Annotated in this window: 878 protein-coding genes, 15 tRNA genes, 7 rRNA genes, 3 other RNA genes, 17 pseudogenes, 2 riboswitches and 1 other annotated feature (2 of these 923 running past the window's edge); of the genes and pseudogenes, 412 read left to right on the top strand and 508 right to left on the bottom strand. The window is 58.0% G+C overall.

The annotated features are described in order from the left end of the window. Positions 1-2,813, bottom strand: the 5' portion of a protein-coding gene (locus tag LPQ25_RS06190; RefSeq protein ID WP_041937792.1) for a DUF5107 domain-containing protein. 463 nt of this gene lie to the left of the window's left edge; the window shows 2,813 of its 3,276 coding nt (coding positions 1-2,813); the start codon lies at positions 2,811-2,813; its stop codon lies off the left edge, out of view. A 112-nt stretch (positions 2,814-2,925) separates the two neighbouring features. Here LPQ25_RS06190 and LPQ25_RS06185 point away from each other — a divergent pair. Together LPQ25_RS06185 and LPQ25_RS06180 are read left to right on the top strand one after the other, a co-directional pair. Then, a pseudogene (locus LPQ25_RS06185) lies at positions 2,926-4,121 on the top strand (ROK family transcriptional regulator). A gap of 73 nt (positions 4,122-4,194) precedes the next feature. Next, positions 4,195-4,617: a DoxX family protein gene (locus tag LPQ25_RS06180; protein ID WP_002914024.1), complete on the top strand. Its 423-nt coding sequence runs from the start codon at positions 4,195-4,197 to the stop codon at positions 4,615-4,617. Positions 4,618-4,672: 55 nt separating this feature from the next. Here the strand turns inward: LPQ25_RS06180 and glyA are convergent, their stop codons facing one another. After that, the gene (gene glyA, locus LPQ25_RS06175) at positions 4,673-5,926 is read right to left on the bottom strand and encodes a serine hydroxymethyltransferase (RefSeq protein WP_002914027.1); all 1,254 of its coding nucleotides are present in this window, start codon (positions 5,924-5,926) and stop codon (positions 4,673-4,675) included. A gap of 325 nt (positions 5,927-6,251) precedes the next feature. On the opposite strand from glyA, the gene hmpA reads away from it, so the two are divergent. Next, positions 6,252-7,442, top strand: a complete 1,191-nt coding sequence (gene hmpA / locus LPQ25_RS06170) for an NO-inducible flavohemoprotein (RefSeq protein WP_014907107.1) — start codon at positions 6,252-6,254, stop codon at positions 7,440-7,442. A gap of 74 nt (positions 7,443-7,516) precedes the next feature. Here the strand turns inward: hmpA and glnB are convergent, their stop codons facing one another. The 5 genes from glnB to purL form a co-directional block, all read right to left on the bottom strand. Beyond that, on the bottom strand, positions 7,517-7,855 hold the full coding sequence (glnB, locus tag LPQ25_RS06165; protein WP_002914032.1) for a nitrogen regulatory protein P-II: 339 nt from the start codon (positions 7,853-7,855) through the stop codon (positions 7,517-7,519). Between the two features lie 65 nt (positions 7,856-7,920). Then, positions 7,921-9,258 carry a two-component system response regulator GlrR gene (gene glrR, locus LPQ25_RS06160; RefSeq protein WP_014907106.1) on the bottom strand — a complete coding sequence of 446 codons (1,338 nt, stop codon included), beginning with the start codon at positions 9,256-9,258 and terminating at the stop codon, positions 7,921-7,923. Continuing rightward, positions 9,245-9,931 (bottom strand): two-component system QseEF-associated lipoprotein QseG, encoded by a 687-nt coding sequence (gene qseG, locus LPQ25_RS06155; RefSeq protein ID WP_002914033.1) that lies wholly within the window; start codon positions 9,929-9,931, stop codon positions 9,245-9,247. Before qseG ends, glrR begins: the two co-directional genes overlap by 14 nt. 29 nt (positions 9,932-9,960) lie before the next feature. Further along, positions 9,961-11,382, bottom strand: a complete 1,422-nt coding sequence (locus LPQ25_RS06150; protein ID WP_072159548.1) for a sensor histidine kinase — start codon at positions 11,380-11,382, stop codon at positions 9,961-9,963. Between the two features lie 590 nt (positions 11,383-11,972). Continuing rightward, the gene (purL, locus tag LPQ25_RS06145; RefSeq protein WP_014907104.1) at positions 11,973-15,860 is read right to left on the bottom strand and encodes a phosphoribosylformylglycinamidine synthase; all 3,888 of its coding nucleotides are present in this window, start codon (positions 15,858-15,860) and stop codon (positions 11,973-11,975) included. Positions 15,861-16,035: 175 nt separating this feature from the next. On the opposite strand from purL, the gene mltF reads away from it, so the two are divergent. Then, positions 16,036-17,652 carry a membrane-bound lytic murein transglycosylase MltF gene (gene mltF, locus LPQ25_RS06140; protein ID WP_004144346.1) on the top strand — a complete coding sequence of 539 codons (1,617 nt, stop codon included), beginning with the start codon at positions 16,036-16,038 and terminating at the stop codon, positions 17,650-17,652. On the opposite strand, the gene tadA is transcribed toward mltF, so the two are convergent. Continuing rightward, entirely contained in the window at positions 17,649-18,158 is a 510-nt protein-coding gene (gene tadA / locus LPQ25_RS06135) for a tRNA adenosine(34) deaminase TadA (RefSeq protein WP_004151991.1), read from the bottom strand. The two genes, mltF and tadA, sit on opposite strands and share 4 nt — an antisense overlap. A gap of 62 nt (positions 18,159-18,220) precedes the next feature. After that, positions 18,221-18,832: a phosphatidylglycerophosphatase C gene (yfhb, locus tag LPQ25_RS06130; RefSeq protein WP_004144348.1), complete on the bottom strand. Its 612-nt coding sequence runs from the start codon at positions 18,830-18,832 to the stop codon at positions 18,221-18,223. 237 nt (positions 18,833-19,069) lie between these two features. Here yfhb and LPQ25_RS06125 point away from each other — a divergent pair, with 237 nt between their 5' ends. Together LPQ25_RS06125 and LPQ25_RS06120 are read left to right on the top strand one after the other, a co-directional pair. Next, the gene (locus LPQ25_RS06125; RefSeq protein WP_004144349.1) at positions 19,070-19,918 is read left to right on the top strand and encodes a MurR/RpiR family transcriptional regulator; all 849 of its coding nucleotides are present in this window, start codon (positions 19,070-19,072) and stop codon (positions 19,916-19,918) included. A 56-nt stretch (positions 19,919-19,974) separates the two neighbouring features. Beyond that, positions 19,975-20,235, top strand: coding sequence for a YfhL family 4Fe-4S dicluster ferredoxin (locus LPQ25_RS06120; protein WP_004888420.1), 261 nt, complete (start codon positions 19,975-19,977; stop codon positions 20,233-20,235). A gap of 12 nt (positions 20,236-20,247) precedes the next feature. Here LPQ25_RS06120 and acpS read toward each other — a convergent pair whose 3' ends face one another. The 12 genes from acpS to rseD form a co-directional block, all read right to left on the bottom strand. Beyond that, positions 20,248-20,628 carry a holo-ACP synthase gene (gene acpS, locus LPQ25_RS06115; RefSeq protein WP_004144351.1) on the bottom strand — a complete coding sequence of 127 codons (381 nt, stop codon included), beginning with the start codon at positions 20,626-20,628 and terminating at the stop codon, positions 20,248-20,250. Then, positions 20,628-21,359: a pyridoxine 5'-phosphate synthase gene (gene pdxJ / locus LPQ25_RS06110; protein WP_004180923.1), complete on the bottom strand. Its 732-nt coding sequence runs from the start codon at positions 21,357-21,359 to the stop codon at positions 20,628-20,630. Before pdxJ ends, acpS begins: the two co-directional genes overlap by 1 nt. An 11-nt stretch (positions 21,360-21,370) precedes the next feature. Further along, complete coding sequence (gene recO, locus LPQ25_RS06105; protein WP_002914062.1) at positions 21,371-22,108, bottom strand: DNA repair protein RecO; 738 nt, start codon at positions 22,106-22,108, stop codon at positions 21,371-21,373. Between the two features lie 11 nt (positions 22,109-22,119). Then, the gene (era, locus tag LPQ25_RS06100; protein ID WP_002914063.1) at positions 22,120-23,025 is read right to left on the bottom strand and encodes a GTPase Era; all 906 of its coding nucleotides are present in this window, start codon (positions 23,023-23,025) and stop codon (positions 22,120-22,122) included. Further along, positions 23,022-23,702 carry a ribonuclease III gene (gene rnc, locus LPQ25_RS06095; protein ID WP_002914065.1) on the bottom strand — a complete coding sequence of 227 codons (681 nt, stop codon included), beginning with the start codon at positions 23,700-23,702 and terminating at the stop codon, positions 23,022-23,024. The genes era and rnc overlap by 4 nt, the downstream gene beginning before the upstream one ends. A gap of 249 nt (positions 23,703-23,951) precedes the next feature. Beyond that, positions 23,952-24,926, bottom strand: coding sequence for a signal peptidase I (gene lepB / locus LPQ25_RS06090; protein WP_002914067.1), 975 nt, complete (start codon positions 24,924-24,926; stop codon positions 23,952-23,954). A 15-nt stretch (positions 24,927-24,941) separates the two neighbouring features. Continuing rightward, positions 24,942-26,741, bottom strand: coding sequence for a translation elongation factor 4 (lepA, locus tag LPQ25_RS06085; protein ID WP_002914069.1), 1,800 nt, complete (start codon positions 26,739-26,741; stop codon positions 24,942-24,944). A gap of 185 nt (positions 26,742-26,926) precedes the next feature. Continuing rightward, on the bottom strand, positions 26,927-27,406 hold the full coding sequence (gene rseC, locus LPQ25_RS06080; RefSeq protein WP_004144354.1) for a SoxR-reducing system protein RseC: 480 nt from the start codon (positions 27,404-27,406) through the stop codon (positions 26,927-26,929). Beyond that, a complete protein-coding gene (gene rseB / locus LPQ25_RS06075) occupies positions 27,403-28,359 on the bottom strand; it encodes a sigma-E factor regulatory protein RseB (protein WP_002914070.1) in 957 nt (318 codons plus the stop codon). Before rseB ends, rseC begins: the two co-directional genes overlap by 4 nt. Further along, a complete protein-coding gene (rseA, locus tag LPQ25_RS06070) occupies positions 28,359-29,009 on the bottom strand; it encodes an anti-sigma-E factor RseA (protein ID WP_002914072.1) in 651 nt (216 codons plus the stop codon). The genes rseB and rseA overlap by 1 nt, the downstream gene beginning before the upstream one ends. A 32-nt stretch (positions 29,010-29,041) precedes the next feature. Further along, positions 29,042-29,617 carry an RNA polymerase sigma factor RpoE gene (gene rpoE, locus LPQ25_RS06065; protein WP_002914074.1) on the bottom strand — a complete coding sequence of 192 codons (576 nt, stop codon included), beginning with the start codon at positions 29,615-29,617 and terminating at the stop codon, positions 29,042-29,044. Then, complete coding sequence (gene rseD / locus LPQ25_RS27350; RefSeq protein ID WP_121980491.1) at positions 29,614-29,709, bottom strand: rpoE leader peptide RseD; 96 nt, start codon at positions 29,707-29,709, stop codon at positions 29,614-29,616. The genes rpoE and rseD overlap by 4 nt, the downstream gene beginning before the upstream one ends. 328 nt (positions 29,710-30,037) lie before the next feature. Here rseD and nadB point away from each other — a divergent pair, with 328 nt between their 5' ends. Further along, complete coding sequence (gene nadB / locus LPQ25_RS06060; protein WP_004180927.1) at positions 30,038-31,657, top strand: L-aspartate oxidase; 1,620 nt, start codon at positions 30,038-30,040, stop codon at positions 31,655-31,657. On the opposite strand, the gene trmN is transcribed toward nadB, so the two are convergent. Then, positions 31,642-32,379 carry a tRNA(1)(Val) (adenine(37)-N(6))-methyltransferase TrmN gene (gene trmN / locus LPQ25_RS06055; RefSeq protein ID WP_002914079.1) on the bottom strand — a complete coding sequence of 246 codons (738 nt, stop codon included), beginning with the start codon at positions 32,377-32,379 and terminating at the stop codon, positions 31,642-31,644. The genes nadB and trmN overlap by 16 nt on opposite strands. A gap of 131 nt (positions 32,380-32,510) precedes the next feature. On the opposite strand from trmN, the gene srmB reads away from it, so the two are divergent. Beyond that, positions 32,511-33,842 carry an ATP-dependent RNA helicase SrmB gene (gene srmB, locus LPQ25_RS06050; RefSeq protein ID WP_002914082.1) on the top strand — a complete coding sequence of 444 codons (1,332 nt, stop codon included), beginning with the start codon at positions 32,511-32,513 and terminating at the stop codon, positions 33,840-33,842. A 45-nt stretch (positions 33,843-33,887) separates the two neighbouring features. On the opposite strand, the gene grcA is transcribed toward srmB, so the two are convergent. Beyond that, positions 33,888-34,271, bottom strand: a complete 384-nt coding sequence (gene grcA / locus LPQ25_RS06045; RefSeq protein WP_002914084.1) for an autonomous glycyl radical cofactor GrcA — start codon at positions 34,269-34,271, stop codon at positions 33,888-33,890. A gap of 312 nt (positions 34,272-34,583) precedes the next feature. Here grcA and ung point away from each other — a divergent pair, with 312 nt between their 5' ends. After that, entirely contained in the window at positions 34,584-35,273 is a 690-nt protein-coding gene (ung, locus tag LPQ25_RS06040) for a uracil-DNA glycosylase (protein WP_002914088.1), read from the top strand. A gap of 57 nt (positions 35,274-35,330) precedes the next feature. Here the strand turns inward: ung and LPQ25_RS06035 are convergent, their stop codons facing one another. After that, a complete protein-coding gene (locus LPQ25_RS06035; RefSeq protein ID WP_004174810.1) occupies positions 35,331-36,416 on the bottom strand; it encodes a tRNA/rRNA methyltransferase in 1,086 nt (361 codons plus the stop codon). Between the two features lie 203 nt (positions 36,417-36,619). On the opposite strand from LPQ25_RS06035, the gene trxC reads away from it, so the two are divergent. The 5 genes from trxC (at position 36,620) to LPQ25_RS06010 (ending at position 42,340) form a co-directional block, all read left to right on the top strand. Continuing rightward, positions 36,620-37,045 carry a thioredoxin TrxC gene (trxC, locus tag LPQ25_RS06030; RefSeq protein WP_002914091.1) on the top strand — a complete coding sequence of 142 codons (426 nt, stop codon included), beginning with the start codon at positions 36,620-36,622 and terminating at the stop codon, positions 37,043-37,045. Between the two features lie 69 nt (positions 37,046-37,114). Continuing rightward, entirely contained in the window at positions 37,115-37,813 is a 699-nt protein-coding gene (gene tapT / locus LPQ25_RS06025) for a tRNA-uridine aminocarboxypropyltransferase (protein ID WP_002914092.1), read from the top strand. 34 nt (positions 37,814-37,847) lie between these two features. Next, entirely contained in the window at positions 37,848-40,499 is a 2,652-nt protein-coding gene (locus LPQ25_RS06020) for a bifunctional acetate--CoA ligase family protein/GNAT family N-acetyltransferase (protein ID WP_014907103.1), read from the top strand. A 120-nt stretch (positions 40,500-40,619) separates the two neighbouring features. Continuing rightward, entirely contained in the window at positions 40,620-41,975 is a 1,356-nt protein-coding gene (gene pssA, locus LPQ25_RS06015; protein ID WP_002914094.1) for a CDP-diacylglycerol--serine O-phosphatidyltransferase, read from the top strand. 41 nt (positions 41,976-42,016) lie between these two features. Then, positions 42,017-42,340: a YfiM family lipoprotein gene (locus LPQ25_RS06010; protein WP_004888435.1), complete on the top strand. Its 324-nt coding sequence runs from the start codon at positions 42,017-42,019 to the stop codon at positions 42,338-42,340. A gap of 3 nt (positions 42,341-42,343) precedes the next feature. On the opposite strand, the gene LPQ25_RS06005 is transcribed toward LPQ25_RS06010, so the two are convergent. From LPQ25_RS06005 to rluD, 8 genes are all read right to left on the bottom strand, one after another. Continuing rightward, complete coding sequence (locus tag LPQ25_RS06005; protein WP_004144368.1) at positions 42,344-43,642, bottom strand: MFS transporter; 1,299 nt, start codon at positions 43,640-43,642, stop codon at positions 42,344-42,346. Positions 43,643-44,083: 441 nt separating this feature from the next. After that, a 5S ribosomal RNA gene (gene rrf, locus LPQ25_RS06000) occupies positions 44,084-44,199 on the bottom strand. A gap of 195 nt (positions 44,200-44,394) precedes the next feature. Beyond that, positions 44,395-47,292, bottom strand: a 23S ribosomal RNA gene (locus tag LPQ25_RS05995). A gap of 190 nt (positions 47,293-47,482) precedes the next feature. After that, positions 47,483-47,558, bottom strand: a tRNA-Glu gene (locus LPQ25_RS05990). A gap of 85 nt (positions 47,559-47,643) precedes the next feature. Continuing rightward, positions 47,644-49,179, bottom strand: a 16S ribosomal RNA gene (locus tag LPQ25_RS05985). The 16S, 23S and 5S rRNA genes sit together here with 1 tRNA gene alongside, the layout of an rRNA operon. A 465-nt stretch (positions 49,180-49,644) precedes the next feature. Further along, complete coding sequence (gene clpB / locus LPQ25_RS05980) at positions 49,645-52,218, bottom strand: ATP-dependent chaperone ClpB (RefSeq protein WP_004890358.1); 2,574 nt, start codon at positions 52,216-52,218, stop codon at positions 49,645-49,647. Positions 52,219-52,347: 129 nt separating this feature from the next. Beyond that, positions 52,348-53,079, bottom strand: coding sequence for a purine nucleoside phosphorylase YfiH (gene yfiH, locus LPQ25_RS05975; protein ID WP_004212956.1), 732 nt, complete (start codon positions 53,077-53,079; stop codon positions 52,348-52,350). Further along, positions 53,076-54,056, bottom strand: a complete 981-nt coding sequence (rluD, locus tag LPQ25_RS05970) for a 23S rRNA pseudouridine(1911/1915/1917) synthase RluD (protein ID WP_002914110.1) — start codon at positions 54,054-54,056, stop codon at positions 53,076-53,078. The genes yfiH and rluD overlap by 4 nt, the downstream gene beginning before the upstream one ends. Before the next feature lie 131 nt (positions 54,057-54,187). On the opposite strand from rluD, the gene bamD reads away from it, so the two are divergent. The 4 genes from bamD (at position 54,188) to pheA (ending at position 56,946) form a co-directional block, all read left to right on the top strand. Next, positions 54,188-54,925 carry an outer membrane protein assembly factor BamD gene (gene bamD, locus LPQ25_RS05965; protein WP_004145664.1) on the top strand — a complete coding sequence of 246 codons (738 nt, stop codon included), beginning with the start codon at positions 54,188-54,190 and terminating at the stop codon, positions 54,923-54,925. 270 nt (positions 54,926-55,195) lie between these two features. Beyond that, a complete protein-coding gene (gene raiA, locus LPQ25_RS05960; RefSeq protein ID WP_002914111.1) occupies positions 55,196-55,531 on the top strand; it encodes a ribosome-associated translation inhibitor RaiA in 336 nt (111 codons plus the stop codon). Positions 55,532-55,636: 105 nt separating this feature from the next. Further along, positions 55,637-55,761, top strand: a sequence feature (Phe leader region). After that, positions 55,638-55,685 carry a pheA operon leader peptide PheL gene (pheL, locus tag LPQ25_RS05955; protein ID WP_100250063.1) on the top strand — a complete coding sequence of 16 codons (48 nt, stop codon included), beginning with the start codon at positions 55,638-55,640 and terminating at the stop codon, positions 55,683-55,685. It overlaps the preceding feature by 48 nt. A gap of 24 nt (positions 55,762-55,785) precedes the next feature. After that, entirely contained in the window at positions 55,786-56,946 is a 1,161-nt protein-coding gene (gene pheA / locus LPQ25_RS05950) for a bifunctional chorismate mutase/prephenate dehydratase (protein WP_014907100.1), read from the top strand. Here pheA and LPQ25_RS05945 read toward each other — a convergent pair. From LPQ25_RS05945 to aroF, 3 genes are all read right to left on the bottom strand, one after another. Next, positions 56,943-57,815 carry an SMP-30/gluconolactonase/LRE family protein gene (locus LPQ25_RS05945; RefSeq protein ID WP_004174805.1) on the bottom strand — a complete coding sequence of 291 codons (873 nt, stop codon included), beginning with the start codon at positions 57,813-57,815 and terminating at the stop codon, positions 56,943-56,945. The genes pheA and LPQ25_RS05945 overlap by 4 nt on opposite strands. A gap of 63 nt (positions 57,816-57,878) precedes the next feature. Continuing rightward, positions 57,879-59,000, bottom strand: coding sequence for a bifunctional chorismate mutase/prephenate dehydrogenase (gene tyrA, locus LPQ25_RS05940; protein ID WP_014907099.1), 1,122 nt, complete (start codon positions 58,998-59,000; stop codon positions 57,879-57,881). 9 nt (positions 59,001-59,009) lie between these two features. Then, on the bottom strand, positions 59,010-60,080 hold the full coding sequence (aroF, locus tag LPQ25_RS05935) for a 3-deoxy-7-phosphoheptulonate synthase AroF (protein ID WP_002914114.1): 1,071 nt from the start codon (positions 60,078-60,080) through the stop codon (positions 59,010-59,012). 342 nt (positions 60,081-60,422) lie between these two features. Between aroF and LPQ25_RS05930 the strand changes: the two genes are divergently transcribed. From LPQ25_RS05930 to LPQ25_RS05920, 3 genes are read left to right on the top strand one after another with little or no spacing between them, the layout of a single operon-like run. Beyond that, the gene (locus LPQ25_RS05930) at positions 60,423-60,932 is read left to right on the top strand and encodes a regulatory sequestration protein YfiR (RefSeq protein WP_014907098.1); all 510 of its coding nucleotides are present in this window, start codon (positions 60,423-60,425) and stop codon (positions 60,930-60,932) included. Continuing rightward, the gene (gene dgcN / locus LPQ25_RS05925; RefSeq protein WP_002914116.1) at positions 60,925-62,148 is read left to right on the top strand and encodes a diguanylate cyclase DgcN/YfiN; all 1,224 of its coding nucleotides are present in this window, start codon (positions 60,925-60,927) and stop codon (positions 62,146-62,148) included. The genes LPQ25_RS05930 and dgcN overlap by 8 nt, the downstream gene beginning before the upstream one ends. A gap of 13 nt (positions 62,149-62,161) precedes the next feature. Further along, complete coding sequence (locus LPQ25_RS05920) at positions 62,162-62,644, top strand: OmpA family protein (RefSeq protein WP_004145671.1); 483 nt, start codon at positions 62,162-62,164, stop codon at positions 62,642-62,644. Between the two features lie 8 nt (positions 62,645-62,652). Here LPQ25_RS05920 and LPQ25_RS05915 read toward each other — a convergent pair whose 3' ends face one another. The 7 genes from LPQ25_RS05915 to ffh form a co-directional block, all read right to left on the bottom strand. Continuing rightward, entirely contained in the window at positions 62,653-64,023 is a 1,371-nt protein-coding gene (locus LPQ25_RS05915) for a PepSY-associated TM helix domain-containing protein (protein ID WP_014907096.1), read from the bottom strand. A 56-nt stretch (positions 64,024-64,079) separates the two neighbouring features. Next, entirely contained in the window at positions 64,080-64,538 is a 459-nt protein-coding gene (locus LPQ25_RS05910) for a DUF2946 domain-containing protein (protein WP_014907095.1), read from the bottom strand. A 120-nt stretch (positions 64,539-64,658) separates the two neighbouring features. Then, positions 64,659-65,006, bottom strand: coding sequence for a 50S ribosomal protein L19 (gene rplS / locus LPQ25_RS05905; RefSeq protein WP_002914145.1), 348 nt, complete (start codon positions 65,004-65,006; stop codon positions 64,659-64,661). A 39-nt stretch (positions 65,007-65,045) separates the two neighbouring features. Then, positions 65,046-65,813, bottom strand: a complete 768-nt coding sequence (gene trmD / locus LPQ25_RS05900; RefSeq protein ID WP_002914147.1) for a tRNA (guanosine(37)-N1)-methyltransferase TrmD — start codon at positions 65,811-65,813, stop codon at positions 65,046-65,048. A gap of 31 nt (positions 65,814-65,844) precedes the next feature. Further along, on the bottom strand, positions 65,845-66,393 hold the full coding sequence (gene rimM, locus LPQ25_RS05895) for a ribosome maturation factor RimM (protein WP_004150977.1): 549 nt from the start codon (positions 66,391-66,393) through the stop codon (positions 65,845-65,847). Between the two features lie 18 nt (positions 66,394-66,411). After that, on the bottom strand, positions 66,412-66,660 hold the full coding sequence (gene rpsP, locus LPQ25_RS05890; protein WP_002914149.1) for a 30S ribosomal protein S16: 249 nt from the start codon (positions 66,658-66,660) through the stop codon (positions 66,412-66,414). Positions 66,661-66,919: 259 nt separating this feature from the next. Further along, the gene (gene ffh / locus LPQ25_RS05885; RefSeq protein ID WP_002914152.1) at positions 66,920-68,284 is read right to left on the bottom strand and encodes a signal recognition particle protein; all 1,365 of its coding nucleotides are present in this window, start codon (positions 68,282-68,284) and stop codon (positions 66,920-66,922) included. 163 nt (positions 68,285-68,447) lie between these two features. Here ffh and LPQ25_RS05880 point away from each other — a divergent pair, with 163 nt between their 5' ends. Together LPQ25_RS05880 and LPQ25_RS05875 are read left to right on the top strand one after the other, a co-directional pair. Continuing rightward, a complete protein-coding gene (locus LPQ25_RS05880; RefSeq protein ID WP_002914153.1) occupies positions 68,448-69,239 on the top strand; it encodes a cytochrome C assembly family protein in 792 nt (263 codons plus the stop codon). A 19-nt stretch (positions 69,240-69,258) separates the two neighbouring features. Further along, entirely contained in the window at positions 69,259-70,545 is a 1,287-nt protein-coding gene (locus LPQ25_RS05875; RefSeq protein ID WP_004149392.1) for an HlyC/CorC family transporter, read from the top strand. 119 nt (positions 70,546-70,664) lie between these two features. On the opposite strand, the gene grpE is transcribed toward LPQ25_RS05875, so the two are convergent. Further along, the gene (gene grpE, locus LPQ25_RS05870) at positions 70,665-71,255 is read right to left on the bottom strand and encodes a nucleotide exchange factor GrpE (protein ID WP_002914155.1); all 591 of its coding nucleotides are present in this window, start codon (positions 71,253-71,255) and stop codon (positions 70,665-70,667) included. 124 nt (positions 71,256-71,379) lie between these two features. Here grpE and nadK point away from each other — a divergent pair, with 124 nt between their 5' ends. The 3 genes from nadK (at position 71,380) to bamE (ending at position 74,495) form a co-directional block, all read left to right on the top strand. Further along, positions 71,380-72,258: an NAD(+) kinase gene (gene nadK, locus LPQ25_RS05865; RefSeq protein WP_234599502.1), complete on the top strand. Its 879-nt coding sequence runs from the start codon at positions 71,380-71,382 to the stop codon at positions 72,256-72,258. An 86-nt stretch (positions 72,259-72,344) separates the two neighbouring features. Continuing rightward, the gene (gene recN / locus LPQ25_RS05860) at positions 72,345-74,006 is read left to right on the top strand and encodes a DNA repair protein RecN (RefSeq protein WP_014907093.1); all 1,662 of its coding nucleotides are present in this window, start codon (positions 72,345-72,347) and stop codon (positions 74,004-74,006) included. Positions 74,007-74,153: 147 nt separating this feature from the next. Continuing rightward, positions 74,154-74,495, top strand: coding sequence for an outer membrane protein assembly factor BamE (gene bamE, locus LPQ25_RS05855; RefSeq protein WP_002914160.1), 342 nt, complete (start codon positions 74,154-74,156; stop codon positions 74,493-74,495). A gap of 66 nt (positions 74,496-74,561) precedes the next feature. On the opposite strand, the gene LPQ25_RS05850 is transcribed toward bamE, so the two are convergent. Together LPQ25_RS05850 and LPQ25_RS05845 are read right to left on the bottom strand one after the other, a co-directional pair. Beyond that, complete coding sequence (locus LPQ25_RS05850) at positions 74,562-74,852, bottom strand: RnfH family protein (protein ID WP_004145682.1); 291 nt, start codon at positions 74,850-74,852, stop codon at positions 74,562-74,564. Then, positions 74,842-75,279, bottom strand: a complete 438-nt coding sequence (locus LPQ25_RS05845; protein WP_004174798.1) for a type II toxin-antitoxin system RatA family toxin — start codon at positions 75,277-75,279, stop codon at positions 74,842-74,844. The genes LPQ25_RS05850 and LPQ25_RS05845 overlap by 11 nt, the downstream gene beginning before the upstream one ends. A gap of 149 nt (positions 75,280-75,428) precedes the next feature. Between LPQ25_RS05845 and smpB the strand changes: the two genes are divergently transcribed. Both smpB and ssrA read left to right on the top strand, forming a co-directional pair. Continuing rightward, positions 75,429-75,911, top strand: a complete 483-nt coding sequence (gene smpB / locus LPQ25_RS05840) for an SsrA-binding protein SmpB (RefSeq protein ID WP_002914164.1) — start codon at positions 75,429-75,431, stop codon at positions 75,909-75,911. Between the two features lie 144 nt (positions 75,912-76,055). Beyond that, positions 76,056-76,418, top strand: a transfer-messenger RNA (tmRNA) gene (ssrA, locus tag LPQ25_RS05835). A 279-nt stretch (positions 76,419-76,697) separates the two neighbouring features. Here the strand turns inward: ssrA and LPQ25_RS05830 are convergent. Together LPQ25_RS05830 and LPQ25_RS05825 are read right to left on the bottom strand one after the other, a co-directional pair. Next, positions 76,698-77,498 (bottom strand): hypothetical protein, encoded by an 801-nt coding sequence (locus tag LPQ25_RS05830; RefSeq protein ID WP_004180956.1) that lies wholly within the window; start codon positions 77,496-77,498, stop codon positions 76,698-76,700. 124 nt (positions 77,499-77,622) lie between these two features. Then, positions 77,623-78,507, bottom strand: coding sequence for a LysR family transcriptional regulator (locus tag LPQ25_RS05825; protein WP_004212925.1), 885 nt, complete (start codon positions 78,505-78,507; stop codon positions 77,623-77,625). Between the two features lie 211 nt (positions 78,508-78,718). Between LPQ25_RS05825 and LPQ25_RS05820 the strand changes: the two genes are divergently transcribed. Next, positions 78,719-79,291 carry a flavin reductase family protein gene (locus tag LPQ25_RS05820; protein WP_004212922.1) on the top strand — a complete coding sequence of 191 codons (573 nt, stop codon included), beginning with the start codon at positions 78,719-78,721 and terminating at the stop codon, positions 79,289-79,291. A gap of 10 nt (positions 79,292-79,301) precedes the next feature. Here the strand turns inward: LPQ25_RS05820 and LPQ25_RS05815 are convergent, their stop codons facing one another. Beyond that, positions 79,302-79,664, bottom strand: coding sequence for a helix-turn-helix domain-containing protein (locus LPQ25_RS05815; RefSeq protein WP_002914181.1), 363 nt, complete (start codon positions 79,662-79,664; stop codon positions 79,302-79,304). Positions 79,665-79,996: 332 nt separating this feature from the next. Here LPQ25_RS05815 and oqxA point away from each other — a divergent pair, with 332 nt between their 5' ends. Both oqxA and LPQ25_RS05805 read left to right on the top strand, forming a co-directional pair. Further along, the gene (gene oqxA / locus LPQ25_RS05810) at positions 79,997-81,172 is read left to right on the top strand and encodes a multidrug efflux RND transporter periplasmic adaptor subunit OqxA (protein WP_002914189.1); all 1,176 of its coding nucleotides are present in this window, start codon (positions 79,997-79,999) and stop codon (positions 81,170-81,172) included. 23 nt (positions 81,173-81,195) lie between these two features. Beyond that, entirely contained in the window at positions 81,196-84,348 is a 3,153-nt protein-coding gene (locus LPQ25_RS05805) for a multidrug efflux RND transporter permease subunit OqxB19 (RefSeq protein WP_004149399.1), read from the top strand. Positions 84,349-84,417: 69 nt separating this feature from the next. Here the strand turns inward: LPQ25_RS05805 and LPQ25_RS05800 are convergent, their stop codons facing one another. From LPQ25_RS05800 to LPQ25_RS05785, 4 genes are all read right to left on the bottom strand, one after another. Beyond that, entirely contained in the window at positions 84,418-84,897 is a 480-nt protein-coding gene (locus LPQ25_RS05800; protein ID WP_000888203.1) for an RrF2 family transcriptional regulator, read from the bottom strand. 273 nt (positions 84,898-85,170) lie between these two features. After that, positions 85,171-85,563: a C-glycoside deglycosidase beta subunit domain-containing protein gene (locus LPQ25_RS05795; protein ID WP_014907092.1), complete on the bottom strand. Its 393-nt coding sequence runs from the start codon at positions 85,561-85,563 to the stop codon at positions 85,171-85,173. An 11-nt stretch (positions 85,564-85,574) separates the two neighbouring features. Further along, positions 85,575-86,588 carry a sugar phosphate isomerase/epimerase family protein gene (locus LPQ25_RS05790; protein ID WP_014907091.1) on the bottom strand — a complete coding sequence of 338 codons (1,014 nt, stop codon included), beginning with the start codon at positions 86,586-86,588 and terminating at the stop codon, positions 85,575-85,577. Positions 86,589-86,608: 20 nt separating this feature from the next. After that, positions 86,609-87,382, bottom strand: coding sequence for a TIM barrel protein (locus tag LPQ25_RS05785; RefSeq protein ID WP_014907090.1), 774 nt, complete (start codon positions 87,380-87,382; stop codon positions 86,609-86,611). A gap of 220 nt (positions 87,383-87,602) precedes the next feature. Between LPQ25_RS05785 and LPQ25_RS05780 the strand changes: the two genes are divergently transcribed. The 3 genes from LPQ25_RS05780 (at position 87,603) to LPQ25_RS05770 (ending at position 92,205) form a co-directional block, all read left to right on the top strand. Then, complete coding sequence (locus LPQ25_RS05780) at positions 87,603-89,060, top strand: MFS transporter (RefSeq protein WP_014907089.1); 1,458 nt, start codon at positions 87,603-87,605, stop codon at positions 89,058-89,060. Between the two features lie 128 nt (positions 89,061-89,188). Continuing rightward, a complete protein-coding gene (locus LPQ25_RS05775) occupies positions 89,189-90,688 on the top strand; it encodes a GMC oxidoreductase (protein ID WP_014907088.1) in 1,500 nt (499 codons plus the stop codon). Positions 90,689-90,957: 269 nt separating this feature from the next. Beyond that, the gene (locus tag LPQ25_RS05770; protein WP_014907087.1) at positions 90,958-92,205 is read left to right on the top strand and encodes an MFS transporter; all 1,248 of its coding nucleotides are present in this window, start codon (positions 90,958-90,960) and stop codon (positions 92,203-92,205) included. A gap of 11 nt (positions 92,206-92,216) precedes the next feature. Here the strand turns inward: LPQ25_RS05770 and LPQ25_RS05765 are convergent, their stop codons facing one another. Continuing rightward, positions 92,217-92,861 carry a TetR/AcrR family transcriptional regulator gene (locus LPQ25_RS05765; protein ID WP_012967405.1) on the bottom strand — a complete coding sequence of 215 codons (645 nt, stop codon included), beginning with the start codon at positions 92,859-92,861 and terminating at the stop codon, positions 92,217-92,219. Positions 92,862-93,063: 202 nt separating this feature from the next. Between LPQ25_RS05765 and LPQ25_RS05760 the strand changes: the two genes are divergently transcribed. Genes LPQ25_RS05760 through LPQ25_RS05750 form a run of 3 tightly spaced genes read left to right on the top strand, consistent with a single transcriptional unit; the run spans position 93,064 to position 97,221 of the window. Further along, complete coding sequence (locus LPQ25_RS05760; protein ID WP_014907086.1) at positions 93,064-94,158, top strand: LLM class flavin-dependent oxidoreductase; 1,095 nt, start codon at positions 93,064-93,066, stop codon at positions 94,156-94,158. A 20-nt stretch (positions 94,159-94,178) separates the two neighbouring features. Next, a complete protein-coding gene (locus LPQ25_RS05755) occupies positions 94,179-94,802 on the top strand; it encodes an NADPH-dependent FMN reductase (protein ID WP_014907085.1) in 624 nt (207 codons plus the stop codon). Next, the gene (locus LPQ25_RS05750) at positions 94,777-97,221 is read left to right on the top strand and encodes a glycoside hydrolase family 3 protein (RefSeq protein ID WP_014907084.1); all 2,445 of its coding nucleotides are present in this window, start codon (positions 94,777-94,779) and stop codon (positions 97,219-97,221) included. Before LPQ25_RS05755 ends, LPQ25_RS05750 begins: the two co-directional genes overlap by 26 nt. Positions 97,222-97,356: 135 nt before the next feature. On the opposite strand, the gene LPQ25_RS05745 is transcribed toward LPQ25_RS05750, so the two are convergent. The 8 genes from LPQ25_RS05745 to LPQ25_RS05710 form a co-directional block, all read right to left on the bottom strand. Then, positions 97,357-98,667 (bottom strand): carbohydrate porin, encoded by a 1,311-nt coding sequence (locus tag LPQ25_RS05745; RefSeq protein ID WP_014907083.1) that lies wholly within the window; start codon positions 98,665-98,667, stop codon positions 97,357-97,359. Positions 98,668-98,864: 197 nt separating this feature from the next. Then, entirely contained in the window at positions 98,865-100,067 is a 1,203-nt protein-coding gene (locus LPQ25_RS05740) for an MFS transporter (protein WP_223274101.1), read from the bottom strand. Positions 100,068-100,303: 236 nt separating this feature from the next. Then, complete coding sequence (locus LPQ25_RS05735) at positions 100,304-101,095, bottom strand: cyclase family protein (RefSeq protein WP_014907081.1); 792 nt, start codon at positions 101,093-101,095, stop codon at positions 100,304-100,306. Between the two features lie 3 nt (positions 101,096-101,098). Continuing rightward, complete coding sequence (locus LPQ25_RS05730; protein WP_014907080.1) at positions 101,099-102,082, bottom strand: fumarylacetoacetate hydrolase family protein; 984 nt, start codon at positions 102,080-102,082, stop codon at positions 101,099-101,101. Continuing rightward, positions 102,060-102,419 (bottom strand): Rieske (2Fe-2S) protein, encoded by a 360-nt coding sequence (locus LPQ25_RS05725; protein ID WP_014907079.1) that lies wholly within the window; start codon positions 102,417-102,419, stop codon positions 102,060-102,062. The genes LPQ25_RS05730 and LPQ25_RS05725 overlap by 23 nt, the downstream gene beginning before the upstream one ends. Further along, positions 102,419-103,339, bottom strand: a complete 921-nt coding sequence (locus LPQ25_RS05720; protein WP_014907078.1) for a VOC family protein — start codon at positions 103,337-103,339, stop codon at positions 102,419-102,421. Before LPQ25_RS05720 ends, LPQ25_RS05725 begins: the two co-directional genes overlap by 1 nt. Before the next feature lie 22 nt (positions 103,340-103,361). Further along, on the bottom strand, positions 103,362-104,519 hold the full coding sequence (locus tag LPQ25_RS05715) for an alpha/beta hydrolase family protein (RefSeq protein WP_014907077.1): 1,158 nt from the start codon (positions 104,517-104,519) through the stop codon (positions 103,362-103,364). Positions 104,520-104,639: 120 nt separating this feature from the next. Then, positions 104,640-105,539 (bottom strand): LysR family transcriptional regulator, encoded by a 900-nt coding sequence (locus LPQ25_RS05710; protein WP_014907076.1) that lies wholly within the window; start codon positions 105,537-105,539, stop codon positions 104,640-104,642. Positions 105,540-105,724: 185 nt separating this feature from the next. On the opposite strand from LPQ25_RS05710, the gene LPQ25_RS05705 reads away from it, so the two are divergent. After that, positions 105,725-106,846, top strand: a complete 1,122-nt coding sequence (locus LPQ25_RS05705) for an FAD-dependent oxidoreductase (RefSeq protein WP_048336806.1) — start codon at positions 105,725-105,727, stop codon at positions 106,844-106,846. A 177-nt stretch (positions 106,847-107,023) separates the two neighbouring features. After that, a complete protein-coding gene (locus LPQ25_RS05700) occupies positions 107,024-107,647 on the top strand; it encodes a hypothetical protein (protein WP_014907074.1) in 624 nt (207 codons plus the stop codon). A 193-nt stretch (positions 107,648-107,840) separates the two neighbouring features. Here LPQ25_RS05700 and LPQ25_RS05695 read toward each other — a convergent pair whose 3' ends face one another. Then, complete coding sequence (locus LPQ25_RS05695) at positions 107,841-108,752, bottom strand: LysR family transcriptional regulator (protein WP_014907073.1); 912 nt, start codon at positions 108,750-108,752, stop codon at positions 107,841-107,843. Positions 108,753-108,867: 115 nt separating this feature from the next. On the opposite strand from LPQ25_RS05695, the gene speB (LPQ25_RS05690) reads away from it, so the two are divergent. From speB (LPQ25_RS05690) to LPQ25_RS05650, 9 genes are all read left to right on the top strand, one after another. After that, positions 108,868-109,818 carry an agmatinase gene (speB, locus tag LPQ25_RS05690; protein ID WP_041168934.1) on the top strand — a complete coding sequence of 317 codons (951 nt, stop codon included), beginning with the start codon at positions 108,868-108,870 and terminating at the stop codon, positions 109,816-109,818. A gap of 10 nt (positions 109,819-109,828) precedes the next feature. Then, a complete protein-coding gene (locus tag LPQ25_RS05685; RefSeq protein WP_002914200.1) occupies positions 109,829-110,692 on the top strand; it encodes a sugar phosphate isomerase/epimerase family protein in 864 nt (287 codons plus the stop codon). Continuing rightward, the gene (locus LPQ25_RS05680) at positions 110,689-111,756 is read left to right on the top strand and encodes an isopenicillin N synthase family dioxygenase (protein ID WP_004180962.1); all 1,068 of its coding nucleotides are present in this window, start codon (positions 110,689-110,691) and stop codon (positions 111,754-111,756) included. Before LPQ25_RS05685 ends, LPQ25_RS05680 begins: the two co-directional genes overlap by 4 nt. A gap of 19 nt (positions 111,757-111,775) precedes the next feature. Next, complete coding sequence (locus LPQ25_RS05675; RefSeq protein WP_004180963.1) at positions 111,776-112,579, top strand: ABC transporter substrate-binding protein; 804 nt, start codon at positions 111,776-111,778, stop codon at positions 112,577-112,579. Between the two features lie 30 nt (positions 112,580-112,609). Then, a complete protein-coding gene (locus tag LPQ25_RS05670) occupies positions 112,610-114,130 on the top strand; it encodes an amino acid ABC transporter permease/ATP-binding protein (RefSeq protein WP_014907070.1) in 1,521 nt (506 codons plus the stop codon). Further along, positions 114,131-114,859, top strand: a complete 729-nt coding sequence (locus LPQ25_RS05665; protein ID WP_004180964.1) for a class II aldolase/adducin family protein — start codon at positions 114,131-114,133, stop codon at positions 114,857-114,859. Positions 114,860-114,864: 5 nt separating this feature from the next. Continuing rightward, on the top strand, positions 114,865-115,797 hold the full coding sequence (locus LPQ25_RS05660) for a 2-hydroxyacid dehydrogenase (RefSeq protein WP_014907069.1): 933 nt from the start codon (positions 114,865-114,867) through the stop codon (positions 115,795-115,797). 60 nt (positions 115,798-115,857) lie between these two features. Then, positions 115,858-116,652 (top strand): SDR family NAD(P)-dependent oxidoreductase, encoded by a 795-nt coding sequence (locus LPQ25_RS05655; protein ID WP_014907068.1) that lies wholly within the window; start codon positions 115,858-115,860, stop codon positions 116,650-116,652. A gap of 155 nt (positions 116,653-116,807) precedes the next feature. After that, entirely contained in the window at positions 116,808-117,428 is a 621-nt protein-coding gene (locus LPQ25_RS05650; RefSeq protein ID WP_048336849.1) for a hypothetical protein, read from the top strand. 55 nt (positions 117,429-117,483) lie between these two features. On the opposite strand, the gene LPQ25_RS05645 is transcribed toward LPQ25_RS05650, so the two are convergent. Continuing rightward, on the bottom strand, positions 117,484-118,332 hold the full coding sequence (locus LPQ25_RS05645; protein ID WP_015875104.1) for a transporter substrate-binding domain-containing protein: 849 nt from the start codon (positions 118,330-118,332) through the stop codon (positions 117,484-117,486). Between the two features lie 353 nt (positions 118,333-118,685). On the opposite strand from LPQ25_RS05645, the gene LPQ25_RS05640 reads away from it, so the two are divergent. The 5 genes from LPQ25_RS05640 to LPQ25_RS05620 all read left to right on the top strand — a co-directional run bounded on the left by LPQ25_RS05640 (position 118,686) and on the right by LPQ25_RS05620 (position 124,266). After that, positions 118,686-119,303: a LuxR C-terminal-related transcriptional regulator gene (locus LPQ25_RS05640; RefSeq protein ID WP_234599501.1), complete on the top strand. Its 618-nt coding sequence runs from the start codon at positions 118,686-118,688 to the stop codon at positions 119,301-119,303. A gap of 103 nt (positions 119,304-119,406) precedes the next feature. Continuing rightward, complete coding sequence (locus LPQ25_RS05635) at positions 119,407-119,958, top strand: fimbrial protein (protein ID WP_014907063.1); 552 nt, start codon at positions 119,407-119,409, stop codon at positions 119,956-119,958. 41 nt (positions 119,959-119,999) lie between these two features. Further along, positions 120,000-120,668, top strand: coding sequence for a fimbrial biogenesis chaperone (locus LPQ25_RS05630; RefSeq protein WP_009486158.1), 669 nt, complete (start codon positions 120,000-120,002; stop codon positions 120,666-120,668). A gap of 29 nt (positions 120,669-120,697) precedes the next feature. Next, positions 120,698-123,235, top strand: coding sequence for a fimbria/pilus outer membrane usher protein (locus LPQ25_RS05625; RefSeq protein ID WP_014907061.1), 2,538 nt, complete (start codon positions 120,698-120,700; stop codon positions 123,233-123,235). Between the two features lie 2 nt (positions 123,236-123,237). Beyond that, positions 123,238-124,266, top strand: a complete 1,029-nt coding sequence (locus LPQ25_RS05620; RefSeq protein ID WP_004180973.1) for a fimbrial protein — start codon at positions 123,238-123,240, stop codon at positions 124,264-124,266. Positions 124,267-124,278: 12 nt separating this feature from the next. Here the strand turns inward: LPQ25_RS05620 and LPQ25_RS05615 are convergent, their stop codons facing one another. The 5 genes from LPQ25_RS05615 to exaC form a co-directional block, all read right to left on the bottom strand. Continuing rightward, the gene (locus LPQ25_RS05615) at positions 124,279-125,373 is read right to left on the bottom strand and encodes a fimbrial protein (protein ID WP_004180974.1); all 1,095 of its coding nucleotides are present in this window, start codon (positions 125,371-125,373) and stop codon (positions 124,279-124,281) included. 7 nt (positions 125,374-125,380) lie between these two features. Further along, complete coding sequence (locus LPQ25_RS05610; RefSeq protein WP_015875106.1) at positions 125,381-127,936, bottom strand: fimbria/pilus outer membrane usher protein; 2,556 nt, start codon at positions 127,934-127,936, stop codon at positions 125,381-125,383. Between the two features lie 36 nt (positions 127,937-127,972). Beyond that, the gene (locus LPQ25_RS05605) at positions 127,973-128,635 is read right to left on the bottom strand and encodes a fimbrial biogenesis chaperone (RefSeq protein WP_004180976.1); all 663 of its coding nucleotides are present in this window, start codon (positions 128,633-128,635) and stop codon (positions 127,973-127,975) included. 194 nt (positions 128,636-128,829) lie between these two features. Beyond that, on the bottom strand, positions 128,830-129,411 hold the full coding sequence (locus tag LPQ25_RS05600; RefSeq protein WP_004145710.1) for a fimbrial protein: 582 nt from the start codon (positions 129,409-129,411) through the stop codon (positions 128,830-128,832). 700 nt (positions 129,412-130,111) lie between these two features. Further along, positions 130,112-131,632 (bottom strand): acetaldehyde dehydrogenase ExaC, encoded by a 1,521-nt coding sequence (exaC, locus tag LPQ25_RS05595; RefSeq protein ID WP_014907057.1) that lies wholly within the window; start codon positions 131,630-131,632, stop codon positions 130,112-130,114. A 264-nt stretch (positions 131,633-131,896) separates the two neighbouring features. Here exaC and LPQ25_RS05590 point away from each other — a divergent pair, with 264 nt between their 5' ends. Continuing rightward, a complete protein-coding gene (locus tag LPQ25_RS05590) occupies positions 131,897-133,684 on the top strand; it encodes a sigma-54-dependent Fis family transcriptional regulator (protein ID WP_014907055.1) in 1,788 nt (595 codons plus the stop codon). Between the two features lie 82 nt (positions 133,685-133,766). On the opposite strand, the gene LPQ25_RS05585 is transcribed toward LPQ25_RS05590, so the two are convergent. After that, entirely contained in the window at positions 133,767-134,675 is a 909-nt protein-coding gene (locus tag LPQ25_RS05585) for a LysR family transcriptional regulator (RefSeq protein WP_014907054.1), read from the bottom strand. A gap of 103 nt (positions 134,676-134,778) precedes the next feature. Between LPQ25_RS05585 and LPQ25_RS05580 the strand changes: the two genes are divergently transcribed. From LPQ25_RS05580 to LPQ25_RS05570, 3 genes are all read left to right on the top strand, one after another. Continuing rightward, a complete protein-coding gene (locus tag LPQ25_RS05580) occupies positions 134,779-135,384 on the top strand; it encodes an FMN-dependent NADH-azoreductase (RefSeq protein WP_014907053.1) in 606 nt (201 codons plus the stop codon). 75 nt (positions 135,385-135,459) lie between these two features. Further along, positions 135,460-135,759, top strand: a complete 300-nt coding sequence (locus LPQ25_RS05575) for an ArsR/SmtB family transcription factor (protein WP_002914277.1) — start codon at positions 135,460-135,462, stop codon at positions 135,757-135,759. A gap of 7 nt (positions 135,760-135,766) precedes the next feature. Further along, positions 135,767-136,312, top strand: a complete 546-nt coding sequence (locus LPQ25_RS05570; RefSeq protein WP_004145720.1) for a rhodanese family protein — start codon at positions 135,767-135,769, stop codon at positions 136,310-136,312. Here LPQ25_RS05570 and lpxO read toward each other — a convergent pair. After that, on the bottom strand, positions 136,293-137,195 hold the full coding sequence (gene lpxO, locus LPQ25_RS05565; RefSeq protein WP_002914281.1) for a lipid A hydroxylase LpxO: 903 nt from the start codon (positions 137,193-137,195) through the stop codon (positions 136,293-136,295). The two genes, LPQ25_RS05570 and lpxO, sit on opposite strands and share 20 nt — an antisense overlap. A gap of 205 nt (positions 137,196-137,400) precedes the next feature. On the opposite strand from lpxO, the gene LPQ25_RS05560 reads away from it, so the two are divergent. Continuing rightward, complete coding sequence (locus LPQ25_RS05560) at positions 137,401-137,580, top strand: hypothetical protein (protein WP_002914284.1); 180 nt, start codon at positions 137,401-137,403, stop codon at positions 137,578-137,580. A 72-nt stretch (positions 137,581-137,652) separates the two neighbouring features. Here the strand turns inward: LPQ25_RS05560 and stpA are convergent, their stop codons facing one another. Next, the gene (stpA, locus tag LPQ25_RS05555) at positions 137,653-138,054 is read right to left on the bottom strand and encodes a DNA-binding protein StpA (protein WP_002914287.1); all 402 of its coding nucleotides are present in this window, start codon (positions 138,052-138,054) and stop codon (positions 137,653-137,655) included. 728 nt (positions 138,055-138,782) lie between these two features. Here stpA and alaE point away from each other — a divergent pair. After that, on the top strand, positions 138,783-139,232 hold the full coding sequence (alaE, locus tag LPQ25_RS05550) for an L-alanine exporter AlaE (RefSeq protein WP_002914289.1): 450 nt from the start codon (positions 138,783-138,785) through the stop codon (positions 139,230-139,232). A gap of 85 nt (positions 139,233-139,317) precedes the next feature. Here alaE and LPQ25_RS05545 read toward each other — a convergent pair whose 3' ends face one another. After that, positions 139,318-139,680: a DUF2002 family protein gene (locus tag LPQ25_RS05545; RefSeq protein ID WP_002914291.1), complete on the bottom strand. Its 363-nt coding sequence runs from the start codon at positions 139,678-139,680 to the stop codon at positions 139,318-139,320. A gap of 149 nt (positions 139,681-139,829) precedes the next feature. Between LPQ25_RS05545 and LPQ25_RS05540 the strand changes: the two genes are divergently transcribed. Then, complete coding sequence (locus tag LPQ25_RS05540) at positions 139,830-140,177, top strand: ElaB/YgaM/YqjD family protein (RefSeq protein ID WP_002914293.1); 348 nt, start codon at positions 139,830-139,832, stop codon at positions 140,175-140,177. Positions 140,178-140,320: 143 nt separating this feature from the next. On the opposite strand, the pseudogene pdxR reads toward LPQ25_RS05540, so the two are convergent. After that, a pseudogene (gene pdxR, locus LPQ25_RS05535) lies at positions 140,321-141,671 on the bottom strand (MocR-like pyridoxine biosynthesis transcription factor PdxR). 88 nt (positions 141,672-141,759) lie between these two features. Here pdxR and LPQ25_RS05530 point away from each other — a divergent pair. The 14 genes and pseudogenes from LPQ25_RS05530 to leuA all read left to right on the top strand — a co-directional run bounded on the left by LPQ25_RS05530 (position 141,760) and on the right by leuA (position 156,327). Then, entirely contained in the window at positions 141,760-142,191 is a 432-nt protein-coding gene (locus LPQ25_RS05530; protein ID WP_004145727.1) for a carboxymuconolactone decarboxylase family protein, read from the top strand. Between the two features lie 183 nt (positions 142,192-142,374). Next, entirely contained in the window at positions 142,375-142,620 is a 246-nt protein-coding gene (nrdH, locus tag LPQ25_RS05525) for a glutaredoxin-like protein NrdH (RefSeq protein ID WP_002914320.1), read from the top strand. After that, positions 142,617-143,027, top strand: a complete 411-nt coding sequence (nrdI, locus tag LPQ25_RS05520) for a class Ib ribonucleoside-diphosphate reductase assembly flavoprotein NrdI (protein ID WP_002914321.1) — start codon at positions 142,617-142,619, stop codon at positions 143,025-143,027. The genes nrdH and nrdI overlap by 4 nt, the downstream gene beginning before the upstream one ends. Further along, positions 143,000-145,139 (top strand): annotated as a pseudogene (gene nrdE, locus LPQ25_RS05515) (class 1b ribonucleoside-diphosphate reductase subunit alpha). Before nrdI ends, nrdE begins: the two are co-directional and overlap by 28 nt. 10 nt (positions 145,140-145,149) lie before the next feature. After that, positions 145,150-146,112, top strand: a complete 963-nt coding sequence (nrdF, locus tag LPQ25_RS05510) for a class 1b ribonucleoside-diphosphate reductase subunit beta (protein WP_002914327.1) — start codon at positions 145,150-145,152, stop codon at positions 146,110-146,112. A gap of 356 nt (positions 146,113-146,468) precedes the next feature. Beyond that, on the top strand, positions 146,469-147,671 hold the full coding sequence (gene proV, locus LPQ25_RS05505; protein ID WP_002914328.1) for a glycine betaine/L-proline ABC transporter ATP-binding protein ProV: 1,203 nt from the start codon (positions 146,469-146,471) through the stop codon (positions 147,669-147,671). Then, positions 147,664-148,731, top strand: coding sequence for a glycine betaine/L-proline ABC transporter permease ProW (proW, locus tag LPQ25_RS05500; protein ID WP_014907050.1), 1,068 nt, complete (start codon positions 147,664-147,666; stop codon positions 148,729-148,731). The genes proV and proW overlap by 8 nt, the downstream gene beginning before the upstream one ends. Before the next feature lie 63 nt (positions 148,732-148,794). Further along, the gene (proX, locus tag LPQ25_RS05495; RefSeq protein WP_002914330.1) at positions 148,795-149,793 is read left to right on the top strand and encodes a glycine betaine/L-proline ABC transporter substrate-binding protein ProX; all 999 of its coding nucleotides are present in this window, start codon (positions 148,795-148,797) and stop codon (positions 149,791-149,793) included. A 179-nt stretch (positions 149,794-149,972) separates the two neighbouring features. Beyond that, positions 149,973-150,719 (top strand): AzlC family ABC transporter permease, encoded by a 747-nt coding sequence (locus LPQ25_RS05490; RefSeq protein WP_004180986.1) that lies wholly within the window; start codon positions 149,973-149,975, stop codon positions 150,717-150,719. Further along, positions 150,709-151,044, top strand: coding sequence for an L-valine transporter subunit YgaH (ygaH, locus tag LPQ25_RS05485; protein ID WP_004174712.1), 336 nt, complete (start codon positions 150,709-150,711; stop codon positions 151,042-151,044). The genes LPQ25_RS05490 and ygaH overlap by 11 nt, the downstream gene beginning before the upstream one ends. A 90-nt stretch (positions 151,045-151,134) precedes the next feature. Next, on the top strand, positions 151,135-151,665 hold the full coding sequence (gene mprA, locus LPQ25_RS05480) for a transcriptional repressor MprA (RefSeq protein WP_002914337.1): 531 nt from the start codon (positions 151,135-151,137) through the stop codon (positions 151,663-151,665). A gap of 125 nt (positions 151,666-151,790) precedes the next feature. Beyond that, positions 151,791-152,963 carry a multidrug efflux MFS transporter periplasmic adaptor subunit EmrA gene (gene emrA / locus LPQ25_RS05475; protein WP_002914339.1) on the top strand — a complete coding sequence of 391 codons (1,173 nt, stop codon included), beginning with the start codon at positions 151,791-151,793 and terminating at the stop codon, positions 152,961-152,963. 15 nt (positions 152,964-152,978) lie between these two features. Then, positions 152,979-154,514 carry a multidrug efflux MFS transporter permease subunit EmrB gene (gene emrB, locus LPQ25_RS05470; protein ID WP_015875112.1) on the top strand — a complete coding sequence of 512 codons (1,536 nt, stop codon included), beginning with the start codon at positions 152,979-152,981 and terminating at the stop codon, positions 154,512-154,514. A 136-nt stretch (positions 154,515-154,650) separates the two neighbouring features. Further along, positions 154,651-156,327 carry a 2-isopropylmalate synthase gene (leuA, locus tag LPQ25_RS05465; protein ID WP_004185353.1) on the top strand — a complete coding sequence of 559 codons (1,677 nt, stop codon included), beginning with the start codon at positions 154,651-154,653 and terminating at the stop codon, positions 156,325-156,327. Here leuA and LPQ25_RS05460 read toward each other — a convergent pair. The 20 genes and pseudogenes from LPQ25_RS05460 to mltB form a co-directional block, all read right to left on the bottom strand. Then, entirely contained in the window at positions 156,306-157,073 is a 768-nt protein-coding gene (locus LPQ25_RS05460) for an AraC family transcriptional regulator (RefSeq protein WP_014907048.1), read from the bottom strand. The genes leuA and LPQ25_RS05460 overlap by 22 nt on opposite strands. Positions 157,074-157,125: 52 nt before the next feature. Continuing rightward, entirely contained in the window at positions 157,126-157,641 is a 516-nt protein-coding gene (luxS, locus tag LPQ25_RS05455) for an S-ribosylhomocysteine lyase (RefSeq protein WP_002914351.1), read from the bottom strand. Between the two features lie 156 nt (positions 157,642-157,797). Then, entirely contained in the window at positions 157,798-159,354 is a 1,557-nt protein-coding gene (gene gshA, locus LPQ25_RS05450; RefSeq protein ID WP_002914353.1) for a glutamate--cysteine ligase, read from the bottom strand. A gap of 66 nt (positions 159,355-159,420) precedes the next feature. Next, positions 159,421-159,849 (bottom strand): YqaA family protein, encoded by a 429-nt coding sequence (locus LPQ25_RS05445; RefSeq protein WP_002914355.1) that lies wholly within the window; start codon positions 159,847-159,849, stop codon positions 159,421-159,423. After that, a complete protein-coding gene (gene yqaB, locus LPQ25_RS05440) occupies positions 159,846-160,412 on the bottom strand; it encodes a fructose-1-phosphate/6-phosphogluconate phosphatase (RefSeq protein ID WP_004174701.1) in 567 nt (188 codons plus the stop codon). Before yqaB ends, LPQ25_RS05445 begins: the two co-directional genes overlap by 4 nt. 125 nt (positions 160,413-160,537) lie before the next feature. Further along, positions 160,538-160,852 carry a BON domain-containing protein gene (locus LPQ25_RS05435; protein WP_002914359.1) on the bottom strand — a complete coding sequence of 105 codons (315 nt, stop codon included), beginning with the start codon at positions 160,850-160,852 and terminating at the stop codon, positions 160,538-160,540. Positions 160,853-161,207: 355 nt separating this feature from the next. Further along, positions 161,208-161,284: transfer RNA gene (locus LPQ25_RS05430), tRNA-Arg, on the bottom strand. A gap of 228 nt (positions 161,285-161,512) precedes the next feature. Further along, positions 161,513-161,589, bottom strand: a tRNA-Arg gene (locus tag LPQ25_RS05425). 61 nt (positions 161,590-161,650) lie between these two features. Beyond that, positions 161,651-161,727 (bottom strand) — tRNA-Arg (locus LPQ25_RS05420). Between the two features lie 150 nt (positions 161,728-161,877). Continuing rightward, a tRNA-Arg gene (locus tag LPQ25_RS05415) sits at positions 161,878-161,954 on the bottom strand. Between the two features lie 4 nt (positions 161,955-161,958). Further along, positions 161,959-162,051, bottom strand: a tRNA-Ser gene (locus LPQ25_RS05410). 322 nt (positions 162,052-162,373) lie between these two features. Beyond that, complete coding sequence (gene csrA / locus LPQ25_RS05405) at positions 162,374-162,559, bottom strand: carbon storage regulator CsrA (protein WP_000906486.1); 186 nt, start codon at positions 162,557-162,559, stop codon at positions 162,374-162,376. A 363-nt stretch (positions 162,560-162,922) separates the two neighbouring features. Further along, complete coding sequence (gene alaS, locus LPQ25_RS05400; RefSeq protein ID WP_004174700.1) at positions 162,923-165,550, bottom strand: alanine--tRNA ligase; 2,628 nt, start codon at positions 165,548-165,550, stop codon at positions 162,923-162,925. A gap of 250 nt (positions 165,551-165,800) precedes the next feature. Beyond that, positions 165,801-166,301 (bottom strand): recombination regulator RecX, encoded by a 501-nt coding sequence (gene recX / locus LPQ25_RS05395; RefSeq protein WP_004213244.1) that lies wholly within the window; start codon positions 166,299-166,301, stop codon positions 165,801-165,803. Positions 166,302-166,368: 67 nt separating this feature from the next. Continuing rightward, positions 166,369-167,427, bottom strand: a complete 1,059-nt coding sequence (gene recA / locus LPQ25_RS05390) for a recombinase RecA (protein ID WP_002914769.1) — start codon at positions 167,425-167,427, stop codon at positions 166,369-166,371. A gap of 90 nt (positions 167,428-167,517) precedes the next feature. Continuing rightward, positions 167,518-168,015 carry a nicotinamide-nucleotide amidase gene (pncC, locus tag LPQ25_RS05385; RefSeq protein WP_002914771.1) on the bottom strand — a complete coding sequence of 166 codons (498 nt, stop codon included), beginning with the start codon at positions 168,013-168,015 and terminating at the stop codon, positions 167,518-167,520. 139 nt (positions 168,016-168,154) lie between these two features. Next, entirely contained in the window at positions 168,155-169,033 is an 879-nt protein-coding gene (locus LPQ25_RS05380) for a metal ABC transporter substrate-binding protein (protein WP_014907047.1), read from the bottom strand. A 7-nt stretch (positions 169,034-169,040) separates the two neighbouring features. Next, positions 169,041-169,920 (bottom strand): annotated as a pseudogene (locus tag LPQ25_RS05375) (metal ABC transporter permease). After that, positions 169,917-170,627: a metal ABC transporter ATP-binding protein gene (locus tag LPQ25_RS05370; protein ID WP_014907046.1), complete on the bottom strand. Its 711-nt coding sequence runs from the start codon at positions 170,625-170,627 to the stop codon at positions 169,917-169,919. Before LPQ25_RS05370 ends, LPQ25_RS05375 begins: the two are co-directional and overlap by 4 nt. A gap of 339 nt (positions 170,628-170,966) precedes the next feature. Beyond that, the gene (mltB, locus tag LPQ25_RS05365; RefSeq protein ID WP_014907045.1) at positions 170,967-172,046 is read right to left on the bottom strand and encodes a lytic murein transglycosylase B; all 1,080 of its coding nucleotides are present in this window, start codon (positions 172,044-172,046) and stop codon (positions 170,967-170,969) included. A 276-nt stretch (positions 172,047-172,322) separates the two neighbouring features. Here mltB and srlA point away from each other — a divergent pair, with 276 nt between their 5' ends. The 7 genes and pseudogenes from srlA (at position 172,323) to gutQ (ending at position 177,344) form a co-directional block, all read left to right on the top strand. After that, positions 172,323-172,886 carry a PTS glucitol/sorbitol transporter subunit IIC gene (gene srlA, locus LPQ25_RS05360; protein WP_002914812.1) on the top strand — a complete coding sequence of 188 codons (564 nt, stop codon included), beginning with the start codon at positions 172,323-172,325 and terminating at the stop codon, positions 172,884-172,886. Beyond that, complete coding sequence (gene srlE, locus LPQ25_RS05355; protein WP_004890251.1) at positions 172,883-173,863, top strand: PTS glucitol/sorbitol transporter subunit IIB; 981 nt, start codon at positions 172,883-172,885, stop codon at positions 173,861-173,863. The genes srlA and srlE overlap by 4 nt, the downstream gene beginning before the upstream one ends. 13 nt (positions 173,864-173,876) lie before the next feature. Continuing rightward, a complete protein-coding gene (srlB, locus tag LPQ25_RS05350) occupies positions 173,877-174,239 on the top strand; it encodes a PTS glucitol/sorbitol transporter subunit IIA (protein WP_004174693.1) in 363 nt (120 codons plus the stop codon). Positions 174,240-174,251: 12 nt separating this feature from the next. Next, positions 174,252-175,031 (top strand): sorbitol-6-phosphate dehydrogenase, encoded by a 780-nt coding sequence (gene srlD / locus LPQ25_RS05345; RefSeq protein ID WP_002914815.1) that lies wholly within the window; start codon positions 174,252-174,254, stop codon positions 175,029-175,031. Positions 175,032-175,187: 156 nt separating this feature from the next. Next, a pseudogene (gutM, locus tag LPQ25_RS05340) lies at positions 175,188-175,546 on the top strand (transcriptional regulator GutM). A 66-nt stretch (positions 175,547-175,612) separates the two neighbouring features. Beyond that, complete coding sequence (gene srlR / locus LPQ25_RS05335; RefSeq protein WP_004181024.1) at positions 175,613-176,386, top strand: glucitol operon DNA-binding transcriptional repressor SrlR; 774 nt, start codon at positions 175,613-175,615, stop codon at positions 176,384-176,386. Then, positions 176,379-177,344, top strand: a complete 966-nt coding sequence (gutQ, locus tag LPQ25_RS05330) for an arabinose-5-phosphate isomerase GutQ (protein ID WP_004174691.1) — start codon at positions 176,379-176,381, stop codon at positions 177,342-177,344. Before srlR ends, gutQ begins: the two co-directional genes overlap by 8 nt. Here gutQ and norR read toward each other — a convergent pair. Then, positions 177,307-178,857 carry a nitric oxide reductase transcriptional regulator NorR gene (norR, locus tag LPQ25_RS05325; RefSeq protein WP_014907044.1) on the bottom strand — a complete coding sequence of 517 codons (1,551 nt, stop codon included), beginning with the start codon at positions 178,855-178,857 and terminating at the stop codon, positions 177,307-177,309. The genes gutQ and norR overlap by 38 nt on opposite strands. A 187-nt stretch (positions 178,858-179,044) precedes the next feature. Between norR and norV the strand changes: the two genes are divergently transcribed. After that, the gene (norV, locus tag LPQ25_RS05320; RefSeq protein WP_014907043.1) at positions 179,045-180,493 is read left to right on the top strand and encodes an anaerobic nitric oxide reductase flavorubredoxin; all 1,449 of its coding nucleotides are present in this window, start codon (positions 179,045-179,047) and stop codon (positions 180,491-180,493) included. After that, entirely contained in the window at positions 180,490-181,623 is a 1,134-nt protein-coding gene (norW, locus tag LPQ25_RS05315) for an NADH:flavorubredoxin reductase NorW (RefSeq protein ID WP_004211583.1), read from the top strand. Before norV ends, norW begins: the two co-directional genes overlap by 4 nt. A gap of 96 nt (positions 181,624-181,719) precedes the next feature. Here the strand turns inward: norW and LPQ25_RS05310 are convergent, their stop codons facing one another. From LPQ25_RS05310 to LPQ25_RS05295, 4 genes are all read right to left on the bottom strand, one after another. Further along, positions 181,720-182,733 carry a HoxN/HupN/NixA family nickel/cobalt transporter gene (locus LPQ25_RS05310; protein ID WP_015875116.1) on the bottom strand — a complete coding sequence of 338 codons (1,014 nt, stop codon included), beginning with the start codon at positions 182,731-182,733 and terminating at the stop codon, positions 181,720-181,722. After that, positions 182,730-184,964, bottom strand: coding sequence for a carbamoyltransferase HypF (gene hypF / locus LPQ25_RS05305; RefSeq protein ID WP_014907041.1), 2,235 nt, complete (start codon positions 184,962-184,964; stop codon positions 182,730-182,732). Before hypF ends, LPQ25_RS05310 begins: the two co-directional genes overlap by 4 nt. Positions 184,965-184,972: 8 nt before the next feature. Beyond that, positions 184,973-185,500, bottom strand: a complete 528-nt coding sequence (gene hydN, locus LPQ25_RS05300; protein ID WP_002914875.1) for an electron transport protein HydN — start codon at positions 185,498-185,500, stop codon at positions 184,973-184,975. A 136-nt stretch (positions 185,501-185,636) separates the two neighbouring features. Further along, positions 185,637-186,650 carry a LacI family DNA-binding transcriptional regulator gene (locus tag LPQ25_RS05295; protein WP_004174685.1) on the bottom strand — a complete coding sequence of 338 codons (1,014 nt, stop codon included), beginning with the start codon at positions 186,648-186,650 and terminating at the stop codon, positions 185,637-185,639. A gap of 267 nt (positions 186,651-186,917) precedes the next feature. On the opposite strand from LPQ25_RS05295, the gene ascF reads away from it, so the two are divergent. The 3 genes from ascF to LPQ25_RS05280 all read left to right on the top strand — a co-directional run bounded on the left by ascF (position 186,918) and on the right by LPQ25_RS05280 (position 190,301). Further along, positions 186,918-188,360, top strand: a complete 1,443-nt coding sequence (gene ascF / locus LPQ25_RS05290) for a PTS cellobiose/arbutin/salicin transporter subunit IIBC (protein WP_002914879.1) — start codon at positions 186,918-186,920, stop codon at positions 188,358-188,360. 26 nt (positions 188,361-188,386) lie between these two features. Next, positions 188,387-189,811, top strand: a complete 1,425-nt coding sequence (locus LPQ25_RS05285; RefSeq protein ID WP_014907039.1) for a 6-phospho-beta-glucosidase — start codon at positions 188,387-188,389, stop codon at positions 189,809-189,811. 181 nt (positions 189,812-189,992) lie between these two features. Next, entirely contained in the window at positions 189,993-190,301 is a 309-nt protein-coding gene (locus LPQ25_RS05280; protein ID WP_002914883.1) for a SymE family type I addiction module toxin, read from the top strand. Here LPQ25_RS05280 and hycI read toward each other — a convergent pair. The 9 genes from hycI to hycA form a co-directional block, all read right to left on the bottom strand. After that, positions 190,298-190,768: a hydrogenase maturation peptidase HycI gene (gene hycI, locus LPQ25_RS05275; protein WP_004174683.1), complete on the bottom strand. Its 471-nt coding sequence runs from the start codon at positions 190,766-190,768 to the stop codon at positions 190,298-190,300. The two genes, LPQ25_RS05280 and hycI, sit on opposite strands and share 4 nt — an antisense overlap. Continuing rightward, positions 190,761-191,171, bottom strand: coding sequence for a formate hydrogenlyase maturation HycH family protein (locus LPQ25_RS05270; protein ID WP_002914887.1), 411 nt, complete (start codon positions 191,169-191,171; stop codon positions 190,761-190,763). Before LPQ25_RS05270 ends, hycI begins: the two co-directional genes overlap by 8 nt. After that, positions 191,168-191,935: an NADH-quinone oxidoreductase subunit B family protein gene (locus LPQ25_RS05265; protein WP_002914891.1), complete on the bottom strand. Its 768-nt coding sequence runs from the start codon at positions 191,933-191,935 to the stop codon at positions 191,168-191,170. Before LPQ25_RS05265 ends, LPQ25_RS05270 begins: the two co-directional genes overlap by 4 nt. Then, entirely contained in the window at positions 191,935-192,477 is a 543-nt protein-coding gene (locus LPQ25_RS05260; protein ID WP_014907038.1) for a formate hydrogenlyase complex iron-sulfur subunit, read from the bottom strand. Before LPQ25_RS05260 ends, LPQ25_RS05265 begins: the two co-directional genes overlap by 1 nt. 9 nt (positions 192,478-192,486) lie before the next feature. Next, the gene (hycE, locus tag LPQ25_RS05255) at positions 192,487-194,196 is read right to left on the bottom strand and encodes a formate hydrogenlyase subunit HycE (RefSeq protein ID WP_014907037.1); all 1,710 of its coding nucleotides are present in this window, start codon (positions 194,194-194,196) and stop codon (positions 192,487-192,489) included. A gap of 16 nt (positions 194,197-194,212) precedes the next feature. Then, complete coding sequence (locus LPQ25_RS05250) at positions 194,213-195,136, bottom strand: respiratory chain complex I subunit 1 family protein (RefSeq protein WP_004149485.1); 924 nt, start codon at positions 195,134-195,136, stop codon at positions 194,213-194,215. Positions 195,137-195,138: 2 nt separating this feature from the next. Next, positions 195,139-196,965, bottom strand: a complete 1,827-nt coding sequence (gene hycC, locus LPQ25_RS05245) for a formate hydrogenlyase subunit 3 (RefSeq protein ID WP_014907036.1) — start codon at positions 196,963-196,965, stop codon at positions 195,139-195,141. Beyond that, complete coding sequence (locus tag LPQ25_RS05240) at positions 196,962-197,570, bottom strand: 4Fe-4S dicluster domain-containing protein (RefSeq protein WP_014907035.1); 609 nt, start codon at positions 197,568-197,570, stop codon at positions 196,962-196,964. The genes hycC and LPQ25_RS05240 overlap by 4 nt, the downstream gene beginning before the upstream one ends. 82 nt (positions 197,571-197,652) lie before the next feature. Beyond that, entirely contained in the window at positions 197,653-198,102 is a 450-nt protein-coding gene (gene hycA, locus LPQ25_RS05235; protein ID WP_002914925.1) for a formate hydrogenlyase regulator HycA, read from the bottom strand. A 209-nt stretch (positions 198,103-198,311) separates the two neighbouring features. On the opposite strand from hycA, the gene hypA reads away from it, so the two are divergent. The 6 genes from hypA (at position 198,312) to flhA (ending at position 204,232) form a co-directional block, all read left to right on the top strand. Next, positions 198,312-198,656, top strand: coding sequence for a hydrogenase maturation nickel metallochaperone HypA (gene hypA / locus LPQ25_RS05230; protein WP_002914928.1), 345 nt, complete (start codon positions 198,312-198,314; stop codon positions 198,654-198,656). 3 nt (positions 198,657-198,659) lie between these two features. Next, positions 198,660-199,532, top strand: a complete 873-nt coding sequence (gene hypB, locus LPQ25_RS05225; RefSeq protein ID WP_004890205.1) for a hydrogenase nickel incorporation protein HypB — start codon at positions 198,660-198,662, stop codon at positions 199,530-199,532. Beyond that, a complete protein-coding gene (locus tag LPQ25_RS05220; RefSeq protein ID WP_014907033.1) occupies positions 199,523-199,795 on the top strand; it encodes a HypC/HybG/HupF family hydrogenase formation chaperone in 273 nt (90 codons plus the stop codon). Before hypB ends, LPQ25_RS05220 begins: the two co-directional genes overlap by 10 nt. Continuing rightward, on the top strand, positions 199,795-200,916 hold the full coding sequence (hypD, locus tag LPQ25_RS05215) for a hydrogenase formation protein HypD (RefSeq protein WP_014907032.1): 1,122 nt from the start codon (positions 199,795-199,797) through the stop codon (positions 200,914-200,916). The genes LPQ25_RS05220 and hypD overlap by 1 nt, the downstream gene beginning before the upstream one ends. Next, a complete protein-coding gene (gene hypE, locus LPQ25_RS05210) occupies positions 200,913-201,923 on the top strand; it encodes a hydrogenase expression/formation protein HypE (protein ID WP_004174678.1) in 1,011 nt (336 codons plus the stop codon). The genes hypD and hypE overlap by 4 nt, the downstream gene beginning before the upstream one ends. Positions 201,924-202,159: 236 nt before the next feature. Beyond that, positions 202,160-204,232, top strand: a complete 2,073-nt coding sequence (gene flhA, locus LPQ25_RS05205) for a formate hydrogenlyase transcriptional activator FlhA (RefSeq protein WP_004174677.1) — start codon at positions 202,160-202,162, stop codon at positions 204,230-204,232. 53 nt (positions 204,233-204,285) lie between these two features. On the opposite strand, the gene LPQ25_RS05200 is transcribed toward flhA, so the two are convergent. From LPQ25_RS05200 to LPQ25_RS05185, 4 genes are all read right to left on the bottom strand, one after another. Then, positions 204,286-205,686: a glycoside hydrolase family 1 protein gene (locus LPQ25_RS05200; protein WP_004181046.1), complete on the bottom strand. Its 1,401-nt coding sequence runs from the start codon at positions 205,684-205,686 to the stop codon at positions 204,286-204,288. A 50-nt stretch (positions 205,687-205,736) separates the two neighbouring features. Further along, entirely contained in the window at positions 205,737-207,929 is a 2,193-nt protein-coding gene (locus LPQ25_RS05195; RefSeq protein WP_014907030.1) for a CBM35 domain-containing protein, read from the bottom strand. Positions 207,930-207,941: 12 nt separating this feature from the next. Further along, positions 207,942-209,279, bottom strand: a complete 1,338-nt coding sequence (locus tag LPQ25_RS05190; RefSeq protein WP_002914972.1) for a maltoporin — start codon at positions 209,277-209,279, stop codon at positions 207,942-207,944. Positions 209,280-209,541: 262 nt separating this feature from the next. After that, positions 209,542-210,813, bottom strand: a complete 1,272-nt coding sequence (locus tag LPQ25_RS05185) for a PTS sugar transporter subunit IIC (protein WP_014907029.1) — start codon at positions 210,811-210,813, stop codon at positions 209,542-209,544. A gap of 177 nt (positions 210,814-210,990) precedes the next feature. Here LPQ25_RS05185 and LPQ25_RS05180 point away from each other — a divergent pair, with 177 nt between their 5' ends. The 9 genes from LPQ25_RS05180 (at position 210,991) to LPQ25_RS05140 (ending at position 218,566) form a co-directional block, all read left to right on the top strand. Then, positions 210,991-211,305 (top strand): PTS sugar transporter subunit IIB, encoded by a 315-nt coding sequence (locus LPQ25_RS05180; RefSeq protein WP_002914979.1) that lies wholly within the window; start codon positions 210,991-210,993, stop codon positions 211,303-211,305. Between the two features lie 9 nt (positions 211,306-211,314). Then, positions 211,315-212,637 carry a PTS cellobiose transporter subunit IIC gene (locus LPQ25_RS05175; protein ID WP_002914981.1) on the top strand — a complete coding sequence of 441 codons (1,323 nt, stop codon included), beginning with the start codon at positions 211,315-211,317 and terminating at the stop codon, positions 212,635-212,637. Between the two features lie 23 nt (positions 212,638-212,660). Further along, a complete protein-coding gene (locus LPQ25_RS05170; protein ID WP_002914983.1) occupies positions 212,661-212,975 on the top strand; it encodes a PTS lactose/cellobiose transporter subunit IIA in 315 nt (104 codons plus the stop codon). A gap of 50 nt (positions 212,976-213,025) precedes the next feature. Further along, a complete protein-coding gene (locus LPQ25_RS05165) occupies positions 213,026-213,940 on the top strand; it encodes an ROK family protein (protein ID WP_014907028.1) in 915 nt (304 codons plus the stop codon). A 56-nt stretch (positions 213,941-213,996) separates the two neighbouring features. Further along, positions 213,997-214,959, top strand: coding sequence for a LacI family DNA-binding transcriptional regulator (locus LPQ25_RS05160; protein ID WP_004181055.1), 963 nt, complete (start codon positions 213,997-213,999; stop codon positions 214,957-214,959). Between the two features lie 178 nt (positions 214,960-215,137). Continuing rightward, positions 215,138-216,055 (top strand): metal ABC transporter substrate-binding protein, encoded by a 918-nt coding sequence (locus LPQ25_RS05155; RefSeq protein ID WP_004185390.1) that lies wholly within the window; start codon positions 215,138-215,140, stop codon positions 216,053-216,055. Beyond that, positions 216,052-216,873, top strand: coding sequence for a manganese/iron ABC transporter ATP-binding protein (locus LPQ25_RS05150; protein ID WP_004211599.1), 822 nt, complete (start codon positions 216,052-216,054; stop codon positions 216,871-216,873). The genes LPQ25_RS05155 and LPQ25_RS05150 overlap by 4 nt, the downstream gene beginning before the upstream one ends. Beyond that, positions 216,870-217,718: an iron/manganese ABC transporter permease subunit SitC gene (gene sitC / locus LPQ25_RS05145; RefSeq protein ID WP_014907026.1), complete on the top strand. Its 849-nt coding sequence runs from the start codon at positions 216,870-216,872 to the stop codon at positions 217,716-217,718. Before LPQ25_RS05150 ends, sitC begins: the two co-directional genes overlap by 4 nt. Then, positions 217,712-218,566 carry a metal ABC transporter permease gene (locus LPQ25_RS05140; protein WP_002915035.1) on the top strand — a complete coding sequence of 285 codons (855 nt, stop codon included), beginning with the start codon at positions 217,712-217,714 and terminating at the stop codon, positions 218,564-218,566. Before sitC ends, LPQ25_RS05140 begins: the two co-directional genes overlap by 7 nt. A gap of 66 nt (positions 218,567-218,632) precedes the next feature. On the opposite strand, the gene LPQ25_RS05135 is transcribed toward LPQ25_RS05140, so the two are convergent. Together LPQ25_RS05135 and LPQ25_RS05130 are read right to left on the bottom strand one after the other, a co-directional pair. Continuing rightward, on the bottom strand, positions 218,633-218,974 hold the full coding sequence (locus LPQ25_RS05135) for a nitrous oxide-stimulated promoter family protein (RefSeq protein ID WP_074424915.1): 342 nt from the start codon (positions 218,972-218,974) through the stop codon (positions 218,633-218,635). A 66-nt stretch (positions 218,975-219,040) separates the two neighbouring features. Beyond that, complete coding sequence (locus LPQ25_RS05130; RefSeq protein ID WP_004151056.1) at positions 219,041-219,928, bottom strand: LysR family transcriptional regulator; 888 nt, start codon at positions 219,926-219,928, stop codon at positions 219,041-219,043. Positions 219,929-220,112: 184 nt separating this feature from the next. Between LPQ25_RS05130 and LPQ25_RS05125 the strand changes: the two genes are divergently transcribed. Both LPQ25_RS05125 and LPQ25_RS05120 read left to right on the top strand, forming a co-directional pair. Continuing rightward, positions 220,113-221,054, top strand: coding sequence for an AEC family transporter (locus LPQ25_RS05125; protein WP_002915041.1), 942 nt, complete (start codon positions 220,113-220,115; stop codon positions 221,052-221,054). Between the two features lie 35 nt (positions 221,055-221,089). Beyond that, positions 221,090-222,799, top strand: coding sequence for a thiamine pyrophosphate-requiring protein (locus tag LPQ25_RS05120; RefSeq protein WP_004185403.1), 1,710 nt, complete (start codon positions 221,090-221,092; stop codon positions 222,797-222,799). Between the two features lie 39 nt (positions 222,800-222,838). Here LPQ25_RS05120 and LPQ25_RS05115 read toward each other — a convergent pair whose 3' ends face one another. Continuing rightward, a complete protein-coding gene (locus LPQ25_RS05115; protein ID WP_002915045.1) occupies positions 222,839-223,132 on the bottom strand; it encodes an Rdx family protein in 294 nt (97 codons plus the stop codon). A 215-nt stretch (positions 223,133-223,347) separates the two neighbouring features. Here LPQ25_RS05115 and LPQ25_RS05110 point away from each other — a divergent pair, with 215 nt between their 5' ends. The 6 genes from LPQ25_RS05110 to mutS all read left to right on the top strand — a co-directional run bounded on the left by LPQ25_RS05110 (position 223,348) and on the right by mutS (position 232,111). Continuing rightward, positions 223,348-225,711 (top strand): TonB-dependent receptor domain-containing protein, encoded by a 2,364-nt coding sequence (locus LPQ25_RS05110; protein ID WP_040215735.1) that lies wholly within the window; start codon positions 223,348-223,350, stop codon positions 225,709-225,711. 71 nt (positions 225,712-225,782) lie between these two features. Beyond that, positions 225,783-226,814 (top strand): hemin-degrading factor, encoded by a 1,032-nt coding sequence (locus LPQ25_RS05105; protein ID WP_014907023.1) that lies wholly within the window; start codon positions 225,783-225,785, stop codon positions 226,812-226,814. After that, positions 226,811-227,629: a heme/hemin ABC transporter substrate-binding protein gene (locus LPQ25_RS05100; RefSeq protein ID WP_004181072.1), complete on the top strand. Its 819-nt coding sequence runs from the start codon at positions 226,811-226,813 to the stop codon at positions 227,627-227,629. Before LPQ25_RS05105 ends, LPQ25_RS05100 begins: the two co-directional genes overlap by 4 nt. After that, entirely contained in the window at positions 227,629-228,624 is a 996-nt protein-coding gene (locus LPQ25_RS05095; protein ID WP_004174663.1) for a FecCD family ABC transporter permease, read from the top strand. Before LPQ25_RS05100 ends, LPQ25_RS05095 begins: the two co-directional genes overlap by 1 nt. Then, entirely contained in the window at positions 228,617-229,396 is a 780-nt protein-coding gene (locus tag LPQ25_RS05090) for a heme ABC transporter ATP-binding protein (protein WP_014907022.1), read from the top strand. Before LPQ25_RS05095 ends, LPQ25_RS05090 begins: the two co-directional genes overlap by 8 nt. Before the next feature lie 153 nt (positions 229,397-229,549). Beyond that, positions 229,550-232,111 carry a DNA mismatch repair protein MutS gene (gene mutS, locus LPQ25_RS05085; RefSeq protein ID WP_004151059.1) on the top strand — a complete coding sequence of 854 codons (2,562 nt, stop codon included), beginning with the start codon at positions 229,550-229,552 and terminating at the stop codon, positions 232,109-232,111. 119 nt (positions 232,112-232,230) lie between these two features. On the opposite strand, the gene LPQ25_RS05080 is transcribed toward mutS, so the two are convergent. From LPQ25_RS05080 to LPQ25_RS05065, 4 genes are all read right to left on the bottom strand, one after another. Then, positions 232,231-232,383, bottom strand: coding sequence for a Hok/Gef family protein (locus LPQ25_RS05080; protein WP_014907021.1), 153 nt, complete (start codon positions 232,381-232,383; stop codon positions 232,231-232,233). Positions 232,384-232,720: 337 nt separating this feature from the next. Beyond that, positions 232,721-232,957, bottom strand: coding sequence for a non-oxidative hydroxyarylic acid decarboxylases subunit D (locus tag LPQ25_RS05075; protein WP_002915098.1), 237 nt, complete (start codon positions 232,955-232,957; stop codon positions 232,721-232,723). Between the two features lie 10 nt (positions 232,958-232,967). Continuing rightward, entirely contained in the window at positions 232,968-234,395 is a 1,428-nt protein-coding gene (locus LPQ25_RS05070) for a non-oxidative hydroxyarylic acid decarboxylases subunit C (RefSeq protein ID WP_004151060.1), read from the bottom strand. After that, positions 234,395-234,988, bottom strand: a complete 594-nt coding sequence (locus tag LPQ25_RS05065; RefSeq protein WP_002915099.1) for a non-oxidative hydroxyarylic acid decarboxylases subunit B — start codon at positions 234,986-234,988, stop codon at positions 234,395-234,397. Before LPQ25_RS05065 ends, LPQ25_RS05070 begins: the two co-directional genes overlap by 1 nt. A gap of 173 nt (positions 234,989-235,161) precedes the next feature. Here LPQ25_RS05065 and LPQ25_RS05060 point away from each other — a divergent pair, with 173 nt between their 5' ends. Further along, positions 235,162-235,569 (top strand): MarR family winged helix-turn-helix transcriptional regulator, encoded by a 408-nt coding sequence (locus LPQ25_RS05060; RefSeq protein ID WP_002915102.1) that lies wholly within the window; start codon positions 235,162-235,164, stop codon positions 235,567-235,569. Positions 235,570-235,577: 8 nt separating this feature from the next. On the opposite strand, the gene LPQ25_RS05055 is transcribed toward LPQ25_RS05060, so the two are convergent. Next, positions 235,578-236,465, bottom strand: coding sequence for a LysR family transcriptional regulator (locus LPQ25_RS05055; protein WP_004181081.1), 888 nt, complete (start codon positions 236,463-236,465; stop codon positions 235,578-235,580). Between the two features lie 108 nt (positions 236,466-236,573). On the opposite strand from LPQ25_RS05055, the gene LPQ25_RS05050 reads away from it, so the two are divergent. Both LPQ25_RS05050 and LPQ25_RS05045 read left to right on the top strand, forming a co-directional pair. Next, positions 236,574-237,776: an MFS transporter gene (locus LPQ25_RS05050; RefSeq protein WP_015875122.1), complete on the top strand. Its 1,203-nt coding sequence runs from the start codon at positions 236,574-236,576 to the stop codon at positions 237,774-237,776. Then, positions 237,773-238,150 carry a hypothetical protein gene (locus tag LPQ25_RS05045; RefSeq protein ID WP_002915104.1) on the top strand — a complete coding sequence of 126 codons (378 nt, stop codon included), beginning with the start codon at positions 237,773-237,775 and terminating at the stop codon, positions 238,148-238,150. Before LPQ25_RS05050 ends, LPQ25_RS05045 begins: the two co-directional genes overlap by 4 nt. A 52-nt stretch (positions 238,151-238,202) precedes the next feature. On the opposite strand, the gene rpoS is transcribed toward LPQ25_RS05045, so the two are convergent. From rpoS to cysG (LPQ25_RS04980), 13 genes are all read right to left on the bottom strand, one after another. Then, positions 238,203-239,195 carry an RNA polymerase sigma factor RpoS gene (gene rpoS / locus LPQ25_RS05040; protein ID WP_002915106.1) on the bottom strand — a complete coding sequence of 331 codons (993 nt, stop codon included), beginning with the start codon at positions 239,193-239,195 and terminating at the stop codon, positions 238,203-238,205. Positions 239,196-239,352: 157 nt separating this feature from the next. Then, a complete protein-coding gene (gene nlpD, locus LPQ25_RS05035) occupies positions 239,353-240,483 on the bottom strand; it encodes a murein hydrolase activator NlpD (RefSeq protein ID WP_014907019.1) in 1,131 nt (376 codons plus the stop codon). 125 nt (positions 240,484-240,608) lie between these two features. Continuing rightward, positions 240,609-241,235: a protein-L-isoaspartate(D-aspartate) O-methyltransferase gene (locus LPQ25_RS05030; RefSeq protein WP_002915108.1), complete on the bottom strand. Its 627-nt coding sequence runs from the start codon at positions 241,233-241,235 to the stop codon at positions 240,609-240,611. Continuing rightward, a complete protein-coding gene (gene surE, locus LPQ25_RS05025) occupies positions 241,229-241,990 on the bottom strand; it encodes a 5'/3'-nucleotidase SurE (protein WP_004142750.1) in 762 nt (253 codons plus the stop codon). Before surE ends, LPQ25_RS05030 begins: the two co-directional genes overlap by 7 nt. Continuing rightward, positions 241,971-243,020, bottom strand: coding sequence for a tRNA pseudouridine(13) synthase TruD (gene truD, locus LPQ25_RS05020; protein WP_004185423.1), 1,050 nt, complete (start codon positions 243,018-243,020; stop codon positions 241,971-241,973). Before truD ends, surE begins: the two co-directional genes overlap by 20 nt. Continuing rightward, positions 243,017-243,496, bottom strand: coding sequence for a 2-C-methyl-D-erythritol 2,4-cyclodiphosphate synthase (ispF, locus tag LPQ25_RS05015; RefSeq protein WP_004181093.1), 480 nt, complete (start codon positions 243,494-243,496; stop codon positions 243,017-243,019). Before ispF ends, truD begins: the two co-directional genes overlap by 4 nt. After that, the gene (gene ispD, locus LPQ25_RS05010; RefSeq protein WP_009485534.1) at positions 243,496-244,206 is read right to left on the bottom strand and encodes a 2-C-methyl-D-erythritol 4-phosphate cytidylyltransferase; all 711 of its coding nucleotides are present in this window, start codon (positions 244,204-244,206) and stop codon (positions 243,496-243,498) included. The genes ispF and ispD overlap by 1 nt, the downstream gene beginning before the upstream one ends. Positions 244,207-244,225: 19 nt before the next feature. After that, positions 244,226-244,543 (bottom strand): cell division protein FtsB, encoded by a 318-nt coding sequence (gene ftsB, locus LPQ25_RS05005; protein WP_002915156.1) that lies wholly within the window; start codon positions 244,541-244,543, stop codon positions 244,226-244,228. A 140-nt stretch (positions 244,544-244,683) separates the two neighbouring features. Next, on the bottom strand, positions 244,684-245,010 hold the full coding sequence (locus LPQ25_RS05000) for a DUF3561 family protein (protein WP_002915157.1): 327 nt from the start codon (positions 245,008-245,010) through the stop codon (positions 244,684-244,686). 50 nt (positions 245,011-245,060) lie between these two features. Then, positions 245,061-245,666, bottom strand: coding sequence for an adenylyl-sulfate kinase (gene cysC, locus LPQ25_RS04995; protein ID WP_002915158.1), 606 nt, complete (start codon positions 245,664-245,666; stop codon positions 245,061-245,063). Continuing rightward, entirely contained in the window at positions 245,666-247,093 is a 1,428-nt protein-coding gene (gene cysN / locus LPQ25_RS04990) for a sulfate adenylyltransferase subunit CysN (protein WP_014907017.1), read from the bottom strand. Before cysN ends, cysC begins: the two co-directional genes overlap by 1 nt. Positions 247,094-247,102: 9 nt before the next feature. Further along, positions 247,103-248,011, bottom strand: a complete 909-nt coding sequence (gene cysD / locus LPQ25_RS04985; RefSeq protein WP_002915160.1) for a sulfate adenylyltransferase subunit CysD — start codon at positions 248,009-248,011, stop codon at positions 247,103-247,105. Between the two features lie 9 nt (positions 248,012-248,020). Further along, the gene (gene cysG, locus LPQ25_RS04980) at positions 248,021-249,427 is read right to left on the bottom strand and encodes a siroheme synthase CysG (protein ID WP_004217556.1); all 1,407 of its coding nucleotides are present in this window, start codon (positions 249,425-249,427) and stop codon (positions 248,021-248,023) included. A 247-nt stretch (positions 249,428-249,674) separates the two neighbouring features. Here cysG (LPQ25_RS04980) and LPQ25_RS04975 point away from each other — a divergent pair, with 247 nt between their 5' ends. Next, complete coding sequence (locus tag LPQ25_RS04975) at positions 249,675-250,721, top strand: aminopeptidase (RefSeq protein ID WP_004174643.1); 1,047 nt, start codon at positions 249,675-249,677, stop codon at positions 250,719-250,721. 72 nt (positions 250,722-250,793) lie between these two features. Here LPQ25_RS04975 and cysH read toward each other — a convergent pair whose 3' ends face one another. The 3 genes from cysH to cysJ form a co-directional block, all read right to left on the bottom strand. Next, the gene (gene cysH, locus LPQ25_RS04970) at positions 250,794-251,528 is read right to left on the bottom strand and encodes a phosphoadenosine phosphosulfate reductase (protein WP_002915177.1); all 735 of its coding nucleotides are present in this window, start codon (positions 251,526-251,528) and stop codon (positions 250,794-250,796) included. A 102-nt stretch (positions 251,529-251,630) separates the two neighbouring features. Beyond that, the gene (gene cysI, locus LPQ25_RS04965; protein ID WP_014907016.1) at positions 251,631-253,343 is read right to left on the bottom strand and encodes an assimilatory sulfite reductase (NADPH) hemoprotein subunit; all 1,713 of its coding nucleotides are present in this window, start codon (positions 253,341-253,343) and stop codon (positions 251,631-251,633) included. Continuing rightward, complete coding sequence (gene cysJ, locus LPQ25_RS04960) at positions 253,343-255,142, bottom strand: NADPH-dependent assimilatory sulfite reductase flavoprotein subunit (protein ID WP_004151065.1); 1,800 nt, start codon at positions 255,140-255,142, stop codon at positions 253,343-253,345. Before cysJ ends, cysI begins: the two co-directional genes overlap by 1 nt. 316 nt (positions 255,143-255,458) lie before the next feature. On the opposite strand from cysJ, the gene queD reads away from it, so the two are divergent. Then, on the top strand, positions 255,459-255,824 hold the full coding sequence (gene queD / locus LPQ25_RS04955; protein WP_004174641.1) for a 6-carboxytetrahydropterin synthase QueD: 366 nt from the start codon (positions 255,459-255,461) through the stop codon (positions 255,822-255,824). Positions 255,825-255,864: 40 nt separating this feature from the next. Here the strand turns inward: queD and queE are convergent, their stop codons facing one another. Continuing rightward, the gene (gene queE, locus LPQ25_RS04950) at positions 255,865-256,536 is read right to left on the bottom strand and encodes a 7-carboxy-7-deazaguanine synthase QueE (protein WP_002915210.1); all 672 of its coding nucleotides are present in this window, start codon (positions 256,534-256,536) and stop codon (positions 255,865-255,867) included. Positions 256,537-257,009: 473 nt separating this feature from the next. Here queE and LPQ25_RS04945 point away from each other — a divergent pair, with 473 nt between their 5' ends. Continuing rightward, complete coding sequence (locus tag LPQ25_RS04945) at positions 257,010-258,119, top strand: SDR family oxidoreductase (RefSeq protein ID WP_004210593.1); 1,110 nt, start codon at positions 257,010-257,012, stop codon at positions 258,117-258,119. Between the two features lie 64 nt (positions 258,120-258,183). On the opposite strand, the gene eno is transcribed toward LPQ25_RS04945, so the two are convergent. The 5 genes from eno to rlmD all read right to left on the bottom strand — a co-directional run bounded on the left by eno (position 258,184) and on the right by rlmD (position 266,048). Continuing rightward, positions 258,184-259,482, bottom strand: coding sequence for a phosphopyruvate hydratase (gene eno, locus LPQ25_RS04940; RefSeq protein ID WP_002915213.1), 1,299 nt, complete (start codon positions 259,480-259,482; stop codon positions 258,184-258,186). Between the two features lie 81 nt (positions 259,483-259,563). Further along, positions 259,564-261,201 carry a glutamine hydrolyzing CTP synthase gene (gene pyrG / locus LPQ25_RS04935; protein ID WP_004142808.1) on the bottom strand — a complete coding sequence of 546 codons (1,638 nt, stop codon included), beginning with the start codon at positions 261,199-261,201 and terminating at the stop codon, positions 259,564-259,566. 280 nt (positions 261,202-261,481) lie between these two features. Beyond that, a complete protein-coding gene (gene mazG / locus LPQ25_RS04930; protein ID WP_014907014.1) occupies positions 261,482-262,273 on the bottom strand; it encodes a nucleoside triphosphate pyrophosphohydrolase in 792 nt (263 codons plus the stop codon). Between the two features lie 111 nt (positions 262,274-262,384). Beyond that, positions 262,385-264,622 (bottom strand): GTP diphosphokinase, encoded by a 2,238-nt coding sequence (relA, locus tag LPQ25_RS04925; protein WP_002915217.1) that lies wholly within the window; start codon positions 264,620-264,622, stop codon positions 262,385-262,387. A 121-nt stretch (positions 264,623-264,743) separates the two neighbouring features. Next, positions 264,744-266,048, bottom strand: a complete 1,305-nt coding sequence (gene rlmD, locus LPQ25_RS04920) for a 23S rRNA (uracil(1939)-C(5))-methyltransferase RlmD (protein WP_004174638.1) — start codon at positions 266,046-266,048, stop codon at positions 264,744-264,746. A gap of 113 nt (positions 266,049-266,161) precedes the next feature. Here rlmD and barA point away from each other — a divergent pair, with 113 nt between their 5' ends. Further along, positions 266,162-268,912: a two-component sensor histidine kinase BarA gene (barA, locus tag LPQ25_RS04915; protein WP_004151066.1), complete on the top strand. Its 2,751-nt coding sequence runs from the start codon at positions 266,162-266,164 to the stop codon at positions 268,910-268,912. A gap of 157 nt (positions 268,913-269,069) precedes the next feature. On the opposite strand, the gene LPQ25_RS04910 is transcribed toward barA, so the two are convergent. The 8 genes from LPQ25_RS04910 to syd all read right to left on the bottom strand — a co-directional run bounded on the left by LPQ25_RS04910 (position 269,070) and on the right by syd (position 277,555). Further along, a complete protein-coding gene (locus tag LPQ25_RS04910) occupies positions 269,070-270,209 on the bottom strand; it encodes a glycerate kinase (protein ID WP_004210599.1) in 1,140 nt (379 codons plus the stop codon). Positions 270,210-270,281: 72 nt separating this feature from the next. Next, positions 270,282-271,622: a glucarate dehydratase gene (gene gudD, locus LPQ25_RS04905; protein ID WP_014907012.1), complete on the bottom strand. Its 1,341-nt coding sequence runs from the start codon at positions 271,620-271,622 to the stop codon at positions 270,282-270,284. 17 nt (positions 271,623-271,639) lie between these two features. Continuing rightward, a complete protein-coding gene (locus LPQ25_RS04900; RefSeq protein WP_004185436.1) occupies positions 271,640-272,980 on the bottom strand; it encodes an enolase C-terminal domain-like protein in 1,341 nt (446 codons plus the stop codon). A 2-nt stretch (positions 272,981-272,982) separates the two neighbouring features. Further along, entirely contained in the window at positions 272,983-274,335 is a 1,353-nt protein-coding gene (locus LPQ25_RS04895) for an MFS transporter (RefSeq protein WP_014907011.1), read from the bottom strand. 471 nt (positions 274,336-274,806) lie between these two features. Beyond that, positions 274,807-275,250, bottom strand: a complete 444-nt coding sequence (locus LPQ25_RS04890) for a flavodoxin (protein ID WP_002915235.1) — start codon at positions 275,248-275,250, stop codon at positions 274,807-274,809. 4 nt (positions 275,251-275,254) lie between these two features. Further along, positions 275,255-276,049, bottom strand: a complete 795-nt coding sequence (truC, locus tag LPQ25_RS04885; RefSeq protein WP_002915236.1) for a tRNA pseudouridine(65) synthase TruC — start codon at positions 276,047-276,049, stop codon at positions 275,255-275,257. Beyond that, complete coding sequence (locus tag LPQ25_RS04880; RefSeq protein WP_002915249.1) at positions 276,049-276,378, bottom strand: YqcC family protein; 330 nt, start codon at positions 276,376-276,378, stop codon at positions 276,049-276,051. The genes truC and LPQ25_RS04880 overlap by 1 nt, the downstream gene beginning before the upstream one ends. 631 nt (positions 276,379-277,009) lie before the next feature. Next, positions 277,010-277,555: a SecY-interacting protein gene (gene syd / locus LPQ25_RS04875; protein ID WP_002915253.1), complete on the bottom strand. Its 546-nt coding sequence runs from the start codon at positions 277,553-277,555 to the stop codon at positions 277,010-277,012. A gap of 68 nt (positions 277,556-277,623) precedes the next feature. Here syd and queF point away from each other — a divergent pair, with 68 nt between their 5' ends. The 5 genes from queF (at position 277,624) to LPQ25_RS04850 (ending at position 284,260) form a co-directional block, all read left to right on the top strand. Next, positions 277,624-278,469: an NADPH-dependent 7-cyano-7-deazaguanine reductase QueF gene (gene queF, locus LPQ25_RS04870; RefSeq protein ID WP_004174633.1), complete on the top strand. Its 846-nt coding sequence runs from the start codon at positions 277,624-277,626 to the stop codon at positions 278,467-278,469. Between the two features lie 111 nt (positions 278,470-278,580). Then, the gene (ppnN, locus tag LPQ25_RS04865; RefSeq protein ID WP_002915258.1) at positions 278,581-279,948 is read left to right on the top strand and encodes a nucleotide 5'-monophosphate nucleosidase PpnN; all 1,368 of its coding nucleotides are present in this window, start codon (positions 278,581-278,583) and stop codon (positions 279,946-279,948) included. 509 nt (positions 279,949-280,457) lie between these two features. Next, on the top strand, positions 280,458-281,747 hold the full coding sequence (locus LPQ25_RS04860) for an HAAAP family serine/threonine permease (RefSeq protein ID WP_004151070.1): 1,290 nt from the start codon (positions 280,458-280,460) through the stop codon (positions 281,745-281,747). A 65-nt stretch (positions 281,748-281,812) separates the two neighbouring features. Continuing rightward, positions 281,813-283,180: an L-serine ammonia-lyase gene (locus tag LPQ25_RS04855; RefSeq protein ID WP_014907009.1), complete on the top strand. Its 1,368-nt coding sequence runs from the start codon at positions 281,813-281,815 to the stop codon at positions 283,178-283,180. A gap of 138 nt (positions 283,181-283,318) precedes the next feature. Then, the gene (locus LPQ25_RS04850; protein ID WP_014907008.1) at positions 283,319-284,260 is read left to right on the top strand and encodes an aliphatic sulfonate ABC transporter substrate-binding protein; all 942 of its coding nucleotides are present in this window, start codon (positions 283,319-283,321) and stop codon (positions 284,258-284,260) included. A gap of 45 nt (positions 284,261-284,305) precedes the next feature. On the opposite strand, the gene LPQ25_RS04845 is transcribed toward LPQ25_RS04850, so the two are convergent. The 9 genes from LPQ25_RS04845 to LPQ25_RS04805 form a co-directional block, all read right to left on the bottom strand. Beyond that, positions 284,306-285,529, bottom strand: a complete 1,224-nt coding sequence (locus LPQ25_RS04845) for an acyl-CoA dehydrogenase family protein (RefSeq protein WP_004890080.1) — start codon at positions 285,527-285,529, stop codon at positions 284,306-284,308. A 10-nt stretch (positions 285,530-285,539) separates the two neighbouring features. After that, positions 285,540-286,961 (bottom strand): MFS transporter, encoded by a 1,422-nt coding sequence (locus LPQ25_RS04840; RefSeq protein ID WP_015875124.1) that lies wholly within the window; start codon positions 286,959-286,961, stop codon positions 285,540-285,542. 193 nt (positions 286,962-287,154) lie between these two features. Further along, a complete protein-coding gene (locus LPQ25_RS04835) occupies positions 287,155-288,033 on the bottom strand; it encodes a MetQ/NlpA family ABC transporter substrate-binding protein (protein ID WP_002915265.1) in 879 nt (292 codons plus the stop codon). Next, positions 288,030-288,728: a methionine ABC transporter permease gene (locus tag LPQ25_RS04830; protein ID WP_002915267.1), complete on the bottom strand. Its 699-nt coding sequence runs from the start codon at positions 288,726-288,728 to the stop codon at positions 288,030-288,032. Before LPQ25_RS04830 ends, LPQ25_RS04835 begins: the two co-directional genes overlap by 4 nt. After that, positions 288,725-289,747, bottom strand: a complete 1,023-nt coding sequence (locus tag LPQ25_RS04825) for a methionine ABC transporter ATP-binding protein (protein WP_004174621.1) — start codon at positions 289,745-289,747, stop codon at positions 288,725-288,727. Before LPQ25_RS04825 ends, LPQ25_RS04830 begins: the two co-directional genes overlap by 4 nt. Continuing rightward, positions 289,744-291,150: an LLM class flavin-dependent oxidoreductase gene (locus LPQ25_RS04820; protein WP_002915313.1), complete on the bottom strand. Its 1,407-nt coding sequence runs from the start codon at positions 291,148-291,150 to the stop codon at positions 289,744-289,746. The genes LPQ25_RS04825 and LPQ25_RS04820 overlap by 4 nt, the downstream gene beginning before the upstream one ends. 73 nt (positions 291,151-291,223) lie before the next feature. After that, the gene (locus tag LPQ25_RS04815) at positions 291,224-292,621 is read right to left on the bottom strand and encodes an FAD/NAD(P)-binding protein (protein WP_004149578.1); all 1,398 of its coding nucleotides are present in this window, start codon (positions 292,619-292,621) and stop codon (positions 291,224-291,226) included. Between the two features lie 46 nt (positions 292,622-292,667). Next, on the bottom strand, positions 292,668-293,840 hold the full coding sequence (ssuD, locus tag LPQ25_RS04810; protein WP_002915347.1) for an FMNH2-dependent alkanesulfonate monooxygenase: 1,173 nt from the start codon (positions 293,838-293,840) through the stop codon (positions 292,668-292,670). A 77-nt stretch (positions 293,841-293,917) separates the two neighbouring features. Next, complete coding sequence (locus LPQ25_RS04805; RefSeq protein WP_014907006.1) at positions 293,918-294,034, bottom strand: hypothetical protein; 117 nt, start codon at positions 294,032-294,034, stop codon at positions 293,918-293,920. 77 nt (positions 294,035-294,111) lie between these two features. Between LPQ25_RS04805 and LPQ25_RS04800 the strand changes: the two genes are divergently transcribed. After that, positions 294,112-296,055 carry a sigma-54-dependent Fis family transcriptional regulator gene (locus LPQ25_RS04800; RefSeq protein ID WP_014907005.1) on the top strand — a complete coding sequence of 648 codons (1,944 nt, stop codon included), beginning with the start codon at positions 294,112-294,114 and terminating at the stop codon, positions 296,053-296,055. Between the two features lie 96 nt (positions 296,056-296,151). Beyond that, positions 296,152-296,907 carry a flap endonuclease Xni gene (gene xni, locus LPQ25_RS04795; protein WP_004142871.1) on the top strand — a complete coding sequence of 252 codons (756 nt, stop codon included), beginning with the start codon at positions 296,152-296,154 and terminating at the stop codon, positions 296,905-296,907. A 58-nt stretch (positions 296,908-296,965) separates the two neighbouring features. On the opposite strand, the gene fucO is transcribed toward xni, so the two are convergent. Together fucO and fucA are read right to left on the bottom strand one after the other, a co-directional pair. Further along, the gene (fucO, locus tag LPQ25_RS04790; RefSeq protein WP_004149581.1) at positions 296,966-298,114 is read right to left on the bottom strand and encodes a lactaldehyde reductase; all 1,149 of its coding nucleotides are present in this window, start codon (positions 298,112-298,114) and stop codon (positions 296,966-296,968) included. 27 nt (positions 298,115-298,141) lie between these two features. Continuing rightward, positions 298,142-298,789, bottom strand: a complete 648-nt coding sequence (gene fucA, locus LPQ25_RS04785) for an L-fuculose-phosphate aldolase (RefSeq protein WP_002915470.1) — start codon at positions 298,787-298,789, stop codon at positions 298,142-298,144. A 566-nt stretch (positions 298,790-299,355) separates the two neighbouring features. Between fucA and fucP the strand changes: the two genes are divergently transcribed. The 5 genes from fucP to fucR all read left to right on the top strand — a co-directional run bounded on the left by fucP (position 299,356) and on the right by fucR (position 305,193). Next, entirely contained in the window at positions 299,356-300,666 is a 1,311-nt protein-coding gene (fucP, locus tag LPQ25_RS04780) for an L-fucose:H+ symporter permease (protein WP_015875126.1), read from the top strand. A gap of 32 nt (positions 300,667-300,698) precedes the next feature. Next, on the top strand, positions 300,699-302,474 hold the full coding sequence (gene fucI / locus LPQ25_RS04775) for an L-fucose isomerase (RefSeq protein WP_002915510.1): 1,776 nt from the start codon (positions 300,699-300,701) through the stop codon (positions 302,472-302,474). A 107-nt stretch (positions 302,475-302,581) separates the two neighbouring features. Next, positions 302,582-304,000, top strand: a complete 1,419-nt coding sequence (gene fucK, locus LPQ25_RS04770; RefSeq protein WP_014907003.1) for an L-fuculokinase — start codon at positions 302,582-302,584, stop codon at positions 303,998-304,000. A 1-nt stretch (position 304,001) separates the two neighbouring features. After that, on the top strand, positions 304,002-304,424 hold the full coding sequence (gene fucU, locus LPQ25_RS04765) for an L-fucose mutarotase (RefSeq protein ID WP_002915538.1): 423 nt from the start codon (positions 304,002-304,004) through the stop codon (positions 304,422-304,424). 58 nt (positions 304,425-304,482) lie between these two features. Then, the gene (fucR, locus tag LPQ25_RS04760; protein ID WP_004142883.1) at positions 304,483-305,193 is read left to right on the top strand and encodes an L-fucose operon activator; all 711 of its coding nucleotides are present in this window, start codon (positions 304,483-304,485) and stop codon (positions 305,191-305,193) included. A gap of 48 nt (positions 305,194-305,241) precedes the next feature. Here the strand turns inward: fucR and rlmM are convergent, their stop codons facing one another. The 4 genes from rlmM to LPQ25_RS04740 all read right to left on the bottom strand — a co-directional run bounded on the left by rlmM (position 305,242) and on the right by LPQ25_RS04740 (position 308,243). Continuing rightward, a complete protein-coding gene (gene rlmM, locus LPQ25_RS04755) occupies positions 305,242-306,342 on the bottom strand; it encodes a 23S rRNA (cytidine(2498)-2'-O)-methyltransferase RlmM (RefSeq protein WP_002915541.1) in 1,101 nt (366 codons plus the stop codon). Then, complete coding sequence (locus LPQ25_RS04750) at positions 306,335-306,730, bottom strand: DUF423 domain-containing protein (RefSeq protein ID WP_002915543.1); 396 nt, start codon at positions 306,728-306,730, stop codon at positions 306,335-306,337. The genes rlmM and LPQ25_RS04750 overlap by 8 nt, the downstream gene beginning before the upstream one ends. Before the next feature lie 19 nt (positions 306,731-306,749). Next, positions 306,750-307,667, bottom strand: a complete 918-nt coding sequence (gene gcvA / locus LPQ25_RS04745; RefSeq protein ID WP_002915545.1) for a glycine cleavage system transcriptional regulator GcvA — start codon at positions 307,665-307,667, stop codon at positions 306,750-306,752. Between the two features lie 351 nt (positions 307,668-308,018). Beyond that, positions 308,019-308,243 carry a YgdI/YgdR family lipoprotein gene (locus tag LPQ25_RS04740; RefSeq protein WP_002915549.1) on the bottom strand — a complete coding sequence of 75 codons (225 nt, stop codon included), beginning with the start codon at positions 308,241-308,243 and terminating at the stop codon, positions 308,019-308,021. A gap of 197 nt (positions 308,244-308,440) precedes the next feature. On the opposite strand from LPQ25_RS04740, the gene csdA reads away from it, so the two are divergent. Both csdA and csdE read left to right on the top strand, forming a co-directional pair. After that, positions 308,441-309,646, top strand: a complete 1,206-nt coding sequence (gene csdA / locus LPQ25_RS04735; protein WP_014907002.1) for a cysteine desulfurase CsdA — start codon at positions 308,441-308,443, stop codon at positions 309,644-309,646. Further along, positions 309,646-310,077: a cysteine desulfurase sulfur acceptor subunit CsdE gene (csdE, locus tag LPQ25_RS04730; protein ID WP_004142894.1), complete on the top strand. Its 432-nt coding sequence runs from the start codon at positions 309,646-309,648 to the stop codon at positions 310,075-310,077. The genes csdA and csdE overlap by 1 nt, the downstream gene beginning before the upstream one ends. Positions 310,078-310,119: 42 nt before the next feature. On the opposite strand, the gene tcdA is transcribed toward csdE, so the two are convergent. Together tcdA and mltA are read right to left on the bottom strand one after the other, a co-directional pair. Beyond that, entirely contained in the window at positions 310,120-310,941 is an 822-nt protein-coding gene (gene tcdA, locus LPQ25_RS04725) for a tRNA cyclic N6-threonylcarbamoyladenosine(37) synthase TcdA (protein ID WP_004174602.1), read from the bottom strand. Positions 310,942-311,028: 87 nt separating this feature from the next. Continuing rightward, positions 311,029-312,126: a murein transglycosylase A gene (gene mltA / locus LPQ25_RS04720; protein WP_002915579.1), complete on the bottom strand. Its 1,098-nt coding sequence runs from the start codon at positions 312,124-312,126 to the stop codon at positions 311,029-311,031. A 210-nt stretch (positions 312,127-312,336) separates the two neighbouring features. On the opposite strand from mltA, the gene LPQ25_RS04715 reads away from it, so the two are divergent. From LPQ25_RS04715 to LPQ25_RS04705, 3 genes are all read left to right on the top strand, one after another. Further along, positions 312,337-312,413 (top strand) — tRNA-Met (locus LPQ25_RS04715). A gap of 33 nt (positions 312,414-312,446) precedes the next feature. Further along, a tRNA-Met gene (locus LPQ25_RS04710) sits at positions 312,447-312,521 on the top strand. 32 nt (positions 312,522-312,553) lie between these two features. Then, positions 312,554-312,630: transfer RNA gene (locus LPQ25_RS04705), tRNA-Met, on the top strand. A 95-nt stretch (positions 312,631-312,725) separates the two neighbouring features. On the opposite strand, the gene cobT is transcribed toward LPQ25_RS04705, so the two are convergent. The 21 genes from cobT to pduF form a co-directional block, all read right to left on the bottom strand. Then, entirely contained in the window at positions 312,726-313,781 is a 1,056-nt protein-coding gene (cobT, locus tag LPQ25_RS04700; RefSeq protein ID WP_014907001.1) for a nicotinate-nucleotide--dimethylbenzimidazole phosphoribosyltransferase, read from the bottom strand. Positions 313,782-313,824: 43 nt separating this feature from the next. Continuing rightward, positions 313,825-314,370 (bottom strand): bifunctional adenosylcobinamide kinase/adenosylcobinamide-phosphate guanylyltransferase, encoded by a 546-nt coding sequence (cobU, locus tag LPQ25_RS04695; RefSeq protein WP_014907000.1) that lies wholly within the window; start codon positions 314,368-314,370, stop codon positions 313,825-313,827. Next, entirely contained in the window at positions 314,364-315,887 is a 1,524-nt protein-coding gene (locus tag LPQ25_RS04690; RefSeq protein WP_014906999.1) for a cobyric acid synthase, read from the bottom strand. Before LPQ25_RS04690 ends, cobU begins: the two co-directional genes overlap by 7 nt. After that, positions 315,884-316,708 carry an energy-coupling factor ABC transporter ATP-binding protein gene (locus LPQ25_RS04685; RefSeq protein ID WP_004174593.1) on the bottom strand — a complete coding sequence of 275 codons (825 nt, stop codon included), beginning with the start codon at positions 316,706-316,708 and terminating at the stop codon, positions 315,884-315,886. Before LPQ25_RS04685 ends, LPQ25_RS04690 begins: the two co-directional genes overlap by 4 nt. 8 nt (positions 316,709-316,716) lie before the next feature. Beyond that, positions 316,717-317,394 carry an energy-coupling factor ABC transporter transmembrane protein gene (locus LPQ25_RS04680; protein WP_014906998.1) on the bottom strand — a complete coding sequence of 226 codons (678 nt, stop codon included), beginning with the start codon at positions 317,392-317,394 and terminating at the stop codon, positions 316,717-316,719. Next, positions 317,381-317,662 carry an energy-coupling factor ABC transporter substrate-binding protein gene (locus LPQ25_RS04675; protein WP_002915619.1) on the bottom strand — a complete coding sequence of 94 codons (282 nt, stop codon included), beginning with the start codon at positions 317,660-317,662 and terminating at the stop codon, positions 317,381-317,383. Before LPQ25_RS04675 ends, LPQ25_RS04680 begins: the two co-directional genes overlap by 14 nt. A 1-nt stretch (position 317,663) precedes the next feature. After that, positions 317,664-318,401, bottom strand: coding sequence for a cobalt ECF transporter S component CbiM (gene cbiM, locus LPQ25_RS04670; protein WP_002915621.1), 738 nt, complete (start codon positions 318,399-318,401; stop codon positions 317,664-317,666). Further along, on the bottom strand, positions 318,401-319,111 hold the full coding sequence (locus LPQ25_RS04665) for a cobalt-factor II C(20)-methyltransferase (protein WP_014906997.1): 711 nt from the start codon (positions 319,109-319,111) through the stop codon (positions 318,401-318,403). Before LPQ25_RS04665 ends, cbiM begins: the two co-directional genes overlap by 1 nt. Next, the gene (gene cbiK, locus LPQ25_RS04660; protein ID WP_014906996.1) at positions 319,108-319,902 is read right to left on the bottom strand and encodes a sirohydrochlorin cobaltochelatase; all 795 of its coding nucleotides are present in this window, start codon (positions 319,900-319,902) and stop codon (positions 319,108-319,110) included. The genes LPQ25_RS04665 and cbiK overlap by 4 nt, the downstream gene beginning before the upstream one ends. Before the next feature lie 10 nt (positions 319,903-319,912). Then, positions 319,913-320,698 carry a cobalt-precorrin-6A reductase gene (locus tag LPQ25_RS04655; RefSeq protein WP_014906995.1) on the bottom strand — a complete coding sequence of 262 codons (786 nt, stop codon included), beginning with the start codon at positions 320,696-320,698 and terminating at the stop codon, positions 319,913-319,915. Next, positions 320,695-321,420 carry a precorrin-3B C(17)-methyltransferase gene (locus LPQ25_RS04650; RefSeq protein ID WP_014906994.1) on the bottom strand — a complete coding sequence of 242 codons (726 nt, stop codon included), beginning with the start codon at positions 321,418-321,420 and terminating at the stop codon, positions 320,695-320,697. The genes LPQ25_RS04655 and LPQ25_RS04650 overlap by 4 nt, the downstream gene beginning before the upstream one ends. Continuing rightward, positions 321,420-322,475 (bottom strand): cobalt-precorrin 5A hydrolase, encoded by a 1,056-nt coding sequence (gene cbiG, locus LPQ25_RS04645; protein WP_004174586.1) that lies wholly within the window; start codon positions 322,473-322,475, stop codon positions 321,420-321,422. The genes LPQ25_RS04650 and cbiG overlap by 1 nt, the downstream gene beginning before the upstream one ends. Beyond that, positions 322,456-323,229: a cobalt-precorrin-4 methyltransferase gene (locus tag LPQ25_RS04640; protein WP_004149602.1), complete on the bottom strand. Its 774-nt coding sequence runs from the start codon at positions 323,227-323,229 to the stop codon at positions 322,456-322,458. Before LPQ25_RS04640 ends, cbiG begins: the two co-directional genes overlap by 20 nt. Then, positions 323,222-323,791, bottom strand: coding sequence for a decarboxylating cobalt-precorrin-6B (C(15))-methyltransferase (locus tag LPQ25_RS04635; protein WP_002915684.1), 570 nt, complete (start codon positions 323,789-323,791; stop codon positions 323,222-323,224). Before LPQ25_RS04635 ends, LPQ25_RS04640 begins: the two co-directional genes overlap by 8 nt. Further along, complete coding sequence (locus LPQ25_RS04630) at positions 323,781-324,386, bottom strand: cobalt-precorrin-7 (C(5))-methyltransferase (protein ID WP_004174583.1); 606 nt, start codon at positions 324,384-324,386, stop codon at positions 323,781-323,783. The genes LPQ25_RS04635 and LPQ25_RS04630 overlap by 11 nt, the downstream gene beginning before the upstream one ends. Continuing rightward, the gene (gene cbiD / locus LPQ25_RS04625; protein ID WP_014906993.1) at positions 324,380-325,519 is read right to left on the bottom strand and encodes a cobalt-precorrin-5B (C(1))-methyltransferase CbiD; all 1,140 of its coding nucleotides are present in this window, start codon (positions 325,517-325,519) and stop codon (positions 324,380-324,382) included. The genes LPQ25_RS04630 and cbiD overlap by 7 nt, the downstream gene beginning before the upstream one ends. Next, positions 325,516-326,151, bottom strand: coding sequence for a cobalt-precorrin-8 methylmutase (locus LPQ25_RS04620; RefSeq protein ID WP_002915711.1), 636 nt, complete (start codon positions 326,149-326,151; stop codon positions 325,516-325,518). The genes cbiD and LPQ25_RS04620 overlap by 4 nt, the downstream gene beginning before the upstream one ends. Positions 326,152-326,161: 10 nt before the next feature. Continuing rightward, positions 326,162-327,121, bottom strand: a complete 960-nt coding sequence (gene cbiB, locus LPQ25_RS04615; protein ID WP_014906992.1) for an adenosylcobinamide-phosphate synthase CbiB — start codon at positions 327,119-327,121, stop codon at positions 326,162-326,164. Beyond that, on the bottom strand, positions 327,118-328,494 hold the full coding sequence (locus tag LPQ25_RS04610; RefSeq protein ID WP_234599500.1) for a cobyrinate a,c-diamide synthase: 1,377 nt from the start codon (positions 328,492-328,494) through the stop codon (positions 327,118-327,120). The genes cbiB and LPQ25_RS04610 overlap by 4 nt, the downstream gene beginning before the upstream one ends. 93 nt (positions 328,495-328,587) lie before the next feature. Then, positions 328,588-328,765, bottom strand: a riboswitch (cobalamin riboswitch). A 281-nt stretch (positions 328,766-329,046) separates the two neighbouring features. Further along, positions 329,047-329,958, bottom strand: coding sequence for a transcriptional regulator PocR (gene pocR, locus LPQ25_RS04605; RefSeq protein ID WP_004181164.1), 912 nt, complete (start codon positions 329,956-329,958; stop codon positions 329,047-329,049). Between the two features lie 203 nt (positions 329,959-330,161). After that, the gene (pduF, locus tag LPQ25_RS04600; RefSeq protein ID WP_009485655.1) at positions 330,162-330,971 is read right to left on the bottom strand and encodes a propanediol diffusion facilitator PduF; all 810 of its coding nucleotides are present in this window, start codon (positions 330,969-330,971) and stop codon (positions 330,162-330,164) included. Between the two features lie 524 nt (positions 330,972-331,495). Between pduF and pduA the strand changes: the two genes are divergently transcribed. The 21 genes from pduA (at position 331,496) to LPQ25_RS04495 (ending at position 348,264) form a co-directional block, all read left to right on the top strand. Then, positions 331,496-331,780 (top strand): propanediol utilization microcompartment protein PduA, encoded by a 285-nt coding sequence (gene pduA / locus LPQ25_RS04595; protein WP_002915737.1) that lies wholly within the window; start codon positions 331,496-331,498, stop codon positions 331,778-331,780. Further along, complete coding sequence (gene pduB / locus LPQ25_RS04590) at positions 331,777-332,589, top strand: propanediol utilization microcompartment protein PduB (protein WP_002915739.1); 813 nt, start codon at positions 331,777-331,779, stop codon at positions 332,587-332,589. Before pduA ends, pduB begins: the two co-directional genes overlap by 4 nt. Positions 332,590-332,607: 18 nt before the next feature. Further along, positions 332,608-334,272 carry a propanediol dehydratase large subunit PduC gene (pduC, locus tag LPQ25_RS04585; RefSeq protein ID WP_002915744.1) on the top strand — a complete coding sequence of 555 codons (1,665 nt, stop codon included), beginning with the start codon at positions 332,608-332,610 and terminating at the stop codon, positions 334,270-334,272. Between the two features lie 10 nt (positions 334,273-334,282). Further along, positions 334,283-334,972, top strand: a complete 690-nt coding sequence (pduD, locus tag LPQ25_RS04580; protein WP_008806302.1) for a propanediol dehydratase medium subunit PduD — start codon at positions 334,283-334,285, stop codon at positions 334,970-334,972. Positions 334,973-334,986: 14 nt separating this feature from the next. Next, positions 334,987-335,511 (top strand): propanediol dehydratase small subunit PduE, encoded by a 525-nt coding sequence (gene pduE / locus LPQ25_RS04575; RefSeq protein ID WP_002915750.1) that lies wholly within the window; start codon positions 334,987-334,989, stop codon positions 335,509-335,511. A 13-nt stretch (positions 335,512-335,524) separates the two neighbouring features. Continuing rightward, a complete protein-coding gene (locus LPQ25_RS04570; protein WP_048336807.1) occupies positions 335,525-337,357 on the top strand; it encodes a diol dehydratase reactivase subunit alpha in 1,833 nt (610 codons plus the stop codon). After that, complete coding sequence (locus LPQ25_RS04565; RefSeq protein WP_002915803.1) at positions 337,347-337,697, top strand: glycerol dehydratase reactivase beta/small subunit family protein; 351 nt, start codon at positions 337,347-337,349, stop codon at positions 337,695-337,697. Before LPQ25_RS04570 ends, LPQ25_RS04565 begins: the two co-directional genes overlap by 11 nt. A gap of 18 nt (positions 337,698-337,715) precedes the next feature. After that, complete coding sequence (gene pduJ / locus LPQ25_RS04560; RefSeq protein WP_002915806.1) at positions 337,716-337,991, top strand: propanediol utilization microcompartment protein PduJ; 276 nt, start codon at positions 337,716-337,718, stop codon at positions 337,989-337,991. Between the two features lie 21 nt (positions 337,992-338,012). Next, positions 338,013-338,459 carry a BMC domain-containing protein gene (locus tag LPQ25_RS04555; protein ID WP_002915808.1) on the top strand — a complete coding sequence of 149 codons (447 nt, stop codon included), beginning with the start codon at positions 338,013-338,015 and terminating at the stop codon, positions 338,457-338,459. Then, positions 338,459-339,091, top strand: coding sequence for a phosphate propanoyltransferase (locus LPQ25_RS04550; protein ID WP_002915810.1), 633 nt, complete (start codon positions 338,459-338,461; stop codon positions 339,089-339,091). The genes LPQ25_RS04555 and LPQ25_RS04550 overlap by 1 nt, the downstream gene beginning before the upstream one ends. After that, positions 339,088-339,579, top strand: a complete 492-nt coding sequence (gene pduM / locus LPQ25_RS04545) for a microcompartment protein PduM (protein WP_015875131.1) — start codon at positions 339,088-339,090, stop codon at positions 339,577-339,579. The genes LPQ25_RS04550 and pduM overlap by 4 nt, the downstream gene beginning before the upstream one ends. A 3-nt stretch (positions 339,580-339,582) precedes the next feature. Next, positions 339,583-339,858, top strand: coding sequence for a EutN/CcmL family microcompartment protein (locus LPQ25_RS04540; RefSeq protein ID WP_002915814.1), 276 nt, complete (start codon positions 339,583-339,585; stop codon positions 339,856-339,858). A 10-nt stretch (positions 339,859-339,868) separates the two neighbouring features. After that, the gene (gene pduO, locus LPQ25_RS04535) at positions 339,869-340,885 is read left to right on the top strand and encodes a two-domain cob(I)yrinic acid a,c-diamide adenosyltransferase PduO (RefSeq protein WP_014906988.1); all 1,017 of its coding nucleotides are present in this window, start codon (positions 339,869-339,871) and stop codon (positions 340,883-340,885) included. Beyond that, complete coding sequence (pduP, locus tag LPQ25_RS04530) at positions 340,882-342,270, top strand: CoA-acylating propionaldehyde dehydrogenase PduP (RefSeq protein ID WP_014906987.1); 1,389 nt, start codon at positions 340,882-340,884, stop codon at positions 342,268-342,270. The genes pduO and pduP overlap by 4 nt, the downstream gene beginning before the upstream one ends. 11 nt (positions 342,271-342,281) lie before the next feature. After that, positions 342,282-343,394, top strand: a complete 1,113-nt coding sequence (gene pduQ / locus LPQ25_RS04525; RefSeq protein WP_004174554.1) for a 1-propanol dehydrogenase PduQ — start codon at positions 342,282-342,284, stop codon at positions 343,392-343,394. Further along, the gene (locus LPQ25_RS04520; protein WP_014906986.1) at positions 343,391-344,743 is read left to right on the top strand and encodes a 4Fe-4S dicluster domain-containing protein; all 1,353 of its coding nucleotides are present in this window, start codon (positions 343,391-343,393) and stop codon (positions 344,741-344,743) included. Before pduQ ends, LPQ25_RS04520 begins: the two co-directional genes overlap by 4 nt. A 2-nt stretch (positions 344,744-344,745) precedes the next feature. Further along, complete coding sequence (gene pduT, locus LPQ25_RS04515; RefSeq protein WP_014906985.1) at positions 344,746-345,300, top strand: propanediol utilization microcompartment protein PduT; 555 nt, start codon at positions 344,746-344,748, stop codon at positions 345,298-345,300. Then, positions 345,300-345,650 carry a propanediol utilization microcompartment protein PduU gene (gene pduU / locus LPQ25_RS04510; protein WP_002915850.1) on the top strand — a complete coding sequence of 117 codons (351 nt, stop codon included), beginning with the start codon at positions 345,300-345,302 and terminating at the stop codon, positions 345,648-345,650. Before pduT ends, pduU begins: the two co-directional genes overlap by 1 nt. A 4-nt stretch (positions 345,651-345,654) precedes the next feature. Further along, positions 345,655-346,095 carry a propanediol utilization protein PduV gene (gene pduV / locus LPQ25_RS04505; RefSeq protein WP_014906984.1) on the top strand — a complete coding sequence of 147 codons (441 nt, stop codon included), beginning with the start codon at positions 345,655-345,657 and terminating at the stop codon, positions 346,093-346,095. After that, positions 346,092-347,306, top strand: a complete 1,215-nt coding sequence (locus LPQ25_RS04500) for an acetate/propionate family kinase (protein ID WP_014906983.1) — start codon at positions 346,092-346,094, stop codon at positions 347,304-347,306. Before pduV ends, LPQ25_RS04500 begins: the two co-directional genes overlap by 4 nt. A gap of 91 nt (positions 347,307-347,397) precedes the next feature. Beyond that, the gene (locus LPQ25_RS04495) at positions 347,398-348,264 is read left to right on the top strand and encodes a GHMP family kinase ATP-binding protein (protein WP_040218640.1); all 867 of its coding nucleotides are present in this window, start codon (positions 347,398-347,400) and stop codon (positions 348,262-348,264) included. Between the two features lie 3 nt (positions 348,265-348,267). Here LPQ25_RS04495 and cobD read toward each other — a convergent pair whose 3' ends face one another. Both cobD and amiC read right to left on the bottom strand, forming a co-directional pair. Then, a complete protein-coding gene (cobD, locus tag LPQ25_RS04490) occupies positions 348,268-349,344 on the bottom strand; it encodes a threonine-phosphate decarboxylase CobD (protein ID WP_004143954.1) in 1,077 nt (358 codons plus the stop codon). A 17-nt stretch (positions 349,345-349,361) separates the two neighbouring features. Next, a complete protein-coding gene (gene amiC / locus LPQ25_RS04485) occupies positions 349,362-350,615 on the bottom strand; it encodes an N-acetylmuramoyl-L-alanine amidase AmiC (RefSeq protein ID WP_004174538.1) in 1,254 nt (417 codons plus the stop codon). 227 nt (positions 350,616-350,842) lie between these two features. Between amiC and argA the strand changes: the two genes are divergently transcribed. After that, positions 350,843-352,174, top strand: a complete 1,332-nt coding sequence (gene argA / locus LPQ25_RS04480) for an amino-acid N-acetyltransferase (protein ID WP_004149616.1) — start codon at positions 350,843-350,845, stop codon at positions 352,172-352,174. 229 nt (positions 352,175-352,403) lie between these two features. Next, positions 352,404-352,724, top strand: coding sequence for a hypothetical protein (locus tag LPQ25_RS04475; protein WP_002915873.1), 321 nt, complete (start codon positions 352,404-352,406; stop codon positions 352,722-352,724). Between the two features lie 57 nt (positions 352,725-352,781). Here the strand turns inward: LPQ25_RS04475 and recD are convergent, their stop codons facing one another. The 12 genes from recD to rppH all read right to left on the bottom strand — a co-directional run bounded on the left by recD (position 352,782) and on the right by rppH (position 371,267). Beyond that, complete coding sequence (recD, locus tag LPQ25_RS04470) at positions 352,782-354,626, bottom strand: exodeoxyribonuclease V subunit alpha (protein WP_004149617.1); 1,845 nt, start codon at positions 354,624-354,626, stop codon at positions 352,782-352,784. Further along, on the bottom strand, positions 354,623-358,159 hold the full coding sequence (recB, locus tag LPQ25_RS04465; protein WP_015875135.1) for an exodeoxyribonuclease V subunit beta: 3,537 nt from the start codon (positions 358,157-358,159) through the stop codon (positions 354,623-354,625). Before recB ends, recD begins: the two co-directional genes overlap by 4 nt. Continuing rightward, on the bottom strand, positions 358,156-361,041 hold the full coding sequence (gene ptrA / locus LPQ25_RS04460; RefSeq protein ID WP_014906979.1) for a pitrilysin: 2,886 nt from the start codon (positions 361,039-361,041) through the stop codon (positions 358,156-358,158). The genes recB and ptrA overlap by 4 nt, the downstream gene beginning before the upstream one ends. 120 nt (positions 361,042-361,161) lie before the next feature. After that, positions 361,162-364,539, bottom strand: coding sequence for an exodeoxyribonuclease V subunit gamma (gene recC / locus LPQ25_RS04455; protein WP_014906978.1), 3,378 nt, complete (start codon positions 364,537-364,539; stop codon positions 361,162-361,164). 12 nt (positions 364,540-364,551) lie between these two features. Then, the gene (locus tag LPQ25_RS04450; protein WP_002915888.1) at positions 364,552-364,875 is read right to left on the bottom strand and encodes a prepilin-type N-terminal cleavage/methylation domain-containing protein; all 324 of its coding nucleotides are present in this window, start codon (positions 364,873-364,875) and stop codon (positions 364,552-364,554) included. After that, the gene (locus LPQ25_RS04445; RefSeq protein WP_014906977.1) at positions 364,860-365,267 is read right to left on the bottom strand and encodes a DUF2509 family protein; all 408 of its coding nucleotides are present in this window, start codon (positions 365,265-365,267) and stop codon (positions 364,860-364,862) included. The genes LPQ25_RS04450 and LPQ25_RS04445 overlap by 16 nt, the downstream gene beginning before the upstream one ends. Next, positions 365,264-365,821 (bottom strand): prepilin peptidase-dependent protein, encoded by a 558-nt coding sequence (locus LPQ25_RS04440; RefSeq protein WP_004143963.1) that lies wholly within the window; start codon positions 365,819-365,821, stop codon positions 365,264-365,266. The genes LPQ25_RS04445 and LPQ25_RS04440 overlap by 4 nt, the downstream gene beginning before the upstream one ends. Then, positions 365,818-366,369: a prepilin peptidase-dependent protein gene (locus tag LPQ25_RS04435; RefSeq protein ID WP_004889953.1), complete on the bottom strand. Its 552-nt coding sequence runs from the start codon at positions 366,367-366,369 to the stop codon at positions 365,818-365,820. Before LPQ25_RS04435 ends, LPQ25_RS04440 begins: the two co-directional genes overlap by 4 nt. 186 nt (positions 366,370-366,555) lie before the next feature. Beyond that, positions 366,556-367,350 (bottom strand): thymidylate synthase, encoded by a 795-nt coding sequence (gene thyA / locus LPQ25_RS04430; RefSeq protein WP_002915933.1) that lies wholly within the window; start codon positions 367,348-367,350, stop codon positions 366,556-366,558. Positions 367,351-367,356: 6 nt separating this feature from the next. Then, the gene (lgt, locus tag LPQ25_RS04425; RefSeq protein ID WP_002915934.1) at positions 367,357-368,232 is read right to left on the bottom strand and encodes a prolipoprotein diacylglyceryl transferase; all 876 of its coding nucleotides are present in this window, start codon (positions 368,230-368,232) and stop codon (positions 367,357-367,359) included. 245 nt (positions 368,233-368,477) lie between these two features. Then, positions 368,478-370,724: a phosphoenolpyruvate--protein phosphotransferase gene (gene ptsP, locus LPQ25_RS04420; protein WP_002915935.1), complete on the bottom strand. Its 2,247-nt coding sequence runs from the start codon at positions 370,722-370,724 to the stop codon at positions 368,478-368,480. Between the two features lie 12 nt (positions 370,725-370,736). Next, the gene (rppH, locus tag LPQ25_RS04415; protein WP_002915936.1) at positions 370,737-371,267 is read right to left on the bottom strand and encodes an RNA pyrophosphohydrolase; all 531 of its coding nucleotides are present in this window, start codon (positions 371,265-371,267) and stop codon (positions 370,737-370,739) included. A 453-nt stretch (positions 371,268-371,720) separates the two neighbouring features. On the opposite strand from rppH, the gene LPQ25_RS04410 reads away from it, so the two are divergent. From LPQ25_RS04410 to LPQ25_RS04390, 5 genes are all read left to right on the top strand, one after another. Beyond that, positions 371,721-371,864: a hypothetical protein gene (locus LPQ25_RS04410; protein ID WP_014906973.1), complete on the top strand. Its 144-nt coding sequence runs from the start codon at positions 371,721-371,723 to the stop codon at positions 371,862-371,864. A gap of 85 nt (positions 371,865-371,949) precedes the next feature. Next, positions 371,950-372,645 (top strand): DNA mismatch repair endonuclease MutH, encoded by a 696-nt coding sequence (gene mutH / locus LPQ25_RS04405; protein WP_004143967.1) that lies wholly within the window; start codon positions 371,950-371,952, stop codon positions 372,643-372,645. 63 nt (positions 372,646-372,708) lie between these two features. Then, a complete protein-coding gene (locus tag LPQ25_RS04400; RefSeq protein WP_002915973.1) occupies positions 372,709-373,422 on the top strand; it encodes a TerC family protein in 714 nt (237 codons plus the stop codon). A 123-nt stretch (positions 373,423-373,545) separates the two neighbouring features. Beyond that, positions 373,546-373,764, top strand: coding sequence for a YgdI/YgdR family lipoprotein (locus LPQ25_RS04395; protein WP_002915974.1), 219 nt, complete (start codon positions 373,546-373,548; stop codon positions 373,762-373,764). 220 nt (positions 373,765-373,984) lie between these two features. Further along, complete coding sequence (locus LPQ25_RS04390; protein WP_234599499.1) at positions 373,985-375,025, top strand: NADP(H)-dependent aldo-keto reductase; 1,041 nt, start codon at positions 373,985-373,987, stop codon at positions 375,023-375,025. A 102-nt stretch (positions 375,026-375,127) separates the two neighbouring features. Here the strand turns inward: LPQ25_RS04390 and lplT are convergent, their stop codons facing one another. Beyond that, on the bottom strand, positions 375,128-376,321 hold the full coding sequence (lplT, locus tag LPQ25_RS04385; protein ID WP_014906972.1) for a lysophospholipid transporter LplT: 1,194 nt from the start codon (positions 376,319-376,321) through the stop codon (positions 375,128-375,130). After that, positions 376,314-378,473: a bifunctional acyl-ACP--phospholipid O-acyltransferase/long-chain-fatty-acid--ACP ligase gene (gene aas / locus LPQ25_RS04380; RefSeq protein ID WP_004149635.1), complete on the bottom strand. Its 2,160-nt coding sequence runs from the start codon at positions 378,471-378,473 to the stop codon at positions 376,314-376,316. The genes lplT and aas overlap by 8 nt, the downstream gene beginning before the upstream one ends. Before the next feature lie 620 nt (positions 378,474-379,093). Here aas and galR point away from each other — a divergent pair. Next, positions 379,094-380,110, top strand: coding sequence for an HTH-type transcriptional regulator GalR (gene galR, locus LPQ25_RS04370; protein WP_002915981.1), 1,017 nt, complete (start codon positions 379,094-379,096; stop codon positions 380,108-380,110). Here the strand turns inward: galR and LPQ25_RS04365 are convergent. From LPQ25_RS04365 to LPQ25_RS04350, 4 genes are all read right to left on the bottom strand, one after another. After that, positions 380,071-380,550: a GNAT family N-acetyltransferase gene (locus tag LPQ25_RS04365; protein ID WP_014906970.1), complete on the bottom strand. Its 480-nt coding sequence runs from the start codon at positions 380,548-380,550 to the stop codon at positions 380,071-380,073. The two genes, galR and LPQ25_RS04365, sit on opposite strands and share 40 nt — an antisense overlap. Then, the gene (locus LPQ25_RS04360; protein WP_002915985.1) at positions 380,547-381,320 is read right to left on the bottom strand and encodes a GntR family transcriptional regulator; all 774 of its coding nucleotides are present in this window, start codon (positions 381,318-381,320) and stop codon (positions 380,547-380,549) included. The genes LPQ25_RS04365 and LPQ25_RS04360 overlap by 4 nt, the downstream gene beginning before the upstream one ends. A gap of 67 nt (positions 381,321-381,387) precedes the next feature. Beyond that, positions 381,388-382,815, bottom strand: coding sequence for a glycoside hydrolase family 1 protein (locus tag LPQ25_RS04355; RefSeq protein WP_004174521.1), 1,428 nt, complete (start codon positions 382,813-382,815; stop codon positions 381,388-381,390). 7 nt (positions 382,816-382,822) lie between these two features. Continuing rightward, entirely contained in the window at positions 382,823-384,160 is a 1,338-nt protein-coding gene (locus tag LPQ25_RS04350; RefSeq protein ID WP_004174520.1) for a PTS sugar transporter subunit IIC, read from the bottom strand. Positions 384,161-384,459: 299 nt separating this feature from the next. Between LPQ25_RS04350 and LPQ25_RS04345 the strand changes: the two genes are divergently transcribed. Next, positions 384,460-385,461 carry a LacI family DNA-binding transcriptional regulator gene (locus LPQ25_RS04345; protein WP_004229436.1) on the top strand — a complete coding sequence of 334 codons (1,002 nt, stop codon included), beginning with the start codon at positions 384,460-384,462 and terminating at the stop codon, positions 385,459-385,461. Here LPQ25_RS04345 and lysA read toward each other — a convergent pair. Further along, positions 385,454-386,716 (bottom strand): diaminopimelate decarboxylase, encoded by a 1,263-nt coding sequence (gene lysA / locus LPQ25_RS04340; RefSeq protein ID WP_002915990.1) that lies wholly within the window; start codon positions 386,714-386,716, stop codon positions 385,454-385,456. The two genes, LPQ25_RS04345 and lysA, sit on opposite strands and share 8 nt — an antisense overlap. 136 nt (positions 386,717-386,852) lie before the next feature. Between lysA and LPQ25_RS04335 the strand changes: the two genes are divergently transcribed. Continuing rightward, positions 386,853-387,779 carry a LysR family transcriptional regulator gene (locus LPQ25_RS04335; protein ID WP_009308578.1) on the top strand — a complete coding sequence of 309 codons (927 nt, stop codon included), beginning with the start codon at positions 386,853-386,855 and terminating at the stop codon, positions 387,777-387,779. Here the strand turns inward: LPQ25_RS04335 and LPQ25_RS04330 are convergent. Continuing rightward, the gene (locus tag LPQ25_RS04330) at positions 387,745-388,458 is read right to left on the bottom strand and encodes an aspartate/glutamate racemase (protein WP_014906969.1); all 714 of its coding nucleotides are present in this window, start codon (positions 388,456-388,458) and stop codon (positions 387,745-387,747) included. The genes LPQ25_RS04335 and LPQ25_RS04330 overlap by 35 nt on opposite strands. A 139-nt stretch (positions 388,459-388,597) precedes the next feature. Here LPQ25_RS04330 and LPQ25_RS04325 point away from each other — a divergent pair, with 139 nt between their 5' ends. From LPQ25_RS04325 to LPQ25_RS04305, 5 genes are all read left to right on the top strand, one after another. Beyond that, on the top strand, positions 388,598-388,924 hold the full coding sequence (locus LPQ25_RS04325) for a cupin domain-containing protein (protein ID WP_002915993.1): 327 nt from the start codon (positions 388,598-388,600) through the stop codon (positions 388,922-388,924). 451 nt (positions 388,925-389,375) lie between these two features. Next, positions 389,376-390,266, top strand: coding sequence for a carbohydrate ABC transporter permease (locus tag LPQ25_RS04320; protein WP_002915995.1), 891 nt, complete (start codon positions 389,376-389,378; stop codon positions 390,264-390,266). Beyond that, positions 390,259-391,161, top strand: coding sequence for a carbohydrate ABC transporter permease (locus LPQ25_RS04315; protein ID WP_002915996.1), 903 nt, complete (start codon positions 390,259-390,261; stop codon positions 391,159-391,161). Before LPQ25_RS04320 ends, LPQ25_RS04315 begins: the two co-directional genes overlap by 8 nt. A 12-nt stretch (positions 391,162-391,173) precedes the next feature. Then, the gene (locus tag LPQ25_RS04310; protein WP_004211903.1) at positions 391,174-392,301 is read left to right on the top strand and encodes an ABC transporter ATP-binding protein; all 1,128 of its coding nucleotides are present in this window, start codon (positions 391,174-391,176) and stop codon (positions 392,299-392,301) included. 16 nt (positions 392,302-392,317) lie between these two features. After that, the gene (locus LPQ25_RS04305; protein WP_002915998.1) at positions 392,318-393,604 is read left to right on the top strand and encodes an ABC transporter substrate-binding protein; all 1,287 of its coding nucleotides are present in this window, start codon (positions 392,318-392,320) and stop codon (positions 393,602-393,604) included. Between the two features lie 59 nt (positions 393,605-393,663). Here the strand turns inward: LPQ25_RS04305 and LPQ25_RS04300 are convergent, their stop codons facing one another. The 4 genes and pseudogenes from LPQ25_RS04300 to LPQ25_RS04285 form a co-directional block, all read right to left on the bottom strand. After that, positions 393,664-395,007 (bottom strand): carbohydrate porin, encoded by a 1,344-nt coding sequence (locus LPQ25_RS04300; protein ID WP_014906968.1) that lies wholly within the window; start codon positions 395,005-395,007, stop codon positions 393,664-393,666. 122 nt (positions 395,008-395,129) lie between these two features. Beyond that, positions 395,130-396,561 (bottom strand): annotated as a pseudogene (locus LPQ25_RS04295) (glycoside hydrolase family 32 protein). Between the two features lie 19 nt (positions 396,562-396,580). After that, entirely contained in the window at positions 396,581-397,822 is a 1,242-nt protein-coding gene (locus LPQ25_RS04290; protein WP_002916000.1) for an MFS transporter, read from the bottom strand. Between the two features lie 12 nt (positions 397,823-397,834). Then, positions 397,835-397,969 carry a hypothetical protein gene (locus tag LPQ25_RS04285; RefSeq protein WP_004143987.1) on the bottom strand — a complete coding sequence of 45 codons (135 nt, stop codon included), beginning with the start codon at positions 397,967-397,969 and terminating at the stop codon, positions 397,835-397,837. A gap of 94 nt (positions 397,970-398,063) precedes the next feature. Here LPQ25_RS04285 and LPQ25_RS04280 point away from each other — a divergent pair, with 94 nt between their 5' ends. Continuing rightward, on the top strand, positions 398,064-399,059 hold the full coding sequence (locus tag LPQ25_RS04280; RefSeq protein WP_004181200.1) for a LacI family DNA-binding transcriptional regulator: 996 nt from the start codon (positions 398,064-398,066) through the stop codon (positions 399,057-399,059). Here the strand turns inward: LPQ25_RS04280 and araE are convergent. Both araE and kduD read right to left on the bottom strand, forming a co-directional pair. Beyond that, on the bottom strand, positions 399,056-400,477 hold the full coding sequence (gene araE / locus LPQ25_RS04275; RefSeq protein ID WP_002916001.1) for an arabinose-proton symporter AraE: 1,422 nt from the start codon (positions 400,475-400,477) through the stop codon (positions 399,056-399,058). The genes LPQ25_RS04280 and araE overlap by 4 nt on opposite strands. A gap of 295 nt (positions 400,478-400,772) precedes the next feature. Next, positions 400,773-401,534, bottom strand: coding sequence for a 2-dehydro-3-deoxy-D-gluconate 5-dehydrogenase KduD (gene kduD / locus LPQ25_RS04270; RefSeq protein WP_002916003.1), 762 nt, complete (start codon positions 401,532-401,534; stop codon positions 400,773-400,775). Positions 401,535-401,744: 210 nt separating this feature from the next. Here kduD and LPQ25_RS27205 point away from each other — a divergent pair, with 210 nt between their 5' ends. Both LPQ25_RS27205 and LPQ25_RS04265 read left to right on the top strand, forming a co-directional pair. Beyond that, positions 401,745-401,876 (top strand): hypothetical protein, encoded by a 132-nt coding sequence (locus tag LPQ25_RS27205; RefSeq protein WP_009485911.1) that lies wholly within the window; start codon positions 401,745-401,747, stop codon positions 401,874-401,876. A 143-nt stretch (positions 401,877-402,019) separates the two neighbouring features. Next, on the top strand, positions 402,020-403,195 hold the full coding sequence (locus LPQ25_RS04265; protein WP_002916048.1) for an oligogalacturonate lyase family protein: 1,176 nt from the start codon (positions 402,020-402,022) through the stop codon (positions 403,193-403,195). A 135-nt stretch (positions 403,196-403,330) separates the two neighbouring features. On the opposite strand, the gene ompK26 is transcribed toward LPQ25_RS04265, so the two are convergent. The 3 genes from ompK26 to LPQ25_RS04250 form a co-directional block, all read right to left on the bottom strand. Beyond that, a complete protein-coding gene (gene ompK26 / locus LPQ25_RS04260; RefSeq protein WP_002916050.1) occupies positions 403,331-404,026 on the bottom strand; it encodes a KdgM family porin OmpK26 in 696 nt (231 codons plus the stop codon). A 249-nt stretch (positions 404,027-404,275) separates the two neighbouring features. Beyond that, positions 404,276-405,454: an acetyl-CoA C-acetyltransferase gene (locus tag LPQ25_RS04255; RefSeq protein ID WP_002916052.1), complete on the bottom strand. Its 1,179-nt coding sequence runs from the start codon at positions 405,452-405,454 to the stop codon at positions 404,276-404,278. A gap of 118 nt (positions 405,455-405,572) precedes the next feature. Beyond that, on the bottom strand, positions 405,573-406,442 hold the full coding sequence (locus LPQ25_RS04250; RefSeq protein ID WP_002916055.1) for a LysR family transcriptional regulator: 870 nt from the start codon (positions 406,440-406,442) through the stop codon (positions 405,573-405,575). Between the two features lie 102 nt (positions 406,443-406,544). Here LPQ25_RS04250 and LPQ25_RS04245 point away from each other — a divergent pair, with 102 nt between their 5' ends. From LPQ25_RS04245 to mrkJ, 6 genes are all read left to right on the top strand, one after another. After that, on the top strand, positions 406,545-407,006 hold the full coding sequence (locus LPQ25_RS04245) for a multidrug/biocide efflux PACE transporter (RefSeq protein WP_002916056.1): 462 nt from the start codon (positions 406,545-406,547) through the stop codon (positions 407,004-407,006). A gap of 123 nt (positions 407,007-407,129) precedes the next feature. Further along, positions 407,130-408,359 (top strand): amino acid permease, encoded by a 1,230-nt coding sequence (locus tag LPQ25_RS04240; protein WP_002916058.1) that lies wholly within the window; start codon positions 407,130-407,132, stop codon positions 408,357-408,359. A gap of 118 nt (positions 408,360-408,477) precedes the next feature. Beyond that, entirely contained in the window at positions 408,478-409,356 is an 879-nt protein-coding gene (locus LPQ25_RS04235) for an aldo/keto reductase family oxidoreductase (protein WP_014906966.1), read from the top strand. A 382-nt stretch (positions 409,357-409,738) separates the two neighbouring features. After that, a complete protein-coding gene (gene mrkH / locus LPQ25_RS04230; protein WP_004152886.1) occupies positions 409,739-410,443 on the top strand; it encodes a transcriptional activator MrkH in 705 nt (234 codons plus the stop codon). 5 nt (positions 410,444-410,448) lie between these two features. After that, positions 410,449-411,033, top strand: a complete 585-nt coding sequence (gene mrkI, locus LPQ25_RS04225; RefSeq protein ID WP_004149657.1) for a transcriptional regulator MrkI — start codon at positions 410,449-410,451, stop codon at positions 411,031-411,033. A gap of 143 nt (positions 411,034-411,176) precedes the next feature. Next, on the top strand, positions 411,177-411,893 hold the full coding sequence (mrkJ, locus tag LPQ25_RS04220; RefSeq protein WP_004149658.1) for a cyclic-di-GMP phosphodiesterase MrkJ: 717 nt from the start codon (positions 411,177-411,179) through the stop codon (positions 411,891-411,893). A gap of 34 nt (positions 411,894-411,927) precedes the next feature. Here the strand turns inward: mrkJ and mrkF are convergent, their stop codons facing one another. The 5 genes from mrkF to mrkA form a co-directional block, all read right to left on the bottom strand. Then, positions 411,928-412,563: a type 3 fimbria minor subunit MrkF gene (gene mrkF, locus LPQ25_RS04215; RefSeq protein ID WP_002916122.1), complete on the bottom strand. Its 636-nt coding sequence runs from the start codon at positions 412,561-412,563 to the stop codon at positions 411,928-411,930. Positions 412,564-412,576: 13 nt separating this feature from the next. After that, entirely contained in the window at positions 412,577-413,572 is a 996-nt protein-coding gene (gene mrkD, locus LPQ25_RS04210) for a type 3 fimbria adhesin subunit MrkD (RefSeq protein ID WP_004149659.1), read from the bottom strand. Further along, complete coding sequence (gene mrkC / locus LPQ25_RS04205) at positions 413,563-416,049, bottom strand: type 3 fimbria usher protein MrkC (protein WP_000813718.1); 2,487 nt, start codon at positions 416,047-416,049, stop codon at positions 413,563-413,565. Before mrkC ends, mrkD begins: the two co-directional genes overlap by 10 nt. A gap of 11 nt (positions 416,050-416,060) precedes the next feature. Further along, a complete protein-coding gene (gene mrkB, locus LPQ25_RS04200; RefSeq protein ID WP_000820818.1) occupies positions 416,061-416,762 on the bottom strand; it encodes a type 3 fimbria chaperone MrkB in 702 nt (233 codons plus the stop codon). A gap of 95 nt (positions 416,763-416,857) precedes the next feature. Then, complete coding sequence (mrkA, locus tag LPQ25_RS04195) at positions 416,858-417,466, bottom strand: type 3 fimbria major subunit MrkA (RefSeq protein ID WP_000756959.1); 609 nt, start codon at positions 417,464-417,466, stop codon at positions 416,858-416,860. Between the two features lie 705 nt (positions 417,467-418,171). On the opposite strand from mrkA, the gene LPQ25_RS04190 reads away from it, so the two are divergent. Continuing rightward, the gene (locus LPQ25_RS04190) at positions 418,172-418,381 is read left to right on the top strand and encodes a YdgH/BhsA/McbA family protein (protein WP_002916131.1); all 210 of its coding nucleotides are present in this window, start codon (positions 418,172-418,174) and stop codon (positions 418,379-418,381) included. Between the two features lie 95 nt (positions 418,382-418,476). Here the strand turns inward: LPQ25_RS04190 and LPQ25_RS04185 are convergent, their stop codons facing one another. Beyond that, positions 418,477-419,373, bottom strand: coding sequence for an EamA family transporter (locus LPQ25_RS04185; protein ID WP_004181213.1), 897 nt, complete (start codon positions 419,371-419,373; stop codon positions 418,477-418,479). A gap of 81 nt (positions 419,374-419,454) precedes the next feature. Between LPQ25_RS04185 and LPQ25_RS04180 the strand changes: the two genes are divergently transcribed. Then, a complete protein-coding gene (locus LPQ25_RS04180; RefSeq protein ID WP_002916184.1) occupies positions 419,455-419,961 on the top strand; it encodes a MarR family winged helix-turn-helix transcriptional regulator in 507 nt (168 codons plus the stop codon). Here LPQ25_RS04180 and LPQ25_RS04175 read toward each other — a convergent pair. Further along, positions 419,958-420,914: a nickel/cobalt transporter gene (locus LPQ25_RS04175; RefSeq protein WP_004889905.1), complete on the bottom strand. Its 957-nt coding sequence runs from the start codon at positions 420,912-420,914 to the stop codon at positions 419,958-419,960. The genes LPQ25_RS04180 and LPQ25_RS04175 overlap by 4 nt on opposite strands. A gap of 817 nt (positions 420,915-421,731) precedes the next feature. Between LPQ25_RS04175 and LPQ25_RS04170 the strand changes: the two genes are divergently transcribed. The 11 genes from LPQ25_RS04170 (at position 421,732) to LPQ25_RS04120 (ending at position 432,276) form a co-directional block, all read left to right on the top strand. Continuing rightward, complete coding sequence (locus tag LPQ25_RS04170; RefSeq protein ID WP_002916186.1) at positions 421,732-421,980, top strand: hypothetical protein; 249 nt, start codon at positions 421,732-421,734, stop codon at positions 421,978-421,980. A gap of 150 nt (positions 421,981-422,130) precedes the next feature. Then, positions 422,131-422,736: a type 1 fimbria switch DNA invertase FimB gene (fimB, locus tag LPQ25_RS04165; protein ID WP_015875142.1), complete on the top strand. Its 606-nt coding sequence runs from the start codon at positions 422,131-422,133 to the stop codon at positions 422,734-422,736. A 465-nt stretch (positions 422,737-423,201) separates the two neighbouring features. After that, on the top strand, positions 423,202-423,810 hold the full coding sequence (gene fimE / locus LPQ25_RS04160) for a type 1 fimbria switch DNA invertase FimE (protein ID WP_002916189.1): 609 nt from the start codon (positions 423,202-423,204) through the stop codon (positions 423,808-423,810). 479 nt (positions 423,811-424,289) lie between these two features. Further along, positions 424,290-424,838 (top strand): type 1 fimbrial major subunit FimA, encoded by a 549-nt coding sequence (gene fimA, locus LPQ25_RS04155; protein WP_002916190.1) that lies wholly within the window; start codon positions 424,290-424,292, stop codon positions 424,836-424,838. A gap of 70 nt (positions 424,839-424,908) precedes the next feature. After that, entirely contained in the window at positions 424,909-425,445 is a 537-nt protein-coding gene (locus LPQ25_RS04150) for a type 1 fimbrial minor subunit FimI (RefSeq protein WP_004174507.1), read from the top strand. Positions 425,446-425,512: 67 nt separating this feature from the next. Further along, a complete protein-coding gene (locus LPQ25_RS04145; protein WP_048333405.1) occupies positions 425,513-426,199 on the top strand; it encodes a fimbria/pilus periplasmic chaperone in 687 nt (228 codons plus the stop codon). Positions 426,200-426,280: 81 nt separating this feature from the next. Next, on the top strand, positions 426,281-428,893 hold the full coding sequence (locus LPQ25_RS04140; RefSeq protein ID WP_009308599.1) for a fimbrial biogenesis usher protein: 2,613 nt from the start codon (positions 426,281-426,283) through the stop codon (positions 428,891-428,893). 10 nt (positions 428,894-428,903) lie between these two features. After that, the gene (locus LPQ25_RS04135) at positions 428,904-429,431 is read left to right on the top strand and encodes a type 1 fimbrial adaptor subunit FimF (RefSeq protein WP_014906962.1); all 528 of its coding nucleotides are present in this window, start codon (positions 428,904-428,906) and stop codon (positions 429,429-429,431) included. A gap of 27 nt (positions 429,432-429,458) precedes the next feature. Beyond that, positions 429,459-429,944 (top strand): type 1 fimbrial minor subunit FimG, encoded by a 486-nt coding sequence (locus LPQ25_RS04130; RefSeq protein WP_014906961.1) that lies wholly within the window; start codon positions 429,459-429,461, stop codon positions 429,942-429,944. Positions 429,945-429,961: 17 nt separating this feature from the next. Continuing rightward, positions 429,962-430,867 (top strand): fimbrial protein, encoded by a 906-nt coding sequence (locus LPQ25_RS04125; RefSeq protein ID WP_041937815.1) that lies wholly within the window; start codon positions 429,962-429,964, stop codon positions 430,865-430,867. Next, entirely contained in the window at positions 430,864-432,276 is a 1,413-nt protein-coding gene (locus LPQ25_RS04120; protein WP_014906959.1) for an EAL domain-containing protein, read from the top strand. The genes LPQ25_RS04125 and LPQ25_RS04120 overlap by 4 nt, the downstream gene beginning before the upstream one ends. Positions 432,277-432,318: 42 nt before the next feature. Here the strand turns inward: LPQ25_RS04120 and LPQ25_RS04115 are convergent, their stop codons facing one another. Together LPQ25_RS04115 and yjdI are read right to left on the bottom strand one after the other, a co-directional pair. Continuing rightward, entirely contained in the window at positions 432,319-432,591 is a 273-nt protein-coding gene (locus tag LPQ25_RS04115) for a GNAT family N-acetyltransferase (RefSeq protein WP_002916201.1), read from the bottom strand. 11 nt (positions 432,592-432,602) lie between these two features. Continuing rightward, positions 432,603-432,833 carry a 4Fe-4S mono-cluster protein YjdI gene (gene yjdI / locus LPQ25_RS04110; protein ID WP_002916202.1) on the bottom strand — a complete coding sequence of 77 codons (231 nt, stop codon included), beginning with the start codon at positions 432,831-432,833 and terminating at the stop codon, positions 432,603-432,605. A 205-nt stretch (positions 432,834-433,038) separates the two neighbouring features. Between yjdI and LPQ25_RS04105 the strand changes: the two genes are divergently transcribed. The 4 genes from LPQ25_RS04105 to LPQ25_RS04090 are packed head-to-tail and all read left to right on the top strand — an operon-like array spanning position 433,039 to position 437,738. After that, positions 433,039-433,311 (top strand): YtcA family lipoprotein, encoded by a 273-nt coding sequence (locus LPQ25_RS04105; protein ID WP_002916204.1) that lies wholly within the window; start codon positions 433,039-433,041, stop codon positions 433,309-433,311. A 6-nt stretch (positions 433,312-433,317) separates the two neighbouring features. Further along, positions 433,318-434,343: a multidrug transporter subunit MdtN gene (mdtN, locus tag LPQ25_RS04100; protein ID WP_004181222.1), complete on the top strand. Its 1,026-nt coding sequence runs from the start codon at positions 433,318-433,320 to the stop codon at positions 434,341-434,343. A 12-nt stretch (positions 434,344-434,355) separates the two neighbouring features. Then, the gene (gene mdtO, locus LPQ25_RS04095) at positions 434,356-436,293 is read left to right on the top strand and encodes a multidrug efflux transporter permease subunit MdtO (RefSeq protein WP_004211776.1); all 1,938 of its coding nucleotides are present in this window, start codon (positions 434,356-434,358) and stop codon (positions 436,291-436,293) included. Beyond that, a complete protein-coding gene (locus LPQ25_RS04090; protein ID WP_002916272.1) occupies positions 436,290-437,738 on the top strand; it encodes an MdtP family multidrug efflux transporter outer membrane subunit in 1,449 nt (482 codons plus the stop codon). Before mdtO ends, LPQ25_RS04090 begins: the two co-directional genes overlap by 4 nt. A gap of 264 nt (positions 437,739-438,002) precedes the next feature. On the opposite strand, the gene LPQ25_RS04085 is transcribed toward LPQ25_RS04090, so the two are convergent. The 5 genes from LPQ25_RS04085 to LPQ25_RS04065 form a co-directional block, all read right to left on the bottom strand. Next, on the bottom strand, positions 438,003-438,302 hold the full coding sequence (locus LPQ25_RS04085) for a DUF1889 family protein (RefSeq protein WP_002916274.1): 300 nt from the start codon (positions 438,300-438,302) through the stop codon (positions 438,003-438,005). Positions 438,303-438,486: 184 nt separating this feature from the next. Then, on the bottom strand, positions 438,487-440,040 hold the full coding sequence (locus LPQ25_RS04080) for a peptide MFS transporter (RefSeq protein ID WP_014906958.1): 1,554 nt from the start codon (positions 440,038-440,040) through the stop codon (positions 438,487-438,489). A 472-nt stretch (positions 440,041-440,512) separates the two neighbouring features. Beyond that, a complete protein-coding gene (arsC, locus tag LPQ25_RS04075; protein WP_004185524.1) occupies positions 440,513-440,935 on the bottom strand; it encodes a glutaredoxin-dependent arsenate reductase in 423 nt (140 codons plus the stop codon). A gap of 9 nt (positions 440,936-440,944) precedes the next feature. Next, positions 440,945-442,237 carry an arsenic transporter gene (locus LPQ25_RS04070; RefSeq protein WP_015875152.1) on the bottom strand — a complete coding sequence of 431 codons (1,293 nt, stop codon included), beginning with the start codon at positions 442,235-442,237 and terminating at the stop codon, positions 440,945-440,947. Positions 442,238-442,288: 51 nt separating this feature from the next. Further along, complete coding sequence (locus LPQ25_RS04065) at positions 442,289-442,618, bottom strand: metalloregulator ArsR/SmtB family transcription factor (RefSeq protein WP_002916281.1); 330 nt, start codon at positions 442,616-442,618, stop codon at positions 442,289-442,291. A gap of 218 nt (positions 442,619-442,836) precedes the next feature. Here LPQ25_RS04065 and LPQ25_RS04060 point away from each other — a divergent pair, with 218 nt between their 5' ends. Beyond that, complete coding sequence (locus tag LPQ25_RS04060) at positions 442,837-443,130, top strand: YciI family protein (protein ID WP_014906956.1); 294 nt, start codon at positions 442,837-442,839, stop codon at positions 443,128-443,130. A 30-nt stretch (positions 443,131-443,160) separates the two neighbouring features. After that, positions 443,161-443,733: a DUF1349 domain-containing protein gene (locus tag LPQ25_RS04055; protein WP_002916283.1), complete on the top strand. Its 573-nt coding sequence runs from the start codon at positions 443,161-443,163 to the stop codon at positions 443,731-443,733. A gap of 3 nt (positions 443,734-443,736) precedes the next feature. On the opposite strand, the gene LPQ25_RS27265 is transcribed toward LPQ25_RS04055, so the two are convergent. Continuing rightward, positions 443,737-444,012, bottom strand: coding sequence for a hypothetical protein (locus LPQ25_RS27265; protein ID WP_004174494.1), 276 nt, complete (start codon positions 444,010-444,012; stop codon positions 443,737-443,739). Between the two features lie 170 nt (positions 444,013-444,182). Continuing rightward, entirely contained in the window at positions 444,183-445,082 is a 900-nt protein-coding gene (locus LPQ25_RS04045) for a LysR family transcriptional regulator (RefSeq protein ID WP_014906955.1), read from the bottom strand. A gap of 138 nt (positions 445,083-445,220) precedes the next feature. Here LPQ25_RS04045 and LPQ25_RS04040 point away from each other — a divergent pair, with 138 nt between their 5' ends. From LPQ25_RS04040 to LPQ25_RS04025, 4 genes are read left to right on the top strand one after another with little or no spacing between them, the layout of a single operon-like run. Further along, the gene (locus LPQ25_RS04040) at positions 445,221-445,529 is read left to right on the top strand and encodes a superoxide dismutase (protein ID WP_004151785.1); all 309 of its coding nucleotides are present in this window, start codon (positions 445,221-445,223) and stop codon (positions 445,527-445,529) included. A gap of 8 nt (positions 445,530-445,537) precedes the next feature. After that, the gene (locus LPQ25_RS04035; RefSeq protein WP_004174492.1) at positions 445,538-446,095 is read left to right on the top strand and encodes an NAD(P)H-dependent oxidoreductase; all 558 of its coding nucleotides are present in this window, start codon (positions 445,538-445,540) and stop codon (positions 446,093-446,095) included. 20 nt (positions 446,096-446,115) lie between these two features. Further along, entirely contained in the window at positions 446,116-447,135 is a 1,020-nt protein-coding gene (locus LPQ25_RS04030) for an aldo/keto reductase (RefSeq protein ID WP_014906954.1), read from the top strand. A 32-nt stretch (positions 447,136-447,167) separates the two neighbouring features. Beyond that, positions 447,168-447,971 carry a carboxymuconolactone decarboxylase family protein gene (locus LPQ25_RS04025; protein ID WP_234599498.1) on the top strand — a complete coding sequence of 268 codons (804 nt, stop codon included), beginning with the start codon at positions 447,168-447,170 and terminating at the stop codon, positions 447,969-447,971. Positions 447,972-448,334: 363 nt separating this feature from the next. Here the strand turns inward: LPQ25_RS04025 and LPQ25_RS04020 are convergent, their stop codons facing one another. Continuing rightward, complete coding sequence (locus LPQ25_RS04020) at positions 448,335-449,264, bottom strand: LysR family transcriptional regulator (protein WP_002916293.1); 930 nt, start codon at positions 449,262-449,264, stop codon at positions 448,335-448,337. Between the two features lie 129 nt (positions 449,265-449,393). Between LPQ25_RS04020 and LPQ25_RS04015 the strand changes: the two genes are divergently transcribed. Beyond that, positions 449,394-450,782 carry an MFS transporter gene (locus tag LPQ25_RS04015; protein ID WP_014906952.1) on the top strand — a complete coding sequence of 463 codons (1,389 nt, stop codon included), beginning with the start codon at positions 449,394-449,396 and terminating at the stop codon, positions 450,780-450,782. Between the two features lie 167 nt (positions 450,783-450,949). Here LPQ25_RS04015 and LPQ25_RS04010 read toward each other — a convergent pair. Together LPQ25_RS04010 and actS are read right to left on the bottom strand one after the other, a co-directional pair. Beyond that, positions 450,950-451,023, bottom strand: a tRNA-Gly gene (locus LPQ25_RS04010). Between the two features lie 80 nt (positions 451,024-451,103). After that, complete coding sequence (actS, locus tag LPQ25_RS04005; protein WP_004157874.1) at positions 451,104-451,817, bottom strand: amidase activator ActS; 714 nt, start codon at positions 451,815-451,817, stop codon at positions 451,104-451,106. A 316-nt stretch (positions 451,818-452,133) separates the two neighbouring features. Between actS and idi the strand changes: the two genes are divergently transcribed. Continuing rightward, the gene (gene idi / locus LPQ25_RS04000) at positions 452,134-452,688 is read left to right on the top strand and encodes an isopentenyl-diphosphate Delta-isomerase (RefSeq protein ID WP_048336808.1); all 555 of its coding nucleotides are present in this window, start codon (positions 452,134-452,136) and stop codon (positions 452,686-452,688) included. Between the two features lie 234 nt (positions 452,689-452,922). Here idi and lysS read toward each other — a convergent pair whose 3' ends face one another. From lysS to xerD, 5 genes are all read right to left on the bottom strand, one after another. Next, positions 452,923-454,440, bottom strand: a complete 1,518-nt coding sequence (gene lysS, locus LPQ25_RS03995) for a lysine--tRNA ligase (protein WP_002916299.1) — start codon at positions 454,438-454,440, stop codon at positions 452,923-452,925. Between the two features lie 9 nt (positions 454,441-454,449). Then, positions 454,450-455,548 (bottom strand): peptide chain release factor 2 gene (gene prfB, locus LPQ25_RS03990; protein ID WP_095858446.1). Its coding sequence is split into 2 segments (ribosomal slippage): positions 454,450-455,472 and positions 455,474-455,548, totalling 1,098 coding nucleotides; the frame shifts between segments, so codons are not numbered across the junction. An 85-nt stretch (positions 455,549-455,633) separates the two neighbouring features. Next, positions 455,634-457,367 (bottom strand): single-stranded-DNA-specific exonuclease RecJ, encoded by a 1,734-nt coding sequence (recJ, locus tag LPQ25_RS03985; protein ID WP_004149758.1) that lies wholly within the window; start codon positions 457,365-457,367, stop codon positions 455,634-455,636. Positions 457,368-457,372: 5 nt separating this feature from the next. After that, positions 457,373-458,086 carry a bifunctional protein-disulfide isomerase/oxidoreductase DsbC gene (dsbC, locus tag LPQ25_RS03980; RefSeq protein WP_002916301.1) on the bottom strand — a complete coding sequence of 238 codons (714 nt, stop codon included), beginning with the start codon at positions 458,084-458,086 and terminating at the stop codon, positions 457,373-457,375. 22 nt (positions 458,087-458,108) lie between these two features. After that, on the bottom strand, positions 458,109-459,005 hold the full coding sequence (gene xerD / locus LPQ25_RS03975) for a site-specific tyrosine recombinase XerD (RefSeq protein ID WP_004144729.1): 897 nt from the start codon (positions 459,003-459,005) through the stop codon (positions 458,109-458,111). Between the two features lie 100 nt (positions 459,006-459,105). On the opposite strand from xerD, the gene fldB reads away from it, so the two are divergent. Further along, positions 459,106-459,627 carry a flavodoxin FldB gene (gene fldB / locus LPQ25_RS03970; protein ID WP_002916308.1) on the top strand — a complete coding sequence of 174 codons (522 nt, stop codon included), beginning with the start codon at positions 459,106-459,108 and terminating at the stop codon, positions 459,625-459,627. A gap of 6 nt (positions 459,628-459,633) precedes the next feature. On the opposite strand, the gene LPQ25_RS03965 is transcribed toward fldB, so the two are convergent. After that, positions 459,634-460,044: a protein YgfX gene (locus LPQ25_RS03965; protein ID WP_002916310.1), complete on the bottom strand. Its 411-nt coding sequence runs from the start codon at positions 460,042-460,044 to the stop codon at positions 459,634-459,636. Next, positions 460,025-460,291 carry an FAD assembly factor SdhE gene (sdhE, locus tag LPQ25_RS03960; protein ID WP_002916312.1) on the bottom strand — a complete coding sequence of 89 codons (267 nt, stop codon included), beginning with the start codon at positions 460,289-460,291 and terminating at the stop codon, positions 460,025-460,027. Before sdhE ends, LPQ25_RS03965 begins: the two co-directional genes overlap by 20 nt. 245 nt (positions 460,292-460,536) lie before the next feature. Here sdhE and ygfZ point away from each other — a divergent pair, with 245 nt between their 5' ends. After that, positions 460,537-461,520, top strand: coding sequence for a tRNA-modifying protein YgfZ (gene ygfZ, locus LPQ25_RS03955; RefSeq protein WP_014906951.1), 984 nt, complete (start codon positions 460,537-460,539; stop codon positions 461,518-461,520). A 98-nt stretch (positions 461,521-461,618) separates the two neighbouring features. Here the strand turns inward: ygfZ and trhA are convergent, their stop codons facing one another. Together trhA and yqfB are read right to left on the bottom strand one after the other, a co-directional pair. Next, positions 461,619-462,278 carry a PAQR family membrane homeostasis protein TrhA gene (trhA, locus tag LPQ25_RS03950; protein WP_002916317.1) on the bottom strand — a complete coding sequence of 220 codons (660 nt, stop codon included), beginning with the start codon at positions 462,276-462,278 and terminating at the stop codon, positions 461,619-461,621. 163 nt (positions 462,279-462,441) lie between these two features. Further along, on the bottom strand, positions 462,442-462,753 hold the full coding sequence (yqfB, locus tag LPQ25_RS03945) for a N(4)-acetylcytidine aminohydrolase (RefSeq protein WP_004144734.1): 312 nt from the start codon (positions 462,751-462,753) through the stop codon (positions 462,442-462,444). A 49-nt stretch (positions 462,754-462,802) separates the two neighbouring features. Between yqfB and LPQ25_RS03940 the strand changes: the two genes are divergently transcribed. The 6 genes from LPQ25_RS03940 (at position 462,803) to LPQ25_RS03915 (ending at position 468,732) form a co-directional block, all read left to right on the top strand. Then, the gene (locus LPQ25_RS03940) at positions 462,803-463,531 is read left to right on the top strand and encodes a MurR/RpiR family transcriptional regulator (RefSeq protein ID WP_048336809.1); all 729 of its coding nucleotides are present in this window, start codon (positions 462,803-462,805) and stop codon (positions 463,529-463,531) included. Between the two features lie 118 nt (positions 463,532-463,649). Next, positions 463,650-465,083, top strand: a complete 1,434-nt coding sequence (gene bglA / locus LPQ25_RS03935; protein ID WP_002916322.1) for a 6-phospho-beta-glucosidase BglA — start codon at positions 463,650-463,652, stop codon at positions 465,081-465,083. Positions 465,084-465,207: 124 nt separating this feature from the next. Further along, positions 465,208-465,567, top strand: coding sequence for a copper resistance protein (locus tag LPQ25_RS03930; protein WP_002916323.1), 360 nt, complete (start codon positions 465,208-465,210; stop codon positions 465,565-465,567). Positions 465,568-465,616: 49 nt separating this feature from the next. Next, a complete protein-coding gene (locus LPQ25_RS03925) occupies positions 465,617-467,626 on the top strand; it encodes a protein-disulfide reductase DsbD family protein (protein WP_014906950.1) in 2,010 nt (669 codons plus the stop codon). 1 nt (position 467,627) lies between these two features. Further along, on the top strand, positions 467,628-468,239 hold the full coding sequence (locus LPQ25_RS03920; RefSeq protein ID WP_014906949.1) for a DsbA family protein: 612 nt from the start codon (positions 467,628-467,630) through the stop codon (positions 468,237-468,239). Continuing rightward, complete coding sequence (locus LPQ25_RS03915) at positions 468,229-468,732, top strand: protein disulfide oxidoreductase (protein ID WP_014906948.1); 504 nt, start codon at positions 468,229-468,231, stop codon at positions 468,730-468,732. The genes LPQ25_RS03920 and LPQ25_RS03915 overlap by 11 nt, the downstream gene beginning before the upstream one ends. A 120-nt stretch (positions 468,733-468,852) precedes the next feature. Here the strand turns inward: LPQ25_RS03915 and LPQ25_RS03910 are convergent, their stop codons facing one another. The 8 genes from LPQ25_RS03910 to LPQ25_RS03875 all read right to left on the bottom strand — a co-directional run bounded on the left by LPQ25_RS03910 (position 468,853) and on the right by LPQ25_RS03875 (position 478,976). After that, entirely contained in the window at positions 468,853-469,596 is a 744-nt protein-coding gene (locus LPQ25_RS03910) for an SDR family oxidoreductase (protein ID WP_004174442.1), read from the bottom strand. A gap of 62 nt (positions 469,597-469,658) precedes the next feature. Further along, complete coding sequence (gene gcvP / locus LPQ25_RS03905) at positions 469,659-472,532, bottom strand: aminomethyl-transferring glycine dehydrogenase (RefSeq protein WP_014906945.1); 2,874 nt, start codon at positions 472,530-472,532, stop codon at positions 469,659-469,661. 206 nt (positions 472,533-472,738) lie between these two features. After that, on the bottom strand, positions 472,739-473,128 hold the full coding sequence (gcvH, locus tag LPQ25_RS03900) for a glycine cleavage system protein GcvH (RefSeq protein WP_002916479.1): 390 nt from the start codon (positions 473,126-473,128) through the stop codon (positions 472,739-472,741). A gap of 24 nt (positions 473,129-473,152) precedes the next feature. After that, the gene (gene gcvT / locus LPQ25_RS03895; RefSeq protein WP_002916480.1) at positions 473,153-474,247 is read right to left on the bottom strand and encodes a glycine cleavage system aminomethyltransferase GcvT; all 1,095 of its coding nucleotides are present in this window, start codon (positions 474,245-474,247) and stop codon (positions 473,153-473,155) included. A gap of 422 nt (positions 474,248-474,669) precedes the next feature. Further along, complete coding sequence (gene ubiI, locus LPQ25_RS03890) at positions 474,670-475,872, bottom strand: FAD-dependent 2-octaprenylphenol hydroxylase (protein WP_014906944.1); 1,203 nt, start codon at positions 475,870-475,872, stop codon at positions 474,670-474,672. Positions 475,873-475,882: 10 nt separating this feature from the next. Continuing rightward, positions 475,883-477,061, bottom strand: a complete 1,179-nt coding sequence (gene ubiH / locus LPQ25_RS03885) for a 2-octaprenyl-6-methoxyphenyl hydroxylase (RefSeq protein ID WP_014906943.1) — start codon at positions 477,059-477,061, stop codon at positions 475,883-475,885. Then, the gene (gene pepP / locus LPQ25_RS03880; RefSeq protein ID WP_002916483.1) at positions 477,058-478,374 is read right to left on the bottom strand and encodes a Xaa-Pro aminopeptidase; all 1,317 of its coding nucleotides are present in this window, start codon (positions 478,372-478,374) and stop codon (positions 477,058-477,060) included. The genes ubiH and pepP overlap by 4 nt, the downstream gene beginning before the upstream one ends. 23 nt (positions 478,375-478,397) lie before the next feature. Beyond that, entirely contained in the window at positions 478,398-478,976 is a 579-nt protein-coding gene (locus tag LPQ25_RS03875) for a YecA/YgfB family protein (RefSeq protein WP_002916486.1), read from the bottom strand. Positions 478,977-479,142: 166 nt separating this feature from the next. Between LPQ25_RS03875 and zapA the strand changes: the two genes are divergently transcribed. From zapA to LPQ25_RS03860, 3 genes are all read left to right on the top strand, one after another. Continuing rightward, positions 479,143-479,472, top strand: a complete 330-nt coding sequence (zapA, locus tag LPQ25_RS03870; RefSeq protein WP_002916488.1) for a cell division protein ZapA — start codon at positions 479,143-479,145, stop codon at positions 479,470-479,472. Between the two features lie 41 nt (positions 479,473-479,513). After that, positions 479,514-479,697: non-coding RNA, 6S RNA (ssrS, locus tag LPQ25_RS03865), on the top strand. Between the two features lie 98 nt (positions 479,698-479,795). Continuing rightward, positions 479,796-480,392 (top strand): 5-formyltetrahydrofolate cyclo-ligase, encoded by a 597-nt coding sequence (locus tag LPQ25_RS03860; RefSeq protein ID WP_014906942.1) that lies wholly within the window; start codon positions 479,796-479,798, stop codon positions 480,390-480,392. Between the two features lie 83 nt (positions 480,393-480,475). Here LPQ25_RS03860 and serA read toward each other — a convergent pair whose 3' ends face one another. Next, positions 480,476-481,708, bottom strand: coding sequence for a phosphoglycerate dehydrogenase (gene serA / locus LPQ25_RS03855; protein ID WP_002916493.1), 1,233 nt, complete (start codon positions 481,706-481,708; stop codon positions 480,476-480,478). A gap of 269 nt (positions 481,709-481,977) precedes the next feature. Beyond that, the gene (gene rpiA / locus LPQ25_RS03850; RefSeq protein WP_002916495.1) at positions 481,978-482,637 is read right to left on the bottom strand and encodes a ribose-5-phosphate isomerase RpiA; all 660 of its coding nucleotides are present in this window, start codon (positions 482,635-482,637) and stop codon (positions 481,978-481,980) included. A gap of 167 nt (positions 482,638-482,804) precedes the next feature. On the opposite strand from rpiA, the gene argP reads away from it, so the two are divergent. Continuing rightward, positions 482,805-483,698 (top strand): DNA-binding transcriptional regulator ArgP, encoded by an 894-nt coding sequence (argP, locus tag LPQ25_RS03845; protein WP_002916497.1) that lies wholly within the window; start codon positions 482,805-482,807, stop codon positions 483,696-483,698. A 53-nt stretch (positions 483,699-483,751) separates the two neighbouring features. Here argP and LPQ25_RS03840 read toward each other — a convergent pair whose 3' ends face one another. The 7 genes from LPQ25_RS03840 to tkt all read right to left on the bottom strand — a co-directional run bounded on the left by LPQ25_RS03840 (position 483,752) and on the right by tkt (position 492,227). Next, complete coding sequence (locus tag LPQ25_RS03840) at positions 483,752-484,519, bottom strand: oxidative stress defense protein (protein ID WP_002916499.1); 768 nt, start codon at positions 484,517-484,519, stop codon at positions 483,752-483,754. 89 nt (positions 484,520-484,608) lie between these two features. Further along, positions 484,609-485,244 (bottom strand): arginine exporter ArgO, encoded by a 636-nt coding sequence (gene argO, locus LPQ25_RS03835; protein WP_014906941.1) that lies wholly within the window; start codon positions 485,242-485,244, stop codon positions 484,609-484,611. A gap of 151 nt (positions 485,245-485,395) precedes the next feature. Continuing rightward, positions 485,396-486,253: a small-conductance mechanosensitive channel MscS gene (locus LPQ25_RS03830; protein ID WP_002916504.1), complete on the bottom strand. Its 858-nt coding sequence runs from the start codon at positions 486,251-486,253 to the stop codon at positions 485,396-485,398. 190 nt (positions 486,254-486,443) lie between these two features. Next, entirely contained in the window at positions 486,444-487,523 is a 1,080-nt protein-coding gene (gene fbaA, locus LPQ25_RS03825; RefSeq protein ID WP_004144748.1) for a class II fructose-bisphosphate aldolase, read from the bottom strand. A 97-nt stretch (positions 487,524-487,620) separates the two neighbouring features. Next, complete coding sequence (gene pgk / locus LPQ25_RS03820) at positions 487,621-488,784, bottom strand: phosphoglycerate kinase (RefSeq protein ID WP_002916508.1); 1,164 nt, start codon at positions 488,782-488,784, stop codon at positions 487,621-487,623. Between the two features lie 39 nt (positions 488,785-488,823). Then, positions 488,824-489,852, bottom strand: coding sequence for an erythrose-4-phosphate dehydrogenase (epd, locus tag LPQ25_RS03815; protein WP_002916512.1), 1,029 nt, complete (start codon positions 489,850-489,852; stop codon positions 488,824-488,826). Positions 489,853-490,235: 383 nt separating this feature from the next. Next, positions 490,236-492,227, bottom strand: coding sequence for a transketolase (tkt, locus tag LPQ25_RS03810; RefSeq protein WP_004174438.1), 1,992 nt, complete (start codon positions 492,225-492,227; stop codon positions 490,236-490,238). A gap of 278 nt (positions 492,228-492,505) precedes the next feature. Between tkt and LPQ25_RS03805 the strand changes: the two genes are divergently transcribed. From LPQ25_RS03805 to LPQ25_RS27345, 3 genes and pseudogenes are all read left to right on the top strand, one after another. Beyond that, a complete protein-coding gene (locus LPQ25_RS03805) occupies positions 492,506-493,264 on the top strand; it encodes a metalloprotease LoiP (RefSeq protein ID WP_004151780.1) in 759 nt (252 codons plus the stop codon). Between the two features lie 33 nt (positions 493,265-493,297). Continuing rightward, a pseudogene (locus LPQ25_RS03800) lies at positions 493,298-493,372 on the top strand (hypothetical protein); the annotation flags it as partial. A gap of 143 nt (positions 493,373-493,515) precedes the next feature. Continuing rightward, positions 493,516-493,674 (top strand): annotated as a pseudogene (locus LPQ25_RS27345) (OprD family outer membrane porin); the annotation flags it as partial. Positions 493,675-493,721: 47 nt separating this feature from the next. On the opposite strand, the gene speB (LPQ25_RS03790) reads toward LPQ25_RS27345, so the two are convergent. The 4 genes from speB (LPQ25_RS03790) to LPQ25_RS27340 form a co-directional block, all read right to left on the bottom strand. Further along, complete coding sequence (gene speB, locus LPQ25_RS03790) at positions 493,722-494,642, bottom strand: agmatinase (protein WP_002916572.1); 921 nt, start codon at positions 494,640-494,642, stop codon at positions 493,722-493,724. A gap of 233 nt (positions 494,643-494,875) precedes the next feature. Further along, positions 494,876-496,852, bottom strand: coding sequence for a biosynthetic arginine decarboxylase (gene speA, locus LPQ25_RS03785; protein ID WP_004149805.1), 1,977 nt, complete (start codon positions 496,850-496,852; stop codon positions 494,876-494,878). Between the two features lie 8 nt (positions 496,853-496,860). Then, the gene (gene yqgB / locus LPQ25_RS03780) at positions 496,861-496,992 is read right to left on the bottom strand and encodes an acid stress response protein YqgB (RefSeq protein WP_002916578.1); all 132 of its coding nucleotides are present in this window, start codon (positions 496,990-496,992) and stop codon (positions 496,861-496,863) included. 84 nt (positions 496,993-497,076) lie between these two features. After that, the gene (locus LPQ25_RS27340; RefSeq protein ID WP_418607197.1) at positions 497,077-497,226 is read right to left on the bottom strand and encodes a hypothetical protein; all 150 of its coding nucleotides are present in this window, start codon (positions 497,224-497,226) and stop codon (positions 497,077-497,079) included. A gap of 467 nt (positions 497,227-497,693) precedes the next feature. On the opposite strand from LPQ25_RS27340, the gene metK reads away from it, so the two are divergent. The 8 genes from metK (at position 497,694) to ruvX (ending at position 504,955) form a co-directional block, all read left to right on the top strand. Further along, positions 497,694-498,848, top strand: coding sequence for a methionine adenosyltransferase (gene metK, locus LPQ25_RS03775; RefSeq protein ID WP_004149807.1), 1,155 nt, complete (start codon positions 497,694-497,696; stop codon positions 498,846-498,848). A gap of 384 nt (positions 498,849-499,232) precedes the next feature. After that, positions 499,233-500,627, top strand: a complete 1,395-nt coding sequence (locus tag LPQ25_RS03770; protein ID WP_002916587.1) for a sugar porter family MFS transporter — start codon at positions 499,233-499,235, stop codon at positions 500,625-500,627. Between the two features lie 77 nt (positions 500,628-500,704). Further along, complete coding sequence (locus tag LPQ25_RS03765; RefSeq protein ID WP_014906938.1) at positions 500,705-501,205, top strand: SprT family zinc-dependent metalloprotease; 501 nt, start codon at positions 500,705-500,707, stop codon at positions 501,203-501,205. A gap of 94 nt (positions 501,206-501,299) precedes the next feature. Then, positions 501,300-502,007, top strand: a complete 708-nt coding sequence (endA, locus tag LPQ25_RS03760) for a deoxyribonuclease I (RefSeq protein ID WP_002916589.1) — start codon at positions 501,300-501,302, stop codon at positions 502,005-502,007. A gap of 91 nt (positions 502,008-502,098) precedes the next feature. Then, complete coding sequence (gene rsmE, locus LPQ25_RS03755) at positions 502,099-502,830, top strand: 16S rRNA (uracil(1498)-N(3))-methyltransferase (protein ID WP_002916597.1); 732 nt, start codon at positions 502,099-502,101, stop codon at positions 502,828-502,830. 20 nt (positions 502,831-502,850) lie between these two features. After that, the gene (gene gshB / locus LPQ25_RS03750) at positions 502,851-503,801 is read left to right on the top strand and encodes a glutathione synthase (protein WP_002916600.1); all 951 of its coding nucleotides are present in this window, start codon (positions 502,851-502,853) and stop codon (positions 503,799-503,801) included. 174 nt (positions 503,802-503,975) lie between these two features. Further along, positions 503,976-504,539, top strand: coding sequence for a YqgE/AlgH family protein (locus LPQ25_RS03745; protein ID WP_002916603.1), 564 nt, complete (start codon positions 503,976-503,978; stop codon positions 504,537-504,539). After that, positions 504,539-504,955 carry a Holliday junction resolvase RuvX gene (ruvX, locus tag LPQ25_RS03740; RefSeq protein ID WP_002916605.1) on the top strand — a complete coding sequence of 139 codons (417 nt, stop codon included), beginning with the start codon at positions 504,539-504,541 and terminating at the stop codon, positions 504,953-504,955. Before LPQ25_RS03745 ends, ruvX begins: the two co-directional genes overlap by 1 nt. Positions 504,956-505,007: 52 nt before the next feature. On the opposite strand, the gene LPQ25_RS03735 is transcribed toward ruvX, so the two are convergent. Beyond that, a complete protein-coding gene (locus tag LPQ25_RS03735; RefSeq protein WP_002916607.1) occupies positions 505,008-505,661 on the bottom strand; it encodes a LuxR family transcriptional regulator in 654 nt (217 codons plus the stop codon). 348 nt (positions 505,662-506,009) lie between these two features. Further along, the gene (locus LPQ25_RS03730) at positions 506,010-506,990 is read right to left on the bottom strand and encodes a type IV pilus twitching motility protein PilT (RefSeq protein ID WP_004149811.1); all 981 of its coding nucleotides are present in this window, start codon (positions 506,988-506,990) and stop codon (positions 506,010-506,012) included. 16 nt (positions 506,991-507,006) lie between these two features. On the opposite strand from LPQ25_RS03730, the gene LPQ25_RS03725 reads away from it, so the two are divergent. The 8 genes from LPQ25_RS03725 to LPQ25_RS03690 all read left to right on the top strand — a co-directional run bounded on the left by LPQ25_RS03725 (position 507,007) and on the right by LPQ25_RS03690 (position 513,780). Further along, complete coding sequence (locus LPQ25_RS03725; protein ID WP_004144780.1) at positions 507,007-507,708, top strand: YggS family pyridoxal phosphate-dependent enzyme; 702 nt, start codon at positions 507,007-507,009, stop codon at positions 507,706-507,708. 20 nt (positions 507,709-507,728) lie between these two features. After that, a complete protein-coding gene (locus tag LPQ25_RS03720) occupies positions 507,729-508,295 on the top strand; it encodes a YggT family protein (protein ID WP_002916613.1) in 567 nt (188 codons plus the stop codon). Next, entirely contained in the window at positions 508,292-508,582 is a 291-nt protein-coding gene (gene yggU / locus LPQ25_RS03715) for a DUF167 family protein YggU (protein WP_002916614.1), read from the top strand. The genes LPQ25_RS03720 and yggU overlap by 4 nt, the downstream gene beginning before the upstream one ends. A 12-nt stretch (positions 508,583-508,594) precedes the next feature. Then, positions 508,595-509,188: an XTP/dITP diphosphatase gene (locus tag LPQ25_RS03710; RefSeq protein WP_002916615.1), complete on the top strand. Its 594-nt coding sequence runs from the start codon at positions 508,595-508,597 to the stop codon at positions 509,186-509,188. Next, on the top strand, positions 509,181-510,320 hold the full coding sequence (hemW, locus tag LPQ25_RS03705) for a radical SAM family heme chaperone HemW (RefSeq protein WP_014906936.1): 1,140 nt from the start codon (positions 509,181-509,183) through the stop codon (positions 510,318-510,320). Before LPQ25_RS03710 ends, hemW begins: the two co-directional genes overlap by 8 nt. A 292-nt stretch (positions 510,321-510,612) precedes the next feature. Then, the gene (locus LPQ25_RS03700) at positions 510,613-511,659 is read left to right on the top strand and encodes an ABC transporter substrate-binding protein (protein WP_004185615.1); all 1,047 of its coding nucleotides are present in this window, start codon (positions 510,613-510,615) and stop codon (positions 511,657-511,659) included. Positions 511,660-511,718: 59 nt separating this feature from the next. Continuing rightward, positions 511,719-512,528 carry an ATP-binding cassette domain-containing protein gene (locus LPQ25_RS03695; RefSeq protein WP_014906935.1) on the top strand — a complete coding sequence of 270 codons (810 nt, stop codon included), beginning with the start codon at positions 511,719-511,721 and terminating at the stop codon, positions 512,526-512,528. 4 nt (positions 512,529-512,532) lie between these two features. Next, entirely contained in the window at positions 512,533-513,780 is a 1,248-nt protein-coding gene (locus LPQ25_RS03690; protein ID WP_004181281.1) for a sugar ABC transporter permease, read from the top strand. 46 nt (positions 513,781-513,826) lie between these two features. Here LPQ25_RS03690 and LPQ25_RS03685 read toward each other — a convergent pair whose 3' ends face one another. Genes LPQ25_RS03685 through trmB form a run of 3 tightly spaced genes read right to left on the bottom strand, consistent with a single transcriptional unit; the run spans position 513,827 to position 515,642 of the window. After that, positions 513,827-514,546, bottom strand: coding sequence for a YggN family protein (locus LPQ25_RS03685; RefSeq protein ID WP_002916619.1), 720 nt, complete (start codon positions 514,544-514,546; stop codon positions 513,827-513,829). Positions 514,547-514,596: 50 nt separating this feature from the next. Further along, a complete protein-coding gene (locus LPQ25_RS03680; protein ID WP_002916620.1) occupies positions 514,597-514,923 on the bottom strand; it encodes a YggL family protein in 327 nt (108 codons plus the stop codon). Continuing rightward, positions 514,923-515,642, bottom strand: coding sequence for a tRNA (guanosine(46)-N7)-methyltransferase TrmB (gene trmB, locus LPQ25_RS03675; protein ID WP_002916627.1), 720 nt, complete (start codon positions 515,640-515,642; stop codon positions 514,923-514,925). The genes LPQ25_RS03680 and trmB overlap by 1 nt, the downstream gene beginning before the upstream one ends. A gap of 136 nt (positions 515,643-515,778) precedes the next feature. Here trmB and mutY point away from each other — a divergent pair, with 136 nt between their 5' ends. The 4 genes from mutY (at position 515,779) to LPQ25_RS03655 (ending at position 519,718) form a co-directional block, all read left to right on the top strand. Then, positions 515,779-516,837 (top strand): A/G-specific adenine glycosylase, encoded by a 1,059-nt coding sequence (gene mutY / locus LPQ25_RS03670; protein WP_002916628.1) that lies wholly within the window; start codon positions 515,779-515,781, stop codon positions 516,835-516,837. A gap of 28 nt (positions 516,838-516,865) precedes the next feature. After that, on the top strand, positions 516,866-517,141 hold the full coding sequence (locus tag LPQ25_RS03665) for an oxidative damage protection protein (protein ID WP_004105744.1): 276 nt from the start codon (positions 516,866-516,868) through the stop codon (positions 517,139-517,141). A 49-nt stretch (positions 517,142-517,190) separates the two neighbouring features. Further along, positions 517,191-518,273 (top strand): membrane-bound lytic murein transglycosylase MltC, encoded by a 1,083-nt coding sequence (gene mltC, locus LPQ25_RS03660; protein ID WP_002916629.1) that lies wholly within the window; start codon positions 517,191-517,193, stop codon positions 518,271-518,273. A 191-nt stretch (positions 518,274-518,464) separates the two neighbouring features. After that, on the top strand, positions 518,465-519,718 hold the full coding sequence (locus LPQ25_RS03655; RefSeq protein ID WP_226340364.1) for a nucleoside permease: 1,254 nt from the start codon (positions 518,465-518,467) through the stop codon (positions 519,716-519,718). 43 nt (positions 519,719-519,761) lie between these two features. On the opposite strand, the gene LPQ25_RS03650 is transcribed toward LPQ25_RS03655, so the two are convergent. After that, the gene (locus LPQ25_RS03650; protein WP_234599497.1) at positions 519,762-521,900 is read right to left on the bottom strand and encodes an ornithine decarboxylase; all 2,139 of its coding nucleotides are present in this window, start codon (positions 521,898-521,900) and stop codon (positions 519,762-519,764) included. A gap of 419 nt (positions 521,901-522,319) precedes the next feature. On the opposite strand from LPQ25_RS03650, the gene LPQ25_RS03645 reads away from it, so the two are divergent. Beyond that, on the top strand, positions 522,320-523,033 hold the full coding sequence (locus LPQ25_RS03645) for a DUF554 domain-containing protein (RefSeq protein WP_002916694.1): 714 nt from the start codon (positions 522,320-522,322) through the stop codon (positions 523,031-523,033). A 105-nt stretch (positions 523,034-523,138) separates the two neighbouring features. Beyond that, positions 523,139-523,214 (top strand) — tRNA-Phe (locus LPQ25_RS03640). A 494-nt stretch (positions 523,215-523,708) separates the two neighbouring features. On the opposite strand, the pseudogene LPQ25_RS03635 reads toward LPQ25_RS03640, so the two are convergent. The 4 genes and pseudogenes from LPQ25_RS03635 to LPQ25_RS03620 all read right to left on the bottom strand — a co-directional run. Beyond that, positions 523,709-523,925 (bottom strand): annotated as a pseudogene (locus LPQ25_RS03635) (transposase); the annotation flags it as partial. A gap of 96 nt (positions 523,926-524,021) precedes the next feature. Then, complete coding sequence (locus LPQ25_RS03630; protein WP_004188553.1) at positions 524,022-524,615, bottom strand: hypothetical protein; 594 nt, start codon at positions 524,613-524,615, stop codon at positions 524,022-524,024. A gap of 703 nt (positions 524,616-525,318) precedes the next feature. Further along, on the bottom strand, positions 525,319-525,804 hold the full coding sequence (locus LPQ25_RS03625) for a GNAT family N-acetyltransferase (RefSeq protein WP_004889762.1): 486 nt from the start codon (positions 525,802-525,804) through the stop codon (positions 525,319-525,321). Further along, positions 525,801-526,094 (bottom strand): type II toxin-antitoxin system TacA family antitoxin, encoded by a 294-nt coding sequence (locus LPQ25_RS03620; protein WP_004150912.1) that lies wholly within the window; start codon positions 526,092-526,094, stop codon positions 525,801-525,803. Before LPQ25_RS03620 ends, LPQ25_RS03625 begins: the two co-directional genes overlap by 4 nt. Positions 526,095-526,737: 643 nt before the next feature. Between LPQ25_RS03620 and LPQ25_RS03615 the strand changes: the two genes are divergently transcribed. Both LPQ25_RS03615 and LPQ25_RS03610 read left to right on the top strand, forming a co-directional pair. Next, positions 526,738-528,114, top strand: coding sequence for a pyridoxal-phosphate dependent enzyme (locus LPQ25_RS03615; protein WP_014906931.1), 1,377 nt, complete (start codon positions 526,738-526,740; stop codon positions 528,112-528,114). Between the two features lie 10 nt (positions 528,115-528,124). Further along, complete coding sequence (locus tag LPQ25_RS03610; protein ID WP_014906930.1) at positions 528,125-529,273, top strand: trans-sulfuration enzyme family protein; 1,149 nt, start codon at positions 528,125-528,127, stop codon at positions 529,271-529,273. Here LPQ25_RS03610 and LPQ25_RS03605 read toward each other — a convergent pair whose 3' ends face one another. Next, positions 529,274-530,185: a LysR family transcriptional regulator gene (locus LPQ25_RS03605; protein ID WP_014906929.1), complete on the bottom strand. Its 912-nt coding sequence runs from the start codon at positions 530,183-530,185 to the stop codon at positions 529,274-529,276. A 97-nt stretch (positions 530,186-530,282) separates the two neighbouring features. Here LPQ25_RS03605 and LPQ25_RS03600 point away from each other — a divergent pair, with 97 nt between their 5' ends. From LPQ25_RS03600 to LPQ25_RS03590, 3 genes are all read left to right on the top strand, one after another. After that, the gene (locus LPQ25_RS03600; RefSeq protein ID WP_002916735.1) at positions 530,283-530,885 is read left to right on the top strand and encodes a short chain dehydrogenase; all 603 of its coding nucleotides are present in this window, start codon (positions 530,283-530,285) and stop codon (positions 530,883-530,885) included. 86 nt (positions 530,886-530,971) lie between these two features. Beyond that, positions 530,972-531,316, top strand: coding sequence for a hypothetical protein (locus LPQ25_RS03595; protein ID WP_004181311.1), 345 nt, complete (start codon positions 530,972-530,974; stop codon positions 531,314-531,316). Positions 531,317-531,515: 199 nt separating this feature from the next. After that, on the top strand, positions 531,516-531,704 hold the full coding sequence (locus tag LPQ25_RS03590) for a hypothetical protein (RefSeq protein WP_002916738.1): 189 nt from the start codon (positions 531,516-531,518) through the stop codon (positions 531,702-531,704). A 176-nt stretch (positions 531,705-531,880) separates the two neighbouring features. Here LPQ25_RS03590 and LPQ25_RS03585 read toward each other — a convergent pair whose 3' ends face one another. From LPQ25_RS03585 to LPQ25_RS03575, 3 genes are all read right to left on the bottom strand, one after another. Then, on the bottom strand, positions 531,881-533,062 hold the full coding sequence (locus LPQ25_RS03585) for an aminotransferase-like domain-containing protein (RefSeq protein WP_014906927.1): 1,182 nt from the start codon (positions 533,060-533,062) through the stop codon (positions 531,881-531,883). A 144-nt stretch (positions 533,063-533,206) separates the two neighbouring features. Further along, entirely contained in the window at positions 533,207-535,072 is a 1,866-nt protein-coding gene (gene gss / locus LPQ25_RS03580) for a bifunctional glutathionylspermidine amidase/synthase (RefSeq protein WP_002916740.1), read from the bottom strand. A 76-nt stretch (positions 535,073-535,148) separates the two neighbouring features. Further along, complete coding sequence (locus LPQ25_RS03575; protein WP_004217169.1) at positions 535,149-535,271, bottom strand: hypothetical protein; 123 nt, start codon at positions 535,269-535,271, stop codon at positions 535,149-535,151. A gap of 20 nt (positions 535,272-535,291) precedes the next feature. Here LPQ25_RS03575 and LPQ25_RS03570 point away from each other — a divergent pair, with 20 nt between their 5' ends. Beyond that, positions 535,292-535,852, top strand: a complete 561-nt coding sequence (locus LPQ25_RS03570; protein WP_014906926.1) for a DsbA family protein — start codon at positions 535,292-535,294, stop codon at positions 535,850-535,852. Positions 535,853-535,899: 47 nt separating this feature from the next. Continuing rightward, positions 535,900-536,766 carry a glutathione-dependent disulfide-bond oxidoreductase gene (gene yghU, locus LPQ25_RS03565; RefSeq protein ID WP_014906925.1) on the top strand — a complete coding sequence of 289 codons (867 nt, stop codon included), beginning with the start codon at positions 535,900-535,902 and terminating at the stop codon, positions 536,764-536,766. A gap of 72 nt (positions 536,767-536,838) precedes the next feature. On the opposite strand, the gene LPQ25_RS03560 is transcribed toward yghU, so the two are convergent. The 7 genes from LPQ25_RS03560 to exbB all read right to left on the bottom strand — a co-directional run bounded on the left by LPQ25_RS03560 (position 536,839) and on the right by exbB (position 543,138). Beyond that, positions 536,839-537,126 carry a DUF2623 domain-containing protein gene (locus tag LPQ25_RS03560; protein WP_002916743.1) on the bottom strand — a complete coding sequence of 96 codons (288 nt, stop codon included), beginning with the start codon at positions 537,124-537,126 and terminating at the stop codon, positions 536,839-536,841. Between the two features lie 78 nt (positions 537,127-537,204). Beyond that, a complete protein-coding gene (yghX, locus tag LPQ25_RS03555; RefSeq protein ID WP_004144560.1) occupies positions 537,205-538,092 on the bottom strand; it encodes a YghX family hydrolase in 888 nt (295 codons plus the stop codon). Between the two features lie 121 nt (positions 538,093-538,213). Beyond that, positions 538,214-538,708, bottom strand: a complete 495-nt coding sequence (locus tag LPQ25_RS03550; RefSeq protein WP_004105804.1) for a TIGR00645 family protein — start codon at positions 538,706-538,708, stop codon at positions 538,214-538,216. A gap of 106 nt (positions 538,709-538,814) precedes the next feature. Then, the gene (locus LPQ25_RS03545) at positions 538,815-540,338 is read right to left on the bottom strand and encodes a glycoside hydrolase family 43 protein (protein WP_014906923.1); all 1,524 of its coding nucleotides are present in this window, start codon (positions 540,336-540,338) and stop codon (positions 538,815-538,817) included. 13 nt (positions 540,339-540,351) lie between these two features. Continuing rightward, positions 540,352-541,770 carry a glycoside-pentoside-hexuronide (GPH):cation symporter gene (locus LPQ25_RS03540; RefSeq protein ID WP_002916782.1) on the bottom strand — a complete coding sequence of 473 codons (1,419 nt, stop codon included), beginning with the start codon at positions 541,768-541,770 and terminating at the stop codon, positions 540,352-540,354. Positions 541,771-541,974: 204 nt separating this feature from the next. Next, on the bottom strand, positions 541,975-542,400 hold the full coding sequence (exbD, locus tag LPQ25_RS03535; RefSeq protein WP_002916785.1) for a TonB system transport protein ExbD: 426 nt from the start codon (positions 542,398-542,400) through the stop codon (positions 541,975-541,977). Between the two features lie 6 nt (positions 542,401-542,406). After that, positions 542,407-543,138, bottom strand: coding sequence for a tol-pal system-associated acyl-CoA thioesterase (exbB, locus tag LPQ25_RS03530; RefSeq protein WP_004174395.1), 732 nt, complete (start codon positions 543,136-543,138; stop codon positions 542,407-542,409). Between the two features lie 250 nt (positions 543,139-543,388). Between exbB and metC the strand changes: the two genes are divergently transcribed. Together metC and yghB are read left to right on the top strand one after the other, a co-directional pair. Beyond that, positions 543,389-544,576, top strand: a complete 1,188-nt coding sequence (gene metC / locus LPQ25_RS03525) for a cystathionine beta-lyase (protein WP_014906922.1) — start codon at positions 543,389-543,391, stop codon at positions 544,574-544,576. A 131-nt stretch (positions 544,577-544,707) separates the two neighbouring features. After that, positions 544,708-545,367, top strand: a complete 660-nt coding sequence (gene yghB, locus LPQ25_RS03520; protein WP_002916791.1) for a DedA family general envelope maintenance protein YghB — start codon at positions 544,708-544,710, stop codon at positions 545,365-545,367. A 49-nt stretch (positions 545,368-545,416) separates the two neighbouring features. Here yghB and LPQ25_RS03515 read toward each other — a convergent pair whose 3' ends face one another. After that, positions 545,417-546,316, bottom strand: a complete 900-nt coding sequence (locus LPQ25_RS03515) for an AraC family transcriptional regulator (RefSeq protein ID WP_014906921.1) — start codon at positions 546,314-546,316, stop codon at positions 545,417-545,419. Positions 546,317-546,512: 196 nt separating this feature from the next. Here LPQ25_RS03515 and yqhD point away from each other — a divergent pair, with 196 nt between their 5' ends. Then, the gene (gene yqhD, locus LPQ25_RS03510; RefSeq protein ID WP_004144551.1) at positions 546,513-547,676 is read left to right on the top strand and encodes an alcohol dehydrogenase; all 1,164 of its coding nucleotides are present in this window, start codon (positions 546,513-546,515) and stop codon (positions 547,674-547,676) included. A gap of 145 nt (positions 547,677-547,821) precedes the next feature. Continuing rightward, positions 547,822-548,649: a 2,5-didehydrogluconate reductase DkgA gene (dkgA, locus tag LPQ25_RS03505; protein ID WP_002916796.1), complete on the top strand. Its 828-nt coding sequence runs from the start codon at positions 547,822-547,824 to the stop codon at positions 548,647-548,649. Positions 548,650-548,684: 35 nt separating this feature from the next. On the opposite strand, the gene LPQ25_RS03500 is transcribed toward dkgA, so the two are convergent. From LPQ25_RS03500 to LPQ25_RS03470, 7 genes and pseudogenes are all read right to left on the bottom strand, one after another. Continuing rightward, positions 548,685-549,212, bottom strand: a complete 528-nt coding sequence (locus tag LPQ25_RS03500) for a GNAT family N-acetyltransferase (protein WP_004150920.1) — start codon at positions 549,210-549,212, stop codon at positions 548,685-548,687. Next, positions 549,212-551,543: pseudogene (locus LPQ25_RS03495) on the bottom strand (YgiQ family radical SAM protein). The gene LPQ25_RS03500 and the pseudogene LPQ25_RS03495 overlap by 1 nt, the downstream one beginning before the upstream one ends. 33 nt (positions 551,544-551,576) lie before the next feature. After that, positions 551,577-552,989, bottom strand: coding sequence for a cell division protein FtsP (gene ftsP, locus LPQ25_RS03490; protein ID WP_014906919.1), 1,413 nt, complete (start codon positions 552,987-552,989; stop codon positions 551,577-551,579). An 83-nt stretch (positions 552,990-553,072) separates the two neighbouring features. After that, complete coding sequence (gene plsC / locus LPQ25_RS03485; RefSeq protein ID WP_002916826.1) at positions 553,073-553,810, bottom strand: 1-acylglycerol-3-phosphate O-acyltransferase; 738 nt, start codon at positions 553,808-553,810, stop codon at positions 553,073-553,075. A gap of 191 nt (positions 553,811-554,001) precedes the next feature. Beyond that, entirely contained in the window at positions 554,002-556,260 is a 2,259-nt protein-coding gene (gene parC, locus LPQ25_RS03480; protein WP_234599496.1) for a DNA topoisomerase IV subunit A, read from the bottom strand. A 121-nt stretch (positions 556,261-556,381) separates the two neighbouring features. After that, complete coding sequence (locus tag LPQ25_RS03475; RefSeq protein ID WP_002916831.1) at positions 556,382-557,251, bottom strand: AraC family transcriptional regulator; 870 nt, start codon at positions 557,249-557,251, stop codon at positions 556,382-556,384. A 77-nt stretch (positions 557,252-557,328) separates the two neighbouring features. Next, a complete protein-coding gene (locus tag LPQ25_RS03470; protein WP_002916833.1) occupies positions 557,329-557,724 on the bottom strand; it encodes a YgiW/YdeI family stress tolerance OB fold protein in 396 nt (131 codons plus the stop codon). Positions 557,725-557,874: 150 nt separating this feature from the next. Between LPQ25_RS03470 and qseB the strand changes: the two genes are divergently transcribed. The 4 genes and pseudogenes from qseB to LPQ25_RS03450 all read left to right on the top strand — a co-directional run bounded on the left by qseB (position 557,875) and on the right by LPQ25_RS03450 (position 560,963). Beyond that, on the top strand, positions 557,875-558,534 hold the full coding sequence (gene qseB, locus LPQ25_RS03465; RefSeq protein ID WP_002916836.1) for a quorum sensing response regulator transcription factor QseB: 660 nt from the start codon (positions 557,875-557,877) through the stop codon (positions 558,532-558,534). Further along, on the top strand, positions 558,531-559,880 hold the full coding sequence (gene qseC, locus LPQ25_RS03460; protein WP_014906917.1) for a quorum sensing histidine kinase QseC: 1,350 nt from the start codon (positions 558,531-558,533) through the stop codon (positions 559,878-559,880). The genes qseB and qseC overlap by 4 nt, the downstream gene beginning before the upstream one ends. Positions 559,881-559,986: 106 nt before the next feature. After that, positions 559,987-560,567: pseudogene (locus tag LPQ25_RS03455) on the top strand (NAD(P)H-dependent oxidoreductase). An 81-nt stretch (positions 560,568-560,648) separates the two neighbouring features. Further along, positions 560,649-560,963: a putative quinol monooxygenase gene (locus LPQ25_RS03450; protein WP_002916842.1), complete on the top strand. Its 315-nt coding sequence runs from the start codon at positions 560,649-560,651 to the stop codon at positions 560,961-560,963. A gap of 73 nt (positions 560,964-561,036) precedes the next feature. Here the strand turns inward: LPQ25_RS03450 and parE are convergent, their stop codons facing one another. Genes parE through nudF form a run of 5 tightly spaced genes read right to left on the bottom strand, consistent with a single transcriptional unit; the run spans position 561,037 to position 565,441 of the window. Continuing rightward, positions 561,037-562,932, bottom strand: a complete 1,896-nt coding sequence (gene parE / locus LPQ25_RS03445; RefSeq protein WP_002916844.1) for a DNA topoisomerase IV subunit B — start codon at positions 562,930-562,932, stop codon at positions 561,037-561,039. 30 nt (positions 562,933-562,962) lie between these two features. Beyond that, positions 562,963-563,538 (bottom strand): esterase YqiA, encoded by a 576-nt coding sequence (gene yqiA, locus LPQ25_RS03440; protein WP_002916845.1) that lies wholly within the window; start codon positions 563,536-563,538, stop codon positions 562,963-562,965. Further along, positions 563,538-564,365, bottom strand: a complete 828-nt coding sequence (gene cpdA / locus LPQ25_RS03435) for a 3',5'-cyclic-AMP phosphodiesterase (RefSeq protein WP_002916846.1) — start codon at positions 564,363-564,365, stop codon at positions 563,538-563,540. Before cpdA ends, yqiA begins: the two co-directional genes overlap by 1 nt. A gap of 24 nt (positions 564,366-564,389) precedes the next feature. Beyond that, positions 564,390-564,812, bottom strand: coding sequence for a DUF1249 family protein (locus LPQ25_RS03430; RefSeq protein WP_002916847.1), 423 nt, complete (start codon positions 564,810-564,812; stop codon positions 564,390-564,392). Continuing rightward, positions 564,809-565,441: an ADP-ribose diphosphatase gene (gene nudF, locus LPQ25_RS03425; RefSeq protein ID WP_014906915.1), complete on the bottom strand. Its 633-nt coding sequence runs from the start codon at positions 565,439-565,441 to the stop codon at positions 564,809-564,811. Before nudF ends, LPQ25_RS03430 begins: the two co-directional genes overlap by 4 nt. A 196-nt stretch (positions 565,442-565,637) precedes the next feature. Here nudF and tolC point away from each other — a divergent pair, with 196 nt between their 5' ends. The 3 genes from tolC (at position 565,638) to LPQ25_RS03410 (ending at position 569,112) form a co-directional block, all read left to right on the top strand. After that, positions 565,638-567,107 carry an outer membrane channel protein TolC gene (tolC, locus tag LPQ25_RS03420; protein ID WP_004150921.1) on the top strand — a complete coding sequence of 490 codons (1,470 nt, stop codon included), beginning with the start codon at positions 565,638-565,640 and terminating at the stop codon, positions 567,105-567,107. Positions 567,108-567,274: 167 nt separating this feature from the next. Beyond that, positions 567,275-567,946 (top strand): DUF1190 family protein, encoded by a 672-nt coding sequence (locus LPQ25_RS03415; protein ID WP_004181330.1) that lies wholly within the window; start codon positions 567,275-567,277, stop codon positions 567,944-567,946. A 5-nt stretch (positions 567,947-567,951) separates the two neighbouring features. After that, positions 567,952-569,112 (top strand): glutathionylspermidine synthase family protein, encoded by a 1,161-nt coding sequence (locus LPQ25_RS03410; protein WP_004144540.1) that lies wholly within the window; start codon positions 567,952-567,954, stop codon positions 569,110-569,112. Between the two features lie 44 nt (positions 569,113-569,156). Here the strand turns inward: LPQ25_RS03410 and ygiD are convergent, their stop codons facing one another. After that, a complete protein-coding gene (gene ygiD, locus LPQ25_RS03405) occupies positions 569,157-569,948 on the bottom strand; it encodes a 4,5-DOPA-extradiol-dioxygenase (RefSeq protein WP_004174357.1) in 792 nt (263 codons plus the stop codon). Positions 569,949-570,134: 186 nt separating this feature from the next. Between ygiD and zupT the strand changes: the two genes are divergently transcribed. Then, positions 570,135-570,905, top strand: coding sequence for a zinc transporter ZupT (gene zupT, locus LPQ25_RS03400; protein ID WP_002916852.1), 771 nt, complete (start codon positions 570,135-570,137; stop codon positions 570,903-570,905). Positions 570,906-570,966: 61 nt separating this feature from the next. On the opposite strand, the gene ribB is transcribed toward zupT, so the two are convergent. After that, entirely contained in the window at positions 570,967-571,620 is a 654-nt protein-coding gene (gene ribB / locus LPQ25_RS03395; RefSeq protein ID WP_004185664.1) for a 3,4-dihydroxy-2-butanone-4-phosphate synthase, read from the bottom strand. A gap of 105 nt (positions 571,621-571,725) precedes the next feature. Beyond that, positions 571,726-571,877, bottom strand: a riboswitch (FMN riboswitch). A gap of 120 nt (positions 571,878-571,997) precedes the next feature. On the opposite strand from ribB, the gene ubiK reads away from it, so the two are divergent. After that, positions 571,998-572,270, top strand: a complete 273-nt coding sequence (ubiK, locus tag LPQ25_RS03390) for a ubiquinone biosynthesis accessory factor UbiK (protein WP_002916856.1) — start codon at positions 571,998-572,000, stop codon at positions 572,268-572,270. A 35-nt stretch (positions 572,271-572,305) separates the two neighbouring features. Here the strand turns inward: ubiK and glgS are convergent, their stop codons facing one another. Then, positions 572,306-572,503 carry a cell surface composition regulator GlgS gene (gene glgS / locus LPQ25_RS03385; protein WP_002916857.1) on the bottom strand — a complete coding sequence of 66 codons (198 nt, stop codon included), beginning with the start codon at positions 572,501-572,503 and terminating at the stop codon, positions 572,306-572,308. Between glgS and LPQ25_RS03380 the strand changes: the two genes are divergently transcribed. After that, complete coding sequence (locus LPQ25_RS03380) at positions 572,495-572,644, top strand: hypothetical protein (RefSeq protein ID WP_004144536.1); 150 nt, start codon at positions 572,495-572,497, stop codon at positions 572,642-572,644. The genes glgS and LPQ25_RS03380 overlap by 9 nt on opposite strands. A 77-nt stretch (positions 572,645-572,721) precedes the next feature. Here LPQ25_RS03380 and hldE read toward each other — a convergent pair whose 3' ends face one another. From hldE to LPQ25_RS03365, 3 genes are read right to left on the bottom strand one after another with little or no spacing between them, the layout of a single operon-like run. Further along, the gene (gene hldE, locus LPQ25_RS03375) at positions 572,722-574,155 is read right to left on the bottom strand and encodes a bifunctional D-glycero-beta-D-manno-heptose-7-phosphate kinase/D-glycero-beta-D-manno-heptose 1-phosphate adenylyltransferase HldE (protein WP_002916858.1); all 1,434 of its coding nucleotides are present in this window, start codon (positions 574,153-574,155) and stop codon (positions 572,722-572,724) included. 58 nt (positions 574,156-574,213) lie between these two features. Next, complete coding sequence (glnE, locus tag LPQ25_RS03370) at positions 574,214-577,051, bottom strand: bifunctional [glutamate--ammonia ligase]-adenylyl-L-tyrosine phosphorylase/[glutamate--ammonia-ligase] adenylyltransferase (protein WP_014906913.1); 2,838 nt, start codon at positions 577,049-577,051, stop codon at positions 574,214-574,216. 20 nt (positions 577,052-577,071) lie between these two features. After that, positions 577,072-578,370, bottom strand: a complete 1,299-nt coding sequence (locus tag LPQ25_RS03365) for a CYTH domain-containing protein (protein ID WP_004150922.1) — start codon at positions 578,368-578,370, stop codon at positions 577,072-577,074. 214 nt (positions 578,371-578,584) lie between these two features. Between LPQ25_RS03365 and LPQ25_RS03360 the strand changes: the two genes are divergently transcribed. After that, positions 578,585-579,205, top strand: a complete 621-nt coding sequence (locus tag LPQ25_RS03360; RefSeq protein WP_002916862.1) for a TIGR04211 family SH3 domain-containing protein — start codon at positions 578,585-578,587, stop codon at positions 579,203-579,205. 61 nt (positions 579,206-579,266) lie between these two features. Then, entirely contained in the window at positions 579,267-580,508 is a 1,242-nt protein-coding gene (locus tag LPQ25_RS03355) for a multifunctional CCA addition/repair protein (protein WP_002916864.1), read from the top strand. Positions 580,509-580,519: 11 nt separating this feature from the next. Here LPQ25_RS03355 and bacA read toward each other — a convergent pair whose 3' ends face one another. Then, a complete protein-coding gene (gene bacA / locus LPQ25_RS03350; protein WP_004144532.1) occupies positions 580,520-581,341 on the bottom strand; it encodes an undecaprenyl-diphosphate phosphatase in 822 nt (273 codons plus the stop codon). 198 nt (positions 581,342-581,539) lie between these two features. Beyond that, complete coding sequence (gene folB, locus LPQ25_RS03345; RefSeq protein ID WP_004150923.1) at positions 581,540-581,923, bottom strand: bifunctional dihydroneopterin aldolase/7,8-dihydroneopterin epimerase; 384 nt, start codon at positions 581,921-581,923, stop codon at positions 581,540-581,542. 107 nt (positions 581,924-582,030) lie between these two features. Here folB and plsY point away from each other — a divergent pair, with 107 nt between their 5' ends. Next, positions 582,031-582,648, top strand: a complete 618-nt coding sequence (plsY, locus tag LPQ25_RS03340) for a glycerol-3-phosphate 1-O-acyltransferase PlsY (RefSeq protein WP_004144530.1) — start codon at positions 582,031-582,033, stop codon at positions 582,646-582,648. 131 nt (positions 582,649-582,779) lie between these two features. Continuing rightward, positions 582,780-582,899: a hypothetical protein gene (locus tag LPQ25_RS03335; RefSeq protein ID WP_014906910.1), complete on the top strand. Its 120-nt coding sequence runs from the start codon at positions 582,780-582,782 to the stop codon at positions 582,897-582,899. A 10-nt stretch (positions 582,900-582,909) separates the two neighbouring features. On the opposite strand, the gene LPQ25_RS03330 is transcribed toward LPQ25_RS03335, so the two are convergent. Then, complete coding sequence (locus LPQ25_RS03330) at positions 582,910-583,074, bottom strand: hypothetical protein (RefSeq protein ID WP_014906909.1); 165 nt, start codon at positions 583,072-583,074, stop codon at positions 582,910-582,912. Between LPQ25_RS03330 and LPQ25_RS03325 the strand changes: the two genes are divergently transcribed. The 8 genes from LPQ25_RS03325 (at position 583,046) to LPQ25_RS03290 (ending at position 589,757) form a co-directional block, all read left to right on the top strand. Then, positions 583,046-583,870, top strand: a complete 825-nt coding sequence (locus tag LPQ25_RS03325) for an urease accessory protein UreD (RefSeq protein WP_014906908.1) — start codon at positions 583,046-583,048, stop codon at positions 583,868-583,870. The two genes, LPQ25_RS03330 and LPQ25_RS03325, sit on opposite strands and share 29 nt — an antisense overlap. Before the next feature lie 9 nt (positions 583,871-583,879). Further along, entirely contained in the window at positions 583,880-584,182 is a 303-nt protein-coding gene (locus tag LPQ25_RS03320; RefSeq protein ID WP_002916871.1) for an urease subunit gamma, read from the top strand. 9 nt (positions 584,183-584,191) lie between these two features. Continuing rightward, positions 584,192-584,512, top strand: a complete 321-nt coding sequence (locus LPQ25_RS03315; RefSeq protein ID WP_002916872.1) for an urease subunit beta — start codon at positions 584,192-584,194, stop codon at positions 584,510-584,512. After that, positions 584,505-586,208, top strand: a complete 1,704-nt coding sequence (gene ureC, locus LPQ25_RS03310) for an urease subunit alpha (RefSeq protein ID WP_014906907.1) — start codon at positions 584,505-584,507, stop codon at positions 586,206-586,208. Before LPQ25_RS03315 ends, ureC begins: the two co-directional genes overlap by 8 nt. A gap of 9 nt (positions 586,209-586,217) precedes the next feature. Beyond that, positions 586,218-586,694: an urease accessory protein UreE gene (gene ureE / locus LPQ25_RS03305; protein ID WP_002916875.1), complete on the top strand. Its 477-nt coding sequence runs from the start codon at positions 586,218-586,220 to the stop codon at positions 586,692-586,694. A gap of 1 nt (position 586,695) precedes the next feature. After that, positions 586,696-587,370, top strand: a complete 675-nt coding sequence (locus LPQ25_RS03300) for an urease accessory protein UreF (RefSeq protein ID WP_014906906.1) — start codon at positions 586,696-586,698, stop codon at positions 587,368-587,370. A gap of 8 nt (positions 587,371-587,378) precedes the next feature. After that, positions 587,379-587,996, top strand: a complete 618-nt coding sequence (gene ureG / locus LPQ25_RS03295) for an urease accessory protein UreG (protein ID WP_002916877.1) — start codon at positions 587,379-587,381, stop codon at positions 587,994-587,996. Between the two features lie 153 nt (positions 587,997-588,149). Beyond that, entirely contained in the window at positions 588,150-589,757 is a 1,608-nt protein-coding gene (locus LPQ25_RS03290; RefSeq protein WP_014906905.1) for a purine-cytosine permease family protein, read from the top strand. Positions 589,758-589,801: 44 nt separating this feature from the next. Here LPQ25_RS03290 and tsaD read toward each other — a convergent pair whose 3' ends face one another. Next, a complete protein-coding gene (gene tsaD, locus LPQ25_RS03285; protein WP_004900709.1) occupies positions 589,802-590,815 on the bottom strand; it encodes a tRNA (adenosine(37)-N6)-threonylcarbamoyltransferase complex transferase subunit TsaD in 1,014 nt (337 codons plus the stop codon). Between the two features lie 237 nt (positions 590,816-591,052). On the opposite strand from tsaD, the gene rpsU reads away from it, so the two are divergent. From rpsU to rpoD, 3 genes are all read left to right on the top strand, one after another. Further along, the gene (gene rpsU / locus LPQ25_RS03280; RefSeq protein WP_001144069.1) at positions 591,053-591,268 is read left to right on the top strand and encodes a 30S ribosomal protein S21; all 216 of its coding nucleotides are present in this window, start codon (positions 591,053-591,055) and stop codon (positions 591,266-591,268) included. 111 nt (positions 591,269-591,379) lie between these two features. Continuing rightward, positions 591,380-593,125: a DNA primase gene (gene dnaG / locus LPQ25_RS03275; protein ID WP_004149864.1), complete on the top strand. Its 1,746-nt coding sequence runs from the start codon at positions 591,380-591,382 to the stop codon at positions 593,123-593,125. A gap of 218 nt (positions 593,126-593,343) precedes the next feature. After that, positions 593,344-595,185: an RNA polymerase sigma factor RpoD gene (gene rpoD, locus LPQ25_RS03270; protein ID WP_004174339.1), complete on the top strand. Its 1,842-nt coding sequence runs from the start codon at positions 593,344-593,346 to the stop codon at positions 595,183-595,185. Positions 595,186-595,284: 99 nt separating this feature from the next. On the opposite strand, the gene mug is transcribed toward rpoD, so the two are convergent. Continuing rightward, entirely contained in the window at positions 595,285-595,791 is a 507-nt protein-coding gene (gene mug / locus LPQ25_RS03265) for a G/U mismatch-specific DNA glycosylase (RefSeq protein ID WP_002917636.1), read from the bottom strand. 124 nt (positions 595,792-595,915) lie between these two features. On the opposite strand from mug, the gene LPQ25_RS03260 reads away from it, so the two are divergent. Both LPQ25_RS03260 and LPQ25_RS03255 read left to right on the top strand, forming a co-directional pair. Beyond that, positions 595,916-595,991 (top strand) — tRNA-Ile (locus LPQ25_RS03260). Between the two features lie 535 nt (positions 595,992-596,526). Next, positions 596,527-596,799 (top strand): hypothetical protein, encoded by a 273-nt coding sequence (locus LPQ25_RS03255; protein ID WP_014906904.1) that lies wholly within the window; start codon positions 596,527-596,529, stop codon positions 596,797-596,799. 68 nt (positions 596,800-596,867) lie between these two features. Here LPQ25_RS03255 and LPQ25_RS03250 read toward each other — a convergent pair whose 3' ends face one another. Beyond that, positions 596,868-597,233, bottom strand: a complete 366-nt coding sequence (locus tag LPQ25_RS03250) for an HdeA/HdeB family chaperone (protein WP_004144804.1) — start codon at positions 597,231-597,233, stop codon at positions 596,868-596,870. Between the two features lie 301 nt (positions 597,234-597,534). On the opposite strand from LPQ25_RS03250, the gene evgA reads away from it, so the two are divergent. Together evgA and LPQ25_RS03240 are read left to right on the top strand one after the other, a co-directional pair. After that, entirely contained in the window at positions 597,535-598,149 is a 615-nt protein-coding gene (evgA, locus tag LPQ25_RS03245) for an acid-sensing system DNA-binding response regulator EvgA (protein ID WP_004174237.1), read from the top strand. A 4-nt stretch (positions 598,150-598,153) separates the two neighbouring features. After that, positions 598,154-601,396 carry an ATP-binding protein gene (locus tag LPQ25_RS03240; protein ID WP_014906903.1) on the top strand — a complete coding sequence of 1,081 codons (3,243 nt, stop codon included), beginning with the start codon at positions 598,154-598,156 and terminating at the stop codon, positions 601,394-601,396. A gap of 90 nt (positions 601,397-601,486) precedes the next feature. Here LPQ25_RS03240 and LPQ25_RS03235 read toward each other — a convergent pair whose 3' ends face one another. Next, positions 601,487-602,149, bottom strand: coding sequence for a YfdX family protein (locus tag LPQ25_RS03235; protein WP_004144810.1), 663 nt, complete (start codon positions 602,147-602,149; stop codon positions 601,487-601,489). A gap of 240 nt (positions 602,150-602,389) precedes the next feature. Between LPQ25_RS03235 and LPQ25_RS03230 the strand changes: the two genes are divergently transcribed. Continuing rightward, positions 602,390-602,965 carry an HdeD family acid-resistance protein gene (locus LPQ25_RS03230; protein WP_002917651.1) on the top strand — a complete coding sequence of 192 codons (576 nt, stop codon included), beginning with the start codon at positions 602,390-602,392 and terminating at the stop codon, positions 602,963-602,965. Positions 602,966-602,991: 26 nt separating this feature from the next. Next, positions 602,992-603,297, top strand: a complete 306-nt coding sequence (gene hdeB / locus LPQ25_RS03225) for an acid-activated periplasmic chaperone HdeB (protein ID WP_002917655.1) — start codon at positions 602,992-602,994, stop codon at positions 603,295-603,297. A gap of 50 nt (positions 603,298-603,347) precedes the next feature. On the opposite strand, the gene LPQ25_RS03220 is transcribed toward hdeB, so the two are convergent. Genes LPQ25_RS03220 through LPQ25_RS03200 form a run of 5 tightly spaced genes read right to left on the bottom strand, consistent with a single transcriptional unit; the run spans position 603,348 to position 608,733 of the window. Next, a complete protein-coding gene (locus tag LPQ25_RS03220; RefSeq protein ID WP_002917658.1) occupies positions 603,348-604,151 on the bottom strand; it encodes an MIP/aquaporin family protein in 804 nt (267 codons plus the stop codon). Positions 604,152-604,204: 53 nt separating this feature from the next. Next, the gene (locus tag LPQ25_RS03215; RefSeq protein ID WP_002917661.1) at positions 604,205-606,028 is read right to left on the bottom strand and encodes a diol dehydratase reactivase subunit alpha; all 1,824 of its coding nucleotides are present in this window, start codon (positions 606,026-606,028) and stop codon (positions 604,205-604,207) included. A gap of 12 nt (positions 606,029-606,040) precedes the next feature. Continuing rightward, entirely contained in the window at positions 606,041-606,466 is a 426-nt protein-coding gene (locus LPQ25_RS03210) for a glycerol dehydratase small subunit DhaB3 (RefSeq protein ID WP_002917670.1), read from the bottom strand. 2 nt (positions 606,467-606,468) lie between these two features. Then, on the bottom strand, positions 606,469-607,053 hold the full coding sequence (locus tag LPQ25_RS03205; protein ID WP_002917672.1) for a propanediol/glycerol family dehydratase medium subunit: 585 nt from the start codon (positions 607,051-607,053) through the stop codon (positions 606,469-606,471). Positions 607,054-607,065: 12 nt separating this feature from the next. Next, the gene (locus LPQ25_RS03200) at positions 607,066-608,733 is read right to left on the bottom strand and encodes a propanediol/glycerol family dehydratase large subunit (protein ID WP_002917676.1); all 1,668 of its coding nucleotides are present in this window, start codon (positions 608,731-608,733) and stop codon (positions 607,066-607,068) included. Between the two features lie 413 nt (positions 608,734-609,146). On the opposite strand from LPQ25_RS03200, the gene LPQ25_RS03195 reads away from it, so the two are divergent. Genes LPQ25_RS03195 through LPQ25_RS03180 form a run of 4 tightly spaced genes read left to right on the top strand, consistent with a single transcriptional unit; the run spans position 609,147 to position 611,665 of the window. After that, positions 609,147-609,575 carry a GlcG/HbpS family heme-binding protein gene (locus tag LPQ25_RS03195; RefSeq protein WP_015875176.1) on the top strand — a complete coding sequence of 143 codons (429 nt, stop codon included), beginning with the start codon at positions 609,147-609,149 and terminating at the stop codon, positions 609,573-609,575. A 21-nt stretch (positions 609,576-609,596) separates the two neighbouring features. Beyond that, positions 609,597-610,760, top strand: a complete 1,164-nt coding sequence (gene dhaT, locus LPQ25_RS03190) for a 1,3-propanediol dehydrogenase (protein WP_004150927.1) — start codon at positions 609,597-609,599, stop codon at positions 610,758-610,760. 20 nt (positions 610,761-610,780) lie between these two features. Beyond that, positions 610,781-611,134, top strand: coding sequence for a glycerol dehydratase reactivase beta/small subunit family protein (locus LPQ25_RS03185; RefSeq protein ID WP_002917678.1), 354 nt, complete (start codon positions 610,781-610,783; stop codon positions 611,132-611,134). After that, complete coding sequence (locus LPQ25_RS03180; protein ID WP_014906901.1) at positions 611,135-611,665, top strand: cob(I)yrinic acid a,c-diamide adenosyltransferase; 531 nt, start codon at positions 611,135-611,137, stop codon at positions 611,663-611,665. It begins immediately after the preceding gene. On the opposite strand, the gene dhaR is transcribed toward LPQ25_RS03180, so the two are convergent. Together dhaR and LPQ25_RS03170 are read right to left on the bottom strand one after the other, a co-directional pair. After that, a complete protein-coding gene (dhaR, locus tag LPQ25_RS03175; protein ID WP_002917680.1) occupies positions 611,643-613,568 on the bottom strand; it encodes a dihydroxyacetone kinase operon transcriptional regulator DhaR in 1,926 nt (641 codons plus the stop codon). The genes LPQ25_RS03180 and dhaR overlap by 23 nt on opposite strands. A 101-nt stretch (positions 613,569-613,669) precedes the next feature. Next, positions 613,670-614,767: a glycerol dehydrogenase gene (locus LPQ25_RS03170; protein WP_002917681.1), complete on the bottom strand. Its 1,098-nt coding sequence runs from the start codon at positions 614,765-614,767 to the stop codon at positions 613,670-613,672. A 269-nt stretch (positions 614,768-615,036) separates the two neighbouring features. Here LPQ25_RS03170 and LPQ25_RS03165 point away from each other — a divergent pair, with 269 nt between their 5' ends. The 5 genes from LPQ25_RS03165 (at position 615,037) to LPQ25_RS03145 (ending at position 620,248) form a co-directional block, all read left to right on the top strand. Beyond that, on the top strand, positions 615,037-615,222 hold the full coding sequence (locus LPQ25_RS03165) for a hypothetical protein (RefSeq protein WP_048336850.1): 186 nt from the start codon (positions 615,037-615,039) through the stop codon (positions 615,220-615,222). Between the two features lie 155 nt (positions 615,223-615,377). Next, the gene (dhaK, locus tag LPQ25_RS03160) at positions 615,378-616,448 is read left to right on the top strand and encodes a dihydroxyacetone kinase subunit DhaK (protein WP_002917682.1); all 1,071 of its coding nucleotides are present in this window, start codon (positions 615,378-615,380) and stop codon (positions 616,446-616,448) included. Positions 616,449-616,458: 10 nt separating this feature from the next. Beyond that, on the top strand, positions 616,459-617,091 hold the full coding sequence (dhaL, locus tag LPQ25_RS03155) for a dihydroxyacetone kinase subunit DhaL (protein WP_004181378.1): 633 nt from the start codon (positions 616,459-616,461) through the stop codon (positions 617,089-617,091). Between the two features lie 10 nt (positions 617,092-617,101). Beyond that, a complete protein-coding gene (gene dhaM, locus LPQ25_RS03150) occupies positions 617,102-618,523 on the top strand; it encodes a dihydroxyacetone kinase phosphoryl donor subunit DhaM (protein WP_014906899.1) in 1,422 nt (473 codons plus the stop codon). Between the two features lie 75 nt (positions 618,524-618,598). After that, positions 618,599-620,248 (top strand): glycerone kinase, encoded by a 1,650-nt coding sequence (locus tag LPQ25_RS03145; protein WP_234599495.1) that lies wholly within the window; start codon positions 618,599-618,601, stop codon positions 620,246-620,248. 155 nt (positions 620,249-620,403) lie between these two features. Here LPQ25_RS03145 and LPQ25_RS03140 read toward each other — a convergent pair whose 3' ends face one another. Beyond that, positions 620,404-621,180 carry a siderophore-interacting protein gene (locus LPQ25_RS03140; protein ID WP_004144829.1) on the bottom strand — a complete coding sequence of 259 codons (777 nt, stop codon included), beginning with the start codon at positions 621,178-621,180 and terminating at the stop codon, positions 620,404-620,406. Positions 621,181-621,416: 236 nt separating this feature from the next. Here LPQ25_RS03140 and LPQ25_RS03135 point away from each other — a divergent pair, with 236 nt between their 5' ends. Further along, positions 621,417-621,971, top strand: a complete 555-nt coding sequence (locus LPQ25_RS03135) for a PadR family transcriptional regulator (RefSeq protein ID WP_002917718.1) — start codon at positions 621,417-621,419, stop codon at positions 621,969-621,971. A 257-nt stretch (positions 621,972-622,228) separates the two neighbouring features. Beyond that, positions 622,229-623,608 carry a putrescine aminotransferase gene (gene ygjG / locus LPQ25_RS03130; RefSeq protein ID WP_014906898.1) on the top strand — a complete coding sequence of 460 codons (1,380 nt, stop codon included), beginning with the start codon at positions 622,229-622,231 and terminating at the stop codon, positions 623,606-623,608. Positions 623,609-623,654: 46 nt separating this feature from the next. Here ygjG and lsrG read toward each other — a convergent pair whose 3' ends face one another. Genes lsrG through lsrA form a run of 6 tightly spaced genes read right to left on the bottom strand, consistent with a single transcriptional unit; the run spans position 623,655 to position 629,367 of the window. Beyond that, a complete protein-coding gene (lsrG, locus tag LPQ25_RS03125) occupies positions 623,655-623,951 on the bottom strand; it encodes a (4S)-4-hydroxy-5-phosphonooxypentane-2,3-dione isomerase (protein ID WP_004181386.1) in 297 nt (98 codons plus the stop codon). Then, complete coding sequence (lsrF, locus tag LPQ25_RS03120; RefSeq protein WP_002917724.1) at positions 623,948-624,835, bottom strand: 3-hydroxy-5-phosphonooxypentane-2,4-dione thiolase; 888 nt, start codon at positions 624,833-624,835, stop codon at positions 623,948-623,950. The genes lsrG and lsrF overlap by 4 nt, the downstream gene beginning before the upstream one ends. Positions 624,836-624,846: 11 nt before the next feature. Continuing rightward, positions 624,847-625,848 (bottom strand): autoinducer 2 ABC transporter substrate-binding protein LsrB, encoded by a 1,002-nt coding sequence (lsrB, locus tag LPQ25_RS03115; RefSeq protein ID WP_014906897.1) that lies wholly within the window; start codon positions 625,846-625,848, stop codon positions 624,847-624,849. 1 nt (position 625,849) lies between these two features. After that, positions 625,850-626,848 carry an autoinducer 2 ABC transporter permease LsrD gene (gene lsrD, locus LPQ25_RS03110; protein ID WP_002917727.1) on the bottom strand — a complete coding sequence of 333 codons (999 nt, stop codon included), beginning with the start codon at positions 626,846-626,848 and terminating at the stop codon, positions 625,850-625,852. Continuing rightward, positions 626,849-627,883 (bottom strand): autoinducer 2 ABC transporter permease LsrC, encoded by a 1,035-nt coding sequence (gene lsrC, locus LPQ25_RS03105; protein ID WP_004174225.1) that lies wholly within the window; start codon positions 627,881-627,883, stop codon positions 626,849-626,851. Further along, a complete protein-coding gene (gene lsrA, locus LPQ25_RS03100; protein WP_014906895.1) occupies positions 627,880-629,367 on the bottom strand; it encodes an autoinducer 2 ABC transporter ATP-binding protein LsrA in 1,488 nt (495 codons plus the stop codon). Before lsrA ends, lsrC begins: the two co-directional genes overlap by 4 nt. A 218-nt stretch (positions 629,368-629,585) precedes the next feature. On the opposite strand from lsrA, the gene lsrR reads away from it, so the two are divergent. The 3 genes from lsrR to LPQ25_RS03085 all read left to right on the top strand — a co-directional run bounded on the left by lsrR (position 629,586) and on the right by LPQ25_RS03085 (position 634,398). After that, positions 629,586-630,557, top strand: a complete 972-nt coding sequence (gene lsrR, locus LPQ25_RS03095; protein ID WP_004144837.1) for a transcriptional regulator LsrR — start codon at positions 629,586-629,588, stop codon at positions 630,555-630,557. Between the two features lie 37 nt (positions 630,558-630,594). Next, positions 630,595-632,193 (top strand): autoinducer-2 kinase, encoded by a 1,599-nt coding sequence (gene lsrK / locus LPQ25_RS03090; protein WP_014906893.1) that lies wholly within the window; start codon positions 630,595-630,597, stop codon positions 632,191-632,193. Between the two features lie 183 nt (positions 632,194-632,376). Next, the gene (locus LPQ25_RS03085; RefSeq protein ID WP_004185776.1) at positions 632,377-634,398 is read left to right on the top strand and encodes an NADPH-dependent 2,4-dienoyl-CoA reductase; all 2,022 of its coding nucleotides are present in this window, start codon (positions 632,377-632,379) and stop codon (positions 634,396-634,398) included. Between the two features lie 108 nt (positions 634,399-634,506). On the opposite strand, the gene rlmG is transcribed toward LPQ25_RS03085, so the two are convergent. Both rlmG and LPQ25_RS03075 read right to left on the bottom strand, forming a co-directional pair. Next, the gene (gene rlmG / locus LPQ25_RS03080) at positions 634,507-635,637 is read right to left on the bottom strand and encodes a 23S rRNA (guanine(1835)-N(2))-methyltransferase RlmG (protein ID WP_014906892.1); all 1,131 of its coding nucleotides are present in this window, start codon (positions 635,635-635,637) and stop codon (positions 634,507-634,509) included. 85 nt (positions 635,638-635,722) lie between these two features. Then, positions 635,723-636,430, bottom strand: a complete 708-nt coding sequence (locus LPQ25_RS03075; RefSeq protein ID WP_014906891.1) for a B3/B4 domain-containing protein — start codon at positions 636,428-636,430, stop codon at positions 635,723-635,725. Between the two features lie 43 nt (positions 636,431-636,473). Here LPQ25_RS03075 and LPQ25_RS03070 point away from each other — a divergent pair, with 43 nt between their 5' ends. The 5 genes from LPQ25_RS03070 to sstT all read left to right on the top strand — a co-directional run bounded on the left by LPQ25_RS03070 (position 636,474) and on the right by sstT (position 641,416). Beyond that, complete coding sequence (locus LPQ25_RS03070) at positions 636,474-637,076, top strand: helix-turn-helix domain-containing protein (RefSeq protein WP_014906890.1); 603 nt, start codon at positions 636,474-636,476, stop codon at positions 637,074-637,076. 19 nt (positions 637,077-637,095) lie between these two features. Further along, positions 637,096-637,596, top strand: a complete 501-nt coding sequence (locus tag LPQ25_RS03065; RefSeq protein WP_004144843.1) for a M48 metallopeptidase family protein — start codon at positions 637,096-637,098, stop codon at positions 637,594-637,596. A gap of 73 nt (positions 637,597-637,669) precedes the next feature. Continuing rightward, positions 637,670-638,659 carry a Gfo/Idh/MocA family protein gene (locus tag LPQ25_RS03060; RefSeq protein WP_004149902.1) on the top strand — a complete coding sequence of 330 codons (990 nt, stop codon included), beginning with the start codon at positions 637,670-637,672 and terminating at the stop codon, positions 638,657-638,659. Between the two features lie 271 nt (positions 638,660-638,930). Next, entirely contained in the window at positions 638,931-639,902 is a 972-nt protein-coding gene (locus LPQ25_RS03055; protein WP_014906889.1) for a TerC family protein, read from the top strand. A gap of 266 nt (positions 639,903-640,168) precedes the next feature. After that, a complete protein-coding gene (gene sstT / locus LPQ25_RS03050) occupies positions 640,169-641,416 on the top strand; it encodes a serine/threonine transporter SstT (protein WP_002917895.1) in 1,248 nt (415 codons plus the stop codon). 15 nt (positions 641,417-641,431) lie between these two features. Here sstT and LPQ25_RS03045 read toward each other — a convergent pair whose 3' ends face one another. The 3 genes from LPQ25_RS03045 to uxaC form a co-directional block, all read right to left on the bottom strand. Next, on the bottom strand, positions 641,432-641,986 hold the full coding sequence (locus LPQ25_RS03045; protein WP_002917897.1) for a YgjV family protein: 555 nt from the start codon (positions 641,984-641,986) through the stop codon (positions 641,432-641,434). Between the two features lie 129 nt (positions 641,987-642,115). Continuing rightward, entirely contained in the window at positions 642,116-643,603 is a 1,488-nt protein-coding gene (locus LPQ25_RS03040; RefSeq protein WP_002917898.1) for a UxaA family hydrolase, read from the bottom strand. A gap of 18 nt (positions 643,604-643,621) precedes the next feature. Beyond that, on the bottom strand, positions 643,622-645,034 hold the full coding sequence (uxaC, locus tag LPQ25_RS03035) for a glucuronate isomerase (protein ID WP_002917899.1): 1,413 nt from the start codon (positions 645,032-645,034) through the stop codon (positions 643,622-643,624). A gap of 480 nt (positions 645,035-645,514) precedes the next feature. Here uxaC and LPQ25_RS03030 point away from each other — a divergent pair, with 480 nt between their 5' ends. The 11 genes from LPQ25_RS03030 (at position 645,515) to LPQ25_RS02980 (ending at position 652,972) form a co-directional block, all read left to right on the top strand. Continuing rightward, a complete protein-coding gene (locus LPQ25_RS03030) occupies positions 645,515-646,816 on the top strand; it encodes an MFS transporter (protein WP_002917905.1) in 1,302 nt (433 codons plus the stop codon). 127 nt (positions 646,817-646,943) lie between these two features. Continuing rightward, a complete protein-coding gene (gene exuR, locus LPQ25_RS03025; RefSeq protein WP_002917907.1) occupies positions 646,944-647,720 on the top strand; it encodes a transcriptional regulator ExuR in 777 nt (258 codons plus the stop codon). A gap of 340 nt (positions 647,721-648,060) precedes the next feature. After that, the gene (gene yqjA, locus LPQ25_RS03020; RefSeq protein ID WP_002917909.1) at positions 648,061-648,723 is read left to right on the top strand and encodes a DedA family general envelope maintenance protein YqjA; all 663 of its coding nucleotides are present in this window, start codon (positions 648,061-648,063) and stop codon (positions 648,721-648,723) included. A gap of 8 nt (positions 648,724-648,731) precedes the next feature. After that, a complete protein-coding gene (gene mzrA, locus LPQ25_RS03015) occupies positions 648,732-649,109 on the top strand; it encodes an EnvZ/OmpR regulon moderator MzrA (RefSeq protein ID WP_004218213.1) in 378 nt (125 codons plus the stop codon). A gap of 149 nt (positions 649,110-649,258) precedes the next feature. Next, entirely contained in the window at positions 649,259-649,627 is a 369-nt protein-coding gene (locus LPQ25_RS03010; protein ID WP_004144860.1) for a DUF1090 domain-containing protein, read from the top strand. Between the two features lie 45 nt (positions 649,628-649,672). Beyond that, a complete protein-coding gene (locus LPQ25_RS03005; protein ID WP_002917916.1) occupies positions 649,673-649,978 on the top strand; it encodes an ElaB/YgaM/YqjD family protein in 306 nt (101 codons plus the stop codon). A 2-nt stretch (positions 649,979-649,980) separates the two neighbouring features. Next, entirely contained in the window at positions 649,981-650,379 is a 399-nt protein-coding gene (locus LPQ25_RS03000; RefSeq protein ID WP_002917917.1) for a phage holin family protein, read from the top strand. Further along, positions 650,376-650,672 (top strand): YqjK-like family protein, encoded by a 297-nt coding sequence (locus LPQ25_RS02995; protein ID WP_004181402.1) that lies wholly within the window; start codon positions 650,376-650,378, stop codon positions 650,670-650,672. Before LPQ25_RS03000 ends, LPQ25_RS02995 begins: the two co-directional genes overlap by 4 nt. Before the next feature lie 345 nt (positions 650,673-651,017). Further along, complete coding sequence (locus LPQ25_RS02990; RefSeq protein ID WP_002917920.1) at positions 651,018-651,410, top strand: DoxX family protein; 393 nt, start codon at positions 651,018-651,020, stop codon at positions 651,408-651,410. 80 nt (positions 651,411-651,490) lie between these two features. Beyond that, positions 651,491-652,477, top strand: coding sequence for a glutathione S-transferase family protein (locus LPQ25_RS02985; RefSeq protein ID WP_002917922.1), 987 nt, complete (start codon positions 651,491-651,493; stop codon positions 652,475-652,477). A 126-nt stretch (positions 652,478-652,603) separates the two neighbouring features. After that, positions 652,604-652,972 carry a DUF805 domain-containing protein gene (locus LPQ25_RS02980; RefSeq protein WP_002917923.1) on the top strand — a complete coding sequence of 123 codons (369 nt, stop codon included), beginning with the start codon at positions 652,604-652,606 and terminating at the stop codon, positions 652,970-652,972. Between the two features lie 41 nt (positions 652,973-653,013). Here the strand turns inward: LPQ25_RS02980 and LPQ25_RS02975 are convergent, their stop codons facing one another. After that, positions 653,014-653,910: a LysR family transcriptional regulator gene (locus LPQ25_RS02975; protein WP_004144865.1), complete on the bottom strand. Its 897-nt coding sequence runs from the start codon at positions 653,908-653,910 to the stop codon at positions 653,014-653,016. Positions 653,911-654,014: 104 nt separating this feature from the next. Here LPQ25_RS02975 and LPQ25_RS02970 point away from each other — a divergent pair, with 104 nt between their 5' ends. Both LPQ25_RS02970 and LPQ25_RS02965 read left to right on the top strand, forming a co-directional pair. Next, complete coding sequence (locus tag LPQ25_RS02970; RefSeq protein ID WP_002917925.1) at positions 654,015-654,716, top strand: pirin family protein; 702 nt, start codon at positions 654,015-654,017, stop codon at positions 654,714-654,716. Between the two features lie 24 nt (positions 654,717-654,740). Then, a complete protein-coding gene (locus LPQ25_RS02965; protein WP_002917926.1) occupies positions 654,741-654,908 on the top strand; it encodes a hypothetical protein in 168 nt (55 codons plus the stop codon). A 73-nt stretch (positions 654,909-654,981) separates the two neighbouring features. On the opposite strand, the gene LPQ25_RS02960 is transcribed toward LPQ25_RS02965, so the two are convergent. Beyond that, positions 654,982-655,392 carry a Spy/CpxP family protein refolding chaperone gene (locus tag LPQ25_RS02960; RefSeq protein WP_015875182.1) on the bottom strand — a complete coding sequence of 137 codons (411 nt, stop codon included), beginning with the start codon at positions 655,390-655,392 and terminating at the stop codon, positions 654,982-654,984. A gap of 305 nt (positions 655,393-655,697) precedes the next feature. Here LPQ25_RS02960 and LPQ25_RS02955 point away from each other — a divergent pair, with 305 nt between their 5' ends. Beyond that, complete coding sequence (locus LPQ25_RS02955; RefSeq protein ID WP_004150939.1) at positions 655,698-656,162, top strand: OB-fold putative lipoprotein; 465 nt, start codon at positions 655,698-655,700, stop codon at positions 656,160-656,162. 461 nt (positions 656,163-656,623) lie between these two features. Here LPQ25_RS02955 and rnpB read toward each other — a convergent pair. The 5 genes from rnpB to LPQ25_RS02930 all read right to left on the bottom strand — a co-directional run bounded on the left by rnpB (position 656,624) and on the right by LPQ25_RS02930 (position 661,294). Beyond that, an RNA gene (rnpB, locus tag LPQ25_RS02950) (RNase P RNA component class A) lies at positions 656,624-657,006 on the bottom strand. A gap of 32 nt (positions 657,007-657,038) precedes the next feature. Further along, entirely contained in the window at positions 657,039-658,184 is a 1,146-nt protein-coding gene (garK, locus tag LPQ25_RS02945; protein ID WP_002917950.1) for a glycerate 2-kinase, read from the bottom strand. A 64-nt stretch (positions 658,185-658,248) separates the two neighbouring features. After that, entirely contained in the window at positions 658,249-659,139 is an 891-nt protein-coding gene (garR, locus tag LPQ25_RS02940; protein ID WP_002917952.1) for a 2-hydroxy-3-oxopropionate reductase, read from the bottom strand. Positions 659,140-659,165: 26 nt separating this feature from the next. Next, positions 659,166-659,936 (bottom strand): 2-dehydro-3-deoxyglucarate aldolase, encoded by a 771-nt coding sequence (gene garL, locus LPQ25_RS02935; RefSeq protein ID WP_002917954.1) that lies wholly within the window; start codon positions 659,934-659,936, stop codon positions 659,166-659,168. Between the two features lie 26 nt (positions 659,937-659,962). Continuing rightward, positions 659,963-661,294: an MFS transporter gene (locus LPQ25_RS02930; RefSeq protein WP_015875185.1), complete on the bottom strand. Its 1,332-nt coding sequence runs from the start codon at positions 661,292-661,294 to the stop codon at positions 659,963-659,965. A gap of 392 nt (positions 661,295-661,686) precedes the next feature. Here LPQ25_RS02930 and garD point away from each other — a divergent pair, with 392 nt between their 5' ends. Further along, on the top strand, positions 661,687-663,258 hold the full coding sequence (garD, locus tag LPQ25_RS02925; RefSeq protein ID WP_002917960.1) for a galactarate dehydratase: 1,572 nt from the start codon (positions 661,687-661,689) through the stop codon (positions 663,256-663,258). Positions 663,259-663,312: 54 nt separating this feature from the next. Here the strand turns inward: garD and LPQ25_RS02920 are convergent, their stop codons facing one another. Next, positions 663,313-664,263 (bottom strand): sugar kinase, encoded by a 951-nt coding sequence (locus LPQ25_RS02920; RefSeq protein WP_014906880.1) that lies wholly within the window; start codon positions 664,261-664,263, stop codon positions 663,313-663,315. Further along, positions 664,263-665,066, bottom strand: coding sequence for a DeoR/GlpR family DNA-binding transcription regulator (locus LPQ25_RS02915; protein WP_004218217.1), 804 nt, complete (start codon positions 665,064-665,066; stop codon positions 664,263-664,265). Before LPQ25_RS02915 ends, LPQ25_RS02920 begins: the two co-directional genes overlap by 1 nt. 350 nt (positions 665,067-665,416) lie before the next feature. Between LPQ25_RS02915 and LPQ25_RS02910 the strand changes: the two genes are divergently transcribed. From LPQ25_RS02910 to LPQ25_RS02865, 10 genes are all read left to right on the top strand, one after another. Beyond that, complete coding sequence (locus LPQ25_RS02910) at positions 665,417-666,271, top strand: tagatose bisphosphate family class II aldolase (protein WP_002917968.1); 855 nt, start codon at positions 665,417-665,419, stop codon at positions 666,269-666,271. Between the two features lie 24 nt (positions 666,272-666,295). Continuing rightward, entirely contained in the window at positions 666,296-667,210 is a 915-nt protein-coding gene (gene pfkB, locus LPQ25_RS02905) for a 1-phosphofructokinase (protein WP_002917970.1), read from the top strand. Between the two features lie 10 nt (positions 667,211-667,220). After that, entirely contained in the window at positions 667,221-668,633 is a 1,413-nt protein-coding gene (locus LPQ25_RS02900) for a PTS fructose transporter subunit IIC (protein ID WP_014906879.1), read from the top strand. A gap of 10 nt (positions 668,634-668,643) precedes the next feature. Then, the gene (locus LPQ25_RS02895; RefSeq protein ID WP_002918068.1) at positions 668,644-669,459 is read left to right on the top strand and encodes an HPr family phosphocarrier protein; all 816 of its coding nucleotides are present in this window, start codon (positions 668,644-668,646) and stop codon (positions 669,457-669,459) included. Positions 669,460-669,635: 176 nt separating this feature from the next. Then, positions 669,636-670,907 carry a tagatose-bisphosphate aldolase subunit GatZ gene (gene gatZ / locus LPQ25_RS02890; protein ID WP_002918071.1) on the top strand — a complete coding sequence of 424 codons (1,272 nt, stop codon included), beginning with the start codon at positions 669,636-669,638 and terminating at the stop codon, positions 670,905-670,907. A 14-nt stretch (positions 670,908-670,921) separates the two neighbouring features. After that, entirely contained in the window at positions 670,922-671,389 is a 468-nt protein-coding gene (gene gatA / locus LPQ25_RS02885) for a PTS galactitol transporter subunit IIA (RefSeq protein WP_002918116.1), read from the top strand. A 26-nt stretch (positions 671,390-671,415) separates the two neighbouring features. Then, positions 671,416-671,700: a PTS galactitol transporter subunit IIB gene (gatB, locus tag LPQ25_RS02880; protein WP_002918119.1), complete on the top strand. Its 285-nt coding sequence runs from the start codon at positions 671,416-671,418 to the stop codon at positions 671,698-671,700. A gap of 5 nt (positions 671,701-671,705) precedes the next feature. Then, on the top strand, positions 671,706-673,088 hold the full coding sequence (locus LPQ25_RS02875) for a galactitol-specific PTS transporter subunit IIC (RefSeq protein WP_002918121.1): 1,383 nt from the start codon (positions 671,706-671,708) through the stop codon (positions 673,086-673,088). Positions 673,089-673,137: 49 nt separating this feature from the next. Beyond that, positions 673,138-674,181: a galactitol-1-phosphate 5-dehydrogenase gene (gene gatD, locus LPQ25_RS02870; protein WP_014906878.1), complete on the top strand. Its 1,044-nt coding sequence runs from the start codon at positions 673,138-673,140 to the stop codon at positions 674,179-674,181. 110 nt (positions 674,182-674,291) lie between these two features. Next, positions 674,292-675,065 (top strand): DeoR/GlpR family DNA-binding transcription regulator, encoded by a 774-nt coding sequence (locus tag LPQ25_RS02865; protein ID WP_002918124.1) that lies wholly within the window; start codon positions 674,292-674,294, stop codon positions 675,063-675,065. Positions 675,066-675,099: 34 nt separating this feature from the next. Here LPQ25_RS02865 and LPQ25_RS02860 read toward each other — a convergent pair whose 3' ends face one another. Together LPQ25_RS02860 and rsmI are read right to left on the bottom strand one after the other, a co-directional pair. After that, on the bottom strand, positions 675,100-675,990 hold the full coding sequence (locus tag LPQ25_RS02860; protein WP_004150941.1) for a Fic family protein: 891 nt from the start codon (positions 675,988-675,990) through the stop codon (positions 675,100-675,102). 114 nt (positions 675,991-676,104) lie between these two features. Continuing rightward, positions 676,105-676,968, bottom strand: coding sequence for a 16S rRNA (cytidine(1402)-2'-O)-methyltransferase (gene rsmI, locus LPQ25_RS02855; RefSeq protein WP_004144878.1), 864 nt, complete (start codon positions 676,966-676,968; stop codon positions 676,105-676,107). Between the two features lie 63 nt (positions 676,969-677,031). Between rsmI and LPQ25_RS02850 the strand changes: the two genes are divergently transcribed. Genes LPQ25_RS02850 through dolP form a run of 4 tightly spaced genes read left to right on the top strand, consistent with a single transcriptional unit; the run spans position 677,032 to position 680,685 of the window. Continuing rightward, positions 677,032-679,140, top strand: coding sequence for a penicillin-binding protein activator (locus tag LPQ25_RS02850; protein ID WP_014906877.1), 2,109 nt, complete (start codon positions 677,032-677,034; stop codon positions 679,138-679,140). Further along, the gene (locus LPQ25_RS02845) at positions 679,098-679,484 is read left to right on the top strand and encodes a YraN family protein (RefSeq protein ID WP_002918206.1); all 387 of its coding nucleotides are present in this window, start codon (positions 679,098-679,100) and stop codon (positions 679,482-679,484) included. Before LPQ25_RS02850 ends, LPQ25_RS02845 begins: the two co-directional genes overlap by 43 nt. A gap of 25 nt (positions 679,485-679,509) precedes the next feature. After that, positions 679,510-680,100, top strand: a complete 591-nt coding sequence (gene diaA / locus LPQ25_RS02840) for a DnaA initiator-associating protein DiaA (RefSeq protein ID WP_002918211.1) — start codon at positions 679,510-679,512, stop codon at positions 680,098-680,100. A gap of 9 nt (positions 680,101-680,109) precedes the next feature. Further along, entirely contained in the window at positions 680,110-680,685 is a 576-nt protein-coding gene (dolP, locus tag LPQ25_RS02835; protein ID WP_002918214.1) for a division/outer membrane stress-associated lipid-binding lipoprotein, read from the top strand. 121 nt (positions 680,686-680,806) lie between these two features. Here dolP and LPQ25_RS02830 read toward each other — a convergent pair whose 3' ends face one another. Together LPQ25_RS02830 and LPQ25_RS02825 are read right to left on the bottom strand one after the other, a co-directional pair. Continuing rightward, positions 680,807-681,847, bottom strand: a complete 1,041-nt coding sequence (locus LPQ25_RS02830; protein WP_014906876.1) for a permease — start codon at positions 681,845-681,847, stop codon at positions 680,807-680,809. Positions 681,848-681,922: 75 nt separating this feature from the next. Beyond that, positions 681,923-682,570 carry an NAD(P)H-binding protein gene (locus LPQ25_RS02825; RefSeq protein ID WP_004181410.1) on the bottom strand — a complete coding sequence of 216 codons (648 nt, stop codon included), beginning with the start codon at positions 682,568-682,570 and terminating at the stop codon, positions 681,923-681,925. 128 nt (positions 682,571-682,698) lie between these two features. Here LPQ25_RS02825 and LPQ25_RS02820 point away from each other — a divergent pair, with 128 nt between their 5' ends. Continuing rightward, a complete protein-coding gene (locus LPQ25_RS02820) occupies positions 682,699-683,235 on the top strand; it encodes a type 1 glutamine amidotransferase domain-containing protein (RefSeq protein ID WP_002918221.1) in 537 nt (178 codons plus the stop codon). On the opposite strand, the gene LPQ25_RS02815 is transcribed toward LPQ25_RS02820, so the two are convergent. Further along, positions 683,197-683,640, bottom strand: coding sequence for a YhbP family protein (locus LPQ25_RS02815; RefSeq protein WP_002918223.1), 444 nt, complete (start codon positions 683,638-683,640; stop codon positions 683,197-683,199). The genes LPQ25_RS02820 and LPQ25_RS02815 overlap by 39 nt on opposite strands. A 49-nt stretch (positions 683,641-683,689) precedes the next feature. Here LPQ25_RS02815 and LPQ25_RS02810 point away from each other — a divergent pair, with 49 nt between their 5' ends. Next, the gene (locus LPQ25_RS02810) at positions 683,690-683,980 is read left to right on the top strand and encodes a GIY-YIG nuclease family protein (protein ID WP_002918226.1); all 291 of its coding nucleotides are present in this window, start codon (positions 683,690-683,692) and stop codon (positions 683,978-683,980) included. On the opposite strand, the gene LPQ25_RS02805 is transcribed toward LPQ25_RS02810, so the two are convergent. Beyond that, entirely contained in the window at positions 683,967-684,470 is a 504-nt protein-coding gene (locus LPQ25_RS02805; protein WP_002918229.1) for a GNAT family N-acetyltransferase, read from the bottom strand. The two genes, LPQ25_RS02810 and LPQ25_RS02805, sit on opposite strands and share 14 nt — an antisense overlap. Further along, positions 684,464-684,988 carry a ubiquinone anaerobic biosynthesis accessory factor UbiT gene (ubiT, locus tag LPQ25_RS02800; protein WP_002918231.1) on the bottom strand — a complete coding sequence of 175 codons (525 nt, stop codon included), beginning with the start codon at positions 684,986-684,988 and terminating at the stop codon, positions 684,464-684,466. Before ubiT ends, LPQ25_RS02805 begins: the two co-directional genes overlap by 7 nt. A gap of 221 nt (positions 684,989-685,209) precedes the next feature. Here ubiT and ubiU point away from each other — a divergent pair, with 221 nt between their 5' ends. From ubiU to LPQ25_RS02785, 3 genes are all read left to right on the top strand, one after another. Continuing rightward, positions 685,210-686,205 (top strand): ubiquinone anaerobic biosynthesis protein UbiU, encoded by a 996-nt coding sequence (ubiU, locus tag LPQ25_RS02795; RefSeq protein ID WP_014906874.1) that lies wholly within the window; start codon positions 685,210-685,212, stop codon positions 686,203-686,205. 5 nt (positions 686,206-686,210) lie between these two features. Beyond that, on the top strand, positions 686,211-687,089 hold the full coding sequence (locus LPQ25_RS02790) for a U32 family peptidase (protein ID WP_002918233.1): 879 nt from the start codon (positions 686,211-686,213) through the stop codon (positions 687,087-687,089). A gap of 143 nt (positions 687,090-687,232) precedes the next feature. After that, positions 687,233-688,240, top strand: coding sequence for a luciferase-like monooxygenase (locus LPQ25_RS02785; RefSeq protein ID WP_004144889.1), 1,008 nt, complete (start codon positions 687,233-687,235; stop codon positions 688,238-688,240). Between the two features lie 44 nt (positions 688,241-688,284). Here the strand turns inward: LPQ25_RS02785 and mtr are convergent, their stop codons facing one another. The 12 genes from mtr to LPQ25_RS02725 all read right to left on the bottom strand — a co-directional run bounded on the left by mtr (position 688,285) and on the right by LPQ25_RS02725 (position 701,988). Further along, entirely contained in the window at positions 688,285-689,529 is a 1,245-nt protein-coding gene (gene mtr, locus LPQ25_RS02780; protein WP_014906873.1) for a tryptophan permease, read from the bottom strand. 144 nt (positions 689,530-689,673) lie between these two features. Continuing rightward, positions 689,674-691,605 (bottom strand): ATP-dependent RNA helicase DeaD, encoded by a 1,932-nt coding sequence (gene deaD, locus LPQ25_RS02775; protein WP_004150943.1) that lies wholly within the window; start codon positions 691,603-691,605, stop codon positions 689,674-689,676. Then, the gene (gene yrbN / locus LPQ25_RS02770; protein WP_085903200.1) at positions 691,598-691,678 is read right to left on the bottom strand and encodes a protein YrbN; all 81 of its coding nucleotides are present in this window, start codon (positions 691,676-691,678) and stop codon (positions 691,598-691,600) included. Before yrbN ends, deaD begins: the two co-directional genes overlap by 8 nt. 104 nt (positions 691,679-691,782) lie before the next feature. Continuing rightward, entirely contained in the window at positions 691,783-692,667 is an 885-nt protein-coding gene (gene nlpI / locus LPQ25_RS02765) for a lipoprotein NlpI (protein WP_002918241.1), read from the bottom strand. Between the two features lie 109 nt (positions 692,668-692,776). Then, on the bottom strand, positions 692,777-694,912 hold the full coding sequence (gene pnp / locus LPQ25_RS02760) for a polyribonucleotide nucleotidyltransferase (RefSeq protein WP_004150944.1): 2,136 nt from the start codon (positions 694,910-694,912) through the stop codon (positions 692,777-692,779). 242 nt (positions 694,913-695,154) lie between these two features. Continuing rightward, positions 695,155-695,424: a 30S ribosomal protein S15 gene (gene rpsO / locus LPQ25_RS02755; protein WP_002918244.1), complete on the bottom strand. Its 270-nt coding sequence runs from the start codon at positions 695,422-695,424 to the stop codon at positions 695,155-695,157. 148 nt (positions 695,425-695,572) lie between these two features. After that, positions 695,573-696,517, bottom strand: a complete 945-nt coding sequence (gene truB / locus LPQ25_RS02750) for a tRNA pseudouridine(55) synthase TruB (RefSeq protein WP_004144892.1) — start codon at positions 696,515-696,517, stop codon at positions 695,573-695,575. Then, complete coding sequence (gene rbfA, locus LPQ25_RS02745) at positions 696,517-696,918, bottom strand: 30S ribosome-binding factor RbfA (RefSeq protein ID WP_002918248.1); 402 nt, start codon at positions 696,916-696,918, stop codon at positions 696,517-696,519. Before rbfA ends, truB begins: the two co-directional genes overlap by 1 nt. 102 nt (positions 696,919-697,020) lie before the next feature. Next, positions 697,021-699,711 (bottom strand): translation initiation factor IF-2, encoded by a 2,691-nt coding sequence (gene infB / locus LPQ25_RS02740; protein WP_002918250.1) that lies wholly within the window; start codon positions 699,709-699,711, stop codon positions 697,021-697,023. 24 nt (positions 699,712-699,735) lie between these two features. Continuing rightward, on the bottom strand, positions 699,736-701,223 hold the full coding sequence (gene nusA, locus LPQ25_RS02735) for a transcription termination factor NusA (protein WP_002918252.1): 1,488 nt from the start codon (positions 701,221-701,223) through the stop codon (positions 699,736-699,738). A gap of 27 nt (positions 701,224-701,250) precedes the next feature. After that, positions 701,251-701,703: a ribosome maturation factor RimP gene (gene rimP / locus LPQ25_RS02730; RefSeq protein WP_002918364.1), complete on the bottom strand. Its 453-nt coding sequence runs from the start codon at positions 701,701-701,703 to the stop codon at positions 701,251-701,253. Between the two features lie 208 nt (positions 701,704-701,911). Next, a tRNA-Met gene (locus LPQ25_RS02725) sits at positions 701,912-701,988 on the bottom strand. Positions 701,989-702,295: 307 nt separating this feature from the next. Between LPQ25_RS02725 and argG the strand changes: the two genes are divergently transcribed. The 3 genes from argG to LPQ25_RS02710 all read left to right on the top strand — a co-directional run bounded on the left by argG (position 702,296) and on the right by LPQ25_RS02710 (position 705,330). Further along, the gene (argG, locus tag LPQ25_RS02720; RefSeq protein ID WP_004144895.1) at positions 702,296-703,639 is read left to right on the top strand and encodes an argininosuccinate synthase; all 1,344 of its coding nucleotides are present in this window, start codon (positions 702,296-702,298) and stop codon (positions 703,637-703,639) included. Positions 703,640-703,807: 168 nt separating this feature from the next. Continuing rightward, positions 703,808-704,437 carry a winged helix-turn-helix transcriptional regulator gene (locus tag LPQ25_RS02715; RefSeq protein WP_004174150.1) on the top strand — a complete coding sequence of 210 codons (630 nt, stop codon included), beginning with the start codon at positions 703,808-703,810 and terminating at the stop codon, positions 704,435-704,437. Positions 704,438-704,778: 341 nt separating this feature from the next. After that, positions 704,779-705,330, top strand: coding sequence for a YfaZ family outer membrane protein (locus LPQ25_RS02710; protein WP_002918367.1), 552 nt, complete (start codon positions 704,779-704,781; stop codon positions 705,328-705,330). A gap of 41 nt (positions 705,331-705,371) precedes the next feature. Here the strand turns inward: LPQ25_RS02710 and LPQ25_RS02705 are convergent, their stop codons facing one another. The 7 genes from LPQ25_RS02705 to rlmE all read right to left on the bottom strand — a co-directional run bounded on the left by LPQ25_RS02705 (position 705,372) and on the right by rlmE (position 711,508). Continuing rightward, positions 705,372-705,620, bottom strand: coding sequence for a hypothetical protein (locus tag LPQ25_RS02705; protein WP_014906872.1), 249 nt, complete (start codon positions 705,618-705,620; stop codon positions 705,372-705,374). 297 nt (positions 705,621-705,917) lie between these two features. Then, a tRNA-Leu gene (locus LPQ25_RS02700) sits at positions 705,918-706,004 on the bottom strand. Between the two features lie 9 nt (positions 706,005-706,013). Then, complete coding sequence (gene secG, locus LPQ25_RS02695) at positions 706,014-706,343, bottom strand: preprotein translocase subunit SecG (protein WP_002918369.1); 330 nt, start codon at positions 706,341-706,343, stop codon at positions 706,014-706,016. Positions 706,344-706,572: 229 nt separating this feature from the next. After that, the gene (gene glmM, locus LPQ25_RS02690; protein ID WP_015875190.1) at positions 706,573-707,910 is read right to left on the bottom strand and encodes a phosphoglucosamine mutase; all 1,338 of its coding nucleotides are present in this window, start codon (positions 707,908-707,910) and stop codon (positions 706,573-706,575) included. Further along, positions 707,903-708,751: a dihydropteroate synthase gene (gene folP / locus LPQ25_RS02685; protein WP_002918371.1), complete on the bottom strand. Its 849-nt coding sequence runs from the start codon at positions 708,749-708,751 to the stop codon at positions 707,903-707,905. The genes glmM and folP overlap by 8 nt, the downstream gene beginning before the upstream one ends. A gap of 93 nt (positions 708,752-708,844) precedes the next feature. Beyond that, positions 708,845-710,779 (bottom strand): ATP-dependent zinc metalloprotease FtsH, encoded by a 1,935-nt coding sequence (gene ftsH / locus LPQ25_RS02680; RefSeq protein ID WP_002918372.1) that lies wholly within the window; start codon positions 710,777-710,779, stop codon positions 708,845-708,847. Between the two features lie 99 nt (positions 710,780-710,878). Beyond that, a complete protein-coding gene (gene rlmE / locus LPQ25_RS02675) occupies positions 710,879-711,508 on the bottom strand; it encodes a 23S rRNA (uridine(2552)-2'-O)-methyltransferase RlmE (RefSeq protein ID WP_002918373.1) in 630 nt (209 codons plus the stop codon). Positions 711,509-711,631: 123 nt separating this feature from the next. Between rlmE and yhbY the strand changes: the two genes are divergently transcribed. Next, positions 711,632-711,925, top strand: a complete 294-nt coding sequence (gene yhbY, locus LPQ25_RS02670) for a ribosome assembly RNA-binding protein YhbY (RefSeq protein ID WP_002918374.1) — start codon at positions 711,632-711,634, stop codon at positions 711,923-711,925. A gap of 152 nt (positions 711,926-712,077) precedes the next feature. Here yhbY and greA read toward each other — a convergent pair whose 3' ends face one another. Beyond that, positions 712,078-712,554, bottom strand: coding sequence for a transcription elongation factor GreA (gene greA, locus LPQ25_RS02665; RefSeq protein ID WP_002918375.1), 477 nt, complete (start codon positions 712,552-712,554; stop codon positions 712,078-712,080). A 235-nt stretch (positions 712,555-712,789) separates the two neighbouring features. On the opposite strand from greA, the gene dacB reads away from it, so the two are divergent. Further along, a complete protein-coding gene (gene dacB, locus LPQ25_RS02660) occupies positions 712,790-714,223 on the top strand; it encodes a serine-type D-Ala-D-Ala carboxypeptidase (protein ID WP_002918376.1) in 1,434 nt (477 codons plus the stop codon). Positions 714,224-714,274: 51 nt separating this feature from the next. Here dacB and cgtA read toward each other — a convergent pair whose 3' ends face one another. From cgtA to rplU, 4 genes are all read right to left on the bottom strand, one after another. Continuing rightward, on the bottom strand, positions 714,275-715,453 hold the full coding sequence (gene cgtA, locus LPQ25_RS02655) for an Obg family GTPase CgtA (protein ID WP_002918377.1): 1,179 nt from the start codon (positions 715,451-715,453) through the stop codon (positions 714,275-714,277). Positions 715,454-715,468: 15 nt separating this feature from the next. Beyond that, on the bottom strand, positions 715,469-716,434 hold the full coding sequence (locus tag LPQ25_RS02650; protein WP_004149938.1) for a DMT family transporter: 966 nt from the start codon (positions 716,432-716,434) through the stop codon (positions 715,469-715,471). Between the two features lie 93 nt (positions 716,435-716,527). Next, positions 716,528-716,785, bottom strand: a complete 258-nt coding sequence (gene rpmA, locus LPQ25_RS02645) for a 50S ribosomal protein L27 (RefSeq protein ID WP_002434222.1) — start codon at positions 716,783-716,785, stop codon at positions 716,528-716,530. A 20-nt stretch (positions 716,786-716,805) separates the two neighbouring features. After that, positions 716,806-717,117, bottom strand: coding sequence for a 50S ribosomal protein L21 (gene rplU, locus LPQ25_RS02640; protein ID WP_002918379.1), 312 nt, complete (start codon positions 717,115-717,117; stop codon positions 716,806-716,808). A 260-nt stretch (positions 717,118-717,377) separates the two neighbouring features. Here rplU and ispB point away from each other — a divergent pair, with 260 nt between their 5' ends. Together ispB and sfsB are read left to right on the top strand one after the other, a co-directional pair. Continuing rightward, on the top strand, positions 717,378-718,349 hold the full coding sequence (ispB, locus tag LPQ25_RS02635) for an octaprenyl diphosphate synthase (protein ID WP_004144907.1): 972 nt from the start codon (positions 717,378-717,380) through the stop codon (positions 718,347-718,349). A 196-nt stretch (positions 718,350-718,545) separates the two neighbouring features. Continuing rightward, positions 718,546-718,818, top strand: a complete 273-nt coding sequence (sfsB, locus tag LPQ25_RS02630; RefSeq protein WP_002918381.1) for a DNA-binding transcriptional regulator SfsB — start codon at positions 718,546-718,548, stop codon at positions 718,816-718,818. Positions 718,819-718,873: 55 nt separating this feature from the next. Here the strand turns inward: sfsB and murA are convergent, their stop codons facing one another. From murA to mlaF, 7 genes are all read right to left on the bottom strand, one after another. Beyond that, a complete protein-coding gene (gene murA, locus LPQ25_RS02625; protein ID WP_002918382.1) occupies positions 718,874-720,133 on the bottom strand; it encodes a UDP-N-acetylglucosamine 1-carboxyvinyltransferase in 1,260 nt (419 codons plus the stop codon). 53 nt (positions 720,134-720,186) lie between these two features. Further along, positions 720,187-720,441, bottom strand: a complete 255-nt coding sequence (ibaG, locus tag LPQ25_RS02620; protein ID WP_004144910.1) for a BolA family iron metabolism protein IbaG — start codon at positions 720,439-720,441, stop codon at positions 720,187-720,189. A gap of 136 nt (positions 720,442-720,577) precedes the next feature. Next, positions 720,578-720,868 carry a lipid asymmetry maintenance protein MlaB gene (gene mlaB, locus LPQ25_RS02615; RefSeq protein ID WP_004174142.1) on the bottom strand — a complete coding sequence of 97 codons (291 nt, stop codon included), beginning with the start codon at positions 720,866-720,868 and terminating at the stop codon, positions 720,578-720,580. After that, on the bottom strand, positions 720,868-721,503 hold the full coding sequence (gene mlaC, locus LPQ25_RS02610) for a phospholipid-binding protein MlaC (protein ID WP_002918386.1): 636 nt from the start codon (positions 721,501-721,503) through the stop codon (positions 720,868-720,870). The genes mlaB and mlaC overlap by 1 nt, the downstream gene beginning before the upstream one ends. 18 nt (positions 721,504-721,521) lie before the next feature. Then, positions 721,522-722,073, bottom strand: coding sequence for an outer membrane lipid asymmetry maintenance protein MlaD (gene mlaD / locus LPQ25_RS02605; protein ID WP_002918387.1), 552 nt, complete (start codon positions 722,071-722,073; stop codon positions 721,522-721,524). A 4-nt stretch (positions 722,074-722,077) separates the two neighbouring features. Further along, positions 722,078-722,860 carry a lipid asymmetry maintenance ABC transporter permease subunit MlaE gene (gene mlaE, locus LPQ25_RS02600; RefSeq protein WP_004150949.1) on the bottom strand — a complete coding sequence of 261 codons (783 nt, stop codon included), beginning with the start codon at positions 722,858-722,860 and terminating at the stop codon, positions 722,078-722,080. 7 nt (positions 722,861-722,867) lie between these two features. Beyond that, a complete protein-coding gene (mlaF, locus tag LPQ25_RS02595; protein ID WP_004150950.1) occupies positions 722,868-723,680 on the bottom strand; it encodes a phospholipid ABC transporter ATP-binding protein MlaF in 813 nt (270 codons plus the stop codon). Positions 723,681-723,889: 209 nt separating this feature from the next. Between mlaF and LPQ25_RS02590 the strand changes: the two genes are divergently transcribed. The 11 genes from LPQ25_RS02590 to npr all read left to right on the top strand — a co-directional run bounded on the left by LPQ25_RS02590 (position 723,890) and on the right by npr (position 731,786). Further along, complete coding sequence (locus tag LPQ25_RS02590) at positions 723,890-724,867, top strand: calcium/sodium antiporter (RefSeq protein WP_014906870.1); 978 nt, start codon at positions 723,890-723,892, stop codon at positions 724,865-724,867. Further along, positions 724,864-725,868: an arabinose-5-phosphate isomerase KdsD gene (kdsD, locus tag LPQ25_RS02585; protein ID WP_074424902.1), complete on the top strand. Its 1,005-nt coding sequence runs from the start codon at positions 724,864-724,866 to the stop codon at positions 725,866-725,868. Before LPQ25_RS02590 ends, kdsD begins: the two co-directional genes overlap by 4 nt. 14 nt (positions 725,869-725,882) lie before the next feature. Continuing rightward, entirely contained in the window at positions 725,883-726,449 is a 567-nt protein-coding gene (gene kdsC, locus LPQ25_RS02580; RefSeq protein WP_002918405.1) for a 3-deoxy-manno-octulosonate-8-phosphatase KdsC, read from the top strand. Then, entirely contained in the window at positions 726,446-727,021 is a 576-nt protein-coding gene (gene lptC / locus LPQ25_RS02575) for an LPS export ABC transporter periplasmic protein LptC (protein ID WP_002918413.1), read from the top strand. The genes kdsC and lptC overlap by 4 nt, the downstream gene beginning before the upstream one ends. After that, complete coding sequence (gene lptA / locus LPQ25_RS02570) at positions 726,990-727,535, top strand: lipopolysaccharide ABC transporter substrate-binding protein LptA (RefSeq protein WP_002918415.1); 546 nt, start codon at positions 726,990-726,992, stop codon at positions 727,533-727,535. The genes lptC and lptA overlap by 32 nt, the downstream gene beginning before the upstream one ends. Positions 727,536-727,541: 6 nt before the next feature. After that, positions 727,542-728,267: an LPS export ABC transporter ATP-binding protein gene (lptB, locus tag LPQ25_RS02565; RefSeq protein ID WP_014906868.1), complete on the top strand. Its 726-nt coding sequence runs from the start codon at positions 727,542-727,544 to the stop codon at positions 728,265-728,267. Positions 728,268-728,314: 47 nt separating this feature from the next. Then, positions 728,315-729,748, top strand: coding sequence for an RNA polymerase factor sigma-54 (gene rpoN, locus LPQ25_RS02560; protein WP_002918420.1), 1,434 nt, complete (start codon positions 728,315-728,317; stop codon positions 729,746-729,748). A gap of 22 nt (positions 729,749-729,770) precedes the next feature. Then, on the top strand, positions 729,771-730,058 hold the full coding sequence (gene hpf, locus LPQ25_RS02555; RefSeq protein ID WP_002918423.1) for a ribosome hibernation promoting factor: 288 nt from the start codon (positions 729,771-729,773) through the stop codon (positions 730,056-730,058). A gap of 70 nt (positions 730,059-730,128) precedes the next feature. Next, a complete protein-coding gene (gene ptsN, locus LPQ25_RS02550; protein WP_004144926.1) occupies positions 730,129-730,617 on the top strand; it encodes a PTS IIA-like nitrogen regulatory protein PtsN in 489 nt (162 codons plus the stop codon). A 45-nt stretch (positions 730,618-730,662) separates the two neighbouring features. Next, on the top strand, positions 730,663-731,517 hold the full coding sequence (gene rapZ / locus LPQ25_RS02545; protein WP_002918428.1) for an RNase adapter RapZ: 855 nt from the start codon (positions 730,663-730,665) through the stop codon (positions 731,515-731,517). Further along, on the top strand, positions 731,514-731,786 hold the full coding sequence (gene npr, locus LPQ25_RS02540; protein ID WP_002918431.1) for a PTS phosphocarrier protein NPr: 273 nt from the start codon (positions 731,514-731,516) through the stop codon (positions 731,784-731,786). Before rapZ ends, npr begins: the two co-directional genes overlap by 4 nt. A gap of 63 nt (positions 731,787-731,849) precedes the next feature. Here npr and mtgA read toward each other — a convergent pair whose 3' ends face one another. From mtgA to uxuA, 4 genes are all read right to left on the bottom strand, one after another. Beyond that, positions 731,850-732,575, bottom strand: a complete 726-nt coding sequence (gene mtgA / locus LPQ25_RS02535) for a monofunctional biosynthetic peptidoglycan transglycosylase (protein ID WP_004174135.1) — start codon at positions 732,573-732,575, stop codon at positions 731,850-731,852. Beyond that, a complete protein-coding gene (gene elbB, locus LPQ25_RS02530) occupies positions 732,572-733,225 on the bottom strand; it encodes an isoprenoid biosynthesis glyoxalase ElbB (protein WP_004889584.1) in 654 nt (217 codons plus the stop codon). The genes mtgA and elbB overlap by 4 nt, the downstream gene beginning before the upstream one ends. 233 nt (positions 733,226-733,458) lie before the next feature. Next, the gene (gene arcB, locus LPQ25_RS02525) at positions 733,459-735,798 is read right to left on the bottom strand and encodes an aerobic respiration two-component sensor histidine kinase ArcB (protein ID WP_002918444.1); all 2,340 of its coding nucleotides are present in this window, start codon (positions 735,796-735,798) and stop codon (positions 733,459-733,461) included. 146 nt (positions 735,799-735,944) lie between these two features. Beyond that, positions 735,945-737,009, bottom strand: a complete 1,065-nt coding sequence (gene uxuA, locus LPQ25_RS02520; protein WP_004174133.1) for a mannonate dehydratase — start codon at positions 737,007-737,009, stop codon at positions 735,945-735,947. A gap of 296 nt (positions 737,010-737,305) precedes the next feature. Here uxuA and LPQ25_RS02515 point away from each other — a divergent pair, with 296 nt between their 5' ends. Both LPQ25_RS02515 and LPQ25_RS02510 read left to right on the top strand, forming a co-directional pair. Then, complete coding sequence (locus tag LPQ25_RS02515; RefSeq protein ID WP_002918451.1) at positions 737,306-738,322, top strand: Zn-dependent oxidoreductase; 1,017 nt, start codon at positions 737,306-737,308, stop codon at positions 738,320-738,322. Between the two features lie 85 nt (positions 738,323-738,407). Further along, a complete protein-coding gene (locus LPQ25_RS02510; protein WP_002918453.1) occupies positions 738,408-739,691 on the top strand; it encodes an MFS transporter in 1,284 nt (427 codons plus the stop codon). 51 nt (positions 739,692-739,742) lie between these two features. On the opposite strand, the gene LPQ25_RS02505 is transcribed toward LPQ25_RS02510, so the two are convergent. Continuing rightward, on the bottom strand, positions 739,743-740,675 hold the full coding sequence (locus tag LPQ25_RS02505) for a tRNA modification radical SAM protein MnmL/YtqA (protein WP_002918455.1): 933 nt from the start codon (positions 740,673-740,675) through the stop codon (positions 739,743-739,745). A 673-nt stretch (positions 740,676-741,348) separates the two neighbouring features. Here LPQ25_RS02505 and gltB point away from each other — a divergent pair. Next, a complete protein-coding gene (gltB, locus tag LPQ25_RS02500; protein WP_002918458.1) occupies positions 741,349-745,809 on the top strand; it encodes a glutamate synthase large subunit in 4,461 nt (1,486 codons plus the stop codon). Between the two features lie 9 nt (positions 745,810-745,818). Beyond that, on the top strand, positions 745,819-747,237 hold the full coding sequence (locus LPQ25_RS02495) for a glutamate synthase small subunit (protein WP_002918461.1): 1,419 nt from the start codon (positions 745,819-745,821) through the stop codon (positions 747,235-747,237). A gap of 54 nt (positions 747,238-747,291) precedes the next feature. Here the strand turns inward: LPQ25_RS02495 and LPQ25_RS02490 are convergent, their stop codons facing one another. From LPQ25_RS02490 to zapE, 7 genes are all read right to left on the bottom strand, one after another. Then, positions 747,292-747,996, bottom strand: coding sequence for an N-acetylmannosamine-6-phosphate 2-epimerase (locus LPQ25_RS02490; RefSeq protein ID WP_014906867.1), 705 nt, complete (start codon positions 747,994-747,996; stop codon positions 747,292-747,294). A gap of 124 nt (positions 747,997-748,120) precedes the next feature. Next, positions 748,121-748,615 carry a ClpXP protease specificity-enhancing factor gene (sspB, locus tag LPQ25_RS02485; RefSeq protein WP_002918465.1) on the bottom strand — a complete coding sequence of 165 codons (495 nt, stop codon included), beginning with the start codon at positions 748,613-748,615 and terminating at the stop codon, positions 748,121-748,123. A 3-nt stretch (positions 748,616-748,618) separates the two neighbouring features. Further along, positions 748,619-749,257, bottom strand: coding sequence for a stringent starvation protein SspA (gene sspA, locus LPQ25_RS02480; RefSeq protein ID WP_002918467.1), 639 nt, complete (start codon positions 749,255-749,257; stop codon positions 748,619-748,621). After that, positions 749,227-749,511 (bottom strand): hypothetical protein, encoded by a 285-nt coding sequence (locus tag LPQ25_RS02475; RefSeq protein WP_135801240.1) that lies wholly within the window; start codon positions 749,509-749,511, stop codon positions 749,227-749,229. The genes sspA and LPQ25_RS02475 overlap by 31 nt, the downstream gene beginning before the upstream one ends. Before the next feature lie 57 nt (positions 749,512-749,568). Continuing rightward, positions 749,569-749,961 carry a 30S ribosomal protein S9 gene (gene rpsI, locus LPQ25_RS02470; protein ID WP_000829818.1) on the bottom strand — a complete coding sequence of 131 codons (393 nt, stop codon included), beginning with the start codon at positions 749,959-749,961 and terminating at the stop codon, positions 749,569-749,571. A gap of 15 nt (positions 749,962-749,976) precedes the next feature. Further along, a complete protein-coding gene (gene rplM, locus LPQ25_RS02465) occupies positions 749,977-750,405 on the bottom strand; it encodes a 50S ribosomal protein L13 (RefSeq protein ID WP_002918559.1) in 429 nt (142 codons plus the stop codon). Between the two features lie 265 nt (positions 750,406-750,670). Beyond that, on the bottom strand, positions 750,671-751,798 hold the full coding sequence (zapE, locus tag LPQ25_RS02460) for a cell division protein ZapE (RefSeq protein ID WP_004144945.1): 1,128 nt from the start codon (positions 751,796-751,798) through the stop codon (positions 750,671-750,673). Positions 751,799-751,988: 190 nt separating this feature from the next. Here zapE and zapG point away from each other — a divergent pair, with 190 nt between their 5' ends. The 3 genes from zapG (at position 751,989) to degS (ending at position 755,074) form a co-directional block, all read left to right on the top strand. Then, positions 751,989-752,387, top strand: a complete 399-nt coding sequence (zapG, locus tag LPQ25_RS02455) for a Z-ring associated protein ZapG (protein ID WP_002918565.1) — start codon at positions 751,989-751,991, stop codon at positions 752,385-752,387. 173 nt (positions 752,388-752,560) lie between these two features. Continuing rightward, positions 752,561-753,928 (top strand): serine endoprotease DegQ, encoded by a 1,368-nt coding sequence (degQ, locus tag LPQ25_RS02450; RefSeq protein WP_004174125.1) that lies wholly within the window; start codon positions 752,561-752,563, stop codon positions 753,926-753,928. Positions 753,929-754,015: 87 nt separating this feature from the next. Further along, positions 754,016-755,074 carry an outer membrane-stress sensor serine endopeptidase DegS gene (gene degS / locus LPQ25_RS02445; protein ID WP_002918568.1) on the top strand — a complete coding sequence of 353 codons (1,059 nt, stop codon included), beginning with the start codon at positions 754,016-754,018 and terminating at the stop codon, positions 755,072-755,074. 24 nt (positions 755,075-755,098) lie between these two features. Here degS and LPQ25_RS02440 read toward each other — a convergent pair whose 3' ends face one another. The 10 genes and pseudogenes from LPQ25_RS02440 to mdh all read right to left on the bottom strand — a co-directional run bounded on the left by LPQ25_RS02440 (position 755,099) and on the right by mdh (position 764,739). Beyond that, positions 755,099-755,809: a triphosphoribosyl-dephospho-CoA synthase gene (locus LPQ25_RS02440; RefSeq protein ID WP_014906866.1), complete on the bottom strand. Its 711-nt coding sequence runs from the start codon at positions 755,807-755,809 to the stop codon at positions 755,099-755,101. Positions 755,810-755,868: 59 nt separating this feature from the next. Next, positions 755,869-757,164 (bottom strand): annotated as a pseudogene (locus tag LPQ25_RS02435) (oxaloacetate decarboxylase subunit beta). Between the two features lie 15 nt (positions 757,165-757,179). Beyond that, on the bottom strand, positions 757,180-758,952 hold the full coding sequence (gene oadA, locus LPQ25_RS02430) for a sodium-extruding oxaloacetate decarboxylase subunit alpha (RefSeq protein WP_014906864.1): 1,773 nt from the start codon (positions 758,950-758,952) through the stop codon (positions 757,180-757,182). Between the two features lie 15 nt (positions 758,953-758,967). Beyond that, positions 758,968-759,218: pseudogene (locus LPQ25_RS02425) on the bottom strand (oxaloacetate decarboxylase subunit gamma). Positions 759,219-759,359: 141 nt separating this feature from the next. After that, positions 759,360-759,977, bottom strand: coding sequence for a L(+)-tartrate dehydratase subunit beta (gene ttdB / locus LPQ25_RS02420; RefSeq protein ID WP_004188410.1), 618 nt, complete (start codon positions 759,975-759,977; stop codon positions 759,360-759,362). Further along, positions 759,977-760,876 (bottom strand): L(+)-tartrate dehydratase subunit alpha, encoded by a 900-nt coding sequence (gene ttdA / locus LPQ25_RS02415; protein ID WP_014906862.1) that lies wholly within the window; start codon positions 760,874-760,876, stop codon positions 759,977-759,979. The genes ttdB and ttdA overlap by 1 nt, the downstream gene beginning before the upstream one ends. A 32-nt stretch (positions 760,877-760,908) precedes the next feature. Next, the gene (locus LPQ25_RS02410) at positions 760,909-762,177 is read right to left on the bottom strand and encodes an SLC13 family permease (protein WP_014906861.1); all 1,269 of its coding nucleotides are present in this window, start codon (positions 762,175-762,177) and stop codon (positions 760,909-760,911) included. 211 nt (positions 762,178-762,388) lie between these two features. After that, positions 762,389-763,054: a GntR family transcriptional regulator gene (locus tag LPQ25_RS02405; protein ID WP_004181429.1), complete on the bottom strand. Its 666-nt coding sequence runs from the start codon at positions 763,052-763,054 to the stop codon at positions 762,389-762,391. Continuing rightward, entirely contained in the window at positions 763,041-763,670 is a 630-nt protein-coding gene (locus LPQ25_RS02400; protein WP_004181430.1) for a GntR family transcriptional regulator, read from the bottom strand. The genes LPQ25_RS02405 and LPQ25_RS02400 overlap by 14 nt, the downstream gene beginning before the upstream one ends. 130 nt (positions 763,671-763,800) lie before the next feature. Next, positions 763,801-764,739, bottom strand: a complete 939-nt coding sequence (gene mdh / locus LPQ25_RS02395; protein ID WP_002918570.1) for a malate dehydrogenase — start codon at positions 764,737-764,739, stop codon at positions 763,801-763,803. Positions 764,740-765,153: 414 nt separating this feature from the next. Here mdh and argR point away from each other — a divergent pair, with 414 nt between their 5' ends. The 3 genes from argR (at position 765,154) to yhcN-B (ending at position 766,628) form a co-directional block, all read left to right on the top strand. Continuing rightward, a complete protein-coding gene (gene argR / locus LPQ25_RS02390) occupies positions 765,154-765,624 on the top strand; it encodes a transcriptional regulator ArgR (protein WP_002918625.1) in 471 nt (156 codons plus the stop codon). Positions 765,625-765,999: 375 nt separating this feature from the next. Then, on the top strand, positions 766,000-766,263 hold the full coding sequence (yhcN, locus tag LPQ25_RS02385; protein WP_002918626.1) for a peroxide/acid stress response protein YhcN: 264 nt from the start codon (positions 766,000-766,002) through the stop codon (positions 766,261-766,263). A gap of 98 nt (positions 766,264-766,361) precedes the next feature. Beyond that, positions 766,362-766,628, top strand: a complete 267-nt coding sequence (gene yhcN-B, locus LPQ25_RS02380) for a DUF1471 family stress response protein YhcN-B (protein ID WP_002918627.1) — start codon at positions 766,362-766,364, stop codon at positions 766,626-766,628. Positions 766,629-766,677: 49 nt separating this feature from the next. On the opposite strand, the gene LPQ25_RS02375 is transcribed toward yhcN-B, so the two are convergent. The 4 genes from LPQ25_RS02375 to aaeX all read right to left on the bottom strand — a co-directional run bounded on the left by LPQ25_RS02375 (position 766,678) and on the right by aaeX (position 770,149). Continuing rightward, positions 766,678-766,953 (bottom strand): barstar family protein, encoded by a 276-nt coding sequence (locus LPQ25_RS02375; protein ID WP_002918629.1) that lies wholly within the window; start codon positions 766,951-766,953, stop codon positions 766,678-766,680. A 79-nt stretch (positions 766,954-767,032) separates the two neighbouring features. Further along, a complete protein-coding gene (gene aaeB / locus LPQ25_RS02370) occupies positions 767,033-769,000 on the bottom strand; it encodes a p-hydroxybenzoic acid efflux pump subunit AaeB (protein WP_002918632.1) in 1,968 nt (655 codons plus the stop codon). A 5-nt stretch (positions 769,001-769,005) separates the two neighbouring features. Further along, entirely contained in the window at positions 769,006-769,938 is a 933-nt protein-coding gene (gene aaeA, locus LPQ25_RS02365) for a p-hydroxybenzoic acid efflux pump subunit AaeA (RefSeq protein ID WP_002918639.1), read from the bottom strand. Positions 769,939-769,945: 7 nt separating this feature from the next. Further along, on the bottom strand, positions 769,946-770,149 hold the full coding sequence (gene aaeX / locus LPQ25_RS02360) for a p-hydroxybenzoic acid efflux pump operon protein AaeX (RefSeq protein ID WP_002918640.1): 204 nt from the start codon (positions 770,147-770,149) through the stop codon (positions 769,946-769,948). Between the two features lie 131 nt (positions 770,150-770,280). On the opposite strand from aaeX, the gene aaeR reads away from it, so the two are divergent. Continuing rightward, positions 770,281-771,210, top strand: coding sequence for an HTH-type transcriptional activator AaeR (aaeR, locus tag LPQ25_RS02355; RefSeq protein ID WP_002918641.1), 930 nt, complete (start codon positions 770,281-770,283; stop codon positions 771,208-771,210). A 35-nt stretch (positions 771,211-771,245) separates the two neighbouring features. On the opposite strand, the gene tldD is transcribed toward aaeR, so the two are convergent. The 9 genes and pseudogenes from tldD to LPQ25_RS02310 all read right to left on the bottom strand — a co-directional run bounded on the left by tldD (position 771,246) and on the right by LPQ25_RS02310 (position 783,785). Next, complete coding sequence (tldD, locus tag LPQ25_RS02350) at positions 771,246-772,691, bottom strand: metalloprotease TldD (protein ID WP_004144958.1); 1,446 nt, start codon at positions 772,689-772,691, stop codon at positions 771,246-771,248. Positions 772,692-772,779: 88 nt separating this feature from the next. Continuing rightward, positions 772,780-776,575, bottom strand: a pseudogene (gene yhdP, locus LPQ25_RS02345) (AsmA2 domain-containing protein YhdP). A 37-nt stretch (positions 776,576-776,612) separates the two neighbouring features. Beyond that, complete coding sequence (rng, locus tag LPQ25_RS02340; protein ID WP_002918644.1) at positions 776,613-778,082, bottom strand: ribonuclease G; 1,470 nt, start codon at positions 778,080-778,082, stop codon at positions 776,613-776,615. A gap of 2 nt (positions 778,083-778,084) precedes the next feature. After that, positions 778,085-778,666 carry a Maf family protein gene (locus LPQ25_RS02335; protein WP_015875196.1) on the bottom strand — a complete coding sequence of 194 codons (582 nt, stop codon included), beginning with the start codon at positions 778,664-778,666 and terminating at the stop codon, positions 778,085-778,087. Positions 778,667-778,673: 7 nt separating this feature from the next. Next, positions 778,674-779,162: a rod shape-determining protein MreD gene (gene mreD, locus LPQ25_RS02330; RefSeq protein ID WP_002918648.1), complete on the bottom strand. Its 489-nt coding sequence runs from the start codon at positions 779,160-779,162 to the stop codon at positions 778,674-778,676. After that, positions 779,162-780,154, bottom strand: a complete 993-nt coding sequence (gene mreC, locus LPQ25_RS02325; protein ID WP_004149974.1) for a rod shape-determining protein MreC — start codon at positions 780,152-780,154, stop codon at positions 779,162-779,164. Before mreC ends, mreD begins: the two co-directional genes overlap by 1 nt. Before the next feature lie 70 nt (positions 780,155-780,224). Continuing rightward, complete coding sequence (mreB, locus tag LPQ25_RS02320) at positions 780,225-781,268, bottom strand: rod shape-determining protein MreB (protein ID WP_002918653.1); 1,044 nt, start codon at positions 781,266-781,268, stop codon at positions 780,225-780,227. 305 nt (positions 781,269-781,573) lie between these two features. After that, complete coding sequence (gene csrD / locus LPQ25_RS02315) at positions 781,574-783,514, bottom strand: RNase E specificity factor CsrD (RefSeq protein WP_002918686.1); 1,941 nt, start codon at positions 783,512-783,514, stop codon at positions 781,574-781,576. 79 nt (positions 783,515-783,593) lie between these two features. Further along, positions 783,594-783,785 carry a hypothetical protein gene (locus LPQ25_RS02310; RefSeq protein ID WP_004144963.1) on the bottom strand — a complete coding sequence of 64 codons (192 nt, stop codon included), beginning with the start codon at positions 783,783-783,785 and terminating at the stop codon, positions 783,594-783,596. Between the two features lie 228 nt (positions 783,786-784,013). Here LPQ25_RS02310 and msrP point away from each other — a divergent pair, with 228 nt between their 5' ends. The 10 genes from msrP to fis all read left to right on the top strand — a co-directional run bounded on the left by msrP (position 784,014) and on the right by fis (position 792,480). Continuing rightward, on the top strand, positions 784,014-785,015 hold the full coding sequence (gene msrP, locus LPQ25_RS02305; protein WP_004174108.1) for a protein-methionine-sulfoxide reductase catalytic subunit MsrP: 1,002 nt from the start codon (positions 784,014-784,016) through the stop codon (positions 785,013-785,015). Next, complete coding sequence (gene msrQ, locus LPQ25_RS02300) at positions 785,015-785,623, top strand: protein-methionine-sulfoxide reductase heme-binding subunit MsrQ (RefSeq protein WP_004185869.1); 609 nt, start codon at positions 785,015-785,017, stop codon at positions 785,621-785,623. The genes msrP and msrQ overlap by 1 nt, the downstream gene beginning before the upstream one ends. A gap of 223 nt (positions 785,624-785,846) precedes the next feature. Continuing rightward, positions 785,847-786,299, top strand: coding sequence for a type II 3-dehydroquinate dehydratase (gene aroQ, locus LPQ25_RS02295; protein ID WP_004174104.1), 453 nt, complete (start codon positions 785,847-785,849; stop codon positions 786,297-786,299). Between the two features lie 22 nt (positions 786,300-786,321). After that, positions 786,322-786,789, top strand: coding sequence for an acetyl-CoA carboxylase biotin carboxyl carrier protein (accB, locus tag LPQ25_RS02290; protein ID WP_002918736.1), 468 nt, complete (start codon positions 786,322-786,324; stop codon positions 786,787-786,789). A gap of 10 nt (positions 786,790-786,799) precedes the next feature. Continuing rightward, on the top strand, positions 786,800-788,149 hold the full coding sequence (gene accC / locus LPQ25_RS02285; protein WP_004174096.1) for an acetyl-CoA carboxylase biotin carboxylase subunit: 1,350 nt from the start codon (positions 786,800-786,802) through the stop codon (positions 788,147-788,149). Positions 788,150-788,259: 110 nt separating this feature from the next. Beyond that, entirely contained in the window at positions 788,260-788,502 is a 243-nt protein-coding gene (locus LPQ25_RS02280; RefSeq protein WP_002918740.1) for a YhdT family protein, read from the top strand. Further along, positions 788,492-789,943, top strand: a complete 1,452-nt coding sequence (panF, locus tag LPQ25_RS02275; protein ID WP_004188394.1) for a sodium/pantothenate symporter — start codon at positions 788,492-788,494, stop codon at positions 789,941-789,943. Before LPQ25_RS02280 ends, panF begins: the two co-directional genes overlap by 11 nt. A gap of 11 nt (positions 789,944-789,954) precedes the next feature. Next, the gene (prmA, locus tag LPQ25_RS02270; RefSeq protein ID WP_004144971.1) at positions 789,955-790,836 is read left to right on the top strand and encodes a 50S ribosomal protein L11 methyltransferase; all 882 of its coding nucleotides are present in this window, start codon (positions 789,955-789,957) and stop codon (positions 790,834-790,836) included. 357 nt (positions 790,837-791,193) lie between these two features. Further along, positions 791,194-792,159 (top strand): tRNA dihydrouridine synthase DusB, encoded by a 966-nt coding sequence (dusB, locus tag LPQ25_RS02265; RefSeq protein ID WP_004144972.1) that lies wholly within the window; start codon positions 791,194-791,196, stop codon positions 792,157-792,159. 24 nt (positions 792,160-792,183) lie between these two features. Further along, a complete protein-coding gene (fis, locus tag LPQ25_RS02260; RefSeq protein WP_000462905.1) occupies positions 792,184-792,480 on the top strand; it encodes a DNA-binding transcriptional regulator Fis in 297 nt (98 codons plus the stop codon). An 84-nt stretch (positions 792,481-792,564) separates the two neighbouring features. Here the strand turns inward: fis and envR are convergent, their stop codons facing one another. Further along, complete coding sequence (gene envR, locus LPQ25_RS02255) at positions 792,565-793,218, bottom strand: acrEF/envCD operon transcriptional regulator (RefSeq protein ID WP_004185881.1); 654 nt, start codon at positions 793,216-793,218, stop codon at positions 792,565-792,567. A gap of 378 nt (positions 793,219-793,596) precedes the next feature. Between envR and LPQ25_RS02250 the strand changes: the two genes are divergently transcribed. From LPQ25_RS02250 to LPQ25_RS02240, 3 genes are all read left to right on the top strand, one after another. Further along, positions 793,597-794,736: an efflux RND transporter periplasmic adaptor subunit gene (locus LPQ25_RS02250; protein WP_014906857.1), complete on the top strand. Its 1,140-nt coding sequence runs from the start codon at positions 793,597-793,599 to the stop codon at positions 794,734-794,736. Between the two features lie 12 nt (positions 794,737-794,748). Then, on the top strand, positions 794,749-797,859 hold the full coding sequence (locus LPQ25_RS02245) for an efflux RND transporter permease subunit (protein ID WP_014906856.1): 3,111 nt from the start codon (positions 794,749-794,751) through the stop codon (positions 797,857-797,859). A gap of 292 nt (positions 797,860-798,151) precedes the next feature. Then, a complete protein-coding gene (locus LPQ25_RS02240) occupies positions 798,152-798,373 on the top strand; it encodes a putative periplasmic lipoprotein (RefSeq protein ID WP_002919103.1) in 222 nt (73 codons plus the stop codon). A 408-nt stretch (positions 798,374-798,781) separates the two neighbouring features. Here LPQ25_RS02240 and rrf (LPQ25_RS02235) read toward each other — a convergent pair. The 5 genes from rrf (LPQ25_RS02235) to LPQ25_RS02215 form a co-directional block, all read right to left on the bottom strand. Next, positions 798,782-798,897, bottom strand: a 5S ribosomal RNA gene (gene rrf / locus LPQ25_RS02235). 38 nt (positions 798,898-798,935) lie between these two features. Beyond that, a tRNA-Thr gene (locus LPQ25_RS02230) sits at positions 798,936-799,011 on the bottom strand. Positions 799,012-799,025: 14 nt separating this feature from the next. Next, positions 799,026-799,141 (bottom strand): 5S ribosomal RNA (gene rrf, locus LPQ25_RS02225). 101 nt (positions 799,142-799,242) lie between these two features. Further along, a 23S ribosomal RNA gene (locus tag LPQ25_RS02220) occupies positions 799,243-802,139 on the bottom strand. A 198-nt stretch (positions 802,140-802,337) separates the two neighbouring features. Next, positions 802,338-803,875 (bottom strand): 16S ribosomal RNA (locus LPQ25_RS02215). A 470-nt stretch (positions 803,876-804,345) separates the two neighbouring features. Between LPQ25_RS02215 and LPQ25_RS02210 the strand changes: the two genes are divergently transcribed. Continuing rightward, the gene (locus LPQ25_RS02210) at positions 804,346-804,900 is read left to right on the top strand and encodes a gamma carbonic anhydrase family protein (protein WP_002919123.1); all 555 of its coding nucleotides are present in this window, start codon (positions 804,346-804,348) and stop codon (positions 804,898-804,900) included. On the opposite strand, the gene LPQ25_RS02205 is transcribed toward LPQ25_RS02210, so the two are convergent. From LPQ25_RS02205 to dprA, 6 genes are read right to left on the bottom strand one after another with little or no spacing between them, the layout of a single operon-like run. Beyond that, positions 804,876-805,133, bottom strand: coding sequence for a DUF1488 family protein (locus tag LPQ25_RS02205; protein ID WP_002919125.1), 258 nt, complete (start codon positions 805,131-805,133; stop codon positions 804,876-804,878). The genes LPQ25_RS02210 and LPQ25_RS02205 overlap by 25 nt on opposite strands. Next, on the bottom strand, positions 805,130-805,948 hold the full coding sequence (aroE, locus tag LPQ25_RS02200; protein ID WP_002919126.1) for a shikimate dehydrogenase: 819 nt from the start codon (positions 805,946-805,948) through the stop codon (positions 805,130-805,132). Before aroE ends, LPQ25_RS02205 begins: the two co-directional genes overlap by 4 nt. Positions 805,949-805,951: 3 nt before the next feature. Then, entirely contained in the window at positions 805,952-806,524 is a 573-nt protein-coding gene (gene tsaC / locus LPQ25_RS02195) for an L-threonylcarbamoyladenylate synthase type 1 TsaC (RefSeq protein WP_002919132.1), read from the bottom strand. Between the two features lie 4 nt (positions 806,525-806,528). Further along, positions 806,529-807,071 (bottom strand): DNA topoisomerase family protein, encoded by a 543-nt coding sequence (locus tag LPQ25_RS02190; RefSeq protein ID WP_004145330.1) that lies wholly within the window; start codon positions 807,069-807,071, stop codon positions 806,529-806,531. A 26-nt stretch (positions 807,072-807,097) separates the two neighbouring features. Further along, a complete protein-coding gene (gene smg / locus LPQ25_RS02185) occupies positions 807,098-807,571 on the bottom strand; it encodes a DUF494 family protein Smg (protein WP_002919137.1) in 474 nt (157 codons plus the stop codon). Beyond that, positions 807,543-808,667, bottom strand: coding sequence for a DNA-protecting protein DprA (gene dprA / locus LPQ25_RS02180; RefSeq protein WP_002919139.1), 1,125 nt, complete (start codon positions 808,665-808,667; stop codon positions 807,543-807,545). The genes smg and dprA overlap by 29 nt, the downstream gene beginning before the upstream one ends. A gap of 128 nt (positions 808,668-808,795) precedes the next feature. Between dprA and def the strand changes: the two genes are divergently transcribed. From def to mscL, 5 genes are all read left to right on the top strand, one after another. After that, positions 808,796-809,305, top strand: coding sequence for a peptide deformylase (gene def / locus LPQ25_RS02175; RefSeq protein WP_004174081.1), 510 nt, complete (start codon positions 808,796-808,798; stop codon positions 809,303-809,305). A gap of 14 nt (positions 809,306-809,319) precedes the next feature. Next, a complete protein-coding gene (fmt, locus tag LPQ25_RS02170; RefSeq protein WP_004150007.1) occupies positions 809,320-810,267 on the top strand; it encodes a methionyl-tRNA formyltransferase in 948 nt (315 codons plus the stop codon). A gap of 52 nt (positions 810,268-810,319) precedes the next feature. Beyond that, positions 810,320-811,615, top strand: a complete 1,296-nt coding sequence (gene rsmB / locus LPQ25_RS02165; RefSeq protein WP_014906852.1) for a 16S rRNA (cytosine(967)-C(5))-methyltransferase RsmB — start codon at positions 810,320-810,322, stop codon at positions 811,613-811,615. Between the two features lie 13 nt (positions 811,616-811,628). Continuing rightward, positions 811,629-813,005, top strand: coding sequence for a Trk system potassium transporter TrkA (gene trkA, locus LPQ25_RS02160; protein WP_002919153.1), 1,377 nt, complete (start codon positions 811,629-811,631; stop codon positions 813,003-813,005). Between the two features lie 140 nt (positions 813,006-813,145). Next, positions 813,146-813,559, top strand: coding sequence for a large-conductance mechanosensitive channel protein MscL (mscL, locus tag LPQ25_RS02155; RefSeq protein WP_004145325.1), 414 nt, complete (start codon positions 813,146-813,148; stop codon positions 813,557-813,559). On the opposite strand, the gene LPQ25_RS02150 is transcribed toward mscL, so the two are convergent. The 31 genes from LPQ25_RS02150 to rpsJ all read right to left on the bottom strand — a co-directional run bounded on the left by LPQ25_RS02150 (position 813,495) and on the right by rpsJ (position 828,393). Beyond that, positions 813,495-813,773 (bottom strand): alternative ribosome-rescue factor A, encoded by a 279-nt coding sequence (locus tag LPQ25_RS02150; protein ID WP_004188380.1) that lies wholly within the window; start codon positions 813,771-813,773, stop codon positions 813,495-813,497. The genes mscL and LPQ25_RS02150 overlap by 65 nt on opposite strands. A gap of 57 nt (positions 813,774-813,830) precedes the next feature. Next, positions 813,831-814,256, bottom strand: a complete 426-nt coding sequence (gene zntR / locus LPQ25_RS02145) for a Zn(2+)-responsive transcriptional regulator (RefSeq protein WP_004185894.1) — start codon at positions 814,254-814,256, stop codon at positions 813,831-813,833. Between the two features lie 2 nt (positions 814,257-814,258). Continuing rightward, positions 814,259-814,627, bottom strand: coding sequence for a DnaJ family domain-containing protein (locus tag LPQ25_RS02140; protein WP_002919204.1), 369 nt, complete (start codon positions 814,625-814,627; stop codon positions 814,259-814,261). Between the two features lie 108 nt (positions 814,628-814,735). Then, positions 814,736-815,122, bottom strand: a complete 387-nt coding sequence (rplQ, locus tag LPQ25_RS02135) for a 50S ribosomal protein L17 (RefSeq protein ID WP_002919206.1) — start codon at positions 815,120-815,122, stop codon at positions 814,736-814,738. Between the two features lie 40 nt (positions 815,123-815,162). Next, a complete protein-coding gene (locus LPQ25_RS02130; protein ID WP_002919219.1) occupies positions 815,163-816,152 on the bottom strand; it encodes a DNA-directed RNA polymerase subunit alpha in 990 nt (329 codons plus the stop codon). A 25-nt stretch (positions 816,153-816,177) separates the two neighbouring features. Then, complete coding sequence (rpsD, locus tag LPQ25_RS02125; RefSeq protein WP_002919224.1) at positions 816,178-816,798, bottom strand: 30S ribosomal protein S4; 621 nt, start codon at positions 816,796-816,798, stop codon at positions 816,178-816,180. Between the two features lie 33 nt (positions 816,799-816,831). Next, a complete protein-coding gene (gene rpsK / locus LPQ25_RS02120; RefSeq protein WP_002919257.1) occupies positions 816,832-817,221 on the bottom strand; it encodes a 30S ribosomal protein S11 in 390 nt (129 codons plus the stop codon). A gap of 16 nt (positions 817,222-817,237) precedes the next feature. Further along, positions 817,238-817,594, bottom strand: coding sequence for a 30S ribosomal protein S13 (gene rpsM / locus LPQ25_RS02115; protein WP_002919259.1), 357 nt, complete (start codon positions 817,592-817,594; stop codon positions 817,238-817,240). A gap of 146 nt (positions 817,595-817,740) precedes the next feature. Beyond that, positions 817,741-817,857 carry a 50S ribosomal protein L36 gene (gene rpmJ, locus LPQ25_RS02110; protein ID WP_000868187.1) on the bottom strand — a complete coding sequence of 39 codons (117 nt, stop codon included), beginning with the start codon at positions 817,855-817,857 and terminating at the stop codon, positions 817,741-817,743. A gap of 33 nt (positions 817,858-817,890) precedes the next feature. After that, a complete protein-coding gene (gene secY, locus LPQ25_RS02105) occupies positions 817,891-819,222 on the bottom strand; it encodes a preprotein translocase subunit SecY (RefSeq protein WP_002919515.1) in 1,332 nt (443 codons plus the stop codon). Positions 819,223-819,229: 7 nt separating this feature from the next. After that, entirely contained in the window at positions 819,230-819,664 is a 435-nt protein-coding gene (gene rplO / locus LPQ25_RS02100) for a 50S ribosomal protein L15 (RefSeq protein ID WP_002919516.1), read from the bottom strand. Positions 819,665-819,667: 3 nt separating this feature from the next. Beyond that, a complete protein-coding gene (gene rpmD, locus LPQ25_RS02095; RefSeq protein WP_001140434.1) occupies positions 819,668-819,847 on the bottom strand; it encodes a 50S ribosomal protein L30 in 180 nt (59 codons plus the stop codon). Positions 819,848-819,850: 3 nt separating this feature from the next. Continuing rightward, on the bottom strand, positions 819,851-820,354 hold the full coding sequence (gene rpsE, locus LPQ25_RS02090; protein WP_002919545.1) for a 30S ribosomal protein S5: 504 nt from the start codon (positions 820,352-820,354) through the stop codon (positions 819,851-819,853). Between the two features lie 14 nt (positions 820,355-820,368). Next, complete coding sequence (rplR, locus tag LPQ25_RS02085; protein WP_000358960.1) at positions 820,369-820,722, bottom strand: 50S ribosomal protein L18; 354 nt, start codon at positions 820,720-820,722, stop codon at positions 820,369-820,371. 9 nt (positions 820,723-820,731) lie between these two features. Then, entirely contained in the window at positions 820,732-821,265 is a 534-nt protein-coding gene (rplF, locus tag LPQ25_RS02080; protein WP_014906851.1) for a 50S ribosomal protein L6, read from the bottom strand. Between the two features lie 12 nt (positions 821,266-821,277). After that, positions 821,278-821,670, bottom strand: coding sequence for a 30S ribosomal protein S8 (gene rpsH / locus LPQ25_RS02075; RefSeq protein WP_002919665.1), 393 nt, complete (start codon positions 821,668-821,670; stop codon positions 821,278-821,280). 33 nt (positions 821,671-821,703) lie between these two features. Further along, complete coding sequence (gene rpsN / locus LPQ25_RS02070; RefSeq protein WP_002919667.1) at positions 821,704-822,009, bottom strand: 30S ribosomal protein S14; 306 nt, start codon at positions 822,007-822,009, stop codon at positions 821,704-821,706. A gap of 14 nt (positions 822,010-822,023) precedes the next feature. Continuing rightward, a complete protein-coding gene (gene rplE, locus LPQ25_RS02065) occupies positions 822,024-822,563 on the bottom strand; it encodes a 50S ribosomal protein L5 (RefSeq protein ID WP_001096200.1) in 540 nt (179 codons plus the stop codon). Positions 822,564-822,577: 14 nt separating this feature from the next. Next, complete coding sequence (gene rplX / locus LPQ25_RS02060; RefSeq protein ID WP_000729185.1) at positions 822,578-822,892, bottom strand: 50S ribosomal protein L24; 315 nt, start codon at positions 822,890-822,892, stop codon at positions 822,578-822,580. Positions 822,893-822,902: 10 nt separating this feature from the next. Beyond that, positions 822,903-823,274 (bottom strand): 50S ribosomal protein L14, encoded by a 372-nt coding sequence (gene rplN, locus LPQ25_RS02055; RefSeq protein ID WP_002919748.1) that lies wholly within the window; start codon positions 823,272-823,274, stop codon positions 822,903-822,905. Between the two features lie 165 nt (positions 823,275-823,439). After that, complete coding sequence (rpsQ, locus tag LPQ25_RS02050) at positions 823,440-823,694, bottom strand: 30S ribosomal protein S17 (protein ID WP_002919751.1); 255 nt, start codon at positions 823,692-823,694, stop codon at positions 823,440-823,442. Then, a complete protein-coding gene (gene rpmC, locus LPQ25_RS02045) occupies positions 823,694-823,885 on the bottom strand; it encodes a 50S ribosomal protein L29 (protein WP_002919754.1) in 192 nt (63 codons plus the stop codon). The genes rpsQ and rpmC overlap by 1 nt, the downstream gene beginning before the upstream one ends. Then, positions 823,885-824,295: a 50S ribosomal protein L16 gene (gene rplP, locus LPQ25_RS02040; RefSeq protein WP_002919759.1), complete on the bottom strand. Its 411-nt coding sequence runs from the start codon at positions 824,293-824,295 to the stop codon at positions 823,885-823,887. Before rplP ends, rpmC begins: the two co-directional genes overlap by 1 nt. A 12-nt stretch (positions 824,296-824,307) precedes the next feature. After that, positions 824,308-825,006 (bottom strand): 30S ribosomal protein S3, encoded by a 699-nt coding sequence (rpsC, locus tag LPQ25_RS02035; protein WP_002919766.1) that lies wholly within the window; start codon positions 825,004-825,006, stop codon positions 824,308-824,310. Positions 825,007-825,023: 17 nt separating this feature from the next. Then, positions 825,024-825,356: a 50S ribosomal protein L22 gene (rplV, locus tag LPQ25_RS02030; protein ID WP_002919773.1), complete on the bottom strand. Its 333-nt coding sequence runs from the start codon at positions 825,354-825,356 to the stop codon at positions 825,024-825,026. 14 nt (positions 825,357-825,370) lie between these two features. After that, entirely contained in the window at positions 825,371-825,649 is a 279-nt protein-coding gene (gene rpsS, locus LPQ25_RS02025) for a 30S ribosomal protein S19 (protein WP_001138115.1), read from the bottom strand. 16 nt (positions 825,650-825,665) lie between these two features. Further along, positions 825,666-826,487 (bottom strand): 50S ribosomal protein L2, encoded by an 822-nt coding sequence (rplB, locus tag LPQ25_RS02020; RefSeq protein WP_002919786.1) that lies wholly within the window; start codon positions 826,485-826,487, stop codon positions 825,666-825,668. Positions 826,488-826,504: 17 nt separating this feature from the next. Then, positions 826,505-826,807 (bottom strand): 50S ribosomal protein L23, encoded by a 303-nt coding sequence (rplW, locus tag LPQ25_RS02015; protein WP_000617546.1) that lies wholly within the window; start codon positions 826,805-826,807, stop codon positions 826,505-826,507. Beyond that, a complete protein-coding gene (gene rplD, locus LPQ25_RS02010; RefSeq protein WP_002919794.1) occupies positions 826,804-827,409 on the bottom strand; it encodes a 50S ribosomal protein L4 in 606 nt (201 codons plus the stop codon). The genes rplW and rplD overlap by 4 nt, the downstream gene beginning before the upstream one ends. A 10-nt stretch (positions 827,410-827,419) precedes the next feature. Further along, positions 827,420-828,049 (bottom strand): 50S ribosomal protein L3, encoded by a 630-nt coding sequence (rplC, locus tag LPQ25_RS02005; RefSeq protein ID WP_002919796.1) that lies wholly within the window; start codon positions 828,047-828,049, stop codon positions 827,420-827,422. Positions 828,050-828,081: 32 nt separating this feature from the next. Next, positions 828,082-828,393: a 30S ribosomal protein S10 gene (rpsJ, locus tag LPQ25_RS02000; RefSeq protein ID WP_001181005.1), complete on the bottom strand. Its 312-nt coding sequence runs from the start codon at positions 828,391-828,393 to the stop codon at positions 828,082-828,084. A gap of 383 nt (positions 828,394-828,776) precedes the next feature. Between rpsJ and LPQ25_RS01995 the strand changes: the two genes are divergently transcribed. Then, positions 828,777-829,262, top strand: coding sequence for a prepilin peptidase (locus LPQ25_RS01995; protein ID WP_004212528.1), 486 nt, complete (start codon positions 828,777-828,779; stop codon positions 829,260-829,262). Here the strand turns inward: LPQ25_RS01995 and bfr are convergent. The 11 genes from bfr to fkpA form a co-directional block, all read right to left on the bottom strand. Beyond that, complete coding sequence (gene bfr, locus LPQ25_RS01990) at positions 829,246-829,722, bottom strand: bacterioferritin (RefSeq protein ID WP_002919971.1); 477 nt, start codon at positions 829,720-829,722, stop codon at positions 829,246-829,248. The two genes, LPQ25_RS01995 and bfr, sit on opposite strands and share 17 nt — an antisense overlap. A 73-nt stretch (positions 829,723-829,795) precedes the next feature. After that, positions 829,796-829,990, bottom strand: coding sequence for a bacterioferritin-associated ferredoxin (bfd, locus tag LPQ25_RS01985; protein ID WP_004152415.1), 195 nt, complete (start codon positions 829,988-829,990; stop codon positions 829,796-829,798). 180 nt (positions 829,991-830,170) lie between these two features. Continuing rightward, positions 830,171-831,355: an elongation factor Tu gene (gene tuf, locus LPQ25_RS01980; RefSeq protein ID WP_004174069.1), complete on the bottom strand. Its 1,185-nt coding sequence runs from the start codon at positions 831,353-831,355 to the stop codon at positions 830,171-830,173. Between the two features lie 69 nt (positions 831,356-831,424). Next, the gene (gene fusA, locus LPQ25_RS01975; RefSeq protein ID WP_002920103.1) at positions 831,425-833,539 is read right to left on the bottom strand and encodes an elongation factor G; all 2,115 of its coding nucleotides are present in this window, start codon (positions 833,537-833,539) and stop codon (positions 831,425-831,427) included. A gap of 96 nt (positions 833,540-833,635) precedes the next feature. Then, positions 833,636-834,106 (bottom strand): 30S ribosomal protein S7, encoded by a 471-nt coding sequence (rpsG, locus tag LPQ25_RS01970; protein ID WP_002920113.1) that lies wholly within the window; start codon positions 834,104-834,106, stop codon positions 833,636-833,638. Positions 834,107-834,202: 96 nt separating this feature from the next. After that, the gene (gene rpsL, locus LPQ25_RS01965; protein ID WP_002920115.1) at positions 834,203-834,577 is read right to left on the bottom strand and encodes a 30S ribosomal protein S12; all 375 of its coding nucleotides are present in this window, start codon (positions 834,575-834,577) and stop codon (positions 834,203-834,205) included. 124 nt (positions 834,578-834,701) lie between these two features. Beyond that, a complete protein-coding gene (gene tusB / locus LPQ25_RS01960) occupies positions 834,702-834,989 on the bottom strand; it encodes a sulfurtransferase complex subunit TusB (protein WP_002920119.1) in 288 nt (95 codons plus the stop codon). A gap of 7 nt (positions 834,990-834,996) precedes the next feature. After that, complete coding sequence (gene tusC, locus LPQ25_RS01955; protein WP_004889490.1) at positions 834,997-835,356, bottom strand: sulfurtransferase complex subunit TusC; 360 nt, start codon at positions 835,354-835,356, stop codon at positions 834,997-834,999. Then, positions 835,356-835,742, bottom strand: a complete 387-nt coding sequence (tusD, locus tag LPQ25_RS01950) for a sulfurtransferase complex subunit TusD (protein ID WP_002920128.1) — start codon at positions 835,740-835,742, stop codon at positions 835,356-835,358. The genes tusC and tusD overlap by 1 nt, the downstream gene beginning before the upstream one ends. Beyond that, positions 835,742-836,464 carry a helix-turn-helix transcriptional regulator gene (locus tag LPQ25_RS01945; RefSeq protein ID WP_002920130.1) on the bottom strand — a complete coding sequence of 241 codons (723 nt, stop codon included), beginning with the start codon at positions 836,462-836,464 and terminating at the stop codon, positions 835,742-835,744. Before LPQ25_RS01945 ends, tusD begins: the two co-directional genes overlap by 1 nt. Positions 836,465-836,632: 168 nt before the next feature. Then, positions 836,633-837,463 carry an FKBP-type peptidyl-prolyl cis-trans isomerase gene (gene fkpA / locus LPQ25_RS01940; protein WP_004150030.1) on the bottom strand — a complete coding sequence of 277 codons (831 nt, stop codon included), beginning with the start codon at positions 837,461-837,463 and terminating at the stop codon, positions 836,633-836,635. A 222-nt stretch (positions 837,464-837,685) separates the two neighbouring features. On the opposite strand from fkpA, the gene LPQ25_RS01935 reads away from it, so the two are divergent. Beyond that, entirely contained in the window at positions 837,686-837,904 is a 219-nt protein-coding gene (locus tag LPQ25_RS01935; RefSeq protein WP_002920136.1) for a protein SlyX, read from the top strand. Between the two features lie 58 nt (positions 837,905-837,962). Here LPQ25_RS01935 and slyD read toward each other — a convergent pair whose 3' ends face one another. The 4 genes from slyD to kefG form a co-directional block, all read right to left on the bottom strand. Beyond that, positions 837,963-838,550 (bottom strand): peptidylprolyl isomerase, encoded by a 588-nt coding sequence (slyD, locus tag LPQ25_RS01930; protein ID WP_002920140.1) that lies wholly within the window; start codon positions 838,548-838,550, stop codon positions 837,963-837,965. Between the two features lie 93 nt (positions 838,551-838,643). Then, positions 838,644-838,844, bottom strand: coding sequence for a YheV family putative zinc ribbon protein (locus LPQ25_RS01925; protein ID WP_002920143.1), 201 nt, complete (start codon positions 838,842-838,844; stop codon positions 838,644-838,646). Between the two features lie 11 nt (positions 838,845-838,855). Further along, positions 838,856-840,661, bottom strand: coding sequence for a glutathione-regulated potassium-efflux system protein KefB (gene kefB, locus LPQ25_RS01920; RefSeq protein WP_004150031.1), 1,806 nt, complete (start codon positions 840,659-840,661; stop codon positions 838,856-838,858). Then, positions 840,648-841,211, bottom strand: a complete 564-nt coding sequence (gene kefG / locus LPQ25_RS01915) for a glutathione-regulated potassium-efflux system ancillary protein KefG (protein WP_014906847.1) — start codon at positions 841,209-841,211, stop codon at positions 840,648-840,650. Before kefG ends, kefB begins: the two co-directional genes overlap by 14 nt. A gap of 173 nt (positions 841,212-841,384) precedes the next feature. Here kefG and LPQ25_RS01910 point away from each other — a divergent pair, with 173 nt between their 5' ends. From LPQ25_RS01910 to LPQ25_RS01895, 4 genes are all read left to right on the top strand, one after another. Further along, positions 841,385-843,289 (top strand): ABC transporter ATP-binding protein, encoded by a 1,905-nt coding sequence (locus tag LPQ25_RS01910; protein ID WP_004185926.1) that lies wholly within the window; start codon positions 841,385-841,387, stop codon positions 843,287-843,289. Between the two features lie 266 nt (positions 843,290-843,555). Next, positions 843,556-844,515: a hydrolase gene (locus LPQ25_RS01905; RefSeq protein ID WP_173016171.1), complete on the top strand. Its 960-nt coding sequence runs from the start codon at positions 843,556-843,558 to the stop codon at positions 844,513-844,515. Continuing rightward, on the top strand, positions 844,512-844,730 hold the full coding sequence (locus tag LPQ25_RS01900; protein WP_004174055.1) for a YheU family protein: 219 nt from the start codon (positions 844,512-844,514) through the stop codon (positions 844,728-844,730). Before LPQ25_RS01905 ends, LPQ25_RS01900 begins: the two co-directional genes overlap by 4 nt. Before the next feature lie 36 nt (positions 844,731-844,766). Beyond that, positions 844,767-845,636, top strand: coding sequence for a phosphoribulokinase (locus LPQ25_RS01895; RefSeq protein WP_002920153.1), 870 nt, complete (start codon positions 844,767-844,769; stop codon positions 845,634-845,636). Between the two features lie 54 nt (positions 845,637-845,690). On the opposite strand, the gene LPQ25_RS01890 is transcribed toward LPQ25_RS01895, so the two are convergent. Continuing rightward, positions 845,691-846,095 (bottom strand): OsmC family protein, encoded by a 405-nt coding sequence (locus LPQ25_RS01890; protein ID WP_002920158.1) that lies wholly within the window; start codon positions 846,093-846,095, stop codon positions 845,691-845,693. Between the two features lie 306 nt (positions 846,096-846,401). On the opposite strand from LPQ25_RS01890, the gene crp reads away from it, so the two are divergent. Together crp and LPQ25_RS01880 are read left to right on the top strand one after the other, a co-directional pair. Further along, entirely contained in the window at positions 846,402-847,034 is a 633-nt protein-coding gene (crp, locus tag LPQ25_RS01885) for a cAMP-activated global transcriptional regulator CRP (RefSeq protein WP_000242758.1), read from the top strand. A 51-nt stretch (positions 847,035-847,085) separates the two neighbouring features. Next, positions 847,086-849,164, top strand: a complete 2,079-nt coding sequence (locus LPQ25_RS01880; RefSeq protein WP_048336811.1) for a YccS/YhfK family putative transporter — start codon at positions 847,086-847,088, stop codon at positions 849,162-849,164. Here LPQ25_RS01880 and argD read toward each other — a convergent pair. The 5 genes from argD to ppiA all read right to left on the bottom strand — a co-directional run bounded on the left by argD (position 849,154) and on the right by ppiA (position 852,496). Continuing rightward, the gene (gene argD / locus LPQ25_RS01875) at positions 849,154-850,374 is read right to left on the bottom strand and encodes a bifunctional acetylornithine/succinyldiaminopimelate transaminase (protein ID WP_004174049.1); all 1,221 of its coding nucleotides are present in this window, start codon (positions 850,372-850,374) and stop codon (positions 849,154-849,156) included. The genes LPQ25_RS01880 and argD overlap by 11 nt on opposite strands. A gap of 90 nt (positions 850,375-850,464) precedes the next feature. After that, positions 850,465-851,028 carry an aminodeoxychorismate synthase component 2 gene (pabA, locus tag LPQ25_RS01870; RefSeq protein ID WP_002920229.1) on the bottom strand — a complete coding sequence of 188 codons (564 nt, stop codon included), beginning with the start codon at positions 851,026-851,028 and terminating at the stop codon, positions 850,465-850,467. Between the two features lie 32 nt (positions 851,029-851,060). Beyond that, a complete protein-coding gene (locus LPQ25_RS01865; protein ID WP_002920230.1) occupies positions 851,061-851,663 on the bottom strand; it encodes a putative adenosine monophosphate-protein transferase Fic in 603 nt (200 codons plus the stop codon). Further along, positions 851,653-851,820, bottom strand: a complete 168-nt coding sequence (locus LPQ25_RS01860) for a YhfG family protein (RefSeq protein WP_002920231.1) — start codon at positions 851,818-851,820, stop codon at positions 851,653-851,655. The genes LPQ25_RS01865 and LPQ25_RS01860 overlap by 11 nt, the downstream gene beginning before the upstream one ends. A 106-nt stretch (positions 851,821-851,926) precedes the next feature. Beyond that, complete coding sequence (ppiA, locus tag LPQ25_RS01855; RefSeq protein WP_002920238.1) at positions 851,927-852,496, bottom strand: peptidylprolyl isomerase A; 570 nt, start codon at positions 852,494-852,496, stop codon at positions 851,927-851,929. Between the two features lie 276 nt (positions 852,497-852,772). On the opposite strand from ppiA, the gene tsgA reads away from it, so the two are divergent. Next, positions 852,773-853,960: an MFS transporter TsgA gene (tsgA, locus tag LPQ25_RS01850; RefSeq protein WP_002920240.1), complete on the top strand. Its 1,188-nt coding sequence runs from the start codon at positions 852,773-852,775 to the stop codon at positions 853,958-853,960. On the opposite strand, the gene LPQ25_RS01845 is transcribed toward tsgA, so the two are convergent. Next, positions 853,957-855,279: a cytosine deaminase gene (locus tag LPQ25_RS01845; RefSeq protein WP_002920241.1), complete on the bottom strand. Its 1,323-nt coding sequence runs from the start codon at positions 855,277-855,279 to the stop codon at positions 853,957-853,959. The two genes, tsgA and LPQ25_RS01845, sit on opposite strands and share 4 nt — an antisense overlap. Positions 855,280-855,517: 238 nt before the next feature. On the opposite strand from LPQ25_RS01845, the gene nirB reads away from it, so the two are divergent. The 3 genes and pseudogenes from nirB to cysG (LPQ25_RS01830) all read left to right on the top strand — a co-directional run bounded on the left by nirB (position 855,518) and on the right by cysG (LPQ25_RS01830) (position 859,909). Beyond that, positions 855,518-858,061, top strand: coding sequence for a nitrite reductase large subunit NirB (gene nirB, locus LPQ25_RS01840; protein WP_002920243.1), 2,544 nt, complete (start codon positions 855,518-855,520; stop codon positions 858,059-858,061). After that, positions 858,058-858,384 (top strand): nitrite reductase small subunit NirD, encoded by a 327-nt coding sequence (gene nirD / locus LPQ25_RS01835; RefSeq protein WP_002920249.1) that lies wholly within the window; start codon positions 858,058-858,060, stop codon positions 858,382-858,384. Before nirB ends, nirD begins: the two co-directional genes overlap by 4 nt. Before the next feature lie 153 nt (positions 858,385-858,537). Continuing rightward, a pseudogene (gene cysG, locus LPQ25_RS01830) lies at positions 858,538-859,909 on the top strand (siroheme synthase CysG). Between the two features lie 72 nt (positions 859,910-859,981). On the opposite strand, the gene trpS reads toward cysG (LPQ25_RS01830), so the two are convergent. The 12 genes from trpS to LPQ25_RS01770 form a co-directional block, all read right to left on the bottom strand. Continuing rightward, positions 859,982-860,986: a tryptophan--tRNA ligase gene (gene trpS, locus LPQ25_RS01825; protein ID WP_002920253.1), complete on the bottom strand. Its 1,005-nt coding sequence runs from the start codon at positions 860,984-860,986 to the stop codon at positions 859,982-859,984. Further along, the gene (gene gph, locus LPQ25_RS01820; RefSeq protein WP_004188345.1) at positions 860,979-861,740 is read right to left on the bottom strand and encodes a phosphoglycolate phosphatase; all 762 of its coding nucleotides are present in this window, start codon (positions 861,738-861,740) and stop codon (positions 860,979-860,981) included. Before gph ends, trpS begins: the two co-directional genes overlap by 8 nt. Further along, positions 861,733-862,410, bottom strand: coding sequence for a ribulose-phosphate 3-epimerase (gene rpe, locus LPQ25_RS01815; RefSeq protein ID WP_002920259.1), 678 nt, complete (start codon positions 862,408-862,410; stop codon positions 861,733-861,735). The genes gph and rpe overlap by 8 nt, the downstream gene beginning before the upstream one ends. A gap of 17 nt (positions 862,411-862,427) precedes the next feature. Next, positions 862,428-863,255 (bottom strand): adenine-specific DNA-methyltransferase, encoded by an 828-nt coding sequence (gene dam / locus LPQ25_RS01810; protein ID WP_002920260.1) that lies wholly within the window; start codon positions 863,253-863,255, stop codon positions 862,428-862,430. 78 nt (positions 863,256-863,333) lie between these two features. After that, positions 863,334-864,620 carry a cell division protein DamX gene (damX, locus tag LPQ25_RS01805; RefSeq protein WP_015875204.1) on the bottom strand — a complete coding sequence of 429 codons (1,287 nt, stop codon included), beginning with the start codon at positions 864,618-864,620 and terminating at the stop codon, positions 863,334-863,336. 84 nt (positions 864,621-864,704) lie between these two features. Then, positions 864,705-865,799, bottom strand: coding sequence for a 3-dehydroquinate synthase (gene aroB, locus LPQ25_RS01800; RefSeq protein WP_002920264.1), 1,095 nt, complete (start codon positions 865,797-865,799; stop codon positions 864,705-864,707). A 55-nt stretch (positions 865,800-865,854) separates the two neighbouring features. Further along, entirely contained in the window at positions 865,855-866,376 is a 522-nt protein-coding gene (gene aroK, locus LPQ25_RS01795; RefSeq protein ID WP_002920267.1) for a shikimate kinase AroK, read from the bottom strand. 270 nt (positions 866,377-866,646) lie between these two features. Next, positions 866,647-867,891, bottom strand: a complete 1,245-nt coding sequence (gene hofQ / locus LPQ25_RS01790; protein ID WP_014906844.1) for a DNA uptake porin HofQ — start codon at positions 867,889-867,891, stop codon at positions 866,647-866,649. Beyond that, positions 867,824-868,207 (bottom strand): HofP DNA utilization family protein, encoded by a 384-nt coding sequence (locus LPQ25_RS01785; RefSeq protein WP_015875205.1) that lies wholly within the window; start codon positions 868,205-868,207, stop codon positions 867,824-867,826. Before LPQ25_RS01785 ends, hofQ begins: the two co-directional genes overlap by 68 nt. Then, positions 868,197-868,625: a HofO family protein gene (locus LPQ25_RS01780; protein ID WP_004151403.1), complete on the bottom strand. Its 429-nt coding sequence runs from the start codon at positions 868,623-868,625 to the stop codon at positions 868,197-868,199. Before LPQ25_RS01780 ends, LPQ25_RS01785 begins: the two co-directional genes overlap by 11 nt. Then, positions 868,615-869,148 carry a PilN domain-containing protein gene (locus LPQ25_RS01775; protein WP_004174028.1) on the bottom strand — a complete coding sequence of 178 codons (534 nt, stop codon included), beginning with the start codon at positions 869,146-869,148 and terminating at the stop codon, positions 868,615-868,617. Before LPQ25_RS01775 ends, LPQ25_RS01780 begins: the two co-directional genes overlap by 11 nt. Then, on the bottom strand, positions 869,132-869,932 hold the full coding sequence (locus LPQ25_RS01770) for a type IV pilus biogenesis protein PilM (protein ID WP_004872583.1): 801 nt from the start codon (positions 869,930-869,932) through the stop codon (positions 869,132-869,134). Before LPQ25_RS01770 ends, LPQ25_RS01775 begins: the two co-directional genes overlap by 17 nt. Before the next feature lie 118 nt (positions 869,933-870,050). Here LPQ25_RS01770 and mrcA point away from each other — a divergent pair, with 118 nt between their 5' ends. Beyond that, entirely contained in the window at positions 870,051-872,615 is a 2,565-nt protein-coding gene (gene mrcA, locus LPQ25_RS01765) for a peptidoglycan glycosyltransferase/peptidoglycan DD-transpeptidase MrcA (RefSeq protein ID WP_015875207.1), read from the top strand. A 53-nt stretch (positions 872,616-872,668) separates the two neighbouring features. Here mrcA and nudE read toward each other — a convergent pair whose 3' ends face one another. After that, positions 872,669-873,229 (bottom strand): ADP compounds hydrolase NudE, encoded by a 561-nt coding sequence (nudE, locus tag LPQ25_RS01760; RefSeq protein ID WP_002920321.1) that lies wholly within the window; start codon positions 873,227-873,229, stop codon positions 872,669-872,671. A gap of 320 nt (positions 873,230-873,549) precedes the next feature. Between nudE and LPQ25_RS01755 the strand changes: the two are divergent. From LPQ25_RS01755 to pckA, 5 genes and pseudogenes are all read left to right on the top strand, one after another. Next, positions 873,550-875,677, top strand: a pseudogene (locus tag LPQ25_RS01755) (intracellular growth attenuator family protein). A 60-nt stretch (positions 875,678-875,737) separates the two neighbouring features. Then, entirely contained in the window at positions 875,738-876,421 is a 684-nt protein-coding gene (gene yrfG / locus LPQ25_RS01750) for a GMP/IMP nucleotidase (RefSeq protein ID WP_004181456.1), read from the top strand. Then, a complete protein-coding gene (gene hslR / locus LPQ25_RS01745) occupies positions 876,418-876,819 on the top strand; it encodes a ribosome-associated heat shock protein Hsp15 (RefSeq protein ID WP_002920326.1) in 402 nt (133 codons plus the stop codon). Before yrfG ends, hslR begins: the two co-directional genes overlap by 4 nt. 18 nt (positions 876,820-876,837) lie before the next feature. After that, positions 876,838-877,722 carry an Hsp33 family molecular chaperone HslO gene (hslO, locus tag LPQ25_RS01740; protein ID WP_004188324.1) on the top strand — a complete coding sequence of 295 codons (885 nt, stop codon included), beginning with the start codon at positions 876,838-876,840 and terminating at the stop codon, positions 877,720-877,722. A 360-nt stretch (positions 877,723-878,082) separates the two neighbouring features. Further along, positions 878,083-879,705 (top strand): phosphoenolpyruvate carboxykinase (ATP), encoded by a 1,623-nt coding sequence (gene pckA, locus LPQ25_RS01735; protein WP_002920331.1) that lies wholly within the window; start codon positions 878,083-878,085, stop codon positions 879,703-879,705. A gap of 77 nt (positions 879,706-879,782) precedes the next feature. Here pckA and envZ read toward each other — a convergent pair whose 3' ends face one another. Together envZ and ompR are read right to left on the bottom strand one after the other, a co-directional pair. Beyond that, the gene (gene envZ, locus LPQ25_RS01730; protein WP_002920333.1) at positions 879,783-881,138 is read right to left on the bottom strand and encodes a two-component system sensor histidine kinase EnvZ; all 1,356 of its coding nucleotides are present in this window, start codon (positions 881,136-881,138) and stop codon (positions 879,783-879,785) included. Beyond that, a complete protein-coding gene (gene ompR / locus LPQ25_RS01725) occupies positions 881,135-881,854 on the bottom strand; it encodes an osmolarity response regulator transcription factor OmpR (protein WP_001157751.1) in 720 nt (239 codons plus the stop codon). The genes envZ and ompR overlap by 4 nt, the downstream gene beginning before the upstream one ends. Before the next feature lie 227 nt (positions 881,855-882,081). Here ompR and greB point away from each other — a divergent pair, with 227 nt between their 5' ends. The 5 genes from greB (at position 882,082) to feoC (ending at position 888,221) form a co-directional block, all read left to right on the top strand. Continuing rightward, entirely contained in the window at positions 882,082-882,555 is a 474-nt protein-coding gene (gene greB, locus LPQ25_RS01720) for a transcription elongation factor GreB (protein WP_002920503.1), read from the top strand. A gap of 100 nt (positions 882,556-882,655) precedes the next feature. Beyond that, positions 882,656-884,986, top strand: coding sequence for a Tex family protein (locus tag LPQ25_RS01715; RefSeq protein WP_014906840.1), 2,331 nt, complete (start codon positions 882,656-882,658; stop codon positions 884,984-884,986). A gap of 411 nt (positions 884,987-885,397) precedes the next feature. Then, positions 885,398-885,625: a ferrous iron transporter A gene (gene feoA, locus LPQ25_RS01710; protein WP_002920506.1), complete on the top strand. Its 228-nt coding sequence runs from the start codon at positions 885,398-885,400 to the stop codon at positions 885,623-885,625. Positions 885,626-885,653: 28 nt separating this feature from the next. Next, entirely contained in the window at positions 885,654-887,972 is a 2,319-nt protein-coding gene (gene feoB, locus LPQ25_RS01705; protein ID WP_014906839.1) for a Fe(2+) transporter permease subunit FeoB, read from the top strand. Positions 887,973-887,981: 9 nt separating this feature from the next. Beyond that, a complete protein-coding gene (gene feoC, locus LPQ25_RS01700) occupies positions 887,982-888,221 on the top strand; it encodes a [Fe-S]-dependent transcriptional repressor FeoC (RefSeq protein WP_002920509.1) in 240 nt (79 codons plus the stop codon). 88 nt (positions 888,222-888,309) lie between these two features. Here the strand turns inward: feoC and LPQ25_RS01695 are convergent, their stop codons facing one another. Further along, positions 888,310-888,579 (bottom strand): YdgH/BhsA/McbA-like domain containing protein, encoded by a 270-nt coding sequence (locus LPQ25_RS01695; RefSeq protein WP_002920510.1) that lies wholly within the window; start codon positions 888,577-888,579, stop codon positions 888,310-888,312. Between the two features lie 120 nt (positions 888,580-888,699). After that, on the bottom strand, positions 888,700-889,473 hold the full coding sequence (bioH, locus tag LPQ25_RS01690) for a pimeloyl-ACP methyl ester esterase BioH (RefSeq protein ID WP_004174021.1): 774 nt from the start codon (positions 889,471-889,473) through the stop codon (positions 888,700-888,702). 38 nt (positions 889,474-889,511) lie between these two features. Here bioH and gntX point away from each other — a divergent pair, with 38 nt between their 5' ends. The 3 genes from gntX to gntT all read left to right on the top strand — a co-directional run bounded on the left by gntX (position 889,512) and on the right by gntT (position 892,473). Further along, positions 889,512-890,186 carry a DNA utilization protein GntX gene (gntX, locus tag LPQ25_RS01685; protein ID WP_004185961.1) on the top strand — a complete coding sequence of 225 codons (675 nt, stop codon included), beginning with the start codon at positions 889,512-889,514 and terminating at the stop codon, positions 890,184-890,186. A gap of 58 nt (positions 890,187-890,244) precedes the next feature. Then, positions 890,245-890,820 (top strand): Fe-S biogenesis protein NfuA, encoded by a 576-nt coding sequence (gene nfuA, locus LPQ25_RS01680; RefSeq protein ID WP_002920540.1) that lies wholly within the window; start codon positions 890,245-890,247, stop codon positions 890,818-890,820. 336 nt (positions 890,821-891,156) lie between these two features. After that, positions 891,157-892,473, top strand: coding sequence for a gluconate transporter (gntT, locus tag LPQ25_RS01675; protein ID WP_002920542.1), 1,317 nt, complete (start codon positions 891,157-891,159; stop codon positions 892,471-892,473). Positions 892,474-892,575: 102 nt separating this feature from the next. Here gntT and malQ read toward each other — a convergent pair whose 3' ends face one another. Together malQ and malP are read right to left on the bottom strand one after the other, a co-directional pair. Next, entirely contained in the window at positions 892,576-894,669 is a 2,094-nt protein-coding gene (gene malQ, locus LPQ25_RS01670) for a 4-alpha-glucanotransferase (RefSeq protein ID WP_002920543.1), read from the bottom strand. 10 nt (positions 894,670-894,679) lie between these two features. Further along, the gene (gene malP, locus LPQ25_RS01665) at positions 894,680-897,070 is read right to left on the bottom strand and encodes a maltodextrin phosphorylase (protein ID WP_004151407.1); all 2,391 of its coding nucleotides are present in this window, start codon (positions 897,068-897,070) and stop codon (positions 894,680-894,682) included. A gap of 624 nt (positions 897,071-897,694) precedes the next feature. On the opposite strand from malP, the gene malT reads away from it, so the two are divergent. Next, the gene (malT, locus tag LPQ25_RS01660; RefSeq protein WP_002920545.1) at positions 897,695-900,400 is read left to right on the top strand and encodes an HTH-type transcriptional regulator MalT; all 2,706 of its coding nucleotides are present in this window, start codon (positions 897,695-897,697) and stop codon (positions 900,398-900,400) included. A gap of 15 nt (positions 900,401-900,415) precedes the next feature. Here malT and LPQ25_RS01655 read toward each other — a convergent pair whose 3' ends face one another. Genes LPQ25_RS01655 through glpE form a run of 3 tightly spaced genes read right to left on the bottom strand, consistent with a single transcriptional unit; the run spans position 900,416 to position 902,434 of the window. Continuing rightward, positions 900,416-901,174, bottom strand: coding sequence for a DeoR/GlpR family transcriptional regulator (locus LPQ25_RS01655; protein WP_002920548.1), 759 nt, complete (start codon positions 901,172-901,174; stop codon positions 900,416-900,418). Positions 901,175-901,223: 49 nt separating this feature from the next. Further along, on the bottom strand, positions 901,224-902,054 hold the full coding sequence (glpG, locus tag LPQ25_RS01650) for a rhomboid family intramembrane serine protease GlpG (protein ID WP_004151408.1): 831 nt from the start codon (positions 902,052-902,054) through the stop codon (positions 901,224-901,226). 50 nt (positions 902,055-902,104) lie between these two features. Beyond that, positions 902,105-902,434, bottom strand: a complete 330-nt coding sequence (glpE, locus tag LPQ25_RS01645; protein WP_002920552.1) for a thiosulfate sulfurtransferase GlpE — start codon at positions 902,432-902,434, stop codon at positions 902,105-902,107. A 204-nt stretch (positions 902,435-902,638) separates the two neighbouring features. Here glpE and glpD point away from each other — a divergent pair, with 204 nt between their 5' ends. Next, the gene (gene glpD, locus LPQ25_RS01640; RefSeq protein ID WP_002920554.1) at positions 902,639-904,147 is read left to right on the top strand and encodes a glycerol-3-phosphate dehydrogenase; all 1,509 of its coding nucleotides are present in this window, start codon (positions 902,639-902,641) and stop codon (positions 904,145-904,147) included. A gap of 89 nt (positions 904,148-904,236) precedes the next feature. On the opposite strand, the gene glgP is transcribed toward glpD, so the two are convergent. The 6 genes and pseudogenes from glgP to asd form a co-directional block, all read right to left on the bottom strand. Next, positions 904,237-906,684: a glycogen phosphorylase gene (gene glgP, locus LPQ25_RS01635; RefSeq protein ID WP_002920561.1), complete on the bottom strand. Its 2,448-nt coding sequence runs from the start codon at positions 906,682-906,684 to the stop codon at positions 904,237-904,239. Between the two features lie 17 nt (positions 906,685-906,701). Then, a complete protein-coding gene (gene glgA, locus LPQ25_RS01630) occupies positions 906,702-908,135 on the bottom strand; it encodes a glycogen synthase GlgA (protein WP_002920564.1) in 1,434 nt (477 codons plus the stop codon). Then, positions 908,135-909,430 carry a glucose-1-phosphate adenylyltransferase gene (glgC, locus tag LPQ25_RS01625; RefSeq protein ID WP_002920566.1) on the bottom strand — a complete coding sequence of 432 codons (1,296 nt, stop codon included), beginning with the start codon at positions 909,428-909,430 and terminating at the stop codon, positions 908,135-908,137. The genes glgA and glgC overlap by 1 nt, the downstream gene beginning before the upstream one ends. An 80-nt stretch (positions 909,431-909,510) precedes the next feature. Next, entirely contained in the window at positions 909,511-911,487 is a 1,977-nt protein-coding gene (gene glgX, locus LPQ25_RS01620) for a glycogen debranching protein GlgX (protein WP_015875210.1), read from the bottom strand. Further along, positions 911,484-913,669, bottom strand: a pseudogene (gene glgB, locus LPQ25_RS01615) (1,4-alpha-glucan branching enzyme). The gene glgX and the pseudogene glgB overlap by 4 nt, the downstream one beginning before the upstream one ends. Positions 913,670-913,907: 238 nt before the next feature. Beyond that, entirely contained in the window at positions 913,908-915,014 is a 1,107-nt protein-coding gene (gene asd / locus LPQ25_RS01610) for an aspartate-semialdehyde dehydrogenase (protein ID WP_002920570.1), read from the bottom strand. Between the two features lie 103 nt (positions 915,015-915,117). Here asd and LPQ25_RS01605 point away from each other — a divergent pair, with 103 nt between their 5' ends. Next, positions 915,118-915,179, top strand: partial view of a hypothetical protein gene (locus LPQ25_RS01605; protein ID WP_014906836.1) — the start only. It continues 301 nt past the right edge of the window; the window shows 62 of its 363 coding nt (coding positions 1-62); the start codon lies at positions 915,118-915,120; its stop codon lies beyond the right edge, outside the window.

The following is a 915,179-nucleotide window of genomic DNA, read 5'->3' as shown; positions in this document are numbered from 1 at the left end:
CAGATATCGTTATCCGTTTGCCCAGGCAGTCGCCCCTCCCCCAGATTGTCGGGATAGCGTAATGCGGCTTTCAGACAGTCCGTGGCCTGTTTAAACGCCCCACGCTCGATGAACTGTAATGCCCGATGGAGCTGATTGAGCAAATACTGGCCGGTGATTTTCCCTTCTCCTCCTTCCCAGGGATGGAATACGCGCGTATCCAGAATCGCGGCGGCATCGGCATAATGACCGGACGCGTTCCACAGGCTTAGCAGCTCAGCGGTCAGGTCGTCCCGCTTCAGCACCACGGCTTTACGTTCCACCAGCGTCGTCAGTCGCTCATGTACCGGCCTGGCCAGTAATTTTTGCAAAAAATCGAGTTCAAACAGGAAGCGCGCATTTTCCGGCTCCAGCGCTACGGCGCGCTGCAGATAAGCCAGCGCCTGCGTTGCATCCTGCTGTTTATTCCAGGAGTAAACGCCCAGCAGACGATGAGCGGGCGCATAATCGGGAGATTTTTCGAGCGTCTCGCGCCAGCAGCTCACCGCCTCGTCATAGCGACGTTTGCTGTACCAGAAGCAACCGAGTAGATAGCGGGCAAAAGCGCTGTCGCCCAGCGACTGCAGCATCTGAACTTCATCGAGCGAGTTAGGGAAACGAACATTGTGCGCATGGCAGTGCTCGGCGGCGGCAATAAACTGTTGGCGTTCATTGGCATCATCACTTAGCGACGCACGCCAGAGCATCGGCAGCGCTTCCTGACTGTCCAGAACCGCAAGAACCTCTTTCACCGCCGACGTCTGTCCGATAGAGAGCAACCAACCCGCCAGCAGGCTGGCGTTGACCCCTCTGCGCCCCGTGATGCGCAGCAGGGTTTCTCGCGCGTCGTCGCTCCGCTCAATCATCCAGCGCGCGCAGTGCAGCGGATAGCTCAATGGGTATTGCTCAAGAGAGGCGAAAATAAACTCCAGTGCTGCTTTCTTCTGCCCACTGTTGGCTAATGCCAGCGCTTTCAACCCCATCGCCAGAGGATTGCTGGCGTTGAACCGCAGACTGGTGTTTACTTTTTCCAGCGCATCGGCAACATCACCGCGCTTCATCGCCAGCCGCGCCAGCGACCACCAGGCGGCGTCACGGCAGTTACCGCTCCAGGAGGCTTTGTAATAGTGATCCCAGGCGCCTGCATCATCCCCCATCCTTTCCAGCACGCTGGCAAGCAGCATACTGGCTTCGCCATCTCGCGGGTTCTTATTCAAACGATGCGCGCGCTGTAGCGCAGCACGGGCACACTGTTCCGCCAGCGCCCAGTCGGCACTGTTGAACGCCAGGGTACCGAGGGCAACATTATTGCGATAATCCTGCGGATCGAGCTCAACCGCCCGACGATAGTAATCCCCGGCGTAGCGGCTTGCGTGGTTGTATTGTTCAAGGTGCTGGCCGATAAAATAGAGCTCGTCGCCATTGTGGATCGCTTCCGGTAACGCGGGCGCTATAGCTGGTTCGGGCAGCGGCGTCTGTTGGGTAATATGTTCCTGATAATCCAGCAGCGGCTGGTTCTCGGCGGTTTTCACTTTGAGGGTTAAGCGCCCGACGCCATTTTCCGGCAGCGTCTGCTGCCAGCTCTCACCGGGCTTCAGCGTCAGCTGAGTTTCGTACAATGGCTGATGGTCAGCGCTGAGTTCAACCACGATATGATTTAGCGGAGCAATGGCATATACGCCAAGCTGCAGTTGCCCAGACTCGCGAACCAGCTTCAGTGCCAGATGTGTATTGGCATTTTGCACCATCCCTAACTCGCTGTAGGGAAGGAAATTTTGTACAAACACCTTCTCTTCATAAGGCGCAAGCCACGTAAAGTCAGGCTGGTTATCGGTGAAGACGCCGGTCATCAGCTCAATATAAGGGCCATTTTCATCAGTCAGATTTCGATCCCAGGCCTGGCCAAAATCCCCGTACCCCCAGCTCCACTGTTTCTTGCCAGGAGAGACATGGTGATCGGCAACATGCAGTAACCCGCCTCGCTCGTCATGATGATAAGCGCCGACAAAATCGTAATCCGACTTCTCCGCCATATACGAAGTGGGTACCGGGACGTTTTTATAACGGGAGATATCAACCCCCGCAGAATAGTCCACTTTGTAGTAGGTACCGGTGGCAATCGGGAAAGCGGAAACATCACGCTTACCATGGTCGAATACAGCGGTGACATCGGGTGGGAATACACTCTGGTGGGCATCGCCGCCTTTTACTGCAGGGTTGGCCCACCACAGGAAATGGCGCGGCGTGGCGTTACCATTGAAGATCTTGCCAGTGATTTCAATCAGCGCGCGGTCAGGATAGAGCGTAAACCCGGCCATAACCTGCAAACCGCGCATGGGCTCCGCTTCCCCCATCCATACGGTCTGCGCGCCGTTTTCTCCCTGCTGAATAGAAAAATCGACCGGCTTAAAGGTCGTCGGCCGGTGATGTTGCGGCCAGTTAAATTCGATTCCGCCGGAGATCCAGGGCCCGAGCAGCCCTACCAGGGCTGGCTTAACCACCTCATTGTAATAGACGAAATCACGTTGTTTGACTTTGTCATATGCCCGGTGAATACGGCCGCCAAGCTCCGGTAGCAGCATGACCCGAAGGAAATCATTCTCCATCCACACTGCCTGATAATCGCGCATTTCGCGTTCGCCGGTCAGGGTATCAATCACGCCGTAGGGATAGACGCTGCCGGAAGATCCTTGATAAACACGTTTTTCCAGAAACATAGGGTTCGGATCTTCCGCTCCCGTCGTCCACGTTGGTAATGAAATGATTTCCTGCCAGACCTTAACCGAACCGTACATGATGTCTCCACTAAACAAAACGAAGTAAAAGTTGCAATAACAGGAGTCTATATCGCCAATTCGCTGTTAAAATGCGCAATGCTCACGCAATATAGTTAAGGGAGTTAAGTGTATGCAGCGTACTGGCTTTAATAACGCCCGGGTCCGGCAGGCCAATAAGTCGATTTTTCTTTCCCATCTGTGGCGGGAAAAGCAGCTCAGTAAATCACAGCTCTCTCAACTCACCGGTCTCTCCATTCCGGCGGTGAGCAATATTCTGGCCGAGCTGCTTAGCGAGGGATTGATCGGTCACTCAACGGAACACATGAGCAAACGGGGCGTGAACAGCGGCAGCTACCAGATCCCCGAGCACGGCGCCTGGACACTGTGCATGAATATCACCCCGACCAGCATTGAATATCAGCTTGCCGACGCCCGCCTGCTGGCAGTGGATGGCCATCAGCATTTGCCGGTCAACGCGCCCACTCCTCAGGCCCTGCTTGAGGCCATCGTTGAATGCTGGCGGCATATCCACCGCCGCTACCCGCAGCACAGCATCAATCTCGCCCTTGGCGTGCATGGACAGGTTGATCCGATTACCGGCGTTTCACAAACCATGCCCCAGGCACGCTGGAAAACACCGATCGAAATAAAGTATCTGCTTGAGGAGCGGCTTGGCGTGCAGGTTCGGGTGGATAAGACTGCGTGATGCTGGCGCTGGCGGAGAAGTGGCAGCATCAGGGTACACAGCAGGATTTTTGCGTGATCAACGTCGACTACGGTATCGGCTCGTCATTTGTGATTAACGATCATATTTATCGCGGCAGTCTGTACGGCAGCGGGCAGATTGGGCATACCATTGTCAATCCTGACGGCAACGCCTGCGACTGCGGAAGATACGGTTGCCTCGAAACCGTCGCCTCTCTCAGCGCGCTGAAAAAACAGGCCCGAATGTGGCTCAAAACGCAGCCTGAAGCAACGCTCACCCCCGAGCAGTTAACCACGGCGTCGCTCATTGAGGCCTGGAAAGAGGGAGATGTGCAAATTCGCGCATGGGTTGATAACGCTGCCAACGCGATTGGCTTAAGCCTCTATAATTTCCTGAATATATTAAATATTAATCAAATCTGGCTTTACGGGCGCAGCTGCGCCTTCGGTGAGCAGTGGCTGGAAAGTATCGTTAAACAAACGGGTTTCAACCCCTTTGACCACAGGGATACGCCGCGAGCGCACGCCACCCAAATTGGCTTTGGCCAGCTGACGCGCGCCCAGCAGCTGATGGGGATAGGTTATCTGTACGTTGAGGAGCAATTGCAGACGCTGGTTTAGTCATAAACGAACGTGGCGGAGCGCAAATTTGTGTATTACGTTTAAATCACACGTCTCTCATAACGAGCTGATTATGAACACACTCCGCTATTTTGATTTTGGCGCTTCCCGCTCTCTGTTGCTGCTTATCGCCCGCATCGCCGTGGTGATTCTGTTTATTCTTTTTGGCTACCCCAAACTGCTGGGCTTTGACGGTACGGTGCAGTACATGGCCGCCTCCGGCGCGCCGATGCCGACCCTGGCGGCGATTATCGCCGTCATTATGGAAGTGCCTGCCGCGATTCTGATTGTGCTCGGCTTTTTCACCCGCCCGCTGGCGGTCATCTTTATTTTCTACACTCTGGGCACGGCGGTGATTGGCCATCACTACTGGGATATGACTGGCGATGCGGTATTGCCGAACATGATTAACTTCTGGAAAAACGTCAGCATCGCCGGCGCTTTCCTGCTGCTGGCCGTAACCGGCCCCGGGGCGATCTCCCTCGACCGCCGCTAATCTCCAGACGCAAAAAAGGCCGCATACGCGGCCTTTTTGATGTCAACGCTAACGCTTACGCATATACCGGGAAGCGGGCGCAGATATCCAGCACTTTACCTTTCACGCGCTCAATGACCGCGTCGTCATTGATATTGTCCAGCACGTCACACATCCAGCCAGCCAGCTCTTTGACTTCCGCTTCTTTAAAGCCGCGGCGAGTCACAGCCGGAGAACCGATACGGATACCGGAGGTTACGAACGGGCTCTTCGGATCGTTCGGCACGCTGTTTTTGTTGACGGTGATGTTGGCGCGGCCCAGGGCAGCGTCAGCTTCTTTACCGGTCAGGTTTTTATCCACCAGGTCCAGCAGGAACAGGTGGTTCTCAGTACCGCCAGACACCACTTTGTAGCCGCGGTTCAGGAACACTTCCACCATCGCTTTAGCGTTTTTCGCAACCTGCTGCTGGTAAACTTTAAACTCTGGCTCCATCGCTTCTTTCAGCGCCACCGCTTTCGCCGCGATAACGTGCATCAGCGGGCCGCCCTGCGCGCTTGGGAATACCGCAGAGTTCAGTTTCTTATACAGCTCTTCGCTACCGCCTTTCGCCAGGATCAGGCCGCCGCGCGGACCCGCCAGGGTTTTGTGGGTGGTGGTGGTCACAACGTGAGCATGCGGAACCGGGTTCGGGTACACGCCAGCGGCAATCAGGCCTGCCACGTGCGCCATATCGACGAACAGGTAAGCGCCGATGCTGTCAGCAATTTCACGCATTTTCGCCCAGTCAACGATACCGGAGTAAGCGGAGAAACCACCGATGATCATCTTCGGTTTGTGTTCCTGAGCCTGCTTCGCCATGTCGTCGTAGTCAATTTTACCGGACTCATCAATACCGTAAGGGATGATGTTGTACAGTTTGCCGGAGAAGTTAACCGGGGAGCCGTGAGTCAGGTGGCCGCCCTGCGCCAGGTTCATACCGAGCACGGTATCGCCCGGCTGCAGCAGCGCGGTGTAGACCGCAAAGTTAGCCTGAGAGCCGGAGTGCGGCTGGACGTTAGCATAGTCAGCGCCGAACAGTTCTTTCGCGCGGTCGATAGCCAGTTGCTCAACCACGTCGACATATTCACAGCCGCCGTAGTAACGCTTGCCCGGATACCCTTCAGCATATTTGTTGGTCAGCTGAGAGCCCTGCGCCTGCATGACGCGCGGACTGGTGTAGTTTTCGGAGGCGATCAGTTCGATGTGCTCTTCCTGACGTACTTTTTCCTGCTCCATAGCCTGCCACAGTTCGGCATCATAATCGGCAATGTTCATTTCACGCTTTAACATCCGCATCTCCTGACTCAGCTAACAATAAAATTTCGGCCTAAAAAGGCGGTCCGATTGGACAACGGCCCACAGTATAACCGAATCATTCTGTGATAACAGGTCTTGACAAAGGATTTTACGCAAACGATTGGCTCCGCATGACACAAGGCTTTGAGCAATAACGCCTCTCTCAGTATCAACGGATTTCTTTTCAGGTTTGTGATGCAAATTCTTCATGTTGTAACTGGATCGGGGGAATGTGTTAAAGAACCATTTACAACGCAGGGTTATTTCTTTAAGATGCATTTAAAATGCATTATTAAGATAACACATAAGGAAGCACGCTATGCTTGACGCTCAAACCATCGCCACGGTAAAAGCCACCATTCCCCTGCTGGTAGAGACCGGCCCGAAATTAACCGCCCATTTCTACGATCGTATGTTCGCGCATAATCCGGAGCTCAAAGAGATCTTCAACATGAGCAACCAGCGCAACGGCGATCAGCGTGAAGCGTTATTCAACGCTATTGCCGCCTACGCCAGCAATATCGATAACCTGCCTGCCCTGCTGCCGGCGGTGGAAAAGATCGCCCAGAAACACACCAGCTTCCAGATCAAACCGGAGCAGTACAATATTGTCGGCAGCCATCTGCTGGCGACCCTCGATGAAATGTTCAGCCCGGGCCAGGAAGTGCTCGATGCCTGGGGTAAAGCCTACGGCGTGCTGGCGAACGTCTTTATCGGCCGTGAAGCCGAGATCTATCAGCAAAACGCCAGTAAAACCGGCGGCTGGGAAGGGACTCGCGCGTTCCGCATCGTGAAGAAAACCCCGCGCAGCCAGCTTATCATCAGCTTTGAGCTCGAACCGGTTGATGGCCAGCCGGTCGCCGATTACCAGCCTGGCCAGTACCTGGCCATCTGGCTGAAACCGGAAGGCTTCGAATATCAGGAAATCCGCCAGTACTCCCTGACCCGCAAAGCGGACGGCAAAGGCTACCGCATTGCGGTTAAACGCGAGGAAGGCGGTCAGGTTTCCAGCTGGCTGCATAACCATGCCAGCGAAGGCGATGTGGTCTATCTGGCCGCCCCGGCGGGAGATTTCTTCCTTAACGTTAAGCCACAGACGCCGGTCACTCTGCTCTCTGGCGGCGTCGGGCAAACGCCGATGCTGGCGATGCTGGATGCGCTGGCGAAGAGCGGTCATCAGGGTCAGGTGAACTGGTTCCATGCGGCGGAAAATGGCGACGTTCACGCCTTTGCCGATGAAGTGAAGGCGCTCGGCGCGGCGCTGCCGGCGTTTACCTCTCACGTCTGGTATCGCACCCCGACTGAGGCCGACCGTCAGGCTGGACGTTTTGATAGCGAAGGTTTGATGGATTTAGCAGCAGTGGCGGACAATATTCGCGACCCGCAGATGCAGTATTATCTCTGCGGCCCGGTAGCGTTTATGCAGTTTGCAGCGAAGCAGCTGGTCGAATTAGGGATCAACAAAGACAACATTCATTACGAATGCTTCGGCCCGCATAAGGTGCTGTAAGCCCCGACGATGCGGGGATCTGTAGGCCGGGTAAGCACAGCGCCACCCGGCAATACTGCAGCGAGCGGCGAGCGTTAAATCGCCGCGTCGTCTTCTTCGCCGGTACGAATACGAATGACCCGCGCCACATCGAAGACAAAGATTTTACCGTCGCCGATTTTACCGGTCTGTGCGGTACGGATGATGGTATCCACACAGGTATCGACGATATCGTCGGTCACCACAATTTCAATTTTTACTTTCGGCAGAAAATCGACCATATACTCGGCACCACGGTACAGTTCGGTGTGCCCTTTCTGGCGGCCAAAGCCTTTCACTTCCGTTACCGTCATCCCGGTGATGCCGACTTCGGCCAGCGCTTCACGCACGTCATCCAGTTTGAAAGGTTTAATAATCGCATCAATCTTTTTCATGGGGTTCCTGTCTTAATCGCGTAACCGGTTGCTTACCGTATCATAACTTGCGCTATAGTGCGGAGCTACTCTTTAAAGTCGTTGGCGTCGAGCTCATGGCGCGACAGCAGCTTATAGAATTCGGTGCGGTTGCGCCCTGCCATCCGCGCGGCGTGAGTGACGTTGCCCTTGGTAATTTGCAGCAGCTTGCGCAGGTAGTTCAGCTCAAACTGATTGCGCGCCTCCACGAAGGTCGGCAGCGCCGTGTTCTCGCCCTCCAGCGCTTGCTCAACCAGCGCGTCGCCGATCACTGGCGACGAAGTCAGGGCCACGCACTGCTCGATCACGTTCACCAGCTGGCGTACGTTGCCCGGCCACTTGGCGGCCATCAGCCGCTTCATCGCATCGCTGGAAAATGCCCGCACGAACGGCTTATGGCGATCGGCGGACTGACGCAGCAGATGGTTGGCCAACAGCGGAATATCTTCCGTGCGTTCGGAGAGCGGCGGTATTTTCAGGTTCACTACGTTGAGGCGGTAGAACAGGTCTTCACGAAACTCGCCGCGGGCCATCGCCTTCGGCAGGTCGCGGTGGGTGGCGGAGATAATCCGCACGTTGATTTCGATATCGCGGTTGCTGCCCAGCGGGCGCACCTTGCGCTCCTGCAGGACGCGCAGCAGCTTCACCTGCAACGCAACCGGCATATCACCGATCTCGTCGAGAAACAGCGTACCACCCTCAGCGGCCTGGAATAATCCTTCACGGTTACTGACCGCGCCGGTAAAAGCGCCCCGCGCATGGCCAAACAGTTCGGATTCGAGCAGCTGTTCCGGCAGCGCGCCGCAGTTGATCGCCACGAACGGCTTATCATGACGCGGGCTGGCGTTGTGGATCGCCTGGGCGACGATCTCCTTCCCGGTCCCGCTCTGGCCATTAATCAGTACGCTGACATCCGATTGCGCCACCATCCCGGCCTGCTCAAGCAGGCGCAGCATCAGCGGGCTGCGGGTTACAATCGCCTGGCGCCAGGCTTCGTCGGTGGCCGGCGAGCGCTGCTCCAGCGCCTCATCAATGGCTTTATATAAGGCATCTTTATCGACCGGCTTGGTCAGGAAGCTGAACACCCCCTGCTGGGTAGCCGCCACGGCGTCGGGAATCGAACCGTGAGCGGTGAGAATGATCACCGGCATGCCGGGGTGGCCCTTCTGGATCTCGCTAAACAGCTGCAGGCCGTCCATTTCATCCATCCGCAGATCGCTAATCACCAGATCCACTTTCTCACGCCCCAGCACGCGCAGCGCTTCCGGCCCGCTCTCGGCGGTGACCACGCTGTAGCCTTCGCTGATCAGGCGCATGCCCAGTAGCTTCAACAGTCCCGGATCGTCATCCACCAGCAGTAAACGCGCCGGTTTACGGATCGTCATGGATCACCTCCGGCACTTTTTCGCTGCCGAAATTGCCGCCCGGCTTGCGGCTGGAGAGCTGGCGTTCGATATCCGTCAGGTTCTCCAGCTTGCGGGTGGTCAGCTCCAGCTGCTCGCGCAGCGCCAGCTCCTGCTGACGCAGTGTCTCCAGTTCGCTATCGCTGGACTGCTGAAGCTTCGCGTAACGGGCACGCTCTTCCACCAGCTGCAGCTGACGGGTCTGGCCGTCGCGCCAGAGCTGATACAGCGGGCGGACCTGAACGGCGATTTGCGGGCTGAAGGTATCGAGACGCGCCACCAGGTCGCGGCGCTCCTCAGGGGTAATTTTAGCATCAGCAAGCAGGATGCCGCGACGAAACGCGTCCTGCCAACTGTCGTCGGTATGGCGTTTCGCCTCCGCCCGCGCCTGCGCCGGCGCGAGGCGATCGGCACAGTCAATGCCCCGCAGCCAGTAGAGGGGATTTTTGTCGCTGGCATCGCTGCTGTGCGCCCAGATATCCGCGCAGTCTACCGCGACAAAATCGGCCACCTGATGCTGCGCCTGCCCGGGGGCGGCGGTACCTTCCGCGGTATGCGGTGAAAAGCCGGCGGAACACCCCGCCAGCGTAAGACAAGCAATGCCTGAAAGCAGCCATCCACTGAGGGAACGGCGCCAGGCCAGGAATTGGGACATAGTTCCCCGATATCGATTCATAAGTTGGATTATTCCGGCGCTGAGGGAAGCGTAATGCGAAAACAGACCTGCCCGGCGGGCGCATCAACTAAGCTGAGCTCCCCTTGCATCTGCCGGACGCAGTCGCGGGCGATACTCAACCCCAGTCCACTGCCCTTAACGGCCCCTTTACGCTGGTGACTCCCCTGGTAAAAAGGCTCGAATATCATGTTTTTTTCCGCGGCCGGGATCGGTTCGCCGCTGTTGGCGACATCAATACGCACCTGCTCTCCGTACCGGTAGCTATGGATACGGATGTTACCGGATTCAGCGCCATAGTGCACCGCATTGGAGTAGAGATTATCCATTACGCTTATCAATAGCGCAGGCTCTGCCAGGCAACGCCGCGCCTGCAGCGTCAGTTCGGTATGCATCAGTTTAGCCCGCGCGGGCAGGCTGTGCGCCGCCACGACGTTTTCCACCAGGTCCACCAGGTCCACCGCTTCGCGAGCCACCGGGCCGTCGGCCTGTTTTCGGTTATAGTCCAGCAGCTGTTCAATCAGCTTTTGCAGGTTACGGCTACTGCTGTCGAGGATCTCGACAATCTCCTGCTGCTCAGGGGTCAGGGGCCCCGCGACCCGGTCGGCCAACAGCTCGGTACCTTCACGCATACTGGCCAACGGGGTTTTCAGCTCATGCGACAGATGGCGAAGAAATTGATGCCGCTGCGACTCCAGCCACGCCAGGCGCTCGCTGAGCCAGATGATGCGCTTGCCCACCGATCGCAGCTCGCGCGGGCCGGTAAACAATGCGGCGTCGTCCAGCGACTTCCCTGCCCCCAGCTGATTGATCATTCTTTCGATGCCTTTCACCGGGCCGATAATCATGCGGGTGAAGAGTAGCACCAGCGCCAGGCTCAGCAGAAACAGCACCAGCGCCTGCCAGCCAAAAAACTGGCCGCGTTCGGCTATCTCCTGCTGCAGCTGTTGGCCACGAGAATAGACGACCGCCCGGGTCGCCTGCACCATATCGCTGTTATTACTGGCGAAAACTTCCAGTCTGGCGGCTGCCTGGGCATCGGGTCCGCTATTTTTACACTGCAGCTGCGCCAGATCGCTGACATCCTGACGCAGCGCCTGCCAGAGCTTCTCGTCCGGCAGCACGCCGGCGTGGGCGTCCAGCATCTGGCTGTAGCGCTGCCGCTGGTTTTGATAGACGCGCGCCAGCGTCGGATCGTCCAGCACGCAGTACTGGCGATAGCTGCGCTCCATCTCCAGTGCGGCATTGATCATCGCCTCGCTGCGTCGGGCGTCGACCAGGGTGGTACGGTTAATATGCGCCGCCTGGGCGCTAAGGGCGTTCAGGCTCTGCCAGGCCTGCCAGGCCAGCACCAGCAATGGCAGCAGGATCAGCACAAAAGAGAGCGTCACCAGCTGACGCAGCGAACGGGGGAAAAGAGAGAGTCGCTTCAAGGATGTTGTCTCAATCATTAGCTCTGGTCGATGCTAACTGAGGAGCGCGCCGGAGAAAAGCGCTACCGCTGAGTGCTGCGCCGCAGAAACAACAAAGCCAGGCGCAAGGCCTGGCTTTGTTCAGGAATGAGGCGGTGCCTTACTCGACGTTTCGCCCGATGTCTGATAAAGCCAGGCTGTTATCAGGAGTTGGACGGCAGGCACCTGTTTGTGCGTCATTCGAAGTTTATGTAGCGCGTCCCGAAGGGGCTGACATAAGAAGGTGAATGAGCCACTGGTTAATATTATGCATGAACTATGCCAGCTCTCAAAACATTTTATTAACATACTGATATATATGACATTAACCGCAAGAACAGTCGAACTACCTCTGTTTATTTTTCACCCGCGTTGTCGCTATTTAGCGACACCAAATAGGCTACCGATTACTCATCATTTAAATCAATAACTTAAGTGTCGCCTATTGACGACACTACAATATCGCAGTTGTCGGCAATTCCCGACACCCTGGCGTGCCGACCATCACAGATAAAAAAAAGCCCCCTGTCAGGCAGGGGGCTGATACGTTCGCGTGAAGCGCGGCGGGAAGATTAACCCAGCTGTTTACGCGCGTTACGGAAGATACGCATCCACGGGCTATCCTCGCCCCAGTTCTCCGGGTGCCAGGAGTTGCTTACGGTGCGGAAGACGCGTTCCGGGTGCGGCATCATGATGGTCGCGCGCCCGCTTTCGCTGGTCACCGCGGTGATACCGTTCGGGGAACCGTTCGGGTTCGCCGGATAGGTTTCGGTCACTTTGCCGAAGTTATCCACGAAGCGCAGCGCCACCAGACCTTTGCTCTCCAGCTGGGCCAGATGCGCGCTGTCGCGCACTTCCACCTGACCTTCGCCGTGGGAGACCGCAATCGGCATCCGTGAGCCAACCATGCCTTCCAGCAGCAGGGATGGGCTTTGCGTCACTTCCACCAGGCTAAAGCGCGCTTCAAAGCGGTCAGACTGGTTGCGCACAAAGCGCGGCCACAGGTCGCTGCCCGGGATCAGCTCGCGCAGGTTGGACATCATCTGACAGCCGTTGCACACGCCGAGCGCCAGCGTCTGCGGACGGTGGAAGAAGGTCGCGAACTCATCGCGCACGCGCTCGTTGAACAGAATCGACTTCGCCCAGCCCTCGCCCGCGCCCAACACGTCGCCGTAGGAGAAGCCGCCGCAGGCTACCAGGGCATGGAAATCGCCCAGACCGGTCCGGCCGGCCAGCAGGTCGCTCATATGCACGTCGATGGCGTCAAAGCCGGCACGATGGAAGGCGGCCGCCATTTCAACGTGGGAGTTCACCCCCTGCTCGCGCAGGACGGCCACTTTCGGCCGCGCGCCGGTGGCAATGTACGGGGCGGCGACGTCGTCGTTAATATCAAACGAGAGCTTCACATTGAGGCCCGGGTCGGCATCATTGGCTTTCGCCTGATGCTCCTGATCGGCGCAGGCCGGGTTGTCGCGCAGACGCTGCATCTGCCAGGTGGTTTCCGCCCACCACATGCGCAGCGTGGTGCGGCTTTCGCTGAACACCGTCTGACCGCCGGCGGTCAGCACGAAGCGATCGCCCTCAACCGCTTTACCGAGGTAATGCACGCAGTCCGCCAGGCCGTTAACCGCCAGAATGGCTTCCACCGCCTCACGGTCTGCGGCGCGGACCTGAATCACCGCCCCCAGCTCTTCGTTGAACAGCGCGGCCAGATGGTCGTCGCCCAGCGCGGCGATATCCGCTTCCACGCCGCAGTGGCCGGTAAAGGCCATTTCCGCCAGCGTGACAAGCAGACCGCCGTCGGAGCGGTCGTGGTAGGCCAGCAGTTTACGCTGCGCCACCAGGGCCTGCATCGCATTCCAGAAGCCTTTCAGTTGCGCGACATCGCGCACGTCAGCCGGCTTGTCGCCGAGCTGGCGATAGACCTGCGCCAGCGCCGTCGCGCCCAGCGCGTTGTGCCCTTTACCGAGGTCGATCAGCAGCAGGGCGTTATCTTCCGTCGAAAGCTGCGGCGTGACGGTATGACGGACATCTTCGACACGGGCGAAGGCAGAGATGACCAGCGACAGCGGAGAGGTCATCTCGCGCTGCTCGCTGCCTTCCTGCCAGCGGGTTTTCATCGACATCGAGTCTTTACCGACCGGAATGGTCAGGCCCAGCGCCGGGCACAGCTCTTCGCCCACCGCTTTCACCGCCTCATACAGGCCAGCGTCTTCACCCGGGTGGCCGGCGGCGGCCATCCAGTTAGCCGACAGCTTCACGCGGTTCAGCTCGCCAATCTGCGTGGCGGCGATGTTGGTCAGCGCTTCGCCGACCGCCAGACGGCCAGAGGCCGCGAAGTCCAGCAGGGCGACCGGGGCGCGCTCGCCCATCGCCATCGCTTCGCCATAGTAGCTGTCGAGGCTGGCGGTGGTCACCGCGCAGTTGGCCACCGGGATCTGCCACGGGCCAACCATCTGGTCGCGGGCGACCATACCGGTCACGGTGCGGTCGCCGATGGTGACGAGGAAGGTTTTCTCGGCCACCGTCGGCAGATGCAGAACGCGGTTAACCGCATCGGCAAGGGTAATCGGTTGGCGATCCAGTGCACTACCCTGAGCTTTCAGAGTCTGCACGTCGCGGGTCATTTTCGGCGTTTTGCCGAGCAGGACGTCCAGCGGCAGGTCGATCGGCTGATCGTTAAAGTGGCTGTCGCTCAGGCTCAGATGCTGCTCAGCGGTGGCTTCGCCGATAACGGCATAAGGCGCGCGCTCGCGGCGGCACAGTTCGTCGAACAGCGGCAGCTGCTCCGGGGCGACCGCCAGAACATAACGTTCCTGCGATTCGTTACACCAGATCTCCAGCGGACTCATCCCTGGCTCATCGCTGAGAATATCGCGCAGCTGGAATTTACCGCCGCGGCCGCCGTCGCTCACCAGCTCCGGCATAGCGTTGGAGAGACCGCCGGCGCCAACGTCGTGGATAAAGAGGATCGGGTTGGCGTCGCCCAACTGCCAGCAGCGGTCGATCACTTCCTGACAGCGGCGCTCCATTTCCGGGTTGTCACGCTGTACGGAGGCGAAATCGAGATCGGCATCGGACTGGCCGGAGGCCATAGAAGACGCCGCGCCGCCGCCGAGGCCGATGTTCATCGCCGGGCCGCCCAGCACGATCAGCTTCGCGCCGACGGTAATCTCGCCCTTCTGCACGTGCTCACCGCGGATGTTGCCGATACCGCCGGCCAGCATGATCGGTTTGTGGTAGCCACGCAGCTCTTCGCCATTGTGGCTGGTGACTTTCTCTTCATAGGTGCGGAAGTAGCCGTTCAGCGCCGGACGACCAAATTCGTTGTTAAACGCCGCGCCGCCCAGCGGGCCTTCGGTCATGATGTCCAGGGCGGTGACAATGCGATCCGGTTTACCGAAATCTTCTTCCCACGGCTGTTCGAAGCCCGGGATACGCAGGTTGGAAACCGAGAAGCCCACCAGGCCCGCTTTCGGCTTCGCGCCGCGGCCGGTGGCGCCTTCATCGCGGATTTCGCCGCCGGAGCCAGTTGCCGCGCCCGGCCATGGAGAGATGGCCGTCGGGTGGTTATGGGTTTCCACCTTCATCAGAATGTGCGCCGGCTCCTGATGGAAGTCGTAGCGTCCGGTCTGATGGTCGGCGAAATAGCGCCCGACTTCAGACCCTTCCATCACCGCGGCATTATCTTTATAAGCCGACAGCACGTAGTCTGGCGTTTTTTCAAAGGTGTTTTTGATCATTTTGAACAGCGACTTCGGCTGCTGTTCGCCGTCGATGATCCAGTCGGCGTTGAAAATCTTGTGGCGACAGTGCTCTGAGTTCGCCTGGGCGAACATATACAGCTCGATATCGTTCGGGTTGCGTCCCAGGCGGGTAAACGCGTCCTGCAGGTAGTCAATTTCGTCGTCGGCCAGCGCCAGACCCAGACGGAGGTTGGCGTCAATCAGCGCCTGACGCCCTTCGCCCAGCAGGTCGACGCTGGTGACCGGCGTCGGCTGATGGTGAGCGAACAGCTTCTCGCCCGCTTCCAGCTCGTCGAAGACGCTCTCCATCATGCGGTCGTGCAGCTCCGCCGCCACCGTGGCCCACTGCGCTTCGGTCAGGGTTGAGGCTTCAACGTAATACGCCACGCCGCGCTCAAGACGCACAACCTGCGCCAGACCGCAGTTGTGAGCGATATCGGTAGCTTTAGAAGACCAGGGAGAGATGGTGCCAGGGCGAGGGGTCACGAGCAGTAATTTACCGGTCGGGGTATGGCTGCTCAAGCTCGGGCCATACTGAAGCAATCGCGCCAGGCGCTCGCGATCGTCAGCGCTCAGCGGGGCATTCAGATCGGCAAAATGAATATATTCGGCATATATGGCGCTTACCGGAAGGTTGGCCGCCTGAAATCGTGCCAGCAGTTTATTAATACGGAATGCCGACAGTGCAGGTGAACCACGCAAAATTTCCATCATAAGTCTCTCGTCTTCGAAGCTTTCAGGGTGAGCCAGGGGGGGAAACGGGCGTCATTATAGTGAATCCTGCGCCCCGACGAAACCGTTTGCGTAGAAATAAAATCATTGATGCTGTTTATCAATAAATGTGACGACCATCGCGAATAAGTTGCCAACTGGCGCATTATTAAGCAGAATGCCGCACATTCGACGACAACCTTGCGTTTTTTCCGGACATCGCCTGCTGAGGAACCTGAAGCTGCAGAAGATTAACTCTCTGAAAAAATTAAAGATTAATTATCTGCTGATCGGCATTGTCACCCTTTTGCTGGCGGCGGCCCTGTGGCCGTCGATCCCCTGGTCTGGTAAACCCGAGAACCGGGTGGCGGGCATTATCGCTCGCGGCGAGCTGCGCATCAGCACTATCAACTCGCCAATGACCTTCGCCACCATGAACAATAAAGCGTTCGGTCTGGATTATGAACTGGCGAAGCAGTTTGCCGACTACCTTGGCGTAACGCTTAAGATAACCGTCCGGCAAAACATCAGCCAGCTGTTTGACGACCTCGACGACGGTCAGGCCGATATGCTGGCCGCCGGACTGGTCTATAACCAGGAGCGAGTGAAAAACTATCAGGCCGGCCCCACCTACTATTCTGTTTCGCAACAGCTGGTCTACCGCGTCGGCAATACCCGGCCGCGCACCCTCGCGGCGCTGACCGCCGAGCAGCTCACTATCGCTCCGGGCCACGTGGCGATCAACGACCTGCAGACCTTAAAAGCCGAGAAATACCCGGATCTTGCCTGGCGCGTGGACGAAAAACGCGGTACCACGGCGCTGATGCAGGCGGTGATTGACGGTAAACTTGATTACACCATCGCTGACTCGGTGGCCGTCAGCCTGTTTCAGCGCGTCCATCCGGAGCTGGCGGTGGCCCTCGATATCACTGACGAACAGCCGGTCACCTGGTTTAGCGCCCGGGACGACGATAATTCGCTGTCGGCGGCAATGCTTGATTTCTTCAACAACATCAATGAAGACGGCACCCTGGCGCGCCTGGAGGAGAAATACCTCGGCCACGGCAACGATTTCGATTATGTCGATACCCGCACCTTCCTGCGCGCGGTGGAAAATATTCTTCCGGAGGTGCAGCCGCTGTTTGAAAAATACGCCCGCGAGATTGACTGGCGCCTGCTGGCCGCCATCGCCTGGCAGGAATCCCACTGGGATCCGCAGGCCACCTCCCCCACCGGCGTGCGCGGTATGATGATGCTCACACGCAATACGGCGCAAAGCCTGGGTCTAACCGACCGCACCGATGCGGCGCAGAGTATCGACGGCGGCATGCGCTACCTGCAGGATATGATGGATAAAGTGCCGGATTCGATCCCGAAAGATGAACGCATCTGGTTTGCGCTGGCCGCTTATAATATGGGCTATGCCCATATGCTGGACGCCATGGCGCTCACCCGCAAACAGAAAGGCAATCCTAACAGCTGGGCGGACGTTAAGCTGCGTTTACCGTTGTTGAGCCAGAAACCCTATTACAGCAAACTAAAATACGGCTATGCCCGCGGCCATGAGGCCTACGCCTATGTGGAAAACATCCGCAAATATCAGATAAGCCTTGTCGGCTATTTGTCAGAGAAGGAGCGCCAGCAGCAGCAAACGCTGGCCCTGGCGGAGGATTACCCGGCCGTGCTGCCCAATGAGCTCGAACAGCCGCAGGAGACCACCCTGCCCTTTTTCAAGTTTCGCGCCGATAAGCAGATGGATAATGCCCGGATGAAACTCCCCGGCCACCTGTATTAACTTTCCCCGGTCTGCGCCCGGGCTTTCTTCAGCGCTTTTTTCTCTTCCCGCCGCCAGCGGAAGAAGTCGCTCAGCATGGCAGAGCAGGACTCTGCCAGCACGCCTTCGCTAATCTCAACCCGATGGTTCATTCCCGGGTGGTGCAGAACATCCATCAGCGAGCCGGCGGCGCCGGTCTTGGCATCCCTGGCGCCAAACACCAGGCGGGCGATACGGCTGTGCACCATCGCGCCCGCGCACATGACGCAGGGCTCGAGGGTCACGTACAGCGTGGCGTCGATCAGGCGGTAGTTTTGCAGCACTAGTCCGCCCTGGCGTAAGGCCATGATCTCCGCATGGGCGGTGGGGTCGTGACGGCCTATCGGCCGGTTCCAGCCCTCGCCAATGACCTGATTGTTATGCACCAGCACCGCGCCCACCGGCACCTCGCCCTCTTCCCAGGCGCGTTTCGCCAGCGTCAGGGCATGACGCATCCAGTATTCATCATTGAGTTCGAGGTCAGACACAGCGGCCACTCCAGCAGAAAAAGCGGGGCGCATTATACATGGGCGCTATCAATTACACACTATTACTCCAGCTGCTGAAGCTCTCCCTGAGGGGTTACCCGCCAGCGATGCTGGCAAAAGCCGAGCAATGGATTATCCTGCTCACTATCGCTATAGCCGCTATACAGCCGCAGCGGGGCGCCAATCTTTTTCTCCAGCTGTACCACCTTTTCATGCCCCAGGCAGCGCAGGGTCAATACCCAGCCGCCCCAGCGGCGCGCGGTGCGGCTGGCTATCAAATTCACCCGCGGCAACCAGAGGGTATCGCGATAGACCTGCTCCACCAGCGACTGCGGCGAGCCGGTGATCAACCAGACGTCGGCATCGGTGCTGGTCAGGTAGGCGGTAAGCCGCGCATGAACTACCGGAAACGCCGTCACATGATGGCGAAACCAGCCGACAAACTCCGCTTCCAGCCGCTTTAGCACCGCCTCGCGGCGGCCAAAGGTTGTCGCCCACAGCAGGAGGCTCATCGGCCAGCGCGCCGCCCGTCCGCTCACTGCCAGTCCGGCAAGGATCACCGGCCCCATCGGCACCACCAGCAACAGGTTCAGCGGCAAATGGCGCAGCAGATAGCGCAGAAAACTGCCGAACATATCCTGTTGGTGTAAGGTTCCGTCCAGATCGAAAAACACCACTCTCCGTTCAGTGTGCTGCAAACTGCCTCCTTTATCTCAGAACTCGCTTCTCGTTAGGGTAAGCTTAACAGCCTGACGCCATGTCGAGGGAAAACATCCCCTGCCGTTAAGAAAGAATTAAAGTAGCAGGCGAAGGAAAAATTGTGGCTTAAGAATTTTTAATTCATGGTATACCCCTTATAATCGAATAAAAATTCTGTCAGTCACGAGCCGGACGGCTCCAGCGGAGCTCCAATGAACTGTTTAACGCGTATTCGTCAGCGCTATCCCACCCTGGCGGCGAGCGACAAAAAGTTGGCCGATTATATTCTAAGCCAGCCCGATGAGACCCGGCACCTCAGCTCGCAGCAGCTGGCAGCGGAAGCCGGTGTGAGTCAGTCCAGCGTGGTTAAGTTTGCCCAGAAGCTGGGATTCAAAGGCTTTCCGGCGCTGAAGCTGGCCCTTAGTGAAGCGCTGGCGAGTAGCCCGGATCCGCACTCCGTCCCGGTGCATAACCACATTCGCGGTGACGATCCGCTGCGTCTGGTCGGCGAGAAACTCATTAAAGACAATGTCGCCGCCATGCATGCCTCGCTGGACGTCAACACTGAAGAGACGCTACGGGAAGCCGTCACGCTGCTGCGCAACGCCCGGCGAGTGATCGTCACCGGGATTGGCGCCTCCGGCCTGGTGGCGCGTAACTTTAGCTGGAAGCTGATGAAGATCGGCATCAACGCTGTTTCTGAGCAGGATATGCATGCCCTGCTGGCGACGGTGCAGGCCATGTCCAGCGACGATCTTCTGCTGGCGATCTCTTACTCCGGCGAGCGCCGGGAGATCAATATGGCGGCCGGTGAAGCGCTGCGCGTCGGCTGTAAGATCCTGGCGATCACCGGGTTTAGCCCGAACGCCCTGCAACAGCAGGCGACCCACTGCCTGTATACTATCGCCGAAGAGCAGGCGACGCGCAGCGCGGCCATCTCCTCCACAAGCGCGCAAATGATGCTCACCGATCTGCTGTTTATGGGGCTGGTGCAGCAGGATCTGGAGCGGGCGCCGGAGCGCATTCGCCATAGCGAAGCGCTGGTGAAAAAGCTGGTCTGAGCAGAAAATGGGCGTATAATGCCCGCCCTGTTTGTGTTGTTTCTGAGACTTTCCTGATGGCGCTGTTAATTACCAAAAAATGCATCAACTGCGATATGTGCGAGCCGGAGTGCCCGAATGAGGCCATTTCGATGGGTGAGAGCATTTATGAGATTAACAGCGACCGCTGCACCGAGTGCGTGGGTCATTACGACACGCCAACCTGCCAGAAAGTGTGCCCGATCCCGAATACGATCCTGAAAGATCCGGCACACGTCGAGAGTGAAGAACAGCTGTGGGATAAATTCGTGCTGATGCACCACGCGGATAAAATTTAACCGCCCTCCTGGCTAGCTTTCGACAATCACCGTGGCGCAGGCGTAGTGGCGTTCATCAGCGAGAGTAACGTGAATAGCGCTTACTCCCATGCGTTCAGCTAAAAGGTTTGCTTCACCCCATAGCCGCAGCTTCGGCTTGCCCAGCTCGTCGTTGTAAACCTCGAACTGGTTAAACGCCAGCCCGTTACGGATCCCGGTTCCCAGCGCTTTCGCCGCCGCTTCCTTGACCGCAAAGCGTTTCGCCAGGAAACGCACCGGCTGCTGGTGCTGCTCCCAGATGCTCCATTCATGGTCGCTCAGCACCCGGCGGGCAAGGCGATCGCCGCTGCGGGCGATCACCGCTTCGATGCGGGCGATCTCGACGATGTCGGTACCCAACCCGAGAATGGCCATTAGCCGCGCGCTTCCAGCATCAGACGCTTCATTTCCGCCACCGCCTCTTTCAGGCCGCTCATCACCGCACGGCCAATAATCGCGTGACCGATATTCAGCTCATGCATTTCCGGCAGCGCAGCAATCGCTTTCACGTTGTGGTAGGTCAGACCGTGGCCGGCATTCACCTTCAGCCCGAGGCTGGCGGCGTAGGTGGCCGCTTTGGCAATACGTTCCAGCTCCCTGGCCTGCTCGGCGTCGGTTTTGGCATCGGCATAGCAGCCGGTGTGGATTTCGATATAGGGCGCGCCAACGTCCGCCGCCGCTTTGATCTGCGCTTCATCCGCATCGATAAACAGGGAGACCAGGATGCCGGCATCCGCCAGGCGTTGACAGGCATCGCGCATCTTGTCGCGCTGGCCGGCGACGTCCAGCCCGCCTTCGGTGGTCACTTCCTGACGCTTCTCCGGCACCAGGCAGCAGAAGTGCGGTTTGGTTTCGCAGGCGATCGTCAGCATCTCTTCGGTGACCGCCATTTCAAGATTCATGCGGGTGTGCAGCGTCTGGCGCAGGATACGCACATCGCGATCGGTAATATGGCGACGGTCTTCGCGCAAATGCACGGTAATACCGTCGGCGCCGGCCTGTTCGGCAATGAAAGCCGCCTGAACCGGATCCGGGTAAGCGGTGCCGCGGGCGTTACGCAAGGTCGCGATATGGTCAATATTGACCCCTAACAATAATTCAGCCATGACAATCCTCGTTAATCATTATTCGTATTATCGGCTCGCGCCTTTCGCGCGGGCATAAACTGGCGAAACAACTCCCGGCTCTTGAGCGGTTTGCCGCCGAGATAGGGCTTCAGGGCGATACGGGTAAAGCGCTTCGCGGCGCGCAGCGTATCAACATCAGGAAACTCGCGACTCGCCAATGCTTTCAAATGGTGCCCGGTAAACGTGTTGTTATCAATCACCAGGCTGGCAATAAAGCCTTTTTCTTCACGATAGCGGTAGGTCATGGTGTCGTCTACCGGCTCGCCGCTCCCGGCGCAGTGGAGAAAATCCACGCCATAGCCCAGGTGCCCGAGCAGCGCCAGCTCAAAACGCCGCAGCGCGGGCTCCGGCGAGCCGCTGGCCCCGGCGAGCGCCTGAATGCAGTGCAGGTAGTCGAAAAAGAGTTCGGAGAAGCGTGTTTCGTGCTCCAGCACGCGGGAGATAAGCTCGTTAACGTAGAGACCGCTGTAGAGGGTGATGCCGCTGAGCGGCAGCGCCAGCGAAACGGCTTCCGCGCTGCGCAGGGTTTTGACTTCGCCGCGCCCGCCGAAGCGAACCAACAAGGGGGTAAAGGGCTGTAAAGCGCCTTTGAGATTAGAGCGTTTGGAGCGTGCGCCCTTGGCAACCAGGCGCACGCGACCGGATTCTTCCGTGAAGACGTCCAGCATCAGGCTGGTTTCGCTCCACGGACGGCTATGCAGGACAAAGGCGCGCTGCCATCCATCCACGTTGCGTTAACTCAGAGGTCGTCAACGTAACCGAGACTGCGCAGGGCGCGCTCGTCATCGGCCCAGCCGGATTTCACTTTCACCCACAGCTCGAGGTGCACCGGCGCTTCAAACATCTCCTGCATGTCCTTACGCGCTTCGATACCGATGGTTTTAATTTTGGCGCCTTTGTTGCCAATCACCATCTTTTTCTGCCCTTCGCGCTCGACGAGGATCAGGCCGTTGATATCGTAACCGCCGCGCTCGTTGCTGACGAAACGTTCGATTTCCACGGTGACGGAGTACGGCAGCTCAGCGCCGAGGAAACGCATCAGTTTTTCACGGATGATTTCGGAGGCCATAAAGCGTTGTGAGCGATCGGTAATATAATCTTCCGGGAAGTGATGGATCGCTTCCGGCAGATGCTTACGCACGATCGCCGCGATGGTATCAACGTTGGTGCCGGTTTCCGCTGAGATCGGTACGATATCGAGGAAATTCATCTGGCTGGCGAGGAACTGCAGGTGCGGTAACAGATCCGCTTTTTCCTGCACGTTATCCACCTTGTTGACCGCGAGGATCACCGGCGCTTTCGCGTCGCGCAGCTTGTTGAGCACCATCTCGTCGTCCTGCGTCCAGCGAGTGCCTTCCACCACGAAGATGACCAGTTCCACGTCGCCAATCGAACTGCTGGCCGCTTTGTTCATTAAGCGGTTAATGGCACGCTTCTCTTCCATATGCAGGCCCGGAGTATCAACGTAAATCGCCTGATACGGCCCTTCGGTATGGATACCGACGATGCGGTGACGGGTGGTCTGCGCTTTACGGGAGGTGATCGAGATCTTCTGCCCAAGCAGCTTGTTCAACAGCGTGGATTTGCCAACGTTTGGACGACCCACGATGGCGACAAACCCACAATAACTTTTTTCTTCGCTCATTCCAGCTCCAGCTTTTTCAGCGCCTGTTCGGCGGCAGCCTGCTCCGCCTTACGACGGCTGGAACCTGTGCCAACCACCGGTTCACTCAGGCCACTGACCTGGCAGTGGATAGTAAATTCCTGATCGTGCGCTTCGCCGCGAACCTGGACCACCAGGTAAGACGGCAGCGGCAGATGACGTCCCTGCAGATACTCCTGCAGACGCGTCTTCGGATCCTTTTGCTTATCGCCCGGACTGATTTCGTCCAGACGGGTCTGGTACCAGGAGAGGATTAAGCGTTCAACGTTCTGAATATCACTGTCGAGGAAAACCCCGCCAATTAACGCTTCAACGGTATCCGCGAGAATCGATTCGCGACGGAAACCGCCGCTTTTCAGCTCTCCCGGCCCGAGGCGCAGACACTCGCCCAGCTCAAACTCGCGGGCGATCTCCGCCAGCGTGTTGCCGCGCACCAGCGTCGCGCGCATACGGCTCATATCGCCTTCATCGACACGAGGAAAGCGATGATACAGCGCATTCGCGATCACGAAACTTAAAATGGAGTCACCTAAAAATTCCAGGCGCTCATTATGTTTGCTGCTGGCACTGCGGTGAGTTAATGCCTGTTGCAACAGCTCCTGATGATGAAAAGTGTAGCCCAGCTTTCGTTGAAGCCGATTAATTACGATGGGGTTCATGCGTTACCAATAAATGAATGCGTCAAAGATGCAGCACACGAAACCGACCTGAGCATTCGCTTCAAACAGTAATTTGAAACAGACCAATACGCTTTCGTGTGCAGTGTCACCCGGCAGAGCGACAACCAAAAACTTCGGGGGGATATTCTATACGCAACGACACGGGATGTCGTTAGTTTGAATGGATTTAAATACTAAATAATTCACGCCGCTGCGATAACAGCAGCGACGTGAATTCAGCAGAGGAAATTAATGAATTCCACCAATGCGCGATAACCGCACGCCGGTCGGCCATTCACCTTCCTGCTTTTCAAAACTCATCCAGATAGCGGTTGCTTTTCCGACCAGGTTGGCTTCCGGCACAAAGCCCCAGTACCGGCTGTCGGCGCTGTTATCCCGGTTGTCGCCCATCATGAAGTACTGACCGGGCGGCACAATCCAGGTGGCCAGCGGCAGACCGGACTGATGGTAGTACATCCCAACCTGATCCTGGGCAATCGGCACCATCAGAATTCGGTGCGTCACGTCGCCCAACGTCTCCTGACGCTCGGTAAGACGAATGCCGTCGGCTTTGGTTTCGCCCTTCGGCAACTGCCAGAAACCGCTGCTCGCTTCGCCGCCGTTGCTGCGGGAGAAGGTCTGAACAAAATCGCTCGGCTCCACGTTGGAATAGGTCACCGGCAGCGCGTTGCCGCAGGCCTGTCCGGAACTGCAGCCCGGCTGAATAGTGACCTGTTTGGCAACCGGATCGTAGGTGACCTTATCACCCGGTAACCCCACCGCGCGCTTAATGTAGTCCAGACGCGGGTCTTCCGGATATTTAAACACCACGATGTCGCCGCGCTTCGGATGGCCGGTCTCGATCAGCGTTTTCTGGTAGATAGGATCTTTAATGCCGTAGGCAAATTTCTCCACCAGAATAAAATCGCCGATGAGCAGCGTTGGCATCATCGAACCTGAAGGGATCTGGAAAGGCTCATAAATAAATGAACGTACCACCAGAACGATCGCCAGCACCGGGAAAACCGATGCGCCGGTTTCCAGCCAGCCCGGTTTCGGGCCGACTTTCTTCAGCGTCTTCTTGTCCAGTTGCTCGCCGGTCGCTGCCTGAGCAGCGGCCTGACGTTCACGACGTTTCGGTGCAAAAATGAACTTGTCCAGGCACCATAAAACGCCCGTCACCAGGGTTGCAATCACCAGGATCAGGGCAAACATGTTCGCCATGCCAACTCCTTAGGGTTATTTGCCGTCTTTACCAACGTGCAGAATGGCGAGGAACGCTTCCTGCGGCAGCTCAACGTTACCGACCTGCTTCATACGCTTCTTACCTTCTTTCTGCTTCTGCAGCAGCTTTTTCTTACGGCTGACGTCGCCGCCGTAGCATTTCGCCAGGACGTTTTTACGCAGCTGTTTCACCGTAGAGCGCGCGATAATGTGGTTACCGATGGCCGCCTGAATCGCGATATCGAACTGCTGACGCGGAATCAGATCTTTCATCTTTTCCACCAGCTCGCGGCCGCGATACGGCGCGTTATCGTTGTGGGTGATCAGCGCCAGCGCATCGACGCGCTCACCGTTGATCAGCACATCGACGCGTACCATGTTCGACGCCTGGAAGCGTTTGAAGTTGTAGTCCAGCGACGCATAGCCGCGGGAGGTGGACTTCAGGCGGTCGAAGAAGTCGAGAACCACTTCCGCCATCGGAATTTCATAGGTCAGCGCCACCTGTTTACCGTGGTAAACCATGTTGGTCTGCACCCCACGCTTCTCGACACACAAGGTAATCACGTTGCCGAGGAACTCCTGCGGCAGCAGCATGTGACACTCGGCGATCGGCTCGCGCAGCTCCTGAATATTATTCAGCGGCGGCAGCTTGGACGGGCTGTCGACGTAGATAACTTCTTTGGAGGTGGTCTCTACTTCGTAGACTACCGTCGGCGCGGTGGTGATCAGGTCGAGATCGTATTCACGCTCCAGACGCTCCTGAATGATCTCCATGTGCAGCAGGCCGAGGAAGCCGCAGCGGAAGCCGAAGCCCAGCGCGGTAGAGCTTTCCGGCTCGTAGAACAGAGAGGCATCGTTAAGGCTCAGTTTGCCCAGCGCGTCGCGGAAAGCTTCATAATCATCGGAGCTCACCGGGAACAGGCCGGCATACACCTGCGGTTTCACCTTCTTAAAGCCAGGCAGCGCTTTGTCTGCCGGGTTGCGGGCGGCGGTCAGGGTATCGCCCACCGGCGCGCCGAGGATGTCTTTGATCGCGCAGACCAGCCAGCCTACCTCGCCGCATTTCAGCTCGGTACGGTCAACCTGTTTCGGGGTGAAGATGCCCAGACGATCAGCGTTATAGACCTGGCCGGTGCTCATGACCTTGATCTTGTCGCCCTTGCGCATGGTGCCGTTTTTAATCCGCACCAGCGACACCACGCCGAGGTAGTTATCGAACCAGGAGTCGATAATCAGCGCCTGCAGCGGCGCGTCCGGATCGCCTTCCGGCGGCGGGATATCGCGCACCAGACGCTCCAGCACGTCGGTCACGCCGACGCCGGTTTTCGCTGAGCAGCGCACCGCGTCGTGGGCGTCGATCCCGACGATATCTTCAATCTCGTCCGCTACGCGCTCAGGGTCGGCCGCAGGCAGGTCGATCTTGTTGAGTACCGGAACCACTTCGAGATCCATCTCCATGGCGGTGTAGCAGTTGGCCAGGGTCTGGGCTTCTACCCCCTGCCCGGCGTCTACCACCAGCAGCGCGCCTTCGCACGCGGCAAGAGAACGGGAAACTTCATAAGAGAAGTCCACGTGGCCCGGGGTGTCGATAAAGTTCAGCTGGTAGGTCTCACCGTCGCTGGCCTTATAGTCCAGGGTGACGCTCTGCGCCTTGATGGTGATCCCGCGTTCGCGCTCAAGATCCATGGAGTCCAGAACCTGGGCTTCCATTTCACGATCAGAAAGGCCACCGCAAATCTGGATGATACGGTCAGACAGCGTCGACTTACCGTGGTCGATGTGAGCGATGATCGAAAAGTTACGTATATTCTTCATATTTAGAGTTAATTATGCCTTACGAGTATCATGAGGCCGCTGTACTGTGCCTGACGTTTTTTAATCCGAAAACGCCGCATTCTACACTACATCCGCGAAACCAGGAAATGCTGTTAGATCCAGCATACCCGCAGAAATTGTGGCGTTGTAACAGGAAAGGTAAATAAAGATAAGGGCCAGTGAAATCACTGGCCCATGTCGGAGGAAGGCGTATCAACACGCAGCAGATCCGGCGGCAGTGCGACGTTCAAAATCACCGGCTGCCAGGACTGACGTGCCGCCAGTCGCGGCGACAGACCGCGCGCCACCAGGAAGCCGCCGACGCCGCCCAGCAGCGCGCCGCAAAGTGACGCAATATCGCTGGCAAACAGCACCTGAAAAATAGACGCCATTACAAACAGCCCCGCCAGCGGCGCCATATACACCAGCATCGCTGAGCCCAGCAGGCTGCTTTCAGCGATCCCCAGCTCCACTTTTTGCCCCGCGGCCAACGGCTGCTCGCAGGGCACGCTAATGGTATGGCTGGTCTGCGGCCCCAGCTTGTTTAGCACCCGGCTACCACAGCCGGCACGGGAGGCGCAGCTGCTGCAGGAGGCTTTAACGTCGCAGTGCACCTGCGCCACGCCGTTATGCCAGGAAACCACGGTAGCCCACTCTTTAATCATTGTACTGCCTTGAATTTAATACTGTCAGAGATACGCTTCGCCGTCTGCGGCGGCAGCTCGCCCACTACGGTTATCTCCGCGTTATCGCGCACAGTCGTGCTGACGGTGCGTCGGCCGGTGCGCAACAGCTGGTCGCTGCTGGCCGCCGTGGCGCGGTTGATATTGATCGAGAAGCTGAACAAGCCGTCGGAATAGAGACGTGATTCTACCGGACCGTCAAAGGTGGGAAGACGGCGCTGGCTGCTGGAAACCTCAGTCACGCCCTGCGGGAGCCACGTCGGCGCCCAGTTGAAGTTAGCTTTGTCGCCTCCTTCAGGCACCGACAGCTGCGGCGGCAAATTCGCTTTTGCCAGCGTCTCCATGCTGGCGCTGACGTTATCGCCAACGTTGAAGGAGACGACCCGGAACTGCTCCAGCGTTTCCCCGTCGCGGTCGAGCAAATCGACGCGCAGCGGCAGCTTGGTTTCAGCATCCAGCCAGGCGATAAAGCTGTAGCGCGTGCCGTCGCGAGCCACGACGCGGATCACGTCGCAGAGGCGGTCAGCGATACGGGTACGGCCCACGGAGATAAAATCATACGCCGCGGAGAGGCGTTTGAAATCGCTATATACCAGCGATGGCAGCGAATCGACGATATAGTCGCCGTTCAGGGTGAACGGATCGAGACCGGGTTCAAAATAGCTGATTTCCGTGCCGCGCAGGACCACTTCCCGGCGCGGACCGTCCAGCTGCAGCAACTGCGCCAGCGGTTGGTTGTTCAGTCGCGCGTGACGATAGCGCAGCGACTCAACGCCTTGTTTGCTGATGCTAACAAAAGACAGCTCATAATTGAGAGACTGGCTGGCCAGGTTCATCTGCTGCAACAACGCCCCGGACGATGTATCAGCCGAGGCGTTGACAGAGAACAACAGGCTGCCTGCCATGAGCGACATGGCACACCAAAGTTGCTTCATTACTGCGATTGCGTTCCTAAAGTTTGATAGCCCGGTACCTGGACTGCGGCCTGCTGAGTCTGGGCCTGGCCAAACTGAAGCTGCTCAGCGTGCAGGCGGCGCTGCAGTTCGTAGTCCTGCAGCATGGCGTTAATTCGGCGGCGCTGTTCCTGGACCTGCGCCTGCTGGCCGCTTCCCGCTGACGCGTCAGCCGGCACGCCAAGACTTACCGGGCTTGCTTTACCCATCATGGGCAGCGTATTGAACACCGGCGCTTCTGGCTGCTGAGCGGAATCAGACTGACCATTATAGTGCTGGACGCCGACGATAACCGCAAGCGATACACAGGCGGCAACGCCCATTTGAGTCAGGGAGCTGGCCCACGGACGCACCTTGTTCCAGAACGGCATCTGCCGCCACTGATGCGGTGCGGGCTGAGATTCAGGAATAAGCGGCGCCGTCTGACGAACGGGCTCATTTTCAATGGCGGCCATCACCCGGGCGGAGATATCAAATTGCAGCACCTCAGCGGTATCGCCACGCAGCGTATCGCGGATAAGGTGATAACTCTCCCAGGTTTTTTGCATCTCAGAAGAACGACTCAGCTCGTTGAGCAGTTCGTTATCCAGCGTTTCACCATCCATTAAAGCCGAAAGTTTTTCTTTCTGCATGCCTGATACCCTTTTCCAGTATTCCGCTATCGTCAACGCCTGATAAGCGGTTGAACTTTATTATCAATAGCTTCTCGCGCCCGGAAGATACGCGAACGCACCGTCCCAACCGGACAATCCATGATAGCGGCTATCTCTTCATAGCTCAGGCCATCCAGCTCCCGTAACGTAATTGCCATGCGTAAATCTTCCGGGAGCGATTCAATGGTACGAAAAACTATTTGTCTCAGTTCTTCTGACAACATTAAGTTCTCAGGGTTCGAAATTTCTTTCAACGCCCCGCCGCTTTCGAAGTTTTCCGCCTCGTTGGCGTCAACATCGCTGGACGGCGGACGGCGCCCCTGAGCAACCAGATAATTCTTCGCCGTGTTGACGGCGATACGGTATAACCAGGTGTAAAAAGCGCTATCTCCCCGGAAAGAGTCCAGCGCACGCCATGCCTTAACGAACGATTCCTGAACAACGTCAGCGATATCGCCCGGCGGTACATAGCGGGAAACCAGGCTCGCGACCTTATGCTGATAGCGCACTACCAGCAAATTAAACGCTTTCTGATCTCCTTTCTGGACCCGTTCAACAAGGACCTGATCCGTTAACTGCTCGCTCATCCGAGGTAATGTCTCCCCAAACCCAATTCCCATGCGTCTTCAAAACACCACCCAAAATCTGCATTATGAGCAAGCTGACTGTTGGAGTGCATGAAAACAATAAAGTTCCGTTACGCTTTTTGTTTTTTGTCTGGCAACGGCGGCAGATCGTTATCAATCATTATATGCCCAGGTTGCTAAACGATAGGTAAGTCAATAAGAAAAAGCGCAGGCCCGTCTGAAGGGTATCGTAACACGCCGTTTATTTCACTATAAAATCCAATGCCATCAACCTGCCCCGCGTCTCATTTTCAGCGCGCAAGACGCCGTTTCCGTTCGCCTTTTGTTTAGCCGTCACAACAGCAGACAAAAAAATTGTACGATTCCTCACGGACCGGTGCTATTGTGAGCTAAATGTGTTTAGTAAATTAAACAAAGACAATGAATACCACTCCTGACTTCTCTTGTGATGTGTTGATTATCGGCAGCGGCGCTGCCGGTCTTTCCCTTGCCCTGCGCCTGGCTGAGCACAGTTCGGTGACAGTGCTGAGTAAAGGGCCGATCAGCGAAGGTTCGACGTTCTACGCCCAGGGTGGGATTGCCGCCGTCTTCGATGAGACGGACAGTATTGAATCCCATGTCGAAGATACCCTCATCGCCGGCGCGGGGCTCTGCGATCGTCATGCGGTCACCTTCGTCGCCAGCAACGCCCGATCATGCGTCCAGTGGCTTATCGATCAGGGAGTGCTGTTTGACACCCAGGTCCAGGCCAATGGCGAAGAGAGCTATCATCTCACGCGCGAAGGGGGGCACAGCCATCGGCGCATTCTTCACGCCGCCGACGCCACCGGCAAAGCGGTAGAGACGACGCTGGTCGATAAAGCGCTTGCCCATCCTAATATCCGCATCCTTGAGCGCAGCAATGCCGTCGATTTGATCGTATCGGATAAGATTGGCCTGCCGGGCACCCGCCGGGTGGTCGGGGCATGGATCTGGAATCGTAATAAAGAGCGGGTGGAAACCTGCAGCGCGAAAGCCGTAGTACTCGCTACCGGCGGGGCCGCGAAGGTTTACCAATATACCACTAACCCCGACGTCTCTTCCGGAGACGGGATTGCGATGGCCTGGCGGGCGGGATGTCGGGTGGCGAATCTGGAGTTTAACCAGTTCCACCCCACCGCGCTATATCACCCCCAGGCGCGTAATTTCCTGCTTACTGAAGCGCTGCGCGGCGAAGGCGCCCACCTTAAACGCCCGGATGGCACCCGCTTTATGCCGGACTTTGACGAGCGCGGCGAGCTGGCCCCGCGCGATATCGTCGCCCGCGCCATCGACCATGAAATGAAGCGCCTGGGCGTAGACTGTATGTTCCTTGATATCAGCCATAAACCCGAGGCGTTTGTTCGCCAGCATTTCCCGATGATTTATGAAAAGCTGCTCGGCCTGGGAATTGATTTAACCAAAGAGCCGGTGCCGGTCGTCCCCGCCGCGCATTACACCTGCGGCGGCGTGATGGTGGATGATAATGGCCGCACCGACGTCGATGGTTTATACGCCATCGGCGAAGTTAGCTACACCGGGCTGCACGGCGCGAATCGTATGGCGTCGAACTCGTTGCTGGAGTGCCTGGTCTATGGCTGGTCCGCCGCGGAGGATATTGCCCGGCGCCTGCCGCTCGCCCAGAAGGTCGCCACGCTGCCAGCATGGGATGAAAGTCAGGTGGAGATCCCGGATGAACTGGTGGTTATCCAGCACAACTGGCACGAACTGCGCCTGCTGATGTGGGATTACGTGGGGATTGTGCGCACCACCCGCAGGCTGGAGCGCGCCCTGCGGCGCATTACCATGCTCCAGCAGGAGCTGGATGAGTATTACGCCCGCTTCCGCGTCTCGAATAATTTGCTGGAACTGCGCAATCTGGTGCAGGTGGCGGAGCTTATCGTACGCTGCGCGATGTTGCGTAAGGAGAGCCGCGGTCTGCATTATACCCTCGACTATCCGCAGCCGCTGCCTGACAGCGGCCCGTCGATACTCTCGCCCCTGGCTCACATAAAGAGATAAAAGTCCTCGGTCAGAGCGGTAAAGCCTTCCGAATATTGCTGCTCTGGCCCGCGGATCGCCAGCCTGTCGCTGAAACACTCCCCTGCCGTCGGGGAGAAAGCCAGCAGCACCCGATGCGGCGGTCGCAGCTCGGTCTCCGCCACGTCAGTACGCAGTCGCAGATGCCAGCCCATCGCCCTTGCCCGTTCGATGAACGCATTACCAATATCCACCGGCAACACCACGCAAAAAAAACCTTCTTCGGTAATATGCTCTGCGGCACAGGTCAGCAGGGAGGCGTGATCGAGCGTAGTGGTGTACCGCGCCTGCTCTCGCTGCGAGGTCGCGCATGGCACGCCTTCGGCAAAAAAGGGCGGATTACTGATTATCAGTTCATAGCGTCGAGTTTGCGACGGCTGCCACTGATGAATATCGGCCTGCCAGACCTCAATCCGCGAAGCCCACGGCGACGCGAGGGCGTTTTCCCGCGCCTGAGCGGCGGCCTCTTCGTCCAGTTCTACCGCCTCGACATGCACATCATCTCCGGTACGCTGCGCGAGCATCAGCGCCAGCAAGCCGCTGCCCGCGCCAATATCCAGCACATGCTTCACTCCGGCAATCGGCGCCCAGGCGCCCAGCAAAATGCCGTCGGTACCCACCTTCATGGCGCAGCGATCGTGAGCGACAAAGAACCGTTTGAAGGTAAAACCATTGCGCGGCAGCGCAAACTTCGACTGAGACATCCTCAATAACCTTGCCGACAAAAACTCCTGAACCTAAGGCTATGCACAATACCGGAGAACAGATAGCCTTACAAACAGATGAACATTACGTCAGTAACGTCTATAATCGGCGGCCCACTCAGAGGTAGAACATGACTGTAACGACTTTTTCCGAACTTGAACTCGACGAAAACCTGCTGGAGGCCCTCCAGGATAAAGGTTTCACTCGCCCGACAGCCATTCAGGCCGCCGCTATTCCGCCTGCGCTCGATGGCCGTGACATTCTCGGTTCAGCGCCGACCGGCACCGGTAAAACGGCGGCGTATCTGCTGCCAGCGTTGCAGCACCTGCTCGATTTCCCGCGTAAGAAATCCGGCCCGCCGCGCATTCTTATCCTGACGCCGACCCGTGAGCTGGCGATGCAGGTGGCCGACCACGCCCGCGAGCTGGCGAAGCATACCCATCTGGACATCGCTACCATTACCGGCGGCGTGGCGTACATGAACCACGCGGAAGTGTTCAGCGAAAACCAGGACATCGTAGTCGCCACCACCGGTCGCCTGCTGCAATATATTAAAGAAGAGAATTTCGACTGCCGCGCCGTCGAGACCCTAATCCTCGATGAAGCCGACCGCATGCTGGATATGGGTTTTGCCCAGGATATCGAAACCATCGCCGGTGAAACTCGCTGGCGCAAGCAGACTATGCTGTTCTCCGCGACGCTGGAAGGCGATGCGATCAAAGACTTTGCTGAGCGTCTGCTGGAGGAGCCGGTTGAAGTTTCCGCCAATCCGTCAACCCGCGAGCGTAAGAAAATCCATCAGTGGTACTACCGCGCCGACGATATCGAACATAAAACCAAACTGCTGGTGAATCTGCTGCAACAGCCGGAAGCCACCCGCGCTATCGTGTTTGTGCGTAAGCGTGAGCGCGTGCATGAGCTGGCTAACTGGCTGCGTGAGGCCGGGATTAACACCTGCTGGCTGGAAGGCGAGATGGTGCAGGCCAAGCGAAACGAAGCTATCAAGCGCCTGACCGACGGCCGCGTCAACGTGCTGATCGCCACCGACGTCGCTGCCCGCGGTATCGATATTCCGGACGTCAGCCACGTCTTTAACTTCGATATGCCGCGTACCGCGGATACCTACCTGCACCGTATCGGTCGTACCGGCCGCGCCGGTAAAAAAGGGACCGCCATTTCTCTGGTCGAGGCTCATGACCACCTGCTGCTGGGTAAGATTGGTCGCTATATTGAAGAGCCGTTGAAAGCCAGAGTTATCGATGAACTGCGCCCGACGACCCGTGCGCCGAGCGAGAAGCTGACGGGTAAGCCATCGAAGAAAGTGCTGGCGAAGCGTGCGCAGAAGAAAAAAGATGAAAAAGAGAAACCGCGGGTGAAGAAGCGCCACCGCGATACGAAAAATATCGGTAAGCGCCGGAAGCCAAGCGCGGCCGGGACGCCATCAGCGTCCAGCGATGAGTAAAAAAAACGCCGGGATATCCCGGCGTTTTCACATCTGGCGTTAGCCTTACAGGCTTTCGGTAAAGGTACGGGCGATAACGTCGCGCTGCTGTTCCGGCGTCAGAGAGTTGAAGCGTACCGCGTAGCCGGAAACACGAATGGTCAGCTGCGGATATTTTTCCGGATGCTCAACCGCGTCCAGCAGGGTTTCGCGACGCAGCACGTTAACGTTCAGGTGCTGACCGCCTTCGACGCGCACTTCCGGTTTCACGTCCACCGGGATTTCACGGTATTCGATTTCACCCAGTTTGCTTACCGCAACCACATCATCTTCCGCAAAACCACCTTTGGCGCACAGGCAGCGCGCTTCGCCTTTTTCGCTATCCAGCAGCCAGAAAGAGTTGAGCAGGTCGTCGTTTGCCGCTTTAGTAATTTGGATACCAGTAATCATTTGATGCCTCCCAGGCAGTGTTTATTCGATTTTGGCCTCTTCGCGGCCAATTGGTAAAACCATTGTTGTATGAGTGTATATATATCAGCCGCACCCTCGGCATTCCTTGATATAAATCAATAAAAACCACTCACCCAACGTGGGTATAGGAGGTTTTTATTGTTTTACATCAAGTTACGCCATTGTGAGCTATAAATAATTTTGTAAATTTTCAATTTTTTTTGCATAAAAGCCGGCATCAGGCCGTGCCGATTTTGTTCTATAGAAAGAAGCCGTTAAGCTATAGCGATGACCCTTTTGCAGGAGAGCAAGATGACCACCCCTTTAACCTGGCATGACGTGCTGGCGGATGAAAAGCAACAACCCTATTTTCTCAATACTCTGAAGACCGTCGCCGAAGAGCGCCAGTCGGGGATCACCATCTATCCACCGCAAAAAGACGTCTTCAATGCGTTTCGCTTTACTGAACTGGGCGATGTCAAAGTCGTCATTCTCGGCCAGGACCCCTATCACGGCCCGGGTCAGGCCCACGGTCTGGCGTTCTCAGTTCGTCCGGGCGTCGCGATCCCGCCTTCGTTGCTGAATATGTATAAAGAGCTGGAGGCCACGATCCCCGGCTTTACCCGCCCCACCCACGGTTATCTCGAAAGCTGGGCACGACAGGGCGTGCTGCTGCTGAATACGGTCCTGACCGTCCGCGCCGGACAGGCGCACTCGCACGCCAGTCTGGGCTGGGAGACCTTTACCGATAAGGTTATCGCTTTAATCAATGAGCATTGCGAGGGAGTAGTTTTTCTGCTGTGGGGCTCTCATGCGCAGAAGAAAGGCGCGATTATCGATCGTCAGCGCCACTGCGTGCTGAAGGCGCCGCATCCATCACCGCTCTCTGCGCATCGCGGCTTCTTTGGCTGCAACCATTTCGTACAGACCAACCAGTGGCTGGTTGACCGCGGCGAAACGCCGATCGACTGGATGCCGGTCCTTCCCGCTGAAAGCGAGTGATTGACAGCCATAAAAAAAGCCAGCATCAGCTGGCTTTTTTGCATTCAGGCAGGCGAATCACGCCTTGTTCTGACGCCACCATTCCGCCAGCAGGACGCCGGTCGCCACAGAGACGTTCAGGCTTTCGACATTACCGGTACCGTCGATGGCAACGCTGAGATCGGCGCTGGAAATCGCCGCATCGGACAGACCATCACGTTCCTGGCCTAACGCCAGCACCATTTTCTTCGGCAGCTCGGCTTTAAACAGCGGGGTACCATTATGGCTGGACGTTGAGACAATCGCGTAGCCCGCTTTGCGGAACTGATCGAGGGTATCGATAAAGCTGTCGCCGGTGATCGGTTCAACATGCTCCGCACCGCCCTCCGCCGTACGGATCGCCGCCCCGGACTCCAGCACGCCAGCATCCTGAACCACCACGCCCTTCACGCCAAAGTGCGCGCAGCTACGCATGATCGCCCCGAGATTATGTGGGTTACCCACATCTTCCAGCGCCAGAACGCAATCTTCTTCCCCGGCCTTCGCGACCCATTGAGCAACAGAAGTGCCGTGGCGTTTTTTGATGAGGAAGCAGACGCCGCCGTGGTGCTCGGTGCCGGAGGCTTTCGCCAGCTCGGCTTCGTCCACCACGTGATAGGCCTTACGGTTGGCCGCCATCCAGCGCAGCGCCTCTTTAAAGCGCGGCGTCACGCTCTGAATAAACCAGGCGCGAACGATAGCTTCCGGACGGCTCTGGAACAGCGCCTGGCAGGCGTTTTCGCCATATACGCGGGTCTCTTCCGCACGCTGACGACGCAGCACTTCCGGATCGATAAAGCTCTTCCCGCTGATCCCGCCGTGATCTTCTTTTACCGGCGTCTCATCGCCAGGAGCGCGGGAAACGGTACGCCACGGAGACGCATCGTCGCGATGAAAATCATCGCGTTTGCGCTCGTCACGCTTACGGTCGTCACGTTTGCGATCGTCGCCGCGGCTGTTTCGTTCGTCACGCGCAGGGCGGCTGCGGCCGTCAACACGAGATTTTCCTGGACGACCTCCCCCTTTCCCGGTACGTGGGTTATGGGTGCGTTTGTCAGAATCATCATCACTGCGGACATACATCACTTTGACCTTGCCGCTTTTATTTTTCAGTTCGTCGCTCATCAATTTTCTCCACCTGCGCTGCGCGAAGCGCGCAGATTACCCGATGTGCCATCGCTTCGCCATGATTTCGTTTAAAAGCCGGCCTCTATTGCACTCATCGAACAAAACGCATTGTCCTCAAATAACACTTCATCGATAATATGTAACATCACAGAAACATATCGGCCACGTGCCACGTTGCAACCCATAACCAGAGGTTAGTTATGAATACCGTTTGTGCCAGTTGTCAGGCTCTGAACCGCCTCCCGGACGATCGTAGCGCGGATGGCGCAAAGTGCGGACGCTGCGGTCACGATCTTTTTGACGGCGACGTCATCAACGCGACCGGGGCAACGCTGGATAAACTCTTGAAGGACGATCTGCCGGTCGTTGTCGATTTCTGGGCGCCATGGTGCGGACCCTGCCGTAGCTTCGCGCCGATCTTTGAAGACGTCGCGGAAGAGCGTAGCGGGAAGATGCGTTTTGTGAAAGTCAACACCGAAGCGGAACGTGAGCTTAGCGCCCGGTTTCGTATCCGCAGCATCCCGACCATTATGATGTTCAAAAATGGCGAAGTGATCGACATGCTCAATGGCGCAGTGCCAAAAGCGCCATTCGATAGCTGGCTTAACGAAGCCGGCCAACAATAACCCTTCCGGGGCACCGCTTGTGCCCCGTTTTCACCTCTGCGACAATAGCGTTTTTCACTAGCGACTCCCATGACTGATAACGCTGTCCTTCGCCTGCGCGCCGAACGTCTCGCGCGAGCTACCCGCCCTTTCCTTGCGCGCGGCAATCGCATCCGCCGCTGCCAGCGCTGTCTGCTGCCGCTCAAGCAGTGCCTGTGCGCCACGTTAACCTCAGCGCAGGCCGCCAGCCGCTTCTGCCTGGTGATGTTTGATACGGAACCGATGAAGCCCAGCAACACTGGCCGGCTCATCGCCGATATTCTGCCAGATACCGAAGCGTTTCAGTGGTCGCGTACCGAACCGCCGCAGGCGCTGCTCGATCTGGTCGCCCATCCTGATTATCAGCCCATGGTCGTATTTCCGGCCTCCTATGCCGGGCCGGATCGCCAGGTCCTGAGCGCGCCGCCGTCCGGTAAACCGCCGCTGTTTATCATGCTCGACGGCACCTGGACCGAAGCGCGCAAAATGTTCCGTAAGAGTCCTTATCTCGACGCGCTGCCGATTATCTCCGTCGATCTGTCGCGCATCTCTGCCTACCATCTGCGCGAGGCGCACGCCGACGGACAATATTGTACCGCGGAAGTGGCCATCGCCCTGCTGGATCTGGCGGGCGATGCCCCGGCCGCCGCTGCGCTTGGCGAGCACTTCACCCGCTTCCGGACCCGCTATCTGGCGGGAAAAACCCAGCATAAGGGCAGTATCACAGCGGGCCAGGTGGAAAACGTTTAAAATCATTCGGTCACTGGGATGAAAGGAGACCGGTATGAGCCAACGAGGCCTGGAAGCGCTGCTGCGACCAAAGTCCATCGCCGTTATTGGCGCATCAATGAAGCCGCAGCGCGCTGGCTATCTCATGATGCGCAACCTGTTAGCCGGCGGCTTCAATGGCCCGGTGATGCCGGTCACCCCCGCCTGGAAGGCGGTTCTTGGGGTACTGGCATGGCCTACCATCAAGAGCCTGCCGTTTACCCCGGATCTGGCGGTGCTCTGTACTAACGCCAGGCGTAATCTCGAATTGCTCGAAGCCTTAGGGCAAAAAGGCTGCAAGACCTGCATCATCCTCTCTTCGCAGCCGGAACAGTACCCGGCGCTGCTCGAATGCGCCGCGCGCTATCAGATGCGTCTGCTCGGCCCCAACAGTCTCGGACTGCTGGCCCCATGGCAAGGGCTGAACGCCAGCTTTTCACCGGTGCCGATCCATCGCGGTAAACTGGCCTTTATCTCGCAGTCGGCCGCCGTCTCCAATACTATCCTTGACTGGGCGCAACAGCGCGAGATGGGTTTTTCCTACTTCATCGCCCTGGGCGATAGCCTGGATATTGATGTCGATGACCTGCTGGACTTTCTGGCCCGCGACAGCAAGACCAGCGCCATTTTGCTGTACCTCGAGCATCTCAGCGACGCGCGCCGCTTTGTCTCCGCCGCGCGCAGCGCTTCGCGAAACAAACCTATCCTGGTGATTAAAAGCGGCCGTAGTCCGGCGGCGCAGAAGCTATTGCACGCCAATTCCGGGATGGACCCGGCATGGGATGCGGCCATTCAGCGCGCTGGTCTGCTGCGGGTGCAGGATACCCATGAGCTGTTCTCTGCGGTGGAAACGCTCAGCCACATGCGCCCGCTGCGCGGTGAAAAACTGATGATCGTCAGCAACGGTGCGGCGCCGGCGGCGCTGGCGCTGGATGAGCTTTGGTTGCGAAACGGTAAGCTGGCGACTCTCAGCGAGGAGACGCGCGACGCCCTGCGCCAGGCGTTGCCGGTTGGCGTGGAGATCGCCAACCCGCTGGATCTACGCGATGACGCCAGTAGCGAACACTATCAGCGGGCGGTGAATGTTTTGCTCAACAGTCAGGACTATGACGCGCTGCTGGTGATCCACTCTCCCAGCGCCGCCGCGCCGGGCACCGAGAGTGCCCTGGCCCTGATTGACGCTCTGAAGCATCACCCGCGCGGTAAATATGTCACCGTGCTGACCAACTGGTGCGGCGAATTTTCCTCGCAGGAAGCGCGACGTTTATTCAGCGATGCCGGCCTCCCTACCTACCGTACGCCGGAGGGCACGATCACCGCTTTTATGCATATGGTGGAATACCGTCGCAACCAGAAACAACTGCGCGAGACGCCGGTGCTACCAGACTCCTTAACCGCCAATACCAGCGAGGCGCATGCTCTGCTGCAGCAAGCGATAGAAGACGGCGCCACCACGCTGGATACTCACGAGGTCAGCCCGGTGCTTCGGGCCTATGGCATCCACACGCTGCCAACCTGGATTGCCGCTGACAGCGCGGAAGCGGTGCATATCGCTGAGCAGATAGGCTATCCGGTTGCGCTGAAGCTGCGTTCTCCGGATATCCCGCACAAATCAGAAGTACAGGGGGTCATGCTCTATTTGCGTACCGCCGCCGAGGTGCAGCAGGCTGCAGATGCGATGATCGATCGCGTCAAACTGGCCTGGCCCCAGGCGCGCATTCATGGATTGCTGGTGCAAAGCATGGCCAATCGCGCTGGCGCCCAGGAGCTAAGAGTAGTGGTTGAGCACGATCCCGTCTTCGGCCCGTTGATTATGCTAGGCGAGGGCGGCGTGGAGTGGCGGGCCGAGGACCAGGCCGCCGTGGCGCTGCCGCCGCTGAATATGAACCTGGCGCGTTATCTGGTGATCCAGGCGATCAAAAATAAGAAGATCCGCGGCCGCAGCGCCTTGCGCCCGCTGGATATCGCTGGCTTAAGCCAGCTGCTGGTTCAGGTCTCGAACCTGATCGTCGACTGCCCGGAGATCCAGCGCCTGGATATTCATCCCCTGCTCGCCTCCGGCAACGAGTTTACGGCGCTGGACGTTACCCTGGGGCTTGCTCCCTTCAGCGGCGACAGTGAAAGCCGTCTCGCTATTCGTCCCTATCCGCACCAACTGGAGGAGTGGGTGGTGATGAAAAATGGCGATCGCTGTCTGTTCCGGCCGATCCTCCCGGAAGATGAGCCACAGTTGCTCGCATTTATCGCCCAGGTCACCAAAGAAGATCTCTATTATCGCTATTTTAGTGAGATCAACGAATTTACCCATGACGACTTAGCCAATATGACCCAGATCGACTACGATCGAGAAATGGCGTTTGTTGCCGTCAGGACCAGCGCAGAGAAGAGCGAGATCCTCGGCGTGACGCGGGCGATCTCCGATCCCGATAATATTGACGCCGAGTTTGCCGTTCTGGTCCGTTCAGATTTAAAAGGGTTAGGCCTGGGGCGAAGGTTGCTGGAAAAGCTGATCGCCTATACGCAAAGCCATGGCCTGCAGCGCCTTAATGGTATTACGATGCCAAATAACCGAGGCATGATAGGCCTCGCCAGAAAGCTGGGATTCACCGTCGATATTCAGCTGGAAGATGGGATTGTCAGCCTGTCGCTGCCCCTGAATCAGGGATAATCGCGCGACGCTGACCGCAATTGTTGACCACATTAGCGGGTAGTAATGGTATTATTGCCCGCTTACGTCGTCTGCATGGTACAGAAGACCCTTCAATAAACAGAGAAGAAACGCACTGTGATGTTGTCAAAATTTAAGCGTAATAAACATCAACAACACCTTGCCCAACTCCCTAAGCTTTCTCAGTCAGTTGATGATGTAGAGTTCTTTTACGCCCCTGCGGAATTCAGGGAAGCGTTACTGACCCGGATTGCCCACGCCACTCAGCGTATATGCATTATTGCGCTCTATCTGGAGCAAGATGATGGCGGAAAAGGAATTTTGCAGGCCCTTTATGACGCCAAACGCCAGCGTCCGGAACTGGATGTCCGCGTTCTGGTGGACTGGCACCGCGCTCAGCGTGGCCGTATCGGCGCCGCCGCCTCTAATACCAATGCCGACTGGTATTGTCGGATGGCCAATGAAAATCCAGGGGTAGATATCCCCGTTTACGGCGTGCCGATTAACACCCGGGAGGCGCTCGGCGTTCTCCATTTCAAAGGCTTTATTATTGATGACTGCGTCCTCTACAGCGGCGCCAGCCTGAATGATGTTTATCTGCATCAGCATGATAAGTATCGCTATGATCGCTATCAGTGCATCCGTAACGGCAAAATGGCGGACATCATGTTCGACTGGGTCGACAACAATCTGGTTCAGGGGCGCGGCGTTAACCGTCTCGACAGACCGGATCGGCCAAGAAGCCCGGAAATCAAAAACGACATTCGCCAGTACCGTCAGGAGCTCCGCGACCGCAGCTACCATTTTGTCGGCACCGCTGGTGACGAAGAACTCTCCGTCACCCCGCTGGTAGGCCTGGGTAAATCGAGCCTGCTGAATAAAACCATCTTTCACCTGATGCCCTGTGCCGAACACAAGCTGACGATCTGCACCCCCTACTTCAACCTCCCTGCCGTACTGGTAAGAAATATCATCCAGCTGCTGCGCGACGGAAAACAGGTGGAGATTATTGTCGGCGATAAAACGGCTAACGATTTCTACATTCCTGAAGATCAGCCGTTTAAAATCATCGGCGCCCTTCCCTATCTGTATGAGATCAACCTGCGGCGTTTCCTCAGCCGGCTGCAGTATTATGTCAATACCGATCAGCTGATCGTCCGCCTGTGGAAGGATGATGATAACAGCTACCACCTGAAAGGCATGTGGGTTGACGATGAGTGGATGCTGCTCACTGGCAACAACCTGAACCCGCGCGCCTGGCGGCTCGATCTGGAAAACGCCATTCTGATCCACGATCCAAAGCGGCAGCTGGGGGCCATGCGGGAGAAAGAGCTGAAGCTCATCCGCACCCACACCACGGTAGTGAAACATTATCGGGATCTGCAAAGTATCGCCGACTATCCGGTGAAAGTGCGAAAACTGATCCGCCGCCTGCGGCGGATCCGCATTGACCGGCTGATCAGCCGTATTCTCTGACTATCAGCCCCGCCTCGACGGGGCTTTTTTCTGGAAGTGCTATGCGTACGATATTAGTGATTGCTTCGCTGCTGTTAACCGGCTGCAGCCACATGGCAAATGATGCATGGTCCGGTCAGGACAAAGCCCAGCATTTTCTGGCCTCAGCGATGCTCTCTGCCGCTGGCAATGAATATGCGCAACATCAGGGTTACAGCCGGGACCGCAGCGCCGCTATCGGCCTGATGTTTTCCGTCAGCCTTGGCGCCTCAAAAGAGCTTTGGGACAGCCGCCCGGCTGGGAGCGGCTGGAGCTGGAAGGATTTTGCCTGGGATGTCGCCGGCGCGACCACCGGCTACGCTGTATGGCAGTTGGCTCATCAGTAAGCGTTACAGACGCAACCCCTTCCCTTTGCGATGCAACATCAGGGAGACAAGGAAGGCAATGGCGGCCATCACCGTCACATACCAGTAGAACGCGTGCTCTATCCCTGCCGACTTAAGCGACAGCGCGACGTACTCCGCAGAGCCGCCGAACAATGCGTTCGCGACGGCATAGGACAACCCGACCCCAAGCGCGCGAACCTGAGCCGGGAACATCTCTGCTTTCAGGATGCCGCTGATCGAGGTATAGAAACTGACAATCAGTAAGGCGCAGATCACCAGGCCGAAGGCGGCATAGGGTGAGCTCACTTTTTGCAAGGCGCTGAGAATAGGCACGGTAAATAACGTCGCCAGCACGCCAAAGCACAGCATGGAGGTCCGACGGCCAACTTTATCCGAGAAGGCGCCGAATAGCGGCTGAACCAGCATATAAACGAACAGCGCCGCGGTCATGATCACGCTGGCGGTGCTGGCCGTCATGCCCGCCGTGTTGACCAGATACTTTTGCATATAGGTGGTGAAGGTGTAGAAGGTCAGCGATCCGGCGGCGGTAAAGCCTAACACCATCGCAAAGGCCCGGCGATTGCGCCACAACCCTTTAAATGAGCCAGCCTCTTTCAGCGCCCGGGTCTCCTGCTTCGAGGTTTCGTCCAGCTGGCGACGCAGCCACAGCGCGACGATAGCCAGTACCGCCCCGAGGGCAAAAGGAATACGCCATCCCCAGGCATGGAGATCTTCATCGCTAAGCACCTGCTGGAGCGCCACAACCACTAATACAGCCAGCAGTTGACCACCAATCAGCGTAACGTACTGGAAGGAGGCATAGAAGCCTTTCTTACCCTCCACCGCGACTTCACTCATATAGGTCGCACTGGTGCCGTATTCTCCGCCAACAGACAGCCCCTGGAACAGACGCGCCAGCAGCAGCAGCGCCGGGGCCCAGGTGCCGATCACCGCATAACCCGGCAGACAGGCAATCACCAGTGAGCCAAAGCACATCATGCAGACCGAGATAAGCATGGACGTTTTACGTCCCCGGCGGTCAGCGATCCGACCAAACAGCCATCCACCGATAGGACGCATCAGAAATCCGGCGGCAAATACGCCTGCCGTTTGCAGCAGTTGGGTGGTGGTATTTCCGGATGGAAAGAAGATGTGCGCGAAATAGAGCGAGCAGAATGAGTAAACGTAAAAATCAAACCATTCAACCAGATTCCCCGAGGAAGCGCCAACAATTGCCCAAATACGACGACGGGTATCGGCCAGTTCCGGCGCGCCCCGTTCGGTAATGCTACTTTCTGTCATTGTTATATTGCTCCAGCAAAGACTGCAATCTGTCTTGTCGGGCGTACCACGTCACGCAGACAAATTAATTAGTAAACTAAATGTTATATAATTGTTATATTTTTATATGTGATTGGATTCACATTTTTTTTCGCAAGCACGGTTTTCGCGATCATCGCCAGCGCAGGGCAGGGAAAAAGTGGATTATGGCGAAGGGATTGCCATGACGGGGTTTTATTTTGCGTTGAAATGAGATAATGGAGCGAACATGGCGTAATTTTCGCCGGAGGCGGTGCTGCGCACTTTGTCCGGGCTACGCTTTTGTAGCCCCGGTAAGCGCAGCGCCACCGGGGGAGATATACCCCACACAGCAAAAAACCCCGCACCTTTCGGGACGGGGTTCTTTTTAAACGCAAAAACAAAAAGCCCGGTCTTTCGACCGGGCTTTCTGCTTTATTTGATGCCTGGCAGTTCCCTACTCTCACATGGGGAGACCCCACACTACCATCGGCGCTACGGCGTTTCACTTCTGAGTTCGGCATGGGGTCAGGTGGGACCACCGCGCTAGTGCCGCCAGGCAAATTCTTTGTGCTCAGTACGCAATTCTTTATCGCATCAGCTGCGTTGCCTGCGCTCGTAAAGTCAGTCACATACTTCAGTATGCTCCTTCCTTTCCGTCGCTTGTCGCCTTGCTGCTGCGCAAATTATTGCGTACTCAACTCTGAATCTAAGCTGAAAACTCTCTCAATTCGCCAAAACATCTTCGGCGTTGTAAGGTTAAGCCTCACGGTTCATTAGTACCGGTTAGCTCAACGCATCGCTGCGCTTACACACCCGGCCTATCAACGTCGTCGTCTTCAACGTTCCTTCAGGAGACTTAAAGTCTCAGGGAGAACTCATCTCGGGGCAAGTTTCGTGCTTAGATGCTTTCAGCACTTATCTCTTCCGCATTTAGCTACCGGGCAGTGCCATTGGCATGACAACCCGAACACCAGTGATGCGTCCACTCCGGTCCTCTCGTACTAGGAGCAGCCCCCCTCAATTCTCCAGCGCCCACGGCAGATAGGGACCGAACTGTCTCACGACGTTCTAAACCCAGCTCGCGTACCACTTTAAATGGCGAACAGCCATACCCTTGGGACCTACTTCAGCCCCAGGATGTGATGAGCCGACATCGAGGTGCCAAACACCGCCGTCGATATGAACTCTTGGGCGGTATCAGCCTGTTATCCCCGGAGTACCTTTTATCCGTTGAGCGATGGCCCTTCCATTCAGAACCACCGGATCACTATGACCTGCTTTCGCACCTGCTCGCGCCGTCACGCTCGCAGTCAAGCTAGCTTATGCCATTGCACTAACCTCCTGATGTCCGACCAGGATTAGCTAACCTTCGTGCTCCTCCGTTACGCTTTGGGAGGAGACCGCCCCAGTCAAACTACCCACCAGACACTGTCCGCAACCCCGGTAAGGGGCCAACGTTAGAACATCAAACATTAAAGGGTGGTATTTCAAGGTTGGCTCCACGCAGACTGGCGTCCACGCTTCAAAGCCTCCCACCTATCCTACACATCAAGGCTCAATGTTCAGTGTCAAGCTATAGTAAAGGTTCACGGGGTCTTTCCGTCTTGCCGCGGGTACACTGCATCTTCACAGCGAGTTCAATTTCACTGAGTCTCGGGTGGAGACAGCCTGGCCATCATTACGCCATTCGTGCAGGTCGGAACTTACCCGACAAGGAATTTCGCTACCTTAGGACCGTTATAGTTACGGCCGCCGTTTACCGGGGCTTCGATCAAGAGCTTCTCCTTACGGATAACCCCATCAATTAACCTTCCGGCACCGGGCAGGCGTCACACCGTATACGTCCACTTTCGTGTTTGCACAGTGCTGTGTTTTTAATAAACAGTTGCAGCCAGCTGGTATCTTCGACTGGTCTCAGCTCCATCCGCAGGGACTTCACCTACACACCAGCGTGCCTTCTCCCGAAGTTACGGCACCATTTTGCCTAGTTCCTTCACCCGAGTTCTCTCAAGCGCCTTGGTATTCTCTACCTGACCACCTGTGTCGGTTTGGGGTACGATTTAATGTTACCTGATGCTTAGAGGCTTTTCCTGGAAGCAGGGCATTTGTTACTTCAGCACCGTAGTGCCTCGTCATCACACCTCAGCCTTGATTATCCGGATTTGCCTGGACAACCAGCCTACATGCTTAAACCGGGACAACCGTCGCCCGGCTAACATAGCCTTCTCCGTCCCCCTTCGCAGTAACACCAAGTACAGGAATATTAACCTGTTTCCCATCGACTACGCCTTTCGGCCTCGCCTTAGGGGTCGACTCACCCTGCCCCGATTAACGTTGGACAGGAACCCTTGGTCTTCCGGCGAGCGGGCTTTTCACCCGCTTTATCGTTACTTATGTCAGCATTCGCACTTCTGATACCTCCAGCATGCCTCACAGCACACCTTCGCAGGCTTACAGAACGCTCCCCTACCCAACAACACATAGTGTCGCTGCCGCAGCTTCGGTGCATGGTTTAGCCCCGTTACATCTTCCGCGCAGGCCGACTCGACCAGTGAGCTATTACGCTTTCTTTAAATGATGGCTGCTTCTAAGCCAACATCCTGGCTGTCTGTGCCTTCCCACATCGTTTCCCACTTAACCATGACTTTGGGACCTTAGCTGGCGGTCTGGGTTGTTTCCCTCTTCACGACGGACGTTAGCACCCGCCGTGTGTCTCCCGTGATAACATTCTTCGGTATTCGTAGTTTGCATCGGGTTGGTAAGTCGGGATGACCCCCTAGCCGAAACAGTGCTCTACCCCGAAGATGAGTTCACGAGGCGCTACCTAAATAGCTTTCGGGGAGAACCAGCTATCTCCCGGTTTGATTGGCCTTTCACCCCCAGCCACAAGTCATCCGCTAATTTTTCAACATTAGTCGGTTCGGTCCTCCAGTTAGTGTTACCCAACCTTCAACCTGCCCATGGCTAGATCACCGGGTTTCGGGTCTATACCCTGCAACTTAACGCCCAGTTAAGACTCGGTTTCCCTGCGGCTCCCCTATACGGTTAACCTTGCTACAGAATATAAGTCGCTGACCCATTATACAAAAGGTACGCAGTCACACCCGAAGGTGCTCCCACTGCTTGTACGTACACGGTTTCAGGTTCTTTTTCACTCCCTCGCCGGGGTTCTTTTCGCCTTTCCCTCACGGTACTGGTTCACTATCGGTCAGTCAGGAGTATTTAGCCTTGGAGGATGGTCCCCCCATATTCAGACAGGATACCACGTGTCCCGCCCTACTCTTCGAGTTCACAGCCTGTGCATTTTGGTGTACGGGACTATCACCCTGTACCGTCGGACTTTCCAGACCGTTCCACTAACACACAAGCTGATTCAGACTCTGGGCTGCTCCCCGTTCGCTCGCCGCTACTGGGGGAATCTCGGTTGATTTCTTTTCCTCGGGGTACTTAGATGTTTCAGTTCCCCGGTTCGCCTCGTTAACCTATGTATTCAGTTAACGATAGTGCAACGAATTGCACTGGGTTTCCCCATTCGGACATCGCCGGCTGTAACGGTTCATATCACCTTACCGACGCTTTTCGCAGATTAGCACGTCCTTCATCGCCTCTGACTGCCAGGGCATCCACCGTGTACGCTTAGTCGCTTAACCTCACAACCCGAAGATGTTTCGTAAAACATCATCGTGTCGCGAAAATTTGAGAGACTCGAACACACATTAACTGTGTGTCGTTTCAATTTTCAGCTTGATCCAGATTTTTAAAGAGCAAATATCTCAAACGTCACCCGAAGATGAGTTTTGAGATATATCGGCACGCGTCTTTCACTCACGAACCAGCAAGTGGCGTCCCCTAGGGGATTCGAACCCCTGTTACCGCCGTGAAAGGGCGGTGTCCTGGGCCTCTAGACGAAGGGGACACTGAAGTCTCAATCGCAAGACGCCTTGCTTCTCTACTTTCATCAGACAATCTGTGTGGACACTACAAAGGCAGGTTCTTTAAGGTAAGGAGGTGATCCAACCGCAGGTTCCCCTACGGTTACCTTGTTACGACTTCACCCCAGTCATGAATCACAAAGTGGTAAGCGCCCTCCCGAAGGTTAAGCTACCTACTTCTTTTGCAACCCACTCCCATGGTGTGACGGGCGGTGTGTACAAGGCCGGGAACGTATTCACCGTAGCATTCTGATCTACGATTACTAGCGATTCCGACTTCATGGAGTCGAGTTGCAGACTCCAATCCGGACTACGACATACTTTATGAGGTCCGCTTGCTCTCGCGAGGTCGCTTCTCTTTGTATATGCCATTGTAGCACGTGTGTAGCCCTGGTCGTAAGGGCCATGATGACTTGACGTCATCCCCACCTTCCTCCAGTTTATCACTGGCAGTCTCCTTTGAGTTCCCGGCCGAACCGCTGGCAACAAAGGATAAGGGTTGCGCTCGTTGCGGGACTTAACCCAACATTTCACAACACGAGCTGACGACAGCCATGCAGCACCTGTCTCACAGTTCCCGAAGGCACCAATCCATCTCTGGAAAGTTCTGTGGATGTCAAGACCAGGTAAGGTTCTTCGCGTTGCATCGAATTAAACCACATGCTCCACCGCTTGTGCGGGCCCCGTCAATTCATTTGAGTTTTAACCTTGCGGCCGTACTCCCCAGGCGGTCGATTTAACGCGTTAGCTCCGGAAGCCACGCCTCAAGGGCACAACCTCCAAATCGACATCGTTTACGGCGTGGACTACCAGGGTATCTAATCCTGTTTGCTCCCCACGCTTTCGCACCTGAGCGTCAGTCTTTGTCCAGGGGCCGCCTTCGCCACCGGTATTCCTCCAGATCTCTACGCATTTCACCGCTACACCTGGAATTCTACCCCCTCTACAAGACTCTAGCCTGCCAGTTTCGAATGCAGTTCCCAGGTTAAGCCCGGGGATTTCACATCCGACTTGACAGACCGCCTGCGTGCGCTTTACGCCCAGTAATTCCGATTAACGCTTGCACCCTCCGTATTACCGCGGCTGCTGGCACGGAGTTAGCCGGTGCTTCTTCTGCGGGTAACGTCAATCGACAAGGTTATTAACCTTATCGCCTTCCTCCCCGCTGAAAGTGCTTTACAACCCGAAGGCCTTCTTCACACACGCGGCATGGCTGCATCAGGCTTGCGCCCATTGTGCAATATTCCCCACTGCTGCCTCCCGTAGGAGTCTGGACCGTGTCTCAGTTCCAGTGTGGCTGGTCATCCTCTCAGACCAGCTAGGGATCGTCGCCTAGGTGAGCCGTTACCCCACCTACTAGCTAATCCCATCTGGGCACATCTGATGGCATGAGGCCCGAAGGTCCCCCACTTTGGTCTTGCGACGTTATGCGGTATTAGCTACCGTTTCCAGTAGTTATCCCCCTCCATCAGGCAGTTTCCCAGACATTACTCACCCGTCCGCCGCTCGTCACCCGAGAGCAAGCTCTCTGTGCTACCGCTCGACTTGCATGTGTTAGGCCTGCCGCCAGCGTTCAATCTGAGCCATGATCAAACTCTTCAATTTAAGTTTGATGCTCAAAGAATTAAACTTCGTAATGAATTACGTGTTCACTCTTGAGACTTGGTATTCATTTTTCGTCCGAGGACGTTAAGAATCCATGTCACTTTGAGTGCCCACACAGATTGTCTGATAAATTGTTAAAGAGCAGTTGCGACGCGCTTTAGCGCTCTGTCGCGAGGTCCCGTATAATACGTTTTCCTCATTCAGAGTCAAGCGCTTATTTTGCTTTTCTCTGTCGGCTTTCAACGTCGATTTCCGTCGCTGATTCCTCCTGGCCCGGCGGCTTGTTTGCCGTTGTTCCGTGTCAGTGGAGGCGCATTATAGGGGGTAATTCTGAAGTGACAAGGATAAATTCAAAAAAAGAATTCAACCGCTCACTTTTCAACCAAATCAGGTATTGAGTTTTAATTCTTGCCTGGTTTTTAAACAAAAACGAGCCCGCTGGGCTCGTTTTTGTCGTTTTGTGATTTACTGCACTGCCACAATGCGGTCGTCTTTTACTACCAGCTCGATGGTTTTACCCGGAACCAGCTCACCGGAAAGGATCTGCTGGGCTAACGGGTTCTCAATCTGCTGCTGAATAGCACGTTTCAATGGCCGCGCGCCGTATACCGGATCGTAACCGTTGGCGCTCAGCAGCTTCAGCGCCTCATCGGACATCTGCACTTCATATCCGCGCTCTTCCAGACGTTTATACAGACGCTGCAGCTGGATCTGGGCAATAGAGGCAATATGTTTCTCGCCCAGCGGATGGAAGACCACCACTTCGTCGATACGGTTGATGAACTCCGGACGGAAGTTCTGGCTGACTACCCCCAGCACCAGGTCCTTCATATGTCCGTAGTCCAGCTCGCCGAACCGTTCCTGAATCAGATCGGAACCGAGGTTCGAGGTCATGATGACTACCGTATTACGGAAGTCGACCGTTCTCCCCTGCCCGTCGGTGAGACGCCCGTCGTCGAGTACCTGCAGCAGAATGTTGAACACATCCGGGTGCGCTTTTTCCACTTCATCCAGCAGGATGACGGAATAAGGACGACGGCGCACCGCCTCGGTCAGGTAACCGCCCTCTTCATAGCCGACGTATCCCGGAGGCGCACCGACCAGACGCGAGACGGAGTGTTTCTCCATAAACTCGGACATATCGATACGCACCATTGCGTCGTCGCTGTCGAACATAAAGTTAGCCAGCGTTTTACACAGCTCGGTTTTACCGACCCCGGTTGGACCGAGGAACAGGAACGAACCAATCGGCCGGTTCGGATCGGACAGCCCGGCGCGGCTGCGGCGAATGGCGTTGGATACCGCTTCAACCGCCTCATCCTGGCCAATCACCCGATGATGCAGCTCCTGCTCCATACGCAGCAGTTTGTCGCGCTCGCTTTCCATCATGCGGGAGACCGGGATACCGGTCCAGCGGGCCAGCACTTCGGCGATTTCAGCATCCGTCACTTTATTACGCAGCAGACGCATGGTTTTCCCTTCGGCCTGCGTGGCCGCCGCCAGCTGTTTCTCCAGTTCCGGAATTTTGCCGTACTGCAGCTCGGACATCCGCGCCAGATCGCCGACGCGGCGCGCCTGTTCGATGGCGATTTTCGCCTGCTCCAGCTCAGCTTTGATGGTCTGGGTGCCGGAGAGCGACGCTTTTTCCGCTTTCCACTCTTCTTCCAGCACCGAGTACTGCCGTTCTTTATCCGCCAGCTCCTCGTTGAGCATATCGAGACGCTTCAGGCTCGCCTCATCAGACTCTTTCTTCAGCGCCTGCTGTTCCAGTTTCAGCTGGATAATACGCCGATCGAGACGGTCCAGCTCTTCCGGTTTGGAGTCAATCTGCATACGGATGCTGGATGCCGCCTCATCGATGAGGTCGATGGCTTTATCCGGCAGCTGACGGTCGGCAATATAGCGATGCGATAAGGTCGCCGCCGCCACGATAGCCGGGTCAGTGATCTGCACGTGGTGGTGCAGCTCATAACGTTCTTTCAGACCGCGCAGAATCGCGATGGTATCTTCTACCGAAGGCTCGGCAACGAACACTTTCTGGAAGCGACGTTCCAGCGCGGCGTCTTTTTCGATGTACTGACGGTATTCATCAAGCGTCGTCGCCCCGACGCAGTGCAGTTCACCACGCGCCAGCGCCGGCTTCAGCATGTTACCCGCATCCATCGCGCCGTCGGCTTTACCAGCGCCAACCATGGTATGCAGTTCGTCGATAAATAGAATGACGTTGCCTTCCTGTTTGGACAGGTCGGTCAGCACGCCTTTCAGACGCTCTTCAAACTCACCGCGGTATTTCGCCCCGGCCACCAGCGCCCCCATATCCAGCGCCAATACCCGACGGCCTTTCAGCCCTTCTGGTACTTCGCCGTTGACGATACGCTGCGCCAGGCCTTCGACGATTGCCGTTTTACCCACCCCGGGTTCACCGATCAGCACCGGGTTGTTTTTGGTACGACGCTGCAGTACCTGAATGGTACGGCGAATCTCTTCATCACGGCCGATCACCGGATCCAGCTTGCCCTGCTCGGCACGCTCGGTGAGATCGACGGTAAATTTCTTCAATGCCTGACGTTGGTCTTCGGCACCCTGATCGTTCACGCTTTCCCCTCCGCGCATTTGTTCAATCGCCTGAGTCACGTTGGCGGTTGTTGCTCCGGCGGATTTTAAAAGGTCGGTCAGCGTACCGCGTGATTCAAGCGCCGCCAGAACGAACAGTTCCGACGAAATAAAGTTGTCCTTTTTCTTTTGCGCCAGCTTGTCGCAAAGGTTCAGGATCCGCACTAAATCCTGAGAAGGTTGTACATCGCCGCCGGTGCCTTCCACCTGCGGTAAACGGCTCAAGGCCTGTTCGATGTCAGTGCGTAGTTTCCCGGCATTCACGCCCGCCGAGGTTAATAAAGGACGTACCGATCCCCCTTCCTGATTCAGCAAGGCGCTCATTAAATGAAGAGGTTCGATGAATTGGTTGTCGTGCCCGAGTGCGAGTGACTGGGCATCGGCAAGAGCAAGCTGGAATTTATTGGTAAGACGATCCAGACGCATAACTCCTCCCATAAACAGGTCAAATTTGCTACTGGAGATTAAATGAGGTCATCCCTCAATTATTCAAGGTTAAAGACCTGAACTATGCGAAAAATAAGTTTGCCTTCTGGATCGTCTTGATTCTCTAGGTTATATCAGCCAAATGAAACTTGCCATACGACCGGTGGTCTTGTCGCGCCGGTAAGAGAAAAAATCATCCTTTTCGCTTAGCGTGCAGCGATCGCCGCCGAAAATCTGCTCAACGCCGACGTTTGCCAGACGCTGCCGCGCCAGTTGGTAGATATCAGCAAAATATTTTTCGCCTGCCGGACGAAAGGCCCGGTGCGCATTCTCGTCCTTCGCCATAAAGGCATCCCGGACTTCCGGTCCCACCTCAAACGCCTGCGGACCGATGGCGGGCCCCAGCCACGCCATAATATTTTCGGCTTTATCGGCGAAACGAGCAACCGTCGCTTCCAGAACCCCTTCGCATAAGCCGCGCCATCCCGCGTGCGCCGCGGCGACTTCGGTGCCGTCGCGGTTACAGAACAGCACCGGCAGGCAGTCAGCGGTCATCACCGCGCAGACGGTCCCTGGCGTACGACTATAAGAGGCATCCGCGCGTTTCGACGGATAGGGTCCGCCGTCCAGCGTCAGAACCTCGGTGCCATGGACCTGCTCCAGCCAAACCGGGTAAGACGGCAAGCCGCCGGCGGCAAACATCCGCCGCCGGTTTTCTTCGACATCCTGCAGATTGTCGCCGCAATGGGCGCCCAGGTTGAGCGAGTCATAGGGCGGCAGACTCACGCCGCCGATGCGGGTAGAACTACAGGCCGCCACGCTGCCGGGCATTGGCCACTGCGGTACAATCAGTTTCGTCATAACCAGTCAATATCGTCCTTATGGGCTTCAAAATCGGCGCGCATCGCCTCGATGAGCTCGACCATATCCTGCGGGATGGGCGCGTGCCACTCCATTTCAATGCCGGAGATCGGGTGATACAGGCGCAGCATGGTGGCATGCAGCGCCTGGCGGTCGAATTTACGCAGCGCGGTGATGAACTCCTCCGACGCGCCCTTCGGCGGACGCGGCCGGCCGCCATAGACCTGGTCACCCACCAGCGGATGGGTGATATGCGACATATGCACGCGGATCTGATGTGTACGACCGGTTTCCAGACGCAGACGCAGGCGGGTATGGATGCGGAAATGTTCCATAATGCGGTAGTGGGTCACCGCCGGTTTGCCCATCGGATGCACCGCCATATGGGTACGCTTGGTCGGGTGACGGCTGATCGGCTCTTCCACTGTGCCACCGGCGGTCATATGACCGATCGCCACCGCTTCGTATTCACGGGTGATCTCGCGCAGCTGCAGCGACTCCACCAGCCGGGTTTGCGCCGGAATGGTTTTCGCCACCACCATCAGACCGGTGGTGTCTTTATCCAGACGATGAACAATACCCGCGCGCGGCACATCGGCGATAGGCGGATAGTAGTGCAGCAGCGCATTCAGCACAGTACCGTCAGGGTTGCCCGCGCCAGGATGTACAACCAGATCGCGCGGTTTATTGATCACGATGATGTCATCATCTTCGTAAACGATATTGAGCGGAATATCCTGCGGCTGGAAGCGCGCCTCTTCTTCGATTTCCACATCGATAGCGATGCGTTCTCCCCCCAGCACTTTTTCTTTCGGTTTATCGCCAATGGTGCCATTGACTAATACGCGTTGGTCGAGGATCCATTCTTTTATCCGCGATCGCGAATAATCAGGGAACAATTCGGCCAAAGCCTGATCTAAGCGTTGACCGAGTTGATTTTCGGTCACCGTTGCGGTGAGTTGTACTCGTTGTGCCATATACAGCTTCTTCGTTTAACGTTGGGTTTTACGGCTTTGCCGTTTAATATAGTGTGCTATTGTAGCTGGTCTTAATCGGGAGCAGGAACAGAGATTCTCCCGCATAAACATTTTGAGGAAGTCAAAACGTCATGACGCGCATGAAATACCTGGTGGCAGCCGCCACACTGAGCCTGGCTTTGGTGGGTTGCTCCGGCTCTAAGGAAGAGGTGCCTGATAATCCGCCGAATGAAATCTACGCGACCGCCCAGCAAAAACTGCAGGACGGTAACTGGAAACAGGCGATAACGCAACTGGAAGCGTTGGATAATCGTTATCCATTCGGCCCTTATTCCCAACAGGTACAGCTGGATCTGATTTATGCGTATTATAAAAACGCCGATCTTCCTCTGGCTCAGGCGGCTATCGATCGCTTCATGCGTTTGAACCCCACCCATCCGAACATCGACTATGTCATCTATATGCGCGGCCTGACCAACATGGCCTTGGATGACAGCGCCCTGCAGGGCTTCTTCGGCGTTGATCGCTCCGACCGCGATCCGCAGCACGCGCGCGATGCCTTCAATGACTTCTCCAAACTGGTGCGAGGTTATCCGAACAGCCAGTACGCCACTGACGCCTATAAACGCATGGTGTTCCTGAAAGATCGTCTGGCCAAATATGAGCTGTCGGTCGTGGATTACTACACCGATCGTGGCGCATGGGTTGCCGTGGTTAACCGTGTGGAAGGGATGATGCGTAATTATCCGGATACCCAGGCCACCCGCGATGCCCTGCCGAAGATGGAAAACGCCTATCGTCAGATGCAAATGAACGCTCAGGCGGATAAAGTCGCGAAGATTATCGCCGCGAACAGCAAGAACACCTGAGCCTGACTCATCGATCGCAAACGGCAGCCACTGGCTGCCGTTTTTTTATACGTTTCCCGACGAGCTGAAGCGGTTTAGCGCCGGGTTAACTCATCAAATATGGCCTGCTTTATCGGGTTCGACAAGTAAAATCTCACTTCTTCCTGCCCTGTCTCACAAAATGAATTTGTTGACAAAAAGTGACAATAAAATGTGATTTAGATCACACATTTTGACATTGGGAAAGGTATGCTGGATTCACCAAGACGGGAAAGACAAGAGGTAAAATTTATGACAATGAACATTACCAGTAAACAAATGGAAATTACTCCGGCAATCCGCCAGCATGTCGCAGACCGTCTCGCCAAACTGGATAAGTGGCAAACTCATTTAATCAACCCGCACATCATTCTGTCTAAGGAGCCGCAGGGTTTTATCGCTGATGCAACCATCAACACGCCAAACGGCCATCTGGTTGCCAGTGCGCGTCATGAAGATATGTACGCCGCCATTAACGAATTGATCAACAAGCTGGAACGGCAGCTCAATAAAGTGCAACACAAAGGGGAAGCCCGCCGCGCCGCGACGTCGGTGAAAGAGGCAGGCTTTGTGGAAGAAGAAGAGTAATCCTTAACTTAAGTTGTGTCATGCCACGCGCCTTCGGGCGCGTTTTTTATTGACAGAGTGAAAACAGTACAGGTACTGTAATCCCCACTACCTAAAGGAATTTACCATGAAACTTGTCCCGTTCTTCTTCGCATTCTTTTTTACCTTCCCCTGACCGGGAGGCAATTCGTCGTATAAGAAAGAATGCGAAGACGAACAATAAGGCCTCCCACCCGGGAGGCCTTTTTTATTTGATAACAACAAAGGCAACATCTATGACCGAGGAAAACCCATTACTGGCGCTGCGCGATAAGATAAGCGCCCTGGACGAGAAGCTGCTTGCTCTGCTGGCGGAGCGCCGCGGACTGGCTGTTGAGGTTGGAAAAGCCAAACTGGCCTCCCATCGTCCGGTGCGTGATATTGACCGCGAACGCGATCTGCTGGAGCGCCTGATGACTATCGGCAAGCGCCATAATCTGGATGCGCACTATATCACCCGCCTGTTCCAGCTGATTATCGAAGACTCTGTTCTTACCCAGCAAACCCTGCTGCAGCAGCATCTGAATAAAATTAACCCGCATTCGGCCCGCGTGGCGTTCCTCGGTCCCAAGGGCTCTTACTCGCATCTGGCGGCGCGTCAGTACGCCGCTCGCCACTTTGAGCAGTTTATTGAGAGCGGCTGCGCGAAGTTCGCCGATATTTTTAATCAGGTAGAAACCGGCCAGGCCGATTACGCGGTGGTGCCGATTGAAAACACCAGCTCCGGCGGGATCAACGACGTCTACGATCTGCTGCAGCACACCAGCCTGTCGATCGTTGGCGAGCTGACGATCCCTATCGATCATTGCGTACTGGTGAGCACCTCGACGGATGCCGATAAAATTCAGACCGTTTACAGCCATCCGCAGCCGTTCCAGCAGTGCAGCCAGTACCTGAGCCGCTACCCGCACTGGAAGATTGAGTATACCGAGAGCACCTCGGCGGCAATGGAAAAAGTGGCGCAGGCGAACTCCCCGGTCGTCGCGGCCCTGGGTAGCGAAGCGGGCGGCGCTCTGTATGGTCTGCAGGTGCTGGAGCACTGCCAGGCCAACCAGACGCAGAACATCACGCGCTTCCTCGTCCTGGCGCGCAAAGCGGTGAACGTCTCCGATCAGGTGCCGGCCAAGACCACGCTGTTAATGGCGACCGGTCAGCAGGCGGGCGCCCTGGTGGAAGCCCTGCTGGTGCTGCGCAACCACAATCTGATCATGACCAAACTGGAATCCCGCCCGATCCACGGCAATCCCTGGGAAGAGATGTTTTATCTCGATATTCAGGCCAACCTGGATTCGCTGCCCATGCGCAAGGCGCTGAAGGAGCTGGCGGATATCACCCGCTCCATGAAGGTCCTCGGCTGCTACCCTAGCGAAAACGTGGTCCCGGTGGATCCGGTTTAACATTCGCGGAACGGTAATTTCTTCATCCCTGCCACCGCTACCGGCAGGGTGAAGATGGCGCCTGACAGCGGATACTGCGCCAGCTCATCGTCCTCCATGTTTTCCCGGGTGGTGGTGATATAGAGCGTTTTCATATCCGCCCCGCCGAAGCAGACCATCGTCGGGCAACGTACCGGCATCGGGTAGGATTCCAGCTCCTCGCCCTGCGGCGAGAAACGGGCGATCCGCCAGCCGTCGAACATTGCGCTCCAGTAACATCCCTCCACGTCGATCGCCGCCCCGTCAGGGATCCCTTCGCCAGGCTGAAAACGGCGAAAGACTTCGCGTCGGCCAGGCTCACCCTGCTCATCCAGCGGCGTACGGTAGATCACGGCGTTCGGCGTATCAGAGGTATACATCCAGCGCCGGTCGGCGCTAAAGGCCAGGCCATTGGCGCCATGGATGTCACACTGGATCACTTTCGGCTGCAGGTCGTTATCCACTCGCATCAGCAGCGCGCCGTTGTAATCCCCAGGCCCCCAGAAGGTACCGGCATAAAAGCGCCCATCGCGATCGGTCCCGCCGTCGTTAAACCGCGCCAGCTCCGGGTTGCTCGGGTTATCGCAGACTTTCCGCCGCAGCAGGCCGTGGGCGTCGGTCAGCCAGATGCCGCTGCGCAATGCAACGATAAACCCGCCCTTCTCGCGCAGGGCAAAACAGCCGACCTCCTCTGGAAACTGCAGCACCTGGTGTTCTCCGCTGCGGATATCGTAGCGGTGAATTTCACATTCCATGATATCAGCCCAGTAGAGGGCCTGTTCTGCCTCGCTCCAGGTCGGGCATTCCGGCAGGTATCCGGTGTAGTCAAACAGCGGTTGTGGTTCAGCCATCGTTGTCATCCCTATAAAAAAAGCCAGCGGGTCGCTGGCTTTATTGTATACATCTTTTTCGCTTTACTGCCGATTATCGTTCGCCTGACGCAGCAGCGTGCGGCTCTCGCTCTGGAAACGCTGAGCGTAATCGCCAAACCAGTGTTCGACTTTACGGAAGCTGTCGATAAACGCCTGCTTATCGCCCTGCTCCAGCAGGCCGATCGCTTCTCCGAAACGCTGGTAGTAGCGCTTAATCAGCGCCAGGTTGTTTTCCGATGACATAATAATATCGGCGTACAGCTGCGGATCCTGGGCAAACAGACGGCCTACCATCGCCAGCTCCAGTCGGTAAATGGGCGACGAGAGCGCCAGCAGTTGCTCAAGACGTACATTCTCTTCCGCCAGGTGCAGGCCATAGGCGAAGGTGGCAAAGTGGCGCAGCGCCTGAATAAAGGCCATGTTCTGATCGTGCTCAACGGCGCTGATGCGGTGCAGCCGCGCGCCCCAGACCTGAATTTGTTCGAGGAACCACTGATAGGCCTCCGGCTGGCGGCCATCACAATAGACCACCACCTGCTTCGCCAGGCTGCCGCTGTCCGGACCGAACATCGGGTGCAGGCCAAGAACCGGGCCCTGATGCGCCGCCAGCATCGCCTGCAGCGGCTCCGCTTTCACCGAGGCAAGGTCAACCAGAATGCAATCCGCCGGAAGGGGCGGCAGCCTGGCGATCGTCTCCACGGTGGTGTGAATCGGTACGCTGACGATAACCATGCCGGCATCGGCGACGATATCCGCCGCCCGGGCCCAATCCTCTTTTTCCAGAATACGCACCTGGTAGCCGGACAGCGTTAACATCTTCTCAAACAGACGGCCCATCTGCCCACCGCCGCCGACGATGACCACCGGCCGCAGATTCGGCTGCAGGGTTTTGAAGCCTTTGTCGTTTTCGCTGGAATAGGATTCCCGCATCACGCGACGCAGAACGTCCTCGATCAGATCCGGTGGTACGCCGAGCGCAGCCGCCTCTTCACGTCGGGAGGCGAGCATCGCCGACTCGCGCTCCGGGACGTAAATCGGCAGGCCATACTGGCTCTTCACCTCGCCGACTTCGGCCACCAGCTCCAGACGCTTAGCCAGCAGGCTAAGCAACGCTTTATCCACTTCATCAATTTGATCGCGTAACGCGGTCAGTTCAGCAACCATACTTTCCTCTTAAACCAAACGGGCCGCCAAGTGGCCGCGGAGATCCTTATCCAGTTCACGCAGCAGCGCCTCGGTAGTCTCCCAGCTGATGCAGGCATCCGTCACCGAGACGCCGTATTTCATCGCCTCACGCGGCTGTTCAGAGGACTGATTGCCTTCGTGGATATTACTTTCGATCATCAGGCCGATAATGGAGCGGTTGCCATCTTTGATCTGCGCGACCACGGATTCAGCCACGGCCGGCTGGCGGCGGAAATCTTTATTGGAGTTCCCATGACTGCAATCTACCATCAGCGACGGCTTCAGTCCCGCCTGCGCCATCTCTTTTTCGCATTTCGCCACATCTTCCGGACCGTAGTTCGGCGCCTTGCCGCCGCGGAGGATCACATGGCCGTTCGGATTACCCTGCGTTTGCAGCAGGCAGACCTGCCCGGCCTGGTTGATGCCGACGAAACGGTGCGGCATCGCCGCGGCGCGCATGGCGTTGATAGCCGTGGCCAGGCTACCGTCGGTACCGTTTTTAAAGCCGACCGGCATCGACAGGCCAGAGGCCATTTCGCGGTGCGTTTGTGATTCCGTGGTACGCGCGCCGATAGCGGACCAGCTGAACAGATCCCCGAGGTACTGCGGGCTGTTGGGATCCAGCGCTTCCGTCGCCAGCGGCAGTCCCATATTGACTAGCTCGACCAGCAGACGACGCGCAATCTTCAGGCCGCCTTCAACATCAAACGAACCATCCATGTGCGGATCGTTAATCAGCCCCTTCCAGCCGACGGTGGTACGGGGTTTTTCAAAATAGACGCGCATCACCAGGTAGAGGCTATCGCTGACCTCTGCGGCAAGGGCTTTAAACCGACGAGCATATTCAATCGCAGCTTCCGGATCGTGAATGGAGCAAGGACCACATACCACCAGCAGGCGCGGATCGCGACCGGCGATGATATCCGAAATGGTCTGACGGGCGTGCGCGATCTGCGCTTCCTGCTCGACGCTCAGCGGGAATTCCGCCTTCAGTTGCTCCGGGGTCATTAATACATGTTCGTCGGTAATATGTACGTTGTTCAGCGCGTCTTTTTGCATGATTGCGATCCTGTGTAGCTCGTTTGCGATAAGGGTTGCCTCAGAGGGCATGACGTAACGATACCACACAAAGTAAAGAATTCAATCCATATTCCGTAAATTTTAATTTACACCAACGAATTAATTGCCACTCACAATGGCGCGATGCGTATAACAATATTTACACATAGGAAAAACAAGCCAAACTTGCGCACCCACGGTATCGGTACTACGAAAAATCCTGGTGAGAATTGTCCCAAAGCAAAGGGCGCATCTAATGACGGGTTTTATTAACAGTGGTATTCTTCGCCGGGCATCGGCAGCGGCTTTTCCCGCGCTATGGCGACTTTGACGGAAGCGTTAATGACAGTATTACACCGTCTTTTATTGACTGTATTTTTTCTCATCGCGGTATCTCCTGTTTTTGCTGCCGGACCTTCAGAACATGTTCGCGCTATTGTTTCCGGGATCGTGACCTACACCCGTTGGCCGTCATTAACAGGAGCGCCAAAGCTGTGCATTTTTGCCTCATCACGCTTCACCCATAGCCTGGCTCATGAAGATCCGGATGCATTACCCTATCAACCGGTGGTAGTACGTAATCGTGAAGAAGCGTTAAAAACGACCTGCGATGGTTTTTATTTTGGCAGCGAATCGCCGACTGAACAGTCAGAACTCACTCGCCGCTATGGCCCGAGGCCGCTGTTACTCATCGCAGAACAAAATACGGATTGTTCAATTGGTAGCGCGTTTTGCCTGATCATCAATGACGACCGGGTCCGCTTCTCCGTTAATCTGGACGTTCTGACGCACAGCGGGGTTCGGGTTAACCCGGACGTCCTGATGCTTGCCCGGAAGAAACCACATGAATAAGGACTTTTCACAGACTCCGCGCCCGACTTTCAAACGCGCGCTCCGTCGCATTAGCGTGATAAGCGTGGTGATCTCCATGACGCTGGTCTGGCTGCTGCTGAGTACAGCCTCAATCTTCACGCTCAAGCAGTACGCGCAGAAAAATCTTGAGCTCACTGCCGCGACCATGGGGCGCAGCCTCGAAGCCGCCCTGGTGTTTGGCGACAGCGCGGCGGCAGAGGAGACCCTCGCGTCGTTGGGCAAGCAAGGGCAGATCTCCCAGGCAATCGTGCTAAACGGCCAGATGCAGCACTTCGCCGCGTGGCGCCATGAACCGCTGGCCAATAAAGAGCAAGTGAGCGGGCTTATCAGTAAATGGCTGTTTCCGGAGCCCACGGTGCAGCCCATCTGGCACCAGGGCAAACAAATCGGCGAGCTGAGATTGACCGCGCTTGATGAACTGATTAGCCACTTTCTCGGTATCTCGATTCTGGTGCTGACCGGCAGCATTCTGCTCGCCTCGTTCATCGCCCTGCTGCTGACCCACTCCCTACACCGGGGGATCGTCGCCGCCCTGCAGAGCATCACTGAGGTCGTGCATGATATACGTGAAAACCGCCACTTCTCCCGGCGGGTGCCGGAGGAGCGTATCGAGGAGTTCCATCTTTTCGCCCAGGACTTTAACAGCCTGCTGGGGGAAATGGAGGACTGGCAGCGCCAGCTGCAGGCCAAAAACGCGCAGCTGTTGCGCAGTTCGTTACACGATCCGTTGACCGGCCTGGCTAACCGCGCCGCCTTTCGTAACGCGCTCGCCGAGCTGATGCAGAATGAAGTCGATCATCAAACCTCGGCATTGCTGTTTCTTGATGGCGATAATTTCAAACTGATTAACGACAACTGGGGGCATGCGGCGGGCGATAAAGTGCTGATGGAGGTCGCCAGCCGCCTGATGACTTTTGCCGGTAAACGCCATCTGGCGTGGCGTCTTGGCGGCGATGAGTTTGCCGTTCTGCTGCGCGAGGTGCGCTCGGAAGCAGAAGTGCAGGCCCTGTGCCAGGCGCTAACGGAACAATTTCTTCCGCCATTCAACCTGCACAACGGTCATAGCGCCACGCTCTCGCTGAGCGTCGGTTATGCCCTGGCGTGGGAGCACGCCACCGCGGAATCACTGCAAGAACTTGCCGATCAGAATATGTATCGGATGAAAAACCAACGTATCCAGCAGACGCTGAAATAATAAAGGACTCATTATGATCAGAAAATATTTCGTCCCCGCCCTGATGGCGGCGGCGCTTTTGACAGGTTGCCAGGCTCCTCAGGGAAAATTTACCCCCGAGCAGGTGGCGGCGATGAAATCTTACGGCTTTACTGAAAGCAATGGCGATTGGTCCCTGGGCTTATCCGATAGCATCCTGTTTGACAAGAATGACTACCGACTACGTCCCGACAGCCGCCAGCAGATCACCACGATGGCCTCGCGGCTGGCGGCTACCGGGATCACCCATAGCCGCCTTGAAGGCCATACCGATAATTATGGTGAAGATAGCTACAATGAAGCCCTGTCGCTTAAGCGGGCCAACAGCGTGGCCGATGCCTGGGCGGAAGGCGCTCATGTCCCACGCAGTAATTTAGTCACCCGCGGCCTTGGCAAAAAATACCCGATCGCCAGCAACGACACGGCGGCCGGGCGCGCCGAAAACCGCCGGGTAACGGTGGTCATCAGCACGCCGTAAGTCTTCACTTAGTCGCTGGACTTCATCATCCTCATTGCCGTTGCCGCGCGCCAGCGCAGGTAGTCAACGGCAATGAACAGCAGCAGGCTGGCTCCCATTAACGGCATGGCCAATCCAAGGGCAAACGCCAGCCCAAGCACCAGGCTTCGGGCAGGCCGGGCGAGCGACAGCCACGCCTGCAGCAGCGAATGCGCCGGATCCCAGGCCGCCTGAGGCGGACGGCGGATCCACCATAACCGGTACCCCACCCCGATGGTAACGCACAGCGCGCAGCCAAATCCCACCAGCAGCAGCTGATTCGCCAGACCAAAGAGGATCCCCATATGGAAATCGACGCCCCAGCGGGTGAGCTTCGCCATCAGCGGAAAGTCGGCAAAACGCGTGCGATCCACCACCTGCATCGTGGCGCCATCGATCGCCACCGCGTCCACCTGCGTCGGCCAGCGACGGTCGATCTCATTCACCGTCCAGGCGCGGTCGTCTGACACTGGCGGACGGATCTCCAGCCGGCTGGCGTTCAGCCCCGCCTGACGGGCCGCCGCCAGCGCCTGGTCAAACTGGGCCAACTGCAGCGCCGGCTGATGCTGGGCCATGGCCATCGCATCCATATGATGTCCGGCATGGGGATCGTGCGTCATCGGCATCTCGCCATGCAGCTGGGTATTGACCTGCGGCGTCAGCCAGCCGAACGCTGCCCGCATTTTGTCCACATTGCCGCCGGCCCATTGCGACCAGGTCAGGCCGGTGGCGGAGAAGAGCAGCATACCCACCAGTAAGCCCCAGCCCAGCGTCACGTGCAGCCGACGATGGTTCTGCAGGGCGTTATTCAGCCGCCGTTTTGGACGCGTCATCGCCCACAGGGCAATGCCTCCGAGCGCGGCCACCCACATCCAGGAGGCGGCCAGTTCGCTGTATAACCTCCCGCTGTCGCCCAGCAGCAGAGAGCGATGCGCATAATCAATCCACTGGCGCAGCGGCAGGATGCCGCTGGTGCCGTAGACCGTCATATCGCCCTTCACCCGCAGCGCGATCGGATCGACAAAAATAGCCCGGGATTCCGACTCTCCGAGCCCCGGATCGGCAAACAGAATGCGCGTGGTCTCGCCCAACGCAGGCGCCGGACGCACCGCCAGCAGCCGCAGATTGCCCTGGGTCGCTTCTTCGGCCACCGCAATCTGGGCGCTGAGCGGCTGCGGAGTCCCCTCGGCAAGGCCATGCAGCGCGTCGTAATAGAGCCAGTTTTCCAGCTGCGGCGTCGCCACGTACAACGTACCGGTCAGGGCAGCGACAAAGATAAACGGTCCGATAAACAGACCAATATAGAAATGGAGGCGACGCAGCAGGTTCAGCCATGCCGCGCGCGAGGTGCAGGTTGTCATACTTTTCCTTTTTTAAAGCAAAAGAGGTCGTTGCGCGGTGCGCAGATTGATTTTTATTAAAGGGAAAAAGCAGACAGCCGCGGCGGGGCGCGGGTTTCGGGGTAGAGCCAGGGAAAGTAGTGCCAGTGCTTTAATACCGGGCGAGAAACCGGCAGGCGAATGCGCCGCAGGAGCATGGCGACGAACAGCGCCAGCGCGAAAAGGAGCCCCGGGACATGGGCTAACAGCACGCAATAGCCACACGCTTCGGCATGGTCCAGCGGCATTTCGTGTCCGGTATGCGTAGCGCCGTCTGTGCTGTGCATCATCGCCATCTTGTGCCCGGGCATCTGCGCCATGTTCGCGGACGAGCTATCCATCATCATGGCGTGGTGCATGCCGGGCATGGCGCTCATGGGGTCTTTTTGCAGGGAGACGGAGATTAGCGGGGCCACCACGATCAGCAGGATCGCCAACAGCGCCAGCCAGGCGGCTCGCCGTTGCAATGCTGATTGTGAGAAAATAGTGCCGTTCACCGCCCCTCCGAAATCCGGGCGATATTGTAATTGATTTACATCAAAATAGTTAAAATTTAGATAAAAAAAGGGCCAGCCATCTGGCCAGCCCTTTCTATCAGGATGTCGCGAAAGCGAATCTTAGTTAAGACGCTCTTTGATACGAGCAGACTTACCAGTGCGCTCACGCAGGTAGTACAGTTTAGCTTTACGTACAGCACCACGACGTTTAACAGCAATGCTGTCAACTACCGGAGAGTGAGTCTGGAAGACACGCTCAACGCCTTCGCCGTTGGAAATTTTGCGAACAGTGAATGCAGAGTGCAGACCGCGGTTACGAATAGCGATAACCACGCCCTCGAATGCCTGCAGACGTTTTTTGGAACCTTCAACAACCCATACTTTCACTTCCACGGTATCACCCGGACGGAAGGAAGGTACGTCCTGCTTCATCTGTTCTTGTTCAAGTTGCTTAATAATGTTGCTCATAATTTAATCTCTTATCCTGGGTAAACTGATATTGGGGGCTCACGCCTGCCCATCATGTTTATGCTGCTGTTGCGCGTGTTCAGTTTTGAACTCCGCCAGCAGCTTTGCTTGCTCTTCAGTCAGAGCCAGGTTTTCCAGAAGTTCAGGTCTTCTAAGCCAGGTGCGGCCCAGCGACTGCTTCAGACGCCAGCGACGTATCTCAGCATGGTTTCCCGACAGCAATACTGGCGGTACTTCCATCTCCTCTAACACTTCAGGACGGGTATAGTGGGGGCAATCCAGCAACCCATCAGCAAAGGAATCTTCCGTTGCCGATGCTTCATGGCCCAGTACTCCCGGAATGAACCGGGAAACGGAGTCAATCAGCGTCATTGCCGGTAACTCACCACCGCTGAGAACGTAATCGCCGATTGACCATTCTTCGTCAATTTCGGTTTGGATTACGCGCTCGTCTATCCCTTCGTAGCGACCGCACACCAGAATCAGTTTCTGATTCGTTGCCAGTTCGCTGACGCCCGCTTGATCAAGCTTGCGTCCCTGAGGTGACAGATAAATCACCTTCGCGCCTTCACCTGCCGCGGCTTTTGCTGCATGAATGGCATCCCGTAAGGGTTGCACCATCATTAGCATCCCCGGTCCGCCGCCGTAAGGACGATCGTCCACGGTACGGTGCCGGTCATGCGTGAAGTCGCGAGGACTCCAGCTTTCGATGCTCAGCAGGCCATTTTTTACTGCCCGGCCAGTTACCCCGTAATCGGTAATTGCGCGGAACATTTCAGGAAACAGGCTAATTATGCCAATCCACATAGCGCCGTCTTTTACCGTTTATCCGGAGAATTTAAAAACCAGGATCCCAATCTACTTCGATAGTACGCGTAGTGAGATCGACTTTCTTGATAACCTGCCCATCGAGGAACGGAACCAACCGCTCCTTGATACCAAATGCATCTTTCAGGTTTGCCTTGATGACGAGCACGTCATTCGACCCGGTTTCCATCATATCGATGACTTTACCGAGGCTATAGCCTTCCGTCGTAACTACCTGGCAGCCCATCAGGTCTTTCCAGTAGTAGTCACCCTCTTCCAGCTCCGGCAACTGCGATGAATCCACGATAATTTCGCAATTAGTCAGTAGATTCGCGGCATCACGATCGTCAACGCCTTTCAGCTTGATGATGATGTCCTGATTGTGGTGGCGCCAGCTTTCCAGCTCAACGACCTGCCACTGACCCGCCTTCTGGATTAACCAGGGCTGATAGTCAAAAATGCTTTCGGCGTCTTCGGTGGAGGAAAACACTCTGAGCCAACCACGGATACCGTAGGAAGAACCCATTTTCCCCAATACGATCGGATCAACAGGTGCTTGCGCGGTGTGTTGCTTGCTCATCATGACCACCGTGACAGATTAAGCTGCTTTGTTAGCGGCTTTGATCAGCGCGGCAACGCGATCGGAAACAGTAGCGCCCTGGCCAACCCAGTGAGCGATACGATCCAGATCCAGGCGAGTTTCTTCTTCCGCACCGTTAGCGATCGGGTTGAAGAAACCAACGCGCTCGATGAAGCGACCGTTGCGTGCATTACGGCTGTCGGTGACAACAACCTGGTAGAACGGACGCTTTTTAGCGCCGTGACGTGCTAAACGAATAGTTACCATAACATCCTCTTGTGTGAATAAAACAACCGGGCCCCATCGAGGAACGGAGCCCGGTGTCATATTAAAAGCCCGAAAATTTTACTGATTTCTGGGGAAAATGCAATCAGCAGTTGATAAGTCTGCTGTAAAAGGCCGTCGGCGGTGCAGCCAGTTTAGTACCAGCGTGTGCGCAACCACTGTAACGTACAGGTAGTACGTGAGGATGGCGAGCACACCCCGGCGCTAAAATGGCAAACAAGATAGCCTTATGCCCTTGTTTTTAACGACCCGGGAAGCCTGGCGGCATCATCCCTTTCATCCCGCGCATCATCTTCATCATGCCGCCTTTCGACTTCATCTTCTTCATCATGCGCTGCATGTCGTCGAACTGCTTGAGCAGACGGTTCACATCCTGCACCTGCATGCCGCAGCCGGCGGCGATACGGCGCTTACGCGAACCTTTGATGATTTCCGGCTTAGCGCGCTCTTTCAGGGTCATCGAGTTGATGATCGCTTCCATACGCACCAGCACTTTGTCGTCCATCTGCGCTTTCACGTTGTCCGGGATCTGCCCCATGCCCGGCAGCTTGCCCATCAGGCTGGCCATGCCGCCCATGTTTTTCATCTGGCGCAGCTGCTCAAGGAAGTCGGTGAGGTCGAAACCGTCGCCTTTCTTCAGCTTGGAGGCCAGCTTCTCGGCCTGCGCGCGGTCAACCTTGCTCTCGATATCTTCGATCAGCGACAGCACGTCGCCCATGCCGAGGATACGGGAAGCGACGCGGTCCGGATGGAACGGCTCCAGAGCTTCGGTTTTCTCGCCGACGCCGAGGAATTTAATCGGCTTGCCGGTAATATGGCGAATCGACAGCGCCGCGCCGCCGCGGGCGTCGCCGTCCACTTTGGTCAGCACCACGCCGGTCAGCGGCAGCGCTTCGTTAAAGGCCTTCGCGGTATTCGCCGCATCCTGACCGGTCATCGCATCAACGACGAACAGGGTTTCAACCGGGTTAATGGCGGCGTGGACGTGCTTGATTTCGTCCATCATCGCTTCGTCAACGTGCAGACGACCGGCGGTATCCACCAGCAGCACGTCGTAGAATTTGAGTTTCGCTTCTTTCAGCGCCGCGTTGACGATATCAACCGGCTTCTGCCCGACGTCAGACGGGAAGAAATCGACGCCGACCTGCTCGGCCAGGGTTTCCAGCTGTTTGATCGCCGCCGGGCGGTAAACGTCCGCGGAAACGACCAGCACTTTCTTCTTGTGCTTCTCGCGCAGGAATTTCCCCAGCTTACCGACGCTGGTGGTTTTACCAGCACCTTGCAGGCCCGCCATCAGCACCACGGCCGGCGGCTGCGCCGCCAGGTCGAGCGTCTGGTTCTCTTCGCCCATCGCCGCCACCAGCTCGTTGCGGACGATTTTGACGAACTCCTGACCCGGCGTCAGGCTTTTATTGACTTCATGGCCTACCGCGCTCTCTTTGACGCGGCTGATGAAATCACGGACCACCGGAAGCGCAACGTCCGCTTCCAGCAGCGCCATGCGCACTTCGCGCAGGGTGTCTTTAATATTGTCTTCTGTAAGGCGTCCGCGGCCGCTAATGTTGCGCAGCGTACGCGACAAACGATCGGTTAAATTATCAAACATTGTCTCTCGCCTGAGGTGGAAACGGTCGGTCGCCGCAGCGACACACAAAACGAATGTGGCGGAGTATAACACGACATCAATCTGAATGTGCTGCAACGGTTGGAGCAGAGGCCTGCTAACGTTATACTGCTTCTCTTTCTTATTTAGCCAACAGCCGACACCTATGCCTGTTTTTGCTCTACTCGCCCTTGTCGCCTACTCCGTCAGCCTCGCGCTGATTATCCCCGGCTTGCTGCAAAAAAACAGCAGCTGGCGGCGAATGGCGATTTTATCTGCAACTATCGCCTTGATCTGCCATGCTTTTGCGCTGGAAGCACGGATATTCCCCGGCGGCGAGAGCGGGCAAAATCTCAGCTTACTGAACGTCGGGTCGCTGGTCAGCCTGATGATCTGTACGGTGATGACTATCGTGGCCTCGCGCAATCGCGGCTGGCTGCTGCTGCCTATCGTCTATGCCTTCGCGCTGATCAACCTGGCCTTCGCCACATTCGTGCCTAACGAATATATCACCCACCTGGAAACCACCCCGGGGATGCTGGTGCATATCGGCCTGTCGCTCTTCTCGTACGCCACGCTGATCATTGCCGCGCTGTATGCGTTGCAGCTGGCGTGGATCGACTACCAGCTCAAGAATAAAAAGCTGGCCTTCAGCAGCGAAATGCCGCCGCTGATGAGCATTGAGCGCAAAATGTTCCACATCACCCAGGTCGGCGTGGTGCTGCTGACCCTGACGCTGTGCAGCGGCCTGTTCTACATGCACAATCTGTTCAGCAGCGAAAATATCGATAAAGCGGTGCTGTCGATTATTGCGTGGTTCGTCTATATCGTCCTGCTGTGGGGGCACTATCATGAAGGGTGGCGCGGACGTCGTGTGGTCTGGTTCAGCGTCGCTGGCGCCGGTCTGCTGACGCTGGCCTATTTTGGTAGCCGCGTGCTGCAGCAGTTCGTGAGCTAAGTCTTTTAAGGAATCCTACGTGGAACATATCTCCACCACCACGCTGATCATAACGCTGATCGTCATGGTGATTATCTCTGCCTATTTCTCCGGTTCCGAAACCGGCATGATGACGCTGAACCGCTACCGGTTGCGCCACATGGCGAAACAAGGCAACCGCCCCGCCAAGCGCGTGGAGAAGCTGCTGCGCAAGCCGGACCGCCTGATTAGCCTCGTGCTGATCGGCAATAACCTTGTCAACATTCTCGCCTCGGCGCTGGGCACCATCGTCGGCATGCGCCTGTACGGCGACGCCGGCGTCGCGATCGCCACCGGCGTACTTACCTTTGTGGTGCTGGTATTTGCCGAAGTGCTGCCGAAGACCATCGCCGCCCTCTATCCGGAAAAGGTTGCCTACCCCAGCAGCTTCCTGTTGGCGCCCCTGCAGGTGCTGATGATGCCGCTGGTGTGGCTGCTGAATACCATCACCCGCATACTGATGCGCATGATGGGCATCCGCACCGATACCGTCATCAGCAGCGCCCTGAGCAAAGATGAACTGCGCACGATTGTGAATGAATCCCGTTCACAAATCTCACGACGTAATCAGGATATGCTGCTGTCGGTGCTGGACCTGGAGAAGGTCAGCGTTAACGACATCATGGTGCCGCGCAATGAGATTGTCGGCATCGACATCAATGATGACTGGAAATCTATCGTCCGCCAGCTGACCCACTCCCCGCATGGCCGCATCGTGCTCTACCGCGATTCGCTGGACGATGCCATCAGCATGCTGCGCGTTCGCGAAGCCTACCGTCTGATGACGGAGAAGAAAGAGTTCACAAAAGAGATCATGCTGCGGGCGGCAGATGAGATCTACTTTGTGCCGGAAGGCACGCCGCTCAGCACCCAGCTGGTGAAATTTCAGCGCAATAAAAAGAAAGTCGGTCTGGTGGTCGATGAATACGGCGATATTCAGGGGCTTGTCACCGTCGAAGATATTCTTGAAGAGATTGTCGGCGACTTCACCACCTCCATGTCACCCACCCTGGCGGAGGAAGTGACCCCGCTTAACGACGGCACGGTGATTATCGACGGCAGCGCCAACGTTCGCGAAATCAACAAAGCGTTTAACTGGCACCTGCCGGAAGATGAAGCGCGCACCGTCAACGGTATTATCCTCGAAGCGCTGGAAGAGATCCCGGTCCCGGGCACCCGCGTGCGCATTGAGCAGTACGATATAGATATCCTCGACGTGCAGGACAACATGATCAAACAGGTGAAAGTGATGCCGGTGAAATCATTACGCGAGAGCGTCGCGGAGTAGCGCGAGCGAAGGAATTAATATCACGGTGGGCTGCGGCCCGCCGTTTTTTTATCTCGCGCCAGCAGCGATGACACAAAAAACGGCCGCCCGCAGGCAGCCGTTGAGCAAGGCAGCAAGCGTTATTTCGCTTTCGCTACCGTCACCATCGCGGCGCGAATAGTACGGCCGTTCAGGGTATAACCTTTCTGCATCACGGACAGCACGTTGCCCGCCGCCACATCTTCAGACTCGACCATCGCAATGGCCTGGTGGACGTTCGGATCCAGCGGAACGTTGGTGTCGGCGATCACTTCCACGCCGAACTTACGCACTACGTCCAGCATAGATTTCAGGGTCAGTTCGATCCCCTCCACCATCGGCGCCAGCTCCGGGTTAGCCTTGTCAGCCACTTCCAGCGCGCGGTCCAGGCTGTCGATTACCGGCAGCAGTTCATTGACGAATTTTTCCAGCGCGAATTTGTGCGCTTTCTCGATATCCTGCTCGGTACGACGACGCAGGTTATCTTCGTCGGCTTTGGCACGCAGCATCACTTCACGTTCACGTTTCTGCGCTTCAGCCAGCTGGGCTTCCAGATTCGCAATTTTTTCATCGCGCGGATCCACCTGCTCAGCCGAAACTTCAGGCTCTACCGCCTCAACGTCGTCGTGCTGCTCCGTGATAATTTCTTCCGGGGCTTGCCCCTCAGGCGTTTTCTGTTCTTTACTACTCATGAATTTCTCCGCGTTTTTTTCGCATTCATCTCGCTAACTTCGCTTATTATGGGGATCAGTTTCCGGGTTTCAAGGGAAGCGGACAGATTGTCACTATTTCATTTAACGCAAGGACATCCAGATCATGAAGAACCATTTCAAGTGTATCGGCATTGTGGGACATCCTCGTCACCCCACCGCCCTGACCACACATGAAATGCTCTGGCGCTGGCTGTACAGCAAAGGGTATGAAGTGCTGGTTGAACAGCAGATCGCCCATGAACTTCAGCTCAGCAACGTGAAAACCGGCACGCTGGCGGAGATTGGCCAACAGGCCGATCTCGCGGTGGTGGTGGGCGGCGACGGCAATATGCTCGGCGCGGCGCGGACCCTGGCCCGTTACGACATTAACGTCATCGGCATTAACCGCGGCAACCTCGGCTTTCTCACCGACCTTGACCCGGACAACGCCCTGCAGCAGCTCGCCGACGTGCTGGAAGGCCACTACATCGCCGAGAAACGCTTTCTGCTGGAGGCCCAGGTGTGTCAGCAGGATTGCCAGAAACGTATCAGCACCGCCATCAACGAAGTGGTGCTGCACCCCGGCAAAGTGGCGCATATGATTGAGTTCGAAGTCTATATCGACGAAGTCTTTGCGTTCTCTCAGCGATCCGATGGCCTGATTATCTCCACTCCTACCGGCTCCACCGCCTATTCGCTGTCGGCCGGCGGCCCAATCCTTACGCCGTCGCTGGACGCCATCACCCTGGTGCCGATGTTCCCGCACACCCTTTCAGCGCGACCGCTGGTGATCAACGGCGACAGCACCATCCGCCTGCGCTTCTCTCACCGCTGCAGCGATCTGGAGATCAGCTGCGACAGCCAGATTGCCCTGCCGATCCAGGATGGCGAAGATGTCCTTATTCGCCGCTGTGATTATCACCTCAATCTGATTCACCCTAAAGATTACAGCTATTTCAATACATTAAGCACCAAGCTCGGCTGGTCGAAAAAATTGTTCTGATTTTCACGGCTGCCTCTTTACTGGATAAAAAACCAGTCTATACTGTACGAAAACACAGTATTGGTTTTTCATACAGGAAGGCAGCTATGTTGGCGCAACTCACCATCAGTAATTTTGCTATCGTTCGTGAACTGGAAATTGATTTCCACAGCGGCATGACCGCCATCACCGGGGAAACCGGCGCCGGGAAATCCATTGCCATCGACGCGCTGGGGCTGTGCCTCGGCGGCAGAGCGGAAGCCGACATGGTGCGTCGCGGCGCCACCCGTGCCGACCTGTGCGCGCGCTTCGCGCTGAAAGATACCCCTGCCGCCCAGCGCTGGCTGGAAGAGAATCAGCTGGAGAGCGGGCGTGAGTGTTTACTTCGCCGGGTGATCAGCGCCGACGGCCGCTCGCGCGGCTTCATCAACGGCACCGCCGTCCCGCTCTCGCAGCTGCGCGAGCTGGGCCAGCTGCTGATCCAGATCCACGGCCAGCATGCCCACCAGCTGCTGACCAAACCCGAACACCAAAAAACGCTGCTCGACGGCTATACCGGTGAGTATGCGCTTACTCAGCGTATGGCCGAGCACTATCGCCAGTGGCACCAGAGCTGCCGCGAGTTGGCCCAGCATCAGCAGCAGAGCCAGGAGCGCGCCGCCCGCGCCGATCTGCTGCAGTATCAGCTTAAAGAGCTGAACGAATTTAACCCGCTGCCGGGAGAATTCGAGCAGATTGACGAAGAGTACAAGCGCCTGGCCAACAGCGGCCAGCTGCTCAGCACCTGCCAGCACGCCCTTACGGTACTGGCGGACGGCGAAGAGGCCAATCTGCAGAGCCAGCTTTATACCGCGAAGCAGCTGGTCAGCGAGCTGGTGGGCATGGACAGCAAGCTTTCCGGCGTCCTGGATATGCTGGAAGAGGCGGCCATTCAGCTCAGCGAGGCCAGCGACGAGTTGCGCCACTACCATGACCGTCTGGATCTCGATCCGAACCGTCTGTTTGAACTTGAGCAACGGATTTCCCGACAAATCGCGCTGGCGCGTAAACATCAGGTGATGCCGGAAGAGCTGCCGGCGGTTTATCAGGCGATGCTGGAAGAGCAGCGCCTGCTGGACGACAGCGCCGGCTCGCTGGAATCCCTCAGCCAGCAGGTGGTCGAACATCATCAGCTGGCGCTGGAGACCGCGCGCCAGCTGCATGTCCTGCGCCAGGCCAGCGCCGACGAGCTGACCCAGCTTATCACTGAGAGTATGCACTCACTTTCGATGCCGCACGGGGTCTTCGCGATTGAGGTCGCGTTCGATGAACGCCATCTCACCGCCGACGGCGCCGACCATATTGAGTTCCGCGTCACCACTAACCCAGGTCAGCCGCTGCAGCCAATCGCCAAAGTGGCCTCCGGGGGCGAACTGTCGCGCATTGCGCTGGCGATTCAGGTGATCACCGCGCGTAAAATGGAAACCCCGGCGCTGATTTTCGACGAAGTGGACGTCGGTATCAGCGGCCCCACCGCCGCCGTGGTCGGCAAGCTGCTGCGCCAGCTGGGCGAGTCCACGCAGGTGATGTGCGTGACCCACCTGCCGCAGGTCGCAGGCTGCGGCCACCATCATTTCTTTGTCTGCAAAGAGACCGATGGCGAGATGACCGAAACCCATATGCAGCCGCTGGATAAACGTGCTCGCTTGCAGGAGCTGGCCCGTCTGCTGGGCGGCAGCGAAGTCACGCGCAACACCCTGGCGAACGCGAAAGAGTTGCTTGCGGCGTAAACTTTTTGATTTTCACAGGGTCATAGTGAACAGCAAATTGCCTGCTGACCTGCAGCCGGAGGTTTCCAACGGCGCGAAGGTCTATTATTATCGGCATATTACAGATGAGCCACGTACTGCTCGGGCCCAAAAAGGAATCAAATCACTATGCGCTGTAAAACGCTGACTGCTGCCGCAGCGGTTCTTCTTATGTTGACCGCAGGCTGTTCCACTCTGGAACGAGTGGTTTACCGTCCTGACATCAACCAGGGTAACTATCTGGCACCAAACGATGTAGCAAAAATTCGTGTCGGTATGACGCAACAGCAGGTAGCTTATGCTCTGGGGACGCCAATGATGACGGATCCGTTCGGCACCAATACCTGGTTCTATGTCTTCCGTCAGGAGCCGGGCCACCAGAAAGTGACTCAGCAGACCCTAACCCTGACCTTCAACAGCGGCGGTGTGTTGACTAACATTGATAACAAGCCTGCGCTGACCAGTCAGTAAGGCCCGGAAAAGCAAAAAGCGCTCGATGAGCGCTTTTTTTATGGCTGATAGTCGGTCTGCTGCGGGTTACTTTGCGGCGCTTTTCTCTGCCCGCTGGCGACGCAGCTCTTTCGGGTCTGCGATCAGCGGACGATAGATTTCCACCCGGTCGCCGTCGTGAACTTCGTCATGCAGCTTTACCGGACGACTGTAGATACCCAGCTTGTTTTTCGCCAGATCGATGTCATCACGCAGCGCCAGCAGACCGCTGGCGATAATCGCCTGCTCGACCGTCGCCCCCTCGTCCAGGGTGACCCGCTGCAGATACTGCTTTTCAGGCAGCGCGTAGGCGACTTCAACACGAATATTAGCCGGCACTGTAAACCTCTTTGGCGCGCGAAGTGAACGCCTGCACCATGTTAGCGGCCAGCTCTTTGAAGATCCGGCCAAAAGCCATCTCAATCAGTTTATTGGTAAACTCGAAATCGAGATGGAATTCTATTTTGCAGGCCTCGGGGCTCAGCGGAATAAACTTCCAGCCGCCAATCAGCTTCTTGAACGGGCCATCCACCAGGCTCATCAAAATGCTCTGGTTGCTGGTCAGTGTATTGCGTGTGGTGAAGGTCTTACTGATGCCGGCTTTGGACACATCAACCGCCGCCGTCATTTGCGTCGGCCCCAATTCCAGCACGCGGCTACCGGTGCAGCCTGGCAGAAAATCAGGATAGGACTTCACATCGTTTACCAGTTGATACATCTGTTCCGCGCTGAAAGGCACCAGCGCAGTACGGCTAATCTGAGGCATAGCAGGTTCCACATTTAAACACAGTGCAAATAATATCATTTATCTGCTGCTAAAAAAAACGCTGTGCCGCAACTCGTGCTAAGATGCGCAGTACACCTCGCAGGATGCGATCGAGGTAACTGTGTATAAGACGATGACTTCAGGACATTATGACTAAGAAAAAAGCCCACAAACCTGGATCAGCCACCATTGCGCTGAATAAACGCGCCCGTCACGAATACTTTATCGAAGATGAATACGAGGCTGGTCTCGCCCTGCAGGGCTGGGAGGTCAAATCCCTGCGTGCAGGCAAAGCCAACATCGGCGATAGCTATGTCATCCTGAAGGATGGCGAGGCCTTCCTGTTCGGCGCCAACTTTACGCCTATGGCCGTGGCTTCCACCCACTATGTCTGCGACCCGACGCGCACCCGTAAGCTGCTGCTCAACCAGCGCGAACTCGACACGCTGTACGGCCGCATTAACCGCGAAGGTTACACCGTCGTCGCCCTGTCGCTGTACTGGAAGAACGCCTGGTGCAAAGTGAAAATCGGCGTCGCCAAAGGTAAGAAACAGCACGACAAGCGTACCGACCTGAAAGATCGTGAATGGGCGCTGGATAAGGCGCGTATTATGAAGCACGCCGGACGTTAATTTCCCCTCCCCGAGGGCCAGCTCTCGCTGGCCCTTACGCTATATCTTTGTTGATGCTGCTTTTTCGTCCACCCCGTTGAAACAATCCTGCGTAATGGGGCTGGTAACGACATTCACAAATCTGTTATACTTGACCTACACATTGGGGCTGATTCTGGATTCGACGGGATTTGCGAAACCCAAGGTGCATGCCGAGGGGCGGTTGGCCTCGTAAAAAGCCGCAAAAAATAGTCGCAAACGACGAAAACTACGCTTTAGCAGCTTAATAACCTGCTCTGAGCCCTCTCTCCCTAGCTTCCGCTCTTAAGACGGGGATCAAAGAGAGGTCAAACCCAAAAGAGATCGCGTGGATGCCCTGCCTGGGGTTGAAGCGTTAAATCTAATCAGGCTAGTTTGTTAGTGGCGTGTCTGTCCGCAGCTGGCAAGCGAATGTAAAGACTGACTAAGCATGTAGTGCCGAGGATGTAGGAATTTCGGACGCGGGTTCAACTCCCGCCAGCTCCACCAAAATTCTCCATCGGTGATTACCAGAGTCATCCGATGAAGTCCTGAAAGCCCGCACGGCGCAAGCCCTGCGGGCTTTTTTGTGCCCTCAATTTGTCCCGCGCAGTCCAAAGAAAACTCATTAAATCCGAACCTTTTAGGCCTATTGATAGGCACAACGAAAAGCTCTGGTATTTTCACGTTACCGATACCCCGCTAGCCCCCCCTCTCAGAATTAGACCTCCCACGACACTCGCACAACCCTTTCACCCTCCGGCCGCGTCCGCGGCCGGAGGGATAGATTTACCCCTTGTGAGAATACGCGTCCAGCATGGCAAGGACCGCCCGACGCGCCGCATCGTCTGCGATATTGTCAGGCAGCGCATCAGCCCGCAGGTTGACATAAGCGTCAGCAGCCCTTCGAATGGCAATCCCGACGGAGTGACGATCGTGTGTTGCCAGAGTGGAAGTCAGAAGGCCATCGGGATCAATGCCGAGGGCTTCTATTCGACGAACGCCGCGTTGCGGTAGATTGGCGCGACGAAACAGCATCGGTCCCAGCACTTGTTCCCGGAAGAAAGACAGCATCCCCAGCGCTTCGAAGAGTTCCCCCCTGCCCAGTTTAACCACGGCATAATGCAGCCAGATCCAGGCCCGGGACTCAAACCACTCCGGCGTCATGTTCGGCCAGTGCGCGCTAAATTTTGCCAGCTGTCGCTTGAGAGCATCGTTATCACGGGTAAATAGCACGGCAGGCTCTTCAACGCGCTGAGTGAGCATGTCCAGGGTGATAAATTTCAGATCGACATGCAGAAGTTCCGGGCCAAACAGGCAGATCAGCAGGCGAGGCTCACCGACGTGTTCCCCGGTGAAAGCATGTAGCAGATGGCCGAGCGTTCCGGCGAACGCCATACGCTGAGCCATGATTTCGTCATAATAGAGAGGGTCGATCACCACCACGAAATCCAGATCGGAGTATTGATCAAACCCGCCATGGATAAACGAGCCGCCGGCGAGAAGGGAGTGGATCCGCGAATCAGACTGTAATTTAAGCTTCAGTTGCTCTGCAAAACTTCTGTGTAAATCGGGTAGCGTATTAAGCATACTTTTTCCTGTTCACAAAAAAGACAAAGCATTACAGAATATCGAGCGATTCATCAGCAGACCAGATATTTCTGCTGGAACCCTACCCTCCATCGCGAAGCGCTAAATGCAAGCAATACTCCCCTCAAACCACCTCGCTCATCCACTCAGCAAACGCCCGCACGGCGGGAGAGAGAAAGCGCTGGTGCGGATAGAGCAATGTGACGGGTACCGGGGGCGGCTGCCAGTCCGTCAGCACTTCCACCAGTCTCCCCTCCTGCAGGTGGTCAGCAACGATATTCTCCGCCAACTGCGCCAGCCCAAATCCTGCCAGGCACATTTTTATATAGAGCCCCGTTTCATTCACCGCGGCGTTGCCGCTGACGGGTACAGAAAAGGTCTCGCCATGGCGAACGAAGCGGAACTCATCGGCCCGCCTCGCCTGACCGGAGAAATAATGCACAGCCCGGTGCTGAGAGAGCGCCTCCGGTGACGGGGGCACGCCATATTCCCGAAGATAGTCCGGTGACGCGCAGGTCACCCAGCGAAAGTGGCCCAGAGGGCGGGCCACCAGGCTGGAATTGTTCAGCTCTCCCGTTCGTATCACGCAGTCGACGCCTTCCTGAATGAGATCGACCTGGCGATCGCTGACGCCGATCATCAGGTAGATATCGGGATAGCGCCGGTAAAAGTCCGGCAGATGCGGCATGACGATGAAATGCGCGATGCCCGCGGGCATATCAACCCGCAGGCGCCCCTGAGGCCGCGCGACAGACTCGCTCAGGGTGGATTCACTATGTTCGATGAGGGCGAGAATTTCCCGGCACTGCGCCAGATACTGCATCCCTTCCGGGGTAAGGCTCACCCGCCTTGTGGTCCGGTTCAGCAGCCGCACCTTCAGGTATTTTTCAAGGTTTTTAATGGTACTGGTGACAGTGGAGGCCGGCAGGGAAAGGGTTTCCGCGGCACGCACGAAGCTTCCTGCCTCCGCGACGCGCATAAACATCTGCATAGCCTGAATACGATCCACCTTCTTTCTCTCCTGTAGCGAGCAGCTTACCGACAGACGGCATGATTATTCGTGTATTATGAATAATGAAAACAATTTACGCACCTTTTTACGCTTAATCGCCTGGCGTATCGTTGCACGGTGGATTACGAAAGGGGGCCCGAAAATGAACATGCCCTCAATAAATATCCAGATAATCATTACGTTAAATAGCATGCACAAAGGAAAAACCATGTCCGTTCAGCCTGTCGAAATAAGTAAGGCCTATCGTTTATTGCAGGTCGGGTCCACCACCATGATTTCCGCAAAATATGATGGCGTCGAAAATGTCATGTCAGCCGCCTGGGTTGGGCTGGCAGGCGAGCGAAAAGTGGTGGCCTATATTGGCACCCAGGCTTTCACTCGTCAGCTGGTGGAAAAGAGCGGCTATTTCGTGGTGCAGATCCCCGTAGTCAGCCAGATGGCAACCGTCCTCTACGCTGGCGGGCGCAGCTATGCCGACGCGCCGGATAAAAATGACACCATCCCCTTCTTTTATCAGCCGGAATTTGATCTTCCTCTTGTGGCAGGCTGTGCGGGCTGGCTGGTGTGCAAAGTGATGCCCTACCCGGACATTCAGCAGCAACACAATCTGTTTATGGGCGATATCGTCGCCGCCTGGAGCGATGACCGGGTATTCCGCAACGGACACTGGATCTTTGATGATGCGCCGGACGAGCTACGGACCGTTCACTATGTCGCAGGCGGGCAGTTCTATGCCATCGGCAAAGGCAGCAAATTCGAACATGGGCCGGGTCAGGACTGACCCTCCCCGGTCATGCGGATCGCTGACGAGATGTCTGCGCAACAGAGCGGCTGATACTCCGGCGCCAGACGCCGGGCGCCTGGCCGTACTGGCGCTTGAAGCTGCGGTTGAAGGACTGCTGGGAGTCAAAGCCGAGGGCAATCGCCACGTTCAGGATCGGCTCGTTGCTGTGGGCCAAGCGTTCGATCGACTTTTGCAGCTTTTTCGCCCGAATATATTCTCCGAGGGGCTGCCCGGTATGTTCTTTGAAGATCCGCTGCAGGTGCCACTTCGAATAGCCGGCTCGTCGGGCAACGGTGTCAATATCCAGACGGCTATCAAGATGGTTGTCGATCCAGTCAATCAGATCCTGAATGATGGCGCCAGTGTTCATCATGTTACCCCCTCGCGGCCGGTTAAAAGCATCTTTGTCAGTTGCATTTAAAGGTGGCCTGTTTTTACACAAAATGCAAGTTTTATTGTTACATTTAAATCCACGCCGGGATCGCGGTTTTTTATCTCCCCTGGACCGCACATAAAGTGCAACAATTATTCTTGCACTTAGTTAAGCGCCTTCCTACAATCGCCGCGATAGTGTATTCGAAATTGTTACAGTTTTGTGGCGATGATCGACACAAATGGCCTTAAGCCAGCCCGGACAAAGGAAGTGGCGCGGCTTCTCACGCTGCGTCTTGCCCGGCGGCTACATTTACCGGAATAAAAATAATGAGCCTGCAAAAAACCTGGGGAAACATTCACCTGACCGCGCTCGGCGCGATGATGCTCTCCTTTCTGCTCGTCGGCTGCGACGACAGCGTCGCGCAGAATGCTGCGCCTCCCGCCCCGACGGTCAGCGCCGCTAAGGTGCTGGTGAAGTCGATCAGTCAGTGGGATAGTTTTAACGGTCGCATTGAAGCGGTGGAGAGCGTTCAGCTTCGCCCTCGCGTCTCGGGATACATTGATAAAGTGAATTACACCGACGGCCAGGAGGTGAAAAAGGGCCAGGTGCTGTTCACGATAGATGACAGAACCTATCGCGCCGCGCTGGAGCAGGCGCAGGCGGCGTTGGCAAGAGCCAAAACGCAGGCCAGCCTGGCGCAAAGCGAGGCGAACCGCACCGATAAATTAGTCCATACCAACCTCGTCTCCCGTGAAGAGTGGGAGCAGCGCCGGTCAGCCGCGGTTCAGGCACAGGCCGACATTCGCGCCGCGCAGGCGGCGGTGGATGCCGCGCAGCTTAACCTCGACTTCACCAAAGTGACCGCCCCTATTGACGGCCGTGCCAGCCGGGCGCTGATCACCAGCGGTAACCTGGTCACCGCGGGCGACACCGCCAGCGTGCTCACCACCCTGGTCTCGCAGAAGACGGTGTACGTCTACTTTGACGTCGACGAGTCAACCTACCTCCACTATCAAAACCTCGCCCGCCGCGGGCAAGGCGCGTCCAGCGATAATCAGGCGCTTCCGGTGGAGATTGGCCTGGTTGGCGAGGAGGGTTACCCCCACCAGGGCAAAGTGGATTTTCTCGATAATCAGTTAACGCCGAGTACCGGCACCATCCGCATGCGTGCGCTGCTGGATAACTCGCAGCGTCTGTTCACGCCAGGGCTGTTTGCCCGCGTGCGTCTGCCGGGCAGCGCAGAGTTCAAAGCCACGCTTATCGACGACAAAGCGGTACTGACCGATCAGGATCGTAAATACGTCTATATCGTTGATAAAGATGGTAAAGCACAGCGCCGCGACATTACCCCAGGGCGGCTGGCAGACGGTTTACGCATCGTTCAGAAGGGGTTGAATCCTGGGGATAGCGTCATCGTCGACGGCTTACAAAAAGTGTTTATGCCGGGTATGCCGGTTAACGCCAAAACCGTTGCCATGACCTCCAGCGCCACCCTTAACTGATCCCTAATCAGAGAATCCAAGACATGGACTTTTCCCGCTTTTTTATCGACAGGCCGATTTTCGCCGCGGTGCTGTCGATTTTAATTTTTATCACCGGGTTAATCGCTATCCCACTGCTGCCGGTGAGCGAATATCCGGATGTCGTCCCGCCGAGCGTCCAGGTGCGCGCGGAATATCCCGGCGCCAACCCGAAAGTGATTGCCGAGACCGTGGCGACGCCGCTGGAGGAAGCGATCAACGGCGTTGAAAACATGATGTACATGAAATCGGTCGCCGGCTCCGACGGCGTGCTGGTCACCACCGTCACCTTCCGCCCGGGTACCGACCCGGATCAGGCGCAGGTTCAGGTGCAGAACCGCGTCGCGCAGGCCGAAGCGCGTCTGCCGGAGGATGTACGCCGTCTGGGGATCACCACCCAGAAGCAGTCTCCGACGCTGACCCTGGTGGTGCATCTGTTTTCGCCAAACGGGAAGTACGACTCGCTGTATATGCGCAACTACGCCACGCTGAAAGTGAAGGATGAGCTGGCGCGCCTGCCCGGCGTCGGCCAGATCCAGATTTTTGGCTCCGGTGAATATGCGATGCGCGTCTGGCTGGATCCCAATAAGGTCGCGGCCCGCGGTCTGACGGCTTCGGATGTGGTGACGGCGATGCAGGAGCAAAACGTCCAGGTGTCTGCCGGACAGCTTGGCGCCGAGCCGCTGCCGCAGGAGAGCGATTTCCTGATCTCCATTAACGCCCAGGGCCGTCTGCATACCGAAGAAGAGTTTGGCAATATCATTCTGAAAACGGCGCAGGACGGCTCGCTGGTCCGCCTGCGCGACGTGGCGCGCATCGAGATGGGTTCCGGTAGCTATGCGCTGCGCTCCCAGCTCAACAATAAGGATGCGGTCGGGATCGGTATCTTCCAGTCCCCCGGCGCTAACGCCATCGATCTGTCGAACGCGGTACGCGCCAAAATGGCCGAGCTGGCCACCCGCTTCCCGGAAGATATGCAATGGGCGGCGCCGTACGACCCGACGGTTTTCGTCCGCGACTCCATCCGCGCGGTGGTGCAGACGCTGCTGGAGGCGGTAGTGCTGGTGGTGCTGGTAGTGATCCTGTTCCTGCAGACCTGGCGCGCGTCGATTATCCCGCTGATCGCGGTGCCGGTATCGGTGGTGGGTACCTTCAGCATTCTCTATCTGCTGGGCTTCTCGCTGAATACCCTGAGCCTGTTCGGGCTGGTACTGGCTATCGGTATCGTGGTGGACGACGCCATCGTGGTGGTGGAGAACGTCGAGCGTAATATCGAAGAGGGGCTTGCGCCGCTTGCCGCGGCGCATCAGGCGATGCGTGAGGTCTCCGGGCCGATTATCGCCATTGCGCTGGTGCTGTGTGCGGTGTTCGTGCCGATGGCGTTTCTCTCCGGGGTCACCGGACAGTTCTACAAACAGTTCGCGGTGACCATCGCCATCTCGACGGTGATCTCGGCCATCAACTCGCTGACGCTCTCCCCGGCGCTGGCGGCCCTGCTGTTAAAGCCGCACGGCGCGAAGAAAGACCTCCCTACCCGGCTGATCGATCGTCTGTTTGGCTGGATTTTCCGTCCGTTTAACCGCTTTTTCCTGCGCAGCTCGAACGGCTATCAGGGGCTGGTGAGCAAAACCCTCGGACGCCGTGGCGCGGTGTTTGCGGTGTATCTGCTGCTGCTCTGCGCCGCAGGGGTGATGTTTAAAGTCGTCCCCGGCGGGTTTATTCCCACCCAGGATAAGCTGTATCTCATTGGCGGCGTGAAGATGCCGGAAGGGTCGTCGCTGGCGCGCACCGACGCAGTGATCCGCAAAATGAGCGAGATCGGGATGAATACCGAAGGGGTCGACTATGCGGTCGCTTTCCCGGGGCTTAACGCGCTGCAGTTCACCAACACGCCGAATACCGGGACGGTCTTTTTTGGCCTGAAACCGTTCGACCAGCGCAAACACACGGCGGCGGAAATTAACGCGGAGATCAACGCCAAAATCGCGCAAATCCAGCAGGGCTTTGGCTTCTCCATCCTGCCGCCGCCGATTTTAGGACTGGGTCAGGGTTCCGGCTACTCCCTGTACATACAGGATCGCGGAGGGCTGGGCTATGGCGCGCTGCAAAGCGCGGTGAATGCGATGTCCGGGGCGATTATGCAGACGCCGGGGATGCACTTCCCGATCTCGACTTACCAGGCTAACGTGCCGCAGCTGGACGTGCAGGTCGATCGCGATAAGGCGAAAGCGCAGGGGGTATCGCTAACCGAGCTATTCGGTACGCTGCAGACCTATCTCGGCTCGTCTTATGTCAATGACTTTAACCAGTTCGGGCGTACCTGGCGCGTGATGGCCCAGGCTGACGGACCATACCGCGAAAGCGTGGAAGATATCGCCAATCTGCGCACCCGCAATAATCAGGGCGAAATGGTGCCGATCGGCAGTATGGTGAATATCAGTACCACCTACGGGCCGGATCCGGTGATCCGCTACAACGGGTATCCGGCGGCGGACCTGATTGGCGATGCCGATCCGCGGGTCCTCTCTTCTTCGCAGGCGATGACGCATCTGGAGGAGCTGTCGAAGCAGATCCTGCCGAATGGGATGAATATTGAGTGGACGGATCTCAGCTTCCAGCAGGCCACCCAGGGCAACACGGCGCTGATCGTCTTCCCGGTGGCGGTGCTGCTGGCGTTCCTCGTGCTGGCCGCGCTGTATGAAAGCTGGACATTGCCGCTGGCGGTGATCCTTATCGTACCGATGACGATGCTCTCCGCGCTGTTTGGCGTCTGGCTGACCGGGGGCGATAACAACGTCTTCGTGCAGGTGGGTCTGGTGGTCCTGATGGGCCTGGCCTGTAAAAACGCCATTCTGATCGTCGAGTTTGCCCGCGAGCTGGAGATCCAGGGGAAAGGCATCATGGAAGCCGCGCTGGAGGCGTGCCGCCTGCGTCTGCGCCCGATCGTGATGACCTCCATCGCCTTTATCGCCGGGACCATTCCGCTGATCCTCGGCCACGGCGCGGGGGCGGAAGTCCGCGGCGTCACCGGGATCACGGTGTTCTCCGGGATGCTGGGCGTGACGCTCTTCGGTCTGTTCCTGACGCCGGTGTTTTACGTGACGCTGCGGAAACTGGTGACCCGCAGGAAGCCGGTCCAGGAGGATCTGCCCGCCTAGCCTGCTGCAGATAACAAAAAAACCGCCTTCACAATTTGAAGGCGGTTTTTTTTCGTCACCAGAAAATGATTAATGCGCTTTTTTAAAACGGGCGATCATTTCCGGCACCGGGTCGCAGCCGCTGGTATCGGCGTTTTTGACCGCCTCCAGCGCGCTGGCCACGGTATGGCGAGCGAGGACGTTTAACGAAGCCTGCTCTGCTTCATCGGCAACCGATTTGAAGTACCAGCAGGCGTTGGCGCTGACCACGCAGCGGGCCGGGACGTCAGGACGCGACGCCCACAGTTTTTTATCTTCGATAACCGAAAGATAGATATCACGCAGGGTGATCTTGTCCGCCGGACGGCCAAGATGAATTGAGCCGTTGCGGCCAAGCGTGGAGACGATAATGCCGTCACGAGTTAGCGGAACCATTAGTTTACGGATAAAGCTCGGGTTCGCTTCCAGGCCGTAGGCCAGAATCGCACTCGTCGAACGTTCACCCATCTGCTCCGCCATTGCTACGCTGAGAACCATCTGCAAAGCTGTCGGGAAGCGGTAATCTAACATGGCAGTGTCCTGGGTTGCGGTGAATCTTGTTCTTTTTGGCACCGCAGAGGTGAATAATCAATGAACAACAATATAACAAATACGGGAATTTTTTTGAAGCAATCTGCGGTTAGCCTGCGAAGTAAATTTTCTGATTTCACGGGCAAAGGCGGGCTGAGAAAAAGCGCTCTACCGTACCGGTTTTACTGAACGGAAATCGCCTCACCGCTCTCCAGTGACTGCCCCTGCGTTAAAGAAATCCGCTGCCATAACGGCAGCGGATCCTGCGGGATGTTAGGCCGTTAATTCCAGCTCGGTTTCAAAGGTGGTCACCGGCACAAACGGCAGATAGGAGATCCGCAGCCTCTCGGCCACTTTCAGGCGATGCCAGCCGGCCGGCAGGCCGCCGGGTTTGAGCACCGTAATGGTCGCCTTTTCACCGAAGTTCCACCGGTCGTCGTAGACGCTCTCCAGCTCGTCGAGCGTCCACTCCCGGCCGCGCAGCGCCAGGCGGATCGCCTGCCGTGGGATAGCTTCGCCGTTGAGGGTCACGGCGATATCTTCCACCATCGACAGCCCCAGGCCACGGTAGTAAGGCAGACGAGCCAAAAAGCGCACGCCGATAACTTCCCCGTCGCGGGTGACGTTGTCGAACCCTTCGCGGCAGATAATATGCTGATCAAACATGATAATGCTCCTTACTGGCCCAGCAGCGCCGGGGGTGGGGTTTCATCTAACAGGCGACAGAACATCAGCTGCTGGCGGCGGACCTGCTCCAGGCTGTCCACGTCCTGCGCGTCTTCCACCCAGCGGTTGCCTTCGTACTCGGAGCACACATATCCCTCATAGCCACCCTTCTGCAGCACGCGGAAGATCTCATCGTAGGGAATCGACCACTCGGTTATCTCGTCGGTCATCTCATAGAATTTGGCATGGATGTTGTGGATCCGCGGCATAAACTCGAGCATCCGCTTCGGCTCGAACGCCGCGTTGTGGCGCAGGGTTTCCGCCATCGCCAGCTGCGGGCCCGGCCCCCATTTTTGCATCACATCCAGGATCACGTATTCGCTGAGCGTCCGGTCTTCATAGGCTTTCTCAATAAAGTCCGCCGCCGCCTGGGGACAACCGTTACGAATAAAGCGCTCTTTCCACACTCGCGGGAAGCGGGCTAAAAACATCCCCATATCCGGCAGGAAGCCCAGCGCCCGGGTATGGGCTTTTTCATAGGCTTCGGCATGGCGAATAATCCACGGATGATCGAAATGTAGCGGGGCGTGCACTTCCAGCAGAATCGTGATCCCTTTGTCTTCCGCATAAGGCGCCGCCGCCACCAGCACCTCCGGCGCCACGGAAACCAGGGAGCGGATATAGCGCATGCCCAGCCGGGCGGCAAAGTCGATGTCGTTTTGTACGCTGCGCACCTGCTCGTCAAACGGCATCGGCCGGTCTTTATATCGCTTATAGTCGAGCATAAAGTCATGGCATACCGGCACCGTATCATGGCGCTGCATCAGGCGATGCCAGTCGGCGATCGCCGCCTCCGGCATGCCGCATTCGGGCCAGCCGGCGAAGGTCTGTTCGCCGACGACTTCAATGCCGCGGGCGCCGAACGCCGCGCAGTGACCGATCGCCTGATCGAGTGACATTTTGCCAAGGTAGGTCTCATTCTGAAAACTATACAGACTGACGCCGCGTTTTATTTTCTGAGTCATAAAAGTACCAGGTAAGTTGTTTAACAGGATAAGCCGGTCGCTTCGCGGGCGCGAGCCACCGAGGCCGCTGCGGGCAGCGACGGTTTATACTCCAGACCAATGGCCCCGTTGTAGCCCAGCCGTTGCAGCCTGGCGATCAGCGCTGGCCACTCACCGCTGCGCGGATCCGGTTCGTTGCGATCCGGCGCCTGGGCTATCTGCACGTGCCCCACCCGATGCATTCTGCCGCCGAGCACCTCCTCCATCTCCTCTTCCATTACCATCGAATGATAGACATCAAACAGCAGCTGCAGCCGTGGGCTGTCGACCGCCTCGATAATGTCCAGCGCCAGCCGGGTATCGTTTAAGAACATCCCCGGATGATCGATGCGGGTGTTGAGCGGCTCCAGCAACAGGGTGACCCCGGCGGCTTCCGCCAGCGTCGCTGCCTGACGCAGGATGTGGACCGCCTGCGCCTGCTGCTCGGCAATATCGACCCCTTCACGACTGAAGCCGGAGGCTACCACCAGCGGTGGCGACCCCAGCTGACGTGACACCGCCAGGCTGTCGCTCACTGCCGCCAGAAACTGCTCATGCTCCGCCGGATCCACCAGGCTGCGCCGGGGCTCTACCACGAAGCTCGACAGCGTCACGCCCGTCTCTTCCAGCGCCTGCGCCAGCGCTGCCAGCGGTTTATCGCGCCAGAGGTGAAACTCAACGTGGCTGAATCCCTGCGCTTTCGCCGCCCGGACCCGATCGCTGAAATCGGGATACTCTTCACGAAACAGCCATTCAATACATGCGGACAAATACATCCGACCCCCTTCTCTACTTGCCAGATCAAAACAAACAAAATTAGAATAAGAATTCTTATTCTGTTTAGGAGCGGCAGTGTGACGCCTTCCCCTCTGGCTTAACGGTCAGCGGCAGGATCTGACGCGGCATAACCAGAATGAGTGCTCTAATTCTAATCTCTGTTTGCTATAAATTGTCAATATTATTTAACAAGTTTTTAACTAAATCTAAAGGTACATCATGCTCAATAACGCTTCGGCGGCCACAGTTCAGGCGCCTCCCTACACCAGCGAACGGCAGCGCACGCTGGCCACGCTGGTGGTTTCGATAGCGCTGGTGCTGGAGATCATCGACGTTTCAATCATCAATGTCGCCATCCCGGTGGTACAGCGCGACCTGCTCGCCAGCCCGCGGCAAATCGAATGGGTGGTAACCGGCTACCTGTTCTTTTTCTCCATTCTGCTGCTTACCGGCGGCCGTCTCGGCGATCTGTATGGCTACCGGCGGATGTTCATTAGCGGCCTGCTGGCGTTTGGCGCCGCGTCGGCCGGCTGCGGGCTGGCCATCAGCCCGGAGATGCTGGTCGCGATGCGTATTGCGCAGGGGGCCAGCGGGGCGATGATGGGCCCGCAAATCCTCTCCCTGATGCAGGTTCTGTATCGCCCGCACGAACGTTTCCGGGTGATGAGTATTTTCGGCCTGCTCGGCGGCGCCGCCGGGATCCTCGGTCCGGTACTCGGCGGGATCATCATCGAAAGCAATCTTTTCGACCTCAGCTGGCGGCCGATCTTTTTGATCAACGTGCCGGTGATCGCCATCGCCGTCGCTCTGGCGTGGCGGGTGCTCCCGGCGGTGCGCAGTCCGGAGGCGAAAGGCATCGATCCGCTGGGAACCCTGCTGGCGGTGGTAGGCGGCGGCGCGCTGCTGCTCACCCTGATCGAGGGTCCCGCTCTGCGCTGGCCGGCCTGGATGGTGCTGCCGCCGCTGCTGTCGGTCATCACGGTGTCACTCCTCTGGCGCCATCTGCTGGGACGCGAACGCCGGGGCGGCACGCTGTTGTTGCCGCCAGCCGTACTGCGCGACCGCTTTTTTCGCGCCGGGATCATCATCACCCTGCTCTATCAGCTGACCACCGCCTCGCTGCTGCTGGCCACCGCGCTGGTGCTGCAGAGCGGACTGGGCTTCAGCCCGTTCCACACTGCCCTGATGCATATCCCCTTCGCGCTCGGGGCGATGTTTTCCATCGCCGTCGCTGGACGCCGGCTGTCACTTCGTCTTGGGCGCAACGTGACGCTGGTTGGGGTGGCGGTACAGATGAGCGGCCTGCTGCTGATGGGCTACGGGATCGCCGCAGCGCCGGGGACGCTGCCGCTGACCGCGCTGGGTCTTGGGTTCGGCCTGTGCGGCTGTGGGATGGGGCTTATCTCCGCCCCGCTGCCGGCCTTTGCTATGGCGGCGATACCGGTGGCCCACGCCGGCGCGGCGTCGGGATTATTTCGCACCGGCCAGCAGTTTGGCGCCGCCCTCGGCATGGCGACCCTCGGCGGATTCTATCTGGCGCAAAGCGCCTCCGCACCGGATGCCTGGCGCGGGGCCTTTATCACCCTGCTGACCCTTGGCGCCCTGATCCTGCTGGCGATTGCCGCCCTCAGCCGCCTGCTGCCCGCCTCAGTGCTTCCCCCGGCGGGTAAGCCATGACCTATCGCGTCCGGCAATGGCTGCTATCATGAGGAACCATTTATCAGGACGCACCAGGCTGTAGTACCTATTTTCTGTACACCTGCAACGGGCATACGCCCGGAGAACAATAAAAGGTAAGAACTGATATGGATGAAAACATCGATGTACTGATTATTGGCAGCGGCCCGGTGGGCGCCGCCTTTGCCCGCCGAATTGCCGATCGCAGCGCCGCGCGGATCCTGGTGGTGGAGGCTGGCGAAGCGCTGACCCCCGCGACCGGCGTCAATATCCGTAACCTGGCGCCTGAGCAGCGGGAAGCGGCGTACGCCAGCGCCCGGGCGTTTCCGCTGGCCGCCCTGCCGGAGAGCCTGCCGGCAGACGCTCTGCAGGCGCGGCCGGGCACCCACCTCCTCGACCCGGCGTCGCCCCACAGCGGCATGCCGGCTGCCGCGCTCTCCACTAACCTCGGCGGCATGGGCGTCCACTGGACCTGCGCCTGTCCGCGGCCGGGCGGCAGCGAAGTCATTCCTTTTCTCGATCCCCGAGAGATGGCTGACGTCTGGGAATCGGCAGAGCATTATCTGCAGGTGACCCGCGAAGGATTTCCGGCCACCGCCATCAGCCGGCAAATCGTCGATGCCCTTAACCAGCACTTCGCCAGCGACCGTCCCCCAGCGCGACTGGCGCAGCCTATGCCGCTGGCCTGCGCCGCGACGCCGGAGGGCAAACCGCGCTGGTCCGGCGTCGACGCGGTGCTCGGCGCGCTGGCGGAGGAAGAGACCCGCCGCCAGCGCGGGGTGGAGATCCGCACCGCCACCCTGTGTACCCGGATCCTCAGCGAGAACGGCGTCGCCCACGGGGCGGAGATGCGCGATCTGCGCAGCGGTGAACTGTACGTGGTGACGGCCAAAGCGGTGGTGGTCGCCGCCGATGCGCTGCGAACCCCACAACTGCTGTACGCCTCAGGCATCCGCCCGCGGGCGCTGGGTCGCTGGCTCAACGATCAGCCGCAGGTGATCGCCCTGATTGAAGTGGACGCCCCGCCTGCCGCCGCTGCGCAGGCCAACCCGGTACGCGACGGACGGGACAATGTCTCCGGCGTCACCTGGCTGCCGTTTCATGAGCCCGATTTCCCGTTCCACGGTCAGCTGATGCAGATGGATACCTCACCGATCGCCTTTACCCAGCCGCCGGGAGGCCCGACGAAGCCGGTGGTCGGTCTGGGGCTGTTTCTCGCCAAGGAGCTACGCGAGGAGGATCGGATCGTCTTCAGTGATGACACCGATGCCGTAGGACTGCCGAAAATGCAGCTGAACTACCAGTTAACCGACGGCGATCGCCGCCGGTTACAGCAGGCGGTGGCGGTGACCGAACGCGTCGGCGCCGCGCTGGGCCGCGTGGCGCCCGGTGGAGAAGCCATTATCCTGCCGGCAGGCACCTCGCTGCACTACCAGGGAACCTGTCGCCTGGGAGAAGCAAACGACGGTAGCAGCGTGGCCGATCGCCACTCGCGGGTCTGGGATTTTCACAATTTGTACGTCGGCGGCAACGGCGTGATCCCCACCTCAACCGCCTGTAACCCGACGCTGACCAGCGTCGCCCTGGCGATCCTCGCCGCGGATGATATCGTGGCGCGGCTGCTGTAGCGCCTCTGGCTTACCGGGGTAAAAGCGACCCTGGTTCCCCGCGAAAGGCGACATCGGTCGCCTTTTTTATTGCCGCAAAACCACAACAACTCAATGGTATTTTTGTTTGTGATGGATCACATACGTAATCACAATTTTTCCCCGCGCCGTTCCTGCTCCTACTCTTAAATCCGCGGCGATTCCCGCCGCCACCTGTATCCCTGACCTGCATACTAAAAAACCGCGCCGCCGCCGACGACAGGCGACCCGCGCGATAAAAGGAGAACGTCGTGAGCCATAGCCTGAATCCGCCTCACGCGCCGCAAGCCGGCGCGATCCAGGGCATCATCATCGCCCTGACCGCCTTTCTACCCATCCTGGCGATCGTTTCCCTGGCGCCGGCGGTCCCGACGCTGATCCAGCACTTCGCCGGCATGCCTTATGTCGAAACCCTGGTACCGCTGATGCTCACCGCGCCCGGTCTGGTGATCGCCATCGCCGGGCCCTGCACCGGCTGGCTGGCGGATAAATTTGGCCGCCGTAAACTGCTGCTCAGCGCCACCCTGCTGTATGGCATCTGCGGCACAATGCCGCTCTACATCACCTCCCTGACCGGCATCTTCTGCAGCCGCCTCGGCGTCGGACTGGCGGAGGCGGTAGTGCTGACCATCGCTAACACCATGCTGATCGATTACTTTGACGACAAACAGCGCCGCTTCTGGCTGACGGTGCAGGGGGTAATTGGCCCGGCGCTGGCGGTGCTGGTGCTGGCCAGCTCCGGCTATCTGACCGCCCTGCGCTGGAACGGCGCCTTTATGATCTACTTTGTCGCCATCCTGTTGTTCCTGGCGATGTACTTCTGGATGTTCGAACCGGCTCAGGCGGCCCGTCCGCAGCACGCTGCCCAGGCGGCGCAGCATAATCAGTTTCCGTGGCCGCGAGTGATCGCCCTCAGCGTGCTGACGTTTGTCTGCGCCATCATTTATTACGTGTACACCATCAATGGCGCCAACGCCTTTCATACTCTGCAAAATGCCACTCCGCAGCGTATCGGCCTGATTATGTCGCTGGTCAGTCTCGCCGTACCAGTCGGTTCGCTGCTGTTCGGTCTGGTCTCCCGCCGCTATACGCCGGAGCGCGTGCTCGCAATCATGCTCTGCCTGATGGGGATCGGGATGCTGGTGGTGGGCGAATCGCGGACGGTGATCGCCATGGGGATCGGCTCCGCCATTCAGCAGCTGGGGGCCGGCATGGCGATTAACGCGATGATTTACTGGGTAGGGTCGCTGATTCCGCCCGCCTACTGCGGCCGGGCGATGGGCGCCTGGTCCGGGGCCTTCTTCGCGGGCATGTTCGTCAGCCCGATTATTGTCGGCGCGATCCGCCTGCGGGCCGGGAACGATGTGCTGAGCGCCTTCCTGACGCTCGGCATCGCGGCGCTGGTGCTGGCCGCCGCGATATTTCTTTATACCTTCTCCCGTCATAGCCAGCGCCTGCGTCAGCATAAGCAGGCCAGCGCCTGGCAGTTAGCGAAGTAAGATCCCGCGGCTTAGCCGGCCTCGACGGGGGTGACCAGATAGCTCAGACACATCATGCCCAGATGGCGTTTGAGCTGTTCCCAGTCGCCCTCACCGGCAGCTTCTGCCGCCGACCCCAGGCCGAGGAAGCGGGCCAGCGCGGCATACGAAACCGTAAAGCAGAAGCGGGCGGCCTGTTCCGGCTCGGGGTGGCGGATCTCCGCCGCGGCGTCGAGCAGCTGGTCGATAAAGGTCTGTTCGTTTTTCTGATAAGCGGCTTTACCAATCCCCGCCACGCGCTCATCATCCGCCCGCGCCATAAACGGTCGCAGGATCCCGGCATGGCGGCGCAGATACTCCGCCTGGACATCCATCAGCGCCGGAAGCCGCTGGCGCAGCGGCAGATTGCGCGCGTGCAGCTGCTGGATCAGTTGCTGCCATTCAGCGTCCAGCTCCTGCATCACCTCCATCATGACGGCGATAAACAGATCTTCTTTGCCACCAAAGCGGGCATAAATCGAGCCGACAGAAACGCCCGAGCGTTTACTGATTTCAGCAATGGTCAGCAGCTCAAAGGTGCCTTCATGCAGGATTTCACGGCTGGCGGCCATCAGCCGCTCCAGCGCCACCCGGCTCCGGTCCTGTTTCGGCTGGCGCATCGCGGGAAGATCGGTCATCGCAGTTCTCACCTCTTTATCCATAGAAAACCCCCGCAGTGTATTGCAGTTAGCAACCACGCTGCAAATTACCCGCCCGTCTCACCCGTGGGCCATGTGGCAAAAGTGTGATGGCGGTCATTTTCATTCTTAGATAAACAACTAGAATCATAATTATAGTTCTATTTAATAATAACAACCACCACACAACCCAGGAGTTGCTATGCGTTTCTCTGTTTTCCTCGTCGGTCGTTCCACTGCCCCCGAGCAGGATCGTTTTGTCATGCAGTCACTGATCGATCACGCGCGCCAGGCCGAAGATCGCGGTTTCGATGCGGTCTTTATGCCAGACCATCACTTTACCGGCTATGCGCCGATGTCCAGCGATCCGTTTGTCTTCGCCGCGTACCTGGCGGGACAGCTGAAAAAGATCCACTTTGGCATGTCAGTCACCACCGTCCCGCTGCACCACCCGGTGCGCTTCGCCGAGCGCGTTAACCTGCTGGATCAACTCACCGAAGGCCGCCTGCTGGTGGGCATCGGCAGCGGCACCACGCCGGAAGAGATGATCGGCTTTGGCGTGAACTACAAGGACGCCTCCAGCCTGCTGCAGGAGAACCTCGATCTGGTCCAGCGGCTGTGGGAGAAAAACATTGAAGACGATCCGATCATCTTCGAGACCGGCCACTATAAAGGCGCGGTGGTCCAGCGCATCGTTCCTGCCCCCTGGCAAAAACCGTTTAACCGCATCATGCCGGTGGCCCTGCGTGAAACCAGCATGCAGCGCGCCGCCGACAACGGCTGGCCGGCCTTTATACCCGCGTTTACTCCGCCGATCCCGGCCAGCAACGATCCGTTTGGCCAGCTGACCCACTATTTCACCCGCTACCGCGATGCCCTGCTCAACGCCGGCCATAGCGACGAGGTGGTGAACCACTGCCTCTCGTGGACCACCCATACCTGGCAGTGCGTCCATATCGCCCCCACCGACGAGCAGGCCCGCGAGGAGATGCTGCAGATCATGGGCTGGTACCAGCAGGCCATCGACCGGGAATATGAATACAACAAGCGGGCAGAAGAGTTCAGCGGCGTCACGCTGCACCGCCATCCGGACTGTTTCAGCGAAGAGTGGATCAAAACCTGGTGCCTGTACGGCAGCCCGGAGACCGTCGCCGAGGAGCTGGAACGCCACCAGCAGCTGGGCATCGGCAACGTGCTGCTCGGCTTCACCAACGGCCCGCTGACCGAGGAGCGCCTGCGCCTGAGCCAGCAGTCGATCTCGTTGTTCGCGGACCAGATCCTGCCGCGCTTTCGCTAATCCGACCGGGAGATCCTGCTATGAATAAGCCTGTTTTCTCGCGCCCGCCGCTGCTGATCGGTATCGGCGGCACTACCCGCCCGGGCTCCAGCACCGAGCGCGCCCTCGCTGCCGCGCTGGCCCATGCCCGCACGCTCGGCGCGCAAACCCAGCTGTTCGGCGGCGCTGAACTGGCGGCCCTGCCGCCGTTTAACCCGGAAGTGACCACCCGTACGCCGCAGGAGGTAGCGTTTGTGGAAGCCGTGCGCCAGGCTGACGGCATTCTGCTGGCCTCGCCGGGCTACCACGGCGGCGTGTCTGGCCTGGTGAAAAATGCCATCGACCTGCTGGAAGATTTGCGCGGCGACAGCCGGGTCTATCTCGATGGCCGGGCGGTGGGCTGCATCGTTACCGCCGCCGGCTGGCAGGGATGCAACACCACCCTCGGCGCCATGCGCGGTATCGTTCATGCCCTGCGCGGCTGGCCGACCCCGCTGGGGGTGACCCTCAACACCGCTGGCGTGTCGCTGTTCGACAGCGAGGGCCGCTGCACCGACGACGCGGTCCAGCGCGCGCTGGCCACCGTAGCCGAACAGGCGCTGGCCTTCACCCCTGACGCCCTCTTACGGAGACATGCCAATGCCTGCGCTCAGTTTGTCGCTTAGCGTTGCCGAAAAAGTACGGCTCACCGCCGGGATGGGGATGTGGTCTACCCACCCTATCCCGCACTCCACGCTGGGATCGGTCACCTTGTCCGATGGCCCGATGGGGATCACCGGCGGCCGGGTTGACGAGCGGGATATTGCCCTGCTCAGCCCCTGCGGGCTGGCGCTTGGCGCCAGCTGGGACCGCCAGCTGGTCAGCCGGGTGGGCGGCGTCATCGGTCAGGAGGCGCTGCGCACCGGGACGCAGGCGCTGCTGGCGCCTAACCTGAACCTGTTGCGCAGCCCTCTTGCCGGTCGCGCGTTTGAGCTTTTTGGCGAAGACCCGCGGCATATCGCCGAGCTGGGCGCGGCGTGGATCGACGGCGTTCAGCGCCAGGGAGTGGGCTGCATCGTCAAACATATGGTCTGTAACGATTCAGAAACCGATCGGCGGACCATGAACGTGGTCGTCGATGAAGCCACCCTGCGCGAAGTCTATTTCTGGCCGTTCGAAGTGGCGGCCAGTCGCGGCGTCTGGGGCATGCTGACCGCCTATAACCGGGTGAACGGGATCTATTGCGCCGAGCAGTATCAGGCCATCAGCCAGTGGCTGAAGCGCGATCTCGACTGGGACGGGCTGGTGATGTCCGACTGGTTCGGCACCCAGAATGGCCCGGCCAGCTTCCGCGCCGGACTGGATCTGGAGATGCCGGGCCCGGCCCGCCATATGGGCGACCACCTGCTGCCTGCGCTGATGGATACCGACAGCGATGCCCGGCGTCTCGACGATGCCGCGGCCCGGCTGGCGCGGCTGGCCGAACGGGTCAGCCATCCCCTGCCCTGGGATAGCTCAGCGGCCGCCCAGGCGCAGCGGCGCCACACGCTGGAGGAAGCGGCGGCGGCGGGGTTTGTCCTGCTGCACAATCGCCAGCGGCTGCTGCCTCTCGACGCGCAGGCGGGACAGCGGCTGGCGGTGATTGGTCCCAACGCCACGACGCCCTGCTTCCAGGGCGGGACCTTTGCCAGAGTGGCGCTGATGCCGGGACTGATCTCCCCTCTAGAGGCCATTCGTCAGCGCTTCTCCGCCGCCGGGGTCGAGATAAGCTATGCCCAGGGGGTAGAGAGCGATTATCGCATCCCGCCTCTGCATCATCTGCCGCTGCGCACCGCCGCCGGCGAACGCGGACTGGACGTTGCCTACGCCACCGCCGCCGGGGAGGTGGTTCACCGGGAGGTGCGCGATGCCTCCTCGCTGATCTGGTTTCGCGATATGCCGGGCGTCGGCGACATGCTGCGCCTGACCGAACGCGCCACCGTAACGGTAAGCTGCCAGTTCACCGCGCCGGTCAGCGGCCGCTACGGCTTCTGGATCGGCGGCACCGGGGAGGTCGCCCTGCAGCTGAACGGCGAACGCGTGGCGATCTTCAATGGCGAGGCGCTGGACGGGGATATCATGGGCAAGCTGATGCAGGCCCCCCATACTCGCCTTGAATTTCCGCTACAGGCCGGGGAATCCCTGACCTTCCGGGCCGAGATGGCGCTCGGTAGCAGTATCGCCCACGGCATCTGGTTTGGCTGCCAGCCCCCGCAAACCATCGATCTGCTGCAGCAGGCGGTCGACCATGCCCGGGCGGCCGACAACGTGGTGCTGGTGATTGGCGAAACGGCCGATGCCGGTCTGGAAAGCATCGACCGCGACGCCACCGCGCTGCCGGCGCATCAGGTCGCCCTGATCCGCGCCGTCTGCGCGGCGAACCCGCGGACGGTGGTGGTGCTGAACGTTGCCCATCCGGTGGATACCGGGTGTCTCGCCGACGCGGCGGCGGTGATGGTCGTCTGGTATCCGGGCCAGGAGTTTGGCCCGGCGCTGGCCTCGGTGCTGGCCGGGGATCGTGAACCTGGCGGTCGCCTGCCGGTCACCTTCGCCCAGCGCCTGGATGACTATCCGGTACGCAGCCTGACGCCGGACGCCGCGGGCGATCTCTGGTATCACGAGCGCCAACAGGTCGGCTATCGCTGGTTTAGCGCCCGCGAACGTCCCGCCGCCTGGGCCTTTGGCCACGGTCTGGGGTATGCCGATATCACCCTCACTGCCGCCGCGCTGACAGGCGACGAGGTAGACGGGCTGCAGCTGCGCTGCCAGCTGCAAAACCGCGCCGCCCGCGACGGGAAAGCGGTGGTCCAGCTCTACCTGCGGGGGCCGCAGACGGCGTGGTCGGCGCTGGCGGAGTTTGCGGCAGTCAGCGTCCCGGCGCACGACGAAGCCACCCTGACTCTTGACCTGCCGCGTCACGCGTTGCAGCGCTGGCAGGTGCCTGCCCAGGAATGGCAACTGGCCAGCGGCCCCTGGCATCTGGCTGTGGGTTTCGCCAGCGACGATATCCGGGCAACCTTCGATTTCGTGCTGACCCCCGACGGGAAAATCAGCCACCGGGGCTAAGTCCGGATCGATGGCAAAGAGGGTCGGCAACGTGCCGACCCTCTTTTTTTGTCCATGCGCCAACCGGTTCGCGAAAAAAACCGCCCGGCGGCAGCGTACCGGCGGGCGGGGTTAAAATCCTCAGGTGGTCTGTGGTCAGAAGTTCCAGTACATGGAGGACTGCCAGAGAACCGCCGACTCATGCTTCGGCACCAGCGTCGGGTTATCCTGCCAGGTGATACCGTTGATCCAGTAAATGCCTTTGGTCAGGCGCAGAGCGTGCGACAGGGAGATGGCGTTGATGCTCTGCGGCGCCTCCATCCCGGCCTCGCCGACATAATCGCGGAACTTTTTACTGATAAAGGATCGGGTATAGCCCAGCGAGGTCATATCCTGCTCGCGGCCGGGAAACAGGCCGATATCAAAGAAGGTGACCTGGAAGTCGCTGGTGTAAGCGTTGCGATCGTCCGGAGCATAGTCCGCTTTCACATCAAGATACAGCCCCAGCGGAAGCCCTTTTTTCGGCTGGGTCAGCTGCACAGTGTTGGCGACATAGAACGCGTAGTTATTGCTGCTGTCACCAGGCTGGTCAAAATACTGGTAGTGCGAGGTGTTGTAGATTGCCCCGGCACGGAACCACAGCGAGCGCTGCGACTCGCCCGCCGGCTGCTTAAAGCCAAACTCATCCACCAGAATCGGGTTGGCGCCATCAACGTGCCATTTCAGGCCCGAGGGGTTCTGCTCCACATCGTCGAGGTGTCCGGCAGGCGACATACTGCGGCTGACGGCAAAGTTGTTATAAAACTTCTTTTCGCTATCGCGGACGATGGCGGTGAAGGTCGGCGTCGGCGCGTTAAGACTGATCCCCACCTGCACCGGGATCACGCTGGTCGGCCCCAGCGCGGCTGATGAAGAGTTGCCCCCCAGCACCATGCCGTAAAACTGGCGAATTAACGGATAAAAACCATATTGCAGCTCCAGCTGGCCGTTTAATAAGGGTTGGTTCACCGCCAGCACCGCAATATTATGCAGTTCCGGATAACTGTCATGATAATTCGAGGTCGCCCACTGGGGAGAGAAAGTAAATTGTGCGTCTTTAGTAAAGCCAATTCGGCTTAAATCGTAGGTGACGTTCAAAGACATATTTTGCGACCAGGTAAAACTTTGCCCGGCATATTGTTGCGGGTTGGCGGACTGACCTTTCAGATCGTACATCACCATCGGGTTCCAGCTTAACTGGACGCCCCAGCCACGGTCGGCCAGCGCGCTGCGAAAGCCGCCAATATCGCCGATAAGCGACTCGCAGGTCGACGGAGGGCTGACAACCTGCGCGGAGCGGGTATTGAGTTTATCCAGTTGCTCACAGGTCCAGGTATCCGCCAGCGCGGTACTGGAGAATATCGCCAGCGTCAGCGCCGAAAGGGGAAAAATTATTTTCTTACTTACGTCGGTACAGCAGAGACTCATAATAAACCCTCATTTTTATTTTTTGCAGGTAAGATGCGCCATATCGTGAAAAATAAATTCGTCACAATACGTTTATTAACAGGGATTAATTAGGCTGAAAGTTAACGCTAAATAAGGTGTACGCTTTTTTTAAATAATGGCCTCCCGTTCCCGCCGGGAGGCCGGCGGGCGTATGGTGATATCGTCGTCAGGTGAAATTAGCGGGCCAGCGCGCGGCGGCCCCCCATCCGGGCGCTGGCGATGCCCGTCATACCGGCGATAGCCAGCGTCAACAGCGCAAACCACAACAGGCTGTGCTGCAGGCTGCCGGTAACACCATTCAGCAAGGTCATCAGAACCGGACTGATGAACATACCGAGGAAAAAGAAGGTATGCCAGATGCCGATCCCCGTCGCGCGATGCGGCGCCGGCAGGGTCTTCATCATCCAGGCCAGCATCAGGGGGATCAGCATTCCGTTACCGATTTGCGCGACGAACCCGGCCGCCACGCCGGCCAGCGGATTGCGGGCCACAGCGATAAACAGCAGGCCGAAACCAAAAATGGCGTAAAACAGCAAAAACTGCCTGTCGATACGCTGCTTCGCGCTGCGGCCATACAGCCAGGCCCCCAACGGTACCCCCACCCCAGCCATGGCGGTAGCGATGCCGATCTGGCTACTGGAGGTCAGCCCGAGCTGACTGAACACCAAGCTTATCTGCAGCGGCTCGAGAAAGTAGAGGATCGCACTGCCAAGGGTAATCAGGCCGATCGCCGCCATTTTGCGCCGCGGAAAAGCGACGTCCTTCTCGTCAGCGATATTGTCCGCGCGATGGCGGAGTGCCGGTTCAGCGGTGAACAGACACAGGCCGATAAAGACCGGGATCGCCAGGGCATACAAATAGATCGGCCCATACCAACCCAGGGTTCCCAGCAGGCCAGCGCCCAGCACAATCAGCGTCGACAGTACCGACCCCATGCCGCTCTGCACCGCCAGCCATTTACTGCGCGCCTCGCCGGCAAAGTAGTCGCCAATCAGCGCATTGGCGGTGGTGAGGATAAAAGCGTCGGCGATGCCCATCACCAGCCGCGCCAGCAGAATGGTATGCAGATCGTCGAGCATCACCGGCAGCAGGCCAAACACCGCGTACACGCCGGTGGCGGCGATCAGCAGACGGCGACGACTCAGGCGATCGCCCACCATTCCGGCCAGCGGCGCCAGCAGCGCCATGCTCACCGCCGGTAAGGTGATGATCATCGGCACCAACAGCTGAGCGTGCGGCTGCGCGGCAAAATGGCTGAACAGGATCGGCATCACCGGCAGCATGGTCAACGTCCCCATGATCGGCAGCAGGGCAGCCAACATCAATAACATCGCCTGTACGGCCCCCGCCTCGCGCGGGATTGCTGAAACCTTGTGCATCACCATCTTCCGCTCTCCGTCACTGCCCTTTATTTAGAATATGAATTACAGTTCTATTTTTTATCGATAAAGAAAGGCGTTTTGCGCCCCGGCATACTGGCTGACAACGCATTAGCGAACTCAGCACACATACCGTTCTACCCTACCGGATGCAGGTGGCGTGGACTGCGATTGCTATCACAATTAACACAATGCATTCACATTAAATTAACATAACCATCCACAGTATCAGGCGTTCAGGCGTCGACAATCGCCACCGCGCGGATAAACCCGGCCGAACCGCGGCGAATCTTGTAGGGAAAGCAGCTCACCCAGAAGCCGTGGTCGGGAAGCTGCTCCAGGTTGCTCAGCTTCTCCATTTGCCCATAGGCGATCTCCCTGCCGGCTTTATGTCCTTCCCAGATCAGCCCGGCGTCGCCGCTGGCTTGAAAGCGTTCGCGGGTAAAGTGGAAGGGTGCATCCCAGCTCCAGGCGTCGGTGCCGACAACCCGTACGCCCTGCTCCAGCAGCCACAGCGTCGCCGCCCGACCAATGCCGCAGCCGCGCTGGAGATAGTCCGGCTGGCCGTAGCGGGCGCCGGCTGCGGTATTGATTAACACGATATCCAGCGGCGACAGGCAATAGCCTATCCGCGCCAGCTCGCGCTGCAGATCCTCCGGCTGCAGGATCGCCCCGTCGGCGACGTGGCGGAAATCCAGCCGGACGCCGGGGCGCAGGCACCACTCCAGCGGCAGCTCATCGATGCCAAACGCCGGTTCGCCGCCGTTGGTGGTCGAGCTGTAGTGCCAGGGGGCGTCCATATGGGTGCCATTGTGCGGCGTCACGGTCAGGCGCTCGGAGGCCCAGGCCTCCTCTCCCGGCATCTGCGATTTTTCCAGTCCCGGGAACATCGCCGCCATTTCCGGCCATCCCTGCAGATGATCCTGATATTCAATGTTCGGCAGCAGCGGCGGCGGATCGGTCCAGGGATTGTTATCCAGGGTAACGGAAAGATCGACCAGCCGACGCCCTTGTAAAAGATTGATCATGGTTTACTCCATTAACATCACAACGTGTTGATCCAGCACGCCAAACAGCGGCCGGCCATCGGGAGCGTGGGCTGCCATCGTCACCCGCTCACCCGGGGATAAAAACGGCGTGCGCGGCTCGCCGTGGGCCAGCATCTCCATAGCCCGCACCTCGGCGATACAGCTGGCGCCGCGGCTGGCGTCCGGCCCGGACACCGTGCCGGAGCCCACCACCGTCCCGGCGCGCAGGCGGCGGGTCTGCGCCGCATGGGCAATCAGTTCGCCAAAATGGAAATGCATCTCGCTACCAGACTGGCAGCCAAACGGCTCGCCATTGCGCGTCACTTGCAGCGTCAGCGCCACCCGCCCATGCTGCCAGGCCTCCCCCAGTTCATCCGGGGTGAGGGCCACCGGCGCAAAAGCCGAGGCGGGTTTGGCGTGAATAAAACCAAACCCGGTCTGCATCTCGCGCGGCGCCAGCGTCCGCAGACTGATATCGTTGAGCAAGACGATCAGGCGGATATAGCTCAGCGCCTGCTGCGGCGAGCAGCCCTGCGGCACCTCGTCGACCACCACCGCGAATTCGCCCTCAAAGTCGAGGCCATCCTCGACCCGGCGGCAGCTTATCCCGGCGTGAGGGGGAAGAAAGTCGTCCCCGCTGCCCTGATACATCAGCGGCGTCTGGTCGGCGCCAGCAATCGGCGGCAGATGAAAGGCCCGCTGCATGCGCTCGCCATGGCTGAGGAAGGCCGAACCGTCCAGCCACTGCCAGGCGCGGGGCAGCGGCGCCAGCAGACGCCAGGGATCATAGGGTTGTGCCGCCGGGTAGCGGCGCGCATTGAGCGCCTGATAGCGCGCTTGCAGCGCAGGCCAGACGCGCGGGGCCAGCTCCAGCGCCTGCTGGAGCGTCGGAGCGATATCCGCCGCATCGGCCATCAGCGTCAAATCGTGCGAGACGACCACCAGGCAGCCGTCGCGTTCACCGTTATCTCGTGTTGCCAGTTTCATGACCTGCCTCCTCATGCAGACAGAGCCAGCCGTCGGCGTCCACGTCGCCAGCCAGCGGACTCAGACGTTGGCCGGCGCAGGCGCCCTGCACGCAAAGGCCGCTGTCCGGCATAAAAATCGCCCCGTGGGCGAAGCAGACCAGCCGGTCGCCCCGGGCGTTGAGAAAAGCGTCCTGCCGCCAGTTCATCGGGGTATCCAGATGCGGACAGCGGTTGCGCCACAGATAGAGTGTTCCCTGATAGCGGCAGGCAATTACCGTCGCCTGCCCGCAGCCCGTAGGGTCAAATCCCCGTGCCTGGCCCTCGGCCAGACTGTCGGCACGGCACAGACGAACCATCAGCGGGCGTTATCCGGACCGGGGGCCCATTTCTCACGATATCCCAGCAGGAAGTATTGTGAGTTATCGGCCCCCGGCAGCGCTTCGCGCGGCTGCCAGTGATCGTCGTGCTGATCCATATCGGCGTCATATTCGATATGACACCCGAGCGGGCTGTTGAAGTACCAGAACCAGTTCGATCCCAGCTGATGGCGCCCCGGCCCCCAGAAGGTCTGATACCCCTTCTGCTGAAAGCGGCTACCGGCCATCATCAGCTCGGTAGGGCCGCCGAGATGGAAGGTAAAGTGTTCAATACCGGTCATAAACGGCGGAGCCTGGATCAGAAACAGGGTATGGTGATCCTGGGTGCCGGCGGGCCGCAGGAAGGGGCCGACGTGGGTGAAGCGATCGGTACAGACAAAGCCCAGCCGTTGATAGAAGGCTTCAGCGCGCGCGGCGTCCGGCACAAAATAGACCACATGGGAAAGCGAACGCGGCTCTGCCGCCATGTCAGCGCTGGCCCCCGTCTGGTTGACCGGCCGCCCGGCGAGATCCCCCGGGGCATTGATTTTCTCCCCTTCCCGCTGCAGCGGCTGGCGCTGGCTGACGCGAAAACCAAGGGCAAAGCCGGCATCATCGACGCAGCGCAGTACGCCGTCGGCGCCAAGCTTCACCTCACGATCGCGGCGCAGCGTCTCGGCAATCACCTCCAGCGTGGTGCTATCCGCCACGCCATAGACGGTTTCCCGCAACTGACTGCCGCTGGGCAGCGCCGCTGGCAGCGACGGATCGTCACGCTCCCGCAGCAGCACCCCGGTACCATCCAGCGCGCTAAAAAAACCGTTCTCCTGCTCGCGTAAACCGTAGTCGAGAAGAAATTGCCGGCAACCCGCCAGGTCATCGACGCCAAATACCAGATAATCCGGGCCAAGAATATTCATCGCGGTTGTTCCTTATGCGTGTTCAGGCCACCCGGCCGCCGAGGGTTTCCGCCACCCAGTCAGCGATGTAGTGCCCGGCGTTAATCGAGTTGTCGAAGCTGGAGTGCTGCACACCGCCCTCGCGGTCAGTGAAAATTTTTAGCTCGCGGCGCGGGCTGTTCACCAGCTGGTCGTAGGTGCGCTGCGCCCATTTCACCGGGATCTGCGAGTCCTTTTCACCATGGGTGACGAGGAAAGGCACCCGTATGCGGTCGAGGACGCCGTCGAGATGGACGTTCTCCGCAAGGCGCATAAAAGCGTCGATATCCTCGCCGCCCCACACCCAGCGCACGTGCTGCCAGTAGTGCGGTACCGGAAAATCCCCTTCGCGTTCGCGGCGGCGCTGCTGTACCTCACGCCAGTCGTGATTCGCCCCCCACACCACGCCGCAGGCGAAACGCGGCTCAAACGCCACCGCCCGCGGGCAGTAATAGCCGCCCAGCGAGACGCCTTCCATGCCGATGCGCCCGGCATCCACCTCCGGGTGCTGCTCCAGCCAGTCAACGATCCGGCTGGCCCAGTGCTCGCTGTCATAGCGGGCCTTCATGTCGTGAAGACGCAGCGCTTCACCGGTCCCCGGCTGGTCGACCACCAACGAGGAGACCCCGCGCTGTGCCAGCCACTGCGGTAACCCCACCAGATATTTCATCTCTTTGGTGGAGTCGAGGCCGTTGACCTGCACCAGCAGCGGCGCACGGCCGGTCACTCCTTCGGCGCGGACGTAGAGTGCCGACAGGGTTTTACCCTCGTAGGGGATAGTCACCCGCTGACAGTTGGCATGGGTATGGTGCAGCCCGGTGGCAAAGACATCGAGAAAGCGGCGGTACAGCGCATCGCGGTCCGGCGCGCCATGCGCCTGCAGGCGCTCGCAGGTCAGGTAATAGTTGGCCGCCCGGAGATACTTCTCTCCCGCCGACAGCCGCCGTCCTCGCGCTTCATCTTCGCCCGCCAGCGCGCATAATTTATCGGCCATGCGGGACCAGGTTTCCCGGAACGCGCGGGTGCCTTCGGCGTCGGGATGCTCGGACGCGGCCAGCAGCGGCGCGCACATCTCTTCGATCTCACCGATGCGGGCGCCCATCTCGATGGAGAGATCCACCGACAGGTTCCAGACATAGTTTTTAGGGAAATAGCGAAACATAGGGTCATCCTTCAACATTCAGTCGCAGTCGCTTTAGCGCAGGCACTGTCACATAAAGCACCTGCGGGCGACCAATCATGTCTCAGGATGTCAGGTATCGACGGAAGCAATACCCGTGGGTTAGCTTGCGCTGGCGACGATTTTTGCCTTCAGCCAGCCGAAGATAGGATCGTTATCCAGCGAGCGGTGCCAGCCGATAAATTCGCGCATCATCGGCAGGGTCACCGGGACCGGGAAAAGACGCAGCGGCAGCATCGCCGCGTACTGTTCCGCCAACCGCCGGTGCAGCGTGGCGATCCGCGAAGTGCCGATTAGCAGCTGCGGAACGCAATGGTAGCTGTGAGTCACCACCTCGATACGACGACTTAGCCCCGACTCGGCAAACAGATTGCCCTCCAGCCCCGGCTGCCGCTCACGGCCAAAGACCACCGACACGTGCCCCAGCTGTTGCCAGGCGTCGAGGGTCAGCGTCTCGCCGGTGTGGGGATTGTCCGCCCAGGCCAGGCAGACAAACTCTTCGTCAAACAGCGCTTCGGCAGGATGGTCAGCGGCCATAAAACGTTCCGGCGCCACGATGATATCCAGCTCGCCGCGGTTGAGCATGCCGGTGGACTGGGCGTCAGGCGAGAAAAACTCAAAGGTCATACTCGGCGCTTCCTGATGTACCGCCTGCAGCGCATCCTTCAACATCACGTTGATCACATAATCCGAGGCCATAATGCGAAAATGGCGCTTGCTGGTTGCCGGCTCATCCACTGGCCGGCGGGCAATAGAGGTCTGAATTTTCATCAGCACGTCGCGAACCGGCTCCCGCAGCTCTTCCGCCAGCGGCGTGGGCCGCATCTTTCTGCCCACCTGGGTGAGCAGGTCGTCCTCAAAGTAGGTGCGCAGCCGGTTGAGTACCCCGCTGGTGGCAGACTGGGTCATATGCAACCGGCCCGCCGCGCGCGTAATGTTCTGTTCATCCAGTAACACATCCAGTGCCACCAGTAAGTTCAGGTCAAGATGTTGATAACGCATGGGTCCCCCGGCGAGAAATGGCGTGCTTATCCTGTGGCTTAATTTAACTTTTCTGCAACTTTTTGTTTTCAATTTCCACGGCGATATTGTTTTTTGCGATAGCGATCATTCTTTATCGCGATTAGTCAGCGTGCTGCTCCGTTGGTTAACGTCCTGCTCTCTATCCCCTTGAGAAAACACCTACGATGAATATCCATAACGCATTAATCGTTGGCGGCGGCATCGGCGGATTATGCACCGCCATCGCTCTCCGCCAGGCCGGCGTCGCCGTCGATGTGGTGGAGATCCAGCCGCAGTGGCGGGTCTACGGCGTCGGTATCATTCAGCAGAACAATGTTGTGCGCGAAATGCAGCGGCTTGGCGTGTTGGAACGCTATCTGGACGCCGCCTGGCCGTTTGACAGCGTCTCAGTGCATACCCTGAGCGGCCAGCAGTTAGCCAGCTTTCCCGGCGAGCGGCTGGCGGGCGAACAGTTCCCGGCCAACGTCGGTATCTCCCGCCTGGCCCTGCACCACGTACTCTGCTCCACCGCGCAGGAGCTGGGGGTCAGGCTGACCACTGGCGAGAGCATTGACGCCTTCCGTCAGCATGATGATGGCGTGGAGGTGAGCTTCAGCCGCGGCGGCGAGGGGCGCTACGATCTGCTGGTGGGCGCCGACGGAATCTACTCCCGGGTGCGCGGCATGCTCTACGGTGAGCGCTATCAACCTCGCTTTACCGGCCAGGGCGTGTGGCGCTACAACTTTCCGCGGCCGCCAGAGGTGGATCATCTGATGTGCTTTATGGGCGAGGGGTGCAATTGTGGGCTGGTGCCGTTGGGGGAAAATCTGATGTATCTGTTTATCACCTCCCATGAAGCGGATAACCCCCGCTACACCCGCGACCATCTGGCGGCGGAGATGCGCCGTCGTCTACCGCCCGGCGCGGGGTTACCGGGCAGCCTGCGCGAGCACATCGTTAGCAATGAAGAGGTGGTCTATAAGCCACTGGAAGAGCTGTTCGTCGACGCGCCCTGGTATCAGGGGCGGGTCGTACTGGTGGGCGACGCGGTTCACGCCACCACCCCGCATCTCGGTCAGGGGGCGGGTATGGCGATTGAGGATGCCATCGTGCTGCGCGAAGCGCTGCAGCAGACCGACAGCGTAGCAGCCGCGCTGGCGCACTTTGACGCCCGCCGCCGGCCGCGCTGTCAGCAGATCTGGGCCGCCTCGCTGCAGGTGGGCGAGAGTGAGATCCACCGCGATCCCCATTTTGACCGCCAGCAGGCGATCAGCGATATGATGACCCTGACGGCGAGGCCGATATAAGCCCTGCCCGGCCCCCTCCGCCGGCTACGCTGGCGGATTTTTTCCCCTTTCCCCAGACGCTAATCTCTTATCACCGAAGATATTCTTCCCGCGCAGCGTGATATTTGACGCCTCTCCGCTCACATGGCTAAGGTATATTTCATTTCTCCCCTTCATCATGGAAAGGAATATACGGATATGAATATTCTCTCGGCAGAGTTTTTCAAATATGCGATAGCGATTATCACGTTGATTATTCAGATTGTCGCCGTGCGTTCAGGTTGGGTATTTCCCAAAGATAAAATATTCACCTCGCGCAAAAATATCAGTGAATTCGCCGCCGCACTGCACAAAAATAGTGACGACCCCGATCTGCAACGGATCGCATACGAATATGGTATCGCCGCGCTGACCAAAGATAAAAACCTGACCATGGCGCAAAGAAAGATATTGTTGAAATGCAAAAATCCGGTCAGCGATATTGATAACTACAGTAAATGCCAGCATCTGATTTCGGTCAATGATGAGAAAAGCATATTCAAATGGAAAAAATGGGGTTACCGCTTCTGGTTATACCGTAAGGCTGTCGAAGTCGTTAGTCTGGTGCTCTATTTTATTGGCGGCTTCTTAACGGCGCTGCCTTTCCTGTATGAAGGCCTCGCCAGCCCGGCGGTGATTGACAGAATTAATCATTTATCGCGTCTGCAAAAATTGAGTATGGCGAGTTATCTGTTTGCCTGCGGGATTTGTCTGGCGCTGATCTGCCTGCACAAACTCTCCACCATCGCGATTGCGGAAAAAACCATTAAAGCGAATCGCTAACCACTGCGCTGCCCGCGACCTGTCCACACCAGCGGCGCCTAACCCTGTGGATAACCTGGAGGCAGTTGCCTGGCAGCCGCAGCCCGGGCGGGCTACCGGCCGCCGTTCGTTTTTTGAACAGGGAAAACTCCCCGCCGGGCAGCGCGCTAAGCGCGAAAATCACCACCCAGGCACAGGGAAGCGCCCGCCCCGCTTAATAATTCCACTTCGGCCGCGCTACCGTATTTTTCTTCAGCAGATCGCGGAACGCTTTCAGATAGGGTTCATTGCTGCGCCCGCGCTTACAGATGGCCGAGAACGGCGACTGAAAGCCAAACTCGTTGGGCAGCAGCACCCGCAGGCGGTTCTCTTTGATCCACGGCCAGGCGTAATGCTCCGGCAGATAGCCAATATATTTCCCCGAGAGGATCAGCAGCAGCTGGGCGTCGACGGTCTCGACGGTGGCGCTCCCTTTGCTGAAGCCCCGACGGCGGAGATCGCTGGTGTTCCAGTAGCTGCGGGTCACCAGCGGGCACTGGCTGATCTGCTCTTTATCGAGCTGGCGGCTGAAGAACATCGGGTGCAGATCGCTGCAGTAGAGCCAGTGCTGTTCACGGTACAGCGGCTCGCTGATGATGTTATGCACCTGCGAGTTGTAGCTGCCGATAGCCAGGTCGATATGGTTGTTCAGCACGCCGTTCTGTTGCTCCGCCGGGGTGCGGATAATCAGTTTGATATGCACATGGGGAAATTTGTCGCTGAAGCTGCGCAGAACCACCGGCAGCGAGAGCGCCGTTTCGGTCTCGATGGAGTCGAGCGTCGAGATGCACAGGGTGCCGCTGTGCTCCCCTTTGAGCAGCGCCGACTGCCGCTCCAGCTCATTGAGTTCGCTCAGTACGCGGATCGCCTGCTGTAAAAACTGCTGACCTTTCTCGGTCAGAGAAAAGCCGCCGCGCCCGCGCTGGCAGAGGGTGAAGCCGAGCTGTCCCTCCAGCTGCGACATGGCATTGCTGATGGCGGAGACCGAAATACCCAGCTCCTGCTGGGCCCGGCTGTAGCTCTCCAGGCGGGCCACCGCCTCGAAAACCTGCAGCTGGCGAATATTGAGGCTGGCGTCGTGATGCATCGTATTTAGTTCACCAATAAATGAACTGAGTATTTACGCCAGACGATGTAAAGTCCAGCGCGGGTTGCGCACTATCTCTCCTGTTACGTTTCATCCGTCAGATTCAGGAGCAGACATGGATAACCTCTTTCACCAACCGCAGGGTGGCAATGAGATGCCACGCTTCGCCGGACGCGCCACAATGATGCGCCTGCCGTTTATCGAAAATTTACAGGGACTTGACGCGGCATTTGTCGGCATTCCGCTGGATATCGGCACCTCGCAGCGCTCGGGCACGCGCTACGGACCACGCTATATTCGCGCCGAATCGGTGATGATCCGTCCGTACAATATGGCGACCGGCGCCGCGCCGTTCGACTCGCTGTCGGTGGCTGATATCGGCGATGTGCCGATCAATACCTACAGCCTGCTCAAATCGGTGCAAATTATCGAAGATTACTACACCGGTTTGAATAGTTATCCGCTGATCCCGCTGACCCTCGGCGGGGACCACACCATTACCCTGCCGATCCTGCGGGCGCTGACCAAAAAACATGGTCCGGTGGGCCTCATCCACGTCGACGCCCATACCGACACCAATGATGAGATGTTCGGAGAGAAAATCGCCCACGGCACCACCTTCCGCCGCGCCGTTGAGGAGGGACTGCTCGACCTCAAACGGGTGGTGCAGATTGGCCAGCGCGCCCAGGGCTATGCCGCCGGCGACTTCCAGTGGGGCGTTGACCAGGGCTTTCGCCTGGTGCAGGCGGAGCAGTGCTGGCATACCTCGCTGGCGCCGCTGATGGCCGAAGTCCGCCAGCAGATGGGCGACGGGCCGGTGTATCTCAGCTTTGATATCGATAGCCTCGATCCCATCTGGGCTCCAGGAACCGGGACGCCGGAAGTTGGCGGTCTGACCTCCATTCAGGCGCTGGAGATCGTCCGCGGCTGCCGCGGCCTGAATCTGATTGGCGCCGATCTGGTCGAGGTCTCGCCCCCCTACGACGTGAGCGGTAATACCTCCCAGCTGGCGGCCAACCTGCTGTACGAGATGCTCTGCGTCCTGCCCGGCGTGAAGTACGCCTGAGGAAGCCGCCATGGAGCTGAAATGCTTTCGCACCCTCTGGGGAGTGACGACCCCCTGGCCGCAAACGCTGGATGAACTGCAGCGTGTCGGCTGCTGCGGTATCGAAGCCCGCGTGCCGTTAACGGTGGCCGAGCGGCGGCAGCTCGCCGACCGCCTGCAGGCGTCGGGGCTGGAGTATATCGCCATTCTTTTCAGCGGCGGCGGGGTGCTCCCCGCCCAGCATGAAACGCCCGAGCAGCATCTGGCGCGCCTGCAGTCCCGCTTCGCCGAGGCCAGCGGCCTCAACCCGCGCTTTGTCAATTTGCTGGCGGGCAACGATCGCTGGCCGCTGGCGCAGCAGGTCGATTTTCTCGGCAAGGCGCACGAGCTGGCCGCCGGGTTTGGTTTGACCTGCAGCTTTGAAACCCATCGCGCCACCTCGCTGTACAGCCCGTGGCTCACCCTGGAGATCATTCAGCAGCTCCCCCAGCTGCGCTTTACCGCCGACATCAGCCACTGGGTGGTGGTCAGTGAGCGCCTGCTGGATGACCCCAGCGATGACTTCAGCGCCTTTATCGACCGCGTGCATCACGTGCAGGCCCGGGTGGGCTACGACCAGGGGCCGCAGGTGCCGCACCCGGCGGCGCCTGAGTATCAGCCGGCGCTGGCCTTTGCCGAGCGCTTCTGGCAGCAAATCTGGCGTTCGCAGCGCCAGCGCGGCTACCCGCAGACCACGCTGACCCCGGAGTTTGGCGCCGACGGCTATCTGCACCATCTGCCGTTCACCAACGTTCCGGTGGCCGATCTCTGGTCGCTCAACGCCTGGATGGCCGCGCGCCAGCAGGCCCACTTTCAGCAGTTTTTATCGCTCACTGAACAGGAACCGCAGCCATGACCGCCGTGAAGCACGCTTTTACTGAACTCCCGACCATTGATATCCGCGATCTGGCCGGCGATGACCTCGCCAGGCGTCAGGCGGTGGCCGACGCCATCGGCCGCGCGGCGCGCGAGGTGGGCTTTTTCTACATCACCGGCCACGGCATCGACCCGGCGCTGATCGCCGGCGTCCGCGAGGCGGCGAAGCAGATCTTCGCCCTGCCGATGGAGGAGAAGATGAACTATTACATCGGCCACTCCAAAAGCCATAAGGGCTACGTTCCGGAAGGAGAAGAGATCTACGGCTCCGGCAAGCCGGACCATAAAGAGGCTTTCGATATCGGCTTCCAGGCAGCGGATGACCATCCGCTGGTGCTCGCCGGTACGCCGCTGATCGGCGCCAACGAGTGGCCCGATCTGCCGGATTTCCGCGCGCGGGTGCTGGCCTACTACGACGCGGTTTTCGCCCTCGGCCACCGTCTGTTCGACGCTTTCGCCCTCGCGCTCGGCCTGCCGGAAGGGTATTTCAAACCGATGGTGACCTGCCCGCCGGCTAAGCTGCGGCTGATCCATTACCCGTTCGACGCCAGCGTCGAAGATGTTCCCGGAATTGGTGCACACACCGACTATGAGTGCTTCACCCTGCTGCTCGCCGACCAGCCCGGCCTTGAAGTTCTCAATGAAGAAAGCGTGTGGATCGATGCACCTCCCGTCAAGAACGCCGCCGGAGAAGAGGCGTTCGTGATCAATATCGGCGACATGCTGGAAGTGCTCAGCGCTGGCACATTTGTTGCTACAGCCCACCGGGTGCGCAAAGTGCCGCAGGAGCGGTACTCCTTCCCGCTGTTTTTCGCCTGCGATTACCACACGCTGATCCGTCCGCTGCCGACTTTTCTCGCCGCCGGCGAAGCCGGTGAATATCAGGAGCTCAGCATCGGAGAGCATATGTGGAGCCAGGCCCTGCAAACCTATCGCTACCTGCGCGAAAAGGTCAATCGCGGTGAACTTCAGCTACCGGAGCGCGCGCGCGGCACCAATACGTTTGGCCATTTGAAAAAACAGGCACAGCAAAAAACCCCCTAACCACCCGTGAGGATCCATGATGACTAGCACCCTGAAAATAATCTCGCGCCGTGTCGCGCTTACCCTTGCCGTCAGCGCCTGTTTTTCCCCTGTCACCCAGGCGGCGGAACTGCTGACCGAGGGCGTCTTTAAGGTGGGGATGGAGGTCACCTACCCGCCGTTTGAGTCCTATGACAGCAATAACAATATCGTCGGTCTCGACCCGGAGTTTGCCGCGCTGATCGCCCAACATCTGCAGGCCAAACCGCAGCTGATCGACACCAAGTTCACCAGCCTGATCCTCGGCATCGGCAAGAAATATGACGCGGTGATCTCCGGGATGTACGTGACGCCGGAGCGCCAGAAACAGGCCGACGCCATCCCTTACGCCCTCTCCGGCGCGTCGATCATCGCCCTGAAGGGCGGCGCGGTGCAGCCGAAAACCGAAGATGAGCTGTGCGGTGTGAAGGTCGGTCTGCAGGCGGGCACCACCTGGGTGACCAGCCTGAAAAAACACTCCGATGAGTGGTGCCTGAAAAACGGCAAACCGGCCATCACCATTCAGGAGTTCCCGACGGCGCCGGAAGCCTCCCAGGCGCTGCTGTCGAAGAACATCGGCGCTCAGCTTGAGATTGCCCCGGCAGCGCAGATCATCGTCGACAAGAGCCGCGGCCGCCTGGCGATAAGCTCTACGCGCCTGGTCTACCCGCTGCCGCTGGGGATCTACGTCGCCAAAGGCAACACCGAGCTGGCGGAGGCGATCAAGGCCACCCTGGCCACGCTGAAGGCCAACGGCCAATATGCCGCGTTGATCAAAAAATACAACTTAGAAAGCATCGATTAAGACAATAAGCACTGCGCAACAGGAGTCAGTATGGCGTTCGATTGGGGATACTTTTTTTCATTGTTTAGCATTGGGGCATTCTGGCAGGCGTGCGTGACTGTCATCGTAATCAGCACCTTGTCCTGGGGGATCGGCCTGGTGGTCGGTTTTCTGTTAGCCTGCGCGAAGCTCTCGGCGCCGCGCTGGGTCAAGATCCCCGTCGAACTCTATATCTGGTTTTTTCGCAGCGTGCCGCTGATGGTGCTGCTGGTGTTTGTCTACAACCTGCCGCAGCTGTTTCCGGTGACCCAGCCGCTGCTCGGGGTGCCGTTTATCGCCGGGCTGGTGTCGATGACCGTCACCGAGGCGGCCTATATGGCGGAGATCCACCGCGGCGGGCTGCTGTCGGTGGCCAAGGGGCAGAGCGAGGCAGGCCATGCGCTGAGCTTCAGCTTTATCGGCATCCAGCGGCTGATCGTGATCCCTCAGGCGTTTCGCATCTCGCAACCGACGCTGATCAATGAATACATCACCATCATTAAGCTGAGCTCGATTCTGTCGGTGGTCTCCTTACCCGAGCTGCTGCTCACCGGCCAGCGCTTGTATGCGCAGAATTTCCTTGTGATGGAGACCCTGCTGGCGGTAGCGGTGTACTACGTGATGGTGGTTACCGTCTTCACCTGGCTGTTCCGGGCGCTGGAAAATCGTCTCGATATTCAGCGTAAGCGTCCGCAAACCCTCAGCGAGGCGGAATGCCAGGCGCTGCGCCAGAGCCTGCCGGCGCTGAGCGAAGAGAGCAACACCCCGGCCGTCAACGGCGCGCCGCCGGCGCTCGATCTGCGGGGCATTCGCAAATCCTGGGGGCAGCATGAGGTGCTGAAAGGCATCGATCTGCAGGTGGAGAACGGGGAGGTGATCAGCATCATCGGCCCGTCCGGCTCCGGCAAAACCACCCTGATCCGCACCATCAACGCCCTCGAAAGCCTTGATGGCGGGGAGATCATTCTCTACGGCGAGGACTATCTTAAGGGCGGAGCCATCGTCGACAAACGCCAGATGCGCGCCGGGGTACGGCGCATCGGCATGGTCTTCCAGAGCTTCAACCTGTTCCCCCACCGCACGGTGCTCGACAACGTGATGCTGGCCCCGCGCTATCACCAGCTGCTGGACCAGCCGGTCGCCCGCGAGCAGGCCCTGGCGCTGCTCGACCGCGTCGGCCTGCTGGCCCATGCCCACAAGTACCCCGGACAGCTCTCCGGCGGCCAGCAGCAGCGCGTGGCGATCGCCCGGGCGCTGGCGCTGAAGCCGGACATCATGCTGTTTGACGAACCGACCTCGGCGCTGGATCCGGAGCTGGTAGGCGAAGTGCTGAAGGTCATTCAGTCGCTGGCCCGCGAAGGCATGACCATGCTGATTGTCACTCACGAGATGGACTTCGCCCTGTCGATTTCCGACCGCGTGGTGCTGATGGAGAACGGCGTGGTGCAGGCCGATATCGCCCCGCAGGTGATCCGCAGCCCGCTGGAGGCGCCTTCTCTGCAACGAATCCGTGAATTTATGGGAGTACGCTAAATGGCAACTGAGCAACACCTGCGCCAGCAGCTGGCCGCCGCCTACCGGCTGGCGGCGCTGTTCGGCTGGGAGGATACCCTCTACACTCACTTCTCCGTGCGCCTGCCCGGCGACGGCGAGCCGCGTTTTTTAATTAATCCCTTCGGCATGATGTTTGACGAAGTCACCGCCAGCAACCTGATCGTAGTGGATATGCAGGGCAAGGTCGTAGCGGGCGACGCGCCGGCTAACTCGGCGGGCTTTACCATCCATAGCGCGGTGCATATGGCCCGGGAAGACGCCCACTGCGTGATCCACACCCATACGCTGCCGGGGATGGCGGTGGCCGCCTGCGAGGATGGCCTGCTGCAGCTCAACCAGATCAGCACCGAGTTTTACCAGCGCGTCGGCTACCATCCCTATGAAGGGGTGGCCTTTGACCTCGACGAACGGGCGCGTATCCAGCGCTCGCTGGGGAATAATATCGCCATGATCTTGCAGAGCCACGGCCTGCTGTCGGTGGGCCGCACCGTGGCTGACGCGTTTTACATCATGTACTACCTGAACCGCGCCTGCGAAATCCAGATGGCCGCCGCCCAGCTGGCGGCCCTCAGCCCGATCCACACCATCGCCCCGCACCTCAGCCAGCACGCCTGCGAGCAGCTGATGGGCGTGGAGCATGAACGTCAACAGGTCTGGCAGGCGTGGCTGCGCCGTCTTGACCGTCTCGATACCTCTTACAAAGACTAACGCCTATGTCTGATATCACTATCGTGGTGGATTGTAACGACGCGGATTTCGCCCGCGATATCTGCGCCGCCCTGCAGCAGTTTCCCGACGTCACGGCGCTTCTGCCCCATCACCAGGCGGCGCGCGACGCCCAGTACGCCAGCTGCTGGTTCCCGGACCCGCAGCTGTTGACCCGTTCGCCGGGGCTGAAGCTGATCCAGGCCGCGTCCGCCGGGGTCGATCATCTGCCGCCCGCGCTGTTCGCCAGCGAGATCCCGCTGTGCCGGGTGATCGATGAAGATTTTCGCCACGGCATGTTCGAATATGCCCTGTGGAGCGTCCTGTGGTTTCAGCGCCATTTCGACCGGGCGCTGGCCCACCAGCAAACCCAAACCTGGAAGCTCTATCCCCAGCGCGCCGCCGCCGACTTCCATATCGGCATTATGGGGCTCGGCGAAATTGGCGGCTATATCGCCGACCAGCTGGCCCGCCTCGGCTATCGGGTCTCCGGCTGGTCGCGCAGTGAAAAGCAGCTGGCTGGCGTCACCTGCTATCGCGGCGAGGAGGCGCTCGACAGCTTCCTCGGGTCGCTTGACGGGCTGATTAACCTCCTGCCGCTCACCGCGCAGACCCGGGGTATCCTCGCCGCGCCGCTGTTCAGCCGGCTACCCGCCGGGGCGGTGTTGATCAATTGCGGCCGCGGGGAGCATATGGTCAATGAGGATGTGCTGGCGGCGCTGGAGAGCGGCCAGCTCGCCGGGGCGGTGCTCGACGTCTTCCCGCAGGAGCCATTGCCGGCGGACGATCCGCTGTGGCGCCATCCGCAGGTGGTCATCACCCCACATATGGCCTCTGCGGCCTCTGCCGAGGTGATCGCCCGCCAGTTGCTGGAGAACATTCAGCGCCAGCGCCGCGGGCTGCCGCTGAAGAACCTGGTCAATAAGCACGCCGGTTACTGATCCCCGGCTATATCGCCGCTGCTACGCTTAATAGGAGATCCACAACCAGAAGGCAGGAACATGAAGATTGATTTAGCGGGAAAAGTCGCGCTGGTCACCGCCTCCACGGCGGGTATTGGCTTCGCCATCGCCAAAGGCCTGGCGGAGAGCGGCGCAGAGGTCATCCTTAACGGGCGCAGCGAGCAGAGCGTGAACGCCGCGATCGCCCGGCTGCAAAATGAGGTGCCGGGCGCGAAGGCGCGCCCCGCCATCGCCGACCTCAGCGACGCCGACGGCGCAGCGCAGCTGCTGCGGGCCGTGACCGGCGTCGATATTCTGGTCAATAACGCCGGGATCTATGGCCCGCAGGATTTCTACGCCACCGACGACGCGACCTGGGACAACTACTGGCAGACCAACGTCATGTCCGGCGTGCGCCTGTCGCGAGGGCTGCTCCCGGCGATGGTCAACAAAGGCTGGGGGCGGGTGGTGTTTATCTCCTCGGAATCGGCGCGCAATATCCCGGCGGACATGATCCACTATGGCGTCACCAAGACCGCGCAGCTGTCGCTGGCCCGCGGCCTGGCGAAATATGTCGCAGGCAGCGGAGTGACCGTTAACAGCGTTCTGCCAGGGCCAACGATTTCCGACGGCTTTGCCGAAATGCTGAAAGACGACGTGGCGAAAACCGGTCAGTCGCTGGAGGAACTGGCGAAAGCGTTTGTCATGACCCATCGTCCGAGCTCGGTGATCCAGCGGGCGGCCTCGGTGGCAGAGGTCGCCAATATGGTGGTCTACGTCTGCTCGCCGCAGGCGTCAGCCACCTCCGGCGCCGCGCTGCGCGTCGATGGCGGCGTGGTGGATGATATTCTCTGAATCCCCTTTATGCAGGGGAGCCCCCTCCCCTGCCGCCTTCCCGGGCGCTAAAAAGCGCAAAATGTTAAAAAACAGCCGCAAAGTCGCACAAAGTGAACAGGAACATGTATTCCCAGAACTTATGATATTTGTTTTAAGCATAAGTTATGGTGTTAATGTCTCTGTTACGAAGCTTGCTTTTCTTTTTCGGCGCGGCGGTCGCGGCCGCCCTCGCGGTACTCTGCCTGTGGGTGGATATTCGGGTGTTTGGCAACGACATCCCGGAGGTGTCGCTCACCGAAGTGGTCCAGGAGAGCGTGCTGGCCGTTATCGTGCTGGTTCATCTGCTGCTGGCGCGGAAATATGCCCACTTGCGCTATAGCAATATCCTCATCGGCGGCTTCTTTCTCGCCATGCTGATCCGTGAGCTGGATGGCCTGTTTGATATACTCTCCCACGGCAGCTGGGTTTGGTTTGCCCTGCTGGCCACCGCGGGGTCGCTGCTGTTGCCGTTGCGCCATCTGCGTCAGACCCTGTCGCAGCTGGCGGAGTATACCCGCACCCCGTATTACGGGATGATGATTAGCGGCCTGCTGGCGATTCTGGTCTTCTCGCGGCTGTTTGGCATGCACGGCCTGTGGTACGCCGTGCTGGAAGAGAACTACGCCCGGGTGGTAAAAAATACGGTCGAGGAAGGCAGCGAGTCGTTTGGCTATATGCTGTGCCTGACCGCCACCCTGGGCTACGCCTGCTACTTCCGCGGTCTGGCGCGACAGGCCCTGTCGTCGCAGCGCTAACCGTGGACGATAGCCACCGCCGGGCGTGTCTGCCGGCGGTGGCGCGCCGCCGCGGTTAACCGCGAATTTTCCACTTCCGTTTGAGAACCTCTTTGTCCTGGCTATCCAGCCACTGGTTCACTTTCTCCAGCAGCGCCGGGTTATCTTTACTCATCATATACACCTTGTTGCTGGCGGTACCGGCGAACGGTGTTTCGTTAGCAACGCAGAACACGCCGGGCTCTTTGCTCTGGTAATAGTCGCCTTCAATCAGATCGGTCACCATCATATCGGCCGTTTTCTGCCGCAGCGCCTGCAGGTTATCGACATTGTTCTGCACGCGAATAATTTGCGCCTGCTTGATGTGTTCATCGACAAAACTCTGATTTGTGCCGCCAGGGTTGACGATCACTTTCACGTCCGGACGGTCAATTTTTTCCAGCGAACCGAGCCGCGGGGCGGCCTGGCAGTTGGCTAAGGCGATTTTTCCGTTCGCCACCACCGGATGGCTGAGGGCGAAGGCTTGCGCGCGCGCCGGGGTCTCGGTAACCCCACCCATCGCAATATCAAACTTGTCCGCCTGCAGATCGGCGGCGAGCGCGGGCCAGCTGGTGTAGACGAAGCTCACCTTCAGCCCGAGCGTGCGCCCGAGATCGCGGGCCATGTCCACGTCATAGCCCTGCAGTTCGCCGGCGGCATTGCGAAACGCCAGCGGCGCGTAATCGCCCGGCACGCCCACCTTCAGTTCACCGCTGTGCTCGATGGATTGCATATCGCGCGCCTGGGCGCCGCAGGTCATTATCGCCAGCGTCAGCGCCAGCCCCACCGTCAGTCTCATTTCGCCATCCTTAAAGTTATCGGTTTTCATGCCAGAGTGACCGGCCGCATCAGTCACAGTATCCGCCGCGCGAGCCAGGGCATTCATCCTATTTTTAAACACCGGGACATACAACCCGACGTGGGGCAAAACGTTAATTAATCCTCTTTCTCGCTGTGAGCTTGCTGGTTGTTTTGACTTTCAGTAAAATGCCCCGCAGCGCATTCATATTTTATTCCTGGCTATACGTTTAATATATTATTTATTATCGTTTATTTTACTTTTCTCTTATGCGTTAATAGTTGAATCTTAAATTATAACCTTCTGATTAATAAGTAAAAACACTTCATGCAACATCTTTCATTAGGATTTTTCTAATGATCCTGCTTATCATCTTATTTACTCCCTTCCTCTCCAGCAGTAATACTTGGTTACAGAAGCAGTGTATAAGGAAATACATTATGATTATTATCATTTCCGCCAATAAATTTTTTATTAACGGCATCCGGTCTCTGGTTAACATGACCATGAGTGCTCAACGTCGGTATAGTCAAACATTGTTTCTGGATAATATTTCTGACGTGAATGATAAAAGTCTAACCATAGCCAGAACCATTATCGTGGACTATAGCCACCCGGACATTCAACAATTAGCCGCACTGCTCTATCGTAAAAAAAAGATCATTCATGGCGATATCGTTTTTGTCGTTAAAAGTGAGATTCTTGCCGATCCAGTCGAAAACATTATCATAAACTCTATTTCGACGATCGTGCTTGATTATATAGATGTTACCCAACGGCTGCAGAAATACTTACAGAATGCGTCTGATCATCGCTGTATTAAAGTGTTCAGAAAAACAATTAGCTCGCTGGACAGTTATGTCAATATTAAACTTACGAAACAGGAGGACTCTCTTCTCCCCTATATCATCTCAGGTTTAAATAATAAGAAAATTGCTCAGGCCACCGACCTTAGCAATATGATGATCAGTCACTATCGGAGAAACATCTACCAGAAACTCAATGTCCGCAATATTGCAGGCCTGTATCATTTCCTGCACTCCCTGGAGGGGGGATAAGTTCGCTTTATGGCTATCACAACAACAGAGCTAACGGCTTATGCAGCGTCAATGAGTATGCCTGGCTATTAGCTTCCCTGGGTCACAACAGAAGGAATTGGCTATGAAAATGAAATCACTTTGCCTGGCAATGGCACTCGTCGGCTTGACCTCACACTATGCCGCCGCGGCGGACGGTACGCTGAATTTTATCGGTAAAATTGTCAACTCAAGTTGCAAACTGGAAGGTGCCGATAAGAACGGTGTCATTGAAGTTACGATGGGCTCTGTTCCGCTGTCTAAATTAAAAAATGGTACCAATGGCACCGGGCCAGAAGTTGGGGTCAATATTAGCGTCAGCGATTGTGAAAAGGGCACGTACTATATTGTGCTCGACGGACCTTCAGCCACCGAGGCGCCTATCCCTAACATACTGGCTCTCGATACGGATCCGAATTCGGCTAAAAAAGTCGGCATTAAGCTAACCGACCGCAATAATACCCCGGTCACACTCGATAAACCTTTCGATCCCACCGTCGACCCGAGTATTACGATCGATGCCGATGGAGGCTCTGGTACCTTCTACCTGAAAGCCTATTACTACACCTGGGATACAGACGAAGTCGACGCTGGCGCCGGCAATGCGACCGCCCGGTTTACCATTATGCAGGAATAACACCTGGCCAGGGACGGCACGACGCGGATAAGGGGTAAGATATGAAAACGCTGCTGGCAGTGATCATAGGCGCTTTGGCTTTTCAGACCCAGGCGGCCATTACCATCGATGCCTCACGGGTTATTTATTCGGGCAAAGATAAATCGGCCAGTCTGAAAATTAACAACCGAAGCAGCAAAAACTATATCGTCCAGACCTGGCTTGATACGGGTCCGGAGACCCCCAGCAGCGGCTTACCCATTGTGGCAACGCCGCCCCTGGTCAAATTACGCCCCGAGCAATCGGCACAACTGCGCTTTATTTACTCAGGAACCGGTCTTCCTGCCGACAGGGAAAGTCTGTTTTGGGTGAATATTCAGGAGGTCCCTCCTGCGCCTGAGGAAAATAATATCCTGCAGTTCGCGATTCGCACCCGATTAAAACTATTTTATCGCCCGCAAGGGATTGCCACATCGCTGCCCAAAGCCGTTGAAAATCTGCAGTGGCAGCAAAGCGCTAACACGTTATCTTTTACTAACAACAGTCCACTGCATATTACGGTTATTAATGCCGAGGCGATCGACAACAAAGGCAAAATCTATCCTCTGAAAAACTTTATGTTGCTGCCGTACAGTCATCACGCTGTCAATATCGCCAGCATGCAGCGCTTGCATAAAATGAAATATATTAATGATTACGGCGCCGTTGTTGATATTCCAATAAAAAAATAAACGTCGCACCTCTTTAGGGAGATAGAGTGATGGACGATAGTAAATTACGCTATTTTGCCAGCGCATGGTTAATCTCCATCACGTTACCGGCAGACAGCGCGGAACGCTATAATGCCCAGTTTGTGAACGGCATCGACCCGCTGGCTTTTAATCAGTTTGTCGCCAGCGATGGCGACGTCATGCCGGGCACCTATGACGTTAATATTTACATTAACGATCTGCTGGTGGATAGCCGCCCCGTTCGCTTCTCAGAGGATAGCGCACATGGCGGGTTGGCCCCCTGCCTGAGCGCGGCGGAATATATCCGCTATGGCGTCAAGATTGACGATGACCACCAGCCCTGTTTCGCGCTGTCGCAGACGATCCGCCAGGCAGAGCAACAGCTGGATATCGCTAATCATCAGCTGATCATTCATATCCCTCAGCAATATATCGAGCACTATCCCCGTGACTATGTTTCCCCCATGCGCTTTGATGAAGGTATTAACGCTGCTTTCGTCAACTACAGCTATTCTACCGATGCCAATAATGGCGACGGGGGCAGCCACCAGTATCAATATCTTTCGCTAAACAGCGGGATCAATATTGCATCGTGGCGATTGCGCAATAATGCCTACTGGAATAAGTTCAGCGGGCAGGCGGATAAGTGGCAAAGCATCGCCAGTTGGGCGGAAACGAACATCATTCCCTGGCGCAGCCGGCTTGTCGTCGGCCAGACCAGTACCGACAACAGCGTCTTCGATAGCGTCCAGTTTCGCGGCGTACAGCTTGGCACCGATGTCGAAATGCGCCCCAGCAGCCAGACCGGCTTCGCGCCGGTCATTCGCGGTGTGGCCAACAGCAACGCCCGGGTGGAAGTTCGGCAGAACAACTATCTGATTTACAGCGAGAACGTCCCAGCCGGGCCCTTTGAGCTAAATGATATCAGCGCCGTTAACCGCAGCGGTGATTTCTACGTGACCGTCATTGAAGCCGACGGTAGCCAGACGACCTTTACTGTCGCCTACACCACCCTGCCACAGCTGGTGCGGGCAGGCCAATGGAATTATCAGCTGTCGGCGGGTAAGTATCATGACGGCGCTGACGGCTATGCCCCCGCCCTGATGCAAAGCTCGCTCTCTTATGGCCTGAATAATACCTTCACACTGTACGGTGGCGCCCTTGCAGCGGAGAACTATCGCGCCGGCGCCTTTGGCGTCGGTAGCAATCTGGGGGAGATTGGCGCCCTCTCAGCCGACTATACGCTGGCGGGAACGACGCTGGCGAATGGCCAGCGCAAGCAGGGAGGGAGCGTGCGTTTTCTGTATGCTAAATCCTTTTTATCAAGCAAGACCGACTTTCAAATCGCGGGCTACCGTTACTCAACGGCAGGTTATTATAGCCTCAGCGATGCGGTTAACGAGCGTCGACGCTGGCACAATGGCCTGTACGAAAATGATTACTGGCCCTCTGACGAAGACGAAAGCTGGCAGGCAAGCGCTCCCCAACACTATTACACGTCCTGGTTTTATAATAAAAAGCATCGCTTTGATATTTCTGCCCGGCAAACTCTCGGTAAGAACAGCGCTTTCTTCCTTAACTTCAGCCAGCAAAATTACTGGAATAGCTCAGGAAGCGATATCTCTCTGCAGGCGGGCTTTAACAGCACTATCCATAACGTGAACTATGGTCTGTACTATCAGAATACGCGTAGCCACTTCACCCATGACGACAATAGCATCACACTGCGCGTTTCCATCCCTTTTACTCTGCAAGAAAACCGCCGGATCAATACCGCATTTACCCTCGCCCACAGTAAATCGTCTGGCACGTCCGGGCAGGCTGGGGTAAACGGCACGCTGCTCGATGATGATCGCCTGAGCTGGGCCGTCACCAGCGCCTATGATGACACCAGCCATAGCACCAACAGCGCCAGCCTGGGTTATCTCGGCCAGTACGGTAACCTGTATACCGGCTACGCCTACAGCAAAAGCCATCGTCAGGCGAGTCTGAATCTGAGCGGCGGCGTGGTGGCACACCGCGGCGGCGTTACCCTCTCGCAACCGCTGGGCTCAACCTTTGCGCTGGTGGAAGCCAAAGACGCTCAGGGGGTAGGGATAGAGAATCAGACCGGCGTGCGCATCGATCCCTTCGGCTACGCTGTCGTACCACAAAGCGTTCCCTATCGGGTCAATTCTGTCGCGCTCAACCCTCAGGACTTCGATGCCTTTCTTGATGTCCCTAACGCAGTGGCGGATACCGTGCCTACCCGCGGGGCAATTACCCGGGTGCGCTTTGATACGTTCCGGGGATATAGCGTGCTGATCCATACCACCCTCGCCGACGGCAGCTATCCACCATTGGGCGCCGAGCTCTATCGCGCCAGTGGGATCAGCAATGGTCTGGTCGGCCCGGGAGGAGATGTCTATGTCAGCGGAGTCGATTCAGGCGAAAAACTGCAGATAAAATGGGGCGAAACGCACCAGCAAAGCTGCGAAATCACCCTGCCCGAACTGCGCCAGAAGCCTCAGCAGGCGACGGCCTGGCGTGAATTATCCTTAATCTGCACAGTAACCCCCTCGAGGTAATTATGCGCCGACTTAGCGATACGTTATTTCTGACATGGCTTTCCGTTCTGTTCATGCTGAGCGCCTTCCCGGCGCAGGCGCTGACCTGCAAGACCACCTCGTCCACGATCAGCGAAGTCGTGAATATCGAGAGCATCATTAAAGTCTCCAGCAGCGAGCTTATTGCCAATAAAAAGATATGGGTCTCCAGTCCTATTACCGCCACCTTCAGTTGCGAAGATACCGATAATTTTCCGAACGGTGAAAGCGCCTATTTCTGGCTGGATCCGGAAAATAAAGCCAGCAGCTTGCCCAACTTTATCCAGGTAGGCATTACTTACAACGGCATCGACTATCTGCTACAAAATAAAAAATCGGTGGAGATTGGCCCGGCGACGCTGTGTGATAAAAGCGGGAATACCTGTAAGTCCCCGGCCATAGGGCAGACATTCAGCCTGGTTTACCAGGTCTATATCATCTCGACGGGCCGCAGCGTGACCGGGGATGGTAAAATAGACGATAACCTAAAATTGTCGCTTTTTCAGGTAGATGGCCAAGGCGGTCTACGTAACGGCACCGCTGGCGCCAACTATAATCTTTTCATTACCGGCCTGAACCGTATCAGAACAATGGCCTGCGTCCCCACGGTATCTATTTCGCCAAGCGAAATTAACTTTGGCGATATTCCTGCCGGTAACGCCCGACCGGGCTACTATGAAAAAACACGCCCCTTTACCGTCACCTATGGTCTGGTCAAGCAGGGTAACGGCAGTGATTGCGGGACCGAAGCTATGCTTGCTACGTTTAGCACCACTAATACGATACAGGAGAGCGCCATTATTTTGCCGCAGCCGGACAGCGGCTTCGGCATTGTCATCTCGCCAAACGCCAGTATGCTTCCACGTATTGAGATGAATGCTCCGATTCACTTTACGCTGGCAACGGGAGCGACCCTCGCGAGCACCTATACGGCGGGGCTGCTCTGGTTGTCGAGAACGCCGAAGCTGGGGCCTTTTTCCGCGACCGCCAAAATCACCGTGACCTTTGAATAACGCCGCCCCAGGCTAGTTATACTCCAGGGCGAAAGTCACCATGCTGTTGGCCGTACCGGCTCCCACCGTGGCGTCAGTCTGCACATACTGGGCGTTGAAATTGATCGCCTCGGCGGTACCGGCGCTGGCGCCGGTCACCCTTTTCAGGATCGGCAAGTTGCTGGCCTCATTGATCTTAACGCTGGTGCCGTCGGGCACTGCCGCACCGGGGTTATTGCCGTAGGTCAGCTTCACGCCGACGCCGCTGGCGCTGTTGCTGGCCTGGCTCAGGGCCAGGGTATCGCTCTCCACGCTGACGCCGAAAAAGCCGATGCGCACGTCGGTCGGCGTCGGACAGAAGACCGGAATCGAAAAGCGCTTCGCCTGGCCGCCGGTAGTCCCTTTGCCATGAAACTCCCCCCGGTTAACCGTACCCAGACTGACCTGGATCGTCGATGTCGCTACCTGGCAGCTGCCGCTGCTGCCAATGTCCACATTCAGGGCGGCGATATCGATGCTGACCGGCGCGCTGGCGACAAAGCTGGCGCTTGCGCTGGTCTGCTGTTCAATGGTCATCTCCCCCACCTGCGGCAGCGGCGGCGAGTTGGTATGCGTCCCGTCCGCCAGTTGCACCGTTCCGGTTTTATAGAAGGTTACCGCAATCCTCACCGTGGTTTGCTGCTGCGTCATCAGCGCCGGGAGCGTCGCACTGTCGCATACCACCACCGACTCGCCGCCGGCGGAGTGGCTGCCATCGATGGCACGCATCGGGCCGCCGGCGCACTGGAAGCTGAGGGCGTAACCAATGCCGTCGATAGCGCTGGGGTAGACATGCTGTCCGTTAATCACCATCGGCGAGCCGCCGGTTTTCAGCTGCTTATAGACGATGCGTTTGGCGCTCGCCGTCGGCAGCTGCAGGTCGCAGGAAAAAGGGATCCCGCTGCCGTTATCCGCCATCGCGCTGGTCATCTGGGTATTGACCGGCAGCGTGGGTAAATACTTGATATTAGGAATATTGACCGTGGTCTGGCCGATATTTGCGCGGCAGGTTTCAGCCCGCACGCCGGGAAGATAGGCGCTCAGCCCCAGCAGAAAGAGGAAAGGAAGTAGACGAAAAACAGATTTCATAGCCGCCTCAGCGTGTCTGGCACAGTCCGGAGACGGTTTTCACCGTATTCAGACTCTGCTGTGGGTTATCCGGAAGATGAAAATGCAGCGTGCAGCTCTGCGACTGATTGTTGACGATCCAACTCACCGCCAGGGTTCCCTCCTGCGGCACACCGCTGAGATACACCTGGCCGCCGTCGGCCACCATGCCGCCCGACGGATTGCCGCTCTCCTCCTCCTCGACCAGCCGCGCACTGGCGCCAAACGGTAGCGGCCCCTGGGCATTGCGCAGGGTAAACAGCACCCGGTTGCCAATGTGGGTCTGGTAGTTGGCCATCACCACCGCGCCGCCGCCGGGGATCACGGTCTGCCCCTGCTGGTCGACGTCGGTGTCGTCGGCCATCGACTCCGTATCGAGGGTAATGACATTTTTCCGGTAGGCGGTCAGGGAGGGCACCACGGCATAGCCGCGCCAGTCGGTGTGCACATTGTTGCCGTTTTGCACCGCCACGCCGGCGGCCCCCGGCGCCCGGACGATGGCGAAGCTCTCACCCACCGTCTGGCCGAAGGTGACGCCGTGCGGATGCGCGACCACCGAGCCGGCGCCTCCCCAGGTCAACTGGTTGCTGGCGGCGTCATGGCGATAGCCGATCTGAGCGTTGCCGAAGCCGCCGTGGTAGTCCAGGGAGGCGCTGCTGTTGCTGCCTCGTCCCTGGTTGCCATAACCTTGCTGAACCGAGTAGAACAGATTTGGCCGCGTCGGCACCGCGCCATACAGCGACATCTGCTGCGAGGTATAGCCATTGCTGTCCGAGGTGGTGTTGTAGCTCACCGCGCTGTCGGACAGCGGACCACCCAGCGGAATATTGATATTGAATGACCAGGAGCGGTCATTTTTTTGCTGGCCGCTGGCGCGGGTGTAGTAATAGCCCACGCCCCAGGAGATCCCTTTCCAGGCGCTGTAGAACCCAAGGTGCACCGTCTCATCCCGACTCTGCCGATGCCAGTACTCCTGCGACCAGGCGGAAACCGCCAGACTGCCCAGGCCACCAAGGCTTTGCGACACCGACAGCTCTTCCCGGCGACGCCGGTTGTCTACTTGCCCCTGGGCGCTTTCAAGGGCGCTGGCTTCGGCAAAATCGTAATAGCCGCTTGACGAGTAGCGATAGCTGGCGAGGCTGAACGCAGTGCCCGAGCTGACAAAATTTTTCTGATACTGAGCGCGCAGCGAATGGCCCGTATAGCGCTTGCCCGACGGCGTACGGGTGACGGCCTGGGTGACATCCCCTCCCAGCGATCCGAACTCGCCAAAACCGCGGCCCAGGCCCAGCGCCCACGCCTGATAGTCCCGGGCCAGCTGCGTACCACCGTAGAGGGTGAATCCCGCCGTCAAACCGTAGAACAAAGTGCCCTGCAGAAATTCCGGCGAGCGCACCGATTCCCCCCCGGAGTGGTAGCGGCCGGCGCTGAGACTGAATTTGCCGCGCCCTTCGCGCAGCATATATGGCACCGCGGAATAGGGCTGGGTAAAGGTACGCACCGCGCCATTGCTCTCGGTCACCTTCACCTCCAGATCGCCGCTCTGCGAGGTGGGGTAGAGATCGCTGATGGCGAACGCCCCCGGCGACACAAAGGTCTCGTAGATCACATACCCGTGCTGAGAGACGGTCACTTTAGCATTGCTGTGCGCCACGCCACGAATGGTGGGGGCAAAGCCGCGCTGGCTGTCCGGGAGCATTTCATCGTCAGACATCAGCTGGACGCCGCGAAACTGTATGCTGTCAAACACATCGCCGGTGGTATAGGTATCGCCGATCCGCAGCAAGCTCTTCAGCGAGCGGACATCGCGCTGCAGCCAGGTGCTCTGGGTATCCCAGTGCCGGCGCTGCTGGTCATACTGCATTGAGGAGATGTTGCGCAGTCGCCAGGCGCCCAGGTTGAGGCCGCTGCGTAAATTGAGATAGTTTGAGCGGCTGCTCTCCCCTTCGTCGGCGTTCTTTATTTGCGCGCCGGAAAAATAGTAATCGACAAACGCGGCCGGCACGCCATCGTCCCAGCGCGACGGATCGACATAGCCGCGGCTTTGCACGTTCATCGCCGCCTGGGGAATACTCAGCGTCAGGCGCTGGTTAGCGAAGCTGAACCGACTGCTGGCGTCGGGAATAAACTTCTCGATCCGGGTGAAGGTTTCGCCTTCATGCAGCGCTTGAAAGGCGGGAAACGCGCTGACGTTGACGCCATACTCCGCCAGCTGACCGGGCGTCAGCACCGGGCGCAGCTGCCCGCCATCGTCAACAAACGTGATATCAGCCTGACCCAGCTCCTGGTCATTAACCACCACGGTGACAGGATAAGTCCCCGGCTGCTGGCCGCCGGGTTTGGCGAAGTAGTGCAGATCGGAGGTTTGCTGCTGCGGGTCAGCAAACTCCAGCGCCGCCGGGTCAAAATAGTCGTCGGCCATCGCCCGGCTCAACGGACTGAGACAAAACATCATCGTCGGCACCGTCGCCAGCGCCACCGCCCGCCCGGCGGTAACGGGCAACAAGGCATACTCCCGCACCCTGGCTGTTGTTATTCTTTTCATGCTGGCGCCGTCCGGTAAGCTAATCAAAAAGGGGAATTACTGCTGGGCGAAATCGCTGACGCCGCCGTAGTCGTTAATCGCCCGCCATTTGACGGTGCCGTGCCCGCTCACCGGCCACGTTTTCTCGCCGAAGGGAGCCACCATGCCGGGATCGTCGATGCTTTGCCCGCCCACCTCGACGGCGTAAAAAGAGACGAAGTAGGGAGTGGGATTTATCACCGTCAGCCGACCGCCGGACTGGCTAAACTTCAGCTGCTGCCAGGCCTTTGCCGGGTCGCCCGCCAGGTCGTTGGGGCGATAGAAGATTTTGAATTTCGATTTAATATTCACCTGCAGCTTATTCACCTCGCCCTGACGCGTCGGGGCGATACTTTTGACGTTCAGCCAGAAGACCGATTCACGGTCGCGGGGCAGCGAGGCGCCAATAAAGTTAATCCGCAGAACGTTATTTTGCTCCGGATCGAGACGGAACAAGGGCGGCGTTACAATGAAGGGCACCCTGGCCTTATCGTTTTCCGCGTAATTTTCCACCCACGACTGCACCAGATAGGGCGTATGGGTATCGGCATTGGTGACTGAAATAGCGGCTTCACGCTTCCCTTCCTGATAAATCACACGGGTTCCACCCATGACAATACCGGCCTGCGCTGCCGTGGTGCACAGCAGAAAAGCCGCAACGGCAATTATTTTCTTCATCATGACTTACCATCAGGTAAAAGTTGAACAGACAACAAAATAAAGCAGTGAATAACAGAGCCAGTACTCGACGGGATAATTAGCAAAAACAACTATACCGTCACGAATATATTTCGTGACTTCATGACAATTAACACATTAGCTATCTGTAATTAATCAAGACGCAGTGGGCTGACTCTGAATAACGCGCAATTAGATCAGTTATAAATCATATTGAAATTAGCTGTACCGTCGGCTTTACCTGCCGTCACGGTCGCCGCGGTGGAGATATAGTCGGCGTAAAACTCGAGGTCGGCAGAGCCGGTGCCGCCGCTGGTACCCGGAGTGACCGTCTGTTTGGCTGACGTTTTACCGAGGCTGACAGCCGTCGACCGATCGTGCTCATACAGCTTAATCGCTACGCCGCTGGCGCCGCCGTTGATGGCCAGCAGGGAGTTATCAGACTGATCGCGCGCGCCGTCAAACAGCACGGCGACCGTAGTCACGCTGGCCGGGCAATCTTTCACTTTGATATGGAAGGGGGTTTTGGTGGTTTCAAAACCAGTGCCGGTAAAATAGTTGCTGGCCCATTTGCCCAGATCAACCTTCTGGCCATTAGAACTACTATCGACGTTGCAAGAGCTGTCGGTGATTGACCCATTGAAGATGACCTGCCCGCCGGCGCCTTCCGAACTGGTGCCCGAGTCAGGATTGATAGTGTTGGCCGCGGTAGCCTGCAAGGCTACGCCAGAAAGCAGCGCTCCTATGAGGATGGTTATAAAGCGAGGTTGTTTTTTCATTATTTATCTCATCGTTAACGAACATATTTTCCATCATCGACAATAGCCCCAAAGCTATCGCGAAACGGCTCGTCAGCTCCTCCCTGTAAATGTACATTGCGTTCCTTCCGCAGGATATTAGGCACATCCCCCTCTACTCTGCCTTATTTCGCCAATAGATGGCCATAAATAACAAACAGAAGAAAAAAGAGTTATTTTGATGTGCGAAATAAATATATTACCCGAAGTATCAAAAGGCAACCCGGGAAGATGTTAACTATAAGTTAATAGCTATGTTCGCCATATATTTAATTTTTGAAATGGCTTTTCAATGTTAATTTACATATCTATACAAAAGAAATTCAAATACCTTTAAACAACAACAGATCAATTCAATTAACAAATTTAAAGACAATTGTTCAAAAATTCGTCTTGTTTTATTGTGCGCTCGTCAGAGCGTACACAAAAATTAGGAATTTTCCTGGTATTAATATTCATAATTTCTACACAAACGACGCCAAGGTGCGCCACCTTCACCCGCTAATCCCTTATTATGGAAGTGTTTTTATTTTCAAGTGAAAGCCAATACATAAGTGACATAAATACATGGGCGCTGCCGCCGGCAAAATAGCCACCATCTTCACATGGTTATTTTGAAGTAAAAAAAATCCGCAACCCGAATGGATTGCGGACTGAGGATCGGTCAGAAATGAGATGGACTTCAGAACAGGCCCAGCGGCGCGGTGCCGTAGCTCACCAGCAGGTTTTTGGTTTGCTGATAGGCATCCAGCGCCATCTTGTGCGTTTCCCGCCCGACGCCGGACTGTTTATAGCCGCCGAACGCCGCATGCGCCGGGTAGACATGATAGCAGTTGGTCCACACGCGACCGGCTTTAATGCCGCGACCCATGCGATAGGCGAGGTTGGTATCCCGCGTCCACACCCCGGCGCCGAGACCAAACTGGGTCTCATTGGCGATGGTCAGCGCTTCCGCTTCGTCCTTAAAGGTGGTCACCCCGATCACCGGCCCAAAGATCTCCTCCTGGAAGGAGCGCATATCGTTGCGACCTTTAATCAGCGTGGGCTGAATATAAAAGCCATTATCCAGCGCCGGCGCGATAGCCGCCCGCTCGCCTCCGGTCAGAATTTGCCCACCCTCTTCCCGGGCAATCTGAATATAGGAGAGGATCTTGTCGAACTGCTGGCGGGAAGCCTGAGCGCCGATCATGGTGTCGGTATCTAACGGATCGCCGCGGCGGATCTGCGCCACCTTCTCCATGACCCGTGCCATAAAGGGCTCATAGATGGATTCATGGATCAGCGCCCGCGACGGGCAGGTACAGACCTCACCCTGGTTGAAGAAGCCGAGCACCAGCCCCTCCACCGCCTTCTCAATAAATTCCTCTTCTCCGTCCATCACGTCGGCGAAGTAGATGTTGGGCGATTTCCCCCCCAGCTCGACGGTGCAGGGGATAATATTTTCCGCCGCGCAGGCGAGAATATGCCGCCCGACCGGCGTGGAGCCGGTAAACGCCAGCTTGGCGATACGCTTGCTGGTGGCCAGCGCCTCGCCCGCCTCTTTGCCGAAACCCTGCACCACGTTAAGCACCCCGGCCGGGAACAGATCGCCTATCAGCTCCAGCAGCAGGGTAATGCTTAGCGGCGTCTGTTCCGCCGGTTTGAGCACCACGCAGTTCCCCGCCGCCAGGGCCGGGGCCAGCTTCCACGCGGCCATCAGCAGCGGGAAGTTCCACGGGATAATCTGCCCGACCACCCCCAGCGGTTCATGGAAATGATAGGCCACCGTGGTTTCGTCAATCTCGGCGGTGCTTCCCTCCTGAGCGCGCAGGCAGCCGGCGAAGTAGCGAAAATGGTCCACCGCCAGCGGCAGGTCGGCATTCAGGGTTTCGCGGATCGGTTTCCCATTGTCCCAGCTCTCCGCCACCGCCAGATATTCCAGATGCTGTTCAATACGATCGGCGACCTGTAGCAGCAGCCTGGAGCGCTGTTGCACTGAGGTTTTACCCCACGCCGGCGCCGCGCGATGGGCGGCGTCGAGGGCGAAGTCAATGTCTCTGGCATCCGAGCGGGGAAACTGCGCAATGTTGCTGCCGTCGACCGGCGAAGTATTCATAAAGAATTCGCCGCTCAGCGGCTCGACAAATCTACCGTCAATAAAGTTGCCGTAAGCCGATTTAAATGAAACCACGGCGCCGGGCTGGCCAGGATGTGCATAACGCATCGCAAATCTCCTTCTGTAGGGTTGAGACGCAGCGGCATATTGATTTTTTAAGTTTGCCGCCGAACGCTTCTCACTTTGCAGGGGTTATGCCAGTTTTTTATTTTCTTTAAATATTTTTTATTTATTAATACGTTGCCTTCACTAACCGAGCAGATGGTCAGCCACTGTCGCACGGGTTTCCACTTATGTGTTGCAAATCGCAACACCAAATACACCAAATGGCTACAATATTGCAACACAGCAACATCGACCCAGAGGTGCCCTGTGGCAGGCAATCCCTTTCTTCTCGCACCAGAGGTTAATGCGAATCCCCTGCTGAGCGATTCGTGGTCTCGCTGCCAGCGCTACGGGCTGGATCCCGCCACCGAGGATTTTCCCCGCCTCGGCGCCGGCGAGCTGGCGGACCGGCTCGCCAGCCACCGCGGCCTGCAGCAGCTGGCGCAGCCGGTGGTGGAAGCCCTGTCGCGCCAGGTCGCAGACCTGCAGTCGGTGGTGATCCTTTCCGACCCCGACGGCCTGGTGCTGCATACTCTCGGCGATACCCAGGCGCTGCAAAAGGCCCAGCGCGTGGCGCTGGCTCCCGGCAATCTGTGGAGTGAAAGCGGGCGCGGGACCAACGCCATCGGCACCGCGCTGGCGATTGACGATGGCTGCGAGATCGATGGCCGTCAGCACTTTCTTACCCGCAACCAGAATCTGTACTGCGCGGCGATGCCGCTCCAGCGACCGGACGGAAGCATCGCCGGGGTGCTGGATATCTCCGGCCCGGCGAATTTTCCCCACCAGCACACCTTTGGCTGGGTAAAAGCGGCGGCAAAGCAAATTGAATATCTGTGGGTGAAACAGAGTCTGCATCCTGAGCAGTGGCTGATGAGCCTGCACCGGCAGGTGGACAAACTCGACAGCGTCGAGGAGCTGCTGCTGGTCTTTTCCGACAACGTCCTCACCGCCGGCAACCGGCTGGCGATGCGCGAGTTCGGCCTGAGCGCGGCGCAGTTTGGCCAGCTCACCTTTGCCTCGCTTTTTCCGACGCTGACGCAAACGGCGGTCAGCGTCCCGCTGCCGCTGACCACGCCGCAGAGCCGCTACCACTATCGCCTGCGGGAGCCCACCCGCCGCCGGGTGGCGGTAAGCGCCCCGCCGGCCATGCATCTCCCCTTTACCAGTCCGCGCGAAGGCGAAAAGCTGCTGCGGCTGCTCAACGCCGGCATCGCCCTGTGCATTGAAGGAGAAACCGGCAGCGGCAAAGAGTATGTCAGCCGCACGTTGCACCGGCACAGCCGCTGGCGCAGCGGTAAATTTGTCGCCATTAACTGCGCCGCCATTCCGGAATCGCTGATCGAATCCGAGCTCTTCGGCTACCAGCCGGGGGCGTTTACCGGCGCCAGCAAAAATGGCTATATCGGTAAAATCCGCGAGGCTGACGGCGGGGTGCTGTTTCTTGATGAGATCGGCGATATGCCGCTGGCGCTGCAGACCCGCCTCCTGCGCGTCCTGCAGGAGAAAGAGGTCGCTCCGCTGGGCGCCAGTCGCAGCGTGCCGGTGAATTTCGCCTTGATCTGCGCCACCCACCGCAACCTGACCCAGCGGGTCAGCGCCGGAGAATTCCGTGAAGATCTGCTGTGGCGCCTGCGGGAATACGCCCTGGCGCTGCCTCCGCTGCGCGAGTGGCCGGCGCTGGAAACCTTTATCGCCACCCTGTGGCACGACCTGGGCGGTGCTTCACGCCGGGTGACGCTTTCAAACGCGCTGCTGGTTCACCTCAGCCAGCTGCCGTGGCCGGGAAACGTACGCCAGTTGCAGAGCGTCCTGAAGGTAATGCTGGCTCTCGCCGATGAGGGCGACACGCTGACGCCCGACGCGCTGCCGGAGGCGTATCGCGCCGCGCCTGCGCCGTTGCCGCGCGGGGGATTGCAGGCCCATGATGAGCAGTTGATTGTCGATACCCTGGCCAGGGTCAACGGCAACGTCAGCCGGGCGGCGCAGATACTGGGTATCGCCCGCAGCACATTGTATCGCCGTGCCGCCCGTGCCGGACGGCCTCGTCGCTGAGGCTACGGCGTAAAGCGCGCCGGTAGCTTGCACGCTGTCGGAAAACCTCCGCCGCCATAGATGGCGGTTATTTCTCTCTGCGCTAACCAGGTGTTGCGGTAAGAGGCAGCCCTCCCCGCAGGGCATCGATCGCCGCCCGCGTTTTTTGCGGCAGCCACGGCCCCTCCGGCCATACCGCGTGGATGGCGAAACGCACCTGAGCGCTGGGCGCCAACACCTGCTGCAATGTCCCATCGGCAAGCGCCTGCGCCACCAGCCAGTCCGGCAGCCAGGCGATGCCCATCCCCTGCTGCACTGCCGCCGCGATGGCGGCAAAATCATCCTGTATCAGCCATGTCTGCGGACTGAAGCGCACTTCGCCCTGCTGCGGGTCATACAGTTGCCATTTTTGCAGCTGGCCGTTGTGCAGATAGCCGAGGGTACGGTGCTCGTTCAACCCGGCAATAGTCTGCGGCGCTGGCTGCTGGCGCAGGTACTCCGCCGCCGCGCACAGCACCATGCCGTGCTCTCCCAGCGCCCGGGCCCGCAGCGACCCGGTATCGGCCAGGCTCCCGATACGCACCGCAAGATCAAACCCCTCCTCCAGCAGATTGACCTGCCGGTCGCTGTAGTGGAGCTCGAGCTTCAGTAACGGATAGCGCTGGCTGAGGCGGAACAGCAGCGGTGCCACGCAGCGCTGGCCAAACAGCACCGGCAGCGACACCCGCAGCCGCCCCTGCACCTCATCTTTGCCGCGCTGCAGCGTCTCTTCGGCCTCGCGGATGCGCTCCAGCGCTTCCCGGCACTGGAGATAAAATTGCTCCCCCTCTTCCGTCAGCAGTTGCCGTCGGGTGGTACGCTGGAATAACGCCACGCCGAGACGCGCTTCCAGCCGGGCAATGGTTTTTCCCACCGCCGAACGCGTCACATGGAGGATCGCCGCCGCGCTGGCAAAGTTGCCGCTCTCGACCACGGTGACAAATACCGGGATCGCATTCAGATCGTCGCGCACAGATTGGTTCCTTACGGGATACAATAGGGAAAAATAATGTCACTCCTGAGACAAAAAAGACAGTGTTAGTCTTTGCTTCTATCTTTCATTTGAGGCACTCATCATGGCTAACGTTCTGGTTTTAAAATCCAGCATTAATGGCGAAACATCCCTGACCAATCAGTTGATTAACGAATTTCTCGCGGCGCGCCAGGCGGCGGGACACGGCGATCGGCTCACCGAACACGATCTCAGCGCCATGGCGCTGCCAACGCTGGATCGCCCCCTGTTCGCCGCCCTGCGCGGTGCAGTGGATCCGCAGCCTGCTATCCGCGAGGCGGTCGTCCTCTCCGACCAGCTTATCGCCGAGTTAAAGGCCAGCGACCTGCTGGTGATCGGCGCGCCGATGTATAACCTCAACGTCCCGACCGATCTAAAAAAATGGTTCGACCTCGTGGCGCGGGCACGGGAAACCTTTCGCTACACCGAGAGCTGGCCGCAGGGGCTGGTGGAGGGCGTCCGGGCGGTGGTCGTCAGCAGCCGCGGCGGTATTCACCAGGGAGAAACTACCGATGCCGTCACGCCCTATCTGCGCGCGGTACTGGGGCTGATGGGGATCCAGGAGGTGGAATTTATCTATGCCGAAGGGCTGGACAATCGCCCGCATGGTCGCGACGCCGGGATCGCCAGCGCCCGGGCGCAGATTGCCCGGCTCGCCGTTCCGGCCTGAGTCGTGGAGAAATTGTGCTGGCGCTGGCGGCCTTTTTATTTTAGAGTTATCTAAATTTAGACAAAGCTAAAATAAATGACCACACCTGAAGACCTGCAGGCCCGCGCCGGAGAAGCCGCCGCGCTGATGAAAGCGATGAGCAATCCTCACCGATTGCTGATCCTGTGCATGCTGTGCGATGCGCCCAGGGCCAGCGCCGGCGAACTCGCCCGGGCTACAGGGCTAAGCCCCTCCGCCACCTCGCAACACCTCGCGCGGATGCGTGACGAGGGGCTGATCGACAGCGAGCGCGACGCCCAGCGTATCCACTATTTCATTACTCACCCTGCGGTACAGCAGGTGATCAATACGCTGAAAACGCTCTATTGCCCGTGAGGATCCTATGACCATCGCCACCTTAACTCCCGCCGAGGCCCAGGCGCAGATTGCCCAGGGCGCCAGACTGATTGATATCCGCGATGCGGATGAATATGCGCGCGAACATATCCCCGATGCCGAGCTGGTGCCGCTCGCCACTCTGACCAGCGGTGCGCCCCTCAATGCCCGGGCCGGAGAGACGGTCATCTTTCACTGCCAGGCGGGTTCCCGGACGCAGAATAATGCGATTCGTCTGGCCGCGGCCGCCGCGCCGGCGCAGCCCTGCCTGCTGGCAGGAGGAATTCAGGCGTGGAAAGCCGCGGGGTTGCCGGTAGTGGAAGATTCATCGCAGCCGCTGCCGCTGATGCGCCAGGTGCAAATTGCCGCTGGCGTCCTGATTTTACTGGGAGTGCTGCTGGGCTATACCGTTAACGGCGGCTTTTTCCTGCTCAGCGGCGCGGTCGGCGCCGGGCTCACCTTCGCCGGCGTAACCGGCTTTTGCGGCATGGCGCGTCTGCTGGCGACCATGCCGTGGAACCGGCGCCAGGGGGTTAAAACGCGCTCCAGATAAGCCAGGCAATGCCGCCGAAGAGCAGCCATTTGACGATGTAATAGACCGTCTTATTCCATTTTTTCAACCGCTTACCAACAATACGGATCTGGTAAATATAGCGAAACGCCCGGTTAATCCCGCCGGTGCGATCGCCGATATCGTTGGGCGCCGAAGCGGCGCTCATCAGATGGCGTCCCAGCCAGTGGTTAACTTTCTGCGCCCAGCGGTAGCGCATCGGCCGTTCAATATCGCAGAACAGAATCAGGCGATTCTCACCACTGGTATTTTCCGCATAGTGGATATAGGTCTCATCAAACAGCACGCCTTCTCCATCGCGCCAGCTGTAACGCTGGCCATCCACCTCGATAAAGCAGCGGTCATCGTTCGGCGTTGCCAGGCCCAGATGAAAGCGTAGCGAGCCGGCGTAGGGGTCGCGATGGCGCGGCAGACGGCTACCGTCCGGCAGAGTGGCGAACATGGCCGCTTTCACCGACGGGATATCGCGCAGCAGCGCGGTAGTTTGCGGACAGAGCTGGCTGGCGGAAGGATGGGCATCCTCATACCATTTCAGATAAAAGCGTTTCCAGCCGGTTTTGAAAAATGAGTTAAACCCGGCATCGTTATATTTATCGGCCGCTTTAATCTGCTCCAGCTGCTGAAGGTGGAGACCTTCGTCGCGAATAACCTGCCAGTTTTGCTGCAATATCGCCAGCTCGGGAAACATCTCCGGCCGCAGATAAGGCGTATTCGGCACGCGGGAAAATAAATACATAAATCCATTCAGCGGCGCGGTAAATGTGGAATGGTCGGAGAGCTGCCGCCAGAAACGATAGCGCACCCGTCCGCGGTAATGGACATACAGTACAGCAATAACAATGATCAACAGAATGATATACTTCATGGTGTCTTTCCTGACCTGATTGGTGGTAACCCTACCCTCGCCGTCCCCCTTTCTCAGCAGCGGTATGGCGCCAGCAAAACATTAACAATGTTAATACATATAACTCCAAATTGTTTTAACAAAAAACAGCACGCCCGGTGTTCAGTGAGCGGGCGTTGAGCTATGGTTTAGGTTTATCCATGGTGTTAACAGTGAGGAGTGAATTATGTTTGCTGTCGGCGATCTGGTACAACCCCGAGCGGGCGGACCAAAACTGAAAGTGGTGGAAGTGCAAGGGGAGCAACTGGTGGTGGTTCAGGCCGCACAGGAGCAGGGAGAGCGCTATTCGCTGAAGTCGGACGAGGTCACGCCGTATCAGGAAGAGGGAGACTTCGGCGTCTGCTAAAGCCCCTCGCTTAAAGTCATAAGGCCAGGCCGGTGGGTCTCTCACCACCGGGCTGGCGCTGGCCCGAAGGCGTTAAATTAAAAAGCTATCCAGCGATTTACCCTGGGCGACAGCCTCGGCAATCGGCTTCGGCATTCTTCCCTGTCCGGTCCAGGTTTTCTCTGCGCCAGTATGATCGGTATAACGATATTTCGCCGGGCGCGGTTGACGCTTTTTGCCTCCCGCCTTTGGCGGCTGAATATCGGCCACCAGCTCGTCAGGAGAAATACCGTCGGCGCGCATCAGCTCAAGCCAGGTATTCACTTTCTCCTGATATTCAGCCTGCTGCTGAGCTGCCTGCTGCTGTTGCGTACGTTTTTCTTCAGTGACGATCCTGAGCTTTTCCAGCATCTCTTCAAGCACGTCAATGGAGAATTCACGGGACAGGGCACGCAGTGAACGGATATTATTCAGTTTGTGTAACATTGAAGACATAAAATTAAAAAATTCCAAATAGCAAATTAAAAGATACAACGCGGCAAGTGTAATAGAAACGTTTATTTATTTCCAGCCTTCGGCTGTCCAGATAAATATATAAGGTGGATATTAGCGGTTATCCCCTGGAACTATATTGGCAAATACCTGAGCCTTTTTCATAAGCACAGGCAAAAAAGAGAGTGAATAAATAAAAAAGGCAGAAAGACGGGAAAAACTACCGTTCTCGCCAGGAATATTAGCTTTATGGTCAGCGGGTTACCTGCTGTTCATACGTGGCCGCACTGATACATACCTTTGGCCGCAGTGAATCGTTAATCAGAAAATGGGAATAAAACAACAATTCGCAATTCAGAATTTTTCACCATAAAAACGCGACTTACGGCATAAAAAATCCTAAAAGAGAGCGGAATCACACACTCGCGTGATGTTGCGCCATGGTTGGCTATCAGGCGCCGTTCCCTCGGCCAGTCTCGATTTCGTAATCAAGAGTAACACATTGATAAATATTGATATTTGCAAAAACAGGAATAAAAGTAGCGTAACGAACAAAAAACAAACCAGCGCAGAGTATTTTATCGACAAAAAGGCGATAAATAAAAATTTATAGCTAGTTGCCACTTTTAATGCAGAGATATACTCTACGCACACCAAAACAGGCAGCCCAAAAACGCTATACCAACGCGCATTTTTCGGCGTTAATGACTTCATTTTCGAGGAGCACTCCGATGTTCTCTGCGCACTCCCGCTTGCGGCATGCGGTTGCAGACACCTTTGCGATGGTGGTTTACTGCACCGTCGTCAACATGATGATCGAAATTTTTCTCTCTGGTATGACGTTTGAGCAGTCGTTATCGTCGCGTCTGGTGGCGATCCCGGTCAACATTATTATTGCCGTACCCTATGGGATTTATCGCGATTTCGCCATGCGTCAGGCCCGGCGCATCAGCCCGGCCAGGTGGATGAAAAATATGGCCGACGTGCTGGCCTACGTCACCTTTCAGTCGCCGGTGTATGTCGCTATTCTGTGGAGCGTGGGTGCTGACTGGCACCAGATTGTCGCCGCGGTGAGCTCGAACCTGGCGGTATCGATGATGATGGGCGCCGCCTACGGCTACTTCCTCGACTATTGCCGCCGCCTGTTCCGCGTGGCGCCCTATCAGCAGGCGAAGGCCTGACCAACGCGTTAGCAGCGACTGGCTCTGCCAGTCGCCTCTTCCCGCCAGCCCGCCTCGCCTGGATCCTTACATGCCTATCGGCGTATTAATTCGTCGACATTGCCGGCTGGGCTTCGCCAAATAGCCCATTCAGAAAACGCTCAAGCGCCATGCGTGAGCTAAATCCATGCGGAATACCATAATGTTGTTGCGCATCCCCGGCTAAATACAGCGGAAACTGTTCATAATGATCACAGGTTTTGATATCTGAAGCCGGTTCGGCCAGCATATTGCTGCGCTCTTTTAACGCCGGATGAATAACTAACGCTGTTCGCCCCATGCGCGCTTCGCGGTTCACATAAACATAATTATCGCCGCGGCGATAGCCGTACGCTTTTTGCGTCACAACATCCATGGTGAAGCCGGCTTTTTCAAGAACACGCGCCACCTCATCGGGTCTTAAATACATACTGATTCCTCGTTATCTTTTACCGCACATTGACCTTACCTTATTCATTAAGGACAGTGCTTTCGGAAAATTCCAGAAACCACAACAGTAAGCATAATTCAAAATCTTGTCCTACACTTACTCACTCGATGGAATTAAGGGAGATAACGATGGCTAACCATGTGAACCGCAACAATTTTGACGAGAACGCCGAAGATATTCATAACGATGTCAGCCAATTAGCGGATACGCTGGAAGAGGTGCTGAAATCATGGGGCAGTGACGCCAAAGAGGAAGCGGAAGCGGCGCGTGTCAAAGCGCAGTCGCTGTTAAAAGAGACTCGTGCCCGTCTTAATGGCCACAACCGGGTGCAGCAGGCGGCGCTGGATGCGCGCCAGGCAGCGTGCGATGCGCTGGGCTGTGCCGATACCTACGTGCGCAATAAACCGTGGCACAGTGTGGGCGCCGCCGCCGCCGTCGGGGTATTTATTGGCGTATTGCTCAATTTACGTCGATAATAGCTTAAGCATCGGCTGCCGCCGCGCGATTGGCGCGCGGTAGCCCGCGAGCTTTACGGAAGGCAATGAAGATAACAAATACGCGTCAGCCCCTGCGCGCCTCTGGCCGCAGGGGTTTTTCTGCTTCCCCGACTTAAGCGCCATCAAATCGCAATCGCCTCTCTCAGCCGTCGGGCAAGTCCGTCAGCCATCGCCGGCGAACGTATATTGGTAAAACTCATCAATAATCCCCCTCGCCCGCGTGGCGAATCCGCCAGTCGCTCAGCGCCTGCACCGCCAGCCCGGCCACAACCGCCCGCCGCGCGAGCAGCCGATCGTCGCCGCTGACCGACATAACCAGTTGAATTCCCCCAGCTGCGGCGTGACCTGAAAGCCCTGCGCCTGCAGAGCCGACTCCAGCCACTGTCTACGCTGGCTATAGCTGGCACGCATTTTCTTCAAATGACGCCAAAAATGTCCCTGCTGGATAAAATCCGCCAGCGTCTGCTGCCACAGGGTGGGAACGGTGCAGGACTGGCGCTCCGCGGTCTGGTGAAAACGCGCCACCAGCGGGGTCGGCACCACCAGCCAGGCGGTGCGCAGCGCCGGGAACATCGACTTACTGAAGGTGCCCGCGTAGATGACCCTCTGCGGCGCATCAAGGCTTTTCAGCGGCGGCAGCGGTTTGCCGTGATAGCGAAACTCGCTATCGTAATCGTCCTCAATGATCCACGCGTCGCGCTCCGCGGCCCACGCCAGCAGCTGGCGGCGTCGGGGAAGCGACAGCGCGACCCCCAGCGGACTCTGATGGGCTGGTGTGAGCAGGGCAAATCGCGCCTGCGGGTGATGACGCTGGCCCCAGCCGACGTCCATCCCTTCGTCGTCCACCGGAATCGCATCCACCGCCAGCTGCCCAGCCTCGACGACCGGCCGGATAAAGGGATACCCCGGATCTTCCATCCACATATGCTGTCCCGGCTGCGCCAGGGTACGCAGGATAAGGTTCATGGAGGCGGCATAGCTGCCGGTGATCAACACCTGATCCGGCTGACAGTCGATACTGCGCGACAGGCGTAGATAATCGACGATAGCCTGGCGCAGAAGCGGATCGCCGCCGGGATCGCCGGGTGCAAGATCGAACCGCGACTGCGTCCGCAGCCGACGCCCCATCACCCGCGCCCACTGCCCGCGCGGAAAGAGATCCAGCGCCGGCAGCCCCATCTGAAACGGCAGCGGCTCCGTCGGCGCGGCCGGTTGCACTGGCGGTACCGGCGCCAGCTGGCGCGGGCTGAGCCGCTCGCTGACAAAGGTCCCCGCCTGCCCACGCCGTTCGAGCCATCCCTGGGCGACCAGCTCTCCCCAGGCGTTTTCGATGGTCGCCCGGGAAACGCCCTGCTCCTGAGCGTACACCCGGCTGGCGGGCAAACGGCTGCCCGGGGTCAGTTCGCCACGTTCAATCGCCGATTTCAACTGGCGGGCGATACGCTGATAAAGCGGGAGGTTAATCGCTTCCATTATGGTCTGCTTTTTTCATCACAATATGGCTATCTTTTGCAGTCCATTATAGTGCTATTTTGGCTGCCGTCTTAGAGAGGAGAACACCATGAACCAATTACGTCAGCCATTCAGTGAACTGAGCCCGGAAGTCTATAAAGGGCTGGTACAGGCCAGCATCGCGCTGGAGAAAAGCGAGCTGGGCAACGCCCTGGTAGAGCTGGTTTATTTACGCGTCTCGCAGATCAACGGCTGCGCCTTCTGTCTTGAGAAACATAGCCAGGCGCTGCGCAAAGGCGGCATGGCGCAAAGCAAACTGGATGCCCTTGCGGGCTGGCGGGTAAGCGCCCACTTTACTCCGGCCGAACGCGCGGCGCTGGCTTGGGCCGAGTCGGTCACCGACATTGCCACCAGCCATGCGGAAGATGAGGTTTACCAGCCGCTGCGCGAACATTTTACCCCGCGTCAGATAAGCGATCTGACCTTCGCCGTCAGTCTGATGAACGCCTTTAACCGCCTCGCCGTGGCCATGCGCCTGTAGTTCCGCACAGCCTCCCCCCTCCTCCGCCGATCTATCCCGGCGGGGGACTCGCTTGCCAAAAACGCTATATATTGAGTGGTTGAAGTTTTAAATAACTACATCTAGTATTTCCTTATCGAATAGCCCACTACGTTCGACGCTATGTTTAGCGCCGTGCTGTTATCTTAAATGGAAATACGAATCATGCGCATTATTATTTACACTCGAAATGACTGCGTGCAGTGCCATGCCACCCGGCGAGCCATGGAGAGCCGGGGACTGGCCTTTGAAATGGTCAACGTCGACCAGCAGCCGGATGCCGCCGACACCCTGCGCGAGCAGGGATTTCGCCAGCTGCCGGTGGTGATCGCCGGTGAGCTGCGCTGGAGCGGCTTCCGCCCGGATATGATCAATCGCCTGCGCCCCTCCTTTACGGCGGCCAGCGCATGAGCCTCATCGTCTACTTCTCCAGCCGTTCGGAGAATACCCATCGCTTTGTGCAGCGCCTGGGGCTGCCGGCGGTGCGCATCCCGCTGAACGAGCGTGAACATCTGCGGGTAGACGAGCCCTATATTCTCATCGTTCCCAGCTATGGCGGCGGCGGCACCGCCGGCGCGGTACCGCGTCAGGCGATCCGCTTTTTAAACGACGTGCATAACCGCCAGCTGATCCGCGGAGTGATTGCCGCCGGCAATCGCAACTTTGGCGACGGCTGGGGGCGTGCCGGAGATGTCATCGCGCAAAAATGCGCCGTGCCCTATCTCTACCGCTTCGAGCTGATGGGAACCCCCGACGATATCAACACCGTGCGTAAAGGAGTCAGCGAATTTTGGCAACGACAACCGCAGAACGTATAACCGCCGCCGTGGATTTTCACGCCCTCAACGCGATGCTGAATTTGTACGACAGCGAGGGCCGCATCCCGTTTGAGAAAGATCGCCAGGCGGTTGAGGCCTTTATGGCGACCCAGGTTCAGCCCAACACCCTCACCTTCCCCAGCCAGGAGGATAAGCTCAGCTGGCTCGTCAGCGAGGGCTATTACGATCCGCAGGTGCTGGCCGGCTATGACCGCGGGTTTGTGCTGGCGTTGTTCGCCCATGCCCGGCGCGCTCCGTTTCGCTTTCAGACCTTCCTCGGCGCCTGGAAGTTCTATACCAGCTATGCGCTGAAGACCTTTGACGGCAAGCACTACCTCGAGGATTTCGCCGAACGCAGCGTGATGGTGGCCCTGACGCTGGCCCGGGGCGATGAACAGCAGGCGCGGCAGCTGACGGAGGAGATACTCAGCGGCCGCTTTCAGCCCGCCACACCGACCTTCCTTAACGCTGGCAAACAGCAGCGCGGGGAGCTGATCTCCTGCTTCCTGCTGCGTATTGAGGATAATATGGAGTCCATCGGCCGGGCGGTGAACTCGGCGCTACAGCTGTCGAAGCGCGGCGGCGGGTGGCCTTTTTACTCTCCAACCTGCGCGAGGCCGGGGCGCCGATCAAGCGCATCGAAAACCAGTCTTCTGGGGTGGTGCCGGTGATGAAGATGCTGGAGGACGCCTTCTCCTATGCCAATCAGCTCGGCGCCCGCCAGGGGCGGGTGCGGTCTGGCTGCATGTTCACCATCCCGATATTTTACGCTTTCTTGATACCCGGCGTGAAAATGCCGATGAGAAAATCCGCATCAAAACCTTGTCGCTGGGGGTGGTGATCCCTGATATCACCTTCCAGCTGGCGAAAGAAGATGCGCAGATGGCCCTGTTCTCGCCTTATGACGTCGAACGGCTGTACGGCAAACCTTTCGCCGATTGCGCCATCGGCGACCTCTATCCGCAGCTGGTGGCCGACGAGCGGGTCCGCAAACGCTGGATCCGCGCCCGCGACCTGTTCCAGCGCCTGGCGGAGATCCAGTTTGAATCCGGCTACCCGTACATCATGTTTGAAGACACCGTGAACCGCGCCAGTCCGGTGGCCGGGCGGGTCACCATGAGCAATCTGTGTTCGGAGATCCTGCAGGTCAGTACGCCGTCCGCCTATAATGAAGACCTCAGCTATGCCCATATCGGGGAAGATATCTCCTGCAACCTCGGCTCGCTGAACATCGCCCATACCATGGACTCGCCGGATTTCGGCCGCACAATCGCCACCGCGGTGCGCGCCCTGACCGCCGTGTCCGACATGAGCCACATTCAGTCGGTTCCCTCGGTGGCGGCCGGCAACGCGGCCTCCCACGCCATCGGCCTGGGGCAGATGAATCTGCACGGTTACCTGGCGCGGGAGGGCATTGCCTACGGCAGCCCGGAGGGGCTGGACTTCACCAATATCTACTTCTACACCGTGACCTGGCACGCGCTGCACACCTCGATGCAGCTGGCCCGCGAGCGCGGCCAGCGCTTCGCCGGCTTCGAGCAGTCGCGCTACGCCAGCGGGGCGTACTTCGACAAATATCTGCAGGAGGAGTGGCAGCCGAAAACCGAACGGGTGCGCACGCTGTTCGCCCGCGCCGGCATCTCTCTGCCCGACCGGGAAAGCTGGCGCCAGCTGCGCGACGATGTCATGCGCTATGGCATCTACAATCGCTATCTGCAGGCGGTGCCGCCCACCGGCTCGATCTCGTACATCAACCATGCCACCTCCAGCATTCACCCGATCGTCTCGAAGATTGAGATCCGCAAAGAGGGGAAAACCGGGCGAGTGTACTACCCCGCGCCATTTATGAATAACGACAATCTGGCCCTCTACCAGGATGCGTATGAGATAGGGCCGGAGAAGATCATTGACACTTACGCCGAGGCGACGCGCCACGTCGACCAGGGGCTGTCGCTGACCCTGTTCTTCCCCGATACCGCCACCACCCGCGATATCAACAAGGCGCAAATTTACGCCTGGAAGAAAGGCATCAAGACGCTCTACTACATCCGTCTGCGCCAGCTGGCGCTGGAAGGCACTGAAATTGAAGGCTGCGTGTCCTGCGCGCTGTAAGGAGAACAGGATGACCCATTTAACGCGCGTCAGCGCAATCAACTGGAACCGCATTGATGACGATAAAGATCTTGAGGTCTGGAACCGTCTCACCAGCAACTTCTGGCTGCCGGAGAAAGTGCCGCTGTCGAACGACATTCCCGCCTGGCAAACCCTCAGCGCGGCGGAGCAGCAGTTGACCATTCGCGTCTTTACCGGATTGACCCTGCTTGACACCATTCAGAACACCGTCGGCGCCCCGGCGCTAATGGCGGACGCCTTAACCCCGCATGAGGAGGCGGTGCTGTCGAACATCAGCTTTATGGAGGCGGTTCATGCCCGCTCTTACAGCTCCATCTTTTCCACGCTGTGCCACAGCAAGGAAGTGGATGCCGCCTTCGCCTGGAGCGAAAGCTGCGATCCTCTGCAGCGCAAGGCGCAGCTGATGCTGGGTTACTATCAGGCCGACGAGCCGCTGAAGAAAAAAATCGCCAGCGTGTTCCTCGAATCCTTTCTCTTCTACTCCGGCTTCTGGCTGCCGATGTACTTCTCCAGCCGGGGAAAGCTGACCAACACTGCGGATCTGATCCGCCTGATCATTCGCGATGAAGCGGTGCATGGCTATTACATCGGCTACAAGTACCAGAAAGGACTGGAGATCGTCAGCCCCGGCAAGCGCGAAGAATTGAAAAATTTCGCCCTCGATCTGCTGATGGATCTTTACGACAACGAACTGGCCTACAGCCGGGAGCTGTACGGCGAGAGCGGCTGGTTCGACGACGTCAGCGCTTTCCTGTGCTACAACGCCAACAAAGCGCTGATGAACCTCGGCTACGAGGCGCTGTTCCCGGCGGAGATGGCGGCGGTCAATCCGGCAATCCTCGCAGCGCTGTCGCCCAACGCCGACGAAAACCATGACTTTTTCTCCGGTTCCGGCTCCTCCTACGTGATAGGAAAAATGGAAGAGACCGCCGACGACGATTGGGACTTTTAACCGTACTTTCACCAGGAATATCGCAGGCGGATTCCTGGTGATTAATTTCACAAAATAGCGTTTAATCCACCAAATATTCTCTCCATGACCTAACCGTCATCACTTCGTCATATTTAGCAGAAAACCGGTCCATTTCAGTCGAATTATCCAAAGATAATCAAAAAATATTACCAACAACAAATTACCGCCCAGCCCTTATATCACGGGGGCTTAGCCACAGTTGCCCCCATCTGATTTTGCCGAGAGTTTGCCATTGAGGGTTGTCACAGAATCTGAGTATGTTAGGGTGTAAAAAGATCATAATCACCATCGGGTATCATATCGCAATAAACAAATAACAGGAACTTCTCTATTGCATGGCAATTAAATTAGAAATCAAAAATCTTTATAAGATATTTGGCGAGCATCCACACCGTGCTTTCAAATATATTGAGAAAGGACTCAACAAAGCGCAAATACTGGAAAAAACGGGGCTGTCGCTTGGCGTCAAAGACGCCAGTCTGGCCATTGAAGAAGGCGAGATATTCGTCATCATGGGGCTCTCCGGCTCGGGGAAATCCACCATGGTTCGCCTTCTCAATCGCCTGATTGAACCCACCCGCGGCCAGGTGCTGATTGACGGGGTCGATATCGCCAAAATGTCGGATGCCGAGCTGCGCGAGGTGCGTCGCAAGAAAATTGCGATGGTTTTTCAGTCCTTTGCGCTGATGCCGCACATGAGCGTGCTCGACAACACGGCGTTTGGTATGGCGCTTGCAGGCGTTCCCGCCGCCGAACGAGAGCAAAAAGCCCGGGAGGCGCTGCGTCAGGTGGGGCTGGAGAATTATGCCCACGCCTGGCCGGATGAACTCTCCGGCGGCATGCGCCAGCGCGTCGGTTTAGCTCGCGCCCTGGCGATTAATCCCGATATTCTGTTAATGGATGAAGCCTTCTCTGCGCTCGATCCGCTCATTCGTACCGAAATGCAGGATGAGCTCATCAAATTACAGGCGAAGCATCAACGCACTATCGTCTTTATTTCCCATGACCTTGATGAAGCCATGCGAATTGGCGATCGTATCGCCATTATGCAAAATGGCGAAGTGGTCCAGGTCGGCACTCCGGATGAAATATTAAATAATCCGGCCAATGATTATGTGCGCACCTTCTTCCGCGGCGTGGATATTAGCCAGGTATTCAGCGCGAAAGATATTGCCCGCCGCAGCCCGGTTGGCCTGATTCGTAAAACGCCTGGTTTTGGCCCCCGTTCGGCGCTGAAATTATTACAGGATGAAGACCGGGAATATGGCTATGTCATAGAGCGCGGTAATCGCTTTGTCGGGATTGTCTCGATTGATTCTCTGAAAACAGCCCTCAGCGCCGGGCAGGGGATCGAGGCGGCGCTGATTGACGCCCCGCTGGCGGTGGAAGCGCAAACCCCGCTCAGCGATCTGCTCTCCCACGTCGGCCACGCTCCGTGCGCCGTGCCGGTAGTGGATGAAGAACAACAATATATTGGCATCATTTCCAAACGGATGTTGCTCCAGGCTTTAGATCGCGAGGGGGTGAATCATGGCTGATCAGACCAATCCGTGGGGCAGCGCCCCGTCAACCGACAGCGCCGCGCAGGCTGCCGACGCCTGGGGTGGCGCCTCTACTGCCGCGCCGGCTAATGGCGGCGGCGCCGACTGGCTGCACAGCGCCCCTGCGCCGCAGCCGGGACAGTTCAATATCATGGATCCGTTCCATAAGACCCTGATCCCGCTCGACAGCTGGGTGACCCACGCCATCGACTGGATCGTGCTGCACTTCCGTCCGCTGTTCCAGGGGATCCGCGTGCCGATCGACTACATCCTCAGCGCCTTCCAGCAGCTGCTGTTGGGGATGCCGGCGCCGGTGGCGATTATCGTCTTCGCGCTAATCGCCTGGCAGATCTCCAGCCTCGGCATGGGGGTCGCCACTCTGGTATCGCTGATTGCCATCGGCGCCATCGGCGCGTGGTCGCAAGCCATGGTCACTCTGGCGCTGGTCCTCACCGCCCTGCTGTTCTGCATGGTTATCGGCTTGCCGCTGGGGATCTGGCTAGCGCGCAGCCCGCGGGCGGCGAAAATCATCCGCCCGCTGTTGGATGCCATGCAGACCACGCCGGCGTTCGTCTATCTGGTGCCGATCGTGATGCTGTTCGGCATCGGCAACGTACCGGGCGTGGTGGTGACGATTATCTTCGCCCTGCCGCCGATCGTCCGTCTGACCATCCTCGGGATAAACCAGGTGCCTGCGGATCTGATCGAAGCGTCGCGCTCATTTGGCGCCAGCCCGCGCCAGCTGCTGTTTAAGGTGCAGCTGCCGCTGGCCATGCCCACCATTATGGCCGGGGTTAACCAGACCCTGATGCTGGCCCTGTCGATGGTAGTGATCGCCTCGATGATCGCCGTCGGCGGCCTCGGCCAGATGGTGCTGCGCGGTATCGGCCGCCTGGATATGGGCCTGGCGACCGTCGGCGGGGTGGGGATCGTGATCCTGGCGATTATTCTTGACCGCCTCACCCAGGCCGTCGGTCGCGACGCCCGCAGTCGCGGCAACCGCCGCTGGTACACCACCGGCCCGCTGGGGCTTATCACTCGCCCTTTCTGTCGATAAGTCGATAACAGCGCCGCTCCCCCCGGGAGCGGCCCTTCCCGTTAAACAATAAGAGGAACCACCATGCGACATAGTACGATGTTGGCCACCGCCGCCTTTGCCACCCTGCTCGCCACCAGCGCCTTCGCCGCCGACCTGCCGGGTAAAGGGATTACGGTGAAGCCCGCTCAGAGCACTATCTCCGAAGAGAGCTTCCAGACCCTGCTGGTCAGTCGCGCGCTGGAGAAGCTGGGCTACACCGTCGAGAAACCCAGCGAAGTGGACTATAACGTTGCCTATACGTCGATTGCCGCCGGAGATACCACCTTTATCGCCACCAACTGGCAACCGCTGCACGATGACATGTACGCCGCGGCGGGCGGTGATAACAAATTCTATCGCAAAGGAGTGTACGTCTCAGGCGCCGCCCAGGGCTATTTGATCGACAAAAAAACCGCTGAGCAGTACCACATAACCTCCATCGATCAGCTCAAAGATCCGCAGATCGCCAAACTGTTTGATACCAACAACGACGGTAAAGCGGATCTCACCGGCTGTACCCCAGGATGGGGCTGCGAAGCAGTGATTAACCATCAGATTGACGCCTATGGCCTGAGCAAAACCGTCACCCATAACCAGGGCAACTACGCAGCGATGATGGCCGACACCATTGCCCGGTATAAAGAGGGTAAACCGGTGCTCTACTACACCTGGACGCCGTACTGGGTTAGCGACGTGCTGAAGCCTGGCAAGGACGTCGTCTGGCTGCAGGTGCCGTTCTCCTCCCTGCCGGGCGAGCAGAAAAACATCGACACCAAACTGGCCAACGGCGCCAACTATGGCTTCCCGGTGAACACCATGCACATCGTCGCCAACAAAGCCTGGGCGGAGAAAAATCCGGCCGCCGCCACTCTGTTTAGCGTCATGAAGCTGCCGATCGCCGACATCAACGCCGAGAATGCGATGATGCACGAAGGCCATGCTTCCGAAGCCGACATTAACGGCCACGTTGATGGCTGGATCAAAGCCCACCAGCCGCTGTTCGACAGCTGGGTGAAAACCGCCCTCGCCGCGCAGCAGTAAACCCGCTCACGGATAAGGCCCAGCGCCTTATCCGGCCCCCTTGCCCCCCTTTCTCGTGGCCAGGTCATAGAAAAGCGATTCCAGGAATTTCCATAGTGTTAAGGCGCATCGCGCTCTGTTAAGGTGGAGACATCGGTCAAATTGCCACCTTCACATGGATCCAGCGATAAGTTATTCATATGGAAAACCCCGCGCCCTTAACCTGTGCCTTACCTGAACGCGTCGCCACCGTCGGCGAAGGCATCAAAGACAGTCTCCCCATCGTCATCAGCTACCTTCCGGTGGCATTCGCCTTCGGACTCAATGCCACCCGGCTGGGCTTCACCCCGCTGGAAAGCCTGTTCTTCTCCTGCATTATTTACGCCGGCGCCAGCCAGTTTGTGATCACCGCCATGTTGGCCGCCGGCAGTTCGCTGTGGGTCGCCGCCCTGACGGTAATGGCGATGGATGTCCGCCACGTGCTGTATGGCCCCTCATTGCGCAGCCGCATTCGCTCAGCGCTGGATAAAAAGAAAACCGCCCTCTGGGCCTTCGGCCTGACCGATGAGGTTTTCGCCGCCGCTACCGCCAGGCTGGTTCGCGATAACCGCCGCTGGAGCGAAAACTGGATGCTCGGTCTCGCTTTTACCTCGTGGGCATCGTGGGTGTGCGGCACGCTGGCCGGCGCCTGGTCCGGCAACGGCCTGCTGGTGGATTATCCGGCGGTGGAAGCCGCCCTCGGCTTTATGCTGCCGGCGCTGTTTATGAGCTTCCTGCTGGCCTCTTTCCAGCGTCAGCAGTCACTCTGCGTCACGGCGGCGCTGGCGGGCGCGCTGGGCGGCATTCTGTTATTTTCCATTCCGGCGGCGATCCTCGCCGGAATTGTCTGCGGATGTCTGACGGCGCTGCTTCAGGCCATGCTCAAGGGGATGCCGGATGAACAGTGAAGTCCTTCTGCTCGGGGTGATAGTCGGCGGCGTCAATTATCTCTTTCGCTATCTTCCTCTGCGTTTGCGCGCCGGCCACGCTCGTCCTGCCCGCCGCGGCCCGGTCAGCGTGCTGCTGGATACTATTGGCATCGCCTCGATTTGCGCGCTGCTGGTGGTCTCCAGCGTGCCGGAGATCCTCGCCGATGCCCATCGCCTGGCGCCGACGCTGACCGGCTTCCTGGTGCTGGGGGCCGCCTTCTGGAAAACCCGCAGCATCATTGTCCCGACCCTGCTGTCGGCGTTTGCCTATGGTCTGGCATGGAAAATCACCAACGGGCTCTAAGCTTTACGTATCAATTTTGGTCAATAATTCATTTGATTTATTTGTCACAATAGTTATTATATCGGCTGTAATTAATGAGGTCATACCCAAATGGATAGTTCGTTTACTCCCATTGAGCAAATGCTCAAGTTCCGCGCCAGCCGCCATGAAGATTTCCCGTTTCAGGAGATCCTGTTAACTCGTCTTTGCATGCATATGCAAGGTAAGCTGCTGGAAAATCGCAATAAAATGCTCAAAGCGCAGGGAATTAACGAGACATTATTTATGGCGCTGATTACGCTGGAGTCACAGGAAAACCACAGCATCCAGCCGTCCGAGCTGAGCTGTGCGCTGGGCTCGTCACGTACCAACGCCACCCGTATCGCTGATGAACTGGAAAAACGCGGCTGGATTGAGCGCCGCGAGAGCGATAACGATCGTCGCTGTTTGCATCTGCAACTGACCGAAAAGGGCCATCAGTTTTTGCGTGAAGTCCTGCCGCCGCAGCATAACTGCCTGCATCAGCTGTGGTCTTCACTTAGCACCAGCGAAAAAGATCAGCTCGAACACATCACCCGCAAACTCCTGAGCCGCCTTGATCAGATGGAAGAAGAAGGCGTGCTAGCGGACTCTCTACGCTAAGGGCGGCGTCGCTCAGCCCATTTTTACGTTGCAAGGAAAACAGCCAGGCCAGCAGATCTCTGCTGGCCTTTCTGATAAACAGGTCGGCTCAGCCGATGTGAAATAATAAGATCGTGGAGAATAACATGAGTGCAAATGCGGAGAGCCAAACCCCGCAGCAACCAGGCAGCAAAAAAGGAAAGCGTAAAGGCGCCCTTCTGTTGCTGACATTGCTCTTCATTATTATTGCCGTGGCATATGGGATTTACTGGTTTCTGGTACTGCGTCACTACGAAGAGACCGACGATGCCTACGTGGCAGGGAATCAGGTACAAATTATGGCTCAGGTCGCGGGCAGCGTGACCAAAGTCTGGGCTGACAACACGGACTACGTGCAGAAAGGCGATCCGCTGGTCACGCTCGATCGGACCGATGCCCAACAGGCGTTTGAAAAGGCTAAGACCCAACTGGCCGCCAGCGTGCGTCAGACCCGCCAGCAGATGATCAACAGCAAGCAATTGCAGGCGAACATCGACGTCAAAAAAACCGCCCTTGCCCAGGCGCAGGCTGACCTGAACCGCCGCATCCCGCTGGGCGCCGCGAACCTCATTGGCCGCGAAGAGCTGCAGCACGCCCGCGATACCGTCGCCAGCGCACAGGCCGAACTCGACGTGGCAATCCAGCAGTACAACGCCAACCAGGCGATCGTGCTGGGCACCAGGCTGGAACAGCAGCCGGCGGTGCTCCAGGCGGCCACTGAAGTGCGTAACGCCTGGCTGGCCCTGCAGCGTACGCAGATCGTCAGCCCGATTAGCGGCTACGTTTCCCGTCGCTCGGTACAGCCTGGCGCGCAGATCGGCACCACCACGCCGCTGATGGCGGTGGTCCCGGCGACCAACCTGTGGATCGATGCTAACTTTAAAGAGACTCAGCTGGCGCATATGCGTATCGGCCAGCCGGCCACCGTGATCAGCGATATCTATGGCGATGACGTGAAATACACCGGTAAAGTGGTCGGTCTGGATATGGGCACCGGCAGCGCCTTCTCTCTGCTGCCGGCGCAGAATGCTACCGGCAACTGGATCAAAGTGGTACAGCGTCTGCCGGTTCGTATCGAGCTGGATGAAAAACAACTAGCGGAACACCCGCTGCGCATCGGCCTCTCGACGCTGGTGGAAGTCAACACCACCGATCGCGATGGTGAAATGCTGGCAAGCCAGGTGCGGAGCTCCCCGGTTTACGAGAGCAATGCCCGTGAAATCGCTCTCGATCCGGTTAATAAGCTGATAGACGAGATCATTCAGGCCAACGCCGGATAATTCGGGGTGAGTGTAATGCAACAGCAAAAACCGCTGGAAGGCGCGCAGCTGGTCATTATGACCATTGCGCTGTCGCTCGCGACGTTCATGCAGGTGCTGGATTCCACTATCGCCAACGTGGCGATCCCGACCATTGCCGGCAACCTTGGCTCGTCGCTGAGCCAGGGGACCTGGGTCATCACCTCGTTCGGGGTCGCTAACGCCATCTCCATCCCGATCACCGGCTGGCTGGCCAAGCGCGTCGGCGAGGTGAAGCTGTTCCTGTGGTCAACCACCGCCTTCGCCATTGCCTCCTGGGCCTGCGGCGTCTCCAACAGCCTGACGATGCTGATTTTCTTCCGCGTCATTCAGGGGATCGTCGCCGGACCGCTGATCCCGCTGTCGCAAAGTCTGCTGCTCAGCAACTATCCCCCGGCGAAGCGCTCTATCGCTCTGGCGCTGTGGTCAATGACGGTGATTGTCGCGCCCATCTGCGGTCCGATCCTCGGCGGCTATATCAGCGATAACTATCACTGGGGCTGGATCTTCTTTATCAACGTGCCCATTGGCGTGGCGGTGGTGCTGATGACCCTGCAGACCCTGCGCAACCGGGAAACCAAAACCGAACAGCGGCGGATCGACGGTGTCGGTCTGGCGCTGCTGATCATCGGTATCGGTAGCCTGCAGGTGATGCTGGACCGGGGTAAAGAGCTGGACTGGTTCTCCTCCAGTGAGATTATCATTCTGACCATCGTGGCGGTGGTGGCGATAAGCTTCCTGATCGTCTGGGAGCTAACCGACGATAACCCGATTGTCGATCTGTCGCTATTTAAGTCGCGCAACTTCACCATCGGCTGCCTCTGTATCAGTCTGGCCTATATGCTCTACTTCGGCGCCATCGTACTGCTGCCGCAGCTGTTGCAGGAGGTCTACGGCTACACCGCGACCTGGGCCGGCCTGGCGTCGGCGCCGGTGGGGGTGATCCCGGTCATTCTGTCGCCGATTATCGGCCGCTTCGCGCATAAGCTCGACATGCGGCGGCTGGTCACCTTCAGCTTTATTATGTACGCGGTCTGCTTCTACTGGCGCGCCTGGACCTTCGAACCGGGGATGGACTTTGGCGCCTCGGCGTGGCCACAGTTTATCCAGGGCTTCGCGGTGGCCTGCTTCTTCATGCCGTTGACCACCATCACCCTCTCCGGCCTGCCGCCGGAGCGGCTGGCGGCGGCGTCGAGCCTGTCGAACTTCACCCGTACCCTTGCCGGCTCCATCGGGACCTCGATCACCACCACCCTGTGGACCAACCGCGAGGCGCTGCATCATGCGCAGCTCACCGAATCGGTGACCCCCTTTAACCCCAACGCGCAGCAGATATACGATCAGCTGCAGGGCATGGGAATGACGCAGCAGCAGGCGTCCGGCTGGATAGCGCAGCAGATAACCAACCAGGGGCTGATTATCTCCGCCAACGAAATCTTCTGGATTTCTGCGGCTATTTTCATCCTGCTGTTGGGGCTGGTGTGGTTCGCCAGACCACCGTTCAGCGCCGGCGGCGGCGGCGGCGCGCACTAAGCCTCACATAAAGGGACCTCCGGGTCCCTTTTTTACGGCGTCAGGTTGTCCAGTTCTCGCTAGTTTCTGTCTCGTTTGCGAAAGCCCGTCACCCTGCGCTCGGGCAGGATAAAGGCTGACCATTAAGGAGAACACTATGCTGAGCCATCCTGCTGAAAAGTACCGTCCCTATCCGCCGATCGCCCTGCCTGACCGCCGCTGGCCAGACCGGCAAATCAGCCACGCCCCGCGCTGGCTGTCGACTGACCTGCGCGACGGCAACCAGGCGCTGGCGGAGCCCATGGACAGCGCCCGCAAACTGCAGTTCTGGGATCTGCTGCTGGAGTGCGGCTTTAAAGAGATTGAAGTCGCCTTCCCTTCCGCCTCACAAACCGATTTCAACTTTGTCCGCCAGCTGATTGACGAACAGCGCATCCCGGAGGATGTCACCATCCAGGTGCTGACCCAGGCGCGAGACCCGCTGATCCTGCGCACCTTTGAGGCGCTGCGCGGCGCCCGCCGGGCTACCGTCCACCTATACAATGCCACCGCGCCGCTGTTTCGCGAGCTGGTTTTCGGCATGGACAAGGCCGAGGTGATCGCCCTCGCGACCCGCGCCACCCGGCTTATCCGTCAGCAGTGCGAACAGCAGCCGGAGACCCGCTGGCAATATGAATATTCGCCTGAAACCTTCTGCTTCACCGAGCCCGAGTTTGCGCTTGAGATTTGCGAAGCGGTGGCGGATGTCTGGCAGCCCTGCGCCGAGCGACCGATGATCGTCAATCTGCCGGCGACGGTGGAAGTCAACACCCCCAACGTCTATGCCGATCAGATCGAGTATTTTTGCCGCCACTTCTCCCGCCGCGGCGAGGTCTGCATCAGCGTGCACCCGCATAACGATCGCGGCACCGGCGTCGCCAGCGCCGAGCTGGCGGTGATGGCCGGCGCCGATCGGGTAGAAGGCTGCCTGTTTGGCAACGGCGAACGCACCGGCAACGTCTGTCTGGTGACTTTGGCGATGAACCTCTACAGCCAGGGCATCGACCCTGAGCTTCGCTTCGAGCAGATGAACCGGGTGGTGGAGGTGGTGGAAAACTGCAACCAGATCCCCGTTCACCCGCGCCACCCGTGGGCGGGAAGTCTGGCTTACACCGCCTTCTCCGGCTCCCATCAGGATGCGATCAAAAAAGGGTTTGATGCCCGTCAGCCTGGCGATCCGTGGCAGATGCCCTACCTGCCCATTGACCCGCAGGATATAGGCTGCAGCTATGAGGCGGTGATCCGCGTCAACAGCCAGTCGGGGAAGAGCGGCAGCGCCTGGCTTATCGAACAAAATCATGGTCTGAAACTGCCCCGCGGGCTGCAGCAGGACTTCAGCCAGCACGTTCAGCAGGCCACCGATAGCGACGGCAAAGAGATGACCCACCATGCGCTGTGGCAGCTGTTCCGCACGCGCTACGGGCTGCAGGCGCAGCCGGCGCTGACGCTGCTCGATTATCAGAGCGCCAGCCAGCAGGATGGCCAGCTTTCCCTGCAGGCAACGCTGCGTCACCACGGCGAAACCCGACGCCTGCAGGGCCAGGGCAACGGCCTGCTCTCCGCCGCAGCCAGCGGGCTCAGCGCGCTGTTTCGGCAGCCGTTTATGATCAAGGACTATCATGAGCATACCCTCGGCGCGCGCAGCGACAGCCGGTCGGTGGCCTATATCCGCTGCGTTTTTCCGCAAGGAGAAAGCTACTGGGGCGTGGGTATCGATAATGACGTGGCGCGCGCCTCGCTGCAGGCGCTGTGCAATGCGCTCAGCGCCGCCGATCAGGCCGGGGGACGAAAATAGTCGCTGAGGGCGACGCCCATCACCCGACGAAACATGGCGCTGAAGGCGCTGTGGCTACCGTAGCCCAGCTCCAGCGCCACCCGCAGCACGGAGTGGCCCTGCGCCAGGCGCACCAGCGCTTCCATTAGCTTCGCCCGGCGCACCCACTCGCTCCACGTCAGGCTAGTCTGCTGCTGAAAATGGCGGTTTAGGGTTCGCTCGCTCATGCTGCACGCCTTCGCCGCCTGGCCGCTGCTCCAGGCCTCGCCCGGCACCTCGCGTACCTGCTGGCACAGCCGACGCAGCGTTTCGCTTTGCGGCTCCGGCAGGCCAAACGGCAGGATCGCCATCCCGCGGATCTCATCGAGGATCAGTTCATAAATTCTTTCGTCGCGGCTGGCGGGGGCATAGCGTTCCCCCAGCGCCAGGGATGACACGATCAGTTCCCGCAGCAGCGGCGTGATCTGTACGATCTGGCAGCCCGCCGGAAGATCGGCGCGCGCCAGCGGATCGATAAACAGGGTGCGCGCCGCCACGTTGCCGGTCATGCGCAGCGCGTGCGGCGTTCCCGCCGGCAGCCAGACGCCGCGCCCGGGCGGCACCACCCAGTAGCCTACCGGCGTCGCGACCCGCACCACGCCGCTTAGTATATGCAGCAGCTGAGCGCAGTCATGCTGATGCCAGTCTTCCTGGTCACCGTGGGCATAATCATGGGCAAAGGGCACCAGTGGGCGGTGCTGAAAGGAGAAGGAAAGCGTCGTCGTCATCGCGGCGTCAGAAGAGCGGCCCGGCGACAGGCGTCGGGCCGTGGCGGAAGCACTAGATGTGCAGTTCCTGCAGTTTTTCTTTCGGCAACGCCAGTTCGTCGTTGCTGTTGATGCGCACATCGCGCTCAATGATATGACGAGCGATGTCCTGGGCCTCTTCCAGCGAGTGCATGGTGTAAGTCCCGCACTGGTAGACGTTGAGCTCCGGGATCTGGTTCTGATCTTTCACCTTCAGCACATCGGCCATCGCCGCTTTCCAGGCGTCAGCGACGCGCTGCTCGTCCGGCGTACCAATCAGGCTCATATAGAAGCCGGTGCGGCAGCCCATTGGCGAAATGTCGATAATTTCCACGCCATTCCCGTTCAGATGATCGCGCATAAAGCCCGCGAACAGATGCTCCAGGGTATGGATACCGCGTTCCGGCATCACTTCCTGGTTCGGTACGCAGAAGCGCAGATCGAAAACGGTGATTTCATCGCCATGCGGCGTGTTCATTTTCTTCGCGACACGCACCGCTGGGGCTTCCATTCGGGTATGGTCGACTGTGAAACTATCTAACAACGGCATTCGTCACCTCCGGGAGTGAATTTTTTTAAAATAAAATGAACTCTTTGTTCAGCCGCGAGTCTCAGTATATGAAAGACGCGCATTTATTATCATCATCATCCCTGAATCAGAGATGAAAGTTTGGCCACAGTGATGTGGCCTTTTTCTTTTCCAGCGCTACGCGTGCCGCGCCAGCAGCGCCTCAAACGGCTCGCTGTCTTCAGCTTCCACTTTCTTCTGTCGCGCCACCGACGCGTCGCGCTCGGCGATAAAATCGTCTTCGCTCAGGATCTCCAGCGGCTCTTCGCGCAGCTGCGTCCGGTAACGATCGGCAAGCGCACGGCCGGTACCGCCAATGCCTTCTTCAATCATAGAACGCAGAATGCGGGCTGAGAAGGTTAATTCCGGATCGTCAAAGCAGGCCAGCAGCTCGTCGCAGACCTGCTGATATGCCTGGCCACCGTGGATACTGTCCAGGGTCTGAGCCACGCGGCGTAAATCGCGGAACAGATCTTTGCCCACCTGAGCCAGCGGGAACTGCGCGCTTTCGCAGCCAATCCCCAGCGTTAAGCCCGGCTTACGCCCTTCCAGAATAACCCGATTCCAGTTGGTGCGGGTGCACAGCAGCTCATCGCTGCTCATCTCCGGCGCGTCGGCCAGCGCGCACCAGACCATAAACAGGTCGAGGAAACGCACCTGCTGGGCGTCAACGCCGATCGGCGAGAACGGATTGATATCCAGCGAACGCACTTCGATATACTCAATACCACCGCGCAACAGCGCATCGGACGGGGTTTCGCCCCGACGGGTGACGCGTTTCGGGCGGATCGGCGCATAAAGTTCATTTTCAATCTGCAGAATGTTGCTGTTGATCTGCAGATACTTGCCGTCTTTCTGCAGCCCGATTTTGGCGTACTCTTCCGACGGCGTTTTAATCGCCCGCTTCAATCCTGCCACATACTCGTGCAGATCGTTAAACGTAATTCCGAGATTGCTTTGCGACTTATTGGTATAACCAAGGTCGCTGAGGCGCAGCGAGGTGGCATACGGCAGGTAATACATGCCGTTGCCCGTTTCCTCAAAGGGCAGCGTTGTCGGTTTGCCTTGCAGGAATGAGGAGCAAATCGCCGGCGAGGCGCCAAACAGATAGGGGATCACCCAGCCAAAGCGATAGTAGTTACGAATTGAGCGGAAATAGCCCGCCGAAATGGCCTCTTTACCACTCTCGGCATCTTCCACACCACATTTTGCCTGCCAGAAGGCCATCGGTAGGGAGAAGTTATAGTGCACGCCGGAGATAGTCTGCATCAGCGCGCCATAGCGGTTCTTCAGCCCCTCGCGATATAGCGTTTTCAGGCGCCCCACGTTAGAGGTGCCGTACTGCGCCAGCTCAATATCCTGACCGGGGGCGATATAGCATGGCATACTCAGCGGCCACATCCGCTCGTCGCCAAGCTGACGCGCGGTATAGCGATGGACATCGCGCATAAAGGTCAGCATATGCTCAATATCGCCATCTACTGGCGTAATGAACTCAAGTAAAGCTTCGGCAAAATCGGTGGTAATCCATTTATGCGTCAGCGCTGAGCCTAACGCCGGAGGGTGACCGGTCGTTGCAAGGGTGCCGTCTGCGTTCACGCGCAGCGTTTCCCGCTCCAGACCACGTTGAATACCCTGCAGAGCCTGCGGATGTTTTTCCAGCCAGGCCAGCGCCTGTGATACGTCCGGGATCAATTTGACCTCCCGCCTGTCGAAATCGTTTGAATAAGCATAATTGTAATGGATGAACTGTCAGTCCAATTAGTGCCACCACGTCATGCCCTGAAGCGTCGCTGCCGCAATAGCGATATAGCGCAGCGCCTTACCAAGGCATAAGAAAAAGAGTACCGGTCCCCAGGAAATGCGCATCCATCCCGCCAGCAAACACAGTAAATCGCCGACAACCGGCGCCCAGCTCAGTAAGAGCGTGACCGCGCCGTAGCGCTTAAGCCAGCCGGCCGCCCGCTCCTGCCAGCGCGAGGTTTTGCGCAGCGGAAACAAGCGCCCCAGAATAACGTTAGTTACCCCTCCAAGGCTATTGCCGATTGTTGCTATTAATACTAACCACCACGGATGACTGACCCCCGCAAGTAGCATAGCCACCAGCACAACCTCCGAATTGCCGGGGAGCAGCGTGGCGCTTAAAAAGCTACTGGCAAACAGCGAGGTGAGTGACAGCGCGTCGCTCACAGCAAACGCACGTCAACTGCGTCCATTCCCGCGCGCTTCGCCGCCTGCAGACCAAAGTCGGCATCTTCGAAGACGACGCATTTTTCCGGCGCGACGCCCATGCGCTCGGCGCACAGCAGGAAGGTATCGGGCGCGGGTTTATGGTTGACCACATGATCGGCCGCCACCACCGCGGAGAAGTAATGACGCAGCCCCAGGTGCGCCAGCAGCGCTTCGGCGACGGCGCTCTCGCTGCCGGTTCCCACCGACATCGGGCGACGGCCGTGCCATGCCTTAACCACCTCAATCAGCGGCAACGGGCGTACGCTGTCCAGCAGCATCGCTTTGACGGCCTGGGTTTTTTCCTGCGCCAGGCGATGTGGATCGAGATCGGCCTGATTGAGTTCGATAATCGCCTGGGCGATTCGCCAGGTTGGTGAGCCATTGAGCGCGACCATCGCCTGTTCGTCGAAACGCATACCGTAGCGGCCCAACACCTCGTTCCATGCCTGCCGATGGGTCGGCTCGGTATCGAGAATGGTGCCATCCATATCAAAGATCAGTCCTGCGTAACCTTCGTACATTGTCTTCTCACCAACCGGTTTGGGAATGATTACTGTAACGCAAAAGCCCGCCGTTGTCGCGGCCAGCGGCGCAGACGACAAAGGCGCCCTCAGGCGCCCCCAAACATTAGGCCGGATAACCAGCCTTATTTAATACGCAGATCGTTCTCGACCATTCGCACGCCCTGCACTCGGCGTGTGACTTCTACGGCTCGTTTAGCGCTCTCCGCGGAGGAGACAAATCCGCTCAGCTGGACGCGGCCTTTAAAGGTCTGGACGCTAATTTCTGAGGACTTAATGTCTTTATCGTTAAAGAGCGCCGTTTTCACCTTGGTGGTCACCACGGTATCGTCAATATAGCCGCCCGTACTCTCCTTTGTAGCCGATCCCGCACAGCCAGCGAGGGCCGTCGTTACCAGCAGCGTCGCGCAAAAAGCAGGTATTGCTTTGAACCATTTCATGGATTTCTCTCCTTGCATTTATCTCAGCCTGATAACGCTGATATACAAGGATAAATTATAGTGGAAAGCGCGTCTTGCCAATAAAAAAGTCAGGATGTAGCCAGTGATGGAAAACGAGGTAATCGGGATGGTGAGAGAAGAGTGAAGATTATGCATTCAGAACGGGTGCGGCGATAATTTCGCAGCCTATGCAACAACATCGTCGTTGTTACTGAGGAGAATATGGTACATCCGGGAGGATGACTCGGCTACGCCTCGCCCTTTGGGCCGTTGCTTACGCAACGTTATCCCCCCTGGTGCTGGCGATGATTTCGCAGACCATAAAACAACATCGTCGATGTTACTAAGGAGAATATGGTGCATCCGGGAGGATTCGAACCTCCGACCGCTCGGTTCGTAGCCGAGTACTCTATCCAGCTGAGCTACGGATGCATCGGGAAAGCTATTTTACTGCGGGGTTACTCTCCTGGCACTTACGATGGTTTCGCAAACCAGATAACAACAATGTTGCTGTTACTAAGGAGAATATGGTGCATCCGGGAGGATTACTCGGCTGCGCCTCGCCCTACGGGCCGTTGCTTACGCAACGTTATCCTCCCTGGTGCTGGCGATAATTTCGCAGACCATAAAACAACATCGTCGCTGTTATCAAGGAGAATATGGTGCATCCGGGAGGATTCGAACCTCCGACCGCTCGGTTCGTAGCCGAGTACTCTATCCAGCTGAGCTACGGATGCATCGGGATTACTGCTGTAATTCTGATATCAAATTTCGCGATTTGCCATTCTTATTAAAGAATGGTGCATCCGGGAGGATTCGAACCTCCGACCGCTCGGTTCGTAGCCGAGTACTCTATCCAGCTGAGCTACGGATGCATCGGGAAACTTGCTTTACTACGCGTCAGTGTCACAACTAACACATGCCACACTGAGTATGATGGCCTAATCGGTAGAGTGACTCGATTATGCCTCGCACTGCGGGCCGCTGCTTTCACAGCGCTCTTCTCTCTTAATTCAGAAAGAAGATGGTGCATCCGGGAGGATTCGAACCTCCGACCGCTCGGTTCGTAGCCGAGTACTCTATCCAGCTGAGCTACGGATGCAAAATGGCGGTGAGGCGGGGATTCGAACCCCGGATGCAGCTTTTGACCGCATACTCCCTTAGCAGGGGAGCGCCTTCAGCCTCTCGGCCACCTCACCACACACGCCTCTTTCGAGTGCTTCGAAGAACTTGTTTCTGCTCTTCGTCGCTGCGATGGCGCACATATTACTTTCTGGTACTTATAAGTCAAACACTTTTTCGAGACCTTTTTTCGTTTGCACACTTCGCACGCAATTCGCGTGCAAAAACGGCAAAAAGGGCAATTTATCAACAGGAAATCAGCCCTGACGCTGGCATAACGCCAAACGACCAAAGCGGCAAAGGGTAATGAAAAGCGGTATGGCGCAGGGGGAAAAAACAGAAAAAGGGAAAAAGCGGCGGTAAGTGATGCGCCTCACTGCACAGCGAGGCGCGGAAACCTTAGTAACTGGACTGCTGGGATTTTTCAGCCTGAATACGCTGGTAGATCTCTTCACGGTGAACAGACACTTCTTTAGGGGCGTTTACGCCAATACGAACCTGGTTACCCTTCACCCCTAAAACTGTCACAGTGACCTCATCTCCAATCATGAGGGTCTCACCAACTCGACGAGTCAGAATCAGCATTCTTTGCTCCTTGAAAGATTAAAAGAGTCGGGTCTCTCGTATCCCGGCATTATCCATCATATAACGCCAAAAAGTAAGCGATGACAAATACCTTAGGGTATAAGCAGTCATGGCATCACATTCTGTTAAACCTAAGTTTAGCCGATATACACAATTTCAACCCGACTTTATCGTTATCAGTGTTTCTGACGCAAGGTGCCGTAACCCTCTGGTTATGGCACCTATACCCCTCATACTTCAAGTTGCATGTGTGTTGGCTTTCCTCGCTCACCCCAGTCACTTACTTGAGTAAGCTCCTGGGGATTCGCTGCGTCGCCGCCTTCCTGCAACTCGAATTATTTAGGGTAAATGCGTTTATAGTTATTACAGTTTTGCGCTGACCCAGCCTTTCACACTGGCTAACGCTGCAGGGAGAGCAGACGCATCGGTACCACCGGCCTGCGCCATATCCGGACGACCGCCCCCTTTACCGCCCACCTGCTGGGCGACCATACCAACCAGCTCCCCTGCTTTCACGCGGTCTGTCACATCCTTAGACACACCTGCAATCAGAGAAACCTTACCATCCGCTACCGTAGCTAATACAACGATCGTCGAACCGAGCTGGTTCTTCAGATCGTCAACCATGGTACGCAGCATTTTCGGCTCAACGCCGGTCAGTTCGCTGACCAGCAGCTTAACGCCGTTAATCTCTTCCGCTTTGCTGGAGAGGTTTGCGCTCTCCTGCGCCGCAGCCTGCTCTTTCAGCTGCTGCAGCTCTTTTTCCAGCTGACGGGTACGCTCCAGCGCGGCGCGAACCTTCTCGCCGAGATTGTGGCTGTCACCCTTCAGCAGCTGAGCGATATCATTGAGCTGATCGCTCTGCGCATGCAGGATGGCCATCGCGCCTTCGCCAGTCACCGCTTCGATACGGCGCACGCCAGCAGCGGTGCCGGACTCTGACGTGATGCGGAACAGGCCGATATCGCCGGTACGCGCCGCGTGAGTCCCGCCGCACAGCTCCGTGGAGAAGTCGCCCATCCGCAGAACGCGCACGCGATCGTCGTATTTCTCGCCAAACAGCGCCATGGCGCCGGATGCGCGCGCGGCATCGATATCCATAATGTTGGTTTCGATAGCCAGGTTACGACGGATCTGCGCGTTGACCAGGTCTTCCACCGCACGAATTTCTTCCGGCTTCATCGCTTCAAAATGCGAGAAGTCAAAGCGCAGCGCTTTATCATTGACCAGCGAACCTTTCTGCGCCACATGGGTGCCGAGCACCTGGCGCAGCGCCGCGTGCATCAGGTGCGTCGCGGAGTGGTTGAGACGGATACGCTGACGCCGAGCCTCATCTACGTCGGCCTGTACCGCGTCACCCACTTTCAGTGAGCCGCTGGCGACTTTACCGATATGACCAATAGCCTGGCCGTACTTCTGCGTGTCGCTAACTGCGAAAGAGAAGCCCGCGCCTTTTAATTCGCCTTTATCGCCCACCTGGCCGCCGGACTCCGCATAGAACGGGGTCTGGTCAAGGATCACCACCGCTTCCTGGCCAGCGCTAACGCTATCCACCGCTTTGCCGTCGATAAACAGGGCGGTAACCTTGCCGTTCAGCTCCAGATGATCATAGCCTTTAAATTCAGAGGCGCCGTCAACGCGGATCATCGCATTATAGTCGGCGCCGAAACCGCTGGACTCGCGCGCGCGGCGGCGCTGCTCTTCCATCGCGGCTTCAAAACCAGCTTCATCAACCTTGATGTTGCGCTCGCGGCATACATCGGCGGTCAGGTCGACCGGGAAGCCGTAGGTGTCGTACAGACGGAAGGCGGTTTCGCCGTCCAGGGTGTCGCCTTTCAGCTTCGACAGCTCCTCATCCAGCAGCGCCAGGCCGCGCTCGAGGGTGCGGGCAAACTGCTCTTCTTCGGTTTTCAGCACCTGCTCAACCTGAGCCTGCTGCTGCTTCAGCTCGTCGCCGGCGGAGCCCATCACATCGATCAGCGGGGCAACCAGTTTCCAGAAGAAGGTGTCCTTCGCGCCCAGCATGTTGCCGTGACGGATCGCGCGGCGAATGATACGACGCAGCACGTAGCCGCGGTTTTCATTCGACGGGATCACGCCGTCGGCAACCAGGAAGGCGCAGGAGCGAATGTGGTCGGCGATAACGCGCAGCGACTTGTTCGTCAGATCGGTCGCGCCGGTGACTTTCGCCACGCTGGCGATCAGATCGCGGAACAGGTCGATGTCATAGTTGGAGTTAACGTGCTGCAGCACCGCGGCAATACGCTCCAGACCCATACCGGTGTCGACGGACGGCTTCGGCAGCGGCTCCATGGTACCGTCAGCCTGACGGTTGAACTGCATGAAGACGATGTTCCAAATCTCAATGTAACGGTCGCCATCTTCTTCCGGGCTTCCCGGAGGGCCGCCCCAGATGTGATCGCCGTGGTCAAAGAAGATTTCGGTGCACGGGCCGCACGGACCGGTGTCGCCCATCTGCCAGAAGTTGTCTGAAGCAAACGGCGCGCCTTTGTTGTCGCCTATGCGGATAATACGCTCGCGCGGAACGCCTACTTCATTGGCCCAGATGTCGAAAGCTTCGTCATCGGTCTCGTAAACGGTAACCCACAGTTTTTCTTTCGGCAGCGCGAACCAGTTCTCACCGGTCAGCAGTTCCCACGCGTATTTGATGGCATCCTGCTTGAAGTAATCGCCAAAGCTGAAGTTGCCCAGCATTTCAAAGAAGGTGTGGTGACGCGCGGTGTAACCGACGTTTTCCAGATCGTTGTGTTTACCACCCGCACGCACGCAACGCTGTGCGGTGGTCGCACGCGAATAATTACGTTTGTCGAGACCAAGGAAGACATCCTTGAACTGGTTCATCCCTGCATTGGTAAACAGCAGGGTCGGATCGTTGTGCGGCACCAGGGAGCTGCTGGCAACTACCTGATGTCCCTTGCTATGGAAAAAGTCGAGAAACGCCTGACGGATCTCAGCGGTGCTCTTGCTCATAATTATCCTGAAATCAAGCTACACGTCATCCTTCAAGTCGCCTCTGTCCTGGCTGCGCTTGCTCTTCCGGCACCGAACTGACGTGCGTTGCGAAAGAGAGTCTCTCTTGCCGCCCTGATGCAGCTTGAATGATTTTGTGTAAAGGAATAATCGCCCAGGCCGCTGCCTGCACAGTCACAACCAGCGGCCCGACGGAATAAAGTGGGAATAAGATAAGTTTTCTTTACGGCGAAGTAAAATCCCGGATGGGTCAATCTGCAAAATTTCGCCAGATTTCCTGGATATCTTCCATCAGGTAGCCGCGGTAAAGCAGGAATCGCTGAACTTTCACTTTTTCAGTAAAGGCGGAAGGTAACGGTTCGCCGTATTTACGCTGTGCCTGCTCCCTGGCAAGGCTCACCCAGTCGATATCGCATTCGCGCATCGCCTGGTCAACGACCTGGCGCGCAATGCCTTTCTGGCTGAGCTCCTGGCGAATGCGCGCCGGACCATAGCCTTTGCGGCTCCGGCTGGCGATGAACTGGCCGACGAAGCGGTTGTCGTCAAGGTAGCGGTTTTCGATACACCAGGCGACAACCTGCTCCAGCTCGTCGGGGGTGACGTCCAGCGCCTCAGGACCGTTTTTGCTCATCACCGGAGCGACCAGCTTGCGTCGCAGCTCCTGCTCGCTGTGGTCGCGCATCGCCAGAATGCGGATAGCACGGTCCAGCAGGCGGGCGTAGCCGGAGCGGCGTGATGAAGGTTCAGTCACAGGCACCTCGATAATCTCACAAAGCAAAAGGGCTGCCTAAGCAGCCCTGTCAGTCTTGCAGACGATATCAGAAATCCTGTTCGGTTTCTTCTGCGTCGTTGCCGTCAACAACGAAGTCTGGCTTCGCATCCTGATTGTTGAGCAGCAGTTCGCGCACTTTCTTCTCAATCTCTTTCGCCGCCGCCGGGTTCTCTTTCAGCCAGGTGATCGCGTTCGCTTTACCCTGACCGATTTTGTCGCCGTTGTAGCTATACCAGGCACCCGCTTTCTCAATCAGCTTCTCTTTTACGCCGAGGTCTACCAGCTCGCCGTAGAAGTTGATGCCTTCGCCGTAGAGGATCTGGAATTCGGCCTGTTTAAACGGCGCGGCGATCTTGTTTTTCACCACTTTGACGCGGGTTTCGCTGCCGACGACATTGTCGCCCTCTTTCACCGCGCCGATGCGGCGAATGTCCAGACGCACAGAGGCGTAGAACTTCAGCGCGTTACCACCGGTAGTGGTTTCCGGGTTACCGAACATCACGCCAATTTTCATACGGATCTGGTTGATAAAGATCAGCAGCGTGTTGGACTGCTTCAGGTTACCCGCCAGCTTACGCATCGCCTGGCTCATCATACGCGCCGCAAGGCCCATGTGAGAGTCGCCAATTTCGCCTTCGATTTCCGCTTTCGGCGTCAACGCCGCGACGGAGTCGACGACGATAACGTCAACCGCACCAGAGCGCGCCAGCGCGTCACAGATCTCCAGCGCCTGCTCGCCGGTGTCCGGCTGAGAACACAGCAGGTTGTCGATATCGACGCCCAGTTTGCGTGCATAGACAGGATCCAGCGCATGTTCAGCATCGATGAACGCACAGGTTTTACCTTCACGCTGCGCTGCGGCGATAACTTGCAGCGTCAGGGTGGTTTTACCGGAGGATTCCGGACCGTAGATCTCGACGATACGGCCCATTGGCAGACCGCCGGCGCCCAGCGCGATATCCAGAGAAAGCGAGCCGGTGGAGATGGTTTCCACATCCATGGTGCGGTCTTCACCCAGGCGCATGATGGAGCCTTTACCGAATTGCTTTTCGATCTGGCCCAGTGCAGCCGCCAACGCTTTCTGTTTGTTTTCGTCGATCGCCATTGTTACTCCTAATCATGCAGGGTAAAGCGTGTTCGCTTCGCCGTTAATATTTGTTCAGTTGAGGCAATTATACTGTATAGTCATACAGTATCAAGTGTTTTGTAGAAATTGTTGCCAGAGCAGATTTAGCGCATAGGCCGTCGCCTGACGACGCACCGCTTCGCGGTCTCCGGCAAAGCATTCCCGCCGCGTCACCCCTTGCCCGCTCACGCTGGCGACGCCGAACCATACCGTGCCGACCGGCTTTTCGACGCTGCCGCCATCCGGCCCGGCGACGCCGCTAACGGAGATGGCATAATCCGCACGCGCCGCGCGCAGCGCGCCAATCGCCATCTCCACCACCACCGGTTCGCTTACCGCGCCGTTGTCGCGCAGCGTCGCTTCGCTGACGCCGATCATTTGCGATTTAGCTTCGTTGCTGTAGGTGACAAAGCCGCGTTCAAACCACGCCGAGCTGCCGGCAATATCGGTGATCGCTTTCGCAATCCAGCCGCCGGTACAGGATTCCGCCGTGGTCACCGTCGCCCCACGCGCCTTCAGCGCCCGGCCAATCTTCTCGCTTAGCTGCATTAATTCTGAATCGGTCATTATCGCCCCGCTTTGCTCCGGATAAAGAGGCCATCAAAGATAGCACTTTCGACAGAGATATGGGGATGAAGTGGCGATTTTACGAGGGGGGGTCCAGAAATGGGTCGTCCTGTGATAACCAGGACGACCAGACAACCTGTTACTTCATGCTGTTAGCGATAAGCTCAACGTTGTGACGCATCATTTTGACGTAACTATCGGCGACGCCGCCCGGCTTAGATAGCGCTTCCGGATAGAGTTCGCCCCCCGGCTGCGCGCCGGTGGCGCTGGCAATCTGCTTCACCAGCCGCGGGTCAAGCTGGTTCTCCATAAACCAGGTATGGACGCCATCCGCTTTGATTTGCTTAATCAGCGCCGCCACCTGCGCCGCGCTGGCCTCGCTCTCTGAAGAGAGCCCCTGTGGCGCGAGGAAGGTCACGTGATAAGCCCGGCCAAAATAGCCGAAAGCGTCATGGCTGGTCAGGACCTTGCGCTTGGCCAGCGGAATGGCGCTGAACTGCGCTTTCGCCCAGCCGTCGAGAGACGTCAGCTGGTCGATATAGCGCTTGCCGCTGCTGGTCAACGCCGCTTTATCTTCCGGGTCGGCTTTCACCAGACCATTGAGGATATTCTGCGCATACAATGCGCCGTTCGCTGCGCTGTTCCAGGCGTGGGGATCGGTCACCGTTTTACCCTCTTCATCAAGGGTATGGGTCTTGACGCCTTTCGATGCCACCACCAGCTCGCCCTTAAAACCAGAGGCCTTAATCAGGCGATCCAGCCACCCTTCCAGCCCCAGGCCGTTAACCACCACCACGTCGGCCTTGCTGAGCAGCGCGCTATCCTTCGGAGACGGTTCGAAGGTGTGCGGATCGCCGTCCGGGCCGACCAGGGTATCCACATGGACATGCTCCCCGCCGACCTGCTGCGCTATATCACCCAACACCGAAAAACTGCTTACCACATTCAGCGTTTTCGCCATGGCCCCCTGCGCCATCAGGCCGAGGGCCAGCGCGACCACTATTGCACTACGTTTCATCATTTCCTTACCCCATCAATGTGCGCCAACCGACCAGCAGCCGGCTGCGCGTGCCAAAAAATAGCGAAACAAAAAACAGTGCGCTGGCGGTCAGCACAATAGCGGGCCCGGCGGGAAGACTAATCGCCCAGGAGAGGCTTAATCCCAGCCAGGCGCAGAGCGCGCCCATTCCCGCCGCCAGCAGCAGAATGCCCGGCAGCGTGCGCGCCCAGCAGCGCGCGCGCCCAGCAGCGCGCGGCGACCGCCGGGAGCATCATTACCCCTACCGCCATCAGCGTGCCGAGCACCTGAAACCCGGCCACCAGATTAAGCACCAGCAGCGCCAGAAAAAGCCCATGCAGCAGCGCAGGCAGCCGCCGGTGATTCACCTGCAGCCAGGCGCTGTCGAACGCCTCGCAGACCAGACCGCGGTAGCACAGCGCAATGCACAATAGCGTCAGGCTGGCGACGCCGCTGACAAACAGCGCCGCATCGCGGTCGACCGCCAGAATGGAGCCAAACAGCAGATGCAGGAGGTCCACGCTGGAACCGCGCAGCGACACCAGGGTGACGCCCAGGGCCAGCGAGCCCAGATAAAATCCGGCAAAACTGGCGTCCTCTTTTAACGGTGTCCGCCGGCTCACCCACCCGGCCACCAGGGCAACCACGATACCGGCGATGAAGCCGCCGAGGGTCATGGCCAGCAGCGACATGCCGCTCAGCAGATACCCCACCGCCACGCCGGGGAGAATGGCGTGCGACAGCGCATCGCCCATCAGGCTCATGCGCCGCAGCAGCAGGAAGACGCCCAGCATGGTGGTGCTCAGCGACAGCGCCAGACACACCACGAGGGCCCGACGCATAAAGCCGAATTCAATGAAAGGCTGAAAGAAGGTGTGCCAGATCATGCCGACCTCACATGACTGAAGGCCGGGAGCACCGCCCGGGTAGCGCCCCAGCAGGCGCGCTGGGGAGTCAGCAGCAGCGTCTCGGGGAAAAAGTCGGCCACCCGCTGGTTATCATGCAGCACCGCCAGGATGGTCTGTCCCTGCCGGTGCATCTCGAGGATCAAATCCATTAGTTCGCGACTGGTCGCTTCGTCGATACCGGTGAAGGGCTCGTCGAGCATCACCAGCGGCGCCTGCTGCACCATCACCCGGGCAAATAGCATGCGCTGAAACTGGCCGCCGGAGAGCGCTTCGATCGGCGTTTTCGCCAGGCCCGCCAGCCCGACCCGCTCCAGCACCGCGCCGATGCGTCGCCGGGTGCCGCCCCCCAGACCGCGCAGCAGCGACACGCCGGGCCATGCGCCCTCGCTTACCACATCCTGCACGTTGAGAGGAAACTGCGACTCGAGGGCATGGCGCTGCGCCAGCCAGCCGATCACCGGCCGTGTTCCCTGCCAGCGCAGGCGGCCACTGACCGGCGGAAGAAACCCGGCGAGGGTTTTCAGCAGCGTTGATTTTCCGCAGCCATTGAGGCCAACAATTGCCGTCAGGCTGCCGGGGCATATCATCCCGCTCAGCGGAGGGGTGATCGCTACCCCGTCATAGCCGGCGACCAGCTGCTCCAGTTCAATCATGGCAGCGTCACCGCCCACCAGGTTGCTAACCATAGCGCCGCCAGCAGCACGCCTGCGATGGCCGCGCGCGCCGCGCCGGATGCCATAAAAATCGATGTGAACATATCCCCGCCTCAATTTGATGTTATAACATAACAATAACGAAGCGAAGAAAGAATGTAAATCAGCGTCAGTCAGCGGAAATGTAACAAAGGTCAACAAGAGGCATGGAGACGGGAAAAAACGGGGGGATAAGCGCGGCCTCCCCGGCGTCATCCCCCGGTCGCGCTGCGCTTACCGGGGCTAGCAACCGGATACCAGACCGTAGCCCGGATAAGGCGCTACGCGCCGCTATCCGGGGAGGCTGGGGAAATTGTCAGCCGGATGAAAGGATTAATAACCGCCGCGGGCCTGCGCAACCGCCAGACCCAGCTGCCAGACGGCCATCGCGTAGTGGGTGCTGTGGTTGTAGCGGGTGATGGTGTAGAAGTTCGGCAGCCCGTACCAGTACTCATAGCCGGTGCCGACGTCCAGCCGCAGCAGGCTGGCCTGCTGATGGTTACCCAGCGGCTGGGTCGGGGTCAGCCCTGCGGCCGCCAGCTGCGAAACGCTGTATTTAGTCTTGAAACCATTCTCCAGCCCCGGGGCCTGCCCCAGCGCCTGCACCGCCACCAGATCGCCGCTCACCCAGCCATGCTGTTTGAAGTAGTTGGCCACGCTGCCGATAGCATCCACCGGGTCCCACAGGTTGATATGTCCGTCACCGTTAAAATCGACCGCATACTGCTTATAGGAGGACGGCATAAACTGACCGTAGCCCATCGCCCCGGCGAAAGAGCCTTTCAGATCCAGCGGGTCGTCGCTTTCGCTGCGCGCCATTAGCAGGAAAGTTTCCAGCTCCGACGAGAAGTATTCGGCGCGGCGCGGGTAGCTAAACGACAGCGTCGCCAGCGCGTCGAGGATCCGGGTTTTGCCCATCACCCGGCCCCAGCGAGTCTCCACGCCGATAATGCCGACGATGATTTCCGGCGGCACGCCGTAAACCTGATAAGCGCGGTTGAGCGCGTCCTGATACTGATTCCAGAACACCACGCCGTTCTGCACATTATCCGGGGTAATGAACTGTTTCTTGTAGCGCAGCCAGACGCCGGTCGGCCCGGTTGGCGGCAGGCCGGTCGGCGCCTGACGATCCATCAGCCGCAGGACGTAATCCAGGCGCTTTGCCTGCGACAGGATCTCCTGCAGCTGCTGCCTGTCGAAGCCGTGCTTCGCCACCATCTTATCGATAAACTGCGCCGCCGCCGGGTTGTTGGCGAAGTCGCCGCCCATCTGCATCACGTTATGCTGCGGTTCCAGCAAAAAGCCGCCGGTTCCACTCGCCATCTCCGTTTCCGCGGGGGTCTTGGGTTTGCTGCTGCAGGCAGCGAGGAGCACACAAAGGGGAAGTAAAGCCAGATAGCGACGCTTCAACATGGGAATTCCGTTTAACAAATTCAGCAAGGGATAATTATGGTAAAGCATGCGACGACCAACAAGAAAGCGACAATCTGTTTGTAGACAAAATAGTCCTTCAACGGCTCCTCCCCTGCGTGCTTTCATGCCCTGCAACATTTCATCTCGCCCGCATCATCTTTCAAAATAAAATATTTATCTTTCATTTTGCGATCCATTTAACACTTTTAAACCTTTCAAAATGATTAAAATCAGCCTGCAATTAGCAAGAAAAATAACATGCTGAAGGAGAGAACAATGATTGACGTCGTGACCCACGGCGCGGAGTGGTTTATCGGCCTGTTTCAGAAAGGCGGCGAGGTATTTACCGGCATGGTGACCGGGATCCTCCCCTTGCTGATCAGCCTGCTGGTGATCATGAACGCGCTGATCAACTTTATCGGCCAGCAGCGGATCGAGAAGCTGGCGCAGCGCTGCGCAGGAAACCCAATCTCCCGCTACCTGCTGCTACCCTGCATCGGCACCTTCGTGTTTTGTAACCCAATGACGTTAAGCCTCGGCCGGTTTATGCCAGAGAAGTACAAGCCCAGCTATTACGCGGCGGCGTCGTATAGCTGCCACTCAATGAACGGGCTGTTTCCACATATCAACCCCGGCGAGCTGTTCGTCTATCTCGGCATCGCCAACGGCCTCACTACCCTCGGCCTGCCGCTCGGTCCGCTGGCGGTGAGCTACCTGCTGGTCGGGCTGGTGACTAACTTCTTCCGCGGCTGGGTCACCGACCTGACCACCTCGATTTTCGAGAGAAAAATGGCGATTCAGCTTTCCCAGAAAGTGCATCTGTCAGGAGCGACATCATGACCCGTATTCGTATAGAGAAAGGCACCGGCGGCTGGGGCGGCCCGCTTGAGCTCGACGCCGTCGAAGGCAAAAAGATCGTCTATATCACCGCCGGCACCCGCCCGGCGATCGTTGACCGCATCGCCAGTCTGACCGGCTGGCAGCCGGTGGACGGGTTTAAAGAGGGGGAACCAGCGGAAAGCGAGATCGGCGTGGCGATTATCGACTGCGGGGGCACCCTGCGCTGCGGGCTCTATCCTAAACGCCGCATCCCGACGGTGAATATCCATGCCACCGGCAAATCAGGGCCGCTGGCCCAGTACATCACGGAAGATATTTATGTCTCCGGCGTCAAAGAGGACAACATCCAGTGCATCGCTCCCGACAGCGCAGGGGTTTCCGAGCCGCCGGCGGAAAACAAGAGCGCGGGTCGCGATTACGACACCAGCAAGAAGATTACTGAACAGAGCGATGGCCTGCTGGCGAAGGTCGGGATGGGCATGGGTTCGGTGGTGGCGGTGCTGTTCCAGGCCGGGCGCGACACCATTGATACGGTGCTGAAAACCATTCTGCCGTTTATGGCTTTCGTCTCGGCGCTGATCGGCATCATCATGGCCTCCGGCATCGGCGACTGGATCGCCCACGGCCTGGCGCCGCTCGCCAGCCATCCGCTGGGGCTGGTAACCCTGGCGCTGATTTGCTCTTTCCCGCTGCTGTCGCCGTTTCTCGGCCCCGGCGCGGTTATTGCCCAGGTGATCGGCGTGCTGATCGGCGTTCAAATCGGCCTCGGCAACATTCCGCCGCACCTCGCCCTGCCCGCCCTATTCGCCATTAACGCCCAGGCCGCCTGCGATTTTATTCCGGTAGGCCTGTCGCTAGCCGAAGCCCGCCAGGATACCGTGCGCGTCGGCGTGCCGTCGGTGCTGGTCAGCCGCTTTCTGACCGGCGCACCAACGGTGCTGATCGCGTGGTTCGTTTCCGGATTTATTTACCAGTAAGAGGTTCCTGCAGATGACTGTGATTTACCAGACCACCATTACGCACATCGGCGCCTGCGCGACGATGGCGCTGGAAGAGCAAATGCTGATCACCTTCCGCGAGGGCGCCCCGGCGGATATCGAAGAGTACTGCTTTATTCACAACCACGGCGAGCTTGCTGGCACGCTGCAGCCGGGGGCAGAGCTGCAGCTTGGCGAACAGCGCTACCCGGTGACCGCCGTCGGCGAGGTCGCTGAACAAAACCTGCGCGAGCTGGGCCACATCACCCTGCGCTTTGACGGCCATCGTGAAGCGGAGTTCCCAGGTACCGTCCATGTGGCGGGCCCGGTGCCGGACGCCATCGCGCCCGGCTGCGTACTGAAGTTTGTTGCTTAAAAGGAGAGAGAGATGAATCAGGTTGCTGTTGTCATTGGCGGTGGACAAACCTTAGGAGAGTTTCTGTGCCGCGGGCTGGCCGCCGAGGGCTACCGCGTGGCGGTGGTCGATATTCAGAGCGAAAAAGCCAGCCGCGTCGCCCAGGAGATTAACGCTGAGTATGGCGAAGGTATGGCGTACGGCTTCGGCGCCGACGCCACCAGCGAGGCCAGCGTCACCGCCCTGGCCCACGGGGTGGATGAGATTTTTTCGCGCGTCGACCTGCTGGTGTACAGCGCCGGGATCGCCAAGGCGGCGTTTATTAGCGACTTCGCGCTGGGGGATTTCGACCGCTCGCTGCAGGTCAATCTGGTGGGCTATTTTCTCTGCGCCCGCGAGTTCTCGCGGTTGATGATCCGCGACGGCATTAAGGGGCGGATCATTCAGATCAACTCGAAATCCGGTAAAGTCGGCAGTAAGCACAACTCCGGCTACAGCGCGGCGAAGTTCGGCGGCGTCGGGCTGACCCAGTCGCTGGCGCTGGATCTGGCGGAATATGGCATTACCGTGCATTCGCTGATGCTCGGCAATCTGCTGAAGTCGCCGATGTTCCAGTCGCTGCTGCCGCAGTATGCCACCAAGCTCGGTATCGATGAGAGCGAAGTCGAGCAGTACTACATCGACAAGGTGCCGCTGAAGCGCGGCTGCGAATATCAGGATGTGCTGAACGTATTGATGTTTTACGCTAGCCCACAGGCGTCGTACTGCACCGGGCAGTCGATCAACGTCACCGGCGGCCAGGTGATGTTTTAACAGGTTCCCGGATGGCGCTGCGCTTATCCGGGGTACAAAACTGTAGGTCGGGTAAGGCGTTAGCCGCCACCCGACAAAAAAACGGCACCGCGGGTCGCTCGGGTTAGGCGCTCGCGCCGTGACCTGGGCTGTTCCCGCCCCCTTAAGGAGAGACCTATGGTTACTGCATTAATCATCGTCGCCGCCATCGCCTGGCTTACCCAGCTGGCCTTTGGCGGCTGGCAGATCCGCCGCTTCAATCGCGCCTTTGATAGCCTGTGCCAGCAGGGCGGGTGGGCGTCGGCCGCTCCGCCGGGCGCTTTCAACCGCGCGCCATCGTCGCCATCGCCGTCGATGATAACGACCGCATTAGCGACACGCTGCTGATGAAAGGCTTCACCATTTTCGCCAGTCCGCAAAAGATCCCGGCTCTGGCAGGCAAACATATTGCGGAATTGCAGCCTGATGTGATCTTTCCCCATGATCCGCGCTGTCAGAATGCACTATCATTAGCGCTTAATCCGAAACATGGATAATTTCGTTGTAAAAGTAAATATCTTGCGAAATTATCACTTCGAAACTTAAACGCAGGATAGACGCCTATGAAACCACGTCAGCGCCAGGCAGCCATTCTCGAGTTCCTGCAGTCGCAGGGAAAATGCTCGGTCGAAGAGCTGGCGCAACACTTCGATACCACTGGCACCACCATCCGCAAGGATCTGGTCACGCTGGAAAACGCCGGCACCGTCATTCGCACCTACGGTGGCGTGGTACTCAACAAGGATGAAGCCGATCCGCCGATTGACCATAAGACGCTGATCAACACCCATAAAAAAGCCCAGATTGCCGAGGCCGCCGTGCGATACATCCACGATGGCGATTCAATTATCCTCGACGCCGGCAGCACCGTGCTGCAGATGGTGCCATTGCTGAGTCACTTTAATAACATCACGGTGATGACCAACAGCCTGCATATCGTCAACGCGCTATCAGAGTTCGATAACGAGCAGACCATCCTGATGCCGGGCGGCACCTTCCGTAAAAAATCGGCCTCTTTTCACGGCCAGCTGGCGGAAAACGCCTTCGAACAGTTCAGCTTCGACAAGCTGTTTATGGGCACCGACGGTATCGATCTGAACGCCGGAGTCACTACCTTTAATGAGGTCTATACCGTCAGCAAAGCGATGTGCAACGCCGCCCGCGAAGTGATCCTGATGGCCGACTCATCCAAGTTTGGTCGTAAAAGCCCCAATATTGTCTGCGGCCTTGAACGCGTGGATAAATTGATTACCGATGCCGATATTGACCCGGAATTCCAGCGGGCGCTGGAAGCCAAAGGCATAGCAGTCATTATTACTGGAGAACATCATGAGTAACTTTTTGTTAGAGGCCGGACGCCAGACCCTGATGCTTGAGCTGCAGGAGGCGAGCCGCCTGCCGGAGCGCCTGGGCGACGACTTCATCCGCGCGGCGGAAACCATTATCCACTGCGAGGGCAAACTGATTGTCTCCGGTATCGGTAAATCCGGCCACATCGGTAAAAAGCTGGCGGCAACCTTCGCCAGCACCGGCACCCCGGCCTTTTTCGTCCATCCGGCGGAAGCCCTGCACGGCGATCTCGGCATGCTCGATAGCCGCGACGTGATGCTGTTTATCTCCTACTCCGGTAGCGCGAAAGAGCTGGATCTCATCGTGCCGCGGCTGGAAGAAAAAGGCATTCCGCTGCTGGCGATGACCGGCAAATCCACCTCGCCGCTGGCGCTGGCGGCGAAAGCGGTGCTGGATATCGCCGTGGAGCGCGAGGCCTGCCCGATGCATCTGGCGCCAACCTCCAGCACCGTCAATACGCTGATGCTGGGCGACGCGTTGGCGATGGCGGTGATGCAGGCGCGCGGTTTCAATGAAGAGGATTTCGCCCGTTCCCACCCGGCGGGCGCCCTCGGCGCGCGGCTGCTGAACAAAGTGCATCACCTGATGCGTCGTGATGAAGAAGTGCCGCGGGTCAATACCGAGGCCAACGTCATGGACGCCATGCTCGAACTAAGCCGAACCGGACTCGGCCTGGTGGCGGTCTGCGATGAAGCCAACCGCGTGCAGGGCGTTTTCACCGACGGCGACCTGCGCCGCTGGCTGGTTGCTGGCGGTACGCTCAACGATGGCGTCACTCGGGCGATGACCCGCAATGGCGTAACGCTGCAGGCGGATAGCCGCGCGGTGGAAGCCAAAGAGCGGCTGATGAAACACAAAATCAGCGCCGCGCCGGTAGTGGATGAGAACGGCCAACTGGTCGGCGCCATTAACCTGCAGAACTTTTACCAGGCGGGGATCCTTTAAGCCCCAGACGTTTCGCCAGCCGATGCAGGTTGGCGACGTCCAGTTCCAGCGCTCGGGCGGTCGCCGCCCAGTTGCCCTGGTTCGCCTCCAGCGCACGGCTAATGGCTTCTCGCTGAAAAGAGTCGGTCGCCTCGCGCAGATTGATGTTTCCCGTCGCGGGCGCCGCTGCCGCCGTCTCAGTCGGCAACATCGGCGCCGCCACCGCAAACTGGAAATGCTGCGGCTCCAGGACCACTTCATCACCGGCCTGGGTGGCCCGCGCCAGCACCACCGCCCGATGGATAGCATGCTCCAGTTCGCGCACGTTGCCCGGCCAGGACCACTGCTGCAGCCGGTTTCGCGCCGCCTCAGCCAAAATGACCCGCGCCAGCCCCATCCGCAGGCGGCACTGCTCGCAGAAATAGCCCGCCAGCAGCACCACGTCACTTTCCCGCTCGCGTAGCGGCGGAACCGACAGCGGGAAGACGCTCAGCCGATGGTACAGGTCGGCGCGAAAGCGCCCTTCCACCACCTCCTGGCGCAGATCGCGGTTCGTCGCCGCCAGCACCCGCACATCGACCCGCAGGCTGCGGTCATCGCCGACGCGCTGAATATCGCCATACTGCAGCACGCGCAGCAGTTTGGCCTGCAGCGCCAGCGACAGTTCGCCGATTTCGTCAAGAAACAGGGTGCCGTTATCCGCCATCTCAAATTTACCGCTGCGGTTGCTGATGGCCCCGGTAAATGCCCCTTTCACATGGCCGAACAGCTCGCTCTCCGCTACGCTTTCCGGCAGCGCCGCGCAGTTGAGGTACACCAGAGGGTTGGCGGCTCGCGGCGACCCCTGATGCACCGCCTTCGCCACCAGCTCTTTGCCGGTGCCGGTTTCGCCGCTGATCAGCACGTTTAAATCCGAGGCGGTGACGATATCGATCTCTTTTTTCAGCTGCAGCATGGGCCCCGACAGGCCGATGATCTCCTGGCGCTCCGGCAGCGGGTAATTCACCGCCTGCGCCGGCAGGACGTTTTGCGCTTCAAGGCGGGCGATAAGCAGCGCATTATTCAGCGCCCCGGCCACCAGCGCGGCAATCAGCCGCAGCTCTTCATCGCTGAAGCTATCGAAACGATCGGCATCCATGCCGTCCAGGGTCAGCGCGCCAATCAGCGTCTGCCCGGCAAACAGCGGCAGTCCCACGCAGGCATGGACTTTGAGGCTCTCATGACCGGGGATCAGCCCGTCATAGGGGTCGGGCAGGTCGCTATCCGCCGGGAAGCGCACCACATCCCCGGCGCGCGCAATCGCCTCCAGCCGCGGGTGTCCTTCCAGGGCAAAGCGCCGACCGAGCACATCCTGCGCCAGGCCATCGATCGCCAGCGGCACAAACTGATGCGCCTCATAGCGCAGCAGCGCCGAGGCATCGCAGCCAAGAATTTGCCGCAGGGTAGTAATCAGGCGCGAAAAGCGGTCGGTGTGACCAATATCGCTTTGTAAATCTATGGCGATTCTCGCCAGCTCGTCGACGGAAAAACTCATTGCCGCTCCATTGTCATTTTGACAATACGCATTGTCATATCGACTATTTTAACCATTGTCATTTTGACAACAACCAAAATCAGAAAAAATTAAAAACAGATAATTATCAATGAATTAAAAAGTTGGCACGCAACTTGATATAAACCAGTCAACTGAGTTTAAACACACTGTATTGATTGAGGTTGCTATGTCTATTGTGGTGAAAAATAACATTCTTTGGGTTGGCCAACGTGACTGGGAAGTGCGTGATTTCCACGGCACCGAATATAAAACGCTGCGCGGCAGCAGCTACAACAGCTATCTCATCCGCGAAGAGAAAAACGTGCTGATCGATACCGTCGATCATAAATTCAGCCGCGAGTTCGTACAGAACCTGCGCCGCGAAATCGACCTCGCCGACCTCGACTATATCGTCATTAACCACGCCGAAGAGGACCATGCCGGCGCGCTGACCGAACTGATGATGCAGATCCCGGATACGCCGATCTACTGCACCGCCAACGCCATCGACTCGATCAACGGCCACCATCATCATCCGGAGTGGAACTTCCACGTGGTGAAAACCGGCGATACTCTCGACATCGGTAACGGTAAACAGCTGATCTTCGTGGAAACGCCGATGCTGCACTGGCCGGACAGCATGATGACCTACCTGACCGGCGACGCGGTGCTGTTCAGCAACGACGCCTTCGGTCAGCACTATTGCGACGAACATCTGTTCAACGACGAAGTGGACCAGACTGAACTGTACGAACAGTGCCAGCGTTACTACGCCAACATTCTGACGCCCTTTAGCCGCCTGGTAACGCCGAAAATTACTGAAATCCTCGGCTTCAACCTGCCGGTGGAGATGATTGCCACCTCCCACGGCGTGGTCTGGCGCGATAACCCGACGCAAATCGTCGAGAAATACCTCGAGTGGGCGGCAGATTATCAGGAAGATCGCATCACCATCTTCTACGACACCATGTCCAATAATACCCGCATGATGGCGGACGCCATTGCCCAGGGGATCACCGAGATTGACCCACGGGTAGCGGTGAAAATCTTTAACGTCGCCCGCAGCGACAAAAACGACATTCTCACCAATGTTTTCCGCTCGAAAGGCGTACTTGTCGGCACGTCCACCATGAACAACGTGATGATGCCGAAAATCGCCGGGCTGGTGGAAGAGATGACCGGGCTGCGTTTTCGCAATAAACGCGCCAGCGCCTTTGGCTCGCACGGCTGGAGCGGCGGCGCGGTAGACCGCCTGTCCACCCGCCTGCAGGATGCCGGCTTTGAGATGTCGCTGAGCCTGAAAGCCAAATGGCGCCCGGATATCGACGCGCTGGAGCTGTGCCGCCAACACGGTCGCGACATCGCCCGCCAGTGGGCCCTCTCGCCGCTGCCGGTTGCTGAAGCAGCGACAACGCCGGAACCACAGGACTGCGCCTGTGCCGCCGCCGCGGCCGCCGATCTCGGTCCCATGATGCAGTGCAGCGTGTGCCAGTGGGTCTATGACCCGGCGAAAGGCGAACCTAACCAGGATGTACAGCCGGGTACACCGTGGAGTGAAGTGCCGGACAATTTCCTCTGCCCTGAGTGTTCTCTTGGCAAAGATGTCTTTAACGTACTGGCGACGGAGGCAAAATGAGTGATGGCATCGTCATCATCGGCTCGGGCTTCGCGGCCCGCCAGCTGGTGAAAAATATTCGTAAGCAGGATGCGCAAATCCCGCTGACCCTCATCGCCGCCGATAGCATGGATGAATACAACAAACCGGACCTCAGCCATGTCATCAGCCGCGGACAGAAGGCCGACGATCTGACCCTGCAAAGTGCCGGCGAGTTCGCCGAGCAGTACACTCTGCGTCTGTTTCCCCATACCTGGGTAAGCGATATCGACGCCGAAAACCGGTTAGTGAAGAGCCAGGATAACCAGTGGCGCTACGACAAACTGGTGCTGGCCACCGGCGCGACGCCGTTTATCCCGTCGGTGCCGGGGCGCGAGCTGATGCTAACGCTCAATAGCCAGCGCGAATATGGCGCGGCGCAGAGCCGGCTGCACGACGCGAAGCGCGTGCTGATCGTCGGCGGCGGCCTGATTGGCTGCGAACTGGCGATGGATTTCTGCCGCGCCGGTAAAGCGGTAACGGTAGTCGATAACTCCGCCAGCGTGCTGGCGGCGCTGATGCCGCCGGAGGCCAGCAGCCGCCTGCAGCATCGGCTCACCGAGATGGGCGTACATCTGATGCTGAAAACGCAGCTGGAGGGGCTGGAGCAAACCGCCGACGGCATTCGCGTCAGTCTCGATCGCCAGCGCGCGATAACCGTCGATGCGGTGGTGGCCGCCGCCGGCCTGCGCCCGGAAACGTCGCTGGCGCGCCACGCCGGACTGCAGATTAACCGCGGTATTGTGGTCAATAGCCAGCTGCAAACCAGCGACCCGGCGATTTATGCGCTCGGCGACTGTGCGGAAATCAACGGCGTGGTACTGCCGTTCCTGCAGCCGATTTTACTCAGCGCCATGTGCCTGAGTAAAAATCTGCTGGCGCAGGCGGGAGAACTCAAGCTGCCGCCAATGCTGGTGAAGGTGAAAACCCCGGATCTGCCGCTGCATCTGGCCGGCGACACCCGCCGCGACGATCTGACGTGGAACATCGTGGCCGCCAAAGAGGGGCTGGTAGCGAAAGGCGTGGATGCCGAAAACCAGCTGCGGGCCTTTGTGGTCAGCGAAGACAAAATGAAGGAAGCCTTTGCGCTGCTCAAGCAACTGGTAAGTTGATGGTTTTCCCGGCTTGCGGCGTAAACGCCTTAGCCGGGCTACGGTATTGTCCTGGTAGCCCGGCTAAGCGCAGCGCAAGCCGGGAACATATCCAGCCTAGCGCGCTAGATTGTCGTAGCCGCGCCAGCGATAGTTAAGCACCGATAGCGCCCAACAGGCGACAAACAACCCGACCACCACAAATCCGGCGTCGCCAAGGTTGTCGTTTAACGCCCCTACCCAGCGCCATATTCCGCCGCTGAGCGCAAACTTATCCATCAGCAGACCCAGCGCTTCCAGGCCGCCGATAAACAGCGCTACCACCACCGAGGTACCGGTGATGGTCATATTGTAATAGAGCTTGCGCTGCGGCTTGCTGAACGCCCAGCCGTAGGCGCCGACCATCAGCACATTATCAAGCGTATCCACCAGCGCCATACCGCTGGCGAACAGCGCCGGAAAGACCATAATCGACCAGACGGAAATCCCGCTCGACGCGCCGGCGGCGGAGATACCCAGTACGCCGATTTCGGTGGCGGTATCAAAACCGAGGCCAAACAGGAACCCGACCAGGTACATCTGCCAGCTGCGGCTTATCAGACGGAAGGTCTTGCCAAACAGCCAGCTCATCACCCCGCCGCCGCTGACGATTTCGTCGCTCACCTTCTCACCGCGCTTCCATGCCCGAAAGCTGCGCCACACGCTGCGTAAAATCACCAGGTTGATAAAGGCCATCGCCAGTAAAAACAGGGCCGACACCGCGGTGCCGATAACGCTGCCGGTATCATGCAGCCAGCTCATCTGCGTGCTGAAGGCGGTGGCGGTCGCGGCAATCGCCGCCGAGGCCAGCACCACAATCGATGAGTGGCCCAGCGAAAACCACGCCCCGACGGCGAAAGGCCGCCGCCCCTGCTGCATCATCTTGCGGGTCACGTTATCAATCGCCGCAATATGGTCGGCGTCCACCGCGTGGCGCAGGCCGTAGCCCCAGGCCAGCAGGCTGGCGGCCATCAGCGCGCCGCTGTCGCCAAAGGCCTGCAGCGCCCAGCACCAGGCCAGTAAATTCGCCGCGATCAACCCCAGCACCAGACCCGCGGCGCGCGGCTGCTGGCGTAAAACTGTCATTATCATGGTTTTATTCCTTGAGCCTGCCCGCGGGCGGCGGCGATCACCGCCTGACCATAGGCGATTGCGCCGTCGCCGGCCGGCAACTGCTGTGCAAACAGCAGAGTAAAATCCGCCAGATAAAAGGTCAATCGCGCCGCCAGCAGGCGGTTATGCAGCACCCCGCCGCTGCAGACCATCGTGTCGATGCCGCGGACGGTGGCGCAGTCGCGGGCCATCGCCGCCAGTCCACAGGCCAGGGCGTCGTGGAATGCCCAGGCTTTCTGCGCCGGAGTCGCCTGCCAGCTCAGCCATTGCCGCCAGAAGGTCGCTAAATCCAGCGCGTCGTCGCGCCAAGGCAGCGTAACCGGGTGGCTGACGCCGGGGCAGCTGGCGGCCAGCGCCTCCAGCCGACAGGCCGCTTCGCCTTCATAGCTCAGACTCTCCGGCGCGCAATCCAGGGCGCAGGCAACGGCATCAAACAGCCGTCCGCAGGATGAAGCGCGCGGCGCGTTAATCCCGCGCTCGATGGCCTGCGCCAGCAGCGGCCAGTTGCGCTGGCGCAGGGTGGCGGCCTGCGGATAATCCTGCCAGTCAGGGACAAACGCCAGACAGTGGGCCAGCAAATTTCGCCACGGCTGGCGTGCCGCCAGGTCCCCCCCTGGCAGCGCGACGGCCGGCAGCCCGCCAAGATGTTCGCATTCGCGATAGTTGACCCGCAGGCACTCCCCGCCCCACAGCGCGCCGTTCTCCCCCATACCAATACCGTCGAGTGTCAGGGCGATAACGTCCCCGCCGTCAAGCGGCCAGCGGTGCTCCGCCAGGCACGCCGCGGCGTGGGCATGGTGATGCAGCACTGTCTCCAGCGGCAGGGGCAGGGAGGCCGCCCACTGCGTTGAGCGATAGCCGGGATGGGCATCAACCACCACCCGCTGCGGCACAAACGCGTAAATGCTCTGCATCAGCTGCAGGGCGCTGCGCCACTGCTGTTCAACACCTTCCTCGCCAAGATCGCCAAAGTGCTGGCTCAGCACCGCTTCGCTGCCGCGCGCCAGGCAGAAAGTATTTTTCATATCCGCGCCGAGAGCCAGCAGCGGCGGGATGTCTCCTAGCCCTGGCGGCAGCGGCAGCGCGTCCGGGACGTAGCCCCGGGCGCGGCGCAGCATTTCACCGCTTGAGCGCACCAGTGAATCATCCATCCGCTGTACGATGTCGCGATTATGCAAGAGAAAGCCGTCGGCAATGTCGGCTAACTCATTGAGCGCCTGAGCATTACTTAACGCCGGCGGACGGCCGCTAAGATTGCCGGAGGTCATTACGATGGGGCGCGCCAGGCCCTGCAGAAGCAAATGCTGCAGCGGATTAGACGGCAGCATCACCCCAACTTCCGCAAGCCCTGGCGCTATTTCGTCGCACAGGCCGGAGACCTGCGCTTTGGCAATCAGTACGATGGGCGCCGCCGGGGAGCCCATCAGCGCCGCGGCGGCGGCGGGTAAGCCCGTTGCCGTCGGCAGCATTACCGCCAGCGGTTTTGCCGGGCGGTGTTTTCGCGCCCGCAGCGTGGCAACGGCAGCGGGGTTACCGGCATCGCAGGCCAGATGAAAGCCGCCGATGCCTTTTATCGCCACGATGTCGCCCGCCGCCAGCCGGGCGATAGCCGCCTGCAGCGCCGCCTCGCCGTCCAGCGCTTCCCCCTCTGCCCGCCATTCCAGTCGCGGCCCGCAGTCGGGGCAGGCCACCGGCTGGGCGTGAAAACGGCGATCGGCAGGATCGCGGAATTCCGCTTCACAAGGGGAACAGAGCGGGAACGGCGCCATTGCGGTGAAGGGCCGGTCGTAGGGCATGGCGCGAATAATGGTCAGCCGCGGCCCGCAGTGGGTGCAGTTGATAAAAGGATAGCGGTAGCGGCGCGCCCGGGGATCGTTCATCTCCGCGAGGCACGCCGGGCAGGTCGCGGCATCGGGCACGATCTGAGTGCGCATCCGTCCCTTCCCGCTCTCGCGGATGGTGAAATCCTGCGGCATGGCCGTCCAGCGATAGGGAATGCAGGCGGTACTGTCGATCCGCGCCAGCGGCGGGCAGTGGTCAGCCAGAGCGGCAGTAAAACCGTCGTCGCCCCCGACCAGCCGCACCAGTACGCCGTCGCCGTCGTTACAGACATCGCCGCAGCGGGCCTGCGCCCGGGCCAGCTGCCAGACAAAGGGGCGGAAACCGACCCCCTGCACTTTACCGCGAATGCGGATTTGCACCCCGTTCATGCCTTGACTTACCAGGCCAGCGCCGTACGGCGACGTTTCTCGATATTCATCTGCTCAAGTTTGTTGCGGTCAACGCACACGAGGGCGTGCGTCGGGCACACTTCCATGCAGGCCGGGCCGCTCTCGCGGTGGAAGCAGAGATCGCACTTGTTGGCTTCGGCTTTTTCCGCCACGACGTTCAGTCCGGCGCCGCTATGGCGGATCACCGGGCGCACCACCACCTCCATCGCCCCGTACGGGCAGGCGACGACGCAGGTTTTGCAGCCGATGCAACGCTCCTGCATCACATGGACAAAGCCTTTATCGCGGCTGATGGCGCCGTTCGGGCAGACATTGGCGCAGGGGGCGTCTTCACACTGACGGCAGGCGGTCGCCGTGGAAACATTGACCCCTTTGATCACGTGAATACGCGGCTGAAAGGTGTGAGGCGTCAGGGAGGCGCAGTCCTGATGTTCCTGATGGGATACCACGCAGGCCACTTCGCAAGTGCGACAGCCGATACATTTGCTCGCATCGGCGATAATGAAACGGTTCATCCATTTCTCCAGCAGTAAGAAGGTTACGCGCCGGAGTATGCATAATACGTTCCAAGTTTTTAATATATTGATTATAAAGATTATTATAGCTGCGGTTTGCTGTCATCGTCAGTAGTGACGATGACAGCTGACGACGTCAGGCACAGGGGCCCGCCACCAGCGACTCGCGTTCAATCAGCGCTCCGGGAAAGCTTTGCTGAAAGTTGAATTCCCCGCCATCCAGCATAAAGATCAGCCGATTGATGCTCTCTTTAATCATCTCCGTCACCGGCACCCGGACGCTGGCGAGCGACGGCACCATATACGGCGCAAGAGCAATATCGTCAAACCCCACCACCGAGACCTGTTCTGGCACCTTAACGCCCAGCTGGTGAAGCTGCTTCATCGCCCCGATGGCCATATCGTCATTGCTCGCCACCAGCGCGCTGTAGGTAACCCCGCGCTGACGCAGGCTCTCCACCCCCGCCGCCCCGGTTTCCGGCGTCCAGCGCCCTTCGGCGATAAGCGCCTCGTTCAGGGCGATGCCGTGGCCAGCCAGCGCGTCTTTGTAGCCGGCGAGGCGTTCGACGCCGGTGGGAGAGTCAAGGGAGCCGGTAATAAAGGCGATATCGCGATGGCCAAGCGCAATCAGCCGCTCCACTACCCGCATCGCCGAGGCTTTTTGATCGGACCAGACGCAGTGGCTGGCGTGGCGGCGCAGGCGGCGATTAAGCACCATGATCGGCTGCGAGTGGTTCTCAACGATCTCGTCCATCTCATCAACGGTGAGAAAGCGCGGGTAGATGATGATCGCATCGCAGCGTAGATCCAGCAGGTACTGGATCGCCTCCCGCTCCTCTTGCGCGCTGTGCTTGCCGTCGGCCAGGATCAGCTGCCGCCCTTTATCCTCCGTCATCCGCGCCACGTGATACAGCAGTTCGCTAAAATAGACGCCGTGGTACAGGGTATTGGTCACCACCAGGCCGAGGGTTTGCGTGGTTTTGGTCGCCAGGTTGCGCGCCAGCAGATTTGGCCGGTAGCCGCTCTCCGCCACCGCCTTAAACACCCGGTCTTTGGTCTCCTGGCTGACATAGCCGTTGCCCGACAGCACCCGCGAAACGGTCGCCTTCGATACCCCCGCGCGCTTTGCGACCTCCAGCATCGTTGCCATGTGATTCTTCCTGTTGCAAAAGTTGCAGGCAGTGTACTGCACGTTTCCCGCTTTTACAGCACTCCCCTGTTCATCACCGCGATCCGGCTCACGGCGACGCTTAGCGATCAAAATCACAAAATTGAGATCATATTTTTTTATTTCTTGTGCAATTAAATAAAACTCACCATGATTTTGTGGAACCGGTTTCCTACAAAAACATGCTATCGCCCGGCGATGCGGGGCGGTGGCAGATCAGTACCCTATTGATAAACAGGATAAAATCCGATGTCGAAAAATTATGCAGCCCTGGCGCAACAGATAGTCGCGGCAATCGGCGGGGTCGACAACGTCGCCGCCGTTACCCACTGCATGACCCGTCTGCGCTTCGTGGTTAAAGACGACGAACAGGTCGATAGCTCTACCCTGAAAGGCCTGGCCGGGGTGCTCGGCGTCGTGCGCAGCGATAACCAGTGCCAGGTGATCATCGGCAACACTGTCTCCCAGGCCTACCGCGAGGTGGTGAATCTGCTGCCTGGCGACCTGCGCCCGGCTGAGCCGCAGGGCAAAGCGCCGCTGACCCTGAAACGCATCGGCGCCGGGATCCTCGACGCGCTGATCGGCACCATGTCACCGCTGATCCCGGCGATTATCGGCGGATCGATGGTCAAGCTGCTGGCGATGATCCTCGAGATGAGCGGCGCGTTGCCGAAAGGCTCGCCGACGCTGACCCTGCTGGCGCTTATCGGCGACGGCGCATTTTTCTTCCTGCCGCTGATGGTGGCCGCCTCCGCGGCGGTGAAATTCAAAACTAATATGTCGCTGGCTATCGCCATCGCCGGGGTGCTGGTGCATCCTGGGTTTATCGAATTGATGGCCAAAGCCGCCCAGGGAGAACACGTTGAATTCGCCTTTATTCCGGTTACCGCGGTGAAATACACCTATACGGTGATCCCGGCGCTGGTGATGACCTGGTGCCTGTCGTATATCGAGCGCTGGGTGGATCGCATTACCCCGGCGGTGACGAAAAACTTTCTGAAGCCGATGCTGATCGTGCTGATCGCCGCCCCGCTGGCGATCCTGCTGATTGGCCCGCTGGGCATCTGGATCGGCAGCGCCATTTCCGCGCTGGTGTATACGATCCACAGCTATCTCGGCTGGCTGTCGGTGGCGATCATGGGCGGGCTGTGGCCGCTGTTGGTGATGACCGGTATGCACCGCGTCTTTACGCCGACCATCATTCAGACCATCGCCGAAACCGGCAAAGAGGGTATGGTGATGCCATCGGAGATCGGCGCCAACCTGTCGCTCGGCGGCTCTTCGCTGGCGGTAGCGTGGAAAACTAAAAACCCGGAGCTGCGCCAGACGGCGCTGGCCGCCGCGGCATCGGCGATTCTGGCCGGGATTTCCGAACCGGCGCTGTACGGCGTGGCGGTGCGCCTGAAGCGCCCGCTGATCGCCAGCTTAATCAGCGGCTTTATCTGCGGCGCGGTGGCAGGTATTGCCGGACTGGCCAGCCATTCGATGGCGGCGCCGGGGCTGTTTACCAGCGTGCAGTTTTTCGATCCGGCCAATCCAATGACCATCGTCTGGGTGTTTGGCGTGATGGCGCTGTCGGTGGTGCTGTCGTTTGCCCTGACGCTGATCCTTGGCTTTGAGGACATTCCCGTTGAGCAGGCCGCTGCCGACGCCAGAGCGCGCCAGGCCCGGGCCCAGGCATCCCACGCCTGAATACACTATTGATAATGAGGTAATGCATGGCGAGTTTCCCACAGGGATTTTTATGGGGCGGCGCACTGGCCGCCAACCAGTCTGAAGGCGCTTATCTTGAAGGCGGTAAGGGGCTGACCACCGTGGATACCCTTCCCCACGGCGCCCATCGCCTGCCGGTAAAATTAGGCCTGGAGAAGCGCTTTACGCTGCGTGAAGACGAATTTTACCCCAGCCACCAGGCGATCGATTTTTACCATCGCTATAAAGAAGATATCGCCCTGATGGCCGAGATGGGGTTCAGCGTCTTTCGCACCTCCATCGCCTGGAGCCGCCTGTTCCCACGCGGCGACGAACAGCAGCCGAATCCGCAGGGCATCGCCTTCTATCGCTCACTGTTCGAGGAGTGCAAAAAGCACGGTATCAAGCCGCTGGTCACCCTGTGTCATTTCGACGTGCCGATGCATCTGGTGATGGAGTACGGCTCCTGGCGCAACCGCAAAATGGTGGATTTTTTCAGCCACTACGCCCGCACCTGCTTTGAAGCTTTTGACGGCCTGGTGAAATACTGGCTCACCTTCAATGAAATCAACATCATGCTGCACAGCCCCTACTCCGGCGCCGGTCTGGTGTTTGAAGAGGGTGAAAACCAGGAGCAGGTGAAGTATCAGGCCGCGCATCACGAGCTGGTGGCCAGCGCGCTGGCGACGAAAATCGCCCATGAGATTAACCCGCAAAATCAGGTCGGCTGTATGCTGGCCGGCGGTAATTTCTACCCTTACTCCTGCAAGCCGGAAGATGTATGGATGGCGCTGGAGAAGGACCGCGAAAACCTGTTCTTTATCGATGTCCAGGCCCGCGGCGCCTATCCGGTGTGGGCCGCGCGGGTGTTCCGGGAAAAAGGGGTCACGATTGCGAAACAGCCGGGCGATGACGAGATCCTCAAAAACACCGTCGATTTCGTCTCCTTTAGCTACTACGCGTCGCGCTGCGCCTCGGCGGAGATGAACGCCAGCAACACCAATGCCGCCAACATCGTCAAGTCGCTGAAGAACCCGCACATTCCGGCCAGCGAATGGGGCTGGGGCATCGACCCGCTGGGCCTGCGCATCACCATGAACATGATGTACGACCGCTATCAGAAACCGCTGTTCCTGGTGGAAAACGGGCTTGGCGCCCGCGATGAGATCGATGCCAATGGGGACATCAATGACGACTATCGCATCAGCTACCTGCGCGAGCACATCAGGGCAATGCGCGATGCTATCGGCGACGGCATTCCGGTGATGGGTTACACCAGCTGGGGCTGCATCGATCTGGTCTCGGCGTCCACCGGCGAGATGAGCAAGCGCTACGGCTTTGTCTATGTCGATCGCGACGATGCCGGCAACGGCACCCTGGCGCGTAAGCGTAAAAAGTCATTCTTCTGGTACCAGAAGGTGATAGCCAGTAACGGCGCCGATCTCGACTAAGCACCCTCGCCCACGAGCGCCCGTTCCCCGCGCTAACCGGGGGACGGACGTCGGCTATCTGTTGCATCCATTACATGCTTTTTTCTCGAGCCTGATTCCAGTTTCTGGTTTGCCACCTGTTTACAATAACTGGTATTTTATCCAGTACTTTTACCGGGGTATCTTCAGCAAGGAGCACATCATGAGCGCACAGCACCCTACCGCAGCCAGAGGGATAGCCAGGGCCATTCGCCAGTTAACCGTGGGATATGTCAGAAAACGCCATGAGGACCGCAAAACGCGGGAGACGCGGCGCTACACCCGCCACGCGGCATTAAGCTTAAACGGCGACTGGCTGGAGCAGGCGGGGTTTCCGGTCGGCACGCAGGTCAGAGTCTCGGTGTCGCCCGGTAAATTAGTGATAGAGAATCTTGAGCTGGCAGCGCCGGGAACGGGGCTCCCTTCCGGCCAGTCGTGCGCCGGCGGAGAGCCCGGTTCGCCGCAGGGCTAGTCGTCCGCGGCCTCCAGCTGAGTAAAGCCGCCCTTGCCCTGCCAGCCTGCCAGCTGCTGATACACCCGGGCAACGGCCTCTTTCACCGGCTGGGTCATCGGATAATAAAAACCGACGATATCCGGCTGAATGCCGAGGAAAATCACCTCGCCGACATCTTCTTTCAGCTGATCGACCAGATAGTTGAGCGGCATGTTATGGGTGGTCATCATAAACATCTCGGCGATGTCGTCGGGATCGATGATGCGAATGTCGCCGGGGTTTAGGCCCATATCGGTGGCATCGACAATCAGCAGGCGTTCGGGGCGTAATTCGCGGATCGCCACGATGTCGTTTTCCGGCGCGCTGCCGCCGTCGATGACCACCCACTGGCCGGCCGGGTTAGCCGCGCACATCTCCGCCAGCAGCGGGCCGGCGCCGTCGTCGCCCATCATGCTGTTGCCGACACAGAGTAAAACGTCAGTCACGTAATCTCCTCACCATCAGGTAGATGGCGCTCTCCTGGTGAATATCATGCAGCATGCTGAGCAGGGTTTTGCTCCACGCCTGCTGCTGCGGGGTCTGCGCGGACTGCGCTTTATCAAAGGCGTTGGCCAGCATCGCCACATGACTGCTGTCGATGACGATTTCGCCATACTTCGGCACGCCCTCCATTTTGCGCCGCGCGGCGCTTCCGGCCTCAAGGGTGGCGATCCATGCCAGATACGCGTCCCACGGGCAGCTCAGCGCCGCCTCCAGACAGTCGATGACGCCGAGGTGGTGGCCAATCGCCAGGCTGTAATAGACCACCTGCTGCGCCTGATCCGGCGTGGCGTCGTTCTCATCAATAAATTTACGGCTCAGCTGACTGAACACCACCGTCTCGCTCATCGGATACGCGCCCCCTCGACCACCTGGTTGAGATGGGTGACGATCTCGGTCAGACGCGGATCTTTCTCCGCCTCCAGCCAGCGCAGCACCTGGCTGTCGCCCTGGCCAAGCAGACGCATATAGTCATCGGCAATCTGCCGTCCATAGCGGTAGCCCGCCAGACGCCGCGCTTCGCGATCGATGCGCACCCGCAGAGGCTGCACCATATCGGCATGCAGCAGCTCGGTCGGCTGTTCGTCGAGCTCACCCGGCAGACGGGCATGAATTTTCTGCTCCAGCAGGCCAAGCGCCATGGCGAAGCCGTACAGCGTGGCGGCTGGCGTCGGCGGGCAGCCCGGAATATAGACGTCGACCGGTACGATTTTATCGGTACCGCCCCAGACGCAGTACAGGTCGTGGAAGATGCCGCCGCTGTTGCCGCAGGCGCCGTAGGAGATACAGATCTTCGGATCCGGCGCCGACTGCCAGGCGCGCAGCGCCGGGGAGCGCATCGCGCGAGTCACTGCCCCGGTAAACAACAGAATATCGGCATGGCGCGGCGAAGGCACCACCTTAATCCCGAAGCGTTCAGCGTCGAACAGCGGCGAAAGGGTGGCGAAAATTTCGATTTCGCAGCCGTTGCAGCCGCCACAGTCGACGCGGTAGACGTAGGCCGAACGTTTAATCTTCTTCAGTAGCGAGGCCTTCATGCTGGCGATGGATTCATCCACCGTCATCGGCACGGGAATGCCGTTTTCATCGCGCGGGCCAAGTAAAGTACTCATCAGCTGGCCTCCCTCATATGGCGGGTCAGTTCAATACGATCGGACGGCACCAGGCATTTCTGGCGCTTGCATTCCGGGCAGGTTTCGAAGCTTTCGCGGTGCAGCTCGGCGCGGGTATCGCCGTTATGCTTGAGCAGCGCGATGGCGTAGTCGATCTCCTTCTGCACCGCGAACGGACGCTGGCACTCCCGGCAGTGGCAGATAGCGAAGCGCGACTGCTGGAGGAAATCCTCTTTCTTCCACACCGCCAGCTCATACTCCGGCGACAGCTTAATGGCCGCCGTCGGGCAGACCTCTTCACAGCGACCGCAGAAGATACAGCGCCCGAGGTTGAACTGCCACGCCAGCTGGTTAGCGGCCAGATCGATCTCGACCGTCAGGGCGTTCGACGGGCAGGCGTTCACGCAGGCCGCGCAGCCGATACACTGCTGTGGCGTATGCTCCGGCTTGCCGCGAAAGTTTTTGTCCACCGGCATCGGCTCCAGCGGGTAGGCGTGCGTCGCGGTGCCGGTCTTAATAACTTTTTTAATAAAGGTAAACATGGCGATTCCTTATTTCAGCGGCGAGTTTTTACGCTCGATGCTGTAGCGCTCCAGCTCTTTGTATGGCACCACTTTGCTCTTCTTCTTGCGTACATCGACCACGGTCATGCGGTCAGTACAGGAGTAGCACGGGTCGAGGCTGCCGATGATCAGCGGCGCATCGGAAACGGTGTTGCCGCGCAGCATATAGCGCAGGGTCGGCCAGTTGGCGTAAGTCGCCGCCCGGCAACGCCAGCGGTACAGTTTCTGGTTGTCGCCGGTCATGCTCCAGTGGATATCGTCGCCGCGCGGCGCCTCGGAGAAGCCCAGCGCGAAGCGGTGCGGAATATAGGTGAACCCCTCCACCATCAGTGGGCCGCCCGGCAGGTTATCGAGACCGAAATCAATCATATTCAGCGCGGTGTAAACCTCGTTGATCCGCACCTTGAGGCGAGATATCACATCGCAGCCGTGTTCGCTGTGGACTTCCATCGGCAGCAGGCCGTAACCGACAAACGGGTGGTCGGCGCGGGTGTCGCGGGCGTGGCCGCTGGCGCGCACCATCGGGCCGACGTTGCTGAAGTCGCGGGCGATTTCCGGGTCCAGACGGCCAATACCGACGGTACGCTGTTCCATATTCGGCGTGCTGAGCAGCATATCCACCAGCTCCTGCACGTCGCGACGCATCTGCTGCGCCAGCTGACGGGTCTGGATCATGTCCTCTTTCAGCAGGTCGCGGCGGATCCCGCCGATCAGGTTCAGGCCGTAGGTTTTACGCGCGCCGGTAAGGATCTCTGCCATCTTCATCGAGGTTTCGCGCACGCGGAAGAACTGCATAAAGCCGGAGTCAAAGCCGGTAAAGTGGCAGGCCAGACCGAGGTTCAGCAGGTGCGAGTGCAGGCGTTCCACCTCCAGCAGAATGGCGCGGATCATCTGCGCCCGCTCCGGCACCACGATGCCCATCGCGTTCTCCACCGAGGTGGTGTAAGCGGTGCTGTGGGCGAAGCCGCAGATGCCGCACACCCGGTCCGACAGGAAGGTCACTTCGTTATAACCCATGCGGGTTTCCGCCAGCTTTTCCATCCCGCGATGGACGTAGAACAGGCGGTAGTCGGCGTCGATAATGTTCTCGCCGTCAACGAACAGGCGGAAGTGGCCAGGTTCATCAGAGGTGACGTGCAGCGGGCCAATCGGCACCACGTTGTTTTTCTTGCTGCCGAGCTCGTTAATAAACTCGTAGGTTTCGGCGTCGGTGGTCGGCGCCGGGCGCTGGCGATAATCCATGCTGTCTTTGCGCAGCGGATAGAGTTCGTCCGGCCAGTCGTCCGGCAGCACCAGCCGGCGTTCGTCCGGCAGGCCGACCGGCACCAGGCCGTACATATCACGCACTTCGCGCTCGCCCCATACCGCCGCCGGGACGCGCGGCGTCACCGACGGGTATTCCGGTTTGTTGGCGTCCACTTCCACGCGCACGGTGATCCAGCATTTGGTGCCCTGCTCCATCGACAGCACGTAATAGACCGCGTAGTGGCCGTTGAGCTTACGTTCATCGTTGCCGAACAGCACCGACAGCCAGCCGCCCTGCTGGTAGTAGAGAAACTCCACCACTTCCGGCAGGTAGTTGACCTTCACGGTGATGGTTAACTGGTCTTTTGTCTGCCAGGCTTCGTCCAGCACCACGCCGGGAAAGGCCTGGTGCAGCGCCGCAAGGTAGTGTTGACCGATTTTTTCTTCAGACATGCTCAAACTCTCTTAATCACGCCACCAGCAAGGAGACGAAAGCTAAAAAGGCGAAACCAAACCCGGCCCAGGTGACGCGGGAGGTGGCACAAAAACGCAGACGCGCCATGCTGTTTTCAAACAGCGCGATAATTAGCACCCCAACCACCAGCTTAACGATGGCGACCACCAGCGCCAGCAGCAGGCCGCCGACGCTGAAGCTGGTCATCTGGCCCCACGGAAAGAAGACCCCGACAAACATCTGCAGCACCACCAGCTGTTTGAGGCTGATGCCCCACTTCAGGATGCCAAAGCCGCTACCGCTGTATTCCGACAGCGGCCCTTCCTGCAGCTCCTGCTCCGCTTCCGCCAGATCGAACGGCAGTTTGCCCATCTCGATAAAGGTGGCGAAGGCGCAGGCGCATAACGCCAGAATCAGTGGAATGCTGCGCGCCGCCGGCCAGTGGTAAAGGGTATCGGTGATGGCGCTGATATGGGTCGAGCCGGCGACCTGCGCCGCCACCCACAGGCCCAACAGCAGGATCGGCTCCACCAGCACGCCGAGCATCGCTTCGCGACTGCTGCCCAGCGCGGTAAACGGGCTGCCGGTGTCCAGACCGGAAATGGCAAAGAAGAAACGGGCGATGGCGAACAGGTAGATCAGGGTGATGAGATCCCCCAGCACCGGCAGCGGGGAGTCTACCGTCACCACCGGCAGCGCGGTGGCGATGGTCAGCATCACGCCCACCATGACGTACGGCGTCAGGCGAAACACCCAGCCCGAGGCGTCAGGACCGACGCTCTGGCGGCCCAGCAGTTTCAGGATATCGCGATACTCCTGCAGTACCCCCGGTCCACGGCGGTTATGCAGCCGCGCGCGGGCGACGCGAACGATCCCGGACAACAGCGGCGCGACGGCAAACAGCACCAGCGCCTGTAGCAATGCAATTAACAGACTCATTCTCAGGCTCCTCGCGAAATGACAATCACCACCAGCACCGCCAGCTCAACCAGCGCGATCCCGCGCAGCAGCGCCGGCGCCGAGGCCGATTGCCAGCCCGGCACCAGACGCACCGGGTTCAGCCAGTGACGCAGCTTCAGCAACGGCGCAAAGGCCTCTTTCACCGGCATGGCAAAGCCGTGGGCCGTTACCACCATCGACTGCTCGTGGTCGTAACCGCAGACCCACGCCGCGCCGCGCGAGCGCGCCGCCAGGCGATCGCCTTTAAAGAAGATCATCAGCAGGAACGGCAGCAGCGGGCAGGCGATAAGCAGCAGCGCGATCATCGGCTGCGACACCACGCTCGATACCTGAGCCTGCACCGGGAAGGCGCCGCTCACCAGCGGCAGCAGCCACGGCGCGGCGATGCCGCCAACGAGGCAGAAAACCGCCGCCAGCACCACGCTCAGGGTCATCAGCCAGGGGGCGCAGGTAGCGTTTTCCGCCTCTTTCGTCCGCGGCGCGCCGAGGAAGGTCACGCCATAGACTTTCGCCATACACATCACCGCCAGTGCGCCAGTGATCGCCAGGCCAACGGCCAGTAGCGGCCCCAGCAAACGGCCGATAAACAGGTCGCCAGTGCTCATTTTGAAGAAGGATTGATAGATAACCCACTCGCCGGCGAAGCCGTTCAGCGGCGGCAGGGCCGCCATTGCCATCAGCCCCACCAGCATGGCGAGGGAGATCAGCGGCATTTTTTTACCGATGCCGCCCAGCTTCTCAATATCGCGATGACCGGTGCGGAACCACACCGCTCCGGCACCGAGGAACAGCGTGGTTTTGAACAGGCTGTGGTTAATCAGGTGATACATGCCGCCGATAAAGCCCAGCACCATCAGCGTGCTGTTGCGGGTCGCCACGCCGGTGACGAAGGCGCCCAGCCCCAGCAGGATAATGCCGATATTCTCCAGGGTGTGATAGGCCAGCAGGCGCTGAATGTTATGCTCCATCAGCGCATACAGTCCGCCGATAAAGGCGGTGATCATCCCCAGCGCCAGCAGCATCACGCCCCACCACAGCGGCGGCACGCCGCCGGCCAGCGAAACGGTCAGCATGCCGTACAGACCAACCTTCATTACCACCGTGGAAAACAGCGCGGCGGCCGGCGCGCTGGCCCCGGCGTGAGCCTGCGGCGCCCAGCCGTGCAGCGGGATCGCCCCGGCCAGCAGGGCGAACCCCACCAGACCCGGCAGCCAGAGCAGCGGGTTCTGCATCATATCCACCGCCTGAAGGTTGATCTGCGCCAGCTCGAGGGTGCCGTAGGTTGACCACACCAGCCAGCAGGTCCAGGCCATCAGCAGAGTACCGAGACGCCCCAGGGCAAACCACAGCTTACCGGAGGCGGCGCAGCCGGTGAGAAACGCCGCGCAGAGCGCCATGATCTCCGCCATCACCACCAGTGAACCGATATTGGTCACCACCACCGCGCAGGTCGCGGCGGCCAGCAGCAGGTTGACCAGCGGGCCGTTGGCCTTCACCTGCGGGTGGCGATGCCAGCTAATATTGAACAGCGACACCGGCAGCGCCGACAGGCCGATGGCCAGCAGCCACAGCGCGTTGACGCCCCCCACCCGTATCGTCAGGTGGAGAAACTGCAGCATGCCGCCGTGGATCCGCTCCGGCATCAGCAGCGCGGCGCCGCCGGTGACCACCAGCATGGCGCTGGCCACCGCGCCGCCGATCCCGGCAATGGCGCCGCTGAGCGGTTTGCGCATGGCAAACAGAAAGGCCAGTACGGCGCTGGCGGCATACCACGCCACCGCCTGATTCACTAATCCAATTACACTCATTCCCTCTCCCCCTGTTGCGCCTGGAACAGCGACAAGTCGCCAAGGTCGGTATTAAAGGTCAGCTGGCGTTTACGCTTGCTGGCCTGGGCGATATCACGGCTATCCACCAGCATCAGCGCGTTGGTCGGACAGGTCCGCACGCAGGCCGGGCCCTGGTCATCGAAGTGGCAGAGGTCGCATTTCACGGCAATAGCGCGCACGCCCGGTACCCAGTCGAGCAGCGAGCTGACGCGCGCCGGCGCCGGCGGCGCGGGGGGCGCCAGCCGGGTATTGGCATTCGCCGGGATATCCAGCGGGCGGCTGCCGGAAAATTCAATGGCGCCGAACGGGCAGGCAATGCCGCACAGTTTGCAGCTTACGCACAGGCTCTCGTTGAGCTGGACCGCGCCATCGACGCGCTGGATGGCGTTAACCGGGCAGACGGTGGCGCAGGGAGCATCTTCACAGTGGTGGCACATCTGCGGTGCCGATTCTTTTTCATTACGCATCACCTGCAGCCGCGGCATAGCCTGCAGGCCGTGCAGGCGATGCGTCTCAGAGCAGGCGGCTTCGCAGGTGCGGCAGCCGATACAGACAGTGGAGTCAGCAATTACAAAACGGTTCACCGGGTCATCCTCGGGTGAAAGTCATTTTTGACGAAATCAGGTTGCGCAGGTGTCATTTTCGACACGTGTCGACACCTTACGATCAGTGGGTCAGCGCCAGATGGCTTAAATCCACCGGTTGGTCTTGTTCCATGGCGTCATACAGACGGTCATAGACGGTGGCGATAATCGCCAGATAGTGCTCCAGCACCTGGTCGCGGGAGCGGTTGCTGATGCGGCCGTCCACCGTGCCATCCATTGCGAGGGTGGCCTGAGCAATCAGATACTTATCACCGCCGTTTTTGTTTTCGACGTAGTACTCAATGGTGTGGCTGTTGAAGCCTTCCGCGAGGGCGACGAACACCTGAAAATGGCCGAACAGCACGAAGCACAGCTCTTTGTCCGGCGCGCAGCTCATCGCGTGATGCAGGCGGGCCTTCGACAAGGTGATCCCCTGAACCAGCGAGTTACAGTAGATGTGCCACTGCTCCTGCTGCTGCCGGTGACGGTCGGCGATGTAATCCGCCTTTTCACTTATTTCCCAAATAGTCATATCGGTTTCTCCGTAGCATGAGATGCACCCTCTAAGCATTTTTCATGCCAGATTTTATTTAATTGATTTTACTATGTTTTTGTATCGAACTCTGCCGATGCGACATGTCGATGACAGCCCCGGGGCGTCGACATCGACATTGACTGCCACGACGATTTCATTCTGGCATCGTTATTGCATAGAAGGCGCATCGCGATACGGAGGCGACTATGCACGAAATCACCCTCAGCCAGCGGGCGCTGGAAATTATTGAACAACAGGCGCAGCAGGCCGGCGCGCGGCGGGTTACCGGCGTGTGGCTTAAGGTCGGCGCATTTTCCTGCGTGGAAGCCAGCGCCCTGACCTTCTGCTTTGAGCTGGTCTGCCGCGGCACGCTGGCGGAGGGGTGCGAACTGCATATCGCCGAACAACAGGCTGAATGCTGGTGCGATCGCTGTCAGCAGTACGTCCATCTTGTCTCGCAGCACGTTCGCCGCTGCCCGCACTGCAATAACGACCAGCTGCAGATCGTGGCGGATGATGGCTTACAGATTCAGCGTTTAGAATTGGAGTAAATTATGTGTACAACATGCGGCTGTGGCGAAGGCAACCTCTATATTGAAGGAGACGAACGAAACCCGCATTCCGCGTTCCGCAGCGCCCCCTTCGCGCCCGCCCCACGCCAGACGATGACCATCACCGGTGTCAAAATCGACCACTTCGCCCCCACCCGCACGCCAGAGGGCGACCTGCATTACGGCCACGGCGAAGCGGGTACCCACGCCCCGGGGCAGAGCCAGCGGCGGATGCTGGAAGTGGAGATCGACGTGCTGGATAAAAACAACCGCCTGGCGGCACGCAACCGCGCACGCTTCGCAGCAAAACAGCAGCTGGTGCTGAATCTGGTTTCCAGCCCCGGCTCCGGCAAAACCACCCTGCTCACCGAAACCCTCACCCGGCTGAAAGGACGCGCCGACTGCGCGGTGATTGAAGGCGATCAGCAAACGGTCAATGACGCCGCCCGCATTCGCGCCACCGGCACCCCGGCGATTCAGGTCAATACCGGGAAAGGCTGCCATCTCGACGCCCAGATGATCGCCGACGCCGCCCCGCGCCTGCCGCTGGCTGACCGCGGCATTCTGTTTATCGAAAACGTCGGCAACCTGGTCTGCCCGGCCAGCTTTGATCTCGGCGAGCGCCATAAGGTGGCGGTGCTGTCGGTCACCGAAGGCGAAGACAAACCGCTGAAGTATCCGCATATGTTCGCCGCCGCCAGCCTGATGCTGCTCAACAAAGTCGACCTGCTGCCGTATCTCAATTTCGACGTTGAGCGGTGCCTGGCCTGCGCCCGCGAGGTCAATCCGCATATTGAAATTATTCTTGTCTCCGCCACCAGCGGCGAAGGCATGGAGCAATGGCTCACCTGGCTGGAGACGCAGCGATGTGCATAGGCATTCCGGGACAAATTTGCGCCATCGACGGCGTGCTGGCGAAGGTGGAAGTTTGCGGTATTCAGCGCGACGTCGACCTGACGCTGGTCGGCGCCGTTGATGAGCAGGGCCAGCCGCGGCTCGGCCAGTGGGTGCTGGTGCACGTCGGCTTCGCCATGAGCGTCATTAATGAATCCGAAGCCCGCGACACCCTCGAGGCGCTGCAAAATATGTTTGACGTGGAGCCGGACGTCGGCGCGCTGCTGTACGGCGAGGAGCGATAATGCGTTACGTAGATGAATACCGCGCCCCCGAACAGGTGATGCAGCTGGTGGCCCATCTTCAGCAGCGTGCTCGTCTGCTGCCGCACACCGCCGCGCGACCGCTGCGCATCATGGAGGTCTGCGGCGGCCATACCCATGCCATTTTTAAATTCGGGCTCGACCAACTGTTGCCGGAGAACATCGAATTTATTCATGGTCCCGGCTGCCCGGTGTGCGTCCTGCCGATGGGGCGCATCGATGCCTGCATTGAGATTGCCAGCCGCCCGGGAGTGATCTTCTGCACCTTCGGCGACGCCATGCGCGTGCCGGGTAAAAACGGCTCGCTTCTGCAGGCGAAAGCCCGCGGCGCCGATGTCCGCATCGTTTACTCGCCGATGGACGCTCTGCGGCTGGCGCAGCAAAATCCGCAGCGCGAGGTGGTCTTTTTTGGTCTCGGTTTCGAAACCACCATGCCCGCTACCGCCCTGACCCTGCGTCAGGCGCGAGAGCGCAACGTCGATAACTTCTACTTTTTCTGCCAGCACATCACCCTGCTGCCGACCCTGCGCAGCCTGCTGGACCAGCCGGAGAACGGAATCGACGCCTTTCTCGCCCCGGGCCACGTCAGTATGGTGATCGGCACCGAGGCCTACGGCTTTATCGCCAGCGACTATCACCGTCCTTTAGTGGTCGCCGGTTTCGAACCGCTTGATCTACTGCAAGGCGCGGTGATGCTGGTTGAGCAGACAATAGCGCAGCGCAGCGATGTGGAAAATCAGTACCGTCGCGTGGTGCCGGATGCCGGCAACCCGCTGGCGCAGGCGGCGATGGCCGACGTCTTCCGCCTGGATGGCGACAGCGAATGGCGCGGCCTGGGGGTCATCAGCGACTCCGGCGTGCAGCTTACGCCAGCCTATCAGCGCTTCGATGCCGAGGCGCATTTTCACCCGGCGCCGCAGCGCGTGTGCGACGACCCGCGCGCCCGCTGCGGCGAGGTGCTGACCGGCCGCTGTAAACCGCACCAGTGCCCGCTCTTCGCCAGCACCTGCAATCCGCAAAGCGCCTTTGGCGCGCTAATGGTCTCCTCTGAAGGGGCCTGCGCCGCCTGGTATCAATATCGCAGTCAGGAAAATGAAGTATGAAAAGCGTCCAGTTAGCCCACGGTAGCGGGGGACAGGCAATGCAACAGCTGATCGGCGACCTGTTTATGCAGGCCTTCGCCAACCCCTGGCTGGCGGAGCAGGAGGATCAGGCGCGCCTCGATCTGGCGGCGCTCGCCGCCCAGGGGGACCGCCTCGCCTTCTCCACCGACAGCTACGTGATTGACCCGCTGTTCTTTCCCGGCGGCAATATCGGCAAGCTTGCCGTCTGCGGTACCGCCAACGATGTGGCGGTCAGCGGCGCCATCCCGCGCTATCTTTCCTGCGGCTTTATTCTCGAAGAGGGGCTGGAGATGGCCACCCTGGAAGCGGTGGTCGCCAGCATGGCCGACACCGCCCGGGCGGCAGGGATCGCCATCGTCACCGGCGACACTAAAGTGGTGCCGCGCGGCGCGGCGGATAAGCTGTTTATTAACACCGCCGGCATCGGCGCCATCCCGGCGGACGTTCACTGGGGGACGCAGCAGATTAGCGCCGGTGATGTGCTGCTGGTCAGCGGCACGCTGGGGGATCATGGCGCCACCATCCTTAACCTGCGCGAGCAGATGGGGCTGGACGGCGCGCTGTCCAGCGACTGCGCGGTGCTGACGCCGCTTATCCAGACCCTGCGCCCGCTGAGCGGAGTGAAAGCCCTGCGCGACGCCACCCGCGGCGGGGTTAACGCGGTCGCCCATGAGTTCGCCGCCGCCAGCGGCTGCGGCATCGAACTGCAGGAGGCAACGCTGCCGGTCAACGACACGGTGCGCGGCGTCTGCGAGCTGCTTGGTCTGGACGCCCTGAACTTCGCCAATGAAGGCAAGCTGGTGCTCGCCGTCGCCCGCGACGAGGCGGAAAACGTGCTGGCGCATTTGCGGTCTCACGCGTTAGGACGCGATGCGGCGATAATCGGCGAAGTGGTCGTCCGCCCGGGCGTACGTTCCGTTGGGCTGTACGGCGTGAAGCGGACGCTCGATCTTCCCCACGCCGAACCGCTGCCGAGAATTTGTTAACGACGGCGTCGGGTCCCGGATAGCGGCTGGCGCCTTATCCGGGCTACAAAACTGCGCGCACATGTAGCCCGGCTAAGCGCAGCGCGAGCCGGGAAAAAGCCAGCGTAATTATTTTGCCCAAACCAGCGGGCGCCCATGGATGGGTTAAAGCGGCAATAACCGCTTTATTAACATACTATTATTTGTACCATCATTTTCTTATGCGCCGCGTTGTCGGCGCGTTTTGGACGTAAGCAATGTCGTATACACCGATGAGCGATCTCGGCCAGCAGGGGCTGTTCGATATCACCCGGCTTTTATTACAGCAGCCCGATCTGGCCGCGCTAAGCGAAACCCTGACCCGTCTGGTGCAACAGTCCGCGCTGGCCGATGAGGCGGCCATCATCCTGTGGAACGCGGGTAATCACCGCGCGGCCAGGTACGCCTGCGATGAGGCCGGCCATCCGGTAAGCTACGAGGATGAAACCGTCCTGGCCCACGGTCCGGTGCGTCGCTTACTCTCCCGGCCGGATGCCCTGCATTGCGATCATGAAACCTTTGCCGACACCTGGCCGCAGCTTATCCGCAGCGGGCTCTATCGCCCGTTCGGATACTATTCGCTGCTGCCGCTGGCGGCGGACGGGCGGATCTTCGGCGGTTGCGAATTCCTCCGCCGTGACAACCGGCCGTGGAGCGAGAAAGAGTTCCAGCGGCTGCATACCTTCGCGCAGATCGTCGCCGTCGTCACCGAACAGATTCAGAACCGGGTCAGCAATAACGTCGATTACGATCTGCTGTGCCACGAGCGCGACAACTTTCGCATCCTGGTGGCGATCACCAACGCGGTGCTCTCGCGACTGGATATCGACGAGCTGGTCAGCGAGGTGGCGAAAGAGATCCATCGCTACTTCCGGATCGACGCCATCAGCGTGGTGCTGCGCAGCGACCGCAAGGGGAAGCTCAACATCTATTCCACGCATTATCTTGACGCCAGCCACCCGGTTCACGACCAGAGCGAGGTGGATGAAGCCGGCACCCTCACCGAGCGCGTGTTCAAAAGCAAAGAGATGCTGCTGCTTAATCTGCACGAACATGACACTCTCGCGCCGTATGAGAAAATGCTCTTCGAGATGTGGGGCAATAAGATCCAGACCCTGTGCCTGCTGCCGCTGATGTCCGGCAATACCCTGCTCGGGGTGCTTAAGCTGGCGCAGTGCGACGAACAGGTCTTCACCACCACCAATCTCAAGCTGCTGCGGCAGATCGCCGAGCGGGTGTCGATCGCTATCGATAACGCCCTCGCCTACCGCGAAATTCAGCGCCTGAAAGAGCGGCTGGTGGATGAGAACCTCGCCCTCACCGAGCAGCTCAATAATGTCGAGAGCGAATTCGGGGAGATTATCGGCCGCAGCGAGGCGATGAACAATGTGCTCAAGCAGGTAGAGATGGTGGCGCACAGCGACAGCACCGTGCTGATCCTCGGCGAAACCGGCACCGGCAAAGAGCTTATCGCCCGCGCTATCCACAACCTCAGCGGACGCAACGGTCGGCGGATGGTGAAGATGAACTGCGCGGCGATGCCCGCCGGGCTGCTGGAGAGCGATCTGTTCGGCCACGAACGCGGCGCGTTCACCGGGGCCAGCGCCCAGCGTATCGGCCGCTTCGAACTGGCGGACAAAAGCTCCCTGTTCCTCGATGAAGTGGGCGATATGCCGCTGGAACTGCAGCCCAAACTGCTGCGCGTCCTCCAGGAGCAGGAGTTCGAACGTCTGGGGAGCAACAAGCTGATTCAGACCGACGTTCGATTGATCGCCGCCACCAACCGCGATCTCAAGCAGATGGTTATCGACAGGGAATTCCGCAGCGATCTCTACTACCGGCTCAACGTGTTCCCGATCCACCTGCCGCCGCTGCGCGAACGTCCCGACGATATCCCGCTGCTGGTGAAGGCGTTTACCTTTAAAATCGCCCGCCGCATGGGGCGCAATATCGACAGCATTCCGGCGGAAACCCTGCGCACTCTGACGCGTATGGAGTGGCCGGGCAACGTGCGCGAGCTGGAAAACGTTATCGAACGGGCGGTATTGCTCACCCGCGGCAACGTACTGCAGCTCTCCCTGCCGGAGCGGGATATCGTGGAAGCCCCGCGGACGCCGGCGGTCCTGCCTGAGGAAGGTGAGGATGAATATCAGCTGATCGTCCGGGTGCTGAAGGAGAGCAACGGCGTGGTGGCCGGGCCGAAAGGCGCCGCCCAGCGGCTGGGGCTCAAGCGCACCACGCTCCTGTCACGCATGAAGCGGCTGGGTATTAATAAAGACGAACTGGTGTAACCTCGCGCGCTCCCCCTTTCCGCGCCGGAGAGAGGGAGCGCTGGCGCAGCGCGCTATTTATCGCTGGTAAAACCGTTGCTGGACGCCAGTTCGGCAAACCACAGCGCATTGCGTTTTATCTGTCGCTCGCCGGTCTCCAGATCCAGTCGCCAGAAGCCGTAGCGCCGTTTGAAGGCATTGATCCACGACCAGTTGTCGATAAACGTCCACTGGTGCACGCCAAAGCAGTTCGCGCCGTCGGCTATCGCCCGATGCAGCTGCACCAGATGCTCCTCCATCAGCTGGATGCGGAAAGTATCGTCTATCACCCCGTCCGCCCCGGGCTCGCCCTCTGATTGTCGATCCATCGCGATGCCGATTTCCGCGAGATACCACTTAATATTGCCGTAGTTATCGCGAATATTGGCGGCAATGTCATAGATCGCCTGCGGCAGGATCTCGTTGTTATCACGATAAGGATTAAAGCGGCCCTGCGGGTTCACCGCGTTTTCGAAATAGTATTCCGGGGTGAAATAATCGAGGTCATATTCGCTCTCACGCGCTTTTACCCGCCGCGGCACGTAATAGTTTACCCCAAGAAAATCGATATCCGCGCTGAGGATCAACGCCGCGTCGTCTTTGCTGGTCGTCGGCAGGCAGTCGTGGGCGGCAAGGATCTCGCACAGCGCTTTGGGGAATTCATGTTTTACCAGCGGGTCAAGGAAGCTGCGGTTAAAAAACAGGTCGGCATACCCGGCGGCTTTTTTATCCGCGTCGCTGTCGGTGAGGGTATAGCTCGGGGTCAGGTTGAGCACCACGCCGATCTCGCCCGCCAGCGCCAGTTCACGATAAGCCGTTACCGCTTTGGCGTGCGCCAGCATAATGTTAAACGCCACCTGCGCCGCCAGCCGGCCATCTTTCTTACATGGATAGTGGAAGTCGTACAGGTAGCCTCCCTCAACCGGCACAATCGGCTCGTTGAAGGTTATCCAGTATTTAACCTTATGGCCAAACAGGCTAAAGGCGGTGCGGGCAAAGCGGGCAAACAGCTCGGCTACGTGCGCCGATTCAAAGCCGCCGTACTGTTTCTGCAGCGCTTCCGGCATATCAAAGTGGTAGAGATTGATCATCGGCTCAATGCCGTTGGCGATCATCTCATCCAGATAGGCGTGATAAAAACGCACCGCGTCCGGGTCCGGCGCGCCGGTTTCCAAATCAGCGATCAGTCGTGACCACTGTATCGAGGTACGAAATGAGTTGAAGCCGGTCTGTTTCATCAGCGCTACGTCCTGCGGATACTGATGATAAGTATCACACACGGTCTGCGGCCCTACCTGCTGATAAAATCGCTCCGGCTGTTCGGCAAACCAACTGTCCCAGATGGAACGATGGCGCTTATTGGTGACCCCTTCCGTTTGCGGGCCGGACGCCGCCGCCCCCCACAGGAACCCTTGCGGAAACTGATACTGCTGCATAACCTCTCCTTCGAAAAAAGGCTGCGCCCGTCTGGCGCAGCCTGAACGTACTACTCAGCGACCACTTCGATCGATTTAATGAACATATAGCCCCAGTCGCCGGCGAAGCGGCCGAAGTCAATCTGATTAGTCCCCGCGTTAAGCGTCACCGGTATCCGCAGCTGCTGGCCCTGCTCATCCGTCTGCGGGAAGGCCACCGCCTGCGGAGCGCCCCCGTTGACGACAAACGAGTTCTGCTTACCGCCCCATTTGCCGTTGAAGGTCACATTGAGCAGGAACTGACCGCTCCACGGCGCCTGCACCTGCCAGCCGATCTTATCCCCCTCGTTGGCGAATGGGCCAAGGAAGCCGTCCTCGCCAACTGCCAGCGCGTCTTTATCACTCTTCATCACCGTCAGCCGCCCCTCAGCCACGCCATAAACTTCGCCGTGATAACGACAAAAATCCGCTGGCGCTTTCCCCGCCGCCTCGCCCACCGTCACGGTCACGGTTTTGCTGCTTTTCAGCAGCCCATCATCCGCCGTGAACGTCAGCGCATAGGTGCCTGGCGTCGTAAACCAGGCCCGGGTTTGAGCCCGATCGGCATGGCAGAAATGCACCTGGCCATCGCCGGCGTGCTGCCAGCCCACCTTAACCTCTCGCGACGGCAGGCCATCGTCCTGCCAGCTGGCCGTAAGCTCGACGCCCTGGTCCTGCGTGGTGGTTAGGGCCGGTTCCAGCGTGACAACCGGCGGCTGATTCTCCTCGCTATGCTGCACGCTAATCGCATTGGAAGGAGCCGAACGACCGCTCTCGTTTTTCGCCGTCACCCGGTAGTAATACGTATGCCCGAGCTGAAGCTGACGATAATCGTCGCGGAACAGAACCATGGTTTCCGGATTCCATTCGTTAACGCCATCGGAGATATCCCGGCCCACCACCGTCCACGGCCCGGTCGGCGAGGCGGCGCGTTCGACATCGTAGCTGCGTCCCACCGCGGCTCCCATCCAGTTGATCGCGAAGGGCGAGGTGGTCTCGCGTAGCAAAGGCGCCTCCGGCTTCGGCAGCGGCGCCATCGTCTGCTGCCCGGCCATCTGCGCCGCGGCGGTGCGCACCAGATCGACCACCGCCTGCTCCTGGTTCGCTTCGCCTTCTTTGGCAAACCCCGGCAGGTGGTAGCTGTAGTGCCCGGTCGACTCCTTATGCCAGTAGAAGCCGCCGTCGTGACGATGGCCGCGGAAGCCCCAGATAAGCCCGCCGGCGGCTTGCGCCCCGTTGACCTCGCTGTGAACAATCGACTGCATAATGGCGTTCAGTTGATCCGCCGGCAGCAGGCCAAACTCGCCGACGAGATAGACTTTTTGCCCGCCGACGGCGCGCAGATCCTGCGTCACCTGCCCGGGATGGTTATTATCGGCATTGGTGTAATAGTGATTGCTGACGATATCCACATTGGGGTCGGTCAGCGCAAAGGAATTGATTTTCTTATAGGTGCCATCTACCACCAGCTGATGAGGGGCCCATTTTTTAATCCACGCCGCGGTCTGATGCAGGAAATCGGCGTTGGTATCCTCCAGCTCGTTACCGGTTTCCCAGGCCATGATCGCCTTTTCATCATAATAGGCGCGGCCGGTGACGGTATTTGTCCGGGTGATGACCTGGCGGATCACATCCAGATAGGCTTTGAAGGTCTTGCTATCGGTCCGATAAAAGTCTTCCGCTTTTTCATGATAGAACGCCGCCAGCTGCTCGCGCCCGCCCCACCACCACCAGTGGTCGATAAACGGCAGGATCAGACGCAATCCCTGTTTATCCGCTTCGGCAATCATGTTGTCATACACCCGCATGGCTTTCTCATTCAGCCGCGGCATGCCGTCCGCCGTTTCCGGCGCCAGAATATGGGTCTCGCGCCCGCAGGCTTTATCAAATTCCTGCTGTACCGACAGCACGTAGACGCGCTGGGCTTTCGCCCCGGTTTGCACCATCGCCTGGATCCAGTTTTGCTGCTCCTGGGCCGTTGGCCATTTAAAGTATTGCCCCCAGCCGCGCGGGTCTGCCCTGCAGGGGCCGCGGGCGTCGTCTTCAATGCGGTGTAGCTCCGGCGCGTGGATCCCGGCGAAACGAAACACCTTGTCGCCGTCCTTGAGGGTGGCGCCGTCGCGAGTGATAAAGTGCGTAAAGTGCGAGCGCTCGGCGGCCAGCGCCCCGCCGGCCGCCAGCGCGGACAGCAGCCCCATCAGCAGCAGGTTTTTCATCGGCTTCATCGTTGTCTCTCCTTAGAACCAGACCTCGGCCTGTACGCCGAAGTTAACGGTGTCGGTAGAGCCACTGCGGGAATACCCGCCGGCGGTGATGGTATTGGTATCCCAGTTGTAGTTACCGTCTAATGCATCGGAGACACCTTTATCCCACTTCGCGTAGGTGACGAAGAAGCGCAGCTGCGGACGCGCCCAGAAACCGGAGTCAAAGGTCAGCGTTGGCGCAACGGTGACTTTGGTCAGGCCGCCTTTGCCTTTGCCGTTTACTCCTTTGTAGTTTTTGTCATCCAGGTATTCGTAGCCCAGCTCGTACTGCATGGCAAAGTTGCGGGTGATCTGATGATAAGGGCGGATACCAGCGACCCACATCGAGCGTCCCCAGCCATTTTCATCTTCTGTCCACCAGCGGTAGTTTTTATCTTTCTGCCAGAAAGCGAAGGTCGAGATCTCCAGGTCGCCCATCGAGGCCACGCTATCCAGCACCACTCGCCAGGACTGGGTGTTTTCCAGGTTGGCCCAGCCCCAGCCGTTTTTACCCAGCGAGTCACCCGCCGCCAGCCCTTTCCCGTACTGCAATGCGAGGCGGGAGTATCCTCCGGTCAGACCATAGAAGCCGTCAAAGTTATAAATACCGGTCACGCCATAGCCCTTCTCGGCGGAAGTTGGATGGTTTTCGTTACGGTTCATGTGGTGGCCGATCAGCTCCAGATCGAAGCCTGTCCCCGCGATCTTTTTCAGCCACAGGTTGAGGGAATAGTCATCCGGGTAGCCCTGATCTCCCTTATCCACCGGGTAGGCTTTGGTTTCATCGGTGGGTGAAAAGGCGTACACCCCGGCGTCGAAGCGGGCGAAGCCGAGATCCATGTTGTCGAAGCCGCCGCCGGTGCCGTTGTACTGAATGTACTCCCAGTCGAACTGATGGCTGGAGGTGTTGGAGCTGCTATAGCGCTTACCGGCCCAGAAGGTCATCTCTGGCGCAAAATCCAGATTGCTCAGCTCGGCGAACCCTTCACGAAACTGTACGTCATGGCCATCGTCATCCTGACAGTTCCAGTCGGAGGTGCATTTCGACTGGTGAGTGAGGTTGGCCTGCACTTTCGCCACCACGCCGCTGTCCGCCGTCAGCGTCACGGTCGGGATCAGTTCGATCTTGGTGTCTTCTTCGTTGCCCAGTCGCCACTTGCCGTCCGGCATCAGGCCGACGGAGTCCGCGCGGTTGCCATCGGAGTTCGCCAGGATCCCGGAGCGGATATAGCCATGCAGCGCAAAATCATACTTCGGATCGGCGCAGGCCGGGCTGCTGGCCCCTGCCAGCGAGAGGAGAGCCAGAGGTATTGAGTGTTTCAGCTTTATCATTATTTTTTTCCCACGTTATGTTTGTTAACACGAACCGATAACGGAGGGGAAATTTACGGATCAAAAACGGAAATGTACATCCACTTACGGAAAGCGCTTTCCATAATTGCCTATCTGGTTCACAAAATTAGCTCTGCGGCGAATATATTCGTGAGACTGATCACATAAAATTACAAGAATGCCGCCGGGAGCCGGCAGTGGAGCGGAAGGAGGAGCAGATGAGCAGGTGCCGCCGGGGGATAAGCCGCCGACGGCGAGGGGGTCAGCGTTCGGTTTCCGCGAGCTGGCGTTCGTACACTTTGAAGAAGGGGCGATAGAGCATCCAGGCGTTAAACATCGCGAACAGGCTCATGCACAAATTTTTCCAGCTGCCGTTCGCCGACCATGCCGCCCCCAGCGGGGAAGGCATCGACCATGGCAGCATCGCCACCGCGCGATCGAGAATACCCAGCTGAGTTAAATACCATGCGATACAGGCGTTTATCAGGGGAACAAAGAGAAACGGCAGTAAAAAAACCGGGTTCATGATCACCGGAAAACCAAACAGTATCGGCTCGTTGATATTAAACAGCGACGGCAGCAGGCCAATCTTGGCCACGCTTTTCAGCTGCCGCGAGCGGCTGCGCATCGCCATCAGCACCAGCGGCAAAGTGGAGCCAATACCGCCGATCAGCAGGTAAAAATCCCAGAACCCCTGCAGATAAATATGCGGCAGCGTTGGCGAACCCGCCGCCAGCGCCTGCTGATTTTCAAACAGATAGGTCATCCAGAAGGGGTTCATGATCCCGGTGATGATCAGCGCGCCGTGGATACCGATAAACCAGAGTAAGTTACAGATAAATAAAGAGATAAGTACCGCCATCAGCGTGTCGGACGCCAGCACCAGCGGCCGCACCGCTTCGCTGATCAACTCCGGTACGATGCGTCCGGTGGTCTGCAGCAGTATGGCATTCATCACGCTTATCGACAGCATCACCACCAGCAGCGGGATCAGCAGTTGAAAGCCATTGCGGGTCATCAGCGGCACTTCATCAGGCAAGCGAATGCACCAGCCTTTTTTGTAGAAAAAGCGAATTAACTCAATGGAATAGGTGCTGGATATCAGGGCGGTAAATATCCCCATACCGCCGAGATAAACATTGCTCACCGCAGTCTCGCGAAAGCCGATAAACAGCAGAAAAGCCAGACACCCGGTTAAACCGCAGAGCCGTTCCGGCAGACGGTACTGCTTGGCGAGACTGGCGCTGGCGCCGAAGGCGACAATCAGCGCCACCAGGCCAATAGTTAGCTGAAAGGTCGGCAGCAGGATAGGCCGCAGCAGCAAATAGACCTGGCCGAAACGCGAGGCGCCGTCGATGGAAACGGGCGGAAACAAAATGGGAACTAACAGGCTGCCAACAATCACAAAGGGCATAGCCAGCGCAAAGCTATCGCGCATCGCCGTAATGTGGTTGTTGCGCGTCAGAACGTTCGCCAGCGGCGCCAGCCGCTGCTCGATGATGTCCACGGCCACATTCATTAACTGAATGTTCATACTCCTACCTTTGCGAATGGTTGTCTCGCCGGGATGATCGCCCACAACACCGGAAAGTGAAAGCCTGCCATAGGTGATCATGGTCACAATTAATAAATCCACAAACGGAAAGCGCTTTCCGCAATGCATCCATTTTGACTATAGTCCGCTCATCCAACCTCATCAGGAGCGGTAATTATGAAAAAAATTATGTTGTGTTGTTCGGCAGGCATGTCCACCAGCCTGCTGATGAAAAAAATGATTGCGGAAGCCGAACAGCGGGGCCTGCCGGTAGAGATCAACGCCTATGGCGTAGCGGAGTTCGCCGAACAGGTTGGCCATTATCAGGTGGTGCTGCTGGGGCCGCAGGTGAAATACATGCAGCAGGACCTGCAAAAACAGGCGGATAAATACGGTATCCGCGTCGAACCCATCAATATGATGGACTACGGCATGCAAAAAGGCGCCGCGGTCCTTGATTTCGCCCTTTCCCTTATCGAAAACAAGAACTAAGGAAAGATCATGAGCTCTCTGTACGCTAAACTGATCGACGTGATCGAACGGCAGATCACGCCTATGGCCGGCGCGATCGGCCAGCAAAAATATGTCACCTCGATCCGCGATGGCTTTATCACTGCCCTGCCCTTTATGATCGTCGGCTCGTTCCTGTTGGTGTTTATCTTCCCGCCGTTTTCTCCGGATACGACGTGGGGGTTTGCCCGCGCCTGGCTGCAATTTTCGCTCGATCATCGCGATGCGCTGATGCTGCCGTTCAACTTCAGCATGGGGGTGATGACCCTGTTTATCGCCGTCGGGATCGCCGCCAGCCTCGCCAAACACCATCATCTGGACTCGCTGACCGCCGGGATGCTGTCGCTGATGTCGTTTCTGCTGGTAGCCGCGCCGCTGAAAGATGGCCAGATCTCTACTGCCTACTTCTCCGGTCAGGGGATCTTTACCGCCATTCTGGTGGCCATCTATTCCACCGAGCTGTACGCCTTCCTCAAACGGCATAACATCACCATTCGCCTGCCGCCGGAAGTGCCTGCCGGGGTGGCGCGCTCGTTTGAAATCCTGATCCCGGTGCTGGCGATCATTCTGACGCTGCATCCGCTGAACCTGTTTATCGAAGCCCAGCTGGGGATGATCATTCCGGAAGCGATCATGTCGCTGGTGAAGCCGCTGGTCGCGGCTTCCGATACGCTGCCGGCGATCCTGCTGTCGGTGCTGGTCTGTCAGGTGCTGTGGTTCGCCGGGATCCACGGCGCGCTGATCGTCACCGGGATCATGAACCCGTTCTGGATGGCCAACCTGTCGGTCAATCAGGCGGCCATGGCGGCAGGTACCGCTATCCCGCACATCTATGTCCAGGGCTTCTGGGATCACTATCTGCTGATCGGCGGCGTCGGCTCCACCCTGCCGCTGGCGCTGATGCTGCTGCGCAGCAAGGCCGTGCATCTGCGGACGATCGGCCGGATGGGGGTCGTGCCGGGCGTATTTAACATCAACGAACCGATTCTGTTTGGCGCGCCGATCATCATGAACCCGCTGTTTTTCCTGCCGTTCGTGCTGGTGCCGATGGTCAACGCGACCCTGGCGTACTTCGCGCTGAAGCTGGACCTGGTCAGCCGCGTAGTGTCGATGACGCCGTGGACAACGCCGGCGCCTATCGGCGCCTCGTGGGCGGCGAACTGGAGCTTTAGCCCGGTGATCCTGTGCCTCATTTGTATGGCTACCGCCATGGTGATGTACCTGCCATTTCTCAAAGCTTACGAAAAACAGCTGCTGGCCCAGGAACGTGAAAACGCCGTCGGCCAGGCTGACAACGCGGCGCAAACCGCTTAACGCTAACGATTCAGAGGATAATCATGGAATTAGAAGAACAGGTGATGGGGATCATCATCAATGCCGGCCAGTCACGTAGCCTGTGCTACGAAGCGCTGCACGCCGCTAAAGCGGGTGATTTCGCCACCGCCGACGCCAAAATGCAGGAAGCGGCGCACTATTCCCGCGAAGCTCACCTTGTACAGACCCAGCTTATCGAAGCTGACGAAGGCGAGGGAAAAACCAAAATGACGCTGGTAATGGTCCATGCTCAGGATCACCTGATGACATCCATTCTGGCGAAAGAGCTGATTGCCGAACTGATTGCGATTTACCGCGCGCAGCCGCTTCACGCCTAGCGCCTTGCCCGGCCAGACGCGCTGGCCGGGCCTGATTCCCCGAGGTCACTATGTTACATCTTGGAATAGATATTGGCGGCACCAAAATGGAAGCCGTACTGCTGGACCCGGCGGGCGAATGCGTCCAGCGCCTGCGCCGGCCGACCCACAAAGAGAGCTATGACGCCTTTATGCGTCAGCTGCTGACCCTGATTGCCGATATTCGCGCGGTCAGCCCGCAGCCGTTCACCCTGGGGATCGGCCTGCCCGGGGCTATCGATCCGCAAAGCGGACGCATTAAAAACTGCAACTGCCTGGTGCTCAACGGTCACGATCTGCGCCGGGATATCATGCAGCAGCTTGGCCAGCCGGTGTGGATGGCAAACGATGCCGACTGCTTCACTCTTTCGGAGGCGGTGGATGGCGCCGGCGCCGGAGCTACCACCGTCTTCGGGGTGATTATCGGTACCGGCTGCGGCGGCGGGATCGCCGTTCATCAACAGCTGCTCAGCGGCCCCAACGCTATCGCCGGGGAGTGGGGGCATAATCCGCTGCCGGGCTATACTCCTGAGCGCGATGGCCCGCCGCAGCCCTGCTACTGCGGCAAAACGAACTGCATCGAAAGCTTTCTCTCCGGCACCGGCTTCGCCCGCCGCTATGGGGAACAAGCCCGTGCGGAAGCCATTGTCGCCGCGGCGCAAAACGGCGATCCGCGCGCGCTGGCCCACTGGCGACACTTTATCGATGCCTTTGCCCGCAGCCTGGCGTCGGTGATCAATATTCTCGACCCGCAGGTGATTGTGCTGGGCGGCGGTCTGTCCAACGTCAGCCAGATCTATCGCGATCTGCCTGCCGCCATCGTGCCGTGGATCTTCTCCGACACCTGCCGCACGCAGATCAAACCGGCCCGTTTCGGCGACGCCAGCGGCGTGCGCGGCGCGGCCTGGCTGCCCCGGCTTCCCGGCGTCGCGCAAGGGCAGCGGTAGACACTTTTTTCAGCAGGTATGTTAAGCTAGGCGAAAATGTTCAGACAGAAAAAGCCATGCCAACGATTGATGATGTTTCAAGATTAGCGAATGTCTCAAGAGCGACGGTATCCCGCGTGCTGACCGGCACCCGGGGCGTGCGCGAAGAGAGCCGGGAAGCTGTGCTGCGGGCCGTTGAAGAACTCAACTATCGCCCGAGCTTTGCCGCGCAAAACCTCGCCAGTCAGACATCCAGCCACGTTGGTCTGGTGATTTCCGCGCAGGACGAAAGCCACGGCGCACGTCTGCTGCCGCTGCTCTCTCAGGCGCTGAAAGGGCTGAATAAAAGCCTGCTGGTCCAGTACGTCAGCGACCCGGTAGAGCAGGCGGCGGTAATCGACGATCTGCAGCGCCAGTGCGTGGCGGTGGTGGTGCTGGGCGCCGTTGCCGCCGACGCGCCGCGCAACGTTATCGCCTTTGACCGCTTCGGCGTCGCCGGGAGCAACAGCCAGGGCTATGACTTCGCCTTTGCCACCGAAAGCGCCTGCCGCTATGTGATTGGCAAGGGACACCGCAACATCGCCCTGCTGGTGGACAGCGATAGCGACGATGCCAGCCGTCAGATGCTGGAAGGCTACCGCAACGTCCTGCAGAACTACTCCATTCCTTTTAACCGTCAGCTGGTGCTGACGGCCAACGATGACGTCGAGCAGGCGCTGCTGACCTTAATTAACAGCTTCAGTAAATACTCAGTCATTATCGTTAAACGCGACCGCTACGCGGCTGAGGCGATGCGTCTGCTGCGCGAATTCACCATCGCCGTCCCGCAGGAGGTCTCCCTGCTGAGCCTTGAGGATTCCCCGCTCGCCTCGCTGCTCTACCCGCCGCTGACCTGCATCTCCTGGCCACTGGAGGCGCTGCTGGATAACTGTATTCAGCGTATTCGCAGCCTGATTGACGACCGGCCAACCTTCGCCACCGAGGGCCGCTCGCTGGCTGGCCGCCTGATCCCGCGCCAGTCGGTCGCCGATATTTCTTGATCTTCGCCCGGTTGGCGCCGGGCCAGACTTACCTCCCCTTTTCGCGCTTTCGTTTCCCGGCTCATTATTACCCACGCATGCAAATAAGAATTATTTTCATTTATAAATAGCTTGTGCTATATAACATAGCAATGGCTATAAACGCTGGGAAATTAACCACACCATTGCGAGGGATCCTATGCTACACCTGACACCGCTGAAATCATTGCTGCTGGCCAGCGCGCTGGCTCTGCTGGCCGCGACGCCGGCCACCGCGCAGGAGAAATTCAGGGTTATCACCACCTTCACGGTTATCGCCGATATGGCGCAGAACGTGGCCGGCGACGCCGCCGACGTGAGCTCCATTACTAAACCGGGCGCGGAGATCCATGATTACCAGCCCACGCCCGGCGATATCAAACGCGCGCAGGGGGCGCAGCTGATCCTCAGCAATGGGCTTAATCTCGAACGGTGGTTTGCCCGTTTTTATCAGCACTTACAGGGCGTTCCGGAGGTGGTGGTCAGCGAGGGGATCCAGCCGATGGGCATCAGCGCGGGCCCCTATAGCGGGAAGCCCAATCCCCATGCCTGGATGTCGGCAGATAACGCCCTGATCTATGTCGATAACATTCGCGATGCGCTGGTGAAGTACGATCCGCCTCACGCCGACACCTATCGCCGTAACGCCGAGGCCTACAAAGAGAAGATCCGTCAGACGATGGCGCCGCTGCAGGCCAGACTGGCGCAGCTGCCGGCGGATAAGCGCTGGCTGGTCACCAGCGAGGGAGCCTTCTCCTATCTGGCCCGCGACTATGGCCTGCGCGAACTGTATCTGTGGCCGATCAATGCCGACCAGCAGGGCACCCCGCAACAGGTGCGCAAGGTTATCGACACCATGAAGAAAGAACGCATCCCGACCATCTTCAGCGAAAGCACCATCTCCGATAAACCGGCGCGTCAGGTGGCGCGGGAAGCCGGGGCCCACTACGGCGGCGTGCTGTATGTCGATTCGCTGAGCGCCGCCGACGGCCCGGTGCCGACCTGGCTCGACCTGCTGCGCGTCACCACCGAAACCATCGTCAACGGTATCCAGGACGGGATGAGGAAGCAGCCATGAATGCAGCGCAAGCGGGACTGTATGTCAACCAGCTCACCGTCACCTGGCGCAACGGCCACACTGCCCTGCGCGACGCCTCGTTCAGCGTGCCGCGCGGCTCCATTGCCGCGCTGGTAGGCGTTAACGGCTCGGGTAAATCCACGCTGTTTAAAGCGCTGATGGGCTTTGTGCGCGTCGGCCACGGCGAGATCGCCATACTCGGCCAGCCGGTCAACCGCGCACTGCGCCAAAACCTGGTCGCCTATGTCCCGCAGTCGGAAGAGGTGGACTGGTCCTTCCCGGTGCTGGTGGAGGATGTGGTGATGATGGGCCGCTACGGCCATATGGGCTGGCTGCGGCGGGCAAAGCCGCGCGATCGCGAGATTGTCGATGCCGCGCTGGCCCGCGTGGGCATGAGCGAGTTCCGCCATCGGCAGATTGGCGAGCTCTCCGGCGGGCAGAAAAAGCGCGTCTTTCTTGCCCGCGCCATCGCTCAGCAGGGTCAGGTGATCCTGCTGGATGAACCTTTCACCGGCGTCGATGTGCAGACCGAAGCGCGGATCATCAGCCTGCTGCGCGAGCTCCGCGATGAGGGCTGTACCATGCTGGTCTCCACCCACAACCTCGGGTCAGTTAGTGAATTTTGTGATTATACGGTGATGGTGAAAGGCACCGTGCTGGCCAGCGGCCCGACAGAAACCACCTTCACTGCCGAGAATCTGGAGCGGGCTTTCAGCGGCGTGCTGCGCCACGTCGCGCTCACCGGCGGGGAAGCGCAGGTTATCACCGATGACGAGCGGCCGTTTATCAGCCGGCGCGCGGCGGGAGGCCCACGATGAGCTGGCTGCTGGAGCCGTTTGGCTATCACTATATGCTCAATGCGATGTGGGTGTCGGCGCTGGTGGGCGGCGTCTGTGCGTTTCTCTCCTGCTACCTGATGCTCAAAGGCTGGTCGCTGATTGGCGACGCCCTCTCCCACTCGATTGTACCCGGCGTCGCCGGGGCCTATATGCTCGGCCTGCCTTTCGCGCTCGGCGCATTTCTCTCCGGCGGTCTGGCGGCGGGCAGCATGCTGTTTTTGCAACAGCGCTCGCGGCTAAAAGAGGATGCCATTATCGGGCTGATCTTCTCCTCCTTCTTCGGGATCGGGCTGTTTATGGTGTCGCTGAATCCGACGTCGGTGAATATTCAGACCATTATCCTCGGCAATATTCTGGCCATCGCCCCGGAGGATATTATCCAGCTGGCGGCGATCGGCTTTATCTCAATGGCGATTCTGCTGCTGAAATGGAAAGACCTGATGGTGACCTTCTTTGATGAACACCATGCCCGCTCGATTGGCCTGAACACCCGCGGCCTGAAGCTGCTGTTCTTTACCCTGCTGGCCGCCTGCACCGTGGCGGCGCTGCAGACCGTCGGCGCCTTTCTGGTCATCTGCCTGGTGGTCACTCCCGGGGCTACCGCGTGGCTGTTAACCGATCGCTTCCCGCGCCTGCTGGCTATCGCCGTGTCTATCGGCAGCCTGACCAGTTTCTTCGGCGCCTGGCTCAGCTACTATCTCGACGGCGCCACCGGCGGCATTATCGTGGTCGCGCAAACGCTGCTGTTCCTCATCACCTTTATCTTCGCGCCGAAGCACGGCCTGCTGCCCAGCCGCCGCCGCGCCAGGGAGGCCGCATGCTGAACCTGTTCCTGGCCCCGTTCCAGTTTCCTTTTATGGTCAATGCGATAGCGATATCGATCGTCGTCGCCATTCCCTGCGCGCTGCTGTCGGTGTTTCTGGTGCTCAAAGGCTGGGCGCTGATGGGCGACGCCATGAGCCACGCGGTCTTTCCGGGCGTGGTGCTGGCCTACATTATCGGCATCCCCTTCGCCATCGGCGCGTTTATCGCCGGTCTGCTGTGCGCCGTGACGACCGGTTTTCTCGACGATAACAGCCGACTCAAGCGCGATACCATCATGGGGATTGTCTTCTCCGGCATGTTTGGCGCCGGACTGGTGCTGTACGTAGCGATCCAGTCCGATGTTCATCTCGACCATATCCTGTTCGGCGATATGCTGGGAATATCCCTCCGCGATATTGGGCAAACGACGGCGATCGCACTGGTGATTGCGTTGATTATCGGTCTCAAATGGCGGGATTTTTTGCTGCACGCCTTCGATCCAACGCAGGCTAAAGCCAGCGGCCTGCGCGGCGGACTGCTGCACTACGGCCTGCTGTGCATGATCGCCCTGACCATCGTCGCGACGCTGCAGTCGGTGGGGATTATTCTGTCGATTTCGCTGCTGATTGCCCCCGGGGCGATCGCGCTTCTGCTGGTGAGACGCTTTATCCACGCCCTGCTGCTGGCGGTAGCGGTGGCCATCGGCTGCTCGGCGGGAGGGGTGTGGCTGGCGTTTTATCTCGACAGCGCGCCAGCGCCGACTATCGTGGTGCTGTTTACCGCGCTGTTTGTAGTCGCCTTTGTCGCAAGCACGATCCGCGATAGTCAGAAACAGAAAACTTCAGCAATTATCCCCGGTGGCGGCTAACGCCTTGCCGGGGCTACAAGAGCACGACTTGTCGCCCGGCTGCGCAGCGCTGACCAGGGAAAGCCGCTACTTTTTCGGTCGATATTTTTCCGGCAGCGGCGGCACCGGGCGCCTGTCGTCCAGCAGATGGCGAACAGTGAGGATCGGGTGGCGCCAGAGCATCCGCGGCCCGGCCCAGCGCATAATCTGCTTCATCTCCTCGCGCTTCGCCGGCTGGTAGCAGTGCACCGGACACTGCTTGCAGGCCGGTTTGTTCTCGCCAAACACGCACTTATCAAGGCGCATGTCAGCGTAGGCGTTCAGCGCCTGATAGTGCGCATTATCGGCCTGCGCCTCGGGACAGCGCCGCTGGTAGAGGGCAATCATCCGCTGAATCGTCATTTTTTCCCGTTCGATACGCTTCCCCATCTCCCCGCCTTTCGTCTTTTTTAAGATGCATTTATCATACACCTTAATATCCATACCCGACCAGACTCACTGCTTCAGATGCTGAATCAACTGCAGGGCTGCCCCGGACAGAACCCCGAAATGGCTGTAGGCATAGAAATCCCGGATAAAAACGCTGCCCTCGAGCTCAAACGGGCGCAGCAGGCCAAGCGCTTCTTCGTGTCGGTAAACCGGGGCCGGCATCGACGTTAACAGATCGCTCTCGCACAGAAAGGCCTTAATGGCTGAGGATGAGGCGCACTCAATAACCGGCTGCGGACAGGGCAACTGCCGGGCGCGAAAGATATCCGCCAGGATGTTCATTGGCGTACTAGACGGCGGCGGCATAATCCACGGATAGTCCAGCATCGCCTCCAGGGTGACGTCCGCCGCCTGATGCAGCGGGTGGTGCTGCCTGGCGACGATGCAGATCCGGTCCTGCCAGTTAATTTTGCCCCGCACCACGATTTTCTCATCATGCGGTAAGGGGCCGCAGAGGGCGATATCGATGTCGTGCATCAGCAACAGCTTATATAGCTCGGAGTCAATGCGGTCGACGATCCGCAGATGGATCTGGGGGTGGCGCTGATGGAAAGCCGCCAGCTTATCGATGAAATGGCTGGTCAGCAGACTGGAAACGCAGCCAATCCGCAGAATGCCTTTCCCGGCGCCGCGGATGAGCTCAATTTCCTCGCGCGCCTTTTGTTCGGTATTCAGCATCGTCAGCGCGTAGGGTAAAAAGGCGCTGCCATATTCGCTCAACGCCATGCCGTGCTTATGTCGTTCGAATAAGGATGCGCTCAGGTCCGCTTCCAGGCTCAATAGCAGTCGGCTCAGTCCCGACTGGGTGATCCCCATTTTCTCTGCGGCCAGGGTCATATTGCCTTCGCGGGCGACGGTAATAAATGCCTGAATCTGCTTAAATTTCATTGGCATGATATTTACTCATTGAATAAACGGTTTTTGCATTTCCCCTGCGCCCTTTTTTAGCGAATAAATATCGCTATCAATACGCTCAAAAATCACCGGAACGCATACTTCAAAAGGATTTATTTATCTCACCACCCACGGCAAAACACATTTCTGATCCGAAGATAATTTATAATGAGAATATATCACCATGACACAGAACAATATTCTATTAATTTCAGGCGCTATATTACCGGTCATCATTACCGTCATCATCGGCTATATTAGCGGTAAACGAAAAGACTTTAACTGGCAGCAGGCAGGAGACATCAATAAAATTGTGATGCTCTACGCATTGCCGCTAAGTATTTTCAGCAATATGGTGATGACGCCGCGACACATCGTCATGACCATGGGCCCGGTCGCCGTGGCTATCATCCTGGCGCTGATTCTCAGCTTCGTCATTCCCTTACTGGTCGCCCGCTATCTGTTTCGACGCGACCTCGCCCTCAGTACGCTGCAGGCGCTGGCCATCGGCTCGCCGGCAGTCCCGTTTATCGGCACCTCAGTGCTGGCCTTTTTATTTGGCACCGTCAGCGCGTCGCTGATCACCGTGTCCAGCATCACGCAAAACGTCTTCCAGCTGCCGCTGGTGATGATACTGATGTCGGTCGCCACCGGCGATAAGAGCCAGCATATTTCCTTTGGCGCACGGGTGGTGAACGCCATTAAACAACCCGTGGTCTGGTCGCCGGTGATCGCCCTGATCATCGTGCTGGCGGATATCCATATTCCGCAGACTATCTCGATGTCGCTGGGTCTGCTGGGCAAAGCCTCTGGCGGGCTGGCGCTGTTTGCCGCCGGGATCGTGCTCTATACGCGCAGCATTGTTATCACCACCGCTACCATTATCACCGTTATCGCCCGCAATATTCTGGTCCCCGGCGCCTGCTATCTCATTTTATTAAAAATGGGCTTCAGCATGGAGCAAATAAAGGAAGTCGTATTGACGATGGCTATCCCGGTAGGCTCCATCGCGATAATTATTGCTATGCAGTATAAAACCGGCGAGCAGGAAATGGCCTCGACGATGGCGCTGAGTATTATTGCCTCCATCATTACGATGGGCGGATTTATTTTCTTAACCTTTTAATTACCGCGATTACACCGCGTGAATACGGAGAGAATATGGCCTCTATCACATTATCGGCTGCTGAACTGTTACTGCATCGGCTACAGGCGCTGGACGTGGCGTATATTTTTATCAACTCGGGCACCGATTATCCTCCAGTCATTGAAGCCTGGGCAAAGGCCCGGGCGACCGGGCAAAAGGTACCGGAGTTAGTGATCTGCCCGCATGAAAACGCCGCCATCGGCATGGCCCATGGCTATTACCTCGGCACCGGCAAGGTGCAGGCGGTGATGGTTCACACCAACGTCGGGCTAGCCAACGCCGCCTGCGGCGTCATCAATCTGGCGAACAGCAATATTCCGGTGCTGATTTTTGGCGGCCGCACGCCGATAAGCGAACATTCCCACTTCGGCTGCCGTAATACGCCGATTGGCTACGGCCAGGAGATGCGCGACCAGGCGGCGCTGATCCGTGAATCCGTGAAGTGGGATTTTGAACTGCGGCTGGCCGATCAGATCGGCGAGCATGTTGACCGGGCCTGGGCGATCGCTAGCTCCCTGCCGAAAGGGCCGGTCTACCTGAGCTTACCGCGTGAGCCACTGTGCGAAACCTTTGCCGTCGATGAGGCCGCGCTGCAGGCTGGCCCTTCGCAGCAGCCGGTCCGCTATGCGCCAGTCCGGGAAGATATCGCCCGTGCAGCCGAGGCAATCGCCTGCGCCAGACACCCGGTCATCTTCGCCCAGCGCGGCGCCCGAACGGCGGAAGGCTTTGCGCGCCTCGATAGTCTGGTGCGCGAATGGGCGATCCCTCTGGTGGAATACTGGGGCACCGAGGTTACCCTGAGCGCCGATAATCCCCTGCTCGCCGGGGCTGATCCCAGCGTCTGGCTCGCTGACGCCGATGTGATTCTGGTGGTCGACTCGCAGGCACCATGGATGATCGCCGAGGGCGACTGTCGCCAGGACTGCACCGTGATCCAGATGGGGCCCGATCCGCTCTTCTCCCGCTACCCGGTGCGCGGCTATCGCGCGGACATCAACCTGGCGGGCGAGACCGATGAAGTCTTCAGCCTGCTGGAAGAGGCGCTGCGCCCGCTGCAGGCCGCCCGCCAGCAGCATGTGGCGGAGCGGGCGGCATATACGCAGAGCCGCATCCAGCAACAGAAAAACCAGCGCGACGCGCTTCTCCATGCCAGCCAGACCGGGGCCATTACCAAACCCTGGCTCAGCTACTGCCTCGGCCATCTGGCTAATCAACACCGCGGCCGGATCGTTTCTGAACTGACCACGCTGCCGCAGTTTGCCGGACTGACCCATGCCGAGAGCTATTACCAGGAAGCGCTGGCCGGCGGCCTGGGCGAAGCCCTGCCCATCGCGCTGGGGCTGCAGCTTGCGCGCCGGGAAGAGCTGATTATTGCCGCCGTCGGCGACGGGTCGTACCTGTTCGCCAACCCTGCGGTCTGCCACCATATTGCGGAGGTAATGAAGCTTCCTGTCCTCGTCGTGGTCGGAAATAACGGCGGATGGGGCGCCGTCGCGGGCGGCACCAAAGCGCTCTACCCGGACGGCTACGCGGCCCGCGCGGAAACCATTCCGGCCACCGCCTTTACCACCTCGCCGGATTTCGCCGCGATCGCCGCCTCCAGCCGCGCGGCGGCCCTGTCGGTTTCCCGGGCCGAAGATCTCCCCGGCGTGCTGGAAGAAGCGGTATCCCTCATACGCACCCGCCGACAGAGCGTGCTGGTTGACGTGCAGTTAGCCCGCTAACGGCTTCTCCTCCGGGCGCTTGTCGTCCGGAGGGGGTTGTCACCCCTTCTGGTCACCTTTATCCACATGGCCCAGCGGCTTCTCCGGGAAGCAGACATCGCGCACCCGGCGTTTCAGCTCGGCCGCATCCGGAAAACCGCCATCCTGCTTGCGCTCCCAGATCTGCTGACCGTCGACATCGATCGTGAAGATCCCGCCGGTCCCCGGCACCAGCGTCACCGAGGCGATGTCGGTGCTGAAGGTATGTAACAGCTCCTGCGCCATCCAGCTGGCGCGCAGCATCCAGTTGCACTGGGAACAGTAGGTGATGGTGATGGCCGCTTTTGAGTTCATCGTCGTCTCGCTAAGTCTGAAAGGGCAAATTGTAAACAAAGTGCAGTTTAAATGAAGAACACATGATTATTTTGTTGCAAACGATAATACCTATCATTACCATTCGCAATCAACAAATGGAGTAAGACCCTATCCGCAACGGAAAAGACGGAGCAACCTGCAACTCTGGAAGTAACGCGTGAGCCGATACTAATAACGATCAAGGCGTGGCGACTATGTACAAATCGACTCCGTCAGCAGCATGGTGTAAAAAACGCCTGCTGGTGACCTCTTTGTTTGCAGCAATTTATCAGACTTCTGCCATCGCAGCAGATACTTCCGCCGTTAGCGGCGAGGCGGTGGATGACACCTCGGAACAAATGACCGTCACCGCCCCCGCGCCGGTGCAGAAAGCCGGTAGCGAACACAGCATCAGCGCCCGGGAGCTGGAGAATAAAGGCGCTAACGATTTCGGCTCAATCATGCGCTATGAGCCGCTCATCAGCGCCACCGGGGCCAGCGGCGGCTCCGGCAACGGCAAAAGCGGCTTCGACCGCGGAGGTTACACCGGCTACAACATTCGCGGTATGGAGAGCAACCGCGTAGGCATCGACGTGGACGGTATCGCGCAACCCAACGCCACCGGCCGCGGCTACGTCGGCCGCGCCGGGCTCAACACCTTCGGCATCGGCCGCGATTATATCGACCCGTATATGTACGGCAGCGTTGATATCCAGTCCGGCGCCACCTCGACGGAAACGGCCAACAGCGCTATCGGGGGGAATGTCTCCTTCCGCCCGAAATCAGCGGATGATTACCTGCGCCCGGGCAAGACCAGCGCCTTCGGCTACCGCAGCGGTTACGACTCTGCGGATCGCAGCTGGCACAACGGGGTGACCGTCGCCGGCGGCGATGAGTTCCTGCGCGGGATTTTGGTCTATAGCCGCCGTGACGGCCAGGAAACTGAAAACAACAGCGGCACCGTCGACGCCTACCCGGCGAACTGGCACTCCGATGCTTTTCTGGCCTCCGGGATCTGGCAGCCTAACGATGAGCACAAGCTGACCAGCACCTTCGACTATTACCATAAAACCAACCACACCCACTACGATACCTGGGACTCCAGCGGCAACAGCACCATCGGCACCGCCAACCAGACCAGCCAGACCCGGCGCTGGGGCCTGAGCCTGAAGGATGACTGGACGCCGATGAACGACTACCTCGACAGCGTCTCCACAAAAATCTACTACCAGCATACCGAAGCCCATGACTGGACTTATATGCCGGACAGCGTCACCCGCAAAATGCAGACGGTGAACTCTAACTACGATACCGACACCTGGGGCCTGCAGACCGCGCTGGCGAAAACCCTGGGCCGCCACGATCTGAGCGCCGGTTTCAACGCCAGCACCAGCAAAACCCAGCGGCCGTTCAGCCAGTCGCCGATCCCCAGCGTTTACAGCGAGATCATGCAGCCGGAGGCAGACAGCCGCAGCTACACCCTCGGCGGCTTTGTCCAGGATAAGATCAACTTCGATCTCGACAGCCACAACTTCGCCGTTATTCCCGGCGTGCGCGTGGTGCATCAATCGACTAAGCCGGAAAATCTGTCCGATCTCGCCGCCAACAGCAGCGTGCTGAGCGAATCGTCGGTGGCGAATCTGTACGGCAAAAACAGCGATACCCAGGTTCTGCCGTCGTTGACCTTCCAGTACGACCTCACCCCGCGCCTGATGACCTACCTGCAGTACCAGCGCGGGGCGCAGTTCCCCAACGCCAGCCAGCTGTATGGCTCCTGGAACCTCGGCTCCAGCTACGCCGGCAGCCAGCAGTATGCCCTGATCGGCAATACCGATCTGAAGACGGAAACCAGCGATAATCTCGAGTGGGGGCTGAAAGGGGAAGTTACCGAAGGCATCACCCTGCGCACGGCGCTGTTCTACAACAGCTATAAGAACTTTATCGCCTATACCCGCTATACCCGCGCCAACAATCCGGGCCAGTTCACGAATGTGCCGTCGAACATCTACACCATTTATCAGGCGGAAAACCGCGATAAAGCCTATATCTACGGCGGTGAGATTAGCACCAAATTTAACTTTGGCACCTGGTTTGAGCAGGTGGACGGCCTGAGCGCCACCCTCGCCCTCGGCTATAGCGAAGGGAAATCGAAATCCAGCTACAGCGGCGATAAATACGTCGACCTCGACAGCGTGGCGCCAATGAAAGCCATCGTCGGCGTGGCGTGGGACGATCCGGCGAAACGCTACGGCACCGCCCTGACGGCGACCTTTGTCAAAGGGAAACAGGCGACCGCCACCAACCGCGAAAGCTACAGCAACAGCGGATCCGCCATCACCGATGCCAGCAGCGACTATATGCGCGTGCCGGGCTACGGCATGCTGGACTGGACCGCGTACTGGCAGGTGGCGAAAAACGTGCGCCTCAATGGCGGGGTCTACAACCTCACCGATCGTAAATACTGGGATTACCTGAGCAGCCGCAATATCGAGACCGGCACCAACCAGGACGCCAACGATAAAGCGCTGGCGGTGATGCCGGGCCGCACCTGGCAGCTGGGCGTCAACGTCGACTTCTGATTGCCCGAATAATAACGCACCTGCCCCCGGCCCGCCGGCCGGGGATATTCATCGTCGAGAAGGATATGATTATGCCAAATGCACACCCTGACCTGTGGCAGCGCTACCAGGCCACCAAAGCGGCCAGTACCGCGAAATATGCCCGCGATATCGCCGCGGAAATGGGGATCAGCGAAGCCGAGCTGACCGCCGCCCGCCTCGGCCATGATGCCGTGCGCCTGAGCGATGACGCCCGGACGCTGATTGCCGCCCTGGAGCGCGTCGGTGAAACCAAATGCATCTGCCGCAACGAGTATGCCGTGCATGAGCAGGTGGGCCAGTTCACGCACCAGCACCTCAGCGGCCACGCCGGGCTGGTGCTGAACCCGCGTGCGCTCGACCTGCGTCTGTTCCTCAGCCAGTGGGCCAGCGCCTTCCATCTGAACGATAATGGCCGTCAGAGCATCCAGTTTTTCGACCACCACGGCGACGCCCTGCTGAAAGTCTATGCGACCACGCAGACCGACATGGCGGCCTGGGAGACCCTGATCGCGGAATATCGGGTGGCGGCGCCGGCACCGCTGACCCTGCGCCCGCTGGAGCCGGTGAAATATGCCGATACCGCCGACGGCGCCGCCCTGGAGAACGACTGGCGCGCGATGACCGACGTTCACCAGTTCTTCAGTCTGCTGCGTAAATATCAGCTTTCCCGCCAGCAGGCCTTCCGTCTGGTGAGCGACGACCTCGCCTGCCGCGTGGATCGCCATGCGCTGCCGTCGCTGCTGGAGACGGTGCGCCAGGAGGGCAATGAAATCATGATTTTCGTCGGCAATCGCGGCTGCGTGCAGATCTTTACCGGCGCCCTGGAAAAGCTGGCCCCCATGCGCGGCTGGCTGAATATCTTCAATACTACTTTTACCCTGCATCTGCGCGAAGAGAGCGTCGATGAAGTGTGGGTGACCCGCAAGCCGACTTCGGACGGACACGTCACCAGCGTCGAACTGTTCGCTAAAGACGGCACCCAGATTGCCCAGCTCTACGGCCAGCGCAGCGAGGGGCACCCCGAGCAGACGCAATGGCGCCAGCAGGTAGACCGCCTGACCCGTGAAGGGCAGCCCGCATGATGCGCTGGTTACTGCTCTTGATCGCTTTCCCGCTGCTGAGTCACGCCGCCGTTGAGCGGCTCGTCACACTCGGCGGAGATGTCACTGAGATCGTTTATGCCCTTCACGCGGAGGAGAGCCTGGTGGCGCGGGACAGCACCAGCAGCTGGCCCCCGGCGGCGCAAAAGCTGCCGGACGTCGGCTACCTGCGACAGCTGAACGCCGAGGGGATCCTCGCGTTACGCCCGCAGCTGGTGTTAGCGAGCGCCCAGGCGCAGCCCTCGCTGGTCTTACACAAGGTACAGGCGAGCGGGGTGAAGGTGGTTAACGTGCCGGGCGGCGAAAGTCTGTCCGCGATCGATAACAAAGTTGCTGTCATTGCCGAAGCGTTAGGCAAAACGGCGGCAGGCGACGCGCTGCGCCAGCAGCTTCAGCAGCAGATCGCCGCCATTCCAACGCAGCCGGTTGCTAAGCGGGTGCTGTTTATTCTCAGCCACGGCGGAATGAATACCCTGGTGGCCGGACAGCATACCGCGGCCGATGGCGCCATTCGCGCCGCCGGATTGCAGAACGCGATGCAGGGCTTCGACCACTATCGCGCCATGTCGCAGGAAGGGGTCGCCGCCAGCCAGGCGGATCTGGTGGTGATCTCCGCCGATGGTCTCAAAGGGATGGGCGGCGAAGCCGGGCTGTGGAAACTGCCCGGCCTGGCGCAGACCCCGGCGGGGCGTCATAAACAGCTGCTGACGATCGACGATATGGCCCTGCTGGGCTTCGGGCCGCGCACACCGCAGGCGATAATCGCGCTGCGAAACAAAGCGGAGCAGTTGCCCTGATGCGCCCTGCCCTCGCTCGCCGTTTGCTGCTGATGACGCTGCTGCTGGTCTCCCTGACGTTGTTTGCCACCACCCTCGGCGCCATGCGCTTGCCGCTGGTCAACCTGCTGCCTTCCGGGGATGACATGCTGCGCCATATCTGGCTGACCATCCGTCTGCCGCGGGTGCTGCTGGCCCTGCTGGTGGGCGCGGCGCTGGCCCTCTCCGGCTGCGTGATGCAGGGGCTGTTTCGCAACCCGCTTGCCGACCCGGGCCTGCTGGGCATCAGCAGCGGCGCCGCGCTGGCGGTGGCCAGCTGGCTGGTGCTCCCGTTCTCCGCTGCGGGGCTGATCGCTCTGTATATGCCGATGCTGGCGGCGTTTATTGGCAGCCTGGCGGTGATGGTGGTGATTTTCATCCTCAGTCGGGCGGAGGAGGGTTCGCTGTCGCGCCTGCTGCTGGTGGGGATCGCCATCAACGCGCTGTGCGGCGCGCTGGTCGGCGTCCTGTCCTGGCTGAGCAATGACGCCCAGCTGCGCCAGCTGTCGCTGTGGGGAATGGGCAGTCTGGGCCAGGCCGAATGGCCGACGCTGCTGGTGGCCGCGACCTTGATTATCCCGGCGGCGCTGGCGGTGTGGTGGATGGCGTCCCGCCTCAATCTGCTGCAGCTTGGCGATGAAGAGGCGCACTATCTTGGGGTCAACGTGCAGGCGCTGCAGCGCTGGCTGCTGCTGTGCAGCGCGGTGCTGGTGGCCGTCGCGGTGGCCATCAGCGGAGTCATCGGCTTTATCGGCCTGGTGGTGCCGCACCTGATGCGCCTGTGGCTGGGACCGGACCATCGCGGACTGATCCCCGGCTCGCTGCTGGCCGGCGCGATCCTGCTTCTGCTGGCCGACACCCTGGCCCGCACCGTGGCGGCGCCGGCGGAGATACCGGTCGGTCTGCTCACCAGCCTGCTGGGCGCCCCCTGGTTTCTGTGGCTGGTCTTTCGTCGGGAGAACTCCAGACATGGTTAATGAATACTGCGCCCAGGGGCTGTCACTTCACCTTGGTAAACGACAGATTATCGACAACGTCTCCGTCGCGCTGCGCGGCGGCGAGATGACGGTGCTTATCGGGCCGAACGGCGCCGGGAAATCCACTCTGCTGCGCCTGTTGACCGGCTATCTGACTCCGGACAGCGGCACCCGCCATCTTGCAGGCAAGCCGCTGGAGGCCTGGTCCCCCGAGGCGCTGTCGCGCCGGCGGGCGGTCATGCTGCAGCGAACGGCCCTGCAGGCCGACTGGACGGTGGAAACGGTCATTGCCATGGGACGCTCACCGTGGGGCGCGACGGCGGATCCGGCGGTGCTGGCGGCGGTGATGGCCGTCACCGGCTGCGATGGCCTTGCCGGTCGCCGCTATCCCGGCCTCTCCGGCGGCGAGCAGCAGCGGGTACAGCTGGCCCGCTGTCTGGCGCAGCTATGGCGCGACGGCGCGCCGCAGGGCTGGCTGTTTCTCGATGAGCCCACCTCGGCGCTGGACCTTTACTATCAGCAGCACCTGCTGCGCTTGCTCAAACGGCTCACCGCCGGCGGGCAACTGCACGTCTGCGTGGTGCTGCATGACCTTAACCTCGCCGCCCTGTGGGCCGACCGCATCCTGCTGCTCCACCAGGGACATCTGGTCGCCCAGGGCACGCCGCAGGAGGTGATCCAGCAGCCGGTTATCCATCGCTGGTACGGGGCGGATGTCCGCCTCGTCCAGCACCCGGACAACGCGGTCCCCCAGGTTTATCTGGCGCCGTAACCCCCGCGCGGCGCAACTGGAATCCGGATCGCGCCGCGCGCTTTCGTCGGTTTCCCTCACCTGCCCATCTCCGTTATTATGTCTCATCCATGTGATAACGACGAAAACTACAAAATCGCAGCCATTTAAAATCAGGGATCTGGATAACACCCCATGAGCACAATTGACAATCTCGACGCCCACACGCCGATGATGCAGCAGTATCTCAAGCTAAAGGCGCAACATCCTGACATTCTGCTGTTTTACCGGATGGGGGATTTTTACGAGCTATTTTATGACGATGCGAAACGCGCCTCGCAGCTGCTCGATATCTCGCTGACCAAGCGCGGCGCCTCCGCGGGCGAACCGATACCCATGGCCGGCATCCCCCACCACGCCGTAGAGAACTACCTCGCCAAACTGGTCAATCAGGGCGAGTCGGTGGCCATTTGCGAGCAGATTGGCGACCCGGCCACCACCAAGGGGCCGGTCGAGCGTAAAGTGGTGCGTATCGTTACGCCGGGCACCATCAGCGATGAAGCGCTGCTGCAGGAGCGCCAGGACAACCTGCTGGCCGCCATCTGGCAGGACAGCAAGGGCTTTGGCTACGCGACGCTGGATATCAGCTCCGGGCGCTTTCGCCTGAGTGAACCGGCCGACCGCGAAACCATGGCGGCAGAGCTGCAGCGCACCAACCCGGCGGAACTGCTGTATGCGGAAGATTTTGCCGAATCGTCGCTGATCGAGGGCCGCCGCGGTCTGCGCCGTCGCCCGCTGTGGGAATTTGAAATCGACACCGCGCGCCAGCAGCTAAACCTGCAGTTCGGCACCCGCGATCTGGTCGGCTTCGGCGTCGAAAACGCCCCGCGCGGCCTGTGCGCCGCCGGCTGCCTGCTGCAGTATGTCAAAGACACCCAGCGTACCTCGCTGCCGCACATCCGCTCCATCACTATGGAACGCCAGCAGGACAGCATCATTATGGATGCCGCCACCCGCCGTAACCTCGAGATCACCCAGAATCTGGCCGGCGGCACCGACAACACCCTGGCCTCGGTACTCGACTGTACGGTGACGCCGATGGGTAGCCGGATGCTCAAGCGCTGGCTGCATATGCCGGTCCGCGATACCGCCGTGCTGGTGGAGCGCCAGCAGACCATCGGCGCGCTGCAGGAGCGCTATACCGAGCTGCAGCCGGTGCTGCGCCAAGTCGGCGATCTGGAGCGTATTCTGGCGCGTCTGGCGCTGCGTACCGCCCGGCCGCGCGATCTTGCCCGCATGCGTCATGCCCTGCAGCAACTGCCTCTGCTGCGTGAGCTGCTGGCCGACGTTGACAGTCAGCCGGTGCAAAAATTGCGCGAGAAAATGGGCGAGTTCACCGAACTGCGCGAACTGCTGGAGCGCGCGGTGATCGACGCGCCGCCGGTGCTGGTCCGCGACGGCGGGGTCATCGCTCCAGGCTATAGCGAAGAGCTGGACGAGTGGCGGGCGCTGGCCGATGGCGCCACCGATTATCTCGATAAACTGGAGATCCGCGAGCGCGAGCGGCTGGGCCTCGATACCCTGAAAGTCGGCTACAACGCCGTCCACGGCTACTACATCCAGATCAGCCGCGGCCAGAGCCACCTCGCGCCGATCCACTACGTGCGCCGCCAGACGCTGAAAAACGCCGAACGCTACATTATTCCTGAGCTGAAGGAATACGAAGATAAGGTGCTGACCTCCAAGGGCAAAGCGCTGGCGCTGGAAAAACAGCTTTATGACGAACTGTTCGACCTGCTGCTGCCGCATCTCGCCGATCTGCAAACCAGCGCCAGCGCGCTGGCCGAGCTGGACGTGCTGGTCAACCTGGCGGAACGCGCGGAAACCCTGAACTACTGCTGCCCGACCTTTAGCGATAAGCCAGGCATTCGCATTAGCGAAGGCCGCCATCCGGTGGTCGAGCAGGTGCTGAAAGAGCCGTTTATCGCTAACCCGCTGCAGCTGGCGCCGCAGCGGCGGATGCTGATCATTACCGGGCCGAACATGGGCGGTAAAAGTACCTATATGCGCCAGACCGCGCTGATTGCGCTACTGGCCTATATCGGCAGCTACGTCCCGGCGCAGAAGGTGGAGATCGGGCCCATCGATCGCATCTTCACCCGCGTCGGCGCGGCGGATGACCTGGCCAGCGGCCGCTCGACCTTTATGGTGGAGATGACTGAAACCGCCAATATCCTGCACAATGCCACCGAGCATAGCCTGGTGCTGATGGATGAGATTGGCCGCGGCACGTCCACCTACGATGGGCTATCGCTGGCGTGGGCCTGTGCGGAAAATCTGGCCAACAAAATCAAGGCGCTGACCCTGTTCGCCACCCACTACTTCGAGCTCACCCAGCTGCCGGAGAAAATGGAAGGCGTCGCCAACGTCCACCTCGACGCGCTGGAGCACGGCGATACCATCGCCTTTATGCACAGCGTGCAGGACGGCGCGGCCAGCAAGAGCTATGGCCTGGCGGTCGCCGCGCTGGCGGGGGTGCCGAAAGAGGTGATCAAGCGCGCGCGGCAGAAACTGCGCGAGCTGGAGAGTATCTCGCCCAACGCGGCGGCGACCCAGGTCGACGGCACGCAGATGTCGCTACTCGCCGCCCCGGAAGAGACCTCGCCTGCGGTTGAGGCGCTGGAGAATCTTGATCCGGACTCCCTGACCCCGCGTCAGGCGCTGGAGTGGATCTACCGTCTGAAAAGCCTGGTCTAGCCACCCATTAAGGTGAAAAACGGCAGCGCTGTGAAGCGCTGCCGTTTTAGCAAACAAAAAAATGGGTGCTAGAGGATGCGTCCTGACAACCCATACGCGGGGTTGCCCCCGCGCGGATGCTACTTCTTCGATTCGTAAGCGAGAACAGCTTTAAACTCAATATTACGCTCTTTAATACTCAGCTTGCATAGTGAGCTGTGCACCAACAGCGTAAATCCCAGTACCGTAATACAGAGTACGATGATTGCCACAAGGGCATATTTTGTCAGCATATCTTGCCTCCCTGCAAAGAAGAGACTAACATCTGAATTGTCTATGTTCATTCGCTAGCCTCAGTTGATAGAAATATCTCCTGGGGCTTTCGTCTGTCTGGGGTTCTGGTAATGCTCAAGGCCAGACAGCCTCAAGCACCCGCCGCAATTCTACACTCGTCAGGGCGTGAAATTTATCTGCAAGGAATTAATCAGACGGAATTTATAATAATCTGGATGTAGGCTCGCAAAGTCATCCCGGTATATTAACCCTTCACGTAATTTTTTAATTTAATGAAAAAATAATTTCCATAATTGTACTAAATATAAAAAGGCCCGACTTAGCGGGCCCCTTTCATTAACGCTTATCTTCCGGCAATAGCGGCGGTACGTGCGGCACCTGCGGCGCCTCATCGATATCTTTCTGCGTCATGCGGAACGCTTCCGGATAGTGTTCGCGGCTGGTGCGGCGCAGCGGCTCGGTATCTCGCCAGGTGTAAAGACAGTGCTGGCACTGATACACGGTCCAGACCCCTTTCACCGGCGAGGTCGCCATGACTTCAATCTTTTCATCGGCGCAACGTGGACAAATCATCTTCTTCTCCTTATTTACGGTTGGCCAGCATAGCGGTCAGTTTTTCAGCCCAGGCTTTGGTTTCCGGCAGATCCTGCACCGGCTGGCTGTAGTGGCCGCGAAGGTCCGGCGCAACCGGGGTGGTGGCGTCGATAATCAGTTTGTCGGTAATGCCTGCCGGGCTGGAGCCTGGGTCAAGTTCAAGGACCGACATGTTCGGCAACTGCACCAGGTCTCCCGCCGGGTTAACCTTCGAGGAGAGCGCCCACATCACCTGCGGCAGGTTGAACGGGTCGACGTCTTCATCAACCATGATCACCATCTTCACATAGCCGAGGCCGTGGGGAGTGGTCATCGCCCGCAGGCCCACCGCGCGGGCAAAACCGCCGTAGCGTTTTTTGGTGGAGATGATCGCCAGCAGACCATGGGTGTACATGGCGTTGACCGCCTGCACCTCCGGAAATTCGGCCTTCAGCTGCTGATACAGCGGTACGCAGGTCGCCGGGCCCATCAGATAGTCAATCTCGGTCCACGGCATACCGAGGTAGAGCGATTCAAAAATCGGTTTGCTGCGATAAGAGACTTTGTCGATACGCACTACCGTCATGTTACGACCGCCGGAGTAGTGACCGGTAAATTCACCGAACGGCCCCTCGATCTCACGCTTACGCCCTTCAATGACCCCTTCGAGGATCACTTCCGAACCCCAGGGCACGTCAAAGCCGGTCAGCGGCGCGGTAGCGATGGGATACGGGCTCTCGCGCAGCGCGCCAGCCATCTCATATTCAGACTGATCGTATTTCAGCGGCGTGGCGCCCATCAGGGTAATAATCGGGTCGTTACCCAGGGTAATGGCGATCGGCAGATCTTCCCCACGCTCTTCCGCTTTGTGCAGATGCAGCGCGATATCGTGCATCGGTACCGGCTGCAGGCCGAGCTTGCGCTTGCCTTTCACTTCCATGCGGTAGATACCGACGTTTTGCTTACCGAAGTTATCTTTATCCAGCGGATCGCGCGAAACGACACAGGCTTTATCGAGGTAGAAACCGCCGTCACCATCGTTGAGGCGGAACAGCGGCAGAATATCGAACAGGTTGATATCATCGCCATCAACAGTATTTTCTGCCCACGCCGGGTTGGCGCGGCGCTCTGGCGTCACCGGGAAGTTATCCCAGCGGCGAATGAACTCATCAATCTGCTTTTTCACCGGCGTGTTAGGCGGCAGGCCCAGCGAGATGGCATGGTTCTGCCACGAGCCGATGGTGTTCATCGTCACGCGAGCGTCGTTAAAGCCGCGAATATTATCGAACCACAGCGCCGGGGCACCGTCGCCGATGCGTCCGGTCGCATTGGCGGCCGCCGCCAGATCGGGCTCAGCGTTCACCTCTTCACTGATTTTCAGCAGTTGTCCCTGGTCATCCAGCGCCTGCAAAAAGCTGCGCAAATCATCAAAAGCCATTATTCGATCTCCTGTGCAAATTGTTCTGCCGTGCGCAAGCCGTTCCAGCGGCGCGCTTTGTGATAGTCGAGGCCAAACTGATCCAGCACCCGGGTGACGATATGATTGGTGATATCGTCAACCGTCTCCGGGTGGTTGTAGTAAGCTGGCATCGGCGGGACCATCGCCACGCCCATGCGGGACAGCGCCAGCATGTTCTCCAGATGGATCGTGCTGAGCGGCATTTCCCGCGGGACCAACACCAGCTTGCGCCCCTCTTTGAGCACCACGTCCGCCGCGCGGCCCACCAGCCCTTCGGCATAACCCGCGCGAATGCCTGCAAGCGTTTTCATACTGCAGGGAATAACGATCATGCCGTCGGTACGAAATGAACCGGATGAGATGGTGGCGGCCTGGTCTGCCGGGCTGTGGGAAAAGTCCGCCAGCGCGGCTACTTCGCGCGCCGTCCAGGGCGTTTCCAGCTCGATGGTGGTTTTGGCCCATTTCGACATCACCAGATGGGTTTCCACCTCCGGCATATCGCGCAGCGCCTGCAGCAATGCCACCCCAAGCGGTGCCCCGGTGGCCCCCGTCATCCCAATAATCAGTTTCATTCCAGACCTCATTACTTTTGTTCGTGTACGAACTTTATATTTAAACTACCCCCTCCAGCTCTTATTGGCAAGATCGTTCGTATACGTGCGCATTTTTAATCAAAACGCAGAAAGGGTATAAAAAGGCGTACGAACGGCTATCATAGAGGTGACAGTTTTGTTACGGAGTATTCATGGAGTTACGAAACGAAGCATTCCACCTGCTGCGCCAGCTTTTTCAACAGCATACCGCCCGCTGGCAGCAGGCGTTGCCGGACCTGACTAAACCTCAGTATGCGGTGATGCGCTCGGTAGCGGAGCACCCCGGGATCGAACAGGTGGCGCTGATTGAAGCGGCGGTCAGCACCAAGGCTACGCTGGCGGAGATGCTCAGCCGAATGGAAGCGCGCGGCCTGGTGCGCCGGGAGCACGATCCGGCCGATAAACGCCGCCGTTTTGTCTATCTGACCGACGAAGGCGAGGCGTTGCTTAACCGTTCCATTCCGCAGGGCAATGAGGTCGATGACGAGTTTCTCGGCCGCCTGAGCGATGACGAGCGCGAGCAGTTCTCCCGGCTGGTACACAAAATGATGGCGCCCTGAACGGGCGCTTAACCGACCTTCTCGCGCAGGAAGTCAATAAATGCCCGCACCCGGGTCGGCAAATGCTGCGAGTCGGGATAAAGGGCATACACGCCCTGCTGTGGGAAATGGTATTCCGGCAGGAGCGGCACCAGCTCCCGCTGCGCCACCTTTTTGGCTACCAGCCATGCGGGCAGCAAGGCGACGCCGCATCCCGCCAGAGCAAAGCTCATCAGCGCCGTAGCGCTATCAGCAGAAAACCGCGGCGCGCTGGCTATCGCGAAATCCACCTCTGTCTGGTGATCCGTGCGCAGCTGCCAGCGCAGCGGCGTCGGCAGGCGCTCGTGAATAATCCACTCAGCTTGCGCCAGATCGGACAGCGTCTGCACCGGATGGCTTGCCAGCCAGGCCGGAGAGGCGACGGGCAGGATCGCGAAACTGGCTATCCGCGTCGCCCGATAGCGGGAATCGGCCAGCGTACCGAGGCGTATCGCCACGTCAAATCGTTCTGAAATGAGGTCGGCATGATGGGAGGAGGAGACGTGGCGCACCCGCAGCGCCGGATGACGACGGGCGAACGCGGCCAGCGCTGGAATGATAACCTGCGCGCCATACTCCGGCGTGGTGGTGATCCGTAGCTCCCCGCTTAAGCCGCTATGGCTGGCCCGCACTTCATCCTGGAGATTTTCCGCCGCGTTCAGGAGCGCCACCCCGCGCTGATAGAACAGCACCCCGGCGTCAGTGAGCCGCAAACGCCGCGTCGAACGCAGCAGCAGCGTCACCCCCAGCTCATTTTCCAGCTGCCGTACGTTAAAGCTGACCACCGCCTTGGTCTGCCCCAGCGCCGCTGCGGCAAGGGTGAAACTGCCGGCATCTACCACGGCGATAAACATGGTCACGCGCTGAAGATTAAGCATCGTCGTCCGGATGATTGTCAAAAATATTCAGACAGTATATCCCGATTAGTCCCGTTTATCCCTCGCTGCGGCAGGTTTACAGTAGCCGCCTGTCTGAGGGAGTGAACCATGACCTACCGCCACCGCGTTGCCACCGTTTTTCTGTTCGGTTTTTTTCTCGATTTGATCAATATGTTTATCGCCAGCATCGCCTTTCCGGCAATCAGCCGCGCGCTGGCGGTTTCCGTCTCGCAACTGGCGTGGGTCAGTAATGCCTATATTCTCGGTCTGACGGTCGTTGTGCCGTTCAGCGCCTGGCTCAGCGAGCGCTGGGGGGCGAAACGGCTGTTTTTACTCTCGCTGGGGCTGTTCAGCCTCGGCGCGCTGGCGGCAGGGCTTGCCAACAGCCTGAACGAACTGATTTTATGGCGGACGCTGCAGGGGATGGGCGGCGGGCTGTTAATCCCCCTCGGCCAGGCGCTGACGTGGCCGCTGTTTCAGCCGCATGAGCGGGCGAAGCTGTCGGCGGCGGTGATGCTGGTCGGCCTGCTGGCCCCCGCCTGCTCGCCGGCGATCGGCGGCCTGTTAGTCGAGGCGTTCAGTTGGCGCTGGGTCTTTTTCGCCAGCCTGCCTGTGGCTCTGCTAACCTTTGTGCTGGCGGTGCGATGGCTGAACGACACCCCCGGTCCGGTTCGCCCGACTCGCTTTCTTCCACTGTCGCTGCTGGCCGATCCCCTGCTGCGCTTCGCGATGCTGATCTACCTCTGCGTGCCGGGGATGTTTATTGGCGTCAACGTGGTGGGGATGTACTACCTGCAACGCGTCACCGGGATGGCGCCGGGGGCAATCGGTGCCCTGATGGTGCCCTGGTCGCTGGCCTCGTTTGCCGCCATCACTTTTACCGGCAGATATTTCAACCGCTTCGGGCCCCGGCCGCTGGTCGTCATCGGCTGCCTGCTTCAGGCGATGGGGATCATGCTGCTGCTGAAGATCGATGCGGACAGCCCGCTGGCGCTGTTGATTCTGGCCTTTACGCTGATGGGCGGCGGAGGCAGCTTATGCAGCAGCACCGCGCAAAGCAGCGCTTTCCTGCATACGCCTGCCGAAGAGATGCCTGACGCCAGCGCGCTATGGAATCTTAACCGCCAGCTCAGCTTCTTTGCCGGCAGCGCCCTGCTCGCCCTGCTGCTGAGGGTATTCCCGCCGGCCTACGCCTGGCAGGGGGTATTTATTAGCGCCGCCGTCATTACCCTGTTGCCGCTGCTGTTTTGCCTGCGGCTGAATAATCGGGCGATTATCCATCGCCTGCACACCACTCTGGAGAAGTCATGAATCCTTATCTGCAGGAAGTCCTTGATGCCCATGTCCTTATCGAACGCTGGTTAAGCCATGGCGAAGGAAGCGCTGAGGCGCTGATGAAGCGTTTTGCCGCCGATTTTACCATGATCCCCTTGAGCGGTGAGAAGATGGACTACCCAACGGTGAGCCGTTTTTTCCACCACGCCGGCGGCAGCCGTCCGGGGTTAGATATCGTAGTGGATCAGATGGAAATCATCAGCGAGTGGCACGACGGCGCCGCAGTGCTATATCGTGAAAGCCAAACGCTGGCGGATAGCAGCCAGAACGTTCGCTGGTCGACGGCGATTTTTCAGCAAGCGGAAGGGAAAATTGTCTGGCGCCATCTGCAGGAAACCCGCCTCGGCTAGCCCAAAGAAAAAGGCCCCGACTTTCGAGGGGGCCTTTTTGACAGAAAACGTCTTATTCGCGGAAGAGCGCTTCGATATTCAGCCCCTGTCCCTGCAGAATTTCCCGCAGGCGACGCAGACCTTCCACCTGGATCTGCCGCACGCGTTCGCGGGTCAGGCCAATTTCACGGCCCACATCCTCCAGCGTGGCAGCTTCATAACCCAGCAGACCAAAACGACGTGCCAGAACTTCACGCTGCTTGGCGTTCAGTTCGAACAGCCATTTGACGATACTTTGCTTCATATCATCGTCCTGCGTGGTGTCTTCCGGGCCGTTCTCTTTCTCATCGGCCAGAATATCCAGCAGCGCTTTTTCTGAATCGCCACCCAGCGGAGTATCCACGGAGGTGATGCGCTCGTTCAGACGCAGCATACGGCTGACGTCATCGACCGGTTTGTCCAGCTGTTCGGCGATCTCTTCCGCGCTAGGCTCGTGGTCCAGCTTATGGGACAACTCGCGCGCGGTACGCAGATAGACGTTCAGCTCTTTAACAATATGGATCGGCAAACGGATCGTACGGGTTTGGTTCATGATCGCCCGTTCAATAGTCTGGCGGATCCACCAGGTCGCGTAGGTCGAAAAACGGAACCCACGTTCCGGGTCAAACTTCTCAACGGCGCGGATCAGGCCGAGGTTACCTTCTTCAATCAGATCCAGCAGCGCCAGACCACGATTGCTGTAACGACGGGCAATCTTCACCACCAGACGCAAGTTACTTTCAATCATGCGACGGCGTGAAGCGACATCACCACGCAGTGCGCGACGCGCGAAATAGACTTCCTCTTCCGCGGTCAGCAGTGGGGAATAACCAATCTCTCCAAGATAAAGCTGAGTGGCGTCAAGTACGCGCTGGGTTGCGCCTTGCGACAGCAGCTCTTCCTCAGCCAGATCGCTATCACTGGGTTCCTCTTCTACTAAGGCTTTCTCGTCGAAAACCTCAATTCCGTTCTCATCAAATTCCGCGTCTTCATTTAAATCATGAACTTTCAGCGTATTCTGACTCATAAAGGTGGCTCCTACCCGTGATCCCTGAGCAAAGCACCTTCCACGGCACATCAACAAACGACGCCTGGACGATTTCCCCTGCCCTCTCTGCGAGAGGAACGTAGACACCGCCCTGGCGCCTGTTAGCTGATGCTTCGCTTATCCGTACTTTGCCAAATTATCGCTGCGGTAAGTACTGCAGCGGGTTGACGGATTTCCCCTTGTAACGAATTTCAAAATGTAATCTTGTTGAGCTGGTTCCGGTGCTACCCATGGTAGCGATTTTCTGCCCCGCTTTGACTTCCTGTTGCTCCCGAACCAGCATGGTATCGTTATGAGCGTAGGCACTCAGGTAATCATCGTTGTGTTTGATGATAATAAGATTACCGTAGCCGCGCAGTGCGTTACCGGCATAGACGACGCGCCCATCGGCGGTCGCGACAATAGCCTGTCCCTTACTGCCTGCAATATCGATGCCTTTATTGCCGCCTTCCGCGCCGCTAAAGTTCTCGATAACCTTGCCATCAGTCGGCCAGCGCCATGCTGAGATCGGCGAACTGGTTGACGTACTGCTTGCAGTCGGCTGGGTTGTGCTCACCGTTGTTGGTGCCGTCACCGGCGCGACAACCGTTGTGGTTGTGGTCGCTGGTTTATTATTAGGCAACATCTTGGTAGCACTCTGTTCACCTGAAGATTCAGAATACGTAATAGTCGGTTGTGAAGCAACCACCGCGGTCGATTTTTGTGCAGAAGTTGTGCTGGTCGTCGCACCGCCGCTCGCTCTTGCGCTGGCCTGAGAAACGGCGTTTTCGCCGGTGATCGGCTGGCCTGAGGCGTTACCGACCTGCAGTACCTGCCCCACGTTCAGCGCGTACGGGGCCGGGATATTGTTACGTTGCGCCAGGTCGCGGAAATCGTTGCCGGTGACCCAGGCGATATAGAATAGCGTGTCGCCGCGTTTTACCGTATAGGTACTGCCGCCGGTATAGCTACCTTTCGGAATATCGCCATATTTGCGGTTGTAAACGATCCGGCCATTTACCGTCTGTACCGGCTCCTGCGCCACCGGCGCCGGCTGAATGGTCTGGGTCTGCATCGGCTGAATCGGCTGCGCCTGAGGAGCGGACTTGACGCCGGAGGGTGGCGGCGTAATCAGCATGCCGGAGTTGGTGCTGGAAGAGGCGGCGCCGCCGGCAGAGCTAACCGGCGCAGGCGGATTATTGGTGTTGGTACACCCGGCCAGCCAGAGTGAAACCAGTGAAAGAGCCGCAATACGGCTGACGGTAAATTTGGTGCTTCCCGCGCTCATTTATCCCCCAGGAATATGTTAACTGCCAATATCTTGCTTACCGGGCGGCGCCCGGCCAGGACACTGAAAAATGTGTCCACCCTACGCCTAAAGTCAGGCAAAAAAAACCTGGAATAATCCGGGTCTCAGGCCAGCTCCCCCTTCACCAGGGGAACAAAGCGAACGGCCTCGACGGTATCAATGATAAATTCGTTGCCCCGACGACGGATCCGTTTGAGAAACTGATGCTCTTCGCCGACCGGCAGCACCAGCACGCCGTCATCATCCAGCTGCGCCAGCAGCGCGGTCGGTATTTCCGGCGGCGCCGCCGTCACAATAATGGCATCAAACGGCGCCCGCGCCTGCCAACCTTGCCACCCATCGCCATGACGGGTTGAAACATTATGTAAATCAAGTTGTTTCAGGCGACGACGCGCCTGCCACTGTAAACTCTTAATTCGCTCTACCGAGCATACGTGATGCACCAGATGCGCCAGGATGGCCGTCTGGTAGCCGGAACCGGTGCCGATCTCCAGCACCCGCGACTCCGGCGTCAGCGTCAGCAGCTCGGTCATCCGCGCCACCATATACGGCTGGGAGATGGTCTGCCCCTGGCCAATCGGCAGCGCGGTGTTTTCCCACGCTTTATGTTCAAAGGCTTCATCAACAAACTTTTCGCGCGGGACCAGCGCGATCGCCTCGAGGACACGTTCATCGACGATGCCCTGCGTGCGCAGTTGATTCAACAAACTTTCAACACGTTTACTTACCATTGCCTGTCAACCCCGACACGTTCCAGCCAATCGGTGACCACCTCATGCGCCTGATGGGCGGTTAAATCGACGTGCAATGGCGTCACGGAAACATAGCCTTCATCCACTGCCGCAAAATCGGTGCCCGGCCCGGCATCGCGCTTATCGCCCGGCGGGCCAATCCAGTACAGGGTGTTGCCGCGCGGATCTTTTTGCGGGATCACCTGGTCGGCCGGATGGCGGTTGCCGCAGCGGGTCACGCGAATGCCCTTGATTTGATCAAGCGGGAGATCCGGCACGTTGATGTTAAGGATCCGCCCGGTACGCAGCGGCTCGCGGCTTAAGGCGCGCAGAATGGTGCAGGTTACCGCCGCGGCGGTATCGTAATGCTGATAGCCGTTCAGCGACACGGCCAGCGCGGGGAACCCCAGATGACGGCCTTCCATCGCCGCGGCCACGGTGCCGGAATAGATGACGTCGTCGCCCAGGTTGGGGCCGGCATTAATGCCGGAAACCACGATGTCCGGACGCGGGCGCATCAGCGCGTTCACGCCGAGATAGACACAGTCGGTCGGGGTGCCCATCTGGACGGCGATGTCGCCATTTTCAAAGGTAAACGTACGCAGGGACGATTCCAGCGTCAGCGAATTTGAGGCCCCGCTGCGGTTACGATCGGGTGCAACCACCTGGACCTCGGCAAACTCCCTTAAGGCCTTCGCCAGGGTCTGTATCCCCGGCGCATGGATCCCGTCATCGTTACTCAGCAATATTCGCATAGTCACCCGTTGTATTGATAAGCTCCCTGACCACGCTGGTGGCGAAGCTGCCCGCCGGCAGCCAGAAACGTAGTTCAACGGTTACGTCATCCCACCAGTTCCAGCTGAGCTGCTGTGGATAGAGAAGCATCGCCCGGCGCGCCGCCTCGACTTTCTCCCGTACCAGCAGCGCCTGCAACGCGGTTTCCTCGGCGATCGCGGCCTGCTCGAAAGCCAGGGCGTCGCGCTGGCTTCCCCAGTCGCCGCTGCCCGGCAGCGTGGCCGTAATCATCAGTTCGCGGTTATGCACCCGCGCCTGCGAAACCTCGAGTTCTTCCGGTGTGACGACAAACCAGCTCCCGCGCCCCGCTAATTGTAGCGCATCGCCATCAACGACCTGATTAAATTCCGTTTTTTTTAATCTAATACTCACTTGCTGATTAAACAACGCGCTGCGGGCTGCCGACAACCAAAAACTGCGCTTATTGCGATCGCGCACTGGCGCGCCGCTCTCCGCCCAGCGCAGGGCGCCCTGCAGGTTACTGCCGCCAATGCCAAAGCGCTGCGCGCCGAAATAGTTCGGCACTCCCCGTTCAGCGATGGCCTGCAGACGCGTCTCCACGTCCTGGCGATCGCTAATCTCGCGCAGGATCACGGTAAACTGGTTGCCTTTCAGCGCGCCTAAACGCAGCTTACGCTTATGGCGAGCATATTCCAGTACCTGGCAGCCCTCGAGCTGAAATTTGCTCAGGTCCGGCATCTCTTTGCCGGGCACCCGGGCGCACAGCCACTGCTCGGTGACCGCGTGCTTATCCTTTTGCCCGGCGAAGCTCACTTCACGGGCGTGGATCTTAAGGAATTTCGCCAGCGCGTCGGCGACAAAGCGCGTATTGCAGCCGTTTTTCAGGATCCGCACCAGCACGTGTTCGCCTTCGCCGTCCGGGGCAAAGCCCAGATCTTCCACCACCAGAAAATCTTCCGGATTGGCTTTCAGCAGCCCACTGCTCTGCGGCTTGCCGTGCAGCCAGGTCAGTTGGTCAAAGGCGATCATTTGTCGGCCTTACGCAGCAGCGCAACCGCTTCGCAGGCGATCCCTTCCCCGCGGCCGGTGAAGCCGAGCTTCTCGGTGGTGGTCGCTTTCACGTTGACGTCGTCCATATGGCAGCCGAGATCCTCAGCGATAAAGACGCGCATCTGCGGAATATGCGGCAGCATTTTCGGCGCCTGGGCAATAATCGTGACGTCGACGTTGCCGAGCGTATAGCCCTTGGCCTGAATGCGGCGCCATGCTTCGCGTAGCAGTTCGCGGCTATCGGCGCCTTTAAACGCCGGATCGGTATCGGGGAACAGCTTGCCGATATCGCCCAGCGCCGCGGCGCCAAGCAGCGCGTCGGTCAGCGCATGCAGCGCGACGTCGCCGTCGGAGTGGGCCAGCAGCCCTTTTTCATAAGGAATGCGTACCCCGCCAATGATGATTGGGCCTTCACCGCCAAAAGCGTGTACGTCAAAACCATGTCCAATTCGCATTAAGCTTTCTCCTGGTGTCGGGAACGGGTGAGGTAAAATTCAGCCAGCGCCAGGTCTTCCGGGCGCGTCACTTTAATATTATCCGCGCGTCCGGCGACCAGCTGCGGATGGAAGCCGCAGTACTCCAGCGCCGAGGCTTCATCGGTGATAGTGGCTCCCTCGTTTAGCGCGCGAGTGAGGCAATCCACCAGCAGCTCGCGAGGGAAAAATTGCGGGGTGAGCGCATGCCACAGGTCATTGCGGTCGACGGTATGGGCGATAGCGGTTTTGCCCGGCTCGGCGCGCTTCATGGTGTCGCGCACTGGCGCCGCAAGGATCCCGCCGACGCGGCTGGTTTCGCAGAGCGACAGCAGGCGGCTGAGGTCGTCCTGATGCAGGCAGGGGCGCGCGGCGTCATGCACCAGCACCCACTGCGCCTCCGGCAACGCCTGCAGGCCGGCGAGCACCGAATCGGCACGCTCAGCGCCGCCATCCACCACGGTAATTTGCGGATGCTGCGCCAGCGGCAGCTGGCTGAAGCGGCGATCGCCGGGGCTGACGGCAATCACCACCCGCTGGACGCGCGCATCCGCCAGCAGCGCGGCGACCGCGTGTTCGAGAATCGTTTTGTTACCGATTGAGAGATATTGTTTCGGGCATTCCGTTTGCATGCGGCGGCCGAAACCGGCTGCCGGCACCACGGCGCAAACGCCCGGAAAAGTGGCTGCCATGTTGTAATCCTGGGCCTGGTTATCGATTGTTCTGCTGTTGCCCCGATGCCTGATTGCGTTTAGACGCATCCGGTACCAGACGATAGAAGGTTTCGCCCGGGCGGGTCATGCTGAGTTCATTGCGCGCACGCTCCTCAATCGCTTCCTGCCCGCCGTTGAGGTCGTCAATTTCGGCAAACAGCTGATCGTTGCGTGCTTTTAATTTGGCGTTAGTCGCCTGCTGGGCGGTGACGTCGTCGTTAACCCGCGTGTAGTCGTGCAGGCCGTTTTTACCGAACCACAGCGAATACTGTAGCCAGACCAGCAAAGCTAATAATAGCAGCGTTAGTTTACCCATCCTGCCCCCTGAAAAACGGCATCATCATCCCAAAACTCGCCCGGGTACGCTACCGGGGCGCGCGGACGATGCCGCGTAACGCGGGGACTGTACCATATTTTTGCTGTCGATACCCATGCTTGATTCATACCAGCAACGGGTTATCCCAACAGCCAGAGGAAGAGTAGCGCAAACATCAGCCCAACGGTCAGGATGGTCGCGCTGACGCTATAGAGCAGTTTGCCATTGAGCAGAGAGTGCAGCGCAATACCGACCACCACCGCCACCGGCATCAACGCAAGGAAGAATGGCCAGGTGTAGAGGAGAAAAAAGAGTGTATTACTGCCATAGAGAAGGAAGGGAATACCCAGCGCCAGCAGCCACGAAATAAAGCCCACGGCAGCGCCCGACAAAGACCAGGTGGTCTCGTCGCCGATCGCCGGAGGCGGTTCTGAACGAATAATACTGAGGTTCTGGGTATTGCGCATATCGAATCCTGTAGACCGGGCAACCGGCACCCCTCGATGCCGCTGCCGTTTCAGGATCTGATAATATCGCTCTGTTGCAGCAGGTCTAATAGTTGGTGCACCAAATTTGTTACCAATTGTTCACCATCCAGATGAATTTCCGCCTTTTCCGGTGCCTCATAGACCGAGTCTATACCGGTGAAATTGCGTAATTCCCCTGCCCGCGCTTTCTTATACAATCCTTTCGGATCCCGCGCCTCGCAGATGGCCAGCGGGGTATCGACGAACACTTCGATAAAGCGTCCTTCCCCGAGGCGCTCGCGCACCATCTGCCGTTCCGCACGGTGCGGAGATATAAATGCCGTCAATACCACCAGCCCGGCATCGACCATCAGCCTGGCCACTTCCCCGACGCGGCGAATGTTCTCTTTGCGATCCTCATCGCTGAATCCCAGGTCGCTGCACAGGCCATGGCGCACGTTATCGCCGTCCAGCAGATAGGTGCTGACGCCGCGCTCATGCAGGGCCTCCTCCAGCGCCCCGGCGACGGTGGATTTACCCGACCCCGAAAGGCCGGTAAACCACAGCACCACGCCGCGATGGCCGTGATGCTGTTCCCGCTGCTGTTGGGTCACAGGGTGGGCATGCCAGACGACGTTTTCGTCATGCTGGGCCATTATTGGCCTCCCAGCAGGTCGCGGGCGTCCCAGTGCGGGAAATGTTTACGGATCAGCTGGTTCAGCTCCAGCTCGAAGGCGCTGTACTGTGATGCCGAAGTCGATGCCTGCAGGTGCGGCTCGTTGACCATCCCGGCGCCGACGGTGACGTTGGTCAGGCGATCGATAAAGATAAGCCCGCCGGTCACCGGGTTTTGCTGATACGGATCCAGCACTAAAGGTTCGTCAAAGGTCAGCTCCACCAGCCCGATGCCGTTCAGCGGCAGAGACTCGACTTCACGCTGGGTCAGGTTGTTAATATCGACCTGGTAGCGGATAGCGTCGACGCGAGCGCGGGTCTTCTTGCCGGCGATTTTGATGTCGTAGCTCTGGCCCGGGGTCAGCGGCTGTTCGGCCATCCACACCACGTCGATGCTGGCGCTTTGTACCGCCGGCAGCGAGGCTTGCGCGTCAACCAGCAGGTCGCCGCGACTGATGTCGATTTCATCTTTCAGCACAAGGGTAATGGCTTCGCCGGCGGCGGCTTCCTGCAGGTCGCCGTCGAAGGTGACGATACGCGCCACGCTCGATTCGACGCCCGACGGCAGCACCTTCAGACGCTGGCCAACCTGCACGGTACCGGAGGCGACCGTGCCGGAGAAGCCGCGGAAATCGAGGTTCGGACGGTTAACATACTGCACCGGGAAGCGCAGCGGCTGGCTCTCGACCACCCGCTGGATCTCTACGGTTTCGAGGACTTCCAGCAGCGTCGGGCCACTGTACCACGGCATATTCGCGCTCTGGCTGGCGACATTATCGCCTTCCAGCGCCGACAACGGCACAAAGCGGATATCAAGGTTGCCCGGCAGCTGCTCGGCAAAGGTCAGATAATCTTCCCGGATCTCGTTGAAGCGCGCTTCGCTAAACTCGACGAGATCCATTTTGTTGACCGCCACTACCAGGTGTTTAATGCCCAGCAGCGTCGAGATGAAGCTGTGACGGCGGGTCTGGTCGAGCACGCCCTTGCGCGCATCGATCAGCAGGATCGCCAGGTCGCAGGTGGACGCGCCGGTGGCCATATTGCGCGTGTACTGCTCGTGCCCCGGGGTGTCGGCGATGATAAATTTGCGCTTTTCGGTCGAGAAGTAGCGATAGGCCACGTCGATGGTGATGCCCTGCTCGCGCTCGGCCTGCAGGCCGTCCACCAGCAGCGCCAGGTCCAGCTTTTCGCCCTGGGTGCCGTGACGCTTGCTGTCGTTGTGCAGCGAAGAGAGCTGGTCTTCATAGATCTGGCGCGTATCATGCAGCAGGCGGCCAATTAAGGTGCTTTTGCCGTCATCGACGCTGCCGCAGGTCAAAAAACGCAGCAGGCTCTTGTGCTGTTGCGCGTGCAGGTAAGCTTCTACGCCGCCTTCGTTGGCAATTTGTTGGGCAATGGTCGTGTTCATGGCGGCTCCTTAGAAATACCCCTGACGTTTCTTCAGCTCCATCGAGCCGGCCTGGTCGCGGTCAATGACGCGCCCCTGACGTTCGCTGGTGGTCGATACCAGCATCTCTTCAATAATTTCGGGTAGCGTCTGCGCTTCAGACTCCACCGCGCCGGTCAGCGGCCAGCAGCCGAGGGTACGGAAACGCACCATCCGTTTTTCAATCACCTCGCCCGGCTGCAGATCGATACGGTCGTCATCGATCATCATCAGCATACCGTCGCGCTCCAGCACCGGACGCTCAGCGGCCAGATACAGCGGCACGATTTCAATATTTTCCAGATAGATGTACTGCCAGATATCCAGCTCGGTCCAGTTGGAGAGCGGGAAGACGCGGATGCTTTCGCCTTTGTTAATCTGGCCGTTGTAGTTGTGCCACAGCTCCGGACGCTGATTTTTCGGGTCCCAGCGGTGGAAGCGGTCGCGGAAGGAGTAGATGCGCTCTTTCGCGCGGGATTTCTCTTCGTCGCGACGCGCGCCGCCGAACGCGGCGTCAAAGCCGTATTTGTTCAGCGCCTGCTTCAGCCCTTCGGTTTTCATGATATCGGTATGCTTGGCGCTGCCGTGGACAAACGGGTTGATGCCCATCGCCACCCCTTCCGGGTTTTTATGCACCAGCAGTTCACAGCCGTAGGCTTTAGCGGTCCGGTCACGGAACTCATACATCTCACGGAATTTCCAGCCGGTATCGACGTGCAGCAGCGGGAACGGCAGGGTTCCCGGATAAAACGCTTTGCGCGCCAGATGCAGCATTACGCTGGAATCTTTCCCAATGGAGTACATCATTACCGGGTTAGAAAATTCGGCGGCCACCTCACGAATAATATGGATGCTTTCCGCCTCCAGTTGCCGCAGGTGAGTGAGTCGTTTTTGGTCCATAACCGTTCCTTAAGCCAGATTGACCACCGAAGCGTTAAACCCCTCGGCGGATGATGTATGTTGAAACCAGGCGAGCTGCTGATGCAGCTGCACCACTTCGCCTACCACCAGCAGGGCGGGCATCGGGGCGTCTTTCGCCAGGTGTTCGAGTTGTTGCAATGTGCCGGTTATCGTCTGCTGATCGTCACGGGTGCCGCGGGAAATTACCGCCACCGGCGTGTCGCTGTCGCGACCGTGGGCGATCAGCTGGGCGCTGATTTCCGCTGCCTTCATGGTGCCCATGTAGATCGCCAGCGTCTGTTGGCTCTTCGCCAGCAGCGACCAGTCGAAGGGGGCGCTGTCCGGCTTATAGTGGCCGGTGACAAAGACGGCGCTTTGCGCATAATCGCGATGGGTCAGCGGAATACCGGCGTAGGCCGTCGCTCCGGCGGCTGCGGTGACGCCAGGCACCACCTGGAACGGGATCCCCGCCTCGGCGGCAGCCTGCAGCTCTTCTGCGCCGCGGCCAAAAATAAACGGATCGCCGCCCTTCAGGCGCACGACGGTTTTCCCCGCCTTCGCCGCCTCCACCAGCAGCTGATTGGTTTCATGCTGCGGCACCGAATGCTCGCCGGCGCGTTTGCCGACGCAAATAAGTTCGGCATCGCGGCGCACCAGCTCGAGAACCGGCTGAGTCACCAGATGGTCGTGGAAAACCACGTCCGCCTGCTGGATCGCCTGCAGACCGCGAAGGGTCAGCAGCCCGGCATCGCCCGGCCCGGCGCCGACCAGAATAATTTCTCCCGTCTCGCGTTCGGGCTTATCCAACTCATCCTGCAGCGCCTTTTCCGCCTCCGCAGAGTTGCCCGCCACCATCAGGCTGGCGAAGCGGCCGGTAAAGACGCGCTCCCAGAAGCGGCGACGCGCTTCGGTAGTCGTCAGGCGGGTTTTCAGATGGTTGCGCCAGTAGCTTGCTGATTCCGCCAGCCGACCGAGATTCGTCGGCAGCAGCGCTTCGATTTTTTCACGCAGAATGCGCGACAGCACCGGCGCTTTACCGCTGGAGGAGATCGCCACCAGCAGCGGCGAACGGTCGACGATAGAAGGGAAAACAAACGAGCACAGCGCCTGGTTATCCACCACGTTGACCAACCGGTAGCGCGCGTTAGCTGCCGCAAATACCCGCTGGTTAAGCGCCTCATCCTCGGTGGCCGCAATCACCAGAAAGACATCATCCACCAGCGAGTCGCTGAATTCCGTCGCCCGCCAGCTGAGTGCCTGGCGCGCAGCCAGATCGGCCAGCGCCGGTGACAGCGTTTCAGCGACCACCTGCACCTGCGCCTGGGCGCGCAGCAGGAACTTGATCTTACGTTCAGCAATCTCGCCGCCGCCGATCACCAGCACGGGCCTTTGTTTCAGTTCGGCAAAAAGGGGCAAGTAATCCACGGTGCAACAACTCTCTTACATTCAGCGATACTGCGACTATAGGGTGCGCCTTAGAGCAAATGAAATTACGAAATGGAATGAGTTGTGACACAAAGGAATAACGCGGCGGAAATACAAATATCAAAAAGTGCTTAACGCGCTATTTTTCCGCTATTTAAGAGCAATTGAAATTGTTTAACAGCGGTCACAGTTTCATACTGTACGCGTCAAATTGTCTTGTTCGTGTAAGGACCCCCTTATGTTTTCCGCGTTGTGCCGCCGTCTGCTTCCGCTGGCGCTCGGCACCGGTTTTGTTTTTGCCGCCGCCCCCGCATTCAGCGCGCTGGGCGACACCGCCAGTAGCCAGGCCCGCCATATCGCCACCGTCTTCCCGGGACGAATGACCGGAACGCCGCCGGAAATGCTCTCAGCTGACTATCTGCGCCAGCAGTTCGCCCTGATGGGGTATCAGAGCGACGTGCGAAGCTTCAATACCCGCTATATCTATACCGACAGCAATCAGCGCAAGAACTGGCATAACGCCACCGGCAGTACGGTGATCGCCGCCCATGAAGGTAAAGTGCGCCAGCAGATTATTATCATGGCACACCTCGACACCTATGCGCCGCAGAGCGATAAAGACGTGGAGAACAACCTCGGCGGCCTGACGCTGCAGGGCATCGACGACAACGCGATGGGACTTGGCGTATTGCTGGAGCTGGCGGAGCATTTAAAGAACGTCCCTACCCGCTATGGCATCCGCTTTATCGCCACCAGCGGTGAAGAGGAAGGCCGTCTCGGTGCGCAAAACCTGCTGCAGCGGATGAGCGAAGCGGAAAAGAAAAATACCCTGCTGGTGATCAATCTCGATAATCTGGTGGTGGGCGATAAGCTTTACTTCAACAGCGGCCGCAGCACGCCGGCCTCGGTGCGCAAGCTGACCCGCGACCGTGCGCTGGCTATCGCTCGCAGCAAGGGCATCGCCGCCTACACCAACCCGGGACTCAACCCGGCTTATCCGAAAGGCACCAGCTGCTGCAATGACGCCAGCGTCTTCGACAACGCCGGGATCCCGGTGCTGTCGGTCGAGGCGACTAACTGGTCACTCGGCAAAAAAGATGGCTATCAGCAGCGGAGCAAATCGGCCAGTTTCCCGCAGGGAACCAGTTGGCATGACGTCCAGCTGGATAATCAGCAGTATATCGACCACGCGCTGCCGGGGCGCATCGAACACCGCGGACGCGAGGTAGTGAAAGTCATGCTGCCGCTGGTGAAAGAGCTGGCGAAGGTGGAGAAGAAAAGCTAATACGCACAAAAGAACGCGCGGTATCGCCCGCGTGTTCTTTTTAAATTATCACTCAGAGGAAGAGCTAACAGCTTAACCCTCGTGCAATCCGCACTCGCGTTTAAGCCCGAAGAACCGGGTCTCTTCTTCTGCCATGCCCGGCTCCCATTTGCGGGTGGTGTGGGTATCGCCTACCGAGAGATAGCCCTGATCCCACAGCGGGTGGTACTTCAGCCCGTGCTTTTGCAGGTACTGATACACCGTCCGGTTATCCCAGTCGATAATCGGTAGCACCTTGAACACCCCGCGCTGGACCGCCAGCACCGGAAGCGTAGCCCGGCTGCCCGACTGCTCGCGGCGCAGACCGGCAAACCACGTCTGCGCGTTGAGCTCTTTCAGCGCCCGGTTCATCGGCTCAACCTTGTTGATCTCATTGTATTTCTCAATGCCCTCAACGCCCTGCTCCCACAGCTTGCCGTAGCGCGCCTCCTGCCAGGCCGCGCTTTCAGCCGCGCGGTAGACCTTCAGGTTCAGCTTGAGCTTGTCCGTCAGCTCGTCAATAAATTGATAGGTTTCCGGGAACAGGTAGCCGGTATCGGTGAGGATCACCGGAATATCCGGGCGGATCTGATTCACCAGATGCAAACTGACCGCCGCCTGAATGCCAAAGCTCGACGACAGCACATAGTTTCCCGGCAGATTTTCCAGCGCCCACGCCACACGCCCTTCGGCGTCAAGCTTTTCCAGTTGGGCGTTGGTTTCCGCGAGTGCCAGAATGCGTTCCACTTTCGGCAATGCATTAAGCGCGTTTAGATCGAGTACGGACATATGAACCTCGTTTGCCTGTTTTGCCGGACGACACTGCGTTCGTCCGGCCTACGGGTTTCGCTGGCCCGGATCGCTACGCGCCACCGGGCACCAACCAGGATGTTATTCCCAGAAATCGCGGGCTGGGTCGAGCACCGGGCGAATGATGCCCGCACGCACCGTAAAATCGCCGAAGCCTTCACCCGCTTCGCGCTCTTTCGCCCAGCGCCCTACCAGTTCGTCTAGCGAGTCGAGAATTTCCGACTCGGTAATATTCTCACGGTACATCCGCGGGATGCGGGTGCCGTTGCGGTTACCGCCGATGTGCAGGTTATAGCGGCCCGGCGCTTTGCCCACCAGTCCCACTTCCGCCAGCATCGCGCGGCCGCAGCCGTTCGGGCAGCCGGTGACGCGGGTGACGATATGCTCATCGCTCACGCCGTGCTTGCTCATCAGCCCTTCCACCTTGTCGATAAACGACGGCAGGAAACGCTCGGCTTCCGCCATCGCCAGCGGGCAGGTCGGGAAGGAGACGCAGGCCATCGAGTTTTCGCGCTGCGGGGTGACGGCATTCATCAGGCCATGATCCCGCGCGAGCTTCTCGATCCGCACCTTCTGATCTTCCGGTACGCTGGCGACAATCAGGTTCTGGTTAGCGGTGATGCGGAATTCGCCTTGATGGACCTTAGCAATCTCCAGCAGGCCAGTCTTCAGCGGACGACCCGGATAATCGAGAATGCGGCCGTTTTCAATAAACAGCGTCAGGTGCCACTTATCATCAATCCCCTTCACCCAGCCGATGCGATCGCCGCGGCCGGTAAATTCGTACGGGCGGATCGGCTCAAACTTAATGCCTGCCCGGCGCTCCACTTCCGCTTTGAAGGTTTCGACACCGACGCGCTCAAGGGTGTACTTGGTTTTCGCATTCTTACGGTCGGTACGGTTGCCCCAGTCGCGCTGGGTGGTCACAACCGCTTCCGCCACCGCCAGAGTATGCTCCAGCGGCAGATAACCGAATTCGCTCGCCGTGCGGGCGTAGGTTTTTTTGTTACCATGTTCGATAGAGAGACCGCCGCCCACCAGCAGGTTAAAGCCCACCAGCTTGCCGTTTTCGGCGATCGCCACGAAGTTCATGTCGTTGGCGTGCAGATCGATATCGTTCTGCGGCGGGATCACCACCGTGGTTTTAAACTTACGCGGCAGATAGGTCTGGCCGAGGATCGGCTCTTCGTCGGTAGTGGCGACCTTTTTCTGATCCAGCCAGATCTCGGCATAAGCGCGGGTACGCGGCAGCAGATGCTCGGAGATCTTTTTCGCCCACTCGTAGGCCTCAGCGTGCAGCTGCGACTCGTAGGGGTTGGAGGTGCACAGCACGTTACGGTTCATATCGTTGGCGGTGGCCAGCGCGTCCAGCCCCACCGAGTGCAGCATCTGATGCACCGGCTTGACGTTCTTTTTCAGAATGCCGTGGAACTGAAAGGTCTGCCGGTTGGTCAGGCGAATACTGCCGTAAATGGTGTTCTCAGCGGCAAACTTATCGATCGCCTTCCACTGGGTGGTGGTGATCACCCCGCCCGGCAGACGGCAGCGGAGCAGCATCGCATGACGCGGCTCCAGCTTCTGGGCGGCGCGCTCCGCGCGGATATCGCGATCGTCCTGCTGGTACATGCCGTGGAAACGGATCAGCAGGAAGTTATCGCCTTTAAAACCGCCGGTCAGACCGTCGTTTAAATCTTCCGCAATGGTGCCGCGCAGGTAGTTGCTCTCAAGCTTCATGCGCTCGGCATCGCTCAGTTTACCTTCGACCACTAAAGGCCCCGGATGTTTTTCGCTCATTAGTAGACATCTCGCTGATAACGGCGCTCAACGCGCAGCTCACTTAAAAATTCGTCCGCCGCTTCGGCGTCCATCGCGCCGTATTCGGCAATCACTTCCAGTAAGGTGTTTTCCACGTCCTTCGCCATACGATTGGCGTCGCCGCAGACATAAATGTGGGCGCCGTCATTGATCCAGCGCCACAGCTCGGCCCCCTGCTCGCGCAGTTTGTCCTGCACATAGATTTTTTGTTGTTGATCGCGAGACCAGGCCAGATCGATACGGGTCAGCAGACCTTCCTTCACATAGCTCTGCCACTCCACCTGATAGAGGAAATCTTCGGTGAAGTGCGGGTTGCCGAAGAACAACCAGTTCTTGCCTTGCGCTCCGTCCGCAGCGCGCTGCTGCATAAAGGCGCGGAACGGCGCAATACCGGTGCCCGGGCCAATCATGATCACCGGGGTCTCCGGGTTGGCTGGCAGACGGAAGTTGTCGTTGTGTTCGATAAAGACACGGACTTCGCCATCCTCTTCCACGCGGTCGGCGAGGAAGCTGGAGGCGCCGCCAGCCCGGGCGCGGCCTTCAATTTCATAGCGCACCACGCCCACGGTGACATGCACCTCGCTCTCCACTTCCGCCTGTGAGGAAGCAATGGAGTACAGGCGCGGCGTCAGCGGACGCAGCAGACCGATTAACGCCTCAGCGTCCAGCTGCGCCGGAGAGAAACGGACCATATCGACGATCGGCGTCGCGGCGGCATACTGCTGCAACTGAGCTTTATCGCCCACCAGCGGCAGCAGCGATTCGCTGCGCGTCAGGGTGGCGTAGTTTTCAACGATAGTCGCGGTGTTAACCGTCAGCTCAAAATGCCACTGCAGGGCTTCCGACAGCGGCAGAGTTTTGCCCTCAACGGTCACCGGCTCGTCGCCTTTCAGCCACAGCAGCTCCACCAGCTCTTTCACCAGCTGAGGATCGTTCTGGTACCAGACGCCCAGGGCGTCGCCCGGCTGATAGCGCAGACCGGAATCACCGAGGTCTATTTCGATATGGCGCACATCTTTTTCTGAATTGCGGCCGGTGATTTTCTGATTGACCGACAGGGTCGCCGTCAGGGGCGCTTCTTTGGTATATGGGCTGGTGTGAATATCGTTCACCGCGCCGCTGGTGGCCAGCTGAGCGGGCGCAGCGACCGGCGCACGGGCCTTCAGCGCCTCAACCACGCGCGCGCGCCATTCAGCGGCCGCGGCCTGATATTCAACGTCGGCATCAACGCGATCGAGCAGACGTTCCGCGCCGAGCTCGGCCAGCTTGTTGTCGAAATCTTTGCCGGACTGACAGAAAAATTCATAAGAGGTATCGCCGAGACCAAAGACGGCGAACGCAGTCCCGTCCAGCTTCGGCGCTTTCTTAGAGAACAGGAACTTATGCAATGCGACCGCTTCTTCCGGCGGCTCTCCTTCCCCCTGGGTGGACGTCACTACCACCAGCAGTTTTTCCGCAGCAATTTGTTTGAATTTATAATCGCCTGCATTCACCAGCTTCACGTTCAGCTTCGCCGCCAGCAGATCGTCACGCAGCGCTTCGGCGACGCGGCGGGCGTTGCCGGTTTGCGAGGCGGAAATCAGCGTGATCGTCGGTACCTCGGCGGCCGGGGCGGGGGCGGCTACCGCCGCGCCGGACTGCTGATTCAGCACGCCCCAGAAATAGCCAGATACCCAGGCGAGCTGAGTGGGCGTGAAGTCAGTGGTGGCCGCCTGAAGGCGCGCCAGTTGCTCCGGGTTGAGCGGCAGCAAGTTGGAAGGTGGGGCCTGTGTCGTCATGCGTCGTTTGTTCCAGTAAGCAAAGCTGTTATTCGCACCCTGTCAGCGCGACAAAAACAGAAGAGAATAGAAGGTTAACGGCGGGCATAGTAACAATTAAAGAAGGGATGGAAATAATAAATAACCAAATGGACTAACCTGTTTTAGTTGTAGTTATTAACAACAAAATCGATTAAATAAGCAATTGAAATATAAGAGATTAAATCAAATAAAGCAGATAAACATGTCCATTTTCTGTTCACGGCCGTTTTAGTTAATGCGAAAAAATGTACTTTCCGGTACCCTACGGCGGTTTTTTTCGTCCTGTTGAGAGTCAATGATGTCCACCACGCTGTTTAAAGATTTCACCTTCGAAGCCGCCCACCACCTGCCGCACGTCCCGGAAGGACACAAATGCGGTCGCCTGCATGGCCACTCCTTTATGGTGCGTCTGGAGATCACCGGTGAAGTCGATCCCCATACCGGGTGGATCATGGATTTTGCCGAGCTGAAGGCCGCCTTTAAGCCGACATACGATCGCCTCGACCACTATTATCTGAACGATATTCCTGGTCTGGAAAACCCCACCAGCGAGGTGCTGGCCAAATGGATCTGGGATGAGATGAAACCGCGGGTGCCGCTGCTGAGCGCCGTGATGGTCAAAGAGACCTGCACCGCCGGCTGCGTCTATCGCGGCGAGTAAGCGAAAAAAAGCCCGGTCAGTACGCTGCCGGGCTTTTTTATCAGGCAATATTCAGATACTTGTGCGTCTGCATAGACAGGCGCCAGTTGCGGGCGATGCAGGTGTCGATACACAGGCGCGTCGCATCTTCTTTCTGACTGATCGGCTGCAGGGCGATGATCCGCGGTTTGTCATCGCTCAGCGTTTCCAGCAGTTCGTCCAGCGCTTCTATGTCGCGGACGCGCCCTACCGGATGCTTGATCTCATCCGCCCGCTGCAGGGCCTGAGACAGCACGTCATAGCCACCGCGCATGTTGACCTTCGGGGAAACCGTCACCCAGGTATTGGGGCTGCAGCGTACTTCATGGGTGCCGCTGGTTTCAATCTGACAGCTAAAGCCGTTTTGTTCCAGAAGCGAGGTTAACGGCGTTAAATCATGAATGCAGGGCTCACCGCCGGTAATGACCACGTGGCGGGCTGTCCACCCCTGCCGCCCAATAATCGCCAGCAGATCCTCGCTGCTTGCCGGGCCCCACTTGTCGCTCTCTTTGGTTTTCGCCAGGATGCTGAACAACGACACTTCCCGATCGGCCAGCTTGTCCCAGGTATGCTTGGTGTCACACCACGCGCATCCTACCGGGCATCCCTGCAGACGAATAAAGATGGCAGGCACGCCGGTGAAGTAACCCTCGCCTTGCAGGGTCTGGAACATCTCGTTAATCGGGTACTGCATAGTCATCTCTGTTTAGGGTGATAAACGTTCATTATCGCAGATTTCGCTGCCCAGGTCTTGTCCTGCGCTGCGATCGCTTTTTTACCCCTCCGTCAATATCCGTGTCGGGAATAATATTATTGATTAAAAAAGCAATCTTTTCTTTTGGCTTAGTTTATTAGCATGATAAGAATTAAAATTAATAGCATTCTGACGCGCGGGGGAAATATGTAACAGAAAATGTTATTCCTGTCCTTCAGGATAAAATAAAAGGTCCAATAACCAAAATAAAAAAACCTTAAAATACAGTAATGTACAAACTGATACATGAAAGAGTGAATTATCTGGCCGATCTGCGAGCCCAATTCTATCCCCGGTAATAATAACCTTAAACTGGTCTTAATAAAGCCCTGATCGGGTCCCTTTTTTATTTAATTGTCGTTTACTTTTGCCCGCCTAGAATCCCGCAGACCAACCATAATGAGATAGCGTTTATGACCACATTATTAATTACCGGCGTTACGGGGTTTCTGGGCGGTGCCGCGCTAGAGAAAATACTCCATCAGGAAACCCGGTTAGATCTACTGCTGCTGGTACGTGCTGATAGCCCCGAGGCTGGCCTCGAACGGGTTAAAGAGAACATGCGTAAGTTCAACATCGCCGAGGAGAAGCTGGCGATGTTGCGCCAGCAGCATATCCTGCTGGGCGATCTCGCCTCTCCGGAGCATTTTCTTAACGATCCGCGCCTCGATCAGGTCACGCACATCCTCAACTGCGCCGCTGTCGCTTCATTTGGCAGCAACCCGCTTATCTGGAAGGTTAACGTTGAGGGCACGCTGCGCCTGGCGCAACGTATGGCGCAGGTGACGGGTCTGCAGCGCTTTCTGCACGTCGGTACGGCGATGTCATGTTCGCCTGAACCGGATTCACTGGTCGCCGAAAGCGCGGAGTTTCGGGAACGCGCTGAGCACCTGGTGGAATATACCCACTCGAAGTCGACCATCGAGCAGCTGATGCAGCAGCAGTGCCCTACGCTACCGCTGGTAATTGCCCGCCCCTCTATCGTGGTGGGTCATACCCATCACGGCTGCCGGCCTTCCAGCAGTATTTTCTGGGTGTTCAGCATGGGGCTGATGCTGCAGAAATTCATGTGCTCCATGGAGGACCGAATTGACGTTATCCCGGTGGACTACTGCGCCGACGCCCTGCTAATGCTGCTTAACCAGCCTCTGGCTCACGGCGAGGTGGTGCATATCTCTGCTGGCGAAGAGAACAGCGTGAAGTTTGCCGAAATCGACCGGGCGATGGCTCAGGCCCTGGAGCAGGCGCCGGTGGGGGATAAGTACGCCCAGGTGAGCTATGAAACGCTGGTCAAAATGAGACGCGAACTGAAAGGGATATTTGGGCCATGCAATGAGCGGCTGATGCTGAAAGCCATGCGCTTATACGGCGCATTCGCCACCCTGAACGTGCGCTTTAGTAACGACAAGCTGCTGAGCATGGGGATGCCAAAACCGCCGCGCTTTACCGATTACATCGACCGCTGCGTGGAAACCACCCGTGGGTTGTCGATCCCTCAGCAAATGGCCGTCGACTTTAAATAATGGCCGCAGGCGTAAAAAAAAATGCCAGCCCGAAGGCTGGCATGATTATTTCACAAGGACAGGATTAAGCCTGGCCTTTGATCTCTTTACGACCGTTGAACGGCGCTTGCTCACCCAGCGCTTCTTCGATACGAATCAGCTGGTTGTATTTAGCAACGCGGTCAGAACGGCTCATAGAACCAGTTTTGATCTGGCCTGCAGCGGTACCAACAGCCAGGTCGGCAATGGTAGCGTCTTCAGTTTCGCCAGAACGGTGAGAGATAACAGCGGTGTAGCCAGCGTCTTTCGCCATCTTGATAGCAGCCAGAGTTTCGGTCAGAGAACCGATCTGGTTGAACTTGATCAGGATGGAGTTAGCGATGCCTTTTTCGATGCCTTCTTTCAGGATCTTGGTGTTGGTTACGAACAGGTCGTCACCAACCAGCTGGATTTTGTCGCCCAGTACTTTGGTCTGGTAAGCGAAACCTTCCCAGTCAGATTCGTCCAGACCATCTTCGATGGAGACGATCGGGTACTGTTTGGTCAGCTCTTCCAGGAAGTGAGTGAACTCTTCAGAGGTGAACGCTTTGTTGCCTTCGCCAGCCAGAACGTATTTACCGTCTTTGTAGAATTCAGACGCCGCGCAGTCCATCGCCAGGGTGATGTCTTTGCCCAGCTCGTAGCCTGCAGCTTTAACCGCTTCAGCGATAACAGCCAGCGCTTCGGCGTTGGAACCCAGGTTCGGCGCGTAGCCGCCTTCGTCACCAACGGCAGTGTTCATGCCTTTGGACTTCAGCACTTTCGCCAGGTGATGGAACACTTCAGAACCCATGCGTACTGCTTCTTTCAGGGTCGGCGCGCCAACCGGCTGAATCATGAATTCCTGGATGTCGACGTTGTTGTCAGCGTGCTCACCGCCGTTGATGATGTTCATCATCGGAACCGGCATGGAGTATTTGCCCGGAGTGCCGTTCAGTTCAGCGATGTGCGCGTACAGCGGCAGGCCTTTGGACGCAGCAGCTGCTTTGGCGTTCGCCAGAGAAACGGCCAGGATAGCGTTCGCACCGAAGTTAGATTTGTTTTCAGTACCGTCCAGGTCGATCATGATCTTGTCGATGCCAGCCTGATCTTTAGCATCTTTGCCCAGGATTGCCTGAGCGATCGGGCCGTTTACCGCAGCAACAGCTTTGGTTACGCCTTTACCCAGGAAACGGGATTTGTCGCCATCGCGCAGTTCCAGCGCTTCGCGGGAACCAGTAGAAGCACCTGACGGAGCAGCTGCCATACCGACGAAACCACCTTCCAGGTGTACTTCGGCTTCAACAGTCGGGTTACCACGGGAGTCGATGATTTCACGACCGATGACTTTAACGATTTTGGACATTAGGTTTTCCTCAGTACAAGTTAAACTAAAACTCCAGACAAACAATGCACCCGGATGGGTGCATTGCCGTTCAAACTCTTTTTACTTCGCCTGGCGTTTCTGGTACTCGCTCGCGGCTTTCACAAAGCCGGCAAACAGCGGGTGTCCATCACGCGGCGTCGAAGTAAACTCCGGGTGGAACTGGCAGGCCACAAACCACGGATGGTTCGGCACTTCGATGATCTCGACCAACTGATCATCCCCGGAACGGCCCGCAACGCGCAGACCGGCAGCTTCAATCGGTTTCAACAACATGTTGTTGACTTCGTAGCGGTGACGATGACGCTCGGTGATGGTCGGCTCGCCGTAAAGCTGGCGTACCAGAGAATCATCACTCAGCTGGCACTGCTGCGCGCCCAGGCGCATGGTGCCGCCCAGATCGCTCTTCTCAGAGCGGACTTCAACGTTGCCATCTTCGTCACGCCATTCGGTAATCAGGGCCACGACCGGGTATTTACAGTCTGGCACAAATTCCGTCGAGTTGGCGTTTTCCATACCCGCTACGTTACGCGCGAACTCAATCAGCGCAACCTGCATACCCAGGCAGATGCCCAGATAAGGAATATTGTTTTCACGCGCATAGCGCGCGGTGGCGATCTTGCCTTCAACGCCGCGGTAGCCGAAGCCGCCCGGGATCAGGATAGCGTCTAAATCCTTGAGGATTTCGACGCCGCGCGTTTCCACATCCTGCGAATCGATCAGCTTGATGTTGACGGTAACGCGATTTTTCAGACCGCCGTGTTTCAGCGCTTCAATCACCGACTTGTAGGCATCCGGCAGTTCAATGTACTTACCGACCATACCGATGGTGACTTCGCCTGCCGGATTAGCTTCTTCATAGATTACCTGTTCCCATTCGGCCAGGTTTGCTTCCGGACAAGTTAAGCTGAATCGTTTACAAATATAATCGTCCAGCCCCTGAGATTTCAACAGGCCCGGAATTTTATAAATGGAATCGACATCTTTCAGAGAAATCACAGCCTTTTCCGGAACGTTACAGAACAAAGCAATTTTGGCTCGTTCGTTGGCCGGAACCGCGCGATCGGAGCGGCAGATCAGAATATCAGGCTGAATACCGATGGAGAGCAGCTCTTTCACGGAGTGCTGGGTCGGCTTGGTTTTGACTTCGCCCGCGGCGGCCATGTACGGCACCAGAGTCAGGTGCATGAACAGGGTATGCTCGCGGCCGATCTCTACCGCCATCTGACGAATCGCTTCGAGGAACGGCAGGGATTCGATATCGCCTACGGTACCGCCGATTTCCACCAGCACGACGTCATGGCCTTCGCCGCCCGCCAGTACGCGCTCTTTGATAGCGTTGGTGATGTGCGGGATAACCTGAACGGTCGCGCCCAGGTAGTCGCCACGGCGCTCTTTGCGCAGCACGTCGGAGTAGATACGGCCGGTGGTGAAGTTATTGCGGCGCGTCATCTTGGTGCGGATAAAACGCTCATAGTGGCCCAGGTCCAGATCGGTTTCTGCGCCGTCTTCAGTAACGAACACTTCCCCATGCTGGATTGGGCTCATGGTGCCCGGATCGACGTTGATATACGGATCCAGTTTCATGATGGTCACGTTGAGACCACGGGCTTCAAGAATGGCTGCCAGGGAGGCTGCGGCAATGCCTTTACCCAGAGAGGATACGACCCCGCCGGTCACAAAAATATAGTTCGTTGTCATGCTGAACCTGAGAAGTTAGGGTAAAACGATGGAATAACCAGGACGGGAAAGTAGTATACCCGAACATGCGTGACGCCACAAACTTTCATTCTTCCCCTCCCCTTCGTTCTTCAAGTTGCACCTGTGTTGCGACTCGAACAACTCGAAGAGGCAGGCTACATGGTGTTTCAACGACATAACGGAAAGAGAAAATAGACGCTTTTGGCGAAATGTTTTTGACGTAAATCAAGCGCTTGTTATTTATAAAATCACACAAATCGCGCTTGATCACGAAAATCCGTTAGAGATCAGTTTCCTGGCGTTTTACTTCCTGCCACACTTCTTCCATGGTATCGAGGTCGACGCCGGTCATTTCCAGGCCTCGGGCGGCGACAATACGCTCGACCTCGCGGAAACGACGCTCAAACTTGAGGTTTGCTTTCTGCAGCGCCACCTCGGCTTTGACGCCCAAATGACGGGATAAATTCACCGTGGCAAACAGCAGATCGCCCACTTCCTCTTCCAGTTTTGCTTCATCCACCACCGCCTGCTGCGCTTCATGCATCACTTCATCAATTTCTTCATGCACTTTGTCGAGCACCGGGCCCAGCGAGGTCCAGTCGAAACCCACTGCCGAGCAGCGGCGCTGGATTTTATGCGCGCGCATCAGCGCCGGCAGGCTATGGGGAATATCGTCCAGTGCCGAATGCTGGGCTTTTTCCGCTCGCTCCGCGCTTTTGATTTGCTCCCAGCGGGCCAGGACTTCCGTGCTATTGCCCGCCGATGCCTCGCCGAAGATATGCGGGTGGCGACGCTCCAGCTTGTCGCTGATGGCGGCGCAGATATCGTCAAAGTCAAAGCGTCCCTCTTCCTGCGCCATTTGCGCATAGAACACCACCTGGAACAGCAGATCGCCCAGTTCACCGCGCAGATCGTCAAAATCTTCCCGCTGGATAGCATCGAGGACCTCGTAGGTCTCCTCAAGGGTGTAAGGGGCGATAGTGGCAAAGGTCTGCTCTTTATCCCATGGGCAGCCGTTTTCCGGGTCGCGCAGGCGGCGCATGATGCCGAGCAAGCGGTCAATTTGAGTCATGTGACAATCCTGGAAATTTAAAAAATAGTCGGCCGGATAAGGCGTTTAGACCTTATCCGACGTTGCGAAATTGCCGGATGGCGGCTTCGCCTTATCCGGCCTACAGACGAATTAACCGCCGTGCAGACGGCGCGCGTCGATCACATCCGGCACCTGGTTGAGCTTACCGAGCACCCGGCCCAGCACCTGCAGGTTGTAAATCTCGATGGTCATATCGATGGTTGCCAGCTGCTGACGGGTATCGCTGCGGCTGGCGACGCCCAGCACGTTCACCTTCTCATTGGCGAGGATGGTAGTGATATCGCGCAGTAAACCGCTGCGATCGTTCGCCTCCACCCTGACCACCAGCGAGTAGCCCGCCGAGTAGCTTTCGCCCCATACCGCATCGACGATGCGCTCCGGGGCATGCGACTGCAGTTCTGCCAGCTGATCGCAGTCCGCGCGATGCACGGAGATCCCGCGCCCCTGGGTGATAAAGCCGACGATCTCGTCGCCCGGGATTGGCTGGCAGCAGCGGGCAATATGGTGCATCAGGTTGCCTACCCCTTCCACCACTACCCGGCCATTGTCCTTGGTGCGATTTTGCGGCGTGTAGGTTTTCTGCTGCAGTTGCTTCAGCGCGGCCGCATCCTGCTCGGCGGCGCTAGGTTTATTGAACTGCGCCTGCAGGAAGTTGACCATCTGGTTGAGACGGATATCGCCACCGCCGATGGCGGCCAGCAGTTCATCGAGCTCGTTGAAGTTATAGCGCGGCAGCAGGTGCTTTTCCGCATCCTTCAGGCTGATGCCCAAATGCTCCAGCTCGTCGTCGAGGATCTGCCGACCGGCGAGAATGTTCTTGTCGCGATCCTGCTTACGGAACCAGGCGTGGATCTTCGAACGTCCGCGGCTGGTGGTCACATAGCCGAGGTTAGGGTTCAGCCAGTCACGGCTCGGGTTCGGCTGCTTCTGGGTAATAATTTCGATCTGATCGCCCATCTGCAGCTGGTAGGTGAACGGCACGATGCGGCCGCCAATTTTGGCGCCGATGCAGCGATGGCCGACATCGCTGTGAATATGATAGGCAAAGTCCAGCGGCGTCGACCCCGCAGGCAGGTCCACCACGTCGCCTTTCGGCGTAAAGACATACACCCGGTCGTCGAAGACCTGGCTGCGCACTTCGTCGAGCATCTCGCCGGAGTCGGCCATCTCTTCCTGCCAGGCAATCAGCTTACGCAGCCAGGCGATACGGTCTTCATAGCCGCGGCCGCCGCTGGTGCCGGCTCCCGCGCCCTCTTTGTACTTCCAGTGCGCGGCCACGCCCAGCTCGGCGTCTTCATGCATCTGCCGGGTGCGGATCTGAATCTCCACCGTCTTGCCGCTCGGCCCCAGCACCACGGTATGGATAGACTGGTAACCGTTGGGTTTCGGGTTGGCCACGTAGTCGTCGAATTCATCCGGCAGATGGCGGTAGTGAGTATGGACGATCCCCAGCGCGGCATAGCAATCCTGCAAACGCTCAGCCACAATACGCACCGCGCGAACGTCAAACAGCTCGTCGAAAGCGAGGTGTTTTTTCTGCATTTTGCGCCAGATACTGTAGATATGCTTCGGCCGGCCATAGACTTCCGCCTTGACGCCTTCGGCTTTCATCTCTGAGCGCAGGTGGCCGACAAACTCTTCGATGTAATGCTCGCGGTCGATACGGCGCTCGTGGAGCAGTTTGGCAATGCGCTTGTATTCCGCCGGGTGCAGATAGCGGAAGCAGTAATCTTCCAGCTCCCACTTCAGCTGGCCGATACCTAAGCGGTTCGCCAGGGGAGCATAGATATTGGTGCACTCTTTCGCCGCAAGAACGCGCTCATCTTCCGGCGCGTCCTTGACCTCGCGCAGATGCGCGATACGCTCAGCAAGTTTGATGACCACGCAGCGGAAATCGTCAACCATCGCCAGCAGCATACGGCGAATGTTATCCACCTGCTCGGAAGAGACCGAGTCGGTATGGGTAGCCTTCAGCTGGCGGATAGCGGCCATGTCCCGCACCCCGTGAATCAGGGTCACGACCGATTTACCTACGCTCTCCTGCATCACCTCTTCGCTGACAACTTCGCCGTCGGCCAGCGGGAACAGCAGCGCCGCGCGCAGCGTATCGATGTCCATACTTAGGGTGGAGAGGATCTCCACCATTTCGACGCCCCGCCACAGCAGCAGGTCCGCCTGCGGGTGTCCTTGCGTTTTTTCGCGACAATAATCCCAGGTTTCGGCTAAGCGCTCACACGACTGCTGGCTGGAAATTCCCAGACTCGCGATCCATTTCTTCGGGTCAAATTCACCAGCTTTATTAAGATGTGCACTTCTTACCGCAACCATTGTCCTCTCCTTAAGGGACCGGCCTGCCGAAGTCGGCAAGCCTCAACTTTCTACATGTCATCCTGCAGGTCGCGTCAGCATTCATGGCCAGGGTGGCTCTTCTGCGACGTTGTGAATGACCTTATGTAAGCCTGCGCTCAAACAACACCATTGATTCCAGATGGCCGGTATGCGGGAACATATCCAGCATCGCCAGGCGTTGAATCTGATATCCAGCCTGCAACAGGGTTTCGCTGTCTCGCGCCAGCGTCGCCGGGTTGCAGGAAACATACACCACCCGCCGCGGTGCCAGTTTTATTATATGCGGCATCACGCCCGGCGCGCCGGCGCGGGCCGGGTCCAGCAGCACTTTATCAAAGCCGTGCTTCGCCCAGGCCTGACGGGTGACGTCTTCTTCCAGATTTTCATGGAAGAAAGTGACATTTGATAAACCATTGCGGGCGGCGTTTTCCCGCCCCTTCTCCACCAGCGCCGGCACCCCTTCCACGCCCACCACATGGGCGGCGCGTGTCGCCAGCGGCAGGGTAAAGTTGCCCATCCCGCAGAACAGATCCAGCACCCGGTCCTCTGGCCGCAGATCCAGCCACTCCAGTGCGGTACGCACCATCTGCTGATTTACGCCGTCGTTGACCTGGATAAAATCCCGCGGGCTGAACACTAAGCGTAGTCCGTCTGAGGTATACCATGGCGCTTCGCCATGAATATGCTCCAGTATCTCGCTTTGTGGCGCGAGGTACAGGGAAAGACCGTGAGTTTGCGAAAAGCGTTCCAGTTTTTCCCTGTCTGTCGCCGGCAGGGCTGCGGTATGGCGCAGCACCATCAGCGGGCCATTGTCCGCCTGCACCAGCTCGACGTGGCCGAGATGGCGTAATGCGCTCAGCGCGCTTAAGCACTCGCGCACAGCGGGCAGCAATGCCTCAAGTTGGGGCACCAAAACAGGGCACTGCACCACATCGACGATCGCTTTGGCGTTGGCCTGGCGAAAACCCATCTGCAATTGTTGGGTCTTCGGCTGATAATTCAAGCTCAAGCGTGCGCGACGGCGGTAGCCCCACGGCGCGCCGGCGATGACGTCATCTACCTCGCGCTTCATCAGTCGCCCCAGCGCGGCGCGTTTACTTTGCTGCTGAAGCGGAACGCTGGCATGTTGTTGTTGGCATCCGCCGCAGACGCCAAAATGGGGGCAGCGCGGCGCCTGGCGCTGCGGGCTGTCGGTCAGTCGGCGTTTCACCTCGGCGCGGGCGTACTGTTTTTTATCTTCCACCAGCACCACCTCGGCCTGCTCGTGGGGCAGCACGCCGCTCACGAACAGCGCCTTCCCCTGGTGGCGGGCAACACCCTGACCAAAGGGATCGAGGTCGTTGACTGTAACGGTTATGATCTGGCGCGTCGTCACACGCCGTTTTGCAGAGTAGAATTGCGCCATCGTAGAGAGTTGTCTCAATCAAATAAAACGAGCTCGTTCAGAGCGGCAGCGCCGCGAGGCGCAGCGACGCTGCACAGAACGATGATGTCTATATTCTCCCATAATGGAACCGCATGACCAACTACAGCCTGCGTGCTCGCATGATGATTCTGATTCTGGCGCCAACCGTCCTGATAGGACTGTTGCTCAGTATTTTCTTTGTCGCTCATCGTTATAACGACCTGCAACGCCAGCTGGAGGACGCTGGCGCCAGTATTATCGAACCGCTGGCGGTCTCCAGCGAATATGGCATGAACTTGCAAAACCGTGAATCCATCGGCCAGCTGATCAGCGTTCTGCATCGTCGCCACTCGGAGATCGTGCGGGCCATCTCGGTGTACGATTCGCATAACCGCTTATTTGTCACCTCCAATTACCAGCTCAATCCCAGCGAACTGCAGATCCCGAAAGGCGAGGCATTCCCCCGTCACCTCAGCGTCATCCGCGATGGCGACATGATGATCCTGCGCACGCCTATTGTCTCGGAAAGCTATTCTCCGGATGAATCACCCGAATCTGACGCTAAAATGCCGGGCAATATGCTGGGCTACGTCGCCCTGGAGCTGGATCTAAAATCGGTTCGCCTCCAGCAGTACAAAGAGATTTTTATCTCCAGCGTAATGATGCTGTTCTGTATCGGCATCGCGTTAATCTTCGGCTGGAGGCTGATGCGCGACGTCACCGGGCCAATCCGCAATATGGTTAACACTGTCGACCGCATCCGCCGCGGACAGCTGGACAGCCGGGTCGAAGGCTTTATGCTCGGCGAACTGGATATGCTGAAAAATGGCATTAACTCGATGGCCATGTCGCTGGCGGCATACCACGAAGAGATGCAACACAACGTCGACCAGGCGACCTCCGATCTACGGGAAACTCTTGAGCAGATGGAGATCCAGAACGTCGAGCTGGACCTGGCGAAAAAGCGCGCCCAGGAGGCGGCGCGCATTAAGTCTGAGTTCCTGGCCAATATGTCTCACGAGCTGCGCACCCCGCTCAATGGGGTGATCGGCTTTACCCGCCTGACGCTGAAAACCGATCTCAACGCTACGCAGCGCGACCACCTGACCACCATCGAACGTTCGGCCAACAATCTGCTGGCGATCATCAATGACGTGCTCGACTTTTCCAAGCTGGAAGCCGGGAAGCTGATCCTGGAGAGTATTCCGTTCCTGCTGCGCACTTCGCTTGATGAAGTGGTCACCCTGCTGGCGCATTCCGCGCACGATAAAGGGCTGGAGCTGACGCTGAATATTAAGAACAATGTACCGGACAACGTTATCGGCGACCCGCTGCGTCTGCAGCAGATTGTGACCAACCTCGTGGGCAACGCCATCAAATTTACCGAGCACGGCAATATCGACGTACTGGTGGAGCAGCGGGCCATCAGTAATTCCCGGGTACAGATCGAAATTCAGATCCACGATACCGGCATCGGCATCCCCGAGCGCGACCAGTCCCGGCTATTCCAGGCCTTCCGTCAGGCCGATGCCAGTATTTCACGCCGCCACGGCGGCACCGGGCTCGGGCTGGTGATCACTCAGCGTCTGGTCAAAGAGATGGGCGGGGATATTTCGTTCCACAGCCAGCCGAACCGCGGCTCCACCTTCTGGTTCCATATCAGCCTCGATCTCAACCCGAACGCCATTCCGGATACGCTGAACACCGACGGGCTTGTCGGCAAACGTCTGGCCTATGTGGAAGCCAACGCGACGGCGGCGCAGTGTACCCTGGAGATGCTGGCCGCTACGCCGCTGGAGGTTATCTACAGCCCTACCTTCTCCTCGCTGGCGGAAGCGCAGTATGACATTCTGCTGGTCGGTATCCCGGTTTCAATGCGCGATTTGTCGCCGCATCGGGAAAAATTAGCCAAAGCCTGCGCGATGTCCGATAACGTACTGCTGGCCCTGCCGTGCCATGCCCAGGTCAGCGCCGAAGCCCTGAAGCGCGACGGCGTTGCCGCCTGCCTGTTAAAGCCGCTCACCACCACCCGTCTGCTACCGGCGCTGGTGGCTACCAGCCACGCGCTTGCCTCCGCGCCGCTGATGCAGATCGACAGTCATAAGTTGCCAATGACGGTAATGGCCGTCGACGACAACCCGGCTAACCTGAAGCTGATTGGCGCCCTGCTGGATGATCTTGTGCAGCAGGTGATCCTCTGCGACAGCGGCCAGCAGGCGGTGGACAAGGCCAAGCAGCTGCAGATGGATCTGATCCTGATGGATATTCAGATGCCGGATATGGACGGCATCCGCGCCTGCGAGCTTATCCATCACCTGTCCCATCATCAGCAAACCCCGGTTATTGCGGTCACCGCGCACGCCCTGGAGGGCCAGCGTGAGAAATTACTGAGCGCCGGCATGAACGACTATCTGGCGAAGCCAATCGAAGAAGAGAAACTGCACGCACTGCTGCTGCGCTATCAGCCCGGCCTGCACAGCGTCGTTCCGGCGTCGCTACCGCCCGCAGAGCCGATCGTCGATCATAACCAGACGCTCGACTGGCAGCTGGCGCTGCGCCAGGCGGCCATGAAGCCGGACCTGGCGCGGGAGATGCTGCAAATGCTGATCGCCTTTATGCCGGAGGTGCGTAACAAAGTTGAGGAGCAGCTGGTGGGCGAGCAGCCGGAAGGGCTGGTGGATCTGATCCATAAACTGCACGGCAGCTGCAGCTATAGCGGCGTGCCGCGGCTGAAAAAGCTGTGCCATACCCTGGAAAGTCAGCTGCGGGCAGGCACCGCCGCCGAGGATCTGGAGCCGGAGCTGCTTGAGCTGTTAGATGAGATGGATAATGTGGCCCGCGAAGCGTGCCGGATGGGGGTGTAAACCCCGGATAGCGGCGCTACGCGCCTCATCCGGCCTACGCCCTACGGTCCGGTATTCGGTTGGTAGCCCCGGTAAGCGTAAGCGCCACCGGGGATGGTTCCCGGATCGCGGTGCTACGCACCTTATCCGGGCTACAAATACCACTGCGCCAGCCGGGTTACCGCCTGTCGCCCATCTGCAAAACCGCGGCTACGTTACGCGCCGTCATTCGCAGGTTGGCGGCGGCATTGGCCAACGCTTCATCAAGGGTACAGATGGTATACAACACGCTGAATACCGCATCCAGCCCGTGCTGATGCACGACGCCAACATCGGCGGTAAGACTGCCGGCAATCCCGATCACCGGGACGTTAAAACGCTTCGCCACCCTCGCCACCCCCACCGGCACTTTGCCGTGGATCGTCTGGCTATCGATACGCCCTTCGCCGGTGATCACTAAATCGGCATCCGCCACCCGCTCAGCCAGCTGTAGCGCATCGGTGACAATCTCAATGCCCGGACGCAACTGAGCACCACAGAACGCATACAGCGCCGCACCCATGCCGCCCGCCGCGCCGCCGCCCTCAAGGCTCAGCACGTCGATATCTAAATCGCGGGCGATAATCCGGGCATAGTGCCGCAGGCCGCTGTCGAGCCGGTCGATCATCTGCGCCGTCGCCCCTTTTTGCGGGCCGAACACCGCGCTGGCGCCCTGCGGGCCGGTCAACGGGTTGGTGACGTCGCAGGCAACGTCAATCCGGCAATCTGCCAGCCGCGAATCGAGTTCGCTGAGATCGATGAGCGCCAGCGTCTCCAGCGCGCCGCCCCCGGAGGCAATTTGCTGGCCCTCGGCGGTCAGCAGTTTCGCCCCCAGCGCCTGCGCCATCCCGGCGCCGCCGTCATTGGTCGCACTGCCGCCAATACCAATAATGATCTGTCTTACCCCGGCGTCCAGCGCATGGCGGATAAGCTCCCCGGTACCCCAGGAAGTGGTCAGCAGCGGGTTACGCTGCGCCGGCGGGACGCTCTCCAGGCCGCTGGCCGCCGCCATTTCGATAAAGGCGCACTGGCGATCGCCGGACAGCCCGTAAAATGCCTCAACCGGCTCGCCCAGCGGCCCGGTGACCGTCAGCGGAACCAGAAGCCCGCCGGTCGCCGCCACCATGGCTTCCACCGTCCCTTCCCCACCATCGGCAACCGGCAGCTTGACGTACTCGGCGTCAGGATAAATCTCGCGAAAGCCTTGCTCTATCGCACTGGCCACTTCCAGCGCGCTCAGGCTCTCCTTCCAGGAATCCGGTGCGATCACTATTTTCATCTGCTGTCCTTACTCTGAGCCAACCCCTGGCGCTGTCGCGCAATGCCGGCCCCCGCAGAGGCCGGCGGACTTTTAGCGCACCATGCATGGACGCTTGTTGTCAAAGGTCCAGCCCGGGATCAGATACTGCATCGCCATCGCATCGTCGCGGGCGCCAAGACCATGTTTCTTATATAGCTCATTTGCCTGCATCACGCGGTCCATATCCAGCTCAACCCCCAGGCCCGGGGTACTCGGTACCTGCACCATGCCGCCTTTGATTTCAAAAGGTTGTTTGGTCAGACGCTGGTTGCCCTCCTGCCAGATCCAGTGGGTATCGATAGCGGTGATCTTGCCCGGCGCCGCTGCCGCGACGTGGGTGAACATCGCCAGCGACACGTCGAAGTGATTATTAGAGTGCGAACCCCAGGTCAGACCGAACTCATGGCACATCTGCGCTACGCGCACCGACCCCTGCATGGTCCAGAAGTGCGGGTCCGCCAGCGGGATATCCACCGATTGTAGCGACAGCGTATGGCCCATCTGCCGCCAGTCGGTGGCGATCATATTGGTGGCGGTCGGCAGGCCCGTCGCGCGGCGGAACTCGGCCATCACTTCGCGGCCGGAGAAGCCCTGTTCGGCGCCGCACGGATCTTCCGCATAGGCCAGCACGCCCTTCAGCTGTTTACCAATCTGAATGGCCTCCTCAAGCAGCCAGGCGCCATTCGGGTCGAGAGTGACGCGAGCATTCGGGAAGCGCTTCGCCAGGGCGCTGATCGCTTCGGCTTCTTCAAAACCGGCCAGCACGCCGCCCTTCAGCTTAAAGTCGTTGAAACCATATTTTTCATACGCCGCTTCCGCCAGGCGGACTACCGCATCCGGCGTCATCGCCTCTTCATGGCGCAGGCGATACCACTCGCACTGCTCATCCGGCTGGCTCTGATAGGCCAGCGGCGTCGCATGGCGATTACCGACAAAGAACAGATAGCCCAGCATTTCGACTTCGCTGCGCTGCTGGCCCTCGCCTAGCAGCGAGGCGACGTTGACCCCAAGGTGCTGGCCCAGCAGATCCAGCAGTGCCGCTTCGATGCCGGTCACCACGTGAATGGTGGTGCGCAGGTCAAAGGTCTGCAGGCCGCGGCCCCCGGCGTCGCGGTCGGCAAACTGATTGCGCACCGCGCCCAGCACGTTTTTATACTCGCCCAGCGTTTTGCCCACCACCAGCGGAATGGCATCCTCCAGGGTCTGGCGAATTTTTTCACCGCCCGGGATTTCACCGACGCCGGTATGGCCGGCGTTATCTTTGATAATTACGATATTGCGGGTGAAGTACGGGGCGTGCGCGCCGCTCAGGTTCATCAGCATGCTGTCATGGCCGGCAACCGGGATCACCTGCATGGTGGTGACAACGGGCGTTGAAGAGAAAGTCGTCATAGCATCATCCTTTTTAATTAGTGGCGGCCGAAAACGGGACGTTTGCGGTCGAATGTCCAGCCGGGGATCAGGTACTGCATCGGGCCTGCGTCGTTGCGCGCGCCGCCCGGCAGCGCTTTATAGGCCTCATGGGCTCTGCGCACCTGCTCCCAGTCAAGTTCCACGCCGAGTCCCGGCGCGTCTGGCACGGCAATGCTGCCGTTAATAATCTGCAGCGGATTTTTGGTCAGGCGCGCGTCGCCCTCCTGCCAGATCCAGTGGGTATCGATGGCGGTGGGGTTGCCCGGCGCGGCGGCGCCGACGTGGGTAAACATCGCCAGGGAAATATCAAAGTGGTTGTTGGAATGGCAGCCCCAGGTGAGCCCCCAGTCGTCGCACAGCTGCGCCACCCGCACCGCGCCGGAGAGCGTCCAGAAGTGCGGGTCCGCCAGCGGGATATCGACGGCGTTGAGCATCACCGCATGGCCCATTTCGCGCCAGTTAGTGGCTATCATATTGGTGGCGACCGGCAGCCCGGTGGCGCGGCGGAACTCGGCCATCACCTCCCGGCCGGAGAAACCCTGCTCGGCGCCGCACGGATCTTCGGCGTAGGTCAGAACATCCTGCAGCCCTTTACACAGCGCGATGGCCTCATCCAGCAGCCAGGCGCCGTTAGGGTCGACGGTGATGCGCGCATCCGGGAAACGCTTTTTCAGCGCCCGCGCGGTGTCGATCTCCTGCTCGCCGGGCAGCACGCCGCCTTTGAGCTTAAAGTCTTTGAAACCGTAGCGATCCTGGGCGGCTTCCGCCAGACGCACTACCGCCTCGCTGCTCAAAGCCTGCTGGTGGCGCAGGCGGTACCATTCGTGATCGCCCGGCGTATGGTCCAGATAACCAAGGTCGGTTTTCTGCCGATCGCCGATATAGAACAAGTAGCCCAGCACGGTGACGGCATCACGCTGCTTACCCGGGCCCAGCAGCTCGCAGACCGGCACATTAAGCACCTGGCCGAGCAGGTCGAGCAGCGCCGCTTCCAGCGCCGCCACCGCGTTAACCTTCAGTTCGAAGGTCCACGCCCCTTTGCCGAAGGTGTCGAAATCCGCCGCCTGATTGCCTTTGTGCACCTGCTGCACCACGCGATTGAGTCGGGCGACCTCCTGGCCCACCACCTGCGGGATCGCCGCCAGCAGCGTCTGGTAGATGACCTCTCCGCCGGGCGCTTCGCCGACGCCGGTATGGCCGGCGTTATCGGTTAACACCACGATATTGCGGGTAAACCATGCGTTATGCGCTCCGCCGATGTTCAGCAGCATGCTGTCGTGCCCGGCCACCGGAATGACCTTCATCTCTGTGATAATCGGGCTGGATTGAGTAGTCATGATTAACGTCCCGCTACAGGTTTCAGTTCGATACGTTTGATATCGCCCACCAGCACCAGATAGCTCAGCACCGCCACCAGGGCATGGATACCGACGTAGATCAGCGCGCCGTTGAACGAGCCGGTGGTGCCGACGATATAGCCGATGGCGATCGGGGTGACGATGCCGGAGATATTGCCGAACATATTGAACAGACCGCCGGAGAGACCGCTAATCTCTTTCGGCGCGGTATCCGCCATCACCGCCCAGCCGAGGGCGCCGATCCCTTTGCCGAAGAAGGCCATTGCCATAAAGCCGATCACCATCCACTCCACGTTGACATAGTTACACATCAGCATGGTCATGGAGAGCAGCATCCCCAGCACAATCGGCGTTTTGCGCGCAATGTTCAGCGAGCCGGTGCGGCGCATTAACCAGTCGGAGATCACCCCGCCCAGCACCCCGCCGACAAAGCCGCACACCGCCGGAATCGAGGCGACAAAGCCGGCTTTGAGGATCGACATGCCGCGCGCCTGCACCAGATAAACCGGGAACCAGGTGATAAAGAAGTAGGTTAAGGCGTTGATGCAGTACTGACCGATATAGATGCCGATCATCATCCGCGAGCCGATCAGTTGCTTGATCTGCCCCATTTTGACGCTAAACGGCACTTTCTGCGCGCTGCTCTTCTGATCCATGTTGATCAGCGCCCAGCCTTCGGCGATATAGTCCAGCTCTTTCTGGTTCACGCCCGGGTGGTTGTTCGGATCGTGGATCACTTTCAGCCACACAAAGCTGATCACAATCCCCAGCCCGCCCATAAAGAAAAACACATGCGACCAACCCACTTCATGCGTCAGCCAGCCCATGATCGGCGCGAAAATAACGGTGGCAAAGTACTGGGCGGAGTTAAAAATCGATACCGCTGTCCCCCTCTCCTGCGCCGGGAACCAGGCGGCGACGATCCTGCTGTTGCCGGGGAATGACGGCGACTCGGCAAGGCCGACGAGGAAGCGCAGGGTAAACAGCGCAACGATAATGCCAAAGCCGCTGAAGATATCGACGAAGCCCTGCAGCAGGGTAAACATCGACCAGATGAAGATCGACCAGAAATAGACGCGCTTCGAGCCGAAGCGGTCGAGCAGCCAGCCGCCCGGGATCTGGCCGATGACATAAGCCCATGAGAAGGCGGAGAACACATACCCCATCCCCACCGGATCAAGGCCGATATCCCTGGCCATTTCCGAACCGGCGATCGACAGCGTCGCCCGGTCGCCATAGTTAAAAGAGGTGACGATAAACAGCATCACCACTATCCAGTAGCGGGCGTTGGTGCGCTTTTCAGCCGCCGTCGCCGCCTGACTTAATGAACTCATTGTTGTACTCCTGAATCATAGCGTTTAGCTACGTTCATTCTGAACAGCACAACCTGTAGGGTAATCAGAATGACGTGGTCGTGTTTTGATAGTTGTCGTTATATCTGGCACTGCATTTATCACTGGCTGGAGCAGTATATGAAGAGGCACACCGCGGCTCACCGTGCATCCACACAGCTTTTACGCCGCTATTGCAGGTGGTTTGTGGCGAATGCCCGAAAGAATGGGGGGAGGTTCACGGAATTGAAAAGCCAGCGCCGCTGGCGCCGCATAGCGCAGCAAAAAAGGCCGGAGTGTGAAATACCTCACTTGACCCGGTGAAACTGGCTGGCTTAAGCCATGGTATTGCTAAGGATATTGTGGCGTTTGCCTAAAGGCGCGGCGCCTGGAAAGCGCTACTATTTTGACGTCCGCGTATCTGGCCGCGACGTATTGAAAGAGCGCCCTCTGCGTAGGGAGAGGGCAGCGCTTTTATGCGAGCAGGGTGGCCCACTGCTCAACCCACGGATTGGAGACGCTCTCCGGCTCCGGGTCTTCGCTGGCGTCAATCTTCAGCATCTCGCCGATGCGCTTCGCGCCCTGCTCCTGCAGCAGCTGATCGAACTTCAGGCCGCCGCCGCAAAAGTTGGCATAGGTGCTGTCGCCGAGCGCGATAATGCCGTACCGCAGGTGAGGCTGATACATATCTTTGATGCCCTCATACAGCGGGACGATGCTGTCCGGCAGATCGCCCTGCCCGGTGGTGGAGGTGACCACCAGCACATACTTACCCGTGTAGGATTCCCAGTCGTTGACCTGCGGATCCTCATACACGGTAGCCTTGTGTCCCAGTCCGCTGAGGATCGCTTCCGCTTCTTCCGCGACCAGCAGCGAGTTGCCGTACATGGTGCCGACAAAAATTCCGACTTCCGCCATGCTATTATCTCCCTGGATTGACCTTATTCTCTTCATCCTGACCGCTGTCGTCGGCAAACTCAACCCTTTCATTTAGCGGGAGAAGCCCGCGCCAGCCAAACTGCGACAGCGCGCGCATCCAGACGTCGTCAAAACCGGCGCGCAGGGTCAGCGGCTCGCCGGTAAAAGGATGGGTTAACGACAGCTCGCTGGCGTGCAGCATCAGGCGGTGACAGCCGAAATGTTCCGCGGCGCTGCGGTTTTGCCGCAGATCGCCGTGCTTGCTGTCGCCGAGGATCGGATGACGGAGGTGGGCCAGATGACGGCGCAGCTGGTGCTTGCGGCCGGTTTTCGGCTCCAGTTCCACCAGCCCATAGCGCGAGGTGGGATAGCGCCCAGTCGCCACTGGCATCTCCACTGTCGCCAGACCGCGGTAGTGGGTTACCGCTGGCTGCGGCCCTTTATCTTCGCGGGCGAACTTATCGGCGATTCTATCCAGCTCCTCTACCAGCGGGTAATCCAGCAGCGCCTCTTCCATCAGCCAGCCGCGGACGATCGCATGGTAGCGCTTCCGGATCTGGTGCTGCTCGAACTGTTGCGCCAGCAGCCGGCCCGCCTCGCTCGACAATCCCATCAGCAGCACGCCGGAGGTGGGCCGGTCGAGACGATGAGCGGTAAAAACGTGCTGACCAATCTGGTCGCGCACGGTCTGCATCACCACCACTTTCTCGTCGCGATCGAGCCAGCTGCGATGCACCAGCCAGCCCGAGGGTTTGTTGACCGCCACCAGCCAGTCGTCCTGGTAGATAATCTCCAGCATCAGGCCTGCTCACCGGCAAACAGCGCGTCTAACAGCAGAAGTTCCGCCAGCATGGATTCGCGGACCGGGTGGGCCTGATCCAGAGCCATTTCGTAATAAGGCGCAACGGCAAAATTTTGCGGCAGCGGCTGGCCGCTCTCCAGCAGCTGGTGCATACGCGGGATCAGGACCCACTGCAGCCACTCCAGCGGCTCCAGGGTATCCAGGCAAAACGGCTTATCGCTGGCGAAGGCGCTGCTGTCCGGCGCCGTCTCCTGCCAGTGCTCCGTTTCGCGCAGCAGGGCTTCAATGGCGCGCAGGCGATCGCGCACGCTATCGTGAAGAGTCATGGGGAAACCTCGATGAGTTAAAAACCGGGCGCAGGATAGCAAATCCGCAGGAGAAATAAAAAAAGGGAGCACTGTATAAACAGTGCTCCCGGTTCGTTTTGCAGCAGTCCCGCTACATTGGTGCTCCCTGCTCGTCCTTGAAAACTTTTCCTGAGGTCTCCTGACCATGTTCATCCATAAACACGTGCATCCTGCTTTCACACCACCCCGATGCGAAATGACTTATCCATAAGTTTGTCCCGATCTTCCTGATCCACCGTTCATCCTGAGCGGCTCTCGTTCTCCATCCTGGAGGTGTCCATTACGCGATCCTGCGTTATCCTTGCTTCATCCTGAAGCCTGTCCCTGCAACGCCGTCCTGGCGGGTCCTGCAGAAGCGCCATCATCCTGATGTTCGCTTCATTTCGCGACGTCCTGTCGACAGACATAGGATCACTGATTCTGCCCCTTCTTACAACCCTTCTTGAGACAATCTCTTAAGATTAGTCCCCACTCAAAAGGACGAAAAAATTAAGATCTGATTTAATACCAACAACTTATATAAAAAAGTATGGATTAAATTTACCTTAAATGATGACGATCTCTTACAGGTTTTGTAAGAGATCTCTCACAAACGATCTGGCAGACTGGATTACAGAACTGGCTCAAGGTGGTTGAGGAAACCCGCAAGTGAGGGAGAAAGCGTAATGCGTTTGGCGGTGCCGAGGGTCTCTTTGACTACCTCGCCGCTGAGATTACAGACGGATATCACATCCAGTTCACTCTCGAGGGTGGCGATGAACAGCGTCGGCGACAGCTTCAACCGCTTCTGCACCACCAGGTGCCCGATTAAATTTTCCTGCACCCGCTGGAAATCCTCTTCACTCCAGGTCTGCAGCAGCGTCAAGGTTTCGCCGGCAAACCGGCCGGACATATCGCCGGCAAACTGAGTGGTATAATAAGAATGAAGCGGCTGTTGTACCACAATGTCGAGGGCGCGTTCAACCGCGCTGATATTTTGCGCCAGCGAAAACGGCTGCGGCTGCCAGAAAACGGCCTCGCCCTGGGTGTCGACAACGCAAGGCGACGGGACGCCGTAAAGCTCTTCACTGCGCGGCAGGCTGTGGCGCTGCTGCTGCCAGACGGCGCAATATCGTTGGGTAAAAGCGCGTAGCGCTTCTGCTGTCTGATGGTCCACCGGTTTCTCTCTTCACGTTAGACAGGATACACTGGAGCAATAGTGTACCCGCTTTACTATGGTGAAACATGTCTTCTTACGATAATCATCAGGCGCTGGCCGGCCTGACGCTCGGTAAATCAACCGATTACCGCGATACCTATGACGCCTCGCTGCTGCAGGGCGTGCCGCGCAGTTTAAACCGCGACCCGCTGGGCCTGCATGCCGATAATCTGCCGTTTCACGGCGCCGATATCTGGACGCTGTACGAACTCTCCTGGCTGAACGGCAAAGGTCTGCCGCAGGTGGCTGTCGGCCACGTCGAGCTGCCCGATACCAGCCTCAATCTGGTGGAGTCGAAAAGCTTTAAGCTCTATCTCAACAGCTTTAACCAGACCCGTTTCGCCAGCTGGCAGGACGTTGCAGAGACGCTGACTCGCGATCTCAGCGCCTGCGCGCAGGGGAAGGTTAAGGTATCGCTCTACCGCCTGGATGAACTGGAAGGCCAGCCGATTGCCCGCCTGCACGGCACCTGCATCGACGATCAGGATATCGAGATCGATAACTATCAGTTCAGCGCCGATTACCTGCAGGGCGCCGCCAGCGGCAAAATCGTGGAGGAGACGCTGGTCAGCCACCTGCTGAAGTCCAATTGCCTTATCACTCATCAGCCGGACTGGGGCTCGGTGCAGATCCAGTATCGGGGGGCGAAAATCGACCGCGAGCAGCTCCTGCGCTATCTGGTTTCGTTCCGCCACCATAACGAATTCCATGAGCAGTGCGTCGAACGTATCTTTAACGATATTCTCCGTTTCTGCCAGCCGGAATCGCTTTCCGTTTACGCCCGCTATACGCGACGCGGCGGTCTGGATATCAACCCCTGGCGCAGCAATGGCGACTTTTCCCCCGCCACCGGCCGCCTCGCCCGTCAATAATAAACAATTTCACAATTTGCGTGCGTTTAGGCGCGCGCAAGGTTGTGGAAACGCCGTTCGCAGGGCTATTGTAATCACAGGAAGACCATAAGCGTCCTGTAAGGAGTTCACTTGATTACACATGTTAGCCCGCTTGGTTCAATGGATATGCTGTCGCAGCTGGAAGTGGATATGCTTAAGCGCACCGCCAGCAGCGACCTGTACCAACTCTTTCGCAACTGCTCGCTTGCTGTGCTCAATTCGGGGAGCCTGACCGATAACAGCAAGGAGCTCCTGTCCCGTTTCGAAAATTTCGAGATTAACGTGCTGCGGCGCGAACGCGGCGTGAAGCTGGAACTGATCAACCCGCCGGAAGACGCCTTCGTTGACGGGCGGATTATCCGCTCCCTGCAGGCCAACCTGTTCGCCGTGCTGCGCGATATCCTGTTTGTTTACGGCCAGATCCACAATACCGTTCGCTTCCCGAACCTCGATCTCGAAAGTTCGGTTCATATCACTAACCTGGTGTTCTCGATCCTGCGCAACGCCCGCGCGCTGCACGTCGGCGAGGCGCCGAACATGATCGTCTGCTGGGGCGGCCACTCCATCAACGAAAACGAATATCTCTACGCCCGCCGCGTCGGTACGCAGCTGGGCCTGCGGGAACTGAATATCTGCACCGGCTGCGGGCCTGGCGCAATGGAGGCGCCGATGAAAGGCGCCGCCGTCGGCCATGCGCAGCAGCGCTACAAAGACAGCCGCTTTATCGGCATGACCGAACCATCCATTATCGCTGCGGAACCACCGAACCCGCTGGTCAATGAACTGATCATCATGCCGGATATCGAAAAGCGTCTGGAGGCCTTCGTACGTATCGCCCACGGGATCATTATTTTCCCGGGCGGCGTCGGCACTGCCGAAGAGCTGCTCTACCTGCTGGGTATTCTGATGCACCCCGACAACAAAGCGCAGGTGCTGCCGCTGATCCTCACCGGGCCGAAGGAGAGCGCCGACTACTTCCGCGTACTGGACGAGTTTATCACCCATACCCTGGGCGAATCGGCCCGTCGCCACTACCGGATCATCATTGACGACCCCGCGGAAGTGGCGCGGCAGATGAAAAAAGCGATGCCGCTGGTGAAAGAGAGCCGTCGCGAGACCGATGACGCCTATAGCTTTAACTGGTCGATTCGCATCTCGCCGGACCTGCAGATGCCGTTTGATCCGACCCACGAGAACATGGCCAACCTCAAACTCTCCCCGGATCAGCCGGTGGAAGTGCTGGCCGCCGACCTGCGTCGCGCCTTCTCCGGGATTGTCGCGGGGAACGTCAAAGAGGTGGGCATCCAGGCCATTGAGCAGTACGGTCCTTACAAACTGCACGGCGATCCGGAGATGATGCGCCGTATGGACGATCTGCTGCAGGGCTTCGTCGCCCAGCACCGCATGAAGCTTCCGGGCGGCACCGCCTATATTCCTTGCTACGAAATCATCGCCTGATTTCCCCCTCTCCCGCCGGGGCATCGCCTGACGCCTGCCCCCGGCGGGCTCTCTTCCTCTGACTTCCAGAACGCGCTAAAAACCTTTCTGTTACTAATCAATCACCTGAATTATTTCTACATAGCCAAACGTTTGCGTTGGTAAAAACTGCGACAATTATCACTGCAAAAAATGGTTTTAAGCGCAAAAACGTCGACTAGTTCTCTTTTTTACAGTAAATCCCTCGTTATTACGCCGCTCCGCTTTTATCTCATATGCTGCAAATGGTAGCCTTCGCGCCACAAATCGCTGGCTGATCACCAGAAACAGGCTGTTGGACTAAAAATACGCACATTGAAAGTGGATTATTGCATTTGAGATCGCGATCACTGATGCATAAACCATATAAATGTATCTTTCCGGCCCAATTATTACGGAGAAAATTTCTAAAAAAACCGTAATTAAACGAATTTCATGTTACGCAATTGTATTTATTCATTAGATTTTGTTGATTCCTCCAGGAGATACAGATGGAAACCACTCAAACCAGCACCATCGTTTCGGGCGAAACCCGCAGCGGATGGCGTAAAACCGACACCATGTGGATGCTGGGCCTGTACGGCACGGCGATTGGCGCGGGCGTCTTGTTCCTGCCGATCAACGCCGGCGTTGGCGGCATGATCCCCCTGATCATCATGGCGATTCTGGCCTTCCCGATGACTTTCTTCGCCCACCGCGGCATGACCCGCTTCGTGCTCTCCGGGAAAAACCCGGGCGAAGACATCACCGAAGTAGTGGAAGAACACTTCGGCGTAGGCGCAGGTAAGCTGATTACCCTGCTTTATTTCTTCGCTATCTACCCGATCCTGCTGGTTTATAGCGTGGCGATCACTAACACCGTCGAAACCTTCATGGCGCACCAGCTGCACATGACGCCGCCGCCGCGCGCCATTCTGTCGCTGATCCTGATTGTCGGCATGATGACCATTGTGCGTTTCGGCGAGCAGATGATTGTGAAAGCGATGAGCGTGCTGGTGTTCCCGTTCGTTATCGCGCTGATGGTGCTGGCTCTGTATCTGATCCCGCAGTGGAACGGCGCGGCGCTGGAGACGCTCTCCCTGAGCGGCGCTTCCGTTACCGGCAACGGCCTGCTGATGACCCTGTGGCTGGCGATCCCGGTGATGGTCTTCTCCTTCAACCACTCGCCGATCATCTCTTCCTTCGCGGTAGCCAAACGTGAAGAGTACGGCGAAGGCGCTGAGAAGAAATGCTCCAGTATCCTCGCGCGCGCCCACATCATGATGGTGCTGACCGTGATGTTCTTCGTCTTCAGCTGCGTTCTGAGCCTCTCTCCGGCAGACCTGGCGGCGGCGAAAGAGCAGAACATCTCGATTCTGTCTTACCTGGCGAACCACTTTAACGCGCCAATCATTGCCTGGATGGCACCGATCATCGCGATGATCGCCATCACCAAATCCTTCCTTGGCCACTATCTGGGCGCTCGCGAAGGCTTTAACGGCATGGTGATTAAATCCCTGCGCAGTAAAGGCAAATCGATTGAAATCAACAAACTGAACAAGCTGACCGCGCTGTTCATGCTGATCACCACCTGGATTGTGGCAACCCTGAACCCGAGCATCCTCGGTATGATCGAGACCCTTGGCGGCCCGATTATCGCGATGATCCTGTTCCTGATGCCGATGTACGCGATTCAGAAAGTCCCGGCGATGCGTAAATACAGCGGCCATATCAGCAACGTCTTCGTGGTGATTATGGGCCTGATTGCCATCTCCGCGATCTTCTACTCTCTGTTCAGCTAATTCATTCAACGCCTCCCCCCGCGCCGCTTTACGGCGGCGCGCTTTCCGACAGCACGGGAATACATATGATCAGCGTATTCGATATCTTTAAAATCGGCATTGGCCCTTCCAGCTCCCATACCGTTGGACCGATGAAAGCGGGCAAACAATTCACTGACGACCTGATCGCGCGCGGCCTGCTGGCCGAGGTGAGAAAAGTCGTCGTCGACGTCTACGGCTCCCTCTCCCTGACCGGTAAAGGCCACCATACCGATATCGCGATTATCATGGGACTCGCCGGCAACCTGCCGGACACGGTCGACATCGACGCCATTCCGGGCTTTATTCAGGACGTTAATACCCATGGCCGCCTGATGCTGGCCAACGGTCAGCACGAAGTGGACTTCCCGGTGGATCAGTGCATGAATTTCCATGCCGACAACCTGTCGCTGCATGAGAACGGCATGCGCATCACCGCCCTGGCCGGCGACAAGGTGCTCTACAGCCAGACGTATTACTCTATCGGCGGCGGCTTTATCGTTGATGAGGAGCACTTCGGCCAGACTACCGAGGCGCCGGTTGCCGTTCCTTACCCTTACAAAAACGCCGCCGACCTGCAGCGTCACTGCCGTGAAACCGGGCTGTCGCTCTCCGGCCTGATGATGCAGAACGAACTGGCGCTGCACAGCAAAGAAGCCCTTGAGCAACACTTCGCCGCGGTGTGGGAAGTGATGAGCGCCGGTATCGAGCGCGGCATCACCACCGAAGGCGTCCTGCCGGGCAAACTGCGCGTCCCGCGCCGCGCCGCCGCGCTGCGCCGCATGCTGGTGAGCCAGGACACCACCAACAGCGATCCGATGGCGGTGGTCGACTGGATCAATATGTTCGCCCTGGCGGTGAACGAAGAGAACGCCGCCGGCGGCCGGGTGGTGACCGCGCCAACCAACGGCGCCTGCGGTATCGTGCCGGCGGTGCTGGCCTACTACGACAAGTTTATCCGCAAGGTGAACAGCAACTCCCTGGCCCGCTATATGCTGGTCGCCAGCGCGATTGGTTCGCTGTATAAGATGAACGCCTCCATCTCCGGCGCCGAAGTCGGCTGCCAGGGTGAAGTGGGGGTCGCCTGCTCGATGGCGGCGGCCGGTCTGGCGGAACTGCTGGGCGGCAGCCCGGGTCAGGTGTGCATCGCGGCAGAGATCGCTATGGAGCATAACCTCGGCCTGACCTGCGACCCGGTCGCCGGCCAGGTGCAGGTGCCGTGCATCGAACGCAACGCTATCGCTGCCGTGAAAGCGGTCAACGCCGCGCGAATGGCGCTGCGCCGGACCAGCGAGCCGCGCGTGTGTCTCGATAAAGTGATCGAGACCATGTACGAAACCGGCAAAGACATGAACGCCAAGTACCGGGAAACCTCCCGCGGTGGTCTGGCGATGAAGATTGTTGCCTGCGATTAACCTGCTGGCCCGCCACGCGTCGGCGTGTCGGGCCATCGTCCTGCATAACTCTTTTTGTTATATCAATAAAATTTTAGTTATTTAATGGTTATAAGCGCTGTTTGTTACCTTACGCAAAACCGCTAAGGAGAACAGACAATGTCCAACCGATTCCGCCCCGCCTGGCTGCTGGTCCTCGCCGCCCTCTCTACCTCCGCGCTGGCCAAAGCGCCGGAAACCGTCAACATCGGCTATCAAAAGGCGAATATCTTCGCGCTGCTGAAGTACCGCGGCACACTGGATGAGAGCCTGAAAAAACAGGGCATTGCCGTACGCTGGGTCGAATTCCCCGCCGGGCCGCAAATGCTGGAGGGGCTGAACGTCGGTAGTATCGATCTGGCCGCGACCGGCGATGCACCTCCGGCCTTTGCCCAGGCGGCGCAAGCCGATCTGGTCTACCTTGCCCACTCCCCCGCTAACCCGAAAACGGAAGCGATTGTGGTGCCTGAACAGTCGGTAATCCACAGCGTGGCCGACCTGAAGGGCAAGCGCGTGGGGTTGAACAAGGGGTCTGACGTCAACTACCTGCTGGTTGCCGCACTGGAAAAAGCGGGCCTCAGCTATAAAGACATCACCCCGGTCTATCTGCCGCCGGCGGACGCCCGCGCCGCTTTCCAGCGCGGGGCGATTGATGCGTGGGTGATCTGGGATCCGTTCCTCGCAGAAGTGGAAACCAACGCGAAAGCCCGACAGATCCGCAATGCCGAGGGGCTGGTGCCGCACTACACCTTCTATCTCGCCAGCCGCAAGTTTGCAGATACCTACCCGGAGACAGCAAAGCAGGTGGTGGATGAGCTGGGTAAACTCAGCGCGTGGGCGAACAGCCATCAGGACGAGGCCGCCGGGCTGCTGTCGACCTCAACCGGACTGGATAAAGCCATCTGGCTGAAGACCCTGGCCCGCCTGCCCTACGGTGCCGAACGCATGACCCCGGCGGTGTATAACGAACAGCAGGCGCTGGCGGATACCTTTACGCGCATCGGCCTGCTGCCGGTGAAAGTCGACGTGCGCAGCGCCACCTGGTCGCTGGATAAACCTTGATTTTCCTGACGACGGGAAGCTCTGCGCCTCCCGTCGCCGACAGGCTTACCCCGCCGTTTTCTCACCATTGCCTATCTGCCAGATAAAGGTGGGCGCTTCACCGTTCACCAGCCAGTTACCGATATTACGTGCCTTATAAATCACCGGATTATGCGAGGCAACCGTCCGCGCATTGCGCCAGTGGCGATCCAGCGCAAGGCGAGTTCGCGTATCCGACGCCCCGAGGGCATTAAACAGCTCCGTCGCCGCCCGCGGGATCCAGTCGCTGGCGATCACCTGCGCCTGCGCCGCTTCCACTTCCGCCAGCTGGTTACGCCGGGCAATCAATGCTTCGTCGTCGCTGACGTGCGCCACATAGGCCTGCTGCAGCGATTCCGCGGCCTGCAGGACCGCGGCCCGGGTCGCCCATGCCCAGCTGCTGATCTGCCCAACGACCTGCAGAACCTGGGCGTCATCGCGCGGCACGGCGGCGTTGCCGTGGCTGTACATCCGGGAGCGATGTTTGACGCCCTGCGCGGCATCCCGCTCAACCGCCAGGCCAATGCCCGCGAGGGTCGCCAGCAGCACATGCTGGTAGAAGGCGGTCTGATAGCGAAAGCGCTGGGCAAAATCATAGACATGTTCGGTTTCCACCCGAGCGCCGGTAAAGCGGGTGGTCCCGCTGCCGGTCAACCGCTGGCCAAAGCCATCCCAGTCATCTTCCCGCACCACGCCGGTCTGCTGGGTGCTGACCAGGGCTATCACATCGCTGGCGGTATCACTGCGCCGGGCAAACACATCGATCCAGTCGGCGTACAGCGCGCCGGTGCTGTAAAACTTCTCGCCGTCGAGTCGCCAGCCGCCCTCTGCCGGCGTCACTCTGGTGTTCACCTCTCCCAGCTTAACCGCGCCGATCTCCGTCCAGCCGCTGCCCACCAGCTCACCGTCGAGGAAGCGACGAAACCAGCGGTCGCGCCCGGCGGAATCCGGCTGATTCAGCTGATCTTCCACAAAGGCAAAGTGCGCGCGCAGGGCCTGCGGCAGGTTAGAGTCCGCTTGCGCCAGCTCGATCAGCAGCGCGCTGAGCTGCGGCAGCGAAGCGCCCCAGCCGCCCTTCTCGCGCGGGATACGCAGCGTGCCGAAGCCCGCTTCTTTCAGCCAGCGGATCGGCTCATCGGGCAGAATGCGCTGCTGTTCGCGCTCCGCAGCGCCCTGGGCGATACGGGTGAATATCGGGCGGAAGGCGGCCGCCAGCGCGTCATAATCGGTGCCAGTGGAGAGCAGGGTCATTGTCAGTTCCTTATTCATGAAGTGCGTCGATATCTTCTCGCGTCGGTTCATGACGGACCGCCAGCAGGAAGAAAATGGGAATAATGGCGGCAAGCGAGACCACCCAGAACATCTGCGTGCCGAGGTAGGCCTGCAGCAGCGGCAGAATAAACAACGCCAGCGCGCTGCCGATCCCGGAGAGTGCCCGGCTGAAACCGACCCCGGTGGCGCGAATGGCAGTAGGATAGGAGAGCGCCGGGTAGATCATCAGCTGCGCCCCCGGGCCAAACCCTTCGGCGAACAGCCACAGCCCCAGCATCGCGATAGCCAGCACGATACCTGCCGTCGCGTGCGGTTGCCCCACCAGCGCCAGCACAATCAGCGCCACAAACTGCAGGGCGAAGCCGGCTATCGCCACATGACGCGAAGGATATTTCCACGCCAGATGCATACCGAGCAGCCCACCGGTAAAAGCAAACAGGGCGTTCAGCCCCAGCGATGCCGAAATAGTTTCGAAGACGCCAGCCCCGAGGAACTGGGCAAGAATTGACGGCAGGAAAAAGGCAATCGCCGTGTACTCGAAGGAGATACAGATATTCATCACCCCGGCGACGATAGTCCGCTCGCGGTAGGGTTTTTCGAACAGCACGCGGAAGCTCACTTTCGGCGCTGGCGCGGGCTTCGCCGCCGGGACCTCATGGGCATGGATCCCCCAGGAGTCGCGTAAAATACGCACTGCAGAGGTCAGATCGCCCTGGTTCGCCGCCCACAGCGGGGATTCATTCATAAATCGACTGCGGACGGCAATAATCAGCAGTGCCGGCACGGCGCCGAACAGCAGAGAGGCGCGCCATAGCCAGTCAAGATGCTCCTGCGGCAGCAGGAAATAGAGGCCGAAGATAATGAGAAAGCAGACGGTTGAGGCGGCGTACCACATCGGGCACCACGCCGCGAGGCGAGCCGCTTTGTTGCCTTTGCCGGCAAAGCGGGAAAACTCGGCCAGATAGGACATCGCTACCGGCAGGTCGATGCCAACGCCGATGCCCATCAGGAAACGGGCGCCAATCAACACCCAGACGTTCGGCGCCAGCCCGGCGGCGATAGCCGAAATCACGAAAAAGAACATATCGGCCATAAAAACCGAATAGCGACCATATTTATCGGTCAACCAGCCGCCGATAATATTGCCGACGATAGTCCCGACCATAATGGACGAAGTCACCAGGCCGGTCAGCAGCGGTGAGAGCTGAAATTCACGTACAACGTCATCAATACCGTAGGAGAGCGTGGTTAAGTCATATGCGTCGAGAAAAACGCCCCCCAGCGCGAGGAAGACAATCATCCGCGCATATTTCGCATGTTCCTTGCCGGAATTAATTAGCCGCGCCACATCCCCGACGCTACTGACCGGTACCGAAGCGATACCGGGATTATCCACTGGTAATGTACTCATTTTTTCACCTTATTATTTTGTGCAGGTCATCAGCGGTTATAGACCGCGCGCGACGAGAATCAAAACAACAAATAATTCTATAAAAATCAATATAATCAATAAGTTAATAAATATCACCAGCACAAAAAGGACGCGTTTTCACGCATCCTCAAGGGAAATAAATAACAACGAAAATAGACGTCGTGCAGGACGCTTATTCCGCGGACACTGGAACTAATACGTCTTTTACCAGCGGGTCATCGGTGGTTTTTAACCACGTCTGGATCCGCGGGTCAGAAAAAGCCTGTTTTAATTTGACGATATTTTCCTGCGATAAATACGGTGTACCAATCACTAATTGCGAAGCAAAGGTGCGCGGCGCCGGCGGGAATAATATGCCTTTCTCACGCGGCACTTTCCCGGCGTCAAATTGCGAGACATAGCCGATGGCGGCATCCACCGAATTTAACGCCCGCGGCATGGTCAGCAGATCCAGCTCTTTAAAGACAAACTGATGCGGGTTACCGACAATATTTTTCAGCTTCGCCGTGCGCGGCTCCACCGCCGGGTCGAGCGAGATCAACCCAATGCGCTGGAGCAGCCACAGGGCCTGCCCCTGATTGGCGCCATCGTCAGGCACGACAATGGTCGCGCCGTTGGGCAACGCCTGTACCGACGAGTAGCGGTCGGAATAGATGCCAAACGCCCACTGGAACACCGGCACCGTGGTCGACAGCGCAAAGCCGTTAGCGTCCACCACCTGTTTAAGCCACCACTGATGCTGATAGATCGTCCCGGCATACTGACCTTCCGCTACCGCGCGGTCAGCCTGGACCGGATCCTGCACCCCCACCGCCTCCAGTTTCAGACCGTAATCGGGCGCAATATGCTGATTAATATACTCAATGATCCGCTGCTCGCCGGCCATCGCCGGCTCGTAGTGAATTTTTAACGTGCTGCCGAAGACCACCTGCTGGCTTTGGGTATGTCCCCGCCACCACCAGAAGGCGATAGCGAGCAGGATAATCACCGCCAGCGCCGCCAGCCAGGGCCAGCGCCGCGCTTTACGTAACTCAAATTGCTCTGTTGTCATACAAGGTTCCCCTGCGTGTGGCGTAAACGGTTGACCAGACGGTCACCCAAAAATTGAATCAACTGGATCGTGGCGATCAGGGCAACGATCGTCGCGATCATGATGTGGTTGTCGAAGCGCTGATAGCCGTACACCACGGCCAGGTAGCCGATGCCGCCGGCGCCGATGGTCCCGGCGATAGCCGAATACTCGATCATCGAGACCAGGTTTAGCGTCACCGCCGCCACCAGCGCGGGCATGGCTTCACTGAGCTGCGCGCTGGCAATGATTTGCCAGCGCGACCCGCCGCAGACGACCCCCACCGCGGTGACCTCCGCCGGCAACTCGCGCAGCGCGTTCTCCACCAGACGGCCAAAGAACGGGACGCCGGCGGCGATCATCGGCACTACCGCGGCGGGGATGCCAATCGTGGTGCCGGTCAGCCAGTAAGTGAACGGGATAATGGCGGCCATCAGCACCAGAAACGGCAGCGAACGTCCCATATTGACCACCCAGTTCAGCAGCCGGTACAGCAGTGCGTGCGGAAATAAGCCCCGCGGCGAGGCATTAAACAACACCACCCCCACCAGCCCTCCCAGCGTGACGACAAACAGCATCACAATGGCCACCATCAGCCAGGTTTCGCCATAGGCGGGGAGCAGCAGCGAAGGGATTTCGCCCCAGGGGGTATCCTGACTGATGACTGTCGGTTTCATACCGCCTCCCTGAGCAACGGCGCGCTGTCGAGGATCTCCGCCGTTATGCCGAGCTGCGCCAGCAGGCCCTGCAGTCGCGCGGGCGACAGGCGTTCGCCCTGAAAGCGCACTCCGGCCTGCAGGCGACCGGCCAGCCGACCATTAATCACCTCGACGTGACCGCCAAGGAGATCGATCTGCAGCGCCCACTGCTGGCTCAGGCGGCTGATCCAGTCGGTGGCCACCGGCACATCCCAGCGGTAGCTCAGACGCAGCAGCAGATCGCTGTGGGTAGCTGCCGCCGGCGTCAGCGGCAACAGCTGCTGGCCGAGCAGAGAATCGGGACGCGCCAGCAGATCTTCGATCCGCCCGTACTGGACGATCGTCCCGTCGCGGATCTCCGCCACCGCATCCGCCGCCGTGCGCACCGCGTCCATTTCATGGGTAATCAGGACGATCGCCAGCTGGTACTCATCACGCAGCCGCTTGAGCAGAGCCAGCACCGAGGCCGTGGCCTGAGGATCGAGGCCGGAGGTGGCTTCATCCGCCAGCAGAACGGACGGGCGCAGCGCCAGCGCGCGGGCAATGCCGATCCGCTGGCGCTGGCCGCCTGAGAGCTGGGCCGGCCAGGCATCCGCTTTGTGGCTCAGGCCGACGCTCTCCAGCAGCTCGCCAACCCGCGCCTTGATATCGCGCTCCACCACACCAAGCCACGCCAGCGGCAGGGCGACATTCTCCCAGGCGGTCCTGCGGCTCAACAGCGCCGAAGACTGGAAAACGGTGCCAATCGCCCGCCGTTCCCGGCGCAGCGCCTCGCCGGACAGCGCCGACAGATCCTGGCCATTGATACGAATGCTGCCGCTGTCCGGTTGCTCCAGCAGGCTGATGCAGCGCGCCAGGGTTGATTTACCGGCGCCGCTCGGCCCCACCACCGCGGTGATGGAGCGCTCAGGCACCTGCAGCGACAGCCCTTTCAGCACCGCGCTGAGCCGGCCATCCGCTGTGCGGTAACTTTTATGCAGGTCATCAATAGCGATCATGTCACCTTCTCCTCTACCGATGCCGCCGTGCGCGCATCGCGGCGGTAGCTGGCGCCCGGGTGAGGCGCGGCCAGACGCGGGCCGCCGCCGAACAGTTTTTCGCGCAGGGTCCCCTCGCGGTACTCTTGCTTAAAGACGCCGCGCTTTTGCAGCTCAGGCACCAGCAGCTCGACGACATCGCGGAAGGTTTCGTGAGTGACGGCATAGGCGAGGTTAAAGCCATCGACGTCCGTCTCTTCGACCCAGGACTGCAGTTCGTCCGCCACGGTTTGCGCGCTGCCAACCACCAGCGGACCGAAGCCGCCGATCCCCGCCCAATCGGCCAGGGCCTGCACCGTCCACTGGCGGTTCGGATCAGCGGTCGAAAAGGCCTCCACCGCCGACTGAATGGCGTTGGTGTGCAGATACTTCAGCACCTGATCCGGCTGATACTGGCCGAAATCGATCCCCGTCCAGCCGGAGAGCAGCGCCAGCGCGCCTTCATAGCTGACGTACTGCTTATATTCCTGCCACTTCGCCTGTGCCTCGCGGTCGGTGTCGCCGACAATCACCGTCTGCAGGTTGAAGATCAGGATGCTGTGCGGATCGCGCCCCGCCTCAGCTGCCCGGCGGCGAATATCCGCCACCGTCTTCTTCAGCAGCACCTTCGACGGCGCTGCGACGAAGACGCATTCGGCATGGCCGGCGGCGAACTGTTTGCCGCGGCTGGACGCCCCCGCCTGATACAGCACCGGCGTGCGCTGCGGGGATGGCTCGCAGAGGTGGATCCCCGGCACGGAAAAGAACTGTCCCTGATGGTTAATGGGATGGATTTTCCGCGGATCGCTGAAGATCTTCCGCTCTCTGTCGCGCAGCACCGCCCCATCCTCCCAGCTTCCCTCCAGCAACTTATAGATCACCTGCAAATACTCATCGGCATAGTCATAGCGGGTGTCATGGTCGGTCTGGGTCTGCTGGCCGATATTGCGCGCCCCGCTCTCCAGATAGGAGGTGACGATATTCCAGCCCACCCGCCCTTTGGTCAGATGATCGAGCGTCGACAGACGACGAGCGAAGGGGTAAGGATGCTCAAACGACAGCGAGGCGGTCAGGCCGAAGCCCAGATGCTCCGTCACCAGCGCCATTGGGGTGATCAGAGCCAGCGGATCGTTGACCGGAACCTGCGTCGCCTGGCGGATCGCCGCATCGCCGCTGCCGTTCAGCACGTCATAGATCCCCAGCACGTCGGCGATAAACAGCCCGTCGAACTTGCCGCGCTCCAGCAGCCGCGCCAGATCCACCCAGTACTCCAGATCTTTATACTGCCAGGAGCGATCCCGGGGATGCGCCCACAGGCCCGGCGACTGATGGCCGACGCAGTTCATATCGAAAGCGTTAAGACGAATTTCACGTTGTGATGACATAGCAATCTCCATAGCGCGGCCCGTCGCCGGGGCGCACGCGGCAAAATGAATCAGGGAAAAGAAAGAGAGGTATTCAGTACGCAGGACATCGGGAGTCCTGCGGGATCCCGAGCGTGAGTAACGCTTGCGCCGCCACGTCAGCGGCATGGTCGGCTACCTGCGGCAGGCCCATCAGTTCGCCAAAACGCCCGCGGGCGGCCGGACCGGCCACCAGCACCGGCAGCGCCTCAACGTGCGGCTCAGCCACTGCCCGGGAACGGCTGTCCACCTCCAGGCCCATGCCGAGGGCATCGGCGCGAATCAGGCCGCGGCGGGCGAGGTCCTGTAAAAATGGCTGGCTGTCGGTCAGGGCGCGGTGTGCGGGTCCGGTGGTCAGGATCAGGTGATCGACGCTCAGCGTCTGCACGCCGCCGCCGCGCCGCGCCAGCGTCAGACGCAGCGTTTCGCCTTCACCGCTTATCGACAGTAGCCTGGCCGCCTGCACCTGCAGACTGCCCGTGCGCTGGCGCGCCTCCAGCACCTCGGCGACCTGCGGCGCCACGCGGTAGCGGTGGACATCCCAGTAATGGCGCAGATGGCGCAGAAAACGCTGGCGATCGGCGACGCTGAGCGCCTGCCAGATCCGTTGCCCCTGCTGACGAACCGCATCCAGCACCACCTGCCAGCTCAGGCCCTGCTGCGCCGCATACGCGACGTCGAGGCGGATCTGGCGCAGGCGCTGGCGCAGGCTGCCCTGCTGATAGTCGCCAGGCCAGGTTGCCCCTGCGCCGCTAAGGTTGCCGCGCGACAGCAGCCCATGGCGCGAAAAGGCGACGATACTGCCGCGGTGGCCCAGCCGGTCCAGCGTCGCGACCGTATCGGCCATGGTTAATCCGGTGCCCATCACCGCCACCCGGGCGTGCGGGGCGATGGCATCGAGCGCGCCTGGCTGCCACGGGTTGGCAATCAGCGCCGGATGATGACGCCAGGCTTCGGCCTGTGCCGGCAGCGAAGGCGGTGGATGACTGATCGCCAGCACCAGCAGATCGGCCTTAAGCTGCAGGCCGCCGTCGGTGGTCACCATCCCCTGATGAAAAGCGAGCGCCCGATCGCGCAGGTGGCGAAGCCTTCCGCCGCTGGACGCCGCGGCGTCGGCAAAACGCTGCGCCACATAGCGACCAAACTGGCCGCGCTGAGGGTAGACGGAACCGTCCGGGCGCAGCGCCTGCACATCGACGGTAAAGGCAGGCTGATGGCGGTACCAATGATCGAAGGCGCCCTCTTCGTCGCCGGCCAGCTGCATGCGAGCGGCCGGAACGTTAATCCGGTGCGTCGGCTCCGCAGTGGAGTAGGCCACCCCGGCCCCGGGGGACTGGCGCGGCTCCAGCAGCGTCACGCGCACCCCGTTCGGCGCCAGGCGCAGCAGCTCAATCGCCACCGCCGCGCCGCTAAAGCCGCCGCCGATAATCACGATATGCGGTTCTGCACTCATCGCTGCCCTCCTCCGGTATGCTGTCTCATGGTCGCGCTCCGGGCCATCAGCTGGCGCTGACCTGGCGCACCGGGCGCTTATCGCCGCCGATGGTTTCGCCAAACGGACCGGTGTTCACGCTACGCGCCTTCGACGAGGCCCCGTTTTCCAGCGGCAACAGAGGCATCACCAGCTCAGCAAAGCGGTGCGCTTCTTCCAGATGTGGGTAGCCGGAGAAGATAAAGTTGCTGATGCCGAGCGCCTGATATTCGCGGATGCGTTCCGCTACCTGCTGCGGATTACCTACCAGCGCGGTACCCGCGCCGCCGCGCACCAGTCCGACGCCGGCCCACAGATTGGGCGCAATGCGCAGATTATCGCGCGATCCCTGATGCAGGGCGCTCATCCGCGCCTGGCCGGCCGAGTCCATGCGGGCGAAGATCTTTTGCGCCTGGGCAATGGTATCGTCGTCAAGATGGGCGATCAGCCGGTCGGCGGCGGCCCATGCCTCTTCTTCCGTTTCGCGCACAATGACGTGCAGACGAATGCCGTACTGCAGGGTGCGTCCGCGGGCCGCGGCGCGCTCGCGCACCACCGCCAGCTTCTCCGCCACCAGTTCCGGGGGTTCGCCCCACGTCAGATAGCTGTCGATCTGCTCGGCCGCCACATCAATGGCCGCATCAGAAGAGCCGCCGAAATAGAGCGGCGGGCCATTCTCCTGCACCGGCGGGAACAACACCTCAGCGCCTTCCACGTGAATATGCTCGCCGTGATAATCCACTTTTTCCCCGCGCAGCAGGCGGGTGTAAACATCAAGAAATTCGCGGGTCACCTGATAGCGCTCGCTGTGGCTGAGGAAGATACCGTCGCCTTTGTTTTCCACCGGGTCGCCGCCGGTAACGACGTTGATCAGCAGCCGACCTTCCGATAAACGGTCGAGGGTGGCCGCCATCCGCGCCGCCAGAGTGGGCGGCTGCAGGCCCGGTCTGACCGCCACCAGATAGCGCAGACGGCGGGTCAACGGCGCCAGCGCCGAGGCCACCAGCCACGAATCTTCACAGCTTTTACCGGTGGGGATCAGCACGCCGTAGTAGCCCAGGCTGTCGGCTGCCAGCGCCACCTGCTGCAGATAAGGTAAATCGACCGGGCGTCCACCCTCGGTGGTACCCAGATAACGGCCATCGCCATGGGTAGGTAAAAACCAGAAGACATTGATCTTGTCGGGAGCTTGCTGCGTCATTATCTATTTCCTATATAACCATATCCGATATTTATCGAAGAGATGTTTTAATTTGGTTATATGGGTGTTAGCGATAATCATGCCAATGGTGAATAAAAAATTAATCTTTTAAAATCAATGCACTGAAAACAGCTTCGCCGCGCCGCGCTGTTGCAAATCGCGCAGCCGCCGCGCATCCGCTGGCGCATTTGCAACAGCCGCGGGCCTTCCCCCTCTGGTTTCTGCGGCCGCCGCAGGATAAGTTCAGAGCGTCAACGATCGGAGGCCCGCTATGCTGAACCCAGAATCCCCTTCCACCGCTCCCGCGCTGATCGACCCGGCGTCGAAGGCCTTCCAGAGCCTGCTGGACAAACTCGCGCCAACGGAGGCGACCGTGCTGATCGTGGGCGAAACCGGCACCGGCAAGGAGGTGGTGGCCCGCTATCTCCATCATCACAGCGCCCGTCGCCAGCAGCCGTTTCTGGCCGTTAACTGCGGCGCGCTGACCGAGAGCCTCGCCGAAGCTGAACTGTTCGGCCATGAGAAAGGCGCCTTCACCGGCGCGCAGCAGGGACAGCCCGGCTGGTTTGAAGCCGCGGAAGGGGGGACGCTGCTGCTGGACGAGATCGGCGAATTAAGCCTGCCGCTGCAGGTCAAGCTGCTGCGAGTGCTGCAGGAGCGTGAAATTACCCGCGTCGGCTCACGCAAAGCGATTAAAGTGAATGTCCGGGTGATTGCCGCCACCCACGTTGACCTGGCCCAGGCGATCCGCGAGCGCCGCTTTCGCGAGGATCTCTACTATCGACTGAATATCGCGGTGGTGCCGCTGCCGCCGCTGCGCCAGCGTCGGCAGGATATCCCGCTGCTGGCGCACCACTTTTTATCACTCTACGCCCGGCGCCTCGGGCGGCCAACCCTGCGTCTGGCGCCGGAATCACTGGCCCGGCTGATGGACTATTCGTGGCCGGGCAATATTCGCGAGCTGGAAAACACCCTGCACAACGCGGTGCTGCTCAGTAAAGAAGAGGAGATCAGTCCTGCCCAGCTGCGCCTGGCGACGCTCAACGACGCCCCGGGGCCGGCGAGCGATCATGAACTGGACGACTTTATTCGCCACCAGCTGGCGCTTCCCGGCGAGCCGCTGTGGCAGCGAGTGACCAGCGCCCTGATTCGCCACGCCATGGCGCATTGCGACGATAACCAGAGCCAGGCGGCCGCGCTGTTGGGGATCAGCCGGCATACCTTGCGCACCCAGCTCGCTAACCTCGGGCTGATCAAAAGCCGCCGCCGCCCGCCTGCGCCGCCGCGGGCGTTCGCCAACGCAGCCGGGGCCGATCGCGAACTGCGCATTGGCTACCAGCGCTTCGGCAGCCTCGGGATCCTGAAAGCCCGTCAGAGTCTGGAAACCGCCTTCGCCAGCCTCGGCGTCAACGTGCTGTGGAGTGAGTTTCCTGCCGGACCGCAGCTCCTCCATGCCCTCGCCTGCAACGAGATCGACTTCGGCACCACCGGAGAAGCGCCGCCGGTGTTTGCCCAGGCCAGCAATAGCGAACTGATGTACGTGGCGTGGGAGCCGCCGGCGCCGCGCAGCGTGGCGATGGTCGTCCCGCAGGAGAGCGACATTCGCCAGCTCAGCGATCTGCGCGGTAAACGCATCGCCCTCAATAAAGGGTCGAATGTCCACTGGCTGCTGCTGCAGATCCTCGAGGACGCCGGCCTGGGTCTGAACGATGTGCGGGTGGTCTATACCCCGCCGAAATATCCGCTGACCGCCAGCGACTATCTGGCGGTTGACGCCTGGATGATGTGGGATCCGCTGCTCAGCGACGCCGAACACACCGGCGAACTGCGGGTGGTCGCCAGCGGCGAAGGCCGGGTCAACAACCATCAGTTTTATCTTTCGCGACGGGACTACCTCGCTCAGCATGGCGATATCATGCGCCGCCTGCTGACGGAGCTGACCCACACCGGGCAGTTTATCGACTCGCATCGCGGCGAAGCGGCCCGCTTACTCTCGGCAGAGCTGGGGATCGACGCCCGGTCGCTGAGTATTGCCCTCGCCCGCCGCAGCCATCGCCCGCGGCCGATGGATCTGTCGGTGATCCGCGCCCAGCAGACCATCGCCGATCGCTTTTACGCCCTCGGGCTTATCGCCAAACCGGTCCCGGTGCGCGAAGCGGTGTGGTACGGCGAACCCGCGCCGGACGTCATCAGACCGCTGATGGCGGTCAGTTAGCGAAATTTGCGCGTTATCTTCCTGATTGTTCAGGCGCAGATAGCCTCGATCTGATGGCGATGTTACCCTAAAGACGCTGAGAATAAGGGGGTATCTGTGGCTGTTCATCTGTTAATCGTCGACGCGTTAAATCTGATCCGCCGCATCCACGCGGTGCAGGGTTCACCCTGCGTCGATACCTGCCTGCATGCCCTGGAGCAGCTGATTGTCCACAGTCAGCCCACCCACGCGGTGGCGGTGTTCGATGATGAGGATCGCGCCCACGGCTGGCGCCACCAGCGCCTGCCGGAGTACAAAGCCGGCCGCGCGCCGATGCCGGAGACGCTGGTCGCCGAGATGCCGGCGCTGCGGGCCGCCTTCGAACAGCGGGGGATCCGCTGCTGGGCCTCGCCGGGCAGCGAAGCGGACGATCTCGCCGCCACCCTGGCGGTAAAGGTGGCCCAGGCGGGCCATCAGGCCACCATCGTCTCCACCGACAAAGGCTATTGCCAGCTGCTGTCGCCCACCATCCGCATCCGCGACTACTTTCAGAAGCGCTGGCTGGACGCCCCCTTCATCGCCAGCGAGTTCGGCGTCACCCCGGAGCAGCTGGCGGATTACTGGGGGCTGGCGGGGATCAGCAGCTCGAAGGTGCCGGGCGTGGCGGGCATTGGACCCAAAAGCGCCGCCCAGCTGCTGAACGAGTTTCAGGACCTGGAGGGGCTGTACGCCCGTCTGGCCGAGGTCCCGGAGAAGTGGCGCAAAAAGCTGGCCGCGCATCAGGAGATGGCCTTCACCTGCCGGGAGGTGGCCCGCCTGCAGACCGACCTCCAGCTGGACGGCAATCTGCAGCAGCTGCGGCTGACGCGCTGACCATCGTTAAGAGGTGCGCCGGTGCAGGGTAACTGCCTGCTTTACCCGGGCCAGGCAATCACCAGGCCGCCTGATATAACCCGACGATATCCGCCAGGCTCGCCTCGCGCGGGTTGCCGCCGGTACACACATCCGCCAGCGCCGCCTGGGCCAGCGCCGGAATATCCTCTTTCCTGACGCCCACCTCACGCAGATGGCCGGGAATACCGACATCGCGGTTAAGCTGGCAGACCGCCTCTACTGCCGCCTCGCGCGCGGCGGTCAGGCTTAACGCTTCCACCCTAACGCCCATCGCCCGGGCGATGTCGCGATATTTTTCCCCGGTCGCCTCAGCATTAAAGCGCATCACGTGCGGCAGCAGGATGGCATTCGCCACGCCGTGCGGCGTGTTGTAAAAAGCGCCGAGCGGATGCGCCATACCGTGTACCAGGCCAAGCCCAACGTTGGAAAATCCCATCCCCGCCACATACTGGCCGAGCGCCATAGCTTCCCCCGCGCCGGCGTCTCCGGCAACCGAGCCGCGCAGCGCGCCGGCGATGATCTCGATGGCCTTGAGGTGCAGAGCATCGGTCAAAGCCCAGGCGCCGCGAGTGAGGTACCCTTCGATAGCATGCGTCAGGGCGTCCACGCCGGTAGCCGCCTTCAGCGCCGGCGGCATAGCGTCCATCATATCGGCATCGATAAAGGCCACCTGCGGGATATCATGCGGATCGACGCAGACGAATTTGCGCCGCTGTTCTTCATCGGTGATGACATAGTTAATCGTCACCTCCGCCGCGGTACCCGCGGTGGTCGGCACCGCGAAGATCGGCACGCTGGGCTGACGGGTGGGCGACAGCCCCTCGAGGCTACGGACATCGGCGAATTCCGGGTTACGCTGAATAATACCGATCGCCTTACAGGTATCCTGCGGCGAACCGCCGCCGATGGCGATCAGGTAATCCGCCCCGCTGCGTTGAAAGGCCTGCAGCCCCTGCTGGACCACGGCGATGGTCGGGTTAGGGATCACGTCGCTGAACATATCCCATGCCAGCCCGGCGGCATCCAGTTTGTCGGTGACTTTCGCCGCCACGCCGCAGCGGGCGAGAGTGCTGTCGGTGACGATCAATGCTTTACGATAGCCGCGCCGCACCGCTTCATCGGTTAATGCGTTTATCGCCCCCCGGCCAAACCATGCCGTTTCATTGAGGATCATTCTGTTTGCCATCGTGGCTCTCCTGTTAGCGTTGCGGCATCACTCTTCAATGCGTAATCCGTAGGTTTTGAACTTCTCCAGCACGATGGCGATCGCCTCGTCATCCAGCACCGGGACCGGGTCGGTAATCGCCAGCGTACTGAGGTAGAGCTGGGCCAGGACCTCCACTTCATGCGCCAGCCAGAGCGCTTTCTCCAGGCTGGCCTCGCAGGCGATCAGGCCGTGATGCTGCAGCAGCGTGGCTTTGCGGTGCTTCAGCGCCACCGCGACATGCTCAGACAGTTCGCGGGTGCCGAAGGTGGCATAGGGCGCGCAGGGGATCGAATTCCCGCCGGCCGCGGCGATCATATAGTGAATGGCCGGGATGGGCCGGTTGAGGATCGACACCGCCGTACAATGGACAGCGTGATTGTGGACCACCGCCTGGGCATCGGGTCGCGTCTGGTAGGCCGCCTGATGAAAACGCCATTCGCTGGAGGGCAGTTTTCCCTGCTCATGCTGGCCGTCGGCATCAATAAAGACGATCTTGTCTTCCGTCAGCTTTTCATATGGGATACCGGTAGGGGTGATCAGCATTCCTCCCTGATAGCGCACGCTGACATTGCCGGCGGTCCCCTGATTTAACCCCAGGCGGGTCATTTCCAGGCAGGTATCGATAATCTGCCGGGCCAGTCTGTTTCTTTCCATTGCGTTCCTCTTTTGGTGACTCATCATCCATCAACGGCAGGGCAACAGAAATATCGTCGGCTACCGTGGGATAGGGTGAATAATGGTCTTCATCATCAACCTGAATATTCAAAGGGGAATTTTCATGATTATTTTTTGTGAGCCGCGTCAATTATTCCGCCATGAATAAAGCAACCATGCCCATTACGAGAGAGATTAAAATGCCCGTTCTTAATAATATTTCATCAAGCGGGCATTTTATTTCTTTGTAACATTTGCCCGTTTTCCACGATATATATTCATTCGGTCATTAGCGTTGTGGTTTTGTGAATTTATTTTCTCAAACGGTCAGCGTTTTTGAAAAATTAAAGTGACAATAATCACATAAAATGGCCCACAGTACGTTAAGTGTGACCATCATCATATTAACAGGCGGTTTTTATTTGAAAATGAAGCCATGAGTTCCGCCGTGACTTTCATTTCACTCACCGGCGCGTCACCTGAGCTCACTTAATTTTGCGGTCTGCTGCAGCACCAGACTGCGCCCTGAATGCTGTTGTAAATGCTTCTGAACTGATGAGGACGCTATGGGAAACACAACGATACCAACGCAAAGTTACCGCGCCATGGAGAGCGGGCAGAGTAAGAGCTACATTATTCCTTTCGCTCTGCTGTGCTCCCTCTTTTTTCTGTGGGCCGTGGCTAATAATCTGAATGATATTTTATTACCGCAATTTCAACAGGCCTTTACCCTGACTAACTTCCAGGCCGGATTAATTCAATCGGCCTTTTACTTTGGCTATTTTATTATTCCCATCCCCGCCGGGATGTTGATGAAAAAATTCAGCTACAAAGCCGGCATCCTTACGGGTCTGTTTTTATATGCCTGCGGCGCCGCGCTGTTCTGGCCTGCCGCCGAAGTGATGAATTACACCTTATTTCTCATTGGATTATTTATTATCGCTGCCGGGCTTGGCTGTCTGGAAACCGCGGCCAACCCGTTTGTCACCGTCCTCGGTCCGGAAAGCGGCGGTCACTTCCGCCTTAATCTGGCCCAGACCTTTAACTCATTCGGCGCCATTATTGCCGTGGTATTTGGCCAGAGTCTTATTTTGTCTAACGTCCCGCATCAGTCGCAGGAGGTGCTGGATAAAATGACGCCGGAACAGCTCAGCGCCTGGAAGCACAGTCTGGTCCTGTCGGTACAAACCCCCTATATGATTATCGTGGCCATTGTCCTGCTGGTCGCCCTGCTGATCGTCTGCACCCGCTTCCCCTCCCTGCAAAGCGATGACCACAGCGACAGCGCGCAGAGCACTTTTTTCGCCTCGCTGACGCGCCTGATGCGCATCCGCCACTGGCGCTGGGCGGTACTGGCCCAGTTCTGCTACGTCGGCGCGCAAACCGCCTGCTGGAGCTACCTGATTCGCTACGCTATCGAAGAGATCCCGGGCATGACGGCCGGTTTCGCCGCCAACTACCTGACCGCCACCATGGTCTGCTTCTTTATCGGCCGTTTTACCGGCACCTGGCTTATCCGCCGCTTCGCGCCGCACAACGTGCTCGCTATCTATGCGTTTATCGCCATGCTGCTCTGCTTGCTCTCCGCCTTCAGCGGCGGCCACGTCGGTCTGCTGGCCCTGACCCTGTGCAGCGCCTTTATGTCCATTCAGTACCCGACCATCTTCTCGCTGGGGATTAAGCATCTGGGCCAGGACACCAAATATGGCTCGTCATTTATCGTCATGACCATTATCGGCGGCGGGATCGTTACCCCGGTGATGGGCTTTGTCAGCGACGCCGCCGGCAATATCCCGACCGCCGAACTGGTCCCGGCGCTGTGCTTCGCCATCATCTTTATTTTTGCCCGTTTCCGTTCACAAGCGGCGACGAACTAAACCTGTTATCCGCATAACCTGAGGGATCTGTAATGAAAAAAATCAGCTTACCGAAGATCGGTATTCGTCCGGTAATCGATGGTCGTCGCATGGGGGTCCGCGAGTCGCTGGAAGCGCAAACCATGAACATGGCGAAAGCCACCGCCGCGCTTATCAGCGAGAAACTGCGCCACGCCTGCGGCGCCCGGGTGGAGTGCGTGATTGCCGATACCTGCATCGCCGGCATGGCCGAGTCGGCCGCCTGTGAAGAGAAATTCAGCAGCCAGAACGTCGGCGTCACCATCACCGTCACCCCCTGCTGGTGCTACGGCAGCGAAACCATCGACATGGATCCGCTGCGCCCGAAGGCCATCTGGGGCTTTAACGGCACCGAGCGTCCGGGGGCGGTCTATCTGGCCGCGGCGCTGGCGGCCCATAGCCAGAAAGGGATCCCGGCGTTCTCCATCTACGGACATGACGTGCAGGATGCCGATGACACCTCGATCCCGGCGGATGTCGAAGAAAAGCTGTTGCGCTTCGCTCGCGCCGGCCTGGCTGTCGCCAGTATGAAAGGGAAAAGCTATCTGTCGCTGGGCGGCGTCTCAATGGGCATCGCCGGATCTATCGTCGACCACAACTTTTTTGAGTCCTGGCTCGGCATGAAGGTGCAGGCTGTCGACATGACGGAGCTGCGCCGGCGAATCGATCAAAAAATCTATGATGAAACCGAGCTGGAGATGGCGCTGGCGTGGGCGGATAAACACTTCCGCTACGGCGAAGATCAGAACGCTGAGCAGTATAAGCGCAATGAAACGCAGAGCCGCGCGGTGCTGAAAGAGAGCCTGCTGATGGCGATGTGCATCCGCGACATGATGCAGGGTAACCCGAAGCTCGCAGAAAAAGGGCTGGTGGAGGAGTCGCTGGGTTACAACGCCATCGCCGCCGGTTTCCAGGGTCAGCGCCACTGGACCGATCAATACCCCAATGGCGATACCGCCGAAGCGCTGCTCAACAGCTCTTTTGACTGGAACGGGGTGCGCGAACCGTTTGTCGTCGCTACCGAAAACGACAGCCTCAACGGCGTGGCCATGCTGATGGGCCATCAGCTCACCGGCACCGCCCAGGTGTTTGCCGACGTACGCACCTACTGGTCGCCGGATGCCGTTGAACGGGTCACCGGGCAGCCGCTCACCGGGCGGGCGGAGCACGGCATCATTCACCTGATTAACTCCGGCTCTGCGGCGCTGGACGGCTCCTGCCAGCAGCGCGACGCGCAGGGCAATCCGACGATGAAACCCCACTGGGAGATTGAGCAGAGCGAGGCGGATGCCTGCCTCGCGGCGACCGAATGGTGCCCGGCGATCCACGAATACTTCCGCGGCGGCGGCTTCTCTTCCCGCTTCCTGACCGAAGGCGGCGTGCCGTTCACCATGACCCGGGTGAACATCATCAAAGGTCTGGGGCCGGTGCTGCAAATTGCCGAAGGCTGGAGCGTAGCGCTGCCCAAAGCGATGCACGACCAGCTCGACGCCCGCACCAACTCCACCTGGCCCACCACCTGGTTTGCCCCACGCCTGACCGGCAAGGGCCCGTTCAGCGATGTGTACTCGGTGATGGCCAACTGGGGCGCCAACCACGGCGTGCTGACCATCGGCCACGTTGGCGCAGATTTCATTACCCTCGCCGCCATGCTGCGCATTCCGGTCTGCATGCACAACGTGGAAGAGGCGAAAATCTATCGCCCTTCCGCCTGGGCCGCGCACGGCATGGATATCGAGGGCCAGGACTACCGCGCCTGCCAGAACTACGGGCCGCTGTATAAGCGTTAACAGGTTGGTTTCGCCCGGAAGCGCAGGCTTACCTGGCCTACAGACGCGCGCGGTCTGTAGGCCGGATAAGCGCTGCGCCATCCGGCAATGTTGTTTCGGGAGTCACTATGAAGCAAGACGTTATCCTGGTCCTCGACTGCGGCGCCACGAACGTGCGGGCGATGGCCGTGGATCGACAAGGGAACATTATCGCCCGCGCCGCAACGGCGAACGCCAGCGACATCGCGGCGGAAAAAAGCGACTGGCACCAGTGGTCGCTGGAGGCCATTATGCAGCGCTTTGCCGACTGCTGTCGGCAGATCCATGACCAGCTGGCCTCCTGCACGGTGCGCGGCATTACCGTCACGACCTTTGGCGTCGATGGCGCGCTGGTAGATGAGAAGGGTGCCCTGCTGTATCCGATCATCAGCTGGAAATGCCCGCGCACCGCGGCGGTGATGGAGAAAATCAGCCAGTATATGCCCGCGCGCCAGCTGCAGCAGATAGCCGGCGTCGGCGCGTTTGCGTTCAACACCCTGTATAAGCTGGTGTGGCTGAAAGAGAACCACCCGCAGCTGCTGGCGCAGGCCCATGCCTGGCTGTTTATTTCATCGCTGATCAACCATCGGCTGACCGGGGAGTTCACCACCGACCTCACCATGGCGGGCACCAGCCAGATGCTCGATCTCCGGCAGCGCGATTTCAGCGCGCCGATCCTGCAGGCGACCGGCCTGCCGCGCCGCCTGTTCCCGCGGCTGGTTGAAGCAGGCCAGCCGATCGGCGCCCTGCTGCCGGAGGCCGCTGCGCTGCTGGGCCTCCCCGTCGGGATCCCGGTTATCTCGGCCGGGCATGACACCCAGTTCGCTCTGTTTGGCGCCGGCGCCGGGCAGGATGAGCCGGTGCTCTCCTCCGGGACCTGGGAGATCCTGATGGTGCGCAGCGCGCAGGTCGACACCTCGCTGCTCTGTGACTACAGCGGCTCCACCTGCGAGCTGGACAGCCAGCCGGGCCGCTATAACCCGGGGATGCAGTGGCTGGCCTCCGGCGTGCTCGAGTGGGTGCGCAAACTGCTGTATAGCGCTGACACCCCATGGCAGACGCTGATTGACGAAGCGCAGGCGATCCCGCCCGGCGCCCAGGGCGTCAGGATGCAGTGCGACCTGCTCGCCAGCCAGCACGCCGGCTGGCAGGGCGTCACGCTCAACACCACCCGCGGCCATTTTTACCGCGCCGCGCTGGAGGGGTTAAGCGATCAGCTGGCGCAGCATCTGCAAACCCTGGAAAAAATCGGCGGCTTCAGGGCGAAAGAGCTGCTGCTGGTGGGCGGCGGCAGCCGCAACGCGCTATGGAACCAGATCAAGGCCAACCGACTCGGGATACCGATCAAAGTCCTCGACGATGCCGAAACCACCGTGGCCGGCGCGGCGATGTTTGGCTGGTATGGCGTGGGCGAGTTCTCTTCGCCAGAACAGGCCAGAGCGCAGGTCGCGTACCGCTACCGCTATTTCTGGCCGCAAACTGAACCTGAACTGATAGAGGAAGCCTGAGATGCTCAAAACCATTTCCCCGCTTATATCGCCGGAACTACTGAAAGTGCTGGCCGAAATGGGCCATGGGGATGAAATCATTTTTTCCGATGCCCATTTCCCGGCGCACAGCATGGGGCCGCAGGTGATCCGAGCCGATGGCCTGCGAGTCAGCGATCTGCTGCAGGCGATTATCCCGCTGTTCGAATTAGACAGCTATGCGCCGCCGGTGGTGATGATGGCCGCCGTCGAAGGCGATGCGCTCGACCCGACGGTGGAACAGCGCTATCGGCAGGCGCTATCGGCGCAGGCCCCCTGCCCGGATATCGTGCGGATTGACCGCTTTGCCTTCTACGACCGGGCGCAAAAAGCCTTTGCGATCGTTATCACAGGAGAGTGCGCTAAGTACGGAAATATCCTTTTAAAAAAAGGAGTCACGCCGTAATCTCATGCCGGAGCGTCTGCCTGATGCAGACGCTCAATCAATGATGGGATGAGAATAAATGAAAGCAGCCCGCCAGCAGGCGATCGTCGATCTCCTGATCACCCACAGCAGCCTGACCACCGAAACGTTGTCAAAACAGCTCAACGTCAGCAGGGAAACTATTCGCCGCGATCTGAGCGAGCTGCAGGCGCAGGGCAAAGTGCTGCGTAACCACGGCCGGGCCAAAGTGATCCACCAGCGCAGCCAGGACAGCGGCGATCCTTTCCACATGCGCCTGAAAAGCCATTACGCGCATAAAGCCGACATCGCCCGCGAAGCGCTGGCCTGGATTGACGAAGGGATGGTGATCGCCCTCGATGCCAGCTCCACCTGCTGGTATCTCGCCCGCCAGCTGCCGGACCGCCCGCTGCACGTCTTTACCAACAGCCAGCCCATCTGCCAGGAGCTGGCCAAACGCGACCAGATCACGCTCACCTGCTCCGGCGGCACTCTGCAGCGGAAATATGGCTGCTACGTGAACCCGGCGCTGATTTCCCAGCTGAAATCGCTGGAGATCGATCTGTTTATTTTTTCCTGCGAAGGCATCGACCCGCAGGGCGCGCTGTGGGACTCCAATGCGTTCAATGCCGACTTCAAATCGATCCTGCTTAAGCGGGCGGCGCAGTCGCTACTGCTGATCGACAAAAGCAAGTTCAACCGCTCCGGCGAGGCGAGGATTGGTCATCTGGATGACGTGACGCATATTGTGTCGGATGCGCCGCAGCCTTAAGGGGAAGGCCGGAGGACGCGCACGCGTCTCCGGCCTGAGGGGGAAGGATTAACGCTCGTCGCGACGTCCGCCGACGGCGGCCCACAGGCGGCGCACGTGAACGGTCACCTCTTCACGATCGTGATACAGCTGACGCGCCTGGATCTGGGCGTTAACGCCGTGCTCGTCCAGCTGGGCCTGAATATAGGCCAGATTCTGCGACACCTCTTCATAGCGCTTTTTCATCGGCAGCTTGAGGTTGAAGATGGTCTCCCGGCACCAGCCGTTGACCAGCCACTGCGCCATCAGCGCCGCCACCTTCGCCGGTTTCTCCACCATATCGCAGACCATCCACGAGATGTTGTTGCGGTTCGGACGATAGCGGAAACCGTCTTCGCGCAGCCAGGTCACCTGGCCGGTATCCATCAGGCTCTGGGCCATCGGGCCGTTATCGACCGAAGAGACCCACATGTTGCGCTTCACCAGCTGATAGGTCCAGCCGCCCGGGCAGGCGCCGAGATCGACGGCATACATGCCGTTCGCCAGACGCTCGTCCCACTCGTCCGCCGGAATAAAGACGTGGAACGCCTCTTCCAGCTTGAGGGTGGAACGGCTCGGGGCGTCGGACGGAAACTTCAGCCGCGGAATGCCCATATAGAACGGTGAGTTGTTGTTGCTGTATGAGTAGCCGGTATAGCAGCAGCCGGGTGCGATAAAGAACACATGCACCACCGGTCGCTTTGGCGTTTCATAGTTGGTCAGCACGCCCGCCTCGCGCAGCGCCGCGCGTAACGGCACCGTAAACTTGCGGCAGAACTTCATCAGCTCTTTGCTTTCGTTGGTATCCGCCACTTCCACACGCAGCTCGCCACCCTTCTCCACCACGCCCTGCAGCATGCCGACGATCGGGGTTATGCGATCCTCCGGCGGCAGGTCGCGCAGCAGTTCGCCGACCACAAACATCTGTCGGGCGAAAATTAGCGAGCTGAACGGCAGATCGCGCACCAGCTTCTCGCCGTCGTCCTGCTGATAACCTTCAAAAATTACATAGCCAGAGTCTTCTTTGACCCGGGCAAAACCAAACACCTCAAGGCGGGCTGCCTTATCGGTAATTTCTGCTGCGCACTCTTTCTCAAACCCAGGGCGACAATAGAGGACAACCTTATTCATGAACAACGCCCTTACGTTTCAGACGAATTGCACCAATTAACATTAAAACCCAACCGGCGAGGAAGCTTACGCCGCCCACCGGGGTCACGAACGCCCACAGACGTAAATGAGAGAGCGCCAGACAATAGAGGCTGCCGCTGAACAGCACGGTCCCTAACGCCAGAAATACGCTGCTCCAGTAGAACCAGATACTGATCCGACGCTGCATCGCCACCGCCAGACCAAAAATCGCCAGGGTATGGAAGGCCTGATACTCCAGGCCGGTATGGATCCAGGCCATCTCCGCCGCGCCGAGCGATTGACTTAAGACATGCGCGCCAAAGGCGCCCAGAGCCACAAAGATAAAGCCGCTAATCGCGGCGAATATCAGCATAAAACGGCTGGTCATGTTGTTACCCTACAAGTAATTATTGTTCATAACGAAAGCGGAATTTTTCTTGTTCACTTGCCGCTTTCGCCAGGATCCACTGCCGGAAAGCGGCTATTTTACCCAGTTCTGCCTGACTGTCATGGCAAACAAGGTAAAACGCATTCTTACTGACCAGAACATCATTAAACGGACACACCAGACGACCGGCTTCAATTTCGGACTGCGCCATGACGTTGTTGGCCAGCGCCACGCCCTGCCCGTGAATGGCCGCCTGCAGCACCATCGCGCTATGGCTGAAAATCGGCCCCTGCTGCACATTAATATGGCTTAGACCAAGCTGACGGGTATAAGTTTGCCAGTCGCGGCGGGACGCATCGTGAAGCAGGGTATGTTGCGCCAGATCGGCAGGCGTTTTCAATGCTTTGTCGCCGGTGAGCAAGAGCGGGGAACAGACCGGCAGCAGATACTCGGCGTACAATTTTTCCACACGCAGGCCCGGCCAGTTGCCGCGGCCGTAAAAAATCGCCACATCAACATCGTCCGCCAGCTTATCCTCCTGACGGTCCACCGCCTGGATCCTGACGTCGATTCCCGGATAAGCTGAGTTAAAGCTTGTGAGTCTTGGCACCAGCCACTGAATGGCGAAACTTGGCAATAAACTGACCGTTAATGCCCCTTTGGCGCTGCGCGCCTGCAGTTTACGCGTCGCTTCCGTCAGTTGCGAAAAAATCTCTTTAATATCCTGAAAATAGCTCTGCCCTTCTTCCGTTAACAGCAGCGAACGATTGCGCCGACGGAACAGCTTAAGGCCCAGAAAATCCTCGAGAGACTTGATTTGATGGCTGACTGCGGCCTGCGTCACAAAAAGCTCATCGGCTGCCCGAGTGAAGCTGAGATGACGTGCGGCTGCATCAAAAACACGTAATGCATTCAGAGGTGGTAATCGCTTCGACATGGTTATTCTGGCTTAGATGTTAACTCAATTTAACAAATAGGAAACAATGATTAACCTATTAGTTTTTTTTATCTGAGCCATTATAAATTGTCCGTTGAGGTTCTACCAGCAAATACCTATAGTGGCGGCACTTCCTGAGCCGGAACGAGAAGCTTTTTTTGGAATGCGTGTTCCATCAAGCTTTTGGCTTACGGTTGTGATGTTGTGTTGTTGTGTTTGCAATTGGTCTGTTTTTGCAGACCCTGGTAGCAAAGCTACCCCTTTTCACTTCCTGTACATTTACCCTGTCTGTCCATAGTGATTTAATGTAGCACCGCAACGCGCGGTGCTTTTTTTTGCCTTTTTACTGCCTTACTCGTCCAGTTCACCCAGTTGTTTCACGTCAGAACGATTGATCTGCTGTTTGTTGCCCCACGCGTCTTTATACGAGATCATGCCAGTGTCATTATCGGTTTGCGGTTTCCCGTCGGTAACGATGGTCCGCCCATCGTTGGTATGCATCACATAGTTAGAGGAACAGGCGCTCAGGCCTAAAGTCAGCATACAGGCAGAGATAATCGCAGCGGCCTTAGTCATTTTCATTCTTCTCTCCTTACGGCTATTTATACTATTCGTAACTCGTTAAGTAATAGGTTAAAACACAAACCCAACACTTTTCAGCATAACCCTCTTTGACCGACGTGGAGTCACATTCGGACAATTCCACAGGACGCAGAGACCTTGTCACGCCCGGCAAATTGCGCGACGATCGCGGTATTGATACGAGGAATTCCATGAACGCATTCAACCCGGCGCACTTTCGCGCGCAGTTTCCGTCTCTGGCCGATGCCGGCGTCTATCTCGACAGCGCGGCGACAGCGCTCAAACCGCTGGCGGTGATCGACGCCAGCGACCAGTTTTATCGCCTGAGCGCCGGCAATGTCCATCGCAGCCAGTTCGCCGCCGCCCAGCGGCTGACCGAGCGCTACGAGGCGGCCCGCGATCGCGTGGCGGCGTGGCTTAACGCCCCTTCCGGCAAAGATATCGTCTGGACGCGGGGGACCACCGAGGCCATCAATATGGTGGCGCAAAGCTACGTCCGGCCGCGCCTGCAGCCTGGCGATGAAATTATCGTTAGCGAAGCCGAGCATCATGCCAACCTCGTGCCCTGGCTGATGGTGGCCGCGCAGACCGGCGCCAGAGTGGTCAAACTGCCGCTTGGCGCCGACCGCCTGCCAGATATCGCCAGCCTCAGCGCGCTGATTACCCCGCGCAGCCGGGTGCTGGCCATCGGCCAGATGTCCAACGTCACCGGCGGCTGCCCGGACCTGGCGCAGGCTATCCGCCTTGCCCACGCCGCCGGGATGGTGGTGATGGTTGATGGCGCCCAGGGGGCGGTGCATTTCCCCGCTGACGTGCAGGCGCTGGATATCGATTTTTACGCCTTTTCCGGCCATAAGCTGTATGGCCCGACCGGGATCGGCGCCCTGTACGGCAAAAGCGAGCTGCTGGCAGCGATGTCGCCCTGGCTCGGCGGCGGGAAAATGATCGCCGAGGTCAGCTTTGACGGCTTTACGCCGCAGCCGGCCCCCTATGGCCTCGAGGCCGGTACGCCGAATGTCGCCGGGGTTATCGGCCTCAGCGCCGCGCTGGAGTGGCTGGCGCAGAGCGATATCGGCCAGGCGGAAAACTGGAGCCGCAGTCTGGCGAGCCTGGCGGAAGAGGAACTGGCGAAACGGCCGGGCTTCCGCTCTTTCCGCTGCCAGCAGTCAAGCCTGCTGGCCTTTGAATTTGAGGGTATTCATCACAGCGATCTGGTGACGCTGCTGGCGGAGTCCGGCATTGCCCTGCGCGCCGGGCAACACTGCGCCCAGCCGCTGCTGGCGGCCTTAGGGGTCAGCGGCACCCTGCGGGCCTCTTTCGCCCCCTACAATACCCAAGACGATGTTGCGGCGCTGGTCCACGCGGTGGATCGCGCCCTGGAAATTCTGGTGGATTAATGACAACTCTGCACCCCTTCGGCACAACCATTACCGACGCTACGCTGCGCCAGATCTTCGCCCCGCTGAACCAGTGGGAGGATAAATACCGTCAGCTGATTTTATTGGGCAAAAAGCTGCCGACGCTGACCGACGAGCGCAAAGCGCAGGCCCATGAGATTGCCGGCTGTGAGAACCGCGTCTGGCTGGGCTATGAGGAGGACGCCGAGGGCAGGCTGCACTTCTTTGGCGACAGCGAAGGAAGGATTGTGCGCGGTCTGCTGGCGGTACTTTTAACCGCCGTGGAAGGAAAAACCCGCGCCGGGATCCTGGCGCAGGATCCGCTGGCGCTGTTCGACGAGCTGGGGCTGCGCGGCCAGCTCAGCGCCTCGCGCAGCCAGGGCCTCAGCGCCCTGAGCGAGGCGGTGCTCGCCGCCGCCCGCGAAAGGTAATCTCACGATTTCGCTTTCCCGCCGCCGCGCCCGGTGGGCAAACTACTTTCCGGCAGCCGCAGCGTCACGCTGCGCTTTCGCCAGCATCTTCTTCAGGGCATGCGACACCGCGACGAAGCCGAAGGTCGCGGTCACCATCGTCGCCGCGCCAAAGCCGGAAGCGCAGTCCATCCGCTTCGGCCCTTCCGCCGTGCTCTTCATTGCGCAGACGCTGCCGTCCGCCTGCGGGTAGACCAGCGCTTCCGTAGAGAAGACGCAGTCTACACCGAGCTTACCTTTGCTGTTTTTCACCACCCCAAACTGGCTTTTCAGCCGCTCGCGCAGTTTGGCCGCCAGCGGATCCTGGATGGTCTTCGCCAGGTCAGCGACCTGGATCTGCGTTGGGTCAATCTGACCACCCGCCCCGCCGGTAGTCACCAGCGGCACCTTGTAGCGGCGACACCAGGCGATAAGCGCCGCTTTCGGCCGGACGCTATCGATCGCGTCGATAACATAGCTAAAGCCGACGCCAAGATATTCCGCCACGTTTTCCGGGGTCACGAAATCATCCACCACCGTCACCCGACACTCCGGGTTGATGAGACGAATACGCTCCGCCATCACCTCCGCTTTCGCCAGCCCGACGTTGCCGCTGAGGGCGTGGATCTGACGATTGGTGTTGGTGACGCAGACATCGTCCATATCGATAAGGGTGATCGCCCCGATGCCGGTCCGCGCCAGCGCTTCCGCCGCCCAGGAGCCGACCCCGCCGATCCCGACCACGCAGACGTGGGCGTCGGCAAAACATTGCAGCGCTTTTTCACCATATAAACGTGCCGTACCGCCAAAACGCTGGCGCCAGGCATCGCTGATTACAACAGACATAGAACCTCAGAACAAAATGACAGCGCCCGGAGGCCGCCGTAAACGGCGTCATCCGGGCGCCCTGGTCAACAGGCATGGCCAGGGGAGTTAGCCGCTAAAAACATTCCCCGCGCCCGGGGCGTTTTTCAGCACCCATACGCGGCCGTAGTGGTTATACCAGCCGGCACGGTGGCCTGCGTCAGGCCCAATGCCCTGATAGATGTCGAAATGCTGGCCTTTGATGGCCCCGCCGACGTCGAGGGCGACCATCAGGCGCAGTTCGTACTGGCCGTTAAACTTGCCGTTATTATCCAGCAGAGGCACCTCGGCCAGCAAGGTGGTTCCTGGCGGAATAATCGACCGGTCGGAGGCCACCGAGGCGCGGCCGATCAGCGGCACAGCGCTGGCCCCTTTCACCGGCGCGAAAGACTGCGGTTTAAAGAACACGAACGACGGGTTCTGCTCCAGCAGCTCACGCACTTCCGCTTCGCTGTGCTTCTCACCCCACTCGCGGATCGCCTGCATCGACATATCTTCTTTCTTCACTTCCCCGCGGTCGATTAGCACTTTGCCGATGCTGCGATAGGGCCAGCCGTTTTTCCCGGCATAGCTAAAGAAGTTGAGCGGCGAACCATCGCCAAAGTCGATATAGCCGCTGCCCTGCACGTCCATGATGAAGTTATCCATCAACGAGTTGCTATACGCCAGCACATAGTTATCGCTCAGCGCGCCGGCATAGATGCTGGCGCGGGAAGGCAGCTTACCGCGCTTTGGCGGCATACGGTAAATGGGGTACTGGAATTCGCCCTGACGGGTGTGGCGCGCCTGCACCACCGGCGTGTAGTAGCCGGTAAACTGGACGTTGCCATAGTTGTCGACGCCCTGCATCTGCCAGGCGTCGATGCCAAACTGGCGCAGCGTACGGGTGTCGCCGCCGGCGCGCAGCCACTCCTGCAGCGCGTTATAGACGTTGCTCTGGCTATTATAGAGGCGTGGCGAGGCGTTACGAATTTGATTAACCTGCTCGGAGAAGTCGCCGGCGTTGATCGGTGCCCCGACGGCATCCGGCTGGTTTACCAGTGAAAACGGCTGGGTGAACTTGCCATCGCTATATTGCTGACCGCGGTCGGTCGGTTTTGAGGAACAGGCGGCGAGCATGGCCAGCATTGCCCCCGTCGCTACATATTTTGCCCAACGTCCTTTCATGGTGTCTCATCTTTTGCTGCGAAGCCTTAGTGCGTGTTGAAGATAACAAAGCGCCGGAGCTATTGAAATGCGCGATCTCATCGATGGCACAGATTTGTGTAAAAAAACACCACAACGTGGCGTTTTATAAGCCAATTCTTACAAAAATGTCGATTTGGTCGAAAAAAGGTTGCATCATCTCGCTAGCGGAGTATAGTGCGCTTCCACGGACGCGGGGTGGAGCAGCCTGGTAGCTCGTCGGGCTCATAACCCGAAGGTCGTCGGTTCAAATCCGGCCCCCGCAACCAATTAAAATTTGATGAAGTAAAGCAGTACGGTGACGCGGGTGGAGCAGCCTGGTAGCTCGTCGGGCTCATAACCCGAAGGTCGTCGGTTCAAATCCGGCCCCGCAACCAATCAAATTTGACAAAGTGAAGCAGTACGGTGACGCGGGGTGGAGCAGCCTGGTAGCTCGTCGGGCTCATAACCCGAAGGTCGTCGGTTCAAATCCGGCCCCCGCAACCAACATTACAAACACCCCCAAGGGTGTTTTTTTGTTTCTGCCGCCGGCAAAACCTCTGCCGAAAACGGGAACGGCCATTGCCGCCCCCATCTCCTGCTTACCCCTTCGGTAACACAATATTGCTTGCCGCCAGCATGCCCATGCGATGGTACATCGCGCAGGCCGCCTCGACGATCGGCATCGCCAGCGCCGCGCCGCTGCCTTCTCCCAGACGCATGCCCATATTGAGATACGGTTCGAGACCCAGGTGCGCCAACGCGATACGCGCCCCCTTCTCCGCCGAATAGTGGGACGGGATCAGATACGGTTTCACCTCCGGCGCTATCTGACACGCCGCCAGCGCCGCCGCGTAGGAGAGAAAGCCATCCAGCACCACCGGCAGCCCACAGGACGCCGCCCCCAGCATGACACCGGTCATCCCCAGCAGATCGAAACCACCGACTTTGCTCAGTACGTCGAGGCCATCATTCGGGTCGGGCTGATTGACGGCGATAGCCCGCCGCACCACCTCCACCTTGTTGCCAACCTTCGCCAGCGGCAGATTGGCGCCAATCCCGACCACCTCCTGCGCATCGCTGCCGGTCAGGACGCTGACGATCGCTGCCGCCGGCGTGGTATTGGCCATCCCCAGTTCGCCGACGCCAAACAGGGTAACGCCCTCCTGGGCCAGCGCGCGGGTGTAGCGCATCACCTCCAGCAACAGCTCCTGCCCCTGCTCACGGCTCATCGCCGGACCGCGGGCAATATTGCCGCAGCCCCGCGCCACCCGCATATTCACCACGCCGGGGAGCGGTTCGCTATCGATACCGACATCAATTACATGCACTTTCGCCCCGGCCTGGGCGGCGAGCACGCAGACGCCGGTGGTGCCGCGGGTCATATTTGCCGCCTGGATGGCGGTGACCGCCTTCGGCGAAATCGCCACCCCTTCGTCCCACACTCCATGGTCGGCGCACATCACCAGCAAGGCCTTTTTCGCCACCTGCGGCTGGCCGCCCAGGCCGGGCATTCCCGCCAGCTGCACCGCCAGCGCCTCCAGACGCCCGAGGCTGCCGGGGGGCTTGAGTAAGCCGTCGATGTGTTGCTGTGCCCGCGCCATGGCGTCGGCGTCCGGCGCGGGGATCGCCCGCAGAACCGCGTTTAAATTTTGCATACAGAATCCCTGCCAGGGCTGGCCCGGTCAGCCAGCGATTGAGTTATTTGATTTTGACGCCGATGCCGGAGACCACCAGCCAGACCGCATCCGCCGCGGCCGCCAGGCGCTGATTGACCCGCCCGGCGATATCGCGAAAATGCCGCGCCAGGCGGTTCTCCGGCACAATGCCCATCCCCACCTCGTTGGTCACCAGCACGACGTGCGCCGGACAGCGCTGACAGGCGGCAATCAGCACGCCAATTTCGTCATCAATAGCCCGTTCCATGGCGGCGTAATCCCAGCCGTCGGGGTCGCTGTCGCCGCCGAGCGCGAACAGCAGGTTGGTGACCATGGTGGTGATGCATTCCAGCAAAATCGCCTCCTCTGGGGCGATAGCCGGGGTGATCAGTTCATCAAGCTGCTGCCAGCGCTCGGCGGTGCGCCAGTGGGCGGGCCTGCCTTCGCGATGATGCTGGATCCTTGCGGCCATCTCGTCGTCAAAGATTTGCGAGGTGGCGATATATAACACCTGCGGCGCATCGGCAATCAGCGCCTCGGCATGGCGACTTTTGCCGCTGCGCGCGCCGCCGGTAACCAGAGTCAGCATAGGGGCTCCTGATGTTGGCGCATGATGGCGTAAATTTTATCGATGGCGATATGTTCGCGCATGGCCTCGGCCAGCCGATCAAACTGGCGGGTTTTATAGCGGGCATACTCCAGGGCGCTGTCCAGCGGCGCCAGCCCTTTGCGCTGGCGCAGGCCGTTGAGCAGCGCCCGGGTAAAGGCATCGCTGTCGAACAGGCCATGGAGATAGGTGCCGAACGCCAGGCCGTCGTCGCTTATCGCCCCGTCGTCCACTGCCTGCCCCGCTTTATGCAGCTGCAGCAGCGGCGGGCAGCCTGCCTCGCGGCGCGTCTCGCCCATATGAATTTCATAGCCACTGACGCCCAGCCCCGCCGCGTCGGCTAACCATTCCGGGAGCGCAGACCCCAGGGTCGCCTGCACCTGGGTGGTGGTTTTGTGCTGGGCGAAGTGGGTCACGGTCTTCAGCACCCCCAGCCCGGGCTGGGCGCCAAGGCCAGACTCCACCTCATCGATAATGGTTTCGCCCAGCATCTGATAGCCGCCGCAGATCCCCAGCAGCGGCACCTTGCGCTGCCGGGCCTGCTCGACCGCGTGCGCCATGCCGCTCTCGCGCAGCCAGCACAGATCGCCGAGGGTATTTTTACTGCCCGGGAGAATGACCAGGTCGGCGTCGGCCAGCGCCTGCGGATCGCGGACATAGCGCACCCGGACGTCTGGCTGTGCCGCCAGGGCGTTAAAGTCGGTAAAATTGGCGATATGCGGCAGGTGAACCACGGCGATGTCGATATCGCGCCGGTCGGTGCGATGGTATTTCCCGGCCTGCAGCGCGACGCCGTCCTCATCCTCCAGATCCACATCAAGCCACGGCATAACGCCCAGCACCGGCACCCCGGTCAACGCCTCGATCTGCTCTATCCCGGAGCGCAGGAGCGCCACATCGCCGCGGAATTTATTGATAATCACCCCTTTCACCCGCGCCCGCTCCTGAGGCTGCAGCAGCGCCAGCGTGCCGTAAATCGCGGCAAACACCCCGCCGCGGTCGATATCGGCCACCAGGATCACCGGGCATTGCGCCATCTCGGCCATGCCCATATTGACGATATCGCGGTCGCGCAGGTTAATCTCCGCCGGACTGCCGGCGCCTTCCAGCACCAGCGCCTCATACTCTCCGGCCAGGCTCTGGTAGACCGCGAGGATCTGCTCGCGCAGGCGCGGCTTGTACTGGTGATAGCTCACCGCGTCCATGCTGGTCGCCACCTGCCCCATCAGGACCACCTGCGCCTGACGGTCGCTGGTGGGCTTGAGCAAAACCGGATTCATGCGGACATCCGGCGCAATCCCGGCCGCTTCGGCCTGGAAAATCTGCGCCCGGCCCATCTCTTTGCCATCCGGCGTAATGCCGGAGTTCAGCGCCATATTCTGTGATTTAAACGGCGCGGTACGCAGCCCATCCTGATGAAAAATGCGGCACAGTCCCGCCACCAGTACGCTTTTCCCCACGTCGGAAGCCGTGCCCTGCAACATCACTGCCAGCGTCATGACGCCTCCTTTATCGCGCCTATCGCGTTGTTGTGCATCCGCTGAAAAAACTCCGCCTCGGTTTTACACAGCGGCAGCCCCAGTTCGCTATGAAGTTTCACCAGCCACGGCTGCGTCAATCCCGCCCTGTCCATCGTCTCCGCGCAGGCAAATACCTCGCCGGGATCCCCCGCGGCCAGTACTTCGCCGTGACGCAGCACGTAAACGGCGTCGCTCACCTCATAGATCAGATCGATATCGTGGCTGGAGATCACCACCCGCCGCCCCTGCCCGACAATGCGGCGGATGATGGCGATCATCTGCGCCCGCCCGCGTGGATCGAGGCCCGCGGTGGGCTCGTCAAGCAGCAGGTAGCGCGCCTGCAGCACCAGCGCCCCGGCGATTGCCACCCGTTTTTTCTGCCCATGGCTGAGGCACTGGATCGGCTGCTGGCGAAACCCCAGGGCATCGACGAGGGTCAACGCCTCATCCACCCGGCGGGCGATCTCCTCTTCCGCCACCCCGAGGTTACGCAGACTAAAAGCGATATCGCTGTCGATATCGGTATAGAAGATTTGCTGATCCGGATCCTGAAACACCGTCGCCACCTGCTGGCGCAGCGCCAGCAGACCGCGCTTGCTGTAATTCAGCGCCTCTCCCTGCCACAGCACCGCCCCCTGCTGCGGGCGCAGCAGGCCGCTCAGGTTCATAAACAGCGTCGACTTTCCGCAGCCGTTGGCCCCCACCAGGCCGGTCACCGCATGGCGGGAAAAATCCAGCGTCAGCCCTTTAAGTACCGGCTCATCCTGATAGCGAAACCAGAGATCGGTTGTGGCAAGCATACTTATCCTTAGAGGTGAAAATCACCCTGGTACAATTTGATATCCAGCGCCGTGCTCATCTGCTGATAGCGCAGGAGGACGCGGGTGAACAGCAGTCCCACCAGCATCGCCAGCGAGCGATAGCCCTGCGGCACGCTACCATAGCCAAAACGCAGGGTTTGCGCGCGGTGAATCGCCATCGCCTCGTCTAACAGAATAAAAATGAAGCGCCAGGTCAGCAGGATCTGCTCCGTCAACAGCCGCGGTACGCGACCGCGCTTGAGTAAAATAATCAACTGCGGGAAAGGCAGATTAAGCACCAGCCAGAGCGTCGCCGCCATCGCCGCCAGGCTGCGCCAGAAGGTCTCCCCGGCCACGGCCAGCCCCGGGGCGGAAATCCCTATCGAGAAAGCGCCCAGCCGAAAGCTCGCTAACAGCATCTGCGGGTCGCGGCTGACGCTGAACAGAATGGTCAGCACGCCGACCAGCAAAAAGCCAAAGGGTAGCGCCATCCAGCGGCACCAGCGCCAGAATGAGACCCGCAGCAGCCAGCAGGTCAGCGCGGCGGTCAGCGCCAGCGTCAGCGCCTGGCCCCACGCCGGCAGCGTAAAGGCCAGCACCATCAGCAGTAGCCAGAGCAGAAACTTACGCTCTGGCGCCACCTGCAACCAGCGGCTCTGGTAGCTGAGTCGGTCAAACCCGGTCATCACGGCGCTGTCTGCCCCTCGCATATCCGAGAATGTAAAAAATCACCGCCGCGCCCAGCGAGCCCTGCAGGGTAAACAGCAGGCTCTCAATCTCGCCGCTCGCCGGTTCATATAGCGGCTGGAACCAGGGTTGATAATCCGGCGCCACCACCTGGATCTGGCTCTCCGCTTCGCCGTCCGAGCCGCCAAACTCGCCGCCGTGGTTAATAAAAAATGGCAGGATCATCAGGGCGGCCACCATCGCCAACAGGATCAGGGTCTTTTTCATATTAATGTGCCTCCGCGGCGATCAGTCGCCGTTTGGTTAGCTGATCGTAGATCATCACGGTGAGCAAGCCTTCCGCGATGGCTATCGGGATCTGCGTCAGGCAGAAGATGCCCATAAACTTGGCGATCGATCCACCTGCCCCGGTTGCCGGATCGGGAAAGGCCACCCCGAGCTGGACGGAGGTGACAAAGTAGGTCATCAGATCCGCCAGCATGGCGCAGAGAAAGACCCCGACATCGCGACGGATCCCCGCCCGACAGGCCAGCTTCCACACCAGATAGCCGACCATCGGGCCGATCACCGCCATCGACATCCCGTTGGCGCCAAGGGTGGTCAGGCCGCCATGCGCCAGCAGCAGCGCCTGGAACAGCAGAACGATCGCCCCCAGCACCGCCACCACGCCCGGCCCGAAGAGGATCACCGCCAGACCGACGCCGGTCGGATGCGAGCAGCTGCCGGTCACCGACGGGATCTTCAGCGCCGAAAGAACAAAAATAAACGCCCCGCAGAGGGCCAGCAGCACCTTCTGATTGCTCTCTTCCTGAACGATACGCCGCAGGCGCACCAGGCCGTACCACAGGCAGGGTAAAAACAGCAGCCACCACGCCAGCGCCCACATCGGCGGCAAAAAGCCCTCCATGATATGCATGGCGAACGCCTCCTGCGGGACGATGATCAGCAGAACAGCGGCCGCCAGCCCCCCATACGAAAGCTGCTTCAGCGATTTCACCTGATTCATTACGCCTCCTCCCATTGTTTGTTAACCAGGATGGTCGAGAAATAGGGCAGCGGCTGGTCATCGCTGACCTCGCGCAGACGGCGCCAGCACTGCTCGCCCGGCAGGGTGGCCTCTGACATCATCAGCGCCGCATCCAGCAGCCCCGCCTGCGCCAGCAGCGCCTTAATGCGGGCAAAGCGGCCGTAGACTTTCATCAGCACCAGACTGTCATGCTGGCGCAGCGCCGCGGCAATGTCCGCTTCCGGCGCGGTACAGGAGATCACCGCCAGCGACTGCTGCTCCATAGCCAGCGGGGTTTTCGCCCGCGCGGCAATGGCGGCGAAGGAGGTAACGCCAGGGACAATCTCCAGCCAGTCCGGGCAGCCAATCCGCTGCAGCAGAAAGACCCAGGTGCTGAACAACATGGCGTCGCCGAGGGTGATAAATCCGACCTGCCTGCCCGCCGCCACCTCCTGGGCCAGCGCCGCGGTAACGTCGTTCCACACCGCCTCTTTTTCCGCGCTGTCGGCGCTCATCGGAAAATGGCAGCAGCGGACCTCCGTGTGTGCGCCAAGGTACTCGCGCACGATGGAGAGCGCGAGGCTGTCGCCGCCTTTGCGGCCGGCTGGCGCATACAGCACATCCAGCTGGCCGAGGATCCGCGCCGCACGCACGGTGATCAGATCGGCCGCCCCCGGCCCGGTGCTCAGGGCGTAGAGTTTGCCGCTCATGCTGCTTTCTCCATCGCGTTATTCAGCGCCTGCTGCAGATGGGCAACAAACATTGCCCGCACCGCCGGATTTTCCCCTAACCCGTTCAGCCACGGCGTGGCAGGAATACCGGCGGCATTAAAGCGGGTTTTCCACGAATCGTCTTCGTCGGAGGCCATATCATTAATGGCATGATCGCCGGCCACCAGCATCAGCGGCATCAGATGCACGCCGGTCACGCCCTGGCGGGAGAGTTCGTTAATGACGATGTCCACTTCGGGATAGCTTTCCACCGCCCCCACCCGCGCCGGAAAACCCTGCACCGCCATCATATGATCCAGACAGGCGTAGGCCGCGAAGGCGTGGTGGCTGGCGCCGTGCCCCATAAACACCACTCGCTCCGTCGCCGCCAGCGGCGGCATCTGCTGGCGCAGGGCCTGCATCAGCTGCACATAATCGCCATGACCGCTCAACAGCGGCGCGCCCAGCGTCAGACGCTGAAAGCGCGGGCGCATACTCTGCACTTCGCGAACGATCTTCTCGTACTCGTCGCCGTTGATAATGTGCAGGGACTGGACAGCCACATCCTGGTATCCCTGCTCGGCCAGCTTTTGCAGAGCCTGCAGCGGAGTATCGATATGAATACCATCGCGCTGCTGCAGTTTGCGAATAATCATCCCCGAGGTGAAGGCGCGGAACAGCGTGCGGTCCGGGCAGCTGGCGGCCAGATCGCGCTCGCAGGCGTCGATGTTCTTTTCGCGGGTGTCGTGATAGCTGGTGCCAAAGCTCACCACCAGAAGTGCTTTTTTCATATCCTCTTCCTCAAGTCGCCGACAGCCAGCGCGTCAGCCGCGCAGTGAAATCGGCCTGGCTTTGCAGTAGTTCATCGCCCGTCACCAGCGGCGCCGGACGGGTAATGACGATGCAGGGGATCCCCGCATCAAGACAGGGTTGTACTTTTTCCTGATAGCCTCCTTCCGCCCCCGAGGCTTTCGTCACCACAACATCGGCCCGGCACTGGCGATAAAAGGCGGCGTTAAATTCGGCGCTGAACGGCCCGCAGAGGGCAAAGATCTCCCCGACGCCAAACCCCAGATCGCTACAGTGCTGAACCACCTCCGGCACCGGCAGCACCCGGGCGAGCAGCGTTTTCTCCGCCAGTCCCGCCCGCCAGGCCGCCAGATCTTTGCTGCCGGTGGTCAGCAGGATCCGCTCGCCGAAGCGACGAGCCACCGCGCAGGCCTCGTTCAGATCGCCGACCACGTGAAGTAGCGGATGGCGCAGATCGCTCAGCTGCTCCGGCCTTTGATAGCGGCTGAGCAGAACCCCGACGCTAGCGCAGGCGCGCACAATATTCTGGCTGACCACCTCGGCGTAGGGGTGAGAGGCATCGATCACCCAGCGGGTGCGCTGCGCTCTGAGCCACTCCGCCATCTGCTGCCACTCCATTCGCCCGCAGCGTATCTGCCCGCGGATATCGCCGGCCAGCCGCTCGCCGGTAGGGGTCGCCACCGACAGGGTGTAGCGCACGTCGGCGGCGTCCAGCTGCTGGCAGATCGCCCGCGCATCGCTGGTGCCCCCGATAACCAGCACGTCGCCGTGATTCACAGCGCGTAGCCTCGCGGGGTGATCATCAGGCCGTTGTCGATGTAAGTCGCTTTGTTGCCAACGATCACCAGACTGGTCATATCCACTGGGGCAAAATCCATCTCCCCGAGGGTGGTCAGCCATTTCTCCTGCTTTTTGCGTCCGGCGGATTTGACTACGCCGACCGGCGTATCTGCGCTTTTACTGGCCGCCAGCAGCGCAAAGGCGCGCGCCAGATGTCCTTCGCGGCCGCGGCTGCGGGGGTTGTAGAAACAGATAACGAAGTCCGCTTCCCCGGCGGCGACTATGCGTTTTTCAATCACCGGCCAGGGCGTCAGCAGATCGCTAAGGCTGATATGGCAGAAATCATGCATCAGCGGCGCGCCGAGCAGCGAGGCGGCGGCGATACTGGCCGTCATCCCTGGGATCAGGCGGACCTCAATGTCCAGCTGCTGCTTATTAACCAGCTCCAGCACCAGCCCCGCCATGCCGTAGATGCCGGCGTCGCCGCTGCTGATCAGCGCAACGTTGTGCCCGGCCTGCGCCAGCTTGATGGCCGCCTGGCAGCGCTCAATCTCTTTGCACATGCCGGTTTTGATCACCTGCTTGTCGCCGGTAAAGGCTTTTACCAGGTGGGTGTAGGTCTTGTAGCCCACCACGATCTCTGCCGCCTGCAGGGCCTCCACGGCTTCCATGGTCATCATCGCCTGCGAGCCAGGGCCAATTCCGATTACGCTTAACATCAGTGTGTTACTCCCAAAGTAATGGTCACGCCCTGCTCACGCAGGGTTTCGCCGGACAGGTTTCCCTGACTCAGCAGCCAGGCCACCGGGCCGGAGACGCTGCCGACGCCGACCGTCTCCCGGACAAAAGACGAGGCCGGAAAGCGGTGCTCGTGCTCGCGCAGCGCCTCGGCGCTAAAGGTTTCGAACGGCACCCGGCAGCGGTGAGCCAGCTGGCGCAACCCCGGCTCGTTTGCCTTCAGGCTCACGCTGCCGATCGCTTTCAGCGCCAGCGGGTCAAGACGCTGAGCGGCAAGCTGGCGATCCAGCAACGTACTGAGCAGCGCGCAGGGGGTGTCGCGCCGACAGCCGATCCCCGCCACCACCCGCTGGGGCACCAGCTTCCAGTGAGGCACCGGCAGCGGCGGCAGCGACCGGCGCAGGGTGACGCAGATCAGGGCGTCGAGCGCCGGCAAGCGCGCCAGGTCGCTTACCGGGATAAACCCGCGCCGGTCGCAGCGGCTTAGCGCCCCGGTAAATTCGCCGTCGCACCACAGCCCCACCCGCTTACCGCTCACCAGCATCTGGTTAACGGTTTTCACCGCCGCGCGAAAATCGGTCATCCGGGCGTTCAGCTGGAAGGCCAGCGTGTCGAGGGCGGCCAGCTCGTTGACGTCGGTGGCGGTGGTGATCACCGGGTCGGCGTCGAGCATCCCGGCGAGATAGCGGGTCAGCGCATTGGCCCCCCCGGCATGGCCGGAGAGCAAGCTGATGACGTGCCGGGCGCGCTCATCAATCACCACCACCGCCGGGTCGCTGAGCTTGTCATTCACCAGCGGGGCCAGCACCCGCACGGCAATCCCGGTGGCGCCGATAAAAATCAGCGCCGAGAAGCTGCTGAACGCCTCGCGGGCAGCGCTGGCAAAGCCGCCGTTGAAGGGGATAAACCCCTCTTCCTGCAGCGCTTCGCTGGTGTAACAGGTAAGCGGCAGCATGGCCGCCAGCCGTTTTGCCAGCCGCACGCCGCCGGGCGTCAGGCAAAACAGGGCAATGGATTCAGGCTTTACGGTATTCATGGCTAAAATCCGCTGCGTACAGTTTTGAGTAGTGATACTCATCGCCGAGGAAGGGGCCGACCAGGATCAGCGCCGTTTTGCGGATCCCGGCGTCGCGTACTTTGTCGCCGATGTCCGCGAGGGTACCGCGGACGGTCTGGCTTTCCGGCCAGGTGGCCTTGTAGATCACCGCGACCGGGGTGGTCGCGGGGTAGCCGCCCTCCACCAGCCGCTCCGCCACCCGGTGAATACGTTGCACCGACAGGTAAATCGCCATCGAGGTTTGATGGCTGGCAAAGGCTTCCAGCTGTTCGCGCGCGGGAACCGGTGTGCGCCCTTCCAGACGGGTAATAATCAGACTCTGCGAGACTTCGGGTACCGTGTACTCCACCCCCAGCTCCGCCGCCGCGCCGAGGAAAGCGCTGACGCCCGGCACCACCTGCCAGCGGATCCCGCGGCGGGTCAGCTCTTCGCCCTGCTCGCGCACCGAGCCATATAGCGAGACGTCGCCCGTCTGCAGACGCACCACCGTTTTTCCCGCCTTCACCCCCGCCTCCATCAGGTCGAGGATCTGCTCCAGATGCAGCGCGGCGCTGTCGTGGCACTCCGCCTGTGGCGGACAGTAGGCCAGTAGCTCGGTGTTGATCAGCGACCCGGCGTAGATCACTACCTGCGCCTGCTGTAGCAGACGGTAGCCTTTGAGAGTAATCAGTTCGCGATCGCCCGGACCGGCGCCGACGAACCACACGCAATGGGGATCAAAAGTCTCAGCCATGGTTTTCTTCCTTCTGACAGGCGATGACAAAAACGGGATTATGGGGTTTGAAGTAGTGGCCGCTACCCAGGGTAGCCAGGGTGGAGACCGCCAGCTGCTGGCAGTCCACCTCGTGGATGCCGCTCTGCCGCAGGTGCGCCAGGGCGCTATGAAGGTTTTCCTGCAAAATAAAAGTCATCACCAGCCGGCCGCCAGGATGCAGCTGCGCCAGCGACCAGTCGATCAGCGCCGTCAGGTGGCCGCCGCTGCCCCCCATAAAGATCGCGTCGGCTTTGTCGGCGACCGCCAGCGGCGCAACGCCCGCCACGATAGCGATGTTGTCGCAGCCAAAGCGCTGCCGGTTCTCCGCCAGCAGGCGCAGCGCGTCGGCCTGACGCTCAATCGCCGTCACCCGCAGCGCCGGGTTCTGTAGAGCAGCCTCAATGCTGACGCTGCCGGTGCCCGCGCCGATATCAATCAGATGGCGCGCCCGGTGCAGCTCCAGCTTCGCCAGCGCCAGCGCGCGCACGGCCTCTTTGGTCATCGGCACCTGGGCGCCGCGCAAAAACAGCTCATCTTTCATCGAGGATCACCACCGCATTCATCTCATATTCGTCCTCCACGGCGCTGACCGGCAGCCAGTGGATCCGCTCGTTTTCCATCGCCAGGTTCTCGCCTATCACCATCCAGCGATGGCCTTTGCCGCGGGCCATCAGCTGGGCGGCTATCTCCCGCGGTCCGCAGCGGCCGTCGGTCACCATGGCGACTTTCCGGTGGGCGGCCAGAGCATCGAAGCTCACCGCCCGGCCATGGCTGCTGGTCAGCCACATATCGTTCATGTCGATGCCCGCCCGGGCGCAGAGGTACTGCACCGCGCTGATGCCGGGGATCACCTGCACTCGTTCCCGGCCAAAATGGGCAATCAGCCGGGTGCCAATGCCATAGAACAGCGGATCGCCAGAGGCCAGCACCACGACGCGGCGCCCGGTACGGGCCTCAATCCACGCCAGCAGCGCCGGCATATCGGCCCCCAGCGCGAAGCGCTCGCCGGCGAAGTCGGGAAACTGCTGGAGATGGCGGCTGCCGCCCACCAACGCCTCAGCGGCGGCGATTGCCTCGCGCGCGGCCGGGATCAGCCACTGCAGCCCCGCCGGGCCCATTCCCACGACCGTCAACATGTCAGCTCCCGGGCAATCGCCTCCAGCGGACGGCTGCTGCCCAATACCTGGTTATCAAAAGAAAACAGAACCGCGTCGCAGGTGGGCGGTTGCTGAGTGAAGCGCAGCGTCTCAAGAACACGCTGGCAGATTCGCTCAGCCAGATGGTTATAGAGGCGCTGGTATCCCCAGGCGTCGATATGCTCCATTGCCGCTTCGGTAGTGTCGCACTCGCTGACCAGCGTCAGCAGCGGCAGCGGCGCGCCAAGCAGCGCCAGATGAGCGACGAGAGTTTCCATCCGCGCATCGGCGATATGGCTATGGGTATGAAAGATCCCGGCGGCGATTTTGATCAGTTTGCCGGGATGGCCAATGAGCACAATCTGGCGGAAACCGAGCCGAACCGCCTCTTCAATCATGTAGCCGACGAAGTTGCTCATGGTGACCACCATCTGCGGGTCGATGCCCATCTGCTCGCGGACAAAGCGCTCACCGTGGTTGCCCGGCACCAGCACCACGCGCTCCAGCCCGGCGGCGCGTTTTATCTCCAGCTCGAGGGAGAGCGAGCGCTTCCAGCTCTCTTCCGACATCGGGGTAACGATCCCCGTGGTGCCGATAATCGAGATGCCGCCGAGGATCCCCAGCCGGGCGTTATAGGTTTTTTGCGCGCGAAGTACGCCTTCCGGAGCAAAAATCTCCACCTGCGCGCCGCGGGTAGGACCTATCGCTTCGCGCACGGCGGTCTCGATGGTGTGTCGCGGAGTGCGGTTTATCGCCGGGCTGCCTGTCGGCAGGCCGATCCCTTTGCGGGTCACCGTGCCGATACCCTCCCCGCCCTGCAGGCTAATCTCTCCGCTGTCATTGAGGGTGACCCGGGCAAAAATCAGCATGCCGTGGGTGGCGTCGACATCATCGCCGCCGTCTTTACGGATCGCGGCGACCGCCTGCTGCCCTTCGACGTGCGGGGACTCAACGTTCAGGCACAGGGTGACGCCGGAGGGGGTGACGATCGAGACCTGATGAATCAGATGCTGGCGCATCACCATCAGCGCCGCCACTTTTGCCGCCGCTGTGGCGCAGGAGCCGGTGGTGTAGCCCTTGCGCAGCGCTTTGCCGTGATGCCACACCGGGGCGTCAAAGGTCTGATCGCTCATTGCGCCTCCCGCAGGTGGTAAAGCAGAGCGTTCACAATCGCTGCCGCCACGTTGCTTCCCCCTTTGCGGCCGAGCGCGGCGATGGCCGGCAGGCCGCTCTCGCTGAGCGCCGCTTTCGACTCCGCCGCGCCGACGAACCCGACCGGCACCCCCACCACGCCGCCGATGGCGGTCTCGCGATGTTCCAGCAGGCGAAACAGCGCGGTTGGCGCATTGCCGAAGACGAACACTTTCTCCCCGGGCTCCTGCACCGCAATATCCACCGCCGCCATCGAGCGGGTCATCCCCCGGCTTTGCGCCTCGCGCACCACCCGCGGGTCGCTGATATAGCAGCGGCATTCGCCGCCAAAGCGGGCCAGCAGGGTTTTGTTGATCCCGGACAGCGCCATGGTGGTATCGGTATACAGCGTGCAGGGCCTGCTCAAGGCCTCACTCAGCGCGATCAGGGCATCCGGAGAAAACCACAGAATATCCAGCCAGTCGAAGTCAGCGGTGGTGTGGATCACCCGCTTGATAATCGCCTCGTGCAGCGGGCTGGCGAAACGGTAGTCCGGTCGCGTTTCGGCGATGATCTCGCTGATGATGTCGAAGCTTTTCGCCTCGATCGCCTGCGGTTGTTGGATGTACTGCATCAGGTTCTCCTCAGGCCGCGCCGACCAGCCAGTAGCGCACGCCGATAAACAGCGCCAGCGCCAGGCTTGACGCCACCCACATTAATCGAATGGTTCGGGAAATATCGTCCACCGCGATGTCGCGGACGGCGTCGCCTATCCAGGGCTTTTCAACGCGCTGGCCGAAGTAATCGTTCGGGCCGCCAAGGCGGATCCCCAGCGCGCCGGCGACGGTCGCTTCCGGCCAGGCGCAGTTAGGACTGCTGTGCTGATAGCGATCGCGCCAGCCCGTACGCAGCGCCCGGGCGCCATCTTCCCGGCATAGCACCGCGGCAAGGCTGAGCAGCAGCCAGCTCAGCCGGGCGGGAAGGAAGTTGGCTACATCATCAAGACGAGCGCTGACCATGCCGATCGCCCGGTATTTTTCGTGTTTATAGCCGACCATGGAATCGAGGGTGTTGACCGCTTTATAGGCCATGGCCAGCGGCGCGCCGCCGAGGAGCAGGAAAAAGAGCGGCGCGATAATGCCATCCACCGTGTTCTCCGCCACGGTCTCCACCACCGCACGGTTGATCTGCGCTGGCTGGAGCTGAGAGGTATCGCGCCCGACAATCCAGGAGAGCTTATGCCGGCTTTCGGCGAGATCTCCGGCCTGCAGCGGCCGGGCCACCGCCATCGCCGACTGTGCCAGACAGCGTCCCGCCAGCGCGGTGAAGATCATCCACACTTCCACCAGCCATCCAAGCCAGGGGTGGATCCCGTGCGCCAGCGCCAGTACGCCCCAGGCCACGCCCCATGTCAGGCCGATAACCACCAGCCACATCACCCCGCCGCCGATGCGCAGCGCCCGGTCGCTATGGCAGATGCGTCGCACTACACGCTGGCTGACGGCGATCAGGCGACCTATCCAGCGCACCGGATGCGGCCAGTGCGGCGGATCGCCAATGACGACATCAAGTATCCAGGCTACACACCAGGCGAGAAGGGTCATAGCGCCCTCCTTGCTGCCTGCAGCCAGTGGTTGAGCATGGTCGGGCGCTGGGCAAAATGGACATGGAGATAGCTCGCAAAGGCGCTGCCGGACTGCCATCCTCCCTGCCACTGCTGGAGCGTCTTACCGTCTCGCTGTTTACGGCAGGCCAGTACGACGGGAGTGGCGGGAGAAAAATCGGAGTAATGAAATTCATGGCCGCGCAGCCACTCGCCAGGGGCTGCCAGCAGCGTCTGCTGCTGCGCCTGCGCTTCGCAGTAGCCGAACCGGGTCAGACGCGTCCCCATTCGGCTGTGTCCGGGAATAATATCCGCCATCGTGTAGCGCTCGCCGCTGGTGACTTCCAGGGTCGTGCCCAGGTACATCAGGCCGCCGCACTCGGCGTAGATCGCCACCCCGCGCCGGTGCGCCGCGCGAAGCTGTGTCAGCATCTCGTGGTTAGCGGATAGCCCGGCCGCATGCAGCTCCGGATAGCCGCCGCCGAGCCAGATCATCTGGCAGGCCGGCAGCTGGCGATCGCGCAGCGGGCTAAAGCGCACCATCTTCACGCCGCAGCGCGCCAGCAGCGCCAGGTTATCGGGGTAATAAAAATTGAAGGCCTCATCGTCGGCGAGGGCCAGCGTCAGTCCTTCGCCGGCATCGGCGGCAAGCTGTTCTCCCCACTCGCCGATCGGCATGGCGGCCAGTTCGCTGAGGGCCAGCAGCCGGTCTATATCGAGGGTGCGCCCCAGCAGGCTGGCAAAATCCCACCATGCCTGCTGAGTGACCACCGACTCGCGGGCGGTCACCAGCCCCAGATGTCGTTCGGGCAGCGCCACGCCTTCCACGCGCGGCACATAGCCGAGCACTGGCACCCGACAGTAGCGCTCAATGGCGCTTTTCAGCAGCTGGAAGTGCGCGTCGCTGTTGACCCGATTGACGATAACGCCAGCGATGTCGAGAGCCGGATCAAAATGTTGAAAACCCATCACCGTGGCGGCGATGGAGGTCGACACCGCTTTGCCATCCACCAGCAAAATCACCGGGCAGCCAAGCTGCTTAGCCATTGCCGCGCTGCTGCAGTAGTTAGGGTCGATGCCGTAGCCGTCATACAGGCCCATCACCCCTTCGATAACCGCGATGTCGGCCTGCTGTAGCTGTTCGGTAAACAGCGCGTTGAGTATCGGGGCGGGAAGCATAAAGCTGTCGAGATTGCGGGAAGCGATGCCACTGATGGCGGTGTGCCAGGCGGTATCCAGGTAGTCAGGCCCGACTTTACAGGGTTGCACCCGCATACCGCGCTGTTGGAGCAAGCTGAGCAGGCCGAGCGTAACGGTGGTTTTGCCACAACCGCTGCCGGTACCCGCAAGAATGAACGCACGCCTGGTTGCCATACCCTGTCCTGTTCTGGCGGTCAGGGTATAGCTACGCGCATGCCTGGTCCTGCGACCACGCACCGCTAAGCCACCCACTTCCCACCGAAGTTGTTGGTCAGTTACCGGCAGGCAGGTCTTCTGGCTTAGCCTCGTTCTCGCCCGCCCTTCCCAATCTTTCGATCAGTGGTTTTTGCGGGGTCGTCAGCATCACAGCAGCGGGGGCTGCGGGGGATTTACACCCCCTTCCCTGACACCAAACTGGTGTCGAACCTGTCGGTTTGTTTCGCCGATGCGCCCTGCATCGACGGGTATTACTTTATGTTTTCTTTTACCGTTTCATTACTCGTCACAATGACGTCAGTGAAGGAAAGCGGTGTTGTGATAATCAGCTGTCTCGTATTAACGGACACTCTATCTCATCACAAAAATAAAAACTGGTGTAGTTTATCCCTCGAATATCACTATTTTGTTGCGCTATGACAATTTATTGCTCTACTGTCGTTTTTTTCATTTTATATTGATGAGGATACTCGGGGATATCAAAAATCGGCAATAGCAAAATATTGTCATTTAAAAAGACTCAGTTTGTGATCCGGCATTAATTTGCTGACGAAATGCCTGTGGCGTTACCTGATAGGTCTGGCGAAACACTTTGCAAAAATAGCTGGTTTGCGAAAAACCTAAATTCCGCGCGATGCTGGCGATGCTCCAGTCGCTGTGGCATAGCAGCTCTTTTGCGCTCGCCATCCGCTGCTGATTGACCCAGGCGTTAAAACCGATCCCCTGATACTTTTTAAACAGTTTGCTGAAGTAGTACGGGCTGAGATAGACATGCGCCGCCACATCCTCCAGACGCAGCTCATCGGAGAGATGCGCGTCGATATAGCGCAGCGCCTTCTTCATTTTGCCATCGTGCGGCGAGGGCGCCCGGCTGGCCTGCGCCGGATCGTTCTGCGACGGGTTATCTTTGATAACCACAAAGTTGAGCTGTTTTTTCAGGCAATTCTCGACGATCAGCTTCAGCAGATCCGCCGAAGCGATAACCCGCGAATAGTCCATCTCCGGCACATCGCGAAACGCCTGGACCAGCGCCGGATCGTCCTGCCAGCGGTCATCGACGTTCAAGATATCAACCAGTTCAACATCATTGCTCAGACGCACCTGCCCGCACAGCACGAAGCCGACCAGGTGGCCGGCGATCACCAGCGGGATGGAAAAATCGGTTAACCCCGCATGACAGCGGTAGATACACAGCTGGTCTTTTTTCGAGGCTTCCAGCCCGCCGCAGCGGTCGCTCATGCGACAGCGTCCGCTGTGCTCCGGGTGCTGACGCATCAGCTGGCAAAACGGCGTGAAATTAAACAATTCAGAAATCTCATCACCGTGAATATTGACGACCACAACCGCCAGACTGGTGGCTTGCGCAAAATCCTGTGCGATTTTATTGATGAGTTCTGAGTTTAGGGTACTCGCAGAAATCATGATAAAACCCCTCAGTTAATTTTTTGTTATAAATAAAACATATTTTTCATATTTACCTTTTTTAGCATCAGATCCCATCGACGATAAAAAAGTGCATTGACAATAACAAAAGTCTCCCAACCCGGGGAGACTTTTTGAGCGGTTCGTGATATCGGTTCATGAAATTAGCCTGGCTATTTCACAGATACATTCCCCTTATGACGCTAACGCGTATTTTCTTCCTCCACGCAGGTATGACAGGGCAGATTATTGGCGATAAGAAAACGATAAATTGCGGCGCCGAGGCAGGCCCCTAACAACGGTGCGATAATGGGCACGATAAAATAGGGAATATTTCTTCCCCCGGTCATGGCGATATTGCCCCACCCGGCGAACCAGGTGAACAATTTCGGGCCAAAATCGCGTGCCGGATTCATCGCGAAGCCGGTAAGCGGCCCGGTCGAGGCGCCGATCACCGCCACCAGAATGCCAATCAACAGCGGCGCCAGTGGGCCCTTGGGTACGCCGTTGCCATCATCGGTGAGCGCCATGATCATCCCCATCAGCATCGAGGTGATCACCACCTCCACCAGCGCCGCATGCCAGATGCTGAGCTCAGGCGCCGGGTAGGTACTGAATATACTGGCCAGCTGCAGACTTTCCAGGCTGCCGCGCACCATATGATGCACCGTTTCAAATTGCGTAAACAGGGTGCTGTAAAGTATCCAGGCCAGCACGGCGCCGCCAAACGCGCCGGCGACCTGAGCCACGATATAGGGCACCACTTTTCTGCCCGGGAAGCAGGCAAACAGCCACAGGGCGACGGTGACCGCAGGGTTCAGATGTCCCCCCGAAATGCCGGCCGTCAGGTACACCGCCAGAGAAATACCCAGTCCCCAGATAATACAGATCTCCCACAGCCCCAGGCTGGCGCCGGTCAGTTTCAGGGCGCTCAGGCAGCAGATACCAAAAAACAGAAACAGCCCGGTGCCTAAAAACTCGGCGATACATTGCGCGCGTAAAGAACCATTCATTGTGACACCTCGTGACGAAGTTCGTGTCCAGGCCAGCCAACCATCCGCTGGCTCGTTGGGTACGGCGAGGCCCACTATAGAAACCGGCAGCGGCAAAGTGTTGGCATCCTGCGGAAATCGGGCGGCGTAAAGTCGCCGAAGAAGAATAATTTATTGCTATTTGTTCGCGAATCCATGCAGCAATGGCGGGCGTTCAGGGGGTATTTTAATTTCCAACTAAATGATAAAAAATTGCGAAAGCGCAGTGCTTATTTTCCAACAAATATCACATCACGCAAAATATCGCATAGCAAAAACAATTTAAAAAATCACCTTTTAAAATGTAAATACGGAGCGTGAATTGCAATATAATAACATTTATACAAACAATAAAATAAAGTAAAAACAACGACATAAAATAAAATAAATCCATTTTATATTATATAAAAACCACTATTTTTTCGCTCTCCACCATCAACTCAGCCATTCTTTTTCGCCGCTCCGCCATATAGTTCCCTCACTGGCACATATCCTGCGAGGTCTTTATGCAACAAGAAGCATTAGGAATGGTAGAAACCAAAGGCTTAACCGCAGCCATAGAGGCCGCTGACGCAATGGTTAAGTCGGCCAACGTTTTATTAGTTGGCTATGAAAGGATCGGTTCAGGCCTGGTGACCGTCATCGTGCGTGGCGACGTGGGGGCAGTTAAAGCCGCCACCGACGCCGGTGCCGCCGCAGCCCGCCACGTGGGCGAAGTGAAAGCCGTACACGTCATTCCCCGCCCCCATACCGATGTTGAAAAAATCTTACCGAAGGGGAATAGCCAATGAGCAGCAATGAGCTGGTTGAACAGATCATGGCGCAAGTCATAGCCCGTGTAGCGACGCCAGAGCAGCAGGCGCTTCCCGATACCCCCCATCCCACAGGAGAGACGGCTATGGCAGAGAAAAGCTGCAGCTTAACGGAATTTGTCGGGACCGCCATTGGCGACACCCTCGGGCTGGTCATCGCCAACGTGGATGCCGCGTTGCTGGAGGCGATGAAGCTCGAAAAACGCTATCGCTCTATCGGCATCCTCGGCGCCCGCACCGGCGCCGGGCCGCACATCATGGCCGCCGATGAAGCGGTCAAAGCCACCAACACCGAAGTGGTCAGCATTGAGCTTCCTCGCGACACCAAAGGCGGCGCCGGCCATGGCTCGCTGATTGTGCTGGGCGGGAATGATGTTTCCGACGTCAAACGCGGGATTGAGGTCGCGCTGAAAGAGCTGGACCGTACCTTCGGCGATGTCTACGGCAACGAAGCGGGTCATATTGAGCTGCAGTATACCGCGCGCGCCAGTTATGCCCTGGAAAAAGCGTTCGGCGCCCCACTGGGCCGCGCCTGCGGCATTATCGTCGGCGCCCCGGCGTCCGTTGGCGTGCTGATGGCCGATACCGCGCTGAAATCAGCCAACGTCGAGGTGGTGGCTTACAGCTCACCGGCCCACGGCACCAGTTTCAGCAACGAAGCCATTCTGGTGATTTCCGGCGACTCTGGCGCGGTGCGCCAGGCGGTGATCTCCGCCCGGGAAATCGGCAAAACCGTACTGGCGACGCTGGGCGCCGAACCGAAAAACGATCGCCCCTCCTACATTTAATACCCGCGAGGCTGATTCATGAGATCGAAAAGATTTGAAGCACTGGCGAAACGCCCTGTGAATCAGGATGGTTTCGTTAAGGAGTGGATTGAAGAGGGCTTTATCGCGATGGAAAGCCCTAACGATCCCAAACCTTCTATCCGCATCGTCAACGGCGCGGTGACCGAACTCGACGGTAAACCGGTTGAGCAGTTCGACCTGATTGACCACTTTATCGCGCGCTACGGCATTAATCTCGCCCGGGCCGAAGAAGTGATGGCCATGGATTCGGTTAAGCTCGCCAACATGCTCTGCGACCCGAACGTTAAACGCAGCGACATCGTGCCGCTCACTACCGCGATGACCCCGGCGAAAATCGTGGAAGTGGTGTCGCATATGAACGTGGTCGAGATGATGATGGCGATGCAAAAAATGCGCGCCCGCCGCACGCCGTCCCAGCAGGCGCATGTCACTAATATCAAAGACAATCCGGTACAGATTGCCGCCGACGCCGCTGAAGGCGCATGGCGCGGCTTTGACGAGCAGGAGACCACCGTCGCCGTGGCGCGCTACGCGCCGTTCAACGCCATCGCCCTGCTGGTCGGTTCACAGGTTGGCCGTCCCGGCGTCCTCACCCAGTGTTCGCTGGAAGAAGCCACCGAGCTGAAACTGGGTATGCTGGGCCACACCTGCTATGCCGAAACCATTTCGGTATACGGTACGGAACCGGTGTTTACCGATGGCGATGACACCCCGTGGTCGAAAGGCTTCCTCGCCTCCTCCTACGCCTCGCGCGGCCTGAAAATGCGCTTTACCTCCGGCTCCGGCTCGGAGGTGCAGATGGGCTATGCCGAAGGCAAATCGATGCTTTATCTCGAAGCGCGCTGCATCTACATCACCAAAGCCGCCGGGGTGCAAGGCCTGCAGAATGGCTCCGTCAGCTGTATCGGCGTGCCGTCCGCCGTGCCGTCCGGGATCCGCGCCGTACTGGCGGAAAACCTGATCTGCTCAGCGCTGGATCTGGAGTGCGCCTCCAGCAACGATCAAACCTTTACCCACTCGGATATGCGGCGTACCGCGCGTCTGCTGATGCAGTTCCTGCCAGGCACCGACTTCATCTCCTCCGGTTACTCGGCGGTGCCGAACTACGACAACATGTTCGCCGGTTCCAACGAAGATGCCGAAGACTTCGATGACTACAACGTGATCCAGCGCGACCTGAAGGTCGATGGCGGCCTGCGGCCGGTGCGTGAAGAGGACGTGATCGCCATTCGCAACAAAGCCGCCCGCGCGCTGCAGGCGGTATTTGCCGGCATGGGTTTGCCGCCTATTACGGATGAAGAAGTAGAAGCCGCCACCTACGCCCACGGTTCAAAAGATATGCCTGAGCGCAATATCGTCGAGGACATCAAGTTTGCTCAGGAGATCATCAACAAGAACCGCAACGGCCTGGAGGTGGTGAAAGCCCTGGCGAAAGGCGGCTTCCCCGATGTCGCCCAGGACATGCTCAATATTCAGAAAGCCAAGCTCACCGGCGACTACCTGCATACCTCCGCCATCATTGTTGGCGAGGGCCAGGTGCTCTCGGCCGTGAATGACGTGAACGATTATGCCGGTCCGGCAACAGGCTACCGCCTGCAAGGCGAGCGCTGGGAAGAGATTAAAAATATCCCGGGCGCGCTCGATCCCAATGAACTTGGCTAAGGGGTGAAAAATGGAAATTAACGAAACGCTGCTGCGCCAGATTATCGAAGAGGTGCTGTCGGAGATGAAATCAGGCGCAGATAAGCCGGTCTCCTTTAGCGCGCCTGCGGCTTCTGTCGCCTCTGCCGCACCGGTCGCCGTTGCGCCTGTGTCCGGCGACAGCTTCCTGACGGAAATCGGCGAAGCCAAACCCGGCACGCAGCAGGATGAAGTCATTATTGCCGTCGGGCCAGCGTTTGGTCTGGCGCAAACCGCCAATATCGTCGGCATTCCGCATAAAAATATTCTGCGCGAAGTGATCGCCGGCATTGAGGAAGAAGGCATCAAAGCCCGGGTGATCCGCTGCTTTAAGTCATCTGACGTCGCCTTCGTGGCAGTGGAAGGCAACCGCCTGAGCGGCTCCGGCATCTCGATCGGTATTCAGTCGAAAGGCACCACCGTCATCCACCAGCGCGGCCTGCCGCCGCTTTCCAACCTGGAACTCTTCCCGCAGGCGCCGCTGCTGACGCTGGAAACCTACCGTCAGATTGGCAAAAACGCCGCGCGCTACGCCAAACGCGAGTCGCCGCAGCCGGTGCCGACGCTTAACGATCAGATGGCTCGTCCCAAATACCAGGCGAAGTCGGCCATTTTGCACATTAAAGAGACCAAATACGTGGTGACGGGCAAAAACCCGCAGGAACTGCGCGTGGCGCTTTAACAAAGGATATCCCGATGAATACCGACGCAATTGAATCCATGGTACGCGACGTGCTGAGCCGGATGAACAGCCTACAGGACGGGATAACGCCCGCGCCAGCCGCGCCGACAAACGACACCGTTCGCCAGCCAAAAGTTAGCGACTACCCGTTAGCGACCCGCCATCCGGAGTGGGTCAAAACCGCTACCAATAAAACGCTCGATGATCTGACGCTGGAGAACGTATTAAGCGATCGCGTTACGGCGCAGGACATGCGCATCACTCCGGAAACGCTGCGTATGCAGGCGGCGATCGCCCAGGATGCCGGACGCGATCGGCTGGCGATGAACTTTGAGCGGGCCGCAGAGCTCACCGCGGTTCCCGACGACCGAATCCTTGAGATCTACAACGCCCTGCGCCCATACCGTTCCACCCAGGCGGAGCTACTGGCGATCGCTGATGACCTCGAGCATCGCTACCAGGCACGACTCTGTGCCGCCTTTGTTCGGGAAGCGGCCGGGCTGTACATCGAGCGTAAGAAACTCAAAGGCGACGATTAACAGGGGGGTAAGCATGCGCTATATCGCTGGCATTGATATTGGCAACTCCTCGACAGAAGTCGCCCTGGCGACGGTCGATGACGCAGGTGTGCTGAACATTCGCCACAGCGCGTTGGCTGAAACCACGGGTATAAAAGGCACATTACGAAATGTGTTCGGTATCCAGGAGGCGCTAACGCAGGCGGCAAAAGCGGCCGGCATTCAGCTCAGCGATATTTCGCTTATTCGCATTAACGAAGCCACGCCGGTCATTGGCGATGTGGCGATGGAAACCATCACGGAAACCATCATCACCGAGTCCACCATGATCGGCCATAACCCGAAGACACCCGGCGGCGTCGGACTGGGGGTCGGCATCACCATCACACCAGAGGCGCTGCTGTCCTGCTCCGCGGACACTCCCTATATTCTGGTGGTCTCCTCGGCCTTTGACTTTGCCGATGTCGCCGCGATGGTCAATGCGGCAACGGCAGCGGGCTATCAGATAACCGGCATTATTTTGCAGCAGGATGACGGCGTGCTGGTCAATAACCGGCTACAGCAACCGCTACCGGTGATCGACGAAGTTCAGCATATCGACCGGATTCCACTTGGCATGCTGGCGGCCGTCGAGGTCGCTTTACCCGGTAAGATCATCGAAACGCTCTCCAACCCCTACGGTATTGCGACCGTTTTCGATCTCAACGCCGAGGAGACCAAAAATATCGTGCCAATGGCGCGGGCGCTGATTGGCAACCGCTCGGCCGTGGTGGTGAAAACCCCCTCCGGCGACGTCAAGGCCCGCGCTATTCCGGCAGGTAATCTGCTGCTCATCGCTCAGGGGCGCAGCGTACAGGTTGATGTAGCCGCCGGGGCGGAAGCCATCATGAAAGCGGTTGACGGCTGCGGCAAACTGGACAACGTCGCGGGAGAAGCGGGCACCAATATCGGCGGCATGCTAGAGCACGTGCGCCAGACCATGGCGGAGCTTACCAATAAGCCAGCTCAGGAGATCCGCATTCAGGATCTGCTGGCCGTTGATACGGCGGTGCCAGTCAGCGTGACCGGCGGTCTTGCGGGGGAGTTCTCGCTGGAGCAGGCGGTGGGTATCGCCTCGATGGTCAAGTCGGATCGCCTGCAGATGGCCCTCATCGCCCGTGAAATTGAGCACAAACTGCAGATTGCGGTTCAGGTGGGCGGCGCCGAAGCGGAGGCGGCCATTCTTGGGGCGCTCACCACTCCCGGCACCACGCGCCCGCTGGCGATCCTCGATCTGGGCGCCGGGTCGACCGACGCCTCCATTATCAATGCGCAGGGAGAGATCAGCGCCACTCACCTGGCCGGCGCCGGCGATATGGTCACGATGATCATCGCCCGCGAGCTGGGGCTTGAGGACCGCTACCTGGCGGAAGAGATCAAAAAATATCCGCTGGCAAAAGTCGAAAGCCTGTTTCATCTGCGTCATGAAGACGGCAGCGTCCAGTTTTTTCCGTCGGCCTTACCACCGGCGGTATTTGCCCGCGTCTGCGTGGTGAAACCGGATGAACTGGTTCCCCTGCCCGGCGATCTGCCGCTGGAGAAAGTGCGCGCCATTCGCCGTAGCGCCAAATCACGCGTCTTTGTCACTAACGCCCTGCGGGCGTTACGCCAGGTGAGCCCTACCGGCAACATTCGCGACATCCTGTTCGTGGTGCTGGTGGGCGGCTCGTCCCTCGATTTCGAGATCCCCCAGCTGGTCACCGACGCGCTGGCGCACTACCGGCTGGTTGCCGGGCGCGGCAACATCCGCGGCTGTGAAGGCCCACGCAATGCGGTCGCCAGCGGATTACTCCTTTCCTGGCAAAAAGGAGGCACACATGGAGAGTAGCGTAGTCGCCCCCGCCATCGTCATTGCCGTTACTGACGAATGCAGCGAACAGTGGCGCGATGTCCTGCTGGGCATTGAAGAGGAAGGCATTCCTTTTGTTCTGCAGCCGCAGACCGGCGGCGATCTTATCCATCACGCCTGGCAGGCGGCGCAGCGTTCGCCGCTGCAGGTAGGCATCGCCTGCGACCGGGAACGGCTCATCGTGCACTACAAAAATTTACCCGCATCAACTCCGTTGTTTTCGCTGATGTATCACCAGAACAGGCTGGCCCGGCGAAACACTGGCAACAATGCGGCTCGTCTCGTCAAAGGGATCCCATTTCGGGATCGCCATGCTTAATCCACAGGAGAACGCAGTATGAATAACGCACTAGGACTGGTTGAAACGAAAGGCCTGGTTGGCGCCATTGAAGCCGCTGATGCAATGGTGAAATCCGCCAACGTGCAGTTGATTGGTTACGAAAAAATTGGCTCCGGGCTGATTACCGTGATGGTCCGCGGAGACGTCGGCGCGGTCAAAGCCGCCGTTGACGCCGGCAGCGCGGCGGCCAGCGTGGTCGGCGAGGTCAAGTCCAGCCATGTGATCCCGCGCCCGCATAGCGATGTTGAGGCCATTCTGCCGAAATCCGTCTGACCCTCAAAAAAGGAGCACCGCGTGAAGCAATCACTGGGATTACTTGAGGTCAGCGGTCTGGCCCTGGCCATCACCTGCGCCGACGCTATGGCGAAAGCGGCCGCCATCACGCTGCTCGCCCTGGAAAAGACCAACGGTTCCGGCTGGATGGTGGTGAAGATCGCCGGTGATGTGGCCTCTGTCCAGGCGGCGGTGATGACCGGGGCCGAACTCGCCGAACGGCAGCAGGGGCTGGTAGCGCAGAAGGTTATCGCCAGGCCCGGGGAAGGCCTGCTGCCGGCCCGCGTCCAGGCGCCTTCACCAGCGCCTGACGTCGCCGTGACGGAGGAGAACACGGCCCTCACAGACGCCCCCTCCCACTCTACGGAGCGGGTGACCTGCAACCTGTGCCTGGACCCACACTGCCCACGACAAAAAGGCGATCCCCGCTCGCAGTGCCTGCACGCCGGTAAACGAGGTGACGCGTAATGGATAAACAACAGCTGGCTTCGACAGTCAACAAAGTGCTGGATGAGATGCGCCAGCGTCCCATTCCAATCGGTATCTCCAGTCGCCATATCCATTTAGCGGCGGCTGACTATGCCAGGCTTTTTCCCGCGCAGCCCATCCAGCCGAAAAAAGCGCTGCTGCAGCCGGGACAATATGCTGCAGAGCAGACGGTGACCCTGGTTGGCCCCAAAGGGCGATTAAACAACGTGCGCCTGCTCGGCCCTTTGCGCCAGACCAGCCAGGTGGAAATCTCACGCACCGACGCCCGGATCCTCGGTATCGCCGCGCCGCTGCGCATGTCCGGCAATCTGCAGGGCACGCCGGGGATCCGCCTGATAAGCCCCTTTGCCGAACTGGAGCTGAGCGGCGGGACGATTGTTGCCCAGCGACATATTCATATGTCGCCACTTGATGCGTTGATCCTGCGCGTCTCCCATGGCGATAGCGTCGCGGTGGCGATCGAAGGCAGCGACAGGCGGCTTATCTTCGACAACGTGGCGGTCCGCGTTGCCCCGGATATGCGTCTTGAGATGCACATCGATACTGACGAGGCCAATGCGGCAGGCGCTGACGCTGCGCAAGCCTGGGCAACGCTGGTGACGAAGCCATGAACCACGCGATGCTGCAGCGTATCGTCGAAGAGGTCGCCGCCCGTCTGCTCCGTCGCGCCCTCAGCACGGCCACGCTCAGCGTGGCCCAGCTCGGCGAAGCGGATATCCGCAGCCTGCTGTGCCAGCACGCTTCGCTGCGCATCGTGCAGGTGGATTTACCGCTGCTGGAGCAGCTTGCCGGCCAGCGTGCGCTGGCGGCAGCCGGTTGCGCACTGCATGAGGCGATGGCCTGGGGCGTTCGGGTACAGCTAACGCTGCTTCCCGCCCAGCTCCCCGCGCTGGCGGTAAAAAAACTCGCCCGCTTGCCGCTGACGTTCAGCGACCCGCTTGGCCAGCCCGTCAGGCTTCACGCCGCGTCGGTGCTCACCTATGCCGACGTAGCCCGTTTCAGTGGCGGCTATCTGGTGCTGCGCCGCCGCCCCATTATCACCGCCCTCGCCCGCGAAGCGGCCGTCGCGCGGCATGTTCAATTGATTAAGCAGGAGTGAACTATGCATCTGGCACGCGTGACCGGCGCCGTCGTCTCGACGCAAAAATCGCCCTCTCTGAACGGCAAAAAACTGCTGCTGGTGCGCCGGGTAAGCGCGGACGACGATCGTCCGATTCTCCCCACGAGCGGCGATGAAGTGGCGGTAGATTCGGTTGGCGCTGGCGTCGGCGAGCTGGTGCTGCTCTGCAGCGGCTCGAGCGCACGCCACGTTTTCAGCGGCCCGAATGAGGCCATCGATCTTGCCGTCGTGGGCATTGTTGACTCACTTTCACGCTAAGGGGGCGCCTGTGGCTATCTATACCCGAACCGGCGATGCCTGCAGTACATCACTCTTTACCGGCCAGCGGGTCAGCAAGACGCATCCGCGCGTCGAAGCCTACGGCACCCTGGATGAACTGAACGCCATGCTGAGCCTGTGCGTCTGCGCCGTCGCTGAAGAGGAACAGCGCACCCTGCTCGAAGCCCTGCAGCAGCACATTTTTTGGTTCAGCGCGGAGCTCGCCAGCGACAGCGAACAGCCATCACCGGGTAAGCGCTATATCAGCAGCGAAGAGATTGCCCTGCTGGAGCAGACCATCGATCGCGAGATGGCCCGCGTGCCGGCGCTGCACCAGTTTGTATTGCCCGGACGCTGTGAAGCCGCCAGCCGTCTGCACCTGGCCCGCACCGTTGCCAGACGGGCGGAGCGCCGGCTGGTCGAGCTGGCGGCAGAGGTTACTATCCGTCAGATGCTGCTGCGTTATCTGAACCGCTTATCTGACTGCCTGTATGCCCTGGCGCGCAGCGAGGATCATGCCGCTCACCAGCGCCGCCTTGTGACGGAGATCGCGGCCCGCTATCTGGCCGCCAGCAGGTCGCCTGCGCCCGACGCGCCCAAAGCCCAGGCCGGGTCGCTCTCCTTTCACGAGCTGCATCAGCTCATCCGTCAGGCCATTGAACACGCCCGCCAGCTGCAGGTGCCGGTGGTGATCAGCATCGTTGACGCACACGGCACCGAAACCGTGACCTGGCGAATGCCCGATGCGCTGCTGGTCAGCAGCGAGCTGGCGCCGAAAAAAGCCTGGACCGCCGTCGCCATGAAAACCGCCACCCACGAGCTCGCGACGACCGTACAGCCAGGCGCTGCGCTGTACGGTCTGGAGAGCCATCTGCAGGGCAAAGTCGTCACCTTTGGCGGCGGATATCCGCTGTGGCGCGATGGCCAGCTAATAGCCGGCCTCGGCATTAGCGGCGGCAGCGTCGAGCAGGATATGGCTATTGCACAGGCTGCCATGGCGGCCATTAACGTGAGAACTCATCAATGAATACAGCAGAACTGGAAACCCTTATCCGCACCATCCTCAGTGAAAAGCTCGCGCCGACGCCCCCTGCCCCTCAGCAAGAGCAGGGCATTTTCTGCGATGTCGGCAGCGCCATCGACGCCGCTCATCAGGCTTTTCTCCGCTATCAGCAGTGTCCGCTAAAAACCCGCAGCGCCATTATCAGCGCCCTGCGGGAGACGCTGGCCCCCGAGCTGGCGACGCTGGCGGAAGAGAGCGCCACGGAAACCGGCATGGGCAACAAAGAAGATAAATATCTGAAAAATAAAGCCGCTCTTGAAAACACGCCGGGCATAGAGGATCTCACTACCAGCGCCCTCACCGGCGATGGCGGGATGGTGCTGTTTGAGTACTCGCCGTTCGGGGTTATTGGCGCCGTGGCGCCCAGCACCAACCCAACGGAAACCATTATCAACAACAGTATCAGCATGCTGGCGGCGGGTAACAGCGTCTATTTCAGCCCCCATCCCGGCGCGAAAAAGGTCTCGTTGAAGCTTATCGCCAGGATCGAAGAGATCGCCTACCGCTGCAGCGGGATCCGTAACCTGGTGGTGACCGTTGCCGAGCCGACCTTTGAAGCCACCCAGCAAATGATGTCCCACCCGCTGATTGCCGTTCTGGCTATCACCGGCGGCCCTGGCATTGTGGCGATGGGCATGAAAAGCGGTAAAAAAGTGATCGGCGCTGGCGCCGGCAATCCGCCGTGCATCGTTGATGAAACCGCCGATCTCGTCAAAGCCGCCGAAGATATCATCAGCGGCGCCGCCTTCGATTACAACCTGCCCTGTATCGCCGAAAAAAGCCTGATCGTCGTCGCCTCCGTCGCTGACCGCCTGATCCAGCAGATGCAGGATTTTGACGCGCTGCTGTTGAGCCGACAGGAGGCCGATACCCTGCGTGCCGTCTGCCTGCCCGACGGCGCGGCGAATAAAAAACTGGTCGGTAAAAGCCCGGCTGCGCTGCTGGCGGCGGCGGGTCTCGCCGTTCCGCCTCGCCCCCCTCGCCTGCTGATAGCCGAGGTGGAGGCGAACGCCCCCTGGGTGACCTGCGAGCAGCTGATGCCGGTGCTGCCGATCGTCAGGGTCGCCGACTTTGACAGCGCCCTGGCGCTGGCCCTGCGCGTTGAGGAGGGTCTGCACCACACCGCCATTATGCACTCGCAGAATGTCTCGCGGCTCAATCTGGCGGCACGCACCCTGCAGACCTCCATTTTTGTCAAAAATGGCCCGTCTTACGCGGGAATCGGCGTCGGCGGCGAAGGGTTTACCACCTTCACCATCGCCACGCCAACCGGAGAAGGCACCACCTCCGCGCGGACGTTCGCCCGCCTGCGGCGCTGCGTGTTGACCAACGGTTTTTCCATTCGCTAACCGGGGGCGCCATGCATACCTTTTCTCTGCAAACGCGCCTCTACAGCGGCCCGGGCAGCCTGGCCGCGCTGCAGCGCTTTAGCCATCAGCACATCTGGATCGTCTGCGACGGCTTCCTGGCGCGCTCGCCGCTGCTTGACCGACTGCGCGCCGCGCTGCCCGCCAGCAACCGCGTCAGCGTGTTCAGCGATATTACACCGGATCCGACCATTCACACCGTGGCGAAAGGGATAGCGCAGATGCAGGCCCTGCGTCCGCAGGTGGTGATCGGCTTCGGCGGCGGCTCGGCGATGGATGCCGCCAAGGCTATCGTCTGGTTCAGCCAGCAGGGCGGTCTGCCTGTCGACACCTGCGTGGCGATCCCCACCACCAGCGGTACCGGTTCGGAAGTGACCAGCGCCTGCGTCATCAGCGACCCGGAAAAAGGGATCAAGTACCCGCTGTTCCATGAGGCGCTCTGTCCCGACATGGCGATCATCGACCCGACGCTGGTGGTTAGCGTACCGCCCACCATCACAGCCCATACCGGGCTGGACGCGCTGACCCACGCCCTGGAGGCATGGGTCTCGCCGCAGGCCACCGATTTTACCGATGCGCTGGCGGAAAAGGCCGCCAGGCTGGTGTTTCGCGCCCTGCCCGTTGCGATTCGTCAGGGCGACTGCATTGCGACCCGCAGCAAAATGCACAATGCATCAACCCTCGCCGGTATGGCCTTTAGCCAGGCTGGCCTTGGGCTCAATCATGCGATCGCCCATCAGCTTGGCGGCCAGTTTCACCTCCCCCATGGCCTGGCCAATGCGCTGCTGCTGACCGCGGTGATCCGCTTCAATGCCGGCGAGCCGCGAGCGGCTAAGCGCTATGCACGCCTGGCCAGGGCCTGCCGCTTCTGCCCGCCCGAAGCTGGCGAACAGGAGGCTTTCCAGGCGCTGCTTACCGCGGTGGAAACGCTGAAACAGCAGTGCGCCATTCCCACCCTTAAGGGCGCGCTGCAGGAAAAGTATCCCCTTTTCTTATCACGAATTCCCGCCATGGTGCCGGCCGCGCTGGCCGACGCCACCCTGCGCACCAACCCGCGTCCGGTCGATGGCGCGGCCATCGCGCAACTGCTGGAGAACCTGCAATGAGTGAAGCGATAGTGCCACTATCAAGCATTGATGCGACGGAGATCCGCGAACGCGTTCGGGCCGCTGGCGTCGTAGGAGCCGGTGGCGCAGGCTTTCCGACCCACATCAAACTGCAGGCCCGGGTGGACACCGTGCTGGTGAACGCCGCCGAATGCGAACCGATGCTGAAGGTTGACCAACAGCTGATGGCTCAGCAGGCTGACCGACTGATTCGCGGCCTGGGTTACGCGATGACCGCCACTGGCGCCCGGGAAGGGATCATTGCCCTGAAGGCGAAATATGCTCCGGCGATTGCGGCACTAACCCCACGACTCCCGGAATGGGCCCGGCTGCATATTCTGCCTGACGTCTATCCGGCCGGGGATGAGGTGCTCACTATCTGGCTGGCGACGGGACGCCGCGTACCACCTGCCGCGCTGCCGGTCAGCGTCGGCGTGGTGGTCAATAACGTGCAGACCGTGCTCAATATCGCCAGAGCCGTGGAACAGGGCTATCCGGTGACTCGCCGGACGTTGACCGTCAATGGCGCCGTCGCCCGTCCGCTGACGCTGGCCGTACCACTGGGTATATCGCTGCGCGAGGTGCTGGATCTGGCCGGCGGCGCGACGGTTGACGATCCGGGGTTTATCAACGGCGGTCCGATGATGGGCTCGCTTATTACCTCCCTCGAGACACCGGTCACCAAAACCACCGGCGGCCTGCTGGTGCTCCCGGGCAACCATCCATTGATCCAGCGACGGCGGCAGGATGAACGAACGCTGCTCGCCATCGCCCGCACCGTCTGTGAACAGTGCCGTTTATGCACAGATTTATGCCCCCGGCACCTGATCGGCCATGAGCTTTCCCCTCATCTGCTGGTGCGGGCGGTGAACTATCGCCAGGCGGCCACCCCGTCGCTGCTGCTCAGCGCCCTGACCTGTTCGGAGTGCAACGTTTGCGAGAGCGTCGCCTGCCCGGTGGGTATTTCCCCCATGCGCATCAACCGTCTGCTGAAACGTGAGCTGAGGGCGAAAAACCTGCGCTACGACGGACCGCTGCGTCCGGCGGACGAGATGGCGAAGCACCGCCTGGTGCCGGTCAAGCGGCTCATCAGCAAACTGGGACTTGATCCCTGGTATCAGGAAGCGCCGCTGACGGCGGTGGAGCCGGAGGTGGCCTGCGTCACCCTGCCCCTGCGCCAGCATATCGGCATCAGCGCCGTGCCCTGCGTCGCGCCGGGAGAGCGGGTAACGCGCGGCCAGCTACTGGCGGATATCCCCGCCGACGCCCTCGGCGCGCCGGTGCACGCCAGTATTGACGGCCTGGTCTCCGCCATCACGGAGCAGGCCATTACGCTTGTAAGAGGTTAATCATGACCCAGGCTATCGGAATTTTAGAACTGACCAGCATCGCCAGGGGGATGGAGCTGGGTGACGTCATGCTGAAAAGCGCGAACGTACAGCTCCTGCTCTGCAGAACCCTTTGCCCCGGGAAATTCCTGCTGATGCTCGGCGGCGACGTCGGCGCCGTGCAGCAGGCAATCGCCGCCGGCACCGCGCGCGCTGGGGAGATGCTGGTGGACAGCCTGGTGCTGGCCAACATTCACCCCAGCGTACTACCGGCGATCAGCGGTCTCAACGTGGTCGGGCAGCGGCAGGCGGCGGGGATCGTCGAAACCTGGAGCGTGGCGGCGTGCATCAGCGCCGCCGACCGCGCGGTGAAAGCGGCCAACGTCACCCTGGTGCGGGTCCATATGGCGTTTGGTATCGGCGGCAAATGCTACATGGTGGTGGCGGGTGATATCGCCGATGTCGACAACGCCGTCACGGTGGCCAGCGACAGCGCAGGCGAGAAAGGATTACTGGTTCACCGGACAGTGATCCCGCGACCGCACGATGCGCTGTGGCAACAGCTGATGGAGGGATAATGGAACCGCAAACCCCTACCGAACGCATGATCCAGGAGTATGTCCCGGGCAAACAGGTCACTCTGGCGCATCTCATTGCCAATCCTGGCAAAGATCTGTTCAAAAAGCTGGGTCTGCCGGACGCGGTCTCCGCCATCGGCATTCTTACCATTACCCCCAGTGAAGCATCGATTATCGCCTGCGACATCGCCACCAAGTCCGGCGCGGTGGAGATCGGTTTTCTCGATCGCTTCACCGGCGCGGTGGTGTTGACCGGCGATGTCTCCGCGGTGGAGTACGCGCTCAGGCAGGTCACCCGCACCCTCGGTGAGCTGATGCGCTTCACCGCTTGCCCAATTACCCGGACCTGAGCCCATGAAACGCCTGATGCTAATCGGACCCAGCCAGTGCGGTAAAACCACGCTGACCCAGGTATTGCGTGGCGAAACGCTGCGTTATCAAAAAACGCAGGCCATCGTCTGGACGCCGGCCGCCATCGACACCCCCGGGGAATATCTGGAAAACCGCTGCCTGTACAGCGCGCTGTTAACCAGCGCCTGCGAGGCCGATGTCATCGCGCTGGTACTAAATGCCGATGCGCCCTGGTCACCTTTTTCTCCGGGGTTTACCGCTCCGATGAACCGCCCGGTCATCGGGGTGATCACCAAAGCCGATTTGGCCGCCCCGCCCCGTCTGCAACAGGTCCGGACATGGCTCGAGGCGGCGGGCGCCGGACATATCTTTATCACCAGCGCGTTAACCGGCGACGGGCTTGATGACCTGTTCGCCTGCCTGAATGCAGAGGAATATCAATGACCTATAAAATCATGGCGATTAACGCCGGCAGCTCCTCCCTGAAGTTTCAGCTGCTTAACATGCCGCAGGGGGCGTTGCTCTGTCAGGGGTTGATCGAACGTATCGGCCTGCCCGAGGCCCGCTTCACGCTGAAAACGTCGGCACAGAAATGGCAGGAGACGCTGCCCATCGCCGATCACCATGAGGCAGTGACCCTGCTGCTGGAGGCGCTGACCGGCCGCGGGATCCTGAGCAGCCTGCAGGAGATCGACGGCGTTGGCCACCGCGTCGCCCACGGCGGCGAACGCTTCAAAGACGCAGCGCTGGTCTGCGACGATACCCTGCGGGAGATCGAGCGCCTGGCGGAGCTGGCGCCGTTGCATAACCCGGTCAATGCGCTGGGCATGCGTCTCTTTCGCCAGCTGTTACCCGCGGTACCGGCGGTGGCGGTTTTTGATACCGCCTTTCACCAGACCCTGGCGCCGGAGGCCTGGCTCTATCCCCTCCCCTGGCGCTATTACGCCGAGCTGGGCATTCGCCGCTACGGTTTTCACGGTACCAGCCATCACTATGTCAGCAGCGCGCTGGCGGAAAAGCTGGGCGTACCGCTGAGCGCCCTGCGGGTAGTAAGCTGCCATCTGGGCAATGGCTGTAGCGTCTGCGCCATCAAAGGCGGGCAGTCGGTGAATACCTCAATGGGCTTTACCCCGCAGTCCGGGGTGATGATGGGCACCCGCAGCGGCGATATCGACCCGTCGATCCTTCCCTGGCTGGTGGAGAAAGAAGGGAAATCCGCCCTGCAGCTCAGCCAGCTGCTGAATAATGAATCCGGGCTGCTGGGCGTCTCCGGCGTGTCCTCTGATTACCGCGACGTCGAACAGGCAGCCGACGCCGGCAACGAACGGGCGGCTCTGGCGCTGTCGCTGTTTGCCGAACGCATTCGCGCGACTATCGGCAGCTATATCATGCAGATGGGAGGTCTGGACGCGCTGATCTTTACCGGCGGCATAGGCGAGAATTCCGCCCGGGCGCGGGCGACGATCTGCCGCAATTTGCATTTTCTCGGCCTCGCGCTGGACGACGAGAAAAACCAGCGGAGCGCGACCTTTATTCAGGCGGATAATGCGCTGGTCAAAGTGGCGGTGATCAACACCAATGAAGAGCTAATGATTGCCCGCGACGTCATGCGTCTTGCATTGCCGCAGGCGCGCGAGCTGGCGGTGTCGGCATAAACGACGCGCCTCCTCTTGCGGAGAATCATGGTAACCGGCGGGTCGCCATGCCACTATGCGCCCTGGCGAAGGTAAGCGGAAAGGTGAAAACGTGGCTGTTGCACAATGTCCCGCCTCGTGCGGAGAACTTATCCAGGGCTGGATCCTCGGCAGCGAAAAGCTGGTCTCCTGTCCGGTGGACTGGTACAGCACCGTCGAGGTCGAGACCGGGGTACCGCGAAAAGACGAGCGGCCGCTGTCGCGGGCGATGGTCAACCAGCTGCTGGCCCACTGGGGCTACCCCCCAGCGCTGAGCCAGCAGATCCGCATCACCCTGCACTCAACGATCCCGGTGGCCAAAGGGATGGCCAGCAGCACCGCCGATATCGCTGCCACCGCCGTCGCCACCGCCCATCATCTGGGCCATCTACTGGATGAGCCGACGCTGGCGCGCCTGTGCGTCGCGCTGGAGCCTACCGACAGCACCCTGTTTCGCCAGCTGACGCTGTTCGACCATAATACCGCCGCCACGCAAATCGCCTGTCCCCCTCCGCCGGCGCTCGACCTGTTAGTGCTGGAGAGCCCGCTGACGCTGCGCACCACCGACTATCACCAGCTGCCGCGCGAGCCGGGCCTGTTGGCAAACGCCTCCCGGCTGCAGCTGGCGTGGGAGAAAGTACAGCAGGCCTGCCACTGCGGCAGCCCGCAGCTGCTGGGCGAAGCAGCAACCATCAGCGCCATTGCCAGCCAGCAGCTGTTGCCTAAGCCGGGGTTTGACGCGCTGCTGGACCTGGTGGAAAGCGCAGGGCTCTATGGTCTCAACGTGGCGCACAGCGGCAGCGTCGTCGGCCTGCTGCTGGACCGCCGTCGGCATGACGTCGAATTTCTGCAATGGCGGCTGGCAGACAGCGACATCGCCGCCCACTGGCCGCAGCAGCATCTGTTGGCGATGGTGCCCGGGGGCGTCATCCTGCAGTAGGCCTCAGGCCAGCACCCGGCGCAACGCCGCCAGCAGCTGGTCGTTTTCCTCGGCGCTGCGGATCGCCACCCGGAAATAGCGGCTATCCAGCCCCGGGTAGTTGGCGCAGCTGCGGATCAGCACATGCTGGCGCAGCAGGGCATATTGCAGGTCAAAATCGGCTCTGTCGCAGCGCAAGAACAGGTAGTTAGCACGCCCGGGCCACACGGTCAGCCCGGCCATCTCCTGCAGCTGCGCATAGAAACGCGCTCCCTCCTCCTGCAGCCACTGCCAGGTGGCCCGCTGATACGCCCGATCCTGGAGAATAATTTCCCCGGCCAGGGCGGCATAGGCGTTGATGGACCACGGCATTTGTCGCGCGCGCAGTCGGGCCACCGCCTGGGCATCAGCGTTCAGCAGGTAGCCGAGACGCAGCCCCGGAATGGCATAAAATTTGGTCAGCGATCGCAAAACCCAGACGTGCGGATGCTGCGCCAGCAGAGGAATAAACCCCGGCTGGTCGGGGATAAAGTCGAGGAAGGCCTCATCGAGGATCAGGCTGATGTTCAGCGCCCGGCAGCGCTGCGCAATGGCTTCCAGCAGGCCCCGCTCCGGCAGCAGGCCGGTGGGGTTGTTCGGGGTGCAGAGAAACAGGCAGTCCAGCGCCGGAGTCAGGGCATCGAGGATCGCGTCGGTCAGCTGCCAGCCATCGCGCTCCCGCAGGGCATACTCCACCACCTCACAGTCCACCGTCTGCAGCGCCCGCCGGTACTCCGCAAAACCGGGAATGACGATCATCGCCCGCCGCGGCTTAAGGCCGTGGACGAGGGTGAAGATCGATTCAGTTTCGCCGTTGCCGGCGAGGATATGCGCCGCCGGCAACTGATGGTGGGCAGCCAGCGCCTGATGCAGCTGTTGATACTCGACGTCAGGGTAGCGTTCGGCGCAGCCTGGGTTGTCAACGATCGCCTGCCTGAGCGAGGCAGGCATCCCCAGCGGATTGATGTTGGCGCTAAAATCCAGCAGCTCGCCGGGGGCTATGCCCAGCAGGGCGGCGGCCTCGCGGATATTGCCGCCATGGGCGCTTTTCAGTAAGGCCATGTCCCTTTCCTGTGTGGTTATCCGCGGCGGGCCAGCGTCGCGCCGTCGGCGAAGTAGGCTTTAATCCCGGCGAGGATCGACTCGGCCACCTCCTGCTGGAATTTGGCCGTTTTCAGTTTCCGCTCTTCTTCCACGTTACTGATAAACGCCGTCTCCACCAGAATGGAGGGGATATCAGGCGCCTTCAGTACCGCAAAGCCCGCCTGCTCTACCCGATTCTTGTGCAAATTATTGATATTGCCCATTTTCTCCAGCACCGCCTTTCCGAATTTGAGGCTGTCGGCGATGGTGAGGGACTGCACCATATCGAACATGGTGTGGTCGACATAGCGGTCGCCGCTCTTGCTGACCCCACCGATCAGATCCGAGGCGTTCTGCGTCTGGGCGAGATATTTTGCCGCGGTACTGGTGGCCCCCTTGGTGGAGAGGGCAAACACCGAAGAGCCGCTGGGCTGGCGGCTGGTAAAGGCGTCGGCGTGAATCGACACGAACAGGTCGGCGCGCTGCTTCTGCGCCTTGGCGACACGCACTTTCAACGGGATAAACACGTCTTCGTTGCGGGTCATATAGGCCTTCATATTGCCTTCTTTGTCGATCAGCGCCCGCAGGCGACGGGCGATCTGTAGCACCACATCTTTCTCGCGGGTGCGATACTTCCCCACGGCGCCGGAGTCTTCGCCGCCGTGCCCGGGATCGAGCATGATGACAATCGGCCGGTCGCGCCCGGCTTTGCCCGGCTGCGGCCCGCTTTGCGCCGGCGGCACCTGCCGCTCCAGATCGCCTTTGTTGTAATCCTCGAGCAGCGCCAGCAGCGGATCCTGAACATCGGTAGCGTTGGCGGGGTAGAGATCCATCACCAGACGCTCTTTAAAGCCGGCCACCGGCGCGAGGGCAAACAGCTGCGGCTTAACGTTCTGCTTGAGTTCGAAGACCATGCGCACGGTTTGCGGATCAAACTGGCCCACCCGGGCGGACTTAATAAAGGGATCGTCAGCGCGGATCTGCCCCCCCATGCCCTTCAGTACCGAGTTCAGGTTAACCCCCTCCAGATCGACCACTACCCGTTCCGGATTACTGAGGGCAAACTGCCGGTATTTCAGCACATGATTCGATTCCACCGTGACGCGGGTGTAGGTCGATGCTGGCCAGACGCGAACAGCGACCACCCGCGCGGCGGCGGCCAGCCCAACAGGGCTCACGCTCATTAACCACATGGCGCCCGCCCCCTGCAATAAACGGCGACGGCTTAATCCAGAGTTGTTTCCCGACATGCCACTCCCAAGCAATAAAAACGCATTTATACCCAAAACAAACAGATTGACCAGAAACTTTAACGAAAGGCATATAACCTGTCATCTATAAAAGGGTAAACATTCATTGACACCCTGCGCCGGGTCACATGTTTTTCGCGGCTTAGCCTCAAATTGGGGCTTGCGTTTAACGGCAAAACAGAATAAAAATACAATAATTACGAATAATCATGCATTGAGGGTTTGTCATGGTGAAGGAACGTCGCACTGAACTGGTAGAAGGATTCCGCCATTCTGTTCCCTATATTAATGCCCATCGGGGAAAAACGTTTGTCATCATGCTGGGCGGCGAAGCCATTGAGCATGAAAATTTCTCAAATATTGTCAATGACATAGGATTATTGCATAGCCTGGGCATTCGCCTGGTGGTGGTCTATGGCGCCCGCCCGCAGATTGACGCTAACCTCGCCGAGCACCATCACGAGCCGGTCTATCACAAGCAGACGCGAGTGACTGACGCCAAAACGCTGGAGCTGGTTAAGCAGGCGGCGGGGATGCTGCAGCTGGAGATCACCGCCCGTCTGTCGATGAGCCTCAACAACACCCCGCTGCAGGGGGCCCATATCAACGTTGTCAGCGGCAACTTTATCATTGCCCAGCCGCTGGGCGTCGATGACGGCGTCGATTATTGCCACAGCGGACGCATTCGCCGCATTGACGAAGAGGCGATTCATCGTCAGCTCGACAGCGGCGCCATTGTCCTGATGGGGCCGGTCGCGGTGTCGGTCACCGGCGAGAGCTTTAACCTGACTTCGGAAGAGATCGCTACCCAGCTGGCCATCAAGCTGAAGGCGGAGAAAATGATCGGCTTCTGTTCGTCGCAAGGGGTTTACAACCAGGCCGGGGAAATTGTCTCCGAACTGTTCCCTAATGAGGCGCAGGCCCGCGTCGAAGAGCTGGAAGCAGACGAAGACTATAACTCCGGCACCGTGCGCTTCCTGCGCGGGGCGGTGAAGGCCTGCCGCAGCGGCGTACGGCGCTGCCACCTGATCAGCTATCAGGAAAATGGCGCGCTGCTGCAGGAGCTGTTTTCACGCGACGGCATCGGCACCCAGATCGTCATGGAGAGCGCGGAGCAGATCCGTCGGGCGACCATCAATGATATCGGCGGTATTCTTGAGCTGATAAGCCCGCTCGAGCAGCAGGGCATTCTGGTACGCCGTTCCCGCGAACAGCTGGAGATGGAGATCGACAAATTCACCATTATTCAGCGCGATAACACCACCATCGCCTGCGCCGCCCTCTATCCTTTCCCGGAAGAGAAGATCGGCGAAATGGCCTGCGTGGCGGTGCATCCGGATTACCGGAGCTCGTCGCGGGGAGAGGTGCTGCTGGAGCGTATTGCCGCTCAGGCCAGGCAGATGGGACTGAGCAAGCTGTTCGTGTTAACCACCCGCAGCATCCACTGGTTCCAGGAGCGCGGCTTCACGCCGGTGGATATCGACCTGCTGCCGGAGAGTAAAAAGCAGATGTATAACTATCAGCGCCGGTCGAAGGTGCTGATGGCCGACCTCGCTTAAGCCCTTCTCCTCTCTATCTAACGGCCCGGGATAGCGCGACGCTTATCGCTTTATCCCCGGCCGGTCTCCCGCCCCTCTTCCCGCCAGCCTGGCGTACGCACGCGGGCGAAATTCCTGGTTTCCGCGCAGGCCATTTCTTTCTCGCTGGCTCACCGATATGCTATTGGCTGTCGACAGGACGTCGACTGGCGCCGCGGCCGCCACCCGCCCTGTAAAGATCGCTTAAAGAATGGAAACCAAACCGAACTGGCTGGTCAGACATATTAATCTCATCACCACCGCGGTCGCCCTCTATCCGTGGTTGCTGATGATACTGCTCCTCTGGGATAACCAGCGCCATCATCAGCATGGCTATGCCGCGCTCGGCGCCGCCATCGCGATATTATTTCTGCTGGCCCTTACGTCCGGCATGAATCTTCTCATCTCCTCGCTGGTGATTTTTTGTGCCCGCTGTTCCACCCCACCGCTGGCCGGCGGCGCAGCAGTCCGCTTTTTCGCCATGAACTCGATCTCGGCGCTCTGGCTTATCCCTCTGTTCTTTAGTTACTGATTTTTCCGCCAGCCCGGGCGACGGCTGCAGCATTTTCCATCGCCCGGACCCGGCGTCTCAGGGGGCTTCGCGCCCGGCGAAAATCTCCGCCAGGCCGCTGCGCCGTTCGGTGCGCGTCACAATGGCCTGGGAGAGCACCTGCTCGTCGGCATAGAGCGACAACCGCCGTTTCGCGCGGGTGATCGCCGTGTAGACCAGTTCGCGGGTCACCAGCGGGACGCTGCGCGCCGGCAGGATCAGCGCCGCGTGTTCGAACTCCGAGCCCTGCGATTTATGCACGGTCATCGCCCAGGCGGTATCATGCTCCGGCAGACGGCTCGGCTGCACCGACTTGATGGCGCCGTCGGGCATCAGGAACCACACCCGCAGCTCGCCGTTGCGCTCCAGGGCGATGCCGATATCGCCGTTAAACAGCCCCAGCGCGCTGTCGTTGCGCGATATCATGATCGGTCGGCCGTCATACCAGCGAGAGTGGCGCGGTAGGGCGATCGCCCGCTGGCGGTTGAGCCGCTGCTCCAGCCGCTCATTGACGCCGCTCACGCCGTACGGCCCCTCGCGCAGCGCGCACAGCAGCTGGAATTCGCTGAAAGCGGCCAGCATGGCCTGCGGTTCGGCCCGCTCGCGGCGCAGCTGCAGGTAGCGCTCATAGCCCTGCTGAGCCGCGCCGAGCATGGCTTCGTACTCTTCGGTCGTGCTGAGGGGATGAAGCGCGATATCGTCAAACGGCTGGCGCAGCGTGGCCTTCACCTCCGCGCGCGCGCCAGCGTTCACCGCCCGCGCCAGGCTCCCGATGCCGGAGTGACTACCGAAGCGATAGCTCTTTTGCAGCAGGCACAAACTGTCTCTCAGCGCGCCCGCGATAGCCCCCTCGCCCGCCGGCACCGGCGAACCGGTCAGCCGGGTCAGCTCCTGCGCCCGCGCGGCGGTATAGCCCGAACTCGCCCAGGCGCAGATATCCCCCAGCACCGCCCCCGCTTCTACGGAGGCCAGCTGGTCGCGATCGCCGAGGAAAATCACCCGCCCGTGGGCCGGCAGCGCGTCGATAAGCCGCGACATCATCGGCAGGTCGATCATCGAGGCTTCATCCACCACCAGCACGTCCAGATGCAGCGGGTTGCCGGCGTGATAGCGCATCCGCTGGCTGCCTGGCTGGGCGCCCAGCAGACGATGCAGCGTGCTGGCCTCGGTGGGAATCAACGCTTTCTGCGCGTCGGTCAGCGGCAATTTTCTCAGCGCCGCGCCCAGCGATTCGGTCAGACGCGCCGCCGCTTTCCCGGTTGGCGCCGCCAGGCGAATACGACAGCGCGGACTATCTTCGATCTGGATCAGCGCCGCCAGAAGCTTCGCCACGGTGGTGGTCTTCCCGGTCCCGGGACCGCCGGAGATCACTGAGATGCGGCGGGTCAGCGCCACCGCCGCGGCCACTTTTTGCCAGTCGGTTTCGCCGGTGGCAGGGAACAGGGCATTCAGGGTTGACGCCAGCCGGGCCTCATCCATCTCCAGCACCCGGTTGGCTTCATTGAAGAAGCGGGCGACGGTCAGCTCGTTGCGCCACATCCGGTTGAGATAGAGCCGGTCGCCGCACAAAATCATCGGCGCCGGAGCATCACCGCAGCTCACCGCCGACGAAGCGAGCAGCAGTGCGGGCCAGTCCTCCGGCGCGCCGGCTTCGGCCAGCAGCCGATCGCGGATCTCCCCGGCTTTACCGCTCAGCGCCTCGTCGCCGCTCAACCGCGAGAGCGGCAGACAGACGTGCCCCTCGCCGGCATCCCGGCTCAGCAAGGCCGCCGCCAGCTTGACCGCCGGCGGGTCGTTTTGCGCCACCATCAGGGCAAACTGGACGTCCAGCGGCCGCAGCAGACGCTGCTCCACCGCCGCCAGCAGTAGTTGTTCGAAAGTCATGAGGCCTCCTCCTGAGTTTCTCCGGCAAAAAGCTGATCCAGACCGTCAATCAGCGGTCGCACCGGCCGGGTGGTGAAGATCCCCTGCCCCCCCTCCTGCCCGTCCATGCCGCGCAGGAAAAGATAAATCACGCCGCCGAAGTGGCGGTCATAGTCATAATCGGCCAGCCGGTGGCGCAGATAGCGGTGCAGCGCCAGGCTATACAGCTGATACTGTAGATCGTAGCGGTGGGCACGCATCGCCTGCTCCATCGCCGGCCGGGTGTAGGCCTCGCGATCTTCCCCCAGCCAGTTGGATTTGTAATCCAGCAGGTAATAACGGCCTTCGTGACGGAAGACCAGATCGATAAAGCCCTTCAGCATGCCGCGCACCTGGCGGAAATCCAGCGGCGGCGTGTCGGCAGAGAGGGGATCGTACTGGCGGATAAGCGCGTCAAGGCGCTCCGCCGTCAGCAGCTGGGCGATGGGCAGGTAAAATGCCATCTCCACCTGTTTATCCCGCGCCGCAAGCTGATTGAGCGCGATATCCGGCCCCGGCAGGCGGGTCTTCAGCACGCCGCCCAGCCAGTCGGTCAGCACCGGCGCCCACTGCGCGTCAAACCCGCTCAGCTGCAGCTTCTCCGCCATCCACCCTTCCGGCACCGGCTGGGTGAAGTCCAGCTCCTCAAACAGGCTGTGCAGGAAGGTCCCCGGCGCGGCGCCGCGCGGGAACTGGTGCGGAGTCAGCTGCGGCTCTTCCACGACTTCGCCGACGCCGGCGGCATCAACATCCAGACGCGGCAGCAAATCCTGCCCGCCGCTGAAACCATGCTGCTGCAGTCCGGAGTAACTGGTCACCCGCCAGTCGTCGGCGATGCGGCGCTGCAGCTCGCGTGCCGACAATCGCGGGATGGTCGCCGCGGGAGCCTGCCACGGGGTGAGATCCAGTTCGCCCGGAATCTGTAATGCAATATCGCCATGACAGAAGTCTGCCAGCCGCGCGGCCAGCCCGGCGGCGTCCATGGCTTCGCCCGCCTGCAGCAGCCGCCCCAGCGCGCTGAGGTGGAAATCGCTGTTGCCGGATTTCCGGCTGCTGAGCGGCGCCACGCCGAGGCTGCAGTGCCAGACCGCGCGGGTCAGGGCCACGTACAGCAGGCGCAGATCTTCCGCCAGTCGTTCCGCCTCCGCCAGCTCGAGGCTGGCCTCATCCTGGCCCAGATCCAGCACCGCCGCGAACGTCTCGCGATCGTGGTAAAACGCCTGGTCCTGTTTACGAAACCGGGCGATAAACGGCAGCCAGACCAGGGGGTATTCCAGCCCTTTTGACTTGTGAATAGTGACAATTTGCACCAGGTGCTTATCGCTTTCGAGACGCATCTGCTGGCTGGCGGCGTTGCTGTCCGGCTCGGCGATATGCTGCGCCAGCCAGCGCACAAGGGCATGCTCGCTTTCCAGCTGGCTGGCCGCCTCCTGCAGCAGTTCGCTGATGTGCAGAATGTCGGTTAAGCGCCGCTCGCCGCCGCGGGTCGCCAGCAGATTCTCGGCGATATGTCGGGCTGTCATCAACGCCCGCAGCATCGGCATCACTCCGCGCTGCCGCCAAATCTGGCGGTATTCGCTGAACTCTTCCACCAGCGCGTCCCACGCCTGCTCATCCTGGTTCAGGTTTTCAATATCCAGCGCGGTCAGGCCAAACATCGACGTCGCCAGCGCGCTGCGCAGGGTATTTTCCCGCTCCGGGGCCAGCACCGCCTGCAATAGCCAGAGCAGCTCCTGGGCCTCCAGCGTCTCAAAAACGCTGTCGCGGTTGGAGAGGTAGACCGAGGGAATACCCAGCGTCTGCAGCGCTTCACGCACCTGCGCCGCCTCCAGCCGGTTGCGCACCAGCACGGTAATATCCGAAGCCTGTACCGGGCGCGAGGTTTCCCCGCGCCACAGCAGCGCGCGCCCCTGCTGACCGGCGCTCAGCCAGTCGCGGATCTGCGTGGCGCAGAGCTGCGCCATAAAGGTCTGATAATCGCCAGACCCGACGGTGTCGCCGGGCATCAGCCAGACGTTCATCGCCGGTACGTCCGCCGCGTCAACGGTAAAGCGCAGCCCCTTGTTCTTCGCCGCCGCCTTCACCGGCAGGAACGGGATCTCGTGGAACATGAAGGGGTTATCGCTGAGGCTGAACAGCCGATTGACGCTGCCCACCATGCCCGGCGAGGAGCGCCAGTTGGTATCGAGGGTGTAGTGCGCGGCAACGTCGCCGCGCGCTTTCATATAGGTAAAGATATCGGCGCCGCGAAAGGCGTAGATGGCCTGCTTCGGATCGCCGATCAGCAGCAGAGCCGTCTCCGGCTGCCGGCGCCAGATGCGGCGAAAAATCCGGTACTGCTGAGGGTCGGTGTCCTGAAATTCATCGATCATCGCCACCGGAAAACGCTGGCGAATGGCGCTGGCCAGCGTCTCGCCGCTGTCGCCGCGCAGCGCCTCGTCAAGCCGGCTGAGCATATCGTCAAACCCCAGCTCGCCGCGGCGGCGCTTTTCGCGGGCGACCGCATCGCGGATCTCGACCATTGCTCTCGCCAGCACCAGATCGGTGAGCGTCAGCGAGGAGGCCAGCAACGACTCTACGGCGCTAAACAGGGGATGCACCGGCGGTTCGCCACCGGCTTTGGTGCGCTCGAGCAGAAACGACTGGGCAAATTTCTCCAGCGCGTCGGGCAGTTGGTAGCTTAACGTCTCTTCCTGCGCCCAGGCGTTCACTTTCTCCATCCACTTGCCCTGGTTGCCGCGATTAAACTTCCGCCGGTCAAGGCCGGAATTTTCCAGCACGCCTTCGATCTCGCCCACCTGCTCGCGCCACTGCTGCTTGAGCGAGTCAATGCGGGCGATGATCTGCTGATGGCGTTCGGCCAGCGTCTCGTTAGGGGCTGGCGGCGACTTAAGCTGCGGCGCTTCGCCCTGCAGCCAGCGGTCAAGGGACTTCAGCAGATCGCGCGGCCCTTTCCAGACGTCGTGGATCACCGCCGCGATATCGCGGGTCAGGGGATAGCAGTGGCGGCGCCAGAAATCGGCGCAGGCCTGATAGCGCAGGCGGGATTCATCCTCGATCAGCTGTTGCTCGAACAGCATGCCCGACTCGAAGGCGTTAAGGCTCAGCATCCGTTGGCAAAAGCCGTGGATGGTGAATACCGCCGCCTCGTCCATCTGCCGTTCAGCCAGCAGCAGCGTCTTCGCAGCGTCATCTTTATCGGCGATCTCCGCCAACAACGCGCTGTAGAGCGGATTGTCGGATTCGCCGCGCAGGCAGGCGATGCGCAGTTCGTGGATGTTGCTGCGGATACGGCCGCGCAGCTCTTCGGTCGCCGCCTCGGTAAAGGTCACCACCAGCAGTTCTTCAACGCTGATGGCGCGGGGATAGGCGGCCTCACCGCCCAGCCCCAACAGCAGCCGCAGATACAGCGCGGCGATGGTAAAGGTTTTTCCGGTGCCCGCAGAGGCTTCTATCAGGCGCTCGCCGATCAGGGGCAAGCGCAGGGGATCCAAAGACTCAGCGGTGTCGGTCATTCATTCTCTCGCATCAGGGGTAAGGATTGCTGCAATGCGCTGACGTTTTCCCACACTTTGCCGCCTTTCGGCTGGGCATAGTCCGCTTTGCCATTCTGGCTACCGGAAATCTGGGACAAGATCGTCATGCCCTGCGGATCCACCACCGTCTGATGGAAGAAGTCGGCAAGTTTTTGCGGCGTCAGCAGTTTAATCTGAGCCACTACTTTATCACGTGAATCAAAACGCATATTACCGCGATCGAAATCTTTGCTCAGTTTCGAGGCTTCATCGCCCAGCGTCTGCGGCGCCTGCAGCATCTGGCTTATCACCGCCTGCTGGAGCTGGGCAAACTCTTCCGGCTTCATCGCCCGCAGCTTCGCCTCCGCGGTGGGGAAGAAGGCCTGGAACCGCTGCCAGAGGAAGGCCGGCTGCTTATCGCTACTCTGCAGCAGGAAGCCCATGCCCCACTGGCGCCCCACGTTCATCGGGAAGGCAAAGACCGCGTAGCCGAGCTGCTCTTCGGTACGCAGCTGGTTGTAGAACCACGGCTGAATAATCTGTCCCAGCAGGGTGCTGGCGGCGGTGCTGCTGAACTCATCAACATTGGGCGGCGCGAACACCGCGGCCAGCGCGGAGTCGGTGCTATTGCCCGCTTTGTTGAAGATCGCCAGCTGCTGCCGGTTCACCACCACGTCTTTATTGCGGCACCATTCGTTGCCATCAGCGCCCAGCTGCTGCTGGATCTGGCGGGCCAGGGTCGTGGCGACATCGGCGGTCATATTGCCGATCACCATCAGTTCAGGACGCCCCCTGGTTTTCAGGTTGGCGCGGTAGTCGAGCACCTCTTTAAGGGTAATGGAGGGCAGCAGCGCCCGGCGCACTTCGCGCTGGAAGTACGGCACCTGCGAGACCATCTGGATCGGCATTATCGCCTGATCGTAGGCTTTGCCTTTCTCGGCGGAATCCATCATCTGCGCATACCAGGATTTGGCCTGCTCCAGCTGCTCCTCAGTCGGCGTATAGCTGAAGTATCCCTGCAACAGATCGCTGAACAGCGCCGGAAGATGCTGGGTATAGCCGTTGGCATTGACCATTAATCCGTTATTAGCGCCGGTAGAGAACGAAATGCCGCCGACCGCCGCCTGGTTACTGAGCTGGTCGAGGGCGATGCCGGCGAGATAATCGTTGAGGGCAAACATCACCTGCCGGCGAGCGCTGTCCATCGCCTGGGGATTACGCAGCACCAGGGAGATGTCCGCCTTCGGCTCGCTGGCAAAATACTGGCTCGGGGCATACACCACCCGCAGCGTCGGTTCATCCAGGATCAGCTGCGGATGCGGCCAGGCTTTATCGCTTTTGATAAGAGTGAAGTCATCCGGAATATAGGGGTTGAGCGCCGGCAGCTGCAGCTGGATGGCCTGCGATTTGTGCTGCCAGTCAGCGAACGTCTGCTCGCTAATCTTATCCACCTGATACGGCGCATCGACAAAGTAGGCCGTCTTGTTATGCGGCTCCTGGGGGCTGATATACCAGATACGGGCGTTCTGCGGGGTCATCATCGCCAGCCGGTCTTTGATCGCCTGCGGGTCGTACTGGTCGGCAATATTCACCACGTCCAGCGCATGCTCGACCGGCACCCGGATCATGGTGTCCGCCAGCCATTCCACGTAGTCCATGTCGCGGTTGATCGACGGATAGCGGAAATCGAGCGCCAGCACATGCGCCAGTTCGTCGAAATAGCGTTTGTCGATGCCCTGAGTACGCAGGAGGTCGAGGTAGCTGAAAATGGCCGCCGTCACTTCATCGCGGTGCGCCAGGCCTTTGTCGGTGAGGGTGGCTGAGATCGCCAGTACGCCGCTGTTGCCGTTTACCACCGGATCGGAATCGGCGCGGATACCTTCCGCCAGCCCCTGCTTTTGCAGCCAGTCGGAGAGCGTGCCCGGGCTGCGGTTGCCGATAAGATAGGTGACCAGCTCATCGGTTTTGCTGCGGAAGCGATCGCTGTTGTTGTCGATGCGAAACTCGACGCGCAGCACTTTACGCGGCATCGCCGGCACATAGTGAATAATGATGCCTTTTTGCGCATCCGTGACCACCGGGACGGTAATTTCCGGCCTGCTGATCTGACGATTCGGCACGCGGCCAAAGGTGTCCGCAGCCATGCGCGCCAGCGCCGGCAACGGCTTGTTGCTGTAGATCACCGCTTTCATCAGATTGGCGGAGTACCAGCTATCGCGGAAGGTGTGCAGCGCATCAAGCACCGGGCTGCCGGGCTTATCGCTGAGCGTCTCGAGGTTGCCACCCGAGAAGTGGGCCGCCGGGTGAGCCGGGTTGATGGTCTCCGCGCTGACCTGGGCCATGCGCATCCCGTCTCGCGTCCGAGCCATCGTCAGCTCGGCGTTGACCGCGTTACGTTCGCGGTCGGCATATTTTTTATCCAGCAGCGGCGCGGCGATGGCGTCGGCCAGGCGATCTACGGCCCCGTCCAGCGCATCATTTTCCACTTCAAGATAGAAAGCGGTGCGGTAGGGCGCGGTACTGGCGTTATGGCTGCCGCCGTGCAGCTTAAGAAACTCTGCAAGGCTGTCAGGCTGGGGATATTTTTGCGACCCCATCAGCGTCATATGTTCCAGAAAATGCGCCAGCCCCTGATGATCGGCCGGATCCTGCAGGGATCCCACCGGCACCACCAGCGCCGACAGCGATTTCACCGCCTGCGGATCGGAAACCAGCAGCACGACCATGTCGTTATCAAGGCGGATCGCCTGATACTGACGCGTATCTTTTTCGCTTTTGCGGATCGTCTCCTGAATCGGCTGCCATCCGGTGTCGGCCTGACTAAACGGCGCCCAGAGGGCGGCCAGCACAACAAAAACCTTGAACCATAAACTGCGGGGCATTCACGAACCTCATCATTAACAAACTTGCGCTGCACAGCGTGCAGCCTTTTATGTCCATCAGTCCGTGATACGTTGCGCATATTAAATGAACCGCCATTCACTGCGCAATTTTTATACTATTTAAATTTGTGTGGACCGATGGTAACGATATAGCGGTAACAGATAACGCTGCGTCTGGGCAATGATTTCTTCGTAATGCGCCGGCTCCAGCGAACGCCACAGGCGTTGATACCAGATATCGGCGCCCTCCCCGCTGACCACCATGTTCCCTTCGTAGGTCTGCAGGAATTTGCTCCGCGCTTTCTGCTGCGTCTCTTCGTCCATTAAGATGACATCCTTTTCGGCGTCGTAACAGGCTTTCAGCCAGGCGCCACCGCTTTCCGGCAGCAGCAGCAGCGGCTGCGACATCCCCAGCAAATAGCCATCCACCAGCTCGTTAAGGTACGCCTGCGCCTCGGCGGGCGCCAGCGCCGGAAAGCGCCACTCTCCCTCTTTCCGCACAAACAGCCGGCTCTCGCCGGTGCCGCCGCTGGCGCAGTAGACAAGGTGTTCCAGCCAAAGTTGCATCCCCTGGGAGACGCTCAGCAGCGAAGGCCGCCAGCGCAGCAGACCGTCCGGCTGCACCTGCTGCAGCCAGCCGGTCAGGTTCAGGCCGCCGCACTGCAGATCGATCTCCATGCTCTGCGCCTGCTGGCGCTCGGCCATCACCCGCTCGGCCAGCGCCTGCATCTCCAGGCGCTGCGTCTCCCAGACCAGCTCGCCAAAGGCGCCATACGGCAACTCGCCGGCGGCGCGAAAGCGGCGGAACATAGCCGAGACGTCCTGCTCCTCAATAAGCGTATTGAGCAGTTGCTGATTCAGTTGATAACGGCTCAGCCCTTCAAGAGTGAACGGCTCGTCGTCTGGAATATCGTCCTCTTCGGCGCGGAAATTGACCCGCAAACGCTGCTGAAAGAACGCGCGTACCGGGTGCTGCCAGAAGCGCAGGAGCTGATCGAACGGCAGGCTGTCAATCGGCGGTGCGGTGAGCGGCTGTATAAAATCGCTATGCGCCTCTCCCTGCTGGCCGGCGGCCGCCAGCCATTCACGAGCGTAGCTCTTGTTCTCGTCTTCCTGGAAATTGGCAACGTCGAACGGCATGCGCGTATGCAGATGGGTGATGTGGGCTTTAACCCGCGCTTCGCTGGCGTCGCAGTCAAGCTCTTCGTCACCGGCGAGACAGTGGCTCTGGCCGATATAATCCACCAGCTCCTGCACCAGCACCGAAGGAAAACGCTCGCTGTTGTCCTGTATCGAACGGCCGATATAGCTGATATACAGCGTCTGCTCGGCGGACATCAGCGCCTCGAGGAACAGATAGCGGTCATCATCGCGCCGGCTGCGGTCGCCGCGCTGCGGCTTCTGGCTCATTAAATCAAAGCCCAGCGGCGGTAGCGTGCGCGGATAAACCCCGTCATTCATCCCCAGCAGGCACACCACCTTAAAGGGGATCGAACGCATCGGCATCAGGGTACAGATATTGACCGGGCCGGCAAGAAAGCGCTGGCTGATCCGCTGCTGATCGAGGCGCTGGGCCAGCTCATCGCGCAGCAGCGTCAGCGGCACCTGCTCGCCATACTGCGCCTCCAGACCGCTATCAATAACCGCCAGCCACTGCTGCTCAATCAGCGCCAGCGCCGCTTCGGTCTCGCTGTCCGGCAGGAAAAAGTCATTCAGCAGATCGCGACAGACCGGCAGCCACTCCGCCAGCGGCCGCTGCGGGGCCAGGCCGCGTCGCCACAGATTAAGCTGCATCAGCAGCGACGCGAGGTTGCCCACCAGCTCGGCGATCAAACCGCTGGATTCGTCATACGGCAGCACCGACTGCCATTCTCCCTCGCGGCTGTCCATCGCGTAGCCCAACAGCATGCGGGTGAGGCCGAACCGCCAGGTATGCTGCCCGGTCGCCGGCAGGTCCAGCTCACGGACGTTGTCGTCATCCATTCCCCAGCGGACGCCGGACTCGTTCACCCACTGGCGCAGGTAGCGCAGCCCTTCTTCCGTGATATTAAAGCGCGCCGCCAGCACCGGGACGTCCAGCAGCGCCAGCACATCTTCACTGGCGAAGCGGCTGTCCGGCAGCGAGAGCAGCGTGATAAACGCCTGCAGCACCGGGTGCGACTCTCGGGCGCGACGGTCGGAGATCGCCCACGGCAGCCAGCGATCGCCGCTGGCGGCGCCAAACACCGCCTGTATATAGGGGCTGTAGCTGTCGATATCCGCCACCATGACGATGATATCCCGCGGCGTGAGCGTCGGATCCGCCTCCAGCATCGCCAGTAGCCTATCGTGCAGAACCTCCACTTCGCGCTGCGGACTGTGGCAGACGTGAATGCTCAGACTGCGGTCATCCAGCGTCAGCGGACGTTTGTCGCGACTGTGGGCGAATGCCTCTGCGCTCTGCCCGGCCACCGCCGCGTTGCGTAGTTCAAGGATATCCGACTGCAGGTTATGCAACAGGTTATCGGGGGCGATGTCGACAAAAGCGTCCAGCTCTTCATAGCGCTCCAGCCCCGCCAGCAGGTAGATATAGTCGCGCCCCAGTTTGCCCCAGGAGGCGAGCAACGGGTTGCCGACATCCTGTTCCCCGGCGTCATTAAACAACCCCGGCGCCTGCTCGGTGTCGCGAAACAGGGGTAGCGCGCGCGCCTCGCGGTGATGGCGCCGCTGACGCGACAGCAGCTTCGCCAGAAACGCCGGATCCTTAATGTCTCCCCAGTAGTAGCGGCAGGGGTTGGTAAACAATACGTAGACATCGACATGCTTACCCAGCGCCTGCAGGGCCTGAAGATAGACCGGCGGCAGCGCGGAAATCCCGCAGATGAAGACGCGCGACGGCAGCCCGGCGGGCGGTTCGTCCGCTTTTTCCAGGGTACTGATAAAGCGCTGGTAGAGATTGGCGCGGTGCCACTGCGGCTGCCCCAGCTCGGCGGTGTAGCTCACCAGCGCCTGCCACAGCGGCGCCTGCCACTGCTGGGCATCGCCAAGACCTTCCACCCGCTGGCCGGCCTCCCAGCGCATCAGCCACTCCGGGCGATAGACGAGGTACTGGTCATAGAGGTCCGCCACCCGGGCGGCCAGCTGAAACAGCTTGCGCTTGTCGCCGTCATCACTCAGATACTGGCGCAGCAGGATAAAATCGTCTTCCTCCAGGTGCTGCGGCAGGAGGGTCATCAGCTTCCAGCTCATGCTCTGCTTGCTGAAGGCGCTTTCGCCCGGAATATCTTTCAGGACGCGCACGAACATATCCCAGATAAAGCTCGCCGGCAGCGGGAACTCGATATTGGCGGCAATCCCGAAGCGCGCGGCCAGAGTCATCTGCAGCCACTGCGCCATGCCGGTACTCTGCACCAGCACCATTTCGGCCTGAAAAGGGTCATCCAGCCGCTGGCGCTCGACGATAAACTCCATCAACGCCTCGAGAACATCCAGCCGGTTTGAGTGGTATACCCTTAACATAATTGCTCCTGACTACTGGCTGACCGGGCAATGCAGCCGGGTCATCTGCACCCGCTTTGCAACGGGTCTACTGATCGTTACCGTGATGCTGACACATCTTTGCCTCGATGTCTGCATACGGCTTACCTGCCCGCGTGCCGGCGACGGCGGCGCGGAGAGCTGGCTATAGCGCCACGCGTCGCGCCACAGTTGACGGGTCTGGTTCAACTGGACAATTCCTTGCGCCATTCCGCGCTGATAGCCGCCCAGCGCGGTGACCGTCAGCACCATCAGCGCCATCGCCAGCACGGTCTCCGGCAGGCTAAACCCCCGCTGACGCTTCAGGGCATTTGACATAAGCTCGCCTCCCTGAGCGGGCAAAAATCGCTCCAGCCGTGGGCGGAAAAACGCACCTGCCCGCCGCGCACCTCGCCGGACTGCCAGACCTGCACCTCGCCGCTGGCGCTGCTGAGCACCAGTGAACCGTCGCCGAAGATACGCAGACAGGCGCGCCAGCCCTGCGGCGCCTGCTCCCGGCAGGCCAGTGCCACCTGCGCCGACCAGACCTGCTGTTTTCCCCACTGCAGCGCGGAATGGGCTATCGCCGTATCGCGGATCGCTTGCGTTTCGCTGGCGGTTTGCGCCAGCAGCGCCCGCTGCTGCAGGTTAAGCCCCTCGAGTAACAGGCAGCCGAGGGTCAGCAACAGGAGCACCATCAGCAGCGACGACATTCCACGCTGGCGGATCACAGGTTATACCCCGTCACCCGCTGCTCAACCTCGCTCGTCAGGCCCGTCTGTTGCGCGGAGCGCGCCGCCAGCGTCACGCTCAGCTCCGGCGCGAAGCCCGGGGTGACCTGACGTTGTACCGAGAAGCGCGTCACCACGATGGCGGCCGGGTTGGTGATTTTCTCCCATCCGCCGCCGCGGCAGTCGCTGGCCCCGCGCAGGGTCTCCAGCGCGCCGTCGCGCAGGCGAAAGCCGGTGCTCTCCGCCGCTGCCGCGGGGGAGGTTTCCCATCTCCCGTTGCTGTTCGCATCCCAGCGCACAATCAGACACTCCCCGCCAGCGGCTAGCTCCAGCCCGGCTCCGCCGCACGCTCCCCGGCAGTACCCGGCGCGCTGCAGATGTTTTCCCACGGCATGCACACGCTGCCACAGCTCGTTCTCCAGGGCCAGCTGTTCGCCCTGGCGCAGAATATGACGCTGCAGGGCAGGCAGAAAGCGGCAGGCCCCCATCAGCAGCAGCGAGCCGATGGCCATGGCGATAAGCGCCTCCGCCAGGGAAAATCCGCGGCGGCTCACTGACACCCTCCTGCGCTGTCGCTGCGGCATAAACGAATCCGCCCCCAGTGTGAGATCACAATGCTCCAGCTGCCGGCCGCGCTCTGCAGCCGCAGATTCCCCGCCCAGGCGGTGCTGCGCAGACCATAAAACCCCAGACCAGGCGTAACGCCAGCCAGCGTGATCCCCGGCCAGCGCGGGCGCAGCGTGAAGGATGTCCCCGAGGCGCAGTCAGGCCCCTCCCCATCCGCGCTCAGACACCAGCCCACTTCGTCCTGGCCGACGCGAAGCACGCGGTCCCGGTTGTAGGCGTTGGCGTCATCGCGCAGAAAGAGCAGAAAATCCCGCACCTGGACGGCGGTTTGCCACAGTCGTTGCTGCTGCTGCCAGCGCTGCCAGCCGTACAGGCCGCCGACGCTGAGGATCATCATCAGTGTCAGCGTTACCAGGGTTTCCATCAGGGTGTAGCCATGTTCTCTGTTCATGGCGTCGAGTATGCCGCGGCGATTGGCCCTGGCGCGACGACGGAAAATAGCTTTCCCGGCCAGATACGCAAAAAAGCTTTGCATACTCGACAGAAGAACATTTTTTTGCGAACGTCTACCCAACTTCGCCCACCGCAACCACCTGTGGCCTGGGGGGCAGGTGAAAACAACCTTCTCCCGGTGGTAACGGAAAGCGCTCCCATCGGGTGGTGCGAAGGGCATAAAAAAACCGGCGCCATCGGGCGCCGGTTAGTCATCTCTGCTGGGGGGTTAAATCGCCACCGGCGCTTTAATACCCGGGTGCGGATCGTAACCTTCAATCTCGAAGTCTTCAAAGCGGTAGTCGAAGATCGACGCCGGCTTGCGTTTGATGACCAGCTTCGGCAGCGGACGCGGTTCGCGGCTTAGCTGCAGGTTGGTCTGCTCAAGATGGTTGCTGTACAGATGGGTGTCTCCGCCGGTCCAGACGAAATCACCGACCTGCAGATCGCACTGCTGCGCCACCATATGCACCAGCAGCGCGTAGCTGGCGATATTGAACGGCAGGCCGAGGAACACATCGCAGGAACGCTGATACAGCTGGCAGGAGAGCTTGCCGTCGGCGACGTAGAACTGGAAGAAGGCGTGGCACGGCGCCAGCGCCATTTTATCCAGCTCGCCGACGTTCCATGCCGAGACGATGATCCGGCGGGAGTCCGGGTCGTTTTTCAGCTGGTTCATTACCGTGCTGATCTGGTCGATATGGCGGCCGTCCGGCGCAGGCCAGGAACGCCACTGTTTGCCGTAGACCGGCCCCAGGTCGCCATTCTCATCCGCCCACTCGTCCCAGATGGTGACGTTGTTCTCATGCAGATAGGCGATGTTGGTGTCGCCCTGCAGGAACCACAGCAGTTCATGGATGATGGAGCGTAAATGACAGCGCTTGGTGGTCACCAGCGGGAAGCCTTCCTGCAGGTTAAAACGCATCTGATGGCCGAAAATAGAGATCGTGCCAGTGCCGGTGCGGTCATTTTTTGGCGTGCCCTCGGTGAGCACTTTCTGCATCAAATCAAGATACTGTTTCATGGTTCCTCAAGAATTCTGTTGCTGCGGACGGTGGCGGTAAGCCCAAACCATCATAATGATACCCGCAAGCACCATCGGGATCGAAAGAATCTGCCCCATACTGATGTACTGCACCCAGCCGCCGGTGAACTGGGCGTCGGGCTGGCGGAAGAATTCCACGATGATGCGGAACAGGCCGTAGCCAATCAGGAACAGACCGGAAACGGAGCCGGTCGGGCGCGGTTTACGGATAAACAGGTTGAGGATCAGGAACAGTACCACGCCTTCCAGCGCCAGCTCGTACAGCTGCGACGCGTGACGCGGCAGCGCGCCGTAGGTATCGAACAGCGATTGCCATTCCGGATGCGTCGGCAGCAGCGCCAGGTCTTCGGCACGGGAGCCCGGGAAAATCATCGTGTAGTGGAAGCTCGGGTCTACGCGGCCCCACAGCTCGCCGTTGATAAAGTTGCCCAGACGCCCGGCGCCAAGACCAAACGGGATCAGCGGCGCGATAAAATCGGAGACCTGGAAGAAGGTGCGTTTGGTGCGTCTGGCGAAGATAATCATCACCAGGATCACGCCGATCAGGCCGCCGTGGAACGACATGCCGCCGTCCCAGACGCGGAACAGATACAGCGGATCGGCAAGAAATACCGGCAGGTTGTAAAACAGCACGTAGCCGATACGACCGCCCAGGAAGACGCCGAGGAAGCCCGCGTAGAGCAGGTTTTCCACTTCATTTTTCGTCCAGCCGCTGCCCGGACGATTCGCCCGACGGGTGGCCAGCCACATCGCAAAGACAAAGCCCACCAGGTACATCAAACCGTACCAGTGGAGGGAGACCGGGCCTAGAGAAAAAATGACCGGATCGAACTCCGGAAAATGCAGGTAGCCACTATTCATCTGTCACCATAAAGACTTGTTATTCCGCCGAAAGTGGACAGCGGTGATGATCCATACCCGAACAAAACGGGCACGCCGAAGGAGGCGAATCATAGCATAAGCCACAAGAGCGATCCGCGCCGAACGTGTAAAAGATATGTATACGGATGCTAACAGAATGCCGTTTTCCCGGCGGTACCCTACTTTGCCGGAGGGCGCGAGCAGAGGATCCCCGGGTTACGGCTTACGCCTCACCCGGGCTGGCGCTACCGCCCGCCGCGGATCAGGCCGCCGAGACCGCGACGCTCCATAAAGGCCGCCACCTGATGGCGCACCTCGGCGGTCATCTGCGCATCGAGGCTGCGACGCGACAGCTCCTGCGCTTCTTCGATATCAATGCGGCGCAGCAGATACTTCACCCTCGCCACCGAGCGGCCGTTCATCGACAGATGGCGGTAACCGAGGCCGATAAGGATCGTCACGCACATCGGGTCGCCCGCCATCTCGCCGCACAGGCGCAGATCGATGCCAAAGCGCTCCGCGTCATGGGCGATCATCGCCAGCGCACGCAATACCGCAGGATGCAGGCTGTCATACATGCTGGCGACCCGGGTATTGTTGCGGTCGACGGCCAGCAGGTACTGGGTCAGGTCGTTCGTCCCTACCGAGATAAAATCGATCCGGCTGGCCAGCTGCGGCAGCATAAAGACCATCGACGGGACCTCCAGCATCACCCCCAGGCGCGGACGTGGGATGGCGTAGCCGATCATCTCTTCCACTTCCCGGCTGGCGCGATCGATCAGCCGACGGGCCTCATCCACCTCCTCCAGACTGGTCACCATCGGCAGCAAAATGCTGAGGTTGCCGGTGGCGGCGTTGGCGCGCAGCATCGCCCGCACCTGGATCAAAAAGATCTCCGGCTGATCGAGGGTGATGCGGATCCCGCGCCAGCCGAGGCACGGGTTCTCTTCGCTGATCGGCATATACGGCAGCTGTTTATCCGCGCCGATGTCCAGGGTACGCAGGGTCACCGGTTTGCTGTTAAACATCTGCAGCATGCCCTGATACTGGGCGACCTGCTCCTCTTCTGAGGGGAAGCCGCTCTGCAGCATAAAGGGAATTTCGGTGCGGTAGAGGCCAATGCCGTCAACAAAGCTGCCGAGCTTCTCTTCGTGCTCCGGGCTTAAGCCGGCGTTGAGCATGACTTTCACCCGCTCGCCGCTTTTCAGCTCCGACGCGCGCTGGAGATCGTCCTCCGCCAGGCGGCTGAGTTCGTTCTCTTCGCTGATAAGGCGCTGATACTCCTGCAACAGGACAGGTTCAGGATCCACCAGCAGTTCACCGCGATAGCCATCGACAATCAGCGTATGGCCATGCAGCAGCGAGGGCTGAATATCGGCGCCCATCACCGTTGGGATGCCGAGGGCCCGCACCATAATAGCGGCATGGGAGTTGGCGGCGCCATCGCGCACCACCACGCCGGCCAGGCGATCCTGCGGCACTTCGGCGAGGGTGGTGGCCGACAGCTCGTCCGCCACGAGGATAATGCGCGCCGGCCAGGTGTTGGGCCCCTGAATACTGTCGTCGAGATGGAACAGCAGACGCTGGCCCAGGGTACGCAGATCGCCGGCCCGCTCTTTCAAATAGCCGTCGCTCAGCGCGGCAAACTGTTCGGCGAACTTCTCAATGATCTTTTTGACGGCCCACTCGGCGACGGCGCCTTTGTCAACTTCGGCAAACAGCTCGCGACGCAGGCGGGCGTCAGAGAGCAGGTGCGAGTAGAGATCGAAGATCGCCGCCGTCTCTTTTTGCGCCCCGGCAGCGTAGCGTTTGCTGTAGCGACGAAACTCGTTGGCCGCCTCTTCCAGCGCACCGGTCAGGCGTTCGCGTTCCGAGGCGGTGTCCAGCGTCGAGGCTTCATACACCTGCTCCATCAGCGGCAGGCTGACGTCCATCCAGCCCTCGGCGATCGCCACCCCGGAAGAGGCCGGCAGAGCGCGAATGCGCGTTTGACGATACTGGCCGAACAGGGCGTTCAGCTGGGACTGGGAGAGGATCGCCGCCATCTGGGTGGCGAGGGTGACGAGGAAAGACTCTTCGCTTTCATCAAACTGACGCAGCTCGCGCTGCTGGACCACCAGCACGCCCAGCAGCTGGCGGCGCTGAATGATCGGCACGCCAAGGAAGGCGCGGAAGCGGTCCTCTTTGACGGCGGGGATATATTTGAAGCTGGGGTGTTTTTGCGCATCGGCGAGGTTGATGGGTTCCGCCAGGCGGCCAACCAGCCCCACCAGGCCTTCATCGAACGCCAGCGCAACGGTGCGCCCGCGAGGTTTTTTTAACCCGCGGGTGGCCATCAGGTAATAGCAGCGTCGGTCATTGTCAGCCAGGTAAACCGAGCAGACTTCCGTCTCCATCGCCTGGCAGACATCCGTCACCAGAATATCCAGCGCCTCGTTTAAACGCGGCGCGCTCGCGACCTTCTCGACTATTTCTCGCAACCGAGTGAGCATAATGTGCGTGGCTTAACCTCTTTTACGTCGATAAGCAGGCGCGTTTTGCGGCTTAGGTGCGCTCTCCGCCAGCGACATGGTCACGCTGGCGAACTCTTTCATCACCCGGCGGTAGACGTCGCGCTTAAACGACACCACCTGGCGAACCGGGTACCAGTAACTCACCCAGCGCCAACCATCAAATTCAGGTGTACTGCTGGTTTGCATATTGATGTCCGCATCATTGCCGATCAACTGCAAAAGAAACCACTTTTGTTTCTGGCCGATACAAACCGGCTTTGTGTCCCAACGCACCAAACGTTTAGGCAACTTGTAACGCAGCCAGTTACGGGTTGAGGCCAGGATCCGCACATCTTTACGGCTTAACCCGACCTCTTCAAACAATTCCCGATACATCGCCTGCTCTGCGGATTCTCCTGGATTAATGCCCCCTTGCGGGAACTGCCACGAGTGCTGACCATAGCGCCGGGCCCACATCACCTGGCCCTGACGATTACAGATTACAATACCGACATTTGGGCGGTAGCCATCGTCATCAATCACCGGACTACCTCAAGATAAGCTTCAATGTGAATGATTGTTTCACACTCGCCGGAAACGGTAAACCACTCTGTTCGTACACTGAGAACGGATAACATTTGAATAACTCACAGTAATTGCCAGAGTTATAAACAATGAAAGCGCGTGACAGCCGATTTTATTCACTTTTTCTGTGGATAGAGTTGTGAAGAAGTACGGAATTAACCCGGGAAAACCCAGAGTAATCCGAACATCGCATCGCTAGCATCTGAAAATAATAGTATAATATTCATAAGGTTAGAATATATTCCTTTCACCCATTTCAGCATAACGTGACGATCATCACACATGCGATCCGTCGACTGATGAAAGATCGAGCAATGTCGATTTTATCCACAGATTACGCGCAGGCCACCGGCAGATTTTCTCTAAAAATTCGATTTTCGTCGCACGTCAAGGCTGTAAATCGAACCAGTAGTGAGTCTTTTCCCCAGTTATCCCACTTTTCTGTGGATAACATGGTGTAAGATCCTGTTTATTGTCAGTGACCAGTTCTGGAAAACCCGTTTACACCGTTTTCATAAGCCGCATGATGAGTTTAAAAAGTCATATAAATCATGAGATTGGTATAGTTACTCAGAAAACGGTAAACTCTATCCACAACGCGCAAAATTAGCGCTCACTTTTTAACCAAAGGTATTGCCCTATGCCCGCTATCGCTCCGCTCGCCTCACCGCCGCAAAGTCAGGAACAGCTGCTGGCCCAGGCCCGCCAGCTGGCCGGCTATTCGCTGGGCGAGCTGGCGGCGCTGGCGGGGATCCCCATTCCGCGCGATCTGAAGCGCGATAAAGGCTGGACGGGCATTCTGCTGGAGCTGTGGCTGGGCGCCAGCGCAGGCAGTAAACCCGAGCAGGATTTCGCCGCGCTGGGGGTCGAGCTCAAAACGATCCCCATCGACAGCCGGGGACGCCCGCTGGAGACCACCTTCGTCTGCGTCGCCCCGTTAACCGGCAATAGCGGCGTCACCTGGGAGAGCAGCCATGTACGGCATAAGCTGCAGCGCGTCCTGTGGATCCCGGTGGAGGGTGAACGCACCATCCCGCTGGCGGCGCGGCGCGTCGGCGCACCGCTGCTGTGGAGCCCGGACGAAGACGAGGAGCGCCAGCTGCGCATGGACTGGGAAGAGCTGATGGATCTCATTGTTCTCGGTGAGGTCGAGCGCATTACCGCCCGCCACGGCGAGGTGCTGCAGTTAAGACCGAAAGCCGCCAACAGCAAGGCGCTGACCGAAGCCATCGGCGCCCGCGGGGAGACAATCCTCACGCTGCCGCGCGGTTTCTATCTGAAAAAGAATTTTACCGCCGCTCTGCTTGCCCGCCATTTCTTGTTACAACACGATTAATTTTTTGTTCTGCGTTGGGGGTTGCATATAATTGCTGCTTTCTATTTTGCAGGACTTTGAACAATGTTATTTGCATGGATAACCGATCCTAACGCCTGGCTGGCGCTGGGCACATTGACGCTGCTGGAGATCGTGCTCGGGATCGACAATATTATTTTCCTCTCTCTGGTCGTGGCTAAGCTCCCCACCGCCCAGCGCGCCCATGCGCGCCGGATCGGTTTGATGGGCGCGATGGTCATGCGTCTGGCGCTGCTGGCCTCAATCGCCTGGGTCGTTAAGCTTACCAACCCGCTCTTTACCGTTTTCGGTCAGGAGATCTCGTTTCGCGATCTGATCTTGCTGCTCGGCGGGCTATTCCTTATCTGGAAAGCCAGTAAAGAGATCCATGAATCTATCGAAGGTGAAGAGGAGGGGCTGAAGACCAACGTCCACTCCTTCCTCGGCGCCATCGTGCAGATCATGCTGCTGGATATCATCTTTAGCCTCGATTCAGTGATCACCGCCGTCGGCCTGTCGGATCATCTGTTCATCATGATGGCGGCAGTGGTGATCGCGGTGGGGGTGATGATGTTCGCCGCGCGACCCATCGGCGATTTTGTTGACCGTCATCCTTCGGTGAAAATGCTGGCGCTGTCGTTTCTGATCCTCGTCGGCTTTACCCTGATGCTGGAAAGCTTCGACGTCCATGTGCCGAAGGGATACATCTATTTCGCCATGTTCTTCTCTATCGCGGTGGAGAGCCTTAACCTGCTGCGTAATAAGAAAAACCCGCTGTAAACCACAAAATTGCAGCCTGGTCACAGGCTGCAACCCTTTTTCAGACTTTACTGCTTTTTATGTCTCACAAATCAGGCTATTAATAGACGGGTATGGGGTGCAGCTACTGAAGAGGTGTTGACGATGAAGAAATGGGCAGTATTGATTTCCGCCGTAGGACTGGCGTTCTCGGTTTCCGGTTGCAGCAGCGATTACGTCATGGCGACCAAAGATGGGCGAATGATCCTGACCGACGGTAAACCTACCGTGGATGACGATACCGGTTTAATCAGTTACGAAGATCAGCAGGGTAATAAAATGCAGATCAATCGTGACGACGTTTCGCAAATCATTAAGCGTTAATCTTTCCCTGTCGGCCCCAGCTTCTGTTGACGCTGCGCTTACCGACCACCAGTCTTTTGAGAAGAGTCGGGATATACCAGGACGCCGCGGGTTTCACCCACCGCCCCTCCTCGTCACCCGGCTTTTTTGATTTTTTACTTCCTCTTTTTCTCACCCTCTGCCATGTTGATACTCCTTTGTCGGGGAATGCCTGACCTTATAAATAAAAAGGAAGCTGGCTATGCAGTATCACCGTATCCCACACAGTTCTCTTGAAATCAGCACCCTCGGGCTGGGAACCATGACTTTTGGCGAACAGAATAGCGAGGCCGATGCCCACCAGCAGCTCGATTACGCGGTTGCCAACGGCATCAACCTGATCGATGTCGCTGAAATGTACCCGGTCCCGCCGCGCCCGGAAACCCAGGGGCTGACTGAAACCTACGTCGGCAACTGGCTGGCGAAACGCGGCAATCGCGAAAAGCTGGTGCTCGCCTCGAAAGTCAGCGGGCCCGCGCGCAATAACGACAGCAGCATTCGGCCCAATCACGTCCTGGACCGCAATAATATCCGCGAGGCGCTGCACGCCAGCCTGAAGCGGCTGCAGACCGATTATCTCGATTTATATCAGGTTCACTGGCCGCAGCGGCCAACCAACTGCTTTGGCAAGCTGGGCTATACCTGGGCCGACGCCGCGCCCGCCGTGACGCTGCTGGATACCCTCGAAGCGCTGACCGAGTTCCAGCGCGCCGGGAAGATCCGCTACATCGGCGTGTCGAACGAAACCGCCTTCGGCGTGATGCGTTATCTGCACCTGGCGGATAAGCACGACCTCCCGCGGATCGTGACGATTCAGAATCCTTACAGCCTGCTGAACCGCAGCTTTGAAGTCGGCCTCGCGGAAGTGAGTCAGTTCGAAGGCGTGGAGCTGCTGGCATACTCCTGCCTGGCTTTCGGCACACTGACCGGCAAGTATCTCAACGGTGCGAAGCCGGCGGGGGCGCGCAATACGCTGTTCAGCCGCTTTACGCGCTACAGCAGCGAGCAGTCGCAGAAAGCGGTAGCGGCCTATGTGGATATCGCCAAACGCCACGGCCTCGATCCGGCGCAAATGGCGCTGGCCTTTGTGCGTCGGCAGCCGTTTGTCGCCAGCACCCTGCTGGGGGCGACGACCATGACGCAGTTGCAGGCCAACGTGGAAAGTTTGCAGCTTGAGCTGAGCGAAGAGGTATTAGCGGAGATTGAGGCGGTGCATCAGGTTTATACCTACCCGGCGCCGTAAGAAAGCAAAGCCCCGGGTAAGGCGTATACGCCTTACCCGGGCTACCGAAGAGCAGATATTGGCGACCCCATCGCCCAGTCAAGCGCAGCGCAAGCCGGGAGGTTATTTACGCCGCCCCCAGACCCACAGCGCGGCGATGGCCACGGCGAATACCGCGCCAAAGCCTATCCCCACGGCGACCGGTGGAACGCCCACGCTCACCGCCAGGGAATAGAGCCCCAGCATCAGCAGCATCGCCACGTTCTCACCGAGGTTCTGTACCGCAATGGCGTTACCTGCCCCGACCGAATGTTTCCCACGCTCCTGCAGCAGCGCGTTCAGCGGTACGATAAAGAACCCGCCGAACACCCCGAGCAGCAGCAGCAGACCGAACGCCGGCAGCAGCGACTGCTGCACCGCAAAGGCTATCACCGCGATACCGATCAAAATCCCGGCCGGCATACAGCGCGACACCGTCTCCAGGGTCACCAGCTTCGCCGCCGCCCCGGCACCCAGCACAATCCCCACCGCTACCATCGCATTAAGATAGGTGGGCATGGCGTTGCTGGTAATGCCCAGCGCCACCGGCACCCAGATCACCAGCAGGAAACGCAGGGTCACGCCAGCGCCCCAGAACAGGCTGGTGCCCATCAGCGAAAAGCGGGTTTCGCCGTTGCGCCACAGCGTCCGGCAGGCGCTGAAGAAGCTGTGCGTCATTGGCTTAAAACGCCACGACTGCCCCGGACGCGCCGCCGGCAGCCTGGGTATCCACAGGTTAGCCACTACCGCCCCGCCGTAGACCAGCGCGCAGACGATCAGCGCCGCCAGCACGTGCCAGTCGGCGAGGATCCCGCCGGCCATGGAGCCCAGCAGGATCGCCGCGATGGTCGAGGACTCCATCAGTCCGTTAGCCTTCACTAACTTATCGCCGGTGGTGAGTTCGCCGAGAATGCCATACTTGGCCGGCGAATAGGCGGCGGCGCCAATCCCCACCAGCGTATAGCCGATAAACGGATTGACGCCGAAGCAGATGCAGCCGGCGCCGAGCAGTTTCAGGCCGTTGGCCACCATCATCACCCGGCCTTTGGCAAAGCTATCGGCGAACTGGCCGACAAAGGGGGCAAAGAGGATGTAAGCGCCCACAAACAACATCTGCAGGACCGGCTGGCTCCACTCCGGATAATAGAGCTGCTTCATCAGCGCCAGGGTGGCGAAAAGAAGCGCATTGTCGCCGAAGGCCGACAGGAACTGGGCGCAGATCACCGCCACCATCCCTTTCGAGTACAGCGAAGGGTTAGCATGTACTGACTCACTCATGGGTTGTTTCCGCCTCGTCGACCATATTTTTCAGGGTGACATAGTCTGGCTTGCCGCTGCCGAGCACCGGTAGCTGTTTCAGCCAGCGTATATCTCGCGGCACCGCCAGCTCCGGTACGCCGTGCTGGCGAGCGTAGCGCAGCAGGGCTTCACGAGTCAGTTCATTATCGGTGGTAAACAGCACCAGCGCCTCGCCTTTGCTGGCGTCCTGTTTAATCGCCGTGGCGTGCATTTTGTCCGGCGACGCGCCGAGGGCCACCTGCTCCACCATCTCGAGGGAGATCATCTCGCCGGCGATTTTGGCGAAGCGCTTCGCGCGGCCCTGAATGCGGACATAGCCCTGCTCGTCGAAGGTAACGATATCCCCGGTGTCATACCAGCCCGCTTCCATCTCGCCGTGCTGGTTTTCCGCCGCAGGCGCTTCCAGCACGCCGGGGTTTTCCACCCGCAGGTAGCCTTTCATGATGTTCGGCCCTTTCAGCTGCAGCCGCCCCCCTTGCTCAATGCCTGGCATCGCCAGCAGGCGGGCGTCCATCCCCGGCAGGATGCGGCCCACGGTGCCGACCTTCGCCGCCATCGGCACGTTAATCGAGACCACCGGCGCGCACTCGGTCACGCCATAGCCTTCGAGAATGCGCAGGCCGAATTTATCCTGCCACAGCTGTTTGGTGCTCTCCTGCAGCTTCTCCGCCCCGGCGACCACGTAGCGCAGGCGGTAGAAATCGTACGGATTGGCGAAACGGGCATAGTTGGCGAGGAAGGTCGAAGTGCCGAACAGCACCGTACAGTTGCGATCGTAGACCAGCTCCGGCACCACGCGATAGTGCAGCGGGCTGGGATAGAGAAACACTTCCGCCCCGGTAAGCAGCGGCGTCAGCAGGCCGACGGTGAGGCCAAAAGAGTGGAACAGCGGCAGCGCCGACATAAAGCGGTCATTGGCGGTAAAGTCGGCGATAGTTTTGATCTGCTCGACGTTGGACAGCAGACTCTTATGGCTGTGCACCACCCCTTTCGGATTGCCCTCTGAACCGGAGGTGAAGAGGATCATCGCCGCGTCTTCCGGCTGCTGCTTAACCTGCGCCAGACGCGGCGCCAGCAGATGAGCAAAAATCCACAGTTTGTCAGCGAGGGTGATATCGCCTTTAAGATCTTCCAGGAATACCCAGCGCACCTGGGTCAGTTGCTCCGGCAGGTGCCAGAGTTTGCCTTTATCGAGGAAGGTGCGCGAGGTGAAAATGGTGTTGAGCTCCGCGGCGGCTATCGCGCTGCTGAGCCCTTTCACCCCGGCGGTATAGTTCATCATCGCCGGAATACGCCCGCGGGCGATAGCGCCGAAAATCACCGCCGCGCTGATGCCGGCGTTAGGCAGCATCAGGCCGATCTTCTCGCCCGGCTGGCTGTATTTTTCCAGAATGCGGGCGACAAACAGGGTTTTGGTCAGCAGCTTGCGATAGGTATCCGGCTGGAAGTTGATATCCTCCACGCAGGGTTTGCGCGCGCCGAAGCGGTCCTGCGCCGCCAGCAGCGACTCATACAGGGTTTCCCGCGGGCGCACCGCCATCCGGGCTTCCATCATGATCTGATGCAGCATCTCCCCGGCGATTTTGCGCCGGTCGCGGGCGCGCGGCGCCTCGGGCATCGGCAGATGGGTGGGCGGCAGGAGATGCAGCTGAATACGCGGGAACAGGCGACGTTTCACCAGCCCCTTCAACCGGCTGAAGGGCGTCAGTTCGGCGCCTTCAATACGCAGCGGCACAATGGTCGCCTGCGATTTGGCGGCGACAAAGGCGGCGCCGTCATAAATTTTCATCAGCGAGCCGCTGACCGAAATTCGCCCTTCCGGGAAAATAACCACCGGCCGCCCCTGCTCAATCAGGCGCACCAGATGTTTGATCGACATCGGCTTGGTCGGGTCCAGCGGCACAAAATCGATAATCGGCGTCAGCGCGCGCATAAACCAGCGCTGGCTGATTGAGGTATAGACCGCAAAAACCGGTCGGACCGGCAAAAACAGCGCCAGCAGAATGCCGTCGAGGAAAGAGACGTGGTTCGGGGTGATTAAGACCTTTTGCTGGTATAAAGCCTGCGTGTCGCCGGTCAGTCTGACCCGGTATAACCCCTTGAACAGCAGTCTGAAAAATCCCAAAAGCATAACAACTCCATGTGACCGGTTGATGAGTCAAAGCAGGTTACACGAGAAGGCATGGGAAAGCAGTGCAGCGGGGGATTTTCGGAATAAAAAAAACCTGCGCATCCGCGCAGGTCGGTGTAAGACGTTCAGTACGAAGAGCGTACCTGAGAAACTCACCTATCAATACCTCTGGGATCTCGATTGTCACGTTTTTTGGCCGTAACGGGCCAGCGGGAAAACGCAAGGGAGTGAGCCTAAGTGCAACGAGGTATTACGATTTTCGCTATCTGTAACAACGCCAATAGCGGGCAAAAAAAAACCTGCGCATCTGCGCAGGCTGGTGTAAGTAAAGTGGTCAACGTGACGTTGACTCCACCTATCAATACCTCTGGGATAGCCAGAATATCAACCGGATCCGCGAACAAACCAGCGAACATTCGCAACAGCGCATCGCAAAGTGTAAGCAAAGGTTTGTATTTCCCTGCGCCGGTTTCAATTACCGATCGCGTCAATGTAAACAGGTCACCGATAAGCCCGCGCTGAATCACATTTGCGCCATTCCTTCGCCGCCGCGCCTTGAATCTGCCGCTCTTTCCCGTAACATAGCAGTATGTAAACGCTTACCCTAGAAAAGGCATGGTATGGCGACTATTAAGGATGTAGCCCGACTCGCAGGAGTCTCCGTCGCTACCGTCTCCCGCGTCATCAACAACTCTCCCAAAGCCAGCGAAGCCTCGCGTCAGTCCGTGGGCGCGGCGATGGAAACCCTGAACTATCACCCCAACGCGAACGCCCGGGCGCTGGCCCAGCAGTCAACGGAAACCGTCGGCCTGGTGGTGGGCGATGTCTCCGACCCCTTCTTCGGCGCGATGGTCAAAGCCGTCGAACAGGTGGCCTACCGCACCGGCAATTTTTTGCTGATTGGCAATGGCTACCACAACGTGCAGAAGGAGCGCCAGGCGATAGAGCAGCTGATCCGCCATCGCTGCGCGGCGCTGGTGGTGCACGCCAAAATGATCCCCGATGAGGAACTGGCGGGGTTAATGAAACAGATCCCCGGCATGGTGCTGATCAACCGCATCCTGCCCGGATATGAAACCCGCTGCGTGGCGCTGGACGACCGCTACGGCGCCTGGCTGGCGACCCGCCATTTGATCCAGCAGGGGCACACGCGTATCGGCTATCTGTGCTCAAACCATGATATCTCCGATGCGGAAGATCGGCTGCAGGGGTACTACGCGGCGCTGGAGGAGAGCGGCCTGCCGTGCAACGACCGGCTGGTCACGTTTGCCGAGCCGGATGAAAGCGGCGGCGAACAGGCGATGACCGAACTGCTTGGCCGCGGCCGCCACTTTAGCGCCGTCGCCTGCTATAACGACTCGATGGCCGCCGGCGCGATGGGGGTGCTGAATGACAATGGCATCGACGTTCCGCGGGAGATTTCGCTGATTGGCTTCGACGATGTCCTGATTTCGCGCTATGTCCGCCCGCGGTTGACTACCGTCCGCTATCCGATCGTCACGATGGCGACCCAGGCGGCCGAGCTGGCTTTAGCCCTGGCGGAGCAGCGGCCGGCGCCGGAGATCACCCATCTGTTCAGCCCGACGCTGGTCCGTCGTCACTCGGTGGTCGCCCCGCAGGAAGGCGATAAGTCATAGCGATAGAGGTGCACGGCGGTGGCCGGGTAATCCAGCCCCTCGCCGATGTAGCGCCAGCCGAAGCGTTCATAGAAATCCCGGCAGGCGGAGTAGAGATAGAGCTCCCGAAAGCCCGCGCGGCGGGCATAATCGATCACATGCCGCTGCAGTTTTCCGGCCAGCCCCTGACCGCGGGCGGCGGGCGCGACGTACAGCGCCGCCAGCCAGGGAAACAGATCCTGGCGGCTGATCAAATCGCAGCGCCAGAGGCCAATCGTGCCGAGCAACAGCTCGCCTTCCACGGCAATAAAGGTCAACGGCAGCGCCTCCGCCGTCTGGCTATGCTGCACAATGCTGGCGAAGAATTGCCGCGGCAGCGTCTCGCCGCCAAAGGCCTGCCACAGCCAGTCGGTCACCTGCGGGGCGTACTGCGGCGCAGCGTACAGCGGCAGGATCGTCATACCAGCTTCCCCTGAAAAATCGGCACTGAGTCGAACAGATAGCCGTCAAAGTCGGGGGCGTCCTCATCGGACAGCTCCAGCAGGCTGTTTTTGACGTTTTCCAGATGCTGCCACATCGCCTGCCAGGCGCCCATCACATCGCGACGCCGCAGCGCGGCGAGCAGGGTCTGCCGGTCGCCGAGCCATTTCAGCCGCCAGGCGCGGCTGGCAATATGCACATTGAACTGCTGCCACAGCGGGCTGCTGTCCATCTGCAGCCAGATCCGCTCTACCGTCGCCAACAGCATCTGGTTCTGCGTCGCCCCGGCGAGCACCAGATGGAACAGACGAGCGTTATCCTGCGCGGTGTCGTTGAGAGCGATTGCCCGCTGCTCCTGTTCAATAATCCGCTTCAGATTGTCGATATCGGCGCGGGTGGCCATTTTCGCGGCAAAGGCGGCGATGTTGCTCTCCAGCAGCTGGCGCGCCTGGAGAATTTCAAACGGGCCGACGTCGCTGCTGAGCAGCTGCTCCTCTTCGCTGTCGTTCTCGTGGGGAATGCGCATGACATACACCCCGGATCCCTGACGAATATCCACCGTCCCCTGCAGCTCCAGCATCAGCAGCGCTTCGCGCACGATGGTCCGGCTGACGCCATAGGTTTCGGCAATATGGCGTTCCGGCGGCAAACGCGACCCGACCGGGTAGCGCCCCTGCGCGATCTGGGCGCGCAGGTCATCACCAATCTCCTGATAGGGCTTCTTTTCCGGCGGAACTATCGCTTTTTCCACAAAATCACCTGTGCGTTACATGCCTGCGAGTCAAATACGCCGCTATCTTAGCAAATATTGCCCCCGGCTAGCGGTATTCATCATCGATATCCAGCACCAGTTCACGCCGTTCGCCCAGTTGACGAAACCAGTGCGCCGAGGCTTTGGGTCGCCGGGCGCGATGGTTTTGCAGATCGATTTCGATAAGCCCGTAGCGGTTTTTAAAGGCGTTCATCGGCGATACGTTGTCGGTAAACGCCCACAGCATATAGCCCTGGCAGTTGGCCCCTGCCTCGCGGGCGCGCAGGGTGTGCCACAGATGTTCGCTGATAAAACGAATGCGGTAGCTGTCATCGATGACGCCTTCGCGGTTACGGAACTGGCCTTCGTTTTCCACCCCCATCCCGCTCTCCGCCACGAACCACGGGATGTTGCGATAGTCATTTTTTATCCGCATCGCCATATCAAAGATGATTTGCGGGTAGATTTCCCAGCCGCGGGAGGCGTTCATCCGCCGGCCGGGCAGCTCAAACGGCTCATAATACCAGGCCGGATGGAACGGGGTGTGCGGATGCCAGGCCCGCGACGGGGCTTTGACCCGGTGCGGGTAGTAAAGATTAATCCCCAGCTCATCGACGGTGTGCTCGCGGATAACCGCCAGATCCTCCTCGCTGGTCTCCCACGTCACCTGATGCTGCTCAAGCAGCGCGAGAAGCTCCGGCGGCCAGACGCCGTGCACCAGCGGGTCGAGGAACATGCGGTTGTAGAACAGATCGTAGATCTCCGCCGCGCGCAGGTCATGGGGGGCGCGTGAGCGTGGGTAGGTCACCTCCGGATTGAGGATGCAGCCGACGGTCCCGGGATAGCCGAGCTCGCGAAACCGCTTCACGACGCTGGCGGTCGCCAGCACCTTATGATAGTTCCACTGCATCCAGGTGCTGGTGTTCTGCTCATAGGGCCAGCGCAGAGCATCCAGATAGACCCGGGTCTGCACCACAATTGGCTCATTAAAGGTAAACCAGCGCGTCACCTTCGGGTGGTAGCGGGCAAACACCTTCTCCGCGTAGCGCACAAACAGCTCAACCACCGTTTTCGACCCCCAGCCGCCATACTTTTCCAGCAGATAGCCGGGCAATTCATAATGCTCAAGGCAGATCATCGGCGTGATGCCGTTGGCCAGCAGCGCATCGAACAGCTGGTCGTAATAGGCCGCATACTCCTCATCCACCGTGACGTTTTCGTAGTCGGTCAGAAAGCGCGACCAGTTGATTGAGGTGCGGTAGTGGGTCAGCCCGGCCAGCTTCATCAGCTGCACATCTTCCTGAAAGCGGTTGATAAAATCGGTGGCCACCGCCGGGCCATAGCCGTTATGCCAGACGTGGCGATCGTTTTTGTACCAGAGATCGGGCCAGGAGTCCTGCCCTGGTTTTTTCCCGCTCCAGCCTTCGGTCTGCCAGGCGGAAGCCGCCGCGCCAAGGATAAAATCATCGGGAATTGTCATCCGTACGGTAGTCATAGGCTCCTCAGACAGGGTTGGCGGTTTGTTGATTGTCTACCTGACGCTGCGCGGCATCGGCACGGCGGGAGGCGATTTTGACGAAAGGCAGATAGATAAGCACTGCGACGACGATGCAGATAAGCTGGGTCACCACCGCCCCCATCGAGCCGGCGGTGGAGAGCCAGGCGTTGATCAGCGGCGGCGTGGTCCAGGGGACCATCACCACCGCCTTGCCGGCGAAGCCGGTCAGGGTGGCGAAATAGCCGATGCTGCCGGTCACCAGCGGGGTGATGATAAACGGGATGGCGAGGATCGGGTTAAGCATGATCGGCATCCCGAAGATCACCGGCTCGTTAATATTGAACAGCCCCGGGCCTATCGACAGCTTGGCGATCTCTTTCATCTCTTTGCGCCTGGTGGCGATCATCACCGCAATCAGCAGGCCGATGGTCAGCCCCGAGCCGCCGATGCTCATGTAGACATCCCAGAAGGGCATCGTGATGATGTTCGGTACCTCTTTCCCCTGCTCAAAAGCGCTCATATTGACGGTGATCGCTCCCAGCAGCAGCGGCTCGCGGATCGGCTTGATCATCTGGTTGCCGTGAATGCCGATCACCCAGAACAGCTGGGCGACGAACATCAGCAGCAGGATCCCCGGCAGGCTCTGCACCACCCGCTCCAGCGGCTGCTGCACCACCTGGTAGACCGCATCGTAGAGATACATTCCCGTCAGCTGGTGAAAGAGAAAACCAAAGGTGGCGATCGCGGTGGTGGTGATGATCGCCGGGATCAGCGCGGAAAAAGAGGCAGAGACGTTCGGCGGCACGGTATCCGGCATTTTGATCTTCAGTCCCTTGCGCCCTTCCAGCCAGCAGTAAATCTCCACTGACAGAATGGCGATGAACATCCCAAGGAACAGACTGCGGGTATCGGAAAACTGGCGCAGCAGGACATCTTTCACCACGTGCATCTGGCCATCGACCATCATCTCTACCGTGGTCGGCGTGACGCAGATAAAGCAGATCACCGCCAACAGGCCGGGAAACAGGCTTTTGATGCCGTTGATCCGCCCCAGCTCAATACCGATCAGAAACACGGCGCCGATATTGAGGAAGTTGAGCGTAGCGTAGTTTAGCGCGCTGGTGATCGGCTTCAGCGCCGCAAGAAAGGAGAGCGAGGAAAAGCTGGCGAGCCCATTCTTCGGATCCAGCACCATATTGGAGATCAGCACCGAAAAGGCCCCGACGATGATCACCGGCATCAGGGTAATAAACGCCGATTTGATCGCCATAATGTAGCGATAGCTGTTGAATGTCGTCGCGAAACGCCCCAGCGCGTCGATCAGTTTGTCCTGTAATGCCATAAAAGAGTACCTCAGTGTAAAGGGCTTATTGCGGCCAGGTGAACAGCCAGAGACTTTTGGCATACCAAAACATAGTCGCCAGGCAAAAATAGTTCTGTGACAGCGCTCGCAACGCGCACAGTGGTATCCCAAATATCCGATAAAATCGACATTGGCATACCAGAGTCTGTCGGCTCGTCAGTTCCTGCCAAAAGCGTGATCGCGATGGTTTTTCCGCCCCGCCCCGTCGATATGTCCCTTTTCGGTCTGTGATAAACTGCGCTTTACCACGTGAAATCAGGAATCGATGAATGGCTACAATGCTGGATGTCTCAATTCGCGCAGGCGTCTCGAAAGCGACGGTTTCCCGCGTGTTGAACGGCACAGGTCAGGTGAAAGAGAGCACCCGCCAACAGGTCTTTAAAGCGATGGAAGAGCTGGGCTACCGGCCCAATTTCCTTGCCCGCTCGCTGGCCAATCAGACCAGCAATAGTATCGGGCTGGTCGTCTCCACCTTTGACGGCTTTTACTTTGGCCGTCTGCTGCAGCAGGCGTCACGCCAGACCGAAGCCTGGGGAAAGCAGCTTATCGTCACCGACGGCCATGATACGCCGGAGCGCGAAGAGGAAGCGGTGCAGATGCTCGCCGACCGGCAGTGCGATGCGATCATCCTCTATACCCGGCACATGAGCGAGAAGGCGATCATGTCGCTGATTAACTCGATCGCCATGCCGCTGGTGGTGATTAACCGCGATGTGGCGCAGGCCCGCGAACGCTGCGTGTTCTTCGAACAGCAGGAAGCCGCCTTCCAGGCCGTGGAGTATCTGATTACCCAGGGCCACCGCGATATCGCCTGCATCACCGTCCCGATGCATACCCCTACCGGCCAGGCTCGCCTGCAGGGCTACCGCAACGCGCTGATAAAACATGGTATTGAGTGGGATCCGAGCCGGGTGAAGTATGGGGACTCGACGATGACTCGCGGCTACGAACTGTGCCGGGAACTGCTGGACGAGAAAGCCCGCTTCAGCGCGCTGTTTTCCTGTAACGATGATATGGCGCTGGGGGCGTCAAAGGCGCTGCATCAGGCGGGGCTGCGTATTCCACAGGATGTGTCGCTGTTTGGCTTCGACGATGCGCCAAGCGCGAAATGGCTGGAGCCGGGGCTGTCGACGGTTTATCTGCCGATCGACAACATGATCACTACGGCTATCGACCAGGCGATCAAGCTTGCCAATCAGCAGCCGATAGAAACGATCCCGCCGTTTACCGGCACGCTGGTGCTTCGCGAGTCGGTGACGACGGGACCTTTTTTTAAATAAGCTCTAAGGCCAGCAGCTCCTGGATGGTCTGGCGACGGCGGATCAGCCGCGCCTTACCGCCATCAAACAGCACCTCCGGCAGCAGCGGACGGCTGTTATAGTTGGACGACATCGAAGCCCCGTAGGCGCCGGTGTCATGGAGCACCAGATAATCCCCAGGCGCCACCGCCGGCAGCAGGCGGGTCTCGACTTTGCCCCCCTCCTGCTGGGTAAAGACATCCCCGGATTCGCACAGCGGCCCGGCCACCACGGTTTCGACCTGCGGCGCGGCGCTGAGATCCCGGCCATCCCCCGCCAGAGCGGTGATATGGTGATAGCTACCGTACATTGCCGGGCGCATCAGGTCGTTAAAGCCGGCGTCAATCAGCACGAAGTGACGGCTGCCCATCTCTTTCACGCTGCGCACCTGCGACACCAGCACGCCGGACTCGGCCACCAGGAAGCGTCCTGGCTCAATCTCCAGTTTCACCGGGTGCCCCAGATGGGCCGCGATCTGCTCCCGGGCGCGGTTCCACAGGCCATAATAGTGGGCGGTGTCGATGGCCTCTTCACCTTCGCGGTAAGGAATCGACAGACCGCCGCCGGCGGAGATGGCCTGCAGATCCTGGCCAAAGTCGACGACCTGGCGCACCATCGCGCCGCACACCTGCTCCAGGTGACCATAGTCAACGCCAGAGCCGATATGCATATGGATCCCGACCAGCTGCAGCTGATAGCGTCGCATCACTTCCAGCGCCGCCGGCAGGTGGCTGTACCAGATGCCATGCTTGCTATTCTCACCGCCGGTATTGGTTTTCTGGCTGTGGCCGTGGCCAAAGCCCGGGTTGACGCGCAGCCAGACGCGATGGCCCGGCGACACCTCGCCCAGCTGGCTCAGCATGTCGATCGAGCCGGCGTTCACCGGGATCTGTAACGCCTTCACCCTATCGAGGGTGGCGTCGTCGATCAGATCGGCGGTGAAGACGATATCCTCGGGATTCTGCTGCGGATCGTAGCCTGCCGCCAGCGCCCGCTCGATCTCCCCCAGCGACACCGAGTCCACCTTCACCCCCTGCTCACGCATCAGACGCAGAATATGAATGTTAGAGCAGGCTTTTTGCGCAAAACGCACCACGTCGAACTGGCTGAGCTGGGCTATCTGGCGGCGAATAATCTGCGCATCATAGACCCAGACCGGGCAGCCAAATTCCGCCGGCAGGCGCAGCAGGTTGTCCGCGGTCAGGTCAGTATCGGTGGCGTAAAGCGAGTGTGGCATAAGAACTCCGGTGCAGTGCGTGTGTTGGTCGCTGTTTTTTCTGATTACGCCACAGTGACAGACGAATAAAAAATATCGTTTTATCGCGACTCTATGCAAAAATGATATGGTTCCAGCCGAGCCTCACGGAGACCGCATGCCAGCCGTCAATTTGCGTCATATCGAAATCTTTCACGCGGTGATGACCACCGGCAACCTGACCGAAGCGGCGCGGATGCTGCACACCTCGCAACCCACGGTCAGTCGCGAGCTGGCGCGCTTTGAGAAGGTGCTCGGCCTGCAGCTGTTTGAGCGGACCCGCGGTCGCCTGCAGCCGACGGTGCAGGGCCTGCGTTTGTTTGAGGAGGTTCAGCGCTCCTGGTATGGCCTGGACCGTATCGTCAGCGCCGCCGAGAGCCTGCGCGAGTTCCGCCAGGGCGAGCTGTCGATCGCCTGTCTGCCGGTGTTTTCCCAGTCCTTTCTGCCGCTGCTGTTGCCGCCGTTTCTCTCTCGCTATCCGGAGGTCAGCCTGCAGATCGTCCCCCAGGAGTCGCCGCTGCTGGAGGAGTGGCTCTCCGCCCAGCGCCATGACCTTGGCCTGACGGAGACCCTGCATACCCCCGCGGGCACCGAACGCACCCCGCTGCTGACGCTGAATGAAGTCTGCGTGCTGCCCGCCGGCCATCCGCTGGCGGCGCAGGCGACGCTGACCCCCGCCGATTTTCAGGGCGAAAACTACATCAGCCTGTCGCGCACCGACAGCTATCGCCAGCTGCTCGACGCCCTGTTCCTTGAGCATCAGGTTAAACGGCGGATGGTGGTCGAAACCCACAGCGCGGCCTCGATCTGCGCCATGGTGCGCGCCGGCGCCGGGATCTCGGTGGTGAATCCGTTAACCGCCCTGGACTATGCCGATAGCGGCGTGGTGGTGCGCCGCTTCAGCGTCGAGGTGCCGTTTACCGTCAGCCTGATCCGCCCTCTCCACCGCCCGCGCTCGGCGCTGGTCGACGCCTTTGTTGCCCACCTGCAGCAGAGTCTGCCGCAGATCCTCACGCCGCTGGCGTCGGTCCTGCAGAGAGCATAAAGTTGACCGCGTCTTCCGCGTGGATCGCCGCGGTGTCAAAGACCGGCAGCGGACTGAGCTCGGCAGGCACCAGCAGGCCAATCTCCGTACAGCCGAAAATAACCCCTTCCGCCCCCTGCTCCGCCAGGGCGGCGATCGTCTGCAGATAATAATCCCGCGACGCCTCGCTGAAGGTGCCGAGACAAAGTTCGTCGAAGATGATCTGATTGATCTGCGCCCGATCGTCAGCCTCAGGGATCAGCGTCTCGATGGCAAACTGCTCCTGCAGACGACCGCGGTAAAAGGTCTGCTCCATGGTATAGCGGGTGCCCAGCAGCGCGACCCGGCGCTGACCTTTGGCGGCAATCGCCCGTCCGGTGGCATCGGCAATATGCAGGAAGGGAACCTGGCAGCGGGCGGCGATGACATCTGCGACTTTATGCATAGTGTTGGTGCACAGGACAATGCCTTCGGCCCCCGCCTGCTGCAGCCCGACCGCGGCCTCAGCAAGGATCTCCCCGGCGCGATCCCAGTCGCCGGCGGACTGGCAGGCTTCGATGTCGTGAAAATCGACGCTGTGCAGCACCAGGCTGGCAGAGTGCAGGCCGCCCAGTCGCGCCTTAACGCCCTCATTGATCAACCGATAATAGGGGATCGTGGACTCCCAGCTCATGCCGCCTAACAGGCCAATGGTTTTCATCTTCTGCTCCTTATGTCGTTTCTGCCAGTGAAGCAAACTTGTGATCAACTTTCCACTTCTCTGGCCGCGTATTTCTTTTTCATGAAGAGTGGGATAAGTTAAATGAAACAATGTTTCACCTTAACAACAGGATCGCCCGATGTTTATTTTTCATAAAGACACCACCCTTGAAGACCTCGGCAATGGCGTAACCCGCCGCATTCTGGCCCACGACGGCAAAATGATGGCCGTGGAGGTGAATTTTGCCGCCGGCGCCGTCGGCCCGATGCATAACCATCCTCACGAACAGCTCACCTATGTGCTTTCCGGCGAGTTCGAGTTCACCATCGGCGAGGAGACGCGCGTCGTCAGCGCCGGCGATACGTTGTATAAGCGGCCGGGGATTATGCACGGCTGCGTCTGCCTGCAGCCCGGCACGCTGCTCGATACCTTTACTCCCATTCGCGAAGATTTTCTTGAAGGCTAATCCATAACGGGGGCGTTCGCCGTCCCCGGTTACTGCCCGGCGCCCTTCAATAAAAAGATGCGGCCACAATCATTATCCTGGTAATTATATTTCCCGCTCAGTTAAGCCTAATTTTTCATTTCTTTCAGGCGCCCTTTACGGCCAAAATGCTTACCACCTCACCTTTTTGAAACATCGTTTCGACTTTGATCACATTTCCATCCTGATCTGCATGACGCAGAAACAAATCGCAATAAAATGAAATTAAAACGGTGTTTTATAAAAAACAGTTCAGCATAAAAAAAGGGCTGCCAGCCCTTACCTGCTAGACCAGTTAAAGAATAACCCATTAATTAACAAGGACATGTTAAGCAGAGGAAGCGTTCAGACATTTTTGCGTTGTCAGGCGTAAAAGGCCGACAGCGCGGCGTCACCGGATCCGTATTACAACTCGTAAGCCAGGTAGGTATGTATGAATGAAAACAAGCTGCTGGGATTGGCATGGATATCGCCCTATATCATCGGGCTGATCGTCTTTACCGCTTTTCCCTTTGTTTCATCTTTCTTTCTCAGTTTTACCGAGTACGACTTGATGAGCCCGCCGGTATTTAACGGCATCGAAAACTATCGCTATATGTTGACCGAGGATAGCCTGTTCTGGAAATCGATGGGGGTGACCTTTGCCTACGTCTTTTTAACCATCCCCTTAAAACTGGCTTTCGCCCTCGGCATTGCTTTTGTGCTCAATTTCAAACTGCGCGGCATCGGCTTTTTCCGCACCGCCTATTACATCCCGTCGATCCTTGGCAGCTCGGTGGCGATTGCCGTGCTGTGGCGCGCCCTGTTCGCCATTGACGGCCTGCTGAACAGTTTTCTCGCCGTCTTTGGCATCGATGCCATCAACTGGCTGGGGGAACCCTCCCTGGCGCTGATGTCGGTCACCCTGCTGCGCGTCTGGCAGTTTGGCTCCGCGATGGTCATCTTCCTCGCCGCGCTGCAGAACGTTCCGCAGTCGCAGTATGAGGCGGCAATGATTGACGGCGCCTCAAAGTGGCAGATGTTCATGAAGGTCACCGTGCCGCTGATCACCCCGGTGATTTTCTTCAACTTTATTATGCAGACCACCCAGGCGTTCCAGGAGTTTACCGGCCCGTACGTGATAACCGGCGGCGGTCCGACCTATTACACCTACCTGTTCTCACTCTATATCTACGATACCGCCTTTAAGTACTTCGACATGGGCTATGGCGCCGCGCTGGCGTGGGTGCTGTTCCTCGTCGTGGCGGTCTTTGCGTCGATCGCCTTTAAGTCATCGAAATACTGGGTCTTCTACTCCGCCGATAAGGGAGGCAAAAATGGCTGATATTCAACAGATGGCGCCGGTGATGAGCGACGCCGATCGTGAGGTCGCCCGTACGCTACGCCGGGAAAAGGTGAGCCGGGTGGTGCGCTACGTCGTGCTGATATTCGTCGGCCTGCTGATGCTCTACCCGCTGGCGTGGATGTTCTCCGCCTCGTTCAAGCCGAACCATGAGATCTTCACCACCCTCGGGCTGTGGCCTGCCCACGCCACCTGGGACGGGTTTATCAACGGCTGGAAGACCGGCACCGAATACCATTTCGGCCACTATATGCTGAACACCTTTAAGTATGTGATCCCGAAAGTGGTGTTAACGATCATTTCCTCCACCATCGTGGCGTACGGCTTCGCACGCTTTGAGATCCCGTGGAAGAAGTTCTGGTTCGCAACGCTTATCACCACCATGCTGCTGCCGAGCACCGTCCTGCTGATCCCGCAGTACCTGATGTTCCGCGAAATGGGGATGCTGAACAGCTATCTGCCGCTGTACCTGCCGCTGGCCTTCGCCACCCAGGGATTCTTCGTCTTCATGCTGATCCAGTTTCTGCGCGGCGTGCCGCGCGATATGGAAGAGGCGGCGCAGATCGACGGCTGCAACTCCATCCAGGTGCTGTGGTATGTGGTGGTGCCGATCCTCAAGCCGGCCATTATCTCGGTGGCGCTGTTCCAGTTTATGTGGTCGATGAACGACTTTATCGGTCCGCTGATCTACGTCTACAGCGTCGATAAGTATCCCATCGCGCTGGCGCTAAAAATGTCTATCGACGTCACGGAAGGCGCGCCGTGGAACGAAATTCTGGCAATGGCGAGCATCTCCATTCTGCCGTCCATCATTGTCTTCTTCCTGGCTCAACGCTACTTCGTGCAGGGCGTGACCAGCAGCGGAATCAAAGGTTAAGAGGGAAATATCATGGCTGAAGTAATTTTCAACAAACTGGAAAAAGTTTACTCCAACGGGTTTAAAGCGGTGCATGGTATCGACCTGAAGATTGCCGATGGCGAATTTATGGTGATCGTCGGCCCCTCCGGCTGCGCCAAATCGACCACCCTGCGCATGCTGGCGGGTCTGGAAACCATCAGCGGCGGCGAGGTGCGGATTGGGGACAAAATCGTCAACAACCTGGCGCCAAAATCACGTGGCATCGCGATGGTGTTCCAGAACTACGCCCTCTATCCGCATATGACGGTGCGCGAAAACCTCGCCTTCGGCCTCAAGCTGAGCAAGCTGCCGAAGGCGCAAATCGACAGACAGGTGGAAGAAGCGGCGAAAATTCTCGAACTGGAAGAACTGCTCGATCGCCTGCCGCGCCAGCTCTCCGGCGGCCAGGCGCAGCGCGTGGCGGTGGGCCGGGCGATCGTCAAAAAACCGGACGTCTTCCTGTTCGACGAACCGCTCTCCAACCTTGACGCCAAGCTGCGCGCCTCGATGCGGATCCGCATTTCCGATCTGCATAAGCAGTTGAAAAAATCTGGCAAACCGGCGACCACCGTCTACGTCACCCACGATCAGACGGAAGCGATGACCATGGGCGACCGCATCTGCGTGATGAAGCTCGGCCACATTATGCAGGTTGATACCCCGGACAATCTCTACCACCAGCCGAAAAATATGTTTGTCGCCGGGTTTATCGGCGCGCCGGAGATGAATATTCGTCCCAGCCAGCTGGTTGAGCACGGTGGTCGCCTGCATTTGACGCTGGGCGATCAGCGGCTGCCGCTCAACGATCGGCTGCAAAGCAAAGTTGAAACCCATAAGAATCAGCAGGTGTTCTTTGGCGTGCGCCCGGAGTTTGTCTCTCTCTCCGATGAACCGTTTGCCGAAGGTTCCTGCGCGGGTGAAATGGTACGCGTAGAAAACATGGGACATGAATTCTTTGTTTATCTCAGGGTTGCTGATTATGAGCTGACCGCCCGCGTGCCGTCGGACGATGCGAAGCCGATGATTGCCAGGGGACTGAATCGCAAAGTCTATTTCACCTTTGATCTCAACAAGTGTCACATCTTTGACGCCAAAACCGAACAGAACCTCTCTCTGTGAACCCTGGAGCATAACAATGAAAAACGTGCTGATAAGCGCCACCCTCTCCGCCACCCTGGGCCTTAGCGCCTTCTCTTCGCTAGCGCAGGATGTCGACCTGCGTATGTCCTGGTGGGGGGGCAACGGCCGCCATCAGGTCACCCTCAAGGCGCTGGAGGAATTCCACAAACAAAACCCAGACATCAACGTCAAAGCAGAATACACCGGCTGGGACGGCCATCTTTCACGCCTGACCACCCAGATTGCCGGCGGTACCGAGCCTGACGTGATGCAGACCAACTGGAACTGGCTGCCGATCTTTTCGAAAAATGGCGATGGCTTTTACGATCTGAATACCCTGAAAGACGAGATCGACCTCAGCCAGTTCGACGCCAAAGAACTGCAGTCCACCACGGTCAACGGCAAGCTTAACGGTATTCCAATTTCCGTCACCGCCCGCGTCTTCTACTTTAACGACGAAGCATGGAAAAAGGCGGGCATCCCCTTCCCGAAAACCTGGGATGAACTCATGGCGGCGGGAAAAACTTTCGAAAGCAAGCTCGGGAAACAGTACTACCCGGTGGTGCTCGAACACCAGGACGTGCTGGCCCTGCTCAACTCTTATATGGTGCAAAAATACAATCAGCCGGCCATCGATGAGAAAGGGCGAAAATTCTCCTACAGCAAAGCGCAGTGGGCGGATTTCTTCGGTATGTATAAGAAGCTTATCGACAGCCATGTGATGCCGGACACCCGCTACTATGCCTCCTTCGGCAAGAGCAACATGTACGAAATGAAGCCGTGGATCCAGGGCGAATGGGGCGGGACCTACATGTGGAACTCCACCATCAACAAATATTCCGATAACCTGAAGCCGCCGGCGAAGCTGGTGCTGGGGGAATACCCGATGCTGCCGGGCGCCACCGATGCCGGACTGTTCTTCAAGCCCGCGCAAATGTTGTCGATTGGCAAATCGACGAAAAACCCGCAGGCGGCGGCGAAAGTGATTAACTTCCTGCTGAACAGCAAAGAAGGGGTGGATATTCTTGGACTGGAGCGCGGCGTGCCGCTGAGTAAAGCGGCGGTCACCTACCTGACCGAGGATGGGGTAATCAAAGCCGACGATCCGGCGGTGTCCGGCCTGAAGCTGGCGCAATCCCTGCCCACCGCTCTGCCGGTCTCACCGTACTTCGACGATCCGCAGATCGTCGCCCAGTTCGGCACCACCCTGCAGTACATCGACTACGGTAAAAAGTCGGTGGAAGAAGCGGCCGAGGACTTCCAGCGCCAGACCGACCGCATTCTGCGCCGCGCGATGCGCTAACCTGCCCGCCTGAACTCTCCCGTGGCGTCCGCCGCGGGAGAGCCTGCCTGCGTATCCTGTCAGAAGAAATATTTGAAGCGCACCCGGGCGCCATAGCGTTCATCGGAATTCCCGCTCTTCGCCGCCGTGGAATCGAGCCACGAGGCGTAGGCGCCAAGGTAAATATTGAAGTTCGGCATCGCCATAATATTCGGCAACTGCCAGGAGGTGTGCAGGGTATGGATGTCATAGCGCCCCGGCGCGAGGATTGCGCAGTCGTCATCGCACTCGCCGCTCACCCCGGCCATGTTGAACTGGTCGATTTTGTTATGCGCGTAGATATAGCCCAGCTCCACGCGATGCCAAAGGGCGTTGATCCCGGCGCTGAAGTCGGTTTCGTCCGCCGCGTCCAGCAGGGCGGTACTCAGATTGACCACCGCCCCATCCTGCGGATCGCTTTTCAGGGTGTTCCAGCTCATGGTCAGCCCGTAGCCGGTGCGGTTTGACTGGTCGACCCAGCGTCCGCTCTGGCTCTGATAGCCGTAAGCATTGTTGACGAGATTGCTCTCTATCGCCGCGGCCGCCGACCAGGCGCCGGACTGCCACGCCGCCACCGGCCGCACGTACACCACATTTTTGCGGTTTTCCAGTGCGTTACCATGATAGTTCTGATCGACAAACAGCGAACTGCCGTCCTCCACCAGGGTGTTAACTTCGAAATACCAGTTATCCACCGTTTTGCTAAACAGAAGGTTACCGCCGCTGCTGCTGCGCCCGCGCCCCTCTTTCATCATGTAAATATAGCCATAGCCATCGGAATAGAGATCGTTGGCGGTATTACCTGAATATTCAATAAAGGTATCCTGATTCAGCGGGAACATATCCCAGGCTTCAAAGCGGCCTATTTTTATTTTCCAGTCATCCTGCTGGCCGAAGAAAAATGCCGCATCATCAAGATTCATTTTGCCATCCATATCCGCCAGAGGCTGCACGCTGAATCCGGCATATTGCCCGTCGGCGCCATTCCGTCTGCCATCGAAACCCAACAGAATACGACCGTTAATATCCCAGCGCTCTTTATCGCCGGGCGCCCAGCTTTTATTCGCGCTGGTTTTGACCGACGTCAGACTGCCGGTGCGACTGGCGCCATCGAGGTTAAATTCGACGTCGCCATAAAATTTTAATTCGCCATTGTCATTTAGCTGCAAACGCGGCGAAGCAGGCGCCGCGCGGGCGACCGTCGCGGCCTGCTGCTGGCCTTTCAGCGTCTTAATTTCCGCCTCTGCGCTGGCGGCGCGCGCCTCCGTCGCCTTTAGCCGCTGCTCCATTTGCGCCAGTCGCTCCTCCAGCGATAACGGCGCCTGCGCCATAACGGATGGCAGATACAGAGACGTCAGAAAACACCCGACCCAGATTTTATTCATCGGTAAACCCTTTTATTATGGAATGAACTGAATTTTTTTATTAATGGGTAACGCACGACGATGCAGGCAATAATAACCCGCCCATCGTCAAAGACGGGTTATTAACGACAACAGCCTTATTATTATTCGAGCTGCCAGGCGCCGGCTTCGTTTAATGCCGCCGAGCCGCTCCAGGCAAATAACGCTAATTCACGGCGGGGAGCCTGCGGATAGATACGGCTGCTCAGGCAGGCTTCGCCGTCATTGACAAAAACCTCCACCGAAGAGCTATCGAAAAATATTCGCAGGTTGAGATCCGCTCCGGCGGTCAACGGCACGCTGCGCGTCCCGCACAGGCCATACTGCGGATAATGCCGCTCCAGCACCAGACGCTGCTGTTGGGCATCCACGTAGATGCGCAGGCCATCGCCAAAGCGCAGACCATACTGCTCGGCGCTGCTGCGGGCGCAGTCCCAGCGCAGATTCACCTCCATCGCCTCGCAGTTGTCGACCATCGTCGTCTGCTGGTTGTTCAGGGTGCTGACCGGCCACGGGAACCAGGCGCCGCGCAGGCTCTCCACTTCTTTCGCCGGGCGCATCTGCAGGCGGTCATCCGCACTCAGGCTCAGCTCGCGCGGCAGGGAGAGCATGCCCGCCCAGCCGTCCTGCTGCTCCGGCAGCGGCGATTCCCACATATCCAGCCAGCCAATCACGATCCGCCGGCCATCGGGGTGGCGAAGCTTTGCGGGCATAGAAATCGTGGCCGTTATCCATCTCCCGGAATTCGCCATGGCGAATAAAACGCTGGCCTGGCTGCCACTCGCCGATCAGATAGCCGCTCTGGAACAGATTGCGGTTGCTGAACCCCGCGGCCTGCATCCCCTGTGGGGAAAACATCAGAACGCGTTTGCCGTTGAGGGTGAAGAAGTCCGGGCACTCCCACATATAGCCCATGGTGCTTTCCGCTTCATCCAGCACCCCCGCGTCCTGCCACTGGCGCAGATCGGCTGAACGGTACAGCCGCACCTGGCCGGTATCGCCTTCGCGCGCGCCGACGATCATGTACCAGCTGTCTCCTTCACGCCAGACCTTCGGGTCACGGAAGTGGTGCATACCCGGCGGGGTGTCGACCACCATTCCCTGGCGCTCAAAGTGGATCCCGTCGCGGCTGGTGGCCAGACACTGCACCTGATACAGATTGGCTTCGTCGCCAGGATCGCCGTGGAACTTATGCCCGGTGTAAATCAGCGCCAGGGTATCGCCATCGACCACCGCCGAGCCGGAGAAGCAGCCGTCTTTATCCTCCGGGCCCTCCGGCGCCAGGGCTACCGGCAAATGCTCCCAGTGCACCAGATCCTTACTGCGCGCGTGCCCCCAGTGCATCGGTCCCCACTGGGTGGAGTACGGGTGATGTTGATAAAAGGCATGGTACCAGCCGTCGAACCACACCAGACCGTTTGGGTCGTTGATCCACCCGGCGCGGGCCGCCAGGTGATAGTGCGGATACCAGCGCAGATTCAGCGCCTGGCGTTGTGTCTGGAGTACCTGTTCAGCCCGGGAGATTGTGTAAGTCATCATTTTCACTCTTTTTGATTCAGATAGCGGTAGGTTGCGACACCAGCGGATCGGCGGAGGATTTGCCGGAGCGCAACAAGAAGATGGAAATAAAGGTGGTGCAGAACACCAGCAGGCCCATGATCAGGTAGGACTGGGCGAAGCCATATTTTTCATAGCTGTAGCCCGCCAGCGGCGACAATACGCTGGCGATAATCGAGCTGGTGCAGGCGAAGCCCACCAGATAGAGGGTGGAGGAGAGACGTTTATCGAAGTTGAGGCTGTTGTACTTAAAGATAGCCACCAGCAGTATCGGCAACTCCACCGCGTGCAGCAGTTTGGTGATGGAGATCAGCAGCGGCCCCTCCACCAGACCGGAGGCCACCATGCGCATCGCCATCACCATGCCGGCGAAAATCAGACCGTTTTTGGCGCCGATGCGGTTCACCAGCCACGGCGCGCAGAACATGCCGGCCGCCTCGAGGAACACCTGGAAGGAGTTGAGGTAGCCATACATCTCATTGCCTTCCTGCAGGGTCGCGAACTGCGATGAGAAATAGACCGGGAACTGCTGGTCATAGACGCCGTAAATGCAGGTGCCGATGACGAAGAAGACCAGCGCCCAAAAGCGCGGCAGCGTCAGCAGGCGCAGCGCATCTTCGAGGGTCACCTTACCGCCCGATACCGCCTCCTGCATTGCATGCGGCGCCGAGGAGACCCGCAGCCGCGCCAACAGGATAAAGAACACCAGCCCGGAACAGCTGGCGACGAGGAAGTTTAGCTGCGGATTGATGTTAAACAGCAGGCCGGCGAAGAAGGTGGCCACCGCCCAGCCCAGCGAGCCCCACATCCGCGCCCTGCCGAATTCAAACTGGCTCTGACGCGCCACGCGCTCGGTGTAAGATTCCAGCACGCCGATGCCGCCGTTAAAGGTCAAACCGATATAGATCCCGCCAAAGATGCTGCCCAACAGGACGTTGATTTTCAGCAGGTGGCCGAACAGCAGATACGCCGGACCAGAGAGGATCAGCAGCGCGGTGATATACCAGAGCAGATGTTTGCGCAGCCCCAGCTTGTCCTGGATAAATCCATAGCAAACTTGCGCAAACAGCGCGGAAACCGACAGTACGGCATAGATAATACCGGTATCGCCTGCCTTCAGCCCAACCTCCTGGTGAAGCCAGATAGAGAGCAAGGAGCCGGATGACGACCAGGTCACGAAAAAGAAAAACAGTAAGGCACTGAGCAACGGGTAGCTGTGTGAGTGAGGCGCTTTCATCATGACATTCTCGTGTTAGAGGAATGCAATTATGGTAACGTTAACAAAAAACAAAACGCAGGTGGATTCGCTGCGATATATGATGTTAATCACAAAAGTTAACGTTAACATAATGAAGATGCGATCGCGATCAAAAATCAACCGCAACATAGCTCACGACGGCGATAGCAGAAAATCGTTTCACTCTTTTACATCAGCGACTTAGTTGTATAGCCTGTACTCTGCGGCAATGGCGGAGGAAAAAATGGCGTCCCTGAAAGATGTAGCAAAACTGGCGAATGTATCTCTGATGACCGTCTCACGGGCGCTGAACACCCCGGAGCGGCTGAAGCCTGAGACACTGGCCCGCGTGCAGGCCGCCATCGCCGAAACCAACTACGTCCCCGACCTGTCGGCGAAGAAGATCCGCGGGGCGCGCGCAACCCCCAGCACCATCGGCGTGCTGGCGCTGGATACCGTGACCACGCCCTTTTCGGTGGAGATCACCTTATCGATCGAAGAGACGGCCCGCGCCCACGGCTGGAATAGCTTTGTGGTCAATATGTTTTCTGACGATCGTCCGGAAGCGGTGGTCGACCTGCTCCTCTCCCACCGTCCGGACGGCATTATCTTTACCACCATGGGCCTGCGCCAGGTACCACTGCCGGAAAAACTGCTGACTCTGCCCTGCGTGCTGGCCAACTGCGAAAGCCTCAGCCAGCCGGTGGCCAGCTATATCCCGGACGATGAACAGGGGCAGTACGACGCGGTGAAAGCCCTGCTTGCCGCTGGCTATCGTCGTCCGCTGTGCCTGCACTTACCCGCCAGCCAGCCGGCGACGATCCGCCGCCGCCTGGGGCTGGAGCGCGCCTGCCGGGAGGCCGGTATCGAACCGGACCATCTGAGCCATTCGTATATGGGCCAGGGCGATGAGCATTACCACGATATCCCGGCGGTGGTGCTGGCGCATATCCGCGAGGGTAAACCTGGCTTTGACTCAGTGATCTGCGGCAACGATCGCATCGCGTTTATGGTCTACCAGACGCTGCTGGGCCAGGGGTTACGCATTCCACAGGACGTGGCGGTAGTGGGATACGACAACATGGTGGGCATTGGCGATCTGTTTCTACCGCCGCTCTCCACAGTGCAACTGCCGCATTATGACATCGGGCGCCTGAGCGCCCTGCATATCATTCACGGCGACAACCATCGGGAGACGCGCAAAGTCGCCAGCCCGTGGTTGCCGCGCGCCTCACATTAACGATTACCGATGTTGCGCAGCTTCTCGCCCGCCATCAGGTTGCGCTCAATGTGCTCGAGGGTGACATTCTTGGTTTCCGGGATCAGCCAGAAGGTGATGCCGATAAAGGCCACGTTGAGCGCCGTGTAGAGCCAGAAGGTGCCGGCGGCGCCAATTGCGTCAAGCAGCGTCAGGAAAGTGGCGCCGATGATCATGTTCGACACCCAGTTGGTGGTGGTCGAGCAGGTGATACCGAAGTCGCGGCATTTTAGCGGCTGGATCTCGGAGCAGAGGATCCACACCACCGGCGCCGCGCTCATCGCATACCCGGCAATACACATCATGGTCATGCCGACGGAGAGCCAGGAGAGGCCGCTGGATGCGGTGCCATTGTCGAACTGCATCAGGCAGTAGCCCAGCACCAGAGTGCCCAGCGCCATCACGCTAAAGCCGATTTTCAGCGCTGGCTTGCGGCCCGCTTTATCCACTGTGAACACCGCAATAAAGGTGGCAAACATAAAGGTCAGGCCCACCACCAGGGTGGCGATCATCTGCTGTTCAGTAGTGGTAAAGCCCGCCATTTTAAAGATACGCGGCGCATAGTACATGATGATGTTCATGCCGGTGAACTGCTGCATCGCCTGCAGCAGCATGCCCAGGAACACCGCCCGGCGCACGTTACGATTGACCTTAAACAACGCCCAACCGCCCTGCTTCAGCTTGAGGCTCTCACGGATCTCGTTAAGCTCGTCGCGCGCCTTTTCCGAGGTATCGCGCAGCATCCGCAGCACTTCTTCCGCTTCGATATGGCGTCCCTTCTCCGCCAGCCAGCGCGGGCTGTTCGGCAAAAAGACGACCAGAATGATCAGGATCACCGCCGGCAGCGCCAGCACGCCCAGCATGGCGCGCCAGTTACCGCTGTAGCTAAAGGCGGTATCGGAAAGAAACGCCAGCACAATGCCAAGGGTGACCATCAGCTGATACATACTGATCATTTTCCCGCGCACGTTCTCGCTGGCCATCTCGGAGAGGTACAGCGGCGCGGTATAAGAGGCAATCCCGACTGCCACGCCCAACACCACGCGGGCCACCAGCAGCACCTCCACGCTGGCGGCAAAAGCGGATCCGATAGAGCCGGCCACAAAGAGTACGGCCCCCGCCATCAGGCTGTATTTACGGCCAAGGCGGAAAGACAGCCAGCCGTTAAACAGCGCGCCTATCGCCGCCCCCAACATCATGCTGCTAACCACCCACTCCTGAAGCTGGCTGGATAAGGTGAAATGGTCGGTTATAAAGGGCAACGCTCCGGATATCACGCCGATATCCAGGCCAAAGAGCAAGCCCGCCACCGCCGCGGCGATGGAAACAAACCAGTTCATCCGCCGGGTATCACGTTGCGTCCGCGGCGATAATGTAGAGTCGTTACTGATTGAAGTCATTTTTTTCCTGCCACACAGAGTAAGACATAAGACGAAAGTACGTGACTGGTGGATGAATGGGTCAGGCAGGATAAGCCAAAGATATGGACTATATTGCTGGCAGGATGGGTTTTGTGATGGACATTAAACTTTCAAAGTAACAAAAAATGCGTTTCCAATAGTTAATAACCCTGTTTATACAGAGCGGTAACATTATACCCGTGTTCCGGAGTATGGACGATCCGCACTTTTGCGTATGGACAATAATTGCTCAGAAGGCCGGAGCGATACCACAGACCCCGGCCATCGCGGACGGTTAGCGCGCCAGCCAGCCGCCGTCCACCGCCACCGTGTAGCCATTGATGTAATCGGAGGCTGAGGAGGCAAGGAACACGACTGGCCCCATCAGATCGGCCGGTAGCCCCCAGCGCCCGGCGGGAATGCGATCGAGGATTTCGCTGCTACGCTGCTCGTCGGCGCGCAGCTGCTGGGTGTTGTTGGTCGCCATATACCCCGGGGCGATGGCGTTGACGTTGATGTTGTGTTTGGCCCACTCGTTGGCCAGCAGGCGGGTGACGCCCATCACCGCGCTTTTGGATGCGGTATACGACGGCACGCGGATCCCCCCCTGGAACGACAGCATGGAGGCGATGTTAATGATCTTCCCGCCACTGCCCTGGGCGATAAAGTGTTTCGCCGCCGCCTGGGACATAAAAAATACGCTCTTGATGTTGAGGTTCATCACGTCGTCCCAGTCTTTTTCGCTGAACGCCAGCGCGTCCTCGCGGCGAATCAGGCCGGCATTGTTGACCAGAATATCAATATGGCCGAACTCCGCCACCGCCCGCTCCAGAAGCTGAGGAATACCGTCGATCTGGCGCAGGTCGGCGGTCAGGCTGAGAAAACGGCGTCCCAGCGCGGTTACCCGCTCGATAGTCTCCACCGGTTCGACGATATTGATACCGACAATATCGCAGCCCGCTTCCGCCAGCCCGAGGGCCATCCCCTGACCTAAACCGGTATCGCATCCGCTCACGACGGCCACTTTTCCCTGCAGGGAGAATGCATCAAGAATCATATTATGTTCCTTAGTCGTTCAGAGCCTGCTGTTTGCAGGCAAGGTTCTCTCGGCCCGGTCCGCGCCGGCGGCGCGACTGAGCGTGGGGCGAACTCTCGGGCATAGCCCACCATAATGAAAATAAAACAGAGTTCCGTTTTGCTGATGGGTGCCATCTTAGCCCCGCCCCCAGCCATTTTCAATATTATTTAAAACGATGTTTCATTTTTTATGATGACGATTACAAAAAAAGAAAAAGCGAAGGAGCCTCCCGGCACGCGCCAGGCCGGAAAAGGTTTTGAAAAGATGAAGATTCTACCGATTGTCTGCAGAGGTGCCGAAGCGAAGCCAGCAGACCGCTGAAAACGCGGGAATTACGCTGAACTGCGTGAGCCATCACAAATAATGAAACAATGTTTTGATAAATTAATACCCGTCTTTTAAAACATATCACTCAGCGACACGCCTCTGGTCCAGCGGCATCGCAGGAAAGAAAGGAGCACTACATGGCTAAAGGCATGCGGGTCAAACTGAATTATCACGTCAGCCACGATCCGGATACCGGGGCGGAAGTCACCCGCTTAACCCCCCCGGAGGTCACCTGTCATCGCAACTACTTCTATCAGAAGTGCTTTTTTAACGATGGCAGCCATTTACTGTTCGCCGGCGAGTTTGACGGCCACTGGAACTACTATCTGCTGAATATCGCCAGCGCCGAGGCCGTCCAGCTAACCGAAGGCGCCGGGGATAACACCTTCGGCGGCTTCCTCTCCCCGGACGATAAGTCGCTTTATTACGTGAAAAATGACCGTATCCTGCTGGAAGTCAACCTGACCACCCTCGCCGAGCGCGAAGTTTATCGCGTTAGCGATGACTGGGTAGGGTATGGCACCTGGGTGGCAAACAGCGATTGCAGCAAACTGGTGGGCATTGAGATTGCCAAAAGCGACTGGACGCCACTCAACGACTGGCAGATTTTCCATGATTTCTTCCATAAAGGACCGCACTGCCGCCTGCTGCGCGTCGACCTGCGCAGCGGTGAGAGCCAGGTGATCCATGAGGAAAAAATCTGGCTGGGACACCCGATCTATCGTCCCTTCGACGACCATACCGTCGCCTTCTGCCATGAAGGGCCGCACGATCTGGTGGACGCCCGCATGTGGCTGGTCAACGAGGATGGCAGCCATGTTCGCAAAGTCAAAGCGCATGCTCCAGGCGAAAGCTGTACTCATGAATTTTGGGTGCCGGACGGTTCGGCGCTGATCTACGTCTCCTATCTGAAAGGCCAGCAGGGGCGGACGATCTATCGCTTTGATCCCGAAAGCGGCGTCAACGAGGCCCTGATGACGATGCCGGCCTGCTCGCATCTGATGAGCAATTTCGATGGCACGCTGCTGGTAGGCGATGGCTCAGGTACACCGGTGGATGTCAAGGATACCGGCGGCTACTCCATTGATAACGATCCCTGGCTGTATGTCTTTAACGTGGCGGAAAAGCGCTACTTCCGCGTCGCGCGCCATGATACCTCGTGGGCGACGGTGGCCAACAGCCGCCAGGTAACGCACCCGCACCCCTCATTTACCCCGGACGATAGCGCCATTCTGTTCAGCTCCGATAAAGACGGTAAACCGGCCATCTATATCGCGAAATTACCCGCGCACCCGTCAATGCTGAGCGCCTGATCCACGCCACACTTTTTTCTGTAACTGGCCTTGCCCTCCTTCATGGAGGGCTTTTTTTGTCCCTTCTCTTTCCCCCATAAAAAAACCCCGGCTGACGGCGCCGGGGAAAACAAACGATGAGGGATGAATGGTCGGTCAGAACGAGTAGGCCACCCCAACGCGGAAGCGGGTCTGACGATCGCTGCGGTCGTTCACCCCGACGTTGCCAATTTCACCATACGGCGACCAGTTATTATCCAGCTTATAGGCCACCTTCACGTTATATTCCTGCGAGTAGGGTTTATTGTCGTTGCGGCTGACCCCTTCCGAGCTGCGGGCATAGACATAGTTCAGCTCTGTACGCCAGTCGCCGAGGACAAATCCGGCCCACGCGTCGCCGCGGTTAACTTTGTCATCATCTTTGCCGGCGTTGTTCGGGTAGCGGGTGTACTCATAGCGATAGCGAGCGGCGACATAGAAGCCGTTGTCGAAACTGTACTGCGCGTGCAGGTGCGGCTTGTAGATGGAGCGGCTGTCGTTGCTCTCAATGGTAAACCCGGGGGTGAGGAAAAAGTTCGACGTTGCTTTCCAGCGCCAGCTGATGGTGTCTTCATGACCATTGCCCACCACGTCCGAATAGGGTTGCGAACCGTTGTCGCCACCCGAACGCCATTTGGCCTCGACGGTAAAGCCTAAGCCGTTGGCAAAGCGGTGAGAAACGGAGACGCGGTCAGCATTACTTTTATCACTCTTTCCGCCATCAATAAATTCATGACGTAAATCTATCGTTACCGCGGTTGCTGCAAAAGACATACCGCAGAGGGCGGCGAGAACCAGAGAGCGTTTTAACATAGGGTACCCTTACAATAAATAAAATGACATTTCGTTTTTATGAAACATCATTTTATTTTTTAGGCACCATAGTTTTAGTGACCAGGATCGTAGTTATTTGTTTCAAAAAAGGTGGCACAACAAGACGTGACGAAGCTCAATAATTTCGCCGGGGAGAGTGAAAGAGGGAGGGGAAAAAATAAGGGTTCGGCAAAGCACGGCGCATAAAAAAGGCCTCCCGCAGGAGGCCATGGAAATCGAGGTATAGCGCTATGCGCGTTCTACCGCCAGCGCCACGCCCTGACCGCCGCCAATGCACAGCGTCGCCAGACCTTTGCGGGCATCGCGCTTGATCATTTCATGCACCAGCGACACCAGAATCCGGCAGCCGGAGGCGCCGATGGGGTGGCCGAGGGCGATCGCGCCGCCGTTGACGTTGACCCGGCGCTCATCCCACTCCAGTACCCGGCCAACCGAGATCGCCTGAGCGGCAAAGGCCTCATTGGCTTCGATCAGATCGACGTCGTCCAGCCGCCAGCCGGCCCGCTCCAGACAGCGACGGGTGGCATGCACCGGGGCAATGCCCATCAGCGCCGGATCGACGCCGACGCTGGCGAAGGCGCGGATCCGCGCAAGGATCGGCAGCCCCAGCTCCAGCGCTTTAGCCTCGCTCATCATCATTACCGCCGCCGCGCCGTCATTGATGCTTGAGGCGTTGCCGGCGGTCACCGATCCAAGGCGATCGAAGGTGGGCTGCAGGCTGGCCAGCCCTTCCGCGCTGGCATCCACCCGCGGTTGTTCATCGGTATCCACGGTGCGCGCCGCGCCGTTATGCTCGGTGACAACCGGGACGATCTCATCGCGAAAGCGACCGGAATCAATCGCCTTGCGCGCCTTATGCTGTGAGCTGAGCGCCCAGGCGTCCTGCAGCTCGCGACTGATGCCAAATTCCCGGGCCAGGTTTTCCGCCGTGACGCCCATATGATAATCGTTGAAAGCATCCCACAGCCCATCATGCACCAGACTGTCAATCAGCTGGCTGTTGCCCAGCTGGGCGCCGGTGCGGCTGTCGGTAAGCACATGCGGAGCGCGGCTCATATTCTCCTGGCCGCCAGCGATCACCACGTCCGCTTCCCCGCACTGGATCGCCTGGGTAGCGAGGTGCAGAGCCTTCAGGCCGGAACCGCAGACATCGTTAATGGTGATAGCCGATACGGTGTTAGGCAGCCCACCGCGAATAGCGGACTGACGCGCCGGATTTTGTCCGGTCCCCGCGGTCAGCACCTGGCCGAGGATCACCTCATCCACGCTGTGCGGATCGATTCCCGTCTTCTCCACCAGCGCCTTCACCACCACGCTCCCCAGCTCGACGGCTGAATGGCGCGATAATGCGCCCTGAAAGCAGCCAATCGGCGTTCGCAGCGCGCCGACGATCACGACATCCTTCATCCTCTACCCCTGCCCATGCATTTGCGCAAAGAAACAGCGATATACTAGATAATTGTTATCAAAAAACTTTGTAATTGTTTAAAAAAAGTGAAGCCAATCACAAAGAAATAGCTATTCGTTAACGTTCACGCCGCTGCAGATGCTGACGCAGCCAGCTGCCGGCCGCTCCCGGCGGCGCTTTCTTATTCCACAGCAGATCGACTGAAATCGCCCGCGGCCAGCCGGGGATATCGAGCGCCACCAGCCCGCCCTGCGGCGCAAACTCCGCCACCAGCGCGCTGGGCAGAATGCACCAGCCGAACCCCTGCGCCGCCATGCTGAGCAGCAGCAGGTAGTTTGGCGCCGACCAGACCTGGCCTGCGGCAGGTTCGGTGGCGCTGGCCAGAAAGGTGCTCAAACGCAGCTCGCGCCAGCTGCGCAGCTCATCCCAGGCGACCTTACCCTGCGCCGCCAGCGGATGGCCAGGGGCTACATAAATGCCCATCGCCGTCTGCAGCGGCAGGCGGGTGCTGCCGATATCGGTGGGGTAGCGCTCCCTCGCCTCAATCAGCCCCACCTGGGCGCGGGATTTTTGCAAGAGATCGATCACATCCTCGTCTTCGCCAATCAAACACTCAAACTCGGTATGAGGAAAGCGGCGGTCAAACTGCACCAGCAGATCTTCCAGCACGTCCGGGTGCAGAGTATCGGAGAGCACGAAGGTCAGCCGCGGCTCCGTCTCGCCGGACAGCGACACAGCCAGTTCGTCCAGCCGCTCGCTGGCGGCAAGAATCGCTTTGACATAGCTCAGCACCTGCTCCCCCTGCGGGGTCAGCGTCGGTTGCCGCGTTGCCCTGTCAAAGAGGATTACACCGAGATCGGCCTCCAGATTGGCGATGGCGGTACTGATCGTCGACTGACTTTTCCGCAGGCGGCGGGCGGCGGCGGAGAACGATCCGCTGTCGACCGCCTCGACAAAGGCGGTTAAGGCTTCCGGTGAATAACGCATGATGTATCTACAATATCGATGGGTCCTATCTTTTGTTTATCATATTTTTCCATAAACTGCCGGGTAATTTCCTGTTCAGGCTAAAACTGGAGGTAGCTCGCCATGCAACAGACCCCACATCAGCGCAAGACGCTCACCGAACGCGTTATCCACGCCATCACCTTCGAAGGACTGGCGACGCTGATCCTCGCCCCTACCGCCGCCTGGCTGATGCAGCGCTCGGTAGTGGAGATGGGCGGACTGAGCATTCTGCTCGCCACCCTGGCGATGGTATGGAACATTATCTATAACGCGGCGTTCGATCGCCTGTGGCCGGTCTCCCGCTTCCCCCGCCAGCTGAAAGTACGCGCCCTGCACGCGCTCGGTTTCGAAACCGGATTCGTCATCATTGGCGTCACCATGGTGGCGATCGTGCTGGGCGTCTCGCTGCTGCAGGCGTTTATGCTGGAGATCGGTTTTATGCTTTTCTTCCTGCCCTACACCATGGCCTTTAACTGGGTATGGGACACCCTGCGCGAGCGCGTTATTCGTCACCGCCGCCCGCGCCAGACGGCGCGCGGTTAATCCCGGCGCGGATCTTCGACGATCCGCCGCGACTTTATCACCAAAAACTATCGCAACAGACGAACCATAAATATGGTAAATTGCACTCCTTTTTTTTGGTTTGACGGTTGATAAAGTCGCATAATGTCTAAAATTTGGTCTAAAGAAGAAACTCTATGGAGTTTTGCCTTATATGGCACTGCAGTAGGCGCTGGGACGCTATTTCTACCGATCCAGCTGGGTTCGGCTGGCGCCATTGTGCTGTTCATCACCGCGCTGGTCGCCTGGCCGCTCACTTACTGGCCCCACAAAGCGCTGAGCCAGTTTATTCTCTCGGCCAATATCGCGCCGGGAACCGGGATCACCGGCGCAGTTAATCACTACTATGGTAAGAAAATTGGCAACCTGATCACCGGCCTCTATTTCCTTGCCTTCTTTGTGGTGGTGCTCATCTACGCCGTGGCCATCACCAACTCGCTGGCCGAACAGGTGGCGCATCGCACGCCGATGACCCCAGGGCTGCGTGCGCTGCTAAGTCTGGGGGTCGTGCTGGTCCTCAACCTGATCTTTCTCATGGGACGGCAGGTCACCATCAAGGTGATGGGCTTTCTGGTCTTCCCGCTTATCGCCTGTTTCCTGTTTCTCTCCCTCTATTTAATCCGCGACTGGCATCCGGAGCATCTCACCAGCCAGATGCAGTTCAGCCCGCAGACGCTCCACCAGGTCTGGATCTCTATTCCCGTGATGGTTTTCGCTTTTAGCCATACGCCGATCATCTCGACTTTTGCTATCGATCAGCAGGAGAAACACGGCGACCTGGCCATGGGTAAATGCAAAAAAATCATGAAGGTGGCCTACACCATCATCTGCGCCAGCGTGCTGTTTTTTGTCTTCAGTTGTCTGCTGGCGATCCCGGCAACCTATATAGAGACCGCCCGCGATCAGGGGGTGACTATCCTCTCCGCCCTGTCGATGGTGCCAGGCGCGCCGGGATGGCTGGCGGTGACCGGCATCATCGTCGCCGTCGTCGCTATGTCGAAGTCGTTTCTCGGAACCTACTTCGGAGTGATTGAGGGCGCCAGCGAAATCGTCAAAAGCTCGCTGGGCCTGCTGGGCGTGCGTAAGAGCCGCGCTTTCAACCGCGCGATGTCGATCCTGCTGGTCTCCGCCTTCACTTTTGCGGTGTGCTTTATCAACCCGAATGCGATCTCAATGATCTACGCTATCAGCGGACCGCTTATCGCCATGATCCTGTTTATTATGCCCACGCTGTCGACATGGCTCATTCCGGCGCTGAAGCCGTACCGCTCGGTGGGTAACGCCATTACGCTGGTGGTAGGCCTGCTCTGCGTGTCGGTGATGTTCTTCGGCTAATCCCCTCTGGCGACAGCGGCTGCCTGAGCTGCTGTCGCACATTCTGACAATATTCTCCCCCTTGCCTTCCTTGTGAGCGGATTACACTTACGGCTTAGCCACCGTGAGGAGAGTTCTTATGTCCAGTGTCACCTTATCCGGTCGCGGCACGCTCGGCGATCACCAGGTCTATCGCTTAGGTTACGGCGCGATGCAGCTGGCCGGCCCCGGTGTTTTCGGCCCGCCCAAAGATCCTGGAGAAGCGGTGCGCGTACTACAGGCCGCCGTCGAGGCCGGGATAAACCATATCGATACCTCTGATTTCTACGGTCCACATGTCACCAATCAGTTGATCCGCAAAGCGCTCCACCCCTACCCTGACGATCTGTGCATTGTCACCAAGGTCAGCGCCCGCCGTGACGAGAAAGGCAACTGGCTACCGGCCATGTCGCCCGCCGAACTGACCCAGGCCGTTGAAGACAATTTGCGTCACCTGGGGCTTGAGGTACTGGAAGTGGTTAATCTGCGCAGTATGCTGAGCCCGCACGGCCCGGTGGAGGGTTCGCTGGAGGCGCCACTCGCCACCCTGCTGGAACTGAAAGAGCGAGGATTAATCCGCCATATCGGCCTCAGCAACGTGACGGCAAAGCAGGTCGCGGATGCGCAGAAAATGACGCCCATCGTCTGCGTGCAAAACCTTTATAACGTTGCCCATCGCGCCGACGACGCGCTGGTGGATGCGCTGGCCGCCCAGCACATCGCCTGGGTGCCCTTCTTCCCGCTGGGCGGTTTTACGCCGTTGCAGGCGCAGGAGTTGAACGAGGTCGCGGCTTCGCTTGAGGCGACGCCGATGCAGGTCGCCCTCGCCTGGCTGCTCCAGCGAGCGCCAAATATTCTGCTGATCCCCGGCACCTCCTCCCGCACGCACCTCGCGGAAAATATTGCCGCTGCCGAGCTGGTCCTGCCCGCGGAAGCGCTGCGCACCCTCGATAATATCGCCACCGCCGCGCGCCGCTGACCTGCCAGACAAAATGGAGGGAACCCTATCCCTCCTCAATATTTGCCTGGAAAAACCTCACCACTACTGGCACTATAGATCCTACAAATGGGGCGTGATCGACGATCGTTCTCTCATTATCCCCGTTAATTAAACTTAAGTTTTTATCCTTCGACCGGTCTCCAGCTTGGAGGCCGTTGTCGTTTTTGTCATGACCAAAATTCGAAACTCTTGATTACAGGAAATACAATATCAAATTCCAAGTTTATACATATCAATCTGGCTGCAAAGATAGTCAATAACATCAAACGCTCATAAAAACATCTGATTAACCCAATCAGAATGTTGCTATTGCTATAAGAAAAATCAAACGCCTCACGACAACTATTTACAAGGGATGCATATGACAGAGGGAACGATAAAGACCAGTAAGTATGAAATTATTGCTATTTTCAGAGAGGAGTTGCGCAAACGTACTGAAATTGAAATATTTTTTAACAACACCAGTATCATAACCCAACTGACGCGCGTGGACTTTGCCGAGTTTCATATTCAGACCCATCGCAAAATCCCGTCCGGGCATAAAATTCGCTTTCTCCTGCATAGCGATTCAGGGAAAATAGAGTTTAATGCGGCCCTGACAAAACATGACAATAGCGGTGTCGATAAAGGTATCCGCTACGCTTTTTCATTGCCTGAATGCCTGCAGGTAGTGCAGCGTCGCCGCGATCCCCGCTTTCGTTTACGCCATGAGCATGACTTTTATTGCCGCGGCCGCCATAAAAACGGCGAAAACTATCTTTTCGATATCAAAGACATTTCAGATGGCGGTTGCGCATTGATGACCAAAACGCCGAATCTTAAATTTCTCAGCCACAACGCCTTACTGAAAAACGCCGTACTTATGCTTGCAGAATATGGCGAGATCACCATCGACCTGGTGGTCAAAAATGTCATTGTTATCACCCTGGATAACGCTAATGAAGAGAGTGAGAGCTACTATCAGATATCCTGCCAGTTTAAGTTCCGCCATCTCGATGACCAGCGCAGAATAGAGAAGATACTGCTGGACCTGATCTTAGAAGCCAAGCGCAAAAAGAGAATCTGACAACCTTGGACAGTATATTGCTGTACACCAATGACAATCTCATTGGTCACTCAATCTATCACTACCTTATTGATAGCCATGAAAATGCCACCCGTCTGAGTTATGCCGATGTCATCCATGAGAAACATCTGCCACTGGCCCAGACGATTATTTTCAATTTAATTAATAAGGATATTTCTGCCATCAGAATCGTCGATCTGCTGAATGCGCTCCGCCTTTCCCTGCTGCGCTGCCAGCAGCCGGTGCTAATGGTGAAAAGCGACATTGTCGGGCTGTGCAGAGAGTTGATAAACTTTGACAATGCTATGATTATTAGCGAGAAATCTCCGCTAACTCTTTTTTCATCTATCGTCCAGCGCGCCAAAGGCGTCAGCGAACTGCCGCCGCGAGGATTGCGCAAACAGCTTTCACCACGGGAGTGTCAGATCCTCGAACTGCTCATTGCCAACAATAATAATAAGCGTATTGCCGCCCTGCTCGGCATTGCTCATAAAACGGTTCATAGCCACCGCATCCATATCATGCAAAAACTGGGTATTGATAATTCCCGCACTATGAATCAGCGTATTGCCGCTCTCCATCAATGCTAAATGTTCTCCCGGTAAATCAGTAGCGGATAAAGCGTACTTATTCGCTGTTGATTTACATTTCCCGCCATTCCCATTAATCATCAGGTAGCCTATAATTAATGTATCCTCTGCCTATTGTCTGACTAACCTCGTGAAGAGGGATAATGAACACTAAAATATTCGAAGACAACATTTTATCTCGTAATGATATCGCTGTACGCTACGTCTTTCAGAAAATGTTTTCCCCACAAGGTACTCTGGTCGCGGTGGAATGCTTAAGCCGCTTTGATAATCTTTCTATTTCCCCCGAAGATTTTTTCCGCCATGCTACCGCCGCCGTTCGTGAACGTATTTTTCTCGAACAACTGGCACTGATTGAAAAGCATAAAGCCTGGTTTTTACGTAACCATATTTCCGCAACAATTAACGTTGATGACCATATCCTGAACCTGTTGCGCCAGAAGGATATAAAAGCCAAAATCGCCGCCCTGACCTGCGTCCATTTCGAGGTAACCGAAAACGCCGAGAATCTGCTGCATAATTCTCTTGCCGCCTGGCAGAGCCCACAGGATACCTCACTGTGGCTCGACGACTTCGGCTCCGGCTACGCGGGAATTAACGCTATTCGCGGTTATCACTTTGACTATGTGAAAATTGATAAGGATTTTTTCTGGCACCTGATGCGCAAAGAGTCCGGCCGCCAGCTGATGGATGCGCTGGTGACCTTTTTATCGCGCAACCATCATAATGTGATTATTGAAGGTGTCGAAAGCGAAGCCCATAAAGAATGGCTGCAGGGAATGGAGTGGTTTGCTATCCAGGGACATTACTGGCGGGAAGTCAGTATTGAACAACTGGTCGCCGATGATATTGCCATGTAAACAAAGCCGGGAATTCCCGGCTTTTTAACGTCACTTAATTATAAACTAATTCCCACGTTGCCCAGCTGGTAATCGGCCCGCTGGTGGCGCTTTTCGGCGTTGGCGAAACATAGCCAACGTAATAGGTGAACAGGCCGCCGCTGACCGCGCTTTCCTGCAAACGCACCTGATTTTGCTGCGGGTCCGCCGGGACAATTTTATTACTCTTATCCAGCGTATTATTATCGTTAGTCGATAGGGCCAGATAAATATTCTGCGCTCCATCCGGCAAGGTATTGGCCAGATACCCGGCGTTTTCGTTACCGACCGCCGTCAGTAAAAAACCATCGACCCAGCGCACGCTGACCCGACGCACCTCATCCTGCGAGGCTGCCCCACCATCATGGCGCAGCTGGCAGTTTGACAGTGCCAGGGTAAACGGCTGCGGTTTCATAAACGCCCCGGCCCCGCGATCGTGGACTTCCGCCAGGCTGACCGGCGCCAGCCAGACATTACCGCTGCCGGCATGCTGGCCGCCGTTTAGCGCGACGCTACAGGAAATATCCGTCACCCGCCCGGCAAAATCGACCCGTCCGCGATCGTAATTGGTCTCAAAACCCCACGCCGAGGGGGCGGCGAGGCTGCCGCAAAATAGCAGCCACGCGATAGTGTTTTTCGGCAATCCCTTCATTCCCCCTCCCGTATTAATCGTACGTCAGGTTAAAGATCATATGCGACTCCACCTCGCCGGTGCTGGTCGTCGGGCCATACTGATAAAAACGCGCGTGCAGCGGTATGGTGATGTAGCGGGTCTCCTGATTATTCAAGCGGCCGACGGTGTATTTCTTATTAAACTGCAGCGGGGAGCCATCCTTCAGCACCTGGATGCCAATGCCTTTCGCCATCCCGCTGCCGGCTTTTTCATTCAGCAAGGCGCCCATGGTAGCGGTAGTGCTGGTGGCCAGGGTACCGGAGAACGAGGTGCTAATGTTGGCATATCCCGTTTCACTCAGGCCGCCGCTGCACTGCAGGTCGATATTAAAATCCTTCCCGCCGGCGGTGGTGCCGACCCCTTTCAGGTCGGTGCGCCGGATGGAACCCACATCGACATTCATATTTTTCCCGCTCAGCACCGAACAGGAGGGCGAGACCACGGTGATGGCGTTGGCGCTCAGATAGGTTTCGAGGATCGGGTTACCGCCGCTCTCCCAGTCGTAGGAGGTGTACTTACCCGCCGCCAGGGTGCCGCTGCCGGTGGTTGCCGCGGTTTTGATAATCTCCAGCGTAAAGCGCGACCCTTCGAGGGAATAGTTGGTGGTGTTATATACCCGGGACGAAAAGACGTCGGGATAGACGATATTTACCGTTGCGCCGCCGCGGCTGAAACGCATGCCGATTCCCGGCACGTTGGTGGAGTAGATTTTATTTCCAAGGTCCGTGGCCCCTGGCGACACGATCTTCGCCGCAAAGCGGTTGGTGCCGGAAGTACAGCGATAGCTTGCCCCGCCGGGAGCGCTCATCGTCCAGTCGCGGGTAAGGATCACCGAGCCCACCGGCAGATCCGGGGGCACCACCACCCTGCCCACCACCATGTCCAGCATCACCGTTGGCGATGAGAGACGCGTACAGGAGGCCCAGGACGAGGTGGTTCCCAGCGCCATTAAGACGATAAAAAGCGTTAGTAATTTCCTCAGCGACATACGCTATCCTTTGTTGTTTGCTGTCCCAGATCCACCGAACACTGCCCGCCGCTCCACTTCACAATCGCGCGTTTGGCGTTCGCATCGCTGATAAACATCATGCTGCCCTGGCCGACAACGCCGATCTCCTTGCCGTCGGGGGAGAAAATACTTGCCGCAAACGGCAACGGCTCGTGGTTCGCCTGGCGCGCCTGCAGGGTGAGGTTGTTCTGCACCTTAGTGCCGAACGCGACCTTAACCACGCTGCCTTCCCACGGCACAACCTGCGCCACGGTGCGATCGAAGGCCACGTCGTCATGGCTGCCTTTCGGGTCGATTTCCACGGCGTTAATCCGGTACGGGCGCAGATACGGCAGGATGGCGTAACCATTGCTGTCCACACGGGTGCCCGGCGATCCCGGAAGCATCGCCCCGGCCGCGTCTTTGGCTTCAATCAGGGCCATCGTCGAGCCGCTTTCCGGTGAGAGCACCACGCCGCCGCTGTGGGCGATCATCGTCCCGCTGGCGCCAATGCCGCTCTGACGATAGCCTTCGCCCTGGCTGTAGCTGCCGTTGAGGGTGGTCCATGGCGTACGGTAGCTGCCGTTGAGCGCCACATCATGCTGACCGCCGGTGGCGGTGGTGGTCGACACGCCGTAGTTAAGGTTGTTTTCACTGTCCAGCGAACCGTTGATACCAATCTGCGAGCTGGCAAAGCGCGAGTTATTGAACGAGGTGTTCGACGTCAGGTTGGCGGTGCGGTTATCGCCAAACCACAGCGGGTAGCTGAAGTTGAGTGAAATACGATCGTCGCGACGATGACCGGAGCTGTCTGGCGTATAGACGCGCTGCGCGCTCGCCGACCAGGAGAGACGACCAAATGAATTGTTGTAGCTGACCTGATACTGCTTCTCGGTCCCGGAGCGGTTCCAGTAATCGGAGATACGGCCGCTGAGATAAAACCCGCCCCAGCCGTCCGGCAGGTTCTGGTTCACCGTGAAGGTCATGCCGTTTTTTTGCCGCCACAGGGTGTAGTTGCTGCGACTATTTTTTTCCTGATCGACGGCGTACAGCGCGTCGTTGAGGTTGTAATAACCTTTCGTCGAGTAGCGATACGCCGCCAACACGATGCTGGTCTGGGTATCGGTAAACATGCGGTTAAAGGTCGCGCGATAGCTCTGACCCGAGTCATCATGGGCATCGCTCTTCAACCGCGAATGGGTGACGTCAAAAGAGAGCGCGCCGATGCCGGTGTTCATCCCGGTCCCCACCAGGAAGGCCTGATAGTCGTCAAAACCGGTGACCCCGGTGTAGCCGGTCAACAGGTTGTTGATCCCGTGCTGCCAGGTCGCCTGATAGAGCATCGGCTTGTTGCGCAGCGCGCTGTCGTCCACTTTACCGGCGGAGAGCGCGTAGCGGGTCATGCCCGGGCGCAGCAGCTGAGCAACGGAGGCGTAAGGCACGCTAAACACTTCTACCGAGCCATCCGCTTCTTTCACCGAGACCTCAAGATCGCTGCCATAGCCGGAAGGATAGACATCCTGCAGGGTAAACGGTCCGGGCGGAACGGTGGTCTGATAGATAATATTGCTGCCCTGACGCACGGTGACGAGGGCGTTGCTCTGCGCCACGCCGCGAATTTCCGGAGCATACGAGCGCATGCCGTCCGGGAACATATTGTCATCGGTGGAAAGATTAACCCCGCGCAGACCGATGGTGTCGAAAAATTCACCATTGGTGAAAATCTGCCCGCCGCTGACGATGGAGTTGAGCTGTGGGATAGGGCGCTGGAGATAGGTCTGGTTGCTGTTCCAGTGCGCTTTACCCTGCTGCTGCTGCCAGTTCAGGTTGCCGATGTGCTTCAGCAGCCAGCCGTCCCACGACAGTCCGGCGTTGACGCCCAGATAGGCGCTGCTGTTATCCGACCCGCCCACCGAAGAGGTATGGCTGTTCCAGGCGTTCGCCATCCAGCCAAGATTGAGCGCGGTAATACCTTTGTCCCAGAACTCCGGGCTGACATAGTTTTTCAGGCGTTGATCTTCATAGATCTGCGGTACCGAAATGTTCAACCGCAGGGAGGACTGGACCAGGTTGTCTTTGACGTTTTCTTCGTTGCGCCAGGATTTGAGGCTACCGCAGTAGCCCTCCTGCTCGCTCAGCTGCGGATTGAGCTTTTCCGCCGCGATGCCATATTGGGCCAGCATCGCTTTGGTGTAGCAGACGCCCAGCCGACCATCTTTATCGCGCGCGATGCGTAAATCGTAGCGCCCTTTCCACTCGTCGTTGGTGTAGACGTCAAGGGAGTAAGTGCCTTCGGTAATCGCGCTGGTCGAAAAGCGCGACAGATCGACCTTTTCGCGACTGCCGACAATAAAGCCGTCGTTAAACTGATATACCGTTCCCGGGTTTTCCTGTCCGCTGGAAAATGGCGGAAAGCAGCACAGCGCGATGGCGATCGCGGTGCTTAATCTTCCCGGGCAGAATGACCTCTGCTTCATTAGCTTTTCCCTTATTTAACGGCCACTTTCACTGCGACATCGGCGCCATAGTCATTAATGTTGTTAACGGTCAGGGTTTCGCCGCGGTTGACGGCGGAGGAGAGCGCCACCGTCTGGCTGGACTGCGGCGCCAGCATCACGGTTTTGCTGTTCAGGGCTTTACCGCCGTCGCGGGAAATACGGCTGACGGTAATGTAGAACGGCGTCGGGTTGTTGATGGCGAGACTACTGCCGCTGGCGGTCAGGGTCAGCTTCTCGGCCGCCGCATCGCGGTTGCCCAGTCCGGCAGGACGATAAATAAATTTAAAGCGCGAACGGATCGCCAGCTGCAGCACGTTCTGGCCTTCATTTTTCTGATTGGCCACCACCGGCGGAATTTCCAGCAGATTCAGCCACCACAGCGTCTCTTTATCTTTCGCCAGACCGGCGCTGCTACCGAGCTTAATACGCAGCGTCTGGCCGCTCTTGGCGTCAACGCGCGAAATCGGCGGGGTGATAATAAACGGGGTGGTAATGGTATCCGGTGTGGCATCGGCATCGCCGTTATCCAGCCAGGCCTGCGCCAGCGCCGGACGGTCGGCGTTATTTGAAAGCTGTACCGTTATTTCTTTTTCATTTCCTGGATAAATAAAGCGGGTACCGTTAACAATAATATTGTTGGCATGGGCCGCAAAACTAAAAATGAAACAGAAAAAAAGGGCAATACGCTTCATGCTGACCTCAGAATAAAAATACAAGCGGCGGACATTGCCGCTTTATTATTGTTATTAACTGCCCCATCGCGGGGCAGTTTTATTTTCTGACGGAATTACTGGTAAGTAATTTCGTAAGTCGCGTAGCTGTTAACCACACCGGTGGTTACCGTGGTCGGCGCGCTGGTGGCGTAACCTACGTAGTAGGTGAAACGCGCGCCATCAGCTACAGCGGAAGCGTCGCCTTTCGCTTTCGGCTGAGTGCTGTCACCCGGGATGATTTTGTTGGTCAGCGCGGTAGCGTTGTCAGTAGACAGCACCAGCTGGATGTTCTGAGCACCGGAAGCTTCAGTGTTCGCCAGGTAGCCCTGTTGTTTGCTGGTTGCGCCAGCCAGCAGGTTACCGCCGGTCCAGTTCACGCCCAGTTTGCTTACGTCATCCTGTTTAGTGCCATCAGCAGCCTGGCAGTTAGAGACGTCAATGGTGAAAGATTTCGGTTTCAGGTAAGTATCCGCTGCTGCCGCTTTAACTTCAGTCAGGGTTACCGGAGACAGGTAAACGTTCGCATCGCTGCCCTGGCCGTTAACGGAAACAGTACAGGATACATCGGTAACTTTACCGAAGAAATTAACCTGGCCGCCGCCAACATTGGTATCAGCTGCATGGGCAGCAGTCATGCCAAAAAACGCGGTTGCCATTGCTGCAGAGAGAAGAACCTTTTTCATTGCCATTTCCTTGTCAGAGTGAATTACGAATCAATGAGCACACTGTGAATTCGCATAGAACCAGAAACATCAGGCGATGCTGATTTATGCCACTGCTAATAGAATCTTCGACTGACCGGGAGCCGCAATATTTAAGGCGTCAGGTAACGAACCTAAAAATATAAGTTCGCTGGTGCTATCGGCGTCAAAGAATGCTATTTATTCGCCGACAAATATACATTTGTTCACGTTTCATTAAGTTATATAACAGATAACCATCGACTATTAATAAACAGTCATTGATAGATGAAAACGCGAGGGTGGTTGTTTACAGCGCAGCAAGCCTAACGCCAGAGCGAGAGAAAGTGACCGCAACAGCATGCAGAAAAAGCCCTCGGAAGGCCATCGCGATAAGTCTGAATCTGCCTTTGCGGTGGTGAAAACAGCACCAAACCATTCACACAACGAATGGTGAAAGCATGAATGAGGCGCATTCCTCTCCCTGAACAAGGGCAGCCCATGTGATACCCCCTTTCAGAAGCAAATCATTAATTGATTGTTTTTAAATTAAAAAATAGATAAACGATCATGTTTACGCCATCAAACCGCCATAAAAATGTGATCTAAATCGCACTTTTTGCCACGCGCGTTATAGTTAGCAGACTTATTATAAGTCCATCGAAAGCAAACATGCTTTCCACCATAAAAGTTAAAAGGACAAACACCATGAAAAACGTAAAATTACTCGCAGCTGCCGGTATGCTCTCCCTGGTCTCTTTCGCTAGCTTCGCTCATCCGGTGAGCGTGACAGCAGACACCCTGGACAGCGCAGAAGCGAAAATCGCAACCATTGCGAAAGAACAAGGCGCTTCCTATCACATTACCGAAGCGTACACCGGCAACCAGGTCCATATGACCGCCGAGCTGTCTAAATAAGCGAATGGTTGCAGAGGGAGCTGCCGGACAGGCCGCCTGCGGGTGGCTGGTCTGGCTCCCGCCGCCCACCCCGCACGCAGCAATGTCGAGCCCCGTTACGGGGCTTTTTTCGTTTTTGCTCCCGCCGCCTGACGCGCCAGCGCGCGCTGGATAGACAGCACGCTCGCCAGCACCACGATCAATCCCATCAGCGCCATCCCCTGGATCTTTTGTCCGAGGAATATCCATCCCAGTACCACGGCGGTCACCGGGCTCAGCAGACTCATCGCCGACACGGCCACCGGTGAGAGGCGGCCAATCCCCCGAAACCACAGGCCATAGGCCAGCATGGCGCCCGCCAGGCACAGCCACAGATAGCCGGCCGCCTGCAGCACTGTTACCTGATGCAAAGGAGGGTCAACGATCAGCGCCACCGGGGCCAGCACCACCCCACCGATCGTCAGCTGCCAGCCGGTCAGCGCGACGATCGGCAGGGAGAGCGCCCAGCGCCGGGAGAGCCAGGTGCCCAGCGCCATACTGATCGCCCCGAGAAACGCCGCGCCGATGCCCAGCGGGTCGAGGACGGTGTGCGGCGACAGCAGCAGCATGGCCATACCGAGTATGCCGGCGATGGCGGATAACACGGCCAGCCAGGGCGAGCGCTGCCGGTCGACGCACCAGGCGAGGAGCATCACCAGCAGCGGCTGGATCGCGCCGATCACCGCCGCCAGCCCGCCGGGTAAGCGATAGGCGGCGATAAACAACAGCGCCTGAAACGCGCCGATATTTAAGATGCCGGTAACGATCAGCTTTGCCCATTCGCCGCGCTGCGGAAAACGACGGCTCCAGATCAGCAGGGCGATACCTGCCGGCAGCACCCGCAGCAGCGCAGCAATAAATGGGCGGTCAGGGGGAAGAAACTGGGAGGTGACGATGTAGGTCGTCCCCCAGATAGCGGGCGCCAGCGCGGTGAGCAGCAGGTCGAGAATCAGATTACGTGAGAGAAAAGCCATGATTTTATCTTCACTTCAAGGTAAATTAGTGAGTGAAGTATGTACCGCCAAGTATCTTGATATCAAGACAAGTGAGCACTAATGGACAAATCACCGCCGATCGACGCCGTGGATCGCATCCTCGCCCAGTGGCAGCGGGAGCGGCCAGACCTCGACTGCAGCCCCATGGGGCCGATAGGTCGCCTGAAACGATGCGCTATGCTGCTGGAGCCGCAGGTGGAAGTGGCCTTTACGCGCCACGATCTGGTGCGCTGGGAGTTTGACATGCTGGCGACGCTGCGGCGCGCCGGGGCGCCTTTCGTACTTTCGCCCACCCAGCTCTTCTCCACGCTGATGATTACCTCCGGCACCATGACCCATCGTCTGAAGGCGCTGGAGAAACGCGGGTTTATTACCCGCCTGCCCAATCCGGAGGATGCCCGCAGTATGCTGGTCGCCCTGACTTCCGCCGGACGCGAACGGATCGATGCCGCAGTGGAAACCCACGTCGACAACGAACGGCAACTGCTGGCAGGACTCAGTGACGGTGAACGCCAGCAGTTGGATCAGGCGCTGCGGGTGTTGATGCGACTGCTGGAAACGGGCTAACAGCCAGCGGCGATAAAGTCGCCGTTGGCGCTGATCGGCACCACGCTGAAAAACAATCCCACGGCAAAGAGGATCAGCGCCAGACCGCCGAGGATCTTCATCAGCGGAACCAGCCAGGGCCGCGGGCGGTGATTCGTGGCCAATCGTTTGACCGTCCGATGGCGCGCATAGTGAACCAGTAGCGACAGACCGAGGATCGAGAGCGCGGTGCCCAGTGCCATGCTCATCACCGCGGCGATGCCCCAGCTAACAATCCCCAACGCATTGGCGAATAATAAAATCATGATCGCCCCGCTACAGGGCCGAACGCCGATAGCCAGCACCACGCCAAGGCGCGTCTTCCAGTCAGCGCCCTGCAGATCCTGCCCCACGCCGTGATGGCCGCAGCCGCACGAGGCGTCATGCTGATGCGCTGGCGTCAGACGGCGAATCACCTGTTTTGTCGGCCACAGGCTTTGCAGAGCGCGAAAGATAACATAAGCCCCAAAGACGCCGATGGTCAGGGCGCTGATCTTCTCGACGTACCAGCGGCTGGCGCTAAGATCGCCGGCGGCCAGATTCAGCCCCACCGCAAGAATAAAGACAAAGAGTATCGCAGTGACGCCCTGCAACAGGCTGCCGAGAAAGGGCACCACCCGCGCCGCCGTCAGGCTCTCCTGATTGGTGCTCAGGTAGGTCGTCACGATAAATTTACCGTGTCCCGGTCCGACGGCGTGCAGCACGCCATAGAGAAAGGCCCCCACCAGCAGCCAGATACCGCCGCTGTACTGATGGTTATTCAGCAACAGAAGGTACATCACCAGATAGCGATGCAGGGTAATTTGGGTGGCGAGACACCACTGGAGAAAGTCACCCCAGTGGCTGTGCAAGGTGATAGCGGCGGCCAGCAGTAGAAGGCCGCCGCACCCGGCCGCCAGCAGGCGCCAGTCGCGGAGCGCAATCGGAGTCGTCATCGTTATACCATTGTAGTAAACGTAAACCGCCTGACAGCAACTTTACGACAGGCGAGCGAAGGTGTCAGCGCTGAAGGGTGAGGAATTTGTCGAAGCTGTTCACGGGATTGTTCGTAGTCACCAGGCTCCGCATTATCTACCGATCGCTATCTTCCCGACACCGTATTAGCGCAGAATGCCTCAATATCTTGAGCATACCACAGCTATATCTTTTTATGCGTTATTGGTTACCAATACCTTTTAACAGGAATAATTACTCAAAAAATCACAGATAAAAATAAATAAGTTATTTCTTGGCGAGCATTTTTTGTCAGTTATTATGCTGCGCTTCCGGCAAGAATATTCTTTAACTGCTATTTATTGCACTCTTCAGCAGGATCACTTCCATGAAAAGAGGCTTACTTACCCTGGTTACTGCTGCCATCGCTTTCCGTACAGGCCACCTGGCGCAGCGACAAGCGCCAGGTGGCACGTGACGAAAAGTGGTGAACCGGCAGGCTTCGGCGTATCCTGGATGTGAGTCCTTCCCGCGCCGAAGCGAGTATTCCAACCCGCCGCCAGACCGTGTCGCAATACTTACCTGTCCTCTACTACCTCCATTGATATCTTCCTGTATACGTTGACCGTGACGAGTTTTCATCTCATTCAACCGCATGTACCAGATTAAGCTTACCCGTTGAAATACGGCGTAATGTGCTCTATTACAGACAATGCTATTATCACCAGGCTTTTTGCAGTATGGTTTAATCACTGTTGTAGTTTTGCAGTGAATGCTATCCAGACGACTTAAGGTTGTATTTTGTCTGAGAAATTTCTCATGCCATTCCCGAAAGTTGTCGGCGAGGGAGGCTGGTTTACTGGGGTGACATTGCCCAGTAAACAGGCAATCAATCATGACGGCATTGATAGCCGCCTTGCCGTGGCCGGAAGCCCAAGCCTTCATCATCATGCGGGTATCATCAAGAGGATCAGGGATGTACAGGACGTGGAAACCCCCAGGAAAGATTCATCAGTTCAGCCAGCTCACCCTTTCTTTACCCTTCAGATCGCGGCCTCTTATCGTTAGCAATGGAGCTAGCCCATGATACCGCTCGCGCTCGTAGCAAATTAAAACGTTATCACCACGCTGTTTCAAAATAAAAAGGCAGTCAAATTTAACAATGACCTGACGCAGGCTCGGAAAACCAAAAATATGCCTGCAATAAAAGGGAAAACCATGACGAATAACGCCGACTTAAAAAAAAGGAACTTCCTGACTCAGAATGAAATTGAGTCTTTACTTAAAGCGGCCGATACCGGTCCTTATGCTGCACGTAATTATTGCCTGACGTTACTGTGCTTCATCCATGGTCTGCGCGCCAGCGAGATCTGTCGTCTACGAATATCGGATATCGACCTTGCTGCCCGATGTGTTTACATCCATCGGCTTAAAAAAGGGTTTTCGACTACCCACCCGTTGCTGGATAAAGAGATCTACGCCCTAAAGCGCTGGCTGGCCATTCGCAGCAGCTGGCCGCAGGCCGCCAGCGAATGGCTGTTTCTCTCCCGCAAAGGTAATCCCCTTTCCCGCCAACAGTTTTATCAGATTATCGCGTCCTCAGGGGGACTGGCAGGGCTGCCACTGGAGATCCACCCGCACATGCTGCGGCACTCCTGTGGCTTTGCGTTGGCGAATATGGGGATCGATACCCGCTTGATACAGGATTATCTCGGGCATCGCAATATCCGCCACACCGTCTGGTATACGGCCAGCAATGCGGGACGCTTCTATGGCATCTGGGACAATCCCCGTGACAAACAGCGATCGTCGCTGATCCAATAGCCTTGACGCCACGGATGGCGTTGTATCGCGATCGGTCGACAAATTAAAATATTCATGATTATTAACCCTGCGTTAATTAGGATTACTGTTCCCACAAGTTCTTATTTAATCCTTATTACTGAGAGTTAATATAACCCTGCGTTTACTCAGGAATTAGACTGGGTATTTATTGGTGGGAAAAATTTCCGCGGCTGTATTTTTAATAACGGCTGGTAGTGAAAAATATCCTTTCATTTTATATACCTGGCGGCAACCCGCGCAGATACTATTGAGCCGATGATTAAAATCTTTAAAATTAAGAATTATCACCCGACGATATTTTTAGTGTCTGGCAATGTAATATGTTATCAATTCGTGATTAATCATCTTCACCCTGTACCGTTTTAGCATTACAGAACCTACTTTCGTCATGGAGTATGGTTTCGCTGTGACGGTCATTCATACCTATTTTCAGGAGCAACTATTGTGAACCGACGTCGTTTTCTAACCGCCAAAGAAGTTCAGGCCATGATGCAGGCTGCTCGTCAGGGCCCTACCGGCGAACGGGACTACTGCCTCATTCTGCTGGCCTTTCGCCATGGCATGCGCATTAGCGAACTGCTGGATCTGCATTATCACGATCTGGATCTCCATGAAGGGCGGGTTAATGTGCGGCGATTAAAGAATGGTTTTTCGACGATTCATCCACTGCGTTTTGATGAGCGCGAGGCGATTGAGCGCTGGAGCCTGGTCCGTGCCGGCTGGAAAGCGGCGGACAAAACGGACGCACTGTTTATCTCCCGCCGCGGTACAGCGCTCTCCCGCCAGCAGGCGTATCGTATTATTCGCTCCGCCGGGGAAAATGCGGGTACCGTCACGCACACTCACCCCCATATGCTGCGTCACGCCTGCGGCTATGAACTGGCTGAAAGAGGGACAGATACGCGTTTGATACAGGATTATCTAGGACATCGTAATATTCGTCACACAGTACGTTACACCGCCAGTAATGCGGCACGTTTCGCTGGCATCTGGGAAAGAAATAATCTTTTAGAGGAAAAAGACCAGAAGACGAAAAATGAAATAACTGATTGATTTTAAATAATTAAAAAAATAACGAACAGGTCAATTGGGGCCAAACTGTTTATATCATAAAAATGTTTTGACATATTTTGCAACTCACTGCGCCATATTTCCGCAAAAAAAATCATATCTCATTGATTATTATCTATTTTTAAACCTGCAATTACTCAATTTTCTCTAACCATATCTCTGCTGCACCGGCGATCCGTCGCCAACGCCATCGCTATTCCTTTCGCACCCCCTCCCACCACACCAGATTATATTACCATAAAAACCAAATTTGGCAGAATTTAAAACCACATAATACCAAGTTGACACAAAATACAGATCATTTATCCCAACGAGTCAAAATGGCCCCAATTGTCTCATCGGTTGGGCGAAAACTGTGCAGAGCCGGCAGCCGGACCACTCGGCTGAAATCTGAAATGCCTGGAAGGCACAACGGCTGCCAATCCGGTTCGTTATTTCGACATCGTTCAAAGGAAAACAGTATGAAAATCAAAACACTGGCAATGATTGTTGTGTCAGCCCTGTCACTGAGCTCCACGGCAGCTCTGGCCGATACCACCACGGTCAACGGCGGGACCGTGCATTTTAAAGGAGAAGTCGTTAATGCGGCCTGTGCGGTGGATGCCGGCTCTATCGATCAAACCGTTCAATTAGGCCAGGTGCGTTCCGCGAAACTGGCCACGGCGGGGAGCACCAGTTCGGCCGTCGGTTTCAACATCCAGCTGGATGATTGCGACACTACGGTAGCCACCAAAGCGTCCGTCGCCTTCGCCGGTACGGCCATCGACAGCAGCAATACCACCGTTCTGGCCCTGCAAAACTCTGCCGCCGGCAGCGCAACCAACGTCGGCGTGCAGATCCTCGACAATACCGGTACGCCACTGGCACTGGACGGCGCCACCTTCAGTGCTGCGACCACGCTGAATGACGGCCCCAACATCATCCCGTTCCAGGCACGTTACTACGCGACCGGCGCAGCGACGGCTGGTATAGCGAACGCGGATGCCACGTTCAAAGTGCAGTACGAGTAAGACCCGAGTCAGGCAAGGAAGCTATTCGGGCCAGGAGGGCCCGCTCTCTATTTTCAACCGGAGTGAAACGATGCAGGGAATGAAATCTGGTCTGCTGCTGCTACTGCCTCCGCTGGCGCTGGCCGGTAATCATTGGAACGTCACGTTGCCGGGGGGCAGCATGCGTTTTCAGGGCCTGATAATGGCGAGCTCCTGCCGCGTCGAAGCCGGCGATCGGCAGATGACGGTCAATCTGGGGCAGATCAGCAGTAATCGATTTCATGCTGTCGGCGAAGACAGCAACCCAATCCCTTTCGCGATTCATTTACAGGATTGCAGTACGGCGGTCAGCCAGCATGTGGGTGTGACCTTTCACGGCGTGGCTGATGGAAAAAACCCCGATGTGCTGTCGGTGGGTGAAGGTCCGGGGATCGCCAGTGGGATCGGTATTGCGCTATTCGACAGCCAGGGCCAGCAGCTCCCGCTCAATCGTCCAGCGGATCGCTGGATATCACTCTACCGCGGACCGACGACGCTAAATTTCGTCGCCAAATATCGGGCGACCGGACGCCAGGTCACCGGCGGTGCAGCCAATGCCCAGGCCTGGTTCTCATTGACCTATCAGTAATTAATCCGCAGACAAACAGGACAACACGGTGAGCAGACAAGGAGATAATGTGAGAAAAACGGCAACGATGGCGCATGGCTTACTGGCAGGATGTGTGCTTTTCGCCGCCAGTATCTTTAGCACCAGCGCGCAGGCGGGCGTTGCGCTTGGCGCGACCCGGGTTATCTACCCGGCGGGACAGAAGCAGGTCCAGCTCGCGGTGACCAATAATGATGACAACAGTACCTGGCTTATTCAGTCATGGGTGGAAAATGCCGATGGTCAGCGAGACGGCCGGTTTGTCATCACTCCTCCGCTGTTTGCCATGCAGGGTAAAAAAGAGAACACCCTGCGCATTATCGACGCCACCAATAACCAGCTGCCGCAGGATCGGGAAAGTCTGTTCTGGATGAACGTGAAGGCGATCCCTTCGATGGATAAATCAAAGCTCAGCGACAATACCCTGCAGCTGGCGATTATCAGCCGCATCAAGCTCTACTACCGTCCGGGAAAACTGGCCCTGCCTCCGGATCAAGCGGCGGAAAAGCTGACCTTTAGCCGTAGCGGATCGTCGCTGACGCTGACGAACCCCACCCCCTATTACCTGACGGTGACCGAACTGAACGCCGGGACACGCATTCTGGAGAACGCCCTCGTACCGCCGATGGGCAAAACCAGCGTCAAGCTACCCGCGGATGCCGGGAACACCATCACCTATCGCACGATTAATGATTACGGCGCGCTGACGCCGAAAATGAATGGCGTGCTGCGCTAACCCAGAAGCGCCCCGCCGCGCGGGACACGCTGCGCATGACCAGAAGCAATGACAGCCGGGCAACGTCGGACCGGAGGGATAATGTCACATCGGAAATATGGACTGGATCATTTAGGTTGCCGAACTGCCCGGCGCCTGGTATCTCCGGCGCTGGCGCTGTGGCTCTGCTCACAGCCGTTTGCCGCGCGGGCGGACCTCTATTTTAACCCCCGCTTTTTAGCTGACGATCCGGCGGCGGTGGCTGACCTGTCGGGATTTGAAAAAGGCCAGGAGGTTCCGCCAGGCACCTATCGCGTCGATATTTATCTCAACAATGGTTTTATGACCACCCGGGACGTCACTTTCCAGGCCGATGCCCAGGGTCACGGTCTGTCACCCTGCCTGACGCGCGGCCAGCTGGCGAGCATGGGTGTGGATACCGGTCGGGTGCCGGGCATGGCAACGCTGGACAGCACGGCCTGCGTGCCGCTGACCACGCTTATCAGCGAAGCTACCACGCGCTTCGACGTCGGGCAGCAACGCCTGTACCTCACCGTCCCCCAGGCATTTATGGGTAACCATGCGCGCGGCTATATTCCGCCGGAGCTGTGGGATAACGGTATCACCGCCGGGCTGATTAACTATAACTTCACGGGCAATAACGCCCATAACACCACAGGTGGCAGCAGCCGTTACGCCTATCTGAATCTACAGAGCGGCCTGAACATTGGCGCCTGGCGTCTGCGCGATAACAGCACCTGGAGCTACAGCAGCGGCGGTAGCACCTCATCCAACGAGAATCGCTGGCAGCACGTTAACAGCTGGCTTGAGCGGGACATCACGCCTCTGCGTTCGCGACTCACCCTAGGGGACAGCTACACCAACGGCGATGTCTTCGACGGGATCAACTTCCGCGGCGCCCAGCTGGCCTCCGACGACAATATGCTACCGGACAGCCAGAAAGGCTTTGCGCCGGTGATCCACGGGATCGCCCGCGGCACGGCGCAGGTGTCAATCAGGCAAAACGGCTACGAAATCTACCAGAGCACAGTGCCGCCGGGACCATTTACCATCGACGATCTCTACGCCGCGGGCAATGGCGGCGATCTGCAGGTCACGATCAAAGAAGCGGATGGCTCCCGCCAGGTCTTCAGCGTGCCCTGGTCAACGGTGCCGGTTCTCCAGCGTGAAGGCCATACCCGCTTCGCCCTCACCGCCGGGGAGTACCGCAGCGGCAACAGTCAGCAGGAAACGCCCGATTTTTTCCAGGGCACGGCCATGCATGGCCTGCCGGCAGGCTGGACGCTCTACGGCGGCACCCAGCTGGCAGACCGCTATCGCGCCTTTAACCTTGGGGTGGGGAAAAACATGGGCTATTTCGGCGCCCTGTCGCTGGATATCACTCAGGCCAACGCCACCCTGGCTGACGACAGCGAACATCAGGGGCAGTCGGTGCGTTTTCTCTATAACAAATCCCTGGATGAGACCGGCACCAACCTGCAGCTGGTGGGCTACCGCTACTCTACCCGCGGCTATTATAACTTTGCCGATACCACTTACCGCCGGATGAGCGGCTACAGTGTGGAAACCCAGGACGGCGTTATCCAGGTAAAACCGAAATTTACCGACTACTACAATCTGGCTTACAGCAAGCGCGGCAAGGTGCAGCTGAGCGTGACTCAGCAGTTGGGGCGCACCGCCACCCTCTATCTCAGCGGTAGCCACCAGACCTACTGGGGCACCGACGATGCCGATGAGCAGCTGCAGGCCGGCCTCAACGCCGCCGTGGACGATATCAACTGGTCGCTAAGCTACAGCCTGACAAAAAACGCCTGGCAGCAGGGGCGCGATCAAATGCTGGCGATCAATATCAATATCCCCTTCAGCCACTGGCTGCGTTCCGACAGCCGCTCGGTCTGGCGGCACGCCAGCGCCAGCTACAGCCTGTCGCACGATCTCAATGGCCGCATGACCAATCTGGCGGGCCTGTACGGCACCCTGCTGGAAGACAACAACCTCAGCTATAGCGTGCAGACCGGCTATGCCGGCGGCGGCAACGGCGACAACGGGAGCACAGGCTACACCGCCCTCAACTACCGCGGCGGCTACGGCAACGCCAACGTCGGCTACAGCCGCAGCGATGGCTTTAAACAGCTCTACTACGGGGTCAGCGGCGGCGTGCTGGCGCACGCCAACGGCATCACCCTGAGCCAACCGTTAAACGATACCGTGGTGCTGGTGAAAGCCCCCGGCGCCGGCGGCGTGAAAGTGGAAAACCAGACCGGGGTACGCACCGACTGGCGCGGGTATGCCGTCCTGCCTTATGCCACTGAGTATCGCGAAAACCGGATCGCGCTGGATACCAACACCCTGGCGGACAATGTCGACCTTGACGATGCGGTGGTCAGCGTGGTGCCCACCCATGGGGCGATTGTCCGCGCCAACTTCAACGCCCAGGTAGGGATGAAGATCCTGATGACGCTGACCCATCGCGGCAAACCGGTGCCGTTTGGCGCCCTCGCCACCGGCGACAGCAACCAGAGCGGCAGCATCGTCGCGGACAACGGCCAGGTCTACCTGAGCGGGATGCCGCTGGCGGGCAAAGTGCGGGTGAAATGGGGCGATGGCCCGGACGCTCAGTGCGTGGCCGATTACCGTCTGCCGCCGGAGAGCCAGCAGCAGGCGCTCAGTCAGCTTTCGGTCGCGTGCCGCTAAGGAGATCATGATGAGAACACTGCAGTATCTGCTGGGCGCCCTGTTCACCCTGGGCGCACCGGCTGCCTTTGCCGCCGATAGCACGATCACCATCAGCGGCTATGTCCGCGATAACGCCTGCGCGGTAGCCGGCGAATCGAAGGATTTTACTGTCGATTTACAGGATAACGCCGCGAAGCAGTTTTATGCCGTTGGGGCGACGACGCCGCCGGTGCCGTTCCGCATCGTGCTGTCGCCCTGCGGCACTTCCGTCACCGCGGTGAAGGTCGGTTTCACCGGCGTGGCGGACAGCGTCAACACCAGCCTGTTAAAACTCGATGCCGGGACCTCGGCGGCGGCAGGAATGGGGGTGGAAATTCTCGATCAGCAGCAGTCCCGGCTGCCGGTCAATGCGCCGTCATCCACCATGACCTGGACCACGCTGACCCCGGGCCAGACCAATATTCTCAACTTTTACGCCCGGCTGATGGCCACTCAGGTGCCCGTCACCGCCGGGCATGTCAATGCGACAGCGACATTCACCCTGGAATTTCAGTAAGCGGAGGCTGAAATGAAATGGACTCATGTGGGCTGGCTGCTGGCCGGCCTGTTAACCGCGAGCGCTTCCCTGCGGGCGGCCGACGTCACTCTCACCGTCAACGGCAAGGTGGTGGCCAGACCCTGCACGGTTTCCACCGTCAATGCCACCGTCGAGCTGGGCGATCTCTATACCTTTAGCCTGATCGGTGCGGGCTCGGCATCGGCCTGGCACAGCGTGGCGCTGGATCTGAGCAACTGCCCCGTGGGTACTTCACGGGTGAAAGCCACCTTCAGCGGAACGGCGGACAGCACCGGCTATTACAAAAACCAGGGAACGGCGGGCAATATTCAGCTCGAACTGCAGAACGAGGACGGCACCACGCTGAACAATGGCAGCAGCCAGTCGGTACAGGTGGATGAGGCCAGCCAATCCGCTCGCTTCCCGCTGCAGGCCAGGGCGCTGTCCGTCAACGGCGGCGCCACGCAAGGCACCATTCAGGCGGTGATTAACGTCACCTATACCTACGCCTGAGCCAGGAGAGCATCATGATGAAAAAAATAATCCCCCTGTTCACCACCCTGCTGCTGCTGGGCTGGTCGATGAACGCCTGGTCCTTTGCCTGCAAAACGGCCACCGGGGCGACGATTCCCATCGGCGGCGGGTCAGCCAACGTCTACGTTAACCTGACCCCGGCGGTGAACGTCGGGCAAAACCTGGTGGTCGACCTCTCCACGCAGATTTTTTGCCATAACGACTATCCGGAAACGATCACCGACTACGTGACCCTGCAGCGCGGATCCGCCTATGGCGGTGTGCTGTCGAGTTTTTCAGGCACCGTGAAATATAACGGCACCTCTTACCCGTTCCCGACCACCACGGAAACCGCGCGGGTGATTTATGATTCACGGACCGATAAACCCTGGCCAGCCGTCCTGTATCTGACGCCGGTGAGCACTGCCGGTGGAGTGGCCATCACCGCAGGATCGTTAATCGCGGTGCTGATCCTGCATCAGACCAACAACTACAATAGCGACTCCTTCCATTTCATCTGGAACATCTACGCCAATAACGACGTGGTGGTCCCCACCGGCGGCTGCGACGTCTCCGCCCGCGATGTCACCGTCACCCTCCCCGACTACCCGGGATCGATGGCCGTGCCGCTCACCGTCCACTGCGCGCAGAGCCAGCAGCTGGGGTATTACCTCTCCGGCACCACCGCGGACAGCGCCAACGCGATCTTCACCAATACCGCCTCCGCCTCGCCGGCGCAGGGGATAGGCGTTCAGCTGACGCGCAACGGCAGCGCCGTCCCGGCGAACAGCACGGTCTCGCTGGGCACCGTCGGCACCTCGCCGGTCAACCTCGGCCTGACGGCCACCTATGCCCGGACCACAGGCCAGGTTACCGCCGGCAACGTGCAGTCGATCATCGGCATCACCTTTGTCTATCAATGATGACCGATTATATCCTCTCGCCCTGCTCGCTGGCCGCCCGCGGGTTGAGCCAGCTGATGCTGAACGCCGCGAAGCGGCCCGTTGAGCTGCCGGTCGAGGGCGTGTCCCTGCGCGAGCTGGCCGCCGTGAAGCGGATCGTGGTGTATCTCCCTGACGATCCCCTGTGGATGCTCACCACGCTGCGCCAGGCGGCAAGGCTACTCGACGAGGCCTTGCCGCCGTTACCGATGTTGATTCTGAGCCGCAGCCCGGCCATCTGGCTGTGGCAAACGCTGCTCTATCAGGTGAGTCATCCGGATCGTCTGCGCAACGTCCATACAGCCCCCGCCGATCTGTCCTGCGCGGAGCTGGCCCATCGACTGGAGAATGCGCCGCGGCTTGAGCGGCTTGCCGGCGAAGCCGCCCTGATCCACGGAAAACGGGTCGCCGGGTTGACCCACGCCGAGCTCAAGGTGATCCTCGCCCTGCTGCAAGGGCAGACGATAGGCGAGCAGGCCCAACGTCTCGGATTGAGCCAGAAAACGCTCTACACCCAGCGGCTGGCTGGGGTGAAAAAGCTGGTGGAATGTCATCCGCATCTGGCCCCCCGCTTTCCGCGCACGCTGCTGCCGCGCTCACCCGCAAACGCACTGACGGCGTTTGAACAGGAATGGGTACAAGCGATTCACGATCGCCAGGTCTTCCCGGTTTTTCAACCTATCGTCGATAGTCGCTCACAGCTACAGGGGGTGGAGATCCTGATCCGCTGGCGCCACCGCGGCCAGGTACTTCACCCCCAGACCTTTCTGCCGCACTTCCGCGCCGACTACACCTGGCTGCTGCTTACGGCCTTTGTTCTGCAGGAGGCCGTGCAGAATATTAATGAGTATCCAGGCGCCTTCTATTTTTCGGTCAACATACCCTCCTCGCTCGCCGACAGTGACAGCCTGCTGCGGATGGTGGAAGCCGCTCGCCAGCAGCTTCGGCAGCCAGAGGGCGTGACAAGGCTGGTGCTGGAATATGCTGAAACTATCGATTTTCGCCATCAGAGCCGCTCCGCCGCCCACGTGGCGCAGCTGCAACGTGCTGGCGTGCGCGTGATGCTGGACGACTGCTTTTCTCAGGGGAGCGTTATCTTTCCGGCGCGTCGACTGCACTTCAATGCGTATAAACTGGATATGAGCATCGTCAACGACGCCCAGCACGATCCAAAGGCGCTTGCGCTAATAAAAAGCCTGGCCTACTACTGCCAGTTAAGCGACAGTCGCTGTGTGGCGGAAGGGGTGGATTCACTGGCGAAATTTACGCAGTTAAAATCGCTGGGGATTGATCGCTTCCAGGGCTATCTGTTTTCACCACCGATGCGGCGCGAACATCTCCCGGATCTGATCCGCCGCTTTTCCCACCAGCGCGATCCGGCGGATCGTTGAGGGTGCGAGAAAAGCGCACCGGTTAGCACCGGTGCCGGTACGTCATGCGCGAATATCGTCGTATTCGCGGGTGTTATCGAATTCATGTTTGGCAAACGGGCAGAGAGGGATAATCTTCCGCTGCTCCTGGCGCATTTTTTCCACTACCTTCGCCACCAGCTGTTTCCCCACGCCCTGGCCTTTCAGGCTGGGATCAACATCGGTATGTTCGATAATGCTGAGGTGTTCGCCGGTGGGAACAAAAACAATCTCCGCCACCTGGTTTCCCTGCGCGTCGTTAACATAAAATTTGTTATGCCCTTCCAGTATTTCCATCTTCTCCTCGCTTATTTATGACGATATTGCAGAGCGCCGCTCGGGCAGGTATCAATCACGTTTACCACCGTCGCGACATCCACTTCATCCGGGATAATCCACGGCTTACGCTTCAGGTTGAAGAGCTTCGCGCTGCCGCGCACGCAGTTCCCGGAATGCTGACAGATCGCCGTATTAAAGTAGACGTCGATTTTCTCCCCGGTGTAGGCCCGGTAGCCGGCTTCCAGTAATTCCTTATCCATGACATTGCCTCGGTCGTTTTTATCTTTCAGGCTAAGCATAGCCCTCGCCGTGGCGGCTGACTATGCGCAAGCGCGGGAATTGACGCCTCACATCATGCTCTCCCATCGCGCAAGGATCCCGCAGTCAACGATCGGTTGACTTTCATTCCCGCAACGAGGCGATTACACTCATGACACACTGGTATGATCACTCAGGGATGTTCCATTGAATCATATTGCCACCATCGCCCGCCCGGCGCGGTTACTGCTCGTCTTGCCGCTTTCCGGCTGCTCACTTTCGCCAGAGATCCCGGTATTGGGCGCTGCTTTTCCCGGCTGGTTTTTCTGCTTACTGGGCGGTGCGTTTTTACTGATCCCCTGCCATATCCTGATTACCCGTAAAGGCTGGCAGCCGCGCTTTTCTCCCCTGGTCTTCAGCTACGTCGCGCTGATGTTCCTGTTCGCCACGTTGCTGTGGTTTCTGTTTTTTGTTCACTGATCGCTTATGACAACTTCCCGCACTCCCCTGTTACGCAAAAAGTGGCCTCTGCTGGCGCTGGTCCTTGCCGCCATCCTGGCGCTGATCCTCGTTATCTGGCAGTTGCAAACCTCGCCGGAGACCAATGACGCCTATGTCTATGCCGATACCATCGATGTAGTGCCCGAGGTCAGCGGACGCATCGTGGAGATGCCCATTCGCGATAACCAGCGGGTGAAAAAAGGCGATCTGTTGTTCCGCATCGACCCCCGCCCCTATCAGGCAATGCTCGATGACGCGAAAGCCCGGCTGACGACCCTCGACGCGCAGATCATGCTGACCCAGCGCACCATCAAAGCGCAGGAGTATAACGCCCAGTCGGTGGCGGCCGCCGTCGAGCGCGCCAGAGCGCTGGTTAAGCAGACCACCTCCACGCGTATCCGCCTTGAGCCGCTGGTGCCGCAGGGGTTCGCTTCCCAGGAAGATCTCGATCAGGCGCGCACCGCTGAGAAAGCGGCGCGGGCGGAGCTGGAGGCCACGCTGCTGCAGGCCAAACAGGCCTCGGCGGCCGTGACCGGCGTGGATGCCATGGTGGCGCAACGCGCCGGGGTCCTGGCGCAAATCGCCCTCGCTGAACTGCATCTGGAATTTACCGAAGTGCGCGCGCCGTTCAACGGCGTGGTGGTGGCGCTGAAAACCACCGTCGGCCAGTACGCCTCGGCGCTGAAGCCGGTCTTCACCCTGCTGGATGACGACCGCTGGTATGTGATCGCGAACTTCCGCGAAACCGACCTGAACAACGTGCGCCCCGGCGTGGCGGCGCGGATCACCGTGATGACCAACCACAACCGGACCTTTAACGGGGTGGTGGATTCGGTCGGCTCCGGGGTCCTGCCCGAAGGTGGGAGCGTCATCGAAGGGCTGCCGCTGATCCAGAAAAGCATTAACTGGGTCCACGTCTCGCAGCGCTTCCCGGTGAAAATCGCCGTCAGCGATCCCGACCCGGAACTGTTCCGCATGGGCGCCTCGGCCAGCGCCGTGCTGCAGCCGTAGCCGGGCGACGCTATGTTTCCTCTCGCCCATTTTTTACGCCAGGAACTGCGCGACGCGCCGGGACGCGCCAGCTACACGCTGCGCCTGACGCTAAGCTGCGCGGTGCTCATCACCCTGTTTATGACCCTGCAGATCCCTTTCCTGGCCGTTGCGCTGATCGTCGTGTTCTACGTCAGCCAGCCTAACGTGTTGATGATTAAGCTGGTCAGCGTGGTCTTTTTTGTCACCGTCACCGTGGCGCTCGGCGGCGTGCTGCTGATCATCAAGTGGACCTATGACTACCCGCTGATCCGCCTGGCGGCCTCCGTGGCGCTCTTTTTCTGCGCCCTCTATCTGATGCGGGTGCTGGGCAAGCTGGGACTGGCCTTTTTCGTGGTGGCGCTGGCGGTGATTTACGCTCAGACCTTCCCGTCGATGACCAGCCAGAGCGAGATCCTGGTGCGGCTGCTGCTTTGGCTGTGGGTGGCGATTAACACCGCGATCCTCGTCACCCTGCTGGTCAACGCCTGCTTTCAGCAGGCCTTTCCCGGTAACCAGTTTAAGGCGCGTCTGGCCGGGATGCTGCACGAGGTCGCCCGGCGGCTGGCGGCCCCGGACGCTGAAGCGCCACCGACCTTCGGCGAGACCGCCGCGCAGTTCAATCAGCTGCAGTCGCTATTCGCCCAGGCCAGCCGGGCGACACCGGAGATCGCCGCCGATCCCCAGGCCTGGCGCTCGCGGCTGGCCGCCACTTTGCGCTGCTACCAGCTGGCGGCCCTGCTGCAAGCAGACGAGGCGGATAGTGACGATCGCCAGCAGCTGTCGCAGGCGGTACTTCAGCTGAAGAACGCCCTTAGCGAGGGGCCGTTTGACGGCGCTATTCCTCCCCTGACGCTCAGCGGTCGCGGCGTCAATCGCGCTGTTCTGCAGGAGATGGCTACCACTCTGCAGCGGCTGGCGCAGGGTGAGCCGGTTGCCCTGCCGCAGGGTGAGGTGGAGAAGGCGCCCCTGCTGGCGCCGGACGCCTGGCGCAACCCGGCATATCTCCATTTTGCGCTCAAGACCCTGCTGGCGACCCTAATCTGCTATGTCTTCTATACCGCTGCCGACTGGCAGGGTCTACATACCATTATGCTGAGCTGCGTGATCGTCGCCCAGCCCGGGCTGGGCGCCACGATGCAAAAGACATGGCTGCGCATCGGCGGGGCGCTGCTCGCCTCCCTGCTGGCGCTGCTGTTAATCGTCTTTGTCCAGCCCTGGACCGATTCGCTGACGGGCCTGCTGGCGATGTCCCTGCCGGTGCTGGCGCTGGCGGCGTGGATTGCCGCCGGCTCGGAGCGTATCGCCTACGCCGGGATCCAGATTGGTTTCACCTTTGCGCTGGCCTTTCTCAGCTGGTTTGCTCCGCTGACGAACCTCACCGAGCTGCGGGATCGGGTGCTGGGCATCCTGCTCGGGGTGCTGGTCTCCTCCATTGTTCATTTGTATCTCTGGCCGGACAGCGAAGCGCCGCAGCTGAAAACCCGCCTTGCGGCACTTTATCGCCGGCTGGCGGACTGCCTCGCCGCCCCGAAGGAGGCGGTTCCGCTGGCTCCCCTGCTTGTCGCCTTCACCGACAGCGAAGCGCTGATCCACCGGGTTCGCGCCGAACCGCTGGGCACGTATGCTCACCCCTGGCCCCAGGCGAAAGGCTGGCCGATGCGCGCCACCCTCGCCCAGGCCGAGGAGATCGCCCGCCTCAGCGAAGGCTACCGACTCAACGCCGCGCCGGGAGACCCGACCCTGACCCGCTGCGCCGAACAGCTGCGGCGCTACGCTGAACGTATCGAACAGGAGGCGACGGCGCCTGGCGAACAGCTGACCGCCGACCTGACTAACCCCTTTGGCCCGGCGCTGGCCGCCGCGCTGGCCGCCCTGCCCGACTGGGGGCCGACACCGATAGCGACTGAGCAACAGGCTAAAACGTCATGATGATCCTTCCTTTCTCCGCGCGCCTGCGCGGCACTCTTTTTACCCTGACGCTGACGCTGCTCAGCGGCTGCGCGCTGATCCAGGATGAGCCTGCCCAGGTCGCCATCGTCAATCCGCAGCAGGCCCAGCTGGCGCAGGTGATCCACCTGGCGAACAGCGACTGGCCGGCCGCCCGCTGGTGGGAGGCCTATGATGATCCTCAGCTCAATATGCTGATCAACCGGGCGCTGCAGAACTCGCCGACCATGCAGGCCGCCCGGCTGCGCATCTCCCAGTCGCAGTCCACGGTGGAACTCGCCCGGTCGGCGATGGGCCTGCAGGCCACCGCCGTCGCGGCGCAAAACCGCCTGCGGATCACCGACAAATCCTTTAGCTGGCCCTACTCATACTCCCTGCCGGTGGATAAAAACGGCCCCTGGTATACGCTGAATACCGTTGGCGTCGGGGCGCAGCTGAATATCGATCTCTGGGGGGCCGATCGCGCCCGGGTCGCCGCCGCTATTGGCGAGAAAAACGCCCGGCTGGCGGAGACCGCCGGCATTGAGCTCGACATCGCCAGCAGCGTGGCGCAGCTCTATTTCGCCATGCAGGCGACGTTCCAGAAAATCGCGCTGCTGCAGGAGCTGGAGGGCATTGCCCGATTCTCGGTGGAAGCCCACGAGCACCGGACCCGGCGCGGCCTGGAAGACAGTGTGGATGTGGCCAACGCCCAGGCCGAACAGCTCGCCGCTCGCCAGCAGATCATTAGCGCCGAGGGGATGCTGACCCAGTATCGTGAAACCCTGCGGGCGCTGATCGGCGCCGATGCGCAGAGCATGCCGGCCATCCATCCGGTGGCGCTGCCGGCGCTCCAGGAGACGCTGCCGCCGTCGCTCTCTTTCGAGCTGCTGGCCCGCCGTCCGGACCTGCAGGCGCTGCGCGGCTACGTCACCGCCTCCCTGAGCCAGGTCGATGCGGCGAAAGCGGCCTTCTACCCCCATTTTGATATCAAAGCGTTCTGGGGCTATAACGCCCTGAGCGTCGGGGATCTGTTTAAGTCCTCTTTCCAGCAGATCAACCTGCTGCCCGGGCTGTATCTGCCGATCTTCGACGGCGGCCGTCTGAACGCTAATCTGCAGTCGGTACGCACCGCCAGCAACATCCTGATCAAACAGTACAACCAGGCGGTGCTGGATGCGGTTCGCGATGTCGCCATCAGCTCCAGCCAGCTTAACGACCTGAATCAGCAGCGCGCGCTGCAGCAGCTAAAAGTCACCGCGGCGCAGACCACCACCGATAGCGCTCGCGCCCATTATCAGCGCGGCCTCCTCAGCCGCTACGCCGCCGAAGAAGCCCGCCGGGCGGTCCTCGCCCAGCAGCTGTTGCTGCTGGACATTGAGGCCCAGCGGCTAAGCACCGACATTACCCTGATCAAAGCCCTGGGCGGCGGCTATCGAGGGCAGTAACAAAAATGCCTTCCCCGAGGGGAAGGCAATCAGACTGCAGACAAAGTGCAATCTTCAGCGCTTGCCCGGCGGCGCTGCGCTTGCGCGGGCCTACAGCTAACTGCATAACTGTCTGATATTGGAGTTTTTTGTAGGCCGGGTAAGGCGAAAGCCGCCACCCGGCAGAAAGGCGGGCACAATAACGAAACGGGTTTGTCATCCGCCAGAATGCCTTCCCAATAGGGGAAGGCATTAAGCTGAAGAGGCGGGGTGGATGCGCGGCGATTACACCAGGGCGCGCAGCTCTTCCCGCATATAGGTGGAAAAGAATTCCGGATGCTTAATCACCAGCCGTTCGCCGGCGGCGACCCGTTCAGCCCACTCCGCCACTTTGTCGGTAAACCCAGCGCTCCAGCCCTGCTGTTGGCCGCGCGCAGCGACGTCGGCCGGGGTGGCTGGTACGCCCAGTTCTTTTAAATATTTGAGAATTCCCTTCGCGGTACTTTCATCCATAGACTGTGGTACTGGCTCAGACGTATTCATACCACCGATGAAATCCAATGCTTTATCAATGACTGCTGGCATAGGTGTGTCCTTATATTAACCACATAGTAAACCTGACTACACTATGGACCGGAAAGCGACGTGATTTCAAAGAACACGCTCACGTTATGGGACATCGCGCATTGTGAAAAGGGGATTTTGTTCTGCTGGGGCGGGGATTGGACAAAAAACAAGCCGGCCCCGTAGGGCCGGCCTGAGGATCGCGTTAGGCGTTGCTGAGGGATTTTTGCGCGGCGCTGGACCGGCTGTTCTCCAGCATCCGGCGGACCGGGACAATCAGCACGGCCAGCACGGCGGCGCAGATCAGCAATGCGATGGAGCAGCGGGCGAAGAGGTCCGGCAGCAGCGACAGCTGATCGGCCTTCACATGACCGCCGATCAGGCCCGCCGCCAGGTTACCCAGCGCGCTGGCGCAGAACCACAGCCCCATCATCTGGCCGCGCATTCTCTCCGGCGCCAGCAGAGTCATGGTCGCCAGCCCAATCGGGCTGAGGCACAGTTCACCGAGCGTCAGCATCAGGATGCTGCCCACCAGCCACAGCGGCGACACACCGGCCCCGCCGTTGCTCAGAACGTTCTGCGCCGCCAGCATCATCAGGCCAAAGCCCGCCGCTGCGCACAGGATGCCAATCACGAATTTGGTCATACTGCCCGGACGAACGTTTTTACGCGCCAGCGCAGGCCACGCCCAGCTGAATACCGGCGCGAGGAGAATGATAAACAAGGCGTTAATCGACTGGAACCAGACCGCGGGGATCTCAAAATCGCCGATCATCCGGTTGGTGTAGTCGTTAGCAAACAGGTTGAAGGAGGTCGGTTTCTGTTCAAACGCGGACCAGAAAAAGGCCGCAGAGACCAGCAAAATAAAGCATACCAGCAGGCGCGCCCGCTCTTTACGGTTGAGTCCGGCGAAGACGAACAGCCAGAGGAAATAGAGCGCCACGGAGGCGGCAATCACATAGACCAGCACGCTGGCCACCGCCACCGGGTTAATCACGATCGTGCCCAGGCTGATAAGCGTGACCAGCACCGCCACTCCCAGCGCCAGCGCCAGCAGCCACGCTCCAACGCCATTCTTTTTCGCCACCGGGCTGTTCCAGGTGGAATCGAGGCCAACCTCCGCGTCATAGCGCTTCATCGACGGTACGGCAAAGACACGGAAAATGATCAGCGCCACCAGCATCCCGATCCCCCCGATGCCGAAGCCCCAGTGCCAGCCATGCGATTTGATAAGCCAGCCAGAGATCAATGGCGCGATAAACGAGCCGATGTTGATCCCCATGTAGAACAGCGAAAAACCACCGTCGCGGCGCGCGTCGCCCTTTTTATACAGGGTGCCGACCATCACCGAGATACAGGTTTTAAACAACCCGGAACCCAGGACGATAAACATCAGACCGATAAAGAACAGATCGTTGCCCAGCCATGCTGACAGAGCGATCGACAGGTGCCCCAGGGCGATCAGGATAGAGCCGTACCAGACGGCGCGTTGTTGGCCAAGCCAGTTATCCGCCAGCCAGCCGCCCGGCAGCGCGGCGAGATACATACTGCCGGCAAAAATCCCAACGATCGCCGAGGCGTTCTCTCGCGCCAGGCCCATGCCGCCGTCGTACACTGTCGCCGCCATAAACAGGATCAGTAAAGGACGGATGCCGTAAAACGAGAAGCGCTCCCACATTTCAGTGAAGAACAGGGAGCCCAGCGGATAAGGATGGCCGAAAAAGGTACGGCTTTCGTTTTTATTAACAGAGGAATGCATAAATTCTCCAGGTAAGGTGCGCCGCAGCGCAAGTTAACCGTATAAAGCAGGCTGACGATTTATAATTTGTTTGTATTAACATCAAACACGAGCATTTTTAACCATTTGATAACCACGCAATGGTTTTGTCCAGCCCCTTACCTTCCCTTTTTAGATGAAAAGTCGACAAACATCTAGTTTTACAGATTTAATGTTCGCAATAATGCAAACGACGTTGACTTTATATCATTACGCACAAAAAGAAATTTTACCCATTAAAAACAAACAGTTAATAATTTATCGAGAGACATAAACCACCGGCGCAGAGGCGGTGTATAACGGCAGGAAAAGTAAGGGAAACAGACTGGATAGTGGAGAAATAGCGCTAAGCGAGAATATTGTCAGCAATCCAGGCGCTACATACCTGGAGAGCCTACCATACAGCAGGTTTAACACGGCATGCCGGCTGCTACAGCCGGCGCCATTCTGCGCGCTATTTCACACGCTGCCCTGCGGCATCAATGACTGGCTCACCGTCCTCCTTCACGAATGCGCCTTGTTGCGGCGCCGTCAGGATCTCCAGCACCACCTCTGACGGGCGGCAGAGTCGGGTGCCCTGCGGCGTCGTTACGATCGGACGGTTAATCAGGATCGGATGCTGAAGCATAAAGTCGATTATCTGGTCGTCAGTAAACCGGTCTTCCGCCAGGCCCAGCGCGTCGTAGGGTTCGACGTTTTTCCGCAGCAGCGCGCGCACCGGGATCCCCATCGCGGCGAGCAGCTGGCGCAGCTCATCACCCGACGGCGGCGTCTCCAGATAATAGATAACGGTGGGCTCGGCGCCGCTGTTACGGATCAGCGCCAGCGTATTACGCGAGGTGCCGCAGTCAGGGTTATGGTAAATGGTGATGCTCATAGTACGTTCTCATGGCTGGTTGAAGGAGAGACGCAGCGCCAGCGCGGCCAGCGTCACAAGCAGCACCGGCAGGGTCATGGTGATGCCGCAGCGGAAATAATACCCCCAACCGATGGTGATGTACTTCTGCGCCAGCACATGCAGCCAGAGCAGCGTGGCCAGGCTACCAATTGGCGTGATCTTGGGCCCCAGATCGCAGCCGATGACGTTGGCATAAATCATGGCCTCTTTGATCGTCCCTGTTGCCGCGCTGCCATCAATCGACAGGGCGCCGACCAGTACGCTGGGCATATTATTCATTATTGAAGAGAGGAAGGCCGACAGGATACCGGTGCCCAGCGTCGCGGCCCAGAGCCCGCGCTCCGCCAGCATGTTCAGCACCGTGGTCAGATAGTCCGTTAACCCGGCGTTTCGCAGACCATACACCACCAGATACATTCCCAGCGAGAAGATCACTATCTGCCACGGGGCGCCGCGCAGCACCTTGCCGGTGTTAATTACCCGCCCGCGCTTCGCGACAGCAAACAGGATCCCGGCGCCGAGCGCCGCGATGGCGCTGACCGGGATCCCCAGCGGTTCAAGGACGAAAAAGCCAGCCAGCAACAGCAGCAGCACGCCCCAGCCGGTGCGGAACGTCGCTGGATCTTTTATCGCCGTGGCCGGCGCTTTTAGTAACGCCATATCCCAGGCCGGCGGGATATCCTTGCGAAAGAACAGGTGCAGCATCGCCAGGGTGGTGAGGATCGCCGCGAGATCGACCGGCACCATCACCGAAGCGTACTCCCTGAAGCCGATGGCAAAGAAATCTGCCGAAACGATATTCACCAGATTCGACACCACCAGCGGCAGGCTGGCGGTATCGGCAATAAATCCGGCGGCCATGACAAAGGCCAGCATCGTTCCCTTGCTGAACCCCAGCGCTCGCAGCATGGCAATCACGATTGGCGTGAGGATCAGCGCCGCCCCATCGTTGGCAAACAGCGCCGCCACAGCCGCGCCGAGCAGGATAATCCAGGTAAACAGCAGACGACCCCGGCCTCTTCCCCAGCGGGAAACGTGCAGCGCGGCCCATTCGAAAAAGCCAGACTCATCAAGCAGCAGGCTGATAATGATAACGGCGATAAAGGTGGCGGTCGCATTCCAGACGATATGCCATACCACCGGGATATCGGCTACCTGTACGCCACCGGTGGCCAGCGCCAGCGCCGCGCCAAAGGCCGCGCTCCAGCCGATCCCTAACCCCCGCGGCTGCCAAATCACCAGCACCAGGGTCAGGATAAAAATCGTACCTGCCAGCAACATCGTTCCTCCGCCAATCACATTCGAAAAATCATATATGTTAAGATAAATTTTTTACCGGCAACCCGGCCCGCCAGCCAGTCTGCTGATCATCAGCCGCACATCCTCCTGCTGACTGAGCCAGGCCTGCTCAATCACCTGCGCCGCCCAGGCCGGCATCTGCGGAGAGAGGCGGTAATGGACCCACTTACCCTGTTTACGATCCAGCAGCAATCCGCTCTCACGGAGCATCGCCAGATGGCGGGAGATCTTGGGCTGGGACTGGGCGAGCGCCGTACAGAGATCGCACACGCACAGCTCTCCACGCGCCTTGAGCAGCAATACGATCCCCAGCCGAGTTTCATCGGCGAGGTTTTTGAACAGTTGCAGGGGCAATAAAGACATGATTTCTCCTCAAGCGTGACGGACAGCATACGGGGCCACAAAGTAAGATCAATATACATGCGCAAAAACATATATATTAATTCACGTCTGCGATGAGCATCCTGGATGTTGCGCCCCGCCATCCCTGCTAAATAGCACGGAAAAATGCCGCGTTTTCTTTTATCCATCATCGAAATATGTCAGGCTGGAGATCCCATTGGATTGCCAGGGCTTTCAGGATGAGTACGATTTATGTGGTTGTTTTAACGTATATAAAACCGCTCGAAGTGGTTGACCGTGCGATCTCCGCCCACATCGAATGGCTCAAAAAAGGCTATGCCGACGGCCTCTTTCTCGCCTCCGGCCGCCGTATTCCCCGCACCGGCGGCGTCATTCTGGCAAAATGCGATAGCCGGGAAACTCTGCAAGCGCGTCTGAGCCAGGATCCCTTCCAGCAGCTGGGTCTCGCCCGTACAGAGATTATTCCCTTTGAGGCCAGCATGGCGTCACCCGCGCTGCAGTCGCTGTTATAACCCTGTCTGAAAGCATATCCCGGAGGAAAAATGCAGCCGTACTTTCACTGGATCAATGAACCTGCCGAGTGGCGCCGCGATTCCGACGGCCTGACGGTGGTCACTAATAAGCATACCGACTTCTGGCGCCATACCTGGTATGGCTTCGAGCGCTTCTCTGGCCATCTCTATGCCGCAGAAGTGGCGGGCGATTTTACCCTGCAGGCAAAAATCTGTGCGGATTTCACCACGCTTTACGACCAGGCTGGGCTGATGATGATGGCCGACGAGCAGACCTGGCTGAAGGCGGGAATTGAATTCAATGACGATGCCCCGGCCATCGGCAGCGTACTGACGCTAACCCACTCCGACTGGGCCACCGGGCTTTTCCCCGGCGACCCGCGCACCTTCTGGCTGCGGCTGACCCGCAAGGGCGACGCGTTAAGGCTGCAGTATTCAACCGACGGCGAGCGCTGGCCGCTACTGCGGCTCGGCTACTTTCCGCCAGGCCCGGTGAAAGCGGGCGTCATGTGCTGCTCACCGGAGCGTGGCGGACTGGCGGTTGCGTTTCAGGATATTCAGCTTTCCCCGCCGCTGGACAAAGCGCTGCACGATCTGAGCTGAACGCTAGCGGGAAGACCCGACTTTCTCTGCATCCTGGGGCCCAGGATTGCAGGGTTCGCTGGTGCCAGGGAGATAAAAATGACCGTGCTTATCGGGATCGGTGCCGCCAGGGCACCCTGCCCGACCCGAGGAATTATCGATATCGCCGCCGTTCGAACCGTTGCCGCCGTCGGCGCCAGCGCTCACCGACTGCCCGTTATGGCCACCGTGAACACCATGCGCAGCACTGGCCGAAAACGCCACCAGCGCGAATATACAGACTATGAAGCGTCTGCCCATTGATACCTCTCCCTTATTGATATTCCCAGCCTATGACGTTGGTGATGGGTTAAGCCGTTGAGCGGCAAAAATCATCGCGATAAAAACCGCTTTATTCGCAAGGAGTATAGGGTTAAGACTGAGGGAAGACAGGATCTGTGCCTTCAGATATTTCGCACGCAAAATAGCCTTTATTCCGCGGCATGCATTATCAGGAAATCAATCAGGGCTTTCACCCTTTTCGTTCTGCCCGCGTTTTTTGGGTAATAGAGATAAACCGGCGGATAGGTTTTCCAGTAGTCCTCCATCACGGGAATAAACTGCTCACGATCGGGCTGTAATTGCAGGATTGGTTCAAATAAACGGCCAATCCCCAGTCCGTGGCGAATACCGTCGGCCATGACGTCAATATCATTGCTGATTAACTGTCCGGGCATCTCGACGGTGAGCTGCTCGCCGTGGTCATTGAGGATCAGCGGCAGGATGCGGTTGTTGGTAATAAAGCGATAGCCAATCAGCCGGTGATGATGGAGATCGGCAGGCATCGCGGGCACGCCATATTCGGCAAGATAGGCAGAGGAGGCGTATAGCCCTTCACGAAACGGCTTCATTAACGGGCGGGCGACCACGCCGCCTTCGAGAATATCGCCAAAGCGGATCCCAAGGTCGAAACGTTCTTCAATAATATTGACGGTACCGTCATAGACCGATATTTCCAGCTGGATCCCCGGATATTGCTGACAAAATGCCGCCATCGCCGGTTTGAGAATAAGCAGGTAGGCAAAGCGCGAGAGGGTTATTCTCACTGCCCCGGAGGGCTCCTGATTCTGGTCGCGGATGATTTCCAGCGACTTTTCCAGTGTCTCCACCGCCGCGGCGGTCTGCTCCAGCAGCTGTTGCCCGGTTTCCGTCAGCTCGATACGCCGGGTAGTGCGCACAAAAAGGGAGTGGCCAATATGCTCCTCCAGCAGCCTGAGCGCATTGCTGACCGACGGCGGCGTGATTTCGAGCTTGCGCGCGGCGGCCGAGATATTGCCCTCGCGCGCAATGCTCTGAAAGATGCGTATCTGATTATAAAGCGCGTTATTCATAGCGTCTCCTTAAGACACCCTCGCCTGATTATTAAGTACAGGCTAAATATTCTTAAGTCAATGACCGCCTAATCTTCCCCCCCTGCGGCTCGTATACTTTTGTCTCTTCCCGCTGATAACGACTTTCCGGAGACAACTATGCGAATTTTATGTCTGGATATCCCTGCCCCCGGCGCGACGCTGGAACACTATGCGCCGCACCTTACCGCAGAAGCCCTGCACGCCTGGGGACTGTACAAGTCAGGTTTTATTCGCGACATCTATTTCCGTCAGGATCGACCCGGCGTCGCTATTTTCCTCGAGTGCGACACCGTGGAAGAGGCGAATAATGTCATGGCCGAATTTCCGCTGGCAAAAGCGGGTCTATTAACCTTCGAGTGTATTCCACTCGGCTCGTTTATTAGCTGGGAAAATCTCTTCTCCGCTGAATTTAAACATCAGGAGTAACGTTGGGAATGGCTCATATTCTTGTCGTTTCCGGGCATCCGGATCTTAACCATTCCATCGCCAACGCCACCATCCTCGATGAGCTGGCGACCGCCCTGCCTGATGCGGAAATCCGTCGTCTGGACTGGCTCTATCCGGACGGCAAATTCAACATCGCCGCTGAGCAGGAAAGCCTGCTGCAGGCGGATGTGATTGTCTGGCAGTTTCCCTTTAGCTGGTATGGGCTGCCCGGGTTAATGAAACAGTGGCTGGACGAGGTATTTGTCCACGGCTTCGCCCATGGCTCAACGGCGAAACTGGGTGGTAAAAAGCTGCTCCTCTCCTTCACCACGGGAGCGCCACAGGCGCTCTATACCGCTGACGGTTTCTTTGGCCATGCCATTGAGGAGTATCTCCTTCCCTTCGAGACCACGGCCAGGCTGTGCAATCTTGCGCTGCTGGCGCCGGTTTATACCTGCGGTATTAGCTACGCCGACCGGGATGCCGACAAAATCGCTCAGCAAAAAACGCTTGCCCGGGAACACGCGGCCAGACTGATCGCGCGGCTTAATACTCTGGTGGAATAACCCAAAGGGAGAAAATAACGATGCAGTATACCCGGCTCGGGAAGAGTGACTTACTGGTCTCCCGTATCTGCATGGGATGTATGGGGTTTGGCGATCCGTCAACGGGTCAGCATCGCTGGACGCTGGACGAAACAGCCAGCCGGGACATCATCCGCCACGCTCTGGAACAGGGCATCAATTTTTACGATACCGCCATCGCCTATCAGAACGGCTCCAGCGAACGGTACGTTGGCCGGGCGCTGCGGGAGATGGCAAAACGCGAGGAGGTGGTGCTGGCCACCAAGTTTCTGCCACGAACCGCTGCCCAGATTGCCGAGGGGATCAGCGGAAAACAGGCGATAGCCCGCTCGCTTGACCAGAGTCTGCGAAACCTCGGGATGGACTACATCGACCTCTACATCTACCACATCTGGGATTACAACACCCCGGTTATCGACGTGCTGGAGGCGCTGCACACCGCAGTGACCGCCGGCAAGGTGCGCGCGATTGGCATTTCCAATTGCTATGCCTGGCAGTTGGCGAAGGCGAACGCCCTTGCCGAACGCGAAGGGCTGACATCCTTTGTTTCTGTGCAGAGCCACTACAACCTGATTATGCGTGAAGATGAACGAGAGCTGTTCGGGCTGTGCGCAGAAGAGGGTATCGCCATGACTCCCTATAGCGCGCTGGCCAGCGGCCGTCTCTCCCGCTTAGAAGGCCACACGCGGCGAGCGGTGGAAGATGATTATGCCCGGGGCAAATACGACGGCACGGCAGAACAGGACCGGATCATTATTGCCCGCGTCGCTGAACTTGCCGAACGGCATCAGGTCTCGATGACCGAAATTTCGCTGGCCTGGCTGCTGATAAAAGTCACCGCCCCGGTGATCGGCGCCACGCAAAAACATCATGTTGACGGCGCGGTCAACGCTGTAGCCCTTCAACTGAGCCCGGAAGACATCCGTTATCTGGAAGAAGCCTATCCGCCGCACTTCCTCACAGGCGTGATGGCGCAAAACACGCCGCAAGCCAAAGACCGTCCTCAGGTGTGGACGCGCTAACGATCCGCCCTGCGGATCGGAAAGGAGCAAATATGAAAAACGTGATTGCCGCGGCAGCCTTGTCGCTTGTGCTGTCTGATTTTACTTATGCCCACGAACAAAGAGATGAAGCTATGATGAAAATTACCCCTTCCACCCTTGCGGACGCTGATATTCAAGCGGTCTCCCCGGCGCTGGCGCGCTTCGGCCGCGAGGCCATCAGCAACGACCTCTGGCAACGTGACGCCCTCTCCGCCCGCGACCGTAGCATCGTGACCGTAGCGATGCTGATTGCCCGCAACCAGCCAGGCGAGCTGAAGCACTATATTGCCGTTGCGCTCGATAGCGGCGTGACGCCAGCGGAAGTGTCAGAGATCATTACTCACCTCGCCTTCTACGCTGGCTGGCCCAATGCGATGTCAGCCGTCAGCGTCGCTAAAGCCATCTTTGAAGCCAGGGGCGTGACGGCAGAGGCCCTGCCCGCCGCCTCGCCAACGCTGCTGCCACTCAATGAACAGGTAGAGAAACAGCGTGCAGACACCGTGGAAAAAAATGTCGGCCCCATTTCGCCTGGCCTGGTTAAATTTACCGCCGACCCGCTGTTTCTCGACCTCTGGCAACGGCCCGCGCTTACGCCCCGCGACAGAAGTCTGGTGACGGTCAGCACGTTAATCGCCGCCGGACAGAGCGCGCAGATTGGCTACCACCTAAACAGAGCTATGGATAATGGGCTTTCGGCTGAAGAGGCCGGAGAAGTAGTCGCCCAGGCGGCGTTCTACGCGGGATGGCCAAATGCGTTTACCGCCGCCCCGGTGGTCGGTGAGGTATTGCGAGCGCGCGAGAGCAAAGCTGAATAAAAAAGAATAAAGGACAGGGAAGCTGTCCTTTATTTATCGTTAATTGTTAATTTAAAGGTACCACGAGGGCTTTCGATTAGGTCTCGCGGAAAGAACATAAACGGTCTATCGAAGTATGGAGACTTCGATCGTGAGTCTGTTCACATCGCTCATTGAGAAAATTGCCGTTCCGTATGCCGTCATGAGTCTCATCCTTTGAAAGCAGCGATCGCTGTGGCGAGACGGTAGCGCGGACATGTCTATTTGGTCCAGAGATGGACATCTCAATTTAGCTACTACACCGCTACTTCGATTGATGTATTTTATATTACATATCAATGAATTGAATTATTCATTTAATATAAATTGATGTTATAGCAATCGCTATACAGGCTCCTTAGTCATGACTGACCGGGCCACACCGCATATCGCAAGAATTTGCTCTCTCAGCCAGCGGTGACCGGGGTCGCGTTCCATTCTTGGGTGCCACATCTGCGATACCGTAATACGACGGCTTTTGAACGGCAGCTCGAAAAGGTGTACCTGGTCCGTTACCTGCTGATTGAGTAAATAGAGTGCGGGTATCATGGCGATAAGATCCGATTCCAGCGCCACGGAAAGTGCTGTCGGAAATCCCGGTACGACGCTTGCAATTTTACGTTTTGTCCCCAGTTCGGCCAGCGCATCGTCAACGGATCCGTGCAACGCGCCCTCGGGTGACGCTACCACATGGCCCCAGGCGACATAATCACTCACGCCTATTTCAGCCTGCTTAGCCAGCGGGTGCCCTTTACGGACGACGCCAACAAACCGATCCTCAAACAGTCGTTGCAGCCGTATTTCTGGCCCCATATTACTCTGAACGCCAATCTCCAGATCAACCAGTCCTTCCCGAAGATAGCGCGACGTTTTTTCCGGCTTAGGCGCGAAGCGTATACAGACGTCCGGCGCGGCGTCGGCAACCGCTGCTATAAGCGCAGGCCCAAACGCCACCACAAAACCATCGTTTGCCCTGATGGTAAAAAGACGCGCCAGATTTTGCGCGCTGAACGTTTCAGTTGAGGGCTGTAATACCGCCCTGGCATCGTGCACTGCACGCCTGGCGCGATCCCGGGTCGCTTCGGCCCACGGGGTCAGTACCATGTTACGCCCGGCGCGTACCAGGATCGGGTCTCCTGTGACATCGCGTAACCTGCTTAATGTCCGGCTCATGGCCGAAGTGCTGAGGTTCAGACGACGAGCCGCACCTGCGACACTCGCTTCACTCAGCAATACGTCGAGAGCTACCAGCAAATTAAAATCGGGATCAGACATTACCCTTCCTCCCAGCACATTAAGATAAGGCGTTTGATGCAACAATAAAGTGAAAATAGTGCGCCTTCCGCCTGGTAAAAGCCATCTTTATAGTTTTGTCATCCATACACTCTTCTCAGAGGACAAATGATGACGCTCTTTTCCAGTCAACCCGGCGACGAAGGACTGCCTGGCCCGGCGCGCGCACGGGTGATGGCCGCAATAATGACCACCACCTTAATGGGCGTGTTTGATGGCACCATGATCAACATTGCCCTGCCCTCCATGGCTCAGGAGATGCAGGTACCTGCCAGTATTGCCGTCTGGTTCGCCAACGGGTATCTGCTGGCGGCTGCGATGACGCTGGCGATATTCGCGGCGCTTGCGGCCCGTCTGGGTTATCGCCCCGTATTTCTGGCGGGCCTGACGACCTTTACCCTGACATCACTGGGTTGTGCGCTGGCGAATAAGCCCGAAGTGCTTATCGGTATGCGCGTGCTTCAGGGGATCGGCGGCGCGGCGACGCTGAGTATTGCCCCCGCAATACTCAGGTCCGTATTTCCCGGACGCTTACTTGGCCGCATTCTGGGGTTCCATGCCCTGCTCATTGCCTCGAGCTCCGCTATCGGCCCGGTATTGGGCGGTACGATCCTTCACACCCTTAGCTGGCAATGGCTGTTTGCGATAAACGTTCTTCCCGGCACCCTCGCCTTACTGCTGGCGGTCAGAGCGCTGCCGCGGGATGCGATCCGTATGCAGGCGCCCTTCGACACCGTGGGCGCCATATTGTCGGCGCTGCTGTTGGGTTCGACGATCATGGCGGCGAACAGCCTACAGAACGCTACTTCTCAATTCGGCAGCCTTTGCTGGATGGCTCTCGCTGCGCTGAGCGGCATGGCTTTTATCTGGCAAATCCGCCGCACGGGTTCTCCCTTACTGCCGCCGAGCATGTTTAAAAATGAACGTTTTACCCTCGCGGCCTTCACGTCGATGGTTGCTTTCGTCAGCCAGGGGATCACCTTTATTGCGCTACCCTTCCTGTTTCAGAGCGAATACGGCTACAGTCCGGTAGTGTCTGCCCTGCTGTTTACGCCGTGGCCATTAGGGATCGTGCTGATTGCGCCGCATGCAGGCCGTTGGGCGGACAAGATATCAGCCCCGGCGATATCCACCCTGGGGCTGGTGATATTTGTCGTCGGTTTGATCCTGCTGGCGACGTTACCCGCCAGACCTTCAATGTGGGATATCTGCCTGCGAAGTCTGGTATGCGGAATAGGGTTTGGCTGCTTTCAGAGTCCCAATAACCGGGAAATGCTCTCAAACGTTATTCGTGAGCACGCGAGTTATGCGTCCGGTGTTTTATCCATTATGCGCACTTTCGGGCAGTGCCTGGGAGCCGCCGCCGTAGCCGTTCTGCTGGCAGCAGATGAAAGGTCAATTCATGTTGCGCTGTGGAGCGCCGCCGCGGCCTCTGCGGTATCGGTCGTCGTCAGCGCGAGCCGGTTGCGTAAAATCGCTCATCCTGCGGAAACAGGATAAGCGCGAAAATATCACTAAACGCTACGACTCCAGCGCCAGCAGCGCAAAACGCCGATCCCGCAACCAAAGTGGAGTCCTCCGTCGGAGTTCAATAGACTAACAGAATGCTATAACCGCTGATTTATCAAGGGAAAATTGAGTTAGGTAGACTTCAGGAGACTTGAATTTGGAGCGGGCGAAGGGAATCGAACCCTCGTATAGAGCTTGGGAAGCTCTCGTTCTACCATTGAACTACGCCCGCGAAGAGGTGCGAGAAGCATTATAGCCCTTACGCACCCTGTGACAAGCCTGCCGGATGCTGACTGGCGATAAAATAACCTTTTAGCACTTAGGTTTACTTCCCTGCGGCGGCAGGTAACGCAGCGGATCGATGGCTGTCGCCCGGTAGCGGATCTGGAAATGCAGCCGCACTGAGTCGGCATCCGTACTGCCCATGGTGGCAATTTGCTGGCCGGCCTTCACGCTCTGGCCATTATTCACCATTAGCTTATCGTTGTGGGCATAGGCGGTGATGTAATCCTCGCTGTGCTTAATCATGATCAGATTGCCATAGCCGCGCAGCTGATTGCCGACGTAGACCACCTTGCCCGCCCCGGCGGCATACACCGGCTGGCCGCGGGTTCCGGCGATATCAATGCCTTTATTGCCGCCATCGGCGGTGGAATAAGGCAGGACCACTTTGCCGCTGGTCGGCCAGCGCCAGCAGCGCTGTCCCACCGGCGGCCAGGAGGACTGAGGTACCGCGGACGAAGGCGTGACCGCCGCGGTGCGCGTAGAGGAAGATTTTTTCTTCGTTGTCTTCGTTGAACTGCTGCCGTTAAGCTTCAGCTTCTGCCCCACCTCAATGGTGTAAGGCGGGGAGATGTTATTCAGGCGGGCCAGATCGCGAACGCTGGTGCCGGTGGTGCGGGAGATGCCGTACAGGGTATCGCCGCGTTTAACGGTGTAGGTGCCACCGGAATCGGAGGTGCTGGAGCAGCCGGCCAGCACCAGGCTTGCCGCCAGCATCAGTGTCATATAAAAGCGTTTCATCATCAGGCATCCTGCACTTAACACAACCACTTACCTCGCAATCAGGGCGAATATCATACCAGTCCGCGGCGCAGGGCGTCATCCCTGATGGCGAAACCATTATCCCCCGTCCCTAGCGCGCGGTCTGCGGCAGGCAGAAATTCATATTTGCGCCACGCGGCGCGGCGGCCTCTCCTCGCTATTGCGCGTTGCCGTTCACAGAGCTGCCTCCAGGGCTTGTTTTGGTAATGCCTTTCTCCCATTTATGGGCTACCCTAGTGGCCTGAGTACATGACCCGGCGGGTTTGTGCCGGGTCATTTTTTATTTTCAGGAGTCGTCATGGCCGGGGAACACGTCATTTTGCTGGATGAGCAGGATCAGCCTGCCGGTATGCTGGAGAAGTATGCCGCCCATACGTTTGATACCCCTTTACATCTCGCGTTTTCCTGCTGGCTGTTTAACCAGCAGGGTCAGTTGCTGGTCACTCGCCGTTCGTTGGGCAAAAAAGCCTGGCCCGGGGTATGGACCAACTCGGTCTGCGGACACCCCCAGCAGGGCGAGACCTTCGAGCAGGCCGTCACGCGCCGCTGTCGCTTCGAACTCGGTGTGGAGATCTCTGATATCGCGCCGGTTCACCCGGCCTTCCGCTACCGGGCGGTCGCCCCAAACGGTATCGTTGAGAACGAAGTGTGCCCGGTATATGCCGCGCGCGTGGTAAGCGAAGTGCAGCCTAACGACGATGAAGTCATGGACTATCAGTGGGTTGACCTGGCAACCATGTTAAGCGCGCTGGCCGCCACGCCGTGGGCGTTCAGCCCGTGGATGGTGCTGGAAGCGGAAAATCGGGACGCCCGCCAGACGCTGACCGACTTTGTTGCGCGTCTGCGCGGGTAAGCTGACTATTCTCCAGGCCAGGCGCAGCCCTGTGCCTGTCATTAATGCCTGGCGGCGCTACGCTTGCACAGGCCTACGGTTCTGCGCCATTGCGTAGCCCGGATAAGGCGTTTACGCCGCCATCCGGGATCCCCGGCTTGCGCTGCGCTGAGCCAGGCTACGCCAGCCTTAGGACCTCACATCAGACATAAAAAAACCCGGCAAGCCGGGTTTTTTGCTTTTCGCGAAGGGCGATTATTTCTGCGGACGCATCGCCGGGAACAGAATAACGTCGCGGATGGTGTGGCTGTTGGTGAACAGCATGACCATGCGATCGATACCGATACCCAGACCAGCGGTCGGTGGCAGGCCGTGTTCCAGCGCGGTGACATAGTCTTCGTCATAGAACATTGCTTCGTCGTCGCCTGCGGCTTTCGCATCAACCTGATCCTGGAAGCGCTGCGCCTGGTCTTCGGCGTCGTTCAGCTCGCTAAAGCCGTTACCGATCTCACGGCCGCCAATGAAGAATTCAAAGCGGTCGGTGATTTCCGGGTTGACGTCGTTACGGCGCGCCAGCGGAGAAACTTCCGCCGGGTATTCGGTGATGAAGGTCGGCTGGATCAGGTGCGCTTCCGCCACTTCTTCGAAGATCTCGGTCACGATACGGCCCAGACCCCAGCTCTTCTCCACTTTGATGCCGATAGATTCAGCGATCGCTTTCGCGGAATCAAAGTTATCCAGATCCGCCATCTCGGTTTCCGGACGGTATTTCTTGATCGCTTCGCGCATGGTCAGTTTTTCAAACGGCTTGCCGAAGTCGAACACCTGATCGCCGTAAGGCACTTCGGTGTTGCCGAGGATGTCCTGCGCCAGGGTGCGGAACAGGGATTCGGTCAGCTCGATCAGATCTTTGTAATCCGCATAGGCCATGTAGAGTTCCATCATGGTGAACTCTGGGTTATGACGAACGGAGATCCCTTCGTTACGGAAGTTACGGTTGATCTCGAAGACGCGTTCGAAGCCGCCAACCACCAGACGCTTGAGGTACAGTTCCGGCGCGATACGCAGGTACATGTCCAGATCCAGCGCGTTATGATGGGTGATGAACGGACGCGCGGAAGCGCCGCCCGGGATCACCTGCATCATCGGGGTTTCTACTTCCATAAAGCCGCGGCCAACCATGAACTGACGGATGCCTGCCAGGATCTGCGAACGCACTTTGAAGGTCTTGCGGGATTCATCGTTGGAGATCAGGTCCAGGTAACGCTGGCGATAACGCGCTTCCTGATCCTGCAGGCCGTGGAATTTGTCCGGCAGCGGGCGCAGAGCTTTAGTCAACAGACGCAGCTCGGTGCAGTGGATAGAGAGCTCACCGGTTTTGGTCTTGAACAACTTACCGCGGGCGGCGATGATGTCGCCGAGGTCCCACTTTTTGAACTGGTCGTTATAAACGCCTTCCGCCAGGTCGTCACGCGCAACGTACAGCTGAATACGGCCGCCAACGTCCTGCAGGGTAACGAAAGACGCTTTACCCATAATACGACGGGTCATCATGCGGCCAGCAACGGCCACTTCAACGTTCAGCGCTTCCAGCTCTTCATTTTCTTTGCCATCGAAGTCAGCGTGCAGTTGGTCAGAGGTATGGTCACGACGGAAATCGTTCGGGAAAGCGACGCCCTGCTCACGCAGCGCAGCCAGCTTCTCGCGACGGGTTTTCAGTTCATTATTAAGGTCAATTGCCGCGTCAGCGCCCTGTGCTTGTTGTTCAGACATGTTGGTTCCTCATAACCCTGCTTTCAAACTTGCTTCGATAAATTGGTCCAGGCTGCCGTCGAGCACCGCCTGAGTGTTGCGGGTTTCCACCCCGGTACGCAGATCTTTAATACGCGAGTCATCCAGCACGTAAGAGCGGATCTGGCTGCCCCAGCCGATATCGGACTTGTTGTCTTCCATCGCCTGCTTCTCGGCATTTTTCTTCTGCATCTCCAGTTCATAAAGCTTTGCTTTCATCTGCTTCATGGCCTGGTCTTTGTTCTTGTGCTGCGAACGGTCGTTCTGGCACTGCGTCACCAACCCGGTCGGGATATGGGTAATACGCACCGCGGATTCCGTACGGTTAACGTGCTGACCACCGGCGCCGGAGGCGCGGTATACGTCAATGCGCAAGTCGGCCGGGTTAATTTCGATATCGATATCGTCTTCCACTTCCGGGTAAACGAACGCGGAGCTGAAGGAGGTATGACGGCGGCCGCCGGAATCGAACGGGCTCTTACGCACCAGACGATGAACGCCGGTTTCCGTACGCAGCCAGCCGTAGGCGTAATCGCCAATGATCTTAATGGTCACGGATTTAATCCCCGCGACTTCACCTTCGGATTCTTCGATGATTTCGGTCTTAAAGCCGCGCGCTTCCGCCCAGCGCAGGTACATGCGCATCAGCATGCTGGCCCAGTCCTGGGCTTCGGTGCCGCCGGAACCGGCCTGAATGTCAAGGTAGCAATCGGCGCTGTCGTATTCGCCGGAGAACATGCGGCGGAACTCAAGCTGCGCCAGCTTCTCTTCCAGGGTATCCAGCTCGGCGACGGCTTCGTTAAAGGTCTCTTCGTCGTCCGCTTCCACGGCCAGATCCAGCAGGCCGGCAACGTCTTCCAGCCCCTGGGACATCTGATCCAGGGTATCTACGATGGCTTCCAGGGAAGAACGCTCTTTACCCAGCGCCTGGGCGCGTTCGGGTTCGTTCCACACGTCCGGCTGTTCCAGCTCGGCGTTTACTTCTTCGAGACGCTCTTTCTTGGCATCGTAGTCAAAGATACCCCCTAAGAACGTCGGAGCGCTCCGTGAGGTCCTGAATGCGGTTTTTTACCGGATTTATTTCAAACATGGTCGGTTTCTTTTAATGGATTTGTCAAAATGCGGTGATAAGAGCGGAATTCTACCGGATTCGCGCCCTTATTCCTACACTGTTGTCAATTTGGCCAGAGGTGATCGATGATCAGCTGCAGGCTACGGTTGCCGCGGAACTCGTTGATGTCGAGCTTGTAGGCTAACTGGACTTCACGCACGCCGTTATCCGGCCAGATGGAAGTATCAACGTTGAAGGCGATACCGTCCAGCAGCGGCCCGCCGTCAACCGGTTCGACCATCACCTTCAGGTGACGCTCGCCCACCAGCCGCTGCTGCAGCAGGCGAAAACGACCGTCAAACAGCGGTTCCGGGAACATCTGCCCCCACGGCCCGGCGTCGCGCAGCATCTGCGCCACTTCCATACTCATCTCCGCCGCCGCCAGCGGGCCATCGGAAACCACCTCGCCCTGCAACAGCGCAGGATCCAGCCATTCGGTCACCAGCTCGCCGAAGCGCTGTTGAAACTCTTCAAAACGCGCCTCCTCCAGCGATAAGCCCGCCGCCATCGCGTGGCCGCCGAACTTCAGGATTAGCCCGGGATAAAGCGTATCAAGGCGCTCCAGCGCATCGCGCATATGCAACCCCTGAATGGAACGGCCGGAGCCTTTCAGCGTGCCGTCGCCGGTAGGCGCAAAAGCGATAACCGGGCGATGGAAGCGCTCCTTAATCCGCGAGGCGAGAATGCCGACTACCCCTTGATGCCATTGCGGATGGTACATCGCCAGCCCGCCGGGCAGGGTATCGGCGCTGCGCTCCAGCTGCTGACAGAGCGTTAGCGCTTCCGCCTGCATCCCCTGCTCAATCTCTTTGCGCGTCTGATTAAGCGCATCGAGCTCGTTGGCCAGCACCCGCGCTTCGCCGATGTTATCGCACAGCAGCAGCGCGACGCCGACCGACATGTCGTCAAGCCGTCCCGCCGCGTTCAGGCGCGGCCCGAGGGCGAAACCGAGGTCGCTGGCCGCCAGCTTTTGCGGATCGCGGTTGGCAATTTCCAGCAGCGCCTTAATACCGGGCCGACATTTGCCGGCGCGAATGCGGCTTAACCCCTGCCAGGTGAGGATACGGTTGTTAGCATCCAGCGGCACGACGTCCGCGACGGTGCCAAGCGCCACCAGATCCAGCAGCTCGGCAAGGTTCGGCGCGGGGATGCCGCGAGCGTCGAACCAGCCTTTATCGCGCAGAAAAGTGCGCAGCGCCAGCATCAGATAAAACGCCACCCCCACCCCGGCCAGTGATTTTGACGGGAAGTCGCAATCGCGCAGGTTGGGATTAACGATAGCTTCCGCCGCCGGCAGCGTCTCGCCCGGCAGATGGTGATCGGTCACCAGCACCGGGATCCCCAGCGCATGGGCATGATCGACGCCGGCATGGGACGAGATCCCGTTGTCGACGGTCATGATCATCTGCGCGCCGCGAGCATGGGCCTGATCGACCACTTCCGGGCTTAAACCGTAGCCGTCTTCAAAGCGGTTCGGCACCAGATAGGAGACGTTGCCGTAACCCAGCGCGCGCAGGGCCAACACGCTGAGCGCGGTGCTGGTGGCGCCGTCGGCGTCAAAATCACCGACCACCACGATGTGCAACCCTTTCTGGAACGCGTCATGCAGCATCTCGACCGCTTTTTCAACGCCGGTGAGCTGCGTCCAGGGGAGCATGCCTTTGACGCTGCGCTCCAGCTCCTGCGCGCTGCGCACCCCGCGGCTGGCATATAGCCGCTGCAGCAGCGGCGGCAGGTCGGCGGGGAGTTCGACGCCGTCAACCGCCTCGCGGCGGCGTAGTTGTATCTGTTGTTTCACGCGAATCAGTTACCGCTTGTCTGTTTTTTGTGCTCATCAAGGAACGCCTTCAGCTCTTTCGGCCCCTGATAGCCCGGCAGCACCATGCCGTTACTGAGGACCATCGCCGGCGTACCGTTGACGCCCATCTGCACGCCGAGGGTGTAATGTTTGGCGATATCTACGCTGCAGCTCGCCGGCTGCACGCCTTTACCATTCATGGCGTCATCCAGCGCTTTGTTGCGATCTTTCGCGCACCAGATGGCCTTCATGTCCTGCTCCGCCTGGCTTTGCAGACCCTGGCGCGGGAAAGCCAGATAGCGCACGGTGATCCCCAGCGCGTTGTAGTCGCTCATCTGCTCGTGCAGTTTATGACAGTAGCCGCAGGTAATATCGGTGAAGACGGTGATGACGTGCTGCTCCTTCGGCGCTTTGTAGACAATCATCTCATTGCTCAGCGCGTTCAGCTTACCCAGCAGCAGCTGGTTGGTGACGTTGACCGGCTGCGCGCCGCTCACGTCGTACATCGGCCCCTGGATGATATGTTTGCCGTCGTCGGTCACGTACAGCACGCCGCTGTCGGTCAGCACCGTGCTCATCCCGGAAACCGGCGATGGTTGAATATCGGTGCTCTGCACACCCAGCTTCGCCAGCGACTGTTTAATTGCCGCGCTATCGGCGTGCGCCGCTCCTGAAAGGGAGGCCGCCAGCAGGGTGAACATCAATAAACCTTTTTTCATACTCAGTCCTTTTGTTCAGCACTCACGCCCGCGGGTGGTGCTGTTGATGAAGTTGTCGCAGACGCTCGGTCGCCACGTGGGTGTATATCTGCGTGGTGGAGAGATCGCTGTGTCCTAACAGCATCTGCACCACGCGCAGATCGGCGCCATGATTGAGCAAATGCGTGGCGAACGCATGGCGTAACACGTGCGGGGAAAGCTTTTCGCTGTCGATCCCCGCCAGTACGGCATAGTGTTTAATCCGATGCCAGAAGGTCTGGCGCGTCATCTGCTGGGCGCGCTGGCTGGGAAATAAGACATCCGACGCCACGCCGTTCAGCAGCCAGGGGCGACCATACTCGAGGTAATTTTCCACCCACAGTACCGCCTCTTCCCCCAGCGGCACCAGCCGCTCTTTGTTGCCTTTTCCCACCACCCGCAGCACGCCCTGCCGCAGGCTGATGTCGCTCATCGTCAGCCCCACCAGCTCCGAGACGCGCAGGCCGGTGGCATACAGCACCTCCAGCATCGCTTTATCGCGCAATTCCAGCGGCTGCTCCACCAGCGGCGCCTGCAGCAGGCGCTCAACCTGCGCCTCACTGAGATCTTTTGGCAGCCGCTGCGGTAGCTTCGGCGAGGCCAGCAGCGCGCTGGGATCGTCCGGGCGAATTTTTTCCCGGTACAGATGCTGGAAAAAACGGCGCACGGCGCTCAGCAGGCGCGCGGTGCTGGTGGCTTTGTAGCCGCCGGACTGCCGCTCAGCCAGCAGCGCCTGCAGATCGTCGCTGCCAACGCTTGCCAGCGACAGGCCGCGATGGTGCAGCCACTCAACTAACATCGTCAAATCGCGACGGTAGGCGCTGAGCGTATTCTCCGCCAGGTTGCGCTCCAGCCAAAGGGCATCGAGAAACTGTTCGATTAGTGCCAGATCCTGTTTCACATCGGCCTCTTTGTTCGTTAAACGCTCTCATTATGCCTTAAGAGGACGCCTTTCTGGTACACTGCCCGCCATTCACGGCAAGAATCGAGATGTTTACGCGATGAATATAGGTCTGTTTTACGGCTCCAGTACCTGCTACACCGAAATGGCCGCGGAGAAAATCCGCGATATCATCGGCCCCGAACTGGTGACGCTGCACAATCTGAAAGATGACTCCCCCGCGCTGATGAGCCAGTACGACGTACTGATCCTTGGCATCCCGACCTGGGATTTCGGCGAAATTCAGGAAGACTGGGAAGCGGTCTGGGATCAGCTGGACACCCTGAACCTCGAGGGAAAGATCGTCGCGCTGTACGGCATGGGCGATCAGCTGGGCTACGGCGAATGGTTCCTTGACGCGCTCGGCATGCTGCATGACAAGCTGGCGACCAGGGGCGTGAAGTTTGTCGGCTACTGGCCAACCGAAGGCTATGAGTTCACCAGCCCGAAACCGGTGATCGCCGATGGCCAACTGTTCGTTGGCCTGGCGCTGGATGAAACCAACCAGTACGACCTGAGTGACGAGCGCATCCAGAGCTGGTGCGAGCAGATCCTCGGCGAAATGGCCGAACACTTTTCCTGACGCGGCTTACTCCTGCGCCGGTTTTTGCAGCACCAGCCGGCGCAGATCGCGCCACTCTCCGGCGTCCATGCTGTCCGCCGCCAGCCAAAGATGCTGTCCGCGCCGGGTATCGACATGGCGCAAACGCAGCAGCATACCGCTATTGATAACCCACGGCGTCCCGAGGATTTCCCATTCGGCGTTTTGCCAGCGAAGACGGGAATCGGTGAGCAGTTTTATCTCCCCGCGACGGGCATGGATCCGCCGCTGGCTGCGCACGCAGTCGAAGACCACCAGCGACAGCAGCAGCAGCCAGATCGGGGTATAGCTCAGCGGCCAGGGAACCAACAGCACCAGGGCCGCCACCACGCCGTGAAGCAGCAGGGAAAACCACTGCGCGCGCCAGGAGATACGGAGATCAGATTGCCACAGGACCACGTTCCCGATTCCGTGTCTGAATTAAGGTTACCATCCGCTGCAGCTCCGCATCGGCCGGTTTGCCGTGGTTCATCAGCCAGTTGAACAGATCCGGATCGTCATTTTCCAGCAGGCGAATGAACAGCTGTTTGTCAGCGTCGCTGAGGGTATCGTACTCATACTCAAAGAACGGCATGATGGAGATGTCGAGTTCGCGCATCCCGCGGCGGCATGCCCAGTGGATACGTGCTTTATTGTTAATGTCCATGTTGACCTTCCAGCAGCAAAATATAGGTTAGTTTAACCCGTTTTCTGCCGTAACTTTACAGGAATATCGCTGAATGCGAGCATCCTTCCATAAAAACCTTAAAATAATGATGGGTTTATTGATTCCCTGCGTCAGGCGGCTGTCTCACGCCAGCGCACAAATGGCCTGTTGAAAGCACTTGCAATGCACTATAGCTCTTTTACCATTGGTCACACACACTGCGTTAAGCGATTCAGGATATGACTATGGCTTTTACACCTTTTCCTCCGCGTCAGCCTTCCTCTTCCGCTCGTCTGCCGTTAACGCTGATGACCCTGGATGACTGGGCGCTGGCGACAATTAGCGGGCCGGACAGCGAAAAATATCTGCAGGGGCAGATTACCGCCGATGTGAGTCATCTCACCGATGCCCAGCATCTGCTTGCCGCCCACTGTGATGCCAAAGGCAAGATGTGGAGCAACCTGCGCGTATTCCGTCGCGAGGGCGGCTTCGCGTGGATTGAGCGCCGCAGCCTGCGCGACGCGCAGCTGACCGAGCTGAAAAAATATGCCGTCTTCTCCAAAGTCACCATCGCCGCCAACGACGATCTGGTTCTGCTGGGAGTAGCCGGCTTCCAGGCGCGCGCCGCGCTGGCGCCGCTGTTCGCCGCCTTGCCCGACGCTGCCACCCCGGTGGTCAGCGAAGGCGCCACCAGCCTGCTGTGGTTTGAACACCCGGGCGAGCGCTTCCTGCTGGTGACCGATGTCGACACCGCCAACCGCGTCACCGACGCGTTGCGCGGCGAAGCGCAGTTTAACAACAGCCAACAGTGGCTGGCGCTGAATATTGAAGCCGGTCTGCCGGTTATCGACAGCGCCAACAGCGGGCAGTTCATTCCGCAGGCCACCAACCTGCAGGCGCTGGGCGGCATCAGCTTCAAAAAAGGCTGCTACACCGGCCAGGAAATGGTCGCGAGGGCGAAATTCCGCGGCGCCAATAAGCGCGCGCTGTGGACGCTGTCAGGGACCGCCAGCCGGGTGCCGGAATCCGGGGAAGACCTGGAGCTGAAGATGGGCGACAACTGGCGCCGCACCGGTACGGTGCTGGCAGCCGTACAGCTGGATGACGGAAGCCTGATGGTCCAGGTAGTGATGAATAACGACATGGAACCGGATAGCGTGTTCCGTGTACGCGACGATGCCGGCAGCCTGAGCATCAAACCATTGCCGTATTCGCTGGAAGAAAATTAAGGAAAAGTTCCCGGCTTGCGGCGCTTGCGCTTTAGCCGGGCTACACGACCGCAGTATTTTGTAGCCACGGTAAGCGCAGCGCCACCGTGGGATGTTTATCAGGACTGGCCGATGTAAAGATAAATCGCCAGGAAGTGACACACGCTGCCGCCGAGCACGAAGCCGTGCCAGATAGCGTGGTTATAAGGAATACGTTTGCAGACGTAGAAGATAACCCCCAGCGAGTACACCACCCCGCCAACCGCCAGCAGCGTTACCCCACCCACCGCCAGCTTCACTGCCAGCTGATAGACCACGATAAGCGACAGCCAGCCCATGGTCAGATAGGTCACCAGCGACAAAATTTTAAAGCGGTGCGCGATGGTCAGCTTAAACAGGATCCCCAGCAGCGCCAGGCTCCAGATGACGATCATCAGCCCCTTCGCCAGCGGTGAATTCAACCCCACCAGCAAAAACGGCGTGTAGGTCCCGGCAATCAGCAAATAGATGGCGCAGTGGTCGAATTTCTTCAGCCACTGTTTCGCCCGCTGATGCGGGATCGCGTGATAGAGCGTGGAAGCGAGGAACAGCATAATCATGCTGCCGCCGTACAGGCTGTAGCTGGCGATCGCCGTCGCGCTGGCGTTTGTATCCGCCGCCTGCACCAGCAGCAACACAAGGCCGACGATACCGAACACCAGCCCGATCCCGTGGCTGATGCTGTTGGCAACTTCCTCTGCCAGAGAATATCCCTGAGTGATTAATGGTTTGCGAACCATACTGGACTCCGTGAAAACAAGAACGCTTTCATTGCCCACTTAGGGTAACTGAGAATGATTCCAGTGAACACCTGTTAGCTAAAATAAAACGATGTATATTTGTAAATACTTTAAAATCATAAAGTTACATTTTTATTTCAACTCACAGCTGTTCCTGATTATCTTAAAGCGTTTTGAATTCAATGACATAAAACTGGCTCTCGCCAGGATAGATGTCGCTGATGACCTGCCGCAGCTGCCCGAGAGTCATATTCTCCTGTTGCGCATGCTGTTCGGTCAGCGTATCGAGCGTCACCGTCGAGGTCGCGGTCACGGCAATGGTGCAAAAATAGCCGTCATCTTCATAGCGCCCAACGCGCAGCACATCGCCGGGCTTAAAGTGCGACTCCGCTGCATCGCGAATGGTGATGGTTTTGCGCCCGGCGAGGATGTCGTCCTGAAAACGCTGAAAAAAGGTAATGTCATTGGCCTGCATGATATAATTCCGTCCTGGTCATTATGAATTGTGAGTTCGCCCTGTGAGTATGTTCTCCCACGCCGCTGTCGCCAGTCTCAATAATCTTGAGATGATGGTCTACCACTACGTCATTAAAAATCGTGACAAAGTGATGTACATGACCATCCGCGAACTGGCCGAGGCCGCCGGGGTCTCCACGACCACCGTGTTACGCTTCTGCCGCAAACTGCAGTGCGAGGGCTACTCTGAATTTCGCGTGCGCTTTAAATTATATCTCGAGCAGAATGAGCCTCAACAGGCAAATATCGGCGCCAGCGAAATAATGAGCTTTTTTAAAAGCGTCAATAATGACGAGTTCGATGAATTACTCGAGCAGGCCGTCGATATTATTCTCGCCTCCGAACGTATTATTTTTGTCGGCGCCGGCACCTCCGGCGCGCTGGCGAAATATGGCGCACGCTTCTTCTCCAACGTCGGTAAATTCAGCAACCATATTGACGACCCCTATTTTCCGGTAACCAACGATATGGCCCGCAACGCGCTGGCGATCGTGCTTTCCGTCTCTGGCGAGACGGGAGAGATCCTGCGCTTTGCCAGCCAGTTCAGCCTGCATCATTGCAAGGTGATGTCGATTACCAGCCATGAGCATTCGCGGCTGGCCAAACTGGCTGATTTCAATCTCTCCTGGCACGTGCCGCAGACGCGCATCGGCGGCGTCTACGATATTACAACGCAAATTCCAGTGATCTATATTCTCGAATCCCTCGGACGTAAATTAGCGCGCAAAATCAGCTAAAAATAACAGCCTGTTTTTTTGATGTAACATATTACCTTTGGCGGAATTTGTTATATCGTGACATTCACTTTCACTTTGCTAGACTCGAGAACAATAGTTATTAGAGAGATTAGCCAGGATGAAAAAATTAACCCTTCCGAAAGATTTTTTATGGGGCGGCGCGGTCGCCGCGCATCAGGTTGAAGGCGGCTGGGATCAGGGCGGCAAAGGCCCCAGCATCTGCGATGTGTTGACCGGCGGGGCGCACGGCGTGCCGCGCGAAATCACCCACCAGGTCGAAGCGGGAAAATACTACCCGAACCACGAAGCCGTCGACTTCTACGGTCGCTACAAAGAAGACATCAAACTGTTCGCCGAGATGGGCTTCAAATGCTTCCGCACCTCTATCGCCTGGACCCGCATCTTCCCGCAGGGTGACGAAACCCAGCCGAATGAAGAGGGGCTGAAGTTCTACGACGACATGTTCGACGAGCTGCTGAAATACAACATCGAACCGGTGATCACCCTCTCCCACTTCGAGATGCCCCTGCACCTGGTGCAGCAGTACGGCGGCTGGACCAACCGCAAAGTGGTCGATTTCTTTGTACGCTTCGCCGAAGTGGTCTTCGAGCGCTATAAGCACAAAGTGAAATACTGGATGACCTTTAACGAGATCAACAACCAGCGCAACTGGCGCGCGCCGCTGTTCGGCTACTGCTGCTCCGGGGTGGTCTATACCGAGCATGACAATCCGGAAGAGACCATGTACCAGGTGCTGCACCACCAGTTCGTGGCCAGCGCGCTGGCGGTGAAAGCGGCGCGGCGCATCAACCCGGACATGCAGGTCGGCTGCATGCTGGCGATGGTCGCCCTCTACCCTTACTCCTGCAAACCGGAAGATGTCATGTTCGCCCAGGAGTCGATGCGCGAGCGCTACGTCTTTACCGACGTCCAGCTGCGCGGTTACTACCCGAGCTATGTGTTGAATGAATGGGAACGCCGCGGCTTCAACATCAGGATGGAAGACGGCGACGCGCAGATCCTGCGCGAAGGTACCTGCGCCTATCTCGGCTTCAGCTACTACATGACCAACGCGGTGAAAGCTGAGGGCGGCACTGGCGACGCCATTTCCGGTTTCGAAGGCAGCGTGCCGAACCCGCACGTCAAAGCTTCCGACTGGGGCTGGCAGATTGACCCGGTCGGCCTGCGCTATTCTCTGTGTGAACTGTATGAGCGTTATCAGAAGCCGCTGTTCATCGTGGAAAACGGCTTTGGCGCCTACGACAAAGTAGAAGCTGACGGCAGCATCAACGATGACTACCGCATCGACTACCTGCGCGCCCACATCGAAGAGATGATCAAAGCGGTCACTTATGACGGCGTCGATCTGCTGGGCTATACCCCATGGGGCTGCATCGACTGCGTCTCCTTCACCACCGGGCAGTACAGCAAACGCTACGGCTTCATCTACGTCAACAAACACGACGATGGCACCGGCGACATGTCCCGCTCGCGCAAGAAGAGCTTTAACTGGTACAAAGAGGTCATCGCCAGCAACGGTGAGAACCTGTAACTAACCGCCCTCTCCCGGCCGGGGGAGGGCTAATTGCTTATCCGCCAGACACTTCTTTACAGCTTTACCATTGCCAAAACCCGTTCGCCCGTTAAGATAAGCCTCGTGAATATTTGAGGCAATCATGATTAAGCGACAACGCAAAGCCATTCTTTTTGTCCTCCTGGCCTGTCTGGTGGTGCTAACCTGCACCGCTCAACGGATGGCCGGGATGCACGCGCTGGTCATGAACCTCACCGCCGACAGCCCGTCGCTACAGCAAAACCAGGATCAGGTCGAGGCGCCGGTCACGCCGTGCGAGCTCAGCGCCAAGTCGCTGATGGCCGTTCCGCCGATGCTGTTTGAAGGGGCGCTGTTGGCTATCACCCTGCTGCTGGCGGTGCTGGCGGCGATCCCGCCGCGTATCGAACGCCAGTGGCCTCCCCGCGTTATCTCCCCACCCCGATTGCGGGTGCATCTGCGATTATGCATCTTCCGTGAGTGATTGATTCTCCTGACAGTTCAGGTTAATTCATCACTTACGGAGCAAACTTATGTATATGGTATTCAGGCGACTACTGGTCTGCCTGCTTTGGCTATGGCTGCCCGTCAGCCAGGCCGCCGATAGCGGCTGGCTGCGCGCCGCCGACAATCAACACGCCAGCGTCCGCCTGCGGGCGCAAACCGAGAGCAATGGCGACACTCGCCTGCTTTTAGACGTAGCGCTGGAAAAGGGCTGGAAAACCTACTGGCGTTCGCCAGGGGAAGGCGGCATCGCGCCGGCTATCGCCTGGCATACGCCGCTGGAGGTGAACTGGCGCTGGCCGACGCCGCAGCGCTTCGACGTCGCGGGCATTTCCACTCAGGGCTATCACGGCGACGTCAGCTTTCCGATGACGCTGCGCGGGAAGATACCGCCGACGCTTAGCGGCGTCCTGACGCTCTCTACCTGCAGCAATGTCTGCATTCTCACTGACTATCCCTTTTCGCTGGATATGACGACTCCGGCGGGGGAGCGATTTAATTATGATTTTACCCGCGCGATGGGCACACTGCCGCTGCGCGATGGCCTGACTTCGCAGCTGACCGCCAGCTACATCAGCGGCAAACTGACGGTGACCGCCCGCCGCGATGCCGGCTGGCAGCAGCCAGCGCTGTTTATCGACAGCATGGAGGATGTCGATTTCGGTAAGCCGAGCTTTACCAGCCGCGGCGATACGCTGACCGCCACCATACCGGTCACCGATAGCTGGGGCGAAGCGGCGCCGGATCTGCGCGGTAAAACCTTGTCGCTGGTGCTGGCGGATAGCGGCCAGGCGCAGGAAAGCCAAATCGCCGTCGCCGCCGGCAGCGCCGCGCCGGGGCTGGCGTTAGGCTGGGTGCTGCTGATGGCGCTGGTCGGCGGGCTTATTCTCAACGTCATGCCCTGCGTGCTGCCGGTGCTGGCGATGAAGCTCGGCTCGCTGGTGCAAACCGAAGGTCGCGAACGCGGCGCGGTGCGGCGGCAGTTCCTCGCCTCGGTATTTGGGATCGTCGTCTCGTTCCTGGCGCTGGCGCTGATGATGACCGCGCTACGCCTGGGGAATCAGGCGCTCGGCTGGGGCATCCAGTTCCAGAACCCGTGGTTTATCGGCGCGATGGCGCTGGTGATGGTGCTGTTCAGCGCCAGTTTATTGGGGCTGTTCGAAATCCGCCTCTCCTCCAGCGCCAGCACCTTCCTCGCCACCCGCGGCGGCAACGGCTTAATGGGCCATTTCTGGCAGGGCGCCTTCGCCACCCTGCTGGCGACGCCCTGCACCGCGCCGTTCCTCGGCACCGCCGTGTCGGTGGCGCTGGTGGCGCCCCTGCCGCTGCTGTGGGGCATTTTCTTCGCCATGGGGATCGGCATGAGCCTGCCGTGGCTGCTGATCGTTGCCTGGCCGGGTCTGGCGCAACGACTGCCACGCCCGGGCCGCTGGATGAATCATCTGCGGGTGGTGCTGGGGCTAATGATGCTTGGTTCAGCGCTATGGCTGGTCAGCCTGCTGACGATCCACATCGGCCGTACGCCGGTGCTTACCCTGCTGGTGATTCTGGCCATCGCCCTGCTAGTGGCCACCGCCTGGCGCTACCGCTGGCGGACGGCGCTGCGCGCGGGCGCCTTGGCCATCGTGGTGGCGGGCGCCGTCGCCTTTGTCGCCCAACAGGACGGCCAGGGCCCGCGCCGGGACCGGGTTAACTGGCAGCCGCTCAGCGAGCAGGCTATCGCCAGCGCCCTGGCGGAGCATAAGCGGGTATTTATTGATGTCACCGCCGACTGGTGCGTGACCTGTAAAGCCAACAAATACAACGTGCTGCTGCGCGACGACGTCCAGCAGGCGCTGTTAGCGCCAGACGTAGTCGCCCTGCGCGGCGACTGGAGCCGCCCCTCCGCTGACATTAGCCAGTTTTTAACCGCACGCGGCAGCGCCGCGGTGCCGTTTAACCAGATTTACGGACCGGAATTGCCACAGGGACAGATTCTGCCTGTGCTGTTAGACCGCGAACACCTTCTCGCCACCCTGTCCGCCGCTAAAGGAAAATAACATGAGAGCTATCACCGCCTTATTACTGCTGTGCGTATCGGCCTTCAGCTTCGCCGCCCCGGCGGAAGAACCACAATCGAACGGTAATGACCAGTTAGCCCAGCTGCTGTTTAACGATCCGAATAGCCCGCGCACCGGCGCGAAAGAGCCAAAACTCACAATCGTCTCGTTTACCGATTACAACTGTCCTTACTGCAAACAGTTTGATCCGCTGCTGGAAAAAATCGTCCACGATAACCCGGACATCCAGCTCATCGTTAAGCTGCTGCCGTTTAAAGGGCAGAGTTCGGTGAATGCCGCTAAAGCCGCGCTCTCCACCTGGCGTCAGCAGCCCGATAAATTCTGGGCGCTGCATCAGCGGCTGATGGCGAAAAAAGGCTATCACGATGACGCCAGTATCGCCGCCGCGCAGAAGAAAACCGCTACCGATAGCGTAAATATCGATGACAAGACCATGGATTCGCTGAAGATGAACCTGATTTTGTCGCAGGTGCTGAATATTCAGGGCACCCCGGCAACGATCATCGGCGATCAGATGGTGGCCGGCGCGATCCCTGCTGATGAGCTGGAGGGGCTGGTGAAAGAGCAGCTGGCGAAAGCCCGTGGCCAGTAAAATCAGGCGCTGGCTGCGCGAGCTGGCGGTGTGGCTGCTGATTGGCGCGGCGGTGAGCCTGGCGGTGGATTATTTTCGCCAGCCCGCGCTGCCGCAAAACGTCAGCGCCACATCGCTGCAGACACTCGACGGCAGGACGCTGGATCTGAACGCCATGAGCCAGCAAAAGCCGCTGCTGCTGTACGTCTGGGCGACCTGGTGCGGAGTTTGTCGCTATACCACGCCGTCGGTGGCATCGCTTGCCGCGGACAGCGGCAATGTGCTGACGATAGCCCTGCGTTCCGGCGATAACGCCGCGCTGGAGAAGTGGCTGACCAGGAAGAAAATGACGCTGCCGACGGTGAATGATCCAAGCGGCCAGCTGGCGCGGCAGTGGGATATCCAGGTAACGCCAACGCTGGTGGTCATTTCTCAAGGCGAGGTGAAGTCGGTCACCACCGGCTGGACCAGCAGTTGGGGAATGCGCCTGAGGCTGTGGCTGGCCTCCTGGTAGGCCGCCGGGCTTTAGCGGTTTTTATGCCGGGTGGCGGCTACGCCTTACCCGGCCTACCATTCGGCTTTGACCCCGTAGGCCCGGCAAGCGCAGCGCCGCCGGGCAATAGACATCTACGGGTTATTTCCCGCCCGCCAGTTCAAGGAAGCTACCCGTCACATACGACGCTTTGTCGCTCAGCAGCCAGGCAATGGCCTGAGCGACCTCTTCCGGCTGGCCGCCGCGCTGCATCGGTAGCGAACCTTTCACTCGATCCACGCGTCCCGGTTCACCGCCGGAGGCGTGCATCTCGGTATAAATCAGCCCCGGACGCACTCCGTTGACCCGGATCCCTTGCGCCGCCACCTCCAGCGCCAGCCCGGTGGTCAGGGTATCTACCGCCCCTTTCGACGCGGCATAGTCAACGTACTCCCCCGGCGCGCCAAGGCGCGAGGCCGCCGACGACACGTTAACTATCGCCCCACCCTTGCCGCCATGCCGATGCGACATCCGTTTTACCGCCTCACGACAGCAGAGGAAATAACCGGTGACGTTGGTGGCCAGCACGCGGTTAATACGCTCGGCGCTCAGGCTCTCCACCGTACACTGGGTAAACAGGATCCCGGCGTTGTTGACCAGCGCCGTCAGCGGCTCGCCCATGCGGTCGATCGCCTCAAACATCGCCATCACCTGCGCTTCATCGCTGATGTCCGCCCGCAGCGCCGTGGCTTTGCCGCCAGACGCCACAATGGTATTCACCACCTCGGTGGCGGCGTTAATGTTGTGATGGTAATTGACCGCCACGGTATATCCTTCCTGCGCCAACAGCAGCGCCGTCGCCCGGCCTATGCCGCGGCTCGCGCCGCTAATAAGAGCTATTCCCATACCTTCCCTCCAAAAAAATAAAGGCGCCGCAGCGCCTTTAAAAGTTTAGCTAAAACGCAAACTTACTGGTATTCGCTCATCGGCACGCAGGAGCAGAACAGGTTGCGGTCGCCGTAGACATCATCCAGACGTTTCACCGTCGGCCAGTACTTGTTGTGCAACCCTGCCGGGAATACCGCCAGCTCACGGCTGTACGGATGGTTCCACTCGCCCACCAACTCGCCCTGGGTGTGTGGCGCGTTCACCAAAGGGTTATCCTCCAGCGGCCATTCGCCGGCTTTGACGCGGTCGATTTCCGCGCGGATCGCCAGCATCGCGTCGATAAAGCGGTCCAGCTCGACCTTGCTTTCCGATTCCGTCGGCTCAACCATCAGCGTCCCCGCTACCGGGAAAGACATGGTCGGGGCATGGAAGCCAAAGTCGATCAGGCGCTTGGCGATATCCAGCTCGCTAATGCCGGTCTCTTCTTTCAGCGGACGAATATCGAGAATGCATTCGTGCGCTACGCGACCATCGCGACCGGTGTAGAGCACCGGGTAGGCATCTTTCAGCCGGGTAGCGATGTAGTTGGCGTTAAGGATCGCGTTCTGGCTCGCCTGCTTCAGCCCTTCCGCGCCCATCATACGGATATACATCCAGCTGATCGGTAGAATGGACGCGCTGCCGAACGGCGCGGCGGAAACCGCGCCCTGGCGGGTCAGCATCCCTTCAATCTGTACCACGCTGTGGCCCGGCACGAACGGCGCCAGGTGCGCTTTCACGCCGATTGGGCCCATGCCCGGGCCGCCGCCGCCGTGCGGAATGCAGAACGTTTTATGCAGGTTGAGGTGCGAAACGTCGGCGCCGATAAAGCCCGGAGAGGTGATCCCGACCTGGGCGTTCATGTTGGCGCCGTCGAGATAAACCTGGCCGCCAAACTGGTGCACGATCTCGCACACTTCGCGAATGGTCTCTTCATACACGCCATGGGTCGACGGATAGGTGACCATGATGCAGGAGAGATTGGCCCCCGCCTGCTCTGCTTTTTCACGCAGATCGGCGAGATCGATGTTGCCGTTTTTATCACAGGCAACGACCACTACCTGCATACCCGCCATCTGCGCGGAAGCCGGGTTGGTGCCGTGCGCGGAGCTAGGGATCAGGCAGATATCGCGATGGCCTTCGTTGCGGCTCTCGTGATAATGGCGAATCGCCAGCAGGCCAGCATATTCACCCTGCGCGCCGGAGTTCGGCTGCATGCAGACGGCGTCATAGCCGGTCAGTTTCACCAGCCAGTCGGAAAGCTGGGCGATCATCTGCTGATACCCTTCCGCCTGCTCGACCGGGCAGAACGGGTGCAGCTCGGCGAATTCCGGCCAGGTGATCGGGATCATCTCCGCCGCGGCGTTCAGTTTCATGGTGCAGGAGCCCAGCGGGATCATCGCCTGGTTCAGCGCCAGATCTTTACGCTCCAGGGCGTGCATGTAGCGCATCATCTCGGTTTCGCTATGGTAGCGGTTAAACACCGGATGGGTGAGGATCGCATCGTCGCGCAGCATCGCCGCCGGGATCGAACGGCTATCCAGCGCCACGTCTTTATCCAGGGTATCGATATCCAGACCGTGATCGTCGCCGACGATGGCGCGGAACAGGTTCAGCACATCTTCGCGGGTGGTCGCTTCATCGAGCGTAATGCCCACCGCGCCGTGAATATCGCTGCGCAGGTTAATCTGCAGGTCTTCGGCACGCGCCAGCACCGCAGCTTTATCCGCCACTTCGACGCACAGGGTGTCGAAGTAGTGGGCATGACGCAGCTTCAGCCCTTTCTTCTGCAGGCCGTCGGCCAGAATGTCGGTCAGACGATGAATGCGACCAGCGATACGTTTCAGACCCGCCGGGCCGTGGAATACCGCGTACAGGCTGGCGATGTTGGCCAGCAGCACCTGCGAGGTACAAATGTTGGAGTTCGCTTTCTCACGGCGGATGTGCTGCTCGCGAGTCTGCATCGCCATGCGCAGCGCGGTATTCCCCGCCGCATCTTTCGATACGCCGATAATCCGGCCCGGCATGGAGCGTTTGAATTCATCTTTCGCCGCGAAGAAGGCCGCGTGCGGGCCGCCGTAGCCCATCGGCACGCCGAAGCGTTGGGCGGAACCGAAAACGATATCCGCGCCCTGCTTGCCCGGCGCCGTCAGCAGCACCAGCGCCATAAAGTCGGCAGCGACGCTGACAATCACTTTGCGCGCTTTCAGCTCGGCGATCAGTTTGCTGTAATCGTGGATTTCGCCGGTGGTGCCCACCTGCTGCAGCAGCACGCCGAAGACATCCTGGTGATCGAGCACTTTGTCGGCGTCATCGACGATGACGTCGAAGCCGAAGGTTTCCGCGCGGGTGCGAACCACGTCCAGGGTTTGCGGATGGACGTCGGCGGCAACGAAGAAGCGGTTGGCGCTCTTCAGTTTACTGACGCGTTTGGCCATCGCCATCGCTTCGGCGGCGGCGGTGGCTTCATCAAGCAGCGAAGCGGAAGCGATATCCAACCCGGTCAGATCCAGAGTGACCTGCTGGAAGTTGAGCAGCGACTCCAGACGGCCCTGGGATACTTCCGGCTGGTAAGGGGTATAGGCGGTATACCAGCCCGGGTTTTCCAGCATGTTGCGCTGAATGACCGGCGGCAGCTGCACGGCGGTATAGCCCATGCCGATGTAAGACTTGAAGCGCTTGTTGCGACTGGCAATCGCCTTCAGCTCCGCCAGCGCGGCGAATTCGGTAGTCGCGTCGCCCACCTGCGGTGGGGTCGCCAGCTGGATAGCCTGCGGCACAATCTGGCCGATCAGGGCGTTAAGCGAATCCGCGCCGACGGTCTTCAGCATCTCTTGCTGCTGCTGAGCGTCCGGGCCAATGTGACGTTCAATAAAGGCGTCGCGGTTTTCAAGCTGACTTAAAGTCTGAGTCATGAGCGATGGTTCCTGAAACGTGCGGTGAATCGTGGTTGTCTGACTGGTTTGCCCGGCAAGCGCTGATGCTTACCGGGCCAGAATACGCAAAATCATTCGCGTTGCAGGAAGGCGGCGACACAGCGACTCCCCGGGAGCTTACAAAAGTAAGTGACCGGGGGGAGCCAGGAAGCCAACGCCCCTGCAGCGTGAAGGATGAAGCGTATTTATTCGTCTTCCAGTAAAGCTTCATACGCGGCGGCATCCAGCAGCGCGGCAACCTGCGCTTCGTCGCTGGCTTTGATCTTGAAGATCCAGCCGTCGGTATACGGGTCGCTGTTGACCAGTTCCGGAGAGTCGTTCAGCTCTTCGTTGACGGCAACGATTTCACCGCTAATCGGCGCGTAGATATCGGAGGCCGCCTTCACGGATTCGGCAACCGCGCAATCGGCGCCCGCTTCAACGGTGGCGCCCACTTCCGGCAGGTCAACGAAAACCATATCGCCAAGCAGCTCCTGCGCGTGCTCGGTGATCCCAACGGTATAGGTACCGTCCGCTTCTTTACGCAGCCACTCGTGTTCTTTGCTGTATTTCAGTTCTGCTGGTACGTTGCTCATCAATTCATCTCCAAAAAAGGGAAATCACACAATGGCTTTGCCATTGCGTACAAAACCAGGTTTAGTCACTTTTACCGGCATTTCACGGTTACGGATTTGCACCACCGCGGTGTCGCCAATCCCGGCCGGCACGCGAGCCAGCGCGATGCTGTAGCCCAGCGTCGGCGAGAAGGTGCCGCTGGTGATAATGCCTTCTTTTTGATTACCGTCGCTATCGGTAAAACGGACCGGCAGACCACCGCGCAGGACGCCTTTCTCGGTCATCACCAGGCCAACCAGCTGCTCGGTGCCTTTTTCGCGCTGCATCTCCAGCGCTTCGCGGCCGATGAAGTTACGATCGGCGGGCTCCCAGGCGATAGTCCAGCCCATGTTCGCCGCCAGCGGGGAAACGCCTTCGTCCATCTCCTGGCCGTACAAGTTCATCCCGGCCTCCAGGCGCAGGGTGTCGCGCGCGCCAAGACCGCACGGCTTAACGCCAGCGTCCAGCAGACCGCGCCAGAAATCAGCCGCCTGCTCGTTCGGCATCGCAATTTCATAACCCGCTTCGCCGGTATAGCCGGTGGTGGCGATAAACAGGTCGCCGGCCTGCACGCCGAAGAACGGCTTCATGCCTTCCACGGCCTGACGCTGAGCGTCGGTAAACAGCGTCGCCGCCTTCGCTTTCGCCTGGGGGCCCTGCACCGCGATCAGCGACAGATCGTCGCGAACGGTAATTTCAAGGCCGTAAGGTTCAGCTTGTTCGGAGATCCAGGCGAGGTCTTTTTCGCGGGTGGCGGAGTTAACAACGAGGCGGAAATAATCTTCAGAAAGGAAATAGACAATCAGGTCATCGATGACGCCGGCGGAGGCGGTAAGCATTCCCGTGTAGAGCGCTTTGCCCGGGGTGGTGAGCTTCGCCACATCGTTGGCCAGCAAATAGCGCAAGAACTCGCGGATCCGGCTGCCGTGGAAATCGACGATGGTCATATGCGACACATCGAACATCCCTGCATCGCCGCGCACCGCATGGTGCTCATCAATCTGGGACCCGTAATGCAGCGGCATCATCCAGCCATGGAAATCCACCATGCGCGCGCCGCACAGCGTGTGTTGTTCATACAACGGAGTCTGTTGAGCCATCTTTTCCTCATCGAATAAAACGGAACCAGCCACGAAATTGTCGGCGATTTTGCGCCACGAAATTCGGCGTCGGCATCGCTGACGGACGCCGACGCAAACGTTCTCTTTGGCCTGAACTTACCACCGAACCCGGCGCTAAACCATAAGCTCATTCAGGGCATCACATTAGCTTATGGCTAAAATCCGCCGAAAAGCCTACAGAGTTATTGACTGGAAAAAAGCGATTTACGCCACATAAAATTAACATTAACGGCGCGACAATTAGGTAATGATGGTGTTTTATGCGATTTTACGGCTCTAATTTCTTTAACAAAAAAAAGGACGCATTAATAAATCTAATGCGAAAAAAGAGGTGAAATTAGAATATTTCAAATGAGGGGGAAAACCCGGCGCCCAGGCCGGGTGAAAGAAGTGTGACGCGGTTAACGTAACCAGGCAGGCAGATCGTTGAGGCCCATCGCCTGGCGAATCAGCTGCGGTTTCACGCCCGGCAGCGTATCGGCCAGTTTGAGTCCCACATCGCGAAGAAGTTTCTTCGCCGGATGGCTCCCGGAGAACATTTCGCGGAAGCCCTGCATGCCCGCCAGCATCAGCGCCGCGCTGTGCTTGCGGCTGCGCTCGTAGCGGCGCAGATAAAGATGCTGGCCGATATCTTTGCCCTGGACGTGCAGGCGCTTCAGCTCGTCAATAAGCTCGGCGGCATCCATAAAACCGAGGTTGACCCCCTGCCCGGCCAGCGGATGGATGGTATGCGCGGCATCGCCGACCAGCGCCAGCCGGTGGGCGGCAAACTGACGGGCATAGCGGCCGGTCAGCGGGAAAACTTCACGTTCACTTGCCAGCTGGCAGAGGCCAAGGCGATTATCGAACGCGATATTCAGCGCCTGGTTGAAGGTGGTTTCATCAGCCTGCTGCATCCGCTGCGCTTCCCCCGGCGATAGCGACCAGACGATCGAGCACAGGTGCGGATCGCTGAGCGGCAGGAAGGCGAGGATCCCGTCGCCATGGAACGCCTGGCGGGCCACCGCCTGATGCGGCTCAGCGGTACGGATGGTCGCCACCAGCGCATGATGATGGTAATCCCAGAAGGTCAGCGGAATATCGGCTTTATTGCGCAGCCATGAATTGGCACCATCGGCGCCGATCACCAGCCGCGCGGTCAGCATGCTGCCGTCCTGCAGGCTGAGAAAGGCTTCATTCTCGCCCCACGCCACCTGCTGAAGTTCCGCCGGAGCCAGCAGGGTAACGTCAGCGCAACGCTGCGCCTTCTGCCACAATGCATGATGCACTACGGCATTTTCGATAATATAGCCAAGGTGGCTAAAGCCCATGCTCTGGTCATCGAAGCTAATGTGGCCAAAGCTGTCTTTATCCCACACTTCCATACCGTGATAGCAGCTGGCCCGCAGGGCGACGATCTCGCGCCAGACGTCCAGCTTTGTCAGCAGCTTTTCGCTGGCGGCATTAATTGCCGAAACGCGCAGCGCCGGCGGCGCATCGGCGGCCAGCGGTCGCGGCTCTGCTTTCTCCAGCACTGCGACGCGCAGGCCGCTACCCTGTAGACCGCAGGCTACCGCCAGCCCCACCATTCCACCGCCAACAATGGCAACATCAACACTTTGCACGTTCTACTCCTTAACGGGGAACCCAACCGAGGGTACGCTGCGCCAGCGCATCGCGCGCCGGGGTAAATAATTCCATCGCCATCAGACCGACGTTGCGCCCCGCCACCAGCGGCGCCCAACGGTTGGCAAACAGATGCACCAGCCCATCGGTCACGCCGATGGTGGCGGCTTTATCCCCTGCCCTGCGCGCCTGATAGCGGCACAGCAGCGGATAATGACCGACATCTTCGCCGCTGAGATGGGCGTCAGCGAGTAATTCCGCCAGGCTCATCACATCGCGCAGGCCGAGATTAAAGCCCTGCCCGGCGATCGGGTGCAGCGTCTGCGCCGCATTGCCGACCAGCGCCAGGCGGTGCGACACCGCGCGGCTGGCGGTGGTGAGGGCCAGCGGATAGACGCTGCGCTTCCCGGCGTGGGTAATACGCCCCAGCCGCCAGCCGAACGCCTGCTGCAGCTCCTGACAAAAGCGTTCGTCAGACCAGCTCTGCACCTCATCGCGGCGCGACTGCGGATGACACCACACCAGCGAGCAGCGCCCTTGCGACATCGGCAGCATCGCCAGCGGGCCATGCTCGGTAAAGCGCTCGAAGGCGCGACCTTCGTGGGGCAACGCGGTGCTGACGTTAGCAATGATCGCTATCTGCTCATACGGCTGCTGCTGCCAGCTGATGCCGCAGCGGGCGCCCAGTGCCGAACGGGAACCGTCCGCCGCCACCAGCAGCTTACCGTTAATGATTTCGCCGCCCTCAAGCGTAAGGCTGACGCTCTCCTGGCTGCGACTGACCGCTTCCACTTTCGCCGGACAGTGCAGCGTGACGCCCGGCGCCTCGCGCAGCAGACCAAACAGCCGCTGGCCGACATCGTGGAGTTCAACCACCTGGCCCAGCGCCGACAGGCCATAATCCGCGGCCGCCAGATTCACAAACCCGGCATGACCGCGGTCGCTGACGTGTACTCGCTGGATGGGCGTCGCGCGTTCGGCGAGGCGTTGCCAGATACCGATACGCGCCAGCTGCTGGCAGGTGCCCGCAGCCAGGGCGATCGCCCGGTCGTCAAAGCCAGGGTGGCGTGACGAATGCGGATCCTGCGCTTCAATGAGGTGGACCGGCAGCGCGCCGCCGGTAAAACGGGAGATGGCCAGCGCGAGCGTCGCCCCGGTCATCCCGCCGCCGACGATCAGCACGCTCATGACTGGCGCGCCGCCGCCATCAGCGCCTCGATCTCATCCGCCTTCTTCACCACGCCGGCAGTGAGATTTTCGTTACCGTCTTCGGTAATCACGATGTCATCTTCAATACGGATGCCGATGCCGCGATACTGCGCCGGCACGTCGGCATCGGTGGCGATATACAGTCCCGGCTCGACGGTCAGCACCATTCCCGGCTCCAGGACGCGCGAACGGTCGGTGTCGTAATTACCGACATCGTGCACATCCAGACCCAGCCAGTGGCTCAGGCCATGCATAAAGTACGGGCGGTGGGCGTTGTTGGCGATAAGCTCGTCAATCTCGCCTTTCAGGATCCCCAGCCGCACCAGGCCGGTAATCATAATGCGCACCACTTCCTGGTTGACCTGACAGATCGAGGTGCCCGGCCGATAGAGTTTCAGCGCGGTCTCCAGCGATTCGAGCACAATGTCGTAGATCTCGCGCTGCGGCTGGGTAAATTTACCGTTTACCGGGAAGGTGCGGGTAATGTCCCCGGCATAGCCGCGATACTCGCAGCCGGCGTCAATCAGGACTAAATCGCCGTCGCGCAGTTCAGATTCGTTTTCGGTGTAGTGCAGAATACAGCCGTTTTCGCCGCCGCCAACGATGGTGTTATAGGAGGGGAAACGTGCCCCGTGGCGGTTGAATTCATGGAGAATTTCACCTTCCAGCTGATATTCGAACATGCCAGGGCGGCATTTTTCCATCGCCCGGGTATGGGCCAGCGCGGTGATCTCCCCGGCGCGGCGCATCACGGCAAGCTCTTCCGCAGATTTAAACAGGCGCATCTCATGCACAATGGGCCGCCAGTCGATAACCGAGTTCGGCGCCTGCAGATTCTGGCGCGAGCCTTTGCGCAGTTTTTCGAGGGCGTTGAACACAATCTCATCGGCATAGGCATATTCACCCTGGGCGAAGTAGATCGCGTCCAGACCGTTGAGCAGCTGATACAGCTGCTGGTTGATTTCGCTGAACGCCAGCGCCCGGTCGACGCCAAGCTTCGCCGGCGCGGCCTCCTGGCCCAGACGGCGTCCAAACCAGATCTCAGCGGTCAGATCGCGAACCCGGTTGAACAGCACGCTATGGTTGTGGGTTTCATCGCTTTTAATCAACACCAGCAGCGCTTCCGGTTCGTTAAAGCCGGTGAAGTACCAGAAATCGCTGTTCTGCCGGTAGGGATATTCCGAATCTGCACTGCGCACCGCTTCCGGTGCGGCGAAAATCAGCGCCGCGCTGCCTGGCTGCATCTGCGCCAACAGCGTCTGGCGACGCGATAGAAATTCCTGCTGAGTCATGACGCCCCCTGAACGAATTTTAGTTAGTGTAATGTCGGTTTGCGGACTTCCGGTGCGGTTGGCTGCTGACGGGCAAAGGTGTCGTGGCACAGCAGTGCGGCAACGCGGACATACTCGATAATCTCCTCCAGAGACATCTCCAGCTCTTCCTGATCTTCGTCTTCATCGTAGCCCAGCTGGGCAATATTACGCAGATCGTCAATCGCTTCCCCGGTTTCATCCTTCACTTTATCCAGCTTCGGCTGGCTAACGCCAAGACCAAGCAGGAAGTGGTTGACCCAACCGGCGAGGGCGTCGGCACGGTCAAAGACGCTCACCGCATCGCCTTCCGGCAGATACAGTTGAAAGAGGAAACCGTCGTCATCCAGTGAATCGCTGATGGCGGAATGCATGTTACGCAGCGCCTGAGCCAGTTCATGGCCAAAGGCGAGACCTTCGTTGGTCAGGTCGTGCACCAGCGGCTGCCAGCTGCTGTCCGTGTTGCCGCCGCACAGCAATCCGCTGATCAAACCGTGCATTTCGGCCGGGGTGAGACCTACCCCTTGTTGGTTCAGTAACTGGTCTACATCGTTGTAACCAGGCATTTCGTTCTGTATAGACATGCGCATTCGTCATCGTTGGGAGGAATATTCATGGTATGCTACCACTTTGGACCCTGGTGAACCAGAATAGGGCTTGTATCTTCGCACCAGGGTAGCTATAGTGTCGCCCCTTCGCAGACCCGGGCCAGGGTGTGAAGGCAGCGCAGTCAATCAGCAGGAAGGTGGCATGTCTGCACAACCCGTAGATCTCCAAATTTTCGGCCGTTCACTGCGAGTGAATTGCCCGCCTGAACAAAGGGATGCCCTGAATCAGGCAGCTGAAGACCTTAATCAGCGGTTGCAAGATTTAAAAGAACGCACTAGAGTCACAAATACTGAGCAGCTGGTCTTCATCGCGGCGTTGAACATCAGCTATGAGTTGACTCAGGAAAAAGCGAAGACCCGCGACTACGCTTCCAGCATGGAGCAGCGCATTCGCATGCTTCAGCAGACCATCGAACAAGCATTGCTTGAGCAAGGTCGCATAAGCGAAAAGCCAGGGTCGAAGTTTGAATAACACTTTGCAGTTAACTGTGTTAGAGTAATCGCAAGAACAAAATTTCTCTGAGATGTTTGCAAGCGGGCCAGTCCCCTGAGCCGATATTTCATACCACAAGAATGTGGCGCTCCACGGTTGGTGAGCATGCTCGGTTCGTCCGAGAAGCCTTAAAACCGTGACGACACATTCACCTTGAACCAAGGGTTCAAGGGTTACAGCCTGCGGCGGCATCTCGGAGATTCCCTTCTTTACTTCGCATCATCCCCCATACGTGTTTTCGGCTGAAGCCGCCCTGTATTACACTTGCTCCTATTGTTTCGCCAGCTCGTAACGAGACCTGCATGACTATACAGACCGATACCCTGCTCTCCCGTCAGCATATTCGCCAGCAGATCCGCGATCGTCGACGCGCACTCAGCCCGGAGCAACAGCGCCTGTTTGCCCAACAGGCCGCCGAGCGGATGATGGCCTGGCCGCCGGTAGTTCTCGCCCACAACGTGGCGCTGTTTCTCTCCTTTGACGGCGAGCTGGACACTCAGCCGCTGATCGACCAGCTCTGGCGCGCCGGCAAGCGGGTATATCTCCCGGTGCTGCATCCCTTTAGCCCCGGCAATCTGCTGTTTTTACACTACCATCCGCAGAGCCAACTGATCGTGAATCGCCTGAAGATCCGCGAACCGAAGCTCGATGTGCGGGATGTGCTGCCGCTGGCTGAACTCGATGTGCTGGTGACCCCGCTGGTGGCCTTCGATGTCAGTGGCCAACGGCTGGGAATGGGCGGCGGTTTTTACGACCGGACGCTGCAAAACTGGCAGCAGTATCGCCTGCAGCCGGTGGGCTACGCGCACGACTGCCAGCAGGTGGATAGCCTGCCGAGCGAAGAGTGGGATATCCCGCTGCCGGCGGTCATCACCCCGGGAAAAACCTGGTGTTGGTAGGTACGCGGGGACGAGAAATTCAGCCTGGAAAGTATTAACAAAAAAACGGGCAGGTACGCGACCTGCCCGAGAGGCAAAAATGATTAGAACAACAGACGGGCGCGGATAGTCCCCGGGATCGCTTTCATTGCCTGCAGCGCCTGCTGGGCAACATCTTCTTCCGCTTCAATATCAATCACCACGTAGCCCATCTGCGGCGACGTTTGCAGATACTGGGCGGCAATGTTGATGCTCTGCGCGGCGAAGATTTGGTTGATTGCGGTCAGGACGCCCGGCCGGTTCTCATGGATATGCAGCAGACGGCGGCCGCCGTGCAGCGGTAGAGAAACTTCCGGGAAGTTAACTGCCGACAGGGTTGACCCGTTGTCAGAGTATTTCGCCAGCTTGCCAGCCACTTCCAGACCGATGTTCTCCTGCGCTTCCTGAGTGGAGCCACCGATATGCGGTGTGAGGATCACGTTATCAAACTCGCACAGCGGCGAAGTAAAGGGGTCGCTGTTGGTCGCAGGTTCAGTCGGGAAGACGTCGATAGCCGCCCCGGCCAGATGCTTACTGGCCAGCGCATCGCATAGCGCCGGAATGTCCACCACGGTACCGCGGGAGGCGTTGATCAGCAGCGCGCCCGGCTTCATCAGCGCCAGTTCTTCCGCGCCCATCATATTTTTGGTAGAGGCGTTTTCCGGCACGTGCAGGCTGACCACATCGCTCATGTTCAGCAGGTCGGAGAGATGCTGTACCTGAGTGGCGTTGCCGAGCGGCAGTTTGTTTTCAATATCATAGAAGAAGACGTGCATTCCCAGCGATTCCGCCAGAATGCCAAGCTGGGTACCGATGTGGCCGTAACCGATGATGCCCAGCTTTTTACCACGCGCTTCGAAGCTGCCGACCGCCTGCTTGTTCCACACCCCGCGGTGCGCTTTGGCGTTGGCTTCCGGCACGCCGCGCAGCATCAGCAGCAGTTCGCCGATCACCAACTCGGCCACCGAGCGGGTGTTAGAGAACGGCGCGTTAAACACCGGAATACCGCGCTTCGCAGCGGCGTTCAGATCGACTTGGTTGGTCCCGATGCAGAAGCAACCGACGGCAACCAGTTTTTCCGCTGCGGCGAAAATCTCTTCAGTCAGATGGGTACGGGAACGCAGGCCGATGAAATGGGCATCACGGATCGACGCTTTCAGCTGTTCTGAATCCAGCGCGCCTTTATGAAATTCAATGTTGGTGTAACCCGCTGCGCGAAGGCTATCGATTGCCTTTTGATGCACACCTTCAACCAGCAGAAATTTAATCTTGTCTTTTTCCAGTGATACCTTAGCCATTTCCCCGTCCTGTTTTGTCTTAACTGATGTCGTGCTGAACGAAAGTTCGTCTCAGCAACATATCAAAAAAAACTATCGCGGCAATATGAACGTTTGCGTCGCCGTCCTGAAGAAATGTCATCCAGAGGGAAATCGCAGGACAAAACACCAGAAAGAGAAGAAATGGTAGCGTGTAAATCAGAATGGTTGCATAAATGTGACAGAAGTCACCAAATTGCACCTGATGAAAAAATATTTGCGAGGGAGCCGGTCGGCTCCCTGCGGACAGACTATTTTACGATGGTCTTCACGCCGTCGGCAGTGCCAATCAGCGCCACGTCGGCGCCACGGTTGGCGAACAGCCCCACGGTGACGACGCCAGGAATACCGTTGATCGCGTTTTCCAGCGCGATCGCATCGAGAATTTCCAGGCCGTGCACGTCAAGGATCACGTTGCCGTTATCGGTCACCACGCCCTGACGGTACTCTGGACGGCCGCCCAGCTTGACCAGCTGACGCGCCACGGCGCTGCGCGCCATCGGAATGACTTCCACCGGCAGCGGGAACTTGCCCAGAATATCGACCTGCTTGGAGGCGTCGGCGATGCAGATAAATTTATCCGCGACCGAGGCGATGATCTTTTCACGGGTCAGCGCCGCGCCGCCGCCTTTGATCATCTGCATATGGCCGTTGATCTCATCCGCGCCGTCAACATAGATCCCCAGGCGATCGACGCTGTTAAGATCGAAGACGGTGATCCCGAGGCTTTTCAGCTTCTCGGTGGAGGCGTCGGAGCTGGAAACCGCCCCTTCGATCTGCCCCTTCATGGTGCCCAGCGCGTCAATAAAATGGGCCGCCGTCGAGCCGGTGCCTACGCCGACAATAGTCCCTGGCTGTACATATTGCAGTGCTGCCCAACCTACCGCTTTTTTCAGTTCATCCTGCGTCATAATTCTGGTCCGAGATGTGAATGCCTGTGGCGCATTATAGAACATCGATAGTGGAAATGTCCCTGCGATGCAGATCACACAACTGAACAGACCAATTTCGTCTGTATCAAATAAAAATTTATGTCATAGTGCGAGATAACGATTAGTTATGGGGGCACGCCAGAATAATGAAACGACCGGACTACAGGACACTACAAGCGCTGGATGCGGTGATTAGGGAACGAGGATTTGAGCGCGCCGCGCAGAAGCTATGTATTACCCAGTCCGCCGTCTCACAGCGTATTAAGCAGCTGGAAAATATGTTCGGCCAGCCGCTGCTGGTGCGTACCGTGCCGCCGCGCCCCACCGAGCAAGGACAGAAACTGCTGGCTCTGTTGCGCCAGGTTGAACTGCTGGAGGAAGAGTGGCTGGGCGATGAACAAACCGGCTCGACGCCGCTGCTGCTGTCGCTGGCGGTGAACGCCGACAGTCTGGCGACCTGGCTGCTGCCGGCGCTGGCCAACGTTCTGTCAGACTCCCCTATTCGTCTCAACCTGCAGGTGGAAGATGAAACCCGCACCCAGGAGCGCCTGCGCCGTGGCGAAGTAGTGGGCGCAGTGAGTATCCAGCCGCAGGCGCTGCCAAGCTGCCTGGTGGATCAGCTGGGGGCGCTCGATTACCTGTTTGTCGCATCAAAAGAGTTTGCGCAACGCTATTTCCCGAATGGCGTGACGCGTTCGGCGCTGCTTAAGGCGCCGGTCGTCGCCTTCGACCATCTGGACGATATGCATCAGGCGTTCCTGCAGCAAAACTTCGACCTGCCGCCGGGCAGCGTCCCCTGCCACATCGTCAACTCGTCGGAAGCTTTCGTGCAGCTGGCGCGCCAGGGCACCACCTGCTGTATGATCCCGCATCTGCAGATCGAAAAAGAGCTCAACAGCGGCGAACTTATCGATCTCACCCCGGGCCTGTTCCAGCGCCGCATGCTCTACTGGCACCGCTTCGCCCCGGAAAGCCGCATGATGCGCCGGGTGACCGATGCGCTCATTGACTACGGACACAAGGTGCTGCGTCAGGATTAAACCGCGGGCATAAAAAAGCCACTTCGCTGAAGTGGCTTTTTTGTTTCTATCGCTTACTGGGCCGGTTTCGGCGTTTCCGCCGGTTTCGCCGGGGTGGCTGGAGCAGCGGCTTGCGCCGGCTGCAGCTCAAAGACTACATCGACCTGGTCGTCAAACTGGATAGTCGCCTGCTCGTAGGTTTCCTGGGCAGAAACCGGCGCAGCGTCAGCGGCCTTCATCATGCGAACCATCGGGCTCGGCTGATAGTTGGAGACATGGTAGCGCACGCTGTACACCGGACCCAGCTTGCTGTGGAAGCCTGCGGCCAGCTCCTGCGCCTGATGCACGGCGTCGTCGATCGCCGCTTTACGCGCTTTATCTTTGTAGGCGTCCGGTTGCGCAACGCCCAGCGAGACGGAGCGAATCTCGTTGAGACCCGCTTTCAGGGCGCCATCCAGCAGACCGTTGAGTTTATCCAGCTGGCGCAAGGTCACTTCCACTGTGCGCACCGCGCGATAGCCTTTCAGAATGCTTTTCCCGTTCTGATAGTCGTAATCAGGCTGGGTACGCAGATTCGCCGAGTTGATGTCCTTTTTAGCAATACCGCTCTTTTCGAGGAAAGAGAGATATTGCGCAACGCGATCGTCAGCCTGTTTTTTTGCCGACGCGGCGTCTTTTGCCGACACGTTCACTTCGATCGCCAGGGTGGCGATGTCCGGAACCGCGGCAACGCTTGCTGTGCCTGAAGTCACAATGTGCGGGCCATCCGGCAATTCGCTGGCCTGTGCCGCCATCGTGGTCAATCCGAGTGTTGCCGCCAGGGCTAAGACTTTTAACTTCACTGTCGTTTCTCCATGTTACTTAAATCGCCCTTACGGGACGCATGCCAGCAAGCTTAGCGCGTACAGCAGGAAAGTCCATCGGACAACGCTTAGTTAAGCAACGCCTGGATATGGCTGACGCCTTCTCTTGCCAGCTGAAACGCAATAAACCACATGACGGCGCCGACCACAATATTGATGATCCGCTGGGCTCTGGCGGTACGCAGTCGCGGCGCCAGCCAGGCGGCTAACAGCGCCAGGCCAAAGAACCACAGGAAAGAGGCGCTAATGGTCCCTAGCGCAAACCAGCGCTTCGGCTCCACCGCCAGCTGACCTCCCAGGCTGCCTAACACCACAAAGGTGTCCAGATAAACGTGCGGGTTAAGCCAGGTCACCGCCAGCATGGTGATAATGATTTTCCAGCGCCCCTGCTGCATTACCTCTGCATTGGCGAGTTCAAGACTCTGACTGAACGCCGTTTTCAATGCGCCGAAGCCATACCACAGCAAAAAGGCCACGCCGCCCCAGGTCACTAGCGCCAGCAGCCACGGGGATTGCATCAGCAGTGCGCTACCGCCGAAAATGCCAGCGCAGATTAACAGCAAGTCGCTGACCGCGCATAGCAGGGCAATCATCAGATGATACTGACGACGGATCCCCTGATTCATCACAAAGGCATTTTGTGGGCCAAGCGGCAATATCATAGCCGCTCCCAGGGCAAGCCCCTGAAAGTAATAAGTATACATAAGGATTTATCCGCTGAGTTCGAGAGTGGCGCTGACTATAGCGCGAATGAATTATTAGCGGAAATTGAAATAATTAATCATTAATTAGAACAACTAATGATGAGCTATTGAAAAAGGCCGGCATGGCCGGCCTGAGTTATTGAGAGGCGCTTTACTCTGCTTTTTCCGGCAGGCGCACCACATGAACATCCATCTGCGGGTAAGGGAAGCTGATGCCGTTGGCGTCAAATTCACGCTTGATACGCTCGAGGATATCCCAGTAGACGTTTTGCAGATCGCTGCTTTTGCTCCACACGCGCACCACGAAGTTCACCGACGAGGCGCCGAGTTCGTTCAGACGAACGGTCATTTCCCGATCGCGCAGAATTCGATCGTCAGATTCGATAATCGAGGTCAGCAGCTGCTTTACCTTGTCGATATCAGCATCGTAAGCGACGCCGATAATAAACTCATTGCGACGCGCCGGTTCCCGGGAGAAGTTAATGATATTGCCGGCGATGATTTTCCCGTTCGGGACCACCACTACCTTACCGTCCGCGGTACGCAGGGTGGTGGAGAAAATCTGCACGTTCAACACCGTACCTGCCACGCCGCCAAGGTCGACATACTCGCCAGCGCGGAACGGGCGGAACATCACCAGCAGTACGCCTGCGGCAAGGTTCGACAGCGATCCCTGTAGCGCTAAACCCACCGCCAAACCGGCAGCACCCAGCACCGCAATCACCGAGGCGGTCTGCACGCCTACCCGCCCCAGGGCGGCAATCAGCGTAAAAGCGATAACCGCATAGCGCACCAGCGCAGAGAGAAAATCGGCCACGGTAGCGTCAATTTTACGCGCCAGCATCAGGCGGTTGACGGTATTAGAGACGACGCGCGCCACGATCATCCCGACGATCAGGATAGCGATAGCCGCGACGATGTTGACGGCATAGCTCAGCAGCAGCTCCTGGTTGCGTGCCAGCCACGTCCCGGCGTGGTTGATGCTATCGACAACGTTCAAATCTTCCATTTAACATTCCTTATGAATCCCCTGGGGGGAAGTAAATAACTCAGCCTGCGACAGGGCAGTCAGGTTATAGGGTAAACAATAAGTGCACGTTTTGCCAAATGGATCACAGTTTTCTGCCGCGCTATCCTGTTGTTAAGATAATAAAAAAGCCCGCATTGCTGCGGGCTTCCGGGTAAGAAACAGATTTTTCTTACAGAACGTCGATCGCGTTCAGCTCTTTAAATGCCTGCTCCAGACGAGTCACCATGGAAGTCTGGGCAGCACGCAGCCATACGCGCGGGTCGTAGTATTTCTTGTTCGGCTGGTCTTCGCCTTTCGGGTTGCCCAGCTGGCCCTGCAGGTAAGCTTCGTTCGCTTTGTAATACTGCAGGATACCGTCCCAGGTTGCCCATTGGGTGTCGGTATCAATGTTCATTTTCACCACGCCGTAGCTGACGGAGTCTTTGATTTCCTGAGCGGAAGAACCGGAACCGCCGTGGAACACGAAGTTCAGGCTGTTGTGCGGCAGGTTGTGTTTCTTGGAAACATATTCCTGAGAGTCGCGCAGGATGGTCGGGGTCAGAACTACGTTACCTGGTTTGTACACGCCGTGTACGTTACCGAAGGAAGCGGCGATGGTGAAACGCGGGCTGATTTTGCTCAGCTCGGTGTAGGCGTAATCCACGTCTTCCGGCTGGGTGTACAGGGCGGAAGCGTCCATGTGGCTGTTATCCACGCCGTCTTCTTCACCGCCGGTGCAGCCCAGTTCGATTTCCAGGGTCATGCCCATTTTGGCCATGCGCGCCAGGTACTTAGAGCAGATCTCGATGTTTTCGTGCAGGGACTCTTCAGACAGGTCGATCATGTGTGAAGAGAACAGCGGTTTGCCAGTAGCGGCGAAGTGTTTTTCACCGGCGTCCAGCAGGCCGTCGATCCACGGCAGCAGTTTCTTCGCGCAGTGGTCAGTGTGCAGGATAACCGGCACGCCGTAGTGTTCAGCCATCTGGTGCACGTGGTGGGCGCCAGAGATAGCGCCGAGGATAGCAGCACCCTGAGGAACGTCAGTTTTCACGCCTTTACCTGCGATGAACGCTGCGCCGCCGTTAGAGAACTGAACGATAACCGGAGAGCGAACTTTCGCTGCAGCTTCCAGAACGGCGTTGATGGAATCAGTACCTACGCAGTTTACCGCCGGTAGTGCAAAGTTGTTTTCTTTCGCTACCTGGAACACTTTCTGAACGTCGTCGCCAGTGATGACGCCCGGTTTTACGAAATCAAAAATTTTAGACATGTTACTTAGTCCTGTATCTGTATCTTCGACCGTTGAAGAAGGTTCGCGAGCCCTTAAGCGCGCTGAAAAACAGGCGGGTTTCCCCGCCTGAACTGAATTACTGCTTAGCGCGCTCTTCGAGCATCGCTACTGCCGGCAGGACTTTGCCTTCGACGAATTCAAGGAATGCGCCGCCGCCAGTGGAGATGTAGGAAATTTTGTCAGCGATGCCGAACAGGTCGATCGCTGCCAGGGTGTCACCGCCGCCGGCGATGGAGAAACCTTCGCTGTCCGCGATAGCGTTAGCCACGATTTCAGTCCCTTTACGGAAGTTAGGGAATTCGAATACGCCAACCGGGCCGTTCCACAGGATGGTTTTGGCGTTCTTCAGGATTTCAGCCAGTTTCTGTGCGGAAACGTCGCCAAGGTCCAGAATCTGCTCGTCATCTTTGATGTCGTTAACAGATTTCAGGGTTGCCGTTGCGGTTTCGGAGAACTCGGTCGCTACGCGAACGTCGGTCGGAACCGGGATATCGCAGGTGCCCAGCAGGCGCTTGGCTTCATCAACCAGATCTGCTTCGTACAGGGATTTACCGACGTTGTGGCCCTGAGCGGCAACGAAGGTGTTAGCGATACCGCCGCCCACGATCAGCTGGTCAGCGATTTTAGACAGGGAATCCAGAACGGTCAGTTTGGTGGACACTTTAGAACCACCAACGATAGCGACCATCGGACGAGCTGGCTCTTTCAGCGCTTTACCCAGCGCGTCCAGTTCAGCGGCCAGCAGCGGGCCTGCGCACGCCACGTCAGCAAATTTGCCGATGCCGTGGGTGGAAGCCTGCGCGCGGTGCGCAGTACCGAAAGCGTCCATCACGAACACGTCGCACAGCGCAGCGTATTTCTTAGACAGTTCTTCGTCGTCTTTTTTCTCGCCTTTGTTGAAGCGAACGTTTTCCAGCACCACCAGTTCACCGGCAGCCACTTCCACGCCGTCCAGGTAGTCTTTAACCAGGCGTACCGGGTTGGACAGTTTGTCTTTCAGGTAATTAACAACCGGCAGCAGAGAGAATTCTTCGTTGTACTCGCCTTCGGTCGGACGACCCAGGTGAGAAGTAACCATGACTTTCGCGCCCTGCTTCAGCGCCAGTTCAATGGTCGGCAGAGATGCACGGATACGTGCGTCGCTGGTTACTTTCCCGTCTTTAACTGGTACGTTCAGATCCGCACGGATAAAAACGCGTTTACCAGCCAGATCCAGATCGGTCATCTTAATTACAGACATGGTGAATCCTCTCGTTGATTCATAAAGTTTTGTCGACGTTTACGCGTCGAACCTGAAACCAATAGCCGCCATCGCTAACGTCGTGTCGAGCATTCGGTTAGCAAAGCCCCATTCGTTATCGCACCAGACCAGCGTTTTGATCAGATGCGCGCCACTGACCCGGGTTTGCGTACCATCGACGATGGCGCTGTGCGGATCGTGGTTAAAATCTGTCGAGACCAACGGTAATTCCGTATAGTCAACTATACCATGAAATGCACCTTGTGCTGCTTTTTGCAGCAACTGGTTGACTTCACATGCTTTTACCGGTTTTTTCACCGTCACGCTCAGGTCAATTGCCGTCACGTTAATCGTCGGCACCCGCACGGCAATCGCTTCAAAACGGTCGTTAAATTGCGGAAAAATACGGGTGATCCCTGCCGCCAGTTTGGTATCCACCGGAATGATCGACTGGCTGGCCGCGCGGGTACGCCGCAGATCCGGATGATAAGCGTCAATCACCTGCTGGTCATGCATCGCCGAGTGAATGGTGGTGACGGTGCCGGACTCAATGCCATAGGCGTCATCGAGCAGTTTAATGATCGGAATAATGCAGTTGGTGGTGCAGGAGGCGTTGGAGACAATGCGATGCCCGGCGCGAAGTTCATCCTGATTTACGCCGTACACCACCGTCGCGTCGAGGTCGTTGCCGCCGGGGTGGGAAAAGAGCACTTTTTTCGCCCCCGCCTGAAGATGGGCTTCACCGTGTTCACGACTCCCGTATACCCCGGTACAGTCAAGCACGACGTCCACCGCCAGTTCGCGCCAGGGCAGCGCCGCAATGGTCGGCTCATGCAGCAGACGGATGGCATCGTCGCCAACAAACAGCTGCTCGCGCTCCTGACGGACATCCCAGGCGAAACGGCCATGGCTGGTGTCATATTTCAATAAATGCGCGATGCCCGCGGCATCCGCCAGCTCATTGATTGCCACCACGGTGATTTCCGCACGACGCCCGGATTCATATAGAGCACGAACCACGTTGCGTCCAATGCGACCGAAGCCATTAATCGCGATGCGAATGGTCATAGATCTCCTGCAAGGCTGTCCCTGTTATGAGGTGGCTGACAGAGTAATCCAGCAACGCTCTGAGGGGAACCTTACCAGCTGCAAACTGCGACTGATTGATTAATTGTCGAACATTTAAACGACTGAAACGCTTCAGCTAGAATAAGCGAAATGAGGAATAAAAGGAATGTTTGTCCAGCGCAATAAACCAGCTATATGACTCACATCACATTTTCTCTGGAATAATTTACAACCGTATTACATGGTTCAGGAATAGCAGATACAAAAAGCCGGGTGGCGAGATAAAAGCAAAACGGTAACCCAGGGGTTACCGTTTTGGTGTTTGCACCCTCTCCTGTGGGAGAGGGTTGGGGTGAGGGCATCAGCCCGCACCGTACCAGCGATTACAGCAGCGCTTTCGCTTTAGCGACCACGTTATCAACGGTGAAGCCGAACTCCTCGAACAGCTGCTCAGCCGGCGCAGACTCACCGAAGGTGGTCATGCCAACGATAGCGCCGTTCAGGCCAACGTATTTGAACCAGTAGTCAGCGATACCCGCTTCCACGGCAACGCGCGCGGTCACGGCTTTCGGCAGTACGGATTCGCGATAAGCCGCATCCTGCTTGTCGAACGCGTCGGTGGACGGCATGGAAACCACGCGCGCCTTCACGCCTTCGGCAGTCAGTTTGTCCCATGCGGCAACCGCCAGCTCCACTTCTGAACCGGTGGCGATGAAGATCAGCTCCGGCTGGCCGGCGCAATCTTTCAGCACATAACCGCCGCGGGCCACGTTCGCCAGCTGCTCTGCGGTACGCTCCTGCTGCGCCAGGTTCTGACGGGAGAGGATCAGCGCGGTCGGGCCGTCCTGACGCTCCACGCCATATTTCCACGCAATCGCGGATTCCACCTGGTCACACGGACGCCAGGTGGACATGTTCGGGGTCACGCGCAGGGAAGCCACCTGCTCTACCGGCTGGTGAGTCGGGCCGTCTTCGCCCAGACCGATGGAGTCGTGGGTGTAGACCATCACCTGACGCTGTTTCATCAGCGCGGCCATACGTACCGCGTTACGCGCGTATTCCACGAACATCAGGAAGGTGGAGGTGTACGGCAGGAAGCCGCCGTGCAGCGCGATACCGTTGGCGATAGCGGTCATACCGAACTCGCGCACGCCGTAGTGGATGTAGTTCCCGGCAGCGTCTTCGTTGATCGGCTTAGAGCCAGACCACAGGGTCAGGTTGGACGGCGCGAGATCTGCGGAGCCGCCGAGGAATTCCGGCAGCAGCGGGCCGAAAGCTTCGATGGCGTTCTGCGAGGCTTTACGGCTGGCGATTTTCGCCGGGTTGGCCTGCAGCTTCGCGATGAACTCGTTAGCTTTCGCGTCGAAGTCAGACGGCATCTCGCCTTTCATACGGCGGGTGAATTCGGCTGCTTCCTGCGGGAAGGCTTTGGCGTAAGCCGCGAACTTCTCGTTCCATGCGGCTTCTTTCGCCTGGCCGGCTTCTTTGGCATCCCACTGGGCATAGATGTCAGACGGGATGTCAAACGGCGCGTGTTTCCAGCCCAGCGCTTCGCGGGTCAGGGCGATTTCGGCGTCGCCCAGCGGCGCGCCGTGGGAGTCGTGGGTGCCGGCTTTGTTCGGCGAACCGAAACCGATGATGGTTTTGCACATCAGCAGGGACGGTTTGTCGGTGACCGCCCGTGCTTCTTCTACCGCGCGTTTGATGGCGTCAGCGTCGTGACCGTCCACGCCGCGCACCACGTGCCAGCCGTAGGCTTCAAAGCGTTTCGCGGTGTCGTCGGTGAACCAGCCTTCAACGTGGCCGTCGATGGAGATGCCGTTGTCATCATAGAACGCCACCAGTTTACCCAGTTTCAGGGTACCGGCCAGGGAGCACACTTCGTGAGAAATGCCTTCCATCATGCAGCCGTCGCCCATGAAGGCGTAGGTGTAGTGGTCGACGATATCGTGTCCCGGACGGTTGAACTGCGCCGCCAGGGTTTTCTCGGCGATAGCCATCCCGACCGCGTTAGCGATACCCTGGCCCAGCGGACCGGTGGTGGTTTCCACGCCTGCGGTGTAGCCGACTTCCGGGTGACCCGGGGTTTTGGAGTGCAGCTGGCGGAAGTTTTTCAGCTCTTCAATCGGCAGATCGTAGCCAGTGAGGTGCAGCAGGCTGTAAATCAGCATCGAACCATGGCCATTTGACAACACAAAACGGTCACGGTCAGCCCAGGCCGGATTGTTCGGGTTATGGTTCAGGAAATCACGCCACAGCACTTCGGCAATGTCAGCCATACCCATCGGGGCCCCCGGGTGGCCGGATTTGGCTTTCTGTACAGCGTCCATGCTCAGCGCACGAATAGCGTTAGCAAGCTCTTTACGTGAGGACATTTTGACTCCAGTTCGGACTGTTGAAGGCCATGCCCTTAACGACTTGACGAGAGCGCGTTTTGGGCTACGCCGGAAAAAAGTGTGAACAATGTAACCCAAGCGACAAGTCATGTACATGGAGCATCCTTTTGCCCTTTAAGAAATCTCTGGAACAGGTTGTGCTACGCCGGAATCCGCTCGCCCGCATCCTGCGATACTCTTTATAATTTACGCAGAATACGGTTCCCTGCCGTCGCCGTATTTTCGGATAAACAACCATAAGATTGTGGAAGATAAAAATGAAAATTCGCTCAACCGTACTTGCTCTTGGGATCGCAGCAACCCTCACCGGATGTCAGAACATGGACTCCAACGGTCTGCTCAGCTCAGGCGCCGAAGCCTTCCAGGCATACTCTCTCAGCGACGCGCAGGTGAAAACCTTAAGCGACCAGGCCTGTAAAGAGATGGACGCCAAAGCGAAAATCGCCCCGGCCAACAGTGAATACAGCCAGCGGCTGAACAAAATCGCGGCTGCGCTGGGCGATAACATCAATGGTCAGCCCGTGAACTACAAGGTCTATGAGACCAAGGATGTCAACGCCTTCGCCATGGCCAACGGCTGCATCCGCGTCTACAGCGGGCTGATGGATCTGATGAACGATAATGAAGTCGAGGCGGTGATCGGCCACGAAATGGGCCACGTCGCGCTGGGCCACGTGAAGAAAGGCATGCAGGTCGCCCTGGGTACCAACGCCGTGCGTGCGGCGGCGGCCTCCGCGGGCGGTATCGTCGGTAGCCTGTCGCAGTCTCAGTTGGGCGATCTGGGCGAAAAACTGGTGAACTCGCAGTTCTCCCAGCGTCAGGAATCGGAAGCGGATGACTACTCTTACGACCTGCTGCGTAAGCGCGGTATCAATCCGTCGGGACTGGCCACCAGCTTCGAGAAACTGGCCAAGCTGGAAGCCGGCCGTCAGAGCTCCATGTTTGACGATCACCCGGCCTCAGAAGCGCGCGCCCAGCATATTCGCGATCGCATGAAGGCCGACGGGATTAAATAATCATCAGCGGGAGGCGCTAGCGCCTCCTCACCAATCTTTGCCAGCCAACAATCAAATAGCCAGGGCTTTATTGAAGACAGCCACTTGGAACTCTTTTTACGTAACGCTTATACCCGTCATACTTCAAGCTGCATGTGCGTTGGCAATAACTCGGTCTATCCCTGGGCCTCGCCCCTACGGGGCCAGCGCAAGCGCTGTTCAAAACGGCTAGCCGTTTTGTCCGGCAACTCGAATTATTTAGGGTATATACCAAACGTGATTATCGCGATGGGTTGCCGGATAAAGCCGAATGGGGCCAGGGGATTATCGCCACCTTCGAATCCGGCTTTACCCAGGGACCGGTCGGCTTCGGTGTGGACTGTATCGCCCAGTATGCGGTGCGCCTTGACGGCGGTCGCGGGCCCAGCGGCCGGCGCCTTGATTAACCCCTGTACCGTACGGCACAGGGGTTACCGGGTTATTCGCCCTTTTTCGCCGCCTGGATGTACAGCATCTCCAGCGCCAGGGTCGCCGCCGCCAGAGCGGTAATTTCGGACTGATCGTAGGCCGGGGCGACTTCCACCACGTCCATCCCGACGATGTTCAGGTCCTTCAGGCCGCGCACCAGCTTGATCGCGCGGTCGGAGGTCAGCCCACCGATAACCGGGGTACCGGTGCCTGGCGCAAACGCCGGATCCAGACAGTCGATATCAAAGGTCAGGTACACCGGCATGTCGCCGACGATCTGCTTCACCTGGGCAATCACGTCATCAACGCTGCGGTCGTTAACCTGGCCGGCGTCGAGCACCGTAAAGCCATTGTCTTTGTCGAATTCGGTGCGGATCCCGATCTGTACGGAGTGGTTCGGATCGATAAGCCCTTCGTTCGGCGCGGTATAGAACATGGTGCCGTGGTCGAACTCGCAGCCGTTGGCGTAGGTATCGGTGTGAGCATCGAAGTGCACCAACGCCATTTTACCAAAGTGCTTGGCATGGGCGCGCAGCAGCGGCAGGGTAACGAAGTGGTCGCCGCCAAAGGAGAGCATACGTTTGCCGGCCGCCAGCAGCTTCTCGGCGTGAGCCTGCAGCTTCTCGCTCATTTCGCGCGCGTCGCCGAAGGCGTACACCAGATCCCCGCAGTCCACCACGTTCAGGCGCTCGCGCATATCGAAGTTCCACGGGAAACGGTTGTGCTCCCAGGCAAGGTTAGTGGAAACCTGACGGATCGCCGCCGGGCCATGACGGCCGCCCGCGCGCCCGGAGGTCGCCATATCGAACGGCACGCCGGTGATGACCCAGTCCGCATCGCTTTCATACGGCATAAAGTTCATCGGCAAACGCAGAAAGCCAAAGGCATTGGATACCAGAGAGTTATCGTATTGATGACCTAAAGTGCTCATGGATATGACCTCTTTTGACAGTCGTGGAACGTAAAAAATAAGTATAAAAAAACCCCTCCGCGTCGTTAGGCCCGACGAGGAAGGGTTTGATAGATAAATCGCTTATTGGCGTGAATTATCGCCGGTAATGCATACGGGTTCAAGTGAGTATCGCATGCTGCCGGATGACGGCTTCGCCTTATCCGGCCGACATACGCAGGCCCGGTCAGCGCAGCGCCACCGGGCATCAGCGGCTACTCGTCTTCCAGATAAGTATAGCCGTACAGTCCCGCCTCGAACTCCTCGAGGAACTGCTGCTGCAGCGCATCGTCCAGACCGGTATTTTTCACCTGATCGCGGAACTGGGTCAGCAGCGTGTTCGGATCCAGCTGCACATACTGCAGCATATCCGCTACGGTATCGCCCTCGTCGGACAGCTCAACCTCAACGCTGCCGTCAGGGAAGACGAACACGTCCACCGCCTCGGTATCGCCGAACAGGTTGTGCATGTTGCCGAGGATCTCCTGATAGGCGCCAACCATGAAGAAGCCCAGCATCGGCGGGTTCTCCGGGTCGTATTCCGGCATCGGCATGGTGGTGGCGATCCCGTCGCCGTCCACGTAGTGATCGATGGCGCCATCGGAATCGCAGGTGATGTCCAGCAGCACCGCGCGGCGCTCCGGCGACTTGTTCAGCCCTTCCAGCGGCATCACCGGGAACAGCTGATCGATCCCCCAGGCATCCGGCATCGACTGGAACAACGAGAAGTTGACGTAGATTTTATCCGCCATTCGCTCCTGCAGCTCATCGATGATGGGACGATGGGCGCGGTTGCTCGGGTCGAGCTGCTTCTGCACCTCATGGCACATGTTCAGATACAGCTGTTCCGCCCACGCGCGCTCCTGCAGGTTGAAGGTGCCTGAGGAGTAGCCGATGTGGATATCGTGCAGGTCCATCTGGCTGTCGTGCAGCCATTCGCGCAGCGAGCGGCGGTTGCCGGTCTCGTGCATCTCCAGCCAGGTTTCCCACATGCTCTGCAGCGGACGCGCAGCGTCTTCCGCCGGCGGGGTCGCCTCGGTGTATTCGTTACGCTCAACGCCGATGATGTTGGAAACCAGCACGGTATGGTGCGCGGTCACCGCGCGGCCGGACTCGGTGATCACCGTCGGGTGCGGCAGGCCATTCTCTTCGCAGGCATCGCCGATCGCCCAGATGATATTGTTGGCGTATTCGTTCAGACCGTAGTTCACCGAGCAATCGGACTGCGAGCGGGTGCCTTCATAGTCCACGCCCAGGCCGCCGCCGACGTCGAAGCACTGAATATTGACGCCCAGCTTATGCAGTTCGACGTAGAAACGCGCCGATTCACGCACGCCGGTGGCGATATCGCGAATGTTAGCCATCTGCGAACCGAGGTGGAAGTGCAGCAGTTGCAGGCTCTCAAGATGGCCTGCCTCGCGCAGAATTTCGACCAGTTGCAGCACCTGGGTCGCTGCGAGGCCGAACTTGGACTTCTCGCCGCCGGAGGACTGCCATTTACCGGAGCCCTGCGAGGCCAGACGCGCACGCACGCCGAGGCGCGGCACCACGTTCAGGCGCTCGGCCTCTTCCAGTACGATAGCGATCTCGGACATCTTCTCAATGACCAGATAGACCTTGTGGCCCATCTTCTCGCCCACCAGCGCCAGACGGATATATTCGCGGTCTTTATAACCATTACAGACGATGACGCTGCGGGTCATCCCGGCGTGCGCCAGCACGGCCATCAGTTCCGCTTTCGAACCGGCTTCCAGGCCCAACGGCTCGCCGGAATGGATCAGCGATTCAATCACGCGACGGTGCTGGTTAACCTTGATCGGGTAGACGAGGAAGTAATCGCCGTTATAGCCATACGATTCACGCGCGCGTTTGAAGGCGGCGTTGATCGAGCGCAGGCGGTGCTGCAGGATCTGCGGGAAGCAGAACAGCGCCGGCAAGCGCTGCCCTTGCGCCTCGCGGGCTTTGACTAATTCCGCGAGGTCAACGCGCGCTTCCGGGACGTCCGGATCCGGGCAAACGCTGATGTGGCCCAGTTCGTTGACGTCATAATAGTTATTGCCCCACCAGGCAATATTATAAGTACGCAGCATCTTGCTGGCTTCCTGGGAGCTCATCGCTACCTCCTGCATGGAACGTAGTACACCGTGTTCGCCTGCTGACGAAGGCGAAACCATAGACATGTCGTCAGACATAGCGAACCTCAATTTTTAATAATAAGTGTAAGACAGTTAACTACTATCGCAGTCCAAAGATGCGATAACAACCCATGAACAGTCCTAAAGCCCAGCACTATCTGCTGGTTTTGCGACTGCGCGACCGGTTTCTTATTCATATCATCGTAAAACACGTAGCCGAACAGAGTATGACAGTCCGGAGAAACCACGAGAAAACTCTTGCCAGGCAAGAGCGCCCTTGTTCAGTTTTCTGACGGCCGACCGGCCCTGGAATCCTGAGAAGCGCCGAGATGGGGTGAACATCGGCTGGTTTGCATGAGAGAGATGCAGGTTGCGGAGTGCTGACGCGCGACAGAACGACGCGACGAATCAAACGAAAAACAGTGGTTCATTATCTGGTATCACCTCCACACCGCCCTGCGACAGGGTCGGCGACAAGCCAAAGCTATACATACCGGGCAACAGGCGCTACGCCGCTGCTAGATTCTGTAAATACAGACTGCTTAACCCGGCTGGAAGTGGCACCACAGGGCCATGCCCCGTGCGCTTTTTTAATGAGCCGCGCGCGGCGTTTTATACCGAGAAGCGGGGTAAAAAGCAAAATAAAAATGTGCCTGTTTGCGCGGTTGTCAGGAAATTTTGCCAGGCGGGTTTTCCCATAAATGCGACCGCCATCAAAAAAGGCTGGAAATGGGCTCAAGATTTGACCTAAAATGGCCGTCCAGAAGTTAATCCGTCTATACTGATTAACACTCAGACTGCTCGTGTCGCTACCTGCGCGGCTTTGCGCTGATTATCCACCAAAGCCACATTACACAACAGTATGAGCTATCCGAATCGTCCACAGGTGAAATAAAATATGGCAAAACACCTTTTTACGTCTGAGTCCGTATCAGAAGGGCATCCTGACAAAATTGCTGACCAAATCTCCGATGCCGTGCTGGATGCGATCCTCGAGCAGGATCCGAAAGCGCGTGTCGCATGTGAAACCTATGTCAAAACCGGCATGGTGCTGGTAGGCGGCGAAATCACCACCAGCGCATGGGTTGATATCGAAGAGATCACCCGCAACACCGTCCGCGAAATTGGCTACGTGCATTCCGATATGGGCTTTGACGCCAACTCGTGCGCCGTACTGAGCGCCATTGGTAAACAGTCTCCGGACATTAACCAGGGCGTTGACCGTGCCGATCCGCTGGAACAGGGCGCCGGCGACCAGGGGCTGATGTTTGGCTACGCCACTAACGAAACCGACGTGCTGATGCCGGCGCCGGTGACTTACGCTCACCGTCTGGTGCAGCGTCAGGCTGAAGTGCGTAAAAACGGCACCCTGCCGTGGCTGCGCCCGGATGCGAAAAGCCAGGTGACCTTCCAGTATGACGACGGCAAAATCGTCGGCATCGACGCGGTCGTTCTGTCGACTCAGCATGCGGAAGATATCGATCAGAAATCCCTGCAGGAAGCAGTGATGGAAGAGATTATCAAGCCGATTCTGCCGACCGAATGGCTCAACGCGTCCACCAAATTCTTCATCAACCCGACCGGCCGTTTCGTTATTGGCGGCCCGATGGGCGACTGCGGTCTGACCGGTCGTAAGATCATCGTTGATACCTACGGCGGCATGGCTCGCCACGGCGGCGGCGCGTTCTCCGGTAAAGATCCGTCTAAAGTTGACCGTTCCGCAGCCTACGCGGCGCGCTATGTGGCGAAGAACATCGTTGCCGCAGGCCTGGCCGATCGTTGCGAAATTCAGGTTTCCTACGCTATCGGCGTTGCAGAACCGACGTCCATCATGGTGGAAACCTTTGGCACCGAGAAAGTGCCTTCTGAACAGCTGACCCTGCTGGTGCGCGAGTTCTTCGACCTGCGTCCATACGGCCTGATTCAGATGCTGGATCTGCTGCACCCGATCTACAAAGAAACCGCAGCCTACGGTCACTTTGGTCGCGAACATTTCCCATGGGAAAAAACCGACAAAGCGGCGCTGCTGCGGGAAGCGGCCGGTCTGAAATAATCTCCGCGCTTCCTCTCTTCAAGGCCAGCCTCGCGCTGGCCTTTTTATTTACACCTCCCCCCCTTTTCTGCGCACCCATTTCAACGCGCGGCCGCCACAAAATGAAAGCGATTACATAGTAAAGACTGTCACCTTCTGCCCAAAGACGCTATCTCCTGTACCCATTTTTCACAATGCTACATATTGTTTCGGTCAACTCTGATTACCGTTTTTCAAAATGTCGTCTATCCTTGTTTATATTGCTGATTTAAAAAGCATTTAATGAATTACGTTTCTTTACCTTTGTGGAAACGATTACACAGCCGTGATTATAGTCACGTTTTTTTACCGACGAGTGTCCTACCCTAACCATCGACAGAATCAATAACTCAACTGGAGGGCGTTATGCCTGACAACAAAAAACAAGGGCGTTCGAACAAGACTATGACGTTCTTCGTCTGTTTCCTCGCCGCGCTGGCTGGCCTGCTGTTCGGCCTTGATATCGGTGTTATTGCGGGTGCCTTACCCTTTATTGCCAATGAGTTCCAGATTTCCGCCCACACCCAGGAGTGGGTGGTCAGCTCCATGATGTTCGGAGCTGCCGTCGGCGCGGTCGGCAGCGGCTGGCTCTCTTTCAAACTGGGCCGGAAAAAGAGCCTGATGATCGGCGCCATCCTCTTCGTCGCCGGTTCGCTGTTCTCTGCCGCCGCGCCAAACGTCGAGATCCTGCTGGTTTCCCGTGTGCTGCTCGGCCTGGCGGTGGGCGTCGCCTCATATACGGCTCCGCTGTATCTGTCGGAAATCGCCCCAGAAAAAATTCGCGGCAGTATGATTTCCATGTACCAGCTGATGATCACCATCGGGATCCTTGGCGCCTATCTCTCTGACACCGCTTTCAGCTACAGCGGCGCATGGCGCTGGATGCTCGGGGTTATCATCATTCCGGCGGTATTGCTGCTGATCGGCGTTATCTTCCTGCCGGACAGCCCGCGCTGGTTCGCCGCCAAACGTCGCTTTGTCGATGCGGAACGCGTGCTGCTGCGCCTGCGCGATACCAGCGCCGAAGCGAAACGCGAGCTCGATGAAATCCGTGAAAGCCTGAAGGTAAAACAGTCCGGCTGGTCGCTGTTTAAAGACAACAGCAACTTCCGCCGCGCGGTGTTCCTCGGCATCCTGCTGCAGGTGATGCAACAGTTCACCGGGATGAACGTCATCATGTACTACGCGCCGAAGATCTTTGAGCTGGCGGGTTATGCCAACACCACTGAGCAAATGTGGGGGACAGTGATCGTCGGTCTGACTAACGTGCTGGCCACCTTTATCGCCATCGGTCTGGTCGACCGCTGGGGCCGTAAACCGACGCTGATCCTTGGCTTTATCGTGATGGCCGCGGGTATGGGCGTCCTGGGTACCATGATGCACATCGGCATTCACTCCTCTACCGCCCAGTACATCGCCGTCCTGATGCTGCTGATGTTCATCGTCGGTTTCGCCATGAGCGCCGGCCCGCTGATTTGGGTACTGTGCTCCGAAATCCAGCCGCTGAAAGGCCGCGACTTCGGTATCACCTGCTCCACAGCGACCAACTGGATTGCCAACATGATTGTCGGCGCCACCTTCCTGACCATGCTCAACTCGCTGGGCAGCGCCAATACCTTCTGGGTGTACGGCGGTCTGAACGTGCTGTTTATCCTGCTGACGCTGTGGCTGATCCCGGAAACCAAAAACGTCTCGCTGGAACATATTGAACGTAACCTGATGCAGGGTCGTCCACTGCGCGAGATCGGTGCCCGCGATTAACCTTCCTGAGCTTCCTCCCATCCCGGGAGGAAGCTTCCTCTTGCTCTCCCCCCTCCGCCGCACTATCCTCTGGCGCTATGAAAACGCCCCGTATTCCCATCGCTATTCAGCAGGCCGTCATGCGCAGCCTGCGGGAGCATCTCACCAATGCGAATCGCAAGCTGGAACGCCGCTATGCGGAACCGACGCTGGTCTACCAGCAGCGTGGTACTTCCGCCGGCACCGCCTGGCTGGAGAAAAACGAAATTCGTTTAAACCCGGTGCTACTGCTGGAAAATCAGCGGGAGTTTATCGATGAAGTGGTGCCGCATGAGCTGGCGCACCTGCTGGTCTGGCAGCATTTCGGCCGCGTCGCGCCGCACGGGAAAGAGTGGAAATGGATGATGGAGAGCGTCCTTGGCGTTCCCGCGCGTCGCACCCACCGCTTTGAACTCGCTTCGGTCCGCCAGAACACCTTCCCCTATCGCTGTCGCTGTCAGCAGCACCAGCTCACCGTCCGTCGCCATAACCGGGTGGTTCGCGGCGAGGCCACCTACCGCTGCGTTCGCTGCGGCGATCTGCTGGTGGCTGAAAAATAACCATCGGAATTAATTAGAAACTTTCTGATCTGACTGATTGCATCCGGCACCCTCATTCGCTACGTTGCGGGCTCGTTTTGACACGGAGTTAACGATGTCCCGTATGCATGTTTTAGCCGTAGCGGTATTGAGCGCGGCAGTCAGTGGTCCGCTTGCGGCCGCTGGTATTAATAGTTTTTCCCAGGCCAAAGCCGCTGGCGTCAAAGTGAATGCCGACGTTCCGGGCGATTTTTATTGCGGCTGTAAAATCGACTGGCAGGGGAAAAAAGGCGTTATCGATTTGGAATCCTGCGGCTATAAAGTGCGTAAAAATGAGAACCGCGCCAGCCGGGTTGAATGGGAGCACGTAGTGCCGGCATGGCAGTTCGGCCATCAGCGTCAGTGCTGGCAGGAGGGTGGACGTAAAAACTGCGCCAAAGATCCGGAATACCGCAAGATGGAAAGCGATATGCACAACCTGCAGCCGGCGGTGGGAGAAGTGAATGGCGATCGCGGCAACTTTATGTACAGCCAGTGGAACGGCGGTGAAGGCCAGTACGGCCAGTGCACCATGAAGGTCGATTTTAAAGATAAAATCGCCGAGCCCCCTGCCCGCGCTCGCGGCGCCATCGCCCGCACCTACTTCTATATGCGCGACCGCTATCAGCTGAATCTTTCCCGCCAGCAAACTCAGCTGTTTACCGCCTGGAATAAACAGTACCCGGTCACCGCCTGGGAATGTGAACGTGATGAGCGCATCGCGAAAGTGCAGGGCAACCATAATCCGTATGTCCAGCAGGCTTGCCAGGCGCAAAAGAGCTAACCTACACTAGCGGCAATTGTTAATTTGCAGCCCTGTGCTTCCCGCCCGATGGCGGGAAGCTGGCATCTGCGCAACGAACGGAATATCAAGCATGCGCATTCCTCGCATCCATCATCCAGAACGCCTCATTGTCGGCAGCCAGATCGCGCTGAGCGATGACGCGGCCAACCACGTCGGCCGCGTCCTGCGCATGACCGCCGGTCAGCACCTACAGCTTTTTGACGGCAGTAACCAGGTGTTTGACGCGGTCATCACCGAGGCCGGTAAGAAAAACGTTACGGTTGAGGTGCTCAGTGGCGAACCTGACGATCGGGAATCGCCGCTGCATATCCATTTAGGCCAGGTGATGTCCCGCGGCGAAAAAATGGAATTCACCATCCAGAAATCGATCGAACTCGGGGTAAGCCTCATAACGCCACTGTTTTCCGAGCGCTGCGGCGTTAAACTGGATGCCGAACGTTTGCAGAAAAAGATCCAGCAGTGGCAGAAAATCGCTATTGCCGCCTGCGAACAGAGCGGTCGTAACGTGGTACCGGAAATACGTCCGGCGATGCAGCTGGAGGCGTGGTGCGCCGAGCAGGACAGCGGGCTGAAGCTCAACCTGCACCCGCGCGCCAGCGCCAGCATTAACACGCTGCCGCTGCCGGTTGAACGCGTCCGTCTGCTGATTGGCCCGGAAGGCGGGCTGTCGGCTGAAGAGATAGCGATGACCGCGCAATACCAGTTTACTGATATCCTGTTGGGACCGCGCGTTCTGCGTACAGAGACTACTGCGCTCACCGCCATCACCGCCCTACAGGTGCGTTTTGGCGACTTAGGTTGAGGCGTTAACGGAGAAGAACCATGATCAAGCTCGGCATCGTGATGGATCCCATCGCAACCATCAACATCAAGAAAGACACCAGCTTCGCTATGTTGCTGGAGGCGCAGCGTCGCGGCTATGAACTCCATTATATGGAGATGAACGACCTCTATTTGATCAACGGCGAAGCCCGCGCCCGGACGCGCACGCTGAGCGTCGAACAGAACTACGATAAATGGTATGACTTCACCGGCGAGCAGGATCTGCCGCTGGCGGACCTTGACGTCATCCTGATGCGTAAGGATCCGCCGTTTGATACCGAATTTATTTATGCCACCTACATCCTGGAGCGAGCGGAAGAGAAAGGCACGCTTATCGTCAACAAGCCGCAGAGTCTGCGCGACTGTAACGAGAAGCTGTTCACCGCCTGGTTCTCTGAACTGACTCCGGAAACGTTGGTCACCCGCAATAAAGCCCAGCTGAAAGCCTTCTGGGAAAAGCACGGCGATATCATCATGAAACCGCTCGACGGCATGGGCGGCGCCTCTATTTTCCGTGTTAAAGCCGGCGATCCAAACCTTGGGGTGATTGCCGAGACGCTGACCGAACTGGGCAGCCGCTACTGCATGGCGCAGAACTATCTGCCGGCCATTAAAGATGGCGACAAGCGCGTGTTGGTAGTGGATGGAGAGCCCGTGCCTTACTGCCTGGCGCGAATTCCGCAGGGTGGCGAGACCCGCGGCAATCTGGCCGCCGGCGGCCGCGGCGAAGCCCGCCCGTTGACCGAAAGCGACTGGGAAATCGCCCGCCGCGTCGGCCCGACGCTGAAGGCCAAAGGCCTTATCTTCGTCGGCCTGGATATCATCGGCGACCGTCTGACGGAAATTAACGTCACCAGCCCCACCTGCGTACGCGAAATCGAAGCCGCCTTCCCGGATATTTCGATCACCGGTATGCTGATGGACGCTATCGAAAGACGTATCGATAAATAAGCACGACGGCGGACCAACGTCCGCTTTTGGCGCAGCGAGCGCGGATTACCGCGCTCGTGAAACGTAGCCAGCCTGACGCCACTCGGGCGCCGGCCAGATAAAGTGCATCGACACCATTCTACTTTGCCCGCATACTGGGTGTTGCTTTTTTGAACCAGGAACGAACCTCTGACAATGAATTTACAGCATCACTTTCTGATTGCCATGCCCGCGCTTCAGGACCCCATTTTTCGCCGCTCCGTAGTCTATATCTGCGAGTACAACGACGAGGGTGCCATGGGCATTATTATCAATAAGCCGCTGGAAAATCTGCAGGTGGAAGGGATCCTTGAGAAGCTCAAAATTGTCCCGGAGCCGCGCAATCCAGAGATCCGTCTGGATAAACCGGTGATGCTGGGAGGCCCGCTGGCGGAAGACCGCGGCTTCATTTTGCATACCCCGCCCTCTGACTTTTCCTCGAGCATTCGCATCTCGGATAACACGGTGATTACCACCTCGCGGGATGTTCTTGAAACCTTAGGTACCGATCGGCAGCCGGGCAACGTGCTGGTTGCGTTGGGCTACTCTTCGTGGGAGAAAGGGCAGCTGGAGCAGGAGATTTTAGATAATGCCTGGCTCACCGCCCCGGCGGATCAGAATATTCTTTTCCGTACGCCGATCGCCGATCGCTGGCGCGAGGCGGCTAAACTGATTGGTATCGACATTGTGACGATGCCAGGCGTCGCGGGGCATGCGTGATGAGCGGAACCTTTCTCGGCTTTGACTTTGGCACCAAAAGCATCGGCGTGGCGGTGGGACAACGCATCACCGCGACCGCACGACCATTACCGGCGCTGAAGGCGCAGGACGGTAAACCGGACTGGAACGTCATCGAAAAACTGCTTAAAGAGTGGCAGCCTGAGGCGGTAATCGTCGGCCTGCCGCTCAATATGGACGGCACCGAGCAACCGCTGACGGCGCGCGCGCGTAATTTCGCCAATAAAATTCATGGCCGCTTTGGCGTCGCGATCCTTCTCCACGATGAACGGCTGAGTACGGTTGAGGCCCGCGCGGGCCTGTTTGAACACGGCGGCTACCGGGCGCTGAATAAAGGCAGCGTCGATTCAGCCTCTGCCGTAGTCATACTGGAAAGCTACTTCGAGCAGAGCTTTTAAACTCTGCCCTCCTGCGCCGCCGGCGGACCGCTGACGGCGCACGTTTACCCGCTTAGTGGCGCAGATGTTCGTTAGCCCAGCTCACCGCCTGGGTGCGATTTTTCACGCTCAGTTTACGAAACACATTGTACAGGTGCGTCCGCACCGTGTTCTCGCTGATAAACAGCGCGCGGGCGATATCCAGGTTCGTTGCGCCGCAGCGCAGTTCGTTGAGGATCTCGCATTCCCGCTCGGTCAGCGGCGAGTTCTCTACTGGAGTCGATGCATGGTCCGCAGCGTACATCGCCGGGTGCATCACGCTCAATTCAGCCGTCTGCTCGCCGTTCAGCACGGCCTTAACGCCCTCAATTAAGCGCGATTCATCATCGTCATGCCGGAACACGCCATATAAAGCCGGCCACTGCGCCATTTCGTATAGCTCATACTTTTGTGCGCTATTAATAATCAACAAACGAGGATTATCTGCCTGCAGGCGAATAATATCCCGCCACACCCCGTTTAATTTCTTATTTGACACTGCAATATCAAATAATATTACAGAATCTTTTGCCAAACGCTGCGCCAGCGGTTTATTAATATTTTGTAAAACCACCGGTGCCATCAGGGTTTCGCTCAGATAGCTGGCAAAGGCTTTGCTTTGAATAGACGGGTGGGTAATAAAGGTTACCTGACGAGAAGATGATGAATTTCCATTTAAATTAATCACTTAAAACTCTCCTTAGCTGTTACCCACCGCCATGGTGGTTAAATGAATAAAAAAAGATACAAACAGTCGTGAATTTATAAATCACCAAGGTAATTTACAAACTGAAACGTTATTCCATGAGAATCATCCTATTCCCACAAACAGCATAAATCGAATGACTCAAAGCTGTCAAAAGATAATCAAACTTTTTTCCTGGAAATGCGTATTCACTGTCGACATATCTAATCTGAATGTGTTATTTGAATTTATAATCAAAAGTTATTTGTATTACCAAATAATATTAATAAACAACAAATAAACATTCATCTAACATATCATTTAACCTGTCATATCAATCTCTTTCTCATCTTATAGCGCGCCTGCAGCGACACGTTGCTGAAAACTCTGGGTAAAGGTCAACATTCCGGCCTGCATCCCGGTCTGCATCACACCAGGCAATTGATGTACTTTTCCTTCACGGATCAAATTCGCCACCGCTGGCGTGTTGACCAGAAGCTCGTATAGCGCAACTCTCCCGCCCTGACGTGCAGGTAACAATTTTTGCGCCAGCACCGCGCACAGGCTTCCGGCAAGCTGGCTACGAACCTGATCTTTCTCCTCCGCCGGAAAGACATCGATCAATCTCTCCACCGCCGGCGCCGCGCCGCGGGTATGTAATGTCGCCATTACCAGGTGCCCGGTCTCCGCCGCGGTTAACGCCAGGCGAATGGTTTCGCTGTCGCGTAGCTCCCCGAGCAGGATCACATCCGGATCCTGGCGCAGCGCCACGCGGAGCGCCGCGGCGAACGAAGGACAGTGACGGCCAACTTCCCGCTGCTGGATCAGACAGCGCTCGCTGTGATGAATAAATTCCACCGGATCTTCAAGCGTCAGAATATGGCCATCAAGATGCTGATTGAGGTGCCCCACCATTGCCGCCAGGGTGGTCGACTTGCCGCTGCCCGTCGCTCCGGTGACCAACAGCAAACCACTCTCTTCCGCCAGCAGTTCGCTCAGCGCAGGCGGGGCGCCGAGCATATCCAGACGCGGGCACTGTTCAGGAAGGAGACGCAGCACCAGCGATATCCCACGCGTATGGGCGAAGGCGCTGGCGCGCAGCCGCGCACCGCAGGCCAGGTTCAGCGCAAAGTCAATCTGGCCGTGTTCCTGCCAGTGCAGTAACTGTGCGGCATCGAGCCAGTCGTTGAGTAAATTCGCAATATCCGGCGCGGGAAAGGGCGCGGGCTCCAGCCTGCCCTGCCGCCGCCAGCGCGGTGCGGCGGAATTGCACAGGTGTAGATCGGAGACATTATGCTTTACACTAAGGGCTACGATTTCTTCCAGCTTCATAACTCATCCTCGGAATATGAACGATATTGCGCATAACCTGGCACAGGTCCGGGACAAAATCTCCGGTGCTGCCGCCCGATGCGGGCGTGCGCCAGAAGAAGTGACATTGCTTGCAGTGAGTAAAACGAAACCTGCGAGCGCGATCGAAGAAGCCATTGCGGCAGGCCAGCGGGCATTTGGTGAAAACTACGTCCAGGAGGGCGTGGAGAAGATTAACCATTTCCAGCAGGCTGGCGTCAGCGGGCTGCAGTGGCACTTTATTGGCCCCCTGCAGTCCAACAAAAGCCGGTTGGTGGCAGAGCATTTTGACTGGTGCCACACCGTCGATCGGCTGAAAATCGCCACCCGCCTGAACGAGCAGCGCCCGGCGCATTTGCCGCCGCTGAAGGTGCTGATTCAAATTAACATCAGCGATGAACAGAGCAAATCCGGCATCCCGCTGGAAGCGCTCGACGGCTTAGCGGCGGAGATCGCTGAGTTACCTCATCTGGAACTGCGCGGCCTGATGGCCATTCCCGCGCCTGAGTCAGAATATGTAAGGCAGTTTGCCGTCGCCCGGCAAATGGCGGTAGCATTTGCGCGATTAAAAACGCGGTACCCCACGGTCGATACGTTGTCTCTGGGAATGTCGGACGATATGGAAGCCGCAATCGCGGCGGGAAGCACGATGGTGCGCATCGGTACTGCCATTTTTGGTGCGCGCGACTACAGCAAATAATAAGGAATCTGAGGAACGCCATGAAGACGTTGACTTTCCTGCTTTCAACGGTCATTGAGCTTTACACGATGGTCGTGTTGTTACGCGTCTGGATGCAGTGGGCGCGCTGCGACTTTTACAACCCGTTTTCGCAGTTTGTGGTGAAAGCCACGCAGCCGATTGTCGGACCGCTGCGCCGGATTATCCCGGCAATGGGGCCGATTGACAGCGCCTCGCTGCTGGTGGCATTTATTCTATGCGTCATCAAAGCGATCGTGCTGTTTATGGTGATCACCTTCCAGCCGATCATCTGGATCTCCGCTCTGCTTATTCTGCTGAAAACCATCGGCTCGTTGATCTTCTGGGTACTGCTGTTGATGGCGATCATGAGCTGGGTCAGCCAGGGCCGTAGCCCGGTGGAGTATGTGCTGATGCAGCTGGCGGACCCGCTGCTGCGCCCTATCCGCAACCTGCTGCCGTCGATGGGCGGTATCGATTTCTCGCCGATGGTGCTGGTACTGCTGTTGTACGTAATCAATATGGGCATCGCCGAAGTGCTGCAGGCCACCGGTAATGTACTGCTGCCGGGGCTGTGGATGGCGCTATGAGTGCCGTTGAAACCTGCGCTGACGGGCTGGTGTTGAGGCTGTACATTCAGCCTAAGGCCAGCCGCGATAGCATCGTGGGCGTACATGGCGACGAGCTTAAAGTCGCCATTACCGCCCCGCCCGTTGATGGCCAGGCCAATGCCCACCTGGTGAAATTTCTCGCCAAACAGTTCCGCGTCGCCAAAAGCCAGGTACTGATTGAAAAAGGCGAGCTGGGCCGCCATAAGCAAGTTAAAATCATCGCCCCACAACAGATCCCGACTGCGGTCGCGGCGCTAACTGAATAAACAGGATTCATCATGCAAAAAGTCGTCCTCGCTACCGGTAACGCCGGCAAAGTGCGCGAACTGGCCTCGCTGCTGGAAGATTTTGGTCTCGATATCGTCGCTCAGACCGAGCTGGGCGTGGACTCTGCGGAAGAGACCGGCCTGACCTTTATTGAAAACGCGATTCTGAAAGCGCGCCACGCGGCGCAGATCACCGGCCTGCCGGCCATCGCCGACGATTCCGGTCTGGCCGTCGATGCTCTTGGCGGCGCGCCGGGTATTTACTCCGCCCGCTATTCCGGCGTCGATGCCAGCGACCAGCAGAATCTTGAGAAGCTGCTCGACGCGTTAAAAGACGTGCCGGACGACCAGCGTCAGGCCCAGTTCCACTGCGTGCTGGTCTATCTGCGCCATGCCGAGGATCCCACGCCGCTGGTGTGCCACGGCAGCTGGCCTGGGGTAATCACCCGACAAGCCGCCGGTCATGGCGGCTTCGGTTACGACCCGATCTTCTTCGTCCCGTCAGAAGGGAAAACCGCGGCCGAACTGAGCCGTGAAGAAAAGAGCGCCATTTCCCATCGCGGGCAGGCGCTGAAACTGTTACTGGAAGCATTACGTAATGGCTAATTTGCCGCCGCTGAGTCTCTATATCCATATTCCCTGGTGCGTGCAGAAATGCCCGTACTGCGATTTTAATTCGCATGCGCTGAAAGGCGAGGTGCCGCATGATGACTACGTCCAGCATCTGCTGAACGATCTGCAGGCTGATGCGCACTATGCCCAGGGACGGGAAATAGGCACTATTTTTATCGGCGGCGGAACGCCGAGCCTGCTGTCCGGCCTGGCCATGCAAACCCTGCTCGATGGCGTCCGCGCCTGCCTGCCGCTGGCCGCCGGGGCGGAAATCACCATGGAAGCCAACCCGGGTACCGTGGAGGCCGATCGCTTCGTTGATTATCAGCGCGCCGGGGTGAACCGCATCTCCATCGGCGTACAAAGCTTTAGCGAACCGAAGCTGCAGCGCCTGGGGCGGATCCACGGCCCGGAGGAGGCCAAGCGCGCAGCACGTCTCGCCAGCGGCCTCGGCTTGCGCAGCTTCAACCTCGACCTGATGCACGGTCTGCCGGACCAGTCGCTGGAGGAGGCGCTGGACGATCTGCGTCAGGCGATTGCCCTCAACCCGCCGCACCTGTCGTGGTACCAGCTGACCATTGAGCCGAACACCTTGTTCGGCTCCCGGCCGCCGGTGCTGCCGGATGACGACGCGCTATGGGATATTTTCGAGCAGGGGCATCAGCTGCTGAGCGCCGCCGGCTATCAGCAGTACGAGACGTCCGCCTATGCTAAGCCAGGCTTCCAGTGTCAGCATAATCTCAACTACTGGCGCTTTGGCGACTACCTCGGCATCGGCTGCGGCGCGCACGGCAAGATCACCTTCCCTGACGGACGCATTCTGCGAACCGCCAAAACCCGCCACCCGCGCGGGTATATGGAAGGCCGTTACCTTGAGCGTCAGCATGATGTGGAAGAAGCGGATAAACCGTTTGAGTTCTTTATGAACCGTTTTCGCCTGCTGGAGGCCGCGCCGCGTGCGGAGTTCAGCTTGTATACCGGCCTTGATGAGCAGGTTATCCGTCAGCAAATCGATGCCGCTATCGCCGAAGGCTATCTGCTGGAAGATGCGCAAAACTGGCAAATTACCGAGCACGGTAAACTGTTTTTAAATTCGCTGCTGGAGCTGTTCCTCAGCGAAGAGTAATCCCTGCGGGCGGCACGTCGTCGCCCGTATCTTTCCCCTTACATCCTCTCCCGCTACGGTCAAATCGACTGGCGTTTTTTTGTTCACTTATTTGCAGCGAATCACAAAATCCGATCGACTTTTTTCCTTTTCTTGACTCATTTTTTGCGCAGTGGTAATCCTGCTTCATCGGTTGAGCAAATGTAAAACCGACGTATCCTACATGTGAATTATTGGTAACTCTGATTAAAAAAGTCTCTGTAACGTCGGCGCAACCCGGCGGGCTTAAGCCTATAAAAAAGATGGTAACACAATGAATTACCGTAATATTTTTATCACACTCGCCGCACTATCCGGCACCGTCACGGCTTCAGCCTGGTCTGCAGAGTCCGCCACCGTGGCCTTTTTAATGCCCGATCAGGCCTCTACCCGCTATGAACAGCACGACTTCCCCGGTTTTAAGGCGGAAATGAGCAAGCTTTGCGCGGATTGTAAGGTCATCTATCAGAATGCCAACGCCAACGCGTCGCTCCAGCAGCAGCAGTTCAACTCGGTTATCGCCCAGGGGGCGAAAGTGATCGTCCTGGATCCGGTTGACTCTTCCGCCGCCGCCGCGCTGGTCGAAAACGCCCAAGCGCAGGGGGTCAAGGTCATTGCCTATGATCGCCCGGTACCAGACAAACCGGCTGATTTCTACGTCTCATTTGATAACGAGGGCATTGGCTACGCCATCGCAAAATCTCTTACCGACCATCTGAAAGCGAGCGGCGTGCCGCAGGATGCCGGCGTGCTGCAAATTAACGGTTCGCCAACCGATGCCGCCGCAGGGCTGATCCGCGACGGTATCCATCGCGGATTGAAAGAGTCCGGTTACAAAACGTTGGCCGAATTCGACACCCCGGAGTGGGCGCCGCCGAAAGCCCAGGAGTGGACCGCCGGGCAGGTTACCCGCTTTGGCGACAAAATTAAGGGCGTGGTCGCGGCAAACGACGGTACCGGCGGCGGCGCAATTGCCGCCTTTAAGGCTGCCGGCGTCCAGCCGCTGCCGCCGGTCACCGGCAATGACGCCACTATCGCCGCGCTGCAGCTGATCATCGCTGGCGATCAGTACAACACCATCTCCAAGCCATCGGAGATCGTCGCCGCGGCGGCGGCCAAAGTGGCGGTTGATTTTATCCAGGGCAAAAAACCGCAGGCCAGCACCACCCTGTACAACACCCCTTCCCAGCTATTTACCCCGGAAGTGGTGACGGCCAAAAACATCAAAGCGGAAATCTTCGATAAAAAAATCCAGACCTGGGATCAGGTGTGTAGCGGCGAGTACGCCGCCGCCTGCCAGAAGTTAGGCATCAGCAAGTAACTTTTGCCCCTGCGCCCGCCGCGGCGGGCGCGATTTCGCCATTATTGAGGTCGTTTTGTATGCCGCAACAACAACACAACTCCGCCGCCGGGCGGCCAATACTGCAACTGCGCAACGTCTCTAAACATTTTGGCGCGGTGTCCGCGCTGACGGATATCGAATTAGAAGTCCACGCCGGCGAGGTGGTCGCGCTGGTCGGCGACAACGGCGCGGGCAAATCCACGCTGGTGAAGATCCTCGCCGGCGTCCACCAGCCGACCTCCGGCACCATTGAGTTTGACGGCAACCCCGTCACCCTCGATAGCCCCGGCAAGGCGCTGGAATACGGTATTGCCACGGTGTTTCAGGATCTGGCGCTGTGTGAAAACCTTGATGTGGTGGCAAACCTGTTTCTGGGTCATGAAATTTCGCCGTTCCAGCTCGATGAAGTGGCGATGGAAGTGAAAGCCTGGACGCTGCTGCAGGAGCTGGCGGCACGTATTCCGTCGGTACGCGAACCGGTGGCATCGCTTTCCGGCGGCCAGCGGCAGACCGTCGCCATCGCCCGTTCGCTGCTGCTGAACCCTAAAATCATTATGCTCGATGAACCCACCGCGGCGCTGGGCGTCGCGCAGACCGCGGAAGTGCTCAACCTGATTGAGCGCGTTCGCGAGCGCGGGCTTGGCGTCATCATCATCAGTCACAACATGGAAGACGTTCGCGCCGTCGCCGACCGTATCGTGGTGCTGCGTCTCGGGCGCAACAAAGGGATCTTCACGCCCGATGCTTCTAATCAGGATCTGGTCGCCGTGATCACCGGCGCGACGGAAAACGCCGTCTCACGCCGGGTTGAACGTAAATCACAGCCAACCACTTCCGGAGCGATGTAATTTTATGAACAGTAAGACCGCATCCCACACCGCGCTGGATCGCAGCGATGAGCGCGTTCGTCACGACGAGGGGCTGTTCGGCGCCCTACGCGCGCAGATAACCCGCATCAAAACCGGCGATCTCGGCACCGCGCCGGTGATAGCCGGGCTGATTGTGATTTCCCTGGTTTTCACCTTCCTCAACCCGGTCTATATCGCGCCGAATAACCTGGTGAACCTGCTGTTTGACTGCGCGACGGTCGGGTTTATCTCGCTCGGCATCGTCTGCGTGCTAATGCTTGGTGAGATAGACCTGTCGGTCGGCTCCATGAGCGGCCTGGCATCGGCTATCGTCGGCGTGCTGTGGGTGAACGCAGGATGGCCGCTGGCGGGAGCCATCGCCGTGGCGCTGGCCTGCGGCGTGGCCGTCGGGCTGGTCTACGCGCTGCTGTATACCCGCGTCGGAATGCCGAGTTTCGTCGCCACTCTCGCCGGCCTGCTGGCGCTGCTGGGTATGCAGCTGTATATCCTCGGGCCGAGCGGCAGCATCAACCTGCCCTATACTTCGCCGCTGGTGCGCTTTGGCCAACTGCTGGTGATGCCCGGCTGGTTCTCACACCTGATGGCATTGCTGCCAGGGCTGGCGATCCTTATTTTTGGCCTGAAAAAACGCTCGCGGCGCCTGGCGGCCAATCTTTCCGCCGAGGGAGTCAGCTCGCTAGTGGCGCGCGCGATCGCGCTGACGATTATCTTCGAGGCCGCGGTGCTTTACCTCAATCAGGGGCGCGGTATTCCATGGATTTTCGGTCTCTTTGTCGCCTGCGTGATGATCCTCAACTACGCGCTGAAACGGACAAAATGGGGTCGCTCGATGTTCGCGGTTGGCGGCAACCGTGAAGCGGCGCGCCGTTCGGGCATTAACGTGCGGGCGATTTATGTGAGCGCTTTCGTCCTGTGTACCACGCTTGCGACCTTCGGCGGCATTCTCGCGGCGTCGCGACTGGCTTCCGCCAGCCAGCAGGCCGGCACCGGCGACGTCAACCTCAACGCCATCGCCGCGGCGGTGATCGGCGGCACCAGCCTGTTCGGCGGACGCGGCAGCGCCTGGTCCGCGCTATTGGGGATCATCGTGATTCAGTCGATTTCAAATGGGCTGACGCTGTTGAACCTGCCGTCTTCGCTGCGCTATATCATTACCGGCGCGGTACTGGCGATTGCGGTAATCATTGATTCTCTGGCTCGCCGTTCACGCGTGTCGCACGGCCGCGCCTGAGTGGAGAAGTGCGCGGCCCAAAGGTATGCGGGCCGCGAAATTTTGATTATTTTAACGAGCCAACCAGCGCTTTGCGGCTGTCCTCCAGCGATACCACCCGGCTGCAGACGTCCTTACCAAACTGCTGGAAATCGGCCTCCTGGTTTTTCCATTCCTCCTGAATCGCCGTTTGCAGGCCGCCGAGGCTGCCGAGAATGCCCTGTAGCGGATTACCGCCGCCTTTGAGCACCGCTTTGGCGCCCATCTCGTTAATGCTGTCCTGCAGAATGCCGCCCATCGCCTGATTCACCAGCTGCTGGCCATCGGCGCGTACCTGGTCGATAGCTTTATAGTGGAAAGTCAGGCCATCGCTGCGACGTTCGATAATGCGGTTCATCTGTTCTTTCAGCTGCGCATCCAGTTTGGTCAGGCGACCGTGCATGCTGCTGTTGGCGCCAACCTGTTCGGTAATGATTTTATCCAGCGCCTTGCGGCTTTTTTCGACTCGCGACCGCGCGCCTTCGTCAATCCACGGCAGGCTGCTGCGCAGGCTGGCCTGATAATCCTGCGCCTGTTCGCGCTGGGCGGCGCTGAGCGCATAGGCCTTGCCGTTAAAGGTCAGATTGCCGTCCGGCTTTATCACCAGATCACCGTTTTCCCCTTTCACCTGCACCTGCTGCGGGCTGAGGATCACATCGTCACGCGGCGTGACGCTACACTGGTAGTCCGCATGGGCAGACAAAGCGGTGACGGAGAGCGCCACCGCCAGCAGCGTTTTACGCATCATAAAACTCCCTTAAGACAAAACGGGCCGGCAATTGCCGACCCTTGTCAAACTTAGTCCCACCAGACGTCAAAAAGTTCGCTGGTGCGCACATCCTCTAACTTACGCGCTTCCAGCCATTTGCGTACGATAGCCTGATGCTCTTCAGTGCACTTACCAATCTCCTGCATGCAGATGAGCCCTTCCCAGGAGAGATAACCGCTGCCGTCGAAGGCCAGCTTGTTCGGCTCTATCACCTCTTCGATCAGATCGTTGACCGTCTGGTCGATCTGCTCTTCGCTGGTCCCTTCCGGGAAACGCCAGGCGACGGAGAAGCCTAACTCCTGAAACTCATCGATATGCATTTTTTTACGCAGACGACGGCTACGATTCTTGGCCATTATTTCACCCTCTCGAACATTAAGTCCCATACGCCGTGGCCGAGACGATGGCCACGCTGTTCAAATTTGGTTACCGGGCGCGATTCCGGGCGCGGTACGTAATCGTTGCTTGCCGACTGGTTACGATAGCCTTCCAGCGAGGACATAACTTCCAGCATATGCACGGCATAGGCTTCCCAGTCGGTCGCCATATGGAAGACGCCGCCGAGCTTCAACTTGCTTTTCACCAGCTCAGCGAAAGGCGGCTGCACGATACGACGTTTATTATGACGCGCTTTATGCCACGGATCAGGGAAAAACAGTTGCACCATATTCAGCGAGTTATCCGGGATCATGGTATGCAGCACTTCCACCGCATCGTGACACATTACGCGCAGGTTTTGTACGCCTTCTTCTTCCGCAGAAGCCAGACAAGCGCCAACGCCCGGGGAGTGTACTTCAATGCCGAGGAAATTCTGTTCCGGTTTGGCTTTCGCCATCGCCACCAGCGAGGCGCCCATCCCGAAGCCAATTTCTAAGGTGACCGGCGCGTCACGGCCAAACAGGGCGGCGAAATCGAGCGGCGCATCGTTGAATTCAACGCCCATCACCGGCCAAATGTTATCCAGCGCATGCTGCTGCCCTTTCGTCAGGCGGCCCTGGCGACGGACGAAGCTACGAATACGGCGCAGCGGGCGACCGTTTTCATCGAATTCCGGAGAGATGACGTCGTTTTTCATAAAAGTTTGGTCTGCTTGTGAATGTGTTCGGAAAACGGGCATTATCCAAAGTTACCCGGCGGATGCAAGGGTTTACAGCCACTCGCCCTTATGCTGCAATCTGCCCCCCTGTAATCGCGATCCCGGAGCCGTAGCTTTGACTTTTCTCGCCACGCAATTTTCAGCCCAGGTTCTGGACTGGTACGACAAATACGGGCGTAAAACCCTGCCCTGGCAAATCGCCAAGACGCCCTACAAAGTATGGCTCTCCGAAGTGATGTTGCAACAAACCCAGGTGACCACGGTAATCCCCTATTTTGAACGCTTTATGGCGCGTTTCCCCACGGTGGTGGATCTCGCCAACGCGCCGCTGGATGAAGTGCTGCATCTGTGGACCGGTCTGGGCTACTACGCGCGGGCGCGCAACTTACATAAAGCCGCACAGCAAGTCGCCACACTGCACGGCGGGGAATTCCCCCGGACCTTTGACGAAGTGGCGGCGCTGCCCGGCGTCGGGCGCTCAACGGCGGGGGCGATTTTATCCCTTTCGCTCGGTCAGCATTATCCGATTCTCGACGGCAACGTGAAGCGCGTGCTCGCCCGCTGCTATGCTGTCAGCGGCTGGCCGGGGAAAAAAGAGGTGGAAAAACGGCTGTGGGACATCAGCGAAGAGGTCACCCCGGCAGAGGGCGTCGAGCGCTTCAACCAGGCGATGATGGATCTCGGGGCAATGGTTTGCACCCGCTCGAAGCCGAAGTGCGAGCTGTGTCCGCTGAGCAACGGCTGCGTGGCCTACGCGAACCATTCATGGGCGGAATATCCGGGCAAAAAACCGAAGCAGACCCTCCCGGAACGCACCGGCTACTTCCTGCTGATGCAGCACGGCGACGAGGTGTTTCTTTCCCAGCGTCCGCCGGTGGGTCTGTGGGGCGGGTTGTTCTGTTTTCCGCAGTTTGCAGACGAAGCGGAGCTACGCGAGTGGCTGGCGCAGCGCCAGATTAAGGCCGATAATCTGACGCAATTAACCGCTTTTCGCCACACTTTCAGCCATTTCCACCTGGATATTGTGCCGATGTGGCTTACAGTGCACTCATCTGGCGCATGCATGGATGAAGGCAACGCACTCTGGTATAACTTAGCGCAGCCGCCGTCGGTCGGTCTGGCGGCCCCCGTGGAGCGCTTGTTGCAACAGCTAAAAGCCGGAGCGCCGGTATAAATTTTTCGGCTATCAAAGAGGATTAATTATGAGCAGAACCATTTTTTGTACCTTCCTGCAGCGTGAAGCGGACGGCCAGGATTTCCAGCTGTATCCGGGCGAGCTCGGAAAGCGTATTTACAACGAAATCTCCAAAGAAGCCTGGGCGCAGTGGCAGCACAAGCAGACCATGCTGATCAACGAGAAAAAGCTCAGCATGATGAACCCGGAGCACCGCAAACTGCTTGAGCAGGAGATGGTGCAGTTCCTGTTTGAAGGGAAAGACGTGCACATCGAAGGCTACACGCCGCCGGAAAAACAGTAAGGGCCCTGCGGCCTTTAAAAAAACAAACACAACACGCACGCCCGGAATGATGAAAAAATACTTAGCGCTCGCGCTGATTGCGCCGTTGCTCGTTTCGTGTTCCAGCTCCAATAAAAAAGGCGCCGAATACAACGAGGCCTGGGTCAAGGACACGAACGGATTCGATATTTTGATGGGCCAGTTCGCCCACAACATCGAGAACATTTGGGGGTACAACGAAGTCCTGCTCGCCGGGCCAAAGGACTACGTCAAGTACACCGACCAGTATCAAACCCGCAGCCACATCAACTTCGATGAAGGGACGATCACCGTCGAGACCATTGCCGGCACCGACCCTCGCGGACGACTGCGCCAGGCGATCGTCAAAACCCTGTTGATGGGCGATGACCCCAACTCCATTGACCTCTATTCCGATGTCGATGACATCCAGATCTCCAAAGAGCCGTTCCTCTATGGCCAGGTGGTGGATAACACCGGGGCGTCGATTCGCTGGGAGTGGCGCGCCGCGCGCTTTGCCGACTATCTGCTGCAAACCCGTCTGAAGAGCCGCAACAACGGCCTGCGCGTGGTCTACAGCATCACCATTAACCTGGTGCCGAACCACCTCGACAAACGTGCGCATAAATACCTCGGCATGGTGCGTCAGGCCTCGCGTAAGTATGGGGTTGATGAGTCGCTGATCCTCGCGATTATGCAGACCGAATCCTCCTTTAACCCCTATGCGGTCAGCCATGCCGACGCCATGGGGCTGATGCAGGTGGTCCAGCACAGCGCCGGCAGAGACGTCTTCCGCTCCCAGGGTAAATCCGGCCTGCCAAGCCGCAGCTATCTGTTTGACCCGGCGAATAACATCGACACCGGTACCGCCTACCTGGCGATGCTGAACAATGTTTACCTCGCCGGCATCGATAACCCCACCTCGCGTCGCTACGCGGTGATCACTGCCTATAACGGCGGCGCCGGCAGCGTACTGCGGGTCTTCTCCAGCGATAAAGTGCAGGCGGCCAATATTATCAACAGCATGGCGCCAGGGGACGTCTACCAGACGCTGACCACCCGCCATCCGTCGGCGGAATCGCGCCGCTATCTGTACAAAGTTAATACGGCGCAGAAAAGCTACCGCCGTAAATAGCCCTCCTCCCGACTCCGGCCTCAGCCCCGCGCTGAGGCCGCGCTTATACTCCGCCATACTCTGTAATATCTTTCGGTTTTCTGCGGCAGTTAACAGAAGCATTAAGCTAGTGAATGATAGAATCGCATCAAAATAACGGGATTATTGTTATTTTAAAAACATAACAAGCCCACATTCGTGAGGATAACTACATGAATCTTAAGCTGCAGCTCAAAATACTGTCGTTCCTGCAGTTCTGCCTTTGGGGGAGCTGGCTCACCACGCTTGGCTCGTACATGTTTGTCACGCTGAAGTTTGACGGCGCGGCAATCGGCGCAGTGTATAGCTCGCTCGGTATCGCCGCGGTGTTGATGCCGACGCTGCTCGGCATCGTCGCCGATAAGTGGATCAGCGCCAAATGGGTATACGCCATCTGCCACCTGGTCGGCGCGTTAACGCTGTACCTCGCGGCGCAGGTCACCACGCCGGGCGAGATGTTCCTCGTGATCCTGCTTAACTCGCTGGCCTATATGCCGACGCTTGGCTTGATCAATACCATCTCCTACTACCGCCTGCAGTCGGCGGGGCTGGATATTGTCACCGATTTCCCGCCAATTCGTATCTGGGGCACCATCGGCTTTATCCTCGCCATGTGGGGCGTGAGCTTCTCCGGCTTTGAACTGAGCCATATGCAGCTGTACATTGGCGCGACGCTGTCGGTCCTGCTGACTCTGTTCACCCTGACGCTGCCGCATATTCCGGTCGCCAACGCCCAGCGCAATCAAAGCTGGACGGAGATGCTCGGCCTGAACGCTTTTGCGCTGTTTAAAAACAAGCGTATGGCTATCTTCTTTATCTTCTCGATGATGCTCGGCGCCGAGCTGCAAATCACTAACATGTTCGGTAACACCTTCCTGCACAGCTTCGATAAAGATCCGCTGTTTGCCGGCAGCTTTATCGTCGAGCACGCGTCAGTGCTGATGTCGATTTCGCAGATTTCCGAAACGCTGTTTATCCTGACCATCCCATTCTTCCTTAGCCGCTACGGCATTAAGAACGTGATGCTTATCAGTATTGTGGCGTGGATGCTGCGCTTCGGCCTGTTCGCCTTTGGCGACCCGACGCCGTTCGGCACTGTACTGCTGGTGCTGTCGATGATCGTCTACGGCTGCGCCTTCGACTTCTTTAACATCTCCGGTTCGGTGTTCGTTGAGAAAGAGGTGCGCCCGGAAATCCGCGCCAGCGCTCAGGGGATGTTCCTGATGATGACCAACGGCTTCGGCTGTATTCTCGGCGGGATGGTGAGCGGCAAAGTCGTCGAACACTTTACCGTCGAGGGGATCACTGACTGGCAGAGCGTGTGGCTGATTTTCGCCGACTATTCGCTGGTGCTGGCCTTTGCCTTCGTGGCGCTGTTCAAATACAAACACGTCAGACAACCGACCGCCGCCCAGCAGAGCGTGTGATCGGCAAAAGTAAAACGCCCCGCCTGTTCGGCGGGGCGTTTTTTTATCCCTTCAGCACGTAGCCATACAGCCGCTTAATGCCGTCCGGATCCGTCTCGCTGTAAACCCCCTGCAGCTCCGGCGAGAAGCCAGGCAGCATATTGACCCCCTCCTCCAGCGCGAGGAAATAGCGCAGCACGGCGCCGCCCCAGACCTCGCCGGGCACCACGCACAGCACGCCCGGCGGATACGGCAGCGCCCCCTCCGCCGCGACGCGGCCTTCCGCCTCGCTCAGACGCACCAGCTCAACGTTGCCGCGAATAAACTCGTGGTTGGCATCCTGGGGATTCATCACCACCCTTGGGAAGCTCCGTTTACGGAACATCTCTTTTTGCAGGCTCTTCACGTCAAAGCTAACGTACAGATCGTGCATCTCCTGGCACAGCTCGCGCAGGGTATAGTCGCGATAACGTACCGGATATTTGTTATAGATGGTCGGCAACACATCGGCCAGCGGCGTATCCGCTTCAATATGCTGTTCAAACTGCCCCAGCATCGCCACCAGCTGCGCCATTTTTTCGGCGCTCTCCGCCGGCGTCAGCAGGAACAGAATCGAGTTGAGATCGCACTTCTCCGGCACGATGCCGTTTTCACGCAGATAATGCGCCAGAATGGTTGCCGGGATGCCAAACTCACTGTACTCCCCGCTCTCCGCGTCAATGCCCAGGGTGGTCAGCAACAGCTTGCACGGGTCGACAAAATACTGGTCGTCCGCGTAGCCTTCAAAACCATGCCAGCGCGCGTCGGGTTCGAAGCTGAAGAAGCGGCGCTCCCGGGCGATCGCCTCGGTCGGGTGATCCTGCCACGGGCGCCCCGCCACCATCGGCGGAATAAAGGGCTGGATCATCTTGCAGTTGGCGATGATCGCTTTGCGCGCCTCAATGCCCAGCGCCACGCACTCGGCCCACAGGCGACGGCCGCTCTCACCTTCATGGATTTTAGCGTTAACGTCCAGCGCGGCGAACAGCGGATAGAACGGGCTGGTGGAGGCATGCAGCATAAAGGCGTTATTCAGCCGCTTGTGCGGACAGAAGCGCGCCTGGCCGCGCAGATGGTTATCTTTTTTATGGATCTGCGACGTCTGTGAGAAGCCGGCCTGCTGCTTGTGCACGGACTGGGTGACAAAAATACCCGGATCGTCGGGGGTCAGCTCCAGCAGCAGCGGCGAGCAGTCGGCCATCATTGGGATAAACTGCTCATAGCCCACCCACGCCGAGTCGAACAGGATGTAATCGCAGAGGTGGCCTATTTTATCCACCACCTGGCGGGCGTTATAGACCGTGCCGTCGTAGGTTCCGAGCTGGATCACCGCCAGACGAAACGGGCGGGAGGCATTGGCTTTCTCAGGCGCCGCTTCGCGGATGAGATCCCGCAGGTAATGCTCATCAAAGCAGCGCTCGTCAATGCCGCCGATAAAGCCGAACGGATTGCGCGCGGCTTCCAGGTAAACAGGCGTCGCCCCCGCCTGGATCAGCGCCCCGTGATGGTTTGACTTGTGGTTGTTGCGATCGAACAGCACCAGATCGCCGCGGGTCAACAGCGCGTTGGTCACGACTTTGTTGGCCGCCGAGGTGCCGTTGAGGACGAAGTAGGTTTTATCCGCGTTGAACACCTTCGCAGCGAACTTCTGCGCGTGCTTGGCCGATCCTTCGTGGATCAGCAGATCGCCTAATTTCACATCGGCGTTGCACATGTCGGCGCGAAAGACATTTTCGCCAAAAAAGTCATAGAACTGACGGCCTGCAGGGTGCTTTTTGAAAAACGCCCCGTGCTGATGCCCCGGACAGGCAAAGGTGCTGTTATCCATCTCGACGTACTGGGTCAGGGTATTGAAAAACGGCGGCAGCAGACGCGCTTCATAATCACAGGCCGCCGCCTCCAGCTCCAGCCACTCCTGATCTTTACCGGCGCTCACCGCCTGCACCCCCTCCGGCTTGTCGACCGCCGTCTCACTCAGCAGGTAGACCGGCAGGTTAAATCCGCTACGCCTGAGGAGAGTAAGGATGCCGCTGCGACTGTCGGCCACGGAGATGACGACTGCCGCCACATCGGTAAAATCGGTACTGTCCAGCGCCACAACGCGACGGTGGGTGGACAAGCGGGTGACCAGCTCGCAGCTGGCGGCAATGTGCATGGATTTCATAAGCGCAAATGCCCGTATCGGGAGTGTAAAAATCTCAGACAAGGGAGACCTTGCCCAACGATGTGTCCGGGTCTGACGGATTCAGCTCCGACCGCCGGACATCAGTAAAAGCAGACGCGTCCGATCTTACTGTTGCCCTACAGTGAGCATACGTGTCCTTCACCGCATGGTGAACAGAGGGGTAAGCGTAGCAAGATGAGGCAGCCCGCGCATCTGGGCGCGGCGTCGCTGGCGAGATAATGGCTGTGTCGTCATCGGCGGCCTCATATCAGGGAGGAGAAAATTCGCGCAATCATGGCACCTTTCCCGAACAGGCGCAAGATGAAAACCGTATGCACTTATATCACGGATACACAAGCTTTCCCGGTAAGTTAACGCCATAATAATGCGGTTATCAGGGATTTTTAACAGGAGTCAGCGTGGTTACAGGACCTTTTATTAACGCCAGCGCGGTGCTGGTCGGCGGTGTGCTGGGCGCCTTACTCAGCCAACGGTTGCCGGAACGGATCCGCACCGCAATGACCTCTATTTTTGGCCTGGCGTCATTGGGCATCGGCATTTTACTGGTCATTAAGTGCGCCAATCTGCCGGTGATGGTGCTGTCGACCCTGGTGGGGACGCTGCTCGGCGAAATATGCAATATGGAAAAAGGCATCAATACGCTGGTCAGTAAACTCCAGCAGTTGATGTCAGCGAAAGGCAAGAAAAAGGCTTCGGCTCATGAGTCTTATATTCAGAGCTATGTGGCGATTATCGTCCTGTTCTGCGCCAGCGGCACCGGCGTCTTCGGCGCCATGCGCGAAGGGATGACCGGCGACGCCAGCATTCTGATTGCCAAAGCGTTTCTCGACTTTTTCACCGCCACCATCTTCGCCTGCACCCTGGGCATTGCCGTCGCCGCCATCAGCGTACCGATGCTGCTTATCCAGCTGACTCTTGCAGCCTGCGCGGCGATCATTATGCCGCTTACCACGCCGATGATGCTGGCGGATTTCAGCGCCGTCGGCGGCATGCTGCTGGTGGCCACCGGGCTGCGCATCTGCGGGATAAAAATGTTTGCCGTAGTGAATATGCTGCCTGCGCTGGTGCTGGCGATGCCGATTTCCGCGGCCTGGACGCTGTTTTTTGCCTGAAAACGCGTGCTTTTAGCGCAATGTGGTGATAGATTGTTCAGTCTGCTGCAAAACAGATAAATTTCGTTGACGAGGCGCGGCGATTACGGTTTAATGCGCCCCGTTGCCCGGATAGCTCAGTCGGTAGAGCAGGGGATTGAAAATCCCCGTGTCCTTGGTTCGATTCCGAGTCCGGGCACCACTATTTAAAGAACCCGCCCACAAGGCGGGTTTTTGCTTTTCTACGACCGGACTCTCCATCGAACTGCGTTCGATTATTCGCCGCACAGCGGCTCACCCCTTCGGGCCAGCGCGGCACGCGCGCTGTTCAACGCCTGCGGCGTTAGTCCGAGTCCGGGCACCACTATTTAAAGAACCCGCCCACAAGGCGGGTTTTTGCTTTTCTGTAGCCGGACTCTCCATCGAACTGCGTTCGATTATTCGCCGCACAGCGGCTCACCCTTCGGGGCTAGCGCGACACGCGCGCTGTTCAACGCCTGCGGCGTTAGTCCGAGTCCGGGCACCAAATTCATAGCAACGGACCTCCACGGAGGTCCGTTTTTGCATTCCAAGCCCGCAGAAATCAACATCTCTTCAATCCCTTAACTCCACCCAACTCAATCAACTTCAACCCGCATCATGTCCATTGCGAGGGTACAACTGAGGGTGAGCTGACTCCACCCCGGTAGGTCTTATAGCCACAAGCTTTTTCAGCCGCTGATTTTCATCCTCCAGTTGCCGCAGACGACGCAATTCAAGTTCAGTTACGCCCAGAGCAGCGAATTTCTCTTCTAATTATAAAAATGGCTTCAGAAATGCCCATCTTTCGGCAGACTTCCCCGACACAGATGCCGGTTTCGGCCTGCTTCAGTGCAAATGCAATCTGTTCTTCGGTATAACGGGTCTTTTTCATGGCGATATGCCTCTCTATGAGATGGAAGAAAAACCGTAGACTTCAGTTTATCCTGTCACTCTTTTCTGGGAGGAGATCAACTTAAGAGCCTCGTGATTAACGTCCTGGCTTCAGATAAGGGGTGAACATCCCCTGGAAATCAGATTTTAATTCTGGGGTGATAAGAACATCTCCTGTAACTTTTCTAGATTCTTCTACACCTACCATTTGGGAGCAACCGTCCATTGCATTAAATGATCGTAAATTTTTATAAGTTGTTTCACTACACCATGCTTCATCCACAGATTTTACAATGTTTATATATAAAAATTTTAACTGTGGCTCATTGTCACATTTATCACATCTAAAAAAAGGATACCAATAACTTCTCCCTATACCTATTAAGGTATAGCCTTTCATATATGGTATGTATGCCTTTAATATTCTATTACGAAAATCAGCATGCTGAATATCAACAAAAAAAATATCACCTTTATTTTTATAAGAAATTGTATAGTTTGTTTTTCCTGGAATATAGCCATTGCCATACGCCATTTCATTTGCCAGTCTGAAATCCATGACTATATACCCATAGCCGGGCATCTGTTTAGCGTCTTGATAATCAATAGTTTTATCAAAACTTCCCGAACAAGAAACCATAAACAATGACAGAATAATACAAACTGACAACCTTGCGAGAATTGAAGGCATCTAAATTTCCCTTTAGTAATATTAGCTTCCTGTTAGCAATTATCATCCTTCGCGTTCAACATAGCAACAAATTATTACTTAGAACATGCAGGTTTATTCATCCCCTCCCCGTTTTGCCGTTTCCGGAACACAGCGTTCATAGCGGCGATAAAATGTGATTTGCACGGCGTCGTCAATTCATTTTAATTTTATGGCTTGTCGTGACTAACTGGGCTGTTTTCACCTGTGCGGTGAATTTTGCAGGCAACCTTATCTAGTTCGCCATCGGCGACCTTTAAGCTTCCATATGCTAATTGGTGACCTGGAGCGGTAAAGGACCGCTTGACGACGCCGTAACATCGGACGATATACAATACATCCTGTGAGTCCATATAGAACATCCTTTGTCGGATTTTCCCAGCTACAGCGGGGAGCTTATTACTTAGATCTGCATCCACGTCTATTCGCGTTCAAAGAGCTTGATAGCCAGTCACGGTACGACAAATCTGCATTACTTGGTTCAGACTGTTATGCATAAATTTGACATACAGTTGGAAGCCTTCTGACCGTCAGTTGGGACCATAGTCACAGACTAAATAGTACTAAAATGAGCAGATGGGACCGTGGTCCCAGGTTGATAATCTGACCGACGATACATGTGGGACTGAATCGCTACGGGTTTAACAAACACTTCAGATTCTCTTGTAATTATAAATAATACCCATCAGGCATTAACCAAATCCCTCAACGTCACCATCAACATCATCGAATCCATCGGCGACGGCTCAAACCCCACCCGCAGGTAAAAATCCCGTGCTTCATCCGACAGGGCGTGAACCAGCATCCCGCGAATGCCGATAGTCTCCGCCACCTGAATCACACGCAGCCCGGCATCACGTACCAGCGCCCGCCCGACACCTTTCCCATGTAGTGATTTATCCACCGCCAGACGACCCAGTACCACAACCGGGATCGGGTCAGGCATATTGCGGCGAAAACGACCCGGCGCAGTATTTGTCGTCACAGCGCTGGAAGCCAGTGAGTAGTAAGCCATCACCTTCGCGTCGTCGCAGCAGACAAAGGTGCGGGATGCGCCAGTAACCTGATTTTTCATCGCCCGCTGTTTCAGCCAGTGATCCATGGAATCTATACCGCAGCAAAACGGGGTAAGAATATGCCCGGCATGAAGCGGTTCTGGTGCCGAGATCATTCTTCCTGTTCCCACGGCGCAGGGGTCTGCATAGTTTTACGCAGTGCGGCATTAGGTGCAGGAGCCTGATCCAGACGAGCGAGAAATTCCTGATAAGCCTGCGGATCGGCCATAATGATGCGTTGCTCAATCAGCGCTTCCTCAGCGGCAGCGCGGGCGGCCTCCAGCACAAAGTCTGTGCGGTTTTTCCCTCTGGCTTTCGCCGCCCGATCAATAAGATCGCGTTCGGCAGGTTTAATGCGCAGATTTAACGTTTCGCGTTTTATGGACATGCTGTTTGCGGCTGGCATCGTGTTGTCCTCTTGTGTTTCTGTGGATATTAAGTATACAACACGCGTAACGCAGATGTCATTACGATAAATTTTAAGGAATCGAATCGGAGTATCGAACCGAACATGCCTTTAAATATTCAAATCTAGTATTTTGATTTGAAAGTAAAATTATGGGTCTAACTCTGAGTTTTGATAATCAACCAAAAACAGATTTATGATAAATTTCAAGTTAATAGAGTACTGAATGTTCCCGAGTCCGGGCACCACTATTTAAAGAACCCGCCCAAAAGGCGGGTTTTTGCTTTTCTGTAGCCGGACTCTCCATCGAACTGCGTTAACCCGTGATTTCCCTGCTGCGTTTTTCTCCTGGCCAGCCCGCTGCTAGTTAACGACAAGCGCAGGCCTATTCTCCATAGAATCTTTTCGCAAATACATTTTCAGATATCAGATAACACACTGATTAAAATCGCCATTTTCCCGCTAAAAGCGGCTAAAAACGCCCTTTTCTGGAAATCGATCCGCCCAGGTGGCTGCCCTGCTTTCCCTCCAGATGGCCAAATAGCATCTTATATTCCATTTTGCGCTAAATGACAGAGAAATATTCTTTAAATAACCGTTTTCACAGTTCTAGCATGCAAAAATATCTTAAACGAGTGGGTAAATGGTTATGTCACTGTTTCATTCCGTGAGCGACCTGATCGGTCATACTCCCCTGCTCCAGTTGCACAAACTGGATACCGGGCCCTGCAGTCTGTTTTTAAAACTGGAAAATCAGAACCCCGGCGGGTCAATTAAAGATCGGGTTGCGCTGTCGATGATTAATGAAGCCGAGCGCCAGGGAAAACTGGCGCCCGGGGGAACGATTATCGAAGCCACCGCCGGCAACACCGGTCTCGGCCTGGCGCTGATCGCGGCGCAGAAAAATTACCGCCTGATCCTGGTGGTGCCGGACAAAATGAGCCGCGAGAAAATCTTTCATCTGCGGGCGCTGGGCGCGACGGTGCTGCTCACCCGCTCCGACGTCAATAAAGGCCACCCGGCCTACTACCAGGATTATGCCCGCCGCCTTGCCGATGAAACGCCGGGCGCCTTTTATATCGACCAGTTTAACAACGACGCTAATCCGCTGGCCCATGCCACCTCCACTGCGCCGGAGCTTTATCAGCAGCTGGAGGGCGACATCGACGCCATCATCGTCGGCGTCGGCTCCGGCGGCACGCTGGGTGGGCTTCAGGCCTGGTTTGCTGAGCACTCGCCGAAAACGGAATTTATTCTCGCCGATCCGGCGGGTTCGATCCTAGCCGATCAGGTCGACACCGGACGCTACGGCGAAACGGGATCCTGGCTGGTCGAAGGGATCGGCGAAGATTTTATCCCGCCGCTGGCCAGGCTGGAGGGGGTACATACCGCGTATCGCGTCAGCGACCGCGAAGCATTCCAGACTGCGCGCCAGCTGCTGCAGGTCGAAGGCGTGCTGGCCGGTTCTTCCACCGGCACCCTGCTCAGCGCCGCGCTGCGCTACTGCCGGGCGCAAAGCCGTCCGAAACGGGTAGTAACCTTCGCCTGCGACAGCGGCAATAAATACCTGTCCAAAATGTTCAACGACGACTGGATGCGCCAGCAAGGACTGATTGCCCGCCCCGAACAGGGCGATCTCAGTGATTTTATCGCCCTGCGCCATGACGAAGGCGCTACCGTCACGGCCGCGCCGGACGACACCCTGGCCGCGGTCTTTACCCGCATGCGGCTGTATGACATCTCCCAGCTGCCGGTTCTGGAGGATGGCCGCGTGGTCGGCATCGTCGATGAGTGGGATTTGATCCGCCACGTACAGGGCGATCGCCAACGCTTCTCCCTGCCGGTTAGCGAAGCGATGAGTCGCCATGTTGAAACCCTCGATAAGCATGCGCCCGAGAGCGAACTGCAGGCCATTCTCGATCGCGGTCTGGTGGCGGTGATCGCTGACAACGCGCGTTTTCTTGGCCTGGTCACCCGCAGCGATGTATTGACCGCCTGGCGTAACCGAGTCGCACAATAAGGAATTTTTTATGTCATCTATCCACACCCTGAGTGTACATAGCGGAACCTTCACCGACAGCCACGGCGCAGTGATGCCGCCGATTTATGCCACCTCCACTTTTGCTCAGCTAGCGCCGGGGCAGCATACCGGTTATGAATATTCCCGCAGCGGGAATCCCACCCGCCACGCGCTGGAGACGGCGATCGCCGACCTGGAAAACGGCACGCGCGGCTACGCGTTCGCCTCAGGGCTGGCCGCCATCTCCACCGTGCTGGAGCTGCTGGATAAGGACAGTCACCTGGTGGCGGTCGATGATGTGTATGGCGGCACTTACCGCCTGCTGGAAAACGTTCGCCGCCGTAGCGCTGGTCTGCAGGTGAGCTGGGTGAAACCCGACGACCTGGCGGGAATTGAAGCGGCGATCCGCCCCGACACCCGCATGATCTGGGTGGAAACGCCCACCAACCCGCTGCTGAAGCTCGCGGATCTCAGCGCCATCGCCGCCATCGCGCGCCGCCATAACCTGATCAGCGTCGCCGATAACACCTTCGCTTCGCCGGCGATCCATCGCCCGCTGGAGCATGAGTTTGATATTGTGGTGCACTCCGCGACCAAGTACCTCAACGGCCATTCCGATGTCGTCGCCGGCCTGGCGGTGGTTGGCGATAACTCCGAGCTCGCGGAAAAGCTTGGCTATCTGCAGAATGCGGTAGGCGGCGTGCTTGACCCGTTCAGCAGCTTCCTGACGCTGCGCGGCATCCGTACCCTGGCGCTGCGGATGGAGCGCCACAGCGCGAACGCGCTGCAGCTCGCCGAATGGCTGGAACAGCAGCCGGAAGTGGAGCGAGTCTGGTTTCCCTGGCTGGCCTCGCACCCGCATCATCAGCTGGCGCGCCGGCAAATGGCCCTGCCCGGCGGCATGATTTCGGTGGTGGTGAAGGGCGATGAAGGTTACGCCGAGCGCATTATCAGCAAGCTGCGCTGGTTTACGCTTGCGGAGAGCCTGGGCGGCGTGGAGAGTCTGGTGAGCCAGCCCTTCAGCATGACCCATGCCTCGATCCCGCTGGAGAAACGCCTGGCGAACGGTATCACACCGCAGCTGATCCGCCTGTCGGTGGGGATCGAAGATCCTCACGATCTGATTGCCGACTGGCAGCAGGCGCTGCGGGCGGAGTGATTATTCCGACGCGCGGGTCGTTGTCAGCGCGTCGGCCATTCCCTGCTGAAGGTGGGCGATAAACTGCGTCAGCTTCGGCAGGGGCCGACGATCCTGGCGCCAGAGCAGATGCACGGGTCTCGGCTGTGGGGTCCACGCCTCCAGCACGCGCACCAGGCTGCCGCTGGCCAGCGCATCGGCCAGCAGTACCTCCGGCTGCATCAGCAGCCCGGCCCCGGCGATCGCCGCCTGGCGCAGCGCGTAGCCATCGTTGCAGCGCAAAACCGCATCGCGTTTCCAGCGCACTTCTCCCTCTACGCCCGGCAGCCGCCACTCGTTGCGGGCGGTCCAGACCGTATGGGACAGACAGAGATGATCGGCGAGATCTTCCGGCCTGCCGGGCGTTCCGTAACGCGCCAGATAAGCCGGCGCGGCGCAGATCACCATCCGATACGGCGCCAGGTAGCGAGCCACCAGATCCTCCTGATGGATCTCGCCGATACGGATCGCCAGATCGACCCCCTCATCCACCAGATCGACCATCCGGTTAGTCAGATCCAGTTCCACCCGGACCGCAGGCCAGGCCTGCAGGAAGGTGGCGGTCAGGGGCGCGATCACGCTGGCGCCGAACGAGGTGGGAGCGCTCACCCGCAGGGTGCCGGCCGGCGCCAGCCGCAGCCGCTCGACCGCGCTTTCGGCGATGGAGACCTGCTCCATCACCCGTTTCGCTTCGTCAAAATAGACTCGCCCGGCGTCGGTGAGGCTCTGGCGTCGGGTGTTACGCTCCAGCAGACGCGTCGCCAGCTGGCTTTCCAACTGGGCGATATATTTCCCAACCATCACCGCCGACAGCCCCAGGCGCGACGCCGCCCCGGTAAAGCTGCCGCACTCCACCACGGCAATAAACGTCTCCATCCCTCGTAATTTGTCCATATTGCTAACCTCTGGTTAGTAATGTTCTAACTTTTAGCCAGTTTATCCGAGATTACTTTTATTAAAAAATAGCCTCTCACCTCATCAGGAGTCTGCCATGAAAATTATCGTTATCGGTGCCAGCGGCACCATCGGTCGCGCGGTCAGCGAAGAACTGAGTCAGAGACATGACGTTATCCGCGTCGGCCGCACCCGGGGAGATTATCAGGTGGATATCACCTCGCAGGAGAGCGTCGAGGCGCTATTTGCCCAAACGGGTGAAGTAGATGCCATCGTCTCCACCACCGGCAATCTGCACTTTGGGCCGTTAAGCACCATGACCGACAGCCAGTTCAACCTCGGACTGCAGGACAAGCTGCTGGGACAAATTCGCCTGGCGCTGGTCGGCCAGCATTTTCTGCGCGACGGGGGGTCGATTACCCTGGTCAGCGGTATTGTCGCGCAGGAACCCATTGCTCAGGGGGTCAATGCCACGACGGTCAACGCCGGTCTGGAAGGCTTTGTCCGCGCCGCCGCCTGCGAACTGCCGCGCGGGATCCGCATCAATCTCATCAGCCCCACCGTGCTCAGCGAGTCGCTGGCGGCCTACGGCGACTTTTTCCCGGGCTTCCCCAGCGTTCCCGCCGCCGCCGTGGCGCAGGCCTATCGCCGCAGCATTGAAGGCGTTCAGACCGGCCGCATCTACCCGGTCGGCTACTAGCCTGTGCCGGCCCGCCGGGGCCGGCGCTTACATCAGGCCGTCGTTGCAGGTACACTGACGGCTGATTGTCTCCGGCCGAAAAACTGATGTTGAAAAAATTATCCTTAATTATCCCGCTACTGGCGCTTATCGCGCTGCTGATCTGGTGGTTCACCCCGCATTACACCGAGGAAGATGAAGCTTACTACCGGGCGGTATTTTGCATAATCGATCATGACGACAGCCGCCAGTTCCTCCACGATATGCAGAATATCGTCGAGGGGGGAAATTCTGACTACGCGCTGCATAAAACCCATTACCTTCCGGCGCTGGGGCAGCGGATGCTGGATACCTGGCGCCAGCTCAGCCCGCAGGAACAGCAGGCGCTGCGTCAGGACAAGCAGCGCTGCGGCGAGATATTGCGCGAAAAACAACAGGGGAAATCATCCTGACGAGTTGGCAAAATTGCAGCATATCGCCAGCGTCGAATAAGATTGTGCTGTTGATGACCGGATCGCTGTCACAAAATATCCGGTCGTCGTCGCGTCACAGTACGACGTTTTTTCTGCGGCGGAATACGATAAAAAGTAGTTGATCTGGTACGAACTAACTCTTATTTTGCTTCACAGTTTTCAAAATGAGATAAAACTGATGCCTGTCATTATTGCCAGTAGTGTTAAAGAAGCCAAAGCGTTAATTAACGGTGGAAAATACAGGGAAATTATTCTTAACTTCGATATTGATGCCGATGACTTTTTCTCTCTCGCCAGCCATTCCGCCGGAACTAAAATCTCCATCGCCGACCGCAACGATCGCTCTCCGGTAGAATCAGCAAAATAATTAACCCGCGAGGGACGTCTATGTGGTTGTTTATTGGAACCTTTGCGCTGGCTTTTTTCGCAGCGCTGATGCTGGTCTGGCTCGATGACCGGATCGCCGAAACGGATTGACCCTGCGCTGGACGTTAACGTCACGCAGGGCTGCGCGCCGCCGAAAAGCGGCGCACAGCAGAGACGTTACAGGGAGGCCGCCAGCCGCTCAACGGCCGCCAGCAATCCGGCTTCTGACACCGTGGAGTAAGAAAGACGCAGGGTACGGGTATCCGGCTTATCGTGATAGAACGCTTCACCCGGGACGTACACCACGCCGTTTTCCAGCGTTTTCTTCATCCATTCCATGGTATCGAACGGATAGCGGAAACGCGCCCACAGGAACATCCCCCCCTGCGGGCGGCTGAATTCCAGGTGCTCGCCAAGGCGGCTTTCCAGCGCATCGGCCAGCGCCACGCACTTCTTGCGGTAGTCTTCGCGAATCAACGCAATCTGGTTATCCAGCCGGTTCAGACTGAGGTATTCCGCAGTGATCACCTGCGACAGCATATTGGTATGCAGATCCGCCGCCTGCTTCACAATCACCGTCTGCTGCGCCAGCCAGTCCGGCATGACGATCCAGCCGATACGCATCCCTGGCGCGAGGATTTTCGAAAAAGTCGAGGTGTAAACCACCTGATCTTCACAGCCCAGCTCGACAGCATGCTGATAGAGCGGGCGCCGAACGGCGTCAGTAAAGCTAATTTCGCCGTAGGGATCGTCTTCCAGAATGACGAAATCATATTTTTTCGCCAGCTCAACCAACCGGCGACGACGCGCCTCGCTCAGCGTTTTGCCGCCGGGATTGCCGAACGTCGGCACCAGGTAAACAGCTTTGACGCGGGTGGTCTCCAGCAGGTCGGCCAACTGCTCCACCAGCATCCCGTCATCGTCGGTGTCAACGCTGAGAATATTGGCCTGCGCCAGCTGAAATACCTGCAGCGCCGCCAGATAAGTGGGACGCTCAACGACGATAGTATCGCCCGGATCGAGCAGCGTACGGGCAACGATATCCAGCGATTGCTGGGAGCCGGAGGTGATATAGACCTGGGCGGCTGAACAGGCGACGCCACGGGAGTGGCAAATTTCACTCACCGCCTGGCGCAGCGGCGGGTAGCCTTCCGTCAGACCGTACTGGAATGCGTCATTAAAACGCTCGCTCATCACCTTCTGCACCGCCAGCTCCAGGCCTTCGGTATCAAACAGTTCCGGGGCCGGAATGCCGCCGCCAAGCGAAATCACGCCGGGCAGTTTACTGTGCTTGAGAAGTTCGCGGACGGCGGAGGGCTTGAGTTCACCCGCGCGGGCGGCGAGACGCCGATCGTGCATACTATTTTCCTTTTCTGTCTTGTTGTTGTGTTAATTATCTTGGCTTTGTTGCAGGTGCTCCCGGCGGCGCTTACCATGCCGGGGCTATCCTTTTCAGTACGTTGTCACCCGGACAGGGGTATGCCGCTACCCGGGTTTCGTACGTCATGCTTTGTCTTTCAAAACGATTAACGGCTCGATATCGCTCTCTTTTTTCACCACCAGCGACGAATCGCCGCGCAGGCAGGTACCGCCGTAGTTACCGCCGACGGTAAATGTGCACACCTGAATGTACTTACCGTCCACTTTCGGCAGGCACCACAGCTGCTGGTAGATATTCTTGCGATCGACAAACTGGCCGCTGGTCTTATCCAGAAGTTCATCCTGAGGGCCGATCAGGTCGATATTGTTGCCGCAGCGCCCGGAAATAGGCTTCACCGCATAGCCGGTTTTCGCCAGCTCGTCGTTAACCTCAAAATCGGTATCCAGCAGATAGCGATGATGCGGGAACAGCGACCACAGCACCGGCAGAATGGCTTTGTTGCCGGGGATCACCGTCCACAGGGGTTCGAATACCAATACTTCAGGACGCAGCAGGACGTCAATCAGCCGCACCTCATTCTGCGGATGTCCGGTACGAATCGGTACCGCCGCGTACTCCTCGGCGCTGACTTCGCGCACCTGCTCAATGGCGGTTTCCCATGCCCAGGTTTTCCAGACGCAGTTGACCAGCCGCCCGTCGGCGTCGATCAGCTGACCGGCAGCGTCCCAGCGCAGCTCATCAAGGCCAAAGAGAATTTTGCTCTCAAAACCGGCCTGGGTCAGCGAACGCTGAATAAACTGCGCGTGGTAGTTCTCTTCCAGATCCTTGTCCTGCATGATGTGGACGAAGGGCCGCGCCCGGCTGTGTTTCCACGCCCCCGCCAGCTCATCGAGCAGACCTTCCGCCGGGTTGTGGCCGGTGCCGTAGTAGCCCTGCTTCAGCCACTGTTCGAGGATCAGCCCGCCTTCGGTATGGCAGGAAGCGGAATCGGCATTGTACTCGTACACCTTCAGCCCGCGCTCGTCCATGCAAAAATCCATGCGCCCGGTGATCATATGATGACGGCGGCGCTGCCACGAGAGGCGCAGACGAGGCCAGAGAATTTTCGGAATATCGAACAGCGCCAGCAGGTTGTCATCCTTCATCACCTTATCGGTGGCGTGCAGATACATCAGGTGCAGCTCGTTGGTGGCTTTGATCAGCTCCTGTTCGGCACTTTCGCTGATGGTGAAATACTGATAGGGATCCTGGTTGATGAAATGACCGTTGGCTGCCACGTAGGCTTTCTGCAGCGGGTCTTTCTCGTTCAGCCATTTACCGCGAAACTGGCCGTTGTTTGGCAGCCGCGCGCCTTTGATGGCCATCGCCTCGCCCGGCAGCACCGGCTGCGGCAGGCTGTGTTCGGTATCAGCGGTCTGGATCATCCAGCCTAAAATTTCGGTATCGGCAAAGGTATCTTTGATCGTGTACCGGCCGTCGTTGACCTCGAGGGTCAGCTCGCGGGTCCACTGCTGGCCCTGCGGCAGCGGCGAGTGAATCACGTTCTGCTCGGCGATACGCACCTTATTGCCGACAAGCTGGGTGATCACCGCCACATGGCCGGTGTGCTTAAACTCGCCCCCCTTCTGCCAGATCAGCAGCGAACCAGCGATAGGCGGACGGCGGGAGCCGTTGGCGAAGGCCTGCAGCGGCAAAATATTGTCATTGACCACTTCGCGCAGGAAACGCAGGGAGAAGATTTCATAAGCCATCCCCACATCGGTGAAGACAAAGCCATAGGTCAGGAACAGAAAGCGGCGCGCAAACTCCACGCACTGCCATTTATGCCCCATATACTCATTGCCGATGTAGCTGCGAAACGTCGCGTCATCCGGGTAGTCCTGCGGATTTAAGCTACTGTAATTCGATGAATAAATCGCTACGCCACCGGGTGCATAGCCTAACAATGTCCCAAACGGGGCGTCACTGCTTGTCGATCCTTTGCTCATTTAGCCTGACCTCAAATTAATGCAGCCCGGGCAGTTGGCGAAACAAAACTCCCTCTTCTTATCCTGCCGCAGGCACTTACCAGACAGAGGTGTAACGATGATACCACTCATTCGTTTCGCTAATCGTGCCGTTAAGGAAAATAACCCTGCAGCCGGAAACAAAAGTGATATCGTTATCGGTGATATAACAAAAAAACAACGCAACATCAGGAGTCGATAATGAGCACACCCTCGCATCTGAATGCCCAACCGCTGGCCTGGGGACACGGCCCGCGGACGTTTGAGGTGTTCCTTGAGCCCACCTGCCCCTACTCTGTCCGCGCGTTTAATAAACTCGACGATCTGCTCGATGAGGTCGGCGCCGATAACGTGACCATCAAGATACGCCTGCAGTCGCAGCCGTGGCATCTGTTCTCCGGGGTTATCGTCCGCTGCATCCTCGCCGCGTCCACCCTGCCGCACGGCAGAGAGCAGGCGCATAAGGTGATGCAGGCCGTGGCCGACCATCGGGAAGAGTTTGAGTTTACCGATCACTGCAGCGGGCCGAACATGAACGCCACGCCGCAGCAAATCATTGAGCGCATTGAACGCTACAGTCACGTGCTGCTGGGGGCCGCCTTTGCCCGCCCGGAGCTGCAGGACGTGATCAAGTGGCACAGTAAATACGCCCGTCAGAACGGCATCCATGTCTCGCCGACCTTTATGGTCAACGGCCTGGTGCAGCCGGATCTGGGCAGCGGCGATGATGTCAGCGTGTGGGCCGCGCGGATTATGGCCTGAGGTCACCTGCTACACTTTTTGTACATCCACGAAAAAGGCAAACCAGCATGTCAGAGCAAAACTACCAGCCACCAAAAGTGTGGGAATGGAAGCAAAACAGCGGCGGCGCGTTCGCCAACATCAACCGTCCCGTTTCCGGCGCGACTCATGAACGCGTCCTGCCGGTAGGAACCCATCCGCTCCAGCTATACTCACTCGGTACACCCAACGGCCAGAAGGTGACGATCATGCTGGAGGAGCTGCTGGCGCTGGGCGTCAGCGGCGCGGAGTACGATGCCTGGCTGATACGCATTGGCGAAGGGGATCAGTTTTCCAGCGGCTTTATCGAGATCAACCCGAACTCGAAGATCCCGGCCCTCAGCGACCATTCCACCACGCCGCCGACCCGGGTATTTGAGTCCGGCAACATTCTTCTCTATCTGGCGGAAAAATTTGGTTTCTTCCTGCCGAAAGATCCTGCCGGTCGCACCGAAACCCTCAACTGGCTGTTCTGGCTGCAGGGCGCGGCGCCGTTCCTCGGCGGCGGCTTCGGCCACTTCTATAACTATGCGCCAGTGAAGATCGAGTACGCGATCGACCGCTTTACGATGGAAGCCAAACGCCAGCTCGACGTGCTGGACAAACAGCTCGCCCGCGGTCGCTATGTGGCCGGCGAGGAGTACACCATCGCCGATATGGCTGTCTGGCCGTGGTATGGCAACGTAGTGCTGGGCAATGTCTATAACGCGGCGGAGTTCCTCGATGCCGGGAGCTATAAAAACGTGCTGCGCTGGGCGCAGGATGTCGGCAACCGCCCGGCCGTCAAGCGCGGACGCATCGTCAACCGCACCAACGGCCCGCTCAATGAGCAGCTGCATGAGCGCCATGACGCCCGAGACTTTGACACCCAAACGGAAGATAAGCGCCAGGCGTAAGGTCCTCACCCTTTCCCGTTGACGGGAAAGGGTTCCCACCACAGGACGGTTCCGCCTGCGAAGCCGTCCTGTTTAGCTTTCCAGCCGATAGCCCGCCAGAAAATAGCGCATTGCCATACCCGACCCACCTTCTTTGAAGAAATCCATCACCATATCTCTGTCAAGGCCATAGCGACGGGTGAGGATCCCCGCTTCCCAGGCGCTGAGCTGGCGGTCGCCGGTTTTTTCAAACATGCGGTGCGAGTAGCCGAGCACAAACCCGCGTTTATAGTCGGCGCAAAAATTCGCCGCATGCGCGGCGGTGTCAGCATAGGATGCCTGTAGCCCCGCCATTAAGCCTTTGCCAAAATGATTTTCCATCGCGCCCTCCCAATCGTTATATAATAAATTATATAGCGTTTTTTTGAGCGAGCGGTAGCGCTATTTATGACGGTTGCGCTAGCGTAAATACTTCTCAAACCATGCCAGCGTGCGTTGCCAGGCCAGATCAGCCGCAGCCCGATCGTAGCGCGGCGTGGAATCATTATGAAAGCCGTGATTCACGCCCTGATAGAAATAGGCCTCGTAGACTTTATGGTGTTCCTTCAACGCCTGTTCATAGGCAGGCCAGCCTTCATTAATGCCGCTATCGAGGCCGGCATAGTGCAGCAGCAGCGGTGCTTTAATTTTATCAACCTCCTTCAGCGGCGGCTGGCGACCGTAAAACGGCACCGCGCAGGCCAGCTCCGGGATCGCCACCGCCGCCGCGTTGCTGACGCCGCCGCCGTAGCAAAAACCGGTGATACCGACCTTCCCCGTCGCCTGTGGATAGTTCGCCATAAACGCGACCGCCGCAAAAAAATCATTCATCAGCTTCACGGGATCGACTTTCTGCTGTAGGGCGCGGCCTTCATCATCATTCCCCGGATAGCCGCCGACGGCGCTCAGGCCATCCGGCGCCAGCGCGATGTACCCCGCTTTCGCTACCCGCCGGGCTACATCTTCAATATAGGGGTTCAGGCCGCGGTTCTCATGCACCACCACCACAGCGGGCGCTTTGTCGGCTATTTTTGTCGGCGTCACCAGGTAAGCCCGCACTTCGCCGTGACCGTCAGGAGAGGGATAATGAATATACTCCGGGCGGATATCCGGGTCGGTGAACGGTACCTGCTCTGCCAGGGCATAGTCGGGCTTCAGCAGATTAAACAGCGCCAGCGCGGTCATCCCGCCGACAGTATATTTCCCCGCCAGCTGGAGAAACTCGCGTTTACTGATTTTGCCGTGGGCATAGTAGTCATAATATTCGAGCAACTGCTGCGGGAAATCTTTGGCCGTTAATCGCGTCATCACCCTGCCTCCGTTGTTAAGCGCTCTTTAAGCAAAGCAGAAGCCCGGACATACGCCAGCCCAGAAAAGCATGAAACAGGGAGAAACAGCCCAGCGGCTAACACCGCCGGGAGAGAAGGGATCAGTGTTTCACTTTGGTCAGACGATCAAGGTAGCCCATCACAAAGGCCGAAAGCACGAAGGTCAGGTGGATAATCACGTACCACATCAGCTTATTGTCCGGGACGTTTTTCGCATCCATAAACACCCGCAGCAGGTGAATAGAGGAGATCGCCACGATGGAGGCGGCAACCTTATTTTTCAGCGAAGTCGCGTCCATTTTGCCCAGCCAGCTGAGTTTTTCTTTACCCTCGTTAATATCCAGCTGCGAGACAAAATTTTCATACCCGGAGAACATCACCATCACCAGCAAACCGCCCACCAGGGTCATATCCACCAGCGACAGCAGGGTCAGAATCATATCCGACTCGCTGACGCTAAAAATATGCGGCAGTATGTGGAAGATCTCCTGAAAAAATTTGATGGTCAGCGCAATCAGACCGAGCGAGAGGCCAAAATAAACCGGCGCCAGCAGCCAGCGCGAGGCGTACATAGCATTTTCCAGAAAGCGTTCCATAAGATCCTGTCAGTTAACATAAACGGCCGCCATTATATCGCAACAGGGTAACGCTTATGCAACATCAGCCGCCCGCGTCATCTGCAGGCGGCCAGAAACGGTTTCTTTAAAGCATGACCTCAAAGTCCTGCAAAGCGGAGTAGCCCTCGCTTTGTAGGCCAACCATTGAAGCAGCCAGCAGGCCAAATTTCGCGCCGACCCATTTTCCCTTCCCGGCAGCAAAACAAAGAGGAACCTTCCGCCACTCCTCCTCGGCTCGCCAGGAAAATTGACACAGTCCGCCTTCGCCTACGGCCACCTGCAGCTGACACTTGCCGCACTTAAGCTCAGCAAGAACCTGACGAGTTTCGCGCACCACGCCCGCATCGCTCATCCAACCGTGTCGCCACACGAGCCGGTAACCCCCTTGCCCAAACTCCACCAGCAAAGCGGCGTAGCGTTCGCCGTATACGATCAGGCCTCCGGCATCACCGTCCTGAGCGGCATATAACGTTACGCTTGTTTTCGCGCTAAAAGTTAGCGCCGGGAATTTCTGCAGCAACAGCTGCGGCGCCCAGTATAACGCTCTCTGTCCATCGACTTCGGATAATGGGACGCAGCGTAATCGAAGTTCGCCTTTCGCTGGCAGCAGCCACTCAGGGCTGGGGTTAGCCTGCCACTGCCACTGTATTCCCGGTTGGCCTTGCGCAAAATAGTCGCTGGTTTGCGGCGCCATTGCCGGTGAAGGCGTTAACCCTTTAGGACGCGGCCAACGTAAAACCGGCTGTCCGACGCCGCCGTTGCCAATCTGCTCACCGATACGCGGCCAGCCATCGTTACCCCAGGACATCGGCTGGAGGTGAACCACGCGGCCATAGAGGTGTAAGTCCTGGAAATGAACAAACCAGCATTCGCCCTCCTCACCCTCCACCCAGCCGCCCTGATGTGGTCCGTTTATCGAGGTGTTTCCCTGGAAAAGCACGTTTTTGGCTTCCCAGGGCCCCGTCATCTGGCGCGCGCGCAGTACCGTCTGCCAGCCATTTTCAACCCCGCCCGCAGGAGCAAAGATGTAGTACCAACCGGCGCGTTGATAAACCTTTGGCCCCTCAAGGGTAGGTAAATCGCAGCAGCCGTCATAGATAATCTGCCCTTCGCCCAGCAATTCGCTGGCGTCCGGCGCCATCGCAAACAACTGCAGTTTATGCTTGATGCCGCTGCGGCTATGGGCGAAGGCATGTACCAACCAGGCCTGACCATTGTCGTCCCAGAACGGGCAGGGATCTATCCAACCTCTGGCCTCGCGCAGGCAGTGCGGAGCGCTCCATTCCCCCCACGGATCCTCGGTATGGCAGATAAAAATACCTTCATCTGGCGTGCTGAAGCAGACCCACAGCTTGCCATCGTGCCAGCGAATCGACGGCGCCCATACGCCCTTACCCGGCTGATACCGGTCATAACCAGGTAGCGGCAGTTCATCCATAACGTGGTTGATGATAGTCCAATTAACCAGGTCCGTTGAATGCAGGATCGGTAAAGCGGGCACATGGTTAAAACTGGAAGAGACCATAAAGAAATCATCGCCTACGCGCACGATATCCGGGTCGGAATAATCGGCGCATAAGATAGGATTCTGGTATTCAGAAGGGGTCATATTTCGCATCTCCTCAGGCCTTTTCCGGAACGGCGTTTAGCGGCAAATGCGTCTCTGAATGCCCCTGCTGCTGACGCATGGACAGCTCGCGCTGAATTGTCTGCATCATTTTGTCATCCAGCTTATAGAAACGCGCCAGCCACCACAGGAGCAGGTAAGATAGTGATGGACCGAGGGTTAACAGCCCCACAATTCCCATTGTCGCCAACGGAGTCTGCGCCGTTACGCCCGCCTGATAGCCAAATAGCCCAAGCGAAAAACCTACGGCGGCGCCAGCAACCGCCATGCCCATTTTCAAAGCAAACAGATTACCGGAATAGGATAATCCCGTGATGCGACGGCCAAACTTCCATTCGCCATAATCGGCAGCGTTGGCCATCATGTTCCATTTAAACGGCTGGTACATCTGATGGAAGAAGCCGACCAGGAAGTATAAAGGGAACACCACCGGCAGCCAGGTCGGCGGCACAAAGAACATTACGACGCCAACCAGGACCAGCAGGAGGTTGATATTTTTAAACAGCGATACCGCGCGATAGCGCTTGGCCAGCCATCCGGCGGCGATGCTGCCGATAATCGTGCCAACGACACTGGTGGAAACAAATGCTGATTTCATGGCCGTTCCCGCCGCTGACTCCACACCGCCTAACATCAGGTAGGTTGCATAATAGAGCGTGGCGGCGCTGCGCATAACCCCGGCCATACTGGAGAAAAAAGTAATTATCGCCACAATACGCCACTGGTCATTCGCCAGCAGCTGACGGAGGTCTTCGCGTATGCTCCCCTGCTGTTCAACAGCTGGAGCCACGCGTTCTTTGGTAGAGAAGAAGCAAAAAGCCAGCATTACAATAGCGATCGCGCCCATGATTCCCATTGTCGCCTGAAAACCAAACTGCTTATTTTCTTTACCGAAAAAATCCACCAGGAACAGGGTTGCGACAGAAACCATCAGACCGGCCAGAGATGAGATCGTAAAACGATATGACTGGGCTGAAAGGCGATCCTTCTCATCACGCGTAATGACTCCGCCCAATGCGCAGTAGGGAATATTGATAAAGGTGTAACACAGCATGAGTAAGGTGTAGGTCAGGTAGGCATAAACCAGTTTACCCGATGCGCCAAATTCCGGAGTCGTGAAGGTCATTACCGCCAGCACGGCATAAGGTACGGCAAACCAGATAAGCCACGGGCGAAAATGGCCCCAGCGGGTCTTTACACGGTCTGCAACAATGCCGGTTAGCGGATCGGTAATCGCATCCAGAACCCGCGTCACCAGGAACATCACTCCGACTGCGGCAGCAGAAAGCCCGTAAATATCCGTATAAAACCATGTCAGAAACATGGTTACCGAAGAGTAAACGATACCGCAGGCTGCATCCCCCATGCCATATCCCAGCTTCTCCGCAAATGACAGTTTATTATCGTGATTCACAATATAATCCCTCTCAGATGAAGTGGTATTCACTGTAGAGGCAGGATAAAAACTATCCTATTGTCATTTTTCGCATCGGGTTTATGTTTTCTGTTAACTGAGAAAGTTGTCACACATCTATAAGATTGGTCTTACAAGTTATTGCGTCACCTATTAAAAAGCTGGCGCAAGGCCAGCCTGAGGAGAAAAGTGGAAAGGGGGAGGTTACTTCGCTTTGACGGTCTCTTCGCCCACCAGCCCGATCTTGAGATAGCCCGCCTGATGCAGGGTATCCATCACTTTCATCATCGTCTCGTAATCGACGGTTTTATCCGCGCGGAAGAAGACGGTGGTATCTTTTTTGCCGGCGGTCAGGCTATCCAGGGCGTTAATCATATTCGCTTCGGTAACCGGGTCGTTGCCGAGGAACATGCTCTTATCCGCCTTCACCGACAGGTAGATGGGTTTTTCCGGTCGCGGTTGCGGCTGGCTGGAGGAGGCCGGCAGATTGACCTTCACGTCGACCGTCGCCAGCGGCGCGGCCACCATAAAGATAATCAGCAGAACCAGCATGACGTCGATAAACGGCGTCACGTTGATCTCATGCATTTCGCCGTTATCGTCCAGGTTTTCATTAAGACGCATCGCCATAGCCGATCAACCTACCCGTAATTTCTGCGCGCTGCGCACCGGCTTCACGCCGCTGGCGCTGAGGTCCAGATCGCGGCTTTGCAGCAGGAGTACCTGAGCGGCGACGTCGCCGAGCGAGGCCTTGTAGCTGCCGATCATGCGGGCGAAGATGTTATAGATGACCACCGCCGGGATGGCGGCGAACAGGCCGATGGCCGTCGCCAGCAGCGCTTCTGCGATGCCCGGCGCTACCACCGCAAGATTGGTGGTCTGGGTCTGGGCGATGCCGATAAAGCTGTTCATGATGCCCCAGACGGTACCAAACAGGCCCACAAACGGGGAAATGGCGCCGATGGTCGCCAGATAGCCGTTACCGCGCCCCATATGGCGACCAACCGCCGCAACGCGGCGCTCAAGGCGAAAACCGGTTCGTTCCTTGATGCCTTCATTGTCTTCGGCACCGGCAGAGAGTTCGAGTTCGTTCTGCGCTTCATTGATAAGCTGGGTGGTGAGGCTTTTCGCCTCAAAGGCGCTGGCGATATCGCTGGCCTGATCGAGAGAGCGGGCTTCCGCCAGCTGCTGCTGTTCACGTTTGAGGCGACGCTTGCTGGCGAGGATTTCCGCCCCTTTACCGAAGAAGATGGCCCATGTGACGACCGACGCCAGAATCAGGCCAATCATCACCACCTTAACGACAATATCGGCATGATGATACATACCCCAAACGGAGAGATCCGCCTGCATCAAATTATTACCCACGCTCTATCTCCACGACGATAATCACAAAATCTGCCCACAATAATATCAAAACGACATCGAATTGATAGTGGTTCTCATTAGTATTTACACTGTGCAGCAAATCACGTTTATTTTCCTTGCGCTTACGCAGTAAAAAAGCGGCTAACCGCGGGCCGGGTAAAATTTTCGCCTGTATCGGCGGTGCGCTGGTACAGAAAAGCAGATTCATGTTAGTTTAGACGTCCAGACGTATAAAAACAGGTTCGTCAACATGGCTGATAAACATCTTGATACCGCGCTGGTCAACGCCGGGCGGAGCAAAAAGTACACCCAGGGCTCAGTGAACAGCGTTATCCAGCGCGCGTCATCGCTGGTTTTCGACACCGTCGAGGCCAAAAAGTACGCCACCCGCAATCGGGCCAACGGCGAGCTGTTCTACGGTCGTCGCGGCACCCTGACCCATTTCTCGCTGCAGGAAGCGATGTGCGAGCTGGAAGGCGGCGCCGGCTGCGCCCTCTTCCCCTGCGGCGCCGCGGCGGTGGCTAACACTATCCTGGCGTTTGTCGAGCAAGGCGACCATGTGCTGATGACCAATACCGCCTATGAGCCAAGCCAGGACTTTTGTACCAAAATTCTCGCCAAACTCGGCGTCACCACCAGCTGGTTCGATCCCTTAATCGGTGCCGATATCGCCCGTCTGGTTCGCCCTGAGACCCGCGTGGTGTTCCTCGAATCGCCCGGCTCGATCACCATGGAAGTGCACGATGTGCCGGCGATAGTCGCCGCCGTGCGTCAGGTCGCCCCGGAAGCGATTATCATGATCGATAACACCTGGGCGGCGGGGATCCTGTTTAAAGCCCTGGATTTTGGCATTGATATTTCCATTCAGGCAGGCACCAAATACCTGATCGGCCATTCCGACGCCATGGTGGGCACCGCGGTGGCTAACGCGCGCTGCTGGCCGCAGCTGCGTGAAAATGCCTACCTGATGGGGCAAATGCTGGACGCCGATACTGCCTATATGACCAGCCGCGGCCTGCGCACCCTGGGCGTTCGCCTGCGTCAGCATCATGAAAGCAGCCTGCGCATCGCCGAGTGGCTGGCGCAGCACCCGCAGGTGGCGCGGGTAAACCACCCCGCCCTGCCCGGCAGTAAAGGTCATGAGTTCTGGAAACGTGATTTCACCGGCAGCAGCGGGCTATTCTCGTTTGTGCTCAGCAAGCGCCTCAATGATGCCGAACTGGCGGAGTATCTCGACAATTTCAGCCTGTTCAGTATGGCCTATTCGTGGGGCGGCTTTGAGTCGCTGATTCTCGCCAACCAGCCGGAGCAAATCGCCCACATTCGACCGGATGCTGAAGTCGACTTCAGCGGCACGCTGATCCGCCTGCACATTGGTCTCGAAAATGTTGACGATCTGCAGGCGGATTTAGCAGCGGGCTTCGCGCGTATCGTGTAAAGTGACAGTCAGTGGCAACAATAGCGGACGCTTTTTAGCAAAGCGGCCGCTTTTGTTGCGCCCGGGATCAAGGTGCTCGGGCCTCTTCAGGAGTACACTAGTCAAAAATACGGTACCACTTAGGAAAGTCCATGGTTGTCATTCAAGAGATTGTCGCCGCGCTGTGGCAACATGATTTTGCCGCATTGGCGAACCCTCACGTTGTGGGCGTTGTATATCTGGTTATGTTCGCGACCCTGTTTCTGGAAAACGGGCTGCTGCCCGCCTCCTTTTTACCGGGAGACAGCCTGCTGCTGCTCGCCGGCGCGCTGATTGCTAAAGGCGTCATGGACTTTGTGCCCACTATCGCCATTCTGACCGCCGCCGCCAGCCTCGGCTGCTGGCTGAGCTATGTGCAAGGGCGCTGGCTGGGCAATACGCAAACGGTGAAAGGCTGGCTGGCGCATCTGCCGCATAAGTACCATCAGCGCGCCACCTGCATGTTTGACCGCCACGGCCTGCTGGCGCTGCTCGCGGGCCGTTTTCTGGCGTTTGTCCGCACCCTGCTGCCAACCATGGCCGGGATTTCTGGCCTGCCGAACCGCCGCTTCCAGTTCTTCAACTGGCTGAGCGCCCTGCTGTGGGTCTGTGTGGTGACGGGTCTTGGCTATGCGCTGAGCATGATCCCGTTTGTGAAGCGCCATGAAGATCAGGTGATGACCTGTCTGATGATCCTGCCGATTGCCCTGCTGCTGGCTGGCCTGCTCGGCACGCTGTTCGTGGTCATTAAAAAGAAATATTGCAGCGCCTGACGCTTACCTGCCGGGGGGCCTGCGCCCGCCCGGCCGCCCTTTCCCGGTATTACATCCCCTGCATCGTGCGAATACGCGCGGCGTCTTCTCCCGGCGTCAAACCGAAGTAGCGCTTAAACTCGCGGCTGAACTGCGAAGGGCTTTCATATCCCACGCGCATCGCCGCCGCGCTGGCCTTCATGCCGTCATGGATCATCAGCATTCGTGCTTTATGCAAACGGTAGTTTTTCAGATACTGCAAAGGAGAAGTGCTGGTCACCGCTTTAAAATTATGGTGAAACGCTGACACACTCATATTCGCTTCCGCCGCCAGCCGATCGACGCTGAGGTTTTCGGTGTACTGGCTTTCGATATGCTTGAGCACGCGACTTATCAGGCTGAAGTGGGTCTGCCGGCTGACCAGCGCCAACAGCGCGCCGCCGCAGGGCCCCGTCAGCACATAATACAGAATTTCGCGGACGATTTGCTTGCCAAGGATCCGTGCGTCCAGCGGCCGCTCCATCACGTCAAGCAGCCGTTCGGCAGCGCACAGAATATCCTCCGAGAGTACCGCGGAGTTTATCCCGCTGGAGGCGACCGCGGGCTGAAACAGCGGATCTTCGCCAATATCCATCAGCAGCTCTTGCAGTTGCAGGATATCGACGTTCAGGCGCATCCCGGCGAGGGGCACCTCCGGGGTAGCAAAGGTTTCGCACTCGAAAGGTAGCGGCACGGTCAGCAGTAAATATTCGTTTGTATCGTAGCGAAAAGTCCGCTCATTGATATAACCAATTTTATGGCCCGAAAAGAGAAAAACGATCCCCGGCTGATACATCACCGGCGTCCGGGGCCCCGGTTGCGTTCCGTACAGCAAACGGACGTCAGGCAGCAACGAACTTAACATTTCGTGCTTATCTTTCAGCAGGTTAATCTTCTGCGTTAATGTCCGACATATCTCTGCGTGTTGCATTGCCACCGTCTCTCCCGATGTTTCTTCACCTGTACATTGTGCGCAGGCCGCTACAAATTCTCCAGCCATATGGAGAAATAGGCAAGACATCGGCAGGAATGTGCATTGAGGGTCAACGGCGCCAGGACCACAATAACCTTCATCGGGCAGCGGTATCATCCCTGTCGACGGTTTTACTCTTTGGAGGACTTAAGCAATGAATAATTTCGACCTGCATACCCCAACCCGCATTCTGTTTGGCAAAGGCGCGATTGAAAAGCTGCGTGAACAGATCCCGGCGGAAGCCCGCGTACTGATCACCTACGGCGGCGGCAGCGTCAAAAAAACAGGCGTCCTGGATCAGGTCCTCACCGCTCTGAATGGCCTGGATGTCCTTGAATTTGGCGGCATCGAGCCGAACCCGTCTTACGAAACCCTGATGAATGCGGTGAAACTCGCCCGGGAAGAGAAAGTGACCTTCCTGCTGGCGGTCGGCGGCGGTTCGGTGCTGGATGGCACCAAGTTTATCGCTGCAGCAGCCCACTACGACGCGGATATCGATCCGTGGGAAATTCTGGAAACCTATGGCAGCAAAATTGCCAGCGCCATTCCAATGGGCTCGGTACTGACTCTGCCGGCGACTGGTTCTGAATCCAACAAAGGCGCGGTCATATCGCGGAAAACCACCGGCGACAAACGCGCGTTTATGTCTTCGCACGTCCAGCCGCAGTTCGCGATCCTCGATCCGGTTTATACCTACACCCTGCCGCCGCGCCAGGTCGCGAACGGCGTGGTTGACGCCTTCGTCCATACCGTCGAGCAGTACGTGACCTACCCGGTAGACGGCAAAATCCAGGACCGCTTCGCCGAAGGCATTCTCCTGACCCTGATCGAGGATGGCCCGAAAGCCCTGCAGGAACCGGAGAACTATAACGTGCGCGCCAATATTATGTGGGCGGCGACGCAGGCGCTGAACGGCCTGATCGGCGCAGGCGTGCCACAGGACTGGGCGACGCATATGCTCGGCCACGAGCTGACGGCGATGCACGGCCTGGATCACGCCCAGACGCTGGCTATCGTGCTGCCGGCGCTGTGGAATGAGAAACGCGATGCCAAGCGCGAGAAGCTGCTGCAGTATGCCGAGCGCGTGTGGAATATTACCGAAGGCTCTGACGACCAACGTATCGATGCCGCCATCGCCGCAACGCGTCAGTTCTTCGAGCAGATGGGCGTGCCGACCCGCCTTTCCGATTACGGTCTCGACGGTAGCTCCATCCCGGCGCTGCTGGCGAAACTGGAAGAGCACGGCATGACTAAACTTGGCGAACATCAGGATATCACCCTGGACGTCAGCCGCCGTATTTACGAGGCTGCACGCTAAGCGCTCCCCGCCTGATTCACCTCTCCTTACGTTAAACAAACGCCGGGGAGAGGTGTTTTTACTACCGTTTTTAGCTATTTCGTCCAGACTTAATGCTACCCCTCGGCGGATCCTGCTTCGCCGAGTTCATTAACAGGAGGAAGGCATGACACATCCAACCGTTATAAAACTGCACGACGGCAACCTGATGCCGCAGCTGGGTCTCGGCGTGTGGAAAGCTGGCAACGAGGAAGTCGTCTCCGCCATTCATAAGGCGCTGGAAGTCGGTTATCGCTCTTTTGACACCGCCGCCGCGTACCAAAATGAGACCGGCGTCGGCAATGCGCTGCACAGCGCTGGCGTCAACCGCGATGAGCTCTTCATCACCACCAAGCTGTGGAACGACGATCAAAAACGGCCGCACGAGGCGCTGAAAGAGAGCCTCAGCAAACTGAAGCTGGACTATGTGGATCTCTATTTAATCCACTGGCCGGTACCGGCTATCGGCCATTACGTCGAGGCCTGGCAGGCGCTGATCGAGCTGCAGCAGCAGGGGCTGACCAAAAGCATTGGCGTGTGTAATTTCCAGGTACCGCATCTGCAGAAGCTGATTGATGAAACCGGCGTCGCCCCGGTGATCAATCAGATAGAACTCCATCCACTTATGCAGCAGCGTCAGCTGCACGCGTGGAACGCCACCCACAAGATCCAGACCGAATCCTGGAGCCCGCTGGCCCAGGGCGGCGAAGGCGTCTTCGATCAAAAAGTCATCCACCAGCTCGCCGATAAGTACGGCAAAACGCCGGCGCAAATCGTCATCCGCTGGCATCTTGATAGCGGTCTGGTGGTGATCCCGAAATCCGTCACGCCGTCGCGTATCGCGGAAAACTTTGACGTTTGGGACTTCCGTCTCGACAAAGATGAGCTGGGAGCGATCGCGAAGCTGGACCAGGGTAAACGTCTCGGTCCTGACCCGGATCAGTTCGGCGGATAATGCTCTCTCTTGCCATCGCCTTTAGCGCCTCGGCGTTAAAGGCGATGGCAGACCAGATGAATATCCTCTGGCTCCAGCGCAAACAGCGCCGGGTCGGGCTTATCCGCTAAGCGACATCCCTGAGCCAGATAAAAATCGACGGTGTTTTTGTTGGGGATCGACGAGATATAGAGGCCGGACGCCCCCATTTCTGGCAGCTGGTGCAGGGCATACTGAAACAGTCGCCGCCCCCAGCCCTGGCCGCGCTTTCCCGCCCCGACATAAAAGAATAATAGCTGGCGCAGCTCGCCATTCATGCCGCGAGGCAGCGTATCCAGCGCCGCTGCGGCAATCATCTGCTCATCGTCAAAAAAGGCGAAAAAAATACCGCCGCGATCGTAACAGGCCTCGTGAATCGGAGTATAAACCTGACGATCGTGAGGGTCCCAGCCACGCACGTCATAATATTCCCGATAAGCCCGCAGCTGACCGTTATCGAGACGGTAGAGCGTATCGATAATTTCGCTGCGGTCTATCTCCCAGAGCTGGTCCAGTTGTTGTCGCGACAGGATGACCGGCGTCATCACCTCTCTCCTTTTTTCACAGATGTTCCCGGCGAGCGATCCCGCCGGGCCAGCCGCTTAGCGTGATACGGCCTTCGGCTTAACGCGTTTTTTCGCGCCCGCAGCGGCAGGCGTCTGGCGCTGATGGGCGATCGGCGTGTGCTTGGTCAGCGCCGGACGAGTATGGCGGTTCTGGCGACGCGCTTCACGCATTTCGTCCAGGGTTGGCGCTGGCACCAGGCAGTCGCGACGGGAGCCAATCAGGTGCTTCTTGCCCATCGCCTCCAGCGCCTGACGGATCAGCGGCCAGTTTGCCGGATCGTGGTAGCGGAGCAGCGCTTTGTGCAGACGGCGCTGTTTATCGCCCTTCGGCACCACCACCTCTTCGCTCTTATAACCAATTTTACCCAGCGGGTTCTTGCCGGTGTAATACATGGTGGTCGAGTTCGCCAGCGGCGACGGATAGAAGTTCTGCACCTGGTCGAGGCGGAAGCGATGCTTCTTCAGCCACAGCGCCAGGTTCACCATATCTTCATCACGGGTCCCCGGATGAGCGGAGATAAAGTACGGGATCAGATACTGCTCTTTACCCGCCTGCTTCGAATAGGTGTCGAACAGCTCTTTAAAGCGGTCGTAGCTGCCCATTCCCGGCTTCATCATCTTCGACAGCGGTCCCTCTTCGGTATGCTCCGGGGCGATCTTCAGATAGCCGCCGACGTGGTGGGTCGCCAGCTCTTTGATATAGCGCGGATCTTCGACCGCGATGTCATAGCGTACCCCGGAGGCGATAAGGATCTTCTTGATGCCCTTCAGCTCGCGAGCGCGGCGATAAAGATTGATCGTCGGCTCATGGTTGGTATCCATGTGCGGGCAAATATCCGGATAGACGCAGGAGAGACGGCGGCAGGTCTGCTCAGCGCGCGGCGATTTACAGCGCAGCATATACATGTTGGCCGTTGGCCCGCCGAGATCGGAGATCACCCCGGTAAAGCCGGGCACGGTGTCGCGAATGGCTTCGATCTCATTAATGATCGAATCCTCAGAACGGCTCTGGATTATGCGTCCTTCGTGCTCGGTGATCGAGCAGAACGAACAGCCGCCGAAGCAGCCGCGCATGATGTTGATTGAGAAGCGGATCATCTCATACGCCGGAATACGCGCATCGCCATAGGAAGGATGCGGCACCCGCTTGTACGGCAGCGCGAAGACGCTGTCCATCTCTTCGGTGGAGAGCGGGATTGCCGGCGGGTTGATCCAGATGTAGCGCTCGCCGTGCTTTTGCATCAGCGCCCGGGCGCAGCCGGGGTTGGTTTCGTGGTGCAAAATGCGCGAGGCGTGAGCGTACAGGACCTTATCGCCTTTCACCTTCTCGAAGGAAGGCAGCAGCACATAGGTTTTTTCCCACGGTTTGGGCCGCGGCGGTTGCACAGTAATGCTTTTCGCTTCCTGTTTTTTCGGCGCGACCGGTTTGTTATCGGCGCACGGCAGATCTTCACCGTACGGATGCGGGATGGGGTCAATTTTACCGGGCGTATCCAGACGGGTGGAGTCCACGCCGCTCCAGCCCGGCAGCGCCTCTTTCACCATGATGGCGGTATTGCGCACATCGCGGATCTGGTCGATGGTTTCGCCCATCGCCAGGCGATGAGCCACTTCCACCAGCGGACGCTCGCCGTTGCCGAACATCAGCATATCGGCCTTGGAGTCCACCAGCACCGAGCGGCGCACGGTGTCGGACCAGTAATCATAGTGGGCGGTACGACGCAGGCTGGCTTCGATGCCGCCGAGGATCACCGGCACATCTTTCCACGCCTCTTTACAGCGCTGGGTGTAGACGAGGGTAGCGCGGTCCGGACGTTTGCCCGCCACGTTACCCGCCGTATAGGCATCGTCATGACGTAGTTTACGGTCGGCGGTGTAACGGTTGATCATTGAGTCCATGTTGCCGGCGGTCACGCCGAAGAACAGGTTCGGTTTGCCCAGACGCATAAAGTCGTCTTTGCTGTTCCAGTCCGGCTGGGAGATGATCCCTACCCGGAAACCCTGCGCTTCCAGCATGCGGCCGCAGATAGCCATCCCGAAGCTCGGGTGGTCGACATAGGCGTCGCCGGTGACCAGAATAATGTCGCAGCTATCCCAGCCAAGTTGATCCATCTCTTCACGCGACATCGGTAAAAAGGGCGCAGGGCCAAAACAGGCAGCCCAGTATTGCGGCCAGGAAAAAAGGTCACGATCCGGTTGGATCAGGGATATTGCGCTCATATTGTTTCCGGGGAAAATGATAAAAAAATAACCAAAAGGGCGTGGATTATAAGCCGGAATGATAGTGGAAATGAAGGAGGATTTTCTCAAACCCTGACCGTGCGCCGGCCAGGGTCAAAGAGATTACGGCGCGGGATTCACCAACATCTGGCCGATCGAGCCGCGATCGGCAAGCTCCAGCGTCTGGCTCAGATACTGGAACGGGAAGTGCGGCCACGACGGCTGGGCGTAATAGACCAGCAGCTCAACCTGCCCGTCGACCCACACGGTGTCCTTCCAGCCGCGATCTTCCGGGAAAGGAGACGAGCCGTTGACATTACGGAGCTGGAACATCACCCCTTCAATATGGAACGACTGCGGGCGGTCGGCGCGCACCGTCCAGCGCTCCCAGGTCCCCTGCTGCGCCGTGATATCGATACGCTGCGGATCCCACAGCTGGCCGTTGATGCCCGGATCGTCGCCAAGGGTGATATCCCGGCTGCGGATCGGCGTACCGGAGAGCAGCTCGGTCGGCAGCAGGCGCACCGGCAGACTGTCGGTCACCAGCGGCAGCAGCCCGGTCGGACGCAGCGTCAGCACCAGCGTGGAGACCAGGATGCTTGACGGTTCAAAAAAACCGCGGATACGGTCGACGATGCTCGCCGCTTCGCCGCAGGTAATGGATACTTCATCGCCGTTAGTCATATCGACCAGAATTTCACGCCGCTCCCCCGGGGCCAGCGATAGCTGCTTGAGCGAAACCGGCGCCGGCAGGAATCCCTGATCGCCGGAAATCACATGCAGCAGTCGGCCATCGCTCATCTGCAGCTGATAGCGCCGGGAGTTGGAAGCGTTCAGCAGGCGCAGGCGCACCCAGCCGCGCGACACTTCAACATACGGGCTCTGCACGCCGTTAACCAGCAGCGTGTCGCCCACAAAGCCGCCGCTGCCCGGTTCGCTATATTCCGGCGTGCCGAAGTTATCCAGCCGTTTATCCTGAATAATCACCGGGAAGTCATCGACGCCATAGTGGTTAGGGATCGGCAGGTTCTTGCTGACCTCGTCTTCCACCAGCCACATGCCCGCCAGACCGTTGTAAACCTGTTTCGCCATCCGGTTCGGCGTGTTGGCCTGATACCACAGCGTCGCCGCGCTCTGGCGGATAGGCAGCACCGGCGCCCAGTCGGCGTTCGGCGACATCATGCGCGCCGCGCCGCCAATCAGCGGGCCAGGCACCTGCAGACCGCGGATGGTCATCGCCACGTTCTCCGTCAGGCGGTTGCTGTAGATAAGCTTGACGTCGTCTCCGTTCCAGACGCGGATCGTCGGCCCCATATAGCGGCCATTGATCCCCCAGACGGGGGCGCGGGTGCCGGGGGTAAACGACCAGTGGGAACGCTGCAGCGTCAGAAACAGCGGCTGGCCGCGACGAGATTCCAGCAGCGGCGGAACCGGCAGCGCAGGCTGCTGGCCGGCGGCATGGGCCTTCAGCGGCGCGGCGCCAGCGCACAGCGCTACGCCGGAAGCCTTAATAAACTGACGCCGACTGAGTGACATATTAACTCCATGACATACTGACAAATGAAAAAGGGAATTCGTTTCCCGCCAGCAATACGCGCGCGTTGGCGGCGTTTCCTGTCTTATTGCTTTCCAGCCGCTTCGCGCTCGGCCACTTCGTTGTCCAGATCAGCGATTTTGGCGGCCATCAGCTCGCGGCAATGCGTCGCCAGCGCGCGCACGTTGTCTTTACCAAACTGCGTGGTATCTACCGGCGGCAGCATTTCCACAATCACCAGACCGTTGTTCCAGCGATTGAGCTTTATTTTATTCGATGTATTCGAGACACACACCGGAATAATCGGCACCCCAGCGGCAATAGCCGCGTGAAAAGCCCCGGTTTTAAACGGCAGCAGGCCGCGGCCGCGGCTACGGGTCCCTTCCGGGAACATCCAGAACGAAATTTTACGCTTTTTAAAAGCGTTGACGACTTCGGCAATAGTGCCGTGCGCTTTGGTTCGGTTATTACGGTCAATCAGCAAATTGCCCGTCAGCCAGTACAGTTGGCCAAAGAACGGGATCCACAGCAGGCTCTTTTTACCTACGGTGACCGTCGGAGCCTGCACGATATTCGACGCCGTCACCATATCATAGTTGTTCTGGTGGTTAGCGATGTAGATCGCGTTACCATAGCTTTCCGCGTCGGCGGGTTTGCGTAGCTCTACCTTGAGGCCAAATACCGGAGATAAACGGCCAAACAGATGGCCGAAAGTGGCAACGTGTTTTGGATTACGTGGGCTGAACAAGCAGTACAGACAGCCAAGTACGCACACTACGATGCAATAAATGACCACGAAAATTACTCGAAAAATGAATAGCATAGCTACCTCTAAAACCCAAACCGCTTAGAATTATTCGCTGCTGGCAGAAGGCAGGCTCACAAGTTCTGCGCAGGCCGGGACCGTTCTTCCTGGGTCCCTGATGATGGACATTGTTAATCGCAACGCCTGAATAAACAACGATTTTGCGGCATTTTTTCGTCTCCTCCCGTCAAAGACGGGAGGAGACGCGCTTACTCTTCGCTATCGCCTGCCGCGGCACGACGCGGCGAGTCAATTTCCACGCGGTCAATTTTCTGCAGCCCGCGCATCAGCGAACCGCGGCGGCCGCGCTCGCCGGTGACTTTTTGCAGCTCTTCCGGACGCAGTTTGATCTTCCGTTTGCCGACGTGAATGGTCAGCGTACTCTGCGGCGGCAGAACAAACAGATGTGCCAGACCGTCCTGGCCGGCTGCGGCTTCCGCCGCCGGAATGCTGATAATTTTGTTGCCCTTGCCTTTCGACAGCTGCGGCAGATCGCTGACCGGGAACATCAGCATCCGCCCGGCGGCGGTGATGGCCAGCAGCATATCGGACTCATCCTCAATCACCAGCGGCGGCATCACGTGCGCGTTGTCAGGCAGGGTGATTAGCGCTTTACCGGCACGGTTGCGCGCCACCAGATCGTTGAAGGTACAGACGAAACCGTAGCCCGCGTCGGAAGCCATCAGCAGTTTCTGATCGTCGCTTTCCATTAGCATATGCTCCACGGTCGCGCCCGGCGGCAGGGTCAGTTTGCCGGTAAGCGGTTCACCCTGGCCACGTGCGGAAGGCAGAGTAATCGGATCGATGGCATAGCTGCGTCCGGTGGTATCGATAAACACCACCGGCTGGTTGCTCTTGCCCTTCGCCGAGGCTTTCCAGCTGTCGCCCGCCTTATAGCTCAAGCCCTGGGCGTCAATGTCGTGTCCTTTGGCGCTGCGCACCCAGCCCATCTGCGACAGAACGATAGTCACCGGCTCAGACGGCAGCATGTCATGTTCGCTCATCGCTTTCGCTTCTTCACGCTCGTGAAGCGGCGAGCGACGGTCGTCGCCGAAGGCATCGGCATCGGCCTGCAGCTCTTTTTTCAGCAGGTTGTTCATCTTACGTTCAGACGCCAGAATCGCCTGCAGCTGGTCGCGCTCTTTTTCCAGCTCGCTCTGCTCGCCGCGGATCTTCATCTCTTCCAGTTTGGCGAGGTGGCGCAGTTTTAATTCCAGAATCGCTTCCGCCTGGGTTTCGCTGATGCCAAAGCGCGACATCAGGGGCGGCTTCGGTTCATCTTCAGTGCGGATGATCTCAATCACTTCATCGATATTAAGAAACGCCACCAGCAAACCTTCGAGGATATGCAGGCGCTTCAGCACTTTCTCTAACCGATGGTTTAGACGGCGACGCACGGTATCGCGACGGAACACCAGCCACTCGCTGAGGATCTCCAGCAGGTTTTTCACCGCCGGGCGGCCGTCAAGGCCGATCATATTGAGGTTGATGCGGTAGCTCTTCTCCAGATCGGTGGTGGCGAACAGGTGGTTCATCACCTGTTCCATATCCACCCGGTTGGAGCGCGGGACAATCACCAGACGGGTCGGGTTTTCGTGGTCCGATTCGTCGCGCATATCGTCAACCATCGGCAGCTTTTTATTGCGCATCTGCGCCGCAATCTGCTCCAGCACTTTGGCGCCAGAGACCTGATGCGGCAGCGCACTGATCACCACCGCGCCGTCCTCTTTACTCCACACCGCGCGCATGCGCACTGAGCCGCGCCCGTTCTGGTAGATTTTGCGAATTTCCGCCCGCGAGGTGATGATCTCCGCCTCGGTCGGGAAATCCGGCCCCTGTACGATATCCAGCAGTTCGTCGAGGGTGGTTTTCGGCTGCTCAATCAGCGTAATCGCCGCTTTGGCCACTTCCCGCAGGTTGTGCGGAGGAATATCGGTCGCCATGCCTACCGCGATGCCGGTGGTGCCGTTCAGCAGGATGTTCGGCAAACGCGCTGGCAGCATTTTCGGCTCCTGCAGCGTGCCGTCAAAGTTTGGCACCCAGTCGACCGTCCCCTGCCCCAGCTCGCTGAGCAGCAGCTCGGCATACTTCGACAGGCGGGATTCGGTGTAACGCATGGCGGCGAAAGATTTGGGATCGTCCGGCGCCCCCCAGTTTCCCTGACCATCCACCAGCGGATAGCGGTAAGAGAACGGCTGCGCCATCAGCACCATCGCTTCATAGCAGGCGCTGTCGCCGTGCGGGTGATATTTACCCAACACGTCGCCGACGGTGCGGGCGGACTTTTTGAATTTCGCGCTGGCGTTCAGCCCCAGCTCGGACATCGCATAGACGATGCGACGCTGGACCGGTTTTAAGCCATCGCCAATAAACGGTAATGCCCTGTCCATGATCACGTACATGGAGTAGTTCAGGTAAGCATTTTCCGTAAATTCATGCAGCGCAAGGCGCTCTGCCATATCGCTCATTAATCGTGGATCCTCAATCTGGGTACCGACCGTTCGGACGGCAAAACTACCCGCGATAATACCCGATCTCACGCCCTGAGTCACAGGCCGTGAGATCGGCTGAGGATTCCGTCACGCTTAATCAGGCCAGCGGCAGATAAATATCGGTTTGCAGTTCATGCTCAGCCACCTCATGGACAAAATTGAGGTAACGGAAGTACACCGGAAAATCCCGTAACGTCTCGCCTGAAGCGGGTAACCAGTCGCGATAGAGAAACCAAACGCTGTTCGCCAGCGTGTCCAGCGAGCCGTGATGGCGCACGACGGCGCAGCGTCCGCCGGGGATTTCGCCGTTAATCACGCCAAAGGCGTTTTCACCAACCGGCCGATCGACCGTACCGCAGATATCAAAACGAAATGCCTCCTGCGGGGTGGTCTGCGGATCGTCCCAGGCGATCCCCCAGGTATCGCTGGTGGCGACGGGCGATAGTCCGCTCGTCTTACGCCAGGCGATAAAACGCGCGGCGGTGGCGTTGACAAGGTCCGGGCTACCGCGATGTTGCAGTACGGCTATCCGGGTGGAGGGGCACGAAATAATGTTGACGTCCATCGACGTTTGCTCCTGTAGCGTATGTTTCGGTACGCGTCGATGCCACTCGGCCCAGTCCGGTTGTTGACGGAATTGGGTCGGGCTTTGGTCAAACGCGGTACGGAAGGCACGACTGAACGACTCCGCATTCTGAAATCCGGCATCAAGGGCAATATCGATGACTTTATCGCGGGGGTTGAACGCCAGGCGCCAACAGGCGCGTCGCAGACGCAACCACTGAATATACCGGTACAATGGAATGCCGGTATAAGCGCTAAATTGCCGGTGAAAATGGTAAGGCGAACTGTGCGCTATCGCGCTCAGCGTCTCCAACGACAGCGGCTCATCAAGATGGCGCGCAATGTACCTACAGACGCGCTGGAAGCGCCCGACATACGCCGGGCTGGCCTTAATATCGTTCATCGTCTCCTCCTCGCGACATACTCTGACAGAGCGAGGATCGCGATTCCTGACCGATCTTGCGCTTATCCGACGGAGACTTATGGCGCGATTTTACGGATCTGTTTAACGTCGATTTCTACCGAGTTCCAGTCCTTATCGACTTCCCCCTGAATTTCTACTGTGTCCTGCGGGCCGACGGTCACGCCGTTCCAGCGCTTGTGGTCGATATCGACATTGATCACCCCGGAAGCATCCTGGAATTTATACAGGTCATCAGAGATGCGCTCGACGATTTTACCGCGCAGGGTCACCCAGGTGTCATCACGCAGCGACTTGGCGTTCGCCACGGTGGTCACCGCGCCGCTCGGCCCGGTGAAGCCGCCAGCCTGGGTGGTAGTGGTAGTAGACGGTCCGGTGAATCCTCCCTGCCCGGCGGCCAGTACCGGCATGGAAACCAAAGCAATAATCGCGGTCATCGCAGCAATTTTTTTCATCTTATATTCTCCCTTTTGTGTTGGTATGGCTCCTATTACGCCCGACAAAACTTAACGACTTCTTAAGCGGAAAAAAGAAATTTTAATGCTGTACATCACCCGCTTCAACGCGGTTTACTGCGCAAAGAAACGGGATCGTCGGAGGGAAACATGCGCATATTACTGGTGGAAGATGACAAGCTTATCGGCGACGGCATCAAAGCCGGGCTGAGCAAAATGGGCTTTAGCATTGACTGGTTTACCGCCGGGCTGGAGGGCAAAAATGCCTTATACAGCGCCCCCTACGACGCCGCAATCCTTGACCTCACCCTACCCGGCATCGATGGCCTCGATATTCTGCGCGAATGGCGCGATAAAGGCCGCCATGAGCCGGTGTTGATCCTCACCGCCCGCGATGCCCTCAGCCAGCGGGTGGAGGGCCTGCGCCTGGGCGCCGATGACTACCTGTGCAAACCTTTCGCCCTGATTGAGGTGGCAGCGCGCCTCGAAGCGTTGATCCGCCGCGCGCACGGCCAGAGCAGCAGCGAACTGCGCCACGGCAAGGTGATCCTCGATCCGAACCGCTTAACCGCCAGCCTCGACGGCGAAAGCCTGGCGCTGAAGCCGAAGGAGTTCGCCCTGCTGGAACTGCTTATGCGCAACGCCGGGCGCGTATTGCCGCGTAAGCTTATCGAGGAAAAGCTCTACACCTGGGACGACGAGGTCTCCAGCAACGCCGTGGAAGTTCACGTCCATCATCTGCGCCGCAAGCTCGGCAGCGACTTTATCCGTACCGTCCACGGCATCGGCTATACCCTGGGTGACGCATGAAACGACTTGCCCGCCTGAGCCTGCGCCTGCGCCTGACGCTGCTGTTTGCCGTACTGACCACCGCCGCCTGGGGGATGGCCAGCGTTATCGCCTGGCAGCAGACCAGCAAAAAGCTGGATAAGCTGTTCGATACCCAGCAGCTGCTGTTCGCTCGCCGCCTGAGCGTCATGCATTTCGATGAACTGCGCGCCCCGCCCGCCTTGCTCGGGGAAAAGAAAAAGGTACGCCACGGGCACATCGACGACGACGCGCTGGCGTTCGCCATCTTCACCCGCGACGGCAAAATGGTGCTTAATGACGGCGAGAACGGAGAGGATATTCAGTGGAATTCGCAGCGCGAGGGATTCAGCGATGGCTATCTGCGTGACGACGATGACGAGTGGCGTTTCCTGTGGTTAACCACCGCCGACGGCCGCTACCGCATCGCCGTCGGCCAGGAGTGGGATTACCGGCGCGAAATGGCGATGGATATCGTGACCTCGCAGCTCACCCCGTGGATGGTTGCCCTGCCGCTGATGTTCGTGCTGCTCATCGTGCTGTTAAGCCGCGAGCTGGCGCCATTGAAAAATCTGGCGCGCACGCTGCGCCTGCGCGCGCCGGACTCGGCGGATTCGCTCAGCGTGGAGAAGATCCCCGCCGAAGTTCGCCCGCTGGTCGAAGCGCTGAATCAGCTGTTCCGACGCACTCACGACGCCATGCTGCGCGAGCGTCGGTTTACCTCTGATGCCGCCCATGAGCTACGCAGCCCGCTGGCGGCGCTGAAGGTGCAGACCGAAGTCGCCCAACTCTCCCTGGACGATCCCGAAGGGCGTGAGAAAGCGTTGGATCAGCTCCACCAGGGGATCGATCGCGCCACCCGACTGGTGGATCAGCTGCTGACGCTGTCGCGGCTGGACTCGCTCGCCCAACTGGATGATGTGCAGCAGGTCGCCATCGCCGATCTGCTGCAGTCGGCAGTGATGGAGATGTATCACCCGGCGCAGCAGTCCGGGATTGAGCTGCGCCTGCATCTTAATGCCAGCCATATCGTCCGCACCGGCCAGCCGCTGCTGCTCAGTATGCTGGTGCGTAATCTGCTGGATAACGCCGTACGCTATAGCCCGCGCGGCAGCCAGGTCGATATCACGCTCAACGCCCGCGAGTTCCGGGTGCGCGATAACGGCCCAGGCATTAGCCCGCAGGCGCTCTCGCGCATTGGCGAGCGTTTTTATCGTCCGCCGGGGCAGGAGGCGCCGGGCAGCGGCCTGGGCTTGTCGATCGTCCGGCGCATCGCCTCGCTGCACGGCATGCAGGTTGATTTTGCCAACGCGCGCGACGGCGGCTTCGAGGCCCGCGTGTACTGGTAGCGAGATTATTGCTCATTTGGCAAAAGACTTTGCACATTTTGCTCATTTTACTGCCCCGCTTCGCGGGGTAAGATCGTCGGCAAATTTTCATATATGAGGGTAAAAAATGAGCAACATCCTGATTATCAATGGGGCGAAAAAGTTCGCGCACTCTAATGGTCAACTGAACGACACCCTGACCGAGGTCGCGGAGAGTTATCTGCGCGACGCCGGGCACGATGTTAAAAGCGTTCGCGCCGAAAGCGAGTACGACGTAAAAGAAGAAGTACAGAATTTCCTGTGGGCCGATGTGGTGATCTGGCAGATGCCGGGCTGGTGGATGGGCGCTCCGTGGACGGTGAAAAAATATATGGATGACGTCTTTACCGAAGGCCACGGCTCGCTGTACGCCAGCGATGGCCGTACCCGCTCCGACGCCAGCAAAAAATATGGCTCCGGCGGCCTGGTGCAGGGGAAAAATATATGCTTTCTCTGACCTGGAACGCGCCGATGGAAGCCTTCACCGACAAAGACCAGTTCTTCCACGGCGTCGGCGTTGACGGCGTTTACCTGCCGTTCCATAAAGCCAATCAGTTCCTCGGCATGGAGGCATTGCCGACCTTTATCGCCAACGACGTGATTAAAATGCCTGATGTCCCACGGTATATCGCAGAATATCGCAAGCATCTGGCGGAAATTTTTGGTTAACTAGGGGTCTATGCTCTACATATTTCGAGTTATTGGAACCTGGAGTATGACAAGATCCACACAGAAGGAGTTGAGTTAACCATGTTAACAGTGATTGCAGAAATCCGTACCCGCCCGGGCCAGCACCACCGCCAGGCGGTTCTCGATCAGTTCGCGAAAATTATTCCGACCGTTTTGCAGGAGGCCGGCTGCCACGGCTATGCCCCGCTGGTGGATCATGCCGCCGGCGTCAGCTTCCAGACCACAGCGCCCGACTCTATCGTCATGGTCGAGCAGTGGGAAAGCGTCGCGCATCTTGAAGCACACCTGCAAACCCCGCACATGAAAGCCTGGTCGGAAGCGGTCAAAGGCGATGTGCTGGAGACCAGCATCCGTATCCTGCAGGCCGGCGTCTAAGCCCGCCGACGCTGAAACGGAATAAGAAAAGGGAGCCTGAGGCTCCCTTTTACGTCTGGCGCAGCGTGCGGTCTTACACTTCCAGATCCGCCATATCGCCCTTCTCCTGCAGCCAGTTGCGACGATCTTCCGAACGCTTTTTGGCCAGCAGCATATCCATTATCGCCGTGGTCTGTTGCTCGTCCTCATCGCTTATCACCAGCTGCACCAGGCGGCGGGTATTCGGGTCAAGGGTGGTTTCGCGCAGCTGCATCGGGTTCATCTCACCGAGCCCTTTAAAGCGCTGGACGTTTGGCTTGCCCTTCTTGCGCTTTAGCTGTTCCAGCACGCCGGTTTTTTCTTCTTCCGTCAGCGCGTAGTAAACTTCTTTGCCGAGGTCGATACGGTACAGCGGCGGCAGCGCCACGTAGACGTGCCCCTCTTTCACGAGGGTACGGAAATGTCTTACGAACAGCGCGCACAGCAGGGTGGCAATGTGCAGACCATCGGAGTCCGCATCCGCCAGAATACAAATTTTACCGTAGCGCAGCTGGCTTAAATCATCGCTATCCGGGTCAATACCAATCGCCACCGAAATGTCGTGCACTTCTTGCGAAGCTAACACTTCATCGGAAGAGACTTCCCAGGTATTAAGGATCTTGCCCTTCAGCGGCATGATCGCCTGATATTCGCGATCGCGCGCCTGCTTGGCTGAGCCGCCCGCCGAATCCCCTTCGACGAGGAACAGCTCGGTACGGTTCAGATCCTGGGCGGTACAGTCCGCCAGCTTACCCGGCAGCGCCGGACCGCTGGTCAGCTTTTTGCGCACCACTTTTTTGGCGGCGCGCAGACGGCGCTGGGCGCTGGAGATGGCCATCTCCGCCAGCAGCTCCGCGGCCTGCACGTTCTGATTCAGCCACAGGCTGAAGGCGTCCTTCACCACGCCGGAGACGAACGCCGCGCACTGGCGCGACGACAGGCGCTCTTTGGTTTGCCCGGCGAACTGCGGATCCTGCATCTTCACCGACAGCACGTACGCGCAGCGATCCCAGATATCTTCCGCTGACAGCTTCACGCCGCGCGGCAGGATATTACGGTACTCGCAGAACTCACGCATCGCGTCGAGCAGCCCCTGACGCAGACCGTTAACGTGCGTCCCGCCCTGCATAGTCGGGATCAGGTTCACGTAGCTCTCGGTCAGCAGTTCGCCGCCTTCCGGCAGCCACAGCAGCGCCCAGTCCACCGCCTCCGTCTCGCCGGAGAAGGCGCCGACGAATGGTTTTTCCGGCAGCAGCGGCAGGCCGTTCACCGCTTCGCTCAGGTAATCGTTCAGGCCATCGGCATAGCACCAGCTCTGCTCGCTGTTGTTCACCTGGTCGCGGAAAACAATTTCCACGCCCGGGCACAGCACCGCTTTCGCTTTTAACAGGTGGGTCAGACGTGAAACGGAAAAGCGCGGGCTGTCGAAGAAGCTTTCGTCCGGCCAGAAATGGACGCTGGTCCCGGTATTGCGTTTGCCGCAGGTGCCGGTGACGTGCAGGTCTTCCACTTTTTCACCATTTTCAAAGGCGATACTGTAGACCTGACCGTCGCGACGCACGTTGACCTCCACGCGTTTTGACAGGGCGTTGACTACCGAGATCCCCACCCCGTGCAGGCCGCCGGAAAACTGATAGTTTTTATTGGAAAACTTACCGCCCGCATGCAGCCGGCAGAGGATCAGCTCAACCGCTGGCACGCCCTCTTCCGGGTGGATGTCGACCGGCATCCCACGACCATCGTCAATGACCTCCAGGGACTGGTCGGCATGAAGGATAACTTCCACGCGTTTGGCGTGGCCTGCCAGCGCTTCATCCACACTGTTATCAATAACTTCCTGACCAAGATGGTTAGGACGAGTGGTGTCGGTATACATGCCCGGACGGCGGCGCACCGGCTCTAGCCCGGTGAGTACCTCAATGGCATCAGCATTATATGAAGATTGCGTCATGGTGTGTATTCGTAGGTCGTTCAGGGCCGTTTAGCGCAGGCCGAGAAATTCGATAATCTGAGTGAAATGATCGTCAAAGCCGACAAATGCGTGATTACCGCCCTCCTCTACCGTCTGCCGGCAAGAGGCGTAGTAATGAACGGCCTGGCGGTAATCAAGCACTTCATCCCCGGTCTGCTGCAGCAGCCAGAGTAAATCCGGCGCTTCGAGCGGGTCGATTTGCATGACTTTGAGATCGTAAATATGGCGAGACTCTAGCACATATTGCTGCCCGGTGTATGGATTCTCATTGTGGCCGAGAAAATTGTTTAGTAGTTCAAACGGCCGCACCGCCGGGTTAACCACCACCGCCGGCAGCATAAAGCACTGCGAAAGCCAGGTCGCGTAGTAGCCGCCCAGCGACGACCCTACGACCCCCAGCGGCTCGCCGCCGTGCTCCAGCACGATGGACTCCAACAGCTCCGCCGTTTCCGCCGGGTAAGGCGGCAACTCCGGCACCACCATGGTGATCTCAGGATAGTGCTGCGCCAGCCAGGTCTTTAACGCCGTCGCCTTCGCCGAGCGCGGAGAGCTGTTAAAGCCGTGCAGATAAAGGAGCGTCGCCATCAGTAGCCTTCTGAAGCAATATCCGGATGAAACGCGGCGCCTTCCAGGCGGCACACTTCGGTGGTCAGCGTCCCGTCAGGGTGAAGCTCCAGCCAGCGCCAGCCCGGTGACACCGTATCCAGAGTGAAATTGGCACAGTGCGGTTTAAACTGGACGCAGGTCGACGGCGTCGCCATCATGCGCCGGCCATTCCAGTCGAGATCCAGTTCCTGATGAATATGGCCGCACAAAAGATGCTTCACCCGCGGCCAGGCGCTCAACGCGCTGTCCAGCGCGCCGGCATTGCGCAGACTATGCTGATCCAGCCAGCTGCAGCCGGCCGGCAGCGGATGATGGTGCAGCAGGAGTAAGGTATAGCGCTCCGGCGCCTCCGCCAGCTTATGTTCGAGCCACTCCAGCTGGAAGTCGCTCAGCTCGCCATGGGGAACGCCAAACACCTGGCTGTCGAGCAGCAGGATCTGCCAGCGATCGCCGAGAAACACGCGCTTGGCAGGGGAAATGCCCGCCTCCTGCAGGGTGCTGTACATCGCCGGCTGGAAATCATGGTTGCCCGGTAGCCAGACGCAGGGTGCAGCAAAACTCGCGATGCCCTCAGCAAAATGCTGATAGGCCGCGGAGGAGTGGTCCTGCGCCAGATCGCCTGTTGCGACAATCAGATCGCATGGACGCTGTGAGGCATGAATGGCCGACAGTACGGCCTGATAGCTATCCCAGGTATTGATGCCTAACAACGTTTCATGCTTTTCAGCAAACAGGTGAGTATCAGTAATTTGTAATATCCTGACTCTGGCCTCACCAGCCAGAGGTAGGTTTAACAGGCTTTCCAAATGGTGTCCTTAGGTTTAACGACGCTAACAAACCGGAATCGCCATCGCTCCATGTGCTAAACAGTAACGCAGCCAGTCGGCCAAAAACTGGTTAATTTGATGCTTTTCGTCGCGTTGATGCAACTTTTTATTAGGATAATCATATCGCGCTTTGAAGCGAAAGATCTGCTGACTCGAACACACTTCGGCCACCATGGCGTCATGGTAGAGGCGGACGGTCATCGATGGCAGGCTCCAGTAGCTCACTGCAGGCAGAGTCTGCTCTATTGCCACCAGAGTAGTGTAGCGGGTCGATTCAACTATCGTTAACCGATACTGCGCGCTTCCCACCTGATAGCTTACCTTCTCACCCGCTGCATCCGTTCGCGGCAACAGGCGGCGCAACTGCGCGAAGTTGGTCTCGCACAGGCGCATCATCTCAGGGAAGTCAGGTGTATAACGCTTCATTTTGTCCACTCATTTCGTAAATTGTGATAATGCAATTGCAGCCATTGCAAGGCGATGACAGAGGCTGCGTTGTCGATTTTCCCCTCTTCTACCCACTGGTAAGCCTGCTCCCGACTCACCACATGCACCCGAATATCCTCGTTTTCCTCGGCCAGGCCGTGAATGCCTTTTGCCGTCGATGCATCAACTTCTCCCACCAGGATCGATAACCGTTCGCTGGTGCCGCCGGGACTGGCCAGATAGCTTAATATTGGTTTCGTCCGCCTAACTTCAAGCCCGGCCTCCTCCAGCGCTTCCCGACGGGCAACATCTTCCACCGTTTCACCCGCTTCAATCATGCCGGCGACCATCTCCAGCAGCCACGGGCTCTCGCTGGTATCATAGGCGGCGATACGGATTTGTTCGACCAGCACCACTTCGTCGCGCACCGGGTCAAAGGGTAGCAAGACGGCGGCGTGCCCGCGCTCAAAAATTTCACGGGTGATTTCGCCACTCATGCCGCCGTTAAACAGGCGGTGGCGAAAACGGTATAAATCGAGCGAAAAAAAACCACGATATAGCGTTTCGCGTGCAATAATTTCTACATCATTTTTGGAGAAGGTAATTCCCTGCTGCGTGGGTTTGCTCATTGTCATGTCCTGCGAATCTGAAATTAGGGATTTCCAAACCGTTTGGCTACCGTTTTACGGTCCGTATGTTAGATTGGTGCAAATTACCGCCGGATGGCACGTAACGCCAACTTTTTACGGCGGCAGAATCGATACAATCAGCGGAATTTTTCTTAGAATTAGACCAGCGCTAAATGCTTCACAACAAGGAATGCAAATGAAGAAATTGCTCCCCATTCTTATCGGCCTGAGCCTGACCGGGTTCAGCGCCATGAGCCAGGCGGAAAACCTGCTTCAGGTTTACCAGCAGGCACGCATCAGCAACCCCGATCTGCGTAAATCGGCAGCCGATCGTGACGCCGCGTTCGAAAAGATCAACGAAGCGCGCAGTCCATTACTGCCTCAGCTTGGGCTGGGAGCGGATTATACCTATACCAATGGCTATCGCGACAGCAACGGCGTCAACTCTAACGTCACCAGCGGTTCGCTGCAGTTAACGCAGGTTCTGTTTGATATGTCGAAATGGCGCGCCCTGACGCTGCAGGAAAAAACGGCAGGGATTCAGGATGTCACGTATCAGACCGATCAGCAAACACTGATTCTGAATACCGCGACGGCCTATTTTAAAGTGCTGGCCGCCATCGACACGCTCTCCTATACCGAAGCGCAGAAACAGGCCATTTACCGCCAGTTGGATCAAACCACGCAGCGCTTTAACGTAGGCCTGGTGGCGATCACCGACGTACAGAACGCCCGTTCACAATACGATGCCGTGCTGGCGAACGAAGTCACCGCGCGTAACGATCTCGACAACGCCGTCGAAGGACTGCGTCAGGTCACCGGTAATTACTATCCGGAGCTGGCCTCCCTGAACGTGAATGGCTTTAAAACCAACAAGCCGCAGGCGGTCAACGCCCTGCTGAAGGAAGCGGAGAACCGCAACCTGTCGTTGCTGCAGGCGCGTCTGAGCCAGGACCTGGCCCGCGAGCAGATTCGTCAGGCGCAGGACGGCCATTTGCCGACCCTGAACCTTTCCGCCTCTACCGGGGTCTCGAATACGCGTTACAACGGTTCGAAAACCAATACCCCGCTCGCCTACAACGACAGTGATAACGGGCAGAACCAAATCGGCCTGAACTTCTCTCTGCCACTGTATCAGGGCGGCGCGGTGACCTCGCAGGTCAAACAGGCGCAATACAACTTCGTTGGCGCCAGCGAGCAGCTGGAAAGCGCCCACCGCAGCGTAGTGCAGACTGTGCGTTCATCGTTTAACAACGTGAACGCCTCCATCAGCAGCATCAACGCCTACAAACAGGCGGTGGTCTCTGCGCAAAGCTCCCTGGATGCCATGGAAGCAGGCTACTCGGTGGGTACACGTACTATCGTTGACGTCCTCGACGCCACCACTACGCTGTATAACGCTAAGCAGCAGCTTTCGAATGCGCGCTACAACTACCTGATCAACGAGCTGAACATTAAGTCGGCGTTAGGTACCCTGAACGAGCAGGATCTGGTCGCCCTGAACAACACGCTGGGTAAACCCATCTCCACCTCCGCAGATAGCGTCGCGCCGGAAAATCCGCAACAGGATGCCACCGCTGATGGCTACGGCAACACTACCGCGGCGGTGAAGCCGGCGTCTGCACGGACCACCCAGAGCAGCGGCAGCAATCCGTTCCGTCAGTAATTCTCATACTGTGATGCGCATCGCCTGTCCGTCGGACAGGCGATACGTTAAACGTAAGGCAACGTAAAGATCCCCCGCTTAGCGCCCCTCTTCGCTTCATTTTCCACCACTCATCCTCTATCCTGAGCGTTAACACACGCCATACCACTGGGTCCTGGAAGACAAATATGAAACGGACAAAAAATATTAATCATTCGTCGTTCCGCAAAAGCTGGAGCGCACGCCATCTGACGCCGGTCGCGCTGGCCGTTACCGCGGTCTTTATGCTCGCCGGTTGTGAAAAAAGCGACGAAACGGTGTCGCTGTACCAGAACGCCGATGACTGCTCCGCCGCCAACCCTGGCAAAGCAGCCGAATGCACCACGGCCTACACCAACGCGGTAAAAGAGGCAGAGCGCACTGCGCCGAAGTATGCCACCCGCGAAGACTGCGTCGCCGAGTTTGGCGAAGGCCAGTGCCAGCAGACGCCAGCCCAGGCGGGCGTCGCCCCGGAAAACCAGGCGCAGGCGCAAAGCAGCGGCAGCTTCTGGATGCCGCTGATGGCCGGCTACATGATGGGCCGCCTGATGGGCGGCGGCATGGCGCAACAGCAGCCGCTGTTCAGCTCGAAAAATCCGGCCAGCCCGGCCTACGGTCAGTACACTGACGCCAGCGGCAAGAGCTATGGCGCCGCCCAGCCGGGCCGCACCATAAATGTGCCGAAAACCGCGATGGCGCCGAAGCCAGCCACCACCACCACCGTCACCCGCGGCGGCTTTGGCGAGTCGGTAGCGAAACAGTCGACCATGCAGCGTAGCGCCGCAGGCTCAACGTCCTCTTCTCGCTCAATGGGCGGCTAAGCAACATGGAAAGAGTCAGTATTACCGAGCGCCCGGACTGGCGCGAGAAAGCGACCGAGTACGGTTTCAACTTCCATACCATGTACGGCGAGCCCTACTGGAGCGAAGAGGCGTATTACAAGCTGACCCTCGCGCAGGTGGAAAAGCTGGAAGCGGTCACCGCTGAGCTACATCAGATGTGCCTCCAGGTGGTGGAAAAAGTGATCGCCAGCGATGAGCTGATGACCAAATTCCGCATCCCTAAACACACCTGGGGTTTTGTGCGCCAGTCGTGGAAAACCAACCAGCCGTCGCTCTACTCACGTCTCGACCTGGCCTGGGATGGCGTCGGCGAACCGAAGCTGCTGGAGAACAATGCCGACACCCCGACCTCGCTGTATGAAGCGGCCTTCTTCCAGTGGATCTGGCTGGAAGATCAGCTCAACGCCGGCAAGCTGCCGGCGGGCAGCGACCAGTTCAACAGTTTGCAGGAAAAGCTGATCGATCGCTTCGGCGAGCTGCGCGAGCAGTTTGGCTTTCAGCTGCTGCATATGGCCTGCTGCCGCGATACCGTTGAAGATCGCGGTACCGTGCAGTATCTGCAGGACTGCGCCGCTGAAGCGGGGCTGGCGACGGAATTCCTCTACGTTGAAGATATCGGCCTGGGCGAAAAAGGCCAGTTTACCGATCTGCAGGATCAGGTGATTGGCAATCTGTTCAAGCTCTATCCGTGGGAGTTTATGCTGCGGGAGATGTTCTCCACCAAGCTGGAAGACGCTGGCGTCCGCTGGCTGGAGCCGGCGTGGAAAAGCATTATCTCCAACAAGGCGCTGCTGCCGATGCTGTGGGAGATGTTCCCCAATCACCCTAATCTGCTGGCGGCCTACTTCAGCGAAGATACTCACCCGGAGATGGAGAAGTACGTCATTAAGCCAATCTTCTCCCGCGAAGGTGCTAACGTGTCGATCGTTGAAAATGGCAAAGTGGTGGAGGCAGTAGAAGGCCCGTACGGGGAAGAAGGCACCATCGTGCAGGCGTTTTACCCGCTGCCGAAGTTTGGCGATAGCTATACGCTGATTGGCAGCTGGCTCATCAACGACCAGCCTGCAGGGATCGGTATTCGCGAAGACCGGGCGCTGATCACCCAGGATCTGTCGCGCTTCTATCCGCACATTTTCGTCGAATAATGCCGCGCTCCGGCGACGGTAAATGCCGCCGGAGCGCGCTATCATCAGGCGCCAACCAACACCGACAGCATGCTCAGCGAGCCCATCTCGATGCCATCGACCGGGATCGTCATCGCCTCAACGCCATCCCACGTCCCCAGGACATACAGCAGCGGCAGGAAATGCTCCGCCGTCGGGTTGGAGAGCGAGCCCCCTTCGTGTGCCAGGTAGTTAACCAGCGGGTGCTGCTCGTCCAGCCCCTGCCATTGCAGATTCGCCTTCACGTAGTTATTGAAGGACTCTGCCCAAGGGTACGGCGTGTTCTCGCCATGCCAGCGGGCGGTGCGCAGGTTATGCACCACGTTGCCGCTGGCCACCAGCATAATGCCTTCATCACGCAGCGAGGCCAGTTTCCGCCCCATTTCGAGATGCCAGGCCGGCGGTTTGGTGCTGTCGATGCTCAACTGAACCATCGGGATATCCGCCTGCGGATACATTTTAATCAGCACGCCCCACGAGCCATGGTCAAATCCCCAGGCTTCTGTATCGAGGGTGACCGGCACCGGCGAGAGCAGCTCCACCAGCCGTTGCGCCAGCGCCGGAGAGCCCGGCGCCGGATAATGCGTGTCATACAGCGCCTGCGGAAAACCGCCGAAGTCATGAATGGTCTTCGGCGCCTCCATCGCCGTTACGCCCGTACCGCGCGTAAACCAGTGCGCAGAGACCACCACGATCGCTTTCGGACGCGGCAGGGTTTCGCCCAGTTGAGCCCAGGCGCGGGTATAACGGTTGTCTTCCAGCACGTTCATTGGGCTGCCATGGCCGAGAAACAACGCGGGCATTCGGGTACGGGACATGATGATATCCTTAGGGTGTCAATGTGATGTGCTCACATTACGCGCTTTTGCGCCAGGATAAACTCAGATAACCATGATGATGATCGTCAGAAAATTTGAATGTAATTCGCGGTAAAGGGACGTGTCCCGTACGCGCATCCTCAGGCAATATACTCGTATGTAATTATTTTCACAGGGAGAGAAGCGATGTCATCACCCTTAATATTGACGCTGTTAGCCGGTAGCGCAACCTTCATTGGCGCCATATTCGGCGTGATTGGCCAGAAACCCTCTAACCGCCTGCTTGGCTTCTCCCTCGGCTTTGCCGCCGGGATTATGCTATTGATTTCGTTGATGGAAATGCTGCCTGCCGCGCTGGCCGCCGAGGGCATGTCGCCGCTGCTCGGCTACGGAATGTTTGTTGTCGGCCTGCTGGGTTACTTTGGTCTTGACCGCCTGCTGCCGCACGCCCACCCGCAGGATCTGATGACTCCCGCCATGCCGCGCCCGCGCAACTTACGCCGCACCGCTATTCTTCTGACGCTGGGGATCAGCCTGCATAACTTTCCGGAAGGGATCGCCACCTATGTCACGGCCAGCAACAACCTCGAGCTTGGCATGGGCGTCGCCCTTGCCGTCGCCCTGCACAATATTCCGGAAGGACTGGCGGTTGCCGGACCGGTGTATGCCGCCACCGGCTCGCGCAGCAAAGCGGTGCTCTGGGCCGGGCTTTCCGGCATGGCGGAAATTTTGGGCGGCGTGCTGGCGTGGTTGATTCTGGGGAGCCTGGTCTCGCCGCTGGTGATGGGCGCGATCATGGCTGCCGTCGCCGGGATTATGGTGGCGCTGTCGGTCGATGAACTGATGCCGCTGGCGAAAGAGATCGATCCGCAAAGCAATCCAAGCTACGGCGTCCTGTGCGGGATGTCGGTCATGGGGCTGAGCCTGGTGGTACTCCAGACGATGGGCATCGGTTAAAGCGCAGAAACAACACAGCCCACTAACAAGTGGGCTGTGCTCGGGCATAGCGAACCGCTATTTAGCTGGCTTTACGCTCATGTTCGCGACGATAGGCCACCAGATCTTCAATCGTGACTACCGCCATATTGTGCTGCTGAGCGAACTTGATGCACTCCGGCGCGCGGGCCATGGTGCCATCGTCATTGGTCAGCTCGCACAGCACGCCTGCCGGTTTAAAGCCAGCCAGGGTCACGAGGTCGATAGTGGCTTCGGTGTGGCCGCCGCGGGTCAGTACGCCGCCCGGCTGCGCACGCAGCGGGAAGACGTGACCTGGACGGTTGAGATCGGAAGGTTTCGCGCCGTCGGCGATGGCCGCGCGGACGGTGGTCACGCGGTCGGCAGCGGAGACGCCGGTGGTCACACCTTCGGCCGCTTCGATGGTCACGGTGAAGCCGGTGCCGTAGGCGCTGGTGTTGTTCTCTACCATCATCGGCAGATCCAGCTGTTTGCGGCGTTCTTCGGTCAGGCACAGGCACACAATGCCGCTGCCGTGACGAATGGTCAGCGCCATCTGCTCAACGGTCATGGTTTCGGCGGCGAAGATCATATCGCCTTCGTTTTCACGGTCTTCATCATCAAGCACCATCACGCCGCGGCCTTCGCGCAGGGCGTCCAAAGCGTGTTCCACACGTTCAAAAGCGGTACCAAAAGAAGAAAGGAGCGTCTGATTCATGGTAAAAAAACCTCATTAAAATTATGGTTACCAGAATCAGGGCAGTCTTAGGAGCGCCGGTTTAGCGGCAAAAGTCAACGCGAGCGGGCCTGGGCCCGACTGTGCCGTTACTCTCTCCCATCCGGACTTTAACCGTCGGCCCCGGAATTACACCGGATCTGCTGACCTTCCCGTAGTCACGGGAAGCGCTCGCGGGCTTTCAACGCCATGGTTGATTTACCGCCGGTGGGGAATTTCGCCCCGCCCTGAGAATAAGCGAGATAACTATAACGCTATTGACTATCCTCGGCAATGCATAAGCTTCAAACATTTCTGGTTTATAGGCGGCCTGGTTCGCACTACAATGATCAATCATCCGACCCGAGCAGGAAACCACCATGATTGACCCGAAAAAAATTGAACAAATCGCCCGCCAGGTCCATGAGTCGATGCCAAAAGGACTTCGCGATCTGGGTGAGGATGTTGAGAAGAAAATCCGCCAGGCGCTGCAGTCGCAGCTGACCCGTCTGGATCTGGTTAGCCGCGAAGAGTTTGACGTGCAGACTCAGGTGCTGCTGCGGACCCGGGAAAAACTGGCGCTGCTGGAGCAGCGCCTGAATGACCTCGAAAACCGCCCGGCGGCGACGCCGGGCAGCGAAGAGCAGCAGTAAAAAACGGGCCCCTGGGGGCCCGTTTTGCGTTTGGCTTAATGGGCGGCTTCCGCCTGACTACTCACCTGGCGACAGTACAGTTCATAGCGCTGGCAAAACCATTCACGATGTTCTTCATCCATATTGCCGACAATGGCCTGAAGATCAACTGGCTGGCCCTGGGCGTGCATTCTGGCGAAACTCCGCGCCAAAAAATCAAAATTCTTCATTGAATACATATCGTTATGGTTCATGCGCATACTCCTTCAGCGGTGGATGTTCTGATAAGTCATATGCCTTTTACTCACTTCAGTATTTACGCTTACCTTAACGCGATTTGTACGAAAAATGCGCTTAACATGATTATTTATTGCGCTAAATCATTTTCCACATGATTAAATAAAAACGGCCCGCGATACGTCTATCGCAGGCCGTGATTCTTCACCGTACAAACCGGTGAATAGCGAAAAGCTTATTTGTCGCTATCTTTTTGTATTTTCTTAATAATATTGGTAGTTGAGCAGCCATCTTCAAAGTTGAGCACCAGCACTTCGCCACCGTTCGCCCAGACCTCTTCGCTGCCGGCGATTTGCTCCGGTTTGTAGTCGCCGCCCTTGACCAGCAGATCCGGCAGGATGCCAGCGATCAGGCGCTGCGGAGTATCTTCTTCGAAGGAGACCACCCAGTCGACGGCCTCCAGCGCCCCCAGCACGATCATCCGCTGTTCCAGCGGGTTCACCGGGCGGGTTTCGCCTTTCAGACGTTTGGTGGAGGCATCGCTGTTGACCGCCACGATCAGACGGTCGCCCAGCTTGCGCGCATTCGCCAGATAGGAGACATGACCGGCATGCAGAATGTCGAAGACGCCGTTGGTCATCACCACTTTCTCGCCGCGCTTGCGCGCCGCCGCAACCGCCTGTTTGAGTTCCTCTTCGCTCATCACGCCAAAGCCGGTCTCAGCCCGGCCGCGGACCGCGTTTTCCAACTCGACAGGGGAAACGGTGGATGTACCCAGCTTACCGACCACCACGCCCGCCGCGGCGTTAGCGAAATAGCAGGCCTCTTCCAGGGTGTTGCCGGACGCCAGGGTCGCCGCCAGCACGCCAATCACCGTGTCGCCGGCGCCGGTCACGTCGTACACTTCCTGGGCCTGGGTCGGCATATGCAGCGGCGGACGTCCCGGCTGCAGCAGCGTCATCCCCTGCTCAGAGCGCGTCACCAGCAGCGCCGACAGTTCGAATTCGGCGATGAGCTTCATGCCGCGCTCAACGATCTGCGCTTCATCCTGGCACTTGCCCACCACCGCTTCAAACTCAGAGAGGTTCGGGGTGAGCAACGTCGCGCCGCGATAGCGTTCGAAATCGGTGCCTTTCGGATCGATCAGCACCGGCACGCCCGCTTCACGTGCGAGTCGGATCATGGTCTGGACGCTGGTCAGCGCCCCTTTGGCATAGTCCGAAAGGACCAGCGCGCCAATAGAGCCCAGCGCCTGCTGAATGCGCTCGTGCATCGGCTGCGGATCGACGCCGGAGAAGCCCTCTTCAAAGTCGAGGCGGATCAGCTGTTGATTGCGCGACAGCACCCGCAGCTTGGTGATAGTCGGGTGAGTCGGGACGGAGACGAAGTCGCACTTCACATTGACGTTGGCCAGCGCCTGGCTCAGCGCGCGGGCGGCGTCATCAATCCCGGTCAATCCCACCAGGCGCGAGGTTGCCCCCAGCGAGGCAATGTTCATCGCTACGTTTGCCGCGCCGCCAGGACGTTCTTCGATATTTTCCACCTTCACCACCGGCACCGGGGCTTCCGGGGAAATACGACTGGTGGGGCCGTACCAGTAGCGGTCCAGCATCACATCACCCACCACCAACACTCCTGCACGTTCAAACTCCGGCAGCGTTACTTTCATGACTCTCTCCTGCGAGACGCAAACTTTGCGCGCGATAATAGCACACCCGATTTTATAGTTAAGCCATCAGCCATTTCTGCCAGCTGGCGCTGACCTGCTCGCGCTCCCGGCTGAAGGCCTCTGGCGCCACGTGTCCCGGCAGCTCCTGCAGGGCCAGGTGATGGAGCGCGTCACGCAAGGTGGTGTACGCGTGCGTTAAGGCGCGCGCTTCCTCCTCGTCCATGATGTCGTTCTGCGCCAGCAGCTCGAGAATACGCACATTATCAGACCAGCGGGTCAGCTTCGGCTTGTCGCTGGCATAGCGTAGGACCAGATACTGAGTAATAAATTCAATATCCGTGATCCCGCCGGCATCGGCTTTGATATCAAAACGATTGGGATGCTTGTTGCCGAGGTGGGCGCGCATCTTCTCGCGCATCTCGCGAACCTCGGTCTGCAGGGTTGCGCCCTCCCGCGGGGTGGTCAGGATATCGCGACGAATGGCGTCAAAGCGCGCCTGCAACGCCGGGTCGCCATAGACCACGCGGGCGCGCACCAGCGCCTGATGCTCCCACGTCCAGGCCTCGTTCTGCTGATAGTCGGCAAACGCGTCAGCGGTGGTAACCAGCATCCCCGCCGCGCCGGAAGGGCGCAGCCGGGCGTCCACTTCGTAGAGAATACCGGACGAGGTGCGGGTGCTGAACAGATGCATGATCCGCTGGGCCAGCCGCAGGTAGAACTGACGGCCGTCAATCTCCCGCTCGCCGTCGGTCATCACCTCCGCCGGACAGTCATGGAGGAACACCAGGTCGAGATCGGAGCTGTAGCCCAGCTCCCAACCGCCGAGCTTGCCGTAGCCGACGACGGCGAAGCCGCGCCCCTGGCGATCGTGCAGGTGGGTCGGCAGGCCGTAGCGAGCCACCATCTGCCCCCATGCCTGCTGCACCACCGCATCGAGGATCGCTTCGGCAAGCCAGGTTAAATGGTCGCTGACCTTCATCACCGGTAGGGTGCCGGCGATATCCGCCGCCGCGATATGCAGCTGCTGCGCCTGCTTGAACTGGCGCAACGCCTCCAGCTGCTGCTCTTCATCCTCTTCCGGCACCCGCAGCAGATACTGACGCAGCTCGTCGCGATAGGCATCGGTCGCCGTCGGCTGATAGAGGGTGTTGGGATCCAGCAGCTCATCCAGCAGCAGCGGGTGGCGCGCCAGCTGGCTGGCGACCATCGGCGATGCCGCGCAGAGCGTAATCAGGTGTTTCAGCGCGCCGGGGAATTCGCTCAGCAGTTCAAGATAGGTGGTGCGGGTGACGATGCCGGTCAACAGCGGCGTGATCCGCGCCAGAGGCAGCGGCGCATCGGCGCGCGAGCAGATTTCGCTCAGCAGATGCGGCATCAGCTGATCCAGCACCTGGCGGCCGCGCGGGCCGATGGTACGCCGATCCAGCTCTTTGCGGAAATCGGCAATCAGCGCCAGCACGCTGCGGCGGTCGGCGTCGTTTAAATGCGCCAGCGCCGGACTGGCGTCATCTTCTTCCAGCGCATCCTGCCACAGCTCGCGCCAGTACTCGGCCAGCTGCTCATCTGGCGACTGAGCCTCGTCATCGCCGATCAGTTCATTAAACACCCGCCGTACGTTGGCCATATGGTTCGCCAGCTGCGCGCTCAGCGTCTCCCAGTCATCGGTATGCATCCCCCACGCCAGTCTGGCGCGGTTCAGTTCATCCTGCGGCAGGGTCTGGGTCTGTTCATCGTTGATACTTTGCAGCAGGTTTTCCAGCCGGCGCAGGAACAGATAGGCCGCGCGCAGCAGCGTCGCGTCGCCTTCCGGCAGCAGATGCAGCTCATCAATCGCCGCCAGTGTCGGCAATAGCGCGCGCTGCTGCAGCGCAGGTTCGCGACCGCCGCGGATCAGCTGAAAGACCTGAACGATAAATTCAATTTCACGAATGCCGCCGGCGCCGAGCTTGATGTTGTCTTTCAGCCCGCGACGCCGCACTTCACGGGCGATCATGCCTTTCATGTTACGCAGCGACTGGATCACGCTGAAGTCGATATAGCGGCGGAAGACGAAGGGGCGAAGCATCGCGCGCAGTTCGCTGGCGTAGGCGCCGTCGTTATCGCCCATGATCCGCGCTTTCACCATCGCGTAGCGTTCCCAGTCCCGCCCCTGCTCCTGGTAATAATCTTCCAGCGCCGCAAAGCTGAGCACCAGCGGCCCGCTGTCGCCAAACGGCCGCAGGCGCATGTCCACCCGATAAACAAAGCCGTCCTGCGTCGGCTGGTCGAGCGCCTTGATAAGCCGCTGCCCCAGGCGGGTAAAGAACTGGGCGTTATCCAGCTCGCGGCGGCCGCCGCGGGTGGCGCCATGCTCCGGCCAGGCAAAGATCAGATCGATATCGGAAGAGAAGTTCAGCTCGCCGCCGCCCAGCTTTCCCATCCCGAGGATCAGCAGCGGCTGCGGCTGACCCTCGGCGTTGCATGGCGTTCCCCACTCTTTACAGCAGGCGGCGTACAGCCAGTCGCGGGCGGCGACAATCAGGGTCTCCGCCAGGACGCTCAGCTGCTGCAGCGTCTCTTCTTCGCGCACCAGCGACAACGCCTGCGCCCAGGCGATGCGGACCATCATCTGGCGGCGGAAGAGACGCAGCTCTCGCATCAACCCCGCTTCGTCAGTGACGGCCTGCAGGCGCTCCTGCAGCCAGGCTTCGTAATGCCGCCACTCTTCCGCCGCCGGCGCGGAGTCCGCAAGCTCATTCAGCCAGCCCGGCTGAGCGATCACACTCTGTTCGACAAAATCGCTGAACGCCATCACCGACCTGGCCTGTGGGCTCAGTTCGGCAACGGGAAAATCCGCTGGCAGACGGTCAGCGACCGTCTGCCAGTGCTGCTGTAACTGCGGAGAAAGCGGCATCATAAGGGCTCCCTGGCCTGTAATTATCGTTTTCCACTATGCAGCCAGAACGGCTCGGCAGCCAGCGCCTGGCGACGGAAATATTCAAACACGCTGCGGTCGTCATGCTCTATCGCACGCTGAAGTTCCTGCCAGTTCTCCAGCCAGGGCGCGACGGCGTCGCCATAGGCGCCCGCCAGCAGCTGGACGCTGTCGATGTCGCGGGACAGCTTCGGCAACTGGTCAGCGGCATCTTCTACCGCCAGATGCTGCACGGCGCTGCGCAGCTCGGCCGCCACCCGCGAGAGGTGAATATCGGCAAACCGTTTGAACGAGCCGGCTATTTTTTTCTCTCCCGCCTCGTTGAGGAACGGACGCCACCCGCGCTGGACCAGCCATTCGGTCAGGGCCAGTTTGGCGCCAACGACCTCGGTGCGGAATAACGCTTCGTCGGCGGTGTCCGCAGCCAGCAGAACGGCGTCGGCGTCGTTCAGCAACGCGCGGAGGTGGGTGGTCGCCTTACGCGGCACGATGCCGCCAAACAGCACGAGGGCATGGCGCACGCGGGCTATCGCCAGCAGAATTTCCGCTTTGGCTTTTGCGTTGCCGCGCAGCCAGATCTCGTCGTGATACAGCCAATGCGCCAGGGCGCTCTCCAGCGCCGCCTCCAGCCCCTGCTCCACGCTGGCCTTCGCTGCCACCGGCAGCACCGCCAGCCGGGTCACCGGACGCTCATTGTTACCTTGCGCCAGATGATACCCGCGCGCGGCTTTGCTCAGGCTCCCCTGACGCAGGACGCCGCTCTCCAGCAAACGATGCGCGAGGCGCAGCAGATCGGCGGTCTCCCCGGCGAGCAGCTCCAGCTCCAGTTCGCAGATCGGCTCCTGATGTTCGCCCGCCTTGACTTCGCCGCGATCGAGGGCAATCTCAATCTCACTCTTTCCTTCCTGGATCACCCAGCGTTCACGGGCAAAATCGGTGCTGAACAGCGGCTGGACGTGCTCCGCCAGCGCGGCCGGAAGTTCCCCTTGCGGCCAGACCTCCGCCGGCAGGCGCTCAAGCGCCAGCTCCGGTTTATCCAGTGGAATATTATATTCCGGGCGCTGGTGCAGGCCGCCGACCACCCGACCGGCGATTTTCAGCGTCATCTCATAACGCCCCTGATCGCCGCGGATGCGCAGCCCCATATCGTGACGACGCAGCCAGTTATCGGCGGTTTCGTAATAAATGTTCAGCAACTGGCCCGCGGGCGTATGTTTCGCCTCGAGCGCATTGAGCTGCTCGCGCAGCGTCTCTACCCCATCCTGAGCGACGATAAACTTGAGTTCGATTTCTTGAGCCATGACTGAATTCTTCCGCTTCTGTGCTGCGCCGACAAATTGCGGCGAACTTACGACGATATTTTTTGTCAGTAGATAGTATTTTGCGGTGAATCGCCATGCAACGCGCTTTTTGCCGGGCCACCTCCTGGATGATTCCGATTGTGGCGGAAAACTTTGCGTCGCTCTGGCGATGCCTCTACTATCGTTCCACTTTTTATGACCAAACGATGACCTGATGCCAAAATTACGCCTGATTACTTTTACTTTGCTCGCGCTTAGCGCCGCCACGGCGGTTCACGCAGAAGAAAAGCGCTACGTTTCCGATGAGCTGAACACCTGGGTTCGCAGCGGCCCGGGCGATAATTATCGTCTGGTCGGCACCATCAACGCCGGGGAAGAAGTGTCGGTACTGCAAACGAACGACAGCACCAGTTACGCGCAAATTCGCGACAGCAACGGCCGTACCGCCTGGATCCCGCTGAAAGAGCTGAGCAACGAGCCCAGCCTGCGCACCCGCGTCCCGGATCTGGAAAACCAGGTCAAAACGCTGACCGATAAGCTGAATAACATCGATGCCACCTGGAACCAGCGCACGGCGGATATGCAGAAGAAAGTCGCCGGCAGCGACAGCGTGATTAACGCGCTGAAGGACGAGAACCAAAAGTTGAAAAACGAGCTGGTTGTCGCGCAGAAGAAGGTGAATGCGGCAAATCTGCAGCTTGATGATAAACAGCGCACCATTATCATGCAGTGGTTTATGTACGGCGGCGGTGTGCTGGGCGTCGGTCTGCTGCTCGGTCTGGTGCTGCCGCATCTGGTGCCAAGCCGCAAACGTAAAGACCGGTGGATGAACTAATTCGTCTTCTCTGCCAGACTTACGTATCATCTTGCGAAAAACGGATACGGGAGAATCAGGCGTGAAGAGTTATCTGGTCGGTGGCGCGGTGCGTGACGCGCTGTTAGGGCTGCCGGTCAAAGACCGAGACTGGGTGGTGGTGGGCGCCACCCCGCAACAGATGCTAGACGCGGGCTATCAACAGGTAGGCCGCGATTTTCCCGTGTTCCTCCATCCGCAAAGCCGGGAAGAGTATGCCCTGGCCCGCACCGAGCGCAAATCCGGCGCGGGCTATACCGGTTTTACCTGCTATGCCGCCCCGGACGTCACCCTCGAAGCCGATCTGCTGCGCCGCGACCTGACGGTCAATGCCCTCGCCCAGGATGCCGACGGCGCAATTATCGACCCCTACGGCGGACAGAACGATCTCCGTCAGCGCCTGCTGCGCCATGTCTCTCCCGCGTTTAGTGAAGATCCGCTGCGCGTGCTGCGCGTCGCGCGTTTTGCCGCCCGCTACGCCCACCTCGGTTTTCGCATTGCCGAAGAGACCCAGGCCCTGATGGCCGCGATGGTTGAGGCCGGCGAGCTGGCGCATTTAACGCCGGAGCGGGTGTGGAAGGAGACGGAAAGCGCATTAACTACTCGCAACCCGCAGGTCTTTTTCCAGACGCTGCGCGACTGTCAGGCTCTCAAGGTGCTGTTCCCGGAGATTGACGCCCTGTACGGCGTGCCGGCCCCGGCGAAATGGCATCCGGAAATCGACACCGGCCTGCACACCCTGATGACCGTCACGATGGCCGCGATGCTGTCGCCGGATGTCGACGTACGTTTCGCCACCCTGTGCCATGACCTCGGCAAAGGGCTGACGCCGAAGGCGCTCTGGCCGCGTCACCACGGCCATGGTCCGGCGGGAGTCAAGCTGGTGGAGCAGCTCTGCGCGCGTCTGCGGGTGCCAAACGATATCCGCGATCTCGCGAAACTGGTGGCGGAGTACCATGACCTAATCCACACCCTGCCAATTCTGCAGCCGAAAACCCTCGTCAAACTCTTCGACAGCATTGACGCGTGGCGCAAACCGCAGCGCGTGCAGCAGATCGCGCTCACCAGCGAAGCCGACGTCCGCGGACGCACCGGTTTCGAGGCCAGCGATTACCCGCAGGGGCGCCTGCTGCTGGAGGCCTGGGAAGTGGCGCAGTCGGTCTCCACTAAAGAGGTCGTGGCGGCGGGCTTTAAAGGGGCGGAAATTCGCGAGGAGCTGACGCGGCGGAGAATTGCGGCGGTAGCGCAGTGGAAGGAACAGCGTTGCCCCCAGCCGCAAGGCTGAGGGCGCAGGCCTTAGAAGAAGACCACGTACACCGCTGCCGCGACGATAAAGCGGTAGATAGCGAACGGAATGAACGAGATCCGTTTGATCAGCTGCAGGAAGGTTTTAATCGCAATCAGCGCCACGATAAACGCCATCACGAAGCCGACGGCGAACATCGGGACGTCGCCCATGTTCAGGAAGCCGATGCTCTTGTAGACGTCCAGCACGGTGGCGCCCATCATCATCGGTACCGCCAGCAGGAAAGAGAACTCCGAGGCCGCATAGCGGCTGACGCCCATCAGCATGCCGCCGGAGATAGTCGCCCCCGAGCGGGAGAAACCTGGCCACAGCGCCAGGCACTGAAAGCAGCCGATGACGAACGCCTGACGGTAGGTCATATCGTCAATCCCGACCGCGCGCGGCTGTTTCGGCTTCAGCACTTCCGCTGCAATCAGCAATACGCCGCCGACAATCAGGGCGTACATCACGTTCACCGGGTTAAACAAGGATTTAATGGTGTCATGGAAAATCAGCCCCATCACCACCGCGGGGATCATGCCGAGAAGGATATGGATAAGCGACAAACGGCCGCTGCCCTGGCCTTCATGCGCCGGCGGTTTCCCGAAATGGATGCCGATCAGGCCGAACAGGCGACGCCAGAACATCACCACCACGGCGAGTATCGAACCTAACTGAATCACCACTTCAAAGGTATTTGCGGTATCACCTTCAAACCCCAGCAGATGACCAACAATAATCATATGACCGGTACTGGAAACAGGTAAAAACTCTGTCAAACCCTCAACCACACCCAATATTGCCGCCACCAGCAGCGAGTGTATATCGCTCATCCAATTAAACCCTTTAAAAAAGTAAAATGAAAAAAACCAGGAACACGGTATCGTTCAACAGGCACAACCCGGCTGCCAGAGCGCGCGTAATCCGCAGCGTACAGGAAGTACACACGGATTCGTCCACCGTTCTGGAAGGACATCGCCAGTAAAATTGCCTGATGACCGGATGCTATGACCGGTATAAACGCAATTTGTTTAACAAGTATGACCTGAAAAGTTTTGTTTCAGATTAAGGCCACGTTCAATAATCACCCCGACGTTTGCCGCGCGAGCCACGGCGCCAGGTTTGCTGACTTTTATGCGCACCCATGGCGACTGGAATGTTTCCAGCAGCAGGTCGGCCACCTCTTCCGCCACCCGCTCCACTAACGCAAATTTTCCCCCCTCCACATGCGCAATCACGCGCTCGCTGATATCAGCATAGCTGAGGCAATCGCTGACATCATCGCTGGCGGCCGCCTTGCGGTTATCCCATGCAATTTCGATATCGAACACCAGCTTCTGCTCAATGGTTTGTTCCCAGTCATAAACACCAATGGTGGTGATTACCGAAAGTTGCTCTATAAATACAATATCCATCACGCCCTGCCTGCTTTTTAGCTAAACCGGATACCACTTCCGGCGAATTATGCGTATTATCCACAGATGCAGAGAATACAACGACATTTTCAAAACGGAACAGCGTTATGAGTGCAATCGCGCCTGGACTGGTACTCCTCGCCTACCTCTGCGGCTCCATTTCCAGCGCCATTCTGGTATGTCGCCTTGCTGGCCTGCCCGACCCACGCGACAGCGGCTCAGGCAACCCCGGGGCCACTAACGTACTACGAATTGGCGGAAAAGGGGCGGCCGTAGCGGTACTTATTTTTGATGTGCTGAAGGGCATGCTCCCGGTGTGGGGCGCCTGGGCGCTGGGCCTTACGCCGTTCTGGCTGGGGTTAGTGGCGATTGCCGCCTGCGTGGGCCATATCTGGCCAGTCTTCTTTCATTTCCGCGGCGGTAAAGGCGTCGCCACGGCCTTCGGCGCTATCGCCCCCATCGGGCTCGATCTCACCGGGGTGATGGCCGGGACCTGGCTGCTGACCATCCTGCTCAGCGGCTACTCTTCCCTGGGCGCTATCGTCAGCGCGCTGATCGCCCCGTTCTACGTCTGGTGGTTCAAACCGCAGTATACCTTTCCGGTGTCGATGCTCTCCTGCCTGATCCTCCTGCGCCATCACGACAACATTCAGCGTCTGTGGCGTCGCCAGGAGAGCAAAATCTGGACCCGCGTGAAGAAGAAAAAAACGCCAGAGCAGAAGTAATCTCCCCTCCCGGCTCCGCCAGCCGGGGAACTCTCCTGCGCTAATCGCGCCTTTCACCCGCCCTTTTACGCTTCCTCGCCATCAAAGGCGATCATCGCCACATCCTCCTTTTGTAACAATACGTTAGCAGCATGGAAAGGCAAAAGTTGCGCTGGCGGCTGGCGGCGCGGCGCAACCCGATCCGCCGCCTTTTCCGCCGCGCCCAGGCTGCGGCTCAGGATATTGACGGCAAAGATTATCCGGGTGAATAATCCGGAGCGGTTATACCGCTTTCCCCTCGCGCCCGTCGCGACGCTCCGGGTTACGGATGACATAAGCGTTTCGTATGACCGGGATAAACTCCCGCCGATCAATACTCATTGCTGCTGTTTTATCTTGATTTTGCAGGGGCGCAACATTGCACGGTACCGTGTTACCACCACTCAAAAAAGGCTGGCAGGCTACGCTGGATCTCCGCTTTCACCAGGCCGGCGGCAAGACCGTTCTCGCCAGCGCCCAACACGTCGGCCCGCTGACCGTCCAGCGCCCGCTTTACCCGGAAGAAGAGACCTGTCACCTCTATCTGCTTCACCCGCCCGGCGGCATCGTCGGCGGTGATGAGCTGACAATTAGCGCGCACCTTGCCCCCGGCTGCCATACGCTGATAACCATGCCTGGCGCCAGCAAGTTTTACCGCAGCAGCGGCGCGCAAGCGCTAGTTCGCCAGCAGTTGACCCTTGCCCCACAGGCGACCCTGGAGTGGCTCCCGCAGGATGCCATCTTCTTTCCCGGGGCCAATGCCCGGCTGTTCACCATCTTTCATCTTTGCGCCTCCAGCAGGCTGCTGGCCTGGGATCTGCTCTGCCTTGGCCGCCCGGTGATTGGCGAAACCTTCAGCCACGGCACCCTCAGCAACCGGCTGGAGGTATGGGTGGACGATGAGCCGCTGCTGGTCGAGCGCCTGCACCTGCAGGAGGGAGAGCTCTCCAGCATCGCCGAACGTCCCTGGGTCGGCACTTTGCTGTGCTATCCGGCTACCGATGCCCTGCTCGACGGGGTGCGCGACGCGCTGGCGCCGCTCGGTCTCTACGCCGGCGCCAGCCTGACCGACCGCCTGCTGACGGTGCGTTTCCTCAGTGACGATAATCTGATTTGCCAGCGGGTGATGCGCGACGTATGGCAGTTTCTGCGCCCTCATCTCACCGGTAAATCTCCCGTACTTCCCCGAATCTGGCTGACTTAAGAGAACGTTATGGAACTGACCCCCCGAGAAAAAGACAAGCTGTTGCTGTTTACCGCCGCGCTGGTGGCGGAGCGTCGCCTGGCCCGCGGCCTGAAGCTCAACTATCCGGAGTCCGTGGCCCTCATCAGCGCCTTTATTATGGAAGGCGCTCGGGACGGCAAAAGCGTGGCCTCGCTGATGGAGGAAGGCCGTCATGTCCTGACCCGCGAGCAGGTGATGGAGGGCGTCCCGGAAATGATCCCGGATATCCAGGTCGAAGCCACCTTCCCGGACGGCTCGAAGCTGGTCACCGTTCACAACCCGATTATCTGAGGTAGCGCCATGATCCCCGGTGAATATCACGTTAAGCCCGGTCAGATAGCCCTGAATACCGGCCGGGCAACCTGTCGCGTGGTCGTTGAGAACCACGGCGATCGGCCGATTCAGGTCGGTTCGCACTACCATTTCGCCGAGGTTAACCCGGCGCTGAAGTTCGACCGTCAGCAGGCCGCCGGCTATCGCCTGAATATCCCGGCAGGCACGGCGGTACGCTTTGAACCCGGCCAGAAACGCGAGGTCGAGCTGGTGGCCTTCGCCGGTCACCGCGCCGTCTTCGGCTTCCGAGGCGAGGTCATGGGCCCTCTGGAGGTAAACGATGAGTAATATTTCACGCCAGGCCTATGCCGATATGTTCGGCCCCACCGTCGGCGACAAGGTGCGCCTGGCGGATACCGAGCTGTGGATCGAGGTGGAGGACGATTTGACCACCTACGGGGAAGAGGTCAAATTCGGCGGCGGCAAAGTGATCCGCGACGGCATGGGCCAGGGACAGATGCTGGCCGCCGACTGTGTCGACCTGGTGCTCACCAACGCGTTGATCGTCGATCACTGGGGGATCGTTAAGGCCGATATCGGCGTGAAGGACGGCCGGATCTTCGCCATCGGCAAAGCCGGCAACCCCGACATCCAGCCCAACGTCACCATCCCCATCGGCGCCGCGACGGAAGTGATTGCCGCCGAAGGAAAAATTGTCACCGCCGGCGGGATCGATACCCATATTCACTGGATCTGTCCGCAGCAGGCGGAAGAGGCGCTGGTCTCCGGCGTGACCACCATGGTCGGCGGCGGCACCGGCCCGGCCGCGGGCACCCATGCCACCACCTGCACCCCGGGCCCGTGGTATATCTCACGCATGCTGCAGGCGGCCGACAGCCTGCCGGTCAATATCGGCCTGCTGGGCAAGGGCAACGTTTCTCAGCCGGATGCCCTGCGCGAGCAGGTGGCGGCGGGCGTTATTGGCCTGAAGATCCATGAGGACTGGGGCGCCACCCCGGCGGCGATCGACTGTGCGTTAACCGTCGCCGATGAAATGGACGTCCAGGTCGCCCTGCACAGCGACACCCTGAATGAATCCGGTTTTGTGGAAGACACCCTCGCCGCCATCGGCGGACGCACCATCCACACCTTCCATACCGAAGGGGCCGGCGGCGGCCATGCGCCGGACATCATCACCGCCTGCGCCCACCCGAACATTTTGCCGTCGTCCACCAACCCAACGCTGCCCTACACCCTCAACACCATCGATGAACATCTCGATATGCTGATGGTCTGCCACCATCTGGACCCGGACATCGCCGAGGACGTGGCCTTTGCCGAGTCGCGCATTCGCCGGGAAACCATCGCTGCGGAAGACGTGCTGCACGATCTCGGCGCCTTCTCGCTCACCTCCTCCGATTCGCAGGCCATGGGCCGCGTCGGGGAAGTGATTCTCCGCACCTGGCAGGTGGCGCATCGCATGAAGATGCAGCGCGGAGCGCTGGCGGAGGAGACCGGGGATAACGACAACTTCCGCGTGAAGCGCTACATCGCCAAATACACCATCAACCCGGCGCTGACCCACGGCATCGCACACGAAGTCGGATCCATTGAGGTGGGTAAGCTGGCTGACCTCGTGGTCTGGTCACCAGCCTTCTTCGGCGTGAAACCGGCCTCCGTGATCAAAGGCGGCATGATCGCCATCGCGCCGATGGGCGATATCAATGCCTCTATTCCGACCCCGCAGCCGGTGCACTACCGCCCGATGTTTGGCGCGCTGGGCAGCGCCCGCCATCACTGCCGCCTCACCTTCCTGTCGCAGGCGGCGGCAGCCAATGGCGTTGCCGAGCGGCTGAACCTGCGCAGCGCGATCGCCGTGGTGAAAGGCTGCCGTACGGTGCAGAAAGCCGACATGGTGCACAACAGCCTGCAGCCTAACATCACCGTCGACGCCCAGACCTATGAGGTGCGGGTGGATGGCGAACTTATCACCAGCGAGCCGGCAGACGTTCTGCCGATGGCGCAACGATATTTTCTGTTTTAAGGAGAGCGGATGCTTTATTTAACTCAACGTCTGGAGATCCCCGCCGCCGCGACCGCCAGCGTTACGCTGCCGATTGATGTTCGCGTCAAAAGCCGGGTTAAGGTCACCCTCAACGATGGCCGGGAAGCCGGCCTGCTGCTGCCCCGCGGCCTGCTGCTGCGCGGCGGCGATGTGCTCAGCAACGAAGAAGGCACCGAGTTTGTGCAGGTGATTGCCGCTGATGAAGGGGTGTCGGTAGTGCGCTGCGACGATCCGTTTATGCTGGCGAAGGCCTGCTACCACCTCGGCAACCGTCACGTGCCGCTGCAGATCATGCCGGGCGAGCTGCGCTACCATCACGATCACGTGCTGGACGATATGCTGCGCCAGTTCGGCCTGACGGTGACCTTTGGCCAGCTGCCGTTCGAGCCGGAAGCCGGCGCTTACGCCAGCGAGAGCCACGGTCATCATCATGCTCATCATGACCACCACGCTCACAGCCACTAGCATGTCGACAGCGGAACAACGCCTGCGGCTGATGCAGCTGGCCAGCAGCAACCTGCCGGTTGGGGGTTACAGCTGGTCCCAGGGGCTGGAGTGGGCTGTGGAAGCCGGCTGGGTGCCGGACGTCGCGGCCTTCGAGCGCTGGCAGCGACGCCAGATGACGGAAGGCTTTTTTACCGTTGACCTGCCGCTGTTCGCCCGCCTGTACCGCGCCTGCGAACAAGGCGATATCGCTGCGGCCCAGCGCTGGACCGCCTATCTGCTGGCCTGCCGGGAAACTCGTGAACTGCGGGAGGAAGAGCGCAACCGCGGCGCGGCGTTTGCCCGTCTGCTGAGCGACTGGCAGCCGGACTGTCCGCCGCCGTGGCGCACGCTGTGCCAGCAAAGCCAGCTCGCCGGGATGGCCTGGCTCGGCGTGCGCTGGCGTATCGCCCTGCCCGAGATGGCCCTCAGCCTGGGCTACAGCTGGATTGAGAGCGCCGTGATGGCCGGCGTCAAGCTGGTCCCCTTCGGCCAGCAGGCCGCCCAGCAGCTGATTTTACGTCTTTGTGACCACTACGCGGCCGAGATGCCCCGCGCGCTGGCCGCGCCGGACGGCGATATCGGATCGGCCACCCCGCTCGCCGCTATCGCCTCTGCCCGGCATGAAACCCAATACTCTCGATTATTCCGTTCCTAGGAGAAGCCATGAACTCTTATAAACACCCGCTGCGCGTCGGCGTCGGCGGCCCGGTCGGCTCCGGTAAAACCGCTCTGCTGGAAGCACTGTGTAAAGCGATGCGCGATACCTGGCAGCTGGCGGTGGTCACTAACGACATCTATACCAAAGAAGATCAGCGCATCCTCACCGAAGCGGGCGCGCTGGCGCCTGAACGCATCGTCGGTGTGGAAACCGGCGGCTGCCCGCATACGGCGATCCGCGAAGATGCCTCAATGAACCTCGCCGCCGTGGAAGCGCTGAGTGAAAAGTTCGGTAACCTCGACCTTATCTTCGTGGAAAGCGGCGGCGATAACCTGAGCGCCACCTTCAGCCCGGAGCTGGCGGATCTGACCATCTACGTCATCGATGTGGCCGAAGGGGAGAAGATCCCGCGCAAAGGCGGACCGGGGATCACCAAATCCGATTTCCTGGTGATCAATAAAACCGACCTTGCCCCCTATGTGGGCGCGTCGCTGGAGGTGATGGCGAGCGATACCCAGCGTATGCGCGGCGATCGCCCATGGACCTTCACCAATCTGAAGCAGGGCGACGGCCTGAGCACCATTATCGCCTTCCTCGAAGACAAAGGCATGCTTGGCAAATAGGCCTGTTGCACCAGCCGGGCGCAAGCGCGTCCGGATGGTGCAGCCTCTGCTCTCTCTTTATATCATCCTGCCTCCACCTCCGCGCCACGCCTGCCCTGCAATATGGCATAAGGTTTGCTAATTCAAGTCATGCCTAACCATTAAGGAATGACTATGTCATCACTGGATCTTAACCCTGAATTACCCGCGACAACGCGGACTTCCGGCTCCCGGGAAACCTTAGAAGATTACACCTTACGTTACGCCCCGCTGAGCTTTCGCCGCTGGGGTCCGGGCGTCGTCGCGGTCACCGCGCTGGGCGGCATCGCCTATCTGGCCGACTTTTCCATCGGCGCCAGCATCGGTATGGCCTGGGGCACCAGCAACGCCATCTATTCGATCCTGGTGGCGGCGCTGGTGATCTTCCTCACCGGCATTCCGCTGGCGATCACCGCCGCGCGCTACAACATTGACCTTGACCTGATCACCCGCAGCGCCGGCTTCGGCTATTTCGGCTCGGTGATCACCAGCATTATTTTTGCCGGCTTCACCTTTATCTTCTTCGCCCTCGAAGGCTCGATCATGGCCCAGGGCCTGCTGGTGGGCCTCGGGATCCCGCTGTGGATGGGATATCTGATCGCCACCCTGATGGTGCTCCCGCTGGTGGTCTATGGCATGAAAGCCCTGACCCGCCTGCAGGTGTGGACCACGCCGCTGTGGCTGGTGCTGATGGTGGTGCCGGTGGTGTGGCTGATTGTCAAAGATCCGCAGCTGGTGGACGGCTTCCTGCATTTCGCCGGTAAAAACAGCGCGTCGACGGTGGATATCACCGCCATCATGCTCGGCGCCGGGGTATGCCTGTCGCTGATCATGCAGATTGGCGAGCAAATTGATTACCTGCGCTTTATGCCGCCTAAGACCGCGGAGAATCGTAAAAGCTGGTGGCTGGCGGTCTTTTCCGCCGGCCCGGGCTGGGTGGTGTTAGGGGCGATCAAACAGATCATCGGCGCCTTCCTCGGCTTCTATCTGTTGACCCGTTTCCCGGCGGTGCACAATACCGAACCGGTGCAGCAGTTCGTCAGCGTCTTCGATAACCTGGTGCCCGGCTGGCTGGCCCTGACGCTGGCGGTGGTGCTGGTGGTGATCTCGCAGATCAAAATTAACGTCACCAATGCCTACTCCGGCTCGCTGGCGTGGACCAGCGCCTGGACCCGCACCACCAAACGCTATCCGGGACGGATTATTTTTGTGGTGGTCAACCTGGCGATTGCCCTGGCGCTGATGGAGGGCGATATGTTCAGCGCCCTGTCGTGGATCCTCGGCTTTTACTCCAACTTCGCCATCGCCTGGGTCGTGGTGGTGGCGACCGACATCACCTTTAATAAAGGCTTGCTCAAGCTGGCGCCGGCGCAGCCGGAGTATCGTCGCGGCATGATCTACAACGTTAACCCGGTGGGCGTGGTCTCCTTTGGCCTGGCCGCCGGGCTGTCGATCTGCGCCTTCTTCGGTCTGCTGGGGGCGACGCTGGCGCCGTTCTCGCCGCTGATTGCGCTGGTCGTTGCCTTTGTCATGACCCCGCTGATGGGGCTCCTTACCCGCGGGCGCTACTATATTAAGCAGGTGGATGACGGCATCGCCGAGCCGCGCTATGACGCGGCGGGGAACGCCTCCAGCACCGTGTATCAATGCGTTAGCTGTGAGGAAGAGTACGAGCGCCCGGACGTGATGCACTCGCACAAGCATCAGGGAGCCATCTGCTCGCTGTGTAAAAGTATGGAGTAGTCAGGAAGGCAGGCCGACGTGACGTCGGCCTGTTTCAGGATGCGTTAGGCGGCAGGCAGCTCGGCCAGCGGCCAGCGCGGGCGAACCGTCACGCCGAGCTCGGCTTTGGCGCCGGTTTGCAGACGCACCATGCCGGCGTAGGCGATCATCGCGCCGTTGTCAGTACAGAACTCAGGGCGGGCGTAGAACACCTCGCCGCCGCGTTTTTGCATCATCTCCGCCAGCTTCGCCCGCAGGGTACGGTTGGCGCTCACGCCTCCCGCCATCACCAGACGCTTAAAGCCGGTTTGCTCCAGCGCGCGGCGACATTTAATCATCAGCGTATCGACGACCGCATCCTCAAACGCCCGGGCGATGTCGGCGCGGGTTTGCTCATCGTCGCCGTTACTGCGAATGGTGTTGGCGGCGAAGGTCTTCAGGCCGGAGAAGCTGAAGTCCAGCCCCGGACGGTCGGTCATCGGCCGCGGGAAGACAAAGCGGCCTTCGGTGCCCTGGGACGCCATTTTCGACAGCATCGGCCCGCCGGGATAATCCAATCCCAGCAGCTTCGCCGTCTTATCAAAGGCTTCGCCCGCCGCATCGTCAATCGACTCGCCCAGCAGTTCATACTGACCAATACCGGTGACGCTAATCAACTGGGTGTGGCCGCCGGAAACCAGCAGCGCGACGAACGGGAACGCCGGCGGATTATCTTCCAGCATCGGCGCCAGCAGATGCCCTTCCATATGGTGTACCGGGATCGCCGGCACGTTCCAGGCGAAGGCCAGCGCCCGGCCAACGGTCGCCCCGACCAGCAGCGCGCCGACCAGGCCTGGACCCGCCGTATAGGCGACGGCGTCGATATCTTTCGCCGTCAGACCGGCTTCTTTCAGCGCCGCCTGGATCAGCGGCACCGTTTTGCGCACGTGGTCGCGCGATGCCAGCTCCGGCACCACGCCGCCGTAATCCGCATGCAGTTTCACCTGACTATACAATTGGTTGGCTAACAGACCTTGCTGGTCGTCATAAATCGCGATGCCGGTTTCATCGCAGGATGTTTCAATGCCCAGTACACGCATGAGTTGTTTTACCTCGCTTCAATACCGCGCAGTGTAGGTCCAATGACCGGCGATGTAAAACTTTGCTCACCCCCGGTGCTCTCTTCGTGTATACTCCTCACCCTTATAAAAGTCCCTTTCAAAAAAGGCGCCGGTGCTTTACAAAGCAGCAGTAGTTGCAGTAAAATTCCGCACCATTTTGAAATAAGCTGGCATTGCGGCCAGCGGCAAACCGAATTAATCAAAGGTGAGAGGCACATGCCGGTAATTAAAGTACGTGAAAACGAGCCGTTCGACGTAGCTCTGCGTCGCTTCAAGCGTTCCTGCGAAAAAGCAGGTGTTCTGGCGGAAGTTCGTCGTCGTGAGTTCTATGAAAAACCGACTACCGAACGTAAGCGCGCTAAAGCTTCTGCAGTGAAACGTCACGCGAAGAAACTGGCTCGCGAAAACGCACGCCGTACTCGTCTGTACTAATCTGTTGAGAGCGACGCTCTCAATTCAGACCGAGTTGTAGTTGTAAGGCCGTGCTTCCGAAAGGAATGCGCGGCTTATTTTCGTTTATAGTCATCAGAAATAACGGGGCTTATGGCTGGACGAATTCCACGTGTATTTATTAGCGATCTGCTTGCCAGAACCGACATCGTCGATCTGATCGATGCGCGGGTAAAGCTGAAAAAGCAGGGCAAAAATTTTCACGCGTGCTGTCCGTTCCATAACGAAAAAACCCCCTCTTTCACCGTCAACGGTGAAAAACAGTTTTACCACTGCTTCGGCTGCGGGGCGCACGGCAATGCTATCGACTTCCTGATGAACTACGACAAGCTCGAGTTCGTGGAAACGGTCGAAGAGCTGGCCGCCATGCACAACCTCGAAGTGCCTTATGAAGCAGGCAACGGACCCAGCCAGATAGAGCGCCATCAACGGCAGAACCTCTACCAGTTACTGGATGGTCTGAATGCGTTTTATCAACAGTCTCTGATGCAGCCCGCCGCCGATCCTGCGCGCCAGTACCTGGCGAAACGGGGGTTAAGCAGCGAGGTGATTACGCGCTTTGCCATCGGCTATGCTCCCCCAGGTTGGGATAACGTTTTAAAACGGTTTGGCGGCAATCAGGAAAACCGCCAGTCGCTTATTGATGCCGGCATGCTGGTCACCAACGATCAGGGACGCAGTTACGACCGCTTCCGCGAACGGGTGATGTTCCCCATCCGCGATAAGCGAGGCCGGGTGATTGGGTTTGGCGGACGGGTGCTGGGCGATGCCCTGCCGAAGTATCTGAACTCCCCGGAAACCGACATATTCCATAAAGGCCGCCAGCTGTATGGCCTGTATGAAGCGCAGCAGGATAACCCCGAACCACCGCGTTTGCTGGTTGTCGAAGGGTATATGGACGTCGTGGCGCTGGCGCAGTACGACATTAATTATGCCGTGGCCTCGCTGGGTACCTCGACCACGGCCGACCATATCCAGCTGCTGTTCCGGGTGACGAATAACGTCATCTGCTGCTACGACGGCGACCGGGCCGGCCGCGATGCCGCCTGGCGCGCGCTGGAGACGGCGCTGCCGTACATGACCGATGGTCGCCAGCTACGCTTTATGTTTCTGCCTGACGGCGAAGACCCGGATACGCTGGTGCGTAAAGAGGGCAAAGCGGCGTTCGAGGCGCGGATGGAGCAGGCTCAGCCGCTCTCCACGTTCTTGTTTAACAGCCTGCTGCCGCAGGTCGATCTGAGTACTCCGGACGGGCGCGCGCAGCTGAGCACGCTGGCGCTGCCGCTGATAACCCAGGTCCCGGGCGAAACGCTGCGCATCTATTTGCGTCAGGAGTTGGGCAATAAGCTGGGCATTTTAGATGACGCGCAGCTTGAACGATTAATGCCAAAACAGGCGGAAAATGGCGCGCCGCGTCCCGCACCGCAGCTAAAACGCACGACCATGCGTATACTGATAGGACTGCTGGTGCAAAACCCGGATCTGGCGCCGTTAGTCCCGCCGCTGGAGGGACTGGACTCGCGCAAAATGCCGGGACTGAGCCTGTTCAGCGAACTGGTGAAGAGCTGTCTGGCGCAGCCTGGTCTGACAACCGGGCAACTTTTAGAGCAATATCGCGGCACAAAAGAGGCGGCAACCCTTGAAAAACTGTCGATGTGGGACGATATAGCAGATAAAGACATCGCTGAACAAACCTTCACCGACTCGCTCAACCATATGTTTGATTCACTGCTGGAACTGCGACAGGAAGAGTTGATAGCTCGCGATCGCACACACGGTTTAAGCAGTGAAGAACGCCGGGAGCTCTGGACCATCAGCCAGGAGCTGGCGAAAAAATAAATGACAGACAATATCCTTCACGTTGTATCAAAGCAGTAAGAAAACGCAGAACAACGTGAAGGAAAAGTATTTAACGGCTTAAGTGCCGAGTATCGATCGGGAAGCCCCCGACAGCCGCGCAGAGGCGCAGCGGCAATAATATAAGTACGCCCTCGCTTTAAATGTCGACAGCCCGTCTGCCGACACCAATCAAACGAATTAAGTGTGGATACCGTCTTATGGAGCAAAACCCGCAGTCACAGCTGAAGCTTCTTGTCCAACGTGGTAAGGAGCAAGGCTATCTGACCTATGCCGAGGTCAATGACCATCTGCCGGAAGATATCGTCGATTCCGATCAGATCGAAGACATCATCCAAATGATCAACGACATGGGTATTCAGGTGATGGAAGAAGCACCGGATGCCGATGATCTGATGCTTGCCGAAAACACCGCGGATGAAGATGCTGCCGAAGCCGCCGCGCAGGTGCTCTCCAGCGTGGAATCCGAAATCGGGCGCACGACCGACCCGGTGCGTATGTACATGCGTGAAATGGGTACCGTAGAGCTACTGACCCGTGAAGGCGAAATTGACATCGCCAAACGCATCGAAGACGGCATCAATCAGGTGCAGTGCTCCGTTGCCGAATATCCGGAAGCGATCACCTACCTGCTTGAGCAGTACGACCGCGTTGAAGCGGAAGAAGCCCGTCTGTCCGATCTGATCACCGGTTTCGTCGATCCGAACGCCGAAGAAGATATGGCGCCAACCGCCACCCACGTTGGCTCCGAGCTGTCTCAGGAAGAGATGGATGACGACGAAGACGAAGACGAAGATGAAGACGCCGACGACAACAGCGATGACGACAACAGCATCGACCCAGAGCTGGCCCGTGAGAAATTCGCCGAGCTGCGTACCCAGTACGAGCTGACGCGCGACACCATCAAAGCCAAAGGTCGTAGCCATGCCGCCGCCCAGGAAGAGATCCTGAAGCTGTCTGAAGTCTTCAAGCAGTTCCGCCTGGTGCCGAAGCAGTTCGATTACCTGGTCAACAGCATGCGCAGCATGATGGATCGCGTTCGTACTCAGGAACGTATCATCATGAAGCTGTGCGTTGAGCAGTGCAAAATGCCGAAGAAAAACTTCATCACCCTGTTCACCGGCAACGAAACCAGCGAGACCTGGTTCAACGCCGCGGTGGCAATGAACAAGCCGTGGTCTGAGAAGCTGCTGGAAGTGAAAGAAGATGTGCAGCGCGGCCTGCAGAAGCTGCAGCAGATTGAAGAAGAGACCGGCCTGACCATCGAGCAGGTTAAAGATATCAACCGTCGCATGTCCATCGGCGAAGCGAAAGCCCGTCGTGCGAAGAAAGAGATGGTTGAAGCGAACCTGCGTCTGGTTATCTCTATCGCCAAGAAATACACCAACCGCGGTCTGCAGTTCCTCGACCTGATTCAGGAAGGCAACATCGGTCTGATGAAAGCGGTCGATAAGTTCGAATACCGTCGCGGCTACAAGTTCTCGACCTACGCCACCTGGTGGATCCGTCAGGCCATCACCCGCTCTATCGCGGATCAGGCGCGCACCATCCGTATTCCGGTGCATATGATTGAGACTATCAACAAGCTCAACCGTATCTCCCGTCAGATGCTGCAGGAGATGGGCCGTGAACCGACCCCGGAAGAGCTGGCTGAGCGTATGCTGATGCCGGAAGACAAAATCCGTAAAGTGCTGAAGATCGCCAAAGAGCCTATCTCCATGGAAACGCCGATCGGCGACGATGAAGATTCGCATCTGGGGGATTTCATCGAGGATACCACCCTCGAGCTGCCGCTGGATTCTGCAACCACCGAGAGCCTGCGCGCGGCAACGCATGACGTGCTGGCCGGCCTCACCGCTCGTGAAGCGAAAGTGCTGCGTATGCGTTTCGGTATCGACATGAACACCGACCACACGCTGGAAGAAGTGGGTAAACAGTTCGACGTTACCCGCGAACGTATCCGTCAGATCGAAGCGAAGGCGCTGCGTAAACTGCGCCACCCGAGCCGTTCTGAAGTGCTGCGTAGCTTCCTCGACGATTAATCGTCGCGGGGCATCGTCTACAGCCTGTTAAAAAGCTCCCTGCGGGGAGCTTTTTTTATGGCGTTCAGGTGGCCATCCCGGGAAAGTCGCCTCTCTCCGCTACTGGCCGCGGGTTGCCAGGGCATCGTCCAGTTCACGATAGGCCGCCACCAGCTTATCGAGCGTCGCCCGGTTTAAGCCGCTGGGATTAGGCAGCACCCACACCTGGGTCGTCCCGATGGTCATGGCCTGTTTCCCCCACTTCGCGCCGCGCTGGTTAAAGGCCAGCTCGAAGGCCTGCTTGCCGAGCACCGCCAGCGCCTGCGGCTGATACTCCTCAATCTTCCGCACCAGCTCACGGCCGCCGCTGCGTAACTCCTGCAAGGCGACCTCGCTGGCCTGCACCGTCGGACGCTCTACCAGCATGGTGATGCCGCAGCGCGTATCCAGCAGCTGCAGCTCCTCTTCCGGCCTGAGCTGCCGATCGGTGAACCCGGCCTGATGGATGACCTTCCAGAAGCGATTGCCAGGATGGGCAAAATGAAAGCCGGTATGGGCGGAGGACTTCCCCGGGTTGATACCGCAAAAGACAACGCGCAGGCCCGGCGCAAGGATATCGCTAATCATGTTTTCTCCGGCTGTATGGCTAAAACATGATTATAAAGGATTGAAAATGCATTGTTTATAAAAACAGCAGCTGCGCGCTTTACGCTGGATTGCAATCGCCAGTTACTTTATAATCCCTCGCCACGGCCCCTTAGCTCAGTGGTTAGAGCAGGCGACTCATAATCGCTTGGTCGTTGGTTCAAACCCAACAGGGGCCACCAAATTTTAGATTTAAAATCATATAATTAAGCCACTCGAAAGAGTGGCTTTTTTGTTCCTGAATTTTAAAATGGCACCACAAACCGCTGAGCAGCGCGCATGGCTTAGCGTGTTGTCGCTATCCCATTAAGAGGATAAAAAGTCCGTTATAACGCAGGGAAAATTTGCGCTTACGCTAAAACAGATAGCATTCTGCCTTAGCAAAATATTGCTCAGAGCATCTCGGGCAGCCCATAACCGCCGCACTCCTGTTGACTTCTGTCTAACTACGCAACGTAGTCTTGAAATATCTTTCATTCCTGCAATGCTGGAATTCATACTACTCACGATAAATGTAACAACACAGGTCAATTTCCGAAAAATAACCATAGCCTGCGCCAGCTGATCGAAATCAACGCGTTCCTCCCCCCGCTCTTATATATAACCCGCTGACTTACAAAAAGGATGAAATGATGAAAATACGGGATATATCAATCAGTACCTGTCTGGCACTGTTATTAATGGGTTGCGTAGCTAAACCACCCATGACGACGGAAAATGAAAGAGGCCGCCGCGTTTGCTTTTAATGTCGATGCTTCGCAGGTGACAATTTCCGATGCGAGGCAGCAGGATGTGAAAACCAACTTTGTGGCCACTATCGGCAAAACCAGCCATCGCTGCTATGTGACGAAAGCCGCCGAGCCGAAACTTTACGGGCTGATCCCACTGGGCGGCGGTAGCACCGTCTCAGATGCCATCTGCGCCGGCGCCAACCCGACGCTAGCGAGCAAAACCTGCGACGCCCTGTCGCAGAAAGCGGCCCGCTGCTGAGCCTTTGCGCAGAAGAAGGCCGCTAACTGCGCATTTAGTCACTTTTTCTGCCGTTTTACCGCGGTCGCTTAGTTCAGCGACCGCACCTGCTGATAAGAATTGAGCCGTTCCCGCAGCGAGGTGAGCCAGACATCCGGCTCCTGACGGCAGATTTCGGTGAGGATCGGCGTCAGCACCAGCTCGGCTTCATGGAAGTCGGTCCACTCCGGCGGCTCCAGTGAAAAAGGATCGTTCATCAGCCAAATCACCATCGGCGTCCAGGCGCGCGGATCCAGTTGCAGATAATCCTGACAGCGCATCATATCTCGAGTCCGCGCCTCATCGGGGACGACATCCTTTCCCACCGCGGCGCTACTCATTGCCAGTACTGTTATTCCTGCCATTAGATGTTTCCAAACCCATTTTCGCCAGAAGGCGCGTTTTTCTTTCGCCATTGTTATTATTTTACCTGCCAGTTGTCGCCGGACGATATTCCCGAGAACTCACCTTAATAAGAGCAGATTAATCGTTTGCATTTTTTTTAACAGCAGACCGCGCTGAAGCAAGTGAACGCCCGTTCCTACAGCTGTCATCCAGCTATGCAAATATATTCGTCTGGCTCAGCTCCACAATATTTCCCTGGCCCAAAACGATTTGTGTTACAATTACGCCTTATAACGGCATCGATAAAAATAACCCCCGCCGCACCTGCACCAGGCATCGCCCTTCTTTTTTCATATCAGGATTTACGCCCCCATGAATGCGATAATCATTGACGATCATCCATTGGCACGTATCGCCATTCGCAACCTTCTCGACAGCAACGGTATTACCGTCGCGGCAGAGCTCGACAGCGGCGCTCATGCCGTGCAGACCGCGGAAAGCATGCAGCCTGACCTGCTCATCGTCGACGTCGATATTCCGGAGCTCAGCGGTATCGAGGTGCTGGAGCAGCTGCGCAAACGCCGCTACCAGGGAACAATCATCATCATTTCCGCTAAGAATGAACTGTTCTACGGCAAACGCAGCGCCGACTGCGGAGCAAATGGTTTTGTGAGTAAAAAAGAGGGAATGAATAATATCCTCGCCGCCATCGACGCAGCCAATAATGGCTACAGCTATTTCCCCTTTTCACTGGAACGCTTCTGCACCCACGGCATCACCGATCAGGACCGGCTGGATACGCTGTCAACGCAGGAGATGAAGGTGTTCCGCTATATTCTCAGCGGCGTCGACTACACCACCATCGGCAGCAAAATGAATATCAGCAATAAAACGGTAAGTACCTATAAGGTCCGTCTGATGGATAAATTAGGCTGCAGCACCCTGCTTGAGCTATATGACTTTGCGCAACGCAATAAAATAGGGTGATGGCATGGCGGTTCGTCTTATTTTATCCGTCGTTGTCGGGCTGGCGCTGAGCCTCTCGCCTGCCGCGTATGCCATGAAACAGCTGGAGCTGAAGAGCCATTCTCATATCGCGGCGATCGATATCCCGCTTAGCGGTAAGGAGAAAGCATGGCTGGCGGCGCAGCCTACGCTGACCGTCGGGACCTGGCTTCCCGAGAGGACGCCCATCGTCTATGACGGCGACGAGAAAAGTTATCAGGGCATTAACGCCGACTATCTGGCGCTGATGGCGCACAGCCTCGGACTGAAGGTGATTATCCGCCAGTATGACACCGAGCAGCAGGCGCTCACCGCCCTGGCCGACCGCCAGGTGGATACCCTGCTCACTCAGGTGGCGCACCGGGATGCGCTCGCCCCGGGCCTGGATCAATCCGCGCCGCTGCTTAAAACCTGGCCGACGCTGGTCACCTCGCTGAAATCCCCTCTGCCGCCGCTGACCACTGACCGCCGCGTCACGCTGGCCTGCACCCGCGATTGCGCTTTTTTCGATATTATTCAGCAGGCGTTTCCCAACGCCAAAATCACCCTTTATGATAGCGACTATCAGGCTCTCGCCTCGGTGGTCAGCGGCGAGAATCAGTATTTTATCGGCAACAACATCACCACTGGCCACTGCATCTCGAAATATTTCTCGCAATCGCTGGTTATCGCGCACTATTTTCGTCAGCAGGAGCAACACAACCGCTTTGTCACCCGTGACGATCGGCCAGAGCTGCATCAACTCTTCGACCGTTTTATCCATGCCGTCGACAGCGACACCGCGATGCGGATCATGCAAAACTGGCTCAACCGTGGCGATCTGTCGTTTCTCAATACCCCGCTTACCTTTAGCCCCGAAGAGCAGCGCTGGCTGCAGAAGCATCGTCGCGTCCGCCTGCTGGTGAACCCCTATTTTCCGCCATTTACCCTGGTGGATAACGAGGATGAACTGCGCGGCATCATGGCCGATATGCTGAATATTGTCTCACTCCAGACCGGCCTGCAGTTTGACCCTATTCTGGTGCGCAACCGTCAGGCTCTGGCAAAGCGCATGGAAAAAGAGGACTGGGCGATCATGCCCGCCGCCACCCTGACCCCACAGCCGCAGGCCTACGTCACCCTCAGCGATCCGCTCATTAACGTGGCCTTTGTGCTGGTCGCCCGCGGCAGCGCCCCCGATCAGCATCTGCTGACGCGCTCGGCGCGGATCGCCCTGCCGGTCGGGCCTATCGCCGCCCATGATCTGAAAGCGCGTTTTCCGCTGATTAACTGGGTGGAAACGGATAACGTTGGCGTCGCCATGAAGATGGTAGAGGAAGGCGAAGTGGATGCCGCCGTAGCCTCGGAGCTTTCCGCCCGCTATATGATCGACCACTACTATCCACAGGGTCTGCACTACACCCGCATTGATGGACTCCCCGTCGCGGCCATTCGGCTGGCCATCCCGCGCGATGAACCGGTGCTGGCCGCCATTCTTAACAAAGCGCTGCAGGTTATTCCGCCACGGGATATTCTGCAGATGACCGAGAAGTGGTCGAAAATCTCCAGTCAGCAAATAGAGAACTGGAGCCAGTACAGCCGCCAGTTTTACCAGCTGATCGCCTTTGCGCTGGTGCTGATCGCCATCAGCCTCGGCTGGGGACTCTCCCTGTGTCGGGAAGTGCGCAAACGTAAAGACTCCCAGCAGCGGCTCGAGGAGGAGCTGGCGCAGAAGGAGGCCCTCTCCTGTGCGCTGGAGCGCGAAAAAGACAAAGCGATTCAGGCGACAAAAGCCAAGAGCCGCTTTCTGGCCAGCATGAGCCACGAGCTGCGCACGCCGGTGAGCGCCATCGTCGGCTTTCTGGAGCTGCTGGCGAAACCTGAGCTGAACGTCGGCCAGCGTAAAGAGGCGATCGAGCTGGCGGGGTCGACGGCGCAAACCCTGCTGGGACTTATCGGCAATATTCTTGATATCGACAAGATTGAATCGGGAAAATACCAGGTTACCCCGCAGTGGAGCGATGTCGCACAGTTAGTGTCGCAGCAGTGTCATACCTTCGACGCGCTGGCGCAGCAAAAGGGCATCGATCTGCACTACCATAACGCGCTGCAGGAAGGGACCATGCTGTGGGTCGACCCGCAGGCGCTACGGCAAATCCTCAATAATCTCATCGGCAATGCGCTGAAGTTTACCGTCGAAGGCGCAATTCAGGTCTCCTGCCGGCTGACGCCGGCGAATGAGACACAGGGAGAGCTGGCCCTCATGGTTAGCGACAGCGGCTGCGGGATCAGTGAAGCAGAGCAGGCCACCCTCTTCCACCGCTATGCCCAGGCGCGCCAGGGACGCCAGCAGACCGGCTCCGGACTGGGGCTGGTCATTTGCAAAGAGCTGGTTGCGCTGATGCAGGGTCGCCTGGAGATGGTCAGCCGTCCGGGCGTGGGGACCACTTTCACCATCACGCTGCCGGTCAAGGCGAGCCGCTGCGCGATCCACGCGCCGCAGGCGTCGCCCGCCAGACCGCAGGCTCTACCCGGGCTGGCGATACTGATAGCGGACGATCACCCCACCAACCGGCTACTGCTCAAGCGCCAGCTCAGCACTATCGGCTATAGCGTCGATGAAGCCTGCGACGGTGAAGAGGCAGAGAATAAGCTCGCCAGCAAACATTACGATCTGCTGATAACGGACCTCAATATGCCGAAGAAAGATGGCCTGGCGCTGGCGGCCTCGCTACGCCGTCGCTATCCGGGCCTGGTAATTTGGGGCGTGACTGCCAGCGCGCTGCCGCAGTCGCGGGAGGCGTGTCTGGCCAGCGGCATGAATATGTGTCTGTTTAAGCCGGTGTCGGTCCAGACGCTGAGTCATGAGCTCAGCCGTTTAGCGGTGGGCCGCGCATCACCTCACGCTACCCGGCACCTGAAGCTCAGCGTGCTGAGCGAGAATACGGGGGGAGACCAGGCGCTGATGAATGAGATGCTGGAGACGTTCCGCGATGCGTCGGCCGCGGATTTACAGGCTGCCGGACAGGCAATCGCCCGGCATGAGCCGCAGATTTTTCTGCGGGCGCTGCACCGTCTGCACGGTTCAGCACAAATTCTGGGGATTACTGCGCTACAACAACTGTGCGCCCCTTTTGAGGCAAAGCGGCCTGATTCGCTGACGCCGGCAAGCTGTCTGGAGGTGGTACAGCGCATCACCGGCGTCATGCGCGAGATCGATGGCGAAATCGACGCCCTGATCGGCCGCTAGCCGTTCCGCTCGGGCAGTCCGCCTGCCCGAGCGTTAAGGGGACATCCTTGTCAGTTTTTTCCTCTGCGCTCTCTCAGGGTGGAACAAGTATCAGTTGCCTGCCACCAGCATCTCGCTATCCACCACAATGCCCTCTTCAGCGCCCTTCAGCACCAGATTCGCTTCGTAATATTTACCGGCTTTCAGCAGTTCTTGCGCCTGCGCTACCGCCTTACGGGTCTGGTTAAGCGGCATCAGATACTGGTTCTCAATCACGCCAATACCGGCCAGACGCAGGGTATCGATAGCCCCTTTCTGATCGCCTTTCGCCAGCTTTTCGTTGGCGGATTGGATAGCGCTCTCTTTTTCCGGCGTGGCCACATAGTCTTCAGACAGGGCGATAGAGGCGTTAATGATCACATAGCGATCGGCGATCATTTTGGCTTTAGCATCAGTTTTCACAAACTTCGCCCAGCTGGCATCATCGGCGGCCAGCAGCGCGGCGGCGTCGTCTGTCAGTTTTTTGGCGCTATCCGGCTGGCCATGGAACAGCGCCAGACGGGCGAACTGGATGTCGCGCATCGCATTCGCGCCCTGCACCGCCACCTGCAGCACATCGGCGGCTTCTTTCTGTACCTGCGTCGTGGCTGCCGCGGCTGGCGCTGCCGTCGCGCTATCTGTTGCCCATACCGGAGAGGTACTCATCATGGTTGCCAGCAGGCTCGCCAGAATGACTTTTTTCATCGTTGACTCCTGATTAAAATCGGTAAGCATCACCAAACGCAGCCAGCTTAAAAAATATCGCGGGCATTGAGAATCAGAGCCCGGAAGTAATATTGCGGGCCTGGTCTGACAGCTGTCAGACCAGGCGTATAAAGTGGCCTCGGCGCTCTTATTTACGCCTGCCGATCGCGCGGCCTACTATTTTCCTCAGACCTTTCTTTTGGCCCGCTGAATAAATCCTCACGCTTTTTATTCAGCGTCAGGCCGCCAAGCGGGATCTGCGGAGCAATTATGTTTATGTTTAGCCATTACACTTTAAATGCGTTTAGCCCACGCGTCTTCATTCGATATAAACGGCATGCCTGCCTGATGGCGGTATTGCTGTTTATCTGCGGAGCCTGTTGTCTGGCCTGGCCGTTGGTCGCCGGCTGGTATCTCGCCACAGTAACCGGCATGTTATTGATGATCTGCGGCTTCTATTCGCTGTACAGCCTGATTGTCTTCCGCCAGCAGCACTGGAAATCACGCCTGGTGGCGCTGATCTTCGCCATCGCCTGGATCGTGCTCGGCCTGAGCTTTGTCGTCAATCCCCTCAACGGTATGAGCAGTCTGGCCATTTTATTTGGCTTTTTATTTGTTCTCGGCGGTATTTCCCGCATCGTTAACGGATGTCAAACCCGCAAACAAAGCGGCGCTGGCTGGAATATTTTTATCGGCCTGTTGGATTTACTTATCGCCTGCCTGTGGCTGGCCATGAACCCGCAGCAAAGCTGGTTATTTATTACCGCCTTTATCGGCGTTGAAATGATATTTAGCGCCATCGGCTTGTTGGTCCTGCGCAATAAAATGAAGCACGCTCAGGCTTAAGCCCTATTTTGACACTGGAGAAGAAAATGAATTTACCTAAAGCACTCGTATTGACCGTGGCGGCTACCACATTCTGTCTGATGACCAGCCCGGCGTTCGCGGTTGAGGAAACCACGCCGCAGAATATGACCTGTCAGGAATTTATGGATATGAACCCAAAAAGCATGACCCCGGTAGCCTTCTGGGTAGTGAATCGCAACACCGACTTTAGCGGCGGCGACTATGTTGACTGGCATGAAGTCGAGACCGTTTCGGTACCGAAAATGCTGCAGGAGTGCCACAAGAACCCCGCCGCTAAACTTGGCGATCTCAGCGCGGTCATCAAAAAATAACCCCCCGGCATCAGGCCGGGGAAACCCGCCGCGCTGCGGCGGGTCCCGCTTTACTCATCGATACCGCATTCGCACGGCAGATGGCGGCCGATAAGCTTGCGATACAAAAACGCCCCGATAATCGCCCCCACCACCGGCGCCAGCAGCGGCACCAGAAAGTAAGGGATCGCCAGCCCACCGGTAAAAGCGATCGAGCCCCACCCGGCCAGACTGGTAAACAGTTTTGGGCCGAAGTCGCGCGCCGGATTCAGCGCAAAGCCGGTTAGCGGCCCCATCGACGCGCCGATCACGGCGATCAGCAAGCCAATCAGCAACGGCGCCAGCGGCCCGCGCGGAATTCCGTTGCCGTCGTCGGTCAGGGCCATGATCATCGCCATCAGGATTGCCGTGATGGTGGTCTCCACGGCAAACGCTTGTATAAAAGTGATATGTGGATGCGGGTACGTGGAAAAGACCCCGGCCAGGTTAAGGCTGGCGGCAGTGCCGCGCACGATATGCTGACTCTGTTCAAGATCGAGAAACAGCTGGCGATAGAGCCCATACACCAGCGCGGCGGCGCAGAAGGCCCCGGCCGTCTGGGCAACAATAAACGGCAGCACCTTGCGGCGTTCAAAACAGGCGAACAGCCACAGGGCAATGGTCACCGCCGGATTTAGGTGCGCGCCGGAGACACCGGCCGTCAGGTAGATGGCCATGGCGACGCCAAGGCCCCAGATAATACTGATCTCCCACTGACCAAAGCTGGCCCCGGCGACCCGCAGCGCAGCGACGCAGCCCGCGCCGAAGAAAATGAGCAATCCGGTGCCAAGAAACTCGGCCACGCACTGCCCGGTTAAGGTAGAAGTCTGGTTCATTATCGGCATCCTGAAATAGCACGTTAAAGAGAGAGGCTGGCGCGAGCGCCCGTTTAATTCGCCTGACCGGCCAGTAGCAGCCCGGTGGCGACCGCATTGCGCGGCCCTTCTGTTCCCCGAATATTGCCCTGCCCGGCGACCACGCCATAGTGCGACAAGGCTTCCGTGATAAGCTGCGGGATCTCAAAGTCCAGCGATGAGCCGCCCACCAGCACCACAAAGGCGATATCGCGAATGGAACCGCCGGGTGAGACCTGGCGCAGCGCGCGCAGGCAGTTGGTGACAAACACTTTCTCTTTCGCCTGCCGGCGCACGAGACGAATTTTTTCCAGCGGGCTGGCGTTATCGATCGGCACCAGTTCGCCCTCCTTGATGTACACCACTTTGGCGAACACCGCCGGGCTGAGGGCTTCCCGAAAGAACTCCACCGCGCCATTCTCGTGACGAATACTGAACAGGCTTTCCACTTTGGCCAGCGGGTATTTTTTTATCGCTTCCGCCAGCGAAAGATCCTCGAGGCCCAGCTCGGTTTTAATCAACAGGCTGACCATATTCCCCGCCCCGGCGAGATGGACCGCCGTTATCTGCCCCTCCGCGTTGACGATCGCCGCATCCGTCGAGCCGGCGCCGAGATCGAGGATCGCCAGCGGCGCCGCACAGCCGGGAGTGGTTAACGCCCCGGCGATGGCCATGTTGGCCTCCACGCCGCCCACCACCACCTCGGTCTGCAGTCGGGCGCTCAGTTCGCGGGCGATAACCTGCATTTGCAGACGGTCCGCTTTCACCATCGCCGCCATCCCGACGGCATTTTCCATGGCGCACTCGCCGGCCATCCCGCCCTGCACCTTGCGCGGAATAAACGTATCCACCGCCAGCAGATCCTGGATGTATATCGCGCTCATCTCATGGCCGGTCAGGGACGCCATTACCTTGCGCACCCGCTCAAGCATGCCGCCGGCGTGGGTGCCCGGTTCGCCGCGGATGTCGCGTACCGGAGCGCAGGCGCTCATCGCCTGCATGATGGCTTCCGCGCCCTCGGCGACATCGGCCTCTCCGCGGCGCTTTTCGCCGCTAATGTAGAGGTTGCCCGCCGGGATCACCCGCGACTGCACGTCCCCCTGCGGGGTCTTGAGCACCACCGCTGAACGGTTGCCAATCAGGGCGCGGGCGATGGGGACGATGGCCTGGGTCTCTTCCGGGCTTAGCCCGAAGAAGGTGGCGATCCCGTAGGGATTCGACAGGATCCGCACCACCTGGCCCGGCGCGGCCACTTCCACCGCCGCCATCACCCCCTCGGGGACCTGCTCCAGCAGCGTCACTTCATCTACCACCGGCAGGGTTTTACGCAGGCGGTTGTTCACCAGCACGCCGTCGTCCTTTTTAAGGATCGCCGCCACCACGTTGATCCCCCGGTCGAGCGCCTCATTGAGCCACCACACGGCGTCAAGGAAATCGACGGCGTCGTCAATCAGTACGATCCACCCCTCGGCATACTGCGCCGCCGGCAGCGTCGCCAGCCGCCCGAGGGCGATAGTCGTCCCCACGCCAACGCCCACCCCGCCCGGCGTCTGCGGGTTATGACCGATCATGGTCGATTCGGTGATAATGGTCTCGGTGATGGTCTCCATCGCCACATCGCCAATCACCGGCGCGGCTTCGTTAAGATAGATGCGAGAGACATCGCTCATCGACCACGGTGTTTTCGCCAGGGCCTGCTCCAGCGCGGCGAGGGTCCCGGCGATATTGTCCCGCGTCCCTTTCATGCCCGTCGTCGCGACGATCCCGCTGGCAACAAACGCCCTCGCCTGCGGGTCGTCGGACGCCAGCGCCACCTCGGTGGTGGCGTTGCCGATATCAATCCCGGCTATTAACGGCATGCTGACCTCCGCTTAGCTTCCTTTACGCAGCTTATGCCGCTGCTGATACACTTCCGCCGACTCCCGGACAAAGGCGGCATTCACTGTCGCATGCCAGGTGTGCTCCAGCTCGTCGGCGATCGCCAGCAGCTCCGCCTGCGAGGAGCGGAACGGGCGCAGCGCGTTATAGATAGCCAGAATGCGCTCGTCAGGAATGGCGATAAGCTCCGCCGCGCGGCGGAAATTGCGCGCCACCGCATGGCGCTGCATCTGCTCGGCAATCTGCGCCTGGTACTCAAGGGTCTGGCGGGAGATCCGCACATCCTGCGGGCCCACCTCGCCAGAGAGCACCTTCTCGAGGGTAATATCGGTCAATGGTTTGCCGGTAGGCGTCAGGATATGCTCCGGGCAGCGGGTGGCTAACGGATAATCCTGCACGCGCATGGTTTTCTCGCTCATGGTCACTCCCTTACTAAGTCGACGTGCAGGGTGACGGGCTCGGCGTCCTGCACCACATGTTTGGTCTCTTTGATATGAAATAGCGCGGCTTTGGCCATAAATTTCGGCCGCACCATCTGATCGTTCACCACCGGCACCGGCGAAGGTGACTCTTTGCGCGCATAGCGCGCGGCGTTTTTGCCAATCTGCCGGTAGGTCTCCAGCGTCAGCAGCGGCGCCTGGGAGAACAGCTCCAGGTTGCTGAGCGGCAGCAGATCGCGCTGATGGATGACCGTGGTCCCCTTCGACTGGATACCGATGCCGATCCCCGAGCCGCTCAGGTTGGCAGCATCCCAGGCCATAAAGGAGACGTCGGACGTGCGCAGAATGCGCACCACCCGGGCGTGAAGCCCCTCTTCTTCCACCCCGGCAATCAACTCTTTGAGGATCGCGCCATGGGGCATATCGATCAGAGTGTGATGCTGGTGTTTATCGAAGGCAGGGCCGACGCCGATCACCACTTCATCGGCACGTTCATCGGCAGAAGCTACCCCGCCCTCGCGGGTTTTCAGGGTAAAAGAGGGCTGAATTTGGGTTGTCTGTTGCACAGGAATACCGCCTTATTCAATGGTGTCAGGCTGAACCACGCCCGGAATATTTTTGATCTCCGCCCAGCGTTCGGCAGAGATGCGATAGCCGGTGCCCGGCCCCTGATAGTCATTGATGTCGTTGACCGCACTCACCACCTCGAACTGCCGATCGAGAATGGCCGAGGTCTGCAGGTAATCGCCGGTGACCCGCTGGCGCAGCATATTGAGAATATTGCTGGCGATATCCTCAAAGCCGCTGCGGCTCAGCGCGCCGACAATATCGAGGCCGGTGATGTTGCGCTTCATCATCTCTTCCACCGCACTCAGATCCTCCACCACGTTACGCGGCGGCATCTCGTTGCTGCCGTGCGCGTAGGTGGCGGCTTCCACCTCCTCGTCGGCGATTGGCGGCAGCCCCAGCTCGCGGAAAACCGCCTGGATCGCCCGCGCCGCTTTCTGGCGAATGGCAATGGTTTCCGCCTCGGTCACCGGACGCAGGCCGCCGTCAACCATCAGGTCACGCTGCAGGATGTTGTAATCATCAAAATCTTCCGCATCGAAGTTCGAGCCGGCGAACATGTTGTCGTAGTTCGGCACCGCGCTGTAGCCGGAGAAAATAAAGTCGGTGCCCGGCAGCATCTGCATCAGGGTGCGCGCGGTGCGGCGAATATCCGAGTGGGAGAAAGTCTGGTCGTTGGCGGACGCCACTTCGAGGTCGAGCATAGAGGCGATCAGGTTTTCCGCCAGCACCGCCCGAATGCCCGACGGCACAGCGCCGGTCATGCCGATACAGCTCACCGCGCCGTTTTGCAGCCCCTGAACCCCGGCGCCTTTGGTAATGAAGATGCAGCGCGATTCGAGGTAGAGCATCGACTTGCTCTCCGAATAGCCCATCAGCGCTTCGGATCCGGTGCCGGAGGTGTAGCGCATTTTCAACCCGCGGGAGGCGTAGGCCGAGGCGAGGAACGCCTTTGACCACGGAGTATCATCGCCGTCGGTAAATACCGCTTCAGTGCCGTAGACCGACACCGTCTCGGCGTAGCTGGTTAAGCCACGCATGCCCAGCTCCAGCTCGGTGGCCTCTTCCACCGAGCACTGCGTCAACACGCCGGGACGGCCGCACTGCGAACCGACCAACAGCGCCAGGGCGTTAAACGGCGCATAGCGCGCGATACCGACCGTGGTCTCCTGTTCTGAGAAGCCGCGGATCCCGGCCTCGGCGGCGTCAGCGGCAATCTGCACCGGATTATCTTTGAGATTGGTGACGTGGCACTGGTTGGAGGGGGTCCGGCGGGCACGCATCTTCTGCAGCGCCATCATCATCTCCACCACGTTCATCTGCGCCATCACCTCGACCGCTTTGGCCGGCGTGATGGCGGTAGTGATGGCAATGATCTCCTCCCGGCTGACGTGAATATCCACCAGCATGCGGGCTATTTCCACCGCCTCCAGGCGCATTGCCTGCTCTGTGCGCTCAACGTTGATCGCGTAATCGGCGATAAACCGGTCGATCATGTCAAACTGGTCCCGGCGTTTGCCGTCCAGTTCGACGATCAGACCGTTGTCCACTTTTACTGAAGAGACCGGGTCAAAGGGGCTGTCCATGGCGATCAGCCCCTCTTCAGGCCACTCGCCAATCAGCCCGTCCTGATTGACGGGGCGCTGGGCCAGTACTGCAAATCGTTTTGATCTTTTCATTGTTCATCGGCTCAAAAGGTGAAATCCGCAAACGGTAGCGAATACGCCGGGCCAGCGTCGTTGCCGCCCGGCCATTACCGGCAATAGCGGAACTTTAAATGAGCCAGTGGTGAAAAAAATAAATTTAATTTCGTTTCAATTTGGCACACGAAATCTACCGACAGTTTCACTATGAAACTTTACTCCGCCGGCAAAAATAAAAAATGTGATCGCCCGCAATGATATAAATCAATTAATAAAAAACGCCCTTAATTACGTTTTGCCGACGCTATTTTAACCCTATTGACTAAATCATGGCGGGCGACAAAATAACGCTGACTAAAATAAAGCAAGCCAACCGAATGGTAATAGTTTTTTACTATCGCCCCCTACTGACTATTCGCGCCAGCGTTACCCTGGTGCGGGAGAGAATGATGAACAAGAGCCAACAAGTTCAGACAATCACCCTGGCCGCCGCCCAGCAAATGGCGGCGGCGGTGGAAAAAAAAGCCACTGAGATCAACGTGGCGGTGGTGTTTTCCGTGGTTGACCGCGGAGGCAACACGCTGCTTATCCAGCGGATGGACGAGGCCTTCGTCTCCAGCTGCGATATTTCCCTGAATAAAGCCTGGAGCGCCTGCAGCCTGAAGCAAGGTACCCATGAAATTACGTCAGCGGTCCAGCCAGGACAATCTCTGTACGGTCTGCAGCTAACCAACCAACAGCGAATTATTATTTTTGGCGGCGGCCTGCCAGTTATTTTTAATGAGCAGGTAATTGGCGCCGTCGGCGTTAGCGGCGGTACGGTCGAGCAGGATCAATTATTAGCCCAGTGCGCCCTGGATTGTTTTTCCGCATTATAACCTGAAGCGAGAAGGTATATTATGAGCTATCGTATGTTTGATTATCTGGTGCCAAACGTTAACTTTTTTGGCCCCAACGCCATTTCCGTAGTCGGCGAACGCTGCCAGCTGCTGGGGGGGAAAAAAGCCCTGCTGGTCACCGACAAAGGCCTGCGGGCAATTAAAGATGGAGCGGTGGACAAAACCCTGCATTATCTGCGGGAGGCCGGGATCGAGGTGGCGATCTTTGACGGCGTCGAGCCGAACCCGAAAGACACCAACGTGCGCGACGGCCTCGCCGTGTTTCGCCGCGAACAGTGCGACATCATCGTCACCGTGGGCGGCGGCAGCCCGCACGATTGCGGCAAAGGCATCGGCATCGCCGCCACCCATGAGGGCGATCTGTACCAGTATGCCGGAATCGAGACCCTGACCAACCCGCTGCCACCTATCGTCGCGGTCAATACCACCGCCGGCACCGCCAGCGAGGTCACCCGCCACTGCGTCCTGACCAACACCGAAACCAAAGTGAAGTTTGTGATCGTCAGCTGGCGCAACCTGCCGTCGGTCTCTATCAACGATCCGCTGCTGATGATCGGTAAACCGGCCGCCCTGACCGCGGCGACCGGGATGGATGCCCTGACCCACGCCGTAGAGGCCTATATCTCCAAAGACGCTAACCCGGTGACGGACGCCGCCGCCATGCAGGCGATCCGCCTCATCGCCCGCAACCTGCGCCAGGCCGTGGCCCTCGGCAGCAATCTGCAGGCGCGGGAAAACATGGCCTATGCTTCTCTGCTGGCCGGGATGGCTTTCAATAACGCCAACCTCGGCTACGTGCACGCCATGGCGCACCAGCTGGGCGGCCTGTACGACATGCCGCACGGCGTGGCCAACGCTGTCCTGCTGCCGCATGTGGCCCGCTACAACCTGATCGCCAACCCGGAGAAATTCGCCGATATCGCTGAACTGATGGGCGAAAATATCACCGGACTGTCCACTCTCGACGCGGCGGAAAAAGCCATCGCCGCCATCACGCGTCTGTCGATGGATATCGGTATTCCGCAGCATCTGCGCGATCTGGGGGTAAAAGAGGCCGACTTCCCCTACATGGCGGAGATGGCTCTGAAAGACGGCAATGCGTTCTCGAACCCGCGTAAAGGCAACGAGCAGGAGATTGCCGCGATTTTCCGCCAGGCATTCTGAGTGTTAACGAGGGGGCCGTCATGTCGCTTTCACCGCCAGGCGTACGCCTGTTTTACGATCCGCGTGGGCACCACGCCGGCGCCATCAATGAGCTGTGCTGGGGGCTGGAGGAGCAGGGGGTCCCCTGCCAGACCATAACCTATGACGGAGGCGGTGACGCCGCTGCGCTGGGCGCCCTGGCGGCCAGAAGCTCGCCCCTGCGGGTGGGTATCGGGCTCAGCGCGTCCGGCGAGATAGCCCTCACTCATGCCCAGCTGCCGGCGGACGCGCCGCTGGCTACCGGACACGTCACCGATAGCGACGATCATCTGCGTACGCTCGGCGCCAACGCCGGGCAGCTGGTTAAAGTCCTGCCGTTAAGTGAGAGAAACTGAATGTATCGTATCTATACCCGCACCGGGGATAAAGGCACCACCGCCCTGTACGGCGGCAGCCGCATCGAGAAAGACCATATTCGCGTCGAGGCCTACGGCACCGTCGATGAACTGATATCCCAGCTGGGCGTCTGCTACGCCACGACCCGCGACGCCGGGCTCCGGGAAAGCCTGCACCATTTTCAGCAGACGCTGTTCGTGCTGGGGGCTGAACTGGCCAGCGATGCGCGGGGCCTGACCCGCCTGAGCCAGACGATCGGCGAAGAGGAGATCACCGCCCTGGAGCGGCTTATCGACCGCAATATGGCCGAGAGCGGCCCGTTAAAACAGTTCGTGATCCCGGGGAGGAATCTCGCCTCTGCCCAGCTGCACGTGGCGCGCACCCAGTCCCGTCGGCTCGAACGCCTGCTGACGGCCATGGACCGCGCGCATCCGCTGCGCGACGCGCTCAAACGCTACAGCAATCGCCTGTCGGATGCCCTGTTCTCCATGGCGCGAATCGAAGAGACTAGGCCTGATGCTTGCGCTTGAACTGGCTGGCGTCAATATCGTACTGCTTCATTTTGCGCCACAGGGTGGTGCGGCCGATATTGAGCAGCTGCGACATCTCCTGCACCCGCCCGCTGGTCACCCGGGCGGCGTGAATAATAGCTTCCTTTTCGATGGCGCTAAAAGTCAGGCTGGCCGGCAGCAGCGATGACGCGCTATCCCCGCCCGGCCGCTCGGAAAAGAGATATTCCGGCAGATTACTCAGGCGAATGTGGCCGTTGTCGCTGCTGATGGCGATATTCTCAATGACGCTATTGAGCTCAAAATCATTCCCCGGCCACGAGTAGGCCACCAGCTGCGCCAGCGCGTCATCGTCCACTTTCAGTCGCGAAGAGAAACGCTTCTCCAGGCTCTTCAACCGGTTATGCACCAGCGACGGAATACTGTTGCGTCGGGCGCGCAGCGGCGGGATGACGATCTCAAAGGAGTGCAGCGCATAGTACAGCTGGCGGCTAAAGCGGTTCTGTTCCACCAGATTGGCCAGATCGACGGTGGTGGTGGCAATCACCTTCACATCCACCGGGATCAGGCGCCGGGCGTCGAGGCGGGTGAGCACGCCCTGCTTAATCACCTGCAGCAGAGCCGACTGCAGCTCCGGCGCCAGATACTCGATCTTTTCCAGAAACAGGGTGCCGCCGTTGGCCAGCTCAAGGCGGCTCAGGCGACCATTTTCATCGTCGGTAGGGGCGCTGCCCATAAAGTCCTGGCCCAGCACGCTGTCGGCATATAGCTGGCAGTTGACGGCGATGTAGGGGCCGCCCGCCCGTTCGCTTTCATTGTGAATAGCCTGGCTCAGCAGCTCTTTCCCGACCCCCTCTTCGCCGCACAGTAGCACCGGGAAGCCGCCGCGCGCCGCCTGGCGGCCAAAGTGGATCAGGCGTCGGGTTTCCGGATCGTCGGCAGACATCTGCTCAAAGGTGTGGCTGACTTTACCGAGCTGGCTGGTCATCAACTGCCGCATCTGCTCCACCGGGTGCAGCAGCAGAATAAAACTGTTGCCTTGCGCCTCGACAATCGGTTTTAAGGTGATCACCGCGTCGACAAACTGATGCTGACTTTCAAAGGTGACTTCGACGTGATTCAGGCCGCGGGCGTGTTTGATGGCGCGGCGCAGCAGCGCCGGGAGGGTCACCAGATCGGCGATATTTTTCCCCTGGCTGGCCTGAGCATCAAGATGCAGCAGTCTCGCCGCCTGAACATTGAGAAACTGCAGCACGCCCTGTTCGTTCCACGCCATCACCCCATCGTCCATGCTCTCCAGCAGGCCGTACATCTGATTGAGGTGGCGGTTGGATTCCGCCAGCAGGCTGTCGGTGAGCAGGGAGTTACCCACCTCGCGGGCGATGGCCAGCGTCAGGGAGAGGTCGGCGCTGGACTGGTGCTCGACCAGACAGCAAAGCGAGATAGAGCCGAACAGCCGCCCGTGGTTATCAAACACCGGCGTCGAGCAAAAACTCCATGGCTGTAGCGCCTGCTTAAAATGCCGATCGCCGGCGGTGTTGATCGGCTGGCCCTGCATCGCGGCCAGCGACAGCGCGCAGGTGCCGATAATGCTCTCCGCACAATAGCTGCCGTCGCGAAATCCCAGGGCAGCCAGCTGGGCCAGGGTTTGCGGCTCGCCGCAACGGCTCAGGATGCAGGCGGACTCATCAAGAATAAACAGCGCGCAGGGGCGGCCGTCCATAAACTCCCAGGCGTCTTCCAGCGCCGCCTGGCCGATGGTCAGCAGCGCGGTTTTACGCCGACAGATGGAGTCGAAGGTCAGGCCCTGGGCCTGGTGCGGCGTTTGCCAGGTTTCGCGCTGCATAAACTTGCTGCAGCGGTGCCATGACTGGGCAATGACGGAAGAGACCGCCTTCCCGGTATCCTGAGTCTGAACAGTCATATCCTTTTCCGCGTTGTACCATAGAGAACCCCTCCGGCAGCGACTGCCGGAGGGGAGAAAGAAAAACCGCTGACCTGGGCCAGCGGTTTAGCCACCGCGAATTAACGCGCCAGCCACTGCTGGCCTAACAGATCGGCGGTGAGGATAGCGGCATGGACGCTCTCCGGGGTCACCGCAAACGGCATATTATGGATGGTTTCCCCTTCCGCGCAGGTAGCTTTCGCCACCGCGGCGATTTTCTCGTCGATCCCCTCTTTGACGCCCATCTGCGCGAGCGTCACCGGCAGGCCGACGCGCTGGCAGAAGCCCAGCACCGTTTCAATCTCGTCCATCGGGCTGTTCTGCAGCACCAGCTGCGCCAGGGTACCGAAGGCCACTTTCTCACCGTGATACAGGTGATGGCACTCTTCAAGAATGGTGAAACCGTTGTGGATTGCATGGGCGGCGGCCAGGCCACTGCTTTCAAAGCCAATGCCGCTGAGGTAAGTGTTCGCCTCGATGATGCGCTCCAGCGCTTCGGTCACTACCCCGGCCTGCGCCGCCAGACGGGCCTTTTCGCCCTCCGCCAGCAGCGTATCATAGCACAGGCGGGCGAGGCTCAGCGCCGCCTCGGTGGACTGTCCTCCGGCCATGCTGGTGGCGCGCGCATCGTAGCAAGCTTTGGCCTCGAACCAGGTGGAGAGCGCATCGCCCATGCCGGAGACCAGCAGGCGTACCGGCGCTTTGGCGATAATCGCCGTGTCCATCACCACCATATCCGGGTTTTTCGGATAGATCAGATACTCTTCAAACTCGCCCGCTTCGGTGTAGATCACCGACAGCGCGCTGGTCGGCGCATCGGTCGAGGCGATGGTCGGGATCACCACCACCGGCAGCTTCTGGTAGTAACCGATCGCCTTCGCGGTATCGAGGGTTTTACCACCGCCGATCCCGACCACGCCGCGGCAGCCCTGTTTTTGCAAAATCGCCATCAGACGGTTGATTTCCGCATGGCTGCATTCACCGTTAAACCGTTCCGCATGGCAGCGAATATCGTGGCTCTGCAGGCCATTCACCACTTTCTCTCCCGCCAGCTTCATTACGAAATCGTCGGCGATGACGAAGAAGCTCTCCGCCAGGTTTTTGGCATATTGACCGAACAGAACAGCAGCATCAGGACCCTGAAGATATTTGGCTGGAGATTGAATAACTTTTAGCATTCCTTTCACCCTCAAATAAGTGCGCATGTAAACATGATGAGCCCTGGCGTTATCCGCGCCGGCCAGTGAAGCGCGGCCTGAACGGAGCGTACCGGAGCAGTGCGATCACTGTAGGGCCGGCAGGGAACAAAAAAATCTTTCGCCTTTTTGTTCTGATATGAAACACAGGTTAATTTTTTACGTTCCATATTGGAACAAAAAACCCTAGTCTCTGTCAGGATTGCGATCCCGATCCGCTCCTTTGCCGCATAATGCCCTTACAATCCTCCGTGTTTGACCGGCTTTTCTCCCGCAGTCGGCAGAAAATCAGCAAAAAATTTTTTCCCACCCGCTTCGCCAGATATCCCGACCGCCGCTTATGGCAGAAGAAAAAAAGCGCGCCAGCTCGCATTTTCACCATATCCTCGGCAAAAACGTTCCATAAAGAAACAAAATCAGGAAGCAATGTTTCGTAATGAAACCCGATCGTCGGGGCATTCTTTTTTTCGTCCGCTCAGCCAGAATCATCATATCGCCAGGCACGCTCCACCGTCAGACGATACCCCTACGCGATGACCGCCTCCGCCAGCAGAGAGGCGGCATCGAACCTTCTCCAACGGAGCACTGAATAATGAAAAAGCTGATTAACCGTGTTGAAGATGTACTGAATGAACAATTACAGGGGCTGGCTAAAGCCCATCCGCAGCTGACCCTGCATCAGGACCCGCTGTATGTGACCCGCACCGACGCGCCGGTGGCTGGCAAGGTGGCCCTGCTCTCCGGCGGCGGCAGCGGACATGAACCGATGCACTGCGGCTATATCGGCCAGGGCATGCTCTCCGGCGCCTGTCCGGGGGAAATCTTCACCTCGCCGACGCCGGACAAAATGTTTGAATGCGCGATGCAAATTGACGGCGGCGAAGGCGTCTTGCTGATTATCAAAAACTATACCGGCGACATCCTGAATTTTGAGACCGCCACCGAGCTGCTGCATGAGAGCGGCATTAAAGTCACCACCGTGGTGGTCGACGACGACGTGGCGGTGAAAGACAGCCTCTATACCGCCGGTCGTCGCGGCGTCGCCAACACCGTACTGATCGAAAAACTGGTCGGCGCCGCCGCCGAGCGCGGCGACTCGCTGGAAGCCTGCGCTGAACTGGGCCGCCGCCTGAACAATCTCGGCCACTCGATTGGTATCGCCCTCGGCGCCTGCACCGTACCGGCTGCCGGGCAGCCCTCCTTTACGCTGAAAGATGACGAGATGGAGTTCGGCGTCGGCATTCACGGCGAGCCAGGCATCGACCGCCGCCGCTTCAGCTCGCTGGACCAAACCGTCGATGAGATGTTCGATACCCTGCTGGAAAACGGCGCTTACAGCCGCACGCTGCGCCAGTGGGATACCGTCAAGGGCGCGTGGCAGGAAGTGCAGCAGAGCAAAACCGCGCTGCAAAACGGCGACCGGGTTATCGCGCTGGTTAATAACCTCGGCGCCACTCCGCTTTCCGAACTGTATGGCGTGTATAACCGCCTTGCCCAGCGCTGCGAAGCGTCCGGCATCATCATCGAACGCAACCTCATCGGCAGCTACTGTACTTCGCTGGATATGGCGGGCTTCTCCATCACTCTGCTGAAAGTGGATGACGAGACGCTGACGCTATGGGACGCCCCGGTTCACACCCCGGCGCTGAACTGGGGAAACTAAGGAGCACGACATGTCACTGAACAGAACGCAAATCGTCGACTGGCTGTACCGCTGCGGCGATATTTTCACCAAAGAGAGCGATTTTCTCACCGGCCTCGATAAAGAGATTGGCGACGCCGACCACGGTCTCAATATGCACCGCGGTTTCAGTAAAGTGGTCGAAAAGCTGCCGTCGATTGCCGATAAAGATATTGGCTTTATCCTCAAAAACACCGGCATGACGCTGCTCTCCAACGTCGGCGGCGCCAGCGGCCCGCTGTTCGGCACCTTCTTCATTCGCGCCGCGCAGGTGACCCAGGCCCACCAGAGCCTGACGCTCGACGAGCTGTACCTGATGATCCGCGAAGGTGCGGACGGTGTCGTCAACCGCGGCAAAGCGGAGCCAGGGGATAAAACCATGTGCGACGTCTGGCTGCCGGTGGTGGACTCCCTGCGCCAGTCCAGCGAGCAGCACCTGTCGATCGCCGCCGCGCTGGATGCCGCCTGCGAAGTGGCCGAGCGTGCGGCCCACGCCACCATCACTATGCAGGCGCGTAAAGGCCGCGCCAGCTATCTCGGCGAGCGCAGCATCGGACATCAGGATCCCGGCGCGACCTCGGTGCTGTTTATGGTTCAGATGCTGGCCGCCGCCGCCAAAGAGTAAGGAAATCGCGATGGTAAACCTGGTTATTGTTTCTCATAGCGCCCGGCTGGGCGAAGGTGTCGGAGAACTGGCCCGGCAGATGTTAATCAACGATGGCTGCAAACTGGCGATCGCCGCCGGGATCGACGATCCCGACAGCCCGATCGGCACCGATCCGCTTAAAGTCATGGAGGCGATCGAATCCGTGGCCGATACCGATCACGTGCTGGTGATGATGGATATCGGCAGCGCGTTGCTCAGCGCCGAAACCGCCCTCGATCTGCTCGATCCGGCGATTGCCGCGAAGGTGCGACTGTGCGCCGCGCCGCTGGTGGAAGGGACGCTGGCGGCCACCGTCAGCGCTGCCTCCGGCGCCGGGATCGACAAGGTGATCGCCGACGCCATGAGCGCCCTGGAGGCCAAGCGGGTTCAGCTGGGTTTACCTTCGCCAACTTCTGACGCCGCGCCGGCGCCGATGCTTGCCGACGACGGCGACACAAAATCGGTGTCAGTCATTATTAACAATCATAACGGCCTGCACGTGCGTCCGGCGTCGAAGCTGGTCGCCGCGCTGGCGGGCTTTAACGCCGATCTGCTGCTGGAGAAAAACGGGAAGTGCGTCAAACCGGACAGCCTCAACCAAATCGCGCTATTGCAGGTCCGCCGCAACGATAAGCTGCGCCTGCTGGCCCGCGGTCCGGATGCCGACGCGGCGCTGGAGGCGTTTCAGGCGCTGGCCGCCGATAACTTCGGTGAATCGCCTGCGGCGCAACCGGCAGCGGCTCCGGCAACGCCCGAGCGCGTCGAAGGCGCTGCCCTGCGCTATCCGCTGGCCCTGATCCAGCCGCTCCGCCCGGCTGCCGCCGATGCCGCCCGCGAGCAGCAGCGCCTGCGCCAGGCCATTGACCAGACGCTGGCGGATCTTATCGCCCTGACCGAGCTGGCGGAAAATAAATTTAACGCCGATATCGCGGCGATCTTCGCCGGGCACCACACCCTGCTCGACGATGACGATCTGTTTGATGCCGCCAACGATCGTCTGCTCACCGAACAATGCACGGCGGAATGGGCATGGCATCAGGTGTTGATGGAGCTCAGCCAGCAGTATCGCCAGCTGGATGACCCCTACCTGCAGGCGCGCTATATCGATATCGAAGATATTTTGCAGCGCACCCTGCGCCATCTGCAGGGCGCTCAGGAGAGAGTGCCGACGCCCGGCGAGCCAACAATTATTATTGCCGACAATATTTATCCCTCAACCGTCTTACAGCTGGATGCCAGCTTCGTTAAAGGCCTGTGCCTGCGCGACGGCAGCGAACAGGCTCACGGCGCGATTATCGCCCGCGCGGCGGGGATCGCCTGGCTGAGCCAGCAGGGCGAGGCGCTGAACAGCGTGCAGCCCGGCGAGACTATCGTGCTCGATATGCGCCACCAGCGCCTTATCCGTGACTAAAATTCACGTTGACCGTTACCGCTCCGGGGGCCTGCCTCCGGAGGGTGAGTTTTCGCTTACTCTTCAGGAACCACTATGTCTCAATTCTTTTTTAACCAGCGCGCCAGCCTCGTCAACGATGTGATTGAGGGTACCATTATCGCCAGCCCGTGGAATAACCTCGCCCGTCTGGAGAGCGACCCGGCGATCCGGGTGGTGGTCCGTCGCGATCTGAATAAAAACAACGTGGCGGTGATCTCCGGCGGCGGCGCCGGCCATGAACCGGCGCACGTCGGCTTTATTGGTAAAGGCATGCTGACCGCCGCGGTCTGCGGCGATCTGTTCGCCTCGCCGAGCGTCGACGCGGTGCTCACCGCCATTCAGGCAGTGACCGGCGAGGCGGGCTGCCTGCTGATCGTCAAAAACTACACCGGCGATCGGCTTAACTTCGGTCTGGCGGCGGAGAAAGCGCGCCGACTCGGCTACAACGTGGAGATGCTGATCGTCGGCGACGATATTTCGCTGCCGGATAACAAACAGCCGCGCGGCATCGCCGGGACCATTCTGGTGCATAAAGTGGCTGGCTATTTCGCCGAGCGCGGCTTCAACCTCGCCACCGTCCTGCGTGAAGCGCAATACGCCGCCAGCCATACCGCCAGCATCGGGGTGGCGCTGGCCAGCTGCCACCTGCCGCAGGAAGCCGACAGCGCGCCGCGCCATCAGGCCGGTCACGCCGAGCTGGGAATGGGCATCCACGGAGAGCCGGGCGCCTCGACGATCGCCACGCAAAACAGTGCGGAAATCGTTAACCTGATGGTGGAAAAACTGACCGCCGCCCTACCGGAAACCGGCCGCCTGGCGGTGATGCTCAATAACCTCGGCGGCGTGTCGGTGGCTGAGATGGCGATCCTGACCCGCGAGCTGGCCAACACCCCGCTGCAGGCGCGCATTGACTGGTTAATAGGCCCGGCCTCGCTGGTGACGGCGCTGGATATGAAAGGCTTCTCGCTGACCACCATCGTGCTGGAGGAGAGTATTGAGAAAGCGCTGCTTTCGGATGTGGAAACCGCCAGCTGGCAGAAGCCGGTGCAGCCGCGGACTATCAACGTCGTGCCGTCCACCCTCGACAGCGCCCGGGTGGATTTTACGCCCTCGGCCAACCCACAGGTGGGCGATTACGTGGCGCAGGTGACCGGCGCCCTCATCGATCTTGAAGAACATCTCAACGCGCTGGATGCCAAAGTAGGCGACGGCGATACCGGCTCCACCTTCGCCGCCGGGGCGCGTGAAATTGCCGAGCGGCTCGAGCGTCAGCAGCTGCCGCTGAACGATCTGCCAACGCTCTTCGCGCTGATCGGCGAACGCCTGACGGTGGTGATGGGCGGCTCCAGCGGGGTATTGATGTCTATCTTCTTCACCGCTGCCGGGCAGAAGCTGGGGCAAGGCGCCAGCGTGGCCGAGGCGCTGAACGCCGGTCTGGAACAGATGAAGTTTTACGGCGGCGCCGATGAGGGAGACCGGACGATGATCGACGCTCTGCAGCCGGCGCTGGCGGCGCTGCTGGCCGAACCGGAGAATCTGCAGGCCGCTTTCGCCGCGGCGCAGGCCGGGGCGGCTCGCACCTGCCAGTCAAGCAAAGCCGGCGCCGGACGCGCGTCCTATCTCAACAGCGATAGCCTGCTCGGCAACATGGACCCCGGCGCCCACGCGGTGGCGATGGTGTTTAAGGCGCTGGCGGAACGCTAAGCCTTCCCCGGTGGCGCTGCGCTTACCGGGGCGACGTAACACCGCCGAATAGCAGGTCGGGTAAGGCGTAAGCCGCCACCCGACAAAAAACGGCACCGCCGGTAGCCCGGATAAGGCGCGACGCGCCGCTATCCGGGTTTTACCACGATGGCTTTTTACTTGCTGTGCCAGTACGCCTGGGAACGCACCAGCTGCTGATCGATGCTCTCGTCTTCAAAGCGCGCCAGCAGCGATTTCACCACCGCGCCTTCGCCGGTCAGCCAGATAAAATAATCCTCCGCCGGCACCTTCACCTGCGCCAGACGCTCGGCGACGAAGGCCGGATTGTGGCCCACCACCCACTCGATGTTAAAGCCGTCGAGATCCGCCAGATAATCTTTATACGACGCATCGGCGATAGTAACGATGGCCGTCACCTGCGGCCTCGCCGGCAGCTGGCGTAATCCCAGCAGACGACGGCGCAGCGCCGGCATGCCGGACTCATCGCAAACATACAGCTGCCAGGCATAATCTTCCGGCACCACCAGCGAGCCGCGCGGGCCGCCGATCACCAGCTTATCGCCCACTTTTGCTTCCAGCGCCCAACGGCTGGCGATACCGCCATCGTGGATATAGAAATCGTAAGCCAGCTCGTGACGTTCGGCATCGTACAGCGGCGTATAGTCGCGGGTGGCAGGCCGCACGCCTTCCCCCCAGTCAATCCCCTCCTCGGTCACCTGCGGCGGGGTAAATGCCGCGCCCGGCTCGGGGAAAAAAAGCTTGGTATGGTCGTCAAAGCCGTGAGAGGCGAAGCCTTCCAGCGCCTCGCCTCCCAGCACGATACGCTGGAACGCCGCGCCTGCGCGCTCCACGCGCAGCACCGTCAGCTCACGGAAACGCAGCTCATTGCGGACACGCTGCGGGTACTTGTCTGCTTTGGTTTTTGTCATCATCGATTGCCTTCGTGAACGGTAAATAGATATATCTAAACTTGATGCAAATGATAATGATTGCCAACTAATAAGAATGCAAGTCTTTTTTTGATATAGTCAAAACAAACCGCATCAAAATCCACAGTCAGAAAATAATTTCATATATATCAATATATTAAATAATAAATAGCAACCAGCATTGCGAACATTCATTTTTTAGATATAAATTAGATATATCAAAACAGCAGGAGGTAACCATGCGACATCATCATGAAGAAGGGCGTGGGCCACGCGGGCGCCACGGTGACCCTAGCGAACACGGCGACCATGGCCGCCGCGGCGGCGGACGTCGCCAGCGTTTCTTTGGCCACGGCGAACTGCGGCTGATCATTCTGGATATCCTCAGCCGCAGCGCCAGCCATGGCTATGAGCTGATCAAAGAGATCGAAACGCTTACCCAGGGGAACTACAGCCCCAGCCCGGGGGTGATCTATCCGACGCTGGATCTGCTCCAGGACCAGGGCCTTATCAGCGTGGAAGACGACAACGGACGCAAGAAAATCCTTATCAGCGAGGAAGGAAAACAGCTGCACGCCGAGAACCAGGAGCACCTGGCCCATATCCAGGAGCGCCTGCAGGCGCGGATGGTCGGCTGCGAGCTGCGCCGCGATCCGCAGATGAAGCGCGCGCTGGAAAACTTCAAAGCGGTCCTCGACCTGAAAGTGAACCAGCAGGCCAGCAGTGCCGCCCAGCTCAAGCAGATCATCGGCATTATTGACCGGGCGGCGATGGAGATCTCTCAGCTCGACTAAGCCTCTTTTTTCACCACCGGCTGCCCCGCGCTGGGGCAGCCCGCACCACGGCGGATCGCCCCGTCTATTGCCGCCAGGCAGAAAATCTCGTCAGCTCAGGAATAAAACGTGCCAATAGTGGCGCAATGAGATTAAATTTTACACAATTCGTCTTTTGCTTTGCATTTATCCCGATTTTCACCGCTTCTGCCGAACTGGCGTAATCCCTGCAATACTTAATCCAGTATCGTGTGATACGTCCGCCCCAGGAGCACATTTTGAACAGGTTACCTTCCAGCGCATCGGCTCTGGCCTGCAGCGCACACGCACTGAATCTCATTGAAAAGCGCACGCTTGATCATGAGGAAATGAAAGCACTTAACCAGGAGGTCAGGGAATACTTTAAAGAGCATGTGAATCCGGGGTTTTTAGAGTATCGAAAATCGGTCACAGCCGGCGGGGATTACGGAGCCGTAGAGTGGCAAGCGGGAGGGTTAAATACGCTTGTCGACACCCAGGGACAGGAGTTTATCGACTGCCTTGGTGGGTTTGGTATCTTCAATGTAGGGCACCGTAATCCAGTTGTGGTATCCGCCGTCGAGAATCAACTCGCGAAACAACCGCTTCACAGTCAGGAGCTGCTGGACCCGCTACGCGCGATGCTGGCGAAAACCCTGGCAGCCTTAACGCCCGGGAAACTAAAGTACAGTTTCTTCTGCAACAGCGGTACCGAATCGGTAGAGGCGGCCATCAAGCTGGCGAAAGCCTATCAGTCGCCGCGCGGTAAATTTACCTTCATCGCCACCAGCGGCGCCTTCCACGGTAAATCGCTGGGCGCGCTGTCGGCCACCGCCAAGTCGACCTTCCGCAAACCCTTTATGCCGCTGCTGCCGGGCTTCCGCCACGTGCCGTTCGGCGATATCACCGCCATGCGCACCATGCTGAGCGAGTGCAAGAAAACCGGCGACGACGTCGCGGCGGTGATCCTCGAGCCGATTCAGGGCGAAGGGGGCGTGATCCTCCCGCCAACGGGGTATTTGCCGGCGGTGCGTAAACTGTGCGACGAGTTTGGCGCATTGCTGATCCTCGACGAAGTGCAGACCGGCATGGGCCGCACCGGCAAGATGTTCGCCTGTGAGCATGAGAACGTCCAGCCGGACATTCTGTGTCTGGCGAAAGCGCTCGGCGGCGGTGTGATGCCGATCGGCGCGACGGTGGCGACGGAAGAGGTCTTCTCGGTGCTCTTCGATAACCCGTTCCTGCACACCACCACCTTCGGCGGCAACCCGTTGGCCTGTGCGGCGGCGCTGGCGACGATCAACGTGCTGCTGACGCAAAACCTGCCGGCGCAGGCGGCGCAGAAAGGCGATATGCTGCTGGACGGTTTCCGCCTGCTGGCGCAGGAGTATCCGGACCTGGTGAATGAAGTGCGCGGGAAAGGCATGCTGATGGCTATCGAGTTTGTTGATAACGAGATTGGCTACGACTTTGCCAGCGAGATGTTCAGACAGCGGGTGCTGGTCGCCGGGACGTTAAACAACGCCAAGACGATCCGCATTGAACCGCCGCTGACGCTCACCCTTGAGCAGTGCGAACAGGTGCTGAAGGCGGCGCGCAAGGCGCTGGCGGCCCTGCGCGTTTCGGTCGAAGAAGCGTAATAAAGTGTCCTTCACCCTCTCCCTCTGAGAGGGTGAAGGATAACCCTCACACCTGCGGTAACAGGCCGATAAAGCTGCGCTTCTGCCGCGGCTGCGACATCATCTCCTCCAGCTTTTCGACGCAGGCTAAATAGTGCGGCGTCTTCTTATGCGCCAGCACCGCCTCATCGTCTTTATAGGCTTCGTAGATAAAAAAGCGGGTTTTCACCTCGGGATCCTGCAGGACATCAAAGCGCAGGTTGCCTGGCTCCCGCAGCGCGCCCTCGTGGTTGGCGCGAAACACCTCGAGAAACTCATCCACCCGCTCGGGTTTAATATTGATCTCCACTAGCGTGACGTTCATTTCAGCTCTCCCTGTTTCTCTTCCTGCCAGAACTGATACGCTTCGCGCGCGTTCAGATTCTCATGCACCACCTTTTTCACCGCCTTCAGCATCGCGCGCGGGGCGCTGGACTGGAAGATATTGCGCCCCATATCCACCCCGGACGCCCCCTGGTCGATCGCCCGCCAGCACATCTCCAGCGCCTCATGCTCCGGCAGTTTTTTACCGCCGGCGATAACGATCGGCACCGGACAGCTGGCGGTCACTTTTTCAAAGCCTTCCTCAACGAAATAGGTCTTCACAAACTGCGCCCCCATTTCGGCGGCAATCCGGCTGGCCAGCGAGAAGTAGCGCGCATCGCGGGTCATCTCTTTGCCGACGCCGGTAACCGCCAGGACCGGCATACCGTAGCGATTGCCGGCGTCCACCAGTTTGATGATGTTATTGATCGACTGATGTTCGTATTCGCTGCCGATATAGACCTGCGCCGCCACCGCGCATACGTTGAGCCGCAGCGCGTCTTCCATCGCCACCGCCACGCATTCGTTGGAGAGTTCGCTCAAAATCGAATTGCCGCCGGAGGCGCGGAGCACCACCGGCTTATTGGTGGCCGCCGGTACCTGGCTGCGCAGTACGCCGCGGGTGCACATCAGCACGTCGGTGTCGGCAAACAGCGGCGCAATCGACAGGTCGATACGCTCCAGCCCGGTGGTTGGCCCCTGGAAGTAGCCGTGATCGAAGGCCAGCATCACCGTGCGGTTGCTGTGCGGATTAAAAATGCGCGCCAGCCGCGACTGCATGCCCCAGTCCAGCGAGCCGCAGCCTTTCAGGGTATACAGCGTATTCTGCTGCGGGCGGTCAATACCGAAGTCCTTCCCCTCTTTGATATCGTCTAAATCTGCCATCTCATCCTCCGTCAGAAGTCGTAGTTGTTGATGTTCTCTTTGCTGAACACCACGCGCTCCGGCAGCAGCACGATACCGTTGCCCTTCGCCTCATACTTGTAGCCCTGCACGCTGTTCGGTTCGACCTTCAGCGAGCCGATATCTTTCACCTCAACGCTGTCGCCCACGTTAAGATCGCCCTTTTTCAGCAATCGATCGGCGACGTTAACCGCAATTTTGCCCTGCTGAACCACATCCCACAGGCCGAACGCTTTCACCGTGCCGCGCTCAACGTACGGACGCATCACGTTCGGCGTACTAAAGCCGACAATCGCCACGCCCTGACGCTTGAGGTTCTCTGCCGCCTGCGCCGCCGCCGGCAGCGCATTGGCATCCGGCGCGATAATGGCGTCGAGATCCGGATACGCTTTTAAGATCCCCTCGGCGGTTTGCAGCGATTTGGTGGCATCGTTATAGCCAAACTGGGTGGTGACGATTTGCCACTGCGGATGCTCTTTTTCGATTTTGGCTTTGGCTTCCTTCACCCACTGGTTCTGGTCGGTCACCGTCGGGCTGGAGTAGAAAAACGCTACCTTGGCAGTAGGCTTCGTCACCTGCTTTTCCGCCATCTCGACCAGCAGGCCGCCAAGCTGCTGCGGCGTGCCCTGATTGATATAGATGCTGCGGCACTCCGGCCTGGTATCGGAATCCCAGGTCAGGACTTTCACCCCGCGCTGCATCGCCCGCTTCAGCGCCGGACACAGGCCGTCCGGCGAGACAGCGGAAACGATAATCGCGTTGTAGCCCTGGTTGACGAAGTTGTTGATAAGCTGCACCTGGCCGGAGACGCTGGGCTCGGTGGGACCGTCATAGGTGACATCCACGCCCAGCGTTTTCCCCGCCTCTTTCGCGCCGTTGCCGCCGCTGGTAAAGAAGCCGACGCCGACCAGCTTAGGAATAAAGGCGATGCGGTCCGCCGCCTGCGCGGTAACCACGCTCATCGCCAGCGCCAGCACGATCAGTTTTAATTTCATTTTATGCTCCGATTGTTTTATGCGAGAAAAGACGCCGCCAGGTCGCGCGCACCCATTCACGGTGCAGGCTCAGCGAACGCCCCATCACCACCACAACCAACAGCGCCCCTGACAGCGCGCTCGACACCTGGTTGGGGATGCCGACCATCTGTAAACCCTGTTGCAGATACCCCACCAGCAATGCCGCCAGCGCGGTACCCAGTATCGATCCCGAGCCGCCGTAAATATTGGCCCCGCCGAGCACCGCCGCGGTCAGCGCAGGCATCAGCAGGTCGCGGCCTAAATCCGAACGTGCCGAGCCGAAATAGGAGACCATCACCAGCGCCGCGACCGCCGAGGCGACGCCCACCAGGCCATACAGCACGTACGGGATGCCGTTCACCGACAGCGCGGCATAGCGCGCGGCGCGCGGGTTTTGCCCGAGTAAAAAGAGGTGGCGGCCAAAGCGCCCGCGATGGGTCAGCAGCCAGAAGAAAAAGGTGATAATCGCGAACAGCACCAGCGGCAGCGGCAGTCCGGCGAGGGTTAAATTGGCGAAGGCGGTGAAGCTATCGGGAAAACCGCCAATCCCCTCGTAACCGGTCGCGCCGGCCATCCCGGAAAGCAGCAGCGCGCCGCCGCCGTACAGATACAGCGTACCAAGCGTGATCACCAGCGGGCTGATGCCGGTGTAGTGGATCAGCGCGGCGTTGAATAACCCGCACAGCAGTCCCAAGAGCAACGTCAGCGATACCGCGAGCCACAGCGGCCAGCCCGCCTGGGTCATCACCCCGAGGGCGATGGCGCACAGGCCGATGGTCGAGCCCAGCGAAATATCGATCCCGCCGCTGATGATCACCAGCGTCAGCGGCAGCGCGACGATGCCGATGCAGATAAAGTCGCTGGTGCTAAAGAGCAGCATATTGAGATCCAGCATGCGCGGATTCAGCGCGCCGAACAGCAGGATCTCCACGATCAGCAACGCCAGCAGCGCGCTTTCCCAGTTAAGCTTCAGCTTCATTTAAGCCACCTCTTTGCTTTTGCGTTCGGGAAAGCGGGCAACCTGTTTCCCCCCTTTGTTACCGGGCTGGAAACGGCTGTACTTTAGCGCCCGCTGATGGCGGGCCAGCGCCTGGCGCAGGCGGCCATCGAGCACCAGCACGCCGAGCAGCACCAGACCGGCGATAAAGTCATTCCACCAGGCGGGAAGGCGGAACAGCACCAGTACGGTGTCGATTTGGGTAAGGAAAAAGGCGCCGAGAAACGCGCCGAGCAGCGTACCGGTACCGCCAAGCAGCGAGATCCCGCCCAGTACGCAGGCGGCGATGGCTTTCATCTCCAGGCCGCTGCCGGTCTGATTAGGCACAAAACCAATCTGCGCGGCGAAGACGATCCCGGCGCAGGCCGCCAGCATACCGTTGAGGGTAAAGGCCAGCATCCGCGTGCGGTTGACCGCCACGCCCAGCTGGCGCGCGGCGGCGAGGTTATCGCCAACGGCGTAAAAATCACGACCAAAGGCGGTGCGCGACAGCAGCCAGCCGCCCGCCAGCAGCAGCGCCAGCACCAGCCAGCCCAGCGGCGACACGCCGATAAACGCGGGCTCCGAGAGCGATTTCAGGCTGTCGGGCAAGCCTTCGATCCATTTCCCGCCGGTCCACAGCAACATCACCCCGCGATACAACCCCAGCGTACCGAGCGTCGCGACGATCGCCGGGATGCGCAGCCCCACCACCAGCAGGCCGTTAAACGCCCCGGCCAGCGCGCCAATCGCCAGCGCGAAGGCGATGGCCGTCGCCAACCCGTAGCCGTTGTTCAGCGCCACGCCGACGGCGATGGCGCATAGCCCAACGGTGGAGCCTACCGACACGTCAATATTGCGGGTCAGCATCACCAGGGTCGCGCCCAATGCCAGCAGGCAGAGGATTTGCGAGCTGGCGAAAATCATCGCCAGGGTCTGCAGGCTGAAATAGGCCGGATTGAGCGCCACCAGCACAACAAAGAGCGCCACGATGGCAAAGAAGGCGCTCAGTTCGCGATTCTTGAGTAACGTTTTCATGCCTGCCCTCCGAAGGCCAGGGTCATCATGCGATCGACGGTCACCGCCTGCCGCGCCAGCTCGCCGCTGTAGCGACCCTGATGCATCACCAGCACCCGGTCGGCCAGGCCGATGAACTCATCCAGATCGGAGGAGATCATCAGCACTGCCACATTTTGCGCGGCGACGCTTTTCAGCAGCTGATAGATATCGGCGCGGGCGGAGACATCCACGCCGCGCGTCGGCTCATCGACAATTAGCAGCAGCGGGTTGGCCTCCAGACAGCGCGCCAGCAGCACCTTCTGCTGGTTACCGCCAGAGAGAGTGCGCACCGGCTGATCGCCATCGGCCAGCTTGATCCCCAGCGCCCGGTGATAGCGCTCAACCACCGCCGCCTCCCGTTTCCCCTGCTGCCACCACGACGGCTGATTGAACATCACCGTGTTCCAGCGCACCGGCGCATCAAGAAACAGCCCCGAGACCTGGCGGTCTTCCGGCAGATAGACCAGCCCGCTGGCCAGCCGGGCTCGGGTGCTGTCATTGCTAATCTCGCGATTCTCCAGCCAGATCCGCCCGGCGCGTGGTGGACGCAGGCCGTATAAGGTTTCAGCAAATTCGGTGCGCCCGGATCCCACCAGCCCGGCGAGGCCGACGATCTCCCCGGCGCGGATCTCCAGATTGAGATCGATAAAGCCTTCTCCGGTAAGATCCTCCACCCGCAGCACGGGAAAATCCTGCGCCTGGGTGCGGCGGTTGCCCGGCAGCGCCAGCCACAGCTTTTGCGTGTCGCTCAGCGTATGGTCACGGCTGGCCGGCGTCATAGCGCTAATCAGTTGCTCATCGCGGTAAGTTGCGGTCTCGCCGCTCAGCACTACCGCCCCGTCGCGCATCACCGAAATATGGCTGGCAAGCTGGCGGATTTCGGGCAGTTTGTGCGAGATAAACACGATCCCCACGTCCAGCGCCTGTAACGCGCGGATCTGGCTAAACAACCTCTCCGTTTCCCCCGGGGTTAAAGAGGCGGTGGGTTCATCAAGGATCAGGATCCGCGCTTCGCGCATCAGGCCGCGCAGGATCTCGACCATCTGTTGATCGGCTACCTCGAGCGTGCTGGCGCTGGCATCGAGGTTGATCTGGCAGTTCAACTGCTGCAGTTTTTCCTGCAGTCGCGCGGCGGTATCCGCCCGCTTCGGCAAACGAAAGAGAATGTTCTCGCGCACGCTGAGGTTGGGAAACAGCATCGGCTCCTGCGGCACCAGATAGATGCCCAGCTGGTGGGCCAGCGCCGGGCTGAGGCGCGCAAACGCGCGGTCGCCGATCGTCAGTTCACCGTTATCCGGGGTTTCGACGCCGGCGATGATCTTCATCAGCGTCGATTTACCCGCGCCATTGCCTCCCATCAGGGCATGCACCTGGCCCGCGCATAGCGTAAAGTCGATGCCCTTCAGCACGGCAACGCCGGAGAACTGTTTGCGGATCTGGCGAGCTTCAAGCAGTGGCTTCATCGTCGCGCCTCGTTTGAACAAATGATTTTTAAATTTAATAATGTTCAAAAGCGTAGACGGTGAACTATATTTACAACCGTGCGAAGATCACAGTTTGGCGCTTTAGATCCTCAGGAAAAAATGGGCCAGCGATGAAAGATCCGTTTTGCCAGTCGGCTCACACTTTCCGGCCGCGCAATAGCGAACATATGATCTAAATTTTTATAAGAGTTCAATTTATGAGCGAAAAACGCATTACGGAAGAGAACCGCTACGCCGGGCTGGCGTTAGCCGAGGAAGAGCTGGTGGCGCGGGTGGCGTGGTGCTACTACCACGACGGCCTGACGCAAAATGACATCGGCGAGCGTTTGGGGCTGCCGCGGCTGAAGATTTCCCGCCTGCTGGAGAAAGGCCGCCAGTCCGGGGTGATCCGCGTGCAGATCAACTCGCGCTATGAGGGCTGTCTGGCACTGGAAAGTGAACTCCAGCAGCGTTTTGGCCTCAAGATTGCCCGCGTACTGCCGGCGCTCAACACCCCGCCGATGAATACCCGGCTGGGTATCGGCGCGGCGCAGTCGCTGATGGGCATTCTGCAGCCGGGACAGCTGCTGGCGGTCGGCTTCGGCGAAGCCACCATGAGCTGCCTGCAGCATCTCAGCGGCTTTATCGGCTCGCAGCAGGTGCGGCTGGTGACCCTCTCCGGCGGCGTCGGCCCCTATATGACCGGTATTGGCCAGCTGGATGCCGCCTGCAGCGTCAGCATTATCCCGGCGCCGCTGCGGGTCTCTTCGGCGGAGGTCGCCGAGATCCTGCGCCGTGAGTCGAGCGTGCGCGACGTGATCCTCGCGGCGACGGCGGCGGACGCGGCGGTGGTTGGCATCGGCGCCATCGATCAGCGGCGCGACGCGACCATCCTGCGCTCCGGCTATATCAGCGAGGGCGAACAGCTTATGTACGCCCGCAAAGGCGCGGTCGGCGACATTTTAGGTTATTTCCTGCAGGCCGACGGCAGGCCGGTAGAAGGACTGGAGATCCATCGGGAACTGCTCGGCGTGACCCTTGATGAGCTAGCGCAGCTGCCGACCATCGTTGGCGTCGCCGGGGGAGAAGAAAAAGCGCAGGCGATTTATGCCGCTCTGATTGGCAAGCGCATTAATGGCCTGGTAACGGAAGAGACAACAGCACGCGCGGTGCTTACCCTGGCCTCCTGACGGCCTGGCGCCGCGCGACAACAGCGAGGCGCATGTCATGAGTTACCTGTTAGCGTTAGATGCCGGGACCGGCAGCATTCGGGCGGTTATTTTCGATCTTAATGGCCGCCAGCTGGCGGTAGGCCAGGCCGAATGGAAACACCTGAGCGTTGATAACGTCCCCGGCTCGATGGAGTTCGACCTTACCACCAACTGGCAGCTGGCCTGCCAGTGCATTCGCCAGGCGCTCGACGCCGCCCGGCTCTCTGCCGCCGATATTCAGTCCGTCGCCTGCTGTTCGATGCGCGAAGGCATCGTTCTCTATGACCGCAACGGCGAGGCCATCTGGGCCTGCGCCAACGTCGATGCCCGCGCCAGCCGCGAAGTGGCGGAGCTTAAGGAGATCCACGACTATCGCTTCGAATCCGAGGTATACGAGGTCTCGGGACAAACCCTGGCGCTCAGCGCCATGCCGCGCCTGCTGTGGCTGGCGCACCACCGCCCCGATATCTACCGCAAAGCGGCAACCATCACCATGATCAGCGACTGGCTGGCGGCGAAGCTTTCCGGCGAGCTGGCGGTCGACCCGTCAAACGCCGGCACCACCGGCATGCTCGATCTGTTCAGCCGCGACTGGCGTCCGGCGCTGCTGGATATGGCCGGGCTGCGCGCCGATATGCTGTCGCCGGTCAAAGAGACCGGTACCCTGCTGGGCGCCGTCACCGAAGCGGCGGCGCAGCAGAGCGGCCTGCGCGCCGGGACGCCGGTGGTGATGGGCGGCGGCGACGTCCAGCTCGGCTGCCTGGGCCTTGGGGTGGTGCGCGCCGGGCAAACCGCGGTACTCGGCGGCACTTTCTGGCAGCAGGTGGTCAACCTGCCGCAGGTGCGTACCGATCCGCAGATGAATATTCGCGTTAATCCTCACGTGATTCCCGGCATGGCGCAGGCGGAATCGATCAGCTTCTTTACCGGCCTGACCATGCGCTGGTTTCGCGACGCCTTCTGCGCTGAAGAAAAACTGATTGCCGAGCGGCTCGGCGTCGATGCCTATTCGCTGCTGGAGGAGATGGCCAGCCGCGTGCCCGCCGGTTCCCACGGCGTGATGCCTATTTTTTCCGACGCCATGCACTTTAAGCAGTGGTACCACGCCGCGCCGTCGTTTATTAACCTCTCCATCGATCCGGAGAAGTGCAATAAAGCGACCCTGTTCCGCGCGCTGGAGGAGAACGCGGCGATTGTCTCCGCCTGCAACCTGGCCCAGATTTCGCAGTTCTCCGGGGTAACATTCGAGAGCATGGTGTTTGCCGGCGGCGGCTCTAAAGGCGCGCTGTGGAGCCAGATCCTCAGCGACGTCACCGGCCTGCCGGTGCGGGTGCCGGTGGTCCGCGAAGCCACCGCGCTGGGCTGCGCCATCGCCGCCGGAACCGGCGCCGGGCTGTATGACGATATGGCCAGCACCGGAGAGCGGTTAGTGAGCTGGCACCGCGAGTTCACCCCAAATCCGCAGCATCGCGAGCTGTATCAGGAGATGATGAGCAAGTGGCAGACGGTGTACGCCGATCAGCTTGGCCTTGTCGATAGCGGACTGACAACGTCGATGTGGCAGGCGCCGGGTCTGGAACGCCGCCAGCGCGTTGCGTCTTCCCCCTCACCCTAACTACCGGTGCCGCTCCGCCTTTCCCCCCTCTCCCTTTGGGAGAGGGCCGGGGTGTGGGGAAACGCTTCGCCGTTCTTTGAATCCCATCACAATCACCGCACTCCCCTTTTCCCTTTTTCTCCACGATGGCTAAATTAGTAACTCATCCGACCACATAACAATAATTTTACATTGGAAGCCACTATGAGCCGCTATCCGTCGCTTTTCGCCCCGCTTGAGCTGGGCTTCACAACGCTCAAAAACCGCGTGTTGATGGGCTCGATGCACACCGGGCTGGAAGAGCTGCCGGACGGCGCGCAGCGGCTGGCGGCCTTTTACGCCGAACGCGCCCGTCACGGCGTGGCGCTGATCGTCACCGGCGGCATCGCTCCGGCGCCCTCTGGCGTCACCATGGCCGGCGGCGCGGTACTCAACGACGCCAGCCATCTGGCGCATCATCGCCATATTACCGATGCGGTACATCAGGAAGGCGGCAAAATCGCTCTGCAGATCCTGCACACCGGCCGTTACAGCTACCAGCCCGCGCTGGTGGCCCCCTCGGCGCTACAGGCGCCGATCAACCGTTTTACCCCCCATGAACTGAGCCACGATGAGATCCTGACGCTGATCGATGATTTTGCCCACTGCGCCCAACTGGCGCGCGAAGCGGGATATGACGGCGTCGAAGTGATGGGCTCTGAGGGCTATCTGATTAACGAATTTCTCGCCGCGCGCACCAACCAGCGCGACGACCAATGGGGCGGCGATTATGCCAGGCGCATGCGTTTCGCCGTAGAGGTGGTTAAGGCGGTACGCCAGCGCGCCGGCCACGATTTCATTATCATCTACCGCCTATCGATGCTCGATCTGGTCAACGACGGCAGCACGCTGGCGGAAGTCACCGAACTGGCCAAAGCGATTGAAGCGGCGGGAGCGACCATCATCAACACCGGGATTGGCTGGCACGAAGCGCGCATTCCGACCATCGCCACGCCGGTACCGCGCGGAGCTTTCAGCTGGGTCACCCGCAAGCTGAAGGGCGCGGTGTCGATCCCGTTGATCACCACCAACCGCATTAACGATCCGCAGGTCGCGGAGGATATTCTCGCCCGCGGCGATGCCGATATGGTATCGATGGCCCGCCCGTTCCTTGCCGACGCCGAATTTATATCAAAAGCGCAGGACGATCGCGCCGATCAGATCAACACCTGCATCGGCTGCAATCAGGCGTGTCTCGATCGGATCTTCGTCGGCAAAGTCACCTCCTGTCTGGTCAACCCGCGCGCGTGTCATGAAACCCTGATGCCGGTCCTGCCTGCCAACGCGCCTAAACGGCTGGCGGTGGTCGGCGCCGGGCCTGCCGGTCTGGCCTTCGCCGTAAACGCTGCCGCCCGTGGTCATCACGTCACGTTGTTTGATGCGCTCCCGGAGATCGGCGGTCAGTTTAATATCGCCAAACAGATCCCCGGCAAAGAGGAGTTTCACGAGACGCTGCGTTACTACCGCACCATGCTCGATCTGCATGGTGTCGATCTACGCCTGAACACCCGCGTCACGACAGACGATCTGCTGGCGTTCGATGAGACGATCCTCGCCACCGGTATCGCCCCGCGCCTGCCGGCGATCGACGGGATCGAACATCCCAAAGTGCTGAGCTACCTTGATGTCTTGCGCGATAAAGCGCCGGTTGGCGCGAAGGTGGCGATTATCGGCTGCGGCGGCATCGGCTTCGACACCGCGATGTTTTTAAGCCAGTCGGGCGCGGCCACCAGCCAGGATATCGGCGAGTTCTGCCGCGAATGGGGTATCGATACCAGCCTGCAAACGGCGGGAGGGCTGAGTGCTGAAGGCCCGCAGCTGAGTAAAAGCCCGCGACAGATTGTGATGCTGCAGCGCAAAGCCAGCAAACCGGGCGAAGGGCTCGGCAAAACCACCGGCTGGATCCACCGCGCGACGCTGCTGGCGCGCGGGGTGAAAATGATCCCGGCGGTCAGCTATGAAAAGATCGATGATGAAGGGTTACATGTTACTATCGGCGGCGAGCGCCAGTTGCTGGCGGTCGATCAGGTGGTGATCTGCGCCGGTCAGGAGCCGCGCCGCGAGCTGGCGGATCCGCTGCGCGCGGCGGGGAAAACGGTGCATCTCATCGGCGGTTGCGACGTGGCGGCGGAGCTGGATGCGCGCCGGGCGATTGCCCAGGGCACTAAACTGGCGCTGGCGATTTAGCCCTGTCCCGGGGGCGGCGCGATGCGCCTTCACCGGGCTACCACGATAATCCCGCACGCTAGCCCGGCTAAGGCGACAGCCGCGAGCCGGGGGAAACCGCGACAAGAATCAGCGCTGCTTACGCACCTTCGTTGCTTTCAAAATGACAAACTTATTGTTCGTCGCAATCGTCGTGCAATTACCAAACGCGCGCTTCAGCTTACGGAAGTAATCGAGGTGGCGGTTGCCGACGACGTACAGCTCGCCGCCGTATTTCAGGCTGCGGCGGGCATCGTTAAACATCTGCCAGGCGATATGGTCGGTAATAGCGTGTTGCTGATGGAACGGCGGATTACACAGGATCGCCGTAAAGCGGTCGGGCTCAATGCCGGAGAGCGAGTTGTTGACCATAAATTCACAGCGTGCGATATCGTCCGGCAGATTGCGCTCGACGTTCAACCGGCTGGAAGCCACCGCCATGTGCGACTCATCGGTGAACATCACGCTGGCGTTTGGATTTTGCGCCAGCGCCTGCAGGCCAATCACCCCATTGCCGCAGCCGAGATCGGCGATCTCGCCTTCTAAATCAGACGGTAAGTGCTGCAAGAAGAAACGCGCGCCGATATCCAGCCCGCTGCGGGCAAAAACGTTGGCGTGGTTATGGATGGTCCACGGCGTGCCGTCCAGCTTCCAGCTGTAGGTTTGCGGCGCATCGGCAAGCTCAGGAGCGGTGAAAACGCAGTGGATCAGACGCGCTTTTTTCCAGGCCAGCGAGGTGGTGGTGGTGCCGAGGATTTTTTCAAACAGCGCCAGCGTCGAGTTGTGCACATCACGGGCTTTCGCCGCGGCGATGATGCGGGTTTCCGGCGTAACTACTTCGCGCAGGGCGCGCAGCTGCTGTTCCAGCAGCGCCAGCTGTTTTGGCACCTTAATCAGCACCAGCGCCGGCGCGGCCGGTAGTGGGCTCAGGCTATCCTGAAAGCGCACGTTCTCTTCATCGATACCGTTCATCCGCAGGTTGTGGCGGGTCGCCAGCTCGGAAATAAAGGAGTCGTTGATACTGACCGGGTTGCGCTCCGCCAGCGCGCAGGCGAGCGCGCCGAAGCCGTCGTTGAAGATGAGCGTCAGGCCGTCGACGTCATTCACCTGTTGCAGCAGATATTCATCCGCCGCTTCCCATGCCTGAAGCGCTTCTTCTTCAGCGTTAGGTGGGAACCGCTCTAATGTGAATAACTCACCGTTTAACTCTGCCTGGCTCATCGCCTCTCCGCCTCCGGAATAGTAAAACCCGCGAGTTTATACGCAAATCCTGTCCAGTTGAAGAGAGATCGCTGATCATCGCCGCTCAGCGTAGATCGCCCTCGTCATCGGCTCGCAGCAGCGTTATCGACGCGCGGGCGCCGGGCATCAGCTGCTGCAGATAACCTACCAGCCGCTCTCCCGCCTCATGCAGGGCCGACAACGGCATCGCCGGCAGGCTTTCGAGAATAAACCACATCGTCTGCGCGCCGCTGTCCAGCCGGGTGCGCACGCCCTGTCGCCAGTTCCAGCGTCGGCAGGTTACGCCTATATCATCCCGCCAGATGACTTCGCCCGGCTCCGGATATTCCACTACCGGCTCTGCCGATTTTAGCGTATCGAATGGCTCATCGCCGCGGGCAATGACCAGCCGCGGTTCGCCACGGTAGGCGGCCAGATTTTCCCCACCGACCGGGACGGCATAGCGAATGCTGATCGCGTTGTAGATATCTACCACCGGATCGATGGCCGGCAGGCTCCCCTCTTTCAGCACCCGCTTGCGCAGCGCCTGCGCCGAACAGGGGGTACGTTTCGCCTTCGCGCCGAAGGCGCTGAACGCTTCATCCCATGCCGCCAGGTGCGCTTGCGCCCAGGGCACATCATCCTGCTGCACCGCCAGGCAGGCCTCGGCCAGCGCCTGCTCCGCGACGGCGGGATCGGCCACCGGCGCGCTCTCCACCACAATACTTAATGCCCGAAAGCCCGGCGCCAGGCGGCTGACCGCAGATTCGATTGACGGCGTTACGCTACGCATTCGATAATCCTGTAATGACCAATTTGTTTCATCATAGTGACCAATGAACGTAAAAGTCAATATAACGACCGATTCAGGATCTGATGTCGACCAGGTAAGTCGCGCCGTCGCCACGCGGCTGAAGGCCTACCGTAAAGCGAAAAAAATGTCGCTGGACGAGCTGTCGCGCCGGGCCAGCATCAGCAAAGGTATGCTGGTCGAGATGGAAAAAGAGGCCGCCAATCCCAGCATTGCGATCCTCTGCAAACTCGCCGCCGCGCTGGGCGTATCGGTAGCGGATATTGTCAATGTGGCAAGCGAACCCGCGTTGCATATTATTCCCGCCGAGCAGATCCCCACCCTCTGGCAAGGCCCGCTGGGGGGCAGCGCCAGGCTCCTCGCCGGCACCGCCGGGCCGAATATGATTGAGCTGTGGCGCTGGGAGATGCAGCCCGGCGAAGCCTTTACCTCGCCCGGCCACCCGGCAACTACCTTCGAGCTGCTGCACGTGGAAGCCGGCTCGCTGACGCTGACGCTTGGCGAGACCTGCCGCACGGTGGCGGCCGGGGAATCGGCGGTGGCCCGCACCGAAATAGAGCACGGTTACCGCAATGAGGGTACCGCGCCGCTGGTCTTTACCATGACCGTGGCTGAACTGCCCTCCTGACAGACATAATGATAAGACGATGACAAAACTCATTTATTTACAGGGCTATCCTGAATCGCTGCTGGCGCAGGTGACCACGTTAATCGAGCAAGGCCGCCTCGGCGAGGTGCTGCAAAAGCGCTATCCGCAAGGGCACGACGTTAACAGCGATAAAGCGCTGTATCAGTACACCCAGGACTTGAAAAACCGCTTTCTGCGCGGCGCGGCGCCGATCAACAAAGTGATGTATGACAGTAAGATCCACGTGCTGAACAATGCGCTCGGCCTGCATACCGCCATTTCCCGCGTGCAGGGCGGTAAGCTGAAAGCTAAAGCGGAAATTCGCGTGGCGACGGTATTTCGCGACGCGCCGGAAGCCTTTCTGCGGATGATCGTGGTTCATGAACTGGCGCATCTGAAAGAGAAGGATCACAACAAGGCTTTTTATCAGCTGTGCTGCCATATGGAGCCGCAGTACCACCAGCTGGAGTTCGACACCCGCCTGTGGCTGACGCACCTTTCGTTAAATCGTTCTGCGTAGTGACGCACTGGTTTTGTCATGACGGCATGATAGAGTGGCGGCAGGTTCCCTTTAACGGAGTTCGTCAACGTTTATGATACGTTTCGCAGTTGTTGGCACAAACTGGATCACCAAGCAGTTTGTCGATGCCGCCCATGAAACCGGCAAATATAAACTTACCGCCATCTACTCCCGCAGCCTCGAACAGGCGCAAGCCTTCGCCAAAGACTATCCGGTCGAGCATCTGTTTACCTCGCTCGATGAACTGGCACAGAGCCCTGACGTTGACGCGGTCTATATTGCCAGCCCGAACTCGCTGCACTTTCCGCAGACCCGGCTGTTCCTGAGCCATAAGAAGCACGTCATTTGCGAAAAGCCGCTGGCGTCGAACCTGCAGGAAGTCGAGGCGGCGATAGCGCTGGCGAAAGAAAATAACGTGGTGCTGTTTGAAGCCTTTAAAACCGCCAGTCTGCCTAACTTTCTCCTACTGAAAGAAACGCTCGCTAAAGTGGGCAAACTACGCAAAGCCTTTATCAACTACTGTCAGTACTCCTCACGCTATCAGCGCTACCTTGACGGCGAAAACCCCAACACCTTTAACCCGGCGTTCTCTAACGGTTCGATTATGGATATCGGCTTCTATTGCCTGGCGTCCGCTGTGGCGCTGTGGGGCGAGCCGCGGGCCGTTCTTGCCACCGCCAGCCTGCTGGACAGCGGCGTAGACGCCCAGGGCACCGTGGTGCTGAGCTATGGCGACTTCGACGTGACGCTGCATCACTCCAAAGTTAGCGATTCCGCGATCCCCAGTGAAATTCAGGGCGAAGACGGCGCGTTAGTGATCGAAAAAATCTCCGAATGTCAGAAGCTGGCGTTTGTGCCGCGCGGCGGTAAAGCCCAGGACCTGACGCAGCCCCAGCACATTAATACCATGCTGTATGAAGCGGAGACCTTTGCGCGGCTGGTGGAGACACAGGATGTGGATCACCCGGGCCTGGCGGTGAGCCGGATCACCGCCAAACTGTCCAGCGAAATTCGTCGCCAGACCGGGGTGATCTTCCCGGCCGATACGCAGCCGCTGGCGTAAAAGAGTGTAAAGGCCTGACCGGCCGCCATTGACGAAAACCGCCCTGTGACATATTTTGTTACGTGCAAAGGGGAGTAACTTCCTTGCCGGTTGATCGTCATTACGATGCGTGCAATACCGCATCCGGTCGCCGGGCAATAACCAAAGCCCATCGCGATGTACTTTGGTTGTTGTAAGTGAGACCTTGCCGGAAGGCGAGGTCTATGCATAAAAGCGCAGCGGCTGCCGTCTTCCGACGTCAGCCGTTTTGTTTTTATGTAAGGAATATCAAATGAATACTGTCGGCACGCCGTTGCTATGGGGTGGATTCGCTGTCGTTGTCGCGATCATGTTGGCAATCGACCTGCTGCTTCAGGGACGACGCGGTTCGCATAGCATGACCATGAAGCAGGCCGCTGGCTGGTCAATCCTCTGGGTCACGCTTTCTCTGCTGTTCAACGCCGCCTTCTGGTGGTATCTGGTGCAAACCCAGGGCCGGGCCGTCGCCGATCCGCAGGCCTTAGCCTTCCTCACCGGTTATCTGATTGAAAAAGCGCTGGCGGTCGATAACGTCTTCGTCTGGTTGATGCTGTTCAGCTATTTCGCCGTACCGCCTGTTCTGCAGCGCCGGGTGTTGGTGTATGGCGTACTGGGCGCGATCGTTCTGCGTACCATTATGATCTTCGCCGGCAGCTGGCTGATTTCGCAGTTCGACTGGCTGCTGTACGTCTTTGGCGCCTTCCTGCTGTTTACCGGCGTGAAGATGGCGCTGGCGAAGGAGGACGAGTCCGGCATCGGCGATAAGCCGCTGGTGCGCTGGATCCGCAGCCATCTGCGGATGACCGATAAAATCGAGAGCGAGCGCTTCTTCACCCGTAAAAACGGGGTGCTGTTCGCCACCCCGCTGCTGCTGGTGCTGATTCTGGTGGAACTGAGCGACGTGATTTTCGCCGTCGACAGTATCCCGGCAATCTTCGCGGTCACCACCGATCCGTTTATCGTGCTGACCTCGAACCTGTTCGCCATCCTCGGCCTGCGCGCCATGTACTTCCTGCTGGCGGGGGTCGCTGAGCGCTTCTCGATGCTCAAATACGGTCTGTCGGTGATCCTGGTGTTTATTGGCGTGAAGATGCTGATCGTCGACTTCTACCATATCCCGGTTGCCATCTCGCTGGGCGTGGTGGGCGGCATCCTGGCCGTCACGCTGCTGATTAACGCCTGGGTCAACAGGCAGCACGACAAGCAGCGCAAACTGCCAGAGTAATCTGCTACCGCGCCGTCGGCCCTCGCTGGCGGCGCGGTAATCAGCTATAGCAGACGTTCTCGTAACGAGAATACCTGCTCATGTCACAATTATGTTACTACGCAGTTAAAAAATAAGATCCATATTAAAATCACAGTATTTTACGCTTCCCGCCAGTCTTTCTTTCCGTATACTCGACTATGCAAACATCTACTTACATCCTGACATAAACGTAAAAAATAATACGTGGCTGGGATGGCTTGCTACATCACTGGAAGGAATGAATTATGACAACACGCACTCCCTCATCAGGGTGGCTCTCCCGCCTGGCGCAAGGCAGCCTGGTGAAACAAATTTTAATCGGCCTGGTGCTTGGCGTACTGTTGGCGCTGGTCTCTAAGCCTGCGGCTATCGCCGTCGGTCTGCTGGGGACCCTGTTCGTCGGCGCGTTAAAAGCGGTAGCGCCGGTGCTGGTATTGATGCTTGTCATGGCCTCGATCGCCAACCATCAGCACGGACAAAAAACCAGTATACGCCCCATTCTGTTTCTCTATCTGCTGGGCACCTTTAGCGCGGCGCTGACCGCGGTGTTGTTCAGCTTTCTCTTTCCCTCGACCCTGCACTTAACCACCGCCGCCGACAGCATCACGCCGCCGTCGGGGATTGTTGAGGTGCTGCGCGGCCTGCTGATGAGCATGGTGTCCAACCCGATCGACGCTCTGCTGAACGCCAACTATATCGGCATTCTGGTGTGGGCGGTGGGGCTTGGCTTCGCCCTGCGTCATGGTAACGACACCACCAAAAACCTGATCAACGACGTCTCCCACGCGGTGACCTTTATCGTTAAAGTGGTGATCCGCTTTGCGCCGCTGGGGATCTTCGGCCTGGTATCTTCCACCCTGGCGACCACCGGTTTCGAGACCCTGTGGGGCTATGCCCAGCTGCTGCTGGTGCTGGTGGGCTGTATGCTGCTGGTAGCGCTGGTGATTAACCCGCTGCTGGTGTTCTGGAAGATCCGCCGCAACCCCTATCCGCTGGTGCTCACCTGCCTGCGCGAAAGCGGCGTTTACGCGTTCTTCACCCGCAGTTCCGCCGCCAACATTCCAGTGAATATGGCGCTGTGCGAGAAGCTGAATCTGGATCGCGACACCTATTCGGTCTCTATTCCACTGGGGGCGACCATCAATATGGCAGGTGCGGCAATCACCATCACCGTGCTGACGCTGGCGGCGGTGCATACGCTGAATATTCCGGTGGATCTGCCGACGGCGCTGCTGCTGAGCGTGGTCGCTTCGCTGTGCGCCTGCGGCGCCTCCGGCGTGGCGGGCGGCTCGCTGCTGCTGATCCCGCTGGCCTGTAATATGTTTGGGATCCCGAACGATGTGGCGATGCAAGTGGTTGCCGTTGGCTTTATTATCGGCGTGCTGCAGGACTCCTGCGAAACCGCGCTGAACTCCTCCACCGACGCCCTGTTTACCGCCGCGGCCTGCATGGCGGAAGACGACCAGCTGGCGAAAAACGCCCTGCGCGGATAACGCCTTTCCCCTCCGCTATCGGGCGGAGGGGCTCTCTTCCTGTACTGCGTTTTCAACCTTAAACGGATCGATACCGCGCTTTTGCATCCGGCGGAAGCGAATGATGTTCAGCCCGTTGACGATCAGGAAACTGCCTTCGATCAGCGTCCCGCCAATGGAACCCAACCACAGATTATGCGTGACCCAGCAGGCGGTGGAGCACCACATCACGCAGCGGACGGTTAGCCCTTTGCAGCGAAACAGCGCCCAGGTGCTGGCGACGGTGCCAATGATCGGCAGCAGCTCCATGGCATGCTGCAGTTTACCCAGGCCGAGAATCAACGTCAGGAGGATAAAGACTGTCATCACCCACAGGCTACGGGTGCGTAAGGAAATGACCGTGCGAAGCGCATTGAGCCCGGCGCTCATTCCAGCCGGCCCGGCGCCCATCAGGAAAAAATGAACGCCGATAATAGCGCTATAGACCGCCAGCTGTAGCCTGAAACGGCGTTCATCGCGGTTGATAAAGGTGGTAATGCCGATAAGAAAGGCGATGACGCCGACCCCCTGGGCCAGCCAATACGCGGTCATGTAAGCTCCCTGACTGAAAAAAACAAACGGCGCTTCACTGGCTGAAACGCCGCTGTTACGAGCCCGATGGCGCTACGCTATCAGGCCGATACACAAACCAAGCCTCTGGGCGCCAACGCAAATACGCCTTTACAGGGTAACACCGCTTTTAAAGATGGCCAGCTCGCGGAAGTCATTCTGCTCATTACAGGTCGGTTTACCGTTGGCGAAGGCTACAATGGCATCCACAAACTCTTCCAGCAGCTGCGGCATCGTTTTGCCGTGGAGCAGCTGCCCGGCATCAAAGTCGATCCAGTGCTTTTTCTTCGCCGCCAGCTCGCTATTGGTGGCGATCTTCACCGTTGGCACAAAGCCGCCGTACGGCGTGCCGCGACCGGTGCTGAACAGCACCATATGGCAGCCGGCGCCGGCCAGCGCGCTGGTGGCGACCGCGTCGTTGCCCGGCGCGCTCAGTAAATTCAGACCATGAACCTTCAGGCGCTCGCCGTAGCGCAGAACATCCACCACCTGGCTGGAGCCCGCTTTCTGAGTACAGCCCAGCGACTTATCTTCGAGGGTAGTGATCCCTCCGGCCTTATTACCCGGCGAGGGGTTTTCGTAAATAGGCTGGTCGTGAGCAATAAAGTACTGCTTAAAGTCATTGACCATGGTCACCAGCTTGTCGAAGGTCGCTTCGTCGCGGCAGTGGCTCATCAGCAACTGTTCAGCGCCGAACATCTCCGGCACTTCGGTCAGCACGGTAGTGCCGCCGTTGGCGATCACATAGTCTGAGAAGCGGCCCAGCATCGGATTAGCGGTAATGCCCGACAGGCCGTCCGATCCCCCGCACTCGAGGCCAAACTTCAGCTCGCTGAGCTTGCCCGGCTGGCGTTTATCCTGACGCATCACTTCATACAGCTGATGCAGATGCTCAACCCCCGCCTCCACTTCATCGTCCTGATGCTGGCAAACCATAAAGTGCACGCGCTGCGGGTCAAACTCGCCCAGCGTCTCGCGAAAGGCCTCCACCTGGTTGTTTTCACAGCCAAGGCCAACCACCAGCACCGCCCCGGCGTTCGGGTGACGAACCATATTTTGCAGCATGGTGCGAGTGTTGATGTGATCGTCCCCAAGCTGCGAGCAGCCATAGGTGTGGCTGAAGAGATGTACCCCATCGATATCCTCAGCGCCATACGTCTCTTTCAGGAAACGGTTCTGCATTTGTCTGGCCATCGCGTTGACGCAGCCGACGGTCGGCAGGATCCACAGCTCATTGCGCACGCCGACGTCACCGTTGGCGCGACGATAAATCTGTACTTCGCGATCCGCAGGCTGTGGCGGTTGGGCAACCAGGTCCGGTTGATAGCGATACGCGTCAAGGTCGCTGAGATTGGTGCGCGTATTGTGCGCATGAACATGCTCTCCCGGCGCGATATCCGCCAGCGCATGGCCAATCGGCAACCCGTACTTAACGACGTTTTCCCCTTTCGCGATAGCGCGCAGTGCAAACTTGTGGCCGCGAACGATATCCTGGCCGAGGGTGACCGAGTCATTATCAATCGTCACCACGCTACCGGCAGCGATATCCGTCAGCGCGACCGCGACGTTATCCTGCGAATGGATTTTGATGTATTGCATATCAACCGACCTCTGGCCTTAGTTCAGTTCAATGGCGAAATAGTCACGCGCATTGTTAAAGCAAATGTTTTTCACCATCTCGCCCAGCAGCGCGATATCCGCAGGCGCTTCGCCGGCAGCCACCCAACGGCCGATCATCTGGCACAGAATGCGGCGGAAGTATTCGTGGCGCGTGTAGGAGAGGAAGCTGCGACTGTCGGTCAACATCCCGACGAAGCGGCTCAGCAGCCCGAGCTGCGCCAGCTGGGTCATCTGCCGCTCCATACCGTCTTTCTGATCGTTGAACCACCAGCCGGAGCCGAACTGCATCTTGCCTGGCATGCCTTCACCCTGGAAGTTACCGATCATGGTGCCCAGCACTTCGTTATCACGCGGGTTCAGGCAGTAGAGAATCGTTTTCGGCAGCAGGTTTTCTTCGTTCTGCTTGCTCAGCAGCTTAGACAGCTCTTCCGCCATCGGACGATCGTTGATCGAGTCGAAGCCGACGTCTGGCCCTAACAGTTTGAACTGACGGAGGTTGTTGTTACGCAGCGCGCCAATGTGGTACTGCTGGACCCAGCCGCGACGGGCATACTCTGCGCCGAGGAATACCAGCACCGCGGTTTTGAACTGCGCCACTTCGTGTTCGCTAAGGGTCTCGCCAGCCAGGCGGCGCGCCAGAATGTCATCCAGCTCGGCGTCGGTCGCTTCGGCAAACAGCACCACGTCCAGCGCATGATCGGAGACTTTGCAGCCGTGTGCGGCAAAATGATCCAGACGTTTGGTCAGGGCGCTTTGCAGGTCAGCGAAGCGGCGAATATCGGTATCGGATACCTCGCCCAGCTTAGCCATATAATCATTGAAGGTCGCCAACTCGATGTTGAAGGCTTTATCCGGGCGCCAGCTCGGCAGCACTTTGATGTCAAAGGAGTTGTCTTTGGCGACAGCCGCGTGGTGCTCAAGAGAATCAATCGGATCGTCGGTGGTACCGACCATCTTCACATTCATCTGTTTCATGATTCCGCGGGCGGAGAAGGCATCCTGAGCCAGCAAATCATTACACTGGTCCCAGATCTCATCGGCGGTGGATGGCGACAACAGCTTACCTGTAATACCAAAAGGTCGACGCAGCTCTAAATGGGTCCAGTGGTATAACGGGTTGCCAATAGTGTGCGGAACCGTGGCCGCCCAGGCGTCAAATTTCTCGCGATCGGACGCATCACCGGTACACAGACGCTCCGGCACGCCGTTAGTGCGCATTGCGCGCCATTTATAGTGATCGCCTTTCAGCCAGATGTCATACAGGTTTTTAAAGCGATAGTTTTCGGCAACCTGCTGCGGCGGAAGGTGGCAGTGGTAGTCGAAAATCGGCTGATCTTTGGCGTAATCATGGTACAGACGGCGGGCAAACTCGGTATCAAGTAGAAAATCTTCAGTCATAAACGATGTCATTCGCGTGTCCTCTTCGCTCCAGTGCGGGAGCCTTTCAGATGATTGACTACAATGCTGACAAAGTTATCACACCAATTTCTACAGACCGAACTGTTTTTCGTGAGTTAGATCAATAAACGTCGATAAAAAAATGACCGCCCTGGAGCAAAACACCTCGCCAGAGCGCGCCATCTCTGGCTTTCCAGGCAAGGGATAAAGACCACACTAACTTTCCCACTTTTGTGACAGCTCTCAACTTTTAAAGTTGTATGACAAGTTATCTTTCTGCCGTCGCAACATATAAACCGACGGAATGCATTACCGGTGCTTATGGCATCGGCTTATACGGAATGGATACCGACTTTCAACATAACAACTGATGGTAAGGTTCAGGCCAGAGGGGACTACCCTCCTGAATCCTCCGTTTCGCTTTCCCGGCCGCTTATTGCGCTCGGTAAAGGCCGCACCTGATGCGGAAAGATAACAGACGATGAGGTTTACATGCGTAAAATTAAAGGGTTACGTTGGTACATGATCGCGCTGGTGACGCTGGGCACCGTGCTGGGCTACCTGACCCGTAACACCGTAGCGGCGGCCGCGCCGACGCTGATGGAAGAGTTACACATTTCGACCCAACAGTACTCCTATATCATTGCAGCCTATTCCGCTGCCTATACCGTTATGCAGCCCGTCGCGGGGTATGTCCTTGATATTCTGGGGACCAAAATTGGCTATGCCTTCTTCGCCATCGCCTGGGCGGTATTCTGCGGCTCAACGGCTCTGGCCGGCAGCTGGGGTGGACTGGCGCTGGCCCGTGGCGCAGTCGGCGCAGCGGAGGCCGCAATGATCCCCGCCGGCCTGAAGGCCAGCTCAGAGTGGTTCCCGGCAAAAGAGCGTTCTATCGCGGTGGGCTACTTCAACGTGGGTTCCTCTATAGGCGCCATGATCGCGCCACCGTTGGTGGTGTGGGCGATTGTCATGCACAGCTGGCAGATGGCGTTCATCATCTCCGGGGTATTGAGCTTCGCCTGGGCTATCGCCTGGCTTATCTTCTACAAACATCCGCGCGACCAGAAAAAATTATCTGACGAAGAACGTGACTACATCATTGGCGGTCAGGAGTCTCAGCATCAGACCAATAACGCGAAGAAAATGTCGCCGTGGCAAATCCTGCGCAACCGTCAGTTCTGGGGTATCGCCCTGCCGCGCTTCCTCGCTGAGCCGGCCTGGGGGACCTTTAACGCCTGGATCCCGCTGTTCATGTTCAAAGTTTACGGTTTTAACCTGAAAGAGATCGCCATGTTCGCCTGGATGCCGATGCTGTTCGCCGACCTCGGCTGCATCGTCGGCGGATATCTGCCGCCGCTGTTCCAGCGCTGGTTTGGCGTCAACCTGATCGTGTCGCGTAAAATGGTGGTCACCATGGGCGCCCTGCTAATGATTGGCCCGGGGATGATCGGCCTGTTCACCAGCCCGTACGTGGCGATTGCCCTGCTGTGCATCGGCGGGTTCGCTCACCAGGCGCTGTCCGGGGCGCTGATTACCCTCTCTTCCGACGTCTTTGGCCGTAACGAAGTCGCTACCGCTAACGGTCTGACCGGGATGGCCGCCTGGCTGGCGAGCACCATGTTCGCCCTGGTCGTCGGCGCGCTGGCGGATACCATCGGCTTTAGCCCGCTGTTTGCGGTACTGGCCGTCTTTGACCTCCTTGGCGCGCTGGTTATCTGGACGGTGCTGAAAAACAAACCGGCTGACGATGACTCGACGCCGCTTAGCAGCCGCAAACCGGTCACGCAGAGTTAGATCGAATGGCAAGGTAATCGCCGATCAAGCCGCCTTCTCAGGCGGCTTTTTCATGCCTGCCAGTGGTGGAAAGCGCGTAAAAGTGGTATAACAAATCGAATATTGTCGCCATCTTCCGGGAGCGAATATGGAAATCATTGAACCACGCCGTCTATATCAGCAGCTTGCCGCTGAGCTGAAGACGCGCATCGAACAAGGTGTCTACCTTGTAGGGGATAAGCTGCCCGCCGAGCGCTTCATCGCCGATGAAAAAAACGTCAGCCGCACCGTGGTTCGTGAAGCCATTATCATGCTGGAAGTGGAAGGGTATGTCGAAGTCCGCAAAGGGTCGGGTATCCACGTTATCTCCAACCATCCGAAATACCAGCAGGTGGCCGATGAAAGCCTTGAGTTCGCCAACTATGGCCCCTTTGAACTGCTGCAGGCGCGGCAGCTAATTGAAAGCAATATTGCCGAATTCGCGGCGACTCAGGTGACCAAACAGGACATCATGAAGCTGATGGAGATTCAGGAGAAAGCGCGTAACGAGAAATGTTTCCGCGACTCCGAGTGGGACCTGCAGTTTCACGTCCAGGTGGCGCTGGCGACGCAGAACAGCGCGCTGGCGGCGATCGTGGAAAAGATGTGGACCCAGCGCGTGCATAACCCCTACTGGAAAAAGCTGCATGAGCATATCGACCTGCGTACGGTCGATAACTGGTGCGACGACCACGATCAGATCCTGAAAGCTCTGCTGCGAAAAGATCCCAACGCCGCCAAGCTGGCGATGTGGCAGCATCTGGAAAATACCAAGCAAATGTTGTTCAACGAAACCAGCGATGACTTTGAATTTAATGCCGATCGCTACTTATTTGCCGAAAACCCAGTCGTTCATCTCGATACCGCAGTCAACGGCGCGAAATAAGGCCTTATCCCTCCGGCGCGCCCCCCTGCGCGCCTGTCTGACAGTGAGGCTGGAGTAAGCAAGTCATATATAGTGTCAGCCTGTGTAAATCCTCTCGCCTCCCATCTCCGCAATCAGCAAAATCAACGAGCAACACGTTGCAATTTCTCTGACGGAAAGTCAGGTGATTTGTTACAATTAGATGCATTTTGTCGTTCTGGGGGTAGGTATTTACTTACTTCAGTCTTATACAGGGAAGCGTTCAGAGCGCCTAAGCAGCGACCATAATCTCATAAAAATCTTGTCGCCCTATATGCCGCGCGCTCAGACGTGCCGTTAACCGATGTACCAGGAATCGTGAATGGAACTATTTACCCAGTTATTGAATGCCTTGTGGGCTCAGGATTACGAAACGCTCGCGAATCCCTCCATGATAGGCATGCTGTATTTTGTCTTGTTTATGATTTTGTTCCTTGAGAACGGGTTATTGCCTGCCGCGTTTTTACCGGGGGATAGTCTGCTCGTGCTCGTGGGCGTGCTGATCGCCAAAGGGGCGATGGGTTTTCCGGAAACTTTGCTGCTGCTCACCGCCGCCGCCAGCCTCGGCTGCTGGCTAAGCTATATTCAGGGGCGTTGGCTGGGTAATACGCGGATCGTGCAAAACTGGCTGTCACACCTACCTTCGCACTATCACCAGCGTGCGCATCACTTGTTTCATAAGCATGGGCTCTCCGCGCTGCTGATCGGCCGCTTTATCGCCTTCGTACGCACGCTGCTGCCCACCATCGCCGGGCTTTCCGGCCTTAATAACGCCCGTTTTCAGTTTTTCAACTGGATGAGCGGCCTGCTGTGGGTGCTCATCCTGACCTCGCTTGGCTATCTGCTGGGTAAAACCCCGGTATTCCTCAAGTATGAAGATCAGCTGATGTCCTGCCTGATGCTCCTGCCGGTTGCCCTGTTGGTCTTCGGACTGATCGGCTCGCTGGTGGTACTGTGGAAGAAAAAATACAGAAGCCGGGGCTAATGATGGTCATGAAACGCCCTTCCCTGCGCCAGTTCAGCTGGCTGCTGGGTGGTTCTCTTCTGCTCGGCGCCCTGTTCTGGCTTTGGCTGGCGGTGCAGCAGCAGGAGGCCACGCTGGCGATACGCCCGGTTGGCCAGGGTATCGGAATGCCGGACGGTTTCTCCGTCTGGCATCATCTCGATGCCAACGGCATCCGCTTTAAAAGCATCACGCCGCAGAAGGATGGTTTGCTGATTAAGTTCGATTCCACCGCCCAGGGCGCGGCGGCGAAAGAAGTTCTCGGCCGCGCTCTGCCACATGGTTATATTATTGCCCTGCTGGAGGACGATAACTCGCCCACCGCCTGGCTATCCCGCCTGCGCGACGCGCCGCATCGCCTCGGGTAAGCTGCCGCCAGACTGCGTTTTTAACCCAGTCTGGTGGTTTCCCGCATTTGTTACTATGCTTAAACCTGCGGGAATCAACGCATTCACGTTCACCAACGGGAACGGGTATATCCTCCGGGTATCCCCTCAGACAATGGAAGGTACTATCCATGAAACACCGCATCGCTCTGCTTCTGGTCCTGACTTCACTTAGCGCCAGCGCCCTAGCCGCCTCTCCCTGCCAGGAAAAAGAGCAGGATATTCAACGAGAGATCAGCTACGCCGAAAAGCATCATAATCAAAGTCGCATTGATGGGCTAAATACCGCGCTACGTCAGGTTCGGGAAAACTGTAGCGACAGTAAACTCAAAGCCGATCATCAGCAAAAAATTGCCAAACAGCGGGAAGAGATCGCTGAACGTCAGCGCGATCTGCAGGAAGCCCGGAAGAAAGGCGATGCGGACAAAATTAACAAACGCCAGCATAAACTCAATGAAGCGCAACAGGAGTTAAAAACGCTGGAGTCTCGGGATTACTAATCACCATTAACTTTCGCAACACGGACCACGCTACAGGAGAACGACATGGCTAAAGAGAATGTGACTGACGACCTTCGTGCAGAACTGAAAACGCTGGCGGATACCCTGGAGGAAGTACTAAATTCCTCGGCGGACAAGTCGAAAGAAGAGATGGGTAAACTGCGCAGTAAAGCCGAGAGCGCGCTGAAAGAGAGCCGCGCTCGTTTGGGTGAAACCAGCGAAGCGATTCTTCGTCAAACTCGTGAGACCGCCGCGCGAGCGGATGATTATGTTCGCGAAAATCCGTGGACTGGGGTAGGAATTGGCGCCGCCGTCGGGCTGGTGCTGGGTGTCCTGCTGTCGCGTCGCTGATTATGGCGAATACTCAACACACGCAGGGACCGGGTCAGCGCGTTTTCTCCATTGGTCAGCGCATCGTCACGCTGCTGGTCGAAATGGTGGAAACGCGGCTGCGTCTGGTCGTCGTGGAGCTGGAGGAGGAGAAAGCCAACCTCTTCCAGCTGCTGATCATGACCGGACTGACGCTGCTGTTTGCCGCGTTTGGCCTCATGAGTCTGCTGGTGCTGGTTATCTGGGCCGTTGACGCTCAGTACCGCCTGCACGTGATGATCGCCACCACCGTTGTGCTGCTCCTTGCCGCCGCGATCGTGGGTATCCTAACCCTACGTAAGGCGCGCCGATCCACGCTGCTGCGTCTAACGCGTAAAGAGCTGGAGAACGACCGTGCCCTTCTGGAGGAGGATAAATCGTGAATGGCCGACAGGAGCGTGAACGGCACAAGGCGCAGCTGCTGCGCCAGATCCAGCAGCAACGGCTGGAGCTCAGCGCCTGCCGCCGTCACTGGCACGAGGCGACTGCGCCCCTCGACCGCGGCTGGCATACGCTGCTGAGTTTACGTTCGTGGCTGATGGTTGGCAGCGGTCTGATGGCCGTATGGTCCGTACGACATCCGCATTTTTTAATGCGCTGGACCAAACGCGGACTCGGACTGTGGAGCACCTGGCGCCTGGTGCGCGGGATCCTGCGCCAGTCGGCAGTTCGCTAGCGGCCCTGAGCGTGAGCGCTTTCCCTGGCGCCCACGCTCTGCCATTTCCCTGTCCGTTACCGCACCCTGTTCGCAGCAACATGCGCCTTTTCCGTAGCGCGCCCTTCTCTACGACGCCCTTTACCTCACGCCATACCAGGACCGGTGGTGGCCCATCGCGTTTGGTACACTTTCGCCTCCGCGTACTGATTGCTCAGAAACTTTGAAATAGATCTACAGTTTTCCTTGCTAACAATTCCCTCTCCGCCTCGCTACTATCCTCTCCATCGACAGCAACACCGCGTAACTACGCGGGATTGCACTAAAAAACAAAACCGCCGCCCTTTGGGTTTTCTGGAGTAACAAATGAAAAAATTAGAAGATGTTGGTGTATTGGTAGCGCGTATTCTGATGCCGATTCTGTTTATCACTGCAGGATGGGGCAAAATCACCGGTTATGCGGGAACCCAGCAGTATATGGAAGCCATGGGCGTCCCGGGCGCGCTGCTGCCGCTGACCATCCTCCTTGAGTTCGGCGGCGGTCTGGCGATTCTGTTCGGTTTCCTGACCCGGACCACCGCGCTGTTCACTGCGGGCTTTACGCTGCTGACCGCGTTCCTGTTCCATAGCAACTTTGCGGAAGGCGTGAACTCCCTGATGTTCATGAAGAACCTGACCATTGCGGGCGGTTACCTGCTGCTGGCCATTACCGGACCGGGCGCCTTCAGTATTGACCGTGTACTGAATAAGAAATGGTAAGCGCACTATACTGAATGAATGAAAAAAGCGAGGAGACCACTCCTCGCTTTTGCTATCTGTAGTCTGAAGGAGGAGCAAAGATGGGACAATTAGTTGACGGCGTCTGGCAGGATACCTGGTATGACACAAAATCCACCGGTGGGCGTTTTAAACGTTCCGTTTCCGCCTTCCGTAACTGGCTGACCGCCGACGGCGCGGCTGGCCCCAGCGGTGAAGGCGGTTTTGCCGCGGAAAAGGATCGCTATCATTTGTATGTTTCTCTCGCCTGCCCGTGGGCGCATCGCACGTTAATTATGCGTAAATTAAAAGGTCTGGAACCTTTTCTCCCCGTATCCGTGGTCAATCCGCTGATGCTGGAAAACGGCTGGACCTTTGACGATAGCTTCCCGGAAGCCACCGGCGATACCCTCTACCAGCATGACTTTCTCTATCAGCTGTATCTGCACGCCGACCCGCACTACACCGGACGCGTGACCGTGCCGGTGCTGTGGGATAAAAAACAGCAGACCATCGTCAGCAATGAGTCGGCAGAAATCATCCGCATGTTCAATACCGCCTTCGATGGCCTTGGCGCCCGGGCCGGGGATTACTACCCGCCAGCGCTGCGGGAACAAATCGATGAGCTGAACGGCTGGATCTATGACAACGTCAACAACGGCGTGTATAAAGCCGGCTTTGCCACCAGCCAGCAAGCTTACGACGAAGCGGTGGATGCGGTCTTTACCTCGCTGGAGCGGCTGGAGCAGATCCTCGGCCAGCATCGCTATCTGACGGGCAATCAGCTAACGGAAGCCGACATTCGCCTGTGGACAACGCTGGTACGCTTCGACCCGGTATATGTGACCCATTTTAAATGCGATAAACGGCGCATCAGCGATTACCTCAATCTGTACGGTTTCCTGCGCGACATCTACCAGATGCCGGGTATCGCCGAGACGGTGAGTTTTCCGCATATCCGTCACCACTATTACCGCAGCCATAAAACCATTAACCCTACCGGTATTATTTCCATTGGGCCGCAGCAGGATCTCAACGAACCGCACGGTCGCGATCAGCGCTTCCGTTGATCTGTCGGGCGCCAGTGATGGCGCCCAATAATTCAGAAAACAGATATTTACCCACCATTCATTCACGTCTATTCTTATTGCGATCGCTTAAAAAACAAGTGATTGACGGTTAATTGAGGCGTAGAAATGGACTGGTATCTCAAGGTATTAAAAAACTATATAGGATTTGGCGGCCGTGCGCGGCGCAAAGAGTACTGGATGTTTATTCTGGTCAACCTCATCCTGACCGGCGTATTGAGCATCATCGATAAAATGCTGGGCTGGCAGCGGGCTGGCGGCGAAGGCATTCTGACCACTATCTATGGCGTACTGGTCTTTTTACCGTGGTGGGCGGTGCAATTTCGCCGTCTGCATGACACCGATCGTTCGGCCTGGTGGCTATTGCTGCTGTTGATCCCGGTCATCGGCTGGCTGGTGATCCTGATCTTTAACTGCCAGCGCGGCACCGAAGGCAATAATCGCTTCGGGCCCGATCCGAAACCCTTTTCCTACTAATCTTCCTGCTCCTCCCGCTAGCGGGAGGAGCGTCTTCATCACTATCTGCCGGCAAACAGCTTGGGGATCTCACGCAGACACCAGGACTTCGCTTCGCCCATACTGTCCCGTCGCCAGGCCATGATAATGTCAATTTCATTGGTGTATTCCGGGCTGACGACCCGCAGGCGACCTTCGGCAATATCCTTCTCCACCAGCGGATAGGGCATAGTCGCCACGCCCAGTCCGGCCAGTAGCGCCTGACGTTTATCTTCTATCGTACTCACCGTTAAACGCGGCTGTTTATCCAGCAGTTGAACGGTGAGAACGGGCCGCTCGCGCGCGGTATCCGCCACCGCGACGCCGCGGTATTTCACGCGGGTAACCTCAGAGAGCGGCTCCGGCTCCTGATGGATCGGGTGATCCGGCGCCGCGACGTACACGCTGAGCACCGAATAGAGTTTGCGCGAGTTAATCTCCGAAGAGGAACGAAAATGCATATCCGGTGCGACAACGATATCCGCCCGCCCCTGCTCCAGCCGCTCCCAGGCGCCGGCCAGCACCTCAGTGATAATCGACAGCTGGGTGTTTGATTTAGTCGCCAGTTTCTCAATCAGCGGAAACAGATCCGGAGTGGGCACCAGCGCTTCGGTAACGATCGTCAGGTGGGTTTCCCAACCACGCGACAGGGCTTCAGCATCGGTGGTGAGTTTATCCGCCGCTTCAAGCAGCACGCGCCCGCGCTCCAGCAGCATTCTTCCAACGTTAGTGAACTTCGTGCGATGACCTGAGCGGTCAAACAGCACCACGTCCAGTTCCTCCTCCAGTTTTTGCATGGTGTAGCTCAGGGCGGAAGGCACGCGTCCCAGCTCATCAGCTGCGGCAGCGAAGCTTCCGCGCCGGTCGATCGCATCCATCACGCGTAACGCTTCCAGCGTTAATGCTCTCTCTTTGGCCATCGCTTTCTCATTCAGGAAATTTGAACATACCGGGCAGAATATCTGGCTAACAATACAGCGTCCATACCTTTACCATTGATTTAGTGTAAAGAGAGGTCAAGAACATGATTACTACCCGAACAGCCAAACAATGCGGACAAGCAGACTTCGGCTGGCTGCAGGCCCGCTACACCTTCTCCTTTGGCCACTACTTCGACCCGAAATTACTGGGCTTCGCATCCTTGCGCGTCCTCAACCAGGAAGTGCTGGCGCCCGGCGCTTCCTTCCAGGCCAGAACGTACCCAAAAGTCGATATCCTGAACCTGATTCTGGAAGGCGAAGCGGAGTATCGCGACAGCGACGGCAACCACGTGCAGGCCAAAGCCGGTGAAGCGCTGCTGATCGCCACCCAGCCTGGCGTGAGCTATAGCGAGCATAATCTGAGTAAAGAGCAGTCGTTAACGCGAATGCAACTTTGGCTTGATGCCTGCCCGCAGCGGGAAAACCCGCTGCAGCAGAAAATCAATGTCGCAGACGCGACGCTGCAGCTGCTGGCCTCTCCGGAGGGCGGGGATAACAGCCTCCAGCTTCGCCAACAGGCCTGGGTCTACCATATCGCGCTGGAGAAAGGTGAGCAGATCAACGTGCAATTACATGGTCCACGCGCCTACCTGCAGTCGATTCACGGCTCCGTCCATGCCGTCGCACAGGAACAGCAAAAGCAGGCTCTCACCTGCGGTGACGGCGCATTTATTCGTGACGAAGCTAACATTACCCTCGTCGCCGATACGCCGCTGCGCGCTTTGCTGATAGATTTACCGGTGTAACAACGGAAGTGATGGAGTCTGTCAGTGAGTAAGAAGAAAAACAGAAAAAAGGCGTCACCAACGCCGTTAGCCCCGGTGCAACCGCAAGTCGCCGGGGCCGCCAGTTTTGGTTATGATGAGATGCTTAGCGAACTGGAAGCCATTGTTGCCGAAGCGGAGATCCGCCTGCGGGATGAAGAAAGTCTCGCCTGAAACGGCAAAATGGCTGGGTTGATTTTCATTAATGGCCTGAAGAAGATATCGGCCCCGCGAGGGGCCGATGGCATTATTCACTCAGCGCGTCGGCAAGATCTTTTTTCACCTGCGTGCGCTGCTCCGGCGTCAGTACCTTATTCACCTCAAAATAGTACTTCACGCGGTAATAACGCACCTGCTGATCAATCTTGCTGAAGGCCGCCAGCTGATCGTTGACCGCTTTTTCATCCCATTTACCGGAATCAATCACGTTTATCAGAGCCCCGTCTTTAATTTCCTGTTGGGAAATCTGCTGGACATTACTCACCAACTGCTGATGCAGGCTTTTAATTTTCGCGACCTGATCGTTGGTAAGTTTTAAGTGCTGAACAATAGGATCCTGCGCCGGTGCTGGCGCCGCCTTAACGTCTGCGGCCTGAGCCGTGATAGAGAAACCGGTGGTCAACAGCGTGGCAAAGGCAATACGGGTTATCAATTTCATTTTTTTTCCTGAAGTAAAGGTGGCAGAAATAGCGGATTATTATTTTACAGGGCGCAGTGAATAAATGTAAAAAATGATAGCCAAACATTATATATCCACAGCACTAATATACTTCACTAAAACATATAAAATATGAATACTGTGTTAACTTATATATTTTACGCCCTAACATCACCAGGTTTTATTTTAATTTCAACAGCAGGCAAAATATTTGACAGCGGTGACTTTTCCTTTAATTTAATTAGCGCATATTACGTTATCCAGCGCATCAAGGATATCATTTAAAAATAGATAAGGAGATTGAGATGTTATTACGTTTTCGCGTATTACCGCTGGTTTTTGTCATCTCGCTGTTAAGCGGCTGCGGCCTGGCTTCTAAAGCCTTTTATTCCGCGGGAGACAAATTATTTCAACCCGGAGATGACGCCGTCGCTTCGATGCAGACGTATTCAGTGGCTCAGTTCCTGCAGCCGTTTACTCTCAACCCGGCGAAGGCCAGCAGCGATTATCTGGGTAAATGGGTCAAGGTACGCGGGGTGATTGTCGACATTCGTCGGAAGAGCGGTATCGCCGGCAGCTACTATTTTATCGTGACCATGCGAGATGAACAGAATAAAACGGATAAACGTCTTACCTTTAATTTTGGCTCGCATAACAGCGCAGACGTAGAGGCTTTAAGCAACGGCAGCGTCGCTACGATCGTCGGCCAGGTTCATCAGGTGCAAGATTCCACGATCCCGACGCTACAGAATCCTAAGGTGGTTAAATAACGGTAGCTGACCGATAAGCCGCCTTCTTTTGGTATAGCGTCGTGGATAGTCATTCATCCTGTCCCCGCTATTCGAATAGCAAAGACCCCGCCGGAGCGGGGTTTTGACATAAAAAGGTGAAACTGACCGATAAGCCGCGTTCTTTTGGTATAGCGTCGTGGACAGTCATTCATCCTTTCTCCGCTATTCGAATAGCAAAAACCCCGCCGAAGCGGGGTTTTGACATAAAAAGGTGAAACTGACCGATAAGCCGCGTTCTTTTGGTATAGCGTCGTGGACAGTTATTCATCCGCGTCACGGGTTCAGATAGCAAAAACCCCGCCGGAGCGGGGTTTTGACATAAAAAAGGTGAAACTGACCGATAAGCCGCGTTCTTTTGGTATAGCGTCGTGGACAGTCATTCATCCTTTCTCCGCTATTCGAATAGCAAAAACCCCGCCGGAGCGGGGTTTTTGCGTAAAAGGTGAAACTGACCGATAAGCCGGGTTCTGTCGTGGACAGTCATTCATCTAGGCCAGCAATCGCTCACTGGCTCAAGCAGCCTACCCGGGTTCAGTACGGGCCGTACCTTATGAACCCCTATTTGGCCTTGCTCCGGGTGGAGTTTACCGTGCCGCGGACTGTTACCAGCCGCGCGGTGCGCTCTTACCGCACCCTTTCACCCTTACCTGATCCCGCTTGCGCGGGCCATCGGCGGTTTGCTCTCTGTTGCACTGGTCGTGGGCTGTGACACCCCCCAGGCGTTACCTGGCACCTTGCCCTATGGAGCCCGGACTTTCCTCCCCTCCGCCCGTCTCCCCCCGAAGGAGGACGACGACGAAGCGGCGACTGTCTGGTCAGCTTCGGCGCGCAGTATAGAGGGTTTACCGCCCGTTGTCATCCCTCAGTGGTCATCCCAACCTGCAGGGTGGCAGCAATATTACGCGACGCGCGGTAAATATTATCAAACGCCCCGCGAAATGCCTCTTCCAGCGTCGAAACGGAAGTTAACACGCTGAATACGGCATCGATACCGTGCTGGTGAACCACGCCGACATCGTGAGTCAGGCTGCCAGCAATACCGATCACCGGCTTACGGTATTTCTTCGCCACCCGGGCCACCCCCACCGGCACCTTACCGTGAACAGACTGGCTATCGAGCCGCCCTTCCCCGGTGACCACCAGTGAGCAGTCATGGATCTGTTCTTCCAGCTTCAGTGCCTCGGTAACGATCTCAATCCCGCTGCGCAGCTCCGCATTGAGAAAGGCCATCAGCGCCGCGCCCATGCCGCCGGCCGCTCCCGCGCCGGGGATCGACTTCACGTCCACCTGCAGCGACGCCTTAATGACGTCGGCATAATGCGCCAGATTACGATCCAGCTCGACGATCATCGCCTCGGTCGCCCCTTTCTGTGGGCCAAAGATCCGCGACGCCCCACGCTCGCCCACCAGCGGGTTGGTAACATCGCAGGCCACGTGAATCATCCTGTCACGTAAGCGCGGATCGATGGCGGAAAGATCGATCCGGCTCAGACTGCCGAGGTTGCCCCCGCCATGGCCGATCTCTTGTCCCTCGGCGTCACAGAGGCGGGCGCCTAGCGCCTGCATCATACCCGCCCCACCGTCGTTGGTCGCACTACCGCCGATGCCGATAATGATCCGTTCCGCACCATGCTCCAGCGCCTGTAATATTAGCTCCCCGGTACCCCGTGAAGTGGTGATGAGCGGGTTACGTTTGTCGGGCGGAACGAGCCCCAGACCGCTGGCTGCCGCCATCTCAATAAACGCGGTGACGCCGTCGCCGGACATGCCCCAGCAGGCCTTCACTCTCTCACCCAGCGGACCCGTTACCCATGCGAAATGTTCCTTTCCCTGCGTGGCGGCAATCATGGCTTCCACCGTCCCCTCGCCGCCGTCGGCGACGGGCAGGGAAACATACTGTGCATCAGGGAAAATTTCCCGAAATCCTTTTTCTATCGCCTGAGCTACCTCGCTGGCAGACAGGCTTTCTTTGTAAGAGTCTGGGGCAATGACGATTTTCATAATTTTGTAGCCTGACAGTGCCGCGCAAGGCAAGCATAACAGGGCGCGCAGGGCGCCCTTCTTGTTAGCGAGTGACTTCCACTTTCGCCAGTTTTTCGTAATAGCACGCCAGCGCGCTATGGTCTGCAGTGCCGAGACCGTCCGCGCGCAGCGCCTGCATCATCTCCATCACCGCCGCCGTCAGCGGCAGTTGGGCGCCCACGCCGTGTGAGGTATCCAACGCATTGGCCAGATCTTTAATATGCAGGTCGATACGGAAACCCGGTTTGAAGTTACGGTCCATCACCATCGGGGCTTTCGCATCCAGCACGGTACTGCCCGCCAGACCGCCGCGAATAGCCTGATAAACCAGATCCGGATTGACGCCGGCTTTAGTCGCCAGGGTCAGCGCTTCAGACATCGCCGCGATGTTCAGCGCGACAATCACCTGGTTAGCCAGTTTGGTGACGTTGCCCGCGCCAATATCGCCGGTATGCACTACGGAGCCGGCCATCGCTTTCATCAGATCGTAGTATTTATCGAAGATCGCTTTATCGCCGCCGACCATGACCGACAGCGTGCCGTCGATGGCTTTCGGTTCGCCGCCGCTCACCGGCGCATCCAGCATATCAATACCTTTGGCTTTCAGCGCTTCGCTGATTTCCCGACTCGCCAGCGGCGCAATGGAGCTCATATCGATCACCACGGTGCCCGGTTTCGCCCCTTCAATAATGCCGTTTTCACCCAGCGCCACCTCTTTAACATGCGGAGAGTTCGGCAGCATGGTGATGATCACCTCGCACTGTTCGGCAATCGCTTTCGGCGTCGTCGCGGTCTCAGCGCCAGCGGCGATCACGTCGGCAATCGCTTCCGGGTTACGGTCAGACACCACCAGCGAGTAACCCGCTTTCAGCAAATTTTTGCTCATCGGTTTGCCCATAATGCCAAGACCGATAAAACCTACTTTGATTGTCATAATGTTCTCTCTCTTCATCCTGGTGATTATTTTTTAAACGCGTCGGCAAGTTTCTGGGTAGCAGAACGGAAGACGCCCAGATCGCTGCCAACGGCGACGAAGGTCGCGCCCCATTCCAGATAGCGGCGCGCATCGGCTTCCACTGGCGCCAGAATGCCGCTTGGCTTACCGTGCTTCTTCGCGCTGGCGAAGATATGTTGGATAGCGCGCTGCACCTCAGGATGGGCGGCATTGCCCAGATGACCTAAGGCGGCGGCCAGGTCGCTCGGGCCGACAAACACACCGTCCACGCCCTCGGTCGCGGCAATCGCCTCGACGTTGTCCACTCCGGTCTGGCTCTCAATCTGCACCAGAATGGAAATGTTCTTGTTGGACTGGGCGAAGTAGTCCGGCACGGTGCCAAACATATTGCCGCGGTGGGAAACGGAGACCCCGCGGATCCCTTCCGGCGGATAACGGGTCGAAGCCACCGCCTGCGCCGCCTGTTCAGCCGTCTCGACAAACGGCACCAGGAAGTTATAGAAGCCGATGTCCAGCATGCGCTTGATGATGATGGGTTCATTGGTCGGCACACGGACTACCTGCGCGCTGGAGCTACCTTTCAGGGCCATCAGCTGCGGAATGAGCGTGGTGACGTCGTTTGGCGCGTGTTCCGCGTCCAGCACCAGCCAGTCGAACCCCGCCAGACCCAGCACCTCGGTGCTAATCGGGTTAGCCAAAGCGCACCAGCAGCCAATCTGCACCTGATGCGCCGCCAGCGCGGCCTTAAATTTGTTCGGAAAAATTGCGTTATCCATGATTTTTACCTTGCGTTAATCGTTGCTTACTTCTGCAATTCCATACGTTTGATATCGCCAACCACAAACAGGTAGCAGACCATCATCATCAGCGCGGAGCCGCCAACAAAAATCAGTGCGCCATTAAATGAGTGCAGTTCGCTCACGATATAGCCAATAACCAGCGGCGTGGCGATCGAGGCCACATTGCCAAAGACGTTGAATACCCCGCCGCACAGGCCAACAATCTCCTTCGGCGCGACATCCGAGATAACCGGCCAGCCCAGCGCGCCAAAGCCTTTGCCAAAGAACGCCAGCGCCATCAGCGTAATGACCAGCGGCGTGCTGGCCGTGTAGTTACACAGGATGATGGACGACGCCAGCAGCATTCCCAGCACAATGGGCAGCTTACGCGCAAAAGTCAGCGTGCAGCCGCGGCCAATCAGATAATCCGAAAACAGCCCGCCCAGTACGCCGCCAGCAAAGCCAAACAGCGCCGGAATCGAAGCCACAAACCCCACTTTCAGAATCGACATTCCCTTGTCCTGCACGAGGTAGATCGGAAACCACGTCAGGAAGAACCATGTAATGGTATTCAGGAAATACTGACCGAAAAATACGCCTAACATCATTCGGTTAGTCAGCAGCTGGCGGATATAGTCCATCTTCGGCCCGGCCGCCGGGGTGGCCTCTTTTTTATGGTCCATATCGACCACTGCGCCGCCTTCTGAGATATATTTCAGCTCCACGGCCGACATTCGCGGATGATCGGTGGGGTTATGCACAAACTTCACCCAGATGATGGTGAGCACAAACCCTATTATCCCCATCACGGTAAAGACATGTTCCCAGCCCAGCGCGAAGGTCAGCCAGCCGAGCAGCGGCGAGAACAGAGCCAGCGAGAAGTACTGAGCGGCATTAAAGATAGCTGAAGCCGTACCCCGCTCTTTGGCCGGAAACCAGGCCGCCACAATGCGGGCGTTGGCGGGAAACGAGGGCGCTTCGGAAAAGCCCAGCATAAAACGCATAAAGAACATGGAGACCCCGGCCCAGGCGAGCGGGAACACATCAATAAAGCCTTGCAGGAAGGTAAACAGTGACCAGAAAAACAGACTGTATGAATAAACCTTTTTCGAGCCAAATTTATCCAGCAGCCAGCCGCCAGGGATCTGCATCAGCAGATAAGCCCAGCCGAAGGCGGAAAAAATGTATCCCATCGACACCGCGCTGAGCCCCAGCTCTTTCGCGACTTCAGTACCGGCGATAGACAAGGTCGCGCGGTCGCCATAGTTCACTGCCGTCACCACAAATATCATCAACAGAATTAAATAGCGGGTCGGTATTCCTTTTTTTTCATCTAATGTAGAATCCAAAATCATTTAGACATTCCTCGGGCACAGAACACCTTTTATAATTGTTTTAAGTGGTTTCTGATTTATTTAAAAGACGATATTGAAACTGTCTATTCGCATATCGATCACCTCAAAAACATGACTCAGTATAATCAGCACGCCCCCGCCAGACACTATGCATACCCACAATATAAAGTTATTATTTAAAGCCATAATTGTGCTTATGCCATAAGTCATGGGCGCTAATCCACACTTCTTACGATTGCCTGCCCTGCAGAGGTTAGCGTCATAAAAAGGAGTGATGACGATCACATTTTTAAATCAACTCAGCTGACATCCTTTATTCCATCATACTGATACGTAGCAAATGAATTAGCGTTTTATTTTATTATTAGCACCTGTTTGGAGATGACTGGACAATGGCTGACATTGCAATTCGACAACAATCGCCGACCGCGTTTTATATTAAAGTTGACCCGACAGATAATGTGGCGATTATTGTCAACGATCGCGGCTTAACCGCCGGAACGCGTTTCCCGGACGGCCTGACGCTCGTCGAGCATATCCCGCAGGGTCACAAAGTTGCCCTGGTGGATATCCCCGCCCATGGTGAAATCATCCGCTACGGCGAAGTCATTGGCTATGCCGTACGCGATATCCCGCAGGGAAGCTGGATTGACGAGTCGCTGGTGGAGCTGCCCACCGCCCCGCCGCTGAATACCCTGCCGCTGGCCACTAAAGTGCCTGAACCGCTACCGCCGCTGGAAGGTTACACCTTCGAAGGCTACCGCAATGCTGACGGCAGCGTGGGTACCAAGAATCTGCTGGGTATTACTACCAGCGTGCACTGCGTCGCTGGCGTGGTCGATTACGTGGTGAAAATCATTGAACGCGACCTGCTGCCAAACTATCCCAACGTCGATGGCGTGGTGGGTCTGAATCATCTCTACGGCTGCGGCGTGGCGATTAATGCGCCGGCGGCGGTAGTGCCGATTCGCACCATTCATAATATCGCCCTCAACCCAAACTTCGGCGGCGAGGTGATGGTCATTGGCCTCGGCTGTGAGAAGCTGCAGCCGGAACGCCTGCTGCAGGGCACGGAAGACGTCAAAAGTATCCCGGTGGACAGCGCCAGCATCGTCAGCCTGCAGGATGAAAAGCATGTTGGTTTTAAATCGATGGTCGATGACATTCTGCAGGTCGCCGAGCGCCACCTGGCGAAACTGAACCAGCGCCAGCGGGAAACCTGCCCGGCCTCTGAGCTGGTGGTCGGGATGCAGTGCGGCGGCAGCGACGCCTTTTCAGGCGTGACCGCCAACCCGGCGGTAGGTTACGCGTCCGACCTGCTGGTGCGCTGCGGCGCGACGGTGATGTTCTCGGAAGTGACCGAAGTACGCGACGCCATTCATCTGTTGACCCCGCGGGCGATTAACGAAGAGGTCGGTAAACGTCTGCTGGAAGAGATGGCCTGGTACGATAACTATCTTGATATGGGCAAAACCGACCGCAGCGCCAACCCCTCCCCCGGCAACAAGAAAGGCGGTCTGGCCAACGTGGTGGAAAAAGCGCTGGGGTCGATTGCCAAATCAGGGAAAAGCGCCATCGTTGAGGTGCTCTCTCCGGGGCAGCGTCCGACCAAACGCGGCCTCATTTACGCCGCAACCCCCGCCAGCGATTTTGTCTGCGGCACCCAGCAGGTAGCCTCTGGCATCACGGTGCAGGTATTCACCACCGGTCGCGGTACGCCGTACGGACTGATGGCGGTACCGGTGATAAAAATGGCGACCCGTACCGAGCTGGCCAACCGCTGGTATGACTTAATGGACATTAACGCCGGGACCATCGCCACTGGCGAAGAGACGATTGAGGATGTCGGGCGGAAGCTGTTCGAATTTATTCTCGACGTCGCCAGCGGACGCAAAAAAACCTTCTCCGATCAATGGGGCCTGCACAACCAGCTGGCGGTATTTAACCCGGCGCCGGTAACCTGATCGAGAGCGTAAGGATTTAACCACTTTTAGCCCGGATCTATCCGGGCTTGTTGGTTAGGGATGCTGGGCGGCAAGAAAAGCGCTGATCTCCGCCTGCGTCGAGGTGCCTTCCATGGGGCCGCGTTGGCTAATCGCCAGCGAGCCGCTGGCGTTTGCCCATCTCAGCGCCTCCCGGGGCGTGGCGCCATTGAGGAACAGACTAACAAAAGTGGCGCCAAAGCAATCCCCGGCACCAGTCGGATCCACCACCGGCACGCTGAAGCCGGCGACATGGTGCGTCTCGTTGGCGCTAAAGTAGCTTGCGCCACGCGGCCCGCGTTTAATCACCACATGCTTCACGCCGCGTTTCAGTAGCTTATCAACCAGGACCTGCTCATTGCGTTCCGGATTGAGACCAAAGTAATCCAGCTCGCCATCGCTCGGCAGGAAGATATCGGTGTAGTCGAGGATATATTCAAAGGCCTGCGACATCTCCGGGATGTTCAGCATCTCTTTGCGAATATTTGGGTCGAACGATACTGTGCCGCTGCGGCCTTTAATGTTTTTAATCGCTTTACGCATCGCATCGATAATACGGAACGAGAATAGCGATGACCCCATAATATGAAAATGCTGACACTGATTTAGCAACGCTTCGTCAATGTGGTCGGCAGTCAGCAGACCGCAGGCGCTGTTAGGCATATTAAAAATAAAATCGCGCTGCGCCTGGCTACGATAGCTGACGAAGGCGCTACCGGTAGTCGCTTTCTGCAGCATAGCGATGCCGTTGACGTTGACGCCGTCTTTCTCCAGCCGCGCAATATTCATCTCGCCAAATGCGTCGTTGCCCACACAGCTAAACAACACGGAGCCGAAACCCAGCTTTGCCACCTGATCGGCAAATATTGCCGGCGCCCCGCTGGGATAGGGCCCCCAAAATTCACCTGGACGGGAAAACCCCTGATTCTCTTCCTTGGCGAGAAACTCCACCAGCAGCTCGCCGATGGTGCAAATGGTTACGTTCATCACCGCTCCTGGTTTGTCTTATGCAAAGCCGTGTTGAGCCATGTCAGGCATTCATTGTTGGTATAGCTGTTGGTCAAACCCGCGGCGAGGAAGCAGGCATGGTACTCTGCCGCGACGACCTGAGGGGTCACGACGCTGCTGATCTGCTGTAATTCACCCACAGCATAACGTTTCTCGCCATAGACCGGCCGGGAAGCGACAATCGCAATGACTCGTTTACTCTGGGCCACCGCTTCGCTTAACAAATGTGCCGTAACCTCGTTACGCACGCTTAGCGTGCCGTCTTCAGCAATGTGGTCCACCGCTATCAGCGCACGTGAAGGGCGGTAATGACCCAACGCCTTCAGCGCCAGTTCGCCCTCCACAATCCGCCCCTGACCGGACAACACCCCGCCAAGCAGAACGGTTTCCCCATTTAAAAACTCCTGCGCCAGCGCGACGTGGCCCAGATCATTTAATAGCAGGCAAAGCTCTTCTCTGTTGGCCAGAAAGGGGATCACTTTACGCAAAATGGAACCCTGGCCTAGAAACAGCGTTTCGCCATTTTCTATCTGCGCCGCCACCTGGCGAGCCATTTCCGTCTCCAGCGCTTTATCTCTGACGGCAGGCGCTTCTCGGGTCATCGCAACCGGCGCGCCAGCCTGGGCGGTATAAATCGCCCCGCCAAAAGAGCGTTTCAAGTAACCCTGCTGCTCGAGGTAGTTGAGATCGTTACGGATTGTCACCCCGGAAACAGCCAGCATTTCTGCCAGATCGTCGACTTTGATCTCGCCGTTCTTACGAACGATCTCTGCGATGTCCAAGCGCCTTTTCAGCAAGCTGGTTGACGGTTTTGCCACGGTTTATGCCTTATTATTTTCTCCTGGAATAACTTTCATTTTTAAATTTCCCTCTTGTAATGTCAAACCACGGCTGTAGCCCTATCCCGCCATCAATCAGTAAATCGATATTAATCATGTAGTTACAAATTGGCACCTTACCAACTTAAACTTTAAAAAAGAAACATTAGAAATACTATTAACTTTCATTTTAAAAATCAATTCATCATTGTGTGCGGTGGATCACACCTAAAAGGCGAGACGATCGTTACATTACTTTCAAACTGAAGGTTATTAACCAAAAATAACTTACAAGATGAAAACAGAGGACTAAAATGTACATCATTTCCAGTAAAAACATGCTATTAAAAGCTCAGCGACAGAGTTATGCCGTGCCGGCTTTCAATATCCATAACCTAGAAACCATGCAGGTCGTTGTTGAAACGGCGGCTGAGTTGCGCTCCCCCTTGATCCTTGCCGGCACCCCCGGTACCTACAGCTATGCCGGCACCGGCAACGTGGTGGCGATCGCCCGCGATCTGGCAAAAAAGTGGGATCTCCCGCTCGCCCTGCACCTCGATCATCACGAGGATCTGGCTGATATCACGCGCAAAGTGCAGGCAGGGATCCGCTCGGTCATGATCGATGGCTCTCACTCACCGTTCGAGGAGAATGTGGCACTGGTAAAAAGCGTGGTGGAGTTGAGCCACCGCTATGATGCCAGCGTTGAAGCCGAGCTGGGCCGTCTGGGCGGAGTTGAAGACGATCTGGTGGTCGATGCTAAAGATGCGCTCTATACCAACCCCGAACAGGCCCGCGAATTTGTCGCTCGTACCGGTATTGATTCGCTGGCCGTCGCCATCGGTACCGCGCACGGCCTTTACACCGCCGAACCGAAGCTTGATTTTGAGCGCCTGGCGGCTATTCGCGACTGCGTTGACGTTCCGCTGGTTCTGCATGGCGCTTCCGGCCTGCCGGATAGTGATATTCGTCGCGCCATTTCTCTGGGCGTATGCAAAGTCAACGTCGCCACCGAACTAAAAATCGCTTTCTCGGATGCGCTGAAAGCCTACTTCCTGGAAAATCCGGGCGCCAACGATCCTCGTCACTATATGAAACCGGCGAAAGCGGCAATGAAAGAGGTCGTTCGCAAAGTCATTCACGTTTGTGGCTGCGAAGGACAACTGTAATCAGCGGATCGAAGGAGCCTTGCTGTGATCCACACCCTGACACTGAATACCGCGATCGATATGAATATCTTTTGCGATCCGCTCCAGCCGGCGGCAGTCAACCGCACCCGGCAAACGGAATATTGCCCGAATGGTAAAGGGGTTAACGTCTCGCTGGTATTACATCATTACCAGCAGCCAACCCATGTCATGGGCATATTCGGCGGTTTTACCGGCCGCTATATCGTTGAGGAACTACGCAAACAGCATATTAATGTCACACCGGCATGGGTCGCTGAACCGACCCGTATAAATATATTTATTAACGACGGCAGTGATGAATACAAACTGGTAAATCCCGGCGCGCGGATTGACGATGAAGGAAAAGAACAAATTCTTCACCATTTACAGTGCGTCGCGCCCGGTGATTATTTAGTTATCAGCGGCAGTCTGCCACCGGGAATAGAGAGCCGGTTCTATAGCGAGATTCTGGTGCTGTGCCAGCAGAAAGGGTGTGAAGTCATCTTAGATATCAGCCACCCGGTGCTGCGCCAGCTGTTAGAGTGGCGTCCACTATTGATTAAACCCAATGACGACGAGCTGAAAGAGATCTTTGGTCTGGATGTCAGCAGCCCCCGGCGGGTACGCGAAGCAATGCAAACGCTCCACCAGCTCGGGGCTCGCAATGTTCTGCTGACCCTTGGCGCGCAAGGGCTCTATTTTTCGAACGGCGCGCAACTGTGGTTCTGCTCGGCACCGAAAATCGAACTGGTCAGCTCGGCCTGCGCCGGCGATGCCGCGCTGGGTGCATTCCTCAGCCATTGGCTTAACACAGACGATATTCCCCAGGCCCTGGCGCTGGCCAGCGCCACCGGCGCTGATGTGGCCGCCTCCGCCGGGCTGGGTAAATTAAACCGTACGCAAGAATTATTACAACAACTTCAGATCGTCCAATTATAAAGGTCCGATTATGAAAAAAATTATTGCCGTGACCGGCTGCCCTACAGGTATTGCTCATACATTTATGGCTGAAGAGGCCTTAAAAACCGCAGCGAAAAAATTAAACGTTGAAATAAAAGTCGAAACCAATGGCGCTTCCGGCATAGAAAACGCCATTACGCCGGAAGACCTGAAGGATATTTATGGCGTCATTATCGCTGCCGATAAAGATGTTAATGCCGAACGTTTTAATGGTTTACCGGTTATTGAGGTGCCGGTTAAAGAAGCCATTCACCATCCGGCGGAATTAATTAATAAAGTCGTTAACGGTCAGGCGCCGCGTCGTCAGGGATTCTCCGCGGCAACGGATCCAGACGAGAAATATGAGCGAGAATCGTTCGGCCGACAGATTTACAAACATCTGATGAGCGGCGTTTCCAACATGCTACCCTTCGTTGTCGCCGGCGGGATCTTAATCGCTGTTTCTTTCTTATGGGGTATCTACTCCGCCGACCCGAATTCACCGCAGTATAACGTGATTGCCGCCACGCTGATGAAAGTCGGTCAGCAGGCGTTCTCCATCATGGTGCCGGTGTTTACCGCCTATATTGCCTGGTCGATATCTGGCCGCCCTGGCATGGTTGCCGGTTTTGTCGGCGGTCTGCTGGCGAACGCCACCGGCGCCGGATTCCTCGGAGGGATCATCGCCGGTTTTGCCGCCGGGTATTTTATGCTGCTGATCCGTCATCTGCTCGACGGTCTGCCGCGCCAGTACGAAGGGCTGAAGTCGATCTTTATTATGCCGCTGATAGGCGTCCTGGTGATCGGCGTGATGATGGTCCTGCTCGGCCAGCCGGTGGCAGCGATCAACAATGGCATGATGAACTGGCTCAGCTCTTTACAAGAAGCCAACCCAATCCTGCTGGGGATCGTGGTAGGCGCAATGTGCTCCTTCGACTTCGGCGGGCCGGTCAACAAAGCGGCCTATGTCACCGGTACGTTGCTGCTGGGTCAAGGTAACTACTTCTTTATGGCCGGTGTATCTGCCGCCTGCATCACGCCGCCGCTGGTCATCGCTCTGGCGACCACGTTCTTTCCGAAAGGCTTTAGCGAGGAGGAACGCGCCGCCGGGATGGTCAACTATATCCTCGGCTGCACGCACATTACCGAAGGTGCAATTCCCTTTGCCGCCAAGGATCCGCTGCGGGTGATCCCGATGATGATGATCGCCTCCTCAATTTCTGCGGTACTCAGCTACAGCCTGCATATTCAGGTTCCGGCACCGCACGGCGGCTTCTTAATCCTGCCGCTGGTCAGTAAACCGTTGATGTGGGTGCTGTGCATTCTCGCCGGTTCCGCCTGCGGGGCACTTATGCTGGGATGCTGGCGGCTGTGGCAAAAACGCACTGACAAAGCGACAGCTCTTGCTGGCGCCATGAAATAAGGAGCAAGCTATGCAACTGACTTCTGCCGATATTTGTTTCGATCGTCAGGTCAAAACGAAAGACGAGGCGCTACAGCGTGTCGTTGCAGCCCTGACCCATGCCGGACATACGCGGGCAGACTATCTACAAGGCATGCGCGAGCGCGAGGGGCAAATCAGCACCTATCTGGGCAACGGCATTGCCATTCCCCACGGTACGCCGCACAGTCGCGACGCAGTGCTTAAAACGGGCGTTAAGGTGCTGGCTTGTCCGCAGGGGGTTGACTGGGGTGAGGAGCAAACCGCCTATCTGATTGTCGGTATCGCAGCTCAGGACAATGAGCATCTCGATATTTTGCGCCAGCTCACCCATGCTCTGGGTGATGATCGAGTACCTGAGGCGCTGACGCGCGCTGATACCCCCCAGGCGGTGCTGGAAATTCTCGCCGGCGACATTCCTCTGCCAGCAGGCGAAGAACCACAACCCGCGCCGCAATTTGACGAAGAGGCCACCTTTACCCTGCGTAATCCGCACGGGCTACATGCCCGTCCCAGCGCGGTGCTGGTGAAAGCCGTCAAGCAGTGGCGATCGCAAATCCGGGTCGAAAACCTTGATACGCGCTCCGCCATTGTTGATGCCAAGAATCTGATGCGCGTCGTATCGCTGGGCGCCAAACAGGGTCATCGTCTGCACTTTATGGCCAGCGGCAACGATGCGCAGCAGGCGTTAAAAGCCATTGGTGACGCTTTTAACGCCGGTCTCGGCGAAATTGCCGCCCAGCCGCAGCAGGTCTCCCAGGAAGCCGTCAAAACGAAACGCAGCTGGCTATCCCGAATATTTAGTTAATTTTCAATCAATTAAAAACGCCCTGTCTTCCTGGTCAGGGCGTTTTTGTCTCGAAAGACGATGCCTTTCACTGCGTTACAACACTATTTATCGATGCAGATCACAAATCAAAACAAAGCCATTTGCGACCAAAACAAAACATAACGAATATATTCGAAAGAAAACGGAGGTTGTAAATGAAAGACATTATCACTCGCCATAAGTCAGGCGAACATATCGGCATCTGTTCAGTATGTTCGGCGCATCCGCTGGTTATCGAAGCGGCGTTACGTTTCGACCTGTCGACCAACAATAAGGTGCTGATCGAAGCGACGTCCAACCAGGTGAATCAGTTTGGTGGCTACACCGGCATGCAGCCGGCCGATTTCCGCGACTTCGTCTACAACATCGCGCGTACCGTCGGTTTTCCGGCGGAGCGCATTATTCTTGGCGGCGACCATCTTGGACCGAACTGCTGGCAAGACGAACCGGCCGCCGTGGCGATGGAAAAATCAATCGACCTGATCAAAGCCTACGTCGCCGCCGGCTTTAGTAAAATCCATCTCGATGCATCAATGTCCTGTGCTGACGATCCGGTGCCGCTGGATCCAGGTGTGGTTGCTGAGCGCGCCGCTCGCTTGTGTCAGGCTGCCGAAGAGACCGCCAGCGATGAGCAAAAGCGCCACCTGACCTACGTCATCGGGACCGAAGTTCCGGTTCCCGGCGGCGAGGCCAGCACCATCGGCAGCGTACATGTCACCCGGGCGCAGGATGCCGCCGCGACGCTCGAAACCCATGAAGCCGCCTTCCGTAAACTGGGGCTCGACGCCGCGCTGGAGCGAGTTATCGCCATCGTCGTGCAGCCCGGCGTGGAGTTCGACCATACGCAAATCATTCATTACCAGCCGCAGGAAGCGAAAGCGCTCTCCGCCTGGATCGAAAGCACCCCGATGGTCTACGAAGCGCACTCCACCGACTACCAAACCCGCCAGGCTTATCGTGCGCTGGTCCGCGACCACTTCGCCATTCTGAAAGTCGGCCCGGCGCTCACCTTTGCCCTGCGTGAAGCCATCTTTGCCCTCGCCCAAATGGAAAATGAGCTGATCGCCCCGGAGTCTCGCAGTCGCGTGATGGAGGTGATCGACGAAGTGATGCTTAACGAACCCGGCTACTGGAAAAAATACTATCGCCCCACCTGGAGCCAGGCGATGGTCGATATCCACTTCAGCCTTTCCGACCGTATCCGTTATTACTGGCCGCATCCGCGTATTCGCCAAAGCGTTGAGAAACTTATCGCTAATCTGACCGACGCTAAACTACCGCTGGGGCTTATCAGCCAGTATATGCCGGTGCAGTTTGAACGACTGTCGCTGAATGAACTGAACGCCGAGCCGCACGCGCTGATCCTCGACAAAATCCAGGATGTCCTGCGTGCCTATCGCTACGGCTGTTCTTCTGAAACCGCGTGAAGTTAAGAGGATATATGAGTCAACTGTTTGTTCGTACCGGCATTCATTTCAGTTCCAGTCAGCAGGCACTGGAACACATTGGCGCAGAGATGCTGGCGCGAGGCGTCGTACATGACAGCTATCCCGCCGCCCTGCTCGAACGCGAAGCGACTTTTCCCACCGGCATCGCCCTGGAGAAGCATGCTGTCGCTATCCCGCACTGCGAAGCGATCCACGCGAAATCACCGGCCATTTACCTGATACGTCCGGACATGCCGGTCTCTTTTCAGCGCGCTGACGACGACGGCGAAATCGACGTTTCGCTCATCATCGCGCTGATTGTTGAAAACCCGGCGGCACAGCTGAAGCTGCTGCGCCGGTTATTTAGTGAGCTACAAAATCCGCACACGCTGGAGGCACTGCTCGCCGCTTCCGACGATCGGCTGCCGGTGCGGTTCCAGCAATTAATCCTTGAGCCCGAGCTTAGCGCCGTGGCTTCATAAGATACTGATAATAAAAGGGGTACCCTATGAAACGTAAAGTTATCGTCGCCTGCGGCGGTGCCGTCGCCACCTCCACGATGGCGGCAGAAGAGATTAAAGAGCTATGTGCAGACCACAATATTGAACTGGATTTGGTGCAGTGCCGGGTCAATGAAATCGAAACCTACATGGACGGGGCGGACCTGATCTGCACCACCGCGCGCGTGGAGCGGACCTTCGGCGACATTCCGGTGGTGCACGGCATGCCATTCGTCTCGGGCGTCGGCATTGAAGCCTTACAACAGAAAATCCTCGGCATCCTCGCGGAGTAAACGCCATGTTTAGCGAAATCATGCGTTATATCCTCGATCTCGGTCCGACGGTGATGCTGCCGATCGTGATCATTATCTTCTCCAAATTACTGGGGATGAAGCTCGGGGATTGTTTTAAATCCGGTCTACATATCGGGATCGGGTTTGTCGGCATCGGGCTGGTCATTGGCCTGATGCTCGACTCCATCGGCCCGGCGGCAAAGGCGATGGCGGAGCATTTCCAGATTAATCTTCACGTGATCGACATCGGTTGGCCGGGTTCATCACCGATGACCTGGGCGTCGCAAATCGCCCTGGTGGCGATCCCGGTGGCCATCGCGGTCAATATCGTGATGCTGGTTACCCGTATGACCCGCGTGGTGAATGTTGATATCTGGAACATCTGGCATATGACCTTTACCGGCGCAATGCTGCATATCGCGACCGGGTCGTACTGGATAGGTATTCTCGGCGTGGTGGTGCATGCTGCTTTTGTGTATAAGCTGGGCGATTGGTTTGCCAAAGATACCCGCGATTTCTTCGGCCTCGAGGGTATTGCGATCCCGCACGGCAGTTCGGCGTATTTAGGGCCAGTTGCCGTCCTCGTGGATACCATCATCGACAAGATCCCCGGTCTTAACCGTATTCACTTTAGCGCCGATGACATTCAGAAACGCTTCGGCCCCTTCGGTGAACCGGTTACCGTTGGCTTCGTCATGGGGCTGGTGATTGGCGCGCTGGCGGGTTACGACCTGAAGGGCATTCTTCAGCTGGCGGTGAAAACCGCAGCGGTGATGCTGCTGATGCCCCGGGTGATCAAACCGATTATGGATGGCCTCACCCCGATAGCCAAACAGGCGCGTAAACGTCTGCAGGCTAAATTCGGCGGCCAGGAATTCCTGATTGGTCTCGATCCGGCGCTGCTGCTCGGTCATACCTCGGTAGTCTCGGCCAGCCTGATTTTCATCCCGCTGACCATTCTTATCGCCGTCGTGGTCCCTGGCAACCAGGTTCTGCCATTTGGTGACCTGGCCACCATCGGCTTCTTCGTAGCGATGGCAGTGGCTGTACATCAGGGCAATCTGTTCCGCACGTTGATTTCCGGGGTCATCATTATGGGAATCACCCTGTGGATCGCCACCCAGACCATTGGCCTGCACACCCAGCTGGCGGCAAACGCCGGGGCCCTGAAAGCCGGCGGCATGGTGGCCTCAATGGACCAGGGTGGTTCGCCGATTACCTGGCTGCTGATCCAGCTCTTTACCTGGCAAAATGTGGTTGGCTTCGCGGTCATCGGCATCATCTATCTGGCCGGCGTTCTACTGACCTGGCGTCGCGCTCGCGGCTTCATCGCCGCGGAAAAAGCAGAAAAAAGCGCTGCCCCGCAACAAAGTACAGGCATGTCTTGATCTAAAAGGGGAGCGTTCGCTCCCCTGAATCTTATAGCTGGAGAATGTTATGAAATCAGTGGTAATCCATGCTGAGGGGAACGTCTGCGTTGAAGAACGCCCTATCCCCACGCTGCAAACGGAAAACGATGTCCTGGTCAAAGTGGTCAGTTCCGGGTTATGCGGCTCCGATATCCCGCGCATTTTCGCCAAAGGGGCGCATTACTACCCTATTACGCTGGGGCACGAATTCAGCGGTTATGTGGAATCCTACGGCGCGGCGGTAACCGACCTGCAGCCCGGCGATGCCGTCGCCTGCGTGCCGCTGCTGCCTTGCTTCCAGTGCCCGCAATGCCAGCGCGAGTATTTCTCTTTATGTAAACAGTATCAGTTCGTCGGCTCACGCAGCGAAGGCGGCAACGCCGAATATGTGGTGGTAAAGCGCGCCAACCTGTTCCGCCTGCCGGACCAGATGCCAATTGATGATGGCGCGTTTATAGAACCGATAACCGTTGGCCTGCACGCTTTTCATCTGGCGCAGGGCTGTGAAGGTAAAAACGTGATTATTATCGGCGCCGGCACCATCGGCCTGCTGGCGCTACAGTGCGCCCGCGAACTGGGCGCCAACAGCGTCACGGCGATCGATATCAATCCGCAGAAGCTGGAGCTGGCCAAAACCCTTGGCGCAACCCATGTGTTCAACAGTCGCGAGATGAGCGGCCAGGCGATTCAGCAGGCGCTGGAAGCCATTCAGTTCGATCAGTTAGTCCTCGAGACCGCCGGTACGCCGCAGACCGTCGCGCTGGCGATTGAGGCCGCCGGTCCGCGGGCGCAGCTGGCGCTGGTTGGCACGCTTCATCATGATTTAACCCTCCCGGCAGCCACCTTCGGGCAGATTCTGCGTAAGGAGTTGAATATTGTGGGTAGCTGGATGAACTACTCTGGCCCGTGGCCGGGAGAAGAGTGGCAAACGGCCACCCGTCTGCTGACTGAAAAACGCCTGCAGCTGGCGCCGCTGATCGCCCATCGTGGCGACGCAGAAAGCTTCGCTCGTGCAGTGCAGGCGCTCAACGGCGCGCCAATGCAAGGCAAAATCCTGCTCAAACTCTCTTGACCGCCCGAGCCAGCCATCAGCGCTGGCTCATCCAACCTTTCGAAAATTATCGTTCACCTTTCGTTACCCTTCGATTACACTGAGATGAGTTAATTATCAGGCAAATCAAGATGAACTCATTTGAACGAAGGAACAAAATTGTCGATATGGTGAATACGCAGGGTAGCGTATTGGTTCTAGACCTTTCGAATCTCTTTGGCATCTCTGAGGTAACGATCCGTGCCGATCTCCGCTTACTGGAAGAAAAAGGACTGTTAACCCGTTTTCACGGCGGCGCCGCCCGTGCGGGTAGCGACCTGACCGACGCCGAGAATCAGGAAGTGGTGCTTGAAGACCGCTATCAGCTTGCCAGCGATCCCAAAAAGCGCATCGCCCATGCCGCGGCAGCGATGATCCGTGAAGGTATGACGGTGATCCTCGATAGCGGTAGCACCACTCTTCTTATCGCCGAGGCATTAGTACGGATGACCAATATCACCGTCATCACCAACAGCCTGCCCGCCGCGTTTACTCTGGCAGAAAATAAAGATATCACCCTGGTGGTGTGCGGTGGTACCGTGCGGCACAAAACGCATTCGATGCACGGCACGATTGCCGAACGTTCGCTGCAAGGTATTTGCGCCGATTTGATGTTTGTCGGCGCCGACGGTATCGACGCCACCAATGGCATCACCACCTTTAACGAAGGCTACTCCATCAGCAGCGTGATGGCCGCCGCCGCGCATCAGGTGATCGCCGTGCTCGACGCCAGCAAATTCAATCGCCGGGGCTTTAACCAGGTACTGCCGATGGAAAAGATAGACTGCGTGATCACCGACGACGGCATTAGTGAAAATGACCGTGCAGCGTTAAGCAGCAAAAAGGTGGAACTGAAGATAGTGTAATTGCACGCTGAGTGGAACATCATGGCGGCTGGTTCTACTTAACCAGCCAGCTTCCACCTTTTTTGGCGCCTATGCGAATCAATCTCCCTTTCGCCTGTAGCCCTTGCAGATGACGCTCAACCGTACGTGCTGATATCCCCAAGATCTCCGCCAGCGCTCTCGCCGTTAATTCCGGCTTTTCGGTTAGCAAACGCAAAATTGCGTTTTCCGGTGGGGCTAATTTGACGTCGATTTCTTCCGACATTTCTTCCGACATTTCTTCCGACACGATGAATGAAGTTTCCAGACCTTCTTTCAGCGCCGCCAGGATATTTTGCAACATCCAGGTCACGAATAGCGTGCAATCACTGGTTTTATCACAAGCACCTAAAATGTCGTAATAACGTTCTTGCTGATGGTGGATCAGCGTTTCAACCGGCAGCCAGGCCAATTCCTGACGCCACTGGCTTAGAATCAACGTCTGCCATAAACGCCCCATCCGACCATTGCCATCAGCGAAAGGGTGAATGAACTCAAACTCGTAGTGAAAAACTGAACTGGCAATTAAAGGATGTAGCTCGGTGTGTTCCAGCCAACTGAGTAAATCAGCGATCAATCTTGGGACCTGGGCAGCAGGCGGAGCCATATGTATCACCTGCGTACCGCGATAAATGCCGACGTTTCCGCCACGTAAAGCGCCTGGACGATCAACCAGCCCGGTCATCAGCGTTTTATGCGCCGTCAGAAGATCGCTAATGTTTGCCGCATGCCATCCGGGCATTAATTCATAAGCACGAATGGCATTTCTCACTTCCTGAATATCCTTAGCCGGCGCCAGAACCCGTTTGCCTTCCAGCAGCGCCGTTACCTGTTCCATGCTCAGGCTATTATGTTCAATCGCGAGTGACGCCTGAATAGTACGAATGCGGTTTTCTTTACGCAGCAACGGCGATGCTTGTCCACGTTTCGCCGACCAATGCCCAAGCAATTCCCCAATCTCAACGACAAGGTTGAGGACCGAGGGTGTGATGCTAAACGGCGGTTGGTAACGGCTCATCGTTTACTCCCCCTGCTGCTCCAGGGCGTACTTATACAACGCATTTTTCTTCACGCCGTGGATTTCCGCGGCCAGCGCGGCGGCTTTCTTCAGCGGCAGCTCCGCCTGCAGCAGCGCCAGAGTACGCAGCGCGGCCGCCGGCAGCGCCTCTTCCTGAGCCTTGAAACCTTCGACGATCAGCACCATCTCGCCTTTGCGACGGTTTTCATCTTCCTTCACCCACGCCACCAGCTCACCAATCGGCGCGCCATGGATCGACTCCCAGGTTTTGGTCAGCTCACGAGCCAGCACCACATAGCGGGATTCTCCCAGTACCGCGCAGATATCCTCCAGACTCTCCACCAGACGGTGGGTCGACTCATAGAAGATAAGGGTGCGCGGCTCTTCTTCCAGCGCTTTCAGGGTATCGCGGCGGCCTTTCGATTTCGCCGGCAGGAAGCCTTCATAACAGAAACGGTCGGAAGGCAGGCCGGCGGCGCTCAGGGCGGCGATAGCCGCACAGGGGCCCGGCAGCGGCACCACGCGAATATTCGCTTCGCGGCAGGTGCGCACCAGATGGTAACCAGGATCGTTAATCAGCGGCGTGCCGGCATCGGAAACCAGCGCGATGTTTTGCCCTTCTTTCAGTTTGGCAAGCAGGGTTTCCGCCTTTTGCTGCTCATTATGGTCGTGAAGCGCAAACAAACGGGCGTTTATCGCAAAATGTTGCAGCAGCAAACCGGTATGACGGGTATCTTCCGCTGCAATTAAATCAACGGCTTGCAGCACTTCCAGTGCACGCTGCGTGATATCAGACAGATTTCCTATCGGAGTGGGCACAATATAGAGCTGCCCCTGAGAATTATCCGCTGATTCGTGTTGTTTCATTGTCTCGTCCGTATTGCCGATTTAATATTGAGCATTGAGCCAAAAAAATATCACTGGACACTTATGGTACCGTCAACATTTCTTCGTTCTAAGCCCGCGCGCTGCCTGCCCGTATTGCTGGCGACTCTTATTTTTGCTGGCTGCGGCACCCACACGCAGGATCAAAGCGCGGCGTTTATGCAGGGTACGTCGCAGGCCAACTCCAGTTTCTACTTACAGCAGATGCAGCAAAGCACGAATGATAGCAAGACCAACTGGCAATTACTCGCCATTCGTGCACTACTGCAGGAAGGGAAGAAGCAGCAGGCTATCGACCTGTTTAACCAGCTGCCGGCGAACCTGAACAGCACTCAGGCCCGTGAACAGTCGCTGCTGGCGGTGGAAGTGAAGCTGGCGCAGAACGATTATCAGGCCGCCCGTAATCTGCTGGCTAAGATCGATCCGACAAACCTTGAGCAGCCTCAGCAGGCGCGCTACTGGCAGGCGCAAATCGATGCCAGCCAGGGCAAACCATCGCTGACCCTGCTGCGCGCCTTAATCGCCCAGCAGCCGCTGCTGAGTGACGCCAAACAGCGTCAGAAAAATATTGATGCGACCTGGCAAGCGCTCACCTCGATGCCCCAGGACCAGGCCAATGCGCTGGTGATCAACGCCGATGAAAATATCCTCCAGGGCTGGCTGGATCTGCAGCGGATGTGGTTTGACAACCGCAACGATCCGACGCTACTGAAAGCGGGCGTTAAAGACTGGCAGACGCGCTATCCGCAAAACCCGGGCGCTAAAATGCTGCCGACGGCGCTTGTGAATATGCAAAACTATAAGCCCGCGTCCATCAACAAGATTGCGCTTTTTCTGCCGCTAAACGGTCAGGCGTCGATCTTCGGCCGCACTATCCAGCAGGGCTTTGAAGCCGCCAAAAACGGCGCGCCGTCGGTGACGGGCAGCGCGGTTCCCGCCCAGGTCGCCCAGGCGGCGAATGTCTCCGGTAATGATGATGTGGTGAGTCCGTCGCAGGCAGAAATCAGCGATCTTACCGCCACCGGAAGCCGCGCGGATCCGGTTCAGGCCCCGACGCAGGACCAGGCAGCGCCTGCTGCGGAACCGGCAGCCCAGGCGCCGGCAACATCCGCCACGCCGCAGACTACCGCTTCCCCGGCCACCCAGCCGGTTACCGCGCCGGCCGCACAGCCGCAGCCCGTGGTCGCAACCGCCGCTAACCCTTCTGCGGAACTGAAAATTTACGACACCACCAGCCAGCCGATAAGCCAGCTGCTCGCCCAGGCGCAGCAGGATGGCGCCACCCTGGTGGTTGGGCCGTTGCTGAAAGAAAACGTTGAAGAGGTTATCAAGAGCAACACGCCGCTCAATGTGCTGGCCCTCAACCAGCCGGAAAAAGTCGAAAGCCGCGCTAACCTCTGCTATTTCGCGCTTTCTCCGGAAGACGAAGCGCGTGACGCCGCCCGACATATCCACCAACAGGGGAAACAGACCCCGCTGCTGCTGGTTCCGCGCGGCGCGCTGGGCGATCGTGTGGTTAGCGCTTTTGCCGACGAGTGGCTGAAGCTGGGCGGCGCCAGCGTCCTGCAGCAGCGTTTTGGATCCACGGCCGAGCTGCGCGCCGGCGTGAACGGCGGCGGGGGCATTGCGCTGAGCGGCACCCCGGTCTCCACCCTGCCATCAGCGCAGAACAGCATCCTCGGCAGTGCGGATGAGATGCCGGTAAGCAGCGGCGGCAGCGTCGATGCGGCCTATATCCTCGCCACCCCGGAACAGATTGCCTATATCAAACCGATGATCGCCATGCGCAACGGCAGCCAGAGCAATGTCACCCTGTACGCCAGCTCGCGCAGCGCCCAGGGCACCGCGGGGCCGGATTTCCGTCTGGAGATGGAAGGCTTGCAGTATAGTGAGATCCCAATGCTGGCCGGCAGCAATCCGTCGCTAATGCAGCAGGCGCTGTCCGCGGTGCGTAATGACTACTCGCTGGCGCGTCTGTATGCCATGGGCGCTGACGCCTGGTCACTGGCAAATCACTTCACGCAAATGCGCCAGACGCCTGGCTTCGAGCTGAACGGCAATACCGGCGATCTGACGGCCAACCAGGATTGCGTGATTAACAGGAAACTGTCATGGCTCAAGTACCAGCAGGGAAAAATCGTTCCGGCCAGCTAAGCAAACAGACCGGCGATGCCTGGGAAAACCAGGCTCGCCGCTGGCTGGAAGGCCAGGGCCTGCGTTTTATCGCCGCCAATGCCCGCGAGCGTGGCGGCGAAATTGACCTTATCATGCGCGACGGCACGGTCACCGTTTTTATCGAAGTGCGCTACCGCCGTAGCGCCCGGTACGGTGATGCGGCAGCCAGCGTCACTCCGCAAAAACAACAACGACTGCTTAAAGCCGCCCGTTTGTGGCTCTGCCGACAGAATGGGAGCTTTGAGACTGTGGATTGCCGTTTCGATGTGGTAGCCTTCACCGGAAACGACATCCAATGGCTAAAAAACGCCTTTGGCGAATAGCGTAATACCAGAAGTAAGGGATCCCGTGCTCGACAGAATCAAAGCCTGCTTTACCGAAAGCATTCAAACCCAAATTGCCGCAGCGGAAGCACTCCCGGACGCCATCTCCCGGGCGGCGATGACGCTCGTCCAGTCCCTGCTTAACGGCAACAAAATCCTCTGTTGTGGTAATGGCACCTCCGCCGCCAACGCACAGCATTTTGCTGCCAGCATGATTAATCGCTTTGAAACGGAACGCCCTGGTTTACCTGCCATTGCACTAAATACCGATAATGTGGTCTTAACCGCCATCGCTAACGATCGCTTGCATGACGAGATCTACGCCAAGCAGGTGCGCGCCCTGGGACACGCCGGCGATGTGCTGCTGGCGATCTCTACGCGCGGAAACAGTCGGGACATCGTCAAGGCGGTGGAAGCCGCCGTGACCCGCGACATGACCATCGTCGCGTTAACCGGCTATGACGGCGGTGAGCTGGCGGGCCTGTTAGGTCAACAGGATGTCGAAATCCGCATCCCCTCCCATCGCAGCGCGCGTATCCAGGAGATGCACATGCTGACCGTCAACTGTCTGTGCGATTTGATAGATAACACTCTTTTTCCACACCAGGACGATTAAGGAGAACACATGAAGGCTCTCTCGCCCCTCGCCATCCTGCTTTCTGCACTACTGCTGCAGGGCTGCGTTGCCGCCGCGGTAGTCGGAACGGCAGCAGTCGGCACCAAAGCCGCAACGGACCCGCGTACGGTGGGAACCCAGGTCGATGACAGTACCCTGGAACTGCGCGTCAATAGCGCCTTGTCGAAAGATGAACAGATTAAGAAACAGGCCCGTATCAACGTCACCGCTTATCAGGGCAAAGTCCTGCTGACCGGCCAGTCGCCGACGCCGGACCTCTCCGCGCGCGCCAAGCAAATCGCCATGGGCGTGGAAGGGACCACGGAAGTGTTTAATGAAGTGCGCCAGGGCCAGCCGATTGGTTTAGGCACCGCCTCGTCTGATACCTGGATTACCACCAAGGTGCGTTCGCAGCTCCTGAGCACCGATCAGGTCAAATCCTCGAACGTGAAAGTAACCACGGAAAACAGCGAAGTCTTCCTGATGGGGCTGGTGACCGACCGCGAAGGCCGGGCGGCGGCGGATATTGCCAGCCGGGTAAGCGGCGTATCCCGGGTGACCACCGCCTTTACCTACATTAAATAAAGCTGCAGTTTCCCGGCTGGCGCTGCGCTTAGCCGGGCTACCGCCCCCTGTACGTTGTGTGCCGGGTAAGGCGTAGCCGCCACCCGGCATCCAATCCGGCTATGCGTACGTTTACGGCAAACTACACCAGCGCCAGCGCACCGACAATCGCCCCGCACAGCGCCACCAGTCCGCCCGTCAGCCACAGCGCTTTGGCCGGGAAGGCTTTACGCAGCATAATCAGCGACGGCACGCTCACTGCCGGCAGTGTGATGAGCAGCGCCAGCGCGGGCGCCGTCCCCATACCCGCCAGCATCATTGTCTGCACAATCGGAATTTCCGCCGCGGTAGGGATCACAAACAGGCAGCCGGCGATCGCCATCGCGATAACCCAGAACAACGTATTATCCACCACGCCATCGGCGTGCGGGAACAGCCAGACGCGCGCCGCTCCCAGCACCAGCACCGCGAGGATATAAACCGGGATCGTGTTCCAGAACAGCGTCCACAGCGCCCGCAGCCAGCGACTAAAGAAGCCGCCCTGAGTCGCCTCCGCCTGTACATCTGGCACCGCTACCGGCTGCGTCGCCGCCTCTTTCACCCATTTCTGCACCAGCGTCGCCACAGTTAATACTGTCGCCAGGCCCGCCACCAGGCGAACCAGCGCAAACTGCCAGCCCAGAACAAAGCCCATAAACACCAGCGTCGCCGGGTTGAGCAGCGGGTTCCCCATCCAGAACGCCAGCGCCCCGCCCATCGACACCTGCTGTTTGCGCATCCCGGCCGTGACCGGCGCGGCGCAGCAGGTGCACATCATGCCGGGCAGCGAGAAAATCGCTCCCAGCAGCGTGCCCTGAAACCGCGATTGTCCCAGGGTGCGTAGCAGCCAGTCGCGCGGAATGAGTATCTGAATCAATGACCCGAGCAGCACGCCGAGCACCGCCGCTTTCCAGACGGCAAGGAAGTAAACCATCGCATAGTCCCACGCCGCCATCAGCGGGTTAGCGTCGGCCTGGGCAAGAATGGATTTACCGATACTGTGGGTTTCCGCAGCGGTGAAGGCTTTCCCGTAGTACGGCTGCCATTTGACGTACCACAGACCAACAATCACGACGAGAAAGAAAAGCGCGGGTTTCCACCATTGAAATGGTGACGCCGCCTGAGATGAAGACTGACCAGCCATAGCATTCCCCAGCAAGAAATGTGGATATGAATTGAAGCCGTGAATACTACGCCGGAAGCCTGCGTTTGCAAACCGCTATTCAGCCTGCCGCGCGGCGCGCTCCCGTAGTTCCGATGATGACAGAATTCGCACCCCTTCGTGGGTGGGCGACAGCGCCTCCGCCAGCAGGGCGATCGCCACATCGCGGGCCGCAATGGATTTCCAGTTCCCCGGCAAGAGCCGGAACAATGGTGCGAGGAAGGTCTCATTGGCCCGCTTTTTTTCCCGCTCGCCTGACAGCATCGACGGCCTGGCGATGGTCAGCCGCGGCCAGTCTTGCTCAATCAGCGCCGCCTCCATTTCCCCCTTCACCCGATTGTAGAAAAACGGCGAGTGGGCGTTGGCGCCCATCGCGCTAACCACCAGCATATGTTGCGCACCCAGTCGTTTGCCGGTCAGCGCGGTATCAACCACCAGCGTGTAGTCAGCATGGACGAAGGCCTCTTTGCTCCCGGCCTCCCGGCGCGTCGTTCCCAGGCAACAGAAGACGATATCCACCGGGTCAACCACCTGCGCCAGGGCATCGGTCAGCTGGGGATCGTGAGGATTAAAGACACCTTCCGCTGGCGCCAGCGGGCGACGCGTCGGCGCGGCGATGGTGCTTATACGGGGCTCATTCTGCAGCAGCCGGAGTAAGTGACCGCCAACTAACCCGGTCGCGCCGGTTAATAATACCTGACTCATTGGTTCTCCTTTACAGAATTCTCCGCCTTGCACTTTCGGGCTCATGTTCCAGGCTTAATACCTTACAAGGTAAGTATCCACCATCATCATGGAATTACCTCATTGACCATCCAGACAGTGGAGGAAGCATGAGTAAAAAGATAGCCGTCCTCATTACCGACGACTTTGAAGATTCTGAATTTACCTCTCCCGCCGAAGCCTTTAAGCTCGCCGGGCATCAGGTCATCACGATCGAAAAGCAGGCTGGCAAAACGGTGAAGGGTAAGCAGGGAGAAGCCGAGGTCGCCATCGACAGAGCCATCGATGACGTCACACCGGGTGAATTTGATGCCTTATTGCTGCCCGGGGGCTACTCTCCCGACCAGCTGCGTGGTGATGAACGCTTCGTCACCTTTACCCGCGATTTTGTCAACGGCGGTAAGCCGGTGTTTGCCATCTGCCACGGCCCGCAGCTGCTGATCAGCGCCGATGTGATCCGCGGACGTAAGCTCACGGCGGTGAAACCGATTGTGGTGGATGTGAAAAACGCCGGGGGCGAGTTTTACGACCAGGAGGTGGTGGTCGATAACGAACAGCTGGTCACCAGCAGAACGCCGGACGATCTGCCGGCCTTCAATCGCGAAGCGCTACGCCTGCTCGGCGCCGGCATCACGCCGCCAGTGTAATTTTTTCCCGAAACCCAGCGTGTTGTCGGTAAATTTGATTTCGTCCGGACGAATCTCCCATACCGGCGCCGACAGCATGCGGGCCACCGGGAAGCGCTTGACGTAGCGCTGGCGCATTCGCGCCTCTTCGTCACCGCTCAGACGACGGATCTCGCCTTTGAACTGCACGCCGCGGATCAGGGCCACCGTTTTTGGCTGGCCGTTAACCGTGCCGGCCACCTTCGCCCTCTGTCCGGTCATCTGGCCATGGCGGGTGTGCTCCTCGCTGAGCAGATAAAAGGCCACGGTATCCGGGTCATAGACGTAAAAGGCATTCGCGCACCACAGCTCGTCTTCACGGGAGACGCACCAGGTGACGACGTGCTGTTTACTCAGCCAGCGACCAATGGCGGCAAGCGTATCCATCTTTCTTCTCCATTATGCTATGGTGCACACACCTTACCATAGTGACTTTGTGACCGTGTGCTGGTTTCTGTATCTCATTCGAACCGCGGATAATCGCCTTTATACCGGCATCACCACCGACGTGCCACGCCGCTTTCGCCAGCATCAGGCGGGAAAAGGCGCAAAGGCGTTGCGCGGCAAAGGCGACCTGCAGCTGGCCTTTAGCCACGAAGTTGGTGAACACTCACTTGCATTGCGACTGGAATATCGCGTCAAGCAGCTAACGAAGCGCGAAAAAGAGCGCCTCGTTGCCGGAGAGGATGCCTTCGAAACCCTGCTGGCAAGGCTTAAAGACGATTAAAGTGCTCGCTGTATTCTACCTGGCCATGGACGCCGTCGAGGGCGTCATCCGCCAGACGGTGAACCTGGAACGCCTCGGCGCTGTCCGGCCAGCGGCAGCGGAGATCGAAGCGCGCGGCCGGTTCAAAGCCGAAGCGACGGTATAAATCCGGGTCGCCCAGCGTCACCACCGCGGCGTAGCCAAACTCATTCAGCGAGTCCAGCCCTTCATAAACCAGCTGCCGACCAATGCCCTGTCCGCGGTAGCGTTCATCTACCGCCAGCGGCGCCAGGCCGACCCACTGCAGCTCTTCACCTTCCACCGCCACCGGGCTGAAGGCAACGTAGCCGATCACCTGGCCTTCATCATCCGTCGCCACTACCCCCAGCGTGATCAGTCCATCTTCACGCAGATCGTGCACCAGCTGCGCTTCGGCATCGCGGCCGAAGGTACGACGCAGCAGCGCGTCGATTCCCGGTGCATCAATCCCAATCTCCACTCGAATCAGCATGCCTCACCTACCGATGTCTGTTCAGGTTTCTGCGGGCTCTTCAGTCCAGCTTCGACAAAATCCGCCAGTTGCAGCAACATCACGCGCAGCGCTTTTGGCATCTGCTCGAGCTCAATGGCGTCCATCAAATTTTTTACATACAGTCCCAGCTCCGTATCGCCTTCAATGACCAGACGACGCTGGAAGAATAGCGTATCCGGATCCTGCTTGCGCGCGGCGATCATTAACAGATCGCTGGCGTCGGCGCTGAAGCTGACGTCGGCGTCGGCCTGCTGGCTGACCACCAGTCGACCATCGACTACCGAGGTATACCACAGCAGACCGATGTCACGCACATGAATACTTAACCAACGCCCCTCAAGAAACTCCAGCTCCCCCTCCGCCAGCGCCTGGCGAAACTGCCAGCTCAGCACTTGCTCCAGCACCTGGCGCTTGAGGGCAAAAGGCGCCAGCTTAACCGGCACGCTCATTAAAGACGGGCCAAAGTGGACCAGCCGGGAACGCAGTTTATCCAACACAAGCTTTACTCCATGAATGCAATAGTTCCGCTATTGTGCCATATCACATAAACAACATAGCGGCGTAAATCAACAAAAACGCGATGACGGCCGCCAGTTATTGGCGCCGCCAATACACTTTTAACTGCCTCAAATCAAAAATTGTCACCAGAAGGTTAACTAAAATCCCTGCTCGTTAACCATTCAGCGTCCCTGACGGGCCGCATTTTTCAGGAAAAATTATGGAGCTGCTCTGCCCAGCCGGTAACCTTCCGGCGCTTAAGGCGGCCATCGAAAACGGCGCCGATGCCGTCTATATCGGGCTGAAAGATGATACCAACGCCCGCCACTTTGCCGGCCTTAATTTCACCGAAAAGAAACTGCAGGAAGCCGTCAGCTTTGTGCATCAGCACCGTCGTAAGCTGCATATCGCCATCAATACCTTCGCTCATCCCGACGGCTACGCCCGCTGGCAGCGAGCAGTGGATATGGCCGCTCAACTGGGCGCCGATGCGCTCATTCTGGCCGATATCGCCATGCTGGAGTACGCTGCGGAACGTTACCCACACATTGAGCGTCACGTTTCGGTGCAGGCTTCCGCCACCAATGAAGAGGCCATTCGCTTCTATCATCGCAACTTCGACGTCGCGCGCGTCGTACTGCCGCGCGTGTTGTCTATTCATCAGGTGAAACAGTTGGCCCGCGCCACGCCGGTGCCGCTGGAAGTCTTCGCCTTCGGCAGCCTGTGCATCATGGCGGAAGGCCGCTGCTATCTCTCTTCCTACCTGACCGGCGAATCGCCCAACACCGTCGGCGCCTGTTCGCCTGCCCGCTTCGTACGCTGGCAGCAAACGCCGCAGGGGCTGGAATCGCGTCTCAATGAAGTGCTGATTGACCGTTATCAGGATGGCGAAAATGCCGGTTATCCGACGCTGTGCAAAGGCCGCTACCTGGTTGATGGCGAGCGCTATCACGCGCTGGAGGAGCCCACCAGCCTCAACACCCTGGAACTGTTGCCGGAATTGATGGCCGCCAATATCGCCTCGGTGAAAATCGAAGGCCGTCAGCGCAGCCCGGCTTACGTGACCCAGGTGGCGAAAGTCTGGCGCCAGGCGATCGATCGCTGCAAAGCCGATCCGCAGAATTTCGTACCGCAGTCCGCCTGGATGGAGATCCTGGGCGCCATGTCCGAGGGGACACAAACTACCCTTGGCGCTTATCACCGTAAATGGCAGTGAGAAACATGAAATATTCATTAGGGCCGGTGCTGTACTACTGGCCAAAAGAGACGCTGGAAGATTTTTACCAGCAGGCGGCAAACTGCAGCGCCGACACCATTTATCTCGGCGAAGCGGTATGCAGCAAACGCCGCGCCACCAAAGTTGGCGACTGGATCGAAATGGCGAAAACGCTGGCCGCTAGCGGCAAGCAGGTGGTGCTCTCCACTCTCGCGCTGGTGCAGGCCTCTTCTGAACTGGGCGAGCTGAAGCGCTATGTCGATAACGGCGAATTTCTGATTGAGGCCAGTGATTTGGGCGTGGTAAATCTCTGCGCCGAACGCAAGCTACCATTCGTCGCCGGGCATGCGCTGAACTGCTACAACGCCGTTACCCTGCGCCTGCTGCGGAAACAGGGCATGGTGCGCTGGTGCATGCCGGTGGAACTCTCCCGCGACTGGCTGGCTAATTTACTGACCCAGTGCGAAGAGCTGGGTATCCGCAACCAGTTTGAAGTCGAAGTGCTGAGCTACGGCCATCTGCCGCTGGCTTATTCCGCGCGCTGCTTTACCGCCCGCTCGGAAGACCGGCCAAAGGACGAGTGCGAAACCTGCTGCATCAAGTACCCTACCGGGCGCAGCATGCTGTCGCAGGAGAACCAGCAGGTGTTCGTGCTCAATGGTATTCAGACCATGAGCGGCTACGTCTATAACCTGGGCAATGAGCTGACCTCCATGCACGGCCTGGTGGATATGGTGCGCCTGTCGCCGATGGGCAACGAGACCTTCGCCATGCTCGAGGCCTTCCGCGCCAACGAAAACGGCGCTGCGCCGCTGGATCTCACCAGCAATAGCGATTGCAACGGCTACTGGAAACGATTGCCAGGACTGGTGCTTCAGGCCTGATAAACCGCTCACTTTGTTAACAACAGTGCTCAGATTTTAATGCATTATTAAAGATGCAGCTTTTCTGGCTGGCGCGTCCAGGATGCGCCAGGCTGGAAGAAGACCTTCAATCTGATGACGATGCTGTAGCAAAGTGAGCCTTTATGACTGACAAATCTGTTCCATTCTCGGTGCTCGATCTGGCGCCGATCCCGCAAGGATCTTCTGCCAAAGAAGCTTTTACCCACTCTCTGGATCTCGCCCAGCTGGCCGAATCGCGCGGCTATCATCGCTACTGGCTGGCGGAGCACCATAATATGGTCGGCATTGCCAGCGCAGCGACCTCGGTGCTGATTGGCTATCTCGCCGCCAACACCACCACCCTGCATCTCGGGTCCGGCGGCGTGATGCTGCCTAACCACTCTCCACTGGTGATAGCTGAGCAGTTCGGCACCCTGAACACCCTTTACCCCGGGCGGATCGACCTCGGCCTTGGCCGCGCGCCGGGCAGCGATCAGCCGACCATGCGCGCCCTGCGTCGCCATATGAGCGGCGATGTCGATAATTTCCCGCGCGATGTAGCGGAACTGGTGGACTGGTTTGACGCCCGCGATCCGAACCCGCACGTGCGCCCGGTTCCCGGCTACGGGGAGCGCATTCCAGTATGGCTGCTGGGCTCAAGCCTCTATAGCGCGCAACTGGCGGCGCAACTCGGCCTGCCGTTTGCCTTCGCCTCGCACTTCGCGCCGGATATGTTGTTCCAGGCCCTGCATCTGTATCGCAGCAATTTCAAACCTTCGGCGCGGCTGGAAAAACCGTACGCGATGGTGTGTATCAATATCATCGCCGCCGACAGCAACCGCGATGCGGAGTTTCTCTTCACCTCCATGCAGCAGGCGTTTGTGAAGCTGCGTCGCGGCGAGACCGGGCAGTTGCCGCCGCCGGTGGAAAATATGCATCAGCTGTGGTCAGCGTCCGAGCAGTATGGTGTGCAGCAGGCACTGAGCATGTCGCTGGTCGGCGATAAAACTAAAGTCCGCCATGGGCTAGAGTCGATTCTGCGTGAAACCGAGGCGGACGAAATCATGGTCAATGGCCAGATCTTCGACCACCAGGCGCGTCTGCATTCTTTCGATTTAGCGATGCAGGTGAAAGAGGAGCTGTTGGGGTAACACACACGTCAGCCCGGTGGACGTCGCGCCACCGGGCAATAGCTTTACTGATAAACCGGCAGCAGATTGACGCTCGACAGGATATGTACAACCGCATTGCCGAGGCCAAAGAGCAGGATCAGCACAATCATTGGCGTTCCGCCCCAAACGCGGAACTGTGGGCTGCCGAAGCGTTTGCGTGAGGCGCGAGCCAGCAGCGCCGGTACAATCGCCGCCCAGATCGTCGCCGCCAGGCCAGCATAGCCGATGGCGTAGAGGAAACCATCGGGTTTGACCAGTCCGCCAATCATCGGCGGGATAAAGGTCAGCAGCGCGGTTTTAAAGCGTCCCATCGCGCTATCGTCAAAGCCAAACAGATCCGCCAGGTAGTCGAACAGCCCCAGCGTCACGCCGAGGAACGAACTGGCGACAGCAAAGTTCGAGAACACCACCAGCAGCAGATCCAGACTCCGACTATTCAGCACGCCGCTCAGCGCCTGCACCAGCACATCAATGTTGCCGCCCTTCTGCGCGATGTCGATAAACTGCGGACGCGGGATATTGCCCATCGTCACCAGCAGCCAGACCACGTACAGACCCAGCGCCAGCAGCGTACCGTAGGTTAAGCAGCGGATGATGGTGCGCGGATCTTTTCCGTAGTATTTCATCAGGCTCGGCACGTTGCCGTGATAGCCAAACGAGGCCAGGCAGAACGGGAGCGTCATCAGCAGGTATGGCGCATAGGAGGCATTCTTCTCCGCAACGTTAAATAGCGTCGTCGGCTCGACGTGCCCGAGCAGGCTACCGAAGGTCAGGAAGAAGGTGATCACCTTAGCGCCCAGTACGATAGCCGTCATGCGGCTCACCGCTTTGGTGCTCATCCAGACGATAAACGCCACCAGCAGCGCAAAGCCGAAGCCCGCCGCGCGCGCCGGCACCTTCAGCGACAGTTCACTGAAGGTGTGGTGGAGGATCGAACCGCTCGCCGAAATATAGGCGTAGGTCAGGATATAGAGCACAAAGGCGATTGATACACCGTTCACCAGGTTCCAGCCCCTGCCGAGCAGGTCTTTGGTAATGGTGTCGAAGCTGGAGCCGATGCGGTAGTTAAGATTGGCCTCGAGGATCATCAAACCGGAGTGCAGCATGCAGAACCAGGTGAAGACCAGCGCCGCCAGCGACCAGAAAAACCACGCGCCGGACATCACCACCGGCAGCGAGAACATGCCCGCGCCGATAATCGTGCCGCCGATAATCACCACGCCGCCAAACAGAGACGGACGGGTTGCCGTAGTGGTTAGTGTCGCCATTTACCGAATTCTCCAGTCGAAAATACTTCGCTCACGTTGAGCATGACGCACTGTACCAGTACACGAGTACAAAGGGAATAAAAAAAGCCCCAATCATGACGATCGGGGCTGTATTATTTAGTTTACGCTAGCGGGCGGCGTTGATTACGCATCGCCACCGAAGCGACGGCGACCGGCTGAGTCATCGCGGCGCGGCGCGGATGCATCGTCACGACGCGGCGCACGGCCTTCACGACGTTCGCCGCTGAAACGACGTCCTTCACCACGACCGCCTTCACGACGTTCGCCACCGAAGCCACGGCCGCCTTCACGACGCTCGCCGCCGAAGCCACGGCCGCCTTCGCGACGCTCACCGCCGCCACGACGTTCGGTGCGCGGCTGCGCATCGCCCAGCAGCTGCATGTTCATCGGCTTGTTCAGGATACGGGTACGAGTAAAGTGCTGCAGCACTTCGCCCGGCATCCCTTTCGGCAGCTCAATGGTGGAGTGAGAAGCGAACAGCTTGATGTTACCGATGTAACGGCTGCTGATATCGCCTTCATTGGCGATCGCGCCAACGATATGACGCACTTCAACGCCGTCATCGCGACCCACTTCAATGCGATACAGCTCCATGTCACCCACGTCACGACGCTCACGCTTCGGACGATCTTCGCGATCGCCGCGCGGGCCGCGATCATTACGGTCGCCACGACGGTCGAAACGATCGTCACGATCGCGGAATTCACGACGTGGACGCATCGGCGCGTCCGGCGGAACGATCAGCGAACGTTCGCCCTGAGCCATCTTCAGCAGCGCAGCAGCCAGCGTTTCCACGTCCAGCTCTTCACCTTCCGCCGTCGGCTGGATTTTCGCCAGCAGTGCACGGTACTGATCCAGATCGCTGCTTTCCAGCTGCTGCTGAACTTTCGCGGCGAATTTTTCCAGACGACGCTTGCTCAGCAGCTCCGCGTTAGGCAGTTCCACTTCAGGAATGGTCAGCTTCATGGTGCGTTCGATGTTGCGCAGCAGACGACGCTCGCGGTTCTCAACGAACAGCAGCGCGCGGCCAGCACGACCGGCACGACCAGTACGGCCGATACGGTGAACGTAGGATTCAGAATCCATTGGGATGTCGTAGTTCACCACCAGGCTGATACGCTCAACGTCCAGGCCACGGGCCGCAACGTCAGTCGCAATCAGGATATCCAGACGACCATCTTTCAGGCGTTCCAGAGTCTGCTCACGCAGCGCCTGGTTCATGTCGCCGTTCAGCGCCGCGCTGTTGTAGCCATTACGCTCCAGCGCTTCAGCTACTTCCAGGGTCGCGTTTTTGGTACGGACGAAGATAATCGCCGCATCAAAGTCTTCCGCTTCCAGGAAACGCACCAGCGCTTCGTTTTTACGCATGCCGTAGGCAGTCCAGTAGCTCTGGCTGATATCCGGGCGAGTCGTCACGCTGGACTGAATGCGCACTTCCTGCGGCTCTTTCATAAAGCGACGGGTAATGCGACGGATAGCTTCCGGCATGGTGGCGGAGAACAGCGCGGTCTGATGCCCTTCCGGGATCTGCGCCATAATGGTTTCTACGTCTTCGATAAAGCCCATGCGCAGCATTTCATCTGCTTCATCCAGTACCAGGCCGCTCAGTTTGGAGAGGTCCAGGGTGCCGCGCTTAAGGTGGTCCAGCAGACGACCCGGGGTACCGACGACGATCTGCGGACCCTGACGCAGGGCGCGCAGCTGCACGTCATAACGCTGGCCGCCATACAGGGCAACCACGTTCACGCCGCGCATATGTTTAGAGAATTCCGTCATTGCTTCAGCAACCTGTACCGCCAGCTCGCGGGTCGGCGCCAGCACCAGAATCTGCGGTGCTCTCAGCTCAGGATCGATGTTGTTCAGCAGCGGTAAAGAGAATGCTGCGGTTTTACCGCTACCGGTCTGGGCCATACCCAGAACGTCGCGGCCGTCCAGCAGATGCGGAATGCACTCAGCCTGGATCGGAGATGGTTTTTCGTAACCCAGATCGGTGAGCGCTTCAAGGATAGGAGCCTTCAGGCCCAGATCTGCAAAAGTGGTTTCGAATTCAGCCATGTAGTACGTGTGCCTCAAAATTAATGGCGGCCAGTCTACATAACTCATCGTGAAAATTTACGGTAATTTTCATTGAAAAGTGTGAACCGGCTCAAAGTAGGTGTATTAACGAACAACAACGCCCTCACCCGCGAAGGTGATGGCAAGCAAAAAACTATGGGCTGATGTGTTCGTCAGCTATTGCTGGTCCGATTCTGCCAGGTCATCTTGCTCCTGGCCCAAGAGCGATAATTCCAACAATGCGTATCGGTGCTCAACGTAGTTGTGTACGTTGTTGGCGACCGCCAGTTTGAACAGTGCCGTAGCGCTGTCCTTGTCCCCCAGACTTAGGTAGTACTTACCTAAATAGAAGTTGGTTTCACTGAGATGCTCAGCGAGCGAGGTGTTATCCGTTGCGTCTGCCTTCAGACGAGTCATCAGCTCTTTTTCGCTAATGTCGCCAAGGTAGAACTCGACAATGTTCCATCCCCATTGCTCTTTATCCGACTTGTTTAAGCGCTCTCTGAGTGCTTCAAGCGCCCGCTTCTCGTCGAGTTTACGCTCGGCGATATAAAGCCACAGGCTACGGAAAGGATCATTGGGATCGTCTTGATAAAACGCCAGCAGATCATCTTGCGCTAACTTAGCCCGGCCGCCGTAATACAGGGCGATACCGCGGTTCAAGTGCGCGTAGTTGTAAGTTGGATCAAGCTCAAGTACAGAATCAAACGCTTCATAGGCAGCATCAAAATTGCCTGCCTGCGTTAAGTAAATGCCTAAGTAATTGAATACTTCCGGCATATCGGGTCGGATTGCCAGCGCTTGTGAAAAATCATTTCGCGCAAGTGCCCTCAGACCGAGACTATCATACAACACTCCGCGCTCATATAAAAGCTGTGCGCGTTCGTCATCGGATAAAGCCCGACTGGCAAGAATTTGTTCCATGCGTGCCAGAATCACTTCTTGCTGTAAAGTCGGTTGCAATGGTACTGCGAGGACGGCGTCCTTACGCCAGGCGGTGCTACTGCATCCTGCCAGCGTGAGAGCTGTCGCCACGAAACACCAGCGCAAAAAAGGCTTCATTTCCCACTCCCGAAGACAACGATTGGATGAACGTCCTGTTCCCCGGCTGCAAACGAGGCGTCCTGCCCGTAAAACGCCCTCCGCAAAAGCGGGAGGGCTAACGGCAACCTTACTCGCCCTGCTCGGCAGCCGGAGCTTCCGGCGCTGCGGCAGACGGAGTCTGTTCAGTTGCTTCTTTAATGCTCAGACGGACACGGCCCTGGCGGTCAACTTCCAGAACCTTAACCGGTACTTCCTGACCCATCTGCAGGTAGTCAGTCACTTTCTCAACGCGCTTGTCAGCGATCTGCGAGATGTGAACCAGACCTTCTTTACCGCCGCCGATGGCAACGAATGCGCCAAAGTCAACGATACGGGTCACTTTACCATTGTAGATGCGGCCAACTTCGATCTCAGCGGTGATCTCTTCGATACGACGGATAGCATGCTGCGCTTTGTCGCCGTCGGTCGCTGCGATCTTCACGGTACCGTCATCTTCGATCTCGATGGTAGTACCGGTCTCTTCGGTCAGGGCACGGATAACAGAACCGCCTTTACCGATAACGTCTTTGATCTTGTCCGGGTTGATCTTGATGGTGTGGATACGCGGTGCGAATTCAGAGATATCGCCGCGCGGCGCGTTAATCGCCTGCTCCATCACGCCCAGGATGTGCAGACGCGCACCTTTAGCCTGGTTCAATGCAACCTGCATGATTTCTTTGGTGATACCTTCAATTTTGATATCCATCTGCAGCGCAGAGATACCGTCGCGGGAACCCGCAACTTTGAAGTCCATATCGCCGAGGTGGTCTTCGTCACCGAGGATGTCAGACAGCACGACGAAGTTGTCGCCTTCTTTCACCAGACCCATTGCGATACCCGCCACAGCGGCTTTTACCGGCACGCCGGCGTCCATCAGCGCCAGAGAGGCGCCGCAGACGGAAGCCATGGAAGAGGAACCGTTAGATTCGGTGATTTCCGATACCACGCGCACGGTGTACGGGAATTCTTCAATAGTCGGCATCACGGCCAGTACGCCGCGCTTCGCCAGACGACCGTGACCGATTTCACGACGCTTCGGAGACCCCACCATGCCAGTTTCGCCTACGGAGTACGGAGGGAAGTTGTAGTGGAACAGGAAGGAGTCGGTGCGCTCGCCCATCAGTTCGTCGATGTTCTGCGCATCGCGTGCGGTACCCAGAGTCGCGGTAACCAGCGCCTGCGTTTCGCCACGGGTGAACAGCGCGGAACCGTGAGTACGCGGCAGAACGCCGGTACGAACGTCCAGACCACGGATCATATCTTTTTCACGGCCATCGATACGCGGCTCGCCGGCCAGTACGCGGCTACGAACCACATTTTTCTCGATGGCGTGCAGGATTTCACCCAGCTCGTTAGCGTCCAGGGTTTCATCTTCAGCAACCAGCGTGGCGATGGTTTCAGATTTGATCACGTCAACCTGAGCGTAACGCTCTTGTTTGTCGGTGATACGGTAAGCATCGCTCAGACGGGATTCAGCCAGCGCAGCCACGCGCGCGTTCAGCGCTTCGTTGACCGCTTCCGGCTGCCAGTCCCAACGCGGTTTACCGGCTTCTTTCACCAGGTCGTTGATGTTCTGAATAACAATCTGCTGCTGCTCGTGGCCGAAGACCACCGCGCCCAGCATCTGGTCTTCGCTCAGCAGTTCCGCTTCGGATTCCACCATCAGCACGGCCGCTTCGGTACCGGCAACCACCAGGTCCAGTTTGCTGGACTTCAGTTCTTCCTGGGTTGGGTTCAGTACGTACTGGTCGTTGATGTAACCCACGCGCGCAGCGCCGATTGGGCCATTGAACGGAATACCAGACAGCGACAGCGCAGCGGAAGCACCGATCATCGCGACGATGTCTGGGTTAACCTGCGGGTTAACGGAAACGACGGTAGCGATAACCTGAACTTCGTTAACGAAGCCTTCCGGGAACAGCGGGCGAACCGGGCGGTCAATCAGACGCGCGATCAGGGTTTCGCCTTCGCTTGGACGGCCTTCACGACGGAAGAAACCACCCGGGATTTTACCGGCAGCGTAGGTACGCTCCTGGTAGTTAACGGTCAGCGGGAAAAAGTCCTGGCCTGGCTTCGCTTTTTTCTGACCCACAACGGTAACGAATACCGCAGTGTCATCCATGCTAACCATCACAGCGGCCGTTGCCTGGCGCGCCATCATGCCGGTTTCCAGGGTCACGGTATGCTGGCCGTACTGGAATTTACGAACGATCGGATTAAGCAAAATTCTATCCTTTTTATCTATAAATCACGCCATATCCACGACATAGCGTCTATTGACCCGATCTTCTGCATCCTCGCGACTAATGACAACCTTTACCCGCCCCTGCGGATGAAGCCTCTCATTAGCCGCGCGAACCTCTGCATGAAGATCATTACTAGCAACAATACATGAGTTTTGAATGAATTGCTGCCGCCCGGTCGAAAAAAGGGGCCGTCAGGCCCCTTTTTCTGAAACTCGCAGAATTAGCGACGCAGACCCAGACGCTCAATCAGCGCAGAGTAACGGGCAACATCTTTACGTTTCAGGTAGTCGAGCAGTTTACGACGCTGAGAAACCATGCGCAGCAGACCACGACGGCTGTGGTGATCTTTTTTGTGCTCTGCAAAGTGGCCCTGCAGGTGGTTGATCTGTGCGGTCAGCAGTGCAACCTGAACTTCGGTAGAACCGCTGTCGTTTTCGCCACGACCAAACTCAGAAACGATTTTTGCTTTAGCTTCAACGCTTAGAGACATTTTATAACTCCAAAAATTAAAAGAAAGAAAGGGTGCCGATCTCTAATTCAGCGACCCCTGATGCAACGCCCGAAAATGTTAAAACACGTTAGCGGACGTTAAGCGGCGATATTCTACTCGTAGCAGGCTTTTATCGCAAGAAAAGCGCTTACGCCGGGTATTCCACCACCAGACGACGCGGGGCCACGCGGCCTTCATCGTCAATTTCGCCCATGCCGAGAAACTTGCCGGACTCGCTCTCCATCACCCGCACCAGCCCGTTAAGCGGCGCGCCTGACTGACGTACCGGGTTGCCGTTCTTAAAGTAGACTGCGGAGGTTTCTGGAATATTAACCAGCGGGTAATCCGAGGCCGGGCTGTCCATCGGCATCAGCAGCGGATCAAGCAACTGAGCGGCAGGAATATCCTGCGCCGCCGCCTCATCGACCAGCGCCTGCAGCTGCTCGAGGGTCACCATCCGCTCGACCGGGTATTTGCTTACCGCCAGGCGACGCAGGAAAATCACGTGCGCGCCGCAGCCGAGCTTCTCACCTAAATCATCGATAATCGTCCGGATGTAGGTGCCTTTCGAGCAGTGGATCTCCAGCTCCAGCTCATCGCCTTCGCGGCGAATAAACAGCAGCTCATAGACGGTTATCGGCCGGGCTTCCCGCGGAACTTCAATACCCTGGCGAGCATATTCGTATAGCTTCTTGCCCTGATATTTCAGCGCCGAATACATCGACGGCACCTGCTGCGTCTCGCCGCGGAAGCTGTCCAGCGCCGCCGCCAGCTGTTCGTCGCTAAAAGTCAGCGGGCGCTCTTCCACCACCTGACCGTCGGCATCGGAGGTATCCGTGCGCTGGCCAAGTTTGGCGATCACGCGGTAACGCTTATCGGAGTCCAGCAGATACTGGGAAAACTTGGTCGCTTCGCCAAGGCAGATCGGCAGCATACCGGTCGCCAGCGGATCCAGCGCGCCGGTATGCCCGGCGCGGTTGGCGTTATAAATACGTTTTACTTTTTGCAGCACATCGTTACTGGAGGCGCCCTGAGGCTTGTCCAGCAACAATACGCCATGCACGTCGCGGCCGCGACGACGAGGACGACTCATCAGTCCTCCTTGCTGTCGTCCGGGTTCACACGACGCTCATCGTCGTGTTTCACCACGCTGGTGACAAGGTTGGACATACGCATCCCTTCCACCAGTGAGTTGTCGTAGAAGAAAGTCAGTTCCGGTACGATGCGCAGACGCATCGCTTTCCCCAGCAGAGAGCGGATAAAGCCAGAAGCTTCCTGCAGCGCTTTGATGCCCGCTTTCACCGCGGCTTCATCTTTGTCGTTAAGGAAGGTGACATACACCTTGGCATAGGCCAGGTCACGGGACATTTCCACACCGGAAACGGTGGTCATCATGCCCAGACGCGGATCTTTAATTTCACGCTGCAGGATGATGGCAATCTCTTTTTGCATCTCCTGGGCCACACGCTGCGGGCGACCAAATTCTTTCGCCATAATAAGTTCTCCAGAATAAAGACAAAAAAGGGGCCAAAAGCCCCTTTTTAAAATGATTGCCGGGTGGCGCTTCGCTTCCCCGGCTGCTTAGCCATCAAATGATTAATCGATGCTACGCTGGATTTCGATGATTTCGAACACTTCGATCATATCGCCAACGCGAACGTCGTTGTAGTTCTTCACGCCGATACCACATTCCATGCCGTTACGGACTTCGTTAACGTCATCTTTGAAGCGGCGCAGGGATTCCAGCTCGCCTTCATAGATAACCACGTTGTCACGCAGAACGCGGATTGGGTTGTGACGTTTGATCGTCCCTTCGGTAACCATACAGCCCGCGATGGCGCCGAATTTCGGCGATTTGAAGACATCACGCACTTCAGCCAGACCGATGATCTGCTGTTTCAGTTCCGGAGACAGCATGCCGCTCATCGCCGCTTTCACTTCGTCGATCAGGTTATAGATGACGGAGTAGTAACGCAGATCCAGGCTTTCCGCTTCGATAACTTTACGCGCAGAGGCATCGGCACGAACGTTGAAGCCAACCAGAATCGCGTTGGATGCTGCTGCCAGGGTAGCGTCGGTTTCGGTGATACCACCTACGCCGGAACCGATGATCTTCACTTTCACTTCGTCGGTAGACAGTTTCAGTAAGGAATCGGAAATCGCTTCGACAGAACCCTGTACGTCCGCTTTCAGTACGATGTTCACTTCGTGAACTTCGCCTTCGGTCATGTTAGCGAACATGTTTTCCAGTTTAGATTTCTGCTGACGCGCCAGCTTAACTTCACGGAATTTGCCCTGACGATACAGCGCCACTTCACGCGCTTTTTTCTCGTCACGCACTACGGTCACTTCATCACCGGCAGCCGGCACACCGGACAGGCCGAGGATTTCCACCGGAATGGACGGACCCGCTTCCAGCACTTCGCGACCCAGTTCGTCACGCATCGCGCGCACACGGCCATATTCGAAGCCGCACAGAACAATGTCGCCCTTGTGCAGAGTACCTTCGCGAACCAGAACGGTAGCTACCGGACCACGACCTTTATCAAGGAAGGATTCGATGACCGCGCCGCTCGCCATACCGTTGCGGACCGCTTTCAGCTCAAGAACTTCAGCCTGCAGCAGGATCGCGTCCAGCAGGTCGTCGATGCCGGTACCCGCTTTCGCGGAAACGTGGACGAACTGGCTCTCGCCGCCCCACTCTTCCGGCAGGATGCCGTACTGGGACAGTTCGTTCTTCACGCGATCCGGATCGGCTTCTGGCTTATCGATCTTGTTCACCGCCACTACCACCGGTACCTGCGCCGCTTTAGCGTGCTGGATAGCTTCGATAGTCTGCGGCATCACGCCGTCGTCTGCCGCCACCACCAGAACCACGATATCCGTCGCCTGCGCGCCACGAGCACGCATGGAGGTAAACGCGGCGTGGCCCGGGGTATCCAGGAAGGTGATCATGCCGTTGTCGGTTTCGACGTGGTAAGCACCGATGTGCTGGGTAATACCACCCGCTTCGCCGGAGGCAACCTTGGTAGAACGAATGTAGTCCAGCAGCGAGGTTTTACCGTGGTCAACGTGACCCATAATGGTCACGACCGGTGCGCGCGGTTCAGCCGCCGCGCCGGTGTCACGGTCGCTCATTACGGCTTCTTCCAGTTCGTTTTCACGACGCAGGATAACTTTGTGGCCCATCTCTTCGGCAACCAGCTGTGCGGTTTCCTGGTCGATGACCTGGTTGATGGTCGCCATGGCGCCCAGCTTCATCATCGCTTTGATGACCTGAGAACCTTTCACCGCCATCTTGTTAGCCAGTTCGCCAACGGTGATGGTTTCGCCGATTACGACGTCACGGTTAACGGCCTGCGCTGGCTTCTGGAAGCCCTGCTGCAGAGCGGAACCTTTACGGTGCTTACCGCCTTTACCGCCGCGCACGGCCGCGCGGGCTTCTTCACGATCAGCTTTCGATTCAGCGTGTTTGTTGCCTTTCTTCGCCGGACGAGCCGCTTTGCTGCTACGGCTACGGCCGCGACCGCCTTCGACTTCACGATCGTTATCATCTTCAGCCTGACGAGCATGCTGTGATGTGGTGACGTGATAGTCGCTGCTATCTTCCGGGCTGTCTGAGGTTTCAGACCAATTTTTTTCGTTTTCTTCAGCCATACGGCGTGCTTCTTCCGCTACACGGCGCGCTTCTTCTTCAAGTTTGCGGCGTGCTTCTTCTTCCGATTTGCGCTTCAATTCCGCGGCTTCGTTCTCGCGACGGATCTTTTCAGCCTGGGCGGTTTTGGTCATTTCGTCGGTATGTTGATTGCTCACTTTGTCTTTTTCCGCAGCTTCACGTTTCGCTTTATCAGCGACTTCACGTTTAGCTTGTTCTGCGGCCTCACGTTCAGCTTTTAATTGCGCCTCGCGTTTCGCTGCTTCTTCAGCTTCACGACGGGCCTGCTCTTCCGCTTCACGCTGCGCCTGCTCTTCCGCGGCCAGGCGTTCAGCCTCTTGCGGATCGCGTTTCACAAAGGTGCGTTTCTTGCGGACTTCGATTTGTACCGATTTACTCTTTCCACCGGTACCTGGAATATTTAACGTACTGCGCGTCTTACGCTGTAACGTCAGCTTGTCTGGCGCCGAGCCGTGTTCACGGTTCAGGTGCGTCAACAAAGTTTGTTTCTCTTGCGAGGTCACAGAATCATCAGCCGATTTGCGGATGCCTGCGTCAGCAAATTGCTGTATCAGGCGATCCACAGAGGTCTGAATCTCTGAGGCCAGCGCTTTAATAGTCACATCTGTCATGCTGTTCCTTCCTGCTACAGTTTATTACGCTTCGTCGCCGAACCAACAAATGTTGCGAGCGGCCATGATGAGCTCGCCAGCTTTCTCGTCGGTCATCCCTTCGATATCAGCCAGGTCATCAACGCCCTGCTCGGCGAGATCTTCCAGCGTACAAACACCACGGGCAGCCAGTTTGAATGCCAGGGCACGATCCAGACCTTCGAGATTCAACAGATCATCGGCAGGTTTGTTATCTCCCAGGCTTTCTTCCTGAGCCAGCGCCAGCGTAGTCAGTGCGTTTTTCGCACGCTCACGAAGTGCTTCAACGGTGGCTTCATCCAGACCGTCGATTTCCAGCAGTTCTTTCATCGGCACATAGGCCAGCTCTTCCAGCGAGGAGAATCCTTCTTCAACCAGCACTGTCGCGAAATCTTCATCAATATCAAGATATTTGGTGAAGGTATCGATAGCGGCATGCGCTTCCGCCTGGTGCTTAGCCTGCAGATCGTCAACGGTCATGACGTTGAGTTCCCAGCCGCTGAGCTGTGAAGCCAGGCGGACGTTCTGACCGTTACGGCCGATCGCCTGCGCCAGGTTGCCCGCTTCTACCGCGATATCCATGGTGTGTTTATCTTCATCCACCACGATGGACGCGACGTCTGCCGGCGCCATAGCGTTAATCACGAACTGCGCCGGGTTATCATCCCACAGGACGATATCGATGCGTTCACCACCCAGCTCAGTCGACACGGCCTGCACACGCGCACCGCGCATACCGACGCAAGCGCCAACCGGGTCGATGCGCTTGTCGTTGGTTTTCACCGCGATTTTGGCACGAGAGCCCGGATCGCGAGCCGCCGCTTTGATCTCCAGCACTTCTTCACCGATTTCCGGCACTTCGATGCGGAACAGTTCGATCAGCATCTCAGGTTTGGAACGGGTGACGAACAGCTGGGCGCCACGCGCTTCCGGACGGACAGCATACAGTACGCCGCGAATGCGGTCGCCCGGACGGAAGTTTTCACGCGGCAGCATATCTTCACGCAGGATCACGGCTTCAGCGTTGTTACCCAGATCCAGTGTGATATTGTCGCGGTTCACTTTTTTCACCACGCCGGTGATGATCTCACCTTCGTGCTCGCGGAACTGATCAACCACCATCGCGCGCTCGGCTTCGCGGACTTTCTGCACGATAACCTGCTTAGCGGTCTGGGTGGTGATACGGTCGAAGGTAACAGATTCGATCTGATCTTCGACATAGTCGCCGACGTTCATGCTTTCATCTTCGAAACGCGCTGCTTCCAGCGTGATCTCGCGCGTTGGCTGGGTGACTTCTTCTACAACCAGCCAACGACGGAAGGTATCGAAATCGCCGCTCTTGCGGTCGATTTCAACGCGAACGTCGATCTCTTGTTCGTATTTTTTCTTGGTGGCCGTTGCCAGCGCGCTTTCCAGCGCTTCGAAAATTTTCTCACGCGGCAGCGCTTTTTCGTTGGAAACGGCTTCAACAACAGCCAAAATTTCTTTGTTCATCGGGGCCTTTCACCTCAATCCAGACTGTTAAAAGTGGGGAACCAGGTTCGCCTTCTGGATGTTACTCAGCGCGAACACTTCATCTTTGCCTTCGACGGTTACCGTGATCATCTCACCGTCTACCGCTTTGATAATGCCCTGCCATTTGCGGCGGTTCTGAACCGCCATGCGCAGCACCAGCGCAACTTCTTCGCCGGTGAAACGTTGATAGTGTTCGGCGGTGAACATCGGACGGTCAAGACCAGGCGAAGAGACTTCCAGGTTGTAAGCGACAGTGATCGGGTCTTCGACATCCATGACGGCGCTTACCTGGTGGCTCACATCAGCACAATCATCAACGTTGATGCCATCTTCACTATCAATATAGATGCGCAGTGTGGATGTGCGACCGCGAATAAATTCGATGCCGACCAGCTCAAAGCCAAGCGCTTCAACCGGCGCAGTGAGCATCTCTGTCAATTTTTGCTCTAATGTGGACAAACCCACCCCCAAGACATAAAAAAAGGGCGTATAGCCCAGTTATTCTGAAGTCAGATAACAAAAAACCCCGATAAATCGGGGCTTTAGATAACTGAACCCTGAGATCGCCATGGCGATCTGGAACACCTTCCGCAAGAATTCTTTCAAATTCGGCTACGAAGGACACCTAGTCCTCACAGTATATTTGAAAAAGTACTTAATGGGAAAGTGGTTGCGGGGGCCGGATTTGAACCGACGACCTTCGGGTTATGAGCCCGACGAGCTACCAGGCTGCTCCACCCCGCGCCTGAAACGTGGCATATTTTACTCTTTTTGAGCAAAAGACGCAAATACTGCTGGGATTTGGTACCGAAGACGGGACATAAAATCGAGATGAATTGTAACGGCGATTAGTATATTTTGTCAACATGCTTTTTAGCGTCCCCGATTGCCGTTTGTGCTGGTATTTCAGGCTTTTTTAGCAAAAAGATGATGAAGCACTTCCTGTCGCCAGTAAAAGATGGTTAAATGAATACTCACAATTAATGCATAAAAATGCAGTTAAGGTTGTTGGGTCGAACTCACCACAGTCTATCGAGCAGGGTTTTATTTTATGACGACGATTCTCAAGCATCTCCCGGTTGGTCAACGTATTGGTATCGCTTTCTCTGGTGGACTGGATACCAGCGCCGCGCTGTTATGGATGCGCAAAAAAGGCGCCGTGCCTTATGCATATACCGCTAACCTGGGTCAACCGGACGAAGACGACTACGATGCTATCCCGCGCCGCGCGAAAGAGTACGGCGCTGAAGGCGCCCGTCTGATCGACTGCCGCAAACAGCTGGTCGCAGAAGGGATCGCCGCGATTCAGTGTGGCGCTTTCCATAACACCACCGGTGGGTTGACCTACTTCAACACCACGCCGCTAGGCCGCGCGGTCACCGGCACCATGCTGGTGGCAGCGATGAAAGAAGACGGCGTTAACATTTGGGGCGATGGCAGCACCTATAAAGGCAACGATATCGAACGTTTCTATCGTTACGGCCTGCTGACCAACGCTGAACTGCAGATTTACAAACCGTGGCTGGACAGCGACTTTATCAATGAGCTCGGCGGTCGTCACGAAATGTCCGAATTTATGATCGCCTGCGGCTTTGATTACAAGATGTCGGTCGAGAAAGCCTACTCCACCGACTCCAATATGCTCGGCGCGACCCATGAAGCGAAAGATCTCGAATTCCTGAACTCCAGCGTCAAGATCGTCAACCCGATTATGGGCGTGAAGTTCTGGGACGAAAACGTGAAGATCCCTGCGGAAGAGGTCACCGTACGCTTTGAGCAGGGCCATCCGGTGGCGCTGAATGGTAAAACCTTTGCCGATGACGTCGAGATGATGCTGGAAGCCAACCGCATCGGCGGTCGTCACGGCCTGGGCATGAGCGACCAGATTGAAAACCGGATTATCGAAGCGAAAAGCCGCGGCATTTATGAAGCTCCGGGGATGGCGCTGCTGCATATTGCCTACGAGCGTTTGCTGACCGGTATCCATAACGAAGATACGATTGAGCAATATCACGCCCACGGTCGCCAGTTGGGCCGCCTGCTGTATCAGGGCCGCTGGTTTGATTCCCAGGCGCTGATGCTGCGTGATTCGCTGCAGCGCTGGGTCGCCAGCCAGATCACCGGCGAAGTCACCCTCGAACTGCGTCGCGGTAACGACTACTCGATCCTTAATACGGTATCAGACAACCTGACCTATAAAGCGGAGCGTCTGACCATGGAAAAAGGCGATTCCATGTTTACTGCCGAAGACCGTATCGGCCAGCTGACCATGCGTAATCTGGACATCACCGATACCCGCGAGAAGCTGTTCGGCTATGCCCAGTCTGGCCTGCTGAGCGCCTCCTCGGCAACCGGTTTACCGCAGGTTGAAAATCTGGAAAACAAAGGCAAATAATCGCCTGACAATGTTGCTTTCCGCCGGCGGATCACCGCCGGCTTTTTATTTTGAATGACCCACCAACGTAAAAAAATGCCATGACGCATTTTTTCCTTATCGCCAGACCAGCAAAACTGTTGACTATAATAGCCTCAATTGATTAATTCATATCTGGTGATACACATCATGAATATTAAACCGCCGATCAGGCCGCAAAAGACCATTGACCGACTGATCGATGTACTTGAGCCACACGCGACCCCCGTTAACGCGATCGCCAGAAAAAGACTGACATGGGAATATAAAGGCAAAACCCAGCTCTTTATTTTTAAAAAAGGCGAGCTGTCGATTATTCGTAATTCCGACAGGCTACTGATGGTGACCGTCTATGAGCCGCATCTTTTCGGCGTGGCGGAAATGCTGCAGCCCAGCCGCAGCCACAGCCTGCGAGCCGAGGTATCATGCGAACTGCTACGGATCGACCATGACCTGGCTTCGGCGCTTTTTCGCCAGCATAACCTATGGGAAGAGGTGACCAGCCTGTTGGCTTATCATACCTCGTATATGGTGTATCGTGACGATCTGGTCCTGCAGCAGCGTACCTATTCGGTCATCCGTAACCATCTGCTGGAGATGATGCTATTAAGCGAAGAGACCCGACAGCGGGTATCTATTCTTGAGTATATTCAGGACAGGACCCTTCTGTCGCGTAGCAGTATTCTCAATGTATTGTCAGCATTAAAGAAAGGCGGTTATATTGCCTTTGCCCGCGGCGGTTATTTACAAAATATCGTCTCACTTCCTGAAAAATTCTGACCCGCACTCCTCCTATCATTTATTGTTCTTTGCTGCAGCGGGGAAGATGTTTAAATTTAAATCAATAACCGTTACCGCTAAAAGAACAAAAATTTTATGCTAAGCACCTGGGTTTCCCGGAAGACAATCTATTCCTGAGTTCGCCAGCAGACGACCACAAACGGCGTTAACCGCCGGGCCTGCACCGGCTCAGGATATGCCAGCGGAAATCGGCCAGACGTGTGCGGCGGTAGCGAGAGTTGCCCCCTCGCCTGCTGCGACCATAACAATGAGATGCACGAACCCGTTAATTATGCCCGAACGCCCATATCGGGCTTTTTTTTATCTGAAGGAATTTAATAATGAAGTCTATTGCTGCAAAAATGGTTGCCGTAACGATCGCTTTGGGAGCCAGCAGCGCTGCCTGCGCAGCCGTTAACCTGCATGGAGAAGCTGGCGCCGAGTTTACCAATCTGTCCGCCAGCTTTGGCGCCGGGGAACCGGGTATGACGTTCAGTTCTCAGTGGGCTCATAGCGACAACGACGGAGATAGTGTAGGACTGGGAATGGGTTATAACTTTAACCTTGGCCCTTTTCTGATGACCCTGGGCGGTAAGGCGGTCTATCTGAACCCAAAAGATGGTGATGAAGGTTACGCCATCGCCGCCGGTGGTGGCGCTGAACTCCCCCTTGGTCAGTATTTCACGCTTTTCGGCGAGGGCTATTACTCACCGGACTCAATGTCCAGCGGCGTTGAGGATTATGTGGAGGCCAATGCCGGGGTACGCCTTAACGTGCTCCCGTCTCTGAATATCGAAGCTGGCTATCGCTATATTGATATGGCAGGGAAAGATGGCAATCGCGATAACACGCTGGCCGACGGCGCTTACGCCGGGGTTAACTTCCGCTTTTAACTCTTCACAGGGATTGCCGGTCGGCAGTCCCTGTTTCATCCTCAGCTGGTCAGCGGCACGCTTTTCAGTACGCGGTTGATCTCTTGTAGGCCCGCAACATTATTCTCTTTGCGGTAAACCTCATTCATGGACGCCATCTGCTCCAGGCGGGTCAGGGCGCCATACACTTTATACGCCTCGCTGTGTCTGTCGAACACATCGCGGCGCTCCACGTCCTGCAGATAATGACTTTTCAACGAATGGTTAAGGCGACTAATCAGTGCCGTATTGTCCTGGAAATAGCGCCTCACTGCCTGGGCATGATTCGCTGTAGTCCCAGGCTCACTGGGCGATACCGGTACGGTTAGCGCATTAATCGTCTCCACCGTTTGGGAGGGCGATGTTGAACTGCACCCAGCTAAACCGAGCACGCCGGCGACGATAAGCAACCCGATCTTGTTCATTGTGTCACTTCACCTCTGTTAATTTGACGAGGCGACTTTAACGACAGTAAAAGGAGGCAACCAGCGAAGAGATGTTTATAAATAAATGGCCAGCGGGGACAAAAACAAAAAAAGACGCTTTTCAGCGTCTTTTTTCTGGAATATTGGTACCGAGGATGGGACTCGAACCCACAAGCCCGTTAGGGCACTACCACCTCAAGGTAGCGTGTCTACCAATTCCACCACCTCGGTACAGAATACTTAGTGCGGGATATCGCTGGTCGGCTGAGCCGGCGCAGTTGGCTGAGTTTGCTCCGTTTTCGGCGCGCTCAGATTATCCCACTCACTTCCTTTACTGGTCTTGTTGCTGTTGATATTACCCAGCGCCAGACTGATGATGAAGAACAGCGCAGCCAGGATGCCGGTCATACGGGTCATAAAGTTACCAGAACCGCTGGACCCAAACAGTGTGCCGGAAGCGCCTGCACCGAAGGAGGCTCCCATATCAGCGCCTTTACCTTGCTGCAGCATAACCAGACCTACAAGGCCAATCGCTACAATAAGGAAAACAACCAAAAGAGCTTCGTACATAATCAACCTGTTCCTTGCGGATTCGCCGCATACCAAGTGCTTCGACCAATAAAGCGGGACGTTTTAACGTTTCCCACTGAAGCGGGTGTGAATACTAACCAAAGCGAATGACCTTCGCAAGGGCAATTTCGACACATTGTATCAACTGCAGAAAAAAACAGCAAAAAGCCAATTTTCGATCATAAAAAAGGCGGCAAGCGCCGCCTTTTTAACCACTTAGCCGGCAAAGCTAAACGCTTTTTACCGCCTCAGCGATGCGGTGCGCAAACTCGTGCACCTGATCTTCATGCTCGCCTTCCACCATCACGCGGATCAGCGGCTCCGTACCCGATTTACGCAGCAGGACACGGCCGCGTTTTCCTAACGCCGCCTCCACTTCCGCGGTCACCGCTTTGACGTGCTCATTATCCAGCGGGTTACCGCTGCCCTCGGTAAAGCGGACATTCACCAGCAGCTGAGGGAACATTTTCATCCCGCTGCACAGGTCATGCAGGCTCATGTGGTTGCGGACCATCGCCGCGACCACCTGCAGGCTGGCGACAATGCCATCGCCGGTGGTGGTTTTATCCAGCAGGATCACATGGCCGGAGTTTTCCGCACCGATGCGCCAGCCTTTTTCCTGGAGCATCTCCAGTACATAGCGGTCACCGACCTTCGCGCGGGCAAACGGGATGCCTAACTGCTTGAGCGCCAGCTCCAGCCCCATATTACTCATCAGCGTGCCGACGGCGCCGCCGCGCAGCTGCCCCTGACGCAATCCTTCCCGGGCTATGATATAGAGGATCTGGTCGCCATCGACTTTATTGCCTTCGTGGTCAACCATAATCACCCGATCGCCATCGCCGTCGTAGGCAATGCCCAGATCGGCTTTTTCCGCCAGCACGCGCGCCTGCAGCGCCCGCACGTCAGTGGCGCCGACCTCTTCGTTGATGTTGAGACCGTCTGGCTCGCAGCCCATCGCAATAACCTGGGCTCCCAGCTCGCGGAAGACATTAGGGGCGATGTGATAGGTCGCGCCGTGCGCGCAATCCACCACCACTTTCAGCGTTCCCAGGCTCAGTTCGTTGGGAAAGGTACCCTTACAAAATTCAATGTAGCGCCCCGCCGCATCGACGATACGGCTGGCTTTGCCCAGCTCAGCCGAATCCACGCAGGTGAGTTCTTTCTCCATTTCGGCTTCAATCGCCTCTTCGACATCATCCGGCAGTTTGGTGCCTTCAATGGAGAAGAATTTAATGCCGTTGTCGTAGAAAGGGTTATGTGAAGCAGAGATAACAATCCCCGCCTCGGCGCGGAAGGCGCGCGTCAGGTAGGCGATGGCCGGTGTCGGCATAGGCCCGGTGAACGACGCAGAGAGCCCCGCTGCCGCCAGTCCAGCTTCCAGCGCCGATTCCAGCATATAGCCCGAAATACGGGTATCCTTGCCGATGATAATTTTACGCGAACCGTGACGCGCTAACACTTTGCCCGCCGCCCAGCCCAGCTTGAGCACAAACTCCGGAGTGATCGGCGCATCGCCGACGCGGCCACGAATACCATCGGTGCCAAAATACTTGCGGTTACTCATAACGTTTTTTTCCCTTAGCGGCGAGGGTGGCTTCCACCACGCGCAGCGCTTCTACCGTTTCTTTGACATCATGGACGCGGATAATCTGCGCGCCCTGCATTGCTGCAATGACGGCACACGCCAGGCTGCCGTTCAGCCGCTCCGACGGCCCGACGTTCAGCAACTGACCTACCATCGACTTACGTGACATACCGACCAGCAGCGGCAGACCAAAGTGATGAAACTCCCCAAGCCTGGCCAACAGTTGGTAATTGTGGGAGAGATTTTTACCGAAACCGAATCCCGGGTCGAGCAGCAATTTTTCTTTTGCGATCCCCGCCTGTTCGCAGCGCACAATGTGCTCATTAAAAAAACGCTCAACATCGGCGAAGACGTCCTCATACTTCGGCGCCTCCTGCATGGTTTTTGGTTGTCCCTGCATATGCATCAGACACACCGGCAGTCCGGTTTCCGCGGCGGCCTGCAGCGCGCCGGGCTCGGTCAGCGAACGAATATCGTTGATGATATGCGCCCCGGCCCTGGCCGATTGGCGAATAACCTCCGCCTTGGAGGTATCCACTGAGATCCATACCTCAAAGCGCTGGGCAATGGCTTCAACCACCGGTATCACCCGCGCAAGCTCCTCTTCCACACTAACCTCAGCCGCCCCTGGCCGCGTCGATTCACCGCCGATATCAATGATGGTCGCGCCGGCGTTGATCATCAGATTGGCATGCTTCACCGCCTCAATCAGCGAATTATGGGCGCCGCCATCGGAGAAGGAGTCAGGCGTCACATTTAGAATACCCATCACGTGGGGGTGAGAGAGATCGAGGGTTGAGCCCTGGGCTACAAGTTTCATCACAAAATCCCTGAGACTGAAGAGGTTAAAAAAGAAAAACCCCGGAGCGGACGCCCGGGGTTTTAAGGTTAAACAAGCATCAACAGCGGTAGCTTACTTGTCGCCCAGCTGCTCTGACATGGTGTTGCCCGGGTTCGGCGTACGCGGTTCATCAACCGGACGCGGCGCACGAGGCGTGCCATTGTTGTCAGAGTTGTTAGAAGAACCAGGTTCTTCCCAACCCGCTGGCGGACGAACTTCGCGACGAGCCATCAGGTCGTCAATCTGCGGCGCATCGATGGTCTCATACTTCATGAGCGCATCTTTCATCGCGTGCAGAATGTCCATGTTGTCGTTCAGCAGCTGGCGAGCACGACCGTAGTTACGCTCAATCAGCGATTTAACTTCCTGGTCGATGATACGCGCGGTTTCATCGGACATATGCTTCGCTTTCGCGACGCTACGGCCGAGGAAGACTTCACCCTCTTCTTCCGCATACAGCAGCGGACCGAGTTTGTCGGAGAAGCCCCACTGGGTCACCATGTTACGCGCCAGGTTCGTCGCCACTTTAATATCGTTGGACGCACCAGTAGAAACATGTTCCGGACCGTAGATAATCTCTTCCGCCAGACGACCGCCGTACAGGGTGGAGATCTGGCTTTCCAGTTTCTGACGGCTGGCGCTGATTGCATCGCCTTCCGGCAGGAAGAAGGTCACACCCAGCGCACGACCGCGCGGGATAATCGTCACTTTGTGCACCGGATCGTGCTCCGGCACCAGGCGACCAATAATCGCGTGGCCCGCTTCATGATAAGCAGTAGACTCTTTCTGCGCTTCCGTCATCACCATGGAGCGACGTTCCGCACCCATCATGATTTTGTCTTTCGCTTTCTCGAACTCAACCATCGACACAACGCGTTTGTTACCGCGGGCAGCAAACAGCGCCGCTTCGTTGACCAGGTTGGCCAGATCCGCACCGGAGAAGCCCGGGGTACCGCGCGCAATGATTGCCGCATCGATATCCGGCGCCAGCGGAACGCGACGCATATGCACTTTCAGGATCTGCTCACGACCGCGAACATCCGGCAGGCCAACCACCACCTGGCGGTCAAAACGGCCCGGACGCAACAGCGCGGGGTCAAGAACGTCCGGACGGTTAGTCGCCGCGATAACGATGATACCTTCGTTACCTTCGAAGCCGTCCATCTCAACCAGCATCTGGTTCAGGGTCTGCTCACGTTCATCGTGACCACCGCCCAGGCCTGCGCCACGCTGGCGGCCGACGGCGTCGATTTCATCGATGAAGATGATGCAAGGCGCGGCTTTCTTAGCCTGTTCGAACATGTCACGCACACGAGAAGCGCCCACACCGACGAACATTTCGACGAAGTCAGAACCGGAAATGGTAAAGAACGGTACCTTCGCTTCACCAGCGATCGCTTTCGCCAGCAGCGTTTTACCGGTACCCGGAGGGCCGACCATCAGGACGCCTTTCGGGATTTTACCGCCCAGTTTCTGGAAGCGGCTCGGCTCACGCAGGTATTCTACCAGCTCGCCGACTTCCTCTTTCGCTTCGTCACACCCGGCAACGTCTGCAAAAGTGGTTTTGATCTGGTCTTCCGTCAACATACGGGCTTTGCTTTTGCCGAAGGACATCGCGCCCTTCCCGCCGCCGCCCTGCATTTGCCGCATAAAGAAGATCCAGACGCCGATCAGCAGCAGCATTGGGAACCAGGAGATGAAGATGGAAGCCAGCAGGCTCGGCTCTTCTGGTGGTTCGCCAACAACTTTGACGTTTTTAGTCAACAGGTTATCGAGCAGCTTCGGATCGTTAACCGGAATGTAAGTCGTGTAACGGTTACTATCTTTCTTGGTAACGTTGATCTCACGTCCGTTGATACGCGCTTCGCGAACCTGGTCCTGATTGACCTCTTGCAGGAAGGTAGAATAATCCACCTTGCGGCCATTCGACTCGCTGGGCCCAAAGCTCTGGAATACTGACATCAGCACAACGGCAATGACCAGCCAGAGTATTAGGTTTTTCGCCATGTCACTCAAGGGATTAACCTCTTATTACAACTGTGTTAAAAACAGCGTCAGGATACTCTATATCCAGTTTCTTTCAAACTTTCGTTTGAAATCTGCCGGTTATGGTTTACGCCCGGTCGCTACAATATACACTTCACGCGAACGAGCGCGGGAAGAGTCCGGCTTACGAACTTTGACCTTCGTAAACAGGGAGCGAATTTCTCGAAGATACTCATCGAAGCCTTCGCCCTGGAACACCTTCACTACAAAACTACCACCTGGCGCTAATACATCACGAGACATTTCAAGCGCCAGTTCTACCAGATACATAGCCCGGGGAATATCCACCGCCGGTGTTCCGCACATATTCGGCGCCATATCGGACATGACAACTTGGACTTTACTGTCGCCCACTCGCTCAAGTAACGCTTTCAGGACTAATTCATCACGAAAATCGCCCTGAAGGAAGTCCACACCAACGATTGGATCCATTGGTAAAAGATCGCAAGCGATGATGCGGCCGCTGTTGCCGATCTGCGTGACCGCATACTGCGACCAGCCACCGGGAGCAGCACCGAGGTCGACTACCGTCATCCCCGGCTTAAAAATTTTGTCACTTTGCTGTATTTCATCAAGTTTAAACCAGGCACGGGAACGTAACCCCTTTTTCTGTGCCTGTTGAACATATTTATCGCTAAAGTGTTCCTGAAGCCAGCGGCTTGAGCTGGCAGAACGCTTTTTACCTGTCATTTAACATTCCCGTTCGGGTTCATCGTACTCTACTGCGTAAAAATCGACGCGGTAGTTTGGCGATATATGGGAGATGGCGGTAGAATGACCCGTTTTCAATCCCAACGTAAGCAAAAAAATACGATGAATCTGAGTACTAAACAAAAACAGCACCTGAAAGGTCTAGCACATCCGCTCAAGCCGGTAGTTATGCTTGGCAACAATGGTTTGACCGAAGGGGTACTGGCCGAGATCGAACAAGCGTTAGGGCACCATGAACTCATCAAGGTGAAGATCGCCTCAGAAGATCGCGAAACAAAAGCCTTGATCGTGGAAGCCATCGTACGCGAAACCGGCGCCTGTAACGTACAGGTCATCGGTAAAACGCTGGTTCTGTACCGCCCAACACCAGAGCGTAAAATCTCGCTGCCACGCTAAGAATATCCTGAATCTCGACACAACTTTGTGTAAAACGAGGGATTTCTGCGGCCAGGCGAGCAAAATGCCATGCTCCTGACGTTGATAAAAGGCCGCTATGCGGCCTTTTTCCTTTCTTTACAATCTATAAACATCGTAGCGGGAAATACGCCTTACAGGTATTCAACCTTGGTAATTTCGTATTCCACTTCCCCACCCGGGGTACGGATAGTCACGACGTCATCCTGCTCTTTGCCGATCAGACCGCGGGCGATCGGCGAGTTCACGGAGATCAGATTCTGCTTAAAATCAGCTTCGTCATCGCCCACGATGCGGTAGGTCTGTTCCTCGTCGGTATCGAGGTTCAGCACGCTGACGGTAGAACCAAAAATCACCCGGCCGTTGTTCGGCATTTTGGTGATATCGATAACCTGCGCATTAGACAGCTTCGCTTCGATATCCTTGATTCGCCCTTCGCAGAAACCCTGCTGCTCACGCGCGGCGTGATACTCGGCATTCTCTTTCAGATCGCCGTGTTCACGGGCCTCAGCAATAGCGGCAATGATTTCAGGACGACGCACAGACTTCAGATAATCCAGTTCTTCGCGCAGTTTTTCAGCGCCACGTAAGGTCATCGGAATCGCTTGCATTAGTTATACCTCTTTATCATTCCTTCAGGGAACGGATAGCTCCGCTCCGCCACCTGTCCTGCCCACGGGCAGGACACGAGCAAAAAGAAACCGACCCGGGAAACACTCCCCAGGTCAGCAGCAATTTTTCATTTGATGGGTATTTTACCCCGAAGTTCATTATGGGTCATCGTTTACTTTACTGGGCGTTGCACCGTAGTATGACGGCCTGGCTTCAGGTTGTTAGCGCGAGATTATGCGATTTCCCAGATTTATCATCGGATTGACCGCCGGTATAGCGCTTAGCGCTCAGGCGGCGAATATTGACGAGTACATCAACCAGCTTCCCGCCGGTGCGAACCTTGCCTTTATGGCGCAAAAGGTCGGCGCATCGACGCCGGAAATCGACTATCACAGCCAGCAAATGGCGCTCCCGGCCAGTACGCAAAAGGTCATCACCGCGCTGGCGGCGCTGCTGCAACTGGGGCCCGATTTTCGCTTTACCACCACGCTGGAAACCAAAGGTTCCCTTGACGGCGGCGTGCTGAAAGGCGACCTGATTGCACGCTTCGGCGGCGATCCGACGCTTAAACGGCAGGATATTCGCAATATGGTGGCGACGCTGAAAAAAGCCGGCGTGCAGCGTATCGAAGGCAATGTGCTCATCGATACCTCGGTCTTCGCCAGCCATGACAAAGCGCCCGGCTGGCCGTGGAACGACCTGACGCAGTGCTTCAGCGCCCCGCCGGCGGCGGCGATTGTCGACCGTAACTGCTTCTCTGTCTCGCTGTATAGCGCGCAGAAACCGGGCGATGTCGCCTTCATTCGCGTTGCATCCTATTATCCGGTCACCATGTTCAGCCAGGTACGAACGCTGGCGCGTGGCTCATCGGAAGCCCAGTATTGCGAGCTCGACGTGGTGCCGGGCGATCTCAATCGCTATACTCTCACCGGCTGCCTGCCGCAGCGTAGCGAGCCGCTGCCTCTGGCCTTCGCCATTCAGGATGGCGCCAGCTATGCCGGAGCGATCCTCAAAGCCGAGCTGGCCCAGGCGGGGATCACCTACAGCGGCACGCTGCTGCGCCAGACGCTGGCCAATGAGCCCGGCACCGTGCTGGCAACCAGCCAGTCGGCTCCGCTGCACGATCTGCTGCGGATCATGCTGAAGAAGTCAGACAACATGATTGCCGACACCGTCTTTCGCACCATCGGCCACGCCCGGTTCGGCGTACCTGGCACCTGGCGGGCGGGCTCCGATGCCGTACGGCAGATCCTGCGTCAACAGGCTGGGGTCGATCTCGGCAACACTATCATCGCCGACGGCTCTGGCCTGTCGCGCCACAACCTGATCGCCCCGGCGACCATGATGCAGGTGCTGCAGTATATCGCCCAGCACGATACCGAGCTCAACTTCATCTCCATGCTGCCGCTGGCGGGCCATGACGGATCGCTGCAGTATCGCGCCGGTCTTCATCAGGCGGGCGTCGATGGTAAAGTTTCGGCGAAAACCGGGTCGCTCCAGGGGGTTTATAACCTCGCAGGCTTCATCACTACCGCCAGCGGACAAAAGATGGCCTTCGTGCAATATCTCTCCGGATACGCCGTGGAGCCAGCTGATCAGCGCAATCGCCGCATCCCACTGGTCCGCTTTGAAAGCCGCTTGTATAAAGATTTGTACCAGAACAATTAAAACAAAAGGGCCGCATCAGATGCGGCCCTTTTTGATCCAGAGAAGTCAGGATTAGCGTTTGTAGATGAATTCGACGCCTTCTTCGTCGTCCTCATCCCAGTCGTCATCCCAGTCTTCGTCATCTTCTGCTTCGGCTTCGGCCTCTTCAAGCTGCTGACGGTGATAGTCGTCCCACATAAACTCGACTTTCTCCGGCTTCTGCTCTTCTTCCGCCTGCACGATCGGGTTTTCGATGATGAAGGTCATCACGTCCCAGCACAGCTCTTTCACGCCCTGCTGGCTGGCCGCGGAGATCAGGTAGAATTTCTCTTCCCAACCCAGCGCTTCGGCAATCGCTTTGGCTTTGGCTTCGGCTTCGGCCTTGTCCATCAGGTCAATCTTGTTGAAAACTAACCAGCGTGGTTTGGAGGCTAGCTTCTCGCTGTATTTCTCCAGCTCGCCGATGATAATGCGCGCATTCTCAACCGGATCGGAGCCGTCGATCGGATCGATATCGATGAGGTGCAGCAGTACGCGGCAGCGCTCGAGGTGCTTGAGGAAGCGGATACCGAGGCCTGCCCCTTCCGCTGCGCCTTCAATCAGCCCCGGGATATCGGCAACTACGAAGCTCTTTTCATTGTCCATACGCACCACGCCCAGGCTTGGCACCAGGGTGGTAAACGGATAGTCAGCCACTTTCGGCTTGGCGGCGGAGACCGCACGGATGAAGGTGGATTTGCCGGCGTTCGGCATCCCCAGCATCCCGACATCGGCCAACAGCATCAGCTCCAGCTGCAGGTCGCGTTTATCACCCGGGGTACCCATGGTTTTCTGACGCGGCGTACGGTTAACGGACGATTTGAAACGGGTGTTGCCCAAACCGTGCCAGCCGCCTTTCGCCACCATCAGACGCTGACCGTGTTTGGTCATATCGCCCATGGTCTCGCCAGTGCCCTGATCGATAACCCGGGTGCCGACCGGCACTTTTACCGTCACGTCTTTACCGCGCTTACCGGTACAGTCGCGGCTTTGACCATTCTGCCCACGTTCGGCGCGGAACGATTTTTCAAAACGGTAGTCGATCAGGGTGTTCAGGTTCTCGTCCGCTTCCAGCCAGACATCGCCGCCATCGCCGCCATCGCCGCCATCCGGACCGCCTTTCGGAATATACTTTTCGCGGCGGAAGCTTACGCAACCATTGCCGCCGTCACCTGCTACGACCAGGATCGTTGCTTCATCTACAAACTTCATTTTACTCTCCGTAAATCATTCGCCTGAGCGGGGCAGCGGTACTACCGCCTCTCGCTTACGCCAACGTCCCCAAAGACGATGACCGATGGCGGAATACATCGCGCCCGCAACCACGACAAACGCACCGAGATAACCAATCAGGTTTAACATCGGTCTGGCGAAAACATCGGGCCAGGCCATTGATAATAAATCAGAAAACAGTAGCGTAAACAGTGGCGTCAAGGTGATTAACGCGCTGACCTGCGCCGCCTGCCAGCGCGCCATGGCTTCCGCCAGCGCCCCGTAGCCGACCAGGGTATTCAGCCCGCAAAAAATCAGGCATGCCAGTTGCCAGCTGCTTAACCGGGAAATCACTCCGGGCTCAGCAAGCGGCAGTAATGCAATCGTACACAAAGTGTACAGCAAAAATAGTATCTGCTGTGATGCCAGACGGCGCAATAACACCTTTTGCGCGACGCCGTAGCTTACCCACACCGTAGCGGCAGCAACGCCGAAAATTACCCCCCACGTGTAGTCCGTCAGGCGGGTAAAGATTTCAATCAGACTGGTATTGAAGAACATCACCAGCCCGCTGAGCAGCATCAACGCGCCCACCACCTGGGTGCCGCGCATGCGCTCTTTCAGAATTACGACGCTAGCCACCATCATCCCCACCGGCGATAGCTGGCCGATGACCTGAGAAGCCGTGGGGCTGAGGTATTGCAGGGAAGAACTAAACAGGATGAAGTTACCGAACAGACCGCCGGTGGCAATCGCTAATAACACCAGCCAGCGCGGCTTGCGAAAAATTCGCATCGGCGGCAGTTTGCCTTTGATCGCGAGGATCGCGCCAAGCCCAATGCTGGCCATCAGGAAGCGATAAAAGACCACCGTAGGCGGCGCCATCACCTCGAGAACCTGTTTCATTGCAATCGGCAACGCTCCCCAACACATTGCGGTGGTAAGCGCCAGAATAATGCCAATCCCAGCCTGCTGCTTCATGCCTGTTTCCCTGCAAAAATTTTCCGGTAGACGAATGTAAAAAGCCCCGCAACGTGTTGCGGGGCTTTCATCCGTTACCGGGACGCGAAAAACTTATTCAGCAACGATGCTGATGAATTTACGGTTTTTCGGGCCTTTAACTTCGAACTTGACTTTACCGTCAGTCAAAGCGAACAGAGTGTGGTCACGGCCGCAACCAACGTTGGTACCAGCGTGGAATTTAGTACCACGTTGACGAACGATGATGCTACCTGCCAGAACTGCTTCACCGCCGAAACGTTTTACGCCCAGACGTTTAGCTTCTGAATCGCGACCGTTACGAGTCGAGCCGCCAGCCTTTTTATGTGCCATTTAAATCTACTCCTCAGGTCTTAGGCGCTGATGCCAGTGATTTTCACATCAGTGAACCACTGACGATGGCCCTGCTGCTTACGATAGTGTTTACGACGACGAAACTTAACGATTTTAACTTTCTCGCCACGACCGTGAGCAACAACTTCAGCTTTGATTACGCCGCCCTCAACGAAAGGAACGCCGATCTTGATTTCTTCACCGTTTGCGATCATCAGCACTTCAGCGAATTCAACAGCTTCGCCAGTTGCGATGTCCAGCTTTTCCAGGCGAACGGTCTGACCTTCGCTTACTCGGTGTTGTTTACCACCACTTTGGAAAACCGCGTACATATAAAACTCCGCTTCCGCGCACCTCTTTATGTGATTCAGAGTGCGCTATAAATATTCACAATAGGGCGCGAATATTACGCAAAACGCGAGCCTTTGACAAGAGCGATTAGCGATCAATGCAGAAAAAAAACACAACTTTCACGACAACGTTTATCTACGGCAATTTTTCAGTACAATCATATCTTCTTTTAATTCTGTCTTAATCCTTCTGTGATCCCACCTGGATTCATGGTAACAGGACATTTGGCCCGGCTTTTGCGATGAATTTAGAAAAAATCAATGAGTTAACCGCGCAAGATATGGCGGGTGTCAATGCGACGATTCTTGAGCAACTCAACTCCGATGTTCAGCTTATCAATCAGTTAGGCTATTACATCGTCAGCGGCGGCGGCAAACGCATTCGCCCGATGATTGCTGTGCTCGCCGCACGCGCGGTGGGCTATCAGGGGAGCGCGCATGTCACCATTGCCGCGCTGATTGAATTTATTCATACCGCCACCCTGCTGCATGACGACGTCGTCGATGAGTCTGATATGCGTCGCGGCAAAGCCACGGCCAATGCGGCGTTTGGCAATGCCGCCAGCGTGCTGGTCGGCGATTTTATCTATACCCGCGCCTTTCAGATGATGACCCAGCTGGGCTCGCTGAAGATCCTTGAGGTCATGTCGGAAGCAGTGAACGTCATTGCCGAAGGCGAAGTGCTGCAGCTGATGAACGTCAATGACCCGGATATCACCGAAGAGAACTACATGCGCGTTATCTACAGCAAGACAGCGCGCCTGTTTGAAGCTGCCTCGCAGTGTGCGGGACTGCTGGCCGACTGCACTGCGGAAGAAGAGCGCGCGTTGCAGGATTATGGCCGCTATCTCGGCACCGCTTTCCAGCTAATCGACGATTTACTCGATTATAGCTCTGACGGCGAGCGGCTCGGTAAAAACGTCGGTGACGACCTGAACGAAGGTAAACCCACGCTACCGCTGCTGCACGCCATGCACCATGGCACACCCGATCAATCAGCGATGATCCGCGGTGCGATCGAGCAAGGCAACGGCCGCCATCTACTGGATGCTGTGCTGGAAACGATGGCGACCTGCGGTTCGCTGGAATGGACGCAGAAGCGTGCCGAAGAAGAAGCTGACAAAGCCATTGCCGCGCTGCAGATCCTCCCGGACACGCCCTGGCGCGAAGCCTTGATTGGGCTGGCGCATATTGCAGTCCAGCGCGATCATTAATCCCCCTCCTTTCCCGCGCGACGCGCGGGAAAGTTCCAGTAAAATGCCATTTCTCTCCCTAAACTTCCGAATATCTTGATAGATTCTGAATATTCCGGCGCTTTAACAGAACTTGTTAGAACCCTACATAGTACGCGGGTATAGTGTCTCTATCGCCCATGTGGGACGATCTGGACCTTTAACACCAGGAGAATTTATGGATAAGTTCATCGACTGGCATCCCGCAGATATTGTTGCGGGATTACGTAAACGGGGAACATCGCTGGCGGCAGAGTCGCGACGGCACGGACTAAGTTCTTCAACGCTGGCGAACGCCCTGACCCGCCCCTGGCCGAAAGGCGAATTGATTATCGCCACGGCGCTGGAAACGCAGCCGTGGGTCATCTGGCCGTCACGCTACCACGACCCGGTGACTCATGAGTTTATCGACAGAACGCAGATGATGCGTCAGAAGAAGATCGACAAGTGATGTGATTGCTCGACAGCGCCCCGGAACAACGTCCCGGGGCGCTGTCAGGACGCGGTTACTCGCCCTTCACGCGTTGAATATTGGCGCCCAGCGCCTGCAGTTTATCTTCGATACGCTCATAGCCGCGATCGATATGATAGATGCGATCGACGATGGTGGTCCCTTCAGCGATACAGCCGGCCAGCACCAGGCTCGCCGACGCGCGCAAATCGGTCGCCATCACCTGCGCGCCAGAAAGCTGCTTCACGCCGTGACAGATAGCGGTATTGCTCTCGATCTCCGCGTGCGCGCCCATACGGATCAGCTCCGGAATGTGCATGAAGCGGTTTTCAAAGATCGTTTCGGTGATCACGCCGGTCCCTTCCGCTACCAGGTTAAGCAGCGTGAACTGGGCCTGCATATCGGTCGGGAAGCCCGGGTGCGGCGCGGTACGCACGTTGACCGCTTTCGGACGGTTGCCGTGCATATCGAGGCTGATCCAGTCTTCGCCCGTTTCGATGTCAGCCCCGGCGTCGCGCAGCTTCGCCAGTACGGCATCCAGGGTATCCGGCTGCGCGTTACGGCAGAGGATCTTGCCGCCGGAAATCGCCGCGGCCACCAGGAAAGTCCCGGTTTCAATACGGTCAGGCAGCACACGGTAGACGCCGCCGCCCAGGCGCTGCACGCCTTCGATGGTAATGCGATCGCTACCCTGGCCTGTGATTTTTGCGCCCAGCGCGTTCAGGAAGTTGGCGGTATCGACAATCTCCGGCTCGCGAGCGGCGTTTTCAATAATCGTCGTTCCCTCCGCAAGCGTCGCTGCGCTCATGATGGTTACGGTGGCGCCGACGCTCACCTTATCCATCACAATATGCGCGCCTTTCAGGCGACCGCTGACCGAGGCTTTGACATAACCTTCTTCCAGTTTGATCTCGGCGCCTAGCTGCTCCAGACCGCTAATATGCAGATCGACCGGACGCGCGCCGATAGCGCAGCCGCCAGGCAGAGAAACTTGCCCCTGACCGAAACGCGCCACCAACGGGCCCAGCGCCCAGATAGAGGCGCGCATGGTTTTCACCAGATCGTACGGAGCACAGAATACATCGACCGGGCCGGCGTCAATCCATACCGAACCATTGCGCTCGACCTTCGCGCCCAGCTGGCTCAGCAGCTTCATGGTGGTATCGATGTCTTTCAGCTTAGGTACGTTTTGGATCTCTACCGGCTCTTCGGCAAGCAGCGCGGAAAAGAGGATTGGCAGGGCGGCGTTTTTTGCCCCGGAGATGGTGACTTCACCCTGAAGGCGAGTCGGCCCCTGAACACGGAATTTATCCATTGATTCTGTTCTCTATTAAAAATTCACATACGCTGCAGGGGATCCCCCACAGCTTAGAAGCCATTGAGTTTGCGGTCTCGCGCCCACTCCTGCGGAGTAAAGGCCTTGATCGACAGCGCATGGATGCGGTTGTCGGCAATATATTCCATCAGCGGCGCGTAGACGCTCTGCTGCTTTTTCACCCGACTCATGCCATCGAACATCTCACCCACAGCAATAACCTGAAAGTGGCTGCCATCGCCAGAGACGTGGACTTCCTGGAGGGGGAGTGCGTTCATCAGCACGGTCTGAATTTCATGATTTTCCATGGGCTCAAATTTATCTGATAGTGAAAACAGCCCAACATCTTAGAGGAAAGTGGCGCGGTCTTAAACAAGCAAAAAGCCCCGGCGAAAAGATTGCCAGGGCTTTCGGAATAACTTCAGTGCTAAGGCACTGAAAAGATTATGAGATCAGATCGGCAGGCAGGTTGTAAAGACCGATCAGCGTTTGCAGGTTTTCGCTCTTGCCGACCAGCTGCGCTTCCCGGCCCTGACGGCGAATCAGCGCCACAAAATGCACTAACAGCGCCAGACCCGCGGTGTCCACGCGCGTGGTCTGACTGAGATCGATGATCGCCGTTCCCGCCGTCGCCTGGGCGCGCGCCTCCCAGAGCGGGACCAGCAGATCCTGATCCAGCTCCCCGTGCAGCGCCAGCGTCTCGCCCTCGCGAGTCCAGCTCAGCTGCCCGCTCATTATTTTTTCTGTTCCAGGGTGATCGGCTGCGCAGAGATCGCTTTCAGCTGCGCGGTCAGGCCATCAACGCCCTTGGTGCGCAGCAGATCGCTCCACTCATTCTGTTTGGTGGTGATCATGCTCACCCCTTCCGCGATCATATCGTAGGCCTGCCAGTTGCCGGTCTGGGTATTTTTACGCCACTGGAAGTCAAGACGTACCGGCGGACGACCGTTCGGGTCGATGATAGTGACGCGGATCGGAACGATGGTTGCGCTGCCCAGCGGCTGCTCCGGAGCAATCTGGTAAGTCTGCCCATGGTACATCGCCAGCGCCTGACCGTAGGCCTGCTTCAGGTATTCACGGAAGGCGGCAAAATAGGCCTCACGCTGCGCAGGGGTCGCTTCTTTGTAATAGCGGCCCAGCACCAGCGCGCCGGCATATTTTACCTGTACATACGGCAATAACTCCTGGTCGACGATGTCGCGCAGATAGTTAGGATTAGCTTTAATCTTCGGCTGTTCATTCTTCAGGCGATCGAAGGTTTTCTGCGCCGCTTCATTCATCAGCTTATACGGATTGGACTGATCTGCGGCCTGGACGGCGGTCAGCGGGGCAATCACCAGCATGGCGACCATGAGTAAGCGTTTAAACATATCGTATTTCTCCTGAAATTAATGCGTCGTGCCGGCTGCCGGCGTCGCGTCAGTATGACCTTCTGCCTCGGCCTTATCATTGCCAGAATTCTGATTGTCGCCGCCCTTACTGTTATAAAGGAACTGACCAATCAGATCTTCCAGCACCATGGCGGACTTAGTGTCCTGGATAGTGCCGCCGTCTTTAAGGATAGTCGTCCCGAGGTCCGGGTCTTCAAAACCGACGTTCAGCGCCAGGTACTGCTCGCCCAGCAGGCCAGAGGTGCGGATCGCCAACGAACTGGTATCCGGGATATGGTTGTAGCGCTCATCGATATCGAGCTCCACGCGTGGCAGATAGGTTTTCGGATCGAGCGTAATGTCCGCTACCCGCCCCACTACCACGCCGCCGATGCGCACCGGCGAGCGCGCCTTCAGGCCGCCGATGTTATCGAAAGTCGCATAAAGGCGATAAGTCGGCTCGGTGCGTAGCGAGGTGACGTTCGCCGCCTTCAGGCAGACAAACAGCGCCGCCAGCAGCGCCACCAGTAAGAACACCCCTACCCAGATTTCAGTTTTTTTCGTTTGCATGAACTCAATTCCCAAACATCAGCGCAGTCAGCACAAAATCCAGCCCCAGAACCGCCAGCGACGCATGCACCACGGTACGCGTTGTCGCCCGGCTAATCCCGGCGGAAGTGGGGATAGCGTCATAACCATTAAATAACGCAATCCAGGTTACCGTAATAGCGAACACCAGACTCTTAATCAGGCAGTTCACCAGATCCATTCGCCAGTCGACGGCATTTTGCATCGCGGTCCAGAAAAAACCACCGTCAATGCCTTTCCAGCTCACACCCACCAGCGCACCGCCCCAGATCCCTACCGCGACGAAGATAATCGTCAGCAGCGGCAGCGAAATGACACCGGCCCAGAAGCGTGGGGAAATGACGCGACGCAGCGGATCCACCGCCATCATCTCCATACTGGAGAGCTGTTCCGTGGCCCGCATCAGGCCAATCTCGGCGGTCAGCGCCGACCCGGCGCGGCCGGCAAACAGCAGCGCGGCGACCACCGGCCCCAGCTCACGCAGCAGCGACAGCGCCACCAGCATGCCAAGACTGGTCTCTGCGCTGTAGGTGGTTAACACCAGATACCCCTGCAGCCCGAGCACCATACCGATAAACAAGCCCGATACAATGATAATCAGCATCGACAGGACGCCGACGTTATAGAGTTGACGAACCAGCAGCGGCGCGTGCTTGCGAAACTCTGGTTTGCCGACAACGGCGTTGAAAAGCATTAATCCGGCGCGTCCAAACGTCGCGGTGGTTTTAATACCGCGATGACCTAGCGCGGCCAGCGCATTAAACAGCATGAGTCGCTCAACTCCCTATGCCTAATAAATCATGGTGATAGTCGCCAGCAGGATAACGGAACGGCACCGGACCGTCGGCAATACCATCAATGAACTGACGAACCCGAGGATCGGTATTCTCCCGTAGCGACTGGGCGCTACCGTGGGCGACAATCTTTTTATCCGCCACGATATACGCGTAGTCCGCGATGCTAAGCACCTCGGGCACATCGTGCGAAACCACGATGCAAGTGACACCCAGCGTGCTGTTGAGTTCAGAAATCAGCTTCACCAGCACGCCCATAGTGATGGGATCCTGCCCGACGAACGGTTCGTCGAACATAATCAGATCCGGCTCCAGGGCAATGGCTCTCGCCAGGGCGGCGCGGCGCGCCATCCCACCGGAAAGCTCAGAAGGCATTAACTTCGCCGCACCGCGTAGCCCCACCGCTTCCAGCTTCATCATCACCGTCGTATGCAGCAGCGCAGGCGGCAAATGCGTATGTTCGCGCAGCGGATAGGCAACGTTGTCAAAGACATTGAGATCGGTGAACAGCGCGCCGGACTGGAACAGCATGCTCATCCGCTTACGCACCGTATAAAGACGCGAACGCGTCATCTGCGGCACGTTCTCGCCATCAAACAGGATCTCTCCCCTGTCCGGCGGGATCTGGCCGCCGATCAGGCGTAACAGGGTAGTCTTGCCGATCCCCGAAGGTCCCATGATCGCAGTAATTTTACCGCGTGGCACCGACAGCGAGATGTCGTCGAAGATCACACGATCGCCGCGTGAAAAGCGGATACCGCGCACTTCAACTAAATTCGCCTGAGTTTGGCTCATAAAATCATCCTTACTAAACACCTGACGGGCAAGCATGGCCCTTTCTTGCGCCACAATCACAACATTTTTACAGAATCTTACCTGCACAGGTTAGCGAAAGCTGGCATTTGTTTTACTTTTGGCACACATAAAGTCAAAATTAAGAATTCGTTACGCTGCGTAGGGATAACCCAGCGAGGCGACGATTATACCTGAAGAAAGGACTTTAGATGCTCTTAGCGACGGCTCTGTTAATTATTGGTTTATTGCTGGTTGTCTACAGCGCCGATCGTCTGGTCTATGCCGCCTCCATCCTGTGTCGTATGTTGGGGATCCCGCCGCTGATCATCGGCATGACAGTGGTCAGTATCGGCACCAGCCTGCCTGAGATCATGGTCGCCACCGCGGCCTCGCTGCACGGGCAGACCGATCTGGCGGTCGGCACCGCGCTCGGATCTAATATCACCAATATCTTATTGATCCTCGGTCTCGCCGCCTTACTCAGGCCATTTACCGTGCATTCTGATATTCTGCGCCGCGAATTACCGCTAATGTTGCTGGTCAGCGTGCTGGCGGGACTGGTGCTCTACGATGGACAACTGACCCGTCTCGACGGGCTATTTTTACTGACGTTAGCGCTTCTGTGGCTGCTGTTCACCATCAAAATCGCTCGCCTGGCGGAGCGCCAGGGAAGCGATAGCCTGACCCGCGAACAGCTGGCGGAGCTGCCACGCGAAGGGTCGCTGCCGGTCGCCCTGCTCTGGTTAGGGGTAGCGATGATCGTCATGCCGATGGCGACCCGCATGGTGGTGGATAACAGTACAGTGCTGGCAAACTATTTCGCCATCAGCGAACTGACCGTCGGCCTGACGGTGGTGGCGATAGGCACCAGCCTGCCGGAGCTGGCCACCGCCATCGCCGGGGCGCGGAAAGGGGAAGATGATATTGCCATCGGCAATATCATCGGCGCCAATATCCTTAATATCGCACTGGTGCTGGGTTTACCGGCGCTGATCGCGCCGGGGAGCTTTGCGACCGAAGCCTTCACTCGCGATTATGGCGTGATGCTGCTGGTCAGCCTGATCTTCGCAGTGCTGTGCTGGCGCCGTCAGCAGCAGCCGGGACGACTGGTTGGCGCGCTGCTGGTCGGCGGCTTTGTGGTTTGGTTGGCGATGCTGTTTTGGACAGCACCGCTCTTCGTTGAATGATTCGGGATAACATCATGTCGCAAATAGATTTGCCCACGGATTTTGACTTTCAACAGGCAGGCCGTCAGGTGCTGGAAATTGAACGTGAAGGTCTGGCCCAGCTCGATCAATACATAAATGAAGACTTTACCCATGCCTGCGAAACGATTTTCCGCTGCGGCGGGAAAGTCGTGGTGATGGGGATGGGCAAATCCGGCCACATCGGCCGCAAAATGGCGGCAACCTTCGCCAGTACCGGCACCTCGGCATTTTTTGTCCACCCCGGCGAAGCGGCGCACGGTGATTTAGGTATGGTCACCCCGCAGGATGTGGTAATTGCGCTGTCGAACTCCGGCGAATCGAATGAAATCCTCTCGCTGATCCCGGTCCTCAAGCGCCAGCAGGTGAAGCTTATCTGTATCACCAGCCGGCCGGAGAGCAGCATGGCGCGCGCGGCGGATATCCATCTGTGCGTGAAAGTGCCGAAGGAGGCCTGCCCGTTAGGACTGGCGCCCACGTCGAGCACCACCGCCGCGCTGGTGATGGGTGATGCCCTCGCCGTCGCCCTGCTGGAAGCCCGCGGCTTTACCGCTGAGGATTTCGCCCTGTCGCATCCGGGCGGCGCACTCGGCCGTAAGCTGTTGCTGCGGGTCAATGATATTATGCATACCGGTGATGAAATCCCGCACGTCGGCCTGCAGGCGACCCTGCGCGATGCGCTGCTGGAAATCACGCGTAAAAATTTAGGCATGACCGCTATCTGCGATGACGATATGAACATCATCGGTATCTTTACCGACGGTGACCTGCGCCGGGTCTTCGATACCGGCGTTGATATGCGCGATGCCAGCATTGCCGACGTCATGACCCGGGGAGGTATCCGCATCCGCCCCGGCACTCTGGCGGTGGATGCGCTAAACCTGATGCAATCCCGTCATATCACCTGCGTGCTGGTTGCCGATGGCGACCATCTGCTGGGTGTGGTACATATGCACGATCTGCTGCGCGCGGGCGTAGTGTAAGTAAGGAAAAAATAATGAATAATGCTGATGCTCAGTTAGCGACCTGCTACGGGCCGGTAAGCCAGGCGTTTGTCGATCGCGCGGCGAAGATCCGTCTACTGATCCTTGATGTCGACGGTGTATTATCCGACGGGCTTATCTATATGGGTAATCACGGCGAGGAGCTGAAAGCGTTTAACGTCCGCGATGGCTATGGTATCCGCTGCGCGCTGACCTCGGGTATTGAAGTGGCGATTATTACCGGGCGAAAAGCTAAACTGGTAGAAGATCGCTGTCAGACGCTGGGCATCACGCATTTGTACCAGGGGCAGTCGGACAAGCTGCTGGCGTTCCGCGATCTGACGGACAAACTGCACGTGCGGCCGGAAGAAGTCGCCTACATCGGCGACGATCTGATTGACTGGCCGGTGATGGCCGAAGTGGGCCTTAGCGTCGCCGTCGCCGATGCGCATCCGCTGCTGCTACCGCGGGCGAATTATGTCACGCGAATTAACGGCGGACGCGGCGCGGTACGCGAAGTCTGCGATTTGTTACTATTGGCGCAGGGCAAGTTGGATGAGGCCAAAGGGCAATCAATATGAGTAAAACCAGACGTTGGGTTATCATTTTACTGTCGCTGCTCGCGCTGATCCTTATCGGCCTGAATCTGGCGAATACGGACGACACGGCCCAGCCGGAGGTCAATCCTAACGACCCTACGTATAAAAGCGAACATACCGACACCGTGGTATACAGTCCGGAAGGCGCCCTGAGCTATCGGCTGATTGCCGAGCACGTGGAATATTTTTCCGATCAGGAGGTCTCCTGGTTTACCAAACCGGTGATGACCACCTTTGATACTAACAAGGTGCCTACCTGGTCGGTCAGAGCAGACAAAGCGAAGCTGACGAATGACCGGATGCTCTATCTTTACGGGCACGTTGAGGTGAATGCGCTCGCGCCAGATTCTCAACTGCGCAAAATTACGACGGATAACGCCCAGATAAATCTGGTAACGCAGGACGTTACCTCCGATGACATGGTGACGTTATACGGCACCACATTTAATTCCAGCGGCCTGAAAATGCGTGGAAACCTTCGCAGCAAAAATGCCGAGCTGATTGAAAAGGTGAGAACCTCTTATGAAATTCAGAACAAACAAACTCAGCCTTAAGATTGCGCTCGCCGGCGCGTTACTGGCCGCCAGCCTGCCGGCCCTCGCCAAGACGGGCGATACCGATCAGCCGATCCATATCGAATCCGATCAGCAGTCGCTGGACATGCAGGGCAATGTCGTCACCTTCACCGGTAACGTGGTCGTGACCCAGGGGACGATCAAGATTAACGCTGATAAAGTGGTGGTCACCCGTCCGGGCAACGAGAAAGGCAAAGAGGTGATCGAAGGTTTCGGTAACCCGGCTACTTTCTATCAGATGCAGGATAACGGCAAGCCGGTAAAAGGCCGGGCGTCGAAAATGCGCTACGAGCTGCAGAACGATTACGTCGTGCTGACGGGCAACGCTTATCTGGAACAGCTCGACAGCAACATCAAGGGCGACAAGATCACCTATCTGGTGAAAGAGCAAAAAATGCAGGCCTTCAGCGACAAAGGTCGACGCGTCACCACCGTTCTGGTGCCGTCCGAGCTGCAGGACAAAAGCGGCAACCAGCAAAAGAAGAGTAACTAATCCGTTATGGCAACCTTAACTGCGAAGAATCTCGCTAAAGCGTATAAAGGCCGCCGCGTGGTGGAAGATGTCAGTCTCACCGTTAACTCGGGCGAGATTGTCGGCTTGCTCGGCCCGAACGGCGCCGGTAAAACGACCACCTTCTACATGGTGGTCGGGATTGTGCCCCGCGACGCAGGCAATATCATCATCGATGAAGAAGACATCAGCCTGCTGCCGCTGCACGCGCGCGCGCGACGGGGCATCGGCTACCTGCCGCAGGAAGCGTCGATTTTCCGTCGCCTCAGCGTCTATGACAACCTGATGGCGGTCCTGCAGATCCGTGACGATTTAACCAGCGAGCAACGGGAAGATCGCGCTAAAGAGCTGATGGAAGAGTTTCATATTGAGCACCTGCGCGACAGCCTCGGTCAGGCGCTCTCCGGTGGTGAACGCCGCCGCGTCGAAATCGCCCGCGCGCTGGCGGCGAATCCGAAATTTATTCTTCTGGATGAACCCTTTGCCGGCGTGGATCCGATCTCCGTTATCGATATTAAACGCATCATTGAGCACCTGCGCGACAGCGGTCTCGGCGTTCTGATTACCGACCATAACGTCCGTGAGACCCTCGCGGTCTGCGAACGCGCGTATATTGTCAGTCAGGGACACCTTATCGCTCATGGTACACCGCAGCAGATCCTCGAAGATGAGCAGGTTAAGCGCGTGTATCTTGGGGAAGACTTCAGACTCTGATAGGGTAGAGGTTACAGACGTTTTAGCCGGAGATATTTACCCTGAACATGAAGCAAGGTTTGCAATTAAGGCTTAGTCAACAGCTTGCCATGACGCCGCAGCTGCAGCAGGCGATTCGTTTGCTGCAGTTGTCCACGTTAGAACTCCAGCAAGAGCTCCAGCAAGCGCTGGAAAGTAACCCGTTGCTTGAGCAAACCGATCTTCACGACGAGGTAGAGGCAAAAGAGGTGGAGGACCGCGAGTCCCTCGATACCGTCGATGCGCTTGAGCAAAAAGAGATGCCCGACGAACTGCCTCTCGATGCCAGCTGGGATGAAATCTATACCGCTGGCACGCCGTCGGGTAACGGCGTCGACTATCAGGACGACGAGCTTCCCGTCTATCAAGGCGAGACCACCCAGACGCTGCAGGACTATCTGATGTGGCAGGTTGAGCTGACGCCTTTCACCGACACCGACCGCGCTATTGCCACCTCTATCGTCGACGCCGTCGACGATACGGGGTACCTCACGATTCAGATTGAAGATATTGTCGACAGCATCGGCGATGACGAGATCGGCCTGGAGGAGGTGGAAGCGGTCCTCAAGCGAATCCAGCGTTTTGATCCGGTTGGCGTCGCAGCGAAAGATCTGCGCGACTGCCTGCTGATCCAGCTGTCGCAATTTGCTAAAGAGACGCCGTGGCTGGAAGAGGCCCGGCTGATTATCAGCGACCATCTTGATCTGCTGGCCAACCATGATTTCCGCACTCTAATGCGAGTCACCCGCCTGAAAGAAGAGGTGCTTAAAGAGGCGGTCAACCTAATCCAGTCCCTGGATCCTCGCCCTGGCCAGTCCATTCAGACCAGCGAACCGGAATATGTCATCCCGGATGTGCTGGTGCGCAAGGTGAGCGGCCGCTGGACCGTCGAGCTCAACGCCGACAGCATTCCACGGTTGAAAATAAATCAGCAGTATGCGGCAATGGGCAACAGCGCCCGCAATGACGCCGACGGCCAGTTCATTCGCAGCAATCTGCAGGAAGCCCGCTGGCTGATTAAAAGTCTGGAAAGCCGCAACGATACCCTGCTGCGCGTCAGCCGCTGCATCGTAGAGCAGCAGCAGGCTTTTTTCGAACAGGGTGAAGAGTATATGAAGCCGATGGTGCTGGCCGATATCGCCCAGGCCGTCGAGATGCATGAATCGACGATTTCCCGTGTCACCACGCAAAAATATCTGCACAGTCCGCGCGGTATTTTTGAACTGAAGTATTTCTTCTCCAGCCATGTGAATACCGAAGGCGGAGGCGAAGCCTCGTCGACGGCTATTCGCGCGCTGGTGAAGAAGCTCATCGCCGCGGAAAACCCCGCGAAGCCGTTGAGCGACAGTAAGCTCACCTCCATGCTGTCCGAGCAGGGTATTATGGTGGCGCGCCGCACTGTCGCGAAGTACAGAGAGTCTTTATCCATCCCGCCGTCAAACCAGCGTAAACAACTGGTCTGACATAACCGATAAGGAAGACACTATGCAGCTCAACATTACAGGACACAACGTCGAAATTACGCCTGCGATGCGCGAATTCGTTACGGCGAAGTTCAGCAAGCTGGAGCAATTTTTCGACCGGATCAATCAGGTCTATATTGTGTTAAAAGTAGAGAAAGTGACGCAAATTGCGGACGCGAATCTGCATGTCAACGGTGGCGAAATCCATGCCAGTGCGGAAGGGCAGGATATGTATGCGGCTGTCGATGGTCTTATCGACAAGCTGGCAAGACAGTTAACGAAGCACAAAGATAAACTAAAACAACACTAATTGTCCGGGCCCCCTTGCGCCCGCCGCTGGATATCATCGGCGACGGGCGCGGGGGCGCTCAGGTGAAATTATGATGAACAACGATTCGGCTCTACAACTGAGCAACGTCCTGAACCAGGAATGTACCCGTAGCCAGGTGCACTGCCAGAGCAAGAAGCGTGCTCTGGAAATCATCAGCGAACTGGCCGCCAAACAGTTAAGTTTGCCGCCGCAGGTGGTGTTCGAAGCGATCCTCACCCGCGAAAAAATGGGCAGTACCGGGATCGGCAATGGTATTGCCATTCCCCACGGAAAACTGGAAGAGGATACGCTGCGTGCTGTCGGCGTTTTTGTCCAGCTGGAAACCCCCATCGCCTTCGACGCGATCGACAATCAGCCTGTCGACCTGCTGTTCGCGCTGCTGGTGCCGGCCGACCAGACAAAAACTCACCTGCATACGCTCTCCCTGGTGGCCAAACGGCTGGCGGACAAAGCGATTTGTCGTCGCCTGCGCGCGGCGCAGAGCGATGAAGAGTTGTATGAGATCATTACCGAAGCAGGAAGCAGCGATGACGCATAACGGCAGTCGCACCTTATCCTTTATCGTACTGAGGAGAAACGGTACATGGTACTGATGATCGTCAGCGGCCGCTCGGGCTCGGGGAAATCCGTCGCTCTGCGAGCGCTGGAAGATATGGGCTTTTACTGCGTGGATAACCTGCCGGTCGTGCTGCTGCCCGACCTGGCGCGGTCGCTGGCTGACCGTAATATCTCCGCGGCCGTCAGCATCGACGTGCGTAACATGCCGGAATCCCCGGAGATCTTCGAGCAGGCGATGCAGAATCTGCCGGAATGTTTTTCTCCGCAGCTGCTGTTCCTTGATGCCGACCGCAATACCCTGATCCGCCGGTACAGCGATACCCGTCGCCTGCACCCGCTCTCCAGCAAGAATCTGTCGCTGGAAAGCGCCATCGACGAAGAGAGCGATCTGCTGGAGCCCCTGCGCTCCCGCGCCGATCTGATCGTCGATACGTCGGAAATGTCGGTGCATGAGTTGGCCGAGATGCTGCGTACCCGACTGCTGGGTAAACGCGAGCGTGAACTGACGATGGTCTTCGAATCCTTCGGCTTCAAGCACGGTATTCCGATCGATGCCGATTACGTCTTTGACGTGCGCTTTCTGCCCAACCCGCACTGGGATCCGAAACTGCGTCCAATGACCGGCCTGGATAAACCAGTGGCCGCCTTCCTCGATCGGCACACTGAAGTGCACAACTTTATTTATCAGACCCGAAGCTATCTTGAGCTATGGTTACCGATGCTGGAGACCAACAATCGCAGCTATCTGACGGTGGCCATTGGCTGTACCGGCGGTAAACATCGTTCGGTTTATATTGCTGAACAACTGGCTGACTACTTCCGCTCGCGCGGCAAGAACGTGCAGTCTCGTCATCGGACGCTGGAAAAACGTAAATCATGACCGTAAAGCAGACCGTTGAAATCACCAATAAGCTGGGCATGCACGCCCGCCCGGCGATGAAGCTGTTCGAACTGATGCAGAATTTCGATGCCGAAGTACTGCTGCGCAACGATGAAGGCACGGAGGCGGAAGCCAACAGCGTGATTGCCCTGCTGATGCTGGACTCGGCGAAAGGGCGACAGATAGAGGTGGAGGCCAGCGGTCCGCAGGAAGTTGAAGCCCTCGCCGCGGTGATTGCCCTGTTTAACGCTGGCTTTGACGAAGACTAAACGTGACGCATCCCGGCGACGGACGACTGGCGACTGTACCAGCCCCGGCGCCGGAGTAACCTGCTAATAGAGCTTATGCTCGCGCATGAACCCTTCCCCGCCCAGCTGTCGCATCTGGCGTAAGATCCAGGCCTGACGACTGCGCACATAGCCTGACGGCGCATCGGCGCGATAGCGGATCGGGTTCGGCAGCACCGCGGCCAGCAGAGCCGCTTCCCCCGGCGTCAGCTGACTGGCGGGTTTATGAAAATAGCGCTGGGCGGCCGCTTCCACACCAAATATCCCATCGCCGAACTCGGCAATATTCAGGTAGACGGTCAGGATCCGCTTTTTACTCCACACGGTTTCGATCCCGACAGTCAGCCCGGCTTCCAGCCCCTTACGCAGCCAGCTGCGGCCATCCCATAAAAACAGGTTTTTCGCCGTCTGCTGCGACAGCGTTGACGCGCCGCGGATGCGGGTCTCGTGACGTTCATTGTGCGCCAGCGCTTTCTCAATCGCCGACACGTCGAACCCCCAGTGTTCCGGGAACTTCTGATCTTCGGCGGCAATCACCGCCAGCCCCATCCATGGAGAGATCTTATCCATGGCAACCCAGTCGGAATGCGCCAGATAATGGAAATCGCCGGACAGCCAGGCGCTCACCTGCCGCTCAAGCATCACCGCCGAAAACGGCACCGGCAGCACGCTAAACAGCGCGATCCCCCCGCCCCAGAAAACGGCGGCGATCAGCAGCAGACGCAATGCCAGACGTTTTAATAGCGCAAGGGGCGCAACGCGGAGCCTCATGCGCTCAGCGCCAGCACGCGGGCCACCAGCTTCTCAATTCCGGTGGCGGCTTGCGCAATGTCCTCCGCCAGCATATACGCCGGAGTGGTGACCACTTTGTTGTCTTCATCCACCACGATGTCGTCGACCGGGCAAGGCACGTGCTCTGCCCCCATCTCTTCCACCACATCGGCGGTATCAAGATCGGTCCCAATGGTCATCCGCAGCGGAAACGCAAAGATCTTCGGCAGCATCGCCGGGGCAATGCACATAAAGCCCAGCGGCTTGCCGGTCTGATGCATCGCCAGCGCCAGGGCCCGCAGATCGGGATCCACCTGGCATTCGCTGCCCTCGGCGGCGAAGCTGCTTAGATTTTTCGCCGCGCCGAAGCCGCCAGGGACGATCAGCGCGTCCAGCGTCTCCGCACGCGCCTGCGCCAGCGGCAGGATGTCGCCGCGGGCGATACGCGCTGCTTCCACCAGCACATTGCGCTGCTCTGGCATCGCCTCCCCGGTTAGATGGTTGATGACATCGCGCTGCGGTTTATCGGGCGCAAAGCACACTGCCTGCGCGCCGTTGCGCGCGATCGCCAGCAGGGTAATCACCGCCTCATGGATTTCACTGCCGTCGTACACGCCGCAGCCGCCCAGTACCACACCAATTTTTTTCATCGCTTTCGCTCCTCCATGCAACTCGCTGAAACCAGTCAAAAATGTCGATTAACTCGCTATGCTTCACATATTTTACTGATTCATGTAACAAATTAGTTAAGCTTTGCTATCTTAATGAGCGAGCAATCCACTTCTTCGGTTGCGCCACGTAACAACATCACTCAAACAACACTGGCTCAACCACCAGTTCCCTGGTGTTGGCGCAGTATTCGCGCACCCCGGTCTGTCCGGGGTCATTTTTTGCTGGCTTTCGCCACCCACGCCTTCAGTACCGCTACATCGTTTTGCCACTCGGATTTCATCTCTTCAACCCATTCAGCGACATTATCAGACCAGGCAGGCAGATCCGGAGTCTGGATCTGCTGGCCCAGCTGCTGGATGTGGCGCAGTCCGATAGAACCGGCCGCCCCTTTGATCTTATGCCCCTCTTCGACAATCCCTTTTTGGTCGCGGGCGGTCAGATTAGACTCCAGAACGGACATGTAGCCCGGCATCATCTTCTCAAACACCGCGAGACCATCGTTGATAAGCTTCGGTCCCACCAGCTCGATATATTGCTCCAGCATATCGGTATCCAGCACCGCGTCGGCTTTATGCAGATCGGCCGCCGGCGCTTCCTGCGCTTCCTCATCCGGTGCATCCCAGAATTTCTTGATCATGGCCGTTAGCGCTGGCACCGATAGCGGCTTACTCAACACATCGTCCATCCCGGCGTCGAGATACTCTTTTTTATTCTTCAGCACGTTGGCGGTGAGGGCGACCAGCGGCGGTAGCTCGTCAGCGGCAAAGCGCTGTTTCAGTTCCCGGGAAATATCCAGTCCGGTCATGTCCGGTAACTGAATATCCAACAGCACAAGGTCATATTCGCCTGGCTCAAACATCTCCAGCGCGGCTTTCCCGGTCATCGCCACATCAACGCTGTTACCCAGTTTTTCCAGCACTGAACGGGCCACAATAACGTTGAGCTCAATGTCCTCAACCAGCAGCACGTTGAGCGCCGGTAATGGCATGTCGTCTTCCGCCAGCGTATCTTCCACTTCTTCCGCAATGGCAGGCGCATGGACGGTAAGCGTAAAGGTCGCCCCTTTACCCGGCTGGCTGGTAACGCTGATATCACCGCCCATATTACGCGCCAGGCGACGCGAGACGGCGAGACCAATCCCGGTTCCGGTGGCCGGTTTGCCGCCGTGGCTGTCTTTGACCTGGTAATACATGGCGAAAATTTTGTCCTGTTCCGCTTCAGGAATACCAATTCCGGAGTCTTCCACTTCGAAATGCAGGATATCGCCTTCGTCATAGCGCACGCGGACGTTCACCCCTCCGCCCTGCGGGGTAAACTTCACGGCGTTACTGATAAGATTCCACAGGATCTGCCGCAGGCGGGTCCCATCCGTGATTACCTTATGCGGCAGCGGCAGGCTCGGCTCCAGCACAAAGCGCAGCCCCTTCTGCTGTGCCTGCAGGCCGGATAGGTTTTCAAGGTCGGCAAGGAAGCTGGTGAAGTCCACCGGCTGGTTATCGAGCTGCACCTTGCGGCGCTCCATTTTGTCCATGTCGATAATATCATTGAAGATATTCCCCAGCGTCACCGCCGATACATGGATAGTTTTCAGGTATTTTTCCTGTTCGCTGGTCAGTTCGGTATCCAGCAAAATTCGGCTCAGCCCGACGATCCCGTTTAGCGGGGTACGCAGCTCATGACTGATGGTGGAAATAAAGGTGGTTTTATCCCGGCTGGCGCGCTCAAGAGCGTCCTGATAGCGTTTACGTTCGGTGATATCGCGGCCGAAGCCCATCAGGCCGCGACGCTTACCGACGCGATCGTAGTAGGGGACCTTGCGGATTTCAAAGCACGCTTTGCGGCCATCGGGATAGTCCAGCCACTGCTCATAGGTCAGCGATACATTATGGCGGAACACCTTCTCGTCGGTCTCCAGTACCTTTTCCGCCGCCTCTTCGCTATAGACGTCCTGCGGTTTGAGGTGGATCAGCTGTTTCTCGCTTTTGCCGGTCAGCAGCTCCATCGCCCGGTTACAGCCTGAAAACTCCTTATCCTCATTGCGATAGAAGACCAGGTCCGGGGAAGCATCGAGGAAAGAGCGCAGAAAGGAGGATTGCTGTTCGAGCTGGATCTGCGTCTCTTCACGCTCTTTCATCTCAATCTTCAACTGCTCGAGGGTGGTCTCGCGCTCGGCTTCCGCTTTTTCACGTTCGCCAATCTCCTGATTCAACTGCGCGATGTTATCTTTCAGTTGGACGTTCAGCTTTAGATCGCGCTCACGCATCTCCTCCAGCTTGTCCACCAGCCGCGAAAGACGCTGACGGGACTCTTCGAGCTGCTCCACCACCACCGAGAGAAAGTAGACCGCCCAAGGCGTGATCAGCAGGCCAAAGAAGATAGAGCGGATAACGTCGATACTTTCAACCTGGCCATGCAGCACCATGGTAACCGCCATCTGTACCACGATGGCCAGCACCACCAGCGCAAGAGCCAACAGCATCGAAAAGCGGACCAGACCCAGCTTCATCATCAGGTCGACATAATACTGCGCCAGCATACGAATTTGCTTCATAGGGGATTCCTTCACGACAACTCCGCACAATAATACTCAATTCTGAGCAATGCGCTGTAAGTTGTGCAAAAAATGCGGGCAGGAGTCGATACGGCGGCCGGCCGCAGAGGCGAACCAGCCGCAAAAGAGGGGGATCAGAAGAGGGATTAACGCTTGCTTAACGCCTCCCAGAGTCCTTTCAGGTAGGTCACGCCGAGGGCGCGGTCGAACAGGCCATAGCCCGGCCGTCCGGTCTCTCCCCAGATAAAGCGACCATGATCCGGGCGAATATAGCCGTCGAATCCGTTGTCATACAGCGCTTGCATCACTTTGTACATATCCAGGGAGCCGTACTCTGACGGATGGGCGCACTCGTAAAAGTCTTTATCCTGCATCAGCTTTATATTGCGGACGTGGGCAAAATGAATTCGCTTACGCCGCGTAAATTCGGCCAGGATGGCGTACACGTCATTATCAGGATCTTCGGCAATCGAGCCGGTGCAGAGCGTAATGCCGTTGGCGGGTGAATCGACGGCCCGGCAGATCCAGTCCAGATCGTCGCGGTTTTTGACCACCCGCGGCAGGCCAAAAATGGAGTACGGCGGGTCGTCCGGGTGGATCGCCATTTTCACCCCAACCTCTTCGCAAACCGGGATCACCGCCTGCAGAAAATAAACCAGGTTCTCCCGCAGCTTCTGATCATCCACCGCGCTATATTTGGCAAACAGGGTCTGCACCTCCGCCAGCCGTTCCGGCTCCCAGCCCGGCAAGGCGAAGCCGTTTGAATTCTCAAGCACCTCCTTCACCACGTCTTCCAGCCGCTTATCGATATCTTTCTTCTCAAACGCCATCGTCAGCGAGCCATCCGGCAGGACGTAGTTCATATCCGTCTTCATCCAGTCGAAAACCGGCATGAAGTTATAGCAGATGACTTTAACGCCAAAGCGGGCAAGGTTGCGGATGGTCTGCTGGTAGTTGGCAATATAGCGGTCACGGGTAGGTAGGCCGATTTTGATGTCGTCATGGATGTTGACGCTCTCGATCACCTCCATTTTCAGGCCTGCGGCATGGGCCTGACCGACCAGACGCTCAATTTTATCCACCGGCCATACTTCGCCCACCGCGACGTCGTAGAGCGCGCCGACCACCCCCTCAACGCCAGGCACCTGGCGAATATGTTCTAATGAAATCTTGTCTTCCTCTGGTCCAAACCAGCGCATTGTCATCTGCATTGTCTTCACCTGCTCAACTTAGTTTAATTTACCCTACTACCATACCAGTAATCATAGATGATTGAGCGTTGGCTGTCGTGATAGCGATCACATTCCTGCCGACCGGCTCGCCAGCGGTGAATGCGTCGGTGCATTCATAATTTTTTTCAATTTATTTCAATAGATTAATCATGCCATGGCTTTTTCTGCCGAGCTTTCTCAAATGTGATCCAGGCCTGATTATGATCTTTTGCATACTTGTATGGTAATAAAAGTAGCGTAATTTGTTCAGAAAAAAGACAATGGAAGGAATCAAAATGAGAAGCGTCGTCGTCAAAGAGCCAGGCCAACTGAACATTGAATCACGTCCGGTTCCAGTTCCGGGCGCCCATGAAGTACGGGTGAAAATTGCTTTTGCCGGGATCTGTGGTTCCGATGTACACATCTATCACGGCCACAACCCTTTCGCGAAATATCCCCGCGTCATCGGCCATGAATTCTATGGCATCATCGACGCCGTCGGCGAGCAGGTATCTCCGGCACGCATCGGCGAGCGTGTCGCGGTGGACCCCGTTGTCAGCTGCGGCCATTGTTATCCTTGCTCGGTAGGAAGGCCGAATGTCTGTACGCAGCTCCAGGTCATAGGAGTTCACCGCGACGGGGGATTTAGCGACTATGCCTGCGTGCCGGCGAAAAATGCCTGGCGCATCCCCGAGGCTATCAGCGACCGTCAGGCAACGATGGTTGAGCCTTTTACCATCGCGGCAAATATTACCGCCCAGCTGCAGCCCACGGCGCAAGATATTGCCCTGGTTTACGGCGCTGGCCCGATGGGGCTGACAATCATTCAGGCGCTAAAGGGGGTATATGGCGTTAAGCAGGTGATCGTCGTGGATCGCATTGCCGAACGTCTGCAGATGGCCCGGGAAAACGGCGCCGATCTGACGCTCGATAACACTGACCAGCCGCTCGCGGAACAGCTGGCGCAGCGGCAGCTTGCCCCCACGCTGGTCATTGATGCCGCCTGCCACCCGGCGATCCTGCAGGAAGCCATTCTCCTCGCCTCCCCCGCCGCCCGCATCGGTATACTCGGTTTCTCCGGCGAGGCCTCGACCCTCACTCAGCAAAGCATCACCAGTAAAGAAATTTCTATTTTCTCCTCCCGGCTGAACAGCGGGCGTTTTCCGCTGGTCATCGACTGGATGGAGAAAGGCCTTATTCGTCCGGAGGCGTTAATCACCCATTGTATGCCGCTGGAGCAGGTGAAAGAGGCCATGGAGATTTTTGCTAACGACCGTAAGACCTGCTGCAAAGTGCTGCTGCAGCTGGGTTAAACCGGCATCGTATAGAATAACGGCCGACGGATATCTGCGTATCCGCCGCGCCTGATATAAATAATATAATGAGCATGGTGTTATCATGGGAAAAAATATCCGCTGGATTATCGTCCTGTTATTATTTTTAGTATATATGATAAATTATCTTGACCGGGTGGCATTATCCATTACGGTCCCGATGATTGAAAAGGACCTTGCACTTAACGCTGAACAATTCGGCATTATTTTCGGCAGCTTTTTCTTCGGCTACGCGGTATTTAATTTTATTGGCGGTTTGGCCGTGGATAAGTTTGGCGCAACGCTGGTAATGGGCCTGGCGGTCGGTCTGTGGTCGCTGTTTTGCGGCTTAACCGCGGTAGCCACCGGCTTTTATTCCATGCTGGTGCTGCGGGTGCTTTTCGGGATGGCGGAAGGCCCGATCTGCGCATCGGCGAACAAGATGATCAACGGCTGGTTTCCTAAAAAGCAAGCGGCTACCGCCGTCGGCTTTCTCAGCGCAGGCTCTCCGCTGGGCGGCGCGGTCGCCGGCCCCATCGTCGGTTACCTGGCCCTGGCATTCGGCTGGCGCCCGGCTTTTATGATTATTTTCGCTATCGGTATTGTATGGATGATAGCGTGGTTTTTCATTGCCGCTAATTCGCCCGAAAAGCACAAAAAAGTCAGCCAGGAAGAACTTAAGCTGATTAATAAAATGAAAGAAGAAGAAGTCGCGCTGGAAACAATAGAAAATCAAACAGCTCACTCACTGGGTTATTATTTGAAACAGCCAATTATTCTGGTAACGGCCTTTGCCTTCTTCTGCTACAACTATATTCTGTTTTTCTTTCTCAGCTGGTTCCCGTCCTATCTGGTACAACAGCACCATCTGGATATTAAACAGATGAGCCTTACCACTATGATCCCATGGATAGTCGGCTTTGTCGGTCTGGCGCTTGGGGGCTATATTTCCGATAAAATTTTTAAACTCACCGGGCGCCTGCTGCTGTCGCGCAAAATTGTGCTGGTGGTATGCCTGCTGATGGCCGCTATCTGCGTGGGACTGGCGGGTACCGTCAGCAGCGTCGTGCCTGCCGTTCTGCTGATGTCGGTCTCCATCTTTTTCCTCTATGTAACCGGGGCGATCTACTGGGCGATTATCCAGGACGTGGTGCATAAATCCCGCGTCGGCGGCGCCAGCGGCTTTATCCATCTTATCGGCAGCGTCTCCGGCATCGTGGGGCCGATTGTTACCGGCTATATCGTGCAGTCTACTGGTAAATTTGACAGCGCTTTCGTACTCGCCGGCACTATCGCCGCGCTTGGCGCCCTGCTGGTGCTGTTCGTGATCAAAACTCCGCGTGTGACGATGAAAGCCAGCCAGGCATAAATGGCAGGAGCGCGATGTCCGGCATTGTTCCGGACATCACGCTCGTACTTCTCACTCAGCCTGGGGAGCAACCCAGCTACGGCCCAGCGCCGAGCCCTGAGCGCCCTGCTGATTCAGATAACGATCCAGTTCAACCATGCCGGTCCAGCGATTTTCACACCACAGCGGCGCCAACAGCGTGGGCCGACGGGCGCTGGCGGAAATACGGTGGTAGATCACCTCCGGCGGCGTATGGCGGATCATCTCTCCAGCGGTGACGGTATACGCCTCCAGCTCAATGCCATCGAGACGCCCGGCCTGCCACGCTTTGGCCATAATGCTGCCTTTCACAATATGCAGTGGATGCAATTTGATCCCATCCACGCCGGTCGCCACTACCTGCTCCAGCGTCTGCAGACAATGCCCCTGGCTCTCTCCGGGCAGACCGACGATCAGATGCGCACAGACTTTCAGCCCCCGCTCTCGCGCCAGGCGCGCGGTACGCTGATAACAGGCGAAATCGTGTCCACGGTTAATGCGATGCAGGGTCTTGTCATGAGCAGTTTGCAGCCCCAGCTCCAGCCATACCTCATACCCTTGCTGATGGTATTCACTCAGCAGGTCAAGGACCGCCTGCGGAACGCAGTCCGGGCGGGTGCCGACGCACAGGCCAACGATATTTGCGGCACTGACGGCCTGACGATACATTGAACGGAGCACCTGCACTTCAGCGAAGGTGCTGGTGTAGGCCTGAAAATAGGCCAGATAGCGCTTCGCCCGGTTGACGAGCTGCGCCTGATGAGCGAGCTGTTCGGCGATAGAGCGATGCTGCTGCGCCTCATCGGCAAACGATGCCACGTTACAGAAAGTGCAACCGCCGCGGCCCAGCGTGCCGTCGCGGTTTGGGCAGCTAAAACCGCCGTGCAGCGTTAGCTTATGGACCTTTTCGCCATAGCGACGCATAAGATCCCCACCAAACATATTGACTAATTTCTGTAACTGCATAATCTGATAGACCGCCCTCAACAAAGGGGGCCAAGCCTGCCACTTTTCGTCACCGACGGCGATGACATAGATCAATCGTCAGCGCGGCGATCAACCCTATTGCATAAACAATCAAGATTACTGCAATTTCATTCAACCCCCAGGTGATGAGTTTTCCTTATATTTTATCTTAGCATTGCCCTAATCTGCTTTCTGGTAAAAAACGGTATTAATGTCCAGTAGTTAAAAATATTGCAGTCAAATATGCTAATAATGAAATGTATTTCAGCGCATATTGGTAATGCAAAGCCGCGTGCACAGTGAGACAGATCACACTAGCCGCACCACCAGCAGGCGTATTCAAAGCATAAAAATTGCCATTATTTTCTTTAATAACAATTAGTTAACTTGTGTATAGCACATTTTTGTATTAATAAGATTGCCATTTGACGTAAGTGTGGATTCCCGATAAGTTGGGAATCCGCTGGAAGCTTTCTGGATGAGCACTCTGCTCATCATATTTATGCAGTAATTGAGATTCCCTCTTAACAGCAAGTCCTCAAACTTGTGTACCGATGCGAAAAGGATTTAAAGAGGGCGAATGCGAGGTGTAAACCCCGTCGCCATGCTCTTTCTGTGCCTGTGCGCAATCGGTATCGGAGGGTGTCCGTAGAGCCTGGGGAGGTTCACTGATATGTTGTACGACAAATCCCTTGAGAGGGATAACTGTGGTTTCGGCCTGATCGCCCACATAGAAGGCGAACCTAGCCACAAGGTAGTGCGAACCGCAATACACGCACTGGCCCGCATGCAGCACCGTGGCGCAATCCTTGCCGATGGTAAAACCGGCGACGGTTGCGGTCTGCTGCTGCAAAAACCCGATCGTTTCTTCCGCATCGTTGCCGAAGAGCGCGGCTGGCGTTTAGCCAAAAACTACGCCGTTGGGATGCTGTTCCTGAATAAAGATCCTGAGCTGGCTAAAGCGGCGCGCCGCATCGTTGAAGAAGAACTTCAGCTTGAGACCCTGTCGATTGTCGGCTGGCGCGATGTGCCGACCAACGAAGGCGTGCTCGGTGAAATCGCCCTCTCCTCGCTGCCCCGTATTGAGCAAATCTTTGTCAACGCCCCGGCTGGCTGGCGCCCGCGCGATATGGAGCGCCGTCTGTTTATTGCGCGTCGTCGCATTGAAAAACGTCTGCAGGAAGACAAAGATTTCTACGTTTGTAGCTTGTCCAATCTGGTCAACATCTATAAAGGTCTGTGTATGCCGGCGGATTTGCCGCGCTTCTACCTGGACCTCGCGGACCTGCGCCTGGAGTCGGCTATCTGCCTGTTCCACCAGCGCTTCTCCACCAACACCGTACCACGCTGGCCGTTGGCGCAGCCGTTCCGCTACCTGGCGCACAACGGTGAAATTAACACCATTACCGGCAACCGCCAGTGGGCCCGCGCCCGTACCTATAAGTTCCAGACCCCGCTGATCCCTGACCTGCACGACGCCGCGCCGTTCGTTAACGAAACCGGCTCCGACTCCAGTTCTATGGACAACATGCTGGAGCTGCTGCTGGCCGGCGGGATGGACATCGTGCGCGCCATGCGTCTGCTGGTGCCGCCAGCCTGGCAGAACAACCCGGATATGGATCCGGAGCTGCGTTCATTCTTCGACTTTAACTCCATGCATATGGAGCCGTGGGACGGCCCGGCGGGCATCGTCATGTCCGATGGCCGCTACGCGGCCTGTAACCTCGACCGTAACGGTCTGCGCCCGGCGCGCTACGTCATTACCAAAGATAAGCTCATCACCTGCGCCTCCGAAGTCGGCATCTGGGATTACCAGCCTGACGAAGTGGTCGAGAAAGGCCGCGTGGGCCCGGGCGAGCTGATGGTTATCGATACCCGTGCCGGACGCATTCTGCACTCAGCGGAAACCGATGACGATCTGAAGAGCCGCCACCCGTATAAAGAGTGGATGGAGAAAAACGTTCGTCGCCTGGTGCCGTTCGAAGATCTGCCGGACGAAGAGGTTGGCAGTCGCCAGCTGGATGACGACACGCTCGCCAGCTACCAGAAACAGTTTAACTACAGCGCGGAAGAGCTGGACTCCGTCCTGCGCGTGCTCGGCGAAAATGGCCAAGAAGCAGTCGGTTCGATGGGCGATGACACGCCATTCGCCGTGCTTTCCAGCCAGCCGCGCATTATCTACGATTACTTCCGTCAGCAGTTCGCCCAGGTGACTAACCCGCCGATCGACCCGCTGCGCGAAGCGCACGTCATGTCGCTGGCTACCAGCATCGGCCGCGAAATGAACGTCTTCTGCGAAGCGGAAGGCCAGGCGCATCGTCTGAGCTTCAAATCGCCGATCCTGCTGTACTCCGATTTTAAACAGCTGACGACGATGGAAGAAGAGCACTATCGCGCCGACGTCCTCGATATCACGTTCAACCCGGCAGAGGCCTCCCTCAGCGAGACGGTGAAAGCGCTGTGCGATAAAGCGGAGCAAATGGTGCGCGACGGCACCGTGCTGCTGGTGCTCTCTGACCGCAACATCGCCAAAGACCGTCTGCCGGTACCGGCGCCGATGGCCGTTGGCGCGATCCAGACCCGTCTGGTCGATAAAAGCCTGCGCTGCGATGCCAACATCATCGTTGAAACCGCCAGCGCCCGCGATCCGCACCACTTCGCCGTGCTGCTCGGCTTTGGGGCGACGGCTATCTATCCATACCTCGCCTACGAAACGCTGGCGAAGCTGGTCGACAGCAAAGCCATCGATAAACCGTACCGTGCGGTGATGCTGAACTATCGCAACGGTATCAATAAAGGTCTGTATAAGATCATGTCCAAGATGGGGATCTCGACCATCGCCTCCTACCGCTGCTCGAAGCTGTTCGAAGCGGTCGGTCTGCATCGCGATGTCTCCGAGCTCTGCTTCCAGGGCGTGGTCAGCCGCATCGGCGGCGCCAGCTTCGACGACTTCCAGCAGGATCTGCTGAATCTGTCGAAACGCGCCTGGCTGGCGCGTAAGCCGCTGGCCCAGGGCGGTTTGCTGAAATATGTGCACGGCGGCGAATATCATGCCTACAACCCGGACGTGGTGCGCACCCTGCAGCAGGCCGTGCAGAGCGGCGAATACAGCGATTATCAACAATACGCGAAACTGGTTAACGAACGTCCAGCGGCCACGCTGCGCGACCTGCTGGCGCTCAACCCAGGCGAAGACGCCATCAGCATCGACGAAGTAGAGCCGGCGAAGGAGCTGTTTAAACGCTTCGATACCGCGGCGATGTCGATCGGCGCCCTGAGCCCGGAAGCGCACGAGTCGCTGGCGGAAGCGATGAACAGCATCGGCGGCTTCTCCAACTCCGGTGAAGGCGGTGAAGACCCGGCGCGCTACGGCACTAATAAAGTGTCGCGCATCAAGCAGGTCGCGTCCGGCCGCTTCGGCGTCACGCCAGCCTACCTGGTCAATGCCGACGTCATCCAGATCAAAGTCGCCCAGGGGGCGAAACCGGGTGAAGGTGGCCAGCTGCCGGGTGATAAAGTCACCCCGTACATCGCCAAACTGCGCTATTCGGTACCGGGCGTCACGCTGATTTCCCCGCCGCCGCACCACGATATCTACTCTATCGAGGATCTGGCGCAGCTGATTTTCGACCTCAAGCAGGTCAATCCGAAAGCGATGATTTCGGTCAAACTGGTTTCTGAGCCGGGCGTTGGCACCATCGCCACCGGCGTGGCCAAAGCCTATGCCGACCTGATCACCATCGCCGGCTACGACGGCGGCACCGGGGCGAGCCCGCTCTCTTCGGTGAAATATGCCGGCTGTCCGTGGGAGCTCGGCCTGGTGGAAACCCAGCAGGCGCTGGTCGCTAACGGTCTGCGTCATAAGATCCGTCTGCAGGTGGATGGCGGCCTGAAAACCGGTCTTGATATCATCAAAGCGGCGATCCTCGGCGCGGAGAGCTTCGGTTTCGGTACCGGCCCGATGGTCGCGCTGGGCTGTAAATACCTGCGTATTTGCCACCTGAACAACTGCGCTACCGGCGTGGCGACCCAGGATGACAAACTGCGTAAGAATCACTATCACGGTCTGCCGTTCAAAGTGACCAACTACTTTGAATTTATCGCCCGTGAGACCCGCGAGCTGATGGCCCAGCTGGGCGTCAAGCGTCTGGTGGATCTGATTGGCCGCACCGATCTGCTCAAAGAGCTGGATGGGTTCACCGCCAAGCAGCAGAAACTGGATCTGGGTAAACTGCTGGAGACCGCAGAGCCGCATCCGGGCAAAGCGCTGTACTGCACCGAGAACAACCCACCGTTCGATAACGGCGTGCTCAACGCCCAGCTGCTGCAGCAGGCGAAACCGTACGTGGATGAAAAGCAGAGCAAGACGTTCTGGTTTGATATCCGTAACACCGACCGCTCCGTGGGGGCCTCGCTGTCCGGGTATATCGCCCAGACCCATGGCGACCAGGGACTGGCGGGCGACCCGATCGTCGCTCACTTTAGCGGCACCGCGGGCCAGAGCTTCGGCGTGTGGAACGCCGGCGGCGTGGAACTGCATCTGACTGGCGACGCCAACGACTACGTCGGGAAAGGCATGGCGGGCGGTCTGCTGGCCATTCGTCCGCCGGTGGGCTCTGCGTTCCGCAGCCATGAAGCCAGTATTATCGGCAACACCTGCCTGTACGGCGCGACCGGTGGTCGTCTGTACGCCGCAGGCCGCGCGGGCGAGCGTTTCGCCGTGCGTAACTCCGGCGCCATCACCGTGGTGGAAGGCATCGGCGACAACGGCTGCGAATATATGACCGGCGGCATCGTCTGCGTGCTCGGAAAAACCGGCGTCAACTTTGGCGCAGGGATGACCGGCGGCTTTGCCTATGTCCTGGATGAAGATGGCGACTTCCGCAAACGCGTGAACCCGGAGCTGGTGGAAGTGCTGGACGTTGATTCTCTGGCCATCCATGAAGAGCACCTGCGCGGTTTAATCACCGAGCACGTACAGCTTACCGGTTCGCAACGCGGCGAAGAGATCCTCGCCAACTGGCCGGCCTTCTCCGCGAAGTTTGCGCTGGTTAAACCAAAGTCCAGCGATGTTAAAGCACTGTTGGGTCACCGTAGTCGTTCCGCAGCTGAGCTGCGGGTGCAGGCGCAGTAAGGGGTTAAGATGAGTCAGAACGTTTATCAATTTATCGACCTGCAACGCGTTGATCCGCCAAAGAAACCGCTGAAGATCCGTAAAATTGAGTTTGTGGAAATTTACGAGCCGTTTTCAGAAGGCCAGGCCAAGGCGCAGGCGGATCGCTGCCTCTCCTGTGGCAACCCGTACTGCGAATGGAAGTGCCCGGTGCATAACTACATCCCGAACTGGCTGAAGCTGGCCAACGAGGGGCGTATTTTTGAAGCGGCCGAGCTGTCGCATCAAACCAACACTCTGCCGGAAGTCTGCGGGCGCGTCTGCCCGCAGGACCGCCTGTGTGAAGGCTCCTGTACGCTGAACGATGAGTTCGGCGCGGTGACCATCGGCAACATCGAACGCTATATCAACGATAAGGCATTCGAGATGGGCTGGCGTCCGGATCTCTCCGACGTGAAGCCGACCGGTAAAACCGTCGCGATCATCGGCGCTGGCCCGGCGGGCCTCGCCTGCGCCGACGTGCTGACCCGTAACGGCGTCAAGGCGGTGGTATTTGACCGCCATCCGGAAATCGGCGGCCTGCTGACCTTCGGTATCCCGGCGTTCAAGCTGGAAAAAGAGGTGATGACCCGCCGCCGGGAGATCTTCACCGGCATGGGCATTGAGTTCAAACTCAATACCGAAGTGGGCCGCGACGTGCAGCTCGACGACCTGCTGAAGGAGTACGATGCGGTGTTCCTCGGCGTCGGGACCTATCAGTCGATGCGCGGTGGACTGGACAACGAAGACGCTCCGGGTGTTTACGACGCGCTGCCGTTCCTGATCGCTAACACTAAGCAGATCATGGGCTTTGGTGAAACCGCCGATGAGCCCTATGTCAGCATGGAAGGCAAACGCGTGGTGGTGCTCGGCGGTGGCGATACCGCGATGGACTGCGTACGCACCTCCGTCCGTCAGAATGCGGCGCACGTGATCTGCGCCTATCGCCGTGACGAAGAGAACATGCCCGGCTCAAAACGCGAAGTGAAAAACGCGCGCGAAGAAGGCGTTGAGTTCCAGTTTAACGTCCAGCCGCTGGGCGTGGAAGTGAATGCCAATGGTAAGGTTTGCGGCGTGAAGATGGCGCGCACCGAAATGGGCCAGCCGGATGCGAAGGGCCGCCGCCGCGCGGAGATCGTCCCCGGCTCTGAGCACGTGGTGCCGGCTGACGCCGTAGTCATGGCGTTTGGCTTCCGTCCGCACAGCATGGAGTGGCTGGCGAAGCACAGCGTCGAACTGGACTCCCAGGGCCGTATTATCGCCCCGGAAGGCAGCGAAAACGCCTTCCAGACCAGCAACCCGAAAATCTTCGCCGGTGGCGATATCGTTCGCGGTTCCGATCTGGTGGTCACCGCGATTGCCGAAGGCCGTAAAGCGGCGGACGGGATCCTCAACTACCTTGAAGTCTGATTAGGTCCGGAGCCTCACGCATAAAAGCCCGATGGTTAACGTCATCGGGCTTTTTTATTGCTCATTCGCCGGGCAAACCGCCGCTTTCAGCGCCGTATTATACCAGCCGCAGATATGCTCCAGGCGGGTAATCGCCGAGCCGACGGTCACCGCCCACGCGCCGCAGCGCATCGCCTCCGCCGCCTGGGCAGGCGTGTTATAGCGCCCTTCGGCAATCACTCTGCAGCCCGCCACGCTCAGGCATTGCACCAGCGCCAGATCCGGCTCCTCCGGCGTCTCCTCTGCGGTATAGCCGGAGAGAGTCGTCCCGACAATCTCAGCCCCCAACTGCCAGCACTCGAGAGCATCGTCGAGAGATGAGCAATCGGCCATCGCCACTTTTCCCAGCTGATGAATTTCTGCTAATAGCGCCGACACTGACGCCGGACGCTGACGCTGGGTGCCGTCAATAGCAATAATATCCGCTCCGCCCTGCGCCAGCGCGTCGATATCTTCCAGCCATGGCGTAATACGCACCGGGCTATCGGGCAAATCGCGTTTGATCAACCCAATAACGGGCACCGTCACTAACGGACGAACGGCCTGCAGGTTGGCCTGGCCTTCGATGCGCAGCGCTACCGCTCCCGCCTGCTCAGCCGCCAGCGCCATTGCCGCGACGATAGCGGGATTATCCAGCGGACTGCCCGGCACCGGCTGGCAGGAGACAATTAATCCGCCATGATGACGGATACGCTGGTCCAGTTGTGCGAGTAAAGACATGTCTGCTCCCTAAAAACTACCTGTGGCGATGACGATACCAGCCATGGGACGCCTCGTTTGTGGCAGAGTTAACAAAGCGGACAGACAAAAAAACAGGCCCCGCAGGGCCTGTCAGAGAAGGGATTTACTTCACCACGCGCAGCGCCGGGCGACCACCGCGCGGCGGCGGCGTGTCGTCAGGATCGTCGTCGTGATTATCCGGCTTATCGCCATCGATCACCGACATCACCGTTTCGCTTTCACTCTCCGGCGCGACGTCATCATCGTTGAGGCTGCTGACGTCTTCGTCATAGGCCGCTTCCGGTTCGAACATCGTACCAGCGCCGTTCTCACGGGCGTAGATGGCGAGTACCGCAGCCAGCGGGACAGACACGTTGCGTGGTACCCCGCCAAAGCGCGCGTTGAAGCGCACTTCGTCGTTCGCCAGCTCGAGATTGCCTACCGCACGCGGGGCAATATTGAGAACGATTTGCCCATCGCGCGCGTACTCCATCGGCACGAGCACGCCCGGCAGCGTCACATCCACCACCAGGTGCGGCGTCAGCTGGTTATCCAGCAGCCAGTCATAAAACGCCCGTAACAGATACGGGCGACGCGGCGTCAGCTGTGATACATCCATTATTTAGCCCCGACCGAGGCGCATTTCACGCTCGGCTTCAGTTAAAGAAGCGAGGAAGGAATCACGCTCAAATACGCGAGTCATATAGCCTTTGAGCTCTTTCGCGCCAGCGCCAACCAGCTCCACACCAAGAACCGGCAGACGCCACAGCAGCGGCGCCAGGTAGCAGTCCACCAGGCTGAACTCATCGCTCAGGAAGTAAGGTTTCTGGGTGAAGACCGGCGCGATGGCCAGCAATTCTTCACGCAGCTGCTTACGCGCAGCATCAGCTTGCGCTGCGGTACCGCTCTGGATGGTGTTCATCAGCGAATACCAGTCCTTCTCGATACGTTGCATATACAGGCGGCTTTCACCACGCGCCACCGGATAAACCGGCATTAACGGCGGGTGCGGGAAACGCTCATCCAGATACTCCATAATGATGCGGGATTCCCACAGAGTGAGCTCACGATCCACCAGCGTCGGTACGCTTTGATTCGGGTTGAGGTCAATCAGATCCTGAGGCGGGTTATCCTTCTCCACGTGCTCTATCTCAAAACTGACACCCTTCTCGGCCAGCACAATGCGGACCTGATGGCTATAGATGTCAGTAGGACCAGAAAACAGCGTCATTACCGAACGTTTGTTGGCAGCGACAGCCATGAAAACCTCCAGGTATATTCAGAATTTTGTACTGCTGCCGGCCACTCATGACCAGCCAGATGTAAAAACCCCATTAGCGCGATGTCACCTTCGTTCACGAATAAAACAAAAAATGAACAATCACCAGCATTTGGGCAGAAAATTGGATGATAGTTTACCAGATTTTGAAGACGTTGTGGTGAGGGGATTCTGGAAATGCTGAAAAAGTGGCGAGAACCGGCGCTATGCTTGTGGATAACAGCCGTTTTATCCATAAAAAAACCCGCCGAAGCGGGTTTTTTCGCAAATTGTTCTGCGTGAGCAGAAAACAATTAACGTTTGGAGAACTGCGGACGACGACGTGCTTTACGCAGACCGACTTTCTTACGTTCAACCTGACGAGCGTCACGAGTAACGAAGCCAGCTTTACGCAGTTCGGAACGCAGGGACTCGTCGTACTCCATCAGAGCGCGGGTGATACCGTGACGGATCGCACCAGCCTGACCAGAGATACCACCACCTTTAACAGTGATGTACAGATCCAGTTTCTCAACCATGTCGACCAGTTCCAGCGGCTGACGAACTACCATGCGGGCAGTTTCACGACCGAAGTACTGTTCCAGAGAACGCTGGTTGATAACGATTTTACCGTTGCCCGGTTTGATGAAAACGCGAGCTGCGGAACTTTTGCGGCGACCAGTGCCGTAGTATTGATTTTCAGCCATTGCCTATAATCCCGATTAGATGTCAAGAACTTGCGGTTGCTGTGCCGCGTGGTTGTGCTCGTTACCCGCGTAAACTTTCAGTTTACGGTACATAGCACGACCCAGCGGGCCTTTTGGCAGCATGCCTTTAACCGCGATTTCAATCACACGCTCAGGACGGCGGGCAATCATCTCTTCAAAGGTCGCTTCTTTGATACCACCGATGTGGCCGGTGTGGTGGTAGTACATTTTGTCTTCGCGCTTGTTGCCGGTAACAGCAACTTTTTCTGCGTTCAGAACGATGATGTAATCACCGGTATCAACGTGCGGAGTGTATTCCGCTTTGTGCTTACCGCGCAGGCGACGAGCCAGTTCAGTAGCCAGACGGCCCAGAGTTTTACCGGTCGCGTCAACAACATACCAGTCGCGTTTTACGGTTTCTGGTTTAGCTGTAAAAGTTTTCATTAAAAGCTTACCCAAATAATAAGTTACACGTTGGTGAACACCCAAACGTTTAGTCAGTTGAGGTTCACACGACATTGTCCAGCAAACCTACCCCTTCGAATAGCCTATGCCGGCGCATAGAAAGTTTCGGGAAAAAAACCTTCTCGTAACGTGGGGTCGCAAGATTATAGAGAAGTCGGGGTCAAAGATCGACCCCTTTATGAGATTTTTCAGGCCGCGCCCGGGGCGGCCTTGCGGCCCTGAATCCGCCTGAAAAAGTCCCCTGTCAGGGCATATGCGGACGTTTGAGGTACTCTTCGCTCTGCATCTCCTGCAGACGAGAGAGACAGCGCTGGAACTCAAACTTCAGCCGCTCGCCCTGGTAAATGTCGTACAGCGGCACTGCCGCGCTGACCACCAGCTTTACATGGCGCTCGTAAAACTCATCCACCAGAGCGATAAAGCGGCGGGCCTCGCTCTCCAGCTGCGCGGTCATCACCGGCACGTCGAACAGCATCACCGTATGGAACAGTCGGGAGAGCGCGATATAGTCATGCTGGCTGCGCGCATCCACGCATAGCGTGGCGAATGATGCCGCCAGCGTCTGGTTTTCTACGCCGAGGGTAGGCAGCTCGCGATGGTTAATCTCCAGCGTCGGCCCGGCAGCGCGCGGCGCGCCCGCCAGCGCGAGCCACAGTTTATCCATCTGTTCGCGGGTGTCGTTATTCAGCGGCGACAGCCACAGGTGCGCCTGCGTCAGGGTACGCAGTCGATAATCGATGCCGGCATCGACGTTCATAATATCGCAATGCTGCTTGATGGCGTCGATCGCCGGCAGAAAACGGGCCCGCTGCAGGCCATTGCGATAGAGTTCATCCGGCGGAATATTGGAGGTCGCCACCAGGGTGATGCCGCGGGCGAACAGGGCTTTCATCAGCCCGCCCAACAGCATGGCGTCGGTAATATCGGAGACAAAAAACTCGTCGAAACAGAGCACGTCGGTTTCCGCTTTAAAGCGGTCGGCGACGATCTCCAGCGGGTCGCTATGTCCCTGCAGGGTGGTCAGCTCTTCGTGTACGCGCAGCATGAAACGATGGAAATGCAGGCGCTGTTTACGCTCGCCCGGCAGGCTCTGGTAAAACAGGTCCATCAGCCAGGTTTTGCCTCGCCCCACGCCGCCCCACATATACAGGCCGCGGACAGGTGCCGTCCCGGCAGCCGGCTCGCGCTTACCCAGCAGTTTGCCGAATTTCGCGCGCAAACCGCCGCCTGACGCGACCGGCGCGGGCTGCGTCTGCAGTTCCTGGTAAATGGTATCAAGGCGGCTCACCGCTTCTTGCTGGACGTCGTCGGGTTGATGGCTGCCCTCTTTCAGGGCTAAAAGGTAACGCGATGTTGGAGACAGGCTTTGCATGATCTAATTGTTATTCCTTGAAAACCGTAATGCCGAAGCTCACGATTGACGAAAAAAAGGCCGTTCTACACTACGCGATGATACGCCAGGATTCCACTTCTGTGGAATTAGCGGTTATAGTGGCACTATCGGGCGCAGGCGGAGAGCCTAAGAGCCACCCTACGGAACCACAATACAACGGGAGATGTTCATGACCTGGGAATACGCGCTAATTGGGTTAGTCGTCGGTATCATCATTGGTGCCGTCGCCATGCGTTTCGGCAACCGCAAACTGCGCCAACAGCAGGCGCTGCAGTACGAACTGGAAAAGAATAAAGCCGAGCTTGAAGAGTACCGTGAAGAGCTGGTGAGCCACTTTGCGCGTAGCGCCGAACTGCTGGATAACATGGCGCACGACTATCGTCAGCTATATCAGCATATGGCGAAAAGCTCTAACAACCTGCTGCCGGACTCGATGGCAGACGCCAACCCGTTCCGCAACCGTCTGGAAGAGTCTGAAGCCAGCAACGATCAGGCGCCGGTCCAGATGCCGCGCGACTACTCCGAGGGCGCATCCGGTTTACTGCGCGGAGGCGCAAAACGCGATTAAGCCTCGCTGCGATTAAAATATTCTCCGGGCGCGCCCGTCGCGCCCGCTCCTTCCCCCACTTCCCGGCTACAATTTAAACCAGTCCCCACGTTGTTACCTGTGCAAAAATTCAATAACATCAGGTTATTCAGGACATTTTTCCATACACCTCAGGTTACGAGAGCCAGCATCTAATGAAGAAACAGACTTTGCTGTTGAGTGCGTTAGCGTTAAGCATTGGGTTATCGTTGTCGGTCCTGCCTCCGGCAGCGGCATCCTTACCGACTCAGGTGCCCGGCCAGGGCGCGTTACCAAGCCTGGCGCCGATGCTGGAAAAGGTTCTGCCGGCGGTAGTTAGCGTACAGGTGGAAGGCACCGCCTCGCCGACGCTCAATATGCCGGAAGAGCTGAAAAAATATTTTGGCGATAACGCCCCGCAGGAGCAGGCGCAGCCGTTTGAAGGGCTCGGCTCCGGCGTTATCATCGACGCGGCGAAAGGCTATGTGCTGACCAATAACCACGTCATCAATCAGGCGCAGAAGATCAGCGTCCAGCTGAACGATGGCCGTGAGTTCGATGCCAAACTGGTCGGGAGCGATGAACAGAGCGATATCGCTCTGCTGCAGCTGATTAAGCCAGACCACCTGACGCAAATCGCCATTGCTGACTCTGATAAACTTCGCGTCGGCGACTTCGCCGTCGCCGTCGGCAACCCGTTCGGCCTTGGCCAGACCGCCACATCCGGCATTATCTCTGCCCTTGGCCGCAGCGGCTTGAACCTTGAAGGGCTGGAGAATTTCATTCAGACCGACGCCTCGATTAACCGCGGCAACTCCGGCGGCGCGCTGCTGAACCTCAACGGCGAGCTTATCGGGATCAACACCGCGATCCTCGCGCCGGGCGGCGGCAGCATCGGCATCGGCTTTGCCATTCCAAGCAATATGGCGAAAACCCTCGCCGACCAGCTCATTCAGTTTGGCGAAATCAAGCGCGGCCTGTTGGGCATTAAAGGCATGGAAATGAGCGCCGACATCGCCAAAGCGATGAATCTCAACGTTCAGCGCGGCGCCTTCGTCAGTGAAGTCCTGCCAAACTCCGGCTCCGCCAAAGCGGGGATTAAATCCGGGGACGTCATCGTGAGTCTGAACGGCAAACCGCTGAACAGTTTCGCCGAACTGCGTTCGCGGATCGCCACCACCGAGCCGGGTACCAAGGTCAAACTGGGCCTGCTGCGCGATGGAAAGCCGGTCGATGTCGAAGTGACCCTGGATAAGAGCACCTCCTCAACCGCCAGCGCGGAACTGATTATCCCGGCGCTGCAGGGGGCCTCGTTCAGCGACGGCCAGATGAAAGATGGCACCAAAGGAGTGGTGATCGATAATGTGGATAAAGGCAGCGCCGCCGCCCAGGTCGGCCTACATAAAGATGACATTATCATTGGCCTTAACCGGCAGCGTATTCACTCAATTGCCGAACTGCGCAAAGCGCTCGAAGGCAAACCGCCGGTCATCGCCCTGAACGTGATCCGCGGCAACGAAAGCATCTATCTGCTGCTGCGCTGATTGTCTCTCCGGGCATCGCCGCCATGTGCGATGTCCGGACAACTCATGCTATGCTGCGCCTGACCATTCATTAACGATATCTGCATCATGCCTGGAAAGTTATTACGTTCAGTACTCATCGGTTTGCTTGTCGGGGGTCTGCTGCTGGCCCTGATGCCCTCGCTGCGCCAGTGGCAGTTGGCGCCGACTACCCAGAACGATACGGCAGACGACTCCCCGGCGAGCTATAACGCCGCGGTGCGCCGCGCGGCGCCCGCCGTGGTGAACGTCTATAACCGCGCCCTTAACAGCACCAGCCATAATCAGCTGACGCTTGGCTCAGGGGTGATTATGGATCAGCGCGGCTATATCCTGACCAACAAGCATGTTATCAACGATGCCGATCAGATTATCGTCGCCCTGCAGGACGGCCGCGTCTTCGAAGCGCTGCTGGTAGGATCCGATTCCCTCACCGATCTCGCCGTGCTCAAGATCAATGCTACCGGCGGGCTGCCGGTGATCCCGATCAATCCGAAACGCACGCCGCACATCGGCGACGTGGTGCTGGCGATTGGCAACCCTTATAACCTGGGGCAGACCATCACCCAGGGGATTATCAGCGCCACAGGGCGCATTGGCCTCAATCCGACCGGCCGCCAGAACTTCCTGCAGACTGACGCCTCGATCAACCACGGTAACTCCGGCGGGGCGCTGGTGAACTCCCTCGGCGAGCTGATGGGGATTAACACCCTCTCCTTTGACAAGAGCAATGACGGCGAAACGCCGGAAGGCATTGGCTTTGCGATCCCGTTCCAGTTAGCGACCAAAATTATGGATAAACTGATCCGCGATGGCCGGGTGATCCGCGGCTATATCGGCATTAGCGGCCGGGAGATCGCCCCCCTGCACGCGCAGGGCGGAGGGATCGATCAGATTCAGGGGATCGTCGTTAACGATGTGGCCCCGGACGGTCCAGCGGCGCAAGCCGGGATCCGCGCCAACGACGTAATCATCTCCGTGAATGACAAACCCGCCGTCTCGGCGCTGGAGACGATGGATCAGGTGGCCGAGATCCGCCCGGGATCGGAAATTCCGGTGGTCATCATGCGTGATGATAAGAAAATCACGCTCCATATCGCCGTCCAGGAATACCCGGCCACCAACTAAACGGCTCCCGTTTGGGGAGCCACGTTAATCGCTAAATACCGGACCGGCCGGGAATCTGACCAGAAACCCGGTCACCGCCAGCAGCGATCTCAGCGCGGGCCAGACTATCTGTCGCTCGCGAAGCTCATCATCCAGCGTCAGTAGCGCAAATTCCCCCTTCTCACCCAGCACGCCACCCTGCCAGAGCAGACGCTGCGCCTGCTGCCGCGCCCAGGGCGAATCACTCTTCCAGGCCAGCAAATGCAGCAGCGCCTGCTGTAGACAGACGCTGTGAGAATGGTTATCCCGCCGCAGCCGCCGGTAGACGGGCAGGGACACGCTGCGCACGGTATAAAATCCACTGCCCGCCTCTTCATCGCCTTCAGGGATAGCGCGGGCGAACTGCCCCGCCACGTCACACAGCCGGTTGTGCGTCAGTGGAAGTTGCCGGGCGCTGAGCGCCCCGGCCGCCATGCACAGCAGACCGCTGCGCTGCAGCGAGGGCGTCGCAGAGCGCACGACCGCCGCCGGTAAGGCGCTCACCGCCCGTGTTGCCTCCTCAGCGTTGTGGTCAGCGCCGGCCTCATAACAGCTGGCCAGCAGCGCTTCACCAGGCGTGGCGTTCAGCGGGGGCGAAAGCAGGTTCAGCGCCGGCTGCAGTTGTGCAAGTTCATCGCCTGACGCCAGCATGGCGTCAACCACCGCCTCCCGTGTTGATGTCCGGTTTTCCGGACAGCATGCTATGCCTTCATTCATCACCGTCTCCTTATGAGAAATCTCCGCGGCCGGCTTGCCAGCCGCGGGAACAGGCTGGCTTACATCGCCAGCACGTACTTGAGCATCACCCCGGCGGCGATCGCCGAGCCGATCACCCCGCCACGTTCGGGCCCATGGCGTGCATCAGCAGGAAGTTCTGCCCGTCCGCTTCCAGACCCACCTTGTTCGACACCCGCGCCGCCATCGGCACCGCCGACACCCCGCGGAACCAATCAGCGGGTTGATTTTGTGCCTGCTGAACACGTTCATCAGCTTCGCCATCAGCACCCCGGCCGCGGTCCCACGCAGAAGGCGATCACCCCAGCACCAGGATCCCCAGCGTCTGCGGCTGCAGGAACTTGTCCGCCACCAGCTTGGCCCCCACCGACAGCCCGAGGAAGATGGTGACGATGTTGATCAGCGCGTTCTGCACCGTATCGCTCAGCCGCTCCACCACGCCGCTCTCGCGCATCAGGTTGCCGAAGCAGAACATCCCCAGCAGCGGCGCGGCGTCCGGCAGCAGGAGCGCCACCAGCAGCAACAGCACCGCCGGGAAGAGGATCTTCTCCCGCTTACTCACCGTGCGCAGCTGCACCATACGGATCTTCCGCTCCTTATCCGTGGTCAGCGCCTTCATGATCGGCGGCTGGATCAGCGGCACCAGCGCCATATAGGAGTACGCCGCCACCGCGATGGCCCCCAGCAGCTCCGGCGCCAGCTTGCCCGACAGGTAAATCGCCGTCGGGCCGTCGGCGCCGCCGATGATGCCGATGGCCGCCGCCTGCGGCAGGGTGAAGCTGATGATGCCGAAGTAGTTCAGCGTCAGCGCCCGAGCACGGTGGCGAAGATCCCGAACTGCGCCGCCGCCCCAGCAGCAGGGTGCGCGGGTTAGCCAGCAGCGGGCCGAAATCGGTCATCGCTCCGACGCCCATAAAGATGACCAGCGGCGCGATACCCGAGCCAATCGCCACCTTATAGAAGATGGCCAGCACCCCGGCGGAGTAGCCCATGTCCACCGCGAGGCTCTCCATCTGCCCCTGCACCGACGGCAGGGCCAGCGCCAGCGCCTCCTTAATGGTGTGGACGTCCGGCGCGCAGTGGAGCTTCGCGGCAATCACCGCCAGCTGCGCCGGGTCGTGGTGAGCCAGCAGGCTCTCCAGGGCGGTGAGCGCCAGCCCGGCCTCCGGGATATTGGAGAGCAGGCCGCCGAAGCCAATCGGCAGCAGCAGTAACGGCTCGAACTTCTTCGCAATCGCCAGCCAGAGCAGCAGCAGGCTGACCAGCAGCATCACCGCCTGGCCGGCGCCGAGGTGCATCAGCCCCATGCCCTGAATCAGGGCGTTCAGACTTTCCATTTCCGCTCCTCGTCCTTACGCCAGAGTCATCAGGGTGTCGCCGACCGCCACCGCGTCGCCGGCTTTCACCGCGATACCGCGCACGGTGCCGGCCTGCGCGGCGCGGATTTCGGTTTCCATCTTCATGGCTTCCAGAATCAGCAGCACCTCGCCTGCGGCCACCGTCTGGCCTTCGCTGGCCAGCACCTTCCAGATAGTGCCCGCCAGCGGGGCGGTCACCGGGGTGCCGGCGCCGGCCGGGGCGGCAGCGGCGGGTGCAGAGGCAGGAGCAGGAGCAGCCGCCGTCAGCTGGCTGACGTCACCGCCGTCGCTGACTTTGACCACAAAGGCTTTGCCTTCCACCTCCACGGTGTAGACGCCGGAGGCGGCAGGTTTTTCTGCTTTTGCCACTGGCTGCGCGGCTTCCGCCTGCGGTACCGGCTCAAAGGCCGCCGGGTTGTGGCGGTTTTCGAGGAACTTCAGGCCGGGCTGCGGGAACAGCGCCACGGTGAGCACGTCGTCGATGGCGTTTTCGGCAAGCGTGATGCCCTTCTCCTGTGCCTGGCGTTTCACATCCGCTTCCAGCTGCGCCAGCTCCGGCTTCAGCAGGTCGGCCGGGCGGCAGGTCACCGGGTCGGCGCCGTCGAGCACCCGCGCCTGCAGGGCGGCGTTCACCGGGGCCGGGGTGCGGCCGTACTCGCCTTTCAGGATACCGGCGGTCTCCTTCGCGATGGTTTTGTAGCGCTCGCCGGTCAGGACGTTGAGCACCGCCTGGGTGCCGACAATCTGCGAGGTCGGGGTCACCAGCGGGATGAAGCCGAGGTCCTCGCGCACGCGGGGGATTTCCGCCAGCACCTCATCCAGACGGTGGGCGGCGCTCTGCTGCTTCAGCTGGCCTTCAAGGTTGGTGAGCATCCCGCCCGGCACCTGGGCGACCAGGATGCGGCTGTCGGTGCCTTTCAGCTGGCCTTCGAAGGCGTGGTATTTTTTGCGCACCTCGCGAAAGTACGCGGCGATGCCCTCCAGCCTGTGGATATCCAGCCCGGTGTCATATTGCGTGCCGGCGAGGGTGGCCACCAGCGCCTCGGTGGCCGGGTGGCCATAGGTGGCGCTCATCGAGGAGATGGCGGTGTCGACGCCGTCGACCCCGGCTTCAATGGCCTTCAGCAGGGCCATCTCCGCCATGCCGGTGGTGGCGTGGCAGTGCAGGTGCAGGGTGACGTCGTAGCGCTTCTTGATTTCGCTGACCAGCTCAAAGGCGGCATGCGGCGTCAGAATGCCGGACATGTCCTTGATGGCGACGGAGTCAACGCCGGTCTCCAGCAGCTGTTCGGTGAGGTCGAGCCAGGTCTGCAGGGTGTGGGCCGGGCTGGTGGTGTACGAAAGCGTACCCTGGGCGTGGGCGCCGTGCCGGCGGACCGCCTGCAGGGCGGCCTGCATGTTGCGCGGGTCGTTCATGGCATCGAAGACGCGGAAGACGTCCATGCCGTTTTTGACGGCGCGCTCCACGAAGCGCTCCACCACGTCGTCGGCGTAGTGGCGGTAGCCGAGCAGGTTCTGACCGCGGAGCAGCATCTGCAGCGGGGTCTTGGGCATCGCCTTTTTCAGCTCGCGCAGGCGGACCCACGGGTCCTCGCCGAGAAAGCGGATGCAGGCGTCAAAGGTGGCGCCGCCCCAGCACTCCAGCGAGCGGTAGCCGACGTCGTCCAGCTGAGCGGCAACGGGCAGCATATCGTCGAGACGCAGACGGGTGGCGAACAGGGACTGGTGGGCGTCGCGCAGGACGACATCGGTAATGGCAACGGTCATGAATTCCTCCGTGAATTAAGGGTGAAGACGGCGATGGTGGTGAATGGCGGCGACAATCGCCGGCTTCAGGCGGGCGAAATCGTCGGCGGGCGCGACGGCGGCCGGCGCCGCTGCGGGGCGGCGGACGGCTCAGGAAACAGGCGATTGACGGCGAGGGACATTCCCCGGATGGCGAAAATGAGCAGCAGCAGGAACACCAGCACAAAGCCCATGCCGAGAAACATCAGGGTGAAGCCTTCGCCTAACAGGATGGCATTGTCAGTCATAAAATGGCCTTTGGGGGGAGCGCAATAATGGCTTACGGTAGCCCACGTCAGCAGAGTGGATTTCCCCGGACCGCCTGGTCAGAAGCCTCGGTTAAGCAGTCAGCTGCCGCTGCCATTACTGCGCGATATATTCAATCGGGGTTATTTAATAAAGCTCACGTGTTTGCAGATTTCATCGGCGACAATTTCTTTGCGCTGATTAAAGATCACTTTATTCTGCTCAAACAGGTTATTGCCGTGAGTATCGATCGATACAATTAACGGCCCGAACTCTTTCACCCGGCAAACCCATAACGTTTCTGGCATGCCTAAATCACGCCATTGCGCATCTTCAATCTCTTCCACACAGACCGCGGCGACTACCGCGCAGCCGGCAGGGAACACACAGTGCAAGGCTTTATGTTCCATACAGCCCTCTTCGGTTCCTTTGCCCATACCGCCTTTGCCGACGATTAATTTCACACCGGTCTTAGCAATAAATTCTTTTTCAAATTTTTCCATGCGCATACTGGTGGTTGGCCCAACGGAGACCATTTCAAATTTATCTTCCGTACCTTTAATCGGGCGCACAATGGGCCCGGCATGTAATATCGCGCCACCAGCAACGTTTACCGGTAATTCACGTCCGCCCTCAATTAAGCGACGATGAGCCACATCACGGCAGGTCACAATATGGCCGTTGAGATAAATTATATCGCCCGCTTTAATATCCGCTAAATCTTCATCTTTAATGGGCGTAGTGAGTATTTTTTTAGTCATCAGAATGCCACTCCTGTGTGAGACGTAATGGTGTAGTTCAGGTCTTTATCGAAAACGATATGTCCTTTACGGTGCGACCAGCAGCCGACGTTGACCGCCACGCCAATAGTGGAAGGGTGGCGTGCGGTATTTTCGATATTGACGCCCATCACGGAGGTATTGCCGGACATTCCCTGCGGGCCAAGGCCAATTTTGTTGATGCCGTCTTCGAGCATTTTTTCCAGCAATGCCGCACGTTCGTTGTCATTGTGCGAACCAATCGGACGCATCAACGCTTTCTTCGACAGCAGCGCCGCGGTTTCTACAGACGTCGCCACCCCAACGCCAACCAGCAGCGGCGGGCAGGCATTCAGGCCATAGCTGGTCATCACATCCAGCACGAAGCGAGTCACCCCTTCATAGCCAGCGCCCGGCATCAATACCATCGCTTTACCCGGCAGCGAGCAGCCGCCGCCAGCCATATAGGTGTAGATGCTGCACTGGTCGGAATTCGGAACGATCTCCCAGAATACCGTCGGCGTCCCTTTGCCGACGTTTTTGCCGGTGTTGTATTCATCAAAGGTCTCCACGCTGTTATGACGCAGCGGGGAGTCGATGGTAGCTTTGATTACCGATTCGCGCAGCAGCGCTTCCAGCTCGCCGATCAGCGGGAAGTTGGCGCCGCACTCCACCAGAAACTGGATCACGCCGGTGTCCTGGCAGGAAGGACGATCCAGTTCTTTCGCCAGACGTTGGTTTTCAATCATGGTGGTGAAGATCACATCGGCCAGTTGACTGATCTCTTTCTTATGCAGATCTTGCAGCTTTGCCGTGACGTCATCAGGCAATACTTTGCCGGTATATCCCACGAACCTGGCCATAATGTCGGTCATGCGGGATATCTGTTCACTTTTGCTCATAAAGGCTCCTTAGTCAGAACAGCGTCCGTAAATTACGGATGAAAAGGGAAAAGGATTGGCAGCAGGATCAGGCTGACAATGGTAGAAACGATAATTAGAGGAATGCCGGATTTGGCGTAATCGACGAACTTATAGCCCCCGGCCGACAGCACCATCATGTTGGCAGGCATACCGATCGGCGTCGCATAGGCGCAGGAGCTACCGATTACCGTCGCCATCAGTACCGCACGCGGATCGGCGCCCATACCGGCGGCAATCGACAAACTCACCGGCACCAGCAACGCGACGGTGGCGGTATTAGACATAAAGTTGGTCATCACCACGGAGAGGGCAAAGACCACTACCAGCAGCATAAACGGTGAGGAGTTATTACCCAGCAGGCCGATAACCTGATCGGCAACCAGCTTACCCGCACCGGTCATTTCCAGCGCTTTAGCCAGCGCCAGGGTGCCGCCGAAGATAAAAATAGTTTGCGAATCAATGGCTTTATAAGCCTGTTTTTCCGTCAACACGCCGGTGATGACCAGCACCAGGGCACCAATGCAGCCGGCTACCGTCAGACTAATACCGGTCTGTTTTTCGAAAATCATGCCGAGGATCGTGGCGATCAGCACCACCAGGGACAGGATCTGCTTCCAGCGCGGAACGTGGCTGTAATCCCGCTGTTCGCCAATGCTGCCCACCTCACTACTGTTCGAGTTATTAGGCAGAAACTTATAGCCGATGGTTAGGAAATAGAGGATGCCGCAGACCAGCATCGGCAGGCCCACTTTCGCATACTCAAAGAAACCGAAGCCGCTGCCGATATTCTGCAAGGCCGATTGCGCGATCAAGTTACCGGGGGCGCCAATCAGCGACAGGTTGCCGCCAAGCGCGGCAGCAAACACCAGCGGCATCAGCAGACGCGAACGGGTGAATCCCGATTTGGCGGCTACACCGATAACGACCGGGATCAAAACGGCTGCCGTACCGGTATTGGAGAGAAAACCGGACATTACGCCAACCACCATCATAATGATGAAGATCAGCTGCTTCTCCGTTTTGGCGAAGTGGGTGATCACGCCACCGACTTTGTTTGCCATCCCGGTTTCAAATAACGCCCCGCCAACGATGAACATGGCGACAAAAAGAATGACGTTGCTGTCGATAAAACCGGCAAACGCCTGCTTGAGATCCAATACACCGGTGAGCACTAACGCCACACAAACCACCATGGAAGTCACTGCCAGTGGCACTTTCTCCCAGACAAACATGATGATAGCGAACACCAGCAAACATAGGGTGATGGTAATAGGTTCCATACTTATAATTTTTCCTATCAATGATATATGATATTGTATCCAATATTGACGAAGGAGAAATTATTCCCATGCAAAAAGTAAGTCAATGCGTTTTTGCGGAATGATCTCGCAATGAGATGTGCATCAAGATCCTGTGCAGATCGTCACGAAAAGTAACTAATAGCGCAGATAAATGTAAGAAAAGCCAGCCTGTCGCTGGCGGAGGAGCCCTTCAGGTGGTGGTATCGGGCAGGTATCGAGTGAGCATATTTTCCATCGAGCGAATAATATGTTCATGCATTCGCTGGCGGGCCAGTGCTTCGTTATGTTGCTCAAGCGCTTGTAAAATCGCTTTATGTTCGCGAATTGAGATAACGGCATACTCTTCTTCGGTGACTTTATGTCCCATCGACAGGCCGTTCCACATGTTGCAGAGTAGCATCTTCATTTTTTCATTGCCCGCCGCGCTCCAGATCTCCATATGGAAAGCCTGGTTCAGGTCGGAATATTCAGCAGAATTATTATCTGCCAGCGCCTTCTCTGCGGCATAGTGAACCTGGGCGATGCGTGAAATATCGGTCCCTGGACGAGAAGCTTTCGCCACGGCTTCACTTTCCAGTACGGCGCGAATTTCATAATGTTCGCGGATGGTCTGCTCATTAATCCCCAGCACCACCGCGCCTTTATTCGGCCGCACTTGAATCAGACCGTCGGCGGCTAAAATTTGAAACGCTTCGCGTACCGGCATGCTGGAAACGCCAACCAGTCGGGCAATCCCTTCAAGGGTAATCTCCTGCCCTTCCACTAAATCCCGCGACAGGATCGCTTTACGCAACACCGCCGCCACCTGCTCCTTCGCGGAAAGAAGCTTAATTTTCCCTAATTTAGGCTTCTGCACTTTCCCAATCCTTCATATGTTGACGCATAATTTCCGCAAGCATAAGGAAATAACGCTGCGTTGTCTGGGCAATTTTTCCGCCTTCGCCATTGCCGATGGCGTTGGCCAGTTCGCTCAGTATCAGAGCCGATTCCTGGCCATTCTCTTTCAGATAAAGAATGACATAAGAAATATAACCGTCCAAAAATTGCTGATACGCCTTCGCCAGGTAGCGATTATCAAGATAGGAAATCAGCAGCTGATGGAACGCCAGTTCGCGCGTATTCTCTCCCGGACGCGCCAGCTCCTGCGCGCGTGCGCGCAGCACTTCCCCCTGATTCGCCGGCACAAGGGCAAAAAGTTCGGCGGCCATCACCGCAATAACGCGAAAAATATGGCTCACATCCTCCACGGCCAAGGTGGAGACCTGCATATGCCGGTTAGGCAAGCGCACCAGAAACCCTTCCTGCTCAAGAGATTGCAGCGCTTCCCTAACCGGCATACGTGAAAGTCCCAGCTGTTCCGCGATGCTCTCTTGCGTCAGCTCATCCCCAGCCTTCATCGCACCGGAAAGGATCTGGTAGCGAATCATCTGCGCGATTTGGTCCCGGGTCGGCTTTCTTTCAATCTTTTTCACGCTGTCCTCATGGCTGGTGGCTTAAAACGCGGGGATTTTAGCAGATTTGCCCGGCAGCAGGCGCATTGGGGCGAAAAGTGAGGTAATAAAAAGCCGGAACAGCGGTTCCGGCTCTTCTGTTAGGGCGAGATTACTTGTTGACGAAGTCTTCGCCGAGCGCGATATCTTTCTTCAGGGTGTCCAGCATGCCCTCCAGCGCCTGCTGTTCAAAGGCGCTGAGTTTGCCGATAGACTGTCGCTCTTCCACGCCGTTTTTCCCCAGCAGCAGCGGCTGGGAGAAGAAACGCGCATAGTGGCCGTCGCCTTCCACGTAGGCGCACTCCACCACGCCTTTTTCCCCCTGCATGGCGCGAACCAGAGAGAGACCAAAACGGGCAGCCGCCTGGCCCATCGACAAGGTCGCCGACCCGCCGCCCGCTTTCGCTTCCACGACTTCGGTACCGGCGTTCTGAATACGTTTAGTCAGGTCGGCAATTTCCTGATCGCTAAAGCTGACGCCGGGGATCTGCGACAGTAAAGGCAGAATGGTGACCCCGGAGTGACCACCAATGACCGGGACTTCCACCTCGGTTGCCGATTTACCTTTCAGCTCCGCCACAAAGGTATTGGAACGGATGATGTCCAGCGTGGTAACGCCGAACAGTTTGTTTTTATCGTACACGCCGGCTTTTTTCAGTACTTCGGCGGCGATAGCCACGGTGGTATTCACCGGGTTGGTGATAATGCCGATGCAGGCCTGCGGGCAGGTTTTGGCAATCTGCTGCACGAGGTTCTTCACGATACCCGCATTCACATTAAACAGGTCGGAACGATCCATGCCGGGCTTACGCGCCACGCCCGCGGAGATCAGCACTACATCCGCGCCTTCCAGCGCCGGAGTAGCGTCTTCACCGGAAAATCCTTTAATTTTTACATCTGTGGGGATATGACTTAGATCTACCGCCACGCCCGGCGTAACCGGAGCGATGTCGTACAACGAGAGCTCTGAACCTGAAGGCAGTTGGGTCTTAAGTAGTAGGGCAAGCGCCTGGCCGATACCACCGGCAGCGCCAAGGACTGCAACTTTCATCCTAAACTCCTTATTATGGTTAATTTAGTCTTTCGTTATTCCGTCGCCTGGACCTTAATTCACAAGATGAACAATTACAATGATTATGGCTGAAGAATGCATTATTGTGCGTAGCAATAGAACAGCGGCGCACTTTATGCTTCCTGACTGACCATCCAGCAAAGCGAAGTACCGGATCGACTATTGGTTACAATACACCCAGCCAGTTGCGCAAAACAACACCAACTCAATAACATTTCATTTACTTTTACATGGCTTTAAGCGTTGTGATGAGAACATGTTCCTTATACGGTTTTTTTGCTAAAATATGCCCCCTTCATAACATTATTGACCTATCCTTTCGCGGATTATTTGCATAAAAATTCATGGTTATGCATAATGATGTTGATTTTACCACCATAATCTGGGTGACTTATGCGAAGTTCGGCAAAACAAGAAGAACTGGTTAAAGCGTTTAAGGCGCTGCTTAAAGAAGAGAAATTCAGCTCGCAGGGAGAGATCGTCCAGGCGCTGCAGGAAGAGGGCTTCGAGAATATCAACCAATCGAAGGTTTCCCGCATGCTCACCAAATTTGGCGCGGTACGTACCCGTAACGCCAAAATGGAAATGGTCTATTGCTTGCCTGCCGAGCTTGGGGTACCGACCACCTCCAGCCCGCTGAAGAATTTGGTGCTGGATATCGACTATAACGATGCCGTAGTGGTGATTCATACCAGCCCCGGCGCCGCGCAGCTGATCGCCCGTCTTCTCGACTCGCTGGGCAAAGCGGAAGGCATTCTTGGCAGTATCGCCGGGGATGACACCATCTTTACCACGCCTGCGCGCGGTTTTACGGTGAAAGATCTGCACGACGCCATTCTGGTCCTGTTTGAGCAGGAACTCTGAGTAATTCCCCTCTGGCTACCGTCAGAGGGCGACTCCCTTTTCTTTTGCCTCTCCCCCCTTCCGGCACAACAACTATTTAACACTTAGTGTCATTTACGCCGTCTATACGTTCTTTTACTAACGCGAAAATCGTAAAACGCACAAAAGATCAAATTCGTATACCTTTATGAATTTATTAGAAATAAATCTTATCGCTGTCGCTAACGTGTCATTTTTAATTCTTATCCGTTATAAAAAGCGCAATCTATTGTAACTATTAACGCACAAAACAATTAGCATGGTATTAATATTTTTGGTGATTAGTGTATACTTGGTTTTGTGATGAGGGTCACGAAACAAAGACCCCCAACAAAAAGATTCGACGAGGTGAACATCATGAAAATCAAAACCACTGTAGCTGCTATCAGCATCCTGTCCGTCGTGTCGTTTGGCGCTTTCGCCGCTGATATTATCAACAGCGAGCAGGCCCAGGGCCGCGAGGCCATCGGCACGGTTTCCGTCGGCGCGGTAGCATCTTCCCCGATGGATATGCATGAAATGCTGAACAAAAAAGCGCAGGAAGAAGGGGCTTCTTCTTACCGCATTATCGAAGCGCGCACTGGCGACCACTGGCATGCCACTGCTGAGCTGTATAAATAAGTTTTAGACGTCAACGATTAACCTGACAAAAATTCTCTACCGCGGCCCGGCGACATACATCGCCCCGCCGCGGCAAAACAAAGACTGGAGTAAAGATTATGAAACGCGCAATGATCATCGCATCCCTTGGCCTGGCTTCCCTTCTCTCTTTCGGTGCCAGCGCGGCTGTCCAGCAAGTGAACGCAGAGCAAGCCCAAAATCTGCAATCCATGGGCACCATCTCCGTATCCCAGGTAGGTAGTGCGCCAATGGACATGCGTCAGGAACTGGCGGCTAAAGCCGAGAAAGAAGGCGCCAGCAGCTACCGTATTATTGAAGCACGTACCGGCGATAGCTGGCACGCCACCGCTGAGCTGTACAAATAAACCCTCGTCGTCTTATTTCGACGACTTGCCCCGCCTGCCGGGGGCTTTTTTATGCTTGTCGGGCATTAAAACGCAACTCCCCCTCCAGCTCTTCCTCTGCTTCATCAAACAATAAAATCAATGCGCCAAAGCGCCGGCGCTGCTTGTCATTTAAATGGATGAACTCAATATCCAGCGGCAGCGGTAGCAGGCCACCGGTCACTGCGTCCCATAGCGAATCCAGGTTGTTGACCTTATCCTGAGCCAGCTCGAAGGTTCGGGAAAACTCCCGGTAGAAATCCTGTTGTTCGGCGATTTCGTCAAAATCAAACGTATAGGTGGTCATGACAGCCCCTCCCGCTTCTCTTTCTGTCGCCGTTAAGTATAGCGATAAAAAAACCGACGCCTGGGCGTCGGTTTATGGGTTAGCTGCTGGTCAGCACATGCTGATACTTATGCAACATCTCAACCAGTCGCCGTACCGGCTCGGTGACCTGCGGCGAGGCCTCCCAGACCCGCAGCTTCTCCTGATAGACATCAAGCTCCGCCAGCAGCTGGGTAAAATAGCGCCGACGCTTATCATCGCTGCCGGCGGAGATCACATGGTCCGCGGTACGTCGCAGCTGACGATGGAAGGCGGAGAGATCGTCGTTCACCGGCACGGGCGCATCGCGCAAGCGCTGATGGGCGATGATTAACGTCAACGCCAGACGGAAACGGGCGACGTCACCCGGGAATTTATTGAGTAATAAAAACAGCTGCTGATAGAGCGCGGGCAGATGATTCTCTTTGCGACGCGCCGAGTTGGTGGTCAGCGAAGAGACCGCCGCGGAGACAAACTGGTTCAGCAGCACCCGACCGGTTCTGGCCCGGGAGTTATCCCTGACAATGAGAATAACCATCAGAGCGAGGAAACAGCCGACGATCTGCCCCAGCGCGCTATCGAGGAACTGGCTGAACTGGAACTGCATCGGGTTATCCAGCACCAGAATGTTGATGGTGCTCGCCAGCGCCCCCAGCGATCCGAGACGCCTTTTCTGCACTTCGATCCCGATAAAGAACGCCATCGCCGCCAGGCTGATGCAAAGCAACAGCATGCTCTGCTGCGTCGCCGGCATGATCACCAGGAAGTACAAGGTGCCCAACGGTAACGCCGCCAGGGTGCCATAGAGGAAGTCTATCGCCACCATACGCGGGTTTGGCAGGCGCATCGCCAGCGCGGTAACCACGGCGATCATTACCATCGCGCCGCTGCCTGAGGTCCAGCCCGTCCACAGCCAGAATAGCGTTCCGAGAATACAGGAGACAGAGGTGCGCCAGAAGTTCACCATCGCGTGATGACGTTCGGCGGACTCCACTTTAACCACCGTTTCGCCGCGCAACACGCCATCCTCGATACGGCTGATTTTAGTATTCCCCACCACGCCGCGCTTAAGCAGCAGGTAACGCGTGGCGGCGCCCACCCAGCTATAAATCGTGACCGGGGTATTATGCTCGCCTTTCCAGGTCAGGAAGCGGCGCATGCGCTTCAGCTGCTGGTGGACATCCTGCACCGTCTCAACCGGCTCGGCGAACAGCTCGCGATAGTCGTCCGTGACCATTTCCGGGCGTGAGTTCTGAATCAGATAGGTTTCGCAAGCCTGGGTGATAAGGGTTAGCGAAAGGGTGTTGATCGCCTTCAGGCGCTGATTCGCCTTTGCCCAGCGTGAGGATTCCATAATCAGGTTACTACGCATACCTTCCAGCGCCGTAGTGCGGCGTACCAGCGCTCCCCAGGCTTGATCCACTTCCTCTTTTTCACCGTGCGCGACGCATAACTGCATCAGCTTATACTGTGCAATCAGCAGGTTATCGAGCTCGAGGTCGATCTCTTTTTTAATCGAACGCGGCGAAAACAGGAGATCGGCGACGATGGCGCTGACAATACCGATGACAATTTCGCTGCAGCGTTCGACAGCAAACTGCGGCGCCAGCATCGGATTGGTATGGATGGTAATAATGATAATCAGCGCGGTGTACCCGGCCAGCCCCCAGGCATAGGAGTTTTCGACCTTAACCAGCGACGAAACCCAGGTACAAAACCCGGCCCACAGACAGCAGACCAGCATCATCAGCAGAGGCGCGCGGATCATCAGGATGATGATAACCAGCGCCGCAATACAGCCAATAAAGGTCCCGGCAATACGCAACATACCGCGATAGCGGATCGCGCCGGAGTACGGTTCGCCGCCAGCAGCAAAGGCCGGCCCGGCGGCGACGATCGCTGCCGTCAGTACCGCCCAGCGCGGCGTTTCGAGCTGAAAATGGAAACCGACAAACAGCGCCAGCACCACCGCGCATGCAAGCTTAATGGCAAAGCGGAGATGCCGGGGAGCAATGGTATATGTCCCCATAGCGATTAACCAAATTCGCGCAGGCGCATAGCCAGTTTCTGGAAGAAGTTGGCCTGGCTGGTATCACGATCTTCTTGACCGGTGATCACTACCGTCGCCGTGGTGCCCGATGGCCACAGATTCCCCTGCTGGTGATCGAGGCGAATACGCACCGGCACACGCTGCGCCAGACGCACCCACTCAAGGTTGGAGTCGACCGAGGCCATCCCTTTCGAGTCGCTGCTGCTGCTGGCGTTGGTCACCCCCGCAGCGATACTGTCCACCGTCCCTTTAATGGTTTTGCTGCTGCCCAGCGGGGTAATCTCCGCACGATAGCCTGGACGGACGCCCTCCAGTTTGGTCTCTTCCAGATAGGCCATGACGTAAAACGTATTCTCTTTCACCAGCGCCACCGCCGTGGAGCCACGGGTGATAAATTCCCCAGTGTAGACGTTAAGGTTAGTCACCCAGCCATCCGCAGGGGCGCGAATGACCGTCCGCTCCAGATCTAGCCTGGCCAGGTCGCGACTAGCCACCGCTTTCGCCAGCTGATGTTCAACGGTTTGCAGTACGTTGTTCGCCTGATCAATCTCTTCCCGCGACATCGCCTGTACGCCAAGCTTATTACGCCGACCGGCTTCGACGCGTTTTTCCTGAGCTAACGTCTGATAATAGGCGACATCAGCTTCCGCCTGCGCCAGCGCTTTTTGGTAACGAGGTTGGTCAATAACGAACAATACCTGGTCTTTCTTAACCAGTTGGTTATCCTTGACGTTTACCTGAGAAATCAGCCCGGAGACGTCGGGGGCAATCGCCACAATATCGGCGCTAAAGCGCGCATCACGCGTCCACGGCGAGGCGGTGTAATAAACCCAGGCGCGGAAAATCGCCACGAAGGCCAGAATGACCAGTATCACGGTAATGGCAGTACGGAGGATATTTCTTGTTAGTGTTTTCACATCAACCTCAAACGAACAAGCGCGATATCAAATAAAAAAGGCAGCAATAGAGCGCCGTATTAAACAGTGCTGGGTGCCAGACAAAATCGTAAATGCCGGTCGGAACCAGCAGTCGGTGCACCAGCCAAAAGATAGCCAGCGACAAAAGCAACTCGAAGAAGATCGGCGGAAACGATAAGCCGAAAATCACGATGACAGGAAACAGACTCATGATGACCTTGAATAAGAAGCGTACAGGTAGTGAGCAGATGCGTTTATTATGTAGCTAACAATATATTAACGTAACGATTGCCGCATTATCTACAATGTGTGATCTAAATCACTTTTAAGCCAGAGTGAATAATGGAACGATTAAAACGCATGTCCGTTTTCGCCAAAGTGGTCGAATTAGGTTCATTCACCGCAGCGGCCCGCCAGCTTCAGATGAGCGTTTCCTCGATCAGTCAGACCGTCGCCAAACTGGAAGATGAGCTGCAGGTAAAGCTGCTCAACCGCAGCACCCGCAGCCTTGGCTTAACTGAAGCAGGTAAAATCTATTACCAGGGCTGCCGTAGGATGCTGTTTGAAGCGCAGGATGTCCATGAGCAATTATACGCATTTAACAATACCCCCATCGGGACGCTGCGCATCGGCTGCTCTTCAACTATGGCACAGAATGTTCTGGCGCGCATAACGGCGAAAATGCTCAAAGAATACCCCGGGCTCTCTGTTAATCTGGTCACCGGCATACCTGCGCCAGACCTGATCGCCGACGGCCTTGACGTGGTGATCCGCGTGGGCGCCCTGCAGGATTCCAGCCTTTTTTCCCGCCGTCTGGGCTCAATGCCGATGGTATTATGCGCCGCTAAAAGCTATCTGGCGCAGGCTGGCAATCCAGAGAAACCGGCCGACCTTGCCGGACATGCCTGGCTGGAATATAGCGTGCGGCCGGACAATGAGTTTGTCATTATCGCGCCGGAAGGGATCTCGACCCGCCTGACCCCGCAGGGGCGCTTCGTGACCAACGACCCTATGACGCTGGTGCGCTGGCTGACCGCCGGGGTGGGTATCGCCTATGTACCCTTAATGTGGGCGATCGAAGAGATCAACCGCGGTGAACTTGAGATCCTGCTGCCCAGCTATCAGTCCGATCCGCGACCGGTCTACGCCCTGTATACGGAAAAGGATAAACTGCCGCTGAAAGTGCAGGTCTGTATCAACTATCTGACGGAGTATTTTGTCGACGTGGCGAAGATCTATCAGGGCATGCACGGGCGCGGGATCGCCCGGTGAAGCGGTTCCCGGCAGCGCCGGGAACCAGGTCAGGATCAGGCGGTGCCGCCGACGGTAAGGTTATCGACCTTCAGGGTCGGCTGGCCGACGCCCACCGGCACGCTCTGGCCCTCTTTGCCACAGACGCCGACGCCGTTATCCAGGCGCAGGTCGTTGCCCACCATCGAAATCTGCTGCATGGTCTCAATGCCGGAGCCAATCAGCGTGGCCCCTTTCACCGCCTTCGTGACCTTCCCTTTTTCGATCAGATAGGCCTCGGAAGTGGAAAAGACGAATTTACCGGAGGTGATATCCACCTGCCCGCCGCCGAAGTTAGGCGCAAAGATACCGTAGTCGACCGATTCGATAATCTCCTGTGGCGTCGACTGGCCCGCCAGCATATAGGTGTTGGTCATACGCGGCATCGGCAGATGGGCATACGACTCACGTCGGCCATTGCCTGTCGGTGCGACGCCCATCAGGCGCGCGTTGAGTTTATCCTGCATATAGCCTTTCAGAATGCCGTTTTCGATCAGCACGTTGTATTGCCCCGGCGTCCCTTCGTCATCAATGGCCACCGAGCCACGGCGATCGGCGATGGTGCCGTCATCCACTACGGTGCACAGCTCAGAGGCGACTAATTCCCCCATATGGCCGCTAAAGACCGAGGTGCCACGCCGGTTGAAATCGCCTTCCAGCCCATGGCCGACCGCTTCATGCAGCAGGACGCCAGGCCAGCCGGCGCCGAGCACCACCGGCAGCATCCCCGCAGGGGCGGCGACCGCCGAGAGGTTGACCAGCGCCATGCGCACCGCTTCTTTCGCCCAGGCATCAGCCCGCACGTCGCCCTCCTGGGAGGCGAGGAAATAGTCATAACCAAAACGCCCGCCACCGCCGCTGCTGCCGCGCTCACGCTTGCCATCCTCTTCCACCAGCACGCTGACGGAAAGACGAACCAGCGGACGAACGTCGGCGGCCAGAGTGCCATCGGTGGCGGCGACCAGGATCAGCTCATACACCCCGCTCAGGCTGGCTGAAACCTCCTGCACCCGCTGGTCCGCCGCCCGGGCGACTTTGTCTACCCGGCGCAGAATATCCAGCTTCTCTTCCCGGGTCATACTCTGCAGCGGGTCGATGCTGGTGTACAGGGCACGATGCTCTACGGCGCCGAGGGTCTGCACTTTGCCATTGCCGGTGTCGCGCACAATGGTCCGCGCCGCCTGGGCGCTCTGCTCCAGCGCCAGTTTGCTGATCTGATCGGCGTAGGCAAAGCCCGTTTTTTCGCCGCTGACGGCGCGCACGCCTACGCCCTGGTCGATATTGTACGACCCATCTTTAATGATGCTGTCTTCCAGAACCCAGGATTCGTGATAGCTCGACTGAAAATAGAGATCGCCGTAATCGAGGCGGCGCTCGGTCAGTTGACCAAGAATGGCAAACAGGTCCTGATGATTCAGGCCATTTGCCGACAGTAATTGTTCACTTACCAGGTTCAGACTCATCGTTATGCTACTCGTTTGTTGCCGCCTGACAGGCGGAAATACAGAAGGCTATCTATTGAGATTGCGGCAATTCCCGGCAATCGTCAAATCATTGCTTTTTATTGCTGCGCGCCTGGCGCAGCACTTCATTGATCTGCGGCTGGTCAATCGGGCCGGTGATGCGGTAGCGCAGAATCGAAACTTTATTCCACAGCGGACCCAGCACTTTGCTGGCGGCAAATACCGCCGCGCCGACGATGGGGTTGACGGCAAAGGCCGCCGCCACGCCGACGGTCGCGGAGATCTCCGGCGCCACCACCGCCTGCAGATCCAGCTGGCGACGCACCAGATCGACCGACCCTTTCATAGCAATATCCGCTTCAAGGCCATCTACCAGCGTATCATCGGTATGCAGTACGCCATCCTTAATCCATGCCGTACTGTTAATCGAATCGAAGTAAAAGCCTTCGCTGAAGGTATCGCTGAAATCGAAACGCAGTTTACGCAGCAGGGCATCCACACTCAGCAGACGCAGCAGCTGGCCAGCGTGCCCGGTACTCAGGTCGGTAAACTGCCCCTTGCCCAGGTGGCTTTTAATGATGCCATTGAGCGACGCGACATCGGGTGACCAGGGCGGCGCGCGCCAGTGCAGATCGTAGTCGATATCAAACGGCGAATCCTTCACCGGCGTGGAGACGCCAAAGAAATCCGCAAATGCATCCGTCTTATTGCCGTGCAGTCTGCCTTTCAGCGAGGTTCGAACCCCTGAAGGGGCGTTCACCCACACGCCGTTGGTCGTCAGCCGGCCAAACCCGGTATCCACCAGGCCGTTGGAGAGCGTTAAGGTATCCCCTTTGATCGCCACATCCCCATCGATGCGGCCATATTTTTGTCCCCACAGCCAGCATTCCGCGCAGCGTAGCTGCAGATCGGGCCAGCCATGGAAATCCAGCCGCGTCACCGTCTGGGGGGCCACATTCTCTGTTGCGTTCTGGCCGCTGGCGCTGGCCGGATTGAAATAGAGATAACGCACATTTGCCAGCCACGGAGCATTGTCGCGCATCGTCAATGTGGCATTGATCTCACGCCCCTGCGCCTCAACCTGCGAGCCGCCGGCGACCGGCTGGGACATCAGACTGACGTTGTTCCACTGTTGACCCGCGAGGGCCAGCGACGGTGTACGCAGCACAATGCGCGGTGGAAAGAGCACGTTGCTGCTCACTTCATTTGCCGCGCCGTTCTCGAAGAGCGCCAGCCACTGCGCGCCATCCATCGGCGGCAGATTGAGCTCGATACCGGGCTGATCGGGCAGCGGAGAGTACCCTTTGCTGTCAGTGGTAAGGATCGCTCTATCCAGCGTCAGCTTATGATTGAGTAACCAGCGGCTGTTAATATGATTCTTCGCCCCGATGGAGCCGGTCAGGTCGAAGCTGCTCAGGCCGCCGGCGACGTTAATTTTGACCGGAAGGGGTTCGCCGGCGGGCTTACTGACTGGCGAAGGTAAGCGACTGCTCACATTCTTCAGATCGCCGTTGATATCGACCTTATAGCTGGCATTGCCATGGTACGGCAGTTCGATGGCGACCTTGCCATCCCACGGGACGCTACCGCTCAACGCCTCACTCACGGCTTTCGGCAGCAGCCCGGTGCGCGACGGCTGCCAGTTGGCATTCATCCCGACATCCACCAGAAACGCTTTTTCACCTTCGCGGGTGGAAAAATTGAGGTTCAGCGGCTGATTAAACCAGGTCGCGCTCAACGTTTGACTATTGAGATCGCCATTCACAAAGCTGAAATTACCGCTCAGGTTCTGCAGCGTAGTATCTAACGGTTTGATAAACAGGCTATTATTCTGCAGGCGCACATCGCCTTTCGCGGTGGTCATCTCGCCGTCGAGGGGATATTAAGATGTAAGCGAGCGCTCACATCCCCATCCAGCTGCAGGGAATCCAGCGCCGCCCGAGCGACTCTTTCAGCGGCGTAGTATTAAAGTAAGGTCCAACCTCTTTGCCCGGGCCTTTGATATCGGCATCAATCAGCAGTTTTTCCTGCGCATAGTCCGGGATTGCGGCATCGAGATTGCTGGCGGTCACGTTGCCAAGCATCGCTTTATCCGCCCGCATCCACAGGCCGTTGTTGATAAAATTGAGGTCGATGTTCAGCCCGGTTAGCGCCGGCCAGTCCGGTTGGAAGGCAAAAGTGGCGTTCTTCAGCGGAACATAAACCTGGAACTGGCCTTCATTATGCGGATAAGGGAATAGATGCGGATTGCCGCCATACACCAGCGTCGCATCGCTGGCTTGCCCCGCTTTAATCGCGCCGCTCAGATAGTCCACCAGCGCTTTGCCCATCAGATTTTCCGGGAAATAACGCCATGCCTGGCCACCGTCATTGGTGCTGATGCCCGCCAGAATGCCCAGCCAGGGATCGTCCCCCTGCGGTTGCAGATAGCGGAAGCCGCCGCGGGCGCGTACGCCTGTCGCCTGCACGTCTATATCGCGGCCATCAAGCATAAACCCTTTGTCGTTTTTCACCCAACTGAGCGTGGCTTCGCCAGCGGCTATCTCCAGCGGCGCGCGGAAGACGCCGGCATACGGCATCAGCGCCTTCGCCATATGGGCGCGTAATTCCCCGTGCTCAACGCTGCCATTCAGACTGCCGGAGAAGTGCTCTGCCCCAGGCAGGAGTTTCCACTGCTTCCACGCCAGATCGCTCCACTGCGCCTGAAAACGCGTTTTCTCCGTCGCCTGCAGGGGGATATCGAGAGCCAGCAAATTGATTTTGCCGCCAGGCTGCGTGGTTCGCCAGAGTTCGCCCAGAGAAGGCGCCAGCTTATCAGCAAACGGCTGTAACCCGCTCAGGCCGCTGAGGGCCAAATTGCTGGCGCGAATACGTAACTCATCGCTACGCTGACGATCGTCGCCACCAACGTCCTGCGCCGGGATCCACGCCATCGCCAGGGCTCCGCTTGGCCAGGGTTTATCATCGATAGCGATCCGCGTATCGGGAATATAAAAGGCCCAGCTTTGCTTATCATGGGAGAGATGCGCCGTCAGGTTATCCACCGACAAATGATGGACTTCGTTATCGCCCTGCCAGCTGGCGCCCCCTTTTTTCAGCCATACGTCGCCGCTGGCCACATCGCCTTTTTCAATGGTCATCCAGCCTTCGAGGCTGAAGCGGGCGCTTTTCAGGGCGATATTGTCCTGCATCCAGCGTCCCAGCCACGGTTTGACGTCGATATCATCCGCCTGCAGCCAGACCCGGCCTTTATTCAGCAGGCCATCCTCATCGCGAAGATCCATCCGCACCTGCATGACGCCATGCTGGCCGGTGAGGCTGGAGAGGCTGAGCTGCCCCTCGGCGCGATGACGGTTCCTGCCGTTAAGCCATGTCAGTTGCGGAACCGCCAGCTCCGCCCGCTGACCGGAAAGGGTCAGGAAGCTCAGATGGCTGTCGCGCAGAGTAAAGTGATCGAACTGACGTAAAAAGAGATCGCTGATGCGGTCGGTTTTCAGGCTTTCGCCACCGTCATTGGTCTGAATAGGGGTATTGGTATGGACCTGCAGCTGCCAGAAGGTGAGGTCGCGGAACTGCCAGCGCATATGCATCAGGCTCTGCCAGACATCCAGCGCCAGGGTTACGCGCTTGACCGCCATTGTGCCGCCATCTTTCAGCCCGACATGGATATCGCGGGCGTCTAACGTCGGACCAAAAGTCTGCCAGCTGGCGGTGATCTGCGAGGCGTCCACCGGCGTACCGGTGAGGGTGGAGATCTTCTCCAGCAGCTGCGGACGCCAGGCGTCGAGCTGTGGCAACACGAGACGCAAGCCACTCACCAGCAGCGCGACGATAACAATCAATGTTGCCACGGTGAGCAATAAAATCCCGGGCAGTCGCCTCACGCCTCTCTCCTTGTCAGCCGCACAATGACGCGGTGTCTTACATCATAACCACATCGAACTGCTCTTGATTATAGAGCGGCTCAATTTGTACCTTCACCTGCTTGCCGACAAAGATTTCCACTTCCGCCAGCGCATGCGACTCTTCCCCTTTCAGGGTTTCCGCCACCGCAGGGGAAGCATAGACCAGGAAGCGATCGGAATCATAAGCATGATGTACGCGGACGATCTCACGCATAATCTCATAGCACACCGTTTCCACCGACTTTACCGTTCCACGTCCGTGGCAGGTTGGGCACTCGTTGCACAGCACATGCTCCACGCTTTCACGGGTGCGTTTACGGGTCATCTCCACCAGGCCCAGCTGGGAGAAGCCGTTAATGCTGGTCTTCACCCGATCTTTACTCAGCGCCTGCTCTAAAGAGTGCAACACCCGTCGACGGTGATCTTCATTGTTCATGTCAATGAAATCAATGATGATAATGCCGCCGAGATTACGCAAACGTAGCTGGCGGGCTATCGCCTGGGTGGCTTCGATGTTGGTATTGAAGATCGTATCGTCAAGATTGCGGTGCCCGACAAAGGCCCCGGTGTTGATATCGATGGTGGTCATCGCCTCGGTCTGGTCGATGATCAGATAGCCCCCGGATTTGAGCTCGACTTTACGCTCCAGCGCGCGCTGAATTTCGTTCTCAACGTCAAAGAGATCGAATATCGGCTGACGGCCGCTGTAGTGTTCCAGCTTGCTGGTCATTTCCGGGATATATTCGGCGGTGAATTCGAGCAACGCCTCATAGGTCAGGCGCGAGTCGACGCGAATGCGATCCAGTTGCGCATCGGCAAAATCACGCAGCACGCGCTGGGCCAGAGCCAGCTCGCCATACAGCTGATAGCGGGTCTGGTTGCGCTTTTTGCGCTCCATCACCTTGGTCCATACGCGCTTAAGATAAGCGGCATCGGCGGCCATCTCCTGCTCGTGAACGCCTTCCGCAGCGGTGCGAATGATAAACCCGCCCTGCTCATCGCAATATTCTGCGACGACCTTTTTTAGGCGCTCGCGCTCGGCTTCGCTTTCAATCCGCTGAGAGACCCCCACGTGGGAGGCGCCTGGCATAAAGACCAGATAGCGGGAAGGCAGGGTAATATCGGTGGTCAGACGCGCGCCTTTGGTACCCAGCGGATCTTTAACCACCTGGACCATCAGGTCCTGGCCCTGGCGCACCAGCTCCGAAATATCGCGCACGGTAAACTGCTTTTGCTCCTCACCGGCGACGCACTCGGTATGCGGCATGATATCGGAGGCGTGAAGGAACGCCGCCTTATCCAGACCAATATCTACAAAAGCCGCCTGCATTCCCGGCAGCACTCGGCTAACACGACCTTTGTAGATATTGCCTACTATTCCGCGTCGCGCTTCACGCTCAATATGGATTTCCTGCAGAATACCGCCATCAATATACGCAACGCGCGTTTCGGATGGCGTTACGTTAACTAATAATTCAGCCGTCATCTTTATCCCTTTCCTTTACGCAGTGAGTTAAAGTTACTGAGCAACTCATACGTTTCCACCAGCGGTAAGCCGACTACGGCGTGATAGCTGCCATTAATCTTCCTGACGAAGCAACCACCCAACCCTTGAATACCGTATGCACCTGCTTTATCTAAAGGCTCGCCGCTGGCCACATAATCGGCGATATCCTGCTCGCTGAGCCGCCGGAAGGTCACTTCCGTGACCACCAGACAGTCCAGCGTTTGCTGCTTATCCGCCAGCGCCACCGCGGTCATGACCTGATGGGTGTGGCCGGAAAGCAAACGCAGCATCGCTGCAGCGTGTTCGGCGTCGCGCGGTTTTTCCAGCACTTCGCCGTTCAAAATGACAATCGTATCCGCTCCCAGCACCGGCAAATCGCGGGTGGCCATCGCCACCCCGGCCTGCGCTTTTTCGCGCGCCAGGCGGACGACATAGTGCTGGGCGCTCTCCTGCGGCTGGCGCTGCTCCTCGATACTAGGAACCAGACGCTCGAAAGCGAGACCAAGCTGAGTCAGCAGTTCCTGCCGACGCGGGGAACCAGAAGCGAGATACAGAGTTGTCATATCAACCTTATTGCACTGCAAATTGCTGACGCACTTTACGCATCAGCAGGAAGAGCCATGGCCAGAGGATGCCGTTTACTACACTACTCCAGAATACTTCCGGACGGAAAGAGACGTTGATCACTAAAAACTCTGCCCAGAAAACAATGATATCCACGGCCAGGGATAACAGCATTACCACCAGCGCCTGCTGCCACAGCGCCAGGTTACGGAACAGCTGATACTTCAGCGCGACCAGATAGGCGACGATGCTTAAAGACAGCGCGCGAACGCCGAGCGTTGAACCGCTGATGAGATCAAGAATAGCCCCCATCACGAAACCCGTCCCCACGTTTACCCGGTGCGGCAACGCGAGTATCCAGTACAGCAGGATCAATAATACCCAGTTGGGCCGGAAAACGCTGATGTCCGCCGGCCAGGGCATAATTTGCAGCAATAGCGCGATAAGAAACGAGAGCCAGATAACCCAGCGTCCCTGGCTACGGTAACTTGCCACTATTGCCCCCCTGCAGGCTGCGACGGCTGAGGCGGCGTCAACCCGGTGGCGGGCGCCGGCATCTGCGGCCCCATCGCATCCGGCGCAGGCAGTACCTGCGGCATCATCTGCATCAGACGTTCGTTAGCCACCCGATGAACCTCTTCCGGGGTCATCGGGTTAGCGCCATTACGATCGGCGCCCCACAGCAGCAACAGATAGCGCAAGCGCTGCAGCCCGGCCGTCGGACGCGCCTGAATCACGGTATAGGCGCGCTGGGTGTCCAGTTTCACCGAGGAGACTACCCCGACCGGATACCCTTCAGGGAAACGACCGCCGAGACCGGAGGTCACCAGCACGTCGCCGACGCGAATATCGGTATTCGCCGGCAGATGCTCAAGCTGGAGATCGTCCGTGCAGCCGTTACCGGCGGCAATGACGCGAATGTCGTTACGCAGAACCTGGATCGGCAGCGCATGAGTGGCATCGCAGATCAGCAGCACTCGGCTGGTCATTTTCGCCACGGCCACGACCTGCCCCACCACGCCTTTATCGCTGATAACCGGCTGGCCTTCGTAAACACCGTTCACGCTGCCTTTGTCAATAACCACCTGATCGCTGTAAGGGTCGTTGACCGTTGAGATGACCTGCGTCACCATTTTTTGCTCGTCCTGGCGCAGCGGCGAGCCAAGCAGTTCACGCAGGCGCGCGTTCTCCTGCTTGTACTGGCCCAGCATCAGCAGATCGCTGTTTTTCAGCAACAGCTCCTGGCGCAGCGCGCGGTTTTCCAGTTCGAGCTGGTCGCGGGTAGCTAGCGTCTGCGATACGCTGTCGAGCAGTTCCCGGGGACCATTAGAGACAAAGTAGAAAGGGCTGACGGCTGTATCCATGTACGTTCTGATTTGACTGAACGTACCCAGGCGGCTGTCGGCGATAATCACGCCAAGCGCCACCAGCACCGCCAGAATAAGGCGAATCTGTAGCGAGGGGCCACGGCTAAAAATTGGCTTCATAGGCTATGCGTATTCTCGTGTCAGTAAAGACCAGGGGCAGCTCGTATGCCGCCCCGGACCTTCAGGCTGACTACTCTTCGCTAAACAGGTCGCCGCCGTGCATGTCGATCATCTCCAGCGCCTTGCCGCCGCCACGCGCTACGCAGGTCAGCGGATCTTCAGCAACCACGACTGGAATACCGGTTTCTTCCATTAACAGACGGTCCAGGTTGCGCAGCAGCGCACCACCGCCGGTGAGAACCATCCCGCGTTCAGAGATATCAGACGCCAGTTCCGGCGGGCACTGCTCAAGGGCAACCATGACCGCGCTCACGATGCCGGTCAGAGGCTCCTGCAGCGCTTCAAGAATTTCGTTTGAGTTCAGGGTGAAGCCGCGTGGCACGCCTTCCGCCAGGTTACGACCGCGCACTTCAATTTCGCGCACTTCATCGCCCGGGTAAGCCGAACCGATTTCATGCTTGATACGTTCAGCGGTCGCTTCACCGATCAGGGAGCCGTAGTTACGACGCACGTAATTGATAACGGCTTCGTCGAAGCGGTCACCGCCGATACGTACAGAAGAGGAATAGACTACGCCGTTCAGGGAGATAACCGCCACCTCAGTGGTACCGCCACCGATATCCACCACCATGGAGCCGGTCGCTTCAGAAACCGGTAAGCCTGCGCCAATCGCTGCCGCCATCGGCTCTTCGATCAGGAAGACTTCACGGGCGCCTGCGCCCTGCGCGGATTCACGAATAGCGCGACGTTCGACCTGGGTTGCGCCAACCGGTACACACACCAGCACGCGCGGGCTCGGGCGCATAAAGCTGTTGCTGTGCACTTGTTTGATAAAGTGCTGCAGCATCTTTTCCGTCACGAAGAAGTCAGCGATAACGCCGTCCTTCATCGGGCGAATCGCCGCGATATTACCCGGGGTACGGCCGAGCATCTGCTTCGCTTCATGACCCACGGCGGCGACGCTTTTCGGCGATCCGGCACGATCCTGACGAATGGCCACCACGGAAGGCTCATTCAATACGATGCCTTGTCCTTTTACGTAAATAAGGGTATTCGCGGTACCCAGGTCAATGGACAGGTCATTGGAAAACATGCCACGAAATTTTTTTAACATACTAAGGGATAATCCTGAAAGCTGGGGCGGAAAACAAAATCCGCTTACTTTACCAACCACACGCAGCAGCGACAAGGCGCAAAAATCACCTGCTGCGGTGAAAATTAGTGCAGTTCATTTCCTTTGTTACAAATTTTCCCGACTCCGTTCATTGCTGAAATCTTCAGCAGCGCTCCACGCCTGAATTTGTAACCTGTCAAAGGAGGGTCACTGGCATTTACATTGCGATGATCCGGCAGGTAGACAAGCACACCCCCTTCACGATGGCGCGCGTTATTCTACGTGAAATCACGCTAAACGGCAGATCAAACCGAGTATCTTTGCGAATATTTTTTCACATTTGTGTCAAGTGGCTGTGAGGCGGCAAAAAATTCCCCCTGCCCGCCCGTGACACCGCATTGGGACAGTACCAACCACTCGCTGCGGCTGCGTACGCCCGTCGCAAAAACTTGCATAGGCATGCCTTTACAGGCTTCCACCAGGCTTTGCACCAGCAGTTGGTTCTCGCTGCGCTTTTCGATGTTGCGCGCCAGACCCGGATGCAGTTTGATCAGCTCCGCATCCAGCTGCTTGATCCAGCTGGTTCCAACCAGGGTTAACCCCGCCTGAACCACTGCCACCCGAACGCCCAGAGCGTTAACCAATCGCATAACCGGCTGCAGACGGCCGATATATTGACAAACATCTGCCTCTGCAAGTTCAAAAATAATCCGCTGACGCTGCGATTTTTCACACTGCATCAAGGCATCGCGCAGCCAGCGCTGGAAACGCGGACGGATCAGCGACTCCACCGACAGCTGGAGCGCCAGATTCTCCTCGGGCCAGAAGCCTAAAAACGGCAGCAGGCGCGTTACCTGCAGGCGGTCATACTCCTCCGCCAGGCCAAACTGCAGCACCATCGGCATGTATTCCGCTGCAATCACCTCTTCTTTACCGTCGTACATCCGCGACATCAGTTCACGATGATGTACCCGCCCGTCGCGGGTGACAGCTGGTTTTTGGTACAACCGCGGCCCGCCGCGGCTCAGCATCTGTTCGATCAGCGTTCGCCAGCGAACGTTGCCGCGACCTTTCTCCGGAAGGGTGTCATCATAGACCGACCAGCTGTTGCTGCCCTGCAGCACCGCGTTGCGCGTTGCCGCTTCCGCATGTTCCATCACCTGCGCCGCCGATTGCCCGCTGCGGAAAGAACAGATGCCGATATGCATCATATCGTCGCGATCGAGGATACGCGTTGGAGGCAGCGCATCCATCGCCTTCAGCAACAGGCCGGCGATACTATCCGCCTCTTTCAACGTACGGTGCGGCAGCAGCACGGCGAAGTCGCTACGGTGATAGCGCGCCAACAGCGCGCCGGGGTAACGCATAATAAAGGTAGAGAGCAGGTTGATAAGCGTAAAGTAATGTTCTTCGGCCGCCGCCCGTCCCCAGTTGTCCCGTAGCAGATCAAACTCCGGCAGACGGATCATCATCACGATGCCGTAGGCTCCCACCTTCTCCTGGTCTTCCAGCAGCGTGGCCAGCTGATTGTCAAAAAACAGGCGGTTATTCAGTCCGGTTTTCGAATCCTGCGCCGCGTAGGAGCGAATAAGCGTATCCATCCGGCTGCGCTGATCGCTGGCGAACTGCAGCTCCGACAGCAGCATATCCAGCGCGCTGCTGGTGCTGGCCGGCCATTCATAGACCGACCCGCGCACCTGCGGCCCGCGCTCGCCGCTCAGGATACGCGTGGAACGCAGCTCCAGCAGCTCCTGGCCGGCCAGCTGGCGGCGGATCCAGCGGACGGCGAAGAAAATAATTACCACCATGAAGCCAATGGAGATCGACAGCGGGGCAGTGATCGACAGCGAACGGAAATAGTTCACCATCGGGTCAACGTAGACCAGATGCAGCGTAATACCAGGATGTTTAAGCGACTGAACCGTGATCTCACGGAATTGCTCATGGCTGCCGAGCGGGCGATAGCTATCGGGTCGGGAATGGCTGTAGAGCGGTTTGCCGTTGAGCATGAAATCGATATGCACGATCTCGATCGGCGTCATCAGCTCATCCAACTGCGGTTCAAGCTTATCGAAAGAGGTGGTGATGAGCCGGTTATCCAGCATGGTCGCCACCGCCTGAACGCGGTTTTCGACCTTGTTCTCAATGCCGTTATAAAAACTCAGCGAAGCGCCAATCAGCGTGACAAAGATGGTCAGGCTAGTTAGCAGCGTAATAAAGGCTGAGAACTTCGTCGTTAATCGCATCCCTGTGTTAACTCCGCGAGTGAATGACTACCCGATGAACCATCAGGCTCCCGTGCCGGCGCGCACCTTGCCGCAAGCATTAACCTTTTAAAGCGCGACGCATACTATCAAAGATGGCGAGTCTGGCAATGGAATGCGTATTATCGGTAAAAGTATGCCGATAGCGAGTATAGTTTGCAGAAAAAATTTGCCAATCGTCGCCCGCCTGCGGCCTGCGCCAGAAGCGCTTTAATTTTAGACGCAGGATGACAAACCCGCGCCGGCGGCGCAAATTATTACCGCTATACCGTCTGGCCAGCTTACCGCCCCCTTTTCCCTGCTAAAGATGCCGGGTCATGCGCGGCAAAGGAAACGTCTTGCGCCACTTTCCGATGATTCCTGGACGACCGCGCCTCTGCTTCGGCGGCGGCTCCTCATCCTAATGTGCAATTTTTCGTGACATATTCGCCATTCATCGCCGTCTCCGTCATGCTTAGGAAAACGCATGACGGAGGACACCATGAAAAGAAAAAAACTGACGGAAGCCGACGTCACGGCCGAATCCGTTTTTATGCTCAAGCGGCGCCAGGTGCTGAAAATGCTGGGTATCAGCGCGACCGCGCTTTCCCTTCCCGCCGCCGCGCAGGCCGACCTGCTGGACTGGTTTAAAGGCCACGACCGCCCACCAGCGCCAGCGGGCAAGGCCCTGGAGTTTGCTAAACCCGCCGAGTGGCAGGCTAATCTGACGCTTACCCCAGAAGATAAGGTCGCCGGTTACAATAATTTTTATGAATTCGGCCTCGATAAAGCCGATCCGGCGGCGAACGCGGGTAGCCTGCGCACCGATCCCTGGACGCTCACCATCGGTGGCGAAGTGGCGAAACCTCTGACCCTTGACCATGACGATCTGACCAAACGCTTCCCGCTGGAAGAGCGCATTTATCGTATGCGCTGTGTGGAAGCCTGGTCGATGGTGGTCCCCTGGGTCGGCTTCCCGCTGCATAAACTGCTGGCGCTGGTGGAGCCCACCAGCAGCGCGCGCTATGTGGCCTTCAAAACCCTCTATGCTCCGGATCAAATGCCCGGCCAGAAAGACCGGTTTATCGGCGGGGGGCTCGCTTACCCTTACGTGGAGGGGCTACGGCTGGATGAAGCGATGCACCCGCTGACGCTACTCACCGTCGGGGTGTATGGCAAAGCGCTGCCGCCGCAAAACGGCGCGCCGGTCCGCCTGACCGTGCCGTGGAAGTACGGTTTTAAAGGCATAAAATCCATTGTTAGTATCGAGCTGACCCGCGAGCGGCCGCCAACCACCTGGAACCTGGCGGCGCCGGACGAATACGGCTTCTTCGCCAACGTCAATCCGCACGTCGATCACCCCCGCTGGTCGCAGGCTAGCGAGCGGTTTATCGGCGCCGGCGGCGTGCTCGATGTGAAGCGTCAACCGACGTTGCTGTTTAATGGCTATGCCGACGAAGTGGCGTCGCTGTATCGCGGCATGAATCTGCGGGAGAACTTCTAGTGCGTTTCACCGTCAAACAGATCGTCTGGCTGAAGGTTTTACTTCACCTTGCGGGGTTTTTGCCGCTGGTCTGGTTATTCTGGGCCGGGCACCAGGGCTACTTTAGCGCCGATCCAGCCAAGGATATTCAGCACTTTACCGGCAGAATGGCGCTTAAGTTTCTGCTGGCGACGCTGCTGGTCTCTCCGCTGGCGCGCTATGCGAAGCAGCCATTATTGATTCGCGTTCGTCGGCTGTTAGGTTTATGGTGTTTTGCCTGGGCGACGCTGCACCTGACCAGCTATACCCTACTGGAGCTGGGCATTAACAATCTGGCGCTGCTGGGCTCGGAGATTATCACCCGCCCCTATCTGACATTGGGCATGATCAGCTGGGCGATTCTGCTGGCGCTGGCGGTGACCTCCACGCAAGCGATGCAGCGAAAACTGGGGCGTCGCTGGCAACTTTTACACAACTTCGTCTATCTGGTGGCGATCCTCGCGCCGATACACTACCTGTGGTCAGTGAAGATCGTCTCGCCGCAGCCCGTTATATATGCCCTGCTGGCAGCGGGGCTATTGACATGGCGTTACAAGAAGTTCCGCCAGTGGTGGCGCGCAATCCGGTAATGTGCAGTTTCCCGCAGATCCTTTATCAACCGCGACTCTTTTTCAGATAGCGGTTGATAATCTTCCCTGATAAGACCAGTATTTAGCTGCCAATTGCTACGAAATCGTTATAATGTGCGACTTTGGTTTTCCTGACGGGGTTTTCTGACCCTGAAAAGGTGACAAGGGCGCATTGAAGGTATATGTTGTTTTTTACCCGAAAATGGCAGGAGATCGCCACACAATGGCAGTGAAGTTTCACATTTTGCTTTTGAATGGTCCAAACATTAACATGCTCGGTACCCGCGAGCCTGAGAAGTATGGCCCTCTCACGCTGGCTGAAATTGTTAACCGTTTAACATCTGAAGCGGCGGCGCTGAATGTGAGTCTGGATCACCTGCAGTCCAACGCGGAGCATGCGTTAATCGACCGAATTCATCAGGCTAAAGACAACGTGGACTATATCCTGATTAATCCGGCCGCGTTCACGCATACCAGCGTAGCAATCCGTGACGCTTTGCTCGCCGTGAACATCCCGTTTATCGAGATTCACCTGAGCAATGTGCATGCACGCGAACCCTTCCGCCAGCACTCGTATCTGTCAGATGTCGCCGCTGGCGTCATTTGCGGGCTGGGGGCGGATGGCTATTCATACGCTTTACAGACGGCGGTAAAACGCCTGTCACAATCACACTAAACAAAGAGTACGGAACCCACTCATGGATATTCGTAAGATTAAAAAACTGATCGAGCTGGTTGAAGAATCAGGTATCTCCGAACTGGAAATTTCTGAAGGCGAAGAGTCTGTTCGCATCAGCCGCTCTGCACCGGCCGCAAGCTATCCGGTTATGCAGCAGGCTTATGCTGCGCCGATGATGCAGCCTCAGGCGCCTGCCGCCGCGACTGCCGCACCAGCTGCTGCGGCTGAAGCGCCGGCGAAAGCGGAAATCAGTGGTCACATCGTACGTTCCCCGATGGTTGGTACTTTCTATCGTACGCCGAGCCCGGACGCGAAAGCGTTTGTGGAAGTTGGCCAGAAAGTTAACGTGGGCGACACCCTGTGCATCGTCGAAGCGATGAAAATGATGAACCAGATCGAAGCCGACAAAGCCGGCGTGGTGAAAGCCATTCTGATCGAAAGCGGCCAACCGGTAGAATTCGACGAGCCGCTGGTAGTTATCGAGTAACGAGGCGAACATGCTGGATAAAATTGTCATCGCTAACCGTGGCGAGATCGCACTGCGCATCCTGCGTGCCTGTAAAGAACTGGGCATCAAGACTGTCGCTGTGCACTCCACTGCGGATCGCGATCTAAAACACGTATTGTTAGCGGATGAGACGGTCTGCATCGGTCCGGCTCCGTCCGTAAAAAGCTATCTGAACATTCCGGCCATTATCAGCGCCGCTGAGATCACTGGCGCGGTAGCGATTCACCCGGGTTATGGCTTCCTCTCTGAGAACGCTAATTTTGCTGAGCAGGTTGAGCGTTCCGGCTTTATCTTCATCGGCCCGAAAGCCGACACTATCCGCCTGATGGGCGACAAAGTGTCCGCGATCACCGCCATGAAGAAAGCCGGCGTCCCGACCGTTCCGGGTTCTGACGGCCCGCTGACCGACGACATGGACGCTAACCGCGCGCATGCCAAACGCATCGGCTACCCGGTGATCATCAAAGCCTCCGGCGGCGGCGGCGGTCGCGGTATGCGCGTTGTACGTAGCGACGCTGAACTGGCGCAATCCATCTCCATGACCAAAGCGGAAGCCAAAGCGGCTTTCAACAACGACATGGTCTACATGGAGAAATACCTGGAAAACCCACGCCACATTGAAATTCAGGTGCTGGCGGATGGTCAGGGCAACGCTATCTATCTGGCTGAACGTGACTGCTCCATGCAGCGCCGTCATCAGAAAGTGGTCGAAGAAGCGCCGGCGCCGGGCATCACCCCGGAACTGCGTCGCTACATCGGCGAGCGTTGCGCGAAAGCCTGTGTGGATATCGGCTACCGCGGGGCGGGTACCTTTGAGTTCCTGTTCGAAAACGGCGAGTTCTACTTCATTGAAATGAACACCCGTATCCAGGTAGAGCATCCGGTAACTGAAATGATCACCGGCGTTGACCTGATCAAAGAGCAGCTGCGTATCGCAGCCGGCCAGCCGCTGTCTATCAAGCAGGATGAAGTGGTGGTTCGCGGCCATGCGGTGGAATGCCGTATCAACGCCGAAGACCCGAACACCTTCCTGCCGAGCCCGGGCAAAATCACCCGTTTCCACGCGCCGGGTGGCTTTGGCGTGCGCTGGGAGTCACATATTTACGCCGGTTACACCGTACCGCCGTACTATGACTCCATGATCGGTAAACTGATCTGCTACGGCGAAAGCCGTGACGTGGCGATTGCCCGCATGAAGAATGCGCTGCAGGAGCTGATCATCGATGGCATCAAAACCAACGTCGATCTGCAGATGCGCATTATGAGCGACGAGAATTTCCAGCATGGTGGCACCAATATCCACTATCTGGAGAAAAAACTCGGCTTGCAGGAAAAATAATTCTGCTCTCTCAGCAAAAGGCCGGGTAAACCGGCCTTTTTTCTTTTTCTCTCTCCTCATCTATACCATGCGGTACAATCCCCGCTTTCTTCATCCTCAAGGGACAAAAAATGGACAAACGCTTTGTTCAGGCCCACAAAGAAGCGCGCTGGGCGCTGTGGCTGACCCTTCTCTACCTTGCCGCCTGGCTGGCCGCCGCCTATCTGCCGGGGGTGGCTATTGGCTTTACCGGCCTGCCACACTGGTTTGAAATGGCCTGCCTGCTGGTACCGCTGCTGTTCATTCTGCTGTGCTGGGCGATGGTCAAACTGATTTTCCGCGATATTTCTCTGGAGGACGATGATGCAGTTTGAGGTCATTATTCCCCTGATCGCCTACCTGGTGGTGGTGTTCGGTTTATCCCTCTACGCCATGAGAAAACGCGCCTCAGGTAGCTTTCTTAATGAGTACTTTCTCGGCAGCCGCTCGATGGGCGGCTTCGTGCTGGCCATGACGCTAACCGCCACCTATATCAGCGCCAGCTCATTTATCGGCGGACCCGGCGCCGCCTATAAATACGGCCTGGGCTGGGTGCTGCTGGCGATGATCCAGCTCCCCGCCATCTGGCTGTCGCTGGGCGTGCTGGGGAAAAAATTCGCCATCCTTGCGCGTCGCTATAATGCTGTCACCCTCAATGACATGCTGTTTGCGCGCTATCAGAGTCGCCTGCTGGTCTGGCTGGCCAGCCTGAGTCTGCTGGTGGCCTTTGTCGGCGCCATGACCGTCCAGTTTATCGGCGGCGCCCGCCTGCTGGAGACGGCTGCCGGTATTCCTTACGATACCGGCCTGCTGATCTTCGGGGTCAGCATCGCGCTGTATACCGCCTATGGCGGCTTTCGCGCCAGCGTGCTCAACGACACGATGCAGGGCATGGTAATGCTGATCGGCACGATCGTGCTGCTGGTAGGCGTGATCCACGCCGCCGGGGGGGTTGGCCATGCGGTAGAGACGCTGCAGTCGATCGACGTCAAGCTGGTGTCCCCGCAGGGCGCGGAAGATATCCTCTCGCCAACCTTTATGGCCTCGTTTTGGGTGCTGGTCTGCTTCGGCGTTATTGGTCTGCCACATACCGCAGTGCGCTGTATCTCCTACAAAGACAGCAAAGCCGTGCATCGCGGCATCATTATCGGCACCATCGTGGTGGCGATCCTGATGTTTGGCATGCATCTGGCTGGGGCATTAGGCCGGGCGGTGATCCCCGATTTAACCGTGCCGGATCTGGTGATCCCGACGCTGATGGTTAAAGTGCTTCCGCCCTTTGCCGCCGGGATCTTCCTTGCCGCGCCGATGGCGGCGATTATGTCGACGATCAATGCCCAACTTCTGCAAAGTTCCGCTACGATCATCAAAGATCTGTACCTGAACTGGCGGCCGGATCAGGCGACTAACGAAAAGCGGCTTAAACGCATGTCCGCCGGCATCACGCTCCTGCTGGGGGTCTTGTTGCTGCTCGCGGCCTGGCGGCCGCCGGAGATGATAATCTGGCTGAACCTGCTGGCCTTCGGCGGCCTGGAAGCCGTCTTCCTGTGGCCGCTGGTGCTGGGCCTTTACTGGGAACGCGCCAACGCGGCTGGCGCGCTGAGCGCGATGATCGTAGGCGGCGTCCTGTATGCCGTACTGGCCACGCTGAAAGTGCAGTTTCTGGGCTTTCACCCGATCGTTCCCGCGCTGCTGCTGAGTTTGCTGGCGTTTGTGGCGGGGAACCGTTTCGGTCGTCCCGCCCCACAGTCCCCCATTTTGACTACTGATAAATAAAGAGTTTTGCTATGCCATGGATCCAACTGAAACTAAATACCACCGGCGCGAACGCTGAAGATCTTAGCGATGCGCTGATGGAGGCCGGATCGGTCTCGATCACCTTCCAGGATACGCACGATACGCCGGTATTTGAGCCATTGCCCGGGGAAACCCGCCTGTGGGGGGATACCGACGTAATCGGCCTGTTCGATGCTGAAACCGATATGAAAGCGGTCGTTGCCCAACTGGAGCAGCATCCGCTGCTGGGCGCCGGGTTCGCGCATAAGATCGAGCAGCTGGAAGATAAAGACTGGGAACGGGAATGGATGGATAACTTCCACCCCATGCGCTTCGGGGAGCGGCTATGGATCTGCCCAAGCTGGCGCGATGTTCCGGATGAAAATGCCGTCAACGTGATGCTCGATCCGGGTCTGGCCTTTGGCACCGGTACGCATCCGACGACATCCCTGTGCCTGCAGTGGCTGGATGGACTCGACCTCAACGGAAAAACGGTGATTGATTTCGGCTGCGGCTCCGGCATCCTGGCGATTGCCGCACTGAAGCTGGGGGCGGCAAAAGCAATCGGGATTGATATCGACCCGCAGGCTATTCAGGCCAGTCGTGATAACGCGCAGCGTAACGGCGTTTCTGAACGCCTGGAGCTCTATCTTCCTCAGGACCAACCGGAGTCGATGAAAGCCGACGTGGTGGTCGCGAATATCCTGGCAGGCCCGCTGCGTGAGCTGGCGCCATTAATCAGCGTCCTGCCCGTTTCAGGCGGTTTGCTGGGGCTTTCCGGCATCCTTGCCAGCCAGGCGGAGAGCGTCTGTGAAGCCTACGCCGATCTCTTCACCCTTGACCCGGTGGTCGAGAAGGAAGAGTGGTGCCGGATTACCGGCCGGAAAAACTAAGCGCGATGCGGCCTACGGGCCGCATTTTTGTTTCCAGTAGCCACCAAATAATGCCAGGAAATGAGAGGCAGATCGCACTACAGAGCACTTTTTTGGCTACAAAAACAGCGTTTTATATCGCCATGCGGCCAGTTTATCCAAGAAAAATCGAGAAGTTTTATGATTTTATAAATGGACACAAATTATCCATCATCCATTAAATCAATGATTAATATAAGTATTTATTCATCCCTTTTACGCTAGTCCCGGATTCATTGATCTGCAACAGAGGATTGCTCAAAGTTTGGCCTTTCATCTCGTGCAAAAAATGCGTAATATACGCCGCCTTGCAGTCACAGTATGGTCATTTCTTAACTCATGCGCATCGGACACCACCAGCTCAGAAATCGCCTGATCGCAGCGCCCATGGCTGGCATTACTGACAGACCATTCCGGACGCTGTGCTACGAGATGGGAGCGGGTTTAACCGTTTCCGAGATGATGTCTTCTAACCCACAGGTGTGGGAGAGCGACAAGTCCCGTTTACGGATGGTGCATATCGATGAGCCCGGTATTCGTACCGTGCAAATCGCCGGTAGCGTGCCGGAAGAGATGGCTGCCGCCGCGCGGATTAACGTGGAAAGCGGCGCCCAGATTATTGATATCAATATGGGATGCCCGGCGAAAAAGGTGAATCGCAAGCTTGCAGGTTCAGCCCTCTTGCAGTACCCCGACCAGGTGAAGTCGATCCTGACGGCGGTCGTTAACGCGGTGGACGTTCCTGTGACTCTCAAGATTCGCACCGGTTGGGAACCGGAACACCGTAACTGCGTAGAGATTGCCCAACTGGCCGAAGAGTGTGGCATTCAGGCTCTGACTATTCACGGACGCACCCGCGCCTGCTTGTTTAACGGAGACGCTGAGTACGACAGTATTCGGGCAGTTAAGCAGAAAGTTTCCATTCCGATTATCGCGAATGGCGACATTACTGACCCGCTTAAAGCCAGAGCTGTGCTCGACTATACAGGGGCTGATGCCCTGATGATAGGCCGTGCAGCTCAGGGAAGACCCTGGATCTTTCGGGAAATCCAGCATTATCTGGACACTGGAGAGCTGCTGCCCCCGCTGCCGCTGGCAGAGGTGAAGCGCTTGCTTTGTGCGCACGTTCGGGAGTTGCATGACTTTTATGGTCAGGCAAAAGGGTACCGAATCGCGCGTAAACACGTCTCCTGGTATCTTCAGGAACATGCTCCAGATGACCAGTTTCGGCGCACATTCAACGCCATTGAGGATGCCAGCGAACAGCTGGAGGCGTTGGAGGCATACTTCGAAAATTTTGCGTAATAGAAATAAAGAGCTGACAGAACTATGTTCGAACAACGCGTAAATTCTGACGTACTGACCGTTTCTACCGTTAACTCTCAGGATCAGGTAACTCAAAAGCCCCTGCGTGACTCGGTTAAACAGGCACTGAAGAACTATTTTGCTCAACTGAACGGTCAGGATGTGAATGACCTGTATGAGCTGGTACTGGCTGAAGTTGAACAGCCCCTGTTGGACATGGTGATGCAATACACCCGTGGTAACCAGACCCGCGCTGCTCTGATGATGGGCATCAACCGCGGTACGCTGCGTAAAAAACTGAAAAAATACGGCATGAACTGATACTAGTCAGTTGCTTGCTTGATATAAAAGGCGCTCTTCGGCATGGGGAAGCGCCTTTTTTATTATCTGCGCCAACAGAACTCATTACTGATTCACCAGCCGTAGCGCAGGCCCTCCCGATAAACGCGCAGCACAGACCACCGCCATTATATTATCCACCAGCGCAGGCGCCTGCTGATAAAGATCGAAGCGTTGCGGATCGAGCAGCCAGTTTTTAATCAGCCCGGAAAAAGCACTGTGTAAAACAATTAATATCATCTCAATGTTTGTTTCGGCTGGCAATATATTGTTACGCACGCAGCACTGCAGGATGCCGCCAATGAGTGAATAATTAAAACCAATACGTTGGCGAATTTCGTATTCCGAAAGCATATCACTGGAAAACTCACAGCGCTGATAAAGAATTTGCATCAGAGCGCGCTGTCGAGGATTCGCAGCAATATAGCGCAGGCCTGCAATAAACCGCTCGCGTAAAGCATTTAACGGCTCCTGTTCGTACTCTATGGCCTGACTGGGCTGAATCAAATCTCTAAGCGGCGGCTGCTGCTGCCACATTTCATTAAACAGCTCCGTCTTACTGGCAAAATGCCAGTACACCGCGCCGCGAGTCACTCCCGCCGCATCGGCGATATCCGTCAGGGTGGTGTTGGTTACTCCGCGCAGGGCGAACTGCTGGATTGCGGACTCAATCAGGAGCTGCCGCGTGCGCTGCGCCTCTTCTTTTGTTTTTCTTGCCATACAAGGCCCCACTTCCCGATAAGCAGATAATATAGGATATTCTTAATTAGAATTAATCTAGCATTTGCCATGAAGTATTATTTAGCAAAAATGCAGACAAGTTAATCCTGATGCGAAAAGAGAATTAATTATTCAAGTGAATATCACCGGAAAATACATTCACTGAAATAATGTCTATTTATCAACTTTTACAATTGCGATAAATCGCAATACTACAGTGACCGTTTTTTTGTTTTTGCGTGCCTTGCTGATTGCTTAAAAATAAGTATCTCTTACATCCAACGGCGTTTATTTGTAGGATGGCAAACTGCTTTTTGATTCCCTCTTTCTTTCACAGATTCGCCGCCTGATTGGGTACGTAATCTATAAGGAACCGCCATGACGACTCACGCCAGAGTGACACTTTTATCCGGTTTAATTATCTCGGCCTTATTGCTAACCGGTTGCGATAATTCTGACAACCAGCAACCCCATGCGCAGGCGCCGCAGGTGACGGTCCATGTCGTGAACAGCGCGCCGCTATCAGTCACCACCGAACTGCCGGGCCGAACCTCTGCTTTTCGCGTAGCGGAAGTCCGCCCCCAGGTGAGCGGTATCATCCTGAAGCGTAACTTTGTTGAAGGAAGTGATGTCGAAGCAGGCCAGTCGCTCTATCAGATCGATCCGGCGACCTACCAGGCGGCGTGGAACAGCGCCAAAGGCGATGAGGCCAAAGCCGAAGCTGCGGCCGCTATCGCCCATTTGACGGTGAAACGCTACGTTCCACTGCTGGGTACTAAATATATCAGCCAGCAGGAATACGATCAGGCAGTGGCCACCGCCCGCCAGGCCGATGCCGATGTCATCGCCACCAAAGCTGCCGTGGAAACGGCCCGTATCAACCTGGCCTACACCAAAGTAACCTCCCCCATTAGCGGGCGCATCGGTAAATCGAGCGTCACCGAAGGGGCGCTGGTCACCAACGGCCAGTCGGATGCCCTGGCTACCGTCCAGCAGCTCGATCCCATCTATGTTGACGTGACGGAGTCCAGTAATGACTTCATGCGCCTTAAGCAGGAAAGCCTGCAGCGCGGCGGTGATACCAAAAGCGTTGAGCTGGTCATGGAGAACGGCCAGGCCTATCCGCTCAAAGGTTCACTGCAGTTTTCTGACGTCACTGTTGATGAAACTACGGGCTCAATTACTCTGCGCGCTATCTTCCCTAACCCGCAGCATGTCCTGCTGCCAGGGATGTTCGTCCGCGCCCGCATAGACGAAGGCGTCGATCCGCAGGCTATCCTGGTACCGCAGCAAGGGGTGACCCGCACGCCGCGTGGTGATGCCTCCGTGATGCTGGTGAATGACAAAAACCAGGTTGAAACCCGGGAAGTGGTCGCGACTCAGGCCGTTGGCGATAAGTGGCTTATCACCAGTGGGCTGAAGCCGGGCGATAAAGTGATTGTCAGCGGCTTACAGAAAGTCCGTCCAGGCGTCACTGTCAAAGCGGAAGCGGAGCGTGCGGCGCCGGCCGTGCAATAAGGATACCCAGCCATGTCTAAGTTTTTTATTCATCGACCGGTCTTCGCCTGGGTGCTGGCTATCATTATGATGATTGCCGGCGGCCTGGCCATCCTGCAGCTGCCGATAGCTCAGTACCCGACAATCGCCCCTCCTGCGGTAGCGATCTCCGCCACCTACCCCGGTGCAGATGCCCAGACCGTACAGGATACCGTCACCCAGGTTATCGAGCAGAATATGAACGGCATCGACAACCTGATGTATATGTCGTCGACCAGCGACTCTGCCGGTTCGGTAACCATTACGCTCACCTTTAAATCGGGTACCGATCCCGATATTGCCCAGGTACAGGTGCAAAACAAACTGCAGCTGGCCACGCCGCTGATGCCCCAGGAAGTACAGCAGCAAGGGATTAGCGTCGAGAAATCCAGTAGCAGCTTCCTGTTGGTCGCCGGCTTTATCTCTGATAACCCGACCACCACCCAGGACGATATTTCTGACTATGTTGCCTCCAATGTCAAAGATCCTATTAGCCGCCTCAACGGCGTGGGCGATGTGCAGCTGTTCGGCGCGCAGTACGCTATGCGCGTCTGGCTGGATGGCAACCTGCTGAATAAATACAACCTGACGCCGGTGGACGTCATCAATGCGCTGCAGGTCCAGAACGATCAGATCGCCGCGGGTCAGCTCGGCGGTACGCCAGCGCTGAAAGGCCAGCAGTTGAACGCGTCAATCATCGCTCAGACGCGGCTCAAAGATCCGCAGGAGTTTGGCAAGGTCACGCTGCGGGTCAACGCCGATGGCTCTGTCGTCCATCTGAAAGACGTCGCCCGCATTGAGCTGGGGGGAGAGAACTATAACGTTGTCGCCAGAATTAACGGTAAACCTGCCTCTGGTCTGGGTATTAAGCTTGCGACCGGCGCCAACGCCCTGGATACCGCCACCGCGATTAAAGCGAAGCTGGCCGAGCTGCAGCCCTACTTCCCTCAGGGGATGAAGGTGGTTTATCCGTATGATACGACCCCTTTCGTCAAAATCTCCATTCACGAAGTGGTCAAAACGCTTTTTGAAGCAATTATTCTCGTCTTTCTTGTCATGTATCTGTTCCTGCAGAACATGCGCGCAACGCTCATTCCAACCATTGCCGTACCCGTGGTGCTGTTGGGAACCTTCGCGGTATTGTCGATGTTTGGCTACTCCATCAACACGCTGACAATGTTTGGCATGGTGTTGGCGATAGGTCTGCTGGTCGATGACGCTATCGTAGTAGTGGAAAACGTCGAACGTGTGATGGTTGAGGAGAAGCTCTCGCCAAAAGAAGCGACGGAAAAATCTATGTCGCAGATCCAGGGAGCGCTGGTGGGTATCGCCATGGTGCTCTCCGCAGTATTTGTCCCGATGGCCTTTTTCGGCGGCTCAACCGGCGCGATTTATCGTCAGTTTTCAATCACCATCGTCTCCGCCATGGCGCTCTCCGTGCTGGTTGCGCTGGTACTGACGCCGGCGCTCTGCGCCACGTTGTTGAAGCCAGCCTCAGCTGAACACCATGAGAAAAAAGGATTTTTCGGCTGGTTTAACGCCCGCTTCGACCAGAGCGTTAACCACTATACCAACAGCGTCAGCGGTATTTTACGTGGAACTGGCCGTTATCTGGTGATCTACCTGCTGATCGTCGTGGGGATGGCCGTGCTGTTCATGCGCTTGCCCACGTCCTTTCTGCCCGACGAAGACCAGGGCGTCTTCCTGACCATGATCCAGCTGCCGTCCGGTGCTACCCAGGAGCGCACGCAGAAGGTCCTGGATACGGTGACCGACTACTACCTGCATAACGAGAAGGCCAACGTCGAAAGCGTCTTTACCGTTAACGGCTTCAGCTTCAGCGGCCAGGGACAAAACTCCGGTATGGCGTTTGTCAGCCTGAAGCCCTGGGAAGCACGCAGCGGCGATAAAAACAGCGTGGAGTCCATCATCAAGCGGGCCACCGTAGCCTTTAGCCAGATCAAAGACGCCATGGTTTTCCCGTTCAACATGCCAGCCATTATTGAGCTGGGTACCGCCACCGGCTTCGACTTTGAACTGATCGACCAGGGCGGACTCGGTCATACCGCTCTGACCCAGGCGCGCAATCAACTGCTGGGCATGGTGAAACAGCATCCGGATCAGCTGGTTCGGGTACGCCCTAATGGGCTTGAAGATACCCCTCAGTTCAAACTGGATGTCGATCAGGAAAAAGCGCAGGCGCTGGGCGTATCGCTCTCCGATATCAATGAAACGATATCAGCCGCGCTGGGCGGATACTACGTCAATGACTTTATTGACCGCGGCCGCGTGAAAAAAGTGTACGTTCAGGCTGATGCCCACTTCCGTATGCTGCCGAGCGACATTAACAACATGTATGTTCGTAGCGCCAACGGCGAAATGGTGCCGTTCTCCGCCTTTGTCACTTCACGCTGGATATATGGCTCGCCGCGCCTGGAGCGCTACAACGGGTTGCCATCTATGGAGATCCTCGGTGAAGCTTCGCCAGGCAAAAGTACCGGGGAAGCCATGGCGCTGATGGAAACGCTGGCCAGTAAACTGCCGAGCGGCATCGGTTATGACTGGACCGGGATGTCTTACCAGGAACGGCTCTCCGGCAACCAGGCGCCTGCGCTCTATGCCATCTCGCTGATCGTCGTCTTCCTGTGTCTGGCGGCGCTGTATGAGAGCTGGTCGATCCCCTTCTCAGTCATGTTAGTGGTTCCGCTAGGGGTCATTGGCGCGCTGTTAGCCGCCACGCTGCGTGGGCTGAATAATGACGTTTACTTCCAGGTCGGACTCTTGACCACGATCGGTTTGTCGGCCAAGAATGCGATCCTGATCGTCGAGTTCGCCAAGGATCTGATGGAGAAAGAAGGGAAAGGGATCATTGAGGCCACGCTGGAGGCAGCGCGGATGCGCCTGCGGCCTATTCTGATGACCTCTCTGGCCTTTATTCTCGGGGTCATGCCGCTGGTGATTAGCCATGGTGCCGGCAGCGGGGCGCAGAATGCGGTTGGCACCGGCGTGATGGGCGGGATGCTGACCGCGACGCTGCTGGCGATCTTCTTTGTTCCGGTGTTCTTCGTGGTCGTTAGACGACGCTTTACCCGGCACGCTGAATAACTCGGCTATGTCTTGAAGGCGCCCCTTGCGGGCGCTTTTTTTCGCATGCAATATTGGCAGCCAGCTAAACGCGCCGCAGTCTGGCAACCGCCATCGCACGCAGCATCGCTGTATCACAATCTTTCTCTCCATCTTTTCTGCATATTCCCGCGCTTATCTTCACGATATTTACGCGGCTCATATATTGAGATGATTTCGGCCTCCGGCCCGGACAATTCGCGGTGATAAAATAAGCCATTCCGTTCTGCACTGGCTTTCAGTACAACCCAGCGGATTATCCAGAGGTAATATCATGAAAAAGTATTTAATCGTGGCGCTGCTGGCCTCTCTGCTGGCAGGCTGTGCCCATGACTCTCCCTGCGTACCGGTTTATGACTCGCAAGGCCGCTTAGTCCATACCAATACCTGTATGAAAGGCACAACAGAAGACAACTGGGAAACCGCAGGCGCAATCGCCGGGGGTGCGGCCGCGGTAGCCGGCCTCACGTTAGGGATCGTTGCTCTGACCCGCTAGATCGCTTCCCCAACCGCAGATACAGGTATATCCCCTGTATCTGCTCCACTCCATTCCCCAAAGTAAGCGATCATTCAGGCTCTTCCTGACGATAGTTCGCCAGCTTTCTTAGCCGTTGTTGTTGCCAGAGACCGCTGGCAATGAGTCGTCCATCGCTATCGGCAAACTTTTCAGATTCAGGGTTCAGGAGCAACAAACACCAAAGGCCCGGTCGAAGAGCGGGCCTTTACTCTGATGGTGAGTAATGATGGCGAACGTCCTTTCCCTCTCTCCGGGCCGTTGCTGCACAATGTTCATATCGATGCCAGTTAGATTTTCCCTGGGCAGCAAAGAAGCTCATCGGCAAACAACAGATAACACAAAAGCAAAAGGCCCAGTCTTTCGACTGGGCCTTTTGCTTTATTTGATGCCTGGCGATTCCCTACTCTCACATGGGGAGACCCCACACTACCATCGGCGCTACGACGTTTCACTTCTGAGTTCGGCATGGGGTCAGGTGGGACCGCCGCGCTATTGTCGCCAGGCAAATTCTTTACAACGTGCCGAACTTTAACCTAAAAAGTGGTGCTGATACCCAGAGTCGAACTGGGGACCTCACCCTTACCAAGGGTGCGCTCTACCAACTGAGCCATATCAGCACGCTAAATTTGATGCCTGGCAGTTCCCTACTCTCACATGGGGAGACCCCACACTACCATCGGCGCTACGGCGTTTCACTTCTGAGTTCGGCATGGGGTCAGGTGGGACCACCGCGCTAGTGCCGCCAGGCAAATTCTTTGTGCTCAGTACGCAATTCTTTATATTGCGTACTCAACTCTGAATCTAAGCTGAAAATTCTCTCAAATCCGCCAAAACATCTTCGGCGTTGTAAGGTTAAGCCTCACGGTTCATTAGTACCGGTTAGCTCAACGCATCGCTGCGCTTACACACCCGGCCTATCAACGTCATCGTCTTTAACGTTCCTTCAGGAGACTTAAAGTCTCAGGGAGAACTCATCTCGGGGCAAGTTTCGTGCTTAGATGCTTTCAGCACTTATCTCTTCCGCATTTAGCTACCGGGCAGTGCCATTGGCATGACAACCCGAACACCAGTGATGCGTCCACTCCGGTCCTCTCGTACTAGGAGCAGCCCCCTCAATTCTCCAGCGCCCACGGCAGATAGGGACCGAACTGTCTCACGACGTTCTAAACCCAGCTCGCGTACCACTTTAAATGGCGAACAGCCATACCCTTGGGACCTACTTCAGCCCCAGGATGTGATGAGCCGACATCGAGGTGCCAAACACCGCCGTCGATATGAACTCTTGGGCGGTATCAGCCTGTTATCCCCGGAGTACCTTTTATCCGTTGAGCGATGGCCCTTCCATTCAGAACCACCGGATCACTATGACCTGCTTTCGCACCTGCTCGCGCCGTCACGCTCGCAGTCAAGCTAGCTTATGCCATTGCACTAACCTCCTGATGTCCGACCAGGATTAGCTAACCTTCGTGCTCCTCCGTTACGCTTTGGGAGGAGACCGCCCCAGTCAAACTACCCACCAGACACTGTCCGCAACCCCGGTAAGGGGCCAACGTTAGAACATCAAACATTAAAGGGTGGTATTTCAAGGTTGGCTCCACGCAGACTGGCGTCCACGCTTCAAAGCCTCCCACCTATCCTACACATCAAGGCTCAATGTTCAGTGTCAAGCTATAGTAAAGGTTCACGGGGTCTTTCCGTCTTGCCGCGGGTACACTGCATCTTCACAGCGAGTTCAATTTCACTGAGTCTCGGGTGGAGACAGCCTGGCCATCATTACGCCATTCGTGCAGGTCGGAACTTACCCGACAAGGAATTTCGCTACCTTAGGACCGTTATAGTTACGGCCGCCGTTTACCGGGGCTTCGATCAAGAGCTTCTCCTTACGGATAACCCCATCAATTAACCTTCCGGCACCGGGCAGGCGTCACACCGTATACGTCCACTTTCGTGTTTGCACAGTGCTGTGTTTTTAATAAACAGTTGCAGCCAGCTGGTATCTTCGACTGGTCTCAGCTCCATCCGCAGGGACTTCACCTACACACCAGCGTGCCTTCTCCCGAAGTTACGGCACCATTTTGCCTAGTTCCTTCACCCGAGTTCTCTCAAGCGCCTTGGTATTCTCTACCTGACCACCTGTGTCGGTTTGGGGTACGATTTAATGTTACCTGATGCTTAGAGGCTTTTCCTGGAAGCAGGGCATTTGTTACTTCAGCACCGTAGTGCCTCGTCATCACACCTCAGCCTTGATTATCCGGATTTGCCTGGACAACCAGCCTACATGCTTAAACCGGGACAACCGTCGCCCGGCTAACATAGCCTTCTCCGTCCCCCTTCGCAGTAACACCAAGTACAGGAATATTAACCTGTTTCCCATCGACTACGCCTTTCGGCCTCGCCTTAGGGGTCGACTCACCCTGCCCCGATTAACGTTGGACAGGAACCCTTGGTCTTCCGGCGAGCGGGCTTTTCACCCGCTTTATCGTTACTTATGTCAGCATTCGCACTTCTGATACCTCCAGCATGCCTCACAGCACACCTTCGCAGGCTTACAGAACGCTCCCCTACCCAACAACACATAGTGTCGCTGCCGCAGCTTCGGTGCATGGTTTAGCCCCGTTACATCTTCCGCGCAGGCCGACTCGACCAGTGAGCTATTACGCTTTCTTTAAATGATGGCTGCTTCTAAGCCAACATCCTGGCTGTCTGTGCCTTCCCACATCGTTTCCCACTTAACCATGACTTTGGGACCTTAGCTGGCGGTCTGGGTTGTTTCCCTCTTCACGACGGACGTTAGCACCCGCCGTGTGTCTCCCGTGATAACATTCTTCGGTATTCGCAGTTTGCATCGGGTTGGTAAGTCGGGATGACCCCCTAGCCGAAACAGTGCTCTACCCCGAAGATGAATTCACGAGGCGCTACCTAAATATCTTTCGGGGAGAACCAGCTATCTCCCGGTTTGATTGGCCTTTCACCCCCAGCCACAAGTCATCCGCTAATTTTTCAACATTAGTCGGTTCGGTCCTCCAGTTAGTGTTACCCAACCTTCAACCTGCCCATGGCTAGATCACCGGGTTTCGGGTCTATACCCTGCAACTTAACGCCCAGTTAAGACTCGGTTTCCCTGCGGCTCCCCTATACGGTTAACCTTGCTACAGAATATAAGTCGCTGACCCATTATACAAAAGGTACGCAGTCACACCCGAAGGTGCTCCCACTGCTTGTACGTACACGGTTTCAGGTTCTTTTTCACTCCCCTCGCCGGGGTTCTTTTCGCCTTTCCCTCACGGTACTGGTTCACTATCGGTCAGTCAGGAGTATTTAGCCTTGGAGGATGGTCCCCCATATTCAGACAGGATACCACGTGTCCCGCCCTACTCTTCGAGTTCACAGCCTGTGCATTTTGGTGTACGGGACTATCACCCTGTACCGTCGGACTTTCCAGACCGTTCCACTAACACACAAGCTGATTCAGACTCTGGGCTGCTCCCCGTTCGCTCGCCGCTACTGGGGAATCTCGGTTGATTTCTTTTCCTCGGGGTACTTAGATGTTTCAGTTCCCCCGGTTCGCCTCGTTAACCTATGTATTCAGTTAACGATAGTGCAACGAATTGCACTGGGTTTCCCCATTCGGACATCGCCGGCTGTAACGGTTCATATCACCTTACCGACGCTTTTCGCAGATTAGCACGTCCTTCATCGCCTCTGACTGCCAGGGCATCCACCGTGTACGCTTAGTCGCTTAACCTCACAACCCGAAGATGTTTCACTTCTGATTGCGAAAATTTGAGAGACTCGAACACACATTAACTGTGTGTCGTTTCAATTTTCAGCTTGATCCAGATTTTTAAAGAGCAAAATTTCACAATGCACTTCGCAGTACATTTTGAAATTTATTATTTATCAAACAATCTGTGTGAGCACTACAAAGGCAGGTTCTTTAAGGTAAGGAGGTGATCCAACCGCAGGTTCCCCTACGGTTACCTTGTTACGACTTCACCCCAGTCATGAATCACAAAGTGGTAAGCGCCCTCCCGAAGGTTAAGCTACCTACTTCTTTTGCAACCCACTCCCATGGTGTGACGGGCGGTGTGTACAAGGCCCGGGAACGTATTCACCGTAGCATTCTGATCTACGATTACTAGCGATTCCGACTTCATGGAGTCGAGTTGCAGACTCCAATCCGGACTACGACATACTTTATGAGGTCCGCTTGCTCTCGCGAGGTCGCTTCTCTTTGTATATGCCATTGTAGCACGTGTGTAGCCCTGGTCGTAAGGGCCATGATGACTTGACGTCATCCCCACCTTCCTCCAGTTTATCACTGGCAGTCTCCTTTGAGTTCCCGGCCGGACCGCTGGCAACAAAGGATAAGGGTTGCGCTCGTTGCGGGACTTAACCCAACATTTCACAACACGAGCTGACGACAGCCATGCAGCACCTGTCTCACAGTTCCCGAAGGCACCAAAGCATCTCTGCTAAGTTCTGTGGATGTCAAGACCAGGTAAGGTTCTTCGCGTTGCATCGAATTAAACCACATGCTCCACCGCTTGTGCGGGCCCCCGTCAATTCATTTGAGTTTTAACCTTGCGGCCGTACTCCCCAGGCGGTCGATTTAACGCGTTAGCTCCGGAAGCCACGCCTCAAGGGCACAACCTCCAAATCGACATCGTTTACGGCGTGGACTACCAGGGTATCTAATCCTGTTTGCTCCCCACGCTTTCGCACCTGAGCGTCAGTCTTTGTCCAGGGGGCCGCCTTCGCCACCGGTATTCCTCCAGATCTCTACGCATTTCACCGCTACACCTGGAATTCTACCCCCTCTACAAGACTCTAGCCTGCCAGTTTCGAATGCAGTTCCCAGGTTGAGCCCGGGGATTTCACATCCGACTTGACAGACCGCCTGCGTGCGCTTTACGCCCAGTAATTCCGATTAACGCTTGCACCCTCCGTATTACCGCGGCTGCTGGCACGGAGTTAGCCGGTGCTTCTTCTGCGGGTAACGTCAATCGCCAAGGTTATTAACCTTAACGCCTTCCTCCCCGCTGAAAGTGCTTTACAACCCGAAGGCCTTCTTCACACACGCGGCATGGCTGCATCAGGCTTGCGCCCATTGTGCAATATTCCCCACTGCTGCCTCCCGTAGGAGTCTGGACCGTGTCTCAGTTCCAGTGTGGCTGGTCATCCTCTCAGACCAGCTAGGGATCGTCGCCTAGGTGAGCCGTTACCCCACCTACTAGCTAATCCCATCTGGGCACATCTGATGGCATGAGGCCCGAAGGTCCCCCACTTTGGTCTTGCGACATTATGCGGTATTAGCTACCGTTTCCAGTAGTTATCCCCTCCATCAGGCAGTTTCCCAGACATTACTCACCCGTCCGCCGCTCGTCACCCGAGAGCAAGCTCTCTGTGCTACCGCTCGACTTGCATGTGTTAGGCCTGCCGCCAGCGTTCAATCTGAGCCATGATCAAACTCTTCAATTTAAGTTTGATGCTCAAAGAATTAAACTTCGTAATGAATTACGTGTTCACTCTTGAGACTTGGTATTCATTTTTCGTCCGAGGACGTTAAGAATCCATGTCACTTTGAGTGCCCACACAGATTGTCTGATAAATTGTTAAAGAGCAGTTGCGACGCGCTTTAGCGCTCTGTCGCGAGGTGGCGTATATTACGCTTTCCTCTTTCAGAGTCAACCCGTTTTTCAGGATTTTTCTCTGCAACCGAACCGGCTGTTTGTGTGAAGTGATTCACATCCGCCGTGTCAGTGGGTGCGCATTATAGGGATCCCATTTTTTTGCACAAGCCTTTTTTCGATCTTTTTTTCTGAGTGGTGATTTTTCACCCTTTTCGCCGTGTAATTGCACGATTTGCTCAATTTTCACCGTTTTCAGGGGTTGCACAGGGAGATAAAAGCCACCAAAGTCTTCTTACGTTCCCGTATTTTGAGGTCTATATGTCTGCTCAGCTGCGCCCCTACAAAGCATTTTTCCCACAAATCGGTCTTCGCGTCATGATTGACGCATCCAGCGTTGTCATCGGCGATGTCAGAATTGCCGATGACGTCAGCGTCTGGCCTCTGGTGGCCATTCGCGGCGACGTCAACTATGTATCGATAGGTCAACGCAGCAATATTCAGGACGGTAGCGTTCTCCATGTGACCCATAAGTCCTCTTATAAGCCGGAGGGAAATCCGCTGATCATTGGTGAGGATGTAACTGTTGGTCATAAAGTGATGCTGCACGGCTGCACTATCGGCAACCGCGTACTGGTTGGTATGGGTTCGATCTTATTAGACGGTGTCGTCGTTGGCGATGACGTCATGATTGGTGCGGGCAGTCTGGTTCCGCAGAACAAACAGCTGGAAAGCGGCTACCTTTACTTTGGCAATCCGGTCAAACAGATCCGCCCCCTGACAGAGGCGGAACGGGAAGGACTCAAGTATTCAGCAAATAACTATGTGAAATGGAAAAATGAGTACCTGGATCAGGATAACCAGATCCAGCCCTGAGCATCTTCCTGACCATCGCGGATCAATGCTTCTGCCTCTTCCTCTAGATCCCAACGATGTTCCTGGAAGGCGGCCAGCCACTGCGCTGGCCCCTCTGCGCCGAAACGCTGCTGCAAGATTTGCCCTGAAATTGCGCAGGTTAATTGCATCCCATTCACCAGCGCGGGAAAAACCACGCCCTGCCGTTCGGCATCCCATGATTCCCGGTCAGGAAACTGAATCGCCTGATTCATGCATTCAGTTCCTGCTGCAGCGTTTCAATGACCGGAGCGATAGCCGGCAGAACGCCGTGCCATAGCAGAACAGCATGGGCGGCTTGCGCCACCAGCATTCCCAGCCCATCGGCACAGTGGACTGCGCCATATTGCTGGCACCAGTGAAGAAACGGTGTCGGCCCTTTCTGGTAAAACATGTCATAGCAATATACGTCAGCGTTGACAATAGATGCCGGGATAGCTGGTACATCACCGTCTATTCCACTGGACGTCGCATTGACGATCAGATCGAATGTTTCCCCGGATAAGGTATCCATCTCCCTTGCGCTAACGCTCCCGGTATGGGCGAAGAGAGTGGCTAACTCACGGGCACGAGAATAGGTGCGATTCACGATCGTGACGGCGCATCCCAGCGACAGAAGCGGCAAAAGAACCCCGCGAGATGCCCCACCAGCACCAACAAGCAGGATCCGTTGGCGTGGCTTAATGAATCCCAGGCGTTCCAGATCGCTCAGAAGACCAATACCGTCGGTGTTGTCCCCCAGTAAACGGCCATCTTCCAGGCGTTTCAGGGTGTTTACTGCTCCCGCCAGCGCTGCGCGTTCTGTCAGTTCGTCGGCACGCGCAAAGGCTTCCTCTTTAAAAGGAACGGTGACGTTGGCCCCCTTTCCTCCTTCTGCAAAGAACTGATTCAGAGAAGAGACAAAATCGTCCAGCGGCGCCAGTACACGTCCATAAGGATGAGTAATTCCTAACTGGCGGGCAAACAGCTGATGAATAGCAGGCGACTTGCTGTGCGCGATCGGATTACCAAAAACGGCATAGGTTTCCATGGTTCACCCCTGGCGGAACAGTTCACCCGTCAGGGCATCACGGATTTCAGATGGGTTTTGCCGGCCGCCCGTGGCGCCATCCACCACCGGGAAGCTGTCGCCAAACTGAGCATGGACCTCTGCGGTAGTACGGCACGGTGGTTGCCCGGTGAGATTGGCGCTGGTCGAAACCAGTGGTTTTCCGTAGGCTTCGCACAATTCGATTACCAGCGGATGGTTAGTCACGCGTACGGCCAGTGAATCAAAACGTCCTGTCAGCCAGCGCGGCGTTTCAGGACGCGCCGGGAATACAAACGTCACCGGTCCCGGCCAGCAAGAGAAGATGGCTTCCCGCTGTGAGTCACTTAACCGTGAATCATCAATATAGGGCTTCAGTTGCTCAAAGCTGGCGGCGATAAGGATCAATCCTTTCTCAACGGGACGCTGCTTCAGCTCCAGCAGGCGCATAACGGCCGTTTCGCTGTCAGGGTCGCAGCCGACGCCAAACACGGCTTCGGTGGGATAGGCGATGACATGTTCATTTTTCAGGACCGCCACGGCATGGGCGACGGCTTCTGAGGGCAGGTTATTGTTCACTGATTTATTCCGCCGGGATCGGCTTTCCACATTGTTTACTGGCACAGAAGCGTCTGAGCCCCTGCGCCGTCTTCTTTTCTATTAACAGCGGGTAATGGCATTCAGGGCATTCGCCCGCCACCGGTTTAAAATTGATAACGAACTGGCAATCAGGATAGCGATCGCAGGAGTGAAAGGTTTTACCGAAACGGGAACGACGCTGGACCAGATGGCCTTGTCCGCACTGCGGGCAAGCGATAGCCGTCTCATCGGGTTTATCAATCAGCTCGGTATGTTCACATTCCGGATAGCGGCTACAGCCAATGAACATCCCAAAACGCCCCTGGCGTAACACCATAACCGCACCGCACGATGGGCACTCTTGCCCCTCCAGCACCTTAACGATATGCCCGTCCGCCTGGCTTTTCAGGGGACGAATATAGTCACAGTCCGGATAATGCGAACAGCCGAGAAACGGGCCATGTTTCCCGGAACGGATCACCAGTTCGGCCCCGCACTGCGGGCAGGGCTCATTTTTACGCACCGAAAACAGTGCTGATTTGGTCATAACAACTCGATGTTGCTGCAAAAAGATTAATGCAGCATACCTTCATTTACTTCGAAGAGTAATTCTTCCATTTGCTGATAGGCGTTTTCACAGCCCGGAATATTGAACAGTACCATCAGGATGACCCATTTCAGGTCTTCCAGCTCAAATTCCGCCGTATCCAGCGCCAGTACGCGCTCTATCACCATTTCTCGCGTTTCGAGGTTCAACACCTGAATCTGCTCGAGGAAGAGTAAAAACCCCCGGCAACTGGCATCCAGACGCTGGCACTCCTCTTCGGTATATACCCGAAGAGAGAGCGGGTCGGAAGCGAGCTGCATGGGTTCAACGAGACCTTCCTGATAATCAGCCAGTTTCTCGAGCCACATTAACGCGTTATAGATGTCTTCCCGCTCAAAACCCGCATCGGTAAGATCCCGCGTCAGTTTGTCCTGATCCACGCGCATTTCTGCTTCGCTATGGATGTAAGTTTCAAACAAATACATGAGTACGTCGAACATGGCTTGCCCTCCTTAATCGGACATAGCCGCCGGGTACAGCTGCGATCCAGCCTGCTAACTCCAGTTCAAGTAGCTGAGCTACGGTTACTGGCACAGATTGGCCGGCACGTTCAGCGACAACGTCAACAGGTGTTACCTCATCTCCTACGTTAGCCAGGAGCTCCGGAAATGGCAATGCTACAGACGGCTGATCGACGCAAATATTTATCGAATCAGACGTATCAGTCAGCCAGGCCAGCTCGTTATGCCAGTATTCCACAATATCCTCTGGCGAGGTCACTGGCACCGCGCCTTGCTTAATTAACCAGTGCGGGCCTTCCGATCCCGGATTGCCTATCGGGCCAGGCAGGGCGAACACATCCCTTCCCTGCTCCAGGGCGCAGCGGACGGTGACCAGCGATCCGCTTCGCAACGCCGCCTCAATCACCAGCACGCCCAGGCTTAAGCCGCTGATAATCCGGTTGCGCCTGGGGAAATGTGCGGGAAGCGGCGGCGTAATGAGTGGAAATTCAGATACCAGCGTACCGCCATTGTCGATGATCTGCCGGGCGAGGGTTGCATGGCGCCGCGGATAAACCTGACTCAGCCCATTGCCCAGTACCGCGATAGTTTTACCCTCCGCCGCCAGCGCGCCGCGGTGCGCGACCCCGTCAATGCCTAACGCCAGCCCACTGGTGATGGTAATCCCTTTCTGCGCCAGCGTTTCGCTGAACAGTTTCCCCCAGCGGGCGCCATACCAGGAGTGCGAGCGACTGCCAATAACGGCAAGCTGCGCGCTGTGAAGCAGGGCGAGGCCGCCGCTGACCAGCAACGCGCCGGGGTAATCAGCGATAGCCTTTAACCGCAATGGATAGCGCGGATCGTCACCCCGTAACAGATGATGATCCGGTTGTCCCAGCCAGCGCCGCGTCTCGTCAAGCTCATGCTCGTCAAGCCGGAAAAATAACTTTGCCTGCGCCGCGGTCATCCCGACGGCATGCAGCGCTTCACGATCAACGCTGGCGGCTGCGCATAAGCGCTGAGCGATCTCTACCATCCTGTCGCCATACAAGCTACTGACCTTCATCAGCCGCAGCCAAATCTCGTCGGGCGTCATCCTTACCCCCTGCCATAAGCGGTATTGACAATCTTTGCGATTGGACAGTGAGACTGTCAATTGCAGGGGGTTTTGTCTAGAATAGAGCTAATAATCTTATCAACTCCTGAATACGACTCTGGAACTTTATGGCAGTTTTGCAAGTGTTACATATTCCGGACGAGCGCCTTCGCAAAGTCGCCGAGCCGGTCAAAGAAGTGAATGCGGAAATTCAGCGTATCGTCGATGATATGTTCGACACCATGTACGCCGAGGAAGGCATCGGTCTGGCCGCAACCCAGGTCGATATCCATCAGCGCATTATCGTTATTGATGTGTCGGAAAATCGTGAAGAGCAGCTGGTATTAATTAACCCGGAAATGCTGGAGAAAGATGGCGAAACCGGTATTGAAGAAGGCTGCTTGTCTATTCCTGAACAGCGCGCCCTGGTGCCGCGTGCGGAAAAAGTGAAGATCCGGGCACTGGATCGCGATGGTAAGCCGTTTGAACTGGAGGCCGATGGCCTGCTGGCTATCTGTATCCAGCATGAGATGGATCACCTGGTCGGCAAACTGTTTATTGACTATCTGTCACCACTCAAACAACAGCGCATTCGTCAGAAGGTAGAGAAACTGGATCGTTTACGTTCCCGTGCCTGATAACAAGGAATACCGTGTCACAATCACTACGTATCATTTTCGCCGGCACCCCTGATTTTGCAGCGCGTCATCTTGATGCGCTGCTGTCGTCTGAACATCAGGTTGTTGGCGTATTCACTCAGCCTGATCGCCCTGCTGGTCGCGGCAAAAAATTGATGCCAAGCCCGGTAAAAGTGCTGGCAGAAGCCCATAACTTACCTGTGTTCCAGCCATCCTCCCTGCGTCCGCAGGATAACCAGCGGTTAGTCGCCGATCTCGGCGCCGATATTATGGTGGTAGTGGCGTACGGTCTGATTCTGCCTAAAGCGGTGCTGGAGATGCCCCGTCTGGGCTGTATCAACGTTCACGGCTCGCTGCTACCGCGCTGGCGTGGCGCAGCGCCTATTCAGCGTTCACTGTGGGCGGGGGATAGCGAAACTGGCGTAACCATCATGCAGATGGACGTCGGCCTTGATACGGGGGATATGCTGTATAAGCTTTCCTGCCCCATTACCGCAGAGGATACCAGCGGCAGCCTGTACGATAAGCTGGCCGAGCTCGGCCCTCAGGGGCTGCTGGCAACGTTAGCCCAACTGGCCAACGGCACCGCACGGCCTGAAGTACAAGATGAATCGCTGGTGTGCCATGCCGAAAAGCTGAGTAAAGAAGAGGCTCGTATCGATTGGTCGCTTTCCGCTGCGCAGTTGGAACGCTGCATCCGCGCGTTTAATCCGTGGCCAATGAGCTGGCTGGAAATTGACGGACAACCGGTAAAAGTGTGGCGGGCATCGGTCATCGCCGAAGCAGCTCACGCCGAACCGGGTACTATCGTGGCAGCAACCAAACAGGGTATTCAGGTCGCCACGGGGGATGGGATCCTCAGCCTGGAGTCGCTACAGCCTGCGGGTAAAAAAGCGATGAGCGCCCAGGACTTACTCAATTCCCGCCGGGAGTGGTTTATCCCTGGCACCCGTCTCGCCTGACGGTCGTCTCTTCTGAAGCCCGGGTTCGCCGGGCATTTTTATTTTTGCGCTTATGAAAAAGAATATAAATTTACGCAGCCTGGCCGCCCAGGCTATCGAACAAGTTGTTGAAAAAGGGCAGTCTTTAAGCAACGTACTGCCCCCTCTACAGCAGAAAGTCAGCGATAAAGATAAAGCGCTACTGCAGGAGTTGTGCTTTGGTGTACTACGTACTCTAAGCCAGCTGGAGTGGCTTATCAGCAAGCTGATGGCGCGTCCGATGACCGGCAAACAGCGCACCGTGCACTTTCTGATCATGGTTGGTCTCTATCAGTTACTCTACACCCGCATTCCACCACACGCCGCGCTGGCGGAAACGGTAGAAGGCGCGGTGGCCATTAAACGCCCGCAGCTTAAAGGGCTAATCAACGGCGTGCTACGCCAGTTCCAGCGCCAGCAGGAAGCGTTGTTAGCCGAATTTGCTGAGCATGAAAACCGCTATCTTCATCCCAAATGGCTGCTGAAACGCCTGCAGCAGGCCTGGCCGCAGCAGTGGCAGGAGATCGTCGAGGCGAACAACCAGCGCCCGCCGATGTGGCTGCGCGTTAACCGCAACCATCATTCCCGGGATGAGTGGCTTGCCCTGCTTAACGAGACCGGTTTAGAGGGCTTTACCCACCCTGATTATCCGGACGCCGTACGCCTGGCCACCCCTGCTCCGGTCCACGCGTTACCAGGCTTTGCCGAAGGCTGGGTGACCGTCCAGGATGCCTCGGCTCAGGGCTGTATGCGCTACCTGCAACCGGAAAATGGCGAACGCATTCTCGATCTCTGCGCGGCGCCGGGCGGGAAGACGACGCATATTCTGGAAGTCGCTCCCCAGGCTCAGGTTATGGCGGTGGATATTGATGAACAGCGTCTGTCCCGCGTCTATGACAACCTGAAGCGTCTGGGTGTAAAAGCGGAAGTAAAACAGGGCGATGGCCGCTTCCCTGAGCAGTGGTGTGGCAATGAGCAGTTCGATCGTATTCTGCTGGATGCTCCCTGCTCCGCAACCGGCGTTATTCGCCGCCATCCGGATATCAAATGGCTGCGCCGGGATCGGGATATCGCCGAGTTAGCCCAGCTGCAGGCCGAGATCCTCAATGCCACCTGGACGCACCTGAAGCCTGGCGGCACGCTGGTTTACGCAACCTGTTCTATTCTGCCGGAAGAGAACAGTCAGCAAATTGCCGCCTTCCTCGCGCGAACCCCGGATGCAGAACTTCACGCCACCGGCACGCCGGCGAGCCCCGGGCAGCAAAATCTGCCGGGCGTGGAAGAAGGTGATGGCTTCTTTTACGCTAAGCTAATCAAACGTCGGAACTAATGGGTCACTGCAGATGAAGATTATTATTCTGGGCGCCGGCCAGGTCGGCGGCACGCTGGCGGAAAACCTCGTCGGCGAGAACAATGATATTACGCTGGTTGATACCAATGGCGACCGTCTGCGCAGCCTGCAGGATAAGTTCGACCTGCGTGTCGTCCAGGGGCATGGCTCTCACCCTCGCGTACTGCGTGAGGCGGGGGCCGATGATGCCGATATGCTGGTAGCGGTCACTAGTTCGGACGAAACCAACATGGTGGCCTGCCAGGTCGCTTACTCATTGTTCAATACGCCAAACCGCATAGCGCGTATTCGTGCGCCTGATTACGTTCGTGATGCGGAAAAGCTCTTCAACTCTGAAGCGGTACCCATCGATCACTTAATCGCTCCGGAACAACTGGTCATCGACAACATCCACCGTCTGATCGAATATCCCGGCGCGCTGCAGGTCGTGAACTTCGCAGAAGGAAAAGTCAGTCTCGCGGTAGTAAAAGCCTATTATGGTGGCCCGCTGGTGGGGAATGCCTTATCCACTATGCGGGAGCATATGCCGCATATCGATACGCGCGTGGCCGCCATTTTCCGCCACGATCGCCCCATCCGCCCGCAGGGCTCGACGATTGTCGAGGCCGGAGATGAAGTCTTCTTTATTGCCGCCTCGCAGCATATTCGCGCGGTCATGAGCGAACTGCAGCGACTGGAAAAGCCGTATAAGCGTATTATGCTGGTCGGCGGGGGCAATATTGGCGCGGGTCTGGCCCATAAGCTGGAAAAAGATTACAGCGTTAAGCTTATCGAACGTAATCAGCAGCGAGCCGCTGAGCTAGCGGAAAAGCTGCAGCATACTATCGTCTTCTACGGGGATGCATCGGACCAGGAGCTGTTGGCTGAAGAGCATATTGACCAAGTGGACCTGTTTATTGCCGTCACTAACGACGACGAAGCCAATATTATGTCGGCTATGTTGGCCAAGCGAATGGGCGCGAAAAAAGTGATGGTGCTAATCCAGCGCAGAGCCTACGTGGATCTGGTCCAGGGTAGCGTCATCGATATTGCGATTTCGCCTCAGCAGGCCACAATTTCCGCACTCCTCAGCCATGTCCGTAAAGCCGATATTGTCGGCGTCTCCTCCTTGCGCCGCGGCGTTGCAGAAGCGATTGAGGCAGTCGCGCACGGCGATGAAAGCACCTCCCGGGTAGTCGGGCGTTCGATCGATGAGATCAAACTTCCACCGGGCACGATCATCGGCGCCGTCGTGCGGGGCAATGACGTGATGATCGCCAATAATAATCTACGGATCGAGCAGGGCGACCATGTGATCATGTTTTTGACCGATAAGAAGTTTATTTCCGATGTCGAAAGGCTGTTCCAGCCAAGTCCTTTCTTCCTGTAATTCCCAGGGCGCCGAACAGGCGCCTTTTTATTATCCCTTATTATTCAAAGGTTAATATTTTGCGGGAACTATCTGCTGGGAATGGCAAATGAAAATACATTTGTTAAACTTACAACGTCAGCTGGCACAAGGAGAATAAAATGAGTTTTTTAAAAGAGTTTCGCGAATTCGCGATGCGCGGGAACGTTGTCGATTTGGCAGTGGGTGTGATCATCGGTGCAGCATTCGGTAAAATTGTTTCATCACTGGTCGCGGATATTATTATGCCGCCACTCGGCCTGTTGATTGGCGGGATCGATTTTAAACAGTTTGCCGTCACGCTACGTGATGCCCAGGGCGATGTCCCGGCTGTGGTGATGCATTATGGGGTATTCATTCAGAACGTTTTCGATTTCATCATCGTCGCGTTTGCCATCTTCATGGCGATTAAATTGATGAATAAGTTAAATCGTAAGAAAGAAGAGGCTCCGGCGGCACCGCCAGCTCCCTCTAAAGAAGAAGTTCTGCTGAGCGAAATTCGCGATCTGCTGAAAGAACAAAACAACCGTTCTTAATCAGCAGAGAAAGCAGAAGGCCAGTGGTAAAAAAGCGATTCGCTTGCTTGCCACTGGCCTCCCGATCAACCCTTCCTGCATGTTTATCTTTACGTTGATAGCTTCCTTTCCCTTTCTTGTTTTTCTCTACGCGCTGCCTGAATAACGGATCGTGGAGAAGTGCCTCAATGGCGTTATCTTTAATTTGTCCTTTAGTATGCTGATAGCGACTCATAGTTACTCCGGTATATGTATAAACTCGGCGCGAGTGTAGATCCGCGCGTTTAAAAAATCAACGTCCGCCATTGCCGTTGCTGGCCCCTTGTTCAAGGGCCTCAAGGATAGAACAGTAAACGCTGCTGTGGGCAGTGCCGCAACAGGCATCGTTGAGCCGCTGCAGAGAGCGGCGCATCGTCTGTAGCTCTTTAATCCGCGCCTCGACTTCACTTAATCGCGCCTGAACGATCCCTTTCGACTCCTGACAGGTATGATGCTCCGGATCGATGCGGATCGACAATAATTCGCGGATCGCTTCCAGGGTGAAACCCAGTTGTCGGGCATAACGAATAAAGCGCAGCCGTTGAAGATCGTTATCCGAGTACAGACGAAATCCTCCCTCGGTGCGTATGTCATGATCCATCATCTGCTGCTTTTCATAGTAGCGGATGGTATCAGGCGTCACGTCAGCCAGTTTTGCCAATTCACCAATACGATACATATTTACTCCTGATTTATTTTTTGCAGCAACGCATCGGCGTACTCACCGCGTAAAAAGTCGGTGTTCAGACCTGCCTGACGTAACTTCAGCTCGAGCAGGGCAAGGCGTTTGCTAAGTTCGGCATGACGCGGATCGTCCTGACGGACGCCGTTCAGTAAGTCTGCCAGAGCCAACGCTTCTTTGCGTTGCTCCAGTTCCGGAGGAAGACATCCTGCATTTTTCAGAAGGCGATAGCCTGCCCGCAACTCCGCCGGCACATGTGAATCGTCATCGAGAGTCAGCGGTTCTCCGCTGCCGGGTAAATTATCGAACTCACCTTTGGTTTGGGCATCGAGGATATGACGTTCCGCCCACTGATCCAGCAACCACATTCTACGGCTCCAGGGGATGAACAAAAAGAGTACAGATAGTGTAGTGAAATGGGGATGAGGTAGATATAAAAAAACCCGCCTGGGCGGGTTTTTTTACGTTACTACAGATTACTCTGCAGCAGCTTCTGCTTTCGGCTCAGCACGATCAACCAGCTCGATGTATGCCATCGGCGCGTTGTCGCCTGCACGGAAGCCACACTTCAGAATGCGAGTGTAACCACCGGCGCGGCTCGCGAAACGCGGGCCCAGCTCGTTAAACAGTTTTGCCACGATCTCGTTATCACGAGTGCGGGCGAATGCCAGACGACGATTAGCAACGCTATCAGTCTTGGCAAGAGTAATCAGCGGCTCAACTACGCGACGCAGTTCTTTCGCTTTCGGCAGGGTCGTCTTGATGATTTCATGACGAACCAGCGAACCTGCCATGTTACGGAACATAGCCTGGCGATGGCTGCTGTTGCGGTTCAGTTGACGACCACTCTTACGATGGCGCATGACCTTATCCTTCTCAGTAAAACCTTAACCTGTGATCCGGTTACTCGTCAGCAATGCTTGCTGGTGGCCAGTTTTCCAGGCGCATGCCCAGAGACAGTCCACGGGAAGCCAGCACGTCTTTAATCTCAGTAAGAGATTTTTTACCCAGGTTCGGCGTTTTCAGCAACTCAACCTCGGTACGCTGTACCAGATCACCGATATAGTGGATAGCTTCTGCCTTGAGGCAGTTAGCAGAGCGGACAGTCAATTCCAGATCGTCAACAGGGCGCAGCAGGATCGGATCGAATTCTGGTTTCTCTTCTTTCACTTCTGGCTGACGTACATCACGTAGGTCAACAAAAGCTTCCAGTTGTTCAGCCAGGATGGTTGCCGCACGACGAATCGCCTCTTCAGGATCGATTGTGCCGTTGGTTTCCATTTCGATGACCAGCTTGTCCAGGTCGGTACGCTGTTCTACACGCGCAGCTTCAACATTGTAGGCAATACGCTCTACAGGGCTGTAGCAGGCGTCGACCAGCAGACGGCCGATTGGGCGCTCATCTTCTTCCGAATGAATTCGGGCAGAAGCCGGCACATAACCGCGACCGCGCTGAACTTTGATACGCATGCTAATAGCAGCGTTCTCATCAGTCAGGTGGCAAATCACGTGCTGCGGCTTGACGATTTCGACATCACCGTCGTGGGTAATGTCGGCTGCGGTCACAGGGCCAATGCCAGATTTATTCAAAGTAAGGATGACTTCATCTTTACCCTGAACTCTCACCGCCAGCCCTTTCAGGTTGAGCAGGATTTCAAGGATGTCTTCCTGAACGCCTTCTTTGGTGCTGTACTCGTGCAGTACACCATCAATCTCAACCTCGGTCACCGCGCAACCCGGCATCGATGAGAGCAGAATACGGCGCAGTGCGTTACCCAGAGTATGGCCGAAGCCACGCTCTAAAGGCTCAAGGGTCACCTTGGCGTGCGTCGAACTCACTTGCTCGATATCGACCAGGCGCGGTTTTAGAAACTCTGTCACAGAACCCTGCATTGTGTCCTCTCTTTGGTACTAAGCTTTACTTGGAGTAAAGCTCGACGATCAGGTGTTCGTTAATGTCCGCAGACAGATCAGAACGCTCCGGCTGACGCTTGAACGTACCTTCCATCTTGCCAGCATCAACTTCCAGCCAGGTTGGCTTTTCACGCTGCTCAGCCAGCTCCAGAGCGGCTTTCACGCGAGATTGCTTTTTCGCTTTCTCACGAATGCTGACAACGTCATTCGCTTTAACCTGATAAGAAGCGATGTTAACAACACGACCGTTTACCATAATCGCTTTGTGGCTAACCAGCTGGCGTGCTTCAGCACGAGTGGCGCCGAAGCCCATACGGTATACAACGTTGTCCAGACGACCTTCCAGCAGAGCCAACAGGTTTTCACCGGTGTTGCCTTTCAGACGTGCTGCTTCTTTATAGTAGTTACGGAACTGACGCTCCAGCACACCGTACATACGGCGAACTTTTTGCTTTTCACGCAACTGCACACCATAGTCAGACAGACGCGGCTTACGCGCACCGTGCTGGCCAGGAGCTTGTTCAATTTTACACTTGGTATCGATCGCGCGAACGCCAGACTTAAGGAATAAGTCGGTGCCCTCACGACGGCTCAGCTTGAGCTTAGGACCCAAATATCTTGCCATTTTCTTTCTCCAACTAACCTGGAAAACGCAGCGTTATACGCGACGTTTTTTCGGCGGACGACAACCGTTATGAGGGATCGGAGTCACATCAGTAATATTAGTGATGCGGAAACCAGCGGCGTTCAGTGCACGAATGGTAGATTCGCGACCCGGACCCGGACCTTTGACCATAACTTCCAGATTCTTGATGCCGTATTCTTTTACGGCTTCTGCGCAACGCTCTGCTGCAACCTGAGCTGCGAACGGAGTGGATTTGCGAGAACCACGGAAACCGGAACCACCGGCTGTTGCCCAACCCAGTGCGTTACCCTGACGATCAGTGATGGTAACGATGGTGTTGTTAAAAGAAGCATGGATATGAGCCACGCCGTCAGAGACTTGTTTTCTTACACGCTTACGTGCACGAATTGGTGCCTTTGCCATTATTCAATCACCCCGATTATTTCTTGATCGGTTTACGCGGACCCTTACGGGTACGTGCGTTGGTCTTGGTACGCTGACCGCGAACCGGGAGACCACGACGATGACGCAAACCACGGTAGCAACCAAGGTCCATCAGACGCTTGATGCTCAGGGTGATTTCACGGCGCAGATCACCTTCAACGACAAATTTACCTACTGCTTCACGCAGAATATCAATTTGTTCTTCAGACAGCTCACTGATCTTAACATTTTCAGCGATGCCCGTTTCAGCGCAGATGGCTTTAGAACGGGTTTTGCCGATACCGAAAATAGCGGTTAAAGCGATAACGGTATGTTTGTGATCAGGAATGTTAATGCCTGCTATACGGGCCACTATGCACTCCTACTATTTAATATGTACGCACCATGCTGAAAAGCCCGTTTTCAGGATACTCAAATGGAAACGTACAGACATACAAAAGATTGGCTGGCTAATCTAGCCAGCTCAATCCAACTTTGCAAGAAAAATATGCGAAAAAATCAGCCTTGGCGCTGTTTATGCTTCGGCTCGGCACTGCAAATCACACGGATGACACCATCACGCTTAACGATTTTGCAGTTACGGCATAATTTCTTGACGGAAGCACGAACTTTCATTTTTACTCTCCGTAACTTCTCGGGCGACCAGTTTTAACGGCCGTAGCCTTTCAGGTTCGCCTTCTTCAATGCAGACTCATACTGACTGGACATCATCAGAGTTTGCACTTGAGCCATAAAGTCCATAATCACGACAACAACGATAAGCAGCGAGGTCCCACCGAAGTAGAACGGCACTTTCATCGCGTCACGCATGAACTCCGGGATCAGGCAGATAAAAGTAATGTACAACGCACCAACCAGAGTCAGGCGAGTCATCACTTTATCGATATACTTCGCCGTTTGCTCTCCCGGACGAATTCCTGGTACAAATGCACCGGACTTCTTCAGGTTATCTGCTGTTTCACGCGGGTTGAAAACCAACGCCGTGTAGAAGAAACAGAAGAAGATGATTGCAGACGCATAGAGTAACACATAAAGCGGTTGCCCAGGCTGCAAATACAGCGAAATTGTTGTCAGCCAGTTCCAACCAGTACCACCCCCGAACCATGACGTGATGGTTGCCGGGAACAGTATAATACTGGAAGCGAAGATTGCCGGGATTACCCCCGCCATATTCACTTTCAGCGGTAAATGTGTGCTCTGTGCAGCATAGACACGACGACCCTGTTGACGTTTCGCGTAGTTTACCACAATGCGGCGTTGACCACGCTCAACGAATACAACAAAGAAGGTCACTGCAAATACTAATACTGCAACCAACAGCAACAGGAGGAAGTGCAGGTCGCCTTGACGCGCTTGCTCGATAGTATGGGCGATGGCCGGCGGGAGTCCCGCAACGATACCGGCGAAGATAATGATCGAGATACCGTTACCGATACCACGTTCAGTGATCTGTTCGCCGAGCCACATCAGGAACATAGTCCCTGTGACCAGACTGACAACAGCGGTGAAATAGAATGCAAAGCCTGGATTAATCACCAGGCCTTGCATACCAGGCATATTCGGCAGACCGGTAGCAATACCGATCGACTGGAATATCGCCAGCACCAGAGTACCGTAGCGGGTGTACTGGCTGATCTTACGACGACCAGACTCCCCTTCTTTCTTCAGTTCCGCCAGCGGTTGATAAACCACCGTCAGCAGCTGCACGATGATCGATGCCGAAATGTACGGCATAATCCCCAGCGCAAAGATAGAAGCACGGCTGAGAGCACCACCAGAGAACATGTTGAACATTTCAATGATGGTGCCTCGCTGTTGCTCAAGCAGTTTGGCAAGTACAGCGGCATCAATACCAGGGATCGGAATAAAAGAGCCAATACGGAACACTATCAGCGCACCGACCACAAACAGAAGTCTGCGTTTCAGTTCGCCAAGGCCACCTTTGGCACTTTGAAAATCTAATCCCGGTTGTTTAGCCATCTGCTACTTATTCCTCAATTTTACCGCCAGCAGCTTCGATAGCAGCACGAGCACCTTTAGTCACACGCAGGCCACGAACAGTTACCGGACGAGTTACCTCACCAGACAGGATCACTTTCGCGAACTCGATCTGGACACCGATAATGTTAGCCGCTTTCAGCGCGTTCAGGTCTACTACATCGCCTTCTACGTGAGCCAGATCGGAGAGACGGATCTCTGCGGTGATCATCGCTTTACGAGAAGTGAAGCCGAATTTCGGCAGACGACGGTACAGAGGCATCTGACCACCCTCGAAACCGCGACGTACGCCACCGCCAGAACGAGATTTCTGACCTTTGTGACCACGACCACCGGTTTTACCGAGGCCAGAACCGATACCACGACCCAGGCGTTTACCCGCCTTTTTGGAGCCTTCGGCCGGAGACAGAGTATTTAAACGCATCTCTTACTCCTCAACTTTAACCATGAAGGAAACCGCGTTGACCATACCACGAACAGCAGGAGTATCCTCGCGCTCTACGGTGTGACCAATACGACGCAGACCCAGGCCAAGCAGCGTTGCCTTGTGTTTCGGCAGACGACCGATTGCACTGCGGGTTTGAGTAATTTTAATAGTCTTTGCCATGGTTTATTTCCCCAGAATTTCTTCAACGGATTTACCACGCTTGGCAGCGACCATATCCGGGGACTTCATGTTTTCCAGACCGTCGATAGTTGCACGAACCACGTTAATCGGGTTAGTGGAACCATACGCTTTAGCCAGAACGTTACGAACCCCAGCGACTTCCAGAACGGCGCGCATTGCACCACCGGCGATGATACCGGTACCTTCGGAAGCCGGCTGCATGAATACACGAGAACCCGTGTGAGTACCCTTAACCGGGTGCTGCAGGGTGCCGTGGTTCAGCGCGACGTTAATCATATTGCGACGGGCTTTTTCCATCGCTTTCTGGATCGCTGCTGGAACTTCACGCGCTTTACCGTAACCAAAACCAACGCGACCGTTACCATCGCCTACTACAGTCAGAGCTGTGAAGGAGAAAATACGACCACCTTTAACGGTTTTAGATACGCGGTTTACCGCGATCAGCTTTTCCTGCAGTTCGCCAGCTTGTTTTTCGATGTGAGCCATCTTACACCTCTACCTTAGAACTGAAGGCCAGCTTCACGGGCAGCATCTGCCAGTGCCTGGACACGACCATGATATTGGAACCCGGAACGGTCAAAGGAAACATCTTTGATGCCTTTTTCCAGAGCGCGTTCAGCGACAGCTTTACCCACAGCTGCTGCAGCGTCTTTGTTACCGGTGTACTTCAGTTGTTCAGCGATAGCTTTTTCTACAGTAGAAGCAGCTACCAGAACTTCAGAACCATTCGGTGCAATTACCTGTGCGTAAATGTGACGCGGGGTACGATGTACCACCAGGCGAGTTGCGCCCAGCTCCTGGAGCTTGCGGCGTGCGCGGGTCGCACGACGGATACGAGCAGATTTCTTATCCATAGTGTTACCTTACTTCTTCTTAGCCTCTTTGGTACGCACGACTTCGTCGGCGTAACGAACACCCTTGCCTTTGTAAGGCTCAGGACGACGGTAGGCGCGCAGATCTGCTGCAACCTGGCCGATCACCTGCTTATCAGCGCCTTTCAGCACGATTTCAGTCTGAGTCGGACATTCTGCAGTGATACCCGCAGGCAGCTGATGATCAACCGGGTGAGAGAAACCTAAAGCCAGGTTTACTACATTCCCTTTGACCGCTGCACGATAACCTACACCAACCAGCTGCAGCTTCTTAGTGAAGCCTTCGGTAACACCGATAACCATTGAGTTCAGCAGGGCACGCGCGGTACCAGCCTGAGCCCAACCGTCTGCGTAACCATCACGCGGACTGAAGGTCAGTGCATTATCTGCATGTTTAACTTCAACAGCATCGTTGAGAGTACGAGTCAGCTCGCCGTTTTTACCTTTGATCGTAATAACCTGACCGTTGATTTTTACATCAACGCCGGCAGGAACAACGACCGGTGCTTTAGCAACACGAGACATTTTTTCCTCCGATTAGGCTACGTAGCAGATAATTTCGCCACCAAGACCAGCCTGGCGCGCTGCACGATCAGTCATAACACCTTTAGAGGTAGAAACAACTGCGATACCCAGACCGGCCATAACTTTCGGCAGCTCATCTTTTTTCTTATAGATGCGCAGACCTGGGCGGCTGACACGCTGAATGCTTTCTACAACAGCTTTGCCCTGGAAATACTTGAGAGTAAGTTCCAGTTCAGGCTTGGTGTCGCCTTCAACTTTAAAATCTTCGATAAAACCTTCTTCCTTCAGCACGTTGGCGATTGCCACTTTCAGCTTGGAGGAAGGCATGGTGACCGCAGCTTTGTTCGCGGCCTGACCGTTACGGATACGGGTCAGCATATCCGCGATCGGATCTTGCATGCTCATCTGTCTTTACTCCCGTGATTCAATTGGTGACAATTACCAGCTAGCCTTTTTCAGACCCGGGATTTCACCGCGCATAGCGGCTTCACGGACCTTAATACGGCTCAACCCGAACTTCCGCAGGAAACCATGCGGACGACCTGTTTGACGGCAGCGGTTACGCTGACGAGACGGGCTGGAATCACGCGGCAGAGTCTGCAGCTTGAGAACGGCATTCCAACGATCTTCGTCGGTTGCGTTCACATCAGAGATGATAGCTTTCAGTTCAGCGCGTTTAGCGAAGAATTTATCAGCTAAAGCCACGCGCTTTACTTCGCGTGCTTTCATTGATTGCTTAGCCATTAAGTAACCCTACCTTACTTGCGGAACGGGAAGTCAAAGGCAGCCAGCAGAGCACGGCCTTCTTCGTCAGATTTCGCAGTAGTGGTAATGGTAATATCCAAACCACGAACGCGGTCGACTTTATCGTAGTCGATTTCTGGGAAGATGATCTGCTCACGGACACCCATGCTGTAGTTGCCACGACCGTCGAAAGACTTAGCGGACAGGCCGCGGAAGTCACGAATACGCGGTACAGCAATAGTGATCAGGCGCTCAAAGAACTCCCACATGCGTTCGCCACGCAGAGTTACTTTACAGCCGATCGGATAGCCCTGACGGATTTTGAAGCCTGCAACTGATTTGCGTGCTTTGGTGATCAGCGGTTTTTGACCGGAGATTGCTGCCAGGTCAGCTGCTGCGTTATCCAGCAGTTTCTTGTCAGCGATCGCTTCACCAACACCCATGTTCAGGGTGATCTTCTCGACCCGAGGGACTTGCATGACAGAATTGTAGTTAAACTCAGTCATGAGTTTCTTAACTACTTCGTCTTTGTAGTAATCATGCAGTTTCGCCATCGTACTACTCCAAATTACTTGATAGTTTCGCTGTTAGACTTGAAGAAACGGACTTTTTTACCGTCTTCGAATCTAAAGCCTACACGGTCAGCCTTGCCGGTTGCCGCATTGAAGATTGCAACGTTAGAAACCTGAATTGCAGCTTCTTTTTCAACGATGCCGCCTGGTTGGTTCAGAGCCGGAACCGGCTTCTGGTGTTTCTTAACCAGGTTGATACCTTCAACAATGACCTTGCCGGAAGACAGGACATTCTTAACTTTACCGCGCTTACCTTTATCTTTACCGGTTAACACGATAACTTCGTCATCACGACGGATTTTCGCTGCCATGATTCGCTCCTTAGAGTACTTCTGGTGCCAGAGAGATAATTTTCATGAACTTCTCGGTACGAAGTTCACGAGTTACCGGCCCAAAAATACGCGTACCGATAGGCTGCTCGCTGTTATTGTTCAGAATAACGCATGCATTACCATCGAAGCGAATGACAGAACCGTCCGGGCGACGAACACCCTTCTTGGTGCGCACCACTACCGCCTTCAGCACATCACCTTTTTTGACCTTACCACGCGGAATTGCTTCTTTGATGGTGATCTTGATGATGTCGCCTACGCCTGCGTAGCGACGGTGCGAGCCACCCAGAACCTTGATACACATTACGCGACGTGCACCGGAGTTGTCGGCGACGTTCAGCATAGTCTGTTCTTGGATCATTTTAGTGCTCCGCTAATGTCAACTACTACTGAGACCCGAAAATTAGGGTCGTTAAAAAGCCCCATATCGAGGGCGCGGCATTATAACACCACAAACCAGATATGGGTAGAAAAAATAAACGGCTCATCGCTGAGCCGTTTATCCGTATCGAGAATGCGTACTCTATTACAGAACCGCTTTCTCTACAACGCGAACCAGCGTCCAGGACTTAGTCTTGGACAGCGGACGGCATTCGCGGATTTCAACCTTGTCGCCGATACCGCATTCGTTGTTCTCGTCATGTACGTGCAGTTTGGTCGTGCGTTTGATGAATTTACCGTAAACCGGGTGTTTCACCATACGTTCGATAGCAACAACAATGGATTTCTCCATTTTGTCGCTAACTACGCGACCTTGCAGAGTACGGATTTTATCGGTCATTACGCACCCGCCTTCTGAGTCAGTAAAGTCTTAACGCGTGCAACATCACGACGCACTTGCTTCAGCAGATGAGTCTGTTGCAGCTGGCCACTTGCAGCCTGCATGCGCAGGTTGAACTGCTCACGCAGCAGGTTCAGCAGCTCAGCGTTCAGCTCTTCAACGCTTTTTTCACGCAGCTCTTTTGCTTTCATTACATCACCGTCTTAGTTACAAAGGTGGTTTTGATCGGCAGTTTCGCTGCTGCCAGGCCGAATGCTTCACGGGCCAGCTCTTCCGGTACACCGTCCATTTCATACAGGACTTTACCCGGCTGAATCAAGGCAACCCAGTACTCCACGTTACCTTTACCTTTACCCATACGAACTTCCAGCGGCTTCTCGGTGATCGGTTTGTCCGGGAATACACGGATCCAGATCTTACCTTGACGCTTAACTGCACGGGTCATAGCACGACGTGCTGCTTCGATCTGACGTGCAGTCAGACGACCACGGCCAACAGCTTTCAGACCGAAAGTGCCGAAGCTAACATCCGTACCCTGCGCCAGACCACGGTTGCGGCCTTTGTGCACTTTACGGAATTTTGTACGCTTTGGTTGTAACATCAGCGACGCTCCTTATTTACGGCCTTTACGCTGCTGCTTTTTAGGTTGAGCAGCCGGTTCCGGTTGTTCAACAGCAGCCATACCACCCAGGATCTCACCTTTGAAGATCCATACCTTAACGCCGATTACACCGTAAGTGGTGTGCGCTTCAGAGGTGTTGTAGTCGATGTCAGCACGCAGAGTGTGCAGCGGTACGCGACCTTCACGGTACCATTCGGTACGTGCGATTTCCGCGCCGCCCAGACGGCCGCTAACTTCAACTTTGATACCTTTAGCGCCCAGACGCATTGCGTTCTGTACAGCACGCTTCATCGCACGACGGAACATAACGCGACGTTCCAGCTGAGAAGTGATGCTGTCAGCAACCAGTTTTGCGTCCAGTTCAGGTTTACGAACTTCGGCGATATTGATCTGTGCAGGTACGCCAGCGATATCCGCTACGACCTTGCGCAGTTTTTCTACGTCTTCGCCTTTCTTACCGATAACGATACCCGGGCGAGCGGTGTGAATGGTCACACGGATGCTCTTAGCCGGACGCTCGATAACGATGCGAGATACAGACGCTTTAGCCAGTTCTTTAGTCAGGAACTGACGTACTTTAAAATCGCTGTCCAGGTTGTCAGCGAATTCTTTGGTGTTCGCGAACCAGGTAGAGTTCCATGGTTTGACAATACCCAGGCGAATACCATTAGGATGTACTTTCTGACCCATTGCTAGTCTCCAGAGTCTCAGCGATCGGACACAACCACAGTGATGTGGCTGGTGCGCTTCAGGATGCGATCTGCACGACCTTTAGCACGCGGCATAATGCGCTTCATGCTCGGGCCTTCGTCTACGAAAATTTTCGCAACTTTCAGATCATCAATGTCAGCGCCATCGTTGTGTTCAGCGTTAGCAATGGCAGATTCCAGTACCTTCTTGACCAGTACAGCAGCTTTTTTGTTGGTGTAGGTCAGAATATCCAGGGCCTGCGACACTTTCTTACCGCGAATCAGGTCAGCTACAAGGCGAACCTTCTGAGCAGAAGAACGAGCATGGCGATGTTGAGCTAAAGTTTCCATCTCTTCCTCCTACCTTATTTCTTCTTCGCTTTTTTATCAGCAGCGTGGCCGCGATAAGTACGAGTCGGTGCGAATTCACCCAGTTTGTGACCGACCATTTCGTCGGAAACAAATACTGGAACGTGCTGACGACCATTATGGACAGCGATGGTCAAACCGATCATGTTAGGAAAGATCGTTGAACGACGGGACCAAGTGCGCAGGGGCTTCTTGTCTCCGCTTTCCACCGCTTTCTCTACCTTCTTCAGCAAGTGCAGGTCAATAAAAGGACCTTTCTTGAGAGAACGTGGCATGGCTTATCCTCTAAAATTATTTGCTACGGCGACGTACGATGAATTTATCAGTACGCTTGTTGCTGCGGGTCTTCTTACCTTTGGTCTGCAGGCCCCACGGGGATACCGGGTGCTTACCAAAGTTACGACCTTCACCACCACCATGTGGGTGGTCTACTGGGTTCATCGCAGTACCGCGAACGGTAGGACGAACACCACGCCAGCGTGCAGCACCTGCTTTACCCAGAACGCGCAGCATATGCTCAGCATTGCCAACTTCGCCCAGAGTCGCGCGGCAGTCTGCTTCGACTTTACGCATTTCACCAGAACGCAGACGCAGGGTGACATAAGCACCGTCACGAGCAACGATCTGAACGTAAGTACCAGCGGAACGAGCCAGCTGACCGCCTTTACCTGGTTTCATTTCTACGTTATGAACGGTAGAACCAACCGGGATATTGCGCATCGGCAGGGTGTTGCCTGCTTTGATTGCAGCATCAACGCCAGACTGAATCTGGTCGCCAGCTTTCAGGCCTTTCGGGGCCAGGATGTAACGGCGCTCGCCGTCTTTGTACAGAACCAGCGCGATGTTCGCGGAGCGGTTCGGATCGTACTCAAGACGTTCAACAACTGCCGGGATACCATCTTTGTTGCGTTTGAAGTCAACAATACGGTAAGCCTGCTTGTGGCCACCACCGATATGACGGGTGGTGATACGGCCATTGTTGTTACGACCACCGGATTTGCTGTTTTTTTCCAGCAACGGAGCAAAAGGTTTGCCCTTGTGCAGCTCTGGGTTAACCACTTTAACGACGTGGCGACGACCCGGAGATGTCGGTTTACATTTAACAACTGCCATTGTATTACTCCTCCGACTTACTCAGCGCCGCCAACGAAGTCCAGATTCTGGCCTTCTTTCAGGGTGACGTAAGCTTTTTTCCAGTCGCTACGACGACCGATACGCTGTCCGTGACGTTTAACTTTCCCTTTAACAACCAGGGTGTTAACGACTTCGACTTCGACTTCAAACAGTTTCTGCACAGCAGCTTTGATTTCTGCTTTGGTCGCGTCTTTAGCAACTTTGAGAACGATGGTGTTTGTTTTTTCCATCGCAGTAGACGCTTTTTCAGAAACGTGCGGTGCGCGCAGCACCTTCAGCAGACGTTCTTCACGAATCATGCCAGCATCTCCTCAACTTGCTTAACAGCATCAGCAGTCATTACGACTTTGTCGAAGGCGATCAGGCTAACCGGGTCGATACCGTTCGCATCACGTACGTCAACCTTATGCAGGTTACGTGCGGCCAGGAACAGGTTCTCGTCCAGCTCACCGGTGATGATCAGCACATCTTCCAGAGCCATGTCTTTCAGTTTCTGTGCCAGCAGCTTAGTTTTCGGCGCTTCAACAGAGAACTTCTCGACAACGATCAGACGATCCTGACGTACCAGTTCGGACAGAATGCTTTTCAGCGCGCCGCGGTACATCTTCTTGTTAACTTTTTGACTGTGGTCCTGCGGACGAGCAGCGAAGGTCACGCCACCGGAACGCCAGATCGGGCTCTTGATAGAACCAGAACGCGCACGGCCGGTACCTTTCTGGCGCCACGGTTTTTTACCGGAGCCAGTGATTTCAGCACGAGTCTTCTGAGCACGAGTGCCCTGACGCGCACCGGCTGCATAAGCAACAACAACCTGGTGAACCAGCGCTTCGTTGAAATCACGACCGAAGGTAGTTTCGGAAACAGTCAGCGCGCTCTGCGCGTCTTTCAATACTAATTCCATTGCTATCTCCTCACGCCTTCACAGCTGGTTTAACGATCAGGTCGCTACCGGTCGCACCCGGGACAGCACCTTTAACCAGCAGCAGGTTGCGCTCAGCGTCAACACGTACTACGTCCAGGCTCTGAACGGTTACACGCTCATTACCCAGCTGACCTGCCATTTTCTTGCCTTTGAACACTTTGCCCGGAGTCTGGTTCTGACCGATAGAACCCGGAACGCGGTGGGACAAGGAGTTACCGTGAGTAGCGTCCTGGGTACGGAAGTTCCAGCGCTTAACGGTACCAGCAAAACCTTTACCTTTAGAGGTACCGGTTACGTCAACTTTTTTAACGTCAGCAAACAGTTCAACGCTAATGTTCTGACCTACGGTGAATTCTTCGCCGTCAGCCAGACGGAATTCCCACAGACCACGGCCAGCTTCAACGCCAGCTTTAGCGAAGTGACCCGCTTCCGGCTTGGTTACACGGTTAGCTTTTTTAGCACCGGTGGTAACCTGGATTGCGCGGTAGCCATCGTTAGCCAGGTCTTTAACCTGAGTAACACGGTTTGCTTCAACTTCGATTACGGTTACTGGGATAGAAACGCCATCTTCAGTGAAGATGCGGGTCATGCCCACTTTTTTACCGACTAAACCAATCATTGTTTCAACCTCTCAATCGCTCGATGACCTGATTAACCCAGGCTGATCTGCACGTCTACACCGGCAGCCAGATCCAGACGCATCAGAGCATCAACGGTTTTTTCAGTTGGCTCAACGATGTCAACCAGACGCTTGTGAGTGCGAATTTCGTACTGGTCACGCGCGTCTTTGTTGACGTGCGGGGAGATCAGAACGGTAAAGCGCTCTTTGCGGGTCGGCAGCGGGATCGGACCACGGACTTGCGCACCAGTGCGCTTAGCAGTCTCGACGATTTCCGCGGTTGATTGATCGATCAGACGATGATCAAACGCTTTCAGGCGGATACGGATTCTTTGGTTCTGCATGAGACCAGAGCTCCAATTATTTTATAGACGAAATGATTACTCCTCATACCCATTACGATTGATGGGAGAGTGTAACCGTTCTTACATAGTCCCCCGATTGGGGACATTGTTTGATAACCCAAATGCGATTACCAGGGTTCATATTGAACCGGCCGTCAACTTTGACAGGCCCGCGCATTATACGCAAATTCTGGCGCGACGCAAGTGCTGTTTAGAAAATCATCACCAGGATTTGCGCGCCTTCGCGTTAGCGCGCTGTACGGGGCTGCAATGCGGAGTAAGAGCGCGGATTGTGGGATCCATTCCCGGAAAATGCCTTTTGTGCTGAACGGGAGAGGATGAGCATAGTGACGCAATGTTCATCGATCATTGCGGGGTCAACTATGCTCGCCGCCCTCCCCTTCTTGCTGTGCTATAGCGGTTTGACCGTGGCATTATGCCACCAGGATCTGCGCCACGGTCTGTTGCCCGACCGTTACACCTGTCCCCTGCTGTGGAGTGGTTTACTTTTTTATCTCTGTCTGGCGCCGCACCAGCTGCATGATGCCGTCTGGGGGGCGATAGCGGGCTATCTCTCTTTGGCTGCGATTTACTGGCTATACCGCGGTATCCGCGGCTATGAAGGGTTGGGTTATGGAGATATAAAATATCTTGCCGCCCTCGGCGCCTGGCATGGCTGGCGATTGCTGCCGCAGTTGGTCCTGGTTGCCTCGCTACTCGCCGGCATAGCGTGGGCAGGAGCAGGTTTATACGCCAGTTGCGGCAGGAAGAGCAAATGGGGAAGAAGCAACCCGCTGCCGTTTGGGCCATTCCTGGCGGCCGCGGGTTTTTGGTGCGGGTGGCAGACGCTGGCTAGTCTGACACTTTGATCTGCGACTGCAGGTAATTTTGCAGACCGATTTTGCCAATCAAATCGAGTTCGGTTTCCAGCCAGTCGATATGGCCTTCTTCATCCGCCAGGATCTCAATCATCATATCGCGGCTGACGTAGTCATGGACGCTGTCGGCATAGGCAATAGCCTCACGCAAATTTTGCGCCCCTTCCAGCTCCAGCCTCAAATCGGACCGCAGCATTTCTTCCACATCTTCACCGATGCCAAGTTTGCCGAGATCCTGCAGATTAGGGATACCTTCGAGAAAAAGAATACGCTCGATATACTTATCGGCGTGCTTCATTTCGTCGATGGATTCGTGGTACTCAATATCGTTGAGGCGCATCAGGCCCCAATTTTTAAACATTCTCGCATGAAGAAAGTACTGATTAATTGCGACTAGCTCATTTCCCAATAATTTATTGAGATAACTTATGATTTTGACATCACCTTTCATTATATAGTCCCTCCGCTTCCACTCATTGAAGCGTAGTCCGGCCTATAGGGATGTCAAAAGAGAAGCGTGGACTTCAGGCGATTTCTTTGAATTCCGGCATGGTGGTTAATTCATCTTCCATCACTTCACGCGCGGCACGAACACACTTACCGCATTGATTTCCCACGGGAACAAACTTACGTAATTGCTGAAAAGATTGCGGTTGAAACTGGCGCACAACCTGACGAATTTTTTTATCGCTGACGCCATTGCACAAACAAACGTACATAGAAACTCCCGTTCAATTTATGCACAAATATTAAATGAGAATGGTTATGATTACAATAGACCATTTGCTCATTATCCGCCGCAACGCACGATATGAATAGCCAGCAAAAATCCGTTTTTCGCTGAATGACAGACAGCAAAAAGGGCGCCGAAGCGCCCTTTTTAATTCAAAGCTAACGAATTAGCCCAGAACTTTAGCTACAACGCCCGCGCCAACGGTACGGCCGCCTTCACGGATTGCGAAACGCAGACCGTCGTCCATCGCGATCGGGTGGATCAGGGTAACAACCATTTTGATGTTGTCGCCCGGCATTACCATCTCTACGCCTTCCGGCAGTTCGATGGTGCCAGTCACGTCAGTAGTACGGAAGTAGAACTGCGGACGGTAGCCTTTGAAGAACGGAGTGTGACGGCCGCCTTCATCTTTGGACAGGATGTACACTTCAGATTCGAACTTGGTGTGCGGGTTGATGGTGCCCGGCTTAGCCAGTACCTGACCACGTTCGATTTCTTCACGTTTGATACCACGCAGCAGAACACCTACGTTCTCACCAGCACGGCCTTCGTCCAGCAGTTTGCGGAACATTTCAACGCCAGTACAGGTGGTTTTCGCGGTTTCTTTGATACCAACGATTTCAACTTCTTCACCTACTTTGATGATACCGCGCTCTACACGACCGGTAACAACGGTACCACGACCAGAGATGGAGAATACGTCTTCGATCGGCAGCAGGAACGGCTTGTCAATCGCACGCTCTGGTTCCGGGATATAGGTATCCAGGTGGCCAGCCAGTTCGATGATTTTCGCTTCCCACTCTGCGTCGCCTTCCAGCGCTTTCAGAGCAGAACCACGAACGATCGGGGTGTCGTCGCCCGGGAAATCGTACTGAGACAGCAGTTCACGAACTTCCATCTCAACCAGTTCCAGCAGCTCTTCGTCATCAACCATGTCGCATTTGTTCAGGAACACGATGATGTACGGAACGCCTACCTGACGACCCAGCAGGATGTGCTCACGAGTCTGCGGCATCGGGCCGTCAGTCGCAGCAACAACCAGGATCGCGCCGTCCATCTGCGCAGCACCGGTGATCATGTTTTTAACATAGTCGGCGTGGCCCGGGCAGTCTACGTGCGCGTAGTGGCGAGTCGGGGTGTCGTATTCAACGTGAGAGGTGTTGATGGTGATACCACGAGCTTTTTCTTCCGGCGCGTTATCGATCTGGTCGAATGCGCGAGCGGAACCACCGTAGGTTTTAGCCAGAACGGTAGTGATGGCAGCAGTCAGGGTAGTTTTACCATGGTCAACGTGGCCGATAGTACCAACGTTGACGTGCGGTTTTGTACGTTCAAATTTTTCTTTAGACACGGCTATATTCCTTACTATAGTGCTCTCCCCTTCGGAGAGAGCACGGGACTTAGGTTTTAATCCTGTGGATTATTTACCACGGGCTTCAATAACGGCCTGAGCAACGTTGTTCGGCGCATCATCATACTTCAGGAATTCCATGGTGTATGATGCACGACCTTTGGTCAGAGAACGCAGCTGAGTTGCATAACCGAACATTTCGGACAGCGGTACTTCAGCGTGGATCTTAACGCCGGTTACTTCGGATTCCTGACCGCGCAGCATACCGCGACGACGGCTCAAGTCACCGATAACGTCACCAGTGTTCTCTTCCGGAGTTTCTACTTCAACCTTCATGATCGGCTCAAGCAGAACTGGTTTTGCTTTCTTAAAGCCTTCTTTAAAGGCAATAGACGCAGCCAGTTTAAACGCCAGCTCAGAGGAGTCAACGTCGTGGTAAGAACCGAAGTGCAGACGGATACCCATATCAACTACCGGGTAACCTGCCAGCGGACCAGCTTTCAGCTGTTCCTGGATGCCTTTATCAACGGCCGGGATGTATTCGCCAGGAATTACACCACCTTTGATGTCGTTGATGAACTCGTAACCTTTCGGGTTAGAGCCCGGCTCCAGCGGGTACATGTCGATCACAACGTGACCGTACTGACCACGACCACCAGACTGCTTGGCGTGTTTACCTTCGATATCGGTAACTTTCGCGCGAATCGCTTCACGGTAAGCAACCTGAGGTTTACCGACGTTCGCTTCAACGTTGAATTCACGCTTCATACGGTCAACGATGATGTCGAGGTGCAGCTCACCCATACCGGCGATAATGGTCTGGTTAGACTCTTCGTCAGTCCATACGCGGAAAGACGGGTCTTCTTTAGCCAGACGACCCAGAGCCAGACCCATTTTTTCCTGGTCAGCTTTGGTTTTCGGCTCAACGGCGATGGAGATTACCGGCTCAGGGAATTCCATACGCTCCAGAATGATCGGCGCATCCGGGTCACACAGGGTGTCACCAGTAGTTACGTCTTTCAGACCGATAGCAGCAGCGATATCGCCCGCGCGAACTTCTTTGATCTCTTCACGTTTGTTAGCGTGCATCTGAACGATACGACCGAAACGCTCACGTGCAGCTTTCACGGAGTTCAGTACGGTATCACCAGAGTTAACCACACCGGAGTACACGCGGAAGAAGGTCAGGTTACCCACGAACGGGTCGGTAGCGATTTTGAACGCCAGTGCAGAGAACGGCTCGTCGTCGCTTGCGTGACGCTCAGCCGGGGTATCTTTACCGTCGTCCAGGATACCGTTGATCGCAGGTACGTCAACCGGGGATGGCAGGTAATCAATTACCGCATCCAGCATCGCCTGAACGCCTTTGTTCTTGAACGCAGAACCACAGGTTACCAGGATGATTTCGTTGTTCAGAACGCGCTGACGCAGAGCTTTTTTGATCTCTTCTTCAGTCAGTTCTTCACCACCCAGGTATTTTTCCATCAGCTCTTCAGAAGCTTCAGCTGCGGATTCGATCAGGTTCTGGTGCCATTCATCAGCCAGGTCCTGCATGTCAGCCGGGATATCTTCGTATTCGAAGGTTACCCCCTGGTCTGCATCGTTCCAGTTGATGGCTTTCATTTTCACCAGGTCAACAACGCCGGTGAAACCTTCTTCAGCACCAATTGCCAGCTGCAGCGGAACCGGGTTCGCGCCCAGACGGGTTTTGATCTGACCAACAACTTTCAGGAAGTTAGCGCCCATGCGGTCCATTTTGTTAACGAACGCGATGCGCGGAACTTTATATTTGTTTGCCTGACGCCATACGGTTTCAGACTGCGGCTGAACACCACCAACTGCGCAGTAAACCATTACCGCACCATCAAGAACACGCATGGAACGTTCTACTTCGATAGTGAAGTCAACGTGCCCCGGGGTGTCGATGATGTTTACGCGGTGCGGTTCATACTGTTTGGCCATACCAGACCAGAATGCAGTAGTCGCAGCGGAAGTGATGGTGATACCACGTTCCTGCTCCTGCTCCATCCAGTCCATGGTAGCGGCGCCGTCATGAACTTCACCGATTTTGTGGTTTACACCGGTGTAGAACAGAATACGTTCGGTAGTAGTGGTTTTACCGGCGTCGATGTGCGCACTGATACCGATGTTACGGTAGCGTGCGATGGGTGTTGTACGAGCCATTTGATTCCTCGTTTATTTCTTTAGGCGTTCAGTTAAGTTATCCAGAGCGGGCGACTCATCTGAAGCGCCCGCCTGGTGACTATGACTCCGAAGGGATTACCAACGGTAGTGAGCGAACGCCTTGTTGGCTTCGGCCATACGGTGAACGTCTTCACGTTTCTTAACTGCAGTACCTTTGTTGTCTGCAGCATCAGTGAGTTCGTTCGCCAGGCGCAGAGCCATGGATTTATCACCGCGTTTACGAGCAGCTTCAACGATCCAACGCATTGCCAGGGCATTACGACGGACCGGACGAACTTCAACTGGAACCTGATAAGTAGAACCACCTACGCGGCGGGACTTAACTTCGACAGTCGGGCGCACGTTTTCGAGCGCAACTTCGAAGGCTTCCAGTTCAGATTTACCAGAACGCTGAGCCAGGGTCTCCAGCGCGCTGTATACGATAGTTTCTGCAGTAGATTTTTTACCATCTACCATCAGGATATTGACAAATTTAGCCAGCAGTTCTGATCCGAACTTCGGATCCGGCAGAATTTTACGCTGACCAATGACGCGACGACGTGGCATGGAAATACTCCGTTGTTAATTCAGGATTGTCCAAAACTCTAAGAGTTTAGTATGACATTAAGATAAATCAGTTTGGCCTTACTTAACGGAGAACCATTAAGCCTTAGGACGCTTCACGCCGTACTTGGAGCGAGCCTGCTTACGGTCTTTAACGCCGGAGCAGTCAAGCGCACCACGAACGGTGTGGTAACGAACACCCGGAAGGTCTTTAACACGACCGCCACGGATCAGGATCACGGAGTGCTCCTGCAGGTTGTGACCTTCACCACCGATGTAGGAGGTGACTTCGAAACCGTTAGTCAGACGCACACGGCAAACTTTACGCAGTGCGGAGTTCGGTTTCTTAGGAGTGGTGGTATATACGCGAGTACATACGCCACGTTTCTGCGGGCAGGCTTCCAGCGCTGGCACGTTGCTCTTTGCAACTTTGCGCGCGCGTGGTTTGCGTACCAGCTGGTTAATTGTTGCCATTAAATAGCTCCTGGTTTTAGCTTTTGCTTCGTAAACACGTAATAAATCGCCTCATATATTATGAGGACGCAGAATTTTAGGGCGGTGCCGAAAAGGTGTCAAGAAATATACAACGATCCCGCCATCACCAGGCCAACTGACCGGCATGTTTGACTGTGAGTCTGACGAAATCAGTATAGCTAACCCTGCCGACACTGTCCGCAATTTGACCAGCCAGCCCGCGGGCGTCAACGTCGTCTTGCAGCACGTATAGGGTTATGGGGGCGGATTGCAGGATCTCAAGGAAGCGACCATCGGCGATGGCCGCGGTGACGCCGTCAGACAGTAGTACCAGATCGTCGCCGTGCTCCATCAAACGAAGCATCGCTGCGATGTCGGCATGCCAGGGGGAAACACTGAGCGTATGGAGCATGGGGGCCTCAGAAACGCAAAATCACATCATATTCATGCAGACGGGCGCGCAGGGCATCCGGCGCCAGGCATTCGACATCCACCACCCACGGGGTCGCGGGATCCAGGCCGCGCTCTCGCGCTGAGTCGGCGCACAGCCAGCACTGGTCGATATCATATAGCGACAGCAATTTAAAGGTAGCGATGTAGTCGCGGGCCAGCACAGCGCCAGGCCGCTGTTCGGGTAAGAGCTGAAACACGCCGTCGCCCACAAAAAACACGCCAATATCGTCGGTGAGCGCGGAGGTTGCTAATAAGGCATCGAGGCCTTCCCTGCCGGCGGCGCTGCCGTGCGGCGCAGAGGAAAATACAAAAGCCACACGTTTCATCAGAACTGCACCATCCGATCGCAAGTAAGCGCCGCTTCCGCTAGCGCGCCGAGCCCGCTCAAGGTAAAACCCGGCTGCAAATTGTGGCCAGGCAGAGCGAGCTGTTGCGCTTCGCGTTCGTCCGTTACGCCACGACGCAGGGCGGCCGCCACGCAGATATGCAGCGCGACGCCGTGCTCATCGTGGAGGGATTGCCACCCGCGCACCAGATCGAACTCATCGCTGGCGGGCGCCGTCAACTGGTTAGCGTTAAGCACGCCTTCGCGATAGAAAAAAACGCACGCCAGCTCATGGCCTTCCTGCAGCACGGCCTGGGCAAATTGCCAGGCGCTGCTCGCCTGCTGCGTGCCATAGGCTGGGCCGGTCACCGTGAGGGCAAAACGCATTACTTATCCAGCCCCTGGAAATCGCCGCTTTTGAACTGGCGAATATAGAGGTAGACGGTGTGCTTGGAGATGTTCAGACGATCGGCTACCTGGTTAATAGCGTCTTTAATATCGAAGATCCCTTTCTCGTAGAGATTCAGCACGATTTGACGGTTTTTCGCATTGTTAGACACGCTGCGATCGGCATTCACCTCTTCAATGGTGAACTCCAGCGTCTGGGCGACCAGATCGTCTACCGAAGAAGCAAAGTTCACCGGCGAGTTCACTTCAGGCGTTTCTGGCGGAATAAAGGTGCTCATGATCTGGGAAAACGGCACATCCAGATTCATGTTGATACACAGCAGACCAATCACCCGGTGATCGCGGTTGCGAATGGCAATCGTCACCGACTTCATCAGTACGCCGCTTTTAGCGCGGGTAAAGTAGCATTTGGAAACGCTGCTATCGGCGCCCGTCATATCGTGCAGCATGCGCAGCGCAAGATCGGTAATCGGTGAACCAATTTGGCGGCCGGTATGTTCACCATTGGCGATACGGATGGCAGAGCATTTCAGATCCTGCAAAGAATGCAGCACGATTTCACAGTGCGAACCGATGAGCATCGCCAACCCGTCCACTACCGCTTCATAAGATTTGAGAATATCGAAATCGGTCTGGTCAAAGGGACGTTGATCCAGCAGGTCAAGCTCGCTGGTTTCATTGGTTAAAAGCGACCTGGACATGAAAAAAAGCACTCCTTTTCAGGAGCCTGTCGTTATTGTCAGGGCAGGCTCATCATCATTATTAAGCTATCTAAAGTAATACAGCGCCTGAGGATCTTTCCAGTTTTAATTATATCTGCGCTCAATAAAAAAGCCGCCGCCTCTGACGAGACGGCGGCCTGAACCTGATTACTTCTTAGCGTCAGCTTTCGCGTCCGCGGCTTTCGCATCGCCTGCGGCTTCCGGCTGTGCATCTGCCTTCGGCGCCGGTTTGATATCCAGCAGTTCTACATCAAAGACCAGCGTAGAGTTGGCCGGGATGCCCGGGACGCCAGTTTTACCGTAGGCCAGGTCCGGCGGAATAACCAGCTTGATTTTGCCGCCTTTCTTGATGTTCTTCAGGCCTTCAGTCCAGCCCGGGATCACACCGTCGAGACGGAAAGAGAGCGGCTCGCCGCGAGTATAAGAGTTATCAAACTCTTTACCGTCGATCAGGGTACCTTTGTAGTTTACCACCACGGTATCGCTATCTTTCGGCGCATCGCCAGCGCCTTCTTTCTCGACTTTATACAGCAGGCCAGTTTTTGAGGTTTTCACGCCCTTCTCTTTGGCAAAGTTGTCACGGAAAGCTTTGCCTTTGGCTTCGTTCTCAGTGGCGTCTTTTTCCATTTTCTGCTGAGCCGCGGTCTTCACGCGCGTTTCAAAGGCCTGCAGAGTCTGTTCGATCTCCTGGTCGGACAGTTTGCTCTTATCGGCAAACGCGTCCTGTACGCCGGCGATCAGCTGGGATTTATCCAGCTTAATGCCCAGCTTCTCTTGTTCTTTCAGGGAGTTTTCCATGTAACGCCCCAGGGACGCGCCCAGCGCATAGGCCGATTTCTGATCGTCATTTTTAAATGCCGATTTACTCTCAGCCGCCGGGGCTGCCTTCGTTGCCGTATCTGCAGCGAAGGTCAGCGGTGCATTCAGGGCGACGGCCATTGTGGTCGCCAGCAGCGTTACTTTAAACAGTGATTTCATCCATTTCTCCAGGGCCGGGGCCTCTCGCCCCAGGGTTATCGTAAAAAGCAAAAAACGTACTATAGAACGTTGCCGTTAAAATCTACATACGGACGTTCCTGAATATCGTCTCTTTTAGGACTATTTTTGTATGAATAAGTTTCCTGTACGGCGCAGCGATGCTGCGCGCCAGGGGAAACTTAAGTAGAATCCGCCCGCAGGATCAGACTAAAGAGGTTACCCATGCACGATAGCACATTAGAAACGCGCCTTGCGGAGCTGGAAAGCCGGCTGGCGTTTCAGGAAATCACCATCGAAGACCTCAACAAAACCGTGACCGCCCACGAGATCGAGATGGCGAAGATGCGGGAGCATATGCGTCTGATGATCGAGAAGCTGAAGGCGACCCAACCCTCCCATATCGCCTCCCAGGCGGAAGAGACGCCACCGCCGCACTATTGAGGCGTAAAAAAAGCGGGTTTCCCCGCTTTTTTGTCGTCTTCGTGCCGAAGCGCAAAGATTAGTGGCAGCCGCAGCCACCGTGGCCGCCGCAGCCGCCTTTACCATGGTCGTGACCATGATCGTGGCCGTGGCCGCCGCAGCAACCGTCATGACCATGGTCATGATCGTGATCGTGGCCATGCGCGCCGTGCACGTGACCGTGCTCCAGCTCTTCCGCAGTCGCTTCGCGGATGGCGACGACTTCCACATTAAACTTCAGGTTCTGGCCAGCCAGCATGTGGTTGCCATCAACCACAACGTGGTCGTCTTCAACTTCAGTGATTTCTACTGGTACCGGACCCTGATCGGTTTCAGCCAGGAAGCGCATGCCAACCTGCAGTTCATCAACGCCCATGAAGACGTCTTTTGGTACACGCTGCACCAGGTTTTCGTCATACTGACCGTAAGCGTCGTTAGCGCCGACGGCAACGTCAAATTTGTCGCCCACTTCGTGGCCATCCAGCGCGTTTTCCAGGCCGGAAATCAGGGAGCCGTGACCGTGCAGGTAATCCAGCGGCGCGCTTACCGGAGACTCATCAACCAACACACCGTCTTCTGTACGTACCTGATAGGCCAGGCTGACCACCAGGTCTTTTGCTACTTTCATGATATCTCCTGAGATGGGAAGAATAGTGGCGCAGATTGTAGCGGAATTCTGCTGCCGTGTACCCTTTAGCTTAAAAAAAGCCGACGGATAACGCTAGTCGGGATGAAAAATGCCAATCACCTGCTCCTCTTTGCGTACATGCTCACGGGCCTCTTTATCTGCCTCACGCATCTGATGACCGCATTTAACGCACTCAACAACATCGACATTATTCTCACGCCACATTGCCAGCGAATCCTGCGCCTGGCACGCCGGACATTTCGCCCCGGCAATAAAACGTTTACGCACTGCCATAAGATTTACCTTTATTCAAACTCGTCCCAGCCGTCCAGTTGCCGGCTCTCTTTCTGCATTTCGCGCTGGAAAATCTCTTCCAGTTCGCGCCGGGCCTCCCGCACGCGTGATATCTGTACCGTATCAGTATGCACTGGCATTAGCTCGCGCAGCATTCGCATATCGAGGCGTCGGAAGTGCAGCTGCGCGCGCTGGGCCTGGTGAGGATGCATCCCGAGGGTGATGAGCGCTTTGCGCCCCAGTTCCAACGCACTGGAGAAAGTTTCACGAGAAAACTGCGTCACGCCGGCCTGCAGCAGCTCATGCGCCTCAACGCGCCCGCGAGCGCGGGCCAGAATATGCAGATGTGGAAAGTGTTGTTGACACATTTCCACCAGCCGCATGGTATCTTCTGGCTCATTACAGGTGATGACGATCGACTGCGCCTCTTCCGCTCCCGCCGAGCGCAGCAGCTCCAGCTGGGTGGCATCGCCAAAATAGACTTTATAGCCATAGTTGCGCATCAGATTTACCGCGCTGATGTCCCGCTCCAGTACCGTAATACGCATCTTATTGGCCATCAGCAGGCGACCAATGACCTGACCAAAGCGACCAAACCCGACAATAATCACCTGCGGCTTGTCATCCTCCACCCACGGCGCCTCACCGGTATCGTCCGCCGGGTTCAGCCGTCGCGACAATAGCTTATCTATCCCCTTCATCAGCAGCGGCGTCGTCATCATCGACAACGTTACCGCCACCAGCAGCAGCGCCATCTGGTCGTGCTGAAACAACCGCTGAGAGGCGGGCAGCGAAAAGAGGACAAACGCGAACTCGCCGCCCTGGCTTAATACGCCCGCGAACTGCATCCGCTCGGAACTTCGCAGGCCATAGAGACGGGCCAGCAGATAGAGCACCAGCATTTTTACCGCCACCAGCACCGCCACGCTCACCGCCACCCACAGCAGATGGGTATACAGTACGCCAAGGTTCAGCGCCATGCCGACGGAAATAAAGAACAACCCGAGCAGCAGCCCCTTGAACGGATCGATAGCGATCTCCAGTTCGTGGCGATACTCACTTTCCGCCAGCAGCACGCCGGCAATAAAGGTGCCCAGCGCCATCGACAGCCCCAGCGCCTCCATAAACAGGGCAGATCCGAGGACCAACAGCAGCGTGGCGGCAGTGAACACCTCCCTGACCCCCGAGCTGGCGATAAAACGGAACACCGGCCGCAGCAGATAGCGTCCGCCAATCAGCATCCCGGCAAAGGCCAGGACCTTCATGCCGACCGTCAACCAGTTCACATGCTCATCCGCTGAACCGGCCAGCAGGGGCACCAGCGCCAGCGCCGGGATCACCGCCAGATCCTGAAACAGCAGCACCGAAAAGCCTAGCTGTCCCGCTTCGCTGCGGCTCATTCCCTTCTCACGCATCAGCTGCAGCGCCATGGCGGTGGAAGACATCGCCAGGCCGATCCCGCCGACCACCGCCGCCTGCCATGAAAACCCGGTCGTCATCAACAACCCACCGAGGATCGCCGCGCTGAGCATCACCTGCGCCGCGCCAACGCCGAAGATGGAGCTCCGCAGTCGCCATAGCTTGGCGGGATTGAGCTCCAGGCCGATGATAAACATCAGAAACACTACGCCGAGCTCAGAGAAATGGAGAATTTCATCCACATCGCTGATAAACCCGAGCCCCCACGGACCAATGGCGATCCCGGCCAGCAGATAGCCCAGCACCGCGCCAATCCCCAGTCTTGAAGCCAGAGGGACGGCGATGACGGCCGCGAACAAAAACAACACCCCCGCCAGCAGCAAATCAGATCCCGCCATGGACACCTCCGGCGGCGATGGGGTTGGCCAACCAGTCCCGGTAGGCCAGGGCGCGGCTGCGCAGCTCCTCTGGCTGCTGCCTCCGGGCCCAGTAGACGATAATGGGGCTCATCCAGTGCATACGGCACATGCCGGCGGTCAGTTCAAAAGGACGTAAAATATCGTTCATCGGATAGCGATTAGCATCGCGACGGTAGGCGCTCTCAGGCTCGCCGGTAGTGATCACGCTGCGCCAGTACTTTCCCGCCAGTTCGTTCCCTCCGGTGCCGCTGGCGAAGCCGCGGCTTAACACACGATCCAGCCACTCCTTAAGCAGCGCCGGACAGCTCCAGGTATATAAAGGGTGCTGGAAAACAATCACCTCATGCTGGCGCAGCAGGTCCTGTTCGTAAGCAATATCGATAAAAAAATCCGGATAGTGCGCGTAGAGATCGTGCACGGTGACGTTCGGCAACTGTAAGGCCGGCTCTAATAAAACCCGGTTGGCCACGGAATCCTGAGATTCTGGGTGGGCATACAGCAGCAACACTTTCGCTGTCTGAGACATCATTCCCCTCCCGTAGGTCTTCTGGCGGCCTGCACAGCCCCGGCGTTTTGACACAGCCAGAATGACTTTGTGTATCGTCTTCGTTTTGGGCTACCATGGCGGCCCGGTGAAGCGATTCGCTTCCACACTACATTATCATAATGACAAATTAACATAGTCTGAACATACGGCGCCTTATGATTGTTTTCTCCTCGTTACAAATTCGTCGCGGCGTACGCGTCCTGCTGGACAACGCCACCGCTACCATCAATCCTGGCCAAAAGGTCGGTCTGGTGGGGAAAAACGGCTGCGGGAAATCGACGCTGCTATCGCTTTTGAAAAACGAGATAAGCGCTGACGGCGGCAGTATGACCTTTCCCGGCAACTGGCAGCTGGCCTGGGTGAATCAGGAAACCCCGGCGCTACCGCAGCCGGCAATCGATTATGTCATTGACGGCGATCGAGAATATCGCCAGCTGGAGGCCGCGCTCCAGCAGGCTAACGAACGCAACGACGGTCATGCTATCGCCACCGTCCACGGTAAGCTGGACGCCATCGACGCCTGGACGATCCGTTCGCGCGCCGCCAGCCTGCTGCACGGTCTGGGGTTCAGCAATGAACAGCTTGAGCGGCCGGTCAGCGATTTTTCCGGCGGCTGGCGTATGCGCCTTAACCTCGCCCAGGCGCTGATCTGCCGCTCCGATCTGCTGCTGCTCGATGAACCGACTAACCACCTCGATCTCGATGCGGTGATCTGGCTGGAGAAGTGGCTGAAGGGCTATACGGGAACGCTGATCCTCATCTCCCACGATCGCGATTTTCTCGATCCTATCGTCGACAAAATTATCCATATCGAACAGCAGACAATGTTTGAGTACACCGGCAACTACAGTTCGTTTGAAGTGCAGCGCGCCACCCGCCTCGCTCAGCAGCAGGCGATGTACGAAAGCCAGCAGCAGCGCGTCGCGCACCTGCAAAGCTATATCGATCGCTTCCGTGCCAAAGCCACCAAGGCCAAGCAGGCGCAAAGCCGGATCAAAATGCTGGAGCGGATGGAGCTTATCGCTCCGGCGCACGTGGATAACCCGTTCCACTTCAGCTTCCGCCAGCCGGAGAGCTTGCCTAACCCGCTGCTGAAGATGGAGAAAGTCAGCGCCGGCTACGGCGAGCGTATTATTCTCGACTCCATCAAGCTTAACCTGGTGCCGGGCTCGCGTATCGGCCTGCTGGGCCGCAACGGCGCCGGGAAGTCGACGCTGATTAAGCTCCTGGCAGGCGAGCTCCAGCCCGTAAGCGGCGAGATCGGCCTCGCGAAAGGCATCAAGCTCGGCTACTTCGCCCAGCATCAGCTGGAATTCCTGCGCGCCGATGAGTCGCCGCTGCAGCACCTGGCGCGTCTGGCGCCGCAGGAGCTGGAGCAGAAGCTGCGTGATTATCTCGGCGGCTTTGGTTTCCAGGGCGATAAGGTGAGCGAAGAAACCCGCCGCTTCTCCGGTGGAGAAAAGGCGCGCCTGGTACTGGCCCTGATCGTCTGGCAGCGCCCTAACCTGCTGCTGCTCGATGAACCGACCAACCACCTTGACCTCGATATGCGTCAGGCCTTAACCGAAGCGCTGATCGACTTTGAAGGGGCGCTGGTGGTCGTATCGCACGATCGGCACCTGATCCGTTCCACCACTGACGATCTGTACCTCGTCCACGATGGTAAAGTCGAGCCGTTCGACGGCGATCTGGAAGATTATCAGCAGTGGCTCAGCGACTCGCAAAAACAGGAGTCCCAGAGCGGCGAGGCGCCAAAAGAGAGCGGCAATAGCGCCCAGGCGCGCAAAGACCAGAAGCGTCGGGAAGCGGAGCTGCGCAGCCAGACCCAACCGCTGCGCAAAGAGATCGCCCGTCTGGAAAAAGAGATGGACAAGCTCAACGCGCAGTTGGCCAGTGCGGAAGAAAAACTTGGCGACAGTGAGCTTTATGACGCCTCACGTAAAGCCGAGCTGACCGAATGCCTGCAGCAACAGGCTAGCGCGAAGTCCGGGCTGGAGGAGTGCGAGATGGCCTGGCTGGAGGCCCAGGAGCAGCTGGAGCGCATGCTTCAGGAAGGCTAAACTCTTCCTCTTCATCCTGCCTGCGCGTACGCTGCCGCTGGCAGGGTGGGTTTCTGCCCTCTTCATGGCCTGGCCATCAGCGACATCAATGATTTGTTTTTGCTGTAAGCTGGCGTCACTGGCCGCAAGACCACATATTGGCTAACCCCCTGCATGCCCTGCGCGGTATAGTCATCATCACGTTTATTAATTGTTCTGGTGCTATGGTTGAAATCATCCCCACAGACATGGCGCCCCCCGAAAACGATTCGCGTGAGTTCCATCCGATGCGCGGCGTGGGCAATCGTCATCTGCAAACCATGCTGCCGCGGCTGATTCGCCGTAAATTGCGCTTTACCCCGCACTGGCAGCGCCTTGAGCTGCCGGACGGCGATTTTGTCGATCTGGCCTGGAGCGAAGACCCGCACCAGGCGCGCCATAAGCCGCGCCTCGTCGTTTTTCACGGCCTGGAAGGCAGTCTGCACAGCCCGTACGCCCATGGTCTGATCCACGCGGCGATGCAGCGCGGCTGGCTGGGCGTGGTGATGCATTTCCGCGGCTGCAGCGGCGAACCTAACCGCAATCACCGCATCTATCACTCCGGCGAAACGGAAGATGGCACCTGGTTTTTGCACTGGCTGAAGCGCGAGTTTGGTCCCGCGCCGACCGCGGCCGTCGGCTATTCGCTGGGCGGCAATATGCTGGGCTGCCTGCTGGCAGAGGAAGGCGACCGCTGCCCGCTGGATGCGGCGGTGATCGTCTCCGCGCCTTTCATGCTCGAAGCCTGCAGCTATCATATGGATAAGGGCTTCTCGCGAGTTTATCAGCGCTATCTGCTCAATCTGTTAAAAGCCAACGCTTCACGCAAGCTGAAAGCGTACCCGGGCTCGCTGCCCGTCGATTTACGCCAGCTCAAAGGGATGCGCCGCATCCGGGAATTTGACGATATGATCACCGCCAAAATCCATGGCTTTGCCGATGCGCTGGATTATTACCGGCAATGCAGCGCCATGCCGCGGCTCAGCGATATCACTAAGCCGACGCTCATCATTCACGCGAAAGACGATCCGTTTATGGATCACCACTCGATTCCGCCGCAGGAGCAACTGCCCGCGAACGTAGAGTATCAATTGACCGAGCAAGGCGGCCACGTTGGCTTTGTCAGCGGCACTCTGCGTAAACCGGAGATGTGGCTGGAAAGACGCATTCCTGACTGGTTAAACCGCTGGCTGGAGGTTCCCGTATGATTATTCCCTGGCAGGATCTGGATCCCGAAACGCTGGATAACCTGATTGAAAGCTTTGTGTTACGTGAAGGCACCGATTATGGTGAATATGAACGTTCACTTGCCGATAAAGTCGCCGATGTAAAACAGCAGCTGAAACGCGGAGAGGCGGTCCTTGTGTGGTCGGAACTGCATGAGACGGTCAATATTATGCCGCGCGCGCTGTTTAACGGCTAAGGCGACGCCACTACATCGTTTAACCAGGGAGTTGTTATGTCTGCCAAACATCCGGTGATCGCCGTCACGGGCTCCAGCGGCGCGGGCACTACCACCACCAGCCTTGCCTTTCGCAAAATCTTCGCGCAGCTAAACCTGCACGCCGCGGAGGTGGAAGGCGATAGCTTTCATCGCTACACCCGCCCGGAAATGGACATGGCGATCCGTAAGGCGCGGGATCAGGGTAAACATATCAGCTACTTTGGCCCGGAGGCGAACGACTTCGGCCTGCTGGAGCAGACCTTTGTCGACTATGGTCGCCACGGCAAAGGTCAGTCGCGGAAATATCTCCACACCTATGACGAAGCCGTGCCGTGGAATCAGGTGCCGGGGACCTTTACCCCCTGGCAGCCGCTGCCGGAGCCGACAGACGTGCTGTTCTATGAGGGGCTGCACGGCGGGGTTGTCACGCCGCAGCATGATGTCGCCAGCCATGTCGACCTGCTGGTCGGGGTGGTGCCTATCGTTAACCTCGAGTGGATCCAAAAGCTTATTCGCGACACCAGCGAACGCGGCCACTCCCGGGAGGCGGTGATGGACTCGGTCGTCCGCTCGATGGAAGATTACATCAACTTCATTACCCCGCAATTTTCCCGCACCCATATCAACTTTCAGCGCGTGCCGACGGTGGACACCTCCAACCCGTTTGCCGCCAAAGCGATCCCCTCGCTGGACGAGAGCTTTGTGGTGATTCATTTCCGCAATCTGCAGAATATCGATTTCCCCTGGCTGTTGGCGATGCTGCAGGGCTCGTTTATCTCGCACATGAACACCCTGGTGGTGCCGGGCGGTAAAATGGGGCTGGCGATGGAGCTTATCATGACGCCGCTGGTCGAGCGCCTGATGGAAGGCCGTAAGATAGGCTAACCAAAAAACCCCGGCCTGGCCGGGGTTGAGATTCGATACAACGGCAGGCGAAGACTACGCCTCGATCACTTCATAGGAGTGGGTGATGTTCACCGCTTTTTCCAGCATCAGCGCCACCGAGCAGTATTTCTCTGCCGACAGGTCCACCGCCCGGGAGACCGCGGCATCTTTCAGCGCCTTGCCGGTGACGATAAAATGCAGATTAATATGCGTGAACAGACGCGGAGCCTCTTCGCGACGCTCGGAGGTCAGCTTCACTTCGCAATTGGTCACGTCGTGACGACCTTTTTGCAGAATGGAGACCACATCGATCGCACTGCAACCGCCCGCCGCCATCAGCACCATCTCCATCGGGCTGGGAGCCTTATCCCCGGAGTTGCCATCCATCAGAATCTGGTGTCCCGATGCGGACTCCCCGATAAAGGTTAACCCTTCTACCCATTTCACACGCGCTTGCATAAAATTTAACTCCAGTATCGCAATATTCCTGTCAGATTACGCGCACATAACAATTCTCGCAACGGAAGGCGACCTGCGTCATGCTGAAGCGAGACACCAGGAGACATGCGGCGAAAGCTATGCTAAAACAGTCTGGATGCTACAGTAATACAATGATGTACTGCATGTATGCAGAGGAGTTCACATTACGGGCTGTCGAAAAATCATCAGCCAGCTTCCCAGGTATAGGGAAACAATACGATTGCATGCCCGGACGCCGTGTAGTGTCGGCGCCCGGAGATAGCTTATAACAGAGGATAACCGCGCATGGTGCTTGGCAAACCGCAAACAGACCCTACCCTTGAATGGTTCTTGTCTCATTGCCACATTCATAAGTACCCATCAAAGAGCACGCTGATCCACCAGGGTGAAAAAGCAGAAACGCTGTACTACATCGTTAAAGGCTCCGTGGCTGTACTCATCAAGGATGAAGAAGGTAAAGAGATGATCCTCTCCTACCTCAACCAGGGCGATTTCATCGGTGAATTAGGCCTGTTTGAAGAGGGTCAGGAACGTAGCGCCTGGGTACGGGCGAAAACCGCATGTGAAGTGGCCGAAATCTCTTATAAGAAATTCCGTCAGCTGATCCAGGTGAACCCGGACATTCTGATGCGTCTCTCTTCGCAAATGGCTCGCCGTCTGCAGGTCACGTCTGAGAAAGTGGGCAACCTGGCCTTCCTCGACGTGACGGGCCGTATCGCCCAGACGCTGCTGAACCTGGCGAAGCAACCGGATGCCATGACCCACCCGGACGGTATGCAAATTAAAATTACCCGCCAGGAAATTGGTCAGATCGTCGGCTGCTCTCGTGAAACCGTTGGTCGTATTTTGAAAATGCTGGAAGATCAGAACCTGATTTCCGCGCACGGTAAAACCATCGTCGTCTACGGCACCCGTTAAGTTGCTAAGCGGCGTATTGCTCCCGCAGTACGCCGTTTTTGTTTTTCCCTCATGTGGCGCAGGCTGATTTACCACCCGGAAGTCAACTATGCACTGCGGCAAACGCTGGTGCTGTGTCTGCCCGTGGCCATCGGTCTTCTGCTCGGCCATCTCCAGCAGGGGCTGTTATTTTCCTTAGTCCCCGCCTGCTGCAACATTGCCGGTCTTGATACCCCGCATAAGCGCTTTTTCAAACGCCTGATTATCGGCGGCTGCCTGTTTGCCGGATGCAGTCTGGTGGTGCAGTTGCTGCTTGCCCAGGCGATACCCCTGCCGTTTATTCTCAGCGGCCTGGCGCTCTTGCTCGGCGTTACCGCGGAGATCAGTTCGCTGCACGCGCGGCTGCTGCCCGCGTCGCTGATCGCCGCCATCTTTACCCTGAGCCTGGCGGGCAATATGCCCATCTGGGAGCCGCTGCTGATCTACGCCTTCGGCACGCTGTGGTACGGCGTGTTTAACTGGTTCTGGTTCTGGCTGTGGCGCGAACAGCCGCTACGGGAGTCGCTTAGCCTGCTTTACCGGGAGCTGGCGGACTACTGTGAAGCCAAATACAGCCTGCTGACCCAGCATACCGATCCCTCGACCGCCCTGCCGCCGCTGCTCACCCGCCAGCAGAAAGTGGTCGATCTGATTACTCAGTGCTATCAGCAGATGCATATGCTGGCCGCTAACCAACGCAACGATCATAAGCGCCTGCTGCGGGCGTTTCAGATGGGGCTGGATCTGCAGGAGCATATTTCGGTCAGCCTGCATCAGCCGGAAGAGGTGCAAAAGCTGGTGGAACGCAGCCATGCTGAAGCGGTGATCCGCTGGAACGCGCAGACCGTCGCCGCCCGCCTGCGCGTGCTGGCGGATGACATGCTCTATCATCGCTTTCCAAAGCGCTTTCAGATGGATAAACAGATCGAGGCTCTGGAAAAGATCGCCAGACAACATCCGGATAACCCGGTCGGCCACTTCTGCGCCTGGCACTTCAGCCGCATCGCCCGGGTGCTGCATACCCAGCGCCCGCTGTATGCCCGGGACCTGATGGCCGACAAAGAACGTCGTTTACCGCTATTGCCCGCGCTAAAGAACTACCTGTCGCTAAAATCGCCCGCGCTGCGCAATGCCGCCCGCATCAGCGTGATGCTGAGCGTCGCCAGCCTGATGGGCAACGCCCTGCACTTGCCTAAGCCCTACTGGATCCTGATGACGGTGCTTTTCGTCACCCATAACGGCTATGGCGCCACCCGGGTGCGTATTGTTCACCGGGCGGCGGGGACGCTCGCCGGCCTGACGATCGCCGGGCTGACCTTGCATTTTCACGTTCCGGAGAGCTACACCCTGAGCGGGATGCTGCTGATTACCCTGCTCAGCTATCTGATCATTCGCAAACACTATGGCTGGGCGATGGTTGGGTTTACGGTGACGGCGGTATATACCCTGCAGCTGCTGACGCTTAACGGCGAACAGTTTATTATCGCCCGGCTGATCGACACCCTTATCGGCTGCCTGATTGCCTTCGGCGGGATGGTCTGGCTGTGGCCGCAGTGGCAGAGCGGCCTGCTGAAAAAAAACGCCCACGATGCGCTGGAGGCCGACCAGCAGGCAATTCGCCTGATCCTCAGCCCCGACCCGAAAGCCCCCGCGCTGGCCTATCAACGCATGCGCGTCAACCAGGCGCACAACGCGCTCTACAACTCCCTGAATCAGGCGATGCAGGAACCCGGGTTTAATACCCACTATCTGGAAGATATGAAGCTGTGGGTGACGCACAGCCAGTTTATCGTCGAACACATCAACGCTATGACCACCCTGGCCCGGGAGCATACGATGCTGACCCCGGATCTTGCCCAGCGCTATCTCGAATCCTGTGAGATTGCGCTGCAGCGCTGCCAGCAGCGGCTGGACAGCGATGGTCCCGGCAGCGCAGGGGATGCCAATATTATGGAGTCGCCGGAAAGCGAGGTGCCGATCGGTCCGTTAAGCACCCTGGAGCAGCATCTGCAACGCATTCTGGGCCATCTGAACACCATGCACACCATTTCGTCAGTGGCATGGCGTCAGCGGCCGCACCATGGCATCTGGCTGCGGAAGATCAACCGTTAATCACCTTTGCCACCGCCTGGGCAAAGCGCGCCATCCCTTCAGTAATATCCTGCTCGTCGATGATCAGCGAGGGAACAAAACGCATCACGTCCGGCCCGGCGTTGAGCACCATGACGCCGGCGTCGGCCGCGGCATAGAGGAAATCACGCGCGCGGCCTTTGTGCTGCGGCTTGAGTTCCGCGCCGATCAGCAGGCCCATCCCGCGTATATCACTGAACAGATCAAACTCGGCATCCAGCCGCTGCAGGTGTTTGACGAACAGTTCGCGCTTCGCGCTCACGCCATCCAGCACCGCCGGGGTATTGATCAGATCGAAGGCGGCGTTGGCGACCGCGCAGGCCAGCGGGTTGCCGCCGTAGGTTGAGCCATGGGAGCCCGCATGGAAGGCGCTGGCGATCTCGTGGGTGGTCAGCATGGCGCTGACCGGGAAGCCGCCGCCCAGCGCTTTGGCGCTGGTCAGAATATCCGGGGTCACGCCGTAGTGCATATAGGCGAACAGCGATCCGGTACGCCCCATACCGCACTGTACTTCATCAAAGACGAGCAGCGCCTGGTGCTGATCGCACAGCTCGCGCAGTCCCTGCAGGAAAGCCGGCGTGGCCGCCGTCACGCCGCCTTCGCCCTGAATCGGCTCCACCACCACCGCGCAGGTGTGGTCATCCATCACCGCTTTTACCGCCTGCAGATCGTTGAAGGGAACATGGACAATATCCGCCGGTTTTGGGCCGAAACCATCGGAATACTTCGGCTGACCGCCGACGGAAACGGTAAACAGGGAGCGGCCATGAAAGGCATTATGGAAGGCGATGATTTTGGTTTTATACGGGCTATGGCGGGTCACCGCATAGTGACGCGCCAGCTTAAAGGCCGTTTCATTGGCTTCGGTGCCGGAGTTCATAAACACCACGCGCTCGGCGAAGGTAGCCTCGACAAGTTTACGTCCCAGACGCAGCGCCGGCTCATTGGTAAAGACGTTGCTGGTGTGCCACAGCGTTTCGCCCTGCTGATGCAGCGCCGCCACCAGCGCCGGATGGCAATGGCCAAGCGCCGTCACCGCGATACCGCCGGCGAAATCGATATACTCTTTCCCCTGCTGATCCCAGACGCGGCTGCCTTTCCCCTTCACCGGGATGAATTCTGCCGGTGCATAAATTGGCAAAATAACTTCATCGAATGTGGCGCGGGTGATTGCCGGTTGTTCAGTTGCCATGTCTTGCCCATCCCTCTTCGTTACGCAGATGCGATTATGATAATCTAATCACAAAATATGCATAAAAAATCAGTCAATAGCAACTGAAAATCACCGTTTCAAAAAGTTGGCCAGCAATTGATGGCCCTGCTCGCTGAGGATGCTTTCCGGATGAAACTGCACGCCCTCGAGATCCCATTCGCGGTGACGGATCCCCATAATCTCACCGCTGGCGCTGCGGGCAGTGACGTTAAACTCGGACGGGAGCGTCGGCGGGTCAATCACCAGCGAGTGATAGCGGGTCACCGTCAGGGGATTATTCAGCCCCTGAAACACCCCTTCGCCGTTATGCTCGATAAGCGAGGTTTTGCCATGCATGACCTGGGCCGCCCGCACGATAGTCGCGCCAAACGCCTGGGCGATCGCCTGATGCCCGAGACAGACGCCCAGCAGCGGCGTTTTTCCGGCATAGTGGCGGATAACCGCGAGGGAAATCCCCGCCTCATCCGGCGTGCAGGGGCCTGGCGAGATCACGATTTTCTCCGGCGCCAGCGCCGCTATCTCCTCCAGCGTCAACGCATCGTTGCGCCTGACCAGTACTTCCGCCCCCAGTTCGCAGAAGTACTGATACAGATTCCAGGTGAAAGAGTCATAGTTATCGATAAGCAGGATCATAGCGGCTCCGGAACAATCAAAACCGGGCTATTCTACTCAGATTCCCGCGCTTCGCTTACCACTTTGCGAAAGATCGCCACCAGCGGGGCCAGATCGCCCATCGCGCTCTGCTGGCAGGCCGCACTCCAGCCGGCGGGGTCAACGTCACGCCAGTTAAGAAGGTAGCCGGCATGTATCGCCAGCTGTTCAAAGAAAATGCGCTGGGTCAGGCCATTGCCAAGACGAAAAGGGTGCAGCACATTAATTTCACCATAGAACCAGCTCAGGCGTTCGATGAAGGTATCGCGCGGCAGGCCACTGAGATAATCCTCCTGCTCAAGGGCCTGCATCAGGGCATTCCCCTCCTCCTCGATCCGGGCAAAGTGGCAGAACGGCGTATCGCCCAGGTAGAGGTTCACTTCACGCAAGCGGCCCGCCCAGTCAAACAGATCCTGATACAACTGGTGATGAATAGCGCACAGATAGGGTAAGCCGCGCACCCGCGGGCCCAGCGGCAGAGTGGCCGCCCGCAGCGCTGTCATCTCAAAGGCGGCCTGCTGCAGATTTTTAGCCTGGCGGATGCCGAGACGGTTGCGCAGCACGTTCAGCGCCGGATAGAGATAAGGATCGCGTTCATCGCCGAATTTATCGCTCATACTCCCTCCGCAACGTCGCCAGACGCGCCAGCGCCTCTTCGGCAGTCAGCGTAACCAGCGGCACCGTCACGCCTTCAAGGCGACGGCTGGCCTGAAAATTGGTATTGCGTGTCTGTTCCCAGAGTCGGGATTTTTGCTTATCGGTGAGTGGACGCATCGTCGCCCCCCTTATCGTCCCCTGTGTGCCACAAGTATAAGCAGCAATTTCAGGTTATGCCGGGAGGCGACCGGGCGCGGCGATAGACCACCGCGCCGCGGGAGGATTAGGGCAGCACTTTCGCAGAGAGGATAACGACCGGTTTGGTCGGCACATTCTGGTACGGACCAACGTTATGGGTCTGGACCTGGGAGATCTTATCCGCAACATCCATCCCCTTCACCACTTTGCCGAATACCGCATAGCCAAAGTCGCGCTGGCCATGGTCGAGGAAGGCGTTATCCGCCACGTTGATGAAGAACTGACTGGTGGCGCTATCCTGATCGGCGGTACGCGCCATCGCGATGGTGCCGCGGGTGTTGCGCAGGCCGTTGTCTGCTTCATTCTTGATCGGCGGGTTAGGCTGCTTCTGCTGCATCTGTTCGTTAAAGCCGCCGCCCTGCACCATGAATCCCGGGATCACGCGGTGAAAGGTGGTGTTGTTGTAGAAGCCGCTGTTGACGTACTTCAGGAAGTTATCCACGGAAATCGGGGCTTTCTGGCTGTTTAACTCAAGCTCAATGTTACCTGCCGAAGTGGTCAGCAGCACATGCGGATCGCCCTTTGCCGCCATGGCCGGGGAGAACGCTGAAATAGCGAAAACGGCAGCCATCGCCGCCAGTGTTGATTTGAGCATGGAAATTCCTTAACGGAGCAGAATAAAAGCGAGTGCCTTGATTCTAAAGAGCCTTTGCATCCTGGGCCAGCCTTTTACCAAATTTTACTTAGCTGTAATAATTGTAACCGCGCAAACGATCTCCTTTGCAGCGAACAATCGTGATGCAGATCACATTAAAACATGCAAAAGATAACCCATTTCACAATAAACATTTAATTACATCACCTGAACGAATAAAATCTGTCCGCCCGGCGCAGCGTCAACGCGCTTTACCTTTCTATTCACAGGCCAGTCATGACTAACAGCAACCGTATTAAGCTCACATGGATCAGCTTCTTCTCCTACGCCCTGACCGGCGCGTTGGTGATCGTCACCGGGATGGTGATGGGTAACATTGCGGATTATTTCCATCTGCCCGTTTCCAGTATGAGCAACACCTTTACCTTTCTGAACGCCGGTATTCTTATCTCCATCTTCCTCAATGCCTGGCTGATGGAAATCGTGCCGCTGAAAACTCAGCTGCGCTTTGGCTTTATTTTGATGGTGCTGGCGGTGGCCGGCCTGATGCTCAGCCACAGCCTGGCGCTGTTCTCCGCGTCAATGTTCGTTCTTGGCCTGGTGAGCGGGATCACCATGTCGATCGGGACCTTCCTGATCACCCATATGTATGAAGGCCGTCAGCGCGGGGCGCGTCTGCTGTTTACCGACTCCTTCTTTAGCATGGCGGGCATGATTTTCCCGATGGTCGCCGCCGTCCTGCTGGCGCGCAGCATCGAGTGGTACTGGGTCTACGCCTGTATTGGTCTGGTATATGTCGCTATTTTCGTCCTGACTTTCGGCTGTGATTTCCCGGTGCTGGGCAAAAAAGCCCAGAGCGAAAACAGCCAGCCGGTGGTGAAAGAGAAGTGGGGCATTGGCGTACTGTTCCTCTCCGTTGCGGCGCTGTGCTACATCCTCGGTCAGCTGGGCTTTATCTCCTGGGTACCGGAATATGCGAAGAGCCTGGGCATGAGCCTCGGCGACGCCGGTAAACTGGTGAGCGATTTCTGGATGTCCTACATGATCGGCATGTGGTCATTCAGCTTCATCCTGCGCTTCTTCGACCTGCAGCGTATCTTAACCGTCCTCGCCGGGCTCGCGACGGTGCTGATGTACCTGTTTATCAATGGTTCGCCGGAGCATATGCCGTGGTTTATTCTGACCCTGGGCTTCTTCTCCAGCGCCATTTACACCTCGATCATTACGCTCGGTTCGCAGCAGACGCGGGTCGCTTCGCCGAAGCTGGTGAACTTTATCCTCACCTGCGGCACCATCGGCACCATGCTCACTTTCGTGGTCACCGGCCCGATTGTGGCGGCCAGCGGTCCCCTGGCCGCGCTGCACACCGCTAACGGCCTCTATGCCGTGGTATTCGTAATGTGCTTTATCCTCGGCTTCGTCTCCCGTCATCGCCAGAACAACGCTCAGGCGGCGTCTCACTAAGCCTTCGGCCCCTTTGCATCCGCAAGGGGGCTGTTCCTCATAAAAGAAAGCTCCTCGCCACCGCGGTCAGTTTGGATCCAGCTTTGCGCCGGCTGGGTGGTCGCGATCACCCTTCCCTGGCGAATTGACCAGCGCACCGGCACCTGGCAGCGGACGGCCTCAAAGCCATTCTCCGCCGGGAGAATGATCAGGTTAGCCGGGTTACCGCTGACAATGCCGTAATCCTCGAGGCCAAACGTGCGGGCGCTGTTGTCGGTGATAAGCTGCAGGCCGTCGTTGATCTGCTGGTAGCCCATCAGCTGGCAAACATGGAGCCCCATATGCAGGACCTGCAGCATATTGCCGGTCCCCAGCGGGTACCACGGGTCAAAGACGTCATCATGACCAAAGCAAACGTTGATCCCCGCCGCCAACAGCTCCTTCACCCGGGTAATGCCCCGTCGCTTCGGGTAGTCGTCAAACCGGCCCTGCAGATGAATATTCACCAGCGGATTGGCGACAAAGTTGATGCCGGAGAGCTTAAGCAAGCGGAACAGACGCGAGGTATAAGCGCCATTATAGGAGTGCATAGCGGTGGTATGGCTGGCCGTTACCCGCGGCCCTATCCCCGCTTTCAGCGCCAGCGCGGCAACGGTTTCAACAAAGCGCGACTGCTCATCATCAATTTCATCGCAGTGAATATCCAGTGGGCGGTCATATTGCTGCGCCAGACGGAAGGCGATATGCAGCGATTCCACACCATATTCACGGGTGAACTCAAAATGCGGGATCGCCCCGACGACGTCCGCCCCCAGCTTGAGGGCCTCCTCCAGCAGCGCCTCGCCGTTGGGGTAAGAGAGGATCCCCTCCTGTGGAAAAGCGACAATCTGTAACTCGACCCATGGCGCCACCTCCTGTTTGACCTCCAGCATCGCCTTCAGCGCCGTTAACGTGGGATCGGAAACATCGACATGAGTGCGGACAAACTGCACGCCATTGGCGATCTGCCACTTCAGGGTTTTCCACGCCCGGGCTTTGACGTCCTCATGGCTGAGCAGCGCTTTCCGCTCCGCCCAGCGCTCAATCCCCTCGAACAGAGTACCGGACTGATTCCAGTTCGGCTCGCCGGCCGTCTGGGTGGTATCCAGATGGATATGCGGCTCGATAAAAGGCGGGATCGCTAGCCCGCCGCGAGCGTTCAATACCTCGTAGCTTTCATCGTGCGCCTCCCCCATCGGCGTGATCTCGCCAAAGCGGCCCTTATCAATGGCTATTTGCCACAGGCCGTCGCGGTCTGCCAGGCGTACGTTCTGAATCAACCAAAGCGGCGCTGCTGTCATATCACCCTCTCTATTCAATACGGCTTGTTTTCTGTCTAACCCCAATCGCGGCTTACCCAATTCTTGTACACAAAATCAGCAAAAAGGAAAAGTCAGCGTTTTCCATGACTTATAAAAATACTGACAAATCAAACACATACCCATTAAGTGGTAGGTGAAGTTGTCATTGATTTGCATCAATAAGCCTGATGGCTGAATCGTTAAGGTAGGCGGTAATAGAAAAGAAATCGAGGCAAAAATGAGCAAAGTCAGAATCGCTATTATCGGTAACGGCATGGTTGGCCATCGCTTTATCGAAGAGCTTCTCGATAAGGCGCCTGCCGGACAGTTCGACATTACCGTGTTCTGTGAAGAACCGCGTATCGCCTACGACCGCGTCCACCTGTCGTCTTATTTCTCCCATCACACTGCGGAAGAACTGTCGCTGGTACGCGAAGGTTTCTATGAGAAACACGGCGTCAAGGTGCTGGTCGGCGAACGGGCGATCACCATCAACCGCCAGGAGAAAGTGATCCACTCCAGCGCCGGGCGTACCGTGTTCTACGACAAGCTGATTATGGCGACCGGCTCATACCCGTGGATCCCGCCGATTAAAGGCGCGGAAACCCAGGATTGCTTCGTCTATCGCACTATTGAAGATCTTAACGCCATCGAATCCTGCGCCCGCCGCAGCAAACGCGGCGCGGTAGTCGGCGGCGGCCTGCTCGGCCTGGAAGCGGCCGGCGCGTTGAAAAACCTCGGCGTGGAAACCCATGTTATCGAATTCGCGCCGATGCTGATGGCCGAACAGCTCGACCAGATGGGCGGCGAGCAGTTGCGGCGCAAAATCGAAAGCATGGGCGTGAAAGTTCACACCAGCAAAAACACCAAAGAGATTGTTCAGCAGGGCACCGAGGCGCGCAAAACCATGCACTTCGCCGACGGTAGCGAGCTGCAGGTCGATTTCATCGTCTTCTCAACCGGGATCCGCCCGCGCGATAAGCTGGCCACCCAGTGCGGGCTGGCGGTCGCCCAGCGCGGCGGCATCATGGTCAACGATAGCTGCCAGACCTCCGATCCGGATATCTATGCCATCGGGGAATGCGCCAGCTGGAACAACCGTGTCTACGGTCTGGTCGCCCCCGGCTATAAAATGGCCCAGGTGGCCGTCGACCATCTCCTCGGCAGTGAAAATAGCTTCACCGGCGCCGACCTCAGCGCCAAGCTGAAGCTGTTGGGTGTGGACGTGGGCGGGATCGGCGATGCCCACGGCCGCACGCCGGGCGCCCGTAGCTACGTCTATCTCGACGAAAGCAAAGAAGTTTATAAGCGCCTGATCGTCAGCGCCGACAACAAAACGCTGCTCGGCGCGGTACTGGTCGGCGACACCAGCGACTACGGCAATCTGCTGCAGCTGGTGCTCAACGCCATCGAGCTGCCGGAAAACCCGGATTCGCTGATCCTCCCGGCCCACGCCGGCAGCGGCAAGCCGTCCATCGGCGTGGATAAACTGCCGGACAGCGCGCAGATCTGTTCCTGCTTCGACGTCAGCAAAGGCGACCTGATCGCCGCTATCAATAAAGGCTGCCACACCGTGGCGGCGCTGAAAGCGGAAACCAAAGCCGGGACCGGCTGCGGGGGCTGTATTCCGCTGGTCACTCAGGTGCTCAACGCCGAGCTGGCGAAACAGGGCATCGAGGTCAACAACAATCTGTGCGAACACTTCGCCTACTCTCGCCAGGAGCTGTTCCACCTGATCCGCGTGGAAGGCATCAAAACCTTCGACGAGCTGCTGGAAAAACACGGTCAGGGCTACGGCTGTGAAGTCTGTAAGCCGACCGTCGGTTCCCTGCTGGCCTCCTGCTGGAATGAGTACATCCTCAAGCCGCAGCACACGCCGCTGCAGGACAGCAACGACAACTTCCTCGCCAACATTCAGAAAGATGGTACCTATTCGGTGATCCCGCGCTCAGCTGGCGGCGAAATCACGCCGGAAGGGCTGGTCGCCGTGGGCCGCATCGCGCGTGAATTCAATCTGTACACCAAAATCACCGGCTCTCAGCGCATCGGCCTGTTTGGAGCGCAGAAAGACGACCTGCCGGAGATCTGGCGGCAGCTAATTGAAGCGGGATTCGAAACCGGCCACGCCTACGCCAAAGCGTTGCGAATGGCGAAAACCTGCGTCGGCAGCACCTGGTGCCGCTACGGCGTTGGCGACAGCGTCGGCTTCGGCGTGGAACTGGAAAACCGCTACAAAGGCATCCGCACCCCGCACAAAATGAAGTTCGGCGTCTCCGGCTGCACCCGCGAATGTGCCGAGGCTCAGGGCAAAGACGTCGGGATCATCGCCACCGAGAAAGGCTGGAACCTGTACGTGTGCGGTAACGGCGGGATGAAGCCACGCCACGCCGATCTACTGGCCGCGGACCTCGATCGCGATACGCTCATCAAATATCTCGACCGCTTTATGATGTTCTACATCCGCACCGCCGATAAGCTGACCCGCACTGCCCCGTGGCTGGACAATATGGAAGGCGGTATCGACTATCTGCGCAGCGTCATCATCGATGACAAGCTCGGTCTGAACGACCATCTGGAAGAAGAGCTGGCTCGCCTGCGCGCCGCCTTCGCCTGCGAGTGGACCGAGACCGTCAACAACCCGGCGGCGCAGACCCGCTTCAAACACTTTATCAACAGCGACCAGCGCGACCCGAACGTTCAGGTGGTGCCGGAACGTGACCAGCACCGCCCGGCCACGCCGTATGAGCGTATCCCGGTTACTCTGGTGGAGGAAAAAGCATGAGCCAGTGGGTAAATATCTGCAGCATCGACGACATCCTGCCGGCCACCGGCGTCTGCGCCCTGCTCGGTCAGCAGCAGGTGGCGATCTTCCGTCCCTACCATGACGACAGAGTATTCGCCATCAGCAACATTGATCCGTTCTTCAACGCCAGCGTGCTGTCTCGCGGGATTATCGCCGAGCATGACGGCGCGCTATGGGTCGCCAGCCCGCTGAAAAAACAGCGCTTCCGCCTGAGCGACGGCCTGTGCATGGAAGATGCCAGCCACTCTATCGCCCGCTTCGACGCCCGCGTGAAAGACGGACACGTTCAGCTTAAAGCGTAAGTCCTTCTCCCTCCCCCCGGCCACGGGGGGAGATATAAGTAACAGTTCTGACCGACAGCGCATGAGTGCGGGATATGTCGCATGTTTTGTATTACCTTTGCTGCTATTCTACGACCACTCGTTTTCTACCCCTTATTTTTATGAGGTTATTCTGTGGATCACTTACCCATATTCTGCCAGTTGCGCCAGCGCGATTGTTTACTGGTTGGCGGCGGGGATGTCGCCGAACGCAAAGCCCGTCTGCTGCTGGATGCTGGCGCTAACGTCACGGTCAATGCGCTCGACTTCACGCCCCAGTTTCAGGTGTGGGCTGATTCACAGATGCTAACTCTGGTGCAGGGGGAGTTTATCCCCTCGCTGCTGGATAACTGCTGGCTGGCCATCGCCGCTACTGATGATGAGACGGTCAACCAGCAGGTTAGCGAGGCGGCCGAAGCGCGGCGTATCTTCTGTAACGTGGTGGATGCCCCGCGCCAGGCCAGCTTTATCATGCCGTCGATCATCGATCGCTCGCCGCTGATGGTCGCCGTCTCCTCGGGCGGGACATCACCGGTTCTGGCGCGCCTGCTGCGCGAGAAACTGGAGTCAATTCTGCCCCTGCATCTCGGCCAGCTGGCCCGCTATGCCGGCCATCTGCGCGCGCGGGTTAAGCAGCAGTTTGCCACCGTAGGCGAGCGTCGCCGCTTCTGGGAGAAGCTGTTTGTTAACGACCGTCTGGCGCAGTCGCTGGCTAATGACGATCGGCAGGCAGTCGCGGATACCACTGAGCAGTTGCTGACGGAGCCGTTGGAGCATCGCGGCGAGGTGGTGCTGGTTGGCGCCGGCCCCGGTGACGCCGGGCTGCTCACGCTCAAAGGCCTGCAGCAGATCCAGCAGGCTGACGTGGTGGTCTATGATCGGCTGGTCTCCGATGACATCATGAATCTGGTGCGCCGCGATGCCGATCGGGTATTCGTCGGCAAGCGCTCAGGCTACCACTGCGTCCCGCAGGAGGAGATCAACCAGATCCTGCTGCGCGAAGCGCAAAAAGGAAGACGCGTGGTCCGGCTGAAAGGCGGCGATCCCTTTATCTTTGGCCGCGGGGGGAAGAGCTGGAGACGCTTTGCGAGGCGGGCATCCCCTTCTCCGTTGTGCCTGGCATTACCGCCGCCTCCGGCTGCTCCGCTTATTCGGGATCCCCTTGACCCATCGCGATTTCGCGCAGGGCGTCCGCCTGGTCACTGGCCACCTGAAAACCGGCGGCGAGCTGGACTGGGCGAACCTGGCGGTGGAGAAGCAAACCCTGGTGTTCTACATGGGTCTGAACCAGGCGCCGGCGATCCGCGAGAAGCTTATCGCTCACGGCATGGCTGAAGATATGCCCGCCGCCATCGTCGAGAACGGCACCGCTGTGACGCAAAAAGTGGTCAGCGGCACCTTAGGACAACTGGATATTCTGGCGCAGCAGATGGCCAGCCCGGCGCTGATCATCGTCGGCCGCGTGGTCGGTCTGCGGGATAAACTGAACTGGTTTTCGAACCATTAACCTTGCCTCCCATAAAGCGACAGGCATAAAAAAGGGCGGGATATCATCCCGCCCTTTTAGCTGTTGCGTCGCTTACGGCTTGGCGACAAAGCCAATCGCTTCGTATACCGCTTTCAGGGTTTGAGAAGCCCGCGCGCTGGCCTTTTCCGCGCCGTCTTTCATCACCTGATTGAGAAACGCTTCGTCGTTACGGAAACGGTGATAGCGCTCCTGCAGATCAATCAGCATGCCCGATACCGCTTCGGCGACTTCGCCTTTCAGGTGGCCATACATTTTGCCTTCAAAATGCTGTTCCAGCTCAGGAATAGTTTTCCCGGTAACCGCGGAGAGGATATCCAGCAGGTTGGAGACGCCCGCTTTCTCTTTCAGATCGTAACGCACTACCGGCGGCTCGTCGGAGTCGGTGACCGCACGTTTAATCTTCTTGACCACCGATTTCGGATCTTCCAGCAGGCCGATGACGTTGTTGCGGTTGTCGTCGGACTTGGACATCTTTTTCGTCGGCTCCAGCAGCGACATCACGCGCGCGCCGGATTTAGGGATAAACGGCTCAGGCACTTTAAAAATATCGCCGTAGATGGCGTTAAAACGCTGGGCGATATCGCGGCTTAGCTCAAGGTGCTGTTTCTGATCTTCGCCCACCGGAACCTGGTTGGTCTGGTACAGCAGAATGTCAGCGGCCATCAGTACCGGATAATCAAACAGACCGGCGTTGATGTTCTCCGCGTAGCGCGCTGACTTGTCTTTAAACTGAGTCATGCGGCTCAGTTCGCCGAAATAGGTGTAGCAGTTCAGCGCCCAGCCTAGCTGGGCATGTTCCGGCACGTGCGACTGCACGAAGATAGTGCTTTTCTGCGGGTCGATGCCGCAGGCCAGATACAGCGCCAGGGTGTCCAGCGTCGCCTTGCGCAGCTGCTGCGGATCCTGGCGCACGGTGATGGCGTGCTGGTCCACGATGCAATAGATGCAGTGGTAATCGTCCTGCATGTTTACCCACTGACGCAGCGCACCCATATAGTTGCCAATGGTCAGTTCACCTGAGGGCTGTGCGCCACTAAAAACGATGGGCTTAGTCATGTTTCAATTCCTGAGTTTCACTGTGCGGTAACCCGAGAGCGGGTAAGAGTTCGTTAAACTGGTCGAAGAGATAGTCCGGCTCGCTCAGCGCAAGCGGTTCACCATAGTTATAACCGTAGGTCAGACCAACAGAGCAGCAGCCTGCCGCTTTGGCCGCCTGAATATCATTGCGCGAATCGCCGACAAACAGCAGCTCGGCTGGAGCCAGAGAGAGCTTTTCCGCCACCAGCAGCAGCGGTTCCGGATGCGGCTTTTTATTCTGCACGTCATCGCCGCCAATCACCACGGTAAAATATTTCGCAATATCGAGCGCGTCCAGCAGCGGGGCGACAAACGGCGTCGGCTTATTGGTAACCAGCGCCAGCGGCAAGCCTTTGGCATGCAGCGCGCCGAGCGTATCGGCCACCGCCGGGAACAGGAAACTGCCCTCTTCCGCCGCTTCGGCGTAATAGCGGTCAAACAGTTTACGCAAAATGCGCAGCTGCTCGTCTTGCGGAATATCATGATCGTCGACGGAAGGCTTGCCCATCGCCGCACGTAACGTTGCTCGCTCCTGACGAGCCCAGGTCAGCGCCCGCTCCATCAGGACATCGGCGCCGTTACCGATCCAGGTGATAACGCGTTCTTCTCCCGCCACCGGCAGCTCCAGGGCGTACAGGGCGTTATCAACCGCCGAGGTTAGACCCGGCGCGCTGTCCACCAGCGTGCCGTCGAGATCAAATGCGATGCCGCGGATCGCCTGTAATTTATCCATGACTCACCTTCGCTAATTCACTACGCATTTGATCAATGACTTGCTTGTAGTCCGGCTGACCGAAGATCGCCGAACCGGCAACAAACATATCCGCACCCGCCGCGGCGATTTCGCCGATATTGCTGGCTTTCACGCCGCCATCCACTTCCAGGCGGATGTCGTAGCCGGACGCATCGATGCGCTGGCGCACTTCACGCAGTTTATCCAGCGTCTGGGGAATAAAGGACTGGCCGCCAAAGCCCGGGTTAACCGACATCAGCAGGATCACGTCCAGCTTATCCATCACGTAATCGAGGTAGCTCAGCGGCGTCGCCGGGTTAAACACCAGGCCCGCTTTACAGCCGTGCTCTTTGATAAGCTGCAGGCTGCGATCGACGTGTTCGGAGGCTTCCGGATGGAAGGTGATAATGCTGGCGCCGGCTTCGGCAAAATCAGGAATGATGCGGTCGACCGGCTTCACCATCAGGTGAACGTCGATTGGCGCGGTAATACCGTAATTACGCAGTGACTTCAGCACCATCGGGCCAATCGTCAGGTTTGGCACGTAGTGGTTGTCCATAACGTCGAAGTGCACGACATCCGCACCCGCCGCCAGCGCCTTCGCGGTATCCTCACCCAGACGGGCAAAATCAGCCGACAGAATCGAAGGGGCAATCAAATACTGCTTCATCCGCATCTCCTTGAAATTTATTTGGTCTTAGGCGGACGGTAGAGCGCTAATAGCTCGTCCACCTTTTTACGCGTACCACCGTTGCTGCTGATGCTGCGCCGCACCTTCACAATATGCGTTTCTGCCGCGTTTTTATACCATTCCTGCGTCAGCGGCGTGCGGTGGTTGGAAATCAGCACCGGGATGCGCTTTTTCATCAGCGATTCCGCCTTTTGCGCCAGCAGTACCTGTTGTTCCAGGTTGAAACTGTTGGTGTGGTAGGCGGTAAAGTTCGCCGTCGCCGTTAGCGGCGCATAGGGCGGATCGCAATACACCACTGTGCGGCTATCCGCACGTTGCATGCACTCTTCGTAAGATTCGCAGTAAAACTCGGCGTTTTGCGCCTTCTCGGCGAAATGATAGAGCTCAGCTTCGGGGAAATAGGGCTTTTTATAACGGCCAAACGGCACATTGAACTCGCCGCGCAGATTGTAGCGGCACAGGCCGTTGTAGCCGTGACGGTTCAAATACAGGAACAGCACCGCGCGACGCAGCGGATCCTGGCTTTGGTTAAATTCATCACGATACAGGTAGTAGCGCTCAGCGACGTTATTTTCCGGGGTAAACATCTCACGGGCGGCGGCGACGTATTCGTCGGTGCGCAGTTTGACGATGTTGTACAGGCCGATTAAGTCACTGTTGATATCCGCGAGGATATAACGAGAAAAGTCGGTATTAAGAAATACCGACCCGGCGCCCACAAAGGGCTCGATCAAGCACTCGCCTTCCGGCAAATGCTTTTTAATATCGTCAAGCAGGGGGAACTTTCCCCCTGCCCACTTCAGAAAAGCGCGATTCTTTTTCATGCTGCCTAACTAATTACACGTTCTCCGGCTGTGGAGAAAGCTCCGACAGCATCCTGCGCTTAAGACTACCCCACGGCATTATTTCAGGTCAGCCTGAACCTGATGCAGCGGTTTTGCCCATGGATTTTTCGCCTGCACGTCCGCCGGCAGCGAGGTGACAGCACGTTTCGCTTCATCTTTCGATGCATAGATACCGCTCACCAGCACGTACCATGGTTGGCCGTTACGCGACGTTTCATAGACAACATATTTATCCAGCTTCTCTTTCTTCGCCCAGTTGTTGAGGTTGTCGTAGTTAGAGGAGCTGCTGAGCTGCAGAGTATAGTGACCCGACGGCGCAGTTTTCATTGAGCTGACGTCACCTGCCGTCTTCCCGGTCTTCGCTGCCGGCGCTGCCGCAGCTGCCGTTGCCGCTGGCGCTGCGGTCGTCGTGGTCGGTTTGCTCTGAGCGGTGGCCACCGGTTTGCTTTCGCTGACGGACGTTTTCGCCGGAGCGGTGGTCGCCGTGCTTTCAACATGCTTCGGCTGGACCGGCTTCGATTCTACCGGCGTTTTCGCCACGGCCTGTGGCTTCGACTGCGGCTTCGCTTCGATAACGGTATGCTTACGTTCAGCCGGACGCGGGGTCGCTGCTGTCTGACGCTCGGTCGCCTGGCGCGGCGCCGCGGTGCCATTGGCGCCATTCCGGATTGGCGCGACGGTAGCCGGTTCAGTCGGCAGCGTCGAGTTAGCCACGGCGCCGTCCAGTTGGCCCTGCTGCTGGGTCAAGGCATTGTTCAGATCGCCCTGAACTTCGATACGCTGCTGGCCCTGCGGCGCAACCGCTGCCTGGCCCTGCGTCGGGTTCGCGGCAATAGGCGGTACCGTTACGTCCTGCTGTGAGGTGCTGTTAGCGGCGGCAGTCTGGTCCTGGCCGGCAGCAGGCATGCTGGCGGACTGGTCGTCAGACAGATTAATGCTCTTCTCGCCGGAAGCGGTCTGCTGGCTGGAAGATGATGGCGATTTCAGTGCGGAACCGATACCCACGATCAACAGCAGCAGCACCAGAATCCCCACACCCATCATGATGTACTGGCGGGAGGCCGGTTTGGCCGGCGCTTTTTTACGCTTGCGCGGACGACGCTCTACAGGCTGCTCTTCGAGCATCTCCTCGTCTTGCGCATCCAGTTCTTCTTCGAACTCTTCCTCTTCACGCTCGCGACGGGCCTTACCAGCGCGCGTCGGACGGCCTTCATCGGCATCAAGATCAACATCGTCAAAATTGATCTGCGGATCGGCATCACGCTCGGAAGACTGACGGGAACGACCAGCACGACGATCGTTGCGATCGGCTTTCATATCGTCTTCTGGTTTGAAATCATCCATTTAACACCCCACTAAAAGGCTTATGCTCACGATTATTGCACATCACCCGAAATGATAACGCCGCGCGAACGCGGCCAGACCTTCTTATTGTTGCGCCTGCTGAGTATCAGCAATCGCGCCAAGAACCACATCGTGCGGCACTCCGCCGCGCAGCTCGCTGCTTCCTATTGCGAGCGGGAGCACCAGCCGCATTTCGCCAGCCAGTACCTTTTTATCGCGCATCATATGGGGCAAATACGCCTGCGCACTCATTTCCTGCGGGCCGCGTACCGGTAAGCCTGCACGCTTGAGCAGATCGATAATGCGCTGAGTATCCTGCGCGCGGAACTGCCCCAGCCGTTCGGACGTGCGTGCCGCCATCACCATACCTGCCGCCACCGCTTCGCCATGCAGCCAGTTACCGTAGCCCATTTCCGCTTCGATAGCATGGCCGAAGGTATGTCCAAGATTGAGTAAAGCACGTAACCCGGTTTCACGCTCGTCGGCTGCCACAACCTCCGCTTTCAGTTCACAGCAGCGGCGAATGCAGTACGCCATGGCGGTATCGTCCAGCGCCAGCAGCGCATCAATGTTGTTTTCCAGCCAGCTGAAGAATTCACCATCCAGGATCACCCCGTACTTGATGACCTCAGCCAGTCCGGAAGCGAGCTCGCGCTTCGGCAGAGTTTTCAGACAGTTAAGATCAACTACCACGGAAACCGGCTGCCAGAAGGCGCCAATCATGTTTTTGCCGAGAGGGTGGTTCACTGCGGTTTTGCCGCCGACCGACGAGTCGACCTGCGACAACAGGGTGGTAGGGACCTGGATGAAACGCACGCCGCGCTGATAGCTTGCCGCGGCGAAACCGGTTAAATCACCGATCACCCCCCCGCCAAGCGCCACCAGAGTGGTGTCGCGGCCATGTGGTTTTTGCAACAGCGCAGTAAACACGGTATCCATCACCGCCAGGCTTTTGTATTGCTCGCCGTCTGGCAGAATGACGCTGTCAACGTTGACCCCTGACTGCTCCAGCGCAGAGCGGACGGTATCCAGATAAAGCGGCGCCAGCGTTTCGTTGGTGACCAGCATAGCCTGGTCGCCCGACTTGAGTGGCAGGAAGGAAGCTGGATCGTTAAACAAACCAGCCGCGATGGTAATCGGGTAACTACGTTCCCCGAGGGTAACAGTAAGCCTCTCCATAACGCGACATCCACCTCAATGACTATTACTCTGACGCACTTTTATTAAGCCAGAATCAGTTGCTTTCCAGCATATGAATAATCTGGTTCGCGACGACTTTCGCACTCTGATCGTCTGTGCGGATAGTCACATCGGCGATCTCTTCATACAGCGGGTTACGCTCGTCAGCCAGCGCTTCCAGCACTTCACGAGGCGGCGCATCGACTTGTAGCAAAGGACGCTTTTTATCGCGCTGCGTACGGGCCAACTGCTTCTCGATCGTAGTTTCCAGGTAGACCACCACGCCGCGGGCGGAGAGACGGTTACGCGTTTCACGGGATTTTACAGAGCCGCCGCCAGTCGCCAGCACAATCCCCTGTTTTTCCGTCAACTCATTGATAATTTTCTCTTCACGGTCACGGAAGCCTTCTTCGCCTTCAACATCGAAGACCCAGCCCACATCAGCGCCAGTGCGTTTCTCAATCTCTTGATCAGAATCGTAAAATTCCATGTTGAGCTGTTGGGCTAACTGGCGCCCAATAGTGCTTTTGCCGGCACCCATAGGCCCAACCAGAAAGATATTGCGTTTCTCTGCCATTTTTTCGGTACTACTAAGACTATTCGTTAATGATAAACCCGCTTCGCAGACACCCAGCGCCGCAGGGCATGAACTGAAACCTCATATGCAATAGAGCGAGAGTCAGACTAAAAATTATCTCAATACTCCGGCTGGTTTGGCAACTGAATAAAATCGCCGGACAATAAAGGGAGGATTGATGTCGTACCCGACTCTCAAATCGGTACCCCTTGTATGCTAAATCCGTCCTCACGTCAAACACCTGAAACGTGTTTAGCATGAAAAACCTGCTTAACGTACTGCCAGAATCCGTGGCGTAATAAAGACAACCAGTTCGCGACGTTCATTATCTTTCCCGTCACGACGAAACAGACGTCCCAGTACCGGGATATCGCCAAGCAGCGGGACGCTGTCGCGGGCGGTTTTGTTTTTCTGCGAAAAGATGCCGCCCAACGCTAAAGTCTCGCCGCTGCGAACTTCCACCAGGGTCTCTATCTCCTGCTTATCGATGGCCAGCGCTTCGCCGTTTTCCTGCTTCAGCACCTGGCCTGGCGTATTCTCGCTTATTCGCAGCTTAAGCCGCACTCTTCCCTGCTGCAGCACCGTCGGCGTGACCTCCATGCCCAGCACCGCCTCTTTGAACTCCACCGAAGTGGCGCCGCTTTCGCCACTGGAAACCTGATAGGGGATCTCGCTTCCCTGCTTGATGCTGGCAGGCTGCATGTGGGAGGCCAATAAACGCGGGCTGGCAATAATTTCGACCTGCTGCTTGCGCTCCAGCGCGGATAGCTCCAGCTCAAGCAAGCGACCGTTGATCTTGCCGATGTTAAACCCTGCGCGGGTGCTGGCATCGTTTACCGATACATCGCTGCTTAGGGTGGTGATTTGCCCGGAGCCTGGCGGGCTTCCGGCTTCCGCAAGCCGCCACTTCACCCCCAGCTCACGAAGGCTGGTTTCGCTCATCGACACGATATGGGCGGCCAGCTCCACCTGGCCGACCGGCAGATCCATCTCCTGCGCCCAGGCCTTCAACGCCGGCAGGTGCCGGGCATCATCGCGGATCAGCAGCCGATTAGTCCGCTTGTCCGCCATCAGGTGTCCCCTGGCGCTGAGCAGCTTTCCGCCGCTTTTAGCCAGCTCTTCAGCGTCGGCAAAGTGCAGGGTCACGCTCTCCGCCTGCAGGGGCAGGTTCTGCAGGCGTTTCTCCTGTTCGGCTTCACGCTGCGCCTGATTTGCCTTTTGCCAGGCCTGAGTGTGCGCGTAGATGACCGTCCCCTGCTGTTGCAAAGAGAGACCCGCGCTATCCGCTACCGCCCGCAGCGCCTGGCTCCAGGGAACCTTCTGCAGACGCAGGGAGAGCGTGCCGCTGACGTCCGGCGCGACGACGAGGTTCTTATGGTTCATTTCGGCCAGGGCTTGCAGCACCTGAGCCACTGGCGCATCGTCAATCACCAGCGAAACCGGTTTATCATTGCGGGCGGCGGGGGCCACCACCAGCGGCAGCAGCAGAAGCAGCAGGCTTATCCATCGCATCATGTTGTTTCCCTTCACGTTGCCAGCGCCACGCTGGCGGTTCACATCCCGAAGACGTGACGATGTCCAGCTCACCGGCCGTCAGCCGGCTCACCCGCCAGCCCGTGAGCAATTGCTCATCCATGCGTACCCGTCGCCACTTTCCGTTCCCATCCTGCAGAAACCCCGTCCAGGCAGCATCATCCCCAACCGCCCCGCCATAGCGCCATTGCGAAAGCTGCGCCGTGCGGCAGGGATCCTCAACCGGCTGGAAAGGGTCACGCTCGGCTGCCAGCAGCGACAGCGGTAGCCACAGGAAGATCCAGCGTTTACCGCTCATCTTCCGCCTCCAGCAGCAGTCGCAGGCGGAGCGTCTGCGCCTCACGGCCCAGCGAAAACGAACGCGGATTCATCCCGCAGCGCGCCAGCCAGGAAAAAAGCGCGGGTACCGTTGACCAGGACAGGGTCAGCTCCATCTCGCCGCCGCTTCCCTGCGGACGCCAGGCAATAAGCTTCGCTCCGGAGAGCGGAATGGCTATGGGCGAAAATGACTGCGTGTCGATGCGCGCCCCGGGATTTTCCTCGCCGGGGATGCGCAGCGCCATGATCCGCCGCCACTGCGTTTGCAACGCCGCATCACGGGTTACCGCCGCCTGCGGCGGGCGCAGATCGCGCCAGAGCGCCACGCCGCCTCCCGACAGCCCCATTGCGAGCAGGATCGGCAGCCCCGTCCAGGCGCCCCGAAGGTTAATCCGCATCAGCGCGCGCTCCCGTCAGGGTAAAACTGAACTGCCAACGCCCCTCGGCGTCGCGCTGGGTCCCGCCGGCTTTTGCCGGCGCGAATCCCGCGACGCGAGTCAGCGCAGCCTCCACGCTGGTTAGCGCCTGCAGGTTAAGGGCCAGGCCGTCCAGCGTGAGGAGTACGCCCTGGTACTCCAGCCGCGTCAGCCACGCCTGCGCGGGCAGATCTGCCGCCAGCGCCTGCAGCCTGGGTTGCCAGGCGGCGATCGCCGATCTGCGCTGGTACTGCTGGCGCTGCCGTTGATGCTGCTGCCACGCCTCACGCATCGCCTGCTCGCGCTGCTTAAGCGAAGCGAGCAGCTGCGCGTCGGCCGTCGTGTGAAGCGTCGCCAGGAAGTCGCGCTGCAGACGCGCCGTTCGGCTCACCAGCAGGCCCATCCCCCCCAGCAGCACAATGCCGATGGTTAACAACAGGACGTAGCGCAGGCGCTGGCGGCGACGCAGGTCGCGCCAGGGAAGAAGATTAACGACATGCGTCATGCCGCCCGCCTCCCAGCGCCAGCCCAAGGGCAATGGCGTAACGATCGCCATCGGCTGGCAGCGGGGGCTGCCGACGGTGAATCACTTGCCAGACATCAAAGCGACTGGCCTCATCGCCCGCGTCAATACACAGGCGCAGCGGAACCTGAAGCTGCCCCGCCAGCTGGCTTAAGGACCCGACATCAGCGCAGGCGTCACTGCCCCAGGCCTCACGGGTCGCCCACAGCCAGTGCTTTTCATCCCGCCACGCCAGGCCCTGGTCTGCCGCAGTCATCCAGGGGAAAAAGGCGCCGAGCGCACTGGCATCCGGTACGATGGCCGCCACCCGCAGCCGCAGCCGCCCTGCCAGCTCCCGCAGAACATTGATATCCAGCCGCTGCGCCGCCGTAACCTGCCAGCCGTCATCCCGCGAGGTGGGCGCATAATCAATACATAGCGCGGAGGCAGGCATTGCCAGCTGCTGGCTCATGGCGCTGGCTACCCACGTCGCCTGTTCCCGCTCCCGCAGGGCGAACTGGGGATACGGAAGACGCTTTTGCAGTGTGCGCACCGCGGGAAAGGCGATACTAACCTGATGCTGCGCCGGTAGCTCCCGCCGCCAGGCGGCCAGCCGCGAACCGAGTGCGCTGACGTCCGCCACCATTCCCTGACGTACCAGCCCCGGCGGCAATGGGATACGCCACCAGCGGCGCAGCGCCCAGTGTGAACGTTCATGCAATAGCGCGACAATGGCAATGCTATCCTGTTGGATATGCATTCCAAGCCGCCAGTTTCTGAAAGCCATGCTTACGATCTCCTTATCCGGCAAAACTGCCCGGCTATATCAATGCACCTGGCTTGCCTTTATACTACCGCGCGTTTGTTTATAAACTGCCCAAATAAAACTAAATGGGAAAACACCGGTGAAGTTCGTAAAGTATCTATTGATCCTTGCAGTCTGTTGCGTACTGCTGGGAGCAGGCTCGATTTTTGGCCTCTACAAATACATAGAGCCGCAACTCCCCGACGTCGCAACCCTGAAGGATGTGCGTTTGCAGATCCCGATGCAGGTCTATAGCGCCGACGGTGAGCTTATTGCGCAGTACGGCGAAAAGCGCCGTATCCCTGTGACGTTGCAGCAAATTCCCCCCGAGCTGGTGAAAGCGTTTATCGCCACCGAAGACAGCCGCTTCTATGAGCACCATGGCGTCGATCCGGTAGGTATTTTCCGCGCCGCCAGCGTGGCGATGTTTTCAGGCCACGCCTCCCAGGGCGCCAGCACCATCACCCAGCAGTTAGCGCGTAACTTCTTTCTCAGCCCCGAGAAGACGTTGATGCGTAAGATTAAAGAGGCCTTTCTGGCCATCCGCATCGAGCAGTTGCTGAATAAAGATGAAATCCTTGAGCTGTATCTGAACAAGATCTACCTCGGCTACCGCGCCTATGGCGTCGGCGCCGCGGCGCAGGTCTATTTTGGCAAACCTATCGACCAACTGACCCTGAGTGAGATGGCGGTGATTGCCGGTCTGCCGAAAGCGCCTTCCACTTTTAACCCGCTCTATTCGATGGATCGCGCGACCGCCCGTCGCAACGTGGTGCTGTCGCGTATGCTGAGCGAAGGATACATCACCCAGGCGCAATACGATGAGGCGCGCAGCGAACCCATCGACGCCAGCTATCACGCGCCGAAAATCGCCTTCTCCGCCCCTTACCTGAGTGAAATGGTGCGCCAGGAGATGGTGAATCGCTACGGCGAGCAGGCCTACGAAGATGGTTATCGGGTCTACACCACCATTACCCGTAAAAACCAGCAGGCGGCCCAGCAGGCGGTACGCAATAACGTGCTGGATTACGATATGCGTCACGGCTACCGCGGCCCGGCCAGCGTACTGTGGAAAGTCGGCGAAACGCCGTGGGAGACGAAGAAGATCGTCGATTCGCTGAAGCGTCAGTCTGGCTACGGTCCGCTTTTCCCGGCGGTGGTCACCTCCGCGAATGCCCAGGAGGCTGTCGCGCTGTTGGCTAACGGCGACTCCGTTTCGCTGACGATGGAGGGCGTGCGCTGGGCCCGTCGCTTTATCTCTGATACGCAGCAAGGGGCGACCCCGCGTAAAGTCAACGACGTTGTGCAGGCCGGGCAGCAGATCTGGGTACGCAAGGTGGGTGACAGCTGGTGGCTGTCCCAGCTCCCGGACGTCAACTCAGCGCTGGTCTCCATTAACCCGCAAAACGGCGCGATTATTGCCCTTGTCGGCGGGTTTGACTTTAACCAGAGCAAATTCAACCGCGCCACCCAGGCGCTGCGCCAGGTCGGCTCCAACATTAAACCGTTCCTCTATACCGCCGCGATGGATAAAGGCTTAACGCTGGCAAGTATGCTCAACGATGTGCCGATCTCGCGCTGGGATGCGGGCGCAGGTTCCGACTGGCGGCCGAAGAACTCGCCGCCGCAGTATGCCGGTCCGATTCGTTTACGCCAGGGCCTGGGGCAGTCGAAAAACGTGGTGATGGTGCGCGCTATGCGCGCCATGGGCGTAGACTACGCCGCCGAGTATCTGCAGCGCTTTGGCTTCCCGGCGCAGAACATTGTCCACACGGAATCGTTGGCGCTGGGCTCAGCCTCCTTTACGCCCCTGCAGGTCGCTCGCGGTTATTCGGTGATGGCCAACGGCGGCTTCCTGGTCAATCCTTTCTTTATCATTAAGATTGAGAACGATCAGGGCGGGGTCCTCTTCGAGGAGCGTCCGAAAATTGCCTGTCCGCAGTGTGATTTACCGGTAATTTACGGCGATACGCCAAAATCCAACGTGCTGGAAAACAAGGATGTGGAAGATGTCGCCACCTCCGCGGAACCGCAGAATGGCAACGTGCCTCCGCAGCCGCAGCCGCAGCTGGAGCAGGCCAACCAGTCGCTGGTCGCGCAGAGCGGCGCACAGGAATACGCGCCGCATGTGATTAACACACCGCTGGCCTTCCTGATCAAGAGCGCGCTGAACAGCAACATCTTTGGCGAGCCGGGCTGGATGGGCACCGGCTGGCGCGCCGGACGCGATCTGCAGCGGCATGACATCGGTGGGAAAACCGGGACCACCAACAGCTCGAAGGACGCCTGGTTCTCAGGCTACGGACCGGGCGTGGTGACCTCGGTTTGGATCGGCTTTGACGATCATCGTCGCGATCTTGGCCGGACCACCGCCTCCGGAGCGATTAAAGATCAGATCTCTGGCTATGAAGGCGGTGCCAAAAGCGCCCAGCCGGCCTGGGATAGCTTTATGAAGAGCGTGCTGGAAGGCGTTCCGGAAGAACCGTTAACTCCGCCGCCGGGTATCGTCACGGTGAATATCGACCGTAGCACTGGTCAGTTGGCGAACGGGGGCAATAGCCGGGCGGAGTACTTTATTGAAGGAACCCAGCCCACCCAGCAGGCAGTCCGTGAGGTTGGCACCACCCTGACTGACGGCGGCGGTGAAACCCACGAATTGTTCTGACAAAAAAAGCGCCTGCGGGCGCTTTTTTATTGCTGCTTAGCGTGGACGCTCGTTCAGAGTCGGCCCTGGGCCTGCAGCCATTCCCGCACTAAAAACAGCGCGCTGACGTTACGGGCCTCATTAAAATCTTCTTCATCCAGCAGCGACATCAGCTGCGCCAGCGGCCAGCGCACCTGCGGTAGCGGCTCAGGTTCATCGCCCGGCAGTGACTCCGGATAGAGATCTTCCGCCACCATGATATTCATTTTGCTGGAGAAGTAGGAGGGGGCCATACTGAGCTTCTTCAAAAACGTCAGCTTATTGGCGCCATAGCCAACCTCTTCTTTCAGCTCGCGATTGGCCGCTTCATCCACGGTTTCACCTGGATCAATCAGCCCTTTGGAGAAGCCCAGCTCGTAGGACTCCGTCCCCACGGCATACTCACGAATCAAAATAATGTGATCATCCACAATCGGCACAATCATCACCGCTTCACGGGTGGAAGGCCGCATACGTTCATAAACGCGACGCACACCGTTGCTGAACTCCAGATCGACGCTTTCGACATTAAAGAGGCGCGAACGGGCGACAGTTTCAACATTGAGAATGGTGGGTTTTTGTAATGATTTGCTCATTGTCATCGGTCTATGCTGTGATTAAGCAGTCATTGTGCGATACGCAACACGCTTTCGGCAATCCAAATTGCTACTTATTTACAGAGTTGTAACCTTTTCCCTGCAGGGGGAAAAGTAATAAAGATAAAAAAGTCAATAGCTTGAATTCGCTTTGAGAATTTACCGATTTCTGCGCTTTAACGTTTTTGGTAAGCTTGTGCGCTGCTGCATGACATATTCACTACCCTGTAAGCAGGTGCGCCGCTAACACTGCAGCTTGACGTTAGTCTTCACGTTCACCGACGATTTCGTAAGAAAAAAATAACTTTGATGGGATGGGCATGGGCACCTTTCTGATATTCCTTACAGCTCTGCTAATCTGCGTATTGCTCATCGGATGGTGGTATCGCGCTCACGCCAGACGCCGCCGACTCCCCCTACTGCACGCCTTTAGCGACGCTACCACGCGGCAGCTTCCTGCGGATGAGCGCCAGGCTATTGAGAAGTATGTTGCCGAGTTGAGCCACGCCCAGCAGGTGCCGGCGTCCGGTGCGACCAGCGCGCCTGTCGCTCTGGCGCTGAACGAACAGAGTGATACCGTCTATGCGGTGACACGCGCCATCACCCGCTACGGGATCACCACTGACGCGCCGAATAAATGGCGCTATTTCCTCGATTCGGTTGAAGTTCATCTGCCGCCGTTCTGGGAACAGCATATCAACGATGAAAACAGCGTCGAGCTGATCCCCACCGACAGCCTGCCGCTGGTTATCACCCTTAACGGTCATAGCCTGAGCGACTATCGCCAGGAAGCGCAAAGCTACGCCCTGGAACGCGCTTCGGCCACCCAGGCCTCCATTCGCGGCGAAGAGAGCGAGCAGGTAGAGTTGCGGCAGATCCGTCGGGAAACGCCTGAAGAACACGCTCTGAATCGCCCGGACGGGCTGCGCGAAGCGATCCTGATCGTCGCCTCCTTTCTGTTCTTTTATTTCAGCCTGATTGGGCCAGCTGTCTTTACCCCTGGCTGGTCGCCGCAGGTTTGTTGCTGCTCGCCGCCGGACTGTGGGGGATTTATGCCCGCCGCGTCGCGCCGCGCTGCGCGAAATCCATTGCCTGCGGGGCGTCCCTAAGCGCTGGGGATTGTTTGGCGAAAACGATCAGGAGCAAATCAATAACATCTCGCTGGGCATTATCGATCTCATCTATCCGCGCCACTGGCAACCCTGGATTGCCCAGGACCTGGGGCAGCAGACCGATATTGATATCTATCTCAACCGCCACGTGGCCCGTCAGGGACGCTACCTGTCGCTTCATGATGAAGTGAAAAACTTCCCGCTGCAGTACTGGCTACGCAGCGCGATTATCGCCGCCGGCGCCCTGGTGGTGGTGATTATGCTGTGGGCCAGCGTACCGTTGAATATGCCGTTTAAGTTCACCCTGTCGTGGCTGAAGGGTGCGCAAACGATTGAAGCCACTACCGTCAGCCAGCTGGAAAAAGCCCATGTGCGCATTGGCGATACGCTGCGCCTGACCGGTACCGGGATGTGTAATATCCGCACACCGGGCAGTTGGTCCGCCAAAGAGGATTCGCCGTTCCTGCCTTTCGATTGTTCACAGATTGTGTGGAACGACGCCCCTCCTCTGCCGCTGCCGGAGTCTGACATTGTCAGCAAAGCGACCGCCCTGATGCAGTCCATCCAGCGCCAGCTGCACCCGGAAACCGACGATGATTCCCGCGTCAGCCCTGCCCTACGCTCCGCCATTCAGAAATCAGGCATGGTGCTACTGGATGATTTCGGCGATATCGTGCAGAAAACTAACGATCTCTGCTCGGCAAAGGATGATTGCCTGCGGCTGAAGAATGCGTTGGTCAATCTTGGCAATACCCGTAACTGGGAAACGTTAACCAAGCGCGCCACCGCCGGCAAGCTGGATGGCGTGAACGTGCTGCTGCGGCCGGTCAGCGCCGAGTCGCTGGAGAATCTGGTGACCACCTCAACCGCGCCCTTTGTGATACGCGAAACCTCGCGGGCCGCGCAGGCGCTGAACAGCCCGGCTCCCGGCGGTTTTCTTATCGCCAGCGATGAGGGCAGCGTACTGGTCAATCAGCCGTGGCCGGCGGTGAGTCTGTATGATTATCCGGCCCATGAGCAGTGGGGCGAACTGCGGCGGCTGGCCGGTATGCTCATGCATACCCCCTTCCATGCCGAAGGTATCGTTACCAACCTGTTTACTGACGCCAACGGCACGCAGCATATCAACCTGCATCGCATCCCCGACCGCAGCGGCCTGTGGCGTTATCTGGGCATCACCCTGCTGCTGCTGTCAATGGTGGGGTGCATGGCTTACCACGCCGTGCAGGCCCTGCGTCGTTATCAACGCCATCGTCAGCGTATGGAAGAGATTCAGAAATATTACGAAAGCTGCCTTAATCCGGTTTTGCTCCCCTCATCTGACTCGCAAGATTAATTTTCCCGGCGACAGGGTGTGATACCCTGTCGCCCATTTTCCGCTCGCTGGAGAGTCATCATGCACTTTGATATCGCCTGGCAGGAGGTCGATACCGTTCTGCTGGATATGGACGGCACGCTCCTGGACCTCGCCTTCGACAACTACTTCTGGCAAACGCTGGTGCCTGAAACCTGGGGGGCCGCCCGCGGCCTCAATTTGCAGGAGGCGAAAGACGCCATGCGCCAGGAGTATCACGCCGTGCAGCATACGCTAAACTGGTACTGTCTGGATTACTGGAGCGAGCGCCTGGGTTTGGATATTTGTGCGATGACCAGCGAACAAGGTCCGCGCGCCACGCTGCGCGAGGATACCGTGCCGTTCCTTGATGCGCTCAAGGCCTGCGGTAAGCGACGCATTCTGTTGACCAATGCCCATCCCCACAATCTGGCGGTGAAGCTCAAACACACCGGCCTGGACGCGCACCTTGATTTATTACTTTCCACCCACACATTTGGTTATCCGAAAGAGGATCAGCGTCTGTGGCGCGCCGTGGCGGAGGAAACTGGCCTTGAGGCGCACAAAACGCTGTTTGTCGACGACAGCGAGGCGATACTGGATGCCGCGAGGGAGTTTGGCATTCGTTACTGCCTGGGTATTACCAATCCTGACTCCGGACTGGCGGAAAAGCAGTATCTGCGCCATCCGGGGCTGAATGATTACCGACGACTGATCCCTTCGCTTACCCCGAAGGAGAGGCGATGAAAGAAAAGCCCACCGAAACCGTCAGACTGGACAAATGGCTTTGGGCCGCCCGCTTTTACAAAACCCGCGCGCTGGCGCGGGAAATGATTGAAGGCGGCAAGGTGCATTACAACGGACAACGTAGCAAACCCGGAAAAATCGTCGAACTCGACGCCATGCTGACGCTGCGCCAGGGCAACGACGAGCGGACGGTGCGCATTATCGGCATTACCGAACAGCGCCGCCCGGCAAGCGAAGCCGTCAACCTGTATGAAGAGACGGCGGAGAGTATCGAGAAGCGTGAAAAAATGGCCCTGGCGCGCAAAATGAACGCCCTGACCATGCCGCACCCTGACAGACGTCCGGACAAGAAAGAGCGCCGCGACCTGATGAGATTTAAACACGGCGAGAGTGAATAACTCGCGCCAGAAAGAGAGATGATTATGACTCAACACGATCAATTACATCGTTATCTGTTTGAAAACTATGCCGTGCGCGGCGAGCTGGTGACGGTGTCGGAAACCCTGGAACAGATTCTGGCGAATCACACCTATCCCCAACCGGTCAAAACGGTGCTGGCGGAGCTGTTGGTCGCCACCAGTCTGCTGACCGCGACGCTGAAGTTTGCCGGCGACATTACCGTACAGCTGCAGGGGGATGGCCCTTTACAGCTGGCGGTGATCAACGGCAATAACCAGCAGCAGCTGCGCGGCGTCGCGCGCGTGCAGGGCGAGATTGCGGACGATGCGGATCTGAAAACGATGGTCGGCAACGGCTACCTGGTCATTACCATCTCTCCGGAAGAAGGTGAGCGCTATCAGGGCGTGGTCGGTCTGGAAGGCGATACGCTGGCCGCCTGCCTGGAAGATTATTTCCAGCGTTCAGAGCAGCTGCCGACGCGCCTTATCATCCGCACCGGCGATCATGAAGGCCAGCCGATGGCGGGCGGGATGCTGCTGCAGGTGATGCCGGCACAGGATGCCCAGACTGCCGACTTCGAGCACCTGGCGACGCTTACCGAGACCATTAAGGCGGAAGAGCTGTTCACCCTGCCGGCAAATGATGTGCTGTGGCGCCTGTATCATGAAGAAGAAGTCACGGTCTACGACCCGCAGAGCGTGGAGTTCAAGTGCACCTGCTCCCGCGAACGCTGCGCCGGCGCGCTGAAGACGCTGCCGGATGAAGAGATTGATAGCATCCTCGCCGACGAAGGCGAAATTGATATGCACTGCGACTACTGCGGTAACCACTATATCTTCAATGCCATGGACATCGCCGAGATCCGTAATAACGCCTCTCCGGCCGATCCGCAGGTTCATTAATCCCCGCATCTTTCTCAGGCACAGGGCGGCAATGTTGTTTGTCGCGTTGTGCCTGACTTTTAATTTATTCGCGAGTTGAATCGATTTTCCCTGAAAGAGTTACGTAATTTAATTTCAGGAAAGCGATTACATTCACATTTCGGCAGTTTTTTTAATTACTTTTTAACCATTGAGAAACATCTAACCCCACCATCCGCCCATTTCCTGAGATAATCCACTCCACTTCGTGACAGGAGTCACCGTTTTTATCGTCATTCTGAGGAATGTCGAGATACGTAAATCTATGAGCCTGGTCGCGGTCAATACCCGGCAATTAACCCTACAATTTACAGCAGTACATCTTGGCTAAGGAGCAGTGACATGCGCGTTAATCATGGTTTAACCCCGCAGGATCTCAAGGCTTATGGTATCAATGACGTCCAGGATATCGTCCACAACCCCAGCTACGACATGTTGTTTCAGGAAGAGCTCGACCCGAACCTGGAAGGCTACGAACGTGGCGTATTAACCACTCTGGGTGCTATCGCCGTCGACACGGGCATTTTTACCGGTCGTTCTCCGAAAGATAAGTATCTCGTGCGCGACGACACCACCCGCGACACCGTCTGGTGGTCCGATAAAGGCAAAGGTAAAAACGACAACAAGCCGCTTTCGCAGGAAACCTGGCAGCATCTGAAAGGGCTGGTGACCCAGCAACTGTCCGGTAAACGCCTGTTTATCGTCGACGCTTTCTGCGGCGCCAACGCCGATACCCGTCTCAGCGTACGTTTCATTACCGAAGTGGCCTGGCAGGCGCACTTCGTTAAAAACATGTTCATCCGTCCGAGCGATGAAGAGCTGGCTGAATTCGAGCCCGACTTCATCGTGATGAACGGCGCGAAATGCACCAATCCGCAGTGGAAAGAGCAGGGCCTCAATTCGGAAAACTTCGTCGCCTTCAACCTCACCGAGCGCATTCAGCTGATCGGCGGCACCTGGTACGGCGGCGAGATGAAGAAAGGGATGTTCTCGATCATGAACTACCTGCTGCCGCTGAAGGGCATCGCCTCCATGCACTGCTCAGCCAACGTCGGCGAGAAAGGCGATGTCGCCATTTTCTTCGGCCTCTCAGGCACCGGCAAAACCACCCTCTCCACCGACCCGAAACGCCGCCTGATTGGCGATGACGAACATGGCTGGGATGACGACGGCGTGTTTAACTTCGAAGGGGGCTGCTACGCCAAGACCATCAAGCTCTCTGAAGCGGCCGAGCCAGATATCTATCACGCCATCCGCCGCAACGCCCTGCTGGAAAACGTGGTGGTACGCGCCGACGGCACGGTCGATTTCGATGACGGTTCAAAGACCGAAAATACCCGCGTCTCCTACCCCATCGACCACATCGACAACATTGTTAAGCCGGTGTCTAAAGCGGGTCACGCCACCAAAGTGATCTTCCTGACGGCCGATGCGTTCGGCGTCCTGCCGCCGGTCTCCCGCCTGACCGCCGACCAGACGCAGTACCATTTCCTGTCCGGGTTTACCGCCAAACTGGCCGGCACCGAGCGCGGCGTAACCGAACCCACGCCAACCTTCTCCGCCTGCTTCGGCGCCGCCTTCCTGTCGCTGCACCCGACGCAGTACGCCGAAGTGCTGGTCAAACGCATGCAGGCGGCTGGCGCGCAGGCTTATCTGGTCAATACCGGCTGGAACGGCACCGGCAAGCGCATCTCGATTAAAGATACCCGCGCGATCATCGACGCCATCCTCAATGGCTCGCTGGACAACGCGGAGACCTTTACCCTACCGATGTTTAACCTGCAGATCCCGACGGCGCTCCCGGGCGTGGATACCCACATCCTCGATCCGCGCAGCACCTATGGTTCCCCGGAGCAGTGGCAGGAAAAAGCCGACCAGCTGGCGAAGCTGTTTATTGAGAATTTTGAGAAGTATACCGATACGCCAGCGGGCGCCGCGCTGGTGGCGGCAGGACCGCAGCGCTAACGGGCGCAAAGGTGAAAAAGCCGGGCTTGCCCGGCTTTTTATTGTGCAACATCCTGAGCAGCTAACCGCGGGCGCGATCAGCTCTCCCTGGCGGGTTTCATCGGCGCCAGCATCCGGTGCACCGGCAGCCAGGCGCGGATCAGTAACCCGCCGCGTTCGCTGGAGCCAATCTCCAGCCGGCCGTTGTGATTGTCGATAATACGCTGAACAATCGCCAACCCCAGCCCGGTGCCGCTGGTGCTGCGGGCGCTGTCGCCGCGAACAAACGGCTGAAACAGGTGCTCCCTCTGCTCAGGTTTAATCCCCGGTCCATCATCTTCTACCTGGAACCAGGCCCGGCTCGCTTCGCTGCCGCTGCTGACCTTGATCCAGCCATTGCCATAGCGGGCCGCGTTGACCACCATATTCGCCAGCGCGCGCTTGATAGACAGCGGGTGCATACGTACCGGAATTTCGCCGGCCTGCAGGGCGGTGGCGATTTCCCGCTCATAGCCACTCTCCGCAGCGATCACTTCCCCCAGCACCGCATTCAGATCCGCCAGCTCCATCGGCATCTCCTGCCCGGTGCGCAGATAGTCGATAAACTGCTCGATGATGGCGTTGCACTCTTCGATATCTTTGTTGATCGACTCCGCGAGATAGCCGTCCTGCTCGCCCATCATCTCGGTGGCCAGACGAATGCGGGTCAGCGGGGTTCGTAAATCATGACTGACCCCGGCCATCAGCAGCGTACGGTCATCAGCCAACTGCTTCACGCCCGCCGCCATATGGTTAAAGGCGCGCGTCACCGAACGCACTTCGGAGGCGCCATACTCGCGCAGCGGCGGCGGAATAATGCCGCGCCCGACCTGCAGCGCCGCGTGCTCCAGATCCACCAACGGGCGGTTCTGAATACGAATAAACAGCCAGGCGCCGCCTATCGCCAGCAGCATGATCGCCAGGGTATAGCGGAACAGCGGCGAGAAGTCGCCCTGATGGATCTCGGTCAGCGGCACCCGCACCCAGATATTGGGCGACAGCCAGGTCTTCAGCCACACCACAGGGGAGCTTTTATTGACCTCTACCCGCACCTCTGTGGGGCCACCAAGCTGATGGGCCATCTGCTGACTTAAGAATTCATAATGCTGCGCCCAGCGCAGGCCTGCGTCTTCCGCCGCTTCATTGGAATAGAGCGAAATCCCCAGCTCGCGATAAATTTCACGACGAAACGCCGGGGGCACCACCAGCTGGGTGCCATCCTCCAGCTGCAGTTTGTCGGTCATCAGCATACGCACTTCGTAGGCTAACACTTTATTAAACTGCTGGAGACTCGGCAGGATCGCGAAATTCAGTACCACCAGATAGGTCGTCACCAGGCTGACGAACAGCAAGGTGACGATCAGGAGCAGTGTGCGAGCAAAGGAGCTGCGCGGCGAAAAGCGCACGCGTTTCATGCCTTAGAACCGTCCGGGACGAAGACGTAGCCCAGACCCCAGACGGTCTGGATGTAGCGCGGATGCGCCGGGTCCTCTTCCACCATGCGGCGCAGGCGGGAGATCTGTACGTCGATGGAGCGCTCCATCGCAGAGTATTCGCGGCCGCGGGCGAGGTTCATCAGCTTATCGCGCGACAGCGGCTCACGGGGATGGCTCACCAGCGCCTTCAGGACCGCGAATTCGCCGCTGGTCAACGGCATCGGCTCGTCTTCACGGAACATCTCGCGGGTGCCTAAATTCAGTTTGAATTTACCAAAGGCGATAACCGCCTCTTCCTGCGACGGCGCGCCCGGCAGCTCGTTCGCCTGGCGGCGCAGCACCGCCCGGATGCGGGCCAGCAGTTCGCGCGGGTTAAACGGCTTCGGAATATAGTCGTCAGCCCCGATCTCCAGACCCACGATCCGATCGACCTCTTCGCCTTTCGCCGTCACCATAATGATCGGCATCGGGTTACTCTGGCTGCGCAGACGACGGCAGATAGAGAGACCATCTTCGCCCGGCAGCATCAGATCCAGCACCATCAGGTGGAAGGATTCACGGGTTAACAGACGATCCATCTGTTCGGCGTTCGCCACGCTACGAACCTGGAAGCCCTGCTCGGTCAGATAACGCTCGAGCAGCGCACGCAGGCGCATGTCGTCATCCACAACCAGAATCTTATAATTCTCTTGCATTGTTTGTACTCCCAAAGGTTCACTGCAATAGTCAGTGCGTATTCTCAAAAAAGCCCGGCGCGCTCACCAGCTAAATCTGGTATATATTCCAGGCTAAATTGTTACAAAGCATATTTAACAGCAGGTTAAGTATACATTTAATCATAAGACACAGTATTTATCCTGTCGGTATTATTACGCGCTACAAATTGTGCGCAACGACAGACAGTCAGAAGGTTGAACTCACGATGAAAACGCCGCTGATCACCCGCGAGGGATATGAAAAACTGAAGCAGGAGATGGACTACCTGTGGCGCCAGGAGCGTCCGGAAGTGACCAAAAAGGTGACCTGGGCCGCCAGCCTCGGCGACCGCAGCGAGAACGCGGACTACCAGTACAACAAAAAGCGCCTGCGGGAGATCGATCGCCGGGTCCGCTATCTGACCAAATGTCTGGAACAGTTGAAAATCGTCGATTACTCGCCGCAACAGGAAGGTAAAGTCTTCTTCGGCGCCTGGGTAGAGATTGAAAACGATGAAGGCGATATCAAGCGCTTTCGCATCGTCGGTTACGATGAAATTTTTGGCCGCAAAGACTATATCTCCATCGACTCGCCGATGGCGCGCGCACTGTTAAAAAAAGAGGTTGGCGATCTGGCCATCGTCAACACGCCGGCGGGCGAAGCCAGCTGGTATGTCAACGAGATCGAATACGTTAAATAGACAAGAACTTTCCGAGAGACGCCCGGCGCGGCTGGTATTTTTAGCCGTCAGTCCGTATAACTAGTCCCTGTTTTTTGACCCTAAAGATGAATTAAAAGCCATGATGAATGATTCGCTCTGCCGCATTATTGCGGGTGAACTTCAGGCCAGAGCCGAACAGGTAGAAGCTGCCGTTCGCCTGCTTGATGAAGGGAACACCGTGCCGTTTATTGCACGTTATCGTAAAGAAGTCACCGGCGGTCTGGATGACACGCAGCTGCGTAATCTGGAAACTCGCCTCGGCTATCTGCGCGAACTCGAAGACCGTCGTCAGGCGATCCTCAAATCCATCGCTGAACAGGGCAAACTGACCGACGCGCTGGAAAAAGCCATCAACACCACGCTCAGCAAAACCGAACTGGAAGATCTCTACCTGCCCTACAAGCCGAAGCGCCGTACACGCGGGCAGATCGCTATCGAAGCCGGGCTCGAACCGCTGGCTGACCTGCTGTGGAACGAACCGGCCCACGATCCGGAAGCGGAGGCCGCAAAATATATTGATGCCGATAAGGGCGTAGCCGACAGCAAAGCGGCCCTGGACGGCGCGCGCTATATTCTGATGGAGCGGTTTGCCGAAGACGCCGCGCTGCTGGCGAAGGTCCGTGACTATCTGTGGAAAAACGCCCACCTGGTCTCCACCGTCGTCAGCGGTAAAGAAGAGGAAGGCGCTAAATTCCGCGACTACTTCGATCACCATGAACCGATCGCCGCCGTGCCGTCGCATCGCGCGCTGGCGATGTTCCGCGGTCGCAACGAAGGCGTCCTGCAGCTCTCTTTAAACGCTGACCCGCAGTTTGACGAGCCGCCGAAAGAGAGCCACGGCGAGCAAATTATTATCGACCACCTGGGCCTGCGCCTGAATAACGCCCCGGCGGACAGCTGGCGTAAAGGCGTCGTCAGCTGGACCTGGCGGATCAAAGTCCTGATGCATCTCGAAACCGAGCTGATGGGCACCGTGCGCGAACGCGCGGAGGACGAGGCAATCAACGTCTTCGCCCGCAACCTGCACGATCTGCTGATGGCCGCGCCCGCCGGGCTGCGCGCCACCATGGGACTCGATCCGGGCCTGCGCACCGGGGTGAAAGTGGCCGTCGTCGACGCCACCGGTAAACTGGTCGCTACCGATACCATCTATCCCCACACCGGCCAGGCCGCCAAAGCGGCCGTCGCCGTCGCCGCGCTGTGTGAGAAGTACAACGTTGAGCTGGTGGCCATCGGCAACGGTACCGCCTCGCGTGAAACCGAGCGTTTCTTCCTCGACGTGCAGAAACAGTTCCCGAAGGTCACCGCCCAGAAGGTGATCGTCAGCGAAGCCGGGGCTTCCGTTTACTCCGCCTCCGAGCTGGCGGCGCAGGAGTTTCCGGACCTCGACGTGTCGCTGCGCGGCGCGGTCTCCATCGCCCGCCGTCTGCAGGATCCCCTGGCCGAGCTGGTGAAAATCGACCCGAAATCCATTGGCGTCGGCCAGTATCAGCACGACGTCAGCCAGACCCAGCTGGCGCGTAAGCTGGACGCGGTGGTGGAAGACTGTGTGAACGCCGTCGGCGTTGACCTGAACACCGCCTCCGTTCCGCTGCTGACCCGCGTCGCCGGCCTGACCCGCATGATGGCGCAGAACATCGTCGCCTGGCGCGACGAGAATGGTCAGTTCCAGAACCGCCAGCAGCTGCTGAAAGTCAGCCGTCTGGGGCCGAAAGCCTTTGAACAGTGCGCGGGCTTCCTGCGTATCAACCACGGCGACAACCCGCTGGATGCCTCCACCGTTCACCCGGAAGCTTACCCGGTGGTCGAACGTATTCTGGCCGCCACCCAGCAGGCGCTGAAAGATCTGATGGGCAATAGCAGTGCGCTGCGCCACCTGAAGGCAGTGGACTTCACCGATGAGAAGTTTGGCGTCCCGACGGTCACCGACATTATCAAAGAGCTGGAAAAACCGGGCCGCGATCCGCGTCCGGAGTTTAAGACCGCGAAGTTCGCCGATGGTGTGGAGACCATGAATGACCTGCTGCCGGGAATGATTCTGGAAGGTGCCGTCACCAACGTCACCAACTTCGGCGCGTTTGTTGATATCGGCGTTCATCAGGACGGACTGGTACACATTTCGTCGCTTTCTGACCGGTTTGTTGAGGATCCGCACACCGTGGTGAAAGCGGGCGACATCGTCAAGGTCAAAGTGATGGAAGTCGATCTGCCGCGTAAGCGTATCGCCCTGACCATGCGTCTCGACGAGCAGCCGGGCGACAGCAACGCCCGCCGCGGCGGTGGTCAGGAGCGCCCGCAGGGAAATCGCCCGGCAGCGAAAGCCGCCAAACCCCGCGGTCGCGAGGCGCAGCCTGCCGGCAACAGCGCGATGATGGATGCCCTCGCCGCAGCGATGGGTAAAAAACGCTAAACTCTCCCTGCCCCTTTTTCAGGGGCAGTTTTTTTCATGACCAGGCCATCGCCATCACGCGCAAAACAGGTTCAGTTGTTTCTGATAACCTGCTTTTATTCCACGCCTGAAAGGCAGCGAAATTAATATTTTCATTTCGTTAACTTCAGAAACCTTAATTAAACATTAGATCGCCGAAATAATATTTCGCGCATTTTTGATTACAGGCTGACTTTGCGGCATATCAATAAAAAGGTGATTTTCACTTTAAAAATAGCCTGCAGCGCATCATATGTATTGATGATAAAAACCATTCTCATTATCATCGATTACAGAACGTTTTTTCTTTTTTCGTTGGCTACGGTCCCCGGCGCAACTGCCTCCAGGCGTCCGGAAAATTCTTCTTCGGTTAGCGATAGACAAGTAGGCCCTATGCAATTCACACCTGATAGTGCGTGGAAAATTACCGGTTTTTCTCGCGATATTAGCCCAGCATACCGTCAGAAACTGCTCTCCCTCGGCATGCTGCCCGGTTCCTCTTTTCATGTGGTTCGCGTGGCGCCGCTCGGCGATCCTGTTCATATTGAAACCCGACGCGTCAGTCTGGTATTACGCAAAAAAGATCTCGCCTTAATCGAACTGGAAGCGGTTGCACAATAACGGCTGGCCCGGCACAAGAGTCTGAAATATGCAAAAATTAACCGTTGGTTTAATTGGTAATCCTAATTCCGGCAAGACCACCTTATTTAATCAGCTGACCGGCGCTCGCCAGCGCGTGGGCAACTGGGCTGGGGTGACCGTTGAGCGTAAAGAGGGGATTTTCGCCACCACTGACCACCAGGTCACGCTGGTCGACCTCCCGGGAACCTACTCCCTGACCACCATCTCCTCGCAGACCTCGCTGGACGAGCAGATTGCCTGCCACTACATCCTGAGCGGCGACGCCGACATGCTGATTAACGTGGTCGATGCCTCCAACCTCGAGCGCAACCTCTATCTGACGCTGCAGCTGCTCGAGCTGGGGATCCCCTGCGTCGTCGCGCTGAACATGCTGGATATCGCCGAAAAGCAGCAGGTGCGGATCGATATCGACGCCCTCGCCGCCCGTCTCGGTTGCCCGGTCATTCCGCTGGTATCGACTCGCGGACGGGGGATCGAAGCGCTGAAGATCGCCCTCGACCGTCATCAGGCGAACAGCGATCTTGAGCTGGTCCACTATCCGCAGCCGCTGCTGCGCGAAGCTGACCTGCTGGCGCAGCAGATGTCAGCGCAGATCCCGCCCCGGCAGCGGCGCTGGCTGGGTCTGCAGATGCTGGAGGGCGATATCTACAGCCGGGCCTATGCCGGCGACGCCGCCGATAAACTGGATATCGCCCTGGCGAATCTCAGCGACGAGATCGACGACCCGGCGCTGCACATCGCTGACGCGCGCTATCAGACCATCGCCGCCATTTGCGACGCCGTCAGCAATACCCTGACCGCCGAACCAAGCCGCTTCACCGCCGCGATGGACAAAGTGATCCTCAACCGCTTCCTCGGGTTGCCGATTTTTCTCTTTGTCATGTACTTGATGTTCCTGCTGGCGATCAACATCGGCGGCGCGCTGCAGCCGATTTTCGATGCCGGCTCGGTCGCGATCTTTGTGCATGGCATTCAATGGCTGGGTTACACCCTGCACTTCCCGGACTGGCTGACCGTGTTCCTCGCCCAGGGGATCGGCGGCGGTATCAACACCGTGCTGCCGCTGGTGCCGCAGATCGGCATGATGTATCTGTTTCTCTCCTTCCTTGAGGACTCCGGCTACATGGCGCGCGCCGCCTTTGTGATGGATCGCCTGATGCAAGCCCTCGGCCTGCCGGGGAAATCCTTCGTCCCGCTGATTGTCGGTTTTGGCTGCAACGTGCCGTCGGTGATGGGCGCCCGCACCCTTGACGCGCCGCGCGAGCGTCTGATGACCATTATGATGGCGCCGTTTATGTCCTGCGGCGCGCGGCTGGCGATCTTCGCCGTCTTCGCGGCCGCCTTCTTTGGGCAGAACGGCGCGCTGGCGGTCTTCTCGCTCTATGTGCTGGGCATTGTGATGGCCATCCTCACCGGCCTGATGCTGAAGCACACCATTATGCGCGGCGAAGCCTCGCCGTTCGTGATGGAGCTGCCGGTGTACCACGTCCCGCATATCAAGAGCCTGATTATCCAGACCTGGCAGCGCCTGAAAGGCTTTGTGCTGCGCGCCGGGAAGGTGATCGTCATCGTCAGCATCTTCCTCAGCGCGCTGAACAGCTTCTCACTGAGCGGTAAGGTCGTCGACAACATCAACGACTCCGCGCTGGCCTCGGTGAGCCGGGTCATTACGCCGGTGTTTAAACCGATCGGCGTGCATGAAGATAACTGGCAGGCCACCGTCGGCCTGTTTACCGGCGCGATGGCGAAAGAGGTGGTAGTGGGTACGCTGAACACCCTCTATACCGCCGAAGATATCCAGAATGAGGAATTCAATCCGCAGACCTTCAGTCTCGGCGAAGAACTGCTCGCCGCCGTCGATGAGACATGGCAGGGACTGAAAGACACCTTCAGCCTCAGCGTCCTGGCCAACCCCATCGAAGCCAGCAAAGGCGATGGCGAAATGGCCACCGGCGCCATGGGGGTGATGGGCAGTAAATTTGGCAGCGCGGCGGCGGCATACAGCTACCTGATCTTCGTCCTGCTCTATATTCCCTGCATCTCGGTGATGGGCGCCATCGCCCGCGAATCAAGCCGCGGCTGGATGACCTTCTCCATCCTGTGGGGGCTGAATATCGCCTATTCGCTCTCGACGCTCTATTACCAGACCGTTAGCTTTAGCGATCACCCGCGCTACAGTCTGGTGTGTATCCTGGCGGTAGTGTTGTTCAACGTGGTGCTCTTCGGCCTGTTGCGCCGGGCGCGCAGCCGGGTGGACGTCTCGCTGCTGGCCACGCGAAAAACGCCGGCCTCCTGCTGTTCCAGCCCGGCTGGCGATTGCCACTAAGGAGGGACTGTGGCGTCGTTAATGGAAGTCCGCGATATGCTGGCCCTGCAGGGCCGCATGGAGGCGAAACAGCTCAGTGCTCGCCTGCAGACGCCTCAGCCGCTGATTGACGCCATGCTTGAGCGAATGGAAGCCATGGGTAAGGTGGTCCGGATCAGCGAAACGAGCGAGGGCTGCCTCTCCGGCAGCTGTAAAAGTTGCCCTGAAGGGAAAGCGGCGTGCCGGCAGGAGTGGTGGGCGCTGCGATGAAAGGAGTCAGGCCTGGTCGCGCAACGAGGTAAAACGAGTAAGACAGCTATGAAAAACGGGCCAGCAGGCCCGTTTTCTTATGACTGGATTATTTATAAACGTCAGCGTTCGCGTGTACGGTTTTTTCGTTTTTCTGCCCGGCAATCACCACAAAGTATTTCCCACCCAGCTCATCGGCTTTTTTCGACAGATCGCGTCGGGCATCCATCGGCGACGTCGTCCTGGAGGTCGTAATGCTACCGACCTTGGTCAGATTCATCTTCGCCACGTCTTCTTTTTGGATCTCTTTCGCGGCGAATGCGCCGAAAGAGAGGGTGCCTATCACCAGAGATGCAACCATTCCTGTAACAAGTTTCATAGCCTCTACTCTCCATAAGGTTGTTATTGTAGGTCACGGTGGCGGATTGAAATAATCAACCACCGTAACAACCTAAGTATTGCTAGGAATGGCCCTTTTACCATGGCGCGGCAAAAAAAATTACCCCAGCCGCGTCTTCAGCGCCAGCAGCGGCTCGCAGAAGGCCGCGGGATGGGAAACAAACGGCGCATGCGCGGCCTTATCGAAGAGGATTGACTCGCTTTCCGGCCACAGGTCATCCAGCAACGGGACGATCTTGCGCGGCACCAGTCCATCCAGCCGGCCATACAGCCGCAGAAACGGCATCGGCAGCCTGACCAGCGCCTGACGCAGATCGACGGTTCTGAGGATCTCCAGTCCGCCATTCAGCGCCTCGGCGGAAGGCATCGGCAGCGAGAGCACCGCCTGCTTTAACGCCCGCGCATCCTGACGCGCGCTCTCTGTGCCCATGGTTTGCAGGGCGAGGAATCGCTCGACGGTGCGCTGGAAATCGTCGCTCAGCTGCTGCTGAAATCCGGCCAGCACCTCGGGCTTGATGCCGGGCCAGTCGTCACGAGCCGCGAAACAGGGGGAAGAGGCAACCGTCACCAGCGCCTGCACGCGTTCCGGACGCATAATCGCGACCTGGCTGGCCACCAGCCCGCCCAGGCTCCAGCCCAGCCACACCGCCTGTGGAGGGGCCTGCTCCAGCACCCGCTGCGCCATCGCCTCCAGCGACATCGCCCCAAACCCGCCGCTGCGGCCATAGCCCGGCAGATCCACCAGGTGGAGGGTAAAATGCGAAGCCAGCTGCGGCGTGATGCAATCCCATACCTGAGCGTTCAGCCCCCAGCCGTGCAGCAGCACAAGATGACAATCTCCTTCGCCGATTGTTTGCCACCAGATGTCGTTCATCCGTTACCGTTCTCTTTTTACTGGACAGAAGGCCAAATATGCTAACAGCACACAGCTTATGCTGGCTATGCCAAATGCCGCTGGCAGTCGCCCGCTGGGGGATCTGCTCCCGCTGCAGCCGCGCCCTGCTCGCCTGTCCCCCGCTCTGCCCGCAGTGCGGCCTGCCGGCGGCGGCATCCCGTCACCCCTGCGGCCGCTGCCTGCAAAAGCCGCCTCCCTGGCATCGGCTGGTGGCGGTCAATGACTATCGCCCGCCGCTGAGCGGTCTGGTGCAGCAGCTGAAGTTTCACCATCGCCCGGAGCTGGGCCCCGCCCTCGCGCGTCTGCTGCTGCAGCGCCTTCTGCAGCGTGACGATTTGCCGCCAGTAGACGCTCTGGTCGGCGTGCCGCTATGGCATCGCCGTCGCTGGCGCCGGGGTTATAATCAGTGCGACGAACTGTGCCGACCGTTAGCCCGCTGGCGAGGATGCGTCTGGCATCGCGAAGGCCTGACTCGCCAGCGAGCCGGCGCCGTCCAACATTCGCTCAATGCCCGCCAGCGCAGGCAGAACCTGAAAAATGCCTTTCAGCTTGAATTTGCCGTGCAGGGACTCCATATCGCTCTGGTGGATGATGTCGTCACGACCGGCAGCACCGTCGCCGAGATATCCCGCCTGCTTTTGCGAAACGGCGCCGCGACGGTTCAGGTATGGTGTTTGTGCCGTACCTTGTAGACCCCCGCTGATGGGCGTATTATAACCCAGTAAAATAGTCAACTATTAGGCCAACGCTATGATCCGTATTTCCGATGCTGCACAAGCGCACTTTGCCAAACTGCTGGCAAATCAGGAAGAAGGGACGCAAATTCGCGTATTTGTGATTAATCCCGGCACCCCAAACGCTGAGTGCGGCGTATCCTACTGCCCACCGGATGCGGTGGAAGACACCGACACGGCGCTGAAATTTGAACAGCTGACCGCCTATGTCGATGAGCTCAGCGCGCCCTATCTGGAAGACGCTGAAATTGATTTCGTCACTGACCAGCTCGGCTCGCAGCTGACGCTGAAAGCGCCGAACGCCAAAATGCGCAAAGTCTCTGACGATGCCCCGCTGATGGAGCGCGTCGAGTACCTGCTGCAGTCGCAGATTAACCCGCAGCTGGCGGGCCACGGCGGCCGCGTATCGCTGATGGAGATCACCGACGACGGTCTGGCTATCCTGCAGTTCGGCGGCGGATGCAACGGCTGCTCGATGGTCGACGTGACCCTGAAAGAAGGTATTGAAAAACAGCTGCTGAACGAGTTTCCGGAGCTGAAAGGGGTTCGCGATCTGACCGAGCACCAGCGCGGCGAGCACTCCTACTACTAAGCCCTTCCTCCGGCGGCACCCTGCCGCCGGTCCTCCCTGGTCCTTTCTGTGTTACCGCGCAACATCTCCCGCTAAATGACCGGCAAAAACCGGGGAAAGAGTATGACTTAAGTCTCATATTTAACATTTTCCCCCGTCAGGTGATTCTCAACCCTCACATGTTACCCGTATCATCCATTTCAGGCGCCACCGGCAAAAAAATAGCCAGCTATCCTTTCTCTGGGTAAGGATAATGCAAGCGTTTACGGTGCCAGACTATTTTGCTCCCTGACGGAGCGGATGCTCTACAGGTTCGAACTTTGACGTTACCCATAACAAATTAAGGCCAGGTAAATCATGCCATTAGTCATCGTTGCTATCGGGGTTGCCCTGTTGTTGCTGTTAATGATCCGTTTCAAAATGAACGGCTTCATTGCGCTGGTTCTGGTGGCGCTCGCCGTCGGATTAATGCAGGGTATGCCACTGGATAAAGTGATCGTCTCCATCAAAAACGGCGTTGGCGGCACCCTTGGCAGCCTCGCGCTGATCATGGGCTTCGGCGCTATGCTCGGTAAGCTGCTGGCAGACTGCGGCGGCGCCCAGCGTATCGCCACCACGCTTATCAATAAGTTCGGTAAGAAGCATATTCAGTGGGCGGTGGTCCTGACCGGCTTCACCGTTGGCTTCGCCCTGTTCTATGAAGTGGGCTTCGTGCTGATGCTGCCGCTGGTGTTCACCATCGCCGCCTCGGCCCGTATTCCGTTGCTGTACGTCGGCGTACCGATGGCAGCCGCGCTCTCCGTCACCCACGGCTTCCTGCCGCCGCATCCGGGTCCGACCGCGATCGCCACCATCTTCCATGCCGATATGGGCAAAACGCTGCTCTACGGCACCATTCTGGCTATCCCGACGGTTATCCTGGCGGGACCGGTGTTTGCGCGCTTCCTGAAAGGGATAGATAAGCCGATCCCGGAAGGCCTGCATAACCCGAAAGTGTTCACTGAAGAAGAGATGCCAGGCTTTGGCGTCAGCGTCTGGACCTCGCTGGTTCCGGTGATCCTGATGGCGATGCGCGCCGTGGCTGAGATGATCCTGCCGAAAGGCCACGCCTTCCTGCCAATTGCCGAGTTCTTCGGCGACCCGGTGATGGCCACCCTGATTGCGGTACTGATTGCCCTGTTCACCTTCGGTTTGAACCGCGGCCGCTCCATGGAGCAGATCAACGATACCCTGACCTCTTCGATCAAAATCATCGCCATGATGCTGTTGATCATCGGCGGCGGCGGTGCCTTCAAGCAGGTGCTGGTGGATAGCGGCATGGATAAATACATCGCCTCTATCATGCACGAATCGAACATGTCTCCGCTGTTTATGGCGTGGTCTATCGCCGCGGTGCTGCGTATCGCGCTGGGTTCGGCGACCGTGGCCGCCATCACCGCGGGCGGGATCGCCGCGCCGCTGATCGCCACCACCGGCGTCAGCCCGGAGCTGATGGTTATCGCCGTTGGCTCCGGCAGCGTTATCTTCTCCCATGTTAACGATCCGGGCTTCTGGCTGTTCAAAGAGTACTTTAACCTGACCATCGGCGAGACCATCAAGTCCTGGTCGGTGCTGGAAACCATTATCTCAGTCTGCGGCCTGGTGGGCTGTCTGCTGCTGGGGATGGTGGTGTAAGGTCACTCCCGCCACAGAAAAAGGCCGGTCCGCGTGAAGCGGGCCGGCCTTTTTTATCGGACATGCTCTTCGCCGCGCAGAGGAGCGCGCGGCAGGAAGTTATCAGGAGGCGGCTTTCTTGCTCGCCGCCTTGCGCCGTTTATCCAGATCCTTAATCAGCTTATTGACCCGTTCATCGGCAAACATCTGCTCCAGGGTGACGGACAGCTTCCGGCGCCAGTTCGGGTACTCGGTGCTGGTGCCCGGAATGTTAACCGGCGTCGCCATCTCCAGCCAGTCTTCCGGCTGCAGGCCCAGCAGGGCGCTGTTGCTGTCGGCAATATAACGCTGCATCCCCCGGTTGAGGATCCCCGTCATGCTCATCAGCGAGGCCTTATGGCCGGCGCGCTTGGGCAGACAGCCGTACTTATGCAGCGCGTCCAGCAGCCCTTGTTTCGCCAGCTCGCGGTCCTGGTACAGTCCGCGCAGCACCACCTCATCAGGATAGAGGCCCAGCGCTTTACCTAACGTCAGATCGCCGCTTTCCCAGTAGCCGCGGAGAGTGGGCAGGTCGTGCGTCGTCGCCACAGCCATTGATTGCTCCGGGTACAGCGCCGGCGCGCGGAACGTTTTCTCTGCATCACTCTCAAAATAGAGCACCTTATAAGAATAGACGCCGCTGTTGCGTAACTTGCTGACGATCTCCACCGGTACCGTGCCCAGATCTTCACCGATCACCATGCAGCGATGACGCTGGCTTTCCAGCGCCAGAAGCGACAGCAGATCGTCGACCGGATACTGAACGTAAGCGCCATGGTCGGCGGTTTCACCATACGGGATCCACCACAGACGCAGCACAGACATCACGTGATCGATGCGCAACGCGCCGCAGTTCTGCATATTAGCGCGCAGCAGGTCGATAAACGGCTCATAGGCGCGGGCGGCAATGATATGCGGATCCATCGGCGGCAGGCCCCAGTTCTGGCCCAGCGGGCCCAGAATATCCGGCGGCGCGCCTACGGATGCTTTCAGGCAGTACAGTTCACGATCGCACCAGGTTTCCGACCCGCCCTCGGCGACGCCCACCGCCAGGTCGCGGTAGAGGCCGATCGGCATGCCGTCACGCTGGCTGGTTTCCCAGCAGGCAGCAAACTGACTCCAGGCCAGCCACTGCAGCCAAAGATAGAAACTGACGTCATCCTCATGCTCAACGCAGAAGGCTTTCACCTCCGGGCTGTCGATATCCTGAAAGGCCTTCGGCCAGGCCGGCCAGCCCCAGCGCAGCGGGTCCTGTTGTACCTGCCAGGCGTGCAGCGCATCGAAAGCCGCCTGCCAGTAGAGGCTTTCCCCTTCGCGCAGAACAAACTCGCGGAACGCTGTCATCTGCTCATCTTCACGACGAGAGAATTGTTTCCATGCCATACGCAGCGCGGTCATTTTCAGCGTAGTGACGGCGGTATAATCCACATCGTCCGTTTCCCGCGCCGCCTGCAGTGCCTGCTGCGTTGCCGGAGACTGCCACCACGCCTGCGCCTCTTCGCTACGCTGGAAATCTTCAACCGCGTTGACGTCGATATAAATAACGTTCAGCCAGCGACGTGAAGACGGGCTATAGGGGCTGGCGCTCTCCGGGTTCGCCGGATAGAGGGCATGAATCGGGTTAAGGCCAATAAACGACCCGCCGCGGCGGGCGATTTCCGGCAGCATGGCCCGCAGATCGCCAAAATCGCCGATCCCCCAGTTTTTCTCTGAGCGCAGGGTATACAGCTGCACGCAGGTGCCCCACAGCTTTTTCCCCTCTTTCAGCGGCTGCGGCTCATAGCAGCGGGCTGGCGCGACGATAGTCCGGCAGTGCCAGCGCTCCCCCTCCTGGGTGAGGGTCAGGGAGTGGTACCCCTCCGGCAGTTTGGCCGGCAGCGGCAGCGTCTCGCCGCCGCGGGTTTTCCCTTGATACTGCTTACCGTCCTCAGTAGTCAGGATCCACTGATACTCACCGCGTCCTGCCACCGGCAGCGACATTTTTTTGCCGTGAGTGAAAATTTTCACGTTCGGCAGCGGGTTAACCGCCACTTTCGTGGCGGCGGTAGAGCGATGCATCGCATCCAGCAGGCGCTGTTTGGTGACAGCCGCGATAGACTGCGGCTTGCCGTGCGCGTTGATATAGCTGGGGCTGATGCCCGCCGCCAGCGCGGCATTATCGAGGCGTTTACTCTCCATAGGCCTTCCTTTAGCGTTTCGCCTGCCAGATACGTTGCTGATAATCGCGGATCGAGCGGTCGGAGCTGAACATGCCGCAGCGCGCGGTGTTGAGGATAGCCGCGCGGGTCCAGGCCTCCTCGTCGCGATACAGCTCATCTACCCGTTTTTGCGCCGCTACGTAGGCTTCGAAATCGGCCAGCACCAGGTACGGATCGCCGCCCTGCAGCAGGCTGTGCAGCATCTGATCGAAGGCATGCTTGTCGCCGTTGCTGTAGGTGCCGTTCTCCAGCTCCTTAAGCACCGCATCAAGCAGCTTGTCTTTTTTACGCCATTTCAGCGGATCGTAGCCTTTCGCTTTCAGGGCTTTCACCTCTTCAACCGTGTGGCCGAAGATAAAGATGTTCTCCTCGCCCACCTGCTCAGCGATTTCCACGTTAGCGCCATCCAGCGTCCCGACGGTCAGCGCGCCGTTCAGCGCCAGCTTCATGTTGCCGGTGCCAGAGGCTTCTTTACCCGCGGTGGAGATCTGCTCGGAGATATCCGCCGCCGGGATCAGTTTTTCTGCTGCCGATACACAATAGTCCGGCAGGAAGACCACCTTCAGCTTATCGCCGACTTTCGGGTCGTTGTTGATCGCTTCCGCTACCTTATTGATGGCAAAAATAATGTTTTTCGCCAGATAGTAGCCCGGCGCCGCTTTCGCGCCGAACAGGAAGACGCGCGGTACGCGGTCGGACTGCGGGTTTTCGCGGATCTCTTTGTACAGCGCAAGGATATGCAGCAGGTTAAGGTGCTGACGCTTATACTCGTGCAGACGTTTGATCTGGATATCGAAGATCGCCTGCGGGTTGATCTCAATCCCGGTACGCTGCTTCACAAACTCAGCCAGATGAACTTTGTTGGCCTGCTTGATATCGCGATAAGTCTGACGGAACGCCGCATCGTCAGCATATTTTTCCAGGTTGATCAGCTGGTCGAGGTCATTGGCCCACTCTTTTTTCAGCGTCTCATCCAGCAGCGAGGCCAGCGCCGGGTTGCACTGCTTGATCCAGCGGCGCGGCGTGATGCCGTTGGTCACGTTATGGAATTTGTTCGGCCACAGCTGGTTATATTCCGGGAACAGATCTTTTACCACCAGATCCGAGTGCAGCGCCGCCACGCCGTTGACAGCAAAGCCGCCCACCACGCACATGTTGGCCATCCGAACCTGTTTGTCATGCACCACCGCCAGCTTCGCCCAGACCTGCTTATCGCCCGGCCAGGTTTTGTCCACCAGCTGTTTAAAGCGGTCGTTGATCTCTTTAATGATCTGCATATGGCGCGGCAGCAGCGCTTTTACTAACTTCTCATCCCAGCATTCCAACGCTTCCGGCATCAGGGTGTGGTTGGTGTAAGCAAAGGTTTTGCTGGTGATCGCCCAGGCGTCGTCCCAGCTCAGCTGGTGCTCGTCAATCAGCACGCGCAGCAGCTCCGGGATGGCGATGGTCGGGTGCGTATCGTTCAGCTGGATCACTTCGTAATCCGCCAGCTCGGCCAGCTTGCGGCCTGCCAGATGATGACGGCGCAGGATATCGGCCACTGAGCAGGCGCACTGGAAGTACTGCTGCATCAGGCGCAGTTTTTTACCGGCCTGATGGTTGTCGTTCGGGTACAGCACCTTGGTCAGTTTTTCCGCGTCGATGCCCTGCTGCTCGGCGCGCAGGAAATCGCCATCGTTGAATTTGGTCAGGTTGAACGGATGAGCGTGTTTGGCCTGCCACAGACGCAGCGGCTGGGCGACGTTGTTGCGATAGCCAAGCACCGGCAGGTCCCAGGCTTCGCCGGTAATGACGAACGCCGGCTGCCATTCGCCGTTTTTGCTGACTTTCCCGCCGATACCTACCTGGACATCCAGCGCTTCGTTATGACGGAACCACGGGTAGCTGCTGCGCCCCCAGTCGTCAGGGGCTTCCATCTGCTGGCCATCGTCAAATGACTGGCGGAACAGGCCATACTGGTAGTTGAGACCGTAACCGGTCGCCGACTGCCCCACCGTCGCCATGGAGTCGAGGAAGCAGGCTGCCAGACGTCCCAGGCCGCCGTTACCCAGCGCCGGGTCAGTCTCTTCTTCCAGCAGATCGGTGAGGTTGACATCGTAGCCTTTCAGCGCGTCGCTGACGCCCTCGTACCAGCCCAGGTTGAGCAGGTTGTTGCCGGTCAGACGACCAATCAGAAACTCCATTGAGATGTAGTTAACGTGACGCTGTCCTTGCGCCGGTTTCGCTACCGGCTGCGCCGCCAGGAGTTCCGCCAACGCTCCGCTGACTGCGCGCCACCATTGACGCTGTGTCATCTCGGAAGCGGACTGTAAACCAAAATGCTGCCACTGACGCGTCAGTGCAGCCTGAAACTGAGCTTTGTTAAATGTAGTCTGTGACATAATGAGATCCGGGTCCTTTACTAAAACGATGGCGCTAGTGTGCCGACCTCCCGATTCATCGTCCTCATCCTGACGGGGATTAGACAGGGAGGAGTGGCGGGGATGAGCGAAAAGTGTGATCCTGAACACTATAGTGTGGGCGAGAAGACAAAAATATGCTGTAAAAATCACCGCGATATGACAATTGAGAGGTTACCTCCGGTAGCTAAAAATTTGTTACAGGCCAATACGCGTAAAAAATCTTCCAGTTCCTCGCCACGTTATTAACAAAATAAATAGAGGCCCCTGAAGAAATAAGCACCTTTCATCGCATTGACCCGCAAAAAAGATTACTTCTAAGAAATCGCTGACAATAATTTAATAAAAACAAACAACTACTCTTAGCGTAAAATAAATCCACCCACACTCCGCCAGCTACCGCCTGAAAACCGCGGCCGACCAGTCCTGCCTGCGATTTTTTCCCATTCTCAGCCAATGTCGAAATTTGTGACATAGAGCAAATTCAAGAGCATAAACTTCGGACATAACTTGCAATAAATTTCATAATCACCGACCTTATTAGATATTAATTACGAAGCGCAAAAAAAATCGCAACCTCTCTCTTGCACAGCGAAATGTAGAACTATGTTGATTCCGTCCAAATTAAGTCGTCCGGTCCGCCTTGAACACACTGTGGTTCGTGAGCGCTTACTGGCGAAACTTTCCGGCGCGAACAATTATCGTCTCGTGCTGATCACCAGTCCTGCCGGGTACGGTAAAACAACGCTCATTTCTCAGTGGGCCGCGGGTAAAAACGATCTTGGGTGGTTTTCGCTGGACGAAGGCGACAACCAGCAGGAGCGTTTTGCCAGCTATCTGATCGCGGCGATTCAGCAGGCTACCGGCAACCACTGCGCGGCCAGTGAAGCGATGGTGCAAAAACGCCAGTACGCCAGTCTCTCCTCTCTTTTTGCGCAGCTGTTTATTGAACTTGCCGACTGGCAGCGCCCGCTGTATCTCGTCATTGATGATTACCATCTGATCAATAATCCGGTGATCCATGACGCGATGCGCTTTTTCCTGCGCCATCAGCCGGAGAATATGACCCTGGTGGTCCTGTCGCGTAACCTGCCGCAGCTGGGCATTGCCAATCTGCGCGTCCGCGATCAGCTTCTGGAGATTGGCAGTCAGCAGCTGGCCTTTACCCACCAGGAGGCGAAACAATTTTTCGACTGTCGTCTGACATCGCCTATCGAAGCCGACGACAGTAGCCGGCTGTGCGACGATGTCGCCGGGTGGGCCACCGCGCTACAACTCATCGCCCTCTCCGCCCGCCAGAATAACTCCTCCGCCCAACACTCCGCCCGCCGCCTCGCCGGGATTAACGCCAGCCATCTGTCGGATTATCTGGTGGATGAAGTGCTGGATAACGTTGACGCCCGCACGCGCAACTTTTTGCTGAAGAGTTCTCTGCTGCGCTCAATGAACGACGCGTTAATCGTGCGCGTCACCGGCGAAGAGAATGGCCAGATGCAGCTGGAGGAGATCGAACGCCAGGGGCTGTTCCTGCAGCGGATGGATGATTCCGGCGAATGGTTCCGCTATCACCCGCTGTTTGGCAGCTTCCTGCGCCAGCGCTGTCAGTGGGAGCTGGCGGTTGAACTACCGGAGATCCACCGCGCCGCGGCGGAAAGCTGGATGGCGCAAGGTTTCCCCAGCGAGGCCATCCACCATGCGCTGGCGGCCGGCGATGCCAAAATGCTGCGCGATATCTTGCTCAATCATGCCTGGGGCATGTTTAACCATAGCGAGCTGGGGCTACTGGAGCAGTCGCTGGCGGCGCTGCCATGGTCCAATCTGCTGGAAAATCCGCGCCTGATCCTGCTCCAGGCCTGGCTGATGCAGAGCCAGCATCGCTACAGCGAAGTCAATACCCTGCTGGCGCGCGCCGAGCAGGAGATGAGTGTGGAAATGGACACCGCGATGCATGGCGACTTCAACGCGCTGCGCGCGCAGGTGGCGATTAACGATGGCGACCAGGACGAGGCGGAACGTCTGTCAATGGTGGCCCTGGAAGAGCTGCCGCTGGCCAACTATTACAGCCGCATCGTCGCCACATCGGTGCATGGCGAAGTTCTCCATTGTAAGGGGAAGCTGACCAAATCCCTCGCCGTGATGCAGCAGACCGAACAGATGGCCCGCCGTCACGACGTATGGCATTACGCCCTGTGGAGCATCATTCAGCAAAGCGAAATCCTCTTCGCCCAGGGCTTCCTGCAGGCCGCCTGGGAGAGCCAGGAGAAAGCCTTCCAGCTGGTACGCGAACAGCATCTTGAGCAGTTGCCGATGCATGAGTTCCTGCTGCGCATCCGTTCTCAGCTGCTGTGGGCATGGGCGCGCCTCGACGAGGCTGAAGCTTGCGCCCGCCAGGGGATGGACGTGCTATCCACCTATCAGCCGCAGCAGCAGCTGCAGTGCCTGGCGCTGATGGTCCAGTGCTCACTGGCGCGCGGCGATCTGGATAATGCCCGCAGCCACCTGAACCGGCTGGAAAACCTGCTCGGTAATGGTCACTATCACAGCGACTGGGTCTCCAACGCCGATAAGGTGCGAGTGATCTACTGGCAGATGACCGGTGATAAAACCGCGGCGGCCAACTGGCTGCGCCAGACGCCAAAGCCGGAGTTCGCCAACAACCACTTCCTGCAGAGCCAGTGGCGCAACATCGCCCGGGCGCAGATCCTGCTGGGCGACTTCGAACCGGCGGAAATGGTGCTGGAAGAGCTGAACGAAAATGCGCGTTCGCTGCGTTTGATGAGCGATCTCAACCGCAACCTGCTGCTGCTCAATCAGCTGTACTGGCAGTCGGGACGCAAGAGCGAAGCGCAGAAAGCCCTGCTGGAAGCCCTGACGCTCGCCAACCGCACCGGTTTTATCAACCACTTTGTGATTGAAGGCGAGGCGATGGCCCAGCAGCTGCGCCAGCTGATCCAGTTGAACACGTTGCCGGAGCTGGAGCAGCATCGCGCTCAGCGTATTCTGCGCGACATCAACCAGCATCATCGCCACAAATTCGCCCACTTTGACGAAGGGTTCGTCGAGCGACTGCTGAATCATCCGGAGGTGCCGGAGCTTATCCGCACCAGCCCGCTGACCCAGCGCGAGTGGCAGGTGCTTGGCTTAATCTATTCCGGTTACAGCAACGAGCAGATTGCCGGCGAGCTTGACGTGGCGGCCACCACCATCAAGACCCACATTCGCAACCTGTATCAGAAACTGGGCGTCGCCCACCGGCAGGACGCGGTACAGCATGCCCAGCAGTTACTTAAGATGATGGGATACGGCGTCTGACGACGCCGTTGCCGTTTAGCACAGCTCCAGCTGAAGGTTGTTATCAGTGATCACCTTCAGCACGCCGGCCGGCGGCAGCACGTCGGTATAGACCGCATCGACCATACTTATGCTGCCCATGTTGACCATCGCGTTACGGCCAAACTTGGTATGGTCCACCACCAGCATCACGTGGCGTGAATTCTCAATGATCGCCCGCTTGGTGCGCACTTCATGATAATCAAACTCCAGCAGCGAGCCATCGCTGTCTACGCCGCTGATGCCGAGAATGCCGAAGTCGAGGCGGAACTGCGAGATAAAGTCCAGCGTCGCTTCCCCAATAATCCCGCCGTCCCGGCTACGCAGTTCGCCGCCGGCGAGAATAATGCGGAAGTCCTCTTTCACCATTAGCGTGTTGGCGACGTTAAGGTTATTGGTCACAATTCGCAGATCGTTGTGATCGAGCAGAGCGTGCGCCACCGCTTCCGGCGTGGTGCCGATATCAATAAACAGCGTCGCTCCGTCCGGGATCTCGCTGGCCACCCGCCGGGCGATACGCTCTTTCTCCGCCGTCTGGGTCGCTTTGCGATCGTGCCAGGAGGTGTTCACCGAGCTGGAGGGCAGCGCCGCGCCGCCGTGATGGCGGAGGATCATTTTCTGTTCGGCTAAATCGTTCAGGTCGCGGCGGATGGTCTGCGGGCTTACCGCGAACTGCTCAACCAGCTCTTCCGTGCTGACGTAACCCTGTTTTTTTACCAGCTCGATAATGGCGTCATGACGTTGTGTTTGTTTCATGAAATATCCCTGGAAAAATGTCGCCTACCCGACCCCTGTCGGTAAGTCTTTATGCGCGTTTTCGCCCATGTAAGGTATCAACAAACGCCATCGCCAGGCCGGTCGCCAGACCAGCCACGTGCGCGCCGTTGGCGATCGCCATGCCGAAAACGTCAAACCAGCCAGCAATTAACCACACTAAAGAGAAGAGTATCAACCCGCGCTGCAGATAAATACCGCTCTGCGGATCGCGCTCGCCCCGCAGCCAGACGTAGCCCATCAGCGCGTAGACCACGCCCGACAAGCCACCAAACCACGGGCCGCTAAACTGGTGCTGCACGAAGCCGCTCAGCAGAGCGCTGATGACGGTGATCACCACCAGCTTGCCGCTGCCGATGCGCTTTTCCACCGCGCCGCCAAGATACCACCACCATAGCAGGTTGAAGAGAATATGCATCAGCGAGAAATGCATGAAAGCATGGCTGAAATAGCGCCAGGCTTCGAACTGCAGCGAAGGATCGTAGGGCCAGGCCAGCCAAATCATCACCGGCTGATCGCCCAGCAGATTTTGCAGGATGAACACCGCGATGCAGATCAGCAGAATCGCCCAGGTGAACGGACCGGCGTTATGCCGCAGCGTGGCAAAGAAAGGAAAGCGCTGATAGCGCAACCCGCTATTGGTCTGTCCGGACTGCCAGCTCGCCGCCAGATAGCGCGGGTCCGCCGGGTTTTCGAGAAAACGCGCCAGCTCAGCCCTGACGCGCCCGGCCTGACTCTCATCAGCCAGCCAGACGTCGCTCTGGGTATGCTGCTGGATGGTCAGGATAATCCCCTGCGTCGCCATATAATCGACAAACGCCTGGGCCACCCGCGGGTTGGCAAAAGAGGTAATCATTAACATGCAGCGAATCGCTTATTCCACACAAAGGGGGATAGTATACCTGCCAGTCGTTAAAACGTCCCGCGCGCCACTTCCGCCGGGAAATGGCGATGCCAGGCGTCGAACCCGCCGTCAACGCTATAGACCTTATCAAACCCCTGCTGCAGCAGATACTGCGCGGCGCCCTTGCTGCTGTTGCCGTGATAGCACATCACCATCACCGCCGTGTCAAAGTCGTTGTCACGCATAAACGCGCCCAGCGTATCGTTGGTCAGATGAAACGCGCCCGGCGTATGACCCATCGCATAGCTTTGCGGATCGCGGATATCGACCAGTACCGCCGTCTGCTGATGCAGTTTCTGGTGCGCTTCTTCAACATTGATGCATTCAAACTGTTCCATGATTCTCTTCTCTTTCTCGTCATGACGGGCGATGGCCGGCCCAATTTTACCCTGTAGTGTACCGTCAGGCGGTAAAGAAACGCCAATATGTTACACCCATCACTTCAAAATGTTTTTTTGATGTTACCAAAAGCGCGTTTGTTTGCTATAGTGAGCGATATCGAGCATTTATGAGCTTAAACGAAAGTGTGAGAGGGTAAGAACGTGGAAACCAAAGATCTGATTGTGATAGGCGGAGGCATCAACGGTGCCGGTATCGCGGCAGATGCCGCCGGGCGTGGTTTATCCGTACTGATGCTGGAAGCGCGCGATCTCGCCTGCGCCACCTCCAGCGCCAGTTCCAAACTGATCCACGGCGGGCTACGCTACCTCGAACACTATGAGTTCCGTCTGGTCAGCGAAGCGCTGGCCGAGCGTGAGGTGCTGTTAAAAATGGCCCCGCATATCGCCTTCCCGATGCGCTTTCGCCTACCGCATCGCCCGCATCTGCGCCCGGCATGGATGATCCGTATCGGCTTGTTTATGTACGATCATCTGGGCAAACGCACCAGCCTCCCGGGATCCACCGGGTTGCGTTTTGGCGCAGAATCGGTACTTAAACCGGAAATTGTGCGCGGTTTCGAATATTCCGACTGCTGGGTCGACGATGCCCGCCTGGTGCTGGCCAACGCGCAGATGGTCGTCCGCAAAGGCGGCGAAGTGCGTACCCGCACCCGCGCTATCTCAGCGAAACGTGAGAATGGCCTGTGGGTGGTGGAAGCGGAAGATATTGATAGCGGTGAGAAGTTTACCTGGAAGGCGCGCGGCCTGGTCAATGCCACCGGCCCATGGGTCAAACAGTTCTTCGACGAAGGGATGCATCTGCGCTCGCCTTACGGCATCCGTCTGATCAAGGGCAGCCACATCGTGGTGCCGCGGGTGCATACCCAGAAACAGGCTTATATTCTGCAGAACGAAGATAAACGCATAGTGTTTGTTATTCCGTGGATGGATGAGTTCTCTATCATCGGCACGACGGACGTCGAGTATAAGGGCGATCCGAAAGCGGTGGCCATTGATGATAAAGAGATCAACTATCTGCTGAACGTCTATAACGCGCACTTTAAAAAGACCCTCAGCCGGGACGATATCGTCTGGACCTACTCCGGCGTCCGTCCGCTGTGCGACGACGAGTCGGATTCGCCGCAGGCCATTACCCGCGACTATACCCTGGATATTCACGATGAGAACGGTCAGGCGCCGCTGCTGTCCGTCTTCGGCGGCAAGCTGACCACCTATCGCAAACTGGCCGAGCATGCACTGGAAAAACTGACCCCCTATTACAAAGGGATCGGCCCGGCATGGACCAAAACCGCTGTGCTCCCCGGCGGCGATATCGGCGGCGACCGCGACGACTACGCGGCAAAACTGCGCCGTCGCTTCCCGTTCATCAGTGAATCACTGGCCCGCCATTATGCCCGCACCTACGGGAGCAACAGCGAGTGGATCCTGAAGGAAGCCAGCGCCCTGAGCGATCTCGGGGAAGATTTCGGCCACGAGTTTTATGAAGCCGAGCTGAAATATCTGGTGGAGCACGAGTGGGTGCGCAGCCTGGATGACGCCATCTGGCGTCGAACCAAACAGGGTATGTGGCTGACTGCCGAGCAGCAGGCGCGCATCAGCGAATGGCTGGCGCAGCATGCGGGAAAGTCTGAACTGTCGTTAGCGTCGTAACGCTGCCCGGCGGAAACGCCTGAGGCCAGGTTCAACCGCAATAATCAAACAACGGGGCCAAATGGCCCCGTTGTGTTGCGTTGACTGGCTTACAGCCTTACCGGGTCGATATGCCAGATATATTTCGCGTACTCCTGGATCGTCCGGTCAGAAGAGAAGTAGCCCATGTTGGCAATATTCAACATCGCCTTATAGGCCCACTCTTCCGGGTTTTGATACAGCTCGTCGACGCGATCCTGGCAGTCCACATAGCTACGATAGTCCGCCAGAACCTGGTAGTGGTCGCCAAAGTTAATCAGCGAATCCAGCAGGTCGCGGTAGCGCCCCGGTTCCGCCGGGCTGAAGACGCCGGTACCGATCTGCGTCAGCGCCTGGTGGAGCTCTTCATCCTGCTCGTAGTATTCGCGTGGTTTATAGCCGCTGCGACGCAGCTCCTCCACCTCTTCCGCGGTGTTGCCGAAGATAAAGATATTCTCTTCGCCCACGTGCTCCTGCATCTCCACGTTTGCCCCATCAAGGGTGCCGATAGTCAGCGCGCCGTTAAGGGCAAACTTCATATTACTGGTGCCGGACGCTTCAGTGCCTGCGAGGGAGATCTGTTCCGACAGGTCTGCCGCCGGAATGATCAGCTGCGCCAGACTAACGCTGTAGTTGGGGATAAAGACGACCTTCAGCTTGTCGCCAATCTGCGGATCGTTATTAATCACCGCCGCCACATCGTTGATCAGGTGAATAATGTGCTTGGCCATGTAGTAGGCCGAGGCCGCCTTACCGGCGAAAATATTCACCCGCGGCACCCACTCGGCCTGCGGATCGGCCTTGATCCGGTTATAGCGGGTGATGACGTGCAGCACATTCATTAGCTGCCGTTTGTATTCATGGATACGTTTGATCTGCACATCAAACAGCGCCTTCGGATTGACCACCACATTGAGCTGTTGAGCAATATAGCTGGCCAGCCGCTGTTTGTTCTCAAACTTGGCCTGACGCACCGCCTGATTGACCATCGGGTAGTCGATATGCTGTTTCAGCTCATCAAGCTGACTCAGATCGGTCCGCCAGGTGCGGCCGATATGCTCATCCAGCACTTTCGACAGCGGCGGGTTGGCCAGCGCCAGCCAGCGGCGCGGCGTCACACCGTTGGTCACGTTGATAAAGCGCATTGGGAAGATTTTGGCGAATTCGGCAAACAGTGACTCCACCATCAGTCGGGAATGCAGCTCGGACACCCCGTTGACCTTGTGGCTGACCACTACCGCCAGCCAGGCCATCCGCACACGGCGGCCGTTAGACTCGTCGATAATCGAGGTGCGGCTGAGGAGGTCGGTATCGTTCGGATACTGCTCCTGCAAAGTCTTGAGGAAATAGTCGTTAATCTCGAAGATAATCTGCAGATGGCGCGGCAGAATTTTACCCAGCATATCCACCGGCCAGGTCTCGAGCGCTTCGCTCATCAGGGTGTGGTTGGTATAGGAGAAGACCTGACAGGTCACCTCGAACGCCTCGTCCCAGCTGAACTTATGTTCGTCGATAAGCAGACGCATCAGCTCCGGTATCGACAGCACCGGGTGGGTGTCATTCAGGTGGATGGCAATCTTGTCCGCCAGGTTGTCATAGGTTTTATGCAACATGTAATGGCGACTCAGGATATCCTGCACCGTGGCCGACACGAGGAAATACTCCTGGCGCAAGCGCAGCTCGCGTCCGGAGTAGGTCGAGTCGTCCGGATAGAGCACGCGGGAGACGTTTTCGGAGTGGTTTTTATCCTCTACCGCGGCGAAGTAGTCGCCCTGGTTGAATTTACCGAGGTTAATTTCGCTACTGGCCTGCGCGCTCCACAGACGCAGCGTGTTGGTGGCGTCAGTGTCAAAGCCGGGGATGATCTGGTCGTAGGCTTCCGCAATGATCTCCTCCGTCTCAATCCAGCGGGTTTTCTTTCCTTCCTGCTGAATGCGGCCGCCGAAGCGCACTTTATAGCGGGTGTTGTGGCGCTCAAACTCCCACGGGTTACCGTACTCCAGCCAGTAGTCAGGAGACTCTTTTTGTCGGCCATCGACAATATTCTGTTTAAACATCCCGTAGTCGTAGCGGATGCCGTAACCGCGTCCCGGCAGACCCAGCGCCGCCAGGGAGTCAAGGAAGCAAGCCGCCAGGCGGCCCAGACCGCCGTTGCCAAGCCCGGGGTCATTCTCTTCATCGATCAGCTCTTCGAGATCGAGCCCCATCTCCGCCAGCGCGCTGCTCACATCGTCATAAATGCCCAGCGACAGCAGCGCATTCGAGAGGGTGCGGCCGATCAGAAACTCCATCGACAGATAGTACACCTGGCGCACTTCCTGGGAGAGCTGCGCGCGGTTGGAGCGCAGCCAGCGCTCCACCATGCGATCGCGAACGGCAAACAGCGTGGCGTTAAGCCATTCATGCTTGTTGGCGATGGCCGGATCTTTACCGATGATAAACATCAGTTTATAGGCAATAGAATGCTTTAACGCCTCAACGCTCAGCGTCGGTGATGCATAGCTAAAGGGTACATTCATAACAATGACTCCAGTGGTTACATCAAGCGTTGATAAAGTTCGCGATAGGAGTTCGCGGCAACCTGCCAGCTAAAATCCATATTCATCGCCTGACGCTGCACGTAGCGCCAGAGCGACGGGCGCGACCAGAGGACAAAGGCGCGACGGATAGCGCGCAGCAATGACAGCGCATTGCTGTCCTCAAAGACAAACCCTGTCGCCAGACCATCGGCCAGATTCTCCAGCGAACTGTCAGCGACGGTGTCCGCCAGACCGCCGGTGCGGCGCACCAGCGGCAGCGTCCCGTATTTCAGACCATACAGCTGAGTCAGGCCGCAGGGTTCAAAGCGGCTCGGGACCAGAATGACGTCGGCGCCGCCCATAATGCGGTGGGAGAAGGCCTCATGGTAGCCAATCTGCACACCCACTTTGCCCGGGTGTTCGGCGGCGGCGGCGAGGAAACCTTCCTGCAGCACCGGATCGCCGGCACCCAGTAGCGCCAGCTGGCCGCCCTGCTCAAGCAGACCCGGCAGCGCTTCAAGCACCAGGTCCAGCCCTTTCTGGCTGGTAAGACGGCTGACGACGGCAAACAACGGCGCTTTATCATCGACCTTCAGGCCCATGGCAATCTGCAGCTGACGCTTGTTCTCCGCCTTCTCCTCCAGCGTGTCGCGATCGTAGCGCATCGGCAGCAGCAGATCGTTTTGCGGGCTCCAGATACCGTCGTCAACGCCGTTGAGAATTCCCGACAGCCGACCTTCATGATGGCGCTGGCGCAGCAGCCCCTCCATGCCGTAGGCGTACTGCGGCTCGGTGATCTCGCGCGCGTAGGTCGGGCTCACCGCCGTAATATGGTCGGCGTAGTAGAGGCCGGCCTTGAGAAACGAGATCTGCCCGTTAAACTCGAGGCCATGCATGTTATAGAACGACCACGGCAGCTCAATGTCATTCATATGCCAGGAGTAAAACATCCCCTGGTACGCCAGGTTGTGCACGGTAAACACCGATTTAGCCGGGCGTCCGCGCGCCGCCAGGTAGGCCGGCGTCAGGCCGGCGTGCCAGTCATGGGCATGCACCACATCCGGGCGCCAGAACGGATCCAGTCCGCTGGCCATTTCACTTCCCACCCAGCCCAGTAGCGCAAAGCGCAGGACGTTGTCGGGATAAGCGTGCTGGTTGGTATCGTGGTAAGGGCTCCCCGGACGGTCATAGAGATGCGGGGCGTCTATCAGGTAGATCCCCACGCCGTTAAAGTGGCCGTACAGCAGCGTGATCCGCCCGGCGAAGGTATCCCGGCGGGTCACCACCTGGGCATCCACCACGCCGCGACGGATATCGGGAAACGCCGGCAACAGCACGCGCGTATCGATACCCTCCGCGATTTGCGCCGCCGGCAGTGCGCCGATGACGTCCGCCAGACCGCCCGTCTTTAACAGCGGGAACATCTCAGAACATACATGTAAGACCTGCATTAGCGCTCCTGTTTGTGCCCTAATTTCCGCAGCATGTCGCGGGTCACCAGCACGATACCTTCCTCTGAGCGATAGAAGCGGCGTGCATCCTCTTCCGCATTCTCACCAATCACCATTCCTTCCGGGATAACACAGGCGCGGTCAATCACGCAGCGACGCAGGCGGCATGAGCGCCCCACCCAGACATCTGGCAACAAGACTGCCGAATCAATGTTACAGAACGAATTCACCCGCACGCGCGGGAACAGCACCGACTGCACCACCACCGACCCGGAGATAATGCACCCCCCGGAAACCAGCGAGTTCAGGGTCATGCCGTGGCTACCGGAGCGGTCCTGCACGAACTTCGCCGGCGGCAGCGATTCCATATGGGTGCGGATCGGCCAGTTCTGGTCGTACATATCCAGCTCCGGCGTGACTGACGCCAGATCGAGGTTAGCCTTCCAGTAGGCTTCCAGCGTCCCCACGTCGCGCCAGTAAGGTTCGGCGTTCGGGTCGGACTGCACGCAGGAGAGCGGGAAAGGATGTGCATAAGCCATGCCAGCTTCGGTGATCTTCGGAATGATGTCTTTACCGAAATCGTGGCTGGAGTTCTCGTTGCGATCGTCTTCTTCCAGCAGCTCATAAAGATAGGCGGCGTCAAAGACATAAATGCCCATGCTGGCCAGCGATTTGGTCGGGTCGGTCGGCATCGCCGGCGGGTTGGCGGGTTTCTCGACAAACTCAATGATTTTTTCGTTTTCGTCGACCGCCATGACGCCGAAGGCGGATGCCTCTTCAATGGGCACCGGCATGCAGGCCACGGTGCAACGCGCCCCTTTTTCGACATGGTCGATCAGCATGCGCGAGTAGTCCTGCTTATAAATATGGTCGCCCGCGAGGATCACCACGTACTCGGCCTTGTAGCGGCTGATGATATCCAGGTTCTGCGTCACCGCATCCGCCGTGCCGCGATACCAATTTTCGCCATGCACGCGCTGCTGAGCCGGCAGCAGATCGACAAACTCGTTCATCTCTTCGCTGAAGAACGACCAGCCGCGCTGGATGTGCTGCACCAGCGTGTGCGACTGATACTGGGTAATAACGCCGATGCGGCGGATCCCTGAGTTAATGCAGTTAGATAATGCGAAATCGATAATACGGAACTTGCCGCCAAAGTGAACGGCAGGTTTCGCACGCTTAATGGTGAGATCCTTCAGCCGGGTGCCACGCCCGCCCGCGAGGATCAACGCCACGGATTTGATGGGTAATTGACGCGCCAGCATCAGCGGATCGTTTTTTTCAAGCCTAACCATGATTAACTCCTTTTTACACCCCCGCTTTCCAGCTCATCCCGCCGCGCCGCCGCCACGGGTCCAACCGAAAGCTTCAGGGCTTACGACCTTTGAAATACGCACACTCCGTGCGCGGGCCCATGCCAGACAGCCATGATGACCGGATTATCCTCTCCGGCGAATGGAGGAACGGCGCGCCATTCCCCCTCGGGTAAAACCATATCCACCACCTCTGCGGTGGCGTTCAGCGTGAGCAGCCAGCGATCCGACAACTGGATCTGCATACACGCGGCCCCCTGCTGCCACTCCGCGGCAGTCAGGGGCTGGGCGTTGCGATTAAGCCAGCGGACGTTGCCATCCCCCTCCTGCCACCAGCGGTTGCGGGTGAGCGCCGGAATACGGCGCCGCAGGTGGATCAGCGCCGCGGTAAAGGCGGTTAATCCCGGGTTCGCCTGGCGCCAGTCCAGCCACGTCAGGGCGTTGTCCTGGCAGTAAGCATTATTGTTACCGTGCTGGCTGTGGCCCTGTTCATCGCCCGCCAGCAGCATTGGCGTCCCCTGAGCCAGCAGCAGCGTCGTCAGCAGCGCATGCGCGCTGGCGCGCCGCCGTTCAATCACCGCAAAATTCGCTTCTAATCCTTCTATACCATGATTGTTGCTGTAGTTATTGTTAGTCCCATCGCGATTCTCCTCCCCGTTTGCCTCATTGTGTTTCTGATTGAAACAAACGCAGTCGCGCAGCGTGAAGCCATCGTGGGCCGTCACCAGGTTGACCGTCGCCGATGGCGGCTTGCCATCGCGGGCAAAGAGATCGCTGGAGGCCGCGAAACGTTGGGCAAAATCCCCCAGGGAGACATTTTGCTGTAACCAGAAGCGTCGGGCGCTATCGCGAAAATGGTCATTCCATTCAGCGAACAGCGGTGGGAAATTACCCACCTGATAGCCGCCCGGGCCGATATCCCAGGGTTCCGCAATCAGTTTCACCTGCGACAGCACGCTGTCGCGGCGGATAGCCTCGAACAGCGGCGCACCCTGGCGGAATTCCGGCGTCCGCCCCATCACTGAGGCGAGGTCGAAGCGAAAGCCGTCGACATGGCACTCATCCACCCAAAAGCGCAAACACTGGCGCGCCCACTCCACCACGCCGGGGTGGCTAAGATTGAGCGTATTACCGCACCCGGTCCAGTTGTGATAATCGCCATCCTCCCTTACCCAATAATAGCTACGGTTGTCGATTCCGCGCAGGGAGACGGTGGGCCCTTCTAGATCGATTTCCGCACTATGGTTGAGCACGATATCCAGAATCACTTCGATACCGGCGGCGTGCAGCGCCTTAACCGCATCGCGAAACTCATCGAGGGCGCGATCCGGGTCGCTGGCATAGCGCGGATCCAGCGCGAACCACGCCAACGGGTTGTAGCCCCAGTAGTTGCTTAACCCCATCCGCTGCAGTCGCGGCTCGCTGGCGAACTGCGCCACCGGCAACAGCTCAAGGGCGCTGATGCCCAGCGATTTGAAGTAAGCGATCATCGCCGGGTGGCCCAGCGCTTTATAGGTTCCGCGAATGGCTTCCGGTAGCTGCGGATTAAGCAAGGTGAGCCCTTTCACGTGCGCTTCATAAATCACCGTTTCCCCCCATGGGGTACGCGGCGGTTTATCGCCACGCCAGTCATAGCGCAGATCCACCACCTGCGATTTTGGCGCGACCGCGGCGCTGTCGCGGCGATCGGGCTGCCACATGCCGCCGTGCAGGCGCTCATCGTCAGGCAGATCGCCCTCGACCCGGTGGGCGCTGGGATCGATCAACAGCTTGGCCGGGTTAAAGCGGTGCCCCTGCGCCGGGTCCCAGGGACCATGTACCCGATAGCCGTAGCGCAGGCCCGGCCCGGCGGCGGCCAGCCAGCCGTGCCAGATGTCGCCGCTGCGCGCCGGGAGATCGAAGCGTTGCTCGTTGCCCTGCTCGTCGAATACGCACAGCTCCACCCGCTCCGCATGGGCGGAGAAGAGGGCGAAATTCACCCCCTTGCCGTCATAGCTGGCGCCCAATGGCGCAGGTTTGCCTGCCGCGAGTGAGGTCATTGCGCCTCCCGGACCAGCCAGATCGTCGCCAGCGGGGGCAGGGTCAGCGACAGCGAATGTTCGCGGCCATGGCTGGCGATAGCGTCGCTTTCCACCACGCCGCCATTGCCCTGATTGCTGCCGTGATAGTGCATGGAGTCGGTATTTAGCGCCTCGCGCCAGCGGCCCGGCTGGTTAATGCCGAAGCGGTAGTCGTGGCGCGGCACCGGCGTGAAGTTGCTGGCGACGATAATCTCGTTGCCCGCCCGGTCACGGCGTACAAAGACAAACACCGAGCGCTCATGGTCGTCGACCACCAGCCATTCGAAGCCGTAGGGGTCAAAATCCAGCTCGTGCAGCGCTTTATGATGCCGGTGGTATGGTTCAGGTCGCGCACCAGCCGCTGGACGCCGTGGTGCCAGTTGTCGCCGCCCTCCAGCAGATGCCAGTCGAGGCTAACGTCATGGTTCCACTCGCGGCCCTGAGCGAACTCATTGCCCATAAACAGCAGCTTTTTCCCCGGGAAGGCGAACAGCCAGCCGTAGTAGGCGCGCAGGTTGGCGAACTTCTGCCAGGCATCGCCCGGCATGCGGTCGAGAATCGATTTTTTGCCGTGCACCACTTCATCGTGGGAGAGCGGCAGCACAAAATTCTCGGTGTAGTTGTAGAGCATGCCGAAGGTCATTTTGTCATGATGGTAGCGGCGATGCACCGGATCGAGCTTCATGTAATCCAGGGTGTCGTGCATCCAGCCGAGGTTCCATTTGAACCAGAAACCGAGGCCGCCGCCGGCTGGCGGACGGGTCACCCCGGCAAAATCGGTGGACTCTTCCGCCATGGTGACCGCGCCCGGCGTCTGTTCGCCAAGGATGCGGTTGGTGTTGCGCAGAAACTCAATGGCTTCCAGATTCTCCCGACCGCCGTATTCGTTGGGGATCCACTCTCCCGCCTTGCGGCTATAATCGCGATAGATCATCGAGGCCACCGCGTCGACCCGCAGCGCATCGATGCCGAAGCGTTCGATCCAGTACAGCGCGTTACCCACCAGGTAGTTGCTGACTTCCCGACGTCCGTAGTTGTAGATCAGGGTATTCCAGTCCTGGTGATACCCCTCGCGCGGATCGCTGTGCTCATACAGCGAAGTGCCGTCAAACGAGGCAAGGGCAAAATCATCCGCCGGGAAGTGGCCGGGCACCCAGTCAAGAATGACGTTCAGCCCGGCGGCGTGCGCAGCATTGATAAAGTAACGGAAATCGTCGCGGGTGCCGAAGCGGCGGGTCGGCGCATAGAGCCCGGTGGGTTGATAGCCCCAGCTGCCGTCGAACGGGTGCTCGTTAACCGGCAATAGTTCGAGATGGGTGAAGCCCATCCATTTCGCATAGGGCACCAGCTGGTCGGCCAGCTCGCGGTAGCTCAGCCAGAAATTATTATCGGTATGACGGCGCCAGGAGCCGAGATGCACTTCATAGATAGAGATCGGGGCATCAAACTGGTTCGCCGCTCTGCGGTCCGCTGGCTGTTCCACTTTGGGCGGCAGGTCGCAGATAAGCGAGGCGCTTTCCGGACGCATTTGCGACTCAAAGGCGTAAGGGTCGGCTTTGACCCGCAGATTGCCGTGGGCGTCAATCAGTTCGAATTTATACAGCTGGCCATTGTGCGCGCCGGGAACGAACAGCTCCCAGATCCCGGACTCTTTGCGGAATCGCATCGGGTGGCGACGGCCATCCCAGTAGTTAAACTGCCCCACCACCGATACGCGGCGGGCGTTCGGCGCCCACACCGAGAAACGGGTACCGGTGACGCCGTCCATGGTGGCAGCGTGCGCGCCCAGCGTTTCGTAAGGGCGCAGGTGGGTCCCTTCCGACAGCAGCCAGACGTCAAGGTCCTGCAACAGCGGACCAAAGCGATAAGGGTCATCGATCAGATTCTGCTGCCCGTGCCAGGTGACGGCCAGCTGATAGCGAAAAGCGTTTTTACGCCGCGGCAGGACGCCGCTGAAGAAACCACGCGAGTCGAGACATTCGAGCTTGCCGACTTTGCGTCCGGTTTTCGGTTCAATAACCCACACGTCGGTGGCATCGGGTAATAATGCGCGCACTTCCAGCCCGGCGTCAGTACGGTGCATGCCGAGCACGGAAAAGGGATCCGCGAAATGACCGGCGATTAGCGCATTAATCACGTCTCTATCAATATGATTAGACATGCTTTCATCCTGTTGTAAGTGTCGCTCATTCCTGTAACTGGCGACTTTTTTTGACCTGAACGGCGCAGTGCTCTCAGCATCCTCCTGCTCCGTCCCACCTTCAGGTAAGGAATTCCTTACTTAAAGCATAGCCAAGGCTGAGTTACCTCCGTGGGGAAAAATCTAACATCCGCGTTTACTCCTTGTATTACGCAAAAAAAAAGGGGGCTTGAAGACCCCCTTTCTGTTCATCCTGGGCTTACGCCAGCTGGCGAAGCATCCGGCGCAGCGGCTCCGCGGCGCCCCACAGCAGCTGGTCGCCAACGGTAAAGGCCGATAGATACTCCGGCCCCATATTCAGTTTACGCAGGCGTCCTACCGGGGTGGTCAGGGTGCCCGTCACCGCGGCTGGGGTCAGCTCGCGCATGGTAATCTCACGATCGTTCGGTACCACTTTGGCCCACGGGTTGTGCGCGGCCAGCAGCTCTTCAACGGTCGGGATAGAAACATCTTTCTTCAGCTTGATGGTAAACGCCTGGCTGTGGCAGCGCAGCGCGCCAACGCGAACGCAGAGGCCGTCTACCGGGATAACGGACGAGGTGGCGAGGATCTTGTTGGTCTCCGCCTGGCCTTTCCACTCTTCGCGGCTCTGACCGTTATCCAGCTGTTTGTCGATCCACGGGATCAGGCTGCCCGCCAGCGGTACGCCAAAGTTATCGACCGGCAGCTCGCCGCTGCGGGTCAGCGACGTCACTTTGCGCTCAATATCCAGGATGGCGGAAGCCGGGTCCGCCAGCTCCGCGGCCACATGATTATGCAGTTGCCCCATCTGGCTCAGCAGCTCGCGCATATGACGCGCGCCGCCGCCGGAAGCCGCCTGGTACGTCGCCACGCTGACCCACTCCACCAGATCCTGAGCAAACAGGCCGCCGAGGGACATCAGCATCAGGCTGACGGTGCAGTTGCCGCCGACAAAGGTTTTCACGCCGTTGTTCAGGCCGGCGGTGATCACATCCTGGTTAACCGGGTCGAGGATAATGATCGCATCGTCCTTCATGCGCAGCGAAGAAGCCGCGTCAATCCAGTAACCCTGCCAGCCGCTTGCGCGCAGCTTCGGGTAAATCTCGTTGGTGTAATCGCCGCCCTGGCACGTGACAATAATGTCCAGCGCCTTCAGCGCGTCCAGATCGAACGCATCCTGCAGCGTGCCACCGGTGCTACCGCCGAATGACGGCGCTGGCTGTCCCAGCTGGGAGGTAGAGAAGAACACCGGGCGAATGGCGTCGAAATCGCGCTCTTCAACCATGCGTTGCATGAGGACAGAGCCGACCATTCCGCGCCAGCCGATAAAACCAACATTTTTCATAACGTATTCCTGCGAGGTGTGTGCTGTTTGTGCCTGGCCAGTTTCCAACTGGATTATCCCTCACCTTACAAAATGCAGCTAAAGTCGCAAGTGAAATTAATCAATGATTGCTGAACAATCAGAAAAGCAACTTATCCTGCACATTGTCCACCGTCGCTGGTCGTC

It is taken from the genome of Klebsiella sp. KPN54798 (assembly GCF_021184225.1).
In the GTDB taxonomy this organism is placed as follows: domain Bacteria; phylum Pseudomonadota; class Gammaproteobacteria; order Enterobacterales; family Enterobacteriaceae; genus Klebsiella; species Klebsiella pneumoniae.
Note: the sequence above shows the minus strand (reverse complement) of the source record. Positions and strands in the feature narration are given on the sequence as shown.

Bases quoted from the DNA above. Each gene is read 5' to 3' on its own strand.
- lsrK (WP_014906893.1), top strand. From the start codon at position 630,595: ATGAGTTACCTGTTAGCGTTAGATGCCGGGACCGGCAGCATTCGGGCG.
- garD (WP_002917960.1), top strand. From the start codon at position 661,687: ATGGCTGACATTGCAATTCGACAACAATCGCCGACCGCGTTTTATATT.
- lptB (WP_014906868.1), top strand. From the start codon at position 727,542: ATGGCAACCTTAACTGCGAAGAATCTCGCTAAAGCGTATAAAGGCCGC.
- LPQ25_RS05650 (WP_048336849.1), top strand. From the start codon at position 116,808: ATGTCTCTGTTACGAAGCTTGCTTTTCTTTTTCGGCGCGGCGGTCGCG.
- tolC (WP_004150921.1), top strand. From the start codon at position 565,638: ATGAAGAAATTGCTCCCCATTCTTATCGGCCTGAGCCTGACCGGGTTC.
- LPQ25_RS02375 (WP_002918629.1), bottom strand. From the start codon at position 766,953: ATGACCACCTATACGTTTGATTTTGACGAAATCGCCGAACAACAGGAT.
- LPQ25_RS05150 (WP_004211599.1), top strand. From the start codon at position 216,052: ATGAATGCAGCGCAAGCGGGACTGTATGTCAACCAGCTCACCGTCACC.
- trmN (WP_002914079.1), bottom strand. From the start codon at position 32,379: ATGTCTCAGTCGAAGTTTGCGCTGCCGCGCAATGGTTTTACCTTCAAA.
- LPQ25_RS03070 (WP_014906890.1), top strand. From the start codon at position 636,474: ATGAACGTAAAAGTCAATATAACGACCGATTCAGGATCTGATGTCGAC.
- ftsB (WP_002915156.1), bottom strand. From the start codon at position 244,543: ATGGGTAAACTAACGCTGCTATTATTAGCTTTGCTGGTCTGGCTACAG.
- LPQ25_RS04740 (WP_002915549.1), bottom strand. From the start codon at position 308,243: ATGACTAAGGCCGCTGCGATTATCTCTGCCTGTATGCTGACTTTAGGC.
- LPQ25_RS05050 (WP_015875122.1), top strand. From the start codon at position 236,574: ATGACCTACCGCCACCGCGTTGCCACCGTTTTTCTGTTCGGTTTTTTT.
- mrkH (WP_004152886.1), top strand. From the start codon at position 409,739: ATGACAGAGGGAACGATAAAGACCAGTAAGTATGAAATTATTGCTATT.
- lysA (WP_002915990.1), bottom strand. From the start codon at position 386,716: ATGCCACACTCGCTTTACGCCACCGATACTGACCTGACCGCGGACAAC.
- pduB (WP_002915739.1), top strand. From the start codon at position 331,777: ATGAGCAGCAATGAGCTGGTTGAACAGATCATGGCGCAAGTCATAGCC.
- LPQ25_RS02900 (WP_014906879.1), top strand. From the start codon at position 667,221: ATGAAAAAAATTATTGCCGTGACCGGCTGCCCTACAGGTATTGCTCAT.
- rplE (WP_001096200.1), bottom strand. From the start codon at position 822,563: ATGGCGAAACTGCATGATTACTACAAAGACGAAGTAGTTAAGAAACTC.
- ispB (WP_004144907.1), top strand. From the start codon at position 717,378: ATGAATTTAGAAAAAATCAATGAGTTAACCGCGCAAGATATGGCGGGT.
- pduF (WP_009485655.1), bottom strand. From the start codon at position 330,971: ATGAATGGTTCTTTACGCGCGCAATGTATCGCCGAGTTTTTAGGCACC.
- LPQ25_RS05755 (WP_014907085.1), top strand. From the start codon at position 94,179: ATGAATAAGCCTGTTTTCTCGCGCCCGCCGCTGCTGATCGGTATCGGC.
- ygfZ (WP_014906951.1), top strand. From the start codon at position 460,537: ATGGCTTTTACACCTTTTCCTCCGCGTCAGCCTTCCTCTTCCGCTCGT.
- zapE (WP_004144945.1), bottom strand. From the start codon at position 751,798: ATGCAAAGCCTGTCTCCAACATCGCGTTACCTTTTAGCCCTGAAAGAG.
- yqhD (WP_004144551.1), top strand. From the start codon at position 546,513: ATGAATAATTTCGACCTGCATACCCCAACCCGCATTCTGTTTGGCAAA.
- LPQ25_RS02875 (WP_002918121.1), top strand. From the start codon at position 671,706: ATGTTTAGCGAAATCATGCGTTATATCCTCGATCTCGGTCCGACGGTG.
- murA (WP_002918382.1), bottom strand. From the start codon at position 720,133: ATGGATAAATTCCGTGTTCAGGGGCCGACTCGCCTTCAGGGTGAAGTC.
- LPQ25_RS04175 (WP_004889905.1), bottom strand. From the start codon at position 420,914: ATGACGACTCCGATTGCGCTCCGCGACTGGCGCCTGCTGGCGGCCGGG.
- rlmE (WP_002918373.1), bottom strand. From the start codon at position 711,508: ATGACAGGTAAAAAGCGTTCTGCCAGCTCAAGCCGCTGGCTTCAGGAA.
- LPQ25_RS06010 (WP_004888435.1), top strand. From the start codon at position 42,017: ATGCGTACGATATTAGTGATTGCTTCGCTGCTGTTAACCGGCTGCAGC.
- LPQ25_RS04125 (WP_041937815.1), top strand. From the start codon at position 429,962: ATGAAAAAAATAATCCCCCTGTTCACCACCCTGCTGCTGCTGGGCTGG.
- mtr (WP_014906873.1), bottom strand. From the start codon at position 689,529: ATGGCGACACTAACCACTACGGCAACCCGTCCGTCTCTGTTTGGCGGC.
- LPQ25_RS03290 (WP_014906905.1), top strand. From the start codon at position 588,150: ATGTCATCACTGGATCTTAACCCTGAATTACCCGCGACAACGCGGACT.
- LPQ25_RS05700 (WP_014907074.1), top strand. From the start codon at position 107,024: ATGAATATTCTCTCGGCAGAGTTTTTCAAATATGCGATAGCGATTATC.
- glpG (WP_004151408.1), bottom strand. From the start codon at position 902,054: ATGTTAATGATTACCTCTTTTGCCAACCCGCGGGTGGCCCAGGCGTTT.
- rpsU (WP_001144069.1), top strand. From the start codon at position 591,053: ATGCCGGTAATTAAAGTACGTGAAAACGAGCCGTTCGACGTAGCTCTG.
- dgcN (WP_002914116.1), top strand. From the start codon at position 60,925: ATGAATAAGGACTTTTCACAGACTCCGCGCCCGACTTTCAAACGCGCG.
- LPQ25_RS04910 (WP_004210599.1), bottom strand. From the start codon at position 270,209: ATGAAAATAGTGATCGCACCGGATTCCTGGAAGGAGAGCCTGAGCGCG.
- LPQ25_RS05155 (WP_004185390.1), top strand. From the start codon at position 215,138: ATGCTACACCTGACACCGCTGAAATCATTGCTGCTGGCCAGCGCGCTG.
- LPQ25_RS02250 (WP_014906857.1), top strand. From the start codon at position 793,597: ATGACGACTCACGCCAGAGTGACACTTTTATCCGGTTTAATTATCTCG.
- LPQ25_RS03685 (WP_002916619.1), bottom strand. From the start codon at position 514,546: ATGATGCGTAAAACGCTGCTGGCGGTGGCGCTCTCCGTCACCGCTTTG.
- LPQ25_RS05750 (WP_014907084.1), top strand. From the start codon at position 94,777: ATGCCTGCGCTCAGTTTGTCGCTTAGCGTTGCCGAAAAAGTACGGCTC.
- ppiA (WP_002920238.1), bottom strand. From the start codon at position 852,496: ATGCTCAAATCAACACTGGCGGCGATGGCTGCCGTTTTCGCTATTTCA.
- pheA (WP_014907100.1), top strand. From the start codon at position 55,786: ATGACCGAGGAAAACCCATTACTGGCGCTGCGCGATAAGATAAGCGCC.
- oqxA (WP_002914189.1), top strand. From the start codon at position 79,997: ATGAGCCTGCAAAAAACCTGGGGAAACATTCACCTGACCGCGCTCGGC.
- kduD (WP_002916003.1), bottom strand. From the start codon at position 401,534: ATGATTCTTGATGCATTCTCCCTGCAGGGAAAAGTGGCCGTCGTGAGC.
- nfuA (WP_002920540.1), top strand. From the start codon at position 890,245: ATGATCCGTATTTCCGATGCTGCACAAGCGCACTTTGCCAAACTGCTG.
- LPQ25_RS05435 (WP_002914359.1), bottom strand. From the start codon at position 160,852: ATGAAATGGTTCAAAGCAATACCTGCTTTTTGCGCGACGCTGCTGGTA.
- rsmE (WP_002916597.1), top strand. From the start codon at position 502,099: ATGCGCATTCCTCGCATCCATCATCCAGAACGCCTCATTGTCGGCAGC.
- LPQ25_RS03765 (WP_014906938.1), top strand. From the start codon at position 500,705: ATGAAAACGCCCCGTATTCCCATCGCTATTCAGCAGGCCGTCATGCGC.
- LPQ25_RS05175 (WP_002914981.1), top strand. From the start codon at position 211,315: ATGAGCTCTCTGTACGCTAAACTGATCGACGTGATCGAACGGCAGATC.
- LPQ25_RS04890 (WP_002915235.1), bottom strand. From the start codon at position 275,250: ATGGCGGAAGTCGGAATTTTTGTCGGCACCATGTACGGCAACTCGCTG.
- bacA (WP_004144532.1), bottom strand. From the start codon at position 581,341: ATGAGCGATATACACTCGCTGCTGGTGGCGGCAATATTGGGTGTGGTT.
- yqfB (WP_004144734.1), bottom strand. From the start codon at position 462,753: ATGCAGGCCAATGACATTACCTTTTTTCAGCGTTTTCAGGACGACATC.
- LPQ25_RS04680 (WP_014906998.1), bottom strand. From the start codon at position 317,394: ATGACCGGGTTTGACCGACTCAGCTACCAGAGCCGCTGGTTGCAGGTG.
- elbB (WP_004889584.1), bottom strand. From the start codon at position 733,225: ATGAAAAAAATTGGTGTGGTACTGGGCGGCTGCGGCGTGTACGACGGC.
- LPQ25_RS05745 (WP_014907083.1), bottom strand. From the start codon at position 98,667: ATGAGTCTCTGCTGTACCGACGTAAGTAAGAAAATAATTTTTCCCCTT.
- malQ (WP_002920543.1), bottom strand. From the start codon at position 894,669: ATGGAGAGTAAACGCCTCGATAATGCCGCGCTGGCGGCGGGCATCAGC.
- malT (WP_002920545.1), top strand. From the start codon at position 897,695: ATGTTGATTCCGTCCAAATTAAGTCGTCCGGTCCGCCTTGAACACACT.
- arcB (WP_002918444.1), bottom strand. From the start codon at position 735,798: ATGAAGCAAATTCGTATGCTGGCGCAGTATTATGTCGACCTGATGATG.
- queD (WP_004174641.1), top strand. From the start codon at position 255,459: ATGATGTCCACCACGCTGTTTAAAGATTTCACCTTCGAAGCCGCCCAC.
- LPQ25_RS03515 (WP_014906921.1), bottom strand. From the start codon at position 546,316: ATGCAACACGCAGAGATATGTCGGACATTAACGCAGAAGATTAACCTG.
- LPQ25_RS04120 (WP_014906959.1), top strand. From the start codon at position 430,864: ATGATGACCGATTATATCCTCTCGCCCTGCTCGCTGGCCGCCCGCGGG.
- proX (WP_002914330.1), top strand. From the start codon at position 148,795: ATGCGACATAGTACGATGTTGGCCACCGCCGCCTTTGCCACCCTGCTC.
- rpsP (WP_002914149.1), bottom strand. From the start codon at position 66,660: ATGGTAACTATTCGTTTAGCACGTCACGGCGCTAAAAAGCGTCCGTTC.
- endA (WP_002916589.1), top strand. From the start codon at position 501,300: ATGTCCCGTATGCATGTTTTAGCCGTAGCGGTATTGAGCGCGGCAGTC.
- LPQ25_RS03365 (WP_004150922.1), bottom strand. From the start codon at position 578,370: ATGGCTCAAGAAATCGAACTCAAGTTTATCGTCGCTCAGGATGGGGTA.
- LPQ25_RS02130 (WP_002919219.1), bottom strand. From the start codon at position 816,152: ATGCAGGGTTCTGTGACAGAGTTTCTAAAACCGCGCCTGGTCGATATC.
- LPQ25_RS04665 (WP_014906997.1), bottom strand. From the start codon at position 319,111: ATGAGCGGCAAACTCTACGCCCTGAGCACCGGGCCGGGGGCGGCCGAT.
- LPQ25_RS05105 (WP_014907023.1), top strand. From the start codon at position 225,783: ATGCCAAATGCACACCCTGACCTGTGGCAGCGCTACCAGGCCACCAAA.
- LPQ25_RS05615 (WP_004180974.1), bottom strand. From the start codon at position 125,373: ATGAAATCTGTTTTTCGTCTACTTCCTTTCCTCTTTCTGCTGGGGCTG.
- LPQ25_RS03055 (WP_014906889.1), top strand. From the start codon at position 638,931: ATGAATACTGTCGGCACGCCGTTGCTATGGGGTGGATTCGCTGTCGTT.
- LPQ25_RS04620 (WP_002915711.1), bottom strand. From the start codon at position 326,151: ATGCAGTACATCCAACAACCGCAGGCGATCGAGGCGAAAAGCTTCGAC.
- nrdH (WP_002914320.1), top strand. From the start codon at position 142,375: ATGCGCATTATTATTTACACTCGAAATGACTGCGTGCAGTGCCATGCC.
- nadK (WP_234599502.1), top strand. From the start codon at position 71,380: ATGAAGAACCATTTCAAGTGTATCGGCATTGTGGGACATCCTCGTCAC.
- mdtN (WP_004181222.1), top strand. From the start codon at position 433,318: ATGACAACTTCCCGCACTCCCCTGTTACGCAAAAAGTGGCCTCTGCTG.
- cbiD (WP_014906993.1), bottom strand. From the start codon at position 325,519: ATGAGCGATCAGACCTTTGACGCCCCGGTGTGGCATCACGGCAAAGCG.
- LPQ25_RS01905 (WP_173016171.1), top strand. From the start codon at position 843,556: ATGCGCGGCGTGGGCAATCGTCATCTGCAAACCATGCTGCCGCGGCTG.
- rpsO (WP_002918244.1), bottom strand. From the start codon at position 695,424: ATGTCTCTAAGCGTTGAAGCTAAAGCAAAAATCGTTTCTGAGTTTGGT.
- damX (WP_015875204.1), bottom strand. From the start codon at position 864,620: ATGGATGATTTCAAACCAGAAGACGATATGAAAGCCGATCGCAACGAT.
- LPQ25_RS03135 (WP_002917718.1), top strand. From the start codon at position 621,417: ATGCGACATCATCATGAAGAAGGGCGTGGGCCACGCGGGCGCCACGGT.
- mrkF (WP_002916122.1), bottom strand. From the start codon at position 412,563: ATGAAGGGATTGCCGAAAAACACTATCGCGTGGCTGCTATTTTGCGGC.
- cbiM (WP_002915621.1), bottom strand. From the start codon at position 318,401: ATGAATCAGGTGAAATCGCTGAAGCAGCTTTCGTATGGGGGGCTGGCG.
- ruvX (WP_002916605.1), top strand. From the start codon at position 504,539: ATGAGCGGAACCTTTCTCGGCTTTGACTTTGGCACCAAAAGCATCGGC.
- LPQ25_RS02955 (WP_004150939.1), top strand. From the start codon at position 655,698: ATGTTATTACGTTTTCGCGTATTACCGCTGGTTTTTGTCATCTCGCTG.
- LPQ25_RS05660 (WP_014907069.1), top strand. From the start codon at position 114,865: ATGTCTGATATCACTATCGTGGTGGATTGTAACGACGCGGATTTCGCC.
- LPQ25_RS05095 (WP_004174663.1), top strand. From the start codon at position 227,629: ATGCGCCCTGCCCTCGCTCGCCGTTTGCTGCTGATGACGCTGCTGCTG.
- LPQ25_RS04815 (WP_004149578.1), bottom strand. From the start codon at position 292,621: ATGAGTGCAGAACCGCATATCGTGATTATCGGCGGCGGCTTTAGCGGC.
- tusD (WP_002920128.1), bottom strand. From the start codon at position 835,742: ATGCGTTTTGCCCTCACGGTGACCGGCCCAGCCTATGGCACGCAGCAG.
- glgX (WP_015875210.1), bottom strand. From the start codon at position 911,487: ATGACCTCACTCGCGGCAGGCAAACCTGCGCCATTGGGCGCCAGCTAT.
- LPQ25_RS02815 (WP_002918223.1), bottom strand. From the start codon at position 683,640: ATGGATACGCTTGCCGCCATTGGTCGCTGGCTGAGTAAACAGCACGTC.
- rpoE (WP_002914074.1), bottom strand. From the start codon at position 29,617: ATGAGCGAGCAGTTAACGGATCAGGTCCTTGTTGAACGGGTCCAGAAA.
- rpsI (WP_000829818.1), bottom strand. From the start codon at position 749,961: ATGGCTGAAAATCAATACTACGGCACTGGTCGCCGCAAAAGTTCCGCA.
- rpmD (WP_001140434.1), bottom strand. From the start codon at position 819,847: ATGGCAAAGACTATTAAAATTACTCAAACCCGCAGTGCAATCGGTCGT.
- LPQ25_RS05180 (WP_002914979.1), top strand. From the start codon at position 210,991: ATGAAAAAAATTATGTTGTGTTGTTCGGCAGGCATGTCCACCAGCCTG.
- LPQ25_RS04395 (WP_002915974.1), top strand. From the start codon at position 373,546: ATGAAGAAATGGGCAGTATTGATTTCCGCCGTAGGACTGGCGTTCTCG.
- LPQ25_RS03185 (WP_002917678.1), top strand. From the start codon at position 610,781: ATGTCGCTTTCACCGCCAGGCGTACGCCTGTTTTACGATCCGCGTGGG.
- LPQ25_RS04335 (WP_009308578.1), top strand. From the start codon at position 386,853: ATGCCAGCCGTCAATTTGCGTCATATCGAAATCTTTCACGCGGTGATG.
- mutS (WP_004151059.1), top strand. From the start codon at position 229,550: ATGAGCACAATTGACAATCTCGACGCCCACACGCCGATGATGCAGCAG.
- LPQ25_RS04025 (WP_234599498.1), top strand. From the start codon at position 447,168: ATGAAAAACGTGATTGCCGCGGCAGCCTTGTCGCTTGTGCTGTCTGAT.
- rpsH (WP_002919665.1), bottom strand. From the start codon at position 821,670: ATGAGCATGCAAGATCCGATCGCGGATATGCTGACCCGTATCCGTAAC.
- LPQ25_RS02410 (WP_014906861.1), bottom strand. From the start codon at position 762,177: ATGGAACCTATTACCATCACCCTATGTTTGCTGGTGTTCGCTATCATC.
- LPQ25_RS03220 (WP_002917658.1), bottom strand. From the start codon at position 604,151: ATGAACCAGACTTCTACCTTAACCGGGCAGTGCGTGGCCGAGTTTCTT.
- LPQ25_RS02150 (WP_004188380.1), bottom strand. From the start codon at position 813,773: ATGAGTCGCTATCAGCATACTAAAGGACAAATTAAAGATAACGCCATT.
- LPQ25_RS05250 (WP_004149485.1), bottom strand. From the start codon at position 195,136: ATGAGTCTGTTAATTGCATTGCTACAGGCGCTGGTGCTGTTTGCCGTC.
- LPQ25_RS04610 (WP_234599500.1), bottom strand. From the start codon at position 328,494: ATGGCAACCAGGCGTGCGTTCATTCTTGCGGGTACCGGCAGCGGTTGT.
- LPQ25_RS01910 (WP_004185926.1), top strand. From the start codon at position 841,385: ATGATTGTTTTCTCCTCGTTACAAATTCGTCGCGGCGTACGCGTCCTG.
- LPQ25_RS04850 (WP_014907008.1), top strand. From the start codon at position 283,319: ATGTCCAACCGATTCCGCCCCGCCTGGCTGCTGGTCCTCGCCGCCCTC.
- accB (WP_002918736.1), top strand. From the start codon at position 786,322: ATGGATATTCGTAAGATTAAAAAACTGATCGAGCTGGTTGAAGAATCA.
- glgC (WP_002920566.1), bottom strand. From the start codon at position 909,430: ATGGTTAGGCTTGAAAAAAACGATCCGCTGATGCTGGCGCGTCAATTA.
- stpA (WP_002914287.1), bottom strand. From the start codon at position 138,054: ATGTCTTCAATGTTACACAAACTGAATAATATCCGTTCACTGCGTGCC.
- secG (WP_002918369.1), bottom strand. From the start codon at position 706,343: ATGTACGAAGCTCTTTTGGTTGTTTTCCTTATTGTAGCGATTGGCCTT.
- ureG (WP_002916877.1), top strand. From the start codon at position 587,379: ATGAACTCTTATAAACACCCGCTGCGCGTCGGCGTCGGCGGCCCGGTC.
- LPQ25_RS05735 (WP_014907081.1), bottom strand. From the start codon at position 101,095: ATGATCAATCTTTTACAAGGGCGTCGGCTGGTCGATCTTTCCGTTACC.
- LPQ25_RS05655 (WP_014907068.1), top strand. From the start codon at position 115,858: ATGAAGATTGATTTAGCGGGAAAAGTCGCGCTGGTCACCGCCTCCACG.
- garK (WP_002917950.1), bottom strand. From the start codon at position 658,184: ATGAAAATCGTCATTGCCCCAGACTCTTACAAAGAAAGCCTGTCTGCC.
- lsrD (WP_002917727.1), bottom strand. From the start codon at position 626,848: ATGAAGCTGAAGCTTAACTGGGAAAGCGCGCTGCTGGCGTTGCTGATC.
- LPQ25_RS05380 (WP_014907047.1), bottom strand. From the start codon at position 169,033: ATGAAACGTAGTGCAATAGTGGTCGCGCTGGCCCTCGGCCTGATGGCG.
- LPQ25_RS03875 (WP_002916486.1), bottom strand. From the start codon at position 478,976: ATGTCTATACAGAACGAAATGCCTGGTTACAACGATGTAGACCAGTTA.
- cysH (WP_002915177.1), bottom strand. From the start codon at position 251,528: ATGTCCGTACTCGATCTAAACGCGCTTAATGCATTGCCGAAAGTGGAA.
- cobU (WP_014907000.1), bottom strand. From the start codon at position 314,370: ATGCTGACTCTGGTTACCGGCGGCGCGCGCAGCGGCAAAAGTCGCCAT.
- LPQ25_RS02985 (WP_002917922.1), top strand. From the start codon at position 651,491: ATGGGACAATTAGTTGACGGCGTCTGGCAGGATACCTGGTATGACACA.
- LPQ25_RS02495 (WP_002918461.1), top strand. From the start codon at position 745,819: ATGAGTCAGAACGTTTATCAATTTATCGACCTGCAACGCGTTGATCCG.
- LPQ25_RS04115 (WP_002916201.1), bottom strand. From the start codon at position 432,591: ATGGAAATACTGGAAGGGCATAACAAATTTTATGTTAACGACGCGCAG.
- LPQ25_RS04190 (WP_002916131.1), top strand. From the start codon at position 418,172: ATGAAAAACGTAAAATTACTCGCAGCTGCCGGTATGCTCTCCCTGGTC.
- LPQ25_RS02440 (WP_014906866.1), bottom strand. From the start codon at position 755,809: ATGAATGAAGGCATAGCATGCTGTCCGGAAAACCGGACATCAACACGG.
- LPQ25_RS04140 (WP_009308599.1), top strand. From the start codon at position 426,281: ATGTCACATCGGAAATATGGACTGGATCATTTAGGTTGCCGAACTGCC.
- LPQ25_RS03170 (WP_002917681.1), bottom strand. From the start codon at position 614,767: ATGCTAAAAGTTATTCAATCTCCAGCCAAATATCTTCAGGGTCCTGAT.
- LPQ25_RS05580 (WP_014907053.1), top strand. From the start codon at position 134,779: ATGGCTAACGTTCTGGTTTTAAAATCCAGCATTAATGGCGAAACATCC.
- rplQ (WP_002919206.1), bottom strand. From the start codon at position 815,122: ATGCGCCATCGTAAGAGTGGTCGTCAACTGAACCGCAACAGCAGCCAT.
- leuA (WP_004185353.1), top strand. From the start codon at position 154,651: ATGCTGAGCCATCCTGCTGAAAAGTACCGTCCCTATCCGCCGATCGCC.
- LPQ25_RS03410 (WP_004144540.1), top strand. From the start codon at position 567,952: ATGGAAAGAGTCAGTATTACCGAGCGCCCGGACTGGCGCGAGAAAGCG.
- LPQ25_RS03415 (WP_004181330.1), top strand. From the start codon at position 567,275: ATGAAACGGACAAAAAATATTAATCATTCGTCGTTCCGCAAAAGCTGG.
- LPQ25_RS01945 (WP_002920130.1), bottom strand. From the start codon at position 836,464: ATGTCCAGGTCGCTTTTAACCAATGAAACCAGCGAGCTTGACCTGCTG.
- dsbC (WP_002916301.1), bottom strand. From the start codon at position 458,086: ATGAAAAAAGGTTTATTGATGTTCACCCTGCTGGCGGCCTCCCTTTCA.
- LPQ25_RS05125 (WP_002915041.1), top strand. From the start codon at position 220,113: ATGACACAGAACAATATTCTATTAATTTCAGGCGCTATATTACCGGTC.
- LPQ25_RS05530 (WP_004145727.1), top strand. From the start codon at position 141,760: ATGAACCAATTACGTCAGCCATTCAGTGAACTGAGCCCGGAAGTCTAT.
- infB (WP_002918250.1), bottom strand. From the start codon at position 699,711: ATGACAGATGTGACTATTAAAGCGCTGGCCTCAGAGATTCAGACCTCT.
- LPQ25_RS04150 (WP_004174507.1), top strand. From the start codon at position 424,909: ATGCAGGGAATGAAATCTGGTCTGCTGCTGCTACTGCCTCCGCTGGCG.
- yqgB (WP_002916578.1), bottom strand. From the start codon at position 496,992: ATGAATAAGAAACCGGTCGCGCAGTCGCAAAACCAGCAGATAGTGCTG.
- parE (WP_002916844.1), bottom strand. From the start codon at position 562,932: ATGACGCAATCTTCATATAATGCTGATGCCATTGAGGTACTCACCGGG.
- ftsH (WP_002918372.1), bottom strand. From the start codon at position 710,779: ATGGCGAAAAACCTAATACTCTGGCTGGTCATTGCCGTTGTGCTGATG.
- LPQ25_RS03500 (WP_004150920.1), bottom strand. From the start codon at position 549,212: ATGACGCCGGTCATCCTGTCGCGACAACAACTGGACCAGCTCTGGGAG.
- LPQ25_RS04235 (WP_014906966.1), top strand. From the start codon at position 408,478: ATGTCCAGTGTCACCTTATCCGGTCGCGGCACGCTCGGCGATCACCAG.
- rseB (WP_002914070.1), bottom strand. From the start codon at position 28,359: ATGAAGCAACTTTGGTGTGCCATGTCGCTCATGGCAGGCAGCCTGTTG.
- LPQ25_RS03005 (WP_002917916.1), top strand. From the start codon at position 649,673: ATGGCTAAAGAGAATGTGACTGACGACCTTCGTGCAGAACTGAAAACG.
- LPQ25_RS03585 (WP_014906927.1), bottom strand. From the start codon at position 533,062: ATGCACGATCGGCGTCTCGCCGCCCGCGCGGGTGAACTCAAGCCCTCC.
- rplU (WP_002918379.1), bottom strand. From the start codon at position 717,117: ATGTACGCGGTTTTCCAAAGTGGTGGTAAACAACACCGAGTAAGCGAA.
- mdh (WP_002918570.1), bottom strand. From the start codon at position 764,739: ATGAAAGTTGCAGTCCTTGGCGCTGCCGGTGGTATCGGCCAGGCGCTT.
- pduD (WP_008806302.1), top strand. From the start codon at position 334,283: ATGGAAATTAACGAAACGCTGCTGCGCCAGATTATCGAAGAGGTGCTG.
- csrD (WP_002918686.1), bottom strand. From the start codon at position 783,514: ATGCGATTAACGACGAAGTTCTCAGCCTTTATTACGCTGCTAACTAGC.
- LPQ25_RS05805 (WP_004149399.1), top strand. From the start codon at position 81,196: ATGGACTTTTCCCGCTTTTTTATCGACAGGCCGATTTTCGCCGCGGTG.
- LPQ25_RS04070 (WP_015875152.1), bottom strand. From the start codon at position 442,237: ATGTTGCTGGCAGGTACGATTTTTATCCTGACCCTGGTGCTGGTGATT.
- epd (WP_002916512.1), bottom strand. From the start codon at position 489,852: ATGACCATTCGCATCGCGATTAATGGCTTCGGTCGCATTGGACGCAAC.
- LPQ25_RS03600 (WP_002916735.1), top strand. From the start codon at position 530,283: ATGAAAATTATCGTTATCGGTGCCAGCGGCACCATCGGTCGCGCGGTC.
- LPQ25_RS02515 (WP_002918451.1), top strand. From the start codon at position 737,306: ATGAGAAGCGTCGTCGTCAAAGAGCCAGGCCAACTGAACATTGAATCA.
- qseC (WP_014906917.1), top strand. From the start codon at position 558,531: ATGAAACGACTTGCCCGCCTGAGCCTGCGCCTGCGCCTGACGCTGCTG.
- LPQ25_RS05620 (WP_004180973.1), top strand. From the start codon at position 123,238: ATGCGCCGACTTAGCGATACGTTATTTCTGACATGGCTTTCCGTTCTG.
- LPQ25_RS05605 (WP_004180976.1), bottom strand. From the start codon at position 128,635: ATGATGAAGAAAATAATTGCCGTTGCGGCTTTTCTGCTGTGCACCACG.
- LPQ25_RS04055 (WP_002916283.1), top strand. From the start codon at position 443,161: ATGCAGCCGTACTTTCACTGGATCAATGAACCTGCCGAGTGGCGCCGC.
- LPQ25_RS01770 (WP_004872583.1), bottom strand. From the start codon at position 869,932: ATGGCTTTCAGAAACTGGCGGCTTGGAATGCATATCCAACAGGATAGC.
- LPQ25_RS01890 (WP_002920158.1), bottom strand. From the start codon at position 846,095: ATGCAAGCGCGTGTGAAATGGGTAGAAGGGTTAACCTTTATCGGGGAG.
- LPQ25_RS03595 (WP_004181311.1), top strand. From the start codon at position 530,972: ATGTTGAAAAAATTATCCTTAATTATCCCGCTACTGGCGCTTATCGCG.
- eno (WP_002915213.1), bottom strand. From the start codon at position 259,482: ATGTCCAAAATCGTTAAAGTCATCGGTCGTGAAATCATCGACTCCCGT.
- recB (WP_015875135.1), bottom strand. From the start codon at position 358,159: ATGACCGACACCGCTGAGTCTTTGGATCCCCTGCGCTTGCCCCTGATC.
- LPQ25_RS03010 (WP_004144860.1), top strand. From the start codon at position 649,259: ATGAAACACCGCATCGCTCTGCTTCTGGTCCTGACTTCACTTAGCGCC.
- LPQ25_RS03830 (WP_002916504.1), bottom strand. From the start codon at position 486,253: ATGGAAGATTTGAACGTTGTCGATAGCATCAACCACGCCGGGACGTGG.
- gatZ (WP_002918071.1), top strand. From the start codon at position 669,636: ATGAAAGACATTATCACTCGCCATAAGTCAGGCGAACATATCGGCATC.
- zapA (WP_002916488.1), top strand. From the start codon at position 479,143: ATGTCTGCACAACCCGTAGATCTCCAAATTTTCGGCCGTTCACTGCGA.
- fimA (WP_002916190.1), top strand. From the start codon at position 424,290: ATGAAAATCAAAACACTGGCAATGATTGTTGTGTCAGCCCTGTCACTG.
- ascF (WP_002914879.1), top strand. From the start codon at position 186,918: ATGTCGAAAAATTATGCAGCCCTGGCGCAACAGATAGTCGCGGCAATC.
- npr (WP_002918431.1), top strand. From the start codon at position 731,514: ATGACCGTAAAGCAGACCGTTGAAATCACCAATAAGCTGGGCATGCAC.
- yjdI (WP_002916202.1), bottom strand. From the start codon at position 432,833: ATGGATAAGGAATTACTGGAAGCCGGCTACCGGGCCTACACCGGGGAG.
- rpmC (WP_002919754.1), bottom strand. From the start codon at position 823,885: ATGAAAGCAAAAGAGCTGCGTGAAAAAAGCGTTGAAGAGCTGAACGCT.
- dhaR (WP_002917680.1), bottom strand. From the start codon at position 613,568: ATGACTGTTCAGACTCAGGATACCGGGAAGGCGGTCTCTTCCGTCATT.
- rplV (WP_002919773.1), bottom strand. From the start codon at position 825,356: ATGGAAACTTTAGCTCAACATCGCCATGCTCGTTCTTCTGCTCAGAAG.
- pduA (WP_002915737.1), top strand. From the start codon at position 331,496: ATGCAACAAGAAGCATTAGGAATGGTAGAAACCAAAGGCTTAACCGCA.
- LPQ25_RS04650 (WP_014906994.1), bottom strand. From the start codon at position 321,420: ATGTTAAGCGTAATCGGAATTGGCCCTGGCTCGCAGGCGATGATGACC.
- LPQ25_RS05310 (WP_015875116.1), bottom strand. From the start codon at position 182,733: ATGATAATGACAGTTTTACGCCAGCAGCCGCGCGCCGCGGGTCTGGTG.
- LPQ25_RS06180 (WP_002914024.1), top strand. From the start codon at position 4,195: ATGAACACACTCCGCTATTTTGATTTTGGCGCTTCCCGCTCTCTGTTG.
- LPQ25_RS05065 (WP_002915099.1), bottom strand. From the start codon at position 234,988: ATGAAACTGATTATTGGGATGACGGGGGCCACCGGGGCACCGCTTGGG.
- ptsP (WP_002915935.1), bottom strand. From the start codon at position 370,724: ATGCTCACTCGGTTGCGAGAAATAGTCGAGAAGGTCGCGAGCGCGCCG.
- lsrR (WP_004144837.1), top strand. From the start codon at position 629,586: ATGAGCGAAAAACGCATTACGGAAGAGAACCGCTACGCCGGGCTGGCG.
- bfd (WP_004152415.1), bottom strand. From the start codon at position 829,990: ATGTACGTTTGTTTGTGCAATGGCGTCAGCGATAAAAAAATTCGTCAG.
- ftsP (WP_014906919.1), bottom strand. From the start codon at position 552,989: ATGTCACTCAGTCGGCGTCAGTTTATTAAGGCTTCCGGCGTAGCGCTG.
- LPQ25_RS03720 (WP_002916613.1), top strand. From the start codon at position 507,729: ATGAAGACGTTGACTTTCCTGCTTTCAACGGTCATTGAGCTTTACACG.
- LPQ25_RS05110 (WP_040215735.1), top strand. From the start codon at position 223,348: ATGTACAAATCGACTCCGTCAGCAGCATGGTGTAAAAAACGCCTGCTG.
- arsC (WP_004185524.1), bottom strand. From the start codon at position 440,935: ATGAGCATCACCATTTACCATAACCCTGACTGCGGCACCTCGCGTAAT.
- gutQ (WP_004174691.1), top strand. From the start codon at position 176,379: ATGAGTAACTTTTTGTTAGAGGCCGGACGCCAGACCCTGATGCTTGAG.
- nrdI (WP_002914321.1), top strand. From the start codon at position 142,617: ATGAGCCTCATCGTCTACTTCTCCAGCCGTTCGGAGAATACCCATCGC.
- LPQ25_RS05915 (WP_014907096.1), bottom strand. From the start codon at position 64,023: ATGACAACCTGCACCTCGCGCGCGGCATGGCTGAACCTGCTGCGTCGC.
- LPQ25_RS05055 (WP_004181081.1), bottom strand. From the start codon at position 236,465: ATGCTTAATCTTCAGCGCGTGACCATGTTTATCGCCGTGGTAGATGCC.
- LPQ25_RS04540 (WP_002915814.1), top strand. From the start codon at position 339,583: ATGCATCTGGCACGCGTGACCGGCGCCGTCGTCTCGACGCAAAAATCG.
- mzrA (WP_004218213.1), top strand. From the start codon at position 648,732: ATGAAACGCCCTTCCCTGCGCCAGTTCAGCTGGCTGCTGGGTGGTTCT.
- LPQ25_RS03000 (WP_002917917.1), top strand. From the start codon at position 649,981: ATGGCGAATACTCAACACACGCAGGGACCGGGTCAGCGCGTTTTCTCC.
- trxC (WP_002914091.1), top strand. From the start codon at position 36,620: ATGAATACCGTTTGTGCCAGTTGTCAGGCTCTGAACCGCCTCCCGGAC.
- LPQ25_RS05100 (WP_004181072.1), top strand. From the start codon at position 226,811: ATGATGCGCTGGTTACTGCTCTTGATCGCTTTCCCGCTGCTGAGTCAC.
- argP (WP_002916497.1), top strand. From the start codon at position 482,805: ATGAAACGACCGGACTACAGGACACTACAAGCGCTGGATGCGGTGATT.
- LPQ25_RS05270 (WP_002914887.1), bottom strand. From the start codon at position 191,171: ATGAGCGAGACGGTGGTGTTCAGTCAGCTGAGCCGTAAATTTATTGAT.
- LPQ25_RS27205 (WP_009485911.1), top strand. From the start codon at position 401,745: ATGATGACGATTACAAAAAAAGAAAAAGCGAAGGAGCCTCCCGGCACG.
- rplP (WP_002919759.1), bottom strand. From the start codon at position 824,295: ATGTTACAACCAAAGCGTACAAAATTCCGTAAAGTGCACAAAGGCCGC.
- nudF (WP_014906915.1), bottom strand. From the start codon at position 565,441: ATGAGCAAACCCACGCAGCAGGGAATTACCTTCTCCAAAAATGATGTA.
- queE (WP_002915210.1), bottom strand. From the start codon at position 256,536: ATGCAGTACCCGATTAACGAGATGTTCCAGACCCTGCAAGGCGAGGGT.
- rnc (WP_002914065.1), bottom strand. From the start codon at position 23,702: ATGAACCCCATCGTAATTAATCGGCTTCAACGAAAGCTGGGCTACACT.
- LPQ25_RS03690 (WP_004181281.1), top strand. From the start codon at position 512,533: ATGAACAGTAAGACCGCATCCCACACCGCGCTGGATCGCAGCGATGAG.
- yrfG (WP_004181456.1), top strand. From the start codon at position 875,738: ATGCACTTTGATATCGCCTGGCAGGAGGTCGATACCGTTCTGCTGGAT.
- panF (WP_004188394.1), top strand. From the start codon at position 788,492: ATGCAGTTTGAGGTCATTATTCCCCTGATCGCCTACCTGGTGGTGGTG.
- LPQ25_RS04800 (WP_014907005.1), top strand. From the start codon at position 294,112: ATGCTGAACCCAGAATCCCCTTCCACCGCTCCCGCGCTGATCGACCCG.
- LPQ25_RS01900 (WP_004174055.1), top strand. From the start codon at position 844,512: ATGATTATTCCCTGGCAGGATCTGGATCCCGAAACGCTGGATAACCTG.
- yqiA (WP_002916845.1), bottom strand. From the start codon at position 563,538: ATGGCGACGCTCCTTTATCTGCACGGCTTTAACAGCTCTCCGCGCTCG.
- dusB (WP_004144972.1), top strand. From the start codon at position 791,194: ATGCGCATCGGACACCACCAGCTCAGAAATCGCCTGATCGCAGCGCCC.
- LPQ25_RS03030 (WP_002917905.1), top strand. From the start codon at position 645,515: ATGCGTAAAATTAAAGGGTTACGTTGGTACATGATCGCGCTGGTGACG.
- LPQ25_RS03695 (WP_014906935.1), top strand. From the start codon at position 511,719: ATGCCGCAACAACAACACAACTCCGCCGCCGGGCGGCCAATACTGCAA.
- rsmI (WP_004144878.1), bottom strand. From the start codon at position 676,968: ATGAAACAACACGAATCAGCGGATAATTCTCAGGGGCAGCTCTATATT.
- greB (WP_002920503.1), top strand. From the start codon at position 882,082: ATGAAAACGCCGCTGATCACCCGCGAGGGATATGAAAAACTGAAGCAG.
- tusB (WP_002920119.1), bottom strand. From the start codon at position 834,989: ATGCTCCATACGCTCAGTGTTTCCCCCTGGCATGCCGACATCGCAGCG.
- ffh (WP_002914152.1), bottom strand. From the start codon at position 68,284: ATGTTTGATAATTTAACCGATCGTTTGTCGCGTACGCTGCGCAACATT.
- LPQ25_RS04635 (WP_002915684.1), bottom strand. From the start codon at position 323,791: ATGAAAGATGAGCTGTTTTTGCGCGGCGCCCAGGTGCCGATGACCAAA.
- pgk (WP_002916508.1), bottom strand. From the start codon at position 488,784: ATGTCTGTAATTAAGATGACCGATCTGGATCTGGCTGGTAAACGCGTT.
- barA (WP_004151066.1), top strand. From the start codon at position 266,162: ATGACCAACTACAGCCTGCGTGCTCGCATGATGATTCTGATTCTGGCG.
- LPQ25_RS04400 (WP_002915973.1), top strand. From the start codon at position 372,709: ATGTTATTTGCATGGATAACCGATCCTAACGCCTGGCTGGCGCTGGGC.
- LPQ25_RS06020 (WP_014907103.1), top strand. From the start codon at position 37,848: ATGAGCCAACGAGGCCTGGAAGCGCTGCTGCGACCAAAGTCCATCGCC.
- LPQ25_RS01925 (WP_002920143.1), bottom strand. From the start codon at position 838,844: ATGGCAGTGCGTAAACGTTTTATTGCCGGGGCGAAATGTCCGGCGTGC.
- trpS (WP_002920253.1), bottom strand. From the start codon at position 860,986: ATGACTAAGCCCATCGTTTTTAGTGGCGCACAGCCCTCAGGTGAACTG.
- ttdA (WP_014906862.1), bottom strand. From the start codon at position 760,876: ATGAGCAAAAGTGAACAGATATCCCGCATGACCGACATTATGGCCAGG.
- LPQ25_RS05190 (WP_002914972.1), bottom strand. From the start codon at position 209,279: ATGATAAAGCTGAAACACTCAATACCTCTGGCTCTCCTCTCGCTGGCA.
- LPQ25_RS05265 (WP_002914891.1), bottom strand. From the start codon at position 191,935: ATGAGTACTTTACTTGGCCCGCGCGATGAAAACGGCATTCCCGTGCCG.
- LPQ25_RS03665 (WP_004105744.1), top strand. From the start codon at position 516,866: ATGAGCAGAACCATTTTTTGTACCTTCCTGCAGCGTGAAGCGGACGGC.
- garR (WP_002917952.1), bottom strand. From the start codon at position 659,139: ATGACAATCAAAGTAGGTTTTATCGGTCTTGGCATTATGGGCAAACCG.
- LPQ25_RS04690 (WP_014906999.1), bottom strand. From the start codon at position 315,887: ATGACGCTGGCAGTGATGTTGCAGGGCACGGCTTCCGACGTGGGGAAA.
- argO (WP_014906941.1), bottom strand. From the start codon at position 485,244: ATGTATACTTATTACTTTCAGGGGCTTGCCCTGGGAGCGGCTATGATA.
- LPQ25_RS02790 (WP_002918233.1), top strand. From the start codon at position 686,211: ATGAAATATTCATTAGGGCCGGTGCTGTACTACTGGCCAAAAGAGACG.
- srlE (WP_004890251.1), top strand. From the start codon at position 172,883: ATGACCCGTATTCGTATAGAGAAAGGCACCGGCGGCTGGGGCGGCCCG.
- mscL (WP_004145325.1), top strand. From the start codon at position 813,146: ATGAGTTTTTTAAAAGAGTTTCGCGAATTCGCGATGCGCGGGAACGTT.
- LPQ25_RS01715 (WP_014906840.1), top strand. From the start codon at position 882,656: ATGATGAATGATTCGCTCTGCCGCATTATTGCGGGTGAACTTCAGGCC.
- era (WP_002914063.1), bottom strand. From the start codon at position 23,025: ATGAGCGAAGAAAAAAGTTATTGTGGGTTTGTCGCCATCGTGGGTCGT.
- rplF (WP_014906851.1), bottom strand. From the start codon at position 821,265: ATGTCTCGTGTTGCTAAAGCACCGGTCGTTGTTCCTGCCGGCGTTGAT.
- LPQ25_RS05170 (WP_002914983.1), top strand. From the start codon at position 212,661: ATGGAATTAGAAGAACAGGTGATGGGGATCATCATCAATGCCGGCCAG.
- bioH (WP_004174021.1), bottom strand. From the start codon at position 889,473: ATGAACGACATCTGGTGGCAAACAATCGGCGAAGGAGATTGTCATCTT.
- LPQ25_RS02715 (WP_004174150.1), top strand. From the start codon at position 703,808: ATGAATATTAAACCGCCGATCAGGCCGCAAAAGACCATTGACCGACTG.
- LPQ25_RS01860 (WP_002920231.1), bottom strand. From the start codon at position 851,820: ATGCGTCCACTCACCGATAAGCAAAAATCCCGACTCTGGGAACAGACA.
- LPQ25_RS05460 (WP_014907048.1), bottom strand. From the start codon at position 157,073: ATGACGACGACGCTTTCCTTCTCCTTTCAGCACCGCCCACTGGTGCCC.
- def (WP_004174081.1), top strand. From the start codon at position 808,796: ATGGCAGTTTTGCAAGTGTTACATATTCCGGACGAGCGCCTTCGCAAA.
- sdhE (WP_002916312.1), bottom strand. From the start codon at position 460,291: ATGGACATTAACAATAAAGCACGTATCCACTGGGCATGCCGCCGCGGG.
- hycC (WP_014907036.1), bottom strand. From the start codon at position 196,965: ATGAGTGTAATTGGATTAGTGAATCAGGCGGTGGCGTGGTATGCCGCC.
- LPQ25_RS02910 (WP_002917968.1), top strand. From the start codon at position 665,417: ATGTACATCATTTCCAGTAAAAACATGCTATTAAAAGCTCAGCGACAG.
- LPQ25_RS03550 (WP_004105804.1), bottom strand. From the start codon at position 538,708: ATGGAACGCTTTCTGGAAAATGCTATGTACGCCTCGCGCTGGCTGCTG.
- LPQ25_RS03650 (WP_234599497.1), bottom strand. From the start codon at position 521,900: ATGAAATCCATGCACATTGCCGCCAGCTGCGAGCTGGTCACCCGCTTG.
- pssA (WP_002914094.1), top strand. From the start codon at position 40,620: ATGTTGTCAAAATTTAAGCGTAATAAACATCAACAACACCTTGCCCAA.
- mltF (WP_004144346.1), top strand. From the start codon at position 16,036: ATGCCGCACATTCGACGACAACCTTGCGTTTTTTCCGGACATCGCCTG.
- mlaD (WP_002918387.1), bottom strand. From the start codon at position 722,073: ATGCAAACGAAAAAAACTGAAATCTGGGTAGGGGTGTTCTTACTGGTG.
- LPQ25_RS03940 (WP_048336809.1), top strand. From the start codon at position 462,803: ATGTTCTCCCACGCCGCTGTCGCCAGTCTCAATAATCTTGAGATGATG.
- fucI (WP_002915510.1), top strand. From the start codon at position 300,699: ATGAAAAAAATCAGCTTACCGAAGATCGGTATTCGTCCGGTAATCGAT.
- ispD (WP_009485534.1), bottom strand. From the start codon at position 244,206: ATGGCAGCCACTTTTCCGGGCGTTTGCGCCGTGGTGCCGGCAGCCGGT.
- LPQ25_RS04830 (WP_002915267.1), bottom strand. From the start codon at position 288,728: ATGAAACCGACAGTCATCAGTCAGGATACCCCCTGGGGCGAAATCCCT.
- rbfA (WP_002918248.1), bottom strand. From the start codon at position 696,918: ATGGCGAAAGAATTTGGTCGCCCGCAGCGTGTGGCCCAGGAGATGCAA.
- aroF (WP_002914114.1), bottom strand. From the start codon at position 60,080: ATGCAAAAAGACGCGCTGAACAACGTACATATTACCGACGAACATGTA.
- LPQ25_RS02820 (WP_002918221.1), top strand. From the start codon at position 682,699: ATGAGTAAAAAGATAGCCGTCCTCATTACCGACGACTTTGAAGATTCT.
- fucO (WP_004149581.1), bottom strand. From the start codon at position 298,114: ATGGCAAACAGAATGATCCTCAATGAAACGGCATGGTTTGGCCGGGGG.
- speA (WP_004149805.1), bottom strand. From the start codon at position 496,852: ATGTCTGACGACATGTCTATGGTTTCGCCTTCGTCAGCAGGCGAACAC.
- sitC (WP_014907026.1), top strand. From the start codon at position 216,870: ATGAGCTGGCTGCTGGAGCCGTTTGGCTATCACTATATGCTCAATGCG.
- LPQ25_RS03040 (WP_002917898.1), bottom strand. From the start codon at position 643,603: ATGCAATACATCAAAATCCATTCGCAGGATAACGTCGCGGTCGCGCTG.
- luxS (WP_002914351.1), bottom strand. From the start codon at position 157,641: ATGCCGTTGTTAGATAGTTTCACAGTCGACCATACCCGAATGGAAGCC.
- oadA (WP_014906864.1), bottom strand. From the start codon at position 758,952: ATGACCGTTGCCATTACCGATGTCGTCCTGCGCGACGCCCACCAGTCC.
- dprA (WP_002919139.1), bottom strand. From the start codon at position 808,667: ATGACGCCCGACGAGATTTGGCTGCGGCTGATGAAGGTCAGTAGCTTG.
- aaeR (WP_002918641.1), top strand. From the start codon at position 770,281: ATGGAACGATTAAAACGCATGTCCGTTTTCGCCAAAGTGGTCGAATTA.
- tsgA (WP_002920240.1), top strand. From the start codon at position 852,773: ATGACTAACAGCAACCGTATTAAGCTCACATGGATCAGCTTCTTCTCC.
- LPQ25_RS04435 (WP_004889953.1), bottom strand. From the start codon at position 366,369: ATGCAAAGCTTTTTTGCGTATCTGGCCGGGAAAGCTATTTTCCGTCGT.
- msrP (WP_004174108.1), top strand. From the start codon at position 784,014: ATGAAAAGAAAAAAACTGACGGAAGCCGACGTCACGGCCGAATCCGTT.
- norR (WP_014907044.1), bottom strand. From the start codon at position 178,857: ATGAGTTTTTCCGTCGACGAGCTGGCGAGAATCGCCATAGATTTACAA.
- LPQ25_RS05160 (WP_004181055.1), top strand. From the start codon at position 213,997: ATGCCAACGATTGATGATGTTTCAAGATTAGCGAATGTCTCAAGAGCG.
- LPQ25_RS05195 (WP_014907030.1), bottom strand. From the start codon at position 207,929: ATGAAGCCGATGAAAAACCTGCTGCTGATGGGGCTGCTGTCCGCGCTG.
- degS (WP_002918568.1), top strand. From the start codon at position 754,016: ATGCCTGGAAAGTTATTACGTTCAGTACTCATCGGTTTGCTTGTCGGG.
- araE (WP_002916001.1), bottom strand. From the start codon at position 400,477: ATGACTTCAATCAGTAACGACTCTACATTATCGCCGCGGACGCAACGT.
- LPQ25_RS02865 (WP_002918124.1), top strand. From the start codon at position 674,292: ATGAACTCATTTGAACGAAGGAACAAAATTGTCGATATGGTGAATACG.
- LPQ25_RS05815 (WP_002914181.1), bottom strand. From the start codon at position 79,664: ATGAACACTGGCGCCATCATTCAGGATCTGATTGACTGGATCGACAAC.
- smg (WP_002919137.1), bottom strand. From the start codon at position 807,571: ATGTTCGACGTACTCATGTATTTGTTTGAAACTTACATCCATAGCGAA.
- LPQ25_RS02245 (WP_014906856.1), top strand. From the start codon at position 794,749: ATGTCTAAGTTTTTTATTCATCGACCGGTCTTCGCCTGGGTGCTGGCT.
- clpB (WP_004890358.1), bottom strand. From the start codon at position 52,218: ATGCGTCTGGATCGTCTTACCAATAAATTCCAGCTTGCTCTTGCCGAT.
- LPQ25_RS03730 (WP_004149811.1), bottom strand. From the start codon at position 506,990: ATGAAGCTGGAAGAAATCGTAGCCCTTAGTGTAAAGCATAATGTCTCC.
- LPQ25_RS03380 (WP_004144536.1), top strand. From the start codon at position 572,495: ATGGTTCATGCGCATACTCCTTCAGCGGTGGATGTTCTGATAAGTCAT.
- LPQ25_RS03065 (WP_004144843.1), top strand. From the start codon at position 637,096: ATGACAAAACTCATTTATTTACAGGGCTATCCTGAATCGCTGCTGGCG.
- hypA (WP_002914928.1), top strand. From the start codon at position 198,312: ATGCACGAAATCACCCTCAGCCAGCGGGCGCTGGAAATTATTGAACAA.
- grcA (WP_002914084.1), bottom strand. From the start codon at position 34,271: ATGATTACTGGTATCCAAATTACTAAAGCGGCAAACGACGACCTGCTC.
- ompK26 (WP_002916050.1), bottom strand. From the start codon at position 404,026: ATGTTAAAACGCTCTCTGGTTCTCGCCGCCCTCTGCGGTATGTCTTTT.
- LPQ25_RS06035 (WP_004174810.1), bottom strand. From the start codon at position 36,416: ATGAGCGACGAACTGAAAAATAAAAGCGGCAAGGTCAAAGTGATGTAT.
- tusC (WP_004889490.1), bottom strand. From the start codon at position 835,356: ATGAAACGTGTGGCTTTTGTATTTTCCTCTGCGCCGCACGGCAGCGCC.
- LPQ25_RS02240 (WP_002919103.1), top strand. From the start codon at position 798,152: ATGAAAAAGTATTTAATCGTGGCGCTGCTGGCCTCTCTGCTGGCAGGC.
- gatB (WP_002918119.1), top strand. From the start codon at position 671,416: ATGAAACGTAAAGTTATCGTCGCCTGCGGCGGTGCCGTCGCCACCTCC.
- cysN (WP_014907017.1), bottom strand. From the start codon at position 247,093: ATGAACACGACCATTGCCCAACAAATTGCCAACGAAGGCGGCGTAGAA.
- LPQ25_RS03210 (WP_002917670.1), bottom strand. From the start codon at position 606,466: ATGAGCGAGAAAACCATGCGCGTGCAGGATTATCCGTTAGCCACCCGC.
- LPQ25_RS03545 (WP_014906923.1), bottom strand. From the start codon at position 540,338: ATGACCCCTTCTGAATACCAGAATCCTATCTTATGCGCCGATTATTCC.
- LPQ25_RS05075 (WP_002915098.1), bottom strand. From the start codon at position 232,957: ATGATTTGTCCACGTTGCGCCGATGAAAAGATTGAAGTCATGGCGACC.
- LPQ25_RS04565 (WP_002915803.1), top strand. From the start codon at position 337,347: ATGGAGAGTAGCGTAGTCGCCCCCGCCATCGTCATTGCCGTTACTGAC.
- lptA (WP_002918415.1), top strand. From the start codon at position 726,990: ATGAAATTCAGAACAAACAAACTCAGCCTTAAGATTGCGCTCGCCGGC.
- LPQ25_RS04345 (WP_004229436.1), top strand. From the start codon at position 384,460: ATGCTGGATGTCTCAATTCGCGCAGGCGTCTCGAAAGCGACGGTTTCC.
- rlmM (WP_002915541.1), bottom strand. From the start codon at position 306,342: ATGAATAAGGTTGTCCTCTATTGTCGCCCTGGGTTTGAGAAAGAGTGC.
- rpsL (WP_002920115.1), bottom strand. From the start codon at position 834,577: ATGGCAACAATTAACCAGCTGGTACGCAAACCACGCGCGCGCAAAGTT.
- garL (WP_002917954.1), bottom strand. From the start codon at position 659,936: ATGGATAACGCAATTTTTCCGAACAAATTTAAGGCCGCGCTGGCGGCG.
- LPQ25_RS04265 (WP_002916048.1), top strand. From the start codon at position 402,020: ATGGCTAAAGGCATGCGGGTCAAACTGAATTATCACGTCAGCCACGAT.
- fbaA (WP_004144748.1), bottom strand. From the start codon at position 487,523: ATGTCTAAAATTTTTGATTTCGTAAAACCGGGCGTCATCACTGGCGAC.
- LPQ25_RS04330 (WP_014906969.1), bottom strand. From the start codon at position 388,458: ATGAAAACCATTGGCCTGTTAGGCGGCATGAGCTGGGAGTCCACGATC.
- LPQ25_RS04845 (WP_004890080.1), bottom strand. From the start codon at position 285,529: ATGACCCTGCTCTCCACTGGCACCGATTATGACGCGCTGGCGGCCGCC.
- LPQ25_RS05140 (WP_002915035.1), top strand. From the start codon at position 217,712: ATGCTGAACCTGTTCCTGGCCCCGTTCCAGTTTCCTTTTATGGTCAAT.
- LPQ25_RS05790 (WP_014907091.1), bottom strand. From the start codon at position 86,588: ATGACTCAGAAAATAAAACGCGGCGTCAGTCTGTATAGTTTTCAGAAT.
- cysC (WP_002915158.1), bottom strand. From the start codon at position 245,666: ATGGCCCAGCATGACGAAAACGTCGTCTGGCATGCCCACCCTGTGACC.
- LPQ25_RS02210 (WP_002919123.1), top strand. From the start codon at position 804,346: ATGTCTGCTCAGCTGCGCCCCTACAAAGCATTTTTCCCACAAATCGGT.
- LPQ25_RS04685 (WP_004174593.1), bottom strand. From the start codon at position 316,708: ATGCTTGCCACAACCGATCTCTGGTTTCGCTATCAGGATGAGCCGGTA.
- zapG (WP_002918565.1), top strand. From the start codon at position 751,989: ATGACCTGGGAATACGCGCTAATTGGGTTAGTCGTCGGTATCATCATT.
- fucA (WP_002915470.1), bottom strand. From the start codon at position 298,789: ATGGAAAGAAACAGACTGGCCCGGCAGATTATCGATACCTGCCTGGAA.
- bamE (WP_002914160.1), top strand. From the start codon at position 74,154: ATGCGCTGTAAAACGCTGACTGCTGCCGCAGCGGTTCTTCTTATGTTG.
- LPQ25_RS02710 (WP_002918367.1), top strand. From the start codon at position 704,779: ATGAAGTCTATTGCTGCAAAAATGGTTGCCGTAACGATCGCTTTGGGA.
- sspB (WP_002918465.1), bottom strand. From the start codon at position 748,615: ATGGATGTATCACAGCTGACGCCGCGTCGCCCGTATCTGTTACGGGCG.
- hycE (WP_014907037.1), bottom strand. From the start codon at position 194,196: ATGTCTGAAGAAAAAATCGGTCAACACTACCTTGCGGCGCTGCACCAG.
- pduU (WP_002915850.1), top strand. From the start codon at position 345,300: ATGGAACCGCAAACCCCTACCGAACGCATGATCCAGGAGTATGTCCCG.
- hmpA (WP_014907107.1), top strand. From the start codon at position 6,252: ATGCTTGACGCTCAAACCATCGCCACGGTAAAAGCCACCATTCCCCTG.
- dhaT (WP_004150927.1), top strand. From the start codon at position 609,597: ATGAGCTATCGTATGTTTGATTATCTGGTGCCAAACGTTAACTTTTTT.
- LPQ25_RS04170 (WP_002916186.1), top strand. From the start codon at position 421,732: ATGCCATTCCCGAAAGTTGTCGGCGAGGGAGGCTGGTTTACTGGGGTG.
- ubiK (WP_002916856.1), top strand. From the start codon at position 571,998: ATGATTGACCCGAAAAAAATTGAACAAATCGCCCGCCAGGTCCATGAG.
- csdE (WP_004142894.1), top strand. From the start codon at position 309,646: ATGACAACTCTGCACCCCTTCGGCACAACCATTACCGACGCTACGCTG.
- pduE (WP_002915750.1), top strand. From the start codon at position 334,987: ATGAATACCGACGCAATTGAATCCATGGTACGCGACGTGCTGAGCCGG.
- fldB (WP_002916308.1), top strand. From the start codon at position 459,106: ATGAATATAGGTCTGTTTTACGGCTCCAGTACCTGCTACACCGAAATG.
- nlpI (WP_002918241.1), bottom strand. From the start codon at position 692,667: ATGAAGCCTTTTTTGCGCTGGTGTTTCGTGGCGACAGCTCTCACGCTG.
- LPQ25_RS05295 (WP_004174685.1), bottom strand. From the start codon at position 186,650: ATGGCAACGATGCTGGAGGTCGCAAAGCGCGCGGGGGTATCGAAGGCG.
- LPQ25_RS03805 (WP_004151780.1), top strand. From the start codon at position 492,506: ATGAAAATTCGCTCAACCGTACTTGCTCTTGGGATCGCAGCAACCCTC.
- LPQ25_RS04035 (WP_004174492.1), top strand. From the start codon at position 445,538: ATGGCTCATATTCTTGTCGTTTCCGGGCATCCGGATCTTAACCATTCC.
- LPQ25_RS04135 (WP_014906962.1), top strand. From the start codon at position 428,904: ATGAGAACACTGCAGTATCTGCTGGGCGCCCTGTTCACCCTGGGCGCA.
- LPQ25_RS05540 (WP_002914293.1), top strand. From the start codon at position 139,830: ATGGCTAACCATGTGAACCGCAACAATTTTGACGAGAACGCCGAAGAT.
- LPQ25_RS03630 (WP_004188553.1), bottom strand. From the start codon at position 524,615: ATGCCTTCAATTCTCGCAAGGTTGTCAGTTTGTATTATTCTGTCATTG.
- LPQ25_RS05785 (WP_014907090.1), bottom strand. From the start codon at position 87,382: ATGTATTTGTCCGCATGTATTGAATGGCTGTTTCGTGAAGAGTATCCC.
- LPQ25_RS03060 (WP_004149902.1), top strand. From the start codon at position 637,670: ATGATACGTTTCGCAGTTGTTGGCACAAACTGGATCACCAAGCAGTTT.
- LPQ25_RS06005 (WP_004144368.1), bottom strand. From the start codon at position 43,642: ATGACAGAAAGTAGCATTACCGAACGGGGCGCGCCGGAACTGGCCGAT.
- dhaM (WP_014906899.1), top strand. From the start codon at position 617,102: ATGGTAAACCTGGTTATTGTTTCTCATAGCGCCCGGCTGGGCGAAGGT.
- cysJ (WP_004151065.1), bottom strand. From the start codon at position 255,142: ATGACGACACAGGCCCCACCTTCCAACTTGCTGCCGCTCAACCCGGAG.
- yfiH (WP_004212956.1), bottom strand. From the start codon at position 53,079: ATGACGAAACTGATTGTACCGCAGTGGCCAATGCCCGGCAGCGTGGCG.
- pduP (WP_014906987.1), top strand. From the start codon at position 340,882: ATGAATACAGCAGAACTGGAAACCCTTATCCGCACCATCCTCAGTGAA.
- mlaF (WP_004150950.1), bottom strand. From the start codon at position 723,680: ATGAGCCAAACTCAGGCGAATTTAGTTGAAGTGCGCGGTATCCGCTTT.
- LPQ25_RS03230 (WP_002917651.1), top strand. From the start codon at position 602,390: ATGTTTATGTTTAGCCATTACACTTTAAATGCGTTTAGCCCACGCGTC.
- LPQ25_RS04450 (WP_002915888.1), bottom strand. From the start codon at position 364,875: ATGTCAAATGCCCTGAAGCGTCAGCGGGGGTTTAGCCTGCCGGAGACC.
- argG (WP_004144895.1), top strand. From the start codon at position 702,296: ATGACGACGATTCTCAAGCATCTCCCGGTTGGTCAACGTATTGGTATC.
- glpE (WP_002920552.1), bottom strand. From the start codon at position 902,434: ATGGAACAGTTTGAATGCATCAATGTTGAAGAAGCGCACCAGAAACTG.
- LPQ25_RS05775 (WP_014907088.1), top strand. From the start codon at position 89,189: ATGGATGAAAACATCGATGTACTGATTATTGGCAGCGGCCCGGTGGGC.
- rplM (WP_002918559.1), bottom strand. From the start codon at position 750,405: ATGAAAACTTTTACAGCTAAACCAGAAACCGTAAAACGCGACTGGTAT.
- yhcN-B (WP_002918627.1), top strand. From the start codon at position 766,362: ATGAAACGCGCAATGATCATCGCATCCCTTGGCCTGGCTTCCCTTCTC.
- LPQ25_RS03335 (WP_014906910.1), top strand. From the start codon at position 582,780: ATGGAAAGGCAAAAGTTGCGCTGGCGGCTGGCGGCGCGGCGCAACCCG.
- nirB (WP_002920243.1), top strand. From the start codon at position 855,518: ATGAGCAAAGTCAGAATCGCTATTATCGGTAACGGCATGGTTGGCCAT.
- LPQ25_RS02980 (WP_002917923.1), top strand. From the start codon at position 652,604: ATGGACTGGTATCTCAAGGTATTAAAAAACTATATAGGATTTGGCGGC.
- fucP (WP_015875126.1), top strand. From the start codon at position 299,356: ATGGGAAACACAACGATACCAACGCAAAGTTACCGCGCCATGGAGAGC.
- LPQ25_RS02590 (WP_014906870.1), top strand. From the start codon at position 723,890: ATGCTCTTAGCGACGGCTCTGTTAATTATTGGTTTATTGCTGGTTGTC.
- hslR (WP_002920326.1), top strand. From the start codon at position 876,418: ATGAAAGAAAAGCCCACCGAAACCGTCAGACTGGACAAATGGCTTTGG.
- ygiD (WP_004174357.1), bottom strand. From the start codon at position 569,948: ATGTCCCGTACCCGAATGCCCGCGTTGTTTCTCGGCCATGGCAGCCCA.
- LPQ25_RS03360 (WP_002916862.1), top strand. From the start codon at position 578,585: ATGCCAAAATTACGCCTGATTACTTTTACTTTGCTCGCGCTTAGCGCC.
- rpsS (WP_001138115.1), bottom strand. From the start codon at position 825,649: ATGCCACGTTCTCTCAAGAAAGGTCCTTTTATTGACCTGCACTTGCTG.
- acpS (WP_004144351.1), bottom strand. From the start codon at position 20,628: ATGGCCATTCTCGGGTTGGGTACCGACATCGTCGAGATCGCCCGCATC.
- LPQ25_RS04835 (WP_002915265.1), bottom strand. From the start codon at position 288,033: ATGACAACAGAGCAATTTGAGTTACGTAAAGCGCGGCGCTGGCCCTGG.
- nusA (WP_002918252.1), bottom strand. From the start codon at position 701,223: ATGAACAAAGAAATTTTGGCTGTTGTTGAAGCCGTTTCCAACGAAAAA.
- mltC (WP_002916629.1), top strand. From the start codon at position 517,191: ATGAAAAAATACTTAGCGCTCGCGCTGATTGCGCCGTTGCTCGTTTCG.
- yhcN (WP_002918626.1), top strand. From the start codon at position 766,000: ATGAAAATCAAAACCACTGTAGCTGCTATCAGCATCCTGTCCGTCGTG.
- LPQ25_RS04300 (WP_014906968.1), bottom strand. From the start codon at position 395,007: ATGAATAAAATCTGGGTCGGGTGTTTTCTGACGTCTCTGTATCTGCCA.
- LPQ25_RS05930 (WP_014907098.1), top strand. From the start codon at position 60,423: ATGACAGTATTACACCGTCTTTTATTGACTGTATTTTTTCTCATCGCG.
- recC (WP_014906978.1), bottom strand. From the start codon at position 364,539: ATGTTAAGGGTATACCACTCAAACCGGCTGGATGTTCTCGAGGCGTTG.
- trmD (WP_002914147.1), bottom strand. From the start codon at position 65,813: ATGTGGATTGGCATAATTAGCCTGTTTCCTGAAATGTTCCGCGCAATT.
- trmB (WP_002916627.1), bottom strand. From the start codon at position 515,642: ATGAAAAACGACGTCATCTCTCCGGAATTCGATGAAAACGGTCGCCCG.
- kdsD (WP_074424902.1), top strand. From the start codon at position 724,864: ATGATTCGGGATAACATCATGTCGCAAATAGATTTGCCCACGGATTTT.
- cobD (WP_004143954.1), bottom strand. From the start codon at position 349,344: ATGGCCTTACTGAAAAGCGCCCATGGCGGCAATATCCGCGAGGCCGCC.
- pduC (WP_002915744.1), top strand. From the start codon at position 332,608: ATGAGATCGAAAAGATTTGAAGCACTGGCGAAACGCCCTGTGAATCAG.
- cbiB (WP_014906992.1), bottom strand. From the start codon at position 327,121: ATGACCCTTCTCGCCTGGTGTGTAGCCTGGATACTTGATGTCGTCATT.
- yghX (WP_004144560.1), bottom strand. From the start codon at position 538,092: ATGACGCGATTAACGGCCAAAGATTTCCCGCAGCAGTTGCTCGAATAT.
- lplT (WP_014906972.1), bottom strand. From the start codon at position 376,321: ATGAGTGAGTCAGTACATGCTAACCCTTCGCTGTACTCGAAAGGGATG.
- LPQ25_RS04285 (WP_004143987.1), bottom strand. From the start codon at position 397,969: ATGTTGCGGTTGATTTTTGATCGCGATCGCATCTTCATTATGTTAACG.
- tsaD (WP_004900709.1), bottom strand. From the start codon at position 590,815: ATGCGTGTACTGGGCATTGAAACATCCTGCGATGAAACCGGCATCGCG.
- pduT (WP_014906985.1), top strand. From the start codon at position 344,746: ATGACCCAGGCTATCGGAATTTTAGAACTGACCAGCATCGCCAGGGGG.
- LPQ25_RS04630 (WP_004174583.1), bottom strand. From the start codon at position 324,386: ATGTTGACGGTCGTGGGAATGGGCCCGGCGGGGCTGCAGTGGCTGATC.
- mug (WP_002917636.1), bottom strand. From the start codon at position 595,791: ATGATTAGCGATATCCTTGCGCCGGGCCTGCGCGTTGTCTTTTGCGGT.
- sfsB (WP_002918381.1), top strand. From the start codon at position 718,546: ATGGATAAGTTCATCGACTGGCATCCCGCAGATATTGTTGCGGGATTA.
- kefB (WP_004150031.1), bottom strand. From the start codon at position 840,661: ATGGCGGGATCTGATTTGCTGCTGGCGGGGGTGTTGTTTTTGTTCGCG.
- LPQ25_RS01780 (WP_004151403.1), bottom strand. From the start codon at position 868,625: ATGCGGATTAACCTTCGGGGCGCCTGGACGGGGCTGCCGATCCTGCTC.
- aroE (WP_002919126.1), bottom strand. From the start codon at position 805,948: ATGGAAACCTATGCCGTTTTTGGTAATCCGATCGCGCACAGCAAGTCG.
- LPQ25_RS05710 (WP_014907076.1), bottom strand. From the start codon at position 105,539: ATGCGTTATCAACATCTTGACCTGAACTTACTGGTGGCACTGGATGTG.
- proV (WP_002914328.1), top strand. From the start codon at position 146,469: ATGGCAATTAAATTAGAAATCAAAAATCTTTATAAGATATTTGGCGAG.
- LPQ25_RS05680 (WP_004180962.1), top strand. From the start codon at position 110,689: ATGACCGCCGTGAAGCACGCTTTTACTGAACTCCCGACCATTGATATC.
- LPQ25_RS05130 (WP_004151056.1), bottom strand. From the start codon at position 219,928: ATGCCAATGAAATTTAAGCAGATTCAGGCATTTATTACCGTCGCCCGC.
- LPQ25_RS04065 (WP_002916281.1), bottom strand. From the start codon at position 442,618: ATGTCTTTATTGCCCCTGCAACTGTTCAAAAACCTCGCCGATGAAACT.
- LPQ25_RS05045 (WP_002915104.1), top strand. From the start codon at position 237,773: ATGAATCCTTATCTGCAGGAAGTCCTTGATGCCCATGTCCTTATCGAA.
- LPQ25_RS04085 (WP_002916274.1), bottom strand. From the start codon at position 438,302: ATGCCAGCAGTCATTGATAAAGCATTGGATTTCATCGGTGGTATGAAT.
- LPQ25_RS04090 (WP_002916272.1), top strand. From the start codon at position 436,290: ATGATGATCCTTCCTTTCTCCGCGCGCCTGCGCGGCACTCTTTTTACC.
- LPQ25_RS03075 (WP_014906891.1), bottom strand. From the start codon at position 636,430: ATGCGTAGCGTAACGCCGTCAATCGAATCTGCGGTCAGCCGCCTGGCG.
- glmM (WP_015875190.1), bottom strand. From the start codon at position 707,910: ATGAGTAACCGCAAGTATTTTGGCACCGATGGTATTCGTGGCCGCGTC.
- LPQ25_RS05820 (WP_004212922.1), top strand. From the start codon at position 78,719: ATGTCCGTTCAGCCTGTCGAAATAAGTAAGGCCTATCGTTTATTGCAG.
- mrkB (WP_000820818.1), bottom strand. From the start codon at position 416,762: ATGAAGCGTATTGCCCTTTTTTTCTGTTTCATTTTTAGTTTTGCGGCC.
- LPQ25_RS02785 (WP_004144889.1), top strand. From the start codon at position 687,233: ATGACTGACAAATCTGTTCCATTCTCGGTGCTCGATCTGGCGCCGATC.
- LPQ25_RS03680 (WP_002916620.1), bottom strand. From the start codon at position 514,923: ATGGCCAAGAATCGTAGCCGTCGTCTGCGTAAAAAAATGCATATCGAT.
- LPQ25_RS01895 (WP_002920153.1), top strand. From the start codon at position 844,767: ATGTCTGCCAAACATCCGGTGATCGCCGTCACGGGCTCCAGCGGCGCG.
- LPQ25_RS02850 (WP_014906877.1), top strand. From the start codon at position 677,032: ATGGTACCGTCAACATTTCTTCGTTCTAAGCCCGCGCGCTGCCTGCCC.
- uxuA (WP_004174133.1), bottom strand. From the start codon at position 737,009: ATGCAGATGACAATGCGCTGGTTTGGACCAGAGGAAGACAAGATTTCA.
- LPQ25_RS03475 (WP_002916831.1), bottom strand. From the start codon at position 557,251: ATGAACGATATTAAGGCCAGCCCGGCGTATGTCGGGCGCTTCCAGCGC.
- yggU (WP_002916614.1), top strand. From the start codon at position 508,292: ATGAGTGCCGTTGAAACCTGCGCTGACGGGCTGGTGTTGAGGCTGTAC.
- LPQ25_RS05685 (WP_002914200.1), top strand. From the start codon at position 109,829: ATGGAGCTGAAATGCTTTCGCACCCTCTGGGGAGTGACGACCCCCTGG.
- yghU (WP_014906925.1), top strand. From the start codon at position 535,900: ATGTCAGAGCAAAACTACCAGCCACCAAAAGTGTGGGAATGGAAGCAA.
- LPQ25_RS03430 (WP_002916847.1), bottom strand. From the start codon at position 564,812: ATGAAGCGTTATACACCTGACTTCCCTGAGATGATGCGCCTGTGCGAG.
- recA (WP_002914769.1), bottom strand. From the start codon at position 167,427: ATGGCGATCGACGAAAACAAACAGAAAGCGTTGGCGGCTGCACTGGGC.
- LPQ25_RS05600 (WP_004145710.1), bottom strand. From the start codon at position 129,411: ATGAAAAAACAACCTCGCTTTATAACCATCCTCATAGGAGCGCTGCTT.
- LPQ25_RS05635 (WP_014907063.1), top strand. From the start codon at position 119,407: ATGAAAATGAAATCACTTTGCCTGGCAATGGCACTCGTCGGCTTGACC.
- LPQ25_RS04855 (WP_014907009.1), top strand. From the start codon at position 281,813: ATGATCAGCGTATTCGATATCTTTAAAATCGGCATTGGCCCTTCCAGC.
- LPQ25_RS02970 (WP_002917925.1), top strand. From the start codon at position 654,015: ATGATTACTACCCGAACAGCCAAACAATGCGGACAAGCAGACTTCGGC.
- gcvP (WP_014906945.1), bottom strand. From the start codon at position 472,532: ATGACTCAGACTTTAAGTCAGCTTGAAAACCGCGACGCCTTTATTGAA.
- LPQ25_RS03860 (WP_014906942.1), top strand. From the start codon at position 479,796: ATGACTATACAGACCGATACCCTGCTCTCCCGTCAGCATATTCGCCAG.
- rpsC (WP_002919766.1), bottom strand. From the start codon at position 825,006: ATGGGTCAGAAAGTACATCCTAATGGTATTCGCCTGGGTATTGTCAAA.
- LPQ25_RS04020 (WP_002916293.1), bottom strand. From the start codon at position 449,264: ATGTCTGATCCCGATTTTAATTTGCTGGTAGCTCTCGACGTATTGCTG.
- aroK (WP_002920267.1), bottom strand. From the start codon at position 866,376: ATGGCAGAGAAACGCAATATCTTTCTGGTTGGGCCTATGGGTGCCGGC.
- ttdB (WP_004188410.1), bottom strand. From the start codon at position 759,977: ATGACTAAAAAAATACTCACTACGCCCATTAAAGATGAAGATTTAGCG.
- yhbY (WP_002918374.1), top strand. From the start codon at position 711,632: ATGAATCTGAGTACTAAACAAAAACAGCACCTGAAAGGTCTAGCACAT.
- LPQ25_RS02895 (WP_002918068.1), top strand. From the start codon at position 668,644: ATGCAACTGACTTCTGCCGATATTTGTTTCGATCGTCAGGTCAAAACG.
- hypF (WP_014907041.1), bottom strand. From the start codon at position 184,964: ATGAACGGGGTGCAAATCCGCATTCGCGGTAAAGTGCAGGGGGTCGGT.
- qseG (WP_002914033.1), bottom strand. From the start codon at position 9,931: ATGTCCCAATTCCTGGCCTGGCGCCGTTCCCTCAGTGGATGGCTGCTT.
- rpsN (WP_002919667.1), bottom strand. From the start codon at position 822,009: ATGGCTAAGCAATCAATGAAAGCACGCGAAGTAAAGCGCGTGGCTTTA.
- LPQ25_RS02975 (WP_004144865.1), bottom strand. From the start codon at position 653,910: ATGGCCAAAGAGAGAGCATTAACGCTGGAAGCGTTACGCGTGATGGAT.
- nirD (WP_002920249.1), top strand. From the start codon at position 858,058: ATGAGCCAGTGGGTAAATATCTGCAGCATCGACGACATCCTGCCGGCC.
- ung (WP_002914088.1), top strand. From the start codon at position 34,584: ATGACCACCCCTTTAACCTGGCATGACGTGCTGGCGGATGAAAAGCAA.
- proW (WP_014907050.1), top strand. From the start codon at position 147,664: ATGGCTGATCAGACCAATCCGTGGGGCAGCGCCCCGTCAACCGACAGC.
- LPQ25_RS05260 (WP_014907038.1), bottom strand. From the start codon at position 192,477: ATGTTTACCTTTATTAAAAAAGTTATTAAGACCGGCACCGCGACGCAC.
- hpf (WP_002918423.1), top strand. From the start codon at position 729,771: ATGCAGCTCAACATTACAGGACACAACGTCGAAATTACGCCTGCGATG.
- LPQ25_RS05185 (WP_014907029.1), bottom strand. From the start codon at position 210,813: ATGAACATTCAGTTAATGAATGTGGCCGTGGACATCATCGAGCAGCGG.
- LPQ25_RS02920 (WP_014906880.1), bottom strand. From the start codon at position 664,263: ATGAACGTAACCATTTGCACCATCGGCGAGCTGCTGGTGGAGTTTCTC.
- csdA (WP_014907002.1), top strand. From the start codon at position 308,441: ATGAACGCATTCAACCCGGCGCACTTTCGCGCGCAGTTTCCGTCTCTG.
- feoB (WP_014906839.1), top strand. From the start codon at position 885,654: ATGCAAAAATTAACCGTTGGTTTAATTGGTAATCCTAATTCCGGCAAG.
- yqjA (WP_002917909.1), top strand. From the start codon at position 648,061: ATGGAACTATTTACCCAGTTATTGAATGCCTTGTGGGCTCAGGATTAC.
- mprA (WP_002914337.1), top strand. From the start codon at position 151,135: ATGGATAGTTCGTTTACTCCCATTGAGCAAATGCTCAAGTTCCGCGCC.
- purL (WP_014907104.1), bottom strand. From the start codon at position 15,860: ATGATGGAAATTTTGCGTGGTTCACCTGCACTGTCGGCATTCCGTATT.
- LPQ25_RS03145 (WP_234599495.1), top strand. From the start codon at position 618,599: ATGTCTCAATTCTTTTTTAACCAGCGCGCCAGCCTCGTCAACGATGTG.
- nudE (WP_002920321.1), bottom strand. From the start codon at position 873,229: ATGAGCAAATCATTACAAAAACCCACCATTCTCAATGTTGAAACTGTC.
- rplC (WP_002919796.1), bottom strand. From the start codon at position 828,049: ATGATTGGTTTAGTCGGTAAAAAAGTGGGCATGACCCGCATCTTCACT.
- accC (WP_004174096.1), top strand. From the start codon at position 786,800: ATGCTGGATAAAATTGTCATCGCTAACCGTGGCGAGATCGCACTGCGC.
- LPQ25_RS04975 (WP_004174643.1), top strand. From the start codon at position 249,675: ATGTTTTCCGCGTTGTGCCGCCGTCTGCTTCCGCTGGCGCTCGGCACC.
- LPQ25_RS05000 (WP_002915157.1), bottom strand. From the start codon at position 245,010: ATGCGCAATACCCAGAACCTCAGTATTATTCGTTCAGAACCGCCTCCG.
- greA (WP_002918375.1), bottom strand. From the start codon at position 712,554: ATGCAAGCGATTCCGATGACCTTACGTGGCGCTGAAAAACTGCGCGAA.
- LPQ25_RS05780 (WP_014907089.1), top strand. From the start codon at position 87,603: ATGCTCAATAACGCTTCGGCGGCCACAGTTCAGGCGCCTCCCTACACC.
- LPQ25_RS05115 (WP_002915045.1), bottom strand. From the start codon at position 223,132: ATGAACTCAAAAGCGGCCATCACCATCACCTACTGTTCCCAGTGCAAC.
- glrR (WP_014907106.1), bottom strand. From the start codon at position 9,258: ATGACGATCCGTAAACCGGCGCGTTTACTGCTGGTGGATGACGATCCG.
- rng (WP_002918644.1), bottom strand. From the start codon at position 778,082: ATGACGGCTGAATTATTAGTTAACGTAACGCCATCCGAAACGCGCGTT.
- fucK (WP_014907003.1), top strand. From the start codon at position 302,582: ATGAAGCAAGACGTTATCCTGGTCCTCGACTGCGGCGCCACGAACGTG.
- LPQ25_RS05665 (WP_004180964.1), top strand. From the start codon at position 114,131: ATGGCAACTGAGCAACACCTGCGCCAGCAGCTGGCCGCCGCCTACCGG.
- mdtO (WP_004211776.1), top strand. From the start codon at position 434,356: ATGTTTCCTCTCGCCCATTTTTTACGCCAGGAACTGCGCGACGCGCCG.
- LPQ25_RS05630 (WP_009486158.1), top strand. From the start codon at position 120,000: ATGAAAACGCTGCTGGCAGTGATCATAGGCGCTTTGGCTTTTCAGACC.
- rplW (WP_000617546.1), bottom strand. From the start codon at position 826,807: ATGATTCGTGAAGAACGTCTGCTGAAGGTGCTGCGCGCACCGCACGTT.
- LPQ25_RS04355 (WP_004174521.1), bottom strand. From the start codon at position 382,815: ATGACTACCGTACGGATGACAATTCCCGATGATTTTATCCTTGGCGCG.
- pdxJ (WP_004180923.1), bottom strand. From the start codon at position 21,359: ATGGCTGAATTATTGTTAGGGGTCAATATTGACCATATCGCGACCTTG.
- mutH (WP_004143967.1), top strand. From the start codon at position 371,950: ATGCCCGCTATCGCTCCGCTCGCCTCACCGCCGCAAAGTCAGGAACAG.
- rplS (WP_002914145.1), bottom strand. From the start codon at position 65,006: ATGAGCAACATTATTAAGCAACTTGAACAAGAACAGATGAAGCAGGAC.
- ygaH (WP_004174712.1), top strand. From the start codon at position 150,709: ATGAACAGTGAAGTCCTTCTGCTCGGGGTGATAGTCGGCGGCGTCAAT.
- rpsQ (WP_002919751.1), bottom strand. From the start codon at position 823,694: ATGACCGATAAAATCCGTACTCTGCAAGGTCGCGTAGTTAGCGACAAA.
- zupT (WP_002916852.1), top strand. From the start codon at position 570,135: ATGTCATCACCCTTAATATTGACGCTGTTAGCCGGTAGCGCAACCTTC.
- pduJ (WP_002915806.1), top strand. From the start codon at position 337,716: ATGAATAACGCACTAGGACTGGTTGAAACGAAAGGCCTGGTTGGCGCC.
- speB (WP_002916572.1), bottom strand. From the start codon at position 494,642: ATGAGCACTTTAGGTCATCAATACGATAACTCTCTGGTATCCAATGCC.
- csrA (WP_000906486.1), bottom strand. From the start codon at position 162,559: ATGCTGATTCTGACTCGTCGAGTTGGTGAGACCCTCATGATTGGAGAT.
- yghB (WP_002916791.1), top strand. From the start codon at position 544,708: ATGGTTGTCATTCAAGAGATTGTCGCCGCGCTGTGGCAACATGATTTT.
- exuR (WP_002917907.1), top strand. From the start codon at position 646,944: ATGGAAATCATTGAACCACGCCGTCTATATCAGCAGCTTGCCGCTGAG.
- cysI (WP_014907016.1), bottom strand. From the start codon at position 253,343: ATGAGCGAAAAACATCCGGGGCCTTTAGTGGTCGAAGGTAAACTGAGC.
- aroB (WP_002920264.1), bottom strand. From the start codon at position 865,799: ATGGAGAGGCTTACTGTTACCCTCGGGGAACGTAGTTACCCGATTACC.
- ompR (WP_001157751.1), bottom strand. From the start codon at position 881,854: ATGCAAGAGAATTATAAGATTCTGGTTGTGGATGACGACATGCGCCTG.
- truD (WP_004185423.1), bottom strand. From the start codon at position 243,020: ATGATCGCCTTTGACCAACTGACCTGGCTGCACGGCAAGCCGCAGAGC.
- hypD (WP_014907032.1), top strand. From the start codon at position 199,795: ATGCGTTACGTAGATGAATACCGCGCCCCCGAACAGGTGATGCAGCTG.
- LPQ25_RS03085 (WP_004185776.1), top strand. From the start codon at position 632,377: ATGAGCCGCTATCCGTCGCTTTTCGCCCCGCTTGAGCTGGGCTTCACA.
- LPQ25_RS04320 (WP_002915995.1), top strand. From the start codon at position 389,376: ATGAATGAAAACAAGCTGCTGGGATTGGCATGGATATCGCCCTATATC.
- LPQ25_RS05165 (WP_014907028.1), top strand. From the start codon at position 213,026: ATGTTACATCTTGGAATAGATATTGGCGGCACCAAAATGGAAGCCGTA.
- LPQ25_RS03920 (WP_014906949.1), top strand. From the start codon at position 467,628: ATGAGAGCTATCACCGCCTTATTACTGCTGTGCGTATCGGCCTTCAGC.
- gntT (WP_002920542.1), top strand. From the start codon at position 891,157: ATGCCATTAGTCATCGTTGCTATCGGGGTTGCCCTGTTGTTGCTGTTA.
- gatD (WP_014906878.1), top strand. From the start codon at position 673,138: ATGAAATCAGTGGTAATCCATGCTGAGGGGAACGTCTGCGTTGAAGAA.
- mrkA (WP_000756959.1), bottom strand. From the start codon at position 417,466: ATGAAAAAGGTTCTTCTCTCTGCAGCAATGGCAACCGCGTTTTTTGGC.
- secY (WP_002919515.1), bottom strand. From the start codon at position 819,222: ATGGCTAAACAACCGGGATTAGATTTTCAAAGTGCCAAAGGTGGCCTT.
- malP (WP_004151407.1), bottom strand. From the start codon at position 897,070: ATGTCACAGACTACATTTAACAAAGCTCAGTTTCAGGCTGCACTGACG.
- LPQ25_RS04475 (WP_002915873.1), top strand. From the start codon at position 352,404: ATGGAAACCAAACCGAACTGGCTGGTCAGACATATTAATCTCATCACC.
- pncC (WP_002914771.1), bottom strand. From the start codon at position 168,015: ATGACCGATTCAGAATTAATGCAGCTAAGCGAGAAGATTGGCCGGGCG.
- LPQ25_RS04325 (WP_002915993.1), top strand. From the start codon at position 388,598: ATGTTTATTTTTCATAAAGACACCACCCTTGAAGACCTCGGCAATGGC.
- aaeB (WP_002918632.1), bottom strand. From the start codon at position 769,000: ATGGGGACATATACCATTGCTCCCCGGCATCTCCGCTTTGCCATTAAG.
- mrkD (WP_004149659.1), bottom strand. From the start codon at position 413,572: ATGTCGCTGAGGAAATTACTAACGCTTTTTATCGTCTTAATGGCGCTG.
- LPQ25_RS03045 (WP_002917897.1), bottom strand. From the start codon at position 641,986: ATGACCGCGTATTGGCTGGCCCAGGGGGTCGGCGTCATCGCCTTTCTT.
- LPQ25_RS03615 (WP_014906931.1), top strand. From the start codon at position 526,738: ATGGTTATGTCACTGTTTCATTCCGTGAGCGACCTGATCGGTCATACT.
- LPQ25_RS04880 (WP_002915249.1), bottom strand. From the start codon at position 276,378: ATGACTCTTCACGATAGCGTGCGCGATCGCCTGCGCGCCATTGAAGCC.
- LPQ25_RS04945 (WP_004210593.1), top strand. From the start codon at position 257,010: ATGACCACATTATTAATTACCGGCGTTACGGGGTTTCTGGGCGGTGCC.
- LPQ25_RS04185 (WP_004181213.1), bottom strand. From the start codon at position 419,373: ATGGCTTTTCTCTCACGTAATCTGATTCTCGACCTGCTGCTCACCGCG.
- ispF (WP_004181093.1), bottom strand. From the start codon at position 243,496: ATGCGAATTGGACATGGTTTTGACGTACACGCTTTTGGCGGTGAAGGC.
- LPQ25_RS01935 (WP_002920136.1), top strand. From the start codon at position 837,686: ATGCACGATAGCACATTAGAAACGCGCCTTGCGGAGCTGGAAAGCCGG.
- folB (WP_004150923.1), bottom strand. From the start codon at position 581,923: ATGGATATTGTATTTATAGAGCAACTTTCGGTAATCACCACCATTGGT.
- LPQ25_RS03655 (WP_226340364.1), top strand. From the start codon at position 518,465: ATGAATCTTAAGCTGCAGCTCAAAATACTGTCGTTCCTGCAGTTCTGC.
- LPQ25_RS04040 (WP_004151785.1), top strand. From the start codon at position 445,221: ATGCGAATTTTATGTCTGGATATCCCTGCCCCCGGCGCGACGCTGGAA.
- serA (WP_002916493.1), bottom strand. From the start codon at position 481,708: ATGGCTAAGGTATCACTGGAAAAAGACAAGATTAAATTTCTGCTGGTT.
- rpsE (WP_002919545.1), bottom strand. From the start codon at position 820,354: ATGGCTCACATCGAAAAACAAGCTGGCGAACTGCAGGAAAAGCTGATC.
- LPQ25_RS05625 (WP_014907061.1), top strand. From the start codon at position 120,698: ATGGACGATAGTAAATTACGCTATTTTGCCAGCGCATGGTTAATCTCC.
- pabA (WP_002920229.1), bottom strand. From the start codon at position 851,028: ATGATCCTGCTTATCGATAACTATGACTCTTTCACCTGGAATCTGTAT.
- LPQ25_RS05030 (WP_002915108.1), bottom strand. From the start codon at position 241,235: ATGGTAAGTAAACGTGTTGAAAGTTTGTTGAATCAACTGCGCACGCAG.
- LPQ25_RS05920 (WP_004145671.1), top strand. From the start codon at position 62,162: ATGATCAGAAAATATTTCGTCCCCGCCCTGATGGCGGCGGCGCTTTTG.
- plsC (WP_002916826.1), bottom strand. From the start codon at position 553,810: ATGCTATTCATTTTTCGAGTAATTTTCGTGGTCATTTATTGCATCGTA.
- tapT (WP_002914092.1), top strand. From the start codon at position 37,115: ATGACTGATAACGCTGTCCTTCGCCTGCGCGCCGAACGTCTCGCGCGA.
- LPQ25_RS04825 (WP_004174621.1), bottom strand. From the start codon at position 289,747: ATGATCGCTATTGATGACCTGCATAAAAGTTACCGCACAGCGGATGGC.
- pduM (WP_015875131.1), top strand. From the start codon at position 339,088: ATGAACCACGCGATGCTGCAGCGTATCGTCGAAGAGGTCGCCGCCCGT.
- LPQ25_RS03195 (WP_015875176.1), top strand. From the start codon at position 609,147: ATGAACAAGAGCCAACAAGTTCAGACAATCACCCTGGCCGCCGCCCAG.
- mlaB (WP_004174142.1), bottom strand. From the start codon at position 720,868: ATGAGCGGGCAGCTGAGCTGGACTCGCGAGGGCGAGACGCTGGCGCTG.
- LPQ25_RS04080 (WP_014906958.1), bottom strand. From the start codon at position 440,040: ATGCATTCCTCTGTTAATAAAAACGAAAGCCGTACCTTTTTCGGCCAT.
- sspA (WP_002918467.1), bottom strand. From the start codon at position 749,257: ATGGCTGTCGCTGCCAACAAACGTTCGGTAATGACGCTGTTTTCTGGT.
- LPQ25_RS02805 (WP_002918229.1), bottom strand. From the start codon at position 684,470: ATGCTGATTCGAGTGGAGATTGGGATTGATGCACCGGGAATCGACGCG.
- LPQ25_RS05645 (WP_015875104.1), bottom strand. From the start codon at position 118,332: ATGAATGCCCTGGCTCGCGCGGCGGATACTGTGACTGATGCGGCCGGT.
- grpE (WP_002914155.1), bottom strand. From the start codon at position 71,255: ATGAGTAGTAAAGAACAGAAAACGCCTGAGGGGCAAGCCCCGGAAGAA.
- ubiU (WP_014906874.1), top strand. From the start codon at position 685,210: ATGGAGCTGCTCTGCCCAGCCGGTAACCTTCCGGCGCTTAAGGCGGCC.
- LPQ25_RS02490 (WP_014906867.1), bottom strand. From the start codon at position 747,996: ATGTCTTTACTCGCACAACTGGACCAGCGTATCCGTCATCATGGCGGA.
- hycA (WP_002914925.1), bottom strand. From the start codon at position 198,102: ATGACTATTTGGGAAATAAGTGAAAAGGCGGATTACATCGCCGACCGT.
- LPQ25_RS02475 (WP_135801240.1), bottom strand. From the start codon at position 749,511: ATGGATAAAACGGCTGTTATCCACAAGCATAGCGCCGGTTCTCGCCAC.
- LPQ25_RS04570 (WP_048336807.1), top strand. From the start codon at position 335,525: ATGCGCTATATCGCTGGCATTGATATTGGCAACTCCTCGACAGAAGTC.
- pckA (WP_002920331.1), top strand. From the start codon at position 878,083: ATGCGCGTTAATCATGGTTTAACCCCGCAGGATCTCAAGGCTTATGGT.
- LPQ25_RS04240 (WP_002916058.1), top strand. From the start codon at position 407,130: ATGTCTAAAATTTGGTCTAAAGAAGAAACTCTATGGAGTTTTGCCTTA.
- LPQ25_RS04895 (WP_014907011.1), bottom strand. From the start codon at position 274,335: ATGAGTTCATTAAGTCAGGCGGCGACGGCGGCTGAAAAGCGCACCAAC.
- lsrG (WP_004181386.1), bottom strand. From the start codon at position 623,951: ATGAACGTCACGCTAGTGGAGATCAATATTAAACCCGAGCGGGTGGAT.
- lpxO (WP_002914281.1), bottom strand. From the start codon at position 137,195: ATGAAGTATATCATTCTGTTGATCATTGTTATTGCTGTACTGTATGTC.
- LPQ25_RS05845 (WP_004174798.1), bottom strand. From the start codon at position 75,279: ATGCCTCAGATTAGCCGTACTGCGCTGGTGCCTTTCAGCGCGGAACAG.
- prmA (WP_004144971.1), top strand. From the start codon at position 789,955: ATGCCATGGATCCAACTGAAACTAAATACCACCGGCGCGAACGCTGAA.
- srlR (WP_004181024.1), top strand. From the start codon at position 175,613: ATGAAACCACGTCAGCGCCAGGCAGCCATTCTCGAGTTCCTGCAGTCG.
- LPQ25_RS03745 (WP_002916603.1), top strand. From the start codon at position 503,976: ATGAATTTACAGCATCACTTTCTGATTGCCATGCCCGCGCTTCAGGAC.
- hypB (WP_004890205.1), top strand. From the start codon at position 198,660: ATGTGTACAACATGCGGCTGTGGCGAAGGCAACCTCTATATTGAAGGA.
- metK (WP_004149807.1), top strand. From the start codon at position 497,694: ATGGCAAAACACCTTTTTACGTCTGAGTCCGTATCAGAAGGGCATCCT.
- slyD (WP_002920140.1), bottom strand. From the start codon at position 838,550: ATGAAAGTAGCAAAAGACCTGGTGGTCAGCCTGGCCTATCAGGTACGT.
- pepP (WP_002916483.1), bottom strand. From the start codon at position 478,374: ATGACTCAGCAGGAATTTCTATCGCGTCGCCAGACGCTGTTGGCGCAG.
- LPQ25_RS03315 (WP_002916872.1), top strand. From the start codon at position 584,192: ATGATCCCCGGTGAATATCACGTTAAGCCCGGTCAGATAGCCCTGAAT.
- pocR (WP_004181164.1), bottom strand. From the start codon at position 329,958: ATGATTTCTGCGAGTACCCTAAACTCAGAACTCATCAATAAAATCGCA.
- fkpA (WP_004150030.1), bottom strand. From the start codon at position 837,463: ATGAAATCACTGTTTAAAGTAACGCTGCTGGCGACCACAATGGCCGTC.
- LPQ25_RS03910 (WP_004174442.1), bottom strand. From the start codon at position 469,596: ATGGGAATAGCTCTTATTAGCGGCGCGAGCCGCGGCATAGGCCGGGCG.
- lptC (WP_002918413.1), top strand. From the start codon at position 726,446: ATGAGTAAAACCAGACGTTGGGTTATCATTTTACTGTCGCTGCTCGCG.
- aaeX (WP_002918640.1), bottom strand. From the start codon at position 770,149: ATGAGTCTGTTTCCTGTCATCGTGATTTTCGGCTTATCGTTTCCGCCG.
- nrdF (WP_002914327.1), top strand. From the start codon at position 145,150: ATGACCCATTTAACGCGCGTCAGCGCAATCAACTGGAACCGCATTGAT.
- lysS (WP_002916299.1), bottom strand. From the start codon at position 454,440: ATGTCTGAACAACAAGCACAGGGCGCTGACGCGGCAATTGACCTTAAT.
- rlmD (WP_004174638.1), bottom strand. From the start codon at position 266,048: ATGGCGCAATTCTACTCTGCAAAACGGCGTGTGACGACGCGCCAGATC.
- lepA (WP_002914069.1), bottom strand. From the start codon at position 26,741: ATGAAGAATATACGTAACTTTTCGATCATCGCTCACATCGACCACGGT.
- rplB (WP_002919786.1), bottom strand. From the start codon at position 826,487: ATGGCAGTTGTTAAATGTAAACCGACATCTCCGGGTCGTCGCCACGTC.
- LPQ25_RS03625 (WP_004889762.1), bottom strand. From the start codon at position 525,804: ATGATCTCGGCACCAGAACCGCTTCATGCCGGGCATATTCTTACCCCG.
- LPQ25_RS27340 (WP_418607197.1), bottom strand. From the start codon at position 497,226: ATGAACCACTGTTTTTCGTTTGATTCGTCGCGTCGTTCTGTCGCGCGT.
- srlB (WP_004174693.1), top strand. From the start codon at position 173,877: ATGACTGTGATTTACCAGACCACCATTACGCACATCGGCGCCTGCGCG.
- rpsD (WP_002919224.1), bottom strand. From the start codon at position 816,798: ATGGCAAGATATTTGGGTCCTAAGCTCAAGCTGAGCCGTCGTGAGGGC.
- LPQ25_RS01880 (WP_048336811.1), top strand. From the start codon at position 847,086: ATGTGGCGCAGGCTGATTTACCACCCGGAAGTCAACTATGCACTGCGG.
- LPQ25_RS05720 (WP_014907078.1), bottom strand. From the start codon at position 103,339: ATGAATATTCTTGGCCCGGATTATCTGGTATTTGGCGTCGATGACCTG.
- LPQ25_RS04365 (WP_014906970.1), bottom strand. From the start codon at position 380,550: ATGACGATCCTGCCGCTGTACGCTGCGCCGCAGTACGCCCCGCAGGTG.
- rpe (WP_002920259.1), bottom strand. From the start codon at position 862,410: ATGAAGCAGTATTTGATTGCCCCTTCGATTCTGTCGGCTGATTTTGCC.
- argA (WP_004149616.1), top strand. From the start codon at position 350,843: ATGGTGAAGGAACGTCGCACTGAACTGGTAGAAGGATTCCGCCATTCT.
- hslO (WP_004188324.1), top strand. From the start codon at position 876,838: ATGATTATGACTCAACACGATCAATTACATCGTTATCTGTTTGAAAAC.
- flhA (WP_004174677.1), top strand. From the start codon at position 202,160: ATGTCGTATACACCGATGAGCGATCTCGGCCAGCAGGGGCTGTTCGAT.
- mlaE (WP_004150949.1), bottom strand. From the start codon at position 722,860: ATGCTGTTTAATGCGCTGGCCGCGCTAGGTCATCGCGGTATTAAAACC.
- mazG (WP_014907014.1), bottom strand. From the start codon at position 262,273: ATGACTCAAATTGACCGCTTGCTCGGCATCATGCGCCGCCTGCGCGAC.
- LPQ25_RS05740 (WP_223274101.1), bottom strand. From the start codon at position 100,067: ATGCACAAGGTTTCAGCAATCCCGCGCGAGGCGGGGGCCGTACAGGCG.
- LPQ25_RS05715 (WP_014907077.1), bottom strand. From the start codon at position 104,519: ATGTTTCGCTATTTCCCTAAAAACTATGTCTGGAACCTGTCGGTGGAT.
- LPQ25_RS04860 (WP_004151070.1), top strand. From the start codon at position 280,458: ATGGAAACCACTCAAACCAGCACCATCGTTTCGGGCGAAACCCGCAGC.
- LPQ25_RS05080 (WP_014907021.1), bottom strand. From the start codon at position 232,383: ATGCTGACAAAATATGCCCTTGTGGCAATCATCGTACTCTGTATTACG.
- LPQ25_RS05490 (WP_004180986.1), top strand. From the start codon at position 149,973: ATGGAAAACCCCGCGCCCTTAACCTGTGCCTTACCTGAACGCGTCGCC.
- LPQ25_RS04060 (WP_014906956.1), top strand. From the start codon at position 442,837: ATGAGTACGATTTATGTGGTTGTTTTAACGTATATAAAACCGCTCGAA.
- LPQ25_RS03235 (WP_004144810.1), bottom strand. From the start codon at position 602,149: ATGCTTACCGATTTTAATCAGGAGTCAACGATGAAAAAAGTCATTCTG.
- rseC (WP_004144354.1), bottom strand. From the start codon at position 27,406: ATGATTAAAGAGTGGGCTACCGTGGTTTCCTGGCATAACGGCGTGGCG.
- norW (WP_004211583.1), top strand. From the start codon at position 180,490: ATGAGTGATGGCATCGTCATCATCGGCTCGGGCTTCGCGGCCCGCCAG.
- asd (WP_002920570.1), bottom strand. From the start codon at position 915,014: ATGAAAAATGTTGGTTTTATCGGCTGGCGCGGAATGGTCGGCTCTGTC.
- LPQ25_RS01695 (WP_002920510.1), bottom strand. From the start codon at position 888,579: ATGAAACTTGTTACAGGAATGGTTGCATCTCTGGTGATAGGCACCCTC.
- mltB (WP_014907045.1), bottom strand. From the start codon at position 172,046: ATGTTGAAGCGTCGCTATCTGGCTTTACTTCCCCTTTGTGTGCTCCTC.
- rplR (WP_000358960.1), bottom strand. From the start codon at position 820,722: ATGGATAAGAAATCTGCTCGTATCCGTCGTGCGACCCGCGCACGCCGC.
- LPQ25_RS02845 (WP_002918206.1), top strand. From the start codon at position 679,098: ATGGCTCAAGTACCAGCAGGGAAAAATCGTTCCGGCCAGCTAAGCAAA.
- LPQ25_RS03610 (WP_014906930.1), top strand. From the start codon at position 528,125: ATGTCATCTATCCACACCCTGAGTGTACATAGCGGAACCTTCACCGAC.
- LPQ25_RS04030 (WP_014906954.1), top strand. From the start codon at position 446,116: ATGCAGTATACCCGGCTCGGGAAGAGTGACTTACTGGTCTCCCGTATC.
- rplX (WP_000729185.1), bottom strand. From the start codon at position 822,892: ATGGCAGCGAAAATCCGTCGTGATGACGAAGTTATCGTGTTAACCGGT.
- LPQ25_RS05730 (WP_014907080.1), bottom strand. From the start codon at position 102,082: ATGAAACTGGCAACACGAGATAACGGTGAACGCGACGGCTGCCTGGTG.
- ibaG (WP_004144910.1), bottom strand. From the start codon at position 720,441: ATGGAAAATCATGAAATTCAGACCGTGCTGATGAACGCACTCCCCCTC.
- LPQ25_RS05640 (WP_234599501.1), top strand. From the start codon at position 118,686: ATGATTATTATCATTTCCGCCAATAAATTTTTTATTAACGGCATCCGG.
- LPQ25_RS04280 (WP_004181200.1), top strand. From the start codon at position 398,064: ATGGCGTCCCTGAAAGATGTAGCAAAACTGGCGAATGTATCTCTGATG.
- LPQ25_RS05570 (WP_004145720.1), top strand. From the start codon at position 135,767: ATGACCATCGCCACCTTAACTCCCGCCGAGGCCCAGGCGCAGATTGCC.
- LPQ25_RS03300 (WP_014906906.1), top strand. From the start codon at position 586,696: ATGTCGACAGCGGAACAACGCCTGCGGCTGATGCAGCTGGCCAGCAGC.
- rpmJ (WP_000868187.1), bottom strand. From the start codon at position 817,857: ATGAAAGTTCGTGCTTCCGTCAAGAAATTATGCCGTAACTGCAAAATC.
- glgS (WP_002916857.1), bottom strand. From the start codon at position 572,503: ATGAACCATAACGATATGTATTCAATGAAGAATTTTGATTTTTTGGCG.
- LPQ25_RS03700 (WP_004185615.1), top strand. From the start codon at position 510,613: ATGAATTACCGTAATATTTTTATCACACTCGCCGCACTATCCGGCACC.
- gcvH (WP_002916479.1), bottom strand. From the start codon at position 473,128: ATGAGCAACGTACCAGCAGAACTGAAATACAGCAAAGAACACGAGTGG.
- rimM (WP_004150977.1), bottom strand. From the start codon at position 66,393: ATGAGCAAGCAACACACCGCGCAAGCACCTGTTGATCCGATCGTATTG.
- gph (WP_004188345.1), bottom strand. From the start codon at position 861,740: ATGGATAAATTACAGGCGATCCGCGGCATCGCATTTGATCTCGACGGC.
- LPQ25_RS04250 (WP_002916055.1), bottom strand. From the start codon at position 406,442: ATGCGTTATTCACCGGAAGCCTTAACCGCCTTTGTCGAGGCGGTCGAC.
- LPQ25_RS03320 (WP_002916871.1), top strand. From the start codon at position 583,880: ATGGAACTGACCCCCCGAGAAAAAGACAAGCTGTTGCTGTTTACCGCC.
- LPQ25_RS04840 (WP_015875124.1), bottom strand. From the start codon at position 286,961: ATGAGTACATTACCAGTGGATAATCCCGGTATCGCTTCGGTACCGGTC.
- rpoS (WP_002915106.1), bottom strand. From the start codon at position 239,195: ATGAGTCAGAATACGCTGAAAGTTCATGATTTAAATGAAGACGCGGAA.
- LPQ25_RS02190 (WP_004145330.1), bottom strand. From the start codon at position 807,071: ATGACCAAATCAGCACTGTTTTCGGTGCGTAAAAATGAGCCCTGCCCG.
- emrB (WP_015875112.1), top strand. From the start codon at position 152,979: ATGCAACAGCAAAAACCGCTGGAAGGCGCGCAGCTGGTCATTATGACC.
- LPQ25_RS05670 (WP_014907070.1), top strand. From the start codon at position 112,610: ATGGCGTTCGATTGGGGATACTTTTTTTCATTGTTTAGCATTGGGGCA.
- LPQ25_RS05945 (WP_004174805.1), bottom strand. From the start codon at position 57,815: ATGGCTGAACCACAACCGCTGTTTGACTACACCGGATACCTGCCGGAA.
- fis (WP_000462905.1), top strand. From the start codon at position 792,184: ATGTTCGAACAACGCGTAAATTCTGACGTACTGACCGTTTCTACCGTT.
- LPQ25_RS05575 (WP_002914277.1), top strand. From the start codon at position 135,460: ATGACCACACCTGAAGACCTGCAGGCCCGCGCCGGAGAAGCCGCCGCG.
- LPQ25_RS02205 (WP_002919125.1), bottom strand. From the start codon at position 805,133: ATGAATCAGGCGATTCAGTTTCCTGACCGGGAATCATGGGATGCCGAA.
- bfr (WP_002919971.1), bottom strand. From the start codon at position 829,722: ATGAAAGGTGATGTCAAAATCATAAGTTATCTCAATAAATTATTGGGA.
- ureE (WP_002916875.1), top strand. From the start codon at position 586,218: ATGCTTTATTTAACTCAACGTCTGGAGATCCCCGCCGCCGCGACCGCC.
- alaS (WP_004174700.1), bottom strand. From the start codon at position 165,550: ATGAGCAAGAGCACCGCTGAGATCCGTCAGGCGTTTCTCGACTTTTTC.
- LPQ25_RS02650 (WP_004149938.1), bottom strand. From the start codon at position 716,434: ATGAAGCAGCAGGCTGGGATTGGCATTATTCTGGCGCTTACCACCGCA.
- srlA (WP_002914812.1), top strand. From the start codon at position 172,323: ATGATTGACGTCGTGACCCACGGCGCGGAGTGGTTTATCGGCCTGTTT.
- hldE (WP_002916858.1), bottom strand. From the start codon at position 574,155: ATGAAAGTAACGCTGCCGGAGTTTGAACGTGCAGGAGTGTTGGTGGTG.
- LPQ25_RS04305 (WP_002915998.1), top strand. From the start codon at position 392,318: ATGAAAAACGTGCTGATAAGCGCCACCCTCTCCGCCACCCTGGGCCTT.
- rpmA (WP_002434222.1), bottom strand. From the start codon at position 716,785: ATGGCACATAAAAAGGCTGGCGGCTCGACTCGTAACGGTCGCGATTCA.
- LPQ25_RS04245 (WP_002916056.1), top strand. From the start codon at position 406,545: ATGCAACAGACCCCACATCAGCGCAAGACGCTCACCGAACGCGTTATC.
- amiC (WP_004174538.1), bottom strand. From the start codon at position 350,615: ATGTCGGGAAACAACTCTGGATTAAGCCGTCGCCGTTTATTGCAGGGG.
- kefG (WP_014906847.1), bottom strand. From the start codon at position 841,211: ATGATGTCTCAGACAGCGAAAGTGTTGCTGCTGTATGCCCACCCAGAA.
- LPQ25_RS05675 (WP_004180963.1), top strand. From the start codon at position 111,776: ATGACTAGCACCCTGAAAATAATCTCGCGCCGTGTCGCGCTTACCCTT.
- rluD (WP_002914110.1), bottom strand. From the start codon at position 54,056: ATGGCACAACGAGTACAACTCACCGCAACGGTGACCGAAAATCAACTC.
- LPQ25_RS02335 (WP_015875196.1), bottom strand. From the start codon at position 778,666: ATGACAACTCTGTATCTCGCTTCTGGTTCCCCGCGTCGGCAGGAACTG.
- LPQ25_RS01655 (WP_002920548.1), bottom strand. From the start codon at position 901,174: ATGAAACAAACACAACGTCATGACGCCATTATCGAGCTGGTAAAAAAA.
- LPQ25_RS02140 (WP_002919204.1), bottom strand. From the start codon at position 814,627: ATGTGGTTGCTGGATCAGTGGGCGGAACGTCATATCCTCGATGCCCAA.
- raiA (WP_002914111.1), top strand. From the start codon at position 55,196: ATGACAATGAACATTACCAGTAAACAAATGGAAATTACTCCGGCAATC.
- smpB (WP_002914164.1), top strand. From the start codon at position 75,429: ATGACTAAGAAAAAAGCCCACAAACCTGGATCAGCCACCATTGCGCTG.
- exbD (WP_002916785.1), bottom strand. From the start codon at position 542,400: ATGGCGATGCGTCTTAATGAAAACCTGGACGATAACGGCGAAATGCAT.
- LPQ25_RS05830 (WP_004180956.1), bottom strand. From the start codon at position 77,498: ATGCTTAATACGCTACCCGATTTACACAGAAGTTTTGCAGAGCAACTG.
- LPQ25_RS01995 (WP_004212528.1), top strand. From the start codon at position 828,777: ATGCTCGCCGCCCTCCCCTTCTTGCTGTGCTATAGCGGTTTGACCGTG.
- LPQ25_RS02930 (WP_015875185.1), bottom strand. From the start codon at position 661,294: ATGATTTTGGATTCTACATTAGATGAAAAAAAAGGAATACCGACCCGC.
- actS (WP_004157874.1), bottom strand. From the start codon at position 451,817: ATGATGAAACGCTTTTATATGACACTGATGCTGGCGGCAAGCCTGGTG.
- LPQ25_RS05545 (WP_002914291.1), bottom strand. From the start codon at position 139,680: ATGTATTTAAGACCCGATGAGGTGGCGCGTGTTCTTGAAAAAGCCGGC.
- LPQ25_RS03725 (WP_004144780.1), top strand. From the start codon at position 507,007: ATGAACGATATTGCGCATAACCTGGCACAGGTCCGGGACAAAATCTCC.
- LPQ25_RS05060 (WP_002915102.1), top strand. From the start codon at position 235,162: ATGGAGTTACGAAACGAAGCATTCCACCTGCTGCGCCAGCTTTTTCAA.
- LPQ25_RS04315 (WP_002915996.1), top strand. From the start codon at position 390,259: ATGGCTGATATTCAACAGATGGCGCCGGTGATGAGCGACGCCGATCGT.
- crp (WP_000242758.1), top strand. From the start codon at position 846,402: ATGGTGCTTGGCAAACCGCAAACAGACCCTACCCTTGAATGGTTCTTG.
- gatA (WP_002918116.1), top strand. From the start codon at position 670,922: ATGAGTCAACTGTTTGTTCGTACCGGCATTCATTTCAGTTCCAGTCAG.
- LPQ25_RS03570 (WP_014906926.1), top strand. From the start codon at position 535,292: ATGAGCACACCCTCGCATCTGAATGCCCAACCGCTGGCCTGGGGACAC.
- kdsC (WP_002918405.1), top strand. From the start codon at position 725,883: ATGAATAATGCTGATGCTCAGTTAGCGACCTGCTACGGGCCGGTAAGC.
- lsrC (WP_004174225.1), bottom strand. From the start codon at position 627,883: ATGAAAACGTTACTCAAGAATCGCGAACTGAGCGCCTTCTTTGCCATC.
- LPQ25_RS04390 (WP_234599499.1), top strand. From the start codon at position 373,985: ATGCAGTATCACCGTATCCCACACAGTTCTCTTGAAATCAGCACCCTC.
- hemW (WP_014906936.1), top strand. From the start codon at position 509,181: ATGGCTAATTTGCCGCCGCTGAGTCTCTATATCCATATTCCCTGGTGC.
- rlmG (WP_014906892.1), bottom strand. From the start codon at position 635,637: ATGAGCCAGGCAGAGTTAAACGGTGAGTTATTCACATTAGAGCGGTTC.
- LPQ25_RS03450 (WP_002916842.1), top strand. From the start codon at position 560,649: ATGTTAACAGTGATTGCAGAAATCCGTACCCGCCCGGGCCAGCACCAC.
- argR (WP_002918625.1), top strand. From the start codon at position 765,154: ATGCGAAGTTCGGCAAAACAAGAAGAACTGGTTAAAGCGTTTAAGGCG.
- qseB (WP_002916836.1), top strand. From the start codon at position 557,875: ATGCGCATATTACTGGTGGAAGATGACAAGCTTATCGGCGACGGCATC.
- hydN (WP_002914875.1), bottom strand. From the start codon at position 185,500: ATGAACCGTTTCATTATCGCCGATGCGAGCAAATGTATCGGCTGTCGC.
- nlpD (WP_014907019.1), bottom strand. From the start codon at position 240,483: ATGAGCGCGGGAAGCACCAAATTTACCGTCAGCCGTATTGCGGCTCTT.
- srmB (WP_002914082.1), top strand. From the start codon at position 32,511: ATGACTGTAACGACTTTTTCCGAACTTGAACTCGACGAAAACCTGCTG.
- trkA (WP_002919153.1), top strand. From the start codon at position 811,629: ATGAAGATTATTATTCTGGGCGCCGGCCAGGTCGGCGGCACGCTGGCG.
- argD (WP_004174049.1), bottom strand. From the start codon at position 850,374: ATGGCAACTGAACAACCGGCAATCACCCGCGCCACATTCGATGAAGTT.
- recN (WP_014907093.1), top strand. From the start codon at position 72,345: ATGTTGGCGCAACTCACCATCAGTAATTTTGCTATCGTTCGTGAACTG.
- LPQ25_RS04550 (WP_002915810.1), top strand. From the start codon at position 338,459: ATGGATAAACAACAGCTGGCTTCGACAGTCAACAAAGTGCTGGATGAG.
- cbiK (WP_014906996.1), bottom strand. From the start codon at position 319,902: ATGAAAAAAGCACTTCTGGTGGTGAGCTTTGGCACCAGCTATCACGAC.
- metC (WP_014906922.1), top strand. From the start codon at position 543,389: ATGGCTGATAAACATCTTGATACCGCGCTGGTCAACGCCGGGCGGAGC.
- LPQ25_RS03470 (WP_002916833.1), bottom strand. From the start codon at position 557,724: ATGAAAAAAATTGCTGCGATGACCGCGATTATTGCTTTGGTTTCCATG.
- LPQ25_RS03255 (WP_014906904.1), top strand. From the start codon at position 596,527: ATGAAAGAGGCCGCCGCGTTTGCTTTTAATGTCGATGCTTCGCAGGTG.
- LPQ25_RS04675 (WP_002915619.1), bottom strand. From the start codon at position 317,662: ATGAAAAAGACCCTGATCCTGTTGGCGATGGTGGCCGCCCTGATGATC.
- folP (WP_002918371.1), bottom strand. From the start codon at position 708,751: ATGAAACTTGTAGCCCAGGGCTCAACCCTCGATCTCTCTCACCCCCAC.
- LPQ25_RS05765 (WP_012967405.1), bottom strand. From the start codon at position 92,861: ATGACCGATCTTCCCGCGATGCGCCAGCCGAAACAGGACCGGAGCCGG.
- nadB (WP_004180927.1), top strand. From the start codon at position 30,038: ATGAATACCACTCCTGACTTCTCTTGTGATGTGTTGATTATCGGCAGC.
- LPQ25_RS04350 (WP_004174520.1), bottom strand. From the start codon at position 384,160: ATGGCATTACAGGACAAACTGATCGACGCGCTGGGGCGTTTCGCGACG.
- ureC (WP_014906907.1), top strand. From the start codon at position 584,505: ATGAGTAATATTTCACGCCAGGCCTATGCCGATATGTTCGGCCCCACC.
- dhaL (WP_004181378.1), top strand. From the start codon at position 616,459: ATGTCACTGAACAGAACGCAAATCGTCGACTGGCTGTACCGCTGCGGC.
- LPQ25_RS05090 (WP_014907022.1), top strand. From the start codon at position 228,617: ATGGTTAATGAATACTGCGCCCAGGGGCTGTCACTTCACCTTGGTAAA.
- hofQ (WP_014906844.1), bottom strand. From the start codon at position 867,891: ATGATGCGATGGATAAGCCTGCTGCTTCTGCTGCTGCCGCTGGTGGTG.
- LPQ25_RS03250 (WP_004144804.1), bottom strand. From the start codon at position 597,233: ATGGCGAAAGAAAAACGCGCCTTCTGGCGAAAATGGGTTTGGAAACAT.
- lsrB (WP_014906897.1), bottom strand. From the start codon at position 625,848: ATGAAATTAAAACTGATCGTGCTGGCGCTGGCGATGAGCGTGGTTACC.
- LPQ25_RS05370 (WP_014907046.1), bottom strand. From the start codon at position 170,627: ATGGTTAGCAACCTGGTGGGCGGTGACGCTGCCATGATTGAACTGGAG.
- LPQ25_RS03770 (WP_002916587.1), top strand. From the start codon at position 499,233: ATGCCTGACAACAAAAAACAAGGGCGTTCGAACAAGACTATGACGTTC.
- LPQ25_RS03240 (WP_014906903.1), top strand. From the start codon at position 598,154: ATGGCGGTTCGTCTTATTTTATCCGTCGTTGTCGGGCTGGCGCTGAGC.
- dacB (WP_002918376.1), top strand. From the start codon at position 712,790: ATGCGATTTCCCAGATTTATCATCGGATTGACCGCCGGTATAGCGCTT.
- fucR (WP_004142883.1), top strand. From the start codon at position 304,483: ATGAAAGCAGCCCGCCAGCAGGCGATCGTCGATCTCCTGATCACCCAC.
- cgtA (WP_002918377.1), bottom strand. From the start codon at position 715,453: ATGAAGTTTGTAGATGAAGCAACGATCCTGGTCGTAGCAGGTGACGGC.
- envR (WP_004185881.1), bottom strand. From the start codon at position 793,218: ATGGCAAGAAAAACAAAAGAAGAGGCGCAGCGCACGCGGCAGCTCCTG.
- hypE (WP_004174678.1), top strand. From the start codon at position 200,913: ATGAAAAGCGTCCAGTTAGCCCACGGTAGCGGGGGACAGGCAATGCAA.
- glnB (WP_002914032.1), bottom strand. From the start codon at position 7,855: ATGAAAAAGATTGATGCGATTATTAAACCTTTCAAACTGGATGACGTG.
- LPQ25_RS04750 (WP_002915543.1), bottom strand. From the start codon at position 306,730: ATGACCAGCCGTTTTATGCTGATATTCGCCGCGATTAGCGGCTTTATC.
- LPQ25_RS02825 (WP_004181410.1), bottom strand. From the start codon at position 682,570: ATGAGTCAGGTATTATTAACCGGCGCGACCGGGTTAGTTGGCGGTCAC.
- tldD (WP_004144958.1), bottom strand. From the start codon at position 772,691: ATGAGTCTGAACCTGGTAAGTGAACAATTACTGTCGGCAAATGGCCTG.
- bglA (WP_002916322.1), top strand. From the start codon at position 463,650: ATGAAAAAATTAACCCTTCCGAAAGATTTTTTATGGGGCGGCGCGGTC.
- gcvA (WP_002915545.1), bottom strand. From the start codon at position 307,667: ATGTCGAAGCGATTACCACCTCTGAATGCATTACGTGTTTTTGATGCA.
- LPQ25_RS01775 (WP_004174028.1), bottom strand. From the start codon at position 869,148: ATGACGCATGTCGTTAATCTTCTTCCCTGGCGCGACCTGCGTCGCCGC.
- LPQ25_RS03930 (WP_002916323.1), top strand. From the start codon at position 465,208: ATGATTAAGCGACAACGCAAAGCCATTCTTTTTGTCCTCCTGGCCTGT.
- zntR (WP_004185894.1), bottom strand. From the start codon at position 814,256: ATGTATCGTATTGGTGAATTGGCAAAACTGGCTGACGTGACGCCTGAT.
- surE (WP_004142750.1), bottom strand. From the start codon at position 241,990: ATGCGAATATTGCTGAGTAACGATGACGGGATCCATGCGCCGGGGATA.
- LPQ25_RS05220 (WP_014907033.1), top strand. From the start codon at position 199,523: ATGTGCATAGGCATTCCGGGACAAATTTGCGCCATCGACGGCGTGCTG.
- LPQ25_RS03590 (WP_002916738.1), top strand. From the start codon at position 531,516: ATGCCTGTCATTATTGCCAGTAGTGTTAAAGAAGCCAAAGCGTTAATT.
- LPQ25_RS04015 (WP_014906952.1), top strand. From the start codon at position 449,394: ATGACGCTCTTTTCCAGTCAACCCGGCGACGAAGGACTGCCTGGCCCG.
- rplD (WP_002919794.1), bottom strand. From the start codon at position 827,409: ATGGAATTAGTATTGAAAGACGCGCAGAGCGCGCTGACTGTTTCCGAA.
- LPQ25_RS05200 (WP_004181046.1), bottom strand. From the start codon at position 205,686: ATGCAGCAGTATCAGTTTCCGCAAGGGTTCCTGTGGGGGGCGGCGGCG.
- aroQ (WP_004174104.1), top strand. From the start codon at position 785,847: ATGGCAGTGAAGTTTCACATTTTGCTTTTGAATGGTCCAAACATTAAC.
- truC (WP_002915236.1), bottom strand. From the start codon at position 276,049: ATGCTGGAGATTATCTACCAGGACGACTGGCTGGTGGCGGTCAACAAA.
- alaE (WP_002914289.1), top strand. From the start codon at position 138,783: ATGTTCTCTGCGCACTCCCGCTTGCGGCATGCGGTTGCAGACACCTTT.
- fimB (WP_015875142.1), top strand. From the start codon at position 422,131: ATGACGAATAACGCCGACTTAAAAAAAAGGAACTTCCTGACTCAGAAT.
- gshB (WP_002916600.1), top strand. From the start codon at position 502,851: ATGATCAAGCTCGGCATCGTGATGGATCCCATCGCAACCATCAACATC.
- glnE (WP_014906913.1), bottom strand. From the start codon at position 577,051: ATGATGCCGCTTTCTCCGCAGTTACAGCAGCACTGGCAGACGGTCGCT.
- gltB (WP_002918458.1), top strand. From the start codon at position 741,349: ATGTTGTACGACAAATCCCTTGAGAGGGATAACTGTGGTTTCGGCCTG.
- cbiG (WP_004174586.1), bottom strand. From the start codon at position 322,475: ATGAATACCGTAAAGCCTGAATCCATTGCCCTGTTTTGCCTGACGCCC.
- LPQ25_RS05280 (WP_002914883.1), top strand. From the start codon at position 189,993: ATGAGCGCACAGCACCCTACCGCAGCCAGAGGGATAGCCAGGGCCATT.
- fusA (WP_002920103.1), bottom strand. From the start codon at position 833,539: ATGGCTCGTACAACACCCATCGCACGCTACCGTAACATCGGTATCAGT.
- dolP (WP_002918214.1), top strand. From the start codon at position 680,110: ATGAAGGCTCTCTCGCCCCTCGCCATCCTGCTTTCTGCACTACTGCTG.
- thyA (WP_002915933.1), bottom strand. From the start codon at position 367,350: ATGAAACAGTATCTTGATTTGATGCAGAAAGTGCTCACCGAGGGCACG.
- queF (WP_004174633.1), top strand. From the start codon at position 277,624: ATGTCTTCTTACGATAATCATCAGGCGCTGGCCGGCCTGACGCTCGGT.
- LPQ25_RS04310 (WP_004211903.1), top strand. From the start codon at position 391,174: ATGGCTGAAGTAATTTTCAACAAACTGGAAAAAGTTTACTCCAACGGG.
- LPQ25_RS03140 (WP_004144829.1), bottom strand. From the start codon at position 621,180: ATGATGACAAAAACCAAAGCAGACAAGTACCCGCAGCGTGTCCGCAAT.
- LPQ25_RS03710 (WP_002916615.1), top strand. From the start codon at position 508,595: ATGCAAAAAGTCGTCCTCGCTACCGGTAACGCCGGCAAAGTGCGCGAA.
- LPQ25_RS02830 (WP_014906876.1), bottom strand. From the start codon at position 681,847: ATGGCTGGTCAGTCTTCATCTCAGGCGGCGTCACCATTTCAATGGTGG.
- ubiH (WP_014906943.1), bottom strand. From the start codon at position 477,061: ATGAGCGTGCTGATCGTCGGCGGCGGGATGACCGGGGCGACGCTCGCG.
- gntX (WP_004185961.1), top strand. From the start codon at position 889,512: ATGCTAACAGCACACAGCTTATGCTGGCTATGCCAAATGCCGCTGGCA.
- cobT (WP_014907001.1), bottom strand. From the start codon at position 313,781: ATGCAAAATTTAAACGCGGTTCTGCGGGCGATCCCCGCGCCGGACGCC.
- dnaG (WP_004149864.1), top strand. From the start codon at position 591,380: ATGGCTGGACGAATTCCACGTGTATTTATTAGCGATCTGCTTGCCAGA.
- mrkC (WP_000813718.1), bottom strand. From the start codon at position 416,049: ATGAAGCAGAGGTCATTCTGCCCGGGAAGATTAAGCACCGCGATCGCC.
- evgA (WP_004174237.1), top strand. From the start codon at position 597,535: ATGAATGCGATAATCATTGACGATCATCCATTGGCACGTATCGCCATT.
- LPQ25_RS02280 (WP_002918740.1), top strand. From the start codon at position 788,260: ATGGACAAACGCTTTGTTCAGGCCCACAAAGAAGCGCGCTGGGCGCTG.
- trhA (WP_002916317.1), bottom strand. From the start codon at position 462,278: ATGGTTCGCAAACCATTAATCACTCAGGGATATTCTCTGGCAGAGGAA.
- yqaB (WP_004174701.1), bottom strand. From the start codon at position 160,412: ATGTACGAAGGTTACGCAGGACTGATCTTTGATATGGATGGCACCATT.
- bamD (WP_004145664.1), top strand. From the start codon at position 54,188: ATGACGCGCATGAAATACCTGGTGGCAGCCGCCACACTGAGCCTGGCT.
- LPQ25_RS05880 (WP_002914153.1), top strand. From the start codon at position 68,448: ATGCCTGTTTTTGCTCTACTCGCCCTTGTCGCCTACTCCGTCAGCCTC.
- LPQ25_RS03620 (WP_004150912.1), bottom strand. From the start codon at position 526,094: ATGCCAGCCGCAAACAGCATGTCCATAAAACGCGAAACGTTAAATCTG.
- LPQ25_RS05705 (WP_048336806.1), top strand. From the start codon at position 105,725: ATGAATATCCATAACGCATTAATCGTTGGCGGCGGCATCGGCGGATTA.
- rplO (WP_002919516.1), bottom strand. From the start codon at position 819,664: ATGCGTTTAAATACTCTGTCTCCGGCCGAAGGCTCCAAAAAGGCGGGT.
- LPQ25_RS03605 (WP_014906929.1), bottom strand. From the start codon at position 530,185: ATGGACAAATTACGAGGGATGGAGACGTTTATTGCCGTGGTGGAGTGC.
- mreC (WP_004149974.1), bottom strand. From the start codon at position 780,154: ATGAAGCCAATTTTTAGCCGTGGCCCCTCGCTACAGATTCGCCTTATT.
- mtgA (WP_004174135.1), bottom strand. From the start codon at position 732,575: ATGAGGCTCCGCGTTGCGCCCCTTGCGCTATTAAAACGTCTGGCATTG.
- rpiA (WP_002916495.1), bottom strand. From the start codon at position 482,637: ATGACGCAGGATGAACTGAAAAAAGCGGTAGGTTGGGCAGCACTGCAA.
- LPQ25_RS04145 (WP_048333405.1), top strand. From the start codon at position 425,513: ATGGCGCATGGCTTACTGGCAGGATGTGTGCTTTTCGCCGCCAGTATC.
- LPQ25_RS27265 (WP_004174494.1), bottom strand. From the start codon at position 444,012: ATGGGCAGACGCTTCATAGTCTGTATATTCGCGCTGGTGGCGTTTTCG.
- gudD (WP_014907012.1), bottom strand. From the start codon at position 271,622: ATGACGACTTTCTCTTCAACGCCCGTTGTCACCACCATGCAGGTGATC.
- ptrA (WP_014906979.1), bottom strand. From the start codon at position 361,041: ATGCCCCGCAGTTTATGGTTCAAGGTTTTTGTTGTGCTGGCCGCCCTC.
- LPQ25_RS02510 (WP_002918453.1), top strand. From the start codon at position 738,408: ATGGGAAAAAATATCCGCTGGATTATCGTCCTGTTATTATTTTTAGTA.
- LPQ25_RS04290 (WP_002916000.1), bottom strand. From the start codon at position 397,822: ATGATGAAAGCGCCTCACTCACACAGCTACCCGTTGCTCAGTGCCTTA.
- lepB (WP_002914067.1), bottom strand. From the start codon at position 24,926: ATGGCGAACATGTTTGCCCTGATCCTGGTGATTGCAACCCTGGTGACG.
- LPQ25_RS06120 (WP_004888420.1), top strand. From the start codon at position 19,975: ATGGCGCTGTTAATTACCAAAAAATGCATCAACTGCGATATGTGCGAG.
- uxaC (WP_002917899.1), bottom strand. From the start codon at position 645,034: ATGACATCGTTTATGACTGAAGATTTTCTACTTGATACCGAGTTTGCC.
- LPQ25_RS03215 (WP_002917661.1), bottom strand. From the start codon at position 606,028: ATGCCGTTAATAGCCGGGATTGATATCGGCAACGCCACCACCGAGGTG.
- LPQ25_RS02990 (WP_002917920.1), top strand. From the start codon at position 651,018: ATGAAAAAATTAGAAGATGTTGGTGTATTGGTAGCGCGTATTCTGATG.
- idi (WP_048336808.1), top strand. From the start codon at position 452,134: ATGGCCGGGGAACACGTCATTTTGCTGGATGAGCAGGATCAGCCTGCC.
- deaD (WP_004150943.1), bottom strand. From the start codon at position 691,605: ATGGCTGAATTCGAAACCACTTTTGCAGATCTGGGCCTGAAGGCTCCT.
- mreB (WP_002918653.1), bottom strand. From the start codon at position 781,268: ATGTTAAAAAAATTTCGTGGCATGTTTTCCAATGACCTGTCCATTGAC.
- pduQ (WP_004174554.1), top strand. From the start codon at position 342,282: ATGCATACCTTTTCTCTGCAAACGCGCCTCTACAGCGGCCCGGGCAGC.
- LPQ25_RS05610 (WP_015875106.1), bottom strand. From the start codon at position 127,936: ATGAAAAGAATAACAACAGCCAGGGTGCGGGAGTATGCCTTGTTGCCC.
- mrkJ (WP_004149658.1), top strand. From the start codon at position 411,177: ATGAACACTAAAATATTCGAAGACAACATTTTATCTCGTAATGATATC.
- relA (WP_002915217.1), bottom strand. From the start codon at position 264,622: ATGGTTGCGGTAAGAAGTGCACATCTTAATAAAGCTGGTGAATTTGAC.
- sstT (WP_002917895.1), top strand. From the start codon at position 640,169: ATGACAACACGCACTCCCTCATCAGGGTGGCTCTCCCGCCTGGCGCAA.
- norV (WP_014907043.1), top strand. From the start codon at position 179,045: ATGTCTATTGTGGTGAAAAATAACATTCTTTGGGTTGGCCAACGTGAC.
- rapZ (WP_002918428.1), top strand. From the start codon at position 730,663: ATGGTACTGATGATCGTCAGCGGCCGCTCGGGCTCGGGGAAATCCGTC.
- LPQ25_RS05560 (WP_002914284.1), top strand. From the start codon at position 137,401: ATGTTTGCTGTCGGCGATCTGGTACAACCCCGAGCGGGCGGACCAAAA.
- glgP (WP_002920561.1), bottom strand. From the start codon at position 906,684: ATGAATGTACCCTTTAGCTATGCATCACCGACGCTGAGCGTTGAGGCG.
- rsmB (WP_014906852.1), top strand. From the start codon at position 810,320: ATGAAAAAGAATATAAATTTACGCAGCCTGGCCGCCCAGGCTATCGAA.
- LPQ25_RS04820 (WP_002915313.1), bottom strand. From the start codon at position 291,150: ATGTCATCACAACGTGAAATTCGTCTTAACGCTTTCGATATGAACTGC.
- LPQ25_RS05800 (WP_000888203.1), bottom strand. From the start codon at position 84,897: ATGTTAGATTACCGCTTCCCGACAGCTTTGCAGATGGTTCTCAGCGTA.
- parC (WP_234599496.1), bottom strand. From the start codon at position 556,260: ATGAGCGATATGGCAGAGCGCCTTGCGCTGCATGAATTTACGGAAAAT.
- rpsK (WP_002919257.1), bottom strand. From the start codon at position 817,221: ATGGCAAAGGCACCAATTCGTGCACGTAAGCGTGTAAGAAAACAAGTC.
- fucU (WP_002915538.1), top strand. From the start codon at position 304,002: ATGCTCAAAACCATTTCCCCGCTTATATCGCCGGAACTACTGAAAGTG.
- gcvT (WP_002916480.1), bottom strand. From the start codon at position 474,247: ATGGCTCAACAGACTCCGTTGTATGAACAACACACGCTGTGCGGCGCG.
- dam (WP_002920260.1), bottom strand. From the start codon at position 863,255: ATGAAAAAGAATCGCGCTTTTCTGAAGTGGGCAGGGGGAAAGTTCCCC.
- ptsN (WP_004144926.1), top strand. From the start codon at position 730,129: ATGATGAACAACGATTCGGCTCTACAACTGAGCAACGTCCTGAACCAG.
- tcdA (WP_004174602.1), bottom strand. From the start codon at position 310,941: ATGTCTGTTGTAATCAGCGATGCCTGGCGCCAGCGTTTTGGCGGTACG.
- LPQ25_RS03560 (WP_002916743.1), bottom strand. From the start codon at position 537,126: ATGGAAAATCATTTTGGCAAAGGCTTAATGGCGGGGCTACAGGCATCC.
- LPQ25_RS06125 (WP_004144349.1), top strand. From the start codon at position 19,070: ATGAACTGTTTAACGCGTATTCGTCAGCGCTATCCCACCCTGGCGGCG.
- LPQ25_RS03200 (WP_002917676.1), bottom strand. From the start codon at position 608,733: ATGAAAAGATCAAAACGATTTGCAGTACTGGCCCAGCGCCCCGTCAAT.
- dkgA (WP_002916796.1), top strand. From the start codon at position 547,822: ATGACACATCCAACCGTTATAAAACTGCACGACGGCAACCTGATGCCG.
- lgt (WP_002915934.1), bottom strand. From the start codon at position 368,232: ATGAATAGTGGCTACCTGCATTTTCCGGAGTTCGATCCGGTCATTTTT.
- LPQ25_RS04640 (WP_004149602.1), bottom strand. From the start codon at position 323,229: ATGGCTGAGACTTTTGATCCCCATTGCGTGTGGTTCGTCGGCGCCGGT.
- LPQ25_RS04255 (WP_002916052.1), bottom strand. From the start codon at position 405,454: ATGAAGGATGTCGTGATCGTCGGCGCGCTGCGAACGCCGATTGGCTGC.
- hdeB (WP_002917655.1), top strand. From the start codon at position 602,992: ATGAATTTACCTAAAGCACTCGTATTGACCGTGGCGGCTACCACATTC.
- ribB (WP_004185664.1), bottom strand. From the start codon at position 571,620: ATGAATCAGACGCTCCTTTCTTCTTTTGGTACCGCTTTTGAACGTGTG.
- lsrA (WP_014906895.1), bottom strand. From the start codon at position 629,367: ATGAAGCCACTGCTTGAAGCTCGCCAGATCCGCAAACAGTTCTCCGGC.
- glyA (WP_002914027.1), bottom strand. From the start codon at position 5,926: ATGTTAAAGCGTGAAATGAACATTGCCGATTATGATGCCGAACTGTGG.
- yrbN (WP_085903200.1), bottom strand. From the start codon at position 691,678: ATGAAAATTACCGTAAATTTTCACGATGAGTTATGTAGACTGGCCGCC.
- LPQ25_RS05135 (WP_074424915.1), bottom strand. From the start codon at position 218,974: ATGGGGAAGCGTATCGAACGGGAAAAAATGACGATTCAGCGGATGATT.
- truB (WP_004144892.1), bottom strand. From the start codon at position 696,517: ATGAGTCGTCCTCGTCGTCGCGGCCGCGACGTGCATGGCGTATTGTTG.
- dhaK (WP_002917682.1), top strand. From the start codon at position 615,378: ATGAAAAAGCTGATTAACCGTGTTGAAGATGTACTGAATGAACAATTA.
- LPQ25_RS05285 (WP_014907039.1), top strand. From the start codon at position 188,387: ATGGCGAGTTTCCCACAGGGATTTTTATGGGGCGGCGCACTGGCCGCC.
- galR (WP_002915981.1), top strand. From the start codon at position 379,094: ATGGCGACTATTAAGGATGTAGCCCGACTCGCAGGAGTCTCCGTCGCT.
- cysD (WP_002915160.1), bottom strand. From the start codon at position 248,011: ATGGACCAAAAACGACTCACTCACCTGCGGCAACTGGAGGCGGAAAGC.
- rseD (WP_121980491.1), bottom strand. From the start codon at position 29,709: ATGCACTCCAACAGTCAGCTTGCTCATAATGCAGATTTTGGGTGGTGT.
- ssuD (WP_002915347.1), bottom strand. From the start codon at position 293,840: ATGACGCAGCAAGCTCCCGACAAGATCAATGTCTTCTGGTTTTTACCT.
- speB (WP_041168934.1), top strand. From the start codon at position 108,868: ATGGATAACCTCTTTCACCAACCGCAGGGTGGCAATGAGATGCCACGC.
- mlaC (WP_002918386.1), bottom strand. From the start codon at position 721,503: ATGTTTAAACGCTTACTCATGGTCGCCATGCTGGTGATTGCCCCGCTG.
- LPQ25_RS03925 (WP_014906950.1), top strand. From the start codon at position 465,617: ATGTATATGGTATTCAGGCGACTACTGGTCTGCCTGCTTTGGCTATGG.
- rseA (WP_002914072.1), bottom strand. From the start codon at position 29,009: ATGCAGAAAGAAAAACTTTCGGCTTTAATGGATGGTGAAACGCTGGAT.
- aas (WP_004149635.1), bottom strand. From the start codon at position 378,473: ATGCTTTTGGGATTTTTCAGACTGCTGTTCAAGGGGTTATACCGGGTC.
- LPQ25_RS05795 (WP_014907092.1), bottom strand. From the start codon at position 85,563: ATGTTTGATCAGCATATTATCTGCCGCGAAGGGTTCGACAACGTCACC.
- exaC (WP_014907057.1), bottom strand. From the start codon at position 131,632: ATGCGTTATGCACATCCTGGCCAGCCCGGCGCCGTGGTTTCATTTAAA.
- LPQ25_RS04045 (WP_014906955.1), bottom strand. From the start codon at position 445,082: ATGAATAACGCGCTTTATAATCAGATACGCATCTTTCAGAGCATTGCG.
- LPQ25_RS02505 (WP_002918455.1), bottom strand. From the start codon at position 740,675: ATGCAGTTACAGAAATTAGTCAATATGTTTGGTGGGGATCTTATGCGT.
- rplN (WP_002919748.1), bottom strand. From the start codon at position 823,274: ATGATCCAAGAACAGACTATGCTGAACGTCGCCGACAACTCCGGTGCA.
- LPQ25_RS05695 (WP_014907073.1), bottom strand. From the start codon at position 108,752: ATGCATCACGACGCCAGCCTCAATATTCGCCAGCTGCAGGTTTTCGAG.
- gss (WP_002916740.1), bottom strand. From the start codon at position 535,072: ATGAGCAAAGGATCGACAAGCAGTGACGCCCCGTTTGGGACATTGTTA.
- LPQ25_RS03180 (WP_014906901.1), top strand. From the start codon at position 611,135: ATGTATCGTATCTATACCCGCACCGGGGATAAAGGCACCACCGCCCTG.
- emrA (WP_002914339.1), top strand. From the start codon at position 151,791: ATGAGTGCAAATGCGGAGAGCCAAACCCCGCAGCAACCAGGCAGCAAA.
- rpoD (WP_004174339.1), top strand. From the start codon at position 593,344: ATGGAGCAAAACCCGCAGTCACAGCTGAAGCTTCTTGTCCAACGTGGT.
- LPQ25_RS04500 (WP_014906983.1), top strand. From the start codon at position 346,092: ATGACCTATAAAATCATGGCGATTAACGCCGGCAGCTCCTCCCTGAAG.
- LPQ25_RS05120 (WP_004185403.1), top strand. From the start codon at position 221,090: ATGGCCTCTATCACATTATCGGCTGCTGAACTGTTACTGCATCGGCTA.
- LPQ25_RS04520 (WP_014906986.1), top strand. From the start codon at position 343,391: ATGAGTGAAGCGATAGTGCCACTATCAAGCATTGATGCGACGGAGATC.
- mltA (WP_002915579.1), bottom strand. From the start codon at position 312,126: ATGAAAGGACGTTGGGCAAAATATGTAGCGACGGGGGCAATGCTGGCC.
- LPQ25_RS01865 (WP_002920230.1), bottom strand. From the start codon at position 851,663: ATGAGCGATAAATTCGGCGATGAACGCGATCCTTATCTCTATCCGGCG.
- lsrF (WP_002917724.1), bottom strand. From the start codon at position 624,835: ATGGCAGATTTAGACGATATCAAAGAGGGGAAGGACTTCGGTATTGAC.
- srlD (WP_002914815.1), top strand. From the start codon at position 174,252: ATGAATCAGGTTGCTGTTGTCATTGGCGGTGGACAAACCTTAGGAGAG.
- LPQ25_RS01785 (WP_015875205.1), bottom strand. From the start codon at position 868,207: ATGAGCGGTAAACGCTGGATCTTCCTGTGGCTACCGCTGTCGCTGCTG.
- rpsJ (WP_001181005.1), bottom strand. From the start codon at position 828,393: ATGCAGAACCAAAGAATCCGTATCCGCCTGAAAGCGTTTGATCATCGT.
- rpsG (WP_002920113.1), bottom strand. From the start codon at position 834,106: ATGCCACGTCGTCGCGTCATTGGTCAGCGTAAAATTCTGCCGGATCCG.
- LPQ25_RS01845 (WP_002920241.1), bottom strand. From the start codon at position 855,279: ATGACAGCAGCGCCGCTTTGGTTGATTCAGAACGTACGCCTGGCAGAC.
- tyrA (WP_014907099.1), bottom strand. From the start codon at position 59,000: ATGGTTGCTGAACTGACCGCGTTACGCGATCAAATTGATGAAGTGGAT.
- tkt (WP_004174438.1), bottom strand. From the start codon at position 492,227: ATGTCCTCACGTAAAGAGCTTGCTAACGCTATTCGTGCGCTGAGCATG.
- LPQ25_RS04180 (WP_002916184.1), top strand. From the start codon at position 419,455: ATGGACAAATCACCGCCGATCGACGCCGTGGATCGCATCCTCGCCCAG.
- recD (WP_004149617.1), bottom strand. From the start codon at position 354,626: ATGACTTTCGAACAACTACTGCTGGCGGCGGTGGAGCAGCGTCTGCTG.
- degQ (WP_004174125.1), top strand. From the start codon at position 752,561: ATGAAGAAACAGACTTTGCTGTTGAGTGCGTTAGCGTTAAGCATTGGG.
- glgA (WP_002920564.1), bottom strand. From the start codon at position 908,135: ATGCAGGTCTTACATGTATGTTCTGAGATGTTCCCGCTGTTAAAGACG.
- LPQ25_RS05070 (WP_004151060.1), bottom strand. From the start codon at position 234,395: ATGGCTTTTGATGATTTGCGCAGCTTTTTGCAGGCGCTGGATGACCAG.
- plsY (WP_004144530.1), top strand. From the start codon at position 582,031: ATGAGTGCAATCGCGCCTGGACTGGTACTCCTCGCCTACCTCTGCGGC.
- envZ (WP_002920333.1), bottom strand. From the start codon at position 881,138: ATGAAACGCGTGCGCTTTTCGCCGCGCAGCTCCTTTGCTCGCACACTG.
- rpoN (WP_002918420.1), top strand. From the start codon at position 728,315: ATGAAGCAAGGTTTGCAATTAAGGCTTAGTCAACAGCTTGCCATGACG.
- feoA (WP_002920506.1), top strand. From the start codon at position 885,398: ATGCAATTCACACCTGATAGTGCGTGGAAAATTACCGGTTTTTCTCGC.
- pyrG (WP_004142808.1), bottom strand. From the start codon at position 261,201: ATGACAACGAACTATATTTTTGTGACCGGCGGGGTCGTATCCTCTCTG.
- LPQ25_RS04900 (WP_004185436.1), bottom strand. From the start codon at position 272,980: ATGACTACTCAATCCAGCCCGATTATCACAGAGATGAAGGTCATTCCG.
- LPQ25_RS05760 (WP_014907086.1), top strand. From the start codon at position 93,064: ATGCGTTTCTCTGTTTTCCTCGTCGGTCGTTCCACTGCCCCCGAGCAG.
- LPQ25_RS02960 (WP_015875182.1), bottom strand. From the start codon at position 655,392: ATGAAATTGATAACCCGTATTGCCTTTGCCACGCTGTTGACCACCGGT.
- pduV (WP_014906984.1), top strand. From the start codon at position 345,655: ATGAAACGCCTGATGCTAATCGGACCCAGCCAGTGCGGTAAAACCACG.
- LPQ25_RS05725 (WP_014907079.1), bottom strand. From the start codon at position 102,419: ATGGTTCGTCTGTGCCGTGCCGACAGTCTGGCCGAGGGCCAGGCACGG.